At 61.9% G+C, this 922746-nt stretch carries 792 protein-coding genes, 17 tRNA genes, 1 other RNA gene, 2 pseudogenes and 1 riboswitch (1 of these 813 running past the window's edge); of the genes and pseudogenes, 329 read left to right on the forward strand and 483 right to left on the reverse strand.

The window, feature by feature from the left end; genetic code table 11:
- The first annotated feature begins 89 nt into the window (after positions 1-89).
- Complete coding sequence (locus GQB00_RS01785; protein ID WP_165855017.1) at positions 90-695, forward strand: DUF924 family protein; 606 nt, start codon at positions 90-92, stop codon at positions 693-695.
- 145 nt (positions 696-840) lie between these two features.
- Positions 841-1599 (forward strand): TetR/AcrR family transcriptional regulator, encoded by a 759-nt coding sequence (locus tag GQB00_RS01790; protein ID WP_165855018.1) that lies wholly within the window; start codon positions 841-843, stop codon positions 1597-1599.
- Positions 1600-1602: 3 nt separating this feature from the next.
- Here the strand turns inward: GQB00_RS01790 and GQB00_RS01795 are convergent, their stop codons facing one another.
- Together GQB00_RS01795 and GQB00_RS01800 are read right to left on the reverse strand one after the other, a co-directional pair.
- A complete protein-coding gene (locus GQB00_RS01795; protein WP_165855019.1) occupies positions 1603-2889 on the reverse strand; it encodes a HAMP domain-containing sensor histidine kinase in 1287 nt (428 codons plus the stop codon).
- On the reverse strand, positions 2886-3575 hold the full coding sequence (locus GQB00_RS01800; protein WP_111496396.1) for a response regulator transcription factor: 690 nt from the start codon (positions 3573-3575) through the stop codon (positions 2886-2888). Before GQB00_RS01800 ends, GQB00_RS01795 begins: the two co-directional genes overlap by 4 nt.
- Before the next feature lie 201 nt (positions 3576-3776).
- Here GQB00_RS01800 and GQB00_RS01805 point away from each other — a divergent pair, with 201 nt between their 5' ends.
- From GQB00_RS01805 to GQB00_RS01840, 8 genes are all read left to right on the forward strand, one after another.
- Entirely contained in the window at positions 3777-4490 is a 714-nt protein-coding gene (locus tag GQB00_RS01805) for a flagellar basal body L-ring protein FlgH (RefSeq protein ID WP_323127230.1), read from the forward strand.
- Entirely contained in the window at positions 4490-4939 is a 450-nt protein-coding gene (locus tag GQB00_RS01810; protein ID WP_111496394.1) for an LPP20 family lipoprotein, read from the forward strand. Before GQB00_RS01805 ends, GQB00_RS01810 begins: the two co-directional genes overlap by 1 nt.
- The gene (locus GQB00_RS01815; RefSeq protein ID WP_165855021.1) at positions 4927-6099 is read left to right on the forward strand and encodes a flagellar assembly protein T N-terminal domain-containing protein; all 1173 of its coding nucleotides are present in this window, start codon (positions 4927-4929) and stop codon (positions 6097-6099) included. Before GQB00_RS01810 ends, GQB00_RS01815 begins: the two co-directional genes overlap by 13 nt.
- 4 nt (positions 6100-6103) lie before the next feature.
- Entirely contained in the window at positions 6104-6577 is a 474-nt protein-coding gene (locus GQB00_RS01820; RefSeq protein ID WP_165855022.1) for a hypothetical protein, read from the forward strand.
- Positions 6578-6669: 92 nt separating this feature from the next.
- Positions 6670-6745: transfer RNA gene (locus tag GQB00_RS01825), tRNA-Gly, on the forward strand.
- Between the two features lie 101 nt (positions 6746-6846).
- The gene (locus tag GQB00_RS01830) at positions 6847-7659 is read left to right on the forward strand and encodes an MOSC domain-containing protein (RefSeq protein ID WP_165855023.1); all 813 of its coding nucleotides are present in this window, start codon (positions 6847-6849) and stop codon (positions 7657-7659) included.
- Positions 7660-7662: 3 nt separating this feature from the next.
- Positions 7663-9567, forward strand: a complete 1905-nt coding sequence (locus GQB00_RS01835; protein ID WP_111496390.1) for an ATP-binding cassette domain-containing protein — start codon at positions 7663-7665, stop codon at positions 9565-9567.
- A gap of 158 nt (positions 9568-9725) precedes the next feature.
- Positions 9726-10421: a DUF6901 family protein gene (locus GQB00_RS01840; RefSeq protein ID WP_165855024.1), complete on the forward strand. Its 696-nt coding sequence runs from the start codon at positions 9726-9728 to the stop codon at positions 10419-10421.
- Between the two features lie 64 nt (positions 10422-10485).
- On the opposite strand, the gene GQB00_RS01845 is transcribed toward GQB00_RS01840, so the two are convergent.
- Positions 10486-10917, reverse strand: coding sequence for a universal stress protein (locus GQB00_RS01845; protein ID WP_111496388.1), 432 nt, complete (start codon positions 10915-10917; stop codon positions 10486-10488).
- A 184-nt stretch (positions 10918-11101) separates the two neighbouring features.
- The gene (locus tag GQB00_RS01850) at positions 11102-11962 is read right to left on the reverse strand and encodes a hypothetical protein (protein WP_111496387.1); all 861 of its coding nucleotides are present in this window, start codon (positions 11960-11962) and stop codon (positions 11102-11104) included.
- A gap of 521 nt (positions 11963-12483) precedes the next feature.
- Here GQB00_RS01850 and fadB point away from each other — a divergent pair.
- The 3 genes from fadB to topA all read left to right on the forward strand — a co-directional run bounded on the left by fadB (position 12484) and on the right by topA (position 18791).
- The gene (gene fadB, locus GQB00_RS01855; protein WP_165855025.1) at positions 12484-14631 is read left to right on the forward strand and encodes a fatty acid oxidation complex subunit alpha FadB; all 2148 of its coding nucleotides are present in this window, start codon (positions 12484-12486) and stop codon (positions 14629-14631) included.
- Between the two features lie 33 nt (positions 14632-14664).
- Positions 14665-15840, forward strand: a complete 1176-nt coding sequence (fadA, locus tag GQB00_RS01860) for an acetyl-CoA C-acyltransferase FadA (RefSeq protein WP_111496385.1) — start codon at positions 14665-14667, stop codon at positions 15838-15840.
- A 311-nt stretch (positions 15841-16151) separates the two neighbouring features.
- Positions 16152-18791: a type I DNA topoisomerase gene (gene topA / locus GQB00_RS01865; RefSeq protein WP_165855026.1), complete on the forward strand. Its 2640-nt coding sequence runs from the start codon at positions 16152-16154 to the stop codon at positions 18789-18791.
- Positions 18792-18902: 111 nt separating this feature from the next.
- Here the strand turns inward: topA and GQB00_RS01870 are convergent, their stop codons facing one another.
- Both GQB00_RS01870 and gltA read right to left on the reverse strand, forming a co-directional pair.
- Positions 18903-19787, reverse strand: coding sequence for an NAD(P)-dependent oxidoreductase (locus GQB00_RS01870; protein ID WP_165855027.1), 885 nt, complete (start codon positions 19785-19787; stop codon positions 18903-18905).
- A gap of 132 nt (positions 19788-19919) precedes the next feature.
- Positions 19920-21194 (reverse strand): citrate synthase, encoded by a 1275-nt coding sequence (gene gltA, locus GQB00_RS01875; protein ID WP_111496382.1) that lies wholly within the window; start codon positions 21192-21194, stop codon positions 19920-19922.
- A 699-nt stretch (positions 21195-21893) separates the two neighbouring features.
- Between gltA and sdhC the strand changes: the two genes are divergently transcribed.
- The 13 genes from sdhC to rluB all read left to right on the forward strand — a co-directional run bounded on the left by sdhC (position 21894) and on the right by rluB (position 37430).
- A complete protein-coding gene (sdhC, locus tag GQB00_RS01880) occupies positions 21894-22268 on the forward strand; it encodes a succinate dehydrogenase, cytochrome b556 subunit (RefSeq protein WP_111496381.1) in 375 nt (124 codons plus the stop codon).
- Positions 22262-22606 carry a succinate dehydrogenase, hydrophobic membrane anchor protein gene (gene sdhD / locus GQB00_RS01885; RefSeq protein ID WP_111496380.1) on the forward strand — a complete coding sequence of 115 codons (345 nt, stop codon included), beginning with the start codon at positions 22262-22264 and terminating at the stop codon, positions 22604-22606. The genes sdhC and sdhD overlap by 7 nt, the downstream gene beginning before the upstream one ends.
- Positions 22607-22609: 3 nt before the next feature.
- The gene (gene sdhA / locus GQB00_RS01890; RefSeq protein WP_165855028.1) at positions 22610-24382 is read left to right on the forward strand and encodes a succinate dehydrogenase flavoprotein subunit; all 1773 of its coding nucleotides are present in this window, start codon (positions 22610-22612) and stop codon (positions 24380-24382) included.
- A gap of 15 nt (positions 24383-24397) precedes the next feature.
- Complete coding sequence (locus GQB00_RS01895) at positions 24398-25102, forward strand: succinate dehydrogenase iron-sulfur subunit (RefSeq protein WP_165855029.1); 705 nt, start codon at positions 24398-24400, stop codon at positions 25100-25102.
- Positions 25103-25417: 315 nt separating this feature from the next.
- Entirely contained in the window at positions 25418-28255 is a 2838-nt protein-coding gene (locus GQB00_RS01900; protein ID WP_111496377.1) for a 2-oxoglutarate dehydrogenase E1 component, read from the forward strand.
- Positions 28256-28281: 26 nt separating this feature from the next.
- Positions 28282-29502, forward strand: a complete 1221-nt coding sequence (gene odhB, locus GQB00_RS01905; protein ID WP_111496376.1) for a 2-oxoglutarate dehydrogenase complex dihydrolipoyllysine-residue succinyltransferase — start codon at positions 28282-28284, stop codon at positions 29500-29502.
- 37 nt (positions 29503-29539) lie between these two features.
- Positions 29540-30982 carry a dihydrolipoyl dehydrogenase gene (lpdA, locus tag GQB00_RS01910; RefSeq protein ID WP_111496375.1) on the forward strand — a complete coding sequence of 481 codons (1443 nt, stop codon included), beginning with the start codon at positions 29540-29542 and terminating at the stop codon, positions 30980-30982.
- A gap of 311 nt (positions 30983-31293) precedes the next feature.
- On the forward strand, positions 31294-32460 hold the full coding sequence (gene sucC, locus GQB00_RS01915) for an ADP-forming succinate--CoA ligase subunit beta (RefSeq protein ID WP_111496374.1): 1167 nt from the start codon (positions 31294-31296) through the stop codon (positions 32458-32460).
- On the forward strand, positions 32460-33332 hold the full coding sequence (gene sucD / locus GQB00_RS01920) for a succinate--CoA ligase subunit alpha (RefSeq protein WP_111496373.1): 873 nt from the start codon (positions 32460-32462) through the stop codon (positions 33330-33332). The genes sucC and sucD overlap by 1 nt, the downstream gene beginning before the upstream one ends.
- Positions 33333-33562: 230 nt before the next feature.
- Positions 33563-34777, forward strand: a complete 1215-nt coding sequence (locus GQB00_RS01925) for a tryptophan--tRNA ligase (protein WP_204355775.1) — start codon at positions 33563-33565, stop codon at positions 34775-34777.
- Between the two features lie 30 nt (positions 34778-34807).
- Entirely contained in the window at positions 34808-35665 is an 858-nt protein-coding gene (locus GQB00_RS01930; protein WP_111496372.1) for a segregation and condensation protein A, read from the forward strand.
- A gap of 14 nt (positions 35666-35679) precedes the next feature.
- A complete protein-coding gene (gene scpB, locus GQB00_RS01935) occupies positions 35680-36351 on the forward strand; it encodes an SMC-Scp complex subunit ScpB (RefSeq protein WP_165855030.1) in 672 nt (223 codons plus the stop codon).
- A gap of 62 nt (positions 36352-36413) precedes the next feature.
- Positions 36414-37430, forward strand: a complete 1017-nt coding sequence (gene rluB, locus GQB00_RS01940; RefSeq protein WP_111496370.1) for a 23S rRNA pseudouridine(2605) synthase RluB — start codon at positions 36414-36416, stop codon at positions 37428-37430.
- A 24-nt stretch (positions 37431-37454) separates the two neighbouring features.
- Here rluB and GQB00_RS01945 read toward each other — a convergent pair whose 3' ends face one another.
- Positions 37455-38435, reverse strand: a complete 981-nt coding sequence (locus tag GQB00_RS01945) for a GGDEF domain-containing protein (RefSeq protein WP_165855031.1) — start codon at positions 38433-38435, stop codon at positions 37455-37457.
- Positions 38436-38606: 171 nt separating this feature from the next.
- Between GQB00_RS01945 and GQB00_RS01950 the strand changes: the two genes are divergently transcribed.
- Positions 38607-38960, forward strand: a complete 354-nt coding sequence (locus tag GQB00_RS01950) for a TfoX/Sxy family protein (protein ID WP_111496368.1) — start codon at positions 38607-38609, stop codon at positions 38958-38960.
- Positions 38961-38990: 30 nt separating this feature from the next.
- On the opposite strand, the gene GQB00_RS01955 is transcribed toward GQB00_RS01950, so the two are convergent.
- From GQB00_RS01955 to GQB00_RS01965, 3 genes are all read right to left on the reverse strand, one after another.
- A complete protein-coding gene (locus GQB00_RS01955) occupies positions 38991-39665 on the reverse strand; it encodes a hypothetical protein (RefSeq protein WP_111496367.1) in 675 nt (224 codons plus the stop codon).
- A gap of 96 nt (positions 39666-39761) precedes the next feature.
- Complete coding sequence (locus GQB00_RS01960; RefSeq protein WP_165855032.1) at positions 39762-40676, reverse strand: response regulator transcription factor; 915 nt, start codon at positions 40674-40676, stop codon at positions 39762-39764.
- Positions 40663-44043 carry an ATP-binding protein gene (locus tag GQB00_RS01965; RefSeq protein WP_165855033.1) on the reverse strand — a complete coding sequence of 1127 codons (3381 nt, stop codon included), beginning with the start codon at positions 44041-44043 and terminating at the stop codon, positions 40663-40665. The genes GQB00_RS01960 and GQB00_RS01965 overlap by 14 nt, the downstream gene beginning before the upstream one ends.
- A 471-nt stretch (positions 44044-44514) precedes the next feature.
- Here GQB00_RS01965 and urtA point away from each other — a divergent pair, with 471 nt between their 5' ends.
- From urtA to GQB00_RS02045, 16 genes are all read left to right on the forward strand, one after another.
- Positions 44515-45705 (forward strand): urea ABC transporter substrate-binding protein, encoded by a 1191-nt coding sequence (gene urtA, locus GQB00_RS01970; protein ID WP_111496865.1) that lies wholly within the window; start codon positions 44515-44517, stop codon positions 45703-45705.
- 120 nt (positions 45706-45825) lie between these two features.
- Positions 45826-46749 (forward strand): urea ABC transporter permease subunit UrtB, encoded by a 924-nt coding sequence (gene urtB / locus GQB00_RS01975; protein WP_111496364.1) that lies wholly within the window; start codon positions 45826-45828, stop codon positions 46747-46749.
- A gap of 44 nt (positions 46750-46793) precedes the next feature.
- Positions 46794-47999 (forward strand): urea ABC transporter permease subunit UrtC, encoded by a 1206-nt coding sequence (urtC, locus tag GQB00_RS01980; RefSeq protein ID WP_165856490.1) that lies wholly within the window; start codon positions 46794-46796, stop codon positions 47997-47999.
- A complete protein-coding gene (gene urtD / locus GQB00_RS01985; RefSeq protein ID WP_207950581.1) occupies positions 47999-48739 on the forward strand; it encodes an urea ABC transporter ATP-binding protein UrtD in 741 nt (246 codons plus the stop codon). The genes urtC and urtD overlap by 1 nt, the downstream gene beginning before the upstream one ends.
- A 28-nt stretch (positions 48740-48767) precedes the next feature.
- A complete protein-coding gene (urtE, locus tag GQB00_RS01990) occupies positions 48768-49454 on the forward strand; it encodes an urea ABC transporter ATP-binding subunit UrtE (RefSeq protein ID WP_111496361.1) in 687 nt (228 codons plus the stop codon).
- Between the two features lie 33 nt (positions 49455-49487).
- On the forward strand, positions 49488-50534 hold the full coding sequence (locus GQB00_RS01995; protein ID WP_165855034.1) for an aliphatic amidase: 1047 nt from the start codon (positions 49488-49490) through the stop codon (positions 50532-50534).
- A 12-nt stretch (positions 50535-50546) separates the two neighbouring features.
- Positions 50547-51605, forward strand: a complete 1059-nt coding sequence (locus GQB00_RS02000; RefSeq protein ID WP_165855035.1) for an AAA family ATPase — start codon at positions 50547-50549, stop codon at positions 51603-51605.
- 250 nt (positions 51606-51855) lie between these two features.
- The gene (gene fmdA / locus GQB00_RS02005; protein ID WP_165855036.1) at positions 51856-53088 is read left to right on the forward strand and encodes a formamidase; all 1233 of its coding nucleotides are present in this window, start codon (positions 51856-51858) and stop codon (positions 53086-53088) included.
- Positions 53089-53091: 3 nt separating this feature from the next.
- Complete coding sequence (locus GQB00_RS02010; RefSeq protein ID WP_165855037.1) at positions 53092-53460, forward strand: FmdB family zinc ribbon protein; 369 nt, start codon at positions 53092-53094, stop codon at positions 53458-53460.
- 145 nt (positions 53461-53605) lie between these two features.
- Positions 53606-53875, forward strand: coding sequence for a YrhK family protein (locus tag GQB00_RS02015; RefSeq protein ID WP_111496356.1), 270 nt, complete (start codon positions 53606-53608; stop codon positions 53873-53875).
- Between the two features lie 55 nt (positions 53876-53930).
- Complete coding sequence (gene dbpA, locus GQB00_RS02020) at positions 53931-55307, forward strand: ATP-dependent RNA helicase DbpA (RefSeq protein ID WP_165855038.1); 1377 nt, start codon at positions 53931-53933, stop codon at positions 55305-55307.
- A gap of 124 nt (positions 55308-55431) precedes the next feature.
- Entirely contained in the window at positions 55432-56118 is a 687-nt protein-coding gene (locus tag GQB00_RS02025) for a GntR family transcriptional regulator (protein ID WP_165855039.1), read from the forward strand.
- Between the two features lie 33 nt (positions 56119-56151).
- Complete coding sequence (smc, locus tag GQB00_RS02030; protein WP_165855040.1) at positions 56152-59649, forward strand: chromosome segregation protein SMC; 3498 nt, start codon at positions 56152-56154, stop codon at positions 59647-59649.
- Positions 59650-59981: 332 nt separating this feature from the next.
- A complete protein-coding gene (gene zipA / locus GQB00_RS02035) occupies positions 59982-61094 on the forward strand; it encodes a cell division protein ZipA (protein ID WP_165855041.1) in 1113 nt (370 codons plus the stop codon).
- Positions 61095-61174: 80 nt separating this feature from the next.
- Entirely contained in the window at positions 61175-63193 is a 2019-nt protein-coding gene (gene ligA / locus GQB00_RS02040; protein WP_165855042.1) for an NAD-dependent DNA ligase LigA, read from the forward strand.
- A gap of 202 nt (positions 63194-63395) precedes the next feature.
- Positions 63396-66254: a Calx-beta domain-containing protein gene (locus GQB00_RS02045; RefSeq protein ID WP_165855043.1), complete on the forward strand. Its 2859-nt coding sequence runs from the start codon at positions 63396-63398 to the stop codon at positions 66252-66254.
- A gap of 10 nt (positions 66255-66264) precedes the next feature.
- Here GQB00_RS02045 and GQB00_RS02050 read toward each other — a convergent pair whose 3' ends face one another.
- The 3 genes from GQB00_RS02050 to GQB00_RS02060 form a co-directional block, all read right to left on the reverse strand.
- The gene (locus GQB00_RS02050) at positions 66265-66897 is read right to left on the reverse strand and encodes an HPP family protein (protein ID WP_165855044.1); all 633 of its coding nucleotides are present in this window, start codon (positions 66895-66897) and stop codon (positions 66265-66267) included.
- 158 nt (positions 66898-67055) lie between these two features.
- Positions 67056-68990, reverse strand: coding sequence for a bifunctional tRNA (5-methylaminomethyl-2-thiouridine)(34)-methyltransferase MnmD/FAD-dependent 5-carboxymethylaminomethyl-2-thiouridine(34) oxidoreductase MnmC (mnmC, locus tag GQB00_RS02055; protein ID WP_165855045.1), 1935 nt, complete (start codon positions 68988-68990; stop codon positions 67056-67058).
- Positions 68987-69574: a peptidylprolyl isomerase gene (locus GQB00_RS02060; RefSeq protein ID WP_407657818.1), complete on the reverse strand. Its 588-nt coding sequence runs from the start codon at positions 69572-69574 to the stop codon at positions 68987-68989. Before GQB00_RS02060 ends, mnmC begins: the two co-directional genes overlap by 4 nt.
- 163 nt (positions 69575-69737) lie before the next feature.
- Here GQB00_RS02060 and GQB00_RS02065 point away from each other — a divergent pair, with 163 nt between their 5' ends.
- Positions 69738-70466 carry a pilus assembly protein PilB gene (locus GQB00_RS02065; RefSeq protein WP_165855046.1) on the forward strand — a complete coding sequence of 243 codons (729 nt, stop codon included), beginning with the start codon at positions 69738-69740 and terminating at the stop codon, positions 70464-70466.
- A gap of 130 nt (positions 70467-70596) precedes the next feature.
- Here the strand turns inward: GQB00_RS02065 and GQB00_RS02070 are convergent, their stop codons facing one another.
- The 3 genes from GQB00_RS02070 to flgA form a co-directional block, all read right to left on the reverse strand.
- On the reverse strand, positions 70597-71067 hold the full coding sequence (locus GQB00_RS02070; protein ID WP_165855047.1) for a flagella synthesis protein FlgN: 471 nt from the start codon (positions 71065-71067) through the stop codon (positions 70597-70599).
- Between the two features lie 7 nt (positions 71068-71074).
- Positions 71075-71395, reverse strand: a complete 321-nt coding sequence (gene flgM / locus GQB00_RS02075; RefSeq protein ID WP_111496345.1) for a flagellar biosynthesis anti-sigma factor FlgM — start codon at positions 71393-71395, stop codon at positions 71075-71077.
- Positions 71396-71538: 143 nt separating this feature from the next.
- Complete coding sequence (gene flgA, locus GQB00_RS02080; RefSeq protein WP_165855048.1) at positions 71539-72243, reverse strand: flagellar basal body P-ring formation chaperone FlgA; 705 nt, start codon at positions 72241-72243, stop codon at positions 71539-71541.
- A gap of 202 nt (positions 72244-72445) precedes the next feature.
- Between flgA and GQB00_RS02085 the strand changes: the two genes are divergently transcribed.
- The 3 genes from GQB00_RS02085 (at position 72446) to GQB00_RS02095 (ending at position 74471) form a co-directional block, all read left to right on the forward strand.
- Positions 72446-73378: a chemotaxis protein CheV gene (locus tag GQB00_RS02085; protein ID WP_165855049.1), complete on the forward strand. Its 933-nt coding sequence runs from the start codon at positions 72446-72448 to the stop codon at positions 73376-73378.
- A 42-nt stretch (positions 73379-73420) separates the two neighbouring features.
- Positions 73421-74254, forward strand: coding sequence for a CheR family methyltransferase (locus GQB00_RS02090; protein ID WP_111496342.1), 834 nt, complete (start codon positions 73421-73423; stop codon positions 74252-74254).
- 126 nt (positions 74255-74380) lie between these two features.
- A tRNA-Ser gene (locus GQB00_RS02095) sits at positions 74381-74471 on the forward strand.
- Between the two features lie 219 nt (positions 74472-74690).
- On the opposite strand, the gene GQB00_RS02100 is transcribed toward GQB00_RS02095, so the two are convergent.
- The 3 genes from GQB00_RS02100 to GQB00_RS02110 are packed head-to-tail and all read right to left on the reverse strand — an operon-like array spanning position 74691 to position 77073.
- Complete coding sequence (locus tag GQB00_RS02100; protein ID WP_165855050.1) at positions 74691-75638, reverse strand: biotin-dependent carboxyltransferase family protein; 948 nt, start codon at positions 75636-75638, stop codon at positions 74691-74693.
- The gene (gene pxpB / locus GQB00_RS02105) at positions 75635-76315 is read right to left on the reverse strand and encodes a 5-oxoprolinase subunit PxpB (RefSeq protein ID WP_323127232.1); all 681 of its coding nucleotides are present in this window, start codon (positions 76313-76315) and stop codon (positions 75635-75637) included. Before pxpB ends, GQB00_RS02100 begins: the two co-directional genes overlap by 4 nt.
- Entirely contained in the window at positions 76312-77073 is a 762-nt protein-coding gene (locus GQB00_RS02110; RefSeq protein ID WP_165855051.1) for a 5-oxoprolinase subunit PxpA, read from the reverse strand. Before GQB00_RS02110 ends, pxpB begins: the two co-directional genes overlap by 4 nt.
- A 185-nt stretch (positions 77074-77258) precedes the next feature.
- Here GQB00_RS02110 and GQB00_RS02115 point away from each other — a divergent pair, with 185 nt between their 5' ends.
- The gene (locus GQB00_RS02115; protein ID WP_165855052.1) at positions 77259-78863 is read left to right on the forward strand and encodes a methyl-accepting chemotaxis protein; all 1605 of its coding nucleotides are present in this window, start codon (positions 77259-77261) and stop codon (positions 78861-78863) included.
- 16 nt (positions 78864-78879) lie between these two features.
- A complete protein-coding gene (locus GQB00_RS02120) occupies positions 78880-80703 on the forward strand; it encodes a bifunctional diguanylate cyclase/phosphodiesterase (RefSeq protein WP_165855053.1) in 1824 nt (607 codons plus the stop codon).
- Here GQB00_RS02120 and gabT (GQB00_RS02125) read toward each other — a convergent pair.
- Positions 80700-81980, reverse strand: coding sequence for a 4-aminobutyrate--2-oxoglutarate transaminase (gene gabT / locus GQB00_RS02125; RefSeq protein ID WP_111496337.1), 1281 nt, complete (start codon positions 81978-81980; stop codon positions 80700-80702). The genes GQB00_RS02120 and gabT (GQB00_RS02125) overlap by 4 nt on opposite strands.
- A gap of 404 nt (positions 81981-82384) precedes the next feature.
- Here gabT (GQB00_RS02125) and GQB00_RS02130 point away from each other — a divergent pair, with 404 nt between their 5' ends.
- Complete coding sequence (locus GQB00_RS02130) at positions 82385-82741, forward strand: hypothetical protein (protein WP_111496336.1); 357 nt, start codon at positions 82385-82387, stop codon at positions 82739-82741.
- Positions 82742-82824: 83 nt separating this feature from the next.
- Here the strand turns inward: GQB00_RS02130 and hemH are convergent, their stop codons facing one another.
- From hemH to GQB00_RS02160, 6 genes are all read right to left on the reverse strand, one after another.
- Complete coding sequence (gene hemH, locus GQB00_RS02135; protein ID WP_165855054.1) at positions 82825-83916, reverse strand: ferrochelatase; 1092 nt, start codon at positions 83914-83916, stop codon at positions 82825-82827.
- Positions 83917-84062: 146 nt separating this feature from the next.
- Entirely contained in the window at positions 84063-85817 is a 1755-nt protein-coding gene (locus tag GQB00_RS02140) for a SulP family inorganic anion transporter (RefSeq protein WP_165855055.1), read from the reverse strand.
- 10 nt (positions 85818-85827) lie between these two features.
- The gene (locus GQB00_RS02145) at positions 85828-86262 is read right to left on the reverse strand and encodes a TIGR01244 family sulfur transferase (protein WP_165855056.1); all 435 of its coding nucleotides are present in this window, start codon (positions 86260-86262) and stop codon (positions 85828-85830) included.
- 135 nt (positions 86263-86397) lie between these two features.
- Entirely contained in the window at positions 86398-86823 is a 426-nt protein-coding gene (locus GQB00_RS02150) for a DUF6691 family protein (RefSeq protein WP_165855057.1), read from the reverse strand.
- Positions 86823-87257, reverse strand: a complete 435-nt coding sequence (locus tag GQB00_RS02155) for a YeeE/YedE family protein (RefSeq protein ID WP_323127234.1) — start codon at positions 87255-87257, stop codon at positions 86823-86825. Before GQB00_RS02155 ends, GQB00_RS02150 begins: the two co-directional genes overlap by 1 nt.
- Entirely contained in the window at positions 87254-87580 is a 327-nt protein-coding gene (locus GQB00_RS02160; protein WP_165855058.1) for an ArsR/SmtB family transcription factor, read from the reverse strand. The genes GQB00_RS02155 and GQB00_RS02160 overlap by 4 nt, the downstream gene beginning before the upstream one ends.
- A 545-nt stretch (positions 87581-88125) precedes the next feature.
- Here GQB00_RS02160 and GQB00_RS02165 point away from each other — a divergent pair.
- Entirely contained in the window at positions 88126-88581 is a 456-nt protein-coding gene (locus tag GQB00_RS02165) for a phasin family protein (protein ID WP_165855059.1), read from the forward strand.
- A gap of 75 nt (positions 88582-88656) precedes the next feature.
- Here GQB00_RS02165 and GQB00_RS02170 read toward each other — a convergent pair whose 3' ends face one another.
- From GQB00_RS02170 to GQB00_RS02215, 10 genes are all read right to left on the reverse strand, one after another.
- On the reverse strand, positions 88657-89283 hold the full coding sequence (locus GQB00_RS02170; protein ID WP_111496329.1) for a TetR/AcrR family transcriptional regulator: 627 nt from the start codon (positions 89281-89283) through the stop codon (positions 88657-88659).
- A 39-nt stretch (positions 89284-89322) separates the two neighbouring features.
- Positions 89323-90135, reverse strand: coding sequence for an exodeoxyribonuclease III (gene xthA / locus GQB00_RS02175; protein ID WP_165855060.1), 813 nt, complete (start codon positions 90133-90135; stop codon positions 89323-89325).
- 105 nt (positions 90136-90240) lie between these two features.
- Positions 90241-91011 carry a hypothetical protein gene (locus tag GQB00_RS02180; protein ID WP_165855061.1) on the reverse strand — a complete coding sequence of 257 codons (771 nt, stop codon included), beginning with the start codon at positions 91009-91011 and terminating at the stop codon, positions 90241-90243.
- Positions 91008-91550 carry a DUF2878 domain-containing protein gene (locus tag GQB00_RS02185; protein ID WP_228276645.1) on the reverse strand — a complete coding sequence of 181 codons (543 nt, stop codon included), beginning with the start codon at positions 91548-91550 and terminating at the stop codon, positions 91008-91010. Before GQB00_RS02185 ends, GQB00_RS02180 begins: the two co-directional genes overlap by 4 nt.
- A gap of 4 nt (positions 91551-91554) precedes the next feature.
- Positions 91555-92805 (reverse strand): SAM-dependent methyltransferase, encoded by a 1251-nt coding sequence (locus tag GQB00_RS02190; protein WP_165855062.1) that lies wholly within the window; start codon positions 92803-92805, stop codon positions 91555-91557.
- Entirely contained in the window at positions 92793-93683 is an 891-nt protein-coding gene (locus tag GQB00_RS02195; protein WP_228276646.1) for a DUF1365 domain-containing protein, read from the reverse strand. The genes GQB00_RS02190 and GQB00_RS02195 overlap by 13 nt, the downstream gene beginning before the upstream one ends.
- On the reverse strand, positions 93680-94948 hold the full coding sequence (locus GQB00_RS02200; protein WP_165855063.1) for an NAD(P)/FAD-dependent oxidoreductase: 1269 nt from the start codon (positions 94946-94948) through the stop codon (positions 93680-93682). The genes GQB00_RS02195 and GQB00_RS02200 overlap by 4 nt, the downstream gene beginning before the upstream one ends.
- Positions 94945-95739 carry an SDR family NAD(P)-dependent oxidoreductase gene (locus GQB00_RS02205; protein WP_111496323.1) on the reverse strand — a complete coding sequence of 265 codons (795 nt, stop codon included), beginning with the start codon at positions 95737-95739 and terminating at the stop codon, positions 94945-94947. The genes GQB00_RS02200 and GQB00_RS02205 overlap by 4 nt, the downstream gene beginning before the upstream one ends.
- Positions 95736-96170 (reverse strand): nuclear transport factor 2 family protein, encoded by a 435-nt coding sequence (locus tag GQB00_RS02210; protein WP_165855064.1) that lies wholly within the window; start codon positions 96168-96170, stop codon positions 95736-95738. The genes GQB00_RS02205 and GQB00_RS02210 overlap by 4 nt, the downstream gene beginning before the upstream one ends.
- Positions 96167-97132 carry an acyl-CoA desaturase gene (locus tag GQB00_RS02215; protein ID WP_165855065.1) on the reverse strand — a complete coding sequence of 322 codons (966 nt, stop codon included), beginning with the start codon at positions 97130-97132 and terminating at the stop codon, positions 96167-96169. Before GQB00_RS02215 ends, GQB00_RS02210 begins: the two co-directional genes overlap by 4 nt.
- Positions 97133-97250: 118 nt before the next feature.
- Between GQB00_RS02215 and GQB00_RS02220 the strand changes: the two genes are divergently transcribed.
- On the forward strand, positions 97251-98264 hold the full coding sequence (locus tag GQB00_RS02220) for an NAD(P)/FAD-dependent oxidoreductase (protein ID WP_165855066.1): 1014 nt from the start codon (positions 97251-97253) through the stop codon (positions 98262-98264).
- Here the strand turns inward: GQB00_RS02220 and GQB00_RS02225 are convergent.
- Positions 98261-99730, reverse strand: a complete 1470-nt coding sequence (locus GQB00_RS02225; RefSeq protein ID WP_165855067.1) for an HD domain-containing protein — start codon at positions 99728-99730, stop codon at positions 98261-98263. The two genes, GQB00_RS02220 and GQB00_RS02225, sit on opposite strands and share 4 nt — an antisense overlap.
- Positions 99731-100000: 270 nt before the next feature.
- Here GQB00_RS02225 and GQB00_RS02230 point away from each other — a divergent pair, with 270 nt between their 5' ends.
- From GQB00_RS02230 to GQB00_RS02245, 4 genes are all read left to right on the forward strand, one after another.
- A complete protein-coding gene (locus tag GQB00_RS02230) occupies positions 100001-101185 on the forward strand; it encodes a PP2C family protein-serine/threonine phosphatase (RefSeq protein ID WP_111496317.1) in 1185 nt (394 codons plus the stop codon).
- A 1-nt stretch (position 101186) separates the two neighbouring features.
- Positions 101187-101675, forward strand: a complete 489-nt coding sequence (locus GQB00_RS02235; protein ID WP_111496316.1) for an STAS domain-containing protein — start codon at positions 101187-101189, stop codon at positions 101673-101675.
- 102 nt (positions 101676-101777) lie between these two features.
- Complete coding sequence (locus GQB00_RS02240) at positions 101778-102848, forward strand: NAD(P)H-dependent glycerol-3-phosphate dehydrogenase (protein ID WP_165855068.1); 1071 nt, start codon at positions 101778-101780, stop codon at positions 102846-102848.
- Positions 102849-102903: 55 nt separating this feature from the next.
- Positions 102904-103359, forward strand: coding sequence for a SixA phosphatase family protein (locus tag GQB00_RS02245; protein ID WP_111496314.1), 456 nt, complete (start codon positions 102904-102906; stop codon positions 103357-103359).
- A 3-nt stretch (positions 103360-103362) separates the two neighbouring features.
- Here GQB00_RS02245 and GQB00_RS02250 read toward each other — a convergent pair whose 3' ends face one another.
- Entirely contained in the window at positions 103363-104490 is a 1128-nt protein-coding gene (locus GQB00_RS02250; RefSeq protein ID WP_165855069.1) for an aminotransferase class V-fold PLP-dependent enzyme, read from the reverse strand.
- Between the two features lie 322 nt (positions 104491-104812).
- On the opposite strand from GQB00_RS02250, the gene GQB00_RS02255 reads away from it, so the two are divergent.
- On the forward strand, positions 104813-105376 hold the full coding sequence (locus GQB00_RS02255) for a DUF1285 domain-containing protein (RefSeq protein ID WP_165855070.1): 564 nt from the start codon (positions 104813-104815) through the stop codon (positions 105374-105376).
- A 234-nt stretch (positions 105377-105610) separates the two neighbouring features.
- Positions 105611-106072: an FKBP-type peptidyl-prolyl cis-trans isomerase gene (locus GQB00_RS02260; RefSeq protein ID WP_165855071.1), complete on the forward strand. Its 462-nt coding sequence runs from the start codon at positions 105611-105613 to the stop codon at positions 106070-106072.
- A 138-nt stretch (positions 106073-106210) separates the two neighbouring features.
- On the opposite strand, the gene GQB00_RS02265 is transcribed toward GQB00_RS02260, so the two are convergent.
- Entirely contained in the window at positions 106211-107863 is a 1653-nt protein-coding gene (locus GQB00_RS02265) for an electron transfer flavoprotein-ubiquinone oxidoreductase (RefSeq protein WP_111496860.1), read from the reverse strand.
- Between the two features lie 770 nt (positions 107864-108633).
- On the opposite strand from GQB00_RS02265, the gene GQB00_RS02270 reads away from it, so the two are divergent.
- Positions 108634-109383, forward strand: coding sequence for an electron transfer flavoprotein subunit beta/FixA family protein (locus GQB00_RS02270; protein ID WP_111496310.1), 750 nt, complete (start codon positions 108634-108636; stop codon positions 109381-109383).
- A complete protein-coding gene (locus GQB00_RS02275; RefSeq protein ID WP_165855072.1) occupies positions 109384-110325 on the forward strand; it encodes an electron transfer flavoprotein subunit alpha/FixB family protein in 942 nt (313 codons plus the stop codon).
- Positions 110326-110385: 60 nt separating this feature from the next.
- Here the strand turns inward: GQB00_RS02275 and GQB00_RS02280 are convergent, their stop codons facing one another.
- The 15 genes from GQB00_RS02280 to GQB00_RS02350 all read right to left on the reverse strand — a co-directional run bounded on the left by GQB00_RS02280 (position 110386) and on the right by GQB00_RS02350 (position 128987).
- Positions 110386-111912 carry an acyl CoA:acetate/3-ketoacid CoA transferase gene (locus GQB00_RS02280; RefSeq protein ID WP_165855073.1) on the reverse strand — a complete coding sequence of 509 codons (1527 nt, stop codon included), beginning with the start codon at positions 111910-111912 and terminating at the stop codon, positions 110386-110388.
- Between the two features lie 12 nt (positions 111913-111924).
- Positions 111925-113280 (reverse strand): TRAP transporter large permease, encoded by a 1356-nt coding sequence (locus GQB00_RS02285; protein ID WP_111496307.1) that lies wholly within the window; start codon positions 113278-113280, stop codon positions 111925-111927.
- Positions 113267-113860 (reverse strand): TRAP transporter small permease subunit, encoded by a 594-nt coding sequence (locus tag GQB00_RS02290; protein ID WP_165855074.1) that lies wholly within the window; start codon positions 113858-113860, stop codon positions 113267-113269. Before GQB00_RS02290 ends, GQB00_RS02285 begins: the two co-directional genes overlap by 14 nt.
- 89 nt (positions 113861-113949) lie before the next feature.
- On the reverse strand, positions 113950-114999 hold the full coding sequence (locus tag GQB00_RS02295) for a TRAP transporter substrate-binding protein (protein ID WP_228276647.1): 1050 nt from the start codon (positions 114997-114999) through the stop codon (positions 113950-113952).
- Between the two features lie 259 nt (positions 115000-115258).
- Positions 115259-116662, reverse strand: coding sequence for a sigma-54 interaction domain-containing protein (locus GQB00_RS02300; protein ID WP_165855076.1), 1404 nt, complete (start codon positions 116660-116662; stop codon positions 115259-115261).
- Between the two features lie 47 nt (positions 116663-116709).
- Entirely contained in the window at positions 116710-118683 is a 1974-nt protein-coding gene (locus GQB00_RS02305) for an acetoacetate--CoA ligase (protein ID WP_165855077.1), read from the reverse strand.
- Between the two features lie 42 nt (positions 118684-118725).
- Positions 118726-119661 carry a hydroxymethylglutaryl-CoA lyase gene (locus tag GQB00_RS02310; protein ID WP_165855078.1) on the reverse strand — a complete coding sequence of 312 codons (936 nt, stop codon included), beginning with the start codon at positions 119659-119661 and terminating at the stop codon, positions 118726-118728.
- Entirely contained in the window at positions 119658-121658 is a 2001-nt protein-coding gene (locus GQB00_RS02315) for an acetyl-CoA carboxylase biotin carboxylase subunit (protein ID WP_165855079.1), read from the reverse strand. Before GQB00_RS02315 ends, GQB00_RS02310 begins: the two co-directional genes overlap by 4 nt.
- Positions 121651-122454, reverse strand: a complete 804-nt coding sequence (locus GQB00_RS02320; RefSeq protein WP_165855080.1) for an enoyl-CoA hydratase-related protein — start codon at positions 122452-122454, stop codon at positions 121651-121653. Before GQB00_RS02320 ends, GQB00_RS02315 begins: the two co-directional genes overlap by 8 nt.
- A gap of 88 nt (positions 122455-122542) precedes the next feature.
- Positions 122543-124150 carry a carboxyl transferase domain-containing protein gene (locus GQB00_RS02325; RefSeq protein ID WP_165855081.1) on the reverse strand — a complete coding sequence of 536 codons (1608 nt, stop codon included), beginning with the start codon at positions 124148-124150 and terminating at the stop codon, positions 122543-122545.
- A gap of 7 nt (positions 124151-124157) precedes the next feature.
- A complete protein-coding gene (locus GQB00_RS02330; RefSeq protein WP_165855082.1) occupies positions 124158-125327 on the reverse strand; it encodes an isovaleryl-CoA dehydrogenase in 1170 nt (389 codons plus the stop codon).
- Positions 125328-125449: 122 nt separating this feature from the next.
- A complete protein-coding gene (locus tag GQB00_RS02335) occupies positions 125450-127135 on the reverse strand; it encodes an AMP-binding protein (protein WP_165855083.1) in 1686 nt (561 codons plus the stop codon).
- 50 nt (positions 127136-127185) lie between these two features.
- On the reverse strand, positions 127186-127581 hold the full coding sequence (locus tag GQB00_RS02340) for a MerR family transcriptional regulator (protein ID WP_165855084.1): 396 nt from the start codon (positions 127579-127581) through the stop codon (positions 127186-127188).
- 84 nt (positions 127582-127665) lie between these two features.
- Positions 127666-128322 (reverse strand): transglutaminase-like cysteine peptidase, encoded by a 657-nt coding sequence (locus GQB00_RS02345; protein WP_165855085.1) that lies wholly within the window; start codon positions 128320-128322, stop codon positions 127666-127668.
- An 8-nt stretch (positions 128323-128330) separates the two neighbouring features.
- Positions 128331-128987, reverse strand: coding sequence for a type II secretion system protein N (locus GQB00_RS02350; protein ID WP_165855086.1), 657 nt, complete (start codon positions 128985-128987; stop codon positions 128331-128333).
- A gap of 336 nt (positions 128988-129323) precedes the next feature.
- On the opposite strand from GQB00_RS02350, the gene gspE reads away from it, so the two are divergent.
- From gspE to gorA, 11 genes are all read left to right on the forward strand, one after another.
- Positions 129324-130829, forward strand: a complete 1506-nt coding sequence (gene gspE / locus GQB00_RS02355) for a type II secretion system ATPase GspE (RefSeq protein WP_111496295.1) — start codon at positions 129324-129326, stop codon at positions 130827-130829.
- A 3-nt stretch (positions 130830-130832) separates the two neighbouring features.
- Positions 130833-132047 carry a type II secretion system inner membrane protein GspF gene (gene gspF, locus GQB00_RS02360; protein WP_111496294.1) on the forward strand — a complete coding sequence of 405 codons (1215 nt, stop codon included), beginning with the start codon at positions 130833-130835 and terminating at the stop codon, positions 132045-132047.
- A 47-nt stretch (positions 132048-132094) separates the two neighbouring features.
- Positions 132095-132550 (forward strand): type II secretion system major pseudopilin GspG, encoded by a 456-nt coding sequence (gene gspG, locus GQB00_RS02365; RefSeq protein WP_111496293.1) that lies wholly within the window; start codon positions 132095-132097, stop codon positions 132548-132550.
- A 12-nt stretch (positions 132551-132562) separates the two neighbouring features.
- A complete protein-coding gene (gspH, locus tag GQB00_RS02370; RefSeq protein WP_111496857.1) occupies positions 132563-133090 on the forward strand; it encodes a type II secretion system minor pseudopilin GspH in 528 nt (175 codons plus the stop codon).
- Entirely contained in the window at positions 133087-133476 is a 390-nt protein-coding gene (gspI, locus tag GQB00_RS02375; RefSeq protein WP_207950584.1) for a type II secretion system minor pseudopilin GspI, read from the forward strand. Before gspH ends, gspI begins: the two co-directional genes overlap by 4 nt.
- Positions 133466-134248: a type II secretion system minor pseudopilin GspJ gene (gene gspJ / locus GQB00_RS02380; RefSeq protein ID WP_111496856.1), complete on the forward strand. Its 783-nt coding sequence runs from the start codon at positions 133466-133468 to the stop codon at positions 134246-134248. The genes gspI and gspJ overlap by 11 nt, the downstream gene beginning before the upstream one ends.
- A complete protein-coding gene (gspK, locus tag GQB00_RS02385; RefSeq protein ID WP_165855087.1) occupies positions 134245-135267 on the forward strand; it encodes a type II secretion system minor pseudopilin GspK in 1023 nt (340 codons plus the stop codon). Before gspJ ends, gspK begins: the two co-directional genes overlap by 4 nt.
- A gap of 103 nt (positions 135268-135370) precedes the next feature.
- Positions 135371-136675, forward strand: a complete 1305-nt coding sequence (gene gspL, locus GQB00_RS02390) for a type II secretion system protein GspL (RefSeq protein WP_165855088.1) — start codon at positions 135371-135373, stop codon at positions 136673-136675.
- Position 136676: 1 nt separating this feature from the next.
- Positions 136677-137201 (forward strand): type II secretion system protein GspM, encoded by a 525-nt coding sequence (gene gspM, locus GQB00_RS02395; RefSeq protein WP_165855089.1) that lies wholly within the window; start codon positions 136677-136679, stop codon positions 137199-137201.
- Between the two features lie 70 nt (positions 137202-137271).
- A complete protein-coding gene (locus GQB00_RS02400) occupies positions 137272-137934 on the forward strand; it encodes a GNAT family N-acetyltransferase (protein WP_165855090.1) in 663 nt (220 codons plus the stop codon).
- A gap of 17 nt (positions 137935-137951) precedes the next feature.
- A complete protein-coding gene (gene gorA / locus GQB00_RS02405; RefSeq protein WP_111496289.1) occupies positions 137952-139322 on the forward strand; it encodes a glutathione-disulfide reductase in 1371 nt (456 codons plus the stop codon).
- A gap of 45 nt (positions 139323-139367) precedes the next feature.
- On the opposite strand, the gene GQB00_RS02410 is transcribed toward gorA, so the two are convergent.
- From GQB00_RS02410 to GQB00_RS02420, 3 genes are all read right to left on the reverse strand, one after another.
- Positions 139368-141368: an ATP-binding protein gene (locus tag GQB00_RS02410; RefSeq protein ID WP_165855091.1), complete on the reverse strand. Its 2001-nt coding sequence runs from the start codon at positions 141366-141368 to the stop codon at positions 139368-139370.
- A complete protein-coding gene (locus tag GQB00_RS02415; protein ID WP_165855092.1) occupies positions 141361-142290 on the reverse strand; it encodes an ABC transporter substrate-binding protein in 930 nt (309 codons plus the stop codon). The genes GQB00_RS02410 and GQB00_RS02415 overlap by 8 nt, the downstream gene beginning before the upstream one ends.
- 151 nt (positions 142291-142441) lie before the next feature.
- Positions 142442-144589 carry a TonB-dependent receptor plug domain-containing protein gene (locus tag GQB00_RS02420; protein WP_165855093.1) on the reverse strand — a complete coding sequence of 716 codons (2148 nt, stop codon included), beginning with the start codon at positions 144587-144589 and terminating at the stop codon, positions 142442-142444.
- Positions 144590-144901: 312 nt separating this feature from the next.
- On the opposite strand from GQB00_RS02420, the gene GQB00_RS02425 reads away from it, so the two are divergent.
- Together GQB00_RS02425 and GQB00_RS02430 are read left to right on the forward strand one after the other, a co-directional pair.
- On the forward strand, positions 144902-145579 hold the full coding sequence (locus GQB00_RS02425; protein WP_165855094.1) for a J domain-containing protein: 678 nt from the start codon (positions 144902-144904) through the stop codon (positions 145577-145579).
- Positions 145580-145700: 121 nt separating this feature from the next.
- A complete protein-coding gene (locus GQB00_RS02430) occupies positions 145701-146696 on the forward strand; it encodes an LLM class flavin-dependent oxidoreductase (RefSeq protein WP_165855095.1) in 996 nt (331 codons plus the stop codon).
- A gap of 19 nt (positions 146697-146715) precedes the next feature.
- Here GQB00_RS02430 and GQB00_RS02435 read toward each other — a convergent pair whose 3' ends face one another.
- On the reverse strand, positions 146716-147318 hold the full coding sequence (locus tag GQB00_RS02435) for an SCO family protein (RefSeq protein WP_165855096.1): 603 nt from the start codon (positions 147316-147318) through the stop codon (positions 146716-146718).
- Positions 147311-148150 carry a cytochrome c oxidase assembly protein gene (locus tag GQB00_RS02440; RefSeq protein ID WP_111496282.1) on the reverse strand — a complete coding sequence of 280 codons (840 nt, stop codon included), beginning with the start codon at positions 148148-148150 and terminating at the stop codon, positions 147311-147313. Before GQB00_RS02440 ends, GQB00_RS02435 begins: the two co-directional genes overlap by 8 nt.
- Positions 148151-148355: 205 nt before the next feature.
- Between GQB00_RS02440 and GQB00_RS02445 the strand changes: the two genes are divergently transcribed.
- A complete protein-coding gene (locus tag GQB00_RS02445; RefSeq protein ID WP_111496281.1) occupies positions 148356-148604 on the forward strand; it encodes a YdcH family protein in 249 nt (82 codons plus the stop codon).
- Positions 148605-148656: 52 nt separating this feature from the next.
- Here GQB00_RS02445 and GQB00_RS02450 read toward each other — a convergent pair whose 3' ends face one another.
- Positions 148657-150042 (reverse strand): peptidoglycan DD-metalloendopeptidase family protein, encoded by a 1386-nt coding sequence (locus GQB00_RS02450; RefSeq protein WP_228160570.1) that lies wholly within the window; start codon positions 150040-150042, stop codon positions 148657-148659.
- 261 nt (positions 150043-150303) lie between these two features.
- On the opposite strand from GQB00_RS02450, the gene GQB00_RS02455 reads away from it, so the two are divergent.
- Together GQB00_RS02455 and GQB00_RS02460 are read left to right on the forward strand one after the other, a co-directional pair.
- Positions 150304-151011 carry an RIO1 family regulatory kinase/ATPase gene (locus tag GQB00_RS02455; RefSeq protein WP_165855097.1) on the forward strand — a complete coding sequence of 236 codons (708 nt, stop codon included), beginning with the start codon at positions 150304-150306 and terminating at the stop codon, positions 151009-151011.
- Between the two features lie 132 nt (positions 151012-151143).
- Positions 151144-152070: a Gfo/Idh/MocA family protein gene (locus tag GQB00_RS02460; protein ID WP_165855098.1), complete on the forward strand. Its 927-nt coding sequence runs from the start codon at positions 151144-151146 to the stop codon at positions 152068-152070.
- Position 152071: 1 nt separating this feature from the next.
- Here the strand turns inward: GQB00_RS02460 and GQB00_RS02465 are convergent, their stop codons facing one another.
- Positions 152072-153016 carry a LysR substrate-binding domain-containing protein gene (locus tag GQB00_RS02465; protein ID WP_111496277.1) on the reverse strand — a complete coding sequence of 315 codons (945 nt, stop codon included), beginning with the start codon at positions 153014-153016 and terminating at the stop codon, positions 152072-152074.
- Between the two features lie 213 nt (positions 153017-153229).
- Between GQB00_RS02465 and GQB00_RS02470 the strand changes: the two genes are divergently transcribed.
- The 4 genes from GQB00_RS02470 to araH all read left to right on the forward strand — a co-directional run bounded on the left by GQB00_RS02470 (position 153230) and on the right by araH (position 158343).
- Positions 153230-154393: an aldose epimerase family protein gene (locus tag GQB00_RS02470; RefSeq protein ID WP_165855099.1), complete on the forward strand. Its 1164-nt coding sequence runs from the start codon at positions 153230-153232 to the stop codon at positions 154391-154393.
- A gap of 359 nt (positions 154394-154752) precedes the next feature.
- On the forward strand, positions 154753-155745 hold the full coding sequence (locus tag GQB00_RS02475) for an arabinose ABC transporter substrate-binding protein (protein WP_165855100.1): 993 nt from the start codon (positions 154753-154755) through the stop codon (positions 155743-155745).
- A gap of 64 nt (positions 155746-155809) precedes the next feature.
- On the forward strand, positions 155810-157303 hold the full coding sequence (gene araG, locus GQB00_RS02480) for an L-arabinose ABC transporter ATP-binding protein AraG (protein ID WP_165855101.1): 1494 nt from the start codon (positions 155810-155812) through the stop codon (positions 157301-157303).
- A 26-nt stretch (positions 157304-157329) separates the two neighbouring features.
- A complete protein-coding gene (gene araH, locus GQB00_RS02485) occupies positions 157330-158343 on the forward strand; it encodes an L-arabinose ABC transporter permease AraH (RefSeq protein ID WP_165855102.1) in 1014 nt (337 codons plus the stop codon).
- 123 nt (positions 158344-158466) lie between these two features.
- Here the strand turns inward: araH and GQB00_RS02490 are convergent, their stop codons facing one another.
- Positions 158467-159435 (reverse strand): beta-ketoacyl-ACP synthase III, encoded by a 969-nt coding sequence (locus tag GQB00_RS02490; protein WP_165855103.1) that lies wholly within the window; start codon positions 159433-159435, stop codon positions 158467-158469.
- A 215-nt stretch (positions 159436-159650) separates the two neighbouring features.
- Between GQB00_RS02490 and GQB00_RS02495 the strand changes: the two genes are divergently transcribed.
- The gene (locus tag GQB00_RS02495; protein WP_165855104.1) at positions 159651-161138 is read left to right on the forward strand and encodes an aldehyde dehydrogenase; all 1488 of its coding nucleotides are present in this window, start codon (positions 159651-159653) and stop codon (positions 161136-161138) included.
- 61 nt (positions 161139-161199) lie between these two features.
- Here the strand turns inward: GQB00_RS02495 and GQB00_RS02500 are convergent, their stop codons facing one another.
- Complete coding sequence (locus GQB00_RS02500; RefSeq protein WP_165855105.1) at positions 161200-162012, reverse strand: helix-turn-helix domain-containing protein; 813 nt, start codon at positions 162010-162012, stop codon at positions 161200-161202.
- Between the two features lie 92 nt (positions 162013-162104).
- Entirely contained in the window at positions 162105-163496 is a 1392-nt protein-coding gene (locus GQB00_RS02505; protein WP_165855106.1) for an aspartate aminotransferase family protein, read from the reverse strand.
- A gap of 246 nt (positions 163497-163742) precedes the next feature.
- Here GQB00_RS02505 and GQB00_RS02510 point away from each other — a divergent pair, with 246 nt between their 5' ends.
- Entirely contained in the window at positions 163743-165092 is a 1350-nt protein-coding gene (locus tag GQB00_RS02510; protein ID WP_165855107.1) for a glutamine synthetase family protein, read from the forward strand.
- Between the two features lie 66 nt (positions 165093-165158).
- Complete coding sequence (locus tag GQB00_RS02515; protein WP_165855108.1) at positions 165159-165902, forward strand: glutamine amidotransferase-related protein; 744 nt, start codon at positions 165159-165161, stop codon at positions 165900-165902.
- 366 nt (positions 165903-166268) lie between these two features.
- On the opposite strand, the gene GQB00_RS02520 is transcribed toward GQB00_RS02515, so the two are convergent.
- From GQB00_RS02520 to GQB00_RS02535, 4 genes are all read right to left on the reverse strand, one after another.
- Complete coding sequence (locus tag GQB00_RS02520) at positions 166269-167786, reverse strand: Na+/H+ antiporter NhaC family protein (protein WP_207950586.1); 1518 nt, start codon at positions 167784-167786, stop codon at positions 166269-166271.
- A gap of 124 nt (positions 167787-167910) precedes the next feature.
- On the reverse strand, positions 167911-169191 hold the full coding sequence (locus GQB00_RS02525) for an NAD(P)/FAD-dependent oxidoreductase (RefSeq protein WP_165855109.1): 1281 nt from the start codon (positions 169189-169191) through the stop codon (positions 167911-167913).
- A gap of 359 nt (positions 169192-169550) precedes the next feature.
- Positions 169551-170834 carry a 4-aminobutyrate--2-oxoglutarate transaminase gene (gene gabT, locus GQB00_RS02530; protein WP_323127275.1) on the reverse strand — a complete coding sequence of 428 codons (1284 nt, stop codon included), beginning with the start codon at positions 170832-170834 and terminating at the stop codon, positions 169551-169553.
- A gap of 21 nt (positions 170835-170855) precedes the next feature.
- Positions 170856-172319, reverse strand: a complete 1464-nt coding sequence (locus GQB00_RS02535; protein ID WP_416234142.1) for an NAD-dependent succinate-semialdehyde dehydrogenase — start codon at positions 172317-172319, stop codon at positions 170856-170858.
- Between the two features lie 116 nt (positions 172320-172435).
- Here GQB00_RS02535 and GQB00_RS02540 point away from each other — a divergent pair, with 116 nt between their 5' ends.
- On the forward strand, positions 172436-173371 hold the full coding sequence (locus GQB00_RS02540; RefSeq protein WP_111496262.1) for a LysR family transcriptional regulator: 936 nt from the start codon (positions 172436-172438) through the stop codon (positions 173369-173371).
- Here GQB00_RS02540 and GQB00_RS02545 read toward each other — a convergent pair.
- From GQB00_RS02545 to GQB00_RS02560, 4 genes are all read right to left on the reverse strand, one after another.
- On the reverse strand, positions 173368-174135 hold the full coding sequence (locus tag GQB00_RS02545) for a tyrosine-type recombinase/integrase (RefSeq protein ID WP_165855111.1): 768 nt from the start codon (positions 174133-174135) through the stop codon (positions 173368-173370). The genes GQB00_RS02540 and GQB00_RS02545 overlap by 4 nt on opposite strands.
- A gap of 181 nt (positions 174136-174316) precedes the next feature.
- A complete protein-coding gene (locus tag GQB00_RS02550) occupies positions 174317-174493 on the reverse strand; it encodes a hypothetical protein (protein ID WP_162628818.1) in 177 nt (58 codons plus the stop codon).
- Positions 174494-174621: 128 nt separating this feature from the next.
- Positions 174622-176313, reverse strand: coding sequence for a GMC oxidoreductase (locus GQB00_RS02555; protein WP_165855112.1), 1692 nt, complete (start codon positions 176311-176313; stop codon positions 174622-174624).
- Entirely contained in the window at positions 176310-177815 is a 1506-nt protein-coding gene (locus GQB00_RS02560) for a flavin-containing monooxygenase (RefSeq protein WP_165855113.1), read from the reverse strand. Before GQB00_RS02560 ends, GQB00_RS02555 begins: the two co-directional genes overlap by 4 nt.
- A 270-nt stretch (positions 177816-178085) precedes the next feature.
- Here GQB00_RS02560 and GQB00_RS02565 point away from each other — a divergent pair, with 270 nt between their 5' ends.
- The 7 genes from GQB00_RS02565 (at position 178086) to GQB00_RS02595 (ending at position 183061) form a co-directional block, all read left to right on the forward strand.
- Positions 178086-179051 (forward strand): LysR family transcriptional regulator, encoded by a 966-nt coding sequence (locus GQB00_RS02565; protein ID WP_165855114.1) that lies wholly within the window; start codon positions 178086-178088, stop codon positions 179049-179051.
- Between the two features lie 55 nt (positions 179052-179106).
- Positions 179107-179937, forward strand: coding sequence for an amino acid ABC transporter substrate-binding protein (locus tag GQB00_RS02570; protein ID WP_165855115.1), 831 nt, complete (start codon positions 179107-179109; stop codon positions 179935-179937).
- 80 nt (positions 179938-180017) lie between these two features.
- On the forward strand, positions 180018-180782 hold the full coding sequence (locus GQB00_RS02575) for a pyrroline-5-carboxylate reductase family protein (protein ID WP_165855116.1): 765 nt from the start codon (positions 180018-180020) through the stop codon (positions 180780-180782).
- 224 nt (positions 180783-181006) lie between these two features.
- A complete protein-coding gene (gene folE2 / locus GQB00_RS02580) occupies positions 181007-181906 on the forward strand; it encodes a GTP cyclohydrolase FolE2 (RefSeq protein ID WP_165855117.1) in 900 nt (299 codons plus the stop codon).
- Positions 181903-182322: a phosphoribosyl-AMP cyclohydrolase gene (gene hisI / locus GQB00_RS02585; protein ID WP_165855118.1), complete on the forward strand. Its 420-nt coding sequence runs from the start codon at positions 181903-181905 to the stop codon at positions 182320-182322. The genes folE2 and hisI overlap by 4 nt, the downstream gene beginning before the upstream one ends.
- 80 nt (positions 182323-182402) lie before the next feature.
- Positions 182403-182633, forward strand: coding sequence for a hypothetical protein (locus tag GQB00_RS02590; RefSeq protein WP_165855119.1), 231 nt, complete (start codon positions 182403-182405; stop codon positions 182631-182633).
- A 5-nt stretch (positions 182634-182638) separates the two neighbouring features.
- On the forward strand, positions 182639-183061 hold the full coding sequence (locus GQB00_RS02595; RefSeq protein WP_165855120.1) for a TraR/DksA C4-type zinc finger protein: 423 nt from the start codon (positions 182639-182641) through the stop codon (positions 183059-183061).
- Positions 183062-183135: 74 nt separating this feature from the next.
- Here GQB00_RS02595 and GQB00_RS02600 read toward each other — a convergent pair whose 3' ends face one another.
- From GQB00_RS02600 to GQB00_RS02620, 5 genes are all read right to left on the reverse strand, one after another.
- Positions 183136-184524, reverse strand: coding sequence for a dihydroorotase (locus GQB00_RS02600; RefSeq protein WP_165855121.1), 1389 nt, complete (start codon positions 184522-184524; stop codon positions 183136-183138).
- Positions 184525-184588: 64 nt separating this feature from the next.
- Positions 184589-185149: a carbonate dehydratase gene (locus tag GQB00_RS02605; protein WP_111496851.1), complete on the reverse strand. Its 561-nt coding sequence runs from the start codon at positions 185147-185149 to the stop codon at positions 184589-184591.
- Positions 185150-185193: 44 nt separating this feature from the next.
- Positions 185194-186015, reverse strand: a complete 822-nt coding sequence (locus GQB00_RS02610) for a metal ABC transporter permease (RefSeq protein WP_165855122.1) — start codon at positions 186013-186015, stop codon at positions 185194-185196.
- Positions 186005-186775, reverse strand: coding sequence for a metal ABC transporter ATP-binding protein (locus GQB00_RS02615; protein ID WP_165855123.1), 771 nt, complete (start codon positions 186773-186775; stop codon positions 186005-186007). Before GQB00_RS02615 ends, GQB00_RS02610 begins: the two co-directional genes overlap by 11 nt.
- Positions 186772-187245 (reverse strand): Fur family transcriptional regulator, encoded by a 474-nt coding sequence (locus GQB00_RS02620; RefSeq protein WP_207950587.1) that lies wholly within the window; start codon positions 187243-187245, stop codon positions 186772-186774. Before GQB00_RS02620 ends, GQB00_RS02615 begins: the two co-directional genes overlap by 4 nt.
- Positions 187246-187323: 78 nt before the next feature.
- Here GQB00_RS02620 and GQB00_RS02625 point away from each other — a divergent pair, with 78 nt between their 5' ends.
- Complete coding sequence (locus GQB00_RS02625; protein ID WP_228276651.1) at positions 187324-188313, forward strand: zinc ABC transporter substrate-binding protein; 990 nt, start codon at positions 187324-187326, stop codon at positions 188311-188313.
- 175 nt (positions 188314-188488) lie between these two features.
- On the opposite strand, the gene GQB00_RS02630 is transcribed toward GQB00_RS02625, so the two are convergent.
- The 3 genes from GQB00_RS02630 to GQB00_RS02640 form a co-directional block, all read right to left on the reverse strand.
- Positions 188489-189589: an alkene reductase gene (locus tag GQB00_RS02630; protein ID WP_165855125.1), complete on the reverse strand. Its 1101-nt coding sequence runs from the start codon at positions 189587-189589 to the stop codon at positions 188489-188491.
- Between the two features lie 62 nt (positions 189590-189651).
- On the reverse strand, positions 189652-190650 hold the full coding sequence (locus GQB00_RS02635) for a zinc-binding dehydrogenase (protein WP_207950588.1): 999 nt from the start codon (positions 190648-190650) through the stop codon (positions 189652-189654).
- Between the two features lie 60 nt (positions 190651-190710).
- Positions 190711-191211: a lactoylglutathione lyase family protein gene (locus GQB00_RS02640; protein WP_111496239.1), complete on the reverse strand. Its 501-nt coding sequence runs from the start codon at positions 191209-191211 to the stop codon at positions 190711-190713.
- Positions 191212-191305: 94 nt separating this feature from the next.
- On the opposite strand from GQB00_RS02640, the gene GQB00_RS02645 reads away from it, so the two are divergent.
- Positions 191306-192193: a LysR family transcriptional regulator gene (locus tag GQB00_RS02645; protein ID WP_111496238.1), complete on the forward strand. Its 888-nt coding sequence runs from the start codon at positions 191306-191308 to the stop codon at positions 192191-192193.
- A 168-nt stretch (positions 192194-192361) separates the two neighbouring features.
- Positions 192362-192877, forward strand: coding sequence for an SRPBCC domain-containing protein (locus GQB00_RS02650; protein ID WP_111496237.1), 516 nt, complete (start codon positions 192362-192364; stop codon positions 192875-192877).
- Here GQB00_RS02650 and GQB00_RS02655 read toward each other — a convergent pair.
- A complete protein-coding gene (locus tag GQB00_RS02655) occupies positions 192874-193785 on the reverse strand; it encodes a LysR family transcriptional regulator (protein WP_111496236.1) in 912 nt (303 codons plus the stop codon). The two genes, GQB00_RS02650 and GQB00_RS02655, sit on opposite strands and share 4 nt — an antisense overlap.
- A 276-nt stretch (positions 193786-194061) precedes the next feature.
- On the opposite strand from GQB00_RS02655, the gene GQB00_RS02660 reads away from it, so the two are divergent.
- Complete coding sequence (locus tag GQB00_RS02660) at positions 194062-195204, forward strand: zinc-binding dehydrogenase (RefSeq protein WP_165856501.1); 1143 nt, start codon at positions 194062-194064, stop codon at positions 195202-195204.
- 40 nt (positions 195205-195244) lie between these two features.
- On the opposite strand, the gene GQB00_RS02665 is transcribed toward GQB00_RS02660, so the two are convergent.
- Positions 195245-196432 (reverse strand): MFS transporter, encoded by a 1188-nt coding sequence (locus tag GQB00_RS02665; RefSeq protein WP_165855126.1) that lies wholly within the window; start codon positions 196430-196432, stop codon positions 195245-195247.
- A gap of 173 nt (positions 196433-196605) precedes the next feature.
- Here GQB00_RS02665 and GQB00_RS02670 point away from each other — a divergent pair, with 173 nt between their 5' ends.
- Both GQB00_RS02670 and GQB00_RS02675 read left to right on the forward strand, forming a co-directional pair.
- A complete protein-coding gene (locus GQB00_RS02670; RefSeq protein ID WP_204355768.1) occupies positions 196606-197496 on the forward strand; it encodes a LysR family transcriptional regulator in 891 nt (296 codons plus the stop codon).
- 131 nt (positions 197497-197627) lie between these two features.
- The gene (locus GQB00_RS02675) at positions 197628-198374 is read left to right on the forward strand and encodes an SDR family oxidoreductase (RefSeq protein WP_165855127.1); all 747 of its coding nucleotides are present in this window, start codon (positions 197628-197630) and stop codon (positions 198372-198374) included.
- 90 nt (positions 198375-198464) lie between these two features.
- Here GQB00_RS02675 and GQB00_RS02680 read toward each other — a convergent pair whose 3' ends face one another.
- A complete protein-coding gene (locus tag GQB00_RS02680; protein WP_165855128.1) occupies positions 198465-199358 on the reverse strand; it encodes a LysR family transcriptional regulator in 894 nt (297 codons plus the stop codon).
- A gap of 236 nt (positions 199359-199594) precedes the next feature.
- Here GQB00_RS02680 and GQB00_RS02685 point away from each other — a divergent pair, with 236 nt between their 5' ends.
- The 6 genes from GQB00_RS02685 to GQB00_RS02710 all read left to right on the forward strand — a co-directional run bounded on the left by GQB00_RS02685 (position 199595) and on the right by GQB00_RS02710 (position 205315).
- On the forward strand, positions 199595-200071 hold the full coding sequence (locus GQB00_RS02685; protein ID WP_111496232.1) for a cupin domain-containing protein: 477 nt from the start codon (positions 199595-199597) through the stop codon (positions 200069-200071).
- Positions 200072-200180: 109 nt separating this feature from the next.
- Entirely contained in the window at positions 200181-200972 is a 792-nt protein-coding gene (locus tag GQB00_RS02690; protein WP_165855129.1) for a carboxymuconolactone decarboxylase family protein, read from the forward strand.
- A 62-nt stretch (positions 200973-201034) separates the two neighbouring features.
- Positions 201035-201502 carry a (2Fe-2S)-binding protein gene (locus tag GQB00_RS02695; protein WP_165855130.1) on the forward strand — a complete coding sequence of 156 codons (468 nt, stop codon included), beginning with the start codon at positions 201035-201037 and terminating at the stop codon, positions 201500-201502.
- Positions 201499-203820, forward strand: a complete 2322-nt coding sequence (locus GQB00_RS02700; RefSeq protein WP_165855131.1) for a xanthine dehydrogenase family protein molybdopterin-binding subunit — start codon at positions 201499-201501, stop codon at positions 203818-203820. The genes GQB00_RS02695 and GQB00_RS02700 overlap by 4 nt, the downstream gene beginning before the upstream one ends.
- A gap of 2 nt (positions 203821-203822) precedes the next feature.
- Positions 203823-204866: an XdhC family protein gene (locus tag GQB00_RS02705; protein WP_165855132.1), complete on the forward strand. Its 1044-nt coding sequence runs from the start codon at positions 203823-203825 to the stop codon at positions 204864-204866.
- A 98-nt stretch (positions 204867-204964) separates the two neighbouring features.
- Positions 204965-205315: a cyclophilin-like fold protein gene (locus GQB00_RS02710; protein WP_165855133.1), complete on the forward strand. Its 351-nt coding sequence runs from the start codon at positions 204965-204967 to the stop codon at positions 205313-205315.
- 148 nt (positions 205316-205463) lie between these two features.
- On the opposite strand, the gene GQB00_RS02715 is transcribed toward GQB00_RS02710, so the two are convergent.
- A complete protein-coding gene (locus GQB00_RS02715) occupies positions 205464-205907 on the reverse strand; it encodes a cupin domain-containing protein (protein WP_165855134.1) in 444 nt (147 codons plus the stop codon).
- 121 nt (positions 205908-206028) lie between these two features.
- Between GQB00_RS02715 and GQB00_RS02720 the strand changes: the two genes are divergently transcribed.
- The 6 genes from GQB00_RS02720 to GQB00_RS02745 all read left to right on the forward strand — a co-directional run bounded on the left by GQB00_RS02720 (position 206029) and on the right by GQB00_RS02745 (position 212902).
- Positions 206029-206919 (forward strand): LysR family transcriptional regulator, encoded by an 891-nt coding sequence (locus GQB00_RS02720; RefSeq protein WP_165855135.1) that lies wholly within the window; start codon positions 206029-206031, stop codon positions 206917-206919.
- Between the two features lie 523 nt (positions 206920-207442).
- Positions 207443-208552: an AI-2E family transporter gene (locus tag GQB00_RS02725; protein ID WP_165855136.1), complete on the forward strand. Its 1110-nt coding sequence runs from the start codon at positions 207443-207445 to the stop codon at positions 208550-208552.
- Between the two features lie 54 nt (positions 208553-208606).
- Positions 208607-210175 (forward strand): efflux transporter outer membrane subunit, encoded by a 1569-nt coding sequence (locus GQB00_RS02730; RefSeq protein ID WP_165855137.1) that lies wholly within the window; start codon positions 208607-208609, stop codon positions 210173-210175.
- A 17-nt stretch (positions 210176-210192) separates the two neighbouring features.
- Positions 210193-211389, forward strand: a complete 1197-nt coding sequence (locus tag GQB00_RS02735) for an HlyD family secretion protein (RefSeq protein ID WP_165855138.1) — start codon at positions 210193-210195, stop codon at positions 211387-211389.
- 35 nt (positions 211390-211424) lie between these two features.
- Positions 211425-212468 (forward strand): DUF2955 domain-containing protein, encoded by a 1044-nt coding sequence (locus GQB00_RS02740; RefSeq protein WP_165855139.1) that lies wholly within the window; start codon positions 211425-211427, stop codon positions 212466-212468.
- Positions 212462-212902: an ion channel gene (locus GQB00_RS02745; protein ID WP_111496221.1), complete on the forward strand. Its 441-nt coding sequence runs from the start codon at positions 212462-212464 to the stop codon at positions 212900-212902. Before GQB00_RS02740 ends, GQB00_RS02745 begins: the two co-directional genes overlap by 7 nt.
- 35 nt (positions 212903-212937) lie before the next feature.
- Here the strand turns inward: GQB00_RS02745 and GQB00_RS02750 are convergent, their stop codons facing one another.
- Positions 212938-214320: an L-serine ammonia-lyase gene (locus tag GQB00_RS02750; RefSeq protein WP_165855140.1), complete on the reverse strand. Its 1383-nt coding sequence runs from the start codon at positions 214318-214320 to the stop codon at positions 212938-212940.
- Between the two features lie 256 nt (positions 214321-214576).
- Here GQB00_RS02750 and GQB00_RS02755 point away from each other — a divergent pair, with 256 nt between their 5' ends.
- Positions 214577-216037 carry a malate:quinone oxidoreductase gene (locus GQB00_RS02755; protein ID WP_165855141.1) on the forward strand — a complete coding sequence of 487 codons (1461 nt, stop codon included), beginning with the start codon at positions 214577-214579 and terminating at the stop codon, positions 216035-216037.
- An 835-nt stretch (positions 216038-216872) separates the two neighbouring features.
- Here GQB00_RS02755 and GQB00_RS02760 read toward each other — a convergent pair.
- Entirely contained in the window at positions 216873-217748 is an 876-nt protein-coding gene (locus GQB00_RS02760; protein WP_165855142.1) for a hypothetical protein, read from the reverse strand.
- 196 nt (positions 217749-217944) lie between these two features.
- Positions 217945-219570 carry a M28 family metallopeptidase gene (locus tag GQB00_RS02765; protein WP_165855143.1) on the reverse strand — a complete coding sequence of 542 codons (1626 nt, stop codon included), beginning with the start codon at positions 219568-219570 and terminating at the stop codon, positions 217945-217947.
- 237 nt (positions 219571-219807) lie between these two features.
- On the opposite strand from GQB00_RS02765, the gene GQB00_RS02770 reads away from it, so the two are divergent.
- From GQB00_RS02770 to GQB00_RS02780, 3 genes are all read left to right on the forward strand, one after another.
- Positions 219808-220821, forward strand: a complete 1014-nt coding sequence (locus GQB00_RS02770; protein WP_165855144.1) for an adenosine deaminase — start codon at positions 219808-219810, stop codon at positions 220819-220821.
- Between the two features lie 53 nt (positions 220822-220874).
- Positions 220875-221747, forward strand: a complete 873-nt coding sequence (locus GQB00_RS02775; protein WP_111496206.1) for a diacylglycerol/lipid kinase family protein — start codon at positions 220875-220877, stop codon at positions 221745-221747.
- Between the two features lie 165 nt (positions 221748-221912).
- Positions 221913-222446 carry a hypothetical protein gene (locus tag GQB00_RS02780; RefSeq protein ID WP_165855145.1) on the forward strand — a complete coding sequence of 178 codons (534 nt, stop codon included), beginning with the start codon at positions 221913-221915 and terminating at the stop codon, positions 222444-222446.
- Between the two features lie 2 nt (positions 222447-222448).
- On the opposite strand, the gene GQB00_RS02785 is transcribed toward GQB00_RS02780, so the two are convergent.
- Entirely contained in the window at positions 222449-223174 is a 726-nt protein-coding gene (locus GQB00_RS02785) for a DUF1223 domain-containing protein (RefSeq protein WP_165855146.1), read from the reverse strand.
- A gap of 199 nt (positions 223175-223373) precedes the next feature.
- Between GQB00_RS02785 and GQB00_RS02790 the strand changes: the two genes are divergently transcribed.
- Positions 223374-224822, forward strand: coding sequence for a TrkH family potassium uptake protein (locus tag GQB00_RS02790; RefSeq protein WP_228276652.1), 1449 nt, complete (start codon positions 223374-223376; stop codon positions 224820-224822).
- A gap of 173 nt (positions 224823-224995) precedes the next feature.
- Here GQB00_RS02790 and GQB00_RS02795 read toward each other — a convergent pair whose 3' ends face one another.
- From GQB00_RS02795 to GQB00_RS02805, 3 genes are all read right to left on the reverse strand, one after another.
- Positions 224996-225661 carry an alpha/beta hydrolase gene (locus GQB00_RS02795; RefSeq protein ID WP_165855147.1) on the reverse strand — a complete coding sequence of 222 codons (666 nt, stop codon included), beginning with the start codon at positions 225659-225661 and terminating at the stop codon, positions 224996-224998.
- 66 nt (positions 225662-225727) lie between these two features.
- Positions 225728-226369, reverse strand: coding sequence for an ACP phosphodiesterase (locus tag GQB00_RS02800; RefSeq protein WP_165855148.1), 642 nt, complete (start codon positions 226367-226369; stop codon positions 225728-225730).
- A gap of 6 nt (positions 226370-226375) precedes the next feature.
- Entirely contained in the window at positions 226376-227566 is a 1191-nt protein-coding gene (locus GQB00_RS02805) for a 1-acyl-sn-glycerol-3-phosphate acyltransferase (RefSeq protein WP_165855149.1), read from the reverse strand.
- A gap of 181 nt (positions 227567-227747) precedes the next feature.
- Here GQB00_RS02805 and recQ point away from each other — a divergent pair, with 181 nt between their 5' ends.
- Positions 227748-229589, forward strand: a complete 1842-nt coding sequence (gene recQ, locus GQB00_RS02810) for a DNA helicase RecQ (RefSeq protein ID WP_165855150.1) — start codon at positions 227748-227750, stop codon at positions 229587-229589.
- Positions 229590-229711: 122 nt separating this feature from the next.
- Here recQ and GQB00_RS02815 read toward each other — a convergent pair whose 3' ends face one another.
- On the reverse strand, positions 229712-230269 hold the full coding sequence (locus GQB00_RS02815; RefSeq protein WP_165855151.1) for a DUF4442 domain-containing protein: 558 nt from the start codon (positions 230267-230269) through the stop codon (positions 229712-229714).
- A gap of 148 nt (positions 230270-230417) precedes the next feature.
- Here GQB00_RS02815 and GQB00_RS02820 point away from each other — a divergent pair, with 148 nt between their 5' ends.
- Positions 230418-231392: an ABC transporter substrate-binding protein gene (locus GQB00_RS02820; protein WP_207950589.1), complete on the forward strand. Its 975-nt coding sequence runs from the start codon at positions 230418-230420 to the stop codon at positions 231390-231392.
- Positions 231393-231429: 37 nt separating this feature from the next.
- Here GQB00_RS02820 and GQB00_RS02825 read toward each other — a convergent pair whose 3' ends face one another.
- From GQB00_RS02825 to GQB00_RS02835, 3 genes are all read right to left on the reverse strand, one after another.
- Positions 231430-233319, reverse strand: a complete 1890-nt coding sequence (locus tag GQB00_RS02825; RefSeq protein WP_207950590.1) for a methyl-accepting chemotaxis protein — start codon at positions 233317-233319, stop codon at positions 231430-231432.
- A 229-nt stretch (positions 233320-233548) separates the two neighbouring features.
- A complete protein-coding gene (locus GQB00_RS02830) occupies positions 233549-235441 on the reverse strand; it encodes a methyl-accepting chemotaxis protein (protein ID WP_207950591.1) in 1893 nt (630 codons plus the stop codon).
- A gap of 232 nt (positions 235442-235673) precedes the next feature.
- Positions 235674-237563 (reverse strand): methyl-accepting chemotaxis protein, encoded by a 1890-nt coding sequence (locus tag GQB00_RS02835; protein ID WP_207950592.1) that lies wholly within the window; start codon positions 237561-237563, stop codon positions 235674-235676.
- A gap of 235 nt (positions 237564-237798) precedes the next feature.
- Between GQB00_RS02835 and GQB00_RS02840 the strand changes: the two genes are divergently transcribed.
- The 7 genes from GQB00_RS02840 (at position 237799) to GQB00_RS02870 (ending at position 246573) form a co-directional block, all read left to right on the forward strand.
- Complete coding sequence (locus GQB00_RS02840) at positions 237799-239325, forward strand: bifunctional GNAT family N-acetyltransferase/carbon-nitrogen hydrolase family protein (protein WP_111496194.1); 1527 nt, start codon at positions 237799-237801, stop codon at positions 239323-239325.
- Between the two features lie 320 nt (positions 239326-239645).
- The gene (locus GQB00_RS02845; RefSeq protein WP_165855152.1) at positions 239646-240056 is read left to right on the forward strand and encodes a hypothetical protein; all 411 of its coding nucleotides are present in this window, start codon (positions 239646-239648) and stop codon (positions 240054-240056) included.
- Positions 240057-240271: 215 nt separating this feature from the next.
- Complete coding sequence (locus GQB00_RS02850; protein ID WP_165855153.1) at positions 240272-241006, forward strand: helix-hairpin-helix domain-containing protein; 735 nt, start codon at positions 240272-240274, stop codon at positions 241004-241006.
- Positions 241007-241164: 158 nt separating this feature from the next.
- Positions 241165-243441 (forward strand): selenide, water dikinase SelD, encoded by a 2277-nt coding sequence (gene selD, locus GQB00_RS02855; protein ID WP_165855154.1) that lies wholly within the window; start codon positions 241165-241167, stop codon positions 243439-243441.
- A gap of 135 nt (positions 243442-243576) precedes the next feature.
- Positions 243577-244434 carry a putative selenate ABC transporter substrate-binding protein gene (locus GQB00_RS02860; RefSeq protein WP_165855155.1) on the forward strand — a complete coding sequence of 286 codons (858 nt, stop codon included), beginning with the start codon at positions 243577-243579 and terminating at the stop codon, positions 244432-244434.
- Positions 244434-245084, forward strand: coding sequence for a phosphonate ABC transporter ATP-binding protein (locus GQB00_RS02865; RefSeq protein WP_165855156.1), 651 nt, complete (start codon positions 244434-244436; stop codon positions 245082-245084). Before GQB00_RS02860 ends, GQB00_RS02865 begins: the two co-directional genes overlap by 1 nt.
- Positions 245085-245097: 13 nt before the next feature.
- The gene (locus GQB00_RS02870) at positions 245098-246573 is read left to right on the forward strand and encodes a PhnE/PtxC family ABC transporter permease (RefSeq protein ID WP_165855157.1); all 1476 of its coding nucleotides are present in this window, start codon (positions 245098-245100) and stop codon (positions 246571-246573) included.
- Between the two features lie 21 nt (positions 246574-246594).
- Here GQB00_RS02870 and GQB00_RS02875 read toward each other — a convergent pair whose 3' ends face one another.
- Positions 246595-247065 carry a hypothetical protein gene (locus tag GQB00_RS02875; protein ID WP_165855158.1) on the reverse strand — a complete coding sequence of 157 codons (471 nt, stop codon included), beginning with the start codon at positions 247063-247065 and terminating at the stop codon, positions 246595-246597.
- Positions 247066-247196: 131 nt separating this feature from the next.
- The gene (locus tag GQB00_RS02880; protein WP_162628807.1) at positions 247197-247574 is read right to left on the reverse strand and encodes a PilZ domain-containing protein; all 378 of its coding nucleotides are present in this window, start codon (positions 247572-247574) and stop codon (positions 247197-247199) included.
- Positions 247575-247977: 403 nt separating this feature from the next.
- On the opposite strand from GQB00_RS02880, the gene GQB00_RS02885 reads away from it, so the two are divergent.
- Genes GQB00_RS02885 through GQB00_RS02895 form a run of 3 tightly spaced genes read left to right on the forward strand, consistent with a single transcriptional unit; the run spans position 247978 to position 250186 of the window.
- A complete protein-coding gene (locus GQB00_RS02885; protein WP_111496186.1) occupies positions 247978-248904 on the forward strand; it encodes an ABC transporter ATP-binding protein in 927 nt (308 codons plus the stop codon).
- Positions 248901-249662, forward strand: coding sequence for an ABC transporter permease (locus GQB00_RS02890; RefSeq protein WP_165855159.1), 762 nt, complete (start codon positions 248901-248903; stop codon positions 249660-249662). The genes GQB00_RS02885 and GQB00_RS02890 overlap by 4 nt, the downstream gene beginning before the upstream one ends.
- Complete coding sequence (locus GQB00_RS02895; protein WP_165855160.1) at positions 249662-250186, forward strand: DUF192 domain-containing protein; 525 nt, start codon at positions 249662-249664, stop codon at positions 250184-250186. Before GQB00_RS02890 ends, GQB00_RS02895 begins: the two co-directional genes overlap by 1 nt.
- Positions 250187-250276: 90 nt before the next feature.
- On the opposite strand, the gene GQB00_RS02900 is transcribed toward GQB00_RS02895, so the two are convergent.
- Together GQB00_RS02900 and GQB00_RS02905 are read right to left on the reverse strand one after the other, a co-directional pair.
- Positions 250277-250363 (reverse strand) — tRNA-Leu (locus tag GQB00_RS02900).
- A gap of 101 nt (positions 250364-250464) precedes the next feature.
- Entirely contained in the window at positions 250465-251115 is a 651-nt protein-coding gene (locus GQB00_RS02905) for a class I SAM-dependent methyltransferase (RefSeq protein WP_165855161.1), read from the reverse strand.
- A gap of 258 nt (positions 251116-251373) precedes the next feature.
- On the opposite strand from GQB00_RS02905, the gene GQB00_RS02910 reads away from it, so the two are divergent.
- Genes GQB00_RS02910 through cydC form a run of 4 tightly spaced genes read left to right on the forward strand, consistent with a single transcriptional unit; the run spans position 251374 to position 257245 of the window.
- On the forward strand, positions 251374-252849 hold the full coding sequence (locus GQB00_RS02910) for a cytochrome ubiquinol oxidase subunit I (RefSeq protein ID WP_165855162.1): 1476 nt from the start codon (positions 251374-251376) through the stop codon (positions 252847-252849).
- A gap of 2 nt (positions 252850-252851) precedes the next feature.
- Positions 252852-253853: a cytochrome d ubiquinol oxidase subunit II gene (gene cydB / locus GQB00_RS02915; protein ID WP_111496181.1), complete on the forward strand. Its 1002-nt coding sequence runs from the start codon at positions 252852-252854 to the stop codon at positions 253851-253853.
- Entirely contained in the window at positions 253837-255591 is a 1755-nt protein-coding gene (gene cydD, locus GQB00_RS02920; protein WP_323127235.1) for a thiol reductant ABC exporter subunit CydD, read from the forward strand. The genes cydB and cydD overlap by 17 nt, the downstream gene beginning before the upstream one ends.
- Positions 255584-257245, forward strand: coding sequence for a thiol reductant ABC exporter subunit CydC (cydC, locus tag GQB00_RS02925; protein WP_165855163.1), 1662 nt, complete (start codon positions 255584-255586; stop codon positions 257243-257245). The genes cydD and cydC overlap by 8 nt, the downstream gene beginning before the upstream one ends.
- Positions 257246-257260: 15 nt before the next feature.
- Here cydC and GQB00_RS02930 read toward each other — a convergent pair whose 3' ends face one another.
- The 3 genes from GQB00_RS02930 to GQB00_RS02940 all read right to left on the reverse strand — a co-directional run bounded on the left by GQB00_RS02930 (position 257261) and on the right by GQB00_RS02940 (position 259871).
- Positions 257261-258502, reverse strand: coding sequence for a saccharopine dehydrogenase family protein (locus GQB00_RS02930; protein ID WP_165855164.1), 1242 nt, complete (start codon positions 258500-258502; stop codon positions 257261-257263).
- 77 nt (positions 258503-258579) lie between these two features.
- A complete protein-coding gene (locus GQB00_RS02935) occupies positions 258580-258987 on the reverse strand; it encodes a hypothetical protein (protein ID WP_111496178.1) in 408 nt (135 codons plus the stop codon).
- 104 nt (positions 258988-259091) lie between these two features.
- Positions 259092-259871, reverse strand: coding sequence for an SDR family NAD(P)-dependent oxidoreductase (locus tag GQB00_RS02940; RefSeq protein ID WP_165855165.1), 780 nt, complete (start codon positions 259869-259871; stop codon positions 259092-259094).
- A gap of 181 nt (positions 259872-260052) precedes the next feature.
- Here GQB00_RS02940 and GQB00_RS02945 point away from each other — a divergent pair, with 181 nt between their 5' ends.
- The 5 genes from GQB00_RS02945 (at position 260053) to GQB00_RS02965 (ending at position 262881) form a co-directional block, all read left to right on the forward strand.
- Positions 260053-260397, forward strand: coding sequence for a hypothetical protein (locus GQB00_RS02945; RefSeq protein WP_165855166.1), 345 nt, complete (start codon positions 260053-260055; stop codon positions 260395-260397).
- A gap of 16 nt (positions 260398-260413) precedes the next feature.
- Positions 260414-260860, forward strand: coding sequence for a hypothetical protein (locus GQB00_RS02950; RefSeq protein ID WP_165855167.1), 447 nt, complete (start codon positions 260414-260416; stop codon positions 260858-260860).
- A 70-nt stretch (positions 260861-260930) separates the two neighbouring features.
- Entirely contained in the window at positions 260931-261788 is an 858-nt protein-coding gene (locus GQB00_RS02955) for an ion transporter (RefSeq protein ID WP_111496174.1), read from the forward strand.
- Between the two features lie 98 nt (positions 261789-261886).
- Entirely contained in the window at positions 261887-262411 is a 525-nt protein-coding gene (locus GQB00_RS02960) for an antitoxin Xre/MbcA/ParS toxin-binding domain-containing protein (protein WP_165855168.1), read from the forward strand.
- Entirely contained in the window at positions 262408-262881 is a 474-nt protein-coding gene (locus GQB00_RS02965) for an RES family NAD+ phosphorylase (RefSeq protein ID WP_165855169.1), read from the forward strand. Before GQB00_RS02960 ends, GQB00_RS02965 begins: the two co-directional genes overlap by 4 nt.
- An 8-nt stretch (positions 262882-262889) precedes the next feature.
- Here the strand turns inward: GQB00_RS02965 and recD are convergent, their stop codons facing one another.
- Genes recD through recC form a run of 3 tightly spaced genes read right to left on the reverse strand, consistent with a single transcriptional unit; the run spans position 262890 to position 272274 of the window.
- A complete protein-coding gene (gene recD / locus GQB00_RS02970; RefSeq protein WP_165855170.1) occupies positions 262890-265052 on the reverse strand; it encodes an exodeoxyribonuclease V subunit alpha in 2163 nt (720 codons plus the stop codon).
- Complete coding sequence (gene recB, locus GQB00_RS02975) at positions 265049-268765, reverse strand: exodeoxyribonuclease V subunit beta (RefSeq protein WP_165855171.1); 3717 nt, start codon at positions 268763-268765, stop codon at positions 265049-265051. The genes recD and recB overlap by 4 nt, the downstream gene beginning before the upstream one ends.
- Positions 268762-272274 (reverse strand): exodeoxyribonuclease V subunit gamma, encoded by a 3513-nt coding sequence (recC, locus tag GQB00_RS02980; protein ID WP_207950594.1) that lies wholly within the window; start codon positions 272272-272274, stop codon positions 268762-268764. Before recC ends, recB begins: the two co-directional genes overlap by 4 nt.
- Positions 272275-272541: 267 nt before the next feature.
- Here recC and GQB00_RS02985 point away from each other — a divergent pair, with 267 nt between their 5' ends.
- Positions 272542-272718: a DUF1328 domain-containing protein gene (locus GQB00_RS02985; RefSeq protein ID WP_111496168.1), complete on the forward strand. Its 177-nt coding sequence runs from the start codon at positions 272542-272544 to the stop codon at positions 272716-272718.
- Between the two features lie 196 nt (positions 272719-272914).
- Here the strand turns inward: GQB00_RS02985 and GQB00_RS02990 are convergent, their stop codons facing one another.
- Entirely contained in the window at positions 272915-274240 is a 1326-nt protein-coding gene (locus GQB00_RS02990) for a cysteine desulfurase family protein (protein WP_228276653.1), read from the reverse strand.
- A 12-nt stretch (positions 274241-274252) separates the two neighbouring features.
- Here GQB00_RS02990 and GQB00_RS02995 point away from each other — a divergent pair, with 12 nt between their 5' ends.
- From GQB00_RS02995 to GQB00_RS03005, 3 genes are read left to right on the forward strand one after another with little or no spacing between them, the layout of a single operon-like run.
- Positions 274253-275146, forward strand: coding sequence for a DUF4007 family protein (locus tag GQB00_RS02995; protein ID WP_266096033.1), 894 nt, complete (start codon positions 274253-274255; stop codon positions 275144-275146).
- Positions 275146-278544, forward strand: a complete 3399-nt coding sequence (locus tag GQB00_RS03000) for an ATP-binding protein (protein ID WP_165855174.1) — start codon at positions 275146-275148, stop codon at positions 278542-278544. The genes GQB00_RS02995 and GQB00_RS03000 overlap by 1 nt, the downstream gene beginning before the upstream one ends.
- On the forward strand, positions 278531-279367 hold the full coding sequence (locus GQB00_RS03005) for a phosphoadenosine phosphosulfate reductase family protein (protein WP_165855175.1): 837 nt from the start codon (positions 278531-278533) through the stop codon (positions 279365-279367). The genes GQB00_RS03000 and GQB00_RS03005 overlap by 14 nt, the downstream gene beginning before the upstream one ends.
- A gap of 228 nt (positions 279368-279595) precedes the next feature.
- Here GQB00_RS03005 and GQB00_RS03010 read toward each other — a convergent pair whose 3' ends face one another.
- The 5 genes from GQB00_RS03010 to GQB00_RS03030 are packed head-to-tail and all read right to left on the reverse strand — an operon-like array spanning position 279596 to position 295901.
- Positions 279596-284098 (reverse strand): hypothetical protein, encoded by a 4503-nt coding sequence (locus GQB00_RS03010; RefSeq protein ID WP_165855176.1) that lies wholly within the window; start codon positions 284096-284098, stop codon positions 279596-279598.
- Positions 284082-284921: a hypothetical protein gene (locus tag GQB00_RS03015; RefSeq protein WP_165855177.1), complete on the reverse strand. Its 840-nt coding sequence runs from the start codon at positions 284919-284921 to the stop codon at positions 284082-284084. Before GQB00_RS03015 ends, GQB00_RS03010 begins: the two co-directional genes overlap by 17 nt.
- Positions 284918-290296, reverse strand: coding sequence for an ATP-binding protein (locus tag GQB00_RS03020; protein ID WP_165855178.1), 5379 nt, complete (start codon positions 290294-290296; stop codon positions 284918-284920). The genes GQB00_RS03015 and GQB00_RS03020 overlap by 4 nt, the downstream gene beginning before the upstream one ends.
- Complete coding sequence (locus tag GQB00_RS03025) at positions 290293-291861, reverse strand: hypothetical protein (protein ID WP_165855179.1); 1569 nt, start codon at positions 291859-291861, stop codon at positions 290293-290295. Before GQB00_RS03025 ends, GQB00_RS03020 begins: the two co-directional genes overlap by 4 nt.
- Complete coding sequence (locus tag GQB00_RS03030; protein WP_165855180.1) at positions 291861-295901, reverse strand: protein kinase domain-containing protein; 4041 nt, start codon at positions 295899-295901, stop codon at positions 291861-291863. The genes GQB00_RS03025 and GQB00_RS03030 overlap by 1 nt, the downstream gene beginning before the upstream one ends.
- Positions 295902-297425: 1524 nt before the next feature.
- Here GQB00_RS03030 and GQB00_RS03035 point away from each other — a divergent pair.
- The 3 genes from GQB00_RS03035 (at position 297426) to GQB00_RS21780 (ending at position 298948) form a co-directional block, all read left to right on the forward strand.
- On the forward strand, positions 297426-297737 hold the full coding sequence (locus GQB00_RS03035) for a hypothetical protein (protein ID WP_165855181.1): 312 nt from the start codon (positions 297426-297428) through the stop codon (positions 297735-297737).
- Positions 297719-298087 carry a cell division protein FtsL gene (locus GQB00_RS21775; RefSeq protein WP_228276654.1) on the forward strand — a complete coding sequence of 123 codons (369 nt, stop codon included), beginning with the start codon at positions 297719-297721 and terminating at the stop codon, positions 298085-298087. Before GQB00_RS03035 ends, GQB00_RS21775 begins: the two co-directional genes overlap by 19 nt.
- Positions 298088-298294: 207 nt before the next feature.
- Positions 298295-298948, forward strand: coding sequence for a hypothetical protein (locus GQB00_RS21780; RefSeq protein ID WP_228276655.1), 654 nt, complete (start codon positions 298295-298297; stop codon positions 298946-298948).
- 95 nt (positions 298949-299043) lie between these two features.
- On the opposite strand, the gene GQB00_RS03045 is transcribed toward GQB00_RS21780, so the two are convergent.
- The 6 genes from GQB00_RS03045 to GQB00_RS03070 all read right to left on the reverse strand — a co-directional run bounded on the left by GQB00_RS03045 (position 299044) and on the right by GQB00_RS03070 (position 303064).
- A tRNA-Cys gene (locus tag GQB00_RS03045) sits at positions 299044-299117 on the reverse strand.
- A gap of 88 nt (positions 299118-299205) precedes the next feature.
- A tRNA-Gly gene (locus GQB00_RS03050) sits at positions 299206-299281 on the reverse strand.
- A gap of 191 nt (positions 299282-299472) precedes the next feature.
- Complete coding sequence (gene pgsA / locus GQB00_RS03055; RefSeq protein WP_165855182.1) at positions 299473-300030, reverse strand: CDP-diacylglycerol--glycerol-3-phosphate 3-phosphatidyltransferase; 558 nt, start codon at positions 300028-300030, stop codon at positions 299473-299475.
- A 6-nt stretch (positions 300031-300036) separates the two neighbouring features.
- Positions 300037-301887: an excinuclease ABC subunit UvrC gene (uvrC, locus tag GQB00_RS03060; protein ID WP_165855183.1), complete on the reverse strand. Its 1851-nt coding sequence runs from the start codon at positions 301885-301887 to the stop codon at positions 300037-300039.
- Positions 301871-302530, reverse strand: coding sequence for a UvrY/SirA/GacA family response regulator transcription factor (gene uvrY, locus GQB00_RS03065; RefSeq protein WP_165855184.1), 660 nt, complete (start codon positions 302528-302530; stop codon positions 301871-301873). Before uvrY ends, uvrC begins: the two co-directional genes overlap by 17 nt.
- Positions 302531-302812: 282 nt before the next feature.
- Positions 302813-303064, reverse strand: a complete 252-nt coding sequence (locus GQB00_RS03070; protein WP_165855185.1) for a YheU family protein — start codon at positions 303062-303064, stop codon at positions 302813-302815.
- Between the two features lie 90 nt (positions 303065-303154).
- Here GQB00_RS03070 and GQB00_RS03075 point away from each other — a divergent pair, with 90 nt between their 5' ends.
- Both GQB00_RS03075 and GQB00_RS03080 read left to right on the forward strand, forming a co-directional pair.
- Positions 303155-303925, forward strand: a complete 771-nt coding sequence (locus GQB00_RS03075; RefSeq protein WP_165855186.1) for an AzlC family ABC transporter permease — start codon at positions 303155-303157, stop codon at positions 303923-303925.
- Positions 303918-304268 (forward strand): branched-chain amino acid transporter permease, encoded by a 351-nt coding sequence (locus GQB00_RS03080; RefSeq protein ID WP_228276656.1) that lies wholly within the window; start codon positions 303918-303920, stop codon positions 304266-304268. The genes GQB00_RS03075 and GQB00_RS03080 overlap by 8 nt, the downstream gene beginning before the upstream one ends.
- A 54-nt stretch (positions 304269-304322) precedes the next feature.
- On the opposite strand, the gene GQB00_RS03085 is transcribed toward GQB00_RS03080, so the two are convergent.
- The 5 genes from GQB00_RS03085 to GQB00_RS03105 form a co-directional block, all read right to left on the reverse strand.
- Complete coding sequence (locus GQB00_RS03085) at positions 304323-304790, reverse strand: nucleoside deaminase (RefSeq protein ID WP_207950714.1); 468 nt, start codon at positions 304788-304790, stop codon at positions 304323-304325.
- A 69-nt stretch (positions 304791-304859) separates the two neighbouring features.
- Positions 304860-305651 carry an ABC transporter permease gene (locus tag GQB00_RS03090; protein WP_111496110.1) on the reverse strand — a complete coding sequence of 264 codons (792 nt, stop codon included), beginning with the start codon at positions 305649-305651 and terminating at the stop codon, positions 304860-304862.
- A complete protein-coding gene (locus GQB00_RS03095) occupies positions 305629-306384 on the reverse strand; it encodes an ABC transporter ATP-binding protein (protein ID WP_407657835.1) in 756 nt (251 codons plus the stop codon). Before GQB00_RS03095 ends, GQB00_RS03090 begins: the two co-directional genes overlap by 23 nt.
- Before the next feature lie 34 nt (positions 306385-306418).
- Positions 306419-307414, reverse strand: coding sequence for an ABC transporter substrate-binding protein (locus GQB00_RS03100; protein ID WP_207950595.1), 996 nt, complete (start codon positions 307412-307414; stop codon positions 306419-306421).
- Positions 307415-307434: 20 nt separating this feature from the next.
- The gene (locus GQB00_RS03105; protein WP_165855188.1) at positions 307435-308457 is read right to left on the reverse strand and encodes a DMT family transporter; all 1023 of its coding nucleotides are present in this window, start codon (positions 308455-308457) and stop codon (positions 307435-307437) included.
- 413 nt (positions 308458-308870) lie between these two features.
- Between GQB00_RS03105 and GQB00_RS03110 the strand changes: the two genes are divergently transcribed.
- The 3 genes from GQB00_RS03110 (at position 308871) to GQB00_RS03120 (ending at position 311841) form a co-directional block, all read left to right on the forward strand.
- Positions 308871-309833, forward strand: a complete 963-nt coding sequence (locus GQB00_RS03110; RefSeq protein ID WP_165855189.1) for an isopenicillin N synthase family dioxygenase — start codon at positions 308871-308873, stop codon at positions 309831-309833.
- Positions 309826-310581 (forward strand): alpha/beta hydrolase, encoded by a 756-nt coding sequence (locus GQB00_RS03115; RefSeq protein ID WP_323127237.1) that lies wholly within the window; start codon positions 309826-309828, stop codon positions 310579-310581. Before GQB00_RS03110 ends, GQB00_RS03115 begins: the two co-directional genes overlap by 8 nt.
- 261 nt (positions 310582-310842) lie before the next feature.
- Positions 310843-311841 carry a DUF2914 domain-containing protein gene (locus tag GQB00_RS03120; protein WP_165855190.1) on the forward strand — a complete coding sequence of 333 codons (999 nt, stop codon included), beginning with the start codon at positions 310843-310845 and terminating at the stop codon, positions 311839-311841.
- 7 nt (positions 311842-311848) lie between these two features.
- On the opposite strand, the gene cobF is transcribed toward GQB00_RS03120, so the two are convergent.
- From cobF to cbiE, 4 genes are read right to left on the reverse strand one after another with little or no spacing between them, the layout of a single operon-like run.
- Entirely contained in the window at positions 311849-312607 is a 759-nt protein-coding gene (gene cobF / locus GQB00_RS03125) for a precorrin-6A synthase (deacetylating) (protein ID WP_165855191.1), read from the reverse strand.
- On the reverse strand, positions 312604-313419 hold the full coding sequence (gene cobM, locus GQB00_RS03130) for a precorrin-4 C(11)-methyltransferase (RefSeq protein ID WP_165855192.1): 816 nt from the start codon (positions 313417-313419) through the stop codon (positions 312604-312606). The genes cobF and cobM overlap by 4 nt, the downstream gene beginning before the upstream one ends.
- Positions 313416-313781, reverse strand: coding sequence for a cobalamin biosynthesis protein (locus GQB00_RS03135; RefSeq protein WP_111496102.1), 366 nt, complete (start codon positions 313779-313781; stop codon positions 313416-313418). Before GQB00_RS03135 ends, cobM begins: the two co-directional genes overlap by 4 nt.
- A complete protein-coding gene (gene cbiE, locus GQB00_RS03140) occupies positions 313778-314983 on the reverse strand; it encodes a precorrin-6y C5,15-methyltransferase (decarboxylating) subunit CbiE (RefSeq protein ID WP_165855193.1) in 1206 nt (401 codons plus the stop codon). Before cbiE ends, GQB00_RS03135 begins: the two co-directional genes overlap by 4 nt.
- Before the next feature lies 1 nt (position 314984).
- Between cbiE and GQB00_RS03145 the strand changes: the two genes are divergently transcribed.
- A complete protein-coding gene (locus GQB00_RS03145) occupies positions 314985-315731 on the forward strand; it encodes a cobalt-precorrin-6A reductase (RefSeq protein WP_207950597.1) in 747 nt (248 codons plus the stop codon).
- Here the strand turns inward: GQB00_RS03145 and cobJ are convergent.
- From cobJ to cbiB, 16 genes and pseudogenes are all read right to left on the reverse strand, one after another.
- Entirely contained in the window at positions 315707-316456 is a 750-nt protein-coding gene (gene cobJ / locus GQB00_RS03150) for a precorrin-3B C(17)-methyltransferase (protein ID WP_165855194.1), read from the reverse strand. The genes GQB00_RS03145 and cobJ overlap by 25 nt on opposite strands.
- Positions 316453-317172 (reverse strand): precorrin-2 C(20)-methyltransferase, encoded by a 720-nt coding sequence (gene cobI / locus GQB00_RS03155; RefSeq protein ID WP_228160556.1) that lies wholly within the window; start codon positions 317170-317172, stop codon positions 316453-316455. Before cobI ends, cobJ begins: the two co-directional genes overlap by 4 nt.
- 2 nt (positions 317173-317174) lie before the next feature.
- On the reverse strand, positions 317175-317804 hold the full coding sequence (locus GQB00_RS03160) for a precorrin-8X methylmutase (RefSeq protein ID WP_165855195.1): 630 nt from the start codon (positions 317802-317804) through the stop codon (positions 317175-317177).
- On the reverse strand, positions 317788-318939 hold the full coding sequence (locus GQB00_RS03165; RefSeq protein WP_165855196.1) for a cobalamin biosynthesis protein CobG: 1152 nt from the start codon (positions 318937-318939) through the stop codon (positions 317788-317790). Before GQB00_RS03165 ends, GQB00_RS03160 begins: the two co-directional genes overlap by 17 nt.
- Positions 318929-322780, reverse strand: a complete 3852-nt coding sequence (gene cobN, locus GQB00_RS03170) for a cobaltochelatase subunit CobN (RefSeq protein ID WP_165855197.1) — start codon at positions 322778-322780, stop codon at positions 318929-318931. Before cobN ends, GQB00_RS03165 begins: the two co-directional genes overlap by 11 nt.
- Positions 322780-323883: a cobalamin biosynthesis protein CobW gene (cobW, locus tag GQB00_RS03175; protein WP_323127276.1), complete on the reverse strand. Its 1104-nt coding sequence runs from the start codon at positions 323881-323883 to the stop codon at positions 322780-322782. The genes cobN and cobW overlap by 1 nt, the downstream gene beginning before the upstream one ends.
- The gene (locus tag GQB00_RS03180) at positions 323871-325253 is read right to left on the reverse strand and encodes a cobyrinate a,c-diamide synthase (RefSeq protein ID WP_165855199.1); all 1383 of its coding nucleotides are present in this window, start codon (positions 325251-325253) and stop codon (positions 323871-323873) included. The genes cobW and GQB00_RS03180 overlap by 13 nt, the downstream gene beginning before the upstream one ends.
- Positions 325253-325846: a cob(I)yrinic acid a,c-diamide adenosyltransferase gene (gene cobO, locus GQB00_RS03185; RefSeq protein WP_165855200.1), complete on the reverse strand. Its 594-nt coding sequence runs from the start codon at positions 325844-325846 to the stop codon at positions 325253-325255. The genes GQB00_RS03180 and cobO overlap by 1 nt, the downstream gene beginning before the upstream one ends.
- Positions 325843-326565, reverse strand: a complete 723-nt coding sequence (locus GQB00_RS21785) for a vWA domain-containing protein (protein ID WP_228276733.1) — start codon at positions 326563-326565, stop codon at positions 325843-325845. The genes cobO and GQB00_RS21785 overlap by 4 nt, the downstream gene beginning before the upstream one ends.
- Positions 326554-327552, reverse strand: a pseudogene (locus GQB00_RS21790) (ATP-binding protein); the annotation flags it as partial. The gene GQB00_RS21785 and the pseudogene GQB00_RS21790, both read right to left, overlap by 12 nt.
- Entirely contained in the window at positions 327533-328318 is a 786-nt protein-coding gene (locus GQB00_RS03195) for a CbtA family protein (protein WP_165855202.1), read from the reverse strand. The pseudogene GQB00_RS21790 and the gene GQB00_RS03195, both read right to left, overlap by 20 nt.
- A gap of 96 nt (positions 328319-328414) precedes the next feature.
- The gene (locus GQB00_RS03200; protein ID WP_111496090.1) at positions 328415-328600 is read right to left on the reverse strand and encodes a CbtB domain-containing protein; all 186 of its coding nucleotides are present in this window, start codon (positions 328598-328600) and stop codon (positions 328415-328417) included.
- A 31-nt stretch (positions 328601-328631) separates the two neighbouring features.
- A riboswitch (cobalamin riboswitch) is annotated at positions 328632-328841 on the reverse strand.
- A gap of 47 nt (positions 328842-328888) precedes the next feature.
- Complete coding sequence (bluB, locus tag GQB00_RS03205; protein ID WP_165855203.1) at positions 328889-329605, reverse strand: 5,6-dimethylbenzimidazole synthase; 717 nt, start codon at positions 329603-329605, stop codon at positions 328889-328891.
- On the reverse strand, positions 329602-331077 hold the full coding sequence (locus GQB00_RS03210; protein WP_165855204.1) for a cobyric acid synthase: 1476 nt from the start codon (positions 331075-331077) through the stop codon (positions 329602-329604). The genes bluB and GQB00_RS03210 overlap by 4 nt, the downstream gene beginning before the upstream one ends.
- Positions 331074-332114, reverse strand: a complete 1041-nt coding sequence (gene cobD, locus GQB00_RS03215; RefSeq protein ID WP_165855205.1) for a threonine-phosphate decarboxylase CobD — start codon at positions 332112-332114, stop codon at positions 331074-331076. Before cobD ends, GQB00_RS03210 begins: the two co-directional genes overlap by 4 nt.
- Positions 332115-332124: 10 nt before the next feature.
- Positions 332125-333036: an adenosylcobinamide-phosphate synthase CbiB gene (gene cbiB, locus GQB00_RS03220; RefSeq protein WP_165855206.1), complete on the reverse strand. Its 912-nt coding sequence runs from the start codon at positions 333034-333036 to the stop codon at positions 332125-332127.
- A 150-nt stretch (positions 333037-333186) separates the two neighbouring features.
- Between cbiB and cobT the strand changes: the two genes are divergently transcribed.
- Both cobT and GQB00_RS03230 read left to right on the forward strand, forming a co-directional pair.
- On the forward strand, positions 333187-334248 hold the full coding sequence (gene cobT / locus GQB00_RS03225; RefSeq protein WP_165855207.1) for a nicotinate-nucleotide--dimethylbenzimidazole phosphoribosyltransferase: 1062 nt from the start codon (positions 333187-333189) through the stop codon (positions 334246-334248).
- The gene (locus tag GQB00_RS03230) at positions 334245-334859 is read left to right on the forward strand and encodes an alpha-ribazole phosphatase family protein (protein ID WP_323127238.1); all 615 of its coding nucleotides are present in this window, start codon (positions 334245-334247) and stop codon (positions 334857-334859) included. The genes cobT and GQB00_RS03230 overlap by 4 nt, the downstream gene beginning before the upstream one ends.
- Before the next feature lie 46 nt (positions 334860-334905).
- Here the strand turns inward: GQB00_RS03230 and cobU are convergent, their stop codons facing one another.
- On the reverse strand, positions 334906-335430 hold the full coding sequence (gene cobU, locus GQB00_RS03235; RefSeq protein ID WP_165855208.1) for a bifunctional adenosylcobinamide kinase/adenosylcobinamide-phosphate guanylyltransferase: 525 nt from the start codon (positions 335428-335430) through the stop codon (positions 334906-334908).
- Positions 335431-335577: 147 nt separating this feature from the next.
- Between cobU and cobS the strand changes: the two genes are divergently transcribed.
- Positions 335578-336348 (forward strand): adenosylcobinamide-GDP ribazoletransferase, encoded by a 771-nt coding sequence (gene cobS / locus GQB00_RS03240; protein ID WP_323127239.1) that lies wholly within the window; start codon positions 335578-335580, stop codon positions 336346-336348.
- Between the two features lie 138 nt (positions 336349-336486).
- Here cobS and GQB00_RS03245 read toward each other — a convergent pair.
- Positions 336487-336577 (reverse strand) — tRNA-Ser (locus GQB00_RS03245).
- A gap of 246 nt (positions 336578-336823) precedes the next feature.
- Between GQB00_RS03245 and GQB00_RS03250 the strand changes: the two genes are divergently transcribed.
- The 5 genes from GQB00_RS03250 (at position 336824) to GQB00_RS03270 (ending at position 339002) form a co-directional block, all read left to right on the forward strand.
- The gene (locus GQB00_RS03250) at positions 336824-337546 is read left to right on the forward strand and encodes a Bax inhibitor-1/YccA family protein (RefSeq protein WP_111496083.1); all 723 of its coding nucleotides are present in this window, start codon (positions 336824-336826) and stop codon (positions 337544-337546) included.
- A gap of 79 nt (positions 337547-337625) precedes the next feature.
- Complete coding sequence (gene tusD / locus GQB00_RS03255) at positions 337626-338042, forward strand: sulfurtransferase complex subunit TusD (protein WP_165855210.1); 417 nt, start codon at positions 337626-337628, stop codon at positions 338040-338042.
- Positions 338042-338392: a DsrE family protein gene (locus GQB00_RS03260; protein WP_165855211.1), complete on the forward strand. Its 351-nt coding sequence runs from the start codon at positions 338042-338044 to the stop codon at positions 338390-338392. Before tusD ends, GQB00_RS03260 begins: the two co-directional genes overlap by 1 nt.
- Entirely contained in the window at positions 338392-338676 is a 285-nt protein-coding gene (tusB, locus tag GQB00_RS03265; protein ID WP_165855212.1) for a sulfurtransferase complex subunit TusB, read from the forward strand. Before GQB00_RS03260 ends, tusB begins: the two co-directional genes overlap by 1 nt.
- On the forward strand, positions 338676-339002 hold the full coding sequence (locus GQB00_RS03270) for a TusE/DsrC/DsvC family sulfur relay protein (RefSeq protein WP_111496079.1): 327 nt from the start codon (positions 338676-338678) through the stop codon (positions 339000-339002). The genes tusB and GQB00_RS03270 overlap by 1 nt, the downstream gene beginning before the upstream one ends.
- Positions 339003-339134: 132 nt before the next feature.
- Here the strand turns inward: GQB00_RS03270 and GQB00_RS03275 are convergent, their stop codons facing one another.
- The 3 genes from GQB00_RS03275 to nfuA form a co-directional block, all read right to left on the reverse strand.
- Positions 339135-339491, reverse strand: a complete 357-nt coding sequence (locus GQB00_RS03275; protein WP_165855213.1) for a hypothetical protein — start codon at positions 339489-339491, stop codon at positions 339135-339137.
- 57 nt (positions 339492-339548) lie between these two features.
- Complete coding sequence (locus GQB00_RS03280) at positions 339549-340754, reverse strand: DUF445 family protein (RefSeq protein ID WP_207950598.1); 1206 nt, start codon at positions 340752-340754, stop codon at positions 339549-339551.
- 229 nt (positions 340755-340983) lie between these two features.
- A complete protein-coding gene (gene nfuA, locus GQB00_RS03285) occupies positions 340984-341571 on the reverse strand; it encodes a Fe-S biogenesis protein NfuA (protein ID WP_165855214.1) in 588 nt (195 codons plus the stop codon).
- Between the two features lie 213 nt (positions 341572-341784).
- Between nfuA and metH the strand changes: the two genes are divergently transcribed.
- The 4 genes from metH (at position 341785) to GQB00_RS03305 (ending at position 348360) form a co-directional block, all read left to right on the forward strand.
- On the forward strand, positions 341785-345483 hold the full coding sequence (gene metH / locus GQB00_RS03290; RefSeq protein ID WP_165855215.1) for a methionine synthase: 3699 nt from the start codon (positions 341785-341787) through the stop codon (positions 345481-345483).
- A 141-nt stretch (positions 345484-345624) separates the two neighbouring features.
- A complete protein-coding gene (locus GQB00_RS03295; RefSeq protein ID WP_323127240.1) occupies positions 345625-345795 on the forward strand; it encodes a DUF2970 domain-containing protein in 171 nt (56 codons plus the stop codon).
- Positions 345796-346214: 419 nt separating this feature from the next.
- Positions 346215-347867, forward strand: a complete 1653-nt coding sequence (locus GQB00_RS03300; protein ID WP_165855216.1) for a nitrite/sulfite reductase — start codon at positions 346215-346217, stop codon at positions 347865-347867.
- Positions 347860-348360 (forward strand): DUF934 domain-containing protein, encoded by a 501-nt coding sequence (locus tag GQB00_RS03305; protein WP_165855217.1) that lies wholly within the window; start codon positions 347860-347862, stop codon positions 348358-348360. The genes GQB00_RS03300 and GQB00_RS03305 overlap by 8 nt, the downstream gene beginning before the upstream one ends.
- Positions 348361-348424: 64 nt before the next feature.
- On the opposite strand, the gene GQB00_RS03310 is transcribed toward GQB00_RS03305, so the two are convergent.
- Together GQB00_RS03310 and sohB are read right to left on the reverse strand one after the other, a co-directional pair.
- On the reverse strand, positions 348425-349414 hold the full coding sequence (locus GQB00_RS03310) for a YhdH/YhfP family quinone oxidoreductase (RefSeq protein ID WP_165855218.1): 990 nt from the start codon (positions 349412-349414) through the stop codon (positions 348425-348427).
- 35 nt (positions 349415-349449) lie between these two features.
- Positions 349450-350517 carry a protease SohB gene (gene sohB / locus GQB00_RS03315; protein ID WP_165855219.1) on the reverse strand — a complete coding sequence of 356 codons (1068 nt, stop codon included), beginning with the start codon at positions 350515-350517 and terminating at the stop codon, positions 349450-349452.
- 270 nt (positions 350518-350787) lie between these two features.
- Between sohB and GQB00_RS03320 the strand changes: the two genes are divergently transcribed.
- Positions 350788-351099: an SCP2 sterol-binding domain-containing protein gene (locus tag GQB00_RS03320; RefSeq protein ID WP_111496069.1), complete on the forward strand. Its 312-nt coding sequence runs from the start codon at positions 350788-350790 to the stop codon at positions 351097-351099.
- 119 nt (positions 351100-351218) lie between these two features.
- Here the strand turns inward: GQB00_RS03320 and GQB00_RS03325 are convergent, their stop codons facing one another.
- The 5 genes from GQB00_RS03325 to GQB00_RS03345 all read right to left on the reverse strand — a co-directional run bounded on the left by GQB00_RS03325 (position 351219) and on the right by GQB00_RS03345 (position 356029).
- Positions 351219-351878, reverse strand: coding sequence for a multidrug transporter (locus tag GQB00_RS03325; protein ID WP_111496068.1), 660 nt, complete (start codon positions 351876-351878; stop codon positions 351219-351221).
- Positions 351879-351956: 78 nt separating this feature from the next.
- Positions 351957-353663, reverse strand: coding sequence for a chemotaxis protein (locus GQB00_RS03330; protein WP_165855220.1), 1707 nt, complete (start codon positions 353661-353663; stop codon positions 351957-351959).
- Positions 353664-353995: 332 nt separating this feature from the next.
- Complete coding sequence (gene dnaQ / locus GQB00_RS03335) at positions 353996-354724, reverse strand: DNA polymerase III subunit epsilon (protein WP_165855221.1); 729 nt, start codon at positions 354722-354724, stop codon at positions 353996-353998.
- A gap of 25 nt (positions 354725-354749) precedes the next feature.
- Entirely contained in the window at positions 354750-355196 is a 447-nt protein-coding gene (gene rnhA, locus GQB00_RS03340) for a ribonuclease HI (protein ID WP_111496065.1), read from the reverse strand.
- Positions 355197-355198: 2 nt separating this feature from the next.
- Complete coding sequence (locus GQB00_RS03345) at positions 355199-356029, reverse strand: class I SAM-dependent methyltransferase (protein WP_165855222.1); 831 nt, start codon at positions 356027-356029, stop codon at positions 355199-355201.
- 277 nt (positions 356030-356306) lie between these two features.
- Here GQB00_RS03345 and gloB point away from each other — a divergent pair, with 277 nt between their 5' ends.
- The 7 genes from gloB to GQB00_RS03380 all read left to right on the forward strand — a co-directional run bounded on the left by gloB (position 356307) and on the right by GQB00_RS03380 (position 365467).
- Positions 356307-357110, forward strand: a complete 804-nt coding sequence (gloB, locus tag GQB00_RS03350; protein WP_165855223.1) for a hydroxyacylglutathione hydrolase — start codon at positions 356307-356309, stop codon at positions 357108-357110.
- A 148-nt stretch (positions 357111-357258) separates the two neighbouring features.
- On the forward strand, positions 357259-358977 hold the full coding sequence (locus GQB00_RS03355; RefSeq protein ID WP_165855224.1) for a LysM peptidoglycan-binding domain-containing protein: 1719 nt from the start codon (positions 357259-357261) through the stop codon (positions 358975-358977).
- Positions 358978-359034: 57 nt separating this feature from the next.
- Positions 359035-360828 (forward strand): extracellular solute-binding protein, encoded by a 1794-nt coding sequence (locus GQB00_RS03360; RefSeq protein ID WP_165855225.1) that lies wholly within the window; start codon positions 359035-359037, stop codon positions 360826-360828.
- Between the two features lie 35 nt (positions 360829-360863).
- Entirely contained in the window at positions 360864-361949 is a 1086-nt protein-coding gene (locus tag GQB00_RS03365; RefSeq protein WP_165855226.1) for a microcin C ABC transporter permease YejB, read from the forward strand.
- Positions 361950-361951: 2 nt separating this feature from the next.
- Entirely contained in the window at positions 361952-362977 is a 1026-nt protein-coding gene (locus tag GQB00_RS03370; protein WP_111496059.1) for an ABC transporter permease, read from the forward strand.
- Between the two features lies 1 nt (position 362978).
- On the forward strand, positions 362979-364598 hold the full coding sequence (locus tag GQB00_RS03375; protein WP_165855227.1) for an ABC transporter ATP-binding protein: 1620 nt from the start codon (positions 362979-362981) through the stop codon (positions 364596-364598).
- A gap of 83 nt (positions 364599-364681) precedes the next feature.
- Entirely contained in the window at positions 364682-365467 is a 786-nt protein-coding gene (locus tag GQB00_RS03380; RefSeq protein ID WP_111496057.1) for an enoyl-ACP reductase FabI, read from the forward strand.
- Between the two features lie 71 nt (positions 365468-365538).
- Here the strand turns inward: GQB00_RS03380 and GQB00_RS03385 are convergent, their stop codons facing one another.
- Together GQB00_RS03385 and GQB00_RS03390 are read right to left on the reverse strand one after the other, a co-directional pair.
- Entirely contained in the window at positions 365539-365961 is a 423-nt protein-coding gene (locus tag GQB00_RS03385) for a PilZ domain-containing protein (RefSeq protein ID WP_165855228.1), read from the reverse strand.
- On the reverse strand, positions 365961-367772 hold the full coding sequence (locus tag GQB00_RS03390; RefSeq protein ID WP_165855229.1) for a DUF1631 family protein: 1812 nt from the start codon (positions 367770-367772) through the stop codon (positions 365961-365963). The genes GQB00_RS03385 and GQB00_RS03390 overlap by 1 nt, the downstream gene beginning before the upstream one ends.
- A 492-nt stretch (positions 367773-368264) precedes the next feature.
- Between GQB00_RS03390 and GQB00_RS03395 the strand changes: the two genes are divergently transcribed.
- Entirely contained in the window at positions 368265-369338 is a 1074-nt protein-coding gene (locus GQB00_RS03395) for a 3-deoxy-7-phosphoheptulonate synthase (RefSeq protein WP_111496054.1), read from the forward strand.
- A gap of 91 nt (positions 369339-369429) precedes the next feature.
- On the opposite strand, the gene cysG is transcribed toward GQB00_RS03395, so the two are convergent.
- From cysG to leuC, 21 genes are all read right to left on the reverse strand, one after another.
- Entirely contained in the window at positions 369430-370794 is a 1365-nt protein-coding gene (gene cysG, locus GQB00_RS03400; RefSeq protein ID WP_165855230.1) for a siroheme synthase CysG, read from the reverse strand.
- A 54-nt stretch (positions 370795-370848) separates the two neighbouring features.
- The gene (gene serS / locus GQB00_RS03405) at positions 370849-372126 is read right to left on the reverse strand and encodes a serine--tRNA ligase (protein ID WP_165855231.1); all 1278 of its coding nucleotides are present in this window, start codon (positions 372124-372126) and stop codon (positions 370849-370851) included.
- A 136-nt stretch (positions 372127-372262) separates the two neighbouring features.
- Positions 372263-373618: a replication-associated recombination protein A gene (locus GQB00_RS03410; protein ID WP_165855232.1), complete on the reverse strand. Its 1356-nt coding sequence runs from the start codon at positions 373616-373618 to the stop codon at positions 372263-372265.
- Complete coding sequence (gene lolA, locus GQB00_RS03415; protein WP_165855233.1) at positions 373618-374259, reverse strand: outer membrane lipoprotein chaperone LolA; 642 nt, start codon at positions 374257-374259, stop codon at positions 373618-373620. Before lolA ends, GQB00_RS03410 begins: the two co-directional genes overlap by 1 nt.
- Positions 374260-374288: 29 nt before the next feature.
- Positions 374289-376853 carry a DNA translocase FtsK gene (locus tag GQB00_RS03420; RefSeq protein ID WP_165856514.1) on the reverse strand — a complete coding sequence of 855 codons (2565 nt, stop codon included), beginning with the start codon at positions 376851-376853 and terminating at the stop codon, positions 374289-374291.
- Positions 376854-376894: 41 nt separating this feature from the next.
- Positions 376895-378118, reverse strand: a complete 1224-nt coding sequence (locus GQB00_RS03425; RefSeq protein WP_111496048.1) for an O-succinylhomoserine sulfhydrylase — start codon at positions 378116-378118, stop codon at positions 376895-376897.
- Positions 378119-378136: 18 nt separating this feature from the next.
- Positions 378137-379660: an amidophosphoribosyltransferase gene (purF, locus tag GQB00_RS03430; RefSeq protein ID WP_165855234.1), complete on the reverse strand. Its 1524-nt coding sequence runs from the start codon at positions 379658-379660 to the stop codon at positions 378137-378139.
- 6 nt (positions 379661-379666) lie between these two features.
- Positions 379667-380233, reverse strand: a complete 567-nt coding sequence (locus tag GQB00_RS03435; RefSeq protein WP_111496046.1) for a CvpA family protein — start codon at positions 380231-380233, stop codon at positions 379667-379669.
- A 106-nt stretch (positions 380234-380339) separates the two neighbouring features.
- Positions 380340-381041, reverse strand: coding sequence for an SPOR domain-containing protein (locus GQB00_RS03440; protein WP_165855235.1), 702 nt, complete (start codon positions 381039-381041; stop codon positions 380340-380342).
- Positions 381042-381168: 127 nt separating this feature from the next.
- Positions 381169-382431 carry a bifunctional tetrahydrofolate synthase/dihydrofolate synthase gene (folC, locus tag GQB00_RS03445; protein WP_165855236.1) on the reverse strand — a complete coding sequence of 421 codons (1263 nt, stop codon included), beginning with the start codon at positions 382429-382431 and terminating at the stop codon, positions 381169-381171.
- Complete coding sequence (gene accD / locus GQB00_RS03450) at positions 382415-383344, reverse strand: acetyl-CoA carboxylase, carboxyltransferase subunit beta (RefSeq protein ID WP_111496043.1); 930 nt, start codon at positions 383342-383344, stop codon at positions 382415-382417. The genes folC and accD overlap by 17 nt, the downstream gene beginning before the upstream one ends.
- Before the next feature lie 54 nt (positions 383345-383398).
- Complete coding sequence (gene trpA, locus GQB00_RS03455; RefSeq protein WP_111496042.1) at positions 383399-384211, reverse strand: tryptophan synthase subunit alpha; 813 nt, start codon at positions 384209-384211, stop codon at positions 383399-383401.
- Positions 384212-384228: 17 nt separating this feature from the next.
- A complete protein-coding gene (gene trpB, locus GQB00_RS03460) occupies positions 384229-385437 on the reverse strand; it encodes a tryptophan synthase subunit beta (RefSeq protein WP_266096044.1) in 1209 nt (402 codons plus the stop codon).
- On the reverse strand, positions 385430-386059 hold the full coding sequence (locus GQB00_RS03465; protein ID WP_165855238.1) for a phosphoribosylanthranilate isomerase: 630 nt from the start codon (positions 386057-386059) through the stop codon (positions 385430-385432). Before GQB00_RS03465 ends, trpB begins: the two co-directional genes overlap by 8 nt.
- Positions 386056-386961: a tRNA pseudouridine(38-40) synthase TruA gene (truA, locus tag GQB00_RS03470; RefSeq protein ID WP_165855239.1), complete on the reverse strand. Its 906-nt coding sequence runs from the start codon at positions 386959-386961 to the stop codon at positions 386056-386058. The genes GQB00_RS03465 and truA overlap by 4 nt, the downstream gene beginning before the upstream one ends.
- A 109-nt stretch (positions 386962-387070) precedes the next feature.
- On the reverse strand, positions 387071-387577 hold the full coding sequence (locus GQB00_RS21795) for a FimV/HubP family polar landmark protein (RefSeq protein ID WP_228276657.1): 507 nt from the start codon (positions 387575-387577) through the stop codon (positions 387071-387073).
- Complete coding sequence (locus tag GQB00_RS03475) at positions 387525-390176, reverse strand: FimV/HubP family polar landmark protein (protein WP_228276658.1); 2652 nt, start codon at positions 390174-390176, stop codon at positions 387525-387527. Before GQB00_RS03475 ends, GQB00_RS21795 begins: the two co-directional genes overlap by 53 nt.
- A gap of 429 nt (positions 390177-390605) precedes the next feature.
- Positions 390606-391721 carry an aspartate-semialdehyde dehydrogenase gene (asd, locus tag GQB00_RS03480; protein ID WP_165855240.1) on the reverse strand — a complete coding sequence of 372 codons (1116 nt, stop codon included), beginning with the start codon at positions 391719-391721 and terminating at the stop codon, positions 390606-390608.
- A gap of 119 nt (positions 391722-391840) precedes the next feature.
- On the reverse strand, positions 391841-392914 hold the full coding sequence (gene leuB / locus GQB00_RS03485; RefSeq protein WP_111496037.1) for a 3-isopropylmalate dehydrogenase: 1074 nt from the start codon (positions 392912-392914) through the stop codon (positions 391841-391843).
- Positions 392915-392935: 21 nt separating this feature from the next.
- Positions 392936-393589: a 3-isopropylmalate dehydratase small subunit gene (gene leuD, locus GQB00_RS03490; RefSeq protein WP_165855241.1), complete on the reverse strand. Its 654-nt coding sequence runs from the start codon at positions 393587-393589 to the stop codon at positions 392936-392938.
- Positions 393590-393601: 12 nt separating this feature from the next.
- Positions 393602-395020, reverse strand: coding sequence for a 3-isopropylmalate dehydratase large subunit (gene leuC, locus GQB00_RS03495; protein ID WP_165855242.1), 1419 nt, complete (start codon positions 395018-395020; stop codon positions 393602-393604).
- Between the two features lie 136 nt (positions 395021-395156).
- Here leuC and GQB00_RS03500 point away from each other — a divergent pair, with 136 nt between their 5' ends.
- Entirely contained in the window at positions 395157-396023 is an 867-nt protein-coding gene (locus GQB00_RS03500) for a LysR family transcriptional regulator (RefSeq protein WP_111496034.1), read from the forward strand.
- Here the strand turns inward: GQB00_RS03500 and GQB00_RS03505 are convergent.
- The 10 genes from GQB00_RS03505 to GQB00_RS03550 all read right to left on the reverse strand — a co-directional run bounded on the left by GQB00_RS03505 (position 396020) and on the right by GQB00_RS03550 (position 406835).
- On the reverse strand, positions 396020-397207 hold the full coding sequence (locus tag GQB00_RS03505; protein WP_165855243.1) for an MFS transporter: 1188 nt from the start codon (positions 397205-397207) through the stop codon (positions 396020-396022). The two genes, GQB00_RS03500 and GQB00_RS03505, sit on opposite strands and share 4 nt — an antisense overlap.
- Positions 397208-397217: 10 nt before the next feature.
- The gene (gene aroC, locus GQB00_RS03510) at positions 397218-398318 is read right to left on the reverse strand and encodes a chorismate synthase (protein ID WP_111496032.1); all 1101 of its coding nucleotides are present in this window, start codon (positions 398316-398318) and stop codon (positions 397218-397220) included.
- A 64-nt stretch (positions 398319-398382) separates the two neighbouring features.
- Positions 398383-399276, reverse strand: a complete 894-nt coding sequence (prmB, locus tag GQB00_RS03515) for a 50S ribosomal protein L3 N(5)-glutamine methyltransferase (protein WP_111496031.1) — start codon at positions 399274-399276, stop codon at positions 398383-398385.
- Positions 399277-399351: 75 nt separating this feature from the next.
- Positions 399352-400452, reverse strand: coding sequence for a patatin-like phospholipase family protein (locus tag GQB00_RS03520; RefSeq protein ID WP_165855244.1), 1101 nt, complete (start codon positions 400450-400452; stop codon positions 399352-399354).
- Positions 400453-400456: 4 nt separating this feature from the next.
- On the reverse strand, positions 400457-401371 hold the full coding sequence (locus GQB00_RS03525) for a DUF4892 domain-containing protein (protein WP_111496029.1): 915 nt from the start codon (positions 401369-401371) through the stop codon (positions 400457-400459).
- Positions 401368-402300 carry an alpha/beta fold hydrolase gene (locus GQB00_RS03530; protein ID WP_165855245.1) on the reverse strand — a complete coding sequence of 311 codons (933 nt, stop codon included), beginning with the start codon at positions 402298-402300 and terminating at the stop codon, positions 401368-401370. The genes GQB00_RS03525 and GQB00_RS03530 overlap by 4 nt, the downstream gene beginning before the upstream one ends.
- A gap of 16 nt (positions 402301-402316) precedes the next feature.
- A complete protein-coding gene (locus GQB00_RS03535; protein WP_111496027.1) occupies positions 402317-402667 on the reverse strand; it encodes a PilZ domain-containing protein in 351 nt (116 codons plus the stop codon).
- A gap of 146 nt (positions 402668-402813) precedes the next feature.
- A complete protein-coding gene (gene holB, locus GQB00_RS03540) occupies positions 402814-403833 on the reverse strand; it encodes a DNA polymerase III subunit delta' (protein ID WP_323127241.1) in 1020 nt (339 codons plus the stop codon).
- 21 nt (positions 403834-403854) lie between these two features.
- Positions 403855-405864: a transglutaminaseTgpA domain-containing protein gene (locus tag GQB00_RS03545; RefSeq protein WP_165855246.1), complete on the reverse strand. Its 2010-nt coding sequence runs from the start codon at positions 405862-405864 to the stop codon at positions 403855-403857.
- On the reverse strand, positions 405861-406835 hold the full coding sequence (locus tag GQB00_RS03550) for a DUF58 domain-containing protein (RefSeq protein WP_165855247.1): 975 nt from the start codon (positions 406833-406835) through the stop codon (positions 405861-405863). Before GQB00_RS03550 ends, GQB00_RS03545 begins: the two co-directional genes overlap by 4 nt.
- A gap of 147 nt (positions 406836-406982) precedes the next feature.
- Here GQB00_RS03550 and GQB00_RS03555 point away from each other — a divergent pair, with 147 nt between their 5' ends.
- The gene (locus GQB00_RS03555; RefSeq protein ID WP_165855248.1) at positions 406983-407600 is read left to right on the forward strand and encodes a hypothetical protein; all 618 of its coding nucleotides are present in this window, start codon (positions 406983-406985) and stop codon (positions 407598-407600) included.
- A gap of 159 nt (positions 407601-407759) precedes the next feature.
- On the opposite strand, the gene GQB00_RS03560 is transcribed toward GQB00_RS03555, so the two are convergent.
- Both GQB00_RS03560 and GQB00_RS03565 read right to left on the reverse strand, forming a co-directional pair.
- Positions 407760-408608 carry a DUF6160 family protein gene (locus GQB00_RS03560; protein ID WP_111496023.1) on the reverse strand — a complete coding sequence of 283 codons (849 nt, stop codon included), beginning with the start codon at positions 408606-408608 and terminating at the stop codon, positions 407760-407762.
- 281 nt (positions 408609-408889) lie between these two features.
- The gene (locus GQB00_RS03565; RefSeq protein ID WP_228276659.1) at positions 408890-409471 is read right to left on the reverse strand and encodes a hypothetical protein; all 582 of its coding nucleotides are present in this window, start codon (positions 409469-409471) and stop codon (positions 408890-408892) included.
- Positions 409472-409626: 155 nt separating this feature from the next.
- Here GQB00_RS03565 and pabB point away from each other — a divergent pair, with 155 nt between their 5' ends.
- Positions 409627-410919, forward strand: a complete 1293-nt coding sequence (gene pabB, locus GQB00_RS21985) for an aminodeoxychorismate synthase component I (protein ID WP_323127242.1) — start codon at positions 409627-409629, stop codon at positions 410917-410919.
- 28 nt (positions 410920-410947) lie between these two features.
- Here the strand turns inward: pabB and thrH are convergent, their stop codons facing one another.
- A complete protein-coding gene (gene thrH / locus GQB00_RS03575; protein WP_111496021.1) occupies positions 410948-411556 on the reverse strand; it encodes a bifunctional phosphoserine phosphatase/homoserine phosphotransferase ThrH in 609 nt (202 codons plus the stop codon).
- A gap of 225 nt (positions 411557-411781) precedes the next feature.
- Here thrH and GQB00_RS03580 point away from each other — a divergent pair, with 225 nt between their 5' ends.
- Complete coding sequence (locus GQB00_RS03580) at positions 411782-412510, forward strand: phosphoadenylyl-sulfate reductase (protein WP_265735505.1); 729 nt, start codon at positions 411782-411784, stop codon at positions 412508-412510.
- Positions 412511-412575: 65 nt separating this feature from the next.
- On the opposite strand, the gene cysB is transcribed toward GQB00_RS03580, so the two are convergent.
- A complete protein-coding gene (cysB, locus tag GQB00_RS03585; RefSeq protein ID WP_165855249.1) occupies positions 412576-413550 on the reverse strand; it encodes an HTH-type transcriptional regulator CysB in 975 nt (324 codons plus the stop codon).
- 182 nt (positions 413551-413732) lie between these two features.
- Between cysB and GQB00_RS03590 the strand changes: the two genes are divergently transcribed.
- Both GQB00_RS03590 and GQB00_RS03595 read left to right on the forward strand, forming a co-directional pair.
- The gene (locus GQB00_RS03590; RefSeq protein WP_111496018.1) at positions 413733-414509 is read left to right on the forward strand and encodes a sulfite exporter TauE/SafE family protein; all 777 of its coding nucleotides are present in this window, start codon (positions 413733-413735) and stop codon (positions 414507-414509) included.
- Positions 414510-414669: 160 nt separating this feature from the next.
- Positions 414670-417366, forward strand: a complete 2697-nt coding sequence (locus tag GQB00_RS03595; RefSeq protein ID WP_165855250.1) for a LuxR C-terminal-related transcriptional regulator — start codon at positions 414670-414672, stop codon at positions 417364-417366.
- A gap of 270 nt (positions 417367-417636) precedes the next feature.
- Here GQB00_RS03595 and dinG read toward each other — a convergent pair whose 3' ends face one another.
- From dinG to GQB00_RS03615, 4 genes are all read right to left on the reverse strand, one after another.
- Positions 417637-419775, reverse strand: a complete 2139-nt coding sequence (gene dinG, locus GQB00_RS03600) for an ATP-dependent DNA helicase DinG (protein ID WP_165855251.1) — start codon at positions 419773-419775, stop codon at positions 417637-417639.
- Positions 419775-420554, reverse strand: a complete 780-nt coding sequence (locus GQB00_RS03605) for a general secretion pathway protein GspB (protein ID WP_165855252.1) — start codon at positions 420552-420554, stop codon at positions 419775-419777. Before GQB00_RS03605 ends, dinG begins: the two co-directional genes overlap by 1 nt.
- Positions 420555-420558: 4 nt before the next feature.
- Positions 420559-422325 carry an ExeA family protein gene (locus GQB00_RS03610; RefSeq protein WP_111496015.1) on the reverse strand — a complete coding sequence of 589 codons (1767 nt, stop codon included), beginning with the start codon at positions 422323-422325 and terminating at the stop codon, positions 420559-420561.
- A gap of 190 nt (positions 422326-422515) precedes the next feature.
- Positions 422516-423280, reverse strand: coding sequence for a VacJ family lipoprotein (locus tag GQB00_RS03615; RefSeq protein WP_111496014.1), 765 nt, complete (start codon positions 423278-423280; stop codon positions 422516-422518).
- Between the two features lie 118 nt (positions 423281-423398).
- Here GQB00_RS03615 and GQB00_RS03620 point away from each other — a divergent pair, with 118 nt between their 5' ends.
- Positions 423399-423812: an acyl-CoA thioesterase gene (locus GQB00_RS03620; RefSeq protein WP_165855253.1), complete on the forward strand. Its 414-nt coding sequence runs from the start codon at positions 423399-423401 to the stop codon at positions 423810-423812.
- 78 nt (positions 423813-423890) lie between these two features.
- Here GQB00_RS03620 and GQB00_RS03625 read toward each other — a convergent pair whose 3' ends face one another.
- The 3 genes from GQB00_RS03625 to GQB00_RS03635 form a co-directional block, all read right to left on the reverse strand.
- The gene (locus GQB00_RS03625) at positions 423891-425012 is read right to left on the reverse strand and encodes a beta-ketoacyl-ACP synthase III (protein WP_165855254.1); all 1122 of its coding nucleotides are present in this window, start codon (positions 425010-425012) and stop codon (positions 423891-423893) included.
- Positions 425013-425157: 145 nt separating this feature from the next.
- Positions 425158-428997, reverse strand: coding sequence for an ATP-dependent RNA helicase HrpA (gene hrpA, locus GQB00_RS03630; protein ID WP_416234150.1), 3840 nt, complete (start codon positions 428995-428997; stop codon positions 425158-425160).
- Positions 428998-429222: 225 nt separating this feature from the next.
- Positions 429223-430899: an AMP-binding protein gene (locus GQB00_RS03635; RefSeq protein WP_111496011.1), complete on the reverse strand. Its 1677-nt coding sequence runs from the start codon at positions 430897-430899 to the stop codon at positions 429223-429225.
- Between the two features lie 564 nt (positions 430900-431463).
- Here GQB00_RS03635 and GQB00_RS03640 point away from each other — a divergent pair.
- Positions 431464-431946 (forward strand): MaoC/PaaZ C-terminal domain-containing protein, encoded by a 483-nt coding sequence (locus GQB00_RS03640; protein ID WP_111496010.1) that lies wholly within the window; start codon positions 431464-431466, stop codon positions 431944-431946.
- A gap of 524 nt (positions 431947-432470) precedes the next feature.
- On the opposite strand, the gene GQB00_RS03645 is transcribed toward GQB00_RS03640, so the two are convergent.
- From GQB00_RS03645 to GQB00_RS03705, 13 genes are all read right to left on the reverse strand, one after another.
- Complete coding sequence (locus tag GQB00_RS03645) at positions 432471-433649, reverse strand: vWA domain-containing protein (protein WP_165855256.1); 1179 nt, start codon at positions 433647-433649, stop codon at positions 432471-432473.
- 27 nt (positions 433650-433676) lie between these two features.
- Positions 433677-434519 (reverse strand): AAA family ATPase, encoded by an 843-nt coding sequence (locus GQB00_RS03650; protein ID WP_111496008.1) that lies wholly within the window; start codon positions 434517-434519, stop codon positions 433677-433679.
- 95 nt (positions 434520-434614) lie between these two features.
- Entirely contained in the window at positions 434615-437263 is a 2649-nt protein-coding gene (locus tag GQB00_RS03655) for a VWA domain-containing protein (protein WP_165855257.1), read from the reverse strand.
- A 96-nt stretch (positions 437264-437359) separates the two neighbouring features.
- Positions 437360-437728 (reverse strand): hypothetical protein, encoded by a 369-nt coding sequence (locus tag GQB00_RS03660; protein ID WP_323127243.1) that lies wholly within the window; start codon positions 437726-437728, stop codon positions 437360-437362.
- Positions 437729-438175: a YcgN family cysteine cluster protein gene (locus tag GQB00_RS03665; RefSeq protein ID WP_165855258.1), complete on the reverse strand. Its 447-nt coding sequence runs from the start codon at positions 438173-438175 to the stop codon at positions 437729-437731.
- Positions 438175-438462 carry a YcgL domain-containing protein gene (locus tag GQB00_RS03670; protein WP_111496005.1) on the reverse strand — a complete coding sequence of 96 codons (288 nt, stop codon included), beginning with the start codon at positions 438460-438462 and terminating at the stop codon, positions 438175-438177. The genes GQB00_RS03665 and GQB00_RS03670 overlap by 1 nt, the downstream gene beginning before the upstream one ends.
- Positions 438456-439595, reverse strand: a complete 1140-nt coding sequence (gene rnd, locus GQB00_RS03675; protein ID WP_165855259.1) for a ribonuclease D — start codon at positions 439593-439595, stop codon at positions 438456-438458. The genes GQB00_RS03670 and rnd overlap by 7 nt, the downstream gene beginning before the upstream one ends.
- A 49-nt stretch (positions 439596-439644) precedes the next feature.
- On the reverse strand, positions 439645-440247 hold the full coding sequence (gene recR / locus GQB00_RS03680; protein ID WP_165855260.1) for a recombination mediator RecR: 603 nt from the start codon (positions 440245-440247) through the stop codon (positions 439645-439647).
- Positions 440248-440277: 30 nt separating this feature from the next.
- Positions 440278-440601: a YbaB/EbfC family nucleoid-associated protein gene (locus GQB00_RS03685; RefSeq protein WP_165855261.1), complete on the reverse strand. Its 324-nt coding sequence runs from the start codon at positions 440599-440601 to the stop codon at positions 440278-440280.
- A 105-nt stretch (positions 440602-440706) separates the two neighbouring features.
- Complete coding sequence (gene dnaX / locus GQB00_RS03690; RefSeq protein ID WP_165855262.1) at positions 440707-442830, reverse strand: DNA polymerase III subunit gamma/tau; 2124 nt, start codon at positions 442828-442830, stop codon at positions 440707-440709.
- Positions 442831-443021: 191 nt separating this feature from the next.
- An RNA gene (gene ffs / locus GQB00_RS03695) (signal recognition particle sRNA small type) lies at positions 443022-443118 on the reverse strand.
- Positions 443119-443250: 132 nt separating this feature from the next.
- The gene (locus GQB00_RS03700) at positions 443251-443943 is read right to left on the reverse strand and encodes a 2OG-Fe(II) oxygenase (RefSeq protein ID WP_165855263.1); all 693 of its coding nucleotides are present in this window, start codon (positions 443941-443943) and stop codon (positions 443251-443253) included.
- Between the two features lie 97 nt (positions 443944-444040).
- Positions 444041-446530 carry an acyl-CoA dehydrogenase gene (locus GQB00_RS03705; protein WP_165855264.1) on the reverse strand — a complete coding sequence of 830 codons (2490 nt, stop codon included), beginning with the start codon at positions 446528-446530 and terminating at the stop codon, positions 444041-444043.
- Between the two features lie 169 nt (positions 446531-446699).
- Between GQB00_RS03705 and GQB00_RS03710 the strand changes: the two genes are divergently transcribed.
- The 8 genes from GQB00_RS03710 to GQB00_RS03745 all read left to right on the forward strand — a co-directional run bounded on the left by GQB00_RS03710 (position 446700) and on the right by GQB00_RS03745 (position 459111).
- Positions 446700-447608, forward strand: coding sequence for a D-hexose-6-phosphate mutarotase (locus GQB00_RS03710; protein ID WP_207950603.1), 909 nt, complete (start codon positions 446700-446702; stop codon positions 447606-447608).
- 112 nt (positions 447609-447720) lie between these two features.
- Entirely contained in the window at positions 447721-448536 is an 816-nt protein-coding gene (locus GQB00_RS03715) for a lysophospholipid acyltransferase family protein (RefSeq protein ID WP_111495998.1), read from the forward strand.
- Positions 448536-449483, forward strand: coding sequence for an SDR family oxidoreductase (locus GQB00_RS03720; RefSeq protein ID WP_111495997.1), 948 nt, complete (start codon positions 448536-448538; stop codon positions 449481-449483). Before GQB00_RS03715 ends, GQB00_RS03720 begins: the two co-directional genes overlap by 1 nt.
- A 107-nt stretch (positions 449484-449590) precedes the next feature.
- The gene (gene prsK / locus GQB00_RS03725; RefSeq protein WP_111495996.1) at positions 449591-451705 is read left to right on the forward strand and encodes an XrtA/PEP-CTERM system histidine kinase PrsK; all 2115 of its coding nucleotides are present in this window, start codon (positions 449591-449593) and stop codon (positions 451703-451705) included.
- Between the two features lie 263 nt (positions 451706-451968).
- The gene (gene prsR, locus GQB00_RS03730) at positions 451969-453345 is read left to right on the forward strand and encodes a PEP-CTERM-box response regulator transcription factor (RefSeq protein WP_165855265.1); all 1377 of its coding nucleotides are present in this window, start codon (positions 451969-451971) and stop codon (positions 453343-453345) included.
- Between the two features lie 48 nt (positions 453346-453393).
- The gene (locus GQB00_RS03735; protein WP_165855266.1) at positions 453394-456081 is read left to right on the forward strand and encodes a tetratricopeptide repeat protein; all 2688 of its coding nucleotides are present in this window, start codon (positions 453394-453396) and stop codon (positions 456079-456081) included.
- 145 nt (positions 456082-456226) lie between these two features.
- Positions 456227-456922, forward strand: coding sequence for a PEP-CTERM sorting domain-containing protein (locus GQB00_RS03740; RefSeq protein ID WP_111495993.1), 696 nt, complete (start codon positions 456227-456229; stop codon positions 456920-456922).
- 197 nt (positions 456923-457119) lie between these two features.
- Positions 457120-459111 carry a PA14 domain-containing protein gene (locus tag GQB00_RS03745; RefSeq protein ID WP_165855267.1) on the forward strand — a complete coding sequence of 664 codons (1992 nt, stop codon included), beginning with the start codon at positions 457120-457122 and terminating at the stop codon, positions 459109-459111.
- 18 nt (positions 459112-459129) lie between these two features.
- Here GQB00_RS03745 and xrt read toward each other — a convergent pair whose 3' ends face one another.
- Both xrt and GQB00_RS03755 read right to left on the reverse strand, forming a co-directional pair.
- A complete protein-coding gene (xrt, locus tag GQB00_RS03750) occupies positions 459130-460701 on the reverse strand; it encodes an exosortase (RefSeq protein ID WP_165855268.1) in 1572 nt (523 codons plus the stop codon).
- Between the two features lie 57 nt (positions 460702-460758).
- Positions 460759-461733 (reverse strand): GNAT family N-acetyltransferase, encoded by a 975-nt coding sequence (locus tag GQB00_RS03755; RefSeq protein WP_165855269.1) that lies wholly within the window; start codon positions 461731-461733, stop codon positions 460759-460761.
- Between the two features lie 188 nt (positions 461734-461921).
- On the opposite strand from GQB00_RS03755, the gene GQB00_RS03760 reads away from it, so the two are divergent.
- The 4 genes from GQB00_RS03760 (at position 461922) to GQB00_RS03775 (ending at position 470167) form a co-directional block, all read left to right on the forward strand.
- Positions 461922-466454, forward strand: a complete 4533-nt coding sequence (locus tag GQB00_RS03760) for a kelch repeat-containing protein (RefSeq protein ID WP_165855270.1) — start codon at positions 461922-461924, stop codon at positions 466452-466454.
- A gap of 168 nt (positions 466455-466622) precedes the next feature.
- The gene (locus GQB00_RS03765) at positions 466623-467600 is read left to right on the forward strand and encodes a glycosyltransferase family 2 protein (RefSeq protein WP_165855271.1); all 978 of its coding nucleotides are present in this window, start codon (positions 466623-466625) and stop codon (positions 467598-467600) included.
- Between the two features lies 1 nt (position 467601).
- A complete protein-coding gene (locus tag GQB00_RS03770) occupies positions 467602-469122 on the forward strand; it encodes a lipopolysaccharide biosynthesis protein (protein WP_165855272.1) in 1521 nt (506 codons plus the stop codon).
- Positions 469123-469195: 73 nt separating this feature from the next.
- Complete coding sequence (locus GQB00_RS03775) at positions 469196-470167, forward strand: glycosyltransferase family 2 protein (RefSeq protein WP_165855273.1); 972 nt, start codon at positions 469196-469198, stop codon at positions 470165-470167.
- A 39-nt stretch (positions 470168-470206) separates the two neighbouring features.
- Here the strand turns inward: GQB00_RS03775 and GQB00_RS03780 are convergent, their stop codons facing one another.
- Together GQB00_RS03780 and GQB00_RS03785 are read right to left on the reverse strand one after the other, a co-directional pair.
- Positions 470207-471562, reverse strand: coding sequence for an O-antigen ligase family protein (locus GQB00_RS03780; RefSeq protein ID WP_165855274.1), 1356 nt, complete (start codon positions 471560-471562; stop codon positions 470207-470209).
- The gene (locus GQB00_RS03785; RefSeq protein WP_165855275.1) at positions 471559-472656 is read right to left on the reverse strand and encodes a glycosyltransferase family 4 protein; all 1098 of its coding nucleotides are present in this window, start codon (positions 472654-472656) and stop codon (positions 471559-471561) included. Before GQB00_RS03785 ends, GQB00_RS03780 begins: the two co-directional genes overlap by 4 nt.
- A gap of 201 nt (positions 472657-472857) precedes the next feature.
- Here GQB00_RS03785 and GQB00_RS03790 point away from each other — a divergent pair, with 201 nt between their 5' ends.
- Both GQB00_RS03790 and GQB00_RS03795 read left to right on the forward strand, forming a co-directional pair.
- Positions 472858-473889, forward strand: a complete 1032-nt coding sequence (locus tag GQB00_RS03790) for a hypothetical protein (protein ID WP_165855276.1) — start codon at positions 472858-472860, stop codon at positions 473887-473889.
- Between the two features lie 120 nt (positions 473890-474009).
- A complete protein-coding gene (locus tag GQB00_RS03795; protein WP_165855277.1) occupies positions 474010-475251 on the forward strand; it encodes a glycosyltransferase family 4 protein in 1242 nt (413 codons plus the stop codon).
- Here the strand turns inward: GQB00_RS03795 and GQB00_RS03800 are convergent.
- The 27 genes from GQB00_RS03800 to brnQ all read right to left on the reverse strand — a co-directional run bounded on the left by GQB00_RS03800 (position 475210) and on the right by brnQ (position 510359).
- On the reverse strand, positions 475210-476319 hold the full coding sequence (locus GQB00_RS03800) for a CapA family protein (protein WP_165855278.1): 1110 nt from the start codon (positions 476317-476319) through the stop codon (positions 475210-475212). The genes GQB00_RS03795 and GQB00_RS03800 overlap by 42 nt on opposite strands.
- Complete coding sequence (locus GQB00_RS03805; protein WP_165855279.1) at positions 476316-477641, reverse strand: CoF synthetase; 1326 nt, start codon at positions 477639-477641, stop codon at positions 476316-476318. Before GQB00_RS03805 ends, GQB00_RS03800 begins: the two co-directional genes overlap by 4 nt.
- A 29-nt stretch (positions 477642-477670) precedes the next feature.
- Positions 477671-478654 (reverse strand): polysaccharide deacetylase family protein, encoded by a 984-nt coding sequence (locus tag GQB00_RS03810; protein ID WP_165855280.1) that lies wholly within the window; start codon positions 478652-478654, stop codon positions 477671-477673.
- A 26-nt stretch (positions 478655-478680) separates the two neighbouring features.
- Positions 478681-479568 carry a glycosyltransferase family 2 protein gene (locus GQB00_RS03815; protein WP_165855281.1) on the reverse strand — a complete coding sequence of 296 codons (888 nt, stop codon included), beginning with the start codon at positions 479566-479568 and terminating at the stop codon, positions 478681-478683.
- A gap of 19 nt (positions 479569-479587) precedes the next feature.
- Complete coding sequence (locus GQB00_RS03820; protein ID WP_165855282.1) at positions 479588-480928, reverse strand: phenylacetate--CoA ligase family protein; 1341 nt, start codon at positions 480926-480928, stop codon at positions 479588-479590.
- Complete coding sequence (locus GQB00_RS03825) at positions 480925-482019, reverse strand: glycosyltransferase family 4 protein (RefSeq protein WP_165855283.1); 1095 nt, start codon at positions 482017-482019, stop codon at positions 480925-480927. The genes GQB00_RS03820 and GQB00_RS03825 overlap by 4 nt, the downstream gene beginning before the upstream one ends.
- Positions 482016-483089, reverse strand: coding sequence for a glycosyltransferase (locus tag GQB00_RS03830; protein WP_165855284.1), 1074 nt, complete (start codon positions 483087-483089; stop codon positions 482016-482018). Before GQB00_RS03830 ends, GQB00_RS03825 begins: the two co-directional genes overlap by 4 nt.
- Positions 483090-483149: 60 nt before the next feature.
- Entirely contained in the window at positions 483150-484304 is a 1155-nt protein-coding gene (locus tag GQB00_RS03835; RefSeq protein ID WP_165855285.1) for a glycosyltransferase family 2 protein, read from the reverse strand.
- A gap of 23 nt (positions 484305-484327) precedes the next feature.
- Positions 484328-485293 (reverse strand): XrtA system polysaccharide deacetylase, encoded by a 966-nt coding sequence (locus GQB00_RS03840; protein WP_165855286.1) that lies wholly within the window; start codon positions 485291-485293, stop codon positions 484328-484330.
- Positions 485290-486576, reverse strand: coding sequence for a hypothetical protein (locus GQB00_RS03845; RefSeq protein WP_165855287.1), 1287 nt, complete (start codon positions 486574-486576; stop codon positions 485290-485292). Before GQB00_RS03845 ends, GQB00_RS03840 begins: the two co-directional genes overlap by 4 nt.
- Entirely contained in the window at positions 486569-487471 is a 903-nt protein-coding gene (locus tag GQB00_RS03850; RefSeq protein ID WP_228160551.1) for a polysaccharide biosynthesis protein, read from the reverse strand. The genes GQB00_RS03845 and GQB00_RS03850 overlap by 8 nt, the downstream gene beginning before the upstream one ends.
- Complete coding sequence (locus tag GQB00_RS03855; protein WP_165855288.1) at positions 487471-488997, reverse strand: XrtA system polysaccharide chain length determinant; 1527 nt, start codon at positions 488995-488997, stop codon at positions 487471-487473. Before GQB00_RS03855 ends, GQB00_RS03850 begins: the two co-directional genes overlap by 1 nt.
- 108 nt (positions 488998-489105) lie before the next feature.
- Positions 489106-489735 (reverse strand): XrtA/PEP-CTERM system exopolysaccharide export protein, encoded by a 630-nt coding sequence (locus tag GQB00_RS03860; RefSeq protein ID WP_111495973.1) that lies wholly within the window; start codon positions 489733-489735, stop codon positions 489106-489108.
- Positions 489736-489835: 100 nt separating this feature from the next.
- Entirely contained in the window at positions 489836-491248 is a 1413-nt protein-coding gene (locus GQB00_RS03865) for a TIGR03013 family XrtA/PEP-CTERM system glycosyltransferase (RefSeq protein ID WP_111495972.1), read from the reverse strand.
- Between the two features lie 206 nt (positions 491249-491454).
- Complete coding sequence (locus tag GQB00_RS03870) at positions 491455-492186, reverse strand: PEP-CTERM sorting domain-containing protein (protein WP_165855289.1); 732 nt, start codon at positions 492184-492186, stop codon at positions 491455-491457.
- A 202-nt stretch (positions 492187-492388) separates the two neighbouring features.
- Complete coding sequence (gene prpD / locus GQB00_RS03875; RefSeq protein WP_165855290.1) at positions 492389-493873, reverse strand: 2-methylcitrate dehydratase; 1485 nt, start codon at positions 493871-493873, stop codon at positions 492389-492391.
- 134 nt (positions 493874-494007) lie between these two features.
- Complete coding sequence (gene prpF, locus GQB00_RS03880; RefSeq protein ID WP_165855291.1) at positions 494008-495186, reverse strand: 2-methylaconitate cis-trans isomerase PrpF; 1179 nt, start codon at positions 495184-495186, stop codon at positions 494008-494010.
- Between the two features lie 202 nt (positions 495187-495388).
- On the reverse strand, positions 495389-497995 hold the full coding sequence (gene acnD, locus GQB00_RS03885) for a Fe/S-dependent 2-methylisocitrate dehydratase AcnD (RefSeq protein ID WP_165855292.1): 2607 nt from the start codon (positions 497993-497995) through the stop codon (positions 495389-495391).
- 87 nt (positions 497996-498082) lie between these two features.
- A complete protein-coding gene (gene prpC / locus GQB00_RS03890) occupies positions 498083-499210 on the reverse strand; it encodes a 2-methylcitrate synthase (RefSeq protein WP_111495967.1) in 1128 nt (375 codons plus the stop codon).
- Positions 499211-499306: 96 nt separating this feature from the next.
- A complete protein-coding gene (gene prpB / locus GQB00_RS03895) occupies positions 499307-500194 on the reverse strand; it encodes a methylisocitrate lyase (protein WP_165855293.1) in 888 nt (295 codons plus the stop codon).
- Positions 500195-500207: 13 nt separating this feature from the next.
- On the reverse strand, positions 500208-500888 hold the full coding sequence (locus GQB00_RS03900; protein ID WP_165855294.1) for a GntR family transcriptional regulator: 681 nt from the start codon (positions 500886-500888) through the stop codon (positions 500208-500210).
- Positions 500889-500997: 109 nt separating this feature from the next.
- On the reverse strand, positions 500998-502581 hold the full coding sequence (locus tag GQB00_RS03905) for a glucan biosynthesis protein (RefSeq protein ID WP_165855295.1): 1584 nt from the start codon (positions 502579-502581) through the stop codon (positions 500998-501000).
- A gap of 48 nt (positions 502582-502629) precedes the next feature.
- On the reverse strand, positions 502630-504756 hold the full coding sequence (gene mdoH, locus GQB00_RS03910) for a glucans biosynthesis glucosyltransferase MdoH (protein ID WP_165855296.1): 2127 nt from the start codon (positions 504754-504756) through the stop codon (positions 502630-502632).
- The gene (locus tag GQB00_RS03915) at positions 504749-505006 is read right to left on the reverse strand and encodes a hypothetical protein (protein ID WP_165855297.1); all 258 of its coding nucleotides are present in this window, start codon (positions 505004-505006) and stop codon (positions 504749-504751) included. The genes mdoH and GQB00_RS03915 overlap by 8 nt, the downstream gene beginning before the upstream one ends.
- 23 nt (positions 505007-505029) lie before the next feature.
- Positions 505030-506574: a glucan biosynthesis protein G gene (locus tag GQB00_RS03920; protein WP_165855298.1), complete on the reverse strand. Its 1545-nt coding sequence runs from the start codon at positions 506572-506574 to the stop codon at positions 505030-505032.
- Positions 506575-506888: 314 nt separating this feature from the next.
- Positions 506889-508367 (reverse strand): ShlB/FhaC/HecB family hemolysin secretion/activation protein, encoded by a 1479-nt coding sequence (locus GQB00_RS03925; protein WP_165855299.1) that lies wholly within the window; start codon positions 508365-508367, stop codon positions 506889-506891.
- A 669-nt stretch (positions 508368-509036) separates the two neighbouring features.
- Positions 509037-510359, reverse strand: coding sequence for a branched-chain amino acid transport system II carrier protein (gene brnQ, locus GQB00_RS03930; protein ID WP_165855300.1), 1323 nt, complete (start codon positions 510357-510359; stop codon positions 509037-509039).
- A 336-nt stretch (positions 510360-510695) separates the two neighbouring features.
- Here brnQ and galU point away from each other — a divergent pair, with 336 nt between their 5' ends.
- Positions 510696-511532, forward strand: coding sequence for a UTP--glucose-1-phosphate uridylyltransferase GalU (gene galU, locus GQB00_RS03935; protein ID WP_111495958.1), 837 nt, complete (start codon positions 510696-510698; stop codon positions 511530-511532).
- Between the two features lie 280 nt (positions 511533-511812).
- Here galU and GQB00_RS03940 read toward each other — a convergent pair whose 3' ends face one another.
- Together GQB00_RS03940 and GQB00_RS03945 are read right to left on the reverse strand one after the other, a co-directional pair.
- A complete protein-coding gene (locus GQB00_RS03940) occupies positions 511813-512217 on the reverse strand; it encodes a helix-turn-helix domain-containing protein (protein ID WP_228160550.1) in 405 nt (134 codons plus the stop codon).
- Between the two features lie 25 nt (positions 512218-512242).
- Complete coding sequence (locus tag GQB00_RS03945) at positions 512243-513028, reverse strand: enoyl-CoA hydratase-related protein (protein ID WP_165855301.1); 786 nt, start codon at positions 513026-513028, stop codon at positions 512243-512245.
- Positions 513029-513191: 163 nt separating this feature from the next.
- Between GQB00_RS03945 and GQB00_RS03950 the strand changes: the two genes are divergently transcribed.
- Together GQB00_RS03950 and GQB00_RS03955 are read left to right on the forward strand one after the other, a co-directional pair.
- A complete protein-coding gene (locus GQB00_RS03950) occupies positions 513192-513989 on the forward strand; it encodes a creatininase family protein (RefSeq protein WP_165855302.1) in 798 nt (265 codons plus the stop codon).
- Between the two features lie 144 nt (positions 513990-514133).
- On the forward strand, positions 514134-514982 hold the full coding sequence (locus GQB00_RS03955) for a RibD family protein (RefSeq protein ID WP_111495954.1): 849 nt from the start codon (positions 514134-514136) through the stop codon (positions 514980-514982).
- On the opposite strand, the gene GQB00_RS03960 is transcribed toward GQB00_RS03955, so the two are convergent.
- From GQB00_RS03960 to GQB00_RS03980, 5 genes are read right to left on the reverse strand one after another with little or no spacing between them, the layout of a single operon-like run.
- Entirely contained in the window at positions 514951-515889 is a 939-nt protein-coding gene (locus GQB00_RS03960) for a lysylphosphatidylglycerol synthase transmembrane domain-containing protein (protein ID WP_165855303.1), read from the reverse strand. The genes GQB00_RS03955 and GQB00_RS03960 overlap by 32 nt on opposite strands.
- A complete protein-coding gene (locus GQB00_RS03965) occupies positions 515886-516752 on the reverse strand; it encodes a class I SAM-dependent methyltransferase (RefSeq protein ID WP_165855304.1) in 867 nt (288 codons plus the stop codon). The genes GQB00_RS03960 and GQB00_RS03965 overlap by 4 nt, the downstream gene beginning before the upstream one ends.
- A 52-nt stretch (positions 516753-516804) precedes the next feature.
- Positions 516805-517866, reverse strand: coding sequence for a glycosyltransferase family 4 protein (locus GQB00_RS03970; protein WP_165855305.1), 1062 nt, complete (start codon positions 517864-517866; stop codon positions 516805-516807).
- Positions 517856-518254 (reverse strand): 6-pyruvoyl trahydropterin synthase family protein, encoded by a 399-nt coding sequence (locus GQB00_RS03975; protein ID WP_111495951.1) that lies wholly within the window; start codon positions 518252-518254, stop codon positions 517856-517858. Before GQB00_RS03975 ends, GQB00_RS03970 begins: the two co-directional genes overlap by 11 nt.
- Before the next feature lie 24 nt (positions 518255-518278).
- The gene (locus tag GQB00_RS03980) at positions 518279-519271 is read right to left on the reverse strand and encodes a zinc-dependent alcohol dehydrogenase (protein WP_165855306.1); all 993 of its coding nucleotides are present in this window, start codon (positions 519269-519271) and stop codon (positions 518279-518281) included.
- A gap of 254 nt (positions 519272-519525) precedes the next feature.
- On the opposite strand from GQB00_RS03980, the gene GQB00_RS03985 reads away from it, so the two are divergent.
- From GQB00_RS03985 to GQB00_RS03995, 3 genes are all read left to right on the forward strand, one after another.
- Complete coding sequence (locus GQB00_RS03985; protein WP_165855307.1) at positions 519526-520308, forward strand: CDP-alcohol phosphatidyltransferase family protein; 783 nt, start codon at positions 519526-519528, stop codon at positions 520306-520308.
- On the forward strand, positions 520296-520892 hold the full coding sequence (locus GQB00_RS03990) for a YceI family protein (protein WP_165855308.1): 597 nt from the start codon (positions 520296-520298) through the stop codon (positions 520890-520892). Before GQB00_RS03985 ends, GQB00_RS03990 begins: the two co-directional genes overlap by 13 nt.
- A gap of 105 nt (positions 520893-520997) precedes the next feature.
- The gene (locus GQB00_RS03995; protein WP_165856520.1) at positions 520998-521927 is read left to right on the forward strand and encodes a DMT family transporter; all 930 of its coding nucleotides are present in this window, start codon (positions 520998-521000) and stop codon (positions 521925-521927) included.
- A gap of 143 nt (positions 521928-522070) precedes the next feature.
- On the opposite strand, the gene GQB00_RS04000 is transcribed toward GQB00_RS03995, so the two are convergent.
- From GQB00_RS04000 to dapA, 6 genes are all read right to left on the reverse strand, one after another.
- A tRNA-Val gene (locus GQB00_RS04000) sits at positions 522071-522147 on the reverse strand.
- A gap of 90 nt (positions 522148-522237) precedes the next feature.
- Positions 522238-523245, reverse strand: a complete 1008-nt coding sequence (locus GQB00_RS04005) for an NAD-dependent epimerase (RefSeq protein ID WP_165855309.1) — start codon at positions 523243-523245, stop codon at positions 522238-522240.
- Between the two features lie 198 nt (positions 523246-523443).
- Entirely contained in the window at positions 523444-524178 is a 735-nt protein-coding gene (locus GQB00_RS04010; RefSeq protein WP_165855310.1) for a TIGR04219 family outer membrane beta-barrel protein, read from the reverse strand.
- 52 nt (positions 524179-524230) lie between these two features.
- Complete coding sequence (purC, locus tag GQB00_RS04015; RefSeq protein ID WP_111495945.1) at positions 524231-524944, reverse strand: phosphoribosylaminoimidazolesuccinocarboxamide synthase; 714 nt, start codon at positions 524942-524944, stop codon at positions 524231-524233.
- A gap of 168 nt (positions 524945-525112) precedes the next feature.
- A complete protein-coding gene (gene bamC, locus GQB00_RS04020) occupies positions 525113-526168 on the reverse strand; it encodes an outer membrane protein assembly factor BamC (RefSeq protein ID WP_111495944.1) in 1056 nt (351 codons plus the stop codon).
- Between the two features lie 53 nt (positions 526169-526221).
- Positions 526222-527097: a 4-hydroxy-tetrahydrodipicolinate synthase gene (dapA, locus tag GQB00_RS04025; protein ID WP_111495943.1), complete on the reverse strand. Its 876-nt coding sequence runs from the start codon at positions 527095-527097 to the stop codon at positions 526222-526224.
- Positions 527098-527227: 130 nt separating this feature from the next.
- Here dapA and GQB00_RS04030 point away from each other — a divergent pair, with 130 nt between their 5' ends.
- The gene (locus GQB00_RS04030; RefSeq protein ID WP_111495942.1) at positions 527228-527698 is read left to right on the forward strand and encodes a peroxiredoxin; all 471 of its coding nucleotides are present in this window, start codon (positions 527228-527230) and stop codon (positions 527696-527698) included.
- A gap of 61 nt (positions 527699-527759) precedes the next feature.
- Here the strand turns inward: GQB00_RS04030 and GQB00_RS04035 are convergent, their stop codons facing one another.
- Together GQB00_RS04035 and GQB00_RS04040 are read right to left on the reverse strand one after the other, a co-directional pair.
- Positions 527760-528845, reverse strand: coding sequence for an AI-2E family transporter (locus GQB00_RS04035; protein WP_111495941.1), 1086 nt, complete (start codon positions 528843-528845; stop codon positions 527760-527762).
- Positions 528846-528857: 12 nt separating this feature from the next.
- Positions 528858-529091, reverse strand: a complete 234-nt coding sequence (locus tag GQB00_RS04040) for a sulfurtransferase TusA family protein (protein ID WP_111496822.1) — start codon at positions 529089-529091, stop codon at positions 528858-528860.
- A 102-nt stretch (positions 529092-529193) separates the two neighbouring features.
- Here GQB00_RS04040 and GQB00_RS04045 point away from each other — a divergent pair, with 102 nt between their 5' ends.
- Complete coding sequence (locus GQB00_RS04045) at positions 529194-530684, forward strand: M48 family metalloprotease (protein WP_165855311.1); 1491 nt, start codon at positions 529194-529196, stop codon at positions 530682-530684.
- Between the two features lie 47 nt (positions 530685-530731).
- Here the strand turns inward: GQB00_RS04045 and nadA are convergent, their stop codons facing one another.
- From nadA to GQB00_RS04125, 16 genes are all read right to left on the reverse strand, one after another.
- Complete coding sequence (nadA, locus tag GQB00_RS04050; RefSeq protein ID WP_111495939.1) at positions 530732-531793, reverse strand: quinolinate synthase NadA; 1062 nt, start codon at positions 531791-531793, stop codon at positions 530732-530734.
- A 358-nt stretch (positions 531794-532151) separates the two neighbouring features.
- A tRNA-Lys gene (locus GQB00_RS04055) sits at positions 532152-532227 on the reverse strand.
- A 54-nt stretch (positions 532228-532281) separates the two neighbouring features.
- A tRNA-Lys gene (locus GQB00_RS04060) sits at positions 532282-532357 on the reverse strand.
- A 143-nt stretch (positions 532358-532500) separates the two neighbouring features.
- Positions 532501-533250 (reverse strand): tol-pal system protein YbgF, encoded by a 750-nt coding sequence (ybgF, locus tag GQB00_RS04065; RefSeq protein WP_111495938.1) that lies wholly within the window; start codon positions 533248-533250, stop codon positions 532501-532503.
- Positions 533251-533279: 29 nt separating this feature from the next.
- Positions 533280-533861 (reverse strand): peptidoglycan-associated lipoprotein Pal, encoded by a 582-nt coding sequence (gene pal / locus GQB00_RS04070; RefSeq protein WP_204355750.1) that lies wholly within the window; start codon positions 533859-533861, stop codon positions 533280-533282.
- A 68-nt stretch (positions 533862-533929) separates the two neighbouring features.
- Positions 533930-535222, reverse strand: coding sequence for a Tol-Pal system beta propeller repeat protein TolB (gene tolB, locus GQB00_RS04075; protein ID WP_165855312.1), 1293 nt, complete (start codon positions 535220-535222; stop codon positions 533930-533932).
- A 61-nt stretch (positions 535223-535283) separates the two neighbouring features.
- Entirely contained in the window at positions 535284-536270 is a 987-nt protein-coding gene (tolA, locus tag GQB00_RS04080) for a cell envelope integrity protein TolA (RefSeq protein WP_165855313.1), read from the reverse strand.
- Between the two features lie 67 nt (positions 536271-536337).
- Entirely contained in the window at positions 536338-536778 is a 441-nt protein-coding gene (gene tolR / locus GQB00_RS04085) for a protein TolR (RefSeq protein ID WP_111496821.1), read from the reverse strand.
- A gap of 18 nt (positions 536779-536796) precedes the next feature.
- Entirely contained in the window at positions 536797-537489 is a 693-nt protein-coding gene (gene tolQ / locus GQB00_RS04090) for a protein TolQ (protein ID WP_111495934.1), read from the reverse strand.
- Positions 537490-537539: 50 nt separating this feature from the next.
- Positions 537540-537959 (reverse strand): tol-pal system-associated acyl-CoA thioesterase, encoded by a 420-nt coding sequence (ybgC, locus tag GQB00_RS04095; RefSeq protein WP_165855314.1) that lies wholly within the window; start codon positions 537957-537959, stop codon positions 537540-537542.
- On the reverse strand, positions 537956-538978 hold the full coding sequence (gene ruvB / locus GQB00_RS04100; RefSeq protein WP_111495932.1) for a Holliday junction branch migration DNA helicase RuvB: 1023 nt from the start codon (positions 538976-538978) through the stop codon (positions 537956-537958). Before ruvB ends, ybgC begins: the two co-directional genes overlap by 4 nt.
- A gap of 184 nt (positions 538979-539162) precedes the next feature.
- Positions 539163-539780 carry a Holliday junction branch migration protein RuvA gene (gene ruvA / locus GQB00_RS04105; RefSeq protein ID WP_111495931.1) on the reverse strand — a complete coding sequence of 206 codons (618 nt, stop codon included), beginning with the start codon at positions 539778-539780 and terminating at the stop codon, positions 539163-539165.
- Positions 539781-539848: 68 nt separating this feature from the next.
- On the reverse strand, positions 539849-540367 hold the full coding sequence (gene ruvC, locus GQB00_RS04110; protein WP_111495930.1) for a crossover junction endodeoxyribonuclease RuvC: 519 nt from the start codon (positions 540365-540367) through the stop codon (positions 539849-539851).
- Positions 540368-540394: 27 nt separating this feature from the next.
- Complete coding sequence (locus GQB00_RS04115; protein ID WP_165855315.1) at positions 540395-541144, reverse strand: YebC/PmpR family DNA-binding transcriptional regulator; 750 nt, start codon at positions 541142-541144, stop codon at positions 540395-540397.
- A gap of 91 nt (positions 541145-541235) precedes the next feature.
- Positions 541236-543041 (reverse strand): aspartate--tRNA ligase, encoded by a 1806-nt coding sequence (gene aspS / locus GQB00_RS04120; RefSeq protein ID WP_165855316.1) that lies wholly within the window; start codon positions 543039-543041, stop codon positions 541236-541238.
- 40 nt (positions 543042-543081) lie between these two features.
- Positions 543082-543336 carry an FmdB family zinc ribbon protein gene (locus GQB00_RS04125; protein ID WP_111495927.1) on the reverse strand — a complete coding sequence of 85 codons (255 nt, stop codon included), beginning with the start codon at positions 543334-543336 and terminating at the stop codon, positions 543082-543084.
- 391 nt (positions 543337-543727) lie between these two features.
- On the opposite strand from GQB00_RS04125, the gene fabR reads away from it, so the two are divergent.
- Positions 543728-544360 carry an HTH-type transcriptional repressor FabR gene (gene fabR / locus GQB00_RS04130; RefSeq protein WP_111495926.1) on the forward strand — a complete coding sequence of 211 codons (633 nt, stop codon included), beginning with the start codon at positions 543728-543730 and terminating at the stop codon, positions 544358-544360.
- A gap of 10 nt (positions 544361-544370) precedes the next feature.
- Here fabR and GQB00_RS04135 read toward each other — a convergent pair whose 3' ends face one another.
- The 6 genes from GQB00_RS04135 to guaB form a co-directional block, all read right to left on the reverse strand.
- Complete coding sequence (locus GQB00_RS04135; protein WP_111495925.1) at positions 544371-544805, reverse strand: HIT domain-containing protein; 435 nt, start codon at positions 544803-544805, stop codon at positions 544371-544373.
- Positions 544806-544807: 2 nt separating this feature from the next.
- Positions 544808-546157, reverse strand: a complete 1350-nt coding sequence (locus GQB00_RS04140; RefSeq protein ID WP_111495924.1) for a UDP-glucose dehydrogenase family protein — start codon at positions 546155-546157, stop codon at positions 544808-544810.
- Between the two features lie 34 nt (positions 546158-546191).
- Positions 546192-547178, reverse strand: a complete 987-nt coding sequence (galE, locus tag GQB00_RS04145) for a UDP-glucose 4-epimerase GalE (RefSeq protein ID WP_111495923.1) — start codon at positions 547176-547178, stop codon at positions 546192-546194.
- 50 nt (positions 547179-547228) lie between these two features.
- Positions 547229-547735, reverse strand: a complete 507-nt coding sequence (gene tadA / locus GQB00_RS04150) for a tRNA adenosine(34) deaminase TadA (protein ID WP_416234143.1) — start codon at positions 547733-547735, stop codon at positions 547229-547231.
- 79 nt (positions 547736-547814) lie between these two features.
- The gene (gene guaA, locus GQB00_RS04155; protein ID WP_111495921.1) at positions 547815-549392 is read right to left on the reverse strand and encodes a glutamine-hydrolyzing GMP synthase; all 1578 of its coding nucleotides are present in this window, start codon (positions 549390-549392) and stop codon (positions 547815-547817) included.
- Between the two features lie 137 nt (positions 549393-549529).
- Positions 549530-550993 carry an IMP dehydrogenase gene (gene guaB / locus GQB00_RS04160; protein ID WP_111495920.1) on the reverse strand — a complete coding sequence of 488 codons (1464 nt, stop codon included), beginning with the start codon at positions 550991-550993 and terminating at the stop codon, positions 549530-549532.
- A gap of 330 nt (positions 550994-551323) precedes the next feature.
- Here guaB and xseA point away from each other — a divergent pair, with 330 nt between their 5' ends.
- The 3 genes and pseudogenes from xseA to GQB00_RS04175 all read left to right on the forward strand — a co-directional run bounded on the left by xseA (position 551324) and on the right by GQB00_RS04175 (position 555286).
- Positions 551324-552703: an exodeoxyribonuclease VII large subunit gene (gene xseA, locus GQB00_RS04165; protein ID WP_165855318.1), complete on the forward strand. Its 1380-nt coding sequence runs from the start codon at positions 551324-551326 to the stop codon at positions 552701-552703.
- A 133-nt stretch (positions 552704-552836) separates the two neighbouring features.
- A pseudogene (locus GQB00_RS04170) lies at positions 552837-554723 on the forward strand (propionyl-CoA synthetase); the annotation flags it as partial.
- A gap of 353 nt (positions 554724-555076) precedes the next feature.
- Complete coding sequence (locus GQB00_RS04175; RefSeq protein WP_111495917.1) at positions 555077-555286, forward strand: cold-shock protein; 210 nt, start codon at positions 555077-555079, stop codon at positions 555284-555286.
- A 92-nt stretch (positions 555287-555378) separates the two neighbouring features.
- Here GQB00_RS04175 and leuA read toward each other — a convergent pair whose 3' ends face one another.
- Positions 555379-557061 carry a 2-isopropylmalate synthase gene (gene leuA / locus GQB00_RS04180; RefSeq protein WP_165855319.1) on the reverse strand — a complete coding sequence of 561 codons (1683 nt, stop codon included), beginning with the start codon at positions 557059-557061 and terminating at the stop codon, positions 555379-555381.
- A 271-nt stretch (positions 557062-557332) separates the two neighbouring features.
- Between leuA and GQB00_RS04185 the strand changes: the two genes are divergently transcribed.
- Positions 557333-557821, forward strand: a complete 489-nt coding sequence (locus tag GQB00_RS04185) for an Lrp/AsnC family transcriptional regulator (RefSeq protein ID WP_111495915.1) — start codon at positions 557333-557335, stop codon at positions 557819-557821.
- A gap of 18 nt (positions 557822-557839) precedes the next feature.
- Here the strand turns inward: GQB00_RS04185 and GQB00_RS04190 are convergent, their stop codons facing one another.
- The 3 genes from GQB00_RS04190 to GQB00_RS04200 are packed head-to-tail and all read right to left on the reverse strand — an operon-like array spanning position 557840 to position 559524.
- Positions 557840-558418, reverse strand: a complete 579-nt coding sequence (locus GQB00_RS04190) for a lipocalin family protein (RefSeq protein WP_228276662.1) — start codon at positions 558416-558418, stop codon at positions 557840-557842.
- A gap of 49 nt (positions 558419-558467) precedes the next feature.
- Positions 558468-559079, reverse strand: coding sequence for a TetR/AcrR family transcriptional regulator (locus tag GQB00_RS04195; RefSeq protein WP_111495913.1), 612 nt, complete (start codon positions 559077-559079; stop codon positions 558468-558470).
- A gap of 40 nt (positions 559080-559119) precedes the next feature.
- Positions 559120-559524: a PaaI family thioesterase gene (locus GQB00_RS04200; RefSeq protein WP_228160619.1), complete on the reverse strand. Its 405-nt coding sequence runs from the start codon at positions 559522-559524 to the stop codon at positions 559120-559122.
- A gap of 234 nt (positions 559525-559758) precedes the next feature.
- On the opposite strand from GQB00_RS04200, the gene GQB00_RS04205 reads away from it, so the two are divergent.
- Positions 559759-561489: a proline--tRNA ligase gene (locus GQB00_RS04205; RefSeq protein ID WP_165855321.1), complete on the forward strand. Its 1731-nt coding sequence runs from the start codon at positions 559759-559761 to the stop codon at positions 561487-561489.
- 72 nt (positions 561490-561561) lie between these two features.
- Here the strand turns inward: GQB00_RS04205 and GQB00_RS04210 are convergent, their stop codons facing one another.
- The 6 genes from GQB00_RS04210 to GQB00_RS04235 all read right to left on the reverse strand — a co-directional run bounded on the left by GQB00_RS04210 (position 561562) and on the right by GQB00_RS04235 (position 566918).
- The gene (locus GQB00_RS04210; protein WP_165855322.1) at positions 561562-562539 is read right to left on the reverse strand and encodes a tRNA dihydrouridine synthase; all 978 of its coding nucleotides are present in this window, start codon (positions 562537-562539) and stop codon (positions 561562-561564) included.
- A gap of 386 nt (positions 562540-562925) precedes the next feature.
- Entirely contained in the window at positions 562926-563144 is a 219-nt protein-coding gene (locus GQB00_RS04215; RefSeq protein ID WP_111495909.1) for a DUF2835 domain-containing protein, read from the reverse strand.
- The gene (gene htpG / locus GQB00_RS04220; RefSeq protein WP_165855323.1) at positions 563144-565051 is read right to left on the reverse strand and encodes a molecular chaperone HtpG; all 1908 of its coding nucleotides are present in this window, start codon (positions 565049-565051) and stop codon (positions 563144-563146) included. Before htpG ends, GQB00_RS04215 begins: the two co-directional genes overlap by 1 nt.
- Before the next feature lie 207 nt (positions 565052-565258).
- On the reverse strand, positions 565259-565693 hold the full coding sequence (locus tag GQB00_RS04225; protein WP_111495907.1) for a PaaI family thioesterase: 435 nt from the start codon (positions 565691-565693) through the stop codon (positions 565259-565261).
- On the reverse strand, positions 565690-566166 hold the full coding sequence (locus GQB00_RS04230; RefSeq protein ID WP_165855324.1) for a PaaI family thioesterase: 477 nt from the start codon (positions 566164-566166) through the stop codon (positions 565690-565692). Before GQB00_RS04230 ends, GQB00_RS04225 begins: the two co-directional genes overlap by 4 nt.
- Positions 566167-566171: 5 nt before the next feature.
- Positions 566172-566918 carry a DUF599 domain-containing protein gene (locus GQB00_RS04235; RefSeq protein ID WP_111495905.1) on the reverse strand — a complete coding sequence of 249 codons (747 nt, stop codon included), beginning with the start codon at positions 566916-566918 and terminating at the stop codon, positions 566172-566174.
- A gap of 192 nt (positions 566919-567110) precedes the next feature.
- On the opposite strand from GQB00_RS04235, the gene GQB00_RS04240 reads away from it, so the two are divergent.
- Positions 567111-568403 (forward strand): M48 family metalloprotease, encoded by a 1293-nt coding sequence (locus GQB00_RS04240; RefSeq protein ID WP_165856521.1) that lies wholly within the window; start codon positions 567111-567113, stop codon positions 568401-568403.
- A gap of 93 nt (positions 568404-568496) precedes the next feature.
- Here GQB00_RS04240 and GQB00_RS04245 read toward each other — a convergent pair whose 3' ends face one another.
- The 3 genes from GQB00_RS04245 to zwf are packed head-to-tail and all read right to left on the reverse strand — an operon-like array spanning position 568497 to position 571360.
- Entirely contained in the window at positions 568497-569150 is a 654-nt protein-coding gene (locus GQB00_RS04245) for a bifunctional 4-hydroxy-2-oxoglutarate aldolase/2-dehydro-3-deoxy-phosphogluconate aldolase (protein ID WP_111495904.1), read from the reverse strand.
- 28 nt (positions 569151-569178) lie between these two features.
- Positions 569179-569892, reverse strand: a complete 714-nt coding sequence (gene pgl / locus GQB00_RS04250; protein ID WP_228276663.1) for a 6-phosphogluconolactonase — start codon at positions 569890-569892, stop codon at positions 569179-569181.
- Entirely contained in the window at positions 569885-571360 is a 1476-nt protein-coding gene (gene zwf, locus GQB00_RS04255) for a glucose-6-phosphate dehydrogenase (protein ID WP_111495902.1), read from the reverse strand. The genes pgl and zwf overlap by 8 nt, the downstream gene beginning before the upstream one ends.
- Before the next feature lie 275 nt (positions 571361-571635).
- On the opposite strand from zwf, the gene GQB00_RS04260 reads away from it, so the two are divergent.
- The 3 genes from GQB00_RS04260 to pulA all read left to right on the forward strand — a co-directional run bounded on the left by GQB00_RS04260 (position 571636) and on the right by pulA (position 577467).
- Complete coding sequence (locus GQB00_RS04260; protein ID WP_111495901.1) at positions 571636-572508, forward strand: MurR/RpiR family transcriptional regulator; 873 nt, start codon at positions 571636-571638, stop codon at positions 572506-572508.
- Positions 572509-572801: 293 nt separating this feature from the next.
- Positions 572802-574082: a maltoporin LamB gene (gene lamB / locus GQB00_RS04265; protein WP_228276664.1), complete on the forward strand. Its 1281-nt coding sequence runs from the start codon at positions 572802-572804 to the stop codon at positions 574080-574082.
- Between the two features lie 238 nt (positions 574083-574320).
- Complete coding sequence (gene pulA / locus GQB00_RS04270; protein ID WP_165855326.1) at positions 574321-577467, forward strand: pullulanase-type alpha-1,6-glucosidase; 3147 nt, start codon at positions 574321-574323, stop codon at positions 577465-577467.
- A 207-nt stretch (positions 577468-577674) separates the two neighbouring features.
- Here pulA and GQB00_RS04275 read toward each other — a convergent pair whose 3' ends face one another.
- The 10 genes from GQB00_RS04275 to GQB00_RS04320 all read right to left on the reverse strand — a co-directional run bounded on the left by GQB00_RS04275 (position 577675) and on the right by GQB00_RS04320 (position 587646).
- Complete coding sequence (locus GQB00_RS04275; RefSeq protein ID WP_165855327.1) at positions 577675-579540, reverse strand: SurA N-terminal domain-containing protein; 1866 nt, start codon at positions 579538-579540, stop codon at positions 577675-577677.
- Positions 579541-579840: 300 nt separating this feature from the next.
- Complete coding sequence (locus tag GQB00_RS04280; protein WP_111495897.1) at positions 579841-580113, reverse strand: HU family DNA-binding protein; 273 nt, start codon at positions 580111-580113, stop codon at positions 579841-579843.
- A gap of 239 nt (positions 580114-580352) precedes the next feature.
- A complete protein-coding gene (gene lon / locus GQB00_RS04285; RefSeq protein ID WP_111495896.1) occupies positions 580353-582770 on the reverse strand; it encodes an endopeptidase La in 2418 nt (805 codons plus the stop codon).
- 392 nt (positions 582771-583162) lie between these two features.
- Positions 583163-584446 (reverse strand): ATP-dependent Clp protease ATP-binding subunit ClpX, encoded by a 1284-nt coding sequence (clpX, locus tag GQB00_RS04290; RefSeq protein ID WP_111495895.1) that lies wholly within the window; start codon positions 584444-584446, stop codon positions 583163-583165.
- A gap of 185 nt (positions 584447-584631) precedes the next feature.
- Complete coding sequence (gene clpP, locus GQB00_RS04295; protein ID WP_111495894.1) at positions 584632-585267, reverse strand: ATP-dependent Clp endopeptidase proteolytic subunit ClpP; 636 nt, start codon at positions 585265-585267, stop codon at positions 584632-584634.
- 253 nt (positions 585268-585520) lie between these two features.
- Positions 585521-586831 carry a trigger factor gene (gene tig / locus GQB00_RS04300; RefSeq protein ID WP_111495893.1) on the reverse strand — a complete coding sequence of 437 codons (1311 nt, stop codon included), beginning with the start codon at positions 586829-586831 and terminating at the stop codon, positions 585521-585523.
- 247 nt (positions 586832-587078) lie between these two features.
- Positions 587079-587163: transfer RNA gene (locus GQB00_RS04305), tRNA-Leu, on the reverse strand.
- A gap of 89 nt (positions 587164-587252) precedes the next feature.
- Positions 587253-587328, reverse strand: a tRNA-His gene (locus GQB00_RS04310).
- A 122-nt stretch (positions 587329-587450) separates the two neighbouring features.
- Positions 587451-587527 (reverse strand) — tRNA-Arg (locus tag GQB00_RS04315).
- 42 nt (positions 587528-587569) lie between these two features.
- A tRNA-Pro gene (locus GQB00_RS04320) sits at positions 587570-587646 on the reverse strand.
- Between the two features lie 297 nt (positions 587647-587943).
- Between GQB00_RS04320 and folD the strand changes: the two genes are divergently transcribed.
- Positions 587944-588801: a bifunctional methylenetetrahydrofolate dehydrogenase/methenyltetrahydrofolate cyclohydrolase FolD gene (gene folD / locus GQB00_RS04325; RefSeq protein WP_165855328.1), complete on the forward strand. Its 858-nt coding sequence runs from the start codon at positions 587944-587946 to the stop codon at positions 588799-588801.
- 102 nt (positions 588802-588903) lie between these two features.
- Here the strand turns inward: folD and GQB00_RS04330 are convergent, their stop codons facing one another.
- The 3 genes from GQB00_RS04330 to GQB00_RS04340 all read right to left on the reverse strand — a co-directional run bounded on the left by GQB00_RS04330 (position 588904) and on the right by GQB00_RS04340 (position 594325).
- On the reverse strand, positions 588904-591084 hold the full coding sequence (locus GQB00_RS04330) for a malate synthase G (RefSeq protein WP_165855329.1): 2181 nt from the start codon (positions 591082-591084) through the stop codon (positions 588904-588906).
- A 155-nt stretch (positions 591085-591239) separates the two neighbouring features.
- Positions 591240-592637 (reverse strand): cysteine--tRNA ligase, encoded by a 1398-nt coding sequence (cysS, locus tag GQB00_RS04335; protein WP_207950607.1) that lies wholly within the window; start codon positions 592635-592637, stop codon positions 591240-591242.
- Positions 592638-592648: 11 nt separating this feature from the next.
- The gene (locus GQB00_RS04340) at positions 592649-594325 is read right to left on the reverse strand and encodes a glutamine--tRNA ligase/YqeY domain fusion protein (protein ID WP_165855330.1); all 1677 of its coding nucleotides are present in this window, start codon (positions 594323-594325) and stop codon (positions 592649-592651) included.
- A 181-nt stretch (positions 594326-594506) separates the two neighbouring features.
- On the opposite strand from GQB00_RS04340, the gene GQB00_RS04345 reads away from it, so the two are divergent.
- Both GQB00_RS04345 and GQB00_RS04350 read left to right on the forward strand, forming a co-directional pair.
- A complete protein-coding gene (locus tag GQB00_RS04345; protein WP_165855331.1) occupies positions 594507-595016 on the forward strand; it encodes a peptidylprolyl isomerase in 510 nt (169 codons plus the stop codon).
- Positions 595013-595741 carry a UDP-2,3-diacylglucosamine diphosphatase gene (locus GQB00_RS04350; RefSeq protein WP_165855332.1) on the forward strand — a complete coding sequence of 243 codons (729 nt, stop codon included), beginning with the start codon at positions 595013-595015 and terminating at the stop codon, positions 595739-595741. Before GQB00_RS04345 ends, GQB00_RS04350 begins: the two co-directional genes overlap by 4 nt.
- Before the next feature lie 100 nt (positions 595742-595841).
- Here GQB00_RS04350 and GQB00_RS04355 read toward each other — a convergent pair whose 3' ends face one another.
- A complete protein-coding gene (locus GQB00_RS04355) occupies positions 595842-596612 on the reverse strand; it encodes a ferredoxin--NADP reductase (RefSeq protein WP_111495887.1) in 771 nt (256 codons plus the stop codon).
- A 151-nt stretch (positions 596613-596763) separates the two neighbouring features.
- Between GQB00_RS04355 and GQB00_RS04360 the strand changes: the two genes are divergently transcribed.
- On the forward strand, positions 596764-597645 hold the full coding sequence (locus tag GQB00_RS04360) for a LysR family transcriptional regulator (RefSeq protein WP_111495886.1): 882 nt from the start codon (positions 596764-596766) through the stop codon (positions 597643-597645).
- A 47-nt stretch (positions 597646-597692) separates the two neighbouring features.
- Here the strand turns inward: GQB00_RS04360 and GQB00_RS04365 are convergent, their stop codons facing one another.
- A complete protein-coding gene (locus GQB00_RS04365) occupies positions 597693-598304 on the reverse strand; it encodes a tRNA-(ms[2]io[6]A)-hydroxylase (RefSeq protein ID WP_111495885.1) in 612 nt (203 codons plus the stop codon).
- Positions 598305-598611: 307 nt separating this feature from the next.
- Here GQB00_RS04365 and GQB00_RS04370 point away from each other — a divergent pair, with 307 nt between their 5' ends.
- Together GQB00_RS04370 and GQB00_RS04375 are read left to right on the forward strand one after the other, a co-directional pair.
- Positions 598612-601206, forward strand: coding sequence for a bifunctional aconitate hydratase 2/2-methylisocitrate dehydratase (locus GQB00_RS04370; protein ID WP_111495884.1), 2595 nt, complete (start codon positions 598612-598614; stop codon positions 601204-601206).
- A 98-nt stretch (positions 601207-601304) separates the two neighbouring features.
- Positions 601305-601772: a YchJ family protein gene (locus GQB00_RS04375; RefSeq protein WP_228276665.1), complete on the forward strand. Its 468-nt coding sequence runs from the start codon at positions 601305-601307 to the stop codon at positions 601770-601772.
- A gap of 41 nt (positions 601773-601813) precedes the next feature.
- Here the strand turns inward: GQB00_RS04375 and thpD are convergent, their stop codons facing one another.
- From thpD to GQB00_RS04530, 31 genes are all read right to left on the reverse strand, one after another.
- The gene (gene thpD / locus GQB00_RS04380; protein WP_165855333.1) at positions 601814-602764 is read right to left on the reverse strand and encodes an ectoine hydroxylase; all 951 of its coding nucleotides are present in this window, start codon (positions 602762-602764) and stop codon (positions 601814-601816) included.
- Between the two features lie 241 nt (positions 602765-603005).
- Positions 603006-604445: an NADH-quinone oxidoreductase subunit NuoN gene (gene nuoN / locus GQB00_RS04385; RefSeq protein WP_165855334.1), complete on the reverse strand. Its 1440-nt coding sequence runs from the start codon at positions 604443-604445 to the stop codon at positions 603006-603008.
- On the reverse strand, positions 604445-605992 hold the full coding sequence (gene nuoM, locus GQB00_RS04390) for an NADH-quinone oxidoreductase subunit M (RefSeq protein ID WP_165855335.1): 1548 nt from the start codon (positions 605990-605992) through the stop codon (positions 604445-604447). The genes nuoN and nuoM overlap by 1 nt, the downstream gene beginning before the upstream one ends.
- Before the next feature lie 40 nt (positions 605993-606032).
- Entirely contained in the window at positions 606033-607895 is a 1863-nt protein-coding gene (gene nuoL, locus GQB00_RS04395) for an NADH-quinone oxidoreductase subunit L (protein WP_165855336.1), read from the reverse strand.
- Positions 607892-608200 carry an NADH-quinone oxidoreductase subunit NuoK gene (gene nuoK / locus GQB00_RS04400; RefSeq protein ID WP_111495879.1) on the reverse strand — a complete coding sequence of 103 codons (309 nt, stop codon included), beginning with the start codon at positions 608198-608200 and terminating at the stop codon, positions 607892-607894. The genes nuoL and nuoK overlap by 4 nt, the downstream gene beginning before the upstream one ends.
- A complete protein-coding gene (gene nuoJ, locus GQB00_RS04405; RefSeq protein ID WP_165855337.1) occupies positions 608197-608721 on the reverse strand; it encodes an NADH-quinone oxidoreductase subunit J in 525 nt (174 codons plus the stop codon). Before nuoJ ends, nuoK begins: the two co-directional genes overlap by 4 nt.
- Positions 608722-608772: 51 nt before the next feature.
- Positions 608773-609312, reverse strand: coding sequence for an NADH-quinone oxidoreductase subunit NuoI (gene nuoI / locus GQB00_RS04410; RefSeq protein WP_165855338.1), 540 nt, complete (start codon positions 609310-609312; stop codon positions 608773-608775).
- A 10-nt stretch (positions 609313-609322) separates the two neighbouring features.
- Positions 609323-610303: an NADH-quinone oxidoreductase subunit NuoH gene (nuoH, locus tag GQB00_RS04415; protein WP_111495877.1), complete on the reverse strand. Its 981-nt coding sequence runs from the start codon at positions 610301-610303 to the stop codon at positions 609323-609325.
- Complete coding sequence (gene nuoG / locus GQB00_RS04420) at positions 610300-613047, reverse strand: NADH-quinone oxidoreductase subunit NuoG (protein ID WP_165855339.1); 2748 nt, start codon at positions 613045-613047, stop codon at positions 610300-610302. The genes nuoH and nuoG overlap by 4 nt, the downstream gene beginning before the upstream one ends.
- A gap of 3 nt (positions 613048-613050) precedes the next feature.
- Entirely contained in the window at positions 613051-614421 is a 1371-nt protein-coding gene (nuoF, locus tag GQB00_RS04425) for an NADH-quinone oxidoreductase subunit NuoF (RefSeq protein ID WP_165855340.1), read from the reverse strand.
- Positions 614418-614918: an NADH-quinone oxidoreductase subunit NuoE gene (gene nuoE, locus GQB00_RS04430; RefSeq protein WP_111495874.1), complete on the reverse strand. Its 501-nt coding sequence runs from the start codon at positions 614916-614918 to the stop codon at positions 614418-614420. Before nuoE ends, nuoF begins: the two co-directional genes overlap by 4 nt.
- Positions 614919-614926: 8 nt before the next feature.
- On the reverse strand, positions 614927-616711 hold the full coding sequence (gene nuoC, locus GQB00_RS04435) for an NADH-quinone oxidoreductase subunit C/D (RefSeq protein ID WP_165855341.1): 1785 nt from the start codon (positions 616709-616711) through the stop codon (positions 614927-614929).
- A gap of 44 nt (positions 616712-616755) precedes the next feature.
- Positions 616756-617433, reverse strand: coding sequence for a NuoB/complex I 20 kDa subunit family protein (locus GQB00_RS04440; RefSeq protein WP_111495872.1), 678 nt, complete (start codon positions 617431-617433; stop codon positions 616756-616758).
- Positions 617434-617490: 57 nt separating this feature from the next.
- The gene (locus GQB00_RS04445) at positions 617491-617889 is read right to left on the reverse strand and encodes an NADH-quinone oxidoreductase subunit A (protein ID WP_165855342.1); all 399 of its coding nucleotides are present in this window, start codon (positions 617887-617889) and stop codon (positions 617491-617493) included.
- A gap of 149 nt (positions 617890-618038) precedes the next feature.
- The gene (locus GQB00_RS04450) at positions 618039-619037 is read right to left on the reverse strand and encodes a zinc-dependent alcohol dehydrogenase family protein (protein WP_228276666.1); all 999 of its coding nucleotides are present in this window, start codon (positions 619035-619037) and stop codon (positions 618039-618041) included.
- A 49-nt stretch (positions 619038-619086) separates the two neighbouring features.
- Positions 619087-619833 carry a sulfite exporter TauE/SafE family protein gene (locus GQB00_RS04455; RefSeq protein ID WP_165855343.1) on the reverse strand — a complete coding sequence of 249 codons (747 nt, stop codon included), beginning with the start codon at positions 619831-619833 and terminating at the stop codon, positions 619087-619089.
- 30 nt (positions 619834-619863) lie between these two features.
- A complete protein-coding gene (locus GQB00_RS04460) occupies positions 619864-622035 on the reverse strand; it encodes a TRAP transporter permease (protein ID WP_165855344.1) in 2172 nt (723 codons plus the stop codon).
- Positions 622036-622113: 78 nt separating this feature from the next.
- Positions 622114-623121 (reverse strand): TAXI family TRAP transporter solute-binding subunit, encoded by a 1008-nt coding sequence (locus tag GQB00_RS04465; protein ID WP_165855345.1) that lies wholly within the window; start codon positions 623119-623121, stop codon positions 622114-622116.
- Positions 623122-623363: 242 nt separating this feature from the next.
- Positions 623364-624836, reverse strand: coding sequence for a sodium/proline symporter PutP (gene putP, locus GQB00_RS04470; protein ID WP_416234151.1), 1473 nt, complete (start codon positions 624834-624836; stop codon positions 623364-623366).
- Between the two features lie 583 nt (positions 624837-625419).
- Positions 625420-626217: an AraC family transcriptional regulator gene (locus GQB00_RS04475; RefSeq protein WP_323127246.1), complete on the reverse strand. Its 798-nt coding sequence runs from the start codon at positions 626215-626217 to the stop codon at positions 625420-625422.
- A 40-nt stretch (positions 626218-626257) separates the two neighbouring features.
- Positions 626258-627586: a phospholipase effector Tle1 domain-containing protein gene (locus tag GQB00_RS04480; protein WP_165855347.1), complete on the reverse strand. Its 1329-nt coding sequence runs from the start codon at positions 627584-627586 to the stop codon at positions 626258-626260.
- A 216-nt stretch (positions 627587-627802) separates the two neighbouring features.
- Entirely contained in the window at positions 627803-628438 is a 636-nt protein-coding gene (gene tmk, locus GQB00_RS04485; protein WP_165855348.1) for a dTMP kinase, read from the reverse strand.
- Positions 628435-629487 (reverse strand): endolytic transglycosylase MltG, encoded by a 1053-nt coding sequence (gene mltG / locus GQB00_RS04490; RefSeq protein ID WP_111495864.1) that lies wholly within the window; start codon positions 629485-629487, stop codon positions 628435-628437. The genes tmk and mltG overlap by 4 nt, the downstream gene beginning before the upstream one ends.
- A gap of 2 nt (positions 629488-629489) precedes the next feature.
- Positions 629490-630302, reverse strand: a complete 813-nt coding sequence (locus GQB00_RS04495; RefSeq protein ID WP_165855349.1) for an aminotransferase class IV — start codon at positions 630300-630302, stop codon at positions 629490-629492.
- A gap of 7 nt (positions 630303-630309) precedes the next feature.
- A complete protein-coding gene (fabF, locus tag GQB00_RS04500) occupies positions 630310-631551 on the reverse strand; it encodes a beta-ketoacyl-ACP synthase II (RefSeq protein WP_111496815.1) in 1242 nt (413 codons plus the stop codon).
- Between the two features lie 313 nt (positions 631552-631864).
- A complete protein-coding gene (gene acpP, locus GQB00_RS04505) occupies positions 631865-632098 on the reverse strand; it encodes an acyl carrier protein (protein ID WP_095609555.1) in 234 nt (77 codons plus the stop codon).
- Between the two features lie 123 nt (positions 632099-632221).
- On the reverse strand, positions 632222-632959 hold the full coding sequence (gene fabG, locus GQB00_RS04510; protein WP_111495862.1) for a 3-oxoacyl-ACP reductase FabG: 738 nt from the start codon (positions 632957-632959) through the stop codon (positions 632222-632224).
- Between the two features lie 21 nt (positions 632960-632980).
- Positions 632981-633916 carry an ACP S-malonyltransferase gene (gene fabD, locus GQB00_RS04515; protein WP_165855350.1) on the reverse strand — a complete coding sequence of 312 codons (936 nt, stop codon included), beginning with the start codon at positions 633914-633916 and terminating at the stop codon, positions 632981-632983.
- A 78-nt stretch (positions 633917-633994) separates the two neighbouring features.
- Positions 633995-634996, reverse strand: a complete 1002-nt coding sequence (gene plsX / locus GQB00_RS04520) for a phosphate acyltransferase PlsX (RefSeq protein ID WP_111495860.1) — start codon at positions 634994-634996, stop codon at positions 633995-633997.
- Between the two features lie 65 nt (positions 634997-635061).
- Entirely contained in the window at positions 635062-635241 is a 180-nt protein-coding gene (gene rpmF / locus GQB00_RS04525) for a 50S ribosomal protein L32 (RefSeq protein WP_165855351.1), read from the reverse strand.
- A 100-nt stretch (positions 635242-635341) separates the two neighbouring features.
- Positions 635342-635887: a YceD family protein gene (locus GQB00_RS04530; RefSeq protein WP_165855352.1), complete on the reverse strand. Its 546-nt coding sequence runs from the start codon at positions 635885-635887 to the stop codon at positions 635342-635344.
- Between the two features lie 176 nt (positions 635888-636063).
- On the opposite strand from GQB00_RS04530, the gene GQB00_RS04535 reads away from it, so the two are divergent.
- Positions 636064-636681: a Maf family protein gene (locus GQB00_RS04535; protein ID WP_111495857.1), complete on the forward strand. Its 618-nt coding sequence runs from the start codon at positions 636064-636066 to the stop codon at positions 636679-636681.
- Here the strand turns inward: GQB00_RS04535 and GQB00_RS04540 are convergent.
- The 3 genes from GQB00_RS04540 to rluC all read right to left on the reverse strand — a co-directional run bounded on the left by GQB00_RS04540 (position 636657) and on the right by rluC (position 639560).
- Positions 636657-637670: a S49 family peptidase gene (locus tag GQB00_RS04540; protein WP_111495856.1), complete on the reverse strand. Its 1014-nt coding sequence runs from the start codon at positions 637668-637670 to the stop codon at positions 636657-636659. The two genes, GQB00_RS04535 and GQB00_RS04540, sit on opposite strands and share 25 nt — an antisense overlap.
- A 65-nt stretch (positions 637671-637735) precedes the next feature.
- Complete coding sequence (locus GQB00_RS04545; protein ID WP_165855353.1) at positions 637736-638395, reverse strand: HAD family hydrolase; 660 nt, start codon at positions 638393-638395, stop codon at positions 637736-637738.
- Positions 638396-638441: 46 nt separating this feature from the next.
- Complete coding sequence (gene rluC, locus GQB00_RS04550) at positions 638442-639560, reverse strand: 23S rRNA pseudouridine(955/2504/2580) synthase RluC (RefSeq protein ID WP_165855354.1); 1119 nt, start codon at positions 639558-639560, stop codon at positions 638442-638444.
- A gap of 585 nt (positions 639561-640145) precedes the next feature.
- On the opposite strand from rluC, the gene rne reads away from it, so the two are divergent.
- Both rne and GQB00_RS04560 read left to right on the forward strand, forming a co-directional pair.
- Positions 640146-643436, forward strand: coding sequence for a ribonuclease E (gene rne / locus GQB00_RS04555; RefSeq protein ID WP_165855355.1), 3291 nt, complete (start codon positions 640146-640148; stop codon positions 643434-643436).
- Between the two features lie 177 nt (positions 643437-643613).
- Positions 643614-644156, forward strand: coding sequence for a YecA family protein (locus tag GQB00_RS04560; RefSeq protein ID WP_111495852.1), 543 nt, complete (start codon positions 643614-643616; stop codon positions 644154-644156).
- On the opposite strand, the gene GQB00_RS04565 is transcribed toward GQB00_RS04560, so the two are convergent.
- Entirely contained in the window at positions 644126-645010 is an 885-nt protein-coding gene (locus GQB00_RS04565; RefSeq protein ID WP_165855356.1) for a PHP domain-containing protein, read from the reverse strand. The two genes, GQB00_RS04560 and GQB00_RS04565, sit on opposite strands and share 31 nt — an antisense overlap.
- An 88-nt stretch (positions 645011-645098) precedes the next feature.
- Between GQB00_RS04565 and GQB00_RS04570 the strand changes: the two genes are divergently transcribed.
- The 3 genes from GQB00_RS04570 (at position 645099) to GQB00_RS04580 (ending at position 646811) form a co-directional block, all read left to right on the forward strand.
- Positions 645099-645398, forward strand: coding sequence for a YciI family protein (locus GQB00_RS04570; protein WP_111496814.1), 300 nt, complete (start codon positions 645099-645101; stop codon positions 645396-645398).
- Positions 645399-645612: 214 nt separating this feature from the next.
- Positions 645613-646293, forward strand: a complete 681-nt coding sequence (locus GQB00_RS04575; RefSeq protein WP_228160542.1) for a TIGR04211 family SH3 domain-containing protein — start codon at positions 645613-645615, stop codon at positions 646291-646293.
- A gap of 209 nt (positions 646294-646502) precedes the next feature.
- Entirely contained in the window at positions 646503-646811 is a 309-nt protein-coding gene (locus GQB00_RS04580) for a PilZ domain-containing protein (protein ID WP_228160541.1), read from the forward strand.
- 73 nt (positions 646812-646884) lie between these two features.
- Here GQB00_RS04580 and rraA read toward each other — a convergent pair whose 3' ends face one another.
- Positions 646885-647370: a ribonuclease E activity regulator RraA gene (gene rraA, locus GQB00_RS04585; protein ID WP_228160540.1), complete on the reverse strand. Its 486-nt coding sequence runs from the start codon at positions 647368-647370 to the stop codon at positions 646885-646887.
- 136 nt (positions 647371-647506) lie between these two features.
- Positions 647507-649879 (reverse strand): phosphoenolpyruvate synthase, encoded by a 2373-nt coding sequence (ppsA, locus tag GQB00_RS04590; protein ID WP_165855357.1) that lies wholly within the window; start codon positions 649877-649879, stop codon positions 647507-647509.
- A gap of 218 nt (positions 649880-650097) precedes the next feature.
- Here ppsA and GQB00_RS04595 point away from each other — a divergent pair, with 218 nt between their 5' ends.
- Positions 650098-650913 carry a pyruvate, water dikinase regulatory protein gene (locus GQB00_RS04595; protein WP_111495848.1) on the forward strand — a complete coding sequence of 272 codons (816 nt, stop codon included), beginning with the start codon at positions 650098-650100 and terminating at the stop codon, positions 650911-650913.
- 47 nt (positions 650914-650960) lie between these two features.
- Here GQB00_RS04595 and GQB00_RS04600 read toward each other — a convergent pair whose 3' ends face one another.
- Both GQB00_RS04600 and GQB00_RS04605 read right to left on the reverse strand, forming a co-directional pair.
- On the reverse strand, positions 650961-653885 hold the full coding sequence (locus tag GQB00_RS04600; protein ID WP_165855358.1) for an insulinase family protein: 2925 nt from the start codon (positions 653883-653885) through the stop codon (positions 650961-650963).
- Positions 653886-653932: 47 nt separating this feature from the next.
- Positions 653933-654382 carry a methylglyoxal synthase gene (locus GQB00_RS04605; RefSeq protein WP_111495846.1) on the reverse strand — a complete coding sequence of 150 codons (450 nt, stop codon included), beginning with the start codon at positions 654380-654382 and terminating at the stop codon, positions 653933-653935.
- A 284-nt stretch (positions 654383-654666) separates the two neighbouring features.
- Here GQB00_RS04605 and GQB00_RS04610 point away from each other — a divergent pair, with 284 nt between their 5' ends.
- Entirely contained in the window at positions 654667-655248 is a 582-nt protein-coding gene (locus GQB00_RS04610; protein WP_228276668.1) for a hypothetical protein, read from the forward strand.
- Between the two features lie 211 nt (positions 655249-655459).
- A complete protein-coding gene (locus tag GQB00_RS04615; RefSeq protein WP_165855359.1) occupies positions 655460-656515 on the forward strand; it encodes a response regulator in 1056 nt (351 codons plus the stop codon).
- Here the strand turns inward: GQB00_RS04615 and GQB00_RS04620 are convergent.
- Positions 656475-657092: a nucleotidyltransferase family protein gene (locus GQB00_RS04620; protein ID WP_165855360.1), complete on the reverse strand. Its 618-nt coding sequence runs from the start codon at positions 657090-657092 to the stop codon at positions 656475-656477. The two genes, GQB00_RS04615 and GQB00_RS04620, sit on opposite strands and share 41 nt — an antisense overlap.
- 103 nt (positions 657093-657195) lie before the next feature.
- Here GQB00_RS04620 and GQB00_RS04625 point away from each other — a divergent pair, with 103 nt between their 5' ends.
- Positions 657196-658047 carry a 6-pyruvoyl trahydropterin synthase family protein gene (locus tag GQB00_RS04625; protein ID WP_165855361.1) on the forward strand — a complete coding sequence of 284 codons (852 nt, stop codon included), beginning with the start codon at positions 657196-657198 and terminating at the stop codon, positions 658045-658047.
- A gap of 180 nt (positions 658048-658227) precedes the next feature.
- Here GQB00_RS04625 and GQB00_RS04630 read toward each other — a convergent pair.
- The 5 genes from GQB00_RS04630 to gltX all read right to left on the reverse strand — a co-directional run bounded on the left by GQB00_RS04630 (position 658228) and on the right by gltX (position 660273).
- Positions 658228-658303 (reverse strand) — tRNA-Glu (locus GQB00_RS04630).
- Between the two features lie 9 nt (positions 658304-658312).
- Positions 658313-658388, reverse strand: a tRNA-Ala gene (locus GQB00_RS04635).
- A gap of 138 nt (positions 658389-658526) precedes the next feature.
- A tRNA-Glu gene (locus tag GQB00_RS04640) sits at positions 658527-658602 on the reverse strand.
- 7 nt (positions 658603-658609) lie between these two features.
- Positions 658610-658685: transfer RNA gene (locus GQB00_RS04645), tRNA-Ala, on the reverse strand.
- A gap of 91 nt (positions 658686-658776) precedes the next feature.
- Complete coding sequence (gltX, locus tag GQB00_RS04650) at positions 658777-660273, reverse strand: glutamate--tRNA ligase (RefSeq protein WP_165855362.1); 1497 nt, start codon at positions 660271-660273, stop codon at positions 658777-658779.
- A 189-nt stretch (positions 660274-660462) separates the two neighbouring features.
- Here gltX and GQB00_RS04655 point away from each other — a divergent pair, with 189 nt between their 5' ends.
- Complete coding sequence (locus tag GQB00_RS04655) at positions 660463-661437, forward strand: zinc ABC transporter substrate-binding protein (RefSeq protein WP_165855363.1); 975 nt, start codon at positions 660463-660465, stop codon at positions 661435-661437.
- Positions 661438-661453: 16 nt separating this feature from the next.
- On the opposite strand, the gene GQB00_RS04660 is transcribed toward GQB00_RS04655, so the two are convergent.
- Complete coding sequence (locus GQB00_RS04660; protein ID WP_165855364.1) at positions 661454-662368, reverse strand: AEC family transporter; 915 nt, start codon at positions 662366-662368, stop codon at positions 661454-661456.
- Positions 662369-662561: 193 nt separating this feature from the next.
- On the opposite strand from GQB00_RS04660, the gene dusA reads away from it, so the two are divergent.
- The 5 genes from dusA to GQB00_RS04685 all read left to right on the forward strand — a co-directional run bounded on the left by dusA (position 662562) and on the right by GQB00_RS04685 (position 667206).
- The gene (gene dusA, locus GQB00_RS04665; RefSeq protein ID WP_165855365.1) at positions 662562-663605 is read left to right on the forward strand and encodes a tRNA dihydrouridine(20/20a) synthase DusA; all 1044 of its coding nucleotides are present in this window, start codon (positions 662562-662564) and stop codon (positions 663603-663605) included.
- Between the two features lie 154 nt (positions 663606-663759).
- Positions 663760-664722 (forward strand): transaldolase, encoded by a 963-nt coding sequence (tal, locus tag GQB00_RS04670; protein ID WP_165855366.1) that lies wholly within the window; start codon positions 663760-663762, stop codon positions 664720-664722.
- 3 nt (positions 664723-664725) lie between these two features.
- Positions 664726-665181, forward strand: a complete 456-nt coding sequence (locus GQB00_RS04675; protein ID WP_111495837.1) for a TerB family tellurite resistance protein — start codon at positions 664726-664728, stop codon at positions 665179-665181.
- 50 nt (positions 665182-665231) lie between these two features.
- Entirely contained in the window at positions 665232-666338 is a 1107-nt protein-coding gene (locus GQB00_RS04680) for a 3-deoxy-7-phosphoheptulonate synthase (RefSeq protein ID WP_111495836.1), read from the forward strand.
- A 76-nt stretch (positions 666339-666414) separates the two neighbouring features.
- Positions 666415-667206, forward strand: a complete 792-nt coding sequence (locus tag GQB00_RS04685; RefSeq protein WP_165855367.1) for a glycerophosphodiester phosphodiesterase — start codon at positions 666415-666417, stop codon at positions 667204-667206.
- 98 nt (positions 667207-667304) lie between these two features.
- On the opposite strand, the gene sthA is transcribed toward GQB00_RS04685, so the two are convergent.
- From sthA to GQB00_RS04730, 9 genes are all read right to left on the reverse strand, one after another.
- Positions 667305-668696, reverse strand: a complete 1392-nt coding sequence (gene sthA, locus GQB00_RS04690; protein WP_165855368.1) for a Si-specific NAD(P)(+) transhydrogenase — start codon at positions 668694-668696, stop codon at positions 667305-667307.
- Between the two features lie 258 nt (positions 668697-668954).
- Positions 668955-669200 (reverse strand): (Na+)-NQR maturation NqrM, encoded by a 246-nt coding sequence (gene nqrM, locus GQB00_RS04695; RefSeq protein ID WP_165855369.1) that lies wholly within the window; start codon positions 669198-669200, stop codon positions 668955-668957.
- A gap of 13 nt (positions 669201-669213) precedes the next feature.
- Complete coding sequence (locus tag GQB00_RS04700; protein WP_228276669.1) at positions 669214-670233, reverse strand: FAD:protein FMN transferase; 1020 nt, start codon at positions 670231-670233, stop codon at positions 669214-669216.
- 21 nt (positions 670234-670254) lie between these two features.
- Complete coding sequence (nqrF, locus tag GQB00_RS04705; RefSeq protein ID WP_165855371.1) at positions 670255-671481, reverse strand: NADH:ubiquinone reductase (Na(+)-transporting) subunit F; 1227 nt, start codon at positions 671479-671481, stop codon at positions 670255-670257.
- A gap of 36 nt (positions 671482-671517) precedes the next feature.
- Positions 671518-672126: an NADH:ubiquinone reductase (Na(+)-transporting) subunit E gene (gene nqrE / locus GQB00_RS04710; RefSeq protein ID WP_111495830.1), complete on the reverse strand. Its 609-nt coding sequence runs from the start codon at positions 672124-672126 to the stop codon at positions 671518-671520.
- A complete protein-coding gene (locus GQB00_RS04715; protein ID WP_111495829.1) occupies positions 672126-672791 on the reverse strand; it encodes an NADH:ubiquinone reductase (Na(+)-transporting) subunit D in 666 nt (221 codons plus the stop codon). Before GQB00_RS04715 ends, nqrE begins: the two co-directional genes overlap by 1 nt.
- Before the next feature lie 2 nt (positions 672792-672793).
- Positions 672794-673597, reverse strand: coding sequence for a Na(+)-translocating NADH-quinone reductase subunit C (locus GQB00_RS04720; protein WP_111495828.1), 804 nt, complete (start codon positions 673595-673597; stop codon positions 672794-672796).
- The gene (locus GQB00_RS04725) at positions 673590-674795 is read right to left on the reverse strand and encodes an NADH:ubiquinone reductase (Na(+)-transporting) subunit B (RefSeq protein WP_111495827.1); all 1206 of its coding nucleotides are present in this window, start codon (positions 674793-674795) and stop codon (positions 673590-673592) included. The genes GQB00_RS04720 and GQB00_RS04725 overlap by 8 nt, the downstream gene beginning before the upstream one ends.
- 4 nt (positions 674796-674799) lie before the next feature.
- A complete protein-coding gene (locus tag GQB00_RS04730) occupies positions 674800-676149 on the reverse strand; it encodes a Na(+)-translocating NADH-quinone reductase subunit A (RefSeq protein ID WP_111495826.1) in 1350 nt (449 codons plus the stop codon).
- 464 nt (positions 676150-676613) lie between these two features.
- On the opposite strand from GQB00_RS04730, the gene GQB00_RS04735 reads away from it, so the two are divergent.
- Positions 676614-677189 (forward strand): PEP-CTERM sorting domain-containing protein, encoded by a 576-nt coding sequence (locus GQB00_RS04735; protein ID WP_111495825.1) that lies wholly within the window; start codon positions 676614-676616, stop codon positions 677187-677189.
- A 191-nt stretch (positions 677190-677380) separates the two neighbouring features.
- Here GQB00_RS04735 and GQB00_RS04740 read toward each other — a convergent pair whose 3' ends face one another.
- Positions 677381-678838, reverse strand: coding sequence for a glyceraldehyde-3-phosphate dehydrogenase (locus GQB00_RS04740; protein WP_204355806.1), 1458 nt, complete (start codon positions 678836-678838; stop codon positions 677381-677383).
- 250 nt (positions 678839-679088) lie between these two features.
- Between GQB00_RS04740 and mfd the strand changes: the two genes are divergently transcribed.
- Positions 679089-682586 carry a transcription-repair coupling factor gene (mfd, locus tag GQB00_RS04745; RefSeq protein WP_165855372.1) on the forward strand — a complete coding sequence of 1166 codons (3498 nt, stop codon included), beginning with the start codon at positions 679089-679091 and terminating at the stop codon, positions 682584-682586.
- 54 nt (positions 682587-682640) lie between these two features.
- The gene (locus tag GQB00_RS04750; protein WP_165855373.1) at positions 682641-683387 is read left to right on the forward strand and encodes a CsiV family protein; all 747 of its coding nucleotides are present in this window, start codon (positions 682641-682643) and stop codon (positions 683385-683387) included.
- Between the two features lie 6 nt (positions 683388-683393).
- Here the strand turns inward: GQB00_RS04750 and GQB00_RS04755 are convergent, their stop codons facing one another.
- The 6 genes from GQB00_RS04755 to GQB00_RS04780 all read right to left on the reverse strand — a co-directional run bounded on the left by GQB00_RS04755 (position 683394) and on the right by GQB00_RS04780 (position 689428).
- Entirely contained in the window at positions 683394-684173 is a 780-nt protein-coding gene (locus GQB00_RS04755) for an S-methyl-5'-thioinosine phosphorylase (RefSeq protein WP_165855374.1), read from the reverse strand.
- Positions 684173-685420 (reverse strand): mechanosensitive ion channel family protein, encoded by a 1248-nt coding sequence (locus GQB00_RS04760; protein ID WP_228160537.1) that lies wholly within the window; start codon positions 685418-685420, stop codon positions 684173-684175. Before GQB00_RS04760 ends, GQB00_RS04755 begins: the two co-directional genes overlap by 1 nt.
- A 41-nt stretch (positions 685421-685461) precedes the next feature.
- Positions 685462-685950: a L,D-transpeptidase gene (locus tag GQB00_RS04765; protein WP_165855375.1), complete on the reverse strand. Its 489-nt coding sequence runs from the start codon at positions 685948-685950 to the stop codon at positions 685462-685464.
- 126 nt (positions 685951-686076) lie between these two features.
- Entirely contained in the window at positions 686077-686736 is a 660-nt protein-coding gene (locus tag GQB00_RS04770; protein WP_111495818.1) for a TetR/AcrR family transcriptional regulator, read from the reverse strand.
- A 252-nt stretch (positions 686737-686988) separates the two neighbouring features.
- The gene (locus tag GQB00_RS04775; protein WP_165855376.1) at positions 686989-688200 is read right to left on the reverse strand and encodes an ammonium transporter; all 1212 of its coding nucleotides are present in this window, start codon (positions 688198-688200) and stop codon (positions 686989-686991) included.
- 286 nt (positions 688201-688486) lie between these two features.
- Positions 688487-689428 carry a hypothetical protein gene (locus GQB00_RS04780; RefSeq protein ID WP_207950609.1) on the reverse strand — a complete coding sequence of 314 codons (942 nt, stop codon included), beginning with the start codon at positions 689426-689428 and terminating at the stop codon, positions 688487-688489.
- 160 nt (positions 689429-689588) lie between these two features.
- Here GQB00_RS04780 and GQB00_RS04785 point away from each other — a divergent pair, with 160 nt between their 5' ends.
- The gene (locus GQB00_RS04785) at positions 689589-690206 is read left to right on the forward strand and encodes a riboflavin synthase subunit alpha (RefSeq protein ID WP_165855377.1); all 618 of its coding nucleotides are present in this window, start codon (positions 689589-689591) and stop codon (positions 690204-690206) included.
- On the opposite strand, the gene GQB00_RS04790 is transcribed toward GQB00_RS04785, so the two are convergent.
- Entirely contained in the window at positions 690182-691318 is a 1137-nt protein-coding gene (locus GQB00_RS04790; RefSeq protein ID WP_228276670.1) for a methyltransferase, read from the reverse strand. The genes GQB00_RS04785 and GQB00_RS04790 overlap by 25 nt on opposite strands.
- A gap of 334 nt (positions 691319-691652) precedes the next feature.
- Positions 691653-693395, reverse strand: coding sequence for a diguanylate cyclase (locus GQB00_RS04795; protein ID WP_165855379.1), 1743 nt, complete (start codon positions 693393-693395; stop codon positions 691653-691655).
- 249 nt (positions 693396-693644) lie between these two features.
- Here GQB00_RS04795 and GQB00_RS04800 point away from each other — a divergent pair, with 249 nt between their 5' ends.
- Positions 693645-694163, forward strand: coding sequence for an acyl-CoA thioesterase (locus GQB00_RS04800; RefSeq protein WP_111495813.1), 519 nt, complete (start codon positions 693645-693647; stop codon positions 694161-694163).
- Positions 694164-694188: 25 nt separating this feature from the next.
- Here the strand turns inward: GQB00_RS04800 and GQB00_RS04805 are convergent, their stop codons facing one another.
- Positions 694189-695034, reverse strand: a complete 846-nt coding sequence (locus GQB00_RS04805; protein ID WP_165855380.1) for a UDP-2,3-diacylglucosamine diphosphatase — start codon at positions 695032-695034, stop codon at positions 694189-694191.
- Positions 695035-695243: 209 nt separating this feature from the next.
- On the opposite strand from GQB00_RS04805, the gene GQB00_RS04810 reads away from it, so the two are divergent.
- Positions 695244-695510, forward strand: coding sequence for an acetyltransferase (locus GQB00_RS04810; RefSeq protein ID WP_111495811.1), 267 nt, complete (start codon positions 695244-695246; stop codon positions 695508-695510).
- A 9-nt stretch (positions 695511-695519) separates the two neighbouring features.
- Here the strand turns inward: GQB00_RS04810 and GQB00_RS04815 are convergent, their stop codons facing one another.
- The 4 genes from GQB00_RS04815 to GQB00_RS04830 all read right to left on the reverse strand — a co-directional run bounded on the left by GQB00_RS04815 (position 695520) and on the right by GQB00_RS04830 (position 698578).
- Positions 695520-696134, reverse strand: a complete 615-nt coding sequence (locus tag GQB00_RS04815) for a flavin reductase family protein (protein ID WP_111495810.1) — start codon at positions 696132-696134, stop codon at positions 695520-695522.
- A 122-nt stretch (positions 696135-696256) separates the two neighbouring features.
- Positions 696257-697279, reverse strand: coding sequence for a class I SAM-dependent methyltransferase (locus GQB00_RS04820; RefSeq protein WP_165855381.1), 1023 nt, complete (start codon positions 697277-697279; stop codon positions 696257-696259).
- 125 nt (positions 697280-697404) lie between these two features.
- Positions 697405-698274 carry a cell envelope integrity protein TolA gene (locus tag GQB00_RS04825; protein WP_165855382.1) on the reverse strand — a complete coding sequence of 290 codons (870 nt, stop codon included), beginning with the start codon at positions 698272-698274 and terminating at the stop codon, positions 697405-697407.
- A 124-nt stretch (positions 698275-698398) separates the two neighbouring features.
- A complete protein-coding gene (locus GQB00_RS04830) occupies positions 698399-698578 on the reverse strand; it encodes a hypothetical protein (RefSeq protein ID WP_111495807.1) in 180 nt (59 codons plus the stop codon).
- Positions 698579-698925: 347 nt separating this feature from the next.
- Between GQB00_RS04830 and GQB00_RS04835 the strand changes: the two genes are divergently transcribed.
- On the forward strand, positions 698926-699984 hold the full coding sequence (locus GQB00_RS04835; RefSeq protein ID WP_165855383.1) for an NAD-dependent epimerase/dehydratase family protein: 1059 nt from the start codon (positions 698926-698928) through the stop codon (positions 699982-699984).
- On the opposite strand, the gene GQB00_RS04840 is transcribed toward GQB00_RS04835, so the two are convergent.
- Positions 699933-701066: a tRNA-queuosine alpha-mannosyltransferase domain-containing protein gene (locus GQB00_RS04840; protein ID WP_165855384.1), complete on the reverse strand. Its 1134-nt coding sequence runs from the start codon at positions 701064-701066 to the stop codon at positions 699933-699935. The two genes, GQB00_RS04835 and GQB00_RS04840, sit on opposite strands and share 52 nt — an antisense overlap.
- A gap of 553 nt (positions 701067-701619) precedes the next feature.
- Between GQB00_RS04840 and GQB00_RS04845 the strand changes: the two genes are divergently transcribed.
- Together GQB00_RS04845 and GQB00_RS04850 are read left to right on the forward strand one after the other, a co-directional pair.
- Positions 701620-703071: a protein adenylyltransferase SelO gene (locus GQB00_RS04845; protein ID WP_416234152.1), complete on the forward strand. Its 1452-nt coding sequence runs from the start codon at positions 701620-701622 to the stop codon at positions 703069-703071.
- Positions 703072-703119: 48 nt separating this feature from the next.
- Positions 703120-703485 carry an STAS/SEC14 domain-containing protein gene (locus GQB00_RS04850; RefSeq protein WP_165855385.1) on the forward strand — a complete coding sequence of 122 codons (366 nt, stop codon included), beginning with the start codon at positions 703120-703122 and terminating at the stop codon, positions 703483-703485.
- 74 nt (positions 703486-703559) lie between these two features.
- On the opposite strand, the gene GQB00_RS04855 is transcribed toward GQB00_RS04850, so the two are convergent.
- Entirely contained in the window at positions 703560-703778 is a 219-nt protein-coding gene (locus GQB00_RS04855; RefSeq protein WP_111495802.1) for a SlyX family protein, read from the reverse strand.
- Positions 703779-704004: 226 nt separating this feature from the next.
- Here GQB00_RS04855 and GQB00_RS21990 point away from each other — a divergent pair, with 226 nt between their 5' ends.
- The gene (locus tag GQB00_RS21990; RefSeq protein WP_323127247.1) at positions 704005-704538 is read left to right on the forward strand and encodes a cold-shock protein; all 534 of its coding nucleotides are present in this window, start codon (positions 704005-704007) and stop codon (positions 704536-704538) included.
- 90 nt (positions 704539-704628) lie between these two features.
- Here the strand turns inward: GQB00_RS21990 and GQB00_RS04865 are convergent, their stop codons facing one another.
- The 22 genes from GQB00_RS04865 to GQB00_RS04970 all read right to left on the reverse strand — a co-directional run bounded on the left by GQB00_RS04865 (position 704629) and on the right by GQB00_RS04970 (position 732913).
- Positions 704629-705003 (reverse strand): hypothetical protein, encoded by a 375-nt coding sequence (locus tag GQB00_RS04865; protein ID WP_165855386.1) that lies wholly within the window; start codon positions 705001-705003, stop codon positions 704629-704631.
- Between the two features lie 90 nt (positions 705004-705093).
- Positions 705094-706089, reverse strand: coding sequence for a hypothetical protein (locus GQB00_RS04870; RefSeq protein ID WP_165855387.1), 996 nt, complete (start codon positions 706087-706089; stop codon positions 705094-705096).
- Positions 706090-706184: 95 nt separating this feature from the next.
- Positions 706185-707591, reverse strand: coding sequence for a mannose-1-phosphate guanylyltransferase/mannose-6-phosphate isomerase (locus GQB00_RS04875; protein ID WP_165855388.1), 1407 nt, complete (start codon positions 707589-707591; stop codon positions 706185-706187).
- 325 nt (positions 707592-707916) lie between these two features.
- Entirely contained in the window at positions 707917-708285 is a 369-nt protein-coding gene (locus GQB00_RS04880; protein ID WP_111495797.1) for a histone-like nucleoid-structuring protein, MvaT/MvaU family, read from the reverse strand.
- 283 nt (positions 708286-708568) lie between these two features.
- Positions 708569-709834, reverse strand: coding sequence for a Vi polysaccharide biosynthesis UDP-N-acetylglucosamine C-6 dehydrogenase TviB (tviB, locus tag GQB00_RS04885; protein ID WP_165855389.1), 1266 nt, complete (start codon positions 709832-709834; stop codon positions 708569-708571).
- 169 nt (positions 709835-710003) lie between these two features.
- Positions 710004-710552: a sugar transferase gene (locus GQB00_RS04890; protein WP_165855390.1), complete on the reverse strand. Its 549-nt coding sequence runs from the start codon at positions 710550-710552 to the stop codon at positions 710004-710006.
- 70 nt (positions 710553-710622) lie between these two features.
- Positions 710623-711600 carry an NAD-dependent epimerase/dehydratase family protein gene (locus tag GQB00_RS04895; RefSeq protein ID WP_165855391.1) on the reverse strand — a complete coding sequence of 326 codons (978 nt, stop codon included), beginning with the start codon at positions 711598-711600 and terminating at the stop codon, positions 710623-710625.
- Positions 711597-712823, reverse strand: a complete 1227-nt coding sequence (locus GQB00_RS04900) for a glycosyltransferase family 4 protein (RefSeq protein WP_207950610.1) — start codon at positions 712821-712823, stop codon at positions 711597-711599. Before GQB00_RS04900 ends, GQB00_RS04895 begins: the two co-directional genes overlap by 4 nt.
- Positions 712824-712838: 15 nt before the next feature.
- Positions 712839-713972 (reverse strand): glycosyltransferase, encoded by a 1134-nt coding sequence (locus GQB00_RS04905; protein ID WP_323127279.1) that lies wholly within the window; start codon positions 713970-713972, stop codon positions 712839-712841.
- A 1-nt stretch (position 713973) separates the two neighbouring features.
- Positions 713974-715845, reverse strand: a complete 1872-nt coding sequence (locus GQB00_RS21710) for an ABC transporter ATP-binding protein (RefSeq protein WP_207950611.1) — start codon at positions 715843-715845, stop codon at positions 713974-713976.
- A gap of 8 nt (positions 715846-715853) precedes the next feature.
- Positions 715854-716639, reverse strand: coding sequence for an ABC transporter permease (locus tag GQB00_RS04915; RefSeq protein WP_165855393.1), 786 nt, complete (start codon positions 716637-716639; stop codon positions 715854-715856).
- Positions 716627-718996 (reverse strand): bifunctional glycosyltransferase/CDP-glycerol:glycerophosphate glycerophosphotransferase, encoded by a 2370-nt coding sequence (locus GQB00_RS21995; RefSeq protein WP_165855394.1) that lies wholly within the window; start codon positions 718994-718996, stop codon positions 716627-716629. Before GQB00_RS21995 ends, GQB00_RS04915 begins: the two co-directional genes overlap by 13 nt.
- Before the next feature lie 56 nt (positions 718997-719052).
- The gene (locus GQB00_RS04925) at positions 719053-721092 is read right to left on the reverse strand and encodes a glycosyltransferase (RefSeq protein ID WP_165855395.1); all 2040 of its coding nucleotides are present in this window, start codon (positions 721090-721092) and stop codon (positions 719053-719055) included.
- A gap of 54 nt (positions 721093-721146) precedes the next feature.
- Positions 721147-722331, reverse strand: a complete 1185-nt coding sequence (locus GQB00_RS04930; RefSeq protein ID WP_165855396.1) for an NAD-dependent epimerase/dehydratase family protein — start codon at positions 722329-722331, stop codon at positions 721147-721149.
- A gap of 63 nt (positions 722332-722394) precedes the next feature.
- Entirely contained in the window at positions 722395-723426 is a 1032-nt protein-coding gene (locus GQB00_RS04935; protein WP_165855397.1) for an SDR family NAD(P)-dependent oxidoreductase, read from the reverse strand.
- Between the two features lie 25 nt (positions 723427-723451).
- Positions 723452-724705, reverse strand: a complete 1254-nt coding sequence (wecC, locus tag GQB00_RS04940) for a UDP-N-acetyl-D-mannosamine dehydrogenase (RefSeq protein WP_165855398.1) — start codon at positions 724703-724705, stop codon at positions 723452-723454.
- A gap of 110 nt (positions 724706-724815) precedes the next feature.
- The gene (wecB, locus tag GQB00_RS04945) at positions 724816-725961 is read right to left on the reverse strand and encodes a non-hydrolyzing UDP-N-acetylglucosamine 2-epimerase (RefSeq protein ID WP_165855399.1); all 1146 of its coding nucleotides are present in this window, start codon (positions 725959-725961) and stop codon (positions 724816-724818) included.
- A 177-nt stretch (positions 725962-726138) separates the two neighbouring features.
- A complete protein-coding gene (locus GQB00_RS04950; protein ID WP_165855400.1) occupies positions 726139-728097 on the reverse strand; it encodes a polysaccharide biosynthesis protein in 1959 nt (652 codons plus the stop codon).
- Positions 728098-728337: 240 nt separating this feature from the next.
- Positions 728338-730104 carry an SLC13 family permease gene (locus GQB00_RS04955; protein WP_165855401.1) on the reverse strand — a complete coding sequence of 589 codons (1767 nt, stop codon included), beginning with the start codon at positions 730102-730104 and terminating at the stop codon, positions 728338-728340.
- 28 nt (positions 730105-730132) lie between these two features.
- Positions 730133-730729 (reverse strand): adenylyl-sulfate kinase, encoded by a 597-nt coding sequence (gene cysC / locus GQB00_RS04960; protein WP_165855402.1) that lies wholly within the window; start codon positions 730727-730729, stop codon positions 730133-730135.
- A 334-nt stretch (positions 730730-731063) separates the two neighbouring features.
- Positions 731064-731489, reverse strand: coding sequence for a pilin (locus GQB00_RS04965; protein ID WP_165855403.1), 426 nt, complete (start codon positions 731487-731489; stop codon positions 731064-731066).
- 155 nt (positions 731490-731644) lie between these two features.
- Entirely contained in the window at positions 731645-732913 is a 1269-nt protein-coding gene (locus tag GQB00_RS04970; protein WP_165855404.1) for a polysaccharide biosynthesis C-terminal domain-containing protein, read from the reverse strand.
- Between the two features lie 162 nt (positions 732914-733075).
- Between GQB00_RS04970 and GQB00_RS04975 the strand changes: the two genes are divergently transcribed.
- Positions 733076-733882: a sulfotransferase family protein gene (locus GQB00_RS04975; RefSeq protein ID WP_165855405.1), complete on the forward strand. Its 807-nt coding sequence runs from the start codon at positions 733076-733078 to the stop codon at positions 733880-733882.
- On the forward strand, positions 733866-734828 hold the full coding sequence (locus tag GQB00_RS04980) for a glycosyltransferase (RefSeq protein ID WP_165855406.1): 963 nt from the start codon (positions 733866-733868) through the stop codon (positions 734826-734828). Before GQB00_RS04975 ends, GQB00_RS04980 begins: the two co-directional genes overlap by 17 nt.
- Here the strand turns inward: GQB00_RS04980 and GQB00_RS04985 are convergent.
- The 4 genes from GQB00_RS04985 to GQB00_RS05000 all read right to left on the reverse strand — a co-directional run bounded on the left by GQB00_RS04985 (position 734825) and on the right by GQB00_RS05000 (position 739189).
- Positions 734825-735853: a DUF354 domain-containing protein gene (locus GQB00_RS04985; protein WP_165855407.1), complete on the reverse strand. Its 1029-nt coding sequence runs from the start codon at positions 735851-735853 to the stop codon at positions 734825-734827. The genes GQB00_RS04980 and GQB00_RS04985 overlap by 4 nt on opposite strands.
- Positions 735854-736735 carry a glycosyltransferase family 2 protein gene (locus tag GQB00_RS04990; protein WP_207950612.1) on the reverse strand — a complete coding sequence of 294 codons (882 nt, stop codon included), beginning with the start codon at positions 736733-736735 and terminating at the stop codon, positions 735854-735856.
- Positions 736728-738671: a tetratricopeptide repeat protein gene (locus GQB00_RS04995; protein WP_165855408.1), complete on the reverse strand. Its 1944-nt coding sequence runs from the start codon at positions 738669-738671 to the stop codon at positions 736728-736730. The genes GQB00_RS04990 and GQB00_RS04995 overlap by 8 nt, the downstream gene beginning before the upstream one ends.
- 65 nt (positions 738672-738736) lie before the next feature.
- Complete coding sequence (locus GQB00_RS05000; RefSeq protein WP_165855409.1) at positions 738737-739189, reverse strand: pilin; 453 nt, start codon at positions 739187-739189, stop codon at positions 738737-738739.
- Between the two features lie 318 nt (positions 739190-739507).
- Between GQB00_RS05000 and pilB the strand changes: the two genes are divergently transcribed.
- From pilB to GQB00_RS05070, 14 genes are all read left to right on the forward strand, one after another.
- The gene (pilB, locus tag GQB00_RS05005; protein ID WP_165855410.1) at positions 739508-741220 is read left to right on the forward strand and encodes a type IV-A pilus assembly ATPase PilB; all 1713 of its coding nucleotides are present in this window, start codon (positions 739508-739510) and stop codon (positions 741218-741220) included.
- Between the two features lie 2 nt (positions 741221-741222).
- Entirely contained in the window at positions 741223-742440 is a 1218-nt protein-coding gene (locus tag GQB00_RS05010) for a type II secretion system F family protein (RefSeq protein ID WP_165855411.1), read from the forward strand.
- Positions 742441-742525: 85 nt separating this feature from the next.
- The gene (locus GQB00_RS05015; protein WP_165855412.1) at positions 742526-743401 is read left to right on the forward strand and encodes a prepilin peptidase; all 876 of its coding nucleotides are present in this window, start codon (positions 742526-742528) and stop codon (positions 743399-743401) included.
- Positions 743402-743409: 8 nt separating this feature from the next.
- A complete protein-coding gene (coaE, locus tag GQB00_RS05020) occupies positions 743410-744024 on the forward strand; it encodes a dephospho-CoA kinase (protein WP_165855413.1) in 615 nt (204 codons plus the stop codon).
- 22 nt (positions 744025-744046) lie between these two features.
- Positions 744047-744508 (forward strand): HIT family protein, encoded by a 462-nt coding sequence (locus GQB00_RS05025; RefSeq protein WP_165855414.1) that lies wholly within the window; start codon positions 744047-744049, stop codon positions 744506-744508.
- Positions 744509-744569: 61 nt separating this feature from the next.
- Entirely contained in the window at positions 744570-745568 is a 999-nt protein-coding gene (locus tag GQB00_RS05030; RefSeq protein WP_228160534.1) for a hypothetical protein, read from the forward strand.
- The gene (gene tsaA / locus GQB00_RS05035; RefSeq protein WP_165855415.1) at positions 745565-746305 is read left to right on the forward strand and encodes a tRNA (N6-threonylcarbamoyladenosine(37)-N6)-methyltransferase TrmO; all 741 of its coding nucleotides are present in this window, start codon (positions 745565-745567) and stop codon (positions 746303-746305) included. The genes GQB00_RS05030 and tsaA overlap by 4 nt, the downstream gene beginning before the upstream one ends.
- A gap of 148 nt (positions 746306-746453) precedes the next feature.
- The gene (locus GQB00_RS05040; RefSeq protein ID WP_323127248.1) at positions 746454-748802 is read left to right on the forward strand and encodes a response regulator; all 2349 of its coding nucleotides are present in this window, start codon (positions 746454-746456) and stop codon (positions 748800-748802) included.
- Between the two features lie 86 nt (positions 748803-748888).
- A complete protein-coding gene (gene yacG / locus GQB00_RS05045; RefSeq protein ID WP_165855416.1) occupies positions 748889-749086 on the forward strand; it encodes a DNA gyrase inhibitor YacG in 198 nt (65 codons plus the stop codon).
- 271 nt (positions 749087-749357) lie between these two features.
- A complete protein-coding gene (locus GQB00_RS05050) occupies positions 749358-749921 on the forward strand; it encodes a YfaZ family outer membrane protein (RefSeq protein WP_111495768.1) in 564 nt (187 codons plus the stop codon).
- A gap of 203 nt (positions 749922-750124) precedes the next feature.
- Positions 750125-752332 carry a hypothetical protein gene (locus GQB00_RS05055; protein ID WP_165855417.1) on the forward strand — a complete coding sequence of 736 codons (2208 nt, stop codon included), beginning with the start codon at positions 750125-750127 and terminating at the stop codon, positions 752330-752332.
- Positions 752333-752457: 125 nt separating this feature from the next.
- Positions 752458-753366, forward strand: a complete 909-nt coding sequence (locus GQB00_RS05060; RefSeq protein ID WP_165855418.1) for a glucosaminidase domain-containing protein — start codon at positions 752458-752460, stop codon at positions 753364-753366.
- A 2-nt stretch (positions 753367-753368) separates the two neighbouring features.
- Positions 753369-753782 (forward strand): YkvA family protein, encoded by a 414-nt coding sequence (locus tag GQB00_RS05065; protein ID WP_165855419.1) that lies wholly within the window; start codon positions 753369-753371, stop codon positions 753780-753782.
- A 26-nt stretch (positions 753783-753808) separates the two neighbouring features.
- Positions 753809-754744: an acyltransferase gene (locus tag GQB00_RS05070; RefSeq protein WP_165855420.1), complete on the forward strand. Its 936-nt coding sequence runs from the start codon at positions 753809-753811 to the stop codon at positions 754742-754744.
- A gap of 38 nt (positions 754745-754782) precedes the next feature.
- On the opposite strand, the gene GQB00_RS22000 is transcribed toward GQB00_RS05070, so the two are convergent.
- The 5 genes from GQB00_RS22000 to zapE all read right to left on the reverse strand — a co-directional run bounded on the left by GQB00_RS22000 (position 754783) and on the right by zapE (position 763951).
- Positions 754783-757488, reverse strand: coding sequence for a LuxR C-terminal-related transcriptional regulator (locus GQB00_RS22000; protein ID WP_165855421.1), 2706 nt, complete (start codon positions 757486-757488; stop codon positions 754783-754785).
- A 351-nt stretch (positions 757489-757839) separates the two neighbouring features.
- Complete coding sequence (locus GQB00_RS05080; protein ID WP_165855422.1) at positions 757840-759201, reverse strand: DUF1329 domain-containing protein; 1362 nt, start codon at positions 759199-759201, stop codon at positions 757840-757842.
- A 33-nt stretch (positions 759202-759234) separates the two neighbouring features.
- On the reverse strand, positions 759235-761079 hold the full coding sequence (locus GQB00_RS05085) for a DUF1302 domain-containing protein (protein ID WP_165855423.1): 1845 nt from the start codon (positions 761077-761079) through the stop codon (positions 759235-759237).
- 440 nt (positions 761080-761519) lie between these two features.
- Complete coding sequence (locus tag GQB00_RS05090; RefSeq protein WP_165855424.1) at positions 761520-762704, reverse strand: thiolase family protein; 1185 nt, start codon at positions 762702-762704, stop codon at positions 761520-761522.
- Between the two features lie 152 nt (positions 762705-762856).
- Positions 762857-763951 carry a cell division protein ZapE gene (gene zapE, locus GQB00_RS05095; RefSeq protein ID WP_111495759.1) on the reverse strand — a complete coding sequence of 365 codons (1095 nt, stop codon included), beginning with the start codon at positions 763949-763951 and terminating at the stop codon, positions 762857-762859.
- Between the two features lie 259 nt (positions 763952-764210).
- Here zapE and GQB00_RS05100 point away from each other — a divergent pair, with 259 nt between their 5' ends.
- Entirely contained in the window at positions 764211-764645 is a 435-nt protein-coding gene (locus GQB00_RS05100) for a YhcB family protein (RefSeq protein WP_111495758.1), read from the forward strand.
- 39 nt (positions 764646-764684) lie between these two features.
- On the opposite strand, the gene GQB00_RS05105 is transcribed toward GQB00_RS05100, so the two are convergent.
- The 11 genes from GQB00_RS05105 to GQB00_RS05155 form a co-directional block, all read right to left on the reverse strand.
- Positions 764685-765446 carry a Nif3-like dinuclear metal center hexameric protein gene (locus GQB00_RS05105; RefSeq protein ID WP_165855425.1) on the reverse strand — a complete coding sequence of 254 codons (762 nt, stop codon included), beginning with the start codon at positions 765444-765446 and terminating at the stop codon, positions 764685-764687.
- Between the two features lie 76 nt (positions 765447-765522).
- Entirely contained in the window at positions 765523-766578 is a 1056-nt protein-coding gene (gene hisC, locus GQB00_RS05110) for a histidinol-phosphate transaminase (protein ID WP_165855426.1), read from the reverse strand.
- Positions 766575-767903, reverse strand: a complete 1329-nt coding sequence (gene hisD, locus GQB00_RS05115) for a histidinol dehydrogenase (RefSeq protein ID WP_165855427.1) — start codon at positions 767901-767903, stop codon at positions 766575-766577. The genes hisC and hisD overlap by 4 nt, the downstream gene beginning before the upstream one ends.
- A 55-nt stretch (positions 767904-767958) precedes the next feature.
- A complete protein-coding gene (gene hisG, locus GQB00_RS05120) occupies positions 767959-768603 on the reverse strand; it encodes an ATP phosphoribosyltransferase (protein WP_111495754.1) in 645 nt (214 codons plus the stop codon).
- Between the two features lie 22 nt (positions 768604-768625).
- Positions 768626-769888 carry a UDP-N-acetylglucosamine 1-carboxyvinyltransferase gene (gene murA / locus GQB00_RS05125; RefSeq protein WP_111495753.1) on the reverse strand — a complete coding sequence of 421 codons (1263 nt, stop codon included), beginning with the start codon at positions 769886-769888 and terminating at the stop codon, positions 768626-768628.
- A 74-nt stretch (positions 769889-769962) separates the two neighbouring features.
- The gene (locus GQB00_RS05130) at positions 769963-770205 is read right to left on the reverse strand and encodes a BolA family protein (protein ID WP_165855428.1); all 243 of its coding nucleotides are present in this window, start codon (positions 770203-770205) and stop codon (positions 769963-769965) included.
- A 182-nt stretch (positions 770206-770387) separates the two neighbouring features.
- A complete protein-coding gene (locus tag GQB00_RS05135) occupies positions 770388-770726 on the reverse strand; it encodes an STAS domain-containing protein (protein ID WP_165855429.1) in 339 nt (112 codons plus the stop codon).
- Positions 770723-771373: an MlaC/ttg2D family ABC transporter substrate-binding protein gene (locus GQB00_RS05140; protein ID WP_165855430.1), complete on the reverse strand. Its 651-nt coding sequence runs from the start codon at positions 771371-771373 to the stop codon at positions 770723-770725. The genes GQB00_RS05135 and GQB00_RS05140 overlap by 4 nt, the downstream gene beginning before the upstream one ends.
- Before the next feature lie 26 nt (positions 771374-771399).
- Positions 771400-771849: an outer membrane lipid asymmetry maintenance protein MlaD gene (mlaD, locus tag GQB00_RS05145; protein WP_165855431.1), complete on the reverse strand. Its 450-nt coding sequence runs from the start codon at positions 771847-771849 to the stop codon at positions 771400-771402.
- Positions 771849-772631 carry a lipid asymmetry maintenance ABC transporter permease subunit MlaE gene (gene mlaE, locus GQB00_RS05150; RefSeq protein WP_111495748.1) on the reverse strand — a complete coding sequence of 261 codons (783 nt, stop codon included), beginning with the start codon at positions 772629-772631 and terminating at the stop codon, positions 771849-771851. Before mlaE ends, mlaD begins: the two co-directional genes overlap by 1 nt.
- On the reverse strand, positions 772628-773440 hold the full coding sequence (locus GQB00_RS05155; RefSeq protein ID WP_165855432.1) for an ABC transporter ATP-binding protein: 813 nt from the start codon (positions 773438-773440) through the stop codon (positions 772628-772630). Before GQB00_RS05155 ends, mlaE begins: the two co-directional genes overlap by 4 nt.
- A gap of 391 nt (positions 773441-773831) precedes the next feature.
- Here GQB00_RS05155 and GQB00_RS05160 point away from each other — a divergent pair, with 391 nt between their 5' ends.
- The 13 genes from GQB00_RS05160 to yjgA all read left to right on the forward strand — a co-directional run bounded on the left by GQB00_RS05160 (position 773832) and on the right by yjgA (position 784296).
- Positions 773832-774794: a calcium/sodium antiporter gene (locus GQB00_RS05160; RefSeq protein WP_165855433.1), complete on the forward strand. Its 963-nt coding sequence runs from the start codon at positions 773832-773834 to the stop codon at positions 774792-774794.
- A gap of 2 nt (positions 774795-774796) precedes the next feature.
- Positions 774797-775777 (forward strand): KpsF/GutQ family sugar-phosphate isomerase, encoded by a 981-nt coding sequence (locus GQB00_RS05165; protein WP_407657832.1) that lies wholly within the window; start codon positions 774797-774799, stop codon positions 775775-775777.
- Between the two features lie 41 nt (positions 775778-775818).
- Positions 775819-776367 (forward strand): 3-deoxy-manno-octulosonate-8-phosphatase KdsC, encoded by a 549-nt coding sequence (gene kdsC, locus GQB00_RS05170; protein WP_111495744.1) that lies wholly within the window; start codon positions 775819-775821, stop codon positions 776365-776367.
- Between the two features lie 2 nt (positions 776368-776369).
- Positions 776370-776960: an LPS export ABC transporter periplasmic protein LptC gene (lptC, locus tag GQB00_RS05175; RefSeq protein ID WP_165855434.1), complete on the forward strand. Its 591-nt coding sequence runs from the start codon at positions 776370-776372 to the stop codon at positions 776958-776960.
- Positions 776938-777489, forward strand: coding sequence for a lipopolysaccharide transport periplasmic protein LptA (gene lptA / locus GQB00_RS05180; RefSeq protein ID WP_165855435.1), 552 nt, complete (start codon positions 776938-776940; stop codon positions 777487-777489). The genes lptC and lptA overlap by 23 nt, the downstream gene beginning before the upstream one ends.
- Positions 777489-778214 carry an LPS export ABC transporter ATP-binding protein gene (gene lptB / locus GQB00_RS05185; protein WP_165855436.1) on the forward strand — a complete coding sequence of 242 codons (726 nt, stop codon included), beginning with the start codon at positions 777489-777491 and terminating at the stop codon, positions 778212-778214. Before lptA ends, lptB begins: the two co-directional genes overlap by 1 nt.
- 265 nt (positions 778215-778479) lie before the next feature.
- The gene (locus GQB00_RS05190; protein WP_165855437.1) at positions 778480-779994 is read left to right on the forward strand and encodes an RNA polymerase factor sigma-54; all 1515 of its coding nucleotides are present in this window, start codon (positions 778480-778482) and stop codon (positions 779992-779994) included.
- A gap of 111 nt (positions 779995-780105) precedes the next feature.
- The gene (hpf, locus tag GQB00_RS05195; RefSeq protein WP_111495740.1) at positions 780106-780414 is read left to right on the forward strand and encodes a ribosome hibernation promoting factor; all 309 of its coding nucleotides are present in this window, start codon (positions 780106-780108) and stop codon (positions 780412-780414) included.
- Between the two features lie 30 nt (positions 780415-780444).
- Entirely contained in the window at positions 780445-780912 is a 468-nt protein-coding gene (gene ptsN, locus GQB00_RS05200; protein WP_111495739.1) for a PTS IIA-like nitrogen regulatory protein PtsN, read from the forward strand.
- Between the two features lie 28 nt (positions 780913-780940).
- Entirely contained in the window at positions 780941-781831 is an 891-nt protein-coding gene (gene rapZ, locus GQB00_RS05205) for an RNase adapter RapZ (protein ID WP_111495738.1), read from the forward strand.
- Entirely contained in the window at positions 781828-782097 is a 270-nt protein-coding gene (locus tag GQB00_RS05210) for an HPr family phosphocarrier protein (protein ID WP_111495737.1), read from the forward strand. The genes rapZ and GQB00_RS05210 overlap by 4 nt, the downstream gene beginning before the upstream one ends.
- 257 nt (positions 782098-782354) lie before the next feature.
- Positions 782355-783716 carry a magnesium transporter gene (gene mgtE / locus GQB00_RS05215; protein ID WP_111495736.1) on the forward strand — a complete coding sequence of 454 codons (1362 nt, stop codon included), beginning with the start codon at positions 782355-782357 and terminating at the stop codon, positions 783714-783716.
- A gap of 40 nt (positions 783717-783756) precedes the next feature.
- Positions 783757-784296 (forward strand): ribosome biogenesis factor YjgA, encoded by a 540-nt coding sequence (gene yjgA, locus GQB00_RS05220; protein ID WP_111495735.1) that lies wholly within the window; start codon positions 783757-783759, stop codon positions 784294-784296.
- A 48-nt stretch (positions 784297-784344) separates the two neighbouring features.
- On the opposite strand, the gene GQB00_RS05225 is transcribed toward yjgA, so the two are convergent.
- From GQB00_RS05225 to GQB00_RS05255, 7 genes are all read right to left on the reverse strand, one after another.
- On the reverse strand, positions 784345-785172 hold the full coding sequence (locus GQB00_RS05225; RefSeq protein WP_165855438.1) for a carbon-nitrogen hydrolase family protein: 828 nt from the start codon (positions 785170-785172) through the stop codon (positions 784345-784347).
- A 177-nt stretch (positions 785173-785349) separates the two neighbouring features.
- A complete protein-coding gene (locus GQB00_RS05230; RefSeq protein ID WP_165855439.1) occupies positions 785350-789213 on the reverse strand; it encodes a YhdP family protein in 3864 nt (1287 codons plus the stop codon).
- A gap of 124 nt (positions 789214-789337) precedes the next feature.
- Complete coding sequence (gene rng / locus GQB00_RS05235) at positions 789338-790819, reverse strand: ribonuclease G (protein ID WP_165855440.1); 1482 nt, start codon at positions 790817-790819, stop codon at positions 789338-789340.
- A complete protein-coding gene (locus tag GQB00_RS05240; RefSeq protein WP_111495731.1) occupies positions 790816-791424 on the reverse strand; it encodes a Maf family protein in 609 nt (202 codons plus the stop codon). Before GQB00_RS05240 ends, rng begins: the two co-directional genes overlap by 4 nt.
- A 21-nt stretch (positions 791425-791445) precedes the next feature.
- Positions 791446-791925 carry a rod shape-determining protein MreD gene (mreD, locus tag GQB00_RS05245; RefSeq protein WP_165855441.1) on the reverse strand — a complete coding sequence of 160 codons (480 nt, stop codon included), beginning with the start codon at positions 791923-791925 and terminating at the stop codon, positions 791446-791448.
- Positions 791922-792803, reverse strand: coding sequence for a rod shape-determining protein MreC (gene mreC, locus GQB00_RS05250; protein WP_416234153.1), 882 nt, complete (start codon positions 792801-792803; stop codon positions 791922-791924). Before mreC ends, mreD begins: the two co-directional genes overlap by 4 nt.
- A 152-nt stretch (positions 792804-792955) precedes the next feature.
- Positions 792956-793999 (reverse strand): rod shape-determining protein, encoded by a 1044-nt coding sequence (locus GQB00_RS05255; RefSeq protein WP_111495729.1) that lies wholly within the window; start codon positions 793997-793999, stop codon positions 792956-792958.
- A 245-nt stretch (positions 794000-794244) separates the two neighbouring features.
- Between GQB00_RS05255 and gatC the strand changes: the two genes are divergently transcribed.
- From gatC to GQB00_RS05290, 7 genes are all read left to right on the forward strand, one after another.
- Positions 794245-794532: an Asp-tRNA(Asn)/Glu-tRNA(Gln) amidotransferase subunit GatC gene (gatC, locus tag GQB00_RS05260; RefSeq protein WP_111495728.1), complete on the forward strand. Its 288-nt coding sequence runs from the start codon at positions 794245-794247 to the stop codon at positions 794530-794532.
- Positions 794533-794585: 53 nt separating this feature from the next.
- A complete protein-coding gene (gene gatA / locus GQB00_RS05265; protein ID WP_165855442.1) occupies positions 794586-796034 on the forward strand; it encodes an Asp-tRNA(Asn)/Glu-tRNA(Gln) amidotransferase subunit GatA in 1449 nt (482 codons plus the stop codon).
- Between the two features lie 23 nt (positions 796035-796057).
- On the forward strand, positions 796058-797509 hold the full coding sequence (gene gatB / locus GQB00_RS05270) for an Asp-tRNA(Asn)/Glu-tRNA(Gln) amidotransferase subunit GatB (RefSeq protein ID WP_111495726.1): 1452 nt from the start codon (positions 796058-796060) through the stop codon (positions 797507-797509).
- 390 nt (positions 797510-797899) lie between these two features.
- Positions 797900-798286: a PilZ domain-containing protein gene (locus tag GQB00_RS05275; RefSeq protein ID WP_228160532.1), complete on the forward strand. Its 387-nt coding sequence runs from the start codon at positions 797900-797902 to the stop codon at positions 798284-798286.
- A 233-nt stretch (positions 798287-798519) separates the two neighbouring features.
- The gene (gene cysD, locus GQB00_RS05280) at positions 798520-799428 is read left to right on the forward strand and encodes a sulfate adenylyltransferase subunit CysD (protein WP_111495724.1); all 909 of its coding nucleotides are present in this window, start codon (positions 798520-798522) and stop codon (positions 799426-799428) included.
- Positions 799429-799470: 42 nt separating this feature from the next.
- On the forward strand, positions 799471-801132 hold the full coding sequence (gene cysN, locus GQB00_RS05285) for a sulfate adenylyltransferase subunit CysN (RefSeq protein WP_165855443.1): 1662 nt from the start codon (positions 799471-799473) through the stop codon (positions 801130-801132).
- 117 nt (positions 801133-801249) lie between these two features.
- The gene (locus tag GQB00_RS05290; RefSeq protein WP_165855444.1) at positions 801250-802275 is read left to right on the forward strand and encodes a nucleoid-associated protein; all 1026 of its coding nucleotides are present in this window, start codon (positions 801250-801252) and stop codon (positions 802273-802275) included.
- Between the two features lie 3 nt (positions 802276-802278).
- On the opposite strand, the gene trmH is transcribed toward GQB00_RS05290, so the two are convergent.
- On the reverse strand, positions 802279-803019 hold the full coding sequence (gene trmH, locus GQB00_RS05295; protein WP_111495721.1) for a tRNA (guanosine(18)-2'-O)-methyltransferase TrmH: 741 nt from the start codon (positions 803017-803019) through the stop codon (positions 802279-802281).
- 17 nt (positions 803020-803036) lie between these two features.
- On the reverse strand, positions 803037-803366 hold the full coding sequence (locus GQB00_RS05300; RefSeq protein WP_165855445.1) for a DUF1820 family protein: 330 nt from the start codon (positions 803364-803366) through the stop codon (positions 803037-803039).
- A gap of 205 nt (positions 803367-803571) precedes the next feature.
- On the opposite strand from GQB00_RS05300, the gene miaB reads away from it, so the two are divergent.
- The 5 genes from miaB to lnt all read left to right on the forward strand — a co-directional run bounded on the left by miaB (position 803572) and on the right by lnt (position 808810).
- Entirely contained in the window at positions 803572-804912 is a 1341-nt protein-coding gene (gene miaB / locus GQB00_RS05305) for a tRNA (N6-isopentenyl adenosine(37)-C2)-methylthiotransferase MiaB (RefSeq protein ID WP_165855446.1), read from the forward strand.
- A gap of 65 nt (positions 804913-804977) precedes the next feature.
- Entirely contained in the window at positions 804978-805970 is a 993-nt protein-coding gene (locus GQB00_RS05310; protein WP_165855447.1) for a PhoH family protein, read from the forward strand.
- The gene (gene ybeY / locus GQB00_RS05315) at positions 805967-806440 is read left to right on the forward strand and encodes an rRNA maturation RNase YbeY (protein ID WP_165855448.1); all 474 of its coding nucleotides are present in this window, start codon (positions 805967-805969) and stop codon (positions 806438-806440) included. The genes GQB00_RS05310 and ybeY overlap by 4 nt, the downstream gene beginning before the upstream one ends.
- Complete coding sequence (locus GQB00_RS05320; RefSeq protein ID WP_111495717.1) at positions 806437-807282, forward strand: HlyC/CorC family transporter; 846 nt, start codon at positions 806437-806439, stop codon at positions 807280-807282. The genes ybeY and GQB00_RS05320 overlap by 4 nt, the downstream gene beginning before the upstream one ends.
- Positions 807272-808810, forward strand: coding sequence for an apolipoprotein N-acyltransferase (gene lnt / locus GQB00_RS05325; RefSeq protein WP_165855449.1), 1539 nt, complete (start codon positions 807272-807274; stop codon positions 808808-808810). The genes GQB00_RS05320 and lnt overlap by 11 nt, the downstream gene beginning before the upstream one ends.
- Positions 808811-808837: 27 nt before the next feature.
- Here lnt and GQB00_RS05330 read toward each other — a convergent pair whose 3' ends face one another.
- Positions 808838-809410 carry a zinc ribbon-containing protein gene (locus tag GQB00_RS05330; protein WP_165855450.1) on the reverse strand — a complete coding sequence of 191 codons (573 nt, stop codon included), beginning with the start codon at positions 809408-809410 and terminating at the stop codon, positions 808838-808840.
- Between the two features lie 259 nt (positions 809411-809669).
- On the opposite strand from GQB00_RS05330, the gene leuS reads away from it, so the two are divergent.
- The 4 genes from leuS to GQB00_RS05350 all read left to right on the forward strand — a co-directional run bounded on the left by leuS (position 809670) and on the right by GQB00_RS05350 (position 814254).
- Positions 809670-812252, forward strand: a complete 2583-nt coding sequence (gene leuS / locus GQB00_RS05335) for a leucine--tRNA ligase (RefSeq protein ID WP_165856534.1) — start codon at positions 809670-809672, stop codon at positions 812250-812252.
- 36 nt (positions 812253-812288) lie between these two features.
- Positions 812289-812879: an LPS assembly lipoprotein LptE gene (gene lptE, locus GQB00_RS05340; protein ID WP_165855451.1), complete on the forward strand. Its 591-nt coding sequence runs from the start codon at positions 812289-812291 to the stop codon at positions 812877-812879.
- Positions 812876-813883, forward strand: coding sequence for a DNA polymerase III subunit delta (gene holA, locus GQB00_RS05345; RefSeq protein ID WP_111495712.1), 1008 nt, complete (start codon positions 812876-812878; stop codon positions 813881-813883). Before lptE ends, holA begins: the two co-directional genes overlap by 4 nt.
- Before the next feature lie 104 nt (positions 813884-813987).
- Positions 813988-814254, forward strand: coding sequence for a hypothetical protein (locus tag GQB00_RS05350; protein WP_165855452.1), 267 nt, complete (start codon positions 813988-813990; stop codon positions 814252-814254).
- 110 nt (positions 814255-814364) lie between these two features.
- On the opposite strand, the gene GQB00_RS05355 is transcribed toward GQB00_RS05350, so the two are convergent.
- The 9 genes from GQB00_RS05355 to bioB form a co-directional block, all read right to left on the reverse strand.
- Positions 814365-816155: an acyl-CoA dehydrogenase C-terminal domain-containing protein gene (locus tag GQB00_RS05355; RefSeq protein WP_165855453.1), complete on the reverse strand. Its 1791-nt coding sequence runs from the start codon at positions 816153-816155 to the stop codon at positions 814365-814367.
- Positions 816156-816328: 173 nt separating this feature from the next.
- The gene (locus tag GQB00_RS05360) at positions 816329-818128 is read right to left on the reverse strand and encodes an acyl-CoA dehydrogenase C-terminal domain-containing protein (protein ID WP_165855454.1); all 1800 of its coding nucleotides are present in this window, start codon (positions 818126-818128) and stop codon (positions 816329-816331) included.
- A 253-nt stretch (positions 818129-818381) separates the two neighbouring features.
- Positions 818382-819083: a putative metalloprotease CJM1_0395 family protein gene (locus tag GQB00_RS05365; protein ID WP_323127249.1), complete on the reverse strand. Its 702-nt coding sequence runs from the start codon at positions 819081-819083 to the stop codon at positions 818382-818384.
- Positions 819084-819109: 26 nt separating this feature from the next.
- Positions 819110-819358 (reverse strand): flagellar basal body rod C-terminal domain-containing protein, encoded by a 249-nt coding sequence (locus tag GQB00_RS05370; RefSeq protein WP_111496801.1) that lies wholly within the window; start codon positions 819356-819358, stop codon positions 819110-819112.
- A gap of 48 nt (positions 819359-819406) precedes the next feature.
- Positions 819407-820099 carry a dethiobiotin synthase gene (gene bioD, locus GQB00_RS05375; RefSeq protein WP_165855455.1) on the reverse strand — a complete coding sequence of 231 codons (693 nt, stop codon included), beginning with the start codon at positions 820097-820099 and terminating at the stop codon, positions 819407-819409.
- A 21-nt stretch (positions 820100-820120) separates the two neighbouring features.
- Positions 820121-820954, reverse strand: coding sequence for a malonyl-ACP O-methyltransferase BioC (bioC, locus tag GQB00_RS05380; RefSeq protein WP_228276671.1), 834 nt, complete (start codon positions 820952-820954; stop codon positions 820121-820123).
- Positions 820935-821666 carry an alpha/beta fold hydrolase gene (locus tag GQB00_RS05385; protein ID WP_165855456.1) on the reverse strand — a complete coding sequence of 244 codons (732 nt, stop codon included), beginning with the start codon at positions 821664-821666 and terminating at the stop codon, positions 820935-820937. The genes bioC and GQB00_RS05385 overlap by 20 nt, the downstream gene beginning before the upstream one ends.
- The gene (gene bioF, locus GQB00_RS05390; RefSeq protein ID WP_165856537.1) at positions 821663-822832 is read right to left on the reverse strand and encodes an 8-amino-7-oxononanoate synthase; all 1170 of its coding nucleotides are present in this window, start codon (positions 822830-822832) and stop codon (positions 821663-821665) included. The genes GQB00_RS05385 and bioF overlap by 4 nt, the downstream gene beginning before the upstream one ends.
- A 7-nt stretch (positions 822833-822839) precedes the next feature.
- On the reverse strand, positions 822840-823901 hold the full coding sequence (bioB, locus tag GQB00_RS05395) for a biotin synthase BioB (RefSeq protein WP_165855457.1): 1062 nt from the start codon (positions 823899-823901) through the stop codon (positions 822840-822842).
- Positions 823902-824155: 254 nt separating this feature from the next.
- Between bioB and GQB00_RS05400 the strand changes: the two genes are divergently transcribed.
- Entirely contained in the window at positions 824156-824731 is a 576-nt protein-coding gene (locus tag GQB00_RS05400; RefSeq protein ID WP_165855458.1) for a ComF family protein, read from the forward strand.
- Here GQB00_RS05400 and GQB00_RS05405 read toward each other — a convergent pair.
- Positions 824709-825839, reverse strand: coding sequence for an NAD(P)/FAD-dependent oxidoreductase (locus tag GQB00_RS05405; protein WP_165855459.1), 1131 nt, complete (start codon positions 825837-825839; stop codon positions 824709-824711). The two genes, GQB00_RS05400 and GQB00_RS05405, sit on opposite strands and share 23 nt — an antisense overlap.
- Before the next feature lie 118 nt (positions 825840-825957).
- On the opposite strand from GQB00_RS05405, the gene GQB00_RS05410 reads away from it, so the two are divergent.
- The 6 genes from GQB00_RS05410 to cmoB all read left to right on the forward strand — a co-directional run bounded on the left by GQB00_RS05410 (position 825958) and on the right by cmoB (position 830622).
- On the forward strand, positions 825958-826881 hold the full coding sequence (locus GQB00_RS05410) for a DMT family transporter (protein WP_165855460.1): 924 nt from the start codon (positions 825958-825960) through the stop codon (positions 826879-826881).
- Positions 826882-826978: 97 nt separating this feature from the next.
- Entirely contained in the window at positions 826979-827401 is a 423-nt protein-coding gene (locus GQB00_RS05415; protein ID WP_111495703.1) for a hypothetical protein, read from the forward strand.
- Between the two features lie 70 nt (positions 827402-827471).
- The gene (locus GQB00_RS05420) at positions 827472-828485 is read left to right on the forward strand and encodes a serine/threonine protein kinase (RefSeq protein WP_165855461.1); all 1014 of its coding nucleotides are present in this window, start codon (positions 827472-827474) and stop codon (positions 828483-828485) included.
- A gap of 2 nt (positions 828486-828487) precedes the next feature.
- Positions 828488-828859 (forward strand): kinase, encoded by a 372-nt coding sequence (locus tag GQB00_RS05425; protein WP_165855462.1) that lies wholly within the window; start codon positions 828488-828490, stop codon positions 828857-828859.
- Complete coding sequence (cmoA, locus tag GQB00_RS05430; RefSeq protein WP_111495700.1) at positions 828852-829619, forward strand: carboxy-S-adenosyl-L-methionine synthase CmoA; 768 nt, start codon at positions 828852-828854, stop codon at positions 829617-829619. Before GQB00_RS05425 ends, cmoA begins: the two co-directional genes overlap by 8 nt.
- A 16-nt stretch (positions 829620-829635) precedes the next feature.
- Positions 829636-830622: a tRNA 5-methoxyuridine(34)/uridine 5-oxyacetic acid(34) synthase CmoB gene (gene cmoB, locus GQB00_RS05435; RefSeq protein WP_165855463.1), complete on the forward strand. Its 987-nt coding sequence runs from the start codon at positions 829636-829638 to the stop codon at positions 830620-830622.
- A 107-nt stretch (positions 830623-830729) separates the two neighbouring features.
- On the opposite strand, the gene GQB00_RS05440 is transcribed toward cmoB, so the two are convergent.
- From GQB00_RS05440 to GQB00_RS05490, 11 genes are all read right to left on the reverse strand, one after another.
- Positions 830730-832028 carry an adenylosuccinate synthase gene (locus GQB00_RS05440; RefSeq protein ID WP_165855464.1) on the reverse strand — a complete coding sequence of 433 codons (1299 nt, stop codon included), beginning with the start codon at positions 832026-832028 and terminating at the stop codon, positions 830730-830732.
- 37 nt (positions 832029-832065) lie between these two features.
- Positions 832066-833253, reverse strand: coding sequence for an ATP phosphoribosyltransferase regulatory subunit (locus GQB00_RS05445; protein ID WP_165855465.1), 1188 nt, complete (start codon positions 833251-833253; stop codon positions 832066-832068).
- A 212-nt stretch (positions 833254-833465) separates the two neighbouring features.
- Positions 833466-834350, reverse strand: coding sequence for a protease modulator HflC (hflC, locus tag GQB00_RS05450; protein WP_111495696.1), 885 nt, complete (start codon positions 834348-834350; stop codon positions 833466-833468).
- 2 nt (positions 834351-834352) lie between these two features.
- Positions 834353-835549 (reverse strand): FtsH protease activity modulator HflK, encoded by a 1197-nt coding sequence (gene hflK / locus GQB00_RS05455; RefSeq protein ID WP_165855466.1) that lies wholly within the window; start codon positions 835547-835549, stop codon positions 834353-834355.
- Positions 835550-835722: 173 nt separating this feature from the next.
- On the reverse strand, positions 835723-837018 hold the full coding sequence (hflX, locus tag GQB00_RS05460) for a ribosome rescue GTPase HflX (RefSeq protein ID WP_165855467.1): 1296 nt from the start codon (positions 837016-837018) through the stop codon (positions 835723-835725).
- A 139-nt stretch (positions 837019-837157) separates the two neighbouring features.
- The gene (gene hfq / locus GQB00_RS05465; protein ID WP_111495693.1) at positions 837158-837409 is read right to left on the reverse strand and encodes an RNA chaperone Hfq; all 252 of its coding nucleotides are present in this window, start codon (positions 837407-837409) and stop codon (positions 837158-837160) included.
- A gap of 186 nt (positions 837410-837595) precedes the next feature.
- Positions 837596-838603 carry a tRNA (adenosine(37)-N6)-dimethylallyltransferase MiaA gene (miaA, locus tag GQB00_RS05470; protein ID WP_165855468.1) on the reverse strand — a complete coding sequence of 336 codons (1008 nt, stop codon included), beginning with the start codon at positions 838601-838603 and terminating at the stop codon, positions 837596-837598.
- 3 nt (positions 838604-838606) lie between these two features.
- Positions 838607-840535 (reverse strand): DNA mismatch repair endonuclease MutL, encoded by a 1929-nt coding sequence (gene mutL / locus GQB00_RS05475; protein ID WP_165855469.1) that lies wholly within the window; start codon positions 840533-840535, stop codon positions 838607-838609.
- A gap of 112 nt (positions 840536-840647) precedes the next feature.
- Positions 840648-841988: an N-acetylmuramoyl-L-alanine amidase gene (locus GQB00_RS05480; protein ID WP_165856538.1), complete on the reverse strand. Its 1341-nt coding sequence runs from the start codon at positions 841986-841988 to the stop codon at positions 840648-840650.
- A 36-nt stretch (positions 841989-842024) separates the two neighbouring features.
- Positions 842025-842555, reverse strand: coding sequence for a tRNA (adenosine(37)-N6)-threonylcarbamoyltransferase complex ATPase subunit type 1 TsaE (gene tsaE / locus GQB00_RS05485; RefSeq protein WP_165855470.1), 531 nt, complete (start codon positions 842553-842555; stop codon positions 842025-842027).
- Positions 842556-842649: 94 nt separating this feature from the next.
- On the reverse strand, positions 842650-844209 hold the full coding sequence (locus tag GQB00_RS05490; RefSeq protein WP_165855471.1) for an NAD(P)H-hydrate dehydratase: 1560 nt from the start codon (positions 844207-844209) through the stop codon (positions 842650-842652).
- Between the two features lie 132 nt (positions 844210-844341).
- Between GQB00_RS05490 and queG the strand changes: the two genes are divergently transcribed.
- On the forward strand, positions 844342-845454 hold the full coding sequence (gene queG / locus GQB00_RS05495; protein WP_165855472.1) for a tRNA epoxyqueuosine(34) reductase QueG: 1113 nt from the start codon (positions 844342-844344) through the stop codon (positions 845452-845454).
- Here the strand turns inward: queG and orn are convergent.
- Complete coding sequence (gene orn / locus GQB00_RS05500; RefSeq protein WP_111495686.1) at positions 845421-845969, reverse strand: oligoribonuclease; 549 nt, start codon at positions 845967-845969, stop codon at positions 845421-845423. The two genes, queG and orn, sit on opposite strands and share 34 nt — an antisense overlap.
- 137 nt (positions 845970-846106) lie before the next feature.
- Between orn and rsgA the strand changes: the two genes are divergently transcribed.
- Entirely contained in the window at positions 846107-847150 is a 1044-nt protein-coding gene (gene rsgA, locus GQB00_RS05505; protein ID WP_165855473.1) for a small ribosomal subunit biogenesis GTPase RsgA, read from the forward strand.
- Here the strand turns inward: rsgA and motB are convergent, their stop codons facing one another.
- Positions 847151-848110, reverse strand: coding sequence for a flagellar motor protein MotB (gene motB, locus GQB00_RS05510; RefSeq protein ID WP_165855474.1), 960 nt, complete (start codon positions 848108-848110; stop codon positions 847151-847153).
- 27 nt (positions 848111-848137) lie between these two features.
- Positions 848138-848989 (reverse strand): flagellar motor stator protein MotA, encoded by an 852-nt coding sequence (motA, locus tag GQB00_RS05515; RefSeq protein ID WP_111495683.1) that lies wholly within the window; start codon positions 848987-848989, stop codon positions 848138-848140.
- A gap of 388 nt (positions 848990-849377) precedes the next feature.
- Here motA and GQB00_RS05520 point away from each other — a divergent pair, with 388 nt between their 5' ends.
- Entirely contained in the window at positions 849378-850193 is an 816-nt protein-coding gene (locus tag GQB00_RS05520; protein WP_111495682.1) for a sulfurtransferase, read from the forward strand.
- A 5-nt stretch (positions 850194-850198) separates the two neighbouring features.
- Entirely contained in the window at positions 850199-851056 is an 858-nt protein-coding gene (asd, locus tag GQB00_RS05525) for an archaetidylserine decarboxylase (RefSeq protein WP_165855475.1), read from the forward strand.
- 13 nt (positions 851057-851069) lie between these two features.
- Here the strand turns inward: asd (GQB00_RS05525) and epmA are convergent, their stop codons facing one another.
- A complete protein-coding gene (gene epmA, locus GQB00_RS05530) occupies positions 851070-852053 on the reverse strand; it encodes an EF-P lysine aminoacylase EpmA (RefSeq protein ID WP_165855476.1) in 984 nt (327 codons plus the stop codon).
- Between the two features lie 87 nt (positions 852054-852140).
- Positions 852141-852716, reverse strand: a complete 576-nt coding sequence (efp, locus tag GQB00_RS05535) for an elongation factor P (protein WP_111495679.1) — start codon at positions 852714-852716, stop codon at positions 852141-852143.
- 45 nt (positions 852717-852761) lie between these two features.
- Here efp and epmB point away from each other — a divergent pair, with 45 nt between their 5' ends.
- The 3 genes from epmB (at position 852762) to GQB00_RS05550 (ending at position 858155) form a co-directional block, all read left to right on the forward strand.
- A complete protein-coding gene (gene epmB, locus GQB00_RS05540) occupies positions 852762-853793 on the forward strand; it encodes an EF-P beta-lysylation protein EpmB (RefSeq protein WP_165855477.1) in 1032 nt (343 codons plus the stop codon).
- Between the two features lie 312 nt (positions 853794-854105).
- Positions 854106-855911, forward strand: coding sequence for a GTPase (locus GQB00_RS05545; RefSeq protein ID WP_165855478.1), 1806 nt, complete (start codon positions 854106-854108; stop codon positions 855909-855911).
- Between the two features lie 159 nt (positions 855912-856070).
- A complete protein-coding gene (locus GQB00_RS05550; protein ID WP_165855479.1) occupies positions 856071-858155 on the forward strand; it encodes an EAL domain-containing protein in 2085 nt (694 codons plus the stop codon).
- A 113-nt stretch (positions 858156-858268) separates the two neighbouring features.
- On the opposite strand, the gene serB is transcribed toward GQB00_RS05550, so the two are convergent.
- Positions 858269-859501 (reverse strand): phosphoserine phosphatase SerB, encoded by a 1233-nt coding sequence (serB, locus tag GQB00_RS05555; RefSeq protein ID WP_165855480.1) that lies wholly within the window; start codon positions 859499-859501, stop codon positions 858269-858271.
- Positions 859494-861794, reverse strand: coding sequence for a DNA topoisomerase IV subunit A (gene parC / locus GQB00_RS05560; RefSeq protein WP_165855481.1), 2301 nt, complete (start codon positions 861792-861794; stop codon positions 859494-859496). The genes serB and parC overlap by 8 nt, the downstream gene beginning before the upstream one ends.
- Positions 861795-862154: 360 nt before the next feature.
- On the opposite strand from parC, the gene GQB00_RS05565 reads away from it, so the two are divergent.
- Together GQB00_RS05565 and GQB00_RS05570 are read left to right on the forward strand one after the other, a co-directional pair.
- Positions 862155-862394 carry a hypothetical protein gene (locus GQB00_RS05565; RefSeq protein WP_228160530.1) on the forward strand — a complete coding sequence of 80 codons (240 nt, stop codon included), beginning with the start codon at positions 862155-862157 and terminating at the stop codon, positions 862392-862394.
- 112 nt (positions 862395-862506) lie between these two features.
- Positions 862507-864144 (forward strand): methyl-accepting chemotaxis protein, encoded by a 1638-nt coding sequence (locus tag GQB00_RS05570; RefSeq protein ID WP_165855482.1) that lies wholly within the window; start codon positions 862507-862509, stop codon positions 864142-864144.
- Between the two features lie 237 nt (positions 864145-864381).
- Here GQB00_RS05570 and GQB00_RS05575 read toward each other — a convergent pair whose 3' ends face one another.
- Positions 864382-864975 carry a YceI family protein gene (locus GQB00_RS05575; RefSeq protein ID WP_111495672.1) on the reverse strand — a complete coding sequence of 198 codons (594 nt, stop codon included), beginning with the start codon at positions 864973-864975 and terminating at the stop codon, positions 864382-864384.
- 76 nt (positions 864976-865051) lie between these two features.
- Complete coding sequence (locus tag GQB00_RS05580; protein WP_165855483.1) at positions 865052-865606, reverse strand: cytochrome b; 555 nt, start codon at positions 865604-865606, stop codon at positions 865052-865054.
- A 616-nt stretch (positions 865607-866222) separates the two neighbouring features.
- On the opposite strand from GQB00_RS05580, the gene GQB00_RS05585 reads away from it, so the two are divergent.
- Positions 866223-867488, forward strand: a complete 1266-nt coding sequence (locus GQB00_RS05585; protein WP_165855484.1) for an EAL domain-containing protein — start codon at positions 866223-866225, stop codon at positions 867486-867488.
- A gap of 200 nt (positions 867489-867688) precedes the next feature.
- Here GQB00_RS05585 and parE read toward each other — a convergent pair whose 3' ends face one another.
- The 7 genes from parE to GQB00_RS05620 all read right to left on the reverse strand — a co-directional run bounded on the left by parE (position 867689) and on the right by GQB00_RS05620 (position 878018).
- Positions 867689-869584: a DNA topoisomerase IV subunit B gene (gene parE, locus GQB00_RS05590; RefSeq protein ID WP_165855485.1), complete on the reverse strand. Its 1896-nt coding sequence runs from the start codon at positions 869582-869584 to the stop codon at positions 867689-867691.
- A gap of 164 nt (positions 869585-869748) precedes the next feature.
- Positions 869749-870213, reverse strand: a complete 465-nt coding sequence (locus GQB00_RS05595) for a protease complex subunit PrcB family protein (protein ID WP_165855486.1) — start codon at positions 870211-870213, stop codon at positions 869749-869751.
- A complete protein-coding gene (locus GQB00_RS05600; protein ID WP_165855487.1) occupies positions 870210-872780 on the reverse strand; it encodes a S8 family peptidase in 2571 nt (856 codons plus the stop codon). The genes GQB00_RS05595 and GQB00_RS05600 overlap by 4 nt, the downstream gene beginning before the upstream one ends.
- 119 nt (positions 872781-872899) lie before the next feature.
- Positions 872900-874948 (reverse strand): TRAP transporter large permease subunit, encoded by a 2049-nt coding sequence (locus tag GQB00_RS05605; protein WP_165855488.1) that lies wholly within the window; start codon positions 874946-874948, stop codon positions 872900-872902.
- 15 nt (positions 874949-874963) lie between these two features.
- Positions 874964-875977, reverse strand: a complete 1014-nt coding sequence (locus GQB00_RS05610) for a putative solute-binding protein (RefSeq protein ID WP_165855489.1) — start codon at positions 875975-875977, stop codon at positions 874964-874966.
- Between the two features lie 106 nt (positions 875978-876083).
- A complete protein-coding gene (locus tag GQB00_RS05615; protein WP_165855490.1) occupies positions 876084-877145 on the reverse strand; it encodes a hypothetical protein in 1062 nt (353 codons plus the stop codon).
- A gap of 216 nt (positions 877146-877361) precedes the next feature.
- A complete protein-coding gene (locus GQB00_RS05620; RefSeq protein ID WP_165855491.1) occupies positions 877362-878018 on the reverse strand; it encodes a TetR/AcrR family transcriptional regulator in 657 nt (218 codons plus the stop codon).
- A 198-nt stretch (positions 878019-878216) separates the two neighbouring features.
- On the opposite strand from GQB00_RS05620, the gene GQB00_RS05625 reads away from it, so the two are divergent.
- The 8 genes from GQB00_RS05625 (at position 878217) to GQB00_RS05660 (ending at position 889517) form a co-directional block, all read left to right on the forward strand.
- Positions 878217-880022 (forward strand): acyclic terpene utilization AtuA family protein, encoded by a 1806-nt coding sequence (locus GQB00_RS05625; RefSeq protein ID WP_165855492.1) that lies wholly within the window; start codon positions 878217-878219, stop codon positions 880020-880022.
- Positions 880019-880885, forward strand: a complete 867-nt coding sequence (locus GQB00_RS05630) for an SDR family oxidoreductase (protein WP_165855493.1) — start codon at positions 880019-880021, stop codon at positions 880883-880885. The genes GQB00_RS05625 and GQB00_RS05630 overlap by 4 nt, the downstream gene beginning before the upstream one ends.
- Before the next feature lie 11 nt (positions 880886-880896).
- Positions 880897-882513, forward strand: a complete 1617-nt coding sequence (locus tag GQB00_RS05635) for an acyl-CoA carboxylase subunit beta (RefSeq protein ID WP_165855494.1) — start codon at positions 880897-880899, stop codon at positions 882511-882513.
- Positions 882514-882830: 317 nt separating this feature from the next.
- Positions 882831-883991: a citronellyl-CoA dehydrogenase gene (gene atuD / locus GQB00_RS05640; protein ID WP_165855495.1), complete on the forward strand. Its 1161-nt coding sequence runs from the start codon at positions 882831-882833 to the stop codon at positions 883989-883991.
- A gap of 4 nt (positions 883992-883995) precedes the next feature.
- Positions 883996-884820 (forward strand): enoyl-CoA hydratase/isomerase family protein, encoded by an 825-nt coding sequence (locus GQB00_RS05645; protein ID WP_165855496.1) that lies wholly within the window; start codon positions 883996-883998, stop codon positions 884818-884820.
- Between the two features lie 11 nt (positions 884821-884831).
- Positions 884832-886805: an acetyl/propionyl/methylcrotonyl-CoA carboxylase subunit alpha gene (locus GQB00_RS05650; protein ID WP_165855497.1), complete on the forward strand. Its 1974-nt coding sequence runs from the start codon at positions 884832-884834 to the stop codon at positions 886803-886805.
- Entirely contained in the window at positions 886802-887626 is an 825-nt protein-coding gene (locus tag GQB00_RS05655; RefSeq protein WP_165855498.1) for an SDR family oxidoreductase, read from the forward strand. The genes GQB00_RS05650 and GQB00_RS05655 overlap by 4 nt, the downstream gene beginning before the upstream one ends.
- A gap of 58 nt (positions 887627-887684) precedes the next feature.
- The gene (locus GQB00_RS05660) at positions 887685-889517 is read left to right on the forward strand and encodes a long-chain-acyl-CoA synthetase (protein WP_165855499.1); all 1833 of its coding nucleotides are present in this window, start codon (positions 887685-887687) and stop codon (positions 889515-889517) included.
- Between the two features lie 171 nt (positions 889518-889688).
- On the opposite strand, the gene GQB00_RS05665 is transcribed toward GQB00_RS05660, so the two are convergent.
- Entirely contained in the window at positions 889689-890666 is a 978-nt protein-coding gene (locus GQB00_RS05665; RefSeq protein WP_165855500.1) for an NADPH:quinone oxidoreductase family protein, read from the reverse strand.
- A 131-nt stretch (positions 890667-890797) separates the two neighbouring features.
- On the opposite strand from GQB00_RS05665, the gene GQB00_RS05670 reads away from it, so the two are divergent.
- Positions 890798-891397, forward strand: a complete 600-nt coding sequence (locus tag GQB00_RS05670) for a DUF2238 domain-containing protein (protein ID WP_165855501.1) — start codon at positions 890798-890800, stop codon at positions 891395-891397.
- A gap of 3 nt (positions 891398-891400) precedes the next feature.
- Here GQB00_RS05670 and GQB00_RS05675 read toward each other — a convergent pair whose 3' ends face one another.
- A complete protein-coding gene (locus GQB00_RS05675; protein WP_165855502.1) occupies positions 891401-891937 on the reverse strand; it encodes a BLUF domain-containing protein in 537 nt (178 codons plus the stop codon).
- A 222-nt stretch (positions 891938-892159) separates the two neighbouring features.
- Here GQB00_RS05675 and GQB00_RS05680 point away from each other — a divergent pair, with 222 nt between their 5' ends.
- The 6 genes from GQB00_RS05680 to GQB00_RS05705 all read left to right on the forward strand — a co-directional run bounded on the left by GQB00_RS05680 (position 892160) and on the right by GQB00_RS05705 (position 897654).
- Positions 892160-892783 (forward strand): trimeric intracellular cation channel family protein, encoded by a 624-nt coding sequence (locus tag GQB00_RS05680; protein ID WP_165855503.1) that lies wholly within the window; start codon positions 892160-892162, stop codon positions 892781-892783.
- Positions 892784-892932: 149 nt separating this feature from the next.
- Positions 892933-894228: an NCS2 family permease gene (locus GQB00_RS05685; protein ID WP_165855504.1), complete on the forward strand. Its 1296-nt coding sequence runs from the start codon at positions 892933-892935 to the stop codon at positions 894226-894228.
- Positions 894229-894280: 52 nt separating this feature from the next.
- Positions 894281-894823 carry an adenine phosphoribosyltransferase gene (locus tag GQB00_RS05690; RefSeq protein WP_111495649.1) on the forward strand — a complete coding sequence of 181 codons (543 nt, stop codon included), beginning with the start codon at positions 894281-894283 and terminating at the stop codon, positions 894821-894823.
- A 76-nt stretch (positions 894824-894899) separates the two neighbouring features.
- Positions 894900-895568 (forward strand): fumarylacetoacetate hydrolase family protein, encoded by a 669-nt coding sequence (locus tag GQB00_RS05695; RefSeq protein WP_165855505.1) that lies wholly within the window; start codon positions 894900-894902, stop codon positions 895566-895568.
- A 151-nt stretch (positions 895569-895719) separates the two neighbouring features.
- Entirely contained in the window at positions 895720-897027 is a 1308-nt protein-coding gene (locus tag GQB00_RS05700) for an ABC1 kinase family protein (protein WP_165855506.1), read from the forward strand.
- 111 nt (positions 897028-897138) lie between these two features.
- Positions 897139-897654 (forward strand): ankyrin repeat domain-containing protein, encoded by a 516-nt coding sequence (locus GQB00_RS05705; RefSeq protein WP_165855507.1) that lies wholly within the window; start codon positions 897139-897141, stop codon positions 897652-897654.
- A gap of 15 nt (positions 897655-897669) precedes the next feature.
- Here GQB00_RS05705 and GQB00_RS05710 read toward each other — a convergent pair whose 3' ends face one another.
- Positions 897670-899319: an AMP-binding protein gene (locus GQB00_RS05710; protein WP_165855508.1), complete on the reverse strand. Its 1650-nt coding sequence runs from the start codon at positions 899317-899319 to the stop codon at positions 897670-897672.
- Positions 899320-899406: 87 nt separating this feature from the next.
- Here GQB00_RS05710 and GQB00_RS05715 point away from each other — a divergent pair, with 87 nt between their 5' ends.
- Entirely contained in the window at positions 899407-900465 is a 1059-nt protein-coding gene (locus tag GQB00_RS05715; protein ID WP_207950616.1) for an AraC family transcriptional regulator, read from the forward strand.
- 181 nt (positions 900466-900646) lie between these two features.
- Here the strand turns inward: GQB00_RS05715 and GQB00_RS05720 are convergent, their stop codons facing one another.
- From GQB00_RS05720 to GQB00_RS05740, 5 genes are all read right to left on the reverse strand, one after another.
- The gene (locus GQB00_RS05720) at positions 900647-901828 is read right to left on the reverse strand and encodes a thiolase family protein (RefSeq protein ID WP_165855509.1); all 1182 of its coding nucleotides are present in this window, start codon (positions 901826-901828) and stop codon (positions 900647-900649) included.
- 20 nt (positions 901829-901848) lie between these two features.
- Positions 901849-903000 (reverse strand): acyl-CoA dehydrogenase family protein, encoded by a 1152-nt coding sequence (locus GQB00_RS05725; protein ID WP_165855510.1) that lies wholly within the window; start codon positions 902998-903000, stop codon positions 901849-901851.
- 13 nt (positions 903001-903013) lie between these two features.
- A complete protein-coding gene (locus GQB00_RS05730; protein ID WP_165855511.1) occupies positions 903014-903775 on the reverse strand; it encodes an SDR family NAD(P)-dependent oxidoreductase in 762 nt (253 codons plus the stop codon).
- Positions 903776-903949: 174 nt separating this feature from the next.
- Positions 903950-904435 (reverse strand): hypothetical protein, encoded by a 486-nt coding sequence (locus tag GQB00_RS05735; RefSeq protein ID WP_165855512.1) that lies wholly within the window; start codon positions 904433-904435, stop codon positions 903950-903952.
- A gap of 21 nt (positions 904436-904456) precedes the next feature.
- Complete coding sequence (locus GQB00_RS05740) at positions 904457-904837, reverse strand: DUF6152 family protein (protein WP_165855513.1); 381 nt, start codon at positions 904835-904837, stop codon at positions 904457-904459.
- A 227-nt stretch (positions 904838-905064) separates the two neighbouring features.
- Between GQB00_RS05740 and GQB00_RS05745 the strand changes: the two genes are divergently transcribed.
- From GQB00_RS05745 to GQB00_RS05760, 4 genes are read left to right on the forward strand one after another with little or no spacing between them, the layout of a single operon-like run.
- Positions 905065-905664 carry a paraquat-inducible protein A gene (locus GQB00_RS05745; RefSeq protein WP_111495639.1) on the forward strand — a complete coding sequence of 200 codons (600 nt, stop codon included), beginning with the start codon at positions 905065-905067 and terminating at the stop codon, positions 905662-905664.
- Positions 905661-906272, forward strand: coding sequence for a paraquat-inducible protein A (locus tag GQB00_RS05750; protein WP_165855514.1), 612 nt, complete (start codon positions 905661-905663; stop codon positions 906270-906272). The genes GQB00_RS05745 and GQB00_RS05750 overlap by 4 nt, the downstream gene beginning before the upstream one ends.
- Positions 906265-907920: an intermembrane transport protein PqiB gene (locus GQB00_RS05755; protein WP_165855515.1), complete on the forward strand. Its 1656-nt coding sequence runs from the start codon at positions 906265-906267 to the stop codon at positions 907918-907920. The genes GQB00_RS05750 and GQB00_RS05755 overlap by 8 nt, the downstream gene beginning before the upstream one ends.
- Positions 907917-908528, forward strand: a complete 612-nt coding sequence (locus tag GQB00_RS05760; RefSeq protein ID WP_165855516.1) for a PqiC family protein — start codon at positions 907917-907919, stop codon at positions 908526-908528. The genes GQB00_RS05755 and GQB00_RS05760 overlap by 4 nt, the downstream gene beginning before the upstream one ends.
- Here the strand turns inward: GQB00_RS05760 and GQB00_RS05765 are convergent.
- The 6 genes from GQB00_RS05765 to GQB00_RS05790 all read right to left on the reverse strand — a co-directional run bounded on the left by GQB00_RS05765 (position 908525) and on the right by GQB00_RS05790 (position 917266).
- The gene (locus tag GQB00_RS05765; RefSeq protein WP_165855517.1) at positions 908525-909508 is read right to left on the reverse strand and encodes an aldo/keto reductase; all 984 of its coding nucleotides are present in this window, start codon (positions 909506-909508) and stop codon (positions 908525-908527) included. The genes GQB00_RS05760 and GQB00_RS05765 overlap by 4 nt on opposite strands.
- A 239-nt stretch (positions 909509-909747) precedes the next feature.
- Entirely contained in the window at positions 909748-910119 is a 372-nt protein-coding gene (locus GQB00_RS05770) for a cupin domain-containing protein (RefSeq protein WP_111495634.1), read from the reverse strand.
- A complete protein-coding gene (locus tag GQB00_RS05775; RefSeq protein WP_165855518.1) occupies positions 910116-913265 on the reverse strand; it encodes an efflux RND transporter permease subunit in 3150 nt (1049 codons plus the stop codon). Before GQB00_RS05775 ends, GQB00_RS05770 begins: the two co-directional genes overlap by 4 nt.
- Positions 913258-914520 carry an efflux RND transporter periplasmic adaptor subunit gene (locus GQB00_RS05780; RefSeq protein WP_165855519.1) on the reverse strand — a complete coding sequence of 421 codons (1263 nt, stop codon included), beginning with the start codon at positions 914518-914520 and terminating at the stop codon, positions 913258-913260. The genes GQB00_RS05775 and GQB00_RS05780 overlap by 8 nt, the downstream gene beginning before the upstream one ends.
- Positions 914517-915920 (reverse strand): efflux transporter outer membrane subunit, encoded by a 1404-nt coding sequence (locus tag GQB00_RS05785; protein ID WP_165855520.1) that lies wholly within the window; start codon positions 915918-915920, stop codon positions 914517-914519. Before GQB00_RS05785 ends, GQB00_RS05780 begins: the two co-directional genes overlap by 4 nt.
- A 143-nt stretch (positions 915921-916063) precedes the next feature.
- The gene (locus tag GQB00_RS05790) at positions 916064-917266 is read right to left on the reverse strand and encodes a multidrug effflux MFS transporter (RefSeq protein WP_165855521.1); all 1203 of its coding nucleotides are present in this window, start codon (positions 917264-917266) and stop codon (positions 916064-916066) included.
- Between the two features lie 121 nt (positions 917267-917387).
- Between GQB00_RS05790 and GQB00_RS05795 the strand changes: the two genes are divergently transcribed.
- The gene (locus GQB00_RS05795; protein WP_165855522.1) at positions 917388-917561 is read left to right on the forward strand and encodes an HPP family protein; all 174 of its coding nucleotides are present in this window, start codon (positions 917388-917390) and stop codon (positions 917559-917561) included.
- Here GQB00_RS05795 and GQB00_RS05800 read toward each other — a convergent pair.
- Positions 917540-918526 (reverse strand): DMT family transporter, encoded by a 987-nt coding sequence (locus GQB00_RS05800; RefSeq protein ID WP_165855523.1) that lies wholly within the window; start codon positions 918524-918526, stop codon positions 917540-917542. The genes GQB00_RS05795 and GQB00_RS05800 overlap by 22 nt on opposite strands.
- A 121-nt stretch (positions 918527-918647) precedes the next feature.
- Here GQB00_RS05800 and GQB00_RS05805 point away from each other — a divergent pair, with 121 nt between their 5' ends.
- On the forward strand, positions 918648-919145 hold the full coding sequence (locus tag GQB00_RS05805; protein ID WP_165855524.1) for a MarR family winged helix-turn-helix transcriptional regulator: 498 nt from the start codon (positions 918648-918650) through the stop codon (positions 919143-919145).
- On the opposite strand, the gene GQB00_RS05810 is transcribed toward GQB00_RS05805, so the two are convergent.
- Complete coding sequence (locus tag GQB00_RS05810) at positions 919135-919572, reverse strand: Lrp/AsnC family transcriptional regulator (RefSeq protein ID WP_165855525.1); 438 nt, start codon at positions 919570-919572, stop codon at positions 919135-919137. The two genes, GQB00_RS05805 and GQB00_RS05810, sit on opposite strands and share 11 nt — an antisense overlap.
- 175 nt (positions 919573-919747) lie before the next feature.
- Here GQB00_RS05810 and GQB00_RS05815 point away from each other — a divergent pair, with 175 nt between their 5' ends.
- The 3 genes in view from GQB00_RS05815 to GQB00_RS05825 are tightly spaced (at most 20 nt apart) and all read left to right on the forward strand, a layout consistent with a single transcriptional unit that may run on beyond the window.
- A complete protein-coding gene (locus tag GQB00_RS05815) occupies positions 919748-920968 on the forward strand; it encodes an aspartate aminotransferase family protein (protein ID WP_165855526.1) in 1221 nt (406 codons plus the stop codon).
- A gap of 20 nt (positions 920969-920988) precedes the next feature.
- Entirely contained in the window at positions 920989-922125 is a 1137-nt protein-coding gene (gene astA, locus GQB00_RS05820; RefSeq protein WP_165855527.1) for an arginine N-succinyltransferase, read from the forward strand.
- Positions 922115-922746 carry the 5' portion of a DUF1338 domain-containing protein gene (locus GQB00_RS05825; protein WP_165855528.1) on the forward strand. The gene runs 175 nt beyond the window's last position, so only the first 632 of its 807 coding nucleotides appear in the window; the start codon lies at positions 922115-922117; its stop codon lies beyond the right edge, outside the window. The genes astA and GQB00_RS05825 overlap by 11 nt, the downstream gene beginning before the upstream one ends.

Genomic DNA, 922746 nt, shown 5'->3' on the forward strand with positions numbered 1-922746 from the left:
AACGTGAGTTACAACGTAAGTTACCGGAGGACTACGTACATTATGGCCGATTGGAGCAGTGGGCACCGAATCGAATGGGGACGCCGCTGATGTTTTCCTGGGAGGAAGTCCTGTATTTCTGGTTTGGCGAACTGGATGGCGACGGCGTTCCCGCAACGGAGCTTCGTCAGCGCTGGTTCCAGGCCTCCCGATCCTTCGACTGGGAGATCCGCCGCCGGTTTTTCAGCCTGGTGCTGGTGGCGTCGGAAAATGGCCTCGAGTCCTGGCGTGACGAGCCGGGCGGGGCCCTGGCGGAACTGCTCTTGCTTGACCAGTTCCCCCGCAACATTCATCGCGGACGCGCGATGGCGTTTGACGCCGATCCACTGGCCCTCAAGAACTGCCTGGCGGGCCTGGAGCGCGGACATGATGTGACCCTGCCACTGATCCAGCGGGCCTTTTTCTTCATGCCGCTCCAGCATTCGGAAAAATTGACGCACCAGGAGCGGGGTGTGGCCTTGTATGAGCAGTTGGTGGCCCTGGCCGACGGTCGCCTGAAGGACGTCCTGCGCAGTTTCCATCAATCCGCCGTGAGTCATCGGGACATCGTGGCCCGGTTCGGGCGGTTTCCACACCGTAACCGGCTGCTTGGACGGCGTTCCACGCCAGAGGAAGAGGGCTATCTGCGCGATGGCGGACCGGCGTTCGGGCAATAGGATGGCGTGGATTAATCCGCTTTATTGATTCAAGTCACTATCTCGTTGTTTCTTTTCCGCGACACTCTGGGGTGTGTCTGAGTAGTTACCTGTGGATGGGTCAATGAGCCCGGCCACAGAGTGACCCATAAGAACGGAATAAATAATGACAGACGGTAAGCACGACCCGGTTAACGCCGTCGGTGGGGGTTTGCGCGACTCGATTCAATACCAGGGACGAAAGACCGTACGGGCCAAGAGCGAGCAGCGGCGGCGGCAGATTCTGGAGGCGGCGCTCGATATAGCCGCGACCGACGGCGTGCGGGAAATCAAGCATCGGTCGGTGGCCCGTCGTGCCGGCGTTCCCCTGGCATCCACCACCTACTATTTCCGCGACATTGATGAACTCATCCTCGATGCCTTCATACTGTTTGCGGAAAAATCCAACCAGCGGATCCGTGATTTTTACACGGCCATGGAAACGATCATCGATGGTGAGGCGAGTGAAGAACGGTTGAGCGCTGCACCGGGCCGTGCGGGGCTCGCCGAGGCGTTGGCGCAATGTGCGACCCGATACTTCGCCACCCAGATCCGCGATAACCGCAACGCGATCCTGGTCGAGAAGGCGTTCCTGGTGGAAGCCATGCGGGATACCTTGCTGGAAGAGTTGGCCCGTAGCTATCGGCGCGCCTGGATCGACAGCGTGCAGGCGTTGCTGGTCCGGCTTGGGGCGTCTCACCCGCGCCGGGACGCCGAGTTGCTGGTGGGGCTGGTGACCGGTCTCGGGTTTGACGGCGTGCTGTTGGGCAGGGCGTTTGATGCTGGCTGGTTGCGGGCTCTGTTCGAACGGATGATTCGTATGGTTCTGGATAGCGAATTCGGCGCACCTGCGGAAATCGGTGGTGATCTCTGCGTGAGCGGCTGACGGTCAGTCGCCGCTGTCTTCCCAACGGGGCAGGTGGATGGTGACGTGTAAGCCGCCGCCGGTGGCCTGGCTTGCCGAGATATGGCCGTTGTGGACGGCGATAGCGCGCTGTGCGATAGCCAGCCCCAGGCCGACACCTTCGGTGGTTTGCTGGGAATCGAGGCGTTTGAACGGCAGGAAAATGTCATCCAGCATCGATTCCGGCACTCCCGGGCCCTGGTCGATGATATCGACCGCCAGTTGCTCCGACCCCGTATCGACGGCGGCGGAAATACGAACCGTCGTGCCCTCGGTGGTGTACTTCACGGCGTTGCGGATAACGTTCTCGAACGCCCGGTAGAGCAGCTCCCCGGACACCCGCGTGACGAACTGCCCCTGTGCCTCCAGGGTAACGGCGCACCGCTTGCTGCTGGCCTCGAAATCGGCGTCATCGGCAATCACATTGAGGAGTTCGATCACGTCGACGCGCTCAGTCAGCGGCTTGTCGGAGCCGCTTTCCAGGTAGGACAGCGTCAGAATCTCCTCAATCAGCCCCTCCAGCCGCTCCGCCTCCCGTTCGATGCGTTCCAGCATGCCCGGCTGCGGGTCGCGGGATTGGGTCAGCAGGCCAGTGGCCACCCGCAGTCGAGCCAGCGGCGAGCGCAACTCGTGGGAGATGTCGTGCAGCAGCCGGCGCTTTTCTTCGATGAGCTTCTGCAGATGGCTGGCCATGCGATCGAAATCGTCGCCCAGCTCACCGATCTCGTCCTTGCGTCGCCCCAGCAGGTGGCGGACTCGGGTGGAGAGCTGCCCGCCGCCGATGGAGCGCAGGCCGTCGCGGATCAGGATCAGGGGCCGAGCCAGGTACCAGGCGAGGAAAAGACTGAAAAGGACGCTCACCACAGCGCCAATCGCCACCGGTACCAGATCGTTGGGGCGGGGCGGTCCGAGGTGTTGGAGCCTGTCGGCGGATACGAAGCGGAAACGCTGACCCTCGGGGCCGGTCACGGGGATGACGGTGGCGAACTGGTCGGGCCGCTGGCCGGCAATCACCCTGTCGTCGCTGTCCAGCAGCGCCAGCGAACCGCCGCCCGGTCGTGTGACCCAGTCGAGGAGCGGGCGAGCGACCTCGATCCCGTCCTGTTCGATCACCCGGCGGGAATGATCGATCGACATCATGCGTTCGGCGGTTTTTGGGTCCGGCCGGTTGTGATCGGTGAACCGGAACAGGGCGGCGCCGACAAAAAAGGACAGGGTAATCGCCAGCCAGAACGCGATGAAGAACTTCCAGAACAGCGGGCTGGGCTTCATTCGGTCACCAGCATGTATCCCAGGCCGCGCACCGTGTGAATCCAGGACTGTCCGTCCGGACGCTGGCCGAGCTTCTGGCGGATGCTGCTGACGTGGACGTCAATGCGGCGGTCAAAGCGGGTAAGCGGTCGCCCCAGGGCGTTGCTCGACAACTCCTGTTTGCTGACCAGTTTGCCGGCGTGACGGGCCAGCTCTTCCAGCAGGTTGAATTCCGTACTGGTCAGCTGCAGCGGCGCGCCGTTCCATTCCGCGGTACGGCGGCTGGGCCAGAGATTCAGGGCGCCCGCCTGGATCAGACCGTTTTCCGGCGTCTGTTGGGCTTCGCGATGAGTTCGGCGAAGAATCGCCCGCAGCCGCGCTACCAGCTCGCCCGGCGATGTGGGTTTGGGGACATAGTCGTCGGCACCCAGATCGAGACCGGAGATCCGGTCGATATCGTCGCCGCGTGCGGTCAGCAGCAACACCGGCACCTGGCTCTGGCCGCGAATCCGGCCGAGTACCTCAATGCCGGAAAGGCCGGGCAGCATGACGTCCAGAACGACGATGTCATGGCGGCCCGACAGCGCCTCCATCTCGCCTTCCTCTCCGGTATGAACGGCCTTGACTCCGAAACCTTCACGATTCAGATAGGCCGTCAGCATCCCCGTTAATTCTCGGTCGTCGTCGACCAGCAGTGCTTGATACATAGAACCCAGACTTTTCGAAGCGGCCTGCATTATCGGCGCATTGGTCGTGCCTTGTCATGGGTTGGCGGGAATCTTTACCCAATCTAACACTGGCTTAACCGCATCAAACACTGGAATCGATACCATGACTTGCAGAGCAAAACCAACGTGTCAGGAGGTTGTCGTCACGTGCGTCGCAGTTTGATTGTTATCAGTGTTTGTGTGCCTATCTGGCTTCAAGGGTGTGCAACCACCGATGAGCAGGCCAGTAACGACTATACCCACCGACTGGAAACCGGGTCGCCCATGGGGCAGCTGGAAGAGGCCGATCCCGATGATCCGTTCTTCGCCGCCATGGAGCCGCAGGCCGAGCCGGCGGAGCAGATGCCGACCGGCTCCATCTACCAGCCCGGCGTGTCCCGTGGTCTCTATCAGGAACGGTCCCACTTTCACGTCGGGGATATCATTTCCGTTCAGTTGGAGGAGTCCACCAAGGCGACCAAGAAGGGCACCACGAGCCTCAAGAAAACCAGCCAGTTCAACCTTGAACCGATCGGCGTGCCGGGTGGCAACCTGGAAATTGGTGACAACGAGGTCCAACTGGACCTCGACCAGGAGCAGACGTTCAAGGGAGACGGCACGGCCAGTCAGAGCAACGGTTTCGAGGGTGAGTTGACGGTGGCCGTCACCAAGGTTCTGCGCAACGACAACCTGGTGATCCGCGGCGATAAATGGCTGCTGATCAACAACGGCAAGGAGTACATCCGCCTGACCGGCGTCATCCGTGCCAAGGATGTCAACGACAACAACACCATCGATTCCTCCAAGATCGCCAACGCCAGAATCGAATACTCCGGCACCGGTTCGCTGGCGGACAGTCAGCGCCTGGGATGGCTTGCCGATAAACTGAATGATCCTGAGGTCTGGCCGTTCTGATGCGACTCGTCATCTTCCTGATTAGCCTGAGCCTGCTGCTGACCGCCTGCAGCGCCGAACAACTCACCCGTTACAAGATTATGGATAAAGACGAGAAGACCGTGCTTGAAGCCGAGGGCTATGCACCGATCAATACCCAGCCGGGCCCCAGCTATGAAGAAAAGCTGATGCAGGCGATGGAGGCTTCCCGCGAGGAGGCCTATGAACGTCTGGCCGAACAGATCTACGGGGTCAAGGTGCGGGCCCGCACCAGCGTCGACGACCAGGGCGTCGAACACGAGGTGCGGGAAGTTCGTGTTGAAGGGATCGTGCGCGGCGCGGCCATCGTCGCACACGGTATCGATGGCAAGATGTATACCACCAAACTGACTCTGGACAAGTCGGTGCTCGATGAACTGGACGAGTCGGTCACCGAAAGTTCGTTGCAGGATCACCCATGGTGGTATTGAGGCGTCTGCTGATCGGGCTGGCCTTCGCCTCCCAGGTGCAGGCAGCCTGGCACAGCGGCGAGGGCAGTGCGGCCATCATCAACGATAACTATGGTTTCGCCATGCGCGAGGCAGCCCAGGCAGCCATTCGCGATGCTGTGCTTTCGGCTGGAGCGTCAGTGTCGCTGGTCAAGGATGTGGATGTGCAGCTCGCCAGCCCCGAAGGCGGGGTGCTCTTCGTCACTCGCGATGGCGGGCTGATTCGTAGCGTCCAGTTGGTGAAGGAGTACGAATACGACGCCAGGGCCAGGGTCCAGTTGCGACTCGACATCACGCGCGCCGATCAGGTCTGCGGGGCGCCGCCGATCAGCAAGTCGGTTACGTTGCTTCCGTTCACGCTGGATACGGCGGATCAGTCTGCCTGGGGGCAGTTGGAGCGTCTTCCGGAGGCCCTGACGGAGCGATTTCGGGACGCGCTGGACGGGGTGCCGAAAGACTTCCTGGTCAATGAGGTGGTTGATCGTCCGTTACCGATACAGGTAAGCGCCGGCAGTCGCGATCGGCCTGCGGGCCGTGAATACCGCTATCTGGCCGAGCGCTCGCGCAGTCAGTACGTGATGCAGGGGCGGATCGACAACATCTCCCTGGGCCAGGTGGACGGAGGATTGCTCGGCGGTGACTCGCTGGTGCGGCAGTTTTCCATGACCGTCGACATCATCGATGGGCTGTCGGGGGATGTCATTCGCTCGCAGCAGTATCGAACGCGCACGGTCTGGCCGTTCGAGGCCACCGAACGTGTCGGTGTCGACAGCGACCGTTTCTGGGACTCGGAATACGGTCTGGAAGTCGAGCGTCTCATGAAGACGGCGGTGGATGACATGGCGGGCCTCGTCGCCTGCGCACGACCGGCGGCGCGGGTCATCCGGGTCCAGCCGAACCGTGTGGATGTGGCGATCGGCTCGCGCCAGGGGTTGCGCCGGGACACCGTCTTCCGCCTCAAGTACGAGGAGCGGTTTATCGATGACCAGGGCGTGAGTTACGCCAGTTTCAGTGATTCGGGGCTGGACTTCGAAGTGGTCCGGGTGTTCCCGGATCACAGCGTGCTGGCCCCAGTAACGGGCATTATGCCGGCCAGCATCCAGGTCCGTGACCTGGTTCAGTTGGACAGTTTTTGGGAGTGATTCCATGGATTTGAGTTCGATTTTGCCTTCTGGGCTGTTTCCAGCGACCGACAGCGGCGAGCCGTCCGCATCGACCGACACCGCATCCAGCGACAGCTTCAGCCAGATTTTCGGTCAGACGCTGCAGGAATCATTGTCGGGATCGGGGGCAACCCAGCAGGAGAGCGGCAATGCCGTCGGGTTACTGGGGCAGAGCCTGGCCCTGGGGATTGCACAGAGCCTGGTTCCGACCTCATCGGCGGCGGAGGCAAGCGCTGAGTCTGCTGAGGCTGTCGACTCGACGGACAGTGATGCGGCCTCCAGCGAAACGGCTACCGCTGACGATTCGTCAGCTGCGAGCACGGCCTCGTCTGACGCAGCTTCTACCGCCGACGCCGACGATGCGATCAGTGCCGCGGCATCAGCCTGGAGTGACGAGCGCCTGTCTGGCCTGATGGCCACGCAAGCACTGGAAAAAAAGAATGAAGAAAATGGTTGACGGCCGCGTCGGGATCCGTAGAATACGCAGCCGTTGAGAGGGGAACGCCCCTCAAAACAGATCAAAAGCTTGCTCAGGCAGCTTCGAAATAAGCGGGAATAGCTCAGTTGGTAGAGCACAACCTTGCCAAGGTTGGGGTCGCGAGTTCGAATCTCGTTTCCCGCTCCAGATTCCAGAAAAAGCCCGGCCTTAGTGCCGGGCTTTTTCGTTTCTGACTGACGCTGTCTGCAGGCGCTGGTATCCTTGCTTCTTTTACAAGGAGGGGCGTCATGGCGAAGGTCAAAGTCGAGCAGCTGTTTTACTACCCGGTCAAGTCCCTCCGAGGCGTCTCCCTGACAAGCATGACGCTCGATGATTTCGGACCGGCCGGCGATCGGCGCTGGATGCTTGTCGATCCGGAGGGCTGCTTCGTGACGCAGCGGGAGCAACCCCGGCTGGCCCTGATCCAGGCGGACCTGCATGACGGTCGCCTGGTTCTGACGCTCCCCGGTGAGGCCGATCCTGTCGCGGTCGAGCCGTCCGACACTGAGCAGCGCGTACGCGTCTGGCGGGATTGGGTCAAGGCGCGCTTTGCAGCCGGCGATGCCTCAGAGCGACTCAGCCGATGGCTGGATACGCCCGTCTCGTTGGTCTACATGCCGGACTCCAGTCTGCGGCCGGTGGATCATAATTACTCGCTGGCGGAGCGCCGCGTCAGTTTCGCCGATGGTTTCCCGTTTCTGGTCACCCACACTGCATCGCTACAGGCCTTGTCGGCGCGAGCGGGGCAGGACTTTGATATGCGTCGCTTCCGTCCCAATATCGTCGTGTCCGGCGGCGACGCCTTTGCCGAAGATCAGTGGCGGGCCCTGACGATCGACGGCCTGCGCCTGGATCTGGTCAAACCCTGTTCCCGCTGTGTGATGACTACGGTGGATCCGGACAAGGGTGAAAAGGCGGCGGACCTGCAACCCTTACGCGAACTGGGACGTTTTCGCCGCACGCCGGATGGCGTGATGTTCGGCGTCAACGGTATTCATAGCGGTACCGGCGGCATCCGTGTCGGCGACTGGTTCGATGTGGAATTGAAAGAGGAACACTGATTCATGCCCTTGCTTTCCCTGGAAAACGTGTCACTGGCTTTCGGCCTGCATCCGCTGCTGGATGACGCCCAACTGACCGTCGAGCGCGGCGAGCGTGTCTGCCTGCTCGGTCGCAATGGCGAGGGCAAGTCGACACTGCTCAAAGTTGTCCAGGGACTGGCGACGCCGGACAGCGGCTCAGTGCGACTGGACGACGGCTCGGTGCTGGCCTCCCTGCCGCAGATGCTGCCGTCGGACGATGAGCGTAGCGCCTACCAGGTGGTGGCGGACGCCTTTCCGGAAACCGGCGCCTTGCTGGCGGAGTTCCATACCCTGTCGCAGCAGGCCGACGAGGCCAGTCTCGACCGTCTGATGAAAGTCCAGGAAAAGCTCGAAGCGCTGGACGGCTGGCGCCTGGATCAGAAGGTCAATGCCATCCTGGCCCAGTTCAGCATCGATCCGGATTCGGTCCTGAAGACGCTTTCTGGTGGCTGGCAGCGGCGTGTGTTGCTGGCCAAGGCCCTGGTTGCCGAGCCCGATATTCTTCTCCTGGATGAGCCGACCAACCACCTGGATGTGCCCGCCATTGCCTGGCTGGAAGACACCTTGCGCCAGTTCGCGGGGGCGATCCTGTTCGTGAGCCACGATCGGGCGTTTATACGCCGTCTGGCAACCCGTGTTGTCGAGCTCGATCGTGGGCAGCTGGTGAGCTTCGCGGCGGATTACGATCGTTACCTGACGCTCAAGGAAAAGGCGCTTGAGGAAGAAGAGCGTCACAACGCTGAGTTCGACCGCAAGCTCAAGCAGGAAGAGGCGTGGATCCGTCAGGGCATCAAGGCGCGACGGACCCGCAATATGGGGCGGGTCAGGGCGCTCAAGGCCATGCGGGACGAGCGCCGGCAACGGCGTGAGCGAGGCGGAAACGCCAGCTTTGCGATCGAGGATGCGGCCCGCTCCGGAAAGCTGGTTGTAGAGGCCCGGCAGGCCTCCTTTGCGTACGATGAGAGCAAGCCTGTTATCCGCGATCTGGAACTGACGGTGATCCGCGGCGACAAGATTGGCCTGATTGGCGAAAACGGCACGGGCAAGACGACGTTGGTGCGCCTGCTGCTCGGCGATCTGGATCCGACCGATGGCGCCGTTCGCCTGGGTACCAACCGTTCCGTGGCGTATTTTGACCAGTTGCGAGGCGAGCTCGATCCGGAACTGAACGCGTTGGATAATCTGGCGGAAGGTCGGGAGTTCATCGAGATCAACGGCCAGAAAAAGCATGTGCTGGGCTATCTGCAGGATTTCCTGTTCTCACCGGAGCGAGCGCGGTCTCCGGTCAGTGTGTTTTCCGGCGGGGAGCGGGCGCGGCTGATGCTGGCCAAGCTTTTCAGCAAACCGGCGAACATCCTGGTGCTGGACGAACCGACCAACGATCTGGACGTGGAGACGCTGGAGCTTCTGGAGTCGCAATTGGTGTCCTTCGGCGGCACGGTATTGGTGATCAGCCACGACCGGGAGTTTCTCGATAATGTGGTGACCGATACCCTGGTGCTGGACGGATCCGGCCAGGTGCGGAACTACGTGGGTGGCTATTCGGACTGGCGCCGACAGGGCGGCCGGTTCCCATCGGAAATCCCGGCCGAGGCGCCGCGCAAGGCGGCGGCCAAACCGGCCAAAAAGGAGGCTGAAGCTGCCAGGCCGGCCTCGCCGCGCAAGCTCAGCTACAAATTGAAGCTTGAGTTGGAGGCCCTGCCTGAGCGGATCGCCGGGCTGGAGTCGGAAATTGAGGTATGGCAGGGCAAGGTGTCGGAGCCCGATTTCTACAACCGGCCCCACGAGGAAGTCTCCCAGGCTCTGGCGCATCTGGCGGATAAGGAAAAAGAGCTGGAGGCGGCGATGGAGCGCTGGATGGAGTTGGAGGACATGGCCGGCGCCTGAGCGCTGTCAGGCTAAGGTCGCATCAACGGCGGCGCGGCAATCGGGGACAATGCCGCGCGATTGCAAAATCACACCAAAGATCACGGCGAGGTGGCGGGCAATCGAGTAGACTGGATGATGTCCAGTGCTTCCAGCTTCAGAAGTGTGAAGGTCTCTGAATGACGGTTACCTATACCTTTCGCCCTGACGGCGACAATCCCACAACATTCCATGTCGATCCGGATGCCGGCATGCATCGCAGCGATCGCGACAAGGCGCGCCCGTTACCCGAGTGGACGCGTCTGGGGCACTGTCAGTGCAGTAATTGCCCGTTGTCGATCGAGAAAGAGTCGCACTGTCCGGCGGCGGTGGCGATGCTGCCGATCGTCGACAGGTTCCGCGATGACGACGCCTACGAGAAAATGACCGTCCGGGTGGACGATGGTCGCCGCCGGTATGAGAAAGACACCACGCTGGAAGAGTCGCTGCGATCGTTGCTGGGGCTCATCATGGCAACCAGCGCCTGCCCGATCCTGGCGGAGTTGCGGCCGATGGCGGTGCATCACATGCCGTTCGCGAGCTCGGACGAGTTCATCATGCGCAGCGTTTCCCTCTATTTGCTGCAGCAATACTTTGCCAAGCGTCACGACCGGGAGCCCGATTGGGCGCTCAACGGCCTGGTGGAGCGTAATCAGCGCCTACAGCTGGTGAACCAGGCGCTCTGGCAGCGCATTCATACGGTGTGCCAGGGCGACAGCAACCTGAAGGCGCTGCTCAACTTCTTCTCCATGGCGTCGAGCGTGTCCTATTCGCTGGAAACGCAACTGCGCAAGCTCGAAGGCAAGCTGGACGAGCAAGGCATCGGCGCGGTCTGAAGCGGGGCCGGGGCCGCGTCGCGCCCGCCGCCCCCAGAGCTGCCCCCCCCGAGTAAAATACGGATCAGTGGATCCGCACCGCCAGGACATCGCACTTGGCGCCGTGCAACACGCCATTCGCCGTCGACCCCAATAACAACTGGATGCCGTGGCGTCCGTGGCTGCCGACGACCGCCAGGTCGACGCCCCTGTCCTCGCAGATCCGGTGAATTTCCGCTTCCGGCCGTCCCACTGTGACCATCAGGTTTTTGTCTTCAATGCTGTGTTTGCGGCCCAGGTCGGTGAGTTGGTCCCGGGCCGATTTGTCCAGCTGGTCCTGGAGTTCGCTCAGGTCCATGGGAATATCGCCGCCGTACGCATAGCCGACCGGCTCGACTACGTGCAGCAGAATCAGCTCGGCGCCGTGGATGCCGGCAAGCTCCGCCGCGTGGCCAATTACCTGGTCGGCTTCTTCTGTCAGGTCAATGGCCGCAAGAATCGTTTTGTACATCGCCATGGCGTTGTCCTCTCGGTGGGGGATAGGTTCCTCTTACCATAAATCTAGGACAGAAGGTCAATCCCATCACTGATTTGCATCAAATTTTCCGTTGCGGGCGGTCCGGCTATCCGGGCCGATAAAGCGGCCTGACGGCCGCTTGGAGGTGGGCGGTTGTTGGTGTCGTCACCTTGGGCCTGGAATATCAGCCGGTGTTTGTCTGGGCGGTTTGCGCTGTCCGGGAAGACGTCTGCCCGGACAGGAGTGAAATCGCCATTTCCAGTTCTTTCAGGATGCCCTTGGAATAGCGGTCGATGATGAAGGAAACGTTGTTTTCGTTGTAGTTGATATAGGAGTTGCGAATGAACCCCCACTTGGACGCCGCGCTGCTCAGGGCGGCTCGCAGATCGCCGCTGGGGTTGCCTGAGGTCACCCTGGACATCAGCTCGTCAAAGGCTTTGGCCTGTTGATCGAGAGCCGTATCGGTATCGGCGCCCTGGAACGTCTGGGATACGGCCGACGTCGAACGAGCCGAATACTTGCTCATCATCTTTGCCATGAGTACCGCGGCGGCGCGGGCGGCTTCAATCCGGTCATCGGTGGTGACGTCGGCGTGGGTGCGGACGGTTTCGTAGAGCTGTTCCGAGGTGTCGCTCAGTGCCTGGGCCTGGTTCGCCATATCGGACACCAGGCGTAGATCCGGGTAGCCATTGGCGCGGACATCGTTGATGTTCTGGCGCATCAGATCCTTGTAGCGGTCGAAGTCCGTGGTCAGCCGGTCGAGCTGTTGCTGGTCGAGGCGGTCGCCGGACTGTTCCGTAATCTGCTGCGTGTCGTCGTTGGATGCGTTGATGAACCCGACGATTTCGTTCAGCGTGTCGGTATCGTTGCTGACCGTATACCGGTAGTAGGCGTTCAGGGATGAGTAGGTATTGATGCGGAACTGGTGGATGGCGGCCAGGAGGGGCGAGTCCGCCGCGTGAAGTGTCTGGCAAAGGAAAAGGCTGGACATGCCAAGCGAGAGCGCGATCAGTCGCGCACTGAACCACTGACCGAAAGGTTGCATCGGCAGGATCTCCGTTTTTCTTGTTGGGTCGTTGAGAATCGTTGTTTTTGTTGCGAGCGCCCGGTCTGTCGGAGAGCGGTTATAAGAGCTCTTGTTTTAGGAACAATGACTGTTGGACGCTCTCTCGATCTTGAGGCTAAAGTAACTCTCTGATCCGTTCAAGCGGTTTGACAGGCTTTGACAGGGCGCTCCGGACCAGGTCTTGGCGTTGTCGGTAGTCCCGGGCTCGGCTTCATAATCTACATAAACTATATTTTTCAAGCTCCTGTAATTTATGAATTTATTATCCGGATTCAGGCCGGGTGCTCGTGTTTCCGCGAATACCGCCGGAGATATGGAGCAAGAAACAAATTGACAAACCAACGGTTTTTTCTCATCGTGTGCCCACTCGATTCAAACGACTGTATGAATTTTGAATCGACGCATCGGGCAGTGACCGAAATCTCTCTGCATGAAAAGCCGCCCCGCGCCTGACGGGGAGGCGATTGGTGCAGTTCCAAACACAGACTGGAGATCAGTTGATGATTTACGAAGGTAAAGCCATCACGGTTAAAGAGATCGAAGGCGGAATCGCTCAGCTGAACTTCGACTTGCAAGGCGAGTCAGTCAACAAGTTCAATCGCCTTACCATCGAAGAGCTGGGAGCCGCCGCCGACAAGCTGAAGTCGTCAGACAGCATCAAGGGGCTGGTTGTCACCAGCGCCAAGGACAGCTTCATCGTCGGTGCCGATATCACCGAGTTCACCGACCTGTTCGCGGGTCCGGAAGAGGACCTGGTGGCCAATAACCTCAAGGCCAATGAGGTCTTCAACACCATCGAAGACCTGCCGTTCCCGACGGTGACCGCTATCAACGGCATGGCGCTGGGCGGTGGCTTCGAAATGTGCCTGGCGACGGATTACCGCGTCATGGACGCCAAAGCGAAGGTTGGCCTGCCGGAAGTCAAGCTGGGGATTTTTCCGGGCTTCGGCGGCACAGTTCGCCTGTCACGTCTGATCGGTGTCGATTACGCCATTGAGTGGATCTCCGGCGGTACCGAGAACCGCGCCGACAAAGCGCTCAAAGAAGGCGCTGTGGATGCCGTTCTGGAAGGCGACAAGCTGGTGGCGGCTGCCGTCGACCTGATCGAGCAGTGCAACGCCGGCAAGCTGGACTACAAAGCCCGCCGTGAAGAGAAGCAGGGCAAGATCAAGCTGAACCCGATGGAAAGCATGATGGCTTTCGAAATCTCCAAGGCGTTCGTGGCCGGCAAGGCTGGCAAGAACTACCCGGCGCCGGTGGAAGCCATCAAGGTGATGCAGAAGCACGCCAGCCTGACCCGCGACAAGGCGATCGAAGTCGAGGCCAAGGGCTTCGCCAAGATGGCCAAGACCAACGTCGCGGCATGCCTGGTCGGCCTGTTCCTGAACGATCAGGAGCTGAAGAAGAAGGCCAAGCAGTGGGAGAAGGAAGCTAACGACGTCAAGCTGACCGCAGTACTGGGTGCCGGCATCATGGGCGGCGGCGTGGCTTACCAGTCCGCGCTGAAAGGTACGCCGATCCTGATGAAGGACATCAACCAGGACGGCATCACCCTGGGCCTCAAGGAAGCCAAGAAGCTCCTGGCCAAGCGCGTCGACAAGGGCAAGATGAAGCCCGACCAGATGGCCGACGTCCTCAACAGCATTACGCCGACCCTGAATTATGGCGATTTCAAGAACGTAGACCTGGTTGTTGAAGCGGTTGTTGAGAATCCGAAGGTCAAGGATGCCGTGCTGCGCGAAACCGAAGACATGGTTCGCGAGGACGCTATCCTGACCTCCAACACCTCGACCATCTCCATCAATACGCTGGCGAAGAACCTGAAGCGCCCGGAAAACTTCTGTGGCATGCACTTCTTCAACCCGGTGCACATGATGCCGCTGGTTGAGGTGATTCGTGGCGAGAAGACCAGTGACAAGGCCGTTGCCACCACGGTCGCCTACGCCAAGGCCATGGGCAAGACACCGATCGTCGTCAACGACTGCCCGGGCTTCCTGGTCAACCGTGTCCTGTTCCCGTACTTCGGCGGCTTTGCCGGCCTGGTACGCGACGGCGCCGACTTCCAGAAAGTCGACAAGGTCATGGAGAAATTTGGCTGGCCGATGGGTCCGGCGTACCTGCTGGACGTTGTCGGCATGGACACCGCCAAGCACGCCAACGAAGTGATGGCCGAGGGCTTCCCGGACCGCATGAAGGACGAGAACAAGTCCGCGATTGATGTGATGTTCGAGAACGACCGTTACGGCCAGAAGAACGACAAGGGTTTCTACAAATACGAGACCGATAAGAAGGGCAAGCCCAAGAAGGTCGTCGACGAGGAAACCTACAAGCTGATCGAGCCGGTCGTTCAGGGCAGGAAAGACTTCGAGGAGGACGAGATCATCGCCCGTATGATGATTCCGCTGTGCCTCGAGACCGTCCGCTGCCTGGAAGACAACATCGTCGAAGCGCCGGCTGACGCCGACATGGGTCTGATCTACGGCATCGGTTTCCCGCCGTTCCGTGGCGGCGCCCTGCGCTACATCGACGATATGGGTGTCGACACCTTCGTCGAACTGGCAGACAAGTATGCAGATCTGGGTCCGCTGTATCACCCGACCGAGAAGCTGCGTGAAATGGCCAAGAATGGCGAGAAGTTCTTCGGCTAACCCTGAACGAGATTTCCGAACGGAGAAAGATCTATGAGCCTTAATCCGAGAGACGTTGTCGTCGTCGATTGCGTGCGGACTCCGATGGGTCGTGCCAAGAACGGATGCTTCCGCAACGTGCGAGCGGAAAACCTGTCGGCTGCGCTGATCGACGCCATTTTCGAGCGCAACCCGAACCTGAACCCGAAAGAAGTGGAAGACGTGATCTGGGGCTGTGTCAACCAGACCCAGGAGCAGGGCTTCAACGTGGCGCGTCAGATTTCCTTGATGACCCGCATTCCGCACGAATCCGCGGCCCAGACCGTCAACCGCCTGTGTGGCTCCGCGATGACCGCGATCCATACGGCGGCCCAGGCCATCCAGACCAACAACGGTGAGGTCTTCATGGTGGGCGGTGTGGAGCACATGGGTCACGTGCCCATGACCTCCGGTTTCGATCACAACCCGGCCGCGTCCAAATACTCCGCCAAGGCGTCCAACATGATGGGCCTGACCGCGGAAATGCTGGCCAAGATGCACGGCATCACCCGCGAGCAGCAGGATGCGTTCGGTGCGCGCTCCCATCGTCTGGCTCACGAAGCCACGGTGGAAGGTCGCTTCAAGAACGAGATCGTGCCGATCCAGGGCCATGACGAGAACGGCTTCGTGAAGCTGATCGAGGAAGACGAAACCATTCGTCCGGAAACCACGGCCGAATCGCTCGGCCAACTGCGTCCGGCCTTCGATCCGAAGAACGGTACCGTGACCGCCGGCACGTCATCCCAGCTGACCGACGGTGCGTCGGCGATGCTGATGATGTCCGCCGAGCGCGCCGAAGCCCTGGGCCTGACCCCGATCGCCCGGGTGCGCAGCATGGCCGTGGCTGGCTGCGATCCCGCGATCATGGGCTACGGTCCGGTTCCGGCGACCAAGAAGGCCCTCAAGCGCGCCGGTCTGTCCGTCGAGGACATCGACTTCTGGGAGCTGAATGAGGCGTTTGCCGGCCAGTCGCTGCCGGTCCTCAAGGACCTGAAGCTGCTGGACGTGATGGACGAGAAGGTGAACCTCAACGGCGGCGCGATTGCCCTGGGGCACCCGCTGGGCTGCTCCGGCGCCCGGATCTCGACCACGCTGCTGAACGTCCTGCAGGCCAAGGGCGGTACGCTGGGTGTGTCCACCATGTGTATCGGTCTGGGGCAGGGCATCGCCACCGTTTGGGAGCGCGTCTGATCCTTCAGGCCTGAAACCAGAAGCCCGGCACTTGCCGGGCTTTTTTGTTGGCGCGATTGGAGGATTGGCTTGTATAAATGAAGAGTGACCCAATGATGGGTTGTGCTGGGCATCTTGACCCTGTAAAACAGAGCACCTATAAAACCTGCGAGCGGTCTATGCTGCTAGCAGCCTGATTTTTAGCCAATATTGAGATGCACTGAAGAGCTGTCGTCGGAGTCGGGGATTTCGGACACCTGTTCAGTGCCTCTCGGGTTCAGTGTGTGACGCTCCCGTTGAGAAGGGAGCCGATTGAGGAAGCAGATTCCGCTATGGGAAAAAGTCTCGTCATTGTCGAGTCACCGGCAAAAGCGAAAACCATCAACAAATACCTGGGCGACGATTTCGTCGTGAAGTCCAGCGTCGGGCACATTCGTGATCTGCCGGTAAGCGGAAGCGGTTCCCAGACCGATCCCAAGGAGCGTGCCCGCCAGGCCGCCCAGACTCGCAAGATGAATCCTGAGGAAAAGGCGGAGTACAAGAAGCGCAAGGCCCGTGAGCAGCTGGTCAACCGCATGGGCGTGGACCCGGATCGTAACTGGGAAGCCAATTACGAAGTGTTGCCGGGCAAGGAAAAGGTCGTCAACGAACTCAAGCGTCTGGCCAAGTCCGCCGACCACGTTTACCTCGCGACGGATTTGGACCGCGAAGGGGAGGCGATTGCCTGGCACCTGCAGGAAACCATCGGTGGCGAGCCCGACAAGTACCGGCGCGTGGTGTTCAACGAGATCACCAAGCGCGCTATCCAGGAGGCCTTCAAGGAGCCTGGGCAGCTCGATCGCAATCGCGTGAATGCCCAGCAGGCGCGTCGCTTCCTCGATCGCGTGGTGGGCTACATGGTGTCGCCGCTGCTGTGGAGCAAGCTGGCGCGGGGGCTGTCAGCCGGCCGGGTTCAATCCGTTGCGGTCCGTCTGATCGTTGAGCGTGAGCGGGAAATCCGCACCTTTATCCCGGAAGAGTTCTGGCAGGTCCACGCCGATCTGGCGGCGAAAGGCGTGAAGTCGCCGGTCCGCTTCGAAGTGGCGCGGGCCGATGGCAAGACATTCCGCCCGACCAGCGAGAAGGAAACCCAGGCGCACGTCGACAAGCTCAAGGCCGCCGCCTACCGGGTGGCCAAGCGCGAAGATAAGCCGACGCGGTCGCGCCCGAACGCGCCGTTTATCACCTCGACACTGCAGCAGGCGGCCAGCAACCGCATGAGCTTCAGCGTCAAGAAAACGATGATGCTGGCACAGCGCCTCTACGAGGCCGGTTTTATCACCTATATGCGGACTGACTCCACCAACCTGAGTCAGGACGCCATCTCCAGCGTACGCGAGTACATTGGCAAGCAGTTCGGCGACAAGTACCTGCCGGACGCACCCCGTGTCTACGGCAGTAAAGAAGGTGCGCAGGAGGCTCACGAGGCCATCCGCCCCACCGACGTCCAGCGCCGGCCGGCCGATATCAAGGGCCTGGAAAAGGACGCTGAGCGGCTCTACGACCTGATCTGGCGCCAGTTCATCGCCTGTCAGATGGCGGATGCCGAGTTCACCAGCACCTCGATCACCGTGGAGGCCGACGGCTACGAGCTGCGCACCCGCGGTCGCATCATCCGCTTCGACGGTTTCCTCAAGGCGGCGCCGCAGGCGTCCAAGAAGGACGAGGATGTTGCCCTGCCGGATATCAAGGTGGACGACAAGCTGGATCTGGCAAAACTGGATCCGACCCAGCACTTCACCAAGCCGGCGCCGCGCTACACGGAGGCGAGTCTGGTCAAGGAGCTGGAGAAGCGTGGAATCGGGCGCCCGTCCACCTACGCATCGATCATCTCCACGATCCAGGATCGGGGCTATGTGAAGCTGCAGAATCGCCGCTTCTACTCGGAGAAGATGGGCGACATTGTGACGGATCGCCTGTACGAGTCTTTCTCCAACCTGATGGATTACGACTTTACGGCCCGTCTCGAGGAAGAGCTGGACGAGATTGCCGAAGGTGATATCGACTGGAAGAACGTCCTCAACGGCTTTTACGAGCGCTTCAGCCAGCAGTTGGAAGAGGCCGGCTCGGACGATGAAGGCGGCATGCGCGGCAATACGCCGACGGAAACTGATATTCCGTGCCCGACCTGCGAGCGTCCCATGCAGATTCGTGTCGCCAGCACCGGTGTCTTCCTCGGCTGCTCCGGCTACAAGTTGCCGCCCAAGGAGCGCTGCAAAACGACGATCAACCTGGTGCCGGGCGACGAGGTGGTCTCGGCCGAAGACGACGTGGAAGGCGAGGGCGAGAGTCGCCTGCTGCGCAAGAAGCGGCGTTGCCCGAAGTGCGGTACCGCTATGGACAGCTACCTGATCGACGAAAAACGCAAGCTTCACGTTTGTGGTAACAACCCGGACTGCTCCGGCTTCGAAGTGGAAGAGGGTACCTTCCGCATCAAGGGTTACGACGGGCCGACGCTGGAATGTGATAAATGTGGCTCCGAGATGCAGTTGAAGACCGGCCGCTTCGGCAAGTACTTCGGCTGCACCAACAGCGAGTGCAAGAATACGCGCAAACTGCTGCGCAATGGCGAGCCCGCGCCGCCCAAGATGGATCCGGTGCCGATGCCGGAGCTTCCGTGTCAGAAGGTGGACGACACCTACGTCCTGCGGGACGGCGCATCAGGTCTGTTCCTGGCGGCGAGCAAGTTCCCCAAGAACCGGGAAACCCGGGCGCCGCTGGTGAAGGAGATCAAGCCGCATCGCGCTGAGATCGACCCCAAGTACCATTTCCTGGTCGATGCGCCGGAGAAAGACCCCGAGGGCAATCCCACGGTGATCCGCTACAGCCGCAAGACCAAGGAGCAGTATGTGATGAGCGAGAAGGACGGCAAGGCCACTGGCTGGAGTGCGTTCTACTCGAACGGCAAGTGGCAGCCCAAGGAAAAGAAGTAGGGCGCCAGGCCCTCTTGCGGCGACAGAGGTCGTCAGCTACTCCAGAATAAAGAAAGGGCCCTGTGGGGCCCTTTCTTTTTGTCTGCTTTTGCCCGAAGCTGCGATGGGATGCTAGTCCAGACCGCCCAGTTTGCGCAGTCGTGCCAGCAGGCTCGAGGTGTCCCAGCGCTCGCCGCCCATGTTCTGGACATCGGCGTAGAACTGGTCCACCAGGGCGGTGACGGGCAATGTCACGCCGCGCTCCCGGGCCTCCGTCAGGCAGATATTCAGATCCTTTCGCATCCAGTTCACGGCAAAGCCGTGATCGTACTGGCCGTCGATCATGGTTCCGGCGCGGTTTTCCATCTGCCAGGACTGGGCGGCGCCCTTGGAAATGACGTCGATCACCTGGCGTTGGTCAAGTCCGGACTTCTCGGCAAAGTACAGGCATTCCGACAGGCCCTGGACCAGGCCGGCAATGGCAATCTGGTTGACCATTTTTGTGAGCTGTCCCTTGCCTGGCTCGCCCATGCGGGTCACCGCCTTGCCGTACAGGTCCATCAACGGCTGCGCTTTGTCGAAAGCCGCCTGTTCGGCGCCGCACATGACCGTCAGCTGCCCGTTCTCGGCACCTTGCTGGCCGCCGGACACCGGAGCGTCGATGAATGACTGGCCGCGCTCACGGGCAGCCTGGGCGACGTCCTCGGTGACCTGGGCTGACACGGTGGTGTGGTCGATCAGGATGGCTTTTGGCGGGGCGTTGGCGATGATGCCGTCCGGCCCCAGGTAGACTTCCCGCAGATCCTTGTCGGCGCCCACGCACGTCATGACGAAATCCGCTTCCCGCACGGCGTCGGCCACGCTGGAGCTGGTTTTTCCGGTGTAGTCGCGGGCCCAGGCCTCGGCCTTCGCGGATGTGCGATTGAAAACCGTGACGTCGTGCCCGCCTCTGGCGAGATGGCCGGCCATCGGATAGCCCATGACCCCGAGTCCAATAAAGGTAACCTTGAACGGCATAGTGCTTGACTCCCTGATCGATTGATCGCGTTGGTGTGCAGGTCGCGCGGTCGCTTTGCTGCAGCGACGTTTGGTGCAACGAAAAAGGGCCGCACACTGTGCAGCCCTTTCGATCGTTGCCTGGCAAAGTGCTTACTTTGCAGGATAGTCGCGCTTGGATGAGCCGGTGTAAAGCTGGCGCGGACGGCCGATGCGGTAGTCGCCGCTGACCATTTCGTTCCAGTGGGAGAACCAGCCGATGGTCCGGGACATGGCAAAGATGACCGTAAACATGGAGGTCGGGATGCCGATGGCCTTGAGGATGATGCCGGAGTAGAAGTCCACGTTCGGGTACAGCTTGCGCTCGACGAAGTAGGGGTCTTCCAGTGCAATCTGCTCCAGACGTTGGGCGATGCGCAGCAGTGGATCGTTCTCCAGGCCCAGCTCGGACAGGACTTCGTGACAGGTCTCGCGCATAACCTTGGCGCGCGGGTCGAAGTTCTTGTAGACCCGGTGGCCGAAGCCCATCAGGCGGAACGGGTCGTCCTTGTCCTTGGCCTTGGCGATGAATCGCTCGATGTTCGCTTCGTCACCGATCTCGGCCAGCATGTCCAGTACGGCTTCGTTGGCGCCGCCGTGAGCCGGTCCCCACAGCGCGGCAATGCCGGAGGCGATGCAGGCGTAGGGGTTGGCGCCGGTGGAACCCGCCAGGCGTACGGTGGAGGTGGAGGCGTTCTGCTCATGGTCGGCGTGCAGGATGAAGATCTTGTCCATGGCCTTGGCCAGCACCGGATTGACCTTGTACTCCTCACACGGGTTGCCGAACATCATCTGCAGGAAGTTCTCGGCGTAATTCAGGTCGTTGCGCGGGTAGATAAAGGGCTGGCCGTTGGCGTACTTGTAACACCAGGCGGCGATGGTGGGCATCTTGGCAACCAGGCGATGGGCGGTGATTTCACGCTGCTCCTGGTTGGTGACGTCCATCTGGTCATGGTAGAAGGCCGACAGGGCGCCGACCACGCCGCACATGATGGCCATGGGATGCGCGTCGCGGCGGAAACCGCTGAAGAAATGACGCATCTGGTCGTGGATCATGGTGTGGTGCTTGACGGTATCCCGGAAGCGGGCGTTTTCTTCTGCGGTGGGCAGCTCGCCGTTGAGGAGCAGGTAACAGACTTCCAGGTAATCGGAGTTGTCGGCGAGTTGTTCGATGGGATAGCCGCGGTGCAGAAGAACACCATTGGCACCGTCAATGTAGGTGATCTTGGACTCGCAGGCTGCTGTCGATACGAAGCCTGGGTCATAGGTAAAGACGCCTTCCTGGACGAGACTTCTGACGTCGATTACGTCCGGACCTTCCGTGCCTGCGTATACGGGCAGCTCAATAGACTTATCACCCACCGAAAGCTGTGCTTTCTTGTCGGTCATGGTGCTCTCCTATATCAGCATTTCCAGCGTTAGAAAGGTTTCCGGAAGCTTCGCAGCAGAACTGCCGGGCAGGGGATCACCCTGACCGCCGCCGGTTGCTCTCTTGAAAACGCATATTATTGCAACAACACACCGTCAGGTCACGGCCGTGAACGCCCGATAGGTTCAGGGTTCAGGGGCTGCTTGGGGGCAGCCGTGTGCGCTACTTGGTTATTCCGCAAAACCGTCTGATTTCGGGTTAGAGCCCCGCATTGGGCCCCTAAACAGTTTTTAAGCGTGGCGGCAAAATATAGGGACTTGGCTTTTGTTGTCAATGCATGGAACAGGATTTGGGCTTGATGTATATCGGCAGGAAGTTCTAGTTTGGAATAATTGTATAGGTAGTTTCCGAGATTAGCCCTTTGTCTTACAACGAATTTTAGCTACCTAACAATAAAGAAGAGCTATGGTGGGAATTGATTCTAACTGCCCGCTCGCCGTGGGGTTTCCCCCGGTTGCCCGTTTGTAATTCAGGGGGGCACTCCTTATAATCCGTAGCCCGGAATCGGGGACATGCCAGTCTGGAACGCCAATGACGACGTTTCGTCAGCGCCGTGTTCTCCCTCCATGTTCTTGTCGCAAAAGAACACCTAACTAGACCAACCATCCGTCCGAATTTGCACGCCTGTAGATCGGACAAAAAGAGAGTGTGAGAGAGCTGTGAATAGCAAACGACCAGTAAATCTCGATCTCAGCAAGTTCCATTTCCCATTGCCGGCGATCACCTCGATCCTGCATCGTATCAGCGGAATCATTATCTTTATCGGTATTGCGTTCATGCTGTACGGGCTGCAACTGTCTCTGTCCGGAGAGAGTGGCTTCAATGCGGTTAGCGACCTGCTGGACAGCTTCCTGGCGAAGCTGATTGTCTGGGGCCTCCTGTCAGCCCTTCTTTACCATCTGGTAGCCGGTATCAAGCACCTGATTATGGACATGGGCTACTGCGAAGAGCTCCAGTCCGGTCGTATGGCCGCCAAGGCCACCGTGGTTATTTCCGTTATTCTGATCGTTCTCGCGGGGGTTTGGGTATGGTAAACAGCGTAACCAACCTGGGTCGCAGTGGTGTTTACGACTGGCTGATCCAGCGTGTCACGGCCTACGTTCTGGCGCTCTACACGCTGTTCCTGCTGGGCTTTGTCCTGTTCACAAACGTGGATTACGCCAGTTGGGCGGGTCTGTTCAATCAAACCTGGTTCCGGATTTTCAGCCTTCTGGCGCTCCTTTCTATCGGTGCGCACGCCTGGGTTGGGCTCTGGACCGTAACGACTGACTATATCAAGGCGACCGCACCGCGTTTTCTGGCGCAGGCCTTCTGTGGTGTTGTGATGTTCGTCTATGTCGTTTGGGGTGTACAGATTCTCTGGGGGCTTTAATCCATGTCTAATATCAAGACCATTTCCTATGATGCCATCGTCATTGGCGGTGGTGGCTCCGGCATGCGTGCCGCGCTGCAACTGACCGAGTCGGGCATGAATACCGCCTGTATCACCAAGGTGTTCCCGACCCGTTCCCATACGGTCTCCGCCCAGGGCGGTATCACGTGCGCCATTGCCAGTGCCGACCCCAACGACGATTGGCGCTGGCACATGTATGACACCGTCAAGGGTTCTGACTACATCGGTGACCAGGACGCGATCGAGTACATGTGTTCGGTCGGCCCGCAAGCCGTTTTCGAGCTTGAGCACATGGGGCTGCCTTTCTCCCGTACCGAGAACGGTCGTATCTATCAGCGTCCCTTCGGTGGTCAGTCCAAAGACTATGGTAAAGGCGGTCAGGCGGCGCGTACCTGTGCCGCGGCGGACCGTACCGGTCACGCCCTGTTGCATACGCTTTACCAAGCCAACCTCAAGGGTGGCACGACCTTCCTGAACGAGTGGTACGCGGTCGATCTGGTCAAGAATGCCAAGAACCAGGTGGTTGGTGTCATCGCCATTGAGATCGAGACCGGTGAAGTTGCCTACATCAAGGCGAAGGCCACTGTACTGGCGACAGGCGGTGCCGGTCGCATTTATGCTTCCACCACCAACGCGTTGATCAATACCGGCGACGGTATCGGTATGGCGCTGCGCGCCGGTTTCCCGGTGCAGGATATGGAGATGTGGCAGTTCCATCCGACCGGTATTCACGGTGCCGGTACGCTGGTGACCGAAGGTTGCCGGGGTGAGGGTGGTTACCTGATCAACTCCGAGGGCGAGCGCTTCATGGAGCGCTATGCGCCGAACGCGAAGGATCTGGCGGGTCGTGATGTGGTTGCTCGCTCGATGGTCATCGAGATTCTCGAGGGCCGCGGCGTGGGGCCCGACAAGGATCACGTCCTGTTGAAGCTGGATCACCTGGGTGAAGAAACCCTGAATCTGCGTCTGCCGGGCATCTGTGAGCTGTCGCGGACCTTCGCACACGTGGATCCGGTCAAAGAGCCGATCCCTGTTGTTCCGACCTGCCACTACATGATGGGTGGTATCCCGACTAACGTCGGCGGCCAGGCGATCAGCCAGGACGAAAACGGCAACGACGTCTTCATCGAGGGTCTGTTTGCCTGTGGTGAGGCGGCCTGCGTGTCGGTTCACGGCGCCAACCGTCTGGGCGGCAACTCGCTGCTGGACCTGGTTGTGTTTGGTCGCGCTGCCGGCCTGCATATCGAGAAGCAGCTGCGTGAGGGTTCTGAAGTCCTCGAGCCGACCGAAGAGGAAATCAAGCGTGCCATGGCTCGTCTTGACCGCCTCAACAGCACGACCGAAGGTGAGAGTGTTGCCGAGGTTCGCAAAGACCTGCAGAGCACCATGCAGCTTTACTTCGGCGTCTTCCGCGACGGCGAGAGCATGGAAAAAGGTCTCAAGAAGCTGGATGAGCTTGGCGAGCGGGTTCGCAACACCAAGCTGACCGATCGCAGCAATGCCTTCAACACTGATCGTGTCGAGGCGCTTGAACTGGACAACCTGTACGAAGTTGCTTATGCCACCGCGGTTTCAGCCATCGAGCGTAAGGAAAGTCGCGGCGCCCACGCGCGGAACGACTTTACCGAGCGTGACGACGAAAACTGGCTGAAGCATTCGCTGTACTTCCCGCTCGAGAAGCGTGTAGGTAAGCGTGATGTGAACTTCGCGCCGAAAACGGTTGATACATTCCAGCCGAAGATTCGGACCTACTAAGGGGGTGACGCAGAGATGTTGGTAAGCGTATATCGGTATAATCCCGAAACTGACAATGCGCCTTACATGCAGGATATTGAACTGGAAATTCCTGCCGGTAAGGATCTGATGGTGCTGGATGTCCTGAACCTGCTGAAGGAGAAGGACCCGTCACTGGCCTATCGTCGCTCCTGCCGCGAAGGCGTCTGCGGTTCCGACGGCCTCAACATGAACGGGAAAAACGGCCTTGGCTGTATCACCCCGATCTCGGAAGTCGTCAAGAAGGACAAGCTTGTGATCCGCCCGCTGCCGGGTCTGCCGGTGATGCGCGACCTGGTGGTCGACATGAGCCTGTTCTACAAGCAGTATGAGAAAATCCAGCCGTACCTGATCAACCATGATCCGGAACCGGCAATCGAACGCCTGCAATCCCCGGAAGAGCGGGAGAAGCTGGATGGCCTGTACGAGTGTATCCTCTGTGCATGCTGTTCCACTTCCTGTCCGTCCTTCTGGTGGAATCCGGACAAGTTCGTTGGCCCGGCCGGCCTGCTGCAGGCCTATCGGTTCCTCGCCGATAGTCGCGACCAGGCCCAGGAAGAGCGTCTGGCCAATATCGACGATCCGTTCAGTGTGTTCCGGTGCCGTGGCATCATGAACTGCGTCAGCGTGTGTCCCAAGGGGCTGAATCCGACCAAGGCGATTGGTCATATTCGCAGCCTTCTGCTTCAGCGGGCCACCTGATCTGCAGAGACTGACTTAGGCACTATACTGTTCTGATAATTTCGGCCTTCCCCGCTATTGGGTTTTGCCAAACTGATGGCTCAAACCAATGGCTAATACTCAACGCCGGGTAGGGGAGGCAGACTACGGAAGCCGTGACGTGGGCGTCACTGCCCTCTGAGCGGCTTTGCTGAGTTTAACCACCGGGGAACGGAATAATTCCGTGCGATCTCTGTGGTGGCAGCAGCCATCAGCCTTCAATTTGTAGGGTGACTGTTTTTGCCCGTTGCCATCCCTGGGTTGCTCCCCGCTCCAGTCCGAGGTGAGCTATTCAAAATGCATGAAAGCGTCATGGAGCAGTTATGGCAGACATCCCACCTGCAGGGCGGGAATCTGACCTATGTTGAAGAGCTTTTTGAAACTTATCTAACCGATCCCAATGCGATTCCTGAGGAATGGCGTAACTATTTCGACAAACTGCCCCGTGTTGAAGGCTCCCCGGGGAGGGACGTCTCCCACAACGCGATCCGCGAACAGTTTGAGCATATCTCCCGCAATCAACGTCGCCTGGCCCTGGGTGGTGTTCCTGCTTCGGCAACCTCCGATGCCGACCGTAAGCAAATCCGTGTCCTTCAGCTGATCAACGCCTACCGCTTCCGCGGTCACCAGCAAGCCCAGCTCGATCCCCTGGGGGTCTGGGAACGACAGCCGGTGGAAGATCTGGAAATTGGTTTCCACGATCTGAGCGATGCTGACATGGAGCTGGAATTCCAGACCGGTTCCCTGAACTTCGGCGCGGAAACCATGAAGCTGCGCGACATCGTCGACGGTCTGAACCAGACCTATTGCGGCAGCATTGGCGCGGAATACATGCATGTCGTGGACACGCGCATCAAGCGCTGGTTCCAGCAGCGCATGGAGCCGGTGCGTTCGCGTCCGGAGTACGAAGCCAAGACCCGCAAGCACATCCTTGAGCGCCTGACCGCTGCCGAGGGGCTGGAGAAGTATCTGGGCTCCCGCTACCCGGGTGTCAAGCGCTTCGGCCTGGAAGGCGGCGAGACACTGATTCCGTGCGTCGACGAGCTGATCCAGCGTGCCGGTAGCTACGGCGCCAAGGAAATTGTCATCGGGATGGCTCACCGCGGCCGTCTCAACGTTCTGGTCAACACGCTGGGCAAGAACCCGCGAGAGCTGTTCGACGAGTTCGAGGGCAAGAAGCTGGCGGACGTCGGCTCCGGTGACGTGAAATACCACCAGGGCTTCTCGTCCAACGTGATGACTGAGGGCGGCGAAGTGCATCTGGCGCTGGCCTTCAATCCGTCGCATCTGGAAATCGTCTCTCCGGTTGTCGAAGGCTCCGTACGGGCCCGTCAGACACGCCGTGAGGATCCGGACGGCACCCAGGTTGTGCCGATCATCATGCACGGTGACGCGGCGTTCGCCGGTCAGGGCGTGGTGATGGAAACCTTCCAGATGTCCCAGACCCGGGGCTACGGTGTGGGCGGTACCATTCACATCGTCATCAACAACCAGGTTGGTTTCACCACCAGCAAGCAGGAAGACGCCCGTTCCACCGAATACTGCACCGACGTGGCCAAGATGGTTCAGGCTCCGATCCTGCACGTTAACGGTGACGATCCCGAGGCGGTCATGTTTGCCACCCAGATGGCCATGGACTACCGCAACGAATTCAAGCGGGACGTGGTCATCGATCTGGTCTGCTATCGTCGTCGCGGCCATAACGAGGCCGATGAACCGTCTGCGACCCAGCCGGTCATGTACGACAAGATCCGCAAGCACAAGACCACTCGCGATCTCTACGCCCAGCAATTGCTGTCCGCCGGTCTTATTGCCGAAGACGAAGCCAAGAGCATGGAACTGGAGTACCGCGACGCGCTCGACAAGGGCGATCACGTGGTCAAGTCCCTGGTCAAGGAGCCGAACAAGGAGCTCTACGTCGACTGGCAGCCGTACCTGGGTCACGAGTGGACCGCGCGCTGCAAGACCAGTGTCGGCCTGCGCACCATCCAGCGTCTGGGCAAGAAGATGGGCCAGCTGCCGGAAGGCTTTGCGGTCCAGCGCCAGGTGTCCAAGATCGTCGATGACCGCAACAAGATGACCCAGGGCGCCCTGCCGATTAACTGGGGCTATGGCGAGGTCATGGCGTACGCAACGCTGCTTAACGAAGGCCACCCGATCCGCCTGACCGGTCAGGATGTTGGGCGTGGTACCTTCTCGCACCGTCATGCCGTGCTGCATAACCAGAAGAACGGCGACGTTCATATTCCGTTGGCGGACCTGTCCGAGAAGCAGCCGAAGTTCGAGCTTTACGACTCGCTGCTCTCCGAAGAAGCCGCCATGGCGTTTGAATATGGTTATTCCACCACCAAACCGGACGCGCTGATCGTCTGGGAGGCTCAGTTTGGCGACTTTGCCAACGGTGCCCAGGTGGTGATCGACCAGTTCCTGACCAGTGGCGAGCACAAGTGGGGCCGTCTGTGTGGCCTGACACTGCTGCTGCCGCACGGTTACGAAGGTCAGGGGCCGGAACACAGCTCGGCGCGCCTGGAGCGTTACCTGCAGCTGTGTGCCGAGCACAATATCCAGGTCTGTGTCCCGACCACGCCGGCCCAGGTCTTCCACATGCTGCGCCGCCAGGTGAAGCGCCCGCTGCGTAAGCCGCTCGTCGCGATCACGCCGAAGAGTCTGCTGCGTCACAAGGAAGCGACCTCCGGCCTGGATGACCTGACCCAGGGCACGTTCCAGACCGTTCTGCCGGAGAAGGAACCGACTGATCCCAAGAAGGCCCGGCGCCTGATTCTCTGTAGTGGCAAGGTCTATTTCGACCTGCTGGAGAAAAAGAAGGCAGAAGGCCGTGACGATGTGGCCATCGTCCGACTGGAGCAGCTGTACCCGTTCCCGGCCGACGACCTGGACGAGGTGCTCAAGCCTTACACCAAGCTGACTCATGCGGTCTGGTGTCAGGAAGAGCCGATGAACCAGGGCGCTTGGTACTCCAGCCAGCACCATATGCGCCAGGCGCTCCACCGCCATAATCCGAAACTGTATCTTCAGTATGCGGGTCGGGATGCCTCTGCCGCACCTGCGTGCGGGCACCTCTCGGTACACATTGAAGAGCAGAAAAAACTGGTTAACGACGCGTTCGAAGTTTGACGAGTTACCGAATTTAAGGATCCGAGATGTCAACTGAAATTAAAGCTCCCGTATTTCCAGAATCCGTCGCTGAGGGCACGGTTGCAACGTGGCACAAGCAGCCGGGCGAAGCCGTTGAACGTGACGAACTGATCGTCGATATCGAGACCGACAAGGTCGTCCTCGAAGTGGTTGCGCCGGCGGACGGCGTGATCGAGGAAATCGTCAAGGGCGAGGGCGACACCGTCGAAAGCGGCGAAGTCGTCGGCAAGTTCAAGGAAGGCGCGGCCGGCAGTGCACCGGCAGCCAAACCGGCGGAAGAAGAGAGCAAGGCCGAGGCGCCGAAGGCAGAAGCCGAAAGCAAGCCGGCCGGTGGCGAGGCGATCCTGAGCCCGGCCGCCCGTAAGCTGGCGGACGAAAATGGCGTTGATCCCAATGCCGTGCAGGGCACCGGTAAAGATGGCCGAGTGACCAAGGAAGACGTGCAGAAGCACATCGATTCCGGCAGCAAGCCGGCAGCAGCACCGGCGGCGACCGCAGCACCGGCCGCTGACGTGGCCCCGGGCGAGCGTCCCGAGAAGCGTGTTCCGATGACCCGTCTGCGTGCCAGCATCGCCAAGCGTCTGGTGAATGCGCAGCAGAGCGCCGCCATGCTGACGACTTTCAACGAAGTCAACATGAAGCCGGTGATGGAACTGCGTAAGCAGTACAAGGAAACCTTCGAGAAGCGCCATGGCGTCAAGCTGGGTTTCATGTCCTTCTTCGCCAAGGCGGCCACCGAAGCCCTCAAACGTTTCCCGGCGGTGAACGCCTCCATCGACGGAAACGACATGGTCTATCACGGTTACCAGGATATCGGCGTTGCCGTGTCCACCGATCGCGGTCTGGTGGTCCCGGTGGTACGCGATGTCGACGGGCTGGGCCTGGCGGATATCGAGAAGACCATCATCGAGTACGGTACCAAGGCCCGCGATGGCAAGCTGGGTATCGAAGACATGACGGGCGGCACCTTCACCATCACCAACGGCGGTATCTTCGGCTCGCTGATTTCCACGCCGATCCTGAACCCGCCGCAGACCGCTATCCTGGGCATGCACAAGATCCAGGAGCGTCCGATGGCCGTTAACGGCCAGGTGGAAATCCTGCCGATGATGTACCTGGCGCTGTCATACGACCACCGCATGATCGACGGCAAGGAAGCGGTTCAGTTCCTGGTCGCCATCAAGGAAATGCTCGAAGATCCGGCGCGGATCCTGCTGGACGTCTGAACCGGTTAATCAACACATCAGAGATACAGGATAGAAAATGGCAGATAAGTTCGATGTAATCGTCATCGGTGCGGGCCCCGGGGGCTACGTTGCCGCGATCAAGGCGGCCCAGCTGGGCATGAACGTCGCGTGTGTTGAGAACTGGACTTCCAAGGACGGTAAGAGCCAGGTGCTGGGTGGTACCTGTCTGAACGTGGGTTGTATCCCGTCCAAGGCGCTGCTGGAGATCTCCCACAAGTTTGAGGAAGCCAGCCACGACTTCGCCGATCAGGGCATCGAGGTCAAGGACCCGAGCATCAACATCGCCAAGATGATGGAGCGCAAGGACGGCATCGTGAAGCAGCTGACCGGCGGCATTGCCCAGCTGTTCAAGGCCAATGGCGTGACCCCGATCCACGGTCGTGGCCGGGTTCTGGCCAACCGTCAGGTGGAAGTCACCGACAACGACGGCAAGACCAAGAACTACGAAGCGGACAACGTCATCATCGCGACCGGTTCCAACCCGATCGAGATCCCGCCGGCCCCGATGACCGAAGGTTTCATCGTGGACTCCGAAGGCGCCCTGGAATTCGATGAAGTGCCCAAGCGTCTGGGCGTCATCGGTGCGGGTGTCATCGGCCTGGAGCTGGGCAGCGTCTGGTCGCGCCTGGGTTCCGAAGTCACGGTTCTGGAAGCTCTGGACACTTTCCTGCCGGCTGTAGACCAGCAGGTCGCGAAGGATGCCCAGAAGCAGTTCAAGAAGCAGGGCCTGGACATCAAGTTGAAGGCACGCGTCACCGGCACCTCCGTCAAGCGTAACCTGGTCAACGTGACCTACGAGGACGCCAAGGGCGAGCAGGAGCAGAAGTTCGACAAGCTGATCGTCGCGGTGGGCCGTCGTCCGAATACGGACAACCTGCTGGCCGCCGACAGCGGTGTGAACCTGGACGAGCGTGGTTTCATCTTTGTTGATGACAACTGCCAGACCGATGCGCCGGGCGTTTTCGCCATCGGCGACGTGGTTCGCGGTCCGATGCTGGCGCATAAAGCGTCGGAAGAGGGCATCATGGTGGTTGAGCGCATCGCCGGCCACAAGCCGCAAGTCAACTACGACTGCATCCCGAACGTGATCTACACCTTCCCGGAAGTAGCCTGGGTCGGCAAGACCGAAGAGCAGCTGAAGGCCGAAGGTGAAGCCTACAAGGTCGGCACCTTCCCGTTCGCGGCCAACGGTCGTGCCATGGCGGCCAACGCAGCCACCGGCATGGTCAAGATCATCGCCGACGAGAAGACCGATCGCATTCTCGGTTTCCATGTCACCGGTCCGCAGGCGTCCGAGCTGGTCGCCCAGGGCGTGATTGCCATGGAATTCGGTTCCAGCGCGGAAGATCTCGCGCTGACCTGTTTCGCGCATCCGACTCTGTCCGAGTCTGTGCACGAGGCCGCACTTGCAGCGGGAAGCGGCGCGATTCACGTCGCTAGCAAGCGCAAGAAAAAATAATAAGGGGCAGGGCCGGTTTATCCGGCCCTCCTTGTAACAATAAAGACGAGAGGGGAACAACGGAGCACCACGATACGGACAAGCGTTTCCGGTTCAGTCGGTTGTCTTTCGGTTGAAGGAAAACGCGTCTGAACGTCGGTCCATGAGGGGCGGGTTTCCGGCTTCTCGCGCTCGTCCGGAGTGCTTACAACGAATTCGCTTTACGCGGGTTCCAATCCCAAAGGGAGAGACCGGGCCGCTGTACGCCGTGGGCGTCAAGGCAGTCGGTTCTTTCTTCCGTGGTTTATTCCATATAAGAGTGGGACAACGTTATGAATTTGCACGAATATCAGGGCAAGCAGCTATTCGCTGAATATGGCCTGCCGGTTTCCAAAGGTATCGCCTGCGATACTCCGCAGGACGCAGTGGCTGCAGCTGCTGAGATTGGCGGTGAGCGCTGGGTTGTGAAGGCCCAGGTTCACGCTGGTGGTCGCGGCAAGGCTGGCGGCGTCAAGCTGGTCAGCAGCAAGGACGAAATCCGTGAATTCGCGGAGTACTGGCTGGGCCGCAATCTGGTGACCTACCAGACTGACGAGAACGGTCAGCCGGTCGCCAAGATCCTGGTTGAAGATCTGACCGACATCGACCAGGAACTGTACCTGGGTGCGGTCGTTGACCGTGGCAGCCGTCGGATCGTTTTCATGGCCTCCACCGAAGGCGGTGTCGAGATCGAGAAGGTTGCCGAGGAAACCCCGGAAAAAATCCTGAAGGCAGAAGTCGACCCGCTGGTCGGTGCGCAGCCGTACCAGGGTCGTGAGCTGGCTTTCAAACTGGGCCTGAAAGGCGACCAGATCAAGCAGTTCGTCAAGATCTTCCTGGGTCTGGCCAAGCTGTTCGAAGACAAGGATCTGGCCCTGCTGGAAATCAACCCGCTGGTCATCACGCCGGCAGGCAACCTGCACTGCCTGGACGCGAAGATTGGCGTTGACGGCAACGCCCTGTACCGTCAGCCGCAGATCCGCGAGATGCACGATCCTTCCCAGGAAGATCAGCGCGAAGCAGATGCCGCGAAATGGGAGCTGAACTACGTCGCTCTGGAAGGCAACATCGGCTGCATGGTTAACGGTGCTGGCCTGGCCATGGGCACCATGGACATCGTCAAGCTGAACGGCGGTCAACCGGCGAACTTCCTTGACGTCGGTGGCGGTGCCACCAAAGAGCGCGTTACCGAAGCGTTCAAGATCATCCTGTCTGACGATGCCGTTAAGGCGGTTCTGGTCAACATCTTCGGCGGTATCGTCCGTTGCGACATGATCGCGGAAGGCATCATCGGTGCCGTTAAGGAAGTGGGCGTCAAAGTTCCTGTCGTGGTTCGCCTGGAAGGCAACAATGCCGAACTGGGTTCCAAAGTACTGGCAGACAGTGGCCTGAACATCATCCCGGCTACCAGTCTGACGGATGCTGCACAGCAAGTCGTAAAAGCCGCGGGAGGTAAGTAATGAGCGTCCTGATCAACAAAGACACCAAAGTGATCTGCCAGGGTTTCACTGGCTCACAAGGCACCTTCCACTCCGAGCAGGCGCTTGAGTACGGCACCCAGATGGTGGGCGGTGTTTCTCCGGGCAAAGGTGGCACCGAGCACCTGGGTCTGCCGGTCTTCAACACCGTTCGCGAAGCGGTTGAAGCTACTGGCGCCCAGGCGACCGTGATCTACGTTCCGGCGCCGTTCTGTAAGGATGCCATCATCGAAGCGGCAGACGCCGGCCTTGAGCTGATCGTCTGCATCACCGAGGGCATCCCGACCATCGACATGCTCTACGCGAAAGAGTACGTCGATCGTAAAGGCGTTCGCATGATTGGCCCGAACTGCCCGGGCGTGATCACTCCGGACGAGTGCAAGATCGGCATCATGCCGGGTCACATCCACAAGAAAGGCAAGGTCGGCATCGTATCCCGTTCCGGTACCCTGACTTACGAAGCGGTCAAGCAGACCACTGACTTCGGCTACGGTCAGTCCACCTGTATCGGTATCGGCGGTGACCCGATCCCGGGTTCCAACTTCATCGATATCCTGAAGCTGCTGCAGGACGATCCTGAGACGCAGGCCATCGTGATGATCGGTGAGATCGGTGGTACCGCTGAGGAAGAAGCCGCAGCCTTCATCAAGGACAACGTGACCAAGCCAGTCGTGTCCTACATCGCCGGTGTGACGGCGCCTCCGGGCAAGCGTATGGGCCACGCCGGTGCGATCATCGCCGGTGGTAAGGGCACCGCGGACGACAAGTTCGCCGCTCTGGAAAGCGCTGGCGTCAAGACCGTTCGCAGTCTGGCTGAAATCGGCCAGGCTCTGAAAGAGGTCACTGGCTGGTAAGGGCGCAGGCCTGAACCTCCAAGCCCCTGTTTTCTCCCTCTGGAGAAAGCAGGGGTTTTTTCGTTTCAGAATGACCGGTTTCGGCGCGATTGCTGTCACAATCCGGTTTTTAGCGTTAACCTGCCCGGTTCATCAGTTATAATCCTGGGCGAGGATATCGACCGACTGAGATTATTCGCCGTTGCGAAACGGTGTTTGAGTGTTCCAGTTCCCATTAAGGAGTTCATGCTTTGAGTTCTGTAGATCCCCAGCAGCGCGTGCTGTCTGGTATGCGTCCCACCGGAAAACTGCATCTTGGCCACTACCACGGTGTGCTCAAGAACTGGGTGAAACTCCAGCATGAATTCGAATGTTTCTTTTTCATCGCCGACTGGCACGCGTTGACCACCCAGTACGACGACACGCGCGGCATTGAGGCCAGCGTCTGGGATATGGTGGTCGACTGGCTGGCGGCCGGGGTCAACCCGGGTTCGGCGACGATCTTCATCCAGTCCAAGGTACCGGAGCACGCGGAGTTGCACCTGCTGCTGTCCATGATTACCCCGCTGGGTTGGCTCGAGCGCATTCCCACCTACAAGGACCAGCAGGAGAAGCTGCGCGAGAAAGATCTCGCGACGTACGGCTTCCTGGGTTACCCGCTGCTGCAGAGCGCCGACATCCTGCTGTACCGGGCCGGCCGCGTGCCGGTTGGCGCCGACCAGGTTTCCCACGTGGAAATCACTCGGGAGATTGCCCGTCGCTTCAACCACATCTATGGACGTGAGCCGGGTTTTGAAGAGCAGGCGGAAGCCGCCATCACCAAGATGGGCAAGAAGAACGCCAAGCTGTACCGTTCGCTCAAGCGCAAGTACCAGGAAGAGGGCGACGCCGAGGCCCTCGACCGCGCGCGGGCGCTGCTCAAGGAACAGCAGAACATCTCCATGGGAGACAGCGAACGGCTGTATGGCTATATCGAGGGCGGCGGCAAGGTCATCCTGCCGGAACCCCAGCCGCTGCTGACACCGGATTCCAAAATGCCGGGGCTGGATGGACAGAAGATGTCCAAGTCCTATCAGAACACCATCGGTCTTCGGGAAGAGCCGGACGCCGTTGCCCAGAAAGTCCGTGTGATGCAGACCGATCCCCAGCGGGTTCGTCGCACCGATCCGGGGGAGCCGGAAAAGTGCCCGGTCTGGGGACTTCACAAGGTTTACTCCGACGATCAGACCAAGGAATGGGTCCAGCACGGTTGTCGCAGCGCCGGCATCGGCTGCCTGGACTGCAAGAAACCGTTGATCGACGCCATCGTTGAGGAACAGCGACCGCTGCACGAGCGGGCGCGGGAATACGAACAGAATCCGGAGTTGATTCGCTCGATCATCGAAGAAGGCTGTGAGCGCGCGCGGGATGCCGCCCGTGAAACCCTGGATGAGGTGCGCCACGCCATGGGGCTGTCCTACCGCTGATGATGCAGGGTGCCGTGACAGGAAGCCGGGATGACTGACGATCAGCCAATGCCGCAGGCGGACGAGCAGGCTCCGCCATCGGAAAGCGCCGCTGAAGCCGCGTCTGCGGATGTAGACGCGATTGCCCGAGTGCTCGGGAATCCCGTCAAGGAGCTGCCACAGGATCTTTATATCCCACCGGACGCGCTTGCGGTCTTCCTGGAGGCCTTCGAGGGCCCCCTTGATCTGCTGCTTTACCTGATCCGGCGTCAGAACATGGATATCCTGGATATCGATGTCAGCGAGATCACGCGCCAGTATATGGAGTACATCAACGTCGCCGAATCCATGCGTTTCGAGCTGGCGGCCGAATATCTGGTGATGGCCGCGACCCTGGCCGAGATCAAATCGCGCATGTTGCTGCCTCGGCAGGAGAGTGAGGAAGAGGAGGAGCTCGATCCGCGTGCTGAGCTGATCCGGCGACTGCAGCAATACGAGCGCTTCAAGAAGGCGGCTGAAGACCTGGATGAACTGCCGCGGATGGAACGTGAGCACTTTGCGTCGTCCGCCTCGCTGCCACGACTGCCCGACAGCCAGGTGCACCCCGACGTCGACCTCAAGGACATGCTGCTGGCGCTTCGGGACGTGCTGCGTCGTGCCGATCTTTTCACCAGTCACCAGGTGGAAAAGGAGAGACTGTCGACACGGGAGCGCATGTCGCACATCCTGTCGCGGCTCACCGACGACCGCTTCGTCACGTTCGAAAGCCTGTTTACGATCGAAGAAGGGCGGCTGGGTGTCGTGGTGACGTTCCTGGCCACGCTGGAGCTGGTCAAGGAGCAGCTCATCGAAGTGGTCCAGGCGGAAGTTCTCGGCTCGATCCATGTCCGTGCCCGGGCCGCCAACTGATTGGCAGAAACGTCATGAACGAAGAACAGATACACCGTATCCAGAACATCATCGAGGCGGCACTGCTGGCCGCTGCCAAGCCCCTGAGCCTGGATCAGCTGCGGGAGCTTTTCGGCGAGGACGAACGTCCCGCCCGCCAGGTGATGGAGCACGCGCTGAGCCAACTGGAACAGGCCTGCGAATCGCGCAGTTACGAGCTGCGTAAAGTGGCGAGCGGCTATCGCCTGCAGATTCGCGAGGACTACGCCCGCTGGGTGGGGCGGCTGTTTGAGGAAAAGCCGCAGCGTTATTCCCGCGCCCTGCTGGAAACGCTGGCCCTGATTGCCTATCGCCAGCCAATCACCCGTGGCGAAATTGAGGACATCCGGGGTGTCACGGTTAGCAGCAATATCATCCGCACGCTTATGGAACGAGAATGGGTCCGTGTTGTCGGCCATAAAGACGTGCCAGGACGCCCGGCCATGTACGCCACGACCCGGCAGTTCCTTGACTACTTCAACATGAAGTCCCTGGAGCAGTTACCGCCGCTGTCCGAGATCCGCGACCTGGAGGAAATCGGGCGAGAGATCGAACAGAAGATCCAGGCGGAGATCCCGTTCGATGCTTCCGGGGACGCGAACGACGATGACCGGAGCGCTTCCGGTGATGACGACCACAACGAATCCATTTCCGGGACGCTACACTGATTGCGTGACAGACTTGCACGCAAGACAACGTATCGATCCCGTAACGCTTGAAGGAATCTTTCATGTCGCAAAAAGGCGACTCACGGCCGGACCGTTCATCTCGTCCGGGCTCATCCAAACACCAGCCAACGCGCCAGGCACTGCCACCGGAGCGTTTGCAGAAAGTCCTCTCCCGCGCAGGCGTCGGCTCGCGCCGTGAGGTGGAAGCATGGATCGAGCAGGGGCGCATCACGGTCAACAAAGACGTGGCGGTACCGGGCCAGAAGGTCACGGTGAACGACGCGATCTACCTGGACGGTAAGCCGGTCAGTATCGAGGCGGCCCAGGCTCCGGTACGGCGTGTGCTGATGTACAACAAGCCGGAGGGGGAAGTAACGACCCGCAACGACCCGGAAGGGAGACCGACGGTTTTCGATCGCCTGCCGCGGCTCAAAGACCAGCGCTGGATCGCCATTGGCCGGCTTGATATCAATACGACGGGGCTGATGCTGTTCACGACCGATGGTGAGCTGGCCAATCGTCTGATGCACCCGTCCTATGAAGTGGATCGTGAGTACGCGGTGCGTATCTTCGGCGAGGTCGACGAGGCCATGACCGAGAGATTGCAGGAAGGCGTATTGCTGGAAGATGGTATGGCCCGCTTCTCCGACATCAGTAGCGGCGGTGGTTCCGGCATGAACCACTGGTTTCACGTCACCCTGTTCGAAGGGCGTAACCGCGAGGTGCGGCGTCTGTGGGAATCCCAGGGCGTGAAGGTCAGTCGACTCAAGCGCGTTCGCTTCGGTCCAGCCATGTTGCCAAGCCGTCTCAGCATGGGGCGCTGGGAAGAGATGGATCAGCGGGGCGTTGATGCGCTGAGCCGACAGGTAGGGCTGGATCCGCTGGCGCTTCCGGCCAAGACCCCGGGGGAGGCCGCGGCCCATCGGCGACAGCAGCGCAAGAAAGCCCCGCGCAAGCCGGGTGGTTTTCGCAAGGGCGCGATATCAACGCGTCCGCAGGAAAAATCCGCCGCTGGCCCCGATAAAGCCCAGCGCCGGGGTGGACCACGTTCCAGGCCCCGGGATCACGGTAAGCGCTGATCAGGGGCTCCCGCTCTCAGAAACTCAGGACGAGCTGAGGCGGCTGCTGCCGTCTGGCTCCGTTCGTCCGGTGATGGTCGCAGTGGCCGCCGCCCGAGTGCAGTTGCGGCCTTCCGACTTGGCGCGATAGAGCGCCTGGTCGGTGCGGCGGAACCAGCTGTCGGCGGTTTCTCCACTGTTTTGCAGACCGTATCCGGCGCTTGCCGTCACGCGGACCGTTTCGTTGTGGGCGTCCAGCGTGATGTCCGATATCGTCTGGCGAATCCGCTCTGCCACCAGTTCACACTCCCTGTCACCGACGTGCGGCAACAGAATGCCGAACTCCTCGCCGCCGATGCGGAAGACCGCATCCGTTCGCCGTGTGGCATCCTGAATCGCCAGCGCGGCGATGCGCAGAATCTGGTCACCCACCTGGTGGCCGTGCGTGTCGTTGACCCGTTTAAAGTGATCCAGGTCGCATAGAATCAATGCGCAATGCGTACCATGGCGCTCGGCAAGGCACGTTTCCCGACGCAAAGCGTCTTCGAAGGCACGCTTGTTGGGAACGCCTGTCACGACATCGGTGAGGGCGGCCCGGCGCACGGTTTCGAACTGGCATGCATTACGGATAGCGAAGATCGCACTGCCCAGTAACTGTTCGATGACGGTCAGCTCCTGTTCGGCAAAGCGCATGCGGCGGAAAATTCGCAGTAAGCCGTAGTCCTGGCCTTCAAGGTTCAGCCGGTATTCGCACTTATGGTTGCCGCCGCGACCGAAGGCCACCTCAATGGGCAGATCCTCGAGGCGATGCTGGTATGTCAGGCTGTCATAGGGAATCACCGACGCCAGCTCCTCGGCAAAGATCGCAATCAGCTGCTTCAGTTCAAGGGTCGTCGACAGGCGACGCCCCAGGCGGGTGAAGGGATCATTGTCGCTCTGCCACTGACGGCTCAGACGTTCAAGATCGGCCAGGGCCTGCTCCCGGCGCTGGCTGGTCGCTGTCTGTGAGGAAGGGCGAGGGGGCATACTGCATACTCTCAAGGATTTAGCGCCGTAGAAGCAGACTCCGTGCCACTGTCGATAACTCGACGGAATACAGCATTTTACGTCAGTCAGCGGGTGGTATCGCCTCGACTATGTTCGTTTTAGACAAAATATTGACGGATAATTCCCGGCAAATGCCGGAAGGGATTTGCCATGAGGCAAAACGATGACGCTGAGTTCACTCGCTTTGTCCTGGAGCTGATGCAGTCGGTTGGGCCGGTGACCCATCGCCGAATGTTCGGCGGCGCCGGGCTGTTTCTGGAGGGCCTGATGATTGGCCTGATTGCCGACCGCGCGCTCTACTTCAAAGTCGATTCAGAGACCGAAGCGGCCTTTGTCGAGGCTGGACTGATGCCTTTCACCTATCAACGCGCCGGGCGCGATGTCGCCCTCTCATACCGGGAGGCTCCGGAGGAGGTTTTTGACGATATCGATGCCATGCGGGATTGGGGCGGGCGCGCCTGGTCGGCGGCCATCCGTTCAGCAGCCCGCAAGCGTCGGCGCTGACGGGGAGACGTAGCAGGTCAGTGAATTGACCTAGGAAAGCGTGCGGCGTCGAATGGCGTGGACCAGATGTCCCAGGATCTCCTTGGCCTCGTTATCATGGTGGAGATGCCACTGTTGGCGGTACCCGTCCCGCGCAATATCGGCGGATGAGTCCGTTCCCAGCTGCGCCTGACGGTTGTCCAGGAACTGACAGGCGGCCAGGTGCGCCTTGATCTCCACGTCCAGCAGTTGATGGACGAGTTGATCCACCGTTTCGTCAAGGAACGGCCGCAACTGGTTGGCTTCGCCTCGCAGATCAAGGGCGGCCTGTCGGGCGGCCAGGCGATTATCGTTGTTGTTGCTGTCCTGATGTTCGACAGCTCGCAGGAAGGCGCCGACCTTTTCGTGCAACGTCCAGATGGTGGGCCAGATGCGCTCGTAGACGGCCCGCTCGGCGGCCACCTTCTCCGGCGAGTCGGACCCGGCGGTGTGGGTGCCGGTTGTCAGCCTCGGATGGTCTTCTGGATCGGCGGGCTCCTGCCGGCGACTGTCCAGCTCTTGCCAGAGTGTGCCGATGCGGTGGTCCAGGCGGTCCATCTCATCCCGCGAGCGTTTCATGTGACGGTTGACCATGACCAAAACCACGACCGCCAACAGCAGCAGGAATCCGCCGCTGAACAGCATCCATCCACCTCGAACCAGGTCGGTCATGGCGTCTTGGTCCATGGGTTTTCTCCGTCTGTGTGCAGCCGCGGCCAGGAGGCCTCACTTTACGCTACTCGTCTTATTGTAGTTTTGCACATTGCGGAGAGATTGACCCGGCTAGATCCGGCCCAGGCAGCGAATCGCAGCAGCGGCTGCGGAGGTCCGGTTCTCGACACCCTGCTTGCGGAAGACCTGTTCCAGGTGTTTGTTGACGGTGCGCGGGCTCATCTCAAGGATCTGGCCGATTTCCCTGTTGGTCTTGCCGTTGGCGATCCAGAGCAGAACGTCGGCTTCCCTTGCCGTCAGGCCGAAGCGCTTCCGCAGAGCCTCCGTCGACTGATCGTCGTCGCGCAGGTGAGTCAGGCGCAGGAGGTAGTCGGACGCGTCGATGTGCGCCAGCAATTCAACGCCCAGAGGCTCGGTCAGCCCCTCCAGCGGAAGGCTGTGCCCGCTCTGCGGACGATGCTCGAACCAGTTGCGCAGGCTGGCGCTGATGCGCGCTTCGGAGTCCGGGTCCAGCGCGCCGGCTGCCTGCAGGCGCTGCTGGACGGCTGGCGTGGCCCAGAGCTGGCGGCCGTCCCGGTCCACGGCCAGCAGGTTCTGACCGGCGTGATCGAGCGCTGAACGGGCGCTGCGGGCCAGGCGGGCGTTGGCCAGGTGAACGTTCATCCGGGCTATCAGTTCACTGGCGTTGATGGGTTTGGTGACGTAGTCGACACCGCCGGATTTCAGCCCCATCACCACGTGTTCGGTATCGCTGAGACCGGTCATGAAGATGATGGGGACGTCGTGGAGCTCGGCGCGTTCCTTGAGGCGGCGGCAGGTCTCGAAGCCGTCCATGTTGGGCATGATGGCATCAAGCAGGATGACGTCCGGGGCGATGTTGCGGGTAATGGTCAGGGCCTGGTGGCCTTCCAGAGCCACCAGCACCGTCATGCCGGCTTCTTCCAGAACGTCGTTGATCATGCGGATGCTGTCCACCGCATCATCGACGACCAGCACGGTAGTGCGTTTGTCACTAGCAGCATTCATCACGGGTTACCTGTAGCAGGGAGATAATTTCCTCAAAACGGAAATTCTCGGTGAGCTCGGTCAGGTGATCGAGCACAGGGGTTTCTGCATCTCCATGCAGGCGCAGACTGTGCAGCGCTTCCAGTAATCCCTTCCGGTGGCCGATAGACGCCAGCTCCAGCAGCCGTTCCCGGTGAACCGGATCGGGCAGGGCGTCTATCGACGGGCAAGACGTCGTGTCGTCGGTGGCCACAATGTCGTCGGCTTCATATCGCCATGACAGCTTCAGGAGCTCTCCGATGCGGTCGAGCAGGAGGTTCAGACGCACCGGCTTGACGATGTAACCGTCATACAGCGGGGTCGTTTGCAGGCGGTGGCGTCCCTCGCTGGCGTCGGCGGACACCATCACCACCGGCAGTTTCAGACGGGCGCCGCGAATCTGGTCGAGGATCTCCCAGCCGGTGAAGCCGGGCATTGAGATATCCAGCAGCACCAGGTCCGGCTGCTTCCGTTCAATCATCTGCATCGCGGACAGGGAATTGTCGATCTCCAGGATCTCGAAACCGAGCGGCGCGAGCATGGCCCGGATCAACGTGCGATGGGACGATTCGTCGTCGATCACGGCGATGCGACGCGCCGGCCCTTCGTAGCCGAAGATGGTCCGGGTGGGTACGGTGATGGATTCGGGGCGAGGGCGGTCGATACTGGAGAGCATCAGGCTGACCTTGAACACGCTGCCCTGACCCGGCGTGCTCGTGACGCTGATGTCGCCGCCCATGATTTCCGTCAGGAGACGGGTGATGGTCAGCCCCAGCCCGGTTCCGGCGCGGTTCAGGCCGGCCGTGCGGACGCGCTCGAAGGGTCGGAAGATGCGTTCGATATCGCTCTCGGCAATCCCTTCACCGGTATCGCGAACCTCGAATTCCGCCACCTGGCTGCGATAGCGCAGTGAGAAGGTGACGTCGCCCCGGTCGGTGTACTTGATGGCGTTGGACAGCAGGTTGATGAGGATCTGGCGCAGCCGCTTTTCGTCGGTACTGACGAATTCCGGGAGATGGCGCGGCCCCTGGTAGCTGAAATGCAGCCCCTTTTCCCGGGCCTGCAGCCGGAACATGTGCACCAGTTGGTCCATCAGCATCGCGATGCGGACCTGGTCGCGGTGCAGGTCCAGCCGGCCCGCCTCGATCTTCGATATATCCAGCAGTCCTTCGATCAGGTCCGCCAGGTATTCGCCGGAGCGGCGGATAACGTCCAGTCCGTCCTTGCGGTTGGCGGGAATGCTGGCGTCGTTCTCAAGCAATTGGGCGTAACCGAGGATGGCGTTGAGAGGCGAGCGCAGTTCGTGGCTGATGCCGGTGAGGTAACGGCTCTTGGCCTCGTTGGCGGCTTCGGCGTGTTCCTTGGCTTGCTGGAGCGCCTTATCGGTCTTTTCATGGGCGACGATCTCTTCCATCAGCAGCCGCGTCTGGCGCTGCGATTCCTCCTCCGCAACGACCCGGCTCTCGTGGGCCAGCACGAACAGCCAGCACACCACCCCGGTAACGATGATCAGGATGAAGAACACCTTCCAGAGCGTGGCCGAGAGCAAAAGCGCAGCCGCGGCACTGTCCACCGGTGTCTTGAAGTAGATCAGCGACAGCAGCATGCCGGAGACGCCGTTGATGGCGAACAGCAGAATCAGGAAGTGTCCGATGCGGCTGCTGAGCCGCGGTATCAGCGAAGACGGCAGAAAACGCCCGAAAAAGGTCTGGAACTGCTCCCGGTAGCCGGCCCCGGGTTTGCAGAAATCGGCACAGCGAGCGTCCAGCGAACAGCACAGCGAACAGATGTGGCCGTCGTACGCGGGGCAGTGGGTCATGTCCTCCGTCTCGAATCGATGCTCGCAAATGCAGCAGACGACAAGTCCTTCCGCGGTATCGAACCGCACGGGCGGGCGAGCCAGATAGTAGCGGCCGCCGGTCCGCCAGGCGATCAGGGGCGCAATCAACAGGGCCGCGGCGATCGTCAGGAAGTGGGACAGTGCCTGGGCGACGTCGCCCAGGGCCCCGCTATGGCACACCAGTCCGACTGCTGACGCCAGCAGCATGGCGCCGACGCCCACCGGGTTGATGTCGTAAAGGTGCGCCCGTTTGAACTCGATGTGCCTGGGGCTGAACCCCAGCGGTTTATTGATCACCAGATCCGCCACCAGGGTGCCGACCCAGGCCAGCGCGATGACGCCGTAAAACCCCAGGGTGTCTTCCAGCGCCCGGTAGACACCCAGCTCCATGACCAGCAGCGCAATGGCGACGTTGAACACCAGCCAGACCACGCGGCCCGGGTGGCTGTGGGTGAGCCGCGAGAAGAAGTTCGACCAGGCGATGGAGCCGGCGTAGGCGTTGGTGACGTTGATCTTGATCTGGCACAGGATGACGAACACACCGGCCATGGCGAGGGCAACGGTTGGCGTGCCGGTCATGTAGTTGAACGCCACCACGTACATGCGGGTCGGGTCCGAGGCCTCGCTGGCCGGAATGCCCTGGTTCAGGGCGAGCACCGCCAGGAAGGAGCCGGCGAGTATCTTGATGCTGCCGATCACGATCCAGCCGGGGCCACCGCTCATGACGGCCAGCCACCAGCGCGTTTTCTCGCCGGTTTTGGGTTCCGGGATAAAACGCAGGAAGTCCACCTGTTCGCCGATCTGGGCGATCAGTGAGAAGACGACCGCGGCGGCGGCCCCGAACATCAGCAAATTGAAGCCGCCACCGGGGTCTGGATGAACCCCTTCGAACTGCGTCCAGTCCGTGACCGAGGAGGCGTCGGTGTAGATCACGAAGACGAACGGAATCAGTTGCAGCACCAGCCAGGCCGGCTGTGTCCAGAGCTGGAAGCGGCTGATGGTGGTGATGCCGTGGGTCACCAGGGGAATGATCACCACCGCGCAGATCAGGTAGGCAAAAACCAGGGGGATGCCGAACAGCATTTCCAGCGCCATGGCCATGATGGCCGCTTCCAGCGCAAAGAAAATGAACGTGAAAGAGGCGTAGATCAGGGACGTGATGGTGGAACCGATGTACCCGAAGCCGGCGCCGCGGGTCAGCAGGTCGATATCGACACCGTAGCGCGCGGCGTAGTAGCTGATCGGAATGGCGGTCAGGAAGATGATCAGGCTGACCACGCAGATCGCGGCAAACGCGTTATCGAACCCGTAGTGAAGCGTGATGGCGCCGCCGATCGCTTCCATCGCCAGGAAGGAAATGGCGCCCAGCGCCGTGTTGCTGACCCGGGCCGCGGACCAGCGGCGAGCCGTCTTGGCGGTAAAACGAAGTGCGTAGTCCTCCAGCGTCTGGTTGGCGACCCATTGATTGTAACGGCGTCGCACGCGAAAGATGTGCTGTCTGGCCGTCATAGGCTGGCCCGAATCCGGTTCCGGCGTTCCGGCTTTGTTGCCCGGAAGTCCGCCGTGACGAAGTGAAAGCCCGTCTTCGCCGTTGACTACCTGTTTCCCCATATCCGGTGCCTTTTTGGATTGTTATGCGCCAAAACAAGGCACAAACGTCCGGAGGACGTGTGCGCGCAATGGGTTGGCGATACCGGAAGTGGAAGAACAATTATCGTGCCAGCGAAGCGGCGACCTGAATCCCCTGCGTTTTTAGCCTGACGACGGCCCCGCAGCCATGCGTCAAATGACGTAGGTCGGTGGGGTATTTGTCGAATGGGCCGTCATGACGGCGCTGGACAGAATGATCCTCGTAGGTGCTGACCCCGTTGCGGGTGTCAGGCCGACCACTCAACAATGCGAGGAAAGACCATGGGTTCGACAGATAAGAAAGGCAATCAGCGCGCGCTGTCGGGGGGTAACGGCTGGCGCCGTAACCTGATGACGCTGGCCGCCTCCGTGATGCTGGCGACCGGCGCCAATGCCGCACCGGCGACCGACGAGGTCAACACCACCGGGCTGGCGGTGACCGACGATACCGTGACCGTCGGCATCCTGCATTCGCTGACCGGCACCATGGCGATCAGTGAAACCGGTTCCGTGCAGGCCGAGAAGCTGGCCATCGAGCAGATCAACGCCCAGGGCGGTGTACTGGGACGCCAGATCAAGATCATCGAGGAAGACGGCGCGTCGGACTGGCCCACGTTTGCCGAGAAATCCCACAAACTGCTCGAGCGTGACAAGGTGGCGACCGTCTTCGGCTGCTGGACCTCGGCGTCGCGCAAGGCCGTCCTGCCGGTTTTCGAGAAGGACAATGGTCTGCTGTACTACCCGACTTTCTACGAAGGGCTGGAAGAGTCCCACAACGTGTTCTACACCGGCCAGGAGGCCACCCAGCAGATTCTGGCGGGGCTGAACTGGGCCCACGAGGAACTGGGCGCCAAGACCTTCTACCTTGTGGGGTCCGACTACATCTGGCCGCGCACCTCCATGAAAATCGCCCGCAAGCACATTGAGAACGTGCTGCATGGCAAGGTCGTCGGCGAGGAGTACTACCCGCTGGGTAGCACCCAGTTCGGCTCGCTGATCAACAAGATCAAGCTGAAAAAGCCGGACCTGGTGTTCGGCGCCGTGGTCGGCGGCTCCAACGTGGCCTGGTTCAAGCAACTCAACGCGGCCGGCCTGACCTTCCAGAAACAGCCCATGCTGACCATTTCCGTGACCGAGGATGAAGTGCTGGGCATCGGCGGCGAGAACGTCGAAGGCCTGTATTCCTCCATGAAATACTTCCAGAGCCTGGATCTGCCGGGTAACAGGGAATTCGTCGCGGCCTTCAAGGAAAAGTACGGCGAAGACGCGGTGATCGGCGACGTGACCGAGTCCGCCTACCTCGGCCCCTGGCTGTGGAAGCGCGCGGTGGAAGCCGCCGGCAGCTTTGACGTCGACAAGGTCGTGGCCGCTTCTCCGGACATGACCTGGGACAGCTCCCCGCACGGCTATCTGAAAATCGATCCCAACCACCACCTCTGGATGAAGACCCGCATCGGCAAGTGGAATGCCGATGGCCAGGCCGACGTGGTGTGGGAATCCGACGTGATCGAACCCAACCCCTTCCCGGAAGGCTATCAGTGATCGGTCGGGGCCCGGTGACTCCGGGCCCCGTCTGCGATTGCGATTCCATTCGAGCGAAGCAACAAGCACAGCCGGGCGCGGAACGGGCATGGGCCGTCCGCGCTCAGGGGAGGACTGATCATGGGTGGTTATACCGGAGAGGAACTGACCGCAATCTTTCTGATGCAGGGTTTCAGCGGCCTCAGTCTGTTTTGCGTGTTCCTGCTGATGGCCCTGGGGCTGGCCATCATTTTTGGACAAATGGGCGTGATCAACATGGCCCACGGTGAATTCCTGACACTGGGGGCGTATATCACCTACCTGGTGTCCTACGCGGCTTCGGACGTGTGGCCGTTCCTGCTGGATTACTACTTCCCGGTGGCGATCGTCTTCGCCTTCCTGGGGACATTCATCCTCGGGTATCTGGTGGAGCGGTACCTTATACGTTTCCTCTACAACCGCCCGCTGGACACGCTGCTGGCCACCTGGGGGCTGGGGCTGATCCTGCAGCAGATTTTCCGTTCCACGTTCGGTCCGCGTGAGAAGAGCGTCGTCATGCCGGACTGGCTTATGGGTTCCTACCAGGCCACCGACATGGTGGATATCCCGCTCAACGGCCTGCTGGTGGTGGGGATCACCATCGTGCTGACCATCGCCGTGTTCATCCTGCTTTACCGGTCCCGTTGGGGCATCAAGGTCCGGGCGACCACCCAGAACCGGGTGATGGCCAACGCGGCCGGCATCAACACCGAGCGGGTCGACCGGCTCACCTTTGCGCTGGGCTGCGGCATCGCCGGCGTGGCGGGTGCGGCGTTCACCACGATTGCCTCGACTGGCCCGACCACCGGTTCGCTCTACATCGTCGACACCTTCCTGGTGGTGGTCTTCGGCGGTGCGGCCAGCCTGCTGGGCACCGTGGCGTCGGCCTTCGGCATCGCCCAGTCCCAGTCGATCCTGTCCTTCTTCCTGTCCGGCTCCATGGCCAAGGTCATCACCCTGATGACGGTCGTGATCATCCTGATGCTCCGGCCCCAGGGACTGTTTGCCAGCAAGGTCCGGCGCTGATAGCGGCCTGATACGAGGAGACGACAATGAGTACGCAACCTGTAATGAAGGCCAGCTGGATGGACAAGTTCGGCGGCCGCGGAAAACTGATACAGATCCTGATCATTGCGGTTCTGATCCTGGTGGTATTGCCGCTGGTGGCGGACACCTTTCGCCTCAACCTGTACGGCAAATACCTGACGTACGCCTTCGTCGCCGCCGGCCTGGTGCTGTGTTGGGGCTATGGCGGCATTCTCAGCCTGGGGCAGGGGATCTTCTTCGGCCTGGGCGGCTACTGCATGGCCATGTTCCTCAAGCTGGAGGCGTCGTCGCCGGAGAACACGGCGATCCAGTCCACCCCGGGGATTCCCGATTTCATGGACTGGAACCAGCTCACAGCGCTGCCCTGGTTCTGGGAACCGTTCCGCAGCTTCCCGTTGACGCTGCTGCTGATCGTGCTGGTGCCGGCGTTCTTCGCCTTCGTGATCGGCTACGCCATGTTCAAGCGCCGGGTGGGCGGGGTGTACTTCGCCATCATCACCCAGGCCATCGCCTCGATCATGACCATCCTGATCATTGGTCAGCAAGGCTATACCGGCGGCATTAACGGCATTACCGACCTGCGCACCCTGATGGGCTGGAACATCCAGACCGATTTCGCCCAGTACGTGCTCTTCTTCGCCTGCGGCATCGCCCTGATCCTGTGCCTGCTGGCGGGCCAGTTCATCCTCAACAGCCGATATGGCCAGTTGCTGATCGCCATGCGCGACCAGGAAGACCGGGTGCGTTTCTCGGGTTATGACGTCGCCAACATCAAGATCTTCGTGTTCGTTGCAGCGGCGGTCATGTCGGCCATCGGCGGTGCCTTCTTCACCCTCCAGGTGGGCTTCATGTCGCCCTCGTTCGTGGGCACGGTCGCGTCGATTGAGATGGTGATTTTCTGCGCCGTCGGCGGGCGACTGTCCCTGATCGGCGCGGCTTACGGCGCCTTCCTGGTCAATCTGGCCAAGAGCTCCCTGTCGGAAAGCTTCCCGCAGCTGTGGGTGGTGGCGATGGGCGCGCTGTTCATCGCCGTGGTCATGCTGTTCCCAAGGGGGCTGGCCGGTCTGGTATCGGATTATGCCGCGCCCGTGCGCAACTGGTTCGCCAGCGCCTTCAAGCGCGAAACCATCGCGGCTTCCGGACCGGAAACAAAGCCCGGCGCGCCAAAGCCGGTGGAATCCAAAGCCCGTGAAGACGTGTCCATCGCCTCAGCACAGGAGAGCCACTGATGAGTTCACCGATTCTGTTGGCGGTCGAGGATCTGACCGTTTCATTCGACGGCTTCAAGGCCGTCGACGGGCTGTCGCTCTACGTCGAGCGCAATGAGGTGCGGGTGGTGATCGGTCCCAACGGGGCCGGCAAGACGACGCTGCTCGACCTGATCTGCGGTAAGACCCGCGCCACGGACGGCTCCATCAAGTTCAAGGATCTGGAGCTGACGAAAATGGCCGAGCACCAGATCGTCCACAAGGGAGTGGGGCGCAAGTTCCAGACCCCGTCCATCTACGAAAACCTGACCGTGGCCCAGAACCTGGAACTGTCCTATCCGGCCGGACGCACGGTGTTCGGTAGCCTGTTCTTTCGTCGCACGGCGGCGATCAACCAGCGGGTGCGGGAGATCGCCGAGCAGATCTACCTGGCGGACGACCTGGGCAAGAGCGCCGGCCTGCTCAGTCACGGCCAGAAGCAGTGGCTGGAGATTGGCATGCTGCTGATCCAGGACCCGGAACTGCTGATGCTGGATGAGCCGGTGGCGGGGATGAGCGTGGTTGAGCGGGAGCGCACGGCGGCGTTGCTCAATGAGATCAGCCAGAACCGGTCGGTGCTGGTGATTGAGCACGACATGGATTTCGTCAAGGACATCGCCCACAAGGTGACTGTGCTGCACCAGGGCAAATTGCTGGCGGAGGGCAAGATGGACGACATCCAGAAGAACGAACGGGTGATCGAGGTTTACCTGGGGCACTGACGGCGCCGCGAGCGCAGGAGATCGCAATATGCTCAGCACCAACGATTTACGTGTCAGCTACGGCATGAGTGAAGTCATCCACGGCGTGTCCCTGACCGTGGGCGAGAACGAAACCCTGACCATCATGGGCCGCAACGGCATGGGCAAGACCACGCTGTTCAAATCGCTGATCGGGGTGTTGCCCGCGAAAGGGCAGATCACCCTCGGCGGCGAGGACCTGACCAGCACCAAGCCTTATCAGCGGGTGCAGCGGGGCATTGCCTATGTGCCCCAGGGCCGGCTGGTGTTTCCGACGCTGACCGTGGAAGAAAACATCGCCACCGGGCTCGAAGCGACCGGGGCCAAGAAGATTCCGGCCGACATCTACGACCTGTTCCCGGTGCTGCATGACATGCGGCATCGCAAGGCGGGCAACCTGTCCGGCGGGCAACAGCAGCAGCTGGCCATAGGGCGCGCCCTGGCGGCGGACCCCAAGGTGCTTTTGCTCGATGAGCCCACCGAAGGCATCCAGCCATCCATCATCAAGCAGTTGGCCAAGACCCTCAACGAGATCAAGGAAATCCGCAAGCTAAGCATTGTCGTGTCCGAGCAGGTCTTGAGCTTTGCCATGGCGGTGGCGGACCGGGTGATGGTGATCGAGAAGGGCGCCATCGTCCACGAGGTGGACGGAAAGACCGCGGACGAGCAACAGATTGCCCGCTACCTGGCGGTGTGATCCCCGTCAATCCCACACGAATAGGAGAGAAGCATGCGACACGGTGATATTTCCAGCAGCAACGACACGGTCGGCGTGGCGGTCGTCAATTACAAGATGCCGCGCCTGCACACCCGCGACGAGGTCCTCGACAACGCCCGCAAGATCGCCGACATGATCAAGGGGATGAAAGTCGGCCTGCCGGGCATGGATCTGGTGGTGTTTCCGGAATACAGCACCATGGGGATCATGTACGACCACGATGAGATGATGGAGACGGCGGCCACGGTACCGGGCGATGAAACGGCCATCTTTGCCGCGGCCTGCCGCGAGGCCAACACCTGGGGCGTTTTCTCATTGACGGGCGAACGCCACGAGGAGCATCCGAAGAAAGCGCCCTACAACACGCTGGTGCTGATCAACAACGAAGGCGAGATCGTCCAGAAGTACCGCAAGTGCATTCCCTGGTGCCCGATCGAAGGCTGGTATCCCGGCGACACCACCTACGTCACCGAAGGGCCGAAGGGCATGAAAATCAGCCTGATCATCTGCGACGACGGTAACTACCCGGAAATCTGGCGGGACTGTGCCATGAAGGGTGCCGAGTTGATCGTCCGGTGCCAGGGCTACATGTACCCGGCCAAGGACCAGCAGGTGATGATGGCCAAGAGCATGGCCTGGGCCAACAACTGCTATGTGGCCGTGGCCAACGCGTCCGGTTTCGACGGCGTCTATTCCTACTTCGGCCACTCGTCGATCATCGGCTTCGACGGCCGCACCCTCGGCGAATGCGGCGAGGAAGACATGGGCGTGCAGTATGCCCAGCTCTCTGTTAGCCAGATCCGCGACGCCCGCGCCAACGATCAGTCCCAGAATCACCTGTTCAAGCTGCTGCATCGCGGCTATACCGGCATGCACGACTCCGGTGACGGCGACAAGGGCGTGGCCGATTGCCCGTTCGAGTTCTACCGCACCTGGGTGATGGACGCACAGAAGGCGCAGGAAGACGTCGAGGCGATGACCCGCAAGACCGTCGGCGTGGCCGAGTGCCCGGTGGGCGAGTTGCCCTACGATGGCCAGGAGAAGGCCGCAGGCGCGTAAGGAGGGACCGGTGTGCCGTTCATCAACGAGAAGATTGAAGCCAATCGCGAGCAGGCGGCACGCCGGGATTACGCAGGCCGCGCCCAGCGGATGTCCCGGTTCGTGTTCGATCCGGACGCCGTCAGCGACCGTCTGAGGGAGCGCATCGTCGGCCAGGACGAAACCCTCCAGGCCCTGACGGCGATGCTGGTTCGAGTGAAGGCGGACATCGGCCCTGAGGATCGACCGCTGGCGGTCCACATGCTGATGGGGCCCACCGGCGTGGGCAAGACCGAAACCGTTCGCCTGCTGGCCGAAGCCATTCACGGCAAGCGCGATGCCCTGTGTCGGATCGATATGAATACGCTGGCCCAGGAGCATTACGCGGCCGCGTTGACGGGCGCGCCGCCCGGCTATGTCGGCAGCAAGGAAGGCCACACGCTGTTCGACACGGAAGCCATTCAGGGCAGCTTCAGCAAACCCGGCATCGTGCTGTTCGACGAGGTGGAAAAGGCGAGCCCGGAAGTGGTCCGCACGCTCCTGAACATTCTGGACAGCGGTCGGATGGTGTTCCCGTCAGGCCAACGGGAGATCGATTTCCGCAACAGCCTGATCTTCATGACCTCCAACGTTGGTGCAACGGAGGCCGCCCGCTACCGGGACACGTTCCGGCGTGGCTGGCGCCGCTGGCTGGGCCTGATCCCCCGACGCGAGGCGGAGGTGCTGGAAGCGGCCCTGCTGAACACCTTTGATCCCGAGTTCATCAATCGGATCGACGGCATCCACACCTACAACCGGTTGGGAATCGATCGGCTGGACGATCTGCTCAGCATCCAGCTGGCCCGCCTTAACCAGCGGCTTGCGAAGCGGGGCGCGTCCATCGAGTTAACCAACGCCCTGCGGGAATACCTTTGTGGACGCTACGACAACCGCTTCGGTGCCCGGGATATCCTGCGGTGCCTTCGTTCGACGCTGGAGCCCCCGCTGGCGGAAGCCTTGCTGGCGCATCCTGACGTGGGGGCATTTCGAGGTTACCTGCGGGGCGGCGCCGTCTGCGTCGAACCCGTCGCGGTTCCGGGAGGGCCGGCCTGATTCCCGTTGAGTCAGACCGGCCGTGTTTCCCGCAAGCCGCCCTCCTGGTTGGGCGGCTTTTTTTATGGGCGAGAAAAAACGGCGCCCTTGGGCCATGTCCCGGGCTCAATACGTCAATTGACGTAGGGACGGGGGGCGTTTTCCCAATAGTGGGCATGGCAGCGATGACGGATAGTGGTCTGGACTTGGCAGGCCGGGCCTGCGAGCCAGACCAACAACTGTTCACGCCGCGATTCGAGGAGCGTCCAAGATGGCCGAAACCATTATCAAGATCGACCTGAATAAATCCGCCTACGAGAACGAGAAAGTCCATAACCGCTGGCATCCGGATATTCCCATGGCGGCGACGGTCAAGCCGGGTGACGATTTCATCATCGAGTGTCATGACTGGACCGGCGGCCAGATCCAGAACAACGACAGCGCCGACGACGTGCGCGACGTGGACCTGACCCAGGTGCATTTCCTGTCCGGCCCGGTGGGCGTCGAAGGTGCAGAACCCGGTGATCTGCTGGAAGTGGACATCCTGGACATCGGCGCTTTCGATGACAGCCAGTGGGGTTTTAACGGGTTCTTCTCGAAGCAGAACGGTGGTGGTTTCCTGACCGAGCACTTCCCGGAAGCGCAAAAGTCCATCTGGGACTTCAATGGTATGTTCACCAAGTCCCGTCACATTCCGAACGTGGAATTTGCCGGCATGATCCACCCGGGGCTGATCGGCTGCCTGCCGTCGAAAGAGATGCTGGACGAGTGGAACCGGCGCGAGAAGGCACTCTACGACACCGAGCCGGATCGCGTGCCCGGCCTGGCCAATCTGCCGTTCGCCGAAACCGCCCACATGGGCAAACTGACGGGCGACGCCAAAGCCGCGGCGGCGGCGGAAGGGGCCCGTACCGTGCCGCCCCGGGAACATGGCGGCAACTGCGACATCAAGGACCTGTCCCGCGGCTCCAAGGTGTACTTCCCGGTATACGTGAAAGGCGGCGGTCTGTCCGTGGGCGATCTCCACTTCAGTCAGGGCGATGGCGAAATCACCTTCTGCGGTGCCATCGAGATGGCCGGCTGGATTCACCTTCGGGTTAACGTCGTCAAGGACGGCATGGCCAAGTACGGCGTCAAGAACCCGATCTTCAAGCCCAGTCCGATCAAGCCGAAGTACGACGACTACGTGATCTTTGAAGGCATCTCCGTGGACGAGCAGGGCAAGCAGCATTACCTGGACGTTCACATCGCCTATCGCCAGGCCTGCCTGAACGCCATCGAATACCTGACCAAATTCGGTTACACCCCGGCCCAGGGCTACGCCTTGCTGGGCTGTGCACCGGTCGAAGGCCACATCAGCGGTGTGGTGGATGTGCCCAACGCCTGCGCCACGCTCTGGCTGCCGACGGGCATCTTCGACTTCGACATCAACCCGTCCGCCGACGGTCCGAGCAAGAAAGTCAGTGGCGGCATGGACGTTCCGCTGTCACCGGACAAGGAGTAAGCCATGCCTGTTTACGACTACAAATGCCGGGAGCACGGCCATTTCTATCAGTTGGCCCGCATGGACGATGCCGCCAAGCCGGCGGCGTGCCCAACCTGCGGCGCGATGTCGGCCCGGGTGATCGTGTTGCCGCCGGAGCTGCGGGGCCTGGCCCGGGACCGGCAGGATGCCGAAGCCCGTAACGAGAAGGCGCGTCATGAACCGGTGTTCTCGACCGCCGACTCCCGCGCCGAGGCGGACGACCGGGCCCGCCATGCCGCCCGCAGGGGCTGCGGTTGTGACCACACCGAACGGCGCCACTCCAAGCTGTTCTACACCGCCGACGGCAAAAAGATGTTCCCCTCCATGCGCCCCTGGATGATCAGTCACTAGGCGCATCGACCCGGGCCGACTGGCCCGGGTATCTTTTCCCGCATCATCCGCAGACGCCGACTCCGGCTTGCCCATCCCGCCCTGGCCGGGCACCGTTAGGGGACCGACTGACGTCAACCCTCTGAAGCTGGAAGGAGCCCGCCGCATGAATAAGTCCGCTCATCGCCTGGACCAGGAACTGCTGGAAGCCGAAAAACGCATTCACGAACGCTATGAGTGGCTGCACATTGCCAACGACTATGTCTCGGCAATCCTGTTCCTGGTCGGCAGTGTCTTGTTCCTGTGGGAGTCCTGGCAAACGGTGGCCACCTGGTTCTTCATTATCGGCAGCGTGTTCTTCCTGTTCGCGCCGATCCTGCGCACCCTGAACAAGCGCTACGTGAGAAACCTGCGGAAAGGACCGATTCACTGGTAGGGGCCTGGCTGAGGTAGAATGGCCGCCACTTTTTCCCGAACGGACCGAATTGCCAATGCCTGACTTTAACGAACTCGACCTGCGCCCGGAGCTGCTGCGCAACCTGGACTCGCTCGGCTACCAGGCCATGACCGAGATCCAGGCGGCGAGCCTGCCCCGTATCCTGGCCGGCCGTGACCTGATAGCCCAGGCCCGGACCGGCTCCGGCAAGACGGCCGCGTTCGGGCTGGGCGTGCTGCAAAAGCTTCGTGTCGAGCGATTCTGCGTGCAGACGCTGATCCTGTGTCCCACCCGCGAGCTGGCGGACCAGGTGGCGGGCGAGCTTCGCAAACTGGCCCGGGCCGTCCACAACGTCAAGATTCTCACCCTGTGCGGCGGCATGCCCATCGGGCCCCAGATCGGCTCGCTGGAACATGGCGCGCACATCGTGGTGGGCACGCCGGGGCGCATTTCGGATCACCTGCGCAAAGGCACCCTGAAGCTCGATCGCGTCAGCACGCTGGTTCTGGACGAGGCCGACCGGATGCTCGACATGGGCTTCCAGGAACAGCTCGACGCGATCGTTGCCGAAGTCCCCCAGGACCGTCAGACCCTGCTGTTCAGCGCCACCTACCCGGAGGCCATCGAGGCGATTGCCGGCCGCATCATGCGGCAGCCCGAGCGCGTCGAGATCGAAGCGTCTCACAGTCAGGGCTCGATCGATCAGGCGTTCTTCCCGGTAAAAGACGATGACCAGCGTCTGGAAGGGCTGCGCCTGTTGTTGATGAAGCATCGTCCCGATTCGGCCATCGTCTTCTGCAACACCAAGCGCGAGACCGACGCCGTGGCGGACGCCCTGCGCAGCTACGGTTTCACCGCACTGGCCCTGCACGGGGATCTTGAGCAGAAAGCCCGTGACCTGATGCTGATCCGCTTCGCCAACCGCAGCGCCACCGTGCTGGTGGCCACGGACGTGGCGGCCCGGGGGCTGGACATCGACAACCTCGATGCGGTGTTCAACTACCACGTGGCGCGCGACCTGGATGTGCACGTACACCGGGTTGGCCGCACCGGTCGCGCCGGCAATCGCGGCCGGGCTTTTACCTTTTTCTCCGAGAAAGAGCGTCACAAGCTTGACACCCTGGCGGAGCGAACCGGACAGAATATCCGCGAATCCTCCTTGCCGGCCGGCAACCAGCGCCATCAGACGTCCTACAAGCCGCCGATGGTCACCTTGCAGATTGACGGTGGCAAAAAGCAGAAGGTTCGCCCGGGCGATATTCTCGGTGCCCTGACCGGCGAGTCCGGTGTCCCCGGCAAGTCCGTGGGCAAGATCAACGTTATGGACAACAGCGCTTGCGTGGCCGTCGAACGATCCCATTCAAAACAGGCGCTTGAAAAGCTTTCTTCAGGTAAAATGAAAGGTCGGTCGTTCCGCGCGCGCCGCATCTGACGGGCCGCCCGGTAACGGACACCCGGGCCATTCACACCAGCGACCCGATTGGGCCCGGTTGGAACTGGGCTCGATGGGCCGTTGTGTTACACTTCGGCGTTAATTTTTCACTCGCGAATTCAGCATGCGGTTTCAAGCGCCAGAGAGTCTCTCCGAACAGATTGCACAGCATCTCGGACAACGCATCATCGTCGGCCAGATGCAGCCCGGTGACCGGATCCAGGAACTGCGGATCGCCGGTGAACTCAACGTCAGCCGCGGTTCGGTGCGCGAGGCGTTGCTGATCCTGCAGCGTCGCCACCTGATCGACATCTATCCGCGCAAGGGTGCGGTGGTGTCGGCCCTGACGCCGACCGCGGTCAACGGCCTTTACGATGTGTATATCGAACTGTTGGCCATGCTCGCGCGGCGCGTGGTGGAGCTGACCGAAGGCGCCGATCTGATGCCACTGGTGGAGCGCATGCGGGCGCTCGACGAGCTGGTGGTGTCCGCCGGGGACGATCACGAGCGCATCATTGAGGGCGGGTTCGAACTGATGCGTCACGCCTTCGGCATCGCCGACAACCCGTTCCTCGAAGAGACGCTGGAAAACTTCCGGCCGGCGATCAGCCGGACCTATTACCTGGCGATGGCCCGTTTCCGGGAAGAGGTGGGCGAAACCCGGCGACTGTTCCAGACGCTGGCCAGGGCGGCGCTGGATCGCGATGCCGACGCCCTGGCCGGCGCCATTCGTCACTTCGGCGAGCACCAGCGCAGCCTGGTACTGAAAACCTTGAATTCAGAAATGGACGCTTCAGCCCAGACGGGATAAGCAGGACGACAACGAGCAGGACAACGGGCGGCTATGCGTCTCAAGTCAATCAAGCTGGCAGGTTTCAAGTCATTCGTCGATCCCACGACCGTACCTTTTCCGTCCAACATGACGGCGGTGGTGGGCCCCAACGGCTGTGGCAAATCCAACATCATCGACGCCGTGCGCTGGGTTATGGGGGAAAGCTCCGCCAAGTACCTGCGCGGCGAGTCCATGACGGACGTCATCTTCAACGGCTCCAGCGCCCGCAAACCGGTGGGCCAGGCCTCCATCGAACTGGTGTTCGACAACGCCGACGGCTCCGCGCCGGGCGAGTACGCGGCGTTCGCGGAGATATCGGTCAAGCGCCGGGTGTCCCGGGAAGGACAGTCCGACTACTTCCTCAACGGCTCCAAATGCCGCCGCCGGGACATCACCGATCTGTTCATGGGCACCGGTCTGGGGCCGCGCAGCTACGCCATCATCGAGCAGGGCATGATCTCGCGCCTGATCGAGGCCAAACCGGAAGAACTGCGGGTGTACATCGAGGAAGCCGCCGGCATCTCCAAGTACAAGGAGCGCCGCCGTGAGACCGAAAACCGCATCCGGCGCACCAATGAAAACCTGGAACGCCTGACCGACCTGCGCGAGGAACTGGATCGCCAGCTCCAGCACTTGCAGCGTCAGGCCCAGGCCGCCGAGCGTTACAAGACGCTCAAGCAGGAAGAACGCCAGAAAAAGGCGGAACTGACCGTGCTGCGCTGGCAGGCTCTCGACCAGCAACTGCAGTACGGCCGCGAAAAGATCAGCGAGACCGAGCTGGAGCTGGAGCGCCTGCTGACCGAGCGCGTTTCCCTGGAAACCCGGCTGGAAGGCCTGCGCGAGGACCACCAGGACCGCACCGAACATTTCAACCGCGCCCAGGCCCGCTACTATGAGGCCGGTGCGGACATCGCCCGCATCGAACAGAGCCTGGAGCACCAGCGCGAGCGCTCGCGGCAGATGGCCGCCGAGCTGGATCAGGCCCTGGCCAACCAGCGGGAGCTGGCCGAAGAGCTGGGCAGCGATGAGGAAAAGCTGAACCACGCCGCCGAAGAGCTGGCCATGCTGGAGCCGGAACAGGAAGAGCGGGCGGCCCGGTCCGAGGCGTCGGCGGACGCGTTGCAGTCCGCGGAACAGGCGATGGGCGAGTGGCAGCAGGAGTGGGAGAGCTTCAGCAGCCGCTCCGCCGAAGCCCGTCAGCGTGCCGAGCTGGCCCAGTCCCGCATCCGCGCCACCGAAGATGCCATCGACAGCCTCAAGACCCGTCTCCAGCGCCTGACCGATGAGCGTCAGCTGCTGGAAGGCCAGATCGACCGTCAGGAGCTGGACGACCTGCGCGAACAGCGCGCCATGCTGGAACTGCGTCGTGAAGAGGCCCAGGCCCGGATCGAAACGGCGGGCAGCGGTCTCCAGGAAGCCCGGGATGCCCAGGTGGAAGCCGAGACGGAAAGCCACGAACTGCGCGAGCAGCTGCAGACCGCCCGGGCCAACCTGACGTCCCAGGAAGCCCTGCTGGCTGAGCAGTTGGGCAGCAACGACGATGCCCTGCAGGCGTGGCTGGAGTCCCAGTCACTGGCGGGAAAACCCCGCTACGCCCAGCAGATCAAGGCGTCCAGTGACTGGTCTTTCGCCGTGGAGCAGGTGCTGGGCAGTTTCACCCAGAGTGTGTGCGTCGATGCCGTTGACGCGTTCAGCGGTTTGCTGGACGGAGCGCCGCGCGGCCTGTCCCTGATGACGGCGGCGCCGGGCGCGGGCGAGGCCACGGCGGGCCGGCTGTCGGCGGAAGTCAGCCAGTCCGGCGGGCTGCACGGGTTCCTCGACAGCATCCACACCGCCGCAACCCTCGACGAGGCCCTCGCGCGCCGCGACAATCTGGCGCCGCACGAAACCATCCTCACCCGCGACGGCGTCTGGCTGGGTCGCCACTGGCTCAAGACGCCGGAGTCCGCCGAAGGGCAGGTGGGTGTCATTGAGCGTCAGGAGAAGGTCGACGGGTTGAGGGCCGAGGTGGATTCCCTGAGCCAGTGCTGGGAAAGCGCCAGCGCGCGCCTGGCTGATCTCAAGGAGCGCACCCAGGACGCGGAGCTGCGCCGGGACGAGGCCCAGCAACAAGTGTCCGACGTGGATCGCGAGTTGAGCGACATCGGCTCGCGCATGAGTGGCCTGGAAGCTCGCGCCGAGCAGATTGAGTCGCGGCTGTCCCGGATCGACGAGGACTCCGCCGACGTCCGCGAGCAACAGGAAGACGAGCTGGCCAAGTTGGAGGAAGTGCGTGCGGTCTGGCAGGAGGCGCTGAATGCCACCGAGGACCACGCCAACGAGAAGGAATCGCTGCTCAGCCGGCGTGATTCGGTCCGCGAAAAACTCGACGAAATGCGCCACCAGGCCCGTCACGACCGGGATCACGCCCACCAGGTGGAGCTGCAGGTGCAGTCGCTGCAAAGCCAGCACAGCGGCCTCAAACAGACCCTGGATCGCATGCAGCTCCAGAAGGAGCGCCTGGAAGAGCGCATCATGGTGCTGCGCGAGAACCGCGAGGTGGCCGAGGAGCCGATCGAAGACCTGGCGATGCAACTGGAAGGCTTGCTGGATCGTCGCCTCGCCGAGGAAGAAAAACTCGGCCAGGCCCGGGACTCGCTGGAGGAAATCGACCGCGAAGTGCGGGAACTGGAGCAGGGCCGGAGTAAGGCGGAACACCGGATTCAGGACGTCCGCGCCACGCTCGAGAAAGCCAAGATGGAATCCCAGGCGCTGGAGATCCGTGCCAGCAACTACCTCGAGCAGTTGCAGGAGCTGGACGTCAAACTGGCGGAGATTCTCGAATCCCTGCCGGAAGAAGCCAGCGAAAAGGACTGGGCTGACGAACTGGAGAAAATCGGCAACCGCATTCAGCGCCTCGGCGCGATCAACCTCGCGGCCATCGACGAGTACCAGGTCCAGAGCGAACGCAAGACCTACCTGGATTCCCAGCACGAGGATCTGATGGAGGCGCTGGAGACGCTGGAGTCGGCGATCCGCAAGATCGACCGGGAAACCCGGCAGCGCTTCAAGGAAACCTTCGACAAGGTCAACGGCGGCCTGCAGGCGCTGTTCCCCAAGGTGTTTGGCGGCGGCAGCGCGAGCCTGGAGTTGACCGGCGAAGACCTGCTGGAAACCGGGGTGGCCATCATGGCGCGCCCGCCGGGCAAAAAGAACAGCACCATTCACCTGCTGTCGGGCGGGGAGAAGGCGCTGACCGCCATTGCGCTGGTGTTCTCGATCTTCCAGCTCAACCCGGCGCCGTTCTGTATGCTCGACGAGGTGGACGCGCCGCTCGACGACGCCAACGTCGGCCGCTACGCCAACATGGTGAAGGAAATGTCCTCCCAGGTGCAGTTCATCTACATTTCCCACAACAAGATCGCCATGGAAATGGCGGATCAACTGATGGGGGTGACCATGCACGAACCTGGCTGTTCGCGACTGGTATCGGTGGACGTGGAAGAGGCTGCCGCGCTCGCCGAGGCCTGACGAATCAAGGAATTGGCGGCAATAGTTGCAATCTGCTGTCAAATTTATGCCGTTACGAATGACAAACCCGCCATGTGGCGGGCTGGCGCGTTGTATTCCTGACACTCATTGCTTAGAGTATTCAGGAGCCGACGGGCGCCAGCAGGGCATTGTCCAACGCCAGCAGGATGTTGTTTATAGATACGTTTGTAGACCGGCAAACGAATGATCCGTGAATGCGATCGCTAAATGATTGCGTAACGGTATCCGCCGACCGTTTTCACAGCATCCTGTACCGGCAAACGCCTGATGTCACCGTAAAGGATTAGAAGAACCAACAGGACCGCATTTCTATGTCTCTGCGTGAATGGTTAATTGCCATTGGAGCCTTGATTATTCTGGGTATTGTTATCGACGGCGTGCGTCGCATGCGCCGTGCCCGGAAGGAGGCCATCGCTATCTCCAATGGCATGGGTGCCGACGATATCGACGGCTCGCCCATCGACGAAGAATTCAACCCCGAACTGCCTAACGGCGGATCCCGCCCGGTGACGGCGGATACCCTCGAAGAACGCGGCTACGTGCGCCAGGCGCACAAGTCCCGGTTTGGCCCCAAGCGCCAGAAGCCCACGCGGCCGGTGGTGGACGCGCGACGTGAGTCGGTCCCTGAAGTGACCGATACCGTCGTGGACGATGAATCCTTTAAAGAGACTACGGCGGACACTGCACCGTCACCCGGCGGCTACGAGGCCGATGAGGTGTACGAGGCCGATGCGGTTTACGAGGAGCCGGTGGAGCACATGAGCGCCGTCGACGAGGCGCCCGATGATTATGCCGGCGGCTGGGACGAGCCGGAGGATGAACGCTTCGAAGAGCCGGTTGTCGAAAGCGCGCCGCAAGCCCCGGAGCCCGAATTCGAGCCTGAACCGGCGGTTCAGCCCACGGTGGAAGACGACACCGCCAGTCGGCACACGGCGGGTCCCCACGCCGTGGACAGCGACGCACCCAAGGCCGGCGCCAACCGTCCCGATGCCCAGGAAGTCATCGTCATCAACGTTTTGTCCCGTCAGGACAAGGCGTTCGAAGGACCGGCGCTGCGCAAACTGTTCGAGGCCTGTGGCCTGGAGTTTGGCGACATGGACATCTACCACCGCCACGAGGAAAGCGACACCCGCAGCCCGGTCCAGTTCAGCGTCGCCAGCGCTGTTGAGCCGGGCACGTTCCGGCCCGAAGACATGAAGACCATGAGCACACCGGGCATCAGCTTCTTCATGAGCATGCCGGGGCCCTCGGATTCGCTCAAGGCGTTCGAGTTCATGCTGGAAACCGCACAGTGCGTGGTGCATAACCTCGGTGGCGAAATGAAGGACGAGCGCCGCAGTGTGATGACGCCGCAAACCATTGAGCATTGTCGACAGCGCATCCGGGAGTTCGAACGCAAACGGCGCTCCAAGCGGGTAGGCTGACGCGACGACTGCAGGAATACCCCGAGAATATGCCATAATGCCCGGTTTTGACCGGGCATTTTTGTGACAGGCGGAAAGACATGACAGATTCAGTGGCTCAGCGTATTGAGCAGTTGCGCACCGAGATCGACGACCACAACTATCGCTATTACGTGCTCGACGAGCCGGCGGTTCCGGACGCCACCTACGACCGTTTGTTGCGGGAGCTGCAAAGCCTGGAGGCTGAACACCCGGAACTGGTCACGCCCGAGTCGCCCACCCAGCGTGTGGGCGCAATGCCCTCCAACACCTTCGCCGAGGTCGCGCACCGGGTGCCCATGCTGTCCCTCGACAATGCCTTCAGCGCGGAAGAGCTGGAGGACTTCGATCGTCGAGTGCGCGATCGCCTCAGGCGTGAGGAGCCGGTGGAATACGTGTCCGAGCCCAAGCTCGACGGTCTGGCGGTCAGCCTGGTCTATGAGAACGGCGCGCTGATCCGCGCCGCCACACGGGGCGACGGCTACACCGGCGAGGATATTACCGCCAACGTCCGCACCATTCCTTCAGTGCCGCTCAAGCTTCGGGGCAAAGGCTATCCGGAGACCCTGGAGGTGCGTGGTGAGGTCTACATGCCCAAGGCCGGTTTCGAGAAGCTCAACGTCGACCTGGCCAACCGCGGCGAAAAGACGTTTGTGAACCCCCGCAATGCCGCCGCCGGCAGTCTGCGCCAGAAAGACGCGCGGGTCACCGCCCGCCGCCCGCTGGAACTGTGCACCTACAGCGTCGCCGTGGACGACGAGACGGTCCTGCCCGGGTTCCACTGGGACTGTCTGCAGAAGCTGAAGGAATGGGGTTTCCGCATCAACCCGGAAATGCGCAAGGCAGTGGGTGTCGAGGCTTGCGAAAAGGCATACGAGACCCTGATGGAACGCCGCAACGATCTGGCCTATGAGATCGATGGCGTCGTCTTCAAAGTCAACGAGCTGGCCCTGCAGCAGACGCTGGGCTTCGTGTCCCGCGCACCGCGCTGGGCCATCGCCTACAAGTTTCCCGCGCAGGAAGAAATGACTGTTGTCGAGGCGGTGGAGTTCCAGGTAGGCAGGACCGGCGCGGTGACGCCGGTGGCACGTCTCAAGCCTGTCTTTGTCGGCGGTGTGACGGTGAGCAACGCCACCCTGCACAACATGGACGAAATCGAGCGGCTGGACCTTCATGTGGGCGACACGGTCTTCATCCGTCGCGCCGGTGATGTGATCCCCCAGGTGGTCAAGGTGGTCCCGGAGAAGCGCCCGAAAGACGCGCCCACCGTAACGCGCCCGGAACATTGCCCGATTTGCGGCTCCGAGGTGGTGCAACTGGAGGGTGAGGTGGTCGCCCGCTGTACCGGTGGCTTGTACTGCGGCGCGCAGCAGCGCGAAGCCATCCGTCATTATGGCTCTCGTCGCGCCCTCGACATTGAGGGGCTGGGCGAGAAGTGGATCGATATCCTGGTGGACCGGGGCATGGTCAAGACCGTCGCCGACCTCTATTCGCTGACGGTCGACGACCTGAAAACCCTGGACCGTATGGGCGAAAAGTCGGCCAGCAACCTGGTCAACGCCATCGCTGAATCCAGGCGCCCGGAGCTGTGGCGTTTTATCTACGCCCTCGGTATCCGAGAGGTGGGCGAGGCCACGGCCAAGGGATTGGCATCCCACTTTGGCGATCTGCCCCCGATCATGGAGGCCGACCAGGAAGCCCTGGTGGAGGTGCCGGACGTGGGGCCGATTGTCGCCGGACACATCCGCCTGTTCTTCGAGCAGCCCCACAACCAGGAAATCCTGGACGCCCTCAAGAATGCGGGCGTGCAGTGGCAGACGCTGGAGCCGTCGGCCGCCCCGAAGCCGCTGAAGGGACAGACGTTCGTACTCACCGGCACGCTGTCGGAAATGACCCGGGAAGAGGCTAAGGAGCGCCTGGAAGCCCTGGGCGCCAAAGTGTCCGGCAGCGTTTCCAAAAAAACCAGCTATGTGGTGGCCGGCGAGGCGGCCGGCTCCAAGCTGACCAAGGCCGAATCCCTGGGTATAGCTGTGATGGATGAGGGCGAGTTCCAGGGATTCCTCGAAGAGCAGGGTGGTTAGCATCCCGTCCGGATAGGCCACGATGCGAGCCCAGCGCGCATAGTGGCCGCCATCCCTCCAATCTGAGAACTCGCGCAGATAGCGCGCCCGCCGAATTCATTACCATGAACCGGAAATGTAACGGCCTGTAACGAACATCGTCCAAGACGCGATGCCGCTGCCGGCCGTTGGCACAATAACAATACCGGCCATGGATGATTGAATGCGCGCCAACCGCCCGTCTCGACCCGAGCCTGTCTGCTTTCTCAAGCCCGCCCGGCACCGGACTGTTTTCCGCCTGGTGCTGCCCATACTGATGGCCGCCGTCCTGCTGGGCGGCTGTCGCACGGAAAAGTCCTCCGACGCGCCCACCATTATCGGTACGCCGCCGGCTACTGCTTACCTCGGTGTGGAATACGCATACAACTTCGGCGCCTATGGTGGCGACCGGATTCTCGATTATTCCCTGACCAACGCGCCGGCCTGGCTGGGGCTGGAGGACACCAGCAACAAGGCGCGTCAGGGCATCATCCTGCGCGGCGTGCCCGGTGTGACCGGCGGCGGACGCGGCGAGGCGGACCTGGGTGCCCACGACAACATCAATCTCACCACCACCGACGGCGGACGGGTAGGCGTCGAGGCGTTCGACATCGACGTCCAGGAAAACACGGTGTCCATCGACGCGCCGGATTACACCGAAGGCGAAACCGGGGCGGCCGTTGAGGGGGCCGGCGAGGGTGAGATCTGCGTGCTGCCGGAGATGTCCGGCACTGGCCGCCACGAAGTGACCTATGACCTGTATAACGAAGACGGCAGCGCCTCCGGCGATACCGCGAGCCGGGTGCTGGAAACACGCCCGGTGCTGGTTACCGTGCGTCTGGCTGAGCCGTCGGTCCTGGCGACCAGGCTGGCCTTTGAATTGGAGAGCGACTTTGATCCGGCCGACTGCGATGGCGGCGCGGACGGCCAGGCCTGCGAATTCTCGACCGAGAACCTGCAGCTGGTGCAACTGGGCAAGGACGTGGTCCTCGCCGGCAATCGTAACGGCAGTGGTACCCGCGAACGTCTGCCTCAGCCGGATTATGTCGAGGTGATCGACGATACGTCGGGCGTACTCACCGTTCCGCCGGGGATCACGGAATGTTTCATCCGCCTCGAAGTCGTCGACGATCCGTTTCCCGAGCCGACCGAGCATTTCCGCCTGGCTCTGACCGAGGTCCGCGAGGGCCTGGTGTCCCTGGGCAGTGATGGTGATGGCCTGGGCGAGGCCCTGAGCATTTCCGACAACGCGCCGACGGTGAATTTCCAGTCGCTGGAAGGGCATGCGGCCAGCGCCCTCAACGAAGGTGCGACGGGGCGCTTCCAGGCGGTGCTGGATCGCGGCGACGCCCCCGCGTCGCAGGCCTATTCGGTGCGTCTGTTCAATGACCCGGACGTGGCCGAGGCCGGTGCCGCGGATTTCGAGTTCCGGGTGCCTGATCCGGAGGCTCCGGAGACCTTCGTCGCCGGCACCGACCTGACCTTTCCGGCCAACGAGGATACCGCGTACTTCGAGGTGGCCGCGGTTGACGATTCCGCTGCACCGCCGGCGTCCGAGGACCCGGCCGGGGACGGCCCGGATAATGGCGACGAATTCCTGTCGGTCACCGTCGACGCCAGCTACCAGAACGGACGCGCCTTCTACGCGGCGGCCGGTACACCGCTGACGCTGTGGCTCAATGAACTGACATCACCGCTTCTGGTGGGCGACGCCGCGGCGGGCAGTGTGCCGTCGGATCTGGTGGTGGGAGATAACGGTCGCGTTTTCGTCGCCAGTTCCCTCCAGGACGACGCCAGCGGAGATTACTACGCCACACTGGATATCTACGACCGGTTCGGTGGCAGCGCCCCGGAGCAGACGTTGACGGTGGCGACCGGCAGCACGGTGGCGCCGGAGCCGCGCCTGGCGTTCGCCCAGCGGGTGATTGAAGCGGGTTCGGAGAAGCGTATCCGCCGCTCGCTGGTGATGGCGTTCCGTACGGACGGCGCCGTGCCGGGAGCGACCAGCCGCGGCGGCCTCGACCAGGCGGTCTATCTGTACCGGCGCGATGCCGACGAGCCGGGCTACACGGAAGTCTGGCACCGACAGGACGGCACCGGTGGTGACGAGACGCCGCTGGCGATCCGTCTGAACACCTCCGACCAGATCTTCCTTGCCGGCGAGACAACCGGCGCCTGGCCTGGGCAAAGCCGGCGTGGCGGCGTGGACGTCTTCGTCCAGCGCATCGACACGGTCACCAACAACGGTGTCGAGGCTCCGGAAACCGCCTGGACCCACCAGCAGGGCTCGGGCGCCGCAGACGGTCTGGCCGGGCTGGGCGTCGACAATCTCACCACCACGCTGGTCGGTACCACGCTGGGACAGATCGGCAACCAGACGCCACTGGGCGGGCGCGACCTGTTCCTGTCCAGGGTGACAGGGGCGGGCAGCGACGACGCCACGACGAGCCAGGTCGGTACCGCCCGCGGCGACACCGCGAACGCCGCTGACATTGATGATACGTTTGCGTGGCTGGTCGGCGACGGGGCCTTTGGCTACTCGCAGCACATCGACGAGTCCGAGTACGTGGCTGAGCTGGTGGCGGGTGCCGACGGTCGTTCCGGCACCGGCTATGTGCTGACCTATGAGCTGGATGGCACGTTCGATTCGGCGCTGACGCTCAACGATGGCGACGATCTGTCCGATGAGCGTTGGTCGGCCGCCGCCGGGTTTGACGGCGACCTCGTCATCGGGGGACACAGCAGTGGCGCCTTCGTCGAGGGTTCCGGCGGCGGGCTGATCCTGGCACGCGTTGGCCGCGAGGAGCAGGTCGTGATCGAGGACAACGAAGACGACCCGGACTCGCCGATCGAGCACCGCTTCGGGCGCCTGCTGGAGCGGGGGCGGGACCAGTATCCGTCGCTGGGCACCGGTGCCCGACTGGAACGTCTGGCGGTTTACGAAAACGCTGAGATCACGGCGTTGGTATCACGTAACGCCGGCGGCAGGATCTACGAAGTGCTGCTGTTCAATGGTGATGGCGAGTGGCTTAACCCACCTTAGGGCGGGCTGTTCAGACGTTGCCGGCCTGGGCGCTGCTCTCCGCGTAAAGACGCAGGAAGTCGCGGCCGGTGACGATGCCTTGCGGGTTGGAGCCCGGGCCGATGACCAGCGCCGCGTCCAGGCGGTGGGCGAGCATCATGCGGGCGAGCTGATGGGCGTCGGTCTCCGGAGTGGACGTGAGGAAGGCGGGCAGTTCCACGCTGGCGAAGCGAATCAGGCGGTCGTCTTCCGGTTGTTCGCGCAGCCAGTGCAGCATCCAGCGGTCGCTGATCAGCCCGGCGACGCGCTCGTCGGACACGATGGCCAGGTGATGGATGTCGAAGCGCTCCATCAGTTCGAATCCCTCGCGAAAGGTGGCGCTGGCCGGCAGGGTGTGGACGTGCTCGGTGGCCATGCGGGAAACCGGAATATAGGCACCGCTTTCCGGATCGCTGGACTGGGTCTGCTCGCCGTATTCGTTGATGGCTCGCTGTGCGGCGGCCTGGCGCTGCTGGGTTTCTACCACGTCCACGGGGTCGTTGCGGCTCTCATGGGCGGGTTGGGACTCGTTCAGCTCATCGACGGTGCCGATACCCTGGCCGCGGTAGACCTCGGGCAGGCGGGTTGGCTGGGGGCGTCCGGGTTCACTGACAAATATGGGCATAGGCCATCCTCACTGACTGCAGGCAAGGGGATGCAACCCCGTTGGATACCTTATCGGCGAATGGCGCCAAAAATGAACGACTTTATCGTAACAATCAGAAACGTGGCTCGAATCGTTGCGAAATTCGCCGGAATGCAGTCCAGGGCGCATGGCGGTCATCAAGTGTTCGACTCCCGGCAGCGCGCCAGGTTCAGTCTGCCGCTCATATCGACCTCAAGACAACTGGGTTGTGCCGTCATCCGGTCCACCAGCCACTCGGCCAGCAACGGAGCCAGGGCGAAACCCTTGCTGCCCAGGCCGGTAAGGACGTAGAGCCCGTCCGGCTGATCGCCCACGGCGCCGGCGACGGGCTGGTAATCGTGAGTCGTGCAGCGGAAGGCGACCCGGCCGCGAAGTTGATCGGCAGCAGGTGCGTCGTGACCCCAGAGGTCCGGAAGCCACTGGCTCAGTTTGTCCAGGTTTTCCCGGTGAGACGCGGCCGAGACGGCCGGATTCTCGTCACGCAGGTCAAAGGTCGCGCCGGTGACGGCCCAGCCCTGATGCGCCGGGTTGAGGTAGCTGGGGCCGCAGACCACCACCTCGGGGCAGGCCGCGAAGGCTTGCTCCGGGAGCTGGCTGACCTGGCCTCGTATGGGTTTGAAGCGATAGCCGGTTTCTCCCGGCAGCAGAGTTTCGATCCGGTGTCCGGCAGCGAGCACGATTTGCGGGGCCGCAACCTCGAAGCCGTCGGTGGTTGTGACGCGCCAATGCTCGCCATCGTGCGCCAGGGTTTCCACGGTGGCGTTGAAACGGCAGCGGATCGACGGGTGATCGAGCAGACATTGGCAGACACGCCGCGGCGCCAGCCAGCCGCTGCCCGGGAACCAGAGCCCTGCGTGCGCGATGGGCACGCCGCTCAGTTGGCTCGCCTCGTCAGCGGTGACCGGGCGCAGCACCTCGGCCGGATAGTGGTTGCGCGCAATGAAACGACTCTGCCGGGACGCTTCCTGCTCGGTGGCGGCGATTTGCAGTAGCCCGGTCGGGTGCCAGAACGGCTCGGTATCGCCGGCCAGTGGGCTGTATCGGGCGTAGGTGCGTTGGGCGTGGAGCAGGGCGGCCAGGGCGAGGCGGGTCTCCGGCGTCCGATCGATACCCAGCTTCACGTAGAGCGCGGCCTGGGGGTTGCCGGAAGCCGCGTCCCCGGGGCCGTCCCCGGCGGCCAGGACCTCGACCTCGTATCCACGTTCGGTCAGGTTGCGCGCGGTGAGGGCGCCTGCGATACCGGCGCCGACGACAATGGCACGCGGACGCTCAGACGCCTTGTGATCGACGACATCGCCCGGACGAAAGCAGCCGACCAGCATGTCCCGCTTGCGGCCATAGCCCGGCGTCTTGCGCATCTCGAAGCCGACGGCCTGCAGGCCCCGGCGCACAGCCCCGACGGCGGTGAAAGTGGCCATGGTGGTGCCCGGCTTGCTGTGTGTGGCGACGGCGTCGATCAGGCGGTCAACCCACAGGTCCGGATTCAGGGCCGGGGCGAAACCGTCCAGGAACCAGGCGTTGGCGGTGAAGTCCAGGCTCTGCCAGGCCTCCAGCGCTTCGCCCAGGTAGAGCGTCAGGCGCACGCGGCCGCCGTCGAAAACGAGCCGGTGAGTGCCGCTGATCAAGGCGGGGTACTGGTCGAGCAGTTCCGCGCTGAGTGGCGCCAGTTCCGGCCACAGTTCGAGCGCCTGGGTCAGGTCTTCGTGGGTCAGCGGAAACCGCTCGGCCGTGACGAAATGCAGGTTGGCGTCGGCCGGCGCGTGGCTGCGCCAGGCCTGCCAGGTGGCGAGGAAATTCAGCCCTGTGCCAAAGCCGGTTTCGGCGACGACAAAGCTGTCGCCGTTGCCGAGGTTGGCAAAACGGCGGTCCAACTGATTGTGGCAAAGGAACACATAGCGCGTCTCCTCCAGACCGTTGTCACGGCTGAAGTAGACGTCTCCGAAACGCCGGGAGACCGGCTGGCCGTCGCGCCATTCGATGTCCGCCGACTCGATCGCCGGGCCGGCTGACGGCGGGCTGAGGCGAGACGGATTGGGACGAGACGGGTTGGTGCGAGACGTGCTCTCGCTCATTCCGGAGCGTTCTCCGCAGCAACCACCGTAGCGGAGCGGATGATGACGGGCTCGGTCGGTGCATTCGCCATCATGCCCTTGCGCTCGGTGGGGAGCGAAGCAATGGCGTCAACCGCGCCCATGCCTTCGATCACCGTGCCAAATACGGTGTAGCCTGCGCCGCGAACGCCTTTGTTCAGGTATTCGTTGTCGACCAGGTTGATGAAGAACTGGGAGGTGGCCGAATCGGGATCGTTGGTCCGGGCCATCGCAACCGAGCCGCGCACGTTGCCGAAGGTCGAGCTGGCCTCGTTGGCCACCGGATCGCGGGTCGCCTTGCGCTGCAGGTCCGGTGTGAAGCCGCCGCCCTGGACCATGAAGCCGGGGATGACACGATGGAAAACGGTGCCGTCGTAGAAGCCGGACTCAACGTATTGGAGGAAATTATCGACGGTCTGTGGGGCCACGTCGGGACGCAGGCGCAGAGTAATCACGCCCTCGGTGGTGTCCAGCCGCACAATCGGCATCTCGCCGTTCTGCGCCTGGGCCGCACCGAAACCACCGAGACTCAGCATCAGGGTCAGGATGAAGCGGAATGCGGTCACAGAAACCGAGTCTTTTACGCGTTTTTTCAGGGCCGGAATCGTCAAGGTGGCGTCCTCGTGCTTGGCTGTAGGAATGCAGCGGAGTGTACCAAATTTCCGGTGACAGGACGGCCCGGCCCTGGCAACAAGGCGCATCGCGCAGGAGCGACACACGGAGGAGACAGTGAACACGAGGCAGGCTTATCTGGATAAATCCCGACTGGGTCGGCTGCTGGTCAATCGCGGATACCTCAGCGAAGGGCAGCTGATACAGGCGCTGGAAACGCAGCGCGCCTCCGGACGGTTACTGGGTGAGGTGGTGGTGGCGTCCGGCTGGCTGACGCACCGGGAACTGGAACGGGTCCTGCGGCAACAGCGCCGTTACCGGCGCGCGGCCGCGTGGGTTGCGGTTGTCACCTTGCCGCTGCAGCCTGTGGTCACGCTTGCTGCAGTGGCGCCGGACGGTTCTGAAGCGGCGCCCGTCGGCCAGATCATGAACCCTGGGCGCGGCTTCCAGCCCTTGAGCGACCGTGAAATGCAGACTGCTGCCGGGCAGGGTAGCGACACCCTGAAGGCCCGGATCGAAGCCGTGGCCAACCTGGGGCAGGCCGCGCAGGGTGAGGAGATGGATGCCGTCGAGGGGCTCAGGCTGCTGGCGCACACTTTCGTGCCGGTGTTGAATTTTCTTGAGGCTGACGTGACCGTCTCCGGCGTCCATTACCGGTCGGGCAGTCCGCGGATCCGGATTCAGCAGGATGGCGGGGTGCGCCTGGCACTGCCGGAGCGGATCGAGCGTATCAGCCTGACCGATATCCGGGTGACGAACGGAACCGGGCCTACATTGGGTAACATCGGCTTGCACGACATCCGTTTTTCGCCGGACTCAACAATGACCATCTACGTGCGCGACTGACCTCGTTTGTGTGCTGATGCAGGTTTGGGGGTGATCAGCGTCGCCAGCGGAAGGGAAAAAGACGTCGCGGATAACGAGAAAAGCCGGCAACAGGGCCGGCTTTTCTTTTGTATTCACACCCGGTGGCGGTTCAGGCGCTGGCCAGGACCGTCTTGTGGCTGACGGCCGAGGACTGGCCGGAAGAGCCGTACAGTTTGGCCTGGTCCGAGCAGCCCCGGAAAATCTCATTCAGGCGGCCAAGGCGCTGTTGCAGGTGTCCAATGATGCGGCCGTTAACCTGGTTGAGGCGCTGGCAGGCCTTGAGACGGTTTTCCGCGTCCTGCCAGAGTGTGGTCAGCTCCTCGATGCCGGCGCTGCGGATGAATGTGGACGGTTGTCCGTTGCGCGGGTTGAACCCCATCTGGACCAGAGCGTGGATCTTTTGCTTGGCCCGTTCGCGGACGGAGGCGAGAAGCCGGTTCTTCTCCTGGGTCACGCTTTCCAGGCCATCCACATTGGAGGATTTGAGCAGCGACTTCTCCGAAGCCAGAACGCCTCCCAACTGCTCAAGCTGTTTGATGTCTTCTCTCAGAAGTTTCTTCAGTTCATCAATGGCGGCCATGATCTACTCACCCAAAAATGCTTTGATCCATATCAAGCATTTTCTGGGCCAGTTTCTCTGCATCCACCTTGTAGCTGCCGTCAGCCAGGGCGGCCTTAATCTGCTCGACACGCTCGTCGTCGACTTCCGGGTAGCTGTTCATCTGCTCTTCCAGCTTCTTCAGGTCCCGGGCCTGGCTGCTCAGACTGACGCTGTCGGGCTGGGAGCTTTGGGTACGAGCCTGTTCGGTCGGCGTCGAGGGGCTTTTCGGCGCAGACTGCTCAGATACGTTCTGGTTGGTCTTGGTGTTGACGTGCCCCGGGCCAACGCCATTGAAATTAACGGACATATCGATACCTGCACATGGTGTGATCTAACCGGTTACATAATGTATCGGCCGGCTCCTGGGAAGCTTTAGCGACTTTTGACATTTTTTCGGCAGGTCGTTGCCGCTTCCAGGCAAGGCCTTGCCGCTCATACTGATGGTTGTGGCTACATCGGGACTTCGACGTGCCCGGGGCTGGTGACCAGCGCCCGCAGTGTCTTTTCTGAACGCAGGTTCTGTACCAGGACCTGCTCGCCTACGCGCCCATTACCCAGGGCCTTGCCGCGGGACTGGACGGCGATCGGTCCGCTGCGGGCGATAATAATAACATGGTCGCCCCGGGCCACGGCATCCGGCTGGGTCACGATATCCGGCGTGAACAGGGTGCCGGAACTGACCGAGCGACGGATTTCCATGCCCACGAGGGATTGGCTGTCGGTTATGGCGCCGCGCCGCGAGGCATTGATGACCACCGCCTGGGAGCGGATCATGCTCTCGGTGACCCGGGCGCCACGACTCAGTGCACGCGCCGCCACCAGGGCCTGACCGCGGATTTCCATGGACACCGACAGGTACATGCGCCAGGGGCGCTGGCCCTGGCAGGAGACCTCCAGGGTGGGCTGGGTGGTCTGCATGGGATTGCTGGAGAAATCCACCGTCGGCCCATCCGGGCAGGCGGCAAGGTTGAGTCGGGAGTCCAGGTTGCCCAGACTGTAACTGACCTCGCGGCCTTCGGCCTGCTGCTCGCGGACGAACTGCTTCAGAAACTCGTGGGCGGCATCCCGTATCATCCGGGGCGTCGTTTTTTCGACGGCCGCCGCCTGGGACACGACCGTCAGGCCCAGCAGCAGAGACAAAATGTATACGCGCATTTTCGACAGTCTGTCCTATGCTTACGGTGAGTTTGGAACATGCAATGAGACGGAATTCGCCCTAGGCCCTATTGACGGCTTTCCGTCACCGTCGGAAGATGCGGGACCCTTTGGTGGTAATCTCGCAATAACCGTGCCGACTAAATGTTTCGGGATGGCCGACCTCGCGGGGTGAAACTGAGTAAAAGACAGGTAACAGCGTATGGCCGGTGTATTGGACAGTGTTAATCAACGCACGCAGCTGGTGGGGCAAAACCGCCTTGAACTGCTGCTGTTCCGGTTGCGGGGACGTCAGGTGTACGGCATCAACGTCTTCAAGGTGAAGGAAGTGCTGCAGTGTCCCAGGCTTTCCTCCATTCCCAAGAGCCGTTCGGTCGTACGTGGCGTGTCCCACATCCGTGGCGAAACCATTCCCATCATCGATCTCGGTCTGGCCATCGGCATGCCGGAGCTGCCGGCGTCGGATCTGGCGGAGAGTTTCGTGATCATTTCCGAGTACAACCGGCGCACCCAGGGTTTCCTGGTGGGCGGCGTGGACCGGATCGTTAACCTGAACTGGGAAGAGGTCTCGCCGCCGCCGAAAGGTGCCGGACGGGAGGTTTACCTCACTGCGGTCGCCCGCATCGACGATCAGCTGATTGAGATCATTGATGTTGAGAAGATCCTGGCCGAGGTGTCGCCGCTGTCGGAAGACGTGGGCGAAGAGATGATTGGCCGGGGAGCGAGCAGCGACCGTTCCAGCACGCGTCCGGTGCTGGTGGTGGATGACTCAAGCGTCGCCCGGCGTCAGGTCGAGCGCTGCCTGACGGCGATTGGCCTGCAGGTGGTCGTACGTAATGACGGCAAGCAGGCGCTGGAATACTTGCGCGAACTGACCGCCGATGGTTCGGACGTGTCCGATCATCTGTCGCTGATCATTTCCGATGTGGAAATGCCGGAAATGGACGGTTACACCCTCGTGTCCCGCTGCAAGGAAAACCCGCAGCTGAGTTCCGTCTACATCATGCTTCACACCTCGCTGAGTGGCGTCTTCAACAAGGCCATGGTCCAGAAGGTGGGGGCGGACGACTTTATGGCCAAGTTCAGTCCCGACGAACTGGCTGAGCGCGTTATGGAAGTCATGGACAAGCTGTAAAAGGCAACACCCGACCGGATGCACCGCAACTGCTGAGAGCTCATGAAATCAGAGATTACTCCCCAGGAATACGACGCCTTCAAGACTTTTTTGCAGGACGCCTGCGGCATACTGCTCGGTGAAAACAAGCAGTATCTGGTGAAGAGCCGACTGCGCAAGATCCTGGAGGAAAACGGGTTTGATACGCTGGGAGGCCTGGTCAAACAGCTGCAACGACCGCGCGACCCGCTGCGACAGGTGGTCATCGACGCCATGACCACCAACGAAACCCTCTGGTTTCGTGACACCCACCCGTTCCGCATCCTTACCGAACGACTGTTGCCGGAGCTGGCGGAGCAGAAGGGCGGCCAACCTTTGCGCATCTGGTCCGCCGCGTGCTCGACCGGGCAGGAGCCGTACTCCATCGCCATGGCGATTGACGAGTTCCGCCGTCTCAAGCCGGGCAAACTGCGCGGTGATGTCAAAATCACCGCGACCGACATCTCCCGCAGCGTCCTCGACGTCGCCCGCAAGGGCGAGTACGAAATGCTCGCCATCGGTCGCGGCTTGTCCCCGGAACGCCAGCGCAACTTCTTCGCACCGTCCCCCAGCGGCGGCTGGCAGATCAAACCGGCCATCAAGAGCATGGTCGAGTTCAAGGAACTGAACCTGCTGGAACGATACATGCTCGGCAAGTTCGACCTCGTGTTTTGCCGCAACGTCCTGATCTATTTCTCCGCGGATCTCAAGAAAGACATCCTCACCCGCATGCACGGCGCCCTGAGCCCGGGCGGATACCTGATCCTGGGAGCTTCCGAATCCCTGAATGGATTGCCGGAATACTACGAAATGGTCCAGTGCCAGCCGGGCATCATCTACCGCGCCAAGAAAAAGTGAAACTGATCAAAAACTACACTCTGCGTTGTTTTTGAAAGAAATTTGCGAAAGGGTGTTGCCAAACCCGGGCAAAAGCATTAGAGTTTGCGCCCTCAGATCGGGGCAGCCCATCTGAAACAGTTTATTGGAGAGGTGGCCGAGTGGCTGAAGGCGCACGCCTGGAAAGTGTGTATACGTTAATAGCGTATCGAGGGTTCGAATCCCTCCCTCTCCGCCAATAAAAAGACCCGGCTCAGTGAGCCGGGTTTTTTATTGCCTGAGGGCGGGTGAGAACCCTCGCGGGTTCGACCGAAGCAGGCGAAGCCTGCGTAGGAACGTCGGAGCGCCAGCGACGACGGCCCCGAAGGGGTGAGGCGCGCAGCGCCGAATAATCCCGACTGGGAGTGCTCCGAACGACACTCCACAAGAATGATTGAAAGGCGCCAAATCACCGTCTCTATGGCCACCTGAGCCGATCCACCCCCACCCATTCCGTCCTCTCAAAAAACGCCTCAAACAACGCCCTGTCACACTGTACGTTCGCCAGTTCGGCAAACTGAAACCTGACCGCCGCACCCGGACTCTGCTGACACAGCCGGCTGCAATCCAGCGCCGCCACGGTGCCGATCTTGGGGTAGCCGCCCATGGTCTGGCGGTCGTTGAGCAGGACGATGGGTTGGCCGTCGGCGGGGACCTGGATGGCGCCCAGGGCGATGCCCTCAGAAAGGAGCTTGATGTCCGGCACCTCCAGCGCCGGCCCGGCCAGGCGGTAGCCCATGCGGTCAATCTGTTGGGTGATGTCATAGGCGCGAGTGGCCAGGGTATGGCGGGCCGAGAGGCTGAATCGGGCGTACTGATAGCCGGGAATCACCTGCAGGGTCAGTGGCTCGGCGTAATCTGGAATGAACCCGGCCGGTGTCTGATGGGCTGCGGCGGTTGCACCGTCCGCGCAGGGGATCTCCTGGTCGCTTTCCAGTTGGGTGAAGCCGGGTAATTGTTCACGCGGCGTCATGGAGCGGCTGTTGCAGAAGCGTTCGCCCTGCCAGCCCGCTTTGACGGCGATGTAGTTCAGTAGGCCGCTGCGGGTGGCGCCCAGCGCCAGCCGGTCGCCGGGTTTGAGGTTGTGGGTTCGCCACGGACCGGCGCGGCGGCCGTTGATCGTCAGTTCGGTGTCGGCGCCGGTAACGGCAAGGGTCATGGCGCTCCGGGCTTCGGCCTGGAACTGGCCCATCAGGGTCTCGATGCAGGCGTCGTTCGGTTCGTTCTCCAGCAGCTTGTTGGCCCAGCGAAACGCGTGCAGGTCCGCGGCCCCGCCGGGGGCGAGGCCGAGGTGCTGGCTGCCGCTGCGGCCCAGGTCCTGCAGCGTGCTCCTGAGACCGGCGGACAGGATGCGCAGACCGCTCACAGCTGCCCTCCCAGATCGATAAACTCCTCTCGGGTGATGGCGCGGAAGCGGACCCGATCGCCGGTCTGGAGCAGCGACAGGGCGGTCAGCGAGAACAGCTCGGTTGGGCAGCGGCCGATGAGGTTCCAGCCGCCGGGGGAGACCGACGGGTAAACCGCGGTTTGCTGGTTGGCGATGCCAACGCTGCCCGCCGGCACCCGCTGGCGCGGCGTGGCTTTACGCGGCGTGGCGATGGCGGGGTCCACCTCGCCCATGAAGCCGAACCCGGGGGCGAAGCCCATGGCAAACACGCGATAGCTGCGGCCTGTATGGCGCTGGATGACGTCGTCGACGGCCAGGCCGGCGTTGCTGGCCAGTGCTTCCAGATCCAGGCCCACGTCCGGGTGATAGTAGACCGGCAGCTCGATATCGCGGCCGATCTGCTCGTCGGCCGGTGGGTGGCTGTCCAGGTCATCAATGATCGCCTGGATGGCTGAAACTGCCCGCCGGAAATCCACGCGTTGCACGTCGTACAGGCAGAGCAGGGTGGTGTAGGCGGGGATCTGGTCGACGATCCAGCCGCCCAGGCGCTCGGCGATGAGATCGCGCACCTGCAGGATACGGGGCGTCAGGGCATCGTCCATGGTCTCGCCGAAGCGGATCAGGACGCCATTCTCGGATACGGGTTCGACGATCACGCGGCCTGGCCCAATGCCTCGCGGATGGCCTTCACGGCCGCCAGGGATTCGGGGTTATCGCCGTGCACGCACAGGCTGTCGGCGGGCAGGTCGAGCCACTGCTGCTCAACGCTGAAGACGCCGCCGCGTTCGGCGAAGCTGCGCGCCTGGTCGACGATGCGGGTCTGGTCGTGGTGAACGGCCCCTTCCAGCTTACGGGACACCAACTGGCCGTCGTTATCGTAGGCCCGGTCGGCGAAGGCTTCCAGCAGCAAGGGCACGCCAATCTCCCGCGCCACGGCACGATGGCTGTCGTGGAAGCGGGTGACGGGGATCATCAACGGCAGGTCGGGATCGTAGCCGTGTACGGCGCGCATGACCGCTTCGAGGATCGCCGGGTCCTGCATCATGTCGTTGTTGAGCGCGCCATGGGGTTTGACGTAGGCGATCCTCTGACCGTGGGCGCGGCAGATGCCGTCGAGCGCGCCGACCTGATACCAGATCAGGGCGTGGATTTCGTCCGCGGTGTGGGGGATGGAGCGACGACCAAAGCCATAGAGGTCGAAGTAGGCCGGGTGGGCACCGATCTCGACCCCGTGCCGCGCGGCCAGTTGAACGGTGCGCACCATGATGTTGGGGTCGGACGCGTGAAAGCCGCAGGCCACATTGGCCATATCGATCAGCGGCATGACCGCTTCGTCGTTACCCATTTGCCAGGCCCCGTAGCTTTCGCCCAGGTCGCAGTTCAGTTTCAAAGCGTTCTCCCCGCATGGATCCATGACGTCAGCATATCAGTCTCGACCGCCTGGATCAGCCGTTCCTCGTGAGTCTGGCGGGCGCTTGTTAAATCCCGTGAAAGATGACGAGGATCTCGTCAATTCAAGTGGTTGGCCACGATTTGCAATAAAACTGTCACACGGCTTTTCTACGCTCAGCGGGACATTTTTGAGAGGTTGTTCACGTTATGAGCCTAACCGTCCGCATGCGCCTGATGGTGTTTTCCGGCTTCTGCCTCATCGCGTTGGGCGGTCTGGCGGGGCTGGCCCTGTCCGTGGTCCACGAAGCCAAGGAATCGACGGATCGGCTGGTGCGCGAGGAAATGGCTGACGTCTGGCTGCTGACCGACCTCGACCGGAGCCACCGGCAGCTCAAGGATCTGGCCTACAAGATCAAGGCGCAGCTGCTGCTCTGGGATGAAATCAACGCCCAGTTCGAGCAAACGTCCCAGGCCATTCGGGAGCAATGGCAACAGGCGCTCGACAACCCGCGTATGCGCAGCTGGGCTGAAGAGAACCAGGCTGACCACGACAAGGTCCTCGAGCTGTTAAAGGCTCTCAAGGCACCCATCGACGAGCAAAGCTACTACTCCGCAGGCAAGGTCGTGGACTTCCAGCTGTATCAGGCCGTCGACCCCATGCTGCAGAAGATTGACGAGATGCGCAGCGCTGGCCGCCAGGTGACCGACACCGGTTCCGACCAACTGCTGACCTTCCTCGACCAGCAGCAGCGTTTCGTGTTGGGCGGTGCCGCGGTCGCATTGCTGGTGGTCATGCTGTTGACCTACTGGCTGCGGCGCACTGTAACCACTCGACTGCAGGTGATTTCCGATCAGCTGCGGGCGATGGAGTCGGCCTCGGACCTGTCCCGCACCCTCCCAATCAGCGGGCGAGACGAAGTGACGTCGGTGGCCCAGGCCATCAATGGCCTGCTTTCCAAGTTCCGCGAGTTCGTGGGCGACGTCACGGGCTCCGCCGTAGCGCTGCGCGAGCGCTCGTCGAATCTGGATGAGCAGGCCGAAGCGGTGCATTCGTCCACCGCCAACACCAACCGGCAGATCCGCGACGTGGTCGCCTCCATGGGCGCCATCACCGCCAGTGCCGGGGAAATCGAACAGTCAGCCCGCCAGACGCGGGAGCAGGTGGAAGGCGCCGTGCGCGGCAACGACGATGTGCAGGTCCAGCTGCGGGAAAGCGAAGACGCCGCCGAGCACGCGGTCGAAGTGATCGGCCGGGTGGCCGGCGCCATCGAGGATCTGCGGGGCTCCAGCGAGAAGATCGAGCAGGTGATCAGCGTGATCGCGGAAATCGCCGAACAGACCAATCTGCTGGCCCTGAATGCCGCGATCGAAGCGGCGCGGGCCGGCGAGCAGGGGCGCGGTTTCGCGGTGGTGGCCGACGAAGTGCGCGGGCTGTCGCGACGCACCGGCGAATCCACGGATCAGATTCGGCAGTGGGTCAATGAGCTGGTGGAACAGGTGGATCACGCCAACGGGCTGCTGGGTGAGACCCGCCAGGCCGGCGATAGCAACCGGGAAACGCTGGGCACCCTCAAGACGCACCTGGGGGCCATGAAGCAGACGTTCGACGATCTCATGCATTTCAGTAACGACGTGGACCAGGCGATTCTCGTACAGCGGGATGAAATCGGTCGCGTCGGCCGGCGCGCGGATGCGCTGGGCGAGAGCTCCCAGGGACTGGAGGAACACGCGGGCAAGACCAAGGCGGTCAGCGACCAGCTGCGCGAGCAGTCGTCGTCGCTGGAAACGCTGATTGCCCGCTTCCAGGTCTGATTCGGCGGGAGACAATATGACGCTTGGAGACCAGGCTCGCGAGCTACAGCGGATTATCGACCAGCAGCTGGTGTCCACCCTGTTCCAGCCGATTGTGGACTGCCAGAGTCGCACGGTGCTGGGGTACGAGGTGCTCAGTCGCGGCCCGTCCGACAGCCCGTTGCACGGCGCACCAGCGCTGTTCCAGGCGGGCGAGCAGTGCGGCCAGGTGATCCCGCTGGAGCGAGCCTGCCTCGCCGAAGCGGGCCGGAGCTGCCTGCGCCATGGGCTCGACCACCTGGTGTTCGTGAATGTCTCTCCGGGGCTGCTGTCGCCGGCCTCGTTTTCCGAGAAGCGGCTGGCGGCGATGCTGACGGCCCACGGAATCCAGCCCCACAATATCGTCATCGAGCTCTCCGAGCGCTATCCCATCGAAGATCCGGCGCAGCTGCAGGAACGGCTCATTGCCCTCAAGCGGCGCGGGTTCCTGATCGCCATCGATGATCTCGGCACGGGCTATTCGGGATTGAAGCTGTGGTCGGAGATCCAGCCGGATTTCGTCAAGATCGACCGGCATTTTATCCGCGATGTGGATCGCGACCTGGTGAAGAAAGAGTTCGTACGCTCGGTCATTAACCTCTGCGAGCGCCTTGGCTGCCGGCTGATTGCCGAGGGCGTGGAAACCGCCGCCGAGCTATCTCTGCTGCGCTCCATGGGTATTCATTTGATTCAGGGGTACCTGCTGGGCCGGCCCAACCCGTTCCCGGCCGCGAATCTGGATGCCATGGACGAGAGCGAGGTGGTTCGCGGTAACCGGGACACCTCCGATGCCGGCTATCTGGGGCGATTCATCGAGCCGCTGCCGCCGACCGCGACATTGGGCGAAGCCTGGCATCGTCTGCAGGCGTCCCCGTCGGTGTTTGCCTTGCCGGTCGTGGACGGCACACGGTCTCTGGGACTGTTGCACAAATGGCGGGTGATGGAGGTTTTCAGTACCACCTACGGTCGCGCCCTGAACGAGAAGAAGCCGGTGTTGAGCCTGATGAGTCACGACGCGCTGGTGGTCGAGCACGACGAGTCACTGGAGGCGGTGAGCCAGTCGTTGCTGGAAGACGATCTCTACTACCTGAAGCAGCACTTCATCGTGACCCGGAACGGAAACTACATGGGCCTGGGGTCGACGCGCTCGCTGCTCAAAATGCTCACTCGCCGCCGGGTGGAACAGGCCCGCCACGCCAACCCGCTGAGCCAGTTGCCGGGCAACGTGATGATCCAGCAGGAAGCGGAGCTGCGCCTGCGCCGTGGTCAGCCGTTCACCTGCGTCTACTTCGATATCGATCACTTCAAGCCGTTCAACGATCTGCTGGGCTACAGCGAGGGCGATGCCGTCATCCTGTCCCTGGCACGACAGATCGGCGCGGTGTTCGATGGCGACGGGGACTGGGTGGGGCACATCGGCGGCGACGATTTCGTCGTGCTCTGCGATCAGGCGGACGTCGAAGCGCGTTGTCGGCAGGTGCAGGCGTTGTTCGTCGGCGATGCTCTGGGACGTTATCCCGAAGGGGTGCGTGAAGCGCGGCAGATTACCGCCCAGGACCGCGACGGCCGCGAGCGCTGTTTTCCCCTGGTGTCGTTGTCCGCGGGGTTGATTCGGGCCAGTGGCGAACGCTTTGCCTCGGCTTCGGAACTGGCGTCCCGGGCGTCGATGGCGAAATCGGGCGCCAAGAAGGCGGCGGATGGGTTGTTCTGGCTGGGATTGTGCGACGGCGATGAGTTGCCGGCCCGTGTCACGCAGGAACCGGCGGCGCAGGGAATGACGGCGGGTGGTCCGCAGACCGCCCGCCGCTGGCCGGCGATTTAGGCTTCCAACTCGGCCAGGCTTTCCTCGATGATGGCCAGGCCTTCCTCCAACACGTCGTCTTCGATCGTGATCGGCATCAGCACCCGGATCGAGTTGCCCCAGAGGCCACAGTTCAGCAGGATCAGGCCTTTCTCCTTGCATTTCTTGGTCAGCGCCCCGGTCATTTCCGCGAGCGGTTTGCGCGAGACCTTGTCCTCCACCAGTTCGAAGGCGGCCATGGGGCCGAGGTGGCGCACGTTGTCCACGTGCTTGAACCGGTCCTGCCACTGCAGGAAGCGTTTCTCCAGCTTGTTGCCCAGGACCACGCTCTTCTCGAGGATCTGTTCCTCCTCGAACACGTCCAGCACGGCCAGGGCCGCGGCGCAGGCCAGCGGGCTACCGCTGTAGGTGCCACCCAGGCTGTTGGGGCCGGAGGCGTCCATCATCTTGGCGTTACCCACCACGGCGGAGATCGGCATGCCGTCCGCCATGCTCTTGGCCATGGTCATGATGTCGGGCTTCACGTCGCTGTGCTCGATGGCGAACATCTTGCCGGTGCGACCGAAGCCGGACTGGACTTCGTCCACGATCAGGGCAATGCCGTGCTCGTCGCAGATGCGGCGCAGCGCCTGCAGGAAAGTCGGCGGTGCGATGTAGAAGCCGCCTTCACCCTGGACTGCTTCCACCACGATGGCGGCGACGTCCTTGGTGGGGATGTCGGTCTTGAACAGCATGTGCAGGGCGTCGAGGGCGTCTTCCTCGGTGATGCCGTGGTAGGGGATCGGGAACGGGGCGCGGAACACGCCGCCCGGCATGGGCCCGAAGTCGTGCTTGTAGGGCAGGACTTTACCGGTCATGGCCAGGGTCATCAGGGTGCGGCCATGGTAGCCGCCGTCAAAGCAGATGACGCCGTGGCGGCCGGTGGCACAGCGGGCGATCTTCACGGCGTTTTCCAGGGCCTCGGCGCCGGCGTTGAACATGCACGCCTTGTGGGCCTCGCCGGTGACCGGCGCGACCTTGCAGAGCTTCTCGGCTAACTGGACGTAGGGTGCGTAGGGCATGACGGTCTGGCAGGTGTGCATCACCTTATCCAGCTGCGCCTTGACGGCGTCCACGATTTTCGGATGTCGGTGGCCTATGTTGAGTACGCCGATACCCCCGGCAAAGTCGATCATGCGCTTGCCGTCGGCATCCCAGACTTCGGCGTTTTCCGCCCGATCCGCAAACTGATCGTTGGGGCTGGCGGCGCCGGCGGCAACGTACTTTTCCTTGAGGGCTTGCAGTTCAGCGTTGTTCATAGGCGTTCTCCTGATTGACGTGCCGTGGCCGTGGCCACGTTCGAGGTCGTCGGTCGGGCCTCCGGCCCGGAACCGGTATGGCTTTTCACACTATGACGGGTGTTGGTGATCTACCTCTATAACTTAGAGGTTATGCCCCCGTCATGACCACCCCTTTTACGGTGAAATTTTTGACCCGGGCCAGGCCTCCGAGGTTCCGCTGGCGGTCGGGCAGGTCGGTTGGAAGGGGCCATAGACCGGTCAGCGCGGGCTGACGCTTGTCCGCAGGGGCCATCGCCGTATCTTCCCGGCGTTCCGGCGCCCGGCAGGCGGTATCATCAAGGACACAAGAAAGCGCGGTCAGGGATCGGCCCGCAACAAGAACCGAAGCATCAGGAATACTTGGTCTTGTTACAGGAGGCTCAATGATGAGCGTGATGATCCAGCGAGTGATTGGTTTGACCGAAGAACGGCAGCTGGAGGACCTGTTCGCGGTCCGGGATCTGCATATCAGCTGGCGGGATGACCTGTCGGCCCAGCACCAGCGGGACCCGGACGGGCGCCTGCACCTGGCGCCCATGGTGACCTGGACGGCCCATGGGGAGCACTATCGGTTTATTCCGTGGCTGCGGTTTCGCATCGCCTTCCGGACCTTGCCGTCCATCCTGCGCCAGTTGGGGTGGCGTTCCGAGCATTACTTCGCGATCGACCCGGACGCTCTGCTCAGCGACATCGGTGCGCAGTTGAACCGGCACCATCGAGTGAGTGAGCGCGAGCACTGACGGAAAAGCGGAGGCTTCGGCCCCCGCTTCTCTTTACGGCCAGCGTTATCAGCCATTCTGTGCCGCCTGCCGCCAGCAAGCGGTCAGTCGTCTGCTCCAACGGCTTTGGCCAGCTGTGCCCGTTGCGCCAGGTCGTCGCTGGACGGTCCGGCGATCTTCCAGCCCTGCAGATTCTCCACGACCAATTGCTCCAGCGCGTCGATGTGACCGTCGGTCGCGTTGAGGGCGGGGATGTAGTGGAAGCGCTCGCCACCGGCTTCCATGAAATAGTCCCGGTTTTCCTGACCGATCTCCTCGATGGTTTCCAGGCAGTCTGAGGAGAAACCTGGACAGAACACATCCACCGACTTGATCCCCTGTCCGGGCAGCGCTTTCATGGTCTCGTCCGTGTAGGGCTTGAGCCATTCCTCCCGGCCAAAACGGGACTGGAAGGTGGTCATGTACTGGTCTTCGCTCAACCCCAGCCGTTGTGCCAGCAGGCGCGAGGTTTTCAGGCACTCGCAGTGGTAGGGGTCGCCCCGCAGCAGATACTTCTTCGGTACGCCGTGGTAGGACAGGATCAGCTTGTCACCCCGGCCGTGCTCGGCGCGGTTTGCCTCAATCTGCCGGGCCATGGCCTCGATGTACGGCGGAAAATCCGGGTAGTGGCTGATGAAGCGCAGGTCCGGCAACCAGCGACGCCGGGTGAAGTCGGCACTGATGGCGTCGAAGGTGGACGCCGACGTCGACGCGGAGTACTGCGGATACAGCGGCAGAACCACCAGCTTGGTGACGCCGGCCTGCTGCAGCGCCTCCAGGGCGGAAGTGATCGAGGGATTGCCGTAGCGCATGGCAAAGCTCACCACCACGTCGTCCCCATAACGGGCCTGCAGGCGCTCACGCAGTTTCTCGCATTGGTGAGCGGTATGGATCAGCAGGGGTGATCCCTCCGGCTCCCAGACCTGCTGATAGGCATGGGCGGAACGCTTGGGCCGAATCCGCAGAATGACGCCGTTGAGGATGAACCACCACAGCAGGCGCGGGGCTTCCACCACACGCGGATCCGACAGGAATTCCTTGAGGTAGCGGCGCAGTGCCGGGGCGGTGGGCGCGTCCGGCGTACCCAGGTTGGTGATGAGGACACCGGTCTTCTCGGGCTGGTCGTGGCGAAATCCGGTGGGACCCTTGTATTGCATCGTTGGCGTTCCGTTCAGTCGCTGGGTTGATGACGTGTCGGTCATTGCGCGTATGACATCATGACCGCTTCAGGAGCGGCTTTTGGCTTACGCTGAACCGGGTGTAAAGGATCAGCGATCTATAAAAACTAGTCAATGCAGAGACTTCATAGAAAACAGCTATTATTGGCGGCGGTTGTATCAGGGGAAATCGTATTGAGCGACTGCCAGGCGTCGAACGTGCTCAGGAATACCCGGCCGCTCAGGTGTCGCATGAAAGGCGTCGTCTCCAGACGATCCATCACCGGGCCCTTGACCTCTGACAGGTGCAGCCGGACGCCGGCGCCATCCAGTCGGGTATTGATCGCTTCCAGGGTTTCCAGCGCCGAGGCATCGATCATGTTGACGCCGCTGCACATCAGGATGCAGTCGGTGACCGCGGGGTGGTCGCGCAGCGCTTCGCTGATGCGGTCCTCCAGGTAGCGGGCGTTGGCGAAATAGAGTGCCTCGTCGACACGCAGGATGATCAGTTGCTGGTTGGTCTCCACCGCATAGCGCTGCTCGTTGCGGAAGTGCTCGGTGCCGGGCAGACGCCCGACCACCGCGATATGGGGCTTGCTGGTGCGGTAGAGGTACAGCAGCAGCGACAGGGCGACACCGGTAAGAATGCCCGGGATGACGCCGGCGAACACCGTCAGCAGGAAGGTCGCCAGCAATGCCAGACCGTCCTGCCGGGAGTAGCGCCAGGTATCGCGGGCGGAACGGGTATCGATCAGGGTGACCGCTGCAGCGATGATGATGGCTGCCAGGGTGGCCTTGGGCAGGTAGTGGAACAGGTCGGTGAAGAAGACCGTGACCAGACCGATGCCGACGGCGGTCAACACGCCGGCGACTTGCGTCTGCGCACCGGCCTGGTCATTGACCACGGTGCGAGAAAAACCACCGGCCACGGCAAAGCCTCCGGACACGGCGGTCAGCACGTTGGCCGCGCCCAGGCCCATCAGCTCCTGGTCCGGATCGATCCGTTCGCCCCGGCGCGCTGCCATTCGATGGGCGATGGAGGCCGACTCCACGAAAATCACCAGGCTGATCAGAAAGGCCGGCACCGCCAGTGTCTCGAGCATCGCCAGATTCACCGAAGGCAGCGTCAGGCCGGGCAGTCCCTGGGGCAGCACGCCCACCACCGCAACGCCGGCGTCGCCCAGGCCGGCGCTGGCAGTGGCGACGGTGGTCACCAGCACGGCCACCATCGGCACCAACCGCTGCAGCAGGCCCGCGGCGCTTTCGCCCAGCCCCAGGCGTATCAGGAGGGGTTGGGTATGCCGGCGTCCGGCCAGCAACATGATCAGCGCAGCCACCCCGATCAGCAGGGTCAACGCATTGAATCGTTCCAGATGGGTGAGGATCGACCCCATGATGTCCGGCAGATTGGCACCGCTGGCGGGAATGGCCAATAGGGTGCCCAACTGGCTCAGGATGATCAGGACCGCGGATCCGGAGATGAAGCCGGAGATCACCGGATGGCTGATGAAGTTGGCAATGAACCCCAGTCGCGCGATGCCCATCGCGAACAGGTAGAGCCCGCACAATAGCGCCAGCGTCAGGGACGTGCCCAGTGCGACGGCCGGATCACCGTTGCTCAGCGGCGCCACGGTAGTGGCACTCATCAGCGCGATCAACGCCACCGGCCCCACCGCCATGGTATGGCTGCTGGCGAACAGCGCGTAGCCGATGACCGGCAGGATACTGGCGTAGAGTCCGGTTTCCGGCGGCAGGCCGGCCAGCATCGCGTAGGCCAACGACTGGGGAATGACCAGGATGGTCATCAGGACTGCGGCGATGGCGTCCTGAATCAGGGTTGTGCGGCGGTACCGCTTCAGCCAGACCTGTGGCGGAAAAAGGCGTGACAGGCGATCGTTCATGCTCCGCCCGTCACGCGTCGCGGCGTGAGGCGAGGGACGCCATGCGCTCCCGTTGTGCTTCCAGGTCGTAACCGGCGGATCTGGCGGTATTCAGCAGTTGGTCGATGTTGTCCCGGCGGGCGCGGGAAAGGGCCCACAGGGTCGAGCAGCGGGTGCCGGTGCGGCAGAATGCCAGGATGGGCTTTTCCGCCTGCTCCAGAAGTGGGGCGAAGCGTTCCACGTCCTCGTCGGTGACGTTGCCTGACTGCACTGGCAGATAGATCCACGCCAGTCCCTGTTCGCGGGCCGCTTCGGCGATGGCGTCGGTAGCGGGTTGGTCGGCGCCCTCGCCATCGGGGCGGTTGGAGACCAGTGTGCGGAATCCCGCCCGGGCCGCCTCGGCCACGTCGGCCACGGAAATCTGCGGGGCGACGGTCAGGGTGTCATCGAGTTTGTGCAGCTCCATCGGGGCGTTCCTCCAGTTCGGACTCATCGGGTTGTGTTTGACCGGCCAGTCATGCCGTCAGGATAGCATTCGGCACCTTACATTGTATGCCCGGCGGCGCGGTTTATTCCTTCAATATCATCACTTAAGCGAGGATTATCGCAGCCGTCTGGTGTCATCGAACAGCCGGAACAGGGCCATGCCGGCCAGCATGGCGGACACGAACACCAGGGCCCCGGGCTGGCCGGCACCCAGTGCAACCACGCCCGGGCCCGGGCAGAAGCCGGCCAGGCCCCAGCCGGCGCCGAACAGCAGGGCGCCTGTCAGCAATGGCCGGTCGATGTGGCCGGCGGTCGGCCACTGCATGGGCAGACCCAGCCGGCTGCGCGGTTGTCGGCGAAGCAGGAGAAAACCGGGCCAGGCGACACCGATGGCACCGGCCATCACCAGCGCCAGTGACGGATCCCAGGCGCCAGCCAGGTCCAGGAAGCTCAGCACCTTGGCCGGATTGGCCATACCGGAGACAAGCAGTCCAAGGCCAAACACCAGTCCGGCAATGAAGGCGAACAGAGTGCTCCGCATCAGGCATCTCCCAGCAGATGGCGAACGACGAAAACGGTGACGAACCCGGTCGCCATGAAAACGGCCGTGGCCGCCAGTGAGCGAGGCGATAATCGGGACAGACCACAGACTCCGTGTCCACTGGTGCAGCCCGACCCCAGGCGCGTGCCGAATCCGACCAGCAGGCCGGCAAGCACCAGGACGGCATTGCTGGCCTCAACGAGGATGTGTGGTGGGCCGGCAACCAACAGCCAGAGCACGGGCGCCGCCAACAGGCCGGCGATGAAAGCGGCCCGCCAGGCAACCTCACCCCGACGGGGCTGCAGCAGGCCGCCCAGTATACCGCTGATACCCGCGATTCGGCCGTTCATGGCCATCAGCAGGACCGCCGCCAGGCCGATCATGACGCCGCCGACGAGGGCGGAAACCGGAGTGAAACTGACCCAGTCGATCACGCGCGGGCCTCCTCGGCCGGGTTGTCACAGAACAGATCGTAGAGTTGCTGCACCATGACCAGAACCTTGGGTTCGGCGATGCTGTAGAACACCTGCTTGCCGAGTTTGCGGGGCTGGATCAGACCTTCCCGGCGCAGGATGCCCAATTGCTGGGACAGCGACGGCTGGCGGATTCCAGTCACCGCCTCAAGGTCGCCGACGCCCATTTCCCCCTGGCTGAGCTGGCACAGCAGCATCAGGCGGTCGGCGTTGGCCAGACTGCGCAGGAAATGGCTGGCCCGGTCGGCGGCATTCCGCATGCTATGGATGTCGACGTGATTCATGATGTCACTCCGTAAGGCAGGGTGAGATCGTCTACAGGTTAAACAATTTACAATTAAGTATAATGTAAGCCAATAAATTCAAGCCGCCAAGCCATGACCCTGGAATGTCTGCGGGCGTCAGCATCATCAGGACGGGGTGGTGGAATCCGGCGCGAAAAAAAGCCCGGCACGGGAGGCCGGGCAGAGGCGTGCGAGTAGTATCCATGAAAGACTTCCAGACAAACCGGCATCAGCAGGGATACCGGTACAGTTAGTATTGTTCATAATTTGCACATCTCAAGTTTTTGGCCGCTCCAGTTGAAACGATTTTATTCTAACGAAAGAACTCTTATAGCGACCCGCAACCACAAGCGTGGCGCGGGTTTCCGGGGAATTGCATACGAAGCTAATAACACGTCGGAAAGGGGTTGTGGTGGGCGGTCGGAAGGGCGGCCCGCGGGCCTTCGCCCCCTGAATCCGATGGATGAATGTAATACAATGATCTGCAAAGAAGATTCAGTATCGACGGCGTATCATGTCAGGTCCCGAGTTTGGAGCATCGCACGATGAGCAGTGACAAAGACGAAGACAAGAAGCTGGATACCCATCCGGACAGGAAACAGGAGCGCGACGACCAACTGGCGGGCCGGATCAAGGATTCCGCGCGCCAGATCTGGCTGGCGGGCCTGGGCGCCTACACCAAGGCGGAAGAGGACGCCGGCAAGTTCTTCGATCGCCTGGTGCACGAAGGCGAGGAACTGGATCGCAAGACCCGCGGCGTGGTCGGTCGGCAGGTCCGCAACGTCGAAGGGCGCGTGGAAGACGTCAAGGAACGGGCCACCGGCACCTGGGATCGCCTGGAAGGCCTGTTCGACGAGCGGGTTTCCGGCGCCTTGCGGCGGCTGGGTATCCACCGGCGCGATGAGATCGAGGCCCTGGAGGCGCGTATTTCCGCTTTGGAGGCCGAGCTAAAGGCGGTGCGTGAGGAAACCGGTCAGCGGCGGGACGACGAGGAAGAGTAAAGCTCGCCAGCCCTGAACGGCGTCAGAGGGCGCTATAGATAGGTCGTCATAGATAGTTCGTCACAGACAAGTTCGTCACAGATAGTCCTCCGCCATCAGGATCGCCTCCAGACGCGCCTCTTCCGCCAGGTACGGTGCGATCAGGTTGATCACCTGAAACACGCCGCGGCCCAGATCCACGCTGTCCTTGTCATCCAGGTGCGACAGCAGTTCATAGCTGACCCAGTAACTCAGGGTCAGCGTCAGTTGCTCGCACAGTCCCTCCAGTTCCGCATCTGAAATTCCCATGAGCTCTTGCTGCCGCAGGCTGTTGCACAGTGTGCGAAACGCCTGACGCTTGCCCTGCAGGATCCGGCGAAAGCGTTTCTGCAGGCTGTCGTATCGTGACAACACGTTCACCAGGTCCTGGTAGAGAAACCGGTAACGGGCGATGGCCTCGAAGGTCAGGTGCAGGAAGATGGCCAGCTGTTCCAGGGAGACGACCACGTCGCCGGGCACGTCGAGCAGGTCCAGCATGGCCTCTTCGTAGTGCCCGAACAGCTCGCCGACAATGTCGCCCTTGCTCTTGAAGTGGTAATAGAGATTGCCAGGGCTGATGTCCAGTTCGTCGGATATCAGCAGGGTCGTGACGTTGGGTTCGCCCACCACGTTGAACAGCGTGAGGCTGGTGTCCAGTATCCGGTCACGGGTTTTTACCTTCATGGCAATCCCTTCCCCGAGGTCACGGCGCCGTGGCGCCGATCAGATGTCGAATTCGGCCCAGATGGGGCAGTGATCCGACGGGCGCTCCATGCCGCGTATGTCGTAGGAAACGCCGGACCGCCTGACCTTGGGCAGCAGGGCGTTGTTGGCCATGATCAGGTCGATGCGCAGGCCCCGGCGCGGGTCTCGCTCGAAGCCCTTGCTGCGGTAATCGAACCAGCTGAAGGTGTCCGCTTCTTCCGGATGCAGGTGGCGGAAGACATCGGTCAGGCCCCGGCCTTCCAGCGTCGCCATCCACTCCCGCTCTTCCGGCAGGAAGCTGCACTTGCCGGTGCGCAGCCAGCGCTTGGCGTTGTCGGCGCCGATGCCGATGTCCAGGTCCCGCGGTGAGATGTTCATGTCACCCATGACGATGAGGGGCTCGTCGGACGACGTTTTTTCGTCCAGGTAACGGTTGAGGTCGGCGTAGAACTTTTTCTTGGCGGGGAACTTGGTGGGGTGCTCGCGGCTCTCGCCCTGGGGGAAATAGCCGTTGATCACGGTGATTGCCTGGCCGTCGACAACGTAGCGACCCGCAATAAAGCGCCGCTGGGCGTCGTCCTCGTCCCAGGGATAGCCCTTCTGCACGCTCTCAGGCGTATGGCGGGACATCAACGCCACGCCGTAGTGAGTCTTCTGTCCGAAGAACTGCACGTCATAGCCCATGGCGCGAATGTCGTCGGCCGGAAACTCCTCGTCGGTGACCTTGGTTTCCTGCAGGCCGATAAAATCCGGGTTGTAGGTGTCGATGACGGCCTGAAGTTGATGGAGTCGCGTGCGGATACTGTTGACGTTGAACGAAACGACGATCATGGACGATGGGCTTCCTGCGTTGATAAACAATCGATTGTCGCCGAGTCTACCATAGCCGGTGATGACTCAAAGGGCCCCCGTGACCGTTGCGGTCACTCCCTGCGATCAATCGCCGGTGGCGCTGCCGGTGACCAGCGGGCAGGGCGACTCGCCGTATCGATAACGCAGGTCGATGGTGTAGTTCTCGTCCAGATTCTTGCGGATATTACCCAGGCCCTGGTAGCGGACGATCCGGCCCTCGCTGTCGAAGCCCAGCAGGATGGGGTCGACGAGCCAACGCAGGAACATCTGGCTGGGGCGCATCGACACGACAAGGTGAGCGTCCAGGGTGTCGCTTTCGGTGGGTTCGGCGACAAACCGGTAGCTCTCGCCCCGGGTCGGTGCCAGGAACTCGAAGTCGACGGAGCGCCCCTGATTCAGGGCGGCCCAGTGCTTCTGAATCAGGTGTACGAACCCGGCGTCGATGACCGCATTATCCGACAGCGGGACCTCCTCGTTGACGCGGTCGCCGGACGGTTCCTGCCAGTCGATCCGGGCCACGCGGTCATCGACGTTGCGGATCCGCATGCGTTCCTGGAACTGGCTTTGGGTGAAGTCGACGGTTGGCCGCAGCGGGTCCGAGGCGTATTCCAGATCCTTGCGCGCGAAGACCTCGTTGCGCGGTCCCAGGCTTTCATTGAGGGCGATGTAATCGACCTGGTGGTCGCGGGGCCGGAACTGGCCCGCCTCGCAGGTGCCCTCCACGGTGTGGCGTTCTTCGTACAGCGCGCTTTGGTCCGGGGCTTGTGCCGTACCGGTGAAGGTGAACGTTGCAGCGGACACGCCGGAGGTCGCGACGAATCCGACGGCCGTCAGCCAGAATCTGTTTGTTTTCATGCCGGAGTGATCTCCCTGAAAAAACGCTGTTTGATCGCCAGCAGCGCCGGGAACACGATGAGCCAGCCGATCGCCAGCGCAATCAGGCTGGGCAGGGTTTCCGGGAAGCGCACATCGCCCAGCCGGGTGGCGCTCCAGTAGGCGAAGGGCCCGGCCAGGGGCGCGAGCACGTAGGGCAGCCAGCGTCGTTCGCCGATCCACGCCAGGGAGTGGGCCAGGGTGGTCATGAACACGGCCCACAGGCCGACCAGCCAGATCGGCGTCCACAGGGGCAATGTGCCCGGCTCGGCCAGGACGCCCAGGCGAAACCAGAGCCCATCCAGCAACGAGCCGACCGCGGTGCCCAGCAGGATAAACCGCGCCTCCGCGATCCGCGACTGACTGACGAAAGCCAGGTGGGCGCCGACGATGACCAGCGCCAGCAACGCCGCGCCGACACCCGGGAACAGCACGCAGGCGAACCAGCCGACCTGGAACAGGGCGAAGTTGGTGACGTTGCGCAGCAAGTCGTGGCGGATCATGGCGGTGTGATGAGTCATGCGATTAATGTGGGGCCCGTGAGCTGCCCGGTTTGGTGAACTGGACGTGCGCGACGCCAATGGCCCGCTCCGAGAAACCCGCTTCACAGTAGCTGAAGTAGAAGTCCCACAGGCGAATGAAGCGGTCGTCGTAACCCAGTTCGCGAATCTGACGGCGGGCGTCCATGAAGCGCTCCCGCCAATCGTGCAGGGTGCGGGCGTAATGCAGACCAAAGTCCTCCACCTGCGTCAGGACCAGCTCAGTGCCGTTGCGGACGGAGCCCAGCATGGCACCGAACGAGGGGATGAAACTGCCCGGGAAGATGTAGCGCTGAATAAAGTCCACGTTACGCAGCGCCCGCTCGTAGCGTTGCTCGGGCATGTTGATGGCCTGGATCAGGGCCTCGCCGCCGGGCTTGAGCCGGTCGCTGATCTGGGCAAAGTAGCTGTCCAGGAACTGCGGCCCCACCGCCTCGATCATCTCGATGGACACCAGCTTGTCGTACTGGCCGGTCAGGTCGCGATAGTCGTCGAACAGGAGTGTGATCCGGTCGGAAAGACCCTTTGCTTCGATGCGCCCGCGGGCCAGCTCGTGCTGTTCGTGGGAGATGGTCGTGGTCGTCACATGGCAGCCGTAGTGCGTCGCCGCGTGGATGGCAAAACCGCCCCAGCCGGTGCCGATCTCCAGCACCCGGTCGCCCGGCTTCAGGTCGAGCTTGCGGCAGATCCGGTCCAGCTTGAACACCGCGGCTTCATCCAGCGTGGCAGCCTCGTCCGGGTAGATCGCCGACGAATACATCAGCGTCGGATCGAGGAAGGTTTCGAACAGGGCGTTGCCCAGGTCGTAGTGGGCCTCGATGTTCTTGCGCGAGCCGGTGCGGCTGTTGCGGTTGAGCCAGTGCAGGCCCTTGAGGGCTGGCTTGCTGATCCAGCTGAACCGGTCCTCAAAGGCGTTCATCCGGTCGATGTTACGCGTGAAGAAGCGCAGCAGGGCGGTCAGGTCGGGGGAGGTCCAGTCCCCGGCCACGTAGGATTCCGCCGCGCCGATGCTGCCGCCGGTGAGCAGATCGCGCCAGGTGGACGCGTCGTGGATGCGGATTTCCGCCTCCGGATACTGGCTGTCGCCGTCGCCGAAGACCGCGTCCGGTTGTCCGGCTTCGCTGACCCGCAGCGTCCCCGCCTTGAGCTGCTCGAACTGGCCGGTAACCAGGCGTCGCGCCAGGCCCGACGTGAGCGATCGGTTGGACGTCTGCTGTTGGGTGTTCAGGTTCTCCATGAGCTTACCTTTCCTGTTCCGGGTACTGCGGGATCGACGCGCTCGCCCTGATCGTCGTGTCCCAGCCGGTGGGCCGGGTCGTTGGGGGCGAGCTTGTCCGGATGCGTATGGAACACGGCGCCTTTGATTTTAAGCTTCAGCGCGTGCCAGTAGATGCCGCTTGCCACCTTGATCGATTCCAGGGGAAATCGCCGCACGTGTCGTCTGATGGATATACGTGTCAGGGGGGTGCGTTGGACCGCCAGGGTGGCGTCGAAAACCTTCTGGCCTTCCCGGAGGACGTTCATGTGGATGCGCAACTGATCGTCGCAGGCGCTGAACAGCCAGCGGTACTCCTGATCCATCGGGTTGAACGGAGAGACGTGGAAGCGTTTGCTGAAGATGTAGCGCTGGCTGCGCCAACCGGCGTCTGTGGTGGTAACGGGCGCGCCGGTGAGGCAGTACAGGTGGCGTTCGTGCCAGGGCGTGTTGGTGATCTGGGCGGCCACGACCCGCGGCAGCGCGCCGGCGGTTGGATCGTCGGTGTCGTCGTAACAGCAATAGAAACTGACCGGGTTGAACACGTAACCCAGGTAGCGCGGATGGGTGATCAGCTCGATTCGGCCGGTCGGACGCCAGCCGGTGGCCTGCTCCACCTGGTCGGCGATGGCCTGCTTGAGGTCGCCGCGCTCGGGGGCGAAGTAGTCGCTGCGCTTCAGGGACAGCCAGTTGAAGCGCTCCCGGGAGAGCAGGCGGCTGCAGTCGTCGATGCGCGGCCAGTCGTCCAGGTCCAGGGCGAGCATGCCGGTGTCGTAGCGGAACGCGTGGCGCACCGGCGTCATGCGCCGGTGGCGTATGGACCCTTCGAGCCAGTGACTGCGCAGCGCCCGGTCGGTCATGCCGCCAACTCCACGCCAAACGCGTTGGCAACCCGCACCGCGCTGCGCACCCCGTCCTCGTGGAAGCCGTTGAACCAGTAAGCGCCGCAGAAGTGGGTTCGGTTGGCCCCGCCGATCTCCTCGTAACGTTGCTGCCCGGCCACGGCGTCCAGGGTGAACACCGGATGGGCGTAGCGGAATCGCTCGATGATGCGCTCCGGATCGATGTCATCGGTCCGGTTCAGCGTGACACAGAAGGTTTCCGGAGCGTCGTGGAAGTTCTGCAGGATGTTCATGTTGTAGGTGACCGACACCGGTTCGGTGGCGTGCTGCGGGATGAAGTAGTTCCAGGCGGCCCAGGCTTTGCGGGCGGTGGGCAGCAATGAGGCGTCGGTGTGCAGCACCACATCGTTGTCCTGGTACTCGATGGCACCCAGGATCTCCGCTTCCGTGTCGCTGGCGTCGTCCAGCATGGTGAGGGCCTGGTCACTGTGGCAGGCCAGGATTACCTGGTCGAAGGTCTCCACCTTACCGTTGACGGTAATCTCCACCCGGTCCGAATGGCGCTTGACCGAGCTGACCGGTGAATTGAGCCGGGTCAGCGGGCCCAGTTTGTCCATCATGCGCGTGACGTAGCTGGCGGAGCCGCCGCTGAGGACGCGCCAAGTGGGGCGGTCGTCCACCGACAGCATGCCGTGGTTCTCGAAGAACTGGAGGAAAAAGCGCAGCGGGAACTGCTCCAGCGTGATCTCCGGCGCCGACCAGATGGCCGCGCCCATGGGCACAATGTAGTAGTCGCGGAAGTAGCGCGAGAAACGGTGGCGGTTGAGATAGCTGCCCAGGGTTTCGTCGTCGCCGATGCGTCCTTTGGCCAGATCCGAGCGGGTCTGCTTGTTGAAACGCAGGATCTCCAGGATCATCCGCAGGAATCGCGGATTGAGCAGGTTCCAGCGCTGGGCGAACAGGGTGTCGAGGCTGGTGCCGTTGTATTCCAGGCCGCTCCGGTCACAGTCGACGCTAAAGCTCATCGAGCTTTCCTCGTGGGCGACGCCCAACCGTTCCATCAGCTTGATGAAGTTGGGGTAGGTCCAGTCGTTGAACACGATGAAACCGGTGTTGACCGGCCAGGTGCGTCCGCCCAGTTCGACCGGTCGGGTATGGGTGTGGCCCCCGGCGTAGTCGGCGGCTTCAAAGAGCGTCACATCGTGATGATCGGCCAGGAGCCAGGCGCTGGTGAGCCCGGACACGCCGCCGCCGATAACCGCTACACGCTGGCGCTGCGTCATGGAGTGTCTTCCTTGTTCGGTCTTGCCATACGGGCGGCCAGCGCATCGATCCAGCGCTGCGGGAGGGCGCCCAGTAGCTTGAGGGTGAGGGTGAAACGTTTCGGGAAATGGATCTCCCGATGGCCTTTGCGCAGGCCGTGCATGATTCGGGATGCGGCTTCGTCGGCTTCGATCAGGCCGGGCATCGGGAAGTCGTTGCGGTCGGTCAACGGCGTGCGAACGAAGCCGGGAGAGACCACGGTCACCTCAATCCCTTCATGAGCCAGGTCGGCTCGCAGTGAGTGGGCAAAGTAGGTCAGCGCGGCTTTGGACGCGCCATAACCTTCCGCGCGGCCGAAGGGGAACCACCAGGCCGAAGAACTGACAATCACGATCCGGGCGGGCAGTCCCTGGCGTCGGGCCGCGCGGAGCGCCGGCAGTACCGCTTCGACGCTGCGGACTGTGCCGCTGAAGTTAATCGCCACGTTGTGCTCGACCACGCTCGCGTCGAAGGCCTGAACGTCCAGGTACTCGCAGGTGCCGGCGTTGAGGATGGCCATCTGCAGCGGCGCCTGTTGGGTAAAGACGTCGCCCAGCGCCGACAGGGCGTCGCGGTCAGTGGTGTCCGCAGGCGCAACCGTGACCTGGCCGGGAAAGCCTTCCGCCATGGCGTCGAGCGGCTCCCGTCGGCGTCCGGTGATGATGAGGTGATGGCTGTCGTGCAGCAGCTGCAACGCCAGGTGCTCGCCAATGCCCGACGAGGCGCCGGTCAGCCAGATCGACGTGGGGTGTTGCAGTCTCACGTGGTTCATGCGGCGTACTTCCGGATCCAGCGTACCGCCGAACCGAGCAGCGGCAGGTTCTCGTAGAGCAGTTGGCCGGCGTCAAAGTAGTCCCGGTGATAGAGGATACGGTCACCGCCCAGTTTCAAATGGCTGATGCCCTGGACCTGTACCGGCTCGCCGCGGCGAATCCGTTTGTGGCGCAGGGTCATGATCCAGGGCAGGGCGACCTGGTCGCCGGTATCGACGGCCCCGTCGAACTCGAAGCGACACTCAATGACGTTGGCGTAGGCGCCGGTGAAATAGTCGCCCAGTGCGTCCAGGCCATACAGCGTGACGAATGGGTCGGTGAACGCCACATCACGGTCGTAGACTGCCTCCAGCTCGCCGAGCTGATGGGCCGACATCTGGTTGAAAAGGCGCTGGAAGCGCTCAAGGCAGTTGTCCCGGGGCGTGTTCATACGGCCTCCCTTTCTTGGCGTCGGGCCTTGTCAATGTCGATGGCTTCCTGGTGCACTTCTTCGGGCAGACGGTTGAGATCGTGGATGATGCCCGCTTTTTCCATCAGCCAGAGGACATAGTAGGTCACGTCAATCTCGTACCAGCGGAAGCCCTGACGCGCGGAGCGTGGCCAGCGATGGTGATTGTTGTGCCAGCCCTCGCCCAGGGTGATCAGCGCCAGCCAGAAGTTATTGCGGCTGTCGTCCTCGGTTTCGAAGCGGCGACTGCCCCAGACATGGGCCAGAGAATTGATCGACACGGTGGCATGGAACAGCATGACCGTGGAGATAAAGAAGCCCCACACGACTAGCTGCGGACCGTTGGTTCCGAGCCCTGGTGCCCAGAGGGCAAGCGCTTCGCCCAGCAGGTAGATCAGGGCCAGACAGCAGGCGGGCACCAGCGCGTCGAAGCGGTTGATAAAGCGCAGTTCCGGGAACTTGAGCCAGTCACCGACGCGCTTCTCGTTCATGGCGAAGCCGGCATCGCAGGTGAACCAGCCGATGTGGGACCACCAGAAGCCGCCGTGTTGCGGCGAATGCAGATCCTCAGGCTCGTCGGAATGCTGGTGGTGGTGGCGGTGGTGTGCGGCCCACCACAGCGGGCCCCGCTGTGCGGCGCTGGCACCCATGATGGCGAATATCAGCTGCCAGCCACGGCTGGTTTTGAATGTCTTGTGAGAGAAGTAGCGATGATAGAAACCGGTGATGGCGAACATGCGGACCAGGAAAAAGCCCACCGCAAAAGCCAGCGCGAATCCGCTGACGCCGGTGAAAAAGGCCAGCAGGCACGCCAGGTGCAGCGCCACGAAAGGCAGCACCCGGACCAGGTTGAAGGAGCGGGACTGGCGGTCCAGCTGATCCGAATGGGCCTCGGAATCGAACCACCTCTGAATGCTGTATAGCCAATGCTGAACTCGGGTCATAATCTACTGCCTTTCCAGTACGGCGATGGACGCTGTTGTCCGGAGCCCGGCGGGTTGATTGGCCCACCGACGCACACTATACGTTTAAAACCAAACATTTGGATGCACCTGCCCTGAAATGAAAAAGCACCAGTCAGTCAAAGAATCCATACGGTCGATTGCCATCGTCGGTTCAGGTCTGAGTGGCCTGAGCGCCGGAATTTTTCTGCAGCAGGCCGGCAAGGCGGTCACCCTGTTCGAGAAGAGCCGTGGCCCGGGCGGCCGCCTCGCCGCCAAACGCACCGGGGACGGCGCGGTGGACATTGGCGCCCAGTACTTCACGGTGCGCAATCCTGTTTTCCGCCAGTTTCTGGACGATTTTGCCGGACCGGACAGCTACGCCGAGTGGAGAGGGCGCCTGCGCCACCAGGATGATCAGGGGCAATGGGCGAATTTCCACGCAACCGAGCGCTACGTGGGCGTGCCGCGAATGACCGCGATCTCGCGCCGGCTGTCGCAGCATCTCGACGTGCGGGCGGAAACCCGCGTGGCCGGATTGACCCGCGATGCCGGGCAATGGCTGTTGGAAGACACCGCCGGCGGCCGGCATGGCCCGTTCGACGCCGTGCTGGTCACGGCGCCACCGGCGCAGACGCGCACCTTGCTGTCGGATTCCGGGCTGGACCTGGACGGCGCGCCGGGGCTGTTCGACGATCACCCGCTGGCGGCCTGCTGGGCGGTGGCCGCCTGTTTTGCCGATAACCCCTGTACCGATGCGGACGGTCTCGGCGTGCGTCACCCGGTACTGGACTGGGCCGCCAACAACAGCAGCAAACCCGGACGCGCCGGGGACGACGTGTGGTGGGTGTTGCACGCCCGCAGCGACTGGTCGGAACGCCACCAGGACGCGGACCCGCAATGGGTGACCGAGCGCCTGTTGGCGGCGTTTGCAGAGGTGGCCGGCGTCGCGACTGCCCCGGTTCAGACACTGACTCATCGCTGGCTGTATGCCCGCACCGTCGCCGGTTCCAGACCGCCCGGCTACGTCTGGGATGATGCCCAGCGCCTCGGGCTGTGCGGCGACTGGTTGCAGGGCGGTCGCGTCGAAGGCGCCTTCGAGAGCGCCGAAGCCCTGGTACGGGCGATGCGCTAGGCGTCGTCGCGCAGCAGCGCCGGGCGGCGGTAGAAATGGGTGATGGTGCCGTCGCCGAACTTGGAGAAAAACGCGCTCACGTCGGTGATGCGCTTGAGGTGACGCTTGCGGCTCACCGGCTCGCGCATCAGCACCTTGATGCCGTTGAAATTGTCCTGGATGTTGGAGAAGCGGGCGCGCATGGTGCAGGTCACCACTTCGGCGGGATCGGTTTCGAGCATCGCGGCCAGTTCGGCGCAGTGATCGTTCAGCCGGTCGTTCTCCAGGTTTTCGCGGGTATCCAGATGCTCAAGCTTGACGCGGTCGACGATGCATTTGGAATAGCTGTGCGGCTGCTGGCGCGCCTTGCGCCGGAATGCCTCCCAGAAGAAGTTGTCGGTCAGCTCGGCAAAATAGTCCATCCGGCTCAGGCACAGGTCGACCCAGTCGAACGTGTCCGGATCCTCCAGCACTTCGTTGATGGCTTCCCGCAGCAGCCAGTCGAAGCCCAGCGCCGTCTTGTGGGCGTAGACCTTGCGGTACATCTGGTAGCGGCTGTAGACGAAATCCTCCAGCGCCCCCAGGCCTTTCTGTGTGATGGCCAGCCCGAGCCAGGGCTCATCCACCGTCCAGCCGAAGCGCAGGTTGCTCAACAGGTGGTCCAGGTTGAAGCCACCGATGGTGACCGACGAATGGAAACCGTCACGCAGCATGTAGTCGGCGCGGTCCGCATCGATCTCCCCGGATACGATCGACGACAGCAGATCCATCACCAGTCGCGGCGTCGAGGCGGATTCCAGGGCGCCGGCGTTGGCGTCGGCCCCGGCAATGAACGACCAGAACGTCTCGGCGTGACGGCAGAAAGTGTCCGACGGCTGCACATTGGTGGTTTCCATGATGCCCAGGACGTCTTCCCGGTGCAGCCCGGCCTCAGCCAGATCCACGCTCTCCAGCACATCCCAGGCGACCCGGACGGAGTAGTGTTCGTGCTCCAGTTCGTCGGGAACGGCGTCGTACAGTGTGCTGGTGTCAACGCCGTGCCACAGGTTCTGGAACCGGTCGGGGCGGGCCATGAGGTCCTTGATGCGACGCGCCTGGGTGAACTGGTGGGAGAAGCTGGAGTGGCCGCTGTCATGCAGCAGGCACGCCAGCCGGATGGTCTTGGCCAGGTAATCCAGGGCGTCGAGCTGGGTCAGGGTCAGCTCCACCTGGCTGCTCAGCTGGCGTTCGCGCAGGTAGGCATTGATCATGGCGCGGAACATACGGCTGCCCACGTGCATCACGCCGATGCTGTGCAGGAAACGGGAATGCGTGGCGCCGGGGAAAACCAGGCTCAGGATGTCGTTCTGGCAGATGTTGCGCAGGCGCTGGAAGAGGGGATGATCGATTACCTGGATCTCGTGGCGGTACAGGGGAATCCCGCCGTGGACCGGGTCCATGATGAGCTTGTCGTAGGCTCCGAGCAGATCATCTATTGCGCGTCGCATCCGTTGAAGGTCTCCTCAGGCTTGTTATATGTGGCCGCCGTGCCAGAATAGCGGATATAAAGAGGCCCTGAAATGGCTGGTGACCCCCTGAAAGCGTCGAATCTGTGGCAAGTCGTGGTGTTCTGCAGTGTCTGTGAGTTCGCCCGCCGTTCCGGTACGCCTTGCGTTATGCCCGCCGTGCGTCTGTTCGGTGGCCTCCCGTCCGGCGCTTCGGCTGGTTTCCGCGCCGTCATTCTGTCTATGCAGCGAATGTTCTCGGAGGAAGTCTAAATGGGATCGCGCACCGAGCGCATTCTGATTATTGATCCGGATCCCGAGGCCGCGAAGGAACTGGACCGTTTCCTGGAGTCCCGCGGCTTTTACGTCAGCATCCACGACAATCTCGAGAATGCTTCCAGGGCCATCGACGAGGCGCTGCCCGACGCCATTTTTGCCGACGTGCCGGCCGGCGTCATTGCCCGCCTGAACAGCCGGCTCGATGACGAGGAAACCTTTATTCCGGTCATCGCCTGTCATGCGGCCACTTCGGCCGAGGAAGTGGTTTCCGCGCTGCGTGCCGGCGCCGCCGATTTCGTGATCAAGCCCTTTACCGACAAGGTGTCGCTGGACGACGTGCTGTCCAAACTGTTCGACCGGGTGCGGGTGTCGCGGCTTAATCAGGTCTATCGGGAAGAGTTGGAAAGCGCCAACCGGGACTTGCGTTCGGGGATCTCGGAACTGCGCGCCGACCAGCGGGCCGGCCGCAAGGTGCAGCTCAAGATGTTGCCGGACCGGCATTTCGAGTCCACCGAGCTGTCGATCGACCACATGATCAAACCCTCGCTGTACCTCAGCGGCGACTTTCTCGATTACTTTCCGCTGGATGAGAATCGCACCCTGGTTTATATCGCCGATGTATCCGGCCATGGCGCCAGCTCCGCGTTCGTCACCGTGTTGCTGAAGAATCTGACCAACCGCCTGCAACGTAACGTCAAGAGAGGGTCCAGTGACGACATTCTGTATCCGGACCGGTTTCTGGAACGCATCAACTCGGAGTTGCTGGACACCGGGCTCGGCAAGCACCTGACGGTGTTCGCCGGCATTATCTCCCACCGGGAGCGGAGCCTGACTTACGCAGTGGGTGCGCATTTTCCGATGCCCATCCTTGATAATGGGCCGGGCGGTACGCATTTCCTGGAAGGAACCGGGCTTCCGGTGGGCCTATTCGAGGATCCCAAGTGGGAGATTTACGAAACGCCGCTGAACGAAGGCTTCCGGTTATTGCTGTTTTCCGATGGCATCCTTGAGGTTATCAAGGCGAAAAACCTCCATGAAAAGGAGATGAGACTACTTGAAGTCGTCTCCGGAGGTCGTCACACTATCGCATCGCTGAGCGATGCCCTTAACCTCGATGACATCACCGAATTGCCGGACGATATTGCGATCGTGACAGTGACGGACGTAGTGGCGAACTGACATGTCTAGTTACAAGATACTGCAAGCCGAACAGCAGGGGATCTACCTCCTCAAGTTTATCGGCGAAATCCGGCTGAACCTGTGTTCGACGCTGGACAACCTGGTCGATTCGATCACCAATAATCCGGAATTCCGTACGGTGGTGATCGATCTGACAGAAACCGATATCATCGACAGCACCACCTTGGGCCTGCTTGCCAAGATTGCTATAGCTGCGGAAAAACGCAGCCATTTCCTGCCGACCCTGATTTCCACCAATCCCGATGTGACCCGCATCATCACCTCGATGGGTTTCGACAAGATCTTTATCATCGTGCGTGAGCCTGCCTCGCGCATCGAGGAACTGGAAGAGATTCCGGTGCTGCGGGCCAGCGAACAGCAGGTTCGCGATAAAGTGCTTGATGCCCACCGTGTGCTGATGGGCATGAACAGCCGCAACCGGGAAGAATTCAAGAATCTGGTGCGGGCCCTCGAGTGCGAGGAGCACTGACCCCGGACCGACCGCTCAAGACGTTCCTGTCGGGCGGTTCTGTCCGTGGCAAGCCGGGCCCGAGTGGCCCGCGCCGGACCAGGACACCACCACGGAAACCCCATGTCTGAAAAAAATAACGAGTCATCCGCCCGCGCGTCCTCCGAATCCGGACGCCAGGTCGCCGTTCTGGGCGGCGGCAGCTTCGGGACGGCCATGACCAAGGTGCTGGCCGAAAACGGCCACCATGTCCGTTTCTGGATGCGTGACGCCGAACAGGCGGAACAGATCCGCAGCCAGCGTGAGAACACCCGTTACATGCCCGGCTTCAAGCTCGAGGGCGATATCCATCCTACTACCGATCTCAGAGCCGCTATTCACGGCGCCGAGGCCGTTTTTCTGGCCATCCCCAGCAAGGCGTTTCGCACGGTCATCCGCGAACATGCGGCGGACTTCGAAGACGGGCAGGTTGTCGTCAGCCTGACCAAGGGGATCGAGCGAGAGGGTTTTCGCCTGATGAGCGAAATCCTGCAGGAAGAAATCCCGCGTACCCGCATCGGCGTGCTCAGTGGTCCCAATCTGGCCCAGGAAATCGCCGAGCGGGACCTGACTGCCACGGTGATTGCGGCCAAGGACCCGGACGTTCGCAACCGGGTGCAGGAGCTGCTGGGCTGCAAGTATTTCCGGGTCTACGCCAACGTCGACGTTTACGGCGTCGAGCTGGCAGGCGCCCTCAAGAACATCTACGCCATTATCGCCGGCATGGCGTCGGCCCTTGAGCTGGGCGAGAACGCCCGCGCCATGCTGATCACCCGCAGCCTGGCCGAAATGAGTCGGTTTGCCGTCAGCCTGGGCGGTAACCCCATGACGTTTATGGGCCTGGCCGGGGTTGGCGATCTGATCGTGACCTGCACCTCGTCGAAAAGCCGCAACTTCCGCATTGGTTACGCCGTCGGCCAGGGTCAGGAACTGGATGACGCCGTGGCTGAACTGGGGCAGGTGGCTGAGGGCATCCGCACGCTGCAGCTGGTCAGGGAGAAGGCCGAGGACATGGGCGTGCCCATGCCGTTAGTGGGCGGGCTCTACAAAATCCTGTACAGCGATGCCACGATTCACGATGTGATCCGGGGATTGATGACGGCGGTGCAGAACTCCGACGTCGAGTTCATACTGCCACGTACGGCATCGTCCTGAGCGCGCTTGGCGCGCGCAAAGCGTGGAAGAACCTGCACTATCGGAGAAGCGGCACGTGAATCTGATCATCATGCGTCACGGCGAGGCGGGCTGGCATAGTCTGGACCAGGAGCGGGAACTGACCGAGGCGGGACGCTTCGCCACCGGGACGGTCGCCAATCAGATTGCCTCGTCCAGCTGGCGGCCGCAGCTGATCTGGTGCAGCCCGCTGGTCCGTGCCCAGCAGACGGCTGCCATCGTCAGTGGCGTCATCAACGTTCCGGTGATCGAGCGACCGTTCCTGACGCCCGATGACGATCCCGGCCAATGCCTGGATGCGCTGCTTATCGAAGACGATTTGCCGGAAACCCTGATGATCGTCTCGCATATGCCGCTGGTGGGCGCGCTATCCACGCTGCTGGTGGACGGCCACCGGCGCGGTATCCCGTTCATGACCAGTCAGGCGGTGGTGCTGGACATGCCCATCGTCGGGCCCGGGTGCGGCGACCTGCGGGCCCAGTTTCTCGGTTAGATCTCAGCGCAGCAGGTTCTCGAGTCGTTCCACCGCAAGTGCCAGCGACGCGTCGCTGGTGTGGCAGTGGGGCGACCAGCGAACACCGCCGCCACGGCTGGCGCAGACCACGCGGTCGGCCATCAGCCGCTGGTAGAGGGATTCCGAATCCTGGCCCTGAATCCGAAACGTCAGAATGCCCGAGCGGCGTTCCGGTGACAGGTCCGACAGGATTTCCACGCCATCGATCCCCTGCAGGCGTCCCGCGAGGCTGTCGACTTTAGCCTCAATCGTCCGTTGCACGTTTTCCAGTCCGTACTCCAGAAGCAGGCCAACACTGGCTTCCAGCGCATGGGCGGCGAGCATGTTGGGGCTGCCGCACTCGAAGCGCGTGGCGGTGCCTGACGGCGTCCAGTCTGTCTGCTTGAAGTCACTGCGTTTCTCGACCATGTGCCAGCCGAATTCGGTCAGGCGGAGCTGCTCGCGCAGGTCGGGACGCACGTAAAAAACGCCCAGTCCCTCCGGGCCCAGCAGCCATTTGTGGCCGTCGGCCATGGTGAAATCGATACAGTCCCGTTGCACGTCCATGGGTATCGCGCCCAGGCTCTGGATGGCATCCACGCAGAACAGCACACCGGCCTTGCGGCAGGCGGCGCCGAGGCGGGTCAGATCCACCCGGAACCCGGTGCCGTACTGCACGGAGCTGATGGCCAGCAGGCGGGTTCTGTCGTTGAATGCATTGACCAGGTCGCCCTCGGGATCGTTTCCGTCCAGGCTGACGCTTCGTACGACAACACCCTGGTCCGCCAGGGCTTCCCAGACAATCCGGTTTGAGGGGAATTCCTGGTCGGAGATAATGATTTCATCGCCGGACTGCCAGGCAAGGCCGCCGGCGACGAAGGAAAGCGCTTCGGAGGTGTTTTTCACCAGCGCGATATCGTCCGGTGAGGGCGCGTTCAGCAGGTTGCCGAGGTGTCGGCGCAGGCGGTTCTCCACCTCGATCCATTGCGGGTAATGCTGGGCGCCACGCTCGGCGTTTTCCCGGGCGAAGCGCATCACCGCCTCGCTGGCCCGCAACGGCCAGGGCGCCACGGCCGCGTGGTTCAGGTAGGCAATGTCGGGATCGAGATTGAATTCCTGCTGCAAATCCATGGTTGTGTGGTTTCCTTCAATGACGGCTTGGTGAGTCACCCGTCGACACTACCACACCGTCCTGGCGACGGGCACAGACCGGGGGCCATCGATTGCAGCGAGGCGCTTCTCCGGTCGCCTGGCGAAGCGCGGTTGACTGTTCCGGCTGTTCAGCGGGACGGATGTCTTTATCGGCAACCTGAACTGGACAATGTCGTGTTTCGACGTGAACATGCGTCGGGTGAGCGGTCGTCAAAGACGCGCCTGCGTCGGACAATACCGGGCGGTTTGGCACGGCTCCCCTGGCAGGCAAGGGCTGTACCGAAAAATAGCGGGAGAGAAGATGACAGACGACACCAAACGCATTGAGGCGCAGTTAGAGGATATCCGCGAGTCTCTGGAAGGGCGTCCGCCCCTCGATCAGTGGCATCCGGAGCTGTCCGGCGAGATCGATATCCAGATCCTGCGCGACGGTACCTGGCTGTATCGGGGTGAGCCCATGAAGCGGGAAGCCCTTGTGCGGCTGTTTGCCACCATCCTGCGTCGCGAAGCCGACGGCGAATACTACCTGGTGACGCCGGTGGAGAAGTGGCACCTGCGGGTTGAAGACGCGCCACTGATCGCCCACAGCCTGAAGGTCAGCGGGAAAGGCCGTGACCAGGTGCTCAGCCTGACCCTCAACACCGGCGAATCGCTGGTCGTTGGCGGGGAGCACCCGCTGCAGCTTGGCAGCTACGCCGACGGCGAGCCGCGCCCGGTGGTCACGGTGCTGCACGATGTGGAAGCGCGACTGGCGACACCGGCCTACTACGAGCTGGCCGATTGTGTGGTGCCGGCTGAGCACGATTCGTCCATGTTGGGCGTGTGGAGTGATGGCGCATTTTTTGAGCTGGGCAGCGGTGATTGAAAAAAATTTACCCTGAATTGGCCGGAGAGGGTTGAAAAGCGAGGGCTCCGCCGACATCTCTGGTAGCGACGTCAGCGCATGGTTTGTTACGCTGTCAGACTTACACTCTTGTTATCGAGCCCTGCTCTCTAACGAGGATGGTTGTCGTTAGTCACTCTGTGCAGTCCGGCTGTTCAAGACCACTTTCGATTGCCGCTACACATACACAGTCATTGCGACACGCAAGGAGAACACATGGCCCAACCTCGTGTTGTTACCATCCATTACACGCTCACCAACGAACAGGGCGAGCAGCTCGACTCTTCCCGCGAGGAAGGTCGCGAGCCGCTGACCTATCTGGAAGGTGCACAGAACATCATCAGCGGCCTGGAATCAGCGCTGAATGAAAAGGACGCAGGCGACAAGGTACAGGTTTCCGTTGATCCCGCCGAAGGTTATGGCGAAGTGAACGAAGAGCTGGTCCAGCCGGTACCGCGTTCCGCATTCGAAGGTGTCGACACCATCGAGCCGGGCATGCAGTTCCAGGCTCAGACGCCGGGCGGCCCCCAGGTCGTTCGCGTGGTTAAGGTTGAGGAAGAGACCGTCACCATCGATGCCAACCATCCGCTGGCCGGTGAGACCCTGAACTTCGACGTGGAAGTCGTCGAAACGCGTGAGCCGACCGAAGAAGAGGTCGAGCACGGTCACGCGCACTAAGATCGACTCGCTCGGTCACGAAAAGCGGCTCCTGGAGCCGCTTTTTTTATGTCCGAATGGGCGCTCAACGCATTATGAAGTCGGAAACGAAAAAGGCGACTCCTGGGAGTCGCCTTTTTCATGCTTACCGAACGGGGTTTACATGTTCGGATAGTTCGGACCGCCACCGCCTTCCGGCGTCACCCAGGTGATGTTCTGGGCCGGATCCTTGATGTCGCAGGTCTTGCAGTGAACGCAGTTCTGGGCGTTGATCTGGAACCGCTTGCCGCTGCCATCGTCCGCGTCCACCACTTCGTACACGCCGGCCGGGCAATAGCGCTGAGCCGGTTCGTTGTACTTGGGCAGGTTCTCCTGGATCGGGGTGTCCGGGTTGGTCAGCTTCAGGTGGATCGGCTGATCTTCCTCGTGGTTGGTGTTGGAGATGAACACCGAGGACAGACGGTCGAAGGTCAGGGTGTTGTCCGGCTTCGGGTAGTCGATCTTCTTCGACTGGTCCGCCGGCTTCAGCGTGGCGTAGTCCGGTGTGGTGTCGTGGAAAGTGATCGGCAGGCTGCGACGCAGGACGTTCTGCTCCAGGTACGCGATGCCGCCACCGACGATGTTGCCGAACTTGTGCATGGCCGGGCCGAAGTTGCGCTCGTCGTACAGCTCCTTGTAGAGCCAGCTGTTCTCGAAACGCTCGGCGAAGCTGGTAATTTCCTCACCGGACTTGCCTTCCTTCAGTGCTTCAAAGACCGCTTCGGCGCCCAACAGGCCGGACTTCATGGCGGTGTGGGAACCCTTGATCTTGGAGCTGTTCAGGGTACCGGCGTCACAGCCCAGCAGCAGGCCACCCGGGAAGCTCATTTTGGGCAGGGCGTTGTAGCCGCCTTTGGTGATGGCACGCGCGCCGTAGGAAACGCGCTTGCCGCCTTCCAGGTACTGCTTGATTTCCGGGTGCAGCTTGAGGCGCTGGAACTCCTCGAACGGGCTCACGTGCGGGTTGCTGTAGGACAGGTCCGTGATCAGACCGACGTAAACCTGGCCGCCTTCGAGGTGGTACAGGAAAGAGCCGCCGGTGGAGCCGGACTCGTTCAGCGGCCAGCCGGTGGTGTGAACGACCAGCCCCGGCTCGTGTTTGGCCGGATCGATGTCCCACAGCTCCTTGATGCCGATGCCGTAGTGCTGCGGGTCCTTGCCTTCGTCGAGCTTGAAGTCGGCGATCAGCTTCTTGCCCAGGTGGCCGCGGCAGCCTTCGGAGAACAGGGTGTACTTGGCGCGCAGCTCCATACCCGGCATGTAGCCGTCTTTTTCGCTGCCGTCACGGGCCACGCCCATGTCACCGGTGATAATGCCCTTGACCTGACCGTCCTCGATGATGGTCTCGGCGGCGGCGAAGCCGGGGTAGACTTCCACGCCCAGGCCCTCGGCCTGCTCGGCCAGCCAGCGGCACAGGTTGCCCAGGCTGATGATGTAGTTGCCGTGGTTGTGCATGTTGCGCGGCACAAAGGCGTTCGGGACCTTGGTGGCCGAATCCTGGCCGCGCAGCACGAAGATGTCGTCGCGGGTGACCGGGGTGTTCAGCGGGGCGCCTTTCTCTTTCCAGTCGGGGAAGAGTTCGTTGAGGGCGGTCGGCTCGAACACGGTACCGGCCATGATATGGGCGCCGACTTCCGACCCCTTCTCAACGACGCATACGGTGAGTTCTTCGCCGGATTCCTGCGCCATCTGCATGATGCGGCAGGCGGCGGACAGCCCGGCCGGGCCCGCCCCGACGATCAGAACATCAAATTCCATCGATTCGCGTTCCACGTTGGTCTCCTCATACTTCTTTTGTGGATCTTGGGATTCGACGCGCATCTATAGAGGCGGCGAAGAAGAATCCTGTTGTCTCTCGTTTTAGTAGGGTGAGCCCGGTTAACACAAGACACCGATGAGTCACCTGGTTCGCACAGCGGTATTGGTAAATCGCTGTGCGAGATTATATAGTAGCCTTGGTATCGCCGACAAACGCCTGTGATACCGCCGCAACGCTTGTGCAACGGCCACAAAGGATACAATATAATAAAAGTCAAACAAACGTTTGTTTGAAATTGCCGTAGCCTGATAGCATTGTGGCGAACCCTTGGCCTTAAATGCATAAGCCATTGGTACTGGTTAAAGCCGCTTCAATGCCGGTGACGACGGCTCCACGATGCCTGTGGAGCTATTGACCCCCCTGGGGATTGTCGTCAGTATTAGGGCGCTTTTACTGAGGGGCCAAGTGTAACAGCCCCACTGTTCAACGTGTATTCGCGGTTCCGCCGCCTGCATGGTTGGTACTGGGAGGTTGTTGAACGAGGTGTTCAGGCATTGCCGTGTTCAAACGCTGTAGGTTTGCAACACTGTCGTTTTGAAACACCCTCGAGAGGTCTGGAACAAAGAGCTGGAAAGGCCGGGTAGAAGGACCTCTATGAAACCGTACGATTGGTCCGCGGACGAATCGACGCGACAGGAATCACTGGTGTGACCGGGTTCGGCATCGCCGGGACGGACACCGCTGATTGCAAGTCTTAAACCCATCGTAGAAGAACGAGGAATCTATGAAGGTTCTGGTCGCTGTTAAACGTGTAATCGACTACAACGTAAAGGTTCGCGTCAAGCCGGATAACACCGGCGTCGATCTTGCCAACGTCAAGATGGCGATGAACCCTTTCTGCGAAATCGCGGTTGAAGAAGCGGTTCGCCTGAAAGAGAAAGGGGTTGCCTCAGAAATCGTTGTGGTTTCCATTGGTCCCAAGGCTGCTCAAGAGCAGATCCGTACCGCACTGGCCCTCGGCGCCGACCGCGGTATCCATGTTGAAACCGAAGAAGAAGTCCAGTCCCTGGAAGCCGCCAAGCTGCTCAAGGCGGTGGTCGAGAAGGAAGAGCCCAAGCTGGTCATCCTGGGCAAACAGTCCATCGACACCGACAACAACCAGACCGGCCAGATGCTGGCCGCTCTGACGGGCATGGCCCAGGGCACCTTCGCATCCGAAGTGGCTGTTGATGGCGAGAAAGTCAACGTGACCCGTGAAATCGACGGCGGTCTGGTGACGGTTTCCCTGAACCTGCCGGCGGTGGTCACTACCGACCTGCGTCTCAACGAGCCGCGCTACGCTTCGCTGCCCAACATCATGAAAGCCAAGAAGAAGCCGCTCGACAACATGAGCCCGGCCGATCTGGGCGTTGATGTGGCCCCGCGCCTGTCCACCCTGAAGGTTGAGGCTCCGGCTTCCCGTCAGGCCGGCGTCAAGGTGGCCGATGTGGCAGAACTCGTCGACAAACTGAAGAACGAAGCGAAGGTGATCTAAATGAGCATCCTTGTAATTGCTGAACATGACAACAGCAGCCTGAAGCAGGCGACCCTGAATGTCGTCGCGGCGGCCAAGGCTGTGGGTGGTGACATCGACGTTCTGGTAGCCGGCGAGAACTGCGGCGCCGCAGGCGAAGCCGCGGCCAAGATCGACGGCGTGAACAAGGTTCTGGTAGCCGACAACGCGGCGTACGGTCATTTCCTGGCCGAGAACCTGTCCCTGCTGGTCGCTGACCTGGGCAAGGACTACGGTCACATCTTCGCCGCCGCCGGAACCACCGGTAAAGACTTCATGCCGCGCGTTGCCGCGCTGCTGGACGTGGCTCAGGTCTCCGACATCATCCGCGTCGAGTCCGAAGACACCTTCGTGCGTCCGATCTACGCGGGTAACGCCATCGCGACCGTTAAGAGCGCCGACAGCATCAAGGTTGTGACCGTGCGTCCGACCGCTTTCGATCCGGTTGGCGGTGAAGGCGGTTCCGCTTCCGTTGAGACCGTAGACGGTGCCCACGACGCAGGCCTGTCTTCCTTCGTTAGCGAGCAGCTGGCCGAGTCCGATCGTCCGGACCTGGGCAGCGCCGGTATCGTCATCTCCGGTGGTCGCGGCATGCAGAACGGCGACAACTTCCAGATGCTGGAAAAAGTCGCGGACCTGCTGGGTGCTGCTGTCGGTGCTTCTCGCGCCGCGGTTGACGCCGGCTTCGTGCCGAACGACATGCAGGTGGGGCAGACCGGTAAGATCGTGGCGCCGCAGCTGTACATCGCCGTCGGCATCTCCGGCGCGATCCAGCACCTGGCGGGTATGTCCGATTCCAAGGTGATCGTTGCGATCAACAAGGATGAGGAAGCCCCGATTTTCCAGGTGGCCGATTACGGCCTGGTGGCGGACCTTTTCGAAGCGGTTCCGCAGCTGGAAGAAGAGTTGAAGAAAGTCCTGTAATCGACTGATTCAACGAGAAAAGGGCGCCAATCGGCGCCCTTTTTGTTTGCCTGGAAAAAGCTAACGGTACAGTGCCGCGTCGGTGACGTGCAGGCGGCTGGAGATCGCCGGCCGGAAGTCCATGTACGCCAGGATATCCCGGTCCAGGTCCAGCCCCGGCGCGATCTCGATCAGCTCAAGGCCGTTCTCGGTGAGCTGGAACACGCAGCGCTCGGTGATGTAGAACACCCGCTGCCCCCGTTCCAGGGCGTAGCGGCCGTTGAAGGTCATGTGTTCCACGTCGGCCACGAACTTGCGTCCCGTACCACTCTGGCGAATGGCCAGGCCGCCTTCCTGGATGGCCACGTCCTGCTTGCCGGCCTCGAAGGTCCCCATAAAGAACACTTCCCGCGCGTTCTGGCTGATGTTGATGAAGCCGCCGGCGCCCGACAGTCGTGAGCCGAAACGGCTGACATTGACGTTGCCGAAGCGATCCACCTGCGCCATGCCCAGATAGGCCTGATCCAGCCCGCCGCCGTCGTAGAAGTCGAACTGGGCCGGCTGGTCGATCACTGCCTCGGCGTTGGCCGCGGCCCCGAAGCTGAGTCCGCCGGCGGGGCGGCCCCCGATGGCGCCGGGTTCAATGGTCAGCGTGATTCGATCCAGTAGCCCCTTGTCCGCCGCCACTTCCGCCACGGTTTCCGGCATGCCGATGCCCAGGTTGACGATGGCGCCGGGCAACAAGTGCTCCGCCGCACGCCGGCCGATCAGCTTGCGGATCGACAGCGGTTCGCCACCCTGCAGCGCCGGCAACCGGATTTCGCTGGTGTAGGCGGGATTGTAAGGCTCGGCGAAGGTCTGCATGTGCTCGGCGGGCTCCGCCAGGATGACGTGATCCACCAGAATGCCGGGAATGTGCACCCGCTCGGGATGCAGCTGGTGGCGTTCGGTCAGCCGCTCCACCTGGACGAACACCTTACCGCCGGAGTTGTGCACTGCCTGGGCGATGGCCAGGCTCTCCAGCGGCAGCGCCTCGTGCTCGGTGGTGATGTTGCCCCGGGCGTCGGCGGTGGTACCGCGCAGGAAGGCCACGTTGATCGGGAAGGTGGGGTAGAACAGGTATTCCCGTCCGCGCACCGTCATCACGTCCACCAGGTCTTCCTGGGTGCGGTCGTTCATGCGACCGCCGCCGTGGCGGGGATCCACGAAGGAGTGCAGCCCCACGTGAGTCAGCATGCCAGGTTTGCCGGCGGCGATGTCCCGGTAGAGCTGGGCGATGACGCCCTGGGGCAGGTTGTAGGCCTCGATACGGTTGTTACAGGCCAAGGCCCCCAGTTTGGGGACGAGCCCCCAGTGGCCGCCGATAACACGCCGTACCAGCCCTTCGTGGGCCAGGTGGTTGAGGCCGCGCTCCTTGCCGTCGCCCTGGCCGGCGGCGTAGACCAGCGTCAGGCCGTTGGGTGCCTGCTCGGCCAGGAAACGGTCTTCCAGGGCCCGGGCCAGGGATTCGGGAAAGCCGATGCCGACGAAGCCACCGGTTGCCAGGGTGGCGTTTTCCGGCACCAGGGCGGCGGCCTGTTCGGCGGAGATCAGTTTTGAATCGGTCATAGTCGCCTCCTCTTATCCGCCATAGGCCTGAGCTGGCAGCCAGGTCACCAGGGCCGGCCACAGGAAGATGATCGCCAGCACCGTCACCTGCAGCAGGATGAACGGGGTCACGCCCTTGTAGAGGGTCTTCACGCCGATTGATGGCGGCGCCACGCCCTTGCAGTAGAACAGGGAGAAGCCGACCGGCGGTGTCAGGAAGGAGGTCTGCAGGCAGACCGCAAACAACACGGTGAACCAGACGATGTCGAAACCCAGCGCGTGGATCACCGGGGCCACCAGCGGCAGGATGATCAGGGTGATTTCGATCCAGTCCAGCACGAAGCCCAGCAGGAAGGTCAGCAGCAGGATGCAGATAACCACGCCGTGGGGGCCGAACGGCAGGCTGTGCAGCGCTCCGGCGATCATTTCGTCGCCACCCAGCCCGCGCAGCACCAGCGAGAACGCCGTGGCGCCGATCAGCAGGGCGAAGATGAACGCGGTGGTCTGGCTGGTCTCGCGGCAGACGTCCCGCAGCACGGTCAGGTTGAGCCGCTTGTTCGCCAGGGCCAGCAAGGTCGCGCCAAAGGCCCCGACACCGGAGGCCTCGGTGGGCGTGGCGATTCCGGCGAAAATGCTGCCCAGCACCGCCAGGATCAGCAGGGCCGGCGGCAGGATGGAGAGGACCGCGTCGAGAATCACCCTCAGGGTCACCGGTTCGGCGTCGTGGCCGGCCGGTGCGGCGTCCGGATGCAGCCAGCCGCGGATCACGATGTAGAGCACGAACACCACGCCCAGCAGGGCGCTGGGGAAGACTGCACCCATGAACAGGTCGCCCACCGACATGGCCAGTTGGTCGGCCATCATCACCAGCATGATCGACGGTGGCATCAGGATGCCCAGGGTGCCGACGGCGCATACCGTACCGACGGCGAGGGACGGCTGGTAATGGCGCTTGAGCATCACCGGCACGGCGAGCAGGGTCAGCAGGGCCACCGAGGCGCCAACGATGCCGGTGGAGGCGGCGAGCAGCAGGCCGATGATCACCACCGCGATGGCGGTGCCGCCGTTCAGGCGCCCGAACAGGCGCGAGACGTTGAGCATCAGCTTTTCCGCCATGCCGGAGCGGTCCAGCATCTGGCCCATGAACACGAACATGGGGATGGCGACCAGTACCCAGCTGCTCATGGTGCCCCAGATGCGCTCGATGGACAGGGAAATGTATGTCCAGTCGATGGCGATAAAGGTGTCCAGAAAAGCATCCGACATCATTGCCAGACCGGTGAAGCCGATGGCGACGCCGCCCAGTACCCAGGCGATGGGGAAGCCGGTGAAGATCAGGCCAATGAACACCACGAACATGCCGATGGCCAGGATTTCATTCATTTCCATGACGCACCTCCGAACCGAACAGGAAGGCGAGCAGGCGGGTCAGGCGCGAGAAAGCCGCGATGATCAGCAAACCGAGGCCGATAGGGAGGGCGCTCTTGACGATCCAGCGCTGGCTGAGCCCGCCGGGCGCGCTGGAGGCCTCGTTCATGGTCCATGAGTCGACCACGTAGGGCACGGCGTAGTACAGCAGCATGCCGATGAACGGCCCCAGTAGCAGGATGATGCCCAGCAGCTCGACCCACGCCTGGGTGCGGAAGCTGAGTCGCTCGCGAAACAGGTCGACGCGTACGTGGTTGTCCCGCAGCAGGGCGTAGGACAGGGCGATCAGAAACCCCGCGGAATACAGGTGCCACTGCAGCTCCTCGAGCTCGATGAAGCCCTGGGCAAACACGTATCGGGACACCACGTTGACGATGATCACCAGCATCAGGATCGGCCAGAGCCAGCTGCTCAGGTCACCGACCCACTGGATGATGCCGTCCAGGACACGGGAAATCGGGGTGTGGGGCAGGCGGTCGCGGGTCAACCCCTGCGGCGCGGGCTCAAGGTCCGGCCCGGCCGCATCGATGGAAACGGTCATGCTAATCTCCGCAAAGCTGGAACGGCTGGCCCGGGCGGGCCAGCGTGACTGGGTACGGCGTTGTGCCGCACCCGACGTTCAGACCGGAATCAGAAATCCCGGGGCAGGTAGCCGAGGTCCTGCCAGCGCTCGTACTGTTCCTCGAAGGCCTTCTGGCTCTTCAGAACGCGGGCAAAATCCTCGTCCTTGTCGGCTTCGTTTTGCAGCACCTGGTTGGTGACCTCTTCCAGCTCGCGCAGGATGGGCTCCGGCAGTTTGCGGGTCTGGGCGCCCTGATCTTCCAGGAACTCGATGGCTTCACCCTGGAAGGCCTCGCTGCGGGCCAGGTTGCGGGTGACGCCGGCCTGACAGGTCAGGTCGATCAGCTTCTTGTCGGCATCGCTGATGGCGTCCCATTTTTCCTTGTTGATGATCAGGTGGAACGCGGCGAATGGCTGGTGCCAGCCGGGGAAGTAGTTGTACTTGGCGACTTCGTAGAAGCCCAGTTGCTTGTCGACGGTGGGCAGGGAGAACTCGGATGCGTCGATGGCGCCTTTCTCCAGAGCCTGGAAAATTTCACCGCCGGGCAGCACGGTGACCGAGGCGCCCAGTTCCTGCAGGATGCGGCCGCCGATGCCGGCGTAGCGGATCTTGAGGCCGTCGATGTCGTCGAGCGTCTTGATCTCCTTGTTGAACCAGCCTCCGGTCTCCGGCCCGGTCAGGCCGCACAGGACCGGATGCACGTTGTTCTTGTGGTAGATTTCTTCGGCCAGCTCCTGACCTTCACCATCGTACCACCAGGCCATGTACTCCCAGGGCTCCATGCCAAACGGCACCGCCGAGAACAGCACGGACGACGGAATCTTGCCTTGGTCGTAACCGATCCAGGTGTAGCCGGCTTCGAGTTTGCCGGTTCGCACCGCATCGGTGATGTTCAGGGTGGGAACCAGTTTGTTGGGTTCGAAGTGCTTGATGATGACACGGTTATCCGTGGCTTCGCTGAGGTCTTCGAGAACGCCCGGAATGGTGTCACCGAGTGCTGGCAGATTGCTGCCGTAGGCGGCCTGCATTTTCCAGCGGATCTTGTCCGCACCCAGCGCGGGGGCGGCGGCCAGCGCCGTGGCCAGGCCGCAGGCGGACAGGTAGGCGAGGGTTTTCATTGGCTTTGTCATTGTTTGTACCTCGGTATTGTTGTTGTCGTTGCAGATGAGAAGCTGCATCTAGTTCAAAACAAACCCTGTGCCAGGAAGTTAAAATTCATAGAAAACAAATAGATAAAAGTTCCTTGGGAATCTGGGAAGAGCGCGCTGTCTGAATTCCAAGACACAATGATGGCACTGAAGGCGGGAAATGGCCGGAAGTATCGCCAAAGCACTGTCCGGAATTTCAGACGGCGTCCGGAATTCCGGACAGTCTTGGTCACAAGCTGTGCCGGGCCATTTTTTCGTAAAGGTTGGCGCGCGAGATGCCAAGCAGGCGCGCTGCCTGGGAGCGGTTGTTGTCGGCGGCTTCGAGTGCCTTGAGGATGGATTCCCGTTCGGCGCGGGCCACGGTTTCGTGCAGGGGTTCGATGCGCTGGTCCGGGCGCTGGCGCTCGGGCTCGCGCTCTGGTGACGGCGGCAGGAAGTCCTCGGCGTCGAGGGTGGTGCCCTTGGCGAAGATGAAGGTGCGCTCCAGGGTGTTGCGCAATTCCCGGACGTTGCCGGGCCAACCGTGATCCTGCAGGTAGGCCAGCGCGCTCTCGCTGAGCCACTTGCGGGACATGCCCAGCCCCCGGGCGATGTGTTCGATCATGCTGTTGGCCAGCAGTTCGATGTCATCGATGCGCTCGCGCAGTGGTGGGACCACGATCGGCAGCACATTGAGCCGGTAATAGAGGTCGGCGCGGAAGTCACCGGCATCCACCATGGCTTTCAGGTCCTTACTGGTGGCGGCGATGATGCGCACGTCCACGCGGATGACCTCGTTCGATCCCAGCGCCTCGAATTCCTGCTCCTGCAACACGCGCAGCAGCTTGCTCTGCAGGTTGGGCGGCAGGTCGCCCACCTCGTCCAGGAACAGCGTTCCCTTGTCCGCCAGTTGCAGCTTGCCCTTGCGCCCCTTGCGGTCGGCGCCGGTGTAGGCGCCCGGCGCAACGCCGAAGAACTCGGCTTCCATCAGGTTATCGGGCACCGCGGCCATGTTGATGCCGACAAACGGCCGCTCGGCGCGTACCGAGGCGTGGTGGATGGCGTGGGCCAGCACCTCTTTGCCCGTGCCGGTCTCGCCCAGCAGGAGGACCGTGGTGTCCAGCTCCGAGGCACGTCGGGCGCGCTGCAGCAGCTGTTCGACGGGTTCGCTCTGGCCCAGGAAGTCGGCAAACGTGTACTTGGTATCGCGCAGGCTGACGAGCTGACGCTCGGCCGTGCTCGGTACGCCCCGCAGCCGGCCGTATTTCTCGACGAAGGCCTTGAGGTAATCCATGTCCTTGTAGAACACGAAGCCGATGCCGCCGATCACGCGCTCCGACTGGTCGCGGATAGGGATGCGGGTCACCACCATCCAGGTGGTGCGAACACGCAAAAGATCCAGCAGTATCGGCTGTCCGTCGCGGACCACCTGACGCATCATGCTGTTGGGAATCAATTCTTCCACAGACGTGCCGCGTACGGGCAGATCCCGTTCCAGGCCCAGGATGTCCCGGTACTTGTCGCTGATCCACAGAACGTGGGCATGGTCGTCGACAATCAGGCTGCCCTCACAGATGTGATCGAGCAGGGCAAGCAGGGGGCTTTCAGACAGATCGGCGAGTTCTTTCTCGGTGAATCCGGAGGTTCGGGTCATGGCAATCCCTGGCGGCCGCCCGCGCGGCGACGGGGCGACCCTGAGTCTTATTGTTGGAGTTCAGGCAAGTCTTCAAAATAGGCCAAGGCGTCGGGATTGGCCAGAGCATCCTTGTTACGGACTGCTTCGCCGTGGACCACGTTGCGCACTGCCAATTCCACGATTTTACCGCTAATGGTGCGGGGAATGTCGGGAACCTGCACGATCCGCGCTGGAACGTGTCGGGGCGTGGTGTTGCTCCGAATGGTCTGGCAAATGGTCTGACGCAGGTCGTCGTCGAGGGTGATGCCGTCTCTCAGGCGAACAAACAGGACCACCCGGACGTCGTCGTCCCAGTTCTGGCCAATAGCCAGGGCTTCCAGCACGGCGTCCACTTTCTCCACTTGCCGGTAGATCTCCGCCGTCCCGATCCGGACGCCGCCCGGGTTCAGTGTGGCGTCGGAACGACCGTGGATAATCACGCCGCGTTGCTCCGGCGTCGTCGACGTGGCCGGGTGCGGGACGATCTCGCCGTAGTCGCCGTGGGCCCAAAGGCCCTCGAAACGACTGAAATAGGCATCCCGGAAGCGGGCGTTGTCGGGATCGTTCCAGAAGCCCACAGGCATGGATGGAAAGGCGTTGCGACACACCAGTTCGCCCTTGCCCTGGGGCAGGGCCTGGCCGTCGTCATCCACGAAGGTCACGTCCATGGCCAGGCCCAGGCACTGCAGTTCGCCGCGGTAGACCGGCAGGGTCGGATTGCCCAGGGCGAAGCAGGACACAATGTCGGTGCCGCCGGAAATGCTGGACACGCAGACATCCGCCTTCACGTCCCGGTACAGGTAGTCGAAGCTCTCGTGGGCCAGCGGGCTGCCGGTGGAGAGCAGGGCGTCGAGCGCGTCGAGATTGTGGCTTTGCCGGGGTTTGAGTCCGGCTTTCTCGCAGGCGGCGTAGTACTTGGCGCTGGCGCCGAAGATCCGGATCTGCTCGCGCTCGGCGATGTCCCAAAGAACCTCGGGCGACGGCGAGAAAGGAGAACCGTCGAACAGCACCAGTGTTGCGCCGAGCGCCAGACCGCTGATCAGCCAGTTCCACATCATCCAGCCGCAGGTGGTGTAGTAGAACAGCCGGTCGCCGGCGCGCAGGTCGGTGTGCAGGGCCTGCTCCTTGATGTGTTGGAGCAGGGTGCCGCCGATGCCATGGACGATGCACTTGGGCACGCCGGTCGTGCCGGAGGAATAGAGAATGTACAGCGGCGAGTTGAACGGCTGGCGCGCGTAATGGCACTCGGGGGCGGCTTCCAGCGCCTCGGCCCAGCCCAGGCCACCGGTCTCCGCCGGCCAGGGGCAATCGTCGTGGTTGTCGATGCGGATCAGTTTGCCCAGTGAGGGCAGGGAGTCGACGATATCCGCCACCCGCTGCCGGGTGTCGATGGTCTTGCCGTTGTAGGTGTAGCCGTTGATGGCGATGAGGACTTTGGGTTCGATCTGGCCGAAACGGTCGATCACGCCGTTGAGGCCGAAATCCGGCGAGCAGGAGGACCACACCGCGCCCAGCTGGCTGGTGGCCAGCATGGCCGCGACCGCTTCAATGCCGTTGGGCACAAACCCCGCCACCCGGTCGCCGGGACCGACGCCCTGCTGCTTCAGCGTGGCGGCCAACGCCTGGGAGCGATGCCGTAGATCGGCAAAGGTGACGATGCGGCGCCGGCCGTCTTCCCGGTGCTCGATGAGGGCGACGGCGTCCGGGTTGCCCCGGGCCAGCAGGTTCTCCGCGAAATTCAGCCGCGCCTGGGGAAAGAAGCGGCGGCCCACCACCTCGGCGTCGGTTTCGACGGGCGGGCCGTCCCAGTCGGCAAGCACCCCGTACTCGTCCACCAGCTCCTCCCAAAAGCGGGTGTCGTTGTCGACGCTCCACCGGTGCAACCCTTCGTAGCCGGCATCGATATCGGGAAACTGGCGCCTCAGGCGCTCCTCGAACCGGGTCATGCAAGTGGCGGCACGGCGCGCGGGGCTGGGTTGCCAGAGGGGCGGTTGGGTCATGCGTTACGTCCTTTCACTGTGGTGCGTCGTCTTGTTCTGTGTCTATTGTGGATCGGCCGAATCATCGCGGGCGGCGGCCAGGGCCCGGCCCACCCGGGAGGGATTGGGGCGGTCCAGCGTCCGGCAGATGGTTTCGCCGATACGCGCCACCGCCTGCAGGTCCACGCCGGTCTCGAATCCCTCGCCCTGCAGCAAGTAAAGCACATCCTCGGTGGCGACATTGCCGGTGGCGCCCCGGGCGTAGGGGCAACCGCCGAGACCGGCGACGGCGCTGTCGAAGGTGCGGATGCCGCGCTCCAGGGCGGCGTAGATGTTGGCGATGGCCTGGCCGCGGGTATCATGGCAGTGCAGCGCCAGGCGGTCGATCTCGACCAGGGGGAAGACAGCGTCCAGCAGGGCATGGATCTCCCGCGGGCGGGCCACGCCAATGGTGTCGCCCAGGGAGACCTCGTCGGCACCCAGCTCCAGCAGCTGCGTCACCACGTCGGCGACCTGCGCCGGAGCGATCGGCCCCTCGTAGGGGCAGCCCACCACGCAGGATACGTAGGCTCGCACCCGCTTGCCGGCATCGTGGGCTCCGGCGACCACCGGCTGGAAGCGGGCGATACTCTCGGCGATGGAACAATTGATGTTCTTGCGGTTGAAGCTCTCCGAGGCGGCGGTGAACACCGCGATCACATCCGCATCGCAGGCCAGGGCGCTTTCCAGGCCCCGGCTGTTGGGGACCAGGACTTCCGCCGAGACCTCGTCTCGCCGCTGGATGCCCGCCATCACCTGCTCGGTGTTGGCCATCTGCGGCACCCACTTGGGCGAGACGAAGCTGCCCGCCTCGATACGGCGCAGGCCCGCATCCGCCAGGCCGTTGAACCAGCGCGAGCGGTCCTCCGCCGAGACCGGTATGGCTTCGTTCTGGAGCCCGTCGCGCAGGCCCACTTCCACAAGCGTGACCTTGTCGCGGTGTGTGCTATCGGCGTTCATGCGGCGTCCTCCCCGGCGTCGAACTGGATCAACAGCTGCCCGGCGGCCACGCTGTCGCCCTTGGCGCCTTCTACGGTCTGGATGCGGCCGGCGCACGGAGCCTTGAGACTGTGTTCCATTTTCATGGCCTCCATGACCAGCAGGGTCTGTCCTGCTTCGACCTGATCTCCGGCGGCGCAGTTCACCGCGATGATACGCCCGTGCATGGGAGCCGTCAGGTGGCCGCTGTCGGCGGCCTGATCCGCCTGCTCTTCGGGGTGATTGACCAGCGCCGTCCAGTCGGCGCTGCCGGCGAAGACCCCCAGTTTCTCGCCGTGGCTGGCCCAGGCGAGGCGCACGGTGCGACCATTCAGGGTGGCGTCCAGCGCCGGGTCGCCGTTGCGCGCACGCCACTGCAATCGAATCGGGGCGTTGCGCTCGGGCAGGTCGATCCGCGCCCGATCGGCGCCGTCCATGGTGTAGCGCAGCGTGGCGTCCTGTTCGCCAATCCGCAGTTCACAGGGTTGCTGGCGCGGACCGCCCAACCGGAAGCTGTCACGGGCGTCCCAGGGATCACCGCGATCCGGCCGCTGCTGGGCCTGTTGCCAGGCGAGCCAGCTCAGGGCCAGTTGCTCGTCCAGGCTGAAGTCGGGAGCCTGCAGTTCGGACTCGTGGACGTCGATGAAGTGTGTGGTCAGCTCGGCCGCGGCAAAATCCCGGTGGCGCAAGACGCGGGCCACAAAATCCGTGTTCAGGGTGACGCCCAGGACTTCGTAGTGTTCAAGCGCATCGATCAGGCGGCGGCGGGCGCTGTCCCGATCCTCGCCCCAGGCGATCACCTTGGCCAGCATGGGGTCGTACCAGGGCGTGATGTCCAGCCCTTCGGCCACGCCGGAATCCACGCGCACGTGGGGCAGGTGAGCCGGCTCGCGCAGGTGCAGCAGACGGCCGGTCATGGGCAGGAAGCCGTTGGCCGGATCCTCGGCGTAGACCCGCGCTTCCAGCGCATGACCGTGACAGCGCAGTTCGTCCTGGGCCCAGGGCAGGGGCTCGCCGGCGGCGACCCGGAGCTGCCATTCCACCAGATCCAGGCCGGCGATCATCTCGGTCACCGGGTGCTCGACCTGCAGGCGGGTGTTCATTTCCATGAAATAGAAATAGCCGCCCGGTTCGTACAGGAACTCGACCGTGCCGGCGCCCACGTAGTCGATGGCCTGTCCGCAGCGGACCGCCGCTTCGCCCATCGCCTGTCGCACGGCGGACGGGATGCCCGGTGCGGGAGCTTCCTCGATGATTTTCTGGTGCCGGCGCTGCACCGAGCAGTCGCGATCAAACAGGTACAGTCCCTTGCCGTGTCGGTCGAACAGCACCTGAACCTCCACATGGCGCGGGTTCTCCAGGTAGCGCTCCATCAGCAGGTGCGGGTCGCCGAAACTGGACTGCGCCTCGCGCTTGGCCGCTTCGATGGCCTCGTCCAGCTCATCATGCCCGCGCACCACGCGCATGCCCTTGCCACCGCCCCCGGCGCTGGCCTTGATCAACAGCGGAAAACCGGTGGTCTCGGCAGCCTGGCGGAAGCGGTCGCTGGACTGGTCGTCGCCGTGATAGCCCGGGACCAGCGGCACGCCGGCATCCGCAATGAGGGCCTTGGCGGCGCTTTTCGAGCCCATGGCGGCGATGGCGGAGGCCGGCGGACCAATAAAATGGATCCCGTGGGCCTCGCACTGTTCGGCCAGTTGGGTGTTCTCGGACAGGAAGCCGTAGCCGGGATGGATTGCATCGGCGCCTTCGTCCCGGGCCGCCTGCATGATGCGATCCACTTTCAGGTAGCTCTCGGTGGCCGCCGCGGGGCCGATGGCAACGGCGGTATCGGCCTGGCGTACAAAGGGCGCATTGCGGTCGGCGTCGGAATACACCGCCACGCAGCGGATGCCCATCGCCTGGGCGGTGCGCATGATGCGCAGGGCGATCTCGCCACGGTTGGCGATCAGCAACGTACGGATGGGTCGCTCAGTCATGGGACGCCTCCCGGATCCAGGTGGGGGGACGTTTGTCCAGGAAAGCCTGCAAACCTTCCTGACCTTCTTCGCCGGTGCGCAGGCCGGCAATCAGTTCGGCGGTGTAGCGGATCAGGGCGGCGTCGGGGCCGTCTTCCTGGGTCCGCGCCACCAGGCGCTTGCAGGCGTCCAACGCAACCGGGCCGTTGTTGAGCAGGCCGGCGGCTATCTGCTCGACGGTCTCGTCCAGGTCTTCCAGTGGCACCACCTCGTGCACCACGCCCAGCTCGGCGGCGCGCTCGGCGGCGATCTCCTCGGTGGTCAGAAAATAGCGCCGGGCCTGTCGCGGCCCCATGGCGCGCACCACATAGGGGGCAATGGCCGCCGGTGCCAGGCCCAGGCGGGCCTCGCTGAGGCAGAAACGGGCATTGTCGCCGGCTATGGCGATGTCACAGGCGCAGATCAGGCCCAGTGCGCCGCCAAATGCCGCCCCCTGGACCCGGGCAATCGTGGGCTTGGGCAGACGGTCGAGGGTCTGCATCAGGCCAGCGAGAGCCATGGCGTCGGCCACGTTGTCATCATGGCTCAGGGCGGCGGTCTGTTTCATGTAGCCCAGATCGGCGCCGGCAGAAAAGTGCTTGCCGCTGCCCTGAAGGATCACGACACGGCAGCGGGCGTCGCGGCCGGCTTGTTCCAGGGCGTCGGCGAGGGCCGCCATCACGTCGCTATCGAAGGCGTTGCGTTTGTCCGGTCGGTCCAGGGTGATGCGGGTGACGCCGCGGGCGTCGGTCTCGGTGCGTACCATCGGTTCGCTCATGGGGGAAATCTCCTGGCTTGTCGTTTCCTGGCCTTTTGTTCCCAGGCTCTCCATTCCCTGACTGTCCATCTCGTCTCTGGTCATCGGGTTACATCCGGAACAGGCCGAAACGGGTGTCTTCCGGCGGCGCGTTGAGGGCGGCCGACAGGCTCAGGCCGAGGACGCGGCGGGTGTCCGCCGGGTCGATCACGCCGTCGTCCCACAGCCGGGCGCTGGCGTAGTAGGGGCTGGACTGGCGTTCGAACTGGTCGACGATGGGCTGCTTGAAGGCCCGTTCCTCGTCTTCGCTCCAGCGTTCGCCCCGGCGTTCCTTGCCGGCCCGCTTGACGTCGGCCAGCACGCCGGCGGCCTGTTCGCCGCCCATCACCGCGATGCGGGCGTTGGGCCACATCCACAGGAATCGGGGCTTGTAGGCGCGACCGCACATGCCGTAGTTGCCGGCGCCGAAACTGCCGCCGATGATGACCGTCAGCTTGGGCACTCGGGCGCAGGCCACGGCGGTGACCAGCTTGGCGCCGTGCTTGGCGATGCCGTCGTGTTCCGCCTGCTTGCCCACCATGAAGCCGGTGATGTTCTGCAGGAAGATCAGCGGAATGCCGCGCTGGCAGCACAATTCCACGAAGTGGGCGCCTTTCTGGGCGGATTCGGAAAACAGGATGCCGTTGTTGGCGATGATGCCCACCGGCATGCCGTAGAGGTGGGCAAAACCACACACCAGGGTCGATCCATAACGCGCCTTGAATTCATCGAACTCGGAGCCGTCGACGAGGCGAGCGATGACCTCATGCACGTCGTAGGGTGTCTTCAGGTCGCTGGGCACCACGCCGTACAGCTCTTCGCTCGGGTAGAGCGGGTCGCGCGGTTCGGTCCGGCGAACCGTCTCCGGACGCCGATAGTTGAGGTTGGCGATGCACTGCCGCGCCCGCTCCAGGGCCTCGGCTTCGGTATTGGCGAAGTGGTCGGCGACGCCGGAGATGCCGGTGTGCACGTCGGCGCCCCCGAGTTCCTCCGCGCTGACGGTCTCGCCCGTGGCGGCTTTCACCAGCGGCGGGCCGGCCAGGAAGATGGAGCTTTGCTCGCGCACCATGATGGATTCGTCCGCCATGGCCGGCACATAGGCGCCGCCGGCGGTGCACAGCCCCATCACCACGGCGATCTGGGCGATGCCCTTGGCGGACATGTTGGCCTGACGGTAGAAAATATGGCCGAAGTCTTCCTGGTCCGGAAAGACCTCGTCCTGACGCGGCAGGTTGGCGCCGCCGGAATCCACCAGGTAGATGCAGGGCAGGTGGTTTTCCTCGGCGATGGTCTGGGCGCGGATGTGCTTTTTCACGGTCAGCGGGTAGTAGGTGCCGCCTTTCACCGTGGAGTCATTGGCGACGATCATGCACTCGATGCCGTGAACCTGGCCGATGCCGGCGATCACGCCGGCGGCGGGCACGTCTTCACCGTAAACGTCGTCTGCGGCGAAGGCGCCAATCTCCAGGAAAGGTGAGCCGGGGTCCAGCAGGCGGTGGATGCGCTCACGGGGCAGCAGCTTGCCGCGGTCGATGTGGCGCTTCTGGGCCTGTTCGCCGCCACCCCGGGCGATCGCGTCATGGCGCTCGCGCCGCTCGGCGCACAGGGCCGTCATGGCGCCGTGGCGCTCGGTGAACTCCGGCGATTCGATCTGGATCTGGGAATGAAGAATAGCCATGGGCACCTTACCGTGATTCGTTGAACAGTTCGCGGCCGATCAGCATGCGGCGGATTTCCTGGGTACCGGCGCCGATCTCGTAGAGTTTGGCGTCGCGCAGCAGGCGGCCGGTGGGGAACTCGTTGATGTAGCCGTTGCCGCCCAGGATCTGGATCGCTTCCAGCGCCATTTTCGTGGCCCGTTCGGAGGTGTAGAGAATCACGCCGGCGGCGTCCTTGCGGGTGGTTTCACCCCGGTCGCAGGCCTGGGCGACGGCATAGAGATAGGCGCGGCTGGCGGCCAGCTCGGTGTACATGTCCGCCAGTTTGCCCTGGATCAGCTGGAACTCGCCGATGGGCTGGTCGAACTGTTTGCGTTCGTGCACGTAGGGCACCACCGCGTCGAGGCAGGCCTGCATGATGCCGACCGGGCCGCCGGACAGCACCACACGCTCGTAATCGAGGCCCGACATCAGCACGCGCACGCCGCCGTTCTCCTGGCCCAGGATGTTCTCGGCCGGCACTTCCACATCCTCGAAGATCAGTTCACAGGTGTTGGAGCCGCGCATGCCCAGCTTGTCGAGCTTCTGCCCGCGGGAGAACCCTTTCCAGTCGCGCTCGACAATGAAGGCGGTGATGCCGTGGGCGCCCTTGCTGGTGTCGGTCTTGGCGTAGATCACGTAGGTGTCGGCGTCGGGGCCGTTGGTGATCCACATCTTGTTGCCGTTGAGGATGTAGCGGTCGCCTTTCTTCTCGGCGCGCAGCTTCATGCTGACCACGTCGGAACCGGCGTTGGGCTCGCTCATGGCCAGCGCGCCGACGTGCTCGCCGCTGACCAGCTTGGGCAGGTATTTTTCTTTCTGGGCATCGTTGCCGTTGCGGTGGATCTGGTTGACGCACAGGTTGGAGTGGGCGCCGTAACTCAGGCCGATGCTGGCGGAGGCGCGGCTGATCTCCTCCATGGCGATGACGTGGGCCAGGTAACCCATGCCGCTGCCGCCGTAGCTTTCGTCGACGGTCAGGCCCAGCAGGCCCATCTCGCCCAGCTCCGGCCACAGGTCGCTGGGGAACAGGTTGTCGCGGTCCACGTCGGCGGCGCGGGGCGCGATGCGGTCGGCGGCGAACTGGTTCACCTGGTCGCGTAGCATCTCGGCGGTTTCACCGAGTCCAAAGTTGAGAGAGGTGTATTGGCTTTTCATGTTGTTGGTCACTCCCGCCACAATGGCGTTCTGTTGCCTGTTATTTAAGCTTGCGTTTACGTTAACGTTATCTCGCGATCGAGCGGCCGCGCGGATCGGGCCGGTTCAGTGGCCCGGGTTCGTCAGTGATCCAGGTGCAGTTCGTCGATGCTGATTTCACGCATCCGGAACTTCTGGATCTTGCCGGTCACGGTCATGGGGAAGTCGTCCACCAGTTTGATGTAGCGCGGCACCTTGTAGTGGGCGATATTGGCCTTGCAGAAGGCTTGGATCTCGTCCTCGCTGGCCTGTTGACCGTCGATCAGTTTGACCCACGCCATCACTTCCTCGCCGTAGCGGTCGTCGGGGACGCCGATCACCTGGGCGTCCGAGATGGCCTCGTGGGTGTAGAGGAATTCCTCGATTTCGCGCGGATAGATGTTTTCTCCGCCGCGAATGATCATGTCCTTGATGCGGCCGGTGATGGCGACGTAGCCGTCCTCGTCCAGGGTGGCCAGGTCGCCGGTGTGCATCCAGCGCTGGGCGTCGATGGATTTGGCTGTCGCCTCGTCGTTGTTCCAGTACCCCAGCATCACGCTGTACCCGCGGGTGCACAGCTCGCCTTTCTCGCCCCGGGGCACCACATGGCCGTTGGCCGGGTCGACGATTTTCAGCTCCAGGTGCGGGTGCACGGTGCCGACCGTGTTAACGCGCTTGTCGAGGGGCGCATCCGGTTCCGTCTGGAGGCTGACCGGGCTGGTTTCGGTCATGCCGTAGCAGATGGTCACGTCGGTCATGTGCATCTGGTCGATGACCTTGCGCATGATCTCCGCCGGGCAGTTGGAGCCGGCCATGATGCCCGTGCGCAAGGTGGACAGGTTGAAGCCGCTGAACTCCGGGTGTTCCAGTTCGGCGATGAACATGGTGGGTACGCCGTACAGCGCCGTGGCCTTCTCCCGCTGCACCGCCTCCAGGGTCGCTGTCGGCTCGAACCCTTCGCTGGGATAGATCATGGTGGCGCCGTGGGTGATGCAGCCCAGATTGCCCATGACCATGCCGAAACAGTGATAGAGCGGGACCGGGATCACCAGCCGGTCTTGTTCGGTGAAGTTCATTCGTCGCGCCACGAACAATCCGTTGTTGAGGATGTTGTGGTGGGAGAGGGTGGCGCCCTTGGGCGCGCCGGTGGTGCCGGAGGTGTACTGGATGTTGATCGGGTCGTCGAACTGGAGACTGGCCTGGCGTGCGCGGTAGTCGGCGTCGTCGGTTTGATGGGCGAGGGCAGTCACCTCGTCCCAGTGCCACATGCCAGGGGCTATACGATCTGAATCCAGGCAGACGACCTGGCGCAGTTCCGGCAGCCGTTCGCTGGCAAGCCGATCCTGACGGCGGTCCAGCAGCGAGGGGACCAGTTCCCCCACCATGCCCACGTAATCGGACGTCTTGAACTGACCCTGCAGGATGAGCACCGCCGTGCCGGAATGGCGCAAGGCGTATTCCACCTCGTGCCGCCGGTAGCTGGGATTGATGTTGACCAGGATGGCGCCGATCTGCGCCGTGGCAAACTGGGTAATGCACCATTCGGCGTTGTTGGGCGACCAGATACCGACGCGATCGCCTTTCTCGACGCCCAGGGCCATGAGCGCGCGGGCGCACTCGTCGACGGCCTGCTGCAACTGTCGATACGTGTAGCGGCGGTCCTGGTGATGGACCACCAGGGCATCGTTGTCCGGATAGCGGCTGGCGGTCTCGTCGAACCGCTCACCGATGGTCATGCCCAGCAGGGGCGTTTCGCTCACCCCGCTGACGTAACTGTTCTGCATTGTCATAACCCACCTGAAATCTTGTCTTTGTTGTGGTGCGTCTGACTCGATGCGCTTCAGTGGCCCAGGTTTGCCAGTGCCTCCTGGCAACGGGCCTCGGCGCTATCGAGTTCCTTCTGCATGATCTCGATGTCTGCCAGCTGCTGCTCTAGCGCTTCACGTCGTTGTTTAATTTTTTCTTGTAATGCGTTGATCTGATGAGCATTGTCAGAAGACGGATCGTACATTTCGATCAGCTCGCGCGATTCCGCCAGGCTGAAGCCGAGTCGCTTCCCGCGCAGGATCAGTTTGAGCTTCACCCGATCCTGGTCACTGTAGATGCGGGTCTGTCCGTCGCGTTCCGGTGATAGCATGGCCGCTTCCTCATAGAAGCGGATGGTCCGGGTGGTCACGTCGAATTCCCGCGCCAGGTCGCTGATGGAATAGGTCCGTTTTACCTTCAGGTTGCTCATTGTCGAAGACTTCTTTGGTTGACGTTAACGTAAAGGTAATTCGATGACTGAGTACCTGTCAACGGCTTTCGACATCCAGGGGCGTCAGCGCAGCGAATCGATCAGGCGGTTATTAAGGTCGGTCCAGCGTTCCAGTTTGTCGGCGTTGCCTATGCGCTTTTCGTCTTCATCCAGGCGTTGCAGCCAGAGACCTTCGCCGTTGAAGCTGTAGACGGGTTCCAGGTCGTCCCGTTGTGAGGCAGGTTTGATTTCGTTGATCAGGTTGTCGAGCACCAGGGGGTCGGCATCGGGGTCCGGATACCAGGCCAGCACCATGTGGGCCTGGTTGAGTTCGAGCGCCTTGACGTAGGTGATGCGCAACTGGTCGTCCGGGACGCCGAGCGAACGCAGGGTCAGGTACTTGGCGATGGAGAAATCCTCGCAGTCGCCGCCATTGGTCGCCAGCAGTTCCACGGGCGTGGCCCAGTAATCCTCTTCGCCCCAGTGCTCGATGTCGTTGACGAATTCCGCCTGGTTGAAGAACGAGTTCACCAAACGCAATTGACGGCGGACCGGGGCCTTGGCGGCCAGTTTCTCAAGGGACTGCCACTGCTCCAGGCGTTTGCGGGCGCCGTCGCCGAATTCCCGGGCCACATAGTCAAGCAGGCGTGAACTGAGCTCGATGCCAATGACCGCCGTCGCGGTCAATGACAGGGCCAGGACCAAGAACCTGATTCCTCGCCTGATCCGCGTCCGAGTCATCCTTACCCTCAGTTACTGTTCTGGCGCAACCGCTCCCTGAGTTGCTCGAGTCGCCGCCTGATTTCCTCGCGCCGCTCGCTGGTGACCCCGGGCGCGGAGCGCGGGGGCTGAACCGGCTGGGCCGTCGGAGGCTGGCTTGCCGCCGGTTCCGGCGCCGCCTCGGGTTCAGCGCCGGCCACCTCAATGCCCGAGCGGTCGGAGGTTTCGGGGAAGTAGAGGTTCTCCAGCTTGCCGCTGCGCTCAATGATCACGCGGTCCGCATAGACTGAGCGCAGGGTGGCGTTGCCGGGCAATTCGTCGCCGACCAGGTACACCTCGGTCTGGTTGTCGCTGCCTTCGATCAGGGCGCTGGCGGTGGAGTCTTCGTCGCCGGCCATGACGCCGCGCAGGAACAGACGCAGATTGGTCTCCGGCAGGTTTTCGGTGGACTGGGGCGTGCTGGCGGCCTGGGGATCGGCAGCGCCAAAGAGATCGATGGAAGACAGTTCGACCTGCTCCGGGCCCTGACTGGCGGATTCGCTGGACGGGTTGGCGGTCGCCGTGGCTTGTCCGGACGATGGACGCGCCTGGTAGAACTGCCATCCCTGCCAGCCGAGGGAGGCCAGCATGCCCACGATCAGCACGATAGCGATCAGCAGTGGTAAGCGGGCGTAGATGCCAGTCATGAGCTTTATCGGTCTCCTTGCACGTGCGCTTGGCCGTCTCCCTGTGGCCGAATGCGCGAGCTGTCGATGTCACGAAGCCCCGGGACGAATCGCACTGTAACAGTTTAGACAACAGCGCAATAAATACTGCGATACAATCGGAATTGGGGAGTGGGGCTGGATTATAGGCCCGGTATGACGAATGTTCGACCAAAAACGACGTAAAAATAAAAAGATAGGCGATCCGGCCTTGACGAGTGTATCTATTTCTCAGATAACTCGTGTGAGGCCATCATTCGGTAACCGGCCTATGGTAGCCTTGACCTTTTACAATAACAGGCACAGGTAGGGACCGGCGTGGAACACGACCTCGAGTTACAGGCCCAGGATGCTCCGGTAGGGCGTTTGCCCTTCACGTTTGCCAAGCGTCACGGCGTCATTCTGACCCGCGGCGACAACGGCGGTTACAAGCTGCTGGTGAGGCCCGGTGCGTCGCCATCGGCTCTGGCGGAGGCCAACCGCATCAGCGGCGGCCAGGCCCACTTCGAGCCGATTGCCACCGAAGATTTCGACGATGCTCTGAATGCCGCCTACCAGAACGACTCCGCCGAAGCCATGCAAATGGTCGAGGGCATCGGTGACGACATGGACCTGGCCAGTCTCGCCGACTCCGTCCCGGAAACCGAAGACCTACTCGAGCAGGAAGACGATGCCCCGATCATCCGGCTGATCAACGCCATCCTCACCGAGGCGGTCAACACCAACGCCTCGGACGTGCACATCGAAACCTATGAGAAACGCCTGGTGGTGCGCTTCCGTGTGGACGGTATCCTGCGCGAAGTGGTCCAGCCCAAGCGGGCGCTGGCGCCGCTGCTGGTGTCGCGGATCAAGGTCATGTCGCGGCTGGATATCGCCGAGAAGCGAGTCCCCCAGGATGGCCGGATATCCCTGCGCGTGGCCGGCCGGGAAGTGGACCTGCGGGTCTCCACCATGCCGTCATCCAACGGCGAGCGTATCGTGCTGCGTTTGCTGGACAAGCAGGCCGGCCGGCTCAAGCTGGAATCCCTGGGGATGGCCGCGCGCGACTACAAGGTTCTCAAGGACCTGATTCAACGCCCTTACGGCATATTGCTGGTGACCGGGCCCACCGGTTCCGGTAAATCCACCACGCTGTACGGCGCCTTGCAGGAAATCAACGACCGCAGCCGCAACATCCTCACCGTCGAGGATCCGATCGAGTACAACCTGTCCGGTATTGGCCAGACCCAGGTCAACCCCAAGGTCGACATGACCTTCGCCCGTGGGCTGCGGGCCATTCTGCGCCAGGATCCCGACGTGGTCATGATCGGGGAAATCCGGGACCTGGAAACTGCCGAGATCGCGGTACAGGCGTCCCTTACCGGTCACCTGGTGATGTCGACGCTGCACACCAATACGGCCGTTGGCGCCATCGCCCGCCTGATCGACATGGGGGTGGAGCCCTTCCTGATTTCCTCCAGCCTGATCGGCATCATCGCCCAGCGTCTGGTGCGCGTATTGTGCCGTCATTGCAAGGAGCCTTATCTGCCGTCACCGGAGCACTGCGAATTCCTGCAGCTGGACCCGGAGAATCCGCCGCGCATCTACAAAGCCGTTGGTTGTGACGAGTGTAACCAGTTGGGTTACCGGGGCCGGATGGGGATCTACGAGGTGGTGCGGGTGGACGAACAGCTGCGTGACCTGATTCATCGCCAGGCTGGTGAAATGGAACTGGAACATATGGCGCGTCAATTCGGCCCCAGCATCCACGCCGATGGGGTCGCCAAGGTGCTGGACGGCTCGACCACGGTCGAGGAAGTCCTGCGCGTGACGCACCGGGGTTAATCGATGCCCGCATTCAACTACAAGGCGCTGGACGCCCGGGGCAAGCAGAAACAGGGCGTACTGGAAGCGGACAGTGCCCGAGCCGTACGCCAGCAGCTGCGGGAGCGGCGGCTCACGCCGTTGGCGGTGGAAACCGCCTCGGAAAAGGGCGCCAGGGCCGGTGGCGGCAGTCGCCGGGGACGCGGACTGAGCGCGTCGGACCTGGCGCTGGTGACCCGTCAGTTGGCGACGCTGATCCAGTCCGGCATCCCGGTGGAACAGGCTCTGGGGGCGGCCGCACAGCAATCGGAAAAACCGCGCATCAAGAGCATGATGATCGCGATCCGCTCCAAGGTGATGGAAGGGCACAGCCTGGCGGACAGCCTGGGTGAGTTTCCTCGGGCCTTTCCGCGCCTGTACCGTTCGACGGTGGCGGCCGGGGAGCACGCCGGCCATCTGGATCTGGTGCTTAACCGCTTGGCGGACTACACCGAGAACCGGCAGGAAGCGCGCCAGAAGATCCAGTTGGCGGCGATCTACCCGGTGATCCTGACTGTGGTGGCCATTGCCATTGTGGTCTTCCTGCTGACCTATGTGGTGCCGGACATCATCGACGTTTTCGTGAAGCAGGGTCAGGAGCTGCCGGCGCTGACCCGGGGCATGCTGGCGATATCCGATTTCCTGGCGGCTTACGGCGTGTTCCTGGCGATTATCCTGATCGTGATTGGCCTGGCCTTCCAGTTCGCCCTGCGCAAGGAGGCGAACCGGCTGAAGTTTCATCGTTCATTGCTGCACATGCCGGGGGTGTCCGGCATGTCGCGTGGCGTTAATACCGCGCGCTACGCCAGTACCCTTTCGATTCTGACCACCAGTGGGGTGCCGCTGGTCGAAGCCATGCGGATTGCCGGCGAAGTGCTGTCCAACGATTACCTGCGGCTCAAGCTAAAGAATGCCGCCCAGTCGGTGAGCGAAGGGGCCAGCCTGCACAAGTCGCTGGACGGAACCGGCTACTTCCCGCCGATGATGCTGCACATGATCGCCAGCGGCGAGGCCAGCGGTGAGCTGGACCACATGCTTGAACGCACCGCGAGCATGCAGGAAAACACCTTACAGGCAAAGATCCAGACATTGGTGGGGCTGTTCGAACCACTGATGCTGCTCGTGATGGGGGGCGTCGTGCTGATCATCGTCATGGCGATCATGCTGCCGATCCTCAACATGAGTAATCTGGTGGGATAAGGGCCGGACAGGAGGTTCGGCCGGGATAACACAGACCAACGAGCAATATGAGACGGATGACAATGAAACAACTGAGAAAAAACGCGGGTTTCACGCTGATCGAGATCATGGTGGTGATGGTGATTCTCGGTCTGCTGGTCGCTATCGTGGCGCCCAACATCCTGGGCCGGAGTGACCAGGCCCGGGTGACGGTGGCCCAGACCCAGATGAGTAATATCGCCAACGCACTGGATCTCTATCGCCTGGACAACGGCCACTATCCTTCCACCCAGCAAGGACTTCAGGCACTGGTGACCAAGCCCAGTGGCAGTCCGGAGCCTAACAACTGGAATCCGGACGGCTACCTGAAAAGCGTACCCCAGGATCCGTGGGACAACGATTACCAGTACATCAGTCCGGGTGTGGACGGTCCCTACGACCTGTTCTCCTACGGCTCCGACGGTCGTGAAGGCGGCGATGGCGACGCCGCGGACATCAGCGTTCGCGACAATCCCGACCAGTAAGTGGTCCGTTCCATGCGCCGGGAACGTGGTTTCACGCTGATCGAAATCATGGTGGTCATGGTGGTGGTCGGACTGCTGGCCGTGATCGCCGTGGTGAATCTGGGCGGTGGTGCCCAGCAGCGGGAATTAGAGAACCAGGCGCGGGAACTGTTCCTGCTTATGCAAACGGCGTCGGAACAGGCGGTGCTGACCAACAGTGAAATGGGGTTGGCCGTCGACGGCGAGCGCTACCGCTTTCTGGCCTACAACGCGGTTGAGGGCGAGTGGCAACCCCAACAGGAACGCCTGTTCGCCCAGCGGCAGTTGCCCGAGTGGATGTCGCTGACCTACGAAGTCGAGGACGACCTGCCAGCCCTGCCGGGCCAGACCGAAGAGGACGACGCGCCGGAACCGGACATCGTGTTCTATTCCTCCGGCGAGATGACGCCGTTCAACATGGTTCTCGGGATCCAGGAGCGGGAACTGGGCCGTTACCGCATCGAGACCGATGGCCTCAACGGCCTGGACTGGTACCCGCCCGGGGAAGAGGACAGCCTATGACACGGAACCGCCTGATCCGCCGGCACACCGGTTTCACGCTGATCGAGGTTCTGGTTGCGGTGCTGGTTTTCGGGATCATCGCGGCGGCGGCCTCGGAGATTGGCAGCAACTACATCGGTACGTTCAGCCGGGTGCAGGACCGCACGCTCGCCAACTGGCTGGCGGAAAACATCATCACCGAGAAACGCCTGGAAACTGAATTCCCCGGGATCTCCGAAGAAACCGAGATCATCGACGACTTTGCCAATCGGCGCTGGCAGGTGGAAACCCGTGTCATCGGCACCGAGGATCCCAAGGTGCGCCGCATCGAAGTGACTGTCTCGGAATTCGTCGACGACGATGAACGGCAACTGGCGACCATGACGGGGTTCCTTGGTGATTATTGACGTCTCGACAAGGCGCCGGCGGCAGGGCGGTTTCACGTTGCTGGAGGTGATGATTGCCGTCGGCATCACCGCGTTGATCGGTATTGGCGTCTGGCAGATGATCAACGGTGTGATCCGCGCCCGGGATCGGGTGGACGATGTGGCCGACGATTTCGAGACGCTCCAGCGCGCCATGCTGGTGATTGAGCGCGACATCACCCAGGTGGTCAACCGTCCGGTGCGGGACATCTACGGGGACGCCCGCTACGCCATGACCAGCCGCGAGGAGGGCGTTGCCGTGGCGCTGACGCGTCAGGGCTGGCGCAACCCCATCGGCAGCCGGCGCAGTGACTTGCAGCGGGTCAACTACGAATTCACCGGGGACGAACTGCACCGCCGTTACTGGGGCATGCTCGATGTTGCCCAGGACGCGGAGGGCCGCGACCAGCTGCTGGTGTCGGATGTGGTCGATTTCCAGGTGCGCTTCATGGATGAAAACGGCAACTGGGAAGAGGATTGGCCGCCGGCGGATGCGGCCCAGGAAGCGTCTGGTTCACCGGCGTCGCTGACGGCCATCGCCTTCCCGCGGGGTATCGAGATCACGCTGGATCACGAACGCTTCGGCGAGATTACCCGATTGTTCGCGCTGCCGGACTTCGATCCGGAATCGGCCCAGGGCCTGGTGACCGACGCTACAGAATCCGACGACGAGGCGGATGACGAGGATACCGACGAGGGGGCCGCCGAAGACGACAGCGCCGCTGACCAGTCCGACGGGGAGGCCACGCAATGAAGCTTTCCCGCACAGCGCGTGCGCCTCGCGCAGCAAACCCACAGCGTGGCGTGGCGCTGATCATGGTGCTGCTGGCCATGGCGCTGGTGGTGACCCTGGTGGCGGGCATGATGCAGATCCAGTCCCTACGCATCTACAAGACCAGTCATTACCTGGCCCAGAGCGAAGGCAAGAACATTGCCATCGGCGCCGAGGCCTTTGCCGAGCAACTGCTGTACAAGGATTACGAGGACGACCAGGAAGACGGTGTCATGATCGACAGCCCGGACGAAGTCTGGGCCCAGTATTCCGCCGTGATTCCCTACGACGAGACCAGCGTGGTGGAGGTCCAGATCAACGACCTGAGCGGGCGGATTAACCTCAACAACCTGGTGGATGCGTCCGGCAACGTCAACGACCTGACCCGCGACCGGTTGACCCGTCTGCTCCAGATCCTCGACATCAGCAACGTCAGGGTCGAAGCGCTGATTGACTGGATCGATGACAACGACCAGACCGTGAACGCCTACGGCGCGGAGGACGGCGAGTATCTGGGGCTGGACCCGCCATACCGGACCGGGAACCAGCCGTTTACCAGTGTCTCCGAGCTGAGGCTGATCACCGGCATGACCGAGGAAGCCTACCGCAAGCTGGTGCCGTACGTGGCGGCGCTGCCGGTCACCGGCACGACGATCAATGTTAATATGGCGCCGGCGCCGGTGTTGCAGTCCCTGCACGAGAACCTGACCGCCGCTCAGATCGAAACGGTGATCGAACAGCGCGAGGATGAGCCTTTCGAAACGGTGCAGGACTTCCTGGCCCTGGGTGCATTCGCCGGCCTGGGGCTTAACAGCAATGGTCTCGGGATTCGCTCGGAATTCTTTGACATTGCCTCGCGGATCACCGTCAATGACAGGTTGTACCGTCTGGTAACGACGCTCTATCGCGATCCGCAGGGGGCGATGTACACGATTCGCCGGGACGAGAGCCAGACCAACCTGATCACCAAGGAACCCTACCAGCTGTCGATGGACGGCTGAGTCTGACCGGACGCTGAATGGACCGGCAGCGCACAGCGACGAATGACGAGCGGCGAGCAATAATAACAGCAGGCAGTAACAGACAGGACAGGAACACGCACACATGTCATACCGACTCTATGTCCAACCGGTCGCCCCCTTCGCGGCGTTGCACGGGGACAGCGACCACCAGCGCTTTGACTGGGCCCTGATCGATGCCAGCGGCATGTTCCAGGCGACCGGTCAGGACGAGGATCGGTCCCGAATCGAGCAGACACTGACTCAGAACGACCTGGATCACGTGCGGCTGATCGGTCTTATTCCGGGTGACGAGAGTCTGTTCTGTTTCGCCGAGATTCCCGCCAAACAGGCGCGCTACGTACGCCAGGCCCTGCCGTTCGCCGTCGAAGAGCAACTGGCCCAGGACATCGACAGTGTCCACCTGGCCCTCGGCCAGCGCTCGGAACAGGGCTTCCGGGTCGCGGCGATCGATAACAAGCGCATGGCGCTCTGGTACACGCTTTTCGACGACATCGCCGGCGCCGACCTGGAAGCGATCTATCCCGAGGCATCCCTGTTGCCGATCCAGGACACCCGCTGGTGTCTCTGCCTGGACGGTGACGCGACGTTCGTTTCAGGTAGCCGCGGCGAGTGGTTCCGCATGAATACCGCGAACCTGCCTGTCTTCGCCTATACCCTGGCCAACCCCGAGGAAGACGAGGTGGCCGCCGAGATTCCCGTGGCGCTTTACGGTCGCGCCGGGGACCTGGAAGCGCAGCGTTCGGTGATCGACGGGTTGGGCGCGCAGGAGCGCCTGAGACTCCATAGAGAGGCGTTGGAGATGTCGCCTCTGGAACTGCTGGTTCATGCTGACCACAACGACCTGTGCGATCCGATCAATCTGTGCCAGGGCGAATTCGAGCCCCAGGATCAGGGCGCCAGCACCTGGCGGGCCTGGCGCCCGGTCGCGATTGTGGCCGGTCTCTGGTTCGTGCTGCAGTTGGGCGTGGAAACCAGCCTGGGATACTACCACCTGACCCAGGCGCGGGATCTGGAACAGCAGGCCATGTCGATCTACCGCGACGCCTTTCCCGGCGATACCCGGACCCATGCCGGCAACGTACGCCGCGTGCTGGAAGGGCGCCTGAGGGTAGCCAGCCAGGAAGGTCCCCGCGCTGATTTCCTGTCGCTGCTGGGGCAGACCGGGGCCGAATACGAACGCCTGGGCGGCGGCAATGTCCAGTTTAACGCCGTGAACTACAGCCGTCAGCGCGGAGAGCTGGTGGTCGAATTACGCGCGGACAGTTACGACCGCCTCAGCGCCTTGCGCAGTGCCATCGGCGACCGCGGTTTCGAAGCGCGCATCGGGTCGGTGGTCAACGACAGCGATGGCGCGCGGGCCCGTCTGACGGTTTCCGGAGGGTCGTGACATGTTCGAGACATTAAAAAAGCAGCCGTCGGTCCAGAAGCTCGTCACGCAGTACGACAACCTGCCGCGCCGTGACCAGATGGCGCTGCAGATCATGGCGGTGGCGATTGCCCTGTTCCTGGTCTACTTCCTGATCTGGAGGCCAGTCGCCGTCTTCCACGAAAACGCGGTGGCCGAACGCCAGTCGGCCGCGGATCTGGTGGCGTGGATGCAGCAGCATCGTGAAGACATCGCCCAGCTGGGAGCCGCCGGGGAGTCTCGGGGCGCCGCTTCGCAGATTACGGACGTGCGATCGTTGATGTCGACCGTGACCACCAGCGCCAACGAGTCGGGCTTGTCGCTGCAGCGTTTCGAGCCCAGCGGCGAGGACGGGATGCGGGTCTGGATCGAGGATGCGCCGTTCAACCAGGTGTCCCGCTGGCTGGAGACGCTGACCGGAGAATACGGCATCGTCATCGACCAGGCGGCCATCGATCGGGAGAACCAGCCCGGTCTGGTCAGCGTTCGCCTGTCCCTCGAGATCTAGCGCGCGAGGCGCTCACGGCCCGGCCGCTGTGCGCCAGGCCTTGCTCTGTAGCCAACGGAGGAGCGGGATAATGACCGATGCCAGCGATCTGCCGGCGTCCGGGGCGCGGCCGGAAGTGGTCCGCCTGGACCCCAGCGCCATCAACGAAGCCAAGTCGATTCTGGTCAAGGCCTACCGCCACGAACCCACCTTTCATCGCCTTTTCAACGAGCGCCAGCCGGGCTATGACCGCCGGGTGCGGGCGACGGTACGGGAACTCATCAACCTCTATCGGGAACTGGACCAGGACGCCGTCGGCATCATGCTCGATAACACCCTGGTCGCCGTCGCCTTCCTGGGCGACCCGGAGTTGCGGCTGAACCTGACCGACCGATTGAGCTGGCGACTGCGCATGACGCTGACGGCAGGCCTTGCATCGACGCGCCGTTACATTGATTATCATGAGCAAATTCGGGCCCGGTTGCGGAAGGAGGGCGTGCACCAGTTGCCGCTGATGGGGGTGGACCCCAAGTATCAGAACCGGGGTTATGGTCGGCTGTTGCTGGAGGCGGTGGAACGATTGTGTCGGGACAATCCTCGGGGCAACGGGCTGGTGCTCGATACCGGCAATAGTCGATATCTGCAATTCTACGAGTCGCTCGGATTCCGTAATCTGGGCGAGATACGCCTGGGGGAGCTGCGTGAATACGTCCTTTACCGGGATGTGAGCGTGGCCTCCGGGGCGACTGAGTAATTGATCTGGGAGTCGATGTGGCGGAACAGTTTGAATTCGATCTGGTGGTGATTGGGGCCGGTTCCGGCGGTGTACGCCTGGCGCGGATGTCTGCCCAGCGCGGTGCTCGTGTAGCGGTGGTGGAATCCCGTTACCTGGGGGGCACCTGCGTCAATGTGGGCTGTGTGCCCAAGAAGCTCTTCGTCTACGGATCCCACGTGGGCGAGGATCTGGAAGACGCCGCCGGCTATGGCTGGTCGGTGCCGGACGGCCAGGTCAGCTTTGACTGGCCCACGCTGGTGGCCAACAAGAACACCGAGATTCATCGCCTGAACGGCATCTATCAGCGTCTGCTCGACAACGCCGGCGTTACCGTCATCGAGGGCACGGCGCGACTGGCGGATGAGCATACCGTGGTCGTCGGCGATCGTCGGATCTCAAGCAAACACATCACCGTGGCCACCGGCAGCTGGCCGACGGTGCCGGATATCCCGGGCAAGGAATGCGTGCTGACCTCGAACGATATGTTCTACCTGCCGCAGTTGCCCAGCGAGGCGGTCATCTGGGGCGGTGGCTACATCGCCGTTGAATTTGCCGGCATCCTGGCCGGATTGGGCGTGAAAACCACGCTGCTGTATCGGGGCGAGCTGTTCCTGCGCGGTTTTGACGACGACGTGCGTGCGTTCGTCGCGGACGAGATGCGCAAAAAAGGCGTGGACCTACGCTTTGGCGTGAACATCGAATCGGTGCGGCCGGAAGGCGCCCATTACATCCTCCAGCTCAGCGACGGCTCCAGCCTGACCACCGGGCTGGTGATGGCGGCCACCGGTCGCAGCGCGCTCGTGGACGGGCTGGGGCTTGAGGAACTCGGGGTGGAGCTGACCTCATCCGGCCATGTGGCGGTGGACGATCATTTCCAGACAGCCGCATCCTCCATTACCGCGCTGGGCGACGTTATCGGCACGCCGCAGTTGACGCCGGTGGCCATTGGCCAGGCCATGGTGCTCTCGCGCCGGTTATTCGGCGACGGTGAGGGCGATATGGACTATGACGCCATTCCCACTGCGGTGTTCTGCCAGCCCAATATCGGCACCGTCGGCCCGACGGAGGCCCAGGCGAAGGAAAAGTACGGCAAGCTGCGAGTCTACCTCACCGACTTCAAGCCCATGAAACACACGCTGACCGGGCGGGACGAAAGGACGCTGATGAAGCTCATCGTCGACGACGCCAGCGACCGGGTCGTCGCCGCCCATATGGTCGGGCCGGAAGCCGGGGAGATCCTGCAGGGCCTGGCGGTGGCCATCAAGGCCGGGGCGACCAAGGCCATGTTCGACAGCACGGTCGGCATTCACCCGACCTCTGCCGAGGAATTTGTCACCATGCGTGAGCCGACACGGATCGTGGAGTAGACGATCTCAGGGGGCGTTGCAAAGGCGTCTTCCCGAGCGTCGTGTTCAGGATGCGCCCGACTGGGTATCCGGCAGGCGCATCCAGCGGTTGATTACGTTACGCAGTTTTTCCTTGCGCACGGGCTTGGCGAGATAGTCGTTCATGCCCGCCGCGCGGCATTGCCGGTCGGTGCCGGGCAGGGCGTCGGCGGTCAGGGCGATGATGGGGATGCTGTCCCGCTGGTGTGCGGTTTCCCAGGCGCGGATGCAGCGCGCCGCTTCATAACCGTCCATGACCGGCATCTGGCAATCCATCAGGATGATGTCGTAGGTGTTGCGGCTCTCTGTCACCAGTTTGACCGCGACGTCGCCGTTCTCGGCACTGACGGTCTCGAACCCGAAACGCCTCAGGAGCGCGCTGGCCACCCGCTGGTTGACTTCGTTGTCTTCCACCACCAGTGCGAGCGGGGCATCGTTGAGCGTCTTCGCCGGTCCTTCCCGGTCCGAAGTCGGCTCATCAAGGGCCGGCGCCGCTGGCGGCGCGATAAAGCGTTCGCCCGGCTCTGAAGCGTCCGTTCCGGACTGCTCGAACGGGAGTTCGAAGTAGAACGCCGATCCGCTGCCGACATTGCTGTCCACGCGGATATGCCCGCCCATCAGTTCGATCAGGCGTTGCACCAGCGCCAGGCCCATGCCGGTCCCCCCGTGGCTGCGCGATGAGGAACTGTCGAGCTGCTCAAAGCTGTTGAAAATGCCGCTCAGGTGCTCGGCCGGAATGCCGGTTCCCGAATCACGCACCTCGCAGCTGAGGTAAATGGAGCCACCTTCCATCTCCAGCCATTCCGCGCGCACGCCGACATGACCTTCCTCGGTGAATTTGATGGCGTTCTCCAGCAGTCCGGCCAGCACCTGGCGCAGGCGGCCGGCGTCGCCGCGTACCCGGGCGCCGTCCGGCCAGTTGCTGGAGAAATGCAGTTCCATGTCGAGCCCCTTGCATTCGCACTCATGGCGATGAGTGGCGACGCAATTCTCGATGACCTGCCGCAGGTTGAACGATCGATGTTCCAGCACCAGTGTGCCGCGCTCGACCCGGGAATAATCGAGAATATCGCTGATCACCGTCAGCAGATCCTCGGTGGCGCGCCGGGCGGTCTGCATGTAGTCCTTCTGACGCTCCGACATGGGTTCTTCCGCCACCAGCTCAAGCATCCCCAACACCCCGTTCAGCGGCGTACGCAGCTCGTGGCTCATCATCGCCAGGAACTCGGATTTGGTCCGCGAGGCGGTTTCTGCCCGCTCCCGCGCACGCTCCGTCGACTCCAGCGTCTTGTTGCGTGAATCCCGCAGCTGCGCTAGGTGGTAGGCGAGGGCGGTCAGATTCTGTTCCAGGTCGTTGATTTCCCGGGCCACCTGCGAGGAGCGCCCGGGTGGGTCGTAGCGACCGTCGATCAGCCCCTTGACGCTTTCACTGAGGTTCTGGATCGGCCGCGAAATCCGGTTGGCGATCTGATTGATGATCAGCAGTGTGACAATCAGCACCGACACCGCAATGGCGAAGGACGTGAAGATGATTTCCTGTCGCTGGGTGGTTAGCCGGGAGCCGGAAACCGCCACGCTGACCGAACCGATGCGCAATGCGCCGGAGTGACTGGAGAGCCCCGGCTCGAACCATTCGAAATCGGTGCCGCTGTCGATTTCCAGGGGTTGCTGAAGAATGTCGGAATGGAACACGAAAAAGTCGTCGTCCTCCGGGCTGACGTCGGTGCGGGCCTCGAGACCGACCACCTGATCGTTGACGTCACGCACCCGGATCCAGGCCACCTCGCTGCGCCGCAGAGTGCGCTCGAGAATCTGCTTCAGCGCGGCCTGGTTACCCGACACCACGGCGTACTCGACGGCCGGCGCCAGGTTGTCCGCCACCACCTGGGTCGCGCGGAACAGGTCCTTGCGTACGTCTTCGAGGCGGACCGAAGTAAAGAATATGAGCAGCACGAAAAACATCAGGATTGCCGGCACGGTCCCCAGCAACAGCAACTGACGGTTAAGCGGACGTTGCCGGTTACTCATCTCCGACTCCTGTATTCGTATCTTCGAGTGCCCGGAGGCGGTTCAGTACCTCGGTGGCTTCGGGCAACGGAATATTCAGTGAACGAGCGACCTGCTCGTTGAACAGAACGGAATACTGGTCTGGGAAATCCGGGGCCGGAAGCTGCCCGGAGGCGACATACTGCCGGATGATATCGACCGTCTGTTTCACGACCGCTTCCGTTGGAGTGTAGGTCGACGCCAGGGCGCCCGCCTGCACAAACGCCCGTTCCGGGCCGATGAGGATGCGGTTGTGGCGATAGGTCGTCAGCAGTATGTGCTTGATGGTTTGCCGGTTATAGATTTCCGGATTGGGCGTTCCCAGCAGGAAGTCGCCGTAATTGAGGGCGCGGCTCAGGGTGGATACCAGGTTCTCCGGGCTTTCCACGGTAAAGGTTCGCAGGTCGAGCCCGTAGGGCGCCAGTTCCTCAGCGAGCGTGCTGTAACGCTGTTCCTGGCCGGGCTCGGCCAGCACCGCGATGCGCGATGCCTGGGGCAGGATCTGCTGGCCCAGCAGGGCCTGACGTTTGAGCGGCGGGTTGAGATACACGGCGCTGAGGTCGGGGCGTTCCAGGGCGCGATACTGGGCGAACTGGGATTCGGTGACCATCAGGGCCAGGGTGGGTACCGGCCTGTCCTGCTGCACGATGTCATTGACTGCCGATGGGCCCAGGGTGATCACCAGGGCCCGGGGCGCCTGGGACTGGGCCCTGGCGGAGTAGTTCATCAGCTTGATGTTGTTGGGCAGGGCCTTTTCCAGACGTTGCCGGAACAACAGGTTGAACGAGAGGTTTTCGGAACCGGCCAGGAACACGATATGCGGCGTACCGGGTGACTCCGACAGTTTGACGGACGGCGCAGCCTGGAGCTGTGCCAGGCACAACAGGCCGGTCAGGGTGGCCAATGTCCGACTCCGCCATCTCCAGAGCCGGGCACCGACTGCGCTTCTTGGCTTCCCGCGTTGCATCATCCGATTCGTCAGCCGCCTTGCATGACGGTATCCGTCCCTGTGACGGTCCTTGTCCAACTCACTGCATCCACCACCGGCTTGCCCATCAGAATTTAACGGAGGCTTCCAGGAAAAACTGGGTTTGGTCCGAGTACTGGTTATCCGGGAACATAATGGGGTCGTCCGTTGGATAATAGTGCATGATGGCAGCCAACTCGTAGGTTGATCGAGGCAGATAGAATGATTTGGCCAGTCTGAGGTCAATCCGTTGGTAACGGTACTCACCCAGGTCGCTGGCGATGTAATAGGCCGTCGAAGCGGATACCGAGCGGGGGAAACGCTGGATCCAGGCGAAACTGCCGGAGTGCCGGGCGGTCAGGCGGCCCTGCAGGCGGATGTAGCGTTCTTCCTGGTTAACCCCGAGCTCCGGCGGCGGCCCGCGGTACTCCGAATCCTGATCGAGATAGGCGTACGTCAGGCGGAACTGGCTCTGCTGGAATTCCAGCGACGTTTCCAGCTCCACACCTTTCTGGTCGAGTGCGACACAATTGCACAAATCCCAGCGATCATCCACCGCGATCACGCCGCTGATGATGTCGCGCAGGTGGTCGTAGAACAGCTTTACTTCGGTGGACAGCAGACCATCGCCCAGGCGGAACTGGCCAAAGTAACTGATTTCCCGGGAGATGATGGTCTCTTCGCTGAGGTCGCCCGGCGCCTGGAATTCAATCAGCCGCTCGCCCTCCAGAAAACCGTAAACCGCCGCCGGTTCCACATTGCTGGCGCGGTAGCCCCAGTCTGCGCCCTGTTCGAAGGCGTCCGGCGTGCGTACCGCCTTGGAGAACACGAAGCGGAGTGTCTGGTTCTCGCTCAGTTGGAAGTTGGCGGCGAATCGGGGCGAGAAGAAGTCGTCGTCAACCGCCGTGGTCTTCTCCCAACTGCCACCGACGTTGAACGTCAGCCAGGAAATGGGGGTGTACTCGATGTTCGAGAATAGGAGCGTCTGGTAGTTGCTGCCTTCGCCGTTGAAATAGGTGTCCGAATCGAAGCGGTCCTCGCGGTAGCCGCCGCCGGTCACCAGTCGCAGGTTGTCGTTGAAGGCGTAAGTGTCCTGGATCTCGAACTCCAGGCGATCTTCCTGAATGTCCTGGTTGGTGTCCGCACACAGCTCAAGCGGCAGGGGCGTGCCGCCCACCTCGAAGCCCGCCGGCAGGCAGCTGGTCCAGTCCTGGCGACGATCATAGTCCTGGTAGCTGGCCTGGATATGGAAGAAATGGCGGTCGTTCAGAGAGTGGGTCCATTTGGTCTGCAGGTAGTAGTCATCGCCGGTCTCGGCGGGAACGCCCTGTATACCGAACTCCTCACCGTACTGTTCGGCGTCCTCTTCGTCGTACACCTTGGTGTAGCCGGCCCGGAAATCGAAGGCGTTCCGGCTGTCGACGTTCCAGACGGAATCGTAATTGAGCGTGGTGTAGCGGAAACTGTCGTCGAATTCCTTGGTCTCACCGGATTCCACCGACGTGTCATCCGGATTGAAGAAGCGACGGTCGAACCCGTCCGATTCGCGCCGGTTGGCGGAGAAGCGCCAGTCGTACTGATCCATGCTGCCGCCGATGGAGCCGTAGGCCTGACGGTACCCGTGGTCCCCCGCGCGCACCCGGGCATTGACGCCGTGGGTATCTTCGGGGGATTTGGTGATGATGTTGATCGTGGCCAGGAAGGCATTAATCCCGTAGGCGGCGGCGTTGGGCCCGCGGGTCACCTCGATCCGCTCGATATTCTCCAGCGGCACCGGCATGGCGTGCCAGTCCACGTCGGCCAGGTTGGGCTGGTAGGCCGTGCGGCCGTCAATCTGCACCTGAAGTCGGCGCTGCTCGTCGGCCACGGTGCCGTGGTAGCTGACCACCGGACGGTTGCTCTGCACGAAGCCGACGGTCATACCTGGCACCAGCCGGAACACTTCCCAGATGTTGAGAATACCCAGGTCCCGGATCAGTTCGCCCTGGAGAACGGTGGTGGTGCCCGGAACACGGGATTTGGGCTGGCGCAGTTTGGTGGTGGAGAGCACTTCGGGAATCGGCTCTTCCAGTACGAAATCGTAATTCGGGTCGAATCCCTCGGACATGTTGAGTTCGGTGTCACCGTCGGGGATTGTCGAGAAAGGCATGGTATCCTGCGCCTGCACGCAGAACGCCAGCCCTGTAAACAGGGGCACAATGCCCCCATACTGCAGTAGTAAGAGCGTTTTTTTCATACTGTCATTCGTCTAGAGCCAAGCACGGTTCGGTGTCGCACTGTTGATGTGTTATGGGGCGTGCGACTTATTATTGGGTGCGATGATTGAGAATATGTTGCCCAGATCTTCGTTCAGTTGGTCTGGATGGTTGTTCAAGTAACTTTCTGTCGGAAGCCTCTATCAGAGATCTCGTCGCTCAATCTCGGTGAAATATGTCGTTGAGCGATTTCGTTGAGATATTTCGTTGAGAAAGTTACATGGAATTCATCATAGTGAAGAGCGCGGCGGCTGTCTCTCCAGCCGAGCGATATTTTGCCGGAGTTTAGATTTATGACGTGTTGGGAGGTCCTCGGCATTACGCCGACCAACAACCGCGAGAAGATCGAACAGGCCTACCAGTCGCAGCGGAAATTCGCCGACGGGGAGGCTCAACAGCAACTGGACGACGCCTATCGGCAGGCTCTCCGCGAGGCGGGTTTTGCGGTTGAACCGCCCGCGTCAGAGCCGGCGCCCGAACCCGGGCCGACCGCAAAAGAGGCGTCAGAGCAACCCCTGAGCGGTCGTGATCAGCAGGTCGTGAGGGAAGTGGTGATCCAGGTGGAAGCCATGCTGAACGATGACCAGCGCCGCAAGGATGCCAACCTGTGGCGGGCGATCCTGACCGAGCCTCCGGCGGATCAGGACGCCATCCGGGAAGCGGTCAGCGATGCGCTCTACCCACGCCTGCGGCCGATGCTCGATGATGGCTCCCTGCCGCAACCGGTACTCGCATTCCTGTCCCAGTGGTTTGGCTGGGAGGAAGTGGATCAGTCGCTAGTGAGCGAGGACCGCGAGGTCAGTGATCCTTTCCACGAGCCGGGGCGGGAAGGGGGCGCTGAGTCCGGGAATGAGTCGCCGCCCGCCCGTGAAAAGCGCCAGCCCATGCCCAACTTCCTGCCGGCGGTAATCGGCTGGATCGCCGGACTGGTGATCCTGACCAGTATTTTCAGCCACTTGTTGGGCAACTGACTCTTTACCCGAAACCGTTTTTTTGTCCCGCCTGATCCGGGTCAACGCCTGCCATTGCCTCGTGTGGTGGCAGGCGTAGCCTGCCGGAAAAGCCAAAGCCTACGAACAGTGAGGATCGAGCGTGCAAGCATTTTCATTACTGGATCTGTCACCCATCACCGAGGGTGGCTCCGCGCGTCAGGCGCTGCTGAATTCCAGAGCCCTGGCCCAACACGCCGAAGCGGGCGGCTACGGACGTTACTGGATGGCCGAGCACCACAACATGACCGGCATCGCCAGCGCCGCCACCGCGGTAGCGCTGGGCTTTGTCGCCGAAGGCACCCAGTCGATCCGCATTGCCGCCGGTGGCGTCATGCTCCCGAACCACTCGCCGCTGGTGATCGCTGAGCAGTTCGGCACGCTGGCGTCGCTCTATCCCGACCGGGTCGATCTGGGGCTTGGACGCGCACCGGGCACCGACGGGCCGACCATGATGGCGCTGCGCCGGGACCATATGCAGGCCGCCAACGAATTCCCGCGGGAGGTACAGGAACTGCTGCATTATTTCGGCCCCGAACAGCCCGGCCAGCGGGTCAGGGCGGTACCCGGAATGGGGCTGGATGTGCCGGTCTGGCTGCTCGGCTCCAGCCTGTTCAGCGCTCAACTCGCCGCGGAACTGGGGCTGCCGTTTGCCTTTGCCTCACACTTCGCGCCCGACATGCTGGGCGACGCCCTGCGGGTTTATCGGGAGCGCTTCAAGCCGTCCCGCTATCTGGATGCGCCTTATGCCGCGGCCGGGGTGAACGTCTTCGCCGCCGATTCCGACGCCGAGGCGCAACGCCTGATGACGTCCCTCCAGCAGCAGTTCATCGCCTTGCGCCGGGGCACGCCGGGACCGCTGAAAGCGCCGGTGGATGATCTGGCAACGGTCGCCACTGAATTCGAGCGGCAGCAGGTGAAGCAGGCTCTCGCGGAGACGGCGGTTGGTTCGCCGGAAACCGTGCGCCTCTGGCTGGAGCAGTTCATCGATCGAACACGGGTGGATGAGGTGATCGTGACCGGCCAGATCCACGATCACGAGGCGCGCCTGAAATCGTTTGGTCTGGCGGCGGAGATCCTGCGGGACCTGGTGCACTGACGCCAACGGCTTTATAGCGTCAGGAGGTGCCCTGCCGCACCAGCCGGGACAGGTCCTCGACCATGGCGTCCCGGGTCATGCCTGGCCTGAGCAGCAGTCGGACTTCGCCGGCCTGGTCGAAGACGTAGATCGCACTGCTGTGGGAGACGTCGTAGTTGCCCTGTTCGTCGGCATCACCGTAGCCGAACGTGGTGCGATAACGTTTGGCCAGCGTCCGCAGTGTAGGCTCGGGGCCGGTCAGCCCGACGATCCGGTCACCAAAGAAGTGGACGTACTGATCCAGGCGTTGGGGGGTATCCCGTTTGGGATCGACGCTGACGAAAAGGGCGGTGAGGTCATCGCGCAGATCGGTCGGCATGGCCGTCATTACCCGGTTCAGCTCGGCCAGGGTGGTGGGGCAGACGTCCGGACATGAGGTGTAGCCGAAGAACAGCAGACGCACCTGGCCGTCGTAATCCGTCTGGGTCACCGTCTGGCCGTTGGTGTCCCGCAATTCGAACGCGAGGTCCGGCATAACACCGCTGATGTCCTTGCCGTTGAACGGCGCCTGGGTGTCCTGGCAGGCCGAGAGCAACAATGCGAGCCCGCCGATCAGCGTGCGTGCAAGAATCCGTCTAGACATGGGAAACCTCTTGCGGGGACGCCGCCCGGGACCGTTTCGGGTCCTGCATGATGCGACGCAGGATGAGCAGAATACCGACGATGCTCATCATCGCCGGAGGAATCCAGGTCAGCAGGCCGCCCAGCAACTGATCCGTGGCCGGCGCCAGGGGCCAGGCCCGGCCGCACACTTCGTAGACGTCGTACAGCGGCTCGCGGGCAAACACGATCACCGCGCCGAGCACCAACTGGGGCAGGGCAACCAGTACCATCAACAGGATTCGCCGACCGAAGCCCAGCACCCGCCCGGCGGCCGGTTGCCGTGGATCCAGCATCAACCACCAGAACAGCAGGCCGTCCAGCAGCATGCTCCAGTTCATGATCCAGTACAGCTGGCGATCGAGCATGGCGTCAAAATGTACCGGGGGCCACAGCCACAGATAGATCAATCCCACGAACAGGAAGGCCGCGATGGCCGGTTGCTGCAGGATCCGGTAAACCCAGCCGAGTGGCTTGAGGGCGCGGCGGGCCGCGTCCGGCACAAAACCGTACCAGTAGCGGATGATGGGGAGTGGATTGGACAGGGCAATCAGGAACGGCCCCAAATGATGCAGGATCAGATGTTGGCCGCGATGGACGAAGAACATGTATTGGGCGTAGTAATCGAACCGCGTCTGCATGACCGCATAACACGCCAGCACGCCGACCAGGAACGCGCCGATGCGCCAGGGACCGGGGCGTTCACCGGCAGGCAGTCGTGCCAGCGCCAGGCCATACAGGCCAAGGACGCACGCGTAGGCCAGGATGGTAACCGGTGAGACGTCGTAGGGAAGCAGCGAAGCGGCCCAGGTCATTGATTCGGTGAAACTCCATACACGCCATGCTTCATTCCATCGTGGTGGAAATCCCGAAAAATGCAAGCGTTTTGGCCGAGGTCAAGAGGGGCTGAAAAAGGCCCTGGGACGCGTAACACAGTGCCGGGCAGGAGTGCTATGCTTATTCTGAGTTGCCTTGACTGGACTCTGAGACGACGGAATCCATTCGCAGAGGAGCGGTAGCATGTCGATCAGTGATCACGCCCTGCATATCGATTTTCCCGAATACAAAGACCTGATCCACGAACTCAGGCAGTCAGATGACCACTTCAAGAAGCTGAGCGACGAATACGACAAACTGGACAAGTCCATTCGCGGGCTTGAGTTCCGGGAAGTGCCCACCGACGATGCCCATTTCAACGAGATGAAGCTGGAGCGAGCCCAACTCAAGGACACGCTTTACTCAACCCTGTCGAAACGCAACGGCAGCTAGCCCGAGGCGGGCCGGGGCTTCCTTGAACCGCCCCGGCCCAGGCAAATCCGATTTACTGATACCGGCACTGGCCGGGGCGCAGACAGGCCCGGGTCCAGTCGTCATTCGCATCGGTCGTGGCCGGTGTCTGGCCGTTCGCACCGCTTGCCAGCGGTGACGGCAGGCTGCCCGGCACGTTCAGGCGCGCCATGATCGGGCGGATATGTGACTGGAAGTCGGCCAGCTTGTCCGCCGGCACTTTGGCGGACGTCGGGATCTTCGCCGTCAGCGGGTTCACCGGATGGTTCTTGATGTGGAACTCGAAGTGCAGGTGCGGGCCGGTCACCCGACCGGTGGCGCCGGACAGGGCAATTTTCTCGCCACGCTTCACCGCCTCGCCACGTTTGACCAAAATTTTGCTCAGGTGCAGGTAGCGGGTCTTGAAGGCGCCGCTGTGCTTGATATCGACGTACTTGCCGGCATAGGGGTGGTTGCCGATACGAGTCACGATACCGTCGCCGGTACTCATGACGGGCGTCCCGGAGGGCGCGGCCAGATCGACCCCGTTGTGCGGTGCGCGGCGTCCGGTGACCGGATGCAGGCGGTAAGGGTCGAACGGTGAACTGACCCGGAAGTGACGCCGTGTCGGGTAGCGCAGGAACGCCGGCGTCACGCTCTCGCCGGTCTCGTCGTAATAGTTGCCGTCATCGTAGAGAAAAGCGTAGTAAGTCTTTGATCCGCGGTTGAGTTCGATGCCGTCGATGCGGGTGTTCCCGGTCGCACCTGTATCGGTCATTTCCTGGCCGACGATCACTGAAAAGGTATCCCCGGCACGCAGGTCACGGCGGAAGTTGAGCTTACCCTTGAGCAGCTGGCTGACCTGCACCACCTGACCTTTGTCCAGGCCGGCACTGATGCCGGAGGTGTAGAAACTGCCGTGAATGTCGCCGTGGAACAGTTGGCTGTCCCAATGCAGCGGTTTGGTGTGCTGTTGATGCTCGAAGGCGCCGTCGTCGGTTCGGACGTAAGACACGGTCCGGGCAGCATCCAGCTGTAGATCAATGCTTTGCAGAACATTATTGCTGTCAAACGTGAAGTTCAGAGCCGTTCCGGGGCGGAGGGTTTCCAGGTCCAGAAACTCGGCATCGGCCTCCAGTAGTTTGTGCAGCGTATTGGCTGAGATGTCCTGCTTGTCGAGGATCTCACTCAACGTATCGCCGGACTTGATCTCGTAGTGAGTTGGCAACGGCTTGTCCGGCACCGAGAAACGGTTCCCGTCTTCGGCATTCGCCTGGGACGCGGTGAGGGCGTCGTCCGCCGGCGCGGGACTGGAGGCCTTCTCGGCGGAGGCTGTCTCCTGGTCGGGTTTATGGACGATGGTGACGGGGACGGAAATAGCGCTTGAGGATTCCGGGCGCCAGAAAAAGGCCGTCGCCAAAAGGGCGACCGCAACAGTCATGAGTATCGGGCGTCCGCGACGGGCAAAAATACGTGCAGTGGACATGAAACCAGTCGGAATTGGGGGTTAACAGACGGCAGGAGCGTAGATAACAAGGCTCCGGCCCCATTCAAACGCGCTAGGATACCTGCTCCGTCAAGTGTGAAACAGTTACGGATATGACAACGGCAATCGTCTCTTCGGGAATCCACAATGATTCCGGCAATCGGGCCAAAAATATAATAGGGAGCTAAGTAATTAAGAAAAAGGACGGGTAGCCCGATGAAAGAGACCGATGACGTCATATCCGAAGACCGACCCTGCGATGCGTCTGTCGCGCCAGGGAGTCTAGTGCCGAAAAGCCCGGCGTCGGAAAGCCGACCGATCCAGACCGGCAAAGGGTTCCTGAAAGCCGATGTGTTCGTCTACATGCACGAAGGAACGCCAGTCATCTGCAAGGACTACCAGCGTTATCGTGGCAGTTGGCTGGCCTGGCCGGCGCGCCTGCTGGTGTGGCGTGAAGCACGTATCCTGCGACAGCTGCAGGACTGGCCCCATTCACCCAAACTGATCGGCTGTATGGGGTCACTGGGGCTGCTGATGGAATACGTGCCCGGCGAGCTGCTCAGCAACCTGGCCGGCACCGGCGATCCGATGCACTTCTCCCAACTGATGCTTGCCCTGGGCTCGCTGCACAGTCAATCGATCACCCACAACGACGTACGCGGTACCAACGTCATTGTCAGCGGCGGCCGGGTGGTGCTGATCGATTTCGCCTCCGCGGTGCGCGTGCGCGGGCCGGGTCGCTTCCTACTGGCTCCGTTGCGCCGCAGCGACATGTCCAACGCCCTCAAGTACAAGACCCGTATCACCGGCCAGGCGCCCACCGAGGAGGAAGCCCGTCGCTACCAGAAACCACGCTGGATTGCGGTTGTGCAGCGCCTCTGGAAGAAAAAACTCTTGCCCTGGTTCAAACGTCATTTGCGCTGAATGATCCGGCGCCGGTTGTTGAAATGACCCGCCTTGATATCAAAACGGTGATGGTATCTGACCAAAATCGCTATTAGCCCATATGGCTTGAGCCGGTTAAGGTAGGCGGATCATCCGCGAGGGAAACAACCAATGACCGAACTGAAGTTGGGTCTTGTCGGTTTCGGCAAGATCGCCCGGGATCAGCATCTGCCCGCACTGGAACGTAACCCGTCGATGGAGTTATGCGCCATTGCCAGCCCCAGCAGCACGCAGGACGCACTGCCGCAATTCCAGTCGATGGAAGCCATGCTCGACGCCATGCCCGAACTGCAGGCGGTTGCCCTGTGCGTGCCGCCGGCGGTTCGCTATCAACTGGCCTCGGAGGCCCTGGCCCGGGGGCTGCATGTGCTTCTGGAAAAGCCCCCCGGCGCGACCTTGCACGAGGTGGAGCTGCTGTCCCGTCAGGCTGAAGCGGCCGGCGTGACGCTGTTCGCCACTTGGCACTCCCGCTTCGCGCCGGCGGTCGGTCCGGCCCGGGAATGGCTCACCGGCCGCACCGTCCGGCATGTGGACGTGCACTGGAAGGAAGACGTACGCGTTTGGCACCCGGGGCAGGACTGGATCTGGGAGCCCGGCGGTATGGGCGTGTTCGACCCGGGTATCAACGGCCTGTCGATCGTCACAGCGGTGCTGGATCACCCATTCGTGTTGCGGGATGCCCGGCTGCATGTGCCGGAGAACTGCCAGACGCCTATCGCCGCGGATCTCGTATTCCAGGCCGGTGGCGACACCGAGATGCACGCCGCCTTCGATTTTCGCCAGACCGGTCCTCAGCTCTGGGACATTCACGTCCACACCGATGACGGCAAGCTGACCCTGTCCGCCGGCGGCAGCCAGATGTGGGTGGATGGCGAGCTGATATTCGAGGCGCCGGAACGGGAATACGAAGGGATCTACGAGCGGTTTGCCGCGCTGGTCGCAGACAATCGCAGCGATGTGGACGTCACGCCATTGCGCCTGGTGTCCGACGCCTTCCTGCTGGGGCGCCGGGAGCACGTGGACGCGTTCATCGAATGAATCAGACCGGCCCTGACGCCAGGATGTCGCGCAGCGTGGACATGAGCGCGGCGGCACCTGGCGACAGGTGTTTGTCGCGTAACGTCACCAGGCCGTAAGGCTGTACCTTGATCGGCTCGCCGAACGGCAGGATCTGGAAGCGCTCCGGCGCGCACAACATTTCCGCAACCTGCCGCGTGGTGACGGTCAGTGTGTCGGACTTGGCCACCAGGGCCAGCGAGACCAGGAAGTCCGGGGTATCCACGATGTAGCGCGGCGGATCGACACCGTGGTGCAGGAACAGGTTGTCGACACGCTGGCGGAGCAGGGCACCAGGCGGTTGTAACGTCCAGGGGAAGGTGGTCAGTGCGCTCATGTCCAGGTCCGGCGACGCCAGCAGCGGGTGCCCGTCGCGGCAGACAATGCAGATTTCCTCCTCGCCAATTTCCTCGAAATGGAAACGCTCCGCGGTAAAACCTTCCGGAATCCGACTCAGCACGAAATCGAACTCGCCTTCGATCAGACGGGGTACCAGCCGTTTGCTCACGTCCACGTCGATCCGCACCTTGAGTCCCGGCAGCTCCCGGTGAACCCGTTCCACCGCGCTGGTCAGCAGCGTCACCGCGGGCGCCATCACCGATCCCACCGCCACCATCCCGGCGTTGCCCTGGCGCATGGCGTTGATTTCCTCGCCGGTGTGGGTGAGCTGGGACAGGATGCTGCGGGCGTGGCGAATCATGATCTCGCCGTACCAGTTGGGGGTCATGCCGCGCGGGTGGCGTTCGAACAGCACCACGTCGAGCTGATCCTCCAGGTCGTTGAGCAGCTTGGACGCCGCCGGCTGGTTCATGGAGAGGCTCTCGGCGGCCCGGTGCAGATTGCGGTGTTCGTCCAGCGCCATGAACAGCTGCAGGTGGCGCAGTTTCAAACGGGCGCGGAGGAACCAGTCGTTGGGAAGTCTTGCCATGAATCGTTGCTCGCTCTTCGCGATACCGGCGACGCCGATACCATATTTGTTATTGGTTTGCCGACTATTCCGTATTAGTCGGTTATCGCTCCCTAGTCTAACGTGATGAAGCCTCGGGGCGTCCACCTCCGTCACTGGGCCCCAGGAAGCGATACGAAAAACAGACGGAACAACAACAGATTGCACCAAGCAATCGTCTGCAGGAGCAAAATCATGACATGGAAAACAATAACCGCCTCCCTGGCCATGGCCGCTGCGGTGGTTCCGACCGCCCAGGCGGCTAACGCCAGCGCTATGGATCGCGTCGAACACGCGGTCTTCGGAACCTTGCCCGATGGCCGTACCGCTGATCTTTACCGCATCACCAACAGCAATGGGCTGGTGATGGAGGTGACCAACTACGGTGGCATCATCGTTTCGCTGAAAACGCCGGATCGTGACGGCGAGCTGGGTGACATCGTTCTCGGCTTTGCCGACCTGGACGGTTATCTGTCCGAGGCGTACCGCAAGGCCAACCCGTATTTCGGCGCGCTGATCGGCCGCTACGGCAATCGCATCGCCGGTGGTCGTTTCACCCTCAATGGCGAAACCTATGACCTGGCAACCAACAACGGCCCCAACCACCTGCACGGCGGTGACCGCGGCTTCAACCGGGTGCTGTGGCAGGCCGAGCCGTTCCAGGAGTCCGGACAGGCCGGGCTGGTGCTGAGCTACACCAGTGCCGATGGCGAAGAGGGCTACCCGGGTAAGCTGGACGTTACGGTGACCTATGCGCTGACCGACGCCAACGAGCTGGCCATCGAGTACCAGGCGGAGACCACCGAGCCGACGCCGGTGAACCTGACCCAGCACTCGTACTTCAACCTGCGGGGCGAGGGGCACGAATCCATCCTGGGCCATCAGCTACAGATCCATGCCGATCGCTTCACGCCGGTGGACGACACACTCATCCCCACGGGCGAGCAGCGGCCGGTAGCTGGCACACCGTTCGATTTCCGTGAGCCCACGGCCATTGGTGCGCGCATCAACGATGACAATACCCAGCTCGACTATGGCCAGGGCTACGATCATAACTTCGTGCTGTCCGGCGAGCCTGGCGAGGATGGGTTGCGGCCCGCCGCCCGCCTGGAGGATCGCGCCAGCGGCCGGGTGGTGGAGATTGCCTCCAGCGAGCCGGGCATCCAGTTCTACAGCGGCAACTTCCTGGACGGCAGCCTGACCGGCAAATCGGGGCAGCCCTATGTTCACCGCTCCGGCCTGGCGCTGGAGACCCAGCACTTTCCGGATTCCCCCAATCAGGACGGCTTCCCCAGTACGCTCGTGACGCCGGATGAGCCATACCGTTCACGCACCGTCTACCGTTTTTCCAACGACTGATTGCAGTCGGTCCGGTGCCATCGGCCAGGGCAGTTGGCCGGCGGCACCGCTCCCCGTTTCCCGGTGGCGCCAGTTTTATCTCCCGATGTCAGGTTTATCTTCCGACGTAAGGTCTATCTCACAAAAGTCCATGTCCGGAGAAACCGTCGCAAGCGCGGCCACCAGAACTCCGATGCCTTCCACCAGCGGGTAGCGGCCGAAATCAGTACTGATAACAAAAATGATATCGGAAATAGCCAAATTTGGGATTTGTAGGTTATCGCTGCTCACCCTATCGTGGAACCGTCTTCATTCTGCACAGTGACGTGCAATCCTTCGAAACAACAACAAGAGGCCCAACGGGCTCACAGGAGACATCAATGCAATGCCTTCGTAACCTCAAGGCGCTGGCGGTTGCCGCCGGTATCGCGTGCCTGCCTTTCCATTCCGCCCATGCCGCCCAGGACGTCAAGATCGGTTTCATCGTCAAGAAGCCGGAGCAGGCCTGGTTCATCAACGAACAGCAGGCTGCCACTCAGCTCGGCGAAAAACAGGGCTTCGACGTGGTGCGGCTCTCGGGCGTCGATGGCCAGGAAGTACTGTCCGCCATTGACAACCTCAACTCCCAGGGGGCTCAGGGGTTTGTGATCTGCCCGCCTGACGTGCGTCTGGGGACCGTGATCATGCGTCGCGCCGAACAGTACGGTATGAAAGTGGTCACCGTGGACGATCGCTTCGTCGACGCCGAAGGCGACCCGATCGAGGCCGTTCCGCATCTGGGTATGTCCGGTTACAAGATCGGCGAGCAGGTGGGCAATGCCATCGCCAGGGAGATCGAGGCGCGAGGCTGGAACATGGACGACGTGGCCGCCCTGCGCATCACCAATTACGAGCTGCCTACCGCCAAGGAACGCACCGACGGCGCGACCGACGCGTTGCTCAAGGCCGGCTTCAGTAAGGAGCACATCTTCGACGCCCCCCAGCAGAACACCGACACCAGCAGCGCCTTTGCCGCTGCCTCGCCGGTGTTCTCCAAGCGCGGTGAGTACAAACACTGGGTGATCTACGCGCTGAACGAGGAAAGCGTGCTGGGTGGTGTGCGCGCCAGCGAGCAGTACGGGTTGACTGCCGAAGACGTGATCGGTGTCGGCATCAACGGCTCCGGCGCCGCCTTTGCCGAGTTCTCCCGCGAGAAGCCGACCGGCTTCTACGGCACGGTGGCCGTCAGCTCCACCATGCACGGTCGTCAGACCGCCGAGAACCTTTACCAGTGGATCATCGACGGCGACAAGCCGCCGGCCAATACCGAAACCACCGGTAAGCTGATGACCCGTGACAACTGGAAGCAGGTCAAGCAGAACCTGAACCTGTAACGACGGAGAGGCGGCCTGCGCAGGCCGCCGATTCCGGCATTCCAGCACAACGGGAGTAACAGCCATGTCTGAACCGTATCTTCGGTTTGACGGAATTTCGGTGGAGTTCCCTGGCGTCAAGGCTCTGGACCGCGTGTCCTTCTCGGCCCAGGCCGGGGAAGTCCACGCCCTGATGGGCGAAAACGGCGCCGGGAAATCGACCCTGCTCAAGGTGCTCAGCGGCGTTAACCGGGTGTCGGCCGGCGCGCTCTGGATCGATGGCCAGCGCCATGTCTTCGCCAACGAACGCGAAGCCCTCGCCGAGGGCATCGCCATCATCTACCAGGAACTGACCCTGTCGCCCAACCTGTCGGTGGCGGAAAACCTGCTGCTCGGGCAATTGCCGCAGCGGCGCGGGTTCATTGACCGCCAGGCGCTCTACGCGGACGCGGTGCGGGTGCTCAAGGAACTGGGTGAGGAAACCATTGATCCAGCCACCCGGGTGCGTGACCTGTCCATCGGTCAGCAGCAGATGATCGAGATTGGTCGGGCGCTGCTGCGGGACGCCCGGATCATCGCCTTCGACGAGCCCACCAGCAGCCTGTCGGTGCAGGAGATCCGTAACCTGAAACGGATCGTCGCCCGCCTGCGGGATGAGGGCAAAGTGGTGCTCTACGTCACCCACCGCATGGATGAAGTCTTCGAGATGTGCGACGCCCTGACCGTGTTCCGCGACGGTCGGCACATCAATACGCATCCGGACCTGGAGCACATCAGCCACGACATGCTGGTCAGCGAAATGGTCGGACGCGAGATCGAGGACGTTTACGGCTATCGTTCCCGTGAGCACGGCCCGCCCATGCTGGAAGTCAAAGACCTGAAAGGGCCCGGCGTTCGGGAACCCGCCAGTTTCTCGGTGAACCAGGGGGAGGTGTTCGGCTTCTTCGGGTTGGTCGGGGCCGGGCGCAGCGAGCTGTTGCGGCTGGTGTGCGGTGCCGAGCAACCGGAGGCGGGCACGATTCGCTACAAGGGCCGCGACTGTCGCTTCGACAGCCCGCGCAAGGCGATTCATGCCGGCATCGCCATGTGCCCGGAGGACCGCAAGTCCCAGGGTATCTTTGCCATCGCCAGCGTCGCGGACAACATCAACATCAGCTGCCGGCGTTTTTTTGCCCGCTGGAAACTGTTCCGCCACCGCTCGCGGGAGACCGACAACGCCCACGATTACATCCGTCGCCTGAGCATCAAGACGCCGGGGCCGGATGCGCCCATCGGCAACCTGTCCGGCGGCAATCAGCAAAAAGCCATCCTGGCACGCTGGCTGGCCGAGGAAATCGACGTGTTCGTCATGGATGAGCCCACTCGCGGCATCGACGTCGGCGCCCGCCGTGACATCTATTCGCTGCTTTACGACCTGGCCGACAACGGCAAGAGCGTGGTGGTGATCTCCAGCGACCTGGCGGAGGTCAGCTCTATTTGCGACCGCATCGGCGTGATGCGCGACGGCCGGGTAGTGGACGTAGTGGAGCGGGCTCAGGCGACGCCGGAGCGGCTGCTGGGCCTGGCTTTGCCGGCCTGAACAACGATAAGAGAGAGAAAACGATTATGGCTACGGAAAAACTGGCGCAGTCCGCGGCGGGCTTCGCCACAGGTAAGGGGGGTGTCCGGCTGCCTCGGGTCATGCGGTCGCTGATGGATTCGTCGGGGCTGATTGCCGTCTTTATTCTCCTGTTCATCGGGCTGTCGGTGGCGGTGCCGGACTTCCTGACCGGGCGTAACATCGTTGGCCTGCTGCTGTCGGTGACCCTGATCGGCACCATCGCCACCACCATGATGATGGTCTTGGCGCTGGGGGAAGTGGACCTGTCGGTGGCGTCTATCGTTGCATTTACCGGTGTCGTGGCGGCGGTGATCACCTCTACCTCGGGCAGCGTCTTCATCGGCGTGACCGTGGGTATCCTCGCCGGCGGCGCGGTGGGGGCTTTCAACGGCTTCGTGGTGGCCCGCTTCGGGGTCAACTCGCTGATTGCGACGCTGGCGGCGATGGAGTTCGTGCGCGGGCTGGCTTACATCACCTCCGGCGGTGACGCGGTGATGATCACCGTACCGGCGTTCTTCGACCTGGGAAGCTACTCTTTCCTGGGGCTGACCCTGCCGGTCTGGGCGATGATTGCCTGTTTCGTGATCTTCGGGGTGTTGCTTAACGCCACGGCCTTCGGGCGCAATGTCCTGGCCACCGGTGGCAACGCCGAGGCGGCGAACCTGGCGGGCGTCAACGTGCGGCGCCTTAAAATCACGGTGTTTGCCCTGCAGGGCATCGTCGCCGGTGTGGCCGGGGTGCTGCTGTGCTCACGCATGGGGCTGGGCGATCCCAACACCTCGCTGGGCCTGGAGCTGGCGGTGATTTCCGCCTGTGTGCTGGGCGGGGTCTCGCTGTCGGGCGGGGTGGCGTCGATCACCGGTGTGCTGGTCGGCGTTTTGATCATGGGCTGCGTGCAGAACGCCATGGGTCTGCTCAACGTGCCGACGTTCTATCAGTACCTGGTGCGCGGGGCGATCCTGCTGCTGGCGGTGCTGTTCGACCGCTGGAAGCAGTCGCGACGGACACGGGTCGTCTAGACCGGCAACACTGGTCAGATAGGATCACCGGAAACGAAAGAAAGCAGGCCGAGGCCTGCTTTCTCTGTATCGGAGTACTGCAAAGAGTATCGGCAGTACCGACCGTATCGCCGGCCTGGAGATTCAGAACCGCAGCAGCGCCGAGCCCCAGGTGAAGCCGCCGCCGAACGCTTCCAGCAGCACCACCTCGTTGCGCTTGATGCGGCCGTCGCGCACCGCGACGTCCAGCGCCAGCGGGATCGATGCAGCGGACGTGTTGCCATGCTGGTCCACGGTGACCACCACCTGGTCCATGGACATGTTCAGCTTCTTGGCGGTGGCGGCGATGATGCGCAGGTTGGCCTGGTGCGGCACCAGCCAGTCGATGTCGGACTTAGCCATCTGATTGGCGTCGAGGGTTTCGTCGACGATCTTGCCCAGGGTGTTGACCGCCATCTTGAAGACTTCGTTGCCTTTCATATGTACGAAGGCTTCGCCGGCTTTCACTTTTTCGTAGTCGCTGGCAATGCCGCAGGGGACATGCAGCAGCTCTTCGTAGCGGCCGTCGGCGTGGATGTGGGTGGACAGGATGCCGGTTTCCTCGCTGGCTTCCAGGACCACGGCGCCGGCGCCGTCGCCGAACAGCACGCAGGTCGTGCGGTCGTCCCAGTCGACGATGCGGGAGAAGACTTCAGCCCCGACCACCAGCGCCTTTTTGCTGGCACCGGTCTTGATGAACTTGTCGGCGGTTGAGAGGGCGTAAACGAAACCACTGCACACGGCCTGGATGTCGAACGCCGGGCAGCCCTGGTTGCCCAGGCGAGCCTGGAGAATGCAGGCGCAGCTGGGGAAGATCTTGTCCGGGGTGGAGGTGGCGAAGACGATCAGGTCGATCTCGGTGGGATCAATGCCGGCGGCCTCGATGGCCTTGAGGGACGCCTGTTCCGCCAGGTCCACCGTGGTCTGGCCTTCCGGTGCCACGTGGCGCTGGTGGATGCCGGTACGCTCCCGGATCCACTGGTCGCTCGTATCCACCTTCTTCTCCAGATCCTGGTTGGTCACAACGTTGTCTGGCAGGTACGAGCCGGTGCCGGTAATGCGTGCGTAAGTCATGCGTGATGGATCCCGGGAATTACTGTGTCGTTTTTTGATCAAGGGTATACGTCCATCCTACACCCCGGGCCCCGGTTGGGTTATTAGCGATTTGTCCTAACATGCCGCGCCGTGGACAGCAGGGGCCACGGCTGTATACCCACTGAGGGATATGGAGCAGGGCGTGGACGGCGGGTAGTCTGGGTTGCAAAGTCAATCAATGTCGGGAGACAAGCATGAAAACCAGCGCGGATTGGAAAGCCCTGAGCGAGACGGTCGCACTGCGCGGCCAGGCCTTTATCAACGGCCAATTCGTCGACGCCGTCTCCGGCGAGACCTTCCCGGCGGTCAATCCCGCGACCGAGCGGACCCTGATCGACGTGGCCAGTTGCGATGCCGCCGACGTGGATCGTGCCGTCGACGCCGCCCGCCGGGCGCATGAGTCCGGTGTCTGGTCGGGCATGGCGCCGGGCGATCGCAAGCGGGCGCTGCTGCGTCTGGCGGATCTGATGGAGCAGCACAGCGACGAACTGGCGGTGCTGGACAGCTTGGATATGGGTAAGCCGATCACCGAAATGCTCAACATCGACGTGCCGGATTCCATCGACTGCATGCGCTGGACCGCGGAGTCCATCGACAAGCTGTACGGCGAGATCGCGCCCACCGGCAAAGAGACGCTGGGCCTGATCAGTCACGAGCCGGCGGGCGTCGTGGCGGCGATCACACCCTGGAACTACCCGCTGATGATGGCGACCTGGAAAATCGCTCCGGCGCTCGCAGCGGGCAACTCGGTGATCCTGAAGCCGTCCGAGAAGAGTGCACTGAGCGTCCTGCGCCTGGCGCAACTGACGAAAGAAGCCGGTATTCCCGATGGCGTTTTCAACGTGTTGCCCGGATTCGGACACACCGCCGGCAAGGCCCTGGCCCTGCACAACGATGTCAATGTGCTGGCGTTCACCGGGTCCAGCCGGGTGGGTGGTTTCCTGATGGAGTACGCCGGCCAGTCCAACCTCAAGCGGGTCTGGATTGAGGCGGGTGGCAAGTCGCCCATGCTGGTGTTCGAGGACTGCGAGGACATTGAGCAGGCGGCCGGCACCGCCGCCGCGGCCATCTTCTCCAACCAGGGCGAAGTCTGCATCGCCTGCTCGCGCCTGTACGTGCAGTCGTCCATCAAGGCGCGTTTTACCGAGGCTTTGCTGAAGGCCGCGGCGGCCTATGTGCCGGGCAATCCGCAGGACCCCGCCACGCGCATGGGCGCGCTGGTGGACAAGCCGCAGATGGAGACGGTATCGGGCTATATCCAGTCCGCCATCGACGAAGGCGGCGAGGTGCTGTGCGGCGGGGTGCCGGAGCATGTGCCCGGTGAAGGCTATTTCGTGGCGCCGACCATCGTGGACGGTGCGCGCAACGACATGCGCTTCGTCCAGGAAGAAATCTTCGGCCCGGTGCTGGCCCTGGGGGAATTCGAGGACGAAGCCGAGGCCGTGCGCCTGGCCAACGACAACCGCTACGGGCTGGGGGCGTCCGTCTGGACCGGCAACCTGTCCCGGGCGCACCGGGTCAGCGGCCAGATCCGCTCCGGCATGGTCTGGGTCAATGGCTGGGGCGGCGGTGACAGCACCATGCCGTTCGGCGGCATGAAAGCCTCCGGCTACGGGCGCGACAAGTCGCTGCACTCCCTTGAGAAGTACACCGACATCAAGACGGTCTGGATCAGCCTGTGATGCGGCGGGCAGGGGCGCTTGAACGTGCGCTCCTGCCCGGTTCTCCTGCTGGCGACAGCGGTCAGTGATGGTCTTCGAGACTGTTCAGGTGGGCAATGAACTGGGTGAAGATTTCCGCCTGGGTGGAAGTATTCAGACGTGTATGGATGTTCTTGCGATGCACCTTGACCGTGCCCACGCTGATTTTCAGGTGGTCGGCGATCGCCTGGGAGGAGAAACCCCGCAGGATCAGGTCGGTGATTTCCCGCTCGCGCTGGGTGAGCACCCCGCTGGCAAAGGTGCGCAGTGCGCGTTTCATGGGGCCGTCGGAACGGCCGTACTGCAGGAATTCCCCGGACTGGGCCAACCAGAACTGGCGTACCAGGGCGCTGATCACCGGGTAGAACTCCTGCAGCGCGTTCAGCTCGCTGCGGGAAATCGAGTCCAGCGAGGCCTTACGCCCCAGCGTGATGGCGAACGTGACCTTCTCGTCGATGCGGATCAGCATGTTGATCTCGTCCACCAGGCCGAAATTCTGGTAGCAGGTCTGGTAGTACTCCGTGCTCTTGAACGAATCCGGCATGATCTCAACCAGCCGGACAATCCCCGAACTCTGGCCGTCCTTGATCGTGTGGAACAGCGGATCGAGCACATAGGCGTGTTTGATGTACTGGCGCAGGGTGTCGCTCTGCTCGTCGGGATCCGACGGGTGGACCAGGATCGGGCGCAGGGATTCCTTGTAGGTCAGCAGCAGGATGGTGTCGAAGAAGCACAGCGTCGACAGGAATTGTTCCAGTACCGCCGGAAAGCTGCGTAGCCGCTGATGCTCGATCAGCACGGCGAGGTTTTTCTGCCAGCTTTCGTTGGCCTGGATCTGGCTGACGCGATCTTTCATTACGAGCCCTTGTCGAGTGTTTTTCTGAAGGCTAAGCCAGTTGGCGGGCCAGGGCCAGTCCGGCCCGCCGTTCCGGTCAATTTTCGGCTCCGTTATTGCGGCACACCGGTCACCGCTTTCGCATAGGTGTTGTCGAGGGCGGTGCGCAGCCGGTCCACCAGCTCGTCTACCTCGTCGCGGCGAATCACCAATGGCGGTGACAGCACGATGCGGTTCCCGCAGGCGCGGGCGATCAGCCCGGCGGCCGTGCACTCATCGCGGCACAGGGTGCCGACGTCCCGGTCGAAAAACGTCTTGTTCTTGCGATCCCGGACCAGGGCAATGCCGGCAATCAGGCCAACCCCTTCGATGTGGCCGCACTGCGGGTGCTCGCCGAGGACGTCGCGCAGCTTCGACTGGAAGTAGGGGCCGATGTCGGAGGCGACCGATTCAATGACACCCTCGTCGCGCAGTAGCCGGATGTTCTCCAGCGCCACAGCCGCGGCGGCCGGGTGACCGGAATAGGTGAAGCCATGGGCAAATTCGCCGCCGGACTCAACCAGGGTATCAGCGATCCGGTCGCCCACCGCTACGGCGGAAATCGGCAGGTAGCCCGACGACAGACCCTTGGCCATGGTCATGATGTCCGGCTGGAAACCGAACGTCTCGCAACCGAACCAGCTGCCGGTGCGGCCGTAGCCGCAGATGACTTCGTCCGCCACCAGTAGAATGTCGTACTTGCGGCAGATGCGCTGGATCTCTGGCCAGTAGCTGGCCGGCGGTACGATCACACCGCCGGCGCCCTGGATCGGCTCGCCGACGAACGCGGCCACGTTGTCCGGTCCGACTTCCAGCAGCTTGTCTTCCAGGGCCCGGGCGCAGGCCAGGCCGAACTCGTCTTCCGACAGACCGTCGGCCTCGCCGTACCAGTAGGGCTGGCGAATGCGCTCGATTCCCGGCAGCAGCGGTGCGGACTGGGCGTGCATCGGCCCCATCCCCCCCAGACTGGCGCCGGCCAGGGTACTGCCGTGGTAGGCATTGTCGCGGGCAATGAGCAGCTTGCGGTAGGGCTTGCCTTTCAGTGTCCAGTACTGGCGTACCATGCGGATCATGGTGTCGACCGCCTCGGAGCCGGAATTGGCAAAGAACACCCGGTTGAGGTCGCCCGGCGTGATGTCAGCGATGGCCTTGGCCAGACGCGTGACCGGCGCGTGGGTGCTCTGGAAGAAGGTGTTGTAGTAGGGCAGCGTCCTGAGCTGCTCGGAGGCCGCGTCGACCAGCTCCTGCCGGCCATAGCCCAGATTGACGCACCAGAGGCCGGCCATGCCGTCGATCAGTTCGTTGCCCTCGGCGTCCCAGACGCGCACGCCCTCGGCGCGATCGATGACCCGCGAGCCCTTGTCATTCAGGGCCTGGGTGTCGGTAAATGGATGCAGGTGGTGACGGGCGTCGGTGGCCTGGATTTCAGCCGGGTCGGTGCCGTTTGCTTTTGTTGTATGCAGCATGACTGCCTCCGTGAAGGAAAGGGAAGTGCCGGCCCCAGTCAGCGCCGCGGCCGGCAAAAAAGACATCCACGCTTACCATAAGAAATGTCGTGTTTTCGGGGATATACCCCCGAAGGGTTAGGGGTGATTGGCGGGAGGCGGCGTCATGGGCGGCTTCAGAATACCCCCCGGGTGATAGATACACGGTTTCGGTGATCCGATATGGTGAAGTTCTGACATTCGAAAAAGCATTCGAGAGTGATGCGTATGACGATCAACAAAAAACAGGACCACAACCGCGACCTGGACCTCTTCATCACGGATCTGAACGGGAACCTGCGTGGCAAGCGCATGCCGCCCAATGGCCTCAGGAAGGTCATGAAAGAAGGGCTGAAACTGCCCCGTTCGGTCATGGGCTTTGATTTCTGGGGGGCTGACGTGCTCGACAACGGCCTGGTGTTCGAGACCGGCGACAGCGACGGCGTCTGCAGGCCCGTCTCTGACGAACCGACGCCGGTTCCCTGGTCCAGCGCGCCGCGTGACCAGATGCTGGCCATGATGTTCAATCCGGACGGCAGCCCGTTTTGCGCCGACCCGAGGCAGGTCCTGAAAAAGATCGTGGACCGCTTCGCCGAGCATGGCCTGACGCCGGTCATGGCCACCGAACTTGAGTTCTACCTGATGGACGCCGAGGCCGAAACCCGTCAGCGTCCGCTGCCACCGGCTCTACGCGACGGTGACGGGCGCCGCCTGTCCCATACCGAAGGCTACGCGATGGAGGAAATGGACGGTTTCGAGGCCTTCTTCGCCGACGTCCGTTCCGCCTGTGAAACCCAGGGCATCGGCGCCGACACCATCATTGCGGAAATGGGCCCGGGCCAGTTTGAGGTCAACCTCAATCACGTGCCCGATCCCCTGGACGCGGCCGATCAGGCGATCCTGTTCAAACGCCTGGTTCGCGGCGTGTCCCGTCGTCACGGCTACGCCGCCACCTTCATGGCCAAGCCGTACGCGGAGGAAAGCGGCAACGGCTTCCACGTGCATTTCAGTCTGCTCGATGCCGACGGCAACAACGTGTTCGACAACGGCACGGAGCAGGGCAGCGACGTGCTCAAGCACGCTATTGCCGGCCTGATGCAGACCATGCCTGACAGCATGCTCACCTTCGCGCCGCACCTGAACTCATACCGCCGCTTCATGCCGGGCGCCTACGCGCCGACCTTTGCCAGCTGGGGTTACGAAAACCGCACGGTGGCCCTGCGCGTGCCGGAGAGCCCCAATGTGGCGCGGCGCATCGAGCACCGGGTGGCCGGTGCCGACGCCAACCCGTACCTGGTGCTGGCATCGGTGCTGGCCGGCGCGCTCTACGGCATCGAGCACAGGCTGGCGCCGTCAGCGCCGGTGGAAGGGGATGCCTACGCTGAGGAAAACCCGGAGTTTCCGCTGCCCTGCGAATGGCCGGAAGCCACCGACCGCTTCGACCAGAGCGAGATCCTGCGGGAATACCTGGGCGAGGAGTTCGTGCGCGTCTACGCCGCTGCCAAACGCCAGGAGCGCCGACTGCTGAACGAGCGCATCTCGGATGTGGAGTACGACGCCTATCTCGGTCTGCTCTGATAGCCACCCTGAACATCTGCCTTTATAAACGTGCGTGACCCAAATGGCGCGCACGAGGAGTCCCTGATGAGTCTGAAGATCGGAATACTGGCCACCGGCATCACACCGGACGATTTGCTGGATCAATACGGTTCCTACGCCGACATGTTCGTCAGCCTGTTCAGCCAGGCGGGCTACGATTTCACCTACGAGACATACGACGTCCGCGACGACGTCTTCCCGGCGTCTGCTGACACCTGTGATGCCTGGATCATCACCGGTTCCAAGGCGAACGTTTACGAGAAGACGCCCTGGATGGCGCAGCTCAAGGAGCTGATCCTGGCGATCTATGGCACCGGTCGGCCCATGGTGGGCATTTGCTTCGGTCACCAGATCATCGCCGAAGCCTTCGGTGCCGACGTCAACAAGTACCCCGGTGGCTGGGGTGTTGGGCTGCACAGCTACGCCCTGAACCGGGCCGTGCCGGGGCTGGACCCGAACGCCCGCCGCTTCCAGTTGAGTGCCATGCACCAGGATCAGGTCCTGAGCAAGCCCGACAACGCTGAAGTCGTTGCGGCGTCCGCGTTCTGCCCGTTCGCGGCCCTGCAATACGATGATCGGATCCTCACGCTGCAGGCACACCCGGAATTCAACGTGGATTTCGAGACCAACCTGGTCCGGTCGCGCCGGGCCGATCCGATTCCGCCGCGTGCGGCCGATGAAGCCCTGGGAGCTCTCGGCCAGGCATCCGCCCGGACCGACTCCGTGGCGGTGGCGCACTGGATGGCCTCGTTCCTGACTCGCCAGCAGGCAGTGGCCAAGTCCGCCTGATTGTTTCTGTCCCGTCTCCGCGGTATCGCGGTTCTCCATTTGACCGGCGCCTTGCGCCGGTTTTTTTGTGCCCGGTGATTGGCGCTCGCGATGTTGTGCCGGCGACCGGTCTATAAAGTGCGCCGAATGCCCGCGGCCTTGAAAAGGCCATCGACAGCGTCCGGTCTGGCAGGCTCACTGGCGTACTGAGTAACGCCGGCGTTTTGAGCAGAGAGGGAAGGAGGGCCGCTGTTGCTTGGGCGTTGCATGCCGGGAGGCGTTGGCTGGTGAATGGATCGGGGTAAAGGCGCCGCTTGCGGCTTGCGACAGGCAAAAAAAAGCGAGGCTCCTTCGAGCCCCGCTTAATGTGCCTTTAACGGGATGGCCTCAGGCCAGCCAGAAACCCATTACCAGGAAGGAGACAAAGGCCAGGGCCGCGCCAATCAGGGCGTACGGGATCTGCGTCAGGCCGTGCTGCATCGGGGTGCAGCCGGAGCCGGTGGACGACAGCACCGTGGAGTCACTGAAGAAGCAGGCGTGGCTGCCGAAGGCGGAGGCCGACAGCAGGGCGCCGACGGTCAGCGGCATGGACATGTCCATTGCCTGGGCCATCGGGATCACGATCGGCAGGGACACCACGAAGACACCCCAACTGGAACCGGTGGAGAAGACCACCGCGGCCATGGTGGCGAACACCAGCGCCGGCAGGATGGCCGGAGACAGGTACGGGCTGATGGTTTCGATGATGTACGGGGTCATGCCCAGTTCGTCGTTGATGGCCTTGACCATGAAGCCGGCGCAGACCACCGCGATCGGGTGCAGCATCACCTTGAAGCCGTCCAGCATGGCGTCGGTCAGTTCGCCGAAGCTCATCAGGCGCTGCCAGAAGTACAGCACCATGGTGAAGATGGAGGCCACCAGCGCGCCCAGCAGCAGGTCGATCTCGTAGTAGACGCTGGCGGCGATGAGCACGGCCATCGGCAGCAGGAAGTTCAGCAGGCCCACGGTGGTTGAGGTGCGACGGACCTTACTGGTGTCGAAGCCGGTGTTCTGGACGCCGTCCGGAATCGGCTGGCCGTTGCGGGCACGCTCTTCGGCTTTCTTCATGGGGCCGAAGTCTTTCAGGTAGCCCATGGCCACCAGCCAGACAACGATCAGGGCAGCCCAGCCGTACGCCATGTACGGAATGGACTCGATGTACAGGGACATGCCCTGGCCGTCGGCGACCGCGCCGTTCTCTTCCAGCAGCGCGCCGAAGTAGACCGCCCAGGTGGAGATCGGGACCAGGATGCAGACCGGCGCGGCGGTGGAATCCACCAGGAACGCCAGCTTCTCGCGGGAGATCTTGAAGCGGTCGGTCAGGTTCTTCATGGAGGCGGAGACCGCCAGGGAGTTGAGGTAATCGTCGATGAAGACCGCCAGGCCCAGCGCCGAGGTGGTCAGCATGGTGCCGCGCTTGGTCTTGATGCGCTTGGCCAGCATCTCGCCAAAGCTGAGCACGCTGCCGCCGCGTTCCAGCATGTTGATCAGGCCGCCCATCATGCCGCAGACCAGCACGATCCAGGCGATGGTCTCGTTCTGGACCACGTTCATCGACAGATCGCCGAGGCTGGTGAAGATGCTGGCCGGGTCGATCAGCAGGGAACCGGCGATGATGCCGGCGAAGATGGATTCCAGGGGCCGCTTGGTCTTGATGGCGACCGCGACGATCAGCAGTGAGGGCAACAGGCTCAGAAAGCCGTAGGTGTCGCCGTCCATCTGCCAGGTGGACATCCAGGCAAACACCGCCAGGATGGCGCCGTAGGCCAGGATGGAGTTGAGCGGTTTTCGGACCGTCGTGGCGTCCATCAGGTCGCTGTCCGGCGCGGAAAACCCGCTTTCGGTACGCATCGTGTCATCTGTCATTATCTTACCCGTCTCTTGCTTTTTTATGGAACCGCGGTGAGAGCCGTCACCGCGGAGTTCTGGGCATATTGATTCCGCGTTTTCGCCGGGTTGCGACGCGGTTGTATTTGTTCAGCAGGAGGAATCAAATGCCGAGCTGGTCGCGCAGGTTGTAGTACCAGGCCCCCATCGCCGTGAGCGGGATGCGCAGGGCGCGTCCGCCGGGGAATTTGTGCTGGGGCAGGCTGGCGAAGATGTCGAAACGCTCCGCCTGACCACGGATCGCGTCACTGATCACCTTGCCCGCCAGGTGCGTGCAGGTGATGCCGTGGCCGCTGTAGCCTTGCGCGTAATACACGTTGCCGCCGATGCGCCCGAACTGCGGCAGACGCATCAGGGTCAGCAGGAAGTTGCCCGTCCAGGCGTAATCCACCTGGGTGCCCTTTAGCTCGGGGAAGGTCTTGAGCATGTTCGGTACGATCAGGGATTCCACCTTCTCCGGTTCGCGGGCGCCGTAGGTGACGCCGCCGCCGTAGATCAGACGGCCGTCGCCGGACAGACGGAAGTAGTCGAGCAGGTAGTTGCAGTCCTCGACGCAGTTGTCTTTCGGCAGCAGACGCTTCTGGATGCCTTCGGAAAGTGGTTCGGTAGCGATGATCTGGGTGCCGCAGGGCATGGCCTTGGATTCCAGCTTCGGCAGCAGACCGTTGAGGTAGGCGTTGCCGGCGATCAGCACGTAATCCGCTTCCACGCAGCCTTCCTCGGTGTGCACCGCCGGCTTGTCGCCTTCGCGCACCCGCAGTGCCGGGGAGTTCTCGTAGATCACGCCACCCAGGGATTCCACGGCAGCGGCTTCGCCCAGCACCAGGTTGAGCGGGTGGAAGTGACCGCCGGAATGGTCGATCAGGCCGCCGGCGTAACGCTCGGTGCCGACGTGCTGGCGGATCTGGTTGCCGTCCAGCAGCTCCAGTTGGGTGTGGCCGTGGGCTTCCCAGAGCTTTTTGCGATCCACCAGGTCATCGAACTGCCGGCTGTTGCAGGCCGCGAAGATACCGCCTTCCTTCAGATCGCACTGGATGTTGTACTGATCCACGAAGCGACGCAGGATGCGGCCGCCCTCGAAGGCCATCTGGCCCATCTGGGCGCCGACTTCCTTGCCGTAGTGGTTCTCGATGAAATCGATGTCGCGGCTGTAGCTGTTGACGATCTGCCCGCCGTTACGGCCGGACGCGCCGAAACCGATGCGGCTTCCTTCCAGAACCACGACCTTGTAGCCCTGCTCGGCCAGGTGAAGGGCGGTGGACATGCCGGTAAACCCGGCGCCGATGATGCAGACGTCGGTTTTGACATGCCCTTGCAGGGTCGGGCGGACGTTGGTGTCGTTCGCCGACGCCGCGTAGTAGGAATTGATGTGAGTGCTCGGCACGGTTTGGCTCCCGAAAAATCGTTGCTGGATGACTTGCTGGCTGAACCTGTGGCGAGTCGATTCGCTCGCTTTTTAAGTTGACTACAACGTTACGAGACAGTGACAAACCCGTGATATACCCCCCTGGGTATATTTTTGGAGCGCAAGTATCGGCGCTGTGAGCCGCCCTGGAGCAGGGTTTGCATTGGGTGCACCGGCCTGGTGCGGAATCGGGGAATTCGGAAAGGAAAGCGGGAGCGCAGAAAAAGGAGAGCAGAAAAGTGGAGTGCAGAAAAGTGGAGTGCAGAAAAAAGGCAATGCGCGGAACCGTTAGCCGCGCTCGGTAAGCCGCCGACGCAAGAAACGCCGGCGGCCCGGGATCAGCTCAGGGCGTCGAACGCCTTTGCCAGGATGTCCATGCCTTCGTCGACCAGGTCGTCGGTGATGGTCAACGCCGGCAGGAAGCGGATGACGTTGCCGCGAATACCGCAGGACAGCAGGATCAGGCCGTGCTTCTGGGCTTCGCCCACCAGCGCCTTGGTCAGCTCCGCGTCCGGCTGGTTGACGTCGCCGTCCACCACCAGCTCCATGGCGATCATGGCGCCCAGGTTCCGAATGTCGCCGATGCGCTGCGGATAGCGGCCCTGCAGGTCGCGCAGGCGGCCCATCATGCGCTCGCCGATCTGGCGCGCCCGGTCGCACAGCTGCTCTTCCTCGATCACGTCCAGCACGGCCAGGGCCGCGGCACAGCCGATCGGCGAACCGCCGTAAGTGCCACCCAGACCGCCCGGTCCCGGCTGGTCCATGATCTCGGCCTTGCCGACCACCGCGGAAATCGGGAAGCCGCCGGCAATGCCTTTGGCCATGGTCATCAGGTCCGGCTCAACGCCGGAGTATTCCGTGGCAAACAGGCGGCCGGTGCGGGCGAAACCGGTCTGGATCTCGTCGGCGATCAGCAGGATGCCGTGCTCGTCGCACTTGGCGCGCAGGGCCTGCAGGAATTCCGACGGTGCCGGGTAGAAACCGCCTTCGCCCTGGACCGGCTCGATGATGATCGCCGCGACGCGGCTCGGCTCGATGTCGCAGGTGAACAGGTCATCCAGCGCCGCCAGGGATTCCTCGATGGACACGCCGTGGTAGGCGTTCGGGTAGGGTGCGTGGTAGATCTCACCCGGGAACGGCCCGAAGCCGGCCTTGTAGGGTTTGACTTTACCGGTCAGGCCCATGGTCATGTTGGTGCGGCCGTGGAAGCCGCCCTTGAAGGCGATCACGCCCGGACGCCCGGTGTAGGAGCGGGCGATCTTGACGCAGTTCTCCACCGCTTCGGCACCGGTGGTGACGAAGATGCTCTTCTTGGGCGTGTCGCCGGGCGCGATGGCGTTCAGCTTCTCGGCCAGTTCCACGGCGGATTCGTACGGCGTTACCATCAGACAGGTGTGGCTGAACCGCTCAACCTGGGCCTGGACGGCCGCCTGGACTTTGGGGTGGTTGTGGCCGGTGTTGTTGACGGCGATCCCGCTGCCGAAATCGATAAAGCGGTTGCCTTCCACGTCCCAGATTTCCGCGTTGCGGGCCTTGTCGACGTAGACCGGATGCAGCGCGCCCTGGCCCTGGGCCATGGCGTCGGCGCGGCGCTGATGCAGGGATGCGTTGGACATATCAATTCTCCTCAGGATGTGGCCGGCCTAGCGAATGCCGCCCATGCACAGGTATTTGATTTCAACAAAGTCGTCGATCCCGTAGCGGGAGCCTTCGCGGCCAATGCCGGACTCCTTCACGCCGCCAAACGGCGCCAGCTCAGTGGAGATCAGACCCTCGTTGATGCCGACCATGCCGTACTCCAGCGCCTCGGCGACACGCCACACGCGGCCGATGTCACGGCTGTAGAAGTAGGCGGCGAGGCCGAACGGGGTGTCGTTGGCCAGTGCCACCGCCTCGGATTCCTCGGTGAAGCGGAACACAGTGGCCACCGGGCCGAAGATTTCCTCCCGGGCGATCTCCATGTCCGCGGTCACGCCGGTAACGACGGTGGGCGGGTAGAAGTTCGGGTAGTCGGGCGTGGCGGCGTCCTGCTGGGCGATCTGCGCGCCGGCGGAGACGGCGTCGTCCACCAGATGGCGCACCTTGCTGACGGCCTTGTCGTTGATCAGCGGGCCGATGGTGACGCCGTCGCCAAAGCCGTCGCCGACCTTCAGGTCGCGTACCGCGGCGTTGAGCTTCTCGACAAACGCGTCGTGGACGCCGTCCTGCACCAGAATGCGGTTCGTGCACACGCAGGTCTGGCCGGCGTTACGGAACTTGGAGGCGATGAGGCCGGACACGGCGGCGTCGATATCGGCGTCGTCGAACACAATGAACGGTGCGTTGCCGCCCAACTCGAAGGACACCTTCTTGACCGTGTCGGCGCACTGGCGCATCAGCAGCTTGCCCACCGGGGTGGAGCCGGTGAACGACAGCTTGCGCACCCGGCCGTCTTCACACAGCACGCGGCCAACTTCCGGCGCTTGCAGGGTGGGGAGTACATTGATCACGCCTTCCGGGATGCCGGCTTCCTGGGCCAGTTGCGCCAGGGCCAGGGCACTCAGCGGGGTGTCTTCGCCGGGCTTGATCACCACAGTACAGCCCGCCGCCAGGGCCGGCGCCACCTTGCGGGTGATCATGGCGATGGGAAAGTTCCAGGGCGTGATCGCCGCGACCACACCGATCGGTTGCTTCAGGGTCAGCAGTCGCTTGTCCGGGCCGTGGGCCGGGATCACGTCACCGTAGAGACGCTTGGCTTCCTCGGCGAACCACTCCACAAAGGAGGCGCCGTAGACAACTTCCCCCTTGGCCTCGGCAAACGGCTTGCCCTGCTCGGTGGTCATGATGCGGGCCAGGTCGTCCTGGTGTGCGATGATCAGATCGAACCAACGGCGCAATAGATTGGCGCGCTGTTTGGCGGTCAGCGCCTGCCAGGGTTTGAGCGCCGCATCGGCGGCGTCGATGGCCGCGGCGGTCTCCGCACCGCCCAGGTCCGGCACGTCGGCAACCTTGTCGCCGTTGCTCGGGTTGAACACGGGGAAGGTGTGGCCCTTGGCCGCATCGACCCATTGGCCGTTGATGAAAGCCTGCTGGCGGAACAGCTCTGGATGATCGATTTTCAGCGTCATGGCGTTATCCATCCGGGGTTGTGGATTTGTATCGATGGTAGGTTGGTCCCGATGTGTGATAAATAACGTTGTTTCCATTTATAGATTGATACTTATCAAACAATGGCGCGGGGCGCATGAAGAAAGACCTGAAGATCAAGCTGGGGCAGGTGGGCGATTACGAGATCCGGCTGCTCAAGGTGTTCGAGGCGGTCGTTGAGTGCGGCGGGTTTGCGGCGGCGGAGAGCGAGCTGAGCATCGGCCGATCCACCATCAGCATCCACATCGCCAACCTGGAGGAGCGGCTGGACCTGAAGCTGTGCCGGCGCGGACGTGGCGGCTTCTCGCTGACCGAGGAAGGCATTGAAGTCTACGAGCTGATGAAAACGCTGTTTTCGGCCCTGGAGAGTTTTCGTTCCGGCGTCAATGCCTTACACGTCAGTCTTACGGGTGAGTTGAGGATTATCGCCAGCGACGCCATCTGCATGGACCCCCATTCGCGGCTGCCGGACGCCATCGCCCGATTCGCGGAGGCGGCGCCGGAAGTGAACGTGTTGCTGGACGTCAAAGCCCTCAACGACATCGAGCGGATGGTGCTCAACGATGAGGCGGATATCGGCTTCATTCCCTGCCATCGACAACTGTCCGGCCTGGACTACCGCACCCTCTACGTGGATCAGTGCCACCTCTACTGCAGCCGCGCGCATCCGTTGTTTGACGCCGGGGCGTCGCCGCAGCTCCTGGACCGGGTGCTGGCCAGCAAAGTGGTTCACGCCGGCATTCACACCAGCCCCGAAGTCGGCGCCCAACTGGCCGACATGAACAAGGCGGCGATTTCCTACTTCTACGAGGCGCGTTTGGCCATGATCCTGTCCGGCGCCTACATCGGCTTCATGCCGGACAGCTACGTTGAGTCCCAGGTGGTCTCGGGTGACCTGCGCGCGCTGGTGCCTGACAGCAAGCAGTATGCACTGGAGATCACGGCCATTACCCGCAGCCACGGCCGGGCCAATCGGGCGCGGGATCTGTTCCTGGACATCCTGGCCGAAGAGACGACGCGTTCGGGTGTCTAGTCCATATCCCGCAGGGCGTCTTCCAGCACGTCTTCGGGCGGCTCCTCGTAGATCAGCGTGGTGGACGGGTTCACGTGGCCGGCAATCTTCTGGGCCACTTTCACCGATTTTTTCTGGCGATGGATTACATGGGTGATCAGCGAACGACGGCCACTGTGGGAGCTGGCCTTTTCCACGCCAGCCCAGCGTCGCAGCATCATCGCCATGTGTTCCTGGAGGGTGTTGGGGGAATACGGGCCGCCTTTCTGGGTGATGAACAGCGGCGACGACGGTTTCAGGGAGCCGGCCTTTTCAATGCGCAGGCGCAGGTAGTCGGTTAACGCCGCCCGCAATGCATCGTCCACCAGCGGCAGGTCCCTGGATTTTCCCTTGTGATGCCGGGCCGGTGGGTGGAAGTCCTCCGGATGGATGTCGACTCCCGCGCGGGCCAGGGCTTCGATCTGCCGGACGATCCGGTCGAACGTCTCCACCTCGAAGCTGATGGTGCGACGCTGATAGCGCTGACGACTCGTGGCGCCCGCGCCCTTGGTGTAGGACGCGGGCAGGCTCATCACACTCAACAGCTCGAAATCGGTGCCCGTGCTGTTGAACTTGGCAATTTCCTTTACCTGCAGCAGGGCGATTTCCTGCGCGCGAAGCCCCAGCTTGAAGCTGATCTGCATGATCGCCTCGTTCTTCTCCGGGTGGCGGTGTTCGCGAATCACCTGGAACAGGTGGCGCTGTTGTTCCGGTGTTAAAACCCGTGCCTGGCCGGATTTGGGCATAGTGACCTCGGACGTGTGATGAAGGCGTCAACCGACCATGTTAACACACGATCTAAAAATATCTCCGTAGGTTGATGTTTTTAAGCGATTTATTGTAGGCCCTACGGTAAGCGGGCGGTTAGTGGATCGGCAGGCGATTATCGGCAGCGGGGTTGGGGAAGTGGGTGCGGTGCACCCACGCTCAGACGCCGATGAGGCTGACCTTGCCGCCGCGCATTTCGATCTGGAAGCGCTCTCCCGCGTCGTTGTAGACATAGGGCGTGCCACCGATGTCCAGCAGCGCGCGGGCCTGGGCGGCGCCGGCGAGAAAATGCACTTCGTTGCGGTCGTTGATGTGAACGAGGATCTTGCGTTCCACCGTGGTCTCCAGCTGTTTAATCGATTGACGGCGCCATTCTAAGGCCTCGGAGCGGTGTGGAAAGACGGATCCTACGATGTGTGTGATAGTCATTGGCAATGATCGGCCGCTCAGGGCGAAGGCACGTTCTATTCCGCGGGCTCGTTGTCACCCAGAGTGTCGGGCGCCGGCTCTTCTGTGATGTCGACGATGGCCGCAGCGACGGCTGACGATTTGGGCGGGATAAAGCTCATGGCCCGTTCGGCGAGCGCCGTAATCGTCAGACTGGGATTGACGCCGAGGTTGGCCGACAGCATGGAGCCGTCCACCACGTAGAGCCCCTGGTAATGGAAGACCCGGTTCTGCGCGTCGATGACCCCCGTGGCTGGGCTGTCCGACATGGCGCAACCGCCCATGCAGTGTGCCGTCATGGGCACGTTAAAGGTGATCTCGGAAAACGAGCTGAGCCCGATGCCACCGGTCGCCTGCGCCGCTTTCTCGGTGAAAGCGTTGGCCTCGGGAATAAAGCTGGGGATCCGGTCGCCGTGACTGGTCAGGGTTTTCGAGAAGGGCCAGTACCAGGGGCGCGTCCAGCGCATGTTGATGTGGCCTTCGATGGTCTGCATCACCAGGAAAATCACCGTTTCCCGTGAAAAACGCCAGGGCAGCAGGCTGCGAAGCCCGGCCACCGGGCGTTTGGCGATCAGCTTGCCGAGGGCGCCGAGCCAGTGGCCGATGCGCGTCGGGCCAGGACGGCCGCCCGTGAGGACCGTCAGCAGGCTGCTCAGCAGGTTGGAACCGTCCGGGTAGCGGACCGCTTCGATGTGGGTGTAGCGGTCGATGTGAATCCCCGAGCCGATGGCAATCCCTTTCGATAGGTCTTCCTCGCAGCCCGGGTAGCGCACGCCCAGGATGGACTCGGAGTTGGTGCGAACCCGTTTGCCGAGGTCGTCGGAAACGCGCGGCAGGGAACCGCGATCCCTGAGGTCGAACAGCAGACTCTGGGTGCCCAGGGATGAGGCGGCGAAAATCACCTGCCGGGTGGTAATGCGCTGACGCGGTTTTCCGCCCCGGGCAAACGTCGGCACCGTGATGACTTCGTAACCGTCGGCGCCGTCCGCCTGGCCCAGCGGACGCACGTCTACCACCCGGGTCTCGGCGCGCACTTCCGCGCCCCGTTTCTCCGCCAGGTAGAGGTAGTTCTTGTCCAGCGTGTTCTTGGCGTTGTAGCGGCACCCCACCATGCAACCGCCGCAGCCGATGCAGGAATGGCGCGTCGGCCCGTCGCCGCCGAAGTAGGGATCCGTGTATTCGGTGCCGGGTGGGTCGTTCTCGTTGCCGAAGAAAACGCCCACATCGGTGTAGTAAAAACTGTCTTCGACGCCGCCGGCGCGCGCCATAGCCTGCAGCCGGTCATCGGCCGCTGCGGGGCGCTGGTTGCGCGTGACGCCGAGCATGCGTTTGGCGGTGGCGTAGTGCTCGGGCATGACGGTTTCCCAGTCGTCCAGCCCGGCCCAGTTGCCGTCGCGCCAGACGGAATCCGGCGGCACCAGCAGTGTCTGGGCGTAGGTGATCGAGCCGCCGCCGACCGCGTTGCCGTGGAGGATCATCACATGCCGGAACAGGCGCAGGCTGAGAAAGCCCCTAAGGCCAAGCGCCGGGCGCCACAGGTAATCCCAGAAGCGCCAGTTGGTGCGGGGCAGGTTGTCCGGCGTCCAGCGGCGGCCCTGTTCGATTACGAGCACGCGGTAACCTTTTTCGCTCAGCCGCAAGGCGCTGACGCTGCCGCCGAACCCGGAACCGATGACGATAAAGTCGTAGTCGTAAGTGGTCTCTGTCACGCCGGTTTTCCTTGTTTTTCGTCGGCCGGATAGGCGGAGTACAGGTCGTAATCCGACAGATCCAGTTTGCTGGTCATCAGCCGGAAGCTGAAGGTGAAACCGGGCCAGTTGTTGGTGTTCCTGCCGGAAGCGGTCTTGTACCAGGAATGACAGCCGGCTTCCCAGACGGTGTGACTGAGTGTCTCCTGCAGTCGAGTGTTGTAGTCGTGCTGGCGATCGGCCTTGACGTCCATGTATCGCAAGGCTGGATCACGCAGCAGGCGCAGGCACTTGATGACATAGCGAATCTGGGATTCCAGCATGAACACGATGGAGCTGTGTGCCAGGTTGGTGTTGGGCCCGTAGAGCAGGAAGAGGTTGGGGAAGCCCGCCACGCTGATGCCCTTGTAGGCTTCGGCGCCGTCCTTCCAGACGGCGTTGAGATCGCGGCCTTCGAGACCGGTAATGGCCATCGGCGTCAGGAAATCCGTCGCCCGGAAGCCCGTGCCAAGGATGATGGCGTCCACCGGGTGCCTCAGGCCGCCTTGTGTGATGACGGCGTTGTCGTCGACGGATTCGATCGGATCCGTCACCAGGTCGACGCGGTCGTCATCCACGGCCGGGAACCAGTCGTTGGAGATGAGAATGCGCTTACAGCCCACCGGGTAGTCCGGAATCAGCTTCGCGCGCTTATCGGGATCGCGCACATGCCTGCGGGCCAGGCGTCGGGTCTGCCATTTCAGCCCGTTGAGCAGGAAGCCAAAGCGGGTAAACGCCAGGGCCCGGGTCTCGATCCGCCAATAGATAAACGCCCGGTACAGCCGGTCGGCTAGGGGCATAGCCTCAAAAAGCCACTGCTCGAACCCGGTGAAGGGCCGATCCGGCTTGGGAATCACCCAGGCCCCGGAACGCTGGAACAGCTTGAGTGACGCCACCTCGGGCACGATCTGCGGCACGAACTGGATGGCGCTGGCACCGGTGCCGATGACGGCAACGCGCTTGCCGGCCAGGTCCACGTCGTGGTCCCAACGGGCGGAATGGAATAAGGGCCCCTGAAACCGATCGAGGCCGTCGATGTCCGGCATGGCCGGTTGATTGAGCTGGCCGCAGGCCGGGATGAGCACGTGGGCGCGATGTTCCTGGCCGTCTCGGGTCTCGATACGCCATTGCGCCGACGCCCGGTCAAAACGGGCGGCGGTGACTTCCGTGTTGAAGCGGATGTGCTCGTGCAGGCGGTATTTGTCCGCGCATTGCTCCAGGTAAGACCGGATCTCCGGCTGCAGCCCGAACTTTCGACTCCAGTCGCTCTTGGGCTCGAACGAGTAGGAGTACAGGTGGGACTGGACATCGCAGGCCGCGCCGGGATAGGTGTTGTCGCGCCAGGTGCCGCCCAGGCTGTCGGCTTTCTCAAGGATCGTGAAATGCACGAATCCCGCCCGTTTGAGCTGCATGGCCATGCCCAGCCCGCCAAAACCGGATCCAATAATGACAATGTTCAGTGTCGAGTCCTTGTGCGCCATCATGACTCCATAAGCAATCAGTCATGGATGTAGCTTAGGTTGTCCAGACAGTCCCGGCGATGGCCGGAGGGGACAGTCGACATCGGTGGGGTTGTGCGATCCGCTGCGACGTCATGAAGGGGATTAGGCAAAACAACGGAAGGAACAAGCAAACGGGTTGCCGTGGGATAGCGGCATAATGGCAACGCGGTAGAGGTTCCATACCGCGTTCACTCTTCTACGCCCGATGCGCGGCTTGTGCATTTCCGGGCAATCCAACCGTTGCGTGCGATGATGAAAAACCACGAATTGCAGTTACTGTATATTTTCGACGCCATCATGGCGGAACGGTCCGTCACCCGGGCGGCGGAACGGCTGTCCATGACCCAGCCGGCGGTGTCCAACGCCATGTCGCGGATGCGCCAGATCTGGAACGACCCACTTTTCGTGCGCAAGGGGCGCAATATCGAACCCACGTCCTATGCGTACAGCCTGTGGAGTCAGGTCAACCGGCCCATGCACGACCTGGCCAACGCCGTCGGTGAAACGCGCTTTGAGCCGGCAACCGCAAGGCGCCAGTTCCGGATTGCGGCCACCGACGTGATGATCGAGATCCTGTGGCGGCCATTGGTCGAACGGCTGGAACGGGAAGCGCCGGGAATCGACCTGCTGGCTGTGCCCTACACGCCGGAAGGTGCGCAAACCTCGCTGCGTGAAGCCCATACCGATCTGGCAATTGGCGTACTGACCCAGCACGACCACAGCCTGCGCAGCCAGTTCCTGTATCAGGGCGGCTATCGGCTGGCGATGGGGGAGAACCATCCGCTGGCGGGCGGGGCGGTCACGCTCGACGATTTCCTGGAGGCGCGCCATCTGCTGGTGTCCCTGTCCGGCGATGCCCATGGGTTCGTCGACGATTACCTGGACCAGCAGGGTCTGGCCCGGCGCATCGCGGTGACCGTCAATCATTTTTCGGTGGTGCCGCAGATGCTGCGCGAGTCCAACCTGATCGCGGCGGTGCCGTCACTGATCAGCTACAAACCCGGATTCGACGACGGACTCTGGCAGACCGACCTGCCGTTTGAGGTTAATCCCACCGCGATCTACCTGATCTGGCACGCACGCCACGACCGGGACCCGGCCATCACCTGGATTCGCAACCAGGTGGAAGGCATTCTCGCCGAGCGCCTGGGCGCTCCGCCCTCCGAATCAGGGTGGTTCCCGCGTACCGATTCCGGCGCGCCGCTCCTGTCGGCCTGAGCGATTACATCGGCCTGAGAGATCGCGCGAGTCTGTGGCTGAACGGCCGCCCACAATGCAGTGGCAAGCGCGACCGGTTTCGATCATCCTTAACAATATGTGCATTCAAGAACTGTTTGGCCGGCTGCGTCGTTTTCTCTCGACGGGCCGGACCACGAGGGCGTTCGTCTCTGCTCTGGCCATGGTGCTGGGCATTGGGACGAACGCTCCGGTCGCCGCGACGCCCGCCGAGCCGCGCGCGCTCGTCGTCGCCGCCCCGGACCTGCCCGGCGAAGTCAATCCGCTTGGACCCGCCCGCGACAGTGACCGTGTGGTCCAGATCCTCGCGCATTGCGGTTTCAGTACCCGCTTTCGGGTTCAGCCGTTCGGGCGCCACCTGCTGACTTTCACCCAGTCCGATGCCATTGACGCGGTCATGACGGTGCCGTTCGACGCACAGATCGGTGGATTTGGCTCCTTGCCCTACATTGCCTACCAGAACGCGGTGATCTATTCCCCCAAGCGCCTGGGTCCCATCGAAACGCCGCAGGATCTGGCTGGTATGAGAGCCGTGACCTTCAAGGGCGGGCACGAGCTGCTGAGACTGGGCTCGTTGCCTTTCGAGAGTGTGCTGGAAGTCACCGACCAGCGACTGCATTCCAGAATGCTGGCACGTGGCCGCGTGGATGTGATTGTCGCGGACCCGACCATTGTGGCCGCCATCAACCGGCAACTGATTGCGCAGGACGACCGGCTCCGGCCGGCACTCAGCGATCTGGCGGTTAACCCTCTGTTCGAGCCGACGCGCTACAAAATGGTGTTCAAACGGGAAGACCATCAACGCGCTTTTGACCGTTGCCGTATCGAGCTGGAGACCCTGGGCCGCTTGGGTCTGCCTGCGTCCTGATCGCTTCGCCCGCCTGGCCGGCCGCGGTCCCGCCGCGTAGACTCTTTTTCCACAATGGTTACGCAGCGAGAGGAGAAACGATGACAGAGGCACTCGGCATTCTGGGAGTGGGGCACCTGGCGAGTTACGTGGTGGCCGGATTGCGCAAGGCAGGCGACAACCGGACCATCCGGCTTTCCCCACGCAACCGGGAGACCAGCGAAGCCCTGCGCCAGACACACGGTTGTGAGATCGCCCCGGATAACCAGGCGGTGGCCGACGAATGCCGCGTGATCCTGCTGGCCGTGCGCCCGCAGCACCTGGACGCGCTGCTCGATACGCTGACGTTACGCGACGATCACCTGCTGATTTCCTGCGTCGCTGGCGTCTCTTTGGACGCTATTCGCCAGCGTGTCGGCCCGGCCCGTGTCGTGCGCACCCTGCCTCTGGCCTGCGCCGAAGTCGGGGAAGGCGTCGTTCCGCTGTTCCCCGACGAAGCGACGGCGCGTGAGCTGCTCAGTCCGCTGGGGCGCCTGATTGCATTCGATGCGGAACGGGCGTTTGAACTGGCCTCGATGGCGGCATGCGTCAACGGCTGGACCTACGCCTTTCTCGACCGGTTGAGCGAGTGGTTTGCCGGGCAGGGGCTGAGTCCGGAGCAGGCGCGGGAACTGGTGGTTCACTCCATACGCGGCGCGACCGGGCTGGCCGCCGGCTTTCCCGAGCGATCATTGCGGGGTATCTCCGACTCGATCGCCACGCCCGGCACCTATACCCGGGACGGGCTTGACGCGCTGGAAGCCAGGGATGCCTTTGGCGCCTGGGAAGACGCCTGCCAGCTCATCAAGGATTCATTGGATAGTTAAAGAGCCCGGGAGGTCTGTGCAGGCGCAGGCACCCCTGACCGGTGCCTCGGTTGCCGGGGAAGATGGCGTCAGCCAATCATTAAGACAGTCTGGATGATTTTATATCTCTTTAACGTTATGTTATAACATAGCTTTAAGGTTCGGTCGCATACCGTCCCATCGAGCCGGCCGCCGAGATTGGCGGTTGCAAGAACATGCCGTCCACCCAGAGCTGAGGAGCTGCCATGCCCGCAGACCGAAACCTTGTCGATGTTGCCACCGAGTCCATTGCCAATGCTGGAAGGCTGGAATGGGTCGGGATGGAAAAAATCGATCTTCCGGCCCGGTTGGCAGGTCGGCCGGTCGACGTGAAGGTGGATGCCGGCGTCAGTCTCGACGATCCGACCGCGAAGGGCATCCACATGTCGCGCCTGTACCTGGCGCTGGAAGCGCTGGCCGAGGCCGAGCTCGATGGATCGGCCATCGAGTCCGTGCTGAGGGCCTTCCTGGAGAGCCAGGTTGGCCTGTCGTCGAGCGCGTTCCTGTCTTTCTCGGGGGAGCTTTTGCTGCGTCGGCCAGCCCTGTTGAGCCCTCTGTCGGGCTGGAAGGGGTATCCGTTCAAGGTCAGTGCCTCGCTACGTGACGCTCGCCTGGATCTCAGGCTGGATCTGTCCATCGGTTACTCCTCGACCTGCCCGTGTTCCGCGGCCCTGGCACGGCAGGCCATCCAGGGGCAGTTTGAGCGGGATTTTCCCGACGATGCATCACCCGGCCGGCAGGCCGTCCTGGAATGGCTGGGCAGCACACAGGGGATCAGGGCCACGCCGCACAGCCAGCGCAGTCTTGCCGAGATGTCGCTGCACCTTGCCAACGATCCAGGGACCTTACCCGTCCAGGAGATTGTTGATGCGGTTGAAGAAGAACTCGGCACGCCCCTGCAAACCGCGGTCAAGCGGATCGACGAGCAGGCTTTCGCCATCGCCAATGGCCAGAACCTGATGTTCTGTGAAGACGCCGCAAGGAGGATCGATGCACGTCTTCGCCGGATTCCGGTGGTGCAAGGCTTCCGCCAGCGGGTGACTCACCTTGAAAGCCTGCATGCCCACGATGCCGTAGCCCGCAGCGAATGGAACTGGCGCCCATGAGTATCTGGACAACGCTGGAGCAGGGGGCTGATGCGACTCAGGTGAACCTGGCGTCCTTGAACTGGAACGGACAGGGATTGATCACGGCGATCGCCCAGGATCATGACACCGGGGCCGTCCTCATGCTGGCGTGGATGGATCGTGCAGCGCTGGTGGAAACCCTGGAAACCGGCTGGGTGTGCTACTGGTCTCGATCGCGCGAGCGTCTGTGGCGCAAAGGGGAGAGTTCCGGCAATCGGCAGCGCCTCGTGGAGGCCCGTCTCGACTGCGATGCTGATGCCATCCTGTTGCGGGTCGATACGTTGGGCCCGGCCTGTCACACGCTTCGGGAGAGTTGTTTTTACAACCGGGTTGTCGGCTTCGATCAGAAGCTGTCCGTGCACCCGACCATGCCTCCCTCTCCACATCAGGACTGATCCCTTCTCAGGTTCAGTGACTCCATAGCCCGCGGCCATGGGCAAGCCGCAACACAGGATGCAACAGACAGGAAACCATCATGCAGGACGTTATCCCGCGGACCTATCAGGAATGGAAGCATTGCATCACGATCGACTGTGGTATCGCGTTGACCCGGGATTTCTGCCGGCAGCGTCTCAAGGCGCTGCACGATTCCAGCGATCATATGACCGGCCGCTTCGTCGAGCGGTGGGGAGAGGCCCAGAGGCAGCAATCCATCGCCTGGTTTGAGCGGGCCTTGTCCGAGCTGGATGGGATGGAAGGCGACTAACCGACATGCAACAGGACAAGCCCATGCTCACCGAAGAAGACCTCAAAGCCGCGCCCGAGTCGGACTACATGAATGCCGACCAGTTGGCCTATTTCAAGGCGTTACTGGAACGCTTGCGGCAGGACACGATGGACGGTGTCGAAACCGCCCGACAGACGCTGGCCAATCCGCCGGAAAACAACGATGACGCGGATCGGGCCGCCTATGAGGAAGAGTCCCGCCTGGCTTTGCGGATCATGGACCGGGAAAGAAAACTGTTGCCCAAGATTGATGCCGCGTTGCGACGCATCCACACCGGCGATTTCGGGTATTGCCTGGAGTCCGGAGAGCCCATCGGTATTCCCCGCCTGCTGACACGCCCGACGGCCGAGCTTTGCGCCGAGGTCAAGGCGCTGAACGAGCGGCGTGAGACCCTGTTTCGACATTGACGAAAGGCCCGGTGCCCCGTCTGGTTGCGAGCGACCACCAGGCGGCCGGGGCCGCTTTCCGGCCGGATAACGCCTTACGCCTGATGTGTTTGGGCGTCGGCTTCCAGGAAGCGAACCGGTTCGCCGCAGGGCGTTGCGTTGCATAGCCCGCCATCTCTCACCACGGTGCGCCCGCGAATGATCGTGTGCATCGGCCAGCCCCGCACACAGACCCCGTCGTAAGGCGTCCAGCCGCAGACGCTGGCGATCCAGTCGTTGCTGATGGTGCGACGGGCCTCCATATCGACAATGCTCAGGTCCGCGTCGTAACCCACGGCGATCCGGCCTTTGCGTTCCATACCGAACAGCCTCGCGGGCCCGGCGCTGGTCAGGTCCACCAGCCGCGCCAGACTCAGGCGCCCGGCATTGACGTGATCGAGCATGATCGGCAAAAGCGTTTGCACGCCGGCCATGCCGCTGGGAGAGGTCGGGTAGGGCTTGGCCTTTTCCTCCAGGGTGTGCGGCGCGTGATCGCTGCCGATGACGTCGACGACCCCTGTTCGGACAGCCTCCCACAAGGCGTGCTGGTGAGTCTTATCGCGCACCGGCGGATTCATCTGCGCCAGGCTGCCGAGCCGCTCATAGCAATCGGGCGCGCTGAGCGACAGGTGGTGTGGTGTGACCTCCACGCTCACGCGGTTCTTGTGTTGCGCCAGGAAGGCCATTTCCTGGCCCGTCGACACGTGCAGAATATGCAGGCGGCGCCCGGTCTCTTCCGCCAGTCGTACGATCCGGCGCGTGGCGTTCAGGGCGCTTTCGGCATCGCGCCAGACCGGATGCTCACGGACATCGCCGCTGGCGCGGACCCGCTCGTAGCGATCCCGGAGGCGGGCTTCATCCTCGGCGTGGATGGCGACGCGCCGGCGCCCGTGACTCAGGATGCGTCGCAGCGTTGCATCCTCGTCGGCGAGCAGGTCGCCGAAGGAGCTGCCCATAAAAACCTTGATCCCAGCGCAGCCGGGCCGATTTTCCAGGCTGTCCAACTGGTCCGCGTTGACGGCTGAGCCGCCCATGTAGAAGGCGTAGTCGCACCAGGCGCGACCGTCTGCCCGGTCCAGCTTGTCCTGCAGATCGGCGGCGCTCAATGTCAGCGGCTGCGTGTTGGGCATCTCGAACACGGTTGTAACACCACCCAGTACGGCGCCTCGTGTTCCGGCATCGAGGGTTTCCTTGTGCGTCATGCCGGGTTCTCGAAAGTGGACCTGACTGTCGACCACCCCCGGCAGCACGTCGAGTCCTGTGGCGTCGATGGTCTCCCCGGCCTGCCATTGAGGGCTGAGATCACCCAGGGCAACGATGCGCCCGTCCAGGCAGGCAATATCGATTCGCTCAGCGCCGTTGGGCGTATGGACCGTGCCGCCACGAACCAGGAGGTCGGCGTGGTGTCGGGTCATACGGTGGGAAAAGTCGGTGGCCAGTGACATAGGGTTGTTCCTGTTTGACGGCAGAGTTGGGAGCTGCGGGCAGGCCGGAGCCCGCCCGGCGAGGTTAGAATTCGTTCTGGATGGCCTTGTAGCCGTTGACCAGCTCGTTATTGGTGCGCGCTACGTCCTCGGAAAACTCGCTGGCGTCCGCAGAGACGGACGGCATGGCGGCAAGATCGGTCTCGGGGCCGATCCGGGCGGTGGACGGCACGTAGAAGCGGGCCGGCAGGTCGCATCCGTCGACAACCGCGTTATGCCGGACGACGCAGCCATCGCCAATGGAGCAGTTGAACAGAACGCTGTTGAAGCCGATGAAGGTGGAACTTCCCACGATGCAGGGGCCGTGAACGATGGCCCGGTGAGCGACGGAGGTGTTTTGCCCGATCGTCACGGCGGCGCCGGACTTCGAGTGGATGACCACGCCATCCTGGATGTTGGAATGGGCACCGATGACGATCGGCTCGATGCGGCCGTCGGCATCCACTTCATCAGCCCGAATGACGGCGTAGGGACCAATGAAGACGTTTTCTTCGACGATCACCTTGCCGCAGAGGATGGCCGTCGGGTCGATGAAGGACTGGGGATGCACTTGCGGCAGATCGCCGCTGGGGTTTTTGCGAATCATTTTGGCCTCGTAGGCTGACGTGTTGTGGAGCACCGCTTATGGCGTCAGGGGTGACGGCGCTGCCCCGGTGATCGGTATTGGCGCAGACAGAGGCGGATGCAGCCTGTGGCGGCGAAGAGCAGGGCCGCGACGCAGACAATGGTGGGCCCGGTCGGTGTGTCCATCGCATAGGACGCGCGCAGTCCGGAGACCGACGCCACGCACCCGAAGACCACCGCCAGCAGGGCCATGGATTCCGGCGTTCGGCTCAGAGGCCGGGCCGAGGCGGCCGGCAGCAGCAACATGGAAGCAATCAGCAGGACGCCCACCACCTTGATCGCAACGGCCACCACAATGGCCAGCGATAGCGTCAGAATGAGCTGCTCGCGTTTGGGGGACAGGTTGCTGGCGTAAGCCATATCGGGATTCAGCGTCGTCGTCAGCAGCGCCGACCAGCGAATGACCAGCAGAAAGATCACCAGCGCCGCGCCGCCCCAGATCACCGCCAGATCCTCAGGCCCGACCGCCAGGATATCGCCAAACAGGTAGGCCATCAGGTCGATGCGGATCCCCTGCAGGAAGGAGACGGCCACCAGCCCGAAGGCCAGGGCGGAATGGGCCATGACGCCCAACAGGGTATCCATCGCGTAGCCGCGGTCGCTCAGGAACGACACCAGCAGCGCCATGATCAGCGCAACAACCAGCACACCGCCGAAGATCGGCGTGGACAGCGCCAGTGACAGGGCCACCCCGAGCACCGCGGCGTGGGCCGTAGCATCGCCGAAATACGCCATGCGCCGCCACACCACGAAACAACCCAGCGGGGCGGCGGCAATGGCCACGCCGAGGCCGGCGAGCGTCGCCCGGACCATGAAATCATCGAGCATCCTGACGCCCCTTGTCCGCGTTTGCGACCGGGTGGAGGTGGTAGACCGGAGCGCGGCTGCCCGGCCCATCGCCCCCCGCCAGGTGTTCGGGCCCGGCCTGTTGATCGATCCCGAACAGGGTGCGGTATGCCTCGGAGCCGGCCACCTGTTCCGGCGAACCTTCGCAGCGAATCGTATCTTTCAGGCAAATAACCCGGTCGGCGACCTGCATGACGCTGTTCAGCTCGTGGCTGATCAGCAAGACCCCGCAGTTGAAGGCATCACGCACCCGGTCGATCTGCTGGTAGAACGCTTTGGCGCCGGCAAAATCAAGGCCCCGGGTGGCTTCGTCCAGCAACAGCAGATCCGGCTCGTCCAATAGCGCGCGGGCCAGAAGCGCCCGCTGGAACTGCCCGCCGGACAATGTGGCCAACTGCTGCTTGCCGTGGGCCTCAAGTCCGGCGGTTGCCAGCGCGTTGGCGACTTTTCCGGCGGAATGACGTTTGGGGAGGCAAAGGAAGCGGTTCACGGTCATCGGCAGGGTATCGTCGATGTACAGGCGCTGCGGTACATAGCCGAGCCGGATACCCGGCTGCCGCCAGATCGTTCCCGACGATGGCGACATGGCACCGATCAAGGTACGCAGCAGGGTCGTTTTTCCGGAACCGTTCGGCCCGAGAATCGCGACAATTTCGCGGTGATCGACCGCCAGGTTCACGTCGTGCAGGAGCGTGTTTCCGGCAAACCGGATCGACAGCCCGTCCATACTGATCAAGCTCATTCTTTCTCCGACTGGAGGCAGGTTTCACACAGTCCGATGATCTCGAAAACCGTCCGTTCAACGTGAAAGCCGTGACCGGAAAGTTCCAACGACCGATGCAGGGATTCGGAAAGCGCCATTTCGGTGACCAGGCCGCACTGCCGGCAAATGGAAAAACCGGGAAGGTGCCCCGGATGGTCCCCGCATGTGCAGGCTATAAAGGCATTCAGACTCTCGATCCGGTGCGCGAACCCCATGGCTGTCAGGAAGTGCAGGGCCCGATAGATCGTCGGTGCCTTTAGGTTGACGCCGTCTTGTTTCATCTGCGCCTGGACGCCATAGGCACTCAGTGCAAACGGTGAATGCAGCAGGGTTTCCAGGGTGCGCCGACGAATGGTCGTGAAATGCGCTTTCTCATGGGCGCAGACGTTCTCCGCACGCTTCAGTGCGTCAGTCCGGACCGTCGATTGATCACAGGTCAACACCGTCACTCGCCTCATTCCGAATTTTTAAGTATGTTATAACATAACACTTAAACGTCAACATTACTGTGTCAGGAGATTGGAACCTTGAAACTTAGCCGTTTGTTTACGTGTGCCGTCAGCAGTCTGCTTATCCCGGTCGGCGCCAGCGCCGCCGTGCCTAAAGTCGTCGCGGATATCGCGCCGATTCAGTCACTGGTCTCCCAGGTCATGACGGGCGTGGGCTCGCCCGAGCTGCTGGTCCAGTCCGGCGCTTCGCCTCACACCTATTCACTCAGTCCTTCGGAAGCCGAATCGCTGCAACAGGCGGATGTGGTGTTCTGGGTGGGTGAGCCATTGACCCCGTGGCTCGAGGGATCGCTGGAAAACCTCTCTGGTGATGCCGATGTCGTTGAGTTGCTCGAGGTGCCGGGCACGACGACCTACGCCTTTCGCAAAGGTGCCACGTTCGAATCCCACGAGCATCATGGCGAACACGAGGGAGAGGAACACCATGACGACGAGCAGCATGACGATGAACACCAGGGCGAGGAACATCACCATCATCACGACGGGCTGGACCCCCACGCCTGGCTGGACCCGGTGAACGGCAGGGTGTGGCTGGATGCCATCGCCGGGGCGCTCTCCCAGGAGGATCCCGAGCATGCGGCGGTCTACGCACGCAACGCCGAGGCCGGCAAGAAAAAAATCGACGCGGTGATGGCCGACGTTCAGGCGACCATCGATGAGTTGGGCGCCCAGCAGTTCATCGTCTTCCACGATGCCTATCAGTACTTCGAGAAGCGATTTGGCATCGCCGCGGCCGGCGCCATCTCAATCGGTGACGCCTCGAAACCCAGTCCTGCCCGGATCGACGAGATACGGGGCCTGGTGTCCGACTTGAAGGTCAGCTGCGTATTCACCGAACCCCAGTACAATCCGGGCATTGTCCGCAGCGTGTTTGGAGATACCGGCGTGAAGACCTCAGCCGTCATCGATCCGTTGGGATCCGATCTCACGGCCGGCGCCGACCTCTATCCAGAGCTGCTGACATCGATTGCCGGGAGTCTGCGGTCGTGCTTTGGAGGTGGGGCCTGATGCCGGGCGAAAGCCAGACCCAAGGCCAAGAGTGGCCTTGATCCGCGGGAACCAAAAGGCGTCTGTGGTGCCCGTGAAAACACGGGCCAGCGGATCAGGGATTCATTGACTCACGAAGGGATGATGCATCGTTGGAACGCGGCGACCCGACAGGTCGGGGTCGCCGCGCTCGGCCTCAGGCCGCGGTATACGGCTTGTAGTCGGTATACCCCCGTGCATCGCCGCCGTAGAAGAGGCTTTTGTCCGGCTCGGCGACAGGCCAGTCGTGACGGAAGCGCTCCACCAGATCCGGATTGGATACAAAGGGCGCGCCGAAAGCGGCCAGGTCAATCAGGCCGGCGTCGATCAACTCGCCGGCTTTGGCCTTATCCAGTCCACCCGCCAGAATCAGCGTACCGTTATAAGCCTCGCGGAATTTGGCGAGGAAGCCCTCCGGCATGGCCGGTGCTCCACGGCTGGCCTGGTCCATGATGTGGACGTAGGCAATGTTGCGCTTGCCCAGTTCACGAGCCAGGTAGAGGAACGTTTCCTCCTCCCCGTCAAAATCCCCCAGATCGTGCAGACGACCGAACGGCGACAGGCGAATGCCAACGCGCGAGGCGCCCAGCTCGGCAATGCAGGCATCAACCACTTCGAGAGCGAAGCGGGCCCGGTTCTCGACGCTGTCGCCGCCGAAGCGGTCGGTACGGTCATTAACGGCGCCGTTGATGAACTGTTCGACGAGGTAGCCGTTGGCGCCGTGAACCTCCACGCCATCGAATCCCGCCTCGGCGGCATTGGCCGCGGCCCGGGCAAAGTCATCGATCACGCGCTCGGCTTCGGTGGTCGACAAAGCGTGGGGCTTGCTGGCGGTGACGAAGTCGGCCTGGCCATTGGCGTTGTAGCCGAAGGCGGCGGAATGCTCCGCCTGCTGTGTGGTGGCGCTGACCGGCGCTTTGCCGCCTTCCTGCAGCGACACGTGTGACATCCGGCCCACGTGCCAGATCTGCGTGAAGATCGAGCCGCCCAGATCATGGACGCGATCGGTGACTGTGGCCCAGCCCGCTATCTGCTCATCGCTCCAGATGCCCGGGCAATCCACAAAACCGTTGCCCTCGCGGGAAATGGGCGTGCCTTCGGTCACGATCAGACCGGCACTGGCCCGCTGGCCGTAGTAACGCACCATCTCCGCATTGGGAACGTAACCCGGCGCCCGGGCGCGCGTCATGGGCGCCATCACAACGCGGTTTTTCAGCAGGAGACCGGACAGGTCGTAGGTATCGAAAAGAGTTGCCATCGATGTTGCTCCATCAAAGTGGGGATTGGGTAAAACGGCTGGCGTGTTGCGCACTGAATCGTTCACAGCTCAACCAATGCCTTGCCACTGAACTGCCGATGCTTGAGGGCATCGAGCCAGGCTGGCAGTTCACTGAACGGACGGATGTGGCGGGTTTCCGGCTGCAGTTGCTTGTCGGCCATCGCCTGGAGCAGCTCTTCGCCGGCTTGGGTCAACTGGTGCCATGCCTCGTCATTGCCATGGTTGTGAAGGGCGCCCAGGGCGACTTCATGCAGGGACAGGGCTTGGCCAAAGGGCGGGTTGGGCCAGTTCTCCAGTCTTCCTTCGATACAGACGAGATGTCCGTTTGCCTGGAGAGCCGGGACGAGCCGCTCCGCGTGTTGGCTGTTGACCGCGTCGATCACGGCGTGGAAGCGACCCTGGAGCGCTTCTGGCAGCTCGTTGTCGTCGGCAAGCGGACCGTGCCGTGCGTTGCTCGCGCCGAGTGAACGCAAGCGCTCCCAGTGACGGGCATTGCACAGGACCGAGACATCGAAGCCGCGCGCAACCGCCAACTGGACCAGAAAGTGGCCCACGGCACCGCCGGCGCCACTGATCAGGATCCGTGCACCGGAAGAGGCGGGGATCTTGCCAAGCGCCTGCCAGGCTGTCAGCCCCGGGCATGGAAAGCTCGCTGCCGTGTGAAAGTCGAGGGCGTCGGGTATCGGCATCAGCGCGCGGGCCGGCACCGGCGTATAGGCGGCGAAGCTGCCGGGTAGGGCAAGGCTCTGGTGGTACGCCACGCGGCGCCCGACCCAGTTCCCGGAGACGCCGTCGCCCACGGCAACCACCGTGCCTGCGCCGTCGACCCCGGGCACTTTGCCCGCCTCCCAGTTCACCAGGGCGCCGGTGAGCACTTTCCAGTCTACCGGGTTGAGACCGATCACGGCGTTGCGGACCAGGACGTCGCCCTTTGCCAGCGGTACGGTGACCGTGTTCTTCAACGCCAGGTCCTTTGGCTCATCCTGCATCTGCCATGTCCAGGCCGGGTAATGGTCGGGAATGTCATTGATTTGAGACATGCGAACCTCGGTGGTTAGATCGGCTGTCGCCGGGCCCGGTGTCGACCCGGCATTCTTGATTTACTCGTAGGCGCCCGCCGAATAGGTCAGTTCATAGCTGTGGCTGTAGATTTCCAGGATGTTGCCGAACGGGTCTTCCATGTAGACCATGCGATACGGCTTCTCGCCCGGGAAGTACTCGCGCACCGGCATGCGCTGCTTGCCGCCGGCGGCAACGATTTTTTCCGCCAGGCCTTCCACGTCGGGGTCCTGAACGCAGAAATGGAAGACGCCGGTTTTCCAGTACTCGAAATTGTTCTCCGGCTTCTCGGCGTTGTTGAACTCGAAGATCTCCACGCCGATGCGATCGCCGGTGGACAGGTGCGCGATGCGGAACGAGCTCCAACCGGCACCGAAGACATCCGTGCACATCACGCCAATGGCGCTGTCATCTTCCTCGATGGTGGTCGGCGGCATGATCAGGTACCAGCCCAGAACCTCGGTATAGAACTTGACGGCGGCTTCGAGATCCGTGACCGACAGGCCGATATGGGAAAAGCTGCGCGGATAGGTCGTACTCATCGTTAAAACTCCTCTGGAACGTGTCTGACCAGAGTAGGTTTCGCGATGTATAATATAAACAGACGACCACTTATATAGTTGATAACAGTTTCTTATGCTAAGTCCACAATGGTTGCGTTCGTTCGCGGTACTGGCGGAGCTGGGTAACTTCACCCGCACCGCGGATCAGTTGGGCCTGACCCAGGCGGCTGTCAGTCAGCATATCCGGCATCTGGAGGATCGGTTGGGGCCTCTGTTGATCCGGCAGGCGCGGCAAATGGACCTGACCCCGGCGGGACACGCGCTGCTGGCTTACTGCGAAGAACTGGAGCGGGCCGACAAGCGCCTTCAGCTGCGGTTGTCCGAAGGCGACAAAACCCATGGCGAAGTAAGCCTGGTTACGCCGGGCAGCAGTGGGTTGTCCCTCTATCCTCTGTTGCTCGACCTGCAGCAGGAGCACCCGGGTCTGGTGATTCGTCATCGTTTTGCGCCGGACTCGGAAGTGCTGGAAGCCGTGCTCGAAAACCGCTTTGAAATGGGGTTGGTCACCGTGAAACCCGACGATCCGCATCTGGCTTCCTGCCATTTTGCCGAGGAACCACTGGAACTGGTGGTGCCGGCCGGCAAAGCCATCCGGGAATGGTCCGATCTGGTGCAGCTGGGGTTCATCGATCATCCGGACGGACGCGCGATGGCAACGCGCCTGTTGAGCCGCTGTTTCCCCGGCGAGCCCGGCATTCGCAATATCCCGGTGCGGGGCTTTATCAACCAGGTTGGGCTGATCCTGGAGCCGGTCGCGCGGGGAATCGGTTTCACAATCCTTCCCCGATACGCGCGACAGGCTTTTGCGAGGAACGACGCGATTGAGGTGGTGACCTTTGAACGGGATGTGGTGGATTCCCTCTGGCTGATTTCCCGTGCGGAGTGGCCGCTGTCGGCGCGAGCGCGATATGCGTCCGAATACCTCAAACAGCGCCTGGCGGAGAGTTCGCCACCGGCGTGACTGGCGTCCTGAGCGGGTTATGGGCCCCCAGATATCAGGCAAGATGATGGGCTATATCAAGCAATGCATTTGGACTGATATCAGGCGCCTGGCCAGAATACTCCCCAGCTGTCGGGTTGATTAAGCCCGATCGATGATTTGCGATCCAAACGACTGAGGAGATGAGCCATGGCTGATATTGTCTGGCCGGAAAATTACCTGCCGGGAACCACCGATAATTTTGTATCCAACGAAGTCATCGTCGCCGGGCTGAGTGTGGCCGATGTCTGGCCCTATCTGGTGAATACCAACGCCTGGCCGACCTACTACAGCAATGCCTTCGAGATCCGTTTTCATGATGCCAGCGGGCCGGAATTGAGCGACGGTGCGCGTTTCCGTTTCACCACGTTCGGCTTCCCAGTCGAATCCGAGGTTGTTGAGTACGTTGCCCCACGCGGCGATCAGCCGGCGCGTGTCGCCTGGCATGGCTGGGTCGACGGAAACGAGGCCGAGCGCCTTGATGTCCATCACGCCTGGCTGCTAGAAGATTTGCCGGGCGGCCGGGTACGGGTTTTGACTCAGGAAACCCAGGTTGGGCAGCCAGCGCAGGAGCTGGCTGCGACCAGTCCCAACCCAATGCTTAACGCCCACCAGGAATGGCTGGATGGCCTGATTCGTGTCGCGAAGGAACAAGCCACGATCTAATCGGTCGCCTGCTGACGCTCCTCGAAGAGCTCGGCCAGCAAGTTGCGCACCCATTGGTGGACAGGATCCCGGTGGGTGCGTTCATGCCAGGCCAATACCTTGGAGAAACCGGGGATGGGGATTGGGGGCTCAAGCAATGACAGGCCAGGCTCCTCCTTGACCAGCCGATAGGGCACCACGGCAACCAGGTCGCTGACACGCAGGGCTTCGAGCAGGACCAGAAAGCTGGGTACGGAAAAGGCGATCCGCCGCTCGCGTCCCAATTCCTGCAGCATCGTGTCGGTTATTCCGCTGAATCCGCCTTCAAACGAAACCAGCGCGTGATCGAGCGAACAGAAATCGTCCAGCGACAGAGTTTCACGGGCCATCTCGTGGTCTTCGCGCAAGATACAGACATACCTCTCATCAAACAGGTGCCTGGCGCGCAAGTCTGCCGGTGCGCTTTCTGGCGTCATCAGAGCCAGATCCACTTCACCGCGTTCGAACTGCCCCTGAATCTTTGAATGGTCGAGGGCCCGTGCGGCCACGCGTATGCCGGGAGCGAGCGACCGCAGCCGCTCCAGAAACGGAACGACAACCGCGCGTAACGCGTAATCCGTTGCCGCAATGGTGAGGGGCATCTGAACGCTTTTAGGGTCGAAGGCTACCGGCTGGAGCAATTTTTCGATATCGGACAGCACCGCTTTAATGGGCTGGGCCAGCTCCAGTGCCCGCGTGGTGGGGACAACGCCGTGCTGAGCTCGAACGAAAAGCGGATCATCGAAACTCTGGCGCAGACGAGTCAGCATGCCGCTGACGGCCGGCTGCGTGAGCGCCAGCCTTTCTGCGGCTCGGGTAACACTGAGTTCATCGATCAGGACATCAAAGGTTTTGAGCAGGTTGAAGTCGAGTTTGCGAAGGTCGGCCATTCGTCGGGTTCCGGCGTGGATGTACGGCAGATATGGGTTACATGCTATCGGAATGCAACGTTCCCGGGCGATAGTAAAGCAGGGTAAACGCTGACGGGCAGGATGATCGACACCGCGAACGTTCATGGGCGTAGGCACCCAATCACGGGTTTGCTAAGGTCTGAAAAGGACCCTCTCATGTCTCTCGACAGCGACGACAGCGACGACAGCGACGACAGCGACGACAGCGACGACAGCGACGACAGCGATAAAAGGTGCTTCACGATGAGCAACCCCGTGATTCCGGAAACCATGAAAGCCATGGTGCTGACAGGCCACGGTGACGTGGACAAGCTGGTTTACCAGGATACGCCGACGCCCAAACCCAAGCCGGGCCAGGTGCTGGTGAAAGTGACGGCGACCGCCAAGAACAACACGGACCGAAAGGCGCGTGAGGGCCTTTACCCGACCAAGGACAAGGGCGACGTGACGTCTTTCGCCATGGGGGGCGAACCGACGCTGACCTTTCCACGTATCCAGGGCGCCGACATCGTCGGCCAGGTGGTTGCCGTGGGTGAGGGCGTTGATGCCTCCCGCATGGGCGAGCGGGGCCTGCTGGATTTCAACATCTACGCCGACGACCGGCGCGACATCAATCTGACGCCGGATTATTACGGCCACGGCGCTGACGGTGGCTTCGCCGAATACGTGGCCCTGCCTTCCGACCAGTTTCACCATGTGCCTAACCCCGAGCTGGCCGATGCCGAGCTGGCGTCCATGGGCATGTGTTCTTACCAGACCGCCTACCACATGATGACCTCGGCCCGCATCAAGCAGGGCGAGCGGGTGCTGGTTACCGGCGCCAGTGGCGGCGTGGGGACGGCGCTCATCCAACTGTGCCGGATCGTCGGCGCCATTCCATACGCGCTCAGCCAGCAGAGCAAGGCCGAGGCGCTAAAGGCCCTGGGGGCCGAGGCGGTGCTGGATCGATCCGATATGGACGCGTTCGAGGAACGGGTGAAAGCCGTCACCGAAGGCGCGCCCATTGACGCGGTGATGGACCTGGCCGGCGGCGAGATGACCGACCGCTTCATCGACACCATGATCTTCGACATGAGCGCCCGCGGCGACTACCCCAGGCTCAGCATCGCCGGGGCCAGCGCCGGCAATCTGTCCGAAATCATGTGGACGCGCATTTACCTGTACCAGGTCCAGATCTTCGGCGTATCCCATGGCACCCGTGAGGAAGCGGAGCAGCTGGTCGCCTGGATCCGCGGTGGCCAACTCAAACCGGTGCTGCATGCGGCGTTCAAACTCTCCGACCTGCATGAGGCGGAGCGTTACTTCGTCAACCGGGGCAGCGGTTACCTGGGCAAGATCGTGATTGTCCCGGATTCGGAGTGGGGCGAACATGGCTCGAGGTTTGGGTTGTCTTCCTGAGGCAGCCCCGCAGTGCAGACTCCAGCGTTGAAACTCAGGGTCAGGACGCCTTGAGAAGCCCTCGACCGGAACCGACCAGGAGCACCGCGATACCGGAGAGCGCCGCGCTGCCAACGAACGTGGCGGCGATACCCACGTGGTCCAGCAGAAACCCGCCAAACGCTGCGCCCAAAAGAATCGAGGCCTGGATGGTGGCAACGATCAGGCTGCCGGCAGCCTCCGGTGCGTCATCGACGTTCTGCGAAAGCCAGGTCATCCAGCTGATGGGGATGGCATTGTTCAAGGCACCCCAGACCGCCAGGAGTAGACCGGTGACCAACACCAGCTCCCCGAATTCGATCAGCCCCAGAGTGACGAGCCCCATCGTCAACGGCATCAACTGGAGCAGCCGTATGGCGTGACGGGTCGAGAACTTTCCGCCCAACCACGTGCCCGCAAACCCCATAAAGCCAAGTACCAATAACAGAATGGACAGGACCGTCACGTTCACTTGGGTGACGGTTTCAAGAAAGGGTCTGAGATACGTAAACATGGCGAAAGCGCCGGCGAACGTGAACATCGTGGCGGCCATGCCCCGGGCGAAATAGGGGCGTTTGAGAACGTGAATCAGCGTGCCGATGGTCTGTCGCTGATTAGCCGGCAGCGAGGGCAGTGATACCCACTGCCAGACCAGGTTGATGGCAACCAGCGGCACCAGAAGCCAGAAAACGCCGCGCCAGCCCATAAAACCTCCGAGGTAGCTGCCCAGCGGTGCAGCGAAGGCAGCCGCCACCGCCTGCCCGGTGAACATCACGGAGAGCGCGCGAGACACGAACTCCGGCGGCACCAGCCGCATGATGACCGCCGTGCCGAGGGCCCAGAATCCGCCGATGCTGATTCCGAGCAGAGCCCGTGCCAGCATCAGTGCGGCGAAGTTCGGTGCGCTGGCGATCAGGACCAGCGAGAAGAGCATCAGTGCCGTCATCGACAGCAATATCACCTTGCGATTGAGACGGCCGGCCACCGTTGTCATCAGTAGGCTGGCCATCACCGCGAAAAAGCCGCTGACCGAGATTGCCTGGCCCGTTTGGCCTTCGCTGGCCCCCAGGCCTTCGGCGATCGGTGTCAGGAGGCTGACAGGCATAAACTCCGAAGCGATCAGGAGCGCCACACAGAGCGACATGGAAAAGACGGCACTCCACGCGCTCGTTGAGCCGCCCGTGGCCAACGTTTGATTTGAACTCGTCATTGCACTCCCGGGTAGTCGTCGGTCATCGAATTAGCCGGACGGACACTAGTCTTGTCGCCCTTTACCAACAACCGCCGCCGGACGATGGGGCCTATGAATTCAGTGCATCAATTTGGCGTTCTTAAGCCGTTGGAGATCGTTTAAGGTAGGCAATCATGCCAAATGAGTGATAAATGATGCGTGAAGAACTGGGCGATCTCTCCGTGTTCATGACCGTGGCCGAGGAAAGCAGCTTTACCCGGGCATCGGTACGCCTGGGGCTATCGCAGTCCGCCGTCAGTCATTCCGTGCGCCGGCTGGAAGCCTCAGTCGGGGTTAAACTGCTCAATCGTACGTCCCGGCGGGTGTCGACGACGGACGCGGGCGAGAAGCTGTTGGCGACCCTGCGGCCCAGTTTCGGCGAGATTAACGCCCGCATTGAGGAAATCCGCATGCTGGGCGATGCGCCACGGGGCCTGGTGCGGTTGTCCGCCAGTAAGGCGGGCGCGCGGGTGCTCTGGCCGAAGTTGTCGAAGATTGTCCGCGATTACCCCGAGGTTCAGATCGAACTGAACCTGGAAAGCCGACTGACCGATCTGGCCGAAAACCGTTTCGATGCCGGCATCCGGCTCAGGGAGTTCGTCAGCCCCGACATGATTGCCGTTCGGGTTGGTCCGCCCATTCGAATGGTGGCGGTAGCGTCGCCGGAGTACTTCCGTGAACGCGGCGTCCCCGAGCATCCCACCGACCTTGACGATCACGCTTGTCTGCAGCTGCGGTTCCACTCCCATGCGTCGCCCTACGACTGGGAGTTCGAGAAAGACGGCGAAGAGATCGTGAAGAAGGTGTCCGGCCCGTTTGTCTTCAGTGAGAGCGACATCTGCATCGACGCCGCGAAGGAGGGACATGGCATTGCGTTCGTTACGGAGCCGGAGGTCGTCGACGATATCCGGGACGGAACCCTGCGCCGGGTTCTGGCGGATTGGTGCCCGCCCTTTGAGGGCTATCACCTGTGTTATTCGGGACGTCGCCAGATCAGTTCCGCGTTCCGGCTGGTGATTGATCGCCTGCACTATCGCGAGTAGGCGCGACCATCAAAAGCACCATTGATGAATACGATGCATAGCTGCGACCACTTTAACCCCCTATATCCCGGGATTTGTCGACTCTACGATCAATCCTGTTGATAAACAGTGAGCCTGAACAGGAGGACATCATGAGCGACAATATTCAGGGGAAAGTGGCCGTCATCACCGGAGCCAGCAGCGGTTGCGGGGAAGCCACCGCACGTTTGCTGGCGGAACGTGGCGCATCGGTCGTGCTGGGCGCCCGCCGCCTGGAGCGTATCGAGGCGCTCGCCGCGGAACTGACCGAGGCGGGCTTCCAGGCCAAGGCGGTCCAGACTGACGTGGCCGATCGTGCACAGGTCCAGAATCTGGTTGATGTAGCGGTTGAGACCTTCGGCCGCGTTGATGCGATGCTGAACATCGCCGGGTTGATGCCGCTGGCTCCGCTCGAGGACCTGAAATTTGACGAGTGGGAGCAGATGATTGACGTCAACCTGAAGGGCACCCTCTACGGCATTGGCGCCGCTTTGCCTCATATGAAGGCGCAGAAATCCGGCCACATCTTTAACGTGTCTTCCGTATACGGGCACAAACTCGGACCTGACGCGTCCGTCTACTGCGCCACTAAATTCGGCGTTCGTGCGCTGTCCGAAGGGCTGCGTCAGGAAGTGAAGCCGTACAATATCCGCACGACCGTTCTGTCACCGGGTGCCGTTGCCACCGAGCTCCTTGACCACATCAGTGACCAGGAAATCCGGGAGCAGACCCAGGATTTCGTCAGCCAGATTGCGATCCCGCCGGAAAGCTTCGCCCGCATGGTGGCCTTCGCCATGAGCGAGCCGGACGACGTGGACGTTAACGAGATCCTGTTCCGTCCGACGGCACAGCCGATCTAATGCGCTCGGGGCAGGCCGGTTCACCGACTGGTGAGCCGGCCTGATGTCGGAGCCATGTTTTCGTGGGTTTGACGCCACCCGGTCCGGGCATCAGGCGTCGTATCTCAACGCATCCACGAGGACGGCCAGCGCCGGCGACGACTGTTTGCGGTGAGGGTAGAAGACGTGCAGCCCGGGATGCGTCGGGAACCAGTCCTCCAGCACGTATTGCAACCGTCCCTCGGTGACATACGGGCCCACGACATCGTCGGGCAGGTACGCCAGGCCGTAGCCCTCCAGCGCGGCATCGAGCATCTGGTAGGAGTTATTGAACGTCAGCTGGCCGCTAACGCGTACACTCAGTTCCCGGTCTCCCTGGCGGAGCTTCCAGGCCATCAGGCCGCCTTTGGTGGGCAGTCGCAGATTAATACAGTTATGGCTGGTGAGATCCTCCGGCGTGCGGGGCGGAGGTTTTCCGTCGAGGTATTCCGGCGCGCCAACAATGGCCATCCTCAGGTCGGGCGCGATCCGGACCGCAATCATATCCTTGGCAACCTGTCCGCCAAGGCGAACGCCCATGTCGTAGCGTTCCGCCACAATGTCGGCCAGGCCGTAATCGATGGTGATCTCGACCTCCAGGTCAGGGTATTCGTGAAGCACTTTCGAGAGTTTGGGCCAGAGCACGTTACGTGCCGCGTGGTCCGTCGCCGTAATCCGGACTTTGCCAGCCGGTGTATCCCGAAACTCCTCCAGGTTGGCCAGATCTTCTTCGATTTCCTCGAATTTCGGCGCCACTTTCTGGAGCAGTCGCTCGCCGGCATCGGTTGGCGAAACACTGCGCGTCGTCCGTGTGAGCAAGCGAAGGCCCAGCCGTTCCTCAAGCCCCCGCACTCGATGGCTCAAGGCCGATTGTGACAGCCCGAGCTGTGCCGCGGCGCGGGTAAAGCTTCTTTGCCGCGCCACAGCAATGAACGCCAATAGGTCGCTATAACCTTCCTGTGCCATCGAATCCTCAGTCTGTTTCGGGTCGGTGCGGGCGGCCGATTATTCATCATAGCTGTTATAGCGCGCTTGATTAATGAATCTGTTGCATTGGTGCATTCGATATACCCTCGTTAATCGGCGTCCTCCTCTTTGATAAAACTATCAGCTGTCTTTTGAAACGGTTCCGGGCAGCGCCCGTGCGCGTGGCCGGAGCGATCAACCAATGTGTCCCGACCAATACCCTGGGGAGAGTTCTTATGAAAAAACTGGCAGCAGCAACGGCCATTGCCTGTTCCATGACATCTGCCGGCGCCTTTGCGGAGGACTCCGCTGCCACGATGGTGGTTAAGCCGAATGGCTCGCAGGAGACGTTCATTGGACCGGATCAGTACTTCACCGGCCACGCCCGAGTGGACCGACTGCAGAACCCCGAAGCCCCGTCGCGGGTATCTGCCGCGTACGTCTCCTTTGATCCCGGCGCGCGCTCCGCCTGGCACACCCACCCGCTGGGGCAAACACTGGTGGTTACCCAGGGTGTGGGCTGGGTTCAGCAGGAAGGCGGCGAAAAGATTGAGATCAAACCCGGTGATGTGGTCTGGACACCGCCGGGCGTAAAGCATTGGCATGGCGCGTCTTCGGAAAACGCGATGCAGCATATCGCCATCCAGGAGGCGAAGGAGGGCAGCAACGTGGAATGGATGGAGCAGGTAAGCGACGAGCAGTACCTGGACTGACGCCAGCCTGACTGCATTTACTCTCCGGTGGCGGCCCTCTGGCCATGCCCCATTGCGCCGCCAGCCAGTCTTCTCCTCCGATAAGCGGATCGCAAATAAGAGATGCCCAATGAAAAACATGCTTGCCGTACTGCCGATGTCGCTACTTCTTCTGGCCGGGCCATCCTGGGCGGAAGAGCCCGAGGCGGGTCCGTTCATGGAACTGCCGCAACGGGTACCAACGCCTGACGAAGTCAGTGCCGTCTCACCGGCTCTGGCAGCCTACACCAGGAACCTGCTTCTGGATGAGGTCTGGGAGCGGGAAGGGCTGTCCCAGCGCGATCGGAGCCTGGTGACGATCGCCGCGCTGATCGCCCGAAATCAGGTGATCGAGCTGCCTTACCACATCAATCGGGCCCTGGATAACGGAGTCAAGCCCGCCGAAGTCTCGGAAACCATCACGCACCTGGCGTTCTACTCGGGCTGGCCTAATGCCAATACCGCCGTTGGGGTCGCCTATAGGATTTTCGAGGATCGGGGAATTACCGCCGACCAGCTCCCGTCCGCATCCCCGGAGCTGCTTCCGCTGGATAAAGAGGCCGAAGCCAAGCGCCGGGAATACGTTGACAACCTCTACGGCGATGTATCGCCGGGCGTGGTTCATTACACGACCGAAGCCCTGTTTCTGGATCTTTGGCTCCGGCCGGGGCTGTCCCCGAGGAATCGAAGCCTGGTCACCGTCAGCGCGCTGGTGGCGGCGGGCAAGGTGGAGCAGGTGCCGTTTCACCTGAACCGGGCGATGGACAACGGCCTGACGCAGGACGAGGCGTCCGAGGTGCTCACGCAACTGGCTTACTACGCGGGCTGGCCGAACGTGTTTTCCGCCTTGCCGGTGTTCAAGAAAGTCTTTGCTGAACGCTGAGTCCGTTCCTACTTTAAGAAGAACGTTAAGCGGGCAGAAGAATATAAAGACGGAGAGAGCCAATGAAGACGTTGATCGTGAACGGGCAATCGCACGAGCTGGATGTGCCCGACGACATGCCATTGCTTTGGGCGCTTCGGGACGTGGTGCGTTTGCGGGGCACCAAATTCGGGTGCGGCATGGCGCTTTGTGGGGCCTGCACCATCCACATCGACGGACAGGCCATGCGTTCGTGCGTCACGCCGGTGTCCTTTGCCCAGGGCAAGGCCATCACGACGATCGACGCCATTGGCGAGGATCCGGTGGGACGCCGTGTACAGGAGGCGTGGTTGGATCTCGGGGTGGCCCAGTGCGGCTATTGCCAGGGTGGCCAGATCATGAGCGCCACGGGCCTGCTGAAACAGAATGCCAACCCGACCGACGCCGAGATCGACGACGCCATGAGCGGCAACCTGTGCCGCTGCGGCACCTACACCCGGATTCGGGAGGCCATTCACCTGGCCGCAGACGCAGGGGAGGAAAAGGCATGAGCTCATCCTCCGATAACCTGATCGTCGAGAACGTCAGCCGTCGCAGCTTTCTCAAGGGACTCGCGGCAAGCAGCGCCTTTGTGCTGGCCGCCAAGTGGGGCGTCGCCTCGGCGCAGGAGGCGCAGTATGGCGCGGACGCCATGCCTCACGGCTGGGTGGATGATCCCAACGTCTTTATCCGCATCGATGAGGACGGCACGGTGACCATCGTCAATCACCGCGCGGAAATGGGCCAGGGCATCCGCACGAGTCTGGTGATGGTGGCGGCCGACGAGCTCGGTGCCGACTGGGACCGCGTGCGCGTCGAACAGGCGCCCGGCGACGAGGCCAAATACGGCAACCAGAACACCGACGGTTCGCGCAGCATGCGGCACTGGTTCGACCCGATGCGCCGTGCGGCCGCTGCGGCCCGCATGATGCTGGAACAGGCGGCCGCGGACCGCTGGCAGGTGCCGGTGGCCGAATGCAGTGCCGATGTGCAGGTGGTCCGGCATACACCGTCCGGCCGGGAGTTGGGCTTTGGCGAGCTGGCCGTTGCGGCGCGCGAGCTGCCGGTTCCGGAGCGGGAGACGCTTGAACTCAAACCTCGCGAGGCCTGGCGCTACATCGGCAAGAACACGTCGGCTATGAACCAGGGCCGCCCCCTGGCGATCGACGGAGAGGACATCGTCTCGGGGCAGGCGATCTTCGGTGCGGACGTGGATTTTGATGACATGCTCTACGCCGTGATCGCCCGGCCGCCCGTTTACGGCGGCAAGGTCGCCAAGGTCGAAGCTGACGCTGCTAAGCAGGTGACTGGCGTCGTTGGGGTTCAACAGCTCGACGGCACCACCCAGCCCGGTGGTTTCCAGCCGCTGGGCGGGGTTGCAGTGATCGCCGGCAATACCTGGGCGGCTATCCAGGGGCGCAATGCGCTCAACATTGAGTGGGACAATACATCCGCCGGCGACAACGCCCGCTACGACACGGCCTCCTTTCGACAGGAACTGGAGCAGCGCGCCCAGTCGCCGGGCAAGGTGATCCGAACGCAAGGCGATATCGGGACCGCGCTGAAAAACGCCTCCGAAAGCGTCCAGGCGACCTATTTCATGCCACACCTGGCGCAGGCTCCGATGGAGCCGCCGGTTGCAACGGCACGGCTTCGTGACGGCAAAGCCGAAATCTGGGCCCCGGTCCAGAACCCCCAGGCGGCCCGTGATGGCGTGGCCAAGCAACTGGGCCTGGAACCCGAGTCGGTCACCATCAACGTGACCTTGCTGGGCGGGGGCTTCGGTCGCAAATCCAAGCCGGACTTCATCTTCGAAGCGGCGTCCCTGGCGAAAGCCTTCGAAGGCCGGCCGGTTCGCGTGCAGTGGACCCGGGAGGATGACCTGCACCATTCCTATTTCCACGCCCTGTCCGTGGATCGACTGGAAGCGGGGCTGGATGCAAACGGCAAGACGGTAGGCTGGCGCCATCGCACGCTGTCGCCGAGCATCACCTCGCTGTTCGGGCCGGACCCCGAACACAAGGGCGGCTTCGAGCTGGGGATGGGCTTTAACACCATGCCCTTCGACATCCCGGCGCTCCAATTGGAGAATCCGCCGGCCGCGGCCCACGTGCGCATCGGCTGGTTCCGGTCGGTCTACAACCTGCCGCATGCCTTCGCGATCCAGAGCTTCGCCGCCGAAGTGGCGGAAGCCGCGGGCCGCGATCATCGGGATTATCTGCTGGAACTTCTGGGGCCGGACCGCCAGATCGACCCCGAGTCCATCGGCGAGCAGTGGAACTACGGCGAGAACCCGGACCTTTACCCCATTGATATCGGGCGCATGCGCGCGGTGGTCGAGAAGGCCACGGCCGAGGCCGGCTGGGGGCGGGACATGCCCGCCAACCGCGGACTGGGGCTGGCCGTCCACCAGAGTTTTGCCTCTTACACGGCAGTGGTATTCGACGTGGAAGTGGCGGACTCCGGCGACCTCGTCATCCATAACGTGGACATGGCGTTCGACTGCGGCCCGCAGGTGAACCCGGAGCGGATTCGCTCCCAGTTGGAAGGGGCCTGCATCATGGGCATCGGCATTGCCCTGCAGAGTGAAATCACCCTGCAGGGCGGCCAGGTGCAGCAGGACAACTTCCACCAATACCATTTCGCCCGCATGCGGCATGCGCCGCGCAATATCCGGACGCACCTGATCAACGACAATCCCGATATCGCGCCCGGCGGCGTGGGTGAGCCAGGGCTACCGCCCATAGCGCCTGCGTTGTGTAATGCCATTTACGCGGCGTCGGGCAAACGCATCCGGGAACTGCCGGTGGGCAGTCAACTCACGGCGTGAGCATGAAGCCACTGGATCGCCAGGTGATCGAGCAGGGCGTGCAATGGCTCGAGGAAGGCGGGTCTCTATGGCTCTGCACCGTGCTAGCGACCTTCGGGTCATCGCCACGCGAGCCTGGCTCGATGATGGTGGCCCGAAGCGACGGCCGGCACGTTGGCTCGCTCTCCGGCGGGTGTGTCGAGGAAGACTTTCTCGAGCGGCTGGGCCAGGGCGAATTCGACCAACCGATCAGCGTGCTTCGATACGGCGATGAGAACGAGGGCAACCGGCCACGTGTCCGGCTGCCCTGCGGCGGTATCCTGGAGGTTCTGGTTGAGCGCCTGGAACCCCGAGCGTCGACGCGGGCACACCTCCAGGCCATCCTGGCGTCCATGGCCGGACAGCGGGACCTGGAGCGCCAGGTGGAATTGTCCAGCGGCAAGGTCTCACTGGAATCGACAGGGCGCCTGGAAGGACGGGTCGAGCGAACCCGGGACGGCGGCAGTGTACGCATTCGTATCGGGCCGGTCGCACGGCTGATTATTGCCGGCGTCTCGCCGGTCTCCGAGGTCTGTGCCCGCTTCGCACAAACGCTCGGTTTCGAGGTGATCGTCTGCGACCCGCGCGATGGTGTGGGCGCCGTTTTCGAGGACTCCGGTGTCGAATTCCAGGCGATTTTGCCGTCTCTTTTTATCGTCTCCGAAGGCGTCTGCCATGACGCCACTGCCATCGTGGCGTTGACCCACGATCCCCGGATTGACGATCTCGCCATGATGGCCGCCGTTAAGACACCGGCGTTCTATATCGGCGTCATGGGCTCGCAACGCACGTCCCAGGCCCGGGCAGCACGCCTGGCGCGCTCCGGCGGATTGAGCCCGGCGCAGATTGAGCGCATCCACATGCCGATTGGCATGGCGCTTGGCAGCAAGACCCCGGCGGAAATTGCGCTTGCCGTGATGGCGGATATCGTGCGCGTGCGCCAGGGTGGGGCGGCGAGCCAAGAGCGGGAAAGGCCCGGCATCGATCCGGTGAGCGGGCGAGAAGCGCGGGGAACCGAAACAGCATGAGCCACCGGTTTCGGCAGATCACGACGACCGCGCTTACTGTGTTGGCACTGGGGGCGGCCTGCGTCTGGGCTGGAGACTCCGAACCCAAGGGGAACACCATGAAGATACGCATCATCGTCGAAAACCAGGAGATGACGGCCGTACTTGAGGACACGCCTGCGGCTCGCCAGTTCTCCGGGATGTTGCCGCTGGATCTGTCCCTGGAGGACTTCCACGCCATCGAGAAGGTGGCCGATCTCCCTGACCGACTGTCTACGGACGAGGCGCCAGACGGCTACGATCCGGACATCGGTGACATCACTTACTATGCGCCCTGGGGCAACCTCGCGATTTTCTACCGGGATTCCGGCTATGCAAGAGGCCTGGTGTCTCTGGGCCGGATCGAAGGCAGCATTGATGCGCTGCAGCAACCCGGCCCGCTGGCTGCGCGGATTGAGAGAGTCGAATAAGGGCGAAAGGAAAAAGTAGATAACTAAAAATCGCGCTGGAGGGATTGGGTGCCATCGCCGCTCATTCTCTTTGGCTTGCGCTCCGGGTTTCGCCAGATACGGCGCAAAGCAGCCCATAAAGGGCCGCTTTTTGACCATCGGGCCGCGACTAATCCTTCTTCACCGGGCCGGCGAGGTAGATGTCGTCCGTGACCGGCTCAAACCAGTCCACCGGCTTGCCATCGAGTGCTTCCTGGACGGCCACGTGCTGCATGGCCGTTTTGTCCGTGGCGCCATGCCAGTGGCGACGACCACAGTTACACCAGATCAGGTCGCCCGGACGGATTTCGGTCTTGGGGCCGCCTTCACATTGTGTCCAGCCTACACCGTCGGTGACCAGAAGAATCTGCCCGAGCGGGTGAGTGTGCCAGTTGGTGTGCGCGCCCGGCTCGAAGTTGACCACGGCCATACCGACGCGTGCCGGTTCCGGCGCGTTGAAAACCTTGTCGATACGGACATTGCCGGTAAACCAGTCTGCTGGGCCCTTGATGGCCTCGGTTGAGCCGGCGCGATGGATTTGCATGTCTTCTGAAGTGTTGTCGGACGTGCTCATGATAAACGCTCCTTGAGCGAACGGTGTGAGATCGGATCGATACGACAATAGAAAGGTAGCAAGCCCCGATTAAATCGATTAGATATCTAATGCTGAATGAAGCGTTAAGCGGAGCTTAATAATGGCGACCCATCATCTGGATGATCTCGCGGTTTTTGTCACCGTGGGACGTGAGGGCAATTTCACGCGTGCGGCGGCCCACCTAGGCGTCTCGCCATCGGCGGTGAGTCAGACGGTGCGTGGGCTTGAGGAGCGGCTTGGGGTCCGTTTGCTGACTCGAACCACCCGGAGCGTGACCCGTACCGAGGCCGGGGAAAGGCTATGGCGGTCGGTCGCGCCGCTGCTGGCAGAAATCGATGAGCACGTCACCGCCGTCACCGATTACCGGGAGCGCCCGGCCGGTACGGTTCGCATCACGGCGGATGAAGTCGCCGCGCGCTATGTCCTCTGGCCAAAACTCCGGCCGCTGCTCGACACTTACCCCGAACTCACCATCGAACTGGTGACGGATTACGGTCTGACGGACATCGTCTCTGAGCGTTTTGATGCCGGGGTCCGGGTGGGAGGTGTGATCGCCGCGGATATGATCGCGATACCGATTGCGCCACCCATGCGGCTGGTCACCGTGGCGTCACCCGGCTACCTGAAGCGGTATTCCGCCCCTGCAACCCCTGAGGCATTGACGGCGCATCGTTGCATCAATCTGCGCCTGCCGACACAGGGCGGCCTCTATCCATGGGAGTTCGGTAGCGGTGAGAGGGAGTTCCGGGTCAGGGTCAGTGGGCCGTTGATCATGAACAGCGTGCTGCAGATCCTCCAGGCCAGCCTTGAGGGTGTGGGGCTGGCCCAGTTGCCGCAGGGCCTGGTCCAGAAGCACCTCGACCGCGGAGAGTTGCAGGAAGTACTGCAGGAGTGGTCCGAGCCATTCGAGGGTTATCACCTCTATTACCCCAGTCGCCGACAACACACGGCGGCATTCAGCGTGGTACTGGACGCTTTGCGTCTGCGCTGAAGCCGGACCGGCCGGATCGCCGATTAACCGCTGACACCCGAGCCACGCCGACCTCTCGTGCCACTGAATACCAACTCGGTATGGGTCGGGCAGCCCATAGCAGCAATCGTTCTGTGAGCGGCACTCAAAGCGGCGTGTTTTACTTTTAAAGTCGCTTGCTTTTTGCAACTATAAATAACCCAAGTGTGGTCGCTGTCTGCGCGTGAGGGGCGCGGTTGCTCGCCCCCATGGGAAATGAGCTAAAAGGGACGGCCCATGCTGCGATACTCGCCAATCCTCAGGACGAAGCTGTTCTGTCCGTACAAGGCGGATGAGCTCATGGAGCGCTGCCGCCTGCATCACCAGCTCGACCAGTCGTTGCACGATCCGCTTACCCTGATTTCCGCGCCACCGGCCTACGGCAAGACCGTGCAGGCATCGAAGTGGGCCCGTCACTGGGTGTCCGTTTCCACTGGTAACGGCTGGTCGACGACGGTTTTCGCCGCCGCAGTGGACCCAAGCGTTTTCTCAACGGGACAAAGCTATGTCTACCGATACAGGCGTTATAAGAAAAATCCTATCGCACGACGGCCTGGACCTGCTGATCCGGTTCGGTCTGATCGTCGTCCTGGTCGTGCTGTGCGACCGTATCATGGGGCCTTTCTGGAGCATTCTGATCTGGGCCCTGATCCTGGCCATCGCGCTCTATCCGTTGCACCAGAGACTGGCCCGCAGGATGGGTGGCAGGGACGGCCGGGCGGCTACGGTGTTGGTTCTCGGGCTGGTGCTGATTCTCGGCATTCCGGCGGCGGGACTGACCACGTCCTTCGTCAACGGCGTATTCGAGGTCAGGGACCGGGTTGAAAATGACGCGCTGGCCATTCCGCCGCCGGAGGAAAGCGTAGCCGATTGGCCGGTGGTGGGTGAGCGGGTCTACGCCAGCTGGCAGTTTGCGGCCACCGACACCGCCGGGTTTATCGAAAGCCTGCAGCCGCATTTCGGGGAAGTGGCCCGAAAGATCGTTGCCGGCGCCCGATCGGCGGTGGGGGCCGCGTTCCTGTTTCTGGGGGCGCTGATCATCGCCGGCATCATGATGGGCTACGGCAAATCGGGGCATAACGCCATGGAGCGGATATTCGTCCGATTGGCCGGCGACAACGGCCCCGGGATACTCACGCTCTGCATTGCCACGGTACGCTCGGTCGCCGTCGGGGTGCTGGGCGTCGCGTTTATCCAGTCCGTGCTGCTGGGCGTGGGGTTCATGTTCGCGGGCGTGCCCGCCGCCGGCCTGCTGGCCATCATCACACTGCTGCTGGGTATTCTGCAGATCCCGGCCGCGGTGGTTTTCCTGCCGGTGGTGGCCTGGATGTGGATGGGCAGCGACAACAGCGTGGTGGTCAATGTGGTGTTCACCGTCTACCTGTTCATCGCCGGGCTGTCCGATAACGTCCTCAAACCCCTGCTGCTGGGGCGCGGTGTGGATGCCCCCATGCCGGTGATCCTGATGGGGGCCCTGGGCGGCATGTTCACCGCGGGTTTCATCGGCCTGTTTATCGGCGCTGTCGGTCTGGCGGTCGGCTACCAGCTTTTCATGGCCTGGGTGGATCGCGGACTGGCCAGACGGGACCTGGAAAAGACGCCGCCGGCGCCCTGAGTTCGGGATGCTCGTGATGAATCCGAACTGCACCGTCCGCCAGACGCCAATCTCATGACGCGGGTGCCGCGGATCCTGCCCGTTTGCGCGCTGGTGCTGCTCGGCGCCTGCACCACGCTGGGGCCGGATTACCGACGACCGCCGTCAGCGTGGCTGGAACAGTGGCAGCCCGGCTACGGCGACTCGTTGCAAGAGGCGAGCCTGTCGGAAGCTGAACTGGCCTTCTGGTGGCGCCTGTTTGAAGATCCGGTGCTGGAGCGCCTGATCGGCATCCTGCGGCGGGACAATATTTCCCTTCACGTGGCCGGCCTACGGGTAATGGAAAGCCGGGCGCAACTGGCCATTGCCGGCAGTCTGCGTTATCCGCAAGCGCAAACGCTCGACGCCAGTGGCGCTTACACCGAGCGTCGCCCCAGCCAGACCAGCAGCGGCGACAGTGACACCTTCACCAGCTACCAGGCGAGCGTGTTCGTAGGTTGGGAAATCGATTTCTGGGGCCGGTTTCGTCGTAGCATCGAAACCGCGGACGCCGCCTTCTTCGCCTCCGTGGCCAATCAGCAGGATGCGCAAGTACTGCTGGTCGCGCAGTTGGCGGATTTCTACTACCAGTACCGCATCACGCAGGAACGCATCGCCATCGCCGGGCAGAACGCCCGATTACAGCGTCGCAGTTTCGAGATCACGTCGCAGATGTTCGAAAGCGGCGAGAGTTCGGAGCTGGATCTGCAGCAGGCCAAGGCCCAGTACATGCGCACCCTGTCCACGATTCCGGACCTGGAGCTGCTGCTGGTCCGCATCCGTAACAGCCTGGGCCTGCTGCTGGCCCGTCCGCCGGGAGCAATAGAGGAAATGACCGGCGAGCTGCCAGCACTGCCGGAGATCAAGCCCGAGGCCATCGCCGACATCCCGGCCGGGCTGCTGATTCGCCGCCCCGATATTCGTGTCGCGGCCTACCAGATCGCCGCCCAGACCTCACAGATCGGCGTCGCCGAGGCGGACAAGTACCCGTCCATTTCACTGTTCGGCACGCTCGGCTGGCAGGATGCCGGTCTGCCTGCCAGCGAGACTATTCGCACCATCAGCGCCGGTCCGTCTCTCAGTTGGAACCTGCTTAACTACAACCGCTTCACCAACAACGTCAGGGTACAGGACGCACGCCTGCAACAGCTGATCGAGAACTATCACCTGAGCCTCTTGCGGGCCGCCGGCGAGGTGGACGACGCGGTGACCGCCATCGTCAAGAATCACGCGAAGCTGCAATTCACCCGCCAGGCCCTGGCCGCGGCCGAGCGTTCGCTGAAACTGGCGACTTCCCGCTATCAGGAAGGCTACGCCGATTTCCAGCGAGTGCTTGACGCCCAGCGGGCCCTGGAGACCCAGTCGGAACGTAACATCATCGACCGCGGCCAGCAGATCAGCGCGGTGATCGCTCTTTACCGGGCCCTCGGTGGCGGCTGGACGGACATGCCCGTCGCGGACTACCTGCCGCAATCCATCCGCGACGAGATGGAACAGCGGAGCGACTGGAGCAACCTGCTGATCGCGCCGATCCCGGTGGAATCCGACTGGCTAGCCGAAGGCAATGCGGCCGGAGCGGGCGCCACGGCATCGGATAACCCCTAACAGGAGCGCAACGCGTCATGAGCAGCTCACCAAACGATGACCGGGATACCGTGTCCGCGCAGTCGACACAGCCACCCGAATCGCCGGAAACCGAGCCCGCCAGAGACAGGGAAGCGCAAGCGGCGCCGGTACAGGAGCAGGGCGGTAGCCACACCGGGGAGTTGATTGTCCTGTTCCTGCTGGCGCTGTCGTTCCTGTGGTATCTGCTGGCCGACCGCTATACCCCGTACACCACCCAGGCTCGGATCGAGAGCTACGTGGTAGGCATTGCGCCGCAGGTTTCCGGCATTGTCGAGGCGGTGCTGGTGGACAACAACCAGGCGGTGTCCGCAGGCCAGCCCCTGTTCCGGATCGACAGCAGCCAGTACCGGATTGCGCTGCAGGCGGCCCAGTCCCAGCTGGATTCCACCCTGAACCAGGTGGCGGCGGGTGACGCCACGGTGCAGTCGGCCCGGGCGGCTCTGGAGGCGGCTTTGGCGGATCGGGCGAAGGCCGAAAAAGATTATTCCCGACTGCGGCGCATGTACCAGGACGATCCCGGCACCATCTCTGTCCGGCGCCTGGAAATCTCCCAGGCGTCGCTGGAATCGGCCGAGGCGAGGGTGGATAAGGCCAGGGCGGATATCGAGGGCGCGATTCTGCAAAAAGGCGGCGATGACGACCAGGACAACGCGCTGTTGCGCGCGGCCCAGAGCGCCGTGGACAAAGCCGAACTGGACCTGAAAAACACCGAGATGAGCGCGCCCATCGCCGGTCGCATCACCGACTTGCGTACCGACGTGGGCAACTTCGCGGGGATGGGGACACCGGTAGCCACCTTGCTGGCCAGCCACAACGTCTGGATCAACGCCGAGTACACCGAGAACAACCTGCGCTACGTCCGTGCAGGGCAGCCGGTGGAGATCCTGTTCGACGCCATGCCCGGGGCCGTGTTCGACGGCGAGGTGGAGAGCGTTGGCCTCGGCGTGAGTGCCGGCCGGCCACCGCCGCCCGGAGCCCTGCCCAGCATTGAGAACGACCGCGACTGGTTGCGCCAGGCACAGCGCTTCCCGGTGGTGATCCGGTTCGACGAATCCCAGCATCCCGAATTGCCGACGCTGGTGCGGGTTGGCGGGCAGGCCACGGTGGTGACCTACACCGATGACAACAGTCTGCTGAACCCGCTGGGCCGGCTGTATATCCGCATGATGAGCGTTTTTTCCTACGTCTATTAACTTTTTCCACGTCTGTTAACAGAGGAGGCTTGGCCATGCCCGTTTCCCCAGCTTCGAGACGCAGCTGGCGCGTGAGTCTGGTGACGGCCCTGGCGCTGGCGATTGCCTATGGCGCGCAACTGGAGCTGCCCTTTATCGCGCCACTGTTCGCCTTCCTGCTGGCGCTCGCATCCGACCGGCCCATCGGCCTGAAAGGGCTGGTGGGGTTGATGTTGCTGATCGGGATCACCCTGGGCTGTGGCCTGCTGCTGATCCCGCTGCTGGAATACTACCCAGTGACCGGCCTACTGCTGGTGGTGCTGGGCATCTACCTGAGCGCCCATTTGCTGGTGAACCTGGGCAAAGCGTTGCCGGGCATTTTCTTTATGGCCGGGATGACGCTGATTTCCTGCGTGGGAACCCTCAGCTTCACCGCGGCCCTGACGATGGTGGATGCCATACTGAGCGGCGTATTCATCGCCATCGTTTGCCAGTGGCTGGTGTTTCCCTGGCTTCCGCTGCCTTCCAGGCCGGCAGCAACGTCCGCGGCGCATGAGCCGCAATCGCAGGGGCGCGAAACGGGACGGAACGCGGCCCTGCGGACCACCGCCTTGGTATTCCCCGTTTACCTGCTGGCCTTGACCAACCCTGCGATGTACGTGCCTATGATCATGAAATCGGTGTCCCTGGGCCAACAGACCTCGGAGACCGATTTGCACAAAGCGGGCAACGAACTGCTGGGCAGCACCCTTGCCGGCGGGGGGCTCGCGGTGCTGGTTTGGGGGGTGCTGCAGATTCGGCCCAATCTCTGGGTTTTCTTCCTGGCGACGCTTTTGGTGAGTCTGTTCGTGTGCCGGCGGATGCTGGTTCCGGGCACGACCCGGTTCAGCCCCGGCTTCTGGCAGAACGCTATGGTGACCCTGTTTATCCTGGTGGGGCCCGCCGTGCAGGACACCCTCAATGGTAAGGACCCGTACAGGGCCTTTGCCGTGCGCATGAGCCTGTTCATCGCGCTCTCGGTCTACGCCTGGTTCGCCGCACGCCTGATCGAGCGCATGCGGCGGCGTTTACCAACCTCGAACCAGGAGCCCTTATGCTGATCAATCTGATGGTGGGTATGACGGTGATGCTGCTGTGCCTGCTGTTCCAGTGTGCGCTGCTGATCGCCGCCCTGCGTTTCTATATCGGCCATCACGCCTGGCTGGAAAGTCCCCGGATCGGGGCGCGGCTGCTGTTGCTGATGGCAGTGATGGTGTTGCTGGTGCTGGGTAACCTCGCCCAGATCGGTGTCTGGGGCTGGCTGTTCTACGACCTGGGCGAATTCGACGATTACGCCACCGCGTTCTATCACTCCGGCGTCAACTTCGCGACCCTGGGCTACGGCGATATGGTCATGTCCGAACGGTGGCGGCTGCTCGGCCCACTGGAGTCACTGAATGGCATTGTCATGGTCGGGGTGTCCACCTCAGCGCTGCTGTGGACTTTCCAGGACACCTTCAAGGTCATGCGCAGCCGGCGGGTCGGGGCGCCCTGAAGGTCTGTTGCCCTCGGATAGAACCGCGGTGCGCGTCAGCATTCTATGACGTTGACGGCCAGGCCACCGCGAGAGGTTTCCTTGTACTTGTCGAGCATGTCGCGGCCGGTCTCGCGCATGGTCCGGATGACTTTATCGAGGGAGACGCAGTGTTCTCCGTTACCGCGTAACGCCATCACCGCGGCATTGATCGCCTGCACGGCGCCGACGGCGTTGCGTTCGATGCACGGAACCTGGACCAGCCCGCCGACCGGGTCGCAGGTCAGGCCCAGATGGTGCTCCATGCCGATCTCCGCGGCGTTCTCGATCTGCCGGGTCGTCCCACCGGTCGCCGCAGCCAGACCGGCGGCCGCCATGGCGCAGGCCGAGCCCACTTCCCCCTGGCAGCCTACCTCGGCGCCTGATATGGACGCATTCTCCTTGAACAGGATGCCGATGGCCGCCGCCGTCAGCAGGAAGCGCACGATGCCGTCCTCGTCGGCTTCCGGGCACCAGTGCCAGTAGTAGTGCAACACAGCGGGAATGATCCCGGCAGCGCCGTTGGTGGGAGCAGTCACCATGCGTCCGCCGGCGGCGTTCTCCTCGTTGACGGCGAGGGCGTAGAGGTTGACCCAGTCCATGGCGCTCAGCGATGGAGAAATCAGGTCCTTCCGGTCAGCCGACATAAGCAGTGCATAGAGCGATGCAGCCCGTCGTTTGACTTTGAGGCCCCCGGGCAGCGTGCCTTCATGACGAATGCCGTTCTGCACGCACTCCTGCATGACGGCCCAGATCTTGAGTATGCCTTCGCGGATCGCCGACTCGGACCGCCAAACCTGTTCGTTGGCCAACATGATGTCCGCGATGGACAGGCCGTGGGTGTCGCATTGTTCGATCAACGCCGCCGCCGTTTTGAACGGGTAGGGCAAGGCGGTTTGGTCCTCAACGATGCGATCGGCTCCCGCGGCCCTGTCATCGACGACAAAACCGCCGCCCACGGAATAGTAGGTGCGCTCGATCATGAGGTTACCGCTGCCGTCGCTGGCCGAGAACCGCATGCCGTTGGGGTGATACGGAAGGGATGCCTTGCGATGGTAGACCAGATCGCGGGCTTCGATGAATTCGATGACGTGCTTGCCGCAGAGGTTGAGTCGCTCTTCATCCCGGATGTCAGCCACCCTTGGGGCCAACATGGCCGGGTCGATCCGGTCCGGCTGGTGCCCCTCCAAACCCATCAGCACCGCTGGCCCGGTGCCGTGCCCTTTGCCGGTTGCCCCCAGCGAGCCAAACAGTTGAATGTGCACGCGGGCCACATCCGGGAGTCGCCCGTCTTTCTCCAGCCCACGCGCAAAGCGTCGCGCCGCCGCCATGGGCCCCACGGTGTGGGAGCTGGACGGGCCGATACCGATTTTCAGCATATCGAAAAGGCTGATGGCCATGGCGGTCCTCCGTACGTTGTGCTGGAACCGGAGCGCTCGAAATCTTTGGTGTTACAGGGATGATAGGTCGAAATCCCTCGTTCGATCCGCTCCGGCACGACCTGGAAGCATGGATTTGCGACATGAATGCCGCGAGGGGCCGCCAACTGTCTGAATTCGATGGGCGGGTTTTCCGTCCCGGCCTGAACCATGATAGGTTCTTTTCAACACTTTGCGTGCAGAACTCAGACATCGTGAAACGGACGGGTAGACAGTTATGAATGTGATCATCATTGGTGCAGGGATTATGGGAACCACGTTTGCCACTTTGGCGAAATCGCTGGCACCCGAGCTGGATATCACGATTCTGGAAAGGCTGGACGGCCCTGGGGCCGGAAACTCCTGGGTGTTCAACAACGCCGGCACCGGACACGAGGCCAACTGCGAGCTCAACTATACCCCCGTGGATGAAGAGGTGATCTCGGTTGAGAAAGCGCTCAAGATCCACGCCCAGTTCAACGTGGCCAAGCAGTTCTGGGCATACCTGATCAGGAAGGGCGCAATCCAGGATCCGAAATCCTTCATCAACCAGACCAAGCACTGCACCATTGTGCCTGAACCGGCCATCGAAGAACTCAGGCTCCGTTTCAACGAGATGTCCGCTCATCATTTCTTCGAACAGATGCAGTTTTCCGAAGACTTCGACCAGATCAAAAGCTGGATCCCCTACCTGATGGAAGGACGCTCCCGCGAGGAGAAAATGGCGGCGACCGTCATAGAAACCGGCACCGACGTCAATTTCGGCTCGCTCACGGAGCAGATGGCGTCTTACGCCGTGAATGAGCTTGGGGTAAAGATCGAGTACGGCACCCACGTGAAGCGCGTCCATCGAAGCCCGTCGGGAAGCTGGCTGATTGAGACAGAGAAGGGCGGCGATGCCATTCGGCACAAGGCCGACGTGCTGTTTGTCGGGGCCGGTGGCGGTGCTTTCCCGCTGTTGAAGAGAAGCCACCTGCCGTTCCGGAATCGTTTCGCGGGATTTCCGGTGGGCGGCCGCTTCCTGCAGGCCGAGATCACCGAAGAGCAAGCCGACCAGTACCGCGCCAAGACCTACGGCAAGGCCAAGGTGGGGGCGCCACCCATGTCGGTACCGCATCTGGACCTGCGGGTGTCGGAGGGCCGGCATTACCTGCTGTTCGGCCCGTTCGCGTCCTTCAAACCGGTTCTGGAGAAAGGCCGCGGTTTTGGCGATTACCTCCGGTCGATGCGCATCCACGACATCCCGGGTTTGCTCAGCGTCGCCATCGAGCATTTCCCGCTGGTGAAGTACCTGGTCTCTGAAACCTTCAAAGGCAAAAAGAGCATGTTCGAAGAGCTGGAGAGTTTCGCTCCCGGCCTGAGCCGGAAATTCAACTGGAAGCCGGTCGAGGCAGGGCAGCGCGTGCAGATCATCCGGGACGGCGATCTGCAGATGGGGACCGAGATTCTCGTCTCCAGCGACAAAACCTACGGCACATTGCTCGGCGCCTCGCCCGGTGCTTCGGTGTCACCCGAGGTCATGCTGCGCTGCCTGGAGCAGTTGCTGCCCGGGGTAGTGTCGAAAGAGAGCGCGCAGGCGACGCTGAAGGAGATCTTCCCCGAAGATAACCTGGAAACGCTCATCAATGAGCCCGATCGCTATCGGGAAATCCGGGATTCGGTCAACGGGACGCTAGGTATAAAGAGAACCGCAGATTAAGCGGTATAAAACGTTGTCGACACGAAAGGAAGTATAAAATCCGTACAAATGACATTTTAACGTATTTTATAAAGAGTGCTCTATAGTGGTCTGTATATTAAGACTTTATAGATTATTTCTGTGGTGTCGATTTGTTTGATCGCCTGCCGTTTTGATCAAGGAATCGGCAAGTCTTTCGGCGTACCGAATGAGATACCGCCCAATGGCGCGACAGCACGCGACTGTGTTCGAAAACGTGCCGAACGACGGCCTGAACTAAACAGCACATCTGGTGAACCTTGAGGTCGGTGCGTCGCGCTTTATTTAAAGGCACGTCGTGACCAGTGAGCGGCCGTAACGCTCAGCTTGCGCAAACTCTGGCCACCAGGCCGGCGTCACGAACAAAACAGCGGGACACCATTCGAAGGGCTGAATGCTACCAGTGAAAAAACGGAGTGTGGACGCTTGGCGTGAGTTCAGACGCAGTGATCAAAATCTCGCGGTCAGGATGCCAATCCAGTTGATCGGGTAATCGTCGTGGCGAGCACGAAGGAAATGCGACAAGCGATCAGCAAAGTGAAAAACGAAAAGCGAATGACGCACGCCCGTCACTAAAGAGAATCACGTCGGACAGGTTTGGCGATATCCAGGGCGCGATGGGATGTGCGTTCTTAGGTTCCTATCGAACTGTGTCTGCCCACATCAAACTGCGCATAATGTATATTATGTTAAATGGGTAATTCACCCCTCAAGCGCGGTATTCAAATCCCCGCGCCAGGTTCTCCCGAGATCCTGCCCGCCCCGTCTATTAACAGGCACCACCAAGTCCCTTACCAGAGAACGCATCTTCAATTACCTAGCGCCGCAGATCCGCCACGATCGCTGCGTCGTCATTATTGGTGATAAGCACGATCTCCGTGGCCACGCCGGTGTCGTCGAACAGGAAGAACCCCAGGCCTTCGAAATCGCCGTTGGTGCGCCCCGCCGGGCAGTTCGCGGCATTCAGCGTGACGCCAAACAGCCCGTACTCGAGATTGAAGCTTTCGATCTGGCCGTTGTAGGTGCAGCCGTCGGTGTCTGACCCCGTGACATCGCCTGCTTCGGTGACGGTGAAGGACGTGATTTCTGTGCCCTGGTCGGCATTGTCGTACGTGCCTGCAAAGTCGGACGTTTCCATGCAGTAAGGCCGCAAAACGGCATCGTCGGCGGTGTCGCTGTAATTGAGCTCAAGGGTGCCGTTGAAAGGCCCTGTGACCGCCAGGTTCATGCCACTTTCCGGCGTGAAGCTGCCAGCCAGTTCAAGCGACTCGGCGGGGGCCGTTGCGGAGTACAGCGTGGCGTCGCCTGTCACGGTCGAACCGCTTGCCGCTAGATCACCCGCGATGTAATCCGGGCCGCTATCGAGCAGCGCTCGGACACGCCCGTCCGTGCCGATCAGGAACAGTGTGCCGGACGTCTCGCTGCCATCGTCCAGGGAACCGGCGTAGATGCCCGCCGCCCGGGCAACGCCTGGCGACAGGTCGCCGGGGGAAAGGCATACCGCTCCATCGTCCGAATCGCCCTGCCCGCCCGCGCTGGATAACGCCGAATCCTGCAATGACGAACGGTAATCGCTGCCGCTGCTACCGCCACATCCAACCTGAGTCAGGACGAGACTGACGCCGAAAACTTGCCATAGCCGGTTCATCTGAATGATCCCTACGTATCGGCGGGCGAAGGCGCGATCACCCATGGTCGCTCTGCGTTCCGCTGTTCAATTACCGATCAATGTAACAGAATGTATCCGGATGAATAGTTTTCAGATGCATATTTTTCAGTGTTTTACAGTCGTTCCTGTGGGGCTGGCCGGCCCATAACGCGGGATCGACAAAAAAGCCGCCCGGCACAAGTCCGAGCGGCTTTCTTGGGGTACTGCGTGATCCTCGTGATTACTTGATCCAGTGTTTGCCCCAGTGAGTGATGTCGTAGCCTTGCTCAAGACTCAATGCGCGGGCGCCGGCTGTGGGTTCCGCTTCCTCGGCGGCCGCGATTTCGTCGTCGATCAGGCGCGTAGACAGGGACAGCCAACTGGTCACGAAAGCGGTCGCATCGGCGTTCACTTCGAAGGCGCGTTCGTCCAGGTTGGTGATGTCGTCGCACTCGGCGTGATAACAGGGGTCGAACGCGACGTCCACGTCGCCGCCGAACTTCGCGGCCTGCTCTTCCGTTTTCAGGACTTCGGCGCCGGTGAACAGGCCGCCAAAAGGGATGCCGTCGGTGAAGAACTGGGCATAGTCCGAACGGAAGCTGATCTCCGTACCTTCGGATGGCAGGCCGCGCAGCTCAAAGTATTTCTCGAACAGGGCTTCGGTAGCGGCTGATCCTGGAGGGCCTTCGAGGCCGAAATCCGAGCCGTCGCCGTCGTAGATGAAGTAGCCGAAGTTCGGCGACGCGATCATGTCGAAATTGAGGTAGACCTTGATCCGCTCCTTGGCCTCATCCGACAGCTGGTTGACGTACCAGGTCGAGCCGACCAGACCGGCCTCTTCCGCGCCCCACCAGGCGAACCGCACCTTGTTGCGTGGATACGCCCGCTTCATCTGCAGGGCCATCTCCAGCAGCGCGGCGCTGCCCGAGCCGTTGTCGTTGATGCCGGCACCCTCGAACACGGAGTCCAGGTGCGCGCCGACCATCACGACGTTATCCCCGTCACCGCGCCGGGTTTCGGTGATGACGTTGTAGGTCTCGGTCTGCTCGCGCACAACGTTCGACACCATATTGAGCTGCAGGTCGGCGGTCTGGGACCAGCTAACGCCGTTGTCATAGGTGGCGAAGAACACCGGGACGTTGCCGGAATACGCTTCGCCCAAAGTGGCGTTGATCAGACCAGTCCGGTCCTCCGTGTTGCCCTGGTTGAAGATGATGACGCCGGTGGCGCCGGCGGCCGCAGCATTCTCGGCCTTGATGCCGAAGTTGCAGGCGCCCCGTTGCACCAGAGCGATGGATCCGGCCGGGAAGCCTGCGAAGTCTTCCGCCTCGCAGCCGCTGGTCGACGCATTCCCGTCCCCGAGCATCAGGTCCACGGGGACGACGGTTCCGCTGACGTCACCGGGCTCGGTCTGGGATAGATAGGTGAAGTCCTCGTTCCAGACGTAAGTCTGTGGCGCTGGAGCCAGCGCGGCCAGCTCGCCTTCGGCAACCGGATAAAAGGCGGTGAACGGGAAGGTCTGTACCGTGACGTCATAGCCGGCGCTTTCCAGGGTCGTCCGCACGTAGTCCACCGTCGCGTCGTAGCCTGGCAGGCCGGCGGCCCGGTTGCCGTCGTTGGCCTGGGCGATGGCGTAGAACATGTCCTGGTGGTGCATCATGTTCTCAACCCGCATGCAGCGCGGCAGCCCCAAAGGCGTGCTGTTCAGGATGCCCGCACGGCATTCAAAGGGGCTCAGGTGGTCGGGACTCCAGAAGCGGTCGAGGAGATCGTCGGTCGATGTCTGTGTCGTCGGTGCAGCGGAAACGGATAAGGATATGGCCAGAGCCCCAATGCCAGGGGCCAGCTTTGATAATGCCGAAGTCATTGTTATGCCTCCAATCCTGGGAGTTTTGTCTGGCGGGACAGCACACGGCCGCCCTGCCGTGCCAACACCACTGCGTCCTTCGGTGTCGATAAAAGCGTAGACCGGGATTCGAAATGCGTAAAAAATGTTCAGGAATTGATGAGCATCGTGTCTCAGGGCGATGCCAGGGCCATCGCGCGGGGACGCGGTTTGACGGCTGTGGTACTGTCTCCGCCATAGTCTTTGAAGGAAAGGAACATGCAGTCGACGATCGAACTTGCCGAGAAATTGCCCAAGGCGGAACTCCATCTGCACATCGAGGGCAGCCTGGAACCGGAAATGATGTTTGCCCTGGCCGAACGCAATGGCGTGACGCTCCCCTACGCCGACGTCGAGGCCGTGCGGCAGGCCTACCAGTTCAATAACCTGCAGGAATTCCTGGACCTTTACTACGCGGGCATGTCCGTACTGCTCAAGGAGCAGGATTTCTACGACCTGACCTGGGCCTACCTGGAACACTGTCACCAGGACAACGTGATCCACACCGAAATCTTCTTCGATCCCCAGGCTCACCTGGAGCGTGGCGTCGATTTCGAGACCCAGTTCAACGGCATCTACCGGGCCTTGTGCGATGGCCGCGACAAACTGGGCATCACGTTCCGGTTGATTCTGTCGTTCCTGCGCCATTTGAGCGAAGACAGCGCGTTCGAGACCCTGGAACTCGCCACGCCCTACCTGGACCGGATCGACGGCGTCGGGCTGGATTCCTCGGAAATGGGCCACCCGCCGGAGAAATTCGAACGGGTTTTCCGCAAGTGCCGTGAGCTGGGCCTGCGCATCACCGCCCACGCGGGCGAGGAAGGCCCGCCGGATTACGTGTGGCAGGCGATCCGACAGCTGGAAATCCAGCGCATCGACCACGGCAACCGGGCCCTGGAAGACGAGGCGCTGACGCAGCTGATCGCGGAGAAAGGCCTGACGCTGACCGTGTGTCCGCTCTCCAACCTGCGCCTGTGTGTGGTGGACGACCTGGCCGACCATCCGCTGCCGACCATGTTTGAAAAAGGCCTCCACGTCACCTTGAATTCAGATGATCCCGCTTACTTTGGTGGCTACGTCAACGCCAATTTCCGGGCGATGATCGAGCAGGCGGGCCTGACCCGCGACCAGGTCATTACCCTGGCGCGCAACAGCATCGAAGGCAGTTGGCTGGACGACGCTGACAAACGGGCCGCCCTCACCCGTATCGATAGCGTCTGCGCCGAAGCCTGACGCCCACGACAGTGCGCCGGTGATTCCGGCGCCATACCAGGGAACGGACGCACATGACGGACTGGCTGATTGCGAACCCCGCGGCTGGCGATGGCCAGCGCGGCGCCGATTTCTGGTGCGAGCACCTGGCACGGGTCGGCATTGAACAGCCCGAGGTATGTGACCTGGATAACCAGGCGTGGGTCGAACGGGTCAGCGCCGATGACCGCGTCCTGGCCGCCGGCGGCGATGGCTCGGTGAACGCCGCCGCGCAGATCTGTCTCCGCACCGGTGCGAGTCTGGGCATCCTGCCGTCCGGCACGGCCAACGACTTCGCCCGCAACCTGCAACTGCCGGAATCGCCGGAGGCCCAGTGCGAGTTGATCGCCAGCGGCGAAACCCGGCTGGTGGATGCGGCCGAAATGGCGCGCTCGGGGATCTTTCTGAACGTGGCCCACGTCGGGCTGGGAACCTGGCCGGTGCGGGATTCATCCAAGCAGGCCAAGCGTTTCCTGGGTCGTTTCAGCTACGCCGCCACGTTGCTGGGACGAGCCATGGACAAGCGCGGTTTTCGCGCCGTGATCGAGTGCGAAAGCGGCAAGGTCATGGGGCGCTGGTTGTCCGTCGCCATCGCCACCGGCGCGTTCTTCGGCGGAGGTTCGAGTATTCCGGATGCGTCGGCGGACGATGGCCAACTGGATATCGTCGCGGTCAAACCCCGCTCGCTCTGGAAACTGTTCCTGGCCTTCCTCTGCGTGCGCCTGTTAAGACGCTCTCCCAACCAGACCGAAACCATCGTCCACCTCAAGAGCCCCTGGTGCGAGTTGCGCACGCGCAAGCCCAAGACCGTCACCGCAGACGGGGAAGTCGTGGGCAAGACGCCGCTGTCGATCCGCTGCCGGCCGTCCTGTCTGCGGGTCTGCTGTCATCAGGTGGTTCACACCTGAGCGCCCCGGTGTGATCAGGCCGATCGCCCACGCAGAGCGCAACAAATTGAAACGAAAGGCCTTCCAGTCTCAAATTTGCTAGACTCAGGCGGCTTTACGAGTCGTCGGTTAAAGTTTGACCGCCGTATAATGAATTTGAACCCCTGCTGGATGGAGGAACGGATGATGAAAAACAGGGACCGTCTGCTGATTGGCGCGGCCGTTTCACTGCTGCTGGCAGGCTGTGCAAGCACAGACGGCATTACCGTCAAAGGGGCCACCGATGACCTGGAAGACCGGGTGCTGGTGACCTCGCAACTCTACGACGAGCCGTATACCGGCTTCCCGTCACCGACGGATTACTATTTCCAGGCGGCCATCGACAAGCAGTCCGGTGACAAGCTCTACGTCCTGCAACTGGCGGTGAATGCCGAGAACTGGCGCCGCTGGGATGAGGTGCAGTTCAGTCGCGACGGCCAGATCGTCACGCTGCCTGTGAACTGGCAAAATCAGGACATGACCTGCAACGACTACGGCTGTGCCTATGCCGAACTCGGCGTGGCCGGTATCGATGAACCGACCCTGCGCTACATTGCCGACCAGTCCGAGCCGGTCAAGCTGGTGATGCGTTCATCCAGGATCGACGATACCCTGACGCTGGAAGTCAATCCACGGGAGGCCCAGGCGTTTCTCAAGGAAACCGATCAGCTGCCGATTTAGTTTCAATCAAGGAAGCCACCGACCGACTGAATAATAGCCGGACTTCCGGCTTCAGAGACCCAGACGGCCAACGCCGTCCGGGTCTGTCCCGCGTCAGGAACTTCCGGCAGGCGCAGTGTCCAGGGCGCCATTCCGTCGGCCGTCAACAGGTCCAGTACAACGAAGTCGTGGGTCAGTGTGCGACCTTCGTTCTCTCCCGCCTTCACCGGGGTTTCGATACCCATTCCCAGATACGCCGCATGCAGGGTCAGCGCCTTACCGCTGCCGTCGAAAGACGCCGTCAGTCGCCGGTCCGCGTCGAGTGACGCCTGGAGGATGCCCACGCGCCCGGGCTCAGAGCTCCAGTTCTCGGCGCCGCGAAACCAGGCGCGCCACTCGCGGCTGTTGATCACGATGCCCGGGGTATAGACCTGGCTGACGGCGCCGCTGCGCACGTAAGTGCGTTGACGTTCGGAGAAGGCGGCATCCGCCAGTCGGTCTTTCCATCCGAGCTGATCCCAGTAGTCGACGTGGAAAGCCAGCGGAATGAAATCGGAAAACAGGCCCGGGCGTTCCGCGAGAGACTGCAGCCACAGGTCGGCCGGCGGACAGCTGCTGCAGCCTTCCGACGTGAACAGCTCCACCGTATCGGTGGCGGTGGCCCGGCTCTGCCAGGATCGGGTCGCCTCGGCGAAGGCGTCTCCAGCCATGGCGACGAGAAGCAACCCGTACAGGGATTGTCGGAACATGCTCGATTCTCCCGCTGCTTTTTGAGCGTTGGAACGCCTCGGAGCCGCCGGGTTCCGCAGGCCATCGGTCCGGCGAGCAAATTCTGCAGGCAAGTCCGGCATTCCTTGCTTAGGATTATCGCTGTATTCGCCTTTTTACGGAGACCCGGGTACCCTTGCGCGCAGCACGCCCGATGTCACAGGAATGACGTTGTCCTGAATGAAAAACCTAGCGCCCGTTACGTTTATTGTCAGCATCATGCTGGTGCTTCTGAGCATCTTCATGAGCATTCCTGCGATCGCCTTTGGGAGTAGCGCTTCCTCCAACGCCGAAGCGTTCAGCTATCCCGCGGCCGGCATCTTCGCGGCCGCCCTGCTTGGCCTACTCGCCACCCGACGCCAGTCCCATCGTCTGCAGCCGCGCTACATGTTCCTGCTGACGGTCAGCAGCTGGCTGATCATTTCCCTGCTGTGCGCCCTGCCCCTGTACCTGAGCGATCTGCGTCTTTCCATGACCGACGCGGTATTCGAGAGCTTCTCCGGAATCACCACAACCGGCTCGACCGTTCTCAGCGGCCTCGACGCTATGGCGCCGGACATTCTGCTGTGGCGGTCGATCATCCAGTGGATTGGCGGCATCGGCATCATCGGCATGTTCGTCGCGGTCCTGCCGTTCCTGGGGATCGGCGGGATGCGGCTGTTTGCCACCGAGTCGTCGGAGTGGACCGAGAAAGCCCTGCCGCGCATGAAGAGCCTGAGCCGCGGCCTGCTGTTCGTTTACTGCGCGCTGACGGTTGTCTGCGCACTGGTTTACTGGTCGTCGGGCATGGATCTGTTCAACGCCATCAACCACGCCTTCACCACCATCTCCACCGGCGGTTACTCCACGTCGGACAGCTCCATGGGACAGTTTGATTCCAACCTCATCCTGCTGGAGTCGTCGCTGTTCATGGCCCTGGGCGCCATGCCCTTTTTCCTGTTCGTGCGCGAGCTGCACGGTCAGCACGGGGTGTTGCTGAAAGACCAGCAGGTTCGCGCGTTCGTGGGATTGCTGGTGGCCGCCGCCCTGATCATGACGCTCTACCGGCTTTGGCTGCACGAAGATCATCCGCTGGACCTGTTCGTCTCGGCGCTGTTCAACGTGACGTCCATCGTCACCACCACCGGCTACGCCTCCGAGGACTACCTGCTGTGGGGGCCGTTCACCAGCGTGGCGTTCTTCTTCCTGACGTTCGTCGGGGGCTGTTCCGGTTCCACCAGTGGCGGGATGAAGATCTTCCGCTTCCAACTGTCGTTTATGGTGCTGCGTGAGCAGTTTCGCCGGTTGTTGCATCCGCGCGCGGTGCTGACCCGGAATTTCAACGGCCGGGCGGTCAGCGACGAGATCATCGCCTCGATGATCGCCTACGTGTTCGTGTTCCTGGTGTGCATGGCGATCATGACGCTGAGCCTGTCACTGATGAACATTGATCTGACCACCAGTCTGACGGCGTCGATTACCGCGTTAACCAACGTCGGTCCGGGGCTGGGCACGCTGATCGGCCCGGCGGGTAATTTTGCCAGTCTGCCGGATGCGGCCAAGTGGATTCTCAGTGCGGGGATGATTCTGGGGCGGCTGGAACTGCTGAGCGTGATTATCCTGTTCTCACCCGCCTTCTGGCGCACCTGAACCCGACGACGCGGCCGGGCTGGTTGCGCTGGGCGGGGAGGATTCGGGAGAGGCCCCGTCGCCCACCCGCATCAGGGCGGAGACGGCCATGATGGCCAGGGCGGCAATGGTGACGCGGACGATCAACGTCTGTGTCGTGATGCGCCGCCCTCGCCTGCGGCGACCGAAGAACATCAGCCCAGTTGCAGTTGTCGGGTGATGAACTGGCCGATATCGAGGATTTCCTCCAGGCAGACGCTGTGGTCCATCGGATAGGTCTCATAGCTGGCGCCGTACCCCATCTCCTGCAAGGTCTCGTAGCTCTTGCGCCCCAGGCTCTCCGGTACCATCGGGTCGTGGGTGCCGTGGTAGATGCGGATCGGGGTGGCGCGATTGGCCTCGGATGGCTGGATCGATGAGGCAGTCGCGAAGTAGGTCGACAGCGCCAGGATGCCGCCCAGGCGTTCCGCGTAAGTCAGCCCCACTTCGTAGGCCACGGCGCCACCCTGGGAGAAGCCGGCCACGATGATGCGCTGGCTGTCGATGCCCCGGTCTTTCTCCCGCTCGATCAGTTCCACAATCGCCTCGGCGGACTGGCGCAGCTGCTTCTCGTCCACGGTCCGGTCGATGTCCATGGCCATGATGTCGTACCACGCGGGCATGCTCATGCCGCCGTTGATGGTGACCGGCAGGTTGGGCGCGTGGGGGAAGATAAAGCGGATCCGCGCGTTTTCGGGCAAACGCAGCTCCGGCACCACCGGCTCGAAATCGTGACCGCTGGCGCCCAGGCCATGCAGCCAGATGACGGCCGCATCGGGATTGGATTGGGTTTCGAGTTCGATGGTTTTCAGTGTGGTCACAGGCACCTCAGCGTTGTTGGGTCAGCAAGCGCACATCCCCGATGCGCAACGGCATCCGGACGCCGTTCAATGGCCGGGATTGTAACGGATCCAGTGCCAGGTCTCATCCGCCTCGTTGGGAACCGGGTGTTCCAGTCGACTTTCCCGGACGTGGCGGATCAGGGCCGGCAGGAACATCAGGAAGTGGATTTCCAGGGCATCATGATGCGCCCGGATTTCCTCGATGACGCCGGCGAATTCGTTCTTGAAGCGCACCCGCTGGGCAATCCGGTCCAGGGCAAAACCGACCTGCTCCAGATCCGCGTAGGCGCCAAACCAGTCCTGATCGACGATGCGCTCAACCACATCCGCCATGGGCTCGGGCATCATCTCCAGGCCGTCCTCAAGGTCATCGTAGGCGTCATCGACAAACTGATCGAACGGGATGGCCGCGAACGCCGACCAGTGGCGGATCAGGAAATGATCATAGAGCACATCGAGGGCAATCCCCGCAAAGCGCCGCCGTTTGGCGGAGAACAGCGCCTTGGAGGCGCGCACTTCCGGATGCTGGTCGGTGAAGCGATCGACGCTCCAGTGGTTCTGCAGCCCCTGGTGCACGGGCTCCGGCAACGCATCGAAGGAAACCCCGCGGGCGAAGTCCCCCAGGAGGTTGCCAACGCGTGACGGCACGGTGGGCTGGGCCAGGAACAGGTGCGACAGATGATTCATGGTGCGTTACGACCGCTCGGATTCGGTGGTGGCTTTGAGCATACTCGTGACCGGGTTCGCGTACATTGCCAGCAGGAACGGATGCAGGGCCGCGTCGGCGCTCTCCAGCCGGCGCTCCAGCTCGGCACGGGCGGCTTCGATGTCGGCTGGTGAATAGGCTTCTGCGGTTTCGATCGTTTCCGGCATCGCCGGTTCCGTCTGATGGCTCAGACGATGGGTCTGGCTCATCTCGTATGCGATGAGGTTAGACGCGTGCAGGTGATAGTGCCGGTGCATTTCGGCATCGATGCGCTCTGCCAGCTCCTTGGGCGTGTCTGCGGCGTCGGTAATCGGGGTGCCGAAGTGCACGTGGACGTGTCCCTTGAACCCGGTCAGCCCCAGCATGATCTGGTCGGTGTCCTCGTTCGCGTGCTTCTGATAGGCGCCGGTGCGGGCGCGTTCCTCCAACTCGCGGGCCTTGGGCACGTCGCAGGGGTCGTATTCGTAGGCGATGGACACCGGCACGATGCGCAGCTCGTTCATGCACTCGGCGAAGCTCTTGCCGGTTTTCTTCTGGCTCATGTAGAACATCTTGACGATCGCCGGGTCGGTCAGGTCCAGTCCATCCTTGGCGCGCCCCTCGCGCTGGGCGATCCAGATGCTCTGGTTGTCCTCGATCGAGTGATGGATGAACGCCGACAGCGTCTGGTAGGTATCGCGCATCTCCCGCGGGCTCGACATGTTGCGCTTGACCACGAAACTCTTGTTCAACCGCATCATCTCGGCGAACAGGCGGTTTTGCAGCAGGTTGTCGCCGATGGCGATGCGCGTGGTGCGCATGCCGTTTCCGTGCAGCAGGTAGTTGACGATCATCGGGTCGAACACGATGTCCCGGTGATTGGAGATAAACAGGTACGCCTTGTCCCACTCCAGTTTGTCCAGGCCGGTCTGGGTGACGTGGGTGGTGGTTTTCTCCACCAGTTGCTCGGCGAACGGATAAAGCCGGTTCTGCACGCCATCGATGGTGTCGGCATCGCCGAAGTGACGCAGCAGCCAGCGGCGGATCCATTGGCGCATCAGGCCCGGTGCGATCCGGTTGAATGTGGGCGCCTTGAGGCGGCCGATCAGTTCCAGGAATTCCCGGTCATTGACCAAACGGTCCAGAGCGCTCCGGGTCTCTTCATCCCGGTAGGGCCGAATTGAATCAAAATCCTGCATGGTGTCCTTAACTTGGAAGCCTTTACTGGGCGGGTGTCGGCGCTGCCGAATGTTATTGGCGTTTAACGCGGCATTGTAGCGCGTCATGACGCGGGGCGCATTGTACCTTGCTCGCGGCTAAGAAAAAGGTCAGGACTCTGGTATCCTTGCCCGCTGAATTCATCCGCCCCGAAGCGCCTCTATGACCCTCACGGACACGCCGCCCACCACCGACACCCACAACCTGATGGATCGAGCCCGTGAGGTGTTGCATGACATCTTCGGCTTCGAAACGTTCCGCCCGCTGCAGGGCGACGTGGTGGAAGCGCTTGTAGGCGGCGAAGACGCGCTGGTCCTGATGCCGACCGGCGGCGGCAAATCCCTGTGCTATCAGGTGCCGGCGATTGTGCGCCCTGGCGTCGGCGTGGTGATCTCGCCGCTGATTGCCCTCATGCAGGACCAGGTGGCGGCGCTCAACCAGCTGGGCGTGCGCGCGGCGTTTCTCAACTCCACACAATGGCCGGACGAGGCCCGCGACATCGAGAATGCGCTGGTGCGCGGTGAACTGGATCTGCTCTATTGCGCGCCCGAGCGCCTGATGCAGCCGCGCATGCAACAGCTGCTGCACGAGGCGCCGATCTCCCTGTTCGCCATCGATGAAGCCCACTGCGTGTCGCAATGGGGGCATGATTTCCGGGAAGACTACCTCAGCCTGGACATGCTGGAGCGGGAATACCCCGCCATTCCCCGCATCGCGCTGACGGCCACGGCCGACGAGCGCACCCGTCGTGAGATTGCCGAACGCCTTCACCTGACCGGTGCACAGCGCTTCATCAGCAGCTTCGATCGCCCCAACATCCAATACCGAATCGCGCAGAAAGATAACGCCAACAAACAGTTGCTGGCATTTATTGAAGAGGAGCATAAAGGCGATTCCGGCATCGTCTACTGCCTCTCGCGCAATAAAGTGGAAGCGACGGCGAAGATGCTGAGCGACAAGGGCTACATGGCGCTGCCCTACCACGCCGGTTTGCCCGCGGATACGCGCGCCTCGCATCAGGAACGCTTCCTGCGTGAGGACGGCGTGATCGTGGTGGCCACCATCGCTTTCGGGATGGGGATCGACAAGCCGGACGTGCGATTCGTCGCCCACCTGGATTTGCCCAAGAGCATCGAGGCCTACTATCAGGAAACCGGTCGGGCCGGTCGCGACGGCGCGCCGTCCAATGCCTGGATGGTGTACGGCCTGCAGGACGTGATCAAGTTACGCCAGATGCTGGAGGGCTCCCCCGGCAGCGACCAGTTCAAGCGCGTCGAGCGCCAGAAGCTCGACGCCATGCTGGGCCTGTGCGAAGTCACCAGTTGCCGGCGCCAATCGCTGTTGCGTTACTTTGGCGACGAGCTGGAGCAGCCCTGCGGCAATTGCGATACCTGCCTGGAGCCGCCCCAGACCTGGGATGGCACGGTCGCCGTCCAGAAGGCCCTGTCCTGTGTCTTCCGCACTGGCCAGCGGTACGGAGTCAACTACCTGATCGACGTGCTGCGCGGCGCGGACAACGAGCGCATCCGCAGCCAGGGCCACGACAGGGTCAGCACCTTCGGCATCGGCGAAGACCTGTCCGCGCAGCAATGGAAGAGCGTCTTCCGACAGCTGGTCGCCAACGGTTCGCTGCAGGCGGACCCGGAAGGCTATGGCGCGCTCAGCCTCACCGAGTCCGCCCGCCCCCTGCTGCGTGGTGAAGAGACCGTCTGGCTGCGCAAGGACCCCGAGCGCAAGCGCCGCAGCAAGGGCAGCGGTGGCAGCCGGCGTGAAGTCGCGGTCAGTGACCCGGCCGGCTGGGACGCACTGCGCGCCCGCCGCAAGGAACTGGCGGACCAACAGGGCGTGCCGCCCTACGTGATCTTCCACGACGCCACGCTGCTGGCCATGCTGGAGCACAAGCCCAGGGACATTGAAGCCATGGGCGAGATCAACGGCGTCGGCGCCGCCAAGCTGGAGAAGTACGGGCAAGCGTTCCTGGAAGTGATCAGAACGCTGGACTAAGCGCGCTGCGCGCCCGGAGTGTGAAGGTGGCGGCGGATGTGAAGGTGGTTTCAGTAATGTAGCGGGAGCTTTAGCTTCCGGGCCGCCCAGAGGGCGGCCTGGCGCTCATTTGGCTCTTACACCTACGAGGCCGGAGCCTCGAATCCCTTCTTCCGCAACCGGTACTGCGCCAGCGAACGCGCCACGTCGCTGCCGGTACGGTCACGCATGATGCCTTCCAGGGTAAACGCCGCCCTGCCCGTTTCGTCGGCTTCCTGCCGAATCCGCTCGCGGGTTTTCCCGTCCATGTGCAATTCGATGGTCACGTCCGAATTGGCCGGCTCCAGGAATTCCAGCGTCATCTCCTTGAGGATGGGAACGTAGTCCGGCCCCAGGTCGAACAGGGTCAGCACACCGCCGGGAATTTCCGCCACCAAGAAATAGGCGCCCGCATAGAGGGAACCGAAGTGGTTGCGGTTGCCCTTGACGGCAATGGAAGCGCGCACATAACCGGGGCGCACCTCTTCCACCCGGAATCGATTGCGCGGGGCGAACGGAATGGCCATGCCGACCAGCCGGTTCACGAGCCGGAAGCCGCCCTCCCGTTGCAGCCGCGTCAAAGGCTGGTCCCAGCCTGCCTCGGGGTCCAGTCCGGCCAACCAGTCTCCGGTCAGGCCAATCAGGCGGTCTTTCAGACTCATGTCGGTATCCTTTCAGCGTATCCGGGGAAAGCGTCACAGATTGTTGGTTGCTCGGCAAGATTTGTCAGGATTTTATGTTTCCCGCCCCTTCCCCGGCGCGTCAGGGTCTACACTGGGACATTTCGTACAGCATAGGATGTGCCGTGTGTTGCGATTCGGATCAGTCGCCGGTCGAACCGACGTCGTCAGACACGCTCTGAAGCAGGCGGGGGCGTTTGTTGTCCTCTGTTGGGTAAGCGGTGCCCTATACGCCTCCGGATCGCCCTCTCCCACCGCAGACGAAGACGCTCAGGACGTTCTCCTCTGGTACCGCAATTACGACAGCCCGGCGATTCGAGGCCTGCTGGAACTGGCGTTGAACAAAACGCCGGAGTACGGCCCCTATCACCTTGTCCGCAGCCAGGAAATGAACCAGGGGCGCGCCCTGAGAGAGATGGCGCGCGACAACCGGAAGGCCGTCCAGGTGGCCAATGTCGCCACGACGCCGGACCGCGAGGACAACATGCTCGCGGTTCAGATCCCTATTGATGGCGGCCTGTTGGGATACCGCGTCTGCGTCACCACACCGCAGATGCTGGATCGCTTCGAGGGCGTGGAACGGCTGGCGGATGTCCGCGAGCGCCACATCCGCTTCGGCCAGGGGCGTCATTGGCCGGATACCCGTGTGCTGGAAGCGAACGGCCTCGACGTGGTCACCCACACCCGCTTCGAGACCCTGTTCGAGATGCTCGACAGCGGTCGGTTTGAGTGCTTCGCGCGGGGTGTCAGCGAAGTGGTCTACGACCTGAAGCTCCAGAAAGACCCGCGCTTCGTCGTAGAGCCGACCCTGATGTTCACCTACACCATGCCGTCCTATTTCTTTGTCGGCAGCGGCGATTATCCCCTGGCGGTGCGCATTCAGCTCGGCCTGGAACGCTCGATTGCCGACGGCAGCTTCGTGGAATACCTCAACCGCTACTTCACCGAACCCCTGGAGGCCCTCAACCTGACCGGGCGGCGGGTCTTTCACCTGGGAAATCCCTGGCTGCCGGGTGGCGCCTATGGCATCAGCAAGGACGTGCTGCAGAACATGAAGGTCCAGATCCAGTTGGGTGACACCCGGTCGCCGGATCTGGAGCCCTGATGGCCGCCGTTGCGCGACCACCCTGGCCGGTTCACGTTCACACGACGAAACGCGCCACGTTGTCGTGGAGCTTGCCGCCGATGTCGTCGATCTTGCCGCTGTAGACATCGTTCTCCGAGGCTGCGGCGGCGGCCTCCTGGCCCTGATCGGCGATGCGGTTGATCGAGGCGTTCAGTTCCTCAGTGACCGATGTCTGCTCTTCCGAAGCGGTGGCGATCTGGGTCGTCATGTTGCTGATGGCGGTAATCGCCTCGGCGATGCGGTTGAGGGAATCCATGGCGTCCTGGGCCTTCTCCATGGACACGTTGGAGACCGCACGGGATTCCTGCATCACGTTGACCGCGTTGCTGGCGCCCCTCTGCAGCCGCTCGATCATGCTGTTGATCTCTTCGGTGCTGTCATGGGTGCGGCGCGCCAGATTGCGTACCTCGTCGGCCACCACCGCGAAGCCACGACCGGCCTCGCCCGCCCTGGCCGCCTCAATGGCGGCGTTGAGCGCCAGCAGGTTGGTCTGTTCCGCGACGTCCTGAATGACTTCCAGGATCGTGTTGATCTGGGTAACGTCCTGGCCCAGGGTCTCCACCGCTTCGGCCGCGGAACCGATTTCCGTGGCCAGGCGCTCCACCGCGTCGCGGGACGCCTTGACGGTTTCCTGGGTTTCCTGCGCGTCCCGGTCGGCATTGCCGGACGCATCCGCCGTTTGCTGGGCGTTCTGGGCGATCTCGTTGGCGGCGGCAGACATCTCGTTGATGGCCGTGGCCACCATGTCGATTTCTGTCTGCTGCCCTTCCACGCTCGAGCGGCTGGCGCCGGCGGTCTGCTTCAGCGAGCCCACCGCGTCCCGGAGTTCGACGGCGCCACGTTGCACATCCCGGACGACGTCCTGCACGTTGCTGATAAAGGCGTTGAAGTTCTCGGCGGTCTGCCCGAACTCGTCCTGGCTGCTTACCTCCAGCCGACGGGTCAGGTCCGCCTCCCCGCTGGCGATATCCTGCATGGCATCGCGCAGGTTGCGCACCGGCTTCATCAGCAGGCGTACCACCACGTTGAGCAGGATCAGGGTCACCACGATCCCGACCACGGCGACAATAATCCCGGTGATCCGCGCGCTGTGTACCGGCGCCATGATCCTGTCCTCGTTGGCCACCGTGCCCAGGTACCAGTCGACGCCCTTGGCGTCGGCGATGGAATGGAAACTCACTCGCCAGTCGGCGTCGTTGAAGTGGTAAAGATGCGTGGATCCGTCCAGGCGCGGTTTTTCGCCGATCAATGCCTGGACGTTCTTGCCGACCCGCTCGCGGTTCGGGTGGTAGAGCACCTTGCCGTCGGCATTGATCAGAACGGCGTAACCGGTGTCCGCCAGGGTCACGGCAGACAGCAGCTCATCCACCGTTTCCAGGGTGATGATGCCGGCGGCGACGCCTTTGTAGGGGCCGGATTTGATGGGCGCCACCGGAGAGATGATGCCCTTGCCGGTACCGGCGTCCAGGAAGACTTCGGTGAACGTCGGGCTGCTGGCGCTCATGCCGGTCTTGTACCAGGGGCGCGTACGCGGATCGTAGTCGTCCGGCAGCATGGCGGACAATTCCTTGGTGGCCTGCAGGCTGTAGCCGTCCGCACGGCCAATGGAGATGTCCTTGAAGCCACCGCCGAGGGACGCCGTGTGCAGGATTGCCCGGGCCTGTTCCTCGGTGTCCGCGCCGGACAGGTTACGCGCGGCCCCTTCGACCATCGCGAGGCGGCTGTTGAGCCATTCGGAAATGCTGGCCTGGGTCTGGGCGATGGAGTCATCCACCAGGGCCTCGACATAGGTTTCCGTCGTCGAACTCAGGCGTCGATCGCCGAGAATGGCGTACACGCTGATAACGAGGATGAACAGAACGGCGACAGCCGTCAGCAGCTTTTGCCCGAATGACATACTGCGCATCGTTTGAACTCTCCTGATCGAAGTAACCGGCCCGCACCGAACGGTCGCGCGGAGGGGCTTTCCGGAATCATTGTGGTTGTCGGTGGGCTCGGCAGGCCCTGTGGTACTTATCGGCCTGAGGGCTCGGGACTTAAGCCCAGTCTGGTTGGATTGTTTCCCGGCCTGTCAAAGCGACGACCGGCAGGAGGCATGAACCTCGCGCCGGTCGTCCGATGCCCTGCGCATCGCTCTAGACGTTGAAGCGCTCGACGTTGCCGTGCAGGTGCTGGCCGATGTCATCGATCTTGCCGCTGTAGACGTCGTTCTCCGAGGCTGCGGCGGCGGCCTCCTGGCCCTGGTCCGCGATGCGGTTGATCGAGGCGTTCAGCTCCTCGGTGACCGATGTCTGTTCTTCCGAAGCGGTGGCGATCTGGGTCGTCATGTTGCTGATGGCGGTAATCGCCTCGGCGATGCGGTTGAGGGAATCCATGGCGTCCTGGGCCTTCTCCATGGACACGTTGGAAACCGCACGGGATTCCTGCATCACGTTGACCGCGTTGCTGGCGCCCCTCTGCAGCCGCTCGATCATGCTATTGATCTCTTCGGTGCTGTCATGGGTGCGGCGCGCCAGATTGCGTACCTCGTCGGCCACCACCGCGAAGCCACGACCGGCCTCGCCCGCCCTGGCCGCCTCAATGGCCGCGTTGAGCGCCAGCAGGTTGGTCTGCTCGGCCACGTCCTGAATCACTTCCAGGATCGTGTTGATCTGGGTAACGTCCTGGCCCAGGCTCTCCACCGCTTCGGCCGCGGAACCGATTTCCGTGGCCAGGCGTTCCACCGCATCGCGGGAGGCCTTGACGGTTTCCTGGGTCGCCTGGGCGTCCTGGTCGGCGGTGGTCGAGGCGTCGGCGGTCTGTTGCGCGTTCTGAGCGATTTCGTTGGCTGCGGCGGACATCTCGTTGATGGCCGTGGCCACCATGTCGATTTCCGTCTGCTGACCTTCCACGCTCGAGCGGCTGGCGCCGGCGGTCTGCTTCAGTGACCCCACGGCATCGCGCAGTTCGATCGCGCCACGTTGCACGTCCCGGACGACGTCCTGAACGTTGCTGATAAAGGCGTTGAAGTTCTCGGCGGTCTGGCCGAACTCGTCCTGGCTGCTCACCTCCAGCCGACGGGTCAGGTCCGCCTCCCCGCTGGCGATGTCCTGCATGGCATCACGCAGATTGCGCACCGGCTTCATCAGCAGGCGCACTGCCACATTAAGCAGGATCAGCGTCACGATGATGCCGATCACCGCGACGATGGAGCCGGCGATGCGCGCTTCCTGCACCGGCGCCATGATCTTGTCTTCGTTGGCCAGGGTGCCCAGGTACCACTCCACGCCGCGGGCGTCGTCGATGGCGTGGAAACTGGTGCGCCATTCCGCGTCATTGAATTCGTAGTGGTGGGTGGACCCGTCGAGTTGGGGCCGATCGCCGATCAGTTCCTCGATGTTCTTGCCGACCAGCTCGCGATCCGGATGGTAAAGAATCTTGCCCTCCCGCGTGATCAGGGTGGCATAGCCGGTATCGGCCAGGGTTAGCGTGGACAGCAGGCGGTCAATGGTGGCCAGGGTGATGTCACCGCCGACCACGCCCTGATAGGTGCCCGATGTCACTGGCGCCACAGTGGAAATGATGAGGTTACCGCTGCTGGCGTCCTGGTACGGCTCGGTGAACGTGGCCCGCCCGCCGGTGGAATTGGCCAGCTTGTACCAGGGGCGGACGCGGGGATCGTAGTCGTCGGGCAGCGTCGCCTGCGCCTTGGCGGTGGGCATCAGCATGTAACCGTCCGCCCGACCCACGTAGACGTTCTCGAACCCGCCGCCCTGCGTGGCCGCCTGCAAGACCGCACGCGCCTGGTTTTCCTGACTCATGGGAGCCAGGCCGCGGGCCGCACCCTCGGTGATATCCAGACGGCTGTTCAGCCACTCCGCGATGCTGGCCGTGCTCTGAGCCACCGAGTCGTCGACCAGGGCATCAACGTAGGTTTCCGTGGTACCGATCAGACGCCGGTCGCCCATGACGGCGTAAACACTGATCACCAGGATGAAAAGGACCGCGACGGCGGCTAACAGCTTTTGCCCGAATGACATACTGCGCATGAACGGGGTTCTCCCATGGACTATCGAGTGGGTCGCACGCCGTCGTTTGTTCTTTATCGGGAGTTATAGGACGGCCCAGCCTGCAACAGGTGTTATAGGTGTTACCCGTTAAGATCGGCCGAATGGATGAGAACTTTAGCGATCACAGTAGTGACAGAATGTAACGCTTGCGGGAAAGGAAGCGTCCGGCCGAAAGAAAATATCGGCCGGACAAGGAGTTGGAAGGGAAACCTCAGACGATAAAGCGGTCGACGTTGTCGTGCAGGTGGCTGCCGATTTCGTCGATCTTGCCGCTGTAGTGGTCGTTGTCGCTGGCGGCGCGGGCGGCCTCCTGACCTTGCTCGGAAATGCGCGTGATGGACGCGTTGAGTTCCTCGGTGACGGACGTCTGCTCTTCCGACGCCGTGGCGATCTGGGTGGTCATGTTGCTGATCGAGGTGATCGCCTCGGCAATACGGTTCAGGGCGTCCATGGCGTCCTGGGCTTTTTCCATGGAGACATTGGAGATGGCGCGGGAATCCTGCATCACCTTCACGGCATCGTCGGCGCCCTTTTGCAGCCGTTCGATCATGCTGTTGATCTCTTCGGTGCTGTCGTGGGTGCGACGGGCCAGGCTGCGGACTTCATCGGCCACCACCGCGAAGCCACGACCGGCTTCGCCCGCCCGGGCCGCCTCGATGGCGGCATTCAGGGCCAGCAGGTTGGTCTGTTCCGCCACATCCTGGATGACCTCCAGGATGGTGTTGATCTGGGTGACGTCCTGGCCCAGGCGCTCGATGACTTCAGACGCAGAACCGATCTCGGACGCCAGGCGCTCGACGGCATCGCGGGACGCGGTCACTGTCTGGCGGGTTTCCTGGGCATCAGTGTCGGCGGTGTTGGCGGCATCCGCCGTCTGCTGGGCCGACTGGGCGATCTCGTTGGCGGCGGCGGACATCTCGTTGATGGCGGTGGCCACCATATCGATTTCGCCCTGCTGATTCTCGACGCTGCCACGGCTGGCGCTGGCGGTCTGCTTGAGGGAGCCGACCGCGTCGCGCAGTTCGATAGCGCCACGCTGCACGTCCCTTACGACCGCCTGTACGTTGCTGACAAACGCGTTGAAGTTCTCGGCGGTCTGGCCGAACTCGTCGCGACTGCTGATTTCCAGGCGCTTGGTCAGGTCCGCTTCGCCGCTGGCGATATCCTGCATGGCACCCTGCAGGTTGCGTACCGGCGCCATCAGGCTACGCAGCATGAAGTGCAGCACCACCAGGGTCAGCAGAATGCCCACAACGGCAATGATCGAACCGGTGACCCGCGCATCGTGAACCGGTGCCATGATCAGGTTTTCGTTGGCGACAGTACCCAGGTACCAGTCGACCGCCCGCGCATCGTCGATGTGGTTGAAGCTTACCCGCCAGTCTTCTCCGTCGATGGTGTAGCTCCGGGACTCACCATCCAGCTCTGGCGCTTTGCCCAGCAGGCTCTTGATGTTCTTGCCCACCAGCTCAGCGTCCGGGTGGTAAAGAATGGTGCCCTGACGGTTGATCAGCGTGGTGTAGCCGGTGTTCGCCAGAGTCACGGACGACAGCAACTGATCGATCGTCTTCAGGGTGATGTCGGCCCCGACCACGCCTTCGAAGGTGCCGGATTTCACCGGCGCCGCGGCGGACAGGATGATGCCGCCGTCGGTGACGTTGACGAACGGCTCGGTGAAGGTGCCGCTGCCCTTCTGGCGGGCCAGCTTGTACCAGGGGCGCGTGCGTGGGTCGAAGTCAGCCGGCAGTGTGGCGTCCCGGGCTTCGGTGGGCATCATCATGAAGCCGTCGGCGCGGCCGATGTAGACATCGTTGAAGCCGCCACCGCGCGTGGCCGCCTGCAGGAGCACGCGGGCCTGGGCCCTGGAGTCCACTTTCGCCAGGGCCGCGGCGGTGGACTCGGTCATGTCCATCTTGGCATTGAGCCATTCGGCAATGCTGGCGGTGCTCTGGTTGACGGAATCCTCAACCATGGCTTCTACGTAGGTTTCGGTTGTGGTGACCAGACGACGGTCGCCGGTCAACGCGTACAGGCTGACAACGATAATCAGAAGAATGGCCACGGCGGTCAGCAACTTCTGGCCGAATGACATACTGCTCATGGGGAGCGTTCCTCAAGCATCAGGGGTTGGCATCAAGGGGGTTGGATGCTGGCGTGAAACCGCCGGCGGTGACCGCGGCAACTCCGGCGACAGGCCGGGAACGACGAGCATCCCTGTGATGGATGCGCGAATGTTACCGCAAGGTCATCTTGGGATCTGTTATGCTAAACCCTTATTGAACAGCCTTTTTTGTAACGCTCTGCAACAGCCTCCAACCTGCCCGGGAGACGCCTGAATGGCCCACGAAGAACTGCACCTCAATCTTCGCAATCTGACACCAGACGACTATCCGCAGCTCAAGGGGCTGATGGATCTGATCTACGACGACATCGGCGGGGCCTGGCCGGAGGACACGATCCAGGGGCTGGTGGAACAGTTCCCGGACGGCCAGATCTGCATCGAGGACAGTGGCGAGTTGATCGCCGTGGCCCTGACCGTGTGCGTCAACTACGAGCGCTTCAGTAACCCGCATACCTACGACGACCTGATCCTCAAGAACGAACGCATCCGCCATAACGCCAAGGGCGATGCGCTCTACGGTCTCGACGTGTTTATCCACCCGGACTATCGCGGCTACCGGCTCGGTCGCCGGCTCTACGAAGCGCGCAAGGAACTGTGCCGGTCGCGCAACTTCCGCGCGATCCTCGCTGGCGGGCGCATCCCCAATTACCACAAATTCTCCGACCAGTTCACGCCGGCCGAATACATCGAGCGCGTGGACCGCAAGGAGATCTACGATCCGATCCTTACCTTCCAGCTGTCAAACGATTTCCAGGTCACCCGGTTGATGCACAAGTATCTGCCGGAGGACGAGAAATCAATGGGTTATGCCACACTCCTCGAGTGGAACAACATCCTGTTCACACCGCCGCAGCCGGTGCTGCAGACGCGCAAGACCCAGGTGCGGATGGGTGCCGTGCAATGGCAGATGCGGGAGTTCACCTCCGTGGAGGAAGTGCTCAAGCAGGTGGAGTACTTTGTCGACGCGCTGTCCGACTACAAGAGTGACTTCGCCCTGTTCCCGGAATTCTTCAACGCGCCGCTGATGGGCCTGACCGATCAGTTGGACCAGACCCGCGCGATTCGTTTCCTGGCCGGATTCACCGAACAGTTCCGTGACCAGATGTCGGAGATGGCGGTCAGCTACAACATCAACATCATCACCGGCTCCATGCCGCTGCTCGATAATGACCGTCTCTATAACGTGTCCTACCTGTGCCACCGGGACGGGCGCGTCGACGAGCAGCGCAAGATCCACATCACGCCCCACGAGCGTCGCGACTGGGTCATCGAAGGCGGCAACCAGTTCCAGGTGTTCGATACCGACGCCGGGCGCGTGGCCATCATGATCTGCTACGACATCGAGTTCCCGGAGCTGGGGCGGATCGCCGCCAGTCAGGACGTGGACATCATCTGCGTGCCCTTCTGGACCGACACCAAGAACGGCTACCTGCGCGTCCGCCACTGTGGCCAGGCCCGTGCGATCGAGAACGAGTGCTACGTGGTGATCACCGGCAGCGTCGGCAACCTGCCCAAGGTCGAGAACCTGGACGTCCAGTACGCCCAGTCGTCCGTGTTCTCGCCGTCGGACTTTGCCTTCCCGCACGATGCGGTGATGGCGGAGACCACGCCCAACACCGAGATGATCATGTTCTCGGACATGGACCTCGAAAAGCTCAAGCTGGTCCGCAACGAAGGCTCCGTCACCAACCTGAAAGACCGCCGTACCGACATGTACAGCGTGGGTATGAACGACGATTAGCAGCACCGTTGCCACGCCAGGGCGAAGGATCATTCGCCTGGCGTGGCACAAAACGTCACAAATGGTTACTCTGGGTCTACTTTTGGCCTGGATCGACACCCGTTAGACTTGAACGGTGATTCAAAACGCTTATTGTTCCGAAGGGACTGGATTGCGGTATTGGGCAAGCCTGACTAGAGTTTGAGCAATATTGACAGATCAACGCCTTTCGGACTGAAGACGTGCTGACCGCCCGGCGAACGACTTCGCCACCTGACTTTAGCGGAAGCACCCTGTCCCGAACCAAGAATCAAGCGAGCCGTGACGACGGTCTTAATCCAATGGATCTTACAGATAGACAGCCCCTGCCCGACCTGACAGCGCGCTTCCGCTACAAGAAGAGCCTGTTCAGAAAAGAAATGGTCGAGACCCGCCTGTTCGGGCTGGACCAGTACGGATGCATTCTCAAGACGGACAAGGTTTTCGAGCCGGGAGACACCATCCAGTTCGACCTGGTGATGAAGATGCCGTTCGAAAACATCAGCGCCGAAGGCCTTGAAGGGCTGGTCGTCGAAGTGCGAAAACACTGTAGCAACTTCTTCTACTCGCTTGATTTTCTTAATACAGCCGAAAAAACCGACGCGGACATGCGGGGGAAGCTCGAGCGCATCCAGGAAGTACTGGCGCGCAAGCAGACCCTGAAGTCCCGCCGGGAGCAGCCGGGCACGACAGGCGCCACCCAGACCGCCTGAGTCGCCTGCACCCGTCGAGCCAGGCTCGGCCGGTTGTTGAAATGGTCACAGGGACGGGGCCGGACTCCCCTTCCCCAGATGTTGTTACCGCGGGTGATTCGTTGACCGTCGGTATTGACGCTATCGATTGTGCAGGCACCGACCCACGCGTCGGCGGCCGTCCAGAACCGTGTAATGCCGCAGTCTGAAAACCATAGCAAACGGGGAACCAAGCCATGGCAAAGAAAGAAAAGGCAGGTGTGGACAAGCTGGTCAAGAAGGTCAACAAGGAATTCGACAAGACCTCCAACCAGATCGAGAAACTGATCAACGACGCTTTCAAGCAGTTCGACGCCCTGCAGAATCAGGTCCAGGAACCCATCAAAAAACTGCTCGATGAAATCGAGAAACTGCGGGAGCGCGAAATGAAGCGCTTCAACGACGAACTCGACCGTCGCCTGCAGGACTTCCACGACCTGCAGCACCACCTGCTTGAGCGGGTCGGGCTGGCCAGCAAGGAAGTCGAGAAGAGCGCTACCAAGGCCATCGAGTCCGCATCCGAGAAGGTCGAGCAAGCGACCCCGGCCAAGGCCAAGACCGCCAAGAAGGCCAGCAACGGCTCCGGGAAGACCGCGAAGAGCGCGAGCAAGAAGGCGCCCGCCAAGTCTTCAGCCAAGCCTTCCTCCAAGGCCCCCGCCAAATCCTCAGCCAAAGCGCCGGCCGCCAAGAAAGCTGCCAAGCCGGCTGCGAAGAAGCCAGCGGCTGCCAAGACCAACGCGGTGAGTCAAACCGACCTCACCAAGGTCAAGGGCATCGGGCCGGCCACGGCAAAGAAGATGCAGGCGATGGGGATCACCACGATCCGTCAGATCGCGGAGCCCTCCGCCGACGAGAAGGAGAAGATGAAGCAGTTCTCCAGCATGCGCGGCTACGACAGCTGGTCGGCCGAGGCCAAGAAACTGCTCGCCTGATCCCCTTCCCTGGTGGCGGCCCGCCCGGGCCGCCTCTGTTCGATCCGGTTATTCCAGCGTCCATGAACGCGCGGTGTTATGCCCGGCATGCCAGGCGGCTGCCGTCCGGCGCTGCAACGCGTATCATACGTCGCCTCCCGAGCTGTTAAGGAACACGGATGCAAACGCCCGAACAACCCGTCCTGCGCGATATCGTCCTGGTCGGCGGCGGCCACAGCCATGTTGGCGTGCTCAAACGCTTCGCGATGAAACCGGTGCCGGGCGTGCGCCTCACGCTGATTGCGCGCGACACCCACACGCCCTATTCCGGCATGCTGCCCGGCTATGTGGCGGGCCACTACAGCTACGATGAGGTCCACATCGACCTGCGGCGTCTGGCCGAGTTTGCCGGGGCGCGCTTTTTCCACGACGAAGCCGTCGGCATCGATCGGGATTCACAGCGGGTCCTGTGCCGCAACCGCCCACCGGTGGCCTACGACCTACTGTCAATCAACATCGGTTCCGCGCCCCGTCTGGCGGATGTGGAGGGCGCCGACCAGCACGCGCTGCCGGTCAAGCCGATCCGGGATTTCAACGCCCGCTGGCTGGCTCTGCTTGAACGCGTCCGGCAGCACCGCGGGCCGATGAGTATCGCCGTCGTCGGAGCGGGCGCCGGCGGCGTCGAGCTGATGCTGGCGCTGCAGTACCGGCTGCGCAACGAGTTACGGGCCCAGGGCAAGGACCCGCGGCAGCTCCAGTTCCATCTGTTCGACGCCGAATCCACCCTGCTGCCGACCCACAACCGTCGAGTGCGCCAGCGCATGGCTGACGTGCTGGACGATCGCCAGATCCAGTGCCACTTCGGCGACCCGGTTGTGCGCGTCTCCGCCAGTCAGTTGCACACCGCCGGCGGTTCGTCCCAGGCGGTGGACGAAACCCTCTGGGTCACCCAGGCCGGCGGTCCCGCATGGCTGGCTAGCACCGGGCTGGCTTTGAACAATGACGGCTTCATTCGGACCCGCGACACGCTCCAGACCGAATCCGACGATCGCATCTTCGCCGCCGGCGACATCGCCGACATGACCCACTACCCCCGGGAAAAAGCCGGCGTCTTTGCCGTGCGCCAAGGCATGCCGTTGGCGCGCAACCTGGCCCGCGCCGCCCTCGGCGAGCCGTTGCGACCCTTCCGTCCGCAGGCGCGCTGGCTGGCGTTGATCAGCACCGGGGACCAGTACGCGATCGCCTCCCGCGGCAACGTCAGCCTGGCGGGGCGCTGGGTCTGGCGTTGGAAGGATCGTATCGACCGCACGTTCATGGCCCGATTCAATGACCTGCCGGCGATGGCGGAAGAATCCGGTGCGGCGGACACCCGGGCGGCGGCCAGCGAGGAAGACGCGGCCCAGGCCATCTCGGCCGTCGCCATGCGCTGCGGCGGCTGCGGCGCCAAGGTGGGCAGCACCGTCCTGTCCCGCGCGCTGGACAGGATTCGGCCGGTGGATCGCGACGATGTCCTGGTCGGCCTGCACTCGCCGGACGACGCCGCCATCGTCGCGGTACCGCCCGGCAAGGCCAGCGTCCAGACCATCGACTTCTTCCGGGCGTTCGTCGACGACCCCTATGTGTTTGGCCGCATCGCCGCCAACCACAGCCTGGGCGATGTTTTCGCCATGGGCGCCGAAGCGCAGACCGCCACGGCCGTCGCCACCGTGCCCAGCGGCGTGGAGTCCAAGGTGGAAGAGCTGGTTTACCAGATGATGAGCGGTGCGGTGGATGTGCTGAACGCGGCGGGCTGCGCCCTGGTCGGCGGCCACACCGGCGAAGGGCGTGAGCTGGCGCTGGGTTTTGCCGTGAACGGCCTGGTGGATCCGGCACAGGCGCTGCGCAAGGACGGGCTGCGCCCGGGCGATGCGCTGATCCTCACCAAACCGCTCGGTACCGGAACGCTGTTTGCGGCCTACCCGCGCCTGAAGACCCGGGGCCGGTGGATCGATAACGCCCTTGAGCAGATGCAGCTGTCCAACCAGCGCGGCGCGCGATGCCTGATCGAACACGGTGCCCACGCCTGCACCGACGTGACCGGTTTCGGCCTGCTGGGCCACCTGGTGGAGATGACTCGGCCGTCGGGCGTCGACGTCACACTGGACCTGTCCGCCCTGCCGCTACTGGACGGTGCGGAAGAGACGCTCGCCGAGGGCATCCTCAGCTCCCTGCAACCGGCCAACGTGCGACTGCGGCGCGCGCTCCGGAACCAGGAGGCAATGGCCGCACACCCGCGCTACCCGATCCTGTTCGACCCCCAGACAGCCGGCGGGCTGCTAGCTGGCGTACCGGCTGACCAGGCGGAGGCCTGCGTCGAAGCCCTGTGCGAACGGGGCTACCCGCAGGCCGTGATCATCGGCACGGTGACCGAATCCGGCGACGACCTGGCGCCGGTGGAGCTGGTGGCCAGCGCCTGAGGCGCGGTGTCGCCTGCCCGCCCGGCTTCATTTAGCAACCTATAGGCGGTATTCTTGCGCCAATCTCTGGCCGGGGAACCGCCCGACGATTCCAGCGCCGTGGAACGGCTCAATGAAAACAACGGAGACTTGCTGATGCTGAAACAGATTCGACGCGCCCTGCTGCTGTCGGCGGCCCTGGTGGCGCCGGTGATGGCCGACACGTTTGTCTTTACGGCGATTCCGGACAACGACGAAACCAAGCTGCGCGAACGCTTCCAGAGCGTGGCGGACTACCTGTCGGAGCAGCTGGACGTGGACGTGCGCTACGTGCCGGTCAAGAGCTACGCCGCTGCGGTATCCGCGTTCCGCAACAACCAGGTGCAGCTGGCCTGGTTTGGCGGTCTGTCCGGCGTCCAGGCACGCGCGCTGGTGCCCGGCTCCGAGGCCATCGCCCAGGGTCAGGAAGACACCCAGTTCGTCACCTACTTCATCGCCCACGAGAGCACCGGCCTGGAGAAATCCGACGACTTCCCGGCGGCCATCGCGGACAAGACCTTCACCTTCGGTTCCAAGGGCTCCACGTCCGGCCGCCTGATGCCGGAATACTACATTCGTGAGGCTTTCGGCGAAGCGCCGGAAGATGTGTTCAGCCGCGTCGGTTTCAGCGGCAATCATTCACGCACCATTCGCCTGGTTGAGTCCGGCACCTACCAGGTGGGCGCGGTGAACTACTCCGTCTGGGAAAGCGAACTGGAAGCGGGCAAGATCGACACCGACGCCGTCCACGTGATCTGGGAAACCCCGCACTACCAGGACTATCAGTGGACCATCCGCGGCGACGTCAACGAGCGCTTCGGTGATGGCTTCCAGGCGCGGGTTCAGGAAGCGCTGGTCAACATGGACGATCCGGAGCTGCTCAACAAGTTCCCGCGCTCGGCGTTCATCCCGGCCAGCAACGCGGATTACGACTCCATTCGCGCCACCGCCGAGAAGATCGGCATCATCGACTAATGGATGCCGTGCACCTGCGCAACCTGAGCGCCGCCTATGGCGGACGCCAGGTTCTCGGCCCCATCTCGCTGGACCTCCGGCCGGGCGAACACGTCGCCCTGGTCGGTGGCAGCGGGGTGGGCAAGTCGACCCTGCTCAATCTGCTGTACGAGCAGGTCCGCGACCGCGCCGCGCTGGTGCCGCAGGAACAGGGGCTGGTGCAGTCCCTGTCCGTTTTCCATAACGTCTACGTGGGTCGGCTGAACCGCCACTCGCGCTGGTACAACCTGATGAACCTGGTCTGGCCGCGCTCGGCCGAAGTGGCTCAGATCGAGCCGCTGCTGGACAAGCTGGGTATGGCCGACAAGCTCAAATCACCGGTCGAAGCCCTCTCCGGCGGCCAGAAGCAGCGCACCGCGGTGGCCCGGGCGCTGTACCAGCAGTCGGACATCCTGCTGGCCGACGAGCCGGTATCCGCCCTCGATGGGCCGCTGGCGCACGTGGTCATGGGCTGCATGACCGAGCATTACCCCACCAGCGTCATCGCCCTGCACGACATCGACCTGGCGCTGCGCTACTGCAATCGCATCGTCGGCCTGCAAGGCGGCCAGATCGTGCTGGACGACGCCAGCGACCGGCTTAGCGCCGGCGACATCCTCCCGCTTTACTGATCGTTCAACGGATATGTTGCGGGCGCCTTCCGTCAGAATCACCCTCGCATTCCTCGCCGTCGCGATCCTGTGCCTGTTTGCTGCCGACCTGGCAATCACCACGGTCAATCCATGGGAAGATCTGGCGCACCTGTTCTTCGGCATCGTCACGCCGGATTTCTTTTCCCTTGAGGCCATTGGCACCGCCTTGCTGCGCACCCTGGCCTTTGCCTTTACCGGCGTAGCCCTGGGCAGTGTGGCGGGTTTCGCGTTGGCGCTGGCCTTCCGCTTTCGCACCGTGCGCGTCTTCTGCGCCTTCATTCGCGCGATTCACGAACTTTTCTGGGCGCTGATTTTTCTGCAGTTCTTCGGCTTCCACCCGCTCACTGGCGTGCTGGCCATCGCCATTCCCTACGCCGGCATCTTTGCCAAGGTCTACTCAGAGATCCTGGATGAGACGGACCCAACCCCGCACAAAGTGCTGCCACGCGGCGTGAACGCCCTATCCGCCTTTGTCTATGCACGGATTCCCGACGCCCTGCCGCACCTGATCAGCTACACCTCCTACCGGCTGGAGTGCGGCCTGCGTTCCAGTGCGGTGCTGGGCTTCGTCGGGCTGCCCACGCTGGGCTACTACCTGGAATCCTCGTTCTCCCAGGGGTACTACTCCGAAGTCGGCGCCCTGCTCCTGCTGTTCTACGTGCTGATTGCCTCGCTGCGGCTTTGGGCGCGGCCGCGGCTGATTCCGCTCTACGTGATCGCCGCCCCGTTCTTCCTGGGTGACGGGCTGCCCATCGTCTGGGGCAACGTGGTGCGCTTCTTAACTCAGGACATCGTGCCGTCCCCGCTGCGGGACGGTGACGGAATGGCTGCGTTCGGCCACTGGCTGTCGGAACTGGCCATCGACCAGGCGCTGCCCGGGATCTGGCACACGCTGGTGCTGACCCAGGTGGCGCTGGCGCTGACCGGGATCGTCACGCTGCTCGCCTTCCCGCTGATCTCGAATCACTTCGGCGGGCCCATCCGGCGCGGCTTCGGCCACGTGTTGCTGGTGATCGCCCGTTCCACGCCGGAATACATGCTGGCGTACATCCTGCTGCAGCTGTGGGGGCCGTCCATGCTACCGGCGATCGTGGCGCTGGCGATCCACAACGGCGGCATCATCGGCCACCTGATCGGCCGGCGCAGCAATGAACTGACCCTGCGCCCGGACGCGCCCCACGGCCTCGAGCGTTACGGCTACGAATTGCTGCCGCGGCTGTACAGCCCGTTCCTGGCGTTCCTGTTCTATCGCTGGGAAATCATCATGCGCGAGACCGCCATCCTCGGCATCCTGGGGATCTACACCCTCGGCTTCTATGTGGACAGCGCGATCCAGAACATCCAGTTCGACAAGGCGCTGATCCTGATCCTGGTGACGGCCGCCCTCAATATCGGCATCGACGGCATTTCCCGCCGGGTGCGGCGTTATCTCAAGCTGAGGGTATCACTCACCTGCGAAGGCCATTGAAGTAGCCGAATCGCGACGGTGTCAGTGGCGGGTGCGGAAGACGGGATTCATTGGCAGAGGCAGAGCTTGCTGGCCGGACTGGAGCGCGAGCGTCCAGGCCATGTCCGGGTCCTGGCTGCACAGGGGCGCTTCGAACTCAGCGACGTAGGTATCGCCGTTGGCTTGCAGCGGCACCGGGTATTCCCCCATGTACATGCTGTGACCGGACAACACCGCGACCAGCGCTCCCTCGGGCAAGGCGCCAGCCGGAGCCTTCACGCGCAGGGCCAACTGTTCGGGGGCATCCGGATTGCGGCGTTCGAGGCTGACCTGCCAGCCGTCACCGGAGCCGGACCACTGGCATGGCCCGCCCGACAGGTCGCAGACATCGGCCGCCGTGTCTTGTGCCGATGCGGCGGGCTCGGATTGCAGCGTCCGCAGATACTGCGGCCCGAACACCATCAGGCTCACCGCCCCAACAATAATGACAATAACCAGTAAAGCCCGCAGCACGGCAATGAGACTCCCCAACTCGACAGATTCACGGCGACGCGATGATCGGCATCGACCCATTGGGCGGGCATTTTCGCCGAAAAAACGGGAGCTGGCTACGGCGGTCAAAGCTTCCGCTGCGGCAGCGCGGATCAGCGCATGCGTTCGGAGACGGCGCGGAATCGCGACAACACGCTTTCGATGCGGGACAGGGACTCCGTGACCGAGGGGCGCTGGTCGCCGGCAAACTCGATGCCGTAGATCGTGCCTTCGTCGTCCACCCGGGCGTTGCGCACCACACCCAACGCCTGCTTCACGGTGATGTCGCCCACTTCCGTATCCAGCCGCAGGCTGAACTGGATGATGTCCCCTTCCTCGAATTCCTGTTCCGCAATGATGGCCATCCCCATGCGACTGAAATCACGCACCGCGACGTCCAGCCAACGGTTGGTAAACAGGTGTCGACGCACCCGGATGCGCGCACCCATCCGGATAAAAGGAAGCCGTTCTCGCCGTCGTCGTTCGGTCATGCCGTCCTGCCTGGTTGTGCCGTTCCGTTTCCCGGACATCGTCATTTTTAGCGGACCTTATCAAGCCAATCGCTGCACGAACGTGGAATATTTCCGAAAAAGTGCATTTTTCACAATTCTTTGCACAAAAACGCCAAACGTTCGACGCCAAAGCTCCTCAAAAATCGCCAAAAACTGGAACCGGCGTCCTGAACTACGCTCTCCGGGTACGTGGTTTCCCGTAGATCCATGATTTGTATCATCCCGGCACGCCTTGTCGCTGTACTCTGTTGGGATCAGGAACCGTGCGCGATGGCTTACGAATCGTTTAGAATGGCCGACTGCCCGCCAAGGGCCGGTCACCCTTTCCATTCCAGTCAGGCAACGAGCGTTGACGGTTGCCCCAGCCGAGACAGGAGCGCGCGTGCATCCGGATATTTCCGTCAGGAACGTCTACAAGACCTACGCCTCGGGCCACCAGGCCCTGAAAGACATCAACCTGGACATCAACCGGGGTGAGATCTTTGCCCTGCTGGGGCCCAACGGCGCGGGCAAAACCACGCTGATCAGCATCATCTGCGGCCTGGTCAACCACACCAGCGGCACCGTGCTGGCCGACGGCCACGACATCGTGCGCGACTACCGCGCGGCCCGTTCCAAAATCGGCCTGGTGCCCCAGGAACTGAACACAGACGCCTTCGAGACCGTGTGGGACACCGTCTGCTTCAGCCGCGGCCTGTTCGGCAAGGCGCCCAACGACGCGCACATCGAGAAGGTGCTCAAGGACCTGTCCCTGTGGGACAAGCGCGACTCCCGTATCATGGCGCTGTCCGGCGGCATGAAACGCCGGGTGATGATCGCCAAGGCCCTGTCCCACGAGCCGCAGATCCTGTTCCTGGACGAGCCCACCGCCGGGGTCGACGTGGAGCTGCGCCGGGAAATGTGGGAGATGGTGCGCGGCCTGCGTGAGAACGGCGTGACCATCATCCTGACCACGCACTACATCGAAGAAGCCGAGGAAATGGCCGATCGCATCGGCGTGATCAGCCAGGGCCAGCTGATCCTGGTGGAAGAGAAGAACGCCCTGATGCGCCAGCTCGGCAAGAAGGAGCTGCGGCTGCACCTGCAGGCCCCGCTGGAGGCCGTGCCCGAGGGGCTGTCGGATCTGGACCTGGAACTGTCCGACGACGGCAGCGAGCTGGTCTACACCTTCGACACCGCCGAAGAACGCACCGGCATCGCCACCCTGCTCCGCCGGCTCGCCGAACAGGGTATGGACTTCAAGGACCTGCGCACCCGGGAAAGCTCCCTGGAAGATATTTTCGTCAACCTGGTGAAGGCGAACTCATGAACACCCACGGCATACGCGCAATCTACAAATTCGAAATGGCCCGCATGTGGCGCACCCTCATGCAGAGCGTGCTGTCGCCGGTCATCTCCACCTCGCTCTACTTCGTGGTATTCGGCTCCGCCATCGGCTCCCGCATGGGCGACATCGACGGCGTCAGCTACGGTGCCTTCATCATCCCCGGCCTGATCATGCTGTCGCTGCTGATGCAGAGCATCTCCAACGCCTCCTTCGGCATCTACATGCCCAAATTCTCCGGCACCATCTACGAGGTGCTATCGGCGCCTGTGTCGTACGTGGAGGTTGTGGTCGGCTACGTGGGCGCGGCGGCCACCAAGTCTGTGATCCTGGGGCTGATCATCCTCGCCACCGCCCGCCTGTTCGTGGATTACAGCATTGACCACCCGGTGTGGATGTTCCTGTTCCTGGTTTTGACGGCCATCACTTTCAGCCTGCTCGGCTTCATCATCGGCATCTGGGCGGACAGCTTCGAGAAGCTGCAGATCGTCCCGCTGATGATCGTCACCCCGCTGGTGTTCCTGGGCGGCACCTTCTATTCCATCAGCATGCTGCCGTCGATCTGGCAGACCATCACCCTGTTCAACCCGGTGGTCTACCTGATCAGCGGATTCCGCTGGGCGTTCTACGGCATATCCGACGTGAACGTGGTGGTCAGCGCGGGCATGACCTTCCTGTTCCTGATTATCTGCATCGGCATCATCGCCTACATCTTCAAGACCGGCTACCGCCTGAGAAGCTGATGATGAAGCGACTGTTTGTCTGGACGGGTTTTCTGGTGGCCACCCAAATCGCCCTCGTCGGCTGCCGCGCCACCGCCGAAACCGAGCAGGCGCTGGAAACCGCGCGCCTGTGCCTCGAATCCCGCAAGGGCGTGGTGCCCATTACGGTGGAATTGGCGGTCACCCCGTCCCAACGCGAACGCGGCCTGATGGGCCGCGAGTCCCTCCCCGCCGACCACGGCATGCTGTTCGTCTACAAACAGCCTCGCGCCGCCGACGCCACCTTCTGGATGTACCGCACCTTCATCCCGCTGGACATCGCCTACATCGACCAGACCGGCGAAATCAAAGCCATCCGCAAAATGCTCCCCTGCACCGCCGACAACCCCAGCCGCTGCCCAACCTACCCGGCTGGAGCAGAGCACGTCTGGGCACTGGAAATGAACCAGGGATTCTTTCGGGAGCAGCAGGTTCTGGTTGGGGATCGGGTGATCCAGGTCGCCAGCGATGAGAGCTGCCCGGTTCAGTTGCCTGAGGCTGCCTGATCGACGCGTCGCGGATAGCCTGCGACCGTTATTTGGCCACGCACTGAAAAAGCGCTCGCCTTATTTGTGCGTAAGGGCTGGATCTAAAAGTGGTGCCCGGGGCCGGGCTCGAACCGGCACGACCTAGCGGTCAAGAGATTTTAAGTCTCCAGTGTCTACCAATTTCACCACCCGGGCAGAGGGAGTGCTGAAAGGAGGCGGGGATTGTATAAGTAGCTGTCTGGGATCGCAATCTTACCGTCAAAATTGAGCGTTTTCTGCACGCTTTCCCTAGGCATTCACCTCTCCTTCTGCCTTGCGTCCCTATCCTGGCACGTCACTGCCACGCCGTCATAGACATAGCCCGCAATGCGCGGCGCCTTCTTGAGGTATTGGGTGTTCATACGCTCGATCCGGAAGCCGGCCTGCTCGATCAGGCGGTTAATGGGCCGGTTCAGGTGGCAGCCACCGGCGATAGGCATCCAGAGAGGATTGATGCGGTCCTGCCAGCGGCGTACGCCCGGGTCCGGGGCGCGGCCGTGTTCGCAGAACAGGAGCTGGCCGTCAGGCTTGAGGACGCGGGCCATCTGGTGCAGCGCACGGTGCCAGTCGGGAATGGTGCACAGGGTGAAGGTCAGCAGCACGGTGTCAACGCTGTTGTCCGCCAACGGAATCCGTTCGCCCGGCAGATCCAGCCATTGCACGTCGACCGGCGCCCGCGCGACGTTCTCTGCGGCAATCCGTCGCATCCCTTCGGACGGCTCCAGGCCCCATACTCGGTCCACCCTGTCGGGATGGTAGTACGGGAGATTTACCCCCGATCCCATGCCCACTTCGAGCACCGTGCCGCGGCACTGGGGCACCACCTGCTGACGCAGTTTCATGATGGGCCCGATGCTGCAGGCACAGTTGATCAGATGAGGCAGGACATGAGATTCGTAGAGCGACATTGGACGCCTCCAAATTGCACACTAATATTGAGGATGTCTTTGACCTCATTGAAGTTCATGTTCTTGATTTGTATCAATGCGTAAGACAACACGACAGGTAGGCTGAACGAGCTCTTCAGAAGCCGGGGGAATGTGCCCTGCTTCGATCCTATCCAATGCCGGTTACAACAACTCCTCAGATGGCATTTTGTATTCGTTTGAGCGGCAGTTCCAGCCCGTCCTGGTTTGCCATAACTACCCATTGTGCCGGAGGTCCCCGTGGATCTTGATCCGATACTCCTGTCGAGAATCCAGTTTGCATTCGTCGTCTCGTTTCACGCCATATTCCCGGTTTTCACGATCGGTCTGGCGTCGTACATAGCGGTCCTGGAAGGACTGTTCTACCGCACCCAGAATCCCGCCTGGGAAAAGCTTTCCGCGTTCTGGACGAAAGTCTTCGCCGTGGTGTTCGGCATGGGGGTGGTCTCCGGCATCGTGATGTCGTTCCAGTTCGGCACCAACTGGAGCAACTTCTCGCAGGCGTCGGCCAACTTCATCGGGCCGCTGCTGAGTTATGAGGTGGTCACGGCCTTCTTCCTGGAGGCGGGCTTCCTCGGGGTGCTGCTGTTCGGGCGCGACAAGGTGCCGCCCGGCGTTCACCTGTTCTCGGCCCTGATGGTGGCGCTGGGGACCTTTATCTCGGCATTCTGGATCCTGGTGGCCAACAGCTGGATGCAGACGCCGCAGGGCGTGGAGTTCCGCGATGGCATGTTCCACGTGCTGTCCTGGTCCGAAGCAATCTTTAATCCCTCTTTCCCCTACCGCTTTACTCACATGGTGATGGCGTCGTTCCTCACCGGCAGCTTCGTCGTGGCGGGCGTCAGCGCCTGGTACCTGCTGCTCAGGCGCGAGGTGGAAGCCAACCGTAAGGCGCTGTCCATGTGTCTGTGGCTGATCCTGTTCCTCGCGCCGGCGCAGGCCGTCGTGGGCGACTTCCACGGCCTCAACACGCTGGAGCACCAGCCCACCAAGGTGGCGGCCATGGAAGCCAACTGGGAAACCCAGGCGGACGTCCCTCTGCTGCTGTTTGCCTGGCCGGATAACGACACCCAGAGCAACCTGGTGGAAATCGGTATCCCCCATATGGCGAGCCTGATCCTGACCCACGACTGGAACGGCGTGGTGCCGGGTCTCAAGGAATCGCCCCCTGACGAGCAGCCGCCGGTATGGATCGTGTTCTGGAGCTTCCGGGTCATGGTGGCCATGGGCATGCTGATGATCCTGTTCGGTCTCGGCGGCCTGGCACTGCGGATCACCGGCAAGCTGTACAGCACCCGCTGGTACCTGCAGGGGCTGCGATTCATGAGTGTGGCGCCCTTCCTGGCGGTGCTGTCCGGCTGGTTTGTGACCGAAGTGGGCCGCGCGCCCTGGCTGGTCTACGGCATGATGACCCAGGCCGAGGCGGTCACCCCGTCGCTGACCGGCGGCATGGCCCTGTTCACGCTGATCGGCTACATCGTGGTCTACGCGATGGTGTTCACTGCGGGCGTCTATTACCTGTTCCGGGTGCTGCAGATGGGTCTGGAGGACGAGGATCAGGTCGACGAGGAACACGACCGGCCCATGCGTCCGTTGTCCGCCGCGCACGTTACCTTCGAGTCCGGTGACTATCCTGGCAAAGACGGGCCGGGCAAGGATAACCCCGGCAAAGACCGCGATTTTGACGCCACTCCCCTGAACAAAGGAGGCCACTAATCATGGCAATGTTGGACCTGCCCCTGATCTGGGCCGTGATTATCGGCTTTGGTGTGATCATGTACGTGCTCATGGACGGCTTCGACCTGGGCCTCGGCATCCTCTTTCCGTTCGCGCCGGACGAGCAGGCACGGGACGTGATGATGAACTCGGTCGCCCCGGTGTGGGACGGCAACGAGACCTGGCTGGTGCTGGGCGGTGCCGGTCTGCTGGCCGCCTTCCCGCTGGTCTACTCGATCTTCCTGCCGGCGCTCTACATCGGCGTGTTCCTGCTGTTGGCGGGGCTGATCTTCCGGGGCGTGGCGTTCGAGTTCCGCTTCAAGGCGCGCACTTCCCGCTATCTGTGGAACTGGGCGTTCGCCGGCGGCTCCATGGTGGCGTCGTTCGCCCAGGGCTGCGTCGTGGGCGCCTACATCCAGGGGTTTGAGACCCAGAACGGCGTCTACGTGGGCGGCGCGCTGGACTGGCTCACGCCGTTCACCGTGCTCACCGGCCTGGGGCTGATGGCCGGCTACGCGCTGCTGGGCAGCACCTGGCTGATCCTCAAGTCCGAGGGCTATATCCAGGAATGGGCCTACAAGATCACCCGCCCGCTGCTGTTGGCGGTGCTGGTGGTGTTCGCGATCGTCAGTGTGTGGACCCCGTTCGTCGACGAGCTGGTGCGTGACCGCTGGTTCTCCACCATCGAGGTGATCTGGATCTTCCCGGCGCTGGCCCTGTTCTGCGCCTTCCAGATCTTCCGCCACGTGGGCAAACGCAGCGAAGGCATGCCGTTCGTCGCCACCATGGGAATGTTCGGCTTCACCTACCTGGGCCTGCTGGCCAGCCGCTGGCCCTACGTGGTGCCGCCCGAGTACACCCTGTGGGACGCCGCCTCCGCGCCGGAATCCCAGCTCTTCCTGCTACTGGGTGTGCTGTTCGTCATTCCTATCGTGCTGATGTACACGGCATGGTCCTACTGGGTATTCCGCGGCAAGGTGAAGGCCGGTGTCGGCTACCACTGAGGCAACGGCGGACACTCAGACCACCTCCGGCGCCCGCGCCGGGGGTGATGCTTCGATCCCTCGGGAACGGCAGCGTGCAGCCCGGCGCTGGCTGAACGAGCTGGCCGCCGATGCCCGACCCCAGGTACGCCTGGCGGTGATTGGCGGGATGGCCGCGGCCATCGCCATGATCGTTCAACTGGGCCTGACCGCCTGGCTCGCGGCCCAGGTCATCACCGACCACGTTCCCATGGAAACGGCTTTCCCCATTGTCGGCGGCATCCTGCTGGCCATTGCCCTGCGCGGCGGCTTCCAGATTCTGCGGGACAACGCTGCGGCGGCCTCCAGCCGCATCATTCGTCAGCGTGTGCGGCAGGATCTGCTACGCCGCTGGCAGTCGCTGGGGCCGGTCGGCCTGTCCCGGACCAGCGCCGCCACCCTGGCCAGCGAGTGGCTGGAGCAAGTGGAAGCGCTGCACGGCTATTTCGCCCGGTTCCTGCCGCAGATGGTGCTTTCGGTGCTGGTGCCGCTGCTGATCCTGCTGGTGGTTTTGTCGATGGATGGCATTGCCGCCGGCTTCCTGTTGCTGTCCGCACCGCTGATTCCGCTGTTCATGGCGCTCGTGGGCATGGGCGCGGAGCACCTGAACCGCCAGCATTTCGAGACACTGGGCCGGCTGTCAGCGCATTTCCTGGATCGCCTGCGTGGGCTCACCACGCTGCAGCTGTTCGGCCAGACCGAGAAGGCCACCCACGAGGTGGCCGAGGTCAGCGACCGGTATCGCCGCGTGAACATGAAGACCCTGCGGATCGCCTTCCTGTCCTCCGCAGTGCTCGAGTTCTTTTCCTCGGTCGCCATCGCGGTGATCGCCATGTACATCGGCTTCGGCCTGCTGGGTTACATCGACTTCGGCGGCGCCGCCGAGCTGACCCTGTTCACCGGACTGTTCATTCTGCTGCTGGCGCCCGAGTTCTTTCAGCCGTTGCGCCAGCTGTCCCAGCATTATCACGATCGCGCCTCGGCCCTGGGCGCGGCGGACAGCCTGCTGCAACGCCTGAACGCGCAGGAAGGCGTCGCTCCGAAGCCCGTGCGGCCCAGCCAGAGCCAGCCGGTCGCGGCGGCGGGCATCAGGCTGGACCACGTGTCCCTGGCCTTCCCGGATCGCCCGCCGCTGTTCCGCAACCTGTCGCTGACGCTGGACGCCGGTTCGGTGATCGGGCTGGAAGGCCCTTCCGGCAGCGGCAAGTCCACCCTGCTCCACCTGATCGCCGGTTTCGTCGAACCGGACGCGGGCGATGTGCGGGTTTTTGACGAAGCGCCCGGGGCCCGGCCGTTCGGCTGGCTTGGGCAGTCGCCCTTCCTGATGACCGGGAGCTGGGCAGACAACCTGCGCATCGTGGCCCCCAAGGCCGACGACAGCGCGCTGTTGGACGCCCTGAACCGGGCCGGCCTGCGGCCCCTGGTGGACGACCACCCGCAGGGACTGAACGCCCCGGTCTCCGAAGGCGGCGCGGGTCTGTCCGGCGGTCAGCGGCGGCGTCTGGCATTGGCCCGCATTTTCCTGGCGGATTACCCACTGGTGATCCTGGACGAACCCACCGCCGGCCTCGACGAGGAGAGTGAAGCCGAAGTGATCGATGCCCTCAAAACACTGGCGCAGGATGGCCGCACCCTGGTCATGGCCAGCCACCACCCGGCCCTGCTGGCGATGGCGGATCGGGTGATCCGCGTCGAGAAGGGAGGCGTGGCCGATGCGTGATCTCTGGCCCTGGCTCAAGCTGGTCCTGAAACGGCGCGGGCGACTGTTCGTGGGCGGACTGCTGATCCTGCTGACGGTGCTGTCCGCCATCGGCCTGCTGGCCCTGTCGGGCTGGTTCCTGACGGCGTCGGCCATTACCGGCGGCCTGCTGGCTCTGGGTATCAAGGCAACGCTGGACATTTACGCACCCGGCGGCGGTATTCGCGCCTTCGCGATCACCCGCACGGTCGCCCGCTACGTGGAGCGGGTGTTCAACCACGATACGGTGCTGCGGCTGCTGGCCGATCTGCGCGTGCGACTGTTCGCCACGCTATCCCGGCAGTTGCCCCACGAACACCTGTTCAGCCGCGCCTCGGACCGGCTCAGCCGGATGGTGCAGGACATCGACGCCCTCGACAACCTCTACCTCCGGCTGCTGGCGCCGGTGGGCGTGGGCGTCGTGGCGATTGCCGGCGTCGCGGCGCTGGCGTTGCTGGTCAGCCAGGCCCTGGCTCTGTATCTGGCGTTGATCCTGCTGGCGCTGGGCGTGACCGTGACGGCCTTCCTGGCGCTGTCCAACCGGCGGCGCAGCGCGCGGCGGGTTGACGATCTGGAGGCCCTGCGCGGCCACCTGATCGACACCGTCGAAGGCCAGGCCGAGCTGCGGGCCGCCGGCCTGCTGGGCGTGCAGCACAGTCGACTGATGGCCGACGACGATCGCATGATGGGGCCGCAGTACGCGTCCGAGCGCTCAGTGGCGCGCGCCCAGGGCCTGGTGACCTGGGTGCTGCAGGGTGCCTCATTGCTCGCACTGGTGATGGGTTTGATTGCCTTCGAGGCGCAAACGGTCACCGGGCCTGTGGCGATTCTGGTGGCGCTGGCCGTGCTCGGGCTGGGCGAAATCTTCACCGCCCTGCCGCCGGCGTACGCGGACTTTGGCGGCACAGTGGCGTCGGCCCGGCGCCTCAACAATGAAGTGAAGAATGAAACACCGGAGACGTCGCGTTCGCTGCTGTTCGAGCACCCCGGCGAGCTGGCCTGGCGCCAGGTGTCCTACGCCCATGGCGAAAGCGGACCGCTTTTCCGCCAGTTCGATCTGGCGCTCGAACCCGGCGATCACGTGGGGCTGATCGGCACCTCCGGCAGCGGCAAGTCCACCCTGGCGGATCTGGCGGCGGGCCTGCTGACGCCGGACGACGGCGAGATCCTGGTGAACGGCCAGGTCTGCTGGCCTATGGACGGCCTGGGATCCCGGCGTGGCGTGGCCTACCTGACACAGAAAACCCACCTGTTCAACGGGACCTTACTGGATAACCTGAAGATGGCGCGGCCGGACGTGACCGCGGGCGAGATCTGGCATGTGCTGGAAGTGGTGCATCTGGCTGAAGCGGTGGACAGCTGGCCGCTGGGGCTGATGACCTGGGTGGGTGAAGCCGGGCGGCAACTGTCCGGCGGCGAGGCCCGCCGGGTGGCCCTGGCGCGCACGCTGTTGCTGGAGGCGCCGATCGTGATTCTGGATGAGCCCTTCACCGGACTGGATCGCGGCACCGCGGAGAAAGTCTCCGCCGCCCTGGCCATTGAGCTGAGCGGCAGGACCGTGGTCGGACTCGCCCACGATGCCAACGCCCTGCCGCCCATGCACCGGACGATCCCGGTGAATCCGCCGGGCGCGTGAACGCCCAGCCGTGGGCTATTTGCCGTCGATGACCTCGAACGTGAGCCCGGCCTTGGCGGTCAGGCGATCGAGCAGCGGTTGGCCGAGCAGCGATGCCGGTGTCCAGAAACCGCCGGCCTGGCGCTCGCTGGCGTCAATGTCGAAAGCCAGGCACATGGCCGCCTCACCCAGCATCTTGCCGGTGGAGCCATAGCCGGGGTCGCGATCGCCGGTCACCTTGGTGCGGATCAGCTTGCCTTTCTCGGAAATGCCGACGAAGCGCAGATCGTAGAACCCTTCTTCCTGGGCCTTGGGGCTGGGTCCTTCGCCCGGTTTGGGCAGCACGAACTTCTCCAGGGCCCAGCGGGCCGGCCTGATCGCCGTGGCCGCCATGAAGCCACCCAGGCCGGCGGCGATGCCCAGCGCCGTTGCCCGCCCTTTCAGGCCGCGCCCGGTCAGCATGGCTTCGTCGTAGCCGAATTCGCTACCGTAGGCGGCGCCGGTCAGGGCGTTGGTGCGATGCACGACCCGTGTATTGATGGCGCTCATGATGAACGGCGCGGTCCAGGCGCCGTAATCCTCGTCGTATTCCGCGGCCTTGACGTTGTGCTGACGAAGCTTCGGTCGGAACTCGGGCGGGCAGATCGAATACGGGTTGGCCAGTTCCTTGCGCAGTGCGGGATCGGCCAGCGCTTCCTTGGTGACGTTGACCAGGCTGGCCACGGTGCCGCCCGACATGCCGCCCTTGGCCACCTTGACCCGCATCTTCACGGTGTTGCACGGCGTACCGAACCGCTGCTGCGCCTGTTGCTGCAGGAAATACACGCCCAGGTCCGAGGGAATCGAATCAAAGCCGCAGCAGTGCACGATGCGGGCGCCGGTTTCCTTGGCCCGGGCTTCGTACTGCTGCACCATACGGCGGATCCACTGCACTTCGCCGGTCAGGTCACAATAGTCCACGCCGGCCTCGACGCACGCCCGTACCAGGGGCTCGCCGTAGAGCGCGTAAGGGCCGACGGTGGAGATCACCACCCGGGTGCGGGCGCACATGTTGGCCAGCGAGGCCTCGTCCGAGGCGTCGGCCACGACCACCGGCAGCTCCTTGGCGGCGTCGCCCAGGCTCGATTTCAGCGTCACCAGCTTGGGCTCGGAACGACCGGCGATGGCCCATTTCAGTTCGCCGTCCACGCCGTACTGCTGCATCAGGTAACGGCTCAGGATCTGGCCGACGAAACTGGTGGCCCCGAAGACCACAATGTCGAAAGCTTTCTCGCTCATAATGCGTTCATCTCCTGTCATCTATGACTTGAAGTTATTTTTTATCTTTCTGTTTTAACGATTTTTTCAGACCTTCCTCACCAAATCTTGCGGACCACCATGATCTTCATGAACAGCGCCACGCCCAGCCCCCAGAAACCGTTCAGGATGAGGCCGCCGACCCAGGTCTGGGGCGTCACGGGAATGCCTTTGAGGGGGAAGACGACCAGCATGGCGACCGCCGTCGGGCCGATGGCGCCAAGCAGCACGGCGAGGCTCCAGTGCGGCCAGGGCTTGAGGTGACGGATCAGCGCCCAGATCGGAATCGCCCACAGCCCGCCGAAGAAGGCCAGCGACAGGACCGACGGCACGCCCAGCGGCGGCACCGGCGCCAGGTTATAGGGTTCTGCCGGCACCACACCCGCGAGGTAAAAGACGCTGAACAACCCCTGGTGAAAGATCAGCGTTGCCAGTACGCCCGCGATAAAGGCCTTGATCCATTCCATGCCTGCTTTCCTCTGTTGATGGTTCCCGGTTTTCGGTGCGTTATCCGTTCAGTGTGTTCGCAAAGCACCTAGAGCTGCACGTACGCATGGGCAGCCCAGGTGGCTCAGTATATCCGGCCGCGCCGACCCAGCTGATACCGGGCAAACGCCGGCAACGCATCGCATACGGCGGCCAGCACACGATTGAAGCGCCCCGGCACACACACGGCCTTACCCGCCAGCGCGGCCTGCAATCCGATCCGGGCCACCGCGTCCGCATCCTGCCAGAAAATACCCGGCAGGCGGCTCACCTGCTCCCGGGTTCCCTGGACATCGTGGAACTCAGTGTATGTGAAGCCCGGGCACAACGCCGTGACGCGGACGCCCGAACGCCGGAATTCCATGTCGGCGCTTTGCGAGACGTCCAGCAGGTAGCGTTTGATCCCGGTATAAAGCATGCCCGACGGTGGCGGTGCAAACGCGGCCAGTGACGCTACATTGACAATGTTTCCATAACCACGTTCCACCATGCGTTGGCCCAGGCGTATCATAAGCTCTGTCGGCGCGGACACCATGACCTGGATTTCCCGCTGCAGCGTCGCCCAGTCGCTGGCCACCAGACTGGTGCGGGCGGCGAAGCCAGCGTTGTTGACCAGGAAGTCCACCTGCAAATCGTCCCGGTCCAGCGTGTCCAGCAGCGCCTGTACGTGGGCGGGCTCGGCGAGATCTGTCGGAATGACCGTGCACCGGGCCGCAAACCGCTCGCTGAGCGTTTGCGCCAGCGCGTTGAGCCGGTCTTCCCGGCGGGCGGTGAGAATCAGGTCGTATCCGGCCTCCGCGAGGCGGTGGGCAAAGCGTTCGCCGATTCCGGCGGAGGCGCCGGTGACGAGAGCGGTTCGGGGCATGGCGGGTTCCTTCTCAACGGCCTGTTGGATTTCCGGGAATGCAGGTGTGAAACGGCAGTTCGGCCAATCGCAAGGCCGCCCCGGTAACTCACACTGTGCCTGCGTACCCTGTCATGTAACGGGTGCGGAGTGAACACAGCAAGCCATGAATGTGGGGGAATAACAGCATGGAGGTCACGGTTTGACGGTCTTTCTCTTCCTGTGTGTCCTGGCGCTCACCGTCGTCGCAGCCCTGCTGTTTTTCCGGCTGCGCCAACAGGCGCGCCTGCTCGAAGACGCCCGGGAGCGTATCGCCGCCCTGGGGCAGCCGCTGGACGAGAGCCTGGAAGAGCCCTACCTGGTGCTGACCGTACGGGTGCTGGACCCGCTGAGTGTGGCCCGGCGGGAATCCCGTTCGGCGCGCATCATGGCCGACCACATGCCCAACATGATCAGCCGCCGGGTTTATCAGGAAGTCATGCGCGAAGTGGGTGCCGAGCTGACCTCCCGGGGCATCGAGGCGGAAATGAACGTGGAATACCGGTGACAGGAGCCCGCGATCAATGATGACTCTGGCGACGATGATCCTGGTTCTGACCACGGCCCTGATACTGGCCCTGGCCGTACGTGAGGCGCACCGGCAGGAACGCGCGCTGGGCAGACTCAGCCGCTCGCTGGTGGCCGCCGAATCCCCCGTCAAACGCCGGCGCTTCGACTGGATCGAGGCCGATAACCGCCGCCGGCTGCTGCGACAGTCGGTGGAAGAAGGCGCCAGCGCCGTGGAGGTCGTGCACCGTCTGGTCACCACCACCACGTTCGAAGCCATCGACCGGCTTGCCCCCAACGACGTCGTGCGCCAGCGCAGCCAGCGCGCCCGGGAAATCCACGACGGCACCTCCCGCACCGTCTACCGCTCCATCCGCGTGGCCAACCGTCACGTCCATGCCCTGGCCAACGTCATCATCGGCATCAACCGCGGCCGCCTGCGCCGTCCTCGCGACAAACGCTGATCGGGCTTCTCCTTCGGCGACGAACTGCCTAGAATTCCGCACCATCGTGTTTTTTCGGAGACAGTCCGCCATGCCGTACCCGACGGAGTTGCGATCGGTGCTGGGAAGCCTGCGCCGCATCGAATCCAGTAAAGTGTTCCAGACGTCGGTCATTGCCATCATCATCCTCTCGGCACTGACCATCGGCGCCAAGACCTATGATCTGCCGGAACTGGTCGAACAGTCGCTGCTGTTCCTGGACAGCGCGATCACCGTGTTCTTCCTGCTGGAGATCGTGTTCCGGTTCATCGTCTACCCGGACAAAAAACGCTTCCTGCTGGACGGCTGGAACCTCTTCGACACCATCGTCGTCGTGGGCAGCCTGGTGCCGCTGGACAATTCCGACGCCGTATTGCTGGGCCGGCTGCTGCGGGTGTTCCGCGTGTTGCGTCTGGTGTCGGTAGTGCCGGAGCTGCGTTTCCTGATCAACTCCCTGCTCAAGGCCATCCCGCGCATGGGCTACATCGCCCTGCTGATGTTCATCATCTTCTACATCTACGCCGCGATGGGCTCGCTGTTCTTCGCCAGGATCAACGAGGAGCTCTGGGGCGATGTGGCGGTGGCCATGCTGACGCTGTTCCGGGTGGCGACGTTCGAGGACTGGACCGACGTCATGTACGAAACCATGTCGGCCTACCCGCTGAGCTGGCTGTTCTACCTGACGTTCATCTTCCTGACCGCGTTCGTGTTCCTGAACATGATGATCGGCGTGATCCTGGAAGTGATGAGCGCCGAGCACAACAGCCGCGAAGCCGAGCAGGCGCACCGCGAACGGGACGACATGGCCCGCAAGCTGGACGACGTGCAGCAGCAGCTGAACGGTCTCACGGAGATGCTGAACAACCGACTGCCCGCCGATCCTGGCGGCGAGCAACGGCATCGGGGCTGACGCGTGCGCTTTTGCGCAGCCGCTCAATTGTTAACCGCTCGGCAGCGGCGTACAATGACAAATGACGACATCAAGTTCGCCATATGGCGGAGGCTGACATGACGGGTAAAGCGCAACTGGAAGAAAGCAACGTCGCATCGGGCGGCAAACAGGCAAGCGGGACCGCCGGGGTCTCGCCCGAGGAATTTGCCCCCAACGCCGGCAAGTTCGTGATCAAGCCGTCGGCCGGCTCCGGCAAGAGCGCGGCCAAGGGCGGCGTGGCTTCCATCGCGCGGGTTCGCAAGGGCGTCGGCGTCGCCACCCTGGAGCGCCTGAAAGCCAAACTGGCGATTTCCGACCGGGAGCTGGCGCGGCTGCTGCGGGTGTCCGAGCGGACCCTGGACCGCCGCCGTCAGGAGCGCAAGCTCGACACCGACCTGTCCGATCACACGGTGGCGCTGCTGGACATTTTCTCGGCCACGTTAAAGCTGTTTGAAGGCAACGAGGCCGCCGCCCGGCGCTGGCTCAAGTCCCCGGAACGGGCCCTGGGTAACAAAATGCCGATGGAGCTGATCGAACTGGAGGCCGGCCGCAATGTCGTCAAGGACCTGATCGGCCGCCTGGAGCACGGCATCTTTTCATGAAGTTCGTCCGGATCACCAAGAGCCGGCACCGGGACACCGCCTTTTCCGGCGAAGGTGCGCGGCTCTATGGGGGCCGGTGGAACGACAAGGGCCATCCGGCGGTCTATCTGGCGGACAGCATCGCCCTCGCCCAGCTTGAAATCCTGGTCCACCTCAAGTCCGAGGATTCGCTCAAGGACTACGTCCTGCTCGAAGTGGATGTGCCGGACACGCTCATCGCGTACCTCGACGACGAGGACTACCCGCAGGACTGGAACGACCTGGAACCCCAGGCGTCGACGAAGGACATCGGCACCGCGTTTCTTGAGCAGCAGTCGGCTGTAGCCCTGGTCATTCGCTCCAGCGTCGTGCCGCAACAATTCAACGCCCTGTTCAATCCCGAGCACCCCGAGGCAAAAGCCGTCAGCGCCGCCGCCCGGGCCATACCGATGGATTTTGATCCGCGCCTGGTCCCACGCAACAGCGACTGATCCGCCGGCTATTTCTCCAGCGCCACCCGCAATCCCGATGTCCGCGTCACGCCCCGGCCGATCGCTTCCCGGAAGACACCGTCGTCCGGCACCAGCAGGCTGAACCAATGCCGCGCCCGGGTGATGCCGGTGTAGACCAGTTCACGGGTCAGCACCGGGTTGCTGCGCTCGGGCAGGACCAGGCAGGTGTGCACGAACTCGGAGCCCTGGGATTTGTGCACGGTCATGGCGTAGACCGTCTCCACCGCATGCAGGCGGCTGGGCAGCACCCACTTGATGCGACCGCTGCCGTCGTTGGCGGGAAAAGCCACCCGTAGCAGCGGCCGTTCACCGGGCGCGGTGGGCAGTGCCAGGGTAATGCCGATATCACCGTTCATCAGGCCCACGCTGTAGTCGTTGCGGGTGACCAGCACCGGTCGGCCGGCATACCAGCTCTCCGTCGCGGGAATCAGTCCCGCCTCGTGCAGGGCGCCGGCCACCTGTTCGTTCAACCCTTCCACGCCATAGGTACCGCGCCGGAGGGCGCACAGCATCTGGAACTGGTTGTGGGCTCGCAGCACCTCGCGGGCCCAGGCGTCGAGCGCTGCCTGCTCGGCCCCGAACGCCGGGCGCGTTTCCCGCATCCGCGTCAGGTAATGGGCGTACCCGACCGGTGGTGGCATGTCCTGGCCACGGTCCTGTCGACCTTCGCCGGCGTTGGGAAACGCCTCGGGGCTGCCGGTCACGCCCTGGCGGCGAATGGTCGCGGCCGGGTCCCGGGGCACCGGCACCCGCGCGATGTCCGGGTAGCCCGCGTCGAACAGCCGCGACACGTCCGCCGGCGAGGTGCTCTGCCCGGCCCGATTAACCGCCGTCGCCAGTTGGCCGATGCCGCTGTGGGCATCGAAGCGGTAGCTGTGGCGCAGCAGCGTGATGCCCTGCTCCAGGTCGCCGCCGGCGGCATCCACATACTGTGCGTCGATGCGCTCGCCGGCCACCCGGTTGAGCCAGTCGGCGGTTTGCGGCCAGTAGCCGCCCTCGCCCGCGCGCTGGCACAGATCGCCCAGCACCGCGCCGGCATCCACCGAAGCGAGCTGGTCTTTATCCCCCAGCAGGATCAACTGGGCGTCCTCGGGCAGCGCATCCAGCATCTGGGCCATCATCTCCACGTCCACCATGGACGCCTCGTCGATCACCAGTACATCCAACAGCAGTGGGTTCTGGCGGTTGTGCCGGAAATGCCGCGAGCCGGGAATGCTGCCCATCAGCCGGTGCAAGGTGGTGACTTCGGTGAGGATCGCGCGGCGCAGGCGTTCGGCGTCGCCGAAAGCGTCCAGGTCGAGGCTGTCCACCGCGCCGGCGATGGATTCGTTGAGCCGGGCCGCGGCCTTGCCGGTGGGCGCCGCCAGGCGGATGATCCGCTCCCGGGCGCCCTCGCCCTGGCTCAGCGCCACGTGCTGCAGCGCAGCCAGCATGCGCACCACGGTGGTGGTCTTGCCGGTCCCGGGCCCACCGGTAATCACGCTGAAGCCGCGCCGGGCGGCGTTGGCGCAGGCCACGCGCTGCCAGTCGGTCGTTTCCCCCGAGCCGGCCGGGCCGAACAGCCGCGTCAGCGCGTCGCTCAGGTGGCCGGCTTGCGGGGAATCCGCCGCTTGCAGGGCCGTTTGCCGCTGCAGGCGGGCAGCGATATGGCGAGCGATGGTCCGTTCGTACTGCCAGTAGCGCCGCAGGTACAGGCGCAGACCGTCCCGCACCAGCGGTCGGCTGTCATCCTCGTCCGCCGCTTCCCCTTTGGCCACGAGCAGAGGGTGCTCAAGCGCCCGATCCCATTCCGCCTCGGCCACGCCCAGCAGCACTTCCGATGGCAGAAGCCGGTTCTCCGGCGCCTCCTCGTTTTCTGGTGGCAGCGACAGCAAGGCGTCGTAGCCCTGGCGGTTCAGCGTCGCCAGGTCCAGGCACACATGCCCCCGGCCCAGCTGGTGCGAGGCCAGCGCCACCGCCATCAGCAGCAGCGGGTCCGCCGGTTGCCCGGCCTGTTGCGCCTCGCGGGCCAGCAGTTGTACCAGCGACAGATCGAGCGGTCGCAGCCACTCCATGTCGACCCATTGCTGCAGGATCCTCTGCACGGTGTCGGCATCGGCCAGCGGCGACGCATCGAAGGCGAAGGTCTGTTGCGGGCGTTCGTCGGTCATAGGCTGTCCGCCGTCTCCTTGTTGAGGGTCTCGCCCCGGAACAGTCGATCAAGCGCCTCAATTAATGCTTTGGGCGGCCGCTCGCTGTAGACGCCCCGGGACTCGGCGCCATTACCACGCAGGAACATGTAGACAGCACCGCCGATGTGGGCGTCGTAGTCGTAATCCGACAGCCGGGAGCGCAACAGACGATGCAGGGCCAGCAGGTAGAGGCAGAACTGCAGGTCGTAGCGGTGCTCGGCGATCACCTCCGCCAGGGCCCCCTCGTGGTAGTCCTCGTCCCGGGTGCCGATGAAGTTGGACTTGTAGTCGGCCACGTAGTAGCGCCCGCCGTGCTCGAACACCAGGTCGATAAAGCCCTTGAGCATGCCGTTGACGGTCATGGGCGAGGCTTGCGGGCGCGAGCGTCCGTCCAGGGTGTGCTGGCGCACCAGCGCGTCCAGTCGCGGGATATCCAGATCGCGGCTGGCCATCCAGAACTCCATCTCCGGCACCATCAAGGGCTCGTCGGTCAGCGTCAGCGTGCCCTGGCTGCCATCGGGCTGCACCGGCAGCGGCAGATTCGCCTGGACCAGGTCGGTCAGCCAGTGGCCCAGCGGTTGCGCCCAGGGGCCACAGCCGCGGATGTCGCAGCGCCGTACCAGCATCTCCTGCAGCGCTTCGGGCTCGTTCACCACGCTGCTGAAACCACTGTCGGCCGCCCACTCCAGCAGGCCGTGCAGGAAAGTACCGGGCCCCGCGCCGCGGTAGAAGCGATGCAGCCGCCGCTCGCTGGCACTGGGCTGACGCAGTGGTCGCCAGCCTGCCAGGGCCAGGTCGCGCTCCTCGGCGAGGCGCTCGGCGTCGGCGGTTTCCGGTTCGGGGCCGGGCGCGCTGAACTCCGTCTCCGGCTCGAGCGTGCTGGGCTGCTGGTAGCGGATGGCGGAGTAACTGGCGATCCACCAGTGCTCGCCCGGCTGGCGTGCCGGCACCCGCGCCGGGCCCGGTATGGGCGCGGTCGGTGGCGTATAGCGGGTATCAACCGGCTCGGGTTCTGCTTCCACACGGATGGCCGCGTGGTCGCCGGCCAGGGCCTGCAGCGCGCTTCCCCAGTCGCCGGCCTCGCCATCGTAGCCGCTCAGCACGGCCAGCGCGCTCTGGGGCGTTTCCTTGCCCAGCAGCGGCGCGCCCATCCAGGTGGCGTAGCGCGCGCGGGTCAGGGCCACGTAGAGCTTGCGGATGTCCTCGCCCAGGCGCTCCTCGTCGGCGGCGGCAATGACCTCCGCGTCGGGCTTGAAGGTGAGCCGGATGTGACCACGCTCGTCGTGCCAGCGGATCGGCAGACGCGACGGATTGACCGGCCGGGCGGCGGAGGCGAACGGCAGGAACACCAGCGGGTATTCGAGGCCCTTGGATTTATGGACGGTAACCACCTGCACCAGGTCAGCGTCGCTTTCCAGCCGCACCTGGCGAGTGTCGGCATCGGCGGACGGGTCGGCGATCATTTCGGCAAAATGCCGGATCAGCGCCTGTTCGCCGTCCACCTGCTGGCTGGCCTGCTGCAGCAGCTCGGCGATGTGCAGCACGTCGGTCAGCGCGCGCTCGCCGTTGGGTTCGCGGAGCAGCCGGGCCGGTACCTCGAACGCGCTCAGCATGCGCCGGATCATGGCCAGCACGCCCTTCTGCTGCCAGATGCGGCCAAACGTGCGGAAACGTTCGATCTCGGCTTCCCAGGCCAGTTCGTCCTGGCGCAGACGATCCAGTTCGGCCCAGTCCAGATCCAGGGTTGAGCTGGCCAGCGCCGCCCGCACCGGGCGCTCTCGTTCGGGCTCGGCGCAGGCCTCCAGCCAGAGCAGCACGTCCTGGGCCTGGACGGTGTCCAGCACCGAGGCACGATCCGACAGGTAAACGCTCTTCACCTGACGCTCGCCCAGCGCCGTTCGCACCGCGTCCGCTTCGCGACCGGTGTTGACCAGGACCGCGATATCACCGGCCGCGAGCGTCTGGATGTCGCCCGAGGCGTCGCGGAACCCCGCCAGGCCGTCGCGGCCCAGGTTGAGCAGGCGCACGATCTCGCTGGCACAGGCCTGGGCGGATCGGGCGGTGGCGTCGGCCTTGTTGCCTTCGGGATCGCTGTACCAGACCGTCAGGGCCGGCGGAGACTCGCCGTCGACCACGAAATCTTCCTTGCGCCCCTGGGCCTCCACCGGGTTGAACGGCAGCGGGTTGTTGCCGTCCGGCGAGCGGAACAGGAAGGCGCCGCGCGGGGACGTGGCGTCGGCGTGCTCGAACACGCGGTTGCTGGCCTCGACCATCGCCCGGGCCGAACGGAAGTTGCGCGCCAGCGTGTAGTGGCGGCCGGCGGTGGCCAGGCGCGCCTTCAGGTAAGTGTGGATGTCGGCGCCCCGGAACGCGTAGATGGCCTGCTTGGGGTCGCCGATCATGAAGAAACCGGTTTCCGCGACGTTGTCGGCCACGTTATAGACGGCGTCGAAGATGCGGTACTGCACCGGGTCGGTGTCCTGGAATTCGTCGATCAGCGCCAGCGGGAACTGCTGCCGGATCGCCCGCGCCAGGCGCTCGCCGCCCTGCCCCTGCAATGCCGCATCCAGACGGCTGAGCAGATCGTCGAAGCCCATCTCGGCGCGGCGCTGTTTCTCACGCTCCAGGCGCTGACGGCTCCACTGGGCCGCGTGGCGAATCAGCGCTTCTCGGGGGATCTCCCGTTCGCGTTCGGCGGCCAGGGCCTCAACGATGGCCACCAGCGGCGCATCCACCGGCGGCGCGCCTTTCTTCCAGCAGGCTTCGACGCCGGCCGATGTCAGTTTTTCCCAGACCTTGTCGCTGACGCCTGGCAACGCCATGCCGTCGGCCTGGGCCCATTCCGCGAGCCCGGCCAGCCAGCCTTCCAGCCAGTCGGCACGCAGCTGGCGACCGTTGATATGCCCGGCGGTCTTGGCCTGCTGGAATCGCTCGCGAAAATCCTCGATCGCCTCGCTCAGCTCGCCGCGCGCCCGCTGGAACAGGCTCGCCCGTTCCGCCATGGCCGGCTCGATCAGGGCTTCCGGCGAGGCGTAGACGGCCTCCCCGTCGTCCGGCGCCGACAGCAACGGGCGCACGGCGTCGTGCAGGTCATCCGGCGTGCGCAGCTGTTGCAGATAGGTCTCCACGCCCGCCACCGACAGCGGATTGACGAAGGTGCGCCAGTAGTCGCGAACTACATCGGCCTGGAGCTCCGAGTGGTCGGTCTCCAGGCTCTGGTGGAACAGGCCGCCGCTGTCGAAGGCGTGTTCGCGCAGCATCCGGTAGCACCAGCTGTGGATGGTGTGCACGGCGGCTTCGTCCATGGATTCCGCAGCGAGTTCCAACAAGCGCGCGTTAGAGGCCCACAGGGCGTCGTCGCAGGCGTTGCGCAGGCGCTTGAGTGGGTCGGTCTCGTTCGCCCGCATCGTCGCATCGATGCCGGCCGGATCCTCGCGGAACAACTGCGCGGCTTCGGCCAGCCGGGCGCGGATCCGGTCGCGCAGTTCCTTGGTGGCGGCTTCGGTGAAGGTCACCACCAGGATGTCGCGGGGCGTCAGGCTGTGCCCCACCTCGGCGATGGGCGCATGGCCGAGCACCGCGCGCACGTACAGCAGCGCGATGGTGAAGGTCTTGCCGGTGCCGGCACTGGCCTCGATCAGGCGGCTGCCGTGCAGCGGAAAGGTTAACGGGTCCAGGCGGTTGTCGGTCATGGCGTGTCCTTGGCCGCGCGCGCACTCGCACTGGAGGCGCCGTGGACGTTGTCGCGGATGGGGCGATACAGACGGTCTACCAGCCGTGCGAATTCGCCGCTCTGCGAGAGGCCGTCGAAATCGGGATACAGGCGTTGCAGGTAGGCGCTTTCGTCCGCCTCGCCGGTGGACTTGAACTGGGATTCGTAGGCGCCCCGCGCGGCCCGCTGCATGGCGTCCTCGCCCTTGTTCTCCGCGCCCAGCCAGGCAAAGGCCGTCTTCGGCGCGACCGGCAGCGGCGTGCGATGGGCGTCGAGCCACAGCTGCATCATGTCCTGCAGGCGGGCCTCGGCGGCCGAGGCGTCCGAGCCGGTAAAGGCCACGTCGCCGGCCTGGCTCAGAACGTGGGTCGTCACCGGTCCGCGCACCGCGTTGGCGGCCAGATGGGTCACCCAGGGGCGCAACAGCTGGTGCCAGCGGTAGCGTCGATCCGGGCTGGTCAGGTTGCTGCTGCTCAGGTGCACCTGGATGCGCTCACCCTGCCCGTCCACCCGCAGGTCACGCACCCAGTCTTCCAGCCAGAGCGTGTCGTCGCCCACCTCGATGGACAGGCGCAGCGGTGTCAGCGCTTCGACCTCCGGGAAGGCCGCAAGCTTCGCCTGATAGCGGTCGAACAGTTCCGGCAGCGGCGCGATGGCCTGGCGCACCTGCAGATCCGCCAGGCTCTCCGACAGCGCCAGCTCGCCGCGGCCGATGGCCCGCTGGGCCGTCTCCAGCAACCGGGCCGGCAGGTTCTCGCGGTCGTCGGTCTGGCGCAGGACGCCCTGGATCAGGGTATCGGTCAGTTTCCAGCGAGCCAGGCCATCCAGCACGATGGGTTCCTCGTCCTCGCTCTCCAGTTCGTTGCGCTCGAAATAGACCCCCAGGCGCTGCTGGAAGAACACCGCCACGGGCTGGCGCAGACATTGGCTCAGCTGCACCAGGCTCAAGGGCTGTTCAAACACGCTGGCCGGCAGGCTGTCGAGACTGGGCAACGAGGCCGGCTCGATCGGTGCGTCCCGGTCCAGCGCCGCGCGCCATTCCCGGGCGAACGTGAACAGAGAGGCGTCGTCCCGGAAGTAATGGGTGCTGAACGGTTGCAGCGGGTGCTCGGTAGTCAGGGCGTGGGTCAGAGCCGGCCCGCCTTCAGGCACCGGCCGGATCGTGTCGATGTGGTCGCGGAGCTGCGCGACCAGCACGGACGGCGGGCGTTCGGAATTATCGTGGATGCTGCGGCCGATCCAGCTGATGTAGAACTGGTCCCGCGCCGACAGGAACGCCTCCAGGAACAGGAAGCGGTCGTCCTCACGCCGGGACCGGTCGCCGGGGCGGTAATCCCGGGCCATCAGGTCGAAATCCATGGGCGGCTGGGTGCGCGGGTAGTCCCCGTCGTTCATGCCCAGCAGGCACACGCGCCGGAACGGGATGGCCCGCATCGGCAGCAACGTGGCGAAATTGACCTTGCCCGCCAGGAAGCGCTGGCTCAGGCCGCCCTGATCGAGCTGTTCCAGCAACACGTCGCGCACCACGTGCAGCGGCAGCGGTGTATCCAGTTGCGCCTCGTGGCAGGCGTCGAGCCATTGTTCGACGGCGGTTTCCAGTTGGGTGAACAGCAGCACGTCGTCGCCTTCCGGCTCTTCAAAGAAATCCCGCAGCAGCTGGTTGAGGATGCCCGCCCACTCGTCCGGCGTGCGCGCTTCCCGCAGGCGCGCCCAGTATTGCTGCAATTGCTCGAGGAACAGGTTGAGCTGGCCGGCCAGGCGGCTTTCCAGACCGCCCACTTCGCTGAATGGTTCAATGCCCTGCCAGGCGCCGCCGTCACCGGTGGCGTAGCCCAGCAACATGCGCTGCAAACCGAACAGCCAGCTGTTGCGGAACAGGCCCTCGGGGAGATCCAGCGACGCCCGGTGCGCATCGTCCAGCCCCCAGCGAATGTTGGCGCCGCGAATCCAGTCGTGCAGCTGCGGCAGGTCGTCCTCGGTCAGGCCGAAGCGGTGGCGCAGGGGCGCGACGTCGAGCAGGTCCAGCACGTCGCTGACACCCAGCCGGGACTCGGGCAGCGACATGAGCGCTTCCAGTGCCACCAGGACCGGGCTCTGGTGACGCTGGCCCTGGTCGGAAATCGTGTACGGGATGTAGCGATCGTCGTCCGGGTCCAACTGGCCGAACACCGCCTCGATGTGCGGCGCGTAGGCGTTGATGTCCGGCACCATGACGATGATGTCCTGGGGCTTGAGGCTGTCGTCGGCGCTGAACGCGGCGAGCAGCTGATCGTGCAGCACTTCCACTTCGCGCAACGGGCTGTGGGTGCTGTGGAACACGATGGAGGTGTCGTTGCTGTTGCTCTCAGCGTTGCGCGTTGCCTCGTGAACCGGGTTCAGGTCGAGGATGTCGTTCTGCAGCTGGTTGAGCAGGCTATCGCCGTCGCTGGGGCGGAACAGGTCCACCCGGTCCAGCCAGTGGGCGTAGTGCTCGGGCGCGTCGTAGCCGTCCAGCAGGCGGATGTAGTCGCGCCCCTGCTTGCCCCAGGCGGCCAACAGCGGCTGGGCGTGGAGGTGCAGGTTATGGTCGTCGAGGGTGGACGGCGTCCCGGGTTTGCGGTCGCGGCGGCGGCGCTCGGCGCGCAGCAGGTCCTTGTCCTCGATGATGTCCGCCCAGTGGTACTGGCACGGGTTATGGACGCAGAGGATCACCTGACAGCACTGCCCCAGGGCGCTGAGCACGTCCAGGGTCTGTTGCGGCAGGGAGGACAGCCCGAACACGATCACCCGGCGCGGCAGGCCCCGAGGCCGGTTGCTGTCGTTCAGGGTGCGTGCGGTTTCCAGGAACCGGGTGTGGACTTCGGCACGGCTGGTGTTGGCGACGCTGGCCTCGATGTCGTCGATAAGATGCCGCCAGAGCGCCGGTTGCCAGCGCTGTTCATCGGGCACCGGCTTGGTGTCGTTACCGGGCACGCGGATCAGGTCCTCGCCGCTCGCCCAGTCGTCCAGCCAGTCGGCGCGATACACCTGGTACTGGTCAAACAGGTCGGCCACTCGCTCGGCGAGCTGGTACTGGCGCCGCTCCGCCTCACTGCCCTGCAGGAATCGCTGCAGGGGCTCGAACACCGGCTCGTCGGCCAGCTCGGGGATCAGGCGCAGCAGGCGCCAGGTCATGCGGTCCTTGTCGAACGGCGACTGCTCGGGCACCTGGTCTTCGCCCAGCACCGTCCGGTAGACGTTCCAGAGGAAGCGCGACGGCAGGGAAAATTCCATGGCGGCGGCAATGCCGTTGCCCGGCAGTTCCGGGTCGTCCGCATCCCGCGCCAGGGCCAGCTTGAGCCACTGGGCGATGCCGTTGGAGTGAACCAGGAACACTTCGTTTTCCAGGGGCGCCAGGGGGAACTTGCGAATCAGCTCCACGGTGACCGCGCGCAAGTCTTCGAGCTTGTTGGCGTGAATCACCTGAAAGCCGGTGGGCAACGCTGAACGGTTAACTGCCTGCATCGTCATTCCCTGGAATCCGCGCGCTACCGAATCAGCCGGGCGGAGTGGTTTCTGAAAACGTCGCCCATTGTCGGAAATCTGTCGCGCCAGCACAAACTGAAGAAACCATAATAAAGCCGTCATGCGCCTGCAAATCAACTGCTTGGCCATCATAGTTCACGTGGCAACGGCACTCACGGTTTGTGGTTACTGAATTCCTGTGCAACGTTGAAAGAACGTTAATGACGTTCAGCGCCGTCCGGATATCGCATCGGACAGCAAGGAGGAACCGTTATGTTGTATTGGGCACTGGTTTGTTTGGTGATTGCGATCATCGCCGGCGTACTGGGATTTGGCGGGATTGCCGGAACCGCGGCGGGCTTTGCCAAGATCCTGTTCTTTATTTTCCTGGTACTGCTGGTGATCTCGGTGTTGGCGAATCTGTTTCGGGGTCGGGGGCCAAGGCCATAAATTGCGAGAAGCGAATGGCCTGCGCCTCGCCTCAATGACGGCAGCAACCGGGAGACCGGCAAGGATCAACAGTCGGTAAACGATGTCTTCGGGAGTCTTCAGGAAAAATTGGAGGCGCGGGTCGGAATCGAACCGGCGTCGACGAGCGGACCTACATGCCCCCTTCCTTCGAACGCGGCAAATTAATAGACGGTTTTTACCCGGAAGCTTTCTTGATGGTCTCCGAGATTAGTTTTGCCACCTCTGTGACCTGCTCCTCATCAGAGAATCTACCAACACTTAAGCGAAGACAAGACGAAGCCCGTGTATCGGACAACCCTATGGAGCTCAGAACATATGAAGCCTGAATGATCCCGCTATTGCAGGCGGAGCCAGTTGACGCACAAACCTTAGGCTGCAGCTTATTGATTAGGAATTCAGCGTCCTTGCCAGGAAACTCAAGGTTAAGATTGCCGGGGTGTCTATCATTCGGATCACCGTTGATGGTGAATTCGACTCCTGCTTTCCGAAGTTCGTCTAACATGAGCGCTGAAAGCTCGCTCAGCCTCAATCGATTTTGGGCACCTTCTCTTTGCACGATTGAAGAGGCCATACCAAACCCCACACAAAGCGGTGTTGGCAAAGTCCCGGAACGCATCCCATCTTGCTGTCCCCCACCGTGAATGAGTGGTGGCAACTCCGCTTTTATCGAGGAATCGATAAACAGCGCTCCGATGCCTTTGGGGCCATAAATTTTGTGAGCTGAGAGGCTCAGAAGATCTACCCCTAAGTTCATGATATCAATATCAAAAGCTTCCGGAGCCTGCGCGGCATCACAGTGAAACAATGCCCCAACCTCATGTGCTTTGCGGGATAATTCACTGATATTCTGGATGGTTCCTATTTCGTTGTTCACCGCCATTACGCTAACGAATAGCACATCTTCCGTCAGCAAATTTCTGTACGCGGATTGATCAACTTTTCCAGACGAAAGCACGGGTATTTCTCGGACTTTGCAACCGTGTTGCTTTGCAAAAAAGTCGGCTGCTTCTTTTACGCACTTATGCTCGATAGCGCTTATCAAAATCGTCTTCCGATTCGTTGTATTGGCTGCAACGACGCCAAAAATCGCGTGGTTATTAGACTCTGTTGCGCCAGAAGTGAAGAGCACCTCCTCTGGAGAGGCTCCAATCAGCGAAGCAACGTCAAGTCGCGATGTTTCAACCGCATCCAAACCCTTCCAGCCAAGAACGTGATTAGATGAATGTGGATTACCAAAGGAGTCTGTAAAATGCGGCAGCATCGCCTGCACAACCCGCTGATCAGTTGGCGTAGTTGATTGATAATCAAGGTAAATTGAATCAGAAACGCGCATATCACCCTCGCTGACCAATAATTCAACTGGATACTGTCTCCAGTTCAATATTCCGTTGACCTTACGTTTGCCCACCATTATTGTCGATACTGGAGAGACGATCCAGGGGAAAAAATGTTTAACAGTCCACTCTACACATCCGGATACCAACCACAATTCTCCGGCCATGAAACCTTCCCAATGCGCTACGGATGGCTCAAAAAAGCGTACGATGCCGTGAAAGCCTCTCAAGAGAGCGCACACGACCACTCAGTTTTCAATGACGAAGGCGCTATCGCAAGGTTTGGCGTGGGCAAAAATATGGTTGCCTCGATTCGGCATTGGGCAACGCAATGCGACGTCATCAAGCCGGGCAATAAAGGTAATCAGGCAGAAGTCAGCGAAATCGGAAAAAAAATATTTGATGACAATGGGTTAGATCCATATATGGAGTATCCATCCACCCCATGGTTACTTCACTGGAAGCTGGCATCTAACAAGAAACTGACCACTTGGTTCTGGGTCTTCAGCCACTTCCCAACAGACAGCTTTGAACGGGACAACATCGTTCAGGCTCTCGAAAAACTCGGCAACGAGCAAGCTTGGTCCAGAATGTCCAAATCTACCATCAAGCGTGATGTAGAGTGCTTTGTTCGAACCTACGCTGCCAAACCAGCAGCCGGGAAGCAAACCCATGAAGACACCATGGAGTCTCCGCTGACCGAGCTGAGCCTTCTTAAAGCGATCGGCAAGAAAGATGGGTTCCGTGTCGTTCGTGGCCCGAAGGCGACACTGAGTGATGGGGTCTTTGCCTACGCAGTCGTCAGTTTTTGGAACAGCTTTTCAACAGCGAATACCATTTCCCTCGAGGCGCTCGCACACCAGCCGGGTTCACCCGGGAAGGTCTTTCAGTTAAGCGAGGACGATTTAACCGATCGACTAACCCGCATCGAGACGGCGACCAATGGACAATTAAAGTGGTCCGAAACCGCCGGCCTGAAACAGCTCGTTCGATCTGAAAAAATGCCCGATCAAGATGCGCTTCAATTAATCGACATCGACTACCAAGGCGAATACGAAGGAAAGGTTGCCTAATGCCGCTTTCAGACACCGTTTACGTTGAGAGGCGTTTCCAGCGCTCCATTCGGATCGACACCGACTTACAGAATCCCGACGCTCTTACCGGCTTTATCTGTCCTGAGTCTTCGGCCGCTGTTCTTTCAACGATGGCTACCCATATTACAGAGAGTGAACAGGCGGCATTTACCTGGACCGGCCCATACGGCAGTGGAAAATCAAGCCTCGTTATTGCATTGAGCGCACTCACCGCTAAGAGTAAGGCCCAACGTGATCAAGCAAAGCGTGCAGTTGGCGCATCAACCGCTCAAAAGGTCTGGAGCGCCCTTCCAGCTGGAAAACAAGGCTGGACTACGATCCCCGTAGTCGGACAAAGAGCCTCTGCTCGAAAGGTTATCGGGGAAGCACTCATTCAAAATAGGTTAGCCTACCTGGAACCGGATGAGGGTTGGGACGATACTAATATCGTCCAAACCCTTCTAAACGCGGCAAACAATATACCCGGTAGATCCGGGCTGATTCTGTTCATTGACGAAATGGGCAAATTTCTCGAAGCAGCCGCACGTGATGGCTCGGATCTGTACCTATTCCAGCAACTAGCCGAGATCGCTTCGCGCTCTGGCGGCAAGCTGGTCGTCATCGGTATTCTCCACCAGGCCTTCGCAGAGTATGCCAATCGTCTGTCTCGTGACGCACGGGATGAATGGTCGAAAATTCAGGGCCGCTTCGTAGACCTCGCGGTCAACACCGCTGGCGAAGAGCAAATCGAACTATTAGCCCGAGCGATTCACTCTGATCACAATGCAAAAGCCGTTGGACATGAGTCGGCCGTTACCGCAGATACCATCCGCTCACACAAGCCTGGCGTGAGTGAGAATCTCGGAAACATGCTTGAAAACACCTGGCCTTTGCATCCGGTTGTCGCTGCCCTACTCGGCCCAATTTCTCGCCGGCGTTTCGGGCAGAACCAACGGAGCCTCTTCGGTTTTCTGAACTCTGCGGAGTCTAATGGCTTTCAAGACTTTCTTAGAGGAGCCAATGGCGAGGAAACATACACCCCTAGTCGACTATGGGATTACCTCAGAGTTAACCTAGAGCCGTCGATCATTGCTTCACCGGATGGCCATCGTTGGGCCATGGCGGCAGAAGCCTTGGATCGCTGTGAGGCCAATGGTGGGAGCCCTATCCACATCGAACTACTCAAGACTATTGCAGTCTTGGACCTCTTCCGTGAACGTTCAGGCCTGTATCCCAGCCAAGAACTCCTGTACACCGCGGTAGGTGCTAACGTAAAAACCATCGATTCCTCGCTTGAGGACCTGCGGCGCTGGTCCTTCGTTATCTATAGAAAGCATCTCAACTCCTACGCGATCTACGCTGGAAGTGACTTCGATATTGAGTCTGCCATCGAGCAAGCCCTGCAGGAAGTTCAAGACGTCAATTTCGAAACCCTGCACCGCATGGCTGGCATGCAACCTATTCTTGCCAAACGTCATTATTTCGAAACCGGTGCGCTGAGGTGGTTTGACGTGCAACTTGGTTCTTTGACGGCGGCAATCTCCAACGCGACGCAGTTCGTCCCACATCAGGGAACAATGGGCCTTTACCTGTTAGCACTTCCGACAGAGGGCGAAGATCGTCAGAGCGCGCGTACCCGTTGCAAGGAAGCCTCGAAGAAGGCTGCGAAGGACAGTTTAAACGTTATTGTAGGCTTCCCCCTTCAAGCTTGGACCATCATAGAGCTTGCTAAAGAGCTAAAAGCTCTCGAAAAAGTGCGCGAGGAACATACAGAAATCCAGGGCGACCTGGTTGCCCACAAAGAGGTGAGAAGCCGACTCATTGCGCTGCAAAATCAGCTAGAAGCCGAGCTTCAGCAAGCAATGCTGAATGCCGTCTGGTTTGAAAACGGGAAAGAACTGGAGCGCATGACTATCAGGGCACTCAACAACAAGGCGTCCGATGTTGCGGAATCCCTCTACCCAGATACTCCACGAATCAGAAACGAACTTCTGAATCGAACCAAACCATCCAGTAGCGCCATTGCCGCACAGAATGCGCTGCTCAAAACCATGGCCTCTAACCTCGGAGACACACGACTCGGCATCAGCGGCTACCCGGCTGAGGGCGGCTTATTCGAGTCGTTGCTCGAACACACCAAGCTTTATGGGCGTGTAGGGTATGCCTTCGACTTTGTTAAACCGAGCTGGGAACAAGACCCCGCGAGGCTGCATCCCTCCTGGAGAAAGGCTGAAGAGTACTTAGAAGAAAACTCAGACCGCTCTGTTGGCATCGACGAACTTTACGAGATCTGGGAAGCCCAACCCATTGGCCTGAAACGTGGCCTGATGCCCGTGCTCGCCGTTGCATTTATCCTCTCGCAGCGCAGCAATCTCGCCTTTTATCGCGAAGGCATTTTCCAGCCCCTGTTTACTGATTTGGATGTCGACTACCTGGCAAAAGACCCGGCCTCCATCCAAGTAAGGTGGATGGACCTCAGTCACATGTCGAAGGGCCTCCTTTCCGGCCTGGCTGAAGTCGTCCGTGAACTGGACCAGGAAAACCAGCTCAAAGAGCTAGCGCCTATCGACGTCGCCCGCGGCTTGGTCGCGATCTTTGATCGCCTTCCGAATTGGACCAAGCGAACCCAGAGACTTTCTGCTACCGCTATGAAGGTCCGGACTATTTTCAAGCATGCGAGCGATCCGAACCAGCTGCTTTTTTCCGACCTACCTGGGGTCCATAAATCAAATGCCGATATCCAGAATGAAGATGTAGCAAATGCGGTTATCACAACCGTTCGCGAGGCTATGAAAGAGCTGGTCGACGCCTATCCCAAAATGCTGGAGCGCATGTCGAGTATTTTGCTAACAGAACTGCAGGTTCCCAGCGACTCACCTCAGGCTCTTAGCGAGCTTCGAGCCCGAGCAGAAAACATCAAGCAAATGTCTGGTGATTTCCGGCTTGATGCATTCACTAACCGGATTGCAAGGCTAGACGGCACTAACGAATCTATTGAAGGTGTAGGCAGCCTGGCCGCTAATAAACCACCCAGAGATTGGGTAGACGCCGATCTCGATTCGGCGTTCATCGAAACAGCAGCACTGGCACAAAAGTTTGTCAGAACGGAGTCCTACGCCCGGGTTCAGGGCCGCAAAGATAAACGCCACGCCATGGCCGTCATCATTTCAAAAGACGGGCAGCCGAAACCAATGGAAGCGGACTTCCAAATAACGGAAACCGATCGCCCAAAAGTCGATGAACTGGTATCACGACTAAGGGAATCTGTGCAATCCAACAACTCCAACAAAAAAGCTGTAATTCTGGCGGCTCTTGCTGAGTTGAGCAGTGAATACATGAACCTAGCGACCGACACCGAACAATTGAGTTTTTTGGAGGAAACCGATGTCACAGCATGAGAAACACGTGCTCGGCCTTTCAGGTGGCAAGGACAGCGCGGCGCTGGCAATCTATATGCGCCAAAATTATCCGGAACTAGACATCGATTACTTTTTTACTGACACCGGCAAAGAGCTTCCCGAAGTTTACGAGTTTCTTGGAAAACTTGAAGGATTCCTTGGGAAACCTATTTTAAGACTCAATCCAAATCGCGATTTCGATTACTGGTTGAAACAATACAACAACTTTTTACCGTCAGCTCAGACCCGCTGGTGCACGCGCCAACTCAAGCTAAAGCCTTTCGAAGATTGGATTAAACCATTCCTTGAGGAAGGTATTACGGTACACAGCTATGTCGCGATTCGGGCTGATGAACCCTATCGCGAGGGTTATAACGCCAAGCAGGACAACCTTAAGATTCACCTTCCCTTCAAAGATGATGGAATCGACAAGCCTGGCGTAGCTGAAATCCTGGAAGGCTCTGGATTAGGCTGGCCCAAATATTACGAGTGGAGGTCACGGAGCGGCTGCACATTCTGCTTCTACCAGCAGAAAATTGAATGGGTACGCCTGAAAGAACGTCACCCTGAAGCGTTCGAAGAGGCCAAGAACTATGAAAAGGATGCTCTCGAACATGGCTCACCTTTCACTTGGAGCCAAGGAGAATCTCTGGACGAGCTAACCAAGCCTGAACGGATTCGGCAGATAAAGGAGGATTACGAGAAGCGGCTTTTGAAGATCAGAGCGAACAAACGGCAGAATCCGTTGCGACCAGAGTCAGAGTTGATTGATATCGACGATGTGTATGGTCAGCCGAAGTTCTGTGTGGCTTGTCATAAATAATAATGTGACAAGTTAACGCCTCTATTAGCAAAAATGCGGCGCGAACTCCGAATCGAGTCGCGCCTAATTGGTGATTAGTTAAGTGACTGAAGTCGCTCGGCAATACTCCCCACTAGGTTGTCATAGCGCTCTTCTAGAATTTCTTCATAAGTCCAATGAGTTACGCAATCCCCTACTCTGTCCAAACTAGGTATCCCTGATCTGCCCAACGGAAGTTAATTTTAATTCCTAGGAGGAGAGCATCTCTTGAACATGCTTGGCCAAGTTTTTCAAAGCCTCGGGCTTCAAGCGCTTGATGCGGGCCACGATGTCCGTGAGATCGAGCTCATCAAGGCGTGCTTCGACACATGAGATTAGCGTGGCCACCGTTTCCTCTTCCGCTGTAAGCAAACCTTGTGGTGCGACTCGCAGTTCGCGCAGTTGTTGCTCACATTCCGCTCTCGATAACTGACCTGCTTGCTGTTCAAGGTCCGCAAACTGTTTCAACCAGCTCAAGGCCACCTCCCGGGCTTTCACCTGCTCTAGCTGAGCAACGCGCGTTTCGAGCAATTCTCGGGTAGCGTCCACGGTATCAAGTTCTCGTTGACCGAGATAAGACGGCAGTTCGTTTCCCAAAGCCTGGAGTTTTTGGCGGGTTTCTTCGAGCGAGAGTGCCTGAATAGCATCCTCATTCGGGATAAACCCTCGCGCCCAGAGTGCGGCTTTGTCCCGCACCGAAGCAACCCGCTCACTGGCAAAGCGTTTGTAGATGACGTGAAAGCTCCAGAGCGGCTCAACTTCTTCTTCCTCGCACCACCGCTCGAGTTCATCACACCGTTCAGCAATGGCTCGAGCCAACGTCGCCTCGATCTGCTCAGGGCCGCCTGAAACTTCGTTCCATGCCTCGAAATCTCCGCACACCTTATCGAGCTGACGCCTGGCATCTTCGATGTCACCGAGGTCCCGTTGTTCGGCAAACACATCACGCAGTCGGTTCACTTGGGAGCGCAGCTGGTAGGCCGAATCCAGGGAATGGATCTCTGCGTCGTACAACTGGGCGAGAGCATTTCGGTGCTCGCCCACCGTCTCGGATGCCCTTGCATCGAGGCGCTTAAGCTGCTCTATCAGGTCATCTACTTCCGGATCTTTGAGGGCCCGGCCGCCTTCGACAAGGAGATCGATGAACCGCTTCACTTTGTCGCGGAGGCCGTCCAACTCAATGATGGAGGATTGCGACGATATGGCCGTGACCTCCACCAATTGCTTCGCGTCGGCCAAGGCGCTTTGGTATTGGAACCGCTCTTCCACGTGGGAGATCGAGTGGATTTTCTGCTGTTCAGCTTCCGCCGCCAATTTTGGCAACTCCAACTTCGTAAGAGTGCTCTTGGCCTTCTCCATCTGTTTTCGGTAGTCAGCCACTTGCTGTGGCGAACGACACACCGCTCGTTCAATCCAGCGAGCCCCTTCCTGAGCGACCCATTGCCGGGCCACCTGCAAGAGGCTCTCGACCTCTTCAACGTGGGAGTCTTCCCATTCCCCGCTAGTGACGAGGTCGTGGAAGCCAAGAATTCGATCGCACGCGGCCAGGCCGTCAATGGAGTTCTCTTTCCGCAATCGGCGTTCAAGCTCTCGCTGGATTTCTTCGGAGCGATGCTCAAACGCCGTCAGCTGCGTTCGAGAGGTCTGCGCCTCATCGACGAGTTTCTCAAATTTGTAGAGCAGCTCATCGGGAACCGGATCCTCTTTCTCCATCAGCCGGGCTTGGCGATGGAATTCAAGCCGTTCCTTGTGCCGAGACACGTTTTGCCAGCTATCGATCAGGCCCTGCCAGCGCTCCAACGCCCCCTCACTGATCTCCTGCAAGGTTGATTGCGCAAGGACTTTTGGATCGAAGTCAGATGCTTTCAGGGCGTTGCCGAGCCAAGTCGACGTATCGCGGGGCTCCCCCGCCACCGAGATCCGCCAGCGCGGTACTCGGCGGCCCAAAAAGAGCCCGAGTAGCAGGCTGGCAGAAGCCACGTTCAAACCAAATGGTGGCGAAAACAACGCTTGTCGCGTCTGCTCCAAGCTGCGCTCAGGATCGGCCCTATGCCAGGCATCCATCTGCTCCAGCACCGCATTGACCTTGGGGTTACCAGGCACACTGGACACATTGCCGCCTTGGTCCAAGATCCGCCACGCATTGCCGAGCACACGGGCTGCACGATTTCGGAGTCTTGAAGGGCGTGATTGAATCCATTCGTCGTTTAGCTCGGCCTTCATGAGGGCTCGAACCAACTCCAAACCGTCTTTCTTAGCCTGACTGCCTGCGCCGGATCCAGTTGCAAAGCCGTCGAAGGGGAAGGGAATAAGGCCGGGATAGCATGCGGCAAAGAGTTCTTGCCCCGCTTTGGTTAATCGCCGTGCTTTTAGTTCGCCAAACCCTGCGGCCTGTCGATGACCTTCAGCGAGTGAGGCAGCTGTCGCTTCTTGAGCAACACTTTGAGCGCGGGAGAGTTCGGCGACCACAAAACGGCGATATCTCTCTTTATCCTCGGCCGATAATCCCCGCTCCAACACCCAATGACGCGTCAAGGCCTCAGCCAAACGGTCTTTTGAATCTGGCAGGTAAACCACCCATATCGGGGCCTGGGCAACGCCCTGTTGCGTCAGTTCGTGATCGAAGGTATGTGCGACGGTATCCCGGAGCTTTTCCAACGACTCATCGGACGAGACGTAGGTGTAGATGATGCGACCCTTGGCCTCGTTCACATCGGAGGCGCGTGACCAATCTCTAAAGGCATTGCCAATGGTCTCGGTGATCGTCTTGGTCGAAGCAAACAGCGGATCAAACTGCCAGTCCTGGGTGGTGATCGACTGCTCCTGCGCAAAACTGGTCTCCACGTAGGTCAGGTTGCAGAGCGTTCGGCCAAAGTTCACGAACAGATTGCCCGTTTCGCCAATGTTGGGATCGCTGCAACGGCTGCGCATCAAGCGCTTGAACTGTCCACGGGTGGCCGCATCCTGAACCAACTCGTACTGGCCGAAATCGGGGTTCCACTCCAGCACACCCAGATCTTCGGTCAGGTTGGCTAACGTCTCAGTCAATACCGCGTCGGTCACACCGGCAGCGAGGCACAAGAAATAGTTATACGTCTCGCGGCTGGGAAGACGGACGCCGAGCTTCAGACCTACGGCCGAGGCGGCCAAAACTTGTCGTGCCGGGTGGCTTAACAGGGCCTTGCGCTCTTCCAGAATCCCCTGCAAGGTTTCTGCCACGGTACCGCCGCGGGCCTGCTCGGCTGCGACGAATTCCGGCAGCATCCCATTGAGCAGCAGGTCCGCCGCCGATATCGTGGTTGGGATATTGTTGGAGGCTAGGCTCGGCTGCTCGCCGATTCGCTCGATGGCCTCTTTCGCGATGTTGAGGGCCGAGCGCGACTGCACCACGTCCTGCTGTCGTGTCAAAAACCAAACGGCAAACGGATGCAGTGGCCAACAGCCTGCGGCAATGACGTGCTTAAACTTGTCGGCGTCCTTCCAGACCGGGAAGCGACTGGCCTTTGGAACAGCCTGCAGCAATAGACCATGTTCGGCTTCAATATGGTCTCCCTGAAAGACACGCTGCTCGACAAAGTCGGCCTGCTTTTTCTCGATTAAGTGCGCAAAGAGGGTTTCAAGGTTGGTCGAGAGATAGGATTTTTTGGCCGCCTCAAAGCGAGTGATATAGCGCTGAAGATGCATGAGATCCCGTCGATCCAAACGGCTCACATAGGCTTTCAGATCGTACTGAATGAAGCCCAAGAACCGGGCCCGTCCGCCGGCGTCCTGAATCCCCTGGAACAGCTGTTGAAGCGCCGAGTCCCCAGCCAGATGCGGATGCTCCGCCGCATACTCCAAAAACCGCCCAAATTCATCGAATAAGATAAAGAGACCGCTGAACGGCCCATCCCCATGGCAGTAATGGGTGGTGACGGCGGCAATCAAGTCTTGAATCGATTCGTTGCCCTCGACCGGAATGTGGGCTCCATTAGCGGCTTCGTAGAGACCATCAACCGCCGTGTAGGTTGGCTCGTCGCGCTCGTTCAGACGTTCAAGAATCGCCGCTTCATCCAACCCAGACAGTGCTTGCGCGAAATCAGATTGGCGCAGGGCATAGTTGCGCAGCACGAAATTAGCCGCAATCTTAAACCGAGGTGATAACTCTTCGATGACGGAGAGGTCGCAGCCAGCGCTTTTGAGCTGCAGGATGATCTGCCGGGCAATCTCCGAGCCCAAATTGAAATTCGCCATGCCGTCGAGCGGCACCACCAGCGCGGGCCTGTCGAGCTGAGTCAGCGACGCCGAGAGTTTTTGGCCCACTTCGTCATCTGCCCGAGCAACTCTCTCAGCGATGGTGGCAGAGTTCGGTGCCGTGGGATTAGCCAATAACTCTGCTAAGGTGACCGCCAAGTGAGACTTACCGGAACCATAGCCTGCAATGGCCAGTGAGAAAGGATTCCCCTGCTGCTCGCTACCTTGGGCAATTTCTTCGACGAGATTGGAGAGGAACGTGGCCGTATCTTTCAGGACGTAGCCGTCGGCGGCGCTGCTCGAATGGACGGCGTGATAACGTGGGCCATGAAACACGAAATTGGTGGCCGCGCGCTCGGCGCGTTCGGGGTTGTCCTTGATCCAGCGAAGTTGAACGGCTCCTTCAAAGAACAAATCGTCCCGAAACTGAACGGCGTCTCTTACAAGCACGCGATCGTTATTATTAGATAAGCCGGTCATACATAACCTCTAACGCATCATTCGTTATCATCAGGCGGGTCAGGATCGGCGCTCCCGTTTGCCGATCCACCCGAAGCAGCCCGGCACTCTCTGCCGAGGCTAAGAAATCGCTCTGTTCCTCGGTATTCCAACCCGTGGCAGCCATCAAACCGCTTTCCGCTTCGAGCTCACGCAAGGCCACTTGGCTTTGGTCGGGACACACGTCGTCCCACACGAGCAACAAAAGCGCACCTAGGGTGTCGAAATACGCTGGCTGCAACGGCATCTTGCGAAATCGAATGCGCCCCTCTTCTTTCTGAATGGCTGCGGCTTTGCCCAAGGCGGCCGGATCGGCGTAAGTGCGTACCAATGGGCCTAAGACATCTCGGCTACTGCCGTATTTGTTGTCGAGGTAGGCTTCGAACTGGGCGTCGTCCAAATCTTGGCCAAGCGCGGTCGCTACCTCGACGAACACGGTATGCCAGGCTTCGGCGCCACCGCGAGCGCGGCACAACAGCAGGTGCAACGCCCACTGAGTGGTTTCTTCGATCAGGTGACTGTCCTCGGCCACGACTGTCTGACCCAGTGTCGTCAGTTCAACCTGAACCCCTTCGCCGGCCTTATTCACGGTGGTAATCAGTCCCATGCCGCGGGCGTATTGCAGTAGAGGCCGAACCTTGCCGGAGCTCTTTCCGGTAGGGATACCGGTTTGCTGCGAGATGGCGTCGATGCTCGATGCGCCGCTACTGACTTGCGCAAACCTCAGTAATGCACTGAGATAGTGGCGCTCCGGCTGAAAGGTCATATGAAAGCTCAGCGGTAAACGGTCTTTCACAGCGCTCATGAGACGCTTCCCAAACGATCACTCAGAGCGGTCACCGACACTTTGCGAACCGTGACATGCAGATCCCCGTTCGGATCCCGCTCATAGCCTGCCGAGAGGCACTCACCTTTTTTTAGCGCAGATAGCTTAGTAGCCCAGTCGTCCATGGAGCTGTTCGGGATCATATTCCGCAAAATCGTGGCATAGGTCTTAAGCTCCGTAGAAGCGGGCGCAAAAAAGAGCTTGTGGGCCGCTTGGAACAATCGGTCTCGCTCATCGTTACTGAAATTGCTCAACGTTTGAGTGGCCAGGATCATGGACGCACCGAACTTGCGACCTTCCCGGAGGTATTTCTCCAACGGGGATCCTCTGCGATGATCCAGATTCTGGACCTCGTCAAGCACCACCGGTAGCGGTCGCTTCTTGGAACCCTTTCGTTTCATGAAATCCCAAAGATCCCACAATACGAATTCAATGATGAGACGTTGGATGTCCCGATCGATACTTTGCAGCTGCAAAACTTTCACGGTCCGTTGGGAGTCTCCAAACATTTCCTCCCAGGCATTTTCAGTGGCCCCGCCAAAAGGCTCGGTACGCGCCAGCGGCATGATCTTATTTGCTAGCAAGTCTTCCTCATCATCTTTTAGCTGATCATAGAGGCGCTCGAGAGTGAGGTTGCCTGCTTCTACACCCTGTTCAATACTGCGGATTAGAGTGGACCGCTGTTGTTCTCCCAAGGAGCTATACACAGCTGTAAATATGCTTGCGATCCGCTTCGCCACCTCGAAGGGCTTTTCGGGAATTGAACCAACGCCATCAAATTCTTCAGACTGCCGTCTAAATGGATCTAACGGGAGCTTTTGCCCCGCCTTCACAATGTAACTTTGAGGCGCAGCTACGCTCTTAAATTCATCTTCGAGCTGATCCGGTTTAAAGCCTTCCGTGTAATCAATAACCAGCGAATTCTGTTTAGCCTTCGCCATTTCCAGCAATAAGGCTTGAATGGCATAAGTCTTGCCATTGCCCGAGCCACCAAAGACCAGCAAGTGCCGATTGGGCAACTGATGATGGCCAAATTCCCAATACACCGGCTGGCCTTCTCCGCCGTGCGCGGTCATCTCTTGCCCAATCAAGAGACGCTCGGGAACCCCGGATGACAGATTTTGTGAGGGCTCAGCCGAAGAGGTCTCCTGAGTCTCCACACCCTTTGGGGGTGAAGCCGCCTCGGATTCAGGGGTCTCCGGCTTAGTGGTGTCCATTACCGGCCTCTCCGCAATCGGTGATTGCTCATTGGCGACTGTTTGTGGTGTCGCTTCTTGCGGCGATGTGGAGCCAGACTGCAATGCCGGGGAATCGAAATGCAGCTCCGAGCGACCCTCGTCGAGTTTTGAAGCATCCGACGCTTCATTGCTGTCAGGCAGGTGGCCAATCTGGGCCGCTGTGGACGGCCATATCTTGTGCTTGACGTCGATGCCTCTGCTAAGCAACGCATTCAGCGCAGCTTGCTGACCAATGGCCGCATGGTAAACCTCAAGCTCAAGCGGCGCTTTACGCCCCTTCAACGACAGGTAGCCCGCCGAACGCGCTTTTCGTAACTCAAGCCCCTCTGCGACAGAGCGCTGATCGTTGGTCCAGAACGTCGCGCCAACGGCGCGCCACTTGATGACGAAATGCCCTTCCGCCATTCGTTCAAGGGCATGCTCCACCCTGTCCGTATCCGACGGTTTGATGTTCAAGACATTGCGCACCACCAGCGCACGATGAAGCTGCGCCCACCAATAGCGTCGATCAAACGCTGCAGGCGGAACCTCCGCGCTGACAGGTAGAAACAAACGACTGAGGTGGGTTAGCCCGGCCTCCGCTTGGGTCACCGATTCTTCCACATGATGGTTCGCCTGTTGGGCAACCTTGCACTCCACGACGGTCGCGTCGATTACCAGTGTGCCCTGCTCTACTCTGGCCTCAAGCAGCAACAGGTCCGGCCGGAGTCCGTCAGGTGCGCCGTCGAACCAGTGCACAAACGAGTCCAAGGGCAAGGCCGCAGACACCAGAGACGTAGAGCGGTCCAAGTAGAGGCAATTGGCCATCGCATACCCGATGACATCCCGCATCACCCCTTCGCTCCCCAAAGCACTGATCAACGACAGCCCCGTCACCGACTGTGCTTCGTCCATGAGCTTGTGAGCCACCGTGTCGCAATACTCGGCGGACCAATCCCTATAGATCTGTCCCAGCCGTCGGGTAACGCCAAGAGCCAACTCTCCGGTGGTGTTGCTTTCAGTGGAAAGCGTGAGGTTCAGCTCGCCATAGGAACCGACCCCAGAGACAAAGCCCACGAGCTTCCGTTGATCTTGCGGGGTTACGCCATCATCCAAGATCAGCGCTTTGTCGACGAAACGATCGACACAGGTCACCCACCGACAACAACGATGCATTTCCCGAGTAAACGTCTGCTCCAATTCGCCATACTCAACCTGATTAAAAATCACATGATGGCTACCCGGATGTTTGGGGTTATTTAAACGAGCCGTAATTTCTGCGTGGTACGCAGCCACTTTGAACCGTTGATTGCTGACCAGGCCGCGACGGGAATGGGGATCCGACGGGCTGGCCAACCTTGGATGCTCGCAGATGGGGAATTTGCCGACTTGGCCGGTCTCCCAATCCAGCTCGAACGGGGTCGTCGGGTCTGCAGAATCACCTCCACATTGGTCATCGAGGAAGTCAAACAAAAACCCGACGTCGTAATCACTCTGCACCAATTCCAATAAGTTTTGGACTTCGTCGCGGGTGCGCGCTGGACGATAGGCAATCTTAAGTTTACAGGGACGGCCATGACCTACCTCGGTCCCATTCCATCGATCCTGCCAACGCCGCAATACCTCTTGTGTTCGAGTTGCCGAAGGTCCGCGACCAATGACCCGCACAGTGACCACGAGGGGAACGTTAATTGCCTCAGACTGGGCTTTGATTTCTGCATTAATATAACTATCTATGCCGGCCACAATGGGACGCAGATCTTCCACATTCGCCGCAATAATGGAAATGCGGTCGCCCGCAAATGAGTGAATTTGACGATAAGCCTTGAGGGTGCGGTGTATTACCCGAGACTCGGGCGTGGTTCGCAGATACGTCGACAATCCCTCTTCTGGCGATGCCTCTTCGGAGCGCATTTCCGCTTGAGCCGCCAGCGTAGGCGTTTGCTTCGGTTTCTCGCCGAGCCGGTGAATCAAGCCAAAAGATCGCAGATTAGTCGTTACTCTTCTCGACGTATCGAAAACCAGACCGTAAAGCGGTCGACGCACTTCAATCAATCCCAACAATCGATCAAAAGAAGCTTTCCCTGCTTGAGGATCTTTCTGCAGTAGAATCCCAAGCGTTTCGCAGAGCCCATCGCGCAGGAAGATCTCACGAGCCTGCACGGTTTCCGCAATCGCGGGTGTGATACCGGTTGCCACCAGCGCAGGAACAAACGGACTCGAAGACGATAGCCCCTCGGGAACGCAGACGAAGGCTTGATAGAGTCGTCTTAGGAGATCATCCCCCAAGACACGCCGTTCTGCGTCTCGGTTTAACGCCAATTTTACCGTCTTTTTGTAGCTCCTCACGAGATCATGCAGGGGCTTTTCAATCGCAGCGAAATAACCTCGTGTTGCGAGCGCTAAAATGAATTCGCGGTAGGTCTCAGACAGTTGAGACAAAGCCTCGCGAGCCTCGTTTTCTAACTCAGCTTCGGGGAGGCCCTCCAAGACATCGTAGATCGAGGAGCCGGATGACATGCCAGAGGACAGGAGTCGATGGGCTTCTTCATCGTCAATTGCGAAGTACAGCTCGTCCAATGCCGAGCCCATATGAATGACCGGCAGTCTCAAGCTCGGTGTTTTCTGAAGGTGTTCGTGCATGATCTTGCCACAATGAAGCCGAACACGTTCTTCGTGATTGGGCGGTATTTGCCACACGAACACCTGCTCCACGGACAGGCGGCTGACTTCGGCTTCGGCGGTAACACGAAACGTTAACTGACTTTCCTTGTTGCCCTTGGTCCGAATATCTTCCGGCTTGCCATCGCGGCCAAAAACCACGGACAGAGGCACGATTTTTTTCTCGGAGTCCTCATCATTCGGGTCTGAATTCAGCTCCAACTCAAACCCTCTGAGGAAGCCGTCAATGCCCCCGATCAGCCCACGGTATGTCTCTATGGCATCGCTCGTGTCCGTTCCCTGCTTGGGCGCATCAAACTCGAAGCGCTCAATCGTTATGCGAATTTCCTTCAGGTGCAACGGAGCCCAATCGGTTCCACACCCCTTGGCATAAGCCTCGAGCGTCGAAAAAACCGCATTCGCCAACGTGGAAAACGCAGAGCCTCGCAGATTCGTTGGCTTATTGCGGCGATTCGACGTTTGCCTGGTCTTTGTCTTAAGGATTTTGATAACGGGCGCAAAGTCGGTATGCAGAAGCTTGTCTTCAGACTCAGGCGTTCCCCGTTGAATGAACTCCTCGAGCGTTTCGAGAAAGTCTTCCTTGGAACTGTATGGCTCGTGATTGATCACCGCCGGCGCCACCGATAAGCCTTCTTTCGCCTTTTCGAGGTTGTCCAGGGCCTTCTTACGCCCGGCCGCTTCTCGGTAGGCATCCCGCTTAAACAGACTCGACGCGTCGTCGAGTAAGGCCAGACGCTTGGCCGGATTCGCGGGTGAAAAAATCGGCGGAATACCCCAGACCGGGAGCTGTTCATAAGCCAACGCCAAAGCGTCACTCGCGAAGTCACATTGGCGGGCCTTGGGAAGCAGATCCTTTTCCAGGAACTCGGATAACCGAAACAGGTTTCTCGGCCGAATTTTAAAGAGCTTCTCAAAAAACGCGTTGAAGTCTTGAACCGTCTGGCCATCGGCATCGGGCAAACTCGCCGCCGTTAAAAAGCGTTCCACCCAGAGGTCATAACGGCTGTTCAGGCGTTCCCGCAACAGCACACTCTCGTTAACGACGTTGAAGTCGGCCAACCCACCTCGGTCTGTCGCGTGATCGATACCAGCCAAGACCACGAGCAGAAGGCCCTGCCCCCGGGACGCGGTTAAGTTGCGGTAATGAGTAAGACGGTCTTCCGTATCCACCCAGCCTTTGTCTGTGAGCCGGTCGGCCTCCTCGACGTACTCCTTGGCTCCGTTCTCCCGCCAGTGTGCGTCAAGCCCATAAGCCACTTTCAGATGGCATTCAATCTTCTCTGCCTTAGACGCAACGTAGTCCTCGAGTTGCTCGAAGATCGCGTGGATGGCGTGTGGCGGCATGGATTGGGTAAACACCCTGAGTTCCGCCGGCTCACCTGGGGGCAATGCCGCGAGCTCGCGCTCTACTTGGTCCTGTACATAATCGACGACGGTCTGGGTATAAAATTTCATGTTTTTATCTTAGCCGGGTTCTTAACAAGAGGCGTTGCATCAGAAAGAGGGATTAAGAACCCCCCACGCTTTAGCTCATCTTCGAGCCAAGCGGCACAATCGTTGGGGACGGTCGGTCGAATGCCAGCGCTGAGCGTAGACAGTGCTTCTTCGATTTGAGCCGCACCCGCGGCGATACCAAAGTGACGGTACAAACGCTGAAGGAACTCGTCGAAAGGAAGGCGCTCCCCCGGTTCGAGCAAGACCGCCACCAAGCTCTCCACTAGTGAGGCCGGCAGCGTAAACCGCATGGGACCTTTGGGTGGCACAATCAGCCCGATTTGTTTACCGAGCGATCGAAAGAGCTTGAATCCATGGACATCGGCCCCTCTCAACTCCTTCTCCGCCACTTTCAGGTCCTTAATCGGCGGAAGATCCTTCGCTCGCACCGCGCCATACAGCAATTCCTCGGTCGCACCAATGGAGGCGTTGGACGCTTTACCAAGGTCGGTTCCGACGCCCGCACTTGGGCTGACGGTTATCCAGCTATACCCACCTCCAAAGTGGTTTTTGCCCTCACCCGATCGCCTCCCAACCCACCGAACGGCTTGACAACACATGCTGCGCAAGACGTGCAGACAGCAGAGGTTTTGAAGCACGCGCATTTTTTTGAGGGCGTCTTGGTTGGACAGAACGACATTGCTCAACTCCCAAGCAAAGAGTGACGCTTCTCGCCAGCTCGCTTTATGTATCCAACCAAAGGCTTGATGAGAGCGCTTTTCGTTAATTACCGGCGCTTGCTGTCCGGCGTATTCAACGACCGAACCAAGCTGAGAAATAGGCCCATCAATGGCGGACAGGGAGCTACTTAATCCCTCTGCCAAGTGATTCCGTACGGCCGACCAATCCACGTGATTGTATTGTTCGTTCAGCCACTGCGAGACTTGCGGCTCTTGCGCCCGCTGCAGTACGTGCCACAGCTGCAAAAACAGAACTTCGCCACCACGAGCCATAAAATTATGACTACCGGTCGAAAAGTGCTGTTCCGCCTTCTCCCAGGTCTCGACGTTTTTCGCTTTCGCCGCGGTATGACGCCAGTCAATCTCTCGGGCCAGCAAAAAGTCGGAGGCCGGGATAAAGCTGTGCGTCACCCAGGTCCGTTCACCCGCAACGCCAACGAACCCCGAGAACAGTTGCTGCAATACACGCACCGCCTTTTCGCTGTTTTCCCTGCTGTCGCTCTCGATGTTGGATTTCAGGTCTTTAATCAACCCGGAAAATCGATCGACGTGAGTGGAGTGACGAGTTTCCAGCTTCGACGTTGGGAAAAAGGAAAACAGCTTTACGGCAAGCCGACTCTCAGGAAGGTATTTCAACCCGCCAAAGTGACCTTCGGGTAGATCCGGCAGCCCTTTTCCAATCTCACCGGCGTCGCTTTGCTTTTCAGAGCTAAAACACAACAAAAATTCTGCCAAGTACTCCAACGGTGTCTGATCTTTGTAGAATCGACGACCGAACGCACGCACCGCAGGATTGCTATCGGTTCTCTCGTCTAATCGAATGTCGGGAAATCGTGTTGTGTTCATCACTGGTAAACCAATTTCTGGCCGCCATTGATCGGCGTGAATTTATGGGTCCGAAGGTCACCTTGGGCGTCAATTTCTAAAAGCTCAACGGTGTCGCTCTTATGCGGGATATGTTCCAAAAGGTCGCTGCGGAATTGCTCCAAGCTCGCCCCGTGGATGGCGTCTAGGTCGCTGGTTAATTCCCCCTGATCTTTGCTGATGATGTAATCGAGCAAAGGTAGGGGCAGCGCCAATCGCGCCTTTGTGGATCCGTAGGTGAGAACGGGCAAGCCACTGACCCGGTCTAGTTCGACGGTAAATTCGTCCAACGAAATTTTCCCGAGCACGATTTGAACCGACTGGAACACCTTCTCATCGGGGCGCCTCAAGGTAATAAACAAACTATCGCGCCGATTTCGTGGTACAGAGGCACCGATATACTCTTCTATCAACACGCCCAACACTTGCTTCAGAAAACGCTGTTTTTCCATGCCGGCGAGGGTGTGGTTCGCTTGCCACTCGCGGAGTTTTCTGAGCATCGGGGACTGCAAGAAATCGTCGAAAAACACCTCCACCGCCCCCTGATGTTCTTCACGAGGCGTGCCGAACATGTAGGTGAGACGTCGGATTTTTCGTCGAGCGCTCCCACCTTCTGAACTGTCTAATCGAGACGCAAAATGCGTCTTCAGTTCAGAAAGTTGGGAGGGATAATTCCAAACAACGCCAAGCTTGCCTTCGTGCAATTGGTGATCGAACGTTGGCGACGCGGCAATACCAAAATGCAGGTCAGCCATTTGGCGGAGACAGGACAACGCATCGGCCGCTTGGAGGCTGAAGGCGCTGCCATGGCCAAAAAAGTTTTCGCTGAACACGCCACGGAAGGTGGTTTGTGGATCTTGCCGGACTTGTCCGCACGACAGCCCTCCGGTAAGACTGAAGCTCAAATGAGCCGCGATCTGACGCATGGTCATCCGCCGGCCATACGCATCAAGTCGACGATAAATGTCCCCGACGCGTTCGCCCACGGTGCTCGCGCACTCGCTCATCACATCAACATTGCGCCGGATCGGACAGCGATCTTTCGCTTTGCAACTGCGGCACTTCTCCCAGCCCGAGTGGGAGACGAGCTTTGACAGCAGACGCTCAGCCGTATTGACGTTACTAAGCATACTTAGGTTGGCCACATACACGCGCTTTTTACCGTCGAGATTCAGCAAATTCGCGTCTGTGAGCTTGTCTTTAAGGAGTGGTTGGTTCAGACACTCCAGGATTTTTTGTTGGGCTTCCCGATCTCCGTGGCCCTCTTTTGCCATCAGCTCCGTAAAGGAACTGAGAAGGGGCCCGGTGTTGCTCACGATTAATGCGCTGCCCGATTGGCTGAAGGCATTGGTCAGCTTCTCAGTTCGGCTTTGCGCGGACAGCTCGCTCATATCCTTTACAATCGTGAGTTTGTGGCCATCGAGGGTGACAATCTCCTCTTCCTCCGGCGACTTGGCCGCCGGCTCAGTGTCCGGAATCTCCAGCGCACGCTTCCAGACATCCAATGCCACTGTCGATTTGCCGTCACCCGCGTGCCCGGTCAATACCACCACGACATCACTTTGACCGGTCAACAACTCTCGGATGCTTGAGACTAGATCCAGCTCAACGTGCAGCTCGGTAAAGTAGGGACTGGTTGCTTGGGCTTCGGCCAGCGCATACCGATTGTCTGCTGAGATGTTGTGGATGCTGTTCAAATAGCGAACGAACCCATCCGCGGCTTCGGCCCCGTCGTGTCTAGCGGCGCCTTCATAGGCAGTCTCAGCCCCTGCGCTTAGGGGTGTTGGCTCGTCTGCCGGTATGGACTCGACAGGCTCCATGACCTCTGCTTGCTCGTCTTCCTCACAGAGCAAGCTCGTAAAGGCCCGTCGAACGGTCGACGCAGAGACGGTCGAATCGTCTTGGATCTCAAGCATGGACTGCAAGGCTCGCTGGAGACGGTCGGCTTGATCCGACTTTAAACCACTCTCAAGCAAGCGTGGCACGTCATCGGCAGAGGCAGGCCGCTTGCCCGTTGCCCACTCTACGAGGGTAACCGCCAACGAATAGAGATCGCCCGCCGGTGACGCTAAATACCCTTCTTTGGTCATCAGGGCCCGGGCGGCATAACCTGGAGTAGCTCCGAGCACTTTCTTACCAATAGAACTTGCCATCCCGAAATCGATCAGTTTCGCGAACTGTTTGTTCGCGTTAAATACAATGTTTCCAGGCGTGACATCGTTGTGGGTGATGGCAACTCGCAGAACGTCCTCGTCATCATCACGCCCCGGCTCATGTAAGCCAGCCAGAGCCTGCAGAATCTGGTCAGCCACGGTAACAAAGGCCGCGGGATCGGGTCGTTCGCCACTCGCAATCAGACTCTTGAGAGTGGCCCCTTCGACATACTCCTCGACGATGCACCAGTAAGTGTTGTTCCACTGCAGAAATGAGCTGTAATCGGCCACAAAGCGGTTTTGCTTTGCCGCCCGTAGATAATCTCGTTCGGCCAGGACTTTTTCTCGGGGCACATCGGCGTTGAAGATCTTTAACGCGGCCAAAACCCCAAGGCTGTCCCCCAAAAAAACGTCGCTCGTACCGCCACATCCGAGACGATCGACCAGCGACCAAGTGTTGTGTGAGTCCCCAACTTCTGGCGCCTTTTGTTCCTCCCTCGGTATGGCTTCGGACGGTTCATGGGCGCTGTCCCCAAGCCACTCGGATAACTCGCTAAACACGACCTTCGCTTTGGGCCGATTACTGAAATCGACCACTGTCATTCGCTGAAAGAGCTCGCGCAATTCAACTATCTCTTCACCAGTCGTTTTATCCAGCAGTTCACCAAACGTCTTCCCCAGGCTATAGACGTCGAAACCAAAATCCGTTTCTCCTGCCAGCGCCTCAGGCGGAAAGTACCGTTTCTCATAGTCAGAGAAGCCGCCCCCCATCACGGTGTATTCGGCCAAAGGATCGAATGCCAAATCAAAGTCGGTGAGCTCGACGTGATCATCACGTCCAACGATGATGCTGCGCGGAGTTACGTTGCGATGAACGAGAGTCGCCTCGGAGTCATGAAGGTGGACCAAGGCTCCGGCGATGTCGCGTACCACACGCACCGCAAAGTCCGAGCTTACGCTTTCATTGGACGCCAAAACTTGATCGAGCGTTCTGGCATCGCCCCAGGGACAAACCTCGACAACCAGCCCCTTTTCATTGGGCTGCCGATGAACAGGACGAATATTAGGATGATGCGGTAAGTGTTGGAGCACATCGAAGCTACGAAATTGTCGCTCCTGCTCTTCCGGAGTTTCGGCGGCCAATCCAAACACCCTCAATCGATAAAGCGCGTCACCGCGTTTGGGGTTGGCCTCGGCGAGATAACTGACATAACGTTCGTTGTGCTCAACTTCATGCAGAACTCGATACCCTGGGATCTGATCCGCGTAATCGTCTCGCTGACGACTCACTTCAAAGGTTTTGTCCCAGTAGTTCCTTAACTTTCGAAAACTTTGAAAGCTAAGGGTCGCCCGGTCATTGGCCTGATCGCGATTCACTCGCACTCGCAGATATTTCGCCAACTCCGCCATCCCCACAAATGTCAGGTGGTCAGGGAGCCGCTTGTGTTGGTCAAGTTGACGAATGATTTCGTGGGCACTGTCTGCACCTTCGACTGACGAGTTTTCAGACGTCAACACCACGATCGACTGAACAAAGGGCGGTCTTGCCGCGGGTAGCTGTTTCTCGTTGAGAGATCTAAAAACCTTCGCCTTAGGCAGATTCACCTCGTGCGGATTTCGCTTTGCTTCTCCACCTCTAAACCAAAAATTTGGCTTAACCTCAATCTCCCCGCGCCAATCTTTCAGCTCGATTACTGCAGCAAAGCTCTCAGAGATAAACAGTGCATCGCACTCGTACATCCGACGCCCGGGATCCGTAATGTGAATGCTCGGATACAGCTCATAGTGCTCTGAAACAGGCAATCGCTGCTCTAATTCTGCAAACGCACGACGCTCATGCTCAAATTCCGAGTGGTCAAAGGGCTTCATACTTTCACCTGAACCAAAGAATCAAACATCGCAGCCCCGATAGGTTCGGCTCCGATATGAATATGACAAGAATGCTGTCCAACGCGGTGTTGAACGGAGCGCTCGATGAGCGCCAATGAAGATAATAAATCGCTGTTCTGGGGAGACTGACTAAAACGCCCATTCAACTTAAAAACATACAACGGTTGGCGTAACTGATTCCGATCAATCTGATGAGCAAATGCCTCGAACAATCCATAAGCCGGTCTATGACCAACAATCAACCGCCTTTTGATTACTAATGTCGTTGGTGCTGTACAAGTTTTTAACGACCGGAATATGGCTATTATTTAATGGAAAACATAACATAGATGAAACTTGCGTTGCTATCTAAAGCCCTCAGAGATCGGGATTTTCGAAAAAGCCGCTTGGGTAAGCCAATTCAATGCGACCTGAGCCGACTCCCCCGACAGACGTCCGTAAGCAATCAGTTGTGCCCAATAGCGATAATCATCGATCACCCCATCACTTTTGTGATCGACCAGTAAGGCTGAGTTTACTCTGTACGCTACGAGGTCGACCACACCGCTCACCACCTGACCTTCATCGTTCAAGCCAAGGACTGCCAGCTCACTCTCGCAGCCGTTGACGTGGCCCAACAGCTCCGGCTGCCTGACATACACGTGGTACAACCGGTGAACTTACCCCCCCACCTCATTGGCCGGAATGTGATTCCCACCACTGAAGTTAAGGGCTTGTTTGTAGTGCGTGGTTTTCGGCGCGGGCGACGGCGGGGTTGGCACTTTGCCTTTATCCAGAGACGCGCCTACCGTGTGTTCCCACTTCGCGAGCAGTGTTGCGGGCGGGATCTTTATGGTCAACCTGTCGGCTGGAGCGCCTCGTAGTCGGTTGCGCCGCGCTGCATCTCCTTGGGCGCCCCCCTTCTCAACAAAGTACCATTGCTCATGCTTGGTTTTCGCTTGGGACAAGAGCGGCGCGATATAACTGAGCATCGCCCCTTCGTTGTAGTTACACCAGTACGGCACGATTAACTGTTCTCTTGCCCGGGTGAGCGCCACGTAAAACTGATTTTGTCGGTCTCGGTCAGCTCGTCCGCTATGAGCTTAGCGAACCTCTCCTTGATGGTCGGGTCATCAAACTGAGGCAATATTTGCACAAAGCTTTCCTGAAGAATGGTGTCTATACTGTCATCTGGATACGCCATACTGATACTGGGAAAGCGCGGCTTGCTGGCATTTCCTCACCCAGCACCATCACGACTAGCCACTCCAGCCCTTTAGAGAAGTGCCAGCTTTTCAGCACTACGGCATCCTCAGCCTGGGGATTTGCCGTGGGTTATTCGACCTTTTATACCTGGATGGAGAATCGCCTGAAACTGCCCACGACCCACCGCCTCGTGCCGGTGGCCGGCGTCTTGGGCTACAAAATCTATATTGGACGCGCTAAGGCGCGCGCGCAGCACCGAACCGAAGGGAGCATGTTGCGGTCACGGAAGGCCGCCTGTGTCGTGCAAGGACTACTGACATGCGTTCTGTATCAATCGCCGACTTTATCGCCATTGTATACGGCAATGACAGCGCCCCTCCCCGACCACTGTGCGCCGCCAGTGCACCCAACGCGACTCAGGGCTGGCCTCTGATCCCAGGGACCTACAAGGCCGGGAAGCCGAGGAAAACCGACCTCGACACCTATGAGGCCGAAATAACCCGGCGCATGGGCGGCACGTATGCCGCCCCCCCCCCCCCCGAAGAAGCCACCACCGTCAATGATGTAACCGACGAAGACGACTTCATCAGTGCCGTAGCGAGGCAACTGAAATGGCTAAACGAACTGTGAACACGGATTTGAAGCAGTACCGTTGCCTATATATTAATACCGATGGCGTCTACATGGTGCGCCGCTGGGCTGCCCTCAACGCCCGCTGGCAACTGGAACTGACCGAGCACAACCAGGACGAGTTCGCTCAGAAGATTCTGGACCTGTCCACACCCAAGCCTGCCGACGAGGTCATGCTGCTGTCGGACTATCTGCGCTATTGGCGCACGGAGATGTTGGGGCACCACCAGACAGCAAAGGCCGGATCGTCTGGGGCGAGTGCTTGGCCAAGGCCAAGCGCGGCGCCAAAAAAGGCGATCCGATTGCCGAGCCGACGCGCCGCGACTACGCCCAGGCCTGCCAGCAGCTAGAGGCCGCAGAGGGTGCCGACATTCCCCTCAATGACCCTGAGCTGTTGGTAAAACTTCGAACCCTGCTTCGCTGTGGCTCGACAAGGCGAACCACTACAATGGGAGGCGCAACACCCTGTCCCATGTACTGGCCTACGCCGTGAATCAGGGCAAGCTGGCACGAAACCCCGTCGCGACATTGAGAAGGCCGGCACGCAGGAGCGCAATGTGCTGATTCCCAATGAGGCGTATGTGGCGATCACGGACAAGCTGCGGGTGCATAAGTTCAACCGGCGAGCCCACGACGGCACGTGGCAGGTCAAAATCTGCGACCTTATCTACATGATGAGCCAGCAGCCCATCGACGTGTTCGGACTCAAAGACAGCCAGGCCGAGGTCTACCCGGCCCCACAGGAAGTGATCAAGAAAGATGAGAAAGGCGCTGTCGTGGACCAATACCAGGTTTACGGCATGCTCCGGATCAAGCGGCACAAGACCGACATCGGCATCGACATCGAGATGAACGAAGAACTGGCGGACCTGATCACCTGGTTCAGGGACTTCAAACGATCCCAGGGCATCATCAGCGAACACCTGATGGTTTACCCCATGTACCTGGACGTCCGCAGCCGCGCCAAACCCGTGAAGCATCGCTTCATGCAGTCCGCCTGGCGAGATGCCTGCGTGAAGGCCGGCTACGGGGACCAGTACCAGCTACGAGATTTGCGCAAGAAAGGCCTGACGAACGAGTTTATCCAGCAGGGCGAGAACGACAAAGGCGGCCATACCACCCAGGCCATGAAGGAACATTACCGGCTAATCACACCACCGAAGCGGGCACGCTCAACACTGAAATACATCGGCAAATCCGAGGCCGGATAACACGGAAAATAATTGCACTTTTGTCGCACTATTTTCGCACCGACAAAGTTCGGTCTCGCCGAATCTCGTAAAACACTAATTTACAAGGTGAAAATTGGAGGCGCGGGTCGGAATCGAACCGGCGTACACGGAGTTGCAGTCCGCTGCATAACCACTCTGCCACCGCGCCGGGGAAAGCCTTGGAAACGGGCTTTTGCTCTCAGGAGGCATTGAGAGACTTGGATTGTGATTTCCAACCGATGGAACCGGAGGGAAATTGGAGCGGGAAACGAGATTCGAACTCGCGACCCCAACCTTGGCAAGGTTGTGCTCTACCAACTGAGCTATTCCCGCTTCTCAAGAAACCTGAAATCAGGTTTCTGATAACCCTGTGCAGCGCTGAGGCTTATCAGGGTTTCAACGTCTGGGGCGTTGTTCCCGTCGCCGTTGAAGTGGCGCATATATTAATGGATCTCGGCGGGGAGTCAACCCCTTTTTTAAATTAATGTTCGCGTCTAACTGGTTGATTATTCTTTAAACAAGGCTCATTTCGAGCCTTCCTCCGGAAACATCTGTCCCCACGCGGCCTTGAGGTACAGGATCATGGACCAGAGCGTCAGGATCGCCGCGATGTAGAGCAGCAGCTTGCCGAACTGCGCACCGATGGTGCCCAGGGGGAACGCCAGCAGCATGATGATCGACACCATCTGCGCGGTCGTCTTGATCTTGCCGATATAGGACACCGCCACGCTAGCGCGCTTGCCCATCTCGGCCATCCACTCCCGCAGGGCGGAGATGACGATTTCCCGGCCGATAATGATCATCGCCGGCAGCGTCAGGCTGATGCTGTGATGCTCTTCCACCAGCAGCGTCAACGCAACCGCCACCATCAGCTTGTCGGCCACAGGGTCAAGAAACGCGCCGAACGGCGTGCTCTGATTCAGTTTTCGGGCGAGGTAGCCATCGAGCCAGTCGGTCGCGCCCGCCAGGGCAAAAATCGCGGCGCTGACCATGAACCGCCAGTCGAACGGCAGGTAAAAAACAATGACGAAAACCGGAATCATGACGATCCGGGACATCGTCAGTACGTTGGGTAAGTTCATGCTGCCCTACTCGTTGTGCAATGCTGCGTAGATCGTTTCGGCCAGGTTGCGACTGACGCCTTTTACCTTGGCGATTTCGGTGATGCTGGCCTTCCTGATTTCCTGGATGCCGCCAAAATAGCGGATCAGCTCGCGGCGGCGCTTGGCGCCCACCCCTTCAATGCCCTCAAGCGTGGACTGGCGACGCCTCTTGTCGCGCCTGGCCCGGTGACCGGTGATGGCAAACCGGTGCGATTCGTCGCGAATGTGCTGGATCAGATGCAGGGCCGGCGAATCCGCGGGCACGCGGAATACGGCGTCGGTCAGCGCGTCGATCAGCTGCTCCATGCCCGCTTTCCGGGTCACGCCCTTGGCGACACCGATCAGCGTGATATCCGCGATGCCCAGGCTGTCGAACACATCCCGCGCCACGTTGAGCTGACCCTTGCCACCATCGATAAACACCAGGTCGGGGCGCTTGCCGTCGCTGGCTTTCATCTTGCTGTAGCGGCGTGTCAGCACCTGGCGCATGGCGCCGTAATCGTCCCCCGCCGTCACGTCCTCGATGTTATAGAGGCGGTAATCGCTTTTCAGCGGACCATTCTCGTCAAAAACGACACAGGATGCGACGGTATTCTCGCCGTGACTGTGGCTGATATCAAAGCATTCCATGCGCGTCGGCGTTTCCTTGAGCTCCAGTAAGTCACGCAAAGCCAGCAGCCGGCGGTACACGGTTTCCTTGCTCGCCAGATGCGTCATCAGCGTCTGTTGGGCGTTGGTCGCCGCCAGATCCAGCCAGCGACGGCGCTCTCCGCGCACGTTGCGGCGGATTTTCACCTCGCGACCGGCGGCTTCGCTCAGGGCCTGGGACAGGACGTCCTGTTCGTCGATTTCCACCGGCACCAGCACTTCACGGGGGAATTCCCGCTGTGCATCGCCGCCGAAATAGAACTGGCCGAGGAAGGCGCTCAGCAATTCGCTTTCGGACTGCTCCAGCGAGAATCGCGGGAAATAGTCCTTGGTGCCCAGCACTCGGCCACCGCGCACGACGATCACCACGACGCAGACGATCCCGGCGTCCTGGGAGATCGCCAGCACGTCCGCGTCTCCGCCGCTGGCCTCGATGGACTGCTGTTCCTGCACGTGCCGCAGGTGGTTGATCTGGTCGCGGTAGGCCGCTGCCTTCTCGAACGCCAGCGACTGACTCGCTTCTTCCATGGAGCGCATCAGATCATCGATGATCGCCGGGTTCTTGCCCTCCAGGAACATCGCCGCGTGGCGGATGTCGTCGGCGTACTCTTCCGGCGTCACGAAGCCCACGCAGGGCGCGGTGCAGCGGTTGATCTGGTACTGCAGGCAGGGGCGCGAGCGGTTGTTGAAGTAGCTGTCGCTGCAGTTACGGATGCGGAAGATCTTCTGCAGGACGTTCAGGCTTTCCCGCACCGCACCGGAGCTCGGATAGGGACCGAACCATGCCCCTTTGCCGCGCTTGGTGCGGCCCCGCCGAAAGGTCAGTGACGGGTATTTGTCGTGGGACGACAGATAGATGTACGGGTAGGATTTGTCGTCCCGCAACAGAATATTGTAAGGCGGGCGCAGGGACTTGATCAGGTTCTGTTCCAGCAGCAGCGCCTCGGTCTCGCTGCCGGTTACCGTGACTTCCACCTGTTCGATGCGCGCGACCAGGGCCTCGGTCTTGGTGGACAGGCCGCTCTTGCGGAAATAGCTGCTGACGCGATTCTTGAGGTTCCGCGCCTTGCCGACGTAAAGCACCTCACCGGACGCGTCCAGCATCCGGTAGACTCCGGGGCGTTCAGTAAGGCGTTTGAGGAAGGTCTTGCTGTCGAAGCCGGTGGGCTGCTCAGACTTTGTCGGCATCGAGTAACCCGAGTCGGACCGCCATCAGGGCAAGCTCCACGTCGCTGGAAATATCCAGTTTCTCGAAGATGCGGTAACGGTAGCTGTTGACCGTTTTCGGGCTCAGGCAGAGCTTGTCGGAAATGTCCTGCACTTTCTGGCAGTCGACCACCATCATGGCGATCTGGAGTTCGCGCTCGGACAGCTTGTCGAAAATCGACAACTTGTCGTCATCGGCCGCGTCGCCGCCCAGTTGCTTGAGGGCCATCTTCTGGGCGATTTCCGGGCTGATGTAGCGCTGACCGGTGTGAGCCATGCGAATGGCGCGCACCATCTCCTTGATGTCCGCGCTCTTGGTGATGTAGGCCGACGCCCCGGCCTGCATGACACGGGTGGGATACGGATCGTCGGCGCAGGCGGTCACGACGATGACGCGGACGGAATCGTCGATGCGCAGGATTCGACGGGTCGCTTCGAGGCCGCCGATGCCGGGCATGCGAATGTCCATGAGGACGATGTCCGGCACGTCGGATCGGACAAAGTCCACCGCGTCCTCACCCGACGGTGCCTGTCCGATAACCTCGATGTCGGTGTTGTCCGCGAGCATCCGCGTGATGCCTGACCGGACCAGTTCGTGGTCATCTACAACCAGGACCCTGATCAAAACCCACCCCGCACGTTTTTTAGCTGGTCTGTTTGGCTATTCTTTATATCACCGCCCCGTAGGCAGCGGCGCAGCGAGCACTGCACGTTCAATGATGTTCGCAACACGAGATTCGCGACCCCGAGCCATCGCCCTGCCTGGCAGGGGCAATCTCACCGGCGTTGTCCGTCCGCCGGCGACAAAGCGAAAACCAAATCGAAATCAGTAAGAATTGTAGCGTCTTCAAGGGGCCGGGGATAGCCGTCGAATCGACTATTTCCAACCACCTGCACGCGACGGCACTCACTGGCGCGGCCCCAGTCCCGCGGTATTTTCCACCGGATTGAACCACACCACCAGCTCCCCTTTCTTGATCGCGGTCATCACCTGCTGCTTCTCGTTGAACGGTGATTCGACGTCATTGATGCCGTGATAGCGTGTGCAGTACTCCTCCACCAGGCCTTCGAGCTGATCTTCGGTGAGCAGGTTCGTATCCACCACGAACGGTTCTTCGCGGGGATCGGACTGCGGCTGCTGTTCGGTATCGTCTGTCATCGGGCTTCCCATTGTCGCCACTGACGCCAGAGGGGCGCGCAGCATGCGGTACAGATTCGCGGTGTGCTGTACCTTACCAGATCGAAGAGCATGGTCTATGATGCCTCACCCCTTTGTATCACAGTGTGTTTGATCGTGTTCAATCGTTCCGTCTTCCAGCTTACCCTGCCGGTGCTTTTTGGCTACGTGCCCCTGGGCATGGCCTTCGGCGTTCTGTTCGTGACCCAACTCGACTACCCCTGGTGGGGCGCGACCCTCATGTCGGTGGCCATATACGCCGGGGCCGGGCAGATTCTGGCGATCAGCCTTTTGGCCGCCCACGCCGGATTACTCGAGGTCTTCGTCGCCCTGTTTGTGCTCAACGCCCGTCACCTGTTTTACGGCCTGTCCCTGCTGGGGCGCTTTCGCGGCGCCGGCTGGCGCAAGGCCTACCTGATCTTCGGGCTGACCGACGAAACCTATTCCCTGCTCACCAGCCGGAAGCGCCACGACAACGGCTCGGACGAGCAGCGCAAGGACGCACTCATCACCTTCTACAACCAGTGCTACTGGATCCTGGGCAGCACCCTCGGCGCCCTGCTCGGCCGCGCGGTGGAATTCGACAGCACCGGCATCGAGTTTGCTCTGGTGGCACTGTTCATCGTCCTCACCATCGAGCAATACAAGGGGCTGGGCGAGAGCCTGCCGGTGTGGATCGGTGCCGCGTCTGCCGGGCTTTGCCTGGCCGTGCTGCCGGCGGATCAGCAACTCATCGGTGCCGTGGTGGTCGCTACGCTGACGCTACTTGGGCATTACCGTCTGAATCAGCGGCGGACAGCCGCGGACGATGCGCACCGGAATGGAGGACACAGCCATGGATAGCATGTTGAGCGCCGACAGCACGGCGTACCTGCTGGCCTTTATCGCCGTGGGCACGGCGGCCACGTTTGCCACGCGGGTGATTCCGTTCGCCTTCTTCTCCCGGCACAGCGAACACCCGCTAATCCAGCATTTGGGCCGCTACCTGCCCGCCGCGGTCATGTCGCTTCTGGTGGTGATCTTCCTGCTGCGCTCGGGCCACTGGTCGGCGCCGATGCTGGGTTTGGATGCGCTGGTGCCGAGCCTGGTCGTGGTGGCCCTGCACCTGTGGCGCCGCAATGCGTTGCTGTCAATTATTGCCGGGACCGCCTGCTACATGGTTTTCCAGCAGTCCGGCCTGTTCTGAATTCGGGGCCGCTATCCCGGCGACCCCGGTTATCCGCCAGTTCTCCTGCCCTCCCTAGCCGTGCTTCGCCCAGAAGGTCTCGTGCACCCTGGCGGCCTCGTCCTCAAGCAGCGGCCCGATCACCTCGACCGGACGCTGTCCCGATTCGAACACCCGGCGGCACGGCAGATCGAGGGTGGGATTTTCCGGATGATTGCCGGTGATCGCCTTGAGTCGCTTCTCGCTCACGCCATACACGACGCGCCCCAGTCCCGCCCAATAGGCGGCGCCGGCACACATGGCGCAGGGTTCGGCGGACACGTACATGGTGCATTGGGCCAGGAAATCCGGGCGATACGCCTTGCTGGCCCGGGTCATCAGCACGCGTTCGGCGTGGCCGGTCATGTCCTGGTCCGGCAGGTAGGCGTTCACCTGCTCCATCAGTACCTGGCCGTCGGCGTCCACCAGCAGCGCGGTGAAGGGATGGATGCCCTGCTCGGCAATCGACTCCGACAAGCGGATGGCAGATCGAAGAAATTCCAGATCGGTTTCTGTATAACTCACTTTAATAAAACCCTATAGAAATCTGTTTATAAACGTTTTAACAAGACACTACTTCTTTTTGGGAAGGCTCCAGCCAAAGAAGGCCTGCTGCACCCACTGCACGGATTTGAAAAGCAGCAGACTGACAATCGCCAGGAAGAACAGGCCGGCAAACGCCTGGGGAATCTTGAAGAAGGACGTGGAGAACTGGATGAAATAGCCCAGCCCCTCTTCCGCCGCGACAAACTCCGCCACGACGGCACCGATAATCGCCAGGGTGATGGCGACTTTCAGACCGGCAAAGATGTGAGGGATGGCGTAGGGAATGCGGATCTGCCAGGTCTCCCGGCGGATCGGCGCATCCAGCGACCGGCTCAGCTCGATCAGTTCCGCCGGCGTCTCGTTGATCCCGGTTGCGGTGGACACCACCAGCGGGAAGAACGTCAGCAGACAGGTGATCAGCACCCGCGACGGGTCGTCGGAGCCCATCAGCACGATGATCAGCGGCGCCACCGCCACCACCGGCGTGGACTGGATCACCACCAGCAGTGGGTACAGCGTCCGGGACAACAGTTCCGAGCGCATCATGGCGATGGCGATCGGAATGCTGATGGCGATCGAAATGGCGAAGCCCATCAGCGCCACCCGCAAGGTGGCCCACAGGTGGGTCATCCAACGGCTGAAGTCCACGTCCAGAAAAGCCTGGAAGATCGCCGACGGCGCCGGCAGGACAAACGCCGGCAGCTGCGCCAGACGGCAGACCAGCTCCCAGGCCAGGATCAGGCCTACGAAGAAGAGACCGGGGGCAACCCGCATCAGCGGCTGGCGAAACCTCATGTCAGACGGCTGCTTCGGGTTCATAGATATGCTTCCTTATGCGGTCGGTCAGGTCGCTGAAACGGGGTTCCCTGATGGTGTCCGCGCTGCGCGGGCGCGGCAGGTCAACGTCGATCAGATCAAGCACGGAGCCTGGGCGTTTGCTCATGACCAGCACCCGGTCCGCCAGCAGCACCGCCTCGGAGATGGAGTGCGTGATGAACAGCACGGTTTTGGGCTGCTCGCTCCAGATCTTGAGCAGGTCGAAGCCGATCTGTTCGCGAGTCATGGCATCCAGGGCCGAGAAAGGCTCGTCCATCAGCAGGATGTCGGGATTGAGCAGTAACGCCCGAACGATCCCCACTCGCTGCTGCATCCCGCCGGACAGCTCGTCCGGCATCTTGTCGGCGAAGGCCTCGAGCCCCGCGATCGCCAGCAGTTCTTCGGCACGCTTCTCGTCGATGCGACTGTAACTGCCGTACTTGTGCTTGAGCGGGAACAGGATGTTCTTGCGCACCGTGAGCCACGGCAGCAGCGTCGGCTTCTGGAACACGATGCCGACGTCATCACGGGGGCCGTTCACGGTTTTGCCGAACACGCTGACCTCCCCGTCGCTGGGGATCAGCAGGCCCGATACCATGCGCAGCAGCGTCGACTTGCCGCAGCCGGAGGGCCCCACCACCGCCACGAATTCGTGACGGTGGATTTCCAGATTGATGTCACGTACCGCCATGGGTGCGTCCGGGCTGGGGTCGTAGCGATGCCCGACCCCGTCCATCTTCACGAAGGCGCGTTCATGTTGCTGGGTCATGTTACTTCGGCTCCGGGGCAAAGCCGCGGTTGACGGAGGTTTCCGGGTCCAGGGAGGATTCCGACAGGTCGTTGGCCTCGGCCACATAACTCCAGGTCGCCGCGATACGTTCCGGTGCGAACACGCCCACGCCGTCCTGCTCGGTGGCGTCGTTGAAGACCAGCTTCATGGTGTCGCGGATCTGGCCGGCCGCGACCGCCGGGTCGACTTCGGCAACCATGGCGTGAAGGTCCTCACCCGCCTGCTCCGGGTTATCCCGGGTGAAGGCGACGGATTTGGCGAACGCCTTCAGAAAACGCTTGGCTACGTCCGGTCGCTCCTCCAGGAAGCGGTCGCTGGCCAGGATGGCCGAGCTGTAGAGTTCCAGGCCGGCTTCCGACCAGGGCAGCACGCGGATGGCCTTGCCAGCGTCGGCGGCCTGGCTCTGGAACAGCGCCACATTGGTGACCCAGGCGATGATGGCGTCGGTGTTGCCGGTCATCAGCATGGGGCCCAGCGCGCCGGGATCCGTCTTGGTCAGGGTCACCGCGTCGGGTGCCATGCCGTTTTCTTTCAGCACGATGGGCAGAAAGGCATTGGAAGACGTGAACGGCGATGTGGCGACCTTCTTGCCTTTGATATCGGTAATGGACTCGATGTCGCTGTCGTCCAGCACAAAAAAGGCGTGCGGTGCCTGCGTGAACAGCGGATAGACCGCGCTGACGGGCACGTCATCCTGGGCTTTTGCCGCCATCAGGGCGCCGATATCCGCGCTGCCGATGTCCGATTGGCCGGTCGCCATCTTGGTCACCGCGTCGGTGGACCCGCGGCCACTGGCAATGCTCACCTCCAGGTCTTCGTCGGCGAAGTAGCCTTCCTGGATACCGACGTACACGGGCGCCTTGTCACCGCCCGGCAGCCAGTCCAGCTGAAACACCACTTTGTCCGCCGCGGCGGCCATCCCACTGCCGCTCAGGGCGGCGGCCAACACCAGCATTCGGGAACTCTTCATCATCATGTCCAGGCTCCAGTCAGGGTCTAGGTTGCTTTGGTCGTTGATTGCGTTGTTGCTTTGTTTGTTGATGTCGTTATGGATCGTTCGGGCGCGGCCAGACGGGCACGCCCTCGCAAGGCCTGCCGACGATCCGCCAGTCCAACCAGGACAATGCCGGATGCGATCAGCAGGAAACCGGTGAGATCGGTGAACGACGGCGATTCGCCGAGCAGGAAGAAAGAGGCGACAATGCCAACCGCGGGCACCGCCGCTGAATTGAGGGACAGGGTCACCGCCGGCAGGGAGCGCATTGCGCCGACCTGCGCAGCCACGCACAGTCCCGAGGCGATGGCGCCGCTGAACAGGACATTCCAGCCAAAAGCGGCGCTCCATTGAACGTCGGACAGGTCTTCCAGGGCGAGTGCCAGCGGCGTGAGCGACAGCAGCGACAAGCCGATCTGCCAGGGAATCAGGGACACCACATCGCCGTGCCAGTGATGGCGCCGGACGTGCACCAGCCCCGCCGTCCAGACGATGGTCCCGGCGACAATCAGCCCGATGCCTTTCAGCGTTTCGGCGTCAATCAGGGCAATGGCCAGCGGATTGACGATGGTCAGCAGACCCGCCAGCCCCAGACCAACGCCAAGCGCCTTCGGCAGCGACAGACGCTCACCCAGGAACAGCGCGGCGGCGGGCACGACCCAGATGGGCGTGGTGTACGCCAGGATCACAGCCCGTCCGGCCGGCAGGTACTGCAGCCCCAGGGTCACCAGCGTGATAAAGCCCATGTTCTGGAGCACGCCCACTGACAGCACCACCGGCCAGTCACGTCGATGCGGCATGCGCAGATTCCCGGACAGGAACGCGATTAGCAGCATCGTCGAAAAGCCCAGGGACATACGCAGCACGGTGTAAATCAACGGAGGGCTCTGGGCCAGCCCGAGCTTAAGCACCGGAAAGTTGCAGCCCCACCCCAGCGCCGTAAAAGCCAGCAAGGCATAGCCGATCCCCCAACGGTAGACGGCATGGCCCTGCTGCTTATTCGCCGAATGGCGTGATCCTGGCATAGCTCTCATCCAACACGGTTACGACGCTGGTTCGCTGGCCTCTGCAACGGCCACCGGTCTTTACTCACTTGCCCGTTTGGCCAACTTTACGTCGCTATTTGAGGCCTGGTATTTCGAAGCCACAGGCGGACTTAAAAATAACCTGACCAGATATTCAGCATTTTTCGAATGCAATCGAGGTGCCAGTTCCAATGGACCGCACCACCGCCTTTTCCGCACTGGTAGATGACCAAAACGCACCGAAATGAGACATTCTGAAAGTCGATTGCACCCTATGGGTTCCAGGTGCACTGATCGCCTCACCGGCCGGTTTGCAAGAATCGAGTGTTCGCCAAGTTGTCCATTCGGTCAGGAATGGCACGCTTTATGTATGGTTTTCCTGACTATTTGTTCAGGAAATTACCGGAGGCGTTATGAACGTTAGTCCCGAAAACACAGGCGGCCCGGCCAGCGCGGTACCGATCATTGATCTGTCGCCGGAACAGGCAAGCCACCTAGCGACTTCCCTACGCGAGGCCTGCCTGGAGACCGGCTTCTTCTATGTGTCCAACCACGGCATAAACCCGGCGCTGATCGAGCGGGTCTTCGCCGCCTCCCGGGCTTTCTTCGATCAGCCGCTCGATATCAAGAACCAGGTGGACAAGGCCCAATCGCCGGCAAACCGTGGTTACGAGCCACTGCGTGGGCAAACTCTGGAACCCGGCACTCCGCCGGACCTGAAGGAGGGCTTTTATATCGGTGAGGACGTGCCTGCCGATGACCCGCGCGCCCTGAACGGCGAATTCAACATCGGGCCGAACCTGTGGCCGGAGGATGTGCCGGACTTCCGTGCGGCCATGACCGAATACTTCGAGGCCCTGACCGTACTGAGCGAGCGCATCATGCGCGGGCTGGCCCTGTCGCTGGAGCTGCCGGAGACCTATTTCGACGATTTCTGCCGGGAACCGCTGGCCACGCTGCGCCTGTTGCACTATCCGCAGCAACCGGAAAAGCCGGAGCCGGGCGAAAAAGGCTGCGGCGCGCACACCGATTTCGGCGGCATTACGATCCTGCTGCTTGATGACAACCCCGGCCTGCAGGTCTGGGACATCCGCAACGAGCGCTGGCTGCCGGTGGACCCGATCCCCGGAACCTTCGTCGTCAACCTGGGCGATATGGTGGCGCGCTGGACCAATGACCGTTACCGCTCGACACTGCATCGCGTCGTCAATACGTCCGGCCGCGAACGCTACTCGGTGCCTTTCTTCTACAGCGGTCGATTGGGGCACGAAGTGCGTTGCCTGGAAAATTGCCTCGACCAGGGCGAATCGCCCAAATATCCGCCCACCACCGTGGCCGATCACATGCGCGAAATGTACCGGAGAACCTATGCCTGAGATGCCGTCAAAACCGACGATGGTGCTGATTCATGGTGCCTGGGCCGGCAGTTGGGGCTGGAGCCGGGTCGAGCCCTTGCTGAACGCCGCCGGCTACCCCACCCTCGCCGTCGATTTGCCGGGCAATGGACAGACACCGGGTCCGGCCACCCTGGAGAACTTCGTCGATGTCGTGAGCACGGCGATTGGGTCGGCCAAGGTGGTGCTGGTCGGTCACTCCGGCGGCGGTGTCGTCGCCACCCAGGTGGCGGAAGCCCTCGTCGATCAGGTGTATGGCGTGGTCTTTATCGCCGGGATGATGCTGCCCAGCGGCACCGGTTTTGCTGATCTGGTCAAGCCGGTCCAGCAACGCCTTCCCCACGCCGCCGGCATCGGCCCTCACCTGGACTGGTCCGAAGAGGGAACCGTCAGCGCGGTCCCGGAAGCAGCAGCCCTGGACATTTTTCTGCAGGATTTACCGGTTGAAGACGCCTCAACGCTGGCAGCGCGACTGACGCCCCAGCCGGAGTCCGGCCGCGCCATGGTGCCGACCTGGAGCGCCGGTCGCTTCGGCCGTCTGCCGCGACTCTACATCGAGGCGGCGCAGGACCGTTCGGTGATACTCGAAGTGCAGCGGGAGATGCAGGCACGCGTACCCGGGGCACGACGGGTCACACTGGACACCGGGCACTTCCCCCAGGCTTCCGCACCGGAGGCGGTGGCTAACGCCATTCTGGAGTTCGTCGAGGCACTGCCCAAACCCACATAGCGGCGCCTCCGTTTCTGGGGCGCCCTGATATCCGTCGGGTTCTAACCGGTGGCGCCCTGTTCCTTTCCGCCCCATCCAATCCTTTCCGTATCGCAATCCAGTGACCGGGCCCCGTATGGCGCGGGCTCAAGGGCATTTCGCGGTGACTATCGCAGGCCGCGCTCTATCCAAGGCTCCAACTGCGCTCTACTATTAGACCCCTTAAAGATCATAGAGCCCTCAAAGACCAGCGGCAGCCAACCAACGGACGAAAAACGCGGCATGAAAGAAAAGAGCGACAACTTGCGCATTCGGGCGGTAGCCCGCGACCGGAGCAATCCCGCCCAGGAGGTGGTGGTCTACCATTGGGGCCGAATCCTGGTCTTCCTGGTGATTGCCGCCGTGGTCCTGGTGGGACTGGGGCTCTACCTCTGGTCCTGGCTCGGCAGTGGCGGGGATGATCCCATCCAGGAGCGCCTGGTGGCCGCCGGGCAGGTGCAGGAACGGGAGCAGCCGGATAGCCAGAGCGCCTCCGAAGCGTCGCCGCCTGAGTCCGACGGCCCCAAGTTCTACTTTAAGCCGGAGCCGGTCGAGATGCCCGCAGAGGTCCCGGCGGAGGCAACACCTGACGTTCGCGACGTGGATCCTGTAAGCGAAAGCGCCGGGTCGCCCGAGCAAAGCTCAGCCCCGGATGTTGCTGCGGCCAGCGGCTCCGATAGCGCCAGCACCAACGACGACGGCATCGAAGCCCAGCCGGACATTGACGAGACGTTACCACCGGAGAACGTGATCGACGATCCGGCCGCGGCGGCGCCATCCGATGACGCGCCTGCTGCCCCGGAGCCGCAGGCCACACCGGAATCGACGGCCGATGCGGAGTCCATGGCTGATTCCGAGTCGATGGCTGAGGGCTCTGCTGCCAACGGCAACAGCTACGTGGAGATCGCCTCCGATCACTTGGCACGGGCCCAGCTCACATCGGCGCTTGACGGTCGCGAACCCACCGATGTGATGCCCATGACGGTCCGGATGGGCTCGGAGGACCTGATTCGGGTGTACTACTTCAACGAGTGGCGGGGCCTGAAAGGCAGGACCGTGTATCACGACTGGTACCGTGGCGACGAGCGCATGGCGCGGGTGGAGATCGATGCGTTCCTGGACAGCATGCGCGCCTCCAGCAGCAAACGCATCAATCGCCAGATGCTGGGCGACTGGCACGTGGAAACGGTGACCGACAGCGGCGAGGTGCTGGGTATCGGCTACTTCCGGGTCACCGAATAGGCCCCGGTCAGCCGGGACGACGCACCAGCAGATAGATGTCCATGATCCAGCCGTGCTGCTCGCGTAACGCGGCTCGGCGGGTCAGGATGGCGTCGCTGACGTCGGCCAAGGGGCCGTCGATCAGGCACTGCTTGTCCATCCCCAGGTAAGCGCCCCACCAGATGTGCAGGTCCTCGCCTGGAAGCAGGGACTCGAACGCCCCGCCGCTGTCCAGCATCACGGCTACCGACGCTGCATCCGTCGGCCAGCCCCGTTCCCGCAGACGTCGGCCAGTCGTAATCTGCACCGGCTCCGCCAGGGTGTTGAGCGGGATGCGGTGTTCGGCGGTCAGCACCTGCAGGCTGGTAATCCCCGGCACCACGTCCACCGTTCCATGCCCTGATTGCAGGCGATCGGCGATGCGCAGGCTGCTGTCGTAAAGGGACGGATCGCCCCAGATCAGCATCCCCACCCGACCGCCGTCCGGCAGGTGCTGTTCGATGAGACGGCCCCAGACAGCCGCGATGGCCGCATGCCAGTCGTCGACGGCGCTCAGGTAATCGCGCTCGCCGTCACGCCTGGGCAGGTCGAACTCGACGATGCGCGTCTCTGAAGAAGCTTCCAGCAACTGATCGCACAGCAGGCGCCGCAGATCCACCAGATCCGACTTGGCTTCCCCTTTGCGCGGCAGGAGGATCAGGTCGGCCCGATTCAGGGCTTTTACCGCCGCCAGTGTGACGTGATCCGGGTTGCCGGTGCCAATGCCGATCAGGGACAGCTGGATCATGCGGAGCCCTCCGGCGGGTTGGCGCCGCTCGCACCAGTGCCGGCAAACGGCGAGTCCGACGATTGCGGACGGAAGCGACGATCATAGCCGGCGGAATACAGGGCACTCTCCACGAAATCGTCCGCGGCCAGAGCCGGTCCGACCAGAATCAGCGCGGTGCGGTTCATACCGGCATCCCAAGCCCCGGCTACTTCGCCGAGCGTGGAACGCACCACCTGCTCGTCCGGCCAGCTCGCGCGCCAGACAATCGCCACAGGACACTGGACACCGTAATGCGGAGCGAGGTCGGCCACCACCTGCTCCAGATTATGGATCGACAGGTGAATCGCCAGGGTGGCGCCGGTACGGGCGAAGTTGGCCAGGGTCTCGCCCATCGGCATGGCGCTGGCGCGGCCCGGCGTACGGGTCAGGACCACGGACTGGGCGACGCCGGGCAGCGTCAACTCCTGGCCTAGCGTGGCCGCCGCCGCGGCAAAGGACGGCACACCCGGCGTCACGTCGTAGGGAATGTCGAGTGCCCGCAGGCGACGCAACTGTTCGCCCAGGGCGGACCAGACCGACAGGTCACCGGAGTGCAGTCGTGCCACATCCTGCCCCGCTTCGTGGGCGCGGCGAATCTCGTCGATGATCTCGTCCAGCGACAGGGGCGCGGTATTGATGATCCGGGCGTCCGCCGGGCAATGCGCCAGGATGTCTTCGGGCACCAGCGACCCGGCGTAGAGGCACACCGGGCAGGCGGCGATCAGGTCGCGGCCGCGCAGGGTCAGCAGATCCGGCGCGCCGGGGCCGGCGCCAATAAAATGTACGGTCATGGAGTGTCTCCTTGGGCCACCGCGCAGGTGGCTTGCCGGTCCTCCGAGATCACCCGGGGACCCAGTAATTTGGCGTTCTGCCCGGCGGCCAGCAGGGCGACCGCTTCGGCGACACTGCCGGTGCCACGTGTTTCCAGGCTGCGGGGCGATTGGGTCAGGGTAGTCGCATCCGCCAGCATCGCATCCGGCACGGCGATCACCCGCAGTCCTTCGGACTCGGCCAGCCCCTGCACCGCCGCCAACATGGACTCTGCCGCGGCCAGACAGTCAACCGGGCCATGGCGTTGACGAACCTGCGCCAGGGCCTCGGCCAGTGACTCCATCGGGGCAGCGCGACGAAAGCCGAAACCCGCCACGTTCATCGAACGGTGCGCCACTGGACGATGGGGTAACTGGCTTTCCAGCCCCGTCGGCCGCCGATGGGCGCGGCGGCGGCCAATTCCAGCCGCAGCAGCTCGCCGCCCTGCTCTTGCTGCCAGTGAGCCAGCAGGGCCTCGGATTCCAGGGTCACCGCGTTGGCGACCACACGCACACCGGCCGGCAACACCCGCCACAGGGTATCGAGCAGCTCTTGGGACAGACCACCGCCAATAAACACGGCGTCCGGCGCGGGACGGTCCCCCAGCACTTCGGGAGCGGCGCCTTGCGCGACGTCGAGCCAGTCGACACCCAGGTTCCGGGCGTTAAGCCGGGCCCGCTCCGCCCGTTCCGGCGACCGCTCGAAGCCCACCGCCTGGTTGGCGGGATGCGCCAGCAGCCATTCGATGGCAATGGAACCGGAGCCGGTGCCGATGTCCCAGAGCCGCTCACCGGCCCGGGGCGCCAGTGCCGACAGGGTCACCGCCCGCACCGCCTGTTTCGTGATCTGGCCATCGTGCTCGAAGAAGTCGTCCGCCAGGCCCGGCACCAGCGGTAATGCGGGCCCCTCGCCCGCCACTTCCACGCCCACCGCAACCGGGTGGCGGATGTCGTCGGGTAGACTCCCGGCACCGGCCAGCGTGCGATGGCGTTCCTGATCACCCCCCAGGGCTTCCAGGACAGCCAGCGTCGACCCGGCGAAGCCGTACCGTTCCACAAGTCTCGCCAGTTCCGCCACCGCCTCGCCGTCACGCAGCAGGACGATCAGCCGACGACCGGGCTGCAGATACGGGCGAATGCGCGTCAGCGGCCTCGCGTGCAGCCCCAGGCACTGGCAGGTTTCCAGCGCCCAGCCCAGACGCGACGCCGCCAGGCTGAACGTCGACGGGGCCGACTCGGCGCGCCATTCCGCCGGGTCCAGGTGCTTCGACAGCGTAGTGCCGGCGCCGAACCAGAAAGGATCGCCCGACACCAGCATGACGACTCGCCGGCCCCGCTCGGCCAGCAGCTGCGGAATCCCGTCGGCAAACGGGACCGGCCACTCCCGCACGCTCGCTTTCAATTCGGGCAGTAGCCGCAGGTGGCGTTTGGCGCCGAACACGACGTCGGCGTCTTCCAGCGCGTTGCGACTTGCCGCTGAGAGTCCGCTTGTGCCACTCTCGCCCCAGCCTACGATCGTCAGCCACGGAGCGTTCACGTCAGCCATCATGAAAGTCCTGATTCTGGGAGGCACCACCGAAGCCAGCGCCCTGGCGAGTGCCCTTGCCGAGCGTTCCATTCCTGCTGAATTCAGCTACGCCGGCCGGGTGGCCGCGCCCCGCGAACAGCCGATCCCCACCCGCGTGGGCGGCTTCGGCGGTGCTTTCGGTCTGGCGCGCCACCTGCGCGCGGGTGGCTTTTCTCACCTGGTCGACGCAACCCATCCCTTCGCCCGGCAGATGAGCCTCAACGCCGTTGCGGCAGCTCGCGACAGTGGAGTCCATCTGATCGCCCTCACACGTCCGCCCTGGACGCCGGAACCCGGTGACAACTGGGAGCATGCGGCCGATATCCCGGCGGCCGTCGAGGCCCTGGCCGGGCCGGCGCAACGCGTCATGCTGGCCATTGGCCGTATGCACCTCGACGCTTTCCTCGGTCAGCCCCAGCACCATTACCTGCTGCGACTGGTGGATCAGCCGGACACGCAACCGCCGCTGCCCCGTCACACGGTCACCGTGGACCGCGGACCGTTCACCATCGCAAATGACCGGGCGCTGCTGCGTGGTCACCGTATCGAGCGCGTTGTGTGCAAGAACGCCGGTGGCAGCGGCGCGGCTTCCAAGATCGTCGCTGCCCGCGAGCTCGGTATCCCGGTGCTGATGATCGACCGCCCAGAGCTGCCGGCCCGCCGCGAAGCCCACCGTATCGACGCCGTGCTGGACTGGCTGGCTCACGACACCGACCTCGGCGTGTAGACCAGCGCCGCGCCGTCGCGCTCGATCCGCCGGGTCTGACTGGACCCCACGATCACCAGCGTGCGCATGTCCGCCATCTCCGGCGTGGCCTCGGCGAGCGTGGTCACCCGGATGTGCTCATCCGGCGTCGAGACGGCCCGGGCGAACACGATCAGTCGCTCCGGCTCGCAGCTCTGGCGCAGAATCTCCAGCGTCCGCACGAAGCCTTCCGGGCGCGACTTCGAACGCGGGTTATAGAACGCCATGGCGAAATCCGCTTCGGCGGCCAGGCGCAGGCGCTTTTCGATCAGTGACCAGGGCTTGAGGTTGTCCGACAGGTTGATGCAGCAAAAATCGTGGCCCAGGGGCGCACCGGCGCGGGCACTGGCGGCCAGCATGGCGGAAACCCCCGGCAGCACCCGGATATCCAGGTCGCGCCAGGCGGCATCGCCCTGCTCCACCGCCTCGAAAAGGGCCGCGGCCATGGCAAAGACGCCGGGGTCGCCGGACGACACCACCACCACGCGGTGACCGTCGGTGGCCATCTGCAGGGCGTGTTCGGCGCGGCGGATTTCCTCACGATTGTCGGAACCGTGACGCACCAGGCCCGGGCGCGGCGCGACGCGCTCCACGTAGGGCACGTACCCGACCACATCCGTGGCCTCGGCGAGTGCCGCCGACACTTCCGGCGTCACCAACGCCTCGGCGCCCGGCCCCAGCCCGGCGATGACCAGCGAACCGCTCATGGCCGTCTCCCGTTGCCGTGAATCACCAGGATGGAGAAATACGGCGCGCTGTCGCCCGCCTCGGCGAACGGGATCACCCGTTCCTTCGACATCGCCGCGTACTCGATCAGCCAGGCGTCCGCCTCGCGGCCCGCCTGGGCCAGCGCCCGCCGGACCTTGGCCAGGTTGCGGCCGATCTTCATCACCACCAGCGCGTCGGTCCGGGCGATGCGCTCGGCCAGGGTGTCCTCCGGCAGCGTTCCCATGGCGACGGTCAAAACGTCATCGCCCCAGGTGATCGGCTGCCCGGTGGCGGTCCAGGCGGCGGACATGCCGGTGATTCCGGGCACCACCGACACCGGTACGACGTCCCGCAAACGGGTGTAGAGGTGCATGAACGAGCCGTAGAAAAACGGGTCGCCCTCGCACAGGACCACCACATCGTGTCCGGCCCGGGCAATCTCGATCAACTGGGCGACGCTGCCCTCGTAGAAGTTCGACAACAGCTCGTTGTAGCGTGGGTCGTCGAACGGAATCTCGGTGGTGACCGGGTATTCCATCGGCAGCTCGACGGCGTCGGCGCTCAGCATGCCCTCAACGATGCTGCGTGCGTGGCCGGTGCGGCCCTTCTTGCGGAAATACGCCACATGGGAGGCCTGCCGGATCAGGCGGTCTGACCGCACGCTCATCAGGTCCTGGGCACCCGGGCCCAATCCTACGCCGTAGATGGTTCCCATGGTCATTCCGTTCGGTTGGCAATGGCGTTTATGGCAGCCACGGTGACGGCGCTGCCGCCCAGGCGGCCGCGCACGATGCAACAGGGCACCGCGTCGCTTTCCCACAGGGCTTCCTTGGACTCCGCAGCGCCCACGAATCCCACCGGGCAACCGATGATCGCCGCCGGCCTCGGGCAATCCGGGTCTTCCAGCATGTTGAGCAGGTGAAACAGCGCGGTGGGTGCGTTGCCGATTGCCACCACGGCGCCTTCGAGATAGGGACGCCAGAGCTCCAGCGCCGCCGCCGACCGGGTGTTCTGCATGTCCCTGGCCAGCCCCGGCACCCTTTCATCGTGCAGGGTGCAGATAACGTCGTTGTCCGCCGGCAGACGCTTGCGGGTAATGCCCTCGGACACCATGCGAGCATCGCACAGGATCGGCGCGCCCTGCTCCAGCGCGGTCCGGGCACGCTGGACGGCGTCGCCCCGGAAATGGACGTGGGGCGCGAGTTCAACCAGGCCGGCGGCGTGTATCATCCGCACCGCCACCGTTTCTTCGTCCTCCGAAAACCGCTCCAGGTCGGCCTCCCGCCGGATGATGGAAAAGGACTCCCGGTAGATGGCCGGGCCGTCTGTCTCATAGACGTGAGGCATTCCTGTTCTCCAGATATTCAATAACGTCGTCTTCGCTCAGGCCGACCGCAGCGGGTTGGCCGTCGGCCCGACCGTTCAAAATCACATCAAAGCGCCCGTCCCGTCCGCGCAGGCAGACCTCCGCCGGTTGGCGGCGGGCGCAGCCTTTGTCGCAGCCGGAGACGTGCAGATTGCCCTCGACACGCCCGCTCAGGCGCTCCGCGAGCGCTTCGGTGGCCACGTGGGCCTGTTCACAGGCCGGGGCACCGGGGCAGGCGTCCACGCTCAGGCGCGGATCGCGGTGATCGCTCAGCAGGCCCGGGGCGCCCCCAGGACCGGCGCCCTCCACCAGCAGTCGGCGCCAGGGCGTCACCCGCACGCCGGTGACCGACGCCGGAGCCAGGGCCGCGCGCAGCTCAGTGGTCTGGGTTCGCCCAAACGGCAGTCCGTAAACCTGCCCCGCGGGATGCGCTCCCAGCGCCAGCGGCGTTCGAGCCGGCGCCGGGCTGACCGTCGGGCGCGACCAGTCCGGCAACGGCGCCCGATGACGGCACATGCGCCCCGCAGCCGCGCCACCGCTGCCCACGAACCACTGGGCCAGCGCGATCAGCTGTGTGACGGCTTCGGTCACGTCCGGGACTGGCAGGCCCCGTGAGTAACCGTCCGCCCGCACCATCAGTGCGCCTTCGGTCGTGCGCTCCAGGTGAAAGTCGGCCGAAGTGTCCGCCAGAATGGGGGCGGGTCCCGCATCGAGCGCGAATCCTACCTTATCGGGCAGCGCCGGTAACTTCGCCATCTGTTCAATGAACGCATGACCGGCGCGATCCGTGTCGTCGCCGGGTTCCCAGTCCGGCGCCAGGATCAGGTTGCGGCGGCTCTCGGCCTCTTGATCCGGATCGACCAGCTCATGCCCGGCCAGCGCCTCCAGCAAGGCCGGCCAGTCCGACTCGGACACGCCGCGCAGCTGCAGGTTGGCGCGGTTGGTGAGCTGGATCTGGCCGGAGCCGTAGGCATCCGCCGCGTCACACAGTGCCAACGCTTGGTCTCGGGTCAGCCGGCCGTGGAAGGGCCGCACCCGCACCAGCAGGCCATCGCCGGACGCCATCGGCCGCCAGGCGCCCGGGCACCAGCCCTTGATACGCGCCTCAGCCACCATGACCCGCGGCCTCCGGCGCTGCGGCACCTTCCTTGGATTCGTCGATTTCCAGCAGCAGATCCTGCAATCTCTCGGCGTGCTCCCCTGGCTCTTGCCACAAACCGCGCTGCGTGGCTTCCAGCAGCCGTTCGGCCATTTCCTCCAGCGCCGATGCATTGTGATCGCGCAGGAAGCGCTGATTGTCCGGGTCCAGCACCAGCGCATCGGTGACCTGGGCGTACTGGTAGTCGGCCACCAGATCGGTGGTGGCGTCGTAGGCGAACAGGTAATCCACCGTTGCCGCCATTTCGAACGCACCCTTGTAGCCGTGTTCGCGCATGGCGTTGATCCACTTGGGATTGAGCACCCGCGAACGGATGACCCGGTTGAGCTCCTCGTTCAGGGTCCGAATGCGCGGGCTGGCCGGATTGGCGTGGTCGGCGTGGTAGATCGCGGGCGCCTCGCCGCCCAGGGCGCGACTGGCGTTGGCCATGCCGCCCTGGAAGGCGTAATAGGTATTCGAGTCGAGAATGTCGTGCTCGCGGTTGTCCTGGTTCTGCATCACCGCCTGCAATCCGCCGAGCTGGTGCTCGAAGGCGTCCCGCGCGGCGACGCCGGCTTCGTCGGACTGGCCGTAGGCGTAGGCACCGGCCTTGACGTAGGCCTCGGCCAGATCGTCGGCGCTGTCCCACTGGCGGCCGTCGATCAGGCGGTTGAGGCCGGTGCCGTAGTCGCCCGGCCTGCTGCCGAACACGCGGTAGCTGGCCTGGCGGAACGCCTCGTCCGGCGCCATGCCCTGATCCTGCAGTTGGACTTGCCGTTCCTGTATGGCCCGGCGCACGGTATTGTCCTCTCCCGGCTCCTCGTAGTCGGCCACGGCGCGCACGGCGGCGTCGAACAGGCGAATGACGTTGGGAAAGGCGTCGCGGAAGAAACCGGACACCCGCAGCGTCACGTCCACCCGGGGGCGCTGCAACAGCATGGTGGGGATCACTTCCACATCGATCACCCGCTGGGAGCCCAGCGACCAGATCGGCCGTACGCCCATCAGCGCCAGGGCCTGGGCGATGTCGTCACCGCCGGTGCGCATGGTGGCCGTGCCCCAGATCGACAGCCCCAGGCGGCGCGGAAAGTCGCCGTTGTCCTGCAGGTAGCGCTCGACGAACGCCTGGGCGGACTTCTCCCCCAACCGCCAGGCCGCCGGTGACGGGATCGAGCGATTGTCGACCGTGAAGAAATTGCGCCCGGTGGGCAGTGTGTCGAGCCGGCCGCGACTGGGCGCGCCACTCGGGCCCGGCGGCACGAAAACGCCGGACAGCCCGTCCAGCAGCGACTGGATTTCCAGTTCCGCACTGCGCTGGATCGCCTGCCAGACCGTGTCGCGAGCGTAACGGCATTGCTCGGCGGTGTCCGGCAGGTCGCGGGCCAGTGCCTCCAGCGGGCCGGGCTCCAGCACGTAATCGGCGATCAATCGTTCCCCGAGCCATTCCAGGCGTTCGCGGGTATCGGCCCCGGTGCGCCACGGGGACGCATCCAGATCCGCCAGGATGCCAGGACGCGGCCCCGTCCAGGGCGAGGCGTCGGCGGCCAGCGGATCGAACGGACTGTCGCCCGTCGACAGCCCGAGATCCGTCACCAGGTTGTGCAGGAAGCCGCGATACGCGGGCGTCTCGCCCCGTGGCAGACGCAGGATGGCCAGCAGCGTACCCGCCAGCTTGTCGGGACCGGGCAGCGTGCCCAGAACGTGCAGGCCATGGCGGATCTGCGCTTCCTTGATGTCGCACAGGTAGGTGTCCAGCTCGTTGAGCAGGGCGTCGTCGCACTGGGTGTCGATGTCCTGCGCCAGCTCGCGGTCGATGCCCGTGGCCCGCAGGTGCCCCACGATCTCGCGGCGCAGCAGGTCCTCCCGGCGCGGGTCCATGCCCAGGGCCTGGTAGTACTCGTCGGTCAGCCCTTCCAGTTCAGCCATGGCGCCGTAGAGTTCAGCCCGCGCCAGCGGCGGCATCAGGTGGTCGATGATCACCGCCTGGGAGCGGCGTTTGGCCTGGGCGCCCTCGCCCGGATCATTGACGATGAACGGGTAGAAATGCGGCGTCGGCCCCAGCGCCACATCCGGCCAGCAGTCGGCGGACAGCGCGGTGCTCTTGCCCGGCAGCCACTCCAGGTTGCCGTGCTTGCCGACGTGGATCACCGCATCGACCTGATAGTGCTCGCGCAGCCAGCAATAGAACGCCAGGTAGCTGTGCGGCGGCACCAGGTCGGTGTCGTGATAGGTCTGGGTCAGGTCGTCGATAAAATCCCGTTCCGGCTGAATACCGACAAACGTGTCGCCCAGGCGGATGCCGGCAATCATCAGTCGGCCCTGGCGGCATTTGGGATCGGACTCGGGCGCGCCCCAGCGTTTCCAGATCGAGCTTTGCAGGGTCTCTGGCAAGGTCCGGAACCACGCCAGGTACTCGTCGATGCCAATGCTCTGCCAGCAGGGACGCTGATCCAGGGCATCGCGGTTGTTGGTGACTGCGCCCTGGAGCGCCTCGATCAGCGCGTCGCCGTTGTCGGGAATCCCGTCGACCGGATAACCAGCGGAGGCCAGCGCGCGCAGGATCTGCACCGTCGAGGCGGGGGTATCGAGCCCCACGCCGTTCCCGATGCGACCGTCGCGGTTGGGATAATTGGCCAGCACCAGCGCCAGGCGCTTGTCGGCATTCGGCGTCCGCCGCAGGTGACAGAAACGATACGCCAGCGCCGCCACGAACCGGGCGCGTTCCGGGTGCAGCACATGACGCACCACCGACATCTGGCAGCGATCGCTGTAGTGGGCCTCGGCCTTGAAGCCGATGGCCCGGGTAATCACGCGGCCGTCCATTTCCGGCAGCACCACCTGCATCGCCACGTCGCGGCTGCGCAGGCCGCCGCTCTGCGCCAGCCAGTCCTCCTCGGTGCTGCTGGAGAGCATGGCCTGCAGCACCACGGGCCGTCCCTCGAACAGACTGTCGGCGTCAAGGTTGCTCAGGGCGTCGGTGTCGTCCGGGCTGCGGTTGACGGAAAAACCGGTGGTGTTCACCACCAGGCCGGCGCCGGTCTGCTCGATCAGGTGGTTGACGAAGGCCACGCAGGTGTCTTCCTTGAGCGAGGCGACCGCAACTGGCAATGGGTCCAGGCCGGCGTCGGCCAGTGCCCGGATCAGGCCGTCAATCACTGCGGTGTTGGCGCCCTGCAGGTGACTGCGGTAGAACACGAGCAGGCAGACCGGTCGCTGATCGCGATGCTGTGCCCGCCATTCGCTGAGGGTGGCTTCCTGGCCCTGCCCACCCGGGGCGTAGAGCAGCGCGTGGGGAATGGCCCTCGGTTCGCGCCATTCCAGCACCAGATCAAAGCAGTGGGCACCCAGGAAGCGCAGTAACTGCTCGGCGTTATCGACTCCGCCCTCGCGCAGAAAACGCCAGGTACGGTGGGCATCGTCGAAAACAACAGTGGATGCCTCCAGCAAGGCGTCGTCCGGCGCATCGCAACCGGGCACCACGATCAGGTGGCGCCCCGGCTGGGCCGCCGCCCAGGCCTGCAATCGCTCAAACCCATACTGCCAGTAGCCGCTGCCACCGAGCAGTGACACCACCACCACGCGTGCGTGCTCCAACACCCGGTCTTCATACAGGTCGTAGGCCGCCGGCTTGGCCAGGTTCATCCAGTTGGCCAGCCGGACCGACGGATAGCCGTCGCCCAGGCGATCGACCGCCTGCGCCAGCGCCGACAGGCTGCTGTCGGCGGCGGAGAGGATGACGATGTCCGCGGGACTCTGCTCCAGATCGACGATGCCCTCGTCGTCGACAAAGCCTCCGGGTTTGGCGGCGAACAGGTGCATCAGGCGGTCGCGGCATTCTCGGCACCGGCCAGGGTGCGCTGCAGGGCGTCCCGGTCCAGATGTTTGCCAATGATGACCAGCTGCGTCTGGCGGGCTTCATCCTGGGCCCAGAGCCGGTCGAAATGGCTGTCCAGGCGCTTGCCGACCGCCTGCACCACCTGCCGCATCGGCTTACCCGGGATGGCGGCGAAGCCTTTGGCGCGATAGATCGGATACTCACGCAGGATCTGCTGGAGTGCGGTGTCCAGGGCCTCGGGGTTCACCTCGCCGAGCGTGATCACGCAGGAGTCGAAGTGGTCGTGGGCGTGATCGTGGTGGGCGCCTTCGGCGTGGTAGCGATCGTGATGATTGTCGATCTCATCGATGGACTCCTCGCTGGCGGCACCGATGCCCATCAGGGCTTCCAGTTGGGCGGCGTCCTGCGCCAGGGAGGCCTGGTCGATGAACAGGGTCTTCACCGCCTCCGGCACTTGCCGTGCGATCAGACTTTCGACGCGCTCCCGGTCGGCTCCGTCCAGCAAGTCGGTCTTGCTGACCAGCACCAGGTCCGCAGCGCCCAGCTGGTCGTCCAGCAGCTCGCGCAGGCTGGGGTCGTGATCCAGATTCTCGTCGGCGCGGCGCTGGGCCTCGACTTTGTCTTCGTCGCTGGCGTAGCGGCCGGCGGCGACCGCGGGGCCATCGACCACCGTGATGATCGCGTCCACCGTGCAGTGCTGACGCACTTCCGGCCAGTTGAAGGCCTGCACCAGCGGCTTGGGCAGTGCCAGGCCACTGGTCTCGATCAGGATGTGGTCGATGTCGTCGCGGCGCTCGACCAGTTTCTTCATCACCGGCAGGAATTCCTCCTCCACGGTGCAGCAAATGCAGCCGTTGGCCAGCTCGTAGATGCCGCTGTCGTCGCCTTGCACGGGCTGGGCGTCTTCACAGTCCAGGGCGCAGCTGCGCAGCAGGTTGGAGTCGATGTCCTGTTCACCGAATTCGTTGACGATCACGGCGATGCGCTTACCGGTGACCTGGCGCAGGATACTGGCCAGCAGCGTGGTCTTGCCGCTGCCGAGAAAACCGGTGACGACGGTGGCGGGGATCTTGTTCAGTTGCATGATTCAGACTCCAGGTTGGGCGCCGCCTTGCTCGGCTCCGGTCGGACCGGACCCAGCAGCCGGGCAATCGCCTCGGGATTGTTCGGGAAAAACAGATGCAGATAAGTGGCGGTCAGGCGGCGCTGGCGATAAATGGCCTCGCCCGGCGCCGGGTGCCGCTGCCGTCGGCCGTGGGCAATGGGCTCCGGCGTACCCTCGGATACCGAGCGGTGATGGGCGTGGCCGCGCACCGGGCCTTCCGGCAGCTCGGCGGTTTGCATGCCCTGGCAGCCACGGCGGCCGCGCATCCAGCCGGAACCCGGCAGCAGGCCCAGCATGGTGTGGGTGGCGTCGTCGTAGTCGGTCAGCGTTTCCAGGCAGTACAGCAGGCCGCCGCACTCGGCGAGGATCGGCTTGTCCGCCTCGAAGAAAGCCTGGATGGCCGCCTTCATGGGTTCGTTCGCCGACAGCTGCGGGCCGTAGAGTTCCGGGTAGCCGCCCGGCAGCCAGAGCGCGTCGCAATCGGGCAGCTCGCAGTCATGGACCGGCGAGAAAAAGCGGATGTCTGCGCCCATACGCTTCAGCACGTCGAGGTTGGCCTCGTAGATAAAACTGAATGCGGCATCCCGGGCCACGCCGATGACCTGCCCTTCCAGGCCGCGCGGCGGTTTCGCCTCGGGGGTCCGACAAGCCTCGAACGTCACCGGCGGCAGGGCCAGCAGTTTGTCTGCCAGGCCTTCGGCCATGAGTGCCTGGGCGCCAGCCTCGAATCGGTTTTCCAGGTCGTCGCGGATTTCGTCGGCCTGGACCAGCCCCAGGTGGCGCTCCGGCAGCGCCATGTCGGCGTTGCGGGGTACAGCGGCCAGCAGCGGCACGGCGTCGGGCAGCGCCGCCTCGATCAGTTCCCGGTGACGCTGGGAACCGCAGGCGTTGGCGATCAGGCCGGCAATGGTCACGTCGTCGCGGAAACCAGCGATGCCGGATACCAGAGCCGCCGCGGTCTGCGCCATGCCCTTCACGTCCATGACAATGACCATCGGCACCCCGAAGCGGGCGGCCAGGTCGGCGCTGGACGGTTCGCCATCGAACAGGCCCATGGCGCCTTCGATCAGGATCAGGTCCGCCTCGCAGGCCGCCTCGAACAGGCGCTGGCGACAGTCGTTCTCGCCCGCCATCCACAGATCCAGCGGCTCCACCGGCTGGCCCGAAGCCTGGGCCAGCACCTGGGGATCCAGGTAATCCGGGCCGGTCTTGAACACGCGCACCACCTTGCCCTGGTTGCGCAGCATCCGCGCCAGGGCCGAGGTGACGGTGGTCTTGCCCTGCCCGGACGCCGGCGCGGCAACAAACACCGCCGGGCAGGCAGCTTGGGTGCGGGGTTCCGGTCGGCTCATCAGAATTCGATCCCGGCCTGGGCCTTCACGCCGAGCCGGAACGCATGGCGCTCGTCCTGCACGGTGCTGATGGTATCGGCGATGTCCTGTAGCGGCTGGGCCATGGTGCGCCCGGTGATGATCACACTCTGGTGACGCGGCCGGTTGCGCAGGGCCTCGACGATGGGCTCGGGCTCCAGATAGCCGTACTTCAGCATGTAGCTCATCTCGTCGAAGACGATGATGTGGTAGTTCGGGTCCTGCAGCAGACCTTCGGCGACTTTCCAGGCGGCCTGGGCGGCTTCAATGTCGCGCTCGCGATCCTGGGTTTCCCAGGTGAAACCATGGCCCATCACGTGCCAGTCCAGCCTCGGGTGGTCGCGGAAAAACAGGTATTCACCGGTTTCGCGGCGGCCCTTGATGAACTGGATGACCGCGCCCTGCTGCCCGTGGCCGAGGGAGCGGGCCAGCGTGCCAAAGGCGGAGCTGCTTTTGCCCTTGCCATTGCCCTTGAGCAGGATCAGCACGCCGCGTTCTTCGGTCGCCTTGGCGATGCGGCCGTCCACCACGTCCTTCTTTTTCTGCATGCGTGTGGCGTGGGTGTTGTCGGTCATGAGGCCTCCATCAGGGGCAGCGTCTGGTAGACCGCGCCCAGTTGTTCTGCAATGCGTTCGCCGCGACCGCGTTTGACGGCCGACTGTTCGGTATCCACCACCACGCAATCCCCTAGCGTAGGGAGATCATCGAGCGGCTGGCGCGTGCGCCCATCGGTAATCAGGTAGGTGCGGATATGCAAACCCGGCTCGCGGCGCTGCCATTGGCCGATCAGGCGGGCAGCCCGGGCAATGGCTTCGCGGATGGGCGTCCCGCCGCCGCCCCCGGTGGCATCCAGCTGCGCCAGCATCCGCTTGGGCGCGCGCCGACGCGGCAGGATCGGGGTTACGCCGTTACTGCCGAACCCCATCACGGCCACCTGCTCGCGCGCGGCGTAGGCCTTCTGCGCCAGGGATTCGACCACGCCCTTGGCCCGTCCCAGGGCGCCACGGCCCAGCGTGGAGGCCGATGTGTCGAGCAGCACCAGGTGCAGGCGCGGCTGACCGGTGCGGGCGCGGCGGAACTTGAGATCGTGCCAGGGCATGCGGCCTCGGTTGGCAACCAGGGTGGCGAACCAGTCGGGGCGCCTTGTTTCCCGACGGGCGCGTTGCTGCCCCGCCTGCTCGCCGCTGTGGTCGCGGGATGCCTGGCTTGAGGTCGCCCCTTTCGCTCGCGGTGCGCCCGGGATCTCTGGCACGGCCCACTCCGTCGCAACGGTTTGCTGCGCCTGGGGCGGCATGGCGCCCCACTGCCCCTGCCCCCGGTTCTCGCCAGAACCGGCACTGCCCTGTCCGCCTTCGGTATCCGGGCCGGACGAGCGATTGCCGGACGGTGGCGTCGGCGGCTCGTCCGGCGGTGTGGTGCGTCGATGCGCCAGGACCCAGGGTTCCACCGCATCGAGATCCTCGCGTTCGACCCGATCCATGCCCCGCCAGGCGGCATGGGCCTGGGCGGCGCGATGCCAGGTCACATCCGCGCGCAGGCCTTCCACGCCGGCCGCCTCGCAGCGTTGGGCGATGTACTCATACGCGGCATGATCGAGCGACACGGACGGCAACCGATCCCGGGCCGCGGCCAGGCGATCGCCGAGCTGGGCCTGCTGCGACCGGAATTCGGCACAGAAGGCGTCCGGATCCCGCTCGAACGCCTCGCGCTGCTGAACGATGGCGATGCGGTCGGTCACCGGAATGGTGCCTTGCATCTCGACGCACAGCCCGAATCGGTCGAGCAGTTGCGGGCGCAATTCGCCCTCGTCCGGGTTCATGGTGCCGATCAGGGCGAACCGGGCCGCGTGGCTGTGGCTGATGCCATCCCGCTCCACCACGTTGATGCCGCGTGCAGCCGCATCCAACAGCAGGTCCACCAGGGCGTCCGGCAGCAGGTTCACTTCGTCGACGTACAGCACGCCGCCGTCCGCCCGGGCCAGCAAGCCCGGTTCGAAAGCCACGTCCTGATCCGCCAGCACGCGTTTCAGGTCGAGGCTGCCGATCAGGCGATCCTCGCTGGTACCCAGAGGCATGTTCACGAATGGCGGACGAACCCCTTCGCTCGATGGCGGCAGGATGTCGGCCAGGGCCCGGGCCAGGGTCGATTTGGCGCTGCCTCGGGGACCGCTGATCAAAACGCCACCGACTCGAGGGTTGATGGCGTTCAGCAGCAACGCTGTCTTGAGATCGTCCTGGCCGACAACGGCCGAGAACGGAAACTCAGGCAGGAACTTGTTCATGATGGATGCGACCTGTCCGTGACAGGTAATTGAGGGTAACCGCGCACAGCACGCCAATCAGGAGCCAGAACGCCAGATTGGAGAGGCCGGTTGCCCAGATGAATTGATGGTGGAGCTCGTTCAACGCTGTGACGGCGTCCGGATCGGGATGCGAGAACATCGGGCCCTCGTGGGTGGGCACGAAAAAGTGCGTCACCAGCAACAACGGCACACCCAGGATGCGCTGCCAGCCGCCGGCCAGGAAGAGGATACCGAGTCCGGCGACGGTCAGCAGTACCGTGGCAACCCACCAAAGCTGGCGCGATTCCAGGGCGGCGGCACTGGCACCCGGCACTTCCGGCGGCAGCCCAAGCGACGGGGCCATGAACACGGCGACAAAGCCGAGCGCCCCCAGCAGGAGCCCGCGACTGGCGTTGGGCGTCATGCGGCCGCGTTCACGCAGCTGATTCATGACCACCAGCAGCAGCGCGGCGAAACCGATACCGGCGCAGATGTTGGAAACCGCCGAGTAGAACGTGCGCTCGAAGCCGTCGGCCGGGGCCCACTCGTCACCGCCGTGGTGGTGATGGTCGCCCGCTTGGCCGTGCTCGTGAGTATGGCCGGCCGCCTCATGCGGATGGGCGCTTTCCGGCTCGGCCGGTTCGCTGACCTCGTACTGTTCGGCCGCGAGAATGATCGGTGTGACGCCAAAGGATTGAAACGCGGTCATGGCCAGACCGGCGACAACGCCAATAACGCAGGCGCTGAGTATCAATGAGCGGAACATGGATTTCCCTCCAGCAGGAAATAGAACGGTCGTTGTGCCAACGCCGGGCGCTGCGGAAGACTATCCATGAACGGATAGCCTACGATCGGACAGCGCTCAGTGGCAGGGGAAAACGAACGTGTGCCGGGTATCGTGCGCGGCGTTGTGGGCCGCGCTCATCGGCAGGAAGCCAACGGCGTAAAGGATCAACGCGCCGAAGACCGCAACAGCGCCCTGCTGGACGGCCGATGAAACCCGGGAACCGGAAACCGATTCGCTGGAGGATGAGGAAAACGCAGACATATCAACTCCTTGGTGCCCGCCGCACCACTGGTGGATAGCAGGAATGACAGGCCGGTCTTCGGGCTTAAAACGGGGCGCCTTTTCGAGCGCCATCATCTGCACCTTCCCGGCGTTGGCCAGTGGCATGTTGCAGACTACGCGTTTATTACCGATGCGGGGGCAGCGATGGAATGGGCCTGAGGCCGCACCATACTTCCCGATTATCCCCTGTGGCAGGGGCACCCGTCTTCGAGGTGGATATCGTAATTCAACGCCCCGGCGGGCGCAATGTGGGACCGCCGGACCGCCCTATTTTCGGGGTGTTCTGTGGGCCAGCCAGTCGGCCAACGGGTGGCCATCCGGCAACGCTTTTTGCCAGCCGTCGTGATGCACCAGCTGCTCCAGAGGCAGACGCGAACGCCAGCCCCTGGCCTGCAGCTCGGGCTGCTCGAGAAACTCGCTCACATACCCCACACACAGATACGCCAGCGGATAGACGTTCTCAGGCAACGCCAGCACCTCGGCCAACCGCTCCTGGTCGAGGATGCTGACCCAGCCGACGCCGATGCCTTCGGCACGGGCCGCCAGCCACAGGTTCTGCACCGCCAGGCAAGTGCTGAACAGGTCGGTTTCGACGATGCTGTTGCGCCCCAGCACCTTGGGGCCGCCGCGGCTGCGATCGCAGGTGATGCAGAGGTTGAGCGGGCTGTCGAGGATGCCCTGCAGTTTGAGGCTGCGGTAGGTGCCCTGGCGTTCGCCCTCGTAATTGTCAGCGGCCCGCTGGTTCTCCTGCTCGAAGTTCTCCAGCACCCGGCGACGTACCTCGGTGCTTTCGATCACCAGGAAATCCCAGGGCTGCATAAAACCCACGGACGGCGCGTGGTGGGCCGCTTCGATGAGCCGCCCAAGCACCCCGGGCGGTATCGGATCGGGCAGAAACTGGGAGCGAACATCGCGACGCTCAAAAATGGCGCGATACAGCCCCTGGCGCTCGGCGTCGGTGAAGTCGTTGGCGGAATCGGTCATTCGGTTTCCTTCGGCAGACCCAGCCAGTGCCGGAGTCTCTCAGTGTCCAGTTGCTGGTCGAGATGGTCGGCGAGGCGATCGAGCTGGGCAAGCCGGTGCTGCTGGTAATCCACCGCCGCGGCCTCACCGCGCAGCCCCCAGGCGGCCAGCAGGGCGTCGCAGGCCTCAGGCCGGTCGAACAGCCCGTGCACGTAGGTGCCCATGATCTGGCCATCGTCGCTGACGGCGCCATCGGGGCGACCGCCCAGGTTGAGAATCGGGCGTTCCAGCGCGGCGCCGGTGGTCACGCCGTTGTGCATTTCATAGCCGGTCAGCGGGGCCATATCGTCCCCGCCCGGCAGCCGCAGCTCGCCCGCTACCTCGCGCAGCTGTTTGCCGGCCACCATCCGGGTGTTCAGCGGCAGCAGGCCCAGCCCTTCGCTGTTGCCCGGCTCCCCTTCCAGGCCGTCGGGGTCGGCAACCCACTCGCCCAGCATCTGGAAGCCGCCGCAGATGCCGAACACATGCCCGCCGTAGCGCAGATGCCGGCGGATCGCCCCGGGCCAGCCCCGCGCTTTCAGCCAGGCCAGGTCGGAGCGCGTACTTTTGCTGCCGGGCAGGATGATCACGTCCGCCGGCGGGATGGCTTCGCCCTCCCCGACGAAGCTCAGGTCCACGCCCGGGTGCAGGCGCAGCGGGTCGAAATCGTTGTGATTGCTCATGCGCGGCAGACGTGGAATCACCACCCTGAGCTGGCCGTTGCCGGCAACGGAGGTCAGGTTAACGCTGTCCTCGGCGTCCAGCAGCAGACCGCTCAGGTGCGACAGCACACCCACCACCGGCTTGCCGGTCCGCTCTTCGAGCCACTCCAGGCCGGACGTGAGCAGGCCCGGATCGCCCCGGAACCGGTTGATCACGAATCCCGCAATGCGGTCTCGTTCGCTCTCAGACACCAGCTCCAGCGTGCCCACCAATTGCGCGAATACGCCGCCGCGTTCGATATCCCCCACCAGGAGGACCGGGCAATTCGCCGCTTCGGCGAACCCCATATTGGCAATATCGTTGGCGCGCAGGTTGATTTCCGCCGGGCTGCCGGCGCCTTCGGCGATGATCACATCGTAGCGCGCGGACAGGTCACGCCAGGCCGCCATCACTGACTTGGCCGCTTCGGCCTTGTAAGCGAGGTAATCCAAAGCATCCATGTTGCCGTGAACCTGGCCGCGCAGGATCACTTGGGCACCGCAGTCGGTCTGCGGTTTGAGCAGGACCGGGTTCATGTCGCTGTGAGGCTCCAGGCCACAAGCCAGGGCCTGCAATGCGGTGGAGCGGCCGATTTCGCCGCCGTCGCGGGTCACCGCGCTGTTGAGGGCCATGTTCTGGGGCTTGAACGGGGCGACCGAGACGCCCTGTCGCGCCAGCCAGCGGCAAAGCGCCGCCACAACCGTGCTCTTGCCGGCGTCGGACGTGGTACCCTGCACCATCAATGTGGTCATCGTGCCGTGTTCCTGACTCTTTCGGATTGGATTTCCTGCAGCGCCTGCTGCAGCCGGCGCCAGTCGGATTCGGTTGCAGGCAGGCCAAAACGCAGCGCGGCCGGCTTGGTGAACCGGCGCACGTAGACACCTCGCTGGGCAAGCGCATCCGCCCAGGCGTCGGCCGCGATCGTTGGCGCGTACTGGAACAGCGCCGTTCCCTGAACAACCGGGAAGCCGTGCCGGGCCAGCATGGCCGCCAGACGCTGACTGTCCGCGCGCAGGCGCTCGACCGTCTGCGCCTGCCAGGCCGCATCGGCAAGTGCCCGGGCCATGATAAAGCGGGCCGGTGTGCTGAGCGCCCAGGGCCCAAGATCGGTTGCCAGCGCCGACACTATGTCCGCATCGCCCAATGCGGCACCGGCCCGGATCCCCGCCAGGCCAAAGAACTTACCCAGGGATTTGAGAATCACCAGTCCCGGACGGTCAGCCACCGGAGCCAGGCTTTCACCCGGTTCGTCCGGGAGCAGGAACGCCTCGTCCACCACCAGCCATCCACCGCGGGATTGCAGGCGTTCGTGCCAGTGCAGGAGCCGTTGCCGCTCGATTCGCTCGCCGCTGGGGTTGTTGGGATTGATCCAGACAACCACGTCCAGCTCGTCGAGCCAATCATCGGCACCCCCGTCATCCTGAGCCAACGGGACAACCGTGTGGCCGGCCTGGGCCCAGCAGCGGGCGTGCTCCTCGTAGCCCGGGACCGGAACACCGACGCGACAGGACGGCCGCAGCCTCGGCAACCGCTGGATGGCGGCCTGGGTCCCGGGGATGGGAAGACATCCGGCGTTATCGGGAGCGCCAGACCAGAGACGCACCGCATCCCCCAGGCCGTCGTCGTCCTCGGGAAGCCGCTGCCAGACCGTCTCCGGCAACGCCGGCACCGGCCAACTGACCGGGTTGATTCCCGTGGACAGATCGAGCCACTGTTCCCGGGGAATGTTCCATTGGCGGGCCACGGCGTTGAGCCGGCCACCGTGCTCCAGGCTGGGCTTTCCGGACATGGCCATAGGGTCAGCCCGCCGCCGCCATCAGCAACACCGCCCCGACCCACAGGACAACACCACGATAGACAAGCCCAATCGCCGCGCCGATCGTGGCCGCGCTGGCGATCGGGCCGACACCCAGGCGGGGACGCGCCCGCATCCCCTCGCTGTACGGCGCCGGCCCACCCAGATTCACGTGCAACGCACCCGCGCCGGCCGCCATGACCGGTCCCGCATTGGGGCTTTCCCAGGTCTTGCCCTGCTCCCGCCAGCAGCGCCAGCCGTCCGCCGTGCGCCCGACCAGGGCATAGGTCAGGGCCGTCAGTCGTGCCGGTAGGTAATTCATGGCATCGTCGAGACGGGCGGCAAACCGGCCAAACCGGTTGAAGCGTTCGTTGCGGTAGCCCCACATGGCGTCAAGCGTGTTGACCATACGATGCAGCAGCACACCGGGCAGGCCGGCCAGCAAATACCAGAACAGGCTGGCGAAGACCGCGTCGGCGCCGTTCTCCAGCATGGATTCAGTGGCGGCGGTGGCCACACCGGTCTCATCCAGCGCCCTCGTGTCGCGACTGACGATTCGGCCCACGGCCTTACGCGCGCCTTCGATGTCCTGGCGTTCGAGCGGGGCCCGCACGGCTCGCCCGTGCTCCGCCAAGCCGCGCAGGGACAGGCAAAGCCAGAGCGCGACGGCTTCAACGGCCAGCAGCAGGCTACCCGAGAGTGAGGCGCTGACGGCCCAGGCCAGGAGGGTAACAGGCACCAGCAGCAGGCAGGCGGCGATAGCACCGCGCGCGACGGATCGGGGTTCACGGTTCCAGCTCGCCTCAACGCGGGCCGCCAGCCCGCCGAACAGGACAACGGGATGCCCTCGCCGGGGCTCTCCCAGCCAGTGATCCAACAGCAGGGCGACGACAATGACACCGGCGGACGCGATCAATTCCGATAAACCTCAGCGAAGCGATTTCCCGGGCTAATGACCCAGGACAAGTAATCTGACAGGGCGCACAGTCTACTCGACCGGGACCGCCTTGACACCACTTCGGGGCCGTTAGACCATCGGTCGCCTTTGAATCTCGCAGGAATCACCATGACCCTACCCGCCCCCTGGATCACCGCGCCCCACGCACCCGATCAGACGTTCACCCGCCGCGCACAGGAACATCAGCTCGCGCTGACCAAACCGCCGGGTTCGCTGGGACGCCTGGAGGACGCCGCCATAGCCCTGTGCGGCCAGCAACGGCGCCTGGACCCGGCCGTCGATCGCGTACACATCGCGGTGTTTGCCGGCGATCACGGCGTCTGCGACGAAGGCATCTCCGCCTTTCCCCAGGCCGTCACGGCGCAGATGATCGCGAACTTCGCCACCGGCGGTGCCGCCATCAGCGTGCTGGCGCGGCAGCTCGGCGCGGCGCTGGAAGTGGTGAACCTGGGAACCGTGGGCGAGGTGCGGGCCGATGTACCGAACATCATCCACGCTCCCATCGCGCCAGCGACGGGGAATATTGCCCGCGAACCCGCCATGGACGACCATCAGATCGCCGCCGCCCTGCAGGCTGGCGACCAGGCCGCCGAACGAGCCGCTCAATCCGGTGCGCAGCTGTTTATCGCCGGTGATATGGGCATTGGCAACACCACCACCGCGGCCGCGCTCGCCTGCGCCATTCTTGAGCAGCCAGCGCGCGCGCTGGTCGGTGCCGGCACCGGGCTCGCGCCGGACGGCGTGCGCCACAAGGCGGATGTCGTTGAGCTGGCCCTGGCGCGCCACGGCCAGGACCGGGATCCCCTGGCCCTGCTGCAGTCCCTGGGCGGATTCGAGATTGCCGCCATCGCCGGCAGCTACCTGGGCGCCGCCGCGCGCGGCATCCCGGTACTGGTGGACGGTTTTATCGCATCGGTGGCGGCTCTGGTTGCCCTGCGCCAACAGCCGGGCCTACGCGCCTGGCTCCACTACGGTCATCGCTCCGCCGAACAGGGTCATCAAAAAGTACTGGACGCCTTGGAAGCCCATCCCTTGCTGGATCTGGGTATGCGGCTCGGGGAAGGCAGCGGTGCGGCGACAGCGGTCACACTGCTGCGTTCGGCCTGCGCCCTTCACAACCAGATGGCCAGCTTCGCCGACGCAGGCGTCAGCGACGGGAGTGACCAGTGAACGACACCACGTTTATCGACCTGATCCGCCATGGCGAGCCCCAGGGCGGCCCCATGTTTCGTGGCAGCAAGGATGACCCGCTGAGCGAGCTGGGCTGGGAACAGATGAAGGGTGCGGTGCCAGAGGATGAAACCTGGGACGTGGTCGTGACCTCCCCCCTCAGGCGCTGCTGCGAATTCGCCAAGCAAGTGGCCGGTGAGCGCCGGATTCCACTGGTGACTGAACCGCAGCTTCAGGAAGTTCACTTCGGTGATTGGGAAGGCCTGACAGCGGCCCAGATCGAATCGGCCTTCGGCGATCATCTGCAGCGCTTCTGGGCGAACCCGGTGGCCAACACCCCGGGTGGCGGCGAGGCGCTACCGGCGTTCTACGACCGGGTGGGCGCAGGCTGGCGCCAGTTGCTGGACGATCAACGAGGGAAGCGGGTGCTGCTGGTTTGCCACGGCGGCGTGATTCGCATGCTGCTGGCACGGGTGCTCGGCATACCGCTGGAGCAATCGTTCTCCGGCTTTGCAGTGCCCTACGCCTGCCGCAGCCGCATCCGGGTGGACCGCAGCGAGCACGGCGAATTCAGTGCCCTGCTGAGCCATACGCCGGCGGTCCAGGACTGAGCTAGCCGGCAGCATCAGCATTGCTCGGGGCTGGCATTAAGGGACGCTAGCCCGGCGCCTTCAGGGTGAGAGGGAGCCCCGCCACGCTCATGACGACCCGGTCACAGGTCTGCCCCAGAGCCTGATTCAGTATCCCCAGTTCGTCGCAAAAACGGCGGGTCAATGAATCCATCCCAATGGTGCCCAGCCCCACTTCATTGCTGACGATCACAACATCGCCAGGATACTCGGCGAGCGCATCGACGAACGCTTCCCGCTCAGCCGCCAACACGTCATCCCCCTGGTACAGCACGTTGCTGAGCCACAGGCTCATGCAGTCCACCAACAGGCACGACGGCTCCGGCTGGGACTGTTCGCGCAACACACGTCCGAGACGGACCGGCTCCTCGATCAAGCCCCAGTGACTGGGCCGGATCGCCCGGTGACGCTCGATCCGTTGCGCCATCTCGCCATCGCCCGCGGTCGCCGTGGCCACGTAGATCACGGGCGCGCCTGAATTCCCGGCGATATTTTCCGCCATGGCGGTCTTGCCGGAGCGGATACCTCCGACAACCAAAACTCTTTCTGGCATGTTGATTCCTGGACTTTCGCTTGGATGAGCGGCCGCTGCGACCGCCCTGTCGGCAGGCGCCCAGATTACCACGAGGCAGACCCTCCGACCTGTCAATTCCCGACTTTCCCTTTAGAATGCCGGATTCATCCGTTAACCGAGGTCCCCGTGAGCGCATCCCCGTCCCGACTCAACCAGGAATGGCAGACCTTCTGGCTGGCCGTGAGCTTCCTGACCCGCATTCCGCTGCCGATTCGCATCGATTACTCGCAGCAGCGCATGAACAACAGCAGCATGTACTTCCCGCTGGTGGGGCTCATGCTCGGGGCCATCTATGCCGGAGTGTACCTGGCGCTGGGCGCGCTATTCAGCCCGCTGGTTTGCGTATTGCTGGTGATGATCCTGCACCTCTGGCTGACCGGTGCTTTCCATGAGGATGGGTTGGCGGACACGGTGGACGCCCTCGGCGGAGGCTATACGCTCGAAGATCGCCTGCGCATCATGAAGGACAGCCGCATCGGCACCTACGGCGCGGCCGCTCTGGTTATGGCGCTGGGCCTGAAGGCCGCGCTGCTGCTGGATGCCCGCTCAATCCCCATGGCCCTGCTGGTCGCCCCGGCGATCTCAAGGCTGACTCCCCTGCTGCTGATGCGCGCGCTGCCCTATGTGACGCTGTCGGAGCAAAGCAAAACCAAACCGGTGGCCAGCGGCTTTCCCGGCACGCGACTGGCGGTCGCCACAGGCATCGCCGCGCTGATTGCGCTGACGGCAACGCCCTGGATGCCGGGCATCGTGATGACGGGCCTCACAGCCACACTCGGCGTGGCCATGCTCTGGGGCCTGTATCTGAAATCACAGCTGGGTGGATACACGGGCGACGCGCTGGGTGCTTGCGTGGCGCTGTCCGAACTCGTGCTACTGATGGGGTGCACGGTTTGACGCCGTGAAACCCGCAATATCGTTAACGCGAAACCCGCGGGCAACCAGGACCTGCTGATCACTTGGCCGAGGATGGTCAAGCCAGAAAACGTTAGAAGGTATAAACCGGGAAGATAAAAGATAAGGAAAGGAGAAAAGTGGCGGTGGGCCAGGGATTCGAACCCCGGGAGGGCTATTAACCCTCGGCGGTTTTCAAGACCGCTGCATTCAGCCACTCTGCCAGCCCACCGCTGCGCCTTGGCGACACTGCCTTGCGACAGCGGGGAGCATGATACCGGAATCGTTTTAGCTGTCAACGCCTTGTCATCGATTCATCGCAAAGTGGTATCAGCGCTGAACCATTTCGTCGAACGCTGGTCAAAAAGCCCACAGAAACACGATCAATTGCCGATTTAAGACATTGAAATGTGCGGTTTTGCCTTTATCATGAATGTAGGTTCTATCTAACCGTTCCACCATCTGACTGGAGATAATGATGGACGACAGACGCTTCCAAGTTCGTAATGGCCAAGGGAGTGCTTACGCGCCCAGCCAAGCGGGGCGCGCTACCCAGATTGATGCGGATGCCCAGAAGGTATTACGCAACACCTACTCCCTGCTGGCAATGACCCTGCTGTTCAGCGCCGTCATGGCCGGCGTTTCCATGGCCATCGGTCTGGGCCGTGGCGCCAGCCTCGTATGCAGTCTGGGCGCTCTGGCTCTGGTCTGGCTGGTGCTGCCGCGCACGGCAAACAGCTCAGCGGGCATCGGCGTGGTCTTCGCGTTCACCGGTCTGCTCGGCCTCGGCCTCGGCCCTGTTCTGAACCATTACCTGGCTCTGTCCAATGGCGGCGCCATCATTATGCAGGCGCTGGGCGGCACCGCTGTGGTGTTCATGACCCTGTCCGCCTATGTCCTGACCACCAAGAAAGACTTCAGCTTCATGGGCGGTATGCTGATGGCGGGTCTGGTCGTGGTTGTGGTCGCGGCCATCGGCTCGATGGTGGCCGGCATGTTCGGCGTTGACGTGGGCGCCTTCAGCCTCGCGATCAGTGCGGCGATTGTGCTGCTGATGTCCGGGTTTATCCTGTACGACACCAGCCGCATCGTGAACGGCGGCGAGACCAACTACATCATCGCCACCACCGGGCTGTACCTGAACATCTACAACCTGTTCGTCAGCCTGCTGCACATCATCGGTGCTTTCAACGACGACTGATCCGTCCGCCGGATCGTCTGACAAAACCCCGGTTCTGCCGGGGTTTTTTCGTCCTGGCCAGCTATTTGAGGATATCACCATGCCCGCGCCCGAAGCCGCCCGCTTCGCCCTGGTCATCACGGGGGCGCCCTACACCAGCCAGGCCCCGCAAACGGCCTTGCAGTTTGCCCGCGCCGCCGTTGCCCAGGGCCATACGATCGACCGGGTTTTCCTTTACGGTGACGGCGTTCATCTGGCCTCTACCCTGACCTGCCCACCCAGCGATGAAGCCGACTGGCCCGCCCAGTGGCAGGCGTTCCTGAAAACCCACGCCGTACCGGCCACCTGCTGCATTGCTTCCGCCCTGCGGCGCGGGCTATTGGACGAAGGCGAAGCCAGGCGCTACGAAAAAGCCGCCGCGAACGTCGCGGCGCCGTTTGTGGTCGCCGGTCTGGGGGACTGGCTCGAAGCCACGAGCCAGGCCGACCGAACCCTCTATTTCAACGGGAGTCACTGATGGAGCGCCGCTACCTGTTCATCATCGACCGCGCGCCCTACGGGGACTGGAGCGGCCGGGAAACGCTCGATATGGCGCTCTCCGCCGCCGCTTTCGATCAACCCGTTTCCCTCGCCTTCTCGGGCCAGGGGGTGCACTGGCTGCGCGCAGAGCAGGCGCCGCAAGGTATCGAGCAAAAGACCGGATCGCGCAACCTTGCCGCGGCCAGCCTGTTTGGTATCGAGGCGCTGTACGTGCCGCAGTCGGCGTTTGATCGGTTCGGTACCGCGTTCGATTCCGGGCTTGAAATTACGCCCGTCGCCAGTCTGGCCGAGCTGGCGCATCAATTCTCCGACGTGGTACGCCTGTGATGCCGACGCTTCATATTCTCAACAAGGATCCTGACCACCCGCGCTTCTCCGCCTGCATCGACGCCCTGCGCCAGGGTGATACACTGCTGCTCACCGAAAACGGCGTACTAGGCCTGCTCGACGAGGCGCTGCAAACGCCCGCCGATGCGAACATCAAGGCACTCGCGCCGGATCTCGCTGCGCGCGGCCTGGAGACGGCGCCGGTAAAGCCCAACGTCGCCGCCATCGAATTCAGCGATTTCGTTCCTTTGACCCTCAGCTTTGAAAAGGTAGTGTGCTGGTAATGTCGTTTGTAATGCCCGCCCGTAACAACGAAGGTTTTCTGGAAGACCCTTCTCTCTGGACGCCGCCGGTGGCGGAAAGAATCGCCGCCGAATCGGACATTGCGCTGACCGATTCCCACTGGGAAATCATCAATATGCTGCGGGATTTTTATGCGGAGCATGAAATGGCGCCGCCAGCAGCCCGGTTCTTCGTCAAAGCCGTCAAACAGCACTTCGGCGAAGAGAAAGGCAACAGCATCTACCTGATGCAGCTGTTCCCGGGCACCAGCGCCGTCAAGGTGGCCAGCCGGATTGCCGGCCTGCCGCGCCCGACCAACTGCCTTTGACGATGGATAACGGCTTCCGAGTCGCTGTATCGGGCGCGCCTGGACAACAATGCCCGGGCGGCTGGTCGCGATAAAGCCATGAGGCAAGCCGAACAGCCTGCCGTGAAGTGGATCTTGAAATGGTTCGCGTCGTTATTCGCCTGAAGCCGACTTGTCCGGGCGGGCGGGGCCGTTGCCCTCTCGCCCCTGCGCGTCGACGGAACCAAGGAAACTGCTGAGCCCGTTTTCCACCAGGCCGGAGCCAAAGCGCAAGAACGTACGGGTCGATTCCTTAAGCGTGCTCTCCGGCAGATCCATAACGCCTTCCCGCACACCCTCGCGAACGCCTTCCCGAACGCGGTTTTCAACCCCCTGACCGACCTCCTTCAGCTCCTCCACCTTGCGATCCAGATAGGGGCGCAACACCCAGCGGTAAAAGCCGGCCAGTACGAGCAGGACCGTTAACCCGGTGACAGCCACCTGCAATAGGATTTCCTGCCAGATCGGCATCGTCGTTTCTCCTTCGCGTATACGGTTTCAGGGGCGCACGTATCGGCCGCTGTCGGGTCAGCCCGGCCAGTAGTGCAGGAAGCCCAACTGCACGATGCCGGCCACCGCACCCAGCAGCCCACCAACCAGCATCAGGTACAGTTCTTCCTCCTTGAACGCCGGCCGAAGGATGTCCTGGAATTCAGCCGGCGCCAGGGATTTCATCTGTCGGGCCAGCACACCGGCCACGATCGGCGCACGCTCGCGGTTGAATGCCGGATCGCAGAACACATGTCCGGTCGCCAGCACCGCCTTGTCATTCATGGCCTTCTTCAGCTCGGTGTAACCGGTCATCCCTACGCTGAGCTGAGCCCCCAGCTTCATCAACAGCGATTGATCGAGCAGCGGACGCAGGTGCTTCTGGATAATGGCGCGAGTCCTGCCACCTTCCCGGCCGTGGATCATGGCGTCCGCCACTTTTTCCACCGTCAGCAGCTCTTCGGCCACCAACTGGCTCCACACCTCGCTGATCTCGTCCTGACGGCGCAGGAACAGCCCCTGAACCTGCCAGCCAAACACACGTAACGGCTTGAGGGGACGGAAGATCAGGTTGATGGCAATCCAGTTGGTCAGGAAGCCAACGCCGAATCCGGCGAGCGGCAGCAGCCAGGGATAGGGAAAGGACAGCCAGGCCGGAAGAATGGCCGCGCCCAGCAAGCCACCGATCAGCGCCCCTTTGTTGATGACGGAGCGAAGTTCGACGGCGCCGGCCTGCTGGAAGATCCGGTTCATGAGGTCGGGATGCTGCTTGAGCTCGCGACTGAGCAGCGCCTTCAGATCGACGATCTCGCTCAGGTCGTCGCCGAAATCCTCAACCAGCGACTCGATGCGCCCGGGCAGTTGCTCGCGGGCCCACTGGTAGATGCGGTTACGCACGAAGTTGGGCAGGTTGTCCCAGAGAATCGGCTGCACATCGTACATAATCTCGTCGATGTACTCGTCCAGCCGCGGGGTGACCTGTGACACCACCTGTTCCACGATGCGCTGGGGATCGAGCTTGTCATAGACCAGCGACAGATCGCCGAACTGCTGCAGGGTGCGGTCGACACAGATATGGGCCATTTTCTCGGCCTTACGGGGAATGACACCCTGCCAACCGAACCAGCGGCCGATGCCCATATACTGCACCGGGTAGAACGACATCTGGATCGCCAGCCAGTTGGTCACCCATCCGACGAAGGCCGCCATCAGCGGAATGGTCCATAGCGCATTGTCGCTGATCATGGGCTCCCCAGTCCGTTTCTCCACTCAGCCAGGCAATCGCCTGTAGCTCCCTGCGAGGACAACGACGCAGGCACTGGCGCTGCGTTCGGACCCTCACTCTGGAGTCGATCATGCTCGATGCGATCAGGAACTGCATTGGCCGTCCCGCCGGGAACAGCGGGACGTGACTCCCAGCGGACGCTGGTGGGCAGGCGACGCAAGGGTGGTTCTCACCCTCGCGCCACCGGGGTTACTGGTAGTAGGCGTTTTCGGTGTAGCTGTGGTCGGTCACGTCGCGAACCGCCGTAAGCTCTGGAACGCGCTCCACCAGCGTGCTTTCCACGCCCTGCTTCAGCGTCAGACTGACGGCGCTGCAACCCTGGCAACCACCCCCGAAACGCAAAACGGCAACCGAGCCGTCCTCGATCTCCACCAGTGACACTTCGCCGCCGTGGGACGCCAGGCCCGGGTTGATCTCCGAAGCCAGGATGTAGTTGATCCGGTCCGGCAGCGGCGCGTTCTCGTCGACGTTCGGCACCTTGGCATTGGGAGCCTTGATGGTCAGCTGCCCGCCCATGCGGTCAGTGGCATAATCCACAAAGGCTTCCTCAAGGAACGGCACCGAAGTGTGATCCAGGTACAGGGTGAACTTTTTCAGGTCGACCTGCTCGTCCGTGGGCACCACCTCGTTTGGCGGGCAGTACGCCAGGCAGGTTTCAGCATGCTTCGTGCCCGGTTGGGTCACAAAGATGCGAACGCCCATGCCTTCGACATCCTGTTTCTCGATCAATTGCGCCAGGTAATCCCGCGCAGAATCGGTAACGGTAACCAATGCCATCTCTTTAACCTGCTTGAGAATTTGATTTCATTTTAAGGCACGCCGGAAAAACATAAAAGACCTAGTGTTTTACTCAGATTTGCGTGCCCCAATAGTCATTGGGTATGGATATGCTGCCAATTAACTGAATTGCAACCGATGCCGGGACGCGCCAGCGCAATTTTGCTATCCTTTCGCGCCCTGAATACGTCAACACAACCCGGACATACCCTGATGAGTGATCGTGAGACCCGACTGAAACAACTCCACAACGCCCTGCAGGAACGAATCGTCGTTCTGGACGGTGGCATGGGCACCATGATCCAGAACCTGAAACTCGAGGAAGCCGCTTTTCGCGCCGAACGCTTCGCCGACTACGATCAGGATGTCCAGGGCAACAACGATCTGCTGAACCTGACCCAGCCGGCGCTGCTGCGTAATATCCACGCCGATTACCTGGCGGCGGGCGCCGACATCATCGAGACAAACACGTTCAATTCCACGCGCCTGTCCCAGAGTGATTATGGACTGGAGGACCTGGCCTACGAGCTGAACGTCGCGGGTGCGCAGCTGGCACGGCGGATCGCCGACGAATTCACGGCCAAAGAGCCGCACAAGCCACGCTTTGTCGCCGGCGCCGTTGGCCCCACTTCGCGCACGGCGTCCATCTCGCCCGACGTCAACAACCCGGGCTACCGCAACATCGATTTCCAGACGTTGCATGAGAATTACTACGAAGCCGTCAAAGGTCTGGTGGAAGGCGGCTCCGACCTGATCCTGATTGAAACCATCTTCGACACCCTGAACGCCAAGGCGGCGATCTACGCCACGCAGCAGTATTTCGAAGACAGCGGTATCGAACTGCCGATCATGATCTCCGGCACCATCACCGACGCCTCAGGCCGCACGCTCTCCGGCCAGACCACCGAGGCCTTCTGGAACTCCATCGCCCACGCCAAGCCGCTTTCGGTTGGCCTGAACTGCGCGCTCGGCGCCGATGCCCTGCGTCCGTACGTGGAAGAGCTGTCCAACCGTGCCGACGCCTACGTCAGCGCGCATCCGAACGCGGGCCTGCCCAATGAGTTCGGCGAGTACGACCAGACGCCCGAGGAAATGGCCGAGATCATCGAAGGCTTTGCCCGGGACGGTTTCCTCAACATCATCGGCGGCTGCTGCGGGTCGCGGCCGGATCATATCGAAGCCATTGCCGATGCGGTGGCCAAATACCCGCCGCGCCGGATCCCGGAGATCAAGCCGGCGCTGCGCCTGTCCGGCCTGGAGCCCTTCACCGGCGACGAGAACACACTGTTCATCAACGTCGGCGAGCGCACCAACGTCACCGGCTCCAAGCGCTTCCTGCGCCTGATCAAGGAAGAACAGTTCGAGGAAGCGCTCAGCGTCGCCCGCGACCAGGTCGAAAACGGCGCCCAGATCATCGACATCAACATGGACGAGGGGATGCTGGATTCCCGTGACGTGATGGTCGATTTCCTCAAACTGGTGGCGTCGGAGCCGGACATCGCCAAGGTGCCCATCATGATCGACTCCTCCAAGTGGGAAGTCATCGAGGCGGGGCTGCGCTGCATCCAGGGCAAGGCGGTGGTCAACTCCATCAGCCTCAAGGAAGGCGAAGAGGAATTCATCGCCAAGGCGCGCTCCTGCCTGCGCTATGGCGCCGCCGTGGTGGTCATGGCGTTCGACGAGGACGGCCAGGCCGACACCTTCGAGCGCAAGACCGAGATCTGCAAGCGCTCCTACGAGGTGTTGACCGGCATCGGCTTCAATCCGGCGGACATCATCTTCGATCCGAACATCTTTGCCATTGCCACCGGCATCGAGGAGCACAACAACTACGCGGTGGACTTTATCGAAGCCACCCAGTGGATCCGTGCAAACCTGCCCCACGCGTCCATTTCCGGCGGGGTCAGTAACGTCTCCTTCTCGTTCCGCGGCAATGATGTGGTGCGCGAAGCCATCCACTCGGTGTTCCTGTACCACGCCATCAAGGCGGGCATGAACATGGGCATCGTCAACCCCGGTCAACTGGTGGTTTACGATGAGATTGATGACGAGCTGCGCGAGCTGGTCACCGATGTGGTACTCAACCGCCGGGACGATGCCACCGACCGGCTGCTGGATGCGGCCGAGCGCTACAAGGGCGTGGTAGGCAAGGCTCGCGAGGAAGATCTGGCCTGGCGCGAATGGCCGGTCGAGAAGCGACTGGAGCATGCGCTGGTCAAGGGCATCACCAACTACATCATCGACGACACCGAGGCCTGCCGCCAGAACGCCGACCGCCCGATCGAGGTTATCGAGGGCCCGCTGATGGACGGCATGAACGTGGTTGGCGATCTGTTCGGTGACGGCAAGATGTTCCTGCCCCAGGTGGTCAAGAGCGCCCGGGTGATGAAGCAGGCGGTGGCGCACCTGATCCCCTATATCGAGGCGGAGAAATCCGAAGGCCAGCAGGCCAAGGGCAAGATCCTGATGGCCACGGTCAAGGGCGACGTCCACGATATCGGCAAGAACATCGTCGGCGTGGTGCTGCAGTGCAACAATTACGAGGTCATCGACCTGGGCGTGATGGTGCCCTGCGAGAAAATCCTGGAAACGGCCAAGGCCGAAAACGTGGACATCATCGGCCTGAGCGGGCTGATCACGCCGTCGCTTGACGAAATGGTGCACGTTGCCCGCGAGATGCAGCGTCTGGACTTCCAGATTCCGCTGATGATCGGCGGCGCAACCACCTCCAAGGCTCACACGGCGGTTAAAATCGAGCCCCAGTACAAGAACGACCTCGCGCTCTACGTGTCCGACGCCTCACGCTGCGTGAACGTCGCCTCTCAACTGCTCAGCCAGACCCAGAAACCGCCCCTGAGCGAAGCGACCCGCGAGGAATACGACACCATTCGCGAGCGTCGCAAGAATCGCGGCGAGCGCACCAAACTGATCGACCTGTCCGCCGCACGCCAACGGGATACCGGCATCTCCTTCGAGGGCTACACGCCAGTGCGGCCGAGCTTTACCGGCCTGCGCACCTTCGAGAGCTACGACCTGGACGAGCTGGTCGACTACATCGACTGGACGCCTTTCTTTATTTCCTGGGACATGTCCGGCAAGTATCCGCAAATCTTTGACGACCCCAAGCGCGGGGAAGCCGCCCGCACTCTCTTTGACGATGCCCAGGCCATCCTCAAGCGGATCCTCAATGAAAAGCGCCTCACGGCCAAGGCGGTGATCGGCTTCTGGCCGGCCAACCGGCGCGGTGACGACATCGTCGTCTACGCCGACGAATCCCGCAGCGAAGAACTCACCACCCTGCACCACCTGCGCCAGCAGGACGAAAAGGCGCCGGGCAAAGCCATGCTGGCGCTGTCGGACTACCTGCTGCCGGAAGACTGCGAGCGCTGCGATTACGTGGGCGGCTTCGCGGTAACCGCCGGCATTGGGGCCGAGGAATTAGCCGACGAGTACAAGGCGGCCAACGACGACTACAACGCCATCATGGTCAAGGCACTGGCGGACCGTCTGGCCGAAGCCTTCGCCGAGCGCATGCACGAGCGCGTGCGCAAGGAGTTCTGGGGCTATGCGCAAGACGAATCCCTCGATAACGACGCCCTGATCCGCGAGCGCTATCGTGGCATCCGCCCGGCGCCGGGCTACCCGGCCTGTCCGGATCACACGGAAAAGGCTACCCTGTTCGAACTACTGGAAGCACCGGCCAACGCCGACATGCACCTGACCGAGCACTTCGCGATGCTGCCGGCGGCGGCCGTCTCCGGCTGGTACTTTGCGCATCCGGAGTCGAAATACTTTGCCGTCGGCAAGATTGGCCGTGACCAGGTTGAGGACTACGCTCATCGCAAGGGTGTGAGCAAAGCGGAGGCCGAGCGCTGGCTGGCGCCAAGTCTGGCCTACGACCCGGCGGAATAAACGCCGCCGGACGCGCCCGCCCAATCTCACGGCCCGCCCATCGCACGAAAGTGATCAGTTGAGGGACGCATGGCGCAATCGGACGGTAATCGGGACAATCAATCGGAACGCCCCAACAGACGACCCGGCGTTCTGAAGGTGATGCAGAGTATTCTCGCGGGCGCTTTCGGTGTGCAGAGTAACCGTCGGCGCGAGGAGGATTTCGGCAGCGGCAGCCCGCTGCCCTACCTTGTCGGCGGCATCCTGTTTACCCTGATCTTTGTGATCGGCGTGGCGCTTATCGTGCGCTGGGTGCTCAGCACCCAGGCCTGACACCCGGACCGATAGCCGGTTACTGGCCGCTCACCCAGAGCACCGCAAACGCCACGGCCAATAGAATCAGGGCAACCGCCGCAACCGCGTCGACCTGGCTGTCTGTTCGCGTCGATTTCTTGCTCATGATGGCACTCCTCGCCGCATCCGTTTTGTTGTTATCATGGGTGATGTGTTCGGCGCCTGCTTGTTAACGGGCGCCTTGACCATAGCTGCTTTACGCCGGACATACCCGGCGCCTCCGGAAGCCTGCGCAACCATGGTGAACTCACGTTAAGCCTATGTTTGAACGGGACTTCCTTCCACCGGGTTTTAAGTCCGTTGCGCTATTAGCATATTGTTAAATAATCATTTAGTGCATAAGGCAAAGCTGCTATCTTAGCCGCCAAATTGGAATCAGTGTCCCCAGGAACAGGTTTATGTACGTTTATGACGAATATGATCGGCAGATCCTGACAGAGCGCGTTGCTCAGTTCCGGAATCAAACCGATCGCGCCCTGGCCGGAGAACTCAGCGAAGAGGAATTCCTGCCACTGCGTCTCCAGAATGGTCTGTATGTCCAGCGCCTCGCCCCGATGCTGCGGATTGCGGTTCCCTACGGCATGCTGCGCTCCGACCAGCTGCGCCGCCTGGCCCGCATCAGCCGTGATTACGACAAGGGCTACGCGCACTTCACGACCCGTCAGAATGTGCAGCTGAACTGGCCGGCCCTGGAAGATGTGCCCGACATCCTTGCCGAGCTGGCCGAGGTTGAGATGCACGCCAACCAGACCAGCGGCAACTGTATCCGCAACACCACGACCGACCAGTTCGCCGGCGTCCAGGCGGACGAGATGGTTGATCCGCGTCCCTATTGCGAGCTGATTCGCCAGTGGTCCACCTACCACCCGGAATTCGCGTTCCTGCCGCGCAAGTTCAAGATTGCCGTCAACGCATCCGACGACCATGACCGCGCGGCCGTACAGGTACACGACATTGGCCTCGAGTTCACACGTAATGACGCCGGCGAGCTGGGCTTCCGCGTCTATGTCGGTGGCGGACTGGGCCGCACACCGGTTGTCAGCCCGGTCATCCGCGAATTCCTGCCGGAAATGGATCTGCTGACCTATCTGGAAGCCGTACTGCGCGTCTACAACCGCTACGGTCGCCGCGACAACAAGTTCAAGGCCCGCATCAAGATCCTGGTCAAGGCAATGACGCCGGAAGCCTTTGCGGAAAAGGTCGAAGCGGAATGGGAGCACATCAAGGACACCCCGTCACAGCTGACACCGGAAGCCATTGAGCGGGTCAAGGCCTTCTTTACGGAGCCGGATTACGCGTCACTGGACGATAACCCGGATGCCCTGAAGGCCCCGCGCGAGGAAAACAAGGCGTTCGACGCCTGGGTCAAGCGCAACGTCGACGCGCACAAGAAGCCGGGCTACAGCATTGTCACGCTGACCATGAAGAAAACCGGCGTGCCGCCGGGCGACGCCAGTGATCGCCAGCTGGAACAGATCGCCGACCTGGCCGACCAGTACAGCTTCGGTGAAGCGCGGGTGACGCACCAGCAGAACGTGGTGTTGGCCGACGTGCGCCAGGATCAACTGTTCGAGCTGTGGCAGGCCATCCGCCCAATGGGCTTTGCGACGGCCAACCTGGGCACCCTGACCGACATCATCTGCTGCCCCGGCGGCGACTACTGCGCGCTGGCCAACGCCAAGTCGATCCCGGTGGCCGAGGCGATCCAGCGTCGCTTTGACGACATGGACTACGTCTACGACCTGGGCGACATCGACCTGAACATCTCCGGTTGCATGAACGCATGCGGTCACCACCACGTGGGCAACATTGGCGTTCTGGGTGTCGACAAGAAAGGCCAGGAGTTCTATCAGATTTCCCTGGGCGGCTCGTCCCAGCGCGACGCGTCCCTGGGCAAGATCCTGGGCCCGTCCTTTGCCCGTGAAGAAATGCCGGAAGTGATCGAAAAGATCATCAACGTCTACGTCGACAACCGGACCGAGGAAGAATCGTTCCTCGACACCTATCGCCGGATTGGTATTGATCCCTTCAAGGAGCGCGTCTATGCCTGAGCTGATTCGCCACGATGGCATCCACAACGATGAGTGGACGCTCGTATCCAAGCCTGAGGAAGGCCAGGACCTGAGCCTGCCGGATGGCCCTGCCCTGCTGCCGGCGGCCGTCTGGAAAGAGAACATGGACCGCTTCGCCGGGCGCAACGACATCGGCATCTGGTTCGACAGCCACGAGGAACCGGAGGTGTACGCAGACTTGATCGGTGATCTGCCGGTGATCGCTGTGAACTTTCCGAAGTTTACCGATGGTCGCGGCTACAGTATCGCCCGACTGCTGCGCGAACGCTATGGCTACGAAGGCGAACTGCGTGCGGTGGGTGACGTGCTGCTGGACCAGCTGTTCTACATGAAGCGCTGCGGCTTCAACGCCTACGCGCTGCGTGAAGACAAGGACAGCGCCCACGCTGAATACTGCCTCAACGTCTTCAGCAACGCCTATCAGGCCGCTGTCGATACAGAGCAGCCGCTGTTCCGGCGGCGCGCTTCCTGAATCCGGTAGCACACAAAAAAGACGGCCCGCGGGCCGTCTTTTTTTTCGCTCTGAACGGGGATCACTAGAGAGCGTGATCCAGCACCAGGCTGCCGGAAGAGGCGCCCGTCAGGAACGCATCCAGTGCCCCTTTCAGGTCCGCCTTGCCAAGATCCTTCGCCGACGCCTCTGTTTCGGGACAAGTCCACTCGCTGGCAAAACGCGACCAGATCGCCTGTTTTGAGGCCAACGGAATCTCCACCGAGTCCACTCCCAACAGGTTAATCCCGCGCAAAATGAAAGGCAGCACGGTGGTTTCCAATTGCGGACCGGCCACCAGGCCGCAACAGGCTACGGAGCCGCCGGGAAAGACCTGTTTGAGCAGCTCCGCCAGCGGCCCGCCGCCGACGGTATCCACCGCATGGGCAAAGCGCGGCTTGAGCATCGGCTTCTTTTCTGCGGCGAGCGCATCACGCCCCACCACTTCGGCGGCGCCCAACCGGGTCAGGTGCTCAGCGTGTTCACTTTTGCCGCTGATGGCGGTGACACTGAAACCCAGACGTGACAGCAACTCAACCGCCACCGACCCCACCGCGCCGCTGGCACCGGTTACGGCGACGACGCCCTGGTCGGGCTGCGCCCCCATGCGCAGAAGCTTATCGACACAGAGGCCGGCGGTCAGCCCCGCCGTGCCGTATATCATAGCTTTGCGCTCGTCCCAGTTCGCCGGCATCGGCACCACCCAGGCGGCCGGCACGCGGATATACTCCCCAAAACCGCCGTCTGTATTCATGCCCAGGTCGTAACCGGTGACAATCACCTTGTCGCCAACAGCCGGTTTACTCAGCGAGCTTTCCACGACCTCGCCGGCCGCATCGATGCCGGGCGTGTGCGGAAACTCTCGGGTGACCCCCTTGTTGCCCGAAGCAGACAGGGCATCCTTGTAGTTCAGGGCGGAGTGCGACACGCGGATCAGCACCTCCCCTTCCGGGAGCTCACCGGTGTCCAGGCTCTCGATATCGCCGACGTATTGGCCGTCTTGTTCGTGTACTCGCCAGGCTTGAAAGGTGCTCATCTCAGATCCTTATTGTTGACTGAGTGAATGTGTCATTACTGGATGTTGCGATGACGCAACGTGCTCAGGAGCTTCCAGACACTGTGCTCGATTGCCGCACTGGCCGCCAGTCCGAGTTTCTCCGGCAGCGTACGCTTGCGGCGGAAACTTACCGAGACTACTTCGGCGCGATCACAGGCTTCAATGAGGTATTCGTCAGAGGTTTTCACCTCATCGATCAGGTGAACGTCCAGCGCACGCCGGCCAAACCAGATATCGCCGTTGGCAACGGCCTGGATGTCCACGGACGGACGCCGTTCACTGACGTAGTCCTTGAACAGCACATGCGTATCTTCCAGGTCTTCGAGAAACTTCTGCCGGCCCTTGTCGGTATTTTCGCCGAATACCGTCAGCGTGCGCTTGTGCTCACCGGCCGTCAGAACCTCAAAATCCACATCGTTCTTCTTCAAAAGACGATGGAAGTTTGGTAGCTGGGCCACGACGCCGATCGAGCCAAGCACGGCAAACGGCGAGGCAATGATGCGGTCGGCAACGCAAGCCATCATATAGCCACCGCTGGCCGCCACTTTGTCGACGCAGGCCGTGAGCGGGATCTTCTTCGCACGGATACGATCCAACTGCGCTGCCGCCAGGCCGTATGCGTGGACGAGGCCACCGCCACTTTCCAGCCGAATCACCACTTCGTCGCGCTCCGGCTCAGCCACGCTCAGCACGGCGGTAACGGCCTTACGCAGGGAATCGTTGTCGCTGGCCTTGATATCGCCATTGAAATCGATCACGAATACCCGGGGTGACTCGGGTTCGTCCCCTGTCTCGCCGTCTTTCGCGGCTTTCTTCTTTGCCTTGGCTTCGGCCTTCTTTGCTTTCTTGCGCCCCTTGAGCCAGGCCTTGCGATCCGACTCGCCCATCAGCTTCTGCTGCAGGTTCTCCTTGAGTCGCTTGTAGCCCTCGTTGAGACGCTTGAGATGCAACTCGCCGTCCGGATCGTCGCTGTCCTGTTTACGATGAGCGGCGGATACAATCACTGTCACAATGGCAAGAACCGCCACCACAAAGGTCACGGTCTTGGCCAGGAACAGCCCATAATCGGTCAGAAATTCCAAATCGGTTCTCCATCAGCCGAAATACGGTAAGAAACACGGTAAATAGTATGATAAATGCCAGTCATACTGGCAGATTTTCATCAAATGGTCAGCGATTGTAACCGACCTGCCACCGGTCAAACGAGGCCCCTGTGAACGAAAATTCAAACAAGCGTTCGATCGAGCTTGACAGCCTCTGCAGCGGTCCCTAAAGTCGAACTGGTTTCGCCGGATAACCTGCCCCGCAGCCCCGGCTCCTCGCTTTTAGACGCACACGAAAAGGGTAAAACAATGTCTGTAGCTCAGGTTTTCCAGAAGCTGGAACAGAACTTCAACGCGGACGCGGCTGCCGGCCTCGATCTGGTTTTCCAGTTCAACATCGAAGACGACCAGAACTATCACCTGATCATCAACGACGGCACCTGCCAGCTCCAGGAAGGCGATCACGACGATCCGTCCGTCACCCTGATCATGAATGCAGAAACCCTCCAGGGCATCGTGTCCGGTGAAACCGACGGCATGCAGGCCTTCATGTCCGGTCAGCTGCGCGCTGAGGGCGATATGATGCTCGCCACCAAGCTGGGTGAACTGTTCAAGATGTAAGTCGTCGCCCTGACTGACGATTCGGGCCGGACGCTCTCAGCGAACGGCCCGATGCCTCTCCTCCGTTTTATTTGCTGCCCGTGCCTGTTGACCAGCTCCCGGCCTCAAGCAAACCTTAATCAAGTCCCCGCTTTCGGAAACCATTCGTCCATCGCCGTCCGCGCCGCGTCATTGCCCGGAAGCGCAACCAGGCCAGTGCTGGACAAGCGGACATCGAACACCGCCCCATCACGCAGCGGCATAAACGTCGCGTTACCATAAACGGCCTTGACGAAGGGCAACCCGACATCCTGATCCAGCAGCCAGCTGTCGAACCACGACGGCTCGCCAAGCGAATAGACCGTGCGCTCGCCCGTGCGTTCCTGCTCCAGGCTGACATAACGACCGCTCAACCGGTCCAGGCGGTAGGCCGGTTTGACGCCGAGCCACGCCAGCGGGCCTTCCAGCCTTAGAATACGGGCATCCACCTGCCATTGATCACCGCGTATGACTACTTCCATCGGCGGCCGCTCGTTGCGCTCCAGTCGTACCCGCCAGGTTTGCGGCCCGGTCTTGGAGACGCCGATGGTGGCAATGGTCTCGAGACTTTCCAGCGACTGATAATGACGTAGATCCAGGGCCAGCAGGCCAATATAGGCGCCGGCCGCAATCAGGAAGATGGCAAACGTTCCCTTGAGCCAGCTGAAGAACCAGCGGGGGCGAATGAAGAAGGCGAGACCAATAAGGGCAAGAAGGCCGCCAACGGCGGCCAGGGTGAGCAGGGAAAAATCCTGGGGCATAGACGCTTCTCTTCCTTTATCGCCCCGCGACGAGGCAATCGGACCGACGATCGTGTCGGCCCGAAGGAAGGCTCGTCGTTACAGGCCCACGTCGGCCAGGGACGTTTCCGCCAGCCTCAGCAAATCCTGGTTGCGCTCCTCGCGGGTGCCAATGCTTTCGATATAGTATTCCAGAGATGTCAGGGCGTCGGCCAGTGCTTCCAGCACAGTTGGCACCGGTGCTTCCCTGGCATCCAGCAGCCGGGTCTGGATCGAGTCGGCAATCCGGGCCAGCACGGCGGCGCCGTCACGGTCTTCCAGCATCATGAAACCACCCCAGATACTGCGCAGCGTTGCCGGCAGGTTGGCCAGGTGCAGCTTATCGTAATCCGATTCGATAAAGGCCGTGATCGCGCGTTTGGCCAGCGTGAGCGCTGCCCTCGCCTCATCGGCCACCACGATGTAGGCCTCACTCAGGTAGGTCGACTCTTCGCGACTGGCCTTGACGATCGCCAGGGCATCGGTCTCGCTGGTGATGCCGCGGGTGACCATCTGCATCGCCGCGTCCTCGATGCTGAGCACCGCATTGGCCAGGTTGTAGAGTTCGTCGTCACCCGGCAGACGGTTGTCGGCATGCCAGCTGCGCAATTGCGCCGCTTCCTTGCGTGCCAGGTCCGCCAGTTTGCTGAGATCCAGAACCGACAGCGTGTTCGCCAGCTGCTCCAGGGATCCGGCTATGGCCGCCAGTTCGTTCAGATCCGGCTCAATACCCCGCTCGATGATATCAACCTTGTCCTTGAGCTGATTGAGCTCTTCGCGCAGCGCGTTGGACAGGGAGCGCAGCACATCGGTACCCGGACCGTAAAGGCGCTTGCGATGGGATTCCAGGATATGCTCGGGGAGATCGGTGGGCGCAACCTTATAGCTGTCAAGGATCTGGGAGACTTCGGGGTTAACCGAGCCACTGCGGAACAGGATGTAGACCAGGTCCTTGAACAGGGAATCCGGCGCATCCTTGTTGATGGCCACCTTGCCGATGTAGACGATTTCACGGGTGTACTTCTCGATCCGCATGAGCAGGCGCTTACGAGACTTCCCGTATTCCATGGCACGATCCTGCATGGTCTCCACCACGACAGCAAGCAGACACCAGAGCTGACCCATGGGGGCGCCGTCGCTGAGCCGGGCAAAGCCCTTCGCCGAACGGGCAAGCAGCTTCTGGCTAATGCGCAGGTTGCGTTCCTTGATCACACCGAGCAAGCCGATCTGGAACATCAGACGCATACGGCGGGCGTGAATGTCGAAATCGTCGTCACTGTCTGACAGCGGAGCAAGTGTCAGACTCGCGCAGAAATCAGGTCGTTTGCGCGCGTCGATGTCGAAGAAGCAGGATTCCGGGTAGGGTTTCTCGCCCCGGGCAATTCGGAGATCGTTGGTGATCGGCAGCAGCAGCTCAGGATGGTCCGCCCTCTCCTGGTGGTAATACTCAACATACCGCCTCAGGATAAACAGAGCACTGCTCAGGGCCGCCAGCAGACTGTTCTTGTCGTCGCTGGCACCCACCGGGACATCATTGGCAACCGCCACCGCTTCCTGACAGAGCAGCGTCCCGCCACGCAATTCAACGAGAACAAAAATGCCACGCAGCTGATTCAGAAAATCGACGCAGTTCTGCAGGTCTTCGCCACTTTCCCTGTTTTCCTGAAAGCGTTCCAGGCTCCCCTCAGCCTGTTTGATGGTCTGCTCGATTTCTTCCTTGACCAGATCAAACGACTGAGACTTCGTCGCCAGAGACGATTGCACCATAAAATAACGCTTCCCATAGATAATGCGGAGAGCACCGCTTCCCCTGCCGAATCATTCAGGTGACGACTCTGTCCGGAATCCGGCACCACCTGTGGCTATTCTTGTTCGGCGTGCGTGCAACGGCGGGTCTGGCTTGGTCCCCGGCCTGTCGATACGCCTGAATCCAGCTCTGCGGCAAACCCGTTATTGGCCTCTTTATCGACCGTACAGAGCTGAAAATATTCGAACTAACGTTTACTTATAACACAAATCTCAAGCACCTCAAGAAAGGCTCTGTGTACTTATTTTTCTGGCTTTTACACGGTTGGCATTGACTCTTTCCGGCCCTCGGCCTAGCCCACGGACTCGACTTCGCCGTCGATCCGGTTCCAGATGGCTTCACCGCCGGCCTTGGCCACCACGTCCAGCAGGCCGCTGTGCGCCGTCATTTCGTCGTCACTGGCCCGAATCACGCGGGTCTTGCGCCGCTCCGCGGACAGTCGGCGTATACCGCCAGCCGCTTCCTCACCGTCCTCGCCATTACCGGCATCCAGCGAAAACGCGGTTTGCCCGCCGGTGAGGAGCAGAAAGACGTCAGCCAGGATCTCGGCATCCAGCAGGGCCCCGTGCAGTTCGCGGTTGCTGTTGTCCACGCCGTAACGCTTACAGAGTGCATCCAGGTTATTCTTCTGGCCCGGGTGCCGCTCCCGGGCAACGGCCAGGGAGTCCACCACGCCGCAGTGATCCTCGACCTTCCAGCCCGTGCCCAGTTGGCGGAACTCGTGATTGATGAAGCCAACGTCGAACGCCGCGTTGTGGATGACCAGCTCAGCGCCCTTGATGAATTCAAAGAACTCGGTCGCCACATCCCGGAACAGCGGCTTGTCGGCGAGGTATTCGTTGGTAATCCCGTGGATGGCCATCGCCTCGGCCTCCACTTCCCGCTCCGGATTGATGTAGACGTGATAGTGGCGACCGGTCAGCTTCCGCTCAACCATTTCGACACACCCGATTTCGATGATCCGGTGCCCCTGCTCCGGGTCGATACCCGTGGTTTCCGTATCCAGTACAATCTGACGCATTTCGTTTCCAGATAATCCTATTGAATCAATTGACTGCCGCGAGTTCTTCAACGCCTTTATTAGCCAGGCCATCGGCCCGCTCGTTGCCGGGAATCCCGGCGTGCCCCTTCACCCAGTGCCAGTTGACGTCGTGGCGCTGTACCTCGCCATCAAGTGCCTTCCATAGATCGGCATTCTTGACCGGCTTTTTTGCCGCGGTCTTCCAGCCGTTCTTCTTCCAGTTGGCCATCCATTCGGTGATGCCTTTGCGAACGTACTGGGAATCGGTATAGAGGTCGACTGCGCAGGCCCGCTTGAGCGCTCGCAACCCTTCGATCGCGGCCATCAGCTCCATGCGGTTGTTGGTGGTATTGGCCTCACCACCGTGCAGCTCGCGCTCGGCATCCCCGTAACTCAGTACCGCGCCCCATCCGCCGGGCCCGGGGTTTCCTTTACAGGCTCCGTCGGTATAGAGCACTACGCGTTTTGTCATAACTACTGTTCCTGATATCGAGAATGCGTGTCCTGGCAAAGGGTATGCTTGCGCGATGCCTGACGATCGCGCCGGGAAAGCCCCGTGGAGCCCATTGCTCCGGCGACCGGAAGAACCACGGGTTTCGGCTGGCGCCAACGGAGGCGTCGGACGCGGGCGGCCGGCATCCGTTTCTCGGCGCGAATACAGTAATAGGCCCCCGCCGGAAGGTGCAAACGTTCTCCCAGCCGATCGAGACCCGCCAGCCTGTGCAGCGCGCCGGCGCCGGCCAGTGGTGGTCTGAAAAAGTGTGTGTCGGTACTTTCAACCGAAAACTGCAACAGGCTGAGCCAGTCCTCCAGCCGATTCGCAGAGATGAATCGACCGCTCCAGGGTGCCTGGCGACGCCGTGACACCAGCTTGCGGGTACCCCAGATGCTGAATGGATTAAAGCCGATCACCACAAGGCTTCCCGAACTGCGCAGCACACGAGCGGCCTCGCGCACCACCTGATGCGGTTGATCGGAAAAATCCAGGCTGTGGTGCAGGATCACCAGATCCATCGAATCACTGGGAAACGGCAGCTCATCCGCATCGCACACCACGACGCCTTCGGCCAGTTCCCGGCACCAGTACGGCGTGGTCAGAACACGTTTGCTGAAATCGCTCGAACTGGCCAGGGGCAATCGATGACTGACAGCGACCAGCAATTGGTGCGCACCGGCCATTGCTGCGACGGCATTGTCCAGGTGGCGCCTCTGGTCCGCCAGCAGCACACGCCCGAGCGGGCTCTGGAACCAGGCTTCGAAAGCGTCCCGCTGGGCTGTGTAATCGACGGCTGTATCTCGGGCCATGGTTGTGTTCCGGTCAGGGCTGTGGGGTTATGCCGGTCGCGCCTTCCAAGACCGACAACACCTCATTAGCGACCACGTCGGCTCGTTGTCAGGCATTCTGCTCCATCCAGCGAGAAAAACCCAATTTGGGCGCTCCGGGTCGATCCTTTATGATAACAGTGTCTTCTACCGGTGGATAAGCCCGACGGCCACCCGGTTCGTTACAAAGAACATCGCGAGGGTTGCCCGGCTAGATTGCGTCGGGGCGGCCCTGCAAACGACCAACAGAGGCACATCCATGCTTTCGATCGTCCCCATCCCCGCTTTCAGCGACAACTACATCTGGTGCGTGACTGACCGGAACAGCGGTAAAGCCCTGGTCGTCGACCCCGGCCAGGCCGCGCCGGTCGCCGACTACCTGCTGGCCAATGATCTGACGCTCGACAGCATCCTGATCACCCACCATCATCCGGATCACGTCGGGGGCGTCGCCGAGCTTGAGGAAACGTTCCAGCCCCAGGCCATCTATGGCCCGGCCAATTCCCCGTTCCAGGGCTGCAGCGTCACACTGACCGAGGGCGACCAGGTTCTCTGGCAGGGCCTGACCTTTGATGTGTACACCGTGCCCGGCCATACACTCGACCACATCGCCTACCACACCAGACAGACCGACATCGGCGATGCGCCGGCGCTCTTCTGCGGAGATACGCTGTTCGCCTGCGGTTGCGGCCGCCTTTTCGAGGGGCATCCGGCACAGATGCGCGAGTCGCTGGACAAGCTGCGTCGCCTGCCCGCTTCGACCCGGGTCTACTGCGCCCACGAGTACACGCTGGCAAACCTGCGCTTTTCCCGTGACCTGCTGCCGGACGACGAAGGGCTCCGGCACTTTGAAATCGCCTGCAAACAGAAACGAGACCGCGGTGAACCCACGTTACCGACTACACTGAAAGACGAGGCCAGCCTTAACCCGTTCCTGCGCTGGGACGACGATGCCGTGGCGACCGCCGTCAGTGCCCGGGACATTCCCGTCGACGGGGAACTGCAAGGCGCTGATCGCGTATTTGCCCAGGTGCGGAAGGCCAAGGACACGTTCAGGGGCTGATCGTCGTTACATGATCTGACGCGGACGTAATAAGCGCTTTCTTGACCCCCTGAAATCGGTTCCCATAGAATCCTGCGAAGTTTTGCTGTCGCTCCCGGCAGCCGCGCAACCCTGCGATGCCGACGGGCACCACACTATTGGACGCATTATGACCTTCGCCAGACTGACCTCTCCTTTCCTGATCGCCTTGCTCATTACCGGATGCCAGACCTTTACCGGCAAGGCCGACCAGGATCTCAGTGAAGGCGAGCTGCTCGAATCCGAACACGTCTCGGTCCCCGCCGGCGATGACGAGCTGCAGGCCTCCGTAGAGGGGCAAGCCGACGGCGACACCACCCAGTTGGATGACTCCATCGAGCCGTCACTCAAGTCCCAGGCCGCCAAGGCCCGCGAGCGACTGGAAGAGCCCACCGGCAAGAAAGTGGCCGCCGATAGCGTCGAGCATGACCTGTGGAGCCGCCTGCGCGACCAGTTCGGGCTCGACCTGACGCTCGACAACGATCGCATCGAACAGCAGTTGAGCTGGTACGCCCGGCACCCCCAGTACATTGACCGGGTTGCCAAACGGGCCCAGCGCTATCTTTATTACATCCTGGAACAGGCGGAGGAACGCAATCTGCCCGGTGAGTATGCCCTGCTGCCGGTGGTGGAATCCGCCTTCGATCCGTTCGCGTATTCCCACGGCCGGGCTGCCGGCCTGTGGCAGTTTATCCCGTCCACCGGCCGGGTTTACGGCCTGAACCAGAGCTGGTGGCACGACCAGCGCCGCGACGTCCTGTCAGCGACCAACGGCGCCCTGGAATATCTGGACGCCCTCGCCAATCGCTTCGACGGCGACTATCTGCTGGCGCTGGCCTCCTACAACAGCGGCGCCGGCACCGTGAACCGGGCGATCCGCCGCAACAAGGCAGCGGGCCGCGCCACCGATTACTGGGCGCTGAGCCTGCCCCGGGAAACCCGGGCCTATGTGCCCAAGCTGATTGCGATCGCCAAGATCATTGACGATCCGGAGTCCTACGGCATTACCCTGCCGCCAATTGCCGACGAGCCCTATTTCGAGGTGGTGGACACCGGCTCCCAGATCGACCTGGCCCAGGCAGCGACGCTGGCTGGCGTCGATATCGAGGAAATCTATCTACTCAATCCGGCCTATAATCGCTGGGCTACATCACCGGAGGGGCCGCATCGCCTCCTGGTGCCCAAGGATCACGCCGAACAGTTCCGTCAGGGCCTGGCGCAACTGGATCCGTCCCAACGCGTTTCCTGGAAAAACTACCGGGTGCAGAGCGGTGACAGCCTGATCAAGATTGCGCACCAGTTCGGCACCACGCCCGACGTCATCAAGCAGGTCAACCACATGAGCTCCAACCTCATCCGGGTCGACCAGCGCCTGTTGATTCCCACGTCCACCAAGGGCACCGATGCCTACGCCCTAAGCGCCGCCGAGCGCCTGAAGGACAAGCAGTCGGCGATTGGCCAGCGCACCAGCGGAACTCGAATCAATTACGTGGTCAAAAGGGGCGACACCTTCTGGGATATTGCGCGGGAGCATGGCGTCAGCGTACGGCAGGTCACCAAGTGGAACGGCATGGCGCCGGGCGATCCGTTGAAGCCGGGGCAACGACTGGTGATCTGGTCCGACAAGCCGGGATCGCAGCTTTACGCCATGGCCGGCAGCCGGAAAAACGCCGACATGGTGCGCAAGGTGGGCTACCGGGTGCGTAAAGGCGACTCGCTCGCACGCATTGCCAGCCGTTTCAACGTGAACGTGAAAGACATTGCGAGCTGGAACAGCCTGGACATCAACAATTATCTGCAGCCAGGTCAAAGTCTGGTACTCTACGTCGATATTCGCCGAAGTCCCTGATCGACAAGCACATTGATGTGATGGCGGTCAGGCCCACTGAAAAGAAGAGCGGAATTCATGATCCGATTTAGCCAGACCGTCATCGCCCTGTTTCTCAGCCTGGCCCTCCTTCCGGCCACCTACGCCGCCGACCCCGTCCATGGCCTGGCGATGCATGGAAAGCCCAAGTACGGGGCGGATTTCAAGCACTTCGATTACGTTAACCCCGATGCGCCGAAAGGCGGCACCTTGCGCCTTGGGGTGGTCTCCAACGGCTACGACTCCTTCAACCCGTTCGTGCTTAAGGGCGTTGGCGCCGCCGGGCTGCAAACCTACGCCTATGACACCCTTCTCAAGGCCTCGGCCGACGAGCCGTTCACCATGTATGGCCTGATCGCCGAGTCGCTGGAGACACCGGAGGATCGCTCCTACGTCATCTTCCACATCCGCCCGCAGGCCCGTTTCTCGGACGGCCAGCCGATTACCGCCGAGGATGTGGCCTATAGCTACCAACTGCTGACCGAACACGGCCACCCCTTCTTTCGCAACTACTACGCGGAAGTCAGCTCTGTCGAGGTGCTGGACAAGCTGAGCGTGCGCTTCGATTTCGGCGACACCAGCAACCACGAGCTGCCACTGATTCTCGGGCAGATGCCGATCCTGCCCAGGCACTACTGGGAAAAACATGATTTCGAGTCCGCCGACCTGACCATCCCGGTCTCCAGCGGCCCCTACACCATCGGCAAGTACGAGCCCGGACGGTCCGTAACCTACGTTCTCAATAAAGATTACTGGGCCGACGATCTGCCGGTGAATGTCGGCTACAACAACTTCGACCGCATTCATTACGACTATTACTCCGACGACACCGTTGCCCTGGAGGCCTTCAAGGCCGGCAACTTCGATTTCCGGGTGGAATCCTCCGCCAAGAACTGGGCCACCGCTTACGAGGGCGATGCGCTGGCTTCCGGACGCATCAGCAAGGAATCCATCCACCACGGCCGTCCGGCGGGCATGCAGGGTTTCGCCATGAACACCCGCCGCTTCCCGTTCAACAACCGCAAGGTTCGTCAGGCGCTGGCTTATGGCTTCGACTTCCAATGGGCCAACACCAACCTGTTCTACGACCAGTATTCCCGCACCGACAGCTATTTCGAGAACAGTGAGCTGGCCTCGACCGGACTCCCGACCGGTGACGAACTGGCGCTGCTGGAACCCTTCCGGGACCAGTTACCGCCGGAAGTCTTCACAGAAACCTACGAACCGCCGTCCACCGCCGGCGATCACACCCTCCGGGACAACCTGCGCACGGCCATGAAGCTCCTGCAGGAAGCCGGCTTCGAGATCCGTGATGGCAAGATGGTCGAAACCTCATCCGGCAAGCCCCTGCGCTTCCAGATTCTGCTCTGGAGCCAGTCCTTCGAGCGGGTGGTACTGCCGTTCAAGCAAAACCTGGCCAAGTTGGGCATCGATGTGGAAGTGCGCCTGGTGGACACCAGCCAGTACATCCGCCGCGTTCGTGACTTCGATTTCGATATGATCGTGCAGACTCTGGGCCAGTCTGACTCACCGGGCAACGAACAGCGCGACTACTGGTATTCCGGCAACGCCGATCAGGCCGGCTCGCGCAACTACATGGGCGTGAAAGATCCGGTGGTTGACGCCCTGGTCAACAAGCTGATCCAGGCCACCGACCGGCAATCGTTGGTCACCCGGACCCGGGCGCTGGACCGCGTGCTGTTGTGGGGCTTCTACGTGATTCCCCAATGGTACCTGGACGTCGATCGCGTGGCCTACTGGAACAAACTGGCACGCCCGGCCAACACCCCCAAGGCCGGCGTCGATGTGTCGCGCTGGTGGATCAAACCCTGACAACCTTTCGCAACCACGAGGAAGCTCCCTGACCGATGGGTGTCTACATCCTGCGACGGCTGTTGCTGATCATTCCCACGCTGATCGGCATCATGTTGCTCAACTTCGTCATCGTACAAGCCGCCCCCGGCGGCCCCATCGAACAGTTCATCGCCCAGATGGAAGGCATGGACTCCGGCGCCCTGGCCCGGGCCGGCGGCGGCGGTGGTAGCGAAGTCAGTGACAGCGGGAGCAACGGCCAGTCCCGGGGCACCAGGGGCATCCCGCCCGAGCTCATCGCCGAGATGGAGACGCTGTACGGGTTCGACAAGCCGCCGACAGAGCGCTTCTTCAAGATGCTCGGCGATTACGCCACCTTCAACTTCGGGGACAGTTTCTTCCGCGATCGCAGCGTGATCGAGCTGATCATCGACAAACTCCCGGTGTCGATCTCGCTGGGACTCTGGTCGACCCTGATCATCTACCTGATATCGATCCCCCTGGGCATCCGCAAGGCGGTGATGGACGGCACCCGCTTCGACGTCTGGACCAGCTCCACCATCATCATCGGTTACGCCATTCCGGGGTTCCTGTTCGCCATCCTGCTGATCGTCCTGTTCGCCGGCGGCAGCTACTGGGACGTCTTTCCGCTGCGCGGCCTCACCTCGACCAACTTCGACGAGATGACCTGGTACCAGAAAATCGGTGACTATTTCTGGCACCTGGCTCTGCCGGTCACCGCCAACGCCATCGGCGGTTTCGCCACCCTGACGCTGCTGACGAAGAATTCCTTCCTCGACGAAATCGGCAAACAGTATGTGGTCACCGCGCGCGCCAAGGGCCTGGAAGAACGTCGCGTGCTCTACGGCCACGTGTTCCGCAACGCCATGCTGATCGTGATTGCCAGCCTGCCCGGGCTGCTGCTGGGACTGTTCTTCACCGGTTCGCTATTGATCGAGGTGATTTTCTCGCTCGACGGCCTCGGCCTGCTGGGCTTTGAGGCGGCCCTGAACCGGGACTACCCGGTGATCTTCGGTACGCTCTACATCATGACCCTGATGGGCCTGATCCTGAAACTCATCAGTGATCTGACCTATGTGCTGGTTGACCCGCGCATCGACTTTGAAAGCCGGGAGGGCTGACCGTGGCATTTCAGCTCTCCCCCATCCAGCGCCGTCGCCTGCAGAATTTCCGCAACAACCGGCGCGGCTATATGTCGCTCTGGCTGTTCCTGTTGTTGTTCACCATCACCCTTTTCGCGGAACTGGTGGCCAACGACAAGCCTCTGGTCGTGACGTATGACGGTGACGTCTATTTCCCCGTGGTTCAGACCATTAACGAGGAAACCTTTGGCGGCTTTCTACCCACCGAAGCGGACTATCGCGACGACTTCATTGCCGACGAGATCAACTCGAAAGGCTGGATGCTGTGGCCACCGGTCCGCTTCAGCTACGACACCATCAACTACAACCTGAAGGTTCCCTCGCCGGCGCCGCCTTCGGCCGAGAACTGGCTGGGCACCGACGACCAGGGGCGCGACGTCGTGGCGCGCCTGATCTACGGCTTCCGCATTTCCGTGCTGTTCGCCCTCACCCTCACTCTGTTCAGCTGCCTGGTCGGAGTCATCGTCGGCGCCGTGCAGGGTTTCTACGGCGGCAAGGTGGACCTGCTGGGCCAGCGATTCGTGGAAGTCTGGTCGGGCCTGCCGGTGCTGTATCTGCTGATCATTCTCTCCAGCATCGTGCAGCCCAACTTCTGGTGGCTGCTGGGCATCATGCTGCTGTTTTCCTGGATGGGGCTGGTGGACGTGGTACGCGCCGAATTCCTGCGCGCCCGCAACTTCGAATACGTCCGTGCGGCCCGGGCCCTGGGTCTGAGCAACCGCACGATCATGTTCCGGCACATGCTGCCCAATGCCATGGTGGCCACCATCACGTTTGTGCCCTTCATCCTGACCGGAGCCATCACCGGCCTGACATCGCTGGATTTCCTGGGCTTCGGTCTGCCGCCCGGTTCACCCTCGCTGGGCGAGCTGATCGCCCAGGGCAAGGACAACCTGCAGGCACCCTGGCTGGGGCTTTCGGCCTTCATCACGCTGTCCGTCATGCTGACCCTGCTCGTGTTCATCGGTGAAGCGGTACGCGACGCCTTCGATCCGCGGAAGAACTGATATGACCGACTTCCTCGACGTACGCAACCTGTCCATCGCTTTTGACGGCAAAGCGGTGGTGCACGATCTGTCGTTCCGGGTGCCGGCCGGCAAGACCGTTGCCCTGGTGGGCGAGAGCGGCTCCGGAAAGTCCGTATCGGCGCTGTCGGTGTTGCGGCTGCTGGACGAACGTCACGCCACCTACCCCAGTGGCGAGATCCTGCTCGACGGTGAAAATCTGCTGGCCGCACCCGACAAACGCATGCGCCAGATCCGCGGTCGCCGCGTGAGCATGATCTTCCAGGAACCGATGACGTCGCTGAACCCGCTGCATACAGTGGAGAAACAGATCGGCGAAACCCTGGCGATCCATCAGGGCATGCGCCCCAACCAGGCACGCGCACGGACGCTGGAACTGCTCGAACTGGTGGGCATTCCCGATCCGCGCGAACGTCTGGCGTACTACCCGCACCAGCTCTCCGGCGGGCAAAAGCAGCGGGTGATGATCGCCATGGCCCTGGCCAATGCGCCGGACCTGTTGATCGCTGACGAACCCACCACAGCGCTCGACGTCACGGTCCAGCGCCAGGTGCTGGAACTGCTTCGCTCGTTGCAGGAACGCCTGGGCATGGCCGTGCTGCTGATCACCCACGACCTGTCGATCGTGCGGCGTTATGCCGACGAGGTAGTGGTGATGCAGCATGGGCATCAGGTGGAGGCCGGCCCAACCGAAACCATCTTCGAATCCCCCCGGGACGCTTACACGCGACAGCTTCTCAGCGCCGATCCCGGGAAGGCCCCCTCAAGCCCTTCGACGACGGCCAGGACATTGCTGAGCATGGATGGCGTCGGGGTACGGTTCCCGCTGCGCAGAGGCTTCTTCGGCAAACCCAAAGCCTGGTTGCACGCGGTCCGCGACGTCCATATCGAACTGCGTGAAGGCGAAACCCTGGGTATCGTTGGCGAAAGCGGCAGCGGCAAGACCACCCTGGGCATGGCCCTGATCAAGCTGGTACGGAGCGATGGCAAGATCCTCTACCGGGGCAAGCCGATCAACAACCTGAACCAGAAGCAGTTCAAACCGCTGCGCAAGGATATTCAGATCGTGTTCCAGGACCCCTACGGCAGCCTGAGTCCGCGGATGTCGGTGAGCGAGATCGTCGGCGAAGGCCTGATGGTGCACGCTCCGGACCGGCAAGCCGAGCACGAGGACATGATCGTCCAGGCCCTCCAGGATGTCGGACTGGATCCGGCATCGCGGCACCGCTACCCCCACGAGTTCTCGGGAGGCCAGCGCCAGCGTATCGCGATCGCCCGGGCGCTGGTGCTGCAACCGTCCCTCATCGTCCTGGACGAGCCCACCTCGGCGCTGGACCGCACGGTGCAGAAGCAGGTTATCGAGCTGCTACGCTCATTGCAGCAGCGCTACGGACTCAGCTACCTGTTCATCAGCCACGACCTTGCCGTGGTACGGGCCCTGAGCCACCAGGTGCTGGTGCTCAAAGGCGGAGAAGTGGTGGAGTACGGCGACGCCAGGCAAGTCATGGAAACGCCGCAGGCGGAGTACACGCGTAATTTGCTGGAAGCGGCCTTCTTCTATCACGCCGAAGCGCCCGACGACATCCATACCGGGGCCCGCTGAACGCGGACCTTAGACGAATAGCGACTTAAACGCTGCGGGGCAATCGGAGACAATGCCCCAATCAACGAATCAGGAGATCATTCATGGGAATCCTTAAAGGTAAGCGCGCCCTCATCGTCGGCGTGGCCAGCAAGCATTCAATCGCCCACGGCATCGCCGAGAGCTTCCACCAGCAAGGCGCAGAACTGGCATTCACTTACCAGAATGAAAAGCTCCAGTCCCGCGTCGAGGGTTTCGCCAAGGAATGGGGCAGTGAGCTCACCTTCCCCTGTGATGTGGCCAACGACCAGGAAATCGAAGCGGTATTCACCGAGCTGGGCAAGCACTGGGACAAGGTGGACATCATAATCCACGCGGTCGGCTTCGCGCCGCAAAACGAGCTGCACGGTAACTATGTGGACGTCACCACCCGCGAAGGCTTCAAGATCGCCCACGACATCAGCTCCTACAGCTTTGTCGCCCTGGCCAAGGCTGCGCGCGGCATGCTCAGCGACGACGGTGCGCTGCTGACACTGAGCTACCTGGGCGCCGAGCGCGTTCTGCCGAACTACAACGTGATGGGTCTGGCCAAGGCGTCGCTGGAAGCGAACGTGCGCTACATGGCGGCCAGTCTGGGTGCCGACGGCGTCCGCGTGAACGGCATTTCCGCCGGACCGATCAAGACCCTGGCGGCTTCCGGCATCAAGAGTTTCCGCCGGATGCTGCAGGAAAACGCCAACCGCGCGCCGCTCAAGCGTAACGTCACGACCGAGGAAGTGGGCAACACCGCCGCTTTCCTGTGCTCGAACATGGCCAGCGGCATCACCGGGGAAATCGTCTACGTGGACGCCGGTTTCAACATCACCGGCATGGGCGCGCTGGAAGAATAACCGCCCTGCTGCGTGCCGGGGCCCATCGTCCGATGGCCCCGGTATCCGTTCTTTCCGGCGGCGCTACCGCGCTAATCGTCGTCCAGCGCCCGGACAATGGTTTCCAGCCACTCCAGAATTTCGGTATCATCCGACTCCAGCACTTCCAGCCCGACTGTCCAGCCGCGCTCGTCTTCGCGACGACACCAGACCACCTCGACCATTAACCGATAGACGGCTTCGTCAGCGGCGCGCTTCAGCGTCACCACCGCGGGAAGAATGGCCCCTTCCGGGACCGGCTCCGAGGCCGCGACACGGATTCCCCGGGCTGACAGATCCACGGTATAGCAGGACAGTGCCCGTGGCGCGTCCGTGGCGTCCGTCGGCCCCGGCGATTCCAGCTCCAGGTGAACGCTGACCCTGCCACTGATGCGAAACTCGCGGCGCTGCTCGTGGTCGGTTTCCGGACCATCGCCGAATTCGTAGTGGCCGAATTCATAGTCTCCGATCGCCATTATCGCCCCACCCTGATTCTTCCCACGACCCGGGACAAGGTATCCTCGAAATCCGCCTCACTGCTCATCAGGCGTGCCTGGTTGCTCAGAATACACTTGACCAGGGTGTCGGTGGTCATTTCCGTCCGGTTCAGGCCCAACCGGTCGACGAAGATCAGCTTGCCAGTGGCGTTGAGCCGGACAGCCAGTTTCAGCTTGCGCGGTTCATCGCTGGGCGAGTCCGGATCCGGCGCCAGGGTAATCCAGTTACCCAGTTTGAGGGAATCCACCTGCTCCCGAACGCTCGCCAATCGCTCGGCGTTGCGCTTTTCCTCCTCGGCCGCCTGCTTCTCCCGCGCTGCGGCTTCCTCACGTTCCCGGGCCTGTTGCTGTTCCCGGGCCACGCGTTCCGCCTCTTCCTGGCGCCGTTTCTCGGCCTCGGCGCGCTCGCGACGCACCTTCTCGGCCTGGGCTTCGGCCTTCGCCCGGGCCTCGCGACGCTTTTCGACCTGGCTGCGCAGCACCTGCTCCAGCTTGTCCAGCGTCTCGCTAACCACCTCGGCAAACGGGTAGATGGCCGGTAAAGGACGCAGGCGACCCGCCGCCAGGTCGTCCTGGAAAGCCTGCCACGTCATCAGGCCGAGTTTGACGCCCTCGCCGTTGGTCCAGAGAATTTCCTGGGAATCCTCGAGAAAGGCGAAACAATGCATGCGCTGTTCGGCCTCGCCTTCGCCCTCGACAAACCAGCGGCCTTCCACCGCGGCCGTCTCGGCGCGTTCAATGGTGGGCGGATTCAGCCAGCGCGGCTCGAAAGTAAAGTTCCCGACTGCTTCCAGCTCCACCGGGGAACCGCGCAAACGAGCCACCATCAATTCCTCGACGCCTTGCAGGGCGCCGGCAGGCAGCGGCTCGTTCTGGACACGATTCCAGACTTCGCCGATCTTGTCGCCAAGCTGTTCGCCCACGTGATACAGCTTGTCGCGGTCGCGATCAGACAGGTTGGGGTCGGCGACCCAGACCATCCACTCAAGCAACTTGGCGGCATGTCGGGCGTTCTCGCTGCCGACACCGTCCTGCCAGGCGACCTGGCGCAGCAGCGGAAGCCAGTAGTGGGTAATGAATTCGGTGACCGCCGCGGGCAGTGCCCGGCGGGCGATCGCACGGCCGACCAGGGCACGGGCCACCTGTTCGGCGGCGCGCTGCCGGGAAGCCCCCTGCTCCGTTTCCAGTAGCCGCTGGCTCAGACGATCGATGCGACCGTCCTTGCCGGATTGTTCCTTGCGCCAGTCGGCCGTGAAGGCTTCAAAGGGCGCCAGCGACTGCGCCTGGAAGCTCTGGTCGACGGCGAACTGCAACTGGTCGAGCCGGGTCAGCACCTGGCGCGCCGCCCGACCGCCGGAGTCGCTCCAGCCACGCAGCGTGTGAAGGCTGTCCACCCAGTCGTGGACCGGACAGTTTGGTCCGATGGCGGCCGCCCCCTGCTCGGCGATCTGCCAGGCCACCAGGAAACGCAGCCGTGCCACCCGGCGCACCAGTGTGGGATGCAGACCGGATTTGGCGAGGAACACATCCATCATGCGATCGGCCAGGTAGGCGGCGTTGACCTGGCGCACCGACCAGCTCATATCGATCGCCTGCAGTACTTCAATCACACAACGGTCCTGCTGCTCCCGCCAGCAATCGGCCAGCACCGGCAGCCAGTCAGGCACCGGCTCTTCCCGCGTCAACGGATAAGGCAGATCCGGCACACGGATACCCTTGAGGATCGCCTGGATCAGATCCGGATTGGGCTGTTGTGCGCCGCCGGCCTGGCGGGATGGGGGTCGAACCATGAAGATCAGATATCCTGTAATGCCCCGGCCCGGCGAGAATGCCGACCCTCCGTTGCCTGAATCAGGCATGGGCAGGAAACGGTGTGCAAGAGGGCGTATTGCAGCATGGCTTGGCAAAGGAGTCCACCGCTCACCGGGGACGACTGTGCCAAAGCCGTCGCATAACGAGCGAGGAAGCCATGACAAACGCGTCAGTATAGGTCATCCCTAACGGCGCGATACACTGAAATAGCACGGTTTTCAATTGCATTGGAGTGACTAATATCGCAACATAAACGCCCTTTTCAAGGTGTCTCCGCCCGGTTACGACCAAGGCCCTCCCCTGAGCCTGGAGGTCCGGCGGAACCACCTAACGATAATAATCGCCGGCGGCCCGTGAGCAAGCGGCCTCGCGGTGGACGGCGGTCCACCTCCTGCCACACTCTCACGGAACATTTCCTTCGTGAACGCAGAGTTGCGTTAACGGCTGCCGAATCGGGAGACGACAACGACATGTCTGACAAGCAGATTGAAAACATCAACGTGGCCAGCAACGACCCGTTGATTACCCCCGAAGCGCTGAAACAGGAAATGCCCCTGTCCGACCGCGCCGCGGAAACCGTGGCGAACGGTCGCGCTACGATCAACAACATCCTGGACCGCAAGGATCATCGCCTGTTCGTGGTGGTGGGCCCCTGCTCGATCCATGACGTCAAGGCGGCCCGCGAGTACGCGGAAAAGCTCAAAACCCTGAGCGAAGAGCTGAGCGATACCCTGTACATCGTCATGCGGGTCTATTTCGAGAAGCCTCGCACCACGATCGGCTGGAAAGGTCTGATCAACGACCCGCACCTGGACGACTCCTTCGACATCGAGCAGGGTCTGCATATCGGGCGCCGTCTGCTGCTGGATATCGCCGAGCTGGGTCTGCCGACCGCGACTGAGGCGCTGGATCCGATTTCACCCCAGTACCTGCAGGACACCATTTCCTGGTCCGCCATCGGCGCCCGCACCACCGAATCCCAGACGCACCGAGAGATGAGCTCGGGCCTTTCCATGGCCATCGGCTTCAAGAACGGCACCGATGGCAGCCTGGACGTGGCGATCAACGCCATGAAATCGGTCTCCCACCCGCACAACTTCCTGGGCATTGACCAGCAAGGCAAGGTCTCGATCGTACGCACCAAGGGCAATGCCTATGGCCACGTGGTGCTGCGCGGTGGTGGCGGCAAGCCCAACTACGACTCGGTCAACGTCGCCCTGTGCGAGCAGGAACTGGAAAAAGCCGGCCTGCGCAAGTCCCTGATGGTCGACTGCAGCCACGCCAACTCCAATAAGGATCCGGCCATCCAGCCGCTGGTCATGCAGGATGTGACGCACCAGATCATCGAAGGCAACCAGTCGATCCAGGCTCTGATGGTGGAAAGTCACCTTAACTGGGGCAGCCAGTCGATTCCGGAAAAGCTGGAAGACCTGAAGTATGGTGTCTCCATTACCGACGCCTGCATCGACTGGGAAACCACCGAGAAATCACTGCGCGACATGCACGCCAAGCTCAAGGACGTGCTGCCCAAGCGCACCCAGTAAGACGAAGAACGGCAAAACGAAGAACGGCCGGTCCCTCCCGGGGCCGGCCGCCTCACTCCTCACCTGTCCTGCTTGCCCGATATCCGCTCCGCTAGCCCATCCAGCTCAGTCGATCACGCAGCTGCACCACATCGCCAATGATGATCAGCGTGGGTGGTCTGACGGTACTCTCCTCCACCCGTTCAGAAATAGTGTCCAGCGTGCCGGTGAGCACCGCCTGCTCGGGCGTGGTGCCTTTTGACACCAGGGCTACCGGCGTCGTACCCGCCATGCCGTGCGCTTTGAGTTCGCGCGTGATGATCGGCAGCCCCACCAGCCCCATGTAGAACACCAGCGTCTGATTGGTCTGGACGAAATCCCGCCATGGCAAGTTGCAGCTGTCGTTCTTGAGGTGCCCGGTCACGAAACGCACCGACTGCGCGTGGTCCCGGTGGGTCAGCGGAATACCGGCGTAGGCCGCGCATCCGGAAGCCGCGGTAATACCCGGCACCACCTGGAAGGAGACGCCGGCCTCGGCCAGGGTCTCGATTTCCTCGCCGCCGCGACCAAAGATAAACGGGTCTCCGCCCTTGAGCCGTACCACCGTGCGCCCCTCGCGGGCCAACTCCACCAGTCGCTGGTTGATCTGATCCTGTGGCAGGGTGTGCCTGGAGCGCTCCTTGCCGACGTGAATCATCTCGGCGTCCGCCCGCACCCGGTTGAGGATTTCCCGGGACACCAGCCGGTCGTAGAGCACGACGTCCGCCTGGGCGATGATGCGCAGGGCTTTCAGGGTGAGCAGATCGGGATCCCCCGGTCCGGCTCCCACCAGATAGACCTCACCCTGTCCGCTCTCGGCGGACGCACGCTCCAGGCTCTGATCCAGTGCAGCGTGCAGTTCCGCCTCCGGCATCTGATGAGCCCGGTTGACCAGCGGTCCTTCCAAAAGGCGATACCAGAAATGACGGCGTCGGTGAGGTGTGGCCAGGAGCGACGACAGCTCGCCCTTGCCCGTCATGCCTTGCAGGACGTTGGCCAGCCCCTCCGGCAACAGCGTATCCAGCCGCTGACGCAACCAGTTGGCGACCGTGGGCCAGCGCCCACCGGTGTCGACCGTGATCCGCAAAGGACCACGTTGGATCGCCGCCGGAAACTGGACTTGCGCTCGCGGCTCCTGCCCCGGCATCCACACCGGCACCAGCCGATCCACCCGGTCGAGCCACTGGCGGTCCTCGTCCGCGGCCCCGGTATCGATCAATACCAGGCCGTAGTCATCACCGGTCAGGGCCGCATCCGCCGGCCAGTCGGGGAGACATTCGCTACCTGCCGGGGCTTCGTCCGGCAGCGTCGAGTGGTCGATCCAGACCACCCGAGCCCCCTGACCGGCACATTGACGCGCCTTGGCCAGCAAACGCGGCCCCTTGCCAATGCAGGCCACCACGGCGAGATCGATGCGAAGCGAAACCGTAAGACTCAACTGCTTGCTCTCCTTCTTCCACGATTAGCCCGGACCGGTCCGCCTGGTGCGGTATCAGGGCTTCAGTACGTCCAGTCCGCCCATGTAGGGCTTGAGGACCTCGGGCACGCGTACGCTGCCGTCGGCCTGCTGATAGTTCTCCAGAATCGCGATCAGGGTGCGGCCCACCGCCAGGCCCGAACCGTTCAGCGTATGCACCAGCTCCGGCTTGTTGGTTTCCGGGTTGCGCCAGCGCGCCTGCATGCGGCGGGCCTGGAAATCCCGGGTGTTGCTGCAGGACGAAATCTCCCGGTACTTGCCCTGCCCCGGCAGCCAGACTTCCAGATCGTAGGTGCGGGCTGCGGAGAAGCCGATATCACCGCCACAGAGCTCGACCACCCGGTATGGCAACTCCAGCTTCTGCAGGATGGCTTCGGCATGACCGGTCAGGGTTTCCAGCGCCTGCTCGGAATCCTCCGGCCGTACGATGTGGATCAGCTCCACCTTGTCAAACTGGTGCTGGCGAATCATGCCGCGCACGTCCCGGCCGTAGGATCCCGCCTCGCTCCGGAAACACGGCGTGTGGCACACCATCCGCAGAGGCAGCTCATCCGCCTTGAGGATGTTGTCCCCGGCCAGGTTGGTGGCGGGCACCTCGGCGGTCGGAATCAGGTAGAGCGGATGCTCCCCCTCCATCTTGAACAGGTCTTCCTCGAACTTGGGCAACTGGCCGGTACCGAACAGCGTGTTGGCGTTGACCAGATACGGTAGATAGGTCTCCGTGTAGCCGTGCTCGTCGGTATGGGTATTGAGCATGAACTGCGCCAACGCCCGGTGAAGACGGGCCACGCCCCCACGCATGACCGCAAAGCGCGACTGGGCAAGACGGGCCGCCGCATCAAAATCAAGGCCACCCAGCGCCTGGCCGAGGTCGACGTGGTCTTTCGGTTCGAAATCGAACGCCGGCAGCGAGCCCCACTGACGCAGTTCGACGTTGTCGTCCTCGTCCTTGCCAGCGGGTACGCTGTCATCCGGGACATTGGGAATGCCGGACAGGAACTCGTTCAGTTCCGCCTGGAGTCCGCGCAGCTCGTCTTCCGCTTCGCCACGCTGTTGCTTGAGGTCCTCGACCGCATCGAGCAGCGGCTGGATATCCTCACCGGCTGCCTTGGCCTTGCCGATCGCTTTCGATCGCTTGTTCTGCTCACTCTGAAGCTCTTCGGTGCGGACCTGCAGGGACCGGCGACGGGATTCCAGCGACTGGAACGCCTCGATATCGAAGGTGTAGTTGCGCACGGCGAGCCGGCGGGCAATGTCTTCAGTCTGGCTGCGAACGAGTTTGGGATCGAGCATGATCGTCCTGTTAACTTCGAGTGAATAGAACGCACCGCCATCGGCTGGCCGACGCCGGCGCTGACGTTGCGCATAGTATACCTTCAGGAATTTCCTGTACCACCGCGATGGGTCGCACAGTTCACCGGAATGGCAATCAGGACGGGTGTTTGCCGGCGGGATAGCGCTGCTGCGGGCTCGCCTCGTTGCGAGCGTCCAGCCTTTCCCGTTTTTCCCGGAGTTTGATTTCCAGGCCGCGGGGCGCCGGCTGGTAATAACGTACCCCATGCAGGGCTTCGGGTAAATACGCTTCCCCGGCGGCAAACGCATCCGGCTCGTCGTGCGCGTAGCGGTATTCGGCACCGTGCCCCATGGATTTGAGCAGCGAGGTGGGCGCATTGCGCAGGTGAACCGGCACCTCGTAGTCCGGTTGCTGGCGGATGTCCGCCATACACTGGTTATAGGCCAGCTCGACGGCATTGCTCTTGGGCGCCAGGGACAGGTACGTCGCCGCCTGGGCCAGCCCCAGCTCGCCCTCGGGCGACCCCAGCCGCTCCTGGGTGTCCCAGGCATCCAGACTCAACCGCAATGCCCGGGGATCGGCATTGCCGATGTCCTCGATGGCAATCCGCACCAGGCGGCGGGCGATGTAGAGCGGATCGGCACCGCCATCCAGCATCCGGCACATCCAGTACAGCGCGCCGTCGGGATCGGAGCCGCGCACGGATTTGTGCATGGCCGAGATCTGGTCATAGAAGACGTCACCGCCCTTGTCGAAGCGACGCAGGCTGGACTGCATCACCTGTTCCAGATCCGCCTCGGTCAGCTCGGCGACGCCCTCGCCATTATCCTGAGCCAGGTCGGACGCCACCTCCAGAATGTTCAGTCCGCGCCGGGCATCGCCGTCGGCGGCGGTGGCGATGACGTCCAGCAGGGCTTCCGGCACCGCCAGGCGCCCGTTCAGCCCGGTCTCGCTGTCCAGCGCCCGGCGCAACAACGCCTTCAGGTCGTCCGCTGCCAGGTTCTTGAGCACATAGACCCGGGTGCGCGACAGCAGGGCGCTATTAAGCTCGAAGGACGGGTTCTCCGTCGTCGCACCGACGAAGATCACGGTGCCATCCTCGATGTGCGGCAGGAAGGCATCCTGCTGACTCTTGTTGAAGCGGTGCACCTCGTCCACGAACAGCAGCGTGTCACGACCTTCCACCTGCTTGCGGTTGCGGGCTCGCTCCACCGCATCGCGTATGTCCTTGACGCCACTGAGCACCGCCGAGAGGCTCTCGAAGGCGATGTCCGCGGTGTCCGCCAGGAGCTTGGCGAAAGTGGTCTTGCCCACGCCGGGCGGGCCCCAGAGAATCATCGAATGGAGCTGCCCGTCTTCCACGGCACGCCGCAACGGTTTGCCCGGCCCCACCAGGTGCTGCTGACCGGCGTATTCCGCTAGCGAGTGAGGCCGCATGCGAGCGGCCAGGGGCTGGAACCCCTTTTCCTCGGCAAACAGCCCGCCCTGCATTACTGGGCGCTCTTGATGACGTCGACCGAATCCGGGTAATCGAGCGTAAAGGCCGCGTCGGCCACCGGCTCGTTCACCTGGACGTTCTCGAAGCGGAGGATGCTCACCTGGTCCAGGGAATCCTGCAGGCGCATTTCCGAGAGAACATCGTCCCGGAAGCGCAGGCGCAGGGACAGGAACAGGGAATCGGCGTTGCGTGGCTCAAGCACGTAATCGTCCACGCCGGGCGTGTCGTCCGGCCGCGTTACGCGGTAGGCCTCTTCCAGGTTGTCGACTTCACCGCTCAGCAGCAGGGCCGGCGTCGACGTCATTTGCTGGTCCATATCCTTGACGGTCACCTGCTCCAGGTCCGGATCGTAAACCTCCACCTGCTTTCCATCGGCCACGATGGTCTGGGCAAACGGGGTTTCCGCTTCCCAGAAGAACAGCCCCGGACGCTTGGCTTTCAGGTTGCCGTGGGACTCCTGAACCTGGGTACCGGTGCCATCGACGACCACCTGGATGAAGTCGGCCTGGTAAGTCCGGTAGCTGGCCAGCTTGCCGGCCAGGGCTTGCGCCGCCTGGGAATCGGCCCAGGTCGGAGATGCCAGGGCAAACAGGACAGTGGCCATGGCCAGAATGCGGCCGCAAATGCTTTTCATGCAGTAAAACTCCTCATGCGATACGACGTCTAGTCTCGCGGGGGTGGCGGCGCCAGAACCTCTCGGGCGCCGTTGTGACCGGCAGGACTGACCACGCCGGAGGCTTCCATGGCCTCCACCAGGTTGGCCGCCCGGTTGTAGCCGATCTTGAACTTGCGTTGCACCGAAGAGATGGAGACACGACGGCCCTCGGTGACGAAAGCCACGGCCTCGTCATACAGCGAGTCGCCTTCGCTGTCACCACCCCCTTCCGACAGGGTCGGCACACCAGGCAGGCTCTCGCCTTCGGCGCCATTAAGTACATCGTCCACGTACACCGGCTCGCCACGCTCCTTCCAGGCATTGACGATGCGGTGAACTTCGTCGTCGTCGACGAACGCGCCGTGCACCCGCACCGGCAGGCCGGAGCCGGGCGGCAGGTAGAGCATGTCCCCGTGGCCGAGCAGCTGCTCCGCCCCACCCTGGTCCAGGACGGTGCGCGAATCGATCTTGGACTGGACCGAGAAGGAAATCCGCGTCGGGATGTTGGCCTTGATCAGGCCGGTGATGACATCCACCGACGGGCGCTGGGTTGCCAGGATCAGGTGGATACCGGCGGCCCGTGCTTTCTGGGCAATCCGCGCGATGAGCTCTTCGACCTTCTTGCCAACGATCATCATCATATCGGCGAACTCGTCGATCACCACGACGATGAACGGCAACGGCTCCAGGGCCGGGCGGGCTTCCTCGGCGTTATCCAGGTGCTCGTCCGGCGTCCAGAGCGGATCCGGGATCGGCTCGCCGGCTTCGATGGCGTCTTTCACCTTGCGGTTGAAACCGGCCAGGTTGCGCACCCCGAGGGCAGCCATCAGCCGGTAGCGACGCTCCATTTCCGCCACGCACCAGCGCAGGCCGTTGGCTGCCTCTTTCATATCGGTAACGACCGGCGCCAACAGGTGCGGAATGCCGTCGTAGATGCTCAGTTCCAGCATCTTCGGGTCCACCATGATGAAGCGGACCTCGTCCGGCGTCGCCTTCAGCAGCATGCTGAGGATCATGGCGTTGACCCCGACGGACTTACCGGAACCGGTGGTACCGGCCACCAGCAGATGCGGCATCTTGCCCAGGTTGGCGGTCATCGGATTGCCGCCGATGTCGTTGCCCAGCGCCAGGGTCAGCGGCGAGGACGGATCCTCATAGGCCTTGGACGACAGCACCTCGCGCAGCCGCACCATTTCCCGCTCTTCGTTGGGAATCTCAATACCCACCACGGACTTGCCGGGAATAACTTCCACCACCCGCACACTGAGCACCGCCAGCGAGCGGGCCAGGTCCTTGGCCAGGTTGGAAATCCGGCTGACTTTCACGCCAGGCGCCGGCTTGATCTCGAACCGGGTGATGACCGGCCCGGGATTGACCTCGACCACTTCCACCTTGACGCCAAAATCGGACAGCTTCTCTTCCAGCAGCCGCGACATATGCTCCAGAGACTCCTCGGAATACCCCTTCTTTTTGTTGGTATCCGGCGGATCAAGCAGGGTCAGCGGCGGCAGCGGACTGTCGATGTTGTCGAACAGCGACGGCTGACGCCCGGATTCCTTCTTGTTGGCTGACGCCTCGTCCTTACGCTGGAACGGCGAAATCTTCACCGAGCGGGATTCCGGCTGGGCCGGCGTTTTTTGAGCGGGAGGCTTGGCTTTGGCGACCGGTGGCGCCGGCGTCTCTTCGCGTGCGGAAAAGCCGCTGTCGACGGGCGTATCGTCGGCTGGCGTGGCCGCCAAACCATCCACACTGGGCTCGATTCGCTGAGGCTGGGTGTCCTCGAAGGGGGCGTCGGGTTCGGAGCGGCGGAACAGGTTACGCAGGCGCTCGAACAGGGAAGGCCTGTCGTCTTCCTCGGCAACGCGGTCGTTAATCAGTGGCGGTTCCCGGCGCTTCGGCTCGGGCTCAGGCAAGTCATCGTCGTCATCGCCCGAGGTATCAAACTGGGTGCGGACCCACTCCACCGACTTCAGCGTATAGTCGCCCAACTGGTCCATTAACTGGAACCAGGACAGCCCGGTAAACACGGTCAGGGCAAACAGGAAGATGGCCACCAGGAGGAGAGTCGCCGCCGGCAGGTTAAAGGCCCCCACCATGGTTTCCGAAACCTCGACGCCGATGACGCCACCGGCGCTGGCGTCCAGCCCCATGATGGAGTACATCGACAGCAGGCTCGTGGCGCTCAGGACAATAAGCACAAAACCGCCAAAGCGCAGCGCCAGCAGGGGCCAATGCAGCTCCAGCGGGTCGTTGCGATGCTTGACCAGCAGGAAGGCATAGAAAGCCACCATCGCCGGAAACAGGAAGCCCACCTGCCCGAAGAAATCGATCAGCAGACTGGCGATCCAGGCACCGGTGCGCCCTGCGTAATTCACCACCGTGACGTCGTGCCCGATACTGGCCCAGCCAGGGTCTTTCGGACTGAAACTGACCAGCGCCATCAGCAGGTAAATGCACAGGGCCACGAGGGCAATCAGCGCCCCTTCGCGACCACCCTGCGCCAGCAGTTTGCGAAAGCGCTGCTGCTTTTCCGTCAGCTGAGTCTCTTCGCTCGCTTTTTTCCGTTCTGACATGGACTGACTACGGCTCATTCAGAGCAGGCTTCCTTCTGTTATTAGCGCGTCAATGCGTCCAACCCGCGGGCCAGATCGGCCTTCAGGTCGTCAATATCTTCCAGCCCGACCGATATCCGGATCAGGTTTTCCGTGATCCCCGCCTCAGCCTTGTCTTCGGCGGACAGGCGGCCGTGAGTGGTGGTGGCCGGATGAGTCACGGTGGTGCGGGTATCCCCCAGGTTACCGGTGATGGACATCACCTGCGTCGAGTCGATGACCTGCCAGGCCTCCTCGCGAGCGCCCTTCACCCGAAATGACAGGACGCCACCGAAGCCTTTCTGCTGCCGGCGGGCCAGTTCATGCTGGGGATGGGACTCCAGGCCCGCGTAGAACACGCGCTCCACCGCCGGGTGCTGTTCCAGCCACTGGGCCAACTCTAACGCACTGGCACAGTGGGCGCGCATACGAATCGGTAACGTTTCCAGACCTTTAAGGAAGACCCAGGCGTTGAATGGACTCAGGCTGGGACCGGCCGAGCGCATGAAGCCGTAGACTTCTTCCATCAGCGCGTTGGAACCGATGACCACACCGCCGATACAGCGCCCCTGGCCATCGAGGTACTTGGTGGCCGAGTGAATCACAATATCGGCACCGTATTCGAACGGCCGCTGCAGGATCGGCGTGCAGAAGCAGTTATCGACCACCAGCAACGCGTCGTGGCTCTTGGCCAGCGCCGACAGCTCCTGCAGGTCCGCCACTTCACACAACGGGTTGGACGGCGTTTCCAGGAACAGCATTTTCGTTTCGGGGCGGATTGCCGCACGCCAGCCTTCCATATCCGTCAGGCTGACGAACGTGGTGTCCACGCCGAAACGGGCCAGGTACTTCTGGAACAGCACATTGGTGGTACCGAAAACGCCGCGCGAGCACACCACATGATCTCCCGCCTGCAGCAGCGCCATGCAGGTACTGAGAATCGCGGCCATGCCGGATGCCGTGCCCACGGCCCGCTCGCCCCCTTCCATCGCCGCAATACGCGCCTCGAAGGACTGGACCGTGGGGTTGGTGAAGCGGGAGTAGATGTTGCCCGGCTCCTCGCCACCAAAGCGCGCCGCGGCCTGGGCCGCGCTGCCATAGACGAAGCTGGAGGTGGGAAAAATGGCATCGCTGTGCTCAAGCTGGGCGGTCCGCATCTGCCCTGCCCTCACCGCTAACGTGTCGACGGACACGCCCTCAAGGTCGGTTTCCGGGATCAGGTTATGCTCCTCACGGATCTTGGTCATCGGGGCCTTTCCTCAAGCTCAGTCTTCGTCGTTGTGCAGGTCGATAATGCCGTTTTCGGTGCTCATCGCGGTGCTTTTCTTCGCCCTGGAGCTTTCACTGCGCTGGCTTTCCAGGTTGGCGAGATAAGCCGCGTCGATGTCGCCGGTGACGTACTTGCCATCGAAAACGGAGCACTCCCAGGCTTCGATTTCGGGATTGACGTCATTGACGCAGGTGATCAGGTCGTCCAGGTCCTGGTACACCAGCCAGTCGGCACCGATCATGTCCTGGATTTCCTCGATCGAACGATCGTGCGCGATCAGCTCGCTGGCCGCCGGCATATCGATGCCGTAGACGTTCGGATAACGCACCGGGGGCGCTGCGGACGCGAAGTACACCTTGCGCGCTCCGGCGTCGCGGGCCATCTGCACGATTTCTTCACAGGTGGTGCCGCGCACAATGGAGTCGTCCACCAACAGCACGTTCTTGTCCTTGAACTCCAGATCAATGGGGTTCAGCTTCTGGCGCACGGACTTCTTGCGCATCTTCTGGCCGGGCATGATGAACGTCCGGCCGATGTAGCGGTTCTTGATGAAGCCTTCGCGAAACTTGACCCCAAGGCGGTGCGCCATCTGGATGGCCGAGGTCCGGCTTGTGTCGGGGATCGGCATCACCACGTCGATATCATGATCGGGACGCTCGCGCAGAACCTTGTCCGCCAGGGTTTCGCCCATGCGCAGGCGCGCCTTGTAGACCGACACCTTGTCGAGAATGGTATCCGGACGGGCAAAATAGACGTGCTCGAAGATACACGGGATCAGATGCGGGTCCCTGGCGCACTGCTGGTTGTAGAGCGTGCCGTCGGTCTCGATGTAGACCGCTTCGCCCGGCTCGATGTCGCGAACCAGTTTGAAGCCGGCGGCGTTCAGGGCCACGCTTTCGGAGGCAATCATGTATTCCTTGCCGGCTTCGGTCTCGCGCACGCCGAAACAGGCGGGGCGGATCCCCTTGGGATCGCGGAACCCGACGATGCCGTAGCCGGTAATCATGGCAATCACCGCGTAGGCACCACGACAACGCTCGTGGACAGCGCTGACCGCGGCAAAGATTTCGTCCTTGGTCGGCACCAGCTTGCCCTGCTTCTGCAGCTCGTGGGCGAACACGTTGAGCAGGACTTCGGAATCGGAATTGGTATTGATGTGGCGCAGGTCGGTGCGGAACAGATCCTGACTCAGCTCGTCGGCGTTGGTCAGGTTGCCGTTATGAGCCAGGGTAATGCCATAAGGGCTGTTCACATAGAAAGGCTGGGCCTCGGCTGAACTGGAACTGCCGGCCGTGGGGTAGCGCACGTGACCAATACCCACGTTGCCCACCAGGCGGCGCATATGGCGGGTGCGGAACACGTCCCGCACCAGGCCGTTGTCCTTGCGCAGATAAAAGCGCTCGTCCTGGAAGGTTACGATGCCGGCCGCATCCTGCCCCCGGTGCTGAAGAACCGTCAACGCGTCGTACAGCGTCTGGTTGACGTTAGAGGTACTTACGATACCGACAATGCCACACATGGGTGTTTACTTCTCCAGTACAGAAATCATGGCTTCGTTGCCCGGTTGTGCCTGAACCGTGGAAGCGGGTTCCCCGGCCGGTCCGAGCCATCGTTCAAACTCATCGCCCAGCATGCGCCGGGACCACTGCTCCACCAGGGCCAGCCGGTCAATCATGATCGACTCTCTCCACCAGGTATCCTGGGACAATGGCGTATAACGCACGAAGGCAATGGCGACAATTACGACCAGAACGCCACGCAACAGGCCAAATCCCATTCCCAGTACACGATCGGTAGCGGAAAGACCGGTGGCGCGGACAAGTTGTCCGATCAGGTTATTGATCACGGCACCCACGATCAGGGTACCAAAAAACAGGATGGCAAACGCGGCAATCAGCCGGACCAGCGGGGTCTCGACGGTGCTCTCCAGCAGCGACTGCATCTGCGGGTGAAAGGTGCGCGCGATGATAAAGGCGCATACCCAGGTGACCAGGGACAGCGCCTCCCTGACAAAACCGCGCTTGAGGCTGATCAGGGTCGAAACCGTGATGATTGTGATGATGACCCAGTCTATCCAGATCAGCGCGTCCATGGTCGACCCACTAACGAATTTCAGAAGCGCGGATTCTAACAGGAAACCGGGTCACACCAAACCTTGAAGCCGTCGCCGGAATGTGCGTCCGAAGCGCGTTCCAGCGCTACTTATCACCCGACATCACCAGACTGTTAAGGGCAAACGTCTTGTCCAGGCGCTGTTTGGCGGAACGGGCTTCGTCTTCGCTCACGAAGGGGCCGGAAAACACCCGGGTCAACGTCAGGTCACCGCGCTCAACGCTCTGGGTGTAGGCCGCGTAGCCCTGCTCCCGGACCTTGTCGCGCAACCGCAAGGCATTTTTCTCATTGCCAAAGCTACCCAACTGGACCAGCCAGGCGCCTTTCAGCACCTGCTGATAATCGGCTTTGTCGGCCGGTTCCGGCTCGGCGGGCTCGGCCTGGCTGTCCGCCGCGGCAGCCGGCGCCTCCTCCTGGCGCTCCACTGGCTCCGGTTCGGGAGCAGGTTCCGGTTCCGGTGCCGCCGCAACGCTCTCGACGGTCCCGGAAGCGGTTTCCTCCGACGGGGATTGGGGCGACTCCACCACCGGCGCCGACTCTTCGATGGTGTAACCTTGCGAGTTACCGGAATCGGAGCCGCCATTGGCAATGGCTCCACCGGTGCCGGAGGGCTCGGCATCGCCCTGGGCATCGTTCATTTCAACGGCAGGAAAGGCCGGTTCTTCCGGCAGGTCGATGGTTCGGGTGGTTCGCTCTGTATGCGGCTCGTCGAACAGCATCGGGACAAAGATAACAGCCAGGGAAATCAATACCAGTGCGCCAACGATACGCTGTTTGAGTCCATCCACAGGAAGCGATCCTCTGTATTCGCCAAGAGTCTGACCGGATACTAACGCCCGCGGCGACCGAACACAAAGGGCTGCCGGGAGCATGAAGTAACTTTAAGGAATGGGTACACCTTCAGGACAGATCCGCTCAGCCCAGGTGCTGTCGCGCCTCGGCAACGGTAAAGAAAGAGCCGAAGACGACGACAACGTCCGCCGGATCGGCGTCAGCGATGGCGGCGTCGATGGCGGCACTGACCGACGGGCAACCACGAACCCGGTCGTGTCCGGCCAGAACCGCCTCGAGGCGGCGCTCAAGCCCTGGCAGATCCAATCCTCGGGGAACCGTCAGTGGGGCCAGATACCAGGTGCCGATAACGGATGAGACGGCGGACACCACGCCAGCGGAATCCTTGTCTTCCAGGCAGGCATACACCGCCCTCACCTGACCCGAGACACCCAGTTTCGCGATCTGCTCCCGGAGCCAGCGCGCGGCATGGGGGTTGTGACCGACATCCACGATCACCCTCGGTGACGATCGCAATGTCTCAAAACGGCCCGGCACGGCTACCTGTTCCAGCGCCTGGGCAATCGCTTCTTCACCAACGTCCGGCTCCAGTATACGGAACCCCTGGACCGCCGCCGCCAGACTCCCTACCGGCAAGCCACCCTCCGGCAGCGTCACGCGCCAGTCATCGGTGACCACGCAGGCCCTGCCATCGGTGTTGCGATCAATCCGGTAGTCTTCGCCCAGGCGGCGAAACCTGACCTTCTGCGCCGCTGCCTGCTGCAGCACAGAGCGCGGCGGATTAGACTCGGCGTAGATCGCATCCTGACCAAATCGCAGGATGCCCGCTTTCTCGAAGCCGATCTGCTCGCGGTCGTCGCCCAGCCAGGCGGTGTGATCCAGGTCGACGGAGGTGATGATGGCCAGGTCGGCATCCAGCACATTGACGGCGTCCAGGCGCCCGCCCAGACCGACTTCCAGCAGCCAGTCCTCGACGCCTGCCTTTTCGAAGGCAACGAACGCCGCCAGGGTGCCGAATTCGAAATAAGTCAGCGAGACGTCCCGGCGGGCCGCCTCCACACGCTCGAAGGCGTCCACCAGGGAGGCGTCATCGATGTCCAGACCATTGAGCCGGACGCGTTCGTTATAGACCTGCAGATGCGGCGATGTGTAGGCACCCACAGAGCGCCCGCGGGACAGTAAAAGGCGCTCCAGTGCTGCGACCGTCGTGCCCTTGCCGTTGGTTCCGCCGATCGTAACGATCCTTGCACCGGGGTGACGCGGAAAGAGCCGGCGCAGGACCAGGAGTACCCGGTCCAGCCCCAGATCGATGTCCTTGGGATGCAGTGCTTCGAGGTAGGCGAGCCACTCGTTGACAGTGGCTCCGGATTCAGGCGCTCGGGGCATCGGGGATTTCAGTCTCTTCACCCGGCTCTGGCTCGCGCTCCGGATCAGGCTGCGGCGCCTCCTGGCCCGTGAACTTGGCCAGCACGCTGGCCAGGCGGTAACGCATATCGTGGCGCCCAACGATCATGTCGATGGCCCCGTGTTCAAGCAGGAACTCACTGCGCTGGAAGCCTTCCGGAAGCTTTTCACGCACGGTCTGCTCGATTACCCGCGGGCCGGCGAAGCCGATCAGGGCGTAGGGCTCGGCCACATTCAGGTCGCCCAGCATGGCCAGACTGGCGGACACGCCACCGAAAACCGGGTCGGTGAGCACGGAAATAAAGGGGATGCCTTCCTGCTTCAGGCGCTCCAGGGCCGCGGCGGTTTTGGCCATCTGCATCAGCGACAGGATGGCTTCCTGCATACGGGCGCCACCACTGGCGGAGAAACACACCAGAGGAATACGCTCCTCCAGGGACACATTCACGGCCTGGACGAACTTTTCGCCCACCACCTGCCCCATGGAGCCGCCCATGAAGTTGAATTCGAAGGCGCAGGCGACCACCGGCAGTCCCAGCGTGCGACCACGCATGGCGACAAGCGCATCGTTCTCCCTGGTGCCCTTCTGCGCCTGGGCCAGACGGTCCTTGTAGCGTTTGCTGTCCTTGAACTTCAGGCGATCCCAGGGTTCCAGATCAGCGCCGATCTCGTCGCGCCCATCGGGATCCAGGAAGATGTCCAGCCGGCGACGTGCGGACACCCGCAGGTGGTGTTCGCACTTCGGGCAGACATCCAGGTTCTTGTCGAGTTCTGGCTTGTAGAGGAAAGCGCCGCACTTGGGGCATTTTTTCCAGAGGCCTTCGGGAACGCTCGTCCGCTGCTTGGAGTCCGAGCGAATCATGCTCGGCATGATCTTGTCCAGCCAGTTACTCATGATGTCTTCCTGTTAGTCTGTCCTGTTCTGCGAGCGCGGCCGGTTTCTGCAGCTTCAGGAGGCCAGCTCGTCCAGCGCTTCACGCATCGGTTTCAGAAGTTGCGTCAACGCCGCCTTGAGGGCGTCGATGTCTTCCTGATTTTTGGCAATTGTATCCACCAGGACACTTCCCACAATTACACCATCGGATACCCGCCCCACAGCCGCGGCCGTCTGTGCGTCGCGAATACCGAAGCCAACGCCAACCGGCACCGCCGTCAGCGAATGGATACGATTGACCTTCTCGGCCACGTCGGCCACGTCGATACGTGACGCGCCCGTTACGCCCTTAAAGGAAACATAGTAGACATAGCCGGAACTGTGCTCACTGATGGCGCGGATACGGTCTTCGGTGGTGGTCGGCGCCAGCAGGAAGATCGGATCAAGCCCGGCTCTGGCGAACAGCGGCGCCACATCATCCGCCTCTTCCGGCGGCAGGTCGACCGTCAGCACACCATCCACGCCGGCATCCCGTGCGGCCTCGGTGAACGCATCGTAGCCCATGGCCTCCACCGGGTTGAGATACCCCATCAGCACGACCGGGGTGTCCGGGTCCTGCTCGCGGAAAGTCTTCACCATGCCAATGACCTGACGCAGCGAGGTGCCATGGACCAGGGCTCGCTCGCACGCCAGCTGGATAACCGGGCCGTCGGCCATGGGGTCTGAGAAAGGAACGCCCAGCTCGATAATATCGGCTCCGGCGGCGACCAGGGCGTGCATCAGCTCCACGGTGTGGTCGGGATGCGGATCCCCGGCGGTAATGTACGGAATCAGCGCCTTGCGGCCCTGGCCCTTGAGTTTCTGCAGGACTGTCTCAATACGACTCATGCGGCTTACCGACTCCCTTAAATCTCGATTCCGTCCAGCTCGGCGATGGTATGGATATCCTTGTCGCCACGACCGGATACGTTAATGACAATCATCTGATCCTTGTCCATGGAGGCCGCCAGCTTCACACCGTAGGCCACGGCGTGGGCGCTTTCCAGGGCCGGCATAATGCCTTCCACCCGGGTCAGTTTGCGGAACCCGTCCAGGGCTTCGTCGTCGGTGACCGCGACGTACTGTGCACGGCCCACGTCCTTGAGCCAGCTGTGCTCCGGACCCACGCCCGGATAGTCCAGCCCGGCGCTGACCGAATGGGTACCGGCGATCTGCCCATTCTCGTCTTCCATCAGGTAAGTGCGGTTGCCGTGCAGAACACCCGGACGTCCACTGGTCAACGGCGCGGCGTGCTGACCGGAATCCAGCCCCAGGCCCCCGGCCTCGACACCGTACATGGCAACGGACTCATCCAGCAGGAAGGGATGGAACAGACCAATGGCATTCGAACCACCGCCGACACACGCGACCAGAGCATCCGGCAAACGACCGGCCTGCTCCATGGACTGGCGGCGGGTTTCGCGCCCGATAACCGACTGGAAGTCGCGCACCAGCATCGGGTACGGGTGCGGGCCGGCCACCGTCCCGATGATGTAGAAGGTGTCGTCGACGTTGGTGACCCAGTCGCGCATGGCTTCGTTCATGGCGTCCTTGAGGGTCTTGGTGCCACTGGAAACGGCGTGCACTTCAGCGCCCAGCAGCTTCATGCGGTAGACGTTCAACGCCTGGCGACGCACGTCCTCCTCACCCATGAAAACGTGACATTCCAGGCCCAGGCGGGCGCAGACGGTGGCCGTGGCCACGCCATGCTGGCCTGCGCCGGTCTCGGCAATCACCCGCTTCTTACCCAGAAAACTGGCCAGCAGCGCCTGCCCGATCGTGTTGTTCACCTTGTGGGCGCCGGTGTGATTGAGGTCCTCACGCTTGAGCCAGATCTGGGCGCCACCGGCCTCGAGGGTGAGCCGTTCGGCAAAATAAAGCGGGCTTGGCCGGCCAACATAGTCCGCCAGATCCTTGTCAAACTTGGCGATGAAGTCTGGATCGTTGCGCAGCTTGAGGTACTCGGTCTCCAGCTGCATCAGCGAGTCCATCAGGGTTTCGGACACGAAACGGCCACCGTACGCGCCAAAATGCCCCCGGGTGTCCGGGAGGTCTCGGAGCATGTCTTCAGTCAGCTTTACCGACACGATTCACCTCTCTGATAAATTCAATCACGCGGGCCGGGTCCTTGATGCCCTTGTCGCTCTCGACCCCACCACTGACATCCACAGCCCAGGGTCTTACCGCCGCTACCGCGGCCGCTACGTTAGCAGAGTTCAGACCACCGGCCAATATCAAGGGCTTGGGGCGGTTTTCGGGGATCAGCGCCCAGTCAAAGGTCTGCCCTGTCCCGCCGTACCTGTTGGGGTCATACGCATCGACGAGCAATCCCGATGCCTCGGAAAAACGTTCGTAGGCGGACTCGATATCCTCACGAGCCCGCACCCGAACCGCTTTGATCCAGCGACGACCAAACTGCTGACAGAAAGCCGGGTGTTCATCGCCGTGAAACTGCAACAGGCTGATACCGGTCTCGTCCAAGACCCGGCGCACCCAGTCTGCTTCCGGATTCACAAACAGCCCCACGGTCTCTACAAACGGCGGCAACGCTGCCAAAATCTCCCGTGCCGGCCCGATATCCACCGAACGCGGACTGGGCGGATAGAACACCACACCAATCGCGTCGGCACCGGCTTCAACGGCGCTCGCCGCCTGGTCCGGCCGGGTCAGTCCACAGATTTTAATGCGAGTCCTCATGACACCTCGCTCTGATGTCGCTGGAATTCCGGTCCTTCAACCAGGGCTTGCTGTTCGTCGGAGAACCAGGGCTGCATGAAGTCTGGCCCCGGCGCCTCGGACGGGATACCGGCTTCCGCCGGATAACCGACGTTCACCAGATACAGCCCATAAGCCGGCGCGGTAATATCCGCTTGTCGTCTATCCTTCCGCGTCAGTATCTCACGAATCCACTCCGGTCGCTGCTTGCCGTTGCCCACCGCCATCAGGGCACCGGCAATGTTACGGACCATATGATGCAGGAATGCGTTGGCCTGGATGTCGATCACCACATAGTCCCCGTGACGGCTGACCCGGATGAAGTGCAGGTTCCGGTGCGGCGTACGCGATTGGCACCCTGCCGCCCGAAACGAACTAAAGTCTTGCTCGCCGACCAGCGCCTGCGCAGCCTCGTGCATGCGCTCCGCATCCAGCGGGCGAAACGTCCAGCTGACGTGTTTGCGCAGCAGCCCGGGGCGAACGGGGTGATTGTGAATGACGTAGCGGTAGCGTCGGCTGACGGCGCTGAAGCGCGCGTGAAAATCGTCGGCCATCTTCCCGGCCCAGCGCACCGCAATGTCGCCCGGCAACGCCGTATTGATGCCCATGATCCAGGAACGGAAGGTGCGCACCGACGGCGTTTCGAAATGCACCACCTGGGCGGTGGCATGGACGCCGGCGTCGGTGCGTCCGGCACAGATCAGGTCGACCGGGTGATTGGCCACCCTGGACACCGCCTCCTGGAGGTGCCCCTGAACCGATGGAACGCCGCTTTTCTGGTATTGCCAGCCGTGAAAGGCGGCACCGTCGTATTCAAACAGCAGAGCAACGCGACCATCGCCGATCGGCGCTGCCTGATCAAAGGTTGTGAACGAGGGATGCAAGGTGGACTCTTCCGCTTGATGCTGATCCGGAAACGAAAACGCCGGAAGTGAAACCACTTCCGGCGCTCTCAATCAGGCGCTGGTTTAGCAATGCGCCCAGTATAACGGATCAGGACAGGTTTTTGAGCAGGTCCTTGGCTTCCGTCTTCTGGTCGTCGCTCCCTTCAATGGAAACCTCTTCCAGAATGTCCCGGGCGCCGTCGGCGTCACCCATCTCGATATAAGCGCGCGCCAGATCCAGCTTGGTGGCCGCCTCATCGGTGCCAGCAAGGAAATCGAAATCGTCCTCGTCGTCCAGGGCCGCTTCATCAAAATCCATCGAGGTGGATGAACGCTTCTCGCTCCCCGCATCCGCCTCACTCAACTCTGGAATCTCCTCAGCGTCGGTTTCCTCGACGGATTCCTCGGCTGTCGGGATCGACTCATCGTCTTCGCGGGTCTCCAGTGACTCATCCAATTCCGGAATCTCCAAGTCGCCGAGTTCGTCGTCAGAACCTTCCTCCGGCGATTCCGCCACTTCTTCCATCAAGGCGAGATCCTCGTCGGAAACATCCAGCTCAAGCTCATCGAGCGTATCTTCCGAGTCGCCATCCGTCCTGGCCGGCTTTCTCGCCAAGCTCTTCTTCACCGGCCACCTTTTCAAGCTCGGCGTCGAGGTCATCCAGGAACGACTCATCCAGCTCGCCGTCCTCGTCCGAGGCCAGCTCCGGCTCCTCTTCCAGTGCCGGCGCCTCATCGTCGCTGGTAGCCCGGTCGGAAGTCGACGCCTCGGCTTTATCGTCGAGATCGCCTTCCAGCAGGGAATCGTCCAGCTCAAGCGAGCCGAAATCGTCTTCCGAAAGGGATTCTTCAGCGTCGGCGACGCTCTTCTCGTCTTCAGTCAGATCGTCATCCAGGCTGAAGTTGAAGTCGAGATCATCCTCGGACGCGGTCTCCGGCCGGGATTCGCCGGTCGTCGGCTCTGCCACTTCATCATCGTCCAGACCCAGATCGGTCAGGTCGAAATCCGATGCGGCGTCATCGCCTGCTTCTTCAGGCGTGGATTCCGCCGCTTTGCTCTCCTCAACCGGTTCCTCTTCCAGGTCCAGGGTGTCAAAGGAGAAATCATCCGCGCTTTCGCTGAACTCGTCTTCCGTCCGGGCTTCACCGGCTTCTGTCGAATCATCCGACTCGAAGCCCGCGAAAATATCTTCCTCGTCCTTGTCTTCAGCGGCACTTCCGGACCGCAGCTGGGATTCCAGATCGTCGATGCTGGGCGTGGCCTCTGCCTCTTCCAGCTTGCCGCGAAGCGCCTGCGCCTCGGTCATCGCCGACTCGTCGTCCAGGGCCTCCAGTTCGGCAAACTGCTTCTCGAACGCGTCCCGATTCTCGGATTCAGCGTAAACGGCGAGCAGCTTCAGTCGCAGGTCGCTGCGGCTCGGTTCGCGCGAAATGGCGGACTCCAGCACCTCGGACGCCTGGTCGGTGCGCCCGTACGCCATATAGGCATCGGCTTCGGCCAGTGCATCCCGCTCCTCGTCAGCATGGTCAGCGGCACCGCCGAGATCCAGCGTGTCATCGTCGCCGTGCCCGGCGTCCAGTTCGTCTTCCAGCGACGGCTCCTCCCTGGAGCGCCGACGGGCTGCCATGGCAACCAGCAGCAGCGCCAGGATGGCCACGCCACCGCCGACCATCTGGTACTGACGATTGTTCATGAACTGGTCCATGAGGTTCGCCACGAAGCCTTCATCTTCAGTGACCGGCTCGGCTGCAGCTGGCTGCTGGGCTAGCTCTTCGTCCTGTGGCTCAGCCGCGGACGGTTCAGAGGCGACCGGCGCCGCAGGCTCACTCGACTGGGCATCACCCGTCATCTCATCGTCGGCCGCCATGGTGTCGGAGGACGACTCGGCGGTCGCCGCCGCGTCGTCACCGGTGGCCGTCGGCATGGCCTCCGTTTCGCCTTCGGCAGCCATGTCGCCCGTAGTCTCTTCACCTGCCGGAGCTGTTTCGCCGGCAGCAAGCGGGTCTGCTTCCGACATCTCGCCGGACTCGTCTGCTGCGGCAGCCGCATCGACCGCCGGGGCGGCGCCGTCCTGGCCTGCACCCACATTCGCCGGCTGGTCACCCGCTTGCGCCTGGAGCTCGGCCAACTGGGCGTTTTTCAGTTCAACCAGCCGCTGCATGGTTTCAAGCTGGGACTGGAGGTCTTCAACCCGGGAATTGAGATCCGCGTTCTCGCGCTGCGCCTTGTCGAGCTGCTCCATCACCACTTCGGTGCTACCTTCGGCACCGCCGGCGACGCCGTCAGCACCGCCGGAGGCCGCGCCTTCTTCAGGGCTGACGGCATCGTTATCCGCCACAAGACGCAGTTCGTCACCGCTGTCCGCCGGCGTGGAGGCCACCGCTCCCGGCTGCTGGCCGGTCGCGTCGACGCTCTGTTGCGGCTGCTTGAATGCGTTATTCTGCGCAATGACTTCCTGGACAGCCTGGCTGTTACTGCGCACCTCTATCTGATCCGCCGAGGGAATACGCAGCACCTGGCCACGCTTCAGCCGGTTGATGTTGCCGTCAATGAAGGCATCAGGATTCAGATCCTGCAGCGCCAGCATGACTTGTTGCGGCGAGTAGCTGGCATCCGGACGAACCTGCTGGGCAATGCCCCACAGGGTGTCGGAGGGGCCTGTCGGGCCGAACGTCCGGGCCGACGACGAGCCACTGCTGCGGCTGACCGTTGCGGCCGACTCCTGGCGCGGGCTGGCCTGTGCCTGCGTGCTCCGGGTCGGTTGCGATGCCGGCGCCTGCACGGTCTGCGCCGGCGTTTCACCGACCTGATCGGCATACACCTGGGGATCCAGCAGCATGGAATACTCGCGCAGGAGCTTGCCGCTGGGCCAGGTCACTTCGATCAGGAAGTTGAGGTAGGGCTCGCGAACGGCCTGCCGGCTTGTGACATTGACCACAAGCTGGCCGTTGGGCGCCGTCACCACGTTGAAACTGAGATTGGTAAGGAAAAAGTCACGATCGATACCCACCCTTTCAAAAACCTGGGGTGGAGCGAGGTCGACGAAGACTTCGTTGGGACTCAGATCGCTGCTGTTGCTCAGCTCGATTTGAGCGTCGAGGGGTTCATTGAGATAGGATTGAAGTTCCACTTCTCCAAGCCCGAGCGCGTTAGCGACGCCTGAGCCGAGCCCTCCCACCAGAGCCAGCGCAACCGCAAGTTTGCGTACTTTCATGCTTTTTCCTTACCAGTCTCCGTTATTCGTTACTGCCGTCTAAATTCAGACTCGGACGAGGTTGGATGACTTCCGTCTTTCGCTTTTTTATTGGGCATCGATCTGATTCTAACGTTTGCGAAAGTATTGTTGATAAAGCCCCCTTTATCAATCAATCAGAGATAATGTTTGTAATTGTTGTTAAACAAATGTTCGGAACACCCTGTACCGACTGATGAATTTTGTTACTGGCGGCACACTCTGCCTTACATTCCGCTACCAAATTCCCTTGTTACATTTCGGCCGCATCGCTGATTCACTTTCAATAAACGAGCGCCCGAAAATAACAGGGGCGAAAGCCTAATGCAGCCTTCGCCCCCAACACAAATCCTGAAAACAGGACGTGGTTTGCATTTCCACGCCGGGTCAGCGACGTGAAAATGCCACCTGTCAGCGTTCCTGCAGGATACGCAGCATACGACGCAGAGGCTCCGCAGCGCCCCACAACAGCTGATCGCCCACGGTGAACGCGGAAATGTACTGCGGGCCCATCGCCAGCTTGCGGATACGACCGATGGGTACGCTCAGCGTGCCGGTCACCTTCGCCGGTGTCAGCTCTTCCATGCTGACTTCGCGATCGTTCGGAACCACCTTGACCCAGTCATTGGACTTGGCCAACAGCGACTCGATCTCACTGACCGGGATGTCCTTGCGAAGCTTGATGATCAGCGCCTGGCTGTGACTGCGCATGGCGCCGATCCGCACACAGATGCCATCGATGGGAATCGGGCTGTCGCTGCGACCGAGGATCTTGTTGGTCTCGCTCTGGGCTTTCCACTCTTCCTTGCTCTGGCCGCTCTCCAGCTGCTTGTCGCAGTAGGGAATCAGGCTGCCGGCAAGCGGGACGCCAAAGTTGTCGGTGGGAAACTCACCGGAGCGCATGGTTTCCGTAACCTTGCGGTCGATCTCCAGAATCGCCGAGCGCGGATCCGCCAGCAGGTCAGACACGTTGCCGTGCAGCTGCCCCATCTGTTCCAGCAGCTCCCGCATGTTCTGGGCGCCGGCACCGGAGGCCGCCTGATACGTCATGGGGGAAATCCATTCGATCAGGTCATTTTCCAGCAGGCCGCCCAGAGCCAGCATCATCAGACTGACGGTGCAGTTGCCGCCAATGTAATCCTTGACGCCACGGGCCAGCGCATCGTCGATAACGTTGCGGTTAACCGGGTCCAGCACGATGATGGAATGGTCCGCCATGCGCAGTGTGGAGGCGGCGTCGATCCAGTAGCCTTCCCAGCCAGAATCACGCAGGGGCTGGTAAACCTTGCTGGTGTAATCGCCGCCCTGGCAGGTCAGGATGACGTCCATTTCCCGCAGGGCGTCCAGGTCAAACGCGTCCTTGAGGGCGGGCACATCGGCCTTGCCCACGTCGGGCGCAGCCTGACCAGCCTGGGATGTGGAGAAGAAAACCGGGTTGATGTCGGCGAAATCGTTTTCTTCCTGCATGCGCTGCATGAGGACGGATCCCACCATGCCGCGCCAACCAATAAGTCCAACTCGCTTCATGTGCGACTTTTGAACCTCGTTCTGTGCCGGCCCGCGTCCCCTTTCGCAGGGAACGGACCGGATGAATGATCCTGCGACGGCAACATCCAGCCGTCGTCAGGTCTGTGATGATCGTCCGCTCAGAGCGCCGCCAGAACCGCGTCACCCATTTCTCGGGTACTGACGCGGGTGGCCCCCTCGGACATAATGTCGGCCGTGCGCAAGCCCTGATCGAGCACTTTACTGACAGCGCTCTCGATAGCCTGCGCGGCCTCTTCCGCACCCAGACTGTAGCGCAGCATCATGGCGCCTGACAGGATGGTCGCCAGCGGGTTGGCAATGCCCTGGCCGGCGATGTCCGGAGCGGAACCATGGCAGGGCTCGTACATGCCCTGCTTTTCCGCATTCAGCGATGCGGACGGCAGCATGCCGATGGAACCGGTCAGCATGGCCGCTTCGTCGGAAAGAATATCACCAAACATGTTGCCGGTCACAATCACATCGAACTGTTTGGGCGCCTTGACCAGTTGCATGGCGGCGTTATCGACGTACATATGCGACAACTCGACGTCCGGGTAATCCTTCGCCATGTCCGTCATCACCTCGCGCCACAGCTCGGTGACTTCGAGCACGTTACATTTGTCGACCGAGCACAGCTTGCCACCACGCTGCTGGGCCGCTTCAAAGGCAACACGACCAATCCGGCGGATCTCGGATTCACTGTAGACGTAGGTGTTGTACCCCTGGCGCTCTCCGTTATCCAGCTCGCGCACACCGCGCGGCTGTCCGAAATAGATGCCGCCGGTCAGCTCGCGCACAATCAGGATATCCAGCCCGGAGACGACTTCCGGCTTGAGCGAAGACGCTGACGCCAGTTGCGGATACAGGATGGCCGGACGCAGGTTTGCGAACAGCTCCAGGTTGGAACGCAGGCCCAGCAGCCCTTTTTCCGGCCGAATGGCGATCTCCAGACCTTCCCACTTGGGGCCGCCCACGGCACCCAGCAGGATGGCATCGGCCTTCTGCGCCTTGTCGAGCGTGCTGTCGGGCAGAGGCACACCGGTGGCATCAATCGCCGCACCGCCCACATCCGCTGTATCGAAATGCAGATCGAGCTTGAAACGCTCGTTAACCGCGTGCAGCACGCGCTCGGCTTCAGAAACAATTTCCGGCCCGATGCCGTCCCCCGGCAGCAGCAATACAGACTGACTCATATCCTTGGTTCCCAAACTGGTTTATGAATTGGCGAATGAATCGAACAGCCAGGGCGAGCGCTGGCGACGCGCCGATTCGTATTCCCGGATGGTGTCACTGTCTTCCAGCGTAACGCCGATGTCGTCCAGACCATTCAGCAGGCAGTGCTTGCGGAACGGATCCACGTCAAAACTGAAACGTTCTCCAGACGGTGTCACCACTTCCTGGCTATCCAGGTCCACGTCCAGGGAGTAACCTTCCTGTGCCTCTACGTCCGCGAAAAGACGGTCTACAGTTTCCTCTTCCAGAACAATCGGAAGCAGACCATTCTTGAAGCAGTTATTGAAGAAAATATCCGCAAAACTCGGCGCAATGATCACGCGGAACCCATAATCATCCAGAGCCCAGGGTGCGTGCTCACGACTGGATCCACAACCAAAGTTGCGACGCGCCAGCAACACGCTGGCTTCTTTGTAGCGTGGCTGATTGAGCACAAAGTCCGGATTGATCGGACGCTGGGAGCAGTCCTGGTCCGGCTTTCCCTCGTCGAGGTAGCGCAGTTCGTCGAACAGGTTCGGCCCGAAGCCGGTGCGCTTGATCGACTTGAGAAACTGCTTGGGAATGATCATGTCCGTGTCCACGTTGGAGCGATCCATCGGGGCCACGACGCCTTGATGTCGGGTGAATGCACGCATGGTGTTGACTCCTCAGTGAACGAATTCGCGAACGTCGGTGAAATGTCCGGCAATGGCCGCCGCGGCCGCCATGGCCGGGCTGACCAGATGCGTCCGGCCGCCGAACCCCTGACGCCCTTCGAAATTACGGTTGGACGTAGAGGCGCAGTGTTCGCCCTGACCCAACTTGTCGGCGTTCATCGCCAGACACATGGAGCAGCCCGGATCGCGCCATTCCAGCCCCGCTTCGATGAAGATCCTGTCCAGGCCTTCCTGTTCCGCCTGCACTTTGACCAGGCCTGAGCCCGGCACCACCATCGCCTGCTTCAACTGCGACGACACCTTGCGGCCCTTGACCACCGCCGCCGCTTCGCGCAGATCCTCGATGCGGGAGTTGGTGCAGGAACCAATGAACACGCGATCGAGCTTGATGTCGGTGATCGCCGTGTTCGGCGCCAGCCCCATATACTTGAGCGCCCGCACGATGCCCTCGCGCTTGATGGGATCGGCTTCCTGCTCGGGATCGGGCACCTGATCGCCCACGCCCACGACCATTTCCGGTGACGTCCCCCAGGTGACCTGCGGCTGGATCTCGGAGCCTTCCAGCTCGATCACCTTGTCGAACTCGGCATCGGCGTCACTGTGGAGGTCGCGCCAGGCGGCAACCGCTGCGTCCCACATTTCGCCCTTGGGTGCATAGGGCCGCCCCTTGACGTACTCGATGGTCGTGTCGTCAACCGCGACCATGCCGACCCGGGCGCCCGCTTCGATGGACATGTTGCAGATGGTCATGCGGCCTTCCATGGACAGGTTGCGGATGGCTTCGCCGCCAAACTCGATGGCGTAACCGGTACCGCCAGCGGTGCCGATCCTGCCGATGATGGCCAGCACCACGTCCTTGCCGGTCACGCCCGGCCCGAGCCGCCCGTTGACCTTGACCAGCATGTTCTTCATTTTCTTCTGCACTAGGCACTGGGTGGCCAGCACGTGCTCCACCTCGGAGGTCCCGATGCCATGCGCCAGTGTGCCGAAGGCGCCGTGGGTGGAAGTGTGGGAGTCACCGCAGACAATGGTCATGCCCGGCAAGGTGGCGCCCTGCTCCGGCCCAATCACGTGCACGATGCCCTGGCGCTGATCCTTGATCTTGAATTCCAGGATGCCGAACTCGTCGCAGTTCTTGTCGAGGGTTTCCACCTGGGTGCGGGATACCGGGTCAACGATGCCGTCGATACCGCGCGCCCGGTCCGTGGTGGGAACGTTGTGGTCGGGCGTAGCCAGGTTCGCGTCCAGGCGCCAGGGACGGCGACCGGCGAGGCGCAGGCCTTCGAACGCCTGCGGAGACGTCACTTCGTGCAGGAGCTGACGGTCGATGTAGATCAGCGCCGAACCGTCATCACGCTGTTTGACCAAATGGTCGTCCCACAATTTGTCGTACAAGGTCTTTCCAGCCATGGGGCCTCCCTCAATCGCGGCGTTGCCACCGCGCCTCATCAGATGATCGTTATTGATGATTTATGATAAACCCACGCCTGTGATAACCTCAATTCATGTTTTTTATAGTTTGAATTCCAGATAGGAATCCAGCCGTATGGACACCCAGGCCCTCGCCGCCTTCGTCGCGATCGTCGACCATCAGTCGTTCTCGGAAGCGGCGGAAGCACTCCACCTGACGCAACCGGCCGTCAGCAAACGGCTAGCCTCGCTGGAAAACCAGGCCGGCATGCCCCTGATCGAGCGCGGTCAGCGCAGTTTCGCGCTCACCGAAGGCGGTCGCCGGCTCCTGCCCTACGCCCGGCGCATCCTCGACGAACTGCATAATGCCCGGCTGGACCTGTCGGCCGCCACCGGCCGTATCGGCGGGCGACTGTCCGTCATCGCCAGCCACCACATCGGCCTGCACCACCTGCCGGCCTGGCTGCGTCGGTTCAACCGGGATTACCCGGATGTCTCGCTGGAACTGCAGTTCATGGACTCGGAGAGCGCCTTCGACCAGCTCAAACGGCGCTCCTGCGAGCTGGCCTTCGTCACCCTGAGCGACGCGATGGACCAGCCTTTCGACATCAAGACCCAATGGCTGGACCCGATGGCCTTCGTCGTTGGCAACGAACACCCGCTGGCGTTCCGCGATCCGGTCGCACTGGCGGATCTCTCCGGCTACAGCGCACTCCTGCCGGACACCGGCACGGCCACCTATCGGGTGATCAGCCGCCTGTTCATGGCCGAGAACCTCACCCTACGCCCACGCATGCCCACCAATTACCTGGAAACCATCAAGATGATGACGAGCGTGGGGCTGGGCTGGAGCGTACTGCCGCGGAGCATGCTGGACGCGTCACTGCATGTATTGCCTGTGGCGCATGACGTAAGCCGGATGCTGGGTGCCATCGGGCTGGCCGGCCGCAGCCTGAGCCCGGCGGCCGAGGCGCTGCTGTCGATCGCCGAAGAAATGAATTAAGACGCCGCTTGCGACATGGCCGGCGGCGACCGCAGCCAGACACCAGCGATCACCAGGGCCAGCACGATGGCCGCTGCGCTGCCCAGGAAAGCCGCTGCGGTGCCGTGCCATTCGACCAGCAAGCCCGACATCCAGGCCCCAGCCGCACCGCCCGCGCCGTAGGTCAGACCGCTGTACAGTGCCTGCCCCTGGCCGTGGTGCTGATGACCGAAATAGCTGTGGATGTAGTTCACCGACACCGCATGCAGGGCGCCGTAGGATGCCGCGTGCAGCAACTGGGCGACGATCAGCACCGGCACCACGTCCGAATACTCCGCAATCAGTACCCAGCGCAGCAGGGTCAGGCCAAGGGCCGCCAACGCAATGGCGCGCATACTGAAGCGATGAAACAGCCGGTGCATGATCAGGAACAGCCCGATCTCCGCCGCCACCCCCAGCGACCAAAGCAGGCCGACGCTGAACTTGTCGTACCCCAGACTTTCCAGGTGGATACTGAAGAAGGTGTAGTAGGCGCCATGGGACACCTGCAGCAGGAAATTCATGGCAAAGAAGGCCACGACAGTCGCCTGGAACACGATCGCGCTGATCCCGCCGCGCGTGCGCTCGGGGCGCACCTCGCCCTGGGTCGACGGAACACAGAACGACGCCACGGCAATCCCCAGAAACAGCGGCATCAGGATCGCCGGCAACCAGCGCAGGGACACGTATTCCAATACCAGGCCAATCAACGCCACGGACGCGATAAACCCGACGCTGCCCCAAAGCCGCACTCGCCCGTAACGGGCCCGGTCGCGCCCCAGGCCCTGCAGGGTAATGACCTCATAAAGCGGCAGGATGGCGTTCCAGAAGAAGGTGAACGCCAGCATCACCAGCATCAGACCGTAGAAATCGGGCTCCAGGAAGACACCGGCAAAGCAGACCAGGCCCATTACCGATCCGAGACGGACCAGGCGAACCCGTTTACCGCTGCGGTCACCCAGCCAGCCCCAGACATTGGGGGCGATGATCTTCGTGAGCTGGATCGTCGCCATCAACGCGGCGATCTGGAGGTAGGAAAAGCCCCGGTCCTCGAGGTAAAGCGACCAATACGGCAGCATCGCGCCCAGCAACGCGAAAAACCAGAAATAAAGGTTGGACAGACGCCAGTAGATAGTCGCTCCCGCTGGGCCCGGTGGGTTGTGCATCGACGGGCGCTTAGCGGCCCGTCTTCTCGATATCCGGTGTCTCGATGCTGACGTCACCGTTCTGGGCCCGATGACGCAGGTAATGGTCCATCAGCACCAGTGCCGTCATCGCTTCGGCGATCGGCGTGGCGCGAATACCGACGCAGGGATCGTGACGACCGGTGGTGACCACTTCGACCGGATTGCCGTGCACATCGATGCTTTGCCCGGGCAGGCGCAGGCTGGATGTGGGCTTGAGGGCAATGCTGGCGAGCAGCGGCTGGCCGGAAGAAATCCCCCCCAGCACGCCGCCGGCGTGGTTCGACAGGAAGCCGTCGGGCGTCATTTCGTCCCGGTGTTCGGTGCCCTTCTGGGTGATCGCACCGAATCCGGCGCCAATCTCAACGCCTTTGACGGCATTGATGCTCATCAACGCATGGGCCAGGTCCGCATCCAGCCGATCGAATACCGGCTCGCCCAGCCCCGGCGGCACGTTCTCGGCCACGACGTTGATGCGTGCGCCAATGGAGTTGCCTTCCTTGCGCAGGGCATCCATGTATTCTTCCAGCTCGGGCACCCTGGAAGCATCCGGGCAGAAGAACGGATTCGCGTGCACCTGATCCCAGTCCAGGTGTTCGATGGTGATCGGCCCCAGCTGGGACAGATAACCCCGCACCGTAATGCCCAGACGCTCGTGTAGGTACTTGCGGGCAATGGCCCCCGCCGCCACACGCATGGCGGTTTCCCGCGCCGAGGAACGACCACCACCGCGGTAGTCGCGCACACCGTACTTGTGCATGTAGGTGTAGTCGGCGTGAGCCGGGCGGAACTGATCCTTGATTTTGGAGTAGTCCTTGGAACGCTGGTCGGTATTCTCGATCAGCAGGCCGATGGGCGTACCGGTGGTCCTGCCCTCGAACACACCCGAGAGGATGCGCACCTCGTCCGGCTCGCGACGCTGGGTAGTGTGGCGGGACGTGCCCGGCTTCCGGAGATCCAGGTCCGCCTGCAAGTCCGCTTCGGTCAGCGGTAGCCCCGGCGGGCAACCGTCGACAATCGCCCCCAGGGCCTGGCCGTGACTTTCACCAAAGGTGGTGACGGTGAAGAGCTTTCCAAAACTGTTTCCAGACATAAATCAGCTTCTTGCAGTGATTACTTTAGATAGTTTCCAGGCGTCGACCCACCCCCGACCAGTATCAGGCGGATGGCAGATCCTCACGGCTCAGCACAAAAACGCCGTCGCCGCCATGCTCGAACTCAATCCAGGTGAACGGGATATCCGGCCGCGCCTCCTGCAAGGCGACCCAGCTGTTACCAACCTCGACCACCAGCAGGCCGTTGTCGGTCAGATGATCGCGGGCCTTCTCCAGAATGCGGTAAGCGATATCAAGCCCATCGTCACCAGCCTCCAGTCCCAGGCGCGGTTCGTAGTGGAACTCGTCCGGCATGTCGGCCATGTCTTCGGCGTCCACGTAGGGCGGATTGCTTAGGATCAGGTCATAACGCCCTTCCACCTGGTCGAGAACGTCGGACTTGAGGGCCCTCACCCGATGCCCCAGCCCGTGCATGGCGATATTGCCGTGGGCCACATCCAGAGCGTCGTCGGAAATGTCCGCCAGGTCGACTTCGGCGTCCTCGAACACGGTCGCCGCCGCGATACCAATGCAGCCGCTGCCGGCGCACAGGTCCAGGATCCGGTGGACCGGCTTGTCCCCCAGCCAGGGCTGGAAGCCGGCCTGGATCAGCTCGCCAATCGGCGAACGAGGCACCAGCACCCGCGCGTCCACCTGGAACGGTAGCCCCATGAACCAGGCTTCGCCCAGCAGGTAAGCCACGGGCACCCGCTCCTCAATGCGCTGCTGCATGCGATCCAGGATGAGCAGCCGTTCGTCACGGGTCAGGCGTGCGTCCAGGAACACTGTGTTGTTCTCCAGGGGCAAGCCCACACTGCGCAACACCAGATGGACGGCTTCATCCCAGGCGTTATCCGTACCATGGCCGTAGTAGATATCGGACTGGGCGAATTGGCTTGTGACGTAACGCAGCAGGTCACGGACGGTCAGTAATTCATCGACGGGTTCGACAGGCACCGAAAACAATTCCTTGGACTATTTCGAAAGCCCGTATTATACGCAGGTTTGCCGGCTTTTGTGGCACTCCGGGCGTCAGGGCGCCATGATACCGGAGGTATTTTGGTCGTTTTCGAAACGGTCCAGCGCCGATTCCATACGCTCGCGGCCGATCTGAATCATCTCCGGCGCCTTGTGATAGTCGTAAGTACGGCAGGACGCCTTGGGCACGTTCACCAGCATGTCCGGCGGATATCCGGCGATCTTGTACTGGATCAGGGCGTTCTGCATGGTTTCGATGGTCATGTTCATGATGTCGAACTTGCCGATGCCCAGCTTGTCCCAGGCAATGGTGCCATGACCGTCCTCGCCGGCCTGCACGCCTTCGGCCTCCTCCTCCAGATCTTCCTTCGCCTCGGCTATTGGCTCGGGATCCGTCGCACCCTTCGGGCCCAGCGAGCGCAGCAGGTCCCAGTCGAACCAGCGGCCAGCCTTGGTCCGCATGCGGTCCAGCCAGACTTCCAGGTCGCTTTCCGGGTCGTCCATGTAGACACTCTTGGGCAGGCGGTAGCTGCTGCGGTCTTCGCCGGCGAGGTTGACGGCAAAGATATAGTCCGCATGGGCCGCGATGGTGGGGATGATGGGAAGCGGATTGAGCAACCCGCCGTCCACCAGCACGCGCCCATTGAACACCACCGGCGTCACCACGCCGGGAATGGCGATCGATGCCCGGATGGCCTGGTGCAACGAGCCTTCCTGGAACCAGATCTCCTTGTGGGCCAGAAGGTCGGTCGCCACGGCCGTGTAGGCCATCGGCAGATCCTCGATCAGGGTATCGCCGATGATGTCCCGGACGACGGAAAACACCTTCTCGCCCCGAATCGCGCCGGCCGGCGACAGGGAAACGTCCAGCAGCCGCAGCACATCGAGCTGCTTCAGCCCCGTCACCCAGTCCTTGTAATCCTGCATCTTGCCGGCGGCGTACACGCCGCCGATCAGCGAGCCCATCGAGCAGCCGGCAATGGCTACGATGTCGTAACCGCGCTCCTCCAGCACCTCCACCGCGCCGATGTGGGCGTAACCCCGGGCGCCACCGCTGCCCAGCACCAGGGCGCAGGTCCGGCGGCGTGGCTCGGCGTCGGCGTTCTCGCCGTTCTCGACGGACTGACGCAGGCTTGTGTCTTCCCGCTCGGTCATGGTCTCAACCTCCTGTGGCGGACGCTTCCTTGATAACAACGATCTCGATCCGGTTGCCGCCGCCACGGCCGGTCTGGATGGCCGACTGGGCCGGCCCGGCATTAATCAGGAACTGCTGCTCGCGGGGAATGCCGATTTTTTCCAGCAGCGCCTGCATGGCATCGGCCACCCGGGATGAGCGATCGAGCGCATCGCCCACGGTTTCATCGCCGCCCAGAACCACATGACTCGTGATCATCACCGTCGAGCCCGGGGCCTCGGCCCAGCCCACCAGTTTCTGGCGGGTGTCCGGATCCCAGTCGAATCGATAGGTGATGTTGCCGCTCCAGGGCACCTGGAGCGGGCCGAGGATACGCCCGGCTTCCGGCGACAGGGAGACCGCGTCAGCGCTCTCCTGCACCGCCAGCTCCTCCAGCCATACATAGTCCCGCTTGTTACCGCGGGTAATGCTGTAGAGCAGCACCAGCCTGAGGGTCCCATCGTCATCACGATAGGAATACGCCGCGTACCCCTGATCCTCGTCGCGACCGTAGAGCGTCGCCTGGCGAAAAACCCGGTTGGCCCAGACGTTACTGCGTCCGCAATCGCGCCCGGAGCAGGTAAACAGCGTCCGCCCTTCCTCGCGGGCCAACACTTCGCGATAAAACTCGCTCACCCGGTCCAGTGATGAGTCCGGATCGATCTGCAACAATCGCCCGCTGCCCTCGACATCCAGACGCAACTGACGCTCCGCGCGGATTTCGTCATTCACTTCCCGCACCGGGCTGAGCAGCACGTGGTGGTTGGGCGCCTCGATGGACACGTCTGACTCCACCGTCGCCATCGGGAACGGCGGCAAACGCTCGGCCAAGGCCAGACCACTCGCAACCATGCCAAGCAGCGCAATGGCAATCCGGAAAACCAGCCCGCGACAACTCATGACTTGAGAAACGCCCGGATTGCGTCGGTCACCGGAGCCACATCGCCATCCAGGTGGCAGTGGTGTGAGCCCGGAACGGTGACGTCCTGAAGATTCCGGATCAGCTGCGACCGCTGCTGCCACTTTTCACGACCGCCCAGCAGTCCGGACTCGGCCCGGAGTAAAAGCGTCGGCGCCTCGATGGCTTGCAGGAACGCGTGTACCTGGGCCTCGTCCAGGCGACCGGGTGACGGAAAGCGCAGTCGCGCGTCCGTACGCCAGCGGAAACCGCCATCGACCTCTTCCAGATTGCGCGGGACCAGCAGGTGGGCGGCTTCATCGCTGAGCGGGCTCAACCCGCCGGCCCGCACCTTGGCGGCGTCCTCCAGGGTCCGGTAGGTCGCGGCCGCACCGGCGCCGCGCAGGCGCTTGCGAATAGCCTTGCGGAGCTGGCCGGGAGAATCCCCGGCCGCCTGGGAAAGGGGGCCCAGACTGTCGATCATCACCAGCTTGTCGACTTTTTCAGGGAAACTGGCCGCCACGAGCGTACCGATGATACCGCCCAGGGAATGGCCGACAATCGCCACCGGACGCTCGAAATGATGATCGATCAGTTCCACCACATCCGCCGCATAGTCCAGCAGACTGTAATGTTCTCCGGGGCTGCGATGCTGGGAGTGGCCGTGGCCGGGGAGATCGATACCGTAAAAGGGGCCGATGTCGCCAAGCGCTGGCGCCACCCGGGTGAAGGTTGCGGCGTTGTCCAGCCAGCCATGCAGGCCAAGGATGGGGATTCCGCTGTCCGGCAATGCGACGTTGCCGTGCCAGGTCAGCCCCGCCAGTGTCAGGTGGCGCAATGGCCAGGCGGTTTCCTTGGGCCGGGCTGTTTCCTCGGGAGAGTACGCCGCCTGGCCCTCGCGGGCGGGCACGACGGTAGCAGGCTTGTTCATAGGCGTTGGCTGGCCGTTACATGGTGTGGGTCGGACGATCAGAGCCCAGCGCACCCGCCAGATAGGCCTCGATCTTGTTCTTGGCGCTCTCGTCGTCGCCATTGAACTGCACGCCGATGCCCGCGGCGCGGTTGCCCTGCGCCCCCTTGGGCGTAATCCAGACCACCTTGCCGGCGACGGGAATTTTCTCGGGTTCGTCCATCAGGTTGAGCAGCAGGAAGACTTCATCGCCCAGCTGGTATTGTTTCTGGGTGGGAATGAATAACCCGCCGTCCTTGATATAGGGCATGTAGGCGGCATACAGCACAGCCTTGTCCTTGATCGTCAATGTCAGAATGCCGCTGCGCGCGCCAAAACCTGGACCCATAAATCACCCTTTCGTTATTTTTCACCCGCGGCCGTAAAGCGCCCTGCGCCGGACAGGTTCCCGACCACGGATGCCAATCCTTGAATCTACAGCAATGTTAGCAGCCTGACAGCCTGTGACGAAGCCTTCAGGAAATAAATAAGGCGTCAGCCGGCGCGTCGACGTTTCCGGGGCATCAGGGCGAGCCACTGCAGCAACAGCCGCTCGATCTCCAGTTCCGGGTTGAGGTTGTAACTTAGCCCGGCACGGCTCTCGGTCAGCTGCGCCAGGATATCGTGCGCCCGGTGGGGTGGATTCTGTTGCGCCAGGAAGCCCAGTACGTCCGCCATCGCCGCATCCGTCGCCGCGCCGCCCACGCTGATCCGCGCCAGATCGGCCGCCCACCCGGCCATCAGGTCCAGACTGTTTTCCAGACCCAGTTTTACAAACGGCTTGGCCGCGTCTTCGGGAGGCAATTTGAGTTTGAGAAACTGGCGAAAATCGGCCAGGCACTGGTCCACTGCGGCCACATAGCCCTCATCCAGGTAGCGGCGCGCCAGCAGCGGTGCTCCGCCGGAAAGCTGCAGCGCCCGCTCCATGGCTCGCTCGTCGGCTTCCACGGCCTCATCCCCGGCGACTGAGCGCACCAACCACGCGGCGGCGTCATCCATCGACGGGCCACCGAGCAACGTTGACTGGCAGCGCGAGCGAATGGTCGGCAGCAGCGGCTTTCCGGCCTGCTGGAGCAGGATCAGGGTCACATCGGGATTGGGCTCTTCCAGGGTTTTGAGCAGCGCATTGGCGGAGTTGATGTTCAACTGATCAGCGCTGTCGAGAATGATCACCTTGTTGCGCGCCACCTGGGGCGACGCCACGGCGAAATCGCCCAACGCCCGCACCTGATCCACCTTGATCACCTTGGAGTCCTCGGGCCGGTAGGTGCGGATATCCGGATGCGAGCCCGCCGCCACCAGCTCGCACTGTTTGCAGTGGCCACAGGGCTTGGCGGCTTCGCCACTGCCTTCGCAGACCAGGCGCCGAGCCAGCTCCTGGGCGAAAACGTCCTTGCCAATGCCGTTGCGACCCTCCAGCAGGATGGCGTGAGGCAGGCGCCCTTCCTGCCACCGCTGCACCAACCGGTGCCAACTGTCACTCAGCCACGGCAGACTGTCGATATCCGTGATCACGTTACCTCCGGGATGGCCTGTTCAAGTCCTGCGACGCAGCTGCCGAAGCAGGTTCCGCAGCCGGCGCCGATCCGCCCTGGTCAGCGGCGCCGGGCCATAATAGTGATTGTTCAGGGCGCGGGCAAAAGCCAGGTGCTGTCGGGCGTCATCCGGATGCCTGGCCGCCGCGGCCTGCGCCAGCGCCATGGGGGTCGATGACCGATCCGCCTCGACGCCGTGTCGGCGCAGTTGCCGCCGCCATTGCGCCATCAGGCGAGCTTCCGGCCGATAAACCCCGGGCCGATGCTGGCGCCAGAGACTCCACAGTGCCGCCGCCAGCACAATCGTTCCCACCAGGCCCGCCGTCAGGTAGCCCAGGTCTTTCAACGACAGGTTGCCGGGCAGGCGCGACATCAGGTTCATCTGGGTCTGGCCCTGGTAGCCCACCACCCAGCGCTGCCACTCGTAGTTGAGCAGATCCAGGCGCAATGACACCCACTGCACCAGCGCAATATCACCGTAGCGTTGCGGGCTGGTCCACTCGTTCTCCAGGAACGAACCTTCCTCGGCGACCGCATCCCGCAGCCCGGATTCTATGCGCTGGGGCGATATGGCGGCCGTGGGATCGACCCGGAACCAGCCCCGCGACGGCGTCCAGGCCTCGACCCAGGCGTGGGCGTCGTACTGGCGGACGATCAGATAGTCACCGTCCGCACCCGGACTGCCGCCCTGGTACCCCACGACGATTCGCGCCGGAATGCCGACTGACCGCAACAGGAAGGCCGTGGCGCTGGCGTAATGGGCGCAGAATCCTCGCTTGGCATCAAACAGCAGGCTATCGACGCTATCGTCCGGCATTTCCGGCGGTCGCAGGGTGTAGAAATATGCCTGATTCCGGAAACGCTGGAGAATCGCCTGGATCAGCGCGCTGTCGTCCGCGTAGTCGGCTCGCAATTGCGCAGCCAGCTCGCGGGCTCTCGGGTTACCAGCGGCCGGCAGGTGCAGGTAACGCTGCTCGTCGCGACGCGAGAGGGCCTGGATCAGCTCGCCACCGTCGTCCGGATCCAGGGCCAGACGATAGCGAATACTGGTGTCCGCCGGACGACGGAACCGGAACAGGCCGTCAGCCGTAGGCTCGATGTTGGTCGACACCGCCCGGGAGTCGTCCAATGCAAAGGCCCAGCGCTGGTAGGTGGGCTCCATCAGCACATCGTACTGACCGGACTGAAGCGGTCCGACACCGCCATCCGACAGGACCCGCCCCGCCCGCCGACGCGGCTGCACCTGCCAGGGCTCCCAGCGCCCGTCGACGAAGTGGTCCAGGATCAGGCCGCGCCAGTAACGCTCCCGGTGCGGCGGCAGGCCATCGGCAAACGTCACCCGGAAAGCCCGCTCGCTGCTCTGGGCCAGGTCCGATATGGAACCCGGCTCCATGGTGTCGGAAATGCCGGTGCGCGCCTGATTCGAAACCAGCGGCACGCTCCACAGGGGCGACATCCGGGGAAAGAAGATGAACAGGATCACGACCACTGGCAGGGTCTTCAGCAGCAAACCGCCCAGGCGCTTCCATCCGGCTACCGGTGCATTGGGAGCCTCCGGCGCGTTCAGCACCTGCAGACCAACCAGCAGGATGAGAATCCCCGCGAGATTGAGCAGGGTCCACAGAATGCCCTGCTGGAACAGGAAATTGACCGCCGCCAGGTAGCACAGGATGAAGAACAGCACGTAATAATCCCGCGCGGTACGCGTTTCCAGCCACTTCAGCCCGACGGCAAGCACAAAGAACGAGGCGGCGGTTTCGACCGTGAAGCGCCCCTGCACCGTCGCCACGTAGACGCCGATCAACCCCAGCATGACCACCGTCCCCCAGAGTTTCCCCGGCAGCGCCACACGCCCCTGCTGGGCCAGCCAGCGCCAGCCGGCCAGCACCAGGCAGGCGACCGTCAGCCAGATCGGCAGCCGGTCCCACTGGGGTGCCAGCAGGACCACGAAGGCGCCCAGCAGCCAGATCAGCGCGCGCGCCGGCAGTGTCGTTGGGGCAGTCTCATTCATGCGGCGCTCGCTCCTTCCGGCGCGGTGTCGAATCCGAATCGCCCCAGCGCACGCAGGCAGCGTTGGCGATGCAGCGGTCCGCTGTCCGGTTCAATGGTCTGTCCCGGAAGCACCAGCCCAAAGGGCTGGCGATCGTGGGAACGGGATTCAACCAGCGCTGCCAGGTAGCTGAGTCGCAGCTCGCGGTCGGCGCCCGGAAACTGGTCGTAGTCCAGCCATTGCGGGTCCCGGTGCTCCCCCTCCCACTCGGCAATGACCATTTCACCCGTGCGGGCGTAGCGCTTCCAGAGGACCCGCTGGCTCAGATCGCCCTGCCGCCAGGGGCGGATGTTGGCGTCGACCATGTCTGTCGTCTGGTTATCGCGGCGGGATGTCTCACCACCGGCATCACCGCCGGGCTCGTAAGGGGGCATGACCGGCTTGGGATAAACCACCCCCTGCCCCTGCGGCCGCATCCAGGACCAGGCCGTCAGCAGGCCGAAAGGGAAACGGGTATCCACCCGGATATCGGCCATTTGCACCGGTCCGCGGCGCAGACCGGTGGTCGCCAGTTCGACCTCGCTGATGGCGCCGGCATCCACATGGATGGTGTGCGCGTCGTGCTGTTCCGGTGCCAGGCGAATGGCGAACGCCGCCTGCTTTGCCGTCGCGCGCAAGCGAAACGCGATAGGCTCGCCGGGAAATCCTTCCCCCGCCTCAACCAGGGCGAGATGCAGTCCGGACAGGTTGCTGTGGGTCTGATGCATGGCGGCGACAAACAGCGCGCCGAGAATGAACGTCAGCAGGTAGATCAGGCTGTTCTGATAGTTGATACCGGTCAGCAGCATCACCACCAGCAGGATACCGAACACCACGCCGGCACCCGAAGGCAGGATAAAGATGTTCTTCTGGGTGAACTGCTGATCGTCAGAGCGGGGAATGCGGCGGTCGATCCAGCGCCGCCAGCGTTGCCTGAGTCTGCCGATGATCATCCTTTGCGTCTCAAATCTTTACGTCTCAAATAAGGGCCCGATCGATACGAGCTGGTCACATTTTCAGCACAACGCGCTTGAAAACCCGTTCGCGACTTCAAATACTTTACCAGAGGACACGCTCTTTCTCCCTCACAGGAGCACACGATGACCCCACAACAACGCCTGGCAGCCGCAATGGCCGCCGTCATGACCGCTCCAGCCTGGGCCGGTGTCGAGTCCATGACGTCGCAGGAGATGGTCGATACCTACATCGAGGACTCCGCCATCATCGTGGTGCCCCGGGCCCGCCAGAAAGCCGAGGCGGAACGGCAGCGGATTATCCGCTCGCTGACCATTTCACCGGGCGAGCCGGTCATCGAGGAGTCCGAGGAACAGGCCTACGCCTATATCCTGCGCCGTGGGCAGTACGACCGGCAGTCGGACAACCTGCGTCAGGCCGAGTCCGAAGCGTTGCGACAGTTCCTGCTGTTGCCGATAGAGGAAGCCGAACGTACCCAGCCGGTGGCCCATTTCACACCCGTCATCCCGCCGGTGATCTACGGTCGGCAGGTGGAGATTCCCGACGAGCCGTTCAACCAGACCTTCCTGAACGACCAGTTAAGCATCGGTTTCGACGGCGAGAACGTTAATTTCTCCATTGGTAATCCGCCGGGTATCGACCAGATCCTGGTGCCCTACGCCATCGACGAAGGCCCCGTCCAGCTGACGCCACGACCGGGCGGAGGGTTCGATCTCTCGATCGCGGTGCCCGATCCGCAATAACCTTTTGTGCCCGCATTAATGCCTTTCTTCCCGTATTCGCGCCATTCCGCCAGCATCCAGGCTGTATCCCCTTCCCTTATGGATTGAATCAACGTTTGATAGCCCCACGAAAAACGCCCCGCGATGCGGGGCGTTTTCGGTTTCAGACCGAAGGTCGGATCAGTGACCGTAAACCTTCATGTTGGTCTGGGTGACCGCCAGGTTGTCCATCGCGATGGTCCCGATGTTGGTGCCACCGATCAGGGTCTCGCCGATGCTGATATCGGCCACGAACTCGGGAATGCCGATTTCCAGCGCCTCGCCACTGGCCGCTCCAGCCACGCCGGTGGCCTTGCCGACAGTCATCTGGGCCACCGCGAAGGTGCCGGCCAGCGGACTGGTCGATGTGCCCGGAGAGTCAGCGTAGGTCGCACCGAAGGTGTTGGCGCCAGTGACGGTCAGGTCACGGATGCCCACACCCAGGAAGTCAACATCCATATCCATGTCGGTGATGTTGAACGCCACGTCGGTGATCAGCGTGTCGGTGGCCGTGTCGACGCGCAGGTCGAGCTGGGCCAGCAGACCGGTGATGCCGATGTTGGAGGCCAGCAGCGTGCTGTTCTGGTCCGCGTCGGAGGCCGCCGCGTTCAGTGACGCTGACTCGATGCCGATGGCGAAGTCGATCGGATCGCCGCTTACGCTGCCCACATGAATGAAGGCGTCGCCGTCGGCTTCCACGTCGATGTCGATCTTCAGGTCATCAAGGAGACCGTCGACGCCATTGACGTTGCCGTTGGCGTCGGTGGTGATGGCACCGCCACCGATGTGTACGCCGTTGACCGCGAAGGTCCCTTCATCCGTGTAGGTGAAGGCGCCCACATCGACCTTGGTTTCCAGCTCGATGGTCACACCGGCCTGACCGGTGACGTTGCCCATGGCGCCGTCGTCCAGGGCTTTCAGCTCTGCCTGGGCGGCGAACGGCGCGGCGGCAACGGCGGTTGCCAGTGCGAGTTTCTTCAGGCCTTTCATATGTTTCTCCTTAACGGAAAATTGTTGTTGTTCCAATGCGGATTGTTGTCTTTTGTTTCCGCACGGTCCCAGATTAGAGGCCCAACTCTGGTCATTCCGTGACCACCTTCACACCGATCGATAATCATATTGTCGAACACTTGGATGATATGGAATCTGCGACCCACGGCACCCTTTTCAAGTGGCTACCTTCGAGTAACTCTACCGGTGTGATGAAAGGTGTCGCGGAAGGCGATGGAAAGGTCGCAGACAGGCCGACGGACGCAACGAGGAGGTAAACGTCAGTCGCCTTCGACGAAGGAAACCTCGTCCCGGGCCTTGAGCTCGATATTGAAAATCGATGGCTCCGATTCGACGATCAGGGGCTCACCGAAACGCGCCTTGCCCGACTCCAGCGTGTAAGGTGTGACCTGGGCCAGCGTGGGTCCGAAGATATGCTCCATCTCGGCCACCAACACATGGTCAGCCTCCCCTTCGGCGTTCGGGTTCTCCGCCACGTACACCAGACAGGTAGCGCCGATGCTGCCTTTCTTGACCAGCACCCGCAGGCTGCGGCGCATCACCTCCACCGCTACGTTGGGTGGCATTTTTTCGATTCCGGATATGCGGATGGTGCGGTAGGCGCTCTTGCGATCCGCCACCACCGCGAAAGCCTTGACCGGCTCACCGGCCGAGAGGCGCTCCCCGGCATCGCCCATGGCCCTGTGGTACATCTCGGCGAACTGCTCTTGGGCAAAGGCCTTGACGTCCTGGTCGGTAAACGTCGACGGCTCGGCAGCGGCGGCCACCCAGCCGGAAGCCAGCATCCAGGTGATCAGAAAAAACCCGCGAAAACCGGTACAGCGATCGGGAAACCTTGCCATGATGAACTCCTGAGTTGTTGTTATGAGTGTCACCCTGCAACGACGTTTGCGGTATCATGCGCTTCGCGACGCCCCGCAAACTCAAGCTTTACAGGTTCAGCGTGTCATCTTCCCCAAAAGCATTTTCCATTTCTGCCAAACACGCGGCACTTTGGGTGACTCATCTTTCCACCCAACCCGGCTTCTGCTTCCTCCCCCGCCCCGATGGCTCCGCGTTCCTGTCCGCCTGGCCGGAAAGTCAATGGTTCCTGCCACGGGCCGCGGAAGACTGGGAAGCGGTATGCCAGGCCTTGCGCCAAGCCGAGCGCGACCTTACGGCCAACCCGGATCCTTCACGCGACGACACTGGTGAGGTTTTCTCCGGCGGTCTGATCGGCTGCCTCCATTACGAAGCCGGCCGCCACACCGTGCCCGGCTTTCAGGCCACGCGCCACGGTGCATCGACGGGTGATGCCGGCTGGGTCGGCCTGTTCACCTGGGCCCTGGAACTGCCGGCGCAGGACGGCGAACCGGCGCTGCTGAGAAGACTGCCCTGCTGCTCGGCAGAAACCACGGAGCGCCTGAACGCCATCGTCAATGGCCCGCCCCCGCAGCCATCCGGCGGCCAAGCCTTCCGGATGACATCGACTTTCCAGCCCGTCCAGACCCGCCCGGCGGTCATGGCCAGCGTCCGCCGCGTCCTGGACTACATCCAGGCGGGCGACTGTTACCAGGTGAACCTGTCCCAGCAGTTCGAAGGGCGATACGAAGGCGCGCCCTTCGCCGCTTTCGAGTCGCTGCGCGAGGCCATTCCGGTCCCCCATGCCGGCTATGTCGATGCCGGTCCCTGGCAGGTGCTGAGTATCTCGCCGGAACGCTATCTGCGCATCGACGGCGCGCAGGTGGAAAGCAAACCGATCAAGGGCACCCGGGCGCGGGGCGATGATCCCGCAGAAGATAACCGTCTGCGCGAAGAGCTGGTCAACAGCCTCAAGGACCGGGCGGAAAACCTGATGATCGTCGACCTGATCCGCAACGACCTGTCCCACTTCTGCCGTCCCTATTCCGTGCGCGTGCCGCAGCTGTTCGACGTGGAGAGCTACCGCAACGTGCATCAACTGGTGAGCACCGTGACCGGGGAGCTGAAGGATGATGTCCTGAGGATCGACGCCCTGCTGTCGGCGTTTCCGGGCGGCTCGATCACCGGGGCGCCCAAGCGTCGCGCCATGGAGATCATCGATGAACTCGAGCCCCATGAGCGGGGTCCATACTGCGGCAGCGTTTTTGCCCTGTCGGCGGGGGGCGTGCTGGAGTCGAATATCGCCATCCGCACGCTGATGACCGACGCCGGGGGGCGCATTCGCTGTTGGGGAGGTGGCGGCATCGTGGCCGATTCCGACCCGGGCGCCGAATACGAGGAGTCGGTGACCAAGGTCCAGCGCCTGATGCAGACGCTGGACTCGTTATAACGCCTGTTTTCTCAGTGGCGATCGCTGTTCAGTGGCGTTCGCTCAGCTCCAGGAACTTGGTGCGCAGGTCGTCGTAGTTGTGCACCGCCGGGAACTGCGGAAACTCGTCGATCACGTTCTGCGGAGCGTGGAAAAGGATGCCCGCCTCTGCCTGCTTGAGCATGGTGGTGTCGTTGTAGGAGTCGCCGGCCGCGATAACCCGGTAGTTCAGCAACTGGAAGGCCCGCACGGACTGGCGCTTGGGATCTTTCTGGCGCAGCAGGTAATCGGTGATACGGCCGTCTTCGTTCACTTCCAGCTTGTGGCACAACAGTGTCGGGTGCCCCAGTTTGGCCATCAGCGGCATGGCGAATTCATAGAAGGTGTCAGACAGGATTACCACCTGGAATCGCTCTCGCAGCCAGTCGATGAACTCGCGCGCACCCTCCAGCGGCTCCAGCGTATCGATCACCGCCTGGATCTCCGGCAGGCCGTAGCCGTGCTCATCCAGCAGGCGCAGGCGCTGCTGCATCAGCACGTCGTAGTCGGGAATGTCCCGTGTGGTCGCCTTCAGTTCTTCAATTCCGGTTTTCTCGGCAAAGGCGATCCAGATTTCGGGAATAAGCACCCCTTCGAGATCAAGGCAGGCAAGTTCCACAAGACACTCCTAACGTTGGCGGCCCGGGGGCCATGAATCATGGTTTCGAATCACCGGTGCTTCGCCCGGGGCATAAACAACAGCCTTCCGCCGCGGTACCGGCGCGCCCTATCATATGAAAAAGTGATGCTGATTGCACCGAAGATATAACCTTATGAAAGCTGGTTACTTTTGATTGAGGGTCCCGGGTGGTATTTTCTGTTCACCATTTCAGAAACGATGAACATGATGGAATCCATAAAAGAACTGAATGAGAGACTGAACGACCAATCACCGCGTTCCATCCTCAAGCACGCGCTGGGTAGCTACGACTCCATCGCAGTATCCTTCAGCGGCGCGGAGGATGTCGTCCTGATCGAGCTGGCCCACAAACTGACCGATAACCTCAAGGTTTTCACCCTCGATACCGGTCGTTTGCACGCCGAAACCTACGCCTTCATCGAGAAGGTGCGCAAGCACTACAACATCGATATCGAGATCCTGTTCCCGGACGCCGCCGAAGTCCAGGAGCTGGTTTCGAAGAAAGGCCTGTTCAGCTTCTACGAGGATGGCCACAAGGAATGCTGCGGCATCCGCAAGGTCAACCCCCTGCGGCGCAAGCTCGCCACCGTGGACGCCTGGATTACCGGCCAGCGCAAGGACCAGAGTCCCGGCACCCGCAACGATGTGCCTGTAGTGCAGGTGGACGATGCCTTCTCCACGCCGGAAAAACAGCTGATCAAGTTCAATCCGCTTGCCAACTGGTCGTCCAAGGACGTGTGGGACTACATCCGCATGACGGAGGCGCCCTACAACGAACTGCATGAGAAAGGCTTTATCAGCATTGGTTGCCAGCCCTGCACCCGCCCGGTCCTGCCGGGCCAGCACGAGCGCGAGGGCCGCTGGTGGTGGGAGGAAGCCACCCACAAGGAGTGCGGCCTGCACGCCGGCAACCTGATCGCCAGCGCCAAATAATCCGGGCGCCGAAGGCATAAACACAAACGGGACCCAAGGGTCCCGTTTCTTTTTTGGGTTTGCCGTCAGTGTGTCGGCAGCTCAACGTCCTGGAACAGCGCCTCGATATCGGCGCGGCTTGACTGGTGCGTGGCGGCATCGACCCGTTCGGGGGTCAGGTGCGGCGCAAATCGCTGGATGAACTCGTACATGTAGCCCCGCAGGAAGGTGCCCTTACGGAAACCTATCTTGGTCACGCTGGGCGCGAAAAGGTCCCGAGCATCCAGCGCCACCAGGTCGCTGTCGGTGCGCTCGTCGTAGGCCATGCTGGCGATGATCCCCACACCCAGACCCAGGCGCACATAGGTCTTGATAACGTCCGCATCCGCCGCCGTGAACACCACCTTGGGTGTCAGGCCCTTGCCCTGGAAGGCCTCGTCCAGCCGCGAGCGGCCGGTGAAGCCGAACACGTAGGTCACCAGCGGGTACTCCGCAACCGCTTCCAGCGTCAGCGGCTGGCAGCGGGTCAGCGGATGATCCCGGGGCACGATGATGCTGCGGTTCCAGCGGTAGCACGGCATCATGATCAGATCGTTGAACAGCTCCAGCGCCTCCGTGGCGATGGCGAAATCCACCGCACCGTTGGCCGCCATTTCCGAGATCTGCATGGGCGTGCCCTGGTGCATATGCAGGGACACTTCAGGATACGCCTCGATAAACCCGCTGATAATCGGAGGCAAGGCATAACGCGCCTGGGTGTGGGTGGTGGCGATGCTCAGGTCGCCCTTGCGCTGATTGCTGAATTCCTGGGCGATCTTCTTGATGCCCTCCACCCGTCGCAGGATCTCGCCGGCCTCGCGAATAATGGTTTCCCCGCCGGGGGTAATCCGGGTGAGGTGCTTGCCACTGCGGGCGAACACTTCGACGCCCAGCTCGTCTTCCAGCAGTCGGATCTGCTTGGAAATACCGGGTTGCGAGGTGAACAGGCTCTGCGCTGTCGCGGACACATTCAAATCGTGATGCGCCACCTCCCAGATGTAGCGCAGCTGCTGTAATTTCATTGACCCTTTCGCTCCATCGTCTTTCTTATTCGAATAAAAATATAAGTAGAAATTCTTTTTAAGAATAGATCCAAAGGTCTACAGTTGGAAACCCTGTAGGAACAATTGGTTCTGGACGCTCTTGTCTTCGTTGTTGCTTCCGGTCTGCGAAGGTCCACGGTTTTCAGTGTAGATCATAATTTATGGATATCGTCTTCTATATTCTCGCCGGTGCTGGCGTCGGCCTCGCCGTCGGCCTGACCGGCGTCGGTGGTGGCTCGCTGATGACGCCGCTGCTGCTGATGTTCGGCTTTCCGCCACACGTCGCCATCGGCACTGACCTGATCTACGCCGCGATCACCAAGGGCACCGGCGTGTTCGCCCATCATCGTCAGAAAACCATCGAATGGCCCATCGTGCGTCGCCTGCTGCTGGGCTGCGTGCCGGCGTCGCTGGGCGCGATCGTGCTGCTGTCGTTCTTCTTCACCGACCCGGACGAATACCGCAACCTGCTGGTCTCCACCCTGGGCACCATGCTGATCCTCACATCGGTGGTCCTGATCTTCCGCCCCTGGATCCTGCGACACCGTGGCGACGATAGTGACGCCTCTTTCCTGGTGCGCCACCGCAACGGACTGACGGTCATCGCCGGTGTTTTCCTGGGTGCGGCCGTCACCCTGTCGTCGGTGGGCGCCGGTGCCTTCGGTACGGCCATTCTGATGCTGCTGTACCCACACCTTACGGGCGTGCGTATCGTCGGCACCGACCTGGCCTATGCCGTGCCGCTGACATTCATCGCCGGCATGGGCCACTGGCACCTGGGCAACATCGACTGGCAACTGCTTGGCGCCCTGCTGATCGGCTCGATTCCGGCGATCCAACTCGGCACACGGCTGGCCCGCAAGCTGCCGAACCGGGTGCTGCAATCCACCCTGGCCACCATCCTGTTGGCCATCGGCCTGAAGTACACCTTCTTCTGATCCGGATAACCGGGCGCGCCTCGCTCCCGCTCGGCGTTCCGGTCCAGGCTCCATTGCAACGCCTTGACTTCCCAGCGGTAACACCGACAATCGGATAGGCAGTCCGGGGATCGACAGGCCATCCCCGAGCCATTCCGAACGGACCGGACCCGCGACCCAGATGCTGCTGACCACGAAATTCCTGCGCCCTGCAAGCGACCGTAACGCCGTCCCCCGGGAACGGCTGCTGCGCACCTTGCAGAGCCGCGCGGGCAAACGGCTCAACCTGATTATCGGGCCCGCCGGCTACGGCAAGACGACGCTGGCGAACCAGTGGTGCACCCAACAAACCGGCGCGGTGGGCTGGCTCTCCCTGGATGCCAACGACGATGAGCCCAGGCGCTTCTGGCAGTATATGGCCGGGGCCCTGAGCCATGCCGGACTGGCTGACCTTGATGACTGCCAGTCATTGTTCAGCCAGGCCGATACCCACGACTTCGAGGGGGCCATCTCCGGCCTCATCAATCACCTTGTTGCCCATGCCCGTGAGGGCGTCAGCCTGGTTCTCGACGACTACCACCAGATCCAGTCGCCGGTCATCCATCGTCAGCTCACCTATTTCATCGACTACCTGCCGCCGGGCATGAACCTGGTCATCGTGTCCCGATCCGAGCCTGAGCTGCCCGTAGCGCGCTGGCGCGTGCGCCAGTGGGCCGACACCATCGAGCCTCAATTACTCGCCTTCTCGGAGGATGAAGCGCGACGCTTCCTGAGCGAGTTCATGGCCCTGGAACTCGACCCTGCCGAGAGCCGCCGGATCTGGCAGAACGCCGAAGGCTGGGTGGCCGCCATGCAGCTCAGCGCCATCGCCGCAGGCACAGCGTCGCAGGCCCCGGGGGAAACCATCGGCCGCCCCCCGTCGTCCAGCCGTGAGCTGAACGAATACATCATCGGCGAGATCCTCAACCAGCAGCCGGCGGAAGTACGCGACTTCCTGCTGGACACCGCCTGCTGCCTGCGCCTGAACGCCTCGCTCTGTAACCACGTACGCCAGGCAACGGACAGTCAATCGCTGCTGGAACGACTGAGCCGCAGCAACCTGTTCCTGGTGCCGCTGGACAGCCGCGACCAGTGGTTCCGCTACCACGACCTGTTTCGTGAGGCGCTGTTCACCCGCCTGCAGCAGACCGCCCCCGAGCGAATCGAGCCCCTCCAGGCACGGGCGATCGACTGGCTGCTCGACAACGACGACATCCAGGAAGCCATCGCCCAACTGGTACAGCGCCGCGACTGGCCCTGGCTGGAACGGGTCCTGGCGGAGCACGGCAACCACCTGATCCACGGAGGCTTCCACCTGCCGGTGCTGGAATGGCTGGACAAGCTGCCCAGCGGGGCCGTCGAGGCGAACCCGCGGCTGTCAATGCTGCAGATCTGGGGGCATTTCTTCGCCAACCGGCTCGATGCCATCGAGCCGCGCCTGGAGCAACTGGAAAACCGGCTCGACCGGCGCGTCGCCGACGCCCACCCCGATGCCGAAGGCGCCCTGGGCCTGCACAGCGAGATTGCGCTGATCCGCGGCCACCTGGCCCGTACACGCGCCGACCACGACAGCGCCGCCGATCTGACCCGTCAGGTCCTGCGAGACATCGACCATACCCAGATTCCCCTGAAATCCGTCACCTATTACGGCATCGGGCTGGACTGTTTCGGCCGCGGCGATCTACCGGCGGCCGAAGACGCGCTGGCGTCGGCGGTGTCGTATGGTCAGCTCGAGCGCAAGGCTTCGACGGTCCTCTCCAGCGGCGGCCTGCTGGCCTGGATCCGTTTCCATCGCGGCCACATCGACCTGGCGCTGGAAAGCTGTCGCGCGGTCCGCCGCTGGATCGACCAGCACTACACCGATCCCCGCCAGCCGACGCTGATCTCCTGCTGGCAGAACTGCGCACTGATCGAGATCCATCGCGAACGCGGCGAGCTGGAACATGCCGAGGGCTACCTCAAACCGCTGTTGTCGCACCTGGAGACCGGCACCGAACCGGGTCAGCACATCATCATCCAGTACGCCCGCGCCCGGCTGGCGTTTACCCGGGGCGACCTTGCCGGCGCCCTCACCGCCCTCGATGACGCCCGGAACATGCTGGCCCAGCGCGGCGATCGCATCCTTTTCGAACCACCCAACCTCGAAGCCATGACCGCCCGCGCGCAACTCGGCCTGAGCGAACTGGACGCTGCCCAGCGCTGGCTCGAACGTCGTGATGCGGGGCGTTACCGCAACCCGCTCAATGCCGAGCAGGACAACATGACCGCCGCCCGGGTACTGATTGCGCTCGGCCGGCCGGCGGAGGCCCTGCCCCTGCTCGCGCCCCTGCGCCTGTCCACCGAGCAGGGGCAGCACCACAAGCACCTGATTGAGGTGCTGACGATCTATGCCGACGCCCTGGCGGCCGAAGACAAGACGGCGGAGGCCAGCGCGATGCTGACCGAAGCCCTGCGCCGCGCTGCGCGCCAGGGCCTGTACCGGCTATTCGTGGAAGAAAGCGCCCGCATCCGTCGCATGATCCGCGCCCTGGATCCCGACACGATGCCAGGAAACTTCCTGTCAGGGCTTCAGGCGTTGCTGGACGCGAGCGATGCGCCCGCGTCAGAGCCGTCCATACGCTCGGCGCCGCAACCCGGGCTGGTGGAGCCGCTCAGTTCGCGGGAGATCGAAGTGCTCGGATTGATCAACGAAGGGCTGGCCAACAAGGACATAGCACAGCGGATGCAGGTGGCCAATGCCACCGTGAAAGCACACATCCGCAATCTCTACAGCAAGCTGCAGGTGAAAAGCCGCACCGAAGCCCTGGCCCGGGCACGCCAACTGGCGCTGCTGCAATAACCTGCGATCCTGTGCGCATCGTCACAGTTTTCGCCCATTAATCGGCAGCACTACGCCCTTTGGACGATCCCTCTACGCCCCGCCCGCCATAGAATGGCCCTGTCGGTGAGGGCAACCTCACGACGGAATCTGAAACTTCAGGCCTTTGGATTCCATGTTTCGTGTTGCTTTAACCCCGGGGCATCTGGCCCTGTTTTCGGAAGGCGTTCTCCACATCGGATGAACGCCTTTTTTTGTGCCGTTTTATCGCTCCAGCGGCTAATTACACCGTCAGGGCGAAATAACACGGCGGAACGGAGGCAATGCATCGAGTAGAAGCTGGCCGTAACGCCGGGTGACGATGCGCCGATCGAGAATGGTGATGCGCCCCTTGTCCGCTTCGGTCCGCAATAACCGGCCGGCCGCCTGGACCAGGCGAATCGAGGCGTCAGGCACCGTGATTTCCATGAACGGATTGCCGCCGCGGGCGGTAACCCACTCCGCCAGGCTGGCATCGATGGGGTCATCGGGTACCGAGAACGGCAGACGGGTGATCACCACGTGCTGCAGGTAATCGCCGGGAAGATCGATCCCTTCGGCGAAGCTGGCCACACCAAACAGCACACTGGGCTTGCCGGCATCGATCCGCTCGCGGTGGTGGCGCAGCACTTCGCCCTTGGCCATGTCGTCCTGGGTGGTGATCAGTTCCGGCCACTCCGGTGACAATTTATCCCGCACCGCATTCATCTGACGGCGGGAGGTGAACAGGACCAGCGTGGCAGAGCCGTCCCGCCAGAGCTCGGGCAGGCGCTCCACCAGGGCGCCGGTGAAAGCATCCGCGTCGGTGGGCAGCGCGCTCATCGAAGGTACTTCAACGGTGGCCATGTCGGCGTAACGGAACGCACTGGGCACCACCAGGTACTGGCTGGCTTCCGGCAGGCCGGCACGGCTACGCAGACGGTCAAACTTGCCCAGGGCGGTGAGCGTCGCGCTGGTCAGGATCACACCGTGGGCACGGGACCAGAGACGCCCGTAGAGAAGATGGTCGGCCAGCACCGGGCTGGAGTAAAAGGTGATGTCCTCGGAATGCTCGAACCGCTGGCGAATGGCCCAGCGCGCCGGCGGCGGCCCTTTCTCCTGGCGCTCGGCCTGCCAGGCCGACCACAGCCGGTGCTGATCCTCCGCGCGACTGTGCAGGGAACCGGCCACCGGGAACCAGGCTTCGGCGGTCTGCCGGTCCACGTCGTGCTCGCGCTTGTCGTCGAACGCCTTCTGCATCTCGTCGACCAGCACACCCAACTGGCGGGTCAACAGCGCACACGCCGCCCCACCTTCAACCGCGGCCTTCGCCATATCCTCGGGCAGCTCGCCATCGGGATAGCGCCACTGGGCCACGTTGCGCTCGTCCTCGAAGGTCCAGTCGATGGTTTTCTCGGCCAGATCATAAACCTGGGTCAGCACGTTATCGTAATCCCGCGAGGCTTCACTGATCCGGTCCAACGTCTTGGAGGCCAGTGTGTTGGCGCCCAGGTGCGGCTTCATTTTCACAATGACCTGGGACAGCTGCTTCAGCCAGCTGCGGGTGCTGTTCAGTCCGACGGACGCGGCGAAGTGATTGAGCGCCTTGTCCGGCAGGTGATGGGCCTCATCGAAGATGAAGACGGCATCTTCCGGTTTGGGCAGGATGGCGCCTCCCCCGAGGGCCAGGTCCGCCAGCACCAGGTCGTGGTTGGCAACAATCACATCGGCGTCGTCGATCCCCTTGCGGGCCTCGAAGAAGGCGCAGGAATCGAAGTAGCTGCAGTGGCGGTTGGTGCACTGGCGGTGATCGGTGGTGACCTGGCGCCAGAGGTCGTCGTCGATCTGCTGGGGCCAGTGGTCCCGGTCACCATCCCACTCACGGGAGGCATAGCGCCCGAGCATGTCCTCGAAGAACTCCCGGCTGCCGGGTTCGTCCGCCGGTTCCCGTTCCAGCAGGAACAGCGGCATGGTGTCGCTGTCCTTGACGCCTTCATCGTGCAGGCGACCTTCCAGCCGCGACATGCACAGATAGCGGCCGCGGCCCTTGGCCAGGCTCCAGTTGAAATCAATGTTGGTGTGCTTGCGCAGGTCCGGCAGATCCTTCTGCACGATCTGGTCCTGCAACGCCACGGTGGCCGTGGAAATCACCAGTTTCTTGTCGAGGGCCTTGGCCATGGGGATGGCCGCCAGCAGGTAAGCCAGGGTCTTGCCGGTACCGGTACCCGCTTCCACCACGCAGGAAGAAGCCGGCGACGTACGTTCACCGTCGTTCTCGGTAATGCTCCCCAGGTAACGGGCAATTTCGGCGATCATCAGCCGCTGGCCGTAACGGGCCTTGATGGACTTGCCTTCGAGAAGATCGCGGTAACCTTGCTGGATGCGCTGTTTAACGTCGTCGGATAAAGCCATCAGCGCGGACTGACCCAATCACGGACCACGCCAACGCGGAAGGTCTCACCGTAAGCACTGAGCACCACGCCGTCGGAGGTGATCGCCTCCACCCGGATGCCGGAAAAGGAATCCCCGGGACGTAGGTAATTGTCGTTGATCATGACCCGACGAGCGGCCGGATCGGAAGCATAGATATGACTGCTGAAGCGCAGGTCAGGAATCTTGCGCTGGAATGACAAGGGTTTCTCCACCAGGTGTTCGACGGGCGGACCGTCGGCAAAATCAAAGGTCGGGGCCTGCTCAAAGGCGTCCCCTTCGGATTCGGAAACCGCCGCCCGGTGCGGCACGATAAGCGTCGCCCGACGGGTTGCCGGAACCGCTTCATCGGCTTCGGGGTAGACGTCTTCGGCGTAGTTCGTTGCCGGTCCCGGCTGGGGATCGGCCGGCGCGACGGTCTCCGCCACCGGTTCCGGCGCGGGCGCTGGTTCAGCCGGTTTATCGGACGCCGTCCTTTCCGGAGACGGCGTGGGTGGCGACTCAGACGCTACCTCGGCCGGTGTGGGCTGGGTCACCGGTGTCGATGCCGCCGGCTGGTCGGCATGGCGCCCGCTGCCCGGCCAGAAAACCGCCGCCAGTACGGCTGCGTTGACCAGCAGGGCCAGGGCCACCCACACGCCCACCGGAATGCGGCGGCGTCTGGGTTTGTGGATCATCTGCACCGACTGGGCCAGGTCGGGCACCCGCCCCTGCTGTCGGTCGCTCTCCGATTTGCGCAACGCGTCGAGGATATAGGACATAGCGTCACTTCACCTCGGCGGTCTGTCGTCGCGCCGGCGACAGGCGCGGGATGGACGGATACAGGTCGGAGTTCATCTGGATCAGGGTCTTGGCGCCGGCGATGCCGTCCGGGATCAGCCCCTTGAGCGACTGGTACCAGACGATCTGGTCGTGCAGGCTGGCGGCCATCAACTCATCCTGTCGCGACACATTGCTTTCCAGGGTACTGATCAGTTCCATCAGCTTTGAGCTCAACCAGGCTTCGGGGCTGACCGCCTCCTGAGCCGGCACCAGAGGCGATTCGTAGGGCGGCAACCGCCAGACCAGAGAGTAATCACCCAGCCAGTAACGGTCGACCCGCTCCGACGACATACGCAGCGTCTCCTCACCTATGACCAGGCTGGCCTGCCCGCCATCCAGCGATATCAGGGTGGCGAAACGGGCGCGCCCCTTGTCGTCGAACAGCCGCAACACAACCGGCCGGTTCAACTGACGGATGCTGCGCCAGTTACCCTGGCGGTGCAGGCAGCGCAGGCCGACGGTTTCGGCAAAATCGCAGGCATAGGGATAGGACGCCGATTTGTAGTCAAACCCCCAACGGGAGAAAAGTTCACGATAGGCCGTGGTCTGATCGGCGCCCCCGTTTTCCATCAGCGACAGCCAGTTGGCAGGCACAGTGTCATCCTGTACCGCCGTCTCATTCGCCGCAGCAAAGGGCTGGTCGCCTGACTCCGCGGTCGGTTCGATATCCGTGGTTGCTTCATCAGGTTCCGGACCGGGCTCGGTCTGGCTGATTTCCGGGGCCGGCGGCGTTTCCGGCTCATTTTCGGCCTCGCGCTGAACCTCGCCGCTTTTGGCGACCGGTTCCGCCCCGGGGCTCAGCGGGTCGACCAGGTGCCAGCCGAGAAAGATCGCCAGCATCAGGACCATGGCGGCAAAGGCCGCATAACCCAGCTTTACCCGCCGCCGGGTTCTGCCACCGCGCTGTTTGCCCAACACCTCACGCGCCGCCTGTGCGATGTGGTCGCGCCCCACGTGGTGGGTTCCTTCGGAATAGGCCCCTAGCAACGCCCGGTCGCAGATCAGGTTGATCACCCGTGGAATACCGCCGCTGAGCCGGTACAGCTGATTCATTCGCGGCAAGGTAAAGAACTCGCTGCGTTGTCCGGCTACGCTGAGGCGATAACGCAGGTAGGCGGGCAACTCCTCACGGCCAATGCCATCGAGGTGATAGCGGGCGGTGATTCGCTGCGAGAGCTGGCGCAGCTCCCGGGTATCGAGCATTTCCTGCAGTTCCGGCTGGCCCAGCAGCACGATCTGCAGCAGCTTCTTTTCGGCGGTCTCCAGGTTGGTCAGCAGGCGCAGTTGCTCCAACACGTCGGCGGAGAGATTCTGGGCCTCGTCGATAATCAACACCTGGTGGCGGCCGTTGGCATGGGCCTCCAGCAGGTGATGGTTGATCAGATCGTTGAGGCGCTTGATGCTGCAGGCCGACGCGTGCGGAATACCCAGCTCGTCGCAGATGCTGGACAGCAGTTCACGGGCAGAGAGCCGGGGATTGAGGATCAGCGCGATGTCGACGTGCTCGGGCACGTTCTCGATAAAGCAGCGGCAGACCGTGGTCTTGCCCGTACCGACTTCACCGGTGATGACGATAAAACCACCCTGCCCCTGGACCCCATACATCAGATGGGCCAGCGCTTCCTTGTGCCGCTCGCTGAGATAGAGATAGCGCGGATCGGGCGCAATCGAAAACGGCGGTTCCCGAAAGCCGAAAAAGTCGTAGTACATGGAAGTCCAGTCAGGTCACAGGATATTGCCGGCAAGCCCGTATAATACCGCCAGGGTCTGATCACTGTCACCCACCATCCGGACCAACGGGCACCCACCTTCCGGGCCAACGGAAACCTGGTCCGCCCTCGCGCCTGGCACCCTTGCAACGGAGCCGCGACCGACTCCGACAAGAGCGTTTCAGTGCGGCCTAGAAATCATCGAGCATCAGATCTTCATCATCATTGGCGAAGGGATCGGACTCGACCTTGCCATCATTGATCAGGAATTCACGCCGCTGCAGGTAGGCGTTCCGGATAAAGGTGTAGCTGTCACCGGAAATAAAGCCTTCCGCCGGAATCAGGTCGGCGCGCACATCGACCACCTGAACACCGCGCAGGTAGTAGTTCTCCGGTGACTCGATGTAGTCCCAGGTGCTGGGCATGACCGTCAGGTCGCCGGCGAGGCCGCCAAAGTCGCGGGCGCTCGACGGCCCCAGGAACGGCAGCACCATATACGGCCCGCTGTTCACGCCCCAGTAGCCCAGGGTCTGTCCCAGATCTTCCGGACGCTCGGGCAGACCGAAGGCCGTCCCCACGTCAATCAGGCCACCCAGCCCGAAGGTGGTGTTGTAGGTGAAACGCCCCAGCGCCACCACTGCGGACTCCCCCTTCAGCTGCAGTACGCTGTTGACGAAGTTGTTCAGCTCACCCAGGTTGGTGAAGAAGTTGGTGACGCCGGCATCGACAAAATCCGGCGTGATGAAGCGATAGCCTTCGGCCACCGGACGCAGGAACCAGTCATCGACGAACTCATTGAATGCGTAAACGCCACGGTTCCAGCCTTCCCAGGGATCCCTCTCGTCGGCACTGGCGGAACCTTCCTGCGCCGCCAGCGGACCGGCACCCAACAGGGCCAGGAGCACAGCGGCCTGGCGCGCCTTCCGTGAGCGGGTGAACAGCTTCGGGATCTTCATTTAGCTTCCTGATGTTTTGACATGTAAAAAGTTTCGCTGAAAATAACCCGCCTGAACGAGAGCGGTCATCCGCATTTCTCACGATTGAACGCACAAGCTCCGACTGAGGACAGACTCGATGTCAGAACCTGGAAACCTGGTCCATAGCCTGGACCTCTCCCTGCGCTGGGGCGATATGGATGCCTACGGGCACGCCAACAATACGGTCTATTTCCGCTTTTTTGAAGAAGCCCGTATCACCTGGCTGGGCTCGATCAGCATGCGCGACCTGCCGGACGGCACCGGCCCGGTCATCATCAAGACCAGCGCCACCTTTCTCCGGGAACTCACCTACCCGGCGGCGGTGACCGTCAAAACCTACGCCGGCAAGGCAGGTAACACCAGCCTGGAAACCTGGTACGAACTGGTCGACAGCGAATCCGGGGAGCGTTACTCGGAGGGCTACGCCAAGATCGTCTGGTTCGACCATTCGACGCGACGCTCAGCGCCACTGCCCGATAAGCTTCGCAGCTACGCCGCGTCATCCGCCTGACGCCGGCAACCTTTATGGCGCACCTCACGCCAAACGTAAGAAACCCGCCATCGGCGGGTTTCTTACCTGACGTCCAGCTCAGCGTTTGCGAACGATCACGCTGCCGATCGAATAACCGGCGCCAAACGAACAGATCACGCCCAGGTCGCCGCTGGACAGTCCATCGTGGTGCAGATGGAAGGCGATGATGGAGCCGGCGGAACTCGTATTGGCGTATTCGTCCAGGATCACCGGCGCCTCCTCGAGGGTCGCGTGCCGGCCCAGAACCCGTTTGGCAATCAACTGATTCATGTTGAGATTGGCCTGGTGCAGCCACATCCGCGTCAGGTTCTCCGGCGCCAGTTGCTGGTCGGCCAGATGCGCCTGGATGGTTTCCGCCACCAGCGGGGAAACCTCCTTGAACACCTTGCGGCCCTGCTGGATAAACAGCTTGTCCGGCTGCCCCACTCCGGACTCGTCCGCCCGGTTCAGAAAACCAAAGTTGTTGCGGATATTATTGGAAAACTGTGTCTTGAGACGGGTGCCGAGGACGTCAAAGCCCTGCCCTTCCGCCACACGATCGGACCGTTCCACCAGGATCGCGGTGCAGGCATCGCCGAAGATGAAATGGCTGTCCCGGTCGCGGAAGTTGAGATGCCCGGAACAGATCTCCGGACTGACCACCAGCACTGCATTGGCACTGCTGGTTTCAACGGCGTTGGCAGCGGCCTGCAAACCGAAGGTGGCGGAGCTGCAAGCGACGTTGACGTCGTAGGCAAAACCGTCAATGCCCAGGGCCGCCTGCAGTTCGATGGAAATGGCCGGGTACGGCCGCTGCATGTTGGAGCAGGCGACGATCACCGCGTCCACGTCGGAGGCCTCGCGGCCGGCCTGCTGCAGCGCCTCGCGAGCCGCCGCCAGGCCCATTTCGCACTGGACGCTGGGCTCGTCGTTGCTGCGGTCGGGAATCGAGGGGCACAGGCGGTTCGGATCCAGGATGCCTTCCCGGTCGATGACATGGCGCCGCTTGATACCGGACGCCTTCTCGATGAACTCCGGCGACGACGGCTGCAGAGCCTCACACTCGCCACGCTCGATCTCATCAGCGTGCTCCCGGTTGAACAGCTCCACATAGGCGTTGAAGGCGTCGACCAGCTCGGCGTTGTCGATGGTCGCTGGCGGCGTATAGAGTCCGGTTCCGCTAATGACGGCTTTGATCACGTGTAACCCCACAATTCGTTTCGTTCTTTTTCACGGCCCGGTGGCAACCGGGCACGGCATCGTTGTCTGCACCAAATACTAACACAGCGCAGGGCAACGGCACCCTTCCCGGTTCTCCGGCATCAGCCGTCGATGTTGACTCCGATCAGGTGCTGACTTTCTCCCACTGCCGTTCCAGGCGCTGGATGGAAACCGTCACGGCCGTGCCCAACTGCTGGGCAAAAAACGATACCCGGTACTCCTCCAGCATCCAGCGATACAGCTCCAGCTCCGGGTCGCTGACACCCTGCTTGTCGTGGGCTTCGAGACGTTTGGCGTAGCGCGACCAGAGGCCGTCGAACTCGTGCAGGAAGGTCCGTTCGCGCCCCATTTCCCGGGCCATCTTCTCAAGCCGGCGATCCACCGCTTCCAGATAGCGGGGATACTCCTGCAGCCACACTCCCGGCGTCTCCACCAGAAAACCCGGGAACACCAATTGCGCCAGCTGAAATTTCACATCCGCCATACTGTTGGCCAGCGCCAGCGGAATCTTGCCCTTGAGCTGCTTCATCAGACCGTTGTACTGCTTGAGAATCCCGTACATCAGCTTGGTACGCTGCTCCAGGAAGGGAATGAAATCCCCTCTCCCGGCCTCGAACACGGCGTCGAAGGCCTCGGCGTCACGCGGCAGCGTCGAGGTCAGGAAGTGATCGATGGCGCTCGACAGCAACAGGTCATCACGCAGGATCTCCGCCTTGCCCACCGGTGCAAACAACAGCGCCGCCTGTTTGAACTCGGGCAGTTTGCGTTCGATGCCTTCCAGGGTGCGGCCGAAGCGGTTGATGATCAGCCGGGCCACACCACGTCGGGTCATACGCTCGGCGGTCAGCGGATCCAGGCAGCGGGTCTGGCGTACCTCGCGCCCCAGATCCTCCAGCGCCGGGTAGACCCGCACCTGCATCCCACTACGCTCGGTGTCGACAGACACCGGCAGGCTCCCGAAGCTCCAGAGTTCGGAGGGCGCCGACTCCGGCTGGTCATCCGTCTCGGGCAGTGACGACAGCGCCTCCTCGGCCTGACGTTCCAGCCGGGACTGGATGCCGGCCACGTCACGCCCCTCCGCCAGCGCCTTGCCCTTCTCGTCCACCACGCGGATATTCATGCGCAGATGGGACGGCAGCTCGGCTTCCGACCAGGCTTCGGGATCGATGCGCACTCCGGTCATGCGGCGCAGTTGATCCGCCAGTTTCTCGGTTAGCGGCTCGTTGGACGGCGCCATGTTGGCCAGGGCCGCGTCGACAAAATCCGGCACCGGCACAAAGTTACGGCGGATGGCCTTGGGCAGCGCCTTGACCAGATGGATGCACTTCTCCCGCAGCAGTCCCGGGACCAGCCAGTCGACCCGATGAGACGGGACCTGCTTGAGCGCCATCAGCGGCACCTGCAGGGTCACCCCGTCGTCGTTGCGGGTGGGTTCGAACTCGTAGCTGAGCGGGTAGCGCACCCCCTCCCACTCCATCTCGTCGGGGTAGTCGTCGGTCAGCCCCGCATCCGGCGCCCGCTGCAGGATATCGGCTTCGGTCAGTTCCAGCGCTTTCAGCTCACCGGCGGACAGCCCCTTCCACCAGGTTTCGAAATGCTGGCCGCTGACCACCGTATCCGGCAGGCGTTCGTCGTAGAAGGCCACCAGGGTTTCCTCGTCCACCAGCAGATCGCGACGGCGGGAGCGGCGTTCCAGATCCTCGACCGTCTCCAGCATGGCCTGGTTGCGGGTGATGAACGGCGCGCGGGTACTGTAATCCCCTTCCACCAGCGCGCGGCGGATGAACAGCTGGCGGGCTTCGGCCGGGTCCACCTTGTCGTAGCCAATGCGCCGCCGCGGCACAATGTCCAGGCCGTAGAGACTCACCTTCTCAAAGCCCACTACCTGGGCCCGTTTGCGCTCCCAGTGCGGCTCGAAGTAATGGCGCTTGACCACATGCGTGGCCAGCGGTTCCACCCAGTCCGGCTCAATGCGAGCCAGGGTGCGGGCAAACACGCGGCTGGTCTCGACAATTTCCGCCGCCACAACCCACTTGGGAGCGGACTTGCTGACCTTCGACCCGGGGAACAGGGTCACCTTGCGATTGCGCGTGGCCAGGTACTCCCGCTTCTCGTACTTGGTGGCCACCTGCCCCAGCAAACCGGACAGGACCGCCTTGTGCAACGCCTCGTAACTGGCGGTCTTACGGTTGAGCGTCAGCTTCTGCTCGCGGCACAACAACGTCAGTTGGCGATGAATGTCGCGCCACTCGCGCATCCGCATGTAGGACAGGAAGGTTTTCTGACACAGCCGGCGAAGCTGGTTCTGGGACAGTTCCTGGCGCTGTTCCTCGTAGAAGTTCCAGAGGTTGAGCAGCGTGACAAAATCGGATTCCTTGTCGTTGAACGGCGCGTGCGCCTGGTCCGCGGCCTGCTGTTTTTCCTGCGGGCGTTCGCGGGGATCCTGGACACTCAGGCCGGCAATGATCACCAACACTTCCGCCAGACTGCCCTGTTCGGAGCCGGCCACCAGCATCCGCGCCAGGCGGGGGTCGACCGGTAGTCGAGCCATGGTGCGTCCCAGCGACGTCAGCTTGCGCTTGCCATCGACCGCGCCCAACTCTTCGAGCAGCTTGTAGCCGTCGTTGACCAGGCGATTATCCGGCGGCTCCAGGAACGGGAAGCTGCGGATGTCTCCCAGCCCGGACACCGCCATCTGCAGGATGACCGACGCCAGGTTGGTGCGCAGGATTTCCGGATCGGTGTACTCGGGCCGGCTGAGGAAATCCGCTTCGTCATACAGCCGGAAGCAGATGCCCGGCGCCACCCGGCCGCAGCGCCCCTTGCGCTGGTTGGCACTGGCCTGGGACACCGGTTCCACCGGCAGACGCTGGATCTTGGAGCGCACGCTGTAGCGGCTGATACGGGCCACACCGGTGTCGATGACGTAGCGTATGCCCGGCACCGTCAGGGACGTCTCGGCCACGTTTGTGGACAGCACAATCCGTCGCCCGGCGTGCCCCTGGAAAATACGATTCTGTTCACCCGCGCTGAGCCGCGAATACAGCGGCAGCACTTCGGTGTGCCGCAAGTCCGCATGGCGCAGGGCCTTGCTCATATCGCGAATTTCCCGCTCCCCGGGCAGGAAGATCAGCACGTCACCCGGTCGCTGCCCCTGCTCACGCTCGTGGGCCTCGATTTCTTCCAGTGCTTCCACAACGCCGTCCGACCAGCCCTGGTCCTTGTCGTCGTCGCCGCTGACCAGCGGACGATAACGCACCTCCACCGGGTAGGTGCGGCCGGACACTTCAATCACGGGCGCATCGCTGAAGAACGCGCTGAAGCGATCCACCTCGATGGTGGCGGAGGTGATGATCACCTTCAGGTCCGGCCGTTTGGGCAGCAGGTTGCGCAGGTAGCCCAGCAGGAAATCGATGTTGAGGCTACGCTCATGGGCCTCGTCGATGATCAGGGTGTCGTAACCGTCGAGAAAGCGGTCGTGCTGGATCTCGGACAGCAGGATGCCGTCCGTCATGACCTTGACCAGGGAGTTCTCGCTGGTCACGTCCGTGAAGCGCACCTGGTAGCCAATGCGGTTACCGACGCTTTCCCCGATTTCTTCGGCAATGCGGGACGAGACGCTACGCGCCGCGATGCGGCGAGGTTGGGTATGGCCGATCAAGCCCCGGGTGCCACGACCGGCGTCCAGGCAAATCTTGGGAATCTGGGTGGTTTTACCGGAGCCGGTTTCGCCGGCAATGATGACCACCTGGTGCTCGTCCAGCGCGGCGCGGATGTCGTCCACCCGTTCGGAAACCGGCAGTTCCTCCGGGTAGCGGATGGACGGGCGCAAGCTCTGCCGGCGCTCGAATTCGGCGGGGCCCTCCTCAAGCCAACGCTCGATGCGCGCGGTTTCCTTGGCTCCCGGCTTGCCCTTGCACCGCGCCAGAGTCTTGCGGATGCGGGCGACGTAGCGTTGGGGCATGGCGGCGAAACGGGCGTCGAGCTCGGCGCCGCGGGGCAGTGTTGTGTCGGTATCGGGTGAAATCGTCTTGCTCATTAAAAAGGTGGGCTGCTGAATTCGATGAAAACGGGTTTACCTTACCAGACTCTTTCGAACCCGGCTGCTTGGGAACACCTTACCCCTCAACAAAAAACCCTGTCACCGGCCATCACCGGGACAGGGTTATTAGAGACGGCGGATAGCGCCTTAGCTGGCTGTCGCTTCGTCACGCAGTTCGCGGCGCAGGATTTTGCCGACGTTGGTCTTCGGCAGCTCATCGCGGAACTCGAAGAACTTGGGCACCTTGTAGGCGGTCAGCCGCTCGCGGCAGAATTCCTTGAGCTCGGACTCCTTCAGCTCCGGCGAGTTGCTCACCAGGAACACCTTCACCGCCTCGCCGCTCTTCTCGTCGGCCACACCAACGGCGGCACACTCGACCACTTGCGGATGGCTGGACACCACGTCCTCGATTTCGTTCGGGAACACGTTGAAGCCGGAGACGATGATCATGTCCTTCTTGCGGTCGACGATGCGGATGTAGCCGTCTTCCTGGATCAGCGCGATATCGCCGCTGCGGTAAAAACCGTCGTCGGTGAAAGACTTCTTGGTCTCTTCCGGACGCTGCCAGTACCCCTTCATCACCTGCGGACCTTTGACGCACAGTTCGCCGGGCTCGCCGATGGGAGTTTCGTTGCCTTCCTCATCGACGGTTTTGATCTGCGTCCCGCAGATCGGCAGGCCGATGGTGCCGAGCTGGATCGCGCTGGGCGGGTTGAAGGTGACCACCGGTGAGGTTTCGGTCATGCCGTAGCCTTCGGTGATCTCACAGCCGGTGACCTGCTTCCAGAGCTTGGCGGTGCTGCTGGTGAGGGCCATGCCGCCGGAGGCGGTCATCTTCAGGGCGCTGAAATCCAGGGCCTTGAATTCCTCGTTGTTGCACAGGGCGACGAACAGCGTATTCAGCCCCAGGAACGAGGTGAACTTGTGGTTCTTCAGCTCCTTGACGAAGCCGGGGATGTCACGCGGGTTGGGAATCAGCACGCTGTGGGCGCCGGACTCCAGCATGATGCCGCAGTTCAGGGTAAACGAATAAATGTGGTAGAGCGGCAACGGAGCGATGACGATCTCCTGCCCCTCTTCCACGTTGTCTTCCATCATCGGCCGCGTCTGCAGCAGGTTGGCGACCAGGTTGCCCTGGGTCAGCATCGCACCCTTGGCGACGCCGGTGGTGCCGCCGGTGTACTGCAGCACGGCGATGTCGTCTTTCTTGACCTGGACCGGCGTCAGCTTGCACTTGGCACCGGCGGACAGGACGCGCGGCAGGCTGTGGGCGTTGGGCAGATTGTATTCCGGCACCATCTTCTTCAGGTGCTTGACCGCGGCGTTCATCAGCATCCGCTTGAGCGGTTTGTGCATATCGGCGATCTCGGTCACGATCACATGCTCAATGCCGGTGTGCGGCAGAACCTTCTCGGCCTTGTCCGCCATATTGGCCAGGACGACCAGGGCTTTGGCGCCGGAATCGTTAAACTGGTGTTCCATTTCCCGCTCGGTGTACAGCGGGTTGGTGTTGACGACGATCAGGCCAGCACGCATGGCACCGAAAACAATGACCGGGTACTGGGTCACGTTGGGCATCTGGACCGCAATCCGGTCGCCCGGCTTGAGGTTCGTCTTGTTTTGGAGCCAGGCGGCAAAATTGCGGGACTGGGTGTCGAGATCCCGATAGCTCAGGGTGACGCCAACAGCGCTGAAGGCCGGACGGTCGGCGAACTTCCGGACGGCGGTGTCGAACACATCGAGCATGCTTTCGTACTTGTCCAGATCGATCTGGTTGGTGACGCCGGGCGGATACTTGTCCTGATAGAACTGCTCCAAATCCATCACACCATCTCCTGTTTATTGCAATTATGTTTGTAGTGACTGACTCGATCAGTTGTCGCTACCGGTGCAGGAAACGGCCCGGCAACGCCTGATTTCTTCTCGCTTTATCGTTTTCTGTTTGTGCTCTTTGTGCCCGCGTCCGCCCGCTGGTGTGCCGACAGTGACAGCGATCCGATCCAGCGACAGCAAAGGGTCTCAAAAAGTGTCGAGAGAATACCAGTTTTCCCCGGAATGAGGTAGACACGCGGCCTGCACCGGGCATCCCTGCAGCGCCATCTGGCCCACCCGGCGGTCGGGCGGTAAATCGGATCCGGCGATGCCGGACCACTGTATCGCCCGGTCCAGGTTGCTCTGCCAATCCATCGCCCGACGGGGTGGGACAATCGACGACCGTCCGGTATTCAAAGAAGCATAAAAGCCGGGATCCGTCCAAGCCATGCCCCGCCAGGCCGACCGATCGGGCGGAGCGGCGACGGCTCACGATGCGGGCGAAACCCTGCTAAGCTGGCGAGACTCAGGAGCTCATCAAAGGCTCAGCAAGGAACCGCCGGAAAGGACACACTCATGGAGTATCTGGAAAACATCGTTTACGACGAGATTCAGGAGGGCGACTCCGCCACTTACACCCGCTCCCTGACCGAGGAGGAGCTGGTGCTGTTCGCGGCCGTTTCCGGTGACGTGAATCCGGTTCACCTGGATCCGATCTTTGCCGCCAACAGTCTGTTCAAGGAGCGTATTGCCCACGGTATGTGGAGCGGTTCGCTGATTTCGGCGGCCCTGGCAACCGTTCTGCCCGGGCCCGGAACCATCTACCTGGAACAGAACCTGAATTTCAAACGCCCGGTGAGGCTCGACGATACGTTGACCGTCAAACTGACGGTCACCAGCAAGGAACGCCGCAACCGTCTGCGCATCGATTGCCGGGTCACCAACCAGCGTGACGAGGAGGTTGTGGTCGGCGAAGCCCGCGTCGTGGCGCCAACGGAGAAGCTCGCCCTCCCCAAACCCCAGCTCCCCACGATCACGATTGGCAACGCGCCGGATTAGCCGGCGCTAACCGGCCTGCCCGTCCCGAAAGCCGCTCACCGGCAAGGGAAACGGCCGCGAACAGCCAATGTAAAAATCAGCGACAGTTGTCCCCCAACCTGCCCGGCCGGGCCCGATCACGTCGTTTCCACGGCCGTTCAGGCGCACCGGTCACCAAAGTTGATACCAGACGGCATCCCGAACCGGAGTGAAACAGCCGTCGGCGGCGGCTAATGTCGACGTGATTTACACATGCGTCCGCCGAAGGTGTGGATGGGCCTTGGCGGCTTAGGTCGGTTTTATCTACTCACCTGTTTTTTATGATTTTATAGAAGGCTGGCAAAGGCCGTGCTTTGGTCTGGGTGCGGTGTAATTCTTCGCTGAAGGGTAAACCGTTCGATATGCCGAGCTTTGCCGATGCGCCTCAACCGCATCGGCTTTTTTTATGCCCGTTGTTATCGCGCCCGCGACGGATAGGCACGAGGGCCCGCCGCCGATGCCCGGGCACGCGGCACTACTTGCTGCAGCACGACTTTGCTGCGGTATTACTTGCTGAGGTAGCGCATGGCATTCTCCAGGCCGTCGATGGTCAGCGGATACATGTGATCCCCCACCAACTGCCGTGTCATGCCGATGGAACCGCCGGACCCCCAGTAGTTCTCCGGCAGCGGATTGAGCCAGACGACCTTGTGGAAATGCTCCTGCACCCGCTGGAACCAGACCGCGCCGGCCTCCCCGTTCCAGTGCTCGATCGAGCCGCCGGGATGGGAGATCTCATAGGGCGCCATGCTGGCGTCGCCGACAAAGATGACCTTGTAGTCCGGAGTGTATTTGTGGAGCACATCCCAGGTCGGCGTGGTCTCGTTGAGACGGCGCACGTTGTTCTTCCACACGCTCTCATAGATGAAGTTGTGGAAGTAGAAGTACTCCATGTGCTTGAACTCCAGGCGCGCCGCCGAGAACAGCTCCTCGCACACCCGAATGTGCGGATCCATGGAGCCGCCCACATCAAAGAAGATCAGCACTTTGACGGCGTTATGACGCTCGGGCACCATTTTCAGGTCCAGGTAGCCGGCGTTACGGGCCGTGGAGCGAATGGTGTCGTCCATATCCAACTGGTCGGCGGCGCCCTGTCGAGCAAATTTACGCAACCGTCTCAACGCCACCTTGATGTTACGGATACCCAGGGTGATGCTATCGTCCAGGTCACGGAAGCCACGTTTCTCCCACACCTTGACGGCGCGGCCGTGACGCCCCTTGTCCTGGCCGATGCGGAACCCTTCCGGGTTGTAGCCATAGGCACCGAAGGGTGACGTCCCGCCGGTGCCGATCTGGCGGTTGCCGCCCTGGTGGCGCTCCTTCTGGTTTTCCATGCGCTCCTTGAACGCCTTGATCAGCTCTTCCAGGCCGCCGAGGCTGTCGATCTTCGCCTTTTCTTCCTCGCTGAGCTGTTTCTCGAACTCCTTGCGCAGCCAGTCTTCGGGAATCAGCTGCTGCATCAGGTCGTCGAGATCCTCGATGCCGTTGAAGTAGGTGGCGAAGGCCCGGTCGAACTTGTCGTAATGGCGCTCGTCCTTCACCAGGCACAGGCGCGCCAGGTAATAGAACTCCTCCATATCGGCAAACGCCAGGCGATGCTGCAGTGCGTCGATCAGGTCCAGGTATTCACGCAGACTGGCCGGCACCCGGGCGCGGCGCACCTCCATGAAAAAATCAATCAGCATAGTGTCCTCCTTCCAGAGGCCGAGCCATTAACCCCGGCGACGCGCCATAAAGGCCAGTTTCTGCAGCAGGTGGACGTCCTGTTCGTTCTTGACCAGCGCGCCGTAGAGCGGCGGCAGCGCCGACGAGGTGTCCTTTTCCTGCAGCATCTTCGCCGACAGCTCGTCCGCCATCAGGAGCTTGAGCCAGTCCACCAGTTCGGAGGTGGAGGGCTTCTTCTTCAGGCCGGGCACTTTGCGCACATCGAAGAAGACTTCCAGGGCATCCCGCACCACTTCCTGCTGCACGTCCGGGAAATGCACGTCCACGATCTGTTTCATGGTGTCGTGATCCGGGAAGCTGATGTAGTGGAAGAAGCAGCGGCGCAGGAACGCGTCCGGCAGTTCCTTCTCGTTGTTACTGGTGATCACCACGATGGGCCGCTTCTTCGCCTTGACCTGCTGCTGGGTCTCGTAGACGAAGAATTCCATGCGATCCAGCTCGAGCAGCAGATCATTGGGAAACTCGATGTCCGCCTTGTCGATCTCGTCGATCAGCAACACCACCTGGTCTTCGGCCTCGAAGGCTTCCCACAGCTTGCCCTTGACGATGTAGTTGCCGATGTCCTTGACCTTTTCATCGCCCAGTTGGGAATCGCGCAGGCGGGAGACGGCATCGTATTCGTACAGGCCCTGCTGCGCCTTGGTGGTGGACTTGATGTGCCAGGTGATCAGTCGCGCGCCGACGCCGGCGGCCAGTTCTTCGGCGAGCATGGTCTTGCCCGTGCCCGGCTCCCCCTTGATCAACAGGGGGCGCTGCAGGGTGATGGCTGAATTGACCGCCATCTGAAGATCATCGGTGGCGACGTAACTCTCGGTACCGGTAAATTTCATGGGTGTCTGTCCTTCTCGCTGTTATTGATCCGGTTATTCTGGTTTCAATCCGGTCAGACCACCGGGCCCTGTCGTATCCGGCCCGGCTGGCGTTGTCAGTTTTTCTTGTTGTCGTCTTTTTCAGCCTGGTCGTCTTCGGGCGACTCGTCCGGCGACGCGGATTCTCCGGAGGACTCGTCATCCCCGGGCAGGTCATCATCGATGTCCGACAGGTCGAAATCCTCCAGCGTGTAATCGTCGCTGTTCTCTTCCGCCGTATCCCCGGCCAGGATGTCGTCCTCGCCCGCCGCCAGGTCAGCCTCGTCCCGGCGCGCCTCCTCCAGGAACTGCTCGATATCGTCCATCGGCTCGTCCGCCTCTGCGGAAGGCGCGTCGTCGCTGTCCTCGACGGCATCGACGACGGGAACTTCCTCCGGCTCGACGGGCTCCTCGGCGATATCGAGCGTGGGCACGCCGTCATCCGGTTCTTCGGAGTCCGCTACCTCTTGCGCCGACGTTTCCTCCGCCGGTTGTGGTTCTTCGGGCTCGGGGGTCTCCATCAGCGGCGGTTCGGACGATTCGCCTTCTTCCTCGTCGCCCTCAGCGTTCGCGACGGCGGCGTCTTCGTCGATCTCCTCGTTCTCCGGCGCGACGGCGTCTCCCGCCGCTGAATCGCCTTCCGGTTCCTCATCGCCGGCACGACGACGGGAACGCATCACCAGAGCGGTGATGGCCGCCAGAGCGGCCACTCCGCCGCCGGCGCCCCAGGCCCACAGAGGCACCGCAGCGAGGATGGACGGCTCGTCGCCTTCGTCCTGCGTCATGTCCTGCTCCGCATCCGGGCCAGCCGTTTCCTCATCGGCTTCGCCAACGGGCTCCGGCGCCGGGGTTTCGACCTGGGAGGTGTCGATCGGCAGGTCAATGGCCGGCTGGGACTCCGCGGTGTCGCCGGCGTCTGGCGCGGAAGCCTGATCCGATGCCGTGACCTGCTCGCCGGAAGCGCTGTCCGCGACCGCCTGGTCAGCCGATTGCCCGGCTGTTTCCGGCTCACCCGTCCCGGCCGCTTCCGAATCCGCACCGATGGGCAACGGCGCTGGAGCTCCGGCGCCTCGGGATTGCGCGGGCGGCGTCGTCACCGTCTCGGCGCTGAGCGATGTATAGGCCACTTCATCGTCGCCCTGACGCGGGAACACCGCCTGGAACGAGCCGGGCGCATAGTTCAGGTCCTGGCCATTATCGGATTCGGCCCGGAAACGGACGTCAACGCTGTAGTCCCCGTCCCCGGCCGTCGCTTCGATGGTCTTGTGCCAGATTTCTCGCTCGGCGTCGTAAGGCACCGTATCGAAACCGGCATCACCGCCAGCGCCGGGTGGCGACACCCTTACTCCGACCAGCGCGCTGGTCGGCTCCAGGCCCGGATGCTCTGGACGAATAGTGAGTTCGTATCGGCTGTTCGCGCCCTGGCCTTCGCCCTCGACGGTCACGCTCACCGGCGGACGCAGAGCGATCCGGGTATGGAACTGGCGCGAGAACGTCTTGCCGTCAGCCACCAGCGTCAGATCGTAGGTGCCGGGCTGGCTTAGTTTCTCGATACTGTCGGAATAGACCCCGTCGGCCGGCGGCGTCTCGCCAGACAGGGGCTTGGTGCCGGAACGGCCGTCCTGGGTAGCCAGGGTCAATGACACATCGAGAACGCCCAGGAAATCGGGATTGGTGATGGGCTGCTCTTTCTCATAGAACGCCGCTTCAACCGCCACCGGCTGGCCTGTGTAGAAGAAACTCGGCAGCGGCGACACGGCCATGCGCAGGTCGCTGACGACCGTCACCCGCGACTGCTCGCCCAGATCCCCGTCGATCTGCCACTCGCCGGCGGCGGGCTCAGTCAGGGTAATCAGGTCGTACTGCGACTCCCGGTACCACCGCAGGTTGGCGGCACCGGAGGCCCGGGGCAGTCGTTCACCGTCCGGCGTGACCAGCGCCAGTGGCTGGCCCGCTTCTTCGTGGAAGATCAGGGCGGTGAACTCCTGCACGTCGTCGCTGACGGTGAAGCGGTTGTCGCGAATCGGGACTTCCGGCTGCGGGGCGGCGGCGTTCAGTGTCTCGGCAAATACCCGGTTGAGGGCATCGGCATCGGGCGCGACGGAGAAGGTACCGCCGGTTTCCACCGCCAGCCGCTCGAGCAACGCCGTATCGGCGTTTTCCGACAGCGCGATGGTGTGAATGGTGGCACCCCGGGAACGGATGCGATCGACCACATCGTCGAGGATTCTCTGTCGCTCGCGGGCGTTGGCCTGGCCGTCCGCGGCAATGTCGACGCGGCCATCGGTCAGCAGAATAAAGTGGGTGTTATCGAAGCGGCGGTCGCCATAGAAATCGTCACTGGCCACTTCCAGCGCTTCGCCGATGTTGGTGCGCAGGGCCACGGAATTGATGCGGCTGGACCGTTCGATGGCGGTATCCCGCCAATCGGGCGACACCTCGGCTGACGGCACCAGCATGTTGACGTACTGACCGAAAGTCCACACGCCGCCACGGGCGTCATCCGGTAGCAGCCGGGCCAGCAGACGTACCGCGGGTTGCCGAAGGTTTTTCGGGTCGCTGTCCTTCATGCTGCCGGAGATGTCGACGACAATCCGGACGTCCTTCGCGGGCGGCAACTGCGGTTTATCGGTCGTTGTCTGTTGGGCACGGCTTACGCCGGCGACGACGCAAAGGCAGATCGCCAGCAGGATTGCAGCGGCGCGAAATCGAAAAACACTCGTCATAATTGGGCTATCTGTCGTGTCTGAAAACGGATCGACGCAGGTTAGCCTATCCCCATGGCGTCAGAAAAGACCACAACGACGCTGGACGGACAACGATCAGGCTTCGCGCCGCCAGATGCGCACCCGGACCAGGTCAAGAATCCAGATCACGAACACGCCGGCCGCCACCAACGTCATGTTGGAGAACGCCCGGGTCGCCTCGTCGGCATTGCCCAGGATCGACTCGTAGCCGCCATGGAGCCAGGCGGGGATCCACCAGTTGACGACTTCCGGGGACTGCACCGGCGTCAGCAGCAGCACCGCCAGGCAGGCCAGGATCAGCGTGCGCACGCCATAGACCGGCAGGCGTTTCAGGCCCCGCCCCATGAGGTAGAGGAAAATCAGGAATCCGACCGCGTACACGGCCCAGAAAATGACGTAGGCCGCCTGGGCCTGTGCATCCACTCCGATCGGTTGTTCAATCACTTAAAGTACCCAATGAATGATGTGTTCTTCCCAGTCGTCCTCATCGACGGCTGCGTTGGAAACCGTACGCTGTCGCACCGACACCTGCGCCCGGTGTACCGAACCCGGGTCGCCGGAAACCAGCGGGTGCCAGTCCGGCAGTGGTTTGTCTTCCGCCAGCAGGCGGTAGGCGCAGGTTTGCGGCAGCCAGTGAAAGGACGATACCGATTCCGGTGTCAGCACGATGCAGTCCGGTTCTTTCGCCTGACGTTCACTGTAGACGGTGCACTGACAGGTATCGCCGTCCATATACTGGCACGCCAGATCGGTATAGTAGACATCACCAGTATCGGCGTCTTCCAGCTTGGTCAGACAGCACTTGCCGCAGCCGTCGCAAAGCGATTCCCACTCGTTGCGCGACATTTCGTCGAAACGCTTACGTTGCCAGAAAGGAATCGCGGCGATCATTACGCTTTCTTCAGTTGCTGCTTGAACTCAACGATGTACGCGTCCTGCTCTTCCGGCATCTGCAGGAAGAAATCCTTGTCTTCGATGGCCTTGAGCACTTCCGCGCCGGAGGTGCGGGCCAGCTTGCGCTCCGGCGTCATGATCAGGTCCATGGCGTGCCGGGGAACGCCAAAAATCTCCCGCAGGGGTTCGGGCAAGTCATCCCAGACCTGACCGCGCCGGACGTACAGGTAAGTGTCCTGCTTGCGGGTGCTGGCGAACACCGATACAAACTCTCGTGTCATGATTCCTGTGCTCTTGATTCTAGTACGGTCGAAACTTCATCCAGGACCGGCGCCAGCAACTCGCCGCGCCAGCCCTCCAGGAAGAAGCGGGCGGCCTCGTCGTCCGGGTGCCAGCGGCGAATGCAGGCCTCGATACGGCGACGCGGCGCCAGCAGCTCAATCGGCACGGATCGCGCCTCTGCCACCCCCCGCATCAGGCGTTTGACCTGCTTGAGCAGGCCCTGCTCGTCCCGGGTCAGGGGCGGTTCAATTCTATCAGCAATTGCATCGGCGGACCTGCCCTGCTCCACCAGGTTCAGCAGGGTGTCGCCGTAACGGCGAACCACCACCGGGGGCATTTCCTCGACGGCCGCCAGGCCACCCTTGCTGGCGGGCATGCGCTCCGCGACGCGAATCAGCAGGTTATCGGACAAAACCCGGTTGCGCGGACGGTCGCGGCGACGGCACTCCGCTTCCCGCCAGTTCGCCAGCTCGCGCAGGACGGCCTGCTGTTGGGCTTTCAGGTGCCAGCCACCGCGAATGCGCAGGTAGTAGTCGGTGGGCTCGGTCTGGGCGGACAGGTCGGCGGCGAAACGGGCACTTTCCTCCCGCCACGCCTGATACAGATCGCGGGCTTCCAGGCGTTCGCGCAGCTGTTCGTACATCGGCGCCAGGTAGCGGATGTCCTCCAGCGCATAGGCGCACTGAGCCTCGCTCAGCGGGCGCGCCAGCCAGTCGGAGCGTGTGGCGGACTTGTCGATCGCCACATCGAACAGCTGCTCCACCAGCTTGGCGTAGCCCACGGAAAAACCGAGCCCCGCCAATGCGCAGGCCAGCTGCAGATCGAGCACGCCCTGCGGCTCCAGGTCGAGCCAGTGACGGAACAGCTCCAGGTCCTCGCTCATGGCGTAAAGCAACTTCGGGCGCTGATCATCGCCAATGCAGGCACGGAAACCGGACGACGCCTCGGCAACCGACGGCTCGACCAGGCGCAGATCGTCGCCAAGCCCGACCTGGATCAGCCCGGGTATCGGAAAAAAGGTGCTGACCCGTTCGAATTCGGTATCCAGGGACAGCGGCTGGTCCGGCGAGGCCGCCAGCCATTGGTCCAGCTCCGCCGGCGACTCGATCCAGCGTACACGGCTTGCTTGGGTCATGGGACATCCTTATCGGATTGGGTAGGCAAAGACATGAAGGACCGCGGGGTCATTCCGCCAGGGGTTTGCGCCCGCGGAAGGCATGACCCAGGGTGAAGCCGTCGACGTAGCCCAGTTCGCCACCGACCGGGATACCATGGGCAAGCCGGGTGATAAGCACGTCCTGGCCGTCCAGCCGGTCGGCGATGTAGTGCGCGGTGGCCTCGCCCTCGACGGTGGGATTGGTGGCCAGGATCAGCTCCTTGACGCCCTCGTCGCGAATGCGACGCAGCAGGCGCTCGATGCCGATCTCTTCCGGCCCGATGCCATCGATCGGCGACAGGTGGCCCATCAGCACGAAGTAGCTGCCTTCGTAGTAACCGGCCTGCTCAATGGCCAGCAGGTCGGATGGGCTCTCTACCACGCAGAGGGTGCCGGTGCGGCGCTTCTCGTTGGCGCACAGGTTGCAAAGCTCGGTATCGGCGAAATTCTGGCAGGATTCGCAGCGGCGCACGCCGCTCATGGCGTTCTGCAGCGCGCCCGCCAGCCGCTCGCCACCTTCGCGGCCACGTTCCAGCAGATGGAAGGCCATACGCTGAGCCGTCTTCTGGCCCACGCCGGGCAAACAGCGCAGGGACTCGACCAGCTCGTCAACCAGGGGACTAAATGCCATTACAGTTCCTCAGGATGGAGTCCGTGCGCCTCAGAACGGCATCTTGAATCCGGGCGGCATGCCCATTTCCGACGCCATGCCGGACATGCGTTCCTTCTGGTTTTCCTCGACACGGCGCACCGCGTCGTTGACGGCGGCCGCCAGCAGGTCTTCCAGGATTTCCTTGTCTTCCGACAGCAGGGACGGGTCGATATCCACCTTGCGCACGTCGTGGCGACCGGTCATGGTCACCTTGACCAGGCCCGCGCCGGCTTCGCCGGTCACCTCGGCCTTGGCGGCCTCTTCCTGCATGCGCTTGAACTCTTCCTGCATCTGCTGGGCCTGTTTCATCAGGTCGCCCATACCTTTCATCATGACAGATACCTCGGTATTCGAATGTTTCCGGTGCTGGTGGATTGAATGCGGCATGAAGGTGCCGATTTCAACCCGGAGCCGCGGTACAGCTCCTTAGACACACGCCTATTTCACGGGTTCGATGCTGCCTTCGACAATCGTGCCGTCAAAGCGCTGCACAATATTCTGTACGATCGGGTCCTCGGCAATGGACGCCTCGGCGGCCTGTTGCCGGGCCACCCGGGCGCGCTCGGCGAAGGCCGCCGGCGTTTCCGGGCCGGACTCCCCTTCCTCGACCGTCAGCTTGAGCGACTCGCCGAAAAACGCGTTCAGCGCCTCACCGATGCGTTCCCGGTGGCGCTCAGTCAGCAGACGCGCATGACCGGAATCCAGGGTCAACACGACGCTGGCGCCCTCGCGCCGGAACGCCGCCTGACTGGCCAGGTTGCCGGCCATGCCGGACAGTCCAAGCACCCGGAAATCCCGCTGCCATTCAAACTCGGCCGGATCGACGCTCGCCCGCGTTTCCTCGTTCGCAGCGGCGGCATCACCAGCTTCGATGGCCGCCGTCGCAGTTGGTCTGGCGGGTTCGGCCGCAGCTGGCGCAGGCTCGGGAGCCGGCTCCGGCATCGGGGCAGACTCAGGCTCAGGTTCAGCTGGCGCCGGTGGCGCCGCGTCCATGGACATCGACTCGTCGTAATCGCCTGAGGTCAGCGACGGATCATCATAGGCACTCAGCGGAACGTCCTCGGGGCCGCTCTGCGGCTGAGGCTCGGGAGTCGGCTGAGGCGCAGGCGCCTGTGCCTGAGTTGGAGCCGGATCGCCCCGCTCAGGCTCCTTTTCATCTTCATCGGCCGCCGGCGTTTCACCGGCTGCGGGCGCTTCACCGGCCGAGTGCCCTTCGCCGGCCGCGGGCGCTGCCGCTTGCGGCTCCGGTGTCGGGGCCGGTTCCGGCTGTGACGCCCCCGCGTTGTCAGCCGGTGGTGCCGGGGCCTCCTGGCGCGGGCTCGCCGGCTCGGGTGCAGCGGATTCGGGTACAGAGGGCCGGGAAGCCGGTTCTGGTGCCGCCGGCGCAGGCGCGGGTTCGGAGTCTTCCTGGGCGCCGCTGCGCTCGTCCAAGGCACCCTGGCCCTGCGAGCGGATAGTCGGCGGATCGCGCCGCTCGCTACCGGGGCGGAAGGTGAGCATCCGCAACAGCGCCATTTCAAAGCCCATACGGGCGTCCGGCGTGATGGTCAGGTCTTTGCGGCCGATCAGCGCGGCCTGATAGAAAAGCTGGGCATCCTCGGCGCTGACTTCACGGGCGATGGATTTGACCTGGTCCGCATCGCCCATGGCGTTGTCGGCGCTGCCCGGCACCACCTGCTCCAGGGTCACCCGATGGAACAGGGACAGGAGATCGCTGAGGATCACCGCGTAGTCCGGCGAGAATTCGGCGATCCGGTTCACCTCGGTGAGCATGGCCGGGCCGTCCCCCTTGACCAGGGCGCCCACGATCTTCTGGATGTCGCGCTGGTCGATGGTACCCAGCATGGCACTGACATCGCTCGCCGCCAGCTTCTGGTTGCCAAAGGCGATGGCCTGGTCCGTCAGACTCAGGGCGTCCCGCATGCTGCCGTCCGCAGCGCGGGCCAGCAGCCACAGGGCCGGATCCTCGAACGGGATCTGCTCCTGTTCGAGCACGTGGTGCAAATGGCTGACGATGTGCTCCGGCGTCATCCGCTTGAGATTGAACTGCAGGCAGCGCGACAGGATCGTCACCGGCAGTTTCTGCGGATCGGTGGTGGCGAACAGGAACTTGACGTGATCGGGCGGCTCTTCCAGCGTCTTCAGCAGCGCGTTGAAACTGGAGTTGGAGAGCATGTGCACTTCGTCGATCAGGTAGATCTTGAAGCGGCCGCGTGTCGGCGCGTACTGGACGTTGTCCAGCAGTTCGCGCATGTCCTCCACTTTGGTACGGGAGGCGGCGTCGATCTCGATCAGGTCGACGAAGCGCCCGCCGAGGATTTCCTGGCAGGTGTTGCACTCGCCACAGGGCGATGAGGTGATTCCGGTTTCGCAGTTCAGGCAGCGCGCCAGCAGGCGACCGATGGTGGTCTTGCCCACACCCCGCGTACCCGTGAAAAGATAGGCATGGTGCAGCCGTTCGTGGTCCAGTGCGTGCACCAGTGCCTTGAGCACGTGCTCCTGGCCCACCATGTCCTGAAACGTTTTTGGCCGCCATTTCCGGGCCAGAACCTGATAGCTCATCGAATGCGTCACGTCCGGTTTAAATCGGGCTTAACGATAGCATGGACAGCCCTTGATAAGAAGGAACGCCGGCGCGCCAAAGCCGCTGATGACACGCATGAAACCGCGCGATCAGGCACAACGAATCGACCATCGCAAGCGCGCTGGATACATCAGGAATAGGAGAAACAGGGGAGGAAAACTGGGGGTGGCTCCACCAGCGACACTCCGGCACACAAGTCCACCGCTGCGGCTGCTCCCTTCCGGGCCTGACCGGGTTCACGGTTTATCGTTGCGGAGGCACCAGCGGAGCCACCATATCGATCCAAGGGTGTTCCCCTCAGATGCGGCGCGCATGTTATCAGGCCCCTTCGGGCGCATCAACGACTTTTTCAGGCAATCGGGCCCAGCCGCGTAATCCCTGATCTGCCGGACACGAATCTACAGCGCCAGGCCCTGGATCGGGTCACGCCGGAACCAGCAGGCGATGCTGTACCGCGTGCGCTGGGCGGTCAGCACTTCGTGGGGAACATCCTCGCTCATGAACAGCGCCACGCGCCCGGCTTCAGGCAACACACTGCCGCAGACCTCGTTGGGGTTTTCCCGGTTGTAGATCTGCAACAGCCCGCCGTCTTCCGGCCGCCAGTCGTCGTTGAGGTACAGCACCAGGCTGACGATGCGCGACGAACGCCCACGGAAGCTGTCCAGGTGACGACGATAGAAATCGCCCGCCCCATAAGTGGCGTAATGGCATTCGAATCGCTTCAAGCCAATGAACAGACGCTGGTTGAGCCCCTGCTGGAGCGCATTCAGCAAGCGCCACAGGTCGCCCTGGGCAGTGGTCTCGCCATTGAGCCAGGCGATGCGGTCGCGCCGCACCGAACGGTCGTGGGCGTGATCCTTGCCCCGCCCCACCCCGGCCCGGTCGAGGGCCTCGGTCCGGTTGAGGGTTTCCACTTCCTGGCGCAAGGCCGACAGGGTCTCGGTCGACAGGTGCGGCAGCAATGACTGGGACGTCCAGCCGAACTCGGCCAACTGCCCGGCCACGTCGTCCAGCCACAGGTCCAGGTTGGCTGGTGGACGGCCGGCCAGCAGATCCCTGGCTTCAGCGGCGTCGAACGGCAGGTCGGACATGACAGTTTCCTCACGGTAGATCGGCGGAGTTTACGATGAAACCCGCCGATCCGCCCGCTTTTTATCCGACCTACCGATAAGCAATGTTGCCTACGGATCAGGGCCGCTCGATCTCCCGAAGCTTGCCGGTAGCGCACTCCGCCAGGGAGCGGATAGCGTCGCCGTCGAAGGCATCGACCCGGATGACGTCGTACAGGGCACCCAGCGCTTCGAGCAGGGCCTCACGTTCGTCTTCACGCACGTAATTCTTCTCGATCGCCCAATCCACCAGCTCATCCCGCTGGTGGGCCATGAGCATCTCGATATCCTGCAGCTCATCGGGATCGGTCTTGCGGATGGCGTCGTTCAGGCGATCCCGGGTGTCGCGGGTTTCGTTGGCCAGACGATAGGCGTGCAGCACGCGTCCAACCGGATCGTTCTGTTTCTCCGGCCGGTAGACACCGCGCACGATACGCTCACGCATGGGACCGTCGCGCACGATGGACAGCGCCACGCGCTCACCCAACCGGTCGTCCGGCGGACTCAGGCGGGCACCGGTCGGGAACACCAGTACCTTGAGCGGCCAGCGCAACGCCTTGACCGGGAAATTCTCCACCAGTGCCTTCATGCTGGTCTGAAAATCGAACAGGCAGCGCTGCAGCCCCCACTCGACAACCGAGCGGTTGTCCTCCGGATAGCCTTCCTCGTGCCACTGCTTGATGATCGCGGACGCGTAATACAGCGCTACCAGACAGTCGGCCATGCGGCCGGACAGCCGCTGCCGGGCCTTGAGCCCGCCACCGATGGTGAGCAGCGTGACGTCGGTCAGCACCGCAAAGGCGGAGGCAAAACGCGCCAGCTGGCGATAGTAGCGCTGTAAACCGCCCCGGCCGGGCACCGGCTCCAGCCAGCCCTGGCTGAGCCCCAACACGAAGGTGCGCAGGCCGTTGCGGGTGGTGTGCGCCATGTGGGTATAGAACACGTCATCGAAGGCGTTCACGGCTTCCCGCTCGTCGTCCATGCCGGCGGCTTCGATTTCCTGGACGATGTATGGATGGCAGCGGATCGCGCCTTGCCCGAAGATCATCAGGCTGCGCGTGAGAATGTTGGCCCCCTCTACCGTGATGCCGATGGGCACGGCCTGATAGGCGCGCGCCAGGAAGTTGCGCGGCCCGGTGATGACGCCCCGGCCAGCCACCACGTCCATGGCGTTGTTGATGACTTTGCGCATCAGGTCGGTGTTGCGGTATTTGAGGACCGCCGACGGCACCGCGGGCCGCACGCCCCGGTCCAGCATGCCGGAGGTCAGCAGTCGCGCCGCATCCATCATGTAGGTGTAGCCGGCGATGGGCTCCATGGCCTCCTGCACGCCTTCGAAATGACTGATCGAACGGCCGAACTGTTCGCGAATGCCGGCATAGGCGCCGGTGGTCAGGCTGGCGAGCTTGCCGGCCCCCGTACCCAGCGCCGGGAGCGAGATGGAACGGCCGATGGAGAGGCACTCCAGCAGCATCGTCCAGCCCTGGCCGACCATGCCTTCGCCGCCGATGACCTGACTCAACGGGATGAACACATCCTCGCCCCAGGTGGGCCCGTTCATGAACACGGTGTTCATGGGCAGATGCCGGGCCCCGTGGTGGACGCCGTCCAGGTCGTGGGGAATCATCACGCAGGTCACACCCAGGTCCTCATCGCCGCCCATCAGACCTTCCGGGTCATAGACCTTGATTGCCAGCCCAATCAGCGTCGCCACCGGGGCCAGCGTGATGTAGCGCTTGTTCCAGGTCACTTTCAGGCCCAGAACCTCTTCGCCATTCCACTGCCCACGGCAGACGATACCCTTGTCCGGGATGGCTCCGGCGTCGGAACCCGCCACAGGCGACGTCAGAGCGAAGCACGGGATCTCCTCGCCCTTGGCCAGGCGCGGCAGGTAATGCTGTTTCTGTTCGTCGGTGCCGTAATGCATCAGCAACTCGCCGGGCCCCAGGGAGTTGGGCACCATCACCGTCACCGCCGCAGAGACGCTGCGCGTGGAAATCTTCATCACGACTTCCGAGTGAGCCGTGGCGGAAAACCCCTTGCCACCGAATTCCTCGGGAATCACCAGACCAAAGAAGCCTTCCTGCCGGATGAAATCCCAGGCTTCCCTGGGCAGGTCATAGAGTTCGTTGGTGATCTGCCAGTCGTCGAGCATGCCGCACAGGGTATCGACCGGGCCGTCGACGAAGGCCTGCTCCTTCTCGGTCAGGTGTGCGTGGGTGGTATTGAGCAGCCGGGACCAGTCAGGGCGACCTGAGAAAAGCTCGCCATCCCAATCGACACTTCCGGACTTGAGGGCCTCGGCCTCGGTGTCCGAAAGCGCTGGCAGACGCCCCTTCACCCAGCCCAGCAGCGGCCGGCTCAGTTTGTCCCGCCGCAGGTTGCCGGGCATGACCAGCACAATGGCCAGGGCCAGGCCGGCACCACCGAACAGGATGCTCAGGATGTGCCAGTGATCCTCGTACATGCCGAACAGCGTGGCCACGGCCATGATCACGGCAGCGACGGCGCCGCCCAACCCGAAGTAAATCAGCACCAGGGCGCTGATCAGCAGAAACAGGACACTCATGCAGGCTCCTCCTTTCACCAACACGGTATAGACGACCGGCTGTGGGGCTGGCGTAACCCTAAATTCCCATCAGGGCTGGCCAGGTGCCGGACGCCACCACTATGATCACAATCGATCCGAGACTCAAACAGTCCCGATGACAGCATATGCGTACACAGGATGTATCTGGATGACTTCAAGCAAAGCCGAGCCTATTTTTGCCACGTCGATCACGGTCGGCGATCTCGACGCCATCGACATCAAGCACCCGGCATTCAGCGCTCGGGTCTTTCTTCAGGGTGCCCACCTGACCCATTTTGCCCCGACCGGCGAATCGAACTGGCTCTGGCTCAGCCCCGACACCCGCTTCACGCCGGGCAAGGCCATTCGCGGCGGCATCCCGGTGTGCTGGCCCTGGTTCGGCGACCCCGCGCGGAACCCGCCCGCGGTGGTCCACCGGATTGCATCCTCACAGGCCCACGGTTTTGCCCGCGCCACCCCCTGGACGCTGCTGGACATTATCGAATCCGAAGACTCGGTCGAGCTGGCCCTGACCCTGGACGCGGCCGACGTCTCAGGTAAAGAGGCCTCCCGTGAACACGGCGACTGGCCCCTGCGCGGCGAGATCCGTTTCCGCTTTTCCCAGGCGCAATGCGTCGTGACGTTAACCACGCATAACACGGGCCAGACCGACATCACCTACACCGAAGCGTTGCACACCTACCTGCCCTCCGACGCCGTCGACAGCACGGCACTGGCGGGCCTCGACGGTGTCACTTACACCGATACGCTGGATGACTGGCGCGAGAAAACCCAATCCGGCCCGGTGCGTTTCGAGGGTGAAACCGATCGCATCTACCAGGGCAGCAGCCCCATCCTGGTGCAGGCGCCCGGCGTCACTACGCGCCTGGAAACTCAGGGCAGCCTGTCGACCGTGGTCTGGAATCCGGGTCCCGAGAAAGCCCAACGGCTGTCGGATTTTCCCGATGCGGCCTGGAAAACCATGCTGTGCGTCGAAACCGCCAATGCCTATCCGGACTGCGTCCGTTTAATGCAAGGGCAATCGCACACGACAGAACTGGTGCTGACGCGGGAGTGACACAGAAGGCACGCATCCTGCACCGTACGGGTCAGCCCCCGTCACGGACAGCCCCATAACCGGCTGATCCGAAACAGACAACCACAACAGCGAGGCAAACCTGGAAGCGCCGATGAGCCTGAGATCGTTTATCAAGGACAAGCTGGTCTCCCAATCCCTCGACGACCAGATCAACCGGATCCGCAAGCCACTGGGCTCCCTCGGCTACGACCCCTGGGGCATCCATAACGACACCCTCAAGATCGGCTTTTCCGTCGCCCAGAAGGTCTACAGCAAGTACTTCCGGGTCGAGGCGGAAGGTGTCGAGAACGTGCCCGCTGAAGGGCCCGTGCTGCTGATTGCCAACCACAGCGGCCAGTTGCCGATCGACGGCATCCTGATCGCCTTCGCCCTTGCCTCGCGGCAGGATCGTCCGCGCATTCCGCGGGCCATGATCGAGCGCTTCTTTCCCACCGTGCCCTACGTCGGCAACATGCTGAACCAGCTTGGCGCGGTGCTTGGCGATCCGGTCAACTGCGCCAAGATGCTGGCCAACGACGAGGCGGTGATCGTCTTTCCGGAAGGCATCCGCGGTTCCGGCAAGCTCTATCGCGATCGTTACCAGCTCAAGCGCTTCGGCAATGGCTTCATGCGTCTGGCCATGCAGTACAACGCCACCGTCGTGCCGGTCGGCGTGGTGGGCTGCGAGGAGACCATCCCGGCTCTGGCCAACTTCCGCCCCCTGGCCAAGGCGCTGGGGCTGCCGTATGTGCCCGTGGCGGTGCCGTTTGTGTTGCCCGCCAAGGTCTACCTGAAGTTCGGCAAGCCCATGTATTTCGACAATGCCGACATCCCCGAGGAAAAAGTCACCGAGCGGGTCGAGGTCGTCAAGGCGGAGATCAGCGAGCTGATCAACCAGGGGCTGAGCGAGAGGAAAAGGTTGTTCTGATGGCCAATTCAAGCAAACCCGCAATCCTGGTCACCGGTGCCGCCGGCGCGCTCGCCCAGCAGGTGATCAATCGGCTGCGCGACGACTTTCACCTGGTGGCCGTGGACTTCCGCGAGCAGGTCTACCTGGGGGATGACGTTCCCAGCTACTGCATCGACTTCAACAAACGGGTGTTCGAGGACCTGTTCCGGCGCTACGACTTCGAGGGCATCATCCACCTGGGGCGAATCATGTCCAGCCAGGAAACCCGGATGCGACGCTACAACGCCAACGTGCTGGGCAGCCAGAAACTGCTCGACCTGGCGCACAAGTACGGCATTCATCGGGTGGTGATCCTGTCCACCTACCACGTCTACGGCGCGACGGCCTACAACCCCGCGCTGATCGACGAGCAGGCCCCGCTCAAGAGCGCCGGCCTGAGCATGGACCTGATCGACTCGGTGGAACTGGAAAACCTGGCCAACATCTACCTCTGGCGCTACCCGGACCTGAACATCACGCTGCTGCGGCCCTGCAACATCGTCGGCCCGGGCGTGCGCAACTCGATCAGTACCTTGCTGGCGAGCCGTCGGGCGCCAGTGCTGGCCGGATTCTCGCCGATGATGCAGTTCATCCACATCGACGACATGGCCGACGCCATCGTCCTGGCCTATCGCAAGAGCCACCGCGGCGTCTTCAACGTAGCGCCGGACGACTGGATCGCCTACCAGCACGCCCTGGACCTGAGCGGGTGCCGGCGGGTGCCGATTCCGTCGATTCCACCGTCTCTGCCGCGGACAATCGCCCGACTGCTGGGCCTGAAAAGCTTTCCGTCGTACCTGATGAGCTTCTTCAAGTATCCGGTGATCATCGACGGGCGGGCTTTCCGGGACACCTTTGGCTTCAAGCCGAAACGGCCGCTGAAGGAAATCTTCCGCTATTATCGGGAGAACAAGCACCCGGTCTGAGGCACGGTCGCCCGACCACATGCAAGCCCGGATGGTTTGCCTCTATACTGATTCGAAAATAAACGATTCCAGTCTGTGTTTTGGGAGCTCACGGGACGAGTGCAGCCATGACCATCGACTTCAGCCTGGTGAGCCATTCAGCTGCCGCTCTCGCTTTCGCAGCCCTGGCGATCCTGGTCAGCTCGAAATACCTGCGACGCAACACCGACCGCGCGCTGATGCTGGCCGCCATGGTATCAACCATCTGGGCGGCCTCCCTCGTCGGTCAGCTGATCTGGAATCAGCCGCCTTTCTTCATCCGCTACCTGCTCGAACTGGTGCGCGACGGCGCCTGGGTCGCGGTGCTCTTCGCCCTGATCCGTGACGGGAGCCGTTCCGGCGTACTGGCCGGTCGGTTGCGCCGGGTGCTGGGCACCAGTATTGGTCTGTTGATCGCGGTACTGCTGATCAGCGGCCTCTTCGAATACGCCCTGGGCTGGCAACTGCTGGACGGCAAGACCAAGATCGTCGGCCAGATCACCCTTTCGCTGTTGGGGATCTGCCTGATCGAACAGATCTGGCGCAACTCCCTGACCTTCGGCCGCTCCAGCATGAAGTACCTGTGCATCGGCATCGGCGGAATCTTCGCCTACGACTTCTTCATGTACGCCGATGCCCTGCTCTTCGGCCAGATCTCCAACTCCTTCTGGTCCGCCCGCGGCGCGGTCAACGCCTTCCTGGTGCCGCTGTTCGCCGTCAACGTGATCAACACCCGCAAGCAGCCGGTGGATTTCCAGCTCTCACGCAACGCCGTGTTCCACGTGGGTGCCCTGGCGTTCGCCGGGAGCTACCTGCTGTTCGTCGCATTCGGCGGCTATTACGTGCGGGCCCTGGGCGGCGCCTGGGGCGAGGCGCTGCAGGTTCTTTTCCTGTCGATCTTCCTGGTGCTGTTCGCCGCCCTGCTCAGTTCCAGCCGTTTCCGCGCCCGCCTGATGATTTTCATCAGCCAGAACTTCTTCGACTACAAGTACGACTACCGCGAGGAATGGCTGAAGATGACGCAGATTTTCGCCAACCTGACGGAAGATCCACCGCTGCCGGAACGGGTGGTGCGGATCATGGCCGACCTGGTGGAAAGCAACGCCGGCGCCCTCTGGGTTCGGGACAACGACGGCAACTACGTGCTCTACTCCAGCGTCAACATGACGCCGCCGCGGCACACACTGATCGACGGTGACGCCAACATGATCGGCTTCTTCAGGGAGAAGGAGTGGATCATCGACCTGTCCGAATACCATCAGGACCCGGTGCGCTACGAACTGCTGGAAATCCCCGACGCCGTTCTGCGCTTCCCCGATGGCTGGCTGATCATCCCGCTGTACCTGGGCGAGGAGCTCTACGGCATCTGCCTGATCGGCTCGCCTTACGCCCGGGTCGAACTGAACTGGGAGAACTTCGACCTGATCCGCGTGGTGGCGCGCCAGACCTGTAACGTGCTGGCCCAGGCGGATGCACAGAACCGACTCTCGCGGGCCATGCAGTTCGAGGCGGTATCCAAGACGTCCGCCTTCCTGGTGCACGACCTGAAAACCATGATCGCCCAACTGTCGCTGATGGTGCGCAACGCCGAGAAGCACCGCCACAACCCGGCCTTCGTGGACGACATGATCAGCACCACCCAACACGCGGTGACGAAAATGTCAGGTCTGGTCGACCATATCCGCCGGCCGGCGCGGGAGGACTTACCGGTACAGTCAATCGAGCTGAACAACCTGCTGTCGGAACTGGTCCACTATCACGCCCGCAGCGAACCACACCCGAGCTATCAGCCCGGCGACCAGCCCATCTGGGTAGAGGGCGACCCGGAGCAGCTACACAGCGTGCTCGGGCACATTATCCAGAATGCCCAGGACGCCACACCGCCAGCCGGCGAGGTGGCCCTGACGGTCAAGCAGAGTTCCGACCACGTGGTCATCTTTATCCAGGACACCGGCTCAGGCATGAGCGAGGAGTTCATCAAGATGAAGCTGTTCAAGCCGTTCGAAAGCACCAAGGGCCTGGCGGGCATGGGCATCGGCGCCTACCAGGCCCGGGAATACGTGCGCCAGATCGGCGGCAACATCGACGTCACGAGCGAGCCCGGGTTGGGTTCGTGTTTCACCGTGCGTCTGCCGCTGGGGCGGCCGGACACCCGCGCGTCGGATTCCGAACCGACCGAACCGAAACTGGCGGAGAGCGGCTAGAGCATTCACTGATCGACTGAGCGTCGGTTTTCGAACGCATTTTAAACAATTGTCAAATTTTCGGCATTTTTGCCGACAAAACCACACCAATGTTTATTTCGCGTCAAAATACAGCCAGAATCAGTGCTAGACTCATCTAATCAATAATCGAAAAACTCGTATCGTGGTGTTCAGGGCTTATCGCCTTCCAGGCCACGCCGACGCAGGTCAGGCGGGCTGCAGCACCAGACGTCACAGATCAGATAAAAGGATTTGGTTCGGTCGTGGATAAACGTCTACTGATTGTTGAGGATGACCCGGGTCTGCAAAGCCAAATGCGCTGGTGCTTCAACGACAGCATCGAAGTCATGGTGGCCAGCGACCGGGAATCCGCATTGACTTCGCTACGCCGCTTCGAGCCGCAAGTGGTCACCCTGGATCTGGGGCTCCCGCCCGACCCGGGGGGTGCCAGAGAAGGTTTTATCCTGCTGGAAGACATCATTCGCCTGGCGCCCAACACCAAGGTCGTGGTGGTTACCGGCCGGGAAGACCGGGAAAACGCCGTGCGGGCCATCGGCATGGGGGCCAGTGACTTCTATCAGAAGCCGCTGGATCCCGACATCCTCACCTTTGTCGTCAACCGCGCGTTCCGTCTGGCGGAGCTGGAAAAAGAAAACCGCGAGCTGGTGCTCAACCGCAACGGCACCTCCATCAAGGGGATTGTCGCCGCCAGCCCGCAGATGATCTCCCTGTGCCGCATGGTCGAGAAAGTCGCACCGGCGGACGTCACCACCCTGATCATGGGCGAGACCGGTACCGGCAAGGAGCTGCTGGCCCGCGCCATCCATGACCTCAGCCATCGCGCCGGCAGCACCTTTGCGGCCATCAACTGCGCCGCCATTCCGGAAAATCTGCTGGAAAGCGAACTCTTCGGCTTCGAGAAAGGCGCCTTCACCGGCGCCACCCAGAGCAAGAAGGGCAAGATCGAGATGGCCAACGGCGGCACCCTGTTCCTGGACGAAATCGGGGACATGCCCATGCCGCTTCAGGCCAAGCTGCTGCGGTTCCTGCAGGAGCGCGTCATCGACCGCGTCGGGAGCGTCAATCCTGTGGAGGTCGACGTACGCGTCGTCTGCGCCACCCACCGGGACGTGGAACAACTGGTGGCCAGCGGCGAGTTTCGCGAAGACCTGTACTACCGCATCAGCGAAATCACCCTGGAAGTGCCCGCCGTACGCGAGCGGGACGGTGACGCCATCGTGATCGCGCAGTCGCTGCTGAAAACCCTCAGCCGGCAACTGGAACGTCCCCAACTGGGCTTTGCCGACGATGCCATCCAGGCCATCCAGTGCTACGGCTGGCCCGGCAACGTCCGCGAGATGATCAACAAGATCAAGCGGGCGACCATCATGGCCGAAGGCAAGCGCGTGACCGCCAAGGACCTGCAACTGCGCTCGGAACAGGTGGCCCACGACGGCAACGTCCTGAACCTGCGACAGGTCCGAGAAGAGGCCGAGCGCGGCGCCATCAACCATGCCCTCCAGACCAGCAACTACAATATGGCTCAGGCGGCGCGGCTGCTGGGGATCACCCGGCCCACGCTCTACAACCTGACCGACAAATACAAGATCGAGACCTCCCCCGCCGTCTCAGACGCGTGATGCGGGCGGGCAAGGACTTTCCGGCGAGTGCATGACAAGGACTTTTCCATGACCCTGAAGATGTTGTTCCGCATTACCCTGCTGGCTTCGGCGATGCTGTTGTTCCTGACCGGCTGCAGTGACGGCGAAGAAGAAATGAGCCAACAGGAGATCCAGTACCTGAGCCACCTGGATCAGGCCCGTTTCTTCCAGCGCCAGGGCGAACTCAAGGCCAGCACCCTGGAAGCCCGCAGCGCGATCGAGCTGAATCCCGGTGAGGTCGAACCCTACTTCATCATTGTCGACAACCTCGTGGAAGCCGGAGACGCGGTGACGGCCGCCCGCCAGGTCAAGGAGATCGACAAACGACTCGACGGTGAGAACACCCCGGACAGCGTCCACAACCGCATCCAGTTGATCCTTTCCCGCACTCACCTGATGCGCCGCCAGAGCGAAGCGGCACTCGAAGCGCTCAAGGGCCTTCACAATCCGGACCGCACCCAGGCCGTCCAGGCGGACCTGCTTCGGGGCGATATTTTCCTCGACGAAAAGCAGCTGGATTCTGCCCAACAGGCCTATCAATCGGCCCTCGACGCCGACGGCTCTTCGGTCCCGGCCCTGATCGGGCTGTCGAAGGTGGCCCATGCCCGGGATGACAGCGCCCAGGCCGATCAGCGGATCGCCAAGGCTACCGAGATTGACCCCAACTACCCGGAGCTGTGGCTGTGGAAGGCCCAACTGGCCAAGGCGCGGGAACAGTGGAACACCTCCGAAGAAGCCTACATCCGAGCGTTGGAAGATATCGGCCAGTACGACATCATGACCTACCGCAAGTACACGACCATCTCCTCGCTGATCGAAGTCCTGCGGGAACAGGGTAAATCGTCGGAAGCCTTCGTCTACGAAGAAATCCTCGCCAAATCGGCACCGGGTACCGTCAAGAGCAACTTCGCCGCCGCCCAGGAGGCCTATCACCAGGGCAACCTGCCGGAAGCCGCACGCTACCTCAACGAGATCCTCAAGCAGGTGCCCCACCACGTCCAGAGCTCGGTCATGCTGGGCATGATCCGTTTCCAGCAGGGCCGGGTGGAAGAAGCCGAAGAGCTGCTCGCCCCCATCGCCCAGGCCCAGGATTCCGCCGCTGCGAGCAAACTGCTGGCGGCCGCCCAACTGCGTCTGCAACGCCCCGAACAGGCCCGGGAACTGCTTGAAAACCTGAGCGACGAACAGGCCGACCCGGGCGTACTGGCGCTGATGGGTATCGCGTCACTGGCCGCCGGCGACACCGTGGCCGGCCGCGAGTACATCGAGAAGTCGCTTGAGCTGAATCCCGAGAACACCGACCTGCGGTTGCGCTACGCGCGCTATCTGATCGGCCAGGGCCAGACCGCGGATGCCATCGAACAGGCGTCGGCCGTGATGGATACAGCGCCAGACAACGACCAGGCCCGGGCCCTGATTGTCGACGCCTACGCCAAGGCCGGTGATATCCCGGCCGCCGAGGAATCGGCCGCCGCCTGGGTCAAGGAACAGCCGGACAACGTCAGTGCGCGGATCATCAGCGGTGGTCTGGCCGCCGCCGGCGGCGATAACGACCAGGCCCGACAGTATTACCAGCAGGCCCTGGAACTGTCCGATACCGACCCACGGGCCAATAACGCGCTGGGGGCCCTGGCGGCCACCGAAGGCAACCCGGAGGAAGCGGCCAGGCAGTTTAAGGCCGCAATTGCCAGGACTCCGGACAACCGCCAGTCCATCCAGGGGCTGGCCCAGGTCAGCTCGCCGGACGCGCTGCGCCAATATCTGGAGTCGGTCGCCCAGGAACACCCGGACGCCGTGGCACCACGCCTGGCGCTGCTGGAGCTGGCGCTGCGCGCCCAGAACATCACCCGGGCTGACGAGCTGGCCGCGCGCCTGCTCGAACCGGTCAGCGAGACCGAGCTGTCACCGCACACCCAGGCGGTGGCCGACATCTACGGCGGCGTAGCCGGGACCAAGCTGCAGGAAGAGGACACCAGGGCCGCCCTGGCCATCATGCAACGGGCCCAGGTGCTTTTCCCCGACAACGAGAAAGTCACCCTGCAAACCGCCAGGGCGTATTTCGACGCGGGCAACCCGGACAAGGCCCGGGAGCTGATCCGAGACGCGCGACTGGCTCACCCGGATTCCGCGACGCCCTACCTGGTCGAAGCGACCTACGAAAAGGAGCAGGAAAACTACGGCAAAGCGGCCGACCTTTACGAGCTGGCGCTGGCCAAGGACGACTCCCCTCGCCTGACTTTGCTGTACGTGGGCGCGCTGCAGCAACATGGCCAGAACCAGCGCGCGATCGACACCCTGGAGAACGCGACCGGGCGCTACCCCGACAACCCCTCCCTGGAGCTGCGTCTGGCGATGGCGTACCAGTCCGTCGGTGAGAGCAAGAAAGCCATCGACGCCTACCAGTCGATTCTCCAGGGCTCACCACGGAACGTCGTGGCGCTCAACAACCTGGCGTGGCTGTATCATGAATCCGGGAAACAGGACGCCCGGGCGCTTGCCGAGAAAGCATACAGTCTCGAGCCCGACTCCGCCGCGGTCGCCGATACCTACGGCTGGATCCTGTTCCAACAGGGGAACCATACGGAAAGCCTCCCCGTGCTGGAAAAAGCCTACGCCCTGTCACCGGACACCCCGGAGATAGCCCAGCATCTGGCGGAGGTTTACCGCACCACCGGGCGCTCCGAAGACGCTGAGAAGATTCTCTCCCGGCTGTAACGGCGGGCTCGAGGCCGTCAGCATTCTTTACAATGCCGTTTTTGTACACACGTACTAGTTTGATGATTTTTTGATCATTCCAGGCGAATGGCACGCTACTGGCTCAGTTTTTCTGGTATCCGAACCGGCAGGAGGAGGCTCCGCCATGGGTATCAGAACCGCAGGATTGGCTCTCGCAGTGACAACAGGGATGCTGCTGGCGCCGACGCTCAACGCAACGGTGATCAACGCCGTTGATATCGCTTCCGGTTACGGCGGCGGCCTGACCTTCACCGCCACGGGTGGCGAGTTGGGCACCAAGACCGAATACGGCGTTACGGCAGCCGGCGTTGGCGTAGCCGGGGATGCCTCCGGCAACGAGATTGGCCTGCGTGAGAGCCTGACCGCCAGCTCCGCCAGCGGCTTCGAGCTCGGCGGCTTCACACTGGCGTTCCTGTACGATGGACCGGAATTTTCCGACGTCGAGGAAATTGCCCGGATCACGGCCTACTTCCTTGATGGCAGTTCCAGCGTCGCGATTCTCAAAAATGAATACATGAGCCCCGGCGATGAGTTCCTGACGCTAACCATCGACGGCAGCAGCAGTTCCGCCGCCATCACCGCGTCCAGCGCCGAAACCGGCTCGCCAGGGCTGGTCTCGGTGGGATCGATATTTGGCAACACCCTGATCGGCTCACTCACGTTCGATGCGCTCTACTCCGATACGTGCGGTATCGGCGCCTGCACCAACCAGAGCGACTTTTCCATCATGCGCATCATGACGGTACCGGAGCCCGGAACCTTGGGATTACTGGCACTGGGACTGGGGCTGCTGTTCCTGGCCGGCCGTCGCCGGAGCTGACATGACACGCATCAAGCTGATCCCGGAGCCTGTTCCGGCCCCGGGATCAGCCACGCCTGCACAATCCTCGCTCATGGTTTATCGGAATAACGTCACAGCCCAAAGATCAAAAGATTCCTAAATTCACGTGGCAGGCGTCGGTGAGGGGAACAATACTTCTTGTAACCTATTCTCGCTGCGCTGATTTCAGGTGACTTATGCTCAACGGAAAACATTTCCTAATAGGTGGCACCCTCGTTTTCATGCACGGCTGTCAGTTATGGCCTTCTGACGATGTTCAGGACTTACCGCCAACCGCAGCCATACCCGCCAGCAGTGAGCCGGGGTATGTTCAACTGAGAATCTGGACGGGCATCAGCGGCTCCGATGTCGCCGACCTGACCAGCATCGAGGCCTACCCCAACAACCCGAACAGCGTCGAAGAGATCACCAGCCTCGTTAATGAAGGGGCCAGGGGCACCAACTACGGCAGCCTGGTCAAAGGCTACATCGAAGCGCCCAGCAGCGGGGAATACACCTTTCACCTCGCGGGTGATGACGAGACGCAACTGTGGCTGAGCTCCGACGAGTCTTCGGGCAACATCCAGCAGATTGCATCGGTTCCCAACTACAGCCAGCCGCAGGTGTTCGACAAGTACGCCTCCCAGACGTCCGGCGTCCAGACGCTGGAGGGGGGGCAACGCTACTACTTCGAGATCCGGCACAAACAGGGCAACGGCGGCAACCATTTCGCGGTAGCCTGGGAAGGGCCGGGCCTTTCCCAGCAGATTATCGGCAGCGAATATCTCTACAGCGAAGGACAATCCAGCAATTACGATGACCAGAGCGCCGCGGAATCCTATTCCCTGGGTTACCGGGTGGGCTATTTCGACGCCGAGCAAGGGCTGGCCTTTGCCCCGGACTTCCCGCCCATGGACAGCGACCTGGATGGCATCTACGACAACTGGGAAACCGTCAACGGCCTGGACCCCAGCAACTCCGACGACGCCGCTTCCGACCCGGACGGCGACTTCCTGACCGCCGCCGACGAGTTCCTGATCGGAACGTCCGAGAATAACGCCGACACCGACGGTGACGGCATCCCCGACGGCCAGGAGTTCGCCTACAACCTGGATCCGCGAGATGGCACCGATGCGGCCAGGGATGCCGATGACGACGGTTACAGCAACCTCGAGGAATACCAGGCCGGCACAGACCCCAACAGCAGCGATGAAGTGCCCGAAGAAGACGTTCCGGATACTGGCACCGGGGCTACCGTTGCCGGTTTCGTGGGCCAGTACTTCGATGGCACCGACTTTGACACCTTCGTCAGCTACCGGACCGACGGCGTCGTCGATTTCGACTGGGGCAGCAGCGCCCCGATCAGCGGCGCCCCGTCCGATCAGTTCAGCGTGCGCTGGGTGGGCCAGTTCACCGCGCCTCACGGCAGCGGCTCGCGGGACTATGAGTTCATCACCAACACCAATGACGGGGTCCGTCTCTACCTGGATGGCGAGTTGGTGATCGACGACTGGTCCGAACATCCGACCACGGAATTCAGTTACAGCCGAAGCCTGGCCGCCGGCGAAACCGTGCCAATCACCATGGAGTACTTCGAAGGTTCCGGCAGCGCCGAGGCCCATTTCACCATCATGGATCAGGCGGACAACAGCGAGGTGGACGTCCTCGGAACTGTCATCACGGCCGAGCCGGGCAGCGCCAGCACGCTGGACTCCGACGAGGACGACATCCCTGACGCCTGGGAGATCGCCTACGGGCTGGCTCCTTTCCGGGACGACGCCACATCCGTGTCCAATGACAGCGGCGTGACCAACCTGCAGGCGTACGAAAGCGGTCTGGATCCCTACACCCTGGAGTCGACTTCCGGCGACACCGGTGGCGATGAAGGCGAAACCACCGAACCGGAACCTCCGGTCACCGATGTGACCGGCGAAGTCACCCTGTCCTGGACCGCGCCTTCGACCCGCCTGGACGGCTCGTCGATCGACCTCAGCGAGATCGATCACTACCTGATCAACTACGGGCAGTCTTCCGGTAACCTCGATCAGTCAGTGGAAGTCTCATCCGCGGACACGTCCTACACCTTCGACGGGCTGGACAGCGGCACCTGGTACTTCACCGTTCAAACAGTCGACAGCGATGGCCTGACAAGCCCCGAATCGGATGAGGTGTCTCAGACTGTCGAATAGTGTTTAGCCCATCGCCCCTCAGCCACCGGGGCTACGGGAACCGTAGACACGATCGAGATAGGCTCGCGCCTGGGACTGGATCCCGGGCGCGGCCGTTTCCAGCAACTCCGTCCCGTCGCACGCCTGGCAGGTCACCCCAATCACCAACAACGACGCGTCGCTGCGCCGGTTGAACATGCCCGGCAGCTGGGCCAGTTTGGCCTTGAGCTCAGAACTCTCCCAGCGGCCTTCCACGTAATAGCCATAAGCCAGATACACCGGCTGCCCCTGCCCCCGCTCAGCGATGGAAAGCCCTGCCAGGGTGCCGGCCGGCGCCTCCCCCAGGCTGAACGTCCGATCCGGGATGAAATGCTCGGCGTCATACAGTCGGTTGCCGTACTGCACCACCTCAGCTCCCGGGCGCTGGAAATCGTAGCTGTACAGCCCCACGAAGTAGCGCGGGCGCTGTGCGGCGTCGGAATCCTCGATGCCGTCCCGCTCGACGTACGTTGCCTCGAAGCGACGATCCGGCTGTTCGATGATGGGCTGCCAGCCGGCCAGGTTGCTGGAGAACAGCGGCATCCAGCCATCCCCATCGACAAGCTGGATATTCCGGTGCGTGGGATCGACCGGGCGATGCCCCTCGGCAAAGCTGGTCGGCAGGAAAAGCGCAGCCAGCGCCAGTAGCGGTACCGAAGAGGCGACCAGCCCGGAAAACACCCGCAGCCGCCCTGCCCCGAACTCACTGCGGCTTGCCGGGTCATCAGTGCGTTCATCCCGGCGGGCCTCACGGTGTTCCAGCCAGCGCGCGATCAGGAACACCGGGACCAACGTGCCGGCAAACACCCACCAGCCAAAGGTATCGTGATGATTCACCAGCGGCGACGTCATGTCTGAGGTGTAGCCCACGTAGATGATGACGAACACTCGAATCCAGTTCGCCGCCAGCGCCAGCGCCACACCGACCGCAACCAGGATCACGCGGCTCTGCAGGTGGCGCAGGTTAAGCTCACCGTAGAGGAACGTCAGCGTCAGCCCCACCAGCAGATAGCGCAGCCCGGAACACCCATGCGCGATCTCGAACGCTCCTACGCCCGGGAAATAGACGAAAACGCCCTCCACCGAGAAATCGATGCCCAACTGCGAAAAGAAGAGCTGGTTCACCGCCACCGTAACCAGCTGCAGCGGCCAGGCGAGGTAATCCAGGAATGGAATTGTAAAGACGATCAGGCCGACGGGAATCAGGAAGGGAATCGTCTGGCGCCAGCCCCACTGAACGAGCAGGCCCGAAAACAGGATGGGCAGCAGGGCCACCTGCTGGAACGCCTCGATCAGGAGCAGGCTGCCAACGGCGTAGACCGCAACGCTCAACAACAGGGGCAAAATCCAGGGCCAGTAGAAACCGGTGCGGGGGCGAACCTGGCGGAGTTTGCGGTACGTCAGTCCAAGGCACACCGCCAGGACCAGGAAGCCGTGGGAATAGGCCTCGTTCCATTTTGTCCAGCGTTCGACGATGCCGACCAGCGCCGGCCAGGTCCCAACGGTAAACGCCAACAGGAAAATGATCGGTGACCAGACACTCAAACGTGAACCGATATCGGTGCGCGCCATACAGAAATCCCTAGACTGTCCCGGAAAAACGGAGGCGGGCCCTGCGCCCGACCACCGTCAGAGTCGTTCCTTGAGCCGGTACAGCCCTTTGGCCCAGGCACTGCGTACCAGCATGACGGACACCAGCTCGCAGCTGTCCGTCGCGATAGGCCTTTTATAGTTACAGTTCTTGCCCGATCCGGCCAGCAAATCGAACTGGTGCACCGCGTCATCGTGGAAAGCATCCTCGATGGCATAGCCCAAGTGTAACGAGCCCAGCGCCAGCTTGCGGTGAAAATGTTCGAGGAAGCCGGACTGGATATTGTAGAGACAGCCCCGGTAAACGACGTTATACAGTACGGAGACCGGTTGTGGGCCGCTCCAGAGAATGCTGAGCCGCGGTTGGCCGCCTTCGAGAGGCACGTTTTCCAGAAAGCGCCGGTGGAACGCCAGGCTCGCGTCACTGAAACACGGCTGGCCCCACCGGTCGCGATGAAAGCCGTTGAGCAGCTCGAAAAAGCGGTTGATGTCGTCCGGGAAAGCGTTGGTCTGCCGGACCTCGGCAAGGCCCTCAAGCACCTTACGCCGATTGAAAAAGCGCAGCCGGGTGTTGCGGCCAAGGTTTGTCTGGTAAGCATCGAAAGGGCCGCGGGTGTCGATCTGGTAGGCGGTATCCCTGGCCACCTCCCGCCATAGCCAGCCGCGCTCCTCGGCCAGGCGTTGCAGACACTGAAAGTCCACCGACGCCTCGGGCACGTCACGGAACACCGCCTCGCTCCAGGCGGTCCGGTCAAGCACCTGCAACGGCGCGTCACCGGCTGCCGTGTCATCAAGACCGAAACCGTTGTATTCCGTTCGTGGCGTCGACAGCCGGCGATAATTCGTGCCCACGAACTGCAGGCAGCGCACGGGCAACACACCCTTGAAACGATAGCGGTCGATATAGAGACCGGAGCCATCCTCGGCTGGACGAGCCACTTTCGAGAAGCCGGGAGTTTCTCCCCATATCGCCCACCAGGCGTCCTGCCATGCCCGGGTCTGGAAAAGACTCATAGCCTCGGCATTTCCTCATGCATGGGGCTGACCAATCGTTGTCGAAAAACCTTACATTCCTGTAAGAATTCACCGGTTTCGAGTGAGGTTATCACATTGTTCTAGAAGTGCGTTATCGCCTATGGCACTCCTGATGCTGCTAATGCCACTGGACATCGCGTTCGGATCCAGCGGGAGGTTATGGTCCCATGAAACTGACAACCCAGGCATTACGCTCGGCAGCTTTTTTCCTGACGTTTACCGGCGGTTTACGCCGCATCGTGGTTTCACTGTTACTCATTGTCAGCGGGCTGACGCTGGCCGGCCAGGCTCTGGCCGTCCCATCGCTGATGGTCAGCTCCTTTCCCAACCGCTCTGCGCCAGCGAGCCTCTCGGGAGCGGAGCTGTCAGGGCTGACCTATATCTTTACGACCACGGAATCCGGCATCACGAAGGTGGACTTCTATCTGGACAACCCACCTCCGTCATCCCCCCGCAAGACCGAGTTCGTCAGTCCCTATGACTTCAACGGCACGGCGCCGAACGACACGGCCATACCTTTCGACACCCAGACGATCAACGATGGCCAGCACACCGTTTACGCACGGGTCACCTACAGCGGTGGCGTCACGGAACTGGTGTCCGCCGCCTTTGTGGTGGACAACGCCGCTCCGGCGTTCGAGTTCTCGACCAATACCCTGAGCTTCACCGCCGCCGAGGGAGACAGCGACACGCTGACCGCCTCGGTGGGGCTCGATACCGCCGCCGGCACGACGGCGGATTTCAGCATCAGCGACAACGCCACCTGGCTGTCCGTCAGCCCCACCTCCGGCACCACGCCGGGTAACCTGACGGTCACAGCCTCGCCGGACGGCCTGACAGCCGGCTCCTACAGCGCCGTGATTACCGCCTCGGGCGACAATGTCGCCAGCGACCAGATCAACGTCAGCCTGGAAGTGACTCCCGCCCCCAGCGGCGATTACAACCTGCTGGTCAGCACCAATTCGAGCCGCAGCGGTGCCTCCGCACTGCAGGGCGCGCAGGTGGCCGGCGACATTTTCGTGTTCGTTCCGGACAACGGCAGCATCAACCGCGTGCAGTTCTATCTGGACGACGCCACCAAATCCGGCAGCCCGATCCAGACCGAAGGCCTGCCGCCTTATGATTTTGCGGGCACGGCGCCCAACGACACCGCTTATCCGTTCGACACCACCACCCTGGCGGACGGCAGCCACACCATTACCGCCGTCGTCCGGGATGACGCCAACACGCTCCACGAGACCACGGTTTTCTTCGAGGTGCTCAATGACGCGGTGGCGCTGAGTTTTTCACCCACGACCCTGGCCGGATCCCGGCACATCGATAACGACGATGTGCTGGAGCACACCGTCAGCCTGTCCGCCAGCGACGACTCCGGCGCCAACTTCGCGCTGTCATCCAACGCCGCCTGGCTGAGCGCCAGCGGCAACTCCGGCAGCACACCGGCCCAGGTCACCGTCACCGCTTCCCCGGTTGGCCTCAGCGTCGGCACCTACACCGGCACTGTCACCGCAGATGCGGATGGCTATGCCGATGCGAGCCTGACCTACACCCTGACCATCACCGACGATCCGGACGGTCTGGTCGCGGCGCCGGCCAGCCTGACCTTTAGCGGCTCCCCGGACTCGCCCATCGCCTCGCAATCGGTGGACATTTCCCACTCCATGAGTGAGACCCACGATTTCACCGTCAGCACCAACATGCCCTGGCTGTCGGCGTCGCCCCCGTCGGGTACCACGCCCCAGATCATCCAGGTCAGCGTGGATGCCTCGGGCATGGCGGCGGGCAATTACGCCGCCACGGTGACGATCACGGCCTCCGGATTCCCGGACCTGGACATCCCGGTCACCCTGTCGCTCTCCAGCAGCGGTAACTGTGCCCCCATCTCCTGCACCGACGTCCGCGTCGAACTGCCCTACCAGCTCAGCTTTACCGAAAGCCAGGGCTACCTGATGGACAGCAACGGACTGGGCACCGGCTTTACCTGGATCGACCAGCCCGATTCCGGCAACGGCTATGTGCCCAGCAAGCTGGAGATGAACATCCTCGAGGGCGTGCTTTTGCTGACCACCAATTCCGGCATCCAGTACGCCGGCAATAACAACCAGGAGAACGCCCTGGGCGTTGGTTTCGCAGCGCCCAACCAGATCACCCGCATTACGGCGCAACTCCTGGACGTCCCCGCCGGCAGCGGTAACTACGAGCAGGCGGGGCTCTGGTTTGGCAACGACCAGGACAACTACATCAAGCTGGTCGCCCTGTCCCATCCCGCCGGACCACGTATCCACTATTTCATGGAGGTGGGTGGCCAGACCGTGGCCGAGAGAAACATCACCGTGAGCAACCTGCCCGGGCGCGATGTCACCTTCACCATGATCGTGAATCCCTACTCGCAGACGGTGGAGTTACGCTATCAGCTTGATGGCGGCACCAGTGTCCAGGCGGTCACCCTGACCCCGCCGGATGAGTTCTTCAGCTTCGATGCGGCCGGCATAGACCCGCAGATCGGCACCCGCAGCTTCACCGGCATCTTCGGTACCCATCGCTATGCGTCCTCACCGATGGTCTACCGGTTCGACGACTTCACGCTGGAAGTGGGCGGCACACCCCTGTCGCCGGATTCCGGCATCGAGTTCCTGCGCAACAGCTACGACCTGGACTACCCGACCTCCATGGTCTGGGGACCGGACGACCGGCTGTACGTGTCACAGCTCTTCGGCAGTATCCAGGCGCTGACGTTCGATGAGGACTACAACCTGGTCGATACCGAAACCATCACCTCGCTGCAAGACGCCCTGGGTCCGCGCCTGACCCTGGGCATCACGGTGGGGCCGAACGCGACCGCGGGCAATGTCGATCTGTGGCTGGCCCACTCCAGCCCGTCGATCGACGACGGCGAGCCCAACTCGGGGATGATCACGCGGCTGTCCGGCAGCGGCTTTAACCAGGTCGACAACATCATCACCGGCCTGCCCCGGGCCAAGGCCAACCATTCGATCAACTCGATTCACTTCGGGGATGACAACCGCCTGTACATCGCGGTCGGAGGCAATACCGGCGCCGGTGCCCCGAACAACTCCAACTCGGAGTTCGGGGACATGCAGGAGCAGCCCCTGAGCGCGGCCATTGTCGTGGCGGATGTCTTCGCCGCCGGGTTCGACGGCACCTGCGCGAATACCAGCAACATTTTCGGGCCCCCACCGTGTGACGTGGAAACCTACGCCACCGGCCTGCGCAACAGCTACGACTTCGTATTCCACAGCAACGGCAGCATGTACGCCACCGACAACGGCCTGGGCGTAACCGGCACCTTCCCGCCCTCACCGGAACCGCCCTGCCTCGGGTTCGGCAGCACCGGCAGCTACCTGAACGGCGGCCACAACCCGGGTGAACAACCGGACCTGCTGTTGCGGATCGTCGAAGGCATGTACTACGGGCACCCCAACCCGTACCGCGACGAGTGCGTGTTCAAGGACGGCTCGTACCAGGGCGTTGCGCCGCTGCCCAACTACACCGAACCGCTGTTCAACCTGGGTGACCACAAGTCCTCCAACGCCATCATCGAGTACGACGGCGCCAGCGGCTGCGTAGGCGAGTTCCTGAACAACCAGTTGCTGGTCACCAACTACTCCATCGGCGACGACATCTACCGCGTGCTGCTGAACGAAAACGGCCTGCAGGCGGTGGAAGGCGCACCGCTGGTCAGTGGCTTCAACGATCCTCTGCCGATGACCCGCTCGCCGGAAGGCGTGCTGTTCGTGGGCGAGTTCGGCGGCGGTAAGGTCACGGTCCTGCAACCGGAAAGCCTGGGCTGCTGGGAAACACTCGCCCCGTTACCGGCACCGGTGCTGGATGCCGCTGCGGCCTCCGTCAACGGCCAGGTCTATGTGGTGGGCGGCAAGAACGGCAGCGGCCACCTCAATACGCTGCGCATCTACAACCCGGGCAGCGACAGCTGGAGTACCGGCGCATCCCTGCCAGGCGAAGGGGTTGAGAACCCGGCGGTGGTGGCATCCGGCGGCCAGATCTACGTGTTCGGCGGCTCCACGGCCCCATTCTCCGGCGCCGTCAACAACGCGGCGGTCTACAACCCGGGCAGCAACAGCTGGACCTCCCTGGCCGACATGCCGACGGCACGCGGCGGCGCAACGGCCCAGGCCATGAACGGGCTCATCTACGTGATCGGCGGCATGAACGCCCAGGGCTCGTCCCTGAACAGCGTGGACATCTACAACCCGTCTTCCGGCACCTGGCAGACCGGCCCGTCGATGAACGTACGGCGCGACAACGCGGCGTCGGCCCTGCTGGACGGCAAGATCTACGTGTTCGGCGGGCGGGAACGCAACGCCGACGGCAGCGTGCCCAACAACACCCTGGTGTCCGTGGAAATGCTCACTGGCCCATCGGCAAGCTGGAGCCTGCAGACCCCGATGCCCACCGGCCGCCGGGCCATGGCGATCGGCACGCTGAATGGCAAGGCACAGCTGATGGCCGGCGAGTCCAACCCCGAATCGCCCTCCGGCGTGTTCGAAAACAATGAGGAGTATGACCCGGTATCCAACACCTGGCGTCCGCTGACCCAGGTACCGACGCCCAAGCACGGCGCCGCGTCGGCCACGGTGAACGGCCAGGTGCTGGTCATTGGCGGCGGCGTCACCAGCGGCGACTCCTACACCTCATCCGTCGAAGGCATGACGTTCTAGGCAAACCTCTTCCCGGCGGCGCCGTCGACAAAACGGCGCCGCCGGGAGCACCTTCAAAAGCCCACGCCCCCCGAAAAATCCCCGCCCAGACGGTTCTTACGCCGGGGGCATTGGTCTATACTCAATCCCAACAATTAAAGGCGCGCTTTATCGACTGCAGGGAAGCCAATGCCTCCAGTATCCATCATTATTCCGGCCTTCAACTCCCAGGACTACATCGCCGAAACCCTCCGCTCCATACTCGACCAGAGCTACCAGGATTTCGAACTGCTGATTGTCGACGACGGATCGACCGACAGAACGGCAGAGGTGATCGGGACGTTCGAAGACCCACGCATTCGCTACATCCACCAGGCCAACAGCGGCCGGCCGTCGATTCCCCGCAATCGCGCCATTCGCGAAGCCCGGGGCGACGTGATTTTTATCTTCGACTCGGACGACCTGATGCTGCCGGACAAACTTCAGCACACGGTCGACGCCTTCGACGCCGCTCCCAGCGCGGGCATGGTGTTTACCGGATTTGCCTGCATCGATGAAGGCGGCCACGTCATCGACCCCGACTTCCTGGCGCCCTATGAGACACTCCACCAGTTACACAAGACCCAAGTCCGCGATGGAGCCTGGCTGATCGAATCCCGAACCGCTCTGCAGGGACTGGCACGCTCGAACTACGTCGGGACGTCCGGGGTCGCCATTCGCCGCCAGGTGTTCGACGCGGTCGGCGGATTCGACGAAGAAGTCCGCAACGCCGACGATGCCATCATGTGGCAAGCCGTGGCCAGCCAGTTTGATCTCGTATTCCTGCCGGCCATCTATCACCAGTACCGCGTGCGTTCCGGCAGTATCTCCCTGCGCAATATTGAAGACCGTGCGCCCGGCATCATCAAAGCCATCACCAAGATGAAACGCTTTCATCAGCACGACGCCACCGCCCTTGACGTCCTGGATGGCAAGATAGCGCGCTATTACCACGACATGGGCTATTCCTACTTCAGCCAGCTCCAGTTGCGGGAAGCGCGGGAAGCTTTTCGTAGCGCCCGGCGGCTGCGGCCGAGCAACGACTCGCTGTTCTACATCGCACTGAGCTACCTGCCGGCTCCGGCCATCCGCTGGCTCAAGAAAATCAAGCCACAGAACCGCTACTGACGTGTCCATCGCAACCACGCTCCTGAAAGGCTCCGTCACGCGAGTGTCGCAGACGTTCGTGTCGATCGCCGTCGCATTCTTCATGATGCCGTTCCTGATCCACGAGCTCGGGGATCACTGGTACGGCGTCTGGACCGTCGTTGGCAGTCTGGCGGCGGCCTACCACCTGTTCGACATGGGCATGGCCACCGCCGTAACGCGCTACGCCAGCCGCTTCCTGAAACTGGACGACCACCACGAAGCCAACCGGGTCGTCAACACCGCCCTGGCCATCTATCTGGTGATCGCCGCCGTCATTGCCGTGGCCAGTGTCGCCATCGGCTTCGCCAGCCGCTGGTTCTTCGACACGGAGGCGGACAAGGACATCATCCAGCTGTTGGTGATGATCATCGGCGTGTCGGTTGCGCTGGAATTCCCGTTCAACGCCCTCGCCGGCGTTGCGGGCGCACGGTTGCGCTTCCATCAGGTGGCGCTGGCCCGGATCGTGACCACACTGATCGGCGCCGGCCTGAACGTCTGGTTCATCAGCCACGGCTACGGCATCGTGGCCCTGGCCGTGATCACCTTTGCCACCGCGCGCCTGTCCAATTTGCTCTATTACCTGATCTGCAAAAGCGCCTTTCCGCAGCTTCGGTTCCGGCGTCGATTCATTACCCGGACCATGGGCAAGGAATTGTTTCAGTACAGCGCCTGGTCCTTCGTCATCGCCATTGCCTACCAGCTCCGCAATAATGTCGACAACTTCGTCATCGCCGGCTTCCTCTCCGCCGCCAGTGTCACGCCCTATGCCATCGGCGTGCGCCTGGTGGATTACCTGGCGCAGTTCCTGAGCCAGGCCACCAATATGTTCGTGCCGGTGTTTACCGGGTATCACGCCAAAGGCGAGCAGGCGGAAATGAACAGAAAGATGCTGTTCGTCACCCGCATCAACCTGGTGCTGGCGATGGTGGCCGGCGGCGGACTGGTGATCTTCGGCCAGGCCTTCATCGCCCGCTGGATGGGGCCGGATTACCAGATCGCCTACTGGGTTATGGTCGTCTTGTTGGTCGGGCGCATGATCGGCTTTGCCAACCATCCCCTGAACTCCGCCATGTACGCCATGAACCGGCATCAGGTCATCGCCAAGCTGGATCTCGTCGAGGTGGGCTGCAACCTGATCCTGAGCGTGATCCTGGTTCAATTCTACGGCCTGATGGGCGTGGCCTTTGGCACCATGATTCCCCTGCTCGTCTTGCGGATCGTCTTCCTTCCCGCCCTCGCCTGTCGCGTCCTTGGGATGCCGGCATCCGAGTACTATGCGAGCCTGGCGCGCCCGATCGCCGTCATGCTGCCGACACTGGCCATCGCCTATTATCTCGTGGGCCAGGCCGGAGATCTGACCAGCTACCTCACCATCTTCAGCTACGCGGCAGCCGTCGCCTTTGCCACCACGCTGATCGGCGTCAAGCTCAGCTTTTCGAGGGAAGAGAAAGATATACTGAGACAACTGATCCCACAGCAGCGCCTTAAAGCCCTTTTGTAGACCGGTCCGCTGCGGATTCGGGCCTGAGAAAGAAGGGTCAACACTAAAACGCTAGATTGGATGGACTCCTGGAATGGCACGCTCCACGGAACAACCGCTGGTTACGGTCATCATTCCCGCCTTCAACGCGGAACAGTATCTCGATGACACCCTGCAGAGCATAGAGGCACAGACTTACGCCAATATTGAGATCATCGTCGTCGATGACGGATCCACCGACAGCACGGCGGAGCTCGTCCAGGCCCATGCGCCACGCGTTCGCTATATCCATCAGCCCAATAGCGGGAGCTGTGCCGCGCCACGCAATAATGGCCTGAAGCACGCGCAGGGAGAGTTCATTACCTTCTTCGACGCGGACGACATCATGCTTCCGGAGAAAATCGCGCAACAGGTCCGCCAGTTCCAGGACCACCCCGACGCCGTTGCGGTCATCAGCAACTACCGGAATTTCACCGATACCGAGACGTCGGTGGACCATTTCGCCACCTGCCCAACGATCACCGCGCGACTGGCCGACTCGGGCCAGCAGGCCATCACACTCCCGTCCACCGAATGCCGCCGAATCCTGATCGACGAAAACTTCACGATCGCCTCATCGCCCCTGTTCCGCCGCTCCGTGGTGGACGCCGAACAGGGGTTCGACGTGTCCCTCAGGGCCTGTGAGGACTTCCACCTGATCTATCGGGTCGCGCTGAAAGGCCCTCTGGTCGTCGTGCCGGACGTCGGATTCGAGAGAAGACTGCACGACCTGAACATGAGCGGGGATCCGGAGCGGATGATGTTCAACTTCATCCGCAGCCGGGCGAGCCTGGTGCATCTGGAAACCACCCGGGAACTTCAGGACACCCTTGCGGATCTGGTACGTCATATGAAGCGGGAATTCCAGACCCTGCTGATTCGCAAAGGGAAACTGCGAGAGGCGTTCGGCCTGTTTTCACAGACCCTACCGCCAACCAGCCGCCGCGAACTCAAGCACGATGTGTTTCAGGGAACAAAGCTTTGTCTCACCGCCCTCGGATTACGCAAGGTGGAATGGCCGTCCTGACCGGATGAGTCATTCCCGCAGCAGGACGGCCGCAACGCGTTAGCGACGGGGGTGGTACTCGTTCACCCGGCCTGCCAGCGGATATTTATCGGCAATCGTGTTCCCGGACACAGGAACCAAAGACTTGCTTTCAGACTTCTCCTCCAGTTTCCGGTTCACCATATTCAGCAACACCACCGACAACCCGCCGAAGAAGTACCACTCATAGCTCTTCAGGCCATAGCTGGCGAGGCTGAACAGCAGGTTCATCAACAGCCAGACCTGCATGGCCTCGTTCGCCCGGAACAGGAAATCGTCCTTGGAAATCGTCCGTATCAGCCGCCCGGCCTTGAGGAAGTTCCGGATCATGGCCTGCAGGTAGAGAATGAACAGGATAAGACCAATCAGGCCAATCTCCTGCCAGATTTCCGCCCAGAGGATATGGGAAATCTGATCCTTACCGGCCACGTTCCAGTTGGCCTCCCGGGACGTGCCCAGGCCGTGCCCGATGATCGGGCGGTTCATGGCGACTTTGAAGTCGCTCACCCAGCCCTCGATTCGCCCTTCAGCGGAGGCCGATTGGCGAGTGTCGTGGCTGACGAGCGACAGGTAGCGGTCACGTTGGATGTCATTCAGGTTCAGAAAAATCACCGTTAAACCGGCAATCCCTATCATCGCCAGCAACGCCTTCCTCTTACTCTTCAGAAAAACGCCAAAGGCAATAATAGCAATGGCCAGCACCCCTGAGCGGGATAACGTAAGCCCCATGGTGTACAAGAGAACCGGGAAAAGAAGAACGTATAACGCGAACATCTTTCGGCTGATTGGAGCGACAACGTAATGCAGAAACGGTAAGACCGTCGCGATGATGAAAGCGAGGCCGTTTGGGTTGACTGTGTCTGACGGTGCGCCGGCAAGGCGACCGGCGTAATCCCCATCGCCGAGATAAGTCGCCGACCCCAGATACCCGGTCGTCACGTGCATGATCAAGGGCTCAAGGATACGAATCGTATTGCACGCAATAAAAACGAAGATAACCGTTTTTAAACGACGCTCATTTGAGACGAGATTGACGGTAAAGAAATAGAATATCGCGCCTTTTATGAATGCCACCATGCCGTTGTTGATGACAGAGCCAGGCCATTCGACGACGGGCAAGGTCAGGATCGCAAACACGAAAATAGCGAGCAGATACCTGGAAGCTGAATCCAGCCGCGTATCTTTTGTGGTCTTTACGCTCAGAATCAGGAAAGTGGTGAGGCCGACCAACAAGAAATCGAATCGAATGACGCCGAGAAAGCCCAATCTTGCCGGTAGGTGCAAAAAGAAGCTGATCAGGTAGACGATATACAGTCGGAATGCCAACTGCGTTTCAACGTCCGGGTCGCCTTTCATTCTTGCCTTTCGCAGCGTCATTGAGTGACCTTGGTGTAGAGCGCTTCAATTTCGGCTATCGTTCTACTGATATCGAACCTTTCAGCCGCTAAGGGTGCGAATCGCTTAAATTCCAGATCGCCGTCAGCGACCAACTCAGCAATGGCATTCGCCAGTGCCTCCGCGTCGCAGACCGGCACCACCTTCGCCGGCGTGTCCTGCAGAACCTCACGAAGCCCCAGACAGTTGGTGCCGACGAACGGAACACCTGCACTCAACGCCTCCATAGGCTGAAGGGGGCAGGCTTCCCAGAGTGAGGGCATGGCGATAACCCGGCATCCTTTCATCATTCCGGACACATCGGCCGTAAACGGAATGAACGAAAACGAAGCACCCAGCCCACGCCGGTCGATATCAATCTGCTCTTCCCTGATGAAGGCTCCTGATCCAAAACAAGCCACATGCACATTCTGCATGAGACCGTCTTTCTTTATGATTTCAATGGCATCGACGAGCACTCGAAACCCTTTTTGCCCCATGAAACGTCCAAAGAAACCGATCACTGGAACCTCGGGATCCAGATCGAGTGTCTCATTAAGGTTCTGAGGAGACGCTGAAACGAAACAGTCCGACTTGATACCATTGTAAATCACAACGGTTTTTTCGGTCGGAAGGCCGGGAAAAAAGTCACGCAGATTGGATTGGGCGTCGCTGGACACCGAATGCACTGCTGCACACCGGCCCAGGGAAAAACGCAAGACAGCCTTCTTGAACCAGCCTTTGCGACCCTTGAACTGGGCATCGTTAATAACATCATGCGAGGTGCACAGTAGCGGCTTTCGAGAGAGGATGCTCGGCAAGGTCGCGATAATATTTGACGTGAAGCCATGGGCATGGATCAAGTCAAATGACTGGCTTTTAACCAGTTTGAGCGAGGCTAAAAGCATGTTTTTTCCCTCGGCACCGTCAGGCGGGACAGTGACTATCGTTGCCAGACGTTCGCTGAGTTCCTCGCGAAGCGCTTTCATCCCCTCGGTTTCAACGGCAACGATAGAAAACGAAAACCGATTAGGTGGCAATTCATTTAAAACATAACGCAGGAAAGTCCGGATACCGCCAACGGGCCAACGAACCACAAGGAGAATCCTTACGGGACCGTTTACGACTACACTTGTTCTATTCGTCACCAAGAACTTCCTTATCGTGTTTATGCAAAATCGTTCCTAATAACTACGGCAACTTGGTGTAAGCTTTTTAAGAGTAGGTAAGCACAGGATCTGACGGCCTTTTCATTGGGATTGGGTAAAGTCTACAGCTGCATATTACCGAGGTGTATCATGATTCTGCAATTGCATTCGTTACGGCAAAAAATGCTGGCTGTCGCGATATTTGGTTTCTCAGCAAGTGTCTTCGCAGCCCCTTCCGTCAACTCAGTCTCCGGTGAGTTCACGAACGGTGGAACGATTACAATACAGGGGTCGGGTTTTTCCAATGCAGATGCCGTAACAGTGCTCTACGATACCGTCGATAATCAGTCTGTTTATTCAGCTTTAAGCGATGGAGCGGCTATTTCTGAGGACAACAGCCCTTGGACCCACACAAACGTATACGGCACTCCGATAAGCATTACGCGATCAGGTGACATGCGTTCATCAGATTCCAGTGCGGTTTATTACGGTGAAACAAAGTCTTACTTGGGTTGGCCGGCCGCACTCGAAAATCAGCAGAACAGAAAAATCTACATGTCATGGTGGTTCAAGCCCAACCAACGGGCCGACAGCGGCGGCTCGAACAAATTTGCCAGGGTTTGGGACCTAAGCGATGGAACCGGCACGAGGATCTCCTGGACTCAAATGCACATGACATTCAACGACGTGAACGACACTTCACCAAACTGGGCAACTACTCAACCGAACGCAAACGAGTGGAACCACCTTGAAATGTACGTCGACGCGGACTCCGGACTGATCCGCACCTGGCTCAACGGCGAACGCAAGCACAATGTGACCACATTTGAGAAAGCCAGCAACTCATCGGGATTAAGTGTCGGCTTGGTTGGGTTCGACCCAAGTATTGCCAGCAATTACGGCAACCTGAACTTCCGTATGACCGACATTTACGTTTCCAAGTCACAGGCCCGAGTCGAAATCTCTGATTCACCTACGTGGGATCCAACCAGTCACCGTGAATTGTTGAAGATCAACTCTTGGGATAGCGGTGAGATTCAAGCCGAAATGAATCTGCTCGGCTTTGACTCCTTCGCTAATCTTTATATTTACGTTGTCGACGAAAATGGTGATGCAAACCAATCCGGGTTTCCTGTCTGTGAAAAATGCCCTAGCGAGCCAGAGTCTTTGACCGTAGAGTAGATCGAAACCACGAAATATTCTCTCTGTGATGTAGAACGGTTGCCTTTCTTATCGGTAAAATTAAGTTAGGCAACTAGTCACAACGCTCTCGCATTTACGCTGGCTGAAAGGATTCCTTCGTTGAAAATTTTTCTGATTTACAAGGAAGATTACCCTTGGGACGTTCGAGTTGAAAAGCTGGCACTTGCACTGTCGGAATTCGGTCACTCGGTAACAATAATTTCAAACAACCATAAGCAAAACCAAAGCGAAAGCCTTCAGGGCGATATCGCGATACGCAGACTCCCTAACATCAAGTGGCTACCCAGCAAATTAATCAAGCTGGCTTTCTTGCCAGCCTGGTTCAACCCGATTTGGTTAATTTCAATTTTACGTTACTCAAAAGGTAGCGATTCGCCGCTTTTCATCATCAGAGACTTGCCCCTTATTCGCACAGGTATACTGTGCGCCAGACTCAGGCAAGGTAAAGTGATGCTGGATATGGCTGAGGTCTATCCAGAGATGTATGCATCTTCACGACAATTCTCCAGGAAAAACTCGTTGGAGAAACTTGCCAAGCATCCGGCGCTGGCGGAACGGTATGAGTCTCGAACCCTGCCAAGAGTCGACCACACTCTGGTAATGATTGAAGAATCTCGCAATCGCCTTCTTGGCAAAGGCATGTCTCCAGAAAAAGTTACGATCGTCAGCAATACTCCTCCGCAAAACAAGTACAACAGCCAGGTTCATGAGCATGAAGGTCATCAAATTCGCCTCGTCTATGTCGGCTTTCTTACCCGACTCAGGGGGCTGGATCTTCTAATACAGGGCGTAAAGCAGTTTATTGAGCTTGGGTACGATAAAAGCGATATACGAGTGGATATTGTTGGGAAAGGAGCCGCCCGTCAGGAACTCATTGATCTAGTCGCCACACTCGACGTCGGAGAATGCGTCAAGATCCATGGTTGGCTGGAACAGGAAGACGTAGATCGCTTGCTGGGAAATGCCAATGTTGGCGCCCTGACTTATCGGGTCTGCGGCCATTGGAACCACACCATCCCCAACAAAATCTTCGATTACATGCTCGCCGGTCTCCCTGTTCTCACAACGCCGGTCATACCGATTAGGCGGATCATCCAGGAAGCCGACTGCGGGCTGGTCTGCGAAGGAGATGATATTTCGAAAGCTATCGCTCTGAATCTCGAAAAACTCAGAGATCCCAGTCTACGGGAGCTTCTTGGCCGAAAAGGCTTTTCAGCCATTCAGGAGCAATACAACTGGGAGCAAGATAAAGCCAAGCTGGAACAGGTGGTCCGCGATCTCGCTTCAGAGCAACCAGCATCAAGTGCCCGTCAGTCGGCGCAACGCAGTACGAGCCAATGACTGCACGAAGAAGTGAAATGGGTACTTGTAAAAGTTCTTAAGGAAGTAACGATAGCTGGAATAGCGGAACGTTTTACGGGCCGCTTTATAAAGCTCGACATACTCCGATTCGGTTTTTGGTCGGCTTTCGAGGTTCGCGAAACGGTCCCAGGAAAGCAGAGAGTCAATCTCCTTGGCGTCTTCCTGGCCAGCAGCCTCCAGCGTCAGGCTGTCGCCAATCACCATGGGTACAAACTCGAATGCAGGCTCGGCCCCCTTTCGAAGGACCACGTTTGCGATCCCGGTGAGCTTGGTCTGCCGCCCCCACAGATCGAAGACAAAATTCCCCAAAGAATAGAAAATCAGGCCGTTCTTGTAACGCTCAATTGGCTGCAACACATGGGGATGATGGCCGAGAACAACATCAACGCCACTATCAATGAGCGCTCGACCAAACGCCACCTGCTGTTCGGACGGGAAGTCTATAAACTCAAGCCCCCAGTGCATCGAGCACACAAGAAACCCGTCACACTCGCTCCGCAAGGATCTTACTTCCTCAAGCAAATCCGCAAAATTTTCGCGCAAACTGTATTTAACAGGATCTTTCGTCCATTCTTCCGGCCGCATGGAGAACGCCACGAATAAGCTTCTTTCGCCAGTTTCGTGGACGTATTCATGGCAATTGGTACGACTCGATTCATTATCCAGTCCAATAACCGACAAGCCCTGTTCATGGAGTGAGGCCGTCATGTCTTCAAAGGCATTGCGGCCATGCTGCATTGCATGATTATTAGCCACTCCAACCACGCCGATACCTGCACTTTTCAAGTACCCGAGATGGTTCGGATTCCCCCTCATTTCAAAAGACGGCAGCCAGAAGCGATTAAAGCCTCGGTTGGTTGTTACCGTCTCCAGATTAGCGAGCGCGACGTCGGATTTCCTGAAGTATGGTTGCGCCGCCGCCAGGACGTTCGCCCCCTCCTTTTCGAAAGCCGTGCGCATACCATGCCCGACACACACAGGATGATCCCCTAGCGACACATCACCAACGGCTGAAAAACTTAAACTGGCGACGCTCTGATCCGTCATGACACTACTCCCGAAGAATGAAAAGCGGTGGAACAGTCGAGACCTTCTGCGTTGAGATACTGGGAAAAATAACCATTCTTACCAATCGCCCGGGGTTTCAGACTGGTATCACGCCATTCGACAGTCATGGATACGCTGCAGCGCTTGAACAGTTGCCTTTCGACAAATTCGCATAGGTGCTGTTGATCGTCCGGTTTTGGCTCCGTCGTTACCGCAACAATGCCGACCTCATGCTGCTCGATGGAAAAGGAGTACAGTCTGTTTTCCGCTGCCATGTAAGCATCCATTATTTTTGCAAACTCGACAGCGTGAAATTTTTTCATCCCCTCGCCATACGCGAACCGGTTGAGCGCACGTCCTTCGAGGCTCATCAGTGCGAGGTTATCGCCCAAATCTTGGCAACCTGCTCCACTTACTTCGCCAATATCTCCGATTCGGTAACGGGCGACGTCCTGTGACGCTCTTGCCACATCCGTGATTAACAGTTCCTGAAGATCGTTCGTCTCAACAACCAACCACGGATTCACCAAATGCCGATGCCCCGATCGGCATTCGAATGCGACTATGTCAAACTCTGTCGCTCCGTATTCTTCGGCAACCTTGCAGTTGAAGGACTCCTCGATAAATCGCTTCTGGCTCGGAAGTACGGTTTCAGCTGTACAGACCACCAAAGATAGTCCCGTCGGTCGGATCTTTTCACGCTTCAGAATTCGGGCGGCCTCAAGAATCAGCGAGGCATACCCGTAAACATAATCTGGCTTCCACTTCAGCATCGCTATAACCGCATCGGTCGCGTGATCGCCCACAGGGTGGAACACACGTCGATTAAGCACGAAATCACGAACCCGGTTTTTTATCCCGCTGTTCGGGCGACCCCATAGCCTGGCTTCTCTCATGCCAAGCCGGACGCCATAGTGACGGAAGCAGTACTCCCGGACGCCAAGCATGCGTGCCAACTCCACGGTATCGAGCTCCACATGGGTGGGGTCACCAGTGGTCCCCGCCGTGTGGCGAGAGAAGCTGCCTTTAGCTTTACGACCTGTAGAAGGCTTCCCAAGGCTTTTTTTACCCATGACCGGAGCGGTCCTGAGCCCTTCCAAAGAATCAATGGGCTGCCCTTCGGCGTTCAATGGCTTGTTATCACGTAGCTGCTTGTCCAACATCCGGCGCCTGTCGTGCTCGCCCAGCGACCAGAGCGTCGCTACCTCTTGGTAACGGCGCTCCAGATCGATACCGAGGACACGGAAAAACAACCGCGTTAGATAAAACCGGAACCGTTTCGCCATATTTTCCAGAACGCCCGCGGGGCGCTTGGGTGTCATCGCATCCTGTCGCTCAGTGGGTCGCATGGCTATACAAGCGTCCGGCTATTCAAATACGTCATCCCATAAAGATTCTTCTCAAACAAATCCCACAATTTGTTCGCCGGATACCGATTAATCGCCCACGGATCCGCCAACGGATGCCGGCTGGGAAAGGCCGCCACCGCCACTTGGTATCCTGCCGCCTGGATCGCTGACTTCACCTCTGAATTGAAATCGATGGGCTGTCCGTTGGGATAACAGAAGACCTGGGCATCCACACCTAACTTTTCGCGAATCAGCTGTCTCGACAGTTCAAGCTCGGTGGTCAGGGCATCCTGCCGCAGCTTGGTCAGTATGGGGTGGCTGTAGGAATGACTGCCGATGTCCAGCCCCTCTTCCACCATCGATTTGACCTGCAGCCAGTTCAGCCCCTCGTACTCCGGCGGTGGTCCGGCGGGGCGGGCGACGTCGAGTTGCTCAAACAGGTTCGCGATCAAGGTTTCTTTCTGATCGTTCGGGATCGTCAGGCAGTGGTCAGCGATGGCATTCCAGGCCTGATTCCGATCGCTTGATATATCCAGGCTTGCGTCCATCCCCGTAAGGGTGACCGGGCCCTGACGCGCCGTTTTATCGATGGCGTAGCGCACTTGATCTGGCCACAACCAGAGATCGTGGTTGACGAAGCCAGTGGTGATAAACAGCGTCGCCGGTATGCCCTCTTCCTTCAGCACCGGAAAGGCGTACTCCGCGAAATCCGCGTAGCCATCATCGAAGGTCACGACGACGGCGTGATCCGGCACCGTGCCGCTGTGGTGTGCCTCGATAAGCTGGGTCAGGTTCATGGGATGAAAATCGCGCTTGATCATCCGCATCTGATCCCGGAACTGGTCGACGTGGATCTTGCCCGGTTCGTCATGGGGCGAGATGCGGTGATACATCAGGATGCGCGGATGCTTTCGCGCCAGGAACCGGGCCAGGCGGAGCCCTCCAATCGGTCGGCTCACCTTATAGATCAGTTGGTTAACGGTCATACCTGCCTCTTACGCCTTCCCTTCTCTCAGACCCGCCGCAACATCAACTTGGCCAGGGACCGCCACCCCTGCCAGTAGAAACAGTCCCGAAGCAGCCCGCGACCAACGTCCAGGAAGGGCTCCAGGAAGGACTTTTCAGCGGCGGCAATGGACATGCCGCGGCTGATGTACATGTCGGCCCACGCCCTCGATTCCAGACGCTCCGGAATCACGTTGGGGTTTGCGCTGAGAAACTTCTCGAGGATCAGGAAGGCGTTGTCATAGCGCCCCCGGTAGTTTTTCGACATCTGCCCGGCCCAGATCCGGTAGATGTAGGTCACGTCGTTGACGTACTGGAAGTCCCAGTCGACGGAATAACGCAGCCAGAGATCCCAATCGATGCCCATCGGCAGCGACTCATCGAAGCGGCCGTTTTTCTCAACACAGGCCCGACGGATGACGGCCGTGCCGAATGGTACGAAGTTCTTGATGATGAGCTGCTCGGTCACACGGCCGCTGTGACGCTCGTAGGGCTGCGCCTTGTTGATGTGCGCGCCCTCCTGATCGATATAGGACACCTCGCTGTACACCACGCCCACGGCGGGATCATCGAAATACGCCATCTGCAGCTCAAGCTTGCGCCGGGACCAGAGGTCGTCGGCGTCGCAGAAGGCGATGAAATCCCCCCGGGCCTCTTCCAGACCCCGGTTCTTCGCGCGCGGCTGACCCTGATTTCCGGTCGGGATGTAGCGGACCCGCTCATCAGTCGCAAATGCCTGCATGGCCTCTGCCGTGTTGTCCGTGGAGCCGTCGTCCACGACCACCACTTCCAACGCCTGCCAGCTCTGATCCAGTACGGACTGGATCGCTTCCGGCAGGTAATGCCCCATGTTGTAGGTGGCGATCACCACGGACACCAGCGGTTGTTCGTTCATACTCATCCCCTGCACATACTCATACCCGACAGATGGAAAACCGGTACTTGCCAGACGGCTCCTGGGGAATGGCCGCCACGTCCTGAATGGTGCAGCGCACCCGTTCGTCAAACACTTCACGCAGCGCGGCCAGCAACGCCGGATCGGTGCCGGCGTCGAACTCGGGCCCCTTCACGCGGTTAATCGTCAGGTTGTCGAGTGTTTCCTGGACGAGCTGCATCTGTTCAATACCCGGAACTTTCGTCAGCGTGCGCTCCACCAGGGAAATGCCAGACACCTGGCCACCGGTCGGCAGTTTGAGGAAGTCCGCCACGCGGCCTTCGAGGCGTTCGAGTATGGGCAGCCCCCGGCCACACTCGCAGCGCCGTTCGGAGTACACGCCGACGTCCTCCACCCGGTAACGAATCAGCGGCATCGCAAAGTTGTTCAGGTCGGTCACGACGATCTTGCCGGGCTCTCCGGGCGCCACCGGTTCATCGTTGGCATCCAGGAATTCGACGTAGACGTGGGGCAGGTTCAGGTGCATGCCGTTGTGCTGTTCGCACTCACAGGCGATCAGCCCGACTTCCTCGCAGCCGTATCGGTTGGTGACCCGGCAGTCGAACGCCGACTCGATCATCCGCCGCTCGTGGTCCAACAGCATCATCGAGGTGGCGACGATGCCGTGCGGGCGCAGATCGTGGATACCGTTGTCCTGCAGATACTGGGCGAAGATGTAGATGGAGTGCGCATGGCCGAACACCGCGCCGGGTTTCTCCCGTCGCCAACGCTCGACAAAGGCGCCCATCGACTCCGGGTTCAGGTCCATCGTGTCCAGGTAGATGGTGCGGTCCAGCAGGTGGTGACGCAGGGTCTGCTTCAGGCCATGGGGCACCGGCGGGTTGCCCCAGACGGACGCCCGCTTCATGCCCAGATCCCAGCCCGCCCAGCGATCCGCAAGCAACTGGGCGGCGTTGCGACGCTCCTGACAGGGCTCGTCGAAATACAGGTTCAGTGAAACGCCGGTGGATCCGCCGGTCTTGGCGGTCACCAGGGAGGCCCTGGACGACGCGTCGCTGATAAAGGCATCCAGGTGGTTTCGGATGCTCTGTTTGGTCGTGACCGGTATGCGACGAAATGCCGCCGGCGAGTCAATGGACTCTGCTTCGACGCCGTATTCGGCCAACAGAGCCCGGTAGAAGGGGCTGTTCCGTGCGGCGTGGCGGATCATGCCCTGCAACCGCTGCCATTGCAGGGCCTCAATATCTTCCCGCGGCCACCATTGCTGCCTTTCAAGTGCCTTCCACTCGGCCAGACGCTGGCTGCGGTCCTTCACGTCCCAGAGCGGATAGAACACATGCTTCGATAGCTGCTCCATCATGCGGCGCGCTCCTCCTTCATCAATGTTCGATACAGCGCCACGTGACGATCCAGCATGGTTTGCACGGAATAACGTCTCATAACCCGCAGCTGCCCTTCCCGGCCCATGGCCTGGCGCAGCTCGGGCCGCTCGATCAGATGCTGCAACCGCCGCGTCATCCCCTCGACGTCCCCCACCTCAACCAGGAAGCCGTTCTCCCCGTCGGACACGATCTCGGGGTTGCCACCGGTCCGGGTGCACACCACGGGCTTGCCGCAACGCATGTACTCGATGATCGCATTGGAAAAACCTTCCGACTCGGAACACAGCACGGCGATGTCGAACGCCTCGATCCAGCGTTCGGGATCCGGTTGGCTGCCGGCAAACTGGACCCGATCGAGCACCCCCAGCTGTTCGGCCAGTGCCTGATACGGCGCCGGATCGCCACCGCCGACGATCCGCAGGACAACGTCACCGCCTTCGGCAACCAGCCCCGCCACAGAGCGAATCAGGTCGTCGATTCGCTTGATGGGCCGGAGGTTGGCGACGATACCGATCACCACGGGCGGCCGGTGTGGAGACAGGATCGCCGGTTCCATGGCGTCCACCGGATACCCGTTGTAAATCACGTGCACCTTGTTGTCCGGCAGGCGTTCGGCGTCACGGGTCAATGTGGCCACCGCCTCGCTGTTGCACACGGCCGCCGACACCCAGAGCCCCGTCAGCCGCAGCGCCCGCAGATACAGTGACGAATACCAGAAGCCCATGTCCCGGCGCGAAATAATGGTTTGCAAACCGGCCAGTCGCATCATCGGCGGGCAGATGACCGAAGCGTCATTGAAAAACACATGCACCAGCCCGAAACCGTCGGCTTTGAGAGTTCGCGCAAACCGATACACCCGCCCCCAGCTCCCGGGGTCCGCCACGCGCCCAACTCCGAGCTCCTCCACCGGGACCGGAAATTCGCCACTGCGGGTGTAATCCGTGCCTCGAAAAACCGCAAAGCGAAGTTCCCAGCCTTTCCGGCTCAGGCCCTCGACCAGCTTGAACACCTGGCTCTCGGTGCCGGCGTGCGGGTGGTTGTACTGATCCATGACGATGCAGAGTTTCATGACGCCACCTGCTCGTAGGCCGACAGGTAGAGGCGCCCCATGGCCTGCCCGGAATAGTCCCTGGAAACCCGCTCGCGGGCCCAGGCGACTCGGGCCTGACGGTCCACCTCCGCCGCCAGGCACTGATCGACGGCCTCCCGGAGATCCTCGCCCCGGTCGAGGCGCACCACGAAGCCGCCTTCGCCGTTTCCCAGAACCGCGGCCATTTCACCGACGTCCGACGCAATCACGGGCACGTCCAGCGCCATGGCCTCCAGCAAGGTGATCGGCAAACCTTCGGTGTAGGACGGCAGACAGATCGCATCGACGGCCTGCATCAACGCCGGCACGGCATCGCTGTAACCGGGCATCATCAATGCCTCCGCGACACCGACCTGCTGGGCCTGACGCGCCAGCGCCGCACGTTCCTTGCCTTCGCCGATGATCAGCAGCCCGGCCTCCGGGTGGTCCGCCCGCAGCGAGGCGAACGCCGCGACCAGACGCTCAAAGCCCTTTTCCCGGGACAGTCGCCCCACCCCCAGAAGCACCGGCGAGTGGGTAGCGATAAAGTCAGCGAAGCCGGCCGGCAGCGGCTGCCCGGCGGCCTGGCGCAAGCCGTCAATATCCAGGCCGTTGGGAATCACCGATGTGCGGGACGAGCGCGACAGTCCCTCCGGGATATCCTTCATCATGGCGTCGGACACCACGATGACCCGGTTCAGTCGCCCCAGAATCACCCGGTCCAACGACTCGTACAGCCAGGACTTGCTGAAGCGCGCCGCCTTCACGTAGCCGTGCAAGGTCGCCACCATCGGCAGGCGCCGGACCGACTGCGGCCACATGCCCATCAGCACGTTGAACTTGTAGCCGTGGGAATGCAGCAGTTCATAGCCCCGTTCCCGCGCCCAGCGCAGGATCCTGAGCGCCTCGGACGGATTGAAGCCGGGCTTCATGCGCCAGCTCTCGACCGGCAAACCCAGCCGCCGCGCTTCCGTTTCCAGCGGCTTTTCCGCCATTCCCGGTTCGCCAGCGCTCAGTATGAGCGGCGACAGGCCGACGGCGATTTGTTCCCGTACCAGTGTCAGCAGCATTTTTTCGGCTCCGTAGAGACCGCCACTGTCGATCAGATGCAACACCCGGGTGACCACCAATCATCCCTTCCTTGGGTTCCAGATCACTTTCTTTTCGCCCCGGACAAACGATCGCGTGGCCCGGTAACACGCCAGATTGAGCAACATCAGGTAATAAGGTGCGGCCAGGTAAAACGGCAGATGCCGCCCATCCCGCTCGCGCTTGCGGCCCAGCCAGGCGCACAGGTAGATGGCCACCAGCCCCAGCAGGCACAGGCCATAGATACCGCCCCGATCCGCCAGCAGCAGCGCGGTGATCGTCAACAGGATCTGCGGCACAAAAGCCAGGTAGCGCAGCAACTTGTGGGACAGCAACTGCCAGGCAAACACGCCGAAGCGCAGCGGGTTCAGGAGCTGCGACATGTCCTTGAGCGCCCACAGTGCGCGAAGGGTCACGCGGACGCGCATGCTGAACTCGCTGGCGCTGTCTTCCAGGGCTTCTTCCTTGAGCAGTGCCTCGGGCTCGTACACCACGCGGTAGCCCTGCTCGACCACTTTAAGAGGCTGGACGAAATCTGGTAACTGATCCGCCCTCAACGGCTGATACAGCGACTTGCGCATGGCGTCGATGCCACCGTCCACGCCAACGATGGAGCCGATGCGGGTCTCCTGGACGCGCAACGCGTTCTCGTACTTCATGTAGGCGCTGCAGCCGTCTCCCACCAGGTGCCCGGCTTCGTTGACGTAGACCATCTTGCCAGTGACGTAGCCCACCTGCTCATCGGCGAAATTGCGAACCAGCCGCGCCACCGCCATGGCATCCCACTGGGAGTTGGCATCGGAGAAGGCGATGATGTCGCCCCGGGCTTCCGGTACCAGACGGTTGAGCCCGGCGGTCTTGCCCTGGCGGGGACTCTGCCGGAACAGGCGGATGTTGAACGGGCTGTCCTGCGCCAGGGCGCCGACAATGGCGTCGGTTCCGTCGTCGGACTCGTCGGAAATCACCAGGATTTCCAGTTTGTCGGCGGGGTACACCAGTGCCTGCTTGTTGCGCAGCGTCGCCTCGATGTCCCGGGCCTCGTTATAGGCGGCGATCAGGATGGTGACGCTGGGCTGGTAATCGTCGTCACGGTGCACGCGACGCTCCGCCCGCCCCAGCACGTAGGCCACCAGCGGGTAGCCCAGGTAGATGTAGAGCAGGAGCAGCAGCGAGATCCAGAAAATCAGGGTGAGCATGGCGGCGTTCCGGGCTCCTGCGGCTAGTGGGGCGCGCCGGTCAGGCGCGATGCGGAAGCCGTTGCGTCAGGCGTTGAGTGGCTTTCCCCGGTAACCGGGTCCGCCGCGGCTGCGGGCTCCAGCACGCCCTGCTCCCGCAGCACGTCACTCATCGGCCCGAAACGGAAGCGGCGCAGGAGTTTCTCCAGCCGCGCCTCGCAAACGTCCAGGTTGTTGTAATGCCGGAAGCGGGAGAACCATTTGACGTCCAGCCGCGGCTGCCCGGGGTCCACTTCCCACGGATGCAGATAGAACACGAACGGCTTGCCCTGGCGGTTGATCTGCCCCAACCCCCACTGGCTGAACCAGTACGGGAACAGCCGGAAGTAACCACCGCCGGCGATGGGCAGTGTGTAGCCGGGAAATTGCAGCGTGCTCAGGGGAAATTCCGCCAGCGTGTGGCCGTCGTCGGTGGTCAGGCGGTGGGGCCAGCGGGGCGTACCCGGCATGCCGTAGCGGTCATGATGCACCGGGAAAATCGAGGAATCCCAGGTAAACCCTTCTTCGCACAGGATATCCAGCGCCCAGCGGGACTGCGCGGTGATCGAATAGCTGGCCGCCCGATAGCCGGTGACGGCTTCCCCGGTAATGTCTTCCAGGATGCGCTTGGAACGACGCGTCTCCTCGCGGAACACCTCCGGCGTCTGGTTGTAGATCAGCTGATGGCTATAGCCGTGGCTGGCCACCTCATGACCCGCCTGCTGGATGCGTCGCACCAGCTGGGGCGAGCGCTCCGCCACCCAGCCCAGGGTGAAGAAGGTGGCCTTGATGCCGTGCTCGGCAAACCGCGCCAGCAAACGGTCGGTATTGGCTTCGACGCGATACTCCATGCGGTCCCAGTCGTCCCGCGATACGGCCTCGGCCAGGGCGGCGACCTGGAAGTAATCTTCGACGTCGATGGTGAGCGCATTCAACGGCGCCCGGCTGTTCCCTGTGGTGGTGGTATTCATCGGAACTGATACTCCACGCTGACCGACACCCAGTTCTCGGTGTATTCCCGGGAGGAAACGTCACTGGTGCGCCGGTTGTGGCCAATCTTGCCGCTGAGGTCGAGGTCCGACAGCAGGCGCGTCGACAGTCCCAGGTCGATGCCGAAAATATGGTCTTCGGTGTCATCGTCCTTGTAGCTCAGCAGCGCCGCGTCAGCGCCCGCGGTGAAGTCGATCTGGCCGGTTACGGGCCGGCGATAGTCGACCACCAGCGCCACGCGCCCTTCGCGGGAGTCGGTATCCAGGTTGTCGGATCGGTTGGCGACGCCGGTCAGCTCAAAGCTGGACCCGTCGCTGTTCTCCCGGTTGTAGCCGGCGCGCACGTCGGTCACTTCCAGGGCGTTGGTGTCCTCGATGGTGTAGGTCACGTCATCGAACTCGAAATCAAACTCGGAGGCCTCGTCGGTAATCTCGCGGCTCGCGGCAATGTAGACCGACGACGACGCGTTGATCTGGCGCTCCATCCGCAGATCCCCGACCCAGCCATCGAATTCGCTTTCCTGGGGGCCGAATTCACGCTCCAGGCGGGTGCCGCCGAAGGAGCCGGAAATTGTGGTGGCGGCGAACTCCTTCGAGAAAAACAGCGTGGCGGTGTAGCGGTCCACGTCCTCGCCGTTGTCGTACTCGGTGCGATCCGCGGACAGGTTGAGCCCGCCGGCCAACGTCTGCGAGAACAGGTGTCGCCAGAAAGCGGTGGTGATGTAACCGTCGCTGTCCCGCTCCTCAGGCTCCTTGTAATCGATGTTCTCGTACTCCACCGAGAAGCTCAGGGTGTCTACCGTCGTCACCGCCCAGACGTAGCGGGGTCCGGTGCGGAATATGTTGCGGCGGGTGCGGTTGTCGGGCGTGTTGGAGGCCTGGTCGTCCTGGATGACGTCCCGGGTTTCGTTGGAGGCGTCCCAGAACAGGCGCTCCATCAGTTGGCAACTGCCCAGCCAGTCGATGCTGGTGTAGGTTTCCGGGTCATAGGTGTCGTCCAGGTAGACGCCGTAGGCCAGATCAGCCGCCAGGTCGGAATTGCAGCGGCCGGGATCGGACCGGTGGCGGATGCCCAGGGTGACCCGGTTCTCCAGATCCGTCTGCTCGTTGGATTCGGAGCGCTCGACGTTGTCGCTCAGCCGACTGTCGGCACCGACGGTGATTCGGGCGGGTTCGGCATAGGCCATGGTGCACACCCCGTAAAGGGCCAGTGTCGCTACGGTAAACAGCCCTCGAATCATCCCTGATTCGGAATATCTAGCCATTGATGACAGCTCCGGCGAATTTCTGGGGACTGAAGGCTCCGGCCGCCTGTTCGACGGCCCCCGGCGTCACTTTGCCGTGGGGGACGACCAGCAGCGAGAAATCACAGAGTTCCGACAGAATCCGCGCATCCGGTGAATCGCTGACCGGCGCCGTATCGAGGATGATGAAACGGTCGGGATAGCGGCGCCGTACCGCCTGCAGGAACTGCTTCATGCGGAACGAGGTGAAGAATTCTGCCGGCGATTCGCGATGGCTTCCGGCCGGTATCAGGCGCAGGCGCGGGATGCCGGTCGGGTAGATGATGCGGGCGATGTCGTAGTCGGACTCGTCGAGGAAATCGGTCAGGCCGCTTTCCGGGACCATGTCCAGCATGGTGTGCAGCGATGGGTCGCGCAGGTTGCAGTCGATCAGCAGCGCCGTCTTGGCCTGGTCGAAGGCAAACGCTGCGGCCAGGTTCAGCGCCATGAACGACGTGCCGGCGGATTCGGTCGCCCCGGACACCACCAGGGTAAAGTTATTGCCGCCGGAGACTTCCAGCAGCTTGGTCCGCAGGTTACGGAAGCGGTTGACCAGATCCCGGTTGGGCGATTCCGGGTAGACGATCCGGCGCTCGTCCAGGTCGTCGTTGGTGAGCCGGCGCGGCTCCTGCATCCGCCGGATCTGGCGGCTGATGACGTAACGGTCGACCGCGCCCACACCCAGTTCCAGGGAGCTGGGAACCAGCAGACGGGAATCGTCCCACTCGCTGAACGGTACGCCGCTGGCCTGCTCGACCTCGCCTTCCTTGCCGCCGGAAGCATCGGCACCCGGCTGTTGTGGGTCCTGCCGCGTCTTGCGCTCCCCCGATTTCTCGGAGGACGCTTCGAATTCGCGGTCCTGATGCGTTCCAGCCATCAAAATACTCCCATGACAGAAGCAACAGCTATTCCGATGTACGCCGCGACGATCAGGATGCAGCCAAGAATAACGGTTACGGTGACGCGCCGGTCCCGACGCATCTCAAACGGTGTTCTCACGTTCGGAATCTCGATCAGCACCGGCAGGTTGATGTCGTCCTCAAGCTGGGACTTGGCACGAACCCTTGGGTCGATCTGCACCAGCCCGGCAATCGCCCCCAGCGGTGCCAGCAGCCCCAGGAACAGACCGGCCATGGCAAACTGTTCGAACTGCGGCCCCTCGGGTCTAAGCGGGAAACGGGCGGTCTCGTTGATGCGGTAGTTCAGACCCTGCCCTTCGATATCCAGGTGCATCGACACCCGCGCCTTCTCGCGCCGTTTTAGCAGGTCGTTGTAGATCTGACGATTTACGTCCATGTCACGGGTGAGCTTGGAGTACTCCGCCTTGTTGGCCTGGATCCGCTCCATGCGGTTCGCCTGCTGGTCGATCAGCCCCTTGAGCGAGCGAATGCGGGTATTGATCGTCTCGATCTCGGTGCGCGCCTGGGCCAGCGACGTGCTCAGTTCCTTGTACAGCGGATTGACCGTCTGCTCGGAACGCGGTGCCCGAGTGTCGTTCTGGGCGTTGGCCATGGCGCGGTTGCGCTGGCGCCGGAGCTCGGCAATCTGCTCCTGCAGGATGACGATATCGGGGTAGGAATCGTGGTATTTCAGGCGCAAGGCATCGAGCTGCTGCTGCAGCGCCGAAATCCGCTGCTGATATTCGTCCTGGGTCTGTTCCTGGCGCAGGGTGGCGTTGACGCTCGACAGTTGCTGCTCAAGGGACGCCACCCGGGTTTCCATTTCCTGCTTCTGCAGTTCGGCCTGTTCCAGGTTGCCGCGCAGGTTGGCCATCTTGTTGTTGGCCTCGCCCTCGGTGCCGTCGACATTTTCCGACAGGAATTGCTTGAGTCGGGCTTCCGACTCGGCCAGCTGTCCCTCGTAGCTTTTCACCTGACTGTCGATGAACTCGTAGGCGCTGCGGCTTTCAGCCCGCTTGCGACTGGCGGACTCCTCGATAAAGGCCTGGCCCAGGCGCTGGGACACGCGATAGGCCTCGATCGGTGATTGCGACACGAAGCCAATGCTGAAGTAGCTGTCCCCGCGAGCCCGCACGCGCAGGTTGCCGCGCAGGCGGTTGACCCGCGATTCCAGCTGCTCCGGATCCAGATTGGCGGCTTCGGGGCCGAAGGTGTCCACGTCCTCCGCCACCCGCTCCATGACCCCGCGGCTCCACAGCAACTCCTGCGCGGCGGAGGCCCGCTCGTTGATTTCGGTGGTCACCGCGCTACCTTCCATGAGCGGCCGGATGATGTTCTCGTCGTCCACGTAGATCACAACTTCCGACGAGTAGCGGTAGGGCCACAGGAAGCCGGCCGCCAGCACGCCGAAGCTGACAATGGCGAAGGCCAGCAGGACGAGCCACTTCCGGGCCCGGACTTCCCGCAGCACTTCGCTGGGTAACTTGATAAGTGGGAGTGCCATATCACTAACCTGACTGTTTCATCTCAAGTGCCAAGCCGTTCCGATAAAGACCCGGCCTCAAGTGCTTCGCCCCATAACGGGCGCGCCGACAGAGCGCCTTGCCGGCGATCAGAAACTGCGTTCCGGCACGGTCAAGATGTCGCCGGGCTGCAGTTTGTAGTTTGTCGCGATATCACCCTCGGTCAGGATGTCGTCGAGCTTGACCGGAATCGCCACCACCTCACTCCCCAGCGGCCGATAGAGCATGGTGTCGTTGAGGGAGGCAAAAGGATTGGCACCGCCGGCCGAGAGCACCACATCGAGCACGGTCATGCCCGCCCGGAACGGCATCGACATGGGCTGCTGCACGGCCCCGGTAATCCGCACGCGGTCGGTGAACTCGTGGCTGTTCATGCCGGTCACCACTACGCTCACCTGCGGCTCCCGGATAAAGCTGGACAATTCCTCTTCGATGGAATCGGCCAGGTCTTCGGGCGTGCGGCCACTGGCCATGATGTCACCGACCAGGGGCACGGAAATGCGGCCGTCCGGGCGAATGGGTACGCTGGTGCTCAAGTCCTCGTTACGCCACACCGTGACCTGAACCACATCACTGGGCCCCAGAATGTACTGGTCGACGCCCTCGTGACTGACGTTCAGCGCCTGCTGGATCATTTGCGGCGACGACGCCGGCTGCGAGGCGCAACCCGCAATGAGAAGGGAGAAAACTACCGCCAGAGCAACATACATCCTTGCCATCTCGTGTCCTCACGACATTTACTGGAAGCAAATTGCAGCCGGCCTTCGTGGCCGACCCCGAAAACTGCATGCGTTGTTCTGTTCCTTGGCCTGGTCGCGTCTACCTTGATCCTTTCTTGAAGAGGATCACTTCGACGGTCTGAATAATGACCAGCAAATCCAGAAGAAGACTCTGGTTCTTTATGTAATAAAGGTCATAGCGAAGCTTTTCGCGAGTGTCTTCTTCGTTATCCGCGTAGGCGAAGCAAAGCTGCGCCCATCCGGTTATGCCCGGCTTCACCCGGTGCCGTTCGTTATAGAACGGAATCTTCTCGGCCAGCTGCTCGACGAACATCGGCCGCTCCGGTCTTGGCCCCACAAAGGCCATGGTGCCGTTCAGCACGTTAAAGATCTGTGGCAGCTCATCGATGCGCACCTTGCGGATAAAGGCGCCCACCCTGGTGACCCGGGTGTCGTTCTTTTGCGCCCAGACCGCACCGTTCTTCTCGGCATCGGTCCGCATGGAGCGAAACTTGTGAACCCGGAACACCTGGCCGTTGAGCCCGACCCGTTCCTGGCTGTACAGCACCGGCGCCTTCCAGCCGTCTTCCAGCTTGATCGCCAGGACCGTCAGTAGCATCAGCGGCGACGACGCGATCAACAGGGTGCCGGCCGCCAGGATATCCAGTGCCCGCTTGCCCAGGCCGGATACCGACGAGACGGTGAACCCATCGGAAAACACCAACCAGCCCCGGGTGATCATTTCCATGGCAACCTTTCGGGATTCCCGCTCATAGAAGGCGGCGCCATCGACGATATGAACGCCTTCCATCTTGCACTCGAGCAGGTCTTCCATGGGCAAACCCTTGCGGCGGTCGTCGACCGACACCACGATCTCCCGCACCGGATTCCCAAGGATGTAGCGATGCAGCGACACCGGCACATTGACCAGATAGTTGGCCGGCACCTCCACCTTCTCGCCGTCCATGGGTACGAAGCCGACCAGGTTGAACCCCTTGCGGTTGAACGGGGTTCGCAGATCCTCAAGCAGCTGTTTGGCCCGGAAGCCGGCACCCAGCACCAATACCTTGCGCTTGAAGGTGTCATCTCCGGCGATCGTGAAGTAGAGCGTGCGCACGATACCCAGCAGGAAGAAGCCGAAGACGGAAGCGGAGCTGATCACGCCGTCTCCCCCCAGATACCAGAGCCAGTTTTCGCTCAGCATATAGGCGGTGAGCGAAAACGGGATGCTCAGCAGCAGGGCCAGGATAGTGCGCAGCATCATGCCCGACAGGCCGTCTTCGAGCCGGGACTGGTGCACCCCCATGGCGACCATCAGCAGCAGGTTCAGGCCGGCAAATACAATGGCCGACGGGTAGATGTAAGGCAGCGATTCGTTAAAGAACTGAAGGTCGCCGAAAAAGCGGAAAAAAACGGCAATACAGAACGCGCCAATCAGAACCAGAAAATCGATCAGGCCCAGAACTGCGAACGGAATGTGAATGTAATGCCTGAAAATTCTGACGTGTGCCACGTCGACTCCTTTGCGATACGCATACCGGAATCTTCCCTGACGCCGGTGGATCGGACTCCAGATACTACGAAGTCTACTGCATTCGCCTGGCTGTGCAATCGTGTGCATTCCAAAACAAATGACTGAGCTATGTAAAATTTTTCGACAACAAAAACCCCGACTCAGGCCGGGGTTCTTGCTCAAAGCGTTCATCAGTCGTTCCGGATTCAGGCCTTCCGGCGACGCATGACACCAACGCCCGCCAGACCAAGACCCAGCAACGCCAGGGTTCCCGGCTCAGGCACTTCGCCAACGGTCACGTTGTCGATACCGTAGCCATCGCTTTCGTTGTTGGAGTAGAACGTAATCTCGCCCAGACCATCGGTGTCGATGAGGCTGACGTAGAAGACCTGACCGTCATCGAGGCTGCTGCCAAACAGCGCCTCGTAGCTGAAGGTCATGCCGCTGACCGTCAGGTAGCCGCCCTCGTCGTTCGGGTCGGTGATGTAGAAGCCGACGGCGTTGTACCCATCGAGAACCGAGAAGGTCATCTCCTGGGAGTCCATGCTGTCGAGCCAGTTGTCATTGTCGGGGCCGGTGGGCACCGCCGACCGGCCGAAGAATGGCGTGCTACCGGCGTCCAGGATGGCCACGCCGCCGCTGCAACTGAAGCCACCGTCATCACAGGACCCGCCGGTGCCCGCCACGTCCTGGGTGAAATCACCCACCGAGGTACTGATCGTATTGGCCTGCGATCCCGTGCCTGCCGTATAGCTTTCAAACCCTTCGGTCAGATAACCGGATTTGAGTTTGCTGAAGAAGGCGCTTTCCGCCGCCTGCGCGGCCGCTTCGCCCTCACCACTGACGGACAGCATCAGCGCAGCGTTGGCCGAAGAGGCAACGCCGGCGACGCCTAATGCGACACCTGCCGTCAAACCGAGTATGCGTTCCATTTTCATTGCACAGCTCCTGTTACAACACTGGTTTTTAGTGATTGTTCACGGCGGCACGTAGCAAGAAGGGAACCAGAATTATCAACCGACTGATTTTTATCGTTTTTAAAGGACGTCCGTACAAAAACTGACACCTGCGCTGTAAATTTTTTGGACATAAAAAAAGAGGTGCCACAAGCACCTCTTTTTTAAAATCTTGCAAAACATCTCATATCACGAACAGATCCATGAATTCGTGTACCGCCATTTGCTCCAGTTTGGGCGGATCCAGGCATAGGGATTCAATCGCCCGGCAACGCGCCGCCGGGAAGCGGGTCGCCAGATTGTGGCGGAATTTCTCCTCCAGCAGCGGCATCCCCTCCTTGCGCCGGCGGCGGTGGCCGATGGGGTATTCCACCGCCACCTGTTCCGTCTTTGAACCATCCCTGAAAAACACCTGCACAGCGTTGGCAATGGACCGCTTGTCGGCTTCCAGATACTCCCGCGTATAGCGCTCGTCCTCGACGACCTCCATCCTGTCGCGCAGGGCATCGATCTCCGGATGGGCCTGGTGGAAATCGTCCTCGTAGTGATCGGCGGTCAGGGAGCCGAAGATCAGGGGCACCGCTGTCATGTATTGCAGGCAGTGGTCCCGGTCAGCGGCGTTAGCCAGCTTGCCCACCTTGGAAATGATGCGGATGGCGGATTCGTGGGTGGTGATCACCACCCGGTCGATGTCGTCGAGCCGGTCTTTCACTTGCGGGTGCAAGGTCACCGCGGCCTCGGCCGCCGTCTGGGCATGGAATTCCGCCGGAAACGAAATCTTGAACAGCACGTTTTCCATGACGTAGCTGCCGAAAGCCTGGGGTAGCGAGAATCGACGCTGCCCTTCCGGTTTGAGCGCCTGGTCCTTGTTGGTCTTGCTGAACAGCACGTCGTAAAATCCCCATTGGGGCGCAGTGAGCACTCCGGGAATGCCCATTTCCCCACGCAGGGCAATGTCCGCCAGCCGCACCGCCCGGGACGTAGCGTCGCCCGCCGCCCAGGATTTCCGGGAGCCCGCGTTAGGCGCATGGCGATAGGTGCGCAGGGCCTGTCCGTCCACCCAGGCGTGCGACAGTGCCGATAGGATCTGTTCCCGATCCGCTCCCATCAGCCGGGCGGCGACAGCCGTGGACGCCACTTTGACCAACACAACGTGATCCAGCCCCACGCGATTGAACGAGTTCTCAAGCGCCAGCACGCCCTGGATCTCGTGGGCCATGACCATGCTGTCCAGCACCTCGCGCATCGTCAGCGGCGCATGACCCGAGGCCACGCGTTTCTGTGACAGATGGTCGGCAACCGCCAGGATCGCGCCGAGGTTGTCGGATGGGTGGCCCCATTCGGCGGCCAGCCAGGTGTCGTTGTAGTCCAGCCAGCGCACGATGCAGCCGATGTCCCAGGCCGCCTTGACCGGATCCAGCCGGAAGGAGGTGCCTGGCACGCGGGCCCCGTGGGGTACCGTTGTCCCCTCAACCAGCGGCCCGAGGTGCTTGGTGCATTCCGGGAAACGCAGGGCCAGAAGACCGCAGCCGAGGGTGTCTATCAGACAGTGACGGGCCGTATCCAGCGCCTCCGGACTGTCGACCCGGAAGGTCAGCACGTAGTCGGCGATCTGTTGGAGTACGTCGTCGTAGTCTGGGCGTTCGTTGAGATCGAAAGTCGCGGACATGCCTGCTATCCCTTCTCCCTGCCGGGGACGCGACTGGCGTGACATCACCCTGCCCCGGCTTTGCAATGACGTGAGGACAGTATGGACCGGATGCCGGGTCCCTTCGAGCGGCCCCGGCCTCTCAAACGGGGAACCTAGAAGGCATCCCCCGGGATGCGCACCCAGCCTTCCATCAGGATGCGGGCGCTGCGGCTCATAATGGCTTTTCTGGCGGTCCACTGACCGTTCACCGATTCGGCTTCGGCGCCGACACGCAAGGTGCCCGACGGATGACCAAAGGTCACGGACGTGCGATCGCCGCCGCCCGCCGCCAGGTTCACCAGGGTTCCCGGAACCGCCGCGGCCGTGGCGATGGCGACCGCCGCGGTGCCCATCATGGCGTGGTGCAGTTTGCCCATGGACAGAGCGCGGACCAGCACGTCGATATCCGCCGCGGCGATTGCCTTCCCGCTGGACGCCACGTAGCCCCTGGGCGGCGCGACAAAGGCCACCTTGGGCGTGTGCTGGCGATTGGCCGCTTCTGAGACATCGCCGATCAGCCCCATTTTGACCGCGCCGTGGGCGCGAATGGTTTCGAAACGGGCCAGTGCCTCGTCGTCGTTGTTGATCGCTTCCTGCAGTTCCGTGCCATCGTAGCCGATGGCCTCGGCGTTGATGAAGATGGTCGGGATACCGGCGTTGATCATGGTGGCTTTCAGGGTGCCGACGCCGGGCACGTCCAGGTCGTCGACCACGTTGCCGGTGGGGAACATGGCGCCCTCACCGTCCGCCGGATCCATGAACTCAACCTGGACTTCCGCCGCCGGGAAGGTGACGCCGTCCAGCTCGAAGTCGCCGGTTTCCTGCACATCCCCGTTCGTCATGGGAATGCGGGCGATGATGGTCTTCTCGATGTTTTTCTGCCAGATCCGGACCGTTGCCAGCCCGTTTTCAGGCACCTGCCCCGGATCGACCAGACCGTTATTGATGGCAAAGGCCCCGACGGCCGCGGTCAGGTTACCGCAGTTGCCGCTCCAGTCGACGAACGGCTTGTCGATAGAGACCTGGCCGAACAGATAGTCCACGTCGTGATCCGGGCTTTCGCTTTTCGACAGGATAACGGTCTTGCTAGTGCTGGACGTGGCGCCGCCCATACCGTCGGTCTGCTTGCCGTAGGGATCGGGGCTGCCGATCACGCGCAGCAGCAGTTTGTCGCGCGCTTCGCCCGGCACCTGAGCCGCTTCGGGCAGATCGGCGAGGTTGAAGAACACGCCCTTGCTGGTGCCGCCCCGCATGTAGGTGGCGGGGATTCTGATTTGCGGTTTATGGGTCATTTTGGTGTTTCCCGGATTCTGTGGACGATATCGGCCGCTGGGTGGGGGATCATCGGCAGCCCTGCGGGCTGCTCCGAAGCTGAAGCGTCGGCTACATTTTCAGGTCACCCCGAGTATGTAGCAGATGCTTTAGCTTCTGAGGCACCGTCAGGTGCCCCAGTCAGCCCCACACTAATAGCTCTTGCCTGGCAGGGACGGTTGCTCAAGCACTCGCCTTATCCGCCTCGGCCTCCAGGAAGTCCTGCGCAAAGCGCTGCAGCACACCGCCCGCCTTGTAGATGGACACTTCTTCCTGGGTATCGAGGCGGCAAATGACTGGAACCTCCTGGCTCTCGCCGTTGGCGCGGTGGATCACCAGCGTCAGCGTCGCGCGCGGTGACGGTTCGCCCTTGACGTCAAACGTCTCGGTGCCATCGATGCCCAGTGTCTTGCGGGTGGTGCCTTCCTCAAACTGCAGCGGCATCACGCCCATACCCACCAGGTTGGTCCGGTGAATTCGCTCAAAGCCTTCGGCAACGATGGCCTCAACGCCGGCCAGGGCCACGCCCTTGGCGGCCCAGTCACGGGAAGACCCCTGCCCGTAGTCGGCACCGGCGACGATGATCAGCGGTTGTTTGCGGTCCATATAGGTCTCGATCGCCTCCCACATGCGCACCACCTTCCCTTCCGGTTCGATGCGCGCCAGGGAACCCTGTTTCACCTCGCCGTTGTCGTCAGAAACCATCTCGTTCAGCAGTTTCGGGTTGGCGAAGGTCGCCCGCTGCGCCGTCAGGTGGTCGCCCCGGTGGGTCGCGTAGGAATTGAAATCCTCTTCCGGCAGGCCCATTTTCGCGAGGTATTCGCCGGCAGCGCTGGACGCCAGGATCGCGTTCGACGGGGAGAGATGATCGGTGGTGATGTTGTCACCCAGGACCGCCAGCGGGCGCATGCCCGTCAGGTTCTTTTCCCCGGCCAGCGCCCCTTCCCAATACGGCGGGCGACGGATGTAGGTGCTCATCGGGCGCCACTCGTAGAGCGGGTCGGACTGCGCCTGGGCCTTACGGGTGACATCGAACATCGGGATGTAGGTATCGCGGAACTGGTCCGGCTTCACCGACGACTTCACGATGGCGTCGATTTCCTCGTCTTTGGGCCAGATGTCCTTGAGCATGATCGGGTTGCCGTCGGCGTCGTGGCCCAGAGCGTCCTTCTCGATGTCGAAACGGATGGTGCCGGCAATGGCGTAGGCGACCACCAGCGGCGGCGAGGCCAGGAACGCCTGCTTGGCGTAGGGATGAATCCGGCCGTCGAAGTTGCGGTTACCGGACAGCACCGCCGTTGAATAGAGATCCCGGTCAACCACTTCTTTCTGGATCTTGGGATCGAGCGCACCGCTCATGCCGTTGCAGGTGGTGCACGCGAAGGCCACCACGCCAAAACCGAGTTGCTCCAGCTCCGGCAGCAGTTCGGCTTCTTCCAGGTACATCTTGACGGTCTTGGAGCCCGGCGCCAGGGAGGACTTCACCCAGGGCTTGCGGATCAGGCCCAGCTGGTTGGCGTTGCGGGCGATCAGGCCGGCCGCCACCATGTTTCTCGGGTTAGAGGTGTTGGTACAGCTGGTGATGGCGGCAATGATGACCGCACCGTCCGGCATCTCGCCTTCTTTCTCTTGCCACTGGCCGGCAATGCCGCGCTGCGCCAGTTCCGACGTCGGCAGGTGCGCGTGCGGATTGGACGGGCCGGCCAGCGTGCGCACGACCTTGGACAGATCAAACGTCAGCACGCGCTCGTACTCGGCGTTCCTGAGGCTGTCCGACCACAGACCGGTGTGCTTCGCGAAGTTTTCCACCAGAGTCACCTGTTCGTCATCGCGACCGGTCAGCTTCAGGTAGTCGATGGTCTGGTCGTCGATGTAGAACATCGCGGCCGTGGCGCCGTATTCCGGCGTCATGTTGGATATGGTGGCGCGGTCGCCCACGGTCAGGCTGTCGGCGCCTTCGCCATAGAATTCCAGGTACGCGCCGACGACCCGCTCCTTGCGCAGGAATTCGGTCAATGCCAGGACCATGTCAGTCCCGGTAATGCCTGGCTGCAGCTTGCCGGTCAGTTCGACGCCGACAATGTCCGGCAGGCGCATCATGGAGGCACGGCCCAGCATGACGCTTTCAGCTTCCAGACCGCCCACACCGACGGAAATCACGCCGAGGGCATCGACCATCGGCGTGTGGCTGTCGGTGCCGACACAGGTATCCGGGGACGCCACGCGGTCGCGCACCTGGACCACCGGCGACATCTTCTCCAGGTTGATCTGGTGCATGATGCCATTGCCCGGCGGGATCACGTCCACGTTCTCGAACGCGGTCTTGGTCCAGTTGATGAAGTGGAAGCGGTCGTCGTTGCGGCGATCCTCGATGGCGCGGTTCTTCTCGAACGCGTCCTTCTCGAATCCCGGATGCTCGACGGCCAGCGAATGGTCGACGATCAGCTGGGTGGGCACCACCGGGTTCACCTTGGCCGGATCGCCGCCCTTCTCGGCGATCGCATCGCGCAGGCCGGCCAGGTCGACCAGGGCGGTCTGCCCCAGGATGTCGTGACACACCACGCGGGCCGGATACCAGGGAAAATCCAGATCCCGCTTGCGTTCGATCAGCTGTTTCAGGGAATCGGTCAGCATGGACGGATCACAGCGGCGCACCAGCTGCTCCGCCAGGATACGGGAGGTGTACGGGAGCTTGTCGTAGGCGCCGGGCTGGATGGCGTCGACCGCCTCGCGGGTATCGAAGTAGTCGTAGTCGGTGCCCGGCAGAGGCTTGCGGTATTGGGTGTTCATGACTTAAGGCTCTTGTGAAGAATGGTCGGAGGGCCTTTGTGTCGGAACCGGCCAGTGCGGCCGGCTCCGGTCTCTCTCATTGGCGCGTCAGGCGCGCTTCTCAATCGGCAGCCACTCTGCGTGATCCGGACCGGTGTAGTCCGCGCTGGGACGGATGATCCGGTTGTTTTCACGCTGCTCCTTCACGTGGGCGGTCCAGCCGGACACCCGTGACATCACGAAGATGGGCGTGAACAGCTCGGTCGGGATGCCCATGAAGTGATAGGCCGAGGCGTGGAAGAAGTCGGCGTTACAGAACAGTTTCTTCTCGCGCCACATGACCTCTTCGCAGCGCACCGAGACGGGATACAGCACCTCGTCGCCCACTTCCTGCGCCAGTTTTTCGGACCACTTCTTGATGATGCCGTTGCGCGGATCGGACTCGCGGTAGATCGCGTGGCCGAAGCCCATGATCTTTTCCTTGCGTTCGAGCATGCCCAGCAGCCCCTGCTCCGCTTCGTCCGGGGTCTGGAACTTCTGGATCAGCGCCATGGCGGCTTCGTTGGCGCCGCCGTGCAGCGGACCGCGCAGCGTGCCGATGGCGCCGGTCACGCAGCTGTGGATGTCGGACAGCGTGGAGGCGCAGACCCGCGCGGTGAAGGTCGAGGCATTGAACTCGTGTTCGGCATAGAGAATCAGCGAGACGTTCATCACGCGCTCGTGCAGCTCGCTGGGCTTCTTGCCGTGCAGAAGCTCCAGGAAATGCCCGCCGATGGAGTCGCAGTCTCCGTCGGTCTGGATGCGTACGCCTTCGTGGGCGAAGCGGTACCAGTAGGTGATAATGCTCGGGAACACCGCCAGCATGCGGTCGATCTTGTCGTCCTGCTCGCTGAAGTCCTGCTCGGTCTCCAGGTTGCCCAGCATGGAGCAGCCGGTGCGCATGACGTCCATCGGGTGGGCGTCTTTGGGAATCTGTTCGAGAACCGTCTTGACAGCGTCCGGCAGCGCCCGCAATCCGCGCAGCCGGCTCTTGTAGGCGTCCAGCTCCTGCTGGTTGGGCAGCTTGCCGCGCAGCAGCAGGTAGGCCACTTCCTCAAACTGGGCATTGTCCGCCAGATCGGTGATGTCGTAACCCCGATAGGTCAGCCCGGTACCTGATTTGCCGACGGTACACAGTGCGGTTTCGCCAGCGACCTGACCACGAAGGCCAGCGCCGCCCAGTTTTTTCTCAGCCATGATGTCACCTTGTCGATCTTTGTTGGGATTATTGGTGTTTGTGGTGTCCGCCGGAGCCTCTGTTCCAGGCCCCGACGCAATCAGATTCCGTATCGCTCACCCTTTCTGCTGGGCGAACAGTTTGTCGAGCTTCTGCTCGAATTCGTGATAGTCGAGGAAATCGTACAGCTCCATGCGAGTCTGCATCATATCCACCACGTCCTTCTGGTCGCCCTTGTCCAGGATGTTCTGGTAAACGGCCAGTGCCGCCTTGTTCATGGCCCGGAAGGCGCTCAGCGGATACAACACCATGTCCGCGCCCGCTTCCGCCAGCTCCTTGCAGTTGTAGAGCGGCGTGGCGCCAAATTCAGTGATGTTGGCGAGGATCGGCACGTCGAGGGCCTCGGAGAAAGCGCGGTAGTGTTCCAGTTCCGTCACCGCCTCAGCGAAGATACCGTCAGCGCCGGCTTCGATACAGGCGCGGGCGCGCTCGATGGCCGGCTCCAGACCTTCACGCTGGAAGGCGTCGGTGCGTGCCATGATGAAGAAGTCGTCGTCGGTACGGGCATCGGCGCAGGCCTTGATGCGGTCGACCATTTCCTGCTGGGAGACGATCTCCTTGTTGGGGCGGTGGCCGCAGCGCTTCTGCGCCACCTGGTCTTCAATGTGGACCGCCGCCGCGCCTGCGCGCTCCATCTCTTTAATGGTGCGGCCGATGTTGAACGCCCCGCCCCAGCCGGTGTCGATATCGATCAGTAGCGGCGTCTGAGTAGCGGCAGTAATGCGGCGCACGTCCTCCAGCACGTCGTTCATGGTGGTCATCCCCAGGTCCGGCAGACCGTAGGAGGCATTCGCCACGCCGCCGCCGGAGAGGTAGATCGCCTGGTGCCCCACCTTTTCCGCCATCATGGCGCAGTAGGCGTTGACCGTGCCGACAATCTGCAGGGGGTTGTTGTCTTCGAGAGCTTTCCGGAAACGCGCTCCGGCGGACACTTGCTGGCTCATAACGGCTCCTGATTCAAAGGGTTAAAGAACCTTCTTTTATTTTTTTCTCGATATTGAGGCGCGCCGCATTGATGTGTCGCTGCATCAGGAAACGGGCCAGTTCCCCGTCCCGCTGGGCGATGGCCTCGGCAATGTTGCGGTGTTCGCGCAAGGCGCGCTGGGGCCGGCCGGTGGAGGTGCTCAGGCGATAGCGGTACATGCGGACCATGTAGTACAGATCGCCCAGCAGCATCTGGCTCAGCTTGCGGTTGCGGCTGCCCATGGCAATGCAATAGTGGAAATCGTAGTCGCCTTCGTGCTGGTAGTAGGCCTGACCCTGGGCTTCTTCGACCATCTGTTCGTGCCGGTCCAGCAGGCGCATCAGATCGTCGATCTCTTCGTCGGTCATGCGCTCGGCCGCCTGCTGGGCGGCCAACCCTTCCATGACCTCGCGAATCCGGTACAGCTCCAGCAGCTCGTCACCGCTGACCGCCATCACCTTGAAACCGGCGTGGGGCCGACGAATCAGCAGACCGCGGGATTCCAGCCGGCCCAGAGCCTCACGCAACGGACCACGGGTTAGTTGGAAGCGTTCGCAGAGTTCCAGTTCGCCGATCTTTTCGCCGGGCGCCAGATCGCCCTTGACGATCGCCGTTTGCAGACAATCGAAGGCTTCGTCAGCTCGGGTTTGGGTTTGCGGGGCAATATCCAGCATCTTTGTCGACAATATCAAAGTGGAATGCTGGAAAATTACGCCCAGGCATGTGCATTGTCAACAATCCGCGCCACCAAAGACGCAGATTGTTGACAATCAGAAGGCCGACTCAGTACAGCGTGCGCTGATCCTTGGGGGGTGGGGTGTACTGGTAAACCCAGGTTTCGGTGAGAGGCTGGTCATCCAGCTTGAGGTAGAGCCGCAGGTCGATGGGCTCTTCCGAATCGTCAGGAACCAGATCGAACATGGCCCGATAACCGTTGATCGAATGCAGCGGTCGCGCGGAGGTGATTTCGATACGCCCCCGGCTGCTGGTGATCACGGGTACCACGTTGGCGTCGTCACCCAGCATATCGAGCATACCGCCGGCGAAATCGATGGCAAAACGCCAGGAAAAGTATTCCCGCTCCTGGCCGACCACGCCGCCCAGGCCCGTCCGGGTCGCCTGTGCGGTCGCCAGTTCATAGGGTTTGACCGGCGGCCGCTCGCCCCAGTGCAGTCGATACGAGAACAGGTGCTCCTGATCCGGTGCCAGCGGCTCCTGCGGGGTCCAGAAGGCGACGATGTTGTCGAAGGTCTCGTCGACCGTGGGGATTTCCACCAGCATGACGCGGCCCTCGCCCCAGTCTTCCCTGGGTTCGACCCAGAGGCTGGGACGCTTCTCGTAGAACACGCCGTCGTCCTGGTAGTGATCGAAATTGCGATCCCGCTGTAGCAGGCCGAAGCCTTTCGGATTGCGGTCGGAGAAGGTGTTCACGCGGATACCCCGCGGGTTGACCACAGGCCGCCAGATCCATTCGCCGGCACCGGTATGCATCGCCAGACCGTCGGAATCGTGGATCTCCGGGCGCCAGTCGTAGTCCATGCGCTGACTGTTCTCCCCCACCTGGTACATGCTGGTCAGCGGAGCGATACCGACGCGCTCCATGATCGTCCGCGGGTAGAGGGCGACGCCCACGTCCATCACCATATTGCGACCCGGATGCAGATCGAAGACATAAGCCCCGGTGACACTGGGTGAATCCAACAGGGCATACACCGTCAGCTTGGCGCTGTTTGGCTTGGGCTTCTCCAGCCAGAACGCGGTGAAATTGGGAAACTCTTCCTTCTGGTCGGTGGCCGTGTCGATGGCCAGGCCACGTGCGGACAACCCATACTGCATGTCGGCCCCGACCGCACGGAAATAGCTGGCGCCCTGGAACGCCGCCAGATCAAGCTTGAAGTTGGTATGGAACTGGATTCGGAAGCCGGCGTAACCCAGATCTTCCGGTAAATCGCCCAGGGGCTCCTCGCCGCTGTAGCTGAAGTACTCGGGGTCGTAGCCAAGCTCCTGAGCCTTGCCGTCGATCACCTCGAAGATGTGGACCGGCGTCTTGAAGAATAACCCCAGGTGGAACAGCTGGGCACGGAACGCCATGCCCTCTTCCTGCCACAGGGACTTTTCAGGCCGGAACTGGATCGCCTGGTAATCGTCCCAGGACAGGTTTTTCAGGGAGCGCGGCAGATCCCCTTCATGGGATTCATAGGGCCGGCCTGCCAGCTCCCGGGCGTGCCCCTTGAGCCAGGCGTAACTGAAGTCCCTGACCTCGCCTATGGGGCGCGCCTGGGCGGTCGCCGAGTGGAACAGGGCGCTCGCCGGGATACCCTGCACGCCGGCGGCGGCGAACATTTTCAACAGCGTCCGTCGATCCATGTCTGCAATTCCCTCCCTCAATCGGGGTCGTTTCCGTTAGGCGGCCGCTCAATCGAATGCAGCCAGCTTCGCAATGCGGCGGCCCCAGTAGCTCTCCGGAGTGGCACGCCAGGCTTCGTGGTGCAGCGCCCCCAGGGACTCCTGGTCGCGGCACAAGTGACTGAGTTCACTGCGGGTCAGGCCATCCGGCCCTTCGTCCACGCATCGCCGCACCAGGCGACTGAGCACTTCCGCCCTCACCTCGCGACGGTGCCGGCCGGCCAGGGCCTGATGCATCTTGTTCAGTCGCGGGCGCAGGATCGCCTCCTCGAAATTGGTCAGCGGCGATGAGTCCGGCTCCGCCTCCCGGCTCAGCTCGGCGTCATCGAGCAACTGGCTGGGGTGCAACTCTTCGGGAATCAACAGCAACCGGCGACGCCGCAGCCGCTCGCCAATGCTGACGCGACTTAGGTACACGCAGGTCGGTGCAGCCAGCACCAGCGGAACAGCCACCGGCAACGACCACAGGAAGAACAACGGATCCAGGCTCCAGGCAAACGCCGACCAACCGGCGCCCACGACGAGCCCCGGCAGCTGCGTCACGATCGCTTCCCGCCAGGAGGTCTCTTCAGTGCGGTTCTGGCCGGCCCAGCTGAGGGACACATTCATCAGGCCACTGAGCACGTAGCGGCTGTGGGCCAGCATGCGCACCGGCGCCAGCAGCACGGAGATAACGATTTCCAACAGCACACTCAGCGCCATTCGCCCAAAACCACCGAACTGACGGGACTTACGGTGGAGCAGCGCGTCCAGAATCGCCAGGAACTTGGGCAGGAACAGCAGCGCCAGCGTGCTCAGCGCCAGACTCAGGGCCCATTCCGGGCGCCATTCGGGCCACAGCGGGAACAGGCCCTCATGCCCCTCTGGGAAATAGTCGATCGGAGACAGCGCCATCTGGGCCGCCTCCACGGTGGTCAGAATCAGAAAGCATAGCCAGAGCGGCGAGGCCACATAGGCCATGATGCCGTTCATGAACGCCAGGCGATGGGCGAAGCGAATCCGCCGGCCCAGCAGCATGATCCAGAGATGCTGCAGGTTCCCCTTGGACCATCGCTCGTCCCGGGTCAGCTCATCCGACAGCGTGGGCGGCGATTCCTCGTAGCTCTGCCCCAGCCCCGGCTCCAGCCAGACTTCGTAGCCGGCGCGCCCCATGTAGGCCGCCTCGACGAAATCATGACTCAGAATCGGCCCGCCAAAGATACCGAAACCCGGCAGCTTGCGCAGACCGCAATGAGCCATGAAGGCGTCCACCCGCAGCACCGCGTTATGCCCCCAGAAGGCGGCATCGCCCATCTGGATGGCCGCCAGCCCCGTGGCGAAGAGCGGCGAGTACATGCGGTTGGCGAACTGCTGCATCCGGGCGAACAGGGACTGGCCGTTGATCAGCGTCGGATTGGTCTGCAGGATGCCGACCTGGGGCTCGCGCTCCATCAACTGCACCATGCGAATCAGCGTCTGGCCGCTGACCAGGCTGTCGGCGTCCAGCACCACCATGTACTTCGAGCGACGCCCCCAGCGGCGCAGGAAATCCGCCACGTTGCCGCTCTTGTAGTTGAGGTTGACGGTCCGGCGACGATAGAACAGTCGACCCTGGGCCCCCAGCTCCTCGCAGATCCGGTGCCAGGTGGCCTGCTCCTCCAGCCAGACGTTGGGGTCGCGGCTGTCGGACAGGATATAGAACTCGAAGTCGTCGATCTTGCCGGCACGTTCGATGTCCTGGTAGACCGCTTTCAGCCCGCTCAGGGTACGGTGCACCGGCTCGTGGTAGATCGGCATGATCACCGCGGTCTTGCCCAGCGGCGTCTGCTCCAACACCTCTGGCCGGTGGCGGTGCAGCAGCGAGCGCCGGTCGCCGCCGGTCAGGCGCAGCACGAAGCCCAGCACCGCCGTCCAGAAACCGACGGCAATCCAGGCATAGAGCAGCGCAAACAGGACCAGCAATCCCATCTCCACGGCGGTGCCACCGTGATAAGGCAGTACCCACAGAAGGTAGTAGCAGGCCACCACGGTCTGCCCCAGCACGAACAGGATCAGCAGGGCTCGCCGCAGGAAGGCAATCCCGCGCCAGCGTACCGGCTTGTCGGCGGCTTGCTCGGCGTTTGCCCCGGTGGCGTCCTGCGATAGCGTTTCAGACATAGGGACTGTACCCGATGCTGCCACGTAACAGCGGAGGCGCCTGCCGGGGAATGGTCGCATCCGGGATGTCAAAATACTCCGGCAGCAGGTTCATGGCACGCTCCATGACCTTGCCATCGGGGTCCTCGCGCAGGGCGCGCTCAACCAGGGACAGGGCCTTGCAACAGTCTTCCGACGTCATCCCGACGCCACAACCGCGCAGATAGGCTATCAGGCGGTCCAGGACCTGCTGACAAACGGCTCTAGGCATGTTCACTCCTCCCGAGTGGTCGATTATTCCTGAGGCTCACGCAGGTCGGCACCCGGTGGCAGTTCGTAGGTCCAGGTCTCGGTAAGCGGCTTGCCGTCCATGCTGAGGAAACCGCGCAGCGCCATGTCGGCCTCCGGATTCGGTTTCACGAGCATGGACAACCGCCAGGCGTCCAACGGTTCGTTGTATTCCACGAAATGCTCGATCACCTCGACGCCGTCGCCACCGCTGACCTGGCTGACGACCGGGGCATCGGATTTGAGCTTGGCCAACTCGCCCCCGGTAAAATCGACGATGATCCGATACGCCCCTTCAACGCTGCCTCCGCCGATACGATCCCCTTCGCCGACAAACGTCTGCAGCGCACTGGCGGTTGGCTCCCGAGCGATTTCCTGGTCCCCGAAGCGCATGGTGTATTCCAGGGTCCGCTCCTGGCCGGCCTTGATCGGCTTACCAGGGCGCCAGAAGGCGACGATGTTGTCGTTCACTTCCGAGCGGGTGGGAATTTCCACCAACACCACCTGCCCTTCGCCCCAGTCGCCGCGGGTCGTAACCCAGGCGCTGGGACGCAGGTCATAGCGGGCTTCCATGTCCTCGAACTGCTTGAAATCCGTATTGCGCTGCATCAGACCGAAGCCTTTGATGTCTCCGGCATACAGGTAACTCATCCGCAATTTGCGCGGGTTGATCAGCGGCCGCCACAGCCACTCGCCGCTGGCGCCGTCGTGAATCAGCAACCCATCGGAATCGTGCACCTGGGGGCGCCACTCTCCCACCGGGCGGACGGTATTCTCGCCGTAGTAGAACATGGAGGTCAGCGGTGCCAGGCCAAGCAGCTCCACATCGCTGCGGAAAAACAGCTGGGCCTTGACGTCGACCCGGGTGCTGTCGCCGGGATGCACGTCGAATCGGTAGGCGCCGGTCACGCTGGGCCCATCGAGCAGCGCGTAGACGCGCATGGTGTCGCTGCCGCCGGCCGGACGTTCGAGCCAGAACTCGACGAAACTGGGCACCTCCTCCCCGGACGGCAGGCCCGTGTCGATGGCGATGCCACGGGCGGATGCGCCGAAACGCTCACCGCGGCCCAGTCCCTGCAGGTAGCTGGCTCCGCCAAACACCAGGAACGGGTTCTGCTCGGTCTCCCGGTGCATGGGAAACGTCAGTTTGAAGCCGGCATAGCCGAGGTCGGCCGGCACGCGCTTGGCAAATGCATCGTTAGGGTAGTTGAAGTTCGACTTATCGAACTCGATGGGCTTTACGCCCTCCTTATCCACCTCGTGCAACTTGACGGCATGGGTGTAGTAGCTGCCGGGCGTGAACAGGTTGACCTGGAACCGGGAAGCGCCCTGACGCCACAGGCTGGCATCAGGCTTGAAGCGGATGGCCTGATAATCGCTGAAATTCAGATCGCGCAGGAACTGGGGGGCCTGGGCCGGTGCTTCGTAAGGGGTGGCAGCACGCGCCTTGGCCATATCCACCACGTCCTCCAGACCGAAGGCCTGGGCGGTCTGTGCGGTGATCATGATGACTGGGGCGATAAGGCAAGACAGCAGTCGTGCTGGAAACATGGACGATCCTTTCTCCGTTGGTTCAGTGGGGCACTGTCACAACCTTGCAGACCATGATGCTTCCCGGTCACAACGCGGTGCCGACTCCCTTGATTCAGCAACCGGGGTATGGCCGTCTATTTCAGTTACCACGCCCGGTGCTGTTGAAATGTAACACTCTCAGTGGCTTAGGCTTCAAGTGACATCTCTGTAAGGCCCCGATCATCAACGCAGGCGACACTGTTCAGTATATGCACAATTTCAGGTTTATTTCAGGATATGTCGGGGACGATGGCAGGAATGTCGTCAGGTTGGCATCGGGTGCTCCGCCGGGGTCAGAGGCCGACGGAGAGAGACAGGGAAACGTCCGGAACGTCCGGTTTATCGGTGGCATCACTGGACGCGCCAAGCATCCGCCCGACACTGAAGCCCGCCTGGATACCCCGGCCCTGGAAGCGCAGTGACACCTCCGCCGCACTGGCCGAACCGGCCCGATCCGCCTGCATGCTGGCGTCCGGAATCCAGCCCCGCAGCAGCGAGAACTGGAGCGCTGATCGCAGGTAGGACACCATTGGCATGGTGAATCGCGGACTGTTGGCATCCAGCCGCAGCCAACCACCCTTGGCGGCGGTAATCGACTGGCCGTTGAAGCCCGAAATCATCGCCGGCCCCACCACCGTAAAGTACTGGGAGTCCGGCAGATCGTCCGGCGTAAACTGGTAGTGGCCACTGAAGCCCAGTTGCCAGTCGAAAAGCTGGCGACTCAGCGAACCGGACAGCACGTACTTCTGGAAACCATCGTTCTCGTCAAGGCCGTCTTCGTCGTCGTAATCCTTGCTGACCATCTCCATGCCGGAACTGGCCGCAAAGCGGGTCGATGCGGTGACATCGAACAACAGCTCCCGCGATGTCGAACCTTCCAAGGTGAACATCGACAGCTGGCGCGACGAATCCTCCACCCACTCGCCTTTCTCGTGATAGGTGGCCTGCTGGTTGCGTACACCCAGTACCGAGTCGAAGTTGATTCCGCTCCAGGAGAACAGCGAGCGGCGACCGCTGAACGTCAGGTTGCGCCCTTCCCCGCGGGCTTCGTACTTGCTCTCGTCGCCGGTGACAGTGCTCTGGTAGGAGAAGGTATCGACGTCCATGCTCAGGCTATTGCCCGCCAGCGGAAACGCATAGTGGAAGGCAAACGCCTCGGCTTCGTTCTGCACCCGCTGGGAACCGGACTCGTTGAAATTGAAGCGCATCGCATGGTTGGCTTCGATCAGGTCATCCGCTTCCAGCCCGATCCGGCCGGAATGGCCTTCGCGGGATCGGGAACTGCTGCCCGCCAACTGCAGGTGCGAGCCGAGCCAGTGCTGCTGAACGTGCTGCAAACTGAAACTGGGCCCCGATTGGCCTCGCTCGGCGGGCTTGGCCGACTCCACCACCGCCACATTGGCGGTACCGGCTGGCGGCGTCCAGCGTCCGAAGGTGTAGGACGGCAGCGACTGGGGCACCACAATGTCGGCAGCACCGGCTTCACCGGCCCGCTCGACCCGGCTCGATGCCGGACGCCTGACAGGGAAGTCGCCATTGTCCGGTAGAGCCACCGTGGCGTCCTTGAAGCGCAGGGTGAGCACCTGCCCCACAATGGGCCGCTGCGGCAACCAAACCACCACTTGGCCACCTTCTTCGCGCTCCAGCACGTCATTGATGCGGTTGGCGAGACCGTCGAGCCGCTCGGGGTCGAGGCACTGGGCCGTATTGGGCTGAACCAGCGCATAAACCCGGGTCACCACCCGCTTGGACAGCAACTGAAGACCGGGCATCCGGACCGATTTAACCGGAACACAGCGGCCGCTGGGCCAGTCGGCGTTGAGGGAAGAGCGTTCTGGCAAGGGGCGTGCCGGCGTCGTCAGCCAACTGTTGGCTGCGGCGGATTCACGGAGGGAGGAGCGATCCTGTGAGATGCTGATCGACGAATGCGGGATACCAGCCCCGATGTCAGCCGGTTCAATGCGCGCAACAGCACCCGCACCGGTGCTGAAAGCACATCCCAGCAAAATCATGAGCGCTGTCAATCTCACAAACAAAGGTCCCCGGCAGGTGGCAAAACGCACCTGTCTGTCAAAGGTTGTCGCTATAAAAGGTTGTCGGTAACCGATCAGAGAAGCCGGCTACTACCGAGTGCCCCAGACGACGCAGCTTGGGGAGGATCTGTGCTCAGAACAGAGCGCTGCACAGGCCGCTCGACATTCTCGAGCCCGGCCTGCTGGCAGTGGCGTTGACTATAGGTAATCCAGCGGAGTGATTCCAGCCCCTGATTTCAATTTTTTACAAATTTAATTTTTTCAGTAAAACAGGCGCTTGTAACGTTATTTATATGTAGATTCTGGAGTCGGTCCGTAACGGAAATACGCAACATGATGACACGTTTTTAATGCGGTCCCGGGCCCGGTGACTCGAAGCGCGGCCCGGATCACTCCGGACCTCGCCACTCAGGCCGCCGCCGAATTCTGCCGAATCCGGACGGACGCTTCAGACAACACCAGAGCTGCAAGGCCCGGCACCAGCCACCCCATGCCCGATTCGCTGAACGGCAGGACGCTGATGGCGTCAGCCGCCCTGGCAAACAGCGCCAGCCCGGTACCGGACAGACCATCGATCAGGCCAACGATGAACATCGGCGTCAACGTCATGGCAAAGGTACGTCTCGGGTTGGCGAGGCTCGGCCGGATCAGGCACAACACAATCAGGCCGATGCACACCGGGTAGATCACCAGCAGCGCCGGGATCGTCAGCGCGATCAGTTGCTCCAGGCCCACGTTGGCGACGAGCACGCACGCCAGCGTCATGGCCACGGCAAACACCCGGTAGGACACCCGCGGAAACTGCTCGTGGAAGTACTCGGAGCAAGCCGTCACCAGGCCGATGCTGGTGCTCAGGCACGCCAGCGTCATGGTGGCGGCCAACAGCCACTGGCCCCAGTCGCCGAAGATACCGGTGATATAGAGGCTGATCATCTGGGCCCCGTTGTCGGTGCCGTAGGCGATGCCGTGGCTGGTCGCCCCCAGGAAACCCAGGGCCATGTAGACCATCGACAAACCCGCCGCAGCGATGATTCCGGCCTTGATGGTGGCTCCGGTCAATGCCTTTTCGTCATGGACGCCACGCCCTTTAAGGGCCGTGATAATCACGATACCGAAGGCCAGGGAGGCCAGCGCATCCAGGGTCTGGTAACCGGCCAGGAAGCCGCTGCCAAAAGCGCCCTGCTCCATTTGGCTGACCGCCCCGGACATCTCGCCCTGGGGGAAAAGCAGCGTGCCGCCGCCAATCAGCAGCAGGACCAGCACCAACAGGGGCGTGATCAACTTGCCCACCGAATCGACGATACGCCCGGGAAACATCGCCGCCAGCAGGCTTAACCCGAAGAACCCAAAGGTGTAGATCAACTGGCTGGCATCGCCGGCCGACTCGCCCAGCAACGGCATCACACTGAACTCATAGGCCACCAGCCCGGTACGCGGCGCCGCGAACAGCGGCCCTATGGACAGGTAAAGCACCAGACCGATCAACGTGGCCAACAGCGGCGGCAGGTCCTGGGTGATCCGGGACAGCCCTCCGCCCATGCGCGCGGCCGCCACCACCCCCAGCAGGGGCAGGCCCACACCGGTGAGCAGGAAACCGGCCATGGCCCAGCCCAGCTGGTCGCCGGCCTGTTGCCCCAGTTCGGGTGGAAAGATCAGGTTGCCGGCGCCCAAAAACAGGGCAAACGTCATCAGCCCAACGTAGAGTACGTCGGAATTATTGACAGGTTTCACAGAAAAAGCCTTGTTGCGTTCAGTCGATTGTGTGGCAGATCAGCACGGCGGGAAGCTCAGGTAAGTCGTGCGCGGGAGTACCGCGACGACGGACTTGCAGTACCGATTCGGGTGGGCCAATACTCAGGGAATCCGCGCCCCGGCGCCATTCGGGAAAGCCCCGATGGCCCCGTGGATTAAGGGAAGGTGACGAAGTGGTAAGCCCTCGATACCTCCATTTGTCACAACAAGTTGGTTACACTTGGCAAACTTTGTGCACAACAGCACTGAGCCTCTTGCGGGACCAACGGTCCCGAAAGGACAGGTTTTCACAAGCCCGATAGAAGGACGACATCTATGATCAGGAAGTGCCTCTTCCCCGTCGCAGGTTACGGTACCCGTTTCCTGCCGGCCACCAAGGCCATGCCCAAGGAAATCCTGCCCATCGTAAACAAGCCGCTTGTGCAGTACGGGGTTGAAGAAGCCTCGGAAGCCGGCATTCACGAGTTCGGTTTTGTCACCGGTCGCGGCAAGCGCGCCATCGAGGACCATTTCGACATCAGCTACGAGCTCGAGCACCAGATCGCCGGTTCCGGCAAGGAAAACCTGCTGACGTCCATCCGTGACCTGATCAACCACAGCTCCTTCTCCTTCACCCGCCAGAATGAGATGAAGGGCCTGGGCCACGCCATCTGGACCGGTCGCAACCTGATGGGCGACAACCCGTTTGCGGTGGTCCTGGCGGACGATTTCTGTGTCGCCGAACCGGGCGACATCGGCGTGCTGGCGCAGATGGCCGAACTGTACAAGCAGTTCCGCTGCTCCATCGTCGCCATCGAGGAAGTGCCCGCCGACGAGACCCACAAATACGGTGTGATCGCCGGCGAGCCCATGAAGGACGGCCTCTACCGAATCACCGACATGGTCGAGAAGCCGGCGCCGGAAGACGCACCGTCCAACCTCGCGATCATCGGCCGCTACATCCTGACTCCGGACATCTTCGAGATCATCGAGAACACCGAACCGGGCAAGAACGGCGAAGTGCAGATTACCGACGCCCTGCTGGAGCAGGCGCGCAAGGGGTGCGTACTGGCCTACCAGTTCCGTGGTCGCCGCTTCGACTGTGGCAGCATCGATGGCTTCGTACAGGCCACCAACCACGTCTACGAGAATATCTACAAGAACGGCGACTGATCGGTCGCCGCGAGTGTCCCGTCTGTTGATTCGCTAACTGACTGCGCGTCACTGAAGGTTCTGGACAAGTCGCCGTTCGCCGGCATGGTGGCGCCATGTCAATAACGGGGAACGCAGGGCCAGGGCCTTCAGCGGCGCGTCTTTCGGGAGGCCCTGAGAGACCGTACTGCTGGTTGTAGTGACTTGATTTGTAACCACCAAACCGGCGCCCCTACGCCTTGCTGCCCGATCTCTCAGGGGCTCAGTAGGTCAGCGAACCAACCAGACGGGACTCCAGGATTCAGCCCAACAGCTGAATGATCATGCGCCGGTTTTCGTCCGTGCTGTTACGGAACCGGCGCAGCAGTTCCATCTCCTGCTCCGACGGTTTCAGCCTGTCGACTTCCTTCTCCAGCGCATCCAGCGCCCGCGTCAGATCCATGTCGCTGTCAAAAGCCAGCCCCGGCAATTCCATCTGGCCGGCATCGGGCGCCTCTTCGAAATCCAGCAGCGCCTCCAGCGGGGTTTCCGTCTTCAGGCACAGATCCATCAGCTCGTCGATGTCGGGGTAGCCGCGGTGGTTGGCATTCCCCTCCTCCCAGCTCTGCACCCGGCGTTCGTCGGTATCGCACAGGCGCGCCACGTCGGCGATGGATAGCTGCCTGGAGTCCCGCAGAGCCTTGATCCGACGATGGAAAGACTTCATGTACCGCATCTGGTGATTCCCTCTGTCAACGATCGTCCTGCCAGGACGGTGCGCGTCCTTCGCGATCCGCCGCTATGCCCTCGATCTGCTCGTCGGCGCCCTGCAGTTCCACCATCCAGTCCCGCTCGGCGGCAAAGCCGGTTTCCAGCGGCCGCATCCGGGCGTGCTCGATCAGTTGCTTGGTGGCCCGCACCGCCTGCGGTCCCTGGCGGAACGAACGCCGTACCCAGTCGTCCGCCAGCAGGCGGGCCTGGCCCGGCTCGCTGATGGCATCCACCAGCCCGATCCGCAGCGCCGTCTGCGCGTCCACCGATTCGCCGCACAGCAGCATACGCTTGGCCCAGACTTCGCCCACCAACCGAACCAGCAGCTGGCTGCCGCCGGCGTTGGGAACCAGGCCGTAGCGCGCCGGAGACAGGGATAACCGAACGCCCGGCTCGGCGATCCGGAAGTCACAGCATAGCGCACATTCCAGCCCGGCGTCCGTGGCCTCTCCGGTCAGCGCCGCGGCCGAAACGCCCGGGAAACGCCGCAATGCCGTGAAGGCCTGGGCGAAGGCACGATTCAGACCCGCACCGGCCACCTTGCTGCCGCTCCCGAACAGACCGATGTCGACACCCCGGCAGAACGCCTCGCCGGGCTCACCGGCGACGACCAGCCCCCGCACCGACTCGTCCAGCAGCAGCGCCTGGATGGCCTCATGGAACACCTGCAGGGACGTTTCATCCCAGGTCCGTGCCTCGGACAGCGGCAGTTCCACCTGCGCCAGCCCGCTTTCGACGATCGATTGCTTCGCTTGTGACTGACTCACCCTCTGCTCCGTTGCCATGCACCCAAACGGTGCCAATACATCATTACACTTGATAGAGCGCCGACCGTGCAATGCCGCGCGCGCCAGGTTCTTTGCCGGTATTATGCGGCACGCCAGAGTGGTCTACACTGCCTTAAACGCCAACCGAAAAAGGCGATCCGGCATGGGCGCGCAGCCTCTCTACTGGCAGAATCTGACGACCGTGGAACTGGCGGACAAAGCCGACCGCGAGGCGGTTGCCATCCTGCCGGTTGCGGCGGTCGAGCAACACGGCCCTCACCTGCCACTGTCCACCGACCTGTCCATTGGTGAAGGCATCCTTCATGCCAGCCTTCCTCTCCTGCAAGACGTTCCCGCCCTGGTACTGCCCACACTGCCGGTTGGGCTGAGCCTGGAGCATGGCGCCTTTCCCGGGACCCTTTCGCTGCGACCGGATACCGCGATTGATGTGCTTGTCGATATCGGCCAGTCGGTGGCGGCCGCCGGTATCAAACGCCTGGTGATCTTCAACAGCCACGGCGGCAACCGCCAGATCATCGACCTGGCCGCGCTGCAGCTGCGTCAGCGCTTCGGCATGCTGGTGATCAAGGCCAACTACTTCCAGTTCGCGCCACCGGAGCACCTGGTGGCCACGGACGAGATCCGTCACGGCATCCATGGCGGCGAACTGGAAACCGCCATGATGCTGCACCTTGCGCCCGACAGCGTCCGCTCGGAGCTGATCCGGGATTTCACCACGCCAGCGGAAACAGACCTCGCCGATTTCGTCTACCTCGCCCCGGAAGGCACCGCCGCCTACGCCTGGATGGGCCAGGACCTGAACCCGGCCGGCGTCGTTGGCCGCGCCGGCAAGGCCACCGCGGATCAGGGCGCCCAACTGGTGGCCCATTTCGCCGCCTCCCTCGCCGACACGGTACGCGAGGCCGCCGCCTTCAATCTGAAATGGCTGCGATCCCGCTGACACGATGACCGACCGTTTCGCCACGCTGCCACAACCCGCCGTGACACCGGGGATCCAAACGTTGCTCCGGCCTCGTATGGTTTCAGGAACCGCCCCCGCGGGCACCCCAATAAAAGCGACGGATACACCGCCAGGACCGACACCATGACCCGACCCACGCTCGATGCCGAAACCGCCTGGACCCTGATCCAGTCGCTGGCCACACAGACCACACCCGGCCCCTGTTTCCTGCCCGGCCGGGAGGAACCGGTGCTGACGGTTGGTGATCGCGGCGACTGGCAACTGCACGCGACACCCGCCGACCGCACCGCCGACGATCTGCTGCAGTGCTTTGTCCCGCTGTGTCTTCCGACCCGGGATCCGGTGGTCTATGCCCAGGTGGGGCAGAGCCTGGACGGCCGGATCGCCACCGTCACCGGCGCGTCCCAGTTCATCAACGGCGATGGCGGGTTGGATCATCTGCACCGCTTGCGCGCGGTGGCCGATATCGTGGTGGTCGGTGCCGGTACGGCCGCAAGCGATCGGCCTCGACTGACAGTGCGGCGCGTGGAAGGCAGCAATCCGGATCGGGCGGTGATCGACCCCAACCGGCGCGTGGATCGGGACCAGTCGCTGTTCGACCAGCGTCAGGCCAGCACCTACTGCCTGGTCCGCGAGCAGGCCGAGCACGCCGACGAGATCGGTATTCCCTGCCCATCCGACTGCATGACTCCGGAAGGCATTATCGCGGTGCTGCGTGAGCGGGGTTATCGACGGATCTTCATCGAAGGGGGCAGTTGTACCGTGTCCCATTTCCTGGAAGCCGGCTGTCTCGATCACCTGCATGTGATTGTCGCGCCGATGATCATCGGCAGTGGCATTCCCGGTATCCAGTTGCCTGCCATCGATTCACTGGATGGCGCCCTGCGGCCGGAATGGGCGTCATTCAACCTGGGGAGTGATTATCTGTTCGACATGCGCCTCAGGTCGCCGGCCGCAGCTGCGGGATCATGAAGACCAGCCCCGGCAGGCTCGATACCAGGAACACAAGTCCATACGCCAGGCCCAGCGCCACGCCCTCCCCGGCCGGATAACCCAGCGACAGCCAGAGAACGCCGGCCACCCCCTCCCGAACGCCCCAGCCGGCCACCGTGACCGGCAGCGTCATGGCCAGCAACAGGATCAGCGCGCAGGGAACAACCTCGGTCGTCGGCATGGACAGCCCCAGGGCCTGGGCAAGGATGACAAAGACGCCGACGTAGCTGGCCAGCACCAGCGTCGACCCGGCAAGCTGCCATGCCAGCATGTCCGGCACCAGCAGCCCGGCTTTCAAAGAGCGCCAGAAAGACAGCGAATGGGCGCGCAGCGACCGCCGCGCCAGCCATCCCAGGCCAAGCAGGAGCGCCAGCCCCACGCCGACTATCGCTGCCTGCACCGCGCCCGGCAGGCTGGCAGCTGATGGGCTCAGCCCCAGTTGCCCGATCGGCATCCAGCGCCAGGCCAGCAACGCCGTCAGGATCAGTACCAGTTGGCCGGAAAAACGTTCGATCATCACCGCATGGGCGGCCTGGGCATGATCCCCATGCGCCGAGCCATGGCGAAGCGCCCGGTTGGCATCACCCAGAACGCCTCCCGGCAACACCTGGTTAATCCAGGTGGCCCGGTAATACTCGCGCACGGCGGCCCGGTAATCGAGCGGCAGACCAAGCCGACGCGCGGTCAACTGCCAGCGCCAGGCGGAGACAAGCACCTGGACCAGGGTCAACGCCAACGCACCGGCCAGCGCCGCGGGCGTCAACTGGCTCAATGACACCTGCCAGTCACTGCGACCGAACACCCACAAGGCACCGATCAGGACCAGCAATGTCCACAGCCAACGGGCCCATGGGGAAGCGAATGCCTGGCCGATCCATCCTCTCATTCCGGCGCCTCCGCGCCCGCCGCTGCCGGCAAGCCAAGCACGTCCCGGTGGGCCACTTCGATCGTGAGCCTATCGGCGGCGCGGTCACTGAGTCGCTGATCCAGCCAGCGCCGCACCCGATCGATGTCCGTCGGGCACTGCTCGGCGACCGCCTGGGCCCAGCCCTGCAACAGGGAGACCTGCAGCGCGCCCTGCTCCGGCCCCAGCTGCCAGTCGGCCGCGGCGGTCTGAACCGTGTAGCCCTGCGCCTGCAGGCATTCCACCAGCACGGGCCAGGCCTCCGGCCCCAGCGCCGGGCCGGCACCCTTGTCCTGGCACTGGTGATCGTTGAACTGTGACCGGATCCAGTCGTCATCGGTCCGGGCCGGCGTTAACCGGAAAGTGCCGCTGTAACTGAGCGCGACCAGCACCGCCGCGCCACACTCGGCGCAGCGCGCGACGAGCCGCTCCAGCCAGGCACGGGAAACCAGGTCGATCAGCGCCGAGGCGGTCACGATGTGGGTGGTCCGGGGAATCAGGCTGTCCAGCGGGCGGTCCAGCCCGGCGCGACGGCACCTGATAGTGTCGATCCCCGGCAGCGACCGGCAGGCGTCGTCCGCCCGGGCCAGATGTGAGGCGTCATGATCGATCAGGGTCCAGCGTTGACCGGCGGGCAAGAGCGGCACCAGGTAACGCAGGTTGGAGCCGGTGCCGCAGCCCAGATCCACCAGCTCATAGCCAGCTCCGGCGGGCAGCCTGTCGCCGATAAATCCGGCGAGTTCATGGGTCAACGCCGGGGAACGTGCGGCGTGATCGACCGACTCCCTCAGGCTGAGCCAGTCCACCTCGAAAAAACCCGCCTGCCTGTGTTCCGACACCGCCATGCACGCCCCCGGTAACATTGCTGTGATTGCTTTCAGCCATAGCGGCCCGGCGCTACGGTTGCGTCAAAGTCTCCAAGGCGGACCGGAACTGGGCGGCCGCATCGGACCACTGCGGCAGGGTCCGGCGTTGCTCAGCCGCCGCCGCGACCAACTGTTGCAGCCTTTGCGGCTGATCCAGCAACTGACTCAGCGCGGCGGCCAGGGCATCCACATCGCCCGGTTCCACCTTGATGGAAGCTGGGTTGTCCGCGGTATACGCCAGGGCGCCCCCGGACGTCGTGATCACCGGCAGCCCGTAGGCCAGCGCTTCGGTGATCACCATGCCATACCCCTCGTACCAAGATGGCAACACGAAGGCATCCGCTTCCCGGTACGACTGGTCGAGGCCGGCGTCATCCAGTTCGCCACACAGATCAATACGATCCTCCAGCCCAAGTGTCTCAATCTGCCTGCGCAGATCCGCCACATAGGCCGGGTAACGATCCAGTGAACCCGCCAGGGTGCAGTGCCAGGCGTCCGACGGGCAGCGCGCCAGCGCCTGGACCAGCAGATCCTGACCCTTGCGGGGCGCGAGGGTGGCGACGCAGAGAAACTCGAACGGCGCATCCAGCTTGACCCGGGGTTCCAGCCGCTGCGGCACATGCACCCCGGGCACCACCACCGCCAGCCTCGCCGGGCTGACGTCATAGTCCGCCAGGCGCCGGGCCGTGAAGTCGCTGGTGACGATTACGCCGGACACCACCGCCAGGGCTCTCCGCTCCGAATCGAAAAACCGCTGGCGCCGGCTTTCGTCCAGGTCCGGCTCATCCGCCAGTGGGTGATGCACCAGCGCCACGATCCGCAGGCGACGGGTGTGGCGCTCGGCCAGCGGCGGCAGTCCGCTCAGCGCCAGCCCGTCGATCACCACGGTGGTCCCGTCCTCCAGCGCATCCAGCGCCTGGTCCATGGCGGATTGGGCGCGGGGGTCGGTCTCGGGAAATTCACCGTCCAGGCCCTGCAGTCGAACCGCTTGGCCGGCGGCCCTGAGCCCTTCGACGATACGCCGGACGTAGGTATAGCCACCGGTACGCTGGTCGGGCGATCCGGGAACCAGGAACGTCAGATCAGAGCTCATTCTCGTACCCCGCCCAGGCGACATGGGATTCCGCCAGCGTGACTTTCATCCGCCGCAGCCCCTCGGCTTCGGGCCCCAGTTGCCCGGCCAGGATGCGTTCGGCCATGCGATCGAAAATCACCCGGGCCATGAATTCGGTGGTGGTGTTGCGGCCGGAGAATTCCTTGTGTTCGTCGAGATTGCTGAGATTAAACTCGGTGACCACCGCCTTGAGCTGTTCGCTGGCCAGACCGATGTCCACCACCAGGTCATCGTCATCCAGTTCGTCCCGGAGGAAGGTTACGTCCACGACGTAGGTCGCGCCATGCATTTTCCGGGCGGGGCCGAATCGTTCGCCGCTGAAGCTGTGGGCGATCATCAGGTGATCGCGGACGGTCAGGCTGAACATGTCAGAAATACCTCCTGATAAACGTTAATAGCAAACCCGATGGCATAACACGCCGGAGTCCGGCGCGGCCACCCGGGCAAGTGATTCCGGCAGATCGTGAAAGGCGCCCTGGGAGTTGATCAGGACATCCAGCTCCGGGGCCGCGAGCAAGCGTAACGCCAGTGCCAGGCGCTCGCCATGATTCCAGCGCGGTGCCTGAAACACGCTGATGCGCCCCACCTGGCTGGAGACCAGCGACAGGCGCCGGGAATGAAAGGCGCCTCCAAGCGTCAGGGGAACCGCCTGATCGCCGTACCAGCTCATTTCCACGATGCGCCCTTCCACACCGGCCAGGCTCAGCGCTACCTGCAGCCCTTCCGGCTGACCGCTGGCATGCACCACCAGGTCGTGATCGTCCGGCCCATCGGCCTGCGCGGACCAGCTGACACCGAGCGCGGCCAGGGTGTCGCGGCGGTCCGGATTGGGGTCGATGGCCTGCACCCGGGTGCCGGGAATCCGGCTGGCCAGCCAGGCCACCAGGCTACCGACCACGCCGCAGCCAATCACCGCGATCCGGTCGCCGACGCGGGGCGATGCGTCCCAAAGGGCGTTGACCGCCGTTTCCATATTGGCCGCCAGCACGCCCCGCTCCGGCGGCACATCCCGCGGCAGCCGCTGCACCGCCGAGCCGGGAACACGGAAGCACGTCTGGTGCGGATACAGGCAGAACACCAGCTCGTTGCGCCAGTCGTCCGGACCTTCGATCACCCGCCCGACATTGGCATAGCCGTATTTGACCGGGAACGGGAACGCCCCCTCCTGGAACGGGCAGCGCATACGCTGGTACTCGGATTCCGGCACGGCGCCGTGGAAGACCAGACTTTCCGTACCCCGGCTGACCGCGCTGAACAGGGTTTCGACCACCACATCGCCGGCGGCGGCCACGCCAGTGCGGTCAATATTGACCGGTCGAATGTCGCCCTGCCCCGGCTCGCGTATCCAGAAGGCCTCGCCCCGGTAACACGCCGCACTCGTCATGAACCACTCCTTCTCATGCCGGACTCCCCGTCCTGCCCGATTCCATGTCACACCCCTGAGCTGCCATGAACCGCCCGGTCGCTGGTGGGCAAACTTTCCCCCGCCCCCAGCGGTCAAACCCATTGACGGGGAGGATTACGCTTGCCGTTTGCGATTGGACGATCCACCTTAATCATGAAGGCGTAATCTTTGCCGAGATGCAAGGTAACGGCACGCGGGCCGTGCCTCAATCCGGATCGTCGCAGGAGTGGTGTATGGATGTATTGCGCCCTGGCCGGCTCAACGGCCGTATCATGACGGAATTGCTCGCGGCCGTCGCCCTCACCGGCGTTGTCGGCATCGGGCTGGGCTATGCGCTGCACCTGCCGGCCGTATTCCCCGCCCTGGCAACCGGCGCGGCCGGCCTGCTCGCGATCGTGGTGGGTCACTGCTGGCACCGCCACCCGGAGTCCCATGGCATGGCCGGGCATGAGTCGCTGGGGCCGGCCAATCGGGTCACCCTGACCCGTGGCACACTGATCTGCCTGATCGCGGCCTTCCTGCCATTGACGTCGATCACACCGGCGCAGTCCTGGACCCTTGCCTGGCTGTGTTTCGTGGCCCTGGTCATGGACGGCGTCGACGGTGCCACCGCGCGCCGCACCGGCAGCCACTCACGCTTCGGCGCGCGCTTCGATATGGAGCTGGATTCAGCGCTGATGCTGTTGCTGTGCGCCCTGGCCGTATCGCTCGACAAAGCCGGTAGCTGGGTCCTGTTGATCGGTGTGGCACGCTACCTTTTCCTGCTGGCCGGCCGTGTCCAACCCAAATTGCAGCAACCACTGCCGGACAGCTTCCGGCGCAAGACGATCTGTGTGTGGCAACTGGTGACGCTGCTGCTGGTACTGCTTCCGCCTTTCCCGACGGCGCTGGCGGCACCCGCGCTGGCGCTGTCGCTGGTGCTTCTGGTTTACTCATTCGGGCGCGATGTGGTCTGGCTGCTGCGTCAGCCGGACGGCGCCACTCACAGCGGAGGACGCTCAACATGCGATCCATGATCCAATCCTGTCTCGCCGCGGCCGTGGGGATGACCCTGGTCGCCCCGTCGTGGGCCGAGCCCCGGACCTTTGACATCGACCCCGGCCACTTTGCCGTCAGCTTCGCCGTCGACCACCTGGGCTATGCATCGGTGCTGGGTTTCTTCCGTGACGCCGAAGGCACGTTCGTCTACGACGAAGCCACCGGCGAATTCGAGTCCGGCCGGGTTGTTGTCCAGGCCGACAGCGTCTTTACCGACAACAAGAAGCGGGACGAGCACCTGCGCAGCGATGACTTCCTCGATGCGAAAGGCCATCCGGAGATCGTCTTCGAGCTGACCGGCTTCGAGGCATCCGGGGATCGTCGCGGCGTGCTCAGCGGCAACCTCACCCTGCGCGGCGAAACCCACCCGGTGGACGTCCAGGTGACCCTCAACAAGACCGGCGATTACCCGTTCGGCCACGGCGACTACACCATGGGCCTGTCCGCCACCACCACGATCCAGCGCAGCACCTGGGGGATGGACTACGGGCAGGACATGGTTGGCGATGAGGTTCATCTCCGGTTCGAGCTGGAAGCCAATGAGGACAGCGGCCTCTTCTGAGCGGTGACAGCCCGTCGGGTGCGGCTGCATTATGTTCGCTTCCTAACATTCTCATGATACACTGCGGCGCCTCTCAACCCGCTTTCGACCGTATCGAGAATGATGATTCCGCAATCCCGCAAAGCCGACCTGCTGATGGTCGTCGTCACCCTGCTGGCCGCCATCGGCTGGATGTTTTCCAAAGAAGCGGTGCAGCTGATGCCGCCGTTGCTGTTCATGTCCCTGCGTTTCTTCATCGCCGGCGCCATTCTGCTGGTCGCCGGCCAGGGACAGATCCGCCGGCTGGCGCCGGACCAACTGCGACGGGCCATCGGCGTGGGCCTGGTTTTCGGCTTTGCCATGAGCGCCTGGATCACCGGGCTGTTCCTGACCGACAACGTCGGCGAAGGGGCCTTCCTCACCAGCCTGGGCGTGGTTTTCGTGCCGATCATTGCCCGGGTAGTATTCCGCGAAATCCAGCCGCTATCCACCTGGGTGGCGTTGCCGGTAGCCATCGCCGGACTGGCGCTGCTGTCGCTGCGTAATGGCTTCAGACCCGAAGCGGGACAGGTGTTTTTCGTGCTGGCCGCATCGGTATTCGCGCTCTACTTCACCCTCAACACCCGCGCCGCCAACACTCGGGTGACCCGCGGCACCCGGGGCGAGGAGCAGCGCAAGGAACGGGTGCCGGCACTGGCACTCACCGCCATCGCCCTCACCACGGTGGGCTTTGTGACCCTTGCCCTCTCCGCGTTGCGCGAGCCCTGGGCCCCGACCTTCTCCGGTTTCCAGCCAATGCTCTGGGTCTGGGTCCTGGCCAGCGCCACCATCGGGACCGCCGGCCGCTTCTTCGTGCAGACCTACGCCCAGAGCCTGTCCGCCAACAGCCATGGCGTGGTGATCCTGGTACTGGAACCGGTGTGGGTCGCGATCTTCGCCGCGGCCTGGTTCGGCGAGACCATGTCCGCGGTGCAGCTGGGTGGCTGTTCGCTGATCTTTGCGGCGCTGCTGTTCAATCGGTGGGGAGCGGTAAAGAAGTTGTTGCTGCGGCGGTGACGCACTGCACCTCTCGCCGGATAACGGTTTGGGGGCTGCATCGCGGCCCCTTCACAACGACGGTCGTGCCTGCGCTTTCCGAAACACAACGAAAAAAGGCAGTGGCTACATCGCTGTAACTCACTGCCTTTATTCGGGAATCTTGGTAGGACCAGGCAGATTCGAACTGCCGACCTCTACCATGTCAAGGTAGCGCTCTAACCAACTGAGCTATGGTCCTGTGCTTCAACGGGGACGAACTATACTGATCCGATTCGGGGCGGTCAACCGCTTTTTTCCCTGGATATGAAAAAAGTGACGGCCCGGCTCGTCACACCTGATAGAAGTCCCGATACCAGTCTACAAAACGGGCAATCCCCTCTTCCACCGAAGTCGACGGACGATAACCCACGTCGTCGATCAGGGCGTCCACGTCGGCGTAGGTGGCCGGTACGTCCCCGGGTTGCATGGGCAGCAGGTTTTTCTCGGCCTTACGACCGATCCGCTCCTCGATGATCTCGATAAAACGGCTCAGCTCCACCGGGTTGTTGCTGCCGATATTGTACAGACGATACGGCGCATTGCTGGTGCCCGGATCGGGGGTTTCTCCACTCCACTCGGCATTCGGTTCCGCCACATTGTCCAGCGTGCGCACCACACCTTCGACGATGTCGTCGATGTAGGTGAAATCGCGTTTGTGGTGACCGTGGTTGAACACGTCGATCGGCTCTCCCGCCAGTATTTTGCGGGTAAAGATGAACAGTGCCATATCCGGCCGGCCCCAGGGGCCATAGACGGTGAAGAAGCGCAGCCCGGTGGTCGGCAGACGATAGAGGTGGCTGTAGGTGTGCGCCATCAGCTCGTTGGCTTTCTTGGACGCCGCGTAAAGGCTGAGCGGGTGGTCGACGTTGTCGTGCACCGAGAACGGCATGGTCTCGTTGGCGCCGTATACGGAGCTGCTGGAGGCGTAGACCAGGTGCTTGACGTCATTGTGACGACAGCCCTCGAGGATGTTCATGAACCCCACCAGGTTGGCATCGACGTAGGCGTGTGGATTTTCCAGCGAGTAGCGCACGCCGGCCTGGGCGGCCAGGTGAACCACCCGCTCCGGCTGATGTTCCCGGAATACGGCGTCCATCGCCTCTCGATCGGCGACGTCCTTGCGAATCTCGGTGAAGCCCGGTTCCGGGGTCAGTCGGGCCAGGCGCGCCTCTTTCAGGCTGACGTCGTAGTAATCGTTGACGTTATCGACCCCAATGACTTCGTCGCCGCGCTCCAACAGACGATGAGCCAGATGGGACCCGATAAATCCCGCCGTTCCGGTAACCAGAATCTTCAAGGCAATCTCCCTATATGCGTTTGGAAATCAAGGATGTGTCGGTGCGCGTGGACAGGACCGCCCGGCGATCCCGGCCCTGCGAGCGCTGAGCGTTTTCGCGACGCTCTTTCGATAGAAGCCTATTCTATCGTCGGACATAAAAAAAGAGCGCCAGATGGCGCTCTTGTAATGTCTCGCTCGAATAAGGCGAACGATCGATCAGAAGTCGAGGCCGGCGCTGATGAAGGGTCCGCCGATTTCGACGTCCAGGGCATCGTCGCCGTCTTCGTAGTCGATGCTGTACTCACGGTAACCCGCCCGCAAACGCAGGACGGACAAATCGTACTGGCCATAGGCCGAGCCATCGAGGATGGAGTCGCCGCCGTAGGCGATGCCGCTGCCTTCCACACCGACGGACAAGCCGGTCAGCGGCAGGTCGAACCGCGCCGCGGCATAGAGCATCGGGATCACGGCGTCCACCTCGGTTTCGCTGACATTGGCTGTATTGGTGGTATCGCGAACGGTGAGCTTACCGTCCAGGTTACGCACCGTCAGACCGCCATCCAGGTTCACCCAGTTGTCGAGCAGCTCGTAGTAGAGCGTCAGATCCACCTGGTCCAGATCCAGTTCAGACCGAACCTCGCTACCAACGATAATACCGTTGTAGTTGGTGGACAGCCGCCCACGACCACTCTGCTCAATCGAGGTGTAGTTCAGGCGTACGTTCGGCAGCAGCGGCACCGGGTGCTCCAGGATGGCCGTCAGGTTGACGTTGTCGTCGCTGTCCAGATTCAGGTCGTCGTCCACATCGACCGTGTCGTTGCCCTGACTGGCGGTACCGGTCAGGTCGGAATCCCAGTAACTGACGTTCGCGCCCAGGCCCACCACATCGGCCAGGGCGGCGGAGCTGAAGCAGGTCATACCGCCGAGTAGTGCAAAAGTAAACTTACGCATGTCTTACCCTTTATTGTCCTGTTTCTTGTCCATGGTTGGGGCGGAATCAGGCTCAGTCGAACTGGATGCCCAGTCGCCCACCGACTTCTTCGTAGGTTTCGATGACATCGCCCAGCCCCTGGCGGAACCGGTCCTTGTCCATTTTCTTGCGCGTTTCCTTGTCCCAGATCCGGCAACCGTCCGGGCTGAACTCATCGCCCAGCACGATCTGTCCGTCGGCCCGACCAAACTCGAGCTTGTAGTCCACCAGCAGCATGCCGGCGTCGTCGAACAGCTTCTTCAGGACGTCGTTAACCTTGTAGGTCAGCGCCTTCATTTCCGCCAGGTCGTCCGCAGCCGCCCAGCCGAAGGTTTCGGCCAGGGACTCGTTGATCATCGGGTCGTGCATCTCGTCGTTCTTGAGGAACAGCTCGAAGGTCGGCGGCTGCAGCTCCTGACCCTCTTCAACGCCCAGACGGCGGCACAGACTACCGGCGGAATAATTACGCACGACGCACTCCACCGGGATCATGTCCAGCTTCTTGACCAGCGATTCCACCGGAGACAGCAGCTTCTCGAAATGCGTCGGGATGCCGGCCGCTTCCAGCTTCTCCATAATGAAGGCGTTGAAGCGGTTGTTGACCATACCCTTGCGGGCCAGTTGCTCTTTCTTCTCGCCATCGAACGCGGAGGTATCGTCGCGAAAGAGCAGTACGAAGCGATCGGGATCGTCGGTGGTGTAAACCGATTTGGCTTTACCTGAATAGAGCGCTTCGCGCTTTTCCATCTTGCTTCTCCGGTATGCTCGACGGCCAAGCGGGCCGTCTCAAACTGTGAATAATCTGGCCTGGCCCCGCGGCCCCAACGGTAAGGAGGCTCCGCGGGTCGAAAACGGCACCGGCCTGTCAGCAACGGTGCCTGATCAGTGCAGCGTCTTAGTCAGTACAGCACGTCATCAGTAAAGATGCTCGAACAGCGTCGACAGCAGCTGCGGGGAACGGTTGTCACCCTCGTAATCCGGCGCGGCGCGGGTTCTGAGATTGACGACGCCATCCTCTTCGCGAATGCTCACGAGGTAGGTGTACTCCGGTTTCGCCGGATCCGCAAACCAGTCGAACCAGCCTGGCTCCCGCTCTTCATCAGTGCGGAAGTCGACATAGAACTGACCGGCGCTGCGGTCGATATCGACAATGGGAATGTCGGCCTCGGACAGGGCCCGGTTCACTTCCGACCAGGCCCGGTCGACGCTCAGCTCCATCTCCACGCGCGGATCGTTGCTCTGCCCGGCCACCATCTTGACCTTGGGTTTGTTGGGGATGTTCAGCGCGGCACGGGAGTAGGACTTGGTGTCTTCACGCTGTTTGAGGAAATCGCCGAGATCCGCCAGCAACGTCTTCTCACGTTCCGCCACCGAGGTTTCCGAAGGCCATTGCATGAGACCGTCGGGCCGCTGATCCACTTCGCGCAGGCGGAACTGGATTTCGGTGGTCTTGCGGCGCACACCCGGTGAGATGCGCGACTGGACGATCGTCAGGTCGTCGCTGCCCTCTCCGGTGATACTCAGCAGCGCCCGCGCCTGTTGGCTGTAGTCCGCCACATCGGACTGCAGCAGGCCGATCTGGGGGTTCTCGCGGTACACGCCCAGGCCTCGCTCGGTCAGGTAGGACGACACCATGGGCCAGACGCGGCCGGGCACCTCGTTGACCAGCAGCCAGATCTGGCCGTTGAGCTCTTCGATGACGTAGTTTTCATCGAGGATCTCGGCGGTCATGTCCGGTGGATTGGGCACATCGAAGGAGCCTGTCAGGACGGTATCACCGGCCTGGGCCTCGGGAACGGGGTACGCGGGCTGGATGCGCCCGCTGTTCTGCCAGTCGGGCACTTTGACCGACTTGCCGGCAGGCGCATCACGGTATTCTTCAGAGCGGTCCTTGATCAGGCTGCAGCCCGAGACCAGGCCCAGCATCAAAGCGCCCGCCAGCAGGCGGGCACGTCCGGGTTCTGCAAACATCAAACGACTCCGGGACGGCCATTCGACGACCGCCCCCCTCTGTTTGGTTGGGTTCAAAGGACGCCTGCGCTTGTCAGCGCCTCCTCGACTTCCCCATGGAATTTGGGGTCAAGCGGCGTCAGCGGCAGGCGAATGCCTTCATCGATCATGCCCATACGATACAGGGCCCATTTGACGGGGATCGGATTGGCCTCCAAGAAAAGCTTGCGATGCAGCGGCATCAGCTTCTCGTTGATGGACTCGACCTTTTCCCGGTCGCCGGCAATGGCCGCCTCGCACAGATCCGCCATGCCGCGGGGAGCGACGTTGGCCGTCACGGAGATGTTACCCTTGCCGCCACACAGCATCAGATCCGCGGCGGTGGCGTCATCGCCGGAGTAAACGACCATACGACCTTCGATCCGACGCACAAGTTCCTCGCCCCGCGGAATATTGCCGGTGGCGTCCTTGATGCCGATGATGTTGGGAATATCCGCCAGGCGCTCAACCGTCTCATTCATCATGTCGCAGGCGGTACGCCCCGGCACGTTATAGAGGATCTGGTCGACCGGAACGGCTTCAGCGATGGTGCGGAAGTGGCGATACAGGCCTTCCTGGGTAGGCTTGTTGTAGTACGGCACCACCAGCAGGCAGGCATCGGCGCCCAGCTTGTGGGCTTCGGTGGTCAACTCGATGGCCTCGCGCGTCGAGTTGCCACCTGTGCCGGCAATCACCGGAATACGACCATTTACACGCTTGATAATGTGCCCGATAACACGACAATGCTCATCGGGATCGAGAGTGGACGATTCACCGGTAGTGCCGACGGCGACAATGCCGTGGGTTCCGTTCTCCAGGTGGAAATCAACCACGCGATCCAACTGTTCCCAATGGACTTCGCCATCGGGGTGCATGGGGGTGACCAGGGCGACGAGGCTACCAGTGATCATAATGACTCCGTTCGCGTAAAACGGTAATGGTAATTGCGGCTGACAACCGAAACAACCATTCTGTATGACCGCTTTACCGACTTTTGGTCGAATAGGCTTGGGAGCCTCTGAAAAAGAGAAAGGAGATGAAATGAGCAGCGTAGAATTGAACCAGCCAGTGCCGGATTTCAAGGCGTTGGCCACCGGCGACCAGGAAATCAGCCTGTCGGACTTCCGTGGCAAGAAGAATGTCGTGATCTACTTCTACCCCAAGGACAGCACGCCGGGCTGCACCACCGAGGGCCAGGATTTTCGCGACCGTCACGATGACTTTGCCGCCGCCGACACTGTGATCCTGGGCGTCTCCCGGGACGGCATCAAATCCCACGAAAATTTCAAGGCCAAGCAGTCGTTCCCGTTCGAGCTGCTGTCCGACAAGGACGAGGCGGTCTGCCAGCTGTTCGATGTGATCAAGCTCAAGAAAATGTACGGCCGGGAAAGCCTGGGCGTCGAGCGCAGCACCTTCCTGATCGACAAGGAAGGCGTGCTGCGTCAGGAATGGCGCAAGGTGAAGGTCAAGGACCACGTGGATGAGGTTCTGGACGCCGCCAAGGCGCTGTAACCCCGAACAGCCGCCCCGGCGGTAAACGGACGACCGGCCTGCATAGCCGGTCGTTCAGGCCTCAGGCGGCGTTCTTGTCCTGATCCTGGGGTGGCAGCGAATAGTGCACCGGCCAGGCCGCAAAGACCGCCTTGAGCATGGTCGCCAGCGGAATCGCGAAGAACACGCCCCACAGGCCCCAGATCCCGCCAAAGAACAGCACCGCAATGATGATCACCACCGGGTGCAGGTTGTTCACCTCCGAGAACAGCAACGGCACCAGCACATTGCCGTCGATCGCCTGAATCACGCCGTAAATCACCATCAGCCAGATGAAATCGCTGCTCCAGCCGAAGGCAAACAGGCCGATCATGGCCACCGGTACGGTGACCACCGCCGCGCCGATGTAGGGAATCACCACCGACAGCCCGACCAGAAGCGACAGCAGTGCCGCGTATGGCAAACCAAGCAGCCGGAAGGCGATGAAGGTCACGCCACCCACGATGACGATTTCCACCGCCTTGCCCCGCACATAGTTGGCACACTGCTCGTTCACTTCGTGCCAGATGCGACGCATCATCGGACGCTGCTGAGGCAGCGTGGAGGCAATGGCGTTGATCAGCAGGTCGCGGTCCTTCAGGAAGAAGAACACCAGGATCGGCAACAGCACCAGGTAGATCAACAACGCCATCACGTCGGGAATGCTGGCCAGCGAGAAGGACACCAGCCACTGGGTGAAGTTCGCCACTTCGCTGGTCACCTGCTGGTACAGGCTGTTGATCGAATCCATCGAGATCAGGTGCGGGTATTCCTGGGGCAGCAGCTCCAGGTAGGTCTGCATTTCCCGGAAAATCCGCGGGGCTTCACCGGCCAGGGACGTCAGCTGGATCCAGATCAGCGGCAGCATGCCCAGCAGGAAACCCACCAGGACACCCAGGAACAGCAGATAGACCACAAGCACCGCCGCCATGGTGGGCACACCCCGATCCGTCAGCTTGGTGACCAACCCCTGCAGGATGAAGGCAATGATGACGGAGGCGATGACGGGAGCGAGGATATTGCCCAGCCAGATGACACCGAGGGTGCCGATTACCAGCAGCAGAAACAGGATGACGGCTTCATCATCCGAGAAATATTTGTGGGCAAGCCCCCTGAGAATTTTGACCATTAACGACTCCGTCTACTGCGATTGGCCACAGCGTATCAGAAAACGAAAGACCCCCTCGTTTTCCTCTGATTTTTCCAGCGCATGTGACGTCAATTTCAGGAAAGACGGGATATCCCGGGCCGATCCAGGGTCTGTAGAGATGACTTCGAGCCGGTCGCCCGGCTGCATGGCATTGAGCTGGAGCTTGGTCTTGAGCAGCGGCATCGGGCACCGAAGCCCGCTGGTATCAAGTAAATGATCTGTCATGGTTTCAATGTCTTGTAAATCTGTCATGATCCACGCTGTTCGGGATGGGTTACACTGCAAGTGTCCCGATCCCCAAGCATTCGGGAGTATATCAGGCCTGCCATGTTTCACACTGCAGTCAACCGTTTTCGACAGCCTCGTTGTATCCACCCTCGACTCAAGGGGCTGACCGCCGCCATCCTGCTCGGACTGGCCACCAGTGTGCCTGCGCACGCGGAAGACAACACCCTGCCCTCGTTGGGCGGCGTCGGCGGCGGGCTGATCTCGGAGCAGAAGGAAGCGGCCATCGGCGAACAGGTCCTGCGCTCACTGCGCCGCTCGACACGGCAAATCGGCGATCCGATCACCCTCGACTACCTGTCGAGCATCGTTTACCGACTGGTCCCCTACGCGCCCTTGCAGAACCGCGACCTGCGCATGGTGGTGATCGACAGCCCCGCGATCAATGCCTTTGCCGTGCCCGGTGGCGTCATCGGGGTCAACGGCGGCCTCTTTCTCAATGCCCGCACCGAACAGCAGTTCGCCGCGGTCATGGCCCACGAACTGGCCCACCTGGCTCAGCGTCACTATGCCCGCCAGCTCGAACAGCAGGAGAACATGACGCCGCTGACCATCGCCGGCATGCTGGCCGGGATCATCCTGTCCGCCGCCACCCAGTCGGACGTGGGCATTGCCACGGTCGCCGGCACCCAGGCCATGGCCGTGCAGAACATGCTCCAGTACAGCCGCTCCAACGAGCAGGAGGCCGACCGCGTGGGCCTCGACATCATGGAGGATGCCGGCCTTGATCCCCACGGTATGCCGGAAATGTTCGAGATCATGATGCGCCAGAGCCGCATCCAGGGGAATGCAATCCCCGAATACCTCTCGACTCACCCCCTGACCCGGAGTCGCATCTCCGATTCCCGCAACCGGGCCAATCAGTTCCCGGATCGCAACTACCAGGACTCCCTAGAATACCACCTGGTGCGGGCACGACTGCTGGTCCACTACGCGCAATCGCCGGAGAAAGCGGTCGAGATCTTCCAGACCTACCGCGACGGAAGCAGCGAGCTGCCGGACGCCGCCGTACAATATGGGCTCGCTGTCGCCTATCTCGGCGCCGGCGACACAAAGCAGGCTGAAACCATCCTGCGCACACTGCTGGAGGAACATCCGGGCCGCATCACCTTCCAGGTTACTCTGGCCGATACCATGATGCGTGCCGGCAAGCTGGATGACGCCATCACCCTGCTGCAGGACGCCCGGCAACGCAACCCGGGCAACTACCCCATCCTGTATCAGCTCGCGGCCGTTCAGTACCAGGCCGATCACGCCGCCGAGGCGGCGGAAATCTACCGGGAGCTGACCAAGCAGTATCCCGACAATGCCGGGCTGTGGCAGAAGCTGTCAGACGCGGAAGGACAGGCCCGGAATATTATCGGCGTGCATCGGGCACGGGCGGAATTCTACCTGTTGATGGGGGACCGCGAGGCAGCAGTGCGACAATTGCGTGAAGCCCGGGAGAAAGCATCCCCGGGTACGCCAACCCACGAAATCATCAGTCAGCGCCTGGCTCAGATATCGCGGAATCGTGACGAGTCGCCGCTGTAGCGGTTCGTGACGCTCAGCACCAAGCAAGCGGCCGCGCAAACGACCGATCAGGCGTTACCGGCCGCTTTCAGGTTCATCGATGCGGTAAAATCCAGCATTCGGCGCAACGGCCGCAGCGCTTCTTCACGCAGGCTTTCATCCACCTCAATCGCCTGATCCCCCCGGCGCAGAACCTGCAGCAGGTTCTCCAGGCCGTTCATCGCCATCCACGGGCAATGCGCGCAGCTGCGGCAGGTCGCGCCATTGCCGGCGGTGGGCGCTTCGATCAGGGTCTTGTTCGGCGCCAGTTGCTGCATCTTATAGAAAATGCCGTTATCCGTAGCCACCACGAAGCGCTCGTTGGGCATCGTCTGCACCGCGTGAATCAACTGTGACGTTGAGCCCACCACGTCGGCCATGTCCACCACGGCCTCGGGGGACTCCGGGTGCACCAGGATGGCGGCATCGGGATACAGTGCGCGCAGATCCTCCACCCCGCGGGCCTTGAACTCTTCGTGCACGATGCACGAGCCGTCCCAAAGCAGCATGTCCGCGCCGGTCGTGCGCTGCACGTAGTGCCCCAGATGCTTGTCCGGGGCCCACAGGATTTTCTCACCTCGGGAATCCAGGTGCTCGACGATGGCCTGGGCGCAGCTGGACGTGACCACCCAGTCCGCCCTCGCCTTCACCGCCGCCGACGTGTTGGCGTAGACCACTACGGTACGGTCGGGATGGGCGTCGCAGAAGGCGCTGAATTCCTCCGGCTGGCAACCCACATCCAGGGAACAGGTGGCTTCCAGGGTGGGCATCAGAACCGTTTTCTCGGGATTCAGGATCTTGGCGGTTTCACCCATGAACTTGACCCCGGCCACCACCACGGTCGAGGCCGGGTGCTGGTTGCCGAAGCGCGCCATTTCCAGGGAATCGGCGACACAGCCGCCCGTCTCTTCCGCCAGCCGCTGAATGTCGGCATCGGTGTAGTAATGGGCCACGAGCACGGCGTCACGCGCTTTCAGCTCGGCCTTGATCTCAGCTTCAAGACGCTGTTTTTCTTCCCCGCTCAGCTCGCGAGGCTCTGCCTCATGGGCGAGGTGTTCCTGGACCAGGATTCTGTCTTGGGCCTTTACCATGAATTCGCTTCTCTCATCCAAAACCGGGCCGGTCGAATGCCGACCTGGACCCGATGCACGCCTGTGTCGTCGTTGCCGGCTTCGGCTGGCCGGTGCACGACTGGATATGGGGGCAAAACGCCAGTATACCACCCCGGAACAGACATCGTTTCGTCACGATTCCATGATAAGGCAGTTGCCGGCCGCTTCACAGAGCCCGCCCGGCCCAGCGGGTTGCCGGGGTCCATTCCGGCAGGATCGGACAAGAAACTCGCCGATCCTGACAAGGATCCAGCCAGGGGATCACGCCCGGGACAAACAAACAAAAAAGGGGAGCCCGTGGGCTCCCCTTTTTCAGACGGTGCGTAACCGCCATATTTGGTGGGTCGTGATGGATTCGAACCATCGACCAATTGGTTAAAAGCCAACTGCTCTACCAACTGAGCTAACGACCCAAAACGGGTCGGGCAACTGCCCGGAAGCACCCTGTTCAGGCTGCTTCGATATAATGGTGGGTCGTGATGGATTCGAACCATCGACCAATTGGTTAAAAGCCAACTGCTCTACCAACTGAGCTAACGACCCAATCGAGGCGCATATAGTACGGATTTTTTTGGCCTTGGCAACCCCTGTTTCAGAGATTTTTTCGGCAATCCGTAAAATTTTCCTCAGTACAACAACAACCTGCTCAACCGCTGAACAAGCTGATCAATACTTGCGCAGCCTGATTATAACTTGGCCAGGTAATCACTCGCCAACTGGGCGGCGTTGGAATCCGGATACTTCGAGGAGACGGACTTGAGCGTTTGGCGCGCTTCAGCGTCGTCGCCCATCCGAGCCTCGGTCACGCCGAGTTTGTAGAGCGCATCCGGCGCCTTGCGATGATCCGCAAAACGGGTCGCGACGATCGAAAAGGCCTGCTTCGCCTGTTTGAGCTGCGGTTTGACGAGATACACCTCACCAAGCCAGTAATAGGCGTTGACCGTCAGATCGCCTTCCGGGTGATCGGAAATAAACGTGTAGAGGCGGTCAATGGCGGTGTCGTAGTCCTTGTCGTCCCGGATCAGCTTGACGATCTCGCTGTACTGCGCCTGTTCCTCCTCGCTGGGTTGGCGGTACTCCCGCGTTTCCTGGGCCGTGTCGGCTGCGGGCGCCTCCTGCTCGGGGGCGGGAGCCTCGGCCTGCTCCGCCTTCTGGCGGGACAGGTCGAGGATCCGCTGATCCAGATCGATGTAGCGCTCACGGGACTGGCGCGACAACTGTTCAAGCTTGTGCCGTTGCTCCTCCACCGATCCCTGCAGCTGCTGCACCTGGCGCTGCAACTGCTGGATCATGAAGTACAGTTCGGCTGTGGCCTGATTGCCGCCCGACTGGCTCTGGGCGGCGGAATCGGCGTTCTGGTAAGCGGGTACGGTTGACTGCGCCAGGGCGCTACCGCAAAGCGACAGCGCCGTGACGGCCATGAGCAATCGCCTCATGTGCCTTACACCTTATCGATCGGTTGAACTTACTGGTAGATCAGTTCCACACGACGGTTCTGGGCGTAAGCGCTTTCGTTGCTGCCCATGGCCGCCGGCTTCTCTTCGCCGTAGCTGACGGTTTCGATCTGATCACGGGATGCGCCGTTAACCACCAGGAAACGCTCGACGGATTTGGCACGACGCTCGCCCAGGGCCAGGTTGTATTCCTTGGTACCGCGCTCGTCGGCGTGGCCTTCCAGGCGTACATTGCGGTTCGGGTTGGACGCCAGGTACTGGGCGTGGGCGATCAGGACATCGCGGGACTCAGCCTTCAGCTCGGAAGTGTCAAAATCGAAGTAGAAGGTGGTGATCTTGCGCATCGCCGCCTGTTCCTGCTGGGCAGCACGCTCCTGCTGGGCCGCGCGCTCTTCGTCGGTCAGCGGTGTGGAGCTGACACCGTCGGAGCCTTCACCGCCATAGACTTCGCTGCCACCTTCCTGATCGACAGCGGAGACATCCGAGTCATAAGCACCTTCTTCCTGCGTGCCGCCGGTTGAGCTACAACCGGCCATAACACCCATGGCAACCAGCAATGCAAAAAGCTTGGAATAGGTACGAATCATTTTCATGTCCTTGATTTAGTTTGTATTAATGCCCGGGAAGCCGAAAAGCCGATCCGGGTTTCTGAAAGCCGACGTCAGTCGATAAAAGGCGACCAGGCCGGTTCGCGAACATCCCCGAAACGCGACGGCAACACGTAGTTTGAGCCGCCGTCGGCCGAGATGACCGCGAGGACACTTTTGCCCCCATCCTGGGTCGCGTAAATCAACAGACGTCCGTTGGGAGCCACACTCGGCGACTCGTCCAGCTTGGTCCGGGTCAGAATGGTCTCCTGACCGGTTTCGATATTCAACCGCGCGATATGGAAAAAGTTTTCGCGCTTATGAACATAGAAAATGTGCTCACCGTCCGGGCTGAACCGCGGACGTGCGTTGTAGCGGCTGCCAAACGTCAGTCGCTGCACGTCCCCGCCGTCGGCATCCATCAGATACGACTGGGGGCCACCCGAGCGATCCGAGGTAAAGACGAACTCATCCCCATCCGGCGCCCAGCTTGGCTCCGTGTCGATGGCCCAGTGGTTGGTCAGCCGCGTCAACTGACGGGTGGCCACGTTCATCCGGTAGATTTCGGCGTTACCGTCGCGGGACAGGGTCATCAGCAGGGACTTACCGTCCGGCGACCAGGACGGGGCCGAATTCAGTCCCGGGAACTGGGCAATGCGCGTGCGTTTGCCGCTGGCCAGTTCCTGGACATAGATGGCGGGACGCCCGGTCTCGAATGAGACGTAGGCCAGCTTCTTGCCATCCGGCGACCAGTCCGGCGACAGTATCGGCTCCTTCGACTTGAGGAAAACCCGGGAGCGCTTGCCATCCACATCGCTGATGTTAAGGCGATACGTGCGCTTGCCGCTCTCCATGTCCAGGGTCACATAAGCAATACGTGTGGAAAACACGCCCCGATTGCCGGTGATCGCCTTGTACACCTTGTCGCTGATGTGGTGGCCCAGGGTACGCAGGTTATCGGCGGACACGGTGGCGGTCTCGCCCAGAATCCGAGCTTCCCGATTCACGTCGAACAGTTCGAAGCGGGCCTGCACCTTGCTGCCGCCAGCGGCGGGCGACAGATTGCCAACCAGCAGGTACTTCTGCCCCAGCATGCGCCAGTCGCGATAGAAGACGTCCTCTCCGGAAGTGGGCAGACTCAGCATCCGGTTGGCCTCCAGCGGAGCAAACTCGCCGCTCATTGCCAGGTCGTCGCGCACGATCTCGCTGATATTCTCAGTGGGCTGCAAACCACCTTCGGTGCCGAAGGGAACGACGGCGACCGGGAGGGCGTTGTCCGCACCCTCGGTGATCCGGATCAAGAGTTCCGCCTGCGCCGGCAATGCCATTGCCGTCGCCAGCAGCAGGGTTACGATTACTCGCATCATTCTGGGCATCCTGTCTGTCTGAAATGCATCCTGGACATGGTCATGGGTTTACTTTCAGGCATCAGCGCAATTTCTCCGGATCGAACTGAATCGAGAAATTCCGGAAATAGGCGTTGAATACATCCGGATCGTTCGGCACGGGGAACCGCTGGACACCGCGCACCGCGCTCAGCGCCGAGTTATCGAAAGCGGTGTTGCCACTGCTCTTGGCGATGCGGACCGAGGCCAGCTCGCCCGTCGGCAACAGGGTAATTTCCAGCGTCGTCACCAACCCTTTCTGGGCAGACGACGGGATATACCAGGCGTTGCTCAGGCGCTGCCGGATCAACGCCTCGTACTTCTCGCTCTCCGACGCCATTTGCGCCTGCTTGGCCCGAGCCGCAGCAGCCGCTTCCTGGCGCGCCTGTTCGGAGGCGGCCTGCTCTTCGGCAGACTGTTCAGCCAGGGCCGCCAGTTGCTCTTCCCGCTTGCGGCGCTCCTCTTCGCGCTTACGTTGCTCGGCTTCGCGACGCTCCTGCTCCAGCTTTTCCTGACGCTTGCGTTCCGCCTCTTCCTGGCGCCGTTTTTCCTCGGCTTTACGACGCTCCTCGGCGGCTTTCTCGTCCGCCCGCCGTTTCTCTTCGGCCGCTTTCTCCGCCTCCAGTTCCTTACGCCGGCGCTCTTCCTCGGCCTTGCGTTTGGCGGCGGCCGCCGCTTCGGCTTCCGCTTTACGGCGCGCTTCTTCCTTGGCCTTGGCGGCGGCTTCCTGCTTTTCCTTTTCCCGGATCAGCGCCTGCTTGCGGGCTTCTTCCTGCCGCTGCTCTTCCTGGCGAGCCTTCTCCTCGGCTTCTTTACGCGCCTCTTCCTGCGCATCCTCCTGCGGTTCGGGCTCAGGCTGGGCCGAAGGCTGCGCTGCGGGTTGCGACGCCTGCTGGGCCGGTACCGGCTCAGGCATGATCAGGCGCGCCGAAATGCTGCGTGGCGGCGGTTCGTGGCTGGGCTCGGACCAGCTCCACCCAGCCAGGGAGAACAGCACAATAGCGACATGCAGGCCGACGGAGATCGCCATCGGGCTGCGCCATGGCTGGCGCGACTGATAATCATTGGATTCGCGAGTATTATCCGCCACTACCGAGCTAGCCTTCCGGTTCTTCTGTGATCAATCCGACACTGGTGGCCCCGGCGCCCTGCAAGGTCGCCATCAGGTTCACTACGGTGCCGTAGTCGATATTGCGGTCGCCACGCACCAACACATCACGCTGGGCACGGCCTGACAGGACCTTGCTCACCTGCTCGCGCAACGCTGGCAACGGCATGGGGTCCGACCCTTTGTCCCCCACTTCCATGTAGTACGCACCATTGGCATCGATGGATACAATGACAGGCTCAACGTCTTTTGGTGCCTGCATCGGGTCCGACGTGGTTTCCGGCAGATCCACCTTCACGCCCTGCGTCATCATCGGCGCGGTCACCATGAAGATCACCAGCAGCACCAGCATGACGTCGATGTAGGGCACCACGTTGATCTCGGCCATGGGCTTGCGACGCGGCGTCGAGGTAATTCCCGTGCTTTTCATCATGCGCCTCCCGGCGGATCAGGCCGCGCGGCCTTTCTCGCTGCTGTGAACCCGGCGATGCAGGATGCTGGAGAACTCCTCGGCAAAGGTCTCATAGTTCTTCAGCAGGGCATCGGACTTGGCGGCAAAGCGGTTGTAGGCGATGACCGCGGGAATCGCCGCAAACAGGCCCATGGCGGTAGCAATCAGCGCCTCGGAAATCCCCGGTGCCACGGTGGCCAGTGACGCGTGCTGCACCTGGGCCAGACCGCGGAAAGAATTCATGATCCCCCAGACGGTACCGAACAGGCCGATGTACGGACTGGTGGAGCCCACCGTCGCCAGGAACGGCAGATGTGCTTCGAGCCGCTCCTGCTCGCGGGACAGGGCCACCCGCATGGCGCGCTGGGTTCCGTCCATCACGGCGTCCGGATCCTGGCTCTGCTGACGCAGGCGCGAGAACTCCCGAAAGCCGGCACGAAACACCGACTCCATGCCGCTGTGAGGCGTGGGGTGGTTGCTGGCGTCGCGATAGAGTTGCCCCAGATCCATGCCGGACCAGAACTGCTCTTCAAACGCCAACTGGGCCTTACGCGCCTTTTTGAACACCTGCAGGCGCTGGAAGACAAACCCCCAGGACATGATCGACGCCAGCACCAGCAGCAGCATGACGATCTGCACCAGGAAACTGGCATTGGCGATAAGGCTCCAAACCGAAAGATGTGACTCCACGTTTCACTCCTGGATCTGTATTCGACCGATCCATCGGACCGGCATGTACATTATTGTTCCCTGACGATGGCCTGCATGGACTCCGGCAAGGCCCGCGGACGCCCGCTGTCCAGCGCCACACAGGCGACCTTGACGTCCGCCTCGGCCAACACGGCGCCGTCGGACTGGCGGATGACTTTCTGGTCGAAACCGAACCAGACACGACCGCTGCCGGTCAGGTCGGCCGTCACCCATAATTCATCGTCCAGCTTGGCGGGCTGACGAAACTGGATCGCCATTTTCTGCACCACGTAGCTGACGTTCTCGTCCAGCCCGCGGCGCAGGGCAATACCCTGGGATCGCACCCACTCGGTGCGTGCCCGTTCCATAAAGTGCAGGTAGCGGGCGTGATACACAATACCGCCGGCGTCGGTGTCTTCGATATAGACCCGTACCGGCCAATGGAATTGGGCGCTATCCACGGCCGTCATGACGCGCCCTCACCCGACTTCGGCGGGGTCACACCGAAGTGCAGGTACGCATGGGACGTCACCATTCGACCCCGCGGCGTGCGGATCATGTAGCCCTGCTGGATCAGGAAAGGTTCAAGCACGTCTTCGATCGTACCGCGTTCCTCGCTGATGGCGGCCGCCAGGCTCTCCACGCCCACCGGGCCGCCATCGAACTTCTCGATCATGGCCAGAAGCAATCGACGGTCCATGTGGTCGAAACCCTGATTGTCCACCTTAAGCATATTCAGCGCGCTGTCCGCCACGTCCAGGGTCACCGAACCGTCGGATTTCACCTCGGCGTAATCGCGTACCCGGCGCAGCAACCGGTTGGCGATCCGCGGCGTCCCCCGGGAACGACGCGCGATTTCCAGCGCGCCCGCCTCGTCCATCGACACGCCGAGCAGCTGGGCCGAACGTTGCACGATATGGGTCAGGTCCTGGGTGTTGTAAAACTCCAGTCGCTGGACGATACCGAAACGGTCACGCAGCGGCGACGTCAGCAGACCGGCCCGCGTGGTCGCCCCGACCAGCGTGAACGGCGGCAGATCGAGCTTGATTGAGCGCGCCGCCGGCCCCTCGCCGATCATGATGTCGAGCTGGTAGTCCTCCATCGCCGGATAGAGCACTTCCTCGACGGCCGCGTTCAGGCGGTGGATCTCGTCGATGAAGAGAACATCGCCCTCTTCCAGGTTGGTCAGCATCGCCGCCAGGTCACCGGCCTTTTCCAGAACCGGACCGGACGTTGTCTTGATGGACACGCCCATCTCATTGGCAATGATGTTTGCCAGCGTGGTCTTCCCAAGCCCCGGCGGCCCGAAGATCAGGACGTGATCCAGGGCTTCCTGCCGACCTCGCGCGGCCGAGATAAAAATCTCCATCTGCTCGCGGACAGCCGGCTGCCCAACGTACTCGGAGAGTAGCGTCGGGCGGATGGCGCGATCCTGTACTTCTTCAGACGCACTGCTTTGCGGTGAAATCAGGCGATCGGATTCAATCATGATGGTGTTTCGCGGGCATGCTGTTGTCTTTTATCTGTCTTCCGTGGCGACGCGTTACTATAAAAACAGGTCCATTTTACAAACGCGAGTCACGCTGTCACGTTACGCTACAGTCAGATTCCATTAAGACATCAACGGGGATGCATGGCAAACGGGCCCGAATAAGGCCCGATGTTTCGGTGGTTTAGCTGGCAGGGATCATATTCTTAAGCGCCAGGCGAATCATCTCCTGGGAGTTCATGCCGGCCTCGGCCACGCGGCTGACGGCCTTTGCCGCTTCCTGGGGTTTGTAGCCCAAGGTAATAAGAGCCGCTTCGGCTTCCTCTTCGGGCTTGTGCGCCGGTTCGCTGGCCGGGTTCAACGACGGCATTTCGGGCGTAATCTTGGGCATTCCTTCCAACTGGCCGAGCTTGTCGCCCATCTCGATCAGCAGCCGCTCGGCGGTCTTCTTACCGACGCCGGGAATCTTCACCAGGGCCGCCACATCGCGATTATCGACGCAACGCACAAACTGCTGCGCATCGAGACCGGAGAGAATCGCCAGCGCCATTTTGGGCCCGACCCCATTCACCTTGATCAGCATACGGAACAGATCGCGATCCAGGCGCCCGGCAAAGCCATAGAGCTTATGGGCATCCTCGCGAACGGCGAAGTGCGTGAACAGCGTGACTTCCTGGCCGGATTCGGGCAGATGAAAGAACGTCGTATACGGGATATCGAGCTCGTAGCCGAGACCGGAACAGTCGACCAGCACATGGCCGGGCATTTTCTCGATCAGTTTTCCCCGGATTTGGGCAATCACGCATTATCTCCTGTTGGGCGAACAGCTGCCGGGCCGAGAATGACAAGCGCCCATCCGCCGCCCGATTCTTAACGGATTCGACCGGCACGTACGCGGTTACCCGAGGCGATACGACCGATGCTCTGACTCATATGGGAGTGGCACAGGGCGATGGCCAACGCATCCGCGGCATCTTCCTGGGGCCGGCGGTTCAGCGACAGGATGCTCTGCACCATGTGCTGAACCTGCGTCTTCTCGGCGCCCCCCTTCCCCACAACGGCCTGCTTGACCTGTCGAGCAGTGTATTCATGAACCGGCAGACCGCTGTTGGCGGCCGTCACGATGGCCACACCCCGGGCCTGGCCGAGCTTGAGGGCCGAATCCGGATTGCGCGCCATAAAGACCTGCTCGATAGCAAACTCATCCGGCCGATACTGGTCGATGAGTGTTGCCAGCCCCTGGTAAATGATCTGCAAACGCTCCGCCATGGGCTTCTCTCCCATGCGAATACAGCCGCTGTCGATGTACTCCGTCACACGGCCGGCGCAGCGTATCACGCCGTAGCCGGTGATCCGCGAGCCGGGGTCCACGCCTAGAATTATGGGCACAACCGGGCTCCCGGCAAGCGCGCGGCGTCAGGCATCCAGCGCGTCCATCACGTCGGCCGGGATGTCGGCATTGGAATAGACGTTCTGCACGTCGTCCAGATCCTCCAGCATGTCGATCAGCTTGAGGATGGTCTGGGCGCTGTCCTCATCCAGGGTGACATAGGTGGCGGGCACCATGGTGACTTCGGCGTTGTCCGGCGCGTGCCCCGAAGCGACGAGCGCCTCTTTCACGTCCAGGAACTGCTCCGGCAGGGTCACGATCTCGAAGGAACCGTCGTCCTGCGGCGCTACGTCCTCAGCGCCGGCTTCCAATGCGGCCTCCATCAATGCCTCTTCGTCCGTTTCCGGGCCGTAAGACAGCACACCCTGGCGGGTAAACAGAAACGCCACCGAACCGTCCGTGCCGAGATTGCCGCCGAACTTGTTGAAGGCATGGCGCACCTCGGCGACGGTCCGGTTCTTGTTGTCCGTCATCGCCTCAACGAAGATCGCCACACCATTCGGGCCGTAACCTTCATAGGTCAGCTCCTCGTAGTTGGTGTCATCCCCGCTCCCGGCGCCGCGCTCGATGGCGCGCTCCATGGTGTCCTTTTTCATGTTGGCGGTCAGGGCTTTATCGATCACCGCCCGCAGCCGCGGATTGTCCGCCGGCTCGGGACCGCCCTGACGGGCCGCCACGGTCAGCTCGCGGATCAGCTTGGTAAAGATCTTACCGCGCTTGGCATCCTGCGCTGCCTTGCGATGTTTGATATTGGACCACTTGCTATGACCGGCCATACATCACTCCTTCAATCGACGGGCCCGCCCGCGGCAACGGGCAACCGAGAGCTACTCCTATCGGGTCTCAAGCAGGCGGGCCCGGTGTACTTCAGTCTTCTTTCTTGGCGTCTCCGGCTTCAGCGCCCTTGGCAACCGCCGGCTTGCGCAGACGGATGTGCAGCTCGCGCAGCTGACGTTCGTCCACTTCGCCCGGTGCCTGAGTCATCAGGCAGGTCGCGCTCTGGGTTTTCGGGAACGCGATCACATCACGGATGGACGAGGCACCGGTCATCAGCATGACCAGACGGTCCAGACCGAACGCCAGGCCGCCGTGGGGCGGGCAGCCGAACTTCAGCGCATCCAGCAGGAAGCCGAACTTGGCGCGCGCTTCCTCTTCGTCGATGCCCAGGATGCGGAAGACCGCCTGCTGCATATCCTCGTTGTGGATACGGATCGAACCACCGCCCAGCTCGGTGCCGTTGAGCACCATGTCGTAGGCACGGGACAGCGCGTTGGCCGGGTCCGCCGCCAGCTCTTCCGGCGTACAGGACGGCGCGGTGAACGGGTGATGGATGGCGGTCAGGCTGCCGTCGCTGCCTTCCTCGAACATCGGGAAATCGACCACCCACAGCGGCGCCCACTCGGCGGTCAGCAGGTTCAGATCGTGACCCAGCTTGACGCGCAGCGCACCCAGAGCCTCGTTGACGATGCTGGTCTTGTCCGCACCGAAGAAGACGATATCACCGTCTTCCGCGCCGACCCGTTCGATCAGTGCCTGGGCCACGTCGTCGCCCAGGAACTTGATGATCGGCGACTGCAGGCCGGCGACGCCCTGGCTCAGGTCGTTGACCTTGATGTAGGCCAGGCCTTTGGCGCCGTAGATACCGACGTACTTGGTGTATTCATCGATCTGCTTGCGGGTCAGTTCGCCACCCTTCGGCAGGCGCAGTGCGGCAACGCGGCCTTTCGGGTCCTTGGCCGGGCCGGCGAAGACCTTGAAGTCGACGCTTTCCACGAGGTCGGCCACGTCGATCAGCTCCAGCGGGATACGCAGATCCGGCTTGTCGCTGCCATAGCGCTGCATGGCTTCGGCATACGGCATCCGCGGGAATTCCGGCAGATCCACCTTGAGCACGTCGCGGAACAGCTCGCGCACCATGCCTTCGGTGACGCCCATCAGGCCCTTCTCGTCGATGAACGACGCCTCGATGTCCACCTGGGTGAACTCCGGCTGACGGTCGGCGCGCAGGTCTTCGTCACGGAAGCACTTGGCGATCTGGTAGTAGCGGTCAACGCCGGACACCATCAGCAGCTGTTTGAACAGCTGCGGCGACTGCGGCAGCGCGAAGAAGGAACCGTCGTGGGTCCGGCTCGGCACCAGGTAGTCGCGGGCGCCTTCCGGCGTGGCGCGGGTCAGGATCGGCGTTTCCACGTCCATGAAGTCGTGGCTGTCCAGGTAGTTGCGGATGTAGCTGGTGACCCGCGAGCGGAAGCGCAGGCGATTGAGCATCTCCGGGCGACGCAGGTCGACGAAGCGGTAGCGCAGGCGCACGTCCTCGCCCACGTCGACGTGCTCGTCCAGCGGGAACGGCGGCGTGGCGGCGGCGTTGAGGATGGTCAGTTCCTTACACAGCACTTCCACCTGCCCGGTCGGCATGTTGGCGTTTTCCGTACCTTGCGGACGACGGCGCACGCGACCGGTGATCTGGATAACGAACTCGCTGCGTACTTTCTCGGCCAGCGCGAACGCTTCGGGCGTGTCCGGATCGACAACCACCTGGGACATGCCGTCACGATCACGCAGATCCAGAAAGATAACCCCGCCATGGTCGCGGCGACGATGAACCCAGCCGCAGAGGGTCACGTCCTGATCGATGTGTGATTCGTTGATTCCACCGCAATAGTGACTGCGCATATCCATTCCTGTTAATCAGTGTTCGAAATGTGTTCGAGACTCAGCCGGCCGCCGACTCAGTCTTGCTTGTGGTTCCGGACTGACCGCTTTTCTCGGCCAGGTTCTTCTTGCTTCCGGTCTTGAAATCGGTCTCGTACCAGCCGCTTCCGGACAGGCGGAAGCCGGCGGCCGAAATTCGCTTGCGAAACGCATCCGCCTCGCACGACGGACACGCCTTGAGCGGCGCGTCACTCATCTTCTGGATCACGTCTTTCTCGAAGCCGCACGCGTCGCAGACATACTCATAAATCGGCATACTCGAATCCCCGTAACATAACCAACAGCAGCGATCTCACAGCCGCCGGAGCACCGGTCCTGCCGGCCTCGTCCGTCGTCACGGAGCGCTGATCACATCAAAGGAAAACCGCCGAGCCTGCACCGCCCTGCCAGACTGCCGACCACAATAGCCGCAGCCCCGCCCGCGAGCGGACCCATCGGTTCTTTAAAGGCCGCATATTATAAACATAACCGCCATCAAAATCAGGCCGCATCGGTACCGATTTGTACACGCTGACCGTCACCTTCAGCCGACCGGCCTGCCTGCAGTCACCACGCGAGATGACGCTCCCGCCCTGTGACGGTAACATGTTGCCTTTTCGGGAGCCCCCACCGGGCACTCCCTGGACCAACTGGAACTGGAGAACGCTGTGTCCGCCCGCGCCGAACAGAAGCTCAAGACCCGCCGCGCCCTGATGGATGCTGCCCTGAGACAGCTCAGCGCGGAACGGGGCTTCGGCAGCCTGAGCCTGCGGGAGGTAGCCCGGGAAGCCGGCATCGCCCCCACGTCCTTCTACCGCCATTTCGCCGAACTGGACGAACTGGGCCTGGCCCTGGTGGATGAAGGCGGCGTGGCACTGCGCCAACTGATGCGCCAGGCACGCAAACGCATCGCCCGCAACGGCAGCGCCATCAACACTTCCGTCGACACCTTCATGGAGTACCTGAGCAACAACGCCAACCTGTTCCGGTTGATGCTGCGCGAGCGCACGGGGGTCTCCAAGACGTTCCGGACCGCCATACAGGCTGAGATTGACCATTTCGTAACGGAACTGGCCGACGACCTGCGACGTTTCGGGGAAGAACAGGGAAAACCGCTGGCCGAGGCACGGCTGGTCGCCGAGGCCATGGTCACACTGGTGTTCAACCAGGGCGCCGAAGCCCTCGACGCGTCACCACGAGAGAAAACCGTGTTGCAGGAGAAGCTCAAGAACGAGCTGAGAATGATCCTGGTAGGCGCCCAGGCGCTGGCACGCCAGGGCGAAAAGGGATTCCGCACCTGACCGGAAAGGGTCAGGACACGGAGTTGAAGGCCGAAATGACGGGGACCAGCTTCTTGCGCATGTCCCGCAACGCCGCCTCACTGTAGGCCGCCGCAGGCACCACACCCCAGACCGGACCCGGCCACGCCGCGTCACCCTCGTAGCGCACCACGTGATGCAGATGGAGCTGCGGCACCATATTGCCCAGCGCCGCGACGTTCAGCTTGTGGCCGTCGAAGACGGTCATCAACGCCTCGCCGATGGCACTAGACTCCCGCACCAGCCGCTGCTGATCCGCCGGCGGCAGCTCGTACACTTCCCTGACTCCCACCCGTCGAGGGACGAGCAGGAGCCAGGGATAGTGGCTGTCATTCATCAATCGCAGCTCGCTCAGCTCGCTCGTGGCCAGCGGCACCGTGTCTTCAGCGAGCTTCTGGTGCAGGATAAAGTCGCCTGCCCCGTCCATGCTTAGCTCCCGGTTGCGGAAAACTGAGTCTTACCTCTACCTATAGCATAGTAAACAAGGCCATGGCGCTCGACCATGTCCGGCGCATAGAGGTTACGACCGTCGAATACCACCGGATGCTTCAGTGCCTCGGCAATCGCGGCGAAGTCCGGCAGGCGGAACTCTTTCCACTCGGTGCAGATGACCAGGGCATCGGCGCCCTTCATCGCCTGCTCCTTGGTGCCGCACAGCTGCAGACCCGGCTCTTCGCCGTAGATCCGCTGGGTTTCCTGCATGGCTTCCGGATCGTAGGCCTGGACCCGGGCACCGGCCTTCCAGAGCGACTCCATCAGCACACGGGAGGACGCTTCGCGCATGTCGTCGGTATTGGGCTTGAATGCCAGCCCCCACAGGGCAATGGTCTTGCCGGACAGGTCGCCGCCGAAGTAGTGGCTGACCTTGTCGAACAGCACGTGCTTCTGGGCCATGTTGACCGCCTCGACGGCGTTCAGCAGGCGCGCCTCGTAGTCGCAGTCGCGGGCCGTGCGGGACAGCGCCGTGACGTCTTTCGGGAAGCAGGAGCCACCGTAGCCGCAACCCGGATAGATAAAGTGGTAGCCAATGCGCGGATCGGAACCGATACCACGGCGCACCGCTTCGATATCCGCACCCAGGCGCTCGGCCAGGTTGGCGATCTCGTTCATGAAGCTGATCTTGGTGGCCAGCATGGCGTTGGCGGCGTACTTGGTCAGCTCAGCCGAACGCACGTCCATGAAGATCATGCGGTCGTGGTTACGGTTGAACGGGTAGTAGACCTCGCGCAGGATTTCCTCCGCCTTGTCGCTTTCGGTGCCCACGACAATGCGATCCGGCTTCATGAAGTCGGCCACGGCCGCGCCTTCCTTCAGAAATTCGGGGTTGGAGACCACGTCGAAATCCAGCTCTTCGCCCCGCTTGTCCAGCTCCGCACGCAGAGCCGCTCGCACCTTGTCGGCGGTGCCAACCGGCACGGTGGATTTGTCCACGACGACCTTGTAGTCGCTCATATGCTGACCAATCGAACGGGCCACCGCCGTGACATATTGCAGGTCAGCGGAGCCATCCTCATCCGGCGGCGTACCGACCGCAATGAACTGCACATCGCCGTGCGCGACCGCCTCAGCGGTATCGGTGGTAAACAGCAGACGGCCTGCCGAGGCGTTATGGGCAACAATCGACTCCAGCCCCGGCTCATAGATGGGGATGATGCCGCTGCGCAGCTTGTCGATTTTTTCCGGGTCCACATCCATGCACAGGACTTCGTGGCCAACGTCAGCCAGACAGGCGCCGGTCACCAGTCCTACATACCCAGTTCCGAAGATCGTGATTTTCATGCACTCTTCCTTTTAAAGCGTTACGAATTCTGTATCAGCCTTTCTGGCGGTCCTGCCAGATCTGCTCCCAGGCCAGCGCGTTCCCGACAATGGTATCGAGGTTGTCGTAGTCGGGCTGCCAACCCAGCGTTCGGGTAATTTTCGAGTTATCCGCCATCAGCGCAGCCGGGTCCCCGGCCCGTCGCCCGGTTTCGTTAACCGGAAAATCGGAGCCGGAAAGCCGTTTCACCACGTCGATCACCTCACGCACGGTGAAACCGCGACCGTAGCCACAGTTGAGCACATCGGACGCCCCACCCTGTTTCATGTGATCCAGGGCCATGACGTGTGCCTTGGCCAGGTCTTCGACGTGGATATAATCACGCACACAGGTGCCATCCCGCGTGCCGTAATCGGTTCCAAAAATCTGCATGCCCTCGCGCGCGCCGGTCACGCACTCGCAGGCCACCTTGATCAGGTGCGTGGCCTCCGGCGTGGCCTGCCCCAGCAGGCCGTCGGGATTGGCGCCGGCAACGTTGAAGTAACGCAGGATCACGTAGTTGAGTGAACTGGCAGCCGCCAGGTCCATGATCATGCGCTCACTCATCATTTTCGACGCGCCGTACGGGTTGATCGGCGCCAGGGGCATATCCTCGGTGAGAATCTCTGCATCGGGCATGCCATAGACCGCCGCCGTGGAGGAAAACACCATGTAGGGCACCTCGTGGCGCTCGACGGCCTTGAGAAGATTCAGGGTGTTGCGGGTGTTGTTGCTGTAGTACTTGAGCGGGTTGGCCACGGATTCCGGCACCACGATGGCCGCGGCGAAGTGCAGCACCGCCTCAAAATCGTGCGCTTCGAACAGGGCTTGCAGCGCCGCTTCGTCCGCCAGGTCACCCACGACCAGCTCACCGCAGGTGACGGCCCAGCGATGGCCGGTGGAGAGATTGTCATAGACCACAACGTCGTGCCCGGCTTCGCCCAGCTGGCGCACCACGTGACTGCCAATATAACCGGCTCCGCCGGTAACCAGAACTTTCATCGCTTTCCCTTTCCGTTCCCGATGTCAGTTGGAGCAGGAGTTGACCCGCGCTAGCCCTGGCTGGCCGGTCCCTGCCCGTTCTCGCCCCTCTGTCCCTGGCGCTTTTGCCGGCGCTGTTCCTTGATCGCTTTTCTTCGTGCTGCAAAGAACGTGCTCATCCGGTCGCTACAGGCTTGCGCCATGACACCGGCGACCACTTCGATCTGCCAGTTCATGGCCTCGCCCTCAAGTACCCGGGCCGACGATTCGACAGCGCCCGCCTTGGGCTCCGTAGCGCCGTATACCAGTCGCGAGATACGGCTGTGAACCAGGGCACCGGCACACATGGTGCACGGCTCGATCGTCACGTAGAGCGTAGCACCGGACAGGCGATAGTTCCCCACCCGCAGCGCCGCATCACGCAGCGCACGCATTTCCGCATGGGCGGTGGGATCGCATCCGGAGATAGGCGCGTTGAACCCGGCACCGATTTCGCGGCCGTCCAACACGACGACGGCCCCAACCGGTACTTCACCGATTGAGGCCGCCTGTTCGGCCAGAGCCAGGGCACGAGTCATCCAGCGTACATCCTCTTGCGCCTGATGACTCGCCTGCTCCGTTACCATCCCGTTAAATTTCCACTCTGGTGAGCGCGACTTATTCCCACTCAATTGTGGCGGGCGGCTTGGAGGAAATGTCGTAGGTGACCCGCGATACGCCGGAAATTTCGTTGATGATCCGGCTCGACACGGTCTCAAGCAGCTCGTACGGGAGGTGTGCCCAGCGGGCGGTCATGAAATCGACCGTCTCGACCGCGCGCACGGCGATGACATATTCGTAACGGCGGGCATCGCCGACAACGCCGACCGACTTCACCGGCAGGAAGACCGCGAAGGCCTGGCTGACCTTGTGGTAATAGTCGGCACGATGCAGCTCTTCGAGGAAGATGGCATCGGCACGACGCAGGATGTCGGCATATTCCTTCTTCACCTCGCCCAGAATGCGCACACCCAGCCCCGGCCCCGGGAACGGGTGACGGTAGAGCATGTCGTAGGGCAGGCCCAGTTCCAGGCCTATGCGGCGCACCTCGTCCTTGAACAGCTCGCGCAGCGGCTCGACCAGCTTGAGCTTCATGGTCTCCGGCAACCCGCCCACATTGTGGTGGGATTTGATGACGTGAGCCTTGCCGGTCTTGGACGCGGCGGACTCGATCACGTCCGGGTAGATGGTGCCCTGGGCCAGCCAGTTGACGTCCTTGATGCGGGTAGCCTCGTCATCAAACACGTCGATGAAGGTATTGCCGATGACCTTGCGCTTCTCTTCCGGATCGGTCACGCCCTTGAGCTTGGACAGGAACAGGTCTTCGGAATCGGCGCGAATCACTTTCACGCCCATGTTGCGTGAGAACATATCCATGACCTGATCGCCCTCGTGCAGACGCAGCAGGCCGTTGTCCACGAACACGCAGGTGAGCTGGTCACCGATGGCCTTGTGCAGCAACGCCGCGGTCACGGACGAATCGACGCCACCGGACAGCCCCAGCAGCACCTTCTCGGAACCCACCTGTTCGCGAATCTGGCGCACCGCGTCGTCGACGATCTGGGCCGGGGTCCAGAGCGCTTCACAGTCGGCGATGTTCCGCACGAAGTGCTCCAGAATGCGTTTGCCCTGCAGGGTGTGGGTCACTTCCGGGTGGAACTGGACGCCGTAGAGCTTGCGCTCGACGTTCTGCATCGCGGCGATCGGTGCGCTTTCGGTGGAGGCCAGCAGCTCGAAGCCATCCGGCAGGGCCACGACCTTGTCACCATGGCTCATCCACACGTCCAGGAGGGACTCGCCCTGCTCGGTGAGGTGATCGGTGATGTCTTTCAGCAACGGCCCCTCGGCACGGACCTTGACCTGGGCATAACCAAACTCGCGCTTCTCGGAGCTGGCCACCCGGCCGCCGAGCTGCTCGGCCATCGCCTGCATGCCGTAGCAGATACCCAGCACCGGGATACCCTGGTCGAAAAGCCCTTCCGGCGGGCGCGGCCCACCCAGGTCGGTCACCGATTCGGGGCTGCCGGCGAGAATGATGCCTTTGGGACGGAACTCGGCGATGTCTTCGGCCGTGACATCGAACGCACGGATTTCACAGTAGACACCGATCTCACGAACGCGGCGGGCAATCAGCTGGGTGTACTGGGAACCAAAATCCAGGATCAGAATGCGGTGGTCATGAATGTTTTGAACCATGAAATCCTCAACTCAGAAAAAACGAACGGGGCACGAGTCAATATCCCGCACCCCGGTAGCGGACTCAAGGCGCCGGCCTCAAGTCCCGAGCGGCGAAGCGGCGCTGTCCGCTTGCCTGTCATCATTCACCGCTGGAATCAGCCGACGCGATAGTTCGGCGCTTCCTTGGTGATGGTCACGTCGTGGACGTGGCTCTCACGCATGCCCGCGTTGGTGATGCGCGAGAACTGCGGCCGTGTACGCATCTCGTCCATGTTGGCGCAACCGGTGTAACCCATGGAAGCGCGCACGCCGCCCATCAGCTGATGCACGATGGCGCGCATCGGGCCTTTGCAGGCCACGCGACCCTCAATACCTTCCGGCACCAGCTTCTCGACACCCTCGCTGGCATCCTGGAAGTAACGGTCGCTGGAGCCCTGCCCCATCGCTCCCAGGGAGCCCATGCCACGATACGCCTTGTAGCTACGGCCCTGGTAAAGCTCAACTTCACCCGGTGCTTCGTCGGTACCGGCCAGCAGGCTGCCAACCATAACGCTGTAGGCGCCGGCCGCCAGGGCCTTGGCCAGGTCACCGGAGAAACGGACGCCGCCATCGGCGATCAGCGGAACACCGCGATCCTTCAGCGCCGCCGCGACATTGGAAACGGCCGTGATCTGAGGCACGCCGATACCGGCGACGATGCGAGTGGTACAGATGGAACCGGGGCCGATACCCACCTTGACCGCGTCCGCGCCGGCGTCCGCCAAAGCCAGAGCCGCCTCGGCAGTGGCAATGTTACCGCCAATCACCTGGACATCAGGATACTTCTCCTTGGTCCAGCGAACACGCTCGATCACGCCGCGGGAATGGCCGTGGGCGGTGTCAATCACGACCACATCAACGCCGGCTTCCACCAGCGCCGCAAGCCGTGCTTCGGTGTCACCACCGGTACCCACCGCAGCGCCGACACGCAGGCGACCCTGCTCGTCTTTGCAGGCCAGCGGGTAATCCTTGGCTTTCTGGATATCCTTGACGGTGATCAGGCCACGCAGCTGAAAATCGTCGTTGACCACCAGCACCTTCTCGATGCGATGACGGTGCAGCAGGTTCTTGACCTCGTCGAGGCTGGCGCCTTCTTTGGCAGTGACCAGCTTTTCCTTGGGGGTCATGATGTCGGACACCCGGGTATCCAGGCCGCTTTCGAAACGGATGTCGCGACCGGTGACGATACCCACCAGGTCACGACCGTCCACCACCGGCAGGCCGGAGATGCTGTTGGCGGCGGTGATGTCGATCAGCTCGCGTACCGTGGTGTCGGGCGAGACTGTGATCGGGTCTTTCACCACACCGCTCTCGTATTTCTTGACCTTGCGAACGGCAGCGGCCTGCTGCTCGACGCTCATGTTCTTGTGGATGATGCCAATCCCGCCTTCCTGCGCCATGGCGATGGCCAGATCGGAACCGGTGACGGTGTCCATGGCCGCAGAGACTAGGGGGATGTTCAGGGAAATGCCCTTCGTCAGCTGCGTCTCAAGGCTGACATCCTTGGGCAGGACTTCGGAATAACCGGGAACGAGGAGGACGTCATCGAACGTGAGGGCTTCTTCGGCAATACGCAGCATGGGACCCGCCTTAATCTAACGTGCTAAATTTCCGGGAGGCCTGTCCCTGAAGACGCCGGCACTGGAGTTGGAAAGGCAGGTCCGGCAGCTATCAGGGAATTCAGATAAAACAAACGCTTCAGCACCTGTATCCAGCTGGCCCGAGAGGGTTCGATTTCCGGTCGGGACTGGAGGAGTTGCCGAAGCGTGTTTATCATCGCTCCCTTTAATCGATCTATTATATGAGGGTGTGAATGTACAGACAACCTGCATTATCACCCTGTTTTATTGCATCCTTTTGAAATTGCGCCTGTTTTAACCACCAAGGTTCTCGGAAAACCCCTATATATTATGGATATAACCGCCACCGCCTCACGCCCGCGCGCGCTTTCCGTCAGCGAGCTGAATCATCAGGTACGACATCTGCTGGAGGTCAGTTTCCTGCAGGTGTGGGTGGAGGGCGAGCTGTCGTCCTTCTCGCGCCCGGCGTCGGGACACTGGTATTTCACCCTCAAGGACGCCAAGAGCCAGGTACGCTGCGCCATGTTCCGCGGGCACAACCAGAAAGTCGGCACCCGCCCCAAGGAAGGCGACCAGGTGCTGATCCGGGGCAAGGTCACATTGTACGAGAGTCGGGGCGATTACCAGATCATCGCCGAGAGCCTGGAGCCCGCCGGTCTCGGCGCCCTGCAGCAAGCCTTCGAGGCGCTCAAGCAGAAGCTGCAGGCGGAAGGTCTTTTCGAGGACAGCCGCAAGAAAGCCCTGCCCGCCGTGCCGCGCCATATTGGCGTCGTTACCTCCCCCACCGGGGCCGCCGTGCATGACATTCTGACGGTGCTCAAGCGTCGCTGCCCGGGGATTCCGGTTACGCTCTACCCGACGTCGGTACAGGGCGCCGGTGCCGCGGACGAGATCGTCGCCGCCATCGACAACGCCCAGCGGCACGGCGTCGCGGATGTGCTGATCGTTGGTCGCGGCGGCGGCTCGCTGGAAGACCTGTGGCCGTTCAACGAAGAGAAGGTAGCCCGCGCCCTCGCCGGCTGCGCCCTGCCCACGGTCAGCGCCGTGGGCCACGAGGTCGACTTTAGCATCGCCGATTTCGTCGCCGATCTGCGCGCGCCCACGCCCTCCGCCGCGGCCGAGCATCTGGCGCCGGACCAGAGCGCCTGGCAGCGCACGCTCGACCAGCAATTCCATCGCCTGGACAGCGTCATGCGCCGCCTGCTGCGCCACGCCAGCCAGCAGTTGGGCCACCTGGGTCAACGATTGCGCGATCCGCGCCGCGAGCTGCAGATGCACCAGCAGCGCCTGGATGAACTTGATCTGCGGCTGCAGGGTGTCCTCGGCCAGCGCCTTGAGCGCCTGCAAGGCCAGGTGCAGCAACAGCGACAGCGGCTCGACGCCCAGAACCCGCAGCGCCTGCTCAACGACCGACTGACCACGACTCGCCAGCTGGGAGAACGCCTCAGCCGCGCCATCGGCTGGCGCCTGACCGAACAGAAAGAACGACTGACTCACGCCGGACAATCCCTGCACCTGGTCAGCCCACTGGCCACCCTGGATCGCGGTTACGCCATCGTCGGCACGCCGGAGAAGTCCGTGATTCGCCGCGCCTCCGATCTTTATGCCGGCGACGGCATCACCGCCCGCCTGGGCGAGGGGGCGATCGAGGCAATGGTGACCGCCGTTCACCCGGACGACACGCCCGCCAGGCCGCTCGACGACGACTGATCCGGCGGGCCGGGCAGCGCGGTTTTCCGGCGCGCCAGCGATGCCTGGCCGCCGTTAGCCCATTGTCTAGTGGCGACTAAAAAACAACCACCTAAAGTGGAGGAAAACCGTCCTTCACAATGCCGATAATAAGCGAGGTGGTTCCATGAGTTACCGTGACGAATTTCGCGCGTCCATTGATCAGCCGGAAGCCTTCTGGAAGGAAAAAGCCCGGCAGATCGACTGGATGCGGCCACCACAACGAATCCTCACCCAGAGCGACGAGCACACTTACACCTGGTTCGAGGACGGTGAACTCAACACCTGCGACCTGGCCCTCGACGCTCACATCCGCAACGGTCGCGGCGACCAGGCCGCGCTGGTTTACGACTCGCCGGTCACGGGTCAGAAACAGACCTTCACCTACGACGAACTGACTGACCGGGTGGCGCGCTTCGCCGGTGCCCTGGCCGAGCAGGGCGTCAGCAAGGGTGACCGCGTGATCATCTACATGCCCATGATCCCGGAAGCCGTCATCGGCATGCTGGCCTGCGCCCGACTTGGCGCCATCCACTCGGTGGTGTTCGGCGGATTTGCGGCCCACGAACTGGCCGTACGCATCGACGACGCCCGTCCGAAAGTAATCCTGACCGCATCCTGCGGTATCGAAGTGCAGAAGGTGATTCCCTACAAACCGCTGGTGGACGCGGCCATCGATGAGGCCCAGCACAAGCCCCAGTGCTGCATTGTGCTGGCACGGCCGCAAGTGGAAGCAACGCTGGTCAGCGGTCGCGATCTCGACTGGCACGAACAGGAAGCCCAGGCCAGCCCCGTAGACCCTGTGCCGGTGAAATCCGGCGATCCGCTCTACATACTCTACACCTCCGGCACCACCGGCAAACCCAAGGGCGTGGTGCGGGACAACGGCGGCCACGCGGTGGCCATGCGCTACAGCATGTCGCTGGTCTACGGCGCCAAGCCCGGCGACGTGTTCTGGGCAGCGTCGGACGTCGGCTGGGTCGTGGGCCACAGCTACATCGTCTACGGGCCGCTGATTACCGGCTGCACCACCATCCTCTACGAAGGCAAACCGGTGAAAACGCCGGATGCCGGGGCTTTCTGGCGCGTCTGTGCCGATCACCGGGTCAACATCCTGTTCACCGCGCCCACCGCCTTCCGGGCCGTGCGCAAGGAAGATCCGGAAGCGGACGAACTGCTTAAGTACGATATTTCGTCCCTGCACCGCATCCTGCTGGCCGGCGAGCGGCTCGATCCACCGACCTATGACTGGCTTCGAGAGAAGACCGGACTGCCGGTACTCGACCACTGGTGGCAAACCGAAACCGGCTGGGCCATCTGCTGTAACCCGGTGGGGCTGCAGACCCTGCCCACCAAACCCGGCTCGGCGACCATGCCGTCCCCCGGCTACAACGTGCGGATACTGGATTTCAACGGCACCCCCTTACCGCCCGGAGAGCAAGGCCTGGTGGCGGTAGGGCTGCCGCTGCCGCCGGGCTGCCTGAGCGGTATCTGGGGCGATCAGGCGCGTTTCGTCAAAACCTACCTCGCCCCGATGCCTGGCTACTACAGCTCTGGTGACGGCGGCTTCATCGACGAGGATGGCTACGTCTTCATCATGGGACGCACCGACGACGTCATCAACGTGGCCGGGCACCGGCTATCGACGGGTGAAATGGAGGAAGTGGTGGCCTCCCACCCGGCCGTGGCGGAGTGCTGTGTGATTGGCGTGCAGGATGAGATGCGCGGGCAGGTGCCGGTGGGCCTGGTGTTGCTCAAGGACGGCGCCACCATCGAACAGGACGAACTGGAGGAAGAGCTGGTGGACATGGTGCGGGAACGCATCGGCGCGGTGGCCTTTTTCCGCCGCGCCATGATCGTCGACCGCCTGCCCAAGACGCGTTCCGGCAAGATCCTCAGGCGTGTGCTGCGCAGCATCGCCGACGGCGATGACTATTCAGTGCCGTCGACCATCGACGACCCGGCCATCCTCGGTGACATTGAAGACCGTTTCAGGCGCTGATCACCGGGTTGCCCTGAACCTGTTGAAAAAGAACAAACTTTCGGTCCGGGCGAGCACCCCGGTCAAATCGGCGCTTACCCGGACCGAAAACAGCAAAAAAGCACCGAACTCCCCGGAAATACCTGTTTTTTGGGCCGAATATTTTCTTTGACGGCCTTTGATCAAGGTCTATACTGAATTTGCTGTGGAAAGACAGCGGTATTCTGTGAAAGCGTTACCACGGTCAGCTTGAATTGCTCTGCGTTGGTCCCTTCCTCGGTACTCTCTGTTGAATCTCAGCACATCCGCTTTTTCTCCGGAAAAGGCCTACCCCGTAACGGGCTTCAATCTCAGAAATACAGGAAAGAAGATAAATGTCGGATACCAAAACTGGCCATGTAAAGTGGTTCAATGAAGCTAAGGGCTTTGGTTTTATTGCTCAGGAAGGCGGCAGTGACGTTTTCGTTCACTACAGCGCCATTAACGCGAGTGGCTTCCGTACACTGGCTGAAGGTCAACAGGTGCAGTTTACTGTGACCCAGGGACCGAAGGGACCTCAGGCGGAAAATGTAACCCCGCTGTGACCCGCACGATTTGGCCGGTCACCTTCGTGGCATGGCTGGCCCATAAAAAAGCCGACACTCCGGTGTCGGCTTTTTCGTGTCTGCCCCGCTGATCAGGCCGTTGCGCGCCCCGCGCTGCCCGACTCAGCGACGGCCACGTGATTGGCCACGGCCGACAACAGCGCCTGCATGATGGCCGACGTGGTGTCCTCGGCCAGTGCCGCGGCACTGTGCGGCTCACCGTTCACCTGGATACGGATGCAGGCCATGGCGTTGGCATTGGTGCCCTCGCCCAGCGCGAACTCATCGTAGGCTTCCACCGCCAGGGTCATGCCAAAGCGCTCCTCCAGCGCTGCCGCGACGGCTTCCACCGCACCCAGACCGGCGCCGGACAGCTTCTCCCGCTGCTCTTCGCCAATCTCAATGGTGGCCTTCACGCTTTCATCGGTGCGGTGCAGGTCGTAGGCCCGCAGACGCCAGTCCGGACGTACCGCCAGGTACTTCTCCTCGAACAGCCGGTGGATGGTATCGGAATCCACCTCGCCGCCTTCGGTTTCCGCGGCATTCTGCACCACCTTGGAGAATTCGATCTGCAGCCAGCGGGGCATCGCGATGTTGTAATCCCGCTCCAGGACATAGGCCACGCCGCCCTTGCCGGACTGACTGTTGATGCGCACCACTTCTTCGTAACGACGCCCCAGATCGCGCGGATCAATCGGCAGATACGCGATTTCCCACTTGTCGTCTTCGCTGTAGGTGGACAGGCATTTGCGGATTGCATCCTGGTGACTGCCTGAGAAGGCGGTGAAAACCAGCTCGCCGGCGTACGGATGACGCGGATGCGTCGGAATCTCGGTACAGGCTTCGACCACATCGGTGATCTCGGCCATGCCGGACAGGTCCAGCTTGGGATCGATGCCCTGGGAGTACACGTTCATGGCCATGGTGACCAGGTCCATGTTACCGGTGCGCTCGCCGTTGCCCATCAAGGTGCCTTCCACCCGGTCGGCACCAGCCATGACCGCCAGCTCGGCGGCGGCAACACCACAGCCCCGGTCGTTGTGGGTGTGCACGCTGATCTGGATGTGCTCGCGGTACTTGACGTTGTCGCAGACCCACTCGATCTGGTCGGCAAACACGTTCGGCGTGGCCATCTCCACCGTCGCCGGGAGGTTGATGATGACCGGTTGGCCCTGATCCGGACGCCAGACATCGTTGACCGCATCCACCACCTCGACGGCAAAATCCAGTTCGGTGCCGGTGAAACTCTCCGGCGAATACTGGAAAGTCCAGTTGGTGTTGGGCTCTTTCTCCGCGTGCGCCTTGACGATGCGCGCGCCGTTCACCGCGATCTCCTTGATGCCCTCACGATCCATGCGGAAAACCTTCTCCCGCTGCACCGTGGAGGTGGAGTTATAGACGTGAACGATCGCATTCCTGGCGCCCTTCAAGGCTTCGTAGGTCCGTGCAATCAATTCCGGACGCGCCTGGGTCAGCACCTGGATGTGCACGTCGTCCGGCACACGGTCCTCTTCGATGAGCTTGCGGCAGAAATCGAAGTCCGGCTGGCTCGCGGCGGGGAAACCGATCTCGATCTCTTTCATGCCGATCTTGACCAGCAAGTCGAACAGGCGCTGCTTCTGCGCCACGGACATCGGCTTGACTAGCGCCTGGTTACCATCCCGCAGGTCAACGGCACACCAGGTCGGCGCGTGTTGGATAACCTGGTCGGGCCAGCGACGGTCGGTCTTGCGTACCGGCTGGAAGGCAACGTATTTGCGATGATCGAAAGCCATGATGATTCCTTGCTGGTTCAAGTGAAATAAAGGCCCGCCTGTTTACGGGCTCGGTATCCTGTGTTCCGTGTCCTGCGGCTTTTGGCCTGGACATGCACCGGGTCAGCGCTTGGCTGCCGACATCCCCTCACCCCGGATCGGTGGCGGGGACTGTCGACAACGGGATACAGGATAGGAAAACACAAGCGCAATGTGCTTGCTAATTTTCTCCGATTACCGCCATTATTGGTAGACCCTGCCACCAAACCAATCGAACTTGGCATTTTCTATCATGAGCGACAAAAACCTGATCAAACTCGATCGTATTGACCGTAAAATCCTCGATGAATTGCAACGCCACGGCGAGCTGAGCAACCAGGAGCTGTCGGAGCGGGTGGGCCTGTCGCCGTCGCCCTGCTCCCGCCGCGTACGGGCACTGGAAGACGCCGGTATCATCCTGCGCCGGGTGACGGTGCTTGACCACAAGAAGCTGGGGCTGGCGTTGACGGCGATCATCCTGATCGGGATGGACCGTCATACGCCGGAGCGCTTCGAGGCTTTCGAACGACAGGTGGGCGAGTACCCCGAAGTGCAGGAATGCTACCTGATCACCGGCCAGGACGCGGACTACATGCTGAAAGTGGTGGTGCCGGACATGGACGTCTACCACGAGTTCCTGCTCAACAAGATCACCCGGATCCAGGGGGTCAGCGGCGTCCACTCCAGCTTCGTGCTGCGGCGTGTGATCGACAGCACCGCCCTGCCGCTGGGCTACCTGTAAACGGCAGGACGTCACGCATCAGCGTTGCGGGCGTGGGACCGGCGGCTCGCCGGACTGGTTCACCCAGATCAGATCGTCCACCGGATAGCCGGCATCCCGCGCTTGGGCCACCAGGCGCTGCCGGGTCGGCTCGTCCAGGGTCGGTTTCCGCGACAGGATCCACAGGTAATCCCGGTCCGGCCCGGTCACCAGGGAGTACTGGTAACCCTGCTTGTCCAGCGCCATCACGACATAACTGGCATAAAACGGCCCGAAGAAGGACACCTTCAGATGCGCGGTATCAGGCTCGCCCACAAATTTGGCGACACCGTCGGCCCGCTCCCATTGGCCCTCTTCCGCATTGAAACCCTCGTTCAGGACATCGATGCTGCCGTCTTCGTTCTCGGTGTAGGTCGCCTGCACGTAGCTCAACCCCTCTTCGAAGGGATGCGGCAGGCGGGCGATTTCATACCAGGTGCCCAGGTATCGGTCGGGCTGGAAACCCGTGACCGGCTGAACGCGATCTGGCACGCCGGTGCAACCGGCCAACAGCACAACCAGAAACAGTGAAAGGGGGTATTTGAGGCTGACAGCCACCGGGAGACTCCTTTTGGTCAAGATTCCATCCTCAAGCCAGTCAGCGAGAGGGTCAGTCTGGAGAAGACCTTCAATCTTCAAGCGCATGGAGGTACGCCCGGACCATCCGTTTCAGTTCATCCAGCAAGGCCCGCCCGCTTGACTCAGGCAAAGTCATGGCCAGCCTCAGCAGACTGCCGCACGCACGGGGCAGCATCATGCTGGCCGCGTGACGGCGCGCCACCGGCAGGTCCGGGAAATGTCTCGCCAGGTAGACATCCAGATCCGCCGCGTTGGCCCGGAGCTCATCAAGATCCAGCGCCTGCAGCTCCGGCATGGCTTCAACGCCCGCCCAGATGGCCTGGTAGGCCGGCTCTTCGCGGTAGAAGGCGAAGTAAACCTCCAACAGCGTTTCCGCCACGGTGTCGGGCCGGCACGCGGCCAGACGCTCACGCAGAACGTGTTCCAGCCGGACCACATGACGCTCGGCGATGGCACGGACGACCGCCGACTTGTTGGGGAAATAGCGATAGAGTGACGCCAGGGACATGTCAGCGCTGCGGGCAATGGCGGACATGCTGGTGCCATCCACCCCGGACTCATGGAAGATCCGCGAGGCATGCTCGAGAATGGCTTCCACCCGCTCCCGACTGCGCGCCTGTCGGGGCGTCCGCCGCTGGCTATGTTCACTGGCGTGAGTCATGGCATCGCACCCTGTCGAGCCACCCCACACAGGCCCACCGTCAGGCCGGCAAAGCGTAGCTCCCGGTCACGTGCGCCACCAGACGCTCTTCCTCGCCGGACAGCAAGCGGACTTCGCAGAACGCCAGGCGGCGCCCCATTCGCAGAACCACGGCCTCGGCGATCAGGTCGGCCGCCGCCGGCTTCTGCAGGAAATTGATGTTCAGGTTACTGGTGACCGCCATTTCCACCCGTCCCAGCGAGGCAAGGATGGCGGCATACATCGAGGCATCGGCCAGCGCCATCTGCACCGGGCCGGACAGCGTCCCGCCCGGACGCACCAGATTGCCGGCAAACGGTACCCGGGTTCGGGCAAAGCCGTTATCGACCGCCTCCACGCGGAAGTCGATGTCCCCCGCCATGGGCACCCCATCGCGAATCAGCGACTCCACCTCGCTGGCACTCAACGTCATGACGTTCTCCTTTAATTATTGTTGCTGGCGCCCTTTTGGTCTACTCAAAAGCGTGCCTGAAAGGCCGGGCACCTTTGCCTGTACGTAACCCTACCGGCTCCGTACAATAACGGGCTGATCGAATGATAGGAATAGCCCGCCGGTCGCGACGACGGCAGCAAGCGCTGCAGTGAACAAGCCGACCGGTATCGCTGACCGATAACCCATATAAAGAATACGGATTCCGAGATGCGCGCAAGCCGTTATCTGATTGCCACACTGAAAGAAACTCCCTCCGACGCGGAAATCGTCAGTCACCAGCTCATGCTCCGAGCGGGCATGATCCGCAAACTCGCCGCCGGCCTGTACACCTGGCTGCCAATGGGGCTTCGGGTTCTGCGCAAGGTGGAACGGATCGTCCGCGAGGAAATGGACAGGAGCGGCGCACAGGAAGTGCTGATGCCAGCCATCCAGCCCGCTGAGCTGTGGCAGGAATCCGGGCGTTGGGAACAGTACGGCGGCGAGCTGCTGCGCCTCAACGACCGGCACGGCCGCGACTTCTGCTTTGGCCCGACCCACGAGGAAGTCATCACCGACCTCATGCGCAACGAGCTCAAGAGCTACAAGGAGCTGCCGGCGAACTTCTACCAGATCCAGACCAAATTCCGTGACGAGCGCCGGCCGCGCTTCGGTGTGATGCGCGCTCGCGAATTCGTCATGAAGGACGCCTACTCGTTCCACGTCGATCAGGCCTCCCTGGACGAAACCTATCAGGTCATGCATCGCACCTACTGCAACATCTTCGACCGGCTGGGCCTCGACTACCGCCCGGTGGAAGCCGATTCCGGAGCAATCGGCGGTAGTTCGTCCCACGAGTTCCATGTGCTGGCCTCCTCGGGCGAAGACGCCATCGCCTTCAGCAGCGGCGGCCAGTACGCCGCCAACATCGAGAAGGCCGAGGCCGTAGCGCCGGCCGGTGAACGTCCGGCGCCAGGCGAGGACATGGCCCGGGTCGACACCCCGGACCAGCACACCATCGCCGATCTGGCCGCCTTCCTGAAGGTGGATGCGGCACGCACGGTCAAGACGCTGATCGTCAAGGCCGCCGCCGATGACGACGGCAACCAGGGCCTGCTGGCGCTGGTGCTTCGTGGCGACCACGAACTGAACGAAATCAAGGCGGAAAACCTGCCGGACGTGGCCGAGCCGCTGACCATGGCGACGGACGAAGAGATCAAGGCGACCATCGGCTGCGGTGCCGGCTCCATTGGCCCGGTCGATCTGCCGATTCCGGTCATCGTCGACCGCAGCGCCGCCCATCTGGCCGATTTCATCTGCGGCGCCAACACCGATGATGTGCACCTGACCGGCGTCAACTGGGAGCGCGACCTGCCCCTGGGCCGGGTCGAGGACCTGCGCAACATCGTCGAAGGCGACCCCAGCCCGACCGGTGATGGCCACCTGGAAATCAAGCGCGGCATCGAAGTGGGCCACATTTTCAAGCTGGGCAACAAATACAGCCGGGCGATGAACGCCACCGTACTGGACGAGAACGGCAAGTCCGCCCTGCTCGACATGGGTTGTTACGGCATTGGCGTATCGCGAATCGTGGCGGCCGCCATCGAGCAGAACCACGACGACAAAGGCATCCTCTGGCCGACGGCTATCGCGCCGTTCCAGGTGGTCGTGGTCACCCTCAATGGGCACAAGTCGCCGGCGGTCCGGGAAGCGGCGGAAAAACTGTACAGTGATCTGCGCGATGCCGGCCTGGACGTGCTGCTGGACGACCGTAACGAACGGCCAGGCGTGAAATTCGCGGACATGGAGCTGATCGGCATCCCCCACCGGGTGGTGGTGTCCGACCGCGGTCTGGAAGCCGGCACCCTGGAATACAAGGGCCGCAGCGATGCGGACCGCCAGGACATCCCGGCCGGTGACGCCCTCTCCTTCCTGGTAGACGCCGCCAAGCCAAAACGCTAGGCGCGCGATGCCGCCGGCGCCCGCGGGCGCCGGCATTGCCCTTTCCCTAAACGGTTTCCCCGGCCGTCGCCGTCAGGCGCTCTCGGCCAGTTCCCCAACCAAACCCGCACTGGCCCTCAGCAGCCGGCACACCTCGTCAGGATCGTTCATCCGCTTGACTTGACTCCAGGCGGCATCCGCCTCGGCGTAAGGGCGGCGCGTGTAGTTCAGCCATTGTTTGATGCGACCGGTGACATAACGCGGCTCAAGAAACGTCTGCAGCGTCTGGCTGTAGTCGATCAACAACGGCACAACATCACGCCAAGGCATCGGATCACATGGCTCTCCCGCCTGACTCGCCTTGATCTGGCGAGCCAGGTCCGGCTGCGCCACCAGGCCCCGGCCGATCATCACGTCGTCACAACCGGAAATCTCGCGGCAGCGCCAGTAGTCCGCCACTGACCAGACATCGCCGTTAGCGATGACCGGAACGCTGACCCGCTCCCGCACCCGGGCGATTTCCTCCCAGTAAGCCGGCGGACGATAGCCGTCCACCTTGCTGCGGGCATGGATGCAGATCTCATCGGCGCCGGCGTCCGCCAGCGCTTCGCCGCAGGCCACGCCCATCGAGCGGTCGTCGTAACCCAGCCGCATCTTGGCCGTGACCGGGATCTCCGCCGGGACCGCCTCACGCACGGCCGACACCAGGGCATGCATCAAATCCGGCTCACGCATGAGAATGGAGCCGCCTTTGTGCTTGTTCACCGTCTTGGCCGGGCAGCCGAAGTTCAGGTCAACCTGGGGCGCGCCGAGCTCCACCGCCCTGGCGGCGTGCCAGGCCACCTGCGACACATGGGAGCCCAGCAGTTGAACCGCAACCGGCACCCCGGCGCGGGTCACCGACCCCTGACGCAGTTCGGGGGCAAAACGATAGAACACCCGGGGCGGCAACTGGCCGCGGGTCACCCGAATGAACTCGGTCACACAACGGTCGATCCCACCGACGGCCGTCAGCAGTTCGCGGATGTAACAGTCGACCAGCCCCTCCATCGGGGCGAGAAACAGGCGCATGGCATTCTTCCGGAAGTATCTGCCGCGCATTGTAGGGATAATCCGGACAAAAAAAAGCCGGTAGCTTCCGCAACCGGCCAAAGAGAGTGTTCGTTGGGTGGGGTAATCGGCGTCCGCTGCCCCTTACTGGGACAACGCGAAATTGGCGTAGTACTCGATCCAGCGGATCAGCGTCCGGTTATTCTGGCCGTGTTTCATGATGGTCTCTCTCCCTGATTCTGATGTCCGGGCTGCATGGGCCCTATGAACATCATTCTAGGAAATGGCCGACCGACAATATAATCAATTGCCTTTAATATTTTAAAAGTAATTTTCTATAGATGGCGATGTGTATGGACGGTGGCATGGCGAGGGGACCGAAAACGGAACACCTGGCACGGCCTGCTTCAGAGGCGGGAAATGGCCTGGAACCGGCCCTGATCGTCGAAATCGATACGGAAGGAGCCGTTCACGCCGTCGCGTAAGGCAAAGCGGGAAAGGATGCGGGCCGGGAACTGGACGGAACGTCCGTCCCGGGACACCGCATGAACGTGGTGGGCCGTGCCCTGATAGAGTCGGATCCACTCTTCAGGGCCGATGGCGATATCCACCACAATGGACTGCATCAACGGTTGCTCATGTCCAGCAACAGACGGTTCAGGCGGCTGACGTAGCTGCCCGGATCCTGAAGCTGCTCACCGCTGGCCAGGGTCGCCTGGTCGAAGAGTACGGCGGCGAGATCGGCGAACTGATCGTCCGATGCTTCCGACTCCAGACGTGCCACCAGCGGGTGCTCCACGTTGATCTCGAAGATCGGCTTGCTGTCCGGCACTTTCTGGCCGGCGGCCTCCATGATCTTCTTCATCTGGGCGCCCATGTCGAAGTCACCCACCACGAGACAGGCCGGCGATTCGGTCAGGCGGTTGGTTACGCGCACCTCCTGGACCCGGTCGTCCAGCGCCGTCTTGATCCGCTCCAGCAGCCCTTTGTGGGCTTCGGTAGCTTCTTCCTGGTGCTTCTTGTCTTCCTCGGTCTCGACCTCGCCCAGATCCAGCTCGCCGCGCGCGACGTCCTGCAGCTGTGTGCCGTCGAACTCAGTGAGGTAACCCATCATCCACTCGTCAATGCGATCGGACAGGATCAGCACCTCGATACCCTTCTTGCGGAAGACTTCCAGATGCGGGCTGCTCTTGGCCGCGGTGAAGCTGTCGGCGGTGATGTAGTAGATCTTCTTCTGACCTTCCTTCATGCGCCCGACGTAATCGGCCAGCGACACGTTTTCAGTCGGCTCACCGCTGTGGGTGGACGCGAAACGCAACAGGCCGGCGATCTTCTCGCGGTTGCTGAAGTCCTCGGCCGGACCTTCCTTGAGCACGGTGCCAAACTCGTTCCAGAAGCCCTGGTATTCCTCCGGCTCTTTCTTCGCCAGCTTGCCCAGCATGTCCAGGACACGCTTGGTCAGCGCGGACTTGATGCTCTCCACGGTGCTGTCGTTCTGGAGAATCTCACGGGAGACGTTCAGCGACAGGTCGTTGGAGTCCACCACGCCTTTGACGAAGCGCATGTACAGCGGCAGGAACTGCTCGGCGTGGTCCATGATGAACACGCGTTGGACGTACAGCTTGATGCCACGCGGCGCTTCGCGGTTGTACAGGTCGAACGGCGCGCGCTTGGGGATGTACAGCAGGCTGGTGTAATCCAGCTTGCCTTCCACCTTGTTGTGGGACCAGGTCAGCGGATCCTCGAAGTCGTGGGCGATGTGCTTGTAGAAGCCCTTGTACTCCTCGTCCTTGATCTCGGTACGCGGCAGGGTCCACAGCGCCGTGGCTTCGTTGACGGTCTCTTCCTTCGCTTCCGGTTCGTTGCCGTCTTCGTCGGCCGGCTCTTCGGCCTTCATGACAACCGGGAAGGAAATGTGGTCGGAGTACTTCTTGATCAGGCTGCGCAGGCGGTGGCCGTCGGCGAACTCGGATGCTTCCGGCTTCAGGTGCAGCACAATTTCGGTGCCGCGCGCGGCGCGATCGGTCTGTTCAATGGTGAATTCGCCGTCACCGGTCGACTCCCAGTGAACGCCCTCTTCCGCCGGCAGTCCGGCGCGACGGGTAAAGACCTCGACGCGGTCGGCGACGATAAAGGCGGAATAGAAACCCACGCCAAACTGACCGATCAGCTTGCTGTCTTTCTTCTCGTCACCGGTGAGCTGACTGAGGAATTCGGCGGTGCCGGACCGGGCGATGGTGCCCAGGTTCTCGATCACGTCGTCACGGCTCATGCCGATGCCGTTATCACTCAGGGTGACGGTATTCGCTTCCTTGTCGTAGGCCAGGCGGATCCTGAGATCGGGATCGTCCTCAAAGAGGCCGTCATCCTTCAGCGCGGCAAAGCGCAGCTTGTCCTCGGCATCGGAAGCGTTGGATACCAACTCCCGCAGGAAGATTTCCTTGTTGGAGTAAAGCGAATGGATCATCAGGTGAAGCAGCTGCTTCACCTCGGTCTGGAAGCCCAGGGTTTCTTTCTGCGTCTCGACCGTCATGGTGGCTGTATCTCCTTGCTCAGTACCTGTCTAAACAGTCACAGGGCCCGCTTGACGGAGCGGGCCCATTGGGTCTGGCAAAGGAGATTGGGGCACTCGCCCCCATTTCAAGAGGATTGGGCAAGCTGACATGCGGCCACCGGATTCGCCCGGCACTTCGCACGGTAATCCGCACCGCAGTCTGCCCGGACAACACCGCTGGCGGGCTCAGTCCTCCATCAGGAAATGCGCCCGGGCGGTGGCAATGGGTTCGTTGCGGGACTTCTGCCAGGCGGTGATCATCACATTGGCGACCCGGTTCCCCTGGCGGGTCAGCCGGCACTCGGCGTAGGTTTCCCGGTCCAGGCCGGCACGCAGGTAGTCGAGGGAGAAGTCGACGATCCGCGGCATGCGCAGCGTGTCCTGGGACATCATCAGATAGATGGCCGCCGACAGCTCCATGAAACCACCGATCACTCCACCGTGGATGGCCGGCAACACCGGGTTACCCAGGTTCTCCGGCTTGCGCGGGAGGCGGAAGATCAGATCGTCGCCGAACCGGTCGCAGGCCAGGCCGATGGTCTGGGCATAGGGAATCTCCGCCAGCATCCGTGAGAAGTCGCCGGTTTCCTGGGTGTAACGAAGGACTTCGGGACTGGTCATGCGTCGTCTCCCGTGATCTGGTCCCGGTACGCTTTGGGCGTGGCTTCCTTGCCAATGCGCATGAAGGTGGCCACGCAATTGGCAATGGTCTGGTTGTCGTGGGCCTGATACGCCTCGCAACGGGTGAAGATGATATTGCGCGTCACGCGATACGCCTCGGCCCGAGCGTATACCGGCTCGTCCGGGACCGCCGGGCGCATGTAATCCACCCGCAAGTCGAGGGTGGGACACAGCTCAAACTCGTCCAGCGCGCACAGCACCACGGAACCGGACGTCGTGTCCATCAACGTGGTGATCGCGCCACCGTGGATGATCCGGGTGTCCGGATTGCCGATGATGCGGTCGCTGTACGGTAGCTTGAGGACCAGGTGGTTGTCCCGCGCTACCTCGACGCTCACGCCCAGTTCCCTGGCCTGGGCCAGGGTTTCGATAAACCGACTGACCCGGTTGAACCGGGTCCGATCGTTCGTCATCTGTTCTACCTTGCAGTTGCCGACGACTCGGCGTCGTCCTTCGATTTGGAGGCTGGATCATCGAACACCTTGCCGGAACGCAGTGCGTCCAGGGCGTCCGACTTGAACTCCCGGCGATAGAGAATGAAAACCACCAGACTGGACGCCACGATAAAGCAGGCGGGGTGGACAAACCAGGTTACCACCGCCAGCGCGTAATAGTACGAACGCAGCCCCAGGTTGAAGGCATCACCGGCCAGGCTGCACACCCGGGCTGAGCTGCGCGCGAAGGCCTCGCGGGCCGCCGGCGACACCTGCTTGTCGTCGTTCAACGGGGCACCGCCAATCAGAACCGAGGCGAAATTGTACATGCGCATGGACCAGGTGAACTTGAAGAAGGCGTAGACGAACACCAGCATCAGCATGAACAGGCGGATCTCCCAGACCACCCGGTTGCCGCTGCTGGCAAACGGCAGGGAACTGAACACTTCCATCACTTCCTGGGTATAACCCATGGCGGTCAACAGACCCGCCAGGATCAGCAGGCAACTGGAAGCGAAGAAGGCGCCATTGCGCTCCAGGTTCCCCACCACCGAAGCGTCGGCGATTCGGTTGCCGCGACTCAGCATGCCCCGCATCCAGTCCTCGCGGTACAGGTCCAGGGTGTTGGAAAGGCAGGGCCGGTCGTCGGCCTTGCGTCGGGAATACTCGCTGTAACCCAGCCAGCACACAAGAAACCAGGCCAGGGCAATCAGGTCCAGAAAAGGTACCATCCGGAAACGATCCGTTATCAGGGTGGTGAAGACGGGGCCCATTTGGCCCGGGGCGGGCCGGAGCCCGATCCTCAAAATGATACAGAATGCCCCGGAATGTCGCCATAATACAGACAGCTAAGCCTGTTTTGCCGGCAGGCACCGAAGACCCACACAACTGTGTTATAACCTGGAACATGAAATCGTTGGATGATGGAGTTCGCTGTGCGATTTAACGTGTTACCCGCTACCCTACTCGCCACCCTGGCGCTCATCCTGACCGGCTGCTCGGTTAACCCGGTCACCGGGGAGAGCCAGCTGTCGCTGATTTCCGAAAGCCAGGAAATGGCCCTGGGCGAGGAGCAATACAAGCCCACCGTGCAGATCCAGGGCGGCGAATACACGGCCGATCCGGAGCTGGCGGCGTACGTGTCGAAGGTGGGACAGAAGCTGGCCAGGGTCAGCGACCGCCCCGACCTGCCCTACGAGTTCGTGGTGCTCAACAGCGGCGTCCCCAATGCCTGGGCTCTGCCCTCGGGCAAAATCGCCATCAACCGGGGACTGCTCACCAAGCTGGAGGACGAAGCGCAGCTGGCCTCCGTGCTGGGCCACGAGATCGTACACGCCGCCGCTCGCCACAGCGTGCAGCGCATGCAGCAGGGCATGCTCCTCAACGCGGGGATCGCCGGCCTGGGGATCGCGTTGTCCGACAACGACTACGCGTCACTGATCATGGGTGGCGCCGCCGTGGGCAGCCAACTGACCATGGCGCAATACAGCCAGGGCCATGAGCTGGAATCAGATCACTACGGCATCGAGTACATGGTGCGGGCCGGCTACGACCCGCAGGCTGCGGTGGAACTGCAGAGAATCTTCGTAAAGCTGTCGGAGGGGCAGAACGCCAGCTGGATCGACGGCCTGTTCGCCTCCCACCCGCCTTCGCAGGAGCGCGTCAACGCCAACCAGGCCCTGGTCGACGAACTGGGCAACCCGGGCGGCTTCCGCGGCAAGCAGGAGTACAGCAATCATCTGGCCTACCTGCGTAGCAAACAACCGGCCTACGACGCTCAGGAAAAGGCCCTGGAAATGGCGCAGGCCGAAAACCTGGACGGCGCGCTGAAGAAAATCAACGAAGCCATTCGTATCGAACCCAACGAGCCCGCCTTTTACGTGCTTCGCGGACAGATTCTTGAGGAGCAGGACAAGTCCACGGCCGCACTGAAGGATTTCGACAAAGCGGTTTCACTCTACCCCGAGATGTTCAGCTACCGCATCCACCGCGGCCTGGGCTACCTCGACGCGGACCAGTTGGATGCCGCACAGGCTGACCTGAAAGCGGCCAACGATGTGGTCCCGACCTCCATCGCCTACCTGCGACTGGGCGATATCGCCGCCAGGCAGGGACGCAAGGACGAAGCGGTCCAGTACTACTCCGCTATCGCCGACGTCGAAGGCGAAATCGGCAACGAAGCCCGCCGCAAGCTGGCCGATCTGCAACAGTCCTGAGAGACGTGATGACGCTCCCTGGCGTCATGTCGAAACGAAAAGGCGCCCACATCGGGGCGCCTTTCTTATGCGGGCATGAACGGGCCGGAACGCCTACTTGAGGCGCTCCAGGCTGTCCCGGGCCACCTCAGTGACCTTATCCCAATCGCCGGCGGCGATGGCATCTTTCGGGGTCAGCCAGCTGCCGCCTACGGCCACCACGTTGGGCAGCGCCAGATAATCACTGGCAGTATCCGGGCTGATGCCGCCGGTTGGGCAGAACACCACGTCACCGAAAGGACCGGCAAAGGCTTTCAGCGCCGGGCGACCGCCCGAGGCTTCCGCCGGGAAGAACTTGAAATGCCGGAAGCCACGCTCATATCCCATCATCATCTCGGAGATGGTGGAAATACCCGGCAGCAGCGGTGCCTTGGCCGTAATGGAGTAATCCAGCAGGCTCTGGGTCAGACCTGGCGTAATGACGAACTGGGCACCCGCCTCTTCCACCTGCCGGTACTGCTCGACGGTGGTCACGGTCCCGGCGCCCACCCAGGCGTCCGGCAGCTCGGCACGCAGCTCGCGGATGGCGTCCAGGCCGTAAGGGGTTCTCAGGGTGATCTCCAGCACCTTGATGCCGCCGGCAACGAGGGCACGACCCAGCGGCAGCGCCTCTTCCGGCTTGTTGATGGCGATCACCGGCACCAGGGGACAGGCATCCAGAACGGCCTGCACCTGCTGACGATGGGCTTCAGTCAATAATGAAGGCATCGAAACAATCTCTCTTTATGAAACGGATTCAGGGGCTCCAGAACAGCGTCAGGCCCGTCGACAGGAAAACCCGGATCGGCATTTCACGTACCGACGGCATGTCGCTCAAGGCCACCTTGAGGGTCTCAAGCTTGTCCTCACCCTTGAGATGGAGCGCGGTCCAGCTGGCCTGTTCCAGGATGGTTCGCGTCAGCGACAGCCGCGCCTGCGGCTGGGACACCGGGTGCAACGCCATGCAGCGATAGGGCTGGCTGGGGTCGAGTGCGCGATCGATCTCCGGCGCGTCCGGGAACAGCGACGCGGTATGCCCGTCATTGCCCATCCCCAGGATCAGCACGTCCAGGGGCCAGGCGATATCGGCCAGGGCCTCCTCCGCCAGCGGCTGGCCGGCATTGGCACTCTCGTGCTTCTGCTTCATCGGCACGAACCGTGCCGCCGACGCGGCACCCTGCAGGAAATGCTCACGCAGCAATTTTTCGTTGCTGTCCGGCGAGTCCGGGGTCACCCAACGCTCATCGACCAGCGTTACATCGACACGGGACCAGTCGAGCGGCTTATCCCTAAGCTTCTCGAAGAAAGGCTTCGGTGTGCTGCCGCCGGACAACGCCAGGCTCGCGCGATCACGCCCAGCCAGCGCCCCTTCCAGTCGCTCGGCGACGCGGTCGGCCAGCTCGGCGGCGACCGCGTCAGGGTTTTCGCCCAGGGCCGGCTCTACGGTGGCCGGCCAGTCAATCTCAGGCATCTTCATACCAGCTCCTGCCATCACGAGTAATCAGTGCAATGGATGCCACCGGCCCCCAGGTACCCGCCGCATAGCGCTTGGGCGGCGATGCGTGCTCTTCCCAGTTGGCGATCACGCGGTCAACCCAGCGCCAGGCGTATTCCACCTCGTCACGGCGCACGAACAGGTACTGGTTGCCCTTCATGGCCTCCCACAAGAGACGCTCATAGGCGTCCGGAATCCGCTCCTGCTGGAACGTCTCGGAGAATGTCAGCTCCAGCGGGCCCTGACGCAGGCGCATGCCTTTGTCCAGGCCCTGATCCTTGGTCAGGATCTGCAGGGACATACCCTCATCCGGCTGCAGACGAATGATCAGCTTGTTGTTGGCCAGGTGCTTCTGGTCCGGATCAAAAATGTAGTGCGGTGCCGGCTTGAAGTGGATGATGATCTGCGACAGTTTCTCCGGCATCCGCTTGCCGGTGCGGATGTAGAACGGCACGCCGGACCAGCGCCAGTTGGAAATTTCGGCCTTGAGCGCCACGAAGGTCTCGGTGGTGCTGCCGCGCACCGCATCTTCCTCTTCCAGGTATCCGGGTACCGGCTTTCCGGCCGCCGTACCGGCTGTGTACTGACCGCGCACCAGGTGGGTTTCCACCAGGTCCGGGGTAATCGGGCGCAGGGCCTTGAGCACCTTGACCTTCTCATCACGGATGCTGTCCGCGGACAGGTCCGACGGCGGATCCATGGCAATGAGGCACAGCAGCTGCAGGAGGTGATTCTGGATCATGTCCCGCATCTGGCCGGCCTGGTCGAAATACCCCCAACGCCCCTCAATTCCGACACTCTCGGCCACGGTGATTTCCACGTGGGAGATGTGATCCTGGTTCCACTGGGAAGCGAACAGGTTGTTGGCGAAACGCAGGGCAATCAGGTTCTGGACGGTTTCCTTACCCAGGTAGTGGTCAATCCGGAACAACTGGTTCTCATTGAACACTTCCGCCAACTGGTCATTGATCTCTTCGGAGGACTCCAGGTCGTGACCGATCGGCTTCTCCACCACGACGCGGGTGGCAGTGTCGATGCACTGGGTCTGTTTCAGGTTGCGGGCGATCATGCCGTAGATGGAAGGCGGCGTGGCCATATAGACGATCAGCGCACCGCCACCGGTTTCACGCCATTCACGCAGACTCACGTAATCGTCGGTGTTGGCGAAATCCAGCCGTTGGTAATCGATGCGCGACAGGAGCTTGGTCATGGCCCCTTCGTCCTGCTCGTCCGGCTTGATGTGTTCTTTCAGCTTGGCTTTCAGCTTCTCGCGGGCGCCGGCCGTGTCCAGTTCCTGTCTGGCCAGAGCCAGAATCCGGGTTTTCGGCGCCAGCAGGCCAGCGGCTTCCAGTTGGTAAAGGGCAGGAAACAGTTTACGCTGCGCCAGGTCCCCCAGTGCGCCGAACATGATCAGGTCGCACTGATTTTCGTTTTTCCGGCTCATTCTTATGACAGTCCTTCAACCTGTTTTCTGGACGATCCTGCAACATCGGCCTGTCGGCCCGACGGGCGGAACCCAGTCCACCCATTCACAGGAATGCGGCAATGTAGTAATTTTGACAAAATAATGGCATCAAAAGCCACCGATTCCAAGAATAATCGGGAATTCTTGACTACTTTACTACACAATGAAAGGGCGAAAACCGGTATAATTCGCGCCGCCAGCCACTTTCAGGCAAGCATTTTCAGTCAAGCAGAGTCTTTGCGGGATAGCCAAGCATGAACAAGAACCACGACGCCACAGCACCCAACCTGCTGGAGCAGATCCAGGGCAAACTGGACACCCTGAACAAGTCCGAACGCAAGGTCGCCGAGGCCATCCTGCGTGACCCTACCGCCGCCACACGCTACTCCATTGCCGCCCTGGCCCGTGCCGCGGATGTGAGCGAGCCGACGGTCAACCGCTTCTGTCGCGGCTTCTCCACCAACGGCTTCCCCGACTTCAAGATCCAGTTGGCCCAGAGCATCGCTACCGGCACACCCTACGTCAGCCAGAACGTGCGCCCGGAAGACGATGTCGCCACGTTTTCCGACAAGATCGTGCTCAGCACCATCGCCAGCCTGGACAAGGCCCGTCAGGCCCTGGACCCGGCGGCCCTGGGTGCGGCCATCGACTATCTGATCCAGGCCAAGCAGATCAACTTCTTCGGCATGGGCGGCTCCGCCCCCGTGGCTCTGGACGCGCAGCACAAATTCTTCCGCTTCAATATTCCGGTCACCTCCTACGACGACGCCCTGATGCAGCGCATGGTCGCGGCCGGCAGCCATACCGGCGACGTGATCGTGGTGATTTCCTACACCGGCCGCACCCGGGAACTGGTAGACATCGCCGAAGCCGGTCGCAGCAATGGCGCCACCGTTATCGGCATTACCGCGCCCAACTCGCCGCTGTCGAAAGCCTGTACGGTGGCGCTGGAGGTCACCGCCCCGGAAGACACCGACGTCTACATGCCGATGACGTCCCGCATCATCCATCTGATGATCATCGACATCCTGGCCACCGGCGTCACCCTCAAGCGCGGCAGCGACTTCCAGGCCCACCTGAAGAAGATCAAGGACAGCCTCAAGCCTACCCGTTTCAGCGCCGAATAACGGCCCTCCGGGGTACGGGATTCAACCAGGAATCCCGTACCCGATTTCTACGCCCCTCCTCCCCCTGAAAACTCACCCCCCTTTTCTCCCGACCCGGATGATGTGGCCCTGACCCGCATTCCCGACCATGAATACGGGTTTACCGATACGGACGGGCGAAAGACCGGAACAGGCTTCCGTCATTCCCCTCGCCCATGGCCCGGGTCTTCCGGCGTTGCTTGCGGGACACTCCCGCTGACCGGCGTCAGGTCTAGCCCCGGCCAACCAAAAAAGACAAGAAGCACAGGACAGATATGATGCAAAACAACAAGAGATCGACCTTCAAACTCTCGCCGGTAGCTGTGGCCATCGCATCCGCTGCGCTGGCATCCCCGGCTCTGGCCGTGGACTTCAGCGGCTATGCGCGTGCCGGAGCCTCGACCAACCTGCAAAGCGGTGGCGAGCAGACCTGCTTCGGCAGTGGCGCCGCCGGTCACTTTGTCGGCCGACTGGCGGACGAGTGCGACACCTACGCCGAAATCGGTCTGGGCGACGAGCTGTACAACGAGGATGGCAAAACCTTCCGCTTCGACTCGATGGTGTCCTACGGTGCCGACAATCAGGGCAACGACTTCCAGAGCTACAGCTATAACGATGCCGGCGGCGGCTACGACGGCGGCAACACATCGCTGCGTCAGCTCTACATCTCCGGCAACAACGTGATCGAGTCCCTGCCGGGCTCCACGCTGTGGGCGGGTAAGCGCTACTACCAGCGTCACGATGTCCACCACCTGGACTTCTACTATCTGAACAACTCCGGCTACGGCGGCGGTGTCGAGAACATCCAGGCCGGCCCCGGCAAGCTGTCACTGGCGTTCATCAACCACGATAACCCGGACGGTGACGAGTTCATCCAGAACAACAAGTTCGACGTGCGCTACGCCTTCCCGGTGGGTCAGAGCACCCTCACCCTGGTCGGTATCTACGGCATGGCCGACCTGACCGACCAGCAGGAAGACGCCGGCTTTGAAGACGAGGACGGCTACTTCTTCACAGCGGAACTCTCAAGCGGCCTGCTGGGCGGTTTCAACAAGTTTGTACTGCAGTACGGTGCGGACTCCATGGGCTTCGGCGCCTTTGAAGCCGGCGGGGGCGGCCGGATCGCCAACAGCAACGTCGACGGTTACCTGGAGGACAGCTGGCGCATCCTCGATCACGGTGTGATCAACCTGGGCGCCAACTGGGAAATGGGCTACTCCGCGCTGTACCAGCAGGGGTCACCGCACGATTCCAGCCAGGACGATGCGGAACGCACCAGCGTCGTGATCCGCCCCACCTACAAGTGGTCGCCGGTACTGAGCACGGCCGTCGAGATCGGTTATGACGACGCCCAGTTCCTGGGCGAGGACGATTCGTCGGATCTGTCCAAGATCGCCATTGCACAGCAGTGGTCGGCCGGCGGCAATTACTGGGCACGCCCGGTGATCCGTGCTTACGCGGCCACCTTCTTTGGTGATCGCGCCGAAGCCGCGCGCGAAGGCGACGGCGTCGACGGCGACATCCAGGTCGGCCTGCAAATGGAAGCCTGGTGGTAATAGCCACCACCACAGCCCCGGCCGGCCCTTCCTTCCCGGCCCGGGGCGGGTAACCGGAAAGCCTCCGTACCAGCCGCGCGGAGGCTTTCTTCGTTTCAGCACCCTACCCACAGCCCCGCCCTACGCCCCCGCCGCTACGCCGAAACCGATACCCGCAAAGAGGATGTGCCTACGTCCCACCGGCACCACCATCGCCGATGCAGTACCAACAAAAACAACCGTACAAGGAATGCATCTCATGACTCAGCATCAATGGATAACGCCTGCCTTGCTGGCCGTGCTGACGCTCGGCGTCTCCGGCTGCAAGATCGAAGGAGACTCCGGCGGGGATTCCGCGGAGGCTCTTATAGATCCCGGCCCCGACGAGGCCATTCTCTATTACCTGCGCCCCGACGACGCTTACGACGGCTGGGGGCTGCATCTATGGAATACCGACACCTGTTCCGGCGCCGCGACGCCAACCGAGTGGACTGACCCACTGCTGGCCGAGGGCGTCAGCGACACTTACGGCGCCTACTACCGGATCGATCTGACCGCGGACGCCGAGTGCCTCAACCTGATCATGCATCAGGGCAACAACAAGGACCTGGGCGGCAACGACATCACCTGGCAACTCGACGAGCTGGGCCGTCGGGTGTTCACTCTCAGCGGATCCAGCGAACTGTCCAGCGAACCGGTCAGCATCGAGGTGTCGCTGGACGGCGCCAGTGCCCACTGGATCGACGCCGACACCCTGGTCTGGGACGATGCCACTGGCGCTGAACGGGTGACCCTTAATTACGACCGCCAAGGCGATATCCGTATTGAAGACGGCCGACTCCAGGGCGGCAGCAGCATCGAACTGGACGCTGGCCACATCAGCTCCGACGCCGCCACGGCCTTCCCGCACCTGGCGGACTGGCCCGCCTTTGCCGTTACGCTGCCGACCACGGAGCAGGCCCGAGTGCTCCAGGGGCAACTGGTCGCCGCCGCCTACGCCGCTGACGGCGATCTGATGGCCGCCACCCGGGTACAGATTCCGGGTGTTGTCGACGAGCTGTTCACCTATAACGGCCCGCTCGGCGCCGAGGTAACTGACAGCGGCGTCACCTTCCGGGTCTGGGCGCCAACCGCTCAGTCGGTCCGGCTGCACGCCTTCGACGCCGAAAAGGATCCCCTCGCCGGCTACCCGGCCGCCATGACCGCGGACCCGGACCATTCCGGCGTTTGGATTCACGAGGCACCCCTTAGTCTCGACCGGCAGTACTATCAATACGAGGTCACGGCCTTTCATCCGGAAACCGACGAGGTCGAAACAGCGCTGACGACCGATCCCTACGCCCACAGCCTGTCCACCAACGGCCAGTATGCGCAGGTGGTTAACCTGGACGACGCCGATCTGAAACCGGCCAGCTGGGACAGTCTGAATCCGCCGGCGGTCGACAAACCGGAAGACATCGTCGTCTACGAGACCCATATCCGCGATTTCAGCGCCGGCGATGCGTCGGTGCCCGAAGAGGATCGCGGCAAATACGCCGCCTTCAGCCACAGCGGCAGTGCCGGGGTGACCCATCTGCAGCGCCTGGCCGATGCGGGCGTGACCCACCTGCATCTCCTGCCAGCCTTCGACATCGCCACAGTCGACGAAGACCCGACGCAGGTGGTCGATATCGACGATCCGTTCAGTCGACTCTGCGATCTGTCACCAACCGCCGCCAGTGACTGGTCCGGATACTGCAATGCCGGCAGCATTCGTTCGGTGCTGGCTTCCTTCGATCCGACCAGCGGTGACGCCCAGGCCCTGTATGGCGTGCTGCGCAACCTCGACAGCTTCAACTGGGGCTACGACCCGGTCCACTACACGGTACCGGAAGGCAGCTACGCTTCTGACGCCGAGGGAGCCACCCGCATCATCGAATTCCGCCGGATGGTGCAATCGCTCACGGCCATGGGTTTCAACGTGGTGATGGACGTGGTCTACAACCACACCAATGCCTCGGGTCTGGCGGACCAATCCGTGCTCGACAAGATCGTACCCGGCTACTACCACCGTCTCGATCCGCAAACCGGCGCCGTAATGCAATCCACCTGCTGTGAAAACACCGCCTCCGAACACGCCATGATGGAAAAGCTGATGGTCGACTCGCTGGTGACCTGGGCCGACGCCTACGGAATTTCCGGCTTCCGCTTCGACCTGATGGGCCACCACATGCTGGACAACATGACCCGCGCACTGGAGGCTGTCCAGGCGGTGGACCCGGACACCTACTTCTACGGTGAGGGCTGGAATTTCGGCGAGGTGGCCGATAACGCCCGCGGGGTCAATGCCATCCAGGCGAACCTGGCGGGCACCGGCATCGGCTCGTTCAACGACCGGTCGCGGGACGGAGTGCGCGGGGGCGGCCCGTTCGACAGCGGTGAGGCGCTGCGAAGAAACCAGGGCTTTGCCAATGGCCTGTTCACCCAGCCCAACGAGCTCAACAGCGGTTCAGAGGATGAACGGCAAACCCTGCTCGCCGGCACCGACTGGATTCGTGCGGGTATCGCCGGCGGCCTGCGTGACTTCCGCTTCGAGACCGCCAACGGGGATGTTCTGAGCACGGCGGAGATCGATTACAACGGCCAACCGGCCGGCTACACGGACGATCCTCAGGAGCTGGTCAATTACGTGTCCAAGCACGACAACCAGACCCTCTGGGATAACAACCAGTACAAGATCGCCGGTGGGGTCAGCAGCGCCGACCGCGCACGAACGCAGGTGGTTGCATTGGCGGTCCCGCTACTCGGCCAGGGCATCCCCTTCCTGCACATGGGTTCGGAAATCCTGCGCTCCAAATCCATGCAGCGGGACAGCTACGACTCGGGCGACTGGTTCAATGCCGTGGACTTCAGCTACCAGACCACCGCCTGGAATCGGGGCCTGCCCCGGGAAGACAAGGACGGCGACAACTGGGACGTCATCCTGGATATCCTCGATGACCCCAACGCGGCACCGACCACCAGTGATATCAGCGACACACTACAAGCCGTCGAGCGGCTGTTGCGCATTCGACGGGATTCACCGCTGTTTCACCTGGCAAGTGCCGACCAGGTCCGTGCCCGTCTGGCCTTCCACAACACCGGCCCTGACCAGATACCCGGATTGATCGCCTTCAGCCTGGATGACGGAACGGCTGCGGGGGATGATCTGGATCCAGATCGCGACGCGTTGATGGTACTGATCAATGCCGCGCCCGGCAGCGTCACGCTTGGCACCGACCTGACCGGGTTTACCCTGCACGACGAACTGGACGGGGCCGTTACCGCCAGCTTTTCCTCCGGCGACTTTACACTGCCCGGCTTGTCCGTTGCGGTATTCGAGCAAAGCCAGTCCGGCGCCCAGGGTAACGGCGTTCCCGTGCCTTAGAAGCAAGCGTCTGAACCGGTTCTTCCGGCGACGGTACATGCCTGTTCGGCAACGCACCTCAAACGGACACAACACGGACCATTCACCCACAAAAAAGGCAGGGCCGAAGCCCTGCCTTTTCTTTTCCGCTTTGCCTCACGGTTCTGCGCTCGCCTGAGCAAGCACCCGCGTCAGATCAATCGGATTCTTTGCGCCGGAGCGCTCCCATCAGGGACGCTCGACTTCGGCACTGTCGCGCAGCGAATCGACGTAGGCCGCGTATTCGCTTTGACCACGCTGCTGGGTCAGGAACTGGTTAAGCGCCTGCATCTGGGTCTCCTGACCGTCCACCTCGCCATCGGTTACCTGACTCAGTGACAGCACCACCGCGCGCTCGGCTCCGCCGACCCAATCATAGGAGGCAGTGTCGCCCTGCGGACGCGGCATGGAGAACGCGGAACGAATCACGTCGAAGTCCACATCGCTGGCGTTACGGGATACCGCTTCATGGGTCATCCATTCAGCATCCGCATCGGCAGCAATGTCGGCCGGCGCGTCGCCGTCCTGCAGGCGGGCCACCAGCGCCTTGCTCCGATCCGCCAGCGCGGCACGGATCTTCTCGGCGCGCAGTTTTTCCTGGATCTGCTCACTTACCGCGTCCAGAGCCAGCTGCTCCTCCGGGTGGTGCTCGCTAACATGGGCCACCACTGCAGTGGTTTTGTCGACATCGATGACTTCGGTGTTGTACTCACCACTCAGCACGTCATCAGAGTAGAGCTGGCGCACCAGCCCCTGGTGATCGAACGGTGCCTGATTACCTTCACGCTTGATGCCGTCACGGGTCTGGATCGTCAGGCCCAACTGCTCGGCGGGCGATTCCAGGGTCGGCTCGGAGTAGGAGATATCCGCCAGTTGGGTGCGGATCTCGGAGAACGTCTGGCCCGCCTTTTCGCGCGCCACTTCCTGCCGGAGCTTGTCCTTCATATCCTCGAACGACGGCGCCTGCGTCTCGCGAACACCGGTCAGCTTGATGATGTGATAGCCAAACTGGGTTTCCACCGGTTCGGACACCTCACCGTCTTCCAGACTGAACAGCGCCTGCTCGAAAGCACTGTCGTAGACGCCCTTACCGGAATAGCCCAGGTCACCGCCCTGAGTCGCTGTGGCGGTGTCGGCAGAATATTCTTCCGCCACCTTGGCAAAGTCTTCACCGTCGGCCAGCTTCTGCTGCACTTCCTTCAGTTTGGCCTGGGCGTCATCGCCGTCCTCGATCAGGATGTGGGAGGCTCGACGCTGCTCGTCGCCACCGAGGTCCGCCTTACGCTGTTCGTACAGATCACGCACTTCGTCTTCGGACACGTCCACCTGACTGGCCAGATCGTCGACCGACAGGGTGATGTAGTTGACGTCCACCGATTCAGACTGGAGGAACTCCGATTTGTGCTCGTCGTAGTACTCCTGGATATCGGCGTCTGACACCTCCACCTGGTCGGCGACGGCGGAAGCCGGGATCTCGAGAGTCTGGAAGGTCCGGGTCTGGGACTGAATCCGCAGGATGGCCTCGGCGTTCTGCGGGTTGACGATGGCACTGGAGGTAATGCCGCTGCGAATCTGGTTGACCACGAACTCCTTGCGCAGAGCCTCGCGAAATTCCGCCACGCCCATACCCAGGTTGCGCACACCTGCGACAAAGGCGTCACGGCTAAATTCGCCGTCGACCTGGAACTGCGACATGGAAGTAATCACGCTGTCGATGTCGCGGTCAGAGAGGATCAGCCCCTGCTCTTCGGCGTCCTGGGTCAGGACCGCCTGCCGGATCAACCCTTCGAGGACGGACTGTCGGATCTGGTCCTCATTAATGAGGGAAGGATCCGGGTTATCCATCTGGGCCAGCTGACGTTGGCGCTGCATCTGGACCGTACGTGTGAACTGTCGCTCGGTAATATCCTGGCCATTCACCGTGGCCACTTCGGGTTCGCCCGAAAACCCGCCGATAATGGCATCGACACCAAACATGGACAGACCGATCACCAGCAGCACGATGATGATCTTGGCAATCGTACTCTGGGCGTTATTCCGGATATCTTGAAGCATGTTCCTCCCAGACGTCAGCGATGACCGGCGGCTCTTGGTCGCCTACCGGATATCCGCGTCAGGCCTCACTTTTGTGTTCTTGGGAAATATCAGTCGCCACCTGGGAACCACTGAGACAGAACGGTGAGAGCGGCGTACTGAACGTAAAAAGGCGCATCCTTCCAGGGATGCGCCTCGAAATCTGTGGGGCAGTCATTCAGTAGATTTCAGCATGATCAGGTAGGTTGAGTTACCGGAAACAAATGCCTTGAAGAAACTACCCCGGCAATGCCCAAAGGACATTGCCGTAGAAGTCGCCTCTTACTTAACGGCGTCTTTCAGAGCCTTACCGGCTTTGAAACCAGGCACTTTGGAGGCCGGGATCTTGATTTCTGCGCCAGTCTGCGGGTTACGACCAGTGCGAGCGGCACGCTCTTTAACAGAGAAAGTACCGAAGCCGATCAGAGTAACCTGATCACCTTTTTTCAATGCGTCAGTGATGGAATCCACCATTGCGTCCAGGGCACGGCCTGCTCCGGCCTTGGAGATATCAGCTGACTCGGCAATTGCATCAATAAGTTCGGACTTGTTCACACTAAACCCCTTCGATTTCAGGTTGGATATGTTTTATGGATAGGTTTGTTTTTCTCGGAGCTTCCCGACTATCGCACAAGCGGCGGGCGAGTTCCATTCTTCGGTTTTTTTATTCCTTTCGGTCATCGGGTGTCGATAGGAATACTGGCAAAAACCCCGGGAGCCCTTGGTACAGGCTGCTTCAGGACGAAACAGTTATACCAACGGGCTCTCCGGCGTGTCAACAGAGTGGCTGGGGTTTAATGCGTATTAATACGCTCCCCGGCATCGCCCTCGTCGTCCCGCTTCTTGGCGCCTGCCGGCTTTTGCGGCATGCCCTCCGTCTCGGGCGTCGGCTGATACGCCAGGGCGACGTCCAGCACTTCATCGATCCAGGTGGCTGGACGGATCTCCAGGGACTCCTTGATGTTTTCCGGTATCTCCTTGAGATCACGAACATTTTCTTCCGGGATAATCACGGTTTTGATGCCGCCGCGGTGGGCTGCCAACAGCTTCTCCTTGAGGCCGCCGATAGCCAGCACCCGGCCACGCAAGGTGATCTCGCCGGTCATGGCCACGTCCGCCCGAACCGGAATGCCGGTCAGTGCCGACACCAGACCGGTGCACATGCCGATGCCGGCGCTGGGGCCATCTTTCGGGGTCGCACCCTCGGGCACGTGGACGTGCAGGTCGTGCTTCTCGTAGAAATCGTCACTGATACCCAGTCCCGCAGCCCGGCTGCGCACTACCGTCAGTGCCGCCTGTATAGACTCCTGCATCACATCGCCCAGTGAGCCGGTCTTGATGACCTTACCCTTACCCTTGGTCAGGGCGCACTCGATGGTCAGCAACTCGCCGCCCACCTGAGTCCAGGCCAGCCCGGTGACCTGCCCCACCTGATTGGATTCCTCAGCCAGGCCGTACTTGAATTTGCGGACGCCGGAGTAATGCTCCAGCAGGTCCGGCGTCAGTTCGACGCTGTCCTTGCTGCCGGATTCCACATGCTCGCGCACGACCTTGCGGCAGATCTTGGCGATCTCACGCTCCAGACTCCGCACGCCCGCCTCGCGGGTGTAATAGCGGATCAGGTCGCGCATGCTGTCGTCGGAGACCTGCAACTCGTTCTTGCGCAAGCCGTTGGCCTTGAGCTGCTTGGGCAGCAGGTGCTGCAGCGCGATGTTGACCTTTTCGTCCTCGGTGTAGCCCGGGATGCGGATGATCTCCATCCGGTCGAGCAGCGCCGGCGGAATGTCCATGGAGTTGGAGGTACACACGAACATCACGTCGGACAGGTCGTAGTCCACTTCCAGGTAATGGTCGTTGAAGGTGTGGTTCTGTTCCGGGTCGAGCACCTCAAGCAGTGCCGAGGCGGGATCGCCGCGATGGTCCATACCCATCTTGTCGATCTCGTCGAACAGGAACAGCGGGTTCTTCACCCCCACCTTGGAAAGCTTCTGCAGCAGCTTACCTGGCAGCGCGCCGATGTAGGTCTTGCGATGACCGCGGATCTCCGCTTCATCACGCACACCACCCAGCGCCATGCGGGTGTACTTGCGGTTGGTCGCCCGGGCGATAGACTGCCCCAGCGACGTCTTCCCCACCCCCGGAGGGCCTACCAGGCAGAGCACCGGGCCCTTGATCTTCTTCACCCGGCTCTGCACGGCGAGGTATTCGAGAATGCGCTTCTTCACCTCATCCAGACCGTAGTGGTCCTTGTCGAGGATATCGCGCGCTTTCTCCAGGTCGTGACGAACCCGACTACGCTTCTTCCAGGGGATGGCCAGCATCCACTCGATGTAGCCGCGTACCACCGTCGCTTCGGCGGACATCGGCGACATCATCTTGAGCTTGTTCAGCTCGGCCTCTGTTTTCTTGCGTGCTTCCTCCGGCAGGCCGGCTTCGTCGAGCTTCTGCTCAAGATCCTCGAAGTCGTTGCCGCCCTCGCCGAGCTGGCCCATTTCCTTCTGGATGGCCTTCATCTGCTCGTTGAGGTAGTACTCGCGCTGGCTGCGCTCCATCTGCTTCTTGACCCGGCCACGGATGCGCTTCTCAACCTCGATCAGGTCGATCTCGCCATCCAGGCGGCCCAGCAGCAGCTCGACCCGCTCGCGCACATCGAGCGTTTCCAGCAGCTCCTGCTTTTCGTGAATCTTGAGCTCCAGGTGCGCCGCCATGGTGTCGGCCAGTCGCTCCAGGTCGTCGATGCCGGACAGGGAGTTGGTCACCTCCGAGGGCACTTTCTTGGACAGCTTGACGTACTTCTCGAACTCTTCGCTCAGCGTCTTGACCAGAACAGACTCTTCTTTCTCCGGCAGGCTGTCCTCTTCCAGCAGCGACGCCCGGGCCGTCAGGAAGTCGCCTTCTTCAATCGAGTCCAGGCGGGCACGGGCGTTGCCTTCCACCAGCACCTTCACCGTACCGTCCGGTAGTTTCAGCATTTGCAGAACGGTGGCCAGGGTGCCCATGTTGTAGACATCGCCCGCCGCGGGGTCGTCGGTTCCGGCATCGCGCTGGGCAACCAGCAGGATTTCCTTGCTCCCCTCCATTGCCGCTTCCAGGGCCTGGATAGACTTTTCCCGGCCGACGAACAGCGGAACGACCATGTGTGGAAAGACCACAACGTCCCGCAACGGAAGCATCGGATAATCGTTCATGGGGGCTTCAGGTATCGATGTCATAGAGAATCCTCTGACTGACGCGTCTTGTAACACGTGTGAACCGACCCGCGCCGGGCGTCACAGCGCTGACCGGTACAAATCCGGTGATGAGCCTCGTCATCCTTTGATTCCATCATGCCACAGAACCGGGTGACTCAGCTGCCTTTGATTCAATGATTGGGGGCGATTCACGCGATTGCAATGCCCTGTCGGGCCGCGTACCGGGCTGATCCGGATAATCGGGTAATTTCTGAGCAGTATCGCGCAATCAGGGCTGACGCCGACTCAGAAGTTCCGGGAAACCGAATCGCTATTGGGTAACGAACGGCCAACGAACAGAAAACCAGCGGACAGCAAAAAGGGGCGCAAGCGCCCCTTTCTGTCTTTCGTGTCGTTCGCGTCTGACCTGAACGTCAGTCTTCCGGAACGGCCTTGGCGTGATCGCTGTTGGCGTAGATCTTGAACGGCTCCGAGTCGCCATTGATGACGCTTTCGTCGATCACGACCTTGCACACATCATGCTCAGACGGAATCTGGTACATGGTATCCAGCAGTGTCGCCTCGAGAATCGAGCGCAGACCACGGGCACCGGTCTTGCGTTCCATGGCTTTTCGCGCCACGGCCCGCAGGGCGTCCTCACGGAAGTCGAGTTCCACGTCTTCCATATCGAACAGCTTCTGATACTGCTTGGTCAGCGCGTTCTTGGGCTCGGTGAGGATCTGGATCAGCGCGTCTTCGTCCAGCTCGGTCAGCGTCGCCACGACCGGCAGACGACCGACAAACTCGGGGATCAGGCCATACTTGACCAAATCCTCGGTTTCCACATCCTTGATGATGTCGCCGGTGCTCTTGCGATCGTCCTCACTGACAACAGACGCCGAGAAACCAATACTGCTTCGCTCGGAGCGCTCACGGATGACCTTATCCAGACCGGCAAATGCACCACCGCAGATAAACAGGATGTTGCCGGTATCGACCTGCAGGAATTCCTGCTGCGGATGCTTGCGCCCGCCCTGGGGCGGCACCGAAGCAACCGTGCCCTCGATCAGCTTGAGCAATGCCTGCTGCACACCCTCGCCGGACACGTCCCGGGTGATCGACGGGTTATCCGACTTGCGCGAAATCTTGTCGATCTCGTCGATGTAGACGATGCCTCGCTGAGCCTTGTCTACGTCGTAATCACATTTCTGCAGCAGCTTCTGAATAATATTCTCGACGTCCTCACCAACGTAACCGGCTTCCGTCAGCGTCGTCGCATCAGCGATGGTAAACGGGACATTCAGCATGCGCGCGAGCGTTTCGGCGAGCAGTGTCTTACCGCTACCGGTCGGACCAATCAGCAGGATATTGCTCTTGCCCAGCTCCACGTCGGCCTTGCCTTCGCCGTAGCGCAGCCGCTTGTAGTGGTTGTAGACCGCCACAGACAGCACAATCTTGGCGCGATCCTGGCCAATGACATACTGGTTCAATGTGTCGCGGATTTCCGCCGGGCTGGGCAGTCGGTCGCTCTGCTCTTCCTGGGCACTTTCCTGGATTTCTTCCCGGATGATGTCATTGCACAGGTCGACACACTCGTCGCAGATGAAAACCGAGGGCCCTGCAATGAGCTTGCGGACTTCATGCTGGCTCTTTCCGCAAAACGAGCAGTAGAGCAACTTGCCGTTATCGTCGCCCCTGCCGTTTCTGTCATCTGCCATTGAAATACCTCTGTCTTGGCTTTCGTGTTCACTGCCGGTAGCACGGGCTTCTTCGCCCTACTACCAACGTACGCCCGCGAGACGTCTTGCGATCACGGTAACTGAATTCAATTTACTGCAAACGGCGCCTGTGATCGCCCCGGCCAATTGCCCGCCAGGGCCGGCCCCAGGCCACCGAATCAGTATTATTTATTCGACACGCGTTTATCAAGTACGGAGTCGATCAGGCCATAATCCTTCGCCTGCTGCGGATCCATGAAGTTATCCCGATCCGTGTCGCGGGCGATGGTCTCCAGATCCTGGCCGGTGTGATGGGCCAACAGGCTGTTCAGGGTCTGACGGATCTTGAGAATCTCACGGGTGTGAATCTCGATATCCGTCGCCTGCCCCTGATAACCACCCAGCGGCTGGTGAATCATCACGCGGGAATTGGGCAGACAGGCGCGTTTGCCTTCGGCGCCGCCCGCCAGCAGGAATGCGCCCATGCTCGCTGCCTGGCCGACACACAGGGTGGCCACGTCCGGCTTGATGAACTGCATGGTGTCGTAGATCGACATACCCGCGGTGACCGAGCCGCCCGGGCTGTTGATGTACAGGTGAATGTCCTTGTCCGGGTTCTCGGACTCCAGGAACAGCAGCTGCGCGACGATCAGGTTCGCCATGTGGTCCTCGACCGGGCCAACCATGAAAATGACACGCTCCTTGAGAAGACGGGAGTAAATATCGAAAGAGCGTTCACCCCGAGCAGTCTGCTCGATAACAATCGGGACGAGACCGGAATTGGTCACCATGGTCGGGCCGTCGTACGGTTGTTGCGTCATGATGTGCCTGAACTCCTTAGCTATTTGAACGATCCAGTCAGTGGATATGGGGACACCTGACCGGAAGTCAACTGAGCGCGCTGCAAATCAGCCCCAGCGTCAATCATGTGTGTTCCGGGCCATCGTTCATCAAGCGCCCTGAATCCCGATCCCCAGATAAAAACAGCCGGCGATACCGGCTGTTCCGTAGTGTAGCCTAACGGTTTCAGGGCGCGATGTCCGCCCCAAAACCGCGGTCATTCGAAACGGTCGGTTAACCCTGTTGCTGGCCAGCCGCTACCGCTTCTTCGTACTTCATCTTCTTCTCTTTGACCTTGGCCTGCTCGAGGACATAGTCAACTACCGCGTCTTCCAGCACGACTGACTCGATCTGCGCCTTCTGCTGCGGGTTGCTGTTGTAATGCGCAATCACCTCGTCCGGGGTTTCGTAGGTGGAGGCGATTTCCTCGATCTTCTCGTCAACCTTGGCCGGTTCCGCTTTGATGTCGTTCTGACGGATCAGTTCCTGGAACAGCAGACCGGTCTTGACGCGACGCTTGGCCTGATCAGTGAACAGCTCGGCCGGCAACTGCTTGGGATCCATCTGCATCTGGCCGCCGAAGCGCTGGACGGCGTCCTGGCGCAGACGGTCGATTTCCTGGTCGATCAGCGCCTGCGGCACTTCGAAATCGTTGTTTTCAACCAGTCCCTCGACGACGTCGTTCTTCACCTTGTTCTGGACAGCTTGCTTCAGCTCGCGCTCCATGTTCTTGCGAACGTCTTCGCGGAAGCCTTCTTCGTCCTCGGCCTGAACGCCGAACTTCTCGAAGAATTCCTTGTTCAGTTCCGGCAGGATCGGCTCTTCAACGGTGTGAACCTTGATCTCGAACTTGGCTTCTTTACCGGCCAGTTCTTCGTTCTGGTAATCCTCAGGGAAGGTGACCTCAATCTCGAATTCTTCACCGGCCTTGCCGCCGACGATGGCTTTCTCGAAGCCCGGGATCATCTGACCGGAGCCCAGAGTCAGACGATGGTTTTCGGCCGAACCGCCTTCGAACGCTTCGCCGTCAACGAACCCCTTGAAGTCGATGGTCACAACGTCCTTGTTCTTGGACTTGCGCTTGACGGACTTCATTTCCGCCTGTTGACGACGCAGGTTGTCGATCATCTTCTCGACGTCTTTGTCGCCGACTTCCGCCTTGGGCTTCTCAACTTCAACCTTGCTCAGGTCGCTCAGTTCGATTTCCGGCAGCACTTCGAAAATCGCCACGAATTCCAGGTCTTTGCCTTCTTCCATGACTTTGGGCTCGAAACGCGGCCAGCCCGCCGGGGATACGTCTTTTTCTTCCAGCGCTTTGACATAGCTGTCGCGCATGACTTCGCTGACCACTTCCTGGCGAACACCCGCTCCAAAACGACGCTTGACGACGCTCAGCGGCACCTTACCCGGGCGAAAACCGTTCAGGCGAGCCGTGCGCGCGGTTTCCTGCAGACGCTTCTGGACAGCCTGATCAATTTCCTGAGCGGGCACACCAATCGTCATTCGACGCTCGATGTTGGACGTCGTTTCTACAGACACTTGCATGGAAGTTCCTCGAATTACCGGTTCAATGTGTTAATGAATACAGGCCAAGCGGAAAGACATCTTTATTGCATCGGGCCGCTTTTCGCTCGAACCTGCGAAACCTAAACGGCCATTTTACCATGCTTTTGGTGGCTGAGAGAATCGCCAAGCCGGTTGAGTTTGCACTTTCCGGCCGGACAGGCACCCGAAAGACAGGGGGGGGGGGAGAAGAAAAGGGATGCAAAACCAGGATGGGTAGTGAAAGAGATGGTGCGAGAGGAGAGACTCGAACTCTCACGGGTTGCCCCACTGGAACCTAAATCCAGCGCGTCTACCAGTTCCGCCACTCTCGCCGACTCACTTCCGCCGGTCCGCTACCGGACACACGAATGCGCTAAACGCTTCGAATCCAGTTTACAGGGGGAGAACAACAAGGGAAAAGTGGGGTGGACGAAGGGGTTCGAACCCTCGACCGCAGGAGTCACAATCCTGAGCTCTACCAACTGAGCTACGTCCACCACATTGTACCGGCCAATATTCTACATCAATATTCAGCCGTAAGATAGTGATAAAGAAGAACTTTATCAAACTTTGCTGCGGGGCTGGCATCGCCTGTCCAGCACATCACCTGCCGGGTAAATGGCGCGCCCGGTAGGACTCGAACCTACGACCCACGGCTTAGAAGGCCGTTGCTCTATCCAGCTGAGCTACGGGCGCTTGACCTTTCGCCCACCTGACTAGGCCAGGTTCTTCCGGGATTGGTCGGGGTAGAGAGATTCGAACTCCCGACATCCTGCTCCCAAAGCAGGCGCGCTACCAGACTGCGCTATACCCCGTTCCAGACGACCTGAACAACAGATGCCTCAGCAAAGTTGGCGCGCATATTACCCGCGGTTTGGCACCCCGTCAACACGAATTCGGCCGATATCCATTTCTTTTCCTTCGCGTTGGACGGAAAGCGGAACCGTGAGACAATGTCGCGCGCTTTTCCCGGGTCGTGCGCCCGCTTACCACAGACCCCTGCCCCTTTTCCCCGGGCCGGAGCCACAGGTAATGCATCGGGGACACCGCGACCCAACAGTCACTCCCGCAGACAGGAACTCCCCCTGCCTGCCAAGCAGATTATACACGCAATGACAGCAGAACTGATTGACGGAAAGAAAATCGCCGCCAAAGTGCGGGAAGATGTCGCTATCGGCGTCCAGGCCCGCGTGGACCAGGGCAAGCGCGCCCCCGGGCTCGCGGTCGTCCTCGTGGGAGAGGATCCCGCCTCCCAGGTCTACGTCGGCAACAAACGCAAAGCCTGTGACCAGGCCGGCATCGCTTCCCTATCTTATGACCTGCCGGCAGACACCACCCAGGAAGCCCTGGAATCCCTGATCGACGAGCTGAACGACAATCCGTCCGTCGACGGCATCCTGGTCCAACTGCCGCTGCCGAAGCACCTCGACGCCGACCCGATCCTGCTGAAGATCCGCCCCGACAAGGATGTAGACGGCTTCCACCCCTTTAACGTCGGCCGCCTTGTACAACGCCTGCCGGAACTGCGCCCCTGCACGCCGGCGGGAATCATCACCCTGCTCGACTCCATTGGCACCCCCTACAAGGGACAGCACGCGGTGATCGTCGGGGCGTCCAACATCGTCGGTCGCCCGATGGCCATGGAACTGCTGCTTCGCGGCGCTACGGTGACCGTCGCCCATCGCTTTACTGACGACCTGGAACGCTTCGTCAGTCAGGCGGATATCGTGATCGCCGCCGTCGGTAAGCCGGGACTGGTCAAGGGCGAGTGGATCAAGCCGGGCGCTACCGTCATTGATGTGGGCATCAACCGTACCAGCGAGGGCAAGCTGATCGGCGACGTGGAGTTCGATGTGGCCGCCGAGCGCGCCGCCTACATCACACCGGTTCCCGGCGGCGTGGGCCCGATGACCATCGCCACTCTTCTGGAAAACACGCTGTACGCCGCCAACGAGCTGCACGACGACTGAAGCGTCGTAACAAACAGTCGGTACGGATCGGCGCGCAACGCGACAGTCCGACAATAAAAAACCCCGCCAGGAGCGGGGTTTTTTATTGTCCGGCCGGTAAGATTACTGGCCGTACTTGGCTTTCGCCTTCAGGCGATAGGCGTGCAGCAATGGCTCGGTGTAACCGTTCGGCTGCTCGCGCCCTTTGAGGACCAGGTCGACCGCCGCCTGGAAGGCGACGCTGTCGTCGAAGTCCGGCGCCATGTTGCGGTATTCCGGATCGCCGGCGTTCTGGCGATCGACCACCGCCGCCATCCGCTTCATGGTTTCCATCACCTGCTCTTCACTGCAGATGCCGTGGTAGAGCCAGTTGCAGATGTGCTGGGAGGAGATGCGCAACGTGGCACGGTCTTCCATCAGCCCCACATCGTTGATGTCCGGGACTTTGGAGCAGCCGACACCCTGATCAATCCAGCGCACCACGTATCCCAGGATGCCCTGAGCGTTGTTGTCCAGCTCCTGTTGAATATCATCCATCGACAGGGACTGCGGATCGGCCATCAACGGCACCGTGAGGATGTCGTCCAGGCTGGCACGGGCACGCTGCTCAAGCTGGGTCTGGACGTCCGCCACGTTGACCTGATGGTAATGCAGGGCGTGCAGGGTCGCCGCGGTCGGCGACGGAACCCAGGCGGTGTTGGCGCCCGCCTTCGGATGGCCAATCTTGGCCTCCATCATGGCCGCCATCTTGTCCGGCATGGCCCACATACCCTTGCCGATCTGGGCCACGCCCTTGAGGCCGGCTTCCAGCCCGATATCGACGTTCCACTGCTCGTACGCCTGGATCCAGGCAGCACCCTTGATGTCGCCCTTGCGGATAACCGGGCCGGCTTCCATCGAGGTGTGGATTTCGTCACCGGTGCGGTCCAGGAAGCCGGTGTTGATGAACACACAGCGTTCCTTGGCGGCTTCGATGCAGGACTTCAGGTTGACCGTGGTACGGCGCTCCTCGTCCATGATGCCGACTTTCAGCGTAAAGCGCGGCAGGCCAAGCGCGTCTTCGACGCGGCCGAAGAACTCGTTGGTGAACGCCACCTCTTCCGGGCCGTGCATTTTCGGCTTGACGATGTAGACGCTGCCTGTGGTGGAGTTCTGCAGCGGACCGTCACCCTTGAGATCGTGAATCGCGACCAGGGATGTCACCAGACCATCGATCAGACCTTCCGGCACTTCATTGCCGTCCTTGTCGAGGATCGCGTTATTGGTCATCAGGTGGCCGACGTTACGAATGAACATCAGGCTGCGCCCTTTCAGCGACAGCTCGGAACCGTTGGCACCGGTGTACACCCGATCGCCGTGCATCTTACGGGTCACCTGCTGGCCGCCTTTCTCGAAGGATTCCTGCAGATCACCTTTCATCAGGCCCAGCCAGTTGCGATAGACAACCGTCTTGTCTTCGGCATCGACGGCAGCGATCGAGTCTTCGCAGTCCATGATCGTGGTCAGGGCCGACTCCATCAGCACGTCCTTGACGTGGGCGCCGTCGTCCTTGCCAATCGGGTGACTGGCATCGATCTGGATCTCGAAGTGCATGCCGTTCTTGACCAGCAGGATGCCGGTCGGCTCGCCAGCGGCGCCGGTGAAGCCCACGAAGCCGGCTTCGTCTTTCAGACCGGTGGTGTCACCGTTCTGCAGCTTGACGACCAGCTTGCCGCCTTCGACGACGTACTTGGCGGCGTCCTTGTGACTGCCCTGGGCCAGCGGCGCGGATGCGTCCAGAACGTTGCGGGCGTACTCGATCACCTGCGCTCCACGCACCGGGTTATAGCCGCGCCCTTTTTCGGCGCCGTCTTCCTCGGAGATGACGTCGGTTCCGTAGAGCGCATCGTACAGGCTGCCCCAGCGGGCGTTGGCCGCATTCAGCGCAAAGCGGGCGTTCATCACCGGAACCACCAACTGCGGACCAGCCATGGTGGCGATCTCCGGATCCACGTTGGAGGTCGAAACCTTGAAGTCCGCCGGCTCGTCGACCAGGTAGCCGATGTCCTGGAGAAACGCCTTGTACTCGCCCATGTTGATCGGCTGACCTTTGCGCTCGGTGTACCAGGCGTCCATCTTCGCCTGGATATCGTCCCGCTTGGCCAACAACGCCTTGTTACGCGGCGCCAGCTCATGAACGATGGCGTCAAATTCAGACCAGAATTTGTCAGCATCAACACCGGTACCGGGAATCGCTTCGTTATTCACAAAGTCGTACAAGACTTTTGCGACCTGCAGGCCGCCGACTTGGACGCGTTCTGTCATCGTTATCGCCTCAGTGGTTTTCTGTGTGCCGGTGGGTGTCTTGCCGCCTCTTTGTGGGCGCTTTGATCACCCTGCTTTATGGGTCGCCGATAAACACACCGGCGACCTGTTACTGTTATTCGAGCGCGCTAGTGTAAGGGATAATACGGACAAAATCATGCACGACGCCAGGAGGTTCCTTCACGGGAATCGTCCAGGATAACGCCCTGTTCCGCCAACTCATCCCGGATGCGGTCGGCTTCGGCAAAATCGCGATTACGCCGGGCTTCAGCGCGAGCTTCAATCAAAGCCTCGATGTCGTCAGCCGTCGGCCCTTCGCCGGCATCCGCCTGGAAAAACGCCTCAGGATCCTGCTGCAGCAGACCCAGGACACCACCCAGCCGAACCAGTACGCCGGCCAGCTCCGCCGCCTTCTGATCGTCACCATCGCGGCGCAGACGGTTGATCTCGGACGCCACGGCATGCAGTACCGTATTGGCGCCGGCGGTGTTGAAGTCATCGGCCATGGCGGCATGGAAACGCTCGTCGAACTCACCCTCGGGCGCATCCGCAACGGGCGCCAGGCCGCGCAGCGCCTGGTAGATACGACTCAGGGCACTGGACGCTTCAGCCAGGTTGTCCTCGGAATAATCCACCTGACTGCGGTAGTGGCTCGACACCAGGAAGTAACGGACCACCTCGGCCGGGTACTTCTCCAGGATTTCGCGGATGGTGAAGAAATTGCCCAGAGATTTGGACATCTTCTCCTTGTTCACGCGCACCGCGCCGGCGTGCATCCAGTAGTGCACATAGGGCTTGCCGGTCGCCGCTTCCGACTGGGCGATCTCGTTCTCGTGATGCGGGAACATCAGGTCCGGGCCGCCGCCGTGGATATCGAAGGTTTCACCCAGGCAGCAGGTGGACATGGCCGAGCACTCGATGTGCCAGCCCGGACGCCCCGCACCCCAGGGAGACGGCCAACTGGCCTCGCCGTCACCGGCCGCCTTCCAGAGGGCAAAATCCGCCGGACTGCGCTTCACCTCGGAGACGTCCACGCGCGCCCCGGCCACCAGATCTTCCAGCTTTTTCTTGGACAGTTTGCCGTAGCCTTCGAACTGCTCCACCGCAAAGTAGACGTCACCGTTGCCGGCCGCGTAGGCGAAACCCTTGTCGATGAGAGTCTCGATCATGCGCAGCATGTCGTCGATGTGGCCAGTGGCGCGCGGCTCCTGATCCGGCGCCATCACGCCCAGCTTGCGCTCATCCTCATGCATGGCGTCGATCATGCGTTCGGTCAGCGCGGTGAACGCCTCGCCGTTTTCCTCCGCCCGGCGCAGGATCTTGTCGTCCACGTCGGTGATGTTGCGCACGTAGGTCACGTCGTACCCCTGGGCGCGCAGGTACCGGGTGATCACGTCGAACGCCACCAGTACCCGGGCGTGCCCCAGGTGACAGAAGTCATACACCGTCATGCCGCACACGTACATGCGCACCTTGCCGGGTTCCAGCGTCTTCAGGGGTTCCTTTTTCTGCGTCAGGGTGTTGTAGACTTCAATCACGTTGTCGGATTCCATGCTGTGGCAACTTACTTTTTGGCTTTGGCCCAGGAGTCACGCAGGGTGACCGTGCGGTTGAAAACGGGTCGATCGGCGCCGGAGCGCAGCTCGTCCAGGAAGAAATAACCTTCCCGCTCGAACTGGTACGGAATGTCGTTGCGCGCCTGCGCCAGGCTCTTCTCGACGCGCACCCCTTCCTGGACGACCAGGTTCTCGCTGTTGATGTGGGTGACGAAATCCACGTCCTTGTCGCTGTCCGGCGCCTCGTGGTTGAACAGGCGGTCGTACAGGTAGACGTCGGCCTCGACGCTGTCCTCCGCGGACACCCAGTGAATCACGCCATTGGGCTTGTAGCCTTCCGGATTCACACCGAGGGTGGCCGGATCGTATTCGCAGCGCAGCTCGACGATCTCGCCGCTGTCGTCACGCACGATGTCCTTGCAGGTCATGACGTAGCCGCCGCGCAGCCGCACCGCCTGATCCGGCGCCAGACGCTTCCACTTGCGCGGCGGCTCCTCGGCGAAATCCTCGCGGTCGATGTAGAGCGTGCGGGTCCACGGCACCTCGCGGGTGCCCATTTCCGGGTCCTGCGGATGCACTGGCAGTGTCAGCGTCTCGCCCTCGCCTTCCGGGTAGTTGGTCAGCGTCACTTTAAGGGGACGCATCACGCACATGGCACGCGGCGCCCGAGCGTTCAGGTCCTCGCGGATCGCGTGTTCGAGCATGCCCACGTCGACGGTGCCGCCGGCCTTGTTGATACCGATCATGTCGCAGAAGCTGCGCAGCGACTGCGGCGTATAGCCGCGACGACGCATTCCGGAGATGGTCGGCATCCGCGGGTCGTCCCAGGACTCGACAAAGCCTTCATCCACCAGCCGCTTGAGCTTGCGCTTACTGGTGATCGTGTAGTTCAGGTTGAGCCGCGCGAACTCGATCTGGCGCGGTTTGCACGGCGCCGAGATGTTATCGATTACCCAGTCATACAGCGGGCGATGGTCCTCGAACTCCAGAGTGCACAGGGAGTGGGTCACGCCTTCCATCGCATCCGAGATCGGATGGGTGAAATCGTACATCGGGTAGATGCACCACTTGTCACCGGTCTGGTGATGGGACGCGTAGCGAATCCGGTACAGGATCGGATCGCGCAGGTTGATGTTCGGCGACGCCATGTCGATCTTGGCACGCAGCACCAGGGAACCGCCCTCGTGCTTGCCGTCACGCATCTCCCGGAACAGGCGCAGGTTGTCCTCGATCGGGCGGTCCCGGTGCGGACTGTCGCGCCCCGGCTCCTTGAGGGACCCGCGATACTCGTTCATTTCCTCGGCGGTCAGCTCGCAGACGTAGGCCTTGCCCTTCTCGATCAACTCGACGGCGAAGTCGTAGATGGCGTCGAAATAGTCGGACGCAAAGCGCACGTCACCTTCCCACTCGCAGCCCAGCCAGCTGACATCGCGCGTGATGGCATCGATGTATTCCTGGGACTCTTTCTCCGGGTTGGTATCGTCAAAGCGCAGTGTACATTGCCCGTCAAATGTTTCGGCAATACCGAAATTCAGGCAGATGGATTTGGCATGGCCGATGTGCAGATATCCATTGGGCTCGGGCGGGAACCGCGTCACCACCTTGCCCTGATGCTGACCGCTGGCAATGGCTTCTTCGATCAGGTTCTGGATAAAGTTGTTGGCTTTTCGGGATTCTGCGCTCATAGATACTCTGAATTGGTGGTCGATGGAAAACCGCTATTATACGCATAGATGACGCTGCATCTCATGCATCCGCCGCCATGCTCGCGTACAATTTGCCTTAAGTTAAAATGACAATCCGGTGCGGGACGCCCAATGCGCCCGGGTGCACCACATGACTGACCGCTATATACAGGAAATCCCGATGATTCTGCTGAAAACCAACCACGGTGACATCAAGATTGAACTGGACCACGACAAGGCCCCCAACACCGCGGCGAACTTCGAACAGTACGTTCGCGACGGCTTTTACGACGGCCTGATCTTTCACCGTGTGATCGGCAACTTCATGGTTCAGGGCGGCGGCTTCGAACCGGGCATGATTCCCCGCAAGACCCGCGACTCAATTCGCAACGAAGCCAACAATGGCCTGAGCAACATGATCGGCGCCGTCTCCATGGCCCGCACCATGGATCCCCATTCCGCCACCGCACAGTTCTTCATCAACGTGGAGAACAACGGCTTCCTCGACCACACCGCGGAAACCGCCGAAGGCTGGGGCTACTGCGTGTTCGGAAAAGTCGTCGAAGGCATGGAGACCGTAAACAGCATCCGCGCCGTGCGCACCACCATGCGCCAGGGACACCAGGACGTTCCGGCCGAAGACGTGGTCATCGAATCCGCCCAGGTCCTGGAGGACGGAGACGCAGCGTGACCACGCTATTCATTTCAGACCTGCACCTGGAAGAAGAGCGTCGGGACATCACCGACGCCTTCCTCGGCTTCCTGAAAGACAGGGCCATCCACGCCGAAACCCTCTACATTCTCGGGGATTTCTTCGAGGCCTGGATCGGTGACGACGAGCGGACACCGCTGCAGGAAGAAGTCGCCGGCGCGCTGCGCGAGGTGACCGACGCCGGCGTCAAGCTGTTCCTGATGCACGGCAACCGGGACTTCCTGATCGGCGAGGACTACTGCGACCGGGTCGGCGGCACCCTGCTGGACGATCCGACGGTGGTGGACCTCTACGGCACCCCCACCCTACTGATGCATGGCGACAGCCTCTGCACCGCGGACGTGGAATACCAGAAGTTCCGCGCCAACATGCGCAACCGGCAGTGGCAGGCCATGTTCCTGCAGCGCCCGCTGGAAGACCGGCAACTGGTCGCCCGCCAACTGCGCGAGATGAGCATGGCCAAAAACCAGGGCAAGAAGGAAGACATCATGGATGTCACGCCGGACGAAGTGGTCCGCGTCATGGAGGAGCACGGCGTGCAGCGCCTGATCCATGGCCACACCCACCGCCCGGCGATTCATGACCTGCAGGCCAGTGGCCAGCCGGCCAAGCGCTATGTACTGGGTGACTGGGACAGCCACGTCTGGTGGATCGAGGTCAGCGCCGATCAGGCGCCGGAACTGAAGAAAGAAGCGTTCCGCTAATCGCGTCGATCTCTCAGGGACACCAGACACAAAAAAGGGACCGCCAGGGTCCCTTTTTTGGTCGCCGGTTCATCCCGGCAACAGGCATGCGATCGGCAAATTAACGCTCGACGAAAGCACGCTCGATAACGTAGTGACCAAGATCACCCTGGCGCGCTTCCTCGAAGCCCTGGGCATCCAGGATGGCGCAGGTGTCTTTGAGCATGCTCGGGCTGCCGCAGATCATGAAGCGGTCGTCTTCCTTGTTGAAGGCCGGCAGACCCAGATCGGACATGAGCTTGCCGCTTTCCATCAGGTCCGTCAGACGCCCCTGGTTGCGGAAGTCTTCGCGGGTGACCGTCGGGTAATAAAGCAGCTTGCCCTGCACCATTTCGCCGAAGTATTCGTTGTCCGGCAGGCTGCTGATCTCGTCCTGGTAGGCCAGCTCCGAGACGTAGCGCACGCCGTGGGTCACGATGACCTTATCGAAGCGCTCGTAGACTTCCGGATCCTTGATGATGCTCAGGAACGGCGCCAGGCCGGTGCCGGTGCTGATCAGATACAGGTTACGACCCGGCAGCAAGTGATCCACCACCAGTGTGCCGGTCGGCTTGCGGCTGACCAGGATCTCATCACCCACCTCGATTTTCTGCAGCTTGGAGGTCAGCGGGCCATCGGGCACCTTGATGGAGAAGAACTCCAGCTCTTCTTCATAGTTGGCGCTGGCGATGCTGTAGGCGCGCATCAGCGGCTTACCTTCCTGCTCCAGACCGATCATGATGAAGTGACCGTTCTTGAAGCGGAAACCGGGATCCCGACTGGTCGTAAAGCTGAACAGTGTGTCGTTCCAATGGCGGACGCTGGTAACCGTCTCACGATTCATATTGCTCATAACGATCTCTTTCCCGAAGCAGCAAATTCTGGGTTAGGTGTTTGCTCAGGCTGAACGTTCAGCCGAGGCCTAAAGTTGAGCACAGCTTACCTCAGGCGTAACCTATCGACAAAATGGGATATTTTCATAACCTTATTCGGATTAATCGATAATGCGCTACACCTTCCGACAACTCGAGGTTTTTCTGGCCGCCGCCAACACCCAGAACATCACGCGGGCCGCGGAATCCCTGGCCATGTCCCAGTCCGCGGCCAGCAGCGCGCTCAAGGAATTGGAGTCGCAGTTCGAGATCCAGCTGTTTGATCGTATCGGTAAACGCTTACAGCTCAATGAGCTCGGACGCCTGTTCCGCCCCCAGGTGGAAGCCCTGCTGTCCCAGGCGCGGGAACTGGAACTCTCGCTCAACCGGCATACCGAGGTGGGCGCCCTCAAGGTGGGCGCCACCCTGACCATCGGCAACTACCTGGCCGTCGGCGTGATGGCCCGCTACATGAAAGCGCAGCCCCACGCCAAAGTGTCCCTGGAAGTGGCGAACACCAGCACCGTGGCGCGTCGGGTCCGGGATTTCGAACTGGACATCGGGCTGATCGAAGGGGAGCTGCAATCGGACGAGCTGGAAGTCATTCCCTGGCGACCGGACGAGCTGGTGGTGTTCTGCTCGCCGGATCATCCGCTGGCCCAATCCCCCAATCTCAGCGACCGCGAGCTGGTTGATGCCACCTGGATCATGCGCGAACCGGGCTCCGGCACGCGGCAAACCTTCGAGCGGGGCATGCACGGCATCCTGCCCGACCTGAACATCCTGCTGGAGCTCGAACACACCGAGGCCATCAAGCGCGCGGTGGAGGCCAACCTGGGCATCGGCTGCCTGTCCCGTGTCTGCCTGGCCGACGCCTTCCGGCGTGGCAGCCTGATCCCCTTGGCGGTGCCCGACTACCGCAAGTTCGACCGCCAGTTCTACTTCATCCTGCACCGGCAGAAATACCGCAGTGCCGGCATCGGCCGCTGGATCGAGCTCTGCCGTGCGTTGTAGACGCCGAAAAATATTCCTATAAAGGTCATTGGAACGCTTAAACGTTCTCAGGCGCCGCCCACCGGACCGCTGTGAAAGCGGAACTCGGTATCCGGCTGTTCAATCAGGTCTTTCTCAATGGCCAGAAAGGTGGCCACGCGATCATCGATGGGCCCGCCCGCCGCCTGGGCGGCCAACTTCAGGTAATCCTGGTAGTGACGTGCCTCGGATTTGAGCAGGCTGGAGTAGAACTCGGACAAACGCTCGTCCAGATGGGGCGCCAGCGCGGCAAATCGCTCGCAGGAGCGCGCCTCGATGATGGCGCCAACGATCAGCACGTCCACCAGACGCCCCGGATCCTCGGAACGCACTTCCTTGCGCAACCCCGCGGCATAGCGCGCCGGGGTCAGGTGGTCGTAGGTCACCCCGCGTTTCTTCATGATCGCCAGCACCTGCTCGAAGTGCCGCAGCTCTTCCCGCGCCAGCCGGGACATCTTATTGAGCAGGTCGGTGTTGTCGACGTAGCGGTACATGAGACTCAGCGCCGTCGACGCGGCCTTCTTTTCGCAATGGGCGTGATCGATCAGCATCAGCTCCGGGTTGTCCAGGGCGTCAGCGATCCACTGATCGGGCGTGCGACAGGGCAGGAATTGATGGATCTCGTCGAGGGCAGCTTGCATGAATTCGGGTACTCCAGCGATTTCGCGGCGCATTATACACAAATGGCCTTTCGGGTCTGGATGACCTGCCGCGCACGGGCCATCTTAACTTTATGAGGGATTTCCGCTAGAATTCCCGGCCGGAACCGAGCCCGGGGAACCAATGATGATTCCCTAATCACCAATAATCCCTGCTCGATACAGGAGCCACTGAATAAGTAACTTGTCCCTTTCTTCAGCGCCGCGCGGGCTTTTGGAGAGAGCGTAATCTATTTATTCAGTGCCTCCTTGTCGCCCGGCAGGGCATCCAACTGATGAGGGTCTTACCGTGTTAGAAGAGTATCGCAAACACGTTGAAGAACGCGCGGCGCTGGGCATTCCTCCCAAGCCTCTGAATGCCGAGCAGACTGCTGCTCTGGTTGAACTCCTGAAAAACCCGCCCGCCGGCGAGGAAGAAACGCTGGTTTACCTGCTGGAAAACCGCATTCCGCCGGGCGTGGACGAAGCCGCCTACGTCAAGGCCGCTTTCCTGACGGCCATCGTCAAAGACGAAGCCTCTTCCCCGCTGCTGAGCAAGGAAAAGGCCGTCGAGCTGCTGGGCATGATGCAGGGTGGCTACAACATCGCCACACTGGTCGAGTTGCTGGACAACGCGGACCTGGCCGAACTGGCCGGTGAGAAGCTGAAGAAAACCCTGCTGATGTTCGACGCGTTCAACGACGTGAAGGACCGGATGGACGCCGGCAACGCCGTGGCCAAGTCCGTCATCGAATCCTGGGCCAACGCCGAGTGGTTCACCAGCAAGAAGAAAGTACCTGAAAGCATCAAGATGGTCGTGTTCAAGGTGACCGGTGAAACCAACACCGATGACCTGTCCCCGGCCCCGGATGCCTGGTCCCGCCCGGACATCCCGCTGCACGCCCGCGCCATGTACAAGATGGAGCGTGACGGCCTGACCCCGGAAGAGCCCGGCGTGACCGGCCCGATCAAGCAGATCGAGGACATCCAGTCCAAAGGCCTGCCGGTTGCCTTCGTCGGCGACGTCGTGGGCACCGGTTCCTCCCGTAAGTCCGGTACCAACTCGGTACTGTGGTACTTCGGCGAAGACATCCCGGGCGTGCCGAACAAGCGCGCCGGTGGTGTCTGTATCGGTAACAAGGTCGCTCCGATCTTCTTCAACACCATGGAAGACGCCGGCGCCCTGGTTTTCGAGGCTCCGGTCGACGACATGAACATGGGCGACGTCATCGACATCCGCCCGTACGAAGGCAAGATCCTGAACGAAGCCGGTGAGACCATCTCCGAATTCGGATTCAAGTCCGAAGTGATCCTGGACGAAGTTCAGGCCGGCGGTCGTATCCCGCTGATCATCGGTCGCGGTCTGACCAACAAGGCCCGCGAAGCACTGGGGCTGGGCGCTACGGACACCTTCCGTCTGCCGAAAGATCCGGAAGCCGGCACCAAGGGCTTCACCCTGGCCCAGAAGATGGTCGGCAAGGCCTGCGGCCTGGAAGAAGGCAAAGGCGTCCGTCCGGGCACCTACTGCGAGCCGGAAATGACCACCGTCGGCTCCCAGGACACCACGGGTCCGATGACCCGGGACGAGCTGAAAGACCTGGCCTGCCTGGGCTTCCAGTCTGACCTGGTCATGCAGTCCTTCTGTCACACCGCGGCCTATCCGAAGCCGGTCGACGTGGAAATGCAGCACACCATGCCGGACTTCATCCAGACCCGTGGCGGTGTCGCCCTGCGTCCGGGTGACGGCATCATCCACTCCTGGCTGAACCGCATGCTGCTGCCGGACACCGTCGGCACCGGTGGTGACTCCCACACCCGTTTCCCGATGGGCATCTCCTTCCCGGCCGGTTCCGGCCTGGTAGCGTTTGCCGCGGCCACCGGCGTGATGCCGCTGGACATGCCGGAATCCGTTCTGGTGCGTTTCAAGGGCGAAATGCAGCCGGGCATCACTCTGCGTGACCTGGTCCACGCCATTCCGCTCTACGGCATCAAGCAAGGCATGCTGACCGTCGAGAAGAAAGGCAAGATCAACGAGTTCTCCGGTCGTATCCTGGAGATCGAAGGTCTGGAGCACCTGACCGTTGAGCAGGCGTTCGAGCTGTCTGACGCCTCCGCCGAGCGTTCCGCGGCCGGTTGTACCATCAACCTGTCCGAAGACTCCGTGGCCGAGTACCTGCGCTCCAACATCGTCATGCTGCGCTGGATGATTGCCGAAGGTTACGGCGATCCGCGGACCCTGGAGCGTCGTGCCCAGAAGATGGAAGAGTGGCTGGCCAACCCGAGCCTGATGCGTGCCGACAAGGACGCCGAGTACTCTCACGTCATCGAGATCGACCTGGCCGACATCAAGGAGCCGATCGTCTGCTGCCCGAACGACCCGGACGACGCCAAGGTGCTGTCCGACGTCGCCGGCGACAAGGTGGACGAAGTGTTCATCGGTTCCTGCATGACCAACATCGGTCACTTCCGGGCCGCCGGTAAGCTGCTGGAGCAACACAAGGGCGCCCTGAGCACCCGTCTGTGGATGTCTCCGCCGACCAAGATGGACCAGGAGCAGCTGATGGAAGAAGGCTACTTCAACACCTACGGCACCGCCGGTGTGCGCACCGAGATGCCGGGCTGCTCCCTGTGCATGGGTAACCAAGCGCGGGTCGCACCGAAGTCCACGGTCCTGTCCACGTCCACCCGTAACTTCCCGAACCGCCTCGGTGATGGTGCCAACGTGTACCTGACCTCCGCCGAGCTGGCCGCGGTGGGTGCGGTACTGGGCAAACTCCCCTCTCCGGAGGAATACATGGAGTACGCCAAGGACCTGAACAGCATGTCGAAAGAGATCTATCGCTATCTCAACTTCGACCAGATGGAGAACTACACCAAGAAGGCCGCCGAAGCCACCGTGGCTTGAGCCTGAACGGATAGCTCCATGGGCCCAGGCCCCGGAAAACGCCAGCTCCCCGAGCTGGCGTTTTTTGTTTCTACCGAAAGAAAAGAAGGAAACGAACCATGGACCCGCAAGCCCCCTGCCCCTGCGGCACCGGCCAGCCTTACGGCACGTGCTGTTCACCGGCCCATTCGGGAACGCCCGCGCCGTCTCCGGAGGCCCTTATGCGCTCGCGCTATTCGGCCTTCGTGCTCGGGCTGACCGACTACCTGCGGCAAAGCTGGCATCCATCGACCCGCCCCGCCTCACTCGATCGCGGCGACACGCCCCAATGGACCGGTCTGACCGTGCTGTCCAGCACCAGCGACGGTGATCGCGGCCAGGTCCACTTCCGGGCCATCTACCGCGAGTCCGGCCAGTGGGGATACCTCGAGGAGAAATCGGATTTCGTAGTCGAAGACGGACGCTGGTATTACCTGTCGGGGAATCCGCAACAGGGCGTGCTCAAACCAGGCCGCAACGACCGCTGCCCGTGTGGCAGTGGCCGCAAGTACAAAGCCTGCTGCCTCAACGCCGTCGATGCCCAATAGCTCGGCGAATTAATCGGGCAGAGTACAAGGCTCCCTTAAAACTAGTGGAGCGGGCCAACGCCTTGATTGGCCAGTTCCGGAAAATCGTCGTACATGGTCAACGGCTCGCAAAGCTCCCTTGCGCCCAGGAATTCCGGTCGGGCCCGGGGCCCAGCGAAAGGTTCCTGCAATGTGTTGTCGATGCTGTTATAGACAAAGAACAGGTTCGAACGCGGCCAGGGCGACATGTTCTCGTTAGACGCGTGCAACGTGTTGCATTCGAACAGTAACAGCGATCCTGCAGGCCCTTTCGGCGCCTGGATACCACCGCGTTCCGCCAGATTGGCCAGTGCTTCCCGGTCGGGCACACCCAGGCGCTGCGCCTTGAGCGAATCCGTCCAGTTCATGTCGGGCGTTTCACCGACGCAGGGTACGAACCAGTGGTGTGAGCCAGGTATCAACATCAGCGGCCCGTTAAACTCGTTATTGTCCGTCAGCATCAGCGACGCACTGACCGCCCGCATACGCGGCATGCCATCCTCCGAGTGCCAGGTCTCGAAATCCGAGTGCCAGTCAAAGCCACTGCCCTGGAAACCGAACTTGTCATTGATCCTGGACTGGTGGATATACACCTCACTCCCCAATAGCTGACGCACCATCCCCAGAATCCGGGGGTCCCGGGTCAACCGGTCAAAGTGTTCGGACAGACGATGCATACCGAATACCGACCGGATGTCACCGGTGTTGGGATCGGCAATCACTTGTTCCGACTCCATCAAGTGCCGGTCTTCCGCCATGGTTTTCAGCTCGTCGAAAAACGGGGCCATCCGCTCCTGCGAAAAGAACCCGCTAAACCAGAGAAACCCATCCCGCTCGTAGCGAGACAGTGCGACTTCATCCAGTGGGCCATCCCAGCGCCATTGGTTGCGTGCATGAACGATGGGGTCTGTACGCACAAACGGCGCCTGCTTCTCCCGCAGGCGTGATGGAAACGAATCGTTTTCAGATGTCATGGCGGGTTCTCCTCCACTCTAATGCAGTGCATTCGAATGTCGGCCGAACCGGTACGACGTCAGGTGAAACGACACTCAGTCAGATGAAAAGGCTGCACCCGACAATCCGGAGTGCTCGAAATTGGAGCAGCATCGGCCCTGGGTGTAAAACGGGTCAGACGAGCCAACACCTCAAGACCTGAGGACGGGCAGCGCGCGCATCAAGGATCGTTATCATTGACATACCTGAGCCGCCATCGCGTTATCCCGACAAAGACAACATCGACATCCAGCGCACCACCGGCGCTGGATACACGCCCAGCAGGATGGTCAGCCCCGCCAGACCCAACACCACCAGTCCGCCGGCGCGAAGGCCCCAGTCGTTGGGCGCGTCCCGGCGGCTCATGCCCGGCTCGACCAGGTACAGCGTGACCATCACCCGCAGGTAATAGAACAAACCAATGGCGCTGCCGACCACGATACCGCCCACCAGCCACCACCGCTGAGCTTCCACTCCCAGGGCGAGGATATAGAACTTGCCGATGAAACCCGCGGTGAATGGAATCCCCGCCAGCGACAGCAAGGACACCGTCAACACCGCCGCGAGATAGGGCCGGCGCCAGAACAGACCGCGATAATGATGCAGGGCCGACGCGTCCTCACCGCTATACGGGCTGGACAGCAGCGTTACGACACCGAAAGCCGCCAGCGTGGTCACCAGATACGTCACCAGATAGATGCCGCTGGTCTCCACCGCCAGGCCGTCGGCGACGACCAGCGCCACCAGCAGGTAGCCGAAATGCGCGATCGAGGAGTAGCCCAGCAGCCGCTTGAAGTTGGCCTGCATCAGCGCCAGCAGGTTACCGGCCAGCATGGTCAGTAGCGCCAGGCCGGCAAGCAGGTCGTGCGCCTCGGTGCCGTGGAAGGCGGGAATCGCGACCACCACCCGCAGCAGCACGATGAACGCCGCTGCCTTGCTGGCCGTGGCGAGAAACGTCACCGCCGGACTGGGGCCGCCCTGATAGACATCGGGCGTCCACAGGTGAAACGGAATCACTGACAGCTTGAAACCCAGCCCCACCAGCACGAAACCAACACCGGCCAGCGCCCAGGGCCCATTGCCCGTCGCCATGGCCGCGACGATGCCGTCGATGGCGAGCTGACCGGTCTGGGCGTAGAGCAGCGCCATGCCAAACAGCAGGAACGACGTCCCGGCCGCCGACAGCACCAGGTACTTGATCCCCGCTTCCAGCGAGAGACGATCGCGGAACGTGTAGGCCAGCATGCCGTAGATCGGCATGGACAGCAGCTCCAGCCCGAAGAACAGCGTCGCCAGGTGATTGGCCGCCGTCAGGATCATGCCGCCCGCCGCCGCGCACAGCAGCAGCAGGTAAAACTCCTCACGCGGCCCGGGATAGCCTTCCAGATAGGCGTGGCAGAAAGTGACGCACGCCAAAGACGAGACCAACACCAGCAGCATACCCAGCAGAGTGACGCCGTCGAACACCAGCAGAGGGGTCGTGGTCGGTCCCAGGGAGCCGACCAGCAACAGCGACAATAACGCCAGGTTCAACCCCAGCGCCGACACCAGCACCGTCACCGCATGCAGTCGCTGCCAGGCGATCCCCAGCATCACCACGACGGCGGTTGCGCTGACCAGGATAACCGGCGTCAGCGCCATGATATCGGCTCGCCCCAGCATCACCACACCTCCGTCAGCGCATCAGCCGCCACCCCGGCCGAGCCGCTGGCAAACAGGGCCCGGACTTCCTCCATCACCGGTGCGGAGGCATCCAGCAAGCTCTGCGGATAAAGCCCGAAGAAAACCACTAACGCCACCAGCACCAGCATCATGCTGTACTCCCGGCGATCAAGTCCGGCCAAGGGATCGCTCGCCTTTGCCGGCCCGAAATGCACCCGCTGCATGATTAGCAGGGAATAGATCACCGCCAACACCATGCCCACGCTGGCCAGCACCGTGATCACCGGCGCTACCGGGAAGGTGCCAAACAGCACCATGAATTCGCCGACGAAGTTGGCGGTGCCCGGCATGCCCAACGACGCCGCCACGAAACACAGGGTGAACGCCGGCAGACTGCCGATGCGCCCCCACAGGCCGCCCATCTGGCCCAGGTCACGGGTATGCACCCGCTCGTAGAGCTGCCCGCTCAGGATGAACAACCCGGCGGCGGAGAACGCATGAGCGACCATTAGCACCACCACACCCTGCAGCGCGATGGCGTTGCCGGTGTAGATACCGATCAGTACGAACCCCATGTGGGAGATACTGGTGTAGGCGATCAGCCGTTTGACGTCCTGCTGACCACAGGCCAGCACCGCGCCGTAGAAGATGCCCACCACTCCCAGGGCCATGGCCACCGGGGCGAAGGCCTGGGACGCGTCCGGGAACAGCGGGATGCAGAACCGCAGCATGCCGTAGGCGGCGGTCTTCAACAGAATGCCCGCGAGATCCACGCTGCCCGCCGTCGGCGCCTGGGCGTGGGCGTCGGGCAGCCAGCCATGCAGCGGCACGATCGGCAGCTTCACGGCAAAGGCGATGAAGAAACCCAGCATCAGGATCATCGCCACGGATTCGGACATGGGCGTCCCCAGCAACTCCAGGTAGCTGAAAGTAAACGTGCCGGTCTGGCGGAAATGGATGAACACCAGCGCAAGGATCGCCACCAGCATCAGCAACCCGCTGGCCTGGGTGTAGATGAAGAACTTGATGGCCGTGCGGATGCGCGTCTTGCCGGCCGAGCCGCTGTGCCCCCAGAGCGCGATCAGGAAATACATGGGCACCAGCATCATTTCCCAGAAGCAGAAAAACAGGAACAGGTCGATGGCCAGGAACACGCCCACCACCCCGGCCAGGATGAACAGCAGGTTGAGGTGGAAGAAGCCCACCCGGTGGGCGATTTCCTTCCACGAACAGATCACCGCCAGCGCCCCCAGCAGGCCGGTCAGCGCGATCAGGATCAGGGACAGGCCGTCCAGCCCCAGATGGATGTCGATGCCGAACCGCGGGATCCAGAGCACGTGCCATTCGATCGCCCAGCGCACCGCCTCCGGCGTGCCGGTCTTGGGCAGGTGATAGTCACCATGCCACCACAACACCAGGGTGGTAACCAGCACCAGCAGCATCGTGGCCAGGGCAATCCAGCGCGGTGCCTTGTCGCCCCAGCGGTCCGCCTGCCAGCACAGCAAGCCGCCCAGGATCGGGATCAGGATCAGCCAGGCCAGAATCATCGTGTAATCGACTCCCCTATCGATGCCATCGGTGAACGCCTCAATAGCCCATCGCCAGGATCAGCAGTACCAGAGTCGCCCCCAGTGCCATGGAAGACGCGTAGGTCCGCAGCCGGCCGGTCTGGGTCCGTGTCAGCCCGCCGTTGAACGTCCGCGCCAGCCATGCCGGCAGCATCAGCAGCGCATCCACCAGATCGCTGCGCAGCCAGCGCACCAGCGTCTTGTAGGGGCGAACCAGCAAACGATCGAACAGCCCATCAAACCGCCAGGCGTGATGCCAGAAATCCCACAGCCAGGCGCCGACGCCCAGCCGGACCTGCGCGGCCAGCCAGTCCCGGCGGAACAGGAACAGCCACACCCCCAGCGCCAGTCCGGCCAGGGCCGTCGCCGATGCCAGCAGCTCCAGAACCGTATGCCCGGATTCAGAATAGGCGCCGGGCCCCAGGGGCAGGACCGAGGCCAGGGGCGGCGTGATCAGCGCCCCGATAAACGTGGACAACACCATCAGCACCACCAGCGGCAGACCGTGCAACACGCCTCGGCCGGGTTCAGCCTCCCGCGCGTGATCACTGCCCGGCTTGCCGTGGAAAGTGCCGACGATCAGCCGCAGCGTGTAGAGCGACGTCAGCAGCGCGCCCACGAGGCCGGCCATCAGGAGCCCGTTATTGGCGCCGGCGAAGGCCTCCCAGAGGATCTCGTCCTTGCTGTAGAAGCCGGCCGTCACCAACGGCAGAGCCGCCAGCGCCGCGCCGCCAACCAGGAAGCCAGCGTAGGGAATGGGCAGGCGCCGCCACAGGCCGCCGAGACGCGGCATCTCCTGCTCGTGGTGGCAGTTGATGATGACAGCGCCCGCAGACAGGAACAGCAGCGCCTTGAAGAATGCGTGGATCATCAGGTGAAAAATGGCCGCCCCGTAGGCGCCAACGCCCAGGGCCAGGAACATGTAACCAATCTGGCTCATGGTGGAGTACGCCAGCACCCGTTTGATGTCCGTCTGCGCCAGCGCCGCAAACCCGGCCACCAGAAGCGTCAGCGCACCGATGACGCCCACCAGGTAAAGGGCCTGGGGCGCCAGCTCGAACAGGCCGTGCATGCGGGCAATCAGGTACACCCCGGCGGTGACCATGGTGGCGGCGTGGATCAAAGCCGACACCGGCGTGGGCCCGGCCATGGCGTCCGCCAGCCAGGTGTGCAGCGGCAGTTGGGCGGACTTGCCCAGCGCCCCGCCCAAGAGAAGCAGGGCCGCCAGCTCGGCCACCGGGTCGCCAACCGACCAGACTTGCGGCGCTTTTTCGAGAATGGCCGGTATATCCAGCGTGCCCAGCTCGGCAAAGATCAGGAACAGGCCGATGGCCAGGAACACATCACCGATGCGGGTCACTACGAACGCCTTGAACGCCGCGGCGCCGTTGGCGGCATTCTCGTAGTAGTAGCCGATAAGCAGGTAACTGCACAGGCCCACGCCCTCCCAGCCCAGGAACAGCAGGAGCAGGTTGTCCCCCAGCACCAGCAGCACCATGCTGAACACGAACAGATTCATGTACGCGAAGAACCGCGTGATGCCGGCCTCGCCGCGCATGTACCAGGCGGCGAACAGGTGGATCAGGAAGCCCACCCCGGTGATCACGCCGAGCATGGTCACCGACAGCCCGTCCAGCCACAGACCGATGGTCGGCTGAAAATCCCCCACCTCGATCCAGGTCCAGAGTGTCAGCCGCTGCGGCGATTCATCCCCGGCCAGGAAGCCCAGCGTTACCACCGCCGTGGCCAGGGCCGCCAGCCCGACGCTAGTGTAGCCGATCAACCCGCTGGCGCGCTCGCCGAGCCGGCGATGGGCAAAGGCCAGGATCAGGCAGCCCGCCAGGGGCAACAGGAAGGTCAGTGGCAGCAGTCCCTGCATCATCCGCGCATCCTGCTGGCCGCGTCCGTGTCGAGCGAGCGGAAGCGCTGGTAGAGCTGGATCAGCAGCGCCAGCCCGACGCTGGCTTCCGCCGCCGCCAGGGTGATCACCAGCAGGAACATCGCCTGGCCCTCGGGCTGCCCCCAGGCGGTGCCCGCGACGATGAACGCCAGGCCGGTGGCATTGAGCATCACTTCCAGACTCATGAGCACAAAGACCATGTTGCGTCGGAACATGAGGCCCGCCAGCCCCAGGGCGAACAGGATCGCCGCCAACACCAGGCCGTGCTCCATGGGAATACCGCTCATGATGGGCCTCCCCGCTCATCCCGCTGCAACGGTACCGTACGCCCCACATGGGAGGCGGTCACCAGGGCGGCCAGCAGCAGCATGGCGGCCAGCTCCACCACCAGCAGCCAGGGGCCGAACAGCGTCGTACCCACCGCCTTGGCGGTGAGGGTCTCGCCCTCAATGCGCTGCCCGGTATCCCCCTGCCACAAGGTAAAGACCAGGATCGCCAGCAGGGCCAGCGACAGCAGCGCCGGCAGCACCCAGGTGCGCGCCTGCAGCCAGAGCCGCTCCTGCTCCGTCGCGCCCTGCCCCAGGTTGAGGATCATCACCACGAACACGAACAGCACCATGATGGCCCCCGCGTAAACGATGATCTCCAGGGCACCGGCAAACGGCGCCCCCAGGGCGAAGAACACCATGGCCACCGCGATCAGGGACACGATCAGGTTCAGCAACGCGTGCACGGCGTTGGTCCCGGTGATCACTCCCAGGGTCGCCAGGATCGCCACCAGGCCACTGAGATAGAAAGCCAGCTCCATGACGGACTCCTCTTCCGATTCGATGCGCGCCTTGGCACCCGACGCCTGTGCTCAGGGCAGCAGGCCCTTGACGTCCACCGGTTCGTCCTCGTTCAGGGCCTTGCCCTTGTCCTTGCCGGCGATGGACAACCCGGCCACCCGGTAGAAATGGGTGTCGTGATCCTTGCCGGTACCGTTGATCAACAGGTCTTCCTTTTCGTAAACCAGCTCCTGGCGGTCGTACTCCGCCATCTCGAAATCCGGCGTCAGCTGGATCGCCGACGTCGGGCAGGCTTCCTCGCACATACCGCAGAAAATGCAGCGGGAGAAATTGATGCGGAAAAACTCGGGGTACCAGCGACCGTCGTCCTTCTCCCCTTTCTGCAGCGAGATGCAGTCCACCGGACAGGCCACCGCGCACAGGTTGCAGGCCACGCAGCGCTCCTCCCCGTCCGGATCACGGGTCAGCACGATGCGCCCCCGGTAGCGCGGCGGCAGCGGCACCGGTTCGTCCGGGTAGCTGAGGGTCTCCCGTTTGCGGAACCCGTGCATGAACACCATGCCCAGCGTCCGCAGTTGGCTCCAGGTCCCCTTTATCAGCCATGTCAGCATGTGCAGCCTCCTAGGCCGGCGATCCCGCCAGGATCACCGCGCCGGTCACCAGCAGATTGATCAGGGTCAGCGGCAGGCAGACTTTCCAGCCGAAACTCATGACGCGGTCATAGCGCGGCCGGGGCAGAGACGCCCGCAGCAGAACGAACAGCATCAGGAAGAACGCCGTCTTCAGGGCGAACCAGACAAACGGCGGCAGCCAGGGCCCATGCCAGCCGCCGAAGAAGAGCGTCACCAGCAGTGCCGAGATCAGCACCATGCCCACATACTCGCCGATGAAAAACATGCCGAATTTCATGCTGGAGAACTCGATGTGGTAGCCGTCCGCCAGTTCCTGCTCCGCCTCGGGCTGATCGAAAGGATGACGGTGCGTTACCGCGATCCCGGCGATCAGGAAGGTGCAGAAACCGAAGAACTGGGGCACGATGAACCACATGCCTTCCTGGGCCTGGACGATCTCGCGCATGTTGAACGAGCCGGCCAGGCCGACCACCCCCATCAGCGCCAGCCCCATGAACACCTCGTAGGACAGGGTCTGGGCGGACGCGCGCATGGCCCCCAGCAGCGCGTACTTGTTGCCACTGGCCCAGCCGCCAAACAGCACCGCGTAGACGTTAATGCCCGCCATGGCGAAAAAGAACAGCAGGCCGATATTGAGGTCCGCCACGCCCCAGCCGGGTGTGATGGGAATCACCAGAAACGACAGCAGCAGGGACGCCATGGCAATGGCCGGCGCCAGCAGGAACAGGGAGCGATCGGCGAACGGCGGAATCCAGTCCTCCTTGAAGAAGATCTTGATCATGTCCGCCACCAGCTGGAGAGAGCCAAACGGGCCCACCCGGTTGGGGCCGTAACGATCCTGCCAGAGCCCCAGCAGACGGCGTTCCACCACCGTCATCACCGCGCCCAGCAACACCACAGCGAGCAGGATCGCGATGGCCTGGAACACCGCGATCGCACTGGCTACCAGGGTGGGGCTGAGCCAACTCATACCATCGCCTCCCCGCCGGAACGAGGCACCGGTTCCAGTGTCACCGTGCAACCTGACACCAGCGCGCTGTCGACTCCCGCAGGCACCAGCACCCAGCCGGCAGGACAATCCGGGTCCAACCGCGCGGAAAGCACCCATTGGCCCTGCCCGTTTGCCAGGCGCACGTGTTCGCCGTCATGCACCCCCAGGGCATCGGCGTCGCCGGCCGGCAGTGTCACCCGGGCCGGGGCGGTGCGCTGCTGGATCGGGCCGGCGCGGGACGAGGTTTCCTCGCCACCGAACAGCCGCGGCAGCGGCAGCACGCGCCATTGCCCCGTAACGGCCGCCGTATCGTCGTCGGGCAACAGCTCGGCGTAATCGTAGCGCCCCGGCTTAAGCGGGATCAGGGGGATGCCGGGATCCCCGGCGCGCAGGTGGCCGCCCACTTCATCGGTGAACTTGTTCCAGGCCTGGGGCGAGTTCCAGCCCGGTGCCCAGGCAAAGGCGACTTCCTGCCGCGGCCGGTCGAATCCGTTATAGCCTTCCATGGAAAAAGCGAACGGCGAATCCGGATCCTGCGGCGCGCGCGGTTCGGATACGCTCAGGTGCGCGCGCATGGCGGTGCGGCCGGAATAGCGATGAGGTTCCCGGGCCAGCTTCACCCCGCGAATGCGGAAGTCAGCACCCGGCGCGGCCTCGCGGATTCCCGCCAGGGCCGGATGGCGGCGGACGCAATCGTCGATCACCTGATCCAGGGTGACATCGCCCGGCGGCTCCCGCCGCAGCCCCTGCCCCAGCGCGTGCAGCCAGCGCCAGCTTTCACGGATCCGGGTTTGCGGCCGGATATAGGCCGGATCGTACACCTGGAAGAAGCGCTGGGCCCGGCCTTCCAGGTTGACCACGGTCCCGTCCGCCTCAGCGAAACTGGCCGCCGGAAGCGCCAGGCTCGCCCGTTCCAGGGTTCGTGTGCGCTGGTGGTCCAGAACCACCAGCGCACGGGCATGGGATAACGCGGCATTCACCCGTTGCTGTGGCAGACGCTGGTAAAGGTCGTTTTCCAGCACCACAAGCGCATCGGCGCGATCCTCGGCCAACTCCGCCAGCGCCCAGTCCAGCGACTGGCCACCGAGCAGCGCCAGGCCGGTGCTGTTCACCTCTCGCCGCACCAGCAGCAACCCGCCCCGGCGGGCACGCCGGGACAGGGCCCGGGCGATGTTGCCAGCGGCATCGATGATGGCGGTCGAGCCCAGCGATCCCCCGCTGATCACAAGCGGGCGCTCGGCCGCCAGCAAGGCATCGGCGACCCGCTGCGCCTGACTCCCGGTCACGCTGTCCAGGTCGGGCACCGCCGGCGACGCCGGGTCGATGCGGTGCGCAATTGCCTGCCCCAGTCGAGCAATGCTGTCCGGCAACCGCCGGAAACTGGCCGTAGCCAGACTGTCCAGCCCGCCTTCCACGGGATAAGCCAGGAACAGCGGATGGCGGGCGTCCTGCGCTAAGGTCATCACCGCTTCGGCGTTCCAGGCAGGAATCCCACGGTCCTGCGCCAGCGCCTCGCGTCGTCCCAGCACCGACTGGCGAACCGAAAGCCCCAGCCGCGCCGCGCTCTCGATCAAGTCCTCGCCCAGAACCAGCACCGCATCGCATTGCTCCACGTCTCGCAGGCTCGGTGTTTCCAGACCGCACGTCCGCTGCACCTGCTGCATCCGGTTCAGGCACGCCAGTTCATCCGCGGCGATACCGGTGGAGAAACTTTCAGCCCCGACCAGCTCCCGCAGCATGTGGTTGCTCTCCAGGCTGGCCCGGGGCGACCCCACGCCGATCACCCGATAGGCATCGCGCAGGGCGTCCGCCGCCCGGTCCAGCGCCGCGTCTACCTCCAACGCGACCGGCGCTTCGCCCGGCTGCGCCCGCCAATGCGGCTGGGCGGGACGGTCGTCGCGATTGACGTAGCCATAACCAAAACGCCCACGGTCACACAGGAAGAAACGGTTCAGGTCGCCGTGATAGCGATTCTCGATGCGGCGAATGTCACCATAGCGCTCCCCCGGGCTGGTGTTGCAGCCTACCGCGCACTGGTGGCAAATGCTGGGGGCGAACTGCAGGTCCCATTTACGCGTGTACTGCTCACTGTGGGTCTGATCGGTGAACACGCCGGTGGGGCAGACTTCGGTCAGGTTGCCGGAGAAAGGGCTCTCCAGCGTGCCCTCGGCGTAGCGCCCGAAGTAGACGTTGTTGTTGGCGCCAAAAGCCCCCAGATCCGTGCCGCCGGCGTAGTCCCGGTAGAAGCGCACGCACCGGTAGCAGGCGATGCAGCGATTCATCTCGTGGGCAATGAAAGGCCCGAGGTACTGATTGCGATGGGTGCGTTTGCGGAACCGGTAACGCCGGCGGTCGTGGCCGGTCATGACCGTCATGTCCTGCAGGTGGCAGTGACCGCCCTCCTCGCACACCGGGCAATCGTGGGGATGGTTGGTCATCAGCCACTCGATGACGCTGGCGCGGAACTCCCGCGCCTCCTCGTCGTCGATGGCAATGCGGGTCTGGTCGGACGCTGGCGTCATACAGGCCATGACCAGCATACCTCGATCGTCGTCCTGATCCTTGAATTGCTTGACGGCACATTGACGACACGCGCCGACGCTGCCCATGGACGGGTGCCAGCAGAAGTACGGGATATCCAGCCCCAGCGACAGGCAGGCATGGAGCAGGTTGTCGGCCCCATCGACCTGAAACGCCTGACCGTCCACATGAATCGTCGCCATGGCCTAGGCCTCCCCAACCGGAATGGGATCGGCATGGGCCGGTCCAGGCTCGTAACGAACGCCCTGTTCGAACTCATGACGGAAATACTGGAGCGCACTCGCCAGGGGCATCGCCGCGCCCGGCGCGTGGGCGCAGAAGGTCTTGCCCGGGCCCAGGTCATCGGCCAGTTTGTCGAGCATCTCCAGGTCGCCGCGCTCACCTTCGCCACGCTCAAGGGCCTGCAACAGCCTGACCGTCCAGGGCAGGCCGTCACGGCACGGCGTGCACCAGCCGCAGGATTCCCGGGCAAAGAACTGCTCCAGGTTACGCATCAGCGATACGATGCTCTGCTGGTCGGTCACCACCGTCAGCAGCCCGGTTCCCATGCGGCTGCCCGCCTGACCGATGGTGTCGAAATCCAGCCCCAGCTCCAGGTGCTCCGGCAGCAGAAAGCCCGTACTGCCACCACCCGGCAGCCAGGCCTTGAGGTGCTGGCCATCCACGACGCCGCCAGCGCGCTCCATGATCTCGGTGCCCGGCGTCCCAATGGGCAATTCCCACAGCCCGGGCCGGTTGACCCGACCGGACACGCCGTAAAGCTTGGTGCCGCCATCGTCGCTGAGATGGCCGGACAGCCCCTGGTACCAGTCCGCCCCATGGCGCATCACGGCCGGTACGTTGCATAGGGTTTCCACGTTGTTGACCACGGTGGGCTTGCCCCAGGCGCCGGACTGGCCCGGAAACGGCGGCTTGGCGCGGGGATTGGCCCGGTGCCCTTCCAGCGAGTTGATCAACGCCGTCTCTTCGCCGCAGATGTAGCGCCCGGCGCCGGTGTGAAGGGCAATGTCGAAATCGAAACCGCTGCCGGCAACATCCGACCCCAGCCAGCCGGCGTCCCGGGCTTCGGCCAGGGCGCGGGTGATCGACCGGGCCGCCTCCATATACTCCCCGCGCAGGAAGATGTAGCCGTAGCGCGCATGGTTGGCGTAGGCCGCGAGGATCATGCCCTCGATGAGCAGGTGCGGAATCTGCTCCATCAGCAGGCGATCCTTGAAGGTACCGGGCTCCATCTCGTCGGCATTGCAGACGATGTAGCCGCGCGGCACGCCATCGCCCCGGAGCGTCAGGCTCCATTTGACGCCGGCGGAGAAACCCGCACCGCCGCGACCGCGCACGTTGGCCGCTTTCATGGTGTCGATCACGTCGTCCGGCGACTGCTGTCGGAGGACGGTCTCGACCGCCGCGTAGCCGTCCCGCGCGCGATAATCCGCCAGGTCCAGCGGTGTGCCGTCATCGTGCAGGCGCCAGGTCAGCGGGTGGGTGTCCTCGCGCCGCTCGCCGGCGCTCTGATGCAGCTGGCAGCGGTAGCGCAGACGTTGCAGGGCGTCGGTCATGGGTAGCCCTCCAGCAGTTGGTCGAGATCGCCCGGCCCCACGGGGCCGAAGGTGTCGTCGTCGATCATCAGCGCCGGACCACGGTCGCAGGCACCCAGGCAGCACACCGGCAGCAGGGTGAAACGGCCATCGCCGGTGGTTTGACCGAAACCGATGCCCAGCCGCTCAATGAAGGCATCGCGCAGGCCCTCGTAATCCGTCAGGAAGCAGGAGCTGCTGTCGCAAAGCAGGATTACGTGGCGCCCCACCGGCTGGCGAAAGATCAGGCTGTAGAAGGTGGCCACGCCTTCCACCGCCGCCGGGGCGATGCCCAGCAGATCCGCGATGGCCGGTATGGCGTTATCCGGCACCCAGCCATGCCGGCGCTGGATGATCTTCAACGCTTCGATGCAGGCGGCCTGGGGCTGTTCGTAGTGCGCCCGCTCACGCAGGATCGCGTCCCGGTCCGTCGGCTCAATCGCGAAACCGTCGCGGGCGATTGTCGTTGTCGGTTCCATCGCCTCCCTCATCGGTCCACGTCCGCCATGACAAAGTCGATGCTGCCCAGATGGGCAATGAGATCGGGCACGAAGCCGCCGCGCATCACCGCCGGAATCTGCTGCAGGTGGGGGAAGCTCGGGGTCCGGATACGCGTGCGGTAGCTGGTCGTACTGCCGTCGCTGGTCAGGTAGTAGCTGTTGATGCCCTTGGTGGCCTCGATCATCTGGCAGGATTCGTTGGGCTTGAGCACCGGTCCCCAGGACACCTGCAGGAAATGGGTAATCAGCGTCTCGATGTGCTGCAACATGCGGTCCCGGGGCGGCGGCGTGGTCAGCGGGTGGTCGGCCTTGTAATCCCCGGCGGGCATATCGTCGACGCACTGCTGGATGATGCGCAGGCTCTGGCGCATTTCCTCGATGCGCAGCTGCCCACGATCGAATACATCGCCGCGGGTGCCCAACGGCACTTCGAAATCGAACTGGTCGTAGCCGGAATAGGGCCGCTGCTTGCGCAGGTCGAAGTTGCAGCCTGTGGCGCGCAGGTTGGGCCCGGTCACGCCCCACTCCAACGCTTCGGCGGCACTGAAAGCGGCGATGTCCCGGGTGCGTTCGCGGACGATGGCGTTCTCCATCATGGCGCGTTCGTACTCCCGCAGGCGGGTGGGCATCCAGTCGAGGAATTCCTGCACCAGCGACGCCCAGCCTTTGGGCAGGTCCTGGGACACCCCGCCGATGCGATACCAGGCCGGATGCATGCGAAAACCGGTGATGCCTTCAATAACCTTGTACGCCCGCTGGCGATCGCTGAAGGTGAAGAACACCGGCGTCATCGCCCCCAGATCCTGCAGGTAGGTCCCCAGGAACAACAGGTGGCTGGTGATGCGGAACATCTCGGCCATCATCACCCGGATCACCTTGACCCGGTCCGGCACCGCAATGCCCGCGAGCTTCTCCACCGCCAACACGTACGGCAGGTTGTTCATCACGCCGCCGGTATAGTCGATGCGGTCGGTGTAGGGAATAAAACTGTGCCAGGACTGACGCTCGGCCATCTTTTCGGCGCCCCGGTGGTGATAGCCGATGTCCGGCACGCAGTCGACCACCTCTTCGCCGTCGAGCTGCAACACCACCCGGAAGGCACCGTGTGCCGACGGGTGATTGGGCCCCAGGTTGAGGAACATGAACTCGCTGCCGGCACGCTCGCGCTGCATGCCCCAGTCCTCCGGCTGGAACTGCAACGCTTCCTGCTCGGCGTCCTGGCCCGCCACCGTCAGGGTGTAGGGATCGAACTCGGTGGCCCGGGCGGGATAGTCCTTGCGCAGGGGGTGCCCCTGCCAGGTGGGCGGCATCAGGATCCGGACCAGACGCGGATGGCCCGCCACGTCGATACCGAACAGGTCCCAGATCTCCCGCTCGTACCAGTTCGCGTTCTGGAACACCGGCGTGCAGGTGGGGATCGACAGGTCATCCTCGGACAACGCCACTTTCAGCATGACGTCCCGGTTCCGGTGCACCGACAGCAGGTGATAGAACACGGTGAAATCAGACGCCGGCAACCCCTGCCGCTGACCGCGCAGGCGCTCGTCCACGGCGGACAGGTCGTAGAGCATGGTGAAGCCGTCGGGCATGGTCTTGAGGAAACGCAGGGCCTCAACAATGCGATCGCGGGACACCCAGACCACCGGCATGCCGGTCAGCGTGCACTGGCCACGCAGAGACGCCGGCCCCAGATGCTGGCCGAGCGCCTCCAGCACCGGGTCGTCGGTGTCATTCGCCTGCGTTGGCCCGTGGACGGGCGTCACTACACTCATCGATACGCCTCCCGAAGGAAAGATCGATCGCGTTGCTTCGTCGACTAGAGATGGTCGGGGCTGCGCAGCTCCGTGGCCTGGATGCGGCGATCCCGGTGGCGCTCCCGCTGGGACGGCATCTCCGCCCGGTAAACGCCCTGGTCTCCGACCACCCAGGACAGCGGCCGCCGTTCCTGGCCGATGGCGTCCTGCAGCAGTTGCAGCCCCTGCAGAAACGCTTCCGGCCGCGGCGGGCAACCCGGCACGTAGACATCCACCGGCAGGAACTTGTCGACGCCCTGCACCACCGAGTAGATGTCGTACATGCCCCCGGAATTCGCGCAGGAGCCCATGGAAATCACCCACTTTGGCTCGAGCATCTGGTCGTAGAGCTGCTGGATCACCGGCGCCATCTTGATGAAGCAGGTGCCGGCAATGACCATGAAATCCGCCTGGCGCGGCGAGGCGCGGATCACTTCGGATCCGAAACGGGCTATGTCGTGCGGGGACGTGAAGGCGGTGGTCATTTCAACGTAGCAGCAGGACAGGCCGAAGTTGTAGGGCCACAGGGAATTCTTGCGCCCCCAGTTGACGACCGAATTCAGAACGTCTTCCAGCTTGCCGGTGAAGACGTTGCGCTCCAGTTGCTGCTTGACCGGGTCTGGCACCCGGCGACGCTGCCCCAATGGATAACGATCAGAATCCGCGGTGGCGTCTTCCGCACTGGTCAGGGTATAGCCCATTTCAGTCCCCCGCTCCGATTCGCACAGGATTTGATCCCGTGGCCCGCCGTCCGCCGGTCACTTGGGCTGGCGGCGCCTGGGCGCCCACTCCAACGCCCCGACCCGGCTGTCGTAGAGCAGCCCGGCCAGCAGGATCACGATGAATATCGTGGCGCCCCAGAAGCCAGTCCACCCCACTTCCCGGATGGACACCGCCCAGGCAAACAGGAACACCGCCTCGATGTCGAAAATGACAAACAGCATGGCCACCAGGTAAAACTTGACGGAAAAGCGCTGGCGCGCGGATCCGGCGCCGATGATGCCGGATTCGAAAGGAAGGTCCTTACTGCGACCGCGGCTCCGGCCTCCGAGGAAGGCGGACGCCACGATCATAAAGGCGCACAGGCCCAGTACGGCAAGAATAAAAACGCCAATGCCCCAGTATTCGGCGATCAGCGCCGTCGATGTCTGCGTCATCGTTTACACCGGTCAAGGCTGGTAGTGGCCTGAATGGCCAGCTCTTCTGATTTTCAGACTAGCAGCCAGTCCGGAGACGTGCGAATTACAGGGAGTCAAGGACTTGGGGAAGGAGCGACCCGGATGACCGGGCCGCAGGGGGCGGATCGTCAATCCCGCAACAGCAGGATTTTGCCGGTGGCTTCGCCGGCCTCCAGGCGACGATGGGCGGCGCCGACGTCACGGAACGCAAACCTCTGGCTGTCCAGCAGCGGCCGTACGGCGTTGTCACGCAGCATCTGCTCCATGTGACCCACCATGCGCGGCTGGTCGTCCATGCCGATGCCGTGCAGCAACGGAATCGAGCGGAACACCACGTGCAGGCTCAGGCTCTTGGCGTGCAGTTGCGACAGATCGTGGGTGGAGCGGGTGTTGATCGAGCACAGGCGCCTGGCGATACCGGTGGCTTCAATGGATCTGTCGAGGTTTTCCCCGCCGACCGTGTCGAACACCAGATCAAAGCCCTTCCCGTCCGTCAGCCGTTCGACATAGTCCGTGACCGACTCGTCACGGTAGTGGATGATGTCATCCGCCCCCAGGGAGTGGGCCAGCTCCGCCTTCTCGGGCGTCGACACCGTGGTGCTGACTCGCGCGCCGAGGTATTTGGCGATCTGGATCCCCACGTGCCCCACGCCGCCAGTGCCGGCATGGATCAGCGCGTGCTCGCCGGACTGAAGCCCGGAACGATCCGCCAGCGCCGACCAGGCCGTCAGGAAGACCAGCGGCAATGCGGCACACTCTTCCAGCGGCAGCGTCATGTCCGGCGTGCGTTTGGCCAGCACACGGGCATCGGCAATCATGTAGTCCGCCAGGGCGCCCTGCCAGCCCTTCACGCCGCCGGCGCAGCCGAACACCTCGTCGCCTTCGACCAGGCCGCTCACGCCAGCGCCAACCTTATCGACAACCCCAGCGACGTCGCCGTTGAGAATGGCCGGCATGGCCGGGCCGGACTTGACGAAACCGGAGCGTATCTTGGTCTCGATAGGATTCAGGCTGGACGCCACCACGCGGATACGCACCTGGCCGGGGCCCGGCTCGGGGGTGTTCACGTCGCGCTCGACAAACACCTCGGGGCCGCCGAATTCCTCAATCACCACGGCTTTCATCATCGGGCTCCTCTTGCAGAATGATTCTTTGAAAACAGGCCTGTCAGACAGCTCAGTACACGATCAGACGAACGAGGATCGCCGCCACCATGGCCAGGGTCAACCATTTGATCCACTGGGCGCCGCGCGGCCCCATGTTGACCTTGACCGCGATCATGGCGCCGGTGATGTTGCCCAGTCCCAGCAACAGGCCGACACCCCAGCGAACCTGGCCGCTGAAGGCGAAGACCAGCAGCGCCGGGATCATGTACAGCAGCACGATGGCCACTTTCAGGACGTTGACCTGACGCAGGTCGATGCGCAGCATCCGGTAAAGCACAACGATGAACAGTGCGCCCACGCCGACCTGGATGAAACCGCCGTAGACACCGATCACGAACAGCGCGAGGTAGATCAGCGGCGACAGCCGGTCCGCGGTCAGCGGCCGGGTATCCAGCCGTGGCTGGGGCATCAGCATGAACACCGACGCGCCCACCATTGCCACCACCAGAACCGCTTCGAACACCGCGTCGGACACGCCGGTCGCCAGCCAGGCCCCGAGCAGCGAGCCGAGAATCGCGGGGATCGCCAGACGCAGGCTGATCGACCAGTTGCCCTGCCCCTGGCGTCGGAAGCTCCCCACGGCCGAGATGCTCTGGAGGGTGATGGCCACGCGGTTGGTGCCATTGGCCACTTGCGGCGGTAAACCCAGGAACATCAGCATCGGCAGGGTCAGCATCGAACCGCCCGCCGACAGGACGTTGATGAATCCCGCGACGCCACCGATCAGGACCAGTCCAACCAGTTCCACTGCACTCATCCGCCGGCCCCTCCCTGATGGCGTTCTACGTCATACGGTTGCGGGCACCCTCCTGCCCCGGCGACTGCTCCAGACCAGCAGGCCGAGGAAAATCACCAGGCCCGCGACGTCGACCCACAGCATTCCGTGCGGCCACAGCATCAGCGCGCCCACCGGGAACATCAGCAGCCGTAGCAGCCACCCCAGACGGTGCTCCAGATACCCTTCCAGACCGGCAATAATGGCATAGATCCCGAACAGACCGAACAGGAAAACCTGAAGCATCTCAACAAGATCACCGGATATCAGCGGCGAATAGGCGAACAGCAACGGCACAATGTACAGCCCCTTGGCGATCTTCCAGGCGGTGAAGCCAGTGCGCATCTGCGGGGTGCCGGCAATGGCGGCCGCGGCAAACGCGGTCAGGCACACTGGTGGCGTCACGTTGGAGTCCTGGGACAACCAGAAGATGATCATGTGGGCCGACACCAGCGCCATGCTGATGGCGTGGGGCGACAGCGCCTGCTCCAGCAATTGCGAACTGAAGGTGTCCGGCACCGCTGCCAGCATCTGCCGGGCCGTGGCCGGGTCCATGGGCGCGTTGAGCAGGTTGAACTGGTCGGGTGCGGCGATCATGAATACCGCCTTGGCCTGTTCCGGCAGGTTGCCCGCGACCATCAGATCCAACAGCTGGCTCTGGGCGATCAGCCCGTAGATGGCCGGCGCCGAAAGGGTCGCCAATACGATGTAGGCCGCGGTCACCGGCAGCCCCATCCCCAGGATCAGCGAGGCCAACGCCACCAGGACGATCGTCACCAGCAGGCTGCCGCCGGCCCAGTCGGTGATCATCAGCGAAAAGGTATTGCCAATCCCGGTGGTCGATACCACATTGACGATCAGGCCGACCGTGATCAGCAGGATGGCCGTGGTCACGATATTACGCGAGCCCTGGGCCATGGCCTCCAGGATATCCGGGATCTTCATCGGCTTGGACGACACCCAGGACGCGGCGATCACCGAAAGGATCGCAATACCCGCCGCGTAGGTGGGCGTGAACCCATACACCAGAGCGGCAACCAGAACCACCAGCGGCAGCAGGTAGTGCCAGCCATCCTTCATGACCTCTTTCAGGGTCGGCATGTTCTCTTCTTCGTCCTCAAGCTTCACCGCATGGCTGCGTTTGGCTTCAATGCGCACGAACATGGCAACGGACAGGAAATACAGCAGCGCCGGAAGCGCTGCAACGGCAATGATTGTGAGGTAGGACACCTGGGTGTAGGACGCCATGATAAACGCCCCTGCCCCCATCACCGGCGGCATCAGCTGCCCGCCGGTCGACGCGGCCGCTTCGACACCAGCAGCAAAGCGCGCCGGGAAACCGGCTTTGCGCATCAGGGGAATGGTGATCACACCGGTGGACACGGTATTGGCCACGCTGGAGCCGGAGACCGAACCCATCAGCCCCGAAGAAAACACCGCCACAAAGCCGGGCCCGCCCACGAAGCGCCCGGCGGCGCAGCGTGCCAGTTCGACAATAAAATCCCCGGCACCGGATTTGACGAGAAAGGCGCCGAACAGGATGAACATGAAGACGTAAGTCCATGAAATCCGGGCGATCGAACCCAGCATGCCCTGCCCGCCCATGTAGGAGCGGAACAGCACGGTCTCCCAGCTCAGACCGGGAAAGTTGAACAGCCCTTCGACGTACTGGCCCCACCAGCCCACGTAGGTCAGCGCGACGATGCACAGGCAGGGAATGAACCAGCCGGTCGTGCGGCGGGCGAATTCCAGGATCAGGGCCACCGCCGTGATCGACACGATCCAGTCCCAGGTGGAAAAAGTCACACCACGGGCGTAGAGCGCATCCTCGAAGCCAATCAGGTACAGGGCACAACCCAGTGCCGCCAGCCCGAGCACAACGTCGAGCGCAAACACCAGTCGCCGCCCACCGGCGGAGCTGGCGTGGATCATCGGCAAAGTGAGCGTGCACAGTAGCCCGAACAGACCGAAGTGCAAGGCGGAGATCCACAGCTCCGACAGAGTGGAGACCGTGTTGAAGTACAGGTGCGAAATGGCAATGACGATCGCCAGGACAAAGATCACCCGCCCCAGTATGGGATGCTCCAGCCGATCACTGGCCTCGTGTGTGCTTTCGTCGCGGATCTTGTCCAGGGAGGATGATGCGTTGGCCGGTTCACCCGGCCGTTCGTCGTTCGATGTCACTCTGACCCCCAACCACGACGGGGCCGGCTTCAGCGGCGGGCCCCGTCCAAGGAATGATGCGGCCCCGGGGCCGCTCCGTTACTGCGCGATCAGACGGTCCGGGATCTCGATGCCCTGCTCCTTGTAGAATCGCGCGGCCCCCGGATGCAACGGCATGGGCAGACCGGCGATCGCCTTTTCCAGGGCCATGGCTTTGGTCGCCGGATGGATGTTGTTCAGGAACGGCAGGTTGGCGTAGATGGTCTTGGTGATCTGGTAGACGTCATCCTCCGACACATCCGCCCGCACCGCCAGAATGTTGGGCTGGGCAATGGTGTTAATCGTTTGGGTCTGGTTGGGATAGGTTTCCGGAGGAATCTCGTACGGCGTCCACAACTCAAACTCGCTGTTGACGCGGGCCAGCTGCTCCTCGGTCACATCCAGTGTGGTGATTTCCCCACCCAGGTTGGCGTAGGCGCGAGTGACCGCCGAGGCCGGCACCCCCGCCGGGATGTTCATACCGTCAATGTTGCCGTTCTGCAGGGCGTCGGCGCTGGGTCCGTAACCCAGGTAGGCCAGGTCCATCTTGCCGACATCCACGCCCAGCGCGCCAAGAATAAAGCGCCCGGAGCCCTCAGTCCCGGAATTGCGGGCACCGATGGAAAAGCTGTTGCCGTAGAGATTGGTCATGTCCTCAATGGTGCCGGTCTTGGCCAGCTCCTTGCGGATCACAAAGTGTTCCACGTTCTGCCACAGCATCGATACCGAGCGCAGGTTCTTGTAGGCCTTCGGCACTGGCCCCGTGCCCTTCCAGGCCCAGGCCCCGTATAGCCCTTGCAGGATGCCGAACTGGGCCTGGTCCTCGTCCATCAGCTTGAGGTTTTCCGCGGAGCCGGCAGAGCTGATGGCAGACACGGAAATTCCGGTCTTGGGTTCCAGCTTCACCTTGATCAGGGTCGACAGGGCCACACCCACCGGATAATAGGTACCGCCGGTGGTCGCCGTGCCCATGACATAATTCCCTTCCGCCTGAACCGAACCGGTGACGCCGAGACTCACAGCGGCAGCCATTCCGATGATCGATTTCAGGAACTGGCGCTTAACCATGTCGTGCTCTCCTTTTATTGGACTTATCAATGAGATCTGCATGCGTTCACTGAGAATAGACGTGCACGCAAACAAGTGCCATGGGAGGAGCTACGACATAAGTCGGTCATATCCCGCACTTTTTAAGGGCATAAAGCGAAAAGAAAGGGAAACGCAAAAAGAACAGCGGACACAAAAAAGGGGCGCCCGCCGGGCGCCCCTTCTCATTTCACACCGGGAGCATTCACCCGGTCAGGCCAGAGTCATCTGCCCATGACCTTGTCGAAGCCGTCCTGGATTTCCTGGGACGGTTCCGGCGTGGCCAGAGACACCACGACAATGGCGATGGTGGCGAGGATGAAGCCTGGAATGATTTCGTACAGATCCAGGATGCCGCCGGACAGGTTGCCCCAGACCACAACGGTCACACCGCCAACGATGATGCCGGCCAGCGCGCCCAGACGGGTCATACGCTTCCAGAACAGCGACAGGATCAGTGCCGGGCCGAAGGCCGCGCCGAAACCGGCCCATGCGTAGGACACCAGCTCCAGTACCTTGCTGTCCGGGTTGAACGCCAGTGCGCAGGCCACCACAGCAATACCGACAACGGCGAAACGACCCACCCAGACCAGCTCGCTCTGAGACGCTTCACGGCGGAACAGCGCCTTGTAGAAGTCCTCGGCCAGTGCGGAAGAGGACACCAGCAGCTGGGAGTCGGCGGTGCTCATGATCGCGGCCAGGATAGCGGCCAGCAGGACACCGGCGATGACCGGGTGGAACAGCGCATCGACCAGCAGCATGAAGGCACGCTCGCCATCTTCCAACGGCGTCTCGAAATAGCCGATGGCGGAGAAGCCAACCAGCAGCGCACCCAGCAGGCCCAGACCACTCCAGACCACGGCAATGCGACGGGCCGTCGGGATGTCATTCTCGCTGCGGATCGCCTTGAAGCGCGCCAGGATGTGCGGCTGACCGAAGTAACCCAGACCCCAGCCCAGCAGGGACAGGATGCCCATCACGGTCATGGCGCTGCCGTCAGCGCTGGTAAAGGCGCTCAGGAATTCCGGGTTCTTGGCTTCCATTGCTGCCTGGGTGGCAGACCAGCCGCCATCGGCGTTAATGGCCATGATGGGCACCAGCAGCAGCGCGGCGAACATCAACAGCCCCTGGATGACATCGGTCCAGACAACCGCCAGGAAGCCACCGAAGAAGGTGTAGGACACCACAGCCACCGTGCCGATGATCACGGCGTTGGTGTAATCGATGCCGAAAACCGTTTCAAACAGCTTGCCGCCTGCAACCAGACCGGAGCTGGTGTAGAACAGGAAGAACAGCAGGATGAAGAACGCGGAGATGATCCGCAGGATACGGCTCTTGTCTTCGAAACGATTCTCGAAGTAGGACGGCAGTGTCAGAGAGTCACCCGCAGCCAGCGAGTAGGTTCTCAGACGACGCGCCACGATCAGCCAGTTTAGCCAGGTGCCAACCAGCAGCCCAACCGCAATCCAGATTGCCTCGTAACCGGCTGCGTACGCGTAGCCCGGCAGGCCCAGCAGCAACCAACCACTCATGTCGGACGCGCCGGCACTCAGAGCCGACGGCATGGGGCCGAGACTCCGGCCACCCAGAACGTAATCCGACAGGTTGGATGTGCGTTTCCATGCGATGTAGCCAATGGCCAGCATCAACAGGATGTAGATAATAAAGGTCACAGTGACCCCGACGTTACTTCCCACCATCTGGTGATTCTCCCCGTCCGCTAGTAAAAAGAACTTCTTTTTATGGTCCTTTCACACCCGCCCGGATACAGCGTGGTGCGATGCGTTATTGGCACTTTCAGCCCTCTTCCAGCCCCCGGCTTGAAGAAGTCGGCCTACACCCTTGTACTCTAGACTGTTTTTGCGTCCAGAGAGCAATAACGCATTCCTTCCGACTGATGTCGTGTTTTATGTCCGGGTTTTGCGTGACAAAGCGCAAGTAAGACTGCGCCTGTTTCCCGTAGCGGTCCCGGACCAACCGTCTGCGGGATTTCATGGCCGGTTCAGCACAAATGACCGGAACCAGAACACTGCCTTTCGACAATCGATGCCCTGCCGGCGCCACTGAGGGATCATGGCGTCAATGGCAGGCTGGTGGAACGGCCCTTCCGCAGTGATGCCCCTCACCCGGGGCGAACGACCGACAACCGGAAAGACGCGGCTTGAAAAGGTCCGAACCTAGTCCGCTAATGTAGTCAGGGAAAGCCCGTACGGCTTGCAGGAAACTACGATTTTTTTGCAAAAAAGTACGTTCAACCCTGTTTGGATGACGTTTGTCATCTCAACGCAACGCCGACGGGGTAATGCCCCGATACTTTTTCATGGCGTTGGTCAGCGCGCCCTGGCTGGAGAACCCGGTTCTCAGGCTGATCTCGGCCAGTGAAAGTCGCGGCTCCCCAAGCAGCTCGGTAGCACGTTCGAGCCTGGCGTGAATGATGTATTGATGCGGGCTCATGCCAGTCATCTCACGGAAGGTCTCGTGGAAACGGCTCACGCTCAGGCACGCTTCACCGGCCAGGTCCCGGATGGTGATCTTACGGTGCAGGTTCTGGCGCACGAAACGGCGTATGGCTGACGTATCCAGGGTCTGCCGTTTGCGACGCGGCTGGTTACCGTTACCCAGGCGCTGCGACAGGCAGTGGATGATGCCGGACGCAAAATGCTCATGCATGGAACGGTTGTCCGGGGCCAGGTTGAGTTCCGACGCGCACAGGTGGATCAGGCTCTGTAGCCGGTTATCCATGTCCAGGTGGAAGGGGCGGTCAAACAGCGGCGCCAGACGGTCGTAATCCGCATGACGGGGATTGGAAAGGGCCGGCACGTGAGGGTCGAGATCGATCACGAGGACGTGATTGTCATCGTTGCCGTAATAATCATGGGTGGTTTCTGTCGGCACCAGGCAGGCACGCCGGCTGTCCAGATCGACGCCCCAACCCTGCCCCGCCAGGCCGGATGCCCCTTGCAGGCCAATCACCACCTGATGGTGCTCGTGCTCGTGCTGACAGGCATTTTCTGGGAGCTTCAGAACTCGCGCGCTCAACATAACCGGGGCCGGACCGTCGGAAAGATTGTCGCCCATTTAAACACATCTGCAAACGCGAATCACCTGCGCCACGCGCTCACGCCGCGAACTCGACACCCGCCTCGCTGCCGCTGCACCAACGTACCCGGGCGGTACGATCGCCGATGCGCGGATGGCGCAGCCGCACTTCGCCGCCGGCCGCTACCGAGCCGTTGCCACTGTAGTACAAGCGTGCTCCGGACTCCGACATGTCGACCAGCGTGCAGACTTCCCCCACATCCGGCATATCGGCCACCGACAGGGATTCCGGTACCGTCAGGCGCAGGTGGCGTCGTTCATGGTAGATCGGAGTCTCCGCCGCCAGAGCCCGCTCCAGGTTATGCCGGTTGTGAATCGGCACCCCCATCTCCAGACGCTCCACGGCGGCCACATGGAGCTTCTCGGTGATCGCCGGCGCCAGGCCCTGCGCTTCACGCTGGACCGCACCGATCGGCCGATGATAATCCCCCATCAGCCGGTAAAGCGCACTGACACTGTCGCCTATTGGCGCCGCGATGCGATCGTCCGGATCGGTGGAAAAAATGCCTCCCAGCTGCCATTCCAGCCCATGCTGGTTGGCCTGGCCGATCATGAACTGCAACGCCAGCTCCGACAGACCGCACTCCGTGACGACGCCACCGACATCACCGTGCATACCCGGTAGCCAGACCTGGAGCGTATGATGCGACAGGGTTGCCGCCTGATGCGACGTTTCCGAGCTGGAGTGGGTCCAGAGGTCCGGCCGGAACGGCGTGCGACATTCGTCAATCGCCATGGCCTGAACGGCATAGGATACGGAATCTGACAGATGGGTATCGTGGAACCCGATCCGGTCTTTTGACCATCGCCTCAAACCGGGCACCGGCAGCCCGTTCGCACCAACGGTGTCGAACACTCCCAGGAAGCGGACCGGGATTCGACGGCTCGACTGCCTCAACTCCTCCACCAGCGCAGCGCGCGGTAGCCGGCTCCGTTCGGCCCCGGACTCCGCACGGTACCAGCGGTGGGCGTCCGGCAGATGGTGCAACTCCGACTTGCCGATCAGTCCCATCACATGAATAAAGTCGGCCAGTCGACGCACGCAATGGGCACCGCGGCTGAACCCGAGCAGGTAAATATCGTCGCTGGGGGCCCAGTTATTGGCAATAAAGCGGTAGGCCTGCAGCAGACTGGCGGTCATACCGTTGCCGAAAAGGCCGGCCAGCCATCGATCGAGACGGCCGCCATTCCCCAGGCCATCGTCGTAGTAGACCACCTGGTCACGCCGGCCGGAGTGGGCCTTGAGGCCACGCACACACTTGAGCACATTGGACGATGCGGGCTGCGCGGGCTTGCCACCCACCTGATTCCAGGTGCCATCGCAGCAAACGACTATCGCTTTGGACATGATCCTTTCCCTCCATGCTTCGCGGCTCGAGGGCCGGAGTCATCGACTGCATACAGGGACGAAAGGGACGGCTGGCTCCGTATCGTTCACCATCCGATGAGACGCGCACTGGGCTGGCGCGAAAGACGGCTGATTATTATTTGCTCACACGCTGAAAGCGTAGCAGACATTCAGGTCGTGGGCATTGAAAGCGGCGATGGCAGGCGGTGAGGCCGTTCAGTCAGCGGAGTCGCCCAGGATACGCGTCAGGGCAGCGCCGAGCGACGCGCTGACACACTCGACGGTCTGGGCGGCATCGAGAACGTGATAGCGCGCCGGCCATTGTTCTGCTCGTGCCAGGTAGGTCCGGCGAATGCGCTCGAAAAAGTCCACCGCTTCCTGTTCGAAGCGATCCAGCTCGCCCCGCTTGCGGGCCCGCGCCATCCCCACTTCGACCGGAGCATCCAGCAGGACCACGTGATCCGGCCGCATCGCGCCCTGGACCAGGTTCTCGAGCTGCTCGATGGCCTGTATCGACAGCCCGCGACCGCCGCCCTGATACGCGTATGTCGCGTCCGTAAAGCGGTCGCACAGCACCCAGCGCCCGGCGGCGAGGTGAGGACGGATCAACTGGTTCAGATGCTGCGCACGAGCGGCGAACACCAGCAGCAGTTCGGTCAGGTCATCCATACGCTCATCGCGCGGCGCCAGCAGGACCTCGCGGATGGTTTCCGCCAGCGGCGTACCGCCAGGTTCGCGGGTGACCACAACGTCTACCTGACGCTGCTTCAGCCACTCCTCGGCAAAGCGGAGCTGAGTCGACTTGCCAACCCCTTCGGTACCTTCAAAGGTAATGAAACGACCGCGACTCATTCCTGCTCCGCCTCGCTGGATGGCGGCGATGAGCGATAGTCATCACGCCGCTGGAGTTGGTACTGACGGACCGCATTCTGGTGTTCCCGGAAGGTTCGCGAGAACACGTGCGAGCCATCGCCCCGGGCCACAAAATACAGGGTATCACCCTCTTCCGGGTGCAGGGCGGCATGAATCGCCTCCCGGCCCGGCAGGGCGATGGGCGTGGGCGGCAGGCCGGCAATCCGGTAGGTGTTGTAGGGCGTCGTGGTACGCAGATTCCGGCGGGTGATGTTGCCGTCGTAGTCATCCCCCATACCGTAGATCACCGTGGGGTCGGTCTGCAGGCGCATGCCCTTCTCCAGCCGGCGCACGAAAACACCGGCAATCTGGCCGCGTTCCCGGGGCACGCCGGTTTCCTTCTCGACAATGGAGGCCATGATCAGCGCCTCATAGGCAGACTCGTACGGCAGATCGTCGGCGCGACCAGCCCATTCTTCATCAAGAATGGACTGCATCCGATCGTAGGCGCGCCGCAGGATATCCAGATCGGACTCATGCCCGGTGAACACATAGGTATCCGGAAAGAAGCGCCCCTCGGGATGCTGGTCCGGATGCCCCAGCCTGGCCATCACGTCTTCATCCGAAAGGCCGGTCAGCTCGCGGGTCAGATGGCCGTGCGCCGCCAGCGCTTTGCGAAGGTCGCGGAAGCGCCAGCCCTCGATGAACTGCACCTGCCAGGTCTTGGTGTCGCCACTCACCATTTTGTCGACCATGGTCAGCGCGGTATCGCCACCGGTGAACTCGTAGGTTCCCGCCTGGACCAGATTCCGATCCCGATGCAAGCGCCCCCAGAGACGCAACCACAGGGAATCGTCCAGCAGCCCTCGCTGCTCAAGCTGGCGCGCCACGCCACTGAAGCTGCTGCCGGGAGCAACTTCAAACAGCACCGGCTGGGCCAGGGTCACCGGTTTTTCCAGGGTCTTGAAACCCTGCCAGAGCCAGATGCCCGCAGCGCCGATAACCAGTACCAGCAACAACAGGCCAGAGAGAAAGACACGTTTCAACAAGATCAGGATCCAACTGCATCCGCCAGAAAGGATCGGATTGTGGCAAGGCGCTCCGTGATAGGCAACCGCTGCTCGCCGATCCGTTCGATTGCGACGCCACCGACGACACTGTTGGTCAGTAAGAGGCCGCCAAACTCCGGGTGCGTCATATCGGCGTCCGTGACCGCTCGCTCCTCCAGCGACAGGCCCAGGTCCGGCAACGCCTCCAGCAAAGCCTCCCGGGCGACACCGGCTACTGCCAGCTCTCCGGCAGGGGGCGTGATGCAAACCGTTCCAGCCAGCGCGATCAGGTTGGTCCGGGAGCCTTCGACAAGGGCGCCATCCACGTCGGTCATGAGCGTTTCCCAGGCCCAGTCCGGCATGGCGCGGCTGGCCATCACCTGCGGCAGGCGGTTGAGGTGCTTGATGCCCGCCAGCAAGGGATCGATAACCAGGGGATGCGACCAGATGTCGACGGCCACCGGCGCCTCAGGCACCGCTGGCATGGGGCTGTGAGAGATGATAAGGCAAGGGTGCGCCGGCTCCGGCGGGCGATAGCCACGGCCGCCAACGCCCCGGGTCAGCAACAGCTTGAGGACCCAGGGTGCGGGCCCGGCGTATCGCTCGACGGCGCGCTCCAGGGCATCGGCCAGTTCGGCATAGGACACCGAAATACCGAGCCGGGCCGCATCGCGCTGCATGCGACGCAGGTGGCGCTCGCCAAGCGAGGCGACGTGACCGTTGATCCGGATGGTCTCAAACAGTCCGTCGCCGTAGGCCAACCCCCGATCCAGGGGAGGCACACCGTCGGCGTCGGCCCAGAGACACTCAAGCACGGTGTGATCAGCCGTCGTGGCGACGGAAAATCAACGTGCCGTTGGTGCCTCCAAAACCGAAGGAATTGGACAGCGCGGCGGAGATGCTCGCTTCGCGGGCTTTGTGCGCGACGAAGTCCAGGTCACAACCCTCATCCGGGTTATCCAGGTTGATGGTCGGTGGTAACACGCCATCGCGCAGCGCCAGCAGCGAGAAAATCGCTTCCACAGCCCCCGCCGCACCCAGCAGGTGGCCGGTCATGGACTTGGTGCTGGACATCGCCAGCTTCCGGGCGTGATCGCCGAACACGGCCTTGACCGCATCCACTTCCGCCACATCGCCCACCGACGTGGAGGTTCCGTGAGCGTTGATGTAGCCAATCTCGGACACGTCAATTCCGGCATCCCGGATAGCGTTGCTCATGGCGCGCTGGGCGCCCTCACCCGACGGCGCCGTAATGTGGTGGGCGTCATCGCTCATGCCGAAGCCGATCACCTCGCCGTAGATGGTCGCACCGCGACGCTTGGCGTGTTCCAGCTCCTCAAGAACCAGCACCCCGGAGCCGTCGCTGAGGACGAAACCATCGCGGTCCTTGTCCCACGGCCGGCTGGCCTTTTCCGGCTCGTCGTTACGCGTGGACAAGGCCCGCGCCGAGCCGAAGGCGGCAATACCGGTGGGCGTGGTCGCCATCTCCGACCCGCCCGCCAGCATCACGTCCGCGTCGCCGTACTGGATCGTGCGCGCGGCGTAGCCGATGTTATGGGTGCCGGTGGTACAGGCTGTGGTGATGGCAATATTCGGGCCCTTGAAGCCAAAACGGATAGCGACATTGCCCGCCACCATGTTGATGACCGAGGCCGGCACGAAGAAAGGCGACACCTTGCGGGGCCCCTTGTCTTCCAGAATCAGAACGTTCTTCTCAATGTATTCCAGGCCTCCGATGCCGGAGCCAATCGCAATTCCGACCCGATCGGGATCGGCCGCGTTCTCGACGTCCAGCCCGCTGTCCTGCACCGCCTGGGTCGCCGCCGCGATGCCGTAGTGGATGAAGGCATCCATCTTGCGGGCATCCTTCGGGCTCAGATAGGTTTCCAGGTCAAAATCCTTGACCGCTCCGCCAATCCGGGTGTTGAAGTCGGTTGCATCGAATCGCTCGATGGGGCCGATGCCGCTCTTGCCTTCGCGGATACCCGCCCAGGATGAAGCCACATCGCTGCCCAGCGGGGACACCATACCGAGACCGGTGACTACGACACGTCGTCCAGAAATCATTGATTCACCTATTGCTTTACGAATGCTGCCGTGGTGCGACCCTTGCCGCTACCGCTCAGCGCTTTCCTTGGGTAGTTATTATCCCGCCATCCCACCCCGCCACCAATCGGCGGAAGGTAGAATGCGTTATCGAGCCGCAACCCGCGGGTTTATCGCAAATACGGGTGACGCTTTTGTGACAGCCCGGCTGCACCGGGGAGGCACAACGAACAATTGGCACGAATCCCGGCGGATTCGCACCAATAAAAAAGCCGTCCTTAATAATCCGACTAAGGACGGCTTCTGCTTGGCTTTCAATACTGGCTGAGTATCAGGTGTGCGCGACGATGTAGTCGATCGCGTCCTGAACGCTGGTCAGCTTCTCGGCTTCCTCATCGGGAATCTCGGTCTCGAACTCTTCTTCGAGGGCCATTACCAGCTCAACAGTGTCCAGTGAATCCGCGCCCAGATCCTCTACGAAAGAAGAAGTGTTCTGAACTTCAGACTCCTTGACGCCCAGCTGTTCACAGACAATCTTCTTCACGCGCTCTTCGACTGTACTCATATTTTCCTCACTTAATTCGCAACCAAGCACTAATTTTGCGTGCAGTTTAGTGTAATCCCCACCCGCAAACAAGCAGGGTTTGAAGCTAAAGACTTGTCGTTCAACGAATTACCACAAGCCCCATTATCCCATGAACATACCGCCGTTCACGTTAATGGATTCGCCGGTGATGTACGCCGACTGCTCGGAGGCCAGGAACCCGACCACCGCAGCGACCTCTTCCGGCTCGCCCAGACGACCCGCAGGAATGACATTCATCATAGCCTCCCGCTGACTGTCGTCCAGTTTCTTCGTCATATCGGTATCGATGAATCCGGGCGCCACACTGTTGACCGTGATACCACGGTTGGCCATCTCTTTCGCCAGGCTGCGGGTCATCCCCTCAACACCGGCTTTGGCCGCACAGTAATTGACCTGCCCTGGGTTACCCATACCGGCAACGACAGAACTGATGTTGATGATGCGACCCCAGCGGGCCTTGGCCATACCACGCAATACCGCCTTGCTGGTGCGGTAGATAGCGCTGAGGTTGGTGTTGATGACCGCATCCCAGTCATCATCCTTCATCCGCATCAACAGGTTATCGCGGGTAATCCCCGCGTTATTGACCAGGATCACCGGCGCGCCGGATTTCTCCGTGATGGCCTTGATCCCGTCGCTGATGCTGTCCGCGTCGGCAACGTTCATCACGATGCCGTAACCGCCCTTCTCCGCCAGCGCCTGGCTGATTGCCTCGGCGCCAGACTCGGAGGTCGCGGTGCCGACGACGGTAGCACCGCCGTCTGCGAGTTGTTTAGCAATTTCCCGGCCAATACCTCGACTGGCCCCGGTAACCAGGGCTACCTTGCCTTGCAGCGACATAACGTCGTTTCTCCTGAAAACTTAACCGTTTACGCCATCCAGCGCTTTTTGCAGCGTGTCCGGCGCTTCAATGCCAAACACGGACAGATTGCGATCGATTCGCTTGGCCAGCCCGGCCAGCACCTTGCCCGCACCGCACTCGATCGCCACCGACGCACCCTCTTCACTCAGATAGCGCACTGAATCGGTCCACAGGACCGGGGAGTACAGCTGCTGCAGCAGGTTTTCCTTCAGCGTATCGCTGGACTGTTCCGGCGCCGCATTGACATTCTGCACCACCGGGATGACAGCGTCGTTGAAATCCACCTCATCCAGCGCCTTGGCCAGCTCGTCGGCCGCCGGCTTCATAAGGGAGCAGTGGGATGGCACGCTGACCGGCAGCGGCAGGGCCCGTTTGGCCCCCTTCCCTTTACAGATGTCGATGGCGCGATCCACGGCCGAAGCGTTACCCGCAATGACCACCTGACCCGGTGCGTTGAAGTTGACGGCCGCGACCACTTCGCCCTCAGCGGCTTCCTCGCAGGCGGCGATGACAACGTCGTCTTCCAGCCCCAGCACCGCCGCCATGCGGCCCTCACCGGCTGGCACCGCACTCTGCATCAGTTCGCCGCGCAGACGCACCAGCTTGACCGCGTCGAAGAAGTTCAGGCTTTCAGCAGCCACCAGGGCACTGTATTCGCCCAGACTGTGACCGGCTAAGAACTCCGGGCGCGGACCACCGGCCACGAACCACTGCCGCCACAGCGCGACGCTTGCCGTGAGCAGCGCAGGCTGGGTAATCGCGGTGGAATTGAGGTCTTCCTCGGGACCGTTCTTGCAGATCGACCGCAGGTCAAATCCGAGGACCTGGGAGGCTTCATCAAAGGTCTCGGCAATGATCGGCCAAGCCTCAGCGGCATCGCCAAGCATACCAACCGATTGTGAGCCCTGACCCGGGAAAAGAAATGCTGATTTCATGGCGCTCAGTCTACCCCTGTTTGGTGTTCTGTAAGATTAGCCAATGGTACAAGCCTTGCAGACACAAAACACGGGGTGTCAGATCATCCATTCGTCCAGTTGCTCATTGATGCGACGAGGCACTTCCAGCTTCACTTCGCGAAACGCCTGGCGAATGGCCGCGAGCATGGCCCGCTCATTGGCATTGCCGTGGCTCTTGATCACCACGCCCTGCAGCCCAAGCAGGCTGGCGCCGTTGTGGCGGGAAGGGTCGATGGTTTTCAGGAGGCGCGTCAGAGTGGGGCGCGCCAGCCAGCCGATGATGCGCCCGTAGAGCGTGCGGGTAAAGGTCTGATCCAGCAGCTCCATGAGCATGCTCGCCACACCCTCACCGGTCTTGAGGGCGATATTGCCGACAAAACCGTCGCACACCACCACATCGGCGACGTCGCGGAACAGGTCGCTGCCCTCCACGTAACCAATGTAATTGAGCGTCTCGCACTGGGCCAGCATATGCGACGCCAGGCGCACCTGCTCGTTCCCCTTGATCTCCTCCTCGCCCACATTCAACAGGGCCACGCGCGGCTCCTGCAGGTTGTTAACCGCCGCCGCCATGAGTGACCCCATGAGCGCGTACTGGTAGAGGTTCTCGGCGCTGGCATCGACATTCGCGCCCAGGTCCAGTACATGGCAGCGACCACGCAGGGACGGAATCAGCTTGACGATGGCTGGCCGCTCGATCCCCGGATACATGCGCAGCAGGGAGCGACCGAACGCCATCAGAGCGCCCGTATTACCGGCACTGACGCACCCCTGGGCTTCGCCATCGCGCACCAGTCGCAGGGCAACGGCCATGGAAGAATGCTGTTTGTGACGCAGGGCGTGGGAGGGGCGTTCGTTCATCCGGACCGTGTCGACGGCCTCGACAATCCGGATACGGGGATGGGGCTCAGACAGAAAAGCCTCAAGCTCACTCTGTTGTCCAACCAGAATGACGCTCAAGGCTTCGTTTTCGCGCACCGCATCAAGCGCTGCGGATACGGCAACAGCCGGCCCGCGATCACCGCTCATGGCATCGATGGCAATGGTGATGGAATTCACCGTTTACCCACTATGCAACATGCAATCAATGAATCAGGGGCCGTCGGCGCCGTCACGCCCGACGATTACTCGTCGCGCGCTTCAACCACCTGCTTCCCACGGTAGAAACCGTCGGGAGACACGTGGTGACGACGATGCACTTCACCTGTGGAGGAATCCACAGACAGGGCCGCAGTGCCCAGCGCATCGTGAGAACGACGCATGCCGCGCTTGGAGCGGGTCTTACGGTTCTGTTGTACAGCCATGGTATAAACTCCTGAGCTATTAAACTATCAATGCGTAAACAATCAATGCGCCGACACCGGACCTGCCCGGTGGTCGACCTGCTCCGCGACGCACTGCGAATCAGTGATCGTCTTTTTTCTTGAGTTCCGCCAGAACGCTGAACGGATTCTCGCGCTGCTCCGGTTCGTCGGCCGGGTTTTCGTCAACCTGACCTTCGAGCGACTCGAGCGTTTCCGCTGCCGGGCACTGATCCCGCTCATGCAACGGATAAGGCGGCATTGCCAGCAACAGTTCGTCTTCGACCAACTGCCAGAGATCCGCCTCAAAGCTTTCAATCAGGAAAGGCTCAAGTTCACGCGGCAACTGACGCGCCTGTTCGTCACTGATCACCAATCCCAGCTTGAACGTGGAGTTGAGCGTGGTCTGCATGGGCGACATACAGCGCTGGCACTCCAGCACAACCGGTGCTTCCAGACGCCCTTCAACAACACGGCGCCGCTCCGCATCCATTCCAAACTGCAAATGCACTCGGACATCGCCTTCCACTTCCTGCAGCAAACCTGCAAAACGAGAGAGGGAACGCAACGCAATGACCCCTTCCAGATTCGCTTTCTGTTCAGCGAATTTGTTCGGGTCAACGATCCGGGGCAGCTCGGCATTCGACATAGGCGCGCAATTTTAGGGCCCAACCCCCGCCCTGTCAAAGGCTTCTGCCCGTTATTTCGGCAACTACCAGCCTTTCCACAACCGGATACAATCAAGGAATCAGGATTTCGGCCATTTCCCGAGTCAGGTATTCTGAGTCTCGCTTTAACCTTTCAACTCTGACGCCCCGGATCGCCATGCTCCCTAAACCGCTGTTGCTCGCCTCATCCTCGCCTTATCGAAAAGCACTGCTGGAACGCCTGCGCCTGCCGTTCACGTGCGCCTCCCCGGATATCGACGAAACACCGCAACCGGGAGAGCGCGGGGAAGAGCTGGCCCTGCGACTGGCCGAGGAAAAAGCGGCCGCCCTCGCCGAGCGCCATCCCGGACACCTGATTATCGGTTCGGACCAGGTGGCGGAACTGGCCGACGGAACGCTGCTGGCCAAACCCGGCAGCCATGAGACCGCATGCCGACAACTGGCGGCCTGCAGCGGCCAGTCGGTCCTGTTCCTGACAGGGCTGGCGCTGACCGATGCCGATTCCGGCAACACCTGGAGCCTGGTGGAACCGTTCCGCGTCCACTTCCGCGACCTGAGCGAGGAGCAAATCGACCAGTACCTCAACGTGGAGCAGCCCTACGACTGCGCCGGCAGCTTTCGAATGGAGGGACTGGGCATCGCCCTGTTCCGCAGCTTCGAGGGGCGCGACCCCAACAGCCTGATTGGCCTGCCACTGATCGCGCTTATTGACCTGCTGGCCGAACAGGGCATCGAACCGATTGCCGCGGCCTATCGCAACTCCAGACGGGACTGAACCAGCGTGTCGGCCAGACCACTGCCAACCGACACACCCAGCTCCTCGATCAACTGCTTGAAGGGAGACGGCCGGCGACTGTAATCGATCAACTCTTCGGCACCCACGATATCGCGGGCCACGTAGCTGGCACTGCCAAGGCCGTCGACCAGCCCCAGATCCTGCGCCTGTTCGCCGGTCCACACCAGACCACTGAACAGCTCGTCGCTTTCCTTCAGGCGATCGCCACGCCCTTCACGCACTTGTTCGATGAACTGCTGATGCGTGGTTTCCAGGACGTTTTGCCAGAAATCGACTTCGCCCGGTTTCTCGGGTGAAAACGGATCCAGGAAAGCCTTGTTCTCGCCGGCCGTATAGAGCCGGCGCTCGACCCCCACCTTGTCCATGAGCCCAGTGAATCCGAACCCGCCGGCCACGACGCCAATCGATCCCACCAGACTGGCTTTATCGGCATAGATCTCGTCCGCGGCCACGGCGATGTAATAGGCGCCAGACGCCCCGATATCGGAGATCACCGCGTAGACCTTCTTGTCCGGGTGCTCCGCCTTGAGACGCTCAATCTCGTCATTCACGTAACCCGCCTGCACCGGACTGCCCCCCGGACTGTTGATGCGCAACACCACCGCCCGGGCATCCGGCGCCTCGAAAGCATCCCGCAGCGCTCCCACAATATTGTCAGCGCTGGCTTCTTCATCGGCGGCGATGGGGCCGTTGATCTCTACCAGAGCGGTATGAGGCCCCGCTGAGGCATCCAGCCCCTCACTCACCGGCCCGCGCAACATGAACAGCAGCGCAAAAAGGTAGATAAAGGTGAGCGCCTTGAAGAAGATCCCCCAACGCCGACTCTTACGCTGCTCCGACTGCAGCGACATGACCAGCTTCTCGATCAGCTTCCAGTCCCGACCCTTGTCCGTGCTCTTGCTTGACGCATCCGCTGTGTTTTGCTCGGAATCCCATCCCGACCGTTTATCACCATCCCAATCAGACATGCTCGCTTCCTTACTGCGTTATCGTTAGACCGTTCGTATCAATCGCCCGCTGGACCCGGGACGCCTTACGCCGATGTGTCGAGCTCGAGAGCCCGCCGCAACCCCGGCACATCCTCGACAACCGCCTGCGGCGCATAGAGCTCGAGACGGTCGCGCTTATGAACACCCCACTCCACGCCAATGGCCGGCATCCCGATTCGCTGGGCCATTTCCATGTCGTAAACCGTATCCCCGATCATCACGGCCTCATCGGGCGCGATATCAAAGTGCGCCAGAATCTCATGCAACATCGCCGGGTCCGGCTTGGAGCGGGTCTCGTCGGCGCAACGGGTGATGGCGAAGTGCGGCCCCAACCCACTCGACGCAAGCGCCCGCGTCATCCCGCGACGACTTTTTCCGGTCGCCACCGCCAACTGGGCACGGCCGGTTTTCAGGTCCACCAACAACTCACCGATCCCGGGGAAAATATTCTGCGGCGCGGTTTTCTTGGTAAAGAAGTGCCTGGCGTAGCCCTCCCGCATCGCCTGCACCTCCGCTTCACTCATACCGGGATACAGCGTCTGCAGCGCCTCCACGATGCCCAGACCGATGATATCGCGATAGGCATCCATCTCGCGGGCCGGGAATCCCAGCTCGGTTGCCGCCTGATGCAGACTGCCGGCGATATGATCGACGGAATCGATGAGGGTGCCGTCCCAGTCAAAAATAACGACTTTCGGGGTCACGAATACTCCTTCTCTTTGCACAATCTGATTCTGGTCTGCCGCCTGGTTACTCCGGACCTGCCGTCTGGGCGGCTCGCCGGGCTTTCAACCGCTCCATCAGCTGCTCGAAGACCGCCTCGTAGGCCGCCTCGAACCTTGCCGTTTCGCCGTTCGGCAGCGTCAGCTCGAGCGCAAAGGCATGGAGCATCAACCGCTGACCACCCTGACTTCGAAATGCCTTGAGACTGACATCATCCATATACTTGTCGTCACCCGCTATCGGATGACCGGCAAAAGCCGAGTGCACACGGATCTGGTGGGTGCGACCGGTGACCGGAAACGCCTGGACCAAGCTGTAGCCGTCGAACAGCTCCAGAACTCGGTAGCGGGTCAGCGCCGTTTTGCCGGCGTCCGACACCCGCACCATCCGCTCCCCCGAACGCAACTCGAATCGCTCCAGCGGGACATCCACCTCGGTGCGCCCTGCGGGCCAATGCCCCGCCACCAACGCGTGATAATGCTTGGTGACACGTTTGGCGCGGATCTCGTCCTGCAGATGCCGCAACGCCGATCGCTTCTTGGCCACCATAATCAAACCGGAGGTATCGCGATCGAGCCGGTGCACCAGCTCGAGAAAGCGCGCCTCCGGCCGCGCCGCCCTGAGCGCCTCAATCAGACCGAAACTCAGGCCGCTGCCGCCGTGCACGGCCATCCCCTGGGGTTTGTTGACGACCAGGAGATCGTCGCTCTCGAACAGGATCGCCGCCTCAACCAGCTTGCGAACGCGGGCACCCGGCACCGGCGCCGGCGGCTTCTCCTGGCTGACCACTGGCGGGATACGCACCTGGTCGCCCGCCGTCAGGCGCGTGTCCGGCTTGGCGCGCTTTTTGTTGATGCGCACTTCGCCCTTACGCACGATCCGATAGACGACGCTCTTGGGCACCCCTTTAAGCTGGGTCAGCAGGAAGTTGTCAAGCCGCTGCCCGGCACCATCCTCATCGATGGACACCCAACGCACTCTGGTCTTGACGGGCTCGGGCGCGTTCGGCGACGCGGACTGTGGCCGGGCGGCGGGCTTGGCCGCTTCGCGCCGGGCACGTCTATCCGTACCAGCGGACGGACGGGCTTTGCGGTTGGCGGGACGCGAACGGCCGGGACGGTTTCTTGCGGGTTTCTGCCTGGGCATAGTGAGGTGGCATTCCGGAGGTTCTGTGCAGGATTGACGGCCCGAAACATTGCTGTTATGTTCCGGCCTGCTTTTATGCTCTAATCGACCTCATACAGTAAGGTAATCGATCCAAGCGAGCCGGAAGTATACCGACACGAGTCAAGACTTTGAATGCTGGCGGCCCGAGACAGACCAGGCCGTCGCGCAGAGAGCAGAAGGCACCGCCTCGACGCCTGTTGATCCATGGGGATCCGGGGTTTGAAGGTGGACATGTTCAATCCGCACGGAAAACCGGCGGGTGACATCGCGAAGAATCATTTGAATCACGCCGGCCCGGGCCGTCCAGCTTATGAATATGACGTGAGACCTTGGAGCCGGTGTGAACTTGAACTGGATAGTATGTTTCAACCGACACTGAATCGTTACGGTTTTTCCCCGCAAACGCAGGAGCAACAAGCCGTGAGTGTTCTCAGACCCCTGGAGCGGCTTGCCGCCTACGTCTGACTGTGTCCGGCTGTTGTCATTCAGCCACCGCTATCCTGCCTCGCCGATGAGCGCCGATTCGGCCGGTTTCCGTCGTAACCGACAGGAAACTCGTTCTTCATGAAAAGAATGCTGATCAATGCAACTCACCCCGAGGAGTTGCGTGTTGCTTTGGTAGACGGACAACGTCTCTTCGATCTCGACATCGAAGCGAGCAACCGGGAACAGAAGAAATCCAACATCTACAAGGGCAAGATCACCCGTATCGAGCCCAGCCTTGAAGCCGCCTTCGTAGACTTCGGCGCCGAGCGTCACGGCTTCCTCCCTCTCAAGGAAATCTCCAAGGAATACTTCAGCAAGTCCCCCAAGGACATTGACGGCAAGATCAACATCAAGGACGTCCTGAAAGAAGGCCAGGAAGTCATTGTTCAGGTCGACAAGGAAGAGCGCGGCAACAAGGGCGCGGCCCTGACCACGTTCATTTCCCTGGCCGGCCGTTACCTGGTGCTGATGCCCAACAACGCTCGCGCCGGCGGCATTTCCCGCCGCATCGAGGGCGAGGAGCGCGCCCAGCTCAAGGAAGCCATGAACGGCGTTGAAGTGCCCCGCAACATGGGTGTGATCGTGCGCACCGCGGGCATCGGCCGCAGCTCCGAAGAGCTGCAGTGGGACCTCAACTACCTGACCCAGATCTGGCAGGCCATTACCGACGCGTCCGCCAGCCGTCAGGCCCCGTTCCTGATCCATCAGGAAAGCAACGTTATTATTCGCGCCGTACGCGACTACTTGCGCCAGGACATCGGCGAAGTACTGATCGACTCCGAAGTGGTGCACGAAGATGTCCTGAGCTTTGTCCAGGCGGTCATGCCCTCCTTCGAGAACAAGATCAAGCTGTACAAGGACGAAATCCCGCTGTTCAGCCGATACCAGATCGAAGGCCAGATCGAGACCGCGTTCCAGCGCGAAGTGAAGCTGCCGTCTGGTGGCTCCATCGTGATCGACCCGACCGAGGCCCTGGTGTCTATCGACATCAACTCGTCGCGGGCCACCAAAGGTCACGACATCGAAGAAACCGCGCTGCAGACCAACCTGGAAGCGGCCGAGGAAATCGCCCGCCAGCTGCGCCTGCGTGATATCGGCGGTCTGATCGTGATCGACTTCATCGACATGACTCCGGCCAAGCACCAGCGCGAAGTCGAACAGAAAGTCCGCGAAGCGCTGGAACTGGACCGCGCCCGTGTCCAGGTGGGCAAGATCTCCCGCTTCGGCCTGCTGGAAATGTCCCGTCAACGCCTGCGCCCCTCCCTGGGCGAGACCCGCAGTGAAGTCTGCCCGCGCTGTGACGGCCAGGGCACCATCCGCGGGATCGAGTCGCTGGCGCTGAGCATCATGCGCCTGATCTACGAGGAGTCCTCCAAGGACAAGACCGGCGAGGTCCGCGCCATTGTGCCGGTGTCCGTGGCGACTTTCCTGCTCAACGAGAAGCGCAAGCAGCTCGCCGACATCGAGGCCCGCCAGGAAGTGACGGTGCTGGTGGTTCCGAACCCGCACATCGACACGCCGCACTTTGAAATCCTGCGTGTCCGCGAGGACGAAGTCAGCGCCGTCGAACGGGGCTCAAGCTACGAGCTGGCCCAGGACTTCAAGGAAGAGGAAACCGTCGAGACGCGCGTCGCCCGCGAACAGCCGCCCCGTGAAGAGGCCGCCGTCAAAGGCATTCGCCCGGTCGCTCCGGCCCCTCGCGCCGCTGAACAGCCGCAGCCCCAGGAGCAGCAGGAAGAAGGACTGTTCAAGCGCCTGTCCCGCAAGCTCTCGGCATTCTTCAGCGAAGAGCCGGCACAGAGTGAATCCGGCAGCGACAAGAACCAGCAGGACCGTCGCAACCAGTCCCAGCGTCGCGACACCGGCGGTGGTCGTCAGGATCGTCGCAAGTCCCGCGTTGCCCGTGACGACAACCGTAGCGGCAGCGGCAACCAGAATCGCCGCCAGGGTGAAAACAATCGTCGCCAGTCACCGGACGAAGGCGGCGGCAAGCGCCGCAGTCGCGGCCGTCGCAGCGGCGACCAGCCGGATCAGTCCGACCAGCAGGGTCAGAACAAGGGCCAGCAACAACAGAAGTCCCAGGACGGCAACAAGGGCGGCGATCGCAAGCGCAAGGATAACCGCCAGTCCGACAAGCGGGGCCAGAAGGACAACAAGCCCAAACCGGATCAGGCCAAGCCCGATCAGAACAAGACGGATCAGGCCAAGCCCGACCCGCAGAGCAAGGAACAGGGCCGCAGCAGCCAGCAGAGTGAGAAGCAGGCCCAGTCAAACCGCGAAGAGAGCAAACCGCGCGGTGACGACAGCAAGCCTCGCAGCGATGACAACAAGCGTCGTCGGCCACGCCGCCCGCGTAATCGCGACGGCTCGCCGGTAGAGCAGCCCACGCGTCAGAGCGAGGAGCGTAAGGCCAACAAGCCACAGCCGGGCGACAGCAAGCCAGCTGAGAAACCGGCGCCCGCTCCGGCAGAAGCGGCCAAAACCGACGATAAGCCGCAGGCCGAGGCGAAGCCCAAGCCGGAACCGGCCAAGGATCAGCCCCGCGAGCCGGTGGCGACCGAAGGCAACCAGACCAAGGATGCCAAGCCTCAGGAGCCGACGGCAGCCAACAAGGCAGACGACAAACAACCGGCCCCGGAGCAGGCAGAAACATCCACCAGCCAGCCGAATAAGCCGGCCGCACCGTCCAAGCCGGCACCGGAGAAGGCCGCCGCAAACGGCAAGCCGGAAGGCTCATCAGGCGGCAAACCGGAAGTCGCTGCCAAGCCCGCGGCCGAGGAAACCGGCAAGCCGGCAAACCAGCAGCCTTCCGAGCCAAAGGCGACGCCGACCAGACCGGAACCCAAACCGGCCGATCAGGTGGCGGACAAGGCCGAGGCAAACGCCGACAAACCGGCGCAGGAACGCCCTGCCCCGAAAACTGAGCCCAAGCCACCGCAGGCCGCGGAAACGGCCAAGGGCGATGCCGACGCGGGCAATCGTTCTGAGAAAGTAGCCGGGGAGCCGAAACCGGAGAAGGCGGCTGAGGAAAAACCGGTTGCCACCAAACCAGGCGATACACCCGATAAAGCCGACACCGGCGACAGCGCCAAGCCAGCGGCGACCGAAGCGGCCCAACCGACTCCCAAGCCGGAGAAGCCGACGCAAGCAGCCACTGGGCAGGATGCCGACAAGGATCAGGCGAAGGGATCGGAAAACAAAGAGGCCGCTCCGGCGGTAACGGCTTCCGGCCGCGCCTACAACGATCCGCGTGAAGTCCGCAAGCGTCAGCGGGCAGCCGAGGCGGCGGCCAAGCAGGGTACGGCTACCGACAAACCACCGGCCCGCGAAACCTCAACCTCTGAGGAAAAGGGCTCGTCCGACAGCTGAAGGACGCCCTGAAGGCCACCGGAGGCCAACGCGCCTCAGGCCCCGCCCGCTCTCGAACGGGCCCCGAATCTTCGGGGCCCGTTTTTATTGTCACTTGATTACCACGATGCGACGACATACTGTGTGCCGCATATTAAGCCGCTATACTCTGTAGCGTCCGATCAGGAGTGAACCCCCATGCTGTCTCCCCAAGAAATCGAAGCGGTCGAAGACATCCTGTTTGCCGAACCCTGGGCCGACGACGCCCTGGACTTCTTCGGCCTGCACGGCGTCGTCAGCGCCAGTGTCGTCGGCCCCAACGAGCTGGACGCGAAAGCCATGTTCCTGATCGCCACGGGACTCGACGAGCTGCCCGCCGCCGGTGTACCGGATGCCTTCCGTCAGGCTGTGGGCAAGCTGGGCGACACCATGGCGGCATCGCTGGATATGGGAGAGACGCTGGAGCTGCCGGAGCCCGAGGACGGCGACCCCATGAACGCGCTGGAAAACTGGTGCGCCGGGTTCGTCGACACCTTTCTGCAGCACGAAGACGAGTGGCTGAGTATTAACGAAAAGGAAGCGGCGGATCTGCTGGTGCCGATGCTGGCGCTGTCCGGCCTGTTCGAGGACGAGGACTTCGAAAAGGTGCGCAACAGCGACAAACTCAGCCAGGAAATGGCCGATGCCATCCCCGACTCACTGACCGATCTTTACCTGCTGTTCCACGCGCCGGAGAAGTAATCCGGAAGGCGCTGCCAGACTGGCTCAAGGTCGTCTGGCAGCACACCCGGCAATCGACCCAGTTCGCACCAGGCCGCGCCGGGAAAATGAAAGTCGCTGCCCTGCGACGCCAGGTAACCCTCCCGCCGGCACAGCTCCACGAGAAAGCCCAGATCCCCGCTGGACTGCCCCGACGTCAGCACTTCCATCCCATGACCGCCAGCGGCGCGAAAATCGCTCATCAGGGCCCGCAAACGCGTGGCCGTCATCTTGTACTTGCGCGGATGCGCCACCACGGCAACGCCGCCGGCATCGATGATCCACTGCACCACCGTCTCCAGTGACGGCCAGCAGGCTTTAACGTCGCCGGGTTTACCGGCCCCCAGATAGCGCTTGAACGCCTGTCCGCTGTCCCGGACGACATCCTCCTCCACCAGCACCCGGGCAAAATGCGGGCGTCCGGGTACGTCACCACCGGCCTGCGCAGTCGCCTTGTCGAGCAGATCATCGACCCGCAGCCTGGTCAGCCGCTCGGCAATCATCCGGGCTCGACGCCAGCGGTTTTCCGCCTGACCAGTCAGGGCTTCGCGCCAGCGCGGGTGATTGTCGTCGAACCCCAGGCCCACCACATGAATCGTCTGTGACCGCCACTGGCACGACAACTCGATACCGGGTACCAGGCAAATGCCCGCGTCGTTGGCCGCCTTTGCCGCTTCCGGCAGGCCCGCGGTGGTATCGTGGTCGGTCAAGGCCAGGTGGGTAACCCCCCGTTCCGCAGCCCGTGCCACCAACTCGGTCGGCGACAGGACGCCATCGGACGCGGTACTGTGGCAATGCAGATCGATACGGGCGGAGTGTGTTGCAGATATGGTCATATGAGGCCGAAATGTTTAATGTACGGCACAGGATACGCGCATGCTCCAAACGGAGCCAGCCAACAGCGCCAACCACGAGGATGAAAGCATGTACTACGCCATTATCAGCCAGGATGTCGACAACAGCGGCCCGCTGCGCAAACAGGCCCGCCCCGCCCATATCGAGCGCCTGCAGGCCCTGAAGGAGGAAGGCCGCCTGCTGCTGGCCGGTCCCTACCCGGCCATTGACTCTCCCGAGCCGGGCGATGCGGGGTTTACCGGCAGCCTCGTGGTCGCCGAGTTCGAGTCGCTGGAACAGGCGCAAGCCTGGGCCGATGCCGACCCTTATGTTGAAGCCGGCGTCTACGCCAGTGTAATGGTCAAGCCTTTCAAGCCGGTGCTACCGTAGGATCCATTGACAGATCGTAATAACCAGACGCTTGATCGCGTTGGGATCTATGACAGAATTCCCGGTTTGAACGGCCTCTGAAAAGTCGCCTTACACGGCGTTGTGGGACTTACCCTTGCCCGCCCCACCGGCAGAATAATAAAGGTCGCACTCCAGGCCTTACCAATGCCCCGGGACGCCCCAGGATTCAGAAAACAAGCAGGAATGATTCATTGTGATTCATAAGCCATTCACATTGACGAAACTCGTCGCAGCCGTCGTACTGACGCTGGTGTCCGTTACCGCCCTTGCCCAGACCCGTTACGTCGACGACGAACTCTTGATCATGCTGCGCAGCGGCGAAGGCAACCAGTTCCGCATTGTCGACAGTCTGCCCTCCGGCACGCGCCTGAATGTCATTGAGGAAGGTGACTCGGGATACAGTCACGTCCGCACCCAGGATGGCCAGGAAGGCTGGGTGCTGACGCGCTATCTGTCGCCCCAGCCCATCGCCCGCGACCGCCTTGCAGCGGCCCAGAGGAAGCTGGAACAGACGGAATCGGATCTCAAGGAGGCCCGGAGCCAGCTGCAGTCCCTGCAGTCGGAGCGCAATGAGCTGGCGACCTCGGAAGAATCATTGCAATCCCGCGCCGGTAAACTCAGCGCCGAACTGGATCGCATCAAGGAAGTCTCTTCCAACGCCCTGACCCTGGACCGCCGCAATCGCGAACTGCAGGAAAGCAATCAACAGCTCAAGAAGGAAGTCGAGGTGTTGACCGCCGAAAATGAGCGCCTTGAAGCCAAAAAAGAAACGGACTTCATGATGCTGGGTGCCCTGCTCGTCGGCGCCGGCGTGCTGATCGCCATTGTCGTGCCCTGGCTCAAGCCGACCCGCAAAACCGATAACTGGGCTTGATGCCCGATGTCGGTGGGGTGGCGCCCGCAGCGCCGCCCCCCCCCTCCTCCCTCACCCCTCCTTAGATTCCGGTTGCCCCATATCTTGTGGCAAAGGAGACGATCACCTACTAAATATTTGGCTTGAAGCCTGCCTTATTGCCGATCGTTCTTTGACGTCCCGGCTTAGGCAACTTATAACAGTAAAAACACAAGCCGAGAGGTAACAGCATGGCCAATACGATGCGTGACTATTCGGAGAAACGGGACTTTCACCGGATGCGGGTCAACACGCCGGTCGAGATCAGTGACTCGCAGGGGCGTCAACTGGAGGGTATCTGCAAGGATCTCAGCGGAACCGGCATGCAGCTCGCGGTTCAGGACGCCATGCCCGTCGGCACCCAGCTACAGACGCGACTGCCGTCGAGCAACGACCGCTTCCCGCCACTGGAAGCCACGGTCGAAGTGCTGCGCTGTGAACTGGATGAGTCCGGCGACGGTTACCTCGTCGGCGCGGCCATCCAGGAAATCAAACGCTGAGAATTAAAAGACAAGGAAAGGCGCAGCGGCGCCGGTCGCTGCCGCTGCGTCAGACAGGCGCCTGATATCGGCGTTACTGCGGTAAAGACAGGGCCTTCTCGGACACGATGATGCCGTTGTTGTCGGCATAGACGTATTGTCCCGGTACGAAGGTGGTACCGTGGAACGTCACCGGCACGTTGAGGTCACCAATGCCGCGCTTTTCCGTCTTGCGCGGAATCGTCGCCAGGGCCTGCACGCCCAGCTGGGTTTCACCGATCACGTCCACGTCGCGAATGCAGCCGTAGATGATGATGCCGGCCCAACCATTACTCGCCGCCTTCTCGGCCAGCATATCACCCAGCAGGGCCGCCCGCCTGGAACCACCGCCGTCGACGACCATCACTCGCCCTTCTCCCGGCGTCGCCACCTGTTCCTTCACCACGGAATTGTCTTCGAAGCACTTCACCGTCACGATTTCGCCGCCGAAGGCCTTGATGCCACCGTAGTTGTTGAAGCCGGGCTCCACTACGGTCACGTCCGGATATTCGTCGCACAGATCGGGCGTTACGATAGTCACGTCGTTCTCCTCCATCTTTCTGGAACGTCTGGATGTCTGAAAGCGTTGCGTCTGAAAGGATTGATCGCCTGGTTTTTGTTTTTCCAGGAGCCAGATACAGGAAAGCCGGTGCGTGGCACCGGCTTTCCTTTCAGGCTCACTCCAGCTCTTCGTCGGCCAGGAAGAACCAGGTGTCGAGCACCGAGTCCGGGTTCAGGGACACGCTGTCGATGCCCTGATCCATCAGCCACTTGGCCAGGTCCGGGTGGTCCGAGGGGCCCTGACCACAGATACCGACGTACTTGCCGGCCCGCTTACAGGCCTGGATCGCATTGGACAGCAATTTCTTGACCGCCTCGTTACGCTCGTCGAACAGGTGGGCAATGATGCCGGAGTCCCGGTCCAGCCCCAGGGTCAGCTGAGTCAGGTCGTTCGAGCCGATGGAGAAGCCGTCGAAATATTCGAGGAACTCGTCCGCCAGCAGCGCGTTGGCTGGCAGCTCGCACATCATGATCACGCGCAGGCCCTTGTCGCCGCGCTTGAGGCCGTTGGCGGCGAGCAGATCAACCACCTGACGGGCTTCGCCCAGGGTGCGCACGAACGGCACCATGATCTCCACGTTCTCGAAGCCCATTTCCTCACGCACCTTCTTGAGGGCACGGCACTCCAGCTCGAAACAGTCGCGGAAGGTCTCGGAAATGTAGCGGGACGCGCCGCGGAACCCGAGCATCGGGTTTTCCTCGTCCGGCTCGTAAAGGGTGCCGCCGATCAGGTTGGCGTATTCGTTCGACTTGAAGTCGGACAGGCGCACGATCACTTTCTTGTCGGCAAACGCCGCCGCCAGCGTGGAAATACCTTCGACCAGCTTGTCGACGTAGAAATCCACCGGCGACGTGTAACCGGCAATCCGCTTCTCGACCGTCTGCTTGATGTCGCGCGGCAGGCCGTCAAAGTTCAGCAGCGCCTTCGGATGTACACCAATCATGCGGTTGATGATGAACTCCAGGCGCGCCAGACCCACCCCTTCATTTGGCAGGGACTGGAAGTCGAAAGCCCGATCCGGGTTGCCAACGTTCATCATGATCTTGAACGGAATGTCCGGCATGGACTCGACGGTGTTTTCGCGCAGTTCGAAATCGAGGCTGCCCTCGTACACCATCCCGGTATCACCCTCGGCGCAGGAGACCGTGACCTCCTGGCCTTCCTTGAGGACATCGGTGGCATCACCACAGCCCACAACCGCCGGGATGCCCAGTTCGCGGGCGATGATGGCGGCGTGACAGGTGCGGCCACCGCGGTCAGTGACGATTGCGGACGAACGCTTCATCACCGGCTCCCAGTCCGGGTCGGTCATGTCGGTCACCAGCACGTCGCCTGGCTGGACGCGATCCATTTCCTGGATGCTGGTCACCACCCGCACCGGACCTTTACCGATACGGTGGCCGATACTGCGGCCTTCCGCCAGAATCGTGCCCTGCTCTTTCAGCAGATAACGCTCCATGACGTTCGCCTGGGCGCGACTCTTGACGGTTTCGGGACGCGCCTGAACGATGAAGATACGGCCGTCATCACCGTCCTTGGCCCACTCGATGTCCATCGGGCGGCCGTAATGCTTCTCGATGATCACCGCCTGACGGGCCAGGTTCTCGACCTCCTCGTCGGTGATGCAGAAACGGTTGCGGTCGGCGTCTTCAACCTTGACGGTCTCCACCGACTTGCCCGCCTCAGCGCTGTTTCCATAAACCATCTTGATGGCCTTGCTGCCGAGATTACGGCGCAGCACGGCGGGACGCTCCGCCTCCAGCGTCGGCTTGTGAACGTAGAACTCATCCGGGTTGACCGCGCCCTGGACGACGGTCTCGCCCAGACCGTAGGAGGCAGTGACGAACACCACATCCTGGAAACCGGATTCGGTATCCAGGCTGAACATCACGCCGCTGGCGGCCGTCTCACTGCGTACCATTTTCTGAATACCGGCGGACAGTGCGACCAGCTTGTGATCGAAACCATGGTGGACGCGGTAGGAAATGGCGCGGTCGTTGAACAGGGAGGCGAACACTTCACGAACCGCGTGCTTGACGTGCTCGTAGCCGACGATGTTCAGGAAGGTTTCCTGCTGGCCCGCAAAAGAGGCATCCGGCAGGTCTTCAGCCGTCGCCGAGGAGCGCACCGCAACGGCCATATTGGGATTGCTCCCCTGCAGCTGGGAGTAAGCCTCTTCCAGCGCTTTTTCCAGCGCCGGCGGGAAAGGCGTATCGGTGACCCACTGACGAATCTGGGCGCCAACCCGTGCCAGTTCGTTGACGTCGTTGATATCGAGTGCTTCCAGCGCTTCGTCGATCCGGTCCTTGAGACCGTCCTTGGCGAGGAATTCGCGGTACGCATGGGCTGTGGTCGCGAATCCACCGGGTACGGTCACGCCTGCATTGGCCAGGTTGCTGATCATTTCTCCCAGCGACGCATTCTTGCCACCAACGCGGTCTACATCCGACATACCCAGGTTTTCAAACCAGATGATGTAATCTTCCAAAGCGCATCTCCCTTCAATTCTTGAGCCCATTCGGCGGGTAGCCATCGAATATGGGCGGTATCATACTGTAACCTTCGTGGATTACCTAGGGATCTTCACGTATAGCTCCCTTATTACTAGCCTTCAGCCCGCCACTGGTGCGGCTTTTGGGCAGGTTAAGGAATCCTTAATCCTGAGAAATCCGAATCGACAGCCCGCAACGGAGCACACCACAGACCATGAAACGGACGGCATTTTTCATTTCCGACGGCACCGGCATCACCGCTGAGGCCCTGGGCAACAGCCTGCTGGCCCAGTTCGAGAAAATCCATTTCGAACGCATCACCGTGCCTTACATCGACGATCTGGAAAAGGCCGCCGCCGTGGTCAAGCGCATCGACAGGATGGCGCAACTGGATGATGCCAAACCGCTGATCTTCGATACCATCGTTGACAGCGTCATCCGTGCGGAGGTGTCCAGAGCTAACGGCTTCATGGTGGATATTTTCGGCACCTTCCTGCAGCCGCTGGAACTGGAGCTGGATGCCTCGTCGTCCTACTCGGTGGGCCGTTCGCACTCGATTTCCAACGAGACCAACTATGAGCGACGCATCAACGCGGTGAACTTTGCCCTCGACAACGACGATGGCGCCCGCACCCGACATTACGACGAAGCCGACCTGATCCTCATCGGTGCCTCCCGCAGCGGCAAAACGCCGACCTGCCTTTATCTGGCCCTGCACTATGGCATCAAGGCGGCCAATTACCCGATCACCGAAGACGACATCCATGACCAGCGCCTGCCATCGGTACTGCGCCCCCATCGGGAAAAGCTCTTTGGATTAACCATCGATCCGGAGCGGCTCGCAACCATCCGCAACGAGCGGCGCCCGAATTCCAGATATTCTTCGGAGAAGCAGTGTCGGTTTGAAATCGAGGAAATCGAACTGATGTACCGGCGGGAACGGGTGCCCTACCTCAACACGACCGCCTATTCGATCGAGGAAATTTCCACCCGCATCATGGTCACCACTGGCATTGAGCGGAACCGGTAACCCGGCTCCGCTCAAACCTCCCTGGCACTCGCTCAGGAGCGCTCAGATCAAAGTTCGCAAATCTCCAGACCGGCATCGCGCAGGGCATCGCGATGCTGGGCGCTGGTGATCACGGCGGTACTCGCCTTCTCCGGCACCAGCCACTCGCCTGCCACGCGCTTCAGATCGTCCAGAGTGACCGCCAAGACGCGCTCGCGGAAACGGTTCTGCTGCTCCGGCGTGCGCCCGAACAGACGGTTCTGGAACGCGTGCTTGGCTTCACCGGCCGGGGAGCGAGGCTTGTCCAGCTGGCCGACAACCCCCAGGATCGCTTCTTCCAGCGCCTGCGGGTCGTGCTCGGTTTGCTGCAACCAATCCACGGCCTGGTCGAAGTCGTCGAGGGTTTCGGTCAGGCGCGGGTCCCGGTACGAGAAAAAACGGAAGGTGCCGTTGACGCTGTCCTGGGCCGCACCGCCGCCATAGGCCCCGCCCTGTTCCCGGATAGCCCGGTGCAGGTAGCCGTTGCGCAGGAATCCGCCCAACACGGTCAGTGCCGCGGCATCGGGGTGATCGATCGGCACGGTGCTGTAGGCCTTGGCGCAGAAGTTCACCTGAGTGGAGGTCACCCAGGCCTGGCGCACGGTTTCGTTGACCGGTGCCACTTCCCAGCGCTCCGCTTCAATCGTCGAAGCCTTGGGCCAGGCTTCCCGCAGTGCTGTCAGCGTCGGTTCGAGCTGTTCCTGCTCACCCACCACCAGGAACTGGCGCGCCTGACTCTGGATACGCTGGTGAATGTTCGCCAGCTTGTTGCACAGGGCTTCCAGCTCAGCGCCGTCATCCAGCGCATCGTCCAGCGCCTTGATGCCCTTGATGGCCGAGAGCCCCCCCAGACGAAAGGCCAGGCGCGCGCCGGGGCTGAGCCCCTGGGCCGCAGCGCCCATCGCCAGGGCGTGCCCGCTACCGGTTACCGCCTGCTCGCGGCGGGCGCGAATCTGAGCGACGGTCTCCCGAATTCGGGCATGCTCGTCGAAACGGGCGTTCTCGAAAATGTCGCGCAGCAGGCGCGTCAGCTTCTCGCGATTGCGCGCCAACGCCTTGCCGCCGATCACCAGATAGCCGGACAGATCCTGCACATCATCGATACGGCCCTTGGCCACAGTAAAGGCGCTGACGCCACCGGTTTCCGCCGACAACCGGTCCTGCATCTGCAGATAGTCCAGTTCGCCGCAGCCGACTTCAGTCAGGCAGGTGGTATACAGCGGCAGCAGCAACAGCTCTTCATCGCTGAACGCGGGCATGGGCAGGACCACCTGCTCGTAGACCAGGCCATTGGTGCCCTGGTCATAGAGTGTTGCGGGAAAATCCTCGGTCATCCGCGCTTCCGGCTCCGGTGTTTGCAGCGGTACGTCGCTGAGGTCCACCTTGGGCAGGATCGAATCGTCGTCTTTGCGATTCTGGCGCGCTTCCAGGTCCGCCGCCCGCTTGACGATGGTCTGGACCTCGTCTTCTTCCAGCCCGGCCTTGCGCTTGGCCAACGCCTCGGCCACCGCGGCCTGCTCGCGCTTCTCCATCTGGTCATCGGGACGCAGGGTCAGGGTGACGCGATGCGGGTTGTCCAGCAACATCCGGCGTACCAGTCGCGGCACGAAGTCCGGATCCTTGATCTTCTCGCGCAGACTCGCCAGCACCGGCTCCAGGTCCAGCAGGTCGACCGGATCGCCGCCGTGCACCATCGGCGAGATCGATGCCATGATCAGCTGCAGGCCGTAGGGGAACTGGTCGCCGGCGATCTCGCGCTGGTGCAATTCCAATTGGTGCAGGATCGCTTCCAGGCGTTCTTCGCTGACGCCGTCCCGGGCAACTTTCTCCAGCGTCTCTTCAACCAGTTTTTCCAGGTCCCCGGCACGGCCGGGCTCGCTGCCTTCAATGCCGCACACGAAGGTCATCTCCCGGTTGGAATCCTCCAGCCCCAGCATGGGCGACGGCGCATGGCCGATATCGGTGGTTTCCAGGGCCCGCATCAGCGGCGATGCGCTGTTCTCAAGCAGCACGTTGGCCAGCAGGTGGGCTTCCAGGTTTTCTTCCAGTTCAAAACTGTGCCCCAGCAACCAACCCATAACGATGTGGGTCTTGTGGTCGGTTTCCTCGCCTTCGCTGATGCTGTAGGCGTCCTCCACCCGCAGCGGGGCGTAAATGCGCTTCTCGTCGCGTACCGGCAACTCCACGTCCTGACGCTCGAAACGGGACAGCACCAGGTTCTCGAAGCGGTCGTGATGCTCGATGGCCGGAATATTCCCGAAAGTGGCGAAGATTGCGTTCGACGGATGGTAATGATGGCGGTAGAACGCCAGCAGGTCGTCGTAACGCAGGTCGGTAATGTGGGTCGGCTCACCGCCGCTGTTGTAGTGGTAGGTGGTGGTCTGGAACAGGTGACTGCTCAGCTTTTGCCAGAGCTGGGACGTCGGCGCGCTCATGGCGCCTTTCATCTCGTTGTAGACCACACCTCGGTGGACCAGCGGCGTGGACGGATCGTCCGGATCCTCGAATTCCAGACGGTGCCCTTCCTGGGAGAAATCCATCTCGTCCAGTTTGGAGAAGAAGACGGAATCCAGGTAAACGGACAACAGGTTGTCGAAATCCTTGCGGTTCTTGGTGGCGAACGGATACGCGGTCCAGTCGCTGCTGGTAAAGGCGTTCATGAAGGTGTTGAGCGACCGGCGAATCATCATGAAGAAGGGATCGCGGACCGGGTAGCGCTCGCTGCCGCACAGGGCGGTGTGTTCAAGAATGTGCGCCACACCGGTTGAGTCCATGGGGAACGTCCGCAGGGCCACGAAAAACACGTTCTCGTCGTTGTCGGAAGCCAGGTGCAGGTGCGTTGCCCCGGTCTTGCGGTGACGGTATTCCTCCACGTCGATGTGCAGGGTCTCGATCCGGTGTTTTCTCACCCTTTCGAAGGCAGGGTGAACGGCTTGGTCGGCGTTCTTGGTCATAACAGAATCCTGAATGGTCATTCGTTCTGGTCGGCTCCGGGCGCCTTTCACGCTTCGGAACCGGCGACAGGGCGACTTTGGTAGACGGAAAAGTCCGGTTTCTTCCGCTGATACTGGCTGAAGCAGGGAGACGACACCATGAAGTCCGCCGAGCTCTCGTTACAGGCGATGGGGATATTCCAGAGCGTGGCGACCCGCAACAGCGCCTTGATATCGGGATCGTGGGACATCGGCTCAAGGGGATCCCAGAAAAAGATCAGGAGATCCACCTGTCCTTCGGCAATCCGTGCACCGATCTGCTGATCCCCTCCCAGCGGACCACTTTGCAGACGCTCCACCGGCAGTCCGGTCTGATCCGACAGCAAGCGCCCGGTGGTGCCTGTCGTCAGCAGCGCACAGTTCTCAAGCGTGTCGCGGTTGCGCGCCACCCAGGCCACCAGATCCGCTTTCTTGTTGTCATGGGCGACCAGCGCCACACGATGAATTGCGTCCGTCATCGAGATACCTACCCTGCATCCTAATCGCTGGTTAATGGGCCACTGGTCGACGAGTCCGGGGGCGACGCAGTTCTGTCTCACGAGCCTCAACCGGGGTCACAGCGGTTATCGTCACATTTACCGGTAGGGTAACACGCACTATCCAACATGACGCCACCGTAAAGGAACCGGGGTGAAGTCAATGACTGAATTAGTTACTCTCTATTGTCAGTCGCTTTTTAACAGGTGGCCCGAGGGGTTGCCGGTTACCGTGTCAGGATTGCTTGCAGGAAAACGTCACGCGCATGAGTGCCCCTTTGTCCCAGATTCCCCCATCCCCCGAGCATGCGGAGCCGGAGCAGCCCGCGCCGGCCTCCACGGCAACGCCGCTGGCTCCCCGTGAAGCTCCCGATTCACCGCGCTCCGAGCCGGAGCCGGGTAGCGCCGAACTGGCGCCCTACTGGGTGGAGCGCAAGCGCTACCTGAAACAACTGCGTAAAGTACCGGAGCTACGCCAGCGCTTCCGCCGATCGCTGCTGGTTTACAGCCTACGCCGGCTGCTGTGGTCGTTCTGCTTCTTCCCGGTGATCATCGCCTTCTGGGTGCCTCTGGTCATGGCCAGCTTCAACCCCGTCATCCTGGTCACCAACCTGCTTCCGCAGCTGGAGGCGTTTATCGCCGCCAATCCGGAAGTGCAGGCCCATACCACCCAGACATTGGTCGTCGCCTGGCTTTCCGTCGGCTTTTTCTTCCTGATTTTCGATTTCATCCTGACGCCATTCCGCTCCCCCTACGATTACGAAGCGGACGTTCACATGCGCGTGTGGGAGGATCGCCAGTCCGCACCCCGGAGCGGGGACGGCGAGCCGCAGCCGGACAATCCATAGCGATCCGGATCGGCCCGCGATAGCGCGGACCGTCAAAGCTCCGCTTGCCACGTGCGAAATCACGGCAAACCTCTGAAAACCGATTACTATTCTGGGAAAGGCGAGGATAGACACACGCCATCCCGTTCCAGGGTGGATCGCCCCTGATGCGGGGCGCCCACACCCGCCTGACAAACCTGGCCCGGACCCACAAGGACTTTGAGGTTGTAGCATGGCACTGAAGAACGCATTGCTGGTGGACGATTCCAAGGTGGCCCGTTTCGCGCTGAGCAAACTGCTGGAAAACCGTTCAATGACGGTCGGCATGACCGGCTCTGCCGAAGAAGCCCTGGATACCCTCAACAGCGTCGGCAAGGACGGAATCCGGCCCGACGTGATCTTCATGGATCACCTGATGCCCGGCATGAACGGGATCGAAGCCACCCGGGCCATCAAGGGCAATCCCGCCACGGCAACCATCCCGATCATCATGTGCACCTCCAAGAAGGCCGACACCTTCTCGGATCAGGCCCGGCGCTTTGGCATCTACGACATCCTCAGCAAGCCGTTGCAGCAGGACCACCTCTACTCGGTGCTTGACCAGCTCACCGCTGACATCGAAAACGATACCCTGCCCACTCCGCCGGCCCCTGAAGACACACTCGACCCCATGCTGGCCCTCGATGACGAGCCACTCGACCTGACCGGACCGGAACCCGCAAGCGTAGCGGCACACTCCGGGACCAGCCAACAGCAAAGCGGCCCATCACCGGCAAGCTCGGAAACCTCCATCGAAGAAGTCGCCCGTTCGGCCGTGCGGACACACGTCAATAACCGCCTGCACGAACTGCTCAGCGGCCTGTTCGACGAGCAATACGACCATCTGGGCCGGCTACTGGAGCGTGAGCGAAGCGTCCAGGCCGATCTGCTGGAAGAGCGCCTGCAGCGGCTCAGGAACGATATTCACGCCGACCTGGAAGAGGTCCTTTCCCGGCAATCGGCACCGCCAACATCAACCGGACTGACGGCGGAAACCCTGGCCGAGCTCAAGGACCACATGACCAGCGTGCAGACCATCGACACCGAGTTCTGGCAGACGCTGCAGTCGGAAGCCATCCAACAGGCTCACGCCATTTCCCGTGACACCGCCGAGGAGATCGCCCGAAGCGCCGTCGAAGCCTATGCCAACCAACATCGCGGCCTCAGCTTACGAGCCTTCGTGAGTGGCCTGGCGGTGAGCCTGGGGCTCATCGGGGCCGGCATGGTGTGGCTTTCCGGAGCGCTCTGAGGCGCTGCCAGTCGGCCCAGCGGTCGATGTCCTGCACCGCTCCCGGGGCCGCCACCAGGCGGGTGTCCAACCGCCGAAGCAGTCGACCGGCGCCCTGGTCCCCGTGTAACCGGGCAATCGCCGGCCACATGGAGCGTGGCAGGTAAGCCGGCGCGCCCGCCATGCCATCCAGGTCCGCAGCCACCGGTCGCCGCCCCACCTCCTCCTCAACGGCCTGGCGCATTGACGGCCAGAATTCCGGATCAATTGCCGGCTGATCCACCAACAGCACGTAAGCGCCCGTGACGCCCCCCGGCAGGCTTGATAACCCCCTTTGCAATGAGCCTGCCTGCCCATCGGCCCAGTCCGGGTTGACCACCCAGCGATCCGGCTGTGCGGCACAGCGAAAGCGGATCAGCGGGTAATGGCCGCCCACCACAACGTGCACCCGGTCGGACAGCTCACGCGCGCGCCGAACCGCCAGCGCCAGTAAGGAATTTCCACACCACGACAAAGCGGCCTTGGGGTGCCCCATACGCCGGGAACCTCCGGCAGCCAGTACCAGCGCTGCCGCAGACACATCAAGTTTGTTGGTCATGAACACATTCCCGCTCAATGTCGGAAGCTAAATACTCACGGGGGAAGGCGAAATTTTGTTAGAATTGCGCCAATCACACGCCTATCCGGAATTAGATTGATCCATGAACCACCTCTTTGTCGACAACCTGACCGTCATCGATTTCGCTTACCTGGACACCCGTCGCGGATTGGTGGGGGAAAGCTGGATTGTTGATATCGTCCTGGCCGGCGAGCTGGACGAACAGGGAATGGTGTTCGATTTCGGATCGGTCAAGCGCACCATCAAGCAGGTGATCGACGAACGCGTCGACCACCGGTTGGTCACACCCATGGATCAGCCTGCGCTGGAGGTCACCGAAGAGGGTGATCGGGTCAGCCTGGCCTGGCAACTGGAAGATGGCGGCCTGATTCGCCATCAGTCCCCGGCCGAAGCCGTTCTCCTGCTTGAGGGCGAACGCGTGGTGCCGTCGGCGGTGTCGGCGCTGCTTGAATCCGAGCTGCGTGCGGTGCTGCCAGGCAACGTCACAGGTATCGAAGTCATCCTGCGGGAAGAAGAAATCGACGGCCCCTACTACCATTACGTCCACGGTCTGAAAAAGCATCTGGGCAATTGCCAGCGAATCGCGCACGGGCACCGTTCGCGCATCGAGATCCGGCGCAACGATACCCGCGACAATGATCTGGAGCGCGAATGGGCCGACCGGTGGCGCGACATCTATGTGGGCACCGAGGAAGACATCGTCGAGCAGTTCGTGGAAAACGACACGGCCTATGTCACCTTTGCCTATGAGGCGAATCAGGGGGAATTCACCCTGACCCTGCCCCGTCGTCGCGTTTACCTGATGAACACGGACTCCACGGTGGAACTGATCGCGGCGCACCTGGCCGATACCTGCAAGCAGCCGCATCCGAACGATCGTATCCAGGTGAAGGCCTTTGAAGGCGTTGGCAAGGGCGCCATTGCCATCCGCTAACGCACCTGGCGCCGCCCTCACGGTAGGCGCAGCGCCCGTCGTTGCGAACACGCCAGACGGGCTCAGAGACAAATTCCAGACATAAAAAAACCGCCCAATTGGGCGGTTTTCTTTATCCCGACCCGGCCCTGATAGACCGTTTCGGAGGGCGAAAGCCATCTTGTGAACGGCTTTCTGTATTGGCGTCCCCTAGGGGGTTCGAACCCCTGTTGCCGCCGTGAAAGGGCGGAGTCCTAGGCCACTAGACGAAGGGGACTAGAAAAATTGGTGGAGCCAAGCGGGATCGAACCGCTGACCTCAACACTGCCAGTGTTGCGCTCTCCCAGCTGAGCTATGGCCCCTCAATTTCAATTTTCACTGCACATCTATTCGCTTACAACCAAAAAACCGCCCGGTGTGGGGCGGTTTTTCGCCTCCGACTCCCTACATGAGCAGGGCTTACGAAGTAGGAAAACCATCTTGTGAACGGCTTTCCAAATTGGCGTCCCCTAGGGGGTTCGAACCCCTGTTGCCGCCGTGAAAGGGCGGAGTCCTAGGCCACTAGACGAAGGGGACTAAAACTTGGTGGAGCCAAGCGGGATCGAACCGCTGACCTCAACACTGCCAGTGTTGCGCTCTCCCAGCTGAGCTATGGCCCCGACAACGGATGCGTATACTAGAGATGCGCCCCCTGCCCGTCAACCCCTGAACCGAACTTTTTTCAGGGGTAACAGGCCGCAGGACAGCGTCTTACGCGTCACCCCCTTGAACGGACAACGCCGCGTATTCTTTCTCCACCCGCTTGGTTTCTTTCTTGGAGAAACCACCCAGCACCTGCAGTGCATGACGCAGTCGCGCCCGGGTCATATCCGGGCCCAGCAGCGCCATGGAATCCATCACCGACCAGGAGTTGGGCGTTCCGGCAATGGCCACGAAAATGGGGAACATGAACTCGCCCATCTTCAGGTCCATGGCCTTGGCCAATCCTTTCACGTCGGCGAAGATATTGTCCTTACTCCAGTGCCGCTGGGCCTCCAGGCGCCACAGGGCAAACTGCAGCACCCGCTTCACCTCGCCCTCTTCCAGCTTCTTGTGCGCAAAGTCCTCAGGCTTGAGATCCATCATGCCGGAGAACATGAAACTGGCCATGGGCGCCACGTCGCTGAACACCTCGGCACGCCCGCGAACGTGAGGGACAAGGGACTCCAGCGCCTCACGATTGAACCACCAGCGCTGCAGGCGCTCGACGAACGCCTCATCGTCGAGGTCCTCACGCAGCCAGAGGCCGTTGAGCCAGCGCAGCTTTTCCACGTCGAACACGGGGCCGCCCAGGGACACCCGCTGGATGTCGAAGTGGTCGATCATGTCCTGGACCGAGAACTTCTCACGCTCATCCGGCATCGACCAGCCCATACGCCCCAGATAGTTGATCACCGCCTCGGGCAGGAACCCCATACGCTCGTAGAAGTTGATGCTGGTGGGGTTCTTGCGCTTGGACAGCTTGCTCTTGTCCGGATTGCGCAGCAGCGGCAGGTGGCACAGCACCGGCATGTCCCAGCCAAAGTACCTGTAGAGCAACTGATGCTTGGGCGCGGAGTTGATCCATTCCTCACCGCGCATCACGTGGGTGATGCCCATCAGGTGGTCATCCACCACATTCGCCAGATGATAGGTCGGCATGCCGTCGGACTTGAGCAGGATCTGGCAATCCACCTGCCCCCAATCGATCTCGACCTGGCCGCGCAGCATGTCATCGATGACGCAGACGCCCTCGTCCGGCACCTTCATGCGGATCACATGCGGCTCGCCCGCTTCCAGACGCGCCCGGACTTCATCCGCCGGCAATTCCAGGTCGCCCTTGATCCCCGGATTCTGGCCTGCGGCCTTGCGCTCTTCGCGAATCCGATCGAGCTCTTCGGGCGTGCGGAAACAGTAGAAGGCGTGCCCCTTTTCCACCAGCTCCTCAGCGTAACCACGGTAATCGGCCTTGCGCTCGGACTGGCGGTAAGGACCGTGCGGGCCACCCACGTCCGGACCCTCGTCCCACTCCAGCCCCAGCCAGCGCAGGGCTGACAGGATATCCTGCTCGGATTCCGCCGTGCTCCGGGTCTGATCCGTATCTTCAATGCGCAGAATGAACTGACCACCGTGCTGGCGGGCAAAGCACATGTTGAACAGCGCCACGTAGGCCGTGCCAACATGGGGATCACCGGTGGGAGACGGTGCAATTCGGGTACGAACAGTCATTGATGATTCCTGTGAGCAGAACGGACGCTCCTGAGCGGGCATCCGCGGAATGGATTCAGATCGCGCATTATAGCGTCCTATACGCTCGCACGCATGAACCCACGAGACCGCTTCTTCGTCGCTTGCTTCGGACTTTACGCGCAACCTGTTACATTATAACATTGCCGAAAATCCGGACTGGAACTCGACATGACCTACGCCAGACACGCTGTAAAACTCATCGCCCTGCTCCTGCTGACAGCAACCGCCGCCGCGGCACAACCCGAGCAGCCCCTGAAAATCGTCACCTCAATCAAGCCGCTGGCCCTTTTGACCCAGGCGGTTGCCCCCGCCGACACAGAGATCCACACCCTGATTCCGGCCGGTGCCAGCCCCCACACCTATCAGTTGCGCCCATCCGACCGCCGGGCGCTGGCTGACGCCGACCTGATCCTGTGGGTGGGGCCGGAGCTGGAAACCTTCCTGGAGCACCTGCTGGAAAGCCCGGAGATGAAGGATCGCACCCTCGCCCTGATGCCGGACGACATCAAGACGCACGAGGGCGCGCATGAAGAGCACGCCGAGCATCACGAGGACCCCGAACACGAGCACCATGACGAGGCCGGACGCGACCACGCCGCCGAAGAGGAGCACGAACATCACCATCACGGTGTCGACCCCCACGTCTGGCTGGACCCGCAAATCGCGCTGACCATGACCCGCGCCATTGAGGCACGCCTGGCGCAGGTACGCACTGACCAGGCCGACGCCATGGCCGGGCGCCTGGCGGACTTCGAGACAGGGCTGGAGATGACCGAGGGCGACATCCGCAACCGACTGGCATCGCTCCACGACGTGGACATTTTCACCTACCACGACGCCTTCCGACGCTTCGCCGAGCACTATGGTCTGCACGTCAGCCAGGCGCTCACGCTGACACCGGAACGCTCACCGGGCGCCCGGCATCTGGCCAAGGTCCGCGAAGAACTGGGCGGTGCCGCGCACCCCTGCCTGATGACCGAGCCCCAGTTCAGCCGTGACTGGTGGCAGGGACTGACCGAAGATCTCAACCTGACCATCACCACCTGGGATCCGCTGGGCTCGGACATCCCGCTGGAGAGGGACGGTTACCTGCAATTCCAGCAGTCGCTGGCCGACGCGGCACTTTCCTGCCTGGGCGAGTAGTTTCAGGCCCACATCCCTACGTCAGCAACCCCAGCATCACCGGCATGATCAGGATAGCCAGCAGAGTCTGGCCACTGATGATGCCGGCCATCAAGGGGGCGTCGCCCCCGAGCTGGCGTGCCAGTATGTAGGCCGACGACGCTGTCGGCAGCGCCGCCAGCAGAATCAGGACCTGCAACATCAGGCCGTCAATGCCCAACCAGGCCGCCAGGCCCGCGGTGACAACCGGTAACAGCACCAGCTTCAGCGCCGACGACAGCACGAACGGCATGGAGGCATGACGCAATGCCTTGAACTGGAGCCCGGCCCCTACCGTAAGCAGCCCCAACGGCAACGCCATACCGCTTAGCGGCTCCAGGAACCGGGCAATGATGGGATGGAAGCCGATGCCCAGGTAACCCCAGATGGCGCCCGCCACCGAGCCCACGATCAGCGGGTTGGTGACGATGGCCTTGAGCATCGGAATCAGCCGCACCGGCCCCTGCCCCACCATCACCGAAAACATCAGGATGCACAGCAGGTTGAGCAACGGCACATTGATCGCCACGCCGACGGCAAACAGGGACAGCCCGTCGTCCCCCAGCATCAGCCCGGCCGCCGCCAGCCCCACGAACGAATTGAAACGGATCGCGCCCTGGTACACCGAGCTGAAAACCGCGCCGGACCAGCGCTGCCAGAGCTGCAGCACGACCATCAATAGCGTGATGGTCGCCGCCATGGCCACCACCACTAGGGCGATATCGCCATAGGCGGACGTCGGTATCTGCGCGTTGCCCAGTTTATAGAGCAGCATGGGCGGGAACAGCACATAGTAGGTGAAGCGCTCCGCCAACGGCCAGAAACCGTCGCCCGGAAAATGCACCCGACGCAGGAACTGACCCAGCAGGATCAACCCAAACACCGGTACCAGGGCCTGTATAAGCACTTCCACGGCTACCTACTCCTTATCCCGCCGACACGCAGTGGGCGCCGGAAAAAGGAAGCCGCGCCCAAAATCAGAAGCTTACCAGTTGCTGCAGCAACTTGCGCCGCATCGCTACCGGCAAAACGGTTCATTTTTTATTCAGTGCCCGACGCGTTATAATCGCGCGCCCGTGAACGAACCCAGCAACATCAGGATGCCCATGCCGTCAGCCGGAATTACCAAGACACCGTCCACCAACGCCGCGCCAGCCCTCAACCGGCGCTTTTCCGTGGCACCGATGATGGATTGGACCACCTCCGCATACCGTTATTTCGCCCGCCTGCTGTCGCGGGACACCCTGCTGTACACGGAAATGGTGACCACCGGCGCGCTGATCCACGGTGACACCGCCCGTTTCCTGCGCCATGAGGAAGCCGAATACCCGCTGGCCCTGCAACTGGGTGGCAGCAACGCCTCGGAACTGGCCACCTGCGCGCGCCTGGCGGGGGATCACGGCTTCGACGAAGTCAACCTGAACGTGGGTTGCCCCAGCGACCGGGTCCAGAACAACATGATCGGCGCCTGCCTGATGGCCCATCCGGAAACGGTCGCCGAGGGCGTATCCGCCATGCAGGCCGCCACCCACCTGCCGGTGACGGTCAAACATCGCATCGGCATCGACGGCCGCGAATCGTTCGACGATCTGTGCCACTTCATTGACGTGGTCGCCAGCGCCGGCTGCCGTACGTTTATCGTGCACGCCCGCATCGCCATCCTTGATGGCCTCAGCCCCAAGGAAAACCGGGAAATCCCGCCGCTGAAATACGACTGGGTATACGCACTCAAACAGCGCTACCCGCACCTGGAGATCATCATCAACGGCGGCATCAAGACGCTGCCCCAGTGTCAGGAACACCTGGAAAACGTCGACGGTGTGATGATCGGTCGTGAGGCCTACCAGAACCCCTGGATGCTGTCGCAGGTGGATCCGGTCCTGTTCGGCCGTGCCGCGCCTTACAGCAATCGCCACGACGTGCTGCGGGCGATGCTGCCGTACATCCAGAGCGAACTGGATCGCGGCGTCTACCTGACGCACATCAGTCGTCACGTGATGAACCTGTTTCACGGCTGCAAAGGTGGCCGACAGTTCCGCCGCCACATCAGCGAGAACGCCCATAAACCCGGCTCCGGCATCGAGGTTTTGGAGCGGGCGATGGCGAAGGTCCCCGAAGAGACGGGCGAAGACATCCTGCAGCCGGCCTGACCCCGACCGTGACGGAGCCGTAACACGGCTTCCGTCCCCTTGTTCCCGCCCAGGCAGATCGCTATTGTAGATTTGTTGGCCAGCCTCCGGTCAACGCGAAGGACGCAGCGCCCGCTGTGACCGCGCCATCCACGCATCAGGACGATTTGCCGCCATGAGTAAACTCGAACAACTCAAGACCATGACCACCGTCGTCGCCGATACCGGTGACCTGGATGCCATCGCCCAGTGGCGCCCGGTGGACGCCACCACCAACCCCTCACTGCTGCTCAAGGCCGCCGACCTGCCGGCCTATCGCCCGATGCTCGACATGGCCATCGACTACGCGCAGCGCCAGGGCGGCAGCGATCGCGAGCAGTTGGGGCAAGCCACCGATTACCTGGCGGTGCTGGCCGGCCAGAAGATCCTGGAGCTGATTCCGGGCGTGGTGTCCACGGAGGTCGACGCCCGACTGTCCTTCGACACCCAGGCGACCATCGACAAGGCACGCCGGCTGGTCGCGCTCTACGACAGCATCGGCGTACCCACCGAGCGCGTCCTGATCAAGATCGCCTCCACCTGGGAAGGCATCCGGGCCGCCGAAGTTCTGGAAAAAGAAGGCATCCACTGCAACCTGACCCTGCTGTTCTCGTTCGCCCAGGCCGCCGCCTGCGCCGAAGCCGGCGCCTTCCTGATCTCGCCCTTCGTCGGTCGCATCCTCGACTGGCATCTCAAGGCCAGCGGCAAGAGCGCCTTCGAGGCTCCCGAAGATCCGGGCGTACTGTCGGTCACGCGGATCTATAATTACTTCAAGGCCCACAATTACGACACGGTGGTGATGGGAGCAAGCTTCCGCAACACGGGCGAGATCGAGCAGCTGGCCGGGTGCGACCGGCTCACCATCAGCCCGGCGCTGCTGGAGTCCCTGCAAGATGACCCGGGCGAATTGCCGCGTATCCTGTCGCCCCAATCCGTGGGTAAAGTGGACGACCGTGTCAGCCTCGACGAGAACGACTTCCGCTGGCTGATGAACGAAGACGCCATGGCCACGGAAAAGCTGGCCGAAGGCATTCGCAAATTCGCTGCCGACCAGGTTGAACTGGAACAACGGGTCCGGCAGATAGCCCAGGCAGCCTGATTGATGATCGATGTATTGAAGAAGCTGTTCTCCGGCGACGCCAGCGGCGTCCCGGAGCCCAATGATCCCAAGCAACTGGCCATTGCGGCCACCGCCCTGATGGTGCAACTGGCGCGGGTCGACCAGTCCGAGGACGACGTGGAGATGATCACGATCATCGACTGCGCCCTTCGTTCCCAGGCCATTACCCGCGAGGAAGCCACGACGATCCTGGCTGATGCCAGGGCCCACGCCGAAGACGCCACCTCGCTTTACGAGTTCACCGAGAAGCTCAACGACACCCTGGACCAGGCGGGCAAGGCGGAAATCCTCGAGAACATCTGGCGGGTCGCCTTTGCCGACGGGCGCATCGACAAGTACGAGGAGCAGCTGATACGGCGCATTGCCGAGCTACTGCACCTGAACCACCGCGAGTACATGGAATGCCGGCACCGGGCTGAACAGGCCATGTCGTCCTGAGCCGGCTGTCAGCATAAGGAAACAAGACTGGAAGGAAGAAGGGAGCTGCCATGCTGGCCATTCTCCACCCCGATACGCCACTGGATGGCGAGGACTATCGCCAGACCCTGGAATTTCTGGAAAACCTGCCCGGCGTCAGCGTTCGCGTCCACGAAATCCAGGGCGCCCACCAAAAGCTCACCGAGGTCTATCTGCTGGGCGACACCAAGTCCCTGGATAAAGACGAGATCGAGGCGCTGCCGGCGGTCGAACGGGTCATCCGTATATCCGACGATTACCGCATCCTCGGGCGGCACCGGGATGACCGGCGTCAGACCGGCTTCACCTACAACGGCGTTCACTTCGATCAGGACAACCTCAACATCTTCGCCGGCCTCTGCGCCGTGGACAATCCGGATCACGTGGAACAGATGATGCAGGCCTTGCAGGCCAATGGCCAGGTCTGCACCCGCATGGGCGCCTACAAGCCAAGGACCAACCCCTACTCCTTCCAGGGGCACGGCCAGGCCTGTCTGCCCTACGTATTCGAACTGGCCGGTCAGTACGGCATCCGGGTGATCGCGATGGAGATCACCCACGAAAGCCACATCGAGGAGATTGATACCTGCCTGGAAAAGCTGGGCCGGCCCACCGGCGTCATGCTCCAGGTAGGCACCCGGAACACCCAGAACTTCGAGCTGTTGAAGGCCATCGGCCGGCAAAAACGCTACCCGGTGCTGCTCAAGCGGGGGTTCGGCATCACGCTGAACGAATCGCTCAATGCGGCGGAGTACCTCGCCAGCGAAGGCAACGCCAACGTCATTTTCTGCCTGCGCGGCATGAAGACCGAAGCCGGCCAGCCCCACCGGAACATGGTGGACTTCGCCCACGTACCGACGGTCAAGCGGCTGACGCGCATGCCGGTCTGCGTGGACCCATCGCATTCGGTGGGCAGCCGGGACTCCGCGCCAGACGGGATTCCGGAAGTCATGCACGCCGCTGCCCAGGGCGTCGTGGCCGGCGCCAACATGGTGCTGGTGGATTTTCACCCGAAGCCGGAAAAAGCCCTCGTGGATGGCCCGCAAGCCCTGCTGATGGACGAGTTACCCGGATTCATTGAGGACATGACGCTCTGCCACGAACTCTGGAAGAAACGGTGCGCCCTCTACGCGGGCTGAGGTTGCACCACGCCATATACCCAAGGGCCCGCACTCGATTATATTGTGCGTCTTTTGTGTCAGGGGATCTTCGCACATGATTATTTACGGCCATCGGGGCGCCAAGGGAGAGGCCCCGGAAAACACCGTTCCCGGTTTCAAGCACGCCTACAGCCATGGTGTCCGCCACTTCGAGATGGACGTGCTGCTTTCGGCGAGTGGCGAACCGGTCATCATCCACGACACCACCACCGACCGCACCACCGGGATTGCCGGCCGGGTTGGCGACATGACGGCCGAAGCGCTGGCCAAGATGGACACCCGCCACAACACCGTGCCCTGGCCCAGCCACTGCGGCATCCCCAGCCTGAATCAGGTGCTGACGGCCTGCCCCGAATTCATGCACCTGCAGCTCGAGGTAAAGAGCGACGATCGACAGCGGATGAACATCCTCTGCAACCGGCTGGCCGAGCTGATCCAGAAAAATCACTGGTATGACCGTGCCGCCCTCACCTCGTCAGACACCTGGTTCCTGCGCGAAGCCAAGCGCCGCGATCGCAAGCTGCGTACCGGGCTGGTGTTCGACAAGCGCTTTCCCAATCCGGTCAAGAACGCCAAGCGGCTTAACTGCGATTACCTGTGCCTGAACGCCCGCCTCTGCTCGAAAGCGCTGGTGGAATCGGCCCACAAGGCCGGGCTGAAGGTCTCCGTGTGGACCGTCAATCGCATCCACGACATGCTGGAACTGGAGAAAATGGGCGTCGACAGCATCATTACCGACTACCCGACCAGCAGCCTGATGTACTTCGAGAACCGTCCGGGCATCGCCACATCCAGACTGCCGGAGCGGCTTGCCAGCGATCCGGAAACCGTTGCCGGCACCACTTGAGCGGTTTGCTTGCATCAGGCGTGGCGGGACATCACGTCAAGACAGGCGTACGGGAAAGGAAGCGTTGCCGGAGCGGGAAGCCGCCCCGGCGACAATGATCAGAAGATCCGGTTCAGGCCGTTCAGGGCCGCCACCCGGTAGGCTTCCGCCATGGTGGGGTAGTTGAACGTGGTGTTGATGAAGTAATTGAGCGAGTTCGCTTCACCTTCCTGGTTCATGATGGCCTGGCCGATATGCACGATCTCGGCGGCCTGATCCCCGAAGCAGTGAATACCCAGGATCTGACGGGTCTCGCGGTGGAACAGGATCTTGAGCATCCCCACCGCCTCGCCGGTAATCTGGGCGCGCGCCAGGTCCTTGAAGAACGCCTGACCCACCTCATAGGGCACCTTGGCTTCGGTCAGCTCCCGCTCGGTCTTGCCCACCGAACTGATCTCGGGAATCGTGTAGATACCGGTCGGCACGTCGGTCACGAAACGGAAGTACTCGTCGCCAATGACATCAGAAGACGCGGACCGCCCCTGGTCGTAGGCCGCACTGGCCAGACTGGGCCAGCCGATCACGTCCCCGGCCGCGTAGATATGGGGTACCGCAGTGCGGTAATGCTTGTCCACGGAGAGCTGGCCGCGGCCGTTGGGCTCCAGGCCAATGTTGTCGAGCGCCAGCTTGTCCGTATTGCCGGCACGGCCATTGCACCAGAGGAAGGCGTCGGCCCGGATTTTCTTGCCGGATTGCAGGGTCAGCACCACACCGTGGTCGTCCCCTTCCACCGATTCATACTGCTCGTTGTGACGCACCAACACGCCGCTGTTGCGCAGGTGATAGCTCAGCGCGTCGGAAATTTCATCGTCCAGGAACGACAGCAGGCGGCTGCCCGGGTTGATCAGGTCTACCTTGACGCCCAGACCGGCAAAGATCGAAGCGTACTCACTGCCAATCACACCGGCGCCGTAGATAATCAGCGTGCGCGGTGTGTGGGAAAGCTTCAGGATCGAATCGCTGTTATAGATCCGGTGGTGACGGAAATTCACATCGGGCGGAAGGTACGGGCGCGACCCGGTGGCGATCACGATCGTCTTGGCGTTAAGGATTTCTTCGCTCTTGCCGCCACGCACCTCCAGGCGATGCTCATCCAGGAATGAAGCCCGGCCGTTGAACAGATCCACCCGGTTACGGGCGTAAAATTCGGTGCGCAGCTTGACCTGCTTGCCCATCACCTTCTCGGCATTCTGCAAAACGCGCGGAAACGAGAACCAGCGCGGTTCGCCGATATCCCGGAACATGACGTTGGTGTTGAAGGTGATGATCTGTTTGACGGAGTGTCGAAGAGCCTTGGAGGGAATGGTGCCCCAGTGGGTGCAGTTGCCGCCGACGGTGGGCTTGTCTTCAACGATTGCGACTCGCTTGCCGTGCTTTGCAGCATTCATCGCCGCGCCTTCGCCGGAGGGACCGGCGCCGATCACAACGACGTCATAATGATGTTCTGCCATACCCGCAGTGACTCCTCTTACTCCATCGTGACTTCTCGGTTCCCCGGACGTAAGAAGGGTGACGCAGGGCTCGACGCTATCCAGAAGTCGGGCCCTGGCACGGCTACACATGGGGGAACGCTGTTGATTATCTGATTGTCAGGGTAGCAGGCCCGCCGGAAAATACGGACAAACGGCCATTGGGATGACCCAACTCAACCTGCCGGGTGGCAGCAAGCCGGCCCCTGACGGCCAGCTATCGGATCAGGGGTAGCGCGCTCAGCGCGCCTCTTTCCCCTGGGTAGCGTCATAGGCCAGAGCCTGGCCCGAAGCCGCTGCAGTGCGGTCGTTTTCTTCTTCGCACTTGTTGCGGTCACCGCCACAAATTTCGCAGGCGCCATCAATACCCATGGCCCCCAGTCCGCCGCAGGTGCCGCTGATCGGCTTGCGACCCATGATCACACCGATCGACATCCCGGCCAGGAGAATGGCAAAAATAGCCAGGACCAATAAAAAAGTACCCATGACCTAACCTCCGTTAATCGATCAGGTACGATGAGAAAGCCGGGGTGTACTTCGTTTCAAACCCGTCTTCCCCTCGATAGATAAAGTATGCGGCGATGTCGTGCTTCACTGCAAATGCATAGCCCTTGTCCTCCCCCATCACATTAAGCGCCGTCGCCATGGCATCCGCGCTCATGCATTGTTCCGTGATCACCGATACCGAGGCCAGCTTATGGCTGATGGGCTTGCCGGTGTTGGGATTGATGGTGTGGGAGTATCGGTGACCATCGACTTCGTAATAGTTCCTGTAATCGCCGGATGTCGCCATCGCGCGATTGTCCAGTGCCACGATGCGCTGGATACTGCGCTCGCCGGACGTCGGTTTCTCAATGGCCAGGCGCCAGGCGTCACCATCGGGCTTGCGCCCTTTGGTGTTCACTTCGCCACCAATTTCCACCAGGTAAGCCTTCACTTCCTGGCTGTCGAGGAAGCGTGCCACGGCATCCACACCGTAACCCTTGGCAATGGCCGACAGGTCCAGGTAGAGCGGATAATCCGACCGGATCGCCGGTGGCGCCGAACGAAGCTGTAGCTTATCGTAACCCACCTCGGACAGGCGCTGGGCCAGGGTTTCCGGCTCCGGCACGGTTTCCGGACGCGCCTCCGGACCGAAACCCCAGAGATTGACCACCGGGCCGATCGTGACATCAAACGCGCCGCCGCTCAGGTCGCTGACCCGATGCGCTTCGTTGAGCACTTCGAACAACGGGCCGGATACCTCAAACCACTGGCTTTTGTTCTGGCTCCGATTGAAGCGGGACAGCTCGGAATCGTCACGCCAGGTGGACATGGACGCATCGACGCTGTCGAGCGCCTGTTCGATGCCGCTTTCCAGGTCCTCCAGGCGGTCCTCGTCCCCGGGCATCACCACCTTGATATGATACTGCGTGCCGAATACCGGCCCATTGAGTTCCCAGATTTCCGGGTCCGACTCAAACGAACAGCCCGCCAGGGCGACGCTGCACAGCAGCGCCACCAAGGCGGGCCCAATCATGCGGGATTTCATGCAGTCGCGTCAGCCCCCGAAGTCATCCAGCATGATGTTCTCGTCTTCCACACCCAGGTCCTTCAGCATCTTGATGACCGAGGCGTTCATGATGGGCGGTCCACACATGTAGTACTCGCAGTCCTCGGGAGCCGGATGGTCCTTGAGGTACTGGTCATAGAGTACGTTGTGGATGAACCCCGTCGGGCCTTCCCAGTTGTCCTCCGGCAACGCATCGGACAGCGCGACGTGCCACTCGAAATTGTCGTTCTCCTCGGCCAGCTGGTCGAAGTCCTCGACGTAGAACATTTCGCGCACGCTTCGGGCGCCGTACCAGAAGCTGATCTTCCGGTCTGAGTTCAGACGCTTGAGCTGGTCGAAGATGTGAGAGCGCATCGGTGCCATGCCGGCACCACCACCGATAAAGACCATTTCCGCGTCGGTTTTCTTGGCGAAGAACTCACCGAACGGACCGAACACAGTGACCTTGTCACCCGGCTTGAGGTCGAACACGTAGCTCGACATCAGGCCCGGCGGGTGATCAGAACCCGGCGGCGGCGTCGCAATCCGGATGTTGAACTTCAGAACACCCTTCTCTTCCGGGTAGTTGGCCATGGAATAGGCCCGCACCACGTCTTCCTTGTTGACGGCCTTGTAGCGCCAGATGTCGTGCTTGTCCCAATCCTCGTGGAACTCTTCCTCGATGTTGAAATCCTTGAAGTTGATTTCATACGGAGGACACTCAAGCTGCACATAGCCGCCGGCACGGAAATCCACTTCCTCGCCTTCCGGAAGCTTCAGCACCAGTTCCTTGATGAAGGTGGCCACGTTGTGGTTCGACACCACTTCGCACTCCCACTTCTTCACGCCGAAGAACTCTTCCGGCACCTCGATTTTCATATCCTGCTTGACCGGAACCTGGCAGGACAGGCGCCAGCCTTCCCGCTCCTCGCGGTTGGTGAAGTGGGTCTTCTCGGTAGGCAGCATGGAGCCACCGCCGTCAAACACCTTGCACTTGCACTGGGCGCAGGTACCGCCGCCGCCACAGGCGGAGGACAGAAAGATGCCGTTACCGGCCAGGGTGCCGAGCAGCTTGCCGCCGGCTTCAGTCTTCAGGGTATGCTCGGGATCATCGTTGATCTCGATGGTCACGTCGCCGGTGCTCACCAGCCTGGACCGCGCTGCCAGGATCACCGCCACCAGTGCGAGCACGATGACGGTAAACATGACCACGCCGAGAATGATTTCAGTATTCATGGTCTCGCCTCAATCTTGTTATCCGTTACCGGGTGATTACAGGGAAATACCGGAAAACGACATGAAGCCCAGCGACATCAGCCCAACGGTGATGAAGGTGATGCCCAGGCCACGCAGGCCTTCAGGCACATCGCTGTACTTCAGCTTTTCACGGATCCCCGCCAGCGCCACGATGGCCAGGGCCCAGCCCAGACCGGCGCCGAAACCGTAAACCAGACTCTCACCAAAGGTGTAGTCCCGCTCCACCATGAACAGGGACGCCCCCATGATGGCGCAGTTGACGGTAATCAGCGGCAGGAACACACCCAGCGCGGCATAGAGCGCCGGAATGTACTTGTCGAGGATCATTTCCATGATCTGGACCATCGCCGCAATCACGCCGATATAGGTCAACAGTCCCAGGAAGCTCAGATCCACTTCCGGCAGGCCGGCCCAGGCCAGCGCGCCTTCACGCAGAACATTGTTGTAGATCAGGTTGTTGACCGGGACCGTCAGGGTCAGCACCACGATGACCGCAATGCCCAACCCCAGAGCCGCCTCGACCTTCTTGGAGATCGCCAGGAACGTACACATCCCCAGGAAGAAGGCCAGCGCCATGTTCTCAACAAAGACGGCCTTCAGGATCAGACTGATATAGTGTTCCATCAGAAGGCCTCCTTGGTGCTTTGACGGGACATCCGGTAGTCCGGCGCCTCAACCTGATCCGGTTTCCAGGCGCGCAGCCCCCAGATCGCCAGGCCGATGATGAAGAACGCGCTCGGCGGCAGCAGCATCAGGCCGTTGGGCACATACCAGCCACCATCATTGACCACCGGCATCAGGGCCACACCGAACAGCGAGCCGGAGCCCAGCAGTTCACGGAAGAAGGCAATCACGATCAGCATGACCGAGTAGCCCAGGCCGTTACCGATGCCGTCGAGGAAGCTGAGCAGCGGGCCGTTCTGCATCGCAAAGCCCTCTGCGCGGCCCATGACGATACAGTTGGTGATGATCAGGCCAACGAAGACCGACAGCTGCTTGCTGATCTCATAGGCGTAGGCCTTGAGGATCTGGTCCACGACGATAACCAGCGAGGCAATGATGGTCATCTGCACAATGATCCGGATGCTGTTCGGGATCTGAGAACGCACCACAGAAACAAAGAGGTTGGAAAACGCGGTAACCGCAATCACCGAGGCACACATAACCATGGTGACACTCAGGCTGCTGGTGACCGCCAGCGCCGAGCAGATCCCCAGGATCTGCAGAGCGATGGGGTTGTTATTGAAGATCGGTTCAAAAAGAACCTGCTTAGCTGAAACGTCCGCCACCGTCAGACCTCCCCTTTACGAAGCTTGTTCAGGTAGGGCGCGAAACCACGCTCGCTCATCCAGAAGTTGACCAGATGCTGTACACCGCGGCTGGTCAGCGTTGCACCGGACAGGGCATCGACCTTGTGCTCCTTGTCCGCCGCGTTGGCGTCGACACCGCCCTTGACCAGCTGGATCTCTGGCGTCTCGAGATTGTCGCCGTAAACCTTCTTGCCAACCCACTGCGATTTCCACTTGGGATTGTCCACTTCGCCACCCAGACCCGGAGTCTCGGCGTGCGCATAGAACCCCAGGCCCTCGATGGTGTTGGCATCCCCTTCCAGCGATACGAAACCGTAGAGGGTGGACCACAGGCCGTAGCCGTGGATCGGCAGCACCACTCGCTTGAGATTGCCGTCTTCTTCCAGCACGAAGACCTTCGCAATGTCCGCCTGACGCTTGATGCCGGCCACATCCTCCGACGCGGGGATGTTCTCGGACATGGACGGATCGGAAGCCGCCTTGTACTGGTCGTACTTCATCGCGTCGTTCAGGCCGATGGAATCGGCGTCAACGTAGTCACCAGATTCCAGATCCACGAGCCTGACGTCAAATCGCTGGAACTGTTCCTCAATCTGGTCCGGAGTCGCGCCCGGCTCGAGCATCCCGGCCGCGGCCAGGATGTTGGTTTTCATATCGAGGTTACGGTTGGTCACCTGGGCCGGCTTGAGTATGACCGCCGCGGAAGACACCACGACGGAACAGACGATGCACAGCGCCAGGGCTACGATAACCGTGCGGGATACGGTTTCCTTTTTCTTAGCCACGGGCGAGCCTCCGTTTGATGTTGGCCTGCACGACGAAATGATCCATCAGCGGGGCAAACAGGTTAGCGAACAGGATGGCGAGCATGATGCCTTCCGGGAAGGCCGGGTTGACCACGCGAATGAGCACGGTCATCAGGCCGACCAGAATGCCGAACGACCATTTACCCGTGTTGGTCATCGCTGCGGATACCGGGTCCGTCGCCATGAACATCATGCCAAAGGCAAAGCCACCGATCACCAGATGCCATTGGGGCGGCACCTCGAACATCGGATTGGTGTCCGATCCCACCGCATTGAGCAGCAACGTGGTACCGATCATGCCGATCAGGACACCGCCCACGATCCGGTAGGAGGCAATTTTCATCACCAGCAGGACCGCACCGCCAATCAGGATGGCCAGCGTCGAGGTTTCACCCATGGACCCCTGGATCGTACCCAGGAACGCCTGCATCCAGGTCATGGACTGCTGCAGCGCTTCCATACCACCGTTGGCAGCCACACTCAGGGCCGTGGCACCGCTGAACCCGTCGACCGCGGTCCACACCGTGTCACCGGAGATCTGCGCCGGGTAGGCGAAGTACAGGAAAGCACGACCGGTCAGGGCCGGGTTCAGGAAGTTCTTGCCGGTACCGCCAAACACTTCCTTACCGATCACCACACCGAAGGTGATGCCCAGCGCCACCTGCCACAGCGGGATGGTGGGCGGGCAGATCAGCGCGAACAGGATCGAAGTCACGAAGAAACCTTCGTTGACTTCATGGCGACGCACCGTTGCGAACAGTACTTCCCAGAAACCACCGACCACGAAAGTAACGGCGTAAACCGGGATGAAATAAGCCGCACCGTAGACCAGGTTGTCCCAGATCGAGCCGGGATCGTTGCCGGCCAGCGCCGAAATGAACGCCGTGCGCAGGCCACCGTCGCCCATCAGGGCATCCGGGTTGGCAGCGAGAACGGTATTGGCCTGGTAACCGATGTTCCACATACCGAAGAACATGGCCGGCCAGACGCAGAACCAGACGGTGATCATGATGCGTTTCAGGTCGATACCGTCACGCACGTGGGACGTCGTGGACGTCACCGACGGCGGCGTATAGAAGATCGTGTCGACCGCTTCGTAAAGCGCGTACCAGCGCTCGTACTTACCACCTTTCTCGAAGTGGTGCTCGATACCGTGGAGAAATTCTTTCAATGCCATGGTGTTAGCCCTCGATCTCGATGCGGGTCAGGTTATGACGCAGGATGGGGCCGTACTCGTACTTGCCGGGACAAACGAAGGTGCACAGGGCCAGGTCTTCTTCGTCCAGCTCGAGACAGCCCAGCTTCTGGGCCATCTCGGTATCGCCCACGATCAATGAGCGCAGCAGTTGCGTCGGCAGGATGTCCAGCGGCATGACCTCTTCATAGGATCCCACCGGGACCATGGCCCGCTCGCTGCCGTTCGTTGTCGTCGTGAAATCAAACAGGCGGCCTTTGGCCAGCTTGGAGAGGTAGATGTTCAGAACCGAGAACTTGCGGGTACCGGGTGACAACCAACCCATGAACTGGCGCTCGTCGCCCTCTTCCAGCAACGTGACCTGGTTGGCATAGCGCCCCAGGTACGCACAGGGGCCTCGGCCGCTGCGGCCGCCGAAGACCGAGCCGGAGACCTTGCGTACGTCGGAATTCGCCGTTTCGCATTCGCCCTCAAGCAGCTCGTCGAGGTTCGCTCCAATGCGGGTACGCACCAGTCGCGGCTGTTTGGCCTTGGGGCCACCCAGGGCAACAACACGTTCGGTGGGCAGCTCGCCGGTCTGGAACAGGCGGGCAATGGCCATGACGTCCTGATAGCCGATGGACCAGACCACCTTATCGCCGACTACCGGATCCAGGTGATGGATGTGCGTGCCGACGTTACCCGCCGGATGCACGCCGTCGAACTGTTCGACCTGGAAAACGTCGTCCTTGGGCACCGGCACGTTGGACCCCGGCTTGCCACAGACAAACACTTTGCCGTTGGTCAGCCTGCTGATAATGCGCAGGCCGTTCTCGAACGCATCCGGATCGTCGTTGATGATCACGGTGGGGTCGGCGGCCAGCGGGTTGGTGTCCATCACCGACACAAAGATGGAATGCGGCGCCGTGTCGATGGCCGGCACCTTGCTGTAGGGACGGGTGCGGAACAGAGTCCACAAGCCAGACTCCACCAGGTTGTCGACGACCTGCTGACGTTCGAGCGAGCCCAATTGGCTGGCTTCGTAACGGGCAAAACTTTCCGACTCGTCTCCATCGATCTCGATAACGACCGACTGGAAAACGCGACGCTCACCCCGATTAATTTCCTTGACCACACCAGCTGCCGGCGCGGTGTAACGAACGCCCTCGGTCTTCTTGTCCGTAAACAGCAGCGAACCGCGTTTGACGCGATCACCCTCCTGAACCGCCATGGTCGGCTTCATACCGTTGTAGTCAAAACCAATCAGCGCCGCGTGGCGCACAGGCTTGCCGTCGGTAATTTTCTGTTCAGGAGCGCCGCTGATGGGAAGATCCAGGCCTTTTTTGATCTTAATCATTTAGCCCCGTCCAATCATCAGAAACTAGATAAAGTGGATTCGCCACGCCTGGCTAAAACTCCGGAATCACCAGGAACGACGGCTTCGGCGCCGTAACAGTGACAGCAGACACCGGGCGAACCGGCGCTCGTTGAGGAGAGTGAAATTCTGTTAACCAGACGTACCCAAAATCGCGCCAATTATAGAGATTCAAAGAATTCATTTCTACCTGAGAGCGCATTGCTATCCACGCCCATTTCGCGATCTCGGTCAATTAAACAGCCATCCCCGAAAGCTGGGTGCACCAGTCCTCAGGCATGAAAAACCGTCGATTTACTTTACACCACCCCCGCCAAACGAATGCCTGATTCAGCGCTTTATCAGTAGGTTATAAAGTTGGCACGCCTCGCGCTAGGAGTGCATTGAGGGTCTGAACCGGTTCCCTTCAGACCACGTACGCGACCTTTTCTCACAGGAGTTGAGGAATGAGAAAATACCTACCAACAATCTTCGCGGCAGTTGCTTCTGCTCTGCTTTTCGTGTCGTTGCCAGCCGCAGCCCTGAACATCGGTCCGGGGGATGCAGCGGGTACAACGAACGTTAACAGCAATTGCGAACCGGACTGTGTCGAAGACGTTTTCGGTACCAGTGACCTGACTTTACTCTACAAATCGGAAGTGGACGACGGTGGCGAAGAGGGAACATTCGCGAGTTCTTATGAAACAACCTGGGACGGCAGCGATCCAAGCGACGGCATGATCGAGTACGTCGGCGGAGCAAGCATCATGTGTGGCGAGTGCTATCTCGTCGTCAAGGATGGCAAACATGAGCCCGCCCAGTATTTCTTCAACCTGTTTGCTCTGGGCTGGAACGGTACCGACACCCTTTACCTTTCCGGGTTCTGGCCAAACGGCGGCGCTATCTCGCACGCTTCCATCTGGGGTGGCGACACGCCGATGGAAAGCGTTCCGGAACCAGCGACCCTCGCCCTCCTTGGCATCGGCCTGGTTGGGTTCGCCGCACTGCGCCGCAGACAACCGGCACGAAAGATCGCCCACTGACCCAAACGCACGTAAAACCATGCGAGGCAGGCCCAACGGCCTGCCTCTTTGCTTGGTCGAAATCCCTAGTCGAAAGCCCTGGCCGAAAGCGTCAGCCTGTTTGACACCTCAAACAACAGACACAAAAAAGCCCCGCCGGGATCCGGCGGGGCTTCGTGTCGAACAACCGTATTCCGGTGTCGCTTTCCGGTTTACCGAACCCGCGACGGGAAAATCGGGTAGGTCACGCCGGCCATCTGGTTCACGCAGCGAACCACCTGGGCGCTGTAGCCGAACTCGTTGTCGTACCACACGTAAAGGATCAGGCGGTTGCCGTTGGCGATGGTCGCCTGTGCATCCACGACACCCGCGTGACGGGAGCCCACGAAGTCGGTGGAGACCACTTCCGGTGAGTTGACGAAGTCGATCTGCTTCTGCAGCTCGGAGTGCAGCGCCATTTCCCGCAGGTATTCGTTGGCCGAATCCACCGTCACCTCTTTGTCGAGGTTCAGGTTCAGGATCGCCATGGAAACGTTCGGCGTCGGCACCCGGATGGCGTTGCCGGACAGCTTGCCCTTCAGCTCGGGCAGCGCCTTGGCCACGGCCTTGGCGGCGCCGGTTTCCGTGATCACCATGTTCAGGGGCGCGCTGCGGCCGCGGCGTGAACCCTTGTGGTAGTTATCGATCAGGTTCTGGTCGTTGGTGTAGGAGTGGACGGTTTCCACGTGCCCGTCAACGATACCGTACTCATCGTGGATCGCCTTCAGCACCGGCGTGATCGCATTGGTGGTACAGGAGGCTGCGGACAGGATGCGGTCATCCTCGGTGATATCACCGTTATTGATGCCGTAGACGATGTTCTTGATGTCGCCCTTGCCCGGCGCGGTCAGGATAACGCGGCTGGCGCCCTTCGACTTCAGGTGCAGGCCCAGACCTTCCTCGTCGCGCCACTTACCCGTGTTGTCGACGATGATCGCGTTGTTGATGCCGTACTCGGTGTAATCCACCTTGTCCGGACCGTCGGAGTAGATCACCTTGATGAAATTGCCGTTGGCGATCAGCGCGCAATTTTCCTCGTCCACGGTGATGGTGCCATTGAACGGGCCGTGCACGGAGTCACGACGCAGCAGACTGGCCCGCTTTTCCAGATCGTTCTCGGCGCCGCCCTGGCGAACCACAATGGCACGCAGGCGCAGGTTGTTGCCGCCGCCGGCCTTCTCGACCAGGATCCGCGCCAGCAGGCGACCGATCCGGCCAAAACCGTAGAGGACCACATCCTTGGTGTCCTTGCAGGATTCCTCATCGCACTGTTCCGCGTACTTGCCGACGACTTCTCCGACTTCGTCACGCAGGAACTGCTCCAGGGAACGGCCTTCGGCCTGCTCCTTGAATCGCACCGCCAGCTTACCGATATCAATGTGGGCCCGCCCCAGTTCAAGCTGGTCCAGCGTCTCCAGAATCGGCAGCGTGTCCTGGACGGACAGCTCGCTGTCCTCGACCTGACGCACAAAGCGATGCGCCTTGAGGATGCCGATGACAGATTGATTGATGATCGCTCGGCCGTAAATGGACGTAACGACGTTGTTCTTGCGGTACAGGCGGCCGATCAGGGGAATCATCGCCTCCGCCATGGATTCTCTCTCGGTCCAGGCGGACAGGTGCTCATTCATCTGCTCGTGACTCACGCGTAAACCTCTACTGTTTGGCGCTTGAATGGGACGACCGGGCCGGCCGCCTCCCGTGAATTGGGCGCATATTATCCAATGTAAGGAGTTCCCGAACAAGCCCGCATTCCCCGCGCCAGGCCGCATCACCATGACAGTCCCTTAACCGACGGCTAGAATGTCGCTTCCTTCGTTCAGGGCGACTCCGATCTGCCTGTCATCGACAACCTTGATTCAGCCAGGAACCACGCGATCCATGACACAGCCCAGCCTTATCGCTCCCGAGATGCCCACCCAGCCGGCCAGCCACGAGATCTGGAGCGGCCTGCACGGCGCCAGCCAGGCCCTGGCGATCTGCGAGGGCGCCCGGCAGCACGACGGGCTGACCCTGGTGATCACGGCCAGCACCGACGAAGCCATTCGCCTGGAACAGGCCCTGCGCTTTTTTCTGGGGCTGCCGGCGGACGATGACCAGACGACCACCACGGCGGACGGCCTGGAGTTACTCTCGCTGCCGGACTGGGAAACGCTGCCCTACGACATGTTCTCGCCGCACCAGGACATCATCTCGCGGCGCATCCGCACCCTGCACCGCCTGCCCCAGGCCCAGCGGGGGCTGCTCGTGGTGCCGGCACGTACCCTGCTCCACCGCCTGGCTCCGTCGTCGTACCTGCAGGGCAACACGCTGTTGCTGGAGATCGGCCAGTCGCTGGACATCGATGCCTGGCGCAACCAGTTGGAAGCGGCCGGCTACCGGCACACGGAGAACGTCTACGAACACGGCGAGTACGCGGTACGCGGCGCCATTCTCGACATCTTCCCGATGGGCGCCACCCAGCCCTACCGGATCGACCTGTTTGATGACGAAATCGAAACACTTCGCACCTTCGATCCGGAAACCCAGCGCTCGGTAGACCGTATCGAGCGCATCGAACTGCTGCCGGCCAACGAATTTCCCTGGCACAAGGAAGCCCGTTCCACGTTCCGCAACCAGTGGTTCGAGCACTTTCCCCACGCCGACAAGGACGCCCCGATCTACAAAGACGTCAGCCAGGGCATCACACCGCCGGGCATTGAGTACTATCTGCCGCTGTTCTTCGACGCCACCGCCACCCTGTTCGACTACCTGCCAGGCAGCACCCGCGTGGTCACCCTGGCCGGTCTGGAAGACGCCCTCGACCACGCCCGCGATGAAGTGGAGCAGCGCTACGAAGACCGCCGCTACGATCGCATGCGCCCGATCCTAGAGCCGCGCCAGTTGTTCATGGCGAAGGACGAATGCTACGGCTGGATCAAGCGCTTCCCGCGCGTCTCGGTGCAGACCGACCCGGCCGACGCCGGGGCCCGCGAGCGCACCTGCCACAGCGCCGCGCTGCCCTACGTCGCCATGGACGGTCGCGCCAAGGATCCCGCACACCGGCTCAAGGCCTACCTGGCGGATTTCGGTGGAAACGTGCTGCTGTGCGTGGAATCCGCCGGTCGGCGCGAGTCGCTGATCGACAACCTGGCCGACTACGACCTGCGCCCGGACACCCTCGCGGACTGGCAGGCCTTCTGTGACCAGTCACCGGCGCTGGGCGTCACCATTGCCGCCCTCGATGCGGGCTTTGCCCTACCCGATCAGCACACCGCGCTGATTACCGAAACCGAGCTGTTCGGCGAACGGGTGCTGCAGCAGCGGCGCCGGGAAAAGCCGACCGAGCTGAACGACGCCGGCTACCGCGACCTCTCCGAACTGCGCATCGGCTCGCCCGTGGTGCACATCGATCACGGCGTCGGCCGCTACCAGGGGCTGCAGACCATCGCCGTGGACAAGGACAACGCCGAGGAATTCCTGACGCTCGAATACGCCAACAACGCCAAACTCTACGTGCCGGTATCCAGCCTGCACCTGATTTCCCGCTACGCCGGCGCGGAAACCGAGCTGGCACCGCTGCACAAGCTGGGCACCGACCGCTGGAACCAGGCCAAGCAGAAAGCGCTGGAGAAGATCCGCGACACCGCCGCCGAACTGCTCGACGTCTACGCACGCCGGGAAGCCCGCAAGGGCTTTGTGTTCGACGACCCGGCGGAGAACTACCGCGCCTTCGCCGCAGGCTTCCCGTTCGAGGAAACGCCCGACCAGCAGGCCGCCATCGATGCGGTCATGGCGGACATGGTCAGCGAACGCCCGATGGATCGACTGGTCTGCGGCGACGTGGGCTTCGGCAAGACCGAGGTGGCCATGCGCGCCGCCTTTATCGCCTCCTATTCCGGCAAGCAGGTGGCGGTGCTCGTCCCCACCACCCTGCTGGCCCAGCAGCACTACGAATCCTTCCGCGACCGCTTCGCCGACACACCCGTCAACGTCGAACTGCTGAGCCGCTTCCGCACCGGCAAGCAGGCCAGCCAGACGCTGGAGCACGCCGAATCCGGCAAGGCCGACATCGTGATCGGCACCCACAAGCTGATCCAGGGGGACGTCAGGTTCAAGAACCTGGGGCTGGTGATCATCGACGAGGAACACCGCTTCGGTGTGCAGCAGAAAGAGCGGCTCAAGGCCCTGCGCGCGGAAGTGGACCTGCTGACCCTGACCGCCACACCGATTCCCCGCACGCTCAACATGGCCATGGGCCATCTGCGGGACCTGTCGATCATCGCCACGCCGCCGGCGCGGCGCCTGTCGGTAAAAACGTTCGTGCGCCAGCGTGAAGACGCCCTGGTGAAAGAAGCGATCCTGCGGGAAATCCTGCGGGGCGGTCAGGTCTACTTCCTGCACAACGAAGTCAGCACCATCGAGAAAACCGCCGAAGAGCTGCGCGACCTCATCCCGGAAGCCCGGGTCGGCGTGGCCCACGGCCAGATGCGTGAGCGGGAGCTGGAACAGATCATGTCCGACTTCTACCACAAGCGCTTCAACGTGCTGGTATGCACCACCATCATCGAAACCGGGATCGACATTCCCAGCGCCAACACCATCATCATCGAACGGGCCGACAAGTTCGGCCTCGCCCAGTTGCACCAGCTGCGCGGTCGGGTTGGCCGCTCCCATCACCAGGCCTACGCCTATCTGCTGACGCCGCCGCCCAAGAGCCTGTCGTCCGACGCGGAAAAACGCCTGGAGGCCATTTCCATGGCCCAGGACCTGGGCGCGGGCTTCATGCTGGCCACCCAGGATCTGGAAATCCGCGGCGCCGGCGAACTGCTCGGCGAGGAACAGAGCGGCCAGATCGAGAGCATCGGCTTCACGCTGTACATGGAGCTGCTCGACGAAGCGGTGAAAGCTATCCGCGAGGGGCGCACCCCGAACGCCGAATTACCCTTGAGTCACGGCACCGAGATCAACCTGCGCATTCCGGCGCTGATTCCGGACGACTACCTGCCCGATGTTCACAACCGGCTGATGCTCTATAAGCGCATCGCCAGCACCAGGACACAGGACGAGCTGAAAGAGCTGCAGGTGGAAATGATCGACCGCTTCGGGCTGCTCCCCGACCCGGCCAAGAACCTGATGCGCCAGTCCCAGCTGCGAATTCGGGCCGAAACCCTGGGCATCGCCAAGATCGATACCGGCAGCGAATGGGGCCGCCTGGAATTCGGCAACAACACGCCGGTGGATCCGTTAATTCTTGTCCAGAAAGTCCAGAGCGCGCCGCATTCCTATAAACTCGAGGGCGCCAACACCTTCCGCTTCCGGCTGAAGGACACCACAACCGATGGTAAACTGGCCGGCGTCTCGGACATGCTGGGCGAACTGGAAAAAGCGCCCGCCTGACCGGCCACCGCACACGCGGCCAGCTGTGCTGGCCCAGAAACGGAGTACGGAGTTTTGCAGGATTTCCAGACACGCTGGCTGGCGCCCCTGGCGCTCGCCCTGACCCTGTTTGCGCTGGCCGGCAAGGCCGCCGCCGATGACAACCTCTATCGCGCCGAGCTGGTGCTGTTCGAACGCATTGGCGCCAGCGATGACCTGGCCGAGCAGATGCAGACCCGCCAGCCCCAGGAAAACCCCGACGTGACGCGCAACCTCTGGGTCACCAACACCAACGGCCAGGTCGTTTCCGACCTGTCGCTGGTGCCACGCAATCAGCTTTACCTGAGTAGTGCCGCCAGCCGCCTGGAGAACAGCGGCGGCTACCGGATCCTGATGGCCACTGGCTGGACGCAATCGTTCCCGCCGGACTACAAAGGCGAACCCATGCGCATCGAGCTGGGTGATGTGATCGATTCGGCCGGTGACCGGGCAGTGGAAGGCTACATCGATATCGACCGGGTTCGGTACCTGCACGTCACCGCACACCTGAACCAGTGGCAGGCCGCGTCGACAGACCGGTCAATACAGAACGACGCCACGGCCGATGGTCAAGGGCAGGATCTATCCGACAACCCGTACCTGGCCGATGGCAGCCAGGATGCTGCGAATGACAGCAATGGCCAGCCGGGCCGGGCCCAACCGCAGCGCGAATTGCTCACCTGGCTGCACCAGACCCGCCGTATGCGCAGCAAGGAAATCCACTACCTGGACTCCCCCACCCTCGGCCTGCTGATTTACTTCCAGCCGCTGGACGCTCAATAAGGGGCATCAAGCCCCTGGCGAGTAACCGCTCCCGATCAGCTGCGTCAGGATCTCCCTGACGCCTGACATCCCCTCATCGATGGCAGCCTGGATCTCATCCATGGTGATGATGTGGTCGGACTTGCCGGCCGCCCAGTTCACCACCAGCGCCAGACAGCCGTATTCCAGCTCCAGTTCCGCGGCCAGCGCCGCTTCCGGCATGCCGGTCATGCCGATCAGGTCGCAGCCGTCCCGCTCCAGCCGACGCACTTCCGCCGCCGTTTCCAGACGTGGCCCCTGGGTCGCGGCGTAGACGCCGAAATCCAGGCAGTGAACACCACGATCCAGGGCCGCGGACTTCAGCGCCGCGCGCAGGGCTTCGGTGTACGGGAAGGTGAAATCGATGTGCGTGACGTGCTCCAGGTCGCCCTCAAAGAAGGTGCTGGGGCGCCCCCAGGTGTAATCGATCAGCTGGTCCGGAATGACAATCTGCGCCGGCCCCATCGCCGCGTGAATACCTCCCACCGCGTTCACACCGATAACGGTGCGCACACCGGCTTCACGCAGCGCCCAGAGGTTGGCCCGATAGTTCACTTGGTGGGGCGGGATGCGGTGCGGATTGCCGTGGCGCGCCAGGAAAATAACCGGAACGTCGTTGAGTCGGCCGTGCACCAGCGGCGCTGACGGTTTGCCCCAGGGCGTTTCCATCTCCTGCTGACCCGTGATTTCCAGGCCGTCCAGCTCGGTCAGTCCGGTGCCGCCAATAATGCCGATCACGGCCTTGTCCCGGTTTTCGTTGGCGCTCATCAGTCTGCGTCTCCGTATGTGGTGCGATTGGCCTGGGTGTCCGCCTCAAAGTGTTCCAGATCATCCGCCTCGCGGTAAGACGGCCGATTCTGCGCCGAATCCTCCCTCTCGTCGCCGGCGCCTTCCTGGTCACCGGTTTTATCCTGGGCCAGACGCAGCGTGTCCGCCACGTGCAACGTGCGCGTCGGGAAAGCCACCTCGGCACCGTAACCGGCGATGATCTCGCTGATGCGCAGCAGCACATCCTGCTTGATCGCGTGGAACTTCACCCACTCGACGGTCTTGGTGAAGGTGTACACCATGATATCGAGAGAGGAGTTATTGAAGCGCAGGAAGTTCACGATTAACGTTTGATCGGTATCGATTTCGTCGTGCTCTTTCAGCATGTCCCGGATATCGTGGACAATCGCCCCCATTTCGCTGACGTCCAGATAGCGGATGCCGATGGTTTCGTTGATGCGTCGGTTGGTCATGCGCGACGGGTTTTCCACGGAGATGGTGGTGAACACCGCGTTGGGCACGTAGAGCGGGCGTTTGTCGAACGTGCGGATGGTGGTCATACGCCAGCCGATGTGTTCGACCGTGCCCTCGATTTCCTGGTCCGGCGAACGGATCCAGTCCCCCACTTTGAACGGCCGGTCCATGTGAACCACCAGACCGCCGAACAGGTTGGCCAGCAGGTCCTTCGCCGCAAAACCGATGGCGATACCGCCGATACCGCCGAACGCCAGCACCCCGGAAATGCTATAGCCCAGGGATTCCATGACGATCAGTACGGCAGTGACCACCACTACGGCCCGGGCCAGCTTGCTCACCGCCATCACCGTGGTGTAGTCCATCGGACGGCGCATTTTCGACGGCGACGCCAGGATGGTTTCCGCCTGCTTGACAAACCCCCACAGCGTCCAGACAAAAAGCCAGATCAAGCCAACCTTGAGAATCGTGGCGTTGGCCTTGAAGATTTCCGCGTCCGAATAGCGGTGGGCCAACGTCGCGGCCCAGTAGACTCCCTGCAGCCACACGAAACCGACGGCGGGTTTGCGCAGGGCGTGCAGGAAGGCATCGTCCCAGAGATTCCGGGTCTTGCCGAACTTGCTCTCCAGCCGCAGGATCACCCGGCTGACAATGAACGCCACCACCGCGGTGGCAAACACCAACGCGAAAACGGCAATGGCCACCCGCCACTCAAGCGACAGCAGCGTGTAATTCTCGATCCAGCGCTCCAGACCTTGCGGTGCGTCTTCCAAATCCTGTCTCCCTGAATACAGCGCCCCGGGCGGGGCCGACATCAACCCTCGATCAGCACAGACGTGCCGGGGCGAACACAATCAAACAACTCCAGGACGTCGGCGTTACGCATGCGCACGCAACCGTGAGAGCGGGGTTCGCCCATCGGTTCCGAGTCCGGAGTGCCGTGAATATAGATATAACGGCGCATGGAGTCGACCTGGCCACCGCGGTTGCGGCCAGTTTCGCGACCACAAAGCCAGAGGATGCGGGTGAGGATCCAGTCGCGCTCGGGATGCGCTGTCGCGAGCTCGCTGGAATACACCTCCCCTGTGGGCCGGCGCCCCCGGAAAACCGCTCCAAGCGGCTGCTCAGCGCCGATACAGGCGCGCACGTAATGGTCGCCGCGCGGCGTGCAGCCGGAACCGTCGGCTTCGCCGGGACCGTTGGCGGCCGTGGACACCGCGTAGGTACGAGTCGAACCGTCCGCCATCTCGGCAACCAGGGTCTGTTCGGGAATGCGGATGTAGAGGTGGTGGGCTAACGCCATGAAGTCTCCGGCTGGTGTCCAGTCGCGTCAATGATACGTCACAGGCGCGGACAGTACACCAGGCCGCTTCGGGGAGGCAATTGTCGAAGGGTGAGACAGACCCGCCTACGGCGGGCCGTGATCGGGTCAGGCCGTGCGGGAGACCGACACCGGATCGTCGGCTTTCAGTCCTGCGGCGAGGAAGGGCACCAGGCGCGCGGCGATTTCCTGGACCGTGGTGTCCACGCCCAGCTTGTTCTCGAGGATTTCCCGCAGGGCGTCGCTGCTGGACATGGTGAAGGCGGTCGCGCCCAGCATGAACTGGATGCGCCAGTAGCGGTCCACCGCCGACAGTTGCGGCGTACCGGCCTTGAGCAACGACATCAGGCGACCGAAGGGCTCGCTGTATTCCGCTTCCAGGAACTTGCGCAGGTGCCCCTGGGACTGGGTGTAGGCCAGACCCAGCAGGCGCATGAAGATGGAGATGCCCTTCTCGTTGCGGTGCGGCATCCGCACCGCGCTTTCGGTCAGCACCCAGAGAATCTGCTCCAGCGACGCCGGCTGGCCGGCGCAGCGGCGCTCCAGATCATCGAAGGCGTTTTCAAGGGTTTCCGAGAACGGCGTCAGGAAGCGGGCGAAAACGGCCTGGATCAGCGCGTTCTTGGACCCGAAATGGTAGTTGACGGCGGCCAGGTTGACGCTAGCCTTACTGGTGATCATCCGCAGCGAGGTTTCGGAAAACCCGCGCTCTGCAAACAGTTCTTCTGCGGCATCCAGGATGCGATCGACGGTATCGGACTGCGCCATAATATTCTGCCAGGGTATAAAATAGACAAACGAATGTTTAAAACATACGTTTGACACCTGATATTGTCAAGCCGTGCCGAATCTATTGCCAGGCGCCCTGACCTGGCTCGATCGAACGGACACCTACTGCTCCCTTCTATAAGCGGCCCTCGTTCTACAAGCAGCCGCCTTACACAAACAACAAAGCGCAGGGTCAATGACACCTGCGCTTCGATTTCATCCCTGGCGAACACGCGTTGCGTGAGCCCGAGCTTACTTGTCCATGGACGTCGCCGCAATGCGATGAATGGCGAGGTCGGCGCCCTCGTACTCCTCTTCCTGGGACAGGCGCACGCGGCTCACCGCATTCACGATACCGTAGACGATGAAGCCACCGACCAGCGCCACGATCACGCCCGCCAGCGAACCGACGATCTGCGCCATCAGGCTGACACCGCCCAGACCACCCAGACCGGCCTGGCCGAAGATACCGGCAGCGATACCACCCCAGACACCACACACACCGTGCAGCGGCCAGACACCCAGAACGTCGTCCAGGCGGGTGATGCGGTTCTGCGCCCACTCGAACAGGAACACAAAGAGTGCGCCGGCCACACCACCGGTGATCAGGGCGCCAACCGGATGCATCAGGTCTGACCCGGCGCACACCGCCACCAGGCCGGCCAGCGGCCCATTATGGATAAAGCCCGGGTCCTTGCGCCCCACCAGCATGGAAACCACGATGCCACCGACCATAGCCATCAGACTGTTGACCGCCACCAGACCACTGATGCCGTCCAGGGTTTGCGCGGACATCACGTTGAAGCCAAACCAGCCAACCGTGAGAATCCAGGCGCCCAGCGCCAGGAACGGAATGTTGGACGGCGCGAAGGCCACCACACGACCGTTGCGATAGCGCCCGGTCCGCGCGCCAAGAACCAGGACCGCGGCCAGCGCGATCCAGCCGCCCACACCATGCACCACCACGGAGCCGGCGAAGTCATGAAAGCCGGCGCCGACCTGAGCCTCAAGCCACGCCTGGAAACCGTAGTTGCCGTTCCAGACGATGCCCTCGAAGAAGGGATAAACCAACGCCACGATCAGCGCTGAGGCAATGAGCATCGGGTAGAAACGCGCCCGCTCGGCAATGCCGCCAGACACAATGGCGGGAATCGCCGCGGCAAACGTCAGCAGGAAGAAGAACTTGACCAGATCGTAGCCGTTGGCCTGGGTCAGCTCCGTCGCATTGGCGAAAAAGTCCGTCTGATAGGCCACCGTGTAGCCGACGAAGAAATAGGCCAGCGTCGAGACCCCGAAGTCCGTCATGATCTTCACCAGGGCATTGACCTGGTTCTTGTGGCGGACGGTCCCCACTTCCAGGAACGCGAAGCCGGCGTGCATGGCCAGCACCATGATCGCCCCCAGCAACAGGAAGAAGGTGTTGGCGCTCTGCAGCAGCGTCTCGACGGCACTCGTGACTTCCACGATAACTTACTCCCAAATTCGATGGATGGTATTTAGATCCGGAGGCAGGCCTCCACGCATCATTGGGGAGCGCAGGGATACAAGATGTGTTCCAAAATGAGTCACAACGAGTCAGAACAGCGAGTTATGCGGAATAAACGAAGGCGGGATTAGCGTTAGCAGCAATATAAATCGAATAAAACGCACCGTTTCAGTGCTTTATGCACGGATATGACGCGATAACGCACCGGAAGGCAGCAAACCGATTACCGTGATCCGCCCTAAAACGGCTCATTCGAAGTCGGTATCAGGCTTCGGGCCCCTCCGCGTCCTCAGCATCGTCGGGCTCTTCGTCCGCTGATGCCTGAGTCGAGGCGTCCTCCGCCGGCCCGCCGTCGAGCCATCCCTGGTCGATGGCGTGCTGATGATCGTCGAAGTAACCGGCCTGCAGGCGATCGTAGGCTTTCTCGGCTTCCAGCATGTAGATCAGGTAGAGACGAAAGTGCTCGCGCCGGCGCAGGCTCTTCGCCAGGATGCGTTTTTCGGAGAGATTGACCAGCCCGCTGAATCGGGTCGAGCGCAGGGCGGGGTTGAACTCGGCCATCATGGCGCACTGCCAGGCCAGCCCCTCCTCGCCTTCCAGGTGATTAATGTGGCTGCGGGCTTCCCGCAGCCGGTGCTGGCGTCGCAGCAGCAGTTCCATATAACTGGGTTTGCTGGAGAAGATGCGCCGGATGAACGGCACCCCGGCCAGGGCGATCAGCACGAAAGCGCCAAAACCGGTGCCCGCCACCCAGGCCGGCACAATGCCGGGAATACCGCACAGGAACACCGCGCCGGCGAGCGTTGCGGAGAACAGCCACAGATCGCGACGCCGACGGGCGGCGGCCATGGAGAAATTGTCCGGCCAGTCGGGCATGGACAGGGTCGCGAAATCCAGCAACAGGACCCGCTCACACTGCCGGAGCAGGCGCCGCCGGTTGCCCCGACGCACCATGACCTGCTCCCGCGATTCGCCCGGCCCGGATTCATCGGCGCCCTCGTCCCGGTCATCGATCACTTCATCCGCGGGCCGCGGCGATTCGGTCTGGGATTCAGCCTCTGGCGCCGTCCTCCCCCGGGATTGAGGGGCCTGTTCCGGCATCAGTTGCTTATCGGGGGCAGGCGTCGCCTCCGGCGGGACCGGGTCCGCCGGACGCCCGGGCTGCAGCACAGGCGTTGGCCGCTCTTTTGCGTTGCTTACTGCCATGCCCGTGCTCCTCCACCCCGAATCCGATCCATACCTGTTCATTCTGTTATCGGCCGGCTGCCCGCAACCTTGAGGATAAACCCAACGGCATGCTTCGCGCTTGGCAGCTTCCGGCAGCCCCGCTATCCTACGGCTCCGAATCCATACAGCGGGAGTTGCCATGTTTACCGGTATTGTCCAGGGCCAGGCCCACGTCGTTTCCGTCGATCAGAAGCCGGGGCTGGCCACCTACGTCCTCGAATTTCCCGCTGACCAAGTCGAGGCGGTGGCTATCGGCGCCTCCGTCTCCATCAACGGCACCTGCCTGACGGTGACGCGACAGGCCGGCAACCGCCTCTGGTTCGACGCCATGCAGGAGACCCTGACCCTCACCACACTCGACAGTCTGAAGGCAGGCGACCGGATCAATTTCGAGCGCGCCGCACGGATCGGCGACGAGATCGGCGGCCACCTGCTGTCCGGCCACGTCCACACGGTGGCGGAGGTGTCACGGATCGAGGCGCCGGAAAACAACCGCACCCTGTATTTCCGCGTGCCGGCCCATTGGATGAAGTACATCTTCGCCAAGGGCTACATCGCGATCAACGGCGCCAGCCTCACCATCGGCGAGGTGGAGGGCGACACCTTCAACGTCCACCTGATCCCGGAAACCCTGCGAGTCACCACGTTCGGCGACCTGACGGTCGGCGACAGCGTCAATATCGAGATCGACAGCCAGACCCAGACCATCGTCGACACCCTGGCACGACTGGGTTACGACCGCCCGCCCTCGGTCTGACGCGGCGCGCACTCGAAAACCACGAATTTTGGGTCCGCCGCCCGCTGTCGAACCTGCCGGAACTGGCGTTTGAGCTTGACGTGATAGCCCAGGTGCCGGTTCCCCACCACCAGCAGGCGCCCCTCGCCGGTCAGGGCGCGCGCGGACTGCCGGAACAGGCGCAGGGCAATGTGATCGCCCACCGTCCCACCCTCATGGAACGGCGGATTGCACAGGATCAGATCGAACCTCTCCCCTTGGGGCACACCATCGACTTGGTGGAACCGGGCCGTCGTCCCCGGCAGCGCCCGGTCGTGGTTATGGCAGGCGCTGGCAATCGCCTGGCTCGACACATCACAGAAGGTCACCGCCAGATCCGGCCGCAAATTCAGCGCGCTCAAACCAAGGACGCCGTTACCGCACCCCAGGTCCAGCACCCGGGCGCCGGTCGGCAGAGCCTGGACCTGTTCCCGGACAACGGGCAGGAACATCTGGGTGCCGATATCCAGGCGCTCGCGGGCAAACACCGCCGGCATGCCCTCCGCGTCCCAGCCGTCCGCCGTGCGATAGCCCCGCCACAGCCCTGTCCAGCCATCCAGCCGAGGCTCGCCGGGGCGGGCCAGCACCACCCGCGCCTTGCGCCGGGCCGGCTGCGGCTCGTTCGAGCCCATCAGCCGGGTGAACCGATCGGCGCAGCCAGCGGGCATGTGCTTGATCATCGCAGCACCGAGCACGAGCCCATCCGGCGCGAGCACCTCGTTGGCCCAGCGCAGGATGTATTCCAGGTAGTCCACCTGGCGCGGCAGCTTGACCAGAATCTGGTCGAACGGCCCCTGGGGCGGCGCCCGCCAGTCGTCTACCCGCGACACGTCCAGGCCATTGGCGTGAGCGTTGTGGGCAATGGCTTCCCGGCTCAGGGCGCTGTCGGCCAGGCTCACCGGCTGACAGTCGGCCAGCCCCAGGGTCAGTGCGCCAAAGGCGTCATCGACGATGGCCACCCGTGGCGCTGGCCCGTCGCCGCGGTGGTTGGCATAGGCTTCCAGCAGCAATTCATCGGCCGCGTCCCAGGCGCGCAGGTCCTTGTGGCCCTTGCCGGGGCGCGTGAGCGACAGCTCTCGATCAGCCAGTTTCAACCGCGTTTCCGATGACACCATTCAACCTCAATCCAGTTCAGCATTCACTCTCCCCGAAGCGCGCCCCTTGCCGGCTAGGCTGAATACTCTAATCCTTGCCGGTACGGTAGGGAGGCAGTGGGCTCCCCGTGCCACATTGGCCACCGCGAACCACTCCGGGACTGCGCATGCTAACGCATTCCCGGCCAAAGGGCCCGGCCCCGGGCAGTTCGGGATCATCGGCCCGATTGGAAGGTGGGCCCTTTCGATTCAGGTTGATGAGGGACGCCATGTCCCTGTGCCCCTTACCCCAGGGGCTTTTTTTTTTTCTAGCGGACCTTTCGGGCATACCGCCTCAGGCCGGATCCGGGTGATAGCTGCAGACGCGGTTGCGGCCGGACGCCTTGGCTTCGTAGAGCGCCCGGTCGGCGCAGGCCAGCAGGATGTCCAGATCGGGCCCGGGGCAGTCCCGCAGGCGCGCGACGCCCAGACTGACGGTCATGGAAATCGTTTCCGCCTGACCTGAAACCCCGTCCACCTGTCCGGGAAGGACCAGCGGACTGGTCGCCACCAGCGCTCGCAGGCGCTCGGCGATGTCCCGCACGTTGCCGCCCTCCTCGTCCTCCAGCAGGATGGCGAACTCCTCACCGCCCACACGCGCGATCAGGTCCACTTCGCGGATGGTGTCCTGCGCCCGGGCGACAATGTGCCTGAGCGCCTCGTCGCCAACGCCGTGACCGTGAGCGTCGTTGATGCGCTTGAAATGATCCACATCGAACAGGATCAGCGCCGCGCCGGTGTCGCGGCGGGTCACCCGCTTGAGCAGCCTCTCACCCTCGTCGAAGAAATGCCGGCGATTGCTGATGCCGGTCAGCGCGTCGGTGTTGGCCAGTTCCTGGAGCTGGCGGATCATCCGCTCACGCTCGGCGCGCAGGCGCTCGCGCATGGCGATCTCGTCGCGCAGACTCTTGTTGGCCAGCTCCAGATCCTCGGTGCGCGCTGCCACCCGATCTTCCAGGGTGGTGTTGAGCAGTCGCAACTCCTGCTCCTGGCCCTTGAGGCCCTGAATCAGCCGGTTCATGGCCCGGGACAGCACATTCACCTCGTCGAAATCGTTCCGCGGCGAGATTCGCGCATCGCGCCGGCCTTCGTTGATCGCTTCCGCCTCGTGGGTCATGTCCAGCAGCGGGCGGGACACCCGCTGCGCCGCCAGCCAGGCCAGCATGCAGAACACCAGCGCCGACAGCAGGCCGGCGACGATGATGCCGTTGCGGATGTGGTTAGCGGGTTCGAAGGCACTGCGCGCCGGCTTGCGCAGCAACACGGCCCATTTCAGCCCCTCATACTGGGCGTGATCCCGGGTCTGGCTGTACCCCACCAGGTAGCGTTCGCCGTCGGGCCAGGTCTCGACCATGTGACCGGTCTCGCCACTCAGGGCAGCGCGGGCGGCGTTGGTATCGAGGGTGGTGCCCACCGTACCGGGCGGACCCAGCAGGACCTGGCGGTCGATGGAGACCACCAGCAGCTCGGCGCCCAGGCGACTTTCCAGTGGCACGATGATGCCGCGCTCAATTTCCTGGATCCAGGACCAGTACAGGTGCGCGCCCAGCACGCCAATCTGCTCCCCGGAGACCGACGAGTACACCGGAACCGCCACATCGATCAGCCGTAGCGGCGCAGCGCCGGCCGACGCCAGGATCTCGGCCAGCATTTGCGCGTCGTGCACGTCGCCCAGGTAGGGACCTTCCAGCCCGGCCCGGAACCAGGGGCGGTCCGCCACGCTGGCCCCGGCCAGCACACCGCCGGAGCTGACCAGCACGCGGCCGTCCACACCGGCCAGCCCCAGCCAGGCGAACTTGTCGTAGGTGGCCTGGAGCGAGTCCAGCATGGACCGCACGTGAGCGTACTCGCCCTTCCCCGCGTCCAGCGCCAGTACCCCGGAAAGCCCCAGCAGATCGCGATAGCGCTCTTCCAGCACCATCTCCATCTTGTCGCGCATCTGCAGGGAGACTTCCTGGAGGTTGGACCCGACGCGATCGCGCAGCTCGCGCACGGCAATGTCCTGCGCGAACGCCACGATGATCAGCGTCAATGTCACGGTCAGCAGACCAAACAGCAGCGTCAGCCGCGTCTTGAGATTGTTGTTGATGGCACAAACCCGGCGCAGGGGGTGAAGGCCTGATCATCCTGATGACCTCACTCGATTCGCCCGGCGGGGCGTCCTTGACGTCCGGGCACCATTGGTGAAGGCTATCCGGGCCCGTTTCGAACGCGACTCCATGCGGCTGCCGGAAGCAGCACCCATAGTTTAGTTCTTCATATACCCATTTTCCCGAAAGGATCCGCCATGACCGACAGCAACGCGCACCGACCGGTTGCCGACTCCGCCATCGAGGACCACGTCTACAAGGTCTTCCCCAACGATCTCAACGCCCACCAGACCGCATTCGGCGGCATGATCATGGCCAAGTGCGACCGGCTGGCGCTGGTGGTGGCGGAGCGGCATTCCGGGCGGGTCTGCGTAACCGCGGCGGTGGATTCCTTCGCTTTCCGCGCGCCGGCCAAGGGCAACGACACGCTGATCTTCCGCGCCTCGATCAATCGCAGCTGGCATTCGTCGATGGAAATCGGCGTGCGGGTGGTGGCGGAGAACAGCTACACCGGCGAGGAACGGCACATCGTGTCGGCCTACTTCACCTTCGTCGCCCTGGACGACGCCGGTGAGCCGGTGGATGTGCCGGAAGTACTGACGCAGACAGACAGGCAGGAACGCCGCTATCGCGAAGCGGATTTGCGGCGGGAAGCACGCCTGAAAATGCGGGCCGACATCAAACGCGCCCGGGCCAACGACCCCAGCGCGCCCTGACCGAACAGCCTCTCACAAGCGGGATTCAGTGGCGGCTGGCCCGGGCCGCCACCTGGCCCGGCAGCGGCTGATCGCCGACCGGTTGCCATTCGGGCACTGGCGTCCGGCGCGGCTGCGGCTCGCTTTCGACGATATGCGGGCGCTCGGACCAGTGCAGGATATCCAGCGAACCGTCGAATCCTTCCACCAGCGCCGTGCAGTGCTCCACCCAGTCGCCGTCGTTGCAGTAGAGACCGCCCGTGCCCTGACGAAAGCCGGCCGAGTGGATATGGCCGCAGATGTAACCGTCGTACTGGCCACGTTCCGCGGCGGTCAGGGCCGCCATCTCGAAACGCTGGATAAACGCCTTGGCCTGGCCGATGCGCGTTTTCACCCAGGCCGCCAGCGACCAGTAGGGTTTCTTGCGCAGTTTGCGCCATAGATTAAACCAGCGGTTCAGGCGCAACAGCAGGCCGTGAGCCCGGTCCCCCACCAACAGCAGCAGCGGACTGCAACGCACCACCTGATCGAACTGGTCGCCGTGGCAGACCACGAAACGGCGGCCGTCGGCGGTGGTATGCACGGCTTTGTGCAAAAGCTGGATACCGGCCAGGGTCTGGCCGCAGAAGTTGCGCAGGAATTCGTCGTGATTGCCAGGCACGTAGATCACACGGGTCCCGTCGGCGGCGATCCGGACCAGCCGCTGAACCACTTCCTGATGGGACTTGGGAAAATGAACCCGGCGCTGCATGGCGATCAGGTCGATGATATCGCCCACCAGGTAAAGCGTTTCACATCGTACGTTGTCGAGAAAGTCGAGCAGGTATTCGGCCTGACAATCGGCCGACCCCAGGTGAACGTCCGAGATAAACACGCTCCGGTATTGGTGCATCCGCCTCCCCCTCGCTGTGGCGCATTGGTCTGACACCGCCAGCGTCCCGCCATGGCGTGACAGCGCCGTGACGATTCGGGGACAGTTGCATGAAACGGCCGGGGAAGGCGCTTTTGTCCGCCCGCTAATGGGACTATGCTGGAGGACACATCTTGGCAACGGGAGCCCGCCCCTTCGCCGGCGGCGCCCGTCCAGAGGAGGTCGCATCGATGTTGCTCAAGCACCTGCCCACCGGGCATCTGGTCGAAACCAGCGATCTGACCACGCTGACCAATCCCTGCAAGGACACCGTGGAGGCCCGCTTCCTGTGGGGCGAGGAAACCCAGGATCCGGAAGCGTTCAGCAAACAGGCCCTGGTGTTTCCCTCCGGCGAGCAACTGCCCCACTGCTGGTGGGACATCCACTACCAGGAGGAAAGCCTGGTGCCCCACCGCGCGACGGCGGCGGAGCGAACACCGGGTTATTACGGCGCCTGACGAGGCGCCTCAGGACGGGCGCGGAATGCTGAGGATCTCACCAAAGGTCATGTATTCACTGCCGCCCAGGCGCCCGATCGGCTGAATCGCTTCGGCATCGATCCTGAAGCGGTCCTTCTCATCGCGTGTCGCGGCAGCATCGTCCACATACAGTTGGCTGACCTGGCCGAAGATCACGGACTGACGATTGGGCCCCAGCTCCTGCAGCTGGTAAAGCTCGCACGCCAGCGCGATCTTGCAGTCCGCCAGACGCGGCAGATCGAAACCGTCGAACGGCACGGTTTTCAGGTCGTTCTGGGCCACTTCGGACACGCCATGAGGGAGACTCCGCGCCGTTTCGGTCATGGTGCGGGCCAGTTCATCGTGCGCGATATGGATCACGAACTTCTTGCGCTCCTCGATGTTGACCCGGGTGTCCTTGAAGTCGCCGTCCGGCTTGCGCCCCACCGAAAGCATGATCAGCGGCGGATTGGAGGTCACTGCCGTGAAGAACGAAAAGGGCGCGAGGTTGTAGTCTCCCTCCGGGTTCTCCGACAGCACCCAGGCCACTGGCCGCGGAATCAGGGACTGAGTCATGCAATGGTAGACCCGGTCGCTGGGCATCTCCGTGAAATCGATAATCATGGGTAGGAACTCCTATCTATGAAGGGAACATGTCATGCTCTGGAAGGAACCTGTCGTGAAAGAAACATGGCCTCACGAGGAAAATTCATCGCGACGGGAACGCGCCCGGGGCACGCCGCGGCTCAGCGGCGAAAGGCCCGGTAGACGCTGAAGCGTTTGTCCTCGCCCAGGGTTTCACAGGGACCGACGTGGCGCTCGATCAGTTCCGGGTACGGCAGGAAGCTGTTGGCCACGATACGTAATTCGCCCCCGGGCAACAAATGGCGTGCCGCGTCCCGCAGGAAGGCTTCGGTCATCGACGTATCGGTGCGCACACCGCTATGGAACGGCGGGTTGCTGACCAGCAGGCGGTAGCTATCCTCGACCGCTGCGAGCCCGTCCGACGCCCAGACTCGACCCCCAACCCCGGCTCGGGCGTAGGTAGCCCGGGCACAATCCACGGCCTGGTACTGCACGTCCACGGCATCCGGGTTGAGCCCGTCCTGACGCTTGGCCAGCCAGGCGCCGATAACGCCCGCACCACAGGCGAAATCCAGAACCGGCCCACGCACCGCCTGGCCATTGAAAGAGCCCAGCAGCAATGCGGTCCCTTCGTCCAGCCGGCCATCGCTGAAGATGCCGGGAAGTCCCGCCACACTCAGTTCCAGACCACCGACGCGCACTTTGTGCCAACTGCGCCAGGCATCGATGTCGAACCCGGACAGCCCGGCCGGCACCGGCGCTTCCCAGACCTGGCAATGGCGCGCACTGTCAATTTTGGTGGCGTCGGGAAAAGTAAACTGCATGACCCGGGCGCCGCCGGCAATGCCCTCTTTCTTCTCGCCGATCAAAAACACCCGGCCTCCGGCTTTTGCCAGATGCCCCGCCAGCGCCAGGCGCAGCTCCAGTTCCGGACGCGACTTGGGCATGAAGATCACCACCGAGTCCACGCTGTCGCCCGCCAGTGCATCGTCGTCGTAGCCGAACAGTGGCGTCCACCCCTGCAGGCCCTGCCAACGCTGGAAAGTACCGAAATGCTCGGTGATCACCGGCCCGGGTTCGACGGGCAGATCGGCGAGGATCGCCGCATCGTCCGGGCCAATCAGCGCCACCCTTCCGCTCAGGGACTCTCGGTTTCTTAGCAGGACATCGTGGGTATTGATCATGTGCTTCCCGTCAACCAGTTACCAGGAGCGCTACTTTACCGGATCACCTGCGCCGGGTCGCGCCCGACTTGTCGAGGCCCCATCCAGGTAGAGGCCCGCTCCAGGCCTCGCCTCCAAAACGTCACCTACTCGCCACTGTAACGGAATGTCAGCCGCCGATAGTAGCGCGCCGCCACCATCGGCGAGTCCGGCACATCAAAGCGCGGAACCGCGCGAATGGCCTGCAGGGCACTGGCATCCAGTTCCGAGTTGCCGGACGATTCCGCCAGCCGCGCCGACAGCAGGTATCCCGACGCGTCCAGCTCAAAGGCGATGACGCCACTCTCATAGGGACGCGCGCCCAGCGGCCGCCGAAAACGCGCGTCCACCTGCGCCTGCATACGCTGGAGGTAGCGGTTCACCATCTGGATCCGGCGCTTCTCCAGTTCGCTGACCGGACTGCCCGCATCGACGCCGGACAGTTCCCGGTCCGACAGGGTGTCCATGCCACTGGTCGCCTTGGCCGCATCCGGCTCGCGTCTGGGAGCCGATTCGTTGCTGCGCGCGGTGGTGACCGGCGGTTGCGCGGTTTCGGCGGCGGGTTTCTCCGGTTGCCCCCGGGACAATTGAGGTTTGGAGGACTCCGCGGCTTCCACCTTGGGTTGGGCCGCTGGCTCCTCCCCCTGGACAGGCTGCTCTTCCACCGGCGACTCGAAATCCGTGCCCCGAAGGTCGGTTTCCTCGGCATTATGGCGTGGCAGATGCTGACGCTGCTCAGGCTCGGGTGTCGGCGGCTGTTGTGGCACCGTCTCAGGTTCCGGGGGTGCAGGCTCGACCATGGTCACGGTCAGGGATGACGTGGGCGCAGGCGCGTCGGAACCTGGCCAATCCAGGCCCGGCCAGGGCACCAGCAACAGCAGGTGGCAGACAATGCTTAACCCCAGCAGCCACAGGAAGCGGCGCCGGTAAAGGCGGGCGTTATCAGGGTTCGGGGGAGACGCGTCGGCTGCCGTCATCGTGACCTGGGCCGGGAAAAATAACCAATGGGATCATCTTTCCACAGCCACAGGGGAATGTCGAACCATCCTGCGATGGCGCGCCACGACGTGGCGAGGCGGTCACTGAACTGACGGCGCCGACCTACTTGCGGCGGCCAACGATGCCGACTCTCAGGGCATCCTGGGGAGACATGTCCCAGTCTTCCTGGCGGACCTCGTTGGAGGTGTTGTGGTGAGGAGTATCCGAGGACACTGCGGCGTTCTGTTTATCGTCCCTGCTGTTCTTCAAGCGATCGAACATCTGCTGCATCTTCTTTCGCATGGTGCATAACCTCTGTCTGTCACACGACGCCAATGGCCGCTCCCAAGAGACCCGAGACCGATCTGGCAAACCGGCGGCAACCTTCCGTGATTGCGCCGTCACCCGGCCATTCAGGCGACGCGGACGAAATCTGATTCAAAACCGGATTCCATTATCGCGCCGGAACGGGGACGATATAGTGAACCGTTTCACGTCATTTTACAATTAGCCTGTTTTTACAATCCGTTACAGGCAATGATCCGGAGCACGGGATGGCGTTTCGGGACACAGGACGCAGCCCCGGTTTCCACGGGCCGTCCTAATCCGGTAGGTTTTCAGGCCATCCATTTCCACACGGGGAACAGACAATGCGCGTACTGGTAACCGGCGCCAACGGCCACATCGGCAGCCATGTGGTGAAGCAACTGCTGGAACAGGAACATACGGTGCGGGCCTTCGTTCGCCCCAGCGCCGACCTGCGGGGGCTGGAAGGTCTGGATGTCGACCGGTTTCCCGGTGACATTATGGACGCCGACTCGGTCCAGCAGGCGGCCGAGGGCATGGACGCCATCATCCACATGGCGGCGGTCTACAAGACCATCGCCGAGTCGCCGGACGAGATTGTAAAACCGGCGATCGACGGCGCACGCCATGTGTTTGACGCGGCACAGGCCCACGGTATCGAACGCATCGTCTACACCAGCTCTGTGGCATCGGTGGGCTTCTCCTACGATCCCTCGAAGCTGCGCACCGGAGACGACTGGAACCATGATCCCAACAACCCCTACTACATCGCCAAGACCCGCAGCGAACAGGCGGCCCAGCAGTTGGCGGAAGAGACCGGCATTCACCTGGTGGTGATCTGCCCCGCCATCGTGCTGGGCCCTGGCGACTACCGCATCACGCCGTCCAATCAGTTGGTCATGGACTGGCTCAACGGCAAGGGCCAGACCTATCCCGGCGGCCTTAACCTGGTGGACGTGCGCGATGTAGCGGCGGCGCACGTGGCCGCCCTCACCCGGGGCGAAAACCGGCGTCGTTACGTGGTGGGCGGAGAAAACATTGAGGTGAAAGCCATCGCCGCCCTGCTCAAGCAAATGACCGGCATCAAGCCGATTCACTTGCCGATCGGACGTGGGCTCCTGCTGTGGAGCGCGAAATGGACCGAGCGTGCCTGCCGGCTGCTCAAGCTCGCCCCGCCGTTCACCTACGACCTGGTGTACGAGGTGGCGGAGCGCTACGCCTACATCGATACCCGGGAAACCAACCAGACTTTGGGCCTGGCGCCAAGACCCGCGCGGGACACCCTGCGCGACGCCATCGCCTGGCTACTGGAACAGGACCGATTAAAGCCCGAGGTGGCCGAGCGGGTGCGTCAGGCCCTGCCAGCCTCGCCGTCAATCAGCGCACCCAGCTCCTCGCGGTAGCGGCGTTGGAGACGGGACAGGCGCCAGTCCGCAACGACACCGACCGGGCTGGATACCGGAGCCGCCAGCAGGCTTGCGAGCGTATCGGCCGCGGCGCTGGCTTCGTCTTCGACCGACGCCCGATCCCCCGGATACAGGCAGGCGGCGGGCACGTACTCGGGGTAAGCGAGACGGTCCGGCGCCAGCGGCAGGCAGCCGGCGGCCATGGCTTCCAGCATCGCCAGCCCCTGGAAATCGTGGAGCGCCGTCGAGATCACCACATCCGCCTCGCGCAGCAGCGCATCGTACGCAGCACGATCCGGCAGGAAACCCCAGGCGCGGATGCGATCCGGAAACCGCTGGCGAATGGCCTCGAAGGCCTCCGGCCGGCGACGGAACTGCTCCCCCACCACACTGATCCGGAAATCCAGTTGCCGGCGATCCAGCTCCGCCAGCAGTGCGAGCAGGCGATCCGGCCCCTTGTCGTATTCCCAGCGATGATTCCAGAGCAGATGCGGCTGAGTCCGGTTCATGTCGGTCTTGCGTTCGACGAACAGTCGATCCGGCACCGGCACCGGCAAAACCGTCGATTTCACCCGAATGCGCTCAACAACGCCGCCAGGCACACGGTCCGGTAAACGCTTCAGCAGCGCCGCCACACCGTCCAGAAAACTGGTGCGGTTCCACTCACTGTTGAACGCGATGCGATCCGCCGCCAGGGCGCTGTAGAGGGTCACCATCTGGTGGTCCACGCTGCTGTGCTGATCGCCGGAGTCGGGATAGGCAAACTGGTTCTCGTGCATGTAAAGCAGGACCGGCGTCCGCGCCAGGTGGGGATGGAACGCCCGCAGGCCAGCCAGATCCACCATTGAGGTGGCGACAATGGCATCCCAGGATTCCGACAGGGCCGGCTCGTCCAGCCAGCTCAAAGCGTTGCCGCGAATGCGCCAGCGGAAATACCGGGGCGGCAGGATCAGGCTCTGCCAGTCAAAGTCGGGCTGGCTCGCCACCAACTGCTCGCGCCAGCTTTGGTGACTGCCGGCGTCGTAGCCGGACAGGAGCAGGAGGCGCGGACGTGACGATGAAGGGGTTGTCGAAGTCATGGGCGCATTCTACCGGACACGGGCCCGTACGCATGCCCCCGCGCTTAACAACAAACCCGACGATCAGCGGGAATGCATCGGCGGTTTTGAGGCGGCAGGGGCAACGCCCGGTTGCGACGCGTCTCCCAACGTAGGCCCACGAGCCGGTCGGCGGCGATGGCGGCTCATGACCGCCCGGACGAGATTCAGTTGGCGCAAGGTCATCGGTCAGGCGCAGCGGCCGAGCGCAGGCTATGGGGCCCGCGGCAGGAAAAGCAGGCCATGAAGAGCCGATAAAAGGAGAACAGGCAAATGCAAAGCAGGCAGACACCTGCGACCGGGGATCGATGCGTCATGGAGCGTGCGTTCAAATGAGGGGCCTTTCATCCAAAACATCATTAAACGACACTGGTGTGACAGTTTGGCGACAGTTGTGTGGGCGTGACCGGACTCGCGGTACGACAGCCCGGGCTCGGGTTATCCCTTGTCACGACTTTCCGGAACGTTGCAAACTGGGTAAAGACCATTCCCCGGGCGGCTTGCTTCTGCCCGCCCCAGCCAATTCGGAGCGACTATCCTGAACGGGTTCAAGATCGACAATCGCTATAACCAGTTGCCAGAGCATTTCTATACGCGCCTGCAACCCACACCGCTGCAAGAACCGAAACTGGTCTGTTTCAACGACGAGCTGGCGGCATCCATGGGCCTGGATCCGGCGCAAAAGCAGGACTGGGTCGCCGTGGGCGCCGGTCAGAAGCTGTTCGAAGGCATGGACCCGCTGGCCATGAAGTACACCGGTCACCAGTTCGGGGTCTACAACCCGGATCTGGGCGACGGTCGCGGCCTGCTGATGTGGGAAACCACGGGTCCGGATGGCCGCCGCTGGGACTGGCACCTGAAGGGCGCCGGCACCACGCCCTACTCCCGTTTCGGTGACGGCCGGGCGGTATTGCGCTCGACCCTGCGCGAGTACCTGTGCAGCGAGGCCATGCATCATCTGGGCATTCCCACCACCCGCGCCCTGTTCATGGTCAGCGCCAAGGATCCGGTCATGCGAGAGTCCATCGAGACCGCCGCCACGCTGATGCGGGTGGCGCAGTCCCACATCCGCTTCGGGCATTTCGAGTACACCGCTTACCACCAGGGCCCGGACGACACACGCGTGCTGCTGGATCACACCATCCGCCTGCACTTCCCGGAGCTGGAAGCGCTGCCCGAGCCGGAACGCTATCGGCGCTGGCTGGAGGAGGTCGTCACGCGCACGGCCCGCCTGGTGGCCCAGTGGCAGGCGGTGGGCTTCTGTCATGGGGTCATGAACTCCGACAACATGTCGATCATCGGCGACACCTTCGATTACGGCCCCTACGCCTTCCTCGACGACTTCGACGCCGGCTTCATCTGCAACCATACCGACCAGGGCGGGCGCTACGCCTACAACCGTCAGCCGCAGATCGGCTTCATCAATTGCCAATACCTGGCCCAGTCGCTGGTGCATGTCATGGAGGCGGACGAGTTGCGCAAAGCCCTGCGCTGCTACGAGACCACTTACAACAGCACCTTCGAATCGCTGATGAAGGGCAAACTGGGGCTGGAAACCGAGGACGAGGGCGACATGAGCCTGATCATGGACCTGTTCAGCCTGATGCACGAACAGCGGGTCGACTACACCCGCTTCTTCCGCGGCTTGTCCACCCGACACAGCCGCGGCGATGCCCCGGTGCGGGACCTGTTCGTGGACCGCAGCCTGGCCGATGACTGGCTGGCGCGGTATGAAGCGCGACTGCAGCAGGAAACCGCCGCGGGATCGCAGCGCGAGAAGGCCATGTGCGCGGTAAACCCCAAATACATCCTGCGCAATTACCTGGCCCAGGAGGCCATCCAGGATGCTCAGACCGGCGACTACGAGACCACCCACCGGCTGCTGGAAGTGCTCAAGCGCCCCTTCGACGAACAGCCGGAAAACGAGGCCTACGCCGCCCTGCCGCCGGACTGGGGCAAGCACCTGGAGATCAGCTGTTCTTCGTAGAGTTTTCTTTGGCAGCCACTGGGCCCCAATGATCGGGAGGACCATGCCATGGCAACCGCTTACAAGGAGTATCCGGAATACCGCCTGGCGGAGATCCACGTGGAAGGACGCGTATCGATGGAGGATTTCGAGGACATCGCCGGCCGCCTCGAAGCGTTTATCCTCCACCATGGGCGCGTTCGCCTGATGGAAGTGGTGCGGGATTTCGACGGGTTCGACCTGTCGATCCTCAAGGATGCAATCCGCTTCGACCGGGAGCACCTGAAGGACTTCAGTCACTGCGCAGTGGTATCCGATTCTGGCTGGATCGGCCCCTTCGCCCGGATGATCGCGCCGTTTCTCAACATGGAGCTGCGCGTGTTCGGGATCGACCAGATCGAGGATGCGCGGTGCTGGCTCCGGGAAGCGGAATAGGCACTGACTCCGACCGCTGCCGGCATAGCGCGATCGTGCGCAGCAAGGATTCCGGACGGTGCCGACGGCCCGCCTCAGTAGTGCGGCGGCGGCACTTCCTCCTCTTCGCGACGGATATTGGAGGGGGAGACGTCGTCCAGCTGCTTCTTGAGCAGTTGCTTGGCTTCCCACAGTTCGCGCATGTCCAGTTCCTGCCGCGAAATCTGGTCGCTCAGCGTGGCGATCAGGTCATCCTGGAAAGCGACGCGGGTTTCCAGTTCAATCAGTCTCGTCTCAAGCTGTTCCCAATTCATGTGAAGTACTCCTGTTCCTTCGGGCCCCGGGCTGGGTCGTTTGCAAGGGGATCTGTTATCATGCTGCGCTTGCGGATGCCCCGGCGCCATGATCAAGCCGGGCCCCGCGACTCTGGTTTTGTCTGATCGCCTATTTTACGCGAAGGCTGCGCCTTTTGGTTCCCCATGGCGTACCGATCAGACGCTTACGATTTGACTGATTTATTGATGGAGATTTGTTCGTCCAATGCGTAACCCACAGAAAGCGATACTTGTTGCTCTGTTGATCGCTATTCCCGCTCCGTTTGTCCTGGCCTTTTTCCTGGTTACCTTCACGCCGGAACTTTTCCAGATCCTGTCCCAATCCGGCTCCAGCGACCTGGCCAATGAGCCTACCTTCGTGCTGGGCAGCGCCCAGGGCATTGCCGCTTACGTGATTTCCCTGGTGCTCTTTGGCATTGCCGGCTTCCTGACCGTCGCACTGGTGCAGCGTCAGTCCAGCGGCAGCGGCAGCAACACAAAGGCCTCGCGTCCGGCCGGCGACGGCTATGAAGAGGAATTCGGACCCGAGGGTGATGAAGAAGGCACCGTGAAGTGGTTCAACGTGAAGAAGGGCTTCGGCTTTATCATTCGCGAAAGCGGCGACGAGGTGTTCGTGCATTTTCGTGCCATTCGCGGCCGCGGTCGCCGTGTCCTGCGTCAGGGCCAGCTGGTGCGTTTTGACGTCGTCGAGGCCGACAAGGGCCTGCAGGCGGATAACGTCAGCATCCTGGAAGACTGATTGCCCGAGGAATCCCGGTATCTTGCCGGGATTCCTTCCCTCCCCGGCCGGCTCCCACCTGGCCAGACGAAATACCAGTTTCCCTTAACGCTAATTCCAGACGACCTTCTGCTCGCCGCGCTCGTCGATACGCCACCACTTTTCGTCCTGCACCGGCTCCCCTTCCTGCCAGTCGCCCGGACTGCAGCGCACTTCCTGCTGCAGACAGTTCCAGGCGTCCCGCGCGCACTCCAGATCCGACGTCCAGGGAAGCTGCTCCCCTTCCAGCACCACACTGGTGAAATGTTTGGAGAAGGCCCCGGGGTAGCAAGTCACCCTCACCCGGCTGCCCTGGTATTCCCCGGCGCCTTTCTGAACGCCGCGATTCCCGACAGGCGCCAGCGAGAGTCCGGAAAGGGACTGTCCCAGCCAGTCACCGATGCGGCCCGGTTCCAGCTCGCGAACGTAGATTTCCAGATCTTGCATCCCAACACTCCCTAACCGACAGGCGGACAATAGGGGCCCGATAACATCGCGCCCGGTACGAACAAGAGCGTCATGATGCCGAAGCCGTCGCTACTCGGCAATCTTTGACCCGGCGGTCAAGGCGAGATGGATCTCCCGTGCGACGTGACGCTCCTCGATTCGCTGTCGCCGACCATCCAGGCCACGTTCGTGCCAGTCGACGTCGTACGCCGCCTGCTCGATTTCCACCTGACGGATCTGTTCCGTCACCGCGTCAGAGGCATCGGCCGATCCCCGGGCGCCCAGCAGCGCCCGGTTGAGATCCTCAAGTCGGGCATACGTGGCGCGGCATTCCGGGCTGCCTTCGCGCGCCTCCAGCGCCGCCCTGGCCGCCGCCGCATGCAGCCAGCGCAGGGCTCGGCCAGGGGTTTCGGGGACATCGGGAAAACCGCCCCGCGCCGCCCGGAGCATGGCGTCGGGCTGGATCTCCACCTGCCAGTAGCGCTCAATCTCAGGCTGGTGCGCCCGGAGAATGCTCAGCCGCTGGGCCACATCACTGGGCGGCATGGCATGGGGTTCCAGTTCGCGGCCCGTTCGCGCCTTCAACGACGGCACGAGGCCTTCCCCGGCGTTGCGGCTGACGATCAGGATCGGCCCCTGATGACCCAGCACAATGGGGCCGGCCGGGTGAGCAGGGTCGGCGATGAGGAGATCGAGATCGGCCGGCGACATATCGTCGAGGATGAGCGCCGGTGCCGGACCGTCAGGCTTCAGGGCCGGCATCCCGGACGCCATGATTTCGGCTTCCTGACGCAAATCCAGCCAAAGCGACGGGAACGGCCAACGCACCACCTGTTCCTGAACGAACCGGGTCTTGCCCGATCCCTCGGCGCCGCGCAGCCAGATAAAGGCTCGGGTGGATTGCGCCAGGCGAATCCCCAGGTGATCTCCAAAGGCGATCCAGTCCGGCGCCACAGAGGCAATGGTCAGGGTCCGCTCGGTGTCGGGTTGCAGGGGCAGGCCATGCTGAACGCCCGGATCATTGTCCGGGGTTTGAGAGAAACAGGCTCGATACGGATGGGATCGAGGCACTCGGCTTCGAGACATACAACGCTCCTTGTCTGACTGCACGGTCCGTCATGAGAGGTTTCAACCCGGACCGACGAAAAGGCGGCACATCCTTGCGCCGCCCGACGCGCCCTTCAGACGCGATTGTAGGTATCTTCAAACCGTACGATATCGTCTTCCCCGAGGTAACTGCCGGTCTGGACCTCGATCAACTCCAGCGGGATCACGCCCGGGTTCGACAAACGGTGGCGGTGGCCCAGCGGGATATAGGTGGACTGGTCCTCGGTCAGCAGGATCTCCTCATCGCCACGGACCACCATGGCCGTGCCGCTGACCACCACCCAGTGCTCAGCCCGGTGGTGGTGCTTCTGCAGCGACAGCGAGGCGCCCGGCTTGACGGTGATCCGCTTAACCTGGAACCGCTCGCCCATGGCGATACCTTCATAGGTGCCCCAGGGACGGTGCACTTTCTTGTGGAAGCGGTGCTCTTCCCGGCCCTGCGCCTTTACCTGCGCCACCAGTTTCTTCACATCCTGGACCCGGTTGCGGTCGGCTACGAGAACGACATCGTCGGTTTCTACAATGACATGGTCGCTGATGCCCAGGGCGGCGATCAGGCGCCCCTCAGAGTGGATGTAGGAGCCCGAGACGTCCTCGGTGATGACATCGCCCCGAAACACGTTGCCGGATTCATCCTGAGGCTGGATCTCCCACAGCGCGGACCAGGAGCCCACGTCGCTCCAACCGGCGTCCATCGGCACCACAACGGCGTCCTGGGTCTTCTCCATCACGGCGTAGTCGATGGAATCATCGGGACAGGCCGCAAACGCTTCGCGCCCCACCCGGACAAAGTCCATGTCACTTTCACGCCCCGCATAGGCTGCCTTGCAGGCCGCCAGCATCTCCGGCTGATGCTTGCCCAGCTCTTCCAGATAGCGATCGGCGCGGAACAGGAACATACCGCTGTTCCAGAAGTAGCCGCCCTCATCGAGATAGCGCTGGGCCGTGTCGGCGTCCGGCTTCTCGACAAAAGCATCAACCGTCGAATAACCGCCCTCATCGGCGCCCGCCCGGATGTAGCCATAGCCGGTGTGAGGCGCCGTGGGTACGACACCGAAAGTCACCAGCTTGCCGGCCTCGGCTGCTTTGGCACCCACGGCCACCGCCGCCTCAAAAGCTTGGCGGTTGCGCAGCACGTGATCCGACGGCATCACCACCAGCAGCTCGGAGGGATTGCCCTCCGCAGCCGCCAGCGCCGCCAGCGCGATGGCCGGCGCCGTGTTGCGGCCGACCGGCTCAAGCACGATACCGTCGGTTCGTCCGGCGGCCTGCTGTTGCAGGTGCGCGGCCACGACGAAACGATGCTCCTCGTTGGTAATCGCCATAACCCGGGTCGACGGATCAAGTGACAACCCGCGATCAATGGTTTCCGCCAGCAGGGATTCTTCGGACACAACCGGCAGGAATTGTTTGGGATAGGCTTCACGGGACAACGGCCACAGACGCGTCCCCGATCCGCCTGAAAGAATAACGGCAAGCATGGCGATTCCTTGTCAGAAACTTTGCGAGGATTCTAACGTAATTCAGACGGATTTGCGTGGCTATGCCGACGACAGGACACGCCTATTAGCCGCTGAAACAGGCACTATTAACGAGAAATAATCTAACGCGAAACAATCTGGAAGTAGTCCTGTGCGGAGATTTGAGCACAGAACCCTGTGCAGCGGAAATCACAAGCAAGAAGAAGTGTCTGACATTCAGCGTCGACCATTGATTATGCCGTACTGAAACGTGCTTCAAGAAAAGTCGTACCGGCAGAAACAAAAAGACCCCAGCTATGCCGGGGTCTTTTTATCGGCTTGCAGTTTAGTCCTGCTGCCAACCCTGAACGGCTTCTTTACCGTACTGGTCGCGCCATTCATTCAGTGTCTTGTGGTTGCCACCACGCGTCTTGACCACTTCACCGGTGTGCGGGTTTTTGTAGGTCTTCAGCGGACGCTTGGGACGTGAGCTGGCGGCCGCGTCGGTTTTGGCACCGGAAACGGACGGATCAATCGCACCCAGAACCTGCAATACATCTTTGGCGGACTTGTTGTAATCCTTCATCAACCCGCGAATCTTTTTCTCGAACTCGAGTTCACGCTTGAGCGCATTGTCTTCCTCAAGCTTGCTCAGTTCATCAGCGAGCTTATCCATAAGCTGTTTTTTCTGGTAGTACTCGTTGATCTTGGCCATGGGTATATCCTTAATGATTCACTTCAAAGGCGTCCACTTGAGTCTTGCCGTGGAGCGTCGGTTACTGTGAAGTTTCTATTATTCGAAAGGGAAAGCAATGGACGGCTTTCACCGTTCTTGCCGAGCAAATATCTGACGGTCGAATAATAGTGTAGTGTTGGCACCAAGGCAATTCAAACAGGTAAGTAAATGTGAGCATTTAACGAAAAAGAGGGCCACTATTTCTGCCCTCTCATGTTCAATGACCCGATTTCCTTAACATATGTTAAGGGCTCTAAAAGAACTAAAGCCTCAAATCCGACTCGGCTTTCGGAAACATCCCTTTCAGATCGTAGAAAATACCGCCGGACCGCAAATACCCACGAATAGCATCGCTGCCCATTTCGATATATTCACGATGCGGCACAGTCATTATCACCGCATCGTATGTCGACGGCTGGGGAGACTGGCATAAAGCAATGCCGTATTCATGCTCCGACTCTTCGCTGCTGGCCCAGGCATCCGACACTTCCACCTGGCAACCGAAGTCCTGCAGTTCCCGCACAACATCAATCACTTTGGTATTGCGCAAATCCGGACAATTTTCCTTGAACGTCATGCCCAACATCAGAATGCGCGCGCCGGCGATGGTATGACCTTTCCGGATCATGGCCTTGACCAGCTCCGACGCCGCATAGGCACCCATGGCATCGTTGATGCGGCGCCCGGCCAGGATCATTTCCGGGTGATGCCCGATGGCCTGGGCTTTATGGGTCAGGTAATACGGATCCACACCGATACAGTGCCCGCCCACCAGGCCCGGGCGAAACGGCAGGAAATTCCATTTGGTGCCGGATGCGGCGAGCACTTCATGGGTATCGATTCCGAGGCGGGAAAAGATCATCGCCAGTTCGTTCATCAGGGCGATATTCACGTCCCGCTGCGTGTTCTCGATCACCTTGGCCGCTTCGGCGACACGAATAGAACTGGTTTTATGGGTGCCGGCGGTAATCACCGACGCATAGAGCGTATCCACTTCATCGGCAATCTCGGGAGTAGACCCCGAGGTGACTTTCTTGATGGTGGTCACCCGGTGTTCCTTGTCGCCGGGATTAATACGCTCCGGGCTGTAGCCGGCAAAGAAATCCTGGTTGAACGTCAGACCGGACAAACGCTCCAGCACCGGCACACAGACTTCTTCCGTCGCCCCTGGATAAACGGTCGACTCGTAAATCACGATATCGCCCTTTTTCAGAACCTGGCCAACGGTTTCGCTGGCTTTGATCAAAGGGGTCAGGTCGGGGGTTTTGAATTCGTCGATGGGGGTGGGGACGGTGACGATGTAGATCTGGCAGTCAGAAAGATCACTCAGCCGACTCGTAAACGTCAGCCCCGGAGCCTGGGCCAGCTCCTCTTTCGTTACTTCACGGGTTCGATCATAACCGTCATTAAGCTGGGCTATCCGGGCAGAGTCAACGTCAAAGCCAACAACTGAATATTTCCCGCCAAACGCCGCAGCAAGAGGAAGCCCAACGTATCCCAAACCGATTACGGCCAACTTTGCACTCATTATCGATCATCCACTCAATTAAATTCCCTTTTCAGGCAACGCCTGGATCACGGAACTGTGATATCCAGAACTATACGGCGAACGAACCTGGACCACCATCTCCCAACAGCCTCCCATTTTGCCCTCCCAACCTTGAGCGACTCGTCAGCGATCACATCGGCTAGAACGGCTACCTTACTCGATCTCCGCGCCCCTCTCCGCGAAGGGTCAAGTAAAGATAGCGGAAATAAGAAATGATGCTTAATGATTCCAGCATCGCCGCATCGGTCTCTGCGAGCAAACGAGGAGTCGACATGTCAATCCCTCTGATCTGGGCTAAGCCTGTAATACCTGGCCGCACACTCAACACACCACGAAGACGTCGTTCTTTTATCAGCTCTGACTGGCTGAACAAACAAGGTCTGGGTCCAACCAGACTCATTTCCCCTTTAAACACGTTCCAGAGTTGTGGGAGCTCGTCCAACTTAGTTCGCCGCAGAAAACGTCCAAATGGAGTAATGGCATCGACACTTGCAAGATGGCTCGCAACCGACTGCGTGCCTACAGTCATCGTTCTGAACTTTAACAAGGTAAATGAACGACCGTGTTGCCCTACTCGCTCTTGACGAAAAATAGGGGATCCTGTATCACACAAACCGAAAACATAGAGAGTCCCTATAACCGGTGATAGCACCAACAAACCAAGCAAAGAAAAGAAGAAGTCGAAAAATCGGAGCATATTGTAGTTTCGCCTTTGAATGACTCTCTGGCACGTTCTCAAGAGCAGACTAGAGATGATGTAACCATCCTTACGATTGGATAGCGCCAGAACTGGCCATTGTCTTTCGTATGCCTTCTTCAAATTCTATCGGAGCCTTCCAACCAAGGACCTCTTGCGCCTTGCTTGAGTCCAGTTGAAGTGAGCCTGTCAGTCTCTCGATCATTGCCTCTTTCTGGGCAAGGCAGACCAAAGGCCTGACCCATCGCCAGGGAAAACGAAATAGACCCGCTCGGCGTCCCAAAGCAGCCCTCATCAAGCGAATCAGCTCCGAACTAGAAGGATCGTACCCGTCACTCAAAAGGAAAAGCTGACTAGACGCAAAATCGACAGCCAACACCGTAGCGAGAAAATCACATAGATTATCGATGAACAGAAAACTTCTCGCGTTTTCTATTCCGCCGAACGGAAGTGGCCATCCTGACGCGGCCAACCTCATCAATATCTCGAAGTTGCCCTTTACACCGTATCCGTAAATCAGTGGACAACGCACGATAATAACGTCCATATCCGTCGAGCGGGCTATTTCCATCAGCCCCTGTTCAGCATCCCATTTTGACCTCGCGTATGGATCCTCAGGGCTGGGAACACTGCTCTCATTAAAAGGGCCGCGCCCGGAGGTCGACTCACCGTTTACTTTGAGCGAGCTTATGAAAACAAAGCGGCTCACACCGGCCTCGGCAGCCAATCGTGCCACTCGCAAAGTCCCCTCAACATTGATTCTATAGACCAGCTCTTCCGCCACTCCCGCAGATGACGTCAAAGCTGCACAATGAACGACGCTCCCCATACCTGCCAGCGCGTCGGGCCAATGGTCATCGTTCGATAAATCACAACCGGCCATGCAGAAGATATTTTGTGCCGGAGATTCAATCCGCTTTCGGCAGGCAGCTCGAACTTCAAACCCTGATGACTGCGCGAGATACCGGATCAGTGAATCCCCAACGAACCCGGTTGCGCCCGTTACAAGCACCTTTCTATTGATACCACCGGAACCCACCTCAATCACACGGAATCCCCTTGTGCCAATGTAAGAATGTCACTGGCCATATCATCCATAATGCGTTCACGTGCAAATTTCTCGATAAATAAGGGACGCTCATAAGGCCGAATATCCAAAGCCTCGAACGCACTGACAGCAGCGTCAACATTGGTGGGATCAAAAACACAAGCCCCCTCCACTTCAGTTTCGAGAAACTGGCGCGCATACCCACTCACACCGGCAAGCACCGGTTTACCAGTAGCGGCATACTCGAAAATTTTAGAGGGCAGAACTCTTTCAAAGGCCGGCACGTCATTGAGGTGTAGGAAAAGCACGTCCGCGCGCCGATATTGCTCCATCAATTGCGACCGCGGCACCGCTCCCACAAAAGTGACATCGGCCCCAACATTGGCACAACTCTCCATAAGCCTCTGTAGAGTGCCTCCGTCGCCAATGACGGTAAAATGTGCTCGGCCCTGAAGACGTTTTGCAAGGTCCGGAACCACCATCTCCAGCCCCTGCCCCGCACCAATGTTGCCAGCATACACAATCTCTACAACGCGCACTCCAACCGCTGGGGGCTCAGCACACTGGAAACGGGCAGCATCGAGGAATTCCTGATCCACCCCATTGGTAAAAAAACGATAGTCCCGTCGGTTGTAACGAACTTGGAAGTAGGTAAGAAATCCACGAGATACCAGATTGACCCGATCCGCCTTATCGATGGCGTATCGTTCGAGCCTACTAAACACCCGTAGCATGGGGCCGACCAGAGGACGGGGAAACACGTCGCCAATCGTTTCCACGAAGATGTCCCGAATATCCAGATATAACCGGGCCTGGAGTCGCGAAGCCAGATAACGTCCAAGTACCGCCGTCATTAACCGCGATGATGTGGCAATCACAACATCGTACTGAGCGCTTTTGGTCGCACGACGGCTCAAACGAGCAAACCGGATAAACGACCGAATCTGCCCCAAAATACCCCAGCGTTGTTTTGGTAAAGATAGGCGAGTCAGTGAATAACGGGGATCCTCTGCTCCTACGTTCTCCGGGGTATGGGAGCGATACCGGTTAGGTTCGGTCGTCAACACATCGATCTGAATATCGGTGCCTGTCTTTCGAAGCATCGCCTCAACGAGCGCCTTGGCGCGAAAAGATCCCGCAGAAAGATCAGGCGGGAAATAATAAGTCACCAGTAAAATTTTCAAAGGCAAGCGATAAAACTCCAGATCTGCTTGAGCGAACATCTAGACATTAAGCGGTCAACGTAATTCCCTGTATACACTTAACAAAATCCTACTCTCTTCTGCCCAGTCGAACGTTTTGGCAAAGCTCTTTCCCTCCTCCGACAACGTACACCTGAGCCCCTCCTCACTGTGTAGGCGACGGATGGCCTTCACCAGCACTTCAACACTATCCGGCTCTACCCATAAACCACCTTTGCCTTCGACGAAAGCTCTCCAAACCGGAAAGTTCGTGGCTATAAAGGGCAGTCCCCAAGCCATGTACTCAAAGAGCTTGCTGGGTCTCGCCGTTGCGTGGTCACCAACGTCACTCAATACGGCAAGCCCCGCATCCGACCGCACCATGTGCGCAAATACGCTTTCATGCTGCTGCATGCCGAGATAGTCCACATACGCCCATCCCCGTCTTTCCTCTGCCCGCACGAGACAGGGCTCTAGCTCTGGTCCCATCAACCAAAGCCGCACAGCAACGCCTTCGCTATTAAGACGATCGAGCGCGTCGACCATGACGAACAACCCGCGGCCTGGTGACAGCCCGCCCGCGTAAACGAGACGAAACACTTGCTCATCACGCTGCACCTGCCCCGCGGTTACCAAAACGTCCTGACGCATCTTCTCCGGAATAGACGGTGCGTTACGCAGCAGGTGTGTCCTGGAAGAAAACGTAGACAGTTGGTTGTCCTGGGTAACAAATGCAGCCTGAACCAAACGGCTCAGTGATCGCTCTGCGAAGGATATAATCCAGCTTAATGGCCTACGAAGGTATTTGGGCAACCACTGCCTCGCCATCAAGCGGCGGGAATAATCTTCATGGGTGTCGTAGATCACTCGTTTGCCAAGCAGCCTCAAGCAAAAAGCAAGCGGGATCATATCCGGGTTGTGGAGGTGATAGATGTCTGCACGAATCAGAAGGGCTTGCCAAAGTACCAAAGGCAACTTCACAAAACGCCCGATCCGACTTCCGGCACGCGGCGCCGGGATGTAGGTCACACCGTTCTTTTCTGCCTTACCCTGCTCGCACCGCATCAAAGCGGTCACGGCGTAGCCTGCCTCAGCTAGAGTTTCAGCTTCGCGTACTACCCGATTCCCCCAATTCCTGTGAACCGGGGCCAACATCAATACAGTAGGGTGCCTGCCATCTCGCTGAGCCATCTTATTTGAGCCGGTCAGCAATGCCTGGATGATCTGCCAGCCACTGGTCTGGGTTATCACAGAACGCCCGGTATTCCAGCATCACGTCATCCGGTCGACCGGTCATCATCAGGTTACCCCGCTCCAGCCAGACGACCTGATTACACAGCTTACGAATCTGGCCGGCACTGTGGGACACCATCACCACGGTATTGGCATGCTCCCGCATCTGGCGCATTCGGGCCTCAGCCTTGTGCCTGAACGCATCATCGCCAGTCGACAATACCTCATCCAGAATCAGTACGTCGGGCTTGATCACCGTTGCGATACCGAACGCCAGGCGACTTCGCATGCCCGCGGAGTAAGTTCTTACCGGCTCTTCAATAAAGTCCCCAAGCTCAGCAAATTCCACAATTTCGTCAAAGTGCTCACGAATCTGACGCCGGGACAACCCCAGCAACGAGGCGTTGACCATCACATTGTCCCTGCCCGATAGCTCGTTGTTGAAGCCGACTCCAAGAGACAACAGCTGCGCCTTGCCCTTCCGCTCTACCTTACCTGTATCAGGCTGCAGAATTCCCGCCAATAGCATTCCCATCGTGCTCTTGCCGGAACCATTTCGCCCGACCAGTCCCACCACATCACCGCGATGAATCTCCAACGACACGTCTTTCAAAGCACGAAAATCGCCACGATGCCGGTCTCGACCAAACCAGTGATGTACCTTCGATACCCGTCTGTATGCCAGGGATACGGTATCCACGGTAATCACGGGCTTGTCGCCGGGCGAGTGCTGCTGACCTGTTACCGATTCCTGCAAGAGTTGGGATTCCGGCCCCACATCCTGATCGTTGTCCTCGTCATGTCCGGTACCGGATGGGTCTTCTAATGCCTTTTTGTTATCCGGCACAGCCGGCTCTTCTGGCGCCAGGTTCAGAATCCGCGTTCCTTCCCAGGAAGGCTTTGGCAACCCCGCCGGATGCGCTGCAAAATAAAAGGGTGCAGGAGCAACCAGACCGTCGATACCCGGAAGTCGGTGGGTCTGGGCCTCTGCTCCCGTTTCAGAAAACGACATGATGCACGGCTCGAGCTTCTCGGCAGGATCCGCCGAAAAATTGCAGGCCCCTGCGTAAAAACGACCATCGGCATACCACAGGCCTCTCGCCTTGATGGGTCGCGTTTCGCCTTCAAGCAACGGTGCGAATACGCGAGTTTGCGGAGCGCCCCCCGACCCCAAAGGCTGAATCCGCAACGCCGCATCCTGAACATCCAAAACTGCTAGTGCCCTTGGGCTGAGAGCTCCCGAGTGGGGCGTAGGCAGCCCCTCAGCCACAACCTCCCCGGTGTCGTAACGAAACACCAGCCCTTCATCCGTCCCATTTGCAAATGCTACGGTGACCAGCACATCGTCGTCAGGGCCTTCAAACAACCCCCTTATATGTCCTGCTGAGTGGGAGACCCCAAAATGGTCCGGCGCAAGCGTCCACAGATGCCGACGCGCCAACAAATGACCATCGAGATCCAGCTCGTCCACGCAGGCCAGCTTGTTGAACGCCACCAGCAACCGCTCCCTTTTTGCACAATAGAACAGAGCGAGAAGGCCATCAGCGGGACTCTGAGCGAGTTGCCAGTCTGGAAGCCGAAGGGTTTGAACAAGAACAAATATAGGCGCCGCCTCGCCGGCGTCGCGATCAACCTCATAAACCCGAATCGACGTGGGTGTTGCAACGTAAAGGCGCTCGCCGACAGCGCATAGCCCACGAAGTTGAGGTGCGAGCGGCTCGTCCGACAGGTCTTCAATCTGCACGTATTCCAGCCCTCGAGCCGGGCTAAACACCCCCAGGGCACTGCGATTACTCAGACGCGAATGCAGCGAAACAATAAACTGACTCATGAACCGATTCACAAACTTTTGATAATGCTGTTAGAAGATCGCCGCAAATACATCAACCCAAGCTGCAACACCAAGATGGCTCCCCCCATCCATCCCAGCCAATGCCACGCATTAAAGAGCTGACCATCGAGGACAACGCCCCGCATCGACTCAATCACCCAGGCCATCGGGTTCAGGTTAAAAAGGGTCTTGGCCACTTCCGGAACATTCTGAGCTTCGAGCACCCGCGAAGCTGGATAAAGCACAGGGCTCAGGAAAAAACCCGCTCGCAGCAAATATCCGACAAACTTCGCGGTATCCGCCAGAAAAACCTGGGTCACCGCCATGAGTACACCCACCGCATAAGCCAATAGAAATATCAACACCAGCAAAGGCACAATCGCCAGCGTTTGAGCCCCCAATGCGGAATAGGACCAAAGCGACACAATCGCCATGCCGATGGCAGCAAAAAAGAACTGCACTGCGCACGGGACCGCTATCAGAATCGCCATCGGCGTACTGGTCTGGCGGATAATGCCCCGTTTCCCTGTGATCGCGCCAACGCACGAGGATACGGAACGGGCAAAGAATTGCCAGGATACGATCCCACACAGCACAAAGAGGTGATAATTTTCTCCACCTCTCTGAAAGACAACCCGAATGATGAAGTAATAAATCATCATCATCACCAACGGATCCAGAAACCACCACAACCAGCCGAGTCGGGCAGACGCCACGGTCGATTTGATGTCCATGACCCAGAGCGCGGCCAACGCATGGCGATAGCGCCGCAAATCAGTCATCAATTGGAGCATAGTTGCTCCCTGGCACCTTCTGCTTCCTCTTGCGCCGCAACCACAGCCCGGAACGTACGCTCGCAGTTGCCACCGTCACGGTATTCGAACAATTGGGCGACCCGGCGCTTTTGCTCGTCGGTGATAAAACACTGATTCGCCAGAGTCTCACGAAGCTTGGAGAGGACCTCGTCCTGAGTTTCAGTGATGTCCAGCGCCAGTTCATGAGCGTAATCGAGGTGTGGCGGGCCGGGCGGCTGAGCTTCCCACTCCACCCGATCAAACATGTACCCGATGACCGGCTTATGCTGGTAGAAGAAGTCGTACATGACACTGGAGTAGTCGGTAACCAGAACATCAGCTTCGACAATCATTTGGTGCAGAGGCTCATCCAGGTTCCTCAGAATGTGCACCCGCCCTGCTCCACTCTCAAACTCATCAATAAAGTGCATCATGTTGAAATGGGGGCGAAAGTACAGTTCAAAACCGAACTCCTCCAGCAACGCTGCCAGCTCCGGACTGGTCACCAGACTGTTCCACGCGTGGTAATAACGGCTGGTGCGAATAGCATCCTGCCCCCGCAACCAGCGCCGCCAGGTGGGGGCAACCAGGATCTTGCGTCTAGGCTCTGCCGGTGGCTCGGTCGGCAGATTATCGAGGCGCGCGATCCCGGTCAGCATCAACTGGTCTGGTCGAAAGCCGTAGTGAGGCTCTGTAAGGAAGGCTTGCTCAATGCGATTGGAAATGACGATCTTCGAAAAATAGGGATAGTTGGCACGGGTATAATTCATCGTCTTGTTCCCCGCCACACCATGCTGCAGGAACACGTTCAGCGTGTCCTCATAAAAGCGCGGAAACAGTTCAAATGGGTAAGCCAGCCCTCGAAAGCTATCCGTTGACAACAGAACACGTGCGGTACAAAGCAACCACGCATGTCGAAATGAATACCGGTCGACCACCTGCCCCAATCCAGAGACCCGATCACGGTGGGGTGACCGCTTATCAATCACATAATACAGCGGCACCGACGGTTGATTTTCACGAACGTACTTGAAAAAAAAGTACCCGTTGTCCTCCGCGCTACTCCCCACGCGCTCATCCATCAACCAGTTGGATTTTTGCGTGGGCGTCACCCATCCGCGAAGGCCGGAAAGCACACGCGCTACCAGAAACAGAAACATGGGCCGCCACTGGGTGTGCCGGAGTACCCGAACAACCCGAAGGCCTGATAACGCCAGTCCGCTAAGACGTCGAAACACCCTTGACCGCTGCAGTTGGGCCAGCTTCTCGTACTGGCCGACGCCTTCATACTGAAGCTGCATCATGGGCTCGAAGAGTTGCGCTTTCACGACTTCGGACTTCAAAAGATGAAGATAACGAGGCGAGTGCGGAGCCGTTTCGTAAGCCACCAGCGCTTCATACTCCCTCCCACTGAGCATGATGATGCGTATTTGCTCATGAAGCGAGAAGTCATCGGCGGACCGCATATCGGCTGGAGAGAGCTTGCCAATCAGTCGACCTACGATGTCAAAAACGGCCAATTGTTCATCGTACGAGGCCTGATTAATCACCCTCTTGAACCGATTCCCCACCAGTTTTCTGACTTCAGATCGCAACAGCCGCTTATAAATATGCAGTGCGTCTTTCTGGCCAAAAGACGATTCAAGCCCTTCGGTGACGGCAACGCGATCTTCGAAGAACTGTGTGGATATCCGACTCGTGCGGGAATCCGTTCGGCCCCGATAGTTATAAACCACCTCAGGCACAATCGAGATCACATCGCAATTCAGGTACATCCTCGCCATGAAATCAAGGTCTTCGCCGGCCGTGCCCTCCGGAAAACGCATGGCATGCTTTTCAATAGTTTCGCGACGGATCAGTCGATTGCAGGCGCTTATGTCCTGAATCAGGGAGGGCATTTCCTCGAGAGTCGTCCGTTCAATCAAACGGTTGAACTCTCGCTGGTGCACAGGCACTCCGACCCAGCGACGCCACTGACTGAACGACTGCTGAATGCCGCAAACCATGTCGCTGTTACAGCGCTCTGCCACTTCGACCATGTTTTTAAGTGCATCGACTGGAAGTGTATCGTCAGAGTCCAGAAATGATACGTAGCGGCCATTAGCATGATCAAGTGCTAAGTTACGCGCCGCTCCTTGCCTTTTTCGATCCTGCCTAAACAGTTGGATGAATGAATGTTTTTTTGCATAGTCTTCAACAATTCCGTCACCGCCGTCTTCTGACCCATCATCAACGACAAGAATCTCAACTTTTTCTTGCGATTGACTTAAAACTGAGTCTAAGCATTCTACAATAAAATCTCTCGTGTTATATAAAGGAACTATCACGGAGACAAGAGGATACGCAACCTTTAACACAAAACATACCCTTTATATTCAGAAACGATCACTACCCACAACACCTTTAAAGACTTTTATTTTCTCACGACCAACCTGATCACATTTAAAGGCAATCGAAATGCATCCCAAAAAGGGTTCTTGATTGCTTTAGCGATATATAGCGACAAGCGATACACGCGAGAACGCTGAATCTTCTTCAACTTTTCTTCATTCTTTTTGTATTTGGCCAACTCACGCTTGACTAACTTATATTTGGCCATGGGCTGTTTTGCGAATTCCCGCTCCTCAACTTTAGAGCGGTACAGTTTAGTTTCTAGCCAGTTTTCGGGAACAAAGCCCTCTCGCACCCCTTTGATAAACTCCTGATCATAAAGCTCAGCGGACAGCAGGTAGTCGTCTTTATGTTCGAAGGTTTCACCAACACTATTCAATACAATATCTGAATAAATAGAAAACCCCCATGGAGCATGGGCAATAACTTGCTCGGTATGAATCGTTTTCTTGAACAAGAAATCCTGATAAAGCCCTTCTCCCTGAACCAAGGCTTTGAGCCAGTATTCAGGGCGTGCAACACAAACTAACGGCATACCTTGCTGCTTAGCGAGAATAGAAAACCGCAGATCAACCATTACATCAGGAAAAAAATCTTCACTGGTCACCTTTAGCCTATCAGTATGAAACGCGAACGTACCGGAGCCTATCAAGTTAACAAACCGATCACTATTAAGCTCTTTTTGGAACGGATACATTGCATACCTCTCATAGTACCATTCCGGATATTCAGGCAAAATCGACGCATGAACAGAAACGCCCACATTGTCGTTATACTTTCGCAATGTATCAACCATGACTGAAACATAGTCCGGTGGATACAAAATATCATCGTCAAGGGTAAAGAAATAACAACTACCCACATCACTCAAGCTGAAGATCTTTCCATTGGCGCTCAAATCCACAAAATCTTCGCTAAGAAAGACAGAAAACTTACTAGATTTTAAAAATTCGGGGACTTCCCCATATCCGTTCAAATAAACATATATATGATCAAATTGATCTTTTACACTTTCAATGCTTTCACGAAAAACATCTTCCCTAGCTTTAAAACTAGCCACGCCCGCAACAACACCCCACCCCTCGCTAAAGGAAACCTTTCTTTTCCTTCTTATATACAGGAACGGATCGCTTTGTTTTAAAGCAACATCCCTATTCAATCGTCTTAACTCACCGTTCCTCTTCCTCTCTACAGATAATTTCTGGAACAAGTCATCCGCCTTTTTACCCAGGGAGTCAACGGAAAACTGAAGAAAATCATACCGGGACAAATACTCCCTACTACGACTTGCGAAATCAATTAACTCTTCAAGAGTTATCTCACTGTTTGCGTACAACTGAATAGCTTTATATAAATCAGCAGCCTCACGATCGGAATCATCATTAGCAACCGCGGTTCTCAAGCTACCGTCTATTATTGCCCTACACTGACTTTTATCTACCGGCGACAAAGGCACATCTAAGTCGCCAGCTAGCCGCTCGATTGTTTGATCAGTCTTTGAAAACCAGTCATCGTAATCGTAAATATATAGCTCAGAACCTGCATTCAATATCGCATCAGTATATCGCGAGATCCATATAAGACTGGAAATCTCAGCAGGCACGCCATAAGCCTTTTTGAAAGACTCAGCAACCTCAGAGGGGCGCCTCAAGCTCACAAGGTAAAGCGGATGTACATCGAGATCTTTAAAAATCCTCTTCCAAAGAGGCAGTAACTTTGCAGTTACAGGCTCCTTAAAGCCCCAAAAATGAGATCTCCTCATCTCACTCTCAACATGAGCTTGTAAAATTTCCCTAGAATCTTTCGTGAACTGGCTATCAAGCCAATTGTCAGGCATTGGCAAGAAGCTCAACGCGGAGCCATTTCGATTAAAATAGCGAAGTATAGAGCGGCTTTTCTTTAAGATGTTGGTATCTTCGAAGGCCCCCTTTTTGTTTGTTTCATTAGGGCCAACAAGATCGCCGGATACGGAAACCCCCAAAGAAGATGCTAGATTCATCAAAAGAGAAGTGCCGCTCCTTCCGGCACCCAACACAACAACAATTCTTTTGTTAACTAGCATCGATCCCCCAAAAAACTCTCTGATTAAACGCCAAGCAAGATCACTTAACTTCCACTACCACTTAATACCCTTGAAGATAACATCTTTGCGAATTGAGCCCTTATGTCTTTCGACCACACGGAACATATCAGCCATCACCTCATCGGTCAGATAATGCGGCTTCACACCCAGCTCGATCAGGCCTTGATAAGTCGGATTGTAATAATGCTCTTCAGCTTCTTTGCGAGGGTTCTCAAGGTGATCCACCTGAACGTCATACCCCAGTTGCTGACCAACCCGCTGAACTTTCTCTGCAAGATCATTCGCTGAGAAGGTTTCCATGATCTGGTTGAAGATCCGAAGTTCACCAGCCTTTGCCGGGCTCATTTCCGAATGATGGACGCACTGCAGCGTATCCTTGAGGTTCAGGTAGCCACGCGTTTGTCCGCCTTTGCCGTAGACCGTCAGCGGATAGTCAACTACTGCCTGGACGATAAAGCGGTTGACGATGGTTCCGAAGACTTCGTCGTAGTTGAAGATCGTGTTCAGGCGCGGATCGATGGCGGCCTCTTCGGTTTCAATACCATAGACCGGGCCTTGCATGAGGTCCGTTACCTTAAGATCCCACATGCGAACGCCAAACCAGAGAAGATCGGTATCCATCACTTTGGTGGTGTGATAAATCGAACCTGCAGCGCGAGGGAACAAGAACTTTCCTTTCCGGCCCTTGTGCTCGATTTCGAGCCAACCTTCTTCGATGTCGATGTTGGGAGTGCCGTATTCGCCCATCGTGCCCAGTTTGATGATGTGGGTGTCACGTGAGAAATCACGGACCGCGAACATCAGGTTATTCGTGACGCGCAGGTTGTTGACGATCGTCTGGTCGGCATGAGCATAGTCGATCAGTGAGAACGGCGCTGAGGGCTGCTCCGCGTAATGAATGACCGTCTCGGGAATGCCGGTGAACGTCTTGTTCACGCACCAGTTGTAACTAACGGAACCGTCAAACAGTGAACGCATCACCTGAGGCTCGGCCAGATCGCCGATTACCACTTTGATCTCGTAGCCAGTTTTCTCGTGCCAGATCTTGGCGCGCTCCATGAGCGTGGGGACCGGGTAAAGCATGCCCACATCCAGATCCTGGCAGTTGTTGCGACGCAGATAGTTGTCCACGACGGTCACCTCATGACCGCGCGCAGAGAAGTACATAGCTGTCGGCCACCCCAGGTATCCGTCACCACCAAGAATCACAATATGCATATAAAACTCCAGAAATCTTATTAAATCAGTTTGTTGCCATAAGACCGCACGGCACAAGTGGCATCAGAGCAATTTGTTGTCTGTCAGGAATTGCGCGAGCTCGTCATGATCCAGCGCGGCTTCATTAGCTGAGTTGTATGGGTTTTCCACTTTGTCAGACACGATGCCTTCATAGCTGTAATCGATGTCGGCAAACCGCTTCATGATCGCGGGCTTGATGACAAAATACCGCTCAAGCTCAATCGCCCTTCCCGTCTCTTCGCCGGTCATGAGTTCTTCGTAAAGCTTTTCTCCAGGCTTAACGCCTATTTCCTGGATCTCAATACTCTTTGGATCATGTCCATAGTCAGCAGCCAGCTTATCAATCATGACCTCCGCCAGATCCTTGATCCGGATCACCGGCATCTTGGTCACAAAAACCTCGCCGCCTTTGGCCAGCATCGCGGAATCGATGATCAGTTGGACGGACTCTTCCACACTCATGATAAAGCGCGTCATCCCCTCATGCGTCAGCGTCAGAGGGCGGCCATTGCGGACCTGTTCGCGGAAGATGGGAATAACGGAACCCCGGGATCCAAGGACGTTGCCGAAGCGGGTGGAGGCGAAAATACAGCCGGACTTGCGGAACTCGACGTTGGCGGCAGTCGTCAAACGTTCTCCCATCAACTTGGAAGTTCCCATGACGTTAGTGGGGTTCACCGCCTTGTCCGAGCTCGTGAAAATCACCTTTGAAACGCCCGCATTCACCGCAGCGCGAACAACATTGTCGACGCCCATGATGTTGGTTTGGACCGCCTCATGGGGTACCTGCTCACACAGGATAACGTGCTTGAATGCTGCAGTATGGAAGACGATATCAACACCTTCCATTTTCCGCGTCAGCGCACTTTCATCCCGGATGTCACACAGGAAAAAATGGACGTGCGAATGGTCACGATACTTCTCGGTCTGATAGAAAAGCTCGCTCTCGTTGTTGTCAAGCACGACCAACTCGTTGACGCTGTACTTATGAATCAACTGATTCACCAGCTCCTGGCCAACCGTGCCGCAGCCACCTGTAACGAGAACGGTCTTGTCCTTAAAAAAATCAATCATGCCTGTCTCTCTATATATCTTCTATTTAATGACGATTGAGCAGTCCGCAAAAGTCCATCACACGGGCGTGATCGCGAAACGATGCCAATAAGCTCTCAAACTGCTTGTGCGGAACCAGAACGACAACAACATCAGCCTGCAGAGCCGATTCCGCGCCAACTAATTCGACGGAAACCTTCAGCTCCGCCGGGCGCCTTGCAAGGTTTGGCTCGACTGCAAGTAAGGTAAGGTCACTATTTTCTGCCAAAATGTTGGCTATCTGAGCAGCCGGGCTATTCCGCATGTCATCCGTATTAGCTTTGTATGTCAGGCCGAACAGGCCGACGGACACGTTTTCTTTATCAGGCTGCAGGGCCGATAGCTGTTCTTTGATTTTTGCAATGACCTTTCCTGGCTGATCGTCGTTCACATCCCTGGCCTGGCGGATTAAACGCGCTTCCGATGTCGCCTGGGAGACCACAAACCAAGGGTCGATGGCGATACAGTGGCCGCCCACGCCCGGCCCAGGGTTCAGGATATTTACCCTCGGATGCAGGTTGGCTAGCCGAATCAGCTCCCAGACCGAAACACCCAACTTGTCACAAATCACCGACAACTCATTGGCGAATGCTATGTTTACATCCCGAAAGCTGTTTTCCGCGAGTTTGCACATCTCCGCGCTACGAACATCCGTTGTGATGCACTTCCCGGACACAAAGAGCTCGTAGAGCGATTTTGCCCTGTCAGCGCAGCGGCTGCTGAGCCCGCCAATGATGCGATCGTTATGGACCAGCTCGTGGATGACCTGCCCCGGCATCACCCGCTCTGGGCAATGCGCAATATTAATGTCAGCCGAGTCACCCGCAGTTTGAGGAAACGAAAGATCAGAACGCGCTTCTGCAAGCATCTCCGCCATGCGTTCAGTCGTACCCACTGGCGAAGTTGACTCGAGAATAACGAGGTCGCCCACTTTAAGAACCGGTGCAAGGCGCTCTGCGGCCTTGTCGATATACGACAGGTCCGGCTGATTCCCGGAAACCAAGGGGGTGGGGACAGCAATGAGGAAAGCGTCGGCGGGCTCAGGCTCGATCGTCGCCTGCAGATAACCCTCTTTCACTGAGGCGTGCACGAGCATATCGAGATCAGGCTCCACAATGTGGATCTCGCCCTTGTTGATGGTATCAACAGCGTGCTGATCGATATCAACGCCAACGACATGTTTTTGCCGTGAGGCGATCACGGCCGCCGTTGGCAGGCCAATATAACCCAACCCAATGACGCAGATTTTATGGAAACTCATAGTAGCCGCTCTTTGTATTCAGCGTCGCGGCGCCACGGCATTGAAATCAGCAACATTTTGTGTCCAGCATACAGTTTGTTCAGCGACGCCCGGCATAATGGCGCCCCATTCTATAGTTCGCGGCCCTTTCGTGCCTTACCCCACTCGATGATCGCGTTCGCGATTCGCCCACATGCATGACCATCTCCATAAGGGTTGTGCGCCAAGCTCATGGCCCGGTAGGCAGCTGAATCACTCAGTAGCATTGAGACTTCGGCAACGATTTTATCGGCGTCTGTGCCAACGAGTTTAACCGTTCCCGCACTGACAGCCTCAGGGCGTTCCGTATTCTTGCGCATAACCAGAACCGGCTTTCCGAGAGAAGGCGCCTCTTCCTGGATTCCGCCGGAGTCCGTCAAGATGATGGCGGCGCGCTTCATCAGATAGACGAAAGGCGTATAACCAACCGGTTCAATCAGATGGGCATTCGGCAGGCCCTCCAGATATCGGAGCACCGGCTCTCTGACACGAGGGTTCAAATGAACTGGGTATAGGAGATCGACACCCGGATTTTCCAGGGCAATACGCCTGACAGCCTTACATATGGACTTAAAACCGTCACCGAAATTTTCACGCCGGTGCCCGGTAATCAGTATCATTCGCGCATCGTTGCGCAAAAAGGGATACTCATCCTCACATTCCCGATGCAAATCTCCATCGGCCTCCAGCTTCGAGGACATGTCGAGCAGCGCATCAATCACCGTGTTGCCCGTAATAACGATGTCTGCTTTATCGACACCTTCTTGACGTAAGTTAGAGGCGGCCTGCGATGTCGGCGCGAAATGCAGAGACGCTAATGAACCAGTAATCTTCCGGTTTGCCTCTTCAGGCCACGGCGCGTATAAATCGCCCGTTCTTAGGCCCGCTTCCACATGCGCGACAGGGATCTGCTGGTAGTACGCTGCAAGTGATGCCGCCATAGTCGTCGTAGTATCGCCGTGGACCAGCACTATATCCGGTTGCTCGACAGACAACACAGCTTTCAACCCAACCAATACAGACGCTGTGACATCAGCCAGATCCTGCCCAGGAACCATGACGTCAAGATCGTGATCAGGTTTAATGCCATAGAGTCCCAGAACCTGATCCAGCATTGCTCTATGCTGCCCGGTCACACAAATACGCGAATCAAATCGGGGGTCGTCAGCTAGAGCCCGGACAAGTGGTGCCATTTTTATCGCTTCAGGGCGCGTACCAAAAACACTGAGCGTCTTCATTTACTCTCTCTTGCAGATCCTGCCTGACGGGCCACGGATGCGACATTCCAACTGTAAACATTTCCTGACGGAAAAACAGCGGCGGACTATACCACATGAAGCACTCAGGATCTGCGAGGCCGACCGGGCACGAATAACCGTCACAGCAGGCCGGGACACACAGAATAAACGGTTGAGCTAGATAGGTAGGCGGCGCACATTAGCCTGCATTGTTGTTTCCTCTGGCTCCAGCGCTCTACGACACCAAAGCGTGTCCTCCAATGCACCGTTTGGCTGATACCCTGTTGGCGCAGAATGGAGAATCTGGACAATCTTGTCGCAGTCAAACCGCTGGCTAGCACTCTCAAGCGCCTCAAGAAGGGATTTCATGTCAGGCCATGGGAGTGCATGCTCTCTCGCCATCATAATTCTCGGGTGCACAGTCGCCATGGGAGAGTCGCCAATCAACAATTCCTCGTATAGTTTCTCGCCAGGTCGGAGACCAGTAAAGACGATTGCAACATCACCATGAGGGTTGGCTTCCGTTTTTTCAGTCAACCCCATCAATCGCACCATTTTCCGTGCCAGGCTCGATATCTTCACCGGCTCGCCCATATCAAGTACGAAAACGTCCCCGCCCTTCCCCATCGCACCGGCCTGGAGCACCAGCTGACTTGCCTCGGGAATCGTCATGAAGTATCGGGTGATCTCAGGGTGCGTCACCGTTACTGGACCACCATCCCTGATCTGGTCACGAAAAAGCGGTACAACAGAACCTGACGATCCCAACACGTTACCAAAGCGAACCATGGAGAATACGGTATCTGTTTGACGCTGAGCCATTCCCTGCAACACCAGCTCAGCAAGCCTTTTGCTACCGCCCATTATGTTGGTCGGGCGTACCGCCTTGTCTGTGGAAACCAACACGAATCTCTCTACGCTTGCGGCGACGGCTGCCTCAGCGCACCGCCAGGTACCGATAACGTTGTTCTGGACCCCTTCGACGACGTTGTGCTCTACCAAAGGTACATGTTTGTAGGCCGCGGCGTGATACACAATGTGGACCCCGAAACTACGCATAATAGCTTCGTTTCGCCTTCTATGAACGACGCTTCCAAGCAACGGGTAAATATCCACGCCCAGATGCTCGACCTGGTTGATCGAGCGCAGCTCTCGATCTATGTCATAGAGTGCGAACTCGGATTGCTCCAACATCACAATGCTGGCCGGACGATTACGAATAATCTGACGACACAACTCTGAGCCTATCGACCCTCCGGCACCGGTGATCATGACCACTTTATTGTCGATACTGCTCGCTACAACCGCGTCATTGGGTTTTACAGGGTCACGACCTAAGAGATCGGCGATATCAAGATCGCGGACATCATTAATTCGTGCCTGACCGGCAACCAACTCCGACATTGATGGTACGGTCTGAACCGGGACTGATAGCTCTTCAAGCGATGTAATCAGCTTACCCCGACTAATAGGCCCATCATCCTCCAGCGCCAAAAATACCCGTTGAACCCCCTGCTCACGAACCGCTTTTCGAATATGCCCTACGCCATAGACCTGCATACCCGAAATTTGCGTCTTGTGCTTTTGCCCATCAAGCGATACAAACCCCATAGGGCGGTACTCCGTACCCTGAAGGAGAGCATGATGAAGCTGCAATGCCTTGGGGCCAGTGCCGACAATCAGTACACGGCCTTTCGTTTTCTCTCGAGAGCGATTAATAAGTGCTCTAACGCTAAAGCGGCTACCAGCGATCAAAACGAAGAGCAGAGCACCATAAATCACCGGCACGGAACGGGGGACCATCGCGCGAAATCCATATCCGGTAAAAACCAATGACATGGCAGAGATGACCACGCCCAAAAGCATCACCATTAAAACCTTTTCACCGATATAGCGTATGACGGCCCGATAAAGGCCCAAACGTATAAATGCAAAAATGGTGATGCATGCGGTCGCCGCGAACGCGAGATATTGACGACCATCAGGTAACCAACTCAGATCCTCAAATCTCAAAGCGTACGATGACCATAGGGCAAGAGAGACAAAAAAGAGATCAGAAACGACAGAAACCAAGCGCTTGTAGGGACGCGGCAACTCAAAAAGCCATTGTTTTAGGCGCGAAAACAAGCCCTTCATATAAGTCTCATCCTGACAGTGGATCCATGATCAAGCACTATAAACCCAGATAGAAAAAGAAAAAACCAACACTCCGATCCATCGAAACGGCAAAACTAAGCGCTAGCATTTCCGATTCAGGCTCGGGAGCAGCGCCCTAACCCCAAGACCAAAACCGCGCCAGACAGCTCTATCAGAGCACTAAACCGCGTAGCGACGCCATTAACAATTGGCCAGAAAATAGCCAGTCGTACTCAATACCTAAAACGACCAAACCCGAGGAATCAGCGCCACGGCTACGACGCCAATCACTACACTCAACGGCAAGCCAATTCTCAGGTAGTCCGAGAAGCGATAACGCCCCGGCCCATATACCATGAGATTAGTCTGATATCCAAGCGGAGTAATAAAAGATGCTGACGCGGCAAACATCACAGCCATCGCAAACGGAAGTACACTGACGTTGAGCTGACTAGATACTGCGAGCGCGATCGGAAACATGAGCACTGCCGCGGCGTTATTCGTAATCAGCTCGGTAAAACACACCGTCAGAACATAGACCACAGCCAATGCAACCCAGGGCGACACGGACGCACTGGCAAGCGCGTTTTCCACCAGCAAGTTAGCCACGCCTGTTACGGTCATGGCACTACCCAAGGCAAATGAAGCAGCAATGACCGTCAATACCGGCAAATCAAGGCTTCTCCGTGCCCGACTGGCGGTGAGACACCCAGTTACCACCATTCCACCGGCAGCCAAAAAGGCAGCTTCCATAATAGAAAGAAAGCCGGACGCGCTTGCCAGCACCATCAACGCCAGCACTCCCAGTGCGACAGGCGCTTTACGAAAGTCAGGCGGCGTCGAATCGTTCAGGGCGCTTACAAGCAGGAAATCGCGACGAAAACGGTACTGCTCAACAAACTCATGACTAGCTTCCAACAGAAGCGTATCGCCCACTCGAAATTCGATATCTCCAAGCTTTCCGAGAACACGCCTTCCCTCGCGGGAGACTGACAAGACGACGGCATTAAAACGAGTTCTGAAGCGACTATCCCGAATCGTCTTGCCGACGGCTGGAAATTCAGGCCCAAGAACAACCTCAACCAAACAGCGCTGATGGTTCGCAAAATCAAGCTTATGAACGCCAGCCTCCGCCGGCTTCAGCCCACGGATACGCCTGAGCTCAGCAGCACACTCTGGCGCGCCGACAAAATAAAGACGATCGCCTGCCTGCAATGTTCGACCAGGCTCCACCGCTGTCAGCAAACGTCCGCTCCGGTCTATTTCAGCCAGATAACCATAAGCGAGCGCTCTCAATCCGGCTTCTGCAATGGTTTTTCCGACAATCGGGCCTTTTTCAAGGACCTCAACTTCAACACCATATTCGCGGACTTCTCTGAGCTCTTCGCTTACCCCCCCACGGTCAGGCAATAAACGGTTGCCAAATATGACAAGATAAAAAAGCCCTACCCCAAAAAGCGGAACACCGACCACCGCCACATCAAAAATACCCAAATGGATATCGAGGTGACTCTGCAAAAGTCCGTCAACAACAAGGTTTGTGCTTGTACCAATTAAGGTACATGCACCACCGAGAATAGCGGCGTAACTCAGTGGTAAGAGCAACTTCGATGTGGAAACCCCTAGACGCTGCGCCCAATCCTGGACTGCCGGAATAAACATGGCCACTACAGCCGTGTTATTCATAAATGCGCTGAGCAATCCCGTCGGAACGATCAACCTCAAACGCACCAGCCTTTCATTTTTGGGGTGCCCCAGAAGGATTCTGGCAATCCACTGAACAGCACCAGTTTCCTTAAGGCCGGCGGCTACAACATACAACACCGCAACGGTAATGAACCCGGGGTTCGAGAAGCCTCCGAGCGCCTCCTGCGGCGACAGAATGCCGGTCACAAGCAGCAAAGCCAAAGCCGCCATCAGAATGAGATCAGCTGATACCCGCGTCAACGCCAGCGCCAGCAACACACAAGCAAGGGTCGATATCGTCGTAATGGCTTCCCACGTCATATCCGATCAACGCCCTCAGGCAAGCATCTCAAGAGATCAGCTCCCGGTGCACTAGATACGCAATTAGGGCATCAACACATTGCTCAACGCTGCTGGTTGACGAATCAATTCTCACTTCGGGGCGCTCTGGTGCCTCGTATGGCGAATCTATTCCCGTAAAGTTTTTGATATCTCCCCGCCTGGCTTTCTCGTAGAGACCTTTCGGGTCTCGCTGTTCACAGGCTTGTATTGGTGTATCCATAAAAACCTCAATGAATTCACCTGCGGGGAATAACTTGCGAACCATCCTGCGATCAGCATTAAACGGAGAAATGAACGCGCTGATCACAATGAGGCCCGCATCTGTAAACAGCTTACTAACTTCGCCAATGCGCCGAATGTTCTCCTCACGATCCTTGTCAGAAAACCCGAGATCCTTGCAAAGCCCGTGACGAACGTTATCGCCGTCCAAAAGAAAGGTGTGATACCCCCTCTCGAATAGAGCAACATCCAAGGCATTGGCTACGGTTGACTTCCCTGAGCCACTTAGACCTGTAAACCACAACAAACAAGGCTTCTGTTTTTTTGAGGACGCGCGTTCGGCCCGGGACACTTTGTGATGATGCCAAACTATATCTTCGGTCAACTCGGTACCCTCTCAACGATCCTCTGGAAACCCCCATAGCAACTGCTCATAACGACGAGACTCGAAATACCATACCGGGACCACTTCAATTCTAGCTTCCTCGAACCCATAACAAAATTGGCGCCAGCTAACAGCCTTACAATAGGAAGTTTATATGCACTACCCGACTTTGCCCGATGATGCAATCTAATCGAAGCTAACCCAAACCTTAGAGGATAGAACAATACTAGGAGTAGTCGCCATGAAACCACAGCTGGGAAGCCAAAATACCGGCTAGAGAGTGAAATCATGGTACTGGTTACTTCACCTTCCCCAGTCAAACCACTTGAGAGACTCATCGACAACTAGCCGGAACGTACAGTGGTGATCCGGAAAACGTACAGTCCCAAGTTATAGTGCCGGCACTTGTGATCGCCGAGAAGATTAATCTCTCGCCAGCTATCAACTTGGAGGCCTTATTTCCAATGTTCACGGTAACAACGCCATCTTCGACTTTAGTAGAACTCACATATTCGCCAACCACCAAATTCGCAGCTGGTAGGCCATGGGTACCACTATCAATTCCGTTAAAGTCGCCATTTTCCATATAAATAGTCGCAATAATGCCTTTTCTCAAGCCTTCAGATACTGAGATGGCTTCACCGATCTGCGCTCGAGCTGTATAGTTTTGGTAGGCAGGGATTGCAACTGCTGCCAATATTCCAATGATCGCAACAACGATCATTAACTCAACTAACGTAAAACCTCTGGAGTGCTTCATCTTCTTCTCCCTAATTACCTAATCGAGCAGAAAGCAAGATGTACGCCACCCCAAAAATAGCTATCAAACAATGAGTTACACTCCGAAACACTTGTCGGATGGCGACATAGGGCCAAAAGTGCCACATTTCGTCAGCCGTAAAAGAAACTAATACATCAGACCCAAACTTTGAATACGTTAATATTTAAGCGCTTGGCCACAAACATCACACCCAGGCAGTTCTGGAGCAACACCCCAAATAGTGCCGCCACAGCCGTTCCCACCACTGAAAAGAACGGCACAAGCAACAAACTGCAAGCACAATTTAGCAAAACAGAAAGAACAAGGGACAGCCGCATTAACGACTCATTGCCACTCATTACAAGAAGTGTTCCCACTGGTCCGGTCACGAGATTAACCAACTGACCGAAAGCCAATATAATCAACACATCATGCGCTCCAACAAATTGATTGCCAAAGAAGCCAAGAATTTCCTTGGAAAAAGAAAACACTATAATGAAAATAGGAAAACCAAAGATCCACAACGAAATCAATGAATAACGAGTCAGCCGAGCGACGTCCTCAAAACGACCGTCATGGTATAGGCGAGCAAACTTAGGCCCCAAAACAGCATTAAACGCCATTAAACAGAACCCTATAACCACAGCGACACGCTGGGAAGCGGAAAAGAAAGCCACTTGATCAACAAGACCAAAGACTCCTAACATCAACTGCGCTATCGACTGATTGAAAGCCGATAAAAAAGACACCAACCACAATGAAGCCGAGAACAGACGGACACCACCATTCAAAAAAGAGGCCTTCTTTTCTGGCACGCCTGCCAGGCAACGCCGCACGAATATATATGAAACAACCAAGGCCAATAAGCAACTCAATACATAAATTACCGCCGCCTTGAGGGCGGAATTATCGTCAACATACATCAGCGAAAAAACAAAAACTGTAGGAACAAAAGTCATTAGAAAAAAAGATGACCAACCAATCGCACCAACGCCCCTCATAACCTCCGCCTGAACATGCGTTAATGCCAACAACGGGATCCCGACGGACATAACTGATAAAACGAACGCGTAAGTCTTTGGAAGCGAAAAAACATAGACTGCAGAGAAAAGCGCGCCAGAAATTAAAGCGAGCAACAAAAACGAAAAGAGCGCAACCCTCGCCAGGGCTTGACGATACACGCGCCAAACCGCTCCACGCCCTCCCTGATCCGCCTCCGCCGCCACAACCCTTACAATAGAATGATCAAATCCAAGCTTTCCAATTACCACCCCAAGGGAACAAATGGCCAAACCCAAGAAGAATAATCCCGATTCAGTTAGCGGCATAGAGTTCGAAATCAAGACAGCAATCAGAAAAGTGGCGACAGCAGCCATAATACGTGCAATCAACGCCACCCCCGCACCAGTAAGCAGCGTTCGCACTGAAATAGAATCCAACGCATTCAAAATAAATCACCACACTTATCTAGTATCACACTAGCAATCACTCTACTCACCAGCACCAAGCCGACAAGATCGTATAGACACACTATGCGAGACTCTATAACATACTATCTTGCAGCCAACCATCAAAGGTTACAGGAAATGCAACCCGTTTTTATCGTGGGATGCCCCAGAAGCGGCACTACTCTGGTACAGTCGCTTATCGGCACTTCGAGAGAAATCTACACACCTCCAGAAACCCACTTTTTTTCAGGGATTCGTTTTCTAAGAAAACCAAATCCAAGTGTCTTCGACATTATAGTATCTAATGTAATAGGAAATCTCAGTTTCAAAAAAGCGACAGGAAGATATACTGGTTTTTTCGCTGATGAAACTTCCGCATGCGAGAAGCTGCATAGCACACTCTCCAGGATAGCTTTGAGCAACGGAAAATCGCAGTACGCCGAAAAGACGCCAGCACATCTTCACGCGATAAAATTAATACAGTCAAAACTGGAAAATGCAAAGTTTGTATTTGTAACACGCTCCGCACTCGGTACCGCAGCATCTTATCAGAAAGCAGCCAAGAACTGGAGAAAAAGCGGAGATGAGACGGATATCATTGGTTCATTCGGACGATGGGTTAGAGACACGTCGATAGCCCAAGAACGCTGCAAAGAGGTCAACGGCATAATCGTTGATTATGACCGTCTCGTATCTTCAAAAACTCGGCATGACGAAATTGAAAAAATCGAGAGCTATCTTGGAATAACCCTTTCACTCGACAATGATGCGATAAAGGAGTCTGCGAAGCGCGTCGTTCATAAATGGGAAAGTTGGAAACTTAACAACCTGAACAACTCATCAATCAATGCAGCGCAACCCAACCTTTCCGACGAAGATATCTCTACCCTGAAAAACGCAATCAACAACCTGCAAAAAAGACTCAGCGATGAAAAAAAGCGATAGATCAAGGCTGACATTCTACCCCCGACAGTCGAAAAACCCATATTTAGAAAGAATGCTTGCGCTTTTTGCGGCAGCTGGAAAGGTAGAGCCAAGACCTTTGTCTTTAAGAAGTATCATCTTACCATCGAGAACAGGAACTATATTTTTCTTAAACTGGATCGAGAATCTTGCCGTTATAGGCTCAATTCCAGGACTCGTTGCTACAATCCTATTTGTAAAAATAATAAAAATGAGAAACGCAAAATTAATTTGGGTAAAACATAACATTTACCCGCACTCCTCGGGGCGCATCAATAAAGATATAGCGAGGGCTTGCCAAAACTTCGTAGAAAGAAATGCCGATGCCGTTATTTGCCATGGAAAGAAACATTCATCAGACTTTTCGCTTAGGTACGTTCCACATCCCCTTCCTGTGATAAAGCAAACGATGAGAGCCAGTTCCAGTGGAGATTACTATATTTGCTTCGGCAGGATGATGCCCTACAAGAACATTGATAGACTAATCCGCGATTGGCCGAAAAACATGAAACTGGTTATTTCGGGAGAGTTTTCTGCCAACTATTACAAGACTATATTTAGACTCTGCCAAAACCTCGACAATATATCCTTAGAAAACACTTACCTGAGCGATCAAGAATTAGCTGAACGGATCAGCTTCAGCAAAGGCGTTATCATCCCCAATGATGGCAATACTTCAATTATTAGCGGAGGGATACTACTTGGGCTATCGCTGGGAAAACCAACTTTCACAAAATCACGACGCATGTTTGAAGAGTTCGATGCAAATACAACAGGACTTTATCTCATCTCCGATTGGTGCGACATCCGCTCAAAAGTTCTACCCACGAAAAACTCCATCATTGCGAGTAGCCGAAAAATATATGGTGATGATGCAATCAAAGACCGTCTACGACAGATACTAAAGGACTTATCGCAAGACGACTAGCTCGATTTTTCGAGTACGCTTACTACATATTCGGAAACATCAATAGTGCTTTCGATCAGAGTACCGTGTAAAGATTTGACCTCCCCTTTTGACAAAAGCCTCATCTCGTCAACTGCATCTTTTATCTTTTGGAAGTCGAGATGAAATACATTCTTTAGCAGTCGATATTTTTCTTCTTGCTCATTACAGTAGCCACGCCCAGTATTAGCAGCATATATAGCCGGCACACCCATAGTAACGGACTCGGAAGCCATTGTTGCGCTTTCACCTACATAGAGGCGACAGAGACCAAGCACATGATGAATGTTCTCGACGTCGCCAGTGTAACTCATCCCCATCAACTCAGGAGGCAACCGATCTTCTGAAGAGATAAGAACCTTCCCAAACTGAGACAAGTACTCAGCAACGCGCGTCAATAAATCCAAGGACCATCCGCTTTCACCAATATCGTGATTGGCTTGCCAAGAAACAACGCGAATAAAATAGGTATCACCAACGGCAGATAGCCCATTTTCAATCGCTATATCGCGATTCGCCGTAAAATAATGCGGATGCAGGTAAGACAGCTCGTGATACCCTCTATAACGGGTAGCCGTTGAGGGCAGCCAAGATTCATAACATTCAGGCACATATACAGCCGAAGCGAACGGGTAAGTTAGAAAATTCTGAAGCACCGCATTTTCTGTGTCGTAAAAAACAACAGAACGAGTTCGCGTAAAAAAACCCACTTGCGCAATGAATATCCCCCCAATTGCCACCATTACATCAGGCTTTTCTTGAAGGACCAGCTTGAACAATGAATAATTGCGCCGAACCAACTCTTTGAGTAAACCCAAAACTCCTTTCCCGGCTTTTCCATCTAGCAAGTCGGCATGTGTAATCCCCATACGATCTAACAGCTGTGATGTAACCTCTTTATTTCTACTAGTCACCACCACATCATGACCATTTTGAGCCAGCCTTTTGATCGGATTTCGAAAAAAGTGCGCATGGGCGGGATGGCAAACATCTATAAGAATCTTCATCTAGAGCCCGCCTTCCTCGCGATCACTGGAAGAGGAGTCCTTGTACATCAATTGAGTTATTTGTTCGGAGACCAGGCCCATAAAGAAGATAATGATCGAGGTACTAAATAGAAGAGCACTCATATTAGTAAAACGCCCCTGACTTATCAGGGTGAACATGTAGTAACCACACCCCAGAAAGAAAAAAAGAAAGCTGGCAGGAGTAAAGAGCTTCAAGGGCGAATAAAGCGTTCCTACCTTGAATATAATTAAAAGAAAGCGCAGTCCGTCCTTTATAATATTGATATGGCTCTTTCCCTCTCTACGCTTTACATCGATAGGCTCATAAGCGACTGCGTAACCAGCCCTGAAGAAAGCCATCGTGCTCGTTGTAGGATACGAAAACCCGTTCGGAAGCAACGTAATGAATTCCCGAAAACGCTTTAGTCGTGCTACTCTGAATCCGGATGTAAGATCCTCAATTTTCTGCCCGGTCACGTAACTTGCAAGCCTGTTATAGAACCTGTTCGCCATGCCTCGACCTACGCTCGCCTGGCCTTTCTTTGAACGAGCCCCAACTACCATGTCGAAACCCTCGTCTAATTTACGTATCAGCCGAGGAATCTCTGCCGGGTCGTGCTGACCATCAGCATCCATAAATACGACAATCTCACCAACAGCGGCGCGAGCCCCCGTCTTGATCGCCGCTCCATTTCCCAAGGAGTAAGGATGGGAGATAACCTTCGCTCCAGCTTGCGCTGCGAGCATTGGAGTCTCGTCAGTAGAACCATCGTCTACCACCAGGATCTCAACAATGTCACTGATGACATTTAAGCGAGATACCACGGAACCAATGGTATCCGCCTCATTCTTTGCAGGTATTACAACTGAAACCTTATTCATGATTCGCGGACTCACTTCTAACCGTGGCAATAAACTCATTAATATCCGTCAGCCGCGGAGCCTCGGCCAACGCACGCCCTCTCAAACCACCAGAGAGAACTTGTTCTCGGGCTTTTAGCGCATAATCCAAGGACTGATCGTACACCTTATTGGTCGCCAAATAAGCAGCCATATTCATCAGCTTCTGGGGATCAGAGCGGCTTGAAAGGGAGCGTTCAAAGCTAGCCATTGCTAGCTGCAATTCCCCACCTTTAATCTGAGATACACCCTTAATATAGTACAGCTGAGCATAGGCCTGAGAGGCTGGCACATTATTTCTAGGTTGTTCCAAGAGAGCATCGACATAATCTATAACAAAGCGACTATCTAATCCTTGGCAGTCTGATTTAGACGACCAACTCTCTACATTTTGAAGCAAATTAAAGTATGTCGGTCGATACAACTCAGTCTCGGCCAACGATAACAACTTACTTTTTTGTTGATCAGTAACTCGACTCACACGACATTTGACAAGAGTATAAGTAGTATCAAGAAAGAGATCGTCACTAATTCTATTAACCGCATCCTCAAGCAAATTGAGAGACGCCTCTCCCTGGCCAGCATCGTATAACATCTTTGCCGCCTCTACTTGCGCTCTAGGGGAATCCGGCATCTTTGTCGCCCAAACCATTGCCATTGAAGGGTAACTGGACCACAGTGTCGCACCGTACCAACAAAATGCAGCAAGAAGAAGGAGGATAGAAGAAAAAACCGCCCCAGAGATTAAAGGACGTAAGAATCTAAACCCATAGTAAGTTAGAGGTAGGAATAAAAACACACTGCCCAAATAGGTTCGATGCTCAAACATCAACTCCAATCCGACTGTCGTGGATTCAACGAGCTGACTGGCAAAGAAGAACAGAATAGCAAGAGACACTAGCGGTGCTTTGCAGCGAACTACAAGCGCCAACACAATGGAGATGAGGACACCCACCCCCCCGATAACGGTTGTAACTGGAGAAAATAGACCACTGCTCGCATTAAAGGTGTCATGAAAGACCCCTGTTGTATAAAGGTGCGGAACGAAAAGGTGGTATAGATAGACCCAGACTACGCGAAACTCGGTCATGAGACGTTCTACGGGGGTAAACTCTCGAATGGGGAAATTAGAGTTCCAGCCATTCTTCGTCGCCAAGTATGCAAGCCCCACGATAACAAGCACAAACGGTAGCTTTAGATAGATAAGATACCAATATTTATTTAGCCGCTGGAAACTAGAAGATTTAAAGATAGTGGCTTCAATAACCAATAGAAGCACCGGCAACAGAGCGCCATTTTCTTTCGACAGGGCAGCTAACATACCCAGCGCGGGCAAAATTAGGCTTAGCAATACATAGATCTTTCGATCGTTGCCTGTGCCAATCAGCGCGCGGCATTTAATGTATAAAATGATTGCTACTAATGAAAACAAAAGCGGTAACTGCGCCATCCGTTGCACAACGTACAGCGTTGTCGATACAAAATACGGATGAAGCAACCACATCAATGTTGCAATTAGGGCTGCCCAATATATATGGGGACTCGATTGCACGTCCCGCTTACCAACAACAGCAAGCAAGCAAATGCACGCCCAGAATACTAATACCCCATTCAACAAATGAATCAAGACATTGGTGTATTTAAACGAGTACGCCGGAGCAGGCCAACTATTTGCGTCGATGAGAAAACTAATTAAAGAAAGCGGCCTACCGGTTGGCCCGGCTATTCCGCTTAAGCTGTATTGAAGAAATGCATGCCAGTTATCGATTGTGCCGAACGCCCCCAGCAAGCTGAGGTTATTGTAATCATCAAAAATAAAGGGGCCATGCAAGCCGGGCGAATAAACAAAGAAAACAGCCCCGAGACTCGCAAAAAAAAGAAGCCCGACGGTAAGCTGTGAACGATTTATATCCAGCATAATTCTCCACTACGCAAAAAAAGCCCGCGCCGTTGGCGCGGGCTTTCATTCAACCGATGACCGTATTAGTTACGGCAGCTCGTCGGCACGTATTTGTTGTCGATGGCATCAGTACCGCCCGGCTTACAAGTCCAAGCAATGCTACCACCAGAAGTCACGGCAGAAATCAGCAGCGTCTTGTCATCAATAGTGGCGTTGACGTCGTTACCGTATCTGATTTCGATCTGACCGTAGTCGCCGCCGCCGTATGCTGCGTTCACGTTTTCAACATAGGTACCGATGATGGTGGACTGACCCGCGAGACCTGCAGAAGCGTTTGAGCTCGGGAACTCACCACGCTGGTTGTAGAACTCAGCCAGGGCAGTTTTGGCGCCAGCGGCCAGGCTCAGACCTTCAGAAACCTGTGAACGGATGGTGTAGTCCTGGTAGGCCGGGATAGCAACGGCGGCCAGAATACCGATGATCGCAACAACGATCATCAATTCAATCAAAGTAAAACCCTGTTGTACGCGCTTCATATACTTCTCCGAATTTTGAATTTCCTTGACGCCCCTAAAGGGCAGCCTGCGGTACGGCAAGCAGATGCCGTGCCAGTTGCAATAAAATGTAAAAAATCCATTTCTTTCAGAACCCTACATCAAAGATAGGCGATCACACAGTGTTAGCCGACCGGTCTGCGTGCCCCACTGCGCCACCAATTGACACTTTGCGTCACACAAGCAACCACTTCGCGCAGGTTACAGACTGACATCACAAGCGCCTTTCAAATCAGGTAACCGCGATCTAAACTTGGCAATCAATCTTTTCCTAGCAACTTGTCGACAGCACTGGAATTTATGCCACCAAACAACCAGAACGTCACGCTCACGGGTCTCGCACGACGCTTTGTGGAAGATGGTCTGCTAGACGAATCCGCAGCGAGAGATGCATTCATTCAAGCATCGAACAACAAAATCCCACTCATCACTTACCTGGTCCAGAACAACCTGGCCGATAGCCGTGGTCTTGCCTACTCCGCAGCCATGGAGTTTGGGGTTTCGGTGCTCGATCTGAGCTCATTCGCGCCCGAGATGCTGCCAGAAAAGATTGTCGACGAGAAACTGGTCCGCAAACACAGTGCCCTCCCCCTCTACAAACGCGGCAAGCGGCTTTTTATCGCGGTTTCAGACCCCACGAACATCCAGGCTCTTGATGAGATCAAGTTCAACACCGGCCTGAGTACCGACGCGATTCTTGTGGATGACGCCAAGCTGCGCGAGATGATTGATCGGTACCTTGAGTCCAGCGATGCGACAATGGGAGATCTGGAAGACGCTGATCTGGAAGGTGTTGATGTCGAAGGCGGAGAAGATGACGATGACGACGCGGTCAGTGCAAGCGACGTTGATGACGCGCCAATCGTAAAGTACGTAAACAAAGTGCTTCTCGACGCCATTCGAGGCGGAGCCTCAGATATCCACTTCGAACCCTATGAGAAAACCTACCGCGTTCGCTACCGGACCGATGGCGTGCTCAAGGAAATGTCGAAACCCTCCATAAAGCTTGCACCCAAGATTGCTGCACGGGTGAAGATCATGGCCCAGTTGGACATCTCGGAGCGACGCGTCCCCCAGGACGGCCGGATCAAGATGAAGCTGTCCAAAACCAAGGCCATCGATTTCCGGGTCAACACCCTCCCTACCCTTTGGGGCGAAAAGATCGTTTTGCGTATTCTTGACCCCAGCTCCGCCAAGCTGGGGATCGACGCCCTCGGCTACGAGGACGAACAGAAGCAGATGTATATGGAAGCCCTGGAACAACCACAGGGCATGATCCTGGTTACGGGTCCGACCGGGTCCGGTAAAACCGTCTCCCTATATACCGGCCTCAACATTCTCAATACGCAAGAGCGGAATATCTCTACCGCTGAAGATCCGGCGGAAATTAACCTGGAAGGCATCAACCAAGTCAACGTTAACAACAAGGTGGGCCTGGGCTTTGCCGAAGCGCTACGCGCTTTCCTGCGCCAGGATCCGGATGTCATCATGGTGGGTGAGATTCGGGATCTCGAGACCGCTAACATTGCCATCAAGGCGGCTCAGACAGGCCACCTGGTTCTGTCGACCCTTCACACCAACAGCGCTCCTGAAACGCTCACGCGAATGATGAATATGGGCGTACCGGCGTTCAACATCGCAACTTCCGTCAGCCTGATCATTGCCCAGCGACTGGCTCGACGTCTCTGTAGCTGCAAGGAGCCAGTCGAAGTCCCCAAGGACGTGCTTTTGAAGGAAGGCTTCACAGAGCAACAAATCGATACAGGCTTTACTTTGTACCGTCCCAAGGGCTGTGATAAATGCAATGGTGGATATAAGGGCCGCGTCGGCATCTACGAGGTCGTCAAGGTCACAGAGAACCTCGCCAACATGATTATGGAAGAGGCGAGCTCCATTCAGATTGCAAAACAGGCTCAGGCGGAAGGCTTCGCGAACTTGAGACAGTCCGCAATTAAAAAGGTCATGGACGGCGTGACCAGTCTCGAAGAAGCGAACCGTGTGACGAAGGATTAACGATGGCAGAAAACGCGCAGAAGCTTGCGACTTACATCTGGGAAGGCAAGGATCGCAAGGGGAATAAAACCAAAGGCGAGGTCGCCGGTGTTAACCAGGCGCTGGTCAAAGCCCAGCTCCGAAAACAGGGCATCATGCCCGATAAGGTCAAGAAAAAGCCGAAGCCACTGTTTGGCGGAAGCAAAAAGATCACCCCGTTCGACATCGCCATGCTGACCCGGCAAATGGCCACCATGATGAAAGCTGGCGTGCCACTCGTACAAAGCTTTGACATCGTTGCCGATGGCATGGAGAACAAAGGGCTTCAGGATCTGGTGATTAACCTGCGCAACGATGTCGCATCGGGAACCAGTTTTGCAGGGGCACTGCGTCGTCACCCCAGACACTTCGACGACCTTTACTGCAACTTGGTGGATTCCGGGGAGAAGGCCGGGGCACTGGAGCAAATGTTGGACCGAATTGCCACGTACCTGGAGAAGACAGAGATACTTAAGAAAAAAGTAAAAAAAGCGATGACTTACCCAATCGCCGTCATTGTGGTGGCCATCGTGGTAACCGCCATCCTGCTGGTCAAGGTAGTCCCACAGTTTGAGTCCTTGTTCCAAGGATTTGGCGCTGACCTCCCAGTATTCACCCAGTTCATCATAGAAATCTCGGAGTGGATGCAAGCTTGGTGGTTTATCGTTCTGCTCGGTATCGTAGGCACGATATTCGCCTTTAAAGAGGCTAAGCACAGATCCGCAAAATTTTCCGACTTGGTGGACAAATACGTACTAAAACTACCCATCATCGGCGAGATCTTGGACAAATCAGCTGTAGCCAAATTTGGGCGAGTACTATCGACTACCTTCGCTTCTGGCGTCCCGCTCGTAGACGCGTTGGACTCGGTCTCAGGCGCCACCGGTAACGCCATCTACCGCGACGCCGTGACCAAGATCAAGGAAGAAGTCTCCAGCGGCACCCAGCTTCAGGCGGCAATGCGATCAGCCGGCGTATTTCCCGTTATGGCCGTTCAGCTGACAGCGATTGGCGAAGAATCCGGTAACCTCGATTCGATGCTGGAGAAAGTCGCAGACCACTACGAGTCCGTCGTCGATGACATGGTCGACAACCTTACTGCCCTGATGGAACCAATGATCATGGCCGTTCTCGGCGTGCTCGTCGGCGGCCTTATCATCGGCATGTACCTGCCGATTTTCCAGATGGGCCAAGTGGTTTAAAACACCCTTCATCCAAATTCGTCCGCGCCACTGGCCAGCTCTCTAGCCGGTGGTGCGGACGCCTCGACTTCAAGTTAATACGTTCATGCCAACTCTCGAAGCCCTGTTCTCATATCCGGCTTACCTTTACCCGGTTCTTGTATTCCTAACCCTCTGCATCGGCAGCTTCCTGAACGTCGTCATCCTCCGCCTCCCCAAGATGATGGAGCAGGACTGGCGCTGCCAGTGCGAAGATTTCCTGGAGGTGCCAGAGGGCGAACGCAAGGACGATCGGAAGATCACCCTCGCCTCGCCCAATTCCACCTGCCCCTCCTGCGGCCACGAGATCAAGCCCTGGGAAAACATTCCGGTCATCAGCTACCTGCTGCTACGTGGCAAGTGTGCCGCCTGCAAGTCCGGCATTTCCATTCGCTACCCGCTGATTGAGGCGGCCACGGCCATTCTGTCCGTGTTTACTGTGGCCTGGCTGGGTGCGACGCCGGCCAGCCTTTGGGCGCTGGTGCTGGTCTGGGCGCTGATTGCGCTGACGGTGATCGACTTCGACACCCAACTGCTGCCGGACAGCATCACCCTGCCCCTGCTCTGGCTGGGCCTGATCCTGAACTATTTCGGCGTGCTCACCGACTTCCAGAGCGCGTTCTGGGGCGCGATCTTCGGCTACCTGTCCCTCTGGTCCATCTACTGGCTGTTCAAGATCGTGACCGGCAAGGAAGGCATGGGCCACGGCGACTTCAAGCTGCTCGGTGCCCTGGGCGCCTGGCTGGGCTGGCAGTTGCTGCCGGCCGTCATCCTGCTTTCCTCCGTTGTCGGCGCGGTGATCGGGATCAGCCTGATCGTGTTCCGGGGCCACGGCCGTGAAGTACCGATTCCGTTCGGGCCCTACCTGGCGATTGCCGGTCTGCTCGCGCTGTGGTTCGGGCCAGAGCTGCAGAGCTTCTGGTTCAACTTTCTGGGCGTGTAGGAGATCGTATGCGCGTTATTGGTCTGACAGGCGGGATCGGCAGCGGCAAATCGAGCATCACAGCGTTGTTCGAGGCGCACGGTGTCCACGCGGTGGATGCGGACACGGTCGCCCGGGGGGTCGTCGAGCCCGGCCAGCCGGCGCTGGAGCGTATCGCTGAGCACTTCGGCCGCGATATTCTCGACGGCAGTGGCGCCCTGGACCGCGCTGCGTTGCGGCAAATCGTGTTCGAGCAACCGGCCGAGCGGGAGTGGCTTGAGCAGCTCCTGCACCCGATCATCCGGCAGGAGCTGATGCGCCAGCTCTGGTTGAGCGAGGACGCCGCGCCGCCTGCCGATTATGAGGCGGGTTACGTTCTGCTCGTCTCCCCGCTGTTGCTGGAAACCGACCAGAACCAGCTGGTGGACCGGGTCATCGTGATCGATGTGCCGGTCGACGTGCAGATCGAGCGCACCATGGCCCGGGACGCAAATGACCGGGACCAGGTGGAGCGGATCATCGCCGCCCAGATGGATCGTCAGGAGCGGCTCAACCGCGCGGATTTCGTCATAGACAATTCAGGCGCGCTCGACGAAGCTGAAAGTCAGGTGGTGCGCATCCACCAGCAGCTTTCTGAGGCCTGAACGCGACAAGGACAGCCCATCCGTGACCCGAGCATGCATTTTCTGCGAGATTGCCCAGGGCAAGGCCCCCAAGGCGCTCGTCTATGAAGACGATCACTGTCTCGCCTTCATGGACATCCACCCGCTGGGCGACGGGCACGTCCTGGTCATCCCGGTTGAACACGCCGTTCAGATCACCGATTTGGCTCCGGAAACCTCCGAGCACCTGTTCAACGTGGCCCAACGGATCCTGCGAGGCCAGCGGCGCTTGGGCTTGGGGCTGAACGGCACCCATATTCTGCTCAACGATGGCGAGGCGGCGAATCAGACGGTTCCGCACGCCCATATTCACGTGATCCCCCGCAAGAAAGGCGATAGCTTGCGTTCGGCCAGCCGGTTGCTGTTGCACGTCACCGGACTGTTCGGCCCCAGGGCGAAACGGACCACCCTGGAGCAACAGGCGAAAGCGTTGCGATATGAGCTCGATGGCAAAACCCCGGACTAGCCCACCGCCCCGCGGCCTCTGCGGTCTTGTCTGCGTCTTCGCTCTCTTTGGGTCGGTATCAGTGGGCGCAGCCACCAACGGCGAAGAGGAAGCCTACACGGCGCCGCTGACGATGGACGCGGTGCCGGCGGACTACTACACCTTCTCACCCGACGAAACCAACTATCCGCTTGTCGACTCCTGGTGGATCGACGCCTCCGACTGGGTCATCCGCCAACACCAGCGCCGCTCGGTGCAGGTGCAAAGCATGGGCGCCTGGGCCGACCGCACCCTGTCCGGCGATGCCTATGCCCTGCCCGCCAATGAGAGCTACCTGCGCATCGGTTTCGCCACGCGCTCGGAAACCGGCGACCTGGCCCAGATCGAACCTGAGGCCCGGTTCCGCCTGGACCTGCCCACGGTCGAGGAAAAACTGCGACTGGTCATTGAAAGCGAGAGCGAGGAGACCAAATCCCTCGCCGAGCGGGACCGGGACCGCCAGCTCACCGATGCCGAACGGACCGACACCGAAGCCACCGGCGCGCTGCGCTACATCACCGACCTGACGGACATGATCAACCTCACCAACGACGTGGGCGCGCGCCTGCGCCTGCCGCCGGACGCCTTCTGGCGGGCCCGCGCCAAGGGCGAGTTTGAGCTGTCGCCGGCGTGGCGCCTGAACATTGACCAGCGCGTCTATTACTTCCACCAGGATGGCTGGGGCGAGAGTACCTGGCTGGGGTTCCGGCGTCGTATCGGCGAGTGGAATTTCCTGAGCGCCTCGGAGTTGCGCTGGGTCCATTCCGACCGGGAGTTTGAGTTCTCGCAGATCCTGAGTATGGTGTCACGGCCCAACAACCGGGCCGAACTCAACCCGCGCCTTGGCATTCTCGGCGAAAGTCAGCCGGACTGGCGCACCACGGAGTATTTCGGCGACTTTACGTACCGCTATCGCCTGTACAGCACCTGGTTATACGGAGAGGTCATCCCCGCTGTGAATTTCTACCGCGACGACAGTTTTGACGCGACCACCTCGCTCACCCTGCGGATCGAGATGTTCTTCGCAGGCAACATCCGATGAGCCGTCATCCATCCCGTCCGGCGCAGGACGCCCTGACACTCGAGCCCGTTGCCATCACCCGCTCCTGTTTCCGCGACAAGTTCGGCGTGCCGCGACAGCCCGGCCTGACCCGCCACGCCTGGGCCGACCTGGTGATCCAGCCGCCCTATAACCGCGAGGACGCCTTCCGCGGCCTGGAAAATTGCTCGCACCTGTGGCTGACCTTCCAGTTCCACGAAGCCGTCCGTGCCGAGTGGCGTCCGACCATCCGCCCGCCGCGCCTGGGCGGTAACCGGAAGATCGGCGTCTTTGCCAGCCGCTCGCCATTCCGCCCGAACAGTCTCGGGCTGTCCGTGGTGCGCAACGAGGGGCTGTCCCGCCGGGAGGGCAACCTGGTCCTGCGGATCCGCGAGCACGACCTGATCGAAGGCACGCCCATCCTGGACATCAAACCTTACCTGCCGTTTGCCGATGTGGTGGCCGACGCCCATATCGAATGGGCCTCGGACGCGCCCACCGAGCGGCTGACGGTGATCTTCTCGGATGACGCCGAGCGTCAGCTTCAGGCGCTGGACGGCGACCGCTATCCGGATTTCCGCAGCCTGATCGAGGACGTGGTGGCCTACGATCCGCGCCCGTCATTTCGTCGGGGCCGGATCGAGGAACGGGTGTACGGCGCGCACCTATATGACCACAATGTGCGCTTCCGCTTCGACGACGGGCACGTAACCGTTTTGACGGTAACTCTGCTAGACTGAGATTCCAGCCAATCGGGGCTGAAACTGGAGGCTCAGTGATTCGGCAACCGCGATTTCCGGGATCGATCAAGGTTCTGGAACGATACTTGCTTGCACATTCGAACCAGGAATTGCCGTAGTCGCAGCACTCGACCAGGGAACCGGTAGCGTGGCATTGAAACTATCCCTCAAGAAACTTGGCATTCGGCCATTGGCGGCCCGGTTGCTGGTTTATGTTCTGACATTCAGTTTCCTGCTCTCACTGGGCGCTACCGGAGCTCAAATGGCCGGCGAATTCGAGCGCCGCAAGAGCGACCTGAAGGAAGTCCAGAACCGGGCCGCCGAGATGCTGATTCCGGTCCTTAGCAGCAACCTCTGGATGCTCGATTTCGAAGCGGTGAGAACCAGCCTTGACGGCCTGATGGCGTTTCCGTCGATGCAGTACGCCGAAGTCCGGTCCGAGACCGGCGACGTGTTCCGCGTCGGCACTCCGGTCTATGACGAACGCCTCGAACAGCACTTCCAGATCAAGCTGGCCTCCGGCGAACGAGCCGGTCAGGTGCTGGGTACGCTGACCATCGCCTCCTCCCTGCAAACGGTCTACAACGACGTGGTCGGCCGTGGCCTGCTCCTGCTGCTATTCCAGACCCTGATCGTCATGCTCGGCACCCTGGGCCTGCTGGTGATCATGCGCCTGACCCTGACCCGGCACATGGAAGCCATCGCCGACTATATCAAGCGCCTCAATTTCGACGCCCTGATCGCCCCGCTTAAACTGCGCCGCAAGCCACCCCGTCGCCCCGACGAACTGAGCGAGGTGGAACACGCCCTCAATGTGATGCGCAACCAGTTGCTGGAAGAGGCCCGGGACCTGCGCCAATCCAACCTGCGCTCCCGGGACGAACGCGACGAAGCGGTGCGCGCCAACCACGCCAAGAACCTGTTCCTGGCCAACGTCAGCCACGAACTGAGGACGCCCCTGCAATCGGTGCTGGGTTACGCCAGCCTGCTGGACGACACCGAACTGGATAACGAACAGCGTGATTTTGTACGCACGCTGCAAAGCTCCGCGGAAAGCCTGTCCGCCATCATCAACGATCTGCTCGACATCTCCAGCATGGAAGCGGGCAAGATGGTGCTGGAGGACATTCCCTTCGACCCGCGCGACACCCTCAACGATGTGGTGATCATGCTGGGCGACCGCGCCCGCGAGAAGGGGCTGGCACTGGAGCTGCGAGTGGACGAGAACCTGCCCTCGGCCCTGCGCGGCGATCCGATCCGGCTGCGCCAGGTGCTGCTGAACCTGGCCTCCAACGCCATCAAGTTCACCGACTCCGGCCATGTGCTGATCAGTGTCGAAGTGCTTGGCTACCGCAATCACCAGGTCCAGCTGCGAGTGGCGGTGGAAGACACCGGCGTAGGCATCCACTCCGAAGACCTGCCGCTGGTCTACGAGCCTTACGTGCAGCTCGGTCAACGCTTCCGCCGCCAGCTTCCCGGCGCCGGCCTGGGTTTGACCATCTGCCGCCAACTGGTGAATCTGATGGGCGGCCGGCTCGATGTTGAGAGCCGCCCCAGCGAAGGCTCCACGTTCTGGATCGAGCTCAACCTCGCCGTCGCGCCGGACGCCACCGCCCGGGTCCGCCCGGATTCACGCATGATCAGCGGCAAGCGCCTGCTGGTGGTGGATTCCTACGCCCTGTCTCGCAAAATCACGCTGGAAATGCTGTCGCGGCACGACGTGGACATCGAGGCGGTACGCTCCGCCGCAGAAGCGATCCTGGCGCTGCGTCAAAGCAGTGAGAGTGGCGCGCCTTTCGATGCCATCATACTCGACGGCTTCGTGCCGGACATGGACAGCGATCTGCTGTGCCAGCAGGTGCGAGAGAATCCCGAGTGGAAGGACGTGCGCATCCTGGTGCTGTCTTCCAACCCCCAGCGTGGCGATGCCGAACATTTTCGACAGGCCGGCGCCGACGGCTTCCTCAGCAAGTCCCTGCGTGAATCCTGCCTGACGCCCATCCTGCACCAACTGTTTTCCGACCGCGCGAACCGCGAGCGCACCTTCCTCACCCGATTCTCCCTGCAACCCGGCCCCGAGCAGCGCGACCGCGAACCACTGCCCAGCCACAGGATGCGAGTGCTGCTGGTGGAGGACAACCCGGTCAACCGCACCCTGACCCGGCGCCTTCTGGAAAAGCTCGGCTGCGAGGTAACCACCGCCAACGACGGCGAGGCGGCCCTGGGGCTGATCCAGTGGCACCAGTTCGACATGATTTTCATGGACTGCGTCATGCCCCGGGTGGACGGTTTCGAAGCCACCCGCCGCCTGCGCCAGCGCGAAAAGGAGCTGAACCAGCCGGCCGTTCCGGTGGTGGCGCTGACCGCCAGCGCCATGGAGAAGGACGAAGAGAAGTGCCGCCGCGCGGGCATGGACGCCTTTGTCGCCAAACCGGTCAACATGGAGATGCTCCGGGCGGTGCTGGAGCAATTCTGCCGGAGTGCAATCGACGTCTGAGCCGGTTAACATGACGCTCGATGGTACGGTTACTCCTTGACCAGCCATCACGAAGCCATTGATCGCCAACCGGTAATGAACCATCCATGCTTGTAACCTGTCCAACCTGCAAGACTGAGGCGGAGTGGGATACCAAGAATCCCTACCGTCCCTTCTGCTGCGAACGCTGCAAACTGATTGATCTGGGCGCCTGGGCGAATGAAGATTATCGCATCCCCGCCGAAGACGCCCGTCCCGATGACCTGCCGGACGATGAGGACGATACCGATCTGCTGAAGCACTGATCGTTCGGGCGTTTGTTCTGCGGGAGTACAAACGGCCTGAGCGCTATCGGTGACTCGCGGCAAATGACCAGACCGTAACAGAGCTTTAAGTTGAGCGGCCCATAGCCCATCGCTAGCATGAGCCGCAGGTTTCATCGGAAGAAACGATTAACGATCCAACAGAAAAGACAATGGCGTCGAGCTATTTGCCGACGAGCCATCGACACAAAAGCTATCTACCAAAGAACCATCTATCAAAGAACCATCAAGAACGAACGATAAGGACACATCCATGAAATACAGCCGCCTTTCAGCTATGGCATTCACCCTGGCCGCCGCCGCAGCAACACCTGCGATGGCCGCGGATTTCGACCTCAGCCTGACCAACGATTCCGCCAAGGGCCAGATCAACTTCATGCCGAACACCGCCGACCTGCAGGCCGGTGCCGGTTACACCTACCACGACGGCAGCCGTCACATCGTCAACCTGGACGTGCACGCGCAGGGCCGCACCGCCGTTGGCAACCTGCCCACGACCGCCGGTATCGGCTTCAAGGGCATTGGCTGGGACGACGATGACCTGGACGGCGGCGCTGTCGGCATCGGCGGCTTCGCTACCATGAACATCCCCCGCGTACCCGGACTGTCGGTCAATGGCGCACTTCATTACGCTCCCAGCATTCTGTCTTTCGGCGACTCGGATGACATGACCAGCGTCGAGGCGCGCGTCAGCTACCGCGTCATCCGCAACGCCGAGGTCTTCGGCGGCTACCGCTACCTCAACACCGATCTGGATTCCCACGGCGATATCAACCTGGACGAAGGCATCATGGCCGGCATGAAGCTCTACTTCTGATCGCGCGTACGGTGCAATCGGCCAGCGGGCTATCTGTTCAGTAACGCTGTCCAGCAACCCTGTTCAGTCATCATGTCCAGCACCGATTTCCAGCATCGGCCGGGGCCTCCAGAGGCCCCGGTTTGCATTCCGTGCCCTCCCTCACTTTTTCCACCGCTCGCGATTGTTACCCTTTGTAAAAACAACAGGGAAACAATCACCACATGCCCTCCTCTATCCGGTTTCGTAAGCGGGCGTTGACCCGCCTGCTCCTGACGACGTGTCTGACTCTGACCCCGGCACTGCTCATGACGGCCTGCGGTGGTGGAGGTGACGACGCCGTTGAGGAAGCCAGCCAGCGACCCAACAGCTTCCCCGGCACCAAAAACCCCGCCGATGGTTTTTCCGAATCCAGCACCGGCGACAGCAACAACGCCAACGGCCTGGCCAAAAACGAGGTGCGCATTACGCTGGAGGTGCCCTCACTGCTCGCGCCCTCGGCGCCCCGGTCCCGACGCAACCTGCGCCTGGTGCAGCCGGACCAGGTGCGCGTCTACCGCACTGACCACACCCTGAATCCGCTCAGCTCCACCGACACCCGCACCCGCCAGGATGACGACGGCTTCACCGTCATCGCCTTTACCGACGGCCAGCCGGTCGGCCCGGACGTGCTCATCGAAGCGGAATACGGTGGCACCACCCTGCGGGCCTTTGCCACCGACCGGGACCGGGATGTGAAGGTCAATCCGTTCTCAGAGTATCTGGTGCGCCACGGGTTGGGAGGTTACAACGCGGCCGAGTTCGCAACCGTCATGGACTGCGTCGAATCCACCGACAGCGACGGCCTGTGCATCAACAAGTTCGTGTGGTCGACACTGGCCGACCAGGTGCAGGACTTCGAAATCGATATTCCGGACGGCACCGACCTGGAAGGCGCCCTGGCGCAGCTCCACAGCCGCGCCGACTTCGCCGGCTACGTGGCTGACATGGCTGGACTGGCCCAGGTGGCGCCAACATCCACCAGCGCCATCTCTGCCGATTCGGTGACCATGAACAGCGTCTATTTCGGCCTTGAGCTGGGGCGCAGCAGCCGTTTCTCCGACACGCCGGCCGCCCAGTGGGCCACCCAACGCGCCTACGAAGAACGCATCGAGAACGGCGGCGTCGCCTACATCTATCCGGCACTGAGCCTGTCTTCCCTCGCCGTCTTCGACATCAATGTCACCTCCATGGCCGGCGACGTGCCCTATGAGCGCAGCACGGTGACCCGCTTTGGCGATGGCGACTTCGACGCCCGCGGCCGCTCTTTCTGGGGCATCAACAGCCACGCCACCTCACCCAGCGCCGCCAGCATCGTTGACCGGGACCGGTTACTCGCCGGCCAGTCGCTATACCAGAGCATCACCGACAGGAACAGCGCCATGCCCGTGGGCTGGACCCGCAATCCCTTCTTCCTCGATGCTCATATCCTGTTGTCCGATGACTACCCCGACAGCCTGCTGTCCGCCCGTTTCTCCGGCGGCAAGGCCATCGAGCTGGAAAGGGACGGCGAGGATTACCAGCGACTGGAGACGCTGGAGGCATACTACCTGTCCGCCTTTGACATCAGTCTGGCCCAGAGCGAGGCGTTCGATGTCGCAACCCTCAAGGACGACTACAACGTCGTCAGCTTTTCCGCCGAGCTGGGAGACGTGACCCAGCCCTTCCGCGTCGAGTCGCTGGTCGGCACCTGGAGCGGGACCGGGCCGGGCGACTACACCCAGGCCGCGGACGCGCGAAGCCTGCATCGGAATGCCAGCGGCGCCGTCGGCATGTCCGCCCCCGACCGTTCGGACACCGCCCACGTGGGCCGGATCGAATCCCAGCTCAGCGCCGGCGACGTCTACAACGGTCGTCTGGCCCTGCTGTACGACGGCATCTCCGGCAGCATCCGCAACCAGGAGGGGCTGGGCGCGAGCAACCCGCAGGCCAGCCTGCTCGCCTTCAACCTGGACAACCCCACCCATGGCGAAGGACTGCTGCTGGCACTGGAACCCGGCAGCGGCGGCCCGGCCGAAGCCAGCTACCGCCTCAACGGCACGCTCGTGGGGCTGGGCGGCGATGCCCAGTTCCTGCACCATATCGACGACGGCGTGCTGTCCATCACCAGCGTCGCCGACGCGGAAGCGGTCGTGGTGCTGAAGGGATTCCAGGTCAGCGAGACCATCAGCTCCGCGCAGCTGCAGCCACCGACGCGACTCGAGGCCGGGAATATGCCACTGACCTACACGGCCAGCGCCGATCGGCTCACCTTCAGCAGTGGCGATGGCAGCCTCGTCCTCGACGGCTTCATCTCCAGCGACCGGGAGTTTGTGGTGCTGCGTCTGCACCAGACGCTGCCCGGCGGCGAGGCGTTCCTGGGCCTGTTGCTCGGCGCCCGAAACGACGGTTGAAGCGATTCTGAAAGCCTCTGCCGGACATCCACAAACCTCCGAAATTACGCCGGTTACCGATCTAAACAGGCGCAATGTCGTAACCTGTTACAATTGGCGTCATACAGCTGTAAATGGAGGAAACGATGCTGGCAGGTACCCAACTGACCGCCATGCTGTTCGGCCTGGCCCTGGCCTTCGCAGGTGGAGCCCTGCACATCCCGGACAACACCCACGAAGACGACACCGCGGATATTACCCTGGACGCCTTGCCCGAGCTGCCGGACTGGGCCCACGCGCCGCTGCCGGACTTCACCGGCTACCAGGACACCGCTGAAAAGAAGGCGGCCTTCTTTTCATACCTGTACCCACGCATCGTGCTGGCCAACACCCGCATCCTGATGCTGCGCGACAAGCTGGATTATGCCGCCACGCTCGAAACGCTCGACGAGCCGGAAGCCCAGTGGCTCGAACGTCAGGCCGACCGTCTGCGTGTCGACGCCGAGACCGGATCCGCCGAGCAGTTCGAGATGCTCAAGCGCCGCCTGGATGTGCTGCCGCCGTCGCTGGTCATGGCCCAGGCGGCCAACGAATCGGCCTGGGGAACCTCACGCTTCGCCCGTGAAGGCAATAACCTGTTCGGTCAGTGGTGCTTCTCCAAGGGCTGCGGACTGGTCCCACTCGCCCGCGCCGACGGCGCCAGCCATGAGGTTGCCGCCTTCGAATCGCCCTATGCGTCGATTCGGGCCTACATCACCAACATCAACCGTCACGACACCTATCGCGCGGTGCGCAACGAGCGCGAGCTGGCGCGCGAGGAAGGCCGTTTCCCGGACGGCAACGAACTCGCCCGGGGCCTGATCGGCTATTCCGAGCGCGGCGCCGCCTACGTCAAGGAAATCCAGGCTATGATTCGACACAACAACCTTGGATACTATGACCGTGAGTTTCGTGAACTGATCGGCAAGGACACCGGCATTCCTGCACTGATGCAACTGGCCACCGGCGAGGAGAGCCGCTTCGAAACCAGTGGTATCGCCAGAAAAGAGGGTTGATCGTGAAACTACCCGGGCGCGAAGAGCTGTCGCGGTGGTCCCGACACTACTCCGACAGCGACTTCCAGCAGACACTCCGCCGGCGCACCGCGGCGCTGGGACGCCGGCCCGTCGAGCTGGGTCTGACCCTGTTCTACACCCTGCGTTCGCCGGGCACGCCGACCTGGTGCAAGGCGGTCATCTCAGGCAGCCTGGGCTACTTCATCAGCCTGATCGACGCCGTTCCCGACCTGACACCGGTGCTCGGCTACACTGACGACGTGTCCGTGATGCTGGCCGCGCTGGCCATGCTCGGCGTCCACGTCACCCCGGATATCCGCCGCCAGGCCCGCGCCACGACGCAACGGCTGTTCGGCGACGGCGACAACGCCCCTTCTCAAGCCTATCCAGCCAACACCGCAGACAACCCGCGCTGAACGCGCACCAATAACGAGAACCCACCATGCTGAATTTCCTGCCTGCAACCCTCAAGGGCGTCCTTGCCGCGCTCTTGATTCTTGCAGACACCCTGGTCCTGATCCCGTTTCTCCTGTTCGTCGCCTTCGTCAAGCTGATCATACCGGTGAAGCGGGTACGCACCGTCTGCACGGTGATCCTGAACTGGATCGCCTATATCTGGATCGGCTTCAACAACCGCCTGGCCGACGTTTTCCATCGCATCGAATGGCAGGTGGAAGGAGTGGAGAACCTGTCCCGGGACAACTGGTATTTCGTCACCTGTAACCACCAGTCCTGGGCGGACATCCCGATCATCCAGTATGTGCTGAACGACCGTATTCCGCTGCTCAAGTTCTTCCTGAAGAAGGAACTGATCTGGGTGCCATTACTGGGCGTTGCCTGGTGGGCGCTGGATTTTCCGTTCATGCGTCGCTACAGCAAGGAGCAGGTCGCACGCAATCCCTCGCTGAAGGGCAAGGATCTGGAAACCACTCGCGCGGCCTGTGAGAAGTTCCGCTACACGCCGGTCACGGTGTTCAATTTCATGGAAGGCACCCGATTCACGCCGGCCAAACACGCGGCCCAGAACTCGCCCTACCGCCACCTGCTCAAGCCCCGTGCGGGCGGCACGGCGTTTGTGCTTGGCGCCATGGGTGAAATGCTGCACACCCTGCTGGACGTCACGATCGTTTACCCGGACCAGCAGCATGGCTTCTGGGACTACCTTTGCGGCCGTATCAGGCGGGTGGTGATCCGGGTGCGCACCATCGACATCCCGCCCCATTTCCGCGGTATGAACTATGCCAACGACGAAGCCCTGAAGCGTGCATTCCAGGCCTGGGTGGACGACCTCTGGCTGGCCAAGGACCGGCAGATCGACGAACTCGTCAACGCCGGCCAGTCCACGCCCCACCGCGACGATACGCCCATGCCGGCCTGATGGGCGTCGGCTGATCGTTGCGAGCGCCCGGCTAACCGTTACAGAACGCCCAGCTCGCGAGCGCGGACTATCGCCTGGGTGCGCGAGCGCACGCCCAGCTTGGCGTTAATCCGGCGGGCGTGGGTCTTCACGGTATGCAGGGAAATATGCAGCCGGTCGGCGATGTCCTGGTTGGAGAGCCCGATGGCGATCAGCTCCAGAACGCCTCGTTCGCGCTCGCTGATCGGCTCCTGAAGCTCCTCGCCGGAACCTGCATTCGGCCTTTTTTCCACGCGGAAATACCCGCGCAGGGCATCGTGGAACGGGCTGTCACCGGACGAAGCCAACACCTTGGGCAGCAGCTCCCGCAGGGGCCGCTCCACTTCCACGAACGGGCTGATGTAATCCTCGGGCGCCGCCTCCTGCAACGCCTCGCGCAGGGACACCAGAGCCCGGTCGGGTTTGCCGGCCCGATCATGGATCAGGCTCTGCAGGATCTTGCCGTAAATCAGATGCCCCAGGGGGCGTTCGGTTTCCCGACCCGCCTGCTGGTAACGGTCCAGCTTGGCCTGGGCCACCTCGAGACGGCTGGCGGCAATATCGTGACGGATCCGCAGGGTTTCCAGCAGGCCCGGCAGCATGGGGAACAGCTCGGGCACCAGAGGCGCATCGCCCTGGGCATCGCGCCGCTCCAGAAGTTCACCGATGTGATCGCACTGGTCCGTGTGCAGCCAGCAGGACACCTGCAGGGCGTCCAGCACCGGCCGATAGACCACGTCGTCCACCTGCCAGAGCTGCATGGTCCGCTCGGCCTGACCGATCCAGCCAAAGGCCTGTTCCAGTTCGCCCCGGGCTTTTGCGATCAGTGCCCGCAAGCCCATGTTCAGCAGGACGCCCAGATCACGACACTGTTCGGCCTGTCGCGCGGAGCGAACCAGGCAGGCCTCGGCTTCATCGAAACGCCCCTGGTGCCAGAGCACCAGCGCCAGGCTGAGCTGCAACCGGCTTTCGCCGACCCGAGGCGGCTGGTAGGGAACACTCAGGGCCACATCGATACCGCGCCGGATCAGGGTTTCGGCGCGCTTGATGTGACCGCGGCCCAGCTCGATCCGGGCATGGTCGTAAACCGCCAGGATCTCGCAACCGGCATCGCCGGATTCCCGCGCCAGCCGCGCCGCTTCACGATTGGCATCACGGGCCTCGGTGTAACGCTGGTCGGCACAGAGCGCGCTGGATCGGATCCACAGGGCCATCATGCGGGCATGGTCGGACAGCTCGGGGTCCGCCACCGCTTCGTAGACGGCGTCCAGGGCCGGTTCGATCACTCCCCGCCCCCGCAGGATAAAGCCCTGCAGGGTCGCCAGACGCCCCCGGAGCGCGGCCCGGTCTTCCGGATCGAGCGCACCAATCAGCTTTTCAGCGTGGGCAAACTGGCCACCAATGGCGTGTACCCAGCCGTAAACTAGGCGCAGTCGCGGGCTCTTTTCCACCAGGTGCATGGGCAGGTAGCGGCGCCAGTTCAGCAACGCCCCGGTGTCCTGCCCCACCAGCAGGGCTTCGGAGCCGGACGCGGCGATATCGAGGGCGCGATCGGCGTCCTGCCCTCGCAGGGCGTGGGTCAGCGCTTCGCAGAGGTCGCCCCGGGCCTCGAACCAGCGGCTGGCGCGCACCGCCCGCCCGCTGCGGCCGCAGAGCTCCTTGCCCAGTAGCCAGTCCCGGAACAGCGGATTGAACCGATACCAGCGTGCCTTGCCCGCCACCGGCCACACCGGCAGCCCTTTCTGGCACGCCACCGAGGGCAGCAGATCCAGCTCGCCGGGGCCGTCCTTGACGGCATCGAACAGGGCGTCGCTCACCAGCTCCGGCTCGGCCATCTGGAACAACAGCGTCTGCGCCTCCAGCGTGAAACGCGCCATCAGCCCGTCCTTGAAAAAACGGGCCACCGCCGGGCTTTCCAGGATGGTGCGCGGCGTCGGCCCGTCGTCGTCAAGCTCCAGCCGATAGAGCTGCAGCGGGGTAAGCCACCCCTCGGAAAGATGATGCAGGTGTTCGACGGCGGCCTTGGAAACTCGTCCGGCCGCCAGCTCGGCGTCATATAGGGTCAGGGTTTCTGGCAGGGACAGGGATAAGGCGTCCATACCCAACCGGACCATCTGACCGTTCAGGGTCGAGGCATGGGTGGAAAACGGGACCTGCTCACGGGACAGAAGCGCCAGGGACAGCCCTTCCGGCAATTCCGCCACCAGTTGCTCGACCATGTCCAGGGCCGCCGGATGACTCAGCCAGTGGACGTTGTCCAGCACAACACAGTCGGGCACGCTCGCCGGCGACTGCCGACGCTGTTTGGCGTAGAGCTGACAAAGATAGGACAGGCGATCGGGGAAATCGCCTTCGTGAAACGCGGTGCGGTCCAGGCGCTGGTCCTGCCCCAGCGCCAGTGCCAGGAGCGCCAGGAGGCGGGCGGGATCATTGTCCCGCGATTCCAGGCTCACCCAGGCCGCCGACTCGAAGGCTTCAGCCAACGCGGCACGGACGGCTTGGGTCTTGCCAAATCCAGCCGGCGCTTCCACCAGCAGCACCCGCCCCGGCGCGACGGCTGCGGCGACACGCGCCTGCAGCGCTGGACGGGCGATGCAACGGTCCGGAGCGACCGGCATACGAATACGGTGGCTGAGGAGATCCCAGATCAGATCACCGGGAGGAACGGCACGGGCCTGCCCGGCGAAATCGTCATTCGCCGCGGGTACGTCTTGAATGCTCTTCACTGTCTGCCCCAATTAATGCTGCGCGATCCAGGCCAACCGCACAAATGTGGTGTTGCTTTCGCCCTCCGTTTTTCTTGTTATGGCGAATCTTTTTGTTTTGTCGAACCTTTTTATTATGTTGAATCCTAGCTTGCGATATCGAACCTCGTCAGCTCGCATCGTTTTATAACTAACCAATAGAATAGCTTATTATCTTATTACCGTTTGTTTTTGTTCTGCATGTAGATTAATACAGAATTCGCCCATAAGGCAAAGCCGCTGTAATTAATTCTTACGGCACCGGAAACGTTTAATTGGGGACAACGAAAAAGCCCCGGCACGGAGACCGGGGCTTTGCAGGGATCGTCGATCCTAGCGAGTACCGGCGCGGCGCAGGGCGGCCGGCGTATACTCTCGGGAGTGGCGCTGGGTGCCGAACTCGTACGGGTTTTCTTCCTCGTTGGTCAGCCCCAGGGCCAGGTAGCGGCCGGACAGGGTGTCGTAGAGCGTCTCGATCGCGTACCAGGGCACCTTCTGGTCATAGAAGTACATGCTGTGGGCTTCGGCAACACGCCAGAGTTCGCCGCGGCCATCGTAGTGATCGATCACCGTCGCCTGCCAGCTGTCTTCGTCAATGTAGAAGTCCCGCTGGGCGTAGATGTGACGCTCCCCTTCCTTGAGGGTCGCGCGCACGTGCCAGACCCGGTGCAGTTCGTAGCGGGTCAGCGCCTGGTTGATGTGGCCGGCCTTGATGATCTGGTCGTAGTCCAGATCCCGGTCCACCAGCTCGTAAGAGTTGTAGGGGATGTACATCTCCTTCTTGCCCACCAGCTCCCAGTTGTAGCGGTCGGGCGCGCCGTTGTACATGTCGAAATTGTCGGACGTCCGCATGCCGTCAGCCGCGGTACCCGGGCCGTCGTAGGCCACCTGGGGCGCCCGGCGCACACGCCGTTGGCCGGCGTTGTAGACCCACGCGCGACGCGGCTCGGTCACCTGGTTGATGGTTTCGTGAACGAGCAGAACATTGCCCGCGAGACGGGCCGGCCCGGTGATCGCCTGCTTGAAGTAGAACAGCACGTTCTGGTCCTCTTCAGGATCGAAATCCTGCAGGGCGGCCCGCCAGGTCAGCTCATCCTGGAAATGCACCACGCTGTAGTTGCCATCGGCGGTCGGGGTGACCTGGCCGACGTTGCGGGACACGGAACCACCCCGATAGCGGGTGATGTGGTTCCAGATGGCCTCCAGGCCATTCTGCGGGACCGGGAACGGCACGCCGTCGGTGTAGTTCTCCATACCGTTGCCACTGGGCACCAGCTCGGTCTGGGTGGCGTTCTCGCGGGTTTCGTTATAGATCTCCTGCGGATACGCCGAGGTGCGGTGGGTCGGATAGACCGGGATGAAGTAGTCGTCGTACTTCTTGATCATCTTGACCTGGCCCGGCGACAGCTTGTCGGCGTACTGGTCCACATTGCTCTGGTCGATGCGGAACTGCTCCTGCTCGTCCGGGAACGGATTCACATAGATGCCGTCCCCTTCATAGCCGGCCGGGACCTGTTGCAACCCGCCATCCCAGGCCGGAATCTCACCGCCGTTGCCGGCCTTCTCGGCACCGATCGGCGTCAGCGAACCGCCCAGCTTGGCGGCTTCCTGCTCTGATACGGCTGCGTAGGCACTGCCTGCAGCCATGGAGGCGGTCAGGATGCCCGAGACGATCAGTTTCGTTTTCAGTTTCATTGAATCTACCTCGTTGTTCGCGTTCAGGCCGGATCAGAACGATACCGAGACGCTGGCGGTCACGTTATCGCGGTCGGACAGCTCGTTGTATGGCGTACCCCCGAAATAGTTCGTGTAGCCGATCGTGGCGCTGTACCGGTTCTGGTAGACGCCGGTAAGCGACACGCCCACGGCTTTCCGGCCTTCCAGGAAGTTACCGCCGGGCGACGGCGCGTTACCGTTGACGTCGTGCGAGAACGCCAGTTGCGGGCTCAGGTTGATACCGGCGATGGCGTTGGGATAATCCCACACGAAGCGGGTGCGATAGCCCCAGGAGAAGGACGTGGTATAGCCCTCGTTGTTGCAGTAGTTGGTGTTGATGTTCAACGCCTGGCAACCGCCGCCGTCCAGCTCACCGATACCGAAGGTACCGGAACGGCCATAGCGGGCCTCATCCAGATCCGGCAGGCCGTGCACGTAGGTGGCGCCCACTTCGCCAACGAAGGTCAGACGGCTGGCGCCCATGACCTGGTCGAAGAATTTGATCAGCGTCATCTGGGCCTGGGAGACTTTATAGCGGTCGTAGCCGCTGACCGCTTCACCCGACAGGTCAGCACCGTTGGCTTCCGCCTCGCGCTGAACCTGCAGCAGACTGGCCGGATCGCCGGTGGCCGGATTCTCCAGCTGCAAACCACCGTAGATCAGCTCAAACGCGTTCCACTGGATCGGCATGTTGTCACGGAAACTGTACTCCGCCCCCAGTGACCAACCTCCGGGGATCGTGGTGTTGATACTGATCCCGTAAAGGTTGATGCCCTCTGGGTACTCGATGAAATATTGCGGGAACTGCTCGCCGTTGGCGGGATCATTGACGATACCGCTGACGTACGGCAGCCGGCTGTGGTAGCGAATGTAGTAGAAACCCAGCTCGGAATCGTTCAGCTCGGGCACATACCAGCGGAAAGCGGCACCGAACTGGTCGCGCTCGTCCGGCTCGCGGTCGCCGGAGCGGTCGGCGATGAACCCCTGCTGATAGGCGTCGTAGTCCGACAACTGCCCGGCCAGAAGTACCGGTCCACAACCGTCGGCGGCGAAATCATTAGTGGAGAAGAAGGTGCCGCAATCGTCCGGCCTTACCTTTTCCCAGTCCGTCTGCAGGAAGGCTTCGAAGGTGACGTTCTCGGTCAGGCCAATGGAGCTGTAGAGCATTTCCACCGGCAGCAGCGCATCTTTGACCTCGGCACCGGGCGCACGAATGGCGTTCACATCCACCGGGTTGATGACGTTGACCCCGCCCTGGATGAAGGTGCTTTCGCCCCAGCTCAACACCTGGTTACCGTAGCGCACGCTGACCGGGGTATCACCGAAGTACCAGTCGCTGAACACATAGGCGTCGAGGAATTCACCGCCGGAGGCGTTGTCCTTGGCCTTCTCGTTCAATTCACGCTGGTTCCCGACCGGGTCCACCGCCCGCGACTCGTCCTTCAGCTCGAAGTCGTACCAGTAGCGGCCGCGGACGAACGCACCGACGCGCGTCAGGTAATCGTTGTCGAGATAATAGTTCAGGTACAGCTCGCTGGTGCCCTTGACGATCTTGCTGTAGGTGTCGCCCTTCTCGAAGTTCAGGTTGCCGTCGTCGTAGTTGTTGGTCGACGCACCGATATTGGCATTGGGTTGGCCCGGCGCGTAGGACGGCCCGAGGTTGCCCTGCGCAATCAGGCGCCTGTCCCGCTCCTCTACACGCCAGCCCACGCCGGCGGTCAGGGTGGTGTCAAACGACGCCTCGACGTCGCCCATGTAGAACTGGAATGCGCTTGCGGGTGCGGAAAGCGTTGCGGTAATCGCTGCCGCCAGAGGCAGTTTCGCCCATTGCTGCCGCGGCTGTACTCTTCTTGTCATTGGAAGGCTACTCCATTGTTTTTATGAGTCTTTGTTATGAGTCGCTGTTCTGATTGTTCGTCGTTACGCTCTATGGTTTCGTCTTCACGTTCAGTCGTTCGTTTTCAAACCGGGTTATTCGTCTTCAAACCAGTCGGTTGGTCGTCACGATGTAGGAAGCCCCACGCACAGTGCTCGTGATGATGGCACTATAGCTAAGGCGCAGGTCGCTTTGATCAGTCAAAAGTATGATTTTACGAACCTGTCCCTGGCGGGAAGCCGCGGTCTTGGCGGGTTCCGTTCCATGGACACCCCTGGTCCGGACAGTCAGTGTGAATATAGACGCTAATCGGAGGTTCAACCACCGATGCAACAGCGGGTCTGGCCAGGCTTCAGGCCGGGTCGTAAGCAAGGAAGGCAATGACGCCCCGACAGGTCTGCCGGGGCGGAAGGGGTGGCGATCAGAGCATCTCGATCGCCATGGCGGTGGCCTCGCCGCCGCCAATGCACAGGGCAGCCACACCCCGGGATTTACCCTGACGCCGCAGAGCGTGCATCAGAGTCACCAGCAGCCGGGAGCCGGTGGAGCCCACCGGGTGGCCCTGGGCACAGGCACCGCCGTGAATGTTGACCTTGGCGGGATCCAGTTCCAGCTCACGGATCGGCATCATGGCCACCATGGCGAAGGCCTCGTTAATCTCGAACAGATCCACGTCATCCTTTGACCAGCCCGCTTTATCCAGCAGGCTCTTGATAGCGCCGACCGGCGCGCATGTGAATTCGGAAGGGTGTTGCGAGTGTGTGGCGTGGGCCACGATCCGGGCCATGGGCTGAAGGCCCCGGTGCCCGGCTTCCGATTCCCGCATCAGCACCAGCGCCGACGCGCCGTCGGAGATGGAGGAGGCGTTGGCCGCAGTGACGGTACCGTCTTTCTTGAAGGCCGGGCGCAGGGTGGGAATCTTGTCCAGGTTAGCCGTCAGCGGCTGCTCGTCGTCCTCGACAACCGTCTCGCCTTTCCGGGTACGGACCGTGACCGGAACGATCTCCTCTTTCAGCAGGCCGTCGCGAATGGCCTCCTGAGCGCGCTTGAGCGAGTTGATGGCGTAGTCATCCATCTCTTCACGGGTATAGCCTTTTTTGTCCGCCATATCCTGGGCGAATGCCCCCATCAGCCGGCCGGTTTCGGCATCCTCCAGACCGTCCAGGAACATGTGGTCCTGCGGCGCCGGGCCCGGGCCCATGCGGTAGCCCTGACGGGCTCCCTGCATTACGTAAGGCGCGTTGGACATGCTCTCCATGCCGCCGGCCACCATGATGTCGTTGCTGCCTGCCTTGATCAGATCATGGGCCAGCATCGCAGCTTTCATACCGGAGCCGCAGAGTTTGTTGATGGTGGTGGCGCCAGCGCTGTCGGGCAACCCGGCCTGGCGCATGGCCTGCCGCGCGGGGCCCTGCTTGAGGCCAGCCGGCAGCACGTTTCCCATAATGACTTCCTGTACGTCACCCGGCTGCAGGGACGCCCGGCGTACCGCCTCGGCGATGCTGACGGCACCCAGCTCAACCGCACCCACGCCGCTCAGGCTGCCCTGGAAACCGCCCATGGGCGTACGCACGCCGCTGACAATCACGACTTGATCGCTGTTCATTGTTGTTCCTCATCTGTGGTCTGAAAGCCCGATTGATCGGGTTATTGTTATGGGCCTGAGCCGCACTCAGCACCAACCGGCGTCAAAATCCGTCCGGGCCCTGGAAATCGTCGCGGTGTCCCCTCACCGCAATCGAGTCCGCCTACCTGTCATTAAGCTTTGTGCGGTGCTTCCAGATACTCCTTGGACTGCATTTCCAGCAGGCGTGACTCGGTACGTTCGAATTCGAATGAGAGGCGGCCGCCGGAATAGAGTTCGTGGATCGGCGCGGCGGCGGAGATGATCACCTTGACGTTACGGTCGTAGAACTCATCCACCATGTTGATGAAGCGCCGCGTCTGGTCATCGTTTTCACGCCCCAGCACCGGGACGTCGCTGACGATCACCGCATGGTATTCACGGGCCAGCTCGATGTAGTCGTTCTGGCTGCGCGGCCCGTCACACAGGGCTTTGAAGTCGAACCAGATGACATCCTCGGCGCAGGACAGAGCGTGCATCTTGCGGCCGTTCACTTCCAGGTCGACGTTATCGCGGTATTCATCGGCCAGGTTGCGAAAACTGTGACGCAGGCTCTGGAACGCTTCGTCGCCCAGGGGCGAGTGGAACAGCTGAGCCTGCTCCAGGGTGCGCAACCGGTAATCCACACCGCCGTCGACGTTCACCACATCGGTGTATTTGTTGAGCAGGTCGATCGCCGGCAGGAAGCGGGCCCGTTGCAGGCCATCCTTGTAAAGACCATCAGGCACGATGTTGGAGGTGCACACCAGTGTGACGCCATTGCGGAACAGCGTATCCAGCAGCGAGGCCAGGATCATGGCATCGCCGATATCGGACACGAAGAATTCGTCGAAGCAGATTACCGCGGCCTCGTCGGCAAAGCGCTGACCGACCGTTTCCAGCGGATTCTTGGTGCCTTTCAGGGTTTTCAGCTCGTTGTGGACGCGCTGCATGAAGCGGTGGAAATGCACACGCATCTTGCGCTCGAACGGCAGCGCCTCAAAGAAAGTGTCCATGAGGTAGGTCTTACCGCGCCCCACACCGCCCCAGAAATACAGGCCCTGGACCGGTTCCTTGTCGCCACCGCGCAGCTTGCGCTTGAGGCGGCTGAAGGTGCCTTCGCGCTGGCTTTCGGATTCCACCAGTTTGTCGTACAGTGCCTGTAGACGCCTCACGGCGTCGGCCTGTGCTGCGTCCTTCTCGAAGCCGTCTTTCTGGAGGTCGTTCTGATATCGTTCCCAGGGGGTCATGCTGTGCTCTTGTCTCGCTTTCAGAGGCTGGTCAATAAAGCGCCGTATTGTCGCTGATATTGCCGATCATCTCCACATTGAACGCGATCGGACGACATGATGCCGGACATGCCGGTCGCCTCAACGAACGTTTCAGTGATCCCGGCCGCGCCAACGGCGGTCTATTCGACGATTGGACAACCACGCGGGCATGGGCGATAAACCGGTCAGACGGTATACTCAAAGCACTTTACTTTTCGAATTCAGGGTCAGGGACAGTATGACGCAACTCATTCTCATCGCTTTAGCCACTCTCGTTGTCGGGCTCATTGTGGGCGTGCTGATTGGCCGCTCCGGCCAGAGCACCAGCTTGCGCCAGCGCCGGCTGGAACAGCAGATTGACGAGTTGCGCAGCGAATACACCCGCTACCAGGCTCAGGTGAATGAGCATTTTATGGAGTCCGCTCACATGATGCGCCGGCTCAACGACGTCTACCGTGACGTCAGCCAGCACATGGCCCGCGGCGCCAACCGCCTGTGTCACGATGAGGACTGGATGGAAGAACTGGGCAAAAAAGACGAAACCGCCCGCCTGGACAGCACCAAGGACAGTGGTTTCGAGCCGCCTCGCGATTACGCGCCCAAGAGCGACCCCAAGGAAAAAGGCACGCTGGCCGAAGACTATGGCCTGCGCGAGAAAAGCAAGTCCGAGTAATTCTATCCGCCCCGGTGCACAGCCACCGGGGCGCCTCCCTCACACCGGGTTATCGATGTCGATGAAGGTGTGTTTGATCCCCAGTTCCGACGCCAGCCGCTCGCCGACAGCCTGCACGCCATAACGTTCGGTGGCGTGGTGCCCGGCGGAATAATAGTGGATTCCGCACTCCCGGGCGGTGTGCACGGTCGGCTCCGAGATCTCACCGCTGAGGTAAGCATCGGCGCCGGCCGCCAAAGCCTGATCGATGAAGCCCTGCGCAGCGCCGGTGCACCAGGCCACACGCTTGATCTGTGCAGGCCCTTCCCCGACATGCAACGGGCGCCGCGCCAGCCGCTTCTCAAGATGCCCCGCAAACTGTTCGGGGGACAGGGCTTCCGGAAGCTCACCGATCCAGACCAGACCACTGTCCGACTTGAGGGGGGCAGCCTCGGTGATGCCCAGAACATCCGCCAGTTGGCGGTTATTGCCCAGCTCCGGATGCTCATCCAGCGGCAGGTGATAGGCCAGCAGGTTGACGTCGGCTTTCAGCAGGCTCTGCAGGCGCCGCTTCTTCATGCCGCCCACCCGCTGGTCCTCGCCTTTCCAGAAGTAGCCGTGGTGCACCAGAAGCAGGTCCGCGCCGGCGTCCAGGGCGGCGTCGATGAATGCCTGGGAGGCGGTCACACCGGTGACCACATGAGCCACCTGGTCGCGCCCTTCCACCTGCAGGCCGTTGGGGCAGTAATCCTTGAAGCGGCCGGGTTCCAGCCACTGCTCTACGCGTTGGACGATGGCGTCCCGTGAGACGGTCTCGGTCATGATCGACCTCCCCTGGATTGGATAGCTGGAAATATACGATACCCCTGGCCGACCTGCGCCGGCCAGGGCGAAGGGATCACACGATGTCCGGCAAGGCCCCGAGCAGGCGGCCGTTCTGTTCGGCCGAGCCGATGGTGATCCGCAGGAATGACTCGATGCGCGGCTTGTTGAAGTGCCGCACGATGATGCTGCGTTCGCGCAGGGCCGCCGCCAGGTCGGCACCGGCGTGAGCTGGGTGGCGAGCCAGCACGAAGTTTGCCGCCGACGGGAGCACCTCGAAGCCCAGCGCCTGCAGCCCCTGGGTCACCCTCTCCCGCTCGCCGATGACGTAGTCCGTCGCCCGACGGAAATAGGCTTCGTCCTCGTAGGCCGCTACCGCCCCCACCAGCGCCAAACGGTCCAGCGGATAGGAGTTGAAGCTGTTCTTGATCCGCTCCAGCGCCTCGACCAGATCTTCATGACCGATGGCAAAGCCGACCCGGAGCCCAGCCAGCGAGCGCGACTTGGACAGCGTCTGGGTCACCAGCAGGTTGGGATAGCGATCCACCAGGCTGATGGCCGTCTCGGCCCCGAAGTCCACGTAGGCCTCATCAATGACCACCACCACGTCGGGGTTGCCAGCGACGATCTGCTCGATCTCCGACAGGGTGAGTGCCTTGCCCGTGGGCGCATTGGGGTTGGGGAAGATGATACCGCCGCAATCGCCCCGGTAATCCTCCGGCCGGATCGAGAAATGCTCGTCCACCGGCACCGGTTGCGCATCGATGTTATAGATCCCGCAATACACTGGGTAGAAACTGTAGGTGATGTCCGGGAACAGGATCGGTTTGCCGTGCTGGAACAGACCGTAAAAGATATGCGCCAGCACTTCATCGGAGCCGTTGCCCAGGAAGACCTGCTGAGTGGATACCCCGTGGTAATCCGCCAGCGTTGCTTTGAGGGCATCGCCGTTGGGATCCGGGTAGAGGCGCAGGCTATCGCCGGCCTCGGCCCGGATCGCCTCGATCACCCGCGGCGATGGTCCCAACGGATGCTCGTTCGTATTGAGCTTGATCAGGTCCGGAAGTTTGGGCTGCTCGCCCGGCACATAAGGCACGAGATCCTTGACCAGGGGACTCCAGAATCGACTCATGACCGACCGCCCTCGCCGTCTTCACGCACCCGGTATTCCGCCGAGCGGGCGTGCGCCGTCAGCCCCTCGCCGCGCGCCAGAACGGACGCGACGCGCCCCATAGCGTCAGCCCCCTCGGCCGAGAAACCGATGATTGACGAGCGCTTCTGGAAGTCGTAGACCCCAAGCGGCGATGAGAAACGCGCCGTACCGGAGGTCGGCAGGACGTGGTTCGGCCCGGCGCAGTAATCGCCCAGGGCTTCGGCGGTATAGCGGCCCATGAAAATGGCACCAGCGTGACGGATCGACGGCAACAGCGCTTCCGGATCGGCGATGGACAATTCCAGGTGTTCCGGCGCAATGCGGTTGCTCACCTGCGCCGCCTGCTCCAGATCGTCTACCAGGATCAGAGCCGCCCGGTCGGACACGGACGTGGCGATGATTTCGGCACGCTCCATGGTGGGCAGGAGTTTGCGGATGCTCGCTTCCACCCGGTCCAGGAAATCCGCATCCGGGCTGATCAGGATCGACTGGGCCTGCTCGTCGTGCTCCGCCTGGGAAAACAGGTCCATGGCAATCCAGTCGGGATCGGTCTGGCCGTCGCAGATCACCAGGATCTCGGACGGGCCGGCGATCATGTCGATACCGACGGTGCCGAAGACTTCGCGCTTGGCGGTGGCGACGAAGATGTTGCCGGGGCCGACGATCTTGTCCACCGCAGGAATGGTCTCTGTGCCGTAGGCCAGTGCGGCTACCGCCTGGGCGCCGCCAATGGTGAACACCCGATCGACGCCGGCCACCCGTGCGGCCGCCAGCACCAGCTCGTTCACCGTGCCTCCGGGGGTCGGCACGACCATGATGACTTCGCCGACACCGGCCACTTTGGCGGGAATGGCGTTCATCAGCACCGATGACGGGTAGGCGGCCTTGCCACCCGGCACATAAAGGCCGGCGCGGTCCAGCGGCGTCACCTTCTGTCCCAGCACGGTGCCGTCCGCTTCCTCATACTGCCAGGAGGACGCCTTCTGGCGTTCGTGATAATCACGAATGCGCTGCGCCGCCGCTTCCAGCGCCTGGCGTTGATCGTCCGGAATGTTGGCCAGCGCCTGGGTCATGCGCTCCGCCGACATTTCCAGTTCCGCCATGGAGCCGGCGTTCACCTGGTCAAAACGGGCGGTCAGTTCCAGAACGGCCTGATCCCCGCGGGTTTTGACCTCATGCAGGATATGCCGGACCGATTCGTTCACCTGATGATCGACGCTGTCATCCCAGGCGAGCAGGCGATCAAGCGTGGACTGGAAATCCGCATCGGCGGCGGACAGGCGACGGACATTTACCTCGGTCATAACACATCCTCTCGGGATACGAACAAAGACAGATCTTCGGGGCGGGCGCGCCGGTTCAGGCGTCGCTGCGCCGGGCCACGGCCTCGCCCAGTTGCTCAATGATAGGGTGCAGGGCCCGGTGTTTCATCTTCATGGAGGCGCGGTTGGCCACCAGGCGCGTGCTGATGTGAGTGATCAGCTCCCGCGGCTCAAGGCCGTTGGCTTTCAAGGTGTTACCGGTGTCGACGATATCCACGATCTCGTCCGCCAGGTTCAGGATCGGAGCCAACTCCATCGCGCCGTAGAGCTTGATGATATCGGCTTGCCGCCCCTGGGACGCGTAGTACTGACGCGCCAGATTGACGAACTTGGTGGCCACCCGGACGCGTCCCTCGATCGGCGCCTGCCCCACCGGGGCCGCCGTCATCAGTTTGCAGCGCGCGATGTTGAGGTCCAGCGGCTCGTACAGGCCGGCACCGCCATGCTCCATCAGCACATCCTTGCCAGTGACACCGAGGTCGGCACCACCGTACTGGACGTAGGTCGGCACGTCCGTGGCGCGGATAATCAGCAGCCGCACGTTGGGATCGGTGGTGGGAAACACCAGCTTGCGGGAGCGATCGATATCATCGATCGGTTCAACGCCCGCCTCGGCCAGCAATGGCAAGGTCTCCTTGAGGATCCGGCCCTTGGAGAGCGCGATGGTAATACTGTCGGTCATAAACGGTCCCGGGTTACTGCGATCAGGCTGGCAGCCGTCGAATGCTCGCGCCGAGCAGCTGCAACTTCTCTTCGATACATTCGTAGCCGCGATCGATGTGATAGATACGGTCGACGATGGTATCCCCTTCCGCCACCAGGCCGGCAATGACCAGACTGGCGGATGCGCGCAGGTCGGTCGCCATCACCGGCGCTCCGTTGAGGCTTTCCACGCCACGGATGATCGCCGTGTTGCCTTCCAGGGAGATATCCGCCCCCATCCGGCTCAGTTCCTGGATGTGCATGAAGCGGTTCTCGAACACCGTCTCGACAATCGCGCCACTGCCCTCGGCCACCGCGTTCATGGCGGCAAACTGCGCCTGCATATCCGTGGGGAACGCCGGATACGGCGCCGTGCGGATATTGACGGATTTGGGCCGGTTGCCCTTCATGTCCAGCTCGATCCAGTCCTTGCCGGTGGAAATGTGGGCGCCCGCTTCTTCCAGTTTCAGCAGGACCGCTTCAAGCAGATCCTCGCGGGTGTCCTTGAGCTTGACCCGCCCGCCGGTCGCCGCCGCGGCCACCAGGTAGGTGCCGGTTTCCACGCGGTCCGGCAGCACGTCGTAGTGGCAGCCGTGCAGGCGCTCGACGCCGTTGATCTCGATCGTGGCCGTGCCGGCGCCTTTGATGTCCGCGCCCATGGCGATCAGGCACTCGGCCAGATCCACCACTTCCGGCTCACGCGCGGCGTTTTCCAGGATGGTCTTGCCGTCGGCCAGTGCCGCGGCCATCATCAGGTTCTCGGTGCCGGTAACCGTGACGGTATCGAGGAAGATGTGCGCGCCCTTGAGGCGGCCGTCGCAGCGGGCATTGATATAGCCGTTTTCCACCTTCACTTCAGCGCCCATCTGCTCCAGCCCCTGGATGTGCAGATTGACCGGGCGGCTACCGATGGCACAGCCACCGGGCAGCGAGACTTGCGCCTGACCGAAGTGCGCGACCAGCGGGCCCAACACCAGGATCGACGCGCGCATGGTTTTCACCAGCTCGTAGGGCGCGTGAAATTCCTTGATGGTGTTGGCGTGGATCTCCACGCTCATTTTCTCATCGATCATCAGCTCGATGCCCATGCGGCCGAGCAGCTCGATCATGGTGGTGATGTCGTTGAGATGCGGCAGGTTGCCGACCGTAACCGGCTCGTCGGCCAGCAGGGTAGCCGCCAGGATGGGCAGTGCCGAATTCTTTGCGCCGGAAATCCGGATTTCGCCGTCCAGCGGTTTGCGGCCGCGGATGAGTAGTTTGTCCACGAGTTTTGTCCTGTAAGATTAGGGTCGCGCGATGGCGACACGCGGCCGGCCGGAATTGCCGGACCCGCGCTGAATTAGGCCTTGCGGGCTTCCCACTGGGCCGGAGTGAACGCCTTGATGGTCAGGGCGTGAATCGTTCCCTCCGCCAATGGCTCGTTGAGCGCAGCGTAGACCAGCTGCTGCTTCTTGACCGGTGACATCCCTTCAAATCGTCCGCCGATGGCCACGACCAGGTAGTGGTTGCCATCGTTCTGGACCTGAATTTCACAGTCAGGCAGCTCTTTGCGAACCAGCTCTGCGACGTCCTCCGCCTGCATGGTATTACCTCAATCAGTGTGCGAGTGGTTGCCCGCGGCGCTATCGCGCGGGTCATCCGAAAGTCAGGAGCGGAATTGTAGCGAATTCCGGCGGAAGGCTAAACAAGGGAAGAATGAAAGGTCGTCAATCGGGGCCATAGAGACACCGATTGACCGGGTAAGGCGGAATCCGCTGGGGACGTTCAGGAGCCGGAGACGCGCGACGGCGAGCCATCCAGTTCCAGGATGTCGTCCACGCGATTCAATCTTGCCAGGTCCAGCAGCCTCTCGCCGATACCGGAAAAACGCACCCCACGACCCTGCGCCGTCGCCGCCCGCTTCCAGCACAGCATCAGGGAGAGCACCACGCTGCTGGCCTTCTGGACACCCTCAAGGTCGTACTCGACGGTGCCCGAGGCGCTGCCCACATGGCGCTCGCCGTCCCGCCGAACCGCCAGCACGCCGGCTTCGATGGTGTCATCGGCGACACGGAAAACGGCGCGTTCCGCATCGGCCGCGGGCTGCGCCTCGACGGCGGTCACGATTTATCCACCTCTTCGTCCAGCTTGAGCTCCTCAACGGTATCAGACCAACCGTCGATCACCGCCTGCACGTTGTTGCGGTTTTCTTCCATTTCCTGGGCAAAACGGTCGCGGAAAGCCAGCCCGATGTTGACCCCTTCGACGATCACGTTCTCCATCATCCAGCGATCGCCATCACTCTTGTACATGGAGTAGACAACCGGGTAGCGGTTCCCCGCGGCGGTCTCCACTTCAAGCTGAACCGACGCCCGGTCCGGATGATTGGGGTTGACGGTGGCTTCCTGGACGGTGATATCGAAATCTTCGGCTTCGACCAACGCCTTGGCGTAGCTGTCAAACAGGCTGCGCTTGAATTTCTCGACGAAAACGTCGCGCTGCTCCGGGCTGGCCTGTCGCGCATAGCGCCCCATCACCCGGGCCGCGATCCGGCGAAAATCGACGAAATCCTGCAGCGCCGTCTCCAGCTTGCCATAGAAAGCCTGAGGATCCGTGCCGTAGAGGTCGCGATTGGCGTCCAGTTCCTTCACCAGTTGCTGGGTACTGTCGTCCACGTACTGGCGCAGATCCTCATCCGCCGACGCGGGCAAGGACGCCATCATGGTGGCCAGTGCCAAGAAACCAAGCCAGAGCGTTTGCACTGCTTTCATAGTCTGCTCCTGATCGCACTCGCCCCTTACTTGCCGGAGGCGAAATTGGAAATAAGTCGTTCGATGTTCAGCGCGGACTGGGTGCCATAAAAGGTATCACCATCCGCCATATACGATGTATCGGCACCGATGGACACATCGATGTACTTTTCGCCCAGCAGCCCGGCGGTGCGAATAATGGCGGAACTGTCGGTGGGGATGATATCGACCGATTTGTTGATTTCCATCTCGACCCGCGCCTGATAGGTGTCCGGATCCAGACTGATGCCGGTCACCCGGCCGATGGTGACGCCGGCCATGGATACCTGCCCGCGGACGGCAAGGCCGCCGATGTCATTGAAATTCGCATACACCTTATAGGTGGGTTCCGACGACTGGAGCGTCAGCCCGCTGACCTGCAACGCCAGGAACAGCAGGGCCGCACAGCCCGCCACCATAAAGGCGCCTACTACAATTTCCACGGTTCTCTGACGCATCAGATATCTCCGAACATGACTGCTGTAAGAATGAAATCAAGCCCCAGAACGGCCAGCGAGGAATACACCACCGTCTTGGTAGTGGCCGAGCTGATCCCCTCGGACGTGGGTACGCTGTCATACCCCTGGTAGACCGCGATCCAGCTGCAGACGAAGCCGAACACGATGCTCTTGATGATGCCGTTCACCACATCCTCGCCGAAGCTGACCGAGGACTGCATGTTGGCCCAGTAAGAACCTTCGAACACACCCAGCCAGTCCACGCCGACCAGGTAACCGCCCAGGATGCCAACCACAGAAAAGATGATCGCCAGCAAAGGCAGCGTAATAAAGCCGGCCCAGAAACGCGGCGCAATGACCCGGCGCAGCGGGTCGACACCCATCATCTCCATGCTGGAGAGCTGCTCGGTGGCCTTCATCAGCCCGATCTCGGCGGTCAGGGCGGAACCGGCGCGCCCGGCGAACAACAGTGCCGTGACGACCGGCCCCAGTTCACGCACCAGCGTCAGCGCCACCATCTGTCCAATGGCCGACTCGGAACCGTAATCGGTCAGAATATTGTAGCCCTGCAGCCCCAACACCATGCCGATAAACAGCCCGGACACCACGATAATGGCTAACGACAGCACCCCTACCGCATAGATCTGGCGCACCAGCAATGGAAACCCCGTGGACGGGTGCGGCACGGCGCACAGGCTGCGCGCCAGGAACTGGCCGGAGCGCCCCACCGACGCCACCACACTCAGGGTTCCGCGCCCCAGCGCGGCCACTCGATCAATCATCGGGACACCCCGCCGGACAGATCCTCGGCAATGGACGCCGCCGGATAATGGAAAGGTACCGGGCCATCGGGCTGCCCCTGAAGGAATTGCTGGACACGCTCGGACGGGTGCGCCTGCAACTCTTCGGGCGAGCCTTCACCGATGACCTTACCGTTGGATACGATACAGGCGTAGTCGCAGATGCTCAGGGACTCCGGCACGTCGTGGGAAACCAGCACACTGGTCAGGCCCATGGAGCGGTTGAGCTTGCTGATCATCTCCACCAGCACGCCTTTGGCGATCGGGTCCTGCCCGGTAAAGGGTTCGTCGTACATGATCAGTTCCGGATCCAGGGCAATGCTGCGCGCCAGGGCGACGCGCCGGGTCATGCCACCGGACAGCTCCGAAGGCATCAGGTCGCGGGCACCGCGCAACCCTACGGATTCAAGCTTCATCAGCACGATGTCGCGGATCATGTCTTCCGGCAGATCGGTATGTACCCGCAGCGGAAACGCCACGTTTTCGTAGGCACTCAAATCGGAAAAAAGCGCGCCGCTCTGGAACAGCATGCCGATGTCGCGGCGCAGCCGGTAAAGCGCCTTACGGCTGAGCTGATGAACGTTCTGCCCGCCCACCAGGATTCGACCGGATTCGGGCCGGAGCTGTCCGCCGATCAACTTGAGCAATGTGGTCTTGCCGGTACCGCTGGGCCCCATGACCGCGGTGACCTTGCCGCGTGGAATGCGCAGCGACAGGCCGTCAAAAATGCGGCGATCGCCGCGCAGGAATACGAGATCCTGAATGTCTATGTATGCGGACTCTGACGTCATCGAGAGCTTTCCCAGTAGGCATCACGGGCAACCGACGCCCTGCTGCATCGACCATTCCCACGGCGCATTGTTCCAGACAGCCCACAGCGCTGCATTAATACCGCCTTAAATCCCCTCCACAACGGGAAAAACGGGCGCGCAACGGAATGGGACTGGCCGCAAAGGGCGCTACATTATGACAAGTTTGCCCGAAGCTCAAATATCCCCGGACAAGATCCTTGCCCGCAACTCCCCCTTTCTTACCCGTTACTGCCCCACACCCCAACATGATGGTACGCGGGGAGCCCGGGACCGCGGTTGCGACAAGCCGGCTTCTCGCGCACAATCTGCCGCCACTGCGAAGGTCCCCGGTCCGCCGGCCAGGACCCGGTTTTCACAACGGAATGACCCTATGTCTCTACTCCCCTACATTGGCGCCCTCGTCGCCGGCCTGGTGCTGCTGATCTGGAGCGCGGACCGGTTTGTCGAAGGCTCCGTTGCCCTGGCTCGCAACCTGGGCATGTCGCCGATGCTGATCGGTCTGACCATCGTCGCGTTCGGCACGTCCGCCCCGGAAATGCTGGTCTCCGCCACCGCTGCCCTGACCGACGCACCGGCGCTGGCCGTGGGCAACGCGCTGGGCTCCAACATTGCCAATGTCGGGCTGGTACTGGGCATCACAACGCTGGTGGCGCCGATTCCCCTGAAACGGACCGTCCTGTTTCGCGAACTCCCCATCCTGCTCACGGTCACCATCCTGGTTTACCCGCTGCTGCTGGATGGCGCCCTGTCCCCCATGGACGGCGTGATCTTCCTGGTGATGCTGGCCATTGCCCTGTTCCTGCTGAGCCGCAACAACGCCCCCGGTGACGCCCCGGAATTCCTGGAGGAAGTCGAGGAAATGCCCGACATCCAGATCAAGGGCGCCGTTACCTGGTTCGTTGTCGGTCTGGTCATGTTGATCGTCAGCTCGCGCATCCTGGTCTGGGGCGCTACCGAACTGGCCCTGACCCTGGGCGTCAGCGAACTGGTGATTGGCCTGACCATCGTCGCCATCGGCACCAGTCTGCCGGAACTTGCAGCGTCCGTGGCCAGCGCCCTCAAAGGCCACCACGACGTGGCGCTGGGCAACATCGTCGGCTCCAACCTGTTCAATCTGCTGGCGGTACTGGCAATGCCGGCACTGCTCAACCCGCTGCCGATTGAGAGCGACGTTCTGATCCGGGACTACGGCACCATGGCCGGGCTGACTATCCTGCTCGCCGCGTTCGCCTATGGCATGCAGAAAAAGGGAAAACTGGCCCGCTTTGAAGGTGGTATACTGCTGGCCGGATACATCGCTTATACCGTCGTACTTTACCACGCAGCACGTTAAGGATTGCCCGGACTATGACGACTTCTTTCATCGACTCAGCGCGCCGGGCGATCGCCATCGAGCGAGAGGCGATCGACGCGCTGTCCGAGCGCATTGATCCGACATTTGAACACGCCTGCAAGCTGGTCATGCAATGCCATGGCCGGGTCGTGGTCACCGGCATGGGCAAGTCCGGGCACATCGGCAAGAAGATCGCCGCCACCCTGGCCAGTACCGGCACGCCCTCTTTCTTCGTTCATCCTGGCGAGGCCAGCCACGGCGACCTGGGGATGATCACCGGTGACGACGTGGTCCTGGCCATTTCCAACTCCGGCAAGACCGCCGAGGTGCTGACCATACTGCCGCTCATCAAGCGGATGGGCGCACCGTTGATCAGCATGACCGGCGACCCGGAATCCGTACTCGCCAAGGAGGCGGCGGCCAATCTGGACGTCAGCGTCCCCCGCGAAGCCTGCCCCCTGGGACTGGCCCCGACCAGCAGCACCACCGCCACCCTGGTCATGGGTGACGCCCTCGCCGTGGCCTTGCTGGAAGTCCGCGGCTTCAGCGCCGAAGACTTCGCCTTCTCGCACCCGGGTGGCAGCCTGGGTCGCCGCCTGCTGTTGCGGGTAGCGGACATCATGCATACCGGTGACCGGGTGCCCCGCGTCAAACCCGATACCCTGCTCAGCGGCGCCCTGCTGGAAATGTCGCAGAAAGGCCTGGGCATGACGACGGTAATCGACGACTCGGGCACCATGATCGGCGTGTTCACCGACGGCGACCTGCGCCGTGCCCTGGACCGCAACGTGGACATTCACGGCACGCCGATCCGCGACGTGATGACCGTCGGCGGCAAACGCATCCGTGACGACCAGTTGGCCGCGGAAGCACTTAACGTCATGGACGAGGTCAAGATCACCGCCCTGCCGGTGGTGGATCGCCACGGCAGCCTGATTGGCGCCATCAACATGCACGACCTGTTACGCGCAGGCGTCCTGTGACACCCCCATCCCGACACGATTGCGCCGACCGAGGAAGGCCCATGGAAAGACCGCTGCCCGATGACCTGATGACCAAAGCCGCCCGAATTCGCCTGCTGGCGCTCGACGTTGACGGCGTGCTGACCGACGGCCGACTCTACTTCACCGCCCAGGGCGACGAGCTCAAGGCTTTCTGCACGCTCGATGGCCACGGCATCAAGCAACTGCGGCGCGCCGGCATCGACGTCGCGATCATCACCGGGCGTAACTCCCCGCTGACCGCCCGCCGCGCCCGCGACCTGGGCGTTGAACATCTGCAACAGGGGCGCGAGGACAAGGAAGCAGCGCTGAAGGAGCTACTTGAGGAACTCGCCATCTCCGCCAGCGAGGCCGCCTATATCGGCGATGATCTGCCCGACCTGGGCGCCATCATGCACGCCGGTCTGGGCATTGCCGTCCCCAACGGCCACTGGTATGTCCGCGAACAGGCCGATTACTGCACTGAAACCGGTGGCGGCGAAGGTGCCGTGCGTGAAATCTGCGACCTGATCCTGCAGGCCCAGAACAAACTGGCGGAAATGCACCAGACCTACCACGCCGACGGACACTGATCATGCTCAGCCGCCTTAACCAGATCCGCCTGCGCTACGTCGCCATCGCCGTACTGGCCGCCGTGCTGATCGATCTGCTCTGGCAAAGCGACGAAAAATCCCCGGACAACACCGCCGAGCAGCTGCGCGGACCGGACGAGCCCGACAGTTTCGTGGTGAACGGCGCTTACCAGGCCTACGACGAGGAAGGCCATGTCAGCGTTACCATCACCAGCCCGCGCATCGAACAGTTCGACGAGCAGAATCGAGCCCACATGCAGGAGCCGCGCGCCACGCTGATCGATGCCGAGTCAGGCATCCCCTGGAAGGTGTCAGCCGAGGAAGGCAACTACCGCCTGGAGCGCGACGTCATCGACCTGACCGGCAACGTGGTCATCAGCCGGATCCTGGAATCCGGCAAGCAAGGCAAGCTGGAAACCCCCCATCTTACGCTGGATAACGATAAACGCATTGTGCACACTGACGCCCCGGTGATCCTGACCGACGCCCGGGGCGTGACCCGCGCCACGGGCATGAAAGCCTGGATCGACAAACGGATCGTCAAACTGCAATCACAGGTGGAAGGACAGTATGAGTTGCCATCAGCGCAGTAAACGCGCGCCCCTGCGCCGCCTTCTGGGCGCCGCGCTCCTGGCGCTGGCCGCAAACGCCCAGGCTTTTGACCTGAATTCGGACAGCCCGATCAAGGTATCGGCGGACAATGCCCGACTCGACGACGCCAAGGGTACGGCGGTCTACACCGGCGGTGTGGTCGTGCGCCAGGACGCCACCGAGCTGACCGCGGACCGGGTCGTCCTCTACCGCAGCCAGGGCGCGCTGAACCGCATCGAAGCCTACGGCAAGCCGGCGCACTACATACAGCCGCAACAGGGCGAAACACCGAAAACCGACGCCGAAGCACTGACCATCATCTACGCCGCCGGCGAGAACCGGCTGACCTTTGAGGAAAAAGCCGTCATCCGCCAGAACGGCAACGTCTTCAAGGGCGAACGCATCGACTACGACACGGCCAGGCGCGTCGTCACCGCCGGCGGTGGCAGCAAGTCCGATGGTGGCGATGGACGCGTGGAAATGGTTATCCAGCCACGCCAGGGCAGCGGAACCTCGGAGGCCGGTAACTGATGGCCATACTGCGTGCGAGCAATCTGGCGAAGAGCTACAAGCAGATTAAAGTGGTCAAAGACGTCTCACTGGAAATCCGCAGCGGGGAAATCGTCGGCCTGCTGGGCCCCAACGGCGCCGGCAAGACCACCTGTTTCTACATGATCGTGGGCCTGGTCAAGGCGGACAACGGCCGGGTCAGCATCGATGAGAAAGACATCACACCCCTGCCCATGCACGGCCGGGCCCGTTCCGGCATCGGCTATCTGCCCCAGGAAGCCTCGGTGTTCCGCAAGCTCAGTGTGCGCGACAACATCATGGCGATTCTGGAAACGCGCAAGGGCCTGTCCCGGGCGGAGCGTGATGAAAGGCTGGAAAACCTGCTGGAAGAGTTTCACATCACGCATATCCGGGACAGCCTGGGCATGGCGCTGTCGGGCGGGGAACGCCGGCGCGTGGAGATCGCCCGGGCGCTGGCGATGGAGCCGGCCTTCATCCTGCTGGACGAGCCCTTTGCCGGCGTCGACCCGATCTCGGTAAGCGACATCAAGCAGATCATCCGCCATCTGCGCGACAAGGGCATCGGTGTGCTGATCACCGACCATAACGTGCGCGAAACCCTGGATATCTGCGAGAACGCCTACATCGTCAGCGGCGGCCATATTATCGCATCCGGACAGTCTGAGGAGATCCTGGCCAACCAGCAGGTCAAGGAAGTCTACCTGGGCAACGAATTCCATATGTGAGCCCGTCAATCGGGTATGGGTATCGCAGTGGGCGCCAAAACGCTAAACTCGAAACAGGGTCGGCAAACCTCTCGGGGCATATCCGCCGACCAAGACATTGTCATCGGGACACCCATAGCAGTAAACTTCGGCAAAGAATTTGCTTGGCAAGCCGGACCGACCTCTGACACGAGCGTTTTCAAGGTCCGGAGACATCCGGACAGGTCTTGCCCAGGCGCAATAACTCAGTCGATGGCCACAGGGTGACGGGACTAAATCAATGGTAATGAAAGCTTCGCTTCAGCTGAAGCTGGGTCAACAGCTCACCATGACACCCCAGTTGCAACAGGCAATCCGCCTGCTGCAACTTTCCACGCTGGACTTACAACAGGAAATCCAGCAAGCGCTCGAATCCAACCCCATGCTGGAAACCTCGGAAGAGGAAGACGGCGCCGCGGATAGTGAGAGCGACGGCGAGGACGCGTCCGCTGACGGCAAGGGCGAGGACAGCAACGACACCGCACAGGACGACGATAGCTGGGACGAGCCGGCCGAACCCGACTGGAACACCGAGACCAACCAGGAAATCCCCGATGACCTGCCGGTCGACACCGCCTGGGACGACATCTACCAGTCCGCCCCGGCACCGGCAGCACGCAGCGAAGAAGACGACGACACCGACTTCGAATCACGCAACTCCCCCGCCGAGACCCTGCAGGACCACCTGCTCTGGCAGCTCAACCTCACCCCCATGGGCGAGCGCGACCGCGCCATTGCTCACGCCCTGCTCGACTCGGTGGACCCGCGCGGCTACCTGATCTCGACACTGGAAGACATCCACGCCGGGCTGGTCGACGACAGCGAGGAAGATCCGCTGGAACTGGACGAGGTCGAGGCCGTACTGCGCCGCCTGCAACACTTCGACCCGCCGGGCGTGTTCGCACGGGACCTGCAGGAGTGCCTCCTGATCCAGCTCAACCAGCTGCCACCGGAGACGCCCTGGCTGCCCCAGGCACGCCTGGTGATCAGCCACTACATCAACCTGCTGGGTAATCGCGATTACGCCCAGTTGCTTCGCCGCAGCCGCCTCAGCGAAGAGCAGCTGAAGTGCGTGCTGGCGCTGATCCAGACGCTCAACCCGCGGCCGGGCGACTCTCTCGACCAGGCCGAGCCGGATTACGTGGTGCCGGATGTGGTGGTGTCCAAGCAGAAGGGCCGCTGGCGCGTCGAACTCAATCCCGAAATTGCCCCGCGCATCCGGGTCAATGCCGGCTACGCGGCGCTGATCCGCCGGGCCGACAACAGTGCCGACAACACCTACCTGCGCGATCAGTTGCAGGAGGCCAAATGGTTCATCAAGAGTCTGCAGAGTCGCAACGAGACCCTGCTGAAAGTCGCCACCCGGATCGTTGAACATCAGCAGGGATTTCTGGATCATGGCGAGGAAGCCATGAAGCCGTTGATCCTTTCGGACATTGCCCAGGCAGTGAGCATGCATGAATCGACCATTTCCCGGGTCACCACCCAGAAATACATGCATACGCCGCGCGGTATCTTCGAGCTGAAGTACTTTTTCTCCAGTCATGTGAGCACGAACGAGGGCGGTGAATGTTCCTCCACGGCAATTCGTGCCATGATCAAGAAACTGGTCGCCGCCGAAACCCCGAAGAAACCCCTCAGCGACAGCAAGATTGCAGCGCTGCTCGGGGACCAGGGCATCAAGGTGGCACGACGGACGGTCGCCAAGTATCGCGAGGCGATGCACATTCCGCCGTCCAACGAACGCAAGAGACTGGTCTGAGACGCAAGCGCCCAGGGCCAGCCAGAGTCGGTTTTCAAACGTCGCTGAGTGCGACGGGCTCAACGTCGGGAGCTTCTCTGCTCCCGGCCATATCGACAACAGGAGAAGCCTATGCAACTCAATATGTCAGGTCACCATGTCGAATTGACTCCCGCTCTGAAAGACTATGTCTCCGGCAAGTTTGAAAAACTCGAACGCCATTTCGACCACATCAGCAACTGTCAGGTGACCCTGTCCGTGGAGAAGCTGCGCCAGACGGCCGAAGCCACACTCCACGTCATTGGTGGTGAAATCCACGCAAAGGCTGAAAACGAAGATATGTACGCGGCCATTGACGGCCTGCTCGACAAACTTGATCGGCAGATCCTCAAGCACAAGGAAAAGACCGTTGATCGAATGCACGGTGCTGCCGGCCGCTAGCCGTTCCATCCAAGGGAAAGCATTCCATCCATGACGGAATCACCATTAACCATCCAGTCCATCCTGGTTCCCGAGCTCACCCTCTGTGGTGTGCCGGGAACCAGCAAGAAACGCATCCTTGAGTTGATCGCCGAGCACGTAGCCAAGCGCTACCCCGAGCTCGACGAGACCCAGACCTTCAATAACCTGGTGTCCCGGGAACGGCTGGGCAGCACCGGTATCGGTCAGGGCATTGCCATCCCCCACTGCCGTCTGGACGGCTGCAATCATGTGGTGGGTGCCCTGCTGACCCTGGAGGAAGGGGTTGCGTTCGACGCCATCGACAACCAGCCGGTGGATCTGCTGTTCGTGCTGATCGTCCCCAAGGAGGCGACCAGCGAGCACCTGGAACTGCTGAGCCAGCTGGCCGAGAAGTTCAACGAGCGCAGCTTCTGCGAACGCCTGCGTCAATGCCGGGACGCCGACGAGCTGTTCCGCGTCATGACGCAACCCGAGTAACCATTCGCCGATTCGACGAAGGCATTGCATGAAACTGATCATCGTCAGCGGTCGTTCCGGATCCGGCAAGAGTACGGCACTGCACGTGCTCGAGGACCTGGGCTTCTACTGTATCGACAACCTCCCCATCGGCCTGCTGTTCCCGTTGACCGAGGAAGCCAGCAATGCCTCGCCGGACAAGCTCCGCAATATTGCCGTGAGCATCGATGCCCGCAACCTGGCCGATGAGATTGCCAACTTCGACGAGATCCACGAGCGCCTCAAGGGCGCCAGCCTGAACGTCGAAATCATCTTCCTCGACGCCACCGACCAGGCCCTGCTGCAGCGTTTCCACGCCACACGCCGCAAGCACCCGCTGAGCAATGTCCGCACGTCGCTACGCGAGGCGATCAACCACGAGAAGGACTTGCTCGACCCCCTGGCGCAGTTGGCCGACCTGTACATCGATACCACCGAGCTGTCGATGTATGAGCTGCGCGACATGGTGCGTCAGCGCGTAGTGGGGCGACGCGACCAGGAACTGGCCCTGCTGTTTCAGTCGTTTGGCTTCAAGCACGGCGTACCCGTGGATTCCGACTACGTGTTCGACGTGCGCTGCCTGCCCAACCCCTACTGGGACGCCAGTCTGCGCGACTTCACCGGTGTCGATCCTCAGGTCCAGGCTTTCCTGGAGGGGCAGCCGGAAACCCGGGACATGCTGGACGATCTCAAGGAACTTCTGGAGAAGTGGTTACCGACTTTCCGGTCAAGCAACCGCAGCTACATGACCATTTCCATCGGCTGCACCGGCGGTCAGCATCGCTCGGTCTACATCTGCGACCAACTGGGGCGTTATTTCCGCGAGCAATACGGCAACGTGCAGATCCGCCACACGGAGATGCCGCACCTGCACACGGCGGCCAGTGACGACACGCCATGATCCGGGAGCCCATCACCATCATCAACAAGCTCGGTCTGCATGCCCGGGCCGCAGCCAAGCTGGTCAGCACCGCGTCGGAGTACGACAGCCAGGTGCTGATCGCCAAGGACGGCCGGGAGGTGGACGGTAAGAGCATCATGTCGGTGATGATGCTCGCGGCCAGCCGCGGCACCGATATCGAGCTGGTTCTCGACGGGCCCGACGAACAGGCGGCGCGCGACGCCCTGGTCGAGCTGATCAACGATTACTTTGGCGAAGGCGAGTAGATCCGACGCCGACACGCGCACTCGCCCAACCGCCCCACGGACGCGGGATTTACCTACACCAAGTTCTCACGTCTGCAACGTAAGTCCGCTATACTTAGGAACTTCTGAATAAGTCCTGGGGCGTCTCGGCGAGACCTTCCAGGACTTATCCAGAAGATCCTTATGGCAGCACCCGAGGCGATCCGGACAGCCCGCCCAGGCCCAAGATGGCCCGAGACTGTCCGCGCATGGCCTCGGCCCGGATTCATGGGACCTTCATGACAGACGCAGTCGAAAACAGCCAGGCCAGGCAACGTCTCCGTACGCTCGGCGAAGCCCTCGACAGTGGCGCCCTGCAACAGGTGGCGCGCATCCTCAATGGTGGCCTCAGCCCCAGCGATATTGCCCACCTGCTGGAATCCTCCCCGCCGCGCCAACGGGCACTGCTCTGGAATCTGGTGGACAAGAACCTCGAAGGGGAAGTCCTCCAGTACCTCAATGACGATATCCGAAGCTACTTCCTGAGCAAGCTCAACGCCCAGGAACTGGCCACCATCATCGAAGACTTCGAATCGGACGACCTGGCGGACCTGCTCCAGCAGCTGCCGGATACGGTCATCCAGGAAGTTCTCGACACGATGGACGAACAGGATCGCCAGCGGGTTGAGGAAGTCCTCGCTTACCCGGAGGACACGGCCGGCGGCCTGATGAACACGGACACCATCACGGTGCGTCCGGATCTCAGCATCGACGTGGTGCTCCGCTACCTGCGCCGCCATCGCGCCCTGCCGCCGATGACCGACAGCCTGATCGTGGTCAACCGTCGCGACGAGTACATCGGTGTGATGCCCATCACCAAGATGCTGGTATCCAGCCCCAGCGCCACCGTCCGCGAGGTGATGGACACCGATATCGAACCCATTCCGGTGACCCTTTCCGATACCCAGGTGGCCACCCGTTTCGAACGTTACGACCTGATTTCGGCCCCCGTGGTCAGTGAAGACGGCAAGCTGCTGGGCCGGATCACCATCGATGACGTGGTCGACGTTATCCGCGAGGACGCCGACCATTCGCTGATGAGCATGGCCGGCCTGGACGAGGACGAAGACACCTTCGCGCCGGTGATAAAGACCACCAAGCGCCGCGCCGTCTGGCTGGGCATCAACCTGATCACCGCCTTCATCGCTTCGGCGGTCATCGGCCTGTTTGAGGGCACCATCTCCAAAGTGGTGGCGCTGGCGGTATTGATGCCCATCGTTGCCAGCATGGGCGGCATCGCCGGCAGCCAGACCCTGACACTCGTCATTCGTGGCATGGCGGTGGGGCAGATCAGCGGAGCCAACGTGCGCTGGCTGCTGAACCGGGAGTTCCTTGCCGGTGTCCTCAACGGCATCCTCTGGGCGCTGGTGGTCTCGGTGGCCGCCACCGTGTGGTTTGCCGACCCGATGATCGGCGTTATCATTGCCTCGGCCCTGATCATTAACCTGATCGCCGCCGCCCTGGTGGGCACGTTGCTGCCGCTGTTCCTGAAAGCGCGCAACATCGACCCGGCGCTGGCCGGCGGCGTGATCCTGACGACGGTGACGGACGTGGTGGGGTTTCTTTCCTTCCTGGGGCTGGCCACCCTGATTTACGCCTGAGCGAACCGCATCGCCCGGGCCAAGAACCGATGGACACAGCATGACGACAGAGCACGATCATTACGACCCGGACGAGGTCGAGTTCAAGAGTAAATCCGAACTGAAGCGGGAAATGCACGCGCTGCAGGCCATCGGTAAGCAGCTACTGGCACTCACCCCGGAACAGGCCGAGGCACTGCCCATCAGCGACACGCTGCGAGCCGCCATTGAGGAATCTCGCCGCATCCGCCAGAACGAGGCCAAGCGCCGCCATCTTCAGTACGTCGGCAAGGTAATGCGCAACGAGGAGCACCTGGATGAGGTGGTGCGCGCGCTGGAAGCCCAGAATGCCGGCAGCGACGAGCATACCCGGCGCCAGCATCTGGCTGAGCGCTGGCGTGACCGCATGATTCAGGAAGGCGATAGCGTCGTCGGCGAGTTCTTTGACTACTGCCCCGCCTCCGACATGCAGCATTTGCGCAACCTGGCACGCAATGCCCGGCGGGATGTCGCCAAGGAGAAGAATACCGGCCAGTCGAAGAAGCTGTTCCGCTATCTGCGCGAATGCATCGACGATCAGGAAAACCCGGGCGGCGCGTAGACGTTTGGCCGCCTCACACCGCCCCGGCTAGAGTGACAGAAACGGCTATTATAGTCGGCGATGCGACCAGACCGGCATCCGGTCGCGAGTGACCGTCAGCCTTTGCGAATCCAGGTTGGCGGTCGCCAGTGTCATACCCTCACTGACTTCCACCACCATCGCTCCCCAGGGATCGACCACCATGGAATGGCCGTAGGTACGACGCTTCTCATCGTGCTGTCCGCCCTGCCCCGCGGCGACCATCCACACCTGGTTCTCGATGGCCCGGGCCCGCAGCAGCGGGTGCCAGTGGGCCGCCCCGGTCTGGTAGGTGAAAGCGCTGGGCAGGCTCACCCAGTCGGCCCCCTTGGCCCGCAGCTGGCGGAACAGTTCCGGAAAGCGCAGGTCGTAGCAGATCGCGAGCCCCAGCTTGCCAAGCGGCGTGTCGACCACCACGATCTCGTCGCCGGGCTCGAAGGTATCCGACTCGCGGTAGCGGCCCTGGGCGTCTTCCACCTGAGCATCGAACAGGTGGATCTTGTCGTAACGCGCCACCTCGTCCCCATCCGGATTGACCACCACACACGCCGCACGAACGCGCGCGTCCAGGGGAGTTCCATCCGGGCGGGCGGCGATGGGCATGGAGCCACCGATAATCCAGAGCCCCAGACGCCGGGCTTCGGTCGCCAGGAACTGACGGATAGGCCCCGACGGTTCACGCTCCTTGAGACCCTGTTCCAGCATCTGACGGGTCTTGAGTACGGCAAAGTTCTCGGGCAGCACCGCCGCGGTCGCCCCCTTCCGGGCCGCCGCCTCCAGCAGATCCCGGGCATCCGACAGGTTCTTCTCCAGGTCGTGACCACTGACCATCTGCAATACAGCAACCGTTTGAGTCATCGCTCAACCTCCTGACGCGACCCGCCATCCGCTGGTCGGGTCCTGTCCATTTTGCCTGGGTTTCTTCGGGTAATCGGGTGTCTTCCAGGGAGACTCTGAATAAACAGCGAAAGCGGGGCCGGCGTCAAGCGCGAACGTCGAATACACACGGCATCTGCTGCTGGGGTCGCCGGTGTCTCAGTCGCCGGTATCAAATACGTTGCGCAGATCCACCTGAGGATCGTTCCAGGGGCCCTGCACACTGTAGGTCGCACTGGTCAGACGGCTCAGGGGCTCACCCAGCACTTTGTCGAGCACAAAGAGGGCCCCGCCCACCGGCGCCGCCGCGCCCATCAACAACGCGGCCAGGGGCAGGTTCTGGGTCAGTGGCAATACCACGACCAGGCGCATATCCAGGGTTTCGCGAATCATGTCGGTGGTCCCGGTGATCTTGAACGCGCCCGATGGCCCCACCACCTGGAGTTCGGGATCCAGGGTCAGGGTGCCGTCCCTGAGGTTGGCGGTCCCGGAGATCGCATCGAAGGCGACACCGGCCTCGTAGAGATCCGAGAAATCCAGGCGCAGACGACGCAGCAGGGTATCCGAGTTGAGCACGCCGAAGATCCGGAAGATCTGGGCCATGTTGTTACGTTCGAGAATGACGCCATCATCGAGCCGGAATGCCAGGCTGCCCCGGACCGACTTCAACGACGCCCGGTCCGGACCGCCCGGCCACTGCAGGTCGATGTCCACGCGCGTCTTGTTGTTCTTGAGCGGCACTTCCCCCTCGATCCAGTCGCTGAGGTCCGCCAGGTTCTCACCCTCCAGCACGCCATTGACGTGCGTGGTCTCCGGCGAATCCGCCGAACCCGCGCTCCAGATGAGATTGCCATCCAGGGCCAGAGAGCCCACCTGCCCATGCAGGTCTTCCAGTTGCAGCGCCTGGGCCGCGGGACGCACCCTGAACGACCAACCGCCGTAATCGCGGTCGTTGAGGACCACCGAGTCAATATTCACATCCACGTCCGGCCAGTCGGCAACGCCCCTTTCCCGGAACCCCGACGCGGCCTCCTCCCGATCCTGATCGGCATCCGTGTTGTTCTCCCGGGCGAGACTCAACTGGTCCAGGTCCACGCTGATTGGCCTGCTGTCGGCCGGCAGACGAACCTGCCCGGTCACATCCGGCCCACCCAGCCAGATCAACCAGTCATCCTGATCGGCCCGAGCGGTCACGATGACGTCATCGAAGCCTTGTCCCGCGGCCTCCACCCGCCCCGCAGTCAACGCTATCCGCTGCAGCCATGCGGGCGCGGAACCGACGCCGGCATCCCCAACCCGCTGTGAGAGTGCGTGGCGGTCCCAGGCTGACGACCACTCGGCCACATTGACCCGCGGCAGGTGGCCGATGATCTCCAGTCCCGGCTCACCGGACAGCGATGTCGAGTCGGTACCAAGCTCCAGGCGCCCCCGCTGGAGCTGCCCTTCCTGCCAGCGCAGGCGATAGGCCACCCGATCTTCCCAGTGCCCCGAAACCTGGTATCCGCCTTCCTGTCCCCAACTGACGATCACTGACAGAGGCGCCGGCTGACCCATGGCCTTGCCCAGCGGTTCGGGCCAGTCGATGGACAGGTTGGAGAGCGACGACTCGATACCCAGCATCGAGGCGCCGTCGGCACCCAGTCCGAGCGTTGCCAGGTAACTAGCACGACCTTCCACGCCGGGCAGCGTCTCCATGCCAACGCGTTCGGCCAGGTCGTTCACATCAAATCGACCACGCTGGCGAACCTGCAGCGGCGCGTCGCCACCGTCCTGCACCAGCGACAACTCCACCGGCCGCCCCAGGAACCGCGCATTCAGCGCATCGCCGGAAAAACCGCTGCCGCTGCGATAGCGGAGGGCTCCGTTGATCTGCTCCCAGGCCACGTCCAGGCTGTCGTAGGTAACGCGACCATCGGCCACCTTGAGGGCCAGGTCCAGATCGGCGTCGGTGCTGTCATCGTCATCCAGGGCGAGCCCCAGCCCCAGGTCCAGATGGTAGTCTCCCGCGACGCTGACGCCGCTGACCGCGTCTCCGGCCAAACCGCCCAGGGGGGAATTCTCCAACCAGTACGGCACCCGTTCGCCGCTGAAGGCGGCGGCTGTCTGCACCGACAGCCGGGCGGGACTCGCGTCCCCGTCCACCTGCACGCGACTGGGCTCCAGTTGCAGGCCGCCGGTGACACCGGCATCCAGCGTGATGTCGGCCTGGGCACCCTGCACCTCAACCCGACCGCTGGCGCCGGTGACCTCCGGCCACTGGTCATCGTAGCGGATGCGCGCATCACGGAACCGGTACGCCATGGACGTCGTGAAACTGCCCGGCGGTGACCCCGGGTTCACCTGCCCGTGGCCGTAGAAAACGCCCTGCTCGATATCCGCTTCCTCAACCGCGCCGGTCAACCACTGGTAGAATTCCTGATCCACCTCATGGACCGGCACAAAGTCGGCAATCATCGGCGCGGTCATGTTCCGACTTTCCACGCGCATGGACAGAGTATCGGCGCCCGGGTCGTTCAGTTCCAGCTCAAAGGCGCCTTCAATGCGGGTATCTCCCTGGTACTGCATTTCGATGCGGTCCGACCAGACCCATTTGCGACCGCCATCGATCCGCCAGTTCACCCGGGCCTTGAAACGATCCAGCGTCCAGGGCGCACGAAACAGCTGCGGGAAGCCCACTTCCGCATCCGCGCTATCCACCAGCACATGACCTTCATCCGGCGTCATCTCCAGGTGGCCGTCCAGCCCCTTGGCGCCGGGCGCTCCGTCGTAGGCGCTGATCGAGACATCGTCGAGATTTGCGCGGAGCTGGAAGGACCTGAGGGTGTCGGCCGTCAGGGCCGCGTTCTCCAGCGTTCCGGCGGGTTGGTAGTTGGCCAGAGCCCGGGTGATCCGCGCGTCCAGCGGGGCAATGGCCTGGGCCATGTCCGAGAGTATGCCGAGCGGGATGCGGTTGGCCCGGGCCTTCCACTGATCGCCGCGAACCAGGTCCAGATCGATACCGGACGCGCGCTCGCCGGCCCAGGACCAGCCCATGTCGCGGATCGCCAGCGCCCAGCCCGCATCGTCGGTACGGCGCCAACCCACGTGGGCACTCAGGTCCTCGATCGGCGCCCGGCTTTCGCCTTCGGACTTGAACCGCAGGTGCGGGATAGCGACCTGGGCGTTGACGGAGATGATCCGCCCTCCCCGGAAATGCAGCCAGCCCTGGCCGCCCGCCTCGAAACTCTCGATGGCCCGCTGCTCCCACTGGTAACGCCGGATCAACGCGTCGAACAGGCGCCCGGAATCCACATCGACAAACAGCGTGCCGTCGAAATCCCCACGGAAGAAATGCTTGCCCTCAAGGTAGAAGCTCGCCAGTTGGGTGTTGGCATCGGGCTGCATGGCGCGACCGGAAGCGGCGAAAACGCCCTGCTCGTAGCTCAGGTCCACCTGTGGGATAAAAAAGGTGCGGCGCTCCTCTCCGGGCACGGCCAGTCCCAGCCGCACCTGATTCAGCTGCACGTAGGGGTCTGACAAGACCTCACCGAGCCGCTCGATCCAGACCTGCAAGTCCAGTGCGCCGGCGTCGGGTTGCGCGTCTTCGGCGGCCGCCAGGGAAACCCCTTCCAGGCGCACCGATCCGTCACTGGTCTGCTCCAGCGTCAGGTCGAGGCCGCTGGCCACCAGGTCGCTGAACACCAGACGCTGACGGGCCAGGGACGTTAACGAGTCGAGACGGATATTGACCTGATCGACCCGGGCCACCACGGAGGCGCCGTCCCCGGGGGCCAGGACGCTGAGCCCGGACACCGTCAATTCCGGATCCAGCCCCTCCCAGCGCCCGACCAGGTGATTGATGCGCACCGGTTGCCCCAGGCGCGCGGAAAGCTCCGACTCAACCGTCTGACGATAGCTCTCGATGGAGCCCATCAGCTGGCGCCCGGCCACCACGTAGAGCGCAGCCAGGATCAGGATCAGCAGCACCAGCCCCCAAACCACGGTGGCCAGGCGCGACAACCAGCGCAACAGGGTGTGTTTCATTGCCTTTTCGGTATGACCCGGAACGTCCATGCACCTACCGCCATACTAGCCGTGAAGAGGCCGGCCGGGTGCCCGGCGGGGTGTTGTTCCGGGCAAGGAAGATGGGAGTGCCACCCCGGCGCCGTCAGAGGAGAACCACATCGTATTGCTCCTGGCTGTACAGGGGCTCCACCTGGAAGCGGATGCTCTTGCCGATGAAGGTTTCCAGATCGGCGACATTGTCGGATTCCTCATCCAGCAAGCGGTCGACGACGGATTGCGATGCCATCACGAGGTAACTCTCGGACTCGTAGGCACGGTTGACCCGCATGATTTCCCGCAGGATCTCGTAGCACACGGTCTCGCTGGTCTTGAGGAAGCCACGCCCGTCACAGATCGGACAGGGCTCGCACAGCACCTGCCCCAGGCTCTCAGTGGTCCGTTTGCGGGTCATCTCCACCAGGCCCAGTTCGGATACGCCGGTGATCTTGGTCTTGGCGTGATCCCGCTCCAGCATCTTCTCCAGCATGCGGTGCACCTGGCGCTGGTGCTCGGAATCCTCCATGTCGATGAAATCGATGATGATGATGCCACCCAGGTTGCGCAGGCGCAGTTGCCGGCTGATGGCCCGCGCCGCCTCCAGGTTGGTCTTGAAGATGGTTTCCTCGAGGTTACGGTGACCCACGAACGCGCCGGTGTTGATGTCGATGGTCGTCATCGCCTCGGTCTGATCGATGATGACGTAGCCACCAGACTTGAGCTGTACCTTGCGGCTCAGCGCTTTCTGGATCTCGTCCTCGACGCTGTACAGGTCAAAGATCGGGCGCTCTCCCGGGTAATACTCCACCTTGTCGGAAAACTCCGACACGAACTCTTCGACGAATTCGATTACTCGCTGGTAGCTCTCCCGCGAATCGATCCGGATTTTCTCGGTCTGCGGCCGGATCAGGTCGCGGATGGTGCGGATAAACAGCGGGAGATCCTGGTAGACCACCGACGGCGCCTTGCCGGTGGCATTGCGCTCGATCACCGACTGGTAGAGCCGGTGCAGGTAACGCATGTCCCCCAGCAAATCCTCTGGTGACGCGCCTTCGGCGGCTGTGCGGATGATGTAGCCGCCGCTGCTGGCGCCCAGCTCTTCGGCGCTCTGCTCCACCAGCGCCTTGAGCCGGTTGCGTTCGGTCTCATCCTCAATGCGCTGGGAGATCCCGATGTGCTGGACCTCCGGCATGAACACCAGATAGCGGGACGGAATGGACAGCTGGGTGGTCAGGCGGGCGCCCTTGGTGCCAATCGGATCCTTGGTGACCTGGACCACGAGCGACTGGCCCTCGCGCAGCAGCGAGCGGATATCGGGCACGGTCTTCGGTGTGTCGGCCTCGGTGTCGTTGTTGTTACCCACCACCATGACGTCGGAAGCGTGAATGAACGCCGCGCGCTCCAGACCGATATCCACAAACGCCGCTTCCATCCCGGGCAGCACCCGTACCACCTTACCCTTGTAGATGTTGCCGACGATGCCCTTGCGGCTGGTCCGCTCGACGTAGGTTTCCTGCAACATGCCATTCTCCACGAGCGCCACACGGGTCTCGACCGGCGTCACGTTGATCAGGATTTCCTCACTCATACCGACTTCTCCATGGTGGACGACCAGCACTGCCACACGGGCTGCCCTGCTTCCTCGAACAGCTCGGCGGTTTCCTGCAAAGGCAGGCCCACCACCGCACTGTAACTGCCCCAGAGCCCATCGACGAAGATCCCGCCCTTGCCCTGGATACCGTAGCCGCCCGCCTTGTCCCGGGGCTCTCCGGTCTGCCAGTAGGCCGCGATCTCAGCCTCATCGAGGGACCGGAAGCGCACTTCGGTAACCACCAGACGCGCGTAACACCCGAAATCGCCAGCCAGCGCCACCGCCGTCATCACCTTGTGGGTGCGACCAGACAACAGGCGCAGCATGTCCGCCGCGTCCCGCTCATTGACGGGCTTGCCCATAATACGGTCATCGCAGACCACCGTGGTGTCGGAGCCCAGCACCAGCGCTGAAGGATCCCCGAGCCGGGCCAGTCCCGCCTCGGCTTTCTCGCGAGCCAGACGCTCCACGTAGATCTCGGGGCGCTCATCAGGGCGCGGGGACTCATCGATATCAACCGGTTGCACGGTAAATGAGAGTCCCATCTGTTCAAGCAGTTCCCGGCGACGCGGGGAGGCGGAGGCCAATACAACAGACCGCATGATGTTCCAGGTCTCCTCGGATCAGGCCAGTTTCAGGTTCAAACGGTCGAGAATAGCGCACACGACCGGCCAGACAACAGCACTGGTGAGGGCGGGCAGCAAATAGGTGAAGCCCGGGTTGTCCGCGCCCAGCAACTGGTTGGCAAAATGCACGCACATCTGGTTGATGCCCAGCAGCAGGAACACCATCAGGCACTGCTGGGGCAGCGGGAACATCCGCAGCCGCTGGTGCGTGGTCAACACCAGGAAGGCGACCAGCGCCATTGAGAAGGCATTGATGCCCAGCGTGCTCGATTCCAGCACGTCCAGCAGCAGCCCCAGGACCCAGGCCACCAACACGCCAAAACGGTTGGGCGCGCGGAAGGTCCAATAGAAGACGATCAGCCCCACCCACTCGGGGCGCAGGATCAGCCAGTCCGCCGGGAACAGCGAGATGGACAACACCAGAGCCACCAGGGCGCTGACGGCAAACACCGGATAACTGATAACCGACAGACTCATGGTGCCTCTCCTTCGGCGGCCGTCTCTTCGGCGACAGGATCCGCCGGCGGACAGTCGATGTCGCTGGCGCCGTCTTCGCACGCCTGCAACTGCCGGCGGTTAGTGGGCTGGAACACCACCAGTACCTGGTCACTCTGGTTAAGCTGCGCCGCCGGCTCCGCCTGGATGCTGGCGAAGGGCTCGCCGGGCTCACTGTGGATCCGGATGACGGTAGCCACCGGATAACCTTTGGGGAAACGGCCGCCGAGGCCGGAACTGACCAGCTCATCGCCTTCGCGGATGTCGGCGGTATCCGGCACGTGCACCAACTCCAGGGTATTGGCGCTGCCTGTACCCAGGAGGATGGCACGCACACCGCTGCGAAGCACTTCCACCGGCACCGCGTGGCTGCTGTCGGACACCAGCAGTACCCGCGAGGTAAACCGGCTGGTCTGGATCACCTGCCCCATCAGGCCGTTGGCATCGAGAATCGCCTGACCTTCGGTGACGCCGTCGCGCTGGCCTTTGTTGATGATCACTTCGTGGGAAAACGGATCCGGGGACACGCCGATGACATCCGCCACCACCACGCTCTCGTCCAACTGGGCCGACACGTCGTTGAGACGGCGCAGCTCGATGTTGTCCGCCGCCAGGGAGGCATACTTGATCGAACGACGCTCAAGAATCAGCAGGCGCGCCTTCAGGGATTCGTTTTCCTCGAGCAGCTCATCGCGGCTGGTGAAGACGTCTTCACTCCACTCGCTCAGGCTCTCCGGAACATGGCCGAGCCAGATGACGGGCGTCAGGGCCGATCCCAGCCAGCTACGTACCTCGTCCACCCGTTCGAAACGGGAATCGAGAACCACCAGCACCAGAGACAGCACCACCACGAGAAACAGCCGGATTCCCGGGATGGGACCTCTTGCAAACAGTGTCTTGATAGCTCAGTTCTCCCCCATAAAACGACAACCGCCGCTGCGACAAGTCGTCAGCGGCGGCCATAAATGCGGCGCGTCCGAGCGCGCCGTCTGGTTCTTTACTGACAGGCCGATCAGCCTTCGTGCGAGAACATGCCAATGCCGCCGCGGTCAATCACCTCCAGCGCCTTGCCGCCGCCGCGGGCCACACAGGTGAGCGGGTCCTCGGCGACAATCACCGGCAGGCCGGTCTCCTCGCTGATCAGCTTGTCCAGGCCTCGCAACAGGGCGCCACCGCCGGTCAGCACGATGCCTCGCTCGGCGATATCAGACGCCAGCTCGGGGGGCGACTGCTCAAGAGCGCTCTTGACGGTCTGGACGATCTGGGCCAGGGATTCCTGCAGCGCCTCGAGGATCTCTTCGCTGTTCAGGGTGAAGGCCCGGGGCACGCCCTCGGCCAGGTTGCGGCCGCGCACGTCGATTTCGCGGATCTCAATGCCTTCATAGGCACAGCCGATTTCGTGCTTGATGCGCTCGGCGGTGGAATCGCCGATCAGGCTGCCATAGTTGCGACGCACGTAGGTCACAATGGCCTCATCGAACTTGTCGCCACCAACGCGCACCGACTCGGCGTAGACAATCCCGTTCAGGGAAATAATGGCGATCTCGGTGGTGCCACCACCGATATCGACGATCATGGAACCGCTGGCTTCTTCCACCGGCAGACCGGCACCGATCGCCGCTGCCATTGGCTCCTCAATCAGGAACACCTCGCGCGCGCCCGCACCCATGGCTGATTCGCGGATGGCCTTGCGCTCGACCTGCGTCGATTTGCTCGGCACACACACCAGAACACGCGGGCTCGGTGAAATAAAGCTGTTCTCGTGCACCTTGTGGATGAAGTGCTGCAGCATTTTCTCGGTCACAACGAAATCGGCAATCACACCGTCTTTCATCGGACGGATCGCGGTAATATTGCCCGGCGTACGACCGAGCATACGCTTGGCCTCTCCCCCAACGGCGGCGACCATCTTCTGGGCATTATTGGTGCGAATCGCTACAACAGACGGCTCATTCAGCACGATGCCGCGGTCACGAACATAAATAAGGGTATTGGCCGTTCCCAGGTCGATGGACAAGTCACTGGAAAAAAGACCACGTATTTTCTTGATGAGCATTAGCGTATTTTCAACCTGAGGAGTGCAGTCGCAAAAATGAATGCGGCAACTTTAGCAGTGGGCCCGAGGTCAGGCAAGGCTAATACGGGCCAGGAACGGCGCCATGTCTGGACCAGACGCCGACGGCGTTGACGCGCGACCGACTGTGACTGCCAGACCGCTTTTCCGTTCCCCAAAACCTCCCGATGACAGCGCAATCTGTTACCATACTGCGCCATCAAGTACATGGTAAGTGGAGAGTTCACGTGGCCATATCCCGCGATGAGATCGAAAAAGTCGCCCTGCTGGCGCGCATTCGTCTGGAAGACGGTCAGGCAGCGTCCCTGGAACGGGACGTCAGCAACATCCTGAACCTGGTGGATCAGCTCCAGGCCGCCGACACGTCATCGGTGGAGCCGCTGGCGCACCCGCTGGACGCCACTCAGCGCCTGCGGGCCGACGAAGTGACCGAACAGAACCAGCGCGAGGCCTTCCAGGCTATCGCCCCGGCCACCGAGGATGGTTTGTACCTGGTCCCCCGCGTCATCGAGTGATACGACGCACCGCCCTCGCCTACTGACGAACTGCACTGTTACGGACACGCATTATGCACGACAAGACTGTAGCTGAACTGGCCCGCGACCTGGAGCAGGGCACCGTTTCCAGCGTCGAACTGACCCAGCACTTCCTCGACCGCATCCGCACCGAAGACAAGTCGACCAACAGCTTTATTACGGTGACCGAGGACGAGGCCCTGCGCGACGCCCGCGCCGCGGACGAGCGACGCGCCCAGGGTAACGCCACACCCTGGACCGGCATTCCCTTCGCCCACAAGGACATCTTCTGCACCAACGGCGTGCGCACCACCTGTGGCTCGCGCATGCTGGAGAACTTCGTTCCGCCCTACGACGCCACCGTCAGCGCCCGTTTCCGCGACGCCGGTGCGGTATGCCTGGGTAAAACCAACATGGACGAGTTCGCCATGGGCTCCTCCACCGAGAGCAGCTATTTCGGTGCAACCGTCAACCCCTGGGGCGAGCAGCTCGTACCCGGCGGATCGTCCGGCGGCTCCGCCGCAGCGGTTGCCGCGCGGCTGGTGCCGGCGGCGACCGGTACGGACACCGGCGGCTCCATCCGCCAGCCGGCCGCCATGTGCGGCATCACCGGTCTCAAGCCAACCTACGGCCGGGTGTCGCGCTACGGCATGATCGCCTTTGCCTCCAGCCTCGACCAGGGCGGTACCATGGCGCGCACGGCCGAGGACAACGCCCTGATGCTCAACGTCATGGCCGGTTTCGATCCAAAAGACTCTACCAGCGTCGACCACAAGGTGCCGGATTACACCACCACCCTGAATGAGCCCCTCAAAGGGCTGAAAGTCGGCCTGCCCAAGGAATACTTCACCAACCAGCTGGACGGCCGTATGGCCGAGCAGGTCCGCGCGGCCATCACCGAGTACGAGAAGCTGGGCGCCACGGTGCAGGAGATCTCCCTGCCCAACACACACCTGGCCATCGCCGCCTACTACATCATCGCGCCGGCCGAGGCCTCCGCGAACCTGTCACGCTTTGACGGCGTGCGCTACGGCCACCGCTGCGAGAACCCGCAGGATTTGATGGACCTGTACACCCGCACCCGCGCCGAAGGCTTTGGCGAAGAGGTCAAGCGTCGCATCCTGGTGGGCACCTACGCCCTCTCCGCCGGCTACTTCGACGCTTACTACCTCAAGGCCCAGAAAGTCCGCCGACTGATCCAGCAGGACTTCGTCGAGGCGTTCAAGTCCGTGGACATCATCATGGGCCCGGCCGCACCGACCCCGGCGTTCGGCCTGGGCTCCAAGACCGACGATCCGGTCAAGATGTACCTGGAAGACATCTACACCATCGCCATCAACCTGGCGGGGGTTCCGGCCATGTCCGTGCCGGCGGGTCAGATCGACGGGCTGCCGGTAGGCCTGCAGTTGATTGGCAACTACTTCGATGAGGCGCGCCTGCTCAACGCCGCCCACCAGTTCCAGCAGGCCACAGACTGGCACACACTGACGCCCGCGGGCTGAACCAGAAGGAAGGACGACACATCATGCAATGGGAAGTTGTGATCGGGCTGGAAATCCACGTTCAGCTCGCCACCCAGACCAAGATCTTTTCCGGCACCAGTACCGCCTACGGTGCGGAGCCCAACACCCAGGCCAGCGCGGTTGACCTGGCGATGCCCGGCACCCTGCCGGTGGCCAATGAGCAGGCGTTCCGCTACGCCACCATGTTCGGTCTGGCCATCGACGCGGAGATCAACCGGCGCTCCGTGTTCGAGCGCAAGAACTATTTCTATCCGGATCTACCCAAGGGCTACCAGACCACCCAACTGGCCGAGCCGATTGTCGGCCCGGGCCACGTGGATATCCGCCTGGACAACGGTGCCGAGAAGCGCGTACGCATCCATCACGCCCACCTGGAGGAAGACGCCGGCAAGTCCCTGCACGAGGACTATCACGGCATGACCGGCATCGACCTCAACCGGGCCGGCACGCCGCTGATCGAGATCGTCACCGAACCGGACATGCGCAGCGCCGAGGAAGCCGTGGCGTTCGCCCGCAAGCTGCACGGTCTGGTGTCCTCACTGGGCATCTGCGACGGCGACATGTCCCAGGGCTCCATGCGTTTCGACGTGAACATCTCCGTCCGCCCGGAAGGCACCGAGCAACTGGGCACCCGCACCGAGACCAAGAACCTGAACTCGTTCCGGTTCATGGAGGCCGCCATTCACCGGGAAGTCGAACGCCAGATCGACATCCTCGAAGACGGCGGCGAAATCGTTCAGGAAACCCGCCTCTACAACGGTGAACGGGACGAAAGCCGCTCCATGCGGACCAAGGAAGAAGCCAACGACTACCGCTACTTCCCCTGTCCCGATTTGCTGCCGGTGGAAATCGACGACACTTTCATCGACAGCATCCGCGCCGCCATGCCGGAACTGCCGGACGCCAAGGAAGCCCGTTTCAAGGCCGACTACGGCCTGTCCGACTACGACGCAGGCCTGCTGAGCAACAACGCCGCCACGGCCCTCTATTTCGAAACCACCGCCAAGTCCGGCGGCGACGCCAAGCTGGCAGCCAACTGGATCCTCGGCGAACTGAGCGCACGCCTCAACGCCGCGGAACTGAACATCAAGGACAGCCCCCTGCCCGCAGAGCGCCTGGGCGCCCTGGTGCAGCGCATTGCCGACAACACCCTGTCGTCTTCCGGCGCCAAGAAGGTGTTCGAGCTACTCTGGAACGGCGACGATGCGGATGTTGATGCCATCATCGAGCGTGAGGGCCTGAAGCAGGTTTCCGACACCGGCGAGCTGGAGAAACTGGTGGACGGCGTCCTGGCGGATATGGGCGACCAGATTGCCCAGTATCGCGCGGAAGAGGATCCCAAGAAGCGCAAGAAGCTGATGGGTGGCTTCATGGGCCCGTTGATGAAAGCCTCCAAAGGCCAGGGCAACCCGAAGCTGCTCAACGAGATCCTGCAGAAAAAGCTGGACAACTGAACCCGATCCGGCCGCAAACCATAAGGCATCTCGCGGTGCCTTATGGTCATTCACCGTTTCCCCGTTCCGACACCCTCCCTTCGCTAGAGCCTTAAATTGCGGCAAGACCCTGCCGGCGACACCGGCAACGTCATCGAATCGTGCGCCCTGTAGGATATATCTCAACCCTAACGGTGCGACCTCGCCCACAAATCCGACGACAACAACGACAGACCGCTTGCTCCAATTTTCACTTAGGTCTATGCTTTCAAGCCGTTAGCGACGAGTTGTTAAACCGGGCTCACCAAACCGGCTCCAGACCGGTCAGTGATATCTCACGGAAATAATCAGATAATACTTATGGGCAGTGCACTTTCTTCGCTACCGTCACTTCGGAGTGGCCTTAAAGCCATGGGCGGCAAACCCAATCTACGTCAACAGCAACGCATCGCGACCCGCCTTGAGGTCATCGTCAGCGATCGTGAAGGCAATACGCTGACCTGTCACACCGCCAACCTGTCCCGCGCCGGCATGATGGTGGAATGCGAAAGCGAACGGCTCGACACGCTGATTGCCGATAAACGCAACATTGCCCCCAAGGACCCGGTGGAACTCGACGTCCGCTTCTCCATCCCGGTGGTTACGGTCCAGTCGGTCACTGTCGAGGCGCGCTGCTACGTCGTGCATATTCGCAGGGTATCCCGCAGGATGTATCACCTGGGTCTGCAGTTCAGTCAGTTCGAGGGCAACGGCCACGATTACGTGGACCAGTTCGTAGCCCGCGAACTCAATCAATAGACAGGCACCCTTCGCGCCCGAATACCCGCCCGAAAACAACGCATTCGGGCATATTGTTATGCCGCTAAACTATAGTCCCTCGCCTTCTTATAGCGCGGGCATCTCTGATATAGTCTCGTCCCATATTCCGAGCCCGCACCGTCTGTGACACTCCCGGCTCAGGGCGGCTCCAGTCGACGACTGTTTCGATCACTTATAATCAATATGCATCCCATGCAACCGGTAACTGGATCATGACCACGTATAACCTGACGCATCTCAAGCAACTGGAAGCTGAAAGCATCCACATCATTCGGGAAGTGGCCGCGGAGTTCGACAACCCCGTCATGCTCTACTCCATCGGCAAAGACTCTTCCGTCATGCTGCATCTGGCCCGCAAGGCCTTCTACCCGGGCAAGATCCCGTTCAAGCTGATGCATGTGGACACGACCTGGAAGTTCAAGGAAATGATCGAGTTCCGGGACCGCCAGGCCGAGAAATACGACCTGGACCTGATTGTCCACATCAACCAGGAAGGCGTGGACGCCGGCATTGGCCCGTTTACTCACGGCAGCGCCAAGCACACCGACGTCATGAAAACCCAGTCGCTCAAGCAGGCATTGAACAAGTACAAGTTCGACGCCGCCTTCGGGGGCGCCCGCCGGGACGAAGAAAAGTCGCGCGCCAAGGAGCGGGTCTACTCCTTCCGCGACGAATACCATCGCTGGGACCCCAAGAACCAGCGCCCCGAGCTGTGGAACATCTACAACGGCAAGATCAACAAGGGTGAAAGCATCCGGGTATTCCCGTTGTCCAACTGGACCGAGCTGGATATCTGGCAGTACATCTATCTCGAAAACATCGAGATCGTTCCGCTGTACTACGCCGCTGAGCGCCCGGTGGTTGAGCGTGACGGCACCCTGATCATGGTGGACGACGACCGCATGCCGCTGGAAGACGGCGAGAAGCCGATGATGAAATCCGTGCGCTTCCGGACCCTCGGCTGCTATCCGCTGACCGGCGCCATCGAATCCAAGGCCGACACCCTGACCGATATCATCCAGGAAATGCTGCTGGCGAAGAGCTCCGAACGCCAGGGCCGCGTAATCGATCACGATTCCGCCGGCTCCATGGAGCAGAAGAAACGTGAAGGTTACTTCTAAGCCGAACGCCGACAGCCAGACAGCATCTACGGGAACAGAATCATGTCACACCAGTCCGATTTGATCGCAGAAGACATTCACGCGTACCTGAAACAACACGAAGAGAAAGAGCTGCTGCGCCTGCTGACCTGCGGCAGCGTCGACGACGGCAAGAGCACCCTGATTGGCCGCCTGCTGCACGACACCAAGATGATCTATGAAGATCATATGGCCAGCCTCAAAGCCGACAGCGAAAAGCTGGGCACCACCGGCGAAAAGCTGGACCTGGCCCTGCTGGTCGACGGCCTGCAGGCGGAGCGGGAGCAAGGCATCACCATCGACGTGGCCTACCGCTACTTCTCCACCGACAAGCGCAAGTTCATCATCGCCGACACCCCGGGCCATGAACAGTACACGCGCAACATGGCCACCGGTGCATCCACCGCACAATTGGCGATCATGATGATCGACGCCCGTCACGGCGTCCTGACCCAGACCCGTCGCCACACCTTCATCGCGTCCCTGCTGGGCATCAAGCACATCGTGGTGGCGGTCAACAAGATGGACCTGGTGGACTTCAGCGAAGAGCGCTTCGAAGACATCAAGCAGGATTACCTGAAGTTCGCCGAGAAGCTGGGCCTGCAGGACATCCGCTTCGTGCCGATTTCCGCACTGGAGGGCGACAACGTCGTCAACCGCAGCGAGAACACCCCCTGGTTCACCGGCCAGCCGATGATGGAAATCCTGGAGTCGGTGGAAGTGGCCCGCGACAAGAACCTGGAGCACTTCCGTCTGCCGGTGCAGTACGTCAACCGCCCCAACCTGAATTTCCGGGGCTTCAGCGGCACCATTGCCTCCGGCGTGATTCGCCCGGGCGATGACATCATGGCCCTGCCATCGCGCCGCACCAGCAAGGTCAAGGAAGTCGTCACCTTCGACGGCAACCTGGACAGCGCCTACATCGACCAGGCGGTCACCCTGACCCTGGAAGACGAGATCGACGTCAGCCGTGGCGACATGCTGGTCAAGCCGGGCGACGAGCCGCTGGTGAGCAACAAGTTCGACGCCCACGTCGTGTGGATGATCGACAGCCCGATGGCTAAGGATCGCCTCTACGACATCAAGCTGGGCCCCAACTTCACCTCCGGCTCGATCACGGCGATCCACAACCAGATCGACGTCAACACACTGGATGAGGCCGCTGACCGGGATCACCTGGATCTGAACGAGATCGGCCTGTGCGAAGTCACGCTGAACCAGCCGGTGGCGTTCGACCCGTACCCGCGCAACCGGGCAACCGGTGCATTCATCATCGTCGACCGCCTGACCAACGTCACCATTGGCGCCGGCATGATCGCCGGCCTGGCCAGGGACAGCGGTGACAGCCTGCAGCCGGTCACTCCGGAAGAACGCGAGCGTCGGTTGGCCCAGAAGCCGATCATCATCGGCTGTGCCGGGACCCAGGCGCCGGAACTGGCGCGTGCGGTGGAACGCAAACTGTTCGACCTGAACCGCACCAGTGTGGTCCTCAACGAAGACACTGCGGGCAACGCCGACGACCGCCGCCGGGGAGCGCAGCTGCTCACCGCCCACGGCCTGATCGCCGTTGCCGTCAACATCGGTGACGACATCGCCGGCGCCACGGCCACCGCCAACGCCGACAATAACGTCGCCGAAGTGGCCGACCGCATCGTGCAGGAGCTGATCGGCAAGAAGCGGATCTGATAAGCTCCCCCGCACATTTATGGCAATATCCGCCATAATGGCAAACACGGCCATAACCCGTTCGCGCGGGTTGTGGCCGTTTGCTTTTTAGCGGTTTGTTTCTAGAAGAGGACAATCATGGCCATCAAACAGCTGCGCGTTACTTTTGCCAGCCAGATGCAACCGGGACACGAAGCCCAGGTCCGCCCAGGCCCGACCCTGCCGGAACCCGGCGGCGACTACGAAGGACTCCACAAGCAGCTCAAGCGCCTGTTCAACGCCAAACCCGGCAAGAAGTACGGACGCTTCTCCGACGACATCGGCGAGAGCCCGGCCAGCGCCTGGTTCCGGGATTACCTGGAAGGCAAGCAGACCTTCGAAACCCTGACCGACAAGCTGTACGGCCAATGGCAGGAACTTCTCACCGGCTGCCAGGAGGAGTACATCGGCCACCTGATGCTGGTACACGAAGCGCTGGCCGACGGCGAAGTCATCTACCTGTTCGCCCTGGAAAGCGACAGCGCCCTGCGACTGGATCACGAGCAGAAGCTCGACGCCATGGACGTACTGAGCCTGTCCCGCCTGAACCTGGCACTGCGGCTCGAAGTGGACGACTGGCTCGGCGACCAGCCCAGCGAAAACTGCCTGACCCTGGTTCACGCCCGCGGTACCGGCGAACCCGGCGAGCTCTTCATTCGCCTGTGCGGATTTACCAACCAGGTGGACGTGGAGAAAGAAACCCTGACCTTCCTCAACGCGGTGGAGGCCTTCGCCTCGCAGACCGAGGAGCCGGAAAAGGCCGGCCAGGTGCGCGCCCGGGCCTATGAGTTCTGCAAGGAACAACACGCCCTGGGCGAACCGGTGGCAATCGAGGCGCTTTCCGGCTATCTGGACGAGGACCAGCCGGACCGTTTTCGCCAGTTCGCCTCGGAGAAAGAGGAACTGCCCGAAAACGGCGTACTGCATCCGGATCATCGCAAGGTCAAGAAACTGGTGCGGATTGCCGGCTCCGGCGGCGGCATGAGCCTGTCGTTCTCATCCGACCTGATGAACCAGGCGGTGTACTACGACAAGGACCAGGACGCCCTGACCATCACACGCCTGCCCAAGGCGTTGCGTGAGCAGCTGCAACGCTACCTGGAGAGCAAAGCCGAGCAGGGTTGACGATCAGTCTTCGCGAGCGGGCTCAACGAAATCTTCAGGGCGGGCCCGCTCGCGGTTGCGACGCACTTCGCGCACGTCGTTCATCCAGCTTACGCCGTCGATCAGCTCACCGGTTGCCACATCGAACGGCGGATACGGCAGGTTGCGGTCATCGCAGTAGCGGGTGATCTGGGGCTGGCACCAGCGGAACAGCAGACGCTCGTACTCCGCATCCGACAACCGGCGGCGGTCGAACAACCCCGCTGCGGTGCGCTGACGCTGGGCCTCCGCCAGGATGATGGCGCAGGCGGACGACACGTTGAGCGATTCCACCATGCCCATCATGGGCACAATAATGTGCTCGTCGGCGCGGTCCGCCGCTTCCGCCGAAACACCGTCAAGTTCGTTGCCCAGCACGATGGCGCAGGGCCCGGTGTAATCCACATCGCGGTAGTCCACCGCCCGCTCCGAAAACTGCGCGGCGTAGATCCGACGGCCCTGGCCGCGCAATTCATCGATGGCGCCATGCATGTCCGGATGGGTGTGGGTGGTGACCCAGTTATGACTGCCGCCAGCGGTCTTGCGGAAGGCGCGATACCCCTCCTTCGGCCAGACCGCGTGCATATTGGCCACGGCGAAGGCGTCGCAGGTGCGGATGATCGCGGAAATGTTGCGGGGTTTGTGGATCTGGTCGGTCAGCACGTGCAGATCCGGCTGACGGCGATCCAGAGTCTGCTTGATGCGGGCGAGTCTTTCCGGCGTCATAGGCGTTCCCGTGGACCTCAGTCCTTGTTGCGGTTCTGGCCGGGATTACCGGGGAACGGAGTCACCGGGCTTTTAACGCGCCCCATGGGACGCTCCGCCTCGTTCGGTTCCATTTCATCGATGCGGACGATCGCATTCATCGGGATGTAGGTGCGCTGCACCCCTTCGAACTCGCCGCGCAGCTTTTCCTGGGACGGGTCCACCACCACCTGACTGCGTTCGCCGAAGGTCAGCGCCTCAACCTCCAGGAAGCCGAACATTTCGCTGGGATAGACATGCCCGGCGTAGATTTCGAAAACATCGTCCTGATTGTAGAAAATGATCTTGTAACACTTCTTGGCAACCATTCCGGCAACTCCAGCGAACGTCCAGCCCACTCCCCGGCCCGGAAACAATCTCCACCGGCGAGAGGGACACGAAAAACAAGGCCGCGTATGGTAGCACGACCGGGCAACAAGGGCAGTCAGCCTCTGGTTGCGGATTGATCAGGCCGTTATAATAGCCCGTTACCCTTTATCCAACGATTCACTGACCAACGACCCACTGAGTTCCATGACCAAAAAGCTGTTTATCAAGACCCATGGCTGCCAGATGAACGAATACGATTCATCGCGCATGGCCGACCTGCTGAAAGCCGGCGAAGACGTTGAAATGACCGACTCCCCGGAAGACGCAGACATTCTGCTGCTGAACACCTGCTCCATCCGCGAAAAAGCGCAGGAGAAGGTCTTTCACCAGCTCGGTCGCTGGAAGCAGCTCAAATCGCGCAAGCCGGAACTGGTCATTGGCGTCGGCGGCTGTGTCGCCAGCCAGGAAGGCCAGGCCATCATCGACCGCGCGCCCTACGTGGACATGGTGTTCGGCCCGCAGACCCTGCACCGGCTGCCGGACCTGATCCAGGAATCCCGTCACGGCGGCGTGGGCGTGGTCGACGTCAGCTTCCCGGAGATCGAGAAGTTCGACAACCTGCCAACGCCCGGAGCCGAAGGCGCGTCGGCGTTCGTCTCCATCATGGAGGGCTGCAGCAAGTACTGCACCTTCTGTGTGGTGCCCTACACCCGCGGCGAGGAAGTCAGCCGCCCGCTGGACGACGTGATTGCCGAAGTGGCGCACCTGGCCAACCAGGGCGTACGCGAGGTCAACCTGCTGGGCCAGAACGTCAACGCCTACCAGGGCGAAACCCACGACGGCGACACCGTCGACCTGGCCGAGCTGATCACCATGATTGCCACCATCGACGGCATCGACCGGATCCGCTTCACCACGTCGCACCCGGTTGAATTCTCCGACGCCCTGATCGACGTCTACGAGCAGGTGCCGGAGCTGGTCAGCCACCTGCACCTGCCGGTCCAGAGCGGCTCCGACCGCATCCTGGCGGCGATGAAGCGCGGCCACACAGCGCTGGAGTACAAATCCAAGCTGCGTCGTCTGCGCAAGATCCGTCCGGACATCAGCTTCTCGTCGGACTTCATCATCGGCTTCCCAGGCGAAACCGAACGGGATTTCGAGGCTACCATGAAGCTGATCAACGACATCGGCTTCGACGTCTCCTTCAGCTTCGTCTACAGCCCGCGCCCGGGCACCCCGGCGTCGGACCTGCCGGACGAGACGCCGATGGACGTCAAGAAACAGCGCCTGAGCATCCTGCAGCAGCGTATCAACCAGCAGGCTCACGAGATCAGCCGCCGGATGGTGGGTTCCACCCAGCGCATCCTGGTCACAGGGCTGTCCAAGAAAGACCCGGGCGAATACGCCGGGCGCACCGAGAACAATCGCATCGTCAATTTCCGCACCGACAATCCCGATGTGGTGGGGAACTTCATTGACGTTGAAATCGTCGAAGCACTCCCCAATTCATTGAGGGGTATGCCGATCGACGACCGGCTCCACTGATCGTTTGATTGTTCCGCGTTCCGGTCCCGGGGCGCGGTCATCCACTGATTTTCCGTGAGGACTGCTTGAACAGCCACGAAGCCAAACAGTTTGACCTGACGCCCGCCGATCCCCGCCGGCTGGCCGCCCTGTGCGGCCAGTTTGACGAACACCTCAAGCACATCGAGAAACGCATGAGCGTGCGGATCGGCTACCGCGGCCACCATTTCCGCGTGGACGGCGAAGCCGAACACGCCAATGCCGCCGCCGAAGTCCTGCGCCATCTGTACCGGGAAACCCAGGCCTTGGACGACATCTCGCCGGACATGGTGCATCTCTACATCCGCGAATCCGGTTTTGAGCGCCTGCCCGACGACCAGCCCTTCGACGGCAGCCAGATCATCATCAAGACGCCCAAGCTGCAGGCCAGGCCGCGCGGCACGAACCAGCAGAAGTACGTGCACAATATCCGAACCCACGACGTCAACTTCGGCATCGGCCCGGCCGGTACCGGGAAGACCTGGCTGGCGGTGGCCTGCGCGGTGGAGGCGCTGAAGGATGAACAGGTCAAACGCATCCTGCTGGTCCGCCCGGCTGTCGAGGCCGGCGAAAAGCTGGGTTTCCTGCCCGGCGACCTGGCGCAAAAGGTGGACCCTTACCTGCGCCCGCTGTACGACGCGCTCTACGAGATGCTCGGCTTCGAACAGGTCACCAAACTGATCGAGAAGAGCGTGATCGAGATCGCGCCACTGGCTTTCATGCGCGGGCGAACCCTGAATAATGCCTTCATCATTCTCGACGAAAGCCAGAACACCACCCGCGAGCAGATGAAGATGTTCCTGACCCGGATCGGCTTCGGTTCCACCGCCGTGATCACCGGCGATACCACACAGGTCGACCTGCCCCGCGGGCAGCATTCCGGTCTGGTGCACGCCGCCAATGTGCTGCGCGAGGTGGCCGGTATCGGCTTTACCCGTTTCGACGCCCGGGACGTGGTGCGCCATCCGCTGGTACAGCGCATCGTCGAGGCCTATGACGATCACGACGAAGACATCTCGAACGGGGCCAACCAGCCGTGACCGACCTGGCGGTGGATATCCAGCACGCCTCGGCTGCAGCCGGGTTGCCGGACGACGACAACCTGGCGACCTGGGCCGCAAAGGGCTGGCAGGGTGACGAGGACTCCGAAGTCACCCTGAGGATCGTCGACGAGGACGAGAGCGCGGCCCTGAACGGCCAGTACCGGCAGAAAGACCGCCCCACCAACGTCCTGTCCTTTCCCTTCGAACAACCGGAAGGCATAACGCTCCCACTGGCCGGGGATCTGGTGATCTGCGCGCCGGTGGTCGCCCGGGAAGCGCACGAGCAGGGCAAAACCCTGTCGGCCCACTGGGCACACATGGTGATTCATGGCATGCTCCACCTTCAGGGGTATGATCATATCGATGACCGGGATGCTGAAATCATGGAAACCCTTGAAATCCGCCTGCTTGCGGAGCTGGGCTTCAGCAACCCCTATCTTGCAGAGGACACGGACCAAGACTCATGAGCGACGATCACTCGAGTCGCAGTCAGGGCGGCAAGTCCTGGCTGGAACGCATTTCCCAGGCTTTCTCCAACGAGCCGGAATCAGTCAACGACATCCTGGAACTCCTGCGCAGCGCTGAATCCGAGAACATCATCGACGCCGATGCCATGAGCATCATCGAGGGCGCCATGCAGGTCACCGACATGCGCGTCGACGAAATCATGATTCCGCGCTCGCAAATGGTCACCGTCAAGGCGAGTTCCGAACCGAAAACCTTCCTCAACGACATCATGGAGTCGGCCCACAGTCGCTTTCCCGTGATCGGCGACAACCAAGACGACGTCATCGGCGTTCTGCTGGCCAAGGACCTGCTTCCCCTGGCGCTCAACAACGAGCTCAACTGGAACAAGATCAAGGAAATCCTGCGCCCGCCCACGTTCGTTCCGGAGAGCAAGCGGCTCAACCAGCTGCTCAAGGAGTTCAAGGAAACCCGCAACCACATGGCTATCGTGGTGGACGAGTACGGCGGTACCGCCGGGCTGATCACCATCGAGGACGTGCTTGAGCAGATCGTCGGTGAAATCGAGGACGAACACGACTTCGATGAGGAAACCCACATCAAGGGACGCGCCGACGGCAGCTACGCGGTCAAGGCGATGACGCCGGTCGAGGATTTCAACGAATTCTTTGACTGCGAGCTGGACGAAGAGGAATTCGACACCATCGGAGGGGTCGTGCTGAAGGAGTTCGGGCATCTGCCGCGTCGCGGCGAGGAAGTCGAGTTTGGCGGTTTCCTGGTTACCATCCTGAATGCGGACAATCGTGTTATCCGACTGATTCAGGTCCGCCGCCGTGAGTCCTGACAGCAAACAGACCCGACTCCTGCGCGGTTTCGCCCTGGTCCTGGCCGGGGTTCTGCAAACCCTGACCTTCTCCCCGTTCGGCTTCACCTGGCTGGGTCCGGTATCGGTCCTGCTGCTGCTCGCGATCGTCATGCCCCGCCCGTCGACCCGGCTGTTTTTCTACGGCTGGCTGTTCGGGCTGGGCCTGTTCGGCAGCGGCGCGTCCTGGGTGTACATCTCCATCAGCGAGTACGGCAACACTTCGGCGCCGCTGGCCGCCGTCATGACCGCGATCTTTGCCGCCGGTCTGGCGCTGTTTCCGGCCCTCACCCTGTGGGGCTGGGGCAAACTCGCCGGCGAGCGGGCTCTGCATCGCCTGATCCTGTTCCCCGGTGTCTGGATCATCGGTGACTGGGTGCGTTCCTGGCTGCTCACCGGCTTCCCCTGGCTCTACCTGGGCACCGCGCAGGTGGATGGACCGCTGGCCGGGTTTGCGCCGATCACCGGCGTTCACGGCGTTACCCTGTTGCTGGTCGCGTCCGCCACTGCACTCTACGGCGGCGTCATGCTGTTCCGCCGCCATAGCCGGGCAGGCGCCGCGGCCCTCACGCTTCTGGCGGTATTGCCCTGGCTCGCCGGCCCGCTGCTCCAATCCGTCCACTGGACTAAGCGGGACGCCGAGCCCATGAGCATCACGGCCGTCCAGGGCAATGTGCCGCAATTGATCAAGTGGGACCCGGAGTTCCTGAAACAACAGATTGAAACGTACCTGGGCCTGACCGCCGGGGACTGGAACCAGGACCTGATCCTGTGGCCGGAAACCGCCATCCCCGTCACCCAGGACCAGGCCGGACCGCTGATCGAAAACATCGCCGGCAAGCTCGGCCCGGACAGCACGCTGATCACCGGCATTCCCTGGTACGGTTTCAGCGATGCGCTGGAGGATTACACCTTCCGCAACAGCATCATGGCGATCGGTAACGGCACAGGCATGTACTACAAGCAGAAGCTGGTGCCCTTCGGCGAGTACGTGCCTCTGCAGCAGTATCTGCGCGGACTGATTGGCTTTTTCAATCTGCCCATGTCCAGCTTTTCGCCGGGGCCGTCCGATCAGGCCCCGCTGAACGCTGGCAGCCACAAGGTGATGCCGTTCATCTGCTACGAGATCGCCTACCCGGATTTCGTGGCCCGCAACGCCTGGAACACCGACTTGCTGATCACCATCAGCAACGACGGCTGGTTCGGGCACTCCATCGGGCCGCTGCAGCACCTGCAGATCGCCCGCATGCGGGCTCTGGAAACCGGCCGTTTCCTGCTGCGCGGCACCAACAACGGCGTGACCGCGATCATCGACGACCAGGGCCAGATTACGGAGCGAATTCCCCAGTTCGAAAAGGCCGTCATGCGGGGCGAAGTCTATACCGTGACCGGCAAGACACCCTACATGGCAGCCGGCTCCTGGCCGGCGCTGACCCTGGCGCTGATCCTGATCGTGTTTGCCCGGCCGCGGCGACTGGCTCAGCCAAGTCGACAGACCCACGCCGGGTAGATCGGTTCGGGATGCGGGACGGCGGGCCTATTCCGGCCCCGCCGCCTCACCGCTGACTTCCGGCTCGTGCGGCCAGCGGGCGGTGACTCGCTCGAAGTAATGGGAGTTGCAGGCGTCACAGGGCTGGATGTGGCTGGTTTCCACCAGGCACACCATGTGCCCGCAGGCCACGCAACGCAGCACGCCGGCCGTCGCGATTTCACCCGCGATGTACTGGCCGGGATCGTGGTGCAGCTTGTGGTCCAGCTCCAGGGTGTCCAGACGCGTCCTGTCCGCCACCGAAAACAACAAGTCGAGCAACTGGCGCTCGATAAGCGCCAGATCCAGCCGCAGCCACTCGCCGACGCCCTCCCCGGTCTCTTCCACGAAATGCATCAGGTGCCCAACGTCCCGCTTGACGTAGGCGGCCAGCAAGTCGACCTCTTCGCGGGTCATTTCCTCCAGTTCGTTTTCGAACTCGACCGCCTCGTCCACGCTTTCACGCAGGGCGTCCCAGCTCTTGCGCTCGACCTGATTGAGCTGCGCAACGACCCGCTCCAGCATCCGGTTGTAGACTTTCAGCGCCTGGCCGGTGAATTCCGGCGTCTGCTTCTCGCTCATGGACGACCTCCTCACATGGACCGCCTGACATCAACATACTGCCTGATTGCAGTTTGGCACAGTCTGGCCCCGCGTGCCGATGGCACAGTTCACCACCGCGTCGCGGGACAGGCTACCTGTAAAGCCCCGTGTGCGTTAAAATGCGCCATCTCCCGGTGATGCCAATCCACAGGCGTCACGAACGTGAATTGAGGGTGTGCCGGTTCGATGCCGGACCGCCACGCCAATCGACAACAGGGTAACCTCAGTAATGGCAGGAATGGACGAGCAATATCGCCCGCAGGACATCGAGAAAAAGGCCCAACAGTTCTGGGAAACCAACGACACCTTTTCGGTGAAGGAAGAGCCCGGAAAACCCAAGTACTACTGCCTGTCCATGTTCCCCTACCCCAGCGGCAAGCTGCACATGGGGCACGTTCGCAACTACACCATCGGCGACGTGATCAGCCGCTACCAGCGCATGCAGGGCAAGAACGTCATGCAGCCCATGGGCTGGGACGCGTTCGGCCTGCCCGCCGAGAATGCCGCGGTCAAGAACAGGACCGCTCCCGCCAAGTGGACCTACGCCAACATCGAATACATGAAAGACCAGTTGCGTCAGCTGGGCTTTGGCTACGACTGGAAGCGTGAACTGGCCACCTGCTCACCGGACTATTACAAGTGGGAGCAATGGTTCTTCACCAAGCTCTACGAAAAGGGCCTGGTCTACAAGAAAATGGCCACCGTTAACTGGGACCCGGTGGACCAGACCGTGCTCGCCAACGAGCAGGTGGTGGACGGCCGCGGCTGGCGCTCCGGCGCCGTCGTCGAGCAGAAGAAGATTCCCCAGTGGTTCATTAAGATTACCGATTACGCCGAGGAACTGCTCAGCGACCTGGACCAGATGGACGAGTGGCCGGAGCAGGTGCGCACTATGCAGCGCAACTGGATCGGCAAGTCCACCGGGGTCGAGCTGACCTTCCCGCTGCACGAGCGTGAGGGCGGTCTGCGCGTCTACACCACCCGCCCGGACACCCTGATGGGCGCCACCTACATGGCGGTGGCCGCCGAGCACCCGCTGGCCCTGGCCGCCGCCGAGCGCAACCGCGAAGTCGCCGAATTCGTGGAGAGCTGCCGCACCAACAAGGTCGCCGAAGCGGAAATGGCGACCATGGAGAAGCGCGGCATCGACACCGGCTTCAAGGCCACCAACCCGCTGACCCAGGAACAGATCCCGGTCTACGTTGCCAACTTCGTGCTCATGGAGTACGGCACCGGCGCCCTGATGGCGGTGCCCGGCCACGACGAGCGCGACCACGAATTCGCCGTCAAATACCGCCTGCCGATCCGCCAGGTCATCTCCGCCAAAGACCGGGATATCGATATTCAGGAAGCCGCCTTCACGGACAAGGGCTTTCTGGTCAACTCCGGCAAGTACAACGGTCTGACCAGCGAGGAAGCCTTCGAGGAAATCGCCGACTACCTCGAACAGTCCGGCATCGGTGAGCGTCAGGTCAACTATCGTCTGCGCGACTGGGGCGTTTCCCGTCAGCGGTACTGGGGCGCGCCGATTCCCATGATGACCCTGGAAGACGGCACCGAGATGCCGGTACCCGAGGACCAACTGCCCGTACGGCTGCCCGAAGACGTGGAAATGGACGGCGTAAAATCGCCCATCAAGGCAGACCCGGAATGGGCCAAAACGGTCTACAACGGCCAGCCGGCCACGCTGGAAACCGACACCTTCGACACCTTCATGGAGTCCTCCTGGTACTACGCCCGCTTCGCCTGCCCCAACTACGAGGAGGGCATGCTGAATCCGGACGCCGCCAACTACTGGCTGCCCGTGGACCAGTACATCGGCGGCATCGAGCACGCCATCCTGCACCTGCTCTACGCCCGTTTCTTCCATAAGCTGCTGCGCGACGTGGGCCTGGTGAACAGCGATGAGCCGTTCAAGCGCCTGCTGTGCCAGGGCATGGTACTGGCTGAGACCTACTTCCGCGACGACGCCAACGGCGGCAAGGAATGGATCTCTCCGGCCGATGTCGAAATCGAACGGAACGATAAAGGCCAGGTGGTCACCGCCCGCCTCAAGAGCGACGGCGAGTCGGTGGAATCCGGCGGCATGTCCAAGATGTCCAAGTCCAAGAACAATGGCATCGACCCACAGGCCATCATCGACGAGTTCGGCGCGGACACCGTGCGCCTGTTCATGATGTTCGCCGCACCGCCGGAACAGTCCCTGGAGTGGTCCGACAGCGGCGTGGAAGGCGCCCATCGCTTCATCAAGCGCCTCTGGCGGATGGTCAGCGAGCACGTAGCCAGCGGCAATGCACCGGCCGTGGACGCCGACAACCTGAACGACGCCCAGCGCGACGTGCGACGCAAGACCCACGAAACCATCGCCAAGGTCAGCGATGACGTCAGCCGCCGCCTCACTTTCAATACCGCCATCGCGGCGGTCATGGAAATGCTCAACGAGGTGGGCAAGCTGGACGCGCAGACCGAGGCCGACCGGGCCGTGGTCCAGGAAGCCCTGGAAACCGCCGTCCTGCTGCTGTCTCCGATCGTGCCCCACGTTTGCCACACGCTGTGGGAAAAGCTGGGCCACGAGGAAGCGGTGGTCGATGCCCGCTGGCCGGAAGCCGAAAAGTCCGCCATGGTCCGCTCCAGCATCCAGATGGTGCTGCAAGTCAACGGCAAGGTGCGCGCCAAGGTGGACGTGCCCGCCGACATCGCCAAGGACGAGGTCGAAAAGCTGGCACTGGAAGACGAGAACGTCCTGCGCTTCACCGAAGGCAAGACGGTCCGCAAGGTCATCGTCGTGCCCGGCAAGCTAGTCAACATCGTCGCCAACTGATCGAACCCCTGATTCACCGCCAGGCCGGGAGACGTCATGGCATTGAAACCTCATTACCGGACCGCCGCCAGGGCCGCCCTGCTGTTGTCGCTGAGCGTACTGCTCGGCGGCTGCGGCTTTCAGCTGCGCGGGGCACCGCCCGTGTCCAGCGCGCTCCAGCCGTTGAGCGTCGCCTGCGACAACAGCGTACCGTTTGAGCTCTGCGAAGCGGTGAAAACGCAGCTCGACCAGGGTGATATCCAGACCGCGGAACCGGAGAACGCCGCCTACCAGTTGCAGCTGGGACGCTTTTCCGAGACCCGTCGGGCCAGCGCCATCCAGTTGGATGCCTCCGCGGCAGAGTACGATCTGCGCCAAAGCCTGCGTGTCAACGTGGTCAGTGACGATGCGGTGCCCGTGGTCGCCAATGCGGAGGTGCGCACCAGCGAGTTCTACAGCTACGACGACACCAACGTCCTGGCCAAGCGTCGCGAGGAAGACGAGATCCGCAACACGCTCTACGAGCGCCTGGCCCAACAGGTCCTGTTCCGCATGGCACCGTTAACGCCGGAACGCCTGGAAGCCATCCGTGCCGAGTACCGGGAAGCCCAGTCCGAGGCCGACGACGCGGCTCCGGAGACACCATGAAGACGACGCCGGCACAGCTGGACCAGGTGCTGTCCCGCGGGCTGGCACCGGTCTACCTGGTGTCCGGTGACGAGCCGCTGCTGGTGCAGGAATCCTGCGACAGCATTCGGGCCAAGGCGCGGGAAGCCGGTTTCAACGACCGGCAGATCTTCCACGCCGATCGCAACCTGGACTGGAACCAGGTGGGCGAGGAACTGAACGCGCTGTCCCTGTTCGCCGAAAAGCGGCGCATCGAAATCCACCTGCCCACCGGCAAGCTGGGCGACGGCCGCAAGGTGCTGGAACAGACCCTGGCGTCGCCGCCGGATGACATCATCCTGATCCTGATCAGCGCACGCCTGGACGCTGCCGAAACCCGGCGGAAGTGGTACAAGCAGCTACAGGACAAGGGCGTGCATGTGCCCATCTGGGGCATCGACCCCGACAAGTTCCCGGGCTGGTTACAGCAGCGCGCCAAGACGCGCGGCCTCAAGCTGACCCAGGGCGCCCTGGAAGAGCTGGGTGAACGTCTGGAAGGTAACCTGCTGGCCGCCAGCCAGGAACTCGATCGCCTGGCTCTGCTGGCGCCGGACAAAACCGTTGACGAGGAGATCGTCAACCAGGTGGTGCTCGACAGCGCTCGCTTCAACGTATTCGAACTGGTCGGCGACATCCTGATGGGCAAGGCGGAGCAGGCTCAGCGCATTATCGGCATCCTGCAGCAGGAAGAGGACAGCCCCCTGGGTCTGCTGGCCATCCTCAGTCGCGACCTGCGCATGACCGGCCGCCTGCAGCAGGCACTGCAGCGCGGCGATACCGCCAAGGACTTCTTCCGCTCCAACAACATTCGCCAGCCCCAGCGCATACGGCAACTGGAACAGGCGGCACGCCGCTTGCGACCGCCGCAGATCCGCGCGGCCCTGGTACGCTGCAGCGACATCGACCGCAGCGCCAAGGGCTACGGCGACCTGCCGCCCTGGCACCACCTGCGCACCCTCACCAACGAGCTGGCCGCCCGGCGCTGAGCCGGGAACCTGTCTCCGCCCGCGACAATCTCCGGTTGACAGCTTCCCGAATTCGGGCGCATCGTTCTTCTAAGCGAGATCACCTCGACAGGAGACCCATCGCCATGAGCTGGAAAGACGACCTCCACAAACTCTCGGAATCCGTCAAGCAGCAGCGCGACGAACTGAAACTTCAGCTCCACCTGGCACGCCAGGATGTCCGCGACGAGTGGGACGATATGGAGCAATACTGGGAGCGCTTCCGCCAGAAAATGGACGAGATCCTGCACGATGCGTCCGACGCTGGCGAAGAAGCCTACCGCACCGCCCACGATGTGGGTGAAGATCTGAAACAGGGCTACCAGCGCATACGCGACCGGCTGAAGAGCTAGTCCGGATCAAGACGGGTCTTCCCGCCCCTCTCCTGCCAGCGAATCGACCGCCACAAAAAAGCCGCCTGTCTCCAGGCGGCTTGCTCACCCCGCGGACAAGGGAAGAGACGTCAGAACTCGTCGGCCGTGAGATCCATCATCGCCTCGCTGCCACTGCGGATACCCTCTGCCAGGGAAACCGTCCTGGGCAGCATCCGCTCGAAGTAGAAGCGCGCCGTCTTGAGCTTGCCGGTGTAGAAGCCGGAGGTGTCGCCTTCGGCCTTCGGCGCCGCCGCCTTGACGATACGCGCCCACATGTAGGCCAGCGCGGTCAGCCCGAACAGATCCAGGTACTCGACCGATGCCGCCCCGACTTCGTTGGGATCGTCGACGGCAGCCTCGATCACAGCTTCGGTCACGTCAGCCAGGCGCTCCAGCGAGGCCGCCAGCGGCTCCAGGTAAGGCGCCAGCGCGGCATCGCCCTGATTGGCCTCGATAAACGCGGCCACGTCCTCGGCAAACAGCTCGAAGAAGCGGCCCTCGTTGGCGACGATCTTACGCCCCATCAGGTCCAGGGCCTGGATGCCGTTCGCCCCTTCGTAGATCTGGGTGATACGCACGTCGCGGACCAGTTGCTCCTGCCCCCATTCGCGGATGTAGCCGTGGCCACCGAATACCTGCTGGCCGGTCACACAGGCATCCAGGCCCCGGTCGGTCAGGAAAGCCTTGGCCACCGGCGTCAGCAGCGCCACCATGGCGTCGGCTTTCGCCCGGTCGGCGTCGTCGTCGCTGTACTTGGCCATGTCCAGCCACTGCGCCACGTAGGTGGAGAAGGCACGACCGCCCTCGACGAAGCCTTTCATGGTCAGCAGCATCCGGCGCACGTCCGGATGAACGATGATTGGATCGGCCGCCTTCTCGGGGGCCTGTTTGCCGGTCGGTGCACGGCTCTGCAGGCGCTCCAGGGCGTATTCCCGGGCGCTCTGCAGGGATGCCTCCATGGCGCCCAGCCCCTGGATGCCCACGCCCAGGCGCTCATAGTTCATCATGGTGAACATGGCCGCCAGGCCCTTGTTGGGCTCGCCCACGAGCCAGCCCCTGGCGCCGTCGAAGTTCATCACGCAGGTGGCGGAGGCCTTGATGCCCATTTTCTTCTCGAGGGAGCCGCACGCCAGCGAGTTGCGCTCACCCAGCGACCCGTCCTCGTTGACCAGGAACTTGGGCACCAGGAACAGGGAAATGCCTTTCGGGCCTTTGGGGGCGTCCGGCAGCTTGGCCAGCACGAGGTGGACGATGTTCTCCGCCATGTCGTGCTCGCCCCAGGTGATGAAGATCTTGGTGCCGGTGACGTTGTAGGAACCGTCATCGTTGGGCTCCGCCTTGGTGCGGATGATGCCCAGATCGGTGCCGGCGTGGGGTTCGGTCAGGTCCATGGCGCCGGACCAGACACCGGAGTACATGTTCGGCAGGTATTTTTCTTTCAGCTCCTGGCTGCCGTGGGCGTCCAGCGCCAGGCAGGCCCCGGCGGTCAGCATCGGGGCGAGGCCGAACGCCATGTTGGCGCCCTGGGTCATTTCCTCATACTGGGCAACCAGGGTCTTGGGCATTCCCATGCCGCCGAACTCCGGGTTACCGCCCAGGCCGATCCAGCCCCCTTCGAGCAGCGTCTGGTAGGCTTCACGGAAACCTTCCGGCGTAGTGACCTCGCCGTCCTGCCACCGACACCCCTGCTCATCGGCTTCCCGGTTAAGCGGTGCCAGGACACCGCCGGCAATCTTGCCGGCCTCTTCCAGGATGGCGTCGGCGGTGTCGGCATCCACGTTCTCCGCCAGGCGGGGCATCGACGCCCACAGGGACGGCGCGTCGAACACTTCATTCAGGACAAAACGGATATCGCGCAACGGCGCCTGATAATCTGCCATCGATGAATTCCTCTCTGTGCGAGCGTATTCTGATCTTATGTTGTCGGGGCCGGGCCTGTTAACCCCGAACCCTCGTTGTTCTTCGTTGGAGTCACGTCCACTGGACCACTTGGACGCAGAAAGCCCGCCTCCCCGGGAGAGCGGGCTTTCCATGCCTCAGTCGCCGGCGTCCTTTAGAACGCGAAGTTGTCTTCCGGCATATCCATCAGGCTGTCAGCGCCGGCCAGCATGGATTCGGCGTGGCCTTTGGTGCGCGGCAGCAGGCGCTTGAAGTAGAAGCGTGCGGTCTGCACCTTGGCGGTGTAGAAGGCTTCCTCGCTGGTACCCTCTGCCATCGCGTCCAGAGCCACCTTGGCCATGCGCGCCCACAGGTACGCGAAGACCGCGTAACCGGAGTACATCAGGTAGTCGACCGAGGCCGCTCCGACTTCGTCACGGTTCTTCATGGCGGTCATACCAACCTTCATGGTCAGGTCGCCCCACTCCTTGTTGAGCGCCTGCAGCGGCTCGACGAATTCCTTGAGCTGTTCGTTGTCGGCGTTTTCCTTGCAGAAGACGTGAACCTGCTTGGTGAAGCCTTTCAGCGACTCGCCCTGGGACATCAGCACTTTACGGCCCAACAGGTCAAGCGCCTGGATGCCGGTGGTACCCTCGTAGATCATACCGATCCGCGCGTCGCGGACGTTCTGTTCCATGCCCCACTCGGAGATGAAACCGTGACCGCCGAAGACCTGCATACCCAGGTTAGCGGACTCATAGCCAATCTCGGTCAGGAAGGCCTTGGCGATCGGCGTCAGGAAGCCCAGCATGGCGTCGGCGGCCTTGCGCTCTTCCTCGGTCTTGCCCTGGTGCACGATGTCAGCCTGCTGCGCCGCCAGGTAGATCAGGGCACGGGCCGCTTCCGCGACGGACTTCTGGGTCAGCAGCATGCGACGCACGTCCGGGTGGACGATGATCGGATCCGCCGGGCCGTCCGGGTTCTTGGCACCGTTCAGCGAACGCATCGCCAGACGCTCTTTGGCGTAGGCCAGCGAGCCCTGGAAGCCCAACTCGGCAGCACCCAGCCCCTGGATGGCGGTACCGATGCGGGCGGTGTTCATGAAGGTGAACATGCAGTTCAGGCCCTTGTTTTCCGGACCAATCAGCCAACCCTGGGCGCCGTCGAAGTTCATCACGCAGGTGGCGTTGCCGTGGATGCCCATCTTGTGCTCCAGGGAGCCACAGGACACCGCGTTGCGCTCGCCCACGGAGCCGTCTTCGCTGGGCAGGAACTTGGGCACGATGAACAGGGAGATGCCCTTGGTGCCTTCCGGCGCGCCCGGCAGGCGGGCCAGCACGATGTGGACGATGTTCTCGGCCATGTCGTGTTCGCCGGCCGAAATAAAGATCTTGGTGCCGGTAATGTTGTAGGAACCGTCGGCATTCGGCTCGGCCTTGGAACGAAGGATGCCCAGGTCAGAACCACAGTGCGGCTCGGTCAGGCACATGGTGCCGGTCCATTCACCGCTGGTCAGCTTGGTCAGGTAGACGTCTTTCTGCTCATCGGAGCCATGCTGCTCAATGGTGTTGATGGCGCCGTGGCTCAGGCCCGGGTACATGCCCCAGGACCAGTTGGACGTACCGACCATCTCGCTCATGACGATGCCGATGGAGCTCGGCAGACCCTGGCCGCCGTAGTTGGGATCCGCGGTCATGGAGGGCCAGCCGCCTTCCACATACTGCTGGTAGGCTTCCTTGAAGCCGGTCGGCGTCTTCACGCCGTCTTCGCTCCAGGTACAGCCTTCCTGATCGCCCACCTGATTCAGCGGCGACAGAACCTGCTCACAGAACTTGGAGCCTTCCTGGATAATCGCGTCGACCATATCCGGAGTCGCGTCTTCAGCACCTTCCAGGTTGGCGTAATGTTGTTCGCTGTCCAGAAGCTCGGACATCACAAATTTAATGTCACGCAGGGGCGCTTTGTACTCGGGCATGGGTTCCACCTCGGTTATCAGTCGTGTCCGCCAGCGATGCGACGGATCACCAGCCTGGTTTTACTCGCGGGCAATGACACTGGCATTACCCATCAATTAAACAGTTGTTTGAAACATACGTTTGCAGCAGCGGATGTGTCAAGACTTAGTTACGCAATTTGTGGCGAACCGAATGAGCCGGGCAACGTCATAAAAGAGGCCCTCGGTGGGAGACAACGCGGTTATCCGGGGTTGCAGCGCGAGGTGCGGGAAATCAGGCGGAGGCCAGGAAGGCCGGGGACTGGGGCGATTCGCCGTCGGCGGCTTCGCGAGCGTCGTCCAGACGGGCGACCGAACGGTACGCCGTATCGGCTTCGCGTTGCTGGCGCGCGTTGCCTTCCGACTCCGACGCGCTGTCAGACGAGGCCGCATCCTGCTCGGAATCGGACGAGTTGGCCGACAACTCCGCCCGGGCCTGCATCAGGGTTTGCATGGCCTCGGCCGCAACCTGGCGATCCTGTGAGGAGGGTTCAGCCGGTGCCAGGGCCGCCGCGCGCACCGTGCGCATCTTGTCGATGGTGGCCTGGGGGTTGTTGGGGACCGGCGCGGTGTCGATGGGCACTTCACCGCCGATGGCGTAGTTCACGCCGTCAGGGCCTCGGGAATAGGTGAAGCTGGCCGCGCCGGCATGCTGGCCACCAACCGACTGGTGGGCAGCCTCATGGGCCCTCACTTCGCGATCACGGGCCTTGAGATCTTTCAGTTCGGCGAGTTCGGCTTCATCCAGGCGCTGTCCGTTGCGGGCCTGCGCCTGCTCGCCACGGGGAGCCGCATCCCGCCGGGATGACGATGAATCGGAAGAAGCTGACGAGTCAGAGTCGCGCGAGGATTCGGGACCGCGTGCTGCGGCGGCGGGCGTCTGGGGCGACGCCGCGCCGACCGGGAATGCTGGATTGGCACTGAGTGCAATGGACACCGCAGCAGCTCCTCTGGCAGTGCGGGTCAGGCCATGACGTCGAGGAGGGTCCCTACGGTTTCATCCGCGGTCTTCACGACCTGGGCGGATGCTTCGACACTCCGGGCATACAGCTGCATATCGACGATCGGCTCCGCCAGGCTGTTGCTGGCTTCGGCGTTGGTGCCTTGGGGGCCGTCGGTACCGGCACGGGCAATTTTGCGCGCGGACGTATCCACGCCCATCATGCCGTCCTGAATGCCCTGTATACCGATTGCGAAACTGTTGTTGATCATCATGGCTACCACGGTTTAGACCATGCCAGCATTCAAGCAAAACGCTGGTCAGATTTCAATCAAGTTTTGCAAATGTATGCATTTCGCCAGGGCCCGGGCATCGGGCTCTTCCTGCCATGGCAGCTCCCCGAGAAGCGGTGCCGGCATGTGGCTTTTCAGGTAGTCCAGATTCTCGGGCTCCATGGACATGGGCTCCGGTGAGATCCGGTTGGCCACCCAGCCCGCGACCTTGAGTCCGTCGCGGTGAATGGCCTCCACACTCAGCAGCGCGTGGCTAATACACCCCAATTGCAGCGGGACCACCAGAATAACCGGCACACCCAGCTCCTGCGGCACCCGGGCATAGGTTTCACGATCGTTGAGCGGGACACGCCAACCACCCGCCCCTTCGATCAGCATCAGGTCGGCCGAACGCATTTGCAGTCCCCGGCAAAGGCCGACCAGGCGTTGCGCGGTCAACTGCCGCCCCGCCTGCTGGGCGGCGATGTGGGGCGCAATGGCGGGCTCCAGGGCGATGGGGTTCACCTGGTCGTACGGCAGGGATTCGGTCATCGCCGCCTGCAGCGCCAGGGCGTCCTCGTTGCGCAGGCCATCCGGCGTGGTCTCGCAGCCCGATGCGATGGGCTTCATCGCGAGCGTCCGGAGTCCGGCCTCTGCGGCCGCGTGCAGCAGGGTCGCCGACACCAGCGTTTTGCCGACACCGGTGTCCGTGCCGGTCACGAAGAAAGAGTGTTTTGCCATGGTCTGACGGGTTCCTTTCAATCAATCCCGGCCGCGACGAGCCACCAGAAACCCAGCCTCGTAGCTGGCTGGCGCGGTCCCGTCCGATGCCCGGGGGTAATGTTGGTAGAGTTGCCGGATGCGGGTCGCCCCCGTCATCGACGTGCGGCGCCCCGGCGCCTTGTGGTGCGCCCCCAGGGCCTTGAGTTCACGCAGCAGGTCGGCGGGGTGGGCGTAGTCCAGGCGCAGCGTGCGCTGGTGCAGCTCGCCATGGGGGAAGACGGCCGCCAGCTTGGATCGGAGGTCCGTCGCCGACTCGAAATCGTTCACATGGGGCTGCCCCGGATCGACGGTTTCCCAGGCACTCGCCAACTCCGCCAGGGTGCCGTCGAGCAGTGTCGAACACAGCAGCCAGCCGCCCGGCCGCAACAGCCGGCGACATTCGCGCAACGCCGGCTCCGGGTCGGCACACCACTGAATCATGAGGTTGGAGAAAACAACATCCTGGCTGGCGTCCGGCAGCGGGACGGATTCGGCATCCGCCAGCAGCCAGTCGGCCTCGACGCTGCGGTGGCGCCGGGCGTACTCGAGCATCCCCGGCGACAGATCAACACCGGTCAGCCGCTGCGGGTGCAAATGCGCCTGCAGGACGGGCAGGAAATACCCGGTACCGCACCCCAGGTCCAGCACCCGGCCACACCCGACGGCGTCGGGCGGCAGCCGATCGATCAGTGCCTGCCCCATCGCCCTCTGCAACCGGGCCGCCTGGTCATAGCTCGCGGCCGCGTCACCAAAATCCCGGGCGATGACGCTCTTCCGGCCGCGCAGTGCAGACCCGGAGGGGCTAAACACCGGATCACTGACGGGCATGTTCATGATCAAACTCCTCGATTTCCCGGGCCACCCGCGACAACGCCAGACCAGTCGGCCAATGCGCCATATCAGAGATCCGCTGCCCCCCGTTTCCGTCGAAGGCCGACGCGCAGGCCGGCGGCACCAGGGCGTCCCGCTCACCAAACAGATGCCGGGTCGGCACCACCGGGTTCGCCCAGTCGTCACGCTGGTCGGTGTCCGCCAGCCATTCCAGGGTCTGTCCCAGGGTGACGTCGTCGGTCTGGGGCCCCGCGTCGAGCCAGGGTCGAAGCGACTGACGAGCGGCTTTGTCGTCCGCCAGACCATGGACCATCAGCCCCAGAAAGCGACGCCAATGGCGGGGCGCGTTCTGCGCCAGGCCCTGCCGAAAACGATCGAAGGTATCCGGCGGCATGGCGGTCGGCCAATCGTCACGGGCCACGAAACAGGGGGTCGAAGCCACGGTGATCACACCGCGAATACGATCGGGGGCCCGCCGGGCCATCGCCATGGCGACCAGGCCGCCCAGGGACCAGCCCACCAGCAACGGACGATCATCACGACCCTCCATTAAACGATCGGCCAGTTCATCCACGTTCGCGGATGGGCCCACGGATGAGGTATCCAGGCTGACGGACGTGACATCGTAGGTGCTGCCATCCACCCAGGGCTCGATCATGGACACGGGGGCGCCCCAGCCGCTGATCAACATCAGCGGACGTGTTCCGGACCTCATGCGGCCGAACCGGAAAGCAGTTGACGGCAGTCGGACAAGGCCCCCAACAGGCGATCCAGGTGGGCCTCGGTATGGGCGGCACTGAAGGTGACGCGCAGGCGGCATTCGCCTTCCGGCACCGTCGGCGGACGGATGGCCGTGACCCAGATCCCCCGAGCTTCCAGTTCACGACTCAGCGCCATGGCGGACCAGGCGTCGCCCAGCAGGATGGGTTGGATGGGGGTTTCGGACGGCATCAGGGTGAAGCCCATGGCGCGGGCTTCCCGGCGGAAACGGGCCACCAGGCGGCCCAGATGAGCACGTCGGTCATCGCCCTGCTCCACCAGACGCAGGCTGGTGCAGGTGGCCCGGGCCACCGCCGGCGGCATGGCCGTCGTATAGATGTAGGTGCGGGCTTTCTGGACCAGGTAGTCGACCATCAGCGCGGACGATGCCACAAACGCGCCGCTGGTTCCGACGCCCTTACCAAGCGTGCCGATAACGACCGGCACATCCTCAGGGCTCAACCCGAAATGCGCCACGCTGCCGCGCCCCTGGGGCCCCAGGCAGCCGAAACCGTGGGCGTCGTCCACCACCAGCAGGGCATCGTGCTCGCGGCACAGCGCGACTAGCTCCGGCAGGGGCGCCACGTCGCCGTCCATACTGAACACCCCGTCGGTGACCACCAGCTTGTGGCCGTCGGTCTCCGCCAGCATGGCCGCCAGCGCCGCCACGTCGGAATGCGGGTAACGCCGGACCCGGGCACGGCTCAGAATACAGCCGTCGATCAGCGACGCGTGGTTCAGACGGTCGGAAAAGATCGTATCACCACGACCGGCCAGGGCGCTGATCACGCCCATATTGGCCATGTAGCCGGTGGAGAAGAACACCGCCTCTTCGTAGCCGGCAAAGCGCGCCAACGCCGTTTCCAGCTCATGGTGGGCGCGGTGGTGGCCACAGATCAGGTGCGAGGCGCCACCGCCCAGCCCGGTGTCGCCCAGGGCGTTACGGGCGGCTGCAACCGCCTCTGGATGGTTGGCCAGCCCCAGATAGTCGTTGCTGCAGAACGACAGCACGTCTTGCCCATCAACCACCATGGCCGGCTGTTGTGGCGTGTCCACCACTCGTCGGGTGCGATAGAGGCCATCCTGGCGGCGTTGTTCCAGTTCAGCGCGAAAGTCCCGCACGACGACCTCAGGCAGACTGGCGTTCGGCGGCATCGTAGAACAGATGCCGGTTGCGTTCCTTTTCCATCTCGTCGATCAGGCCCGCTTCGCGTTCCTCGTCGGTGTGGGCCTCGCTGCGCTGTTCGGGACGGATGCCCAGGCGCTTGAACAGCAGGCGATCGTGATCAGCTTCCGGATTGTTGGTGGTCAGCAGTTTTTCGCCGTAGAAAATGGAATTCGCGCCGGCCAGGAAGCACAGGGCCTGCATCTGGTCGTTCATGTTCTCGCGACCGGCGGACAGGCGCACGTGGGACTTGGGCATCACGATCCGCGCCACCGCGATGGTGCGCACGAACTCGAACGGATCCAGATCCTCCACGTCTTCCAGCGGCGTACCGGCAACCTTGACCAGCATGTTGATGGGCACGCTCTCCGGATGCTGCGGCAGGTTGGCCAGCTGCAGGATCAGCCCGGCACGGTCGTCTTCGTCCTCGCCCATGCCCATGATGCCGCCGCAACAGACCTTCATGCCGGCTTTGCGCACGTTGTCCAGGGTCACCAGTCGGTCCTGATAGGTCCGGGTGGTGATGATGTGGTTGTAGTACTTCTCGGAGGTATCGAGGTTGTGGTTGTAGTAGTCCAGCCCCGCCTCGGCCAGCTCACCGGCCTCGGACTCGTTGAGCATGCCCAGTGTCATGCAGGTTTCCAGGCCCAGGGATTTGACCTGGCGCACCATGTCCAGCACGTAAGGCATGTCTTTTTTGGACGGACTGCGCCACGCAGCGCCCATGCAGAAGCGCGACGCCCCTTTTTCCCGCGCCGCCTTGGCTTCGGCCACCACCTTCTCGATTTCCAGCAGCTTTTCCTTTTCCAGGCCGGTGTTGTAGTGGCCGCTTTGCGGGCAGTACTTGCAGTCTTCCGGACAGGCGCCGGTCTTGATCGACAACAGGGTGCTTACCTGGACCTCGTTGGGATCGAAATGTTCCCGGTGCACGCTTTGCGCCTTGAAGACGAGATCGTTGAAAGGCAGGTCGAGCAAGTGGCGGATTTCGGCCAGCGTCCAGTTGTGGCGGATGGCGGATGCGGTCATGTGGGAAAGTCCTGTATGGTTCTTGGTCAGCGGCCGGAAATCGGCTCCGGCGCTTCTTCTGTTCAAGGATTGAGCACATGATAAGGACACTGCGGGAGCTGTCAACCAGACTTGGACGAAAGGTTAACGGCGCATGGACCTCGAAACATCCCTGCCCCACCTGCCTGAGCCCCACGAGCGGGCCCGGTCTGTGTTGCGGCTGCACGGCCGACCTCGATGCGAACACAACCGCCTGCGTGCAGTGCGCACTGCCCATGGATCCGGCAACGTACCAGGCCGGAGCCCAACGTTGCGGGCGCTGCCTGGCCAATCCTCCGGCTTTCGATCGGGTCCGCACGCCCTGGCTGTACGCGTTCCCGGTGAACCGCCTGATCGGCCGTTTCAAGTATCGGGGGGAACGTGTATACGGAAGGCCGCTCGCGGAAATGCTGGCCGAGCAGTTGGCCAATACCGGCACCTGCTATCCAGACTGTCTGCTCCCCGTTCCCATGCATGCCGAACGGCAACGCCAGCGGGGTTTTAATCAGGCGGAGGAAATTGCCTTCTGGCTTTCGGATCGGCTGACGATTCCGGTACGCAGGAACGGCCTGACCCGCACCCGGCAAGCCGACCCGCAATCCGCCCTGTCACGGCGCCAGCGCCAACGCAACCTGCGCGGCGCCTTCCGGGTTCAGGGCAGCCTGCCCGCGCATGTCGCCGTGGTGGACGACGTGGTGACCACCGGCGCCACCATCGATGAGATTGCCCGCATCCTGAAACGCGCCGGCGTGGAGACGGTTGAGGTCTGGGCCCTGGCGCGAACGCCGGTCACCCCGCTGACGACACGTTAAGACGCTCACCCACGCGGCGGGCCAGGGCCAGACTGGCAGTCAGCCCCGGCGATTCGATACCCAGCAGGTGGACCACACCGGATAACCCGTGGGTGCTTTCGTCCTGGATCAGGAAATCGTGAAAACCCGAGTCGGCCGGCCCCAGTTTGGGGCGAATGCCCGCGTAGGCCGGTTGCAACCGTTCCGGTTCAAGGCCCGGCCACCAGCCCTGAATCGAGCGGACGAACGCCGACGCACGGGCCAAGTCCACCCGATAATCCACCGACCCGATCCATTCGACGTCCGGACCAAAACGGGCCTGGCCAGCCAGATCCAGCGTCAGGTGGACTCCCAGCCCGCCCGGCTCCGGCACCGGGTAGACCAGCGTATCGAACGGGTGACGCCCGCTGTAGCTGAAATAGACGCCCCGGGCGTAGTACTGGGCCGGGCTCACCGCCTCCGGATACCCGGACCAGCGCGCCAGGAGATCGATCGCGTCCAGCCCGGCGGCGTTCACCACGCGCGGTGCGGACAGTATCGTGGGCGATTCGCCGCCCACCACCACCCGGTGAGGACCGCAATCGCGATCGGACGTGACCGATTCCACCGGCGCCCGGCACACCAGCATGCCCCCGGCCGCTTCAAAATCCGCCAGCAGCGCCAGCATCAACTGATGGCTGTCGACGATACCCGTGGTAGGCGAGAACAGTCCGGCGCTGGCCCGCACGTCCGGCAGGGCGCTGTGGACCTGCCCGCTATCAGCGGTTTCCAGGGGCACATCGCACGCCTGCGACCGTCGGACGATGGCCTCCAGCGCCGCCTCCTGCTCCGGCGCGGTGGCAATGATCCACTTGCCGGTACGGCGATGCGGGATCCGGCGGGACGCGCAATAGTCGTACAACGCCTGCTTACCGGCGATGCAGGTAGCGGCCTTGAGCGATTGCGGCGGATAGTACAGACCGGCGTGAATCACCTCGCTGTTGCGCGAGGACGTGCCTTCCCCCCAGTGCGGACCGGCTTCGAGCAGCACCACCTCCTGCCCCGCCTGTGCCAACTCCCGTGCGCAGGCCAGGCCGATCACCCCGGCACCGATCACGACGGCATCAACCGAAAAGACGTCTTCTGTCATTGTTCCACCCGGCACCTCTGTGACCATTCCATACAACGGCTACCCGATTGTCGGCGCAACCCCTGGAGAGTGCTACCATGCTCGGTCTTCCTACAAGGACATAATACAAGGAGGATCCGTGCAACCTTCATCCCGCCAGTTGGCCATCGCCGGCCTGGTTATGACGACGTTCTTCTGGGCCGGTAACGCGCTGGTCGCCCGGGGAACGTCCGAAAGCATTCCGCCGTTCGCCCTGTCGTTCTGGCGCTGGATGATTCCCACCGTCTATCTGCTGCCGTTCACGATACAGGCTGTGCTCCGCTACCGGCAGGAACTGCTTGCCAACTGGCCCAAGGTAATCGCCCTCGCCTTTTTCAGCGTCGGCGCCTACAACACCATCCTGTACCTGGCGGCACAAAGCACCGGGGCCATCAACATCGCGCTGGTCAGCTCTACCATGCCCCTGATGATCGTGCTGTTCTCGGCACTGATCCTGCGCACCCTGCCCCACCGGACGCAACTGACGGGGTTGATCCTCGCTTTCTGCGGCGTGCTAACGATCCTCACACGCGCCAACCTGGATACCCTGCTGGGCCTGGACTTCAACCCCGGCGACCTGCTGATGATCCTGTCGATCAGCAGCTGGGCGCTCTACTCGGTGCTGCTCAAACGCTGGCCGCTATCGGTCCCGCTATTTCCACTGCTCTGCGTGCTGATCACCCTGGGTACACCGATGATCCTGCCGTTCTACCTGTGGGAAGTCCATGACAAGGGCGGCTTTGCCCTGAGCACCGGCAACCTGTTGGCGCTGCTCTACGTGGGCACGCTGCCCTCGGTTGCGGCGTATTTCATGTGGAATAACGGGGTTCGCACGCTGGGCCCGGGGGTTGCCGGGCTTTTCGCCTACCTGATCCCGGTTTTCGCGGCGCTGATTGCCGTGCCGGCCCTGGGCGAGAGCATCGAGTCCTATCATCTGGCCGGTGGCGTCCTGGTGCTGGCGGGGCTGGTGGCGGCGTCCCGGCGGTCGCGCACGGAAGCGGTGGCGGATCGGCTGACGCGATAAGTCGCATTCGCAGGTTTCCGCAAAGCGGTTATACTGGGGCCAGAATCGGCGTTGACCTCGCCTCCGAAGGCGTACCTTGCAGGGAGTTGCAGTACCTATGTCGGACAGCAAACAGTTCCTGATCGTCATGCTGGTGGCGGCGATATTCGTCGGTTGGCTGGGCTGGCGCGGCATGGAGGTCATTTCACTGAACAACCACCTGCAGGCGGATCCCAAGCTCAACAGCTACCCCTACCTATTCCGCGTGCTGCGGGTGGATGGCGATACCGCCATCATGAGCTCGCCGCGTTCCTTCGAGGTGAGCACCCAGGAAGCCTTACGTACCCTGTTTCCCGGCATGCGAGCCCTGGGCGACAATCACCGGGACTGGCAACGCGCCGAGCGGGAATTTGCCCATCTTCAGGCCCATGCCGGAAATCTGGTCCTGGCCGACAGCCGCGTTGACCGGATTCGCTGGGAGCTCGACAAAAACTGGTATCACCTCCAGCGAATGCACCGCGACGAGCCCCTCATCCACTGAATCGCCACGGGCTGAGTGAAGCGGGGAGCTGTGGTATATTGCGCTCCCTGAATCCCAAGCGGCTGGAACTATGTCTGACAGTGGATCACCTGCATCCGGACACCCCTACGACGACCTGACGCCTGACGTCCTGCTGGACGCGATGGAGGAAGCCGGTTTCTGGATCAACGGCCGGATTTTCCCGCTTAACAGCTACGAAAACCGCGTCTACCAGGTGGGTGTCGAGGACGCCCCCTCGGTGGTAGCCAAGTTCTATCGTCCCGGGCGCTGGACCCGCGCGCAGATCGAGGAAGAACACCGCTTTTCGTGTGAACTGGTCGAAGCGGAGGTGCCGATCGTCGCCCCACTGGAGCTGGCCAACGGCAAGACGCTGGCAGAGCATAACGGCTTCCTCTTCGCCGTGTTCCCGCAGCGGGGCGGCCAGGCCCCGGATACCAGCGAACCGGACATGCTCTGGCGTCTGGGCCAGTGGCTGGGCCAACTGCACAATGTGGGCGCCCGATGCGACTTCGAGTCACGCCCGACACTGGATATCCTGCAGGGCCTGGAGGAAAAAAGCGCCTATCTGACCGGAAGCGGCCTGATTCCCAACGACCTGCGCCCGGCCTGGGACTCCCTGATTCCCGACCTGATGGCCGCCTGCCGCGCCCGCATTGACGAAGCCGGTCCGGTGGACACGCTGCGCCTGCACGGCGACTGCCACGCCGGCAACATCCTGGTGCGCGACGAGCAGATGCTGTTCGTGGACATGGACGACTGCCGCCAGGGTCCGGCCATCCAGGACCTGTGGCTGCTGCTCAACGGCGACGAACGCGAGCAGTCCCTGCAGTTCGGCGAGCTACTGGAAGGCTACGAAACCTTCCGCGATTTCAACCGTCGGGAACGCTTCCTGATCGAGCCGCTGCGCTGTTACCGCCAGATCGGTCACGCCGCCTGGCTGGCACGCCGCTGGGACGATCCCGCATTCCCGAAATTCTTCCCCTGGTTCGGTCAGCCGCGTTTCTGGTCCGATCAGATCCTCGCCCTGCGCGAGCAGTTGGCCGCGCTCCAGGCGCCGGCCATCAGCCTGCCCGGAGCCTTCTGATCATGGCCGCCGACGAACGCCGCTTCAGCATTCGTGCACTGCTGGTCGTCGCGGCTCTATCCATCCTCGGGACCGTGCTGGTGCTGGAGTTCAGCGGCCGGATCGTGCACAGCGACGACAAGGCGCGGGTGCCGGTGGGCGAATTCGAGGCGATCTACGTGGGCCCCAGGGAGGACTACCGCATGTCGCCCAAACCGTCTCAGCTGCACGCCGAATGTCACGGCGGCTACCTGGCCGTGGCCTCGGACACCGACGCAACCCTCAAAGGCGTCCTGGTGGATTACAGGAATCGCGGTATTCACTGCAATCCCGCACCGCGCCCGGACACCCCAGCCAAGGAGACCGGCACCGACGCCGGAAACAGCGATGAGTAAGTCAGACCAGCCGGAGCAAAAGCCGCTGTTCGAAACCGACCGCATCTATACCGACGCCCGCTCCGAGGGCGGCGACTTCCGCTTTGATGCCGCCGTGGCGCGGGTTTTTCCCGACATGATCCGGCGCTCGGTGCCCGGCTACACGACGATCATCCCGATGATCGGCATCATCACCGAGCGCTTCGCCCAGGACGACAGCCACTGCTACGACCTGGGCTGCTCGCTGGGCGCCTCCACGCTGGCCATGCGCCACGGCGTCGGCGATCGCCGCTGCCGCGTGATCGGGGTCGACAACTCCGCCGACATGATTGAGCGCGGGCAGCACTTCATCGCCCTGGATGACCACCCCGCGCCGGTGGACCTGCGCTGCGAGGACATCCTTGAGAGCGAGCTGGAAAACGCCTCGGTCACCACTCTCAACTTCACCTTGCAGTTCGTCGAGCCGGAACGGCGCCCGGCCCTGCTGCAACGCATCGCCAACGCCACGCGCCCCGGCGGCGCCCTGATCCTGTCGGAGAAAATCCGCTTCGAGATGGACTGGGAACAGGCCCTGCAAACGGACCTGCACCACGACTTCAAGCGCGCCAACGGCTACTCCGACCTGGAAATCAGCCAGAAACGCACGGCCATCGAGCAGGTGCTGATTCCAGAGACCATCACCACGCACCGCGAACGCCTGTTGGACGCCGGTTTCGACCGGGTCACCCTCTGGTATCAATGCTTCAATTTCGTGTCCCTGCTGGCGCTCAAGGCGCCCTGAGCTAGGAGAACCCTCTGTGTTTGACTGGAAACATCGCTTTCAGCCTCTGCTTGCCGACCTGGAATCCGGCGGCCAGGAGGACTGGGCCAACCGCATTGCCGATCAACTGCACCGACGCTTCGAGACCAACCCTCACGGCGATCTGGCACGCTGGAACGACGCGTTGTCACAGCTGCCGGTCCTGCATAACGTGGAAGCCGACCTCAATGCACCGGCGGTCACACTCAAGACCGACGGACCATTGAATCCCACCCAGCAGAAGGATCTCGAAGCCGGCTTGCGCGGACTGATGCCCTGGCGTAAGGGGCCCTTCGACTTTTTCGGCGTGGGTATTGATACGGAATGGCGCTCGGACTGGAAGTGGGACCGCGTGGCGCCCTACCTGAGCAACCTGGAAGGCCGCCGGGTGCTGGACGTGGGCTGCGGCTCCGGTTACCACTGCTGGCGCATGGCCGGTGAAGGTGCCGAGCAGGTCATTGGCGTCGACCCCGGACTGCTGTTCCTGATGCAGTTCTTCAGCGTCAAGAACTACCTGGAAGCCGCCGACGTGCACATGCTGCCCGCCCGGCTGGAGGACCTGCCCGGCAACCTGGAATACTTCGACACCACCTTCTCCATGGGCGTGCTCTATCACCGCCGCGCTCCTCTGGATCACCTGGTGGAGCTGCGCGATACGCTGCGCCCGAACGGCGAGCTGGTGCTGGAAACCCTGGTGGTGGACGGCCCGGAAGGTTACAGCCTGATGCCGGAGGATCGTTACGGAATGATGCGCAATGTCTGGTTCCTGCCCAGTTGCGACACCTTGTTGCGCTGGCTGGATCGCACCGGTTTCCGCGACGCCCGGGTGGTGGATGTCACTGTCACCACGACCGACGAGCAGCGCTCAACCGACTGGATGCGTTTCCAGTCACTGCAGGATTTCCTCGACCCGGACGACCCCAGCCTGACAGTGGAAGGGTACCCGGGACCCAAGCGCGCTACCATCGTCGCCCGCAAGGGTTAGCCCCGTCCGGCAGGCACAGTCTGGCGGACACAAAAAAGGCGAAGCGCCAAGAACGCTTCGCCTTTTTTCGTTGTGGCCCCAGTACCCCGCAGGGCACCAATGACACCTTAGTTATCGCCGAACGGATGACGCATCACGATGGTCTCTACGCGGTCCGGACCGGTGGAGATGATGTCGATGGGCGCCTCAATCTGCTGTTCCAGGAAGCGGATGTAGGCCTTGGCGTTCTCCGGCAGCTGGTCGAGGCTGGTCAGCCCAACGGTGCTCTCCTTCCAGCCCGGCAGCTCCTCGTAGACCGCCTCAATACCGGCAAAGTCGTCGCAGCCGATGGGCGGACGCTGGATCTCGCCGTTCGGGGTCTTGTAGCCGACGCACACCTTGACGGTGTCCAGGCCATCGAGCACGTCCAGCTTGGTCAGGCAAATGCCGGACACGCTGTTAATCTGGATAGCATGGCGCAGGGCTACGGCATCGAACCAGCCACAGCGACGGGCGCGACCGGTGGTGGTGCCAAACTCGTTGCCCTTCTCTGCCAGGTGACGGCCGAAGTCGTCAAACAGCTCGGTCGGGAACGGGCCGGCCCCAACGCGGGTGGTGTAGGCCTTGGTGATCCCCAGGACGTAGTCCAGGAACAGCGGACCGAAACCACTGCCGGTGGCGGTACCGCCCGCGGTGGTATTGGATGAAGTGACATACGGGTAGGTGCCGAGATCGATGTCCAGCAGGGAGCCCTGGGCGCCCTCGAACATGATGTGCTCACCCTTCTTGCGCAGGTCGTGCAGGATATCGGTGACATCGGCGGCCATCGGCAGGATTTCCTCGCCCATCTTGAGCTGGTCCCGCAGGGCCTGGTCCACGTCCACCGGCTCCTCGCCGTAGTATTCGGTCAGCACGAAGTTATGGAACTTCATGATCTCGCGCAATTTGGCTTCAAACTTGGCCGGATCACACAGGTCGCCGACGCGCAGACCACGGCGGGACACCTTGTCTTCGTAGGCCGGCCCGATACCACGCCCAGTGGTGCCGATCTTGTCGTTACCGCGGGCTTTTTCACGAGCCAGGTCAATGCGGATATGGGTCGGCAGGATCAGCGGACACGCCAGACTCACGCGCAGCCGGCTGCGCACGTCGACACCGCTGTCTTCCAGCTCGCGAACTTCCTTGAGCAGCGCTTCCGGCGACAGCACCACGCCGTTGCCGATCAGGCAGGTGACGTGTTCGCGCAGGATACCGGAAGGAATCAGGTGCAGTGCCGTCTTCTTGCCTTCGATGACCAGCGTGTGGCCGGCATTGTGTCCGCCCTGGAAGCGGGCCACCGCGGCCGCCTGGTCCGTGAGCAGGTCCACGATCTTGCCCTTGCCTTCATCACCCCACTGGGTGCCGAGTACGACGACGTTCTTACCCATGATGCTCTCTCATTTCGTCCGACTGACGCGGACGCCCTTATCCGTTTAAAGACTCGACGACCCACTGGCCGTCACGTTTTACCAACTGTCGGCGACAGCCACGGGCTGCCGGAGACGCGTCTGAATCGTCCGGCAGCGCCTGCAGCACTGTCTCGGTCCGGCGCAACTCGGCGACTGCCGTGGCAAGCTCCGGATCGTCGCTGACCGGTGCCCAGATTACGTCGCGCTCGCCCCGATCGGCGCGCTGCCCCAAGGCCACCAGTGCCCGGACGTCGGCACTGAAGCCGGTGGCCGGGCGCGGCCGGCCGAAATCGCGGCCGATGGCGTCATAACGCCCGCCCTGGGCCACCGCCTGACCGTGCCCTGGCGCGTAGGCCGCGAACACCAGTCCGGTGTGATAGTTGTATCCCCGCAGTTCACAGAAATCGAAGCCCAGTTCGACTTCCGGGAACGCAACTGCCAGCGCATCGGCCATACGAGTCAACTCATCCAGCGCGTGCAGGACTGCCTCCGAGGCACCACTCAGCACCGTCCGCGCCTCGTCCAGCACCTCGACGCCGCCACTCAGCCGGGCCAGGGCGCGCAAGCGAGCCGCCGGCGTGCCGTCCTGGCTATCGCCCAACAGCTCGTCCAGCTCGGGAATGGACTTGCGACGCATGGCGTCGAAAATGGCCCGCTCGGTGTCCCGGTCCAGATCCGCATCGGAAATCAGTGACTGATAGATCGCCACGTGCGCCAGATCCAGGTGTACCTTCGGAATACCCGCAATACGCAAGGTCTCCAGCATCAGGCGGATGACTTCTTCGTCCGCCGCGGCCGTAGCACTGCCGAACAATTCACAACCGGCCTGGATCGGCGTGCGACCGGTCAGCATGTGCTGCGGACGCGTGTGCAGGACATGTCCGGCATAGCATAAGCGTGTCACGCCGTCCTGACGCAGGGTATGCGCATCAATACGCGCAGCCTGGGGCGTCATATCGGCACGTACACCCATCATACGCCCGGTCAGTTGATCCGTCAGTTTGAAGGTCTGGAGGGCCAGGTCGTTGCCGGTTCCGGTGAAGAGGGATTCGAGATACTCGATCAGAGGCGGGATGACCAGCTGGAAACCCCAGCGCTGGTACGTATCCATGAGCTCTCGACGCAGGGATTCGATTCTGCCCGCCAGTGGCGGCAGGATATCCTCCACACCATCAGGCAGTAACCAGCGGTCGGATGCTGTCATGAGTCGCTAAAAATCCGTTCTTTTTGCCCGCAGGTACAGGCTACAGAATTTAGGGGGTCCTGCCGCTCTGTCCAGCCATCAGGCGGGTCGCAGCAGGATGTCGATGGGCCTTACAGGAAAAGGACCACAAAACCCGGCAATTCTACACATTTGCCGGGCACAAAAAAACCGGAGCGCGCGCTGGCACTCCGGTTTTCATATCGACCTCAGGCTTACCGGTTAGCCCCGGTACCCTGCAGGTTCTCCATATAGCGCATGAAATCGCTGTTGGAGTCGATGACCATGATGTCATCCTTGTTGGTAAACGTCTTCTCGTAGGCCGTCAGGCTGCGATAGAAACGGTAGAACTCTTCGTCCGCCTGGTAGGCATCGGCGTAGATGCTCGCCGCCTCGCCATCGCCTTCACCACGAGTGGTTTCCGCCTTGGAATAGGCCTCCGCCAGCACCACGGTACGCTGGCGGTCGGCGTCGGCGCGGATGCCTTCGGCCAGCTCGCGACCGCGGGAGCGGAACTCCTGCGCCAGCTTCTCGCGCTCGGTGCGCATGCGGCGATAGACGTTTTCGCTGACCGACTGCGGCAGCTCGATGGCCTTGACCCGAATGTCCAGAACCTTGACGCCCAGTTCGTCGATCAGGGTCTCGTCGATGCGAGTGACCAGCTTCTCCATCAGCTCATCACGCTGGCCGGACACCACTTCGTGCATGGTACGCACACCAAACTCGTCACGCAGGCCGTTGTCGACCCGTGAAGACAGCAGGGAAATGGCGTTCAGCTCATCGCCGCCGGTCGCCCGGTAGTACTGGTCCACGTCCTGGATGCGCCAGGCAATGTAGGAATCCACGTCCAGCGGTTTTTTCTCGATGGTCAGGTATTGACGCGCCGGCAGGTCATTGGTCATGACCCGCACGTCGAATTCCCGCACCTGGTCGATCACCGGCACCTTGAAGTGCAGGCCTGCCGGAATGTCGGTTTCAATCAGCTCCCCGAAACGCAGCAGCACGCCGCGATGGGTTTCCGGGATGATGTACACACTGGACGACACGATCAGCACAACAATCAGCGCGCCGGCCAGTCCGAGAACAGCTTTAGGACTCATGATTAACGCCCCCTCCGCACACTTGAGTTGTTGCTACGCAGCCGGATCTCATCCAGCACCTGATCAGTCAGCTGGTCGATATCGGTGTTGGAACCGGACACATCGGACGAGCTGGCGGCGCCGCTGCTGTCAGTGTTGCTGCGCTGGCCAACCAGACGGTCCAACGGCAGGTACATCATGTTGTTGCTGTTCTCGGTGTTGACCAGCACCTTGCTGGTATTGGCGAACACGTTCTGCATGGTATCAAGGTACATACGATCACGGGTGACCGACGGTGACCGCTGGTAGACGTTCAGCAACTGCACAAAGCGGGCGGTCTCACCATTGGCCTTCTCGATCACTTCTTCCTTGTAGGCATTGGCCTCCTCGATCATGCGCTGGGCGCGACCGCGAGCCTCGGGAACCACCTTGTTGCGGTAGGTTTCCGCTTCCTCGACAAGACGTTGCTCGTCTTCCTTGGCCCGCTGTACCTCGCGGAAGGCTTCCTGGACCGCGGACGGCGGCTGGGTGCTCTCGACGTTCACCTTGACGATCTGCAGGCCGGTACCGTAGCTCTGCAGGAAGTTCTGCAGGCGTTGTTCGACGTTAATCGCCAGAGCGGCACGCCCCTCGGTCAGGACTTCGTCCAGGCCGGCACTGCCCACTTCGTGGCGCAGGGCACTGTCGGTCGCAAACGCCAGGGCCTGGTTGGAATCGCGCACGTTCAGCACGTAATCGCGGGCGTTCTCCACCCGGTACTGGACCTGCAGGTCAACGGACACCAGGTTCTCGTCCTGGGTCAGCATCTGCCCCTGGGATTCGGCTGTCCGGACGTTGGTGACGCGGACTTTGGTGACGTTATCAATGACGGGGACCTTGAAACGCAGGCCCGGATTTTCGGTGGTGTGGTACTTGCCGAAGCGCAGCACGACAGCCCGCTCCTGCTCGTCGACCGTGTAGAACGACTGGTAAACCACGTAGCCGACGATCAGGATGCCCAGAATCGCCAGCACGGCACCAAAGCCACTGCTGCTTCCGCCGTTGCCGGAACCGCCGGACATGCCGCCGCCCTTCTTGCCACCAAGCAGCTTATTGAGCTTGTCCAGCCCCTTGCGCAGCGCTTCGTCCAGGTCGGGTGGCCCCTGGTCGCCACCGCGCCGGCCCCCGCTGCCCCAGGGATCGTTGTCATTCCGGTTACCACCCGGTTCATTCCAGGCCATAATGCTCTCCGTTCGCAATCTCATCGAATGGCTGCAAATACTAGGGATTAATGCGGCCCCGGGCAACACCAACAGCCCGGAACCTCGCGGCTTTTACGCTGCGGCTCCCCTACTTGTACGTTGTCTTTTCTAGGCTGTGTCCGTTATTCGCGATAATTCGTTATATACGGCGATCAGTCGACCGGGGCATAGCGAATCTCGTCCGGGCTGACACCGGCCCGACTCAGCAGCTGATGCCAGTCCCGGGATTCAAGGCGTGCTTCAACCTGGGCGTCGCCGTTGTCCAGGTACTCTTCGCTGAGTACGCTGCCGGCCTCGTGCAGCAGTGCCCGCAGCTTACCATCCCGCGGTCCCAGCAGTATCGAGAACTGCAGGATATCCTCCGCCAGGCGCTCGACCACCGCATCGAAAAGTTGCTCGATGCCGGCGCCGGTCATGGCCGATACCCAGACACGAACCGGTACGCCATCCTCGTTGCGGTCGACACGCGGCGTGAAATCGTCCAGCAGATCGATCTTGTTGAAGACCTGGAGCACCGGGACCTCATGAGCACCGATTTCCAGCAGGACATCTTCCACTTGCTCGATATTCTCATCCCGACGTTCGTCTGCGCAATCAATAACATGCAGCAGCAACGACGCTTCGGTGGTTTCCTCAAGGGTCGCCCGGAAGGCTTCGACCAGCTTGTGTGGCAGGTGGCGAATGAAACCCACCGTGTCGGCCATGACCACCGGCCCGATATCCGGCAGTTCAAGGCGACGCAGGGTCGGGTCAAGCGTGGCGAACAACTGGTCCGCGGCATAAACCGACGCGGTGGTGATGTGGTTGAACAGCGTGGACTTGCCGGCGTTGGTGTAGCCCACCAGGGAGACGGTTGGAATATCCGCCCGTTTGCGCGCACGACGCCCCTGGTTACGCTGGCGACGAACCTTGTCGAGGCGCTTGTGGATCGCCTTGATGCGCGCGCGCAGCAGTCGACGGTCGGTTTCCAGCTGGGTTTCACCCGGACCGCGCAGGCCGATACCGCCTTTCTGTCGCTCCAGGTGAGTCCAGCCCCGAACCAGCCGGGTGGCCATGTGATCCAGTTGCGCCAGCTCCACCTGCAGCTTGCCTTCATGGGTGCGGGCGCGCTGGGCAAAGATATCGAGAATCACGCCCGTGCGATCCAGCACACGGCACTTGAGTTCCCGCTCCAGGTTACGCTCCTGGCTGGGGCTGAGGGCATGATTAAACAGAACAACGTCCGCCTCGGCGCCGTGAATGGCCGCACGAATCTCGTCGAGCTTGCCTTCACCGACAAACAGGCGCGGGCTGGGTTGATTGCGGGAGCCGGTTACCGTGTCGACCGTCTCGACGCCGGCCGACCGTACCAGTTCGGTAAATTCTCCCAGATCCTCGGATTCGTTGTGTGATGAAAATTCGACGTGAACGATGACAGCGCGCTCACCGACGTCAGGACGCTCAAACAAGGAGATGGTTCTCCGGAAAGATTTGCAATTAGGATAGCCCAGCCTGGGCCGGGAGGCCCACTGTGGCAGATTGCGGGCATATAAGGAAGGCAGCCGGCACCATCAGGCATGCCGGCTGCCGTCGCATTGGTCGAGGGGATCAGGCTTCGCCTTCACCCTCGCCAACGGCACTTTGTTGCGGAATACGAACATTACGGGCAGGCACGACCGTGGAAATGGCATGCTTGTACACCATCTGGCTTACCGTATTCTTCAGCAGGATCACGAACTGATCGAATGACTCGATCTGGCCCTGAAGCTTGATCCCGTTGACGAGGAAGATGGAAACCGGAATGCGCTCCTTGCGCAGTGCATTGAGGTAAGGGTCTTGTAAAGAATGCCCTTTTGACATGTTAATTCTCCTGTTTTTTTAATCGCAGATCGTCTGGTATTAGAAGAAGCGGAGTTCCGTTGCGAAAACCACCTGCCGGCGGACTCCCGATCAATCCCGACTGTCGGCACGCTTCCTGTCGGGGCTGATCAATGGGCGCCGGCTGTTTCGAAGCCGGCTGGGCGAACGGAGCTCATTGAGCGCCGGTCACTTAATCAATGTGGTGCGGGATTCGAGGATTTTCAAGGCGCGCTTCAAAGAACCTGACGCCCCACTGTCGATCCAGGCCACATCCGGCCATTTGCGCAGCCAGGTCAGTTGACGCTTGGCCAACTGCCGGGTGGCGGCGACGCCTTTTTCGACAAAGGTGTCGTAATCCACCTCCCCATCCAGCCAGGCCCAGGCCTGGCGATAACCGACACAGCGAATGGACGGCAACCCGGGGTGCAGATCCGGCCGGCGCCTGAGCGCTCTCACCTCGTCAGCAAACCCCATATCCAGCATCTTGCCGAAGCGCAACCGGATTCGCTCGTGCAGCACCGATCGATTGCCCGGCGCAATCGATAGCTGGATAACATTATACGGAAGCGCCCCTGAATCGTCTGCCTGCCAACGCGTTAAATACGGGTAATCCACGTCCCCGGACGTACCACGGTCGGCGGCCCAGGCGGCGGAAATGGGTTGCCCGGTGAGCAGCACCACCTCCAACGCGCGCAAGACCCGCTGCCGGTTATTCGGATGAATCGCCTCTGCTGCGACCGGGTCTTTCTGACGAAGTTCCTCATGCAGAGCCGCCCAGCCCTCGCTTTCGGCCCGCGCCTCAAGTTGACGCCGCAGCGCCGGGTCCGCTGACGGCAGATCGGACATCCCGTGCAGCAGCGCCTTGAAATACATCATGGTGCCACCCACCAGCAGTGGAATGCGGCCCCGGGCCGTGATCTCATCCATCTCGCGCAGGGCATCGGTGCGAAAGTCGGCGGCCGAATAAGTATCGGCCGGATCGCAGATATCAATCAGGCGATGCGGCGCCTGCGCCAGTTCCTCGGTGCTGGGTTTGGCCGTGCCAATATCCATGCCGCGGTAGATCATGGCCGAGTCGACACTGATGATCTCGCACGGGAGAACCTGGCAGAGGGCCAGGGCAAGGTCGGTCTTGCCGGCCGCCGTCGGCCCCATCAGGAAAATCGCCGGGGGTAGCGATGGGTCAGTCGGCATGGGTCAGCGTCCGCGCAGGAAGAGCTTGTCCAGCTCACCCAGGGTGACCAGGGTCCAGGTCGGACGACCGTGGTTACACTGGCCACTGCGTTCCGTGGCCTCCATGTCGCGCAGCAGGGTGTTCATCTCGGGAATGGTCAGTTGGCGATTGGCCCGCACCGAACCGTGACAGGCCATGGTCCCCAGCAGTTCGTTGGTCACGGCCTTGACCCGATCCGACTGGCCGTGCTCCACCAGGTCCGACACCACATCCCGCACCAGTTGCTCGGTGTCCGCGCCCCGCAGCAGCGCCGGGATCTGGCGCACCACCAGGGTTTCCGGTCCCATGCGCTCTATCTGCAGCCCCACCGCTTGCAGCTCGTCGACGTGCGATTCGGCGATGCTGGCCTCGCGCTGGCTTACGGCCAGGGTCAGCGGCACCAGCAGCGGCTGGCTCTTGAGATCCTGCGCGTCCAGCGCGATTTTCATGCGCTCGTAGGTAATCCGCTCGTGGGCGGCGTGCATATCCACCACGATCATGCCCTGGCTGGTCTGCGCCAGGATGTAGATGCCGTGCAACTGGGCAATGGCGTAGCCCAACGGTGGTTCGGTGCCATCGGATTGCGGTGGCGTCGGCGCTGGCTGCGCCGTGAACGGTGCGGGCGCCTCGGCAACGCTGGCCTGGACGCCTGCCTCGGCGGGCGTCGCAGACGTCATGCCGCCGCCACCGTTCAGGGACTGGTAGAACGCCATCTGGTCGTCCGACTGCCAGCCCACCGGCCGTTGCTGACCGGCGTGGTAGCCAATGCCCTCGTTGCCATTGCCACCGAATCCGGCCGGGGAATGACTCACCGGCGCTGCTGCGCCTTCGCTGCCAGCAGGAGCGGCACCGCCATAGGTCGCCTCGCGGCTCAACGACTGGGCGACCGCGCCATGCATATGATCCTGTGGTTTAACTTCACCCAGCGCCCGATGCAGCGTGCGGAAGATAAAGTCGTGCACCAGCCGGCCATCACGGAAGCGCACCTCATGTTTGGTGGGATGGACGTTGACGTCCACGTTGGCCGGATCCAGTTCCAGGTAAAGCACGAACGCCGGGTGCCGGTTGTTGTAGAGCACGTCCCGGTAGGCCTGGCGCACCGCGTGGGCCACCAGCCGGTCGCGGATCACCCGGTGGTTGACGAAGAAGTACTGCAAGTCCGACTGACTGCGGGAAAAGGTGGGCAGCGCCACCCACCCCCACAGACGCAGCCCGGACGCCTCGGCGTCGATGACAACGGCGTTGTCGATAAACTGCTGACCGCACAGGGAGCCGATCCGGCGCTCACGGTCCAGCGGCGTCATGGCCGGGCGCAGGCTCTGAATGCCGCGCTGGTTATGACGCAGGGTGAAACCGGTCTCGAAGCGCGCCAGCGCCTGACGGCGGACGCACTCCTCGATATGCCCGAACTCGGTCTTTTCGGTCCGCAGGAACTTGCGTCGCGCCGGTGTGTTGAAGAAAAGATCCCGCACCTCGACAGTGGTGCCCACGGGATGAGCGGCCGGCGATACCCGGGCATCCATATCACGCCCTTCAACTTCCACCCGGCACGCGGCTTCGGTATCCACCGTACGCGACGTCAGCGACAGCCTGGAGACCGAACTGATACTGGCCAGTGCTTCACCGCGAAAACCCAGCGACGCCACCGCTTCCAGATCGTCCAGGTCAGCGATCTTGCTGGTGGCGTGCCGGCTCAACGCCAGCGGCAGCTCTGCCTCGGCAATACCAACACCCGTATCCCGCACGCGGATCAGCTTGACGCCGCCCTGCTCCACTTCAACCTCGACACGATCGGCTCCCGCGTCCAGGGCGTTCTCAACCAGCTCCTTGACCACCGACGCCGGACGTTCGACGACCTCACCGGCGGCGATCTGGTTTGCGAGACGGGGACTGAGCAGTCGGATTTCGGACATGGGGACGCGGCGCCTCTGTCAGTGGCATGGGTCGGTGGCGTAAGCGCGTCATGATAACAGAGACGGGCGTCCTGTCTCAGGGTCTCGATGCGGGGCGCGGAGATCCCCCGCTTCAGGACGCCGGGATCTTGATCGTCTGACCGACCATCACCTGATCGCTGGACAGGTTATTCAACTCCTTGATGCGGTTGACCGTCGTGGCGTTGCGGCGCGCCACGGCGGAGAGGGTATCGCCCCGCTGGATGCGATAGGACGCCATCCCCTGCCCGTTCCGCTTCTCCCAGGCCAGCAGCGTCCCAGGCGGTGGCGTATCGCGGAAATAGGAGTCAACGCCTTCCCAGATCGCGTGGGCCAGCTTGCTGCGATAGGCCGCCGACTTCAGGTTGCGCTCTTCCTGCGGGTTGGAAATAAACCCGGCTTCCACCAGGATCGACGGGATGTCAGGCGACTTGAGCACCACGAACGCCGCCTGTTCAACGCCATGCTTGTGCAGCCTGGCCACATGCCCCAGGTTCTTCAGGACGTGGTCCCCCACCCCGACGCTGGCATTGATGCTGGCGGTCATGGACAGGTCCAGCAGCACACCGGCCAGAACCTCGTTCTTGTCGTCCAGCGATACGCCGCCAACCCCGCCGATCAGGTCGGAACGGTTCTCGTTGCGGGCCAGCCAGCGTGCGGTTTCACTGGTGGCGCCACGGCGGGACAAAGCAAACACCGAGGCCCCACGCGGTTGCGGCGTACGGAACGCATCGGCGTGGATCGACACGAACAGGTCGGCATTCTGCTTGCGGGCCAGCAAGATCCGCTGACGCAGCCCGATGTAGTAGTCGCCATCCCGGGTCAGACGTGCGGTGAAGCCCGGCTGGGCATCGATAATCGCCTTGAGCTTGCGCGCCAGGGGAAGGACCACATCCTTCTCGTGGGTGCCGCTGGGGCCGCTCGCGCCGGGGTCCTCCCCGCCGTGGCCGGCGTCGATCATGACGATGATATCGCGCTTGCCATCACGGTTCTCCGACAACACCGGCTTGGACGGCTCGTTGCGCTCGGCGCCCTCCTGAATCAGGTCCACTACCAGGCGGTTTCCGTACTCGGCGTTGGGCTCCAACTGGAAGCTACGTGGTTTGACGTCGCGCTTGAGGTCCAGCACCACGCGCAGGTCATCGCCATGCCGTGGGGCACTGCGAATGCGCTGGATCGGGCTACCGGACAGGTCCAGCTTGCTGAAGCTGGTATCCAGTCGGGTGTTCTTGATGTCAATCACCAGGCGAGACGGATTTGCCAACGAGAAAATGGAATGATCCACTTCGCTGCCCATATCAAGCACCAGCCGCGTATGGTCGGGCGCCGGCCAGATGCGAACCCCTTCCACGCGGGTCTGCGCCTGAGCGGTGCCGGCCAGGCACAGCAGCCCGGCCAGTAGCCATGGAACCGTCCTGTCGAGGATGTGCCGCATTTCAGTCTTCACTCTGCTGCGTTCCTTGTCGTTCAGTCAGTCGGGCCGATGTGCGGAGATTGCTCCGCCGACGGCCTCAAGCAGGCGTCGGCCACGGGCCGAGGCCGCCACCAGTTTCGCTTCCCGGCCGCTACCCGCTACCGCCAGGCTGATGGCGCAATCCGCCGCCGGCAGCACGCCTTCACCCTGCTCGGGCCATTCGATCAGGCAGATCACCTGATCTTCCAGGTAGTCCCGGATCCCCATGTACTCAAGCTCTTCGGGGTCACCCAGCCGATAGAGATCGAAGTGATAAACAGGCGGCTGCAGGGTGTCGTAGGGTTCCACCAGCGTGTAGGTCGGGCTCTTCACGGCGCCTTCATGGCCCATGGCCTGGATAAAGCCTCGACTGAAGGTGGTCTTGCCCGCCCCCAGCGTGCCGCTCAGGTGCAACACGCAGCCCTCGCCGGACGCGCCGATGGCTCCGGCCATCAAAGCACCCAGGCGCTGTGTCGCCGCCTCGTCCGCCAGACGGACGGTTAGGACCGCCTCACCGGCGGGTGTCTTGTCCACCCCAGTCACAGCCATTCAACCTCTTCGGCCTGCCCGGCCCTCTTCGTCAACGTTGATGATTATTCGTTTCGCGTCGCCGATCCAGCCACCGGCGTCCGGCTACTGCCAGCTATCGATAGCCCAGCGGAATCAACACGCCCTCGGCTTCGCCCAACACCGACGGCAGCCGGTCGATCAGGTCCATCGGCAACAGGCCCATGAAGCCTTTTTCCAGGGCAGCACGGTCCGCCGCCTCGGCGTGCAGGCTGGCGCCCAGCACCGTAGCCTGCGCGGCAGGCAACCCCTGCGCCACCAGGGCGCCAATGATACCCGAAAGCACGTCACCCATCCCGCCGGTGGCCATACCCGGATTACCACCCTGTACCAACACCGGAAGATCCAGGGCATCGGCCTGGACCAGCGTGCCGGCCCCCTTGAGCAACGCAACGCCGCCATAGCGTGCCTGCAGTGCGTTGACCGCCGCCAGGCGATCGCGGCCAATGGCGCGGTTATCGCACTCCAGCAGCCGGGCCGCTTCCCCCGGATGTGGCGTCAGAATCCAGCTATCGCGTGGGTCGACGGCGCGACTGGCCATCAGGTTCAGGCCATCGGCGTCCACCAGCAGCGGGCCATCGAAAGTCAGTACCTGCTGCAGCATCTGCTGGCCCCAGGCACCCTGACCGGCACCCGGTCCGAACACAATGACATCGGCACCGGAAACCAGCGGCGCCAGTTCGTTGCCGTGCTCCACCCCTCGAACCATCAGCGAGGGGCAGCGAGCCAGGGCTGCGCCCACATAGTCGGGGCGGGTTGCCAGCGTCACCAGACCAGCCCCGGTGCGGGCCGCAGCCTCGGCCGCGAGCAGGCCTGCCCCGCCAAACCCCTGATCCCCGGCCACCACCAGAAGGCGGCCGCAATCCCCCTTGTGGGCGCCCCGTCGCCGGGCGGGCAAATGGCCGGCGACCCGGTTCCAGTCCACCCGCTGCGCGATGGCGGGCACCGCATCATAGATGGCCCCGGGAACCCCCAGATCATCGAACAACAGGTCACCGCAGACGTCCGGCCCACGGCCGGTCAGCAGCCCCGCCTTGAGTCCGATAAAGGTGACGGTCGCCGTTGCTTCCACCGCATCGGTCTCAATCCAGCCGCTGGTGGCATCCAGGCCGGACGGCACGTCCACCGCGAGGACCGCGCAGCCGCTGCGGCGAACGCAGGCGATCACCTGATCGAAGGGCGCCCGCAAGCGACCGGTAATACCCGTACCCAACAGGGCATCCACCGTCACGTCCGCCTGCTTCAGCCAGTCGTCCAGTTGGTCGGCGTCAGCGTCCCGCCCCCACTGGGCCAGGCTCACGCCGTTGGCGGTGGCGGATTCGAAGGCCGTGCGCGCGTCGCCTTTCAGGCGCGCCGGATCGGAGACCGCCACGCAGCGAACCGAAAACCCCTGGCGGTGCGCCGCGTCAGCGACGAGGTAACCGTCGCCGCCGTTATTGCCGGCGCCGCACAACACCAGTACCGAGCGGGCCATCGGCCAATGCCGGACCAACTGGCGAAAGGCGCTGCGGGCCGCACGCTGCATCAGGTCGTAACCGGGCACCCCGTGCTCATCGATGGCACAGCGATCCAGAGCCTGTACACCATCCGCAGCGTAGAGTCTGTCTGGTAAACTGGCGGTAGCCGTCGCGCTCATGGGCCTATTTCCTTGGGTCGTCAATGCGGCCGCCGGGATTCCTGTGCGCCCCGGGACAGAATCCGGTTGAAGTCATCGGGCCAGATGACTGTTAAGCATAGCAAAACGATTCAAAAGGTCATAACTTAATCAATGTTAACCGAAAGCCTCGACAGCCTCGCCCGGCAAATACATGACTGGGCGAACGAACTCGGCTTCCAGGCCGTGGGCATCACCCACCCGGAAACCGGCGAGCATGGCGCGCACCTGCAGCGCTGGCTGGCGGCGGGGCGCCACGGCGAAATGAGCTATATGGCCGACCATGGCCGCAAGCGCTATACCCCCGCGGAGCTGGTACCGGGCACCGCCCGGGTGATTTCCCTGCGCATGGACTACCTGCCGTCACCGGACAGCCCCGCCCGGATCCTGAAGAATCCGGAAAAGGCCTATCTGTCCCGCTACACCCTCGGGCGCGACTACCACAAGCTGATTCGCAAACGCCTGGCGCAACTCGCCAAGCGTATCGACGACGCCCTGGAAGGTCACCAGCATCGCGCCTTCGTCGACAGCGCCCCGGTACTGGAACGCGCTCTGGCACAGCGCGCGGGTCTGGGCTGGATCGGCAAGAACACGATGCTGATCAATCCCAAGGCGGGCTCGTTTTTCTTTCTTGGCGAGATCTTTACCAGCGCGCCCCTGCCGGTGGACCCACCGTTTGCGACCGAACACTGCGGCAGCTGCTCCGCCTGCCTCCAGGTCTGCCCTACGGACGCCTTCGTCGGCCCGCACCAACTGGATGCCCGACGCTGCATCAGCTATCTGACGATCGAGCTGAAAGGATCCATCCCGGAAGAACTGCGCCCGCTGATGGGCAACCGCGTATTCGGCTGCGACGACTGCCAACTGGTCTGCCCCTGGAACAAGTTCAGCAAGCCCAGCGACAAGGACGACTTCCAGCCCCGACACCACCTGGACAACAGCGAGCTGGCAGAACTGTTCCTGTGGACCGAGGCGGATTTCCTCAAGCGCACCGAAGGCTCGGCCATCCGCCGCACGGGCTACGAGGGCTGGCTGCGCAACCTGGCGGTGGGGCTGGGCAACGCCCCGTCAACCATTCCGGTGATCGAGGCGCTGAAACACAGGGCCAACCATCCCTCGGAACTGGTTCGGGAGCATGTGCACTGGGCGCTCAGGCGGCATGGGGTTGCTGACTTAGGCGCCGCTGACGTCGATTACGGTTCCAGACGGAAGAACTGTTCACGATAATGCCGCAGCTCGTCAATGGAGTCGCGGATGTCATCCAGGGCCAGGTGAGTCCCCTTCTTTTTCACCCCCGCCAGGACGTCCGGACGCCAGCGGCGGGCCAGCTCCTTGATGGTGCTCACGTCCAGGTTGCGGTAGTGGAAAAAAGCCTCCAGGGCCGGCATGTAGCGCACCAGGAAGCGGCGGTCCTGGCCGATGCTGTTGCCGCACAGGGGGGATTGACCCGCTTCGAGGTGCTGCTCAAGGAAATCAATCGTCTGGCGCTCGGCGTCCGCCTCCGACAGATCGCTTTCCTTGACCCGCTGGGTCAGACCGCTTTCGCCGTGCGTCCGCGTGCACCACTCATCCATGCTGTCGAGCAGGCTGTCCGGCTGGTTAATGGCCAGCACCGGTCCCTCGGCGATCGTATTGAGGTCGGAATCGGTCACGATGGTGGCGATTTCGATGATCCGTTCCTGATCCGGGTCGAGCCCGGTCATTTCCAGATCGATCCATACCAGTCGATCGGCTGCGGCCATGATGGTTACTCCTGCAGATTTGGGTAATACGGTGTGATTGCCGGGCGCTGGCCCCGTATAATCGGCGCCAACCAGGCTGCCAATGATGGCACATTTAGCCGGACAGGCAGAAACTCCAGCAGGCAAAGACACGACCCATGGCAAAACGTCGGCTCAACAAGCAGCAGAAATGGCGCATCGAGAAAATCCAGGAAGAGCGCGCCGCCCGCGCCTCACGAAGGGAACGGGACATTGACCGCAAACTGCAGTCGGGCGAGCTGGGGGACGAGCAAAGCGGGCTGATCATTGCCCACTTCGGCAAACAGATCGACGTGGAAGTGCTTGAAGGCGAGCAGCGCGGCGAGATCACCCGCTGCCACGTGCGCACCAATCTGGGCCCGCTGGTCACGGGCGACCGCGTGATCTGGCGCCCCGGTGCCGACGACCTGGGCGTTATCGTCGCGCTCCAGGACCGGGACAGCCTGCTGCAACGCCCTGACAAATTTGGCCAGCTCAAGCCCGTCGCCGCCAACATCGATCACATCATCCTGGTCATCGCGCCGGAACCGGAGCCGCACGACAACCTGGTCGACCGCTATCTGGTGGCGGCGGAGAACTGCGACATCACCCCCGTCCTGCTGCTCAACAAGACGGACCTGCTCAGCGACGACAATCGCTCGGCGATCAATGCCCTGCTGGAGCGCTATCGGGGACTGGGCTACCAGGTCGAGCAGACCTCGGTGCACCATGCCCCGGAAGAGGACTCCACCATTGAGCGTCTGCTGAAGGACCGAACCAGCGTGTTCGTCGGCCAGTCGGGCGTGGGAAAATCGTCCATCATTCGCCGTCTGCTGCAGGACAACAGCATTCGCGTGGGCGACGTGTCCGAAAGCACTGGCAAGGGCGTACACACCACGACCACCGCCCGCCTGTTTCACCTGGGCAACGGCGACCTGATCGACTCACCGGGCATCCGCGAGTTTGGTCTCTGGCATATGGATCCGGAGCACCTGGAGTACGGCTTCCGGGAAATCCGGCCGCTGATCGGCACCTGCCGCTTCCGCAACTGCCGGCATCAGGCCGAACCCGGCTGCGCCCTGCTGGAAGCCGAAGCCAGGGGCGACATCAGCCCGGAGCGTATGCAGAGCTTCCGCCGCATCTATACGGAAATGGAGAATTCGGACTGGCAGCAGCCCGGCTGACTACCAGTTCACCTCGTCGGGATCGGCCTCGGGCTGGGGATCGTACCAATCGCCTGACCTGAGCTGGTCCAGGGCCGCGTCGGACTCGGCCTCGGACGGCTCGGTCAGGTCGATGACCGGCTGCGCACCGGCACCGGAATCCGACTGCATTTCCTGCACCGTCTTGTTGTTGAGGACGATGATCGCGATGCGGCGATTGACCGGCGCCCGCGGGTTGTCCTTGTCGAACAGCACCGAATCGCTCAGCCCGACCACCCGACCGATCTGCCCGGAGCGCACACCGCCGGCCACCAGCGCGCGTCGGGCGGTATTGGCGCGATCTGCCGACAGCTCCCAGTTGGTGTAGCCGGGACGACCCACAAACGGTGTGGCGTCCGTGTGACCGGTGATGCTGAGCTTGTTCTGGACCTGGCCCAGCGGCTTGGCCAGTTCGAACAGGATATCCTGCGAGTAGTACTTCAGGCGCGCACTGCCACTGTCGAACATGGGACGCTGGGAGCGGTCGACGATCTGGATTCGCAGCCCTTCGTCGGTGATATCGATCAGCAGCTGATCCTTGAACTTCTGCAGGGTCTCGCTGCTCTCGATCTGCTCCTGGAGATCCTGGAAGAGCTCCTGCATCTGGCGCTGCTCCAGGGTATCCGCCAACTCCTCGATGGTCTGGTCTTCCAGACGAACCTCGGAGTCGGCGACATCGGCCGTGGACGCATCAACCACAGACGCACTGCCGCCCAGATCGATGGGGTTGCGACTGGCCGCCTCGGTGAAACCCACCGGATCCTTGAAGTAGCCGGAAATCGCCTGCTTCTCTTCCGGCGTTGCAGTCATGGTGAGCCACATCACCATGAAGAAGGCCATCATGGCCGTCGCGAAGTCGGCAAAGGCTACCTTCCAGGAGCCACCGTGATGGCCGCCGGAAACCTTCTTGACCCGTTTGACGATGATCGGCTGTTCTTCCACGGCGAACCTCAGTAACCAGCCAGCGGCTTACTTGGAGCGGACATGATCGTTGAGCTCCTGGAACTCCGGCCGCTTGTCACTGGGCAGCGCCTTGCGGCCAAACTCGATGGCCATCTGCGGGGCCTGTCCGGCGACCGTCGCCAGGATGGCGGATTTGGCGCATTCGTAGGCGCGCAGTTCGTATTGGGCCTGGTGTTCCATAGCGGTGGAGGTGGGCCCGACAAAGCCATAGCCCATCCAGATCCCCAGGAAGGTACCGACGAGCGCCGCGGCCACCTTTTGACCGATCATCTCCGGCGGACCGCCCAGCAGACTCATGGTGATCACGATCCCCAGCACGGCCGCCACGATCCCCAGCCCTGGCAGGGCGTCCGCCACCTTGGCGACGGCGTGGGACGGCTCGTGCAGCTCATGCTCGCGATTGTCCAGCTCCTTGTCCATCAACCCTTCGAGTTCGTGGGGCGCCATGTTGCCGGAGCTGATGATGCGCATGTAGTCGGTAATGAAATTCAGCAGTTTCTTCGACTTCATCACCGCCGGATAGCTGGTGAAGATCTGGCTTTCACCGGGATTATCGATGTCTTCCTCGATGGCCATTACGCCCTGCTTGCGCGACTTGTCGAACAGGTCGTAGAGCAGACTGAGCAGATCCAGGTAGAAGGCCTTGTTGAAGGGCGAACCGGTCAGCAACCGCAGCATCCCGGAAATCGTTTCCTTGATGGTGTGCATCGGGTTGGAAATGATGAAGGCGCCGATGGCCGCGCCGAAGATGATCAGCACTTCGAGCGGCTGCCACAGGGCCATCAGCTGCCCCTTGGACAGCACAAAACCGCCCAGCACACTGGCCGCGACTATGATTGCACCGAGGATTAATGCCATTTGCTGCTAACTGCCTCTATTTCTAGCCTGCCCGCCCGGCCCGATAGCCGGTACTGCCGGGATTCAGCCCCTGGCACGCGGATACGATTTGACGGGAAAGGTGAACGCTGGCCCCGCTGACACCGGTCGTGCCCTGGCGCCTGTTGAGGAGCCCCCGGAATGTCGAAAAAGATTCCGGAGCCATTCCAGCACTTTCCTGCATATCGGCACGAACGGCGCCAGCTTGAGCGTCCGTTGGACCGGAAATTTTTCAGAATCATAGCAAGAGCCGGCATTGAGCGCGAAAAATGCGCCCCTGCACAACCCGGTCTATCCTCCCCCCGCGACTCGTCGCCAATCTGTTAAGATGCCGCATCACTGACCAACGATACGGACTGCGAGAGCAACCATGCCCGACCTGCCCCTGGTGATTGAAACAGACACCCTGGCGTCACTGATCGATAACGAGGAGGACATCCTCATCATCGACCTGTGCCATCCGGAGCGCTACGCCAGCGGCCACATTCCGGGTGCGGTCTATGTGCACCCCCAGGAAACGCTGCTGGGCTACCCGCCGGCGCCGGGCAAGCTGCCCACGGTGGAAGCCCTGCAGGAGCTGACCGCCCGGATCGGCCTGACGCCCGACAAACCCGTGGTGGTGTACGACGACGAAGGCGGTGGCTGGGCCGGTCGTTTTATCTGGCTGCTGGACTGCATCGGTCACGAGCACGCGAGCTACCTGAACGGTGGCTGGCTGGCCTGGCAGGCGGAGGAGCGGGAGCTGACCACCGACGTACCGGATCCGCAGCCTGGCCACTACCCGATCATCATCCGCCCGGAACCAACGGCCACGCTGGACGAAGTGCTCAAGGGACTCGACTCCCCGGACCAGGTCATCTGGGACGCGCGCTCGCCCGGGGAATACTACGGTCAGCGCATCGCCGCCGCCAAGGCGGGACACATACCGGGCGCCCACAACCTGGAGTGGACCCAGTTGATGGACACCACCCGGGAGTTGCGACTCAAGCCCGATGCCGAACTGCGTGAACTGCTGGAACAGCACGGCTTCAAGCCATCCCGAACACTGATCACTCACTGCCAGACCCACCACCGGTCCGGCCTGACTTACCTGGTTGCCAAATACCTCGGTTACCCGAAGGTCCGCGCCTACGCCGGATCCTGGGCCGAATGGGGCAACCACCCCGATACTCCCGTGGAGACGTAATCCCGATGCAAGAAAAGCTCTTTGTCATGAGCCAGTACCTGGCGCCCCAGCTCGGCCTGTCCCGGCTGGCCGGACGCCTGGCAGACAACGACCGGGTTCCGGCACTCAAGGACCGGGTCGTGCGCTGGTTCATCGAGCGCTATGGCGTGGACATGTCCGAGGCGGTCGATGCCGACCCAGCCGCCTACGCCAGCTTCAATGACTTCTTTACCCGCGCGCTCAAGCCCGGCCTGCGCCCGGTTGATGACGATGCGAAAGTGATGACCAGCCCGGTGGACGGCGCCATCAGCCAACTGGGCACGATCGCCGACGGGCGTGTATTCCAGGCCAAGGGACAGACCTTCAGCCTGAACGAGCTGCTCGGCGGCGATGCCGAGCGCGCCGCCCCGTTCGAGGACGGCCAGTTTGCCACCATCTATCTGGCTCCCAAGGATTACCACCGCATCCACATGCCGCTGGCAGGCACGCTGCGGGAAATGGTGTACGTGCCCGGCCGCCTGTTCTCGGTCAACCCGGTCACCGCCGCCAACGTGCCCAACCTGTTCGCCCGCAACGAGCGCGTGGCGGCGATTTTCGATACCGAATGGGGGCCGATGGCGATGGTGCTGGTGGGCGCCATGATTGTTGGCAGCGTGGAAACCACCTGGGCGGGCGTCGTCGCGCCCGGCACCGGCAAGGTCAGCAGCGTGGACTATTCGGCGGAAGAGCCGATCCGATTCGAAAAGGGCGAGGAAATGGGCCGTTTCCGCCTGGGCTCAACCGTCGTCCTGCTGATGCCCAAAAACAGCATGAGCTGGTCGGATAACCTGCAGGCCGAAACCGTCCTGCGTATGGGACGCCCCATCGGCCAGCGCGACGACTGATCAGGCGGGCGACTCAGGCCCGCTCGATCGGAAACGCCAGCACATCACTGATATCGCGGGTCCCCAGGGCCCGCATCAGCAGACGATCCAGCCCCAACGCGACCCCGGCACAATCCGGCATACCCGCCGCCAGCGCCTCCAGCAGCGCTTCATCCAGAGCCATCTCCGGCTTGCCATGTTGCCGGCGCAAGGCGTTGTCCGCCTCGAAACGCCGGCGCTGCTCGTCGGCGTCGGTCAGTTCCCAATAGCCGTTACACAATTCAAGGCCATCCAGGTAAAGCTCGAAACGATGCGCCACCCGATGACCGTCCACGTCCCGCACCCGCGCCAGGGCCGCCTGACTGGCCGGATAATCGTGAATGAACACCGCCGGCACGCTTTCCAGTGCAGGTTCCACCTGGTGCGTCATGATCACATCGAGGCAGGCGTCGCGATCCAGTGAGTCGGCGAATGCCGCGTCACCCGCCAACGCCGCCACCCGGCCCCGAAGTTCGATCAGGCTCACGGTAAACGGATCCAGCCCCGCATAACGCAGGAAGGCCTCGCGGTAGGTCAGGCGTTCCGGCTCCGGCAGGTCGAGCCAGCCGCACACCAGAGCCGCCACCTCGTCCATCAGGGCCTGATCGTCGAAATCCGGCCGATACCACTCCAGCAACGAGAACTCGGGATTGTGACGCACCCCCCGCTCACCGTCGCGAAACGCCCGGAAAACCTGGTAGATCGGCCCGCTCCCCGCCGCCAGCAGGCGTTTCATGTGGTACTCGGGCGAGGTCTGCAAAAAAGCCTCGCCGCCACCGCCGCAGCCGGCTACCGGCAACAATCGGGCGGTGACGCAATCGAGATGCAGGTCGGACACGCCATGTCGCGCCAACACGGGGGTCTCCACTTCCAGCACAGCGCGCTCGGCGAAGAACTGGCGGACATGAGCCAGCAGTCGCGCACGCTCGCGCAGCGCCCGCAGGGACGCGGTCGGTGGCCAGGATGGGGAATCAGTCATGTCGTGCGGGTTCAAGATTCGAGGAAGGTCTGAGATCAACCGGCGACGCGGCTTCCCGCAGGAAACCGCATGCACCGACAGGGCGGATCAGTTGGTTTTGACCCGGCTGACGTACTCACCACTGCGGGTATCGACCTTGAGTACTTCGCCAATGGTGATGAACAGAGGAACGTTCACAACCGCGCCCGTGGACAGGGTCGCCGGCTTGGAGCCGCCCTGAGCGGTGTCGCCTTTCATACCCGGATCGGTATCGACCACTTCCAGCTCGACAAAATTGGGCGGGGTCACGGTCAGCGGCGCGCCGTTGTACAGGGTAACCGTGTAGACGTCCTGCTCCTTGAGCCATTTCAGCGTATCCCCAACAGCTTTCTCGTCCGCCGGATGCTGTTCGAAGGAGCCGTCGGTGGCCATGAAGTGCCAGAATTCGCCGTCGGTGTAGAGATACTCCATCTCCTGGTCCATGACGTCCGCCGCTTCGAGGCTCTCACCGGATTTGAAGGTGCGCTCCCAGACCCGGTTGGTCATCAGGTTGCGGAGCTTGACGCGGTTGAAGGCCTGACCTTTGCCCGGCTTGACGAACTCATTCTCGAGCATGATGCAGGGATCGCCATCCAGCAAAACCTTAAGACCACCGCGGAATTCATTGGTAGAATACGAAGCCATGAAAATCTCACCTGAAATAGTGCTGTTGGGAAATCAAAGGGGCTCATGATACAGCGAACCCCCACCCCGGTAGAAGCCCGTGATCTTCGGCAACCCACTTTGACCTGGCAACAGGAGCTGGCGCGGGCGGTCAATAATCCCCAGGCGCTGCTGCAGGAACTGGGGCTACCCGGCGACCTGCTCCCCGGCGCTCACGCCGGCGACCGACTGTTCGGGCTGCGCGTGCCGCGCCCCTATCTGTCACGGATCGAATACGGCAATCCGGACGATCCGTTGCTGCGCCAGGTGCTGCCACTGGAAGCGGAAATCCATTCGCGGGACGGTTTCGTCAGCGACCCCCTGGACGAATCCAGCCACATGCAACAGCAGGGGTTGATTCGCAAATACCAAAGCCGTGCCCTGCTGATGGTAACCGGCACCTGTGCCATCAATTGCCGCTACTGTTTCCGTCGCCATTTCCCCTACGGCGAGAACCGATTGTCGCCGGACGCCCGCGCCGAAGCGCTGACCAGTCTGCGCGAGAGCCCGGAGATCAACGAAGTCATCTTCAGCGGCGGCGATCCGCTGGCGGTCAACGACAATCGACTTGCCGCCTGGGCCGACGACCTGGCAGCCATCCCCCACCTGCGCCGGCTGCGCATCCATTCCCGGCTACCGGTGGTGATTCCACAACGGGTTGATGATCGCCTGCTCGAGTGGCTGTCACGGACGCGCCTGCAAACTGTGATGGTGGTCCACATCAACCACCCGCGGGAAATCGACGATGCCGTGCGGGATGCCATGGCGCGACTGCGCGATATCGGTGTAACTCTGCTCAACCAGAGCGTCATTCTGCAAGGCGTCAACGACCGCCCGGAAATTCTCGCCGAGCTCAGTGAAACCCTGTTCGATGCCGGCATCCTGCCCTACTATCTGCATGCCTTTGATCCGGTCGCCGGTGCCGCCCATTTCGACGTCAGCGACGAGCGAGCGCGCCAGATTGCCCGTGAGCTACTGGAGAGACTGCCCGGATTTCTCGTGCCGAAACTGGTCCGCGAGATTCCCGGAAAAACGAGCAAAACGCCCCTTGACCCGTAGCCAGCGACGCGCCTTTTTGCCGATCCGGGCTAAAATGCCCGGATCGGCAAAAGCGTCAAGAAACACGTCATGACGGGCCAGAAAAAGCCATTCCGGGACACCGAACGCCACTTTTTTGTCAAACAATGTCAACTTGGGACATTCTGGCTTTCTGCAAAGCCTTTGCTATTTTAAAGTCAGGGCGAGGTGTATAAAGATATGACTTTTCGTCCTTTTTCGCGTCGCTCATCGAAGAGCAAACGCCAGCGCCAAGACGCCACCAGGGATGCTGAAAAACAACAACCGCCCGAGGCAGGGAGCCGGACAGACGGTATGACGTCAAAACCCGAACTGACATTGCCCGAGCAGAAAATAGCCAACCTGTCTTTCTGTGATGCGACGCCCAAGGCGTTCGGGCGGTGGGTCCGCGCCTTGCCGGTTGCCAATATTGGTGAAACGTCGCGCCAGCTCTATCACGCCATCATTGAGCTGAATCAGTTGATCATTCCGCCCCAGCAGCGACTCCAGTTGCTGGAGCAGATCCGGCCGCGCATCAACTTCGTGTGCCAGGAACTGTCGCGGCACTATCTCGGCCTGGCCATCGCCCTGCCGGACAAACAGCGCAAGATTGCCAACCTGTCCCAGGCACTGCAGCTCCACCTGGCCAACGGTTACAAGACCACCCTGACCGAACTGGTAGACGCCGGAGCCCTCGACCGGAATCGCCAGACCGTTGCCACCGCCTGCCATCGCATCATCAGCGACCTGGGGTACACGATACTGCGGGCGCACCAGCTTTACTGCCCGAGCCCGGCCCGCAGCTGGCTCGAGTGCCATCGCGTGTTCCGTTTCAGCCGGACCCATCGCCTGCACGATATCGCCGTCGGGGACGACACCCTGAAGCACCACGACGGCAGCACGGTGGCCGAAGCCTACACTCGATTGCTGCTGCTGGGCTGCGCTCGTGCCAACCAGTTACGCCAGAGCGAGCTGACCCAGGTTTTCGAACTGTTCGAGTCGTGGGCGGACCGGGTACAACTGAGCTCATCCGACGTTGCCGGCAACCAGTTCCTGATCAACATGGAACGCGACGCGGCCCCCATCTACACCAGCCTGGTCGATGCCAACGACATCACCGACGATTGCTACGGCCTGGATACCGTCGCCCTGTCGGAAGAGATCAACGACGTCCTGCACAACCGCAGCAGCAAGAACAAGACGAGCGAAGCGAACCTCCCCCTGCCGGCGGCCGTGTCGGACAACCTGCTGACGCACCTTTCCCAGGCCTTTGGCGTGCTGACCAAGCGCAACTACAAACGCATTGAGACCAAGGGCGAGCTGGAAGTCGCCGTGGGTCTTTCCGCGGCCCATTACTACATTGCCGGCGAAGTGTCGTTCAAAACGTTCGTAGCCACCGGCGAAAGCCCGTCGGACGATGCCCACAACTATTTCCTCCGCCAGGCGCGACGACGTAACGACGCCTGGGCAGACGCCCATGACGCGTCCCCGTCCGGCGATTTCCGCTCTGCCTCCGACGCCCCCATCACCTTCCGCGGAGCCGGCGGTTCCCGGGAGACCGAAGAAGCCAGCAAGCGCCCCCGCACCTATCGGACCCCGCTGGTCAACACCAGCCCCGGCGGATACTGCATCAGTTGGTCGGGCGACATGCCGCCATCCCTCCAGGCCGGTGAGCTGCTCGCCATCCGCGAGCAACCCAAGCACCCCTGGAGCGTGGCGGTGGTTCGCTGGATTCGACAGCTGCGTCAGCAAGGCACCCAGATCGGGATTGAACTGCTGGCACCGAGCGCCACTCCCTGCGGCGTCCGGCTGATCCAGAAGGTTGGCAACAGCAGCGAATTCCTGCGCGGCCTGCTGCTGCCGGAAGTCGCGGTCATCGGCCAGCCACCGACACTGGTCACGCCACGCCTGCCGTTCCAGCAGGGTAGCCGCATCGTGCTGCGCCAGGGTGATCGCGAGGACAATGGGCAGCTGTCGAAGCGGGTGTCCGCGACCGGGAGCATCAGCCAGTTCGAGCTGCGCCTGCAGACACCGAACACCCCATCGGAGCCGCGTTCGTCGTCAGGCCCCGCGTCCGGCACCAGCGAGGATGAATTCGACTCTCTCTGGCCTTCCCTGTAAGCTTCACAGTCTGTGACGCCGGTCTAAACTGGCAAATCGGATGCCCGCATCGCTATGCTCTGACTCTGATTCAGGCATAATAGCGATGCGACACCCGAATCCATTCCAATCCTCCCGCTTTCCGCTGTGGGAGGATGAGCTGTGCGAGATGGTTTACGAATGCAGAAGAAGAAAGCGACGGTTCATCTGCTGATCCTCGACCCTTCCCAGAACGACGCCGAAACCCTGGTTAGCCTGCTGAGAAACTCCGGACACGCCACGCGGGCCCATCGGGTCACCTCCGAGGAAGACCTCGAAGAAGCGCTGCGCACCAGCAACTGGGATCTGATGCTGGCCCGGGACATTGAGCAGGAAGTCTCCCCGGACTCGGCGCTGGCCCTGGTCAAACGCCTCGACAAGGACATTCCCTGCATTCTGATCTCGCCGGAGCCGGACCACGACCGGACAGTCGCCGTCATGAGGATGGGCGCCCAGGCCGCCGTGCCGGAAGGTCATCGGGAAATGATCATGCTGACGGTGAACCGGGAGCTGGCCAGCCTGGAAGCGCGCCGCCAGCGGCGGGTTCTGGAATCGCACCTGCGCGAGTCCGAGCAGCGCTGCCAACTGCTGCTGGAAAGCTCCAAAGACGCCATCGCCTACATCAACGACGGAATGCACATCTATGCCAACCAGTCCTACATGGACTTTTTTGGCTACGACGACATCGACGAGATGATCTGCATTCCGGCCCTCGACACACTGGCGTCGTCCAGTCACGAGGACTACAAGATTTTCATGAAGGCCTTCGCCGAGCACAAGGAAGACGGCATGGCCCTGAATTGCATCGCCAAGCGCAGTGACGGCACCGAACTGAAAATTGTCATGAAGGTGTCCGCAGCCACATACGACGGCGAGCCCTGTACCCAGATCGTGGTACAGCCGGAACAGGACAACGCCGAGCTGGAAGAAAAGCTCAAGCAGATCAGCACCCAGGATCTGCTGACCGGCCTCTACAACCGTCAGCACCTGATGGACGAGTTGGGCCGGGTGATCGTCACCGCCGGTGAAACCAACGAGACCGGCGGACTGGCCTACATTGCCCTGGACAACTTCATGCAGGTACGCAGCCAGGTGGGCATCGCCGGCGCCGACCTGATGCTGGGCGACGTGGCCAGCATGCTGCGCGACAGGGTGGACGACGAGATGACCCTCGCGCGGCTCAGCGACGACGCCTTCTGCCTGCTGGCCCTGCCCTGCCAGGAAACCCGCATGGCGGAAATCTGCGAATCCATCCGCAAGGCCATCGAAGACCACCTGTTCGAAGTCTCCGGCAAAACGGTCCAGGTCACCGTCAGCATCGGTATTGCGGCCATCACCGAGAACGCGCCCAAGGCGCCGGACCTGCTGGGCCGGGCCCACACCGCATCGTCGGAAGTGCGCAAGCTGGAAGGGCATGAGAACGGTAATGGCGTGCTGGTCTACAACCCGGCCGTGTACGAGTCGCTCAACGACAACAATTCAGTGGAAGCCATCCAGAAGGCCCTGGAAGAGGACCGCTTCCGTCTGCTGTTCCAGCCGATCATCAACCTGCGCGGCGAAGGCGAAGAGCACTACGAAGCGTTCGTGCGCATGCTCGACAAGGACGACGGGGAAGTTTCCCCCTACGATTTCCTGCCACCGGCCGGCCCGTCCGACATGGCCAGCAAGATCGATCGCTGGGTGATCCTCAAGACCATCAAGCACCTGGCCAGCCATCGCTCCAAAGGCCACGACACGCGGCTGTTCCTGAACGTGACCGCCGAAACCATCCAGGACAAGACGTTTACGCCCTGGCTCAGTGTCGCCCTCAAGGCCGCACGCCTGCCGGGCGACTCGCTGATCTTCCAGATCCGCGAAGGCGACGCCAACAATTACATGAAGCCGGCGCGGGAGTTTGCCAAGTCCCTGCGCGAGTTGCACTGCAAGGTTTCGATCTGTCAGTTCGGCTGCGCGCTGAACCCGTTCAACACGCTCAAGCACGTGGACGTGGACTACGTGAAGATCGACGGCTCCTTCACCGAGGAAATCCAGAAGAACGAGGATGTGAAGGAAGAGGTCAAGGAAATGGTTGCCTCCCTGCAGAGCAGCGGCAAGCTGACCATCATCCCGCTGGTGGAGAACGCCTCGGTGCTGGCCACCCTGTGGCAGGCCGGCGTGAACTACATCCAGGGTTACTACCTGCAGGCGCCGGTTCCGGAAATGGATTACGACTTCGGGGACCAGTAGAGCCCCCGCATTGCGACCGGCGCCTGGACCTAGTCAGATCCCCCGGTTCGCATCGCAAAGGCCGCCGAAACGGACGTTTCGGCGGCCTTTTTATTGGGGTTGACCCGTCTGACCTAGGAGCCCGATGCCTTAACCGCGTGCACCGTATCGCTTTCGCGGAAGCCGATCAGGTAGAGAATCGCATCCAGCCCCAGCGTCGAAATCGAATGGCGCGCCGATTCCTTCACCAGCGGCTTGGCGCGGAACGCCACGCCCAGACCGGCCTGGCTCAGCATCGGCAGGTCGTTGGCGCCGTCTCCAACGGCAATCACCTGTTCCGGCGACACCCCTTCCCGTTCGGCGATTTCCAGCAGCAGCTCCGCCTTACGCTTGCCATCCACGACCTGGCCCGATACCTCACCGGTCACCTTCCCGTTCTCGATGGCCAGCTCGTTGGCGTGAACGAAATCGATCCCCAACCGCGCCTGCAGGAAGCGGGCAAAGTAGGTAAAGCCACCGGACAGGATCGCGGTGCGGTACCCCAGGGCTTTGAGCGTACGGATCAGGTGCTCTGCGCCCTCGGTCATTTTCAGGCGCGCGGCGATGCCTTCCAGCACCGCCTCGTCCAGCCCCTTCAACAGCGCCAGACGCTCAGCAAAGCTCTCGCTGAAGTCCAGTTCGCCACGCATGGCCCGCTCGGTGATCTCGGCCACCTGATCGCCAACGCCGGCTTCCCGGGCCAGTTCGTCGATGACCTCCGCCTCGATCAGAGTGGAGTCCATATCGAACACCACCAGACGACGGTTGCGGCGGAAAATGGAATCCTCCTGGAACGCGATATCAACATTCAGCTCGCCGGCAATCTTGAGGAAGTCCGTACGCAACGCCTCCAGATCACTGGGCGTGCCGCGGACCGAGAACTCAACGCAAGCCAGACGATTGTCCGCCCGGTTCAACGACGGGCGCGCCGACAGGCGACTGATGTTGTCGATGTTGAGACCGTGCCGCGCGGTGATCTCCGAAACCCGGGCGATATGCTCCGCCTGGATGTCGCGCGCCAGCAGCGTGACGATGTAGCAGGCCCGGTTACGGCCCGCCGCCCACTGCTGGTATTCCTCTTCAGTGATCGGCGCGAAATGCACCTGCAGGTCCAGCGCGTGAAGCCGGAACAACAGGTCGCGGATCACGTGAGGCGCGTTCGCCTCCTCGGGAATCTCCGCCAGGATGCCCCAGGTCAGGTGATCGTGGATCACCGCCTGACCGATATCCAGGATGCGTACGTTGTAGCGCCCCATGATCCCGGTAATCTCGGAGGTCAGCCCCGGCTTGTCACGGCCGGACACATTGATCAGGACCAGCTCACTCACTGTCGTCGGCTCCTTGCTCGTCGCCAGCCGGAGCATCCGGCGTGGCGCGAACGACATCCAGGGACTCAACCCGCTGCAGCCCGCGCGGCAGCTTGTGCCCACGCCGGCCACGTTCGCCCTGGTAATGTTCGAGGTCGCCGAACTGCAGGGTCATCTTGCGCTTACCCGCCTGGATCACCAGCTGATCGGCCGGCGAGAAGACGCCCACGGCAACCACCAGCTCCTCACGCGTCTGTACGCGCGCGGACGGTATGCTGATGATCTTGTTGCCCTTGCCCTTGGCCAGCTCCGGCAGTTCTTCGAGCGGGAAGACCAGCATCCGCCCTTCGTTGGTGATCGCTGCAAGGTGCAGATCATCCCCTTCCGGCACCTCCACCGGCGGCATGATCCGCGCGCCCTTGGGCACCGAGACCACCGCCTTACCGTTGCGGTTCTTGCTGATCAGGTTTTCCAACTGGCTGACGAAACCGTAGCCACCGTCGGTGACAAACAGCACCCGCTGTTTCGGATCCCCCATCAACAGCCCCGCAAAACCCGCGCCGGACGGCGGGTTGATACGCCCCGTCAATGGCTCGCCCTGCCCCCTCGCGGATGGCAGCGTATGAGCCAGCAACGCATAGGCCCGCCCGGTGGAATCCAGGAACACCGCCTGCTCGTTGTTGCGCCCCCGGGCAGCCAGGGCAAAGCGATCGCCGGCCTTGAAGCTGAGCCCGTTGGGGTCAATGTCGTGCCCTTTGGCAGCCCGCACCCAGCCTTTCTCGGACAGGACAACGGTCACCGGGTCGTTGGACACCAGATCCACGTCACTGAAGGCCCGGGCTTCCTCGCGCTCGACGATGGGCGAACGGCGCTCGTCGCCAAAGGTCTCGGCGTCGGCCTGGAGTTCGGACTTGATCAGGTCGCGCAACTTGTCCTCCGAGCCCAGGATGGACTGCAGGTGATCCCGCTCCTGGGACAGTTCCTCCTGCTCGCCCTTGATCTTCATTTCCTCGAGCTTGGCCAGGTGGCGCAGTTTCAGTTCGAGGATGGCTTCAGCCTGCTCGGGACTCAGGCCAAAGCGCCGGATCAGTTCGTCCTTGGGCTTGTCCTCGTAGCGGATAATCTCGATGACTTCATCGATGTTCAGGAACGCGACCAGCAGGCCTTCCAGGATATGCAGGCGCGACAGCACCTTGTCGAGGCGGTGCTGCAGTCGGCGCCGAACCGTCGTGGTGCGATAGCTCAGCCACTCGGTCAGCAGCGTACGCAGATCCTTGACCTGCGGGCGACCGTCGATACCGATCATGTTGAGGTTGACCCGGTAGGTCTTCTCCAGGTCGGTGCTGGCGAACAGGTGCGTCATCAGGCCGTCCAGGTCGACCCGGTTGGAACGCGGCACGATCACCAGCCGCGTCGGGTTCTCGTGATCGGACTCATCACGCAGGTCCGCCACCATGGGCAGCTTCTTGCCCTGCATCTGCTGGGCGATCTGTTCCAGCACCCGGGCGCCGGACACCTGGTGCGGCAGCTCCGTCACCACAATTTCGCCGTTTTCCCGGGACCACCTGGCCCGCATGCGCAGGGAGCCGCGACCGGTCTCGTACATCTTCCGGATGTCACTTCGCGGCGTGATGATCTCCGCACGGGTCGGGAAATCCGGCCCCTTGATGTGTTCGCCGAGCTGCTCGATCGTCGTCTCCGGCGCATCCAACAGGCGGATACAGGCCGCAGTGACCTCGCGCACATTATGCGGCGGAATGTCCGTGGCCATGCCGACGGCGATGCCGGTGGTGCCGTTGAGCAGCACGTGGGGCAGGCGCGCCGGCAGGCTGGCCGGTTCGTCCAGGGTGCCGTCAAAGTTGGGTACCCAGTCCACGGTCCCCTGGCCCAGCTCACTGAGCAGCACTTCGGAGAACGGCGCCAGACGGGATTCGGTGTATCGCATCGCGGCGAAGGATTTGGGGTCGTCCGGTGAGCCCCAGTTGCCCTGGCCGTCGATCAGCGGATAGCGATAGGAAAATGGCTGCGCCATCAGCACCATGGCTTCGTAGCAGGCGCTGTCACCGTGCGGGTGGAATTTACCCAGCACGTCGCCGACGGTTCGGGCGGACTTCTTGTACTTGGCCGTCGCCTTCAGTCCCAACTCGGACATGGCGTAAATAATGCGGCGCTGGACCGGCTTCAGACCGTCGCCCACGTGCGGCAGTGCGCGATCGAGAATGACGTACATGGAATAGTCGAGATACGCCTTTTCGGTGTAATCCCGCAGCGAAACACGCTCGAACCCTTCGTCGGTCGTCTGAAATTCAGCCATATCGGCCCCTTTTCCTGGAAGTTTTTCGGTCAGGCCGGTCTGCTGAGACGGCCTGATACGGGAATTTCCGGATCCGGTGCCGGCCCTTCCCTACAGCAAGCGGCCATTATAGAAAGGCCGCGCCTCACACACCAACCCCTGCCCCATTTTGCTTGCCAATCCGCAGATGGAATAGCGGAATCCACGAATGGAGGGGGTGCGGGGTGCTCTTTATTCTCGGTTCGTGGTTGGCGTCGAGCTGTTCCGATCACGGGCATGGCCACCGACCGGAACGGGCGATGTGATCCCCCGACACCGTGATCCCCCAACACATCGGGCGCAGCGGACGCGTCGTCTACTAGAGAAGGTGTTCGTCATTCTATGCAGACACAAACGCTGAAACTGGCACTCCGGGCCCTGGGCCGCTCCATCCTGGCAGCAACCGTCAATGCGGCGCTGGCCATGATGCTGATGCTCCTGGTCGAGTTCGCCATCAGCGGCGACTGGCACCTGGCCGACGCCTACCTGTACGCGGGCCTGCTGATCTGGCTGGTTGTCCTGAGCGGGCAGCTGTTCCGCCAGTATCGTCTTTGCCAGTGCCAGCGTGCACAGAACCACTGAGCCGACGCCGTCGCACCTTCTTAACGCCCTCCCCCGCCTCAATCCCCCGCGCCTCTCCGGGCAGCTGCTATCCTGACATTGAGTCCCACCAGCAGTGACGGGGAGAACAAGAATGAACCTGATCCGTAAACTTGGTCTGAAGACCAAGATCGTATTGCCTTTTGCGCTGACAGCCATCGCCATTGTGGTCCTTGGCGTTGTTAACCTGATGACAACACAAGGACTGGTCAACGACACGGATCGCGTTGCCCATAACTACGTTCCTTCGGTCAGCGCCGCCCTGAACGCGGACCGCGACCTTTACCAGGCCTACACCGCGCAACAGAACCTGATCTTCGCCGCCCAGGCCGGAGACGATATCAGCGGGTTCCTGGCGGGCTTCGAGGAGAACGCCACCCAGGCCATCGAGCGCATGGGCACCGTCCGCGAGCTGTTGGCCGAGGACGGCGTTGACCAGGAGCTGCAGGGCTTCGAAGCCGCCTATCGCGACTGGAAGGCCGAAGCCGACGCCGTGAACTCGATGGTGGAACAGGGCCAGTTGCAGGCGGCACGCACTGCCATGGCCGAGCAGGTCCTGCCCTTGTTCGAATCGCTGCGTACCTATTACGACGTGGCCGGCGCCTTTGCCGACCAGAACGCGGTCCTGACCGCCGAGGAGGCCACCGCGGAAGGCTACCAGAGCATGACCGCCACCGTCGTGGTGACGCTGGCGGTATTGGCCATCAGCGCGCTGATTTTCTTCGTGGCCACACGACTGATCATTGGCTCCATCAACCAGCTTCGCACCCGGCTCGATGACATCGCCGAAGGCGAAGGCGATCTCTCCAATCGGGTGCCAGTCGAGCTGGACGACGACCTCGGCCGCCTGGCCACCAGTTTCAATGCCGTCATCAGTAACCTTCAAGGCATGGTTCGCGAGATCAAGTCATTGTCCACGGACCTCCGCGAAGGCGCGGAGAAACTGGACAAGGCCGCTTCGGAAAACCGCGAGGGCATCACGCAGCAAACCGACGCCATTACCCAGGTGGCCACCGCCATCAACCAGATGCAGAGTGCCATCGAGGAAGTGGCTGGCAACGCCGGTAACGCCGCCGACGTGACGCGCAGCGCCCAGAGCAACACCGAATCCGGCGCGCGCATCATCAAGAATGCGTCGGAGGAGGTGAATCGTCTGTCCGATCAGATCGAGACGGCGGTCGGCGTTATCCGCAAGCTGTCATCGGACTCGGACAACATCACCTCGGTCCTGGATGTGATCCGCGGCATCGCCGAGCAGACCAACCTGCTGGCCCTCAATGCCGCCATCGAAGCAGCCCGTGCCGGCGAGCAGGGGCGAGGCTTTGCGGTCGTCGCCGACGAAGTGCGCACGCTGGCCCAACGCACCCAGGAGTCCACTTCTGACATCCAGACCATGATCAGCACACTGCAGAACGGCGTGGCGGACATTGTCTCGGTGATGGAAACCGGCAATCAGCAGGCGGAGCAGACGGTGAAGCTCTCCACCGAGGCGGAAAACGAACTGGGCTCCATCCTCACGGCCATGAACAGCATCAGCGACATCAACGCCAGTGTGGCGTCGGCCACCGAGGAACAGACCCAGGTAGTGGACGAAATCAATCGCAGCATCACGCGCATCCACGATCTGGCGCAGAACAGCGACGAGCGCTCGGTGGAGATCAACCAGATCAGCGAACTGCTGGCGGGACACGCCCAGACCCTGAATACGCAGGTCGGACGCTATCGGGTGTGAGAGAGACTGTCGGGAACCGGCTCAGGTGGCGATGCCGTAGGTGTTGGCAAACATCAGCGCCAACAGGAGCAGAGACATGCTGAGCGTGATGAACCGGAGTGATCGATTGCGCCTCGCGCGCTCCATAGAGGTACCCTGAGAATGACAAAACATCGCCATCATAAACCAGGCGATGTTTTGTCATCTACCCCCTCGTAACCCCGTGGCGCGAGGGGGTCTCGGCACTCATTTCCGGGGTTACTGGCGAATGCCTTCCACCGAGATGATGATGTCGACGGTGCTGGACTGCGGTCCCAGATCCATCGGGATACCGAAGTCCTTCAGGCGCAACTCAGTCTCCGCCTCGAAACCCATACGGTAGCCGCCCCATGGGTCCTCACCGTGGCCGATCATCTCGGCATCCAGGGTGATTTCCCTGGTCACGCCGCGCAGGGTCAGGTCACCCACGATGTCGGCCTCGCCCTTGTCGTCATCATCCATGACGATGCGTTTGCTCTTGAACGTCGCCTGCGGGAAGTCGTCGACCGACAGGAAGTCATCGCTGCGCAGGTGCTTGTCCCGCTCGGCATGATTGGAATCGACGCTGGCGGTATCGATGGTCACTTCCACGGAACTGTTGGCGGGGTTGGCGCTGTCGTAGGTGAACTGTCCGTCAAAATCGTTGAAACGACCGTACAGGTGGCTGTAGCCCAGGTGCGAAATCTTGAACATGATGAACTGGTGTGCGCCCTTGGTATCGAACGCGTAGGTGCCGTCTTCCTCCGCGGCCTGCACGCCTCCGGCCAGCACCGCCATGGACACCGCTGATGAAATCGCCAGTTTCTTGAACATAGAGTCTCTCCTTGTCTTGCCCCGCAGGGCGCTTTATTGGCTTGCTTGAACTTGAATTGCGGACCACCGGCGAGCGTCAGCCCTGCCCCAGCATGCGTTTCAACGTTGCATCCCGGTCAATGACATGATGCTTGACGGCGCCCAGAGCATGCACGGCCGCCAGGACCACCAGCGCCCAGGCTACCCAGTAGTGGATGCTGCCGGCCACATCTTCCAGTCCTTTTTGCTGCCCCGTGATCGAGGGCACGGTAAACCAGTTGAAGACATCGATACCGGACCCGTCCGCCGTGGGAATCAGGTAACCCGTCACCAGAACCGTGAAGATCAGCAGGTACATCAGGATGTGGGCGGCGTGCGCGCTGACCTTTTCCCAGCGCTTGTGCGAAGGCAGGCTGTGTGGCGGCGGAGAAAGCAGACTCCAGAAGGCCCGCACCAGCATCAGGGCAAACAGCAGGATACCGATGCTCTTGTGGATATGAGGCGCTTCCCGGTACCAGGCGTCGTAGTAGGTCAGGTCAACCATATACAGCCCCAGCCCGAACAACCCGAAAACCGCAACGGCAACAACCCAGTGCATCAGAATCGTCACCCAGCCGAAACGCTCCGGGCTGTTCTTCATCGGTACTGCCATGGCCTTGCCGTCTCCATCAAATCCGTTTGCGCCGGCGGCGACTTCACCCAGATCACCGCCGAACTTGATTTCTCCAAGTCTAGGTAGCTCAACGTCTTCGGCCAACTAAAATCTTCTGCACGCCTCCATCAGATTTTTTGAATAAGCAGTCCGGGCGATCCACCGCTGACGCCTTGTGCCACGGGCACTCCACCATCGTCGAATACGGGTTCTACTGATTGTTGCCTACGCTCATTAACAGGATAGTAAAGCTCTATTGACATCCTGCCGTCAGGCAGGGCCGAGACGCACCCAGGAGCACTTATCATGGAAGTCGAGTTCGACGAAGATATCGTCATCCCGAGCAACAACTGATTGACGGTCCGACACCGGACCCGATCGTGGCAGCCTCTTTTGGCTGAAGTCATCGCGGCCCGCTAATGGTTCGCAAGCTGACTGTTTAATCGCATTTTGCGTTTGCCTCTGGTAACGCCAGACGTTCTTTGGCATTCTGCTGTACCTGAACAAATGGTCATCTTTATTTGTTCAGAAGCCGCCCGTACCAGGGATCGAATAAAGGCGTTTCGGTCCTGATCGTCGCTGGTACCGGCTGTTTTTAACTCGTGCAGTAGATTCGATGTCGACGAGCGTACCCCACACCAGCACCGAGCCGGAGCTGGACTTCCTGACTCCCATGCTTTCCCAGCAGCCCGACGGCTGGACAGCGGAATTCCAGGGACTCACTCTGCGCACCGCGCTGCAGCCGATTTTCAGCATTTCCCACAAACGCATTGTCGGCTACGAAGCCCTGATCCGCGCCTTCGACACGGACAACGCCAGCGTGCTGCCGCTGCACCTGTTCCAATTGCCGGATAACGCCCCCGAGAACGTACTGCTCGACCGGCTCTGCCGCTACCTGCATATCCGTAACTTCGCCGCCCTGCCCGACGACGTGAACTGGCTGTTCCTCAACGTCTCCCCCCAGGTGGTGGCCGGCCGACGCCGGGATTCCTTCTTCGGCCAGTTGCTCTCGCGCATCGGTTTCCCCTCGCACCGCGTCGTGGTGGAAATCGTCGAGCAGCCCACCGACGATGCCGACCAGCTACGGGAAACCGTCAACTACTACAAACAGCTCGGCTGCCTGACTGCCATCGACGACTTCGGCGCCGGCCACTCCAATTTCGAAAGGATCTGGAACCTGTCCCCGGACATCGTCAAGCTGGATCGACAGCTCCTGGCCCGGGCCACCGACGACAAGCGCGCACGGCAGATACTCAAGGGCATCGTCTCCCTGCTGCACCAGTCAGGCTGCCTGGTACTGCTGGAAGGCGTGGAAACCCGCAGCCAGGCGCTGATCGCCATCGATGCGGGCGCTGATTTCGTGCAGGGTTTCTACTTCCGGCGGCCGGATCTGGAGCTGGACGAGGTGATTCGCTCCGCCACCGATCTGGACGAACTGCTGACCGACTACAAGCGCAGCAGCCGCAACGAGATGGACCCGAGTCATGAGCTGTCCGGCTTCTTCGAACCACTGTTCATTGCCGCCGCCGGAGAACTCCAGGCCGGACGGACTTTCGCCGACGCCTGCCGCTCCCTGACCGGACACCACAGCGTATCGCGCTGCTACCTGATTGATGACCAGGGCGTGCAGAACGAGGATACGCTGCGGTCGGATTACCTGATCGAGTGCTTCGACCCGCGCTTCCGCCCGCTGGAGAACACCGCCAACGCCGACTGGTTCCGCCAGCACTACCTGCGCCAGGCGCTGGACCAGCCCGGACAACTGCAGATCACCCGCCCTTATCTGTCGGTGACCGGCGCCTACATGTGCGTGACGCTGTCCCTTGCTTTCCAGTTGGGCTCAACCACCACGGTGCTGTGCTGCGATATTCTGGCGCACTGAGGGATTAACGGTTCGAGGGCTCACGGGGGGATCTGGCGCTTGGGCGGCGCCTCAGAAGCTAAGGCTTCTGCTACATCCATAGATGTCAGACCATAGAATGGTGTAGCCGAAGCTTTAGCTTCGGAGCAGCCCACAAGGGGTGCTTTATTGAGGGAATATCCTGCGAGCAGTCGGCTTTCCGCCGACTCCCCGCACACTCGTCAGACCGGCACGTCCGCCATATTGCCGTAGGTTTCCAGCCAGGAACGACGATCCGACGCGCGTTTCTTGCCCAGCAGCATGTCCATGCGCTCATCGGTGCCGTCGTTGTCGTCCAGGGTCAGCATCACCAGACGACGGGTGTCCGGCGCCATGGTGGTTTCACGCAGTTGCAGCGGATTCATCTCGCCCAGCCCCTTGAAGCGGGTGACGGAGATCTTGCCCCTGCGCTTCTCCGCCTCGATGCGGTCGAGGATGCCCTGCTTCTCGTGCTCGTCCAGGGCATAGAAGGTTTCCTTGCCCAGATCCACCCGGTACAGCGGCGGCATGGCAACGAACACGTGGCCGGCGGCGACCAGCGGGCGGAAGTGTTTGACGAACAGCGCACACAGCAGCGTGGCGATGTGCAGCCCGTCCGAATCCGCGTCCGCCAGGATGCAGATCTTGTTGTAGCGCAGCCCCTCGAGCTTTTCGGACCCCGGATCCACACCGATGGCCACGGCGATATCGTGCACTTCCTGGGACGCCAGGATCTCGCCGGAATCCACTTCCCAGGTGTTGAGAATCTTACCCCGCAGGGGCATCACCGCCTGGAATTCGCGATCTCGGGCCTGCTTGGCGGAGCCACCGGCCGAATCCCCTTCCACCAGGAACAGTTCGGCGCGATTGGCATCAGCACCCGCGCAGTCCGCCAGTTTGCCGGGCAGCGCCGGCCCCTGGGTGACCTTCTTGCGGGCCACCTTGCGGCTGGCCTTGAGGCGGCGCTGGGCGTTGCTGATAAACAGCTCCGCCAGGGCCTCGGCGACGTCGGTGTGCTGGTTCAGCCAGAGACTGAAGGCGTCCTTCACCACGCCGGAGACAAAGGCGGCCGCTTCCCGGGAAGACAGGCGCTCCTTGGTCTGGCCGGAGAACTGCGGGTCCTGCATCTTGAAGGACAGGACGTAGGCGCAGCGGTCCCAGATGTCCTCCGGCGACAGGCGCACCCCTCTCGGAAGAAGATTGCGGAACTCGCAGAACTCGCGCATGGCCTCAAGCAGGCCGGTGCGCAGGCCGTTAACGTGAGTGCCGCCCTGGGCGGTGGGAATCAGGTTGACGTAGCTTTCCATCACCGCTTCGCCGTCTTCCGGCAGCCACTGGATCGCCCAGTCCACCTCTTCGGTATTACCGGACATGCGGCCTGTGAACGGCTCGGTGGGCAGCAGTTCGATGTCGGCCAGGGCCGAGCGCAGATAGTCGCGCAGGCCGTCCTCGTAGCACCACTCGTCTTTTTCGCCGGAGCTTTCCTGGCGGAAGGTGACGGTCAGCCCCGGACACAGCACCGCCTTGGCGCGCAGGTTGTGGCGCAGGCGGCTGACCGAGAATTTGGGGCTGTCGAAGTAGCTTTCGTCGGGTGTAAACAGCAGGCGCGTACCGGTGTTTCGTTTGCCCACCGTATCCACAACCGCCAGGTCGCTGGTCTTGTCGCCGTTCGCAAAGGTCATGCGATGCAGCTGGCCGTCGCGTTTGATGGACACTTCCAGGTGGGTCGACAGCGCGTTGACCACCGAGACCCCCACCCCGTGCAGACCACCGGAGAAATTGTAGTTGCCCTTGGAGAACTTGCCGCCCGCGTGCAACCGGGTCAGGATCAGTTCCACACCCGGTACGCCGTGCTCCCTGTGGACATCCACCGGCATACCACGGCCGTCGTCCTCAACGCTGAGCGAACCGTCGGCGTGGAGCACCACATCGATGCGCTTGGCGAAACCGGCCAGCGCTTCGTCCACGCTGTTGTCGATGACTTCCTGGGCCAGATGATTCGGCCGCGACGTGTCCGTGTACATCCCCGGGCGCTTGCGCACCGGATCCAGACCGCTGAGAACTTCAATCGCGTCGGCGTTGTAATCTTTCTGGCTCATAAGGGGGCTGTGGCTCTCACTCAACGACTTCGGGCGAATCGAACCTCGCCCCGGACAGGCTGTCGCCGGCCACGGCGGGCAAGGTTCCTGAATACCGCCCATAGCTTAGGGATTCGGGGATAAAGATCAACGGTTCTTTTGTTGCCGGCTCAAGAGCGTATCTCTCATGGATGCGGGCGCGTCACCGGGAATGGCGCATCACCACTGACAGTGACCTGTTGCCAGCCGTCCGCCGGAATCGCCGTCACCAGGCAGGGGGTCGTCATCACCTGTGCCGCCATTGCACCCGGCTCGGGATGTTTGACGTTCACATGCAGCGTCAGCGTATCGCCATCCTGGGTTGCCTGGGCCAGGGTCACGGCATGCCCGGCCGTCGTCTGCTGCCCCAGCGATGCCACCAGCAGCCAGCGATCGCCGTCGGCCGGCCAGGACGGCAGCTCAACGCCGGCCTGCGAGCGCAGCTGTTCCCAGTGCGCCGCGTCCTGCGCCAGGATCACACCGGGCGCTGGCAGGCCGCAATGGGCATGGCTGGCCAGGCTTTCCACGCGGGCGGCCCCGCCCCCCGATGAATGCGCCGAGCAGCCCGCCAGGGTCAGTCCCATCACCAATCCGATCGATTGCCATTTCATTGCGCCACCTCCTTGGTCGCCGCATCCGTTGCCTGGCTGACGTCCGTCTTGCGGTTGAGGGAATACCCATCAAAGCCGGTGCGAGGCAGGTCCGACGCGCCCAGCACCGGTCGCTGGAAGCTGGTGGTCATGGTCAGTCCGGACACACTGCTGCCCTGCTTGACGATGACCTGCGGCAGCCCCACCGTCGGGTACTCGGCACAGGCTTCGCCCGGCTCGCAGATCACGCCATTATTGTCCATGTCGGTTCCGGCTCGCAGCAAGTACTCACCATCCGGTACATCGGCAAACGAGAACGTGTAACGGCCATTGACCGGCTGCACGGCCACCTGGAAGCCGACGGAGTCGTCATTGGCGTCGTCCAGCAGAATGTAGTGGCGCCCGGCGTCCCGCGATGCCTCGGGATCGCCCAGTTGCACATTGACCGGAAGGACCAGCGACTGGGCGCCGGTATCGCTGTTGTAGTTCACGGTCACACTGGCCTGCACCGCAGCGTCGATGTCCGTCACCTGCGCCACCAGCTCCACACCTCCGGCAACCGGGTTATCCGAGATCGACAGCCACTCCTGCTGCGGGTTGTCCACTTTGATCGAGTCGACCGTGCTGTCCGCCGGCACCTGGCTCAACATCACGCGGGCCTCAGTCACCGAGCCATCGAACTGGAAGCCGCTGGGATAGGCGGAAAGAAAGGTCCCGAGGTTGCCATTGGAGGCCGCATCCACGGCTTTCAGGGCATTGATCAGCCCGGCCCCGTATTCCGTGGCGTTGCCCAGGGAGTCGGTCAGTTCGCCCCGTCTCAGATACTCCCGCACCGCGTCCAGGGTGAGATTCCCGTCGACACTTCGCATCAGCGCCAGCACGCCGGCAACGTGGGGCGCCGCCATGGAGGTACCGGTAAGCCCGGCATAGGCCGGCTGGAAGCGGGTGCCCGACTGGCTGCCCAAGGCACTGTAGATGGCGTCCGGCTGGCCGTCACTGTTGCCGTCCCGGGTCACATCACCGCCCGGCGCCACCAGATCGAGCCAGCTCCCGAAACTGGAGTAACTCGCCCGCCGATTGCCGCCATCCACCGCCCCAACGGCCAGCACCCGGTCGAACGCCGCCGGGTAAACCGGCTCGCTGGTCCCCTGGTTGCCCGCCGCGGCCACCACCAGGATGCCCCGGTTGCTGGCGGTGTTGATCACCGATTCCAGCGCCGACGACGGCCCCAGCCCCGCCAGACTGAGGTTGATGACGTCCGGCCGCTGCGCCGCCGGCAGGTTGGCCAGATAACTGATGGCGTTGATCAGGTCCTGCGAAGTGCCGGCCCCGCTGCTATCGAGAACGCGGATCGGCAGCAACGTGGCCTGCGGCGCAACGCCGACGCCACCCAGGTTGTTGTCCAGGGCGGCGATGGTGCCCGCCACGTGGGTGCCGTGAAAGCTGGGCCCGTCGTCATTGCCGGGCGTGGCCGGGTTACCGTCGGGGCCGCTTTCGTTGTCGTCATCGTCCGACACAAAATCGGACTGCGCCAGCACCTCCACGTTCTGGCCGCTGCCATTGTCCAGGTCCGGGTGCCAGTTGCCGCCGACCGCCGGGGTTTCACTGAACAGCCCGGTGTCGAGCACCGCCACACGCGCACCCAGGCCCGGGTTACCCAGCGCCTGCCAGGCGGTGGGCAGGTTGATCGCCTGGTAATGCCACTGCTGCGAGGGGTAGAGCGGATCGTTGAGGGCGTTGACCACCTGTGCCCGATAGCGGTAGTTGGGCTCGGCCGCGAGGACACCGGGCGTCTCGCGCAGTTCGCGGATCCAGTCCAGCGTTTGCCCCTTGCGCTGGCCGGTTGTCGACAAAGAATGCAGAGCGCTGGTTTCGCCCTGGCGGAAATGCCAGATACCACGGGCGAGCTCCCGCCGCTGGCCGCTGCCCATGGCATCGACGGAAGTCGACAGGGCCTGGACATCGGCGGGCGACGCCATGGTGACAATGGCCTCGCCGGGCACCCAGTCCGGCTCCGACTGCTCCAGGGTGACCGTGGTACCGGACCCCATGGCGCTGACATAGACCACATACCGCATCGGCCCGCCGGTCATGGCCCGCAAGTCCAGCTCATAGAGCCCCTCGCCGGCGTCCGGCGCCAGGGTCAGCGCGGCGGCGGGCGTCAGGGTGTCGATCTGCCGACCGTCCAGGGCCACTTCGGCCGTCGGCGTTCCTGCGGCGCTGGCCCCATTCACCGCAAACGCCCGGATTGTCAGGATCTGGTCGTCCGCCAGGGTCAGTTGATAGCGATCGCGCTGGTCCTGGAAATAATCCGTGGGGCGGCCGCTGTAGATCCCGGACCCGACACTCAGGTAGCCGGCCAGGATCACCGGGCTGGGGAGCGACTGGGCGTCCGTATCGTTGCGCACCGCGCTGCCGTTGAAGAAATCATCGGCGGTATCGGCATCGATGCGCGTGCGGGATTCAATCTCGATCACGCCACTGACCCGATCGTCGTCGTCACTGCCTCCTCCTCCGCCGCCGCAACCGGCCAGAGTCAACGCGATCAGCAGCGCCCCCAGACGAGGTTTTTCAGAACCTTCCAGCAAACCGACCTCCTTTTGGATACAACCCTGCCAGGCGGGTACGACATCGCCAACCCACTTTGGGAACGCCCATAAAAAACCGCCGCCCGCGACTGCGAACGACGGTTCACGATCTCGCCTGATCAGTTGTAGAAGAACATCGGCACAAATGCCACGATCAACAGGGTTGTGCCCATCACCACGAGGGGCAGCAGCAGGCGCTCGTAGCGGTGCCAGAAGCTGCCGGTGCGCTCGGCCGCCAGCACCTCGGTCTCGCCTACCACCTGCCGCGTCAGCAAGTGATTGAGCGCCACCGGCGGACTCAGATAACCCAGCTCAAACGCCACCAGGCACACCATCCAGAAATGCAGCGGGTCGATCCCCAGATTGATGGCCGCCTGGGCGATGGTGGCCGATACCAGGATCACGGCCCCGAACGGATCCATGATCATGCCGATGAAGGTGAGCATCACCACAATCACCGCCATCACCAGCCAGGGATTGGTCAGGCTCTCCGGGAAGATGGCGTGGACCACGTCCGAGCGTTCCAGAATACCGCCCAGGCAGACCGAGAAGCCCATCAACGCCAGCAGTGCGCCAATATGCACCGCCGAATCGCTGGCCGCCGCCGCGCTGCGGCTGAAAAAGGCCGACCAGCGGCTCTCGTCCGCCTCGCGATTGCCAGCACCGGAATCCATGAACACCAGCGCCAGCATCACCAGTGGCAAGATCAGCGGCGCGCTGTATTCGTTGAAGCCCAGGCCCAACAGGAACCAGACCAGGCCGACGACCACCGCCGCGGTCAGGATATACGGTACCAGCGGTCCAAGACGGCGGCCGGCTTCGGCAAAGGCGCCGGCCTGGGGCCGCGGCCGCCAGTTGCCCTGAGTCTTGCACACCAGCAAGCTGAAGATGCTCGCCGACATCAGGAAGATCCAGAAGCCCCAGCCATAGAGTTCGTCGGTGGTCACTTCCTTGTTGAGCGCCGCCACCACGACGATCAGCAGACAGGGATTGAGCACCACCCCCATGCTGCCGGACATGGCGGTCGTGGCCAGGGACAGCTGCCGTCCGGCGCCAGCCTTGCGCAGCTCATCGTAGATCACGCCGCCCACAGCCAGGATGAAGATGCCCGACGCCCCGGTGAACGCCGTGGGGAAAGCCGTGGCGAAAATCATCAGCGACGCCAGGGCCGGTGCCGGCAGGTGGAACGGCTGGATCACGTTGAGCAGCAGGTCCGGCAGCCGCGTCTGTTTTAGGATCATCCCCACCAGCACGTACAGGCCGATGTTGATGAACATGGACGCCAGGTTGGTCAACTGCCCGAAATAGATCGCCAGGCCGGCGCTGTAACCGTCCACGAAGAAGAAGTAGGCCATGGCGATCAGGCCCATCTGGCAATACAGCGGAATCACCAGGAACGAGGACGGCGTCAGCCCGCCCGCGCGCATCCGCTCCGGCACGTTGGTGAGCCGATAGACGTTGATCGCCATGAACACCGCGAACACCGCTGCCCAGGCGTACTGCAACTCCAGCAGCGTTTCCGACGACGGCGACGCCCCCAGACGGCCGGCGTAGGACACCAGCGAATAGGTCATCAGGCCGTTGACCACCAATTGGAACGTCTGGGACAGCTTCCATTCGCCCCGGTTACGCGGCAGGCGCAGGGCGATGTGATCGGTATCGAACGCCGCGATCAAAGCCGCCAGCGCGAACAGCCCCAGGAACAGAAACTTCGTCAGATCGATGTTATCCAGCAACCAGTGGGCAATGCCCTGCTCCACGACCTTGAAGGCCGTCAGCGCGGTCGTGACATGCTCCTGATTGGCCGCGAACATAGCGTGTTTTTTCTGGCAGAGCTCGAGGTTCTTGCGGAAGCTCTCGCGAAGCTTGTCCGGGTCCGGCGGCGAGGAGAACAACTCGTCCGGGTCCGGCTTGTAGGCGTCCATCCGTTTCTGGACCGCCGCCTCGACGTCCATATCGAGGTTGCAGGAAGGCTCGCTGGCCCAGGGGTCCAGCAGATAGTAATTGGGCCAGGTCTGCTCGCCGATCCACAACATGCGTGAATGCAGCGAGTTGCCCATACCCAGCAGCAGGGTAAACACCAGCAGGGCCAGCAGAATGACCCCGTGCAACCGGTGCACGGGGTACTGAGTGGTGACCCGGCTGGCCGAAAGAGCGCGCCAGTTCATCGTGCCAGACCTGCCTTATTCGCGGTTGCCAGCGGTGCACTCGGACGCGCCGGGATTGCTGGCGCAGCGGACCTTGCTCAGCAGGTGCAGCATCTTGGGATCGTAGACGCTGGGCGCCCCGTTCTTGCCGTCGCGCAGCTCCAGGCGGTTCTCCCGGAACATTTCCTGGTAGCCCTGGATATCCTCGTCGGGAATATTGATCCACTGGTCGTCCGGGATGTTCTTCTCGCTCCTCTTCACCAGCGCCATGGCCTGGGGATACATCGCCCACGCCACTTCCCGCGCCTGCTGCGCCTCGTCGTCATTCAGCAGTTCGTCCCGAGCCACCATCTGCACCGTGAGCTGGGCCAACGGGTAGTCCACGATGCCACCGTCGTCGCCGACGCCCTTGTACAGCTCCAGCGCCTCGTAGGCGAAGGCCGGCGCGTAGGCAGTATCCACCGAGCCGTTGTTGAACTTGCCGGCGAAGTTGGTGATGTCCGAGGGCACCACCGTGGCCTTGACGTAATTGACCATGTGGATCGCGTCTTTCTGGTAATCCAGCGTGGCCATGCGCTTGCCCGCCAGTTCACCGGCGGTGTCGATGGAACGGTCATTGACGAACAGGTAGCCCGCCCCCGCCGGCGCGATGCCCAGGACCTCATAGTCCCCTTCCTTCATAAACCTGGCGGCCTTGGGCTGGGCCAGGGTCGCCAGGACGGTCTTGAGGTTGTCGTAGGTGGGAATGGCACCCACGGCGCTGATGGAACCCGTGAAACGATTGAACCGACGTGTGCGCAGGTCGGTCGCCGCCAGGATGTCGCACTGACCGGACTGGAAGTCTCCGAGCGCCACACCTTCATCGGTGTAGGGTTTGAGCTGGATATCCAGACCGTGGCCCTTCATTTCCAGGGCATAGTCCTTCATCAGGTTGTAAACATCGCCATTGGCGCCGATGACGTCGAACACGCACATGCTGGCGCTCTTCGCCTGCGCCATGGGCGCCACGGCCATTGTCATCAACAGAGCTGCGGTGGTTTTGCGGAACATTGGAAACCTCCAAAGTGACTTCTTGTGATTGTTGAACGTCAAATCAGGGTGCGAACCGGGCACCGCTCTTTCCCCTCAGCGGCGCCGGTCCCTCAGGAGCGCTGGATCAAAGCAGGTCGTCCAGGTCCATGGTCTCAGTGTCCGAGGAGCTCTCCGGACTCAGTTGCCCAAAATAGGCGGCCGGAGTCCGATAGCCGTATTCACGGGTCCAGAGCTTGTCGGACACATGCGTGATCACATTGCGGCCCACCTGGTCCACCAGGCGATAATCCTCGCTCACCTGAATGGTGCTCTCGGCCGCGTCGAAGCGACGAATGACGTCTTCGATCACGTCCCGGCGCCCGGCGGTTTCACCGGCCACGGCCTCCAGGGCCATGGAAGCCCGGAAACCGGCCTCAACCCCCAGCTCGGAGCTGTTCTTCAGCAGTCGCCAGGGATCCGGCGACATCATCGGGCGAGTGTCCGGCAGCAGCAGCCAGACGTTGGCCCGGATGGCGTTGGGCAGACCGCCCCACTTCTCGTTGTCCAGGCACTGGGCAGCGCGTTCCGCCTGGGGCGCGATGTCCTTGGGCACGCCCGCGGCGCCGCCGGAATTGGTGTCGTTGATGATGGCTTGCAGGCCGGTCAGCAGCCCCAGCAGGAAGGTCAGTTCGTCCTGGTCGGCGTAGAGGAAGGGGCATTCCGCTTCGGGATCCGCCGGATCGTACTCGTAGGCGCGCATGGCCCGGTTGAAGGCTTCCAGCCGACGCTTGGCGGTCAGCTCATGCCAGCGCTTGGCCGCGGTGCGCGCGTCTTTGGCTTCGGGCACGTCGTCGTTGAAGATGGCGCGCTCGTAGCGCAGTTCCTGCTCCCAGGCCTGCTGCTCGGAGCAGTTGGCCGCCAGCAACTGCAGCAGCGAGCCGGTGGTATCGGGCCGGTCGGTGACCCGCGAGAAAGAGTAGACCAGCGGATCCAGCGACCGGCCCAGATCGCAGGCCATATCCGCGTCCCCCATTTGCAGGACGTAAGGCGTGGCCTCGGATTCCGAATAGCCGGCAAACACCGCACCGGTGGTCTGGTAGACCGGGTTGTAACCACAACCGGCCAACAGGGCGATCATGCCGAAGGTGAGCAGGAGTCGGGACGTGTGGCCCGAGCGGGTCAGGCCAGGGATGACGAAAGCTTTCATGCCGGATCCTTTCTCTGATTATTGTTGTGCGATGGAGTGCACCGGTCCGTCTGGCCAGGCGCCAGAAACTCGGTCTACTCCCCGGTTTGAGAAAAGGATGCGACCTGGGTCGCACTTAGTGAATGACCGGACTGCCGTGGAAATTGGCCAATCAGGCCAATACACAACACGCCACCCGCGCCACACCCGGCCTGAAAGGCTATGCTCATCAGCCATTTACTCACCGGCCAGCCCCAGCATGGACATCACATCATCAGCCAGGTCATCGAGACTGCGCGGCCCGTCGGGGCGATACCAGGTCACTGTCCAGCTCAGTGCGCCGGTCAGCATGCGCCGGGTCAGGAAAGGATCGGCGGCAGTGGCACCGTTGGCTTTGAGCTCCCCCAGGACTTCCAGCCACATCGCCTCATAGACGTCCCGCAAATGCAGGACATCCTGCTGGGAGGCGGCTGACAGGCTGCGCCACTCGAACACCAGCACCGCCATGGCTTCGCCGGTCTGGCCGTTGATCGATTCCAGCTCGCACCGGATCAGCGCCCGCAGTCGTTCCCGGGGCGTCGCGGCCTGCCTCAGGGCGTGCCGCATCAGCTCCGTGTTGAGGATGATGGTTTCCTCCATCACCGCCTTGAGAATGTCTTCCTTGGAGCGGAAATGGTGGAACAGGCTGCCGGACTGAATGCCCACGGCCGCGGCGAGGTCTCGAACCGTCGTCCGCTCATAGCCCTTTTCCCGGAACAGGCGCGCCGCTTCGTGCAGCAGCCGCCCCCGGGCCCCGAGCGGGTCGGAAATCGTCCCGTTCGCGACCAGTTCGGCCTGGATGGATTGTGGCGTCAAGGGTTGCTTCCTGTGGTTGCTGGAATGAATCCGATACATCGGCTCCTGCGGGAGCCGATGTCTGCTCGGGCCAGTGTACCCGCAACCACCTCATTTACAAACCAAGCGCTTGCTTGGTAGCGTGAAAAGGCGTTAAATCAGTTTTCGAATCATCCATAAAAACAACCGGACGAACCGGCAAGCGTGTCGCGCAGACACAACAGCGCGTAGACACAACAGACAGTGAGAGGACACCCCATGGCAGACCCATCCCGCACCCTGCGCATCGGCTGCTCCGCCGCCTTCTGGGGCGACACGGAAACCGCCGCCCGCCAGCTGGTGAGCCAGGGCAACCTGGACTACCTGGTCTCCGATTACCTGGCCGAAATCACGATGTCGATCATGGCCGGCCAGCGCATGAAAGACCCGAAGGCGGGCTACGCCCGGGATTTCGTGCAGACGGTCATGGGACCGCTGCTGAAGGACATCAAAAACCAGGGCATCCGGGTCGTCAGCAACGCCGGAGGCGTGAATCCCGAATCCTGCCGTGACGCCCTCCAGGCACTGTGTGAGGAACAGGGCGTTGATCTGAACATCGCACTCGTCCTGGGCGACAACCTGCTGCCACAGAAGCAACAGCTCGACGAGCAGGGCATCCGCGAGATGACCACCGGCGACCCGATGCCGCCGATGATGGTCAGCATGAACGCCTACCTGGGGGCTCCCGGCATTGTGACTGCCCTGGAAGCCGGCGCCGACATCGTCATCACCGGCCGCGTGACCGACAGCGCCCTGGTCCTGGCGCCGCTGGTGCATGAATTCGGCTGGGCCTGGGACGACTACGACAAGCTGGCCCAGGGCAGCCTGGCCGGCCACCTGATCGAATGCGGCGCCCAGGCCACCGGCGGCAATTTCACCGACTGGGAAAGCGTGGCGGACGGATTCGCGGATATGGGCTTTCCTATCGTCGAGGTCGAGGAAAGCGGCGACTTCGTGATCACCAAGCCGGAAGGCACCGGCGGCCGGGTCAGCGTCGGCACCGTCGCCGAGCAACTCGTCTATGAAATCGGCGACCCGCGCGCCTATCTGCTGCCGGACGTGGCCTGCGATTTCACCCAGGTCCATCTCGACGATCTTGGCCAGGACCGCGTTGCCGTCTCCGGCGCCACCGGCCGCGCGCCCACCAACCGCTACAAGGTCTCCGGCACCTGGCCCGATGGCCACAAATGCACGGTGACCTTCCTGATCGGCGGCATCGATGCCCCGAAAAAGGCCCAATGCGTGGCCGATGCCATCCTCGACAAGACCAGTCGACTGTTCGAGGAACGCGGCCTGCCGCCCTACACCGAAACCAGCGTGGAACTGCTGGGTACCGAAGCTACCTACGGACCGCACAGCCGCGCCGGGCAAACACGGGAAGTGGTCGTCAAGATCAGCGCGGCTCACCCCAAAAAAGAAGCGCTGGTGCTGTTCTCGCGCGAAATCGCCCAGGCGGCGACCGGCATGGCACCCGGCCTGACCGGCATTGTCGGCGGCCGCCCCACGGTCTGGCCCAAGATCCGCCTGTTCTCCTGCCTGGTGCCGAAGGATCAGGTCGAGGTGAGCGTGGACATGGCCGGCGAGACAACGCCCGTCGCAGTCCGCGCCGACGGCGCCTCCGACATCGACGATGGCGAGGACACGACGTCTTTCCCGACCATCAGCGATACGGACACCACCGTCCCGCTGATCGAACTGGCCTGGGCCCGCAGCGGCGACAAGGGCGACCACAGCAACATCGGCGTGATCGCCCGACACCCGGAATACGTGCCCTACCTGGCGGCCGCCCTGACCGAAGACGCCGTGGCCCATTGGATGGGCCATGTCCTGAACCCACAAAGCGGCCGCGTGACACGCTGGGCCCTGCCCGGCTTCCACGCGTTCAACTTCCTGCTGGAACACAGCCTCGGAGGCGGCGGCGTCGCCAGTCTTCGCATCGACCCCCAGGGCAAGGCCTTTGCCCAGCAGTTGCTGGACATGCCCATCCCCATCTCCCAAGCCGTGCTGAAAGGAAACCGATCATGAGCTACCAATCCGTACTCCGCCCCGGCCTGTTTGACGGCCAGACCCTCGTCGTCACCGGTGGCGGCTCCGGCATCGGCCGCTGCACGGCCCACGAACTGGCGTCCCTGGGCGCCCACGTGGCACTGGTCGGTCGCAAGCCGGAAAAACTGGATACCGTCCGGGGCGAAATCATCGAGGACGGCGGCAGCGCGTCGGCCCATCCCTGCGACATTCGGGACGAAGAGATCGTGGCCGCCACCGTCAAACAGATCCTCGCCGATCATGGCCCGGTAAGCGGACTGGTCAACAACGCCGGCGGGCAGTTTCCCTCCCCCCTGGCCGGCATCAGCCAGAAAGGCTGGGAAACGGTCGTGCGCACCAACCTCACCGGCGGCTTCCTGATGGCAAGGGAACTCTACAACCAGTCCCTGAGCCAGACCGGCGGCGCCATCGTCAACATCGTGGCCGACATGTGGGGCGGCATGCCCGGCATGGGGCACTCGGGCGCAGCCCGCGCGGGCATGGTCAACTTCACCCAGACCGCTGCCGTGGAATGGGCCGCGACCGGTGTGCGGGTCAACGCCGTGGCCCCGGGCTGGATCGCCTCCAGCGGCATGGACACCTATCCGGAACAGATGAAGGCCTGGATCCGCGGCCTGGCCGATGCGGTGCCCAGCCGACGCCTCGGCACCGAATCCGAAGTCAGTGCCGCGATCTGCTTCCTGCTGAGCCCGGCGGCGGCCTTCATCAGCGGGGACACGCTGCGCATCGACGGCGCCGCCTCCCAGGGCGGTCGCGTGTGGCCGCTGCCCAAGGCGAAGAACGTGGCGGTCTTCAACGGCTTCCACCGCGCCGTCACCCCCAAGATTTTCAGTGAAGACTGAGGGAGTCGTTTATGCAGATCCTCGAATCGGCCATTGATCCCCAGTCCGAAGAATTCGCCGAGAACGCCGCAGCGATGCAGCAGCACATCGAGACATTCCGCGACGTCGAGAAGCAGGTGCTTGCGCTGGCCGAATCCGCCCGCGAGAAGTTCACCAAGAAAGACAAGCTGCTGCCCCGCGACCGCATCAACCGACTTCTGGACCGCGGCACCCCGTTTCTCGAACTGTGTTCCCTGGCCGGCTACAAAATGTACGACGACAAGGACGGCAGCCTGGCCGGGGGCGGCATCATCGCCGGCATTGGCACCGTCAGCGGCATTCGCTGCCTGGTGGTCGCCAGCAACTGCGCCATCAAGGGCGGCACGATTACGCCGGCCGGTCTGGACAAGACCCTGCGCCTGCAGCAGATCGCGATGGAAAACAAGCTGCCGGTGGTCTCCCTGTCGGAAAGCGGCGGGGCCAACCTGAACTACGCGACCGACATCTTCGTGCTGGGCGCCCGGGGCTTTGCCAACCAGGCCCGGATGTCCGCCGCCGGCATTCCGCAGGTGACCGTGGTGCATGGCAATGCCACAGCGGGGGGCGCCTACCAGCCCGGGTTGTCCGACTACGTCATCGTGGTGCGCAACAAAGCCAAGATGTTCCTGGCCGGGCCGCCGCTGCTCAAAGCCGCCACCGGCGAGATCGCCATGGACGAGGAGTTGGGCGGTGCGGAAATGCACGCCGAGATCGCCGGCACCGCCGAATACCTGGCCGAGAACGACGCCGACGGCATTCGCCACGCCCGCGAGGTGCTGGATGCCCTGGCCTGGAACGAACATCGGCCACCGGCCCAATCTCCGGACTGGGAAGAGCCGCTCTATTCAACCGACGAACTGACCGGCGTGATCCCGGCCGATCCCAAGAAGCCCTACGACGTCCGTGAGATCCTCGCGCGCATCGCCGACGGCTCCCGTTTCCAGGACTTCAAGGCCGGCTACGACGACCAAACCGTCTGCGGCACGATCCGCATCTGCGGGCATCGCGTCGGCATCATCGGCAACAACGGCCCGATCACGCCGGAAGGCGCCACCAAGGCGGCGCAGTTCATCCAGCTCTGCGACCAGGCGGGCACGCCCATCCTGTTCCTGCACAACACCACCGGCTTCATGGTGGGCACCCACGCCGAGCAGCACGGCATCATCAAGCACGGGTCGAAAATGATCCAGGCGGTGGCCAATTGCCGGGTGCCGAAACTGGCGGTGGTCGTGGGCGGTTCCTACGGGGCCGGCAACTACGCGATGTGCGGTCGGGGATTGGATCCGCGTTTCATCTTCGCCTGGCCCAACAGCCGCACCGCCGTTATGGGCCCGGCCCAGGCCGGCAAAGTCATGCGGATCGTGGCCGAGGAAAAACAGCGGCGCAACGGTCTGGAGCCCGAAGAAAAAACGCTCGATTTCCTGGAGCAGGCGACGGCCAAGAAGCTGGAAGACGGCTCAACCGCCCTCTTCGGCACCGCCCGGCTCTGGGACGATGGCCTGATCGATCCGCGCGACACTCGCAAAGTACTGGCGATGGTGCTGTCGGTCTGTCGCGAGGCGGAACAACGGGAACTGCGCCCCAACAGCTTCGGCGTGGCGCGGTTGTAACAGGACAGCACGAACAATGTAGCCGATGCTTTAGCTTCGGAGGGCCCTCCAGGGCCCCGGCGCTTTACCGAAAGGTCAGATCGAAACCAATGGGTATCATCGCTGGAGAAAAGGACACGGACGTCCTTGACCGCAATAGCGGGCCAGGGATGGCCCTCTAGGGCGGCGGAAGCGATGATGCCCATTGGTTTCACGCCCCGGGGACAAAGCAGGCACCTTCGGCGCCTCCGAAGCTAAAGCGTCGGCTACACAAGAAACAAAGAAACAGAACACAAAGAACAACAGCCACCACAGACACAAGAACAAAGGGTATCCACATGCTATTCACCGAAGAACACGACGCTCTGCGCAAAACCGTCCGCGACTTTGTCGAAAAGGAGATCAACCCCCACTGCGACGAATGGGAAGAGGCCGGCACGTTCCCCATCCATGATGTATTCGGCAAGCTCGGCAAACTGGGCCTACTGGGCATTCACAAGCCCGAGGAATTCGGCGGCATGGGGCTGGACTACAGCTACAACCTGGTGGTTGCGGAAGAGCTGGGCACCGCGCACTGTGGCGGCGTGCCGCTGGCCGTCGGCGTGCAAACCGACATGTGTACACCCGCTCTCGCCCGGTTCGGCTCCGACGAACTCAAACGGGAATTCCTGGCCCCGGCCATCGCGGGTGACATGGTCGGCTGCATCGGCGTCAGCGAAGTGGGCGCCGGGTCCGACGTGGCCGGCATGAAAACCATCGCCCGCAAGGATGGCGACGATTACGTGATCAACGGCGCCAAGATGTGGATCACCAACTCCCCCAGCGCCGATTTCATCTGCCTGCTGGCCAACACCTCGGACGACAAGCCCCACAAGAACAAGTCGCTGATCATGGTGCCGATGAACACGCCGGGCATCTCCTTCTCGCCGCACCTGAACAAGCTGGGCATGCGTTCCTCCGAAACCGCCCAGGTGTTCTTCGACGACGTGCGGGTGCCGCAGCGCAACCGCATCGGCGCGGAAGGCACCGGCTTCATGATGCAGATGGTGCAGTTCCAGGAAGAGCGCATGTGGGGCGCCGCCAATGTGATCAAGGCGCTGGAGCACTGCATCGAGGTCACCATCGGCTACTGCCGGGAGCGCCAGACCTTCGGCCAGCCGCTGATCGACAACCAGTCCATCCACTTCCGCCTCGCCGAACTGCAGACCGAAGTGGAAGCGCTGCGCGCCCTTACCTATCAGGCGTGCGAGCTGCATATCCAGGGCAAGGACGTCACCCGCCTGGCGTCCATGGCCAAGCTCAAGGCCGGCCGACTGGGCCGAGAAGTCACCGACAGCTGCCTGCAATACTGGGGCGGCATGGGTTACATGTGGGACAACCCGCTGTCCCGCGCCTACCGCGATGTGCGGCTGGTGTCCATCGGCGGCGGCGCCGACGAGATCATGCTGGGCATCATCTGCAAGCTGATGGGCATCCTGCCCGGCAAGCACAAGGACTGATCCCATGACGACACTGCCCGATTGCGACACCCTGGCCCTCGATCAACGGGGGCCGGTGCTTCACCTGACGTTGAACCGGCCGGACGCCCGCAATGCCATGAGCCTGGCGATGGTCCGGGACATGGCGGCGGTGTTCGAGGCCATCGCGGATGATGACGCGATCCGCAGCGTGGTCCTGCGCGGCGCCGGCGGTCATTTCTGTGCCGGCGGCGATATCCGCGATATGGCGGCCGCCCGCTCCCAGAAGGCCACGGCGTACAACGATCCGTTCCGCGACCTGAACCGGGCCTTTGGTCGGTTGATCGAGACCGTCAACACGGCTCCTCAGATGGTCATTGCCATTCTTGAGGGCGCTGTGATGGGCGGCGGCTTCGGGCTGGCCTGCGTGAGCGACCTGGCCCTGGCCCGGGATACCGCAAAGTTCGCCATGCCGGAAACCAGCCTGGGCATCATTCCAGCCCAGATTGCGCCGTTCGTGGTGGAGCGCATCGGCCTGACCCAGGCCCGTCGGCTGGCCCTGCTGGGACTGAAGGTCGATGGCCACGAGGCGTGCCGTCTGGGTCTCGTGCATGCCGTGCACGACAGCGAAGAGGCCCTGACCGGTGCGCTCGATGACGCCCTCGCCAGCCTGATCCGCTGTGCGCCACACGCTACGGCGGCCACCAAAGCCCTGTTGCACCGGGTCGGCCACGAGCCGATGCCGTCCCTGCTGGACGACGCCGCGCAACAGTTCGCCGATGCGGTCCGGGGGGAGGAAGGCGCCGAAGGCACGACGGCCTTCATGCAAAAGCGGCCGCCCGCCTGGGCAACAACCGACGACACGCCATGAGGAATCCGGCCATGATCCACAAGATCCTGATCGCCAACCGTGGCGAAATCGCCGTGCGGATCCTGCGCACCGCCAACGCCCAGGGGTACCGAACGGTCGCGGTCTACAGCGATGCCGACGCCAACGCCCTGCACGTTCGTCTCGCCGACGAAGCGGTGCGCCTCGGGCCCGCCACCGTCAATGCATCCTATCTCAATGCCGACGCGATTCTGGACGCCGCCGCCCGCACAGGCGCGGATGCCATCCATCCGGGATACGGCTTTCTCTCGGAGAACGCCAGGTTTGCCGAGGCCTGCGCCGAAGCGGGCCTGAGCTTTATTGGTCCGCCCGCCTCCGCCATTGAGCTGATGGGCAGCAAACGCCGCTCCAAAGTGGCCATGCAGGAAGCCGGCGTGCCCGTCGTACCCGGATTCGAGGAAGCCGGCGCCAGCGATGACGCACTCCAGCAGGCGGCCAAATCCGTCGGCTTCCCGGTGATGATCAAGGCGTCTGCCGGGGGTGGCGGTCGCGGCATGCGGCTGGTCCACGAACCCGGCGAACTGGCCGACCAGATCCAGCGAGCCCGCTCGGAAGCCCAAAACGCTTTCGGCGACGACGAGCTGATCCTCGAAAAAGCCGTGATCGAGCCGCGCCACATCGAAATCCAGGTCTTCGCCGACACCCACGGCAACGTCATTCACCTCGGCGAACGCGACTGCTCCATCCAGCGCCGCCACCAGAAAGTGGTGGAAGAGGCCCCCTCTCCCTTCATGACCCCGGAACTGCGGGCGGCCATGGGCGAAGCGGCGGTCAAAGCCGCGAAAGCCTGCCACTACGTGGGCGCCGGTACCGTCGAGTTCCTGGTGGACCGGGAGCGGAACTTCTACTTCCTGGAAATGAACACACGACTGCAGGTCGAACACCCCGTCACCGAGTTGGTCACCGGCCAGGATCTGGTGCACTGGCAGGTACAGATCGCCGAAGGCGCTGAGCTGCCTCTGCGCCAGGAGGATGTCGCGCTCACCGGCCACGCCGTGGAGGTCCGGCTGTACGCCGAGGATCCCGCCGACCAGTTCATGCCGCAGACCGGGACGCTGGCCGACTACGCGCCGGCCCCCGTCGACGGCGTTCGCTACGACAGCGGCGTGCAGGCCGGCGATACTGTCACGCCTTTCTACGATCCCATGCTGGCCAAGGTGATCGCCTGCGGCAGCACCCGCGCCGATGCCATTCGCCGGCTGCGTCGGGCCCTGGAGGACATGCGCGTGATGGGCGTGACCACCAACCGCGCGTTCCTGAGTCGCATTCTGGGCCACCCGGTTTTCATCGAAGGAGCCGCAACCACCGCGTTTCTGGAGCAGGCTTTCGCCGATGACGAGAGCCTACAGCCAGCCGAGCCGTCCCTGACTGACTTGGGCCTGGCGGCGATCGTCTTTGCCCACCAGTCTGGCGACACCGGGAGCCGTTGGAGCAATAGCCTGCCCACGCCGCTGCCGTTCTGTCTGGCGGCGGGCGACGCGCACCATGAGATTGCCCTGCACTGGCACCACAGCGGCGTTGACGTCGTTCAGGGCGAACGTCGCATCCCTCTCCAGATCGTTTCAATCTCCGAATCCGAGCTGGACTATATCGACAATGGCGTTCGTCAGCGTTGCCAATACCTGCGTGATGGGGATCACCTATATTGGCAGCAGCTCAGCCGGAGCGTCTGCCTTCGCGACGTCACCCACGCGCCTGCCTCTGCTCTTGAGGGCAGCGCGTCGGACCGGGTTCTGGCCTCCATGGACGGCGCCATCATCGACGTGCGCGCGGAAGCCGGTCAGACGGTCAAACGGGGTGATACGCTGGTGGTATTGGAAGCCATGAAGATGGAGCACCCGCTGGTGGCGGAACGGGACGGCGAGATTGCCGCAGTCCACGTCAGCGCGGGTAACCAGGTCAAACGTCGCCAGTTGCTGGTCGAACTCGTCAGCGACGACGCATCCAACGAAGGAGCCACGGCATGAGCATGCATGGCAAAACCGTATTTATTACCGGCGGCAGTCGGGGTATCGGCCGGGCCATTGCCCTGGCCTGCGCCAGGGACGGCGCCAACGTTGTCATCGGCGCCAAGTCGGACCAACCGCACCCGAAACTGCCGGGCACGATTCACAGCGTCGCCGAGGAAATCGAAGCCGCCGGCGGCCGGGCGCTGCCGCTGGTGCTGGACGTGCGCGATGAGACTCTGGTCCGGGAACGGATCGACGAGGCGGGCGAACATTTCGGGGGCATCGACGCCCTGATCAACAACGCCGGGGCGATTCGCCTGCAGGGCGTGGAAAAGCTTCCGGTCAAACGCTACGACCTGATGCATGAGGTCAACACGCGAGCGGTGTTCAATTGCTCACAGGCCGCTCTGCCCTGGCTGAAACAGTCGGAGCGCGGGCATATCCTGAGCCTGTCGCCACCGATCAGCCTGGCGCCGAAATGGTTTGCACAATACGGCCCCTACACAACGACCAAATACGCCATGACGATGCTGACGCTCGGCATGGCCGAGGAATTCCGGTCTTACGGCATCGCGGTGAATGCCCTGTGGCCGAAAACGCTGATCTCGACCGCCGCCATTGAGTTCGAAGTGGGCGGTGCCGCGATGATGGCCCAGGGCCGCAAGCCGGAGATCATGGCCGATGCCGCGGTGGCCATTCTCAATCAGGATGCCGACGCTCTGACCGGGCAGGCGCTGATTGACGAGGACGTGCTGCGCCAGGCCGGCGTGACGGATTTCGAGGGCTATCGCTACGCCCCCGGTGATAAGCCGCTGCTGCCGGACCTGTTTCTCGATTAAAGCTCCGGGCGATGGTTCCGGGGTCGAATAGACGATAACAAGACACACGGAACGACGCATGAGCCAAGACACCATCTCCGTACGCGACATTGCCCGACAACTGCCCGGCGTGGTGCGCCGGGCACCGGCGATTGCCAAGGGGCTGTACTACTACTCCCTGAAGAACGACAGCAAGCCCCTGACCCTGGGCACCCTGGTGGAGCACAATGCCGTAAAGTACGGCACCCGGCCCGCCATCCTGGCCGACGACCGCCGCATCAGCTACGCCGAATTCAACGCCTGGGCCAACCGCATTGCCCACTACCTGCACGCCCAGGGCCTGAAAAAAGGCGACAGCATCGCAGTGCTGCTGGAGAACCGACCGGAACTGCTGGCCACCGTGGTCGGCGCCGCCAAGATTGGTGTCGCCTGCGCCATGCTCAACACCTCCCAGAATGGCAAGGTGCTGGCCCATAGCATCAACCTGATCGAACCGCAGATGATCGTGGTCGGCGAGGAGCTGGCGTCAGTCTTCGAGGGCGTCCGCCACCAGGTCACGCTGGGCCATCCGTCACCCTGCCTGTTCATGCCCGATACCGACTCTCTGCGGGATTCTGGCACCACACCGGGCGGGTACATCAACCTGGCGCAAATGATCAGCGGCTATCGCGGCAACAACCCCACGGTGAAGACCCCGCCCACGCTCGGCGACACCGCGGTCTACATCTACACGTCGGGCACCACCGGGCTACCCAAGGCCGCGCCGGGCTCCCATCGCAAGTTCATCAAAGCCTACGGCGGATTCGGTCTGATGACCCTGAACATGGGGCCCAACGACGTGCTCTACTGCACTCTGCCGCTGTATCACGCGACGGCGCTGCTGGTGTGCTGGGGCTCGGTGCTATCCGGTGGCTCGGCGATTGCCCTGCGCCGCCGGTTTTCCGCGTCCGCCTTCTGGGACGATGTGCGCCGCTACGGTGCCAGCACGTTCGGCTATGTGGGCGAGCTTTGTCGCTACCTGCTCAACCAGCCGCCCGGCCCCAACGACCGGCATCACGGCCTGACCAAGATGATCGGCAACGGCCTGCGCCCGTCGATCTGGAAGCCGTTCAAGGAACGTTTCGGCATCGAAACCGTGGCCGAACTCTACGCCTCCAGTGAAGGCAACATCGGCTTCAGCAACTTCTTCAATATGGAAAACACCGTCGGTTTCACCACCGCGCCCTACGCCCTGGTGAAATACCACGAGGGCACCCGCGACCCGGTGCGCAATGCAAAAGGCCGCATGGAAAAGGTCAAAGCGGGCGAACCGGGCCTGCTGCTGGGGGAAATCACCGCCAAGTGGGCGTTCGAGGGCTATACCCAGAAAGACGCCACGGAGAAATCCATCCTGCGTGACGTGTTCAAAAAGGGCGACGCCTGGTTCAATACCGGCGACGTACTCAAGGAAATCGGCTGGCGCCACCTGCAGTTCGTCGACCGCATGGGCGACACCTTCCGTTGGAAGGGCGAGAACGTCTCCACCACGGAGGTGGAAAACATCATCGACGAGTCCGGAATGGTGGAAGAAGCGATCGTCTACGGCGTGGACATTCCCGGCACCAACGGCAAAGCCGGGATGGTGACCCTGGTGCCCCAGCAAGGCGGCGTCGACGATTTCGACGTCGATGCCCTGTTTCGCTACCTGCAGGATAACCTGCCACCCTACGCCATTCCGGTGTTTGTTCGGGTGACGTCCGCTATCGAGAAGACCGGGACGTTCAAGTACAAGAAAGCGGATCTGAAGACCGCCGGCTATTCCGTGGATCGGCCGGGTGAGCGGGTGTATGCCTGGCTGCCGAGGGAGACGGGCTACACGCAGGTCGATGAGGCGTTGGTGAAACGGATTGAGGGTGGGGAGATCCCTTTTTAAAAGGCGACAACACTGGCGTTCGCCAAACAATGTAGCGGACGCTTCAGCTTCCGAGCAGGCCGCAGGCCTGCCCGATAGACCCGGGGCTCTGACGGGCCCTCCGAAGCTGAAGCGTCGGCTACATTAAAGATCGTGACCGCAGGTCGAGCGATACGATCACAACCTCACAGCTCAGCCGACTTTCAGCACCACCTTGCCCGTCGCCTTGCGCCCGGTCAGCGCATTCAGCGCCCCTACGTAATCCTCAAACGCAAACGTCTCGCTGATCTTCGGCTTGATCTTGCCCTCGCCATAGAGCTTGAGCAGATCCATCATGTTCTGGGCGCTGACCTCCGGTTCCATGCGGGTGAAGTTGCCCCAGAAGACGCCGATCAGCGCACAGCCTTTCAGCAGGGTCAGGTTGGCAGGCACCTTGGGGATGTCGCCGGCCGCGAAACCGATGACCAGGTGACGCCCGTTCCACGCCATGGCGCGCAGGGCCTGCTCGGTGAAGTCGCCGCCGACCGGGTCATAGATCACATCCACGCCCTTGTTGCTGGTCAGCTTCTTGACCGTCTCTTTAAGCGGCTCTTCGGAATAGTTGATCAATTCGTCGGCGCCGGCCTCTTTGGCGATGGCCAGCTTCTCGGCGCTGCTGGCCGCGGCAATCACGTGAGCGCCCATGGCCTTGCCCAGCTCGACCGTGGCCATCCCCACACCGCCGCTGGCGCCCAGCACCAACAGGGTCTCACCCGGCTGGATGTTGGCACGCTGCTTGAGGGCGTGATAGGAGGTGCCGTAGACCATGGTAAAGGCCGCGGCTTCTTCATCGCTCATGCCATCCGGCACCGGCAGCAGGTTGGCTTCGGCGGCGACGATTTCCTCGGCGAAAGCGCCGAAGCCAGTCAGCCCCATGACCCGGTCGCCCGGCTTGAAGCGGGTGACCTTCTCGCCCACCTCGAGTACTTCACCGGCCATTTCACCGCCCGGAGAGAACGGCATGGTCGGCTTGAGCTGATACTTGCCTTCGATAATCAGCGTGTCCGGAAAGTTGAGACCGGCCGCCTTGACGCGGACTTTGACACCACTGGCCTTGGCCTCCGGTGAAGCCACATCCTCGATCACCAGCGTTTCCGCCGGGCCGTATTCCTTACACAGAATGGCGCGCATGGCATGCCCTCTAGTTGTGATTGATTCGGCGAATGGATGCGGTCAAGCTAATGCGATTGTCAGGATGAGGCAAATCAATATCAGTTATTCTTCCGCATAAACAGTATTTATGTGGATCTGAGGAGAGGACGATGGTTTACGTCTGGAGCGGGCTCTTCGCCGCTGTACTGCTGTGGTCGGGGATCGAGCCGTTCGACCGGCTGACCTGGGTGCTGGAAGTCCTGCCCGCCGTGCTGGGCGCACTGGCCCTGGCGGTGACACGGTCGCGCTTTCCCCTGACGCCGCTGCTCTATGTCCTGATCCTGGCCCACTGCGTGATCCTGATCGTGGGCGGCCACTACACCTACGCCAACGTGCCGCTGTTCGACTGGCTCGGCGACCTGTTCGGCTGGGAACGCAACAATTACGACAAACTCGGGCATTTTGCCCAGGGCTTCGTGCCAGTCATGATTGCCCGGGAAATCGTATTGCGGCTGGAGGTGATTCGCCCCGGCGCCTGGACGAATTTCTTCACCGTCTGCTTCGCCCTGGCCCTGAGCGCCTTCTACGAACTGATCGAATGGTGGGTGGCACTGGCCAGCGGCCAGGACGCGGAAGCCTTCCTGGGGACCCAGGGCTACGTCTGGGACACCCAGTCGGACATGCTCTGGTGCCTGAGCGGCGCCATCGTGGCCCTGCTCACCCTCAGTCGCTGGCACGACCGTCAACTGGGGGCGTTCAGCGGCCGCTGACGATCACCACAGGATCGCGGCCGACGCCAGCGCGCCGACCACGATCACCGCGCCCGCCAGCACCAGCCCGAAGCGCTCGAACGATCCGGATTTGCGCTCAGTCCCGGGCAGCCCCTCGCGCCCGTCACGCAGCATGTCGATCATCGACTGGACCAGCGCCCCGTCAAACACGAAGGGGTTGAACCGCTCCATTCCGGCCTGCTCCAACAGGTGGTTGACCTCAGCGTCGATGGGGACGTATTTCATGGACCAGTCGATGAAGGAGCGGCGCTTGATGGGTTCCTCCATCAGCAGGGTCACCTCGCGATGGCGCTCGTCGTCACGCAGCCGGTTGAACAGCTCGTGGACCTTGTCCGATTCGCCTTCCAGGCACTGGAAGAAGAAACCGTCGCCGAAGTACAGACCGCCCACCAGTCCCTGACGTGGGTTATTACGACGAGAGGCCATAAGAATTCTCGCCACATGCGGCTCGACACCCTGGCTGTCCGGCCGGGGCTGGAAATTGGCCTTACTGGCGTAGGCGAGACGAATCAATGCCATTCCGGTCTCCTGTGGTGGGATGTTTCAGGACGCCTTGCCATTCCTACCCCGCAAAGCTGGATCCGGATCACCCACCCTCCAGATTGACCTGCGGAAATTCAGTACCCGCTCGGGGTGAAGCGCTCCGCGATTTCCTGTATCCTGCGCGCCCTTCTGCTCAGGAACTGACCAAACGGTCCAAACCCGCCAGGACGCGCCGACTCAGAACGACCGGTTTTAGAGATGCATCTACCTGATATTCTTTATTTTCTCGAAACCATCGGGATCATCGCCTTTGCCATTTCCGGCATGATCGCCGCACGCAAAGCCAATATGGACCCGGTGGGGATCTTCACCATCGCCTTCGTCACCGCGCTGGGCGGCGGCACCCTGCGCGACCTGATCATGGACAACCACCCGGTGTACTGGATTCGCCACGAGGAGATGCCCATCCTGATCCTGCTCATGGCGGTGGTGTTCAGCTACTACCAGCGACTGGGCCGCATCCGCGAATCCTTTATCCTGCTGCCGGACGCCATCGGCCTGGCCGTTTTTTCCATCCTTGGCGCGCAGTTGGCATTGGACCTCGGTCACTCCTTCTTTATCGCCTCGCTGCTGGGCGTGATGACCGGAACCTTCGGCGGAGCCCTGCGAGACACCTTGTGCAACGAAGTGCCGTTTATCTTCCGCAAGGACCAGATCTACGCCTCCATTGCCTTTGCCGGCTGCTGGGTCTACTTCGCCTGCCTGTGGGCCTTGCAGAACGAAACCCTGGCCCTGGGCATCGGCCTGCTGTTCATTGTGGCGGTCCGCCTGCTGGCGGTGCGTTTCGACATCCGCCTGCAACGGGATGCCAGAACCCACTGACGGATACCGTGAAACGTTGACGCGTTTTTGGCCATAACCCCGGACGGCGGCTAAGATTTCCGTTCCGACTGACGCGGAAAGGATTGTCCCGACCGGCTCCCGGAGCGGAGCCTTAATCAAGCTTTCATTCACCATTCCAAGGCAGACCCATGCTCGAAAGACTGTTCCAGCTCAAGGCCCATGGCACCGATGTGCGTCGTGAGGTCATCGCCGGTATCACCACCTTCCTGACGATGGCCTACATCATCGTCGTCAACCCCAGCATCCTGTCCGGCAGTGGCATGGACTTCGGTGCCGTATTCGTCGCCACCTGTCTGGCAGCCGCCATCGGCACACTGATCATGGGTCTGTGGGCCAACTACCCGATTGCCCTCGCGCCGGGCATGGGCCTGAACGCCTTCTTCTCCTTCACGGTGGTCGGCAGCATGGGTTACAGCTGGCAGGTGGCGCTGGGCGCGGTGTTCCTGTCCGGCTTTATTTTCTTCCTGCTGAGCGTGTTCCGCATCCGGGAATGGATCATCAACAGCATTCCACTGTCTCTGCGCTTCGGCATTTCCGCCGGTATCGGTTTCTTCCTGGCGCTGATCGCCCTGAAAAACGCCGGCATCGTCGTCGATAATCCCGCGACCCTGGTCGGCCTGGGCGACGTCCAGACACCGGAAACCCTGCTCTTTGCCGGCGGCTTCCTGCTGATCTGCGCCCTGTCCTACCGCCAGATCACCGGCGCCGTGATGATCGGCATCATCGCCGTCACGGTCGTAGCCATGATGCTGGGTCTGGTCGAGTTCGACGGCTTCGTGTCCGCCCCGCCCAGCCTGGCGCCCACCTTCATGCAGCTGGACATCGCCGGCGCCCTGAACGTGGGTCTGGTGAGCATCGTCTTCGCGTTCCTGTTCGTAGACCTGTTCGATACCTCCGGCACGCTGATCGGCGCCGCCCAGCGCGGTGGCCTGCTGGACAAGGACGGCAAGCTGCCGCGCCTGGGCCGGGCGTTGATGTCCGACTCCGTGGCCACCATGTCCGGCGCGGCGCTGGGCACCTCGACCACCACCAGCTACATCGAATCCACCGCCGGCATCTCCGCCGGTGGCCGCACCGGCCTGACCGCCGTGGTGGTGGCCATCCTGTTCCTGGCGTGCCTGCTGTTGTCGCCGATTGCCAGCATCATCCCGGCCTACGCCACCGCACCGGCCCTGCTTTATGTCGCCGTGCTGATGACCAGCGGCCTGAAGCTGATCGAGTGGGACGACGTCACCGATGCAGCGCCCGCGGTCGTTACAGCGCTGGTGATGCCGCTGACCTTCTCCATCGCCAACGGCATCGCCATGGGCTTCATCACCTACGCCCTGATCAAGGCCCTGAGCGGACGCTGGTCCCACCTGAACGCCAGCGTGGTGATCATCGCGATTATCTTCATCCTGAAATTCATTTTCCTGAGCGAATAAACCGGCGCAGGGCGCAGCCCGCGCTGCGCCCGCCCGGCCAAAGGTCAATCCCATGGACTACTTTTCCGAAAGCATCAAGCAAGCCATCCGCACCGTGCCGGACTGGCCCGAACCCGGCGTTCAGTTCCGCGACATCACCACGGTCCTGCAGGATCGCACCGCTTTCCGCAAACTGATCGACGCCTTCGTGCACCGCTACCACGGCCAGGAAATCGACGCCATTGCGGCCGTGGACGCGCGCGGCTTCATCATCGGTTCAGCGCTGGCGTATGAACTCAACGCCGGCCTGGTGCTGGTGCGCAAGAAAGGCAAGCTGCCGTTCGACACCCTGGTGGAAGACTACCAGCTGGAATACGGCACGGCGTCCGTCGAGCTCCACAAGGACGCCTTCAAGCCTGGCGACAAGGTGGTGCTGGTGGACGATCTGATCGCCACCGGCGGCACCATGCTGGCGGCCTCCCGGCTGATCCGCCGCATCGGCGCGGAGATCTTCGAGGCGGCGGCCATGATCGATCTGCCCGACCTGGGAGGCTCCGCCAAGCTGCGGGATGAGGGCCTCAACGTCTACACCGTGTGCGAATTCGCCGGGGATTGATTTCAGACAATTGATTCCCGACTCGGGTGGTGGCACTGTGCTGTCCTCAATGTGCAATTGAAGGACAGCACCTGTCATGCACGCCTATCAACATCTCTGGCACACCGGAAACCCCATTGAACTGCCCCTTGGCAAGATCGTCTGCGTCGGCCGTAACTACGCCGCCCACGCCAGGGAGCTGAACAACCCGATTCCCGATACCCCCTTGCTGTTTATCAAGCCGGCGACCGCCGCCACAGCCATGGAACAATCCATCCAGCTGCCCCAGGGGCGTGGCGAGGTTCATTTTGAAACCGAGCTGGCCGTACTGATCGGCAACCCGCTCACCAACGCCACCGAAGCCGACGTCCGAGAGGCCATCCTGGGCTACGGCCTGGCGCTGGACCTGACCCTGCGCGATGTACAAAGCCAGCTCAAGGCCAAAGGGCAGCCCTGGGAGCGCGCCAAGGCCTTCGACGGCGCCTGCCCGCTGTCGCCCTTCGTACCCGCTGAGGCGCTGGATCATGGCGATCCCATCGCCTTCTCCCTCGACATCGACGACCACCGTCAGCAGACCGGCACCACCCGCGACATGCTGTTCCCGCTGGTGCCGCTGATCGCGCACATGAGCGAGCATTTCACCCTGATGCCGGGCGATGTGGTGCTCACCGGCACGCCGGAAGGCGTCGGACCGCTCTATCCCGGCCAGAAGCTGAGTCTGGCCCTGAACGAGAGCCTGATGGTGGAGACCCAGGTCAGCCGTTGACTGCTGGGTCCGACGCAGCCGCGGCAAGGATGTGACGCTTCCCGTCGCCCTCGCACGGCGACGGGGTTAAACTCGGACTCCGAAATCGCCGTATAGACAGGGACCGACCAGCCGCACCCGAGCGGCTGCAACGAGGGTTGGGGTGACCAGTATGGCCAGGAAACCGGTAACGACCCGAGGGGGACGTTTTTTCAAACTCGCCGGCATGACGGCTTCGGTGGCCGGCCAGTACGCCGGACAACGGGCGCGTCGCCTGCTTCGCCGGGAAGAGGATGAACAGGCCCGCAGCGAGCATTACACCCGCATGGCGGGCCAGATCGCCGACACCCTGGGCGAACTCAAGGGCGCGGTCATGAAGGTCGGCCAGATCGCCTCCCAGACCCAGGACTTCCTGCCCCAGGAGTTTTCCGACGCCCTGCAGAAGCTGCAGAAAGAAGCGCCGCCGATGCCGTTCGAGGTCATCGTCGAGCAGATTGAAACCGAGCTGGGCAAGCCTTTGGGGGAGGCCTTCGATTACCTGCAGGAAGCTCCCTACGCTGCGGCCTCGATCGGCCAGGTCCATCGGGGCCGTCTGCACAGCGGCGAGGACGTGATCGTCAAGGTGCAGTACCCGGGCGTGGACGAATCCTGCGATTCGGACCTGCGACAGCTGCGCACCGCGCTACGCCTCGGCGGGCTGCTCAAAATGCCGAAAGAGAGCGTGGACCAGCTTTTCGGCGAGATCCGCGAACGCCTGCAGGAAGAGCTGGACTACGAGAACGAAGCCCGCAACCTGCGCCAGTTCGGCGAATTCCACCAGGACGACGCCAAGGTCGTTATCCCGGCGGTGATCGACAGCCACTCCACTCGCCGGGTGCTCACGCTGGAACTGGTGGAAGGCGACCACATCAGCGAGGTGACCGCCGAGCACTACGACCAGGCCACCCTCAACGACATCGGCAACCGCATCTTCCGCACCATGGCGGACCAGCTATTCCGCTTTAACGCCATCCACGGCGACCCCCACGCCGGCAACTTCGCCTTCCGGCCGGACGGCACCCTGATCATGTACGACTTCGGCTGCGTCAAGAAGCTCAAACCCGCCATTGTCGAGTCCTATCGCAAGGCCCTGATCGCGGCGCTGGAAGAGGACTACGAGGCGCTGGACCGGCACCTGATTGACCTGGGAGCCCGGGTACAAAGCCAGCCGGCGGTGGACGATGCCTACTACGCCATGTGGCGGGACATCCTGATCAAACCCTTCGACACGGACGCCCCCTACGATTTCGCCGAGTCGGAGATCCACAAGGACGTCGCGGCCAAGACCCCGACAGTCTTCAAATACCTGGACTACTTCCAGCCGCCGGTGGAGAGCCTGTTCATCGACCGCATGATCGCCGGCCACTACTGGATGATGAAGCGACTGGGCGTGCAGGCGGCCTTCCGGCCGGAGCTGGAGCGCTACCTGAACAGCGCCTGACGTCGACGGACGGCAAAGCAGCGAACACCTTGCACCGTTGCCGACATCGCTGGACAATCCATCGCCCGTGTCCACCTTTGCAGCCGCACCGCCGGTTCAGGAGCTACCCCGATGAGCGATCAACCGCAACAACCCGACAACAACAAGGATGAGGACGCCGTCGCGTTCGCCGAGGGCCTGTTCGAGCTGGCCCGCAACGGTGGTGCCGGCATGCTCGCCACGCTCCTCCACGCCGGCGTTCCGGTGGGCCTGCGCACCCGCGACGGCGACAGTCTGCTGATGCTCGCCGTCGGCAGCGGTCATGTGGAGACGGTGAAACTGCTGCTCGACAGCAAGGCCGATCCCAACCTCGCCAACCACGACGGGAAAACGCCGTTGCGGGCCGCTGTGGATCAGGACAACGAAGCGCTGGTGGACGCGCTGTTGGAAAAAGGGGCCGACGCGAACAGTCGACCCGAAGGGGCCAAGACGGTGTTGATGGTCGCGGCGGAGCACAACCGCCGGACGCTGGTAGAACGACTGCTGCTGGCCGGCGCCGACCGGGACGCGGTGGATGCCGACGGTCAGACGGCCCTGGATCGGGCCCGGGCCGCCGACGCGCAGGACGTCATCCCGCTGCTGCAGTAAAGCGCAGCCGATGTTTCAGGCGGTTGCCTCCTCCTCCGCCTGCTTGCGCAACAGGAAACGCTGGATCTTGCCGCTGGAGGTTTTTGGCAGTTCAGTGACGAAATCCACCTCACGCGGGTAGGCGTGGGTCGACAGCCGCCGGCGCACGTGCTGCTGCAGTTGCTCGGCCAGATCGTCCACGCCGTCGAACTCCGGCCGGGTCACCACGTAGGCTTTGACGATGGCGCCGCGCTTCTCGTCCGGCTTGCCAACCACCGCGCTTTCCACCACGGCCTCGTGCTCCAGCAGACAGCTCTCCACTTCGGCCGGGCCGATGCGGTAGCCGGCGGAGGCGATGATGTCGTCGTCGCGACCGGTGTAGGAGTGGGAGCCGTCACCGTTGCTGACCACCACATCCCCGGTCAGGTAGTACCGACCGCGGAACGGGTCTTTCTCGTTCCAGGTATAACCCTGGAAGAAGAACAGCGGGGATTGCTCGCGATCCACCGCCAGCTCGCCGGTCTCACCCGGCGCCACTTCGTTGCCCTGGGCGTCCAATGCGACCAGTCGGTATCCCGGAATCGGGTAGCCCATACTGGCATCGCGATGAGGGTGTTCCAGCTCGTGGAAATTGGCGGAGGTCATGCCGGTTTCGGTCTGGCCGTAGTGATCGCACACCGTGCAGTCGAGCGCCCGCGCAACCCAGTCGATCACTTCCGGATTCAGCGGCTCGCCGGCGCTGCTGGCCACCCGCAGCTCGATGCCCGGATAGTCGTTCAACAGCGGTTCGTTGGCCTTCAGCAGACGATAGGCGGTGGGTGCTGCCGCCAGATTGGTAATGCGGTACTTGCGCAGGAACTCGAAGGTGTTTTCCGCGGTAAATCCCGCTTCGTTAAAGTGCGTGGTACAACCCAGTAAAAGCGGCCCGACAATGGCGTAGTAGAGGCCGTAAGCCCAGCCCGGGTCGGCCACGTTCCAGAAATTATCCGCTTCGCGCAGGCCCACCGCGTAACGCATATACATCCAGAACGCCGGCAGAGCCCGCACCGGCACCGCAACTCCCTTGGACTTGCCGGTGGTGCCGGAGGTGAACATCTGCAGGAACGGCGCGTCCGGCCCCAGCCTGATCGGCTCAAAGGCGCCCGGCTGCCGGGCCATTTCCTCGCCGAACAGGAAGTCCGACTGGCCCTCGACCGCCTCGGCGCTCTCCGCCACCAGCATGGTTTTCGGCAATCCATTCACATCAGCCAGCTTCGGCCACTGGGCTGGGTTGGTAACGATCAGCTTCGACTGGGCCTTCTCCAGCCGGTACTCGATGGCGCCGGAACCAAACGCCGTGAACAGCGGCTGGTAAACCGCACCGGCGCGCAGGGTGCCCAATACGCAGACCAGCAGTTCCGGCGTGCGCGGCAGTAGGCAGGCCACGCGGTCTCCCCGACCAATGCCCTGTGTCTGCAAGAAACCGGCAAACTGCGCCGCCCGCCGTTGCAGCTCGGCGAAGCTGACTTCCCCGGCCGTGCCGTCAGCCCGCTCGTAACGCAAACCGATCCGGCCCGGGTCGTCGGCGTGGCGATCGCAGATTTCCTCGCACACGTTCAGGCCGTCGTTATAATCGCCCCGGAAGTTCTGTAAGATCTGATCCACGGAAAACGTACTGGTAAACGCATCGTAGCGGGTTGTGCCCATACTGATTCACCTTGTTCTTGTTTGGTTTGTCAGGGTCAGATTAGGCAAGCCCCCGTGGGAACAGAATGACAGGATCGGGCAGATAACTTGACAAGTTTTGCGCGTACCCGGCAGGCCCAGGAGGCGGCGGACGCTCCGTCCATCAAGAACCTCACCTTTTCGCCGCACTACGCCCAGGCGGCGTTGCGCGGCCTGGAACAGGTCCGGGGGAACTGCGATGCCCTGCTGAGGGAGCGCGGCGTCGATCCCGACCTGATCCGCGAACCCCGCGCCCGTATCCCCACCGATCAGTTCATCCGCCTGTTCCGGCTGGTCTGGAAAGAGCTGGACGACGAGTTCATGGGCCGCACCTCCCGCCCCTGCCGCGTCGGCCACTTTCACCTGATGGGGTCCCTGGCCGTCCACAGCGCCAATCTGGAAGACGTGCTGCGTCAAAGCATCCGCTGCTATCGGCTGTTCTCCGATGATATCGAGATCACCCTCGACCTGGAGGGCGGCGAGGCGGAACTGAGCCTGACCCACCACCATCCCGAGCTGGACCCGGATCGTTTCCTGGTGGAATGGCTGCTGATGGTCTGGCACCGGCTGGTGGGCTGGCTGATCGGCCGCAAGATCGTGCTCAGCCACGCGACCTTCACCCACCCGCTGCCCGGCCACTTCGATGAATACCGTTTCGTGTTTCCCTGCCAGTGCCACTTCGAGCGAGGGCGCAACAGCCTGTTCTTCAGCAAAAACTACCTGACCATGCCGGTGGTGCGCTCGCCGGAGGAGCTGGACGACTTCATTCTGAGTTCACCGCGGGATCTGATGATCTGGACGGCGGACGACGACAGCCTGACCACCCAGGTGCGCCGATTGCTGGAAACCTTCGAGGACAGCCGTCTGCCCAATCTGGACTGGGTGGCGGAGCGGCTGCACATGACCTCCTACACCCTCAGCCGCAAGCTTAAAGCCGAAGGCAGCGCCTACCAGCAGATCAAGGACAACCTGCGGCGGGACCAGGCGGTGATCATGCTGACGCGGCAGAATCTGAGCGTGGCGGAGATTTCAACGCAGCTGGGGTTTGCGGAGCCCGGGGCCTTTTCACGAGCGTTCAAACACTGGACGGGGTTGAGCCCGCTGGCGTATCGGCAGCAGGATCAGTAAAGGTGTTCGTCTAGAGCTTGATGACTGCTGGTTCCAATAATCCTTGCTTATTGCGCCATAGTGGCCAGACCTCCCGGAGCTGGATTTTAAACCTCTCTCCCCCTCGAGGGAGAGAGGTTTGGAGAGAGGGGGAGGCGCCAAACTGAATCCCCGACACCCACTCCGGTTACCGCCACTCCAGCTACAGCAACTCAATCGCCACAGCCGTCCCCTCACCGCCACCGATACACAGCGACGCCACGCCTTTCTTCAGGCCCCGCCGTTTCAGGGCATGGATCAGCGTCACAATGATCCGTGACCCCGACGATCCGATCGGATGCCCCAGGGCACAGGCGCCGCCGTTGACGTTCACCTTGTCCGCATCCAGACCCAGTTCGTTGATGGCCAGCAGCGCCACCACGGCAAACGCTTCGTTCACCTCGTATAGGTCCACCTCGTCTTTCGACCAGCCGGCCTTGTCCAGCACCTTCTGGATCGCACCGATCGGCGCCAGGGTGAATTCCGCCGGCAGACGGGCGTGGGTGGCGTGGGCCACGATGCGGGCCAGCGGTTTGAGGCCACGCTGATGCGCTTCCGCCTCGCTCGCCAGCACCAGGGCCGAGGCCCCGTCGCTGATGGAGCTGGCATTGGCCGCCGTCACCGTGCCGTCTTTCTTGAAGGCCGGTTTCAGCGTCGGAATCTTCTCGGGGCGCGCCTTGCCCGGCTGCTCGTCGGTGTCGACTACCGTCTCGCCACCACGACCGGGAACGGTGACCGGCACGATCTCATCCTTGAACCCGCCGTTCTCGATAGCCGCCAGCGAGCGGTTCAGCGAGGCGATGGCGAATTCGTCCATCGCCTCCCGGCTGATCTTGTACTCGTCCGCGCTGCGCTGGGCGAATACGCCCATCAGGCCACCTTCGTAGGCGTCTTCCAGCCCGTCGAAGAACATCGAGTCGATCACCTGGCCGTGCCCCATGCGCAGGCCTTCGCGCGCCTTGGGCAGCAGGTACGGCGCCTGACTCATATTCTCCATGCCGCCGGCGATCATGACGTTGTTGGTGCCCGCCTTTATCTGGTCGTGGGCCATGATGACCGCTTGCATGCCGGAGCCGCACATCTTGTTGACGGTGGTGCAACCGGAGCTATCCGGAATGCCCGCCGCGCGGGACGCCTGACGCGCCGGCGCCTGGCCCAGACCGGCCGGCAGCACACAGCCCATCACCACTTCATTGACGTCAGCCGGCACCAGGCCAGCCCGTTCAATGGCCGCCTTGATGGAGACCGCCCCCAGTTCCGGTGAACGGACCGGGCTCAGCGCCCCCAGCATGCCGCCCATCGGGGTGCGGGCGGCGCCCACAATCACGACATCTGAATCAGACATAGCAAAATCCTCAATTCCGGTTACTTGCCCAGCAGGGAGCGGGCGATGACTTCCTTCATGACTTCGGAAGTCCCGCCGTAGATGCGTTGTACCCGGGCATCGGTGAACGCCCGGGAGATCGGGTATTCCGTGGTGTAGCCGTAGCCGCCGAACAGTTGCAGGCAGCCGTCCGCCACCCGGCACTGCATCTCGGTGGCGCTGTACTTGGCCATGGACGCCGTGGCGGCATCCAGCTCCCCGGCGCTGTACTGCTCGATGCACTCGTTGATGAACGCCTGGTTCACCCGGTAGTCGGTTTCCATCTCGGCAATGCGGAAGCGGGTGTTCTGAAGCTGCTTGAGCTTCTGGCCGAACAGTTCCCGCTCGTCGGCGTAGGCGATGGTCAGGTCGAGGGCACCGCGGGCCGCGGCGCAGCCCAGCGCACCGATCACCAGCCGTTCCCGGGGCAGCTCGGTCATCAGGTAGACGAAGCCTTTACCTTCTTCACCCAGCAGGGCCGAAGCAGGCACTCGCAGGTCCTCGAAGAACAGCTCGGAGGTGTCACCGCAGTGCTGGCCGATCTTGTCGAGGTTCCGGCCACGGCTGAAACCAGGCAGTGACGCATCCACCAGGAACAGGCTGATGCCGCGGGCGCCGGCCGACGGGTCGGTCTTTGCCGCCACAATCACCATATCGGCGTGCTGGCCGTTGGTGATGAAGGTCTTGGAGCCATTGAGAATGTAGCCGCCGTCGCCGTCCGGCTTGGCCGACGTGCGCATCGCCTGCAGGTCGCTGCCCGCGCCCGGTTCGGTCATGGCGATGGCGCCCACCGCATCGCCGCTGACCAGCTTCGGCAGCCAATACTGCTTCTGCTCTTCCGAGGCGATGTTGGTGAGGTACGGCGCGACAATGTCGGAATGCACCATCACGTTGGTGGCCAACGCGCCGAAGCCCATTCGCGCCAGTTCGGCGCCCACCACAATGGAATAGTCGAAGGGCACGCCCACACCGCCGTAGGCCTCCGGGACGTCGACGCAGAGCATGCCGGCCTCGCCAAAGGTCCGCCACAACTCACGCGGCACGATGCCTTCTTCGTCCCAGGCCTCGTAGTGGGGCTGGACCTGGCTCTCGAGGACCTTGACCACCATATCGCGGAACATGGCCCGCTCTTCCGGTTCACGAATCGGTTTCATGCTGACCTCCGGCCTATTTCGGCGCCATCCGTAAGGCGCAGTCCAGGCGCACCACTTCGCCGTTGAGGATCGGGTTCTTGACCATCTGCTCGACCATCATGCCGAACTCTTCCGGCCTGCCCAGGCGCTGCGGGAACGGCAGCGTCGCCGCCAGGCTGTCCTGCACGTTCTCAGGCATACCAGCCATCATCGGCGTCATGAAAATACCCGGCGCTATGGTGTTGACGCGGATGCCCTGGCGCGCCAGTTCCCGGGCAGCCTGCAGGGTCATGGACACCACGCCGCCCTTGGAGGCGCTGTAGGCCACCTGCCCGATCTGGCCTTCGTAGGCCGCAACCGAAGCGGTGGAGATGATGATGCCCCGCTCGCCGTCGGCGTTGGGCTCGCGCTGCATCATGTCGGCGGCGGCCAGTCGCATGATGTTGAAGGTGCCGATCAGGTTGACCTGGATGACCTGGTTAAAATCCTCCAGCGGCATCGGGCCTTCCTTGCCGACGATCTTCGCCGCCGGGGCAATGCCGGCGCAGTTCACCGCGATGCCGCAGGGGCCGTGGGCTTCGCGAGCCGCGGCGATCGCCGCTTCGGCGCTCTCGGCGGAGGACACGTCGCATTTAACAAAGATACCGCCAACCTCTTCCGCCACGGCGCGGCCGCGCTCTTCCTGCAGGTCGAGGATGGCCACCTTGCAGCCTTCGGCCGCCAGCGCGCGCACGGCGCCTTCACCCAGACCGGATGCGCCACCGGTCACGATGGCGGGGATTCCCTTGAATTCCATATTGGCCTCTTCTTGTTCGATGGTTCTTATTGTTCGAAGGTTCTTGCTGTCAGACACGCAAACGGCGCCTGAATTCAGTGGATGGCGTCAGTGTGAACCAGGCCCCGGAGCGGGACCATGACAAGAATCGGCAGGAAATTTGATAAAAACCGGCGCGTGACGGGACCGGGAGACTCAGAAATAGCCCAGCAACCGACCGCACAGCAGGGCGCCCAACCAGGCCAACAGGGACAACACCGCTCCCAGGCGAATACCGACGGGGAGCGTTGCCTCAAGCGGCAGGTCCGCCACGGCGTGACGCGCCAGCAGGCGTTGCACCACCGCCACATTGGCGCCGCCCAGCCCGATGAGCCCCAATTTGAGCTGGAACAGGGAGGCTGCGGCGTACTCGGAGGCCCGCGCGGCGAACAGCAATAACCCGCAAACAACGGCCAACGCAAGGCCGGCCGCGGCAACGCGCCTCAACACGTGCAGGAACGGCATCAGCGGGAAGCGCCGCCAGCCACCCAGCAGGCGGATATCGAGCGGCACGATGGCTCCCACCAGAAGAGCCACCCCCAGGATATGACCGGTATTCACCAGCGGGTATATCCAGGTGGACTGACGCAGGGCCGCCACCGCCGGCAACTGTTCAAGCGCCGTGAGCAGCGATTCCATCATTCCCGGGGATCGCTGAGCGACTCAGGAGGCACGATCGGGATAGAGGTTGTAGTCCTTGCCGTCGATCACCACCCGCTCGGCCTTGACCAGACGCTCGCCTTCCCGGGCGGAGCGGTGACCGTGGACGGTAATCATCGTGCCCGGCGCCAGCATGTCCCGGGTCAGTCCGACCCGCTCGTTGCGCCAGGGCTGGCCCACTTCGATCACCCAGTCCTCGCCGTCCACGTCGATGGTCAGCTCGCCATGGGGATTGCCCAGCCGGACCTCGGTGATCTCACCGCTGATCTCGAACTCTTCGTCGGTGGCCCAGGCCCAGCCATGGTGCGCCAGGGCCAGGGGCGAGGCCAGAAGGGCCAGCGCCATCCACAGGATGACGGAATGCGTTGGATAAAGTCGCGTCATATCGCAGTTTCCTCCGTACGTCTACAATCCCCGACAACGAACTGAGGCAACACGAATCCTACCGACGGCCCTTTTGCCCCCGGCATCTGAAACGCAGTATGGTCCATGACCGCCGCCGGGCTCAAAAATTCCCCAGGGACAGGCCTTCAGGCCGACGTATCGCCCAGAAGCGGCTAGTCTTAGGAAATCAACAGGTTTCATCCGCCGCAAGGCGTCGACCAGGGAACATGAGCGAGTTGTCCGACCTGATCATCTGCGAGTACTGCGACGCTGTTTACCAGCGCCCCCGGCTGCACGCGCACCAGCGGGCCAACTGCCGGCGCTGCGGTGGCGTTCTGGCGCGGCCGCATCTTTTCCATGTCGATCACCTGCTGGCCCTGTGCCTGACGGCGGTGCTGCTGGTCGTGTTCCTCGGCGTCAGCCCGGTTCTGGTGATCCAGACCCAGGGCCAGGCGCATCCGGCCACCCTGTTTGACGCGGTCTGGGCCCTGACCCGCGGCCCCACCGATCTGCTGGCGCTGGTGGCCGGGTTCTCGGTGATCCTGGTACCGCTGGTTCAGGTGGCCCTGATGAGCTGGATACTGGGATTCGCCCACTTCCGGCAGAAAGCGCCGGGCTTTCGCGGCTGCATGCGCACCCTCACCAGCCTGAGCCCCTGGAGCATGCTGGAAGTGTTCCTGCTTGGCGCGCTGGTGACGGTCTTCAAGATCACTGGCCGGATCGAAGTGCTGCCAACGCTGGGGCTCGCCGCACTGGCCGGGCTGAGCCTGCTGATCATCGGCATGGCGGGGCGCGATATTCACCGCCTTTGGGACGAGCTGCCATGACCCCGCCCACCGCCGATGAGCTGGGACTGCGCCTGTGCCATCACTGCCGGCTGGCCTGCGATGCGACGGCGCAACACTGCCCGCGTTGCGACACCTGGCTGCATCGTCGCAAGCACAACAGCATTGCCCGGGCCTGGGCACTCATGATGACCGCGCTGATCCTGTACATTCCGGCCAACGTGTTGCCGATCATGCACACCAGCTCGTTCACGGGAGATTCGGATACCACGATCCTGGGCAGCGTGGTCACACTCTGGCTGGACGGCGCCTGGGACATTGCGCTGATCATCTTCATCGCCAGCGTCGGAGTGCCGGTGACCAAGTTCCTGGTGCTGGGCCTGTTGCTGCTGACGGTGGGCCGGGGCTCGGAACGCAGCCGGCGTGACCGCACCCGGCTTTATCGCGGGCTTGAGCTGATCGGCTACTGGTCTATGCTCGACGTGTTCGTCGCCGGGCTGCTGGTCGCGCTGGTCCAGTTCGGTGCCCTGGGCTCGATCGAGCCGCGCATTGGCATCCTCTACTTTGGCCTGGTGGTGGTGCTGACCATGCTCGCCACCATGAGCTTTGATCCACGACTGATCTGGGATACGGAACCCCACCATGAGTAACGGAACGACGCCGCAGTCGCCTCCCGAGGCAGACGTCACTTCCCGCCGCTGGCGCCTGTCGCTGGTCTGGCTGGTGCCGCTGGTCGCCGCATTGGTGGGCCTATCGATGCTGATCCGCGCCTGGCAGGACGCCGGCCCCACGGTCCAGGTGTCCTTCGAGACCGCCAGCGGCCTGACGCCGGGCCAGTCCCAGGTCAAGTACCGCAACGTGGTGATCGGCGAGGTCTCCGACATCCAGCTCAGCGGCGACAACCGCAACGTCCTGGTCACCATCGAGCTGAACCACGAGGCGGAGGCCTTCACCCGCGAAGACTCACGTTACTGGGTGGTGCGTCCGCGTATCGGCACCGGTGGCATTTCCGGGCTCGACACCCTGCTCTCCGGCGATTTCATTGCCGCCGACCCGGGCAACTCGGAACAGCGTACCAACCGCTTCGAGGGCCTGGAGTCGCCGCCGCCGGTGACCTACGGCGAGCCCGGCAAGCGCTTCGAACTCAAGGCCCAGGACCTGGGGTCGCTGGATATTGGCTCGCCGGTTTACTACCGCAAGGTTCGCGTGGGCCAGGTGGTGTCCTACGGCCTGGACAAGTCCGGCGATGGCGTTGACGTCGTGGTGTTCGTCAACGCGCCCAACGACCGCTTCGTCACCGGCGACACCCGGTTCTGGAACGCCAGCGGTATCGACATTGGCGTCAGCGCCGACGGGCTGGAACTGGACTCGGAATCGCTGATCTCCGTGCTCACCGGGGGCATCGCCTTCGGCACCCCGGAATTCAGCGCCAACCGGGAACCGGCCCAGGCGGGCACCCAATTCCAGCTGTTCAACGAGAGGGGCGTCGCGCTGTCGCCGGGCAAGGGCCCGGCGCAGATGATCCGCATGCGCTTCGACCAGTCCCTGCGCGGACTCAAGGAAGGTTCTCCGGTGGAGCTGATCGGCAAGGAAATCGGCGAGGTGAGCCGGGTCACGCTGGACTACGACCCGGCGTCTCATACCTTCCCGGTGGTGGTGGACGCCCGAGTCTATCCGCAACTGATGGGCCAGGCCTACGGCAAGCTGCTCAGCGCCATCGGCGAGCCGGTCGGCGGCCCCAGCGAGGTACCGCTGCTGTTCGAGGAACTCGTCAGCCAGGGCCTGCGGGCGGAAGCACGCACCAGCAACCTGCTCACCGGCCAGCTGTACGTGTCACTGGAACTCTACCCGAACGCCAGCAAAACCGAATTCAACGTGGCCAAACGCCCGATTCGCATACCGACGCGCCCCACCAGCCTGGAGAAACTGCAGGAGCAGCTCACCCGCCTGGTGGAACGCCTGAGCAACATTCCCTACGAAAGCATCGCCAGGAACATGGACGGCAGCCTCGACGCGCTGCAGCAGACGCTGGGCCAGATCAACCGCGACGTGCTGCCGTCGGCAGTGGACAGCCTGCAGGGCATGGATCAGGTGATGGCGCAGATGCAGTCCACCCTGACCACCGCCGCGGACGCCCTGGACCCGGACTCGCCGGAACGGGCGCGACTGGGCCACGCGCTGGACGAGGTGGAGCGAATGTCCCGCTCCGTCCGTGAACTGACCGATTACCTGCGGCGCCACCCCGAAGCCATGCTTCGCGGCCGCGCCGCCCCGGCAAGGAGTGAACTGGCGCCATGACCGATTCCTCACGACAGACGACAACGCTCCCCGGCCCAGGCAAGCGGTGGCTTCCCCTGCTGCTGTTCGGCGTGCTGGGCCTGGCGGCCTGCAGCACCAGCCCGCCCGTGCGGCTGCATACCCTGGTGGCGCCAGTCAGCGAGCCCTCCCCGGACACCGCCCGGTCGATCATCGCAATCGAAGCCGTCAGTGTGCCGCCCCAGGTCGATCGCAGCGCGCTGGTGATCCGCCGCTCGGCCAGTGAACTGGAGGTGCTGGAGTCCGACTGGTGGGGCGCGCCCCTGCCCGAGGAAATTCGCAGCGCGCTGACCACCCGGCTCAACCAGCCGGGCGAGGCCGATGGCCCGATTCACGCCTGGATCGAGGTCACCCGATTCGAAGCCGCACCGGATGCCAACGCCTGGCTCAACGCCAACATCCGCCTGGTTAATCGCACGAAAGACGCTTCACCGCGCCAGTTGAGCTGCCATCTCCAGCTCTACCAGACCACCGGCGCCGACGTCACCAGTATCGTGCTGGCCCAGCAGGCCAACCTCGACAACCTGACAGAACGACTGCGCCGCGCCGCCGATACCCTGGTGGCCGGCGACGCCCGGTGTCCCGACTAGGCGTGCGCGGTCACGGCGTGGGGCACGTAGCCGCTTTCCAGCACCGCCTTCTCTTCGTCGCTTAGAGTGATGTCGAGCGCGGCGATGGCGTCGTCCAGGTGACGCTCCTTGCTGGCCCCGATGATCGGTGCCGACACGACGGGGTTGGACGCGACCCAGGCCAGGGCGATCTGCGCCATGGGCGCCCCTCGCTGCTCGGCGACGGCGCGCAGGGATTCAATCACCGGCGTGTCGATGTCGCCGCCCAGCTGCCATTTGACGGTGTTCTCGTCGGTCCGTGAACGCAGCGAGTCACCGCCCTCGCCCTGGGTGGTGCGGCCGGCCAACACGCCCCGCGCCAGAGGGCTCCAGGGAATCACGCCGACGCCCTGATCCGCGCACAGCGGGAACATCTCGCGCTCTTCCTCGCGGTAGATCAGGTTGTACATGGGCTGCATGGTGGCAAACGTCGTCCAGCCATGGCGCTCGGCGGTGAACTGGGCTTTGGCGAACTGCCAGGCGTACATCGACGACGCCCCGATGTAGCGCGCCTTGCCGGCTTTCACGACATCGTGCAGCGCCTCCATGGTTTCCTCGATGGGCGTGTCGTAGTCCCAGCGGTGGATCTGCAGCAGGTCCACGTAGTCGGTGCCCATGCGCGCCAGCGAGGCATCGATGGACGCCATGATGTGCTTGCGCGACAGGCCGCGGTCATTGGGCCCGTCCCCCATCGGGAAGTAGACCTTGGTGGCCAGGACAAAGTCCTCGCGGCGGGCGTAATCCAGCAGCGCCTTGCCCACCACGCGCTCCGATTCCCCCAGGGAATACATGTTGGCGGTGTCGAAGAAGTTGATACCCGCATCCAGCGCCTTCTTGATAAACGGACGGCTGGCCTGCTCGTCCAGCACCCACTCGCGCCAGGTGGGCGAGCCGTAGGTCATGGTGCCCAGGCACAGGGGAGACACCTTCATACCGGTGGAACCCAAACGGCGATAATCCATGGCAACCTCCTTGAAAATGATGGAAAGGCCGACGTTCGACCTGTCCGGGATACAGCGGGATTGGGACGTCGCGAGCTCTGACGGGTCGCGAGTCGATGCAGCGTGGTTCACGCCTACGAAGTGACGATGGATTATGCTGGACCGCCGGACGGCGATCCGCAAGGGAAACGGATGGCAGACGTCAACAAGGCCGGGCTGATCCGGGCAGCCAGCGATGGCCTATCGGTCGTGAGTCCCGATCACCCCGGATCCACGTCCCGGTAATCCTCGGGCACAAAGCGGGGCGTGCACAGCGCGAAGAACACCAGGGTGGTCTCGCCGGTATTGCGGATGCGCTGGGGGCTGCCCGGCGGGATCACCACCACATCGCCGGCGGACACGTCCTCGCTGAGCGTGTCGCCCACCTCGACCCGGCCTTCCCCGTCGAGAATCACGTAGCGTTCCACCTGCGCCGCCAGGGTATGCAGCCGGGTAACCCCGCCCGGTTCCACCCGGGCGCGGGCGATGGATAGGGCCTCGTCGTCGGCACTGTTGGCCATTTCGAGGATGTAGCAGCCTTCCTCGAAGAAGTATTCCTGCGACGGATCGAATCGATGGACGGTCGGGTTCATTCGCTCTCCCGGGATTGTCTGGCTTGCGGTGCGTCCGGCAGCACATCGTCGATCACCGACCGGGCCTGGCCACTGAACCAGCCGACGATGTCTTCCAGCACCATGTACAGCGACGGCACCACCAGCAACAGCAGCGCCGACGAGAACAGGATGCCATAGCCCAGGGAAATCGCCATGGGGATCATGAATTTGGCCTGGACCGAGGTCTCGAAGATCATCGGCGCCAAACCGCCAAACGTGGTACAGGTGGTCAGGAAAATCGGCCTGAAGCGGCGCACGCCGGCGGCGTGGATGGCCTCAACCGCCGAATATCCTTCCCGCTGGCGGGCGTTGGCGTAATCGATCAGCACCAGCGAACCGTTCACCACCACGCCGCCCAGGGCGATGATCCCCATAATGCTGATCAGGCTCAGGCTGTAGCCCATGATCAGATGCCCCAGCACCGCACCGACGATGCCGAACGGAATCGCCGTCATCACGATCAACGGTTGGGTGTAGCTGCGGAACGGCAGCGCCAGCAGCACGAAGATCACCAGTAACGCCAGGGTGACGGTGCTGTAGAAACTGTTGATCGAGTCGCGCATGCTTTCCTGACGGCCGCCGAAGCTGTAGGACAGCCCCGGGAAATCCTGCATCAGCTGCGGCAGCAGTTCGCCCCGCAGCGTCGCCAGCACCCGGTTGGTCTGCTCGATCGGCTCGACGTTGGCGCTCACCGGCATCACGCGCCGGCCGTTCTCCCGGCGAATGCTGGTCAGGGACGTTCCGGGCTCGATGCGGGCCACCTGGTCCAGGGGGACGTACTGGCCGCCCTCGGTGCGGATCATGAACGAGGACACCGCCACGGAACTCTTGCTCAGTTCCGGCGGCAACTGCACCCGCACGGTCACCTCGTTGGCGCCGCGCAGCAGCTTGAAGGCCTCAGCGCCGTAGAAGGCGTCGCGGACCTGGCTGGCGATGTCGCCGGAGGTCAGCCCCAGGGCCCGGCCGGCCTCGGTCAGGTGCAGGCTCCAGCGCGGCTTGCCGGGAGCGTAACTGTCGTCCACGTCGGTAACGTGGTTGATCTCGGCCAGCCGCTGCCCCAACACCGCGGCCGCGCGGTTCAGGGTGTCCACGTCGCTGTGGCTGAGCTGCACGGTCACGCCGGCACCGCCGCCGGGGCCGCCACGGTCGGTATCGAAGCGCAAGGACTCCACACCCAGAATCTCACCCGTCGCCCGGCGCCATTTCTGAGCTGTCTCGGCGGTGGTGATGGGCCGTTGATCGGGCCCGGTCAGGTAAATGCGCGCTTCCACCACGTTGTCTTCGATGGAAGCATACACGCCCTTGCTGAGCGCGTCCCCACCGTTGGCGTCGATGACCCGGCGAGCCGCGTCGGTCAGCTCCGCCCGCACCCTCCGCGCCTCGCTGGTGGGCGCGCCGTACGGCAGAGTGGCGGTGACTTCCACCGTATCCCCCTGCACGCGCGGCATGAGGATGAAGCCCATGCGACCGCTCAACGGATACGCCAGGGTAATCGCCAGCAGCGTCAGTGCCGCCGCCAGGGTCACGTAGCGCCAGCGCAGAGTGACCGACAGCGCGCGACCATAGACCCGCTCGATCAGGCCGCTGAACCCGCGACTGAAGCGCTGCTGGGCGTCATGCAGCCGGGCGCCGAAGCGGGTGCGCGACCCGTCGCGCACATAGGCCAGGTGCGCCGGCAGGATGATCAGCGCTTCCACCAGCGAGATCAGGAACACCGAGCCCACCACCGCGGGAATGACCGCCCAGATCTGGCCGAAGGGACCGGGCATGGCCGCCAGGGGCAGGAAGGCGACGATGTTGGTGATCACGCTGATCAGGATGGGCACGGCGATGTCCTTCGCCCCCTGGGTCGCCGCCTCGACGAAAGGCATGCCACGGCTGCGGTATTCGTAGATGTTCTCTCCCGCCACGATGGCATCGTCCACCACGATCCCCAAAGCGATGATGAATGCGAACAGGGAAATCATGTTGATGGAGACGCCCATCCCCGGCAGGAACAGGAATGCCCCCAGGAAGGCCGTGGGAATCCCCACCGTGACCCAGAACGCCAGTTTGAACTCCAGGAACAGGCTGAGCAGCGCCAGTACCAGCAGCAACCCGACGAAGCCGTTCTTGAGCAACAGTTCCAGGCGCTGCTTGTAGACTTCCGAGGCGTCGCTCTGGACCACCACGTCGATGGCCGGCGGCAGGCCGGCGCGGATGTCCGGCAAGGCCGCGTGCACCGCGTCCGACACGCTGATGGGGGTTTCCGAGCCGACCCGGAACACCTCCACTTCGATGGCGCGCATGCCGTTGAACGACTGGATGTCCTCCACGTCCTCGGAGAAACCGTCGGTGATGGTGGCGATGTCACCCAGGCGCAGGAGGGAACCGCCCTGCCCGGCGCGAATCACGATGTCGCGGAACTCCTCGGCGTGGCTGCGGCGTTCGTCCACCTGCAGCAGGATCTCCCCGGCGGCGGTCTCCACCGCACCGGCGGAGCGGTCGCGGGCGCTCTCGGCGACGATGCCGGCCACTTCGTCCAGGGTCAGGCCGTAGGCGCGCAAACGGTCCTCGGCAATGTCGATGTGGATCTCGTAGTCGCGCACATCGTCCAGGTCCGCCTGGGTGATGCCGGGCTCCAGCAGCAGGCGATCACGGATCTGCTCCGCCGCCGTTCTCAGGCTCTGATCCGGCGCGGCGCCGTAGACCAGCACGTCCAGTACGTCGCGACGCCAGCCACTGTACTCGATCTCCGGTTCCTCGGCGTCGTCAGGGAACGTCTGGATCTGGTCGACGGCGCGGATCACGTCCTGGTAGGTGCGCTGCAGATCGGCACCCTCGATCAGCTCCAGGGTCACTGAGCCCGAACCCTCCCGGGCGGTGGACGTGACGTCCTTGATCCCGATCAGCCCGCGGACCGCTTCTTCCACCGGCAGCACCACCCCCTGCTCGATTTCCTCCGGCGTGGCGTTGGGGTAGGACACACTGATGTCGATGGCGTCGCGCTGGAAATCCGGAAACACCTCCTGGGTGATCCGGGTGGTCATGTACAGTCCGCCCAGGATGAGCACCAGCATCAACAGGTTGGGCGCCACCCGGTGGGCGGTCATGAAGCCGATAAAGCCCTTGGGCCGATCAGACATCTCCGCCTCCGTCACGGCTGGAATCGGTGTCCACTTCCTGGACGCGCAGCGGCATGCCCTCGGTCACCACAGAAATCTGCGAGGTGACGATGCGGTCGCCGTCCTCAATGCCGTCGGTCACCAGCACGCGTTCGCCGTCGCGGTAAGCGATGGTGACCTGGCGCATGGCCAGTTCGTCGTTGTCGTCCATCAGCCAGACGATATTGCCCGAGTGGACCCACTCCGGCTGCAGCGCCACGGCGTCCGGCACCGCCGCGCCCTGGATCTCACCCCGCACGTAGGCGCCGAGCAGCAGGCGGGGCTGGTTGGCTTGCCCGCTTCCACGGGCCAGCGGGTCCTGCACCGCTACCCGCACCTGGGCCATGCGCCCGCCCTCTTCCAACTGCCCCAGCAGTCGCACCACGCGCCCCTCGCGGGACACATCGGTGGGCCAGACGCCCTCGTAACGCAGCTGGACGGTGGAGCCCTTGCTGTCCGATCCGGGGAAGCGCACCCACTTCAGCGCGTTAACCGGCACGGTCAGTTCCAGCCACCAGGTGTCGACGCCGACCAGTTCCGCCAGCGTGGTGCCGGTGGAAACCTCCGCGCCTTCCGCCACGGCCCGGGACAGCACCATCGCCTCGAACGGCGCGGTAATCCCCGTGCGCTCCAGGTTCAGCCGGGCTTCGGCCAGATCCGCCTCGGCCGCGGCCACCGCAGCCTGGGCCGTTTCCAACTGGGGCCGGCGCAGGATCAGGCTGCGCTCGGCGTCGCTGACGTTTTCCCCGAGCAATTCGTACTCGCGCTGGGCCACGGCCTGCTGGCCCTGCTCCAGCGACAGGTCGGCCCGTGCCTGAGTCAGCGCGCTGCGGGCCCGGGTCAGCGCCAGTTCGTAATCCCGTGGATCGAGCTGCAGCAGCGACTCGCCGCTAGCCAGCACACTGCCGGCGTCGAAGTTGTCGGCCAGCGACACCACCCGGCCGCTGACCCGTGGTGTCAGCGTCAACGCATGGGAGGGCTGCACCTGCCCCCAGGCCGTGACCGTCACCTGATGGGACCGACGCTCGGCCACCTCAATTTCCACCAGACGCTTGGAACGCTCCGCCGGCGGTTGCCGGCCAGCCTCTTCAGCGGTGCCCAGCAGCAGCCAGGCGATGCCCGCACCGGCCACCAGCACCCCCAGGCACAGCACGGCCTGGAACAGGCCACGTGCCGGCGTCATCCGACGGTTGGACGACTGGCCCTGATCTCTCAGGGATTTCTGATCAACGCTCATCCGTTGGCCTCGCTTGCTTCCGGTCCGGCGGTGTCCCAGCCCCCGGCGATGGTTCGAATCAGGACAATCCGGTCCAGCAACAGGGCCCACTGGGCCTCGAGCTGCTGGCGCTGCACGGATTGCAGGGTGGTCAGTGCCGACAACACGTCCAGGTACTCGGCGGCCCCGCCGATGTAGCGCTGCCGCAGGCGTTCCACCACCTCTTCGGCCAACCTCAGCTGGCGATTGAGACTGATCAGTCGTTCCTGGTCATAGTGGGCGTTGGACAGCGCCGTTTCCACTTCCGCCACCGCATCCACCACGGTCTGGGCGTAATCATTGAAGGCCACATCACGAGCCGCTGTGGAGCGGTCCACCTCGGCTTCCAACGCGCCGCCCCGGAAGATCGGTACGGCCAGCGCCGCCGCCAGCGAAGACACCCAGTCCTCAAACAGGTCGGATGGCGAAGTGGCGGCGGTTTCCAGGGAGGCGGACAGATCCAGGCGCGGGTACTGCTCGGCTATGGCCACCGCCACGTCGGCGTCGGCCGACTGCACGCGCTGCCAGGCCGCCCGCAGATCGGGCCGCTGGTTCAACCACTGCGACGGCAGGCCCACCCCGGGCATGGGCGGCAGCTCGGTGATGGCGGTGCCCGCTGGCAGGGCCAATGTGTTGGCCGGCTGGCCCATCAGTGCGGCCAGTTGGTGACGCAGATCCTTGAGGGTGGCGCGAGCGGATAACAGGTCGGACACGGACGCTTCGGCCAGGCGGCGCTGGCGCAGGAGCTCGTCGAACTGGGCCTGGCCGTTGCGGTAGCGCACCGAGATCAGGTCGGCCACCTGCTCGTTGGTGGCTCGCTGACGGTCGAGCAGATCGACGATGGCGCGTTGGCGCAGCACCCGGTAGAAGGTGTCGGCGGTGGAAGCGGTCAGGCTGATGTAGGCGGCGTCCAGATCGGCTTCGCTGGCCTGGGCCTCCAAACGCGCCGACTCAACGCCGGCACCGATGCGGCCCCACAGGTCCACCTCATAGGACGCGGAGGCTCCGACGCGGTAGTTCTCGCTGCTGCTGCCATCCTGGCGCGTGATTCCGGCATCCGCGTTGGCGTCCAGCGTCGGCAACTGATCGGCGCCAGCAATGCGTGCGGCCGCCCGGGCCTGACGCAGGCGCGCGCGCGCCGAGGCCAGACTGAAGCTCCCATCCACAGCTGCAGCCACCACCTCGTCCAGACGGGGATCGTCGAAATGGTGCCACCATTGACGGGTCAACCGGATATCCCCGGCCTCGGGCGTTCCGGAAAAACTCGCCGGCAGCGTCACCGGCTGCGGAACGGTTTCCGTGGGCGTGGAGACGCAGCCCACCAAACCGAGTGCGCCCAGCAGCAGGGTCAGGGAGAATCGTCGAGCGGGACCTGGAATCATGCAACCTCTGACAATGGATACGGTTATGCCTTGCGGCACCTCTGACACGCGCCATCATAGAGGAGTTAAGAAACGTTAAGGTTGTCTTTTCACAAAATTTACACGGAGACTTACAAAGACGGCAGGCCTCCGCAGAAGGCCGTTCAGCGGTCCTCGCGGGAACCGGTCCGGCCGAAAACGGACGTCAGCATAACCAGGAACGCCAGCGCCGCGCAGGCCGCCATGGACATCACCACCGCCGGCAGGGTGTGCGGCAGCAGTGCCGACAGGGCACTGAGTGTGCCGGCAACGCCGAATTGGGCCGCGCCAAGCAACGCCGCGGCGGAGCCGCCACTGGTGGGAAAATACTCCATAAAGCAGCTCTGGATGTTGGGGATGATGGCCCCCATCACGCCGATCGTCAGCATCATGGCCGCCAGGAATCCGTAGACCGGCCAGGCCATCTGCGCGGCGACCACCAGCAGCACACCGCCCAGCGCCTGGACCAGCGTCGCCACCTGCAGGATCCGCAGCGACGTGACCCGCGACAGCAGCGCCCGGTTGATCAGGTTAACGCAGAACATGGCCACGATGTTGGCGCCGAACAGCAGCCCGAAGGCTTCCTTCGACTCACCAAAGTGATCCTGATAGATGAACGAGGCGTGGGTGATAAACAGCATCATCACGGAAAACGAACCCACCTGCCAGGCGATGAACGGCAGCGCGGCCCGGTTACGGAGCACCTCGGCGTAGCGCCTGAGCACCCCGCCGGACGACGCCGAACCGGTGTGCACGCTGCTGTGGCGAAACACGGTGCCCAACAGCAGGGGCACCACAGCCACCGCGTAGACGGCCAGAAACAGGAAGATGACGTTCCAGGGCCCCAGGTGCAGCAGCCCGCTGCCGATGCTCGGGGCAATCCCCGGCGCCACCACCATGATCAGCCCCATCATCGAGAACAGCTTGGCGGCATCCTGCCCACTCACCAGGTCCCGCACCAGCGCCGGCACCGAGACCAGCGCCCAACCGGCTCCCAGGGCCTGCACGGCACGGCCGGCGAGAAACAGGGACAGGTTATCGGTGAAGGCAAGCCCCAGGCTCGATGCGACGAAGATGGTCAGACCGGAAAGAAGAACCGGCTTGCGACCGAAGCGGTCCGACAAGGCACCGCCAATCAGTTGGCCTATGGCGAGGCAGAAGACGTAGATCGACACGCTCAGCCCCACTTCCTGCGACGTCGCCCCCAGGGATTGCGCGATGTCGGGGAAGGCGGGCAGGTAGGTATCCAGCGAGAACGGCCCAATCATCATGGTGGAGGCCAGCGCCAGGATCAGTGAAAAGCGAACGTGGGAGTCCTTCGTCGTCATACAGTGTCCATTCGGGGTCAGCAAATCGCGCAGGTGAATCGCAAACTATAGATTGCCCCGCTATCGAAATAAAATCGACAGATGTGCTTACCGACAGCCCCGTCTCACTGTGTACAAAGCGATGGCTCCAGCAGAGCAGCCGGCGGCGGGCGCCAATCCGCTGGTGATGCTGACCGGGCAGGAGTGGCATTGCCTCATCTCACGGGTGGCCATCGGCACCCTGGCCATTGTCGCGCTCGGCCTGGCCTACCACCGGCTGCTGTCACGCCAGCCCTACCCCAAACGCTGGCTCTGAGGCGACGCATTCATTCGACGGAACGGGCGCTGCCCGGCCGTCGACGGCGCTTCCGGCCGGGCCGAGCGGTGGAACACCAACGTGCCCGCCGCCACCAGGGTACCGGCCAGGCCGAGGTTGGGCGGTGTCGCTTCGCCCAGCGCCAGTACCGCAATAGCGGTGCCGACTACGGCGGCAACGGTGCCGATCTGGCTGAGATAAACCGGCCCGGCCAGCTTCTGCAGCACGAAGTAGAAGAAATAGAGAACGGCGAACACCAGAACTTCCACGGCGAGCAGCCCCAGTATGGTAGATGAGCGCATCATGGCCCCGATCTCGCCCACCTCGGTGGCCAGCACGAACGGCAACAGGGACAACCCGGCGCCGAACAGCATGATCGCCGCCAGGAAAATCGGCGAGGTGCCGGCCGGCCAGCGCAGGGTCCGGTAGATGTTGCCGATGGACAGGGCCAGCGGCATGGCCAGGATCAGCATCGCCCAGATCGGGTCGCCGGCGCTGTTTCCCGCCTTGGACACCGCCAGGATCACGCCACCGGCCAGCGCCAGCAACACCCCCAGAAGACGCGGCACCCGCATCCGCTCCATCCCCATCAACAAGGCCAGCAGCCAGGTCAGCAGGATCGGGAAAGCGAAGCTGAGCGAGATGAACCCGGCCCCCACATGGCGCACGGCCAGGAACCCCAGGGCATTAGGCAGCGCCATGAGCACGCCCGTCACCAGGGCGTACTCCAGGGTCCGTCGGTTCAGGGGCATGGCCTGGCGCTGCAGCGCCGTCAGGCCGGTCAGAATGATCCCCGCGCCCACCAGGCCGAGCATGAGAAACGTCAGCCGCGGTGCTCCGGCGCCATCGGCCAGTTTGGCCATCACCAGGGACAAGGCCAGCAGGGTGCCAACCAGCAGCAGACAGCCCAAGGCGAAGAGCCCCTGTCCGTCTCGCGCCTTGTGAGATTGCATCACCTTCGCCATCATTGATCTCCAGAATCTTGGCGTCGAGACGAGTTCGTTGGCAACGCTCGTCCGGGCCGAATCATATTTACCTCATCATCAAGATAAAAATTATCTTAACACCAAGATAAAAAGAGGCACAATGAGTCGTGTAAAGCTGGCCACGAATCAGTGGCAGACGGAAATGCCGGAGCTGGATCTGCTCCCGATGGAACTGCTGGGCCGGTTAGGCGCCGCGACCCGTCAGATCACGCGGGATTACCTGGATCCGTTCTTCAAATCCCACGGACTCCACCAGGGGGAATTCGACGTGCTGGCCACATTGCGGCGCTCGGGCGAGCCTTACTCACTGGGTCCGACCCAGCTGTTCGAGGCGCTGATGATCTCCTCGGGCGGGATGACCAACCGGCTCGACCGGCTGGAAAAAGCGGGGCTGATCCGGCGCACACCGAATCCGGAAGATCGCCGCGGCATGCTGGTCAACCTGTCCGATGACGGGCTGGCACTCATCAACCGCATCGTGCCGCTGCACGTGGATAACGAGGCCCGGGCGCTGACCACTCTTACCCGCAACGAGCAGAAGCGTCTCAACGATCTGCTGGGCAAACTGTTGGAAGGACTGGATCGCACTAACGCTTGAACTTGGTCTCCAGCACTACGGCGGAATTGGTCCGCTCCACCCCCTCCAGATTACCGATGTCATCGAGTACGGTGCTGAGCTCTTCTAGCGACTGCGCCTGCACGATGGCGATCAGGTCGTATTCGCCACTGACCGAGAACAGCTGCGCCACGTGATGGATCTGCTCCAGCGCGGCGTTGGTCCGGGCCGTCAGTTTCTGGCGCACCTTGATCGACACATGCGCTTCCACCCGGTTGGTGGAGTAGGCACCCCCCAGTTCCAGGGAATAGCCCTTGATCACGCCGTTGGCTTCGAGCCGGACAATCCGGTTCTGTACCGTTGAGCGCGACAGATTCAGGGCGCGTGCCAGTTCCGACACACTGGTCCGGGCGTTCTGGCGCAACAGCAGCAGCAATCGCTGGTCCTGGGCGCTGACGGGCTTGTCCATTTCGTCTCCAACATGGTCGCATTGATCATTTTGTTGATCATTTTGCCATAAAGCATCGCTAATTCGATGCTTTTAACGCTGCAAAGTGACACTCCCCCACTTCATAATATGGCCAACAATCTTCAAAGACGGCTGAACTGGCGGCCCCAACCCCCTGAAAAACGAGGTTTTCGCAATGGAAGTCAATCGCGCTCTTTTTGATGACGTCATGGTGCCCAACTACGCCCCGCCCGAAGTCATTCCGGTTCGTGGCAAAGGCTCCCGCGTCTGGGATCAGGAAGGCCGCGAGTTCATCGACTTCGCCGGCGGTATTGCGGTGAGCTGCCTGGGCCACTGTCATCCGGCGCCGGTCAGGGCCCTGCAGGAGCAAAGCGAGCGAGTCTGGCACCTGGCCAACGTGATGACCAACGAACCGGCCCTGCGCCTGGCTAAAAAGCTGACCGACGCCACCTTTGCCGAGCGCGTCTACTTCGCCAATTCCGGCACCGAAGCCAACGAAGCGGCCCTCAAGCTGGCCCGTCGCTGGGCGTTCAACGAGTACGGCGAAGACAAAAGCGACATCATTTCCTTCGAACGCAGCTTCCACGGCCGCACCTTCTTCGCGGTGAGCGTAGGTGGGCAGAAGGTCTATTCCGACGGTTTCGGCCCCAAGCCGGGCGCCATCCATCACGCCGTCTATAACGACCTGGCCAGCCTGGAGGCGGTCATTTCCGACAAGACCTGCGCCGTGATGATGGAGCCGCTGCAGGGCGAAGGCGGCATCATCGACGCCGACCCCGAGTTCATCCGGGGCGTGCGGCAGCTGTGCGACAAGCACAACGCCCTGCTGATCTTCGACGAAGTCCAGACCGGCGTGGGCCGCACAGGCCACCTCTACGCCTACATGGACAGCGGCGTCACCCCGGACATCCTGACCACCGCCAAGGCCCTGGGCGCCGGCTTCCCCATTGGCGCGATGCTGACCACCGCCGCCATTGCCAGCCACCTGAAACCCGGCACCCACGGTTCCACCTACGGCGGCAACCCGCTGGCCTGTGCCGTGGCCGAAGCCACGTTCGATACGGTCAACGACCTGACCCTGCTGGCCGGTGTGCGCAAGCGCCACGACCTGTTCAAGGCTGGCCTGGCGTCGATCAACGCCCGCTACGGCATTTTCAAGGAGGTTCGCGGCAAAGGCCTGCTGATCGGCGCGGAACTGGTGGACGAGCACGCCGGACGCGCCAAAGAGATCCTGCAGGCGGCGATGAGCGAGGGGCTGCTGTGCCTGGTGGCCGGCGCCAACGTCGTGCGCTTCACGCCGTCCCTGCTGATTCCGGAAGCCGACATCGAAGAAGGTCTGAACCGCTTCGAGGCGGCCATCGACAAGCTGTTCGGCCAGGTGGCGAAAGCCGGCTGAAGCGACGCGGAGGACGCACCATGATCATTCGCCCGATTGAGCACAGGGATCTGCCGGCCTTGCAGGCGATTGCGAAGGAATCCGGCCCTGGCTTCACCTCACTGGTGGACGACCGGGATTTCCTGGTGCAGAAGATCCAGCATTCCATCGACAGCTTCGCTGCCGAGGTGTCGGCGCCCGGCGACGAGGGCTACCTGTTCGTGCTGGAAGATCCCGACTCCGGCGAGGTGATCGGCACCACCGGCATCGAAGCAAGTGTCGGCCTGAACAGCCCGCTGTACCATTATCACAAGAGTCAGGTGGTGCATCATTCCCGTGAACTGGGCCTGTTCAAGCGGGTGGACGTGCTCAACATGTGCAACCACTACACCGGTTGTTCGGAGATCTGCACCCTCTATCTGCGCCCGCAGTTCCGCCGCCCCAACGCCGGCAAACTGCTCTCCAAGGTGCGCTTCCTGTTCATGGCCCAGCATCCGGAGCGCTTTGCCGACACCGTCATCGCCGAGATGCGCGGTGTCTCCTGCGAAAACGGCGAATCGCCCTTCTGGAACTGGCTGCGCCACCATTTTGTGGACCTGGAGTTCGGTCAGGTGACGCAGCTGGTGGGCGCCGGCAACAACGGCTTCATCGCCGAGCTGATGCCCAAGTACCCGCTCTACACGCACTTGCTGAGCCCCGAGGCCCAGTCCGTGATTGGCCAGGTTCATGACAAGACCCGGCCGGCACTGAAGATGCTTGAGGCGGAAGGCTTTCGCCACAAGGGCTATGTCGACCTGTTCGACGCAGGCCCGACCGTGGAGGCCGAACGCGACCGGATCCACAGCGTAGCGGATTCCGTCGCCTGTCGCGTCCAGGTGATCGAGGACGGCACCTCCGCCTTCAAGCCCCGGGCGGATCAAAGCAGTCAGGCGTTCCTCATTGCCAACGCCGACGTGCGGAGCTTCCGTGCCACCGTGACCGACCAGGCCAGCTACCTGCCACAGCATGACCTGCTACAACTACCGTCAGCACTCGCCGAATCCCTGGGGCTGCGCGATGGTGGCAACGCGCGTTTCATCCCGATGGCGGTGGCTGCCAACCGCGGCCTGCCCAGTACCGACAGCGCGACCACCACTTCGCAGTCCCAACAGCAACAGGAGCTCAAGTATGCACTCTGACCGCGATACCCTTTTCGAGAATCTGTGGAACAACTACCGCGAAGTGACCCCGAAAGCGGAGGAGATCCATCGCATCCTCGGCGGTACCCAGGGCAGCGAGATCGTCAACGACCACATCGCCCTGCGCACGTTCAACCTGGACAGGGTAAACCTGGACAAGCTGGCCGCCCATTTCCTGGCCCTGGGCTACAAAGAAGGTGGCGAGTACCACTTCGAGGCCAAGAAACTCTACGCCAGGCACTTCGAGCACGAAGACCCGACCGCCCCCAAGGTGTTCATTTCCGAGCTGCTGGTTGAGAAGTTCTCGCCGGGGCTGCAAAAGGCCGTGCACGAGATGGTGGAGCAGGTGGACGAGAACGCCGTCAGCGGCGACGACTTCCTGTATTCGGGCACCCACTGGCAGGTGGATTACGCTACCTACAAGCAACTGCTGGATGAGAGCGAGTACGCCGCCTGGATGTCGGCCTGGGGCTATCGCGCCAACCATTTCACCGTCAGCGTGAATCAGCTCAAGCAGTTCAGAACATTGGAGGAAGTGAACCAGCTTCTGAAAGACGAGGGCTACACCCTCAACAGCTCGGGCGGGGAGATCAAGGGATCGCCGGAAGAGCTGCTGGAGCA

The sequence above is a fragment of the Marinobacter sp. JSM 1782161 genome (assembly GCF_011421605.1).
In the GTDB taxonomy this organism is placed as follows: domain Bacteria; phylum Pseudomonadota; class Gammaproteobacteria; order Pseudomonadales; family Oleiphilaceae; genus Marinobacter_A; species Marinobacter_A bohaiensis.

Excerpts from the sequence above, each read along its gene's own strand:
- GQB00_RS01785 (WP_165855017.1), top strand. The coding sequence starts at position 90 with ATGTTTTCCTGGGAGGAAGTCCTGTATTTCTGGTTTGGCGAACTGGAT.
- GQB00_RS01790 (WP_165855018.1), top strand. The coding sequence starts at position 841 with ATGACAGACGGTAAGCACGACCCGGTTAACGCCGTCGGTGGGGGTTTG.
- GQB00_RS01795 (WP_165855019.1), bottom strand. The coding sequence starts at position 2,889 with ATGAAGCCCAGCCCGCTGTTCTGGAAGTTCTTCATCGCGTTCTGGCTG.
- GQB00_RS01800 (WP_111496396.1), bottom strand. The coding sequence starts at position 3,575 with ATGTATCAAGCACTGCTGGTCGACGACGACCGAGAATTAACGGGGATG.
- GQB00_RS01810 (WP_111496394.1), top strand. The coding sequence starts at position 4,490 with ATGCGACTCGTCATCTTCCTGATTAGCCTGAGCCTGCTGCTGACCGCC.
- GQB00_RS01815 (WP_165855021.1), top strand. The coding sequence starts at position 4,927 with ATGGTGGTATTGAGGCGTCTGCTGATCGGGCTGGCCTTCGCCTCCCAG.
- GQB00_RS01820 (WP_165855022.1), top strand. The coding sequence starts at position 6,104 with ATGGATTTGAGTTCGATTTTGCCTTCTGGGCTGTTTCCAGCGACCGAC.
- GQB00_RS01830 (WP_165855023.1), top strand. The coding sequence starts at position 6,847 with ATGGCGAAGGTCAAAGTCGAGCAGCTGTTTTACTACCCGGTCAAGTCC.
- GQB00_RS01835 (WP_111496390.1), top strand. The coding sequence starts at position 7,663 with ATGCCCTTGCTTTCCCTGGAAAACGTGTCACTGGCTTTCGGCCTGCAT.
- GQB00_RS01840 (WP_165855024.1), top strand. The coding sequence starts at position 9,726 with ATGACGGTTACCTATACCTTTCGCCCTGACGGCGACAATCCCACAACA.
- GQB00_RS01845 (WP_111496388.1), bottom strand. The coding sequence starts at position 10,917 with ATGGCGATGTACAAAACGATTCTTGCGGCCATTGACCTGACAGAAGAA.
- GQB00_RS01850 (WP_111496387.1), bottom strand. The coding sequence starts at position 11,962 with ATGCAACCTTTCGGTCAGTGGTTCAGTGCGCGACTGATCGCGCTCTCG.
- fadB (WP_165855025.1), top strand. The coding sequence starts at position 12,484 with ATGATTTACGAAGGTAAAGCCATCACGGTTAAAGAGATCGAAGGCGGA.
- fadA (WP_111496385.1), top strand. The coding sequence starts at position 14,665 with ATGAGCCTTAATCCGAGAGACGTTGTCGTCGTCGATTGCGTGCGGACT.
- topA (WP_165855026.1), top strand. The coding sequence starts at position 16,152 with ATGGGAAAAAGTCTCGTCATTGTCGAGTCACCGGCAAAAGCGAAAACC.
- GQB00_RS01870 (WP_165855027.1), bottom strand. The coding sequence starts at position 19,787 with ATGCCGTTCAAGGTTACCTTTATTGGACTCGGGGTCATGGGCTATCCG.
- gltA (WP_111496382.1), bottom strand. The coding sequence starts at position 21,194 with ATGACCGACAAGAAAGCACAGCTTTCGGTGGGTGATAAGTCTATTGAG.
- sdhD (WP_111496380.1), top strand. The coding sequence starts at position 22,262 with ATGGTAAACAGCGTAACCAACCTGGGTCGCAGTGGTGTTTACGACTGG.
- sdhA (WP_165855028.1), top strand. The coding sequence starts at position 22,610 with ATGTCTAATATCAAGACCATTTCCTATGATGCCATCGTCATTGGCGGT.
- GQB00_RS01895 (WP_165855029.1), top strand. The coding sequence starts at position 24,398 with ATGTTGGTAAGCGTATATCGGTATAATCCCGAAACTGACAATGCGCCT.
- GQB00_RS01900 (WP_111496377.1), top strand. The coding sequence starts at position 25,418 with ATGCATGAAAGCGTCATGGAGCAGTTATGGCAGACATCCCACCTGCAG.
- odhB (WP_111496376.1), top strand. The coding sequence starts at position 28,282 with ATGTCAACTGAAATTAAAGCTCCCGTATTTCCAGAATCCGTCGCTGAG.
- lpdA (WP_111496375.1), top strand. The coding sequence starts at position 29,540 with ATGGCAGATAAGTTCGATGTAATCGTCATCGGTGCGGGCCCCGGGGGC.
- sucC (WP_111496374.1), top strand. The coding sequence starts at position 31,294 with ATGAATTTGCACGAATATCAGGGCAAGCAGCTATTCGCTGAATATGGC.
- sucD (WP_111496373.1), top strand. The coding sequence starts at position 32,460 with ATGAGCGTCCTGATCAACAAAGACACCAAAGTGATCTGCCAGGGTTTC.
- GQB00_RS01930 (WP_111496372.1), top strand. The coding sequence starts at position 34,808 with ATGACTGACGATCAGCCAATGCCGCAGGCGGACGAGCAGGCTCCGCCA.
- scpB (WP_165855030.1), top strand. The coding sequence starts at position 35,680 with ATGAACGAAGAACAGATACACCGTATCCAGAACATCATCGAGGCGGCA.
- rluB (WP_111496370.1), top strand. The coding sequence starts at position 36,414 with ATGTCGCAAAAAGGCGACTCACGGCCGGACCGTTCATCTCGTCCGGGC.
- GQB00_RS01945 (WP_165855031.1), bottom strand. The coding sequence starts at position 38,435 with ATGCCCCCTCGCCCTTCCTCACAGACAGCGACCAGCCAGCGCCGGGAG.
- GQB00_RS01950 (WP_111496368.1), top strand. The coding sequence starts at position 38,607 with ATGAGGCAAAACGATGACGCTGAGTTCACTCGCTTTGTCCTGGAGCTG.
- GQB00_RS01955 (WP_111496367.1), bottom strand. The coding sequence starts at position 39,665 with ATGGACCAAGACGCCATGACCGACCTGGTTCGAGGTGGATGGATGCTG.
- GQB00_RS01960 (WP_165855032.1), bottom strand. The coding sequence starts at position 40,676 with ATGAATGCTGCTAGTGACAAACGCACTACCGTGCTGGTCGTCGATGAT.
- GQB00_RS01965 (WP_165855033.1), bottom strand. The coding sequence starts at position 44,043 with ATGACGGCCAGACAGCACATCTTTCGCGTGCGACGCCGTTACAATCAA.
- urtA (WP_111496865.1), top strand. The coding sequence starts at position 44,515 with ATGACGCTGGCCGCCTCCGTGATGCTGGCGACCGGCGCCAATGCCGCA.
- urtB (WP_111496364.1), top strand. The coding sequence starts at position 45,826 with ATGGGTGGTTATACCGGAGAGGAACTGACCGCAATCTTTCTGATGCAG.
- urtC (WP_165856490.1), top strand. The coding sequence starts at position 46,794 with ATGAAGGCCAGCTGGATGGACAAGTTCGGCGGCCGCGGAAAACTGATA.
- urtD (WP_207950581.1), top strand. The coding sequence starts at position 47,999 with ATGAGTTCACCGATTCTGTTGGCGGTCGAGGATCTGACCGTTTCATTC.
- urtE (WP_111496361.1), top strand. The coding sequence starts at position 48,768 with ATGCTCAGCACCAACGATTTACGTGTCAGCTACGGCATGAGTGAAGTC.
- GQB00_RS01995 (WP_165855034.1), top strand. The coding sequence starts at position 49,488 with ATGCGACACGGTGATATTTCCAGCAGCAACGACACGGTCGGCGTGGCG.
- fmdA (WP_165855036.1), top strand. The coding sequence starts at position 51,856 with ATGGCCGAAACCATTATCAAGATCGACCTGAATAAATCCGCCTACGAG.
- GQB00_RS02010 (WP_165855037.1), top strand. The coding sequence starts at position 53,092 with ATGCCTGTTTACGACTACAAATGCCGGGAGCACGGCCATTTCTATCAG.
- GQB00_RS02015 (WP_111496356.1), top strand. The coding sequence starts at position 53,606 with ATGAATAAGTCCGCTCATCGCCTGGACCAGGAACTGCTGGAAGCCGAA.
- dbpA (WP_165855038.1), top strand. The coding sequence starts at position 53,931 with ATGCCTGACTTTAACGAACTCGACCTGCGCCCGGAGCTGCTGCGCAAC.
- GQB00_RS02025 (WP_165855039.1), top strand. The coding sequence starts at position 55,432 with ATGCGGTTTCAAGCGCCAGAGAGTCTCTCCGAACAGATTGCACAGCAT.
- smc (WP_165855040.1), top strand. The coding sequence starts at position 56,152 with ATGCGTCTCAAGTCAATCAAGCTGGCAGGTTTCAAGTCATTCGTCGAT.
- zipA (WP_165855041.1), top strand. The coding sequence starts at position 59,982 with ATGTCTCTGCGTGAATGGTTAATTGCCATTGGAGCCTTGATTATTCTG.
- ligA (WP_165855042.1), top strand. The coding sequence starts at position 61,175 with ATGACAGATTCAGTGGCTCAGCGTATTGAGCAGTTGCGCACCGAGATC.
- GQB00_RS02045 (WP_165855043.1), top strand. The coding sequence starts at position 63,396 with ATGCGCGCCAACCGCCCGTCTCGACCCGAGCCTGTCTGCTTTCTCAAG.
- GQB00_RS02050 (WP_165855044.1), bottom strand. The coding sequence starts at position 66,897 with ATGCCCATATTTGTCAGTGAACCCGGACGCCCCCAGCCAACCCGCCTG.
- mnmC (WP_165855045.1), bottom strand. The coding sequence starts at position 68,990 with ATGAGCGAGAGCACGTCTCGCACCAACCCGTCTCGTCCCAATCCGTCT.
- GQB00_RS02070 (WP_165855047.1), bottom strand. The coding sequence starts at position 71,067 with ATGGCCGCCATTGATGAACTGAAGAAACTTCTGAGAGAAGACATCAAA.
- flgM (WP_111496345.1), bottom strand. The coding sequence starts at position 71,395 with ATGTCCGTTAATTTCAATGGCGTTGGCCCGGGGCACGTCAACACCAAG.
- flgA (WP_165855048.1), bottom strand. The coding sequence starts at position 72,243 with ATGCGCGTATACATTTTGTCTCTGCTGCTGGGCCTGACGGTCGTGTCC.
- GQB00_RS02085 (WP_165855049.1), top strand. The coding sequence starts at position 72,446 with ATGGCCGGTGTATTGGACAGTGTTAATCAACGCACGCAGCTGGTGGGG.
- GQB00_RS02090 (WP_111496342.1), top strand. The coding sequence starts at position 73,421 with ATGAAATCAGAGATTACTCCCCAGGAATACGACGCCTTCAAGACTTTT.
- GQB00_RS02110 (WP_165855051.1), bottom strand. The coding sequence starts at position 77,073 with ATGGATCCATGCGGGGAGAACGCTTTGAAACTGAACTGCGACCTGGGC.
- GQB00_RS02115 (WP_165855052.1), top strand. The coding sequence starts at position 77,259 with ATGAGCCTAACCGTCCGCATGCGCCTGATGGTGTTTTCCGGCTTCTGC.
- GQB00_RS02120 (WP_165855053.1), top strand. The coding sequence starts at position 78,880 with ATGACGCTTGGAGACCAGGCTCGCGAGCTACAGCGGATTATCGACCAG.
- gabT (WP_111496337.1), bottom strand. The coding sequence starts at position 81,980 with ATGAACAACGCTGAACTGCAAGCCCTCAAGGAAAAGTACGTTGCCGCC.
- GQB00_RS02130 (WP_111496336.1), top strand. The coding sequence starts at position 82,385 with ATGATGAGCGTGATGATCCAGCGAGTGATTGGTTTGACCGAAGAACGG.
- hemH (WP_165855054.1), bottom strand. The coding sequence starts at position 83,916 with ATGCAATACAAGGGTCCCACCGGATTTCGCCACGACCAGCCCGAGAAG.
- GQB00_RS02140 (WP_165855055.1), bottom strand. The coding sequence starts at position 85,817 with ATGAACGATCGCCTGTCACGCCTTTTTCCGCCACAGGTCTGGCTGAAG.
- GQB00_RS02145 (WP_165855056.1), bottom strand. The coding sequence starts at position 86,262 with ATGGAGCTGCACAAACTCGATGACACCCTGACCGTCGCCCCGCAGATT.
- GQB00_RS02150 (WP_165855057.1), bottom strand. The coding sequence starts at position 86,823 with ATGCGGAGCACTCTGTTCGCCTTCATTGCCGGACTGGTGTTTGGCCTT.
- GQB00_RS02160 (WP_165855058.1), bottom strand. The coding sequence starts at position 87,580 with ATGAATCACGTCGACATCCATAGCATGCGGAATGCCGCCGACCGGGCC.
- GQB00_RS02165 (WP_165855059.1), top strand. The coding sequence starts at position 88,126 with ATGAGCAGTGACAAAGACGAAGACAAGAAGCTGGATACCCATCCGGAC.
- GQB00_RS02170 (WP_111496329.1), bottom strand. The coding sequence starts at position 89,283 with ATGAAGGTAAAAACCCGTGACCGGATACTGGACACCAGCCTCACGCTG.
- xthA (WP_165855060.1), bottom strand. The coding sequence starts at position 90,135 with ATGATCGTCGTTTCGTTCAACGTCAACAGTATCCGCACGCGACTCCAT.
- GQB00_RS02180 (WP_165855061.1), bottom strand. The coding sequence starts at position 91,011 with ATGAAAACAAACAGATTCTGGCTGACGGCCGTCGGATTCGTCGCGACC.
- GQB00_RS02185 (WP_228276645.1), bottom strand. The coding sequence starts at position 91,550 with ATGACTCATCACACCGCCATGATCCGCCACGACTTGCTGCGCAACGTC.
- GQB00_RS02190 (WP_165855062.1), bottom strand. The coding sequence starts at position 92,805 with ATGGAGAACCTGAACACCCAACAGCAGACGTCCAACCGATCGCTCACG.
- GQB00_RS02195 (WP_228276646.1), bottom strand. The coding sequence starts at position 93,683 with ATGACCGACCGGGCGCTGCGCAGTCACTGGCTCGAAGGGTCCATACGC.
- GQB00_RS02200 (WP_165855063.1), bottom strand. The coding sequence starts at position 94,948 with ATGACGCAGCGCCAGCGTGTAGCGGTTATCGGCGGCGGCGTGTCCGGG.
- GQB00_RS02205 (WP_111496323.1), bottom strand. The coding sequence starts at position 95,739 with ATGAACCACGTGAGACTGCAACACCCCACGTCGATCTGGCTGACCGGC.
- GQB00_RS02210 (WP_165855064.1), bottom strand. The coding sequence starts at position 96,170 with ATGAACACGCCCCGGGACAACTGCCTTGAGCGCTTCCAGCGCCTTTTC.
- GQB00_RS02215 (WP_165855065.1), bottom strand. The coding sequence starts at position 97,132 with ATGACCCGAGTTCAGCATTGGCTATACAGCATTCAGAGGTGGTTCGAT.
- GQB00_RS02220 (WP_165855066.1), top strand. The coding sequence starts at position 97,251 with ATGAAAAAGCACCAGTCAGTCAAAGAATCCATACGGTCGATTGCCATC.
- GQB00_RS02225 (WP_165855067.1), bottom strand. The coding sequence starts at position 99,730 with ATGCGACGCGCAATAGATGATCTGCTCGGAGCCTACGACAAGCTCATC.
- GQB00_RS02230 (WP_111496317.1), top strand. The coding sequence starts at position 100,001 with ATGGGATCGCGCACCGAGCGCATTCTGATTATTGATCCGGATCCCGAG.
- GQB00_RS02235 (WP_111496316.1), top strand. The coding sequence starts at position 101,187 with ATGTCTAGTTACAAGATACTGCAAGCCGAACAGCAGGGGATCTACCTC.
- GQB00_RS02240 (WP_165855068.1), top strand. The coding sequence starts at position 101,778 with ATGTCTGAAAAAAATAACGAGTCATCCGCCCGCGCGTCCTCCGAATCC.
- GQB00_RS02250 (WP_165855069.1), bottom strand. The coding sequence starts at position 104,490 with ATGGATTTGCAGCAGGAATTCAATCTCGATCCCGACATTGCCTACCTG.
- GQB00_RS02255 (WP_165855070.1), top strand. The coding sequence starts at position 104,813 with ATGACAGACGACACCAAACGCATTGAGGCGCAGTTAGAGGATATCCGC.
- GQB00_RS02260 (WP_165855071.1), top strand. The coding sequence starts at position 105,611 with ATGGCCCAACCTCGTGTTGTTACCATCCATTACACGCTCACCAACGAA.
- GQB00_RS02270 (WP_111496310.1), top strand. The coding sequence starts at position 108,634 with ATGAAGGTTCTGGTCGCTGTTAAACGTGTAATCGACTACAACGTAAAG.
- GQB00_RS02275 (WP_165855072.1), top strand. The coding sequence starts at position 109,384 with ATGAGCATCCTTGTAATTGCTGAACATGACAACAGCAGCCTGAAGCAG.
- GQB00_RS02280 (WP_165855073.1), bottom strand. The coding sequence starts at position 111,912 with ATGACCGATTCAAAACTGATCTCCGCCGAACAGGCCGCCGCCCTGGTG.
- GQB00_RS02285 (WP_111496307.1), bottom strand. The coding sequence starts at position 113,280 with ATGGAAATGAATGAAATCCTGGCCATCGGCATGTTCGTGGTGTTCATT.
- GQB00_RS02290 (WP_165855074.1), bottom strand. The coding sequence starts at position 113,860 with ATGACCGTTTCCATCGATGCGGCCGGGCCGGACCTTGAGCCCGCGCCG.
- GQB00_RS02295 (WP_228276647.1), bottom strand. The coding sequence starts at position 114,999 with ATGAAAACCCTCGCCTACCTGTCCGCCTGCGGCCTGGCCACGGCGCTG.
- GQB00_RS02300 (WP_165855076.1), bottom strand. The coding sequence starts at position 116,662 with ATGACCCGAACCTCCGGATTCACCGAGAAAGAACTCGCCGATCTGTCT.
- GQB00_RS02305 (WP_165855077.1), bottom strand. The coding sequence starts at position 118,683 with ATGACCCAACCGCCCCTCTGGCAACCCAGCCCCGCGCGCCGTGCCGCC.
- GQB00_RS02310 (WP_165855078.1), bottom strand. The coding sequence starts at position 119,661 with ATGAACGCCGATAGCACACACCGCGACAAGGTCACGCTTGTGGAAGTG.
- GQB00_RS02315 (WP_165855079.1), bottom strand. The coding sequence starts at position 121,658 with ATGACTGAGCGACCCATCCGTACGTTGCTGATCGCCAACCGTGGCGAG.
- GQB00_RS02320 (WP_165855080.1), bottom strand. The coding sequence starts at position 122,454 with ATGAGCGAACCGATGGTACGCACCGAGACCGACGCCCGCGGCGTCACC.
- GQB00_RS02325 (WP_165855081.1), bottom strand. The coding sequence starts at position 124,150 with ATGGCTATTCTTCATTCCCAGATCCAGATCGAATCGCCGGAGTTCACC.
- GQB00_RS02330 (WP_165855082.1), bottom strand. The coding sequence starts at position 125,327 with ATGAAAAGCCAATACACCTCTCTCAACTTTGGACTCGGTGAAACCGCC.
- GQB00_RS02335 (WP_165855083.1), bottom strand. The coding sequence starts at position 127,135 with ATGACAATGCAGAACAGTTACGTCAGCGGGGTGAGCGAAACGCCCCTG.
- GQB00_RS02340 (WP_165855084.1), bottom strand. The coding sequence starts at position 127,581 with ATGAGCAACCTGAAGGTAAAACGGACCTATTCCATCAGCGACCTGGCG.
- GQB00_RS02345 (WP_165855085.1), bottom strand. The coding sequence starts at position 128,322 with ATGACTCGGACGCGGATCAGGCGAGGAATCAGGTTCTTGGTCCTGGCC.
- GQB00_RS02350 (WP_165855086.1), bottom strand. The coding sequence starts at position 128,987 with ATGACTGGCATCTACGCCCGCTTACCACTGCTGATCGCTATCGTGCTG.
- gspF (WP_111496294.1), top strand. The coding sequence starts at position 130,833 with ATGCCCGCATTCAACTACAAGGCGCTGGACGCCCGGGGCAAGCAGAAA.
- gspG (WP_111496293.1), top strand. The coding sequence starts at position 132,095 with ATGAGACGGATGACAATGAAACAACTGAGAAAAAACGCGGGTTTCACG.
- gspH (WP_111496857.1), top strand. The coding sequence starts at position 132,563 with ATGCGCCGGGAACGTGGTTTCACGCTGATCGAAATCATGGTGGTCATG.
- gspI (WP_207950584.1), top strand. The coding sequence starts at position 133,087 with ATGACACGGAACCGCCTGATCCGCCGGCACACCGGTTTCACGCTGATC.
- gspK (WP_165855087.1), top strand. The coding sequence starts at position 134,245 with ATGAAGCTTTCCCGCACAGCGCGTGCGCCTCGCGCAGCAAACCCACAG.
- gspL (WP_165855088.1), top strand. The coding sequence starts at position 135,371 with ATGTCATACCGACTCTATGTCCAACCGGTCGCCCCCTTCGCGGCGTTG.
- gspM (WP_165855089.1), top strand. The coding sequence starts at position 136,677 with ATGTTCGAGACATTAAAAAAGCAGCCGTCGGTCCAGAAGCTCGTCACG.
- GQB00_RS02400 (WP_165855090.1), top strand. The coding sequence starts at position 137,272 with ATGACCGATGCCAGCGATCTGCCGGCGTCCGGGGCGCGGCCGGAAGTG.
- GQB00_RS02410 (WP_165855091.1), bottom strand. The coding sequence starts at position 141,368 with ATGAGTAACCGGCAACGTCCGCTTAACCGTCAGTTGCTGTTGCTGGGG.
- GQB00_RS02420 (WP_165855093.1), bottom strand. The coding sequence starts at position 144,589 with ATGAAAAAAACGCTCTTACTACTGCAGTATGGGGGCATTGTGCCCCTG.
- GQB00_RS02425 (WP_165855094.1), top strand. The coding sequence starts at position 144,902 with ATGACGTGTTGGGAGGTCCTCGGCATTACGCCGACCAACAACCGCGAG.
- GQB00_RS02435 (WP_165855096.1), bottom strand. The coding sequence starts at position 147,318 with ATGTCTAGACGGATTCTTGCACGCACGCTGATCGGCGGGCTCGCATTG.
- GQB00_RS02440 (WP_111496282.1), bottom strand. The coding sequence starts at position 148,150 with ATGACCTGGGCCGCTTCGCTGCTTCCCTACGACGTCTCACCGGTTACC.
- GQB00_RS02445 (WP_111496281.1), top strand. The coding sequence starts at position 148,356 with ATGTCGATCAGTGATCACGCCCTGCATATCGATTTTCCCGAATACAAA.
- GQB00_RS02450 (WP_228160570.1), bottom strand. The coding sequence starts at position 150,042 with ATGACTGTTGCGGTCGCCCTTTTGGCGACGGCCTTTTTCTGGCGCCCG.
- GQB00_RS02455 (WP_165855097.1), top strand. The coding sequence starts at position 150,304 with ATGAAAGAGACCGATGACGTCATATCCGAAGACCGACCCTGCGATGCG.
- GQB00_RS02460 (WP_165855098.1), top strand. The coding sequence starts at position 151,144 with ATGACCGAACTGAAGTTGGGTCTTGTCGGTTTCGGCAAGATCGCCCGG.
- GQB00_RS02465 (WP_111496277.1), bottom strand. The coding sequence starts at position 153,016 with ATGGCAAGACTTCCCAACGACTGGTTCCTCCGCGCCCGTTTGAAACTG.
- GQB00_RS02470 (WP_165855099.1), top strand. The coding sequence starts at position 153,230 with ATGACATGGAAAACAATAACCGCCTCCCTGGCCATGGCCGCTGCGGTG.
- GQB00_RS02475 (WP_165855100.1), top strand. The coding sequence starts at position 154,753 with ATGCAATGCCTTCGTAACCTCAAGGCGCTGGCGGTTGCCGCCGGTATC.
- araG (WP_165855101.1), top strand. The coding sequence starts at position 155,810 with ATGTCTGAACCGTATCTTCGGTTTGACGGAATTTCGGTGGAGTTCCCT.
- araH (WP_165855102.1), top strand. The coding sequence starts at position 157,330 with ATGGCTACGGAAAAACTGGCGCAGTCCGCGGCGGGCTTCGCCACAGGT.
- GQB00_RS02490 (WP_165855103.1), bottom strand. The coding sequence starts at position 159,435 with ATGACTTACGCACGCATTACCGGCACCGGCTCGTACCTGCCAGACAAC.
- GQB00_RS02495 (WP_165855104.1), top strand. The coding sequence starts at position 159,651 with ATGAAAACCAGCGCGGATTGGAAAGCCCTGAGCGAGACGGTCGCACTG.
- GQB00_RS02500 (WP_165855105.1), bottom strand. The coding sequence starts at position 162,012 with ATGAAAGATCGCGTCAGCCAGATCCAGGCCAACGAAAGCTGGCAGAAA.
- GQB00_RS02505 (WP_165855106.1), bottom strand. The coding sequence starts at position 163,496 with ATGCTGCATACAACAAAAGCAAACGGCACCGACCCGGCTGAAATCCAG.
- GQB00_RS02510 (WP_165855107.1), top strand. The coding sequence starts at position 163,743 with ATGACGATCAACAAAAAACAGGACCACAACCGCGACCTGGACCTCTTC.
- GQB00_RS02515 (WP_165855108.1), top strand. The coding sequence starts at position 165,159 with ATGAGTCTGAAGATCGGAATACTGGCCACCGGCATCACACCGGACGAT.
- GQB00_RS02520 (WP_207950586.1), bottom strand. The coding sequence starts at position 167,786 with ATGACAGATGACACGATGCGTACCGAAAGCGGGTTTTCCGCGCCGGAC.
- GQB00_RS02535 (WP_416234142.1), bottom strand. The coding sequence starts at position 172,319 with ATGACGCTGAAAATCGATCATCCAGAGCTGTTCCGCCAGCAGGCTTTC.
- GQB00_RS02540 (WP_111496262.1), top strand. The coding sequence starts at position 172,436 with ATGAAGAAAGACCTGAAGATCAAGCTGGGGCAGGTGGGCGATTACGAG.
- GQB00_RS02545 (WP_165855111.1), bottom strand. The coding sequence starts at position 174,135 with ATGCCCAAATCCGGCCAGGCACGGGTTTTAACACCGGAACAACAGCGC.
- GQB00_RS02560 (WP_165855113.1), bottom strand. The coding sequence starts at position 177,815 with ATGATGGCGCACAAGGACTCGACACTGAACATTGTCATTATTGGATCC.
- GQB00_RS02565 (WP_165855114.1), top strand. The coding sequence starts at position 178,086 with ATGAAAAACCACGAATTGCAGTTACTGTATATTTTCGACGCCATCATG.
- GQB00_RS02570 (WP_165855115.1), top strand. The coding sequence starts at position 179,107 with ATGCAGTGGCAAGCGCGACCGGTTTCGATCATCCTTAACAATATGTGC.
- GQB00_RS02575 (WP_165855116.1), top strand. The coding sequence starts at position 180,018 with ATGACAGAGGCACTCGGCATTCTGGGAGTGGGGCACCTGGCGAGTTAC.
- folE2 (WP_165855117.1), top strand. The coding sequence starts at position 181,007 with ATGCCCGCAGACCGAAACCTTGTCGATGTTGCCACCGAGTCCATTGCC.
- hisI (WP_165855118.1), top strand. The coding sequence starts at position 181,903 with ATGAGTATCTGGACAACGCTGGAGCAGGGGGCTGATGCGACTCAGGTG.
- GQB00_RS02590 (WP_165855119.1), top strand. The coding sequence starts at position 182,403 with ATGCAGGACGTTATCCCGCGGACCTATCAGGAATGGAAGCATTGCATC.
- GQB00_RS02595 (WP_165855120.1), top strand. The coding sequence starts at position 182,639 with ATGCAACAGGACAAGCCCATGCTCACCGAAGAAGACCTCAAAGCCGCG.
- GQB00_RS02600 (WP_165855121.1), bottom strand. The coding sequence starts at position 184,524 with ATGTCACTGGCCACCGACTTTTCCCACCGTATGACCCGACACCACGCC.
- GQB00_RS02605 (WP_111496851.1), bottom strand. The coding sequence starts at position 185,149 with ATGATTCGCAAAAACCCCAGCGGCGATCTGCCGCAAGTGCATCCCCAG.
- GQB00_RS02610 (WP_165855122.1), bottom strand. The coding sequence starts at position 186,015 with ATGCTCGATGATTTCATGGTCCGGGCGACGCTCGCCGGCCTCGGCGTG.
- GQB00_RS02615 (WP_165855123.1), bottom strand. The coding sequence starts at position 186,775 with ATGAGCTTGATCAGTATGGACGGGCTGTCGATCCGGTTTGCCGGAAAC.
- GQB00_RS02630 (WP_165855125.1), bottom strand. The coding sequence starts at position 189,589 with ATGGCAACTCTTTTCGATACCTACGACCTGTCCGGTCTCCTGCTGAAA.
- GQB00_RS02635 (WP_207950588.1), bottom strand. The coding sequence starts at position 190,650 with ATGTCTCAAATCAATGACATTCCCGACCATTACCCGGCCTGGACATGG.
- GQB00_RS02640 (WP_111496239.1), bottom strand. The coding sequence starts at position 191,211 with ATGAGTACGACCTATCCGCGCAGCTTTTCCCATATCGGCCTGTCGGTC.
- GQB00_RS02645 (WP_111496238.1), top strand. The coding sequence starts at position 191,306 with ATGCTAAGTCCACAATGGTTGCGTTCGTTCGCGGTACTGGCGGAGCTG.
- GQB00_RS02650 (WP_111496237.1), top strand. The coding sequence starts at position 192,362 with ATGGCTGATATTGTCTGGCCGGAAAATTACCTGCCGGGAACCACCGAT.
- GQB00_RS02655 (WP_111496236.1), bottom strand. The coding sequence starts at position 193,785 with ATGGCCGACCTTCGCAAACTCGACTTCAACCTGCTCAAAACCTTTGAT.
- GQB00_RS02665 (WP_165855126.1), bottom strand. The coding sequence starts at position 196,432 with ATGACGAGTTCAAATCAAACGTTGGCCACGGGCGGCTCAACGAGCGCG.
- GQB00_RS02670 (WP_204355768.1), top strand. The coding sequence starts at position 196,606 with ATGATGCGTGAAGAACTGGGCGATCTCTCCGTGTTCATGACCGTGGCC.
- GQB00_RS02675 (WP_165855127.1), top strand. The coding sequence starts at position 197,628 with ATGAGCGACAATATTCAGGGGAAAGTGGCCGTCATCACCGGAGCCAGC.
- GQB00_RS02680 (WP_165855128.1), bottom strand. The coding sequence starts at position 199,358 with ATGGCACAGGAAGGTTATAGCGACCTATTGGCGTTCATTGCTGTGGCG.
- GQB00_RS02685 (WP_111496232.1), top strand. The coding sequence starts at position 199,595 with ATGAAAAAACTGGCAGCAGCAACGGCCATTGCCTGTTCCATGACATCT.
- GQB00_RS02690 (WP_165855129.1), top strand. The coding sequence starts at position 200,181 with ATGAAAAACATGCTTGCCGTACTGCCGATGTCGCTACTTCTTCTGGCC.
- GQB00_RS02695 (WP_165855130.1), top strand. The coding sequence starts at position 201,035 with ATGAAGACGTTGATCGTGAACGGGCAATCGCACGAGCTGGATGTGCCC.
- GQB00_RS02700 (WP_165855131.1), top strand. The coding sequence starts at position 201,499 with ATGAGCTCATCCTCCGATAACCTGATCGTCGAGAACGTCAGCCGTCGC.
- GQB00_RS02705 (WP_165855132.1), top strand. The coding sequence starts at position 203,823 with ATGAAGCCACTGGATCGCCAGGTGATCGAGCAGGGCGTGCAATGGCTC.
- GQB00_RS02710 (WP_165855133.1), top strand. The coding sequence starts at position 204,965 with ATGAAGATACGCATCATCGTCGAAAACCAGGAGATGACGGCCGTACTT.
- GQB00_RS02715 (WP_165855134.1), bottom strand. The coding sequence starts at position 205,907 with ATGAGCACGTCCGACAACACTTCAGAAGACATGCAAATCCATCGCGCC.
- GQB00_RS02720 (WP_165855135.1), top strand. The coding sequence starts at position 206,029 with ATGGCGACCCATCATCTGGATGATCTCGCGGTTTTTGTCACCGTGGGA.
- GQB00_RS02725 (WP_165855136.1), top strand. The coding sequence starts at position 207,443 with ATGTCTACCGATACAGGCGTTATAAGAAAAATCCTATCGCACGACGGC.
- GQB00_RS02730 (WP_165855137.1), top strand. The coding sequence starts at position 208,607 with ATGACGCGGGTGCCGCGGATCCTGCCCGTTTGCGCGCTGGTGCTGCTC.
- GQB00_RS02735 (WP_165855138.1), top strand. The coding sequence starts at position 210,193 with ATGAGCAGCTCACCAAACGATGACCGGGATACCGTGTCCGCGCAGTCG.
- GQB00_RS02740 (WP_165855139.1), top strand. The coding sequence starts at position 211,425 with ATGCCCGTTTCCCCAGCTTCGAGACGCAGCTGGCGCGTGAGTCTGGTG.
- GQB00_RS02745 (WP_111496221.1), top strand. The coding sequence starts at position 212,462 with ATGCTGATCAATCTGATGGTGGGTATGACGGTGATGCTGCTGTGCCTG.
- GQB00_RS02750 (WP_165855140.1), bottom strand. The coding sequence starts at position 214,320 with ATGGCCATCAGCCTTTTCGATATGCTGAAAATCGGTATCGGCCCGTCC.
- GQB00_RS02755 (WP_165855141.1), top strand. The coding sequence starts at position 214,577 with ATGAATGTGATCATCATTGGTGCAGGGATTATGGGAACCACGTTTGCC.
- GQB00_RS02760 (WP_165855142.1), bottom strand. The coding sequence starts at position 217,748 with ATGGGTGATCGCGCCTTCGCCCGCCGATACGTAGGGATCATTCAGATG.
- GQB00_RS02765 (WP_165855143.1), bottom strand. The coding sequence starts at position 219,570 with ATGACTTCGGCATTATCAAAGCTGGCCCCTGGCATTGGGGCTCTGGCC.
- GQB00_RS02770 (WP_165855144.1), top strand. The coding sequence starts at position 219,808 with ATGCAGTCGACGATCGAACTTGCCGAGAAATTGCCCAAGGCGGAACTC.
- GQB00_RS02775 (WP_111496206.1), top strand. The coding sequence starts at position 220,875 with ATGACGGACTGGCTGATTGCGAACCCCGCGGCTGGCGATGGCCAGCGC.
- GQB00_RS02780 (WP_165855145.1), top strand. The coding sequence starts at position 221,913 with ATGAAAAACAGGGACCGTCTGCTGATTGGCGCGGCCGTTTCACTGCTG.
- GQB00_RS02785 (WP_165855146.1), bottom strand. The coding sequence starts at position 223,174 with ATGTTCCGACAATCCCTGTACGGGTTGCTTCTCGTCGCCATGGCTGGA.
- GQB00_RS02790 (WP_228276652.1), top strand. The coding sequence starts at position 223,374 with ATGAAAAACCTAGCGCCCGTTACGTTTATTGTCAGCATCATGCTGGTG.
- GQB00_RS02800 (WP_165855148.1), bottom strand. The coding sequence starts at position 226,369 with ATGAATCATCTGTCGCACCTGTTCCTGGCCCAGCCCACCGTGCCGTCA.
- GQB00_RS02805 (WP_165855149.1), bottom strand. The coding sequence starts at position 227,566 with ATGCAGGATTTTGATTCAATTCGGCCCTACCGGGATGAAGAGACCCGG.
- recQ (WP_165855150.1), top strand. The coding sequence starts at position 227,748 with ATGACCCTCACGGACACGCCGCCCACCACCGACACCCACAACCTGATG.
- GQB00_RS02815 (WP_165855151.1), bottom strand. The coding sequence starts at position 230,269 with ATGAGTCTGAAAGACCGCCTGATTGGCCTGACCGGAGACTGGTTGGCC.
- GQB00_RS02825 (WP_207950590.1), bottom strand. The coding sequence starts at position 233,319 with ATGCGCAGTATGTCATTCGGGCAAAAGCTGCTGACGGCTGTCGCCGTT.
- GQB00_RS02830 (WP_207950591.1), bottom strand. The coding sequence starts at position 235,441 with ATGCGCAGTATGTCATTCGGGCAAAAGCTGTTAGCCGCCGTCGCGGTC.
- GQB00_RS02835 (WP_207950592.1), bottom strand. The coding sequence starts at position 237,563 with ATGAGCAGTATGTCATTCGGCCAGAAGTTGCTGACCGCCGTGGCCATT.
- GQB00_RS02840 (WP_111496194.1), top strand. The coding sequence starts at position 237,799 with ATGGCCCACGAAGAACTGCACCTCAATCTTCGCAATCTGACACCAGAC.
- GQB00_RS02845 (WP_165855152.1), top strand. The coding sequence starts at position 239,646 with ATGGATCTTACAGATAGACAGCCCCTGCCCGACCTGACAGCGCGCTTC.
- GQB00_RS02850 (WP_165855153.1), top strand. The coding sequence starts at position 240,272 with ATGGCAAAGAAAGAAAAGGCAGGTGTGGACAAGCTGGTCAAGAAGGTC.
- selD (WP_165855154.1), top strand. The coding sequence starts at position 241,165 with ATGCAAACGCCCGAACAACCCGTCCTGCGCGATATCGTCCTGGTCGGC.
- GQB00_RS02860 (WP_165855155.1), top strand. The coding sequence starts at position 243,577 with ATGCTGAAACAGATTCGACGCGCCCTGCTGCTGTCGGCGGCCCTGGTG.
- GQB00_RS02865 (WP_165855156.1), top strand. The coding sequence starts at position 244,434 with ATGGATGCCGTGCACCTGCGCAACCTGAGCGCCGCCTATGGCGGACGC.
- GQB00_RS02870 (WP_165855157.1), top strand. The coding sequence starts at position 245,098 with ATGTTGCGGGCGCCTTCCGTCAGAATCACCCTCGCATTCCTCGCCGTC.
- GQB00_RS02880 (WP_162628807.1), bottom strand. The coding sequence starts at position 247,574 with ATGACCGAACGACGACGGCGAGAACGGCTTCCTTTTATCCGGATGGGT.
- GQB00_RS02890 (WP_165855159.1), top strand. The coding sequence starts at position 248,901 with ATGAACACCCACGGCATACGCGCAATCTACAAATTCGAAATGGCCCGC.
- GQB00_RS02895 (WP_165855160.1), top strand. The coding sequence starts at position 249,662 with ATGATGAAGCGACTGTTTGTCTGGACGGGTTTTCTGGTGGCCACCCAA.
- GQB00_RS02905 (WP_165855161.1), bottom strand. The coding sequence starts at position 251,115 with ATGTCGCTCTACGAATCTCATGTCCTGCCTCATCTGATCAACTGTGCC.
- cydB (WP_111496181.1), top strand. The coding sequence starts at position 252,852 with ATGGCAATGTTGGACCTGCCCCTGATCTGGGCCGTGATTATCGGCTTT.
- cydC (WP_165855163.1), top strand. The coding sequence starts at position 255,584 with ATGCGTGATCTCTGGCCCTGGCTCAAGCTGGTCCTGAAACGGCGCGGG.
- GQB00_RS02930 (WP_165855164.1), bottom strand. The coding sequence starts at position 258,502 with ATGAGCGAGAAAGCTTTCGACATTGTGGTCTTCGGGGCCACCAGTTTC.
- GQB00_RS02935 (WP_111496178.1), bottom strand. The coding sequence starts at position 258,987 with ATGGAATGGATCAAGGCCTTTATCGCGGGCGTACTGGCAACGCTGATC.
- GQB00_RS02940 (WP_165855165.1), bottom strand. The coding sequence starts at position 259,871 with ATGCCCCGAACCGCTCTCGTCACCGGCGCCTCCGCCGGAATCGGCGAA.
- GQB00_RS02950 (WP_165855167.1), top strand. The coding sequence starts at position 260,414 with ATGATGACTCTGGCGACGATGATCCTGGTTCTGACCACGGCCCTGATA.
- GQB00_RS02955 (WP_111496174.1), top strand. The coding sequence starts at position 260,931 with ATGCCGTACCCGACGGAGTTGCGATCGGTGCTGGGAAGCCTGCGCCGC.
- GQB00_RS02960 (WP_165855168.1), top strand. The coding sequence starts at position 261,887 with ATGACGGGTAAAGCGCAACTGGAAGAAAGCAACGTCGCATCGGGCGGC.
- GQB00_RS02965 (WP_165855169.1), top strand. The coding sequence starts at position 262,408 with ATGAAGTTCGTCCGGATCACCAAGAGCCGGCACCGGGACACCGCCTTT.
- recD (WP_165855170.1), bottom strand. The coding sequence starts at position 265,052 with ATGACCGACGAACGCCCGCAACAGACCTTCGCCTTCGATGCGTCGCCG.
- recB (WP_165855171.1), bottom strand. The coding sequence starts at position 268,765 with ATGACCGACAACCGCCTGGACCCGTTAACCTTTCCGCTGCACGGCAGC.
- recC (WP_207950594.1), bottom strand. The coding sequence starts at position 272,274 with ATGACGATGCAGGCAGTTAACCGTTCAGCGTTGCCCACCGGCTTTCAG.
- GQB00_RS02985 (WP_111496168.1), top strand. The coding sequence starts at position 272,542 with ATGTTGTATTGGGCACTGGTTTGTTTGGTGATTGCGATCATCGCCGGC.
- GQB00_RS02990 (WP_228276653.1), bottom strand. The coding sequence starts at position 274,240 with ATGGCCGGAGAATTGTGGTTGGTATCCGGATGTGTAGAGTGGACTGTT.
- GQB00_RS02995 (WP_266096033.1), top strand. The coding sequence starts at position 274,253 with ATGCGCTACGGATGGCTCAAAAAAGCGTACGATGCCGTGAAAGCCTCT.
- GQB00_RS03000 (WP_165855174.1), top strand. The coding sequence starts at position 275,146 with ATGCCGCTTTCAGACACCGTTTACGTTGAGAGGCGTTTCCAGCGCTCC.
- GQB00_RS03005 (WP_165855175.1), top strand. The coding sequence starts at position 278,531 with ATGTCACAGCATGAGAAACACGTGCTCGGCCTTTCAGGTGGCAAGGAC.
- GQB00_RS03010 (WP_165855176.1), bottom strand. The coding sequence starts at position 284,098 with ATGACCGGCTTATCTAATAATAACGATCGCGTGCTTGTAAGAGACGCC.
- GQB00_RS03015 (WP_165855177.1), bottom strand. The coding sequence starts at position 284,921 with ATGAGCGCTGTGAAAGACCGTTTACCGCTGAGCTTTCATATGACCTTT.
- GQB00_RS03020 (WP_165855178.1), bottom strand. The coding sequence starts at position 290,296 with ATGAAATTTTATACCCAGACCGTCGTCGATTATGTACAGGACCAAGTA.
- GQB00_RS03025 (WP_165855179.1), bottom strand. The coding sequence starts at position 291,861 with ATGAACACAACACGATTTCCCGACATTCGATTAGACGAGAGAACCGAT.
- GQB00_RS03030 (WP_165855180.1), bottom strand. The coding sequence starts at position 295,901 with ATGAAGCCCTTTGACCACTCGGAATTTGAGCATGAGCGTCGTGCGTTT.
- GQB00_RS03035 (WP_165855181.1), top strand. The coding sequence starts at position 297,426 with ATGCGTTCTGTATCAATCGCCGACTTTATCGCCATTGTATACGGCAAT.
- GQB00_RS21775 (WP_228276654.1), top strand. The coding sequence starts at position 297,719 with ATGGCTAAACGAACTGTGAACACGGATTTGAAGCAGTACCGTTGCCTA.
- pgsA (WP_165855182.1), bottom strand. The coding sequence starts at position 300,030 with ATGAACTTACCCAACGTACTGACGATGTCCCGGATCGTCATGATTCCG.
- uvrC (WP_165855183.1), bottom strand. The coding sequence starts at position 301,887 with ATGCCGACAAAGTCTGAGCAGCCCACCGGCTTCGACAGCAAGACCTTC.
- GQB00_RS03070 (WP_165855185.1), bottom strand. The coding sequence starts at position 303,064 with ATGACAGACGATACCGAACAGCAGCCGCAGTCCGATCCCCGCGAAGAA.
- GQB00_RS03075 (WP_165855186.1), top strand. The coding sequence starts at position 303,155 with ATGGTCTATGATGCCTCACCCCTTTGTATCACAGTGTGTTTGATCGTG.
- GQB00_RS03080 (WP_228276656.1), top strand. The coding sequence starts at position 303,918 with ATGGATAGCATGTTGAGCGCCGACAGCACGGCGTACCTGCTGGCCTTT.
- GQB00_RS03090 (WP_111496110.1), bottom strand. The coding sequence starts at position 305,651 with ATGAACCCGAAGCAGCCGTCTGACATGAGGTTTCGCCAGCCGCTGATG.
- GQB00_RS03095 (WP_407657835.1), bottom strand. The coding sequence starts at position 306,384 with ATGGACGGGGTCGGGCATCGCTACGACCCCAGCCCGGACGCACCCATG.
- GQB00_RS03100 (WP_207950595.1), bottom strand. The coding sequence starts at position 307,414 with ATGATGATGAAGAGTTCCCGAATGCTGGTGTTGGCCGCCGCCCTGAGC.
- GQB00_RS03105 (WP_165855188.1), bottom strand. The coding sequence starts at position 308,457 with ATGCCAGGATCACGCCATTCGGCGAATAAGCAGCAGGGCCATGCCGTC.
- GQB00_RS03110 (WP_165855189.1), top strand. The coding sequence starts at position 308,871 with ATGAACGTTAGTCCCGAAAACACAGGCGGCCCGGCCAGCGCGGTACCG.
- GQB00_RS03115 (WP_323127237.1), top strand. The coding sequence starts at position 309,826 with ATGCCTGAGATGCCGTCAAAACCGACGATGGTGCTGATTCATGGTGCC.
- GQB00_RS03120 (WP_165855190.1), top strand. The coding sequence starts at position 310,843 with ATGAAAGAAAAGAGCGACAACTTGCGCATTCGGGCGGTAGCCCGCGAC.
- cobF (WP_165855191.1), bottom strand. The coding sequence starts at position 312,607 with ATGATCCAGCTGTCCCTGATCGGCATTGGCACCGGCAACCCGGATCAC.
- cobM (WP_165855192.1), bottom strand. The coding sequence starts at position 313,419 with ATGACCGTACATTTTATTGGCGCCGGCCCCGGCGCGCCGGATCTGCTG.
- GQB00_RS03135 (WP_111496102.1), bottom strand. The coding sequence starts at position 313,781 with ATGAACGTGGCGGGTTTCGGCTTTCGTCGCGCTGCCCCGATGGAGTCA.
- cbiE (WP_165855193.1), bottom strand. The coding sequence starts at position 314,983 with ATGGCTGACGTGAACGCTCCGTGGCTGACGATCGTAGGCTGGGGCGAG.
- GQB00_RS03145 (WP_207950597.1), top strand. The coding sequence starts at position 314,985 with ATGAAAGTCCTGATTCTGGGAGGCACCACCGAAGCCAGCGCCCTGGCG.
- cobJ (WP_165855194.1), bottom strand. The coding sequence starts at position 316,456 with ATGAGCGGTTCGCTGGTCATCGCCGGGCTGGGGCCGGGCGCCGAGGCG.
- cobI (WP_228160556.1), bottom strand. The coding sequence starts at position 317,172 with ATGGGAACCATCTACGGCGTAGGATTGGGCCCGGGTGCCCAGGACCTG.
- GQB00_RS03160 (WP_165855195.1), bottom strand. The coding sequence starts at position 317,804 with ATGCCTCACGTCTATGAGACAGACGGCCCGGCCATCTACCGGGAGTCC.
- GQB00_RS03165 (WP_165855196.1), bottom strand. The coding sequence starts at position 318,939 with ATGGTGGCTGAGGCGCGTATCAAGGGCTGGTGCCCGGGCGCCTGGCGG.
- cobN (WP_165855197.1), bottom strand. The coding sequence starts at position 322,780 with ATGCACCTGTTCGCCGCCAAACCCGGAGGCTTTGTCGACGACGAGGGC.
- GQB00_RS03180 (WP_165855199.1), bottom strand. The coding sequence starts at position 325,253 with ATGAGCCGACCGGAACCCCGCACCCAAGCTGCCTGCCCGGCGGTGTTT.
- cobO (WP_165855200.1), bottom strand. The coding sequence starts at position 325,846 with ATGACCGACAACACCCACGCCACACGCATGCAGAAAAAGAAGGACGTG.
- GQB00_RS21785 (WP_228276733.1), bottom strand. The coding sequence starts at position 326,565 with ATGCCGCCCCAGGCGCAGCAAACCGTTGCGACGGAGTGGGCCGTGCCA.
- GQB00_RS03195 (WP_165855202.1), bottom strand. The coding sequence starts at position 328,318 with ATGTTCCGCTCATTGATACTCAGCGCCTGCGTTATTGGCGTTGTCGCC.
- GQB00_RS03200 (WP_111496090.1), bottom strand. The coding sequence starts at position 328,600 with ATGTCTGCGTTTTCCTCATCCTCCAGCGAATCGGTTTCCGGTTCCCGG.
- bluB (WP_165855203.1), bottom strand. The coding sequence starts at position 329,605 with ATGACCGATTCCGCCAACGACTTCACCGACGCCGAGCGCCAGGGGCTG.
- GQB00_RS03210 (WP_165855204.1), bottom strand. The coding sequence starts at position 331,077 with ATGACCACATTGATGGTGCAGGGTACCACGTCCGACGCCGGCAAGAGC.
- cobD (WP_165855205.1), bottom strand. The coding sequence starts at position 332,114 with ATGTCCGGAAAGCCCAGCCTGGAGCACGGTGGCCGGCTCAACGCCGTG.
- cobT (WP_165855207.1), top strand. The coding sequence starts at position 333,187 with ATGACCCTACCCGCCCCCTGGATCACCGCGCCCCACGCACCCGATCAG.
- cobU (WP_165855208.1), bottom strand. The coding sequence starts at position 335,430 with ATGCCAGAAAGAGTTTTGGTTGTCGGAGGTATCCGCTCCGGCAAGACC.
- GQB00_RS03250 (WP_111496083.1), top strand. The coding sequence starts at position 336,824 with ATGGACGACAGACGCTTCCAAGTTCGTAATGGCCAAGGGAGTGCTTAC.
- tusD (WP_165855210.1), top strand. The coding sequence starts at position 337,626 with ATGCCCGCGCCCGAAGCCGCCCGCTTCGCCCTGGTCATCACGGGGGCG.
- GQB00_RS03260 (WP_165855211.1), top strand. The coding sequence starts at position 338,042 with ATGGAGCGCCGCTACCTGTTCATCATCGACCGCGCGCCCTACGGGGAC.
- tusB (WP_165855212.1), top strand. The coding sequence starts at position 338,392 with ATGCCGACGCTTCATATTCTCAACAAGGATCCTGACCACCCGCGCTTC.
- GQB00_RS03270 (WP_111496079.1), top strand. The coding sequence starts at position 338,676 with ATGTCGTTTGTAATGCCCGCCCGTAACAACGAAGGTTTTCTGGAAGAC.
- GQB00_RS03275 (WP_165855213.1), bottom strand. The coding sequence starts at position 339,491 with ATGCCGATCTGGCAGGAAATCCTATTGCAGGTGGCTGTCACCGGGTTA.
- GQB00_RS03280 (WP_207950598.1), bottom strand. The coding sequence starts at position 340,754 with ATGATCAGCGACAATGCGCTATGGACCATTCCGCTGATGGCGGCCTTC.
- nfuA (WP_165855214.1), bottom strand. The coding sequence starts at position 341,571 with ATGGCATTGGTTACCGTTACCGATTCTGCGCGGGATTACCTGGCGCAA.
- metH (WP_165855215.1), top strand. The coding sequence starts at position 341,785 with ATGAGTGATCGTGAGACCCGACTGAAACAACTCCACAACGCCCTGCAG.
- GQB00_RS03295 (WP_323127240.1), top strand. The coding sequence starts at position 345,625 with ATGCAGAGTATTCTCGCGGGCGCTTTCGGTGTGCAGAGTAACCGTCGG.
- GQB00_RS03300 (WP_165855216.1), top strand. The coding sequence starts at position 346,215 with ATGTACGTTTATGACGAATATGATCGGCAGATCCTGACAGAGCGCGTT.
- GQB00_RS03305 (WP_165855217.1), top strand. The coding sequence starts at position 347,860 with ATGCCTGAGCTGATTCGCCACGATGGCATCCACAACGATGAGTGGACG.
- GQB00_RS03310 (WP_165855218.1), bottom strand. The coding sequence starts at position 349,414 with ATGAGCACCTTTCAAGCCTGGCGAGTACACGAACAAGACGGCCAATAC.
- GQB00_RS03320 (WP_111496069.1), top strand. The coding sequence starts at position 350,788 with ATGTCTGTAGCTCAGGTTTTCCAGAAGCTGGAACAGAACTTCAACGCG.
- GQB00_RS03325 (WP_111496068.1), bottom strand. The coding sequence starts at position 351,878 with ATGCCCCAGGATTTTTCCCTGCTCACCCTGGCCGCCGTTGGCGGCCTT.
- GQB00_RS03330 (WP_165855220.1), bottom strand. The coding sequence starts at position 353,663 with ATGGTGCAATCGTCTCTGGCGACGAAGTCTCAGTCGTTTGATCTGGTC.
- dnaQ (WP_165855221.1), bottom strand. The coding sequence starts at position 354,724 with ATGCGTCAGATTGTACTGGATACGGAAACCACGGGTATCGACCCGGAG.
- rnhA (WP_111496065.1), bottom strand. The coding sequence starts at position 355,196 with ATGACAAAACGCGTAGTGCTCTATACCGACGGAGCCTGTAAAGGAAAC.
- GQB00_RS03345 (WP_165855222.1), bottom strand. The coding sequence starts at position 356,029 with ATGGCCCGAGATACAGCCGTCGATTACACAGCCCAGCGGGACGCTTTC.
- gloB (WP_165855223.1), top strand. The coding sequence starts at position 356,307 with ATGCTTTCGATCGTCCCCATCCCCGCTTTCAGCGACAACTACATCTGG.
- GQB00_RS03355 (WP_165855224.1), top strand. The coding sequence starts at position 357,259 with ATGACCTTCGCCAGACTGACCTCTCCTTTCCTGATCGCCTTGCTCATT.
- GQB00_RS03360 (WP_165855225.1), top strand. The coding sequence starts at position 359,035 with ATGATCCGATTTAGCCAGACCGTCATCGCCCTGTTTCTCAGCCTGGCC.
- GQB00_RS03365 (WP_165855226.1), top strand. The coding sequence starts at position 360,864 with ATGGGTGTCTACATCCTGCGACGGCTGTTGCTGATCATTCCCACGCTG.
- GQB00_RS03375 (WP_165855227.1), top strand. The coding sequence starts at position 362,979 with ATGACCGACTTCCTCGACGTACGCAACCTGTCCATCGCTTTTGACGGC.
- GQB00_RS03380 (WP_111496057.1), top strand. The coding sequence starts at position 364,682 with ATGGGAATCCTTAAAGGTAAGCGCGCCCTCATCGTCGGCGTGGCCAGC.
- GQB00_RS03385 (WP_165855228.1), bottom strand. The coding sequence starts at position 365,961 with ATGGCGATCGGAGACTATGAATTCGGCCACTACGAATTCGGCGATGGT.
- GQB00_RS03390 (WP_165855229.1), bottom strand. The coding sequence starts at position 367,772 with ATGGTTCGACCCCCATCCCGCCAGGCCGGCGGCGCACAACAGCCCAAT.
- GQB00_RS03395 (WP_111496054.1), top strand. The coding sequence starts at position 368,265 with ATGTCTGACAAGCAGATTGAAAACATCAACGTGGCCAGCAACGACCCG.
- serS (WP_165855231.1), bottom strand. The coding sequence starts at position 372,126 with ATGCTCGATCCCAAACTCGTTCGCAGCCAGACTGAAGACATTGCCCGC.
- GQB00_RS03410 (WP_165855232.1), bottom strand. The coding sequence starts at position 373,618 with ATGCAGGGCGGGCTGTTTGCCGAGGAAAAGGGGTTCCAGCCCCTGGCC.
- lolA (WP_165855233.1), bottom strand. The coding sequence starts at position 374,259 with ATGAAAAGCATTTGCGGCCGCATTCTGGCCATGGCCACTGTCCTGTTT.
- GQB00_RS03420 (WP_165856514.1), bottom strand. The coding sequence starts at position 376,853 with ATGTCAGAACGGAAAAAAGCGAGCGAAGAGACTCAGCTGACGGAAAAG.
- GQB00_RS03425 (WP_111496048.1), bottom strand. The coding sequence starts at position 378,118 with ATGACCAAGATCCGTGAGGAGCATAACCTGATCCCGGAAACCGACCTT.
- purF (WP_165855234.1), bottom strand. The coding sequence starts at position 379,660 with ATGTGTGGCATTGTCGGTATCGTAAGTACCTCTAACGTCAACCAGACG.
- GQB00_RS03435 (WP_111496046.1), bottom strand. The coding sequence starts at position 380,233 with ATGGACGCGCTGATCTGGATAGACTGGGTCATCATCACAATCATCACG.
- folC (WP_165855236.1), bottom strand. The coding sequence starts at position 382,431 with ATGCCCCGAGCGCCTGAATCCGGAGCCACTGTCAACGAGTGGCTCGCC.
- accD (WP_111496043.1), bottom strand. The coding sequence starts at position 383,344 with ATGAGTAACTGGCTGGACAAGATCATGCCGAGCATGATTCGCTCGGAC.
- trpA (WP_111496042.1), bottom strand. The coding sequence starts at position 384,211 with ATGAGTCGTATTGAGACAGTCCTGCAGAAACTCAAGGGCCAGGGCCGC.
- GQB00_RS03465 (WP_165855238.1), bottom strand. The coding sequence starts at position 386,059 with ATGAGGACTCGCATTAAAATCTGTGGACTGACCCGGCCGGACCAGGCG.
- GQB00_RS03475 (WP_228276658.1), bottom strand. The coding sequence starts at position 390,176 with ATGAAAGTACGCAAACTTGCGGTTGCGCTGGCTCTGGTGGGAGGGCTC.
- asd (WP_165855240.1), bottom strand. The coding sequence starts at position 391,721 with ATGAAGCGAGTTGGACTTATTGGTTGGCGCGGCATGGTGGGATCCGTC.
- leuB (WP_111496037.1), bottom strand. The coding sequence starts at position 392,914 with ATGAGTCAGTCTGTATTGCTGCTGCCGGGGGACGGCATCGGGCCGGAA.
- leuD (WP_165855241.1), bottom strand. The coding sequence starts at position 393,589 with ATGCGTGCATTCACCCGACATCAAGGCGTCGTGGCCCCGATGGATCGC.
- leuC (WP_165855242.1), bottom strand. The coding sequence starts at position 395,020 with ATGGCTGGAAAGACCTTGTACGACAAATTGTGGGACGACCATTTGGTC.
- GQB00_RS03500 (WP_111496034.1), top strand. The coding sequence starts at position 395,157 with ATGGACACCCAGGCCCTCGCCGCCTTCGTCGCGATCGTCGACCATCAG.
- GQB00_RS03505 (WP_165855243.1), bottom strand. The coding sequence starts at position 397,207 with ATGCACAACCCACCGGGCCCAGCGGGAGCGACTATCTACTGGCGTCTG.
- aroC (WP_111496032.1), bottom strand. The coding sequence starts at position 398,318 with ATGTCTGGAAACAGTTTTGGAAAGCTCTTCACCGTCACCACCTTTGGT.
- GQB00_RS03520 (WP_165855244.1), bottom strand. The coding sequence starts at position 400,452 with ATGACCGAGCGGGAAGACACAAGCCTGCGTCAGTCCGTCGAGAACGGC.
- GQB00_RS03525 (WP_111496029.1), bottom strand. The coding sequence starts at position 401,371 with ATGAGTTGTCGCGGGCTGGTTTTCCGGATTGCCATTGCGCTGCTTGGC.
- GQB00_RS03530 (WP_165855245.1), bottom strand. The coding sequence starts at position 402,300 with ATGAACAAGCCTGCTACCGTCGTGCCCGCCCGCGAGGGCCAGGCGGCG.
- GQB00_RS03535 (WP_111496027.1), bottom strand. The coding sequence starts at position 402,667 with ATGGGTCCAGGTTTTGGCGCGCGCAGCGGCATTCTGACATTGACGATC.
- GQB00_RS03545 (WP_165855246.1), bottom strand. The coding sequence starts at position 405,864 with ATGAATGAGACTGCCCCAACGACACTGCCGGCGCGCGCGCTGATCTGG.
- GQB00_RS03550 (WP_165855247.1), bottom strand. The coding sequence starts at position 406,835 with ATGATCATCGGCAGACTCAGGCAACGCTGGCGGCGCTGGATCGACCGC.
- GQB00_RS03555 (WP_165855248.1), top strand. The coding sequence starts at position 406,983 with ATGACCCCACAACAACGCCTGGCAGCCGCAATGGCCGCCGTCATGACC.
- GQB00_RS03560 (WP_111496023.1), bottom strand. The coding sequence starts at position 408,608 with ATGAAAGGCCTGAAGAAACTCGCACTGGCAACCGCCGTTGCCGCCGCG.
- GQB00_RS03565 (WP_228276659.1), bottom strand. The coding sequence starts at position 409,471 with ATGGCAAGGTTTCCCGATCGCTGTACCGGTTTTCGCGGGTTTTTTCTG.
- GQB00_RS03580 (WP_265735505.1), top strand. The coding sequence starts at position 411,782 with ATGATGGAATCCATAAAAGAACTGAATGAGAGACTGAACGACCAATCA.
- cysB (WP_165855249.1), bottom strand. The coding sequence starts at position 413,550 with ATGAAATTACAGCAGCTGCGCTACATCTGGGAGGTGGCGCATCACGAT.
- GQB00_RS03590 (WP_111496018.1), top strand. The coding sequence starts at position 413,733 with ATGGATATCGTCTTCTATATTCTCGCCGGTGCTGGCGTCGGCCTCGCC.
- GQB00_RS03595 (WP_165855250.1), top strand. The coding sequence starts at position 414,670 with ATGCTGCTGACCACGAAATTCCTGCGCCCTGCAAGCGACCGTAACGCC.
- dinG (WP_165855251.1), bottom strand. The coding sequence starts at position 419,775 with ATGGCTTTATCCGACGACGTTAAACAGCGCATCCAGCAAGGTTACCGC.
- GQB00_RS03605 (WP_165855252.1), bottom strand. The coding sequence starts at position 420,554 with ATGTCCTATATCCTCGACGCGTTGCGCAAATCGGAGAGCGACCGACAG.
- GQB00_RS03610 (WP_111496015.1), bottom strand. The coding sequence starts at position 422,325 with ATGTACTACGACTTTTTCGGCTTTCGGGAACCGCCGTTTTCGATTGCG.
- GQB00_RS03615 (WP_111496014.1), bottom strand. The coding sequence starts at position 423,280 with ATGAAGATCCCGAAGCTGTTCACCCGCTCACGGAAGGCGCGCCAGGCC.
- GQB00_RS03620 (WP_165855253.1), top strand. The coding sequence starts at position 423,399 with ATGTCAGAACCTGGAAACCTGGTCCATAGCCTGGACCTCTCCCTGCGC.
- hrpA (WP_416234150.1), bottom strand. The coding sequence starts at position 428,997 with ATGCCCCAACGCTACGTCGCCCGCATCCGCAAGACTCTGGCGCGGTGC.
- GQB00_RS03635 (WP_111496011.1), bottom strand. The coding sequence starts at position 430,899 with ATGGATTTGGAGCAGTTCTATCAGGACAAGTATCCGCCCGGCGTCACC.
- GQB00_RS03640 (WP_111496010.1), top strand. The coding sequence starts at position 431,464 with ATGGAGTATCTGGAAAACATCGTTTACGACGAGATTCAGGAGGGCGAC.
- GQB00_RS03645 (WP_165855256.1), bottom strand. The coding sequence starts at position 433,649 with ATGCTGATTGATTTTTTCATGGAGGTGCGCCGCGCCCGGGTGCCGGCC.
- GQB00_RS03650 (WP_111496008.1), bottom strand. The coding sequence starts at position 434,519 with ATGAAATTTACCGGTACCGAGAGTTACGTCGCCACCGATGATCTTCAG.
- GQB00_RS03655 (WP_165855257.1), bottom strand. The coding sequence starts at position 437,263 with ATGACGAGTGTTTTTCGATTTCGCGCCGCTGCAATCCTGCTGGCGATC.
- GQB00_RS03665 (WP_165855258.1), bottom strand. The coding sequence starts at position 438,175 with ATGATCGCCGCGATTCCTTTCTGGCAACGTAAGCGTTTCGACGAAATG.
- rnd (WP_165855259.1), bottom strand. The coding sequence starts at position 439,595 with ATGACCCAAGCAAGCCGTGTACGCTGGATCGAGTCGCCGGCGGAGCTG.
- recR (WP_165855260.1), bottom strand. The coding sequence starts at position 440,247 with ATGGCATTTAGTCCCCTGGTTGACGAGCTGGTCGAGTCCCTGCGCTGT.
- GQB00_RS03685 (WP_165855261.1), bottom strand. The coding sequence starts at position 440,601 with ATGATGAAAGGTATGGGCGACCTGATGAAACAGGCCCAGCAGATGCAG.
- dnaX (WP_165855262.1), bottom strand. The coding sequence starts at position 442,830 with ATGAGCTATCAGGTTCTGGCCCGGAAATGGCGGCCAAAAACGTTTCAG.
- GQB00_RS03700 (WP_165855263.1), bottom strand. The coding sequence starts at position 443,943 with ATGTCCGACCTGCCGTTCGACGCCGCTGAAGCCAGGGATCTGCTGGCC.
- GQB00_RS03705 (WP_165855264.1), bottom strand. The coding sequence starts at position 446,530 with ATGAGTGTCCTGTTTCTGCTGATCAGCGCCCTGGTGCTGATTTACTTC.
- GQB00_RS03710 (WP_207950603.1), top strand. The coding sequence starts at position 446,700 with ATGACTTCAAGCAAAGCCGAGCCTATTTTTGCCACGTCGATCACGGTC.
- GQB00_RS03715 (WP_111495998.1), top strand. The coding sequence starts at position 447,721 with ATGAGCCTGAGATCGTTTATCAAGGACAAGCTGGTCTCCCAATCCCTC.
- GQB00_RS03720 (WP_111495997.1), top strand. The coding sequence starts at position 448,536 with ATGGCCAATTCAAGCAAACCCGCAATCCTGGTCACCGGTGCCGCCGGC.
- prsK (WP_111495996.1), top strand. The coding sequence starts at position 449,591 with ATGACCATCGACTTCAGCCTGGTGAGCCATTCAGCTGCCGCTCTCGCT.
- GQB00_RS03735 (WP_165855266.1), top strand. The coding sequence starts at position 453,394 with ATGACCCTGAAGATGTTGTTCCGCATTACCCTGCTGGCTTCGGCGATG.
- GQB00_RS03740 (WP_111495993.1), top strand. The coding sequence starts at position 456,227 with ATGGGTATCAGAACCGCAGGATTGGCTCTCGCAGTGACAACAGGGATG.
- GQB00_RS03745 (WP_165855267.1), top strand. The coding sequence starts at position 457,120 with ATGCTCAACGGAAAACATTTCCTAATAGGTGGCACCCTCGTTTTCATG.
- xrt (WP_165855268.1), bottom strand. The coding sequence starts at position 460,701 with ATGGCGCGCACCGATATCGGTTCACGTTTGAGTGTCTGGTCACCGATC.
- GQB00_RS03755 (WP_165855269.1), bottom strand. The coding sequence starts at position 461,733 with ATGAGTCTTTTCCAGACCCGGGCATGGCAGGACGCCTGGTGGGCGATA.
- GQB00_RS03760 (WP_165855270.1), top strand. The coding sequence starts at position 461,922 with ATGAAACTGACAACCCAGGCATTACGCTCGGCAGCTTTTTTCCTGACG.
- GQB00_RS03765 (WP_165855271.1), top strand. The coding sequence starts at position 466,623 with ATGCCTCCAGTATCCATCATTATTCCGGCCTTCAACTCCCAGGACTAC.
- GQB00_RS03775 (WP_165855273.1), top strand. The coding sequence starts at position 469,196 with ATGGCACGCTCCACGGAACAACCGCTGGTTACGGTCATCATTCCCGCC.
- GQB00_RS03780 (WP_165855274.1), bottom strand. The coding sequence starts at position 471,562 with ATGACGCTGCGAAAGGCAAGAATGAAAGGCGACCCGGACGTTGAAACG.
- GQB00_RS03790 (WP_165855276.1), top strand. The coding sequence starts at position 472,858 with ATGATTCTGCAATTGCATTCGTTACGGCAAAAAATGCTGGCTGTCGCG.
- GQB00_RS03800 (WP_165855278.1), bottom strand. The coding sequence starts at position 476,319 with ATGACGGATCAGAGCGTCGCCAGTTTAAGTTTTTCAGCCGTTGGTGAT.
- GQB00_RS03805 (WP_165855279.1), bottom strand. The coding sequence starts at position 477,641 with ATGACACCCAAGCGCCCCGCGGGCGTTCTGGAAAATATGGCGAAACGG.
- GQB00_RS03810 (WP_165855280.1), bottom strand. The coding sequence starts at position 478,654 with ATGACCGTTAACCAACTGATCTATAAGGTGAGCCGACCGATTGGAGGG.
- GQB00_RS03815 (WP_165855281.1), bottom strand. The coding sequence starts at position 479,568 with ATGAACGAACAACCGCTGGTGTCCGTGGTGATCGCCACCTACAACATG.
- GQB00_RS03820 (WP_165855282.1), bottom strand. The coding sequence starts at position 480,928 with ATGATGGAGCAGCTATCGAAGCATGTGTTCTATCCGCTCTGGGACGTG.
- GQB00_RS03825 (WP_165855283.1), bottom strand. The coding sequence starts at position 482,019 with ATGAAACTCTGCATCGTCATGGATCAGTACAACCACCCGCACGCCGGC.
- GQB00_RS03830 (WP_165855284.1), bottom strand. The coding sequence starts at position 483,089 with ATGCTGCTGACACTGGTACGGGAACAAATCGCCGTCGGCCTGTCGCCG.
- GQB00_RS03835 (WP_165855285.1), bottom strand. The coding sequence starts at position 484,304 with ATGCTCACCCTGATTTTCTGGATCTCGCTGCTGCTCCTGCTCTACATC.
- GQB00_RS03840 (WP_165855286.1), bottom strand. The coding sequence starts at position 485,293 with ATGAATACCACCACCACAGGGAACAGCCGGGCGCCGTTGAATGCGCTC.
- GQB00_RS03845 (WP_165855287.1), bottom strand. The coding sequence starts at position 486,576 with ATGGCTAGATATTCCGAATCAGGGATGATTCGAGGGCTGTTTACCGTA.
- GQB00_RS03850 (WP_228160551.1), bottom strand. The coding sequence starts at position 487,471 with ATGGCTGGAACGCATCAGGACCGCGAATTCGAAGCGTCCTCCGAGAAA.
- GQB00_RS03855 (WP_165855288.1), bottom strand. The coding sequence starts at position 488,997 with ATGGCACTCCCACTTATCAAGTTACCCAGCGAAGTGCTGCGGGAAGTC.
- GQB00_RS03860 (WP_111495973.1), bottom strand. The coding sequence starts at position 489,735 with ATGGCAAGGATGTATGTTGCTCTGGCGGTAGTTTTCTCCCTTCTCATT.
- GQB00_RS03870 (WP_165855289.1), bottom strand. The coding sequence starts at position 492,186 with ATGAAAATGGAACGCATACTCGGTTTGACGGCAGGTGTCGCATTAGGC.
- prpD (WP_165855290.1), bottom strand. The coding sequence starts at position 493,873 with ATGTCCGCGACTTTCGATCTCAACGAACGCCCAGACTACGACGACGTA.
- prpF (WP_165855291.1), bottom strand. The coding sequence starts at position 495,186 with ATGACCCATAAACCGCAAATCAGAATCCCCGCCACCTACATGCGGGGC.
- acnD (WP_165855292.1), bottom strand. The coding sequence starts at position 497,995 with ATGAACACCCAATACCGCAAGCCTCTGCCGGGCACCGACTACGACTAC.
- prpC (WP_111495967.1), bottom strand. The coding sequence starts at position 499,210 with ATGGCTGAGAAAAAACTGGGCGGCGCTGGCCTTCGTGGTCAGGTCGCT.
- prpB (WP_165855293.1), bottom strand. The coding sequence starts at position 500,194 with ATGAGCCAGCAAGTGTCCGCCGGAGCGCGTTTCCGGAAAGCTCTCGAA.
- GQB00_RS03900 (WP_165855294.1), bottom strand. The coding sequence starts at position 500,888 with ATGCTGGATATTGCCCCGCAAACCCAAACCCGAGCTGACGAAGCCTTC.
- GQB00_RS03905 (WP_165855295.1), bottom strand. The coding sequence starts at position 502,581 with ATGGATCGACGGACGCTGTTGAAAATGTTCGCCGCCGCCGGCGTGCAG.
- mdoH (WP_165855296.1), bottom strand. The coding sequence starts at position 504,756 with ATGTCTGAAACGCTATCGCAGGACGCCACCGGGGCAAACGCCGAGCAA.
- GQB00_RS03915 (WP_165855297.1), bottom strand. The coding sequence starts at position 505,006 with ATGCCTAGAGCCGTTTGTCAGCAGGTCCTGGACCGCCTGATAGCCTAT.
- GQB00_RS03920 (WP_165855298.1), bottom strand. The coding sequence starts at position 506,574 with ATGTTTCCAGCACGACTGCTGTCTTGCCTTATCGCCCCAGTCATCATG.
- GQB00_RS03925 (WP_165855299.1), bottom strand. The coding sequence starts at position 508,367 with ATGCCCGGTCTTCAGTTGCTGTCCAAGCGGGTGGTGACCCGGGTTTAT.
- galU (WP_111495958.1), top strand. The coding sequence starts at position 510,696 with ATGATCAGGAAGTGCCTCTTCCCCGTCGCAGGTTACGGTACCCGTTTC.
- GQB00_RS03940 (WP_228160550.1), bottom strand. The coding sequence starts at position 512,217 with ATGAAGTCTTTCCATCGTCGGATCAAGGCTCTGCGGGACTCCAGGCAG.
- GQB00_RS03950 (WP_165855302.1), top strand. The coding sequence starts at position 513,192 with ATGGGCGCGCAGCCTCTCTACTGGCAGAATCTGACGACCGTGGAACTG.
- GQB00_RS03955 (WP_111495954.1), top strand. The coding sequence starts at position 514,134 with ATGACCCGACCCACGCTCGATGCCGAAACCGCCTGGACCCTGATCCAG.
- GQB00_RS03960 (WP_165855303.1), bottom strand. The coding sequence starts at position 515,889 with ATGAGAGGATGGATCGGCCAGGCATTCGCTTCCCCATGGGCCCGTTGG.
- GQB00_RS03965 (WP_165855304.1), bottom strand. The coding sequence starts at position 516,752 with ATGGCGGTGTCGGAACACAGGCAGGCGGGTTTTTTCGAGGTGGACTGG.
- GQB00_RS03970 (WP_165855305.1), bottom strand. The coding sequence starts at position 517,866 with ATGAGCTCTGATCTGACGTTCCTGGTTCCCGGATCGCCCGACCAGCGT.
- GQB00_RS03975 (WP_111495951.1), bottom strand. The coding sequence starts at position 518,254 with ATGTTCAGCCTGACCGTCCGCGATCACCTGATGATCGCCCACAGCTTC.
- GQB00_RS03980 (WP_165855306.1), bottom strand. The coding sequence starts at position 519,271 with ATGACGAGTGCGGCGTGTTACCGGGGCGAGGCCTTCTGGATACGCGAG.
- GQB00_RS03985 (WP_165855307.1), top strand. The coding sequence starts at position 519,526 with ATGGATGTATTGCGCCCTGGCCGGCTCAACGGCCGTATCATGACGGAA.
- GQB00_RS03990 (WP_165855308.1), top strand. The coding sequence starts at position 520,296 with ATGCGATCCATGATCCAATCCTGTCTCGCCGCGGCCGTGGGGATGACC.
- GQB00_RS04010 (WP_165855310.1), bottom strand. The coding sequence starts at position 524,178 with ATGCGTAAGTTTACTTTTGCACTACTCGGCGGTATGACCTGCTTCAGC.
- purC (WP_111495945.1), bottom strand. The coding sequence starts at position 524,944 with ATGGAAAAGCGCGAAGCGCTCTATTCAGGTAAAGCCAAATCGGTTTAC.
- bamC (WP_111495944.1), bottom strand. The coding sequence starts at position 526,168 with ATGTTTGCAGAACCCGGACGTGCCCGCCTGCTGGCGGGCGCTTTGATG.
- dapA (WP_111495943.1), bottom strand. The coding sequence starts at position 527,097 with ATGATCACTGGTAGCCTCGTCGCCCTGGTCACCCCCATGCACCCCGAT.
- GQB00_RS04030 (WP_111495942.1), top strand. The coding sequence starts at position 527,228 with ATGAGCAGCGTAGAATTGAACCAGCCAGTGCCGGATTTCAAGGCGTTG.
- GQB00_RS04035 (WP_111495941.1), bottom strand. The coding sequence starts at position 528,845 with ATGGTCAAAATTCTCAGGGGGCTTGCCCACAAATATTTCTCGGATGAT.
- GQB00_RS04040 (WP_111496822.1), bottom strand. The coding sequence starts at position 529,091 with ATGACAGATCATTTACTTGATACCAGCGGGCTTCGGTGCCCGATGCCG.
- GQB00_RS04045 (WP_165855311.1), top strand. The coding sequence starts at position 529,194 with ATGTTTCACACTGCAGTCAACCGTTTTCGACAGCCTCGTTGTATCCAC.
- nadA (WP_111495939.1), bottom strand. The coding sequence starts at position 531,793 with ATGGTAAAGGCCCAAGACAGAATCCTGGTCCAGGAACACCTCGCCCAT.
- ybgF (WP_111495938.1), bottom strand. The coding sequence starts at position 533,250 with ATGAGGCGATTGCTCATGGCCGTCACGGCGCTGTCGCTTTGCGGTAGC.
- pal (WP_204355750.1), bottom strand. The coding sequence starts at position 533,861 with ATGAAAATGATTCGTACCTATTCCAAGCTTTTTGCATTGCTGGTTGCC.
- tolB (WP_165855312.1), bottom strand. The coding sequence starts at position 535,222 with ATGATGCGAGTAATCGTAACCCTGCTGCTGGCGACGGCAATGGCATTG.
- tolA (WP_165855313.1), bottom strand. The coding sequence starts at position 536,270 with ATGGCGATCTCCGTCGGCCTGCATGTCGCTATTGTGCTGTTCTCCCTG.
- tolR (WP_111496821.1), bottom strand. The coding sequence starts at position 536,778 with ATGAAAAGCACGGGAATTACCTCGACGCCGCGTCGCAAGCCCATGGCC.
- ybgC (WP_165855314.1), bottom strand. The coding sequence starts at position 537,959 with ATGACGGCCGTGGATAGCGCCCAATTCCATTGGCCGGTACGGGTCTAT.
- ruvB (WP_111495932.1), bottom strand. The coding sequence starts at position 538,978 with ATGATTGAATCCGATCGCCTGATTTCACCGCAAAGCAGTGCGTCTGAA.
- GQB00_RS04115 (WP_165855315.1), bottom strand. The coding sequence starts at position 541,144 with ATGGCCGGTCATAGCAAGTGGTCCAATATCAAACATCGCAAGGCAGCG.
- aspS (WP_165855316.1), bottom strand. The coding sequence starts at position 543,041 with ATGCGCAGTCACTATTGCGGTGGAATCAACGAATCACACATCGATCAG.
- GQB00_RS04125 (WP_111495927.1), bottom strand. The coding sequence starts at position 543,336 with ATGCCGATTTATGAGTATGTCTGCGACGCGTGCGGCTTCGAGAAAGAC.
- GQB00_RS04135 (WP_111495925.1), bottom strand. The coding sequence starts at position 544,805 with ATGGACGGGGCAGGCGACTTTATCCTGCACCAGAAGCTCGCTGAAGAC.
- GQB00_RS04140 (WP_111495924.1), bottom strand. The coding sequence starts at position 546,157 with ATGAAAATCACGATCTTCGGAACTGGGTATGTAGGACTGGTGACCGGC.
- galE (WP_111495923.1), bottom strand. The coding sequence starts at position 547,178 with ATGAAAGTTCTGGTTACCGGCGGAGCCGGTTATATTGGCAGTCACGTG.
- tadA (WP_416234143.1), bottom strand. The coding sequence starts at position 547,735 with ATGACTCGTGCCCTGGCTCTGGCCGAACAGGCGGCCTCAATCGGTGAA.
- guaA (WP_111495921.1), bottom strand. The coding sequence starts at position 549,392 with ATGGTTCAAAACATTCATGACCACCGCATTCTGATCCTGGATTTTGGT.
- guaB (WP_111495920.1), bottom strand. The coding sequence starts at position 550,993 with ATGCTGCGTATTGCCGAAGAAGCCCTCACGTTCGATGACGTCCTCCTC.
- xseA (WP_165855318.1), top strand. The coding sequence starts at position 551,324 with ATGGATATAACCGCCACCGCCTCACGCCCGCGCGCGCTTTCCGTCAGC.
- GQB00_RS04175 (WP_111495917.1), top strand. The coding sequence starts at position 555,077 with ATGTCGGATACCAAAACTGGCCATGTAAAGTGGTTCAATGAAGCTAAG.
- leuA (WP_165855319.1), bottom strand. The coding sequence starts at position 557,061 with ATGGCTTTCGATCATCGCAAATACGTTGCCTTCCAGCCGGTACGCAAG.
- GQB00_RS04185 (WP_111495915.1), top strand. The coding sequence starts at position 557,333 with ATGAGCGACAAAAACCTGATCAAACTCGATCGTATTGACCGTAAAATC.
- GQB00_RS04195 (WP_111495913.1), bottom strand. The coding sequence starts at position 559,079 with ATGACTCACGCCAGTGAACATAGCCAGCGGCGGACGCCCCGACAGGCG.
- GQB00_RS04205 (WP_165855321.1), top strand. The coding sequence starts at position 559,759 with ATGCGCGCAAGCCGTTATCTGATTGCCACACTGAAAGAAACTCCCTCC.
- GQB00_RS04210 (WP_165855322.1), bottom strand. The coding sequence starts at position 562,539 with ATGCGCCTGTTTCTCGCCCCGATGGAGGGGCTGGTCGACTGTTACATC.
- GQB00_RS04215 (WP_111495909.1), bottom strand. The coding sequence starts at position 563,144 with ATGCAGTCCATTGTGGTGGATATCGCCATCGGCCCTGAAGAGTGGATC.
- htpG (WP_165855323.1), bottom strand. The coding sequence starts at position 565,051 with ATGACGGTCGAGACGCAGAAAGAAACCCTGGGCTTCCAGACCGAGGTG.
- GQB00_RS04225 (WP_111495907.1), bottom strand. The coding sequence starts at position 565,693 with ATGACCAGTCCCGAAGTCCTTCGTTACACCCAGGAAACCGGCGACTTC.
- GQB00_RS04230 (WP_165855324.1), bottom strand. The coding sequence starts at position 566,166 with ATGACGAACGATCGGACCCGGTTCAACCGGGTCAGTCGGTTTATCGAA.
- GQB00_RS04235 (WP_111495905.1), bottom strand. The coding sequence starts at position 566,918 with ATGGTACCTTTTCTGGACCTGATTGCCCTGGCCTGGTTTCTTGTGTGC.
- GQB00_RS04240 (WP_165856521.1), top strand. The coding sequence starts at position 567,111 with ATGGAGTTCGCTGTGCGATTTAACGTGTTACCCGCTACCCTACTCGCC.
- GQB00_RS04245 (WP_111495904.1), bottom strand. The coding sequence starts at position 569,150 with ATGCCTTCATTATTGACTGAAGCCCATCGTCAGCAGGTGCAGGCCGTT.
- pgl (WP_228276663.1), bottom strand. The coding sequence starts at position 569,892 with ATGCCTGAGATTGACTGGCCGGCCACCGTAGAGCCGGCCCTGGGCGAA.
- zwf (WP_111495902.1), bottom strand. The coding sequence starts at position 571,360 with ATGAGCCGGAAAAACGAAAATCAGTGCGACCTGATCATGTTCGGCGCA.
- GQB00_RS04260 (WP_111495901.1), top strand. The coding sequence starts at position 571,636 with ATGAACAAGAACCACGACGCCACAGCACCCAACCTGCTGGAGCAGATC.
- lamB (WP_228276664.1), top strand. The coding sequence starts at position 572,802 with ATGATGCAAAACAACAAGAGATCGACCTTCAAACTCTCGCCGGTAGCT.
- pulA (WP_165855326.1), top strand. The coding sequence starts at position 574,321 with ATGACTCAGCATCAATGGATAACGCCTGCCTTGCTGGCCGTGCTGACG.
- GQB00_RS04275 (WP_165855327.1), bottom strand. The coding sequence starts at position 579,540 with ATGCTTCAAGATATCCGGAATAACGCCCAGAGTACGATTGCCAAGATC.
- lon (WP_111495896.1), bottom strand. The coding sequence starts at position 582,770 with ATGACATCGATACCTGAAGCCCCCATGAACGATTATCCGATGCTTCCG.
- clpX (WP_111495895.1), bottom strand. The coding sequence starts at position 584,446 with ATGGCAGATGACAGAAACGGCAGGGGCGACGATAACGGCAAGTTGCTC.
- clpP (WP_111495894.1), bottom strand. The coding sequence starts at position 585,267 with ATGACGCAACAACCGTACGACGGCCCGACCATGGTGACCAATTCCGGT.
- tig (WP_111495893.1), bottom strand. The coding sequence starts at position 586,831 with ATGCAAGTGTCTGTAGAAACGACGTCCAACATCGAGCGTCGAATGACG.
- folD (WP_165855328.1), top strand. The coding sequence starts at position 587,944 with ATGACAGCAGAACTGATTGACGGAAAGAAAATCGCCGCCAAAGTGCGG.
- GQB00_RS04330 (WP_165855329.1), bottom strand. The coding sequence starts at position 591,084 with ATGACAGAACGCGTCCAAGTCGGCGGCCTGCAGGTCGCAAAAGTCTTG.
- cysS (WP_207950607.1), bottom strand. The coding sequence starts at position 592,637 with ATGGAATCCGACAACGTGATTGAAGTCTACAACACCCTGACGCAGAAA.
- GQB00_RS04340 (WP_165855330.1), bottom strand. The coding sequence starts at position 594,325 with ATGAGCGCAGAATCCCGAAAAGCCAACAACTTTATCCAGAACCTGATC.
- GQB00_RS04345 (WP_165855331.1), top strand. The coding sequence starts at position 594,507 with ATGATTCTGCTGAAAACCAACCACGGTGACATCAAGATTGAACTGGAC.
- GQB00_RS04355 (WP_111495887.1), bottom strand. The coding sequence starts at position 596,612 with ATGAGCAATATGAATCGTGAGACGGTTACCAGCGTCCGCCATTGGAAC.
- GQB00_RS04360 (WP_111495886.1), top strand. The coding sequence starts at position 596,764 with ATGCGCTACACCTTCCGACAACTCGAGGTTTTTCTGGCCGCCGCCAAC.
- GQB00_RS04365 (WP_111495885.1), bottom strand. The coding sequence starts at position 598,304 with ATGCAAGCTGCCCTCGACGAGATCCATCAATTCCTGCCCTGTCGCACG.
- GQB00_RS04375 (WP_228276665.1), top strand. The coding sequence starts at position 601,305 with ATGGACCCGCAAGCCCCCTGCCCCTGCGGCACCGGCCAGCCTTACGGC.
- thpD (WP_165855333.1), bottom strand. The coding sequence starts at position 602,764 with ATGACATCTGAAAACGATTCGTTTCCATCACGCCTGCGGGAGAAGCAG.
- nuoN (WP_165855334.1), bottom strand. The coding sequence starts at position 604,445 with ATGCTGGGGCGAGCCGATATCATGGCGCTGACGCCGGTTATCCTGGTC.
- nuoM (WP_165855335.1), bottom strand. The coding sequence starts at position 605,992 with ATGATTCTGGCCTGGCTGATCCTGATCCCGATCCTGGGCGGCTTGCTG.
- nuoL (WP_165855336.1), bottom strand. The coding sequence starts at position 607,895 with ATGATGCAGGGACTGCTGCCACTGACCTTCCTGTTGCCCCTGGCGGGC.
- nuoK (WP_111495879.1), bottom strand. The coding sequence starts at position 608,200 with ATGAGCGGTATTCCCATGGAGCACGGCCTGGTGTTGGCGGCGATCCTG.
- nuoJ (WP_165855337.1), bottom strand. The coding sequence starts at position 608,721 with ATGGAGCTGGCTTTCTATCTCAGTGGCCTGGTGGCGATCCTGGCGACC.
- nuoI (WP_165855338.1), bottom strand. The coding sequence starts at position 609,312 with ATGCTGACATGGCTGATAAAGGGGACCTGGAGCCAACTGCGGACGCTG.
- nuoH (WP_111495877.1), bottom strand. The coding sequence starts at position 610,303 with ATGAGTTGGCTCAGCCCCACCCTGGTAGCCAGTGCGATCGCGGTGTTC.
- nuoG (WP_165855339.1), bottom strand. The coding sequence starts at position 613,047 with ATGGCGACGATTCATGTGGACGGTCAGGCGTTTCAGGTCGATGGGGCC.
- nuoF (WP_165855340.1), bottom strand. The coding sequence starts at position 614,421 with ATGACCGACGCCCTGCAACGTCTGCGCTACCGCTGCCAGCTGCATCAG.
- nuoE (WP_111495874.1), bottom strand. The coding sequence starts at position 614,918 with ATGGAACCGACAACGACAATCGCCCGCGACGGTTTCGCGATTGAGCCG.
- nuoC (WP_165855341.1), bottom strand. The coding sequence starts at position 616,711 with ATGAGTGTAGTGACGCCCGTCCACGGGCCAACGCAGGCGAATGACACC.
- GQB00_RS04440 (WP_111495872.1), bottom strand. The coding sequence starts at position 617,433 with ATGGGCTATACCCTGACCAGTGCGGAAGACGCCACCGCGGATTCTGAT.
- GQB00_RS04445 (WP_165855342.1), bottom strand. The coding sequence starts at position 617,889 with ATGACGCAGACATCGACGGCGCTGATCGCCGAATACTGGGGCATTGGC.
- GQB00_RS04450 (WP_228276666.1), bottom strand. The coding sequence starts at position 619,037 with ATGATGAAAGCCGTGGTGATTGAGGAATTCGGCGGCCCCGAGGTGTTT.
- GQB00_RS04455 (WP_165855343.1), bottom strand. The coding sequence starts at position 619,833 with ATGAGTGCAGTGGAACTGGTTGGACTGGTCCTGATCGGTGGCGTCGCG.
- GQB00_RS04465 (WP_165855345.1), bottom strand. The coding sequence starts at position 623,121 with ATGGTTAAGCGCCAGTTCCTGAAATCGATCATCGGAATGGCTGCCGCT.
- GQB00_RS04475 (WP_323127246.1), bottom strand. The coding sequence starts at position 626,217 with ATGGGCGACAATCTTTCCGACGGTCCGGCCCCGGTTATGTTGAGCGCG.
- GQB00_RS04480 (WP_165855347.1), bottom strand. The coding sequence starts at position 627,586 with ATGTCCAAAGCGATAGTCGTTTGCTGCGATGGCACCTGGAATCAGGTG.
- tmk (WP_165855348.1), bottom strand. The coding sequence starts at position 628,438 with ATGAGTCGCGGTCGTTTCATTACCTTTGAAGGTACCGAAGGGGTTGGC.
- acpP (WP_095609555.1), bottom strand. The coding sequence starts at position 632,098 with ATGAGTACAGTCGAAGAGCGCGTGAAGAAGATTGTCTGTGAACAGCTG.
- fabG (WP_111495862.1), bottom strand. The coding sequence starts at position 632,959 with ATGTCGCTGCAAGGCAAGGTAGCCCTGGTTACCGGGGCCAGTCGAGGT.
- fabD (WP_165855350.1), bottom strand. The coding sequence starts at position 633,916 with ATGAAATCAGCATTTCTTTTCCCGGGTCAGGGCTCACAATCGGTTGGT.
- rpmF (WP_165855351.1), bottom strand. The coding sequence starts at position 635,241 with ATGGCTGTACAACAGAACCGTAAGACCCGCTCCAAGCGCGGCATGCGT.
- GQB00_RS04530 (WP_165855352.1), bottom strand. The coding sequence starts at position 635,887 with ATGTCGAATGCCGAGCTGCCCCGGATCGTTGACCCGAACAAATTCGCT.
- GQB00_RS04535 (WP_111495857.1), top strand. The coding sequence starts at position 636,064 with ATGCTCCCTAAACCGCTGTTGCTCGCCTCATCCTCGCCTTATCGAAAA.
- GQB00_RS04540 (WP_111495856.1), bottom strand. The coding sequence starts at position 637,670 with ATGTCTGATTGGGATGGTGATAAACGGTCGGGATGGGATTCCGAGCAA.
- rluC (WP_165855354.1), bottom strand. The coding sequence starts at position 639,560 with ATGCCCAGGCAGAAACCCGCAAGAAACCGTCCCGGCCGTTCGCGTCCC.
- rne (WP_165855355.1), top strand. The coding sequence starts at position 640,146 with ATGAAAAGAATGCTGATCAATGCAACTCACCCCGAGGAGTTGCGTGTT.
- GQB00_RS04560 (WP_111495852.1), top strand. The coding sequence starts at position 643,614 with ATGCTGTCTCCCCAAGAAATCGAAGCGGTCGAAGACATCCTGTTTGCC.
- GQB00_RS04565 (WP_165855356.1), bottom strand. The coding sequence starts at position 645,010 with ATGACCATATCTGCAACACACTCCGCCCGTATCGATCTGCATTGCCAC.
- GQB00_RS04570 (WP_111496814.1), top strand. The coding sequence starts at position 645,099 with ATGTACTACGCCATTATCAGCCAGGATGTCGACAACAGCGGCCCGCTG.
- GQB00_RS04580 (WP_228160541.1), top strand. The coding sequence starts at position 646,503 with ATGGCCAATACGATGCGTGACTATTCGGAGAAACGGGACTTTCACCGG.
- GQB00_RS04595 (WP_111495848.1), top strand. The coding sequence starts at position 650,098 with ATGAAACGGACGGCATTTTTCATTTCCGACGGCACCGGCATCACCGCT.
- GQB00_RS04600 (WP_165855358.1), bottom strand. The coding sequence starts at position 653,885 with ATGACCAAGAACGCCGACCAAGCCGTTCACCCTGCCTTCGAAAGGGTG.
- GQB00_RS04605 (WP_111495846.1), bottom strand. The coding sequence starts at position 654,382 with ATGACGGACGCAATTCATCGTGTGGCGCTGGTCGCCCATGACAACAAG.
- GQB00_RS04610 (WP_228276668.1), top strand. The coding sequence starts at position 654,667 with ATGAGTGCCCCTTTGTCCCAGATTCCCCCATCCCCCGAGCATGCGGAG.
- GQB00_RS04615 (WP_165855359.1), top strand. The coding sequence starts at position 655,460 with ATGGCACTGAAGAACGCATTGCTGGTGGACGATTCCAAGGTGGCCCGT.
- GQB00_RS04620 (WP_165855360.1), bottom strand. The coding sequence starts at position 657,092 with ATGACCAACAAACTTGATGTGTCTGCGGCAGCGCTGGTACTGGCTGCC.
- GQB00_RS04625 (WP_165855361.1), top strand. The coding sequence starts at position 657,196 with ATGAACCACCTCTTTGTCGACAACCTGACCGTCATCGATTTCGCTTAC.
- gltX (WP_165855362.1), bottom strand. The coding sequence starts at position 660,273 with ATGACTGTTCGTACCCGAATTGCACCGTCTCCCACCGGTGATCCCCAT.
- GQB00_RS04655 (WP_165855363.1), top strand. The coding sequence starts at position 660,463 with ATGACCTACGCCAGACACGCTGTAAAACTCATCGCCCTGCTCCTGCTG.
- dusA (WP_165855365.1), top strand. The coding sequence starts at position 662,562 with ATGCCGTCAGCCGGAATTACCAAGACACCGTCCACCAACGCCGCGCCA.
- tal (WP_165855366.1), top strand. The coding sequence starts at position 663,760 with ATGAGTAAACTCGAACAACTCAAGACCATGACCACCGTCGTCGCCGAT.
- GQB00_RS04675 (WP_111495837.1), top strand. The coding sequence starts at position 664,726 with ATGATCGATGTATTGAAGAAGCTGTTCTCCGGCGACGCCAGCGGCGTC.
- GQB00_RS04680 (WP_111495836.1), top strand. The coding sequence starts at position 665,232 with ATGCTGGCCATTCTCCACCCCGATACGCCACTGGATGGCGAGGACTAT.
- GQB00_RS04685 (WP_165855367.1), top strand. The coding sequence starts at position 666,415 with ATGATTATTTACGGCCATCGGGGCGCCAAGGGAGAGGCCCCGGAAAAC.
- sthA (WP_165855368.1), bottom strand. The coding sequence starts at position 668,696 with ATGGCAGAACATCATTATGACGTCGTTGTGATCGGCGCCGGTCCCTCC.
- nqrM (WP_165855369.1), bottom strand. The coding sequence starts at position 669,200 with ATGGGTACTTTTTTATTGGTCCTGGCTATTTTTGCCATTCTCCTGGCC.
- GQB00_RS04700 (WP_228276669.1), bottom strand. The coding sequence starts at position 670,233 with ATGATTGGGCCCGCCTTGGTGGCGCTGCTGTGCAGCGTCGCCCTGGCG.
- nqrF (WP_165855371.1), bottom strand. The coding sequence starts at position 671,481 with ATGAATACTGAAATCATTCTCGGCGTGGTCATGTTTACCGTCATCGTG.
- nqrE (WP_111495830.1), bottom strand. The coding sequence starts at position 672,126 with ATGGAACACTATATCAGTCTGATCCTGAAGGCCGTCTTTGTTGAGAAC.
- GQB00_RS04725 (WP_111495827.1), bottom strand. The coding sequence starts at position 674,795 with ATGGCATTGAAAGAATTTCTCCACGGTATCGAGCACCACTTCGAGAAA.
- GQB00_RS04730 (WP_111495826.1), bottom strand. The coding sequence starts at position 676,149 with ATGATTAAGATCAAAAAAGGCCTGGATCTTCCCATCAGCGGCGCTCCT.
- GQB00_RS04735 (WP_111495825.1), top strand. The coding sequence starts at position 676,614 with ATGAGAAAATACCTACCAACAATCTTCGCGGCAGTTGCTTCTGCTCTG.
- GQB00_RS04740 (WP_204355806.1), bottom strand. The coding sequence starts at position 678,838 with ATGAATGAGCACCTGTCCGCCTGGACCGAGAGAGAATCCATGGCGGAG.
- mfd (WP_165855372.1), top strand. The coding sequence starts at position 679,089 with ATGACACAGCCCAGCCTTATCGCTCCCGAGATGCCCACCCAGCCGGCC.
- GQB00_RS04755 (WP_165855374.1), bottom strand. The coding sequence starts at position 684,173 with ATGAGCGCCAACGAAAACCGGGACAAGGCCGTGATCGGCATTATTGGC.
- GQB00_RS04765 (WP_165855375.1), bottom strand. The coding sequence starts at position 685,950 with ATGGCGTTAGCCCACCACCTCTACATCCGCATTCCCGAACAGACCCTG.
- GQB00_RS04770 (WP_111495818.1), bottom strand. The coding sequence starts at position 686,736 with ATGGCGCAGTCCGATACCGTCGATCGCATCCTGGATGCCGCAGAAGAA.
- GQB00_RS04780 (WP_207950609.1), bottom strand. The coding sequence starts at position 689,428 with ATGGCAGTAAGCAACGCAAAAGAGCGGCCAACGCCTGTGCTGCAGCCC.
- GQB00_RS04785 (WP_165855377.1), top strand. The coding sequence starts at position 689,589 with ATGTTTACCGGTATTGTCCAGGGCCAGGCCCACGTCGTTTCCGTCGAT.
- GQB00_RS04800 (WP_111495813.1), top strand. The coding sequence starts at position 693,645 with ATGACCGACAGCAACGCGCACCGACCGGTTGCCGACTCCGCCATCGAG.
- GQB00_RS04805 (WP_165855380.1), bottom strand. The coding sequence starts at position 695,034 with ATGCACCAATACCGGAGCGTGTTTATCTCGGACGTTCACCTGGGGTCG.
- GQB00_RS04810 (WP_111495811.1), top strand. The coding sequence starts at position 695,244 with ATGTTGCTCAAGCACCTGCCCACCGGGCATCTGGTCGAAACCAGCGAT.
- GQB00_RS04815 (WP_111495810.1), bottom strand. The coding sequence starts at position 696,134 with ATGATTATCGATTTCACGGAGATGCCCAGCGACCGGGTCTACCATTGC.
- GQB00_RS04820 (WP_165855381.1), bottom strand. The coding sequence starts at position 697,279 with ATGATCAATACCCACGATGTCCTGCTAAGAAACCGAGAGTCCCTGAGC.
- GQB00_RS04825 (WP_165855382.1), bottom strand. The coding sequence starts at position 698,274 with ATGACGGCAGCCGACGCGTCTCCCCCGAACCCTGATAACGCCCGCCTT.
- GQB00_RS04830 (WP_111495807.1), bottom strand. The coding sequence starts at position 698,578 with ATGCGAAAGAAGATGCAGCAGATGTTCGATCGCTTGAAGAACAGCAGG.
- GQB00_RS04835 (WP_165855383.1), top strand. The coding sequence starts at position 698,926 with ATGCGCGTACTGGTAACCGGCGCCAACGGCCACATCGGCAGCCATGTG.
- GQB00_RS04840 (WP_165855384.1), bottom strand. The coding sequence starts at position 701,066 with ATGACTTCGACAACCCCTTCATCGTCACGTCCGCGCCTCCTGCTCCTG.
- GQB00_RS04850 (WP_165855385.1), top strand. The coding sequence starts at position 703,120 with ATGGCAACCGCTTACAAGGAGTATCCGGAATACCGCCTGGCGGAGATC.
- GQB00_RS04855 (WP_111495802.1), bottom strand. The coding sequence starts at position 703,778 with ATGAATTGGGAACAGCTTGAGACGAGACTGATTGAACTGGAAACCCGC.
- GQB00_RS21990 (WP_323127247.1), top strand. The coding sequence starts at position 704,005 with ATGCGTAACCCACAGAAAGCGATACTTGTTGCTCTGTTGATCGCTATT.
- GQB00_RS04865 (WP_165855386.1), bottom strand. The coding sequence starts at position 705,003 with ATGCAAGATCTGGAAATCTACGTTCGCGAGCTGGAACCGGGCCGCATC.
- GQB00_RS04870 (WP_165855387.1), bottom strand. The coding sequence starts at position 706,089 with ATGTCTCGAAGCCGAGTGCCTCGATCCCATCCGTATCGAGCCTGTTTC.
- GQB00_RS04875 (WP_165855388.1), bottom strand. The coding sequence starts at position 707,591 with ATGCTTGCCGTTATTCTTTCAGGCGGATCGGGGACGCGTCTGTGGCCG.
- GQB00_RS04880 (WP_111495797.1), bottom strand. The coding sequence starts at position 708,285 with ATGGCCAAGATCAACGAGTACTACCAGAAAAAACAGCTTATGGATAAG.
- tviB (WP_165855389.1), bottom strand. The coding sequence starts at position 709,834 with ATGAGTGCAAAGTTGGCCGTAATCGGTTTGGGATACGTTGGGCTTCCT.
- GQB00_RS04890 (WP_165855390.1), bottom strand. The coding sequence starts at position 710,552 with ATGCTCCGATTTTTCGACTTCTTCTTTTCTTTGCTTGGTTTGTTGGTG.
- GQB00_RS04900 (WP_207950610.1), bottom strand. The coding sequence starts at position 712,823 with ATGTTCGCTCAAGCAGATCTGGAGTTTTATCGCTTGCCTTTGAAAATT.
- GQB00_RS04905 (WP_323127279.1), bottom strand. The coding sequence starts at position 713,972 with ATGGCTCAGCGAGATGGCAGGCACCCTACTGTATTGATGTTGGCCCCG.
- GQB00_RS21710 (WP_207950611.1), bottom strand. The coding sequence starts at position 715,845 with ATGAGTCAGTTTATTGTTTCGCTGCATTCGCGTCTGAGTAATCGCAGT.
- GQB00_RS04915 (WP_165855393.1), bottom strand. The coding sequence starts at position 716,639 with ATGCTCCAATTGATGACTGATTTGCGGCGCTATCGCCATGCGTTGGCC.
- GQB00_RS04925 (WP_165855395.1), bottom strand. The coding sequence starts at position 721,092 with ATGCTAGTTAACAAAAGAATTGTTGTTGTGTTGGGTGCCGGAAGGAGC.
- GQB00_RS04930 (WP_165855396.1), bottom strand. The coding sequence starts at position 722,331 with ATGCATATTGTGATTCTTGGTGGTGACGGATACCTGGGGTGGCCGACA.
- GQB00_RS04935 (WP_165855397.1), bottom strand. The coding sequence starts at position 723,426 with ATGATTGATTTTTTTAAGGACAAGACCGTTCTCGTTACAGGTGGCTGC.
- wecC (WP_165855398.1), bottom strand. The coding sequence starts at position 724,705 with ATGAGTTTCCATAAAATCTGCGTCATTGGGTTGGGTTATATTGGCCTG.
- wecB (WP_165855399.1), bottom strand. The coding sequence starts at position 725,961 with ATGAAGACGCTCAGTGTTTTTGGTACGCGCCCTGAAGCGATAAAAATG.
- GQB00_RS04950 (WP_165855400.1), bottom strand. The coding sequence starts at position 728,097 with ATGAAGGGCTTGTTTTCGCGCCTAAAACAATGGCTTTTTGAGTTGCCG.
- GQB00_RS04955 (WP_165855401.1), bottom strand. The coding sequence starts at position 730,104 with ATGACGTGGGAAGCCATTACGACGATATCGACCCTTGCTTGTGTGTTG.
- GQB00_RS04965 (WP_165855403.1), bottom strand. The coding sequence starts at position 731,489 with ATGAAGCACTCCAGAGGTTTTACGTTAGTTGAGTTAATGATCGTTGTT.
- GQB00_RS04975 (WP_165855405.1), top strand. The coding sequence starts at position 733,076 with ATGCAACCCGTTTTTATCGTGGGATGCCCCAGAAGCGGCACTACTCTG.
- GQB00_RS04980 (WP_165855406.1), top strand. The coding sequence starts at position 733,866 with ATGAAAAAAAGCGATAGATCAAGGCTGACATTCTACCCCCGACAGTCG.
- GQB00_RS04985 (WP_165855407.1), bottom strand. The coding sequence starts at position 735,853 with ATGAAGATTCTTATAGATGTTTGCCATCCCGCCCATGCGCACTTTTTT.
- GQB00_RS04990 (WP_207950612.1), bottom strand. The coding sequence starts at position 736,735 with ATGAATAAGGTTTCAGTTGTAATACCTGCAAAGAATGAGGCGGATACC.
- GQB00_RS04995 (WP_165855408.1), bottom strand. The coding sequence starts at position 738,671 with ATGCTGGATATAAATCGTTCACAGCTTACCGTCGGGCTTCTTTTTTTT.
- GQB00_RS05000 (WP_165855409.1), bottom strand. The coding sequence starts at position 739,189 with ATGAAGCGCGTACAACAGGGTTTTACTTTGATTGAATTGATGATCGTT.
- pilB (WP_165855410.1), top strand. The coding sequence starts at position 739,508 with ATGCCACCAAACAACCAGAACGTCACGCTCACGGGTCTCGCACGACGC.
- GQB00_RS05010 (WP_165855411.1), top strand. The coding sequence starts at position 741,223 with ATGGCAGAAAACGCGCAGAAGCTTGCGACTTACATCTGGGAAGGCAAG.
- GQB00_RS05015 (WP_165855412.1), top strand. The coding sequence starts at position 742,526 with ATGCCAACTCTCGAAGCCCTGTTCTCATATCCGGCTTACCTTTACCCG.
- coaE (WP_165855413.1), top strand. The coding sequence starts at position 743,410 with ATGCGCGTTATTGGTCTGACAGGCGGGATCGGCAGCGGCAAATCGAGC.
- tsaA (WP_165855415.1), top strand. The coding sequence starts at position 745,565 with ATGAGCCGTCATCCATCCCGTCCGGCGCAGGACGCCCTGACACTCGAG.
- yacG (WP_165855416.1), top strand. The coding sequence starts at position 748,889 with ATGCTTGTAACCTGTCCAACCTGCAAGACTGAGGCGGAGTGGGATACC.
- GQB00_RS05050 (WP_111495768.1), top strand. The coding sequence starts at position 749,358 with ATGAAATACAGCCGCCTTTCAGCTATGGCATTCACCCTGGCCGCCGCC.
- GQB00_RS05055 (WP_165855417.1), top strand. The coding sequence starts at position 750,125 with ATGCCCTCCTCTATCCGGTTTCGTAAGCGGGCGTTGACCCGCCTGCTC.
- GQB00_RS05060 (WP_165855418.1), top strand. The coding sequence starts at position 752,458 with ATGCTGGCAGGTACCCAACTGACCGCCATGCTGTTCGGCCTGGCCCTG.
- GQB00_RS05070 (WP_165855420.1), top strand. The coding sequence starts at position 753,809 with ATGCTGAATTTCCTGCCTGCAACCCTCAAGGGCGTCCTTGCCGCGCTC.
- GQB00_RS05080 (WP_165855422.1), bottom strand. The coding sequence starts at position 759,201 with ATGAAACTGAAAACGAAACTGATCGTCTCGGGCATCCTGACCGCCTCC.
- GQB00_RS05085 (WP_165855423.1), bottom strand. The coding sequence starts at position 761,079 with ATGACAAGAAGAGTACAGCCGCGGCAGCAATGGGCGAAACTGCCTCTG.
- GQB00_RS05090 (WP_165855424.1), bottom strand. The coding sequence starts at position 762,704 with ATGAACAGCGATCAAGTCGTGATTGTCAGCGGCGTGCGTACGCCCATG.
- zapE (WP_111495759.1), bottom strand. The coding sequence starts at position 763,951 with ATGACCCCCTGGGAACGATATCAGAACGACCTCCAGAAAGACGGCTTC.
- GQB00_RS05100 (WP_111495758.1), top strand. The coding sequence starts at position 764,211 with ATGACGCAACTCATTCTCATCGCTTTAGCCACTCTCGTTGTCGGGCTC.
- GQB00_RS05105 (WP_165855425.1), bottom strand. The coding sequence starts at position 765,446 with ATGACCGAGACCGTCTCACGGGACGCCATCGTCCAACGCGTAGAGCAG.
- hisC (WP_165855426.1), bottom strand. The coding sequence starts at position 766,578 with ATGAGTCGATTCTGGAGTCCCCTGGTCAAGGATCTCGTGCCTTATGTG.
- hisD (WP_165855427.1), bottom strand. The coding sequence starts at position 767,903 with ATGACCGAGGTAAATGTCCGTCGCCTGTCCGCCGCCGATGCGGATTTC.
- hisG (WP_111495754.1), bottom strand. The coding sequence starts at position 768,603 with ATGACCGACAGTATTACCATCGCGCTCTCCAAGGGCCGGATCCTCAAG.
- GQB00_RS05130 (WP_165855428.1), bottom strand. The coding sequence starts at position 770,205 with ATGCAGGCGGAGGACGTCGCAGAGCTGGTTCGCAAAGAGCTGCCTGAC.
- GQB00_RS05140 (WP_165855430.1), bottom strand. The coding sequence starts at position 771,373 with ATGAAAGCAGTGCAAACGCTCTGGCTTGGTTTCTTGGCACTGGCCACC.
- mlaD (WP_165855431.1), bottom strand. The coding sequence starts at position 771,849 with ATGCGTCAGAGAACCGTGGAAATTGTAGTAGGCGCCTTTATGGTGGCG.
- mlaE (WP_111495748.1), bottom strand. The coding sequence starts at position 772,631 with ATGATTGATCGAGTGGCCGCGCTGGGGCGCGGAACCCTGAGTGTGGTG.
- GQB00_RS05155 (WP_165855432.1), bottom strand. The coding sequence starts at position 773,440 with ATGACGTCAGAGTCCGCATACATAGACATTCAGGATCTCGTATTCCTG.
- GQB00_RS05160 (WP_165855433.1), top strand. The coding sequence starts at position 773,832 with ATGTCTCTACTCCCCTACATTGGCGCCCTCGTCGCCGGCCTGGTGCTG.
- kdsC (WP_111495744.1), top strand. The coding sequence starts at position 775,819 with ATGGAAAGACCGCTGCCCGATGACCTGATGACCAAAGCCGCCCGAATT.
- lptC (WP_165855434.1), top strand. The coding sequence starts at position 776,370 with ATGCTCAGCCGCCTTAACCAGATCCGCCTGCGCTACGTCGCCATCGCC.
- lptA (WP_165855435.1), top strand. The coding sequence starts at position 776,938 with ATGAGTTGCCATCAGCGCAGTAAACGCGCGCCCCTGCGCCGCCTTCTG.
- lptB (WP_165855436.1), top strand. The coding sequence starts at position 777,489 with ATGGCCATACTGCGTGCGAGCAATCTGGCGAAGAGCTACAAGCAGATT.
- GQB00_RS05190 (WP_165855437.1), top strand. The coding sequence starts at position 778,480 with ATGAAAGCTTCGCTTCAGCTGAAGCTGGGTCAACAGCTCACCATGACA.
- hpf (WP_111495740.1), top strand. The coding sequence starts at position 780,106 with ATGCAACTCAATATGTCAGGTCACCATGTCGAATTGACTCCCGCTCTG.
- ptsN (WP_111495739.1), top strand. The coding sequence starts at position 780,445 with ATGACGGAATCACCATTAACCATCCAGTCCATCCTGGTTCCCGAGCTC.
- rapZ (WP_111495738.1), top strand. The coding sequence starts at position 780,941 with ATGAAACTGATCATCGTCAGCGGTCGTTCCGGATCCGGCAAGAGTACG.
- GQB00_RS05210 (WP_111495737.1), top strand. The coding sequence starts at position 781,828 with ATGATCCGGGAGCCCATCACCATCATCAACAAGCTCGGTCTGCATGCC.
- mgtE (WP_111495736.1), top strand. The coding sequence starts at position 782,355 with ATGACAGACGCAGTCGAAAACAGCCAGGCCAGGCAACGTCTCCGTACG.
- yjgA (WP_111495735.1), top strand. The coding sequence starts at position 783,757 with ATGACGACAGAGCACGATCATTACGACCCGGACGAGGTCGAGTTCAAG.
- GQB00_RS05225 (WP_165855438.1), bottom strand. The coding sequence starts at position 785,172 with ATGACTCAAACGGTTGCTGTATTGCAGATGGTCAGTGGTCACGACCTG.
- GQB00_RS05230 (WP_165855439.1), bottom strand. The coding sequence starts at position 789,213 with ATGAAACACACCCTGTTGCGCTGGTTGTCGCGCCTGGCCACCGTGGTT.
- rng (WP_165855440.1), bottom strand. The coding sequence starts at position 790,819 with ATGAGTGAGGAAATCCTGATCAACGTGACGCCGGTCGAGACCCGTGTG.
- GQB00_RS05240 (WP_111495731.1), bottom strand. The coding sequence starts at position 791,424 with ATGCGGTCTGTTGTATTGGCCTCCGCCTCCCCGCGTCGCCGGGAACTG.
- mreD (WP_165855441.1), bottom strand. The coding sequence starts at position 791,925 with ATGAGTCTGTCGGTTATCAGTTATCCGGTGTTTGCCGTCAGCGCCCTG.
- GQB00_RS05255 (WP_111495729.1), bottom strand. The coding sequence starts at position 793,999 with ATGCTCATCAAGAAAATACGTGGTCTTTTTTCCAGTGACTTGTCCATC.
- gatA (WP_165855442.1), top strand. The coding sequence starts at position 794,586 with ATGCACGACAAGACTGTAGCTGAACTGGCCCGCGACCTGGAGCAGGGC.
- gatB (WP_111495726.1), top strand. The coding sequence starts at position 796,058 with ATGCAATGGGAAGTTGTGATCGGGCTGGAAATCCACGTTCAGCTCGCC.
- GQB00_RS05275 (WP_228160532.1), top strand. The coding sequence starts at position 797,900 with ATGGGCGGCAAACCCAATCTACGTCAACAGCAACGCATCGCGACCCGC.
- cysD (WP_111495724.1), top strand. The coding sequence starts at position 798,520 with ATGACCACGTATAACCTGACGCATCTCAAGCAACTGGAAGCTGAAAGC.
- cysN (WP_165855443.1), top strand. The coding sequence starts at position 799,471 with ATGTCACACCAGTCCGATTTGATCGCAGAAGACATTCACGCGTACCTG.
- GQB00_RS05290 (WP_165855444.1), top strand. The coding sequence starts at position 801,250 with ATGGCCATCAAACAGCTGCGCGTTACTTTTGCCAGCCAGATGCAACCG.
- trmH (WP_111495721.1), bottom strand. The coding sequence starts at position 803,019 with ATGACGCCGGAAAGACTCGCCCGCATCAAGCAGACTCTGGATCGCCGT.
- GQB00_RS05300 (WP_165855445.1), bottom strand. The coding sequence starts at position 803,366 with ATGGTTGCCAAGAAGTGTTACAAGATCATTTTCTACAATCAGGACGAT.
- miaB (WP_165855446.1), top strand. The coding sequence starts at position 803,572 with ATGACCAAAAAGCTGTTTATCAAGACCCATGGCTGCCAGATGAACGAA.
- GQB00_RS05320 (WP_111495717.1), top strand. The coding sequence starts at position 806,437 with ATGAGCGACGATCACTCGAGTCGCAGTCAGGGCGGCAAGTCCTGGCTG.
- GQB00_RS05330 (WP_165855450.1), bottom strand. The coding sequence starts at position 809,410 with ATGAGCGAGAAGCAGACGCCGGAATTCACCGGCCAGGCGCTGAAAGTC.
- leuS (WP_165856534.1), top strand. The coding sequence starts at position 809,670 with ATGGACGAGCAATATCGCCCGCAGGACATCGAGAAAAAGGCCCAACAG.
- lptE (WP_165855451.1), top strand. The coding sequence starts at position 812,289 with ATGGCATTGAAACCTCATTACCGGACCGCCGCCAGGGCCGCCCTGCTG.
- holA (WP_111495712.1), top strand. The coding sequence starts at position 812,876 with ATGAAGACGACGCCGGCACAGCTGGACCAGGTGCTGTCCCGCGGGCTG.
- GQB00_RS05350 (WP_165855452.1), top strand. The coding sequence starts at position 813,988 with ATGAGCTGGAAAGACGACCTCCACAAACTCTCGGAATCCGTCAAGCAG.
- GQB00_RS05355 (WP_165855453.1), bottom strand. The coding sequence starts at position 816,155 with ATGGCAGATTATCAGGCGCCGTTGCGCGATATCCGTTTTGTCCTGAAT.
- GQB00_RS05360 (WP_165855454.1), bottom strand. The coding sequence starts at position 818,128 with ATGCCCGAGTACAAAGCGCCCCTGCGTGACATTAAATTTGTGATGTCC.
- GQB00_RS05370 (WP_111496801.1), bottom strand. The coding sequence starts at position 819,358 with ATGATCAACAACAGTTTCGCAATCGGTATACAGGGCATTCAGGACGGC.
- bioD (WP_165855455.1), bottom strand. The coding sequence starts at position 820,099 with ATGGCAAAACACTCTTTCTTCGTGACCGGCACGGACACCGGTGTCGGC.
- bioC (WP_228276671.1), bottom strand. The coding sequence starts at position 820,954 with ATGAACATGCCCGTCAGTGATCCGGTGTTTAGCCCCTCCGGGTCTGCA.
- GQB00_RS05385 (WP_165855456.1), bottom strand. The coding sequence starts at position 821,666 with ATGAGGTCCGGAACACGTCCGCTGATGTTGATCAGCGGCTGGGGCGCC.
- bioB (WP_165855457.1), bottom strand. The coding sequence starts at position 823,901 with ATGACCGCATCCGCCATCCGCCACAACTGGACGCTGGCCGAAATCCGC.
- GQB00_RS05400 (WP_165855458.1), top strand. The coding sequence starts at position 824,156 with ATGGATCCGGCAACGTACCAGGCCGGAGCCCAACGTTGCGGGCGCTGC.
- GQB00_RS05405 (WP_165855459.1), bottom strand. The coding sequence starts at position 825,839 with ATGACAGAAGACGTCTTTTCGGTTGATGCCGTCGTGATCGGTGCCGGG.
- GQB00_RS05415 (WP_111495703.1), top strand. The coding sequence starts at position 826,979 with ATGTCGGACAGCAAACAGTTCCTGATCGTCATGCTGGTGGCGGCGATA.
- GQB00_RS05420 (WP_165855461.1), top strand. The coding sequence starts at position 827,472 with ATGTCTGACAGTGGATCACCTGCATCCGGACACCCCTACGACGACCTG.
- GQB00_RS05425 (WP_165855462.1), top strand. The coding sequence starts at position 828,488 with ATGGCCGCCGACGAACGCCGCTTCAGCATTCGTGCACTGCTGGTCGTC.
- cmoA (WP_111495700.1), top strand. The coding sequence starts at position 828,852 with ATGAGTAAGTCAGACCAGCCGGAGCAAAAGCCGCTGTTCGAAACCGAC.
- GQB00_RS05440 (WP_165855464.1), bottom strand. The coding sequence starts at position 832,028 with ATGGGTAAGAACGTCGTCGTACTCGGCACCCAGTGGGGTGATGAAGGC.
- GQB00_RS05445 (WP_165855465.1), bottom strand. The coding sequence starts at position 833,253 with ATGACAGCATCCGACCGCTGGTTACTGCCTGATGGTGTGGAGGATATC.
- hflC (WP_111495696.1), bottom strand. The coding sequence starts at position 834,350 with ATGAGTCCTAAAGCTGTTCTCGGACTGGCCGGCGCGCTGATTGTTGTG.
- hflK (WP_165855466.1), bottom strand. The coding sequence starts at position 835,549 with ATGGCCTGGAATGAACCGGGTGGTAACCGGAATGACAACGATCCCTGG.
- hfq (WP_111495693.1), bottom strand. The coding sequence starts at position 837,409 with ATGTCAAAAGGGCATTCTTTACAAGACCCTTACCTCAATGCACTGCGC.
- miaA (WP_165855468.1), bottom strand. The coding sequence starts at position 838,603 with ATGCCGACTGACCCATCGCTACCCCCGGCGATTTTCCTGATGGGGCCG.
- mutL (WP_165855469.1), bottom strand. The coding sequence starts at position 840,535 with ATGTCCGAAATCCGACTGCTCAGTCCCCGTCTCGCAAACCAGATCGCC.
- GQB00_RS05480 (WP_165856538.1), bottom strand. The coding sequence starts at position 841,988 with ATGCGGCACATCCTCGACAGGACGGTTCCATGGCTACTGGCCGGGCTG.
- tsaE (WP_165855470.1), bottom strand. The coding sequence starts at position 842,555 with ATGGCTGTGACTGGGGTGGACAAGACACCCGCCGGTGAGGCGGTCCTA.
- GQB00_RS05490 (WP_165855471.1), bottom strand. The coding sequence starts at position 844,209 with ATGAGCGCGACGGCTACCGCCAGTTTACCAGACAGACTCTACGCTGCG.
- queG (WP_165855472.1), top strand. The coding sequence starts at position 844,342 with ATGTTAACCGAAAGCCTCGACAGCCTCGCCCGGCAAATACATGACTGG.
- orn (WP_111495686.1), bottom strand. The coding sequence starts at position 845,969 with ATGGCCGCAGCCGATCGACTGGTATGGATCGATCTGGAAATGACCGGG.
- rsgA (WP_165855473.1), top strand. The coding sequence starts at position 846,107 with ATGGCAAAACGTCGGCTCAACAAGCAGCAGAAATGGCGCATCGAGAAA.
- motA (WP_111495683.1), bottom strand. The coding sequence starts at position 848,989 with ATGGCATTAATCCTCGGTGCAATCATAGTCGCGGCCAGTGTGCTGGGC.
- GQB00_RS05520 (WP_111495682.1), top strand. The coding sequence starts at position 849,378 with ATGCCCGACCTGCCCCTGGTGATTGAAACAGACACCCTGGCGTCACTG.
- asd (WP_165855475.1), top strand. The coding sequence starts at position 850,199 with ATGCAAGAAAAGCTCTTTGTCATGAGCCAGTACCTGGCGCCCCAGCTC.
- epmA (WP_165855476.1), bottom strand. The coding sequence starts at position 852,053 with ATGACTGATTCCCCATCCTGGCCACCGACCGCGTCCCTGCGGGCGCTG.
- efp (WP_111495679.1), bottom strand. The coding sequence starts at position 852,716 with ATGGCTTCGTATTCTACCAATGAATTCCGCGGTGGTCTTAAGGTTTTG.
- epmB (WP_165855477.1), top strand. The coding sequence starts at position 852,762 with ATGATACAGCGAACCCCCACCCCGGTAGAAGCCCGTGATCTTCGGCAA.
- GQB00_RS05545 (WP_165855478.1), top strand. The coding sequence starts at position 854,106 with ATGACGTCAAAACCCGAACTGACATTGCCCGAGCAGAAAATAGCCAAC.
- GQB00_RS05550 (WP_165855479.1), top strand. The coding sequence starts at position 856,071 with ATGCAGAAGAAGAAAGCGACGGTTCATCTGCTGATCCTCGACCCTTCC.
- parC (WP_165855481.1), bottom strand. The coding sequence starts at position 861,794 with ATGGCTGAATTTCAGACGACCGACGAAGGGTTCGAGCGTGTTTCGCTG.
- GQB00_RS05565 (WP_228160530.1), top strand. The coding sequence starts at position 862,155 with ATGCAGACACAAACGCTGAAACTGGCACTCCGGGCCCTGGGCCGCTCC.
- GQB00_RS05570 (WP_165855482.1), top strand. The coding sequence starts at position 862,507 with ATGAACCTGATCCGTAAACTTGGTCTGAAGACCAAGATCGTATTGCCT.
- GQB00_RS05575 (WP_111495672.1), bottom strand. The coding sequence starts at position 864,975 with ATGTTCAAGAAACTGGCGATTTCATCAGCGGTGTCCATGGCGGTGCTG.
- GQB00_RS05580 (WP_165855483.1), bottom strand. The coding sequence starts at position 865,606 with ATGGCAGTACCGATGAAGAACAGCCCGGAGCGTTTCGGCTGGGTGACG.
- GQB00_RS05585 (WP_165855484.1), top strand. The coding sequence starts at position 866,223 with ATGTCGACGAGCGTACCCCACACCAGCACCGAGCCGGAGCTGGACTTC.
- parE (WP_165855485.1), bottom strand. The coding sequence starts at position 869,584 with ATGAGCCAGAAAGATTACAACGCCGACGCGATTGAAGTTCTCAGCGGT.
- GQB00_RS05595 (WP_165855486.1), bottom strand. The coding sequence starts at position 870,213 with ATGAAATGGCAATCGATCGGATTGGTGATGGGACTGACCCTGGCGGGC.
- GQB00_RS05605 (WP_165855488.1), bottom strand. The coding sequence starts at position 874,948 with ATGAACTGGCGCGCTCTTTCGGCCAGCCGGGTCACCACTCAGTACCCC.
- GQB00_RS05610 (WP_165855489.1), bottom strand. The coding sequence starts at position 875,977 with ATGTTCCGCAAAACCACCGCAGCTCTGTTGATGACAATGGCCGTGGCG.
- GQB00_RS05615 (WP_165855490.1), bottom strand. The coding sequence starts at position 877,145 with ATGAAAGCTTTCGTCATCCCTGGCCTGACCCGCTCGGGCCACACGTCC.
- GQB00_RS05620 (WP_165855491.1), bottom strand. The coding sequence starts at position 878,018 with ATGTATCGGATTCATTCCAGCAACCACAGGAAGCAACCCTTGACGCCA.
- GQB00_RS05625 (WP_165855492.1), top strand. The coding sequence starts at position 878,217 with ATGGCAGACCCATCCCGCACCCTGCGCATCGGCTGCTCCGCCGCCTTC.
- GQB00_RS05630 (WP_165855493.1), top strand. The coding sequence starts at position 880,019 with ATGAGCTACCAATCCGTACTCCGCCCCGGCCTGTTTGACGGCCAGACC.
- GQB00_RS05635 (WP_165855494.1), top strand. The coding sequence starts at position 880,897 with ATGCAGATCCTCGAATCGGCCATTGATCCCCAGTCCGAAGAATTCGCC.
- atuD (WP_165855495.1), top strand. The coding sequence starts at position 882,831 with ATGCTATTCACCGAAGAACACGACGCTCTGCGCAAAACCGTCCGCGAC.
- GQB00_RS05645 (WP_165855496.1), top strand. The coding sequence starts at position 883,996 with ATGACGACACTGCCCGATTGCGACACCCTGGCCCTCGATCAACGGGGG.
- GQB00_RS05650 (WP_165855497.1), top strand. The coding sequence starts at position 884,832 with ATGATCCACAAGATCCTGATCGCCAACCGTGGCGAAATCGCCGTGCGG.
- GQB00_RS05655 (WP_165855498.1), top strand. The coding sequence starts at position 886,802 with ATGAGCATGCATGGCAAAACCGTATTTATTACCGGCGGCAGTCGGGGT.
- GQB00_RS05660 (WP_165855499.1), top strand. The coding sequence starts at position 887,685 with ATGAGCCAAGACACCATCTCCGTACGCGACATTGCCCGACAACTGCCC.
- GQB00_RS05665 (WP_165855500.1), bottom strand. The coding sequence starts at position 890,666 with ATGCGCGCCATTCTGTGTAAGGAATACGGCCCGGCGGAAACGCTGGTG.
- GQB00_RS05670 (WP_165855501.1), top strand. The coding sequence starts at position 890,798 with ATGGTTTACGTCTGGAGCGGGCTCTTCGCCGCTGTACTGCTGTGGTCG.
- GQB00_RS05675 (WP_165855502.1), bottom strand. The coding sequence starts at position 891,937 with ATGGCATTGATTCGTCTCGCCTACGCCAGTAAGGCCAATTTCCAGCCC.
- GQB00_RS05680 (WP_165855503.1), top strand. The coding sequence starts at position 892,160 with ATGCATCTACCTGATATTCTTTATTTTCTCGAAACCATCGGGATCATC.
- GQB00_RS05685 (WP_165855504.1), top strand. The coding sequence starts at position 892,933 with ATGCTCGAAAGACTGTTCCAGCTCAAGGCCCATGGCACCGATGTGCGT.
- GQB00_RS05690 (WP_111495649.1), top strand. The coding sequence starts at position 894,281 with ATGGACTACTTTTCCGAAAGCATCAAGCAAGCCATCCGCACCGTGCCG.
- GQB00_RS05695 (WP_165855505.1), top strand. The coding sequence starts at position 894,900 with ATGCACGCCTATCAACATCTCTGGCACACCGGAAACCCCATTGAACTG.
- GQB00_RS05700 (WP_165855506.1), top strand. The coding sequence starts at position 895,720 with ATGGCCAGGAAACCGGTAACGACCCGAGGGGGACGTTTTTTCAAACTC.
- GQB00_RS05705 (WP_165855507.1), top strand. The coding sequence starts at position 897,139 with ATGAGCGATCAACCGCAACAACCCGACAACAACAAGGATGAGGACGCC.
- GQB00_RS05710 (WP_165855508.1), bottom strand. The coding sequence starts at position 899,319 with ATGGGCACAACCCGCTACGATGCGTTTACCAGTACGTTTTCCGTGGAT.
- GQB00_RS05720 (WP_165855509.1), bottom strand. The coding sequence starts at position 901,828 with ATGTCTGATTCAGATGTCGTGATTGTGGGCGCCGCCCGCACCCCGATG.
- GQB00_RS05725 (WP_165855510.1), bottom strand. The coding sequence starts at position 903,000 with ATGAAACCGATTCGTGAACCGGAAGAGCGGGCCATGTTCCGCGATATG.
- GQB00_RS05730 (WP_165855511.1), bottom strand. The coding sequence starts at position 903,775 with ATGGAATTCAAGGGAATCCCCGCCATCGTGACCGGTGGCGCATCCGGT.
- GQB00_RS05735 (WP_165855512.1), bottom strand. The coding sequence starts at position 904,435 with ATGATGGAATCGCTGCTCACGGCGCTTGAACAGTTGCCGGCGGTGGCG.
- GQB00_RS05740 (WP_165855513.1), bottom strand. The coding sequence starts at position 904,837 with ATGACGCGACTTTATCCAACGCATTCCGTCATCCTGTGGATGGCGCTG.
- GQB00_RS05745 (WP_111495639.1), top strand. The coding sequence starts at position 905,065 with ATGAGCGAGTTGTCCGACCTGATCATCTGCGAGTACTGCGACGCTGTT.
- GQB00_RS05750 (WP_165855514.1), top strand. The coding sequence starts at position 905,661 with ATGACCCCGCCCACCGCCGATGAGCTGGGACTGCGCCTGTGCCATCAC.
- GQB00_RS05755 (WP_165855515.1), top strand. The coding sequence starts at position 906,265 with ATGAGTAACGGAACGACGCCGCAGTCGCCTCCCGAGGCAGACGTCACT.
- GQB00_RS05760 (WP_165855516.1), top strand. The coding sequence starts at position 907,917 with ATGACCGATTCCTCACGACAGACGACAACGCTCCCCGGCCCAGGCAAG.
- GQB00_RS05765 (WP_165855517.1), bottom strand. The coding sequence starts at position 909,508 with ATGGATTATCGCCGTTTGGGTTCCACCGGTATGAAGGTGTCTCCCCTG.
- GQB00_RS05770 (WP_111495634.1), bottom strand. The coding sequence starts at position 910,119 with ATGAACCCGACCGTCCATCGATTCGATCCGTCGCAGGAATACTTCTTC.
- GQB00_RS05775 (WP_165855518.1), bottom strand. The coding sequence starts at position 913,265 with ATGTCTGATCGGCCCAAGGGCTTTATCGGCTTCATGACCGCCCACCGG.
- GQB00_RS05780 (WP_165855519.1), bottom strand. The coding sequence starts at position 914,520 with ATGAGCGTTGATCAGAAATCCCTGAGAGATCAGGGCCAGTCGTCCAAC.
- GQB00_RS05785 (WP_165855520.1), bottom strand. The coding sequence starts at position 915,920 with ATGATTCCAGGTCCCGCTCGACGATTCTCCCTGACCCTGCTGCTGGGC.
- GQB00_RS05790 (WP_165855521.1), bottom strand. The coding sequence starts at position 917,266 with ATGACGACGAAGGACTCCCACGTTCGCTTTTCACTGATCCTGGCGCTG.
- GQB00_RS05795 (WP_165855522.1), top strand. The coding sequence starts at position 917,388 with ATGGCTCCAGCAGAGCAGCCGGCGGCGGGCGCCAATCCGCTGGTGATG.
- GQB00_RS05800 (WP_165855523.1), bottom strand. The coding sequence starts at position 918,526 with ATGGCGAAGGTGATGCAATCTCACAAGGCGCGAGACGGACAGGGGCTC.
- GQB00_RS05805 (WP_165855524.1), top strand. The coding sequence starts at position 918,648 with ATGAGTCGTGTAAAGCTGGCCACGAATCAGTGGCAGACGGAAATGCCG.
- GQB00_RS05810 (WP_165855525.1), bottom strand. The coding sequence starts at position 919,572 with ATGGACAAGCCCGTCAGCGCCCAGGACCAGCGATTGCTGCTGCTGTTG.
- GQB00_RS05815 (WP_165855526.1), top strand. The coding sequence starts at position 919,748 with ATGGAAGTCAATCGCGCTCTTTTTGATGACGTCATGGTGCCCAACTAC.
- astA (WP_165855527.1), top strand. The coding sequence starts at position 920,989 with ATGATCATTCGCCCGATTGAGCACAGGGATCTGCCGGCCTTGCAGGCG.